Origin of the sequence: Lysinibacillus sp. G4S2 (assembly GCF_030348505.1) — a bacterium.
Lineage (GTDB): Bacteria > Bacillota > Bacilli > Bacillales_A > Planococcaceae > Lysinibacillus.
The window spans coordinates 1,095,756-2,018,501 of record NZ_JAUCFJ010000002.1; the positions used below are offsets into that span (position 1 = coordinate 1,095,756).

939 protein-coding genes, 1 other RNA gene, 23 pseudogenes, 6 riboswitches and 2 other annotated features (1 of these 971 cut by a window edge) are annotated in these 922,746 nt (G+C 37.1%); of the genes and pseudogenes, 715 read left to right on the top strand and 248 right to left on the bottom strand.

All coding sequences use genetic code 11. The annotated features are described in order from the left end of the window. Positions 1-80: 80 nt before the first annotated feature. Positions 81-374, top strand: a complete 294-nt coding sequence (locus QUF91_RS05535) for a transposase (RefSeq protein WP_289417107.1) — start codon at positions 81-83, stop codon at positions 372-374. A gap of 88 nt (positions 375-462) precedes the next feature. Then, the gene (locus tag QUF91_RS05540; RefSeq protein WP_289417108.1) at positions 463-729 is read left to right on the top strand and encodes an IS3 family transposase; all 267 of its coding nucleotides are present in this window, start codon (positions 463-465) and stop codon (positions 727-729) included. A 296-nt stretch (positions 730-1,025) separates the two neighbouring features. Here the strand turns inward: QUF91_RS05540 and QUF91_RS05545 are convergent, their stop codons facing one another. Continuing rightward, a complete protein-coding gene (locus QUF91_RS05545) occupies positions 1,026-1,289 on the bottom strand; it encodes a hypothetical protein (protein WP_289417109.1) in 264 nt (87 codons plus the stop codon). Positions 1,290-1,628: 339 nt separating this feature from the next. Here QUF91_RS05545 and QUF91_RS05550 point away from each other — a divergent pair, with 339 nt between their 5' ends. Together QUF91_RS05550 and QUF91_RS05555 are read left to right on the top strand one after the other, a co-directional pair. Beyond that, on the top strand, positions 1,629-2,072 hold the full coding sequence (locus tag QUF91_RS05550) for a CidA/LrgA family protein (RefSeq protein ID WP_285400176.1): 444 nt from the start codon (positions 1,629-1,631) through the stop codon (positions 2,070-2,072). Further along, positions 2,065-2,742, top strand: a complete 678-nt coding sequence (locus tag QUF91_RS05555) for an LrgB family protein (protein ID WP_285400175.1) — start codon at positions 2,065-2,067, stop codon at positions 2,740-2,742. The genes QUF91_RS05550 and QUF91_RS05555 overlap by 8 nt, the downstream gene beginning before the upstream one ends. Positions 2,743-2,946: 204 nt before the next feature. On the opposite strand, the gene QUF91_RS05560 is transcribed toward QUF91_RS05555, so the two are convergent. Beyond that, positions 2,947-4,455: a hypothetical protein gene (locus QUF91_RS05560; RefSeq protein ID WP_289417110.1), complete on the bottom strand. Its 1,509-nt coding sequence runs from the start codon at positions 4,453-4,455 to the stop codon at positions 2,947-2,949. Between the two features lie 271 nt (positions 4,456-4,726). Between QUF91_RS05560 and QUF91_RS05565 the strand changes: the two genes are divergently transcribed. After that, a complete protein-coding gene (locus tag QUF91_RS05565; RefSeq protein ID WP_285396067.1) occupies positions 4,727-5,080 on the top strand; it encodes a helix-turn-helix transcriptional regulator in 354 nt (117 codons plus the stop codon). A 14-nt stretch (positions 5,081-5,094) separates the two neighbouring features. On the opposite strand, the gene QUF91_RS05570 is transcribed toward QUF91_RS05565, so the two are convergent. Continuing rightward, on the bottom strand, positions 5,095-6,564 hold the full coding sequence (locus QUF91_RS05570) for an aminotransferase class I/II-fold pyridoxal phosphate-dependent enzyme (RefSeq protein ID WP_285396065.1): 1,470 nt from the start codon (positions 6,562-6,564) through the stop codon (positions 5,095-5,097). Between the two features lie 147 nt (positions 6,565-6,711). On the opposite strand from QUF91_RS05570, the gene QUF91_RS05575 reads away from it, so the two are divergent. After that, positions 6,712-7,671 carry an NAD(P)H-dependent flavin oxidoreductase gene (locus tag QUF91_RS05575; RefSeq protein ID WP_285396063.1) on the top strand — a complete coding sequence of 320 codons (960 nt, stop codon included), beginning with the start codon at positions 6,712-6,714 and terminating at the stop codon, positions 7,669-7,671. A gap of 20 nt (positions 7,672-7,691) precedes the next feature. Next, complete coding sequence (locus tag QUF91_RS05580; protein ID WP_285396062.1) at positions 7,692-7,979, top strand: UPF0223 family protein; 288 nt, start codon at positions 7,692-7,694, stop codon at positions 7,977-7,979. 143 nt (positions 7,980-8,122) lie between these two features. Here QUF91_RS05580 and QUF91_RS05585 read toward each other — a convergent pair whose 3' ends face one another. After that, a complete protein-coding gene (locus tag QUF91_RS05585; RefSeq protein ID WP_285396061.1) occupies positions 8,123-8,749 on the bottom strand; it encodes a YktB family protein in 627 nt (208 codons plus the stop codon). A 100-nt stretch (positions 8,750-8,849) separates the two neighbouring features. Here QUF91_RS05585 and QUF91_RS05590 point away from each other — a divergent pair, with 100 nt between their 5' ends. Together QUF91_RS05590 and QUF91_RS05595 are read left to right on the top strand one after the other, a co-directional pair. Beyond that, complete coding sequence (locus QUF91_RS05590; RefSeq protein ID WP_053483442.1) at positions 8,850-9,047, top strand: hypothetical protein; 198 nt, start codon at positions 8,850-8,852, stop codon at positions 9,045-9,047. A gap of 258 nt (positions 9,048-9,305) precedes the next feature. Beyond that, entirely contained in the window at positions 9,306-10,100 is a 795-nt protein-coding gene (locus tag QUF91_RS05595; RefSeq protein WP_289417111.1) for an inositol monophosphatase family protein, read from the top strand. A 42-nt stretch (positions 10,101-10,142) separates the two neighbouring features. Here QUF91_RS05595 and QUF91_RS05600 read toward each other — a convergent pair whose 3' ends face one another. Next, a complete protein-coding gene (locus tag QUF91_RS05600; RefSeq protein ID WP_068983295.1) occupies positions 10,143-10,328 on the bottom strand; it encodes a DUF5325 family protein in 186 nt (61 codons plus the stop codon). A 140-nt stretch (positions 10,329-10,468) separates the two neighbouring features. On the opposite strand from QUF91_RS05600, the gene typA reads away from it, so the two are divergent. After that, positions 10,469-12,313: a translational GTPase TypA gene (typA, locus tag QUF91_RS05605; RefSeq protein ID WP_285396059.1), complete on the top strand. Its 1,845-nt coding sequence runs from the start codon at positions 10,469-10,471 to the stop codon at positions 12,311-12,313. 30 nt (positions 12,314-12,343) lie between these two features. Beyond that, complete coding sequence (locus QUF91_RS05610) at positions 12,344-12,742, top strand: YlaH-like family protein (protein ID WP_285396058.1); 399 nt, start codon at positions 12,344-12,346, stop codon at positions 12,740-12,742. Positions 12,743-12,836: 94 nt separating this feature from the next. On the opposite strand, the gene QUF91_RS05615 is transcribed toward QUF91_RS05610, so the two are convergent. Continuing rightward, positions 12,837-13,625, bottom strand: coding sequence for a hypothetical protein (locus QUF91_RS05615; RefSeq protein WP_289417112.1), 789 nt, complete (start codon positions 13,623-13,625; stop codon positions 12,837-12,839). 460 nt (positions 13,626-14,085) lie between these two features. On the opposite strand from QUF91_RS05615, the gene QUF91_RS05620 reads away from it, so the two are divergent. From QUF91_RS05620 to QUF91_RS05630, 3 genes are read left to right on the top strand one after another with little or no spacing between them, the layout of a single operon-like run. Continuing rightward, a complete protein-coding gene (locus QUF91_RS05620) occupies positions 14,086-15,078 on the top strand; it encodes an ABC transporter substrate-binding protein (protein WP_289417113.1) in 993 nt (330 codons plus the stop codon). Position 15,079: 1 nt separating this feature from the next. Continuing rightward, positions 15,080-15,847 carry an ABC transporter ATP-binding protein gene (locus tag QUF91_RS05625; RefSeq protein ID WP_285396053.1) on the top strand — a complete coding sequence of 256 codons (768 nt, stop codon included), beginning with the start codon at positions 15,080-15,082 and terminating at the stop codon, positions 15,845-15,847. After that, positions 15,840-16,634, top strand: a complete 795-nt coding sequence (locus QUF91_RS05630; RefSeq protein ID WP_285396052.1) for an ABC transporter permease — start codon at positions 15,840-15,842, stop codon at positions 16,632-16,634. Before QUF91_RS05625 ends, QUF91_RS05630 begins: the two co-directional genes overlap by 8 nt. A gap of 39 nt (positions 16,635-16,673) precedes the next feature. On the opposite strand, the gene QUF91_RS05635 is transcribed toward QUF91_RS05630, so the two are convergent. The 3 genes from QUF91_RS05635 to QUF91_RS05645 are packed head-to-tail and all read right to left on the bottom strand — an operon-like array spanning position 16,674 to position 17,565. Further along, positions 16,674-16,820, bottom strand: a complete 147-nt coding sequence (locus tag QUF91_RS05635) for a hypothetical protein (RefSeq protein ID WP_289417114.1) — start codon at positions 16,818-16,820, stop codon at positions 16,674-16,676. A 29-nt stretch (positions 16,821-16,849) separates the two neighbouring features. Next, positions 16,850-17,053 carry a YlaI family protein gene (locus QUF91_RS05640; RefSeq protein WP_285396051.1) on the bottom strand — a complete coding sequence of 68 codons (204 nt, stop codon included), beginning with the start codon at positions 17,051-17,053 and terminating at the stop codon, positions 16,850-16,852. A gap of 11 nt (positions 17,054-17,064) precedes the next feature. Beyond that, entirely contained in the window at positions 17,065-17,565 is a 501-nt protein-coding gene (locus QUF91_RS05645; protein WP_285396050.1) for a molybdopterin-binding protein, read from the bottom strand. Between the two features lie 182 nt (positions 17,566-17,747). On the opposite strand from QUF91_RS05645, the gene QUF91_RS05650 reads away from it, so the two are divergent. From QUF91_RS05650 to pyc, 3 genes are read left to right on the top strand one after another with little or no spacing between them, the layout of a single operon-like run. Beyond that, a complete protein-coding gene (locus QUF91_RS05650; protein WP_285396049.1) occupies positions 17,748-18,029 on the top strand; it encodes an Fpa/YlaN family protein in 282 nt (93 codons plus the stop codon). A gap of 60 nt (positions 18,030-18,089) precedes the next feature. After that, entirely contained in the window at positions 18,090-19,271 is a 1,182-nt protein-coding gene (locus QUF91_RS05655; RefSeq protein WP_289417115.1) for an FtsW/RodA/SpoVE family cell cycle protein, read from the top strand. Positions 19,272-19,283: 12 nt separating this feature from the next. Beyond that, positions 19,284-22,718, top strand: a complete 3,435-nt coding sequence (pyc, locus tag QUF91_RS05660) for a pyruvate carboxylase (RefSeq protein WP_289417116.1) — start codon at positions 19,284-19,286, stop codon at positions 22,716-22,718. Positions 22,719-22,772: 54 nt separating this feature from the next. Here the strand turns inward: pyc and QUF91_RS05665 are convergent, their stop codons facing one another. After that, entirely contained in the window at positions 22,773-22,997 is a 225-nt protein-coding gene (locus QUF91_RS05665) for a hypothetical protein (RefSeq protein ID WP_289417117.1), read from the bottom strand. 330 nt (positions 22,998-23,327) lie between these two features. Beyond that, positions 23,328-24,251, bottom strand: coding sequence for a COX15/CtaA family protein (locus QUF91_RS05670; protein ID WP_285396046.1), 924 nt, complete (start codon positions 24,249-24,251; stop codon positions 23,328-23,330). A 335-nt stretch (positions 24,252-24,586) separates the two neighbouring features. Between QUF91_RS05670 and cyoE the strand changes: the two genes are divergently transcribed. The 8 genes from cyoE to QUF91_RS05710 all read left to right on the top strand — a co-directional run bounded on the left by cyoE (position 24,587) and on the right by QUF91_RS05710 (position 31,538). Continuing rightward, a complete protein-coding gene (gene cyoE, locus QUF91_RS05675) occupies positions 24,587-25,504 on the top strand; it encodes a heme o synthase (protein WP_285396045.1) in 918 nt (305 codons plus the stop codon). Positions 25,505-25,604: 100 nt separating this feature from the next. Beyond that, on the top strand, positions 25,605-26,693 hold the full coding sequence (coxB, locus tag QUF91_RS05680; protein ID WP_285396044.1) for a cytochrome c oxidase subunit II: 1,089 nt from the start codon (positions 25,605-25,607) through the stop codon (positions 26,691-26,693). 40 nt (positions 26,694-26,733) lie between these two features. Continuing rightward, on the top strand, positions 26,734-28,617 hold the full coding sequence (gene ctaD, locus QUF91_RS05685; protein ID WP_289417118.1) for a cytochrome c oxidase subunit I: 1,884 nt from the start codon (positions 26,734-26,736) through the stop codon (positions 28,615-28,617). Next, complete coding sequence (locus tag QUF91_RS05690; RefSeq protein ID WP_285396042.1) at positions 28,617-29,243, top strand: cytochrome c oxidase subunit 3; 627 nt, start codon at positions 28,617-28,619, stop codon at positions 29,241-29,243. Before ctaD ends, QUF91_RS05690 begins: the two co-directional genes overlap by 1 nt. Then, positions 29,243-29,587 (top strand): cytochrome C oxidase subunit IV family protein, encoded by a 345-nt coding sequence (locus QUF91_RS05695; protein WP_285396041.1) that lies wholly within the window; start codon positions 29,243-29,245, stop codon positions 29,585-29,587. Before QUF91_RS05690 ends, QUF91_RS05695 begins: the two co-directional genes overlap by 1 nt. A 192-nt stretch (positions 29,588-29,779) precedes the next feature. Continuing rightward, positions 29,780-30,007 carry a hypothetical protein gene (locus tag QUF91_RS05700; protein ID WP_289417119.1) on the top strand — a complete coding sequence of 76 codons (228 nt, stop codon included), beginning with the start codon at positions 29,780-29,782 and terminating at the stop codon, positions 30,005-30,007. A gap of 105 nt (positions 30,008-30,112) precedes the next feature. Continuing rightward, complete coding sequence (ctaG, locus tag QUF91_RS05705; protein WP_285396039.1) at positions 30,113-31,036, top strand: cytochrome c oxidase assembly factor CtaG; 924 nt, start codon at positions 30,113-30,115, stop codon at positions 31,034-31,036. Between the two features lie 40 nt (positions 31,037-31,076). Next, positions 31,077-31,538 (top strand): DUF420 domain-containing protein, encoded by a 462-nt coding sequence (locus QUF91_RS05710; RefSeq protein ID WP_285396038.1) that lies wholly within the window; start codon positions 31,077-31,079, stop codon positions 31,536-31,538. A 42-nt stretch (positions 31,539-31,580) separates the two neighbouring features. On the opposite strand, the gene ytvI is transcribed toward QUF91_RS05710, so the two are convergent. Together ytvI and QUF91_RS05720 are read right to left on the bottom strand one after the other, a co-directional pair. Further along, positions 31,581-32,645 carry a sporulation integral membrane protein YtvI gene (gene ytvI / locus QUF91_RS05715; RefSeq protein WP_289417120.1) on the bottom strand — a complete coding sequence of 355 codons (1,065 nt, stop codon included), beginning with the start codon at positions 32,643-32,645 and terminating at the stop codon, positions 31,581-31,583. Positions 32,646-32,864: 219 nt separating this feature from the next. Then, positions 32,865-33,230, bottom strand: coding sequence for a YugN family protein (locus QUF91_RS05720; protein WP_285396036.1), 366 nt, complete (start codon positions 33,228-33,230; stop codon positions 32,865-32,867). Between the two features lie 147 nt (positions 33,231-33,377). Here QUF91_RS05720 and QUF91_RS05725 point away from each other — a divergent pair, with 147 nt between their 5' ends. The 3 genes from QUF91_RS05725 to QUF91_RS05735 all read left to right on the top strand — a co-directional run bounded on the left by QUF91_RS05725 (position 33,378) and on the right by QUF91_RS05735 (position 38,001). Beyond that, positions 33,378-34,499 carry a CAP domain-containing protein gene (locus QUF91_RS05725; protein WP_289417121.1) on the top strand — a complete coding sequence of 374 codons (1,122 nt, stop codon included), beginning with the start codon at positions 33,378-33,380 and terminating at the stop codon, positions 34,497-34,499. A gap of 114 nt (positions 34,500-34,613) precedes the next feature. Next, on the top strand, positions 34,614-36,119 hold the full coding sequence (locus QUF91_RS05730; RefSeq protein WP_289417122.1) for a transposase: 1,506 nt from the start codon (positions 34,614-34,616) through the stop codon (positions 36,117-36,119). 406 nt (positions 36,120-36,525) lie between these two features. Further along, positions 36,526-38,001 carry a UDP-N-acetylmuramoyl-L-alanyl-D-glutamate--2,6-diaminopimelate ligase gene (locus QUF91_RS05735; RefSeq protein ID WP_285396034.1) on the top strand — a complete coding sequence of 492 codons (1,476 nt, stop codon included), beginning with the start codon at positions 36,526-36,528 and terminating at the stop codon, positions 37,999-38,001. On the opposite strand, the gene QUF91_RS05740 is transcribed toward QUF91_RS05735, so the two are convergent. Beyond that, on the bottom strand, positions 37,982-38,482 hold the full coding sequence (locus QUF91_RS05740; RefSeq protein ID WP_285396033.1) for a PaaI family thioesterase: 501 nt from the start codon (positions 38,480-38,482) through the stop codon (positions 37,982-37,984). The two genes, QUF91_RS05735 and QUF91_RS05740, sit on opposite strands and share 20 nt — an antisense overlap. An 87-nt stretch (positions 38,483-38,569) precedes the next feature. Here QUF91_RS05740 and QUF91_RS05745 point away from each other — a divergent pair, with 87 nt between their 5' ends. Continuing rightward, positions 38,570-39,016: a YlbF/YmcA family competence regulator gene (locus tag QUF91_RS05745; protein WP_285396032.1), complete on the top strand. Its 447-nt coding sequence runs from the start codon at positions 38,570-38,572 to the stop codon at positions 39,014-39,016. A gap of 146 nt (positions 39,017-39,162) precedes the next feature. Here the strand turns inward: QUF91_RS05745 and QUF91_RS05750 are convergent, their stop codons facing one another. The 3 genes from QUF91_RS05750 to QUF91_RS05760 form a co-directional block, all read right to left on the bottom strand. Then, the gene (locus QUF91_RS05750; RefSeq protein ID WP_289417123.1) at positions 39,163-39,621 is read right to left on the bottom strand and encodes a hypothetical protein; all 459 of its coding nucleotides are present in this window, start codon (positions 39,619-39,621) and stop codon (positions 39,163-39,165) included. After that, positions 39,618-39,845, bottom strand: a complete 228-nt coding sequence (locus QUF91_RS05755; RefSeq protein WP_289417124.1) for a hypothetical protein — start codon at positions 39,843-39,845, stop codon at positions 39,618-39,620. The genes QUF91_RS05750 and QUF91_RS05755 overlap by 4 nt, the downstream gene beginning before the upstream one ends. A gap of 102 nt (positions 39,846-39,947) precedes the next feature. After that, complete coding sequence (locus QUF91_RS05760) at positions 39,948-40,847, bottom strand: glycerophosphodiester phosphodiesterase family protein (protein ID WP_285396971.1); 900 nt, start codon at positions 40,845-40,847, stop codon at positions 39,948-39,950. A gap of 254 nt (positions 40,848-41,101) precedes the next feature. On the opposite strand from QUF91_RS05760, the gene QUF91_RS05765 reads away from it, so the two are divergent. Next, complete coding sequence (locus tag QUF91_RS05765; protein WP_285396970.1) at positions 41,102-41,374, top strand: YlbG family protein; 273 nt, start codon at positions 41,102-41,104, stop codon at positions 41,372-41,374. A gap of 2 nt (positions 41,375-41,376) precedes the next feature. On the opposite strand, the gene QUF91_RS05770 is transcribed toward QUF91_RS05765, so the two are convergent. Beyond that, positions 41,377-41,766, bottom strand: a complete 390-nt coding sequence (locus QUF91_RS05770; protein ID WP_285396969.1) for a DUF7147 family protein — start codon at positions 41,764-41,766, stop codon at positions 41,377-41,379. 56 nt (positions 41,767-41,822) lie between these two features. On the opposite strand from QUF91_RS05770, the gene QUF91_RS05775 reads away from it, so the two are divergent. From QUF91_RS05775 to coaD, 3 genes are all read left to right on the top strand, one after another. Further along, positions 41,823-43,259, top strand: coding sequence for an RNA polymerase II (locus tag QUF91_RS05775; RefSeq protein WP_289417125.1), 1,437 nt, complete (start codon positions 41,823-41,825; stop codon positions 43,257-43,259). Positions 43,260-43,399: 140 nt separating this feature from the next. Next, a complete protein-coding gene (gene rsmD, locus QUF91_RS05780; protein WP_289417126.1) occupies positions 43,400-43,975 on the top strand; it encodes a 16S rRNA (guanine(966)-N(2))-methyltransferase RsmD in 576 nt (191 codons plus the stop codon). A gap of 81 nt (positions 43,976-44,056) precedes the next feature. Next, positions 44,057-44,572: a pantetheine-phosphate adenylyltransferase gene (gene coaD, locus QUF91_RS05785; protein ID WP_289417127.1), complete on the top strand. Its 516-nt coding sequence runs from the start codon at positions 44,057-44,059 to the stop codon at positions 44,570-44,572. A 385-nt stretch (positions 44,573-44,957) separates the two neighbouring features. On the opposite strand, the gene QUF91_RS05790 is transcribed toward coaD, so the two are convergent. Further along, positions 44,958-45,857: a hypothetical protein gene (locus QUF91_RS05790; RefSeq protein ID WP_289417128.1), complete on the bottom strand. Its 900-nt coding sequence runs from the start codon at positions 45,855-45,857 to the stop codon at positions 44,958-44,960. A 119-nt stretch (positions 45,858-45,976) separates the two neighbouring features. On the opposite strand from QUF91_RS05790, the gene QUF91_RS05795 reads away from it, so the two are divergent. Next, positions 45,977-47,023 carry a SepM family pheromone-processing serine protease gene (locus tag QUF91_RS05795; RefSeq protein ID WP_285397946.1) on the top strand — a complete coding sequence of 349 codons (1,047 nt, stop codon included), beginning with the start codon at positions 45,977-45,979 and terminating at the stop codon, positions 47,021-47,023. 770 nt (positions 47,024-47,793) lie between these two features. Here QUF91_RS05795 and QUF91_RS05800 read toward each other — a convergent pair. After that, positions 47,794-49,005, bottom strand: coding sequence for a nucleotidyltransferase (locus QUF91_RS05800; protein ID WP_289417129.1), 1,212 nt, complete (start codon positions 49,003-49,005; stop codon positions 47,794-47,796). A gap of 197 nt (positions 49,006-49,202) precedes the next feature. On the opposite strand from QUF91_RS05800, the gene QUF91_RS05805 reads away from it, so the two are divergent. The 33 genes from QUF91_RS05805 to ileS all read left to right on the top strand — a co-directional run bounded on the left by QUF91_RS05805 (position 49,203) and on the right by ileS (position 81,111). Then, positions 49,203-49,736, top strand: coding sequence for a YceD family protein (locus QUF91_RS05805; RefSeq protein WP_289417130.1), 534 nt, complete (start codon positions 49,203-49,205; stop codon positions 49,734-49,736). Positions 49,737-49,760: 24 nt separating this feature from the next. After that, entirely contained in the window at positions 49,761-49,934 is a 174-nt protein-coding gene (rpmF, locus tag QUF91_RS05810; protein ID WP_010858320.1) for a 50S ribosomal protein L32, read from the top strand. Positions 49,935-50,096: 162 nt separating this feature from the next. After that, a complete protein-coding gene (locus QUF91_RS05815) occupies positions 50,097-50,864 on the top strand; it encodes an enoyl-CoA hydratase/isomerase family protein (protein WP_285397941.1) in 768 nt (255 codons plus the stop codon). 254 nt (positions 50,865-51,118) lie between these two features. Then, the gene (locus tag QUF91_RS05820) at positions 51,119-51,496 is read left to right on the top strand and encodes a transcriptional regulator (protein WP_285397940.1); all 378 of its coding nucleotides are present in this window, start codon (positions 51,119-51,121) and stop codon (positions 51,494-51,496) included. A gap of 342 nt (positions 51,497-51,838) precedes the next feature. Beyond that, a complete protein-coding gene (locus QUF91_RS05825; protein ID WP_289417131.1) occupies positions 51,839-52,741 on the top strand; it encodes a ketopantoate reductase family protein in 903 nt (300 codons plus the stop codon). Beyond that, on the top strand, positions 52,738-53,133 hold the full coding sequence (locus tag QUF91_RS05830; RefSeq protein ID WP_289417132.1) for a DUF3397 domain-containing protein: 396 nt from the start codon (positions 52,738-52,740) through the stop codon (positions 53,131-53,133). The genes QUF91_RS05825 and QUF91_RS05830 overlap by 4 nt, the downstream gene beginning before the upstream one ends. 329 nt (positions 53,134-53,462) lie before the next feature. Beyond that, positions 53,463-55,079: a bacillithiol biosynthesis cysteine-adding enzyme BshC gene (gene bshC, locus QUF91_RS05835; protein WP_289417133.1), complete on the top strand. Its 1,617-nt coding sequence runs from the start codon at positions 53,463-53,465 to the stop codon at positions 55,077-55,079. A 253-nt stretch (positions 55,080-55,332) separates the two neighbouring features. Continuing rightward, entirely contained in the window at positions 55,333-55,764 is a 432-nt protein-coding gene (mraZ, locus tag QUF91_RS05840; protein ID WP_289417134.1) for a division/cell wall cluster transcriptional repressor MraZ, read from the top strand. A 59-nt stretch (positions 55,765-55,823) separates the two neighbouring features. After that, on the top strand, positions 55,824-56,774 hold the full coding sequence (rsmH, locus tag QUF91_RS05845; RefSeq protein WP_285397934.1) for a 16S rRNA (cytosine(1402)-N(4))-methyltransferase RsmH: 951 nt from the start codon (positions 55,824-55,826) through the stop codon (positions 56,772-56,774). After that, on the top strand, positions 56,775-57,143 hold the full coding sequence (ftsL, locus tag QUF91_RS05850) for a cell division protein FtsL (protein ID WP_285397933.1): 369 nt from the start codon (positions 56,775-56,777) through the stop codon (positions 57,141-57,143). After that, positions 57,140-59,365, top strand: coding sequence for a penicillin-binding transpeptidase domain-containing protein (locus QUF91_RS05855; RefSeq protein ID WP_289417135.1), 2,226 nt, complete (start codon positions 57,140-57,142; stop codon positions 59,363-59,365). Before ftsL ends, QUF91_RS05855 begins: the two co-directional genes overlap by 4 nt. Before the next feature lie 58 nt (positions 59,366-59,423). Then, positions 59,424-61,340 carry a stage V sporulation protein D gene (locus tag QUF91_RS05860; protein ID WP_289417136.1) on the top strand — a complete coding sequence of 639 codons (1,917 nt, stop codon included), beginning with the start codon at positions 59,424-59,426 and terminating at the stop codon, positions 61,338-61,340. Between the two features lie 125 nt (positions 61,341-61,465). After that, positions 61,466-62,437: a phospho-N-acetylmuramoyl-pentapeptide-transferase gene (gene mraY, locus QUF91_RS05865; RefSeq protein WP_289417137.1), complete on the top strand. Its 972-nt coding sequence runs from the start codon at positions 61,466-61,468 to the stop codon at positions 62,435-62,437. Further along, positions 62,437-63,786, top strand: a complete 1,350-nt coding sequence (murD, locus tag QUF91_RS05870; protein WP_289417138.1) for a UDP-N-acetylmuramoyl-L-alanine--D-glutamate ligase — start codon at positions 62,437-62,439, stop codon at positions 63,784-63,786. Before mraY ends, murD begins: the two co-directional genes overlap by 1 nt. Positions 63,787-63,826: 40 nt before the next feature. Then, entirely contained in the window at positions 63,827-64,906 is a 1,080-nt protein-coding gene (gene ftsW / locus QUF91_RS05875) for a putative lipid II flippase FtsW (protein WP_285397928.1), read from the top strand. A gap of 20 nt (positions 64,907-64,926) precedes the next feature. Then, a complete protein-coding gene (locus QUF91_RS05880; RefSeq protein WP_285397927.1) occupies positions 64,927-65,748 on the top strand; it encodes a cell division protein FtsQ/DivIB in 822 nt (273 codons plus the stop codon). Further along, complete coding sequence (locus QUF91_RS05885; RefSeq protein WP_285397924.1) at positions 65,726-66,454, top strand: DUF881 domain-containing protein; 729 nt, start codon at positions 65,726-65,728, stop codon at positions 66,452-66,454. The genes QUF91_RS05880 and QUF91_RS05885 overlap by 23 nt, the downstream gene beginning before the upstream one ends. Before the next feature lie 138 nt (positions 66,455-66,592). Then, positions 66,593-67,312, top strand: coding sequence for a DUF881 domain-containing protein (locus QUF91_RS05890; protein ID WP_285397923.1), 720 nt, complete (start codon positions 66,593-66,595; stop codon positions 67,310-67,312). A 3-nt stretch (positions 67,313-67,315) separates the two neighbouring features. Next, positions 67,316-67,684 (top strand): small basic family protein, encoded by a 369-nt coding sequence (locus QUF91_RS05895; RefSeq protein ID WP_285397922.1) that lies wholly within the window; start codon positions 67,316-67,318, stop codon positions 67,682-67,684. Between the two features lie 99 nt (positions 67,685-67,783). Continuing rightward, a complete protein-coding gene (ftsA, locus tag QUF91_RS05900; RefSeq protein WP_285397921.1) occupies positions 67,784-69,064 on the top strand; it encodes a cell division protein FtsA in 1,281 nt (426 codons plus the stop codon). Between the two features lie 306 nt (positions 69,065-69,370). After that, positions 69,371-70,528 carry a cell division protein FtsZ gene (gene ftsZ, locus QUF91_RS05905; RefSeq protein ID WP_285397920.1) on the top strand — a complete coding sequence of 386 codons (1,158 nt, stop codon included), beginning with the start codon at positions 69,371-69,373 and terminating at the stop codon, positions 70,526-70,528. A 795-nt stretch (positions 70,529-71,323) separates the two neighbouring features. Continuing rightward, the gene (locus tag QUF91_RS05910) at positions 71,324-72,157 is read left to right on the top strand and encodes a sigma-E processing peptidase SpoIIGA (protein WP_289417139.1); all 834 of its coding nucleotides are present in this window, start codon (positions 71,324-71,326) and stop codon (positions 72,155-72,157) included. A 13-nt stretch (positions 72,158-72,170) separates the two neighbouring features. Next, complete coding sequence (gene sigE, locus QUF91_RS05915) at positions 72,171-72,878, top strand: RNA polymerase sporulation sigma factor SigE (protein WP_049668349.1); 708 nt, start codon at positions 72,171-72,173, stop codon at positions 72,876-72,878. 114 nt (positions 72,879-72,992) lie between these two features. Further along, a complete protein-coding gene (gene sigG / locus QUF91_RS05920; protein WP_285397918.1) occupies positions 72,993-73,766 on the top strand; it encodes an RNA polymerase sporulation sigma factor SigG in 774 nt (257 codons plus the stop codon). A gap of 171 nt (positions 73,767-73,937) precedes the next feature. Then, positions 73,938-74,174 (top strand): PRC-barrel domain-containing protein, encoded by a 237-nt coding sequence (locus tag QUF91_RS05925; protein ID WP_049668351.1) that lies wholly within the window; start codon positions 73,938-73,940, stop codon positions 74,172-74,174. Between the two features lie 152 nt (positions 74,175-74,326). Beyond that, positions 74,327-75,031, top strand: coding sequence for a YggS family pyridoxal phosphate-dependent enzyme (locus QUF91_RS05930; protein ID WP_289417140.1), 705 nt, complete (start codon positions 74,327-74,329; stop codon positions 75,029-75,031). Next, a complete protein-coding gene (locus tag QUF91_RS05935) occupies positions 75,015-75,512 on the top strand; it encodes a cell division protein SepF (protein WP_285397917.1) in 498 nt (165 codons plus the stop codon). The genes QUF91_RS05930 and QUF91_RS05935 overlap by 17 nt, the downstream gene beginning before the upstream one ends. A gap of 20 nt (positions 75,513-75,532) precedes the next feature. Beyond that, a complete protein-coding gene (locus tag QUF91_RS05940) occupies positions 75,533-75,814 on the top strand; it encodes a YggT family protein (RefSeq protein WP_285397916.1) in 282 nt (93 codons plus the stop codon). 122 nt (positions 75,815-75,936) lie between these two features. Beyond that, a complete protein-coding gene (locus tag QUF91_RS05945; RefSeq protein WP_289417141.1) occupies positions 75,937-76,068 on the top strand; it encodes a hypothetical protein in 132 nt (43 codons plus the stop codon). After that, a complete protein-coding gene (locus tag QUF91_RS05950; protein WP_289417142.1) occupies positions 76,034-76,192 on the top strand; it encodes a hypothetical protein in 159 nt (52 codons plus the stop codon). Before QUF91_RS05945 ends, QUF91_RS05950 begins: the two co-directional genes overlap by 35 nt. An 82-nt stretch (positions 76,193-76,274) precedes the next feature. Further along, positions 76,275-77,063: a YlmH family RNA-binding protein gene (locus tag QUF91_RS05955; protein WP_289417143.1), complete on the top strand. Its 789-nt coding sequence runs from the start codon at positions 76,275-76,277 to the stop codon at positions 77,061-77,063. 95 nt (positions 77,064-77,158) lie between these two features. Further along, positions 77,159-77,683 carry a DivIVA domain-containing protein gene (locus QUF91_RS05960; protein WP_285399409.1) on the top strand — a complete coding sequence of 175 codons (525 nt, stop codon included), beginning with the start codon at positions 77,159-77,161 and terminating at the stop codon, positions 77,681-77,683. Between the two features lie 97 nt (positions 77,684-77,780). Then, positions 77,781-78,000, top strand: a binding site (T-box leader). 342 nt (positions 78,001-78,342) lie between these two features. Then, complete coding sequence (gene ileS / locus QUF91_RS05965) at positions 78,343-81,111, top strand: isoleucine--tRNA ligase (protein WP_289417144.1); 2,769 nt, start codon at positions 78,343-78,345, stop codon at positions 81,109-81,111. Between the two features lie 235 nt (positions 81,112-81,346). Here the strand turns inward: ileS and QUF91_RS05970 are convergent, their stop codons facing one another. Next, entirely contained in the window at positions 81,347-82,525 is a 1,179-nt protein-coding gene (locus QUF91_RS05970) for an AraC family transcriptional regulator (protein ID WP_289417145.1), read from the bottom strand. Between the two features lie 237 nt (positions 82,526-82,762). Here QUF91_RS05970 and QUF91_RS05975 point away from each other — a divergent pair, with 237 nt between their 5' ends. Next, positions 82,763-83,098, top strand: a complete 336-nt coding sequence (locus tag QUF91_RS05975) for a hypothetical protein (protein WP_285399404.1) — start codon at positions 82,763-82,765, stop codon at positions 83,096-83,098. 25 nt (positions 83,099-83,123) lie between these two features. Next, positions 83,124-84,692, top strand: a complete 1,569-nt coding sequence (locus QUF91_RS05980; RefSeq protein WP_285399403.1) for a sodium/solute symporter — start codon at positions 83,124-83,126, stop codon at positions 84,690-84,692. A gap of 32 nt (positions 84,693-84,724) precedes the next feature. On the opposite strand, the gene QUF91_RS05985 is transcribed toward QUF91_RS05980, so the two are convergent. Genes QUF91_RS05985 through QUF91_RS05995 form a run of 3 tightly spaced genes read right to left on the bottom strand, consistent with a single transcriptional unit; the run spans position 84,725 to position 85,830 of the window. After that, positions 84,725-84,982: a hypothetical protein gene (locus QUF91_RS05985; RefSeq protein WP_289417146.1), complete on the bottom strand. Its 258-nt coding sequence runs from the start codon at positions 84,980-84,982 to the stop codon at positions 84,725-84,727. After that, the gene (locus QUF91_RS05990; protein WP_289417147.1) at positions 84,982-85,146 is read right to left on the bottom strand and encodes a hypothetical protein; all 165 of its coding nucleotides are present in this window, start codon (positions 85,144-85,146) and stop codon (positions 84,982-84,984) included. The genes QUF91_RS05985 and QUF91_RS05990 overlap by 1 nt, the downstream gene beginning before the upstream one ends. A gap of 39 nt (positions 85,147-85,185) precedes the next feature. Then, entirely contained in the window at positions 85,186-85,830 is a 645-nt protein-coding gene (locus tag QUF91_RS05995) for a hypothetical protein (RefSeq protein ID WP_289417148.1), read from the bottom strand. Between the two features lie 210 nt (positions 85,831-86,040). Between QUF91_RS05995 and lspA the strand changes: the two genes are divergently transcribed. The 12 genes from lspA to pyrE all read left to right on the top strand — a co-directional run bounded on the left by lspA (position 86,041) and on the right by pyrE (position 99,232). After that, positions 86,041-86,520: a signal peptidase II gene (lspA, locus tag QUF91_RS06000; protein ID WP_285399396.1), complete on the top strand. Its 480-nt coding sequence runs from the start codon at positions 86,041-86,043 to the stop codon at positions 86,518-86,520. Then, a complete protein-coding gene (locus QUF91_RS06005; protein ID WP_289417149.1) occupies positions 86,517-87,428 on the top strand; it encodes an RluA family pseudouridine synthase in 912 nt (303 codons plus the stop codon). The genes lspA and QUF91_RS06005 overlap by 4 nt, the downstream gene beginning before the upstream one ends. Positions 87,429-87,669: 241 nt before the next feature. Continuing rightward, positions 87,670-88,212, top strand: a complete 543-nt coding sequence (gene pyrR, locus QUF91_RS06010; protein WP_285399393.1) for a bifunctional pyr operon transcriptional regulator/uracil phosphoribosyltransferase PyrR — start codon at positions 87,670-87,672, stop codon at positions 88,210-88,212. Between the two features lie 20 nt (positions 88,213-88,232). After that, positions 88,233-89,561, top strand: a complete 1,329-nt coding sequence (locus QUF91_RS06015; RefSeq protein ID WP_285399391.1) for a solute carrier family 23 protein — start codon at positions 88,233-88,235, stop codon at positions 89,559-89,561. Between the two features lie 204 nt (positions 89,562-89,765). After that, positions 89,766-90,644 carry an aspartate carbamoyltransferase catalytic subunit gene (locus QUF91_RS06020; RefSeq protein WP_285399390.1) on the top strand — a complete coding sequence of 293 codons (879 nt, stop codon included), beginning with the start codon at positions 89,766-89,768 and terminating at the stop codon, positions 90,642-90,644. Between the two features lies 1 nt (position 90,645). Further along, positions 90,646-91,923: a dihydroorotase gene (locus tag QUF91_RS06025; protein WP_285399389.1), complete on the top strand. Its 1,278-nt coding sequence runs from the start codon at positions 90,646-90,648 to the stop codon at positions 91,921-91,923. Beyond that, positions 91,923-93,023 carry a carbamoyl phosphate synthase small subunit gene (locus QUF91_RS06030; protein WP_285399388.1) on the top strand — a complete coding sequence of 367 codons (1,101 nt, stop codon included), beginning with the start codon at positions 91,923-91,925 and terminating at the stop codon, positions 93,021-93,023. Before QUF91_RS06025 ends, QUF91_RS06030 begins: the two co-directional genes overlap by 1 nt. Beyond that, positions 93,016-96,213: a carbamoyl-phosphate synthase large subunit gene (carB, locus tag QUF91_RS06035; protein WP_289417150.1), complete on the top strand. Its 3,198-nt coding sequence runs from the start codon at positions 93,016-93,018 to the stop codon at positions 96,211-96,213. The genes QUF91_RS06030 and carB overlap by 8 nt, the downstream gene beginning before the upstream one ends. Before the next feature lies 1 nt (position 96,214). Beyond that, on the top strand, positions 96,215-96,988 hold the full coding sequence (locus QUF91_RS06040) for a dihydroorotate dehydrogenase electron transfer subunit (RefSeq protein WP_285399384.1): 774 nt from the start codon (positions 96,215-96,217) through the stop codon (positions 96,986-96,988). Continuing rightward, positions 96,985-97,896 (top strand): dihydroorotate dehydrogenase, encoded by a 912-nt coding sequence (locus QUF91_RS06045; protein WP_285399383.1) that lies wholly within the window; start codon positions 96,985-96,987, stop codon positions 97,894-97,896. Before QUF91_RS06040 ends, QUF91_RS06045 begins: the two co-directional genes overlap by 4 nt. Then, positions 97,896-98,600 carry an orotidine-5'-phosphate decarboxylase gene (gene pyrF, locus QUF91_RS06050; RefSeq protein ID WP_053483365.1) on the top strand — a complete coding sequence of 235 codons (705 nt, stop codon included), beginning with the start codon at positions 97,896-97,898 and terminating at the stop codon, positions 98,598-98,600. The genes QUF91_RS06045 and pyrF overlap by 1 nt, the downstream gene beginning before the upstream one ends. Before the next feature lie 2 nt (positions 98,601-98,602). After that, the gene (gene pyrE, locus QUF91_RS06055) at positions 98,603-99,232 is read left to right on the top strand and encodes an orotate phosphoribosyltransferase (protein ID WP_289417151.1); all 630 of its coding nucleotides are present in this window, start codon (positions 98,603-98,605) and stop codon (positions 99,230-99,232) included. Between the two features lie 57 nt (positions 99,233-99,289). On the opposite strand, the gene QUF91_RS06060 is transcribed toward pyrE, so the two are convergent. The 3 genes and pseudogenes from QUF91_RS06060 to QUF91_RS06070 form a co-directional block, all read right to left on the bottom strand. Further along, the gene (locus QUF91_RS06060) at positions 99,290-100,153 is read right to left on the bottom strand and encodes a hypothetical protein (RefSeq protein ID WP_289417152.1); all 864 of its coding nucleotides are present in this window, start codon (positions 100,151-100,153) and stop codon (positions 99,290-99,292) included. Between the two features lie 223 nt (positions 100,154-100,376). After that, positions 100,377-101,906, bottom strand: coding sequence for a cardiolipin synthase (locus tag QUF91_RS06065; protein WP_289417153.1), 1,530 nt, complete (start codon positions 101,904-101,906; stop codon positions 100,377-100,379). A 428-nt stretch (positions 101,907-102,334) separates the two neighbouring features. Continuing rightward, a pseudogene (locus QUF91_RS06070) lies at positions 102,335-103,122 on the bottom strand (MBL fold metallo-hydrolase). Positions 103,123-104,062: 940 nt separating this feature from the next. On the opposite strand from QUF91_RS06070, the gene QUF91_RS06075 reads away from it, so the two are divergent. From QUF91_RS06075 to QUF91_RS06095, 5 genes are read left to right on the top strand one after another with little or no spacing between them, the layout of a single operon-like run. Continuing rightward, positions 104,063-105,076, top strand: a complete 1,014-nt coding sequence (locus QUF91_RS06075) for an ABC transporter ATP-binding protein (RefSeq protein ID WP_289417154.1) — start codon at positions 104,063-104,065, stop codon at positions 105,074-105,076. Further along, complete coding sequence (locus tag QUF91_RS06080) at positions 105,073-106,008, top strand: ATP-binding cassette domain-containing protein (RefSeq protein WP_289417155.1); 936 nt, start codon at positions 105,073-105,075, stop codon at positions 106,006-106,008. The genes QUF91_RS06075 and QUF91_RS06080 overlap by 4 nt, the downstream gene beginning before the upstream one ends. A 1-nt stretch (position 106,009) precedes the next feature. After that, positions 106,010-106,972 carry an oligopeptide ABC transporter permease gene (gene opp4B, locus QUF91_RS06085; protein ID WP_289417156.1) on the top strand — a complete coding sequence of 321 codons (963 nt, stop codon included), beginning with the start codon at positions 106,010-106,012 and terminating at the stop codon, positions 106,970-106,972. Between the two features lie 36 nt (positions 106,973-107,008). Next, positions 107,009-107,908: an ABC transporter permease gene (locus QUF91_RS06090; RefSeq protein ID WP_289417157.1), complete on the top strand. Its 900-nt coding sequence runs from the start codon at positions 107,009-107,011 to the stop codon at positions 107,906-107,908. Positions 107,909-107,923: 15 nt separating this feature from the next. Continuing rightward, on the top strand, positions 107,924-109,735 hold the full coding sequence (locus tag QUF91_RS06095; RefSeq protein WP_289417158.1) for an oligopeptide ABC transporter substrate-binding protein: 1,812 nt from the start codon (positions 107,924-107,926) through the stop codon (positions 109,733-109,735). Between the two features lie 493 nt (positions 109,736-110,228). Here the strand turns inward: QUF91_RS06095 and QUF91_RS06100 are convergent, their stop codons facing one another. From QUF91_RS06100 to QUF91_RS06125, 6 genes are all read right to left on the bottom strand, one after another. Then, positions 110,229-110,360, bottom strand: coding sequence for a hypothetical protein (locus tag QUF91_RS06100; protein ID WP_289417159.1), 132 nt, complete (start codon positions 110,358-110,360; stop codon positions 110,229-110,231). A gap of 292 nt (positions 110,361-110,652) precedes the next feature. Continuing rightward, entirely contained in the window at positions 110,653-111,579 is a 927-nt protein-coding gene (locus tag QUF91_RS06105) for an ABC transporter ATP-binding protein (protein ID WP_289417160.1), read from the bottom strand. Beyond that, entirely contained in the window at positions 111,572-112,627 is a 1,056-nt protein-coding gene (locus tag QUF91_RS06110; RefSeq protein WP_289417161.1) for an ABC transporter ATP-binding protein, read from the bottom strand. The genes QUF91_RS06105 and QUF91_RS06110 overlap by 8 nt, the downstream gene beginning before the upstream one ends. A 14-nt stretch (positions 112,628-112,641) precedes the next feature. After that, a complete protein-coding gene (locus tag QUF91_RS06115; RefSeq protein ID WP_289417162.1) occupies positions 112,642-113,562 on the bottom strand; it encodes an ABC transporter permease in 921 nt (306 codons plus the stop codon). Further along, on the bottom strand, positions 113,562-114,491 hold the full coding sequence (locus QUF91_RS06120) for an ABC transporter permease (protein WP_289417163.1): 930 nt from the start codon (positions 114,489-114,491) through the stop codon (positions 113,562-113,564). Before QUF91_RS06120 ends, QUF91_RS06115 begins: the two co-directional genes overlap by 1 nt. 131 nt (positions 114,492-114,622) lie before the next feature. Then, entirely contained in the window at positions 114,623-116,272 is a 1,650-nt protein-coding gene (locus QUF91_RS06125; RefSeq protein ID WP_285399577.1) for a peptide ABC transporter substrate-binding protein, read from the bottom strand. 945 nt (positions 116,273-117,217) lie between these two features. Between QUF91_RS06125 and QUF91_RS06130 the strand changes: the two genes are divergently transcribed. Further along, positions 117,218-117,379, top strand: a complete 162-nt coding sequence (locus QUF91_RS06130; protein WP_285399575.1) for a hypothetical protein — start codon at positions 117,218-117,220, stop codon at positions 117,377-117,379. Between the two features lie 225 nt (positions 117,380-117,604). Here QUF91_RS06130 and QUF91_RS06135 read toward each other — a convergent pair whose 3' ends face one another. Both QUF91_RS06135 and QUF91_RS06140 read right to left on the bottom strand, forming a co-directional pair. Continuing rightward, positions 117,605-119,290, bottom strand: coding sequence for a methyl-accepting chemotaxis protein (locus QUF91_RS06135; RefSeq protein WP_289417164.1), 1,686 nt, complete (start codon positions 119,288-119,290; stop codon positions 117,605-117,607). 245 nt (positions 119,291-119,535) lie between these two features. Next, positions 119,536-121,233 (bottom strand): Rqc2 family fibronectin-binding protein, encoded by a 1,698-nt coding sequence (locus QUF91_RS06140; RefSeq protein WP_289420023.1) that lies wholly within the window; start codon positions 121,231-121,233, stop codon positions 119,536-119,538. A 1,022-nt stretch (positions 121,234-122,255) separates the two neighbouring features. Here QUF91_RS06140 and QUF91_RS06145 point away from each other — a divergent pair. From QUF91_RS06145 to spoVM, 15 genes are all read left to right on the top strand, one after another. Then, a complete protein-coding gene (locus QUF91_RS06145; RefSeq protein ID WP_285399572.1) occupies positions 122,256-123,131 on the top strand; it encodes a YicC/YloC family endoribonuclease in 876 nt (291 codons plus the stop codon). A gap of 43 nt (positions 123,132-123,174) precedes the next feature. Continuing rightward, entirely contained in the window at positions 123,175-123,792 is a 618-nt protein-coding gene (gmk, locus tag QUF91_RS06150) for a guanylate kinase (protein WP_285399571.1), read from the top strand. A 4-nt stretch (positions 123,793-123,796) separates the two neighbouring features. Continuing rightward, positions 123,797-124,024 carry a DNA-directed RNA polymerase subunit omega gene (rpoZ, locus tag QUF91_RS06155; RefSeq protein WP_289417165.1) on the top strand — a complete coding sequence of 76 codons (228 nt, stop codon included), beginning with the start codon at positions 123,797-123,799 and terminating at the stop codon, positions 124,022-124,024. A gap of 124 nt (positions 124,025-124,148) precedes the next feature. Beyond that, positions 124,149-125,159 carry a bifunctional phosphopantothenoylcysteine decarboxylase/phosphopantothenate--cysteine ligase CoaBC gene (gene coaBC, locus QUF91_RS06160; RefSeq protein WP_285399568.1) on the top strand — a complete coding sequence of 337 codons (1,011 nt, stop codon included), beginning with the start codon at positions 124,149-124,151 and terminating at the stop codon, positions 125,157-125,159. Next, complete coding sequence (gene priA / locus QUF91_RS06165) at positions 125,156-127,570, top strand: primosomal protein N' (RefSeq protein WP_289417166.1); 2,415 nt, start codon at positions 125,156-125,158, stop codon at positions 127,568-127,570. The genes coaBC and priA overlap by 4 nt, the downstream gene beginning before the upstream one ends. A gap of 238 nt (positions 127,571-127,808) precedes the next feature. Further along, complete coding sequence (gene def, locus QUF91_RS06170) at positions 127,809-128,303, top strand: peptide deformylase (protein ID WP_285399565.1); 495 nt, start codon at positions 127,809-127,811, stop codon at positions 128,301-128,303. Position 128,304: 1 nt separating this feature from the next. Next, positions 128,305-129,246, top strand: coding sequence for a methionyl-tRNA formyltransferase (gene fmt, locus QUF91_RS06175; protein ID WP_289417167.1), 942 nt, complete (start codon positions 128,305-128,307; stop codon positions 129,244-129,246). Then, on the top strand, positions 129,243-130,604 hold the full coding sequence (rsmB, locus tag QUF91_RS06180; RefSeq protein ID WP_289417168.1) for a 16S rRNA (cytosine(967)-C(5))-methyltransferase RsmB: 1,362 nt from the start codon (positions 129,243-129,245) through the stop codon (positions 130,602-130,604). Before fmt ends, rsmB begins: the two co-directional genes overlap by 4 nt. Then, a complete protein-coding gene (gene rlmN / locus QUF91_RS06185) occupies positions 130,604-131,746 on the top strand; it encodes a dual-specificity RNA methyltransferase RlmN (RefSeq protein ID WP_285399559.1) in 1,143 nt (380 codons plus the stop codon). The genes rsmB and rlmN overlap by 1 nt, the downstream gene beginning before the upstream one ends. A 6-nt stretch (positions 131,747-131,752) precedes the next feature. Beyond that, the gene (locus tag QUF91_RS06190; protein ID WP_285399557.1) at positions 131,753-132,502 is read left to right on the top strand and encodes a Stp1/IreP family PP2C-type Ser/Thr phosphatase; all 750 of its coding nucleotides are present in this window, start codon (positions 131,753-131,755) and stop codon (positions 132,500-132,502) included. A 2-nt stretch (positions 132,503-132,504) separates the two neighbouring features. Then, complete coding sequence (gene pknB, locus QUF91_RS06195; RefSeq protein ID WP_289417169.1) at positions 132,505-134,481, top strand: Stk1 family PASTA domain-containing Ser/Thr kinase; 1,977 nt, start codon at positions 132,505-132,507, stop codon at positions 134,479-134,481. Positions 134,482-134,492: 11 nt separating this feature from the next. Next, the gene (gene rsgA / locus QUF91_RS06200) at positions 134,493-135,377 is read left to right on the top strand and encodes a ribosome small subunit-dependent GTPase A (RefSeq protein WP_289417170.1); all 885 of its coding nucleotides are present in this window, start codon (positions 134,493-134,495) and stop codon (positions 135,375-135,377) included. A gap of 2 nt (positions 135,378-135,379) precedes the next feature. Continuing rightward, on the top strand, positions 135,380-136,048 hold the full coding sequence (rpe, locus tag QUF91_RS06205; RefSeq protein ID WP_289417171.1) for a ribulose-phosphate 3-epimerase: 669 nt from the start codon (positions 135,380-135,382) through the stop codon (positions 136,046-136,048). Continuing rightward, the gene (locus QUF91_RS06210; protein WP_285399550.1) at positions 136,045-136,698 is read left to right on the top strand and encodes a thiamine diphosphokinase; all 654 of its coding nucleotides are present in this window, start codon (positions 136,045-136,047) and stop codon (positions 136,696-136,698) included. Before rpe ends, QUF91_RS06210 begins: the two co-directional genes overlap by 4 nt. Positions 136,699-136,716: 18 nt before the next feature. Next, positions 136,717-136,818 carry a stage V sporulation protein SpoVM gene (spoVM, locus tag QUF91_RS06215; protein WP_139114376.1) on the top strand — a complete coding sequence of 34 codons (102 nt, stop codon included), beginning with the start codon at positions 136,717-136,719 and terminating at the stop codon, positions 136,816-136,818. Positions 136,819-136,895: 77 nt separating this feature from the next. Here the strand turns inward: spoVM and QUF91_RS06220 are convergent, their stop codons facing one another. The 4 genes from QUF91_RS06220 to QUF91_RS06235 all read right to left on the bottom strand — a co-directional run bounded on the left by QUF91_RS06220 (position 136,896) and on the right by QUF91_RS06235 (position 139,041). Next, positions 136,896-137,042: a hypothetical protein gene (locus tag QUF91_RS06220; RefSeq protein ID WP_289417172.1), complete on the bottom strand. Its 147-nt coding sequence runs from the start codon at positions 137,040-137,042 to the stop codon at positions 136,896-136,898. A 39-nt stretch (positions 137,043-137,081) separates the two neighbouring features. Beyond that, positions 137,082-137,579, bottom strand: a complete 498-nt coding sequence (locus QUF91_RS06225; protein WP_289417173.1) for a hypothetical protein — start codon at positions 137,577-137,579, stop codon at positions 137,082-137,084. A 314-nt stretch (positions 137,580-137,893) separates the two neighbouring features. After that, positions 137,894-138,082 carry a 50S ribosomal protein L28 gene (gene rpmB / locus QUF91_RS06230; protein ID WP_004227417.1) on the bottom strand — a complete coding sequence of 63 codons (189 nt, stop codon included), beginning with the start codon at positions 138,080-138,082 and terminating at the stop codon, positions 137,894-137,896. Positions 138,083-138,300: 218 nt separating this feature from the next. Next, positions 138,301-139,041 (bottom strand): IclR family transcriptional regulator, encoded by a 741-nt coding sequence (locus QUF91_RS06235; protein ID WP_289417174.1) that lies wholly within the window; start codon positions 139,039-139,041, stop codon positions 138,301-138,303. A 190-nt stretch (positions 139,042-139,231) separates the two neighbouring features. On the opposite strand from QUF91_RS06235, the gene QUF91_RS06240 reads away from it, so the two are divergent. From QUF91_RS06240 to QUF91_RS06255, 4 genes are all read left to right on the top strand, one after another. Continuing rightward, positions 139,232-140,104, top strand: coding sequence for a dimethylarginine dimethylaminohydrolase family protein (locus QUF91_RS06240; RefSeq protein ID WP_289417175.1), 873 nt, complete (start codon positions 139,232-139,234; stop codon positions 140,102-140,104). 31 nt (positions 140,105-140,135) lie between these two features. Further along, positions 140,136-140,897 carry a dimethylarginine dimethylaminohydrolase family protein gene (locus QUF91_RS06245; RefSeq protein WP_289417176.1) on the top strand — a complete coding sequence of 254 codons (762 nt, stop codon included), beginning with the start codon at positions 140,136-140,138 and terminating at the stop codon, positions 140,895-140,897. A 108-nt stretch (positions 140,898-141,005) separates the two neighbouring features. Next, complete coding sequence (locus QUF91_RS06250) at positions 141,006-142,439, top strand: amino acid permease (protein ID WP_285399091.1); 1,434 nt, start codon at positions 141,006-141,008, stop codon at positions 142,437-142,439. Positions 142,440-142,481: 42 nt separating this feature from the next. Beyond that, positions 142,482-144,086, top strand: coding sequence for a M20/M25/M40 family metallo-hydrolase (locus tag QUF91_RS06255; protein WP_285399092.1), 1,605 nt, complete (start codon positions 142,482-142,484; stop codon positions 144,084-144,086). Positions 144,087-144,205: 119 nt separating this feature from the next. Here the strand turns inward: QUF91_RS06255 and QUF91_RS06260 are convergent, their stop codons facing one another. Further along, the gene (locus QUF91_RS06260; protein WP_289417177.1) at positions 144,206-144,904 is read right to left on the bottom strand and encodes a hypothetical protein; all 699 of its coding nucleotides are present in this window, start codon (positions 144,902-144,904) and stop codon (positions 144,206-144,208) included. Between the two features lie 154 nt (positions 144,905-145,058). Between QUF91_RS06260 and QUF91_RS06265 the strand changes: the two genes are divergently transcribed. The 5 genes from QUF91_RS06265 (at position 145,059) to sdaAA (ending at position 150,523) form a co-directional block, all read left to right on the top strand. Then, positions 145,059-146,255 (top strand): GGDEF domain-containing protein, encoded by a 1,197-nt coding sequence (locus tag QUF91_RS06265; RefSeq protein WP_285399094.1) that lies wholly within the window; start codon positions 145,059-145,061, stop codon positions 146,253-146,255. A 118-nt stretch (positions 146,256-146,373) separates the two neighbouring features. After that, positions 146,374-146,736: an Asp23/Gls24 family envelope stress response protein gene (locus QUF91_RS06270; RefSeq protein ID WP_289417178.1), complete on the top strand. Its 363-nt coding sequence runs from the start codon at positions 146,374-146,376 to the stop codon at positions 146,734-146,736. 18 nt (positions 146,737-146,754) lie between these two features. Beyond that, positions 146,755-148,404 (top strand): DAK2 domain-containing protein, encoded by a 1,650-nt coding sequence (locus QUF91_RS06275; RefSeq protein WP_289417179.1) that lies wholly within the window; start codon positions 146,755-146,757, stop codon positions 148,402-148,404. 527 nt (positions 148,405-148,931) lie between these two features. After that, on the top strand, positions 148,932-149,597 hold the full coding sequence (sdaAB, locus tag QUF91_RS06280) for an L-serine ammonia-lyase, iron-sulfur-dependent subunit beta (RefSeq protein ID WP_285399098.1): 666 nt from the start codon (positions 148,932-148,934) through the stop codon (positions 149,595-149,597). A 14-nt stretch (positions 149,598-149,611) separates the two neighbouring features. Beyond that, complete coding sequence (sdaAA, locus tag QUF91_RS06285) at positions 149,612-150,523, top strand: L-serine ammonia-lyase, iron-sulfur-dependent, subunit alpha (RefSeq protein ID WP_068983185.1); 912 nt, start codon at positions 149,612-149,614, stop codon at positions 150,521-150,523. Between the two features lie 386 nt (positions 150,524-150,909). On the opposite strand, the gene QUF91_RS06290 is transcribed toward sdaAA, so the two are convergent. Further along, positions 150,910-151,185 (bottom strand): transporter, encoded by a 276-nt coding sequence (locus QUF91_RS06290; RefSeq protein ID WP_285399100.1) that lies wholly within the window; start codon positions 151,183-151,185, stop codon positions 150,910-150,912. Positions 151,186-151,589: 404 nt separating this feature from the next. Between QUF91_RS06290 and recG the strand changes: the two genes are divergently transcribed. The 33 genes from recG to codY all read left to right on the top strand — a co-directional run bounded on the left by recG (position 151,590) and on the right by codY (position 185,053). Beyond that, positions 151,590-153,635 carry an ATP-dependent DNA helicase RecG gene (gene recG, locus QUF91_RS06295; protein ID WP_289417180.1) on the top strand — a complete coding sequence of 682 codons (2,046 nt, stop codon included), beginning with the start codon at positions 151,590-151,592 and terminating at the stop codon, positions 153,633-153,635. 119 nt (positions 153,636-153,754) lie between these two features. Continuing rightward, positions 153,755-154,333 carry a transcription factor FapR gene (fapR, locus tag QUF91_RS06300; RefSeq protein WP_285399103.1) on the top strand — a complete coding sequence of 193 codons (579 nt, stop codon included), beginning with the start codon at positions 153,755-153,757 and terminating at the stop codon, positions 154,331-154,333. Next, on the top strand, positions 154,330-155,322 hold the full coding sequence (gene plsX, locus QUF91_RS06305; protein ID WP_285399105.1) for a phosphate acyltransferase PlsX: 993 nt from the start codon (positions 154,330-154,332) through the stop codon (positions 155,320-155,322). Before fapR ends, plsX begins: the two co-directional genes overlap by 4 nt. A gap of 426 nt (positions 155,323-155,748) precedes the next feature. Further along, entirely contained in the window at positions 155,749-156,702 is a 954-nt protein-coding gene (gene fabD / locus QUF91_RS06310; RefSeq protein ID WP_289417181.1) for an ACP S-malonyltransferase, read from the top strand. After that, positions 156,695-157,441, top strand: a complete 747-nt coding sequence (gene fabG / locus QUF91_RS06315) for a 3-oxoacyl-[acyl-carrier-protein] reductase (RefSeq protein WP_285399108.1) — start codon at positions 156,695-156,697, stop codon at positions 157,439-157,441. The genes fabD and fabG overlap by 8 nt, the downstream gene beginning before the upstream one ends. 57 nt (positions 157,442-157,498) lie before the next feature. Further along, positions 157,499-157,735, top strand: coding sequence for an acyl carrier protein (locus tag QUF91_RS06320; RefSeq protein ID WP_285399109.1), 237 nt, complete (start codon positions 157,499-157,501; stop codon positions 157,733-157,735). 292 nt (positions 157,736-158,027) lie between these two features. Then, complete coding sequence (rnc, locus tag QUF91_RS06325; RefSeq protein WP_481817479.1) at positions 158,028-158,792, top strand: ribonuclease III; 765 nt, start codon at positions 158,028-158,030, stop codon at positions 158,790-158,792. A gap of 3 nt (positions 158,793-158,795) precedes the next feature. Next, positions 158,796-162,377, top strand: a complete 3,582-nt coding sequence (smc, locus tag QUF91_RS06330; RefSeq protein ID WP_289417182.1) for a chromosome segregation protein SMC — start codon at positions 158,796-158,798, stop codon at positions 162,375-162,377. Continuing rightward, positions 162,374-163,693 (top strand): signal recognition particle-docking protein FtsY, encoded by a 1,320-nt coding sequence (gene ftsY, locus QUF91_RS06335; protein ID WP_289417183.1) that lies wholly within the window; start codon positions 162,374-162,376, stop codon positions 163,691-163,693. Before smc ends, ftsY begins: the two co-directional genes overlap by 4 nt. Before the next feature lie 28 nt (positions 163,694-163,721). Further along, positions 163,722-163,859 carry a hypothetical protein gene (locus tag QUF91_RS06340; protein ID WP_285397426.1) on the top strand — a complete coding sequence of 46 codons (138 nt, stop codon included), beginning with the start codon at positions 163,722-163,724 and terminating at the stop codon, positions 163,857-163,859. A gap of 188 nt (positions 163,860-164,047) precedes the next feature. After that, positions 164,048-164,383 (top strand): putative DNA-binding protein, encoded by a 336-nt coding sequence (locus QUF91_RS06345; protein ID WP_285397427.1) that lies wholly within the window; start codon positions 164,048-164,050, stop codon positions 164,381-164,383. Positions 164,384-164,395: 12 nt separating this feature from the next. Further along, complete coding sequence (ffh, locus tag QUF91_RS06350) at positions 164,396-165,754, top strand: signal recognition particle protein (RefSeq protein WP_285397428.1); 1,359 nt, start codon at positions 164,396-164,398, stop codon at positions 165,752-165,754. Between the two features lie 96 nt (positions 165,755-165,850). Then, a complete protein-coding gene (rpsP, locus tag QUF91_RS06355; RefSeq protein ID WP_285397429.1) occupies positions 165,851-166,123 on the top strand; it encodes a 30S ribosomal protein S16 in 273 nt (90 codons plus the stop codon). Positions 166,124-166,138: 15 nt separating this feature from the next. Further along, positions 166,139-166,372: a KH domain-containing protein gene (locus QUF91_RS06360; RefSeq protein WP_004269410.1), complete on the top strand. Its 234-nt coding sequence runs from the start codon at positions 166,139-166,141 to the stop codon at positions 166,370-166,372. Positions 166,373-166,653: 281 nt separating this feature from the next. Then, the gene (locus QUF91_RS06365) at positions 166,654-166,848 is read left to right on the top strand and encodes a hypothetical protein (protein ID WP_289417184.1); all 195 of its coding nucleotides are present in this window, start codon (positions 166,654-166,656) and stop codon (positions 166,846-166,848) included. A gap of 85 nt (positions 166,849-166,933) precedes the next feature. After that, a complete protein-coding gene (gene rimM / locus QUF91_RS06370) occupies positions 166,934-167,449 on the top strand; it encodes a ribosome maturation factor RimM (RefSeq protein ID WP_289417185.1) in 516 nt (171 codons plus the stop codon). Further along, complete coding sequence (gene trmD / locus QUF91_RS06375) at positions 167,449-168,186, top strand: tRNA (guanosine(37)-N1)-methyltransferase TrmD (protein WP_285397446.1); 738 nt, start codon at positions 167,449-167,451, stop codon at positions 168,184-168,186. The genes rimM and trmD overlap by 1 nt, the downstream gene beginning before the upstream one ends. A 116-nt stretch (positions 168,187-168,302) precedes the next feature. Then, positions 168,303-168,647 (top strand): 50S ribosomal protein L19, encoded by a 345-nt coding sequence (gene rplS, locus QUF91_RS06380; RefSeq protein ID WP_079560440.1) that lies wholly within the window; start codon positions 168,303-168,305, stop codon positions 168,645-168,647. A gap of 106 nt (positions 168,648-168,753) precedes the next feature. Further along, on the top strand, positions 168,754-169,323 hold the full coding sequence (gene lepB, locus QUF91_RS06385; protein ID WP_285397431.1) for a signal peptidase I: 570 nt from the start codon (positions 168,754-168,756) through the stop codon (positions 169,321-169,323). A gap of 23 nt (positions 169,324-169,346) precedes the next feature. Then, on the top strand, positions 169,347-169,493 hold the full coding sequence (locus QUF91_RS06390) for a hypothetical protein (RefSeq protein ID WP_285397432.1): 147 nt from the start codon (positions 169,347-169,349) through the stop codon (positions 169,491-169,493). Between the two features lie 16 nt (positions 169,494-169,509). Next, a complete protein-coding gene (gene ylqF / locus QUF91_RS06395; protein ID WP_285397433.1) occupies positions 169,510-170,385 on the top strand; it encodes a ribosome biogenesis GTPase YlqF in 876 nt (291 codons plus the stop codon). A gap of 423 nt (positions 170,386-170,808) precedes the next feature. Continuing rightward, positions 170,809-171,567: a ribonuclease HII gene (locus tag QUF91_RS06400; RefSeq protein WP_285397434.1), complete on the top strand. Its 759-nt coding sequence runs from the start codon at positions 170,809-170,811 to the stop codon at positions 171,565-171,567. Positions 171,568-171,630: 63 nt separating this feature from the next. Next, a complete protein-coding gene (locus tag QUF91_RS06405; RefSeq protein ID WP_289417186.1) occupies positions 171,631-173,706 on the top strand; it encodes a hypothetical protein in 2,076 nt (691 codons plus the stop codon). Continuing rightward, the gene (locus tag QUF91_RS06410) at positions 173,703-174,005 is read left to right on the top strand and encodes an EscU/YscU/HrcU family type III secretion system export apparatus switch protein (protein WP_289417187.1); all 303 of its coding nucleotides are present in this window, start codon (positions 173,703-173,705) and stop codon (positions 174,003-174,005) included. The genes QUF91_RS06405 and QUF91_RS06410 overlap by 4 nt, the downstream gene beginning before the upstream one ends. Positions 174,006-174,167: 162 nt before the next feature. Beyond that, positions 174,168-175,328, top strand: coding sequence for an ADP-forming succinate--CoA ligase subunit beta (sucC, locus tag QUF91_RS06415; protein WP_285397437.1), 1,161 nt, complete (start codon positions 174,168-174,170; stop codon positions 175,326-175,328). A 17-nt stretch (positions 175,329-175,345) separates the two neighbouring features. Beyond that, on the top strand, positions 175,346-176,248 hold the full coding sequence (sucD, locus tag QUF91_RS06420) for a succinate--CoA ligase subunit alpha (protein WP_054610302.1): 903 nt from the start codon (positions 175,346-175,348) through the stop codon (positions 176,246-176,248). Between the two features lie 222 nt (positions 176,249-176,470). Beyond that, positions 176,471-177,367 (top strand): DNA-processing protein DprA, encoded by an 897-nt coding sequence (gene dprA, locus QUF91_RS06425; RefSeq protein WP_285397438.1) that lies wholly within the window; start codon positions 176,471-176,473, stop codon positions 177,365-177,367. A 92-nt stretch (positions 177,368-177,459) separates the two neighbouring features. Beyond that, positions 177,460-179,538 (top strand): type I DNA topoisomerase, encoded by a 2,079-nt coding sequence (gene topA, locus QUF91_RS06430; protein WP_285397439.1) that lies wholly within the window; start codon positions 177,460-177,462, stop codon positions 179,536-179,538. Positions 179,539-179,556: 18 nt separating this feature from the next. Next, positions 179,557-180,870, top strand: a complete 1,314-nt coding sequence (gene trmFO, locus QUF91_RS06435; protein WP_289417188.1) for an FADH(2)-oxidizing methylenetetrahydrofolate--tRNA-(uracil(54)-C(5))-methyltransferase TrmFO — start codon at positions 179,557-179,559, stop codon at positions 180,868-180,870. A 449-nt stretch (positions 180,871-181,319) separates the two neighbouring features. Beyond that, entirely contained in the window at positions 181,320-182,219 is a 900-nt protein-coding gene (xerC, locus tag QUF91_RS06440; RefSeq protein WP_285397441.1) for a tyrosine recombinase XerC, read from the top strand. 21 nt (positions 182,220-182,240) lie between these two features. Beyond that, positions 182,241-182,786 (top strand): ATP-dependent protease subunit HslV, encoded by a 546-nt coding sequence (gene hslV, locus QUF91_RS06445; RefSeq protein ID WP_285397442.1) that lies wholly within the window; start codon positions 182,241-182,243, stop codon positions 182,784-182,786. Beyond that, the gene (gene hslU, locus QUF91_RS06450; RefSeq protein WP_285397443.1) at positions 182,786-184,186 is read left to right on the top strand and encodes an ATP-dependent protease ATPase subunit HslU; all 1,401 of its coding nucleotides are present in this window, start codon (positions 182,786-182,788) and stop codon (positions 184,184-184,186) included. Before hslV ends, hslU begins: the two co-directional genes overlap by 1 nt. 87 nt (positions 184,187-184,273) lie before the next feature. Beyond that, the gene (gene codY, locus QUF91_RS06455; RefSeq protein WP_285397444.1) at positions 184,274-185,053 is read left to right on the top strand and encodes a GTP-sensing pleiotropic transcriptional regulator CodY; all 780 of its coding nucleotides are present in this window, start codon (positions 184,274-184,276) and stop codon (positions 185,051-185,053) included. A 24-nt stretch (positions 185,054-185,077) separates the two neighbouring features. Here codY and QUF91_RS06460 read toward each other — a convergent pair whose 3' ends face one another. After that, positions 185,078-185,398 carry a hypothetical protein gene (locus QUF91_RS06460; RefSeq protein ID WP_289417189.1) on the bottom strand — a complete coding sequence of 107 codons (321 nt, stop codon included), beginning with the start codon at positions 185,396-185,398 and terminating at the stop codon, positions 185,078-185,080. After that, entirely contained in the window at positions 185,337-185,507 is a 171-nt protein-coding gene (locus QUF91_RS06465; protein ID WP_289417190.1) for a hypothetical protein, read from the bottom strand. Before QUF91_RS06465 ends, QUF91_RS06460 begins: the two co-directional genes overlap by 62 nt. A gap of 891 nt (positions 185,508-186,398) precedes the next feature. Between QUF91_RS06465 and flgB the strand changes: the two genes are divergently transcribed. From flgB to QUF91_RS06775, 62 genes and pseudogenes are all read left to right on the top strand, one after another. Continuing rightward, the gene (gene flgB / locus QUF91_RS06470; protein ID WP_285394688.1) at positions 186,399-186,791 is read left to right on the top strand and encodes a flagellar basal body rod protein FlgB; all 393 of its coding nucleotides are present in this window, start codon (positions 186,399-186,401) and stop codon (positions 186,789-186,791) included. Positions 186,792-186,794: 3 nt separating this feature from the next. Then, on the top strand, positions 186,795-187,256 hold the full coding sequence (flgC, locus tag QUF91_RS06475) for a flagellar basal body rod protein FlgC (RefSeq protein WP_285394687.1): 462 nt from the start codon (positions 186,795-186,797) through the stop codon (positions 187,254-187,256). A gap of 23 nt (positions 187,257-187,279) precedes the next feature. Continuing rightward, positions 187,280-187,585, top strand: coding sequence for a flagellar hook-basal body complex protein FliE (fliE, locus tag QUF91_RS06480; RefSeq protein ID WP_285394686.1), 306 nt, complete (start codon positions 187,280-187,282; stop codon positions 187,583-187,585). Between the two features lie 269 nt (positions 187,586-187,854). Then, on the top strand, positions 187,855-189,450 hold the full coding sequence (gene fliF / locus QUF91_RS06485; RefSeq protein WP_289417191.1) for a flagellar basal-body MS-ring/collar protein FliF: 1,596 nt from the start codon (positions 187,855-187,857) through the stop codon (positions 189,448-189,450). Positions 189,451-189,465: 15 nt separating this feature from the next. After that, positions 189,466-190,479, top strand: a complete 1,014-nt coding sequence (fliG, locus tag QUF91_RS06490; protein WP_285394684.1) for a flagellar motor switch protein FliG — start codon at positions 189,466-189,468, stop codon at positions 190,477-190,479. Further along, positions 190,472-191,260, top strand: a complete 789-nt coding sequence (gene fliH, locus QUF91_RS06495) for a flagellar assembly protein FliH (RefSeq protein ID WP_285394683.1) — start codon at positions 190,472-190,474, stop codon at positions 191,258-191,260. Before fliG ends, fliH begins: the two co-directional genes overlap by 8 nt. Before the next feature lie 5 nt (positions 191,261-191,265). Continuing rightward, positions 191,266-192,591, top strand: coding sequence for a flagellar protein export ATPase FliI (gene fliI / locus QUF91_RS06500; protein ID WP_285394682.1), 1,326 nt, complete (start codon positions 191,266-191,268; stop codon positions 192,589-192,591). Beyond that, positions 192,592-193,041 (top strand): flagellar export protein FliJ, encoded by a 450-nt coding sequence (gene fliJ, locus QUF91_RS06505; protein WP_285394680.1) that lies wholly within the window; start codon positions 192,592-192,594, stop codon positions 193,039-193,041. Positions 193,042-193,045: 4 nt separating this feature from the next. After that, positions 193,046-193,654 (top strand): MotE family protein, encoded by a 609-nt coding sequence (locus tag QUF91_RS06510; RefSeq protein WP_285394678.1) that lies wholly within the window; start codon positions 193,046-193,048, stop codon positions 193,652-193,654. Positions 193,655-193,678: 24 nt separating this feature from the next. Continuing rightward, positions 193,679-194,959 (top strand): flagellar hook-length control protein FliK, encoded by a 1,281-nt coding sequence (locus QUF91_RS06515; RefSeq protein ID WP_289417192.1) that lies wholly within the window; start codon positions 193,679-193,681, stop codon positions 194,957-194,959. A gap of 2 nt (positions 194,960-194,961) precedes the next feature. After that, entirely contained in the window at positions 194,962-195,660 is a 699-nt protein-coding gene (gene flgD / locus QUF91_RS06520; RefSeq protein WP_289417193.1) for a flagellar hook assembly protein FlgD, read from the top strand. A gap of 15 nt (positions 195,661-195,675) precedes the next feature. After that, positions 195,676-196,047: a TIGR02530 family flagellar biosynthesis protein gene (locus QUF91_RS06525; protein ID WP_285394674.1), complete on the top strand. Its 372-nt coding sequence runs from the start codon at positions 195,676-195,678 to the stop codon at positions 196,045-196,047. Positions 196,048-196,125: 78 nt separating this feature from the next. Beyond that, positions 196,126-197,103, top strand: coding sequence for a flagellar basal body rod protein FlgG (flgG, locus tag QUF91_RS06530; RefSeq protein WP_289417194.1), 978 nt, complete (start codon positions 196,126-196,128; stop codon positions 197,101-197,103). Between the two features lie 79 nt (positions 197,104-197,182). Further along, positions 197,183-197,404 carry a flagellar FlbD family protein gene (locus QUF91_RS06535; RefSeq protein WP_285394671.1) on the top strand — a complete coding sequence of 74 codons (222 nt, stop codon included), beginning with the start codon at positions 197,183-197,185 and terminating at the stop codon, positions 197,402-197,404. Then, positions 197,394-197,822 (top strand): flagellar basal body-associated protein FliL, encoded by a 429-nt coding sequence (gene fliL / locus QUF91_RS06540; protein ID WP_285394669.1) that lies wholly within the window; start codon positions 197,394-197,396, stop codon positions 197,820-197,822. Before QUF91_RS06535 ends, fliL begins: the two co-directional genes overlap by 11 nt. Positions 197,823-197,853: 31 nt before the next feature. Beyond that, the gene (gene fliM, locus QUF91_RS06545) at positions 197,854-198,849 is read left to right on the top strand and encodes a flagellar motor switch protein FliM (protein WP_285394668.1); all 996 of its coding nucleotides are present in this window, start codon (positions 197,854-197,856) and stop codon (positions 198,847-198,849) included. Further along, a complete protein-coding gene (gene fliY / locus QUF91_RS06550; RefSeq protein WP_289417195.1) occupies positions 198,842-200,065 on the top strand; it encodes a flagellar motor switch phosphatase FliY in 1,224 nt (407 codons plus the stop codon). The genes fliM and fliY overlap by 8 nt, the downstream gene beginning before the upstream one ends. Positions 200,066-200,086: 21 nt before the next feature. Continuing rightward, positions 200,087-200,449 (top strand): response regulator, encoded by a 363-nt coding sequence (locus tag QUF91_RS06555; protein WP_049668450.1) that lies wholly within the window; start codon positions 200,087-200,089, stop codon positions 200,447-200,449. Positions 200,450-200,459: 10 nt separating this feature from the next. Then, the gene (locus QUF91_RS06560; protein WP_289417196.1) at positions 200,460-201,131 is read left to right on the top strand and encodes a flagellar biosynthetic protein FliO; all 672 of its coding nucleotides are present in this window, start codon (positions 200,460-200,462) and stop codon (positions 201,129-201,131) included. After that, positions 201,128-201,793, top strand: coding sequence for a flagellar type III secretion system pore protein FliP (gene fliP, locus QUF91_RS06565; protein ID WP_285394665.1), 666 nt, complete (start codon positions 201,128-201,130; stop codon positions 201,791-201,793). Before QUF91_RS06560 ends, fliP begins: the two co-directional genes overlap by 4 nt. A gap of 13 nt (positions 201,794-201,806) precedes the next feature. Continuing rightward, on the top strand, positions 201,807-202,076 hold the full coding sequence (fliQ, locus tag QUF91_RS06570) for a flagellar biosynthesis protein FliQ (protein ID WP_285394663.1): 270 nt from the start codon (positions 201,807-201,809) through the stop codon (positions 202,074-202,076). 4 nt (positions 202,077-202,080) lie between these two features. Further along, complete coding sequence (gene fliR / locus QUF91_RS06575; RefSeq protein ID WP_285394661.1) at positions 202,081-202,857, top strand: flagellar biosynthetic protein FliR; 777 nt, start codon at positions 202,081-202,083, stop codon at positions 202,855-202,857. Position 202,858: 1 nt separating this feature from the next. Continuing rightward, a complete protein-coding gene (flhB, locus tag QUF91_RS06580; protein WP_285394660.1) occupies positions 202,859-203,947 on the top strand; it encodes a flagellar biosynthesis protein FlhB in 1,089 nt (362 codons plus the stop codon). Between the two features lie 23 nt (positions 203,948-203,970). Beyond that, positions 203,971-206,004, top strand: coding sequence for a flagellar biosynthesis protein FlhA (gene flhA / locus QUF91_RS06585; RefSeq protein ID WP_285394659.1), 2,034 nt, complete (start codon positions 203,971-203,973; stop codon positions 206,002-206,004). Next, positions 206,001-207,197, top strand: coding sequence for a flagellar biosynthesis GTPase FlhF (gene flhF, locus QUF91_RS06590; RefSeq protein WP_285394658.1), 1,197 nt, complete (start codon positions 206,001-206,003; stop codon positions 207,195-207,197). The genes flhA and flhF overlap by 4 nt, the downstream gene beginning before the upstream one ends. After that, positions 207,194-208,069 (top strand): MinD/ParA family protein, encoded by an 876-nt coding sequence (locus QUF91_RS06595; protein ID WP_289417197.1) that lies wholly within the window; start codon positions 207,194-207,196, stop codon positions 208,067-208,069. Before flhF ends, QUF91_RS06595 begins: the two co-directional genes overlap by 4 nt. Beyond that, entirely contained in the window at positions 208,070-209,224 is a 1,155-nt protein-coding gene (locus QUF91_RS06600; RefSeq protein ID WP_285394656.1) for a protein-glutamate methylesterase/protein-glutamine glutaminase, read from the top strand. Between the two features lie 15 nt (positions 209,225-209,239). Further along, positions 209,240-211,642, top strand: coding sequence for a chemotaxis protein CheW (locus tag QUF91_RS06605; RefSeq protein WP_289417198.1), 2,403 nt, complete (start codon positions 209,240-209,242; stop codon positions 211,640-211,642). Between the two features lie 27 nt (positions 211,643-211,669). Then, entirely contained in the window at positions 211,670-212,116 is a 447-nt protein-coding gene (locus QUF91_RS06610; RefSeq protein WP_053594227.1) for a chemotaxis protein CheW, read from the top strand. A 9-nt stretch (positions 212,117-212,125) separates the two neighbouring features. Beyond that, a complete protein-coding gene (locus QUF91_RS06615) occupies positions 212,126-212,758 on the top strand; it encodes a chemotaxis protein CheC (RefSeq protein ID WP_285394654.1) in 633 nt (210 codons plus the stop codon). Then, positions 212,759-213,265, top strand: coding sequence for a chemotaxis protein CheD (locus QUF91_RS06620; protein WP_481817417.1), 507 nt, complete (start codon positions 212,759-212,761; stop codon positions 213,263-213,265). Continuing rightward, a complete protein-coding gene (locus QUF91_RS06625; RefSeq protein ID WP_289417199.1) occupies positions 213,265-213,633 on the top strand; it encodes a hypothetical protein in 369 nt (122 codons plus the stop codon). The genes QUF91_RS06620 and QUF91_RS06625 overlap by 1 nt, the downstream gene beginning before the upstream one ends. 533 nt (positions 213,634-214,166) lie before the next feature. Beyond that, entirely contained in the window at positions 214,167-214,937 is a 771-nt protein-coding gene (locus QUF91_RS06630; protein ID WP_285394652.1) for a FliA/WhiG family RNA polymerase sigma factor, read from the top strand. A 36-nt stretch (positions 214,938-214,973) separates the two neighbouring features. After that, positions 214,974-215,282, top strand: coding sequence for an RNA polymerase subunit sigma (locus QUF91_RS06635; protein WP_285394651.1), 309 nt, complete (start codon positions 214,974-214,976; stop codon positions 215,280-215,282). Positions 215,283-215,291: 9 nt separating this feature from the next. Continuing rightward, a complete protein-coding gene (locus QUF91_RS06640) occupies positions 215,292-215,882 on the top strand; it encodes a hypothetical protein (protein WP_289417200.1) in 591 nt (196 codons plus the stop codon). Between the two features lie 157 nt (positions 215,883-216,039). Then, entirely contained in the window at positions 216,040-216,759 is a 720-nt protein-coding gene (rpsB, locus tag QUF91_RS06645) for a 30S ribosomal protein S2 (RefSeq protein ID WP_049668466.1), read from the top strand. 101 nt (positions 216,760-216,860) lie between these two features. Next, positions 216,861-217,748 carry a translation elongation factor Ts gene (tsf, locus tag QUF91_RS06650; RefSeq protein ID WP_285394649.1) on the top strand — a complete coding sequence of 296 codons (888 nt, stop codon included), beginning with the start codon at positions 216,861-216,863 and terminating at the stop codon, positions 217,746-217,748. Positions 217,749-217,949: 201 nt separating this feature from the next. After that, the gene (locus QUF91_RS06655) at positions 217,950-218,177 is read left to right on the top strand and encodes a hypothetical protein (protein WP_289417202.1); all 228 of its coding nucleotides are present in this window, start codon (positions 217,950-217,952) and stop codon (positions 218,175-218,177) included. Positions 218,178-218,250: 73 nt separating this feature from the next. Then, positions 218,251-218,976, top strand: a complete 726-nt coding sequence (gene pyrH, locus QUF91_RS06660; protein WP_285394647.1) for a UMP kinase — start codon at positions 218,251-218,253, stop codon at positions 218,974-218,976. Further along, positions 218,976-219,533 (top strand): ribosome recycling factor, encoded by a 558-nt coding sequence (gene frr, locus QUF91_RS06665; RefSeq protein ID WP_285394645.1) that lies wholly within the window; start codon positions 218,976-218,978, stop codon positions 219,531-219,533. The genes pyrH and frr overlap by 1 nt, the downstream gene beginning before the upstream one ends. Positions 219,534-219,937: 404 nt before the next feature. Next, on the top strand, positions 219,938-220,732 hold the full coding sequence (locus QUF91_RS06670; protein WP_289417203.1) for an undecaprenyl pyrophosphate synthase: 795 nt from the start codon (positions 219,938-219,940) through the stop codon (positions 220,730-220,732). Continuing rightward, positions 220,729-221,529 carry a phosphatidate cytidylyltransferase gene (locus tag QUF91_RS06675; RefSeq protein ID WP_289417204.1) on the top strand — a complete coding sequence of 267 codons (801 nt, stop codon included), beginning with the start codon at positions 220,729-220,731 and terminating at the stop codon, positions 221,527-221,529. Before QUF91_RS06670 ends, QUF91_RS06675 begins: the two co-directional genes overlap by 4 nt. Before the next feature lie 52 nt (positions 221,530-221,581). Then, on the top strand, positions 221,582-222,727 hold the full coding sequence (gene dxr / locus QUF91_RS06680; protein WP_289417205.1) for a 1-deoxy-D-xylulose-5-phosphate reductoisomerase: 1,146 nt from the start codon (positions 221,582-221,584) through the stop codon (positions 222,725-222,727). A 45-nt stretch (positions 222,728-222,772) separates the two neighbouring features. Beyond that, positions 222,773-224,041 (top strand): RIP metalloprotease RseP, encoded by a 1,269-nt coding sequence (gene rseP / locus QUF91_RS06685; protein WP_289417206.1) that lies wholly within the window; start codon positions 222,773-222,775, stop codon positions 224,039-224,041. A gap of 198 nt (positions 224,042-224,239) precedes the next feature. Further along, positions 224,240-225,946, top strand: a complete 1,707-nt coding sequence (locus tag QUF91_RS06690; protein WP_285394638.1) for a proline--tRNA ligase — start codon at positions 224,240-224,242, stop codon at positions 225,944-225,946. Between the two features lie 361 nt (positions 225,947-226,307). Next, positions 226,308-229,235: pseudogene (locus QUF91_RS06695) on the top strand (PolC-type DNA polymerase III); the annotation flags it as partial. Between the two features lie 882 nt (positions 229,236-230,117). Then, entirely contained in the window at positions 230,118-230,384 is a 267-nt protein-coding gene (locus QUF91_RS06700) for a hypothetical protein (protein WP_289417207.1), read from the top strand. A gap of 116 nt (positions 230,385-230,500) precedes the next feature. Further along, positions 230,501-231,904: pseudogene (locus tag QUF91_RS06705) on the top strand (PolC-type DNA polymerase III); the annotation flags it as partial. Positions 231,905-232,597: 693 nt separating this feature from the next. After that, positions 232,598-233,068, top strand: a complete 471-nt coding sequence (gene rimP, locus QUF91_RS06710) for a ribosome maturation factor RimP (RefSeq protein ID WP_285394635.1) — start codon at positions 232,598-232,600, stop codon at positions 233,066-233,068. Positions 233,069-233,098: 30 nt separating this feature from the next. Next, positions 233,099-234,238, top strand: a complete 1,140-nt coding sequence (gene nusA, locus QUF91_RS06715; RefSeq protein WP_285394634.1) for a transcription termination factor NusA — start codon at positions 233,099-233,101, stop codon at positions 234,236-234,238. 186 nt (positions 234,239-234,424) lie between these two features. Continuing rightward, positions 234,425-234,703: an RNase P modulator RnpM gene (rnpM, locus tag QUF91_RS06720; RefSeq protein WP_068983119.1), complete on the top strand. Its 279-nt coding sequence runs from the start codon at positions 234,425-234,427 to the stop codon at positions 234,701-234,703. Next, positions 234,700-235,008 carry a YlxQ family RNA-binding protein gene (locus QUF91_RS06725; RefSeq protein ID WP_053483263.1) on the top strand — a complete coding sequence of 103 codons (309 nt, stop codon included), beginning with the start codon at positions 234,700-234,702 and terminating at the stop codon, positions 235,006-235,008. Before rnpM ends, QUF91_RS06725 begins: the two co-directional genes overlap by 4 nt. 14 nt (positions 235,009-235,022) lie before the next feature. Beyond that, positions 235,023-237,302 (top strand): translation initiation factor IF-2, encoded by a 2,280-nt coding sequence (gene infB, locus QUF91_RS06730; protein WP_285394632.1) that lies wholly within the window; start codon positions 235,023-235,025, stop codon positions 237,300-237,302. Continuing rightward, positions 237,302-237,580, top strand: coding sequence for a DUF503 domain-containing protein (locus tag QUF91_RS06735; RefSeq protein ID WP_285394631.1), 279 nt, complete (start codon positions 237,302-237,304; stop codon positions 237,578-237,580). Before infB ends, QUF91_RS06735 begins: the two co-directional genes overlap by 1 nt. 90 nt (positions 237,581-237,670) lie before the next feature. Further along, positions 237,671-238,012 carry a 30S ribosome-binding factor RbfA gene (gene rbfA / locus QUF91_RS06740; protein ID WP_285394629.1) on the top strand — a complete coding sequence of 114 codons (342 nt, stop codon included), beginning with the start codon at positions 237,671-237,673 and terminating at the stop codon, positions 238,010-238,012. 210 nt (positions 238,013-238,222) lie between these two features. Beyond that, positions 238,223-239,134 carry a tRNA pseudouridine(55) synthase TruB gene (gene truB / locus QUF91_RS06745; protein ID WP_285394628.1) on the top strand — a complete coding sequence of 304 codons (912 nt, stop codon included), beginning with the start codon at positions 238,223-238,225 and terminating at the stop codon, positions 239,132-239,134. A gap of 13 nt (positions 239,135-239,147) precedes the next feature. Beyond that, positions 239,148-240,104 (top strand): riboflavin biosynthesis protein RibF, encoded by a 957-nt coding sequence (gene ribF / locus QUF91_RS06750; protein ID WP_289417208.1) that lies wholly within the window; start codon positions 239,148-239,150, stop codon positions 240,102-240,104. Between the two features lie 63 nt (positions 240,105-240,167). Next, a complete protein-coding gene (locus tag QUF91_RS06755) occupies positions 240,168-240,365 on the top strand; it encodes a hypothetical protein (protein ID WP_289417209.1) in 198 nt (65 codons plus the stop codon). Positions 240,366-240,510: 145 nt separating this feature from the next. After that, positions 240,511-240,780: a 30S ribosomal protein S15 gene (rpsO, locus tag QUF91_RS06760; protein WP_053483257.1), complete on the top strand. Its 270-nt coding sequence runs from the start codon at positions 240,511-240,513 to the stop codon at positions 240,778-240,780. Between the two features lie 309 nt (positions 240,781-241,089). Continuing rightward, complete coding sequence (pnp, locus tag QUF91_RS06765) at positions 241,090-243,204, top strand: polyribonucleotide nucleotidyltransferase (protein ID WP_289417211.1); 2,115 nt, start codon at positions 241,090-241,092, stop codon at positions 243,202-243,204. Positions 243,205-243,388: 184 nt separating this feature from the next. After that, a complete protein-coding gene (locus QUF91_RS06770; RefSeq protein WP_289417213.1) occupies positions 243,389-243,664 on the top strand; it encodes a hypothetical protein in 276 nt (91 codons plus the stop codon). Then, positions 243,618-244,841 carry a M16 family metallopeptidase gene (locus tag QUF91_RS06775; protein WP_289417214.1) on the top strand — a complete coding sequence of 408 codons (1,224 nt, stop codon included), beginning with the start codon at positions 243,618-243,620 and terminating at the stop codon, positions 244,839-244,841. Before QUF91_RS06770 ends, QUF91_RS06775 begins: the two co-directional genes overlap by 47 nt. A gap of 43 nt (positions 244,842-244,884) precedes the next feature. Here QUF91_RS06775 and QUF91_RS06780 read toward each other — a convergent pair whose 3' ends face one another. The 4 genes from QUF91_RS06780 to QUF91_RS06795 are packed head-to-tail and all read right to left on the bottom strand — an operon-like array spanning position 244,885 to position 247,362. Then, a complete protein-coding gene (locus QUF91_RS06780) occupies positions 244,885-245,499 on the bottom strand; it encodes an ABC-2 transporter permease (protein ID WP_289417215.1) in 615 nt (204 codons plus the stop codon). Between the two features lie 12 nt (positions 245,500-245,511). Beyond that, on the bottom strand, positions 245,512-246,138 hold the full coding sequence (locus QUF91_RS06785; RefSeq protein WP_289417216.1) for an ABC-2 transporter permease: 627 nt from the start codon (positions 246,136-246,138) through the stop codon (positions 245,512-245,514). A gap of 3 nt (positions 246,139-246,141) precedes the next feature. Continuing rightward, positions 246,142-246,984, bottom strand: a complete 843-nt coding sequence (locus QUF91_RS06790; RefSeq protein ID WP_285394620.1) for an ABC transporter ATP-binding protein — start codon at positions 246,982-246,984, stop codon at positions 246,142-246,144. Next, a complete protein-coding gene (locus tag QUF91_RS06795) occupies positions 246,985-247,362 on the bottom strand; it encodes a GntR family transcriptional regulator (RefSeq protein ID WP_285394619.1) in 378 nt (125 codons plus the stop codon). It lies immediately after the preceding gene. Positions 247,363-247,505: 143 nt separating this feature from the next. On the opposite strand from QUF91_RS06795, the gene QUF91_RS06800 reads away from it, so the two are divergent. The 6 genes from QUF91_RS06800 (at position 247,506) to QUF91_RS06825 (ending at position 253,714) form a co-directional block, all read left to right on the top strand. Then, complete coding sequence (locus QUF91_RS06800; protein WP_053594254.1) at positions 247,506-247,769, top strand: YlmC/YmxH family sporulation protein; 264 nt, start codon at positions 247,506-247,508, stop codon at positions 247,767-247,769. A 9-nt stretch (positions 247,770-247,778) separates the two neighbouring features. After that, positions 247,779-248,558, top strand: a complete 780-nt coding sequence (locus QUF91_RS06805; RefSeq protein ID WP_289417218.1) for a dipicolinate synthase — start codon at positions 247,779-247,781, stop codon at positions 248,556-248,558. Continuing rightward, entirely contained in the window at positions 248,552-249,142 is a 591-nt protein-coding gene (locus QUF91_RS06810) for a dipicolinate synthase subunit B (RefSeq protein ID WP_285394611.1), read from the top strand. The genes QUF91_RS06805 and QUF91_RS06810 overlap by 7 nt, the downstream gene beginning before the upstream one ends. An 82-nt stretch (positions 249,143-249,224) precedes the next feature. Beyond that, positions 249,225-250,262 carry an aspartate-semialdehyde dehydrogenase gene (locus QUF91_RS06815; RefSeq protein ID WP_289417220.1) on the top strand — a complete coding sequence of 346 codons (1,038 nt, stop codon included), beginning with the start codon at positions 249,225-249,227 and terminating at the stop codon, positions 250,260-250,262. A 13-nt stretch (positions 250,263-250,275) separates the two neighbouring features. After that, on the top strand, positions 250,276-251,193 hold the full coding sequence (gene dapA, locus QUF91_RS06820; RefSeq protein WP_289417222.1) for a 4-hydroxy-tetrahydrodipicolinate synthase: 918 nt from the start codon (positions 250,276-250,278) through the stop codon (positions 251,191-251,193). An 853-nt stretch (positions 251,194-252,046) separates the two neighbouring features. Then, positions 252,047-253,714, top strand: a complete 1,668-nt coding sequence (locus QUF91_RS06825) for a ribonuclease J (protein WP_285394607.1) — start codon at positions 252,047-252,049, stop codon at positions 253,712-253,714. A gap of 22 nt (positions 253,715-253,736) precedes the next feature. Here the strand turns inward: QUF91_RS06825 and QUF91_RS06830 are convergent, their stop codons facing one another. Next, on the bottom strand, positions 253,737-253,967 hold the full coding sequence (locus QUF91_RS06830) for a hypothetical protein (RefSeq protein WP_285394606.1): 231 nt from the start codon (positions 253,965-253,967) through the stop codon (positions 253,737-253,739). 158 nt (positions 253,968-254,125) lie between these two features. Between QUF91_RS06830 and QUF91_RS06835 the strand changes: the two genes are divergently transcribed. The 17 genes from QUF91_RS06835 to rny all read left to right on the top strand — a co-directional run bounded on the left by QUF91_RS06835 (position 254,126) and on the right by rny (position 273,954). Further along, complete coding sequence (locus QUF91_RS06835; protein WP_289417224.1) at positions 254,126-256,402, top strand: FtsK/SpoIIIE family DNA translocase; 2,277 nt, start codon at positions 254,126-254,128, stop codon at positions 256,400-256,402. 198 nt (positions 256,403-256,600) lie between these two features. Then, positions 256,601-257,329 carry a GntR family transcriptional regulator gene (locus QUF91_RS06840; RefSeq protein WP_285394602.1) on the top strand — a complete coding sequence of 243 codons (729 nt, stop codon included), beginning with the start codon at positions 256,601-256,603 and terminating at the stop codon, positions 257,327-257,329. A gap of 54 nt (positions 257,330-257,383) precedes the next feature. Next, entirely contained in the window at positions 257,384-258,469 is a 1,086-nt protein-coding gene (locus QUF91_RS06845) for a BMP family lipoprotein (protein ID WP_289417225.1), read from the top strand. A gap of 540 nt (positions 258,470-259,009) precedes the next feature. Beyond that, the gene (locus tag QUF91_RS06850) at positions 259,010-260,557 is read left to right on the top strand and encodes an ABC transporter ATP-binding protein (RefSeq protein ID WP_289417226.1); all 1,548 of its coding nucleotides are present in this window, start codon (positions 259,010-259,012) and stop codon (positions 260,555-260,557) included. Beyond that, positions 260,557-261,603 carry an ABC transporter permease gene (locus QUF91_RS06855; RefSeq protein WP_285394598.1) on the top strand — a complete coding sequence of 349 codons (1,047 nt, stop codon included), beginning with the start codon at positions 260,557-260,559 and terminating at the stop codon, positions 261,601-261,603. Before QUF91_RS06850 ends, QUF91_RS06855 begins: the two co-directional genes overlap by 1 nt. A gap of 1 nt (position 261,604) precedes the next feature. Next, a complete protein-coding gene (locus QUF91_RS06860; protein ID WP_289417228.1) occupies positions 261,605-262,564 on the top strand; it encodes an ABC transporter permease in 960 nt (319 codons plus the stop codon). A gap of 395 nt (positions 262,565-262,959) precedes the next feature. Continuing rightward, positions 262,960-264,231 carry an EF-P 5-aminopentanol modification-associated protein YfmF gene (gene yfmF / locus QUF91_RS06865; protein WP_285394595.1) on the top strand — a complete coding sequence of 424 codons (1,272 nt, stop codon included), beginning with the start codon at positions 262,960-262,962 and terminating at the stop codon, positions 264,229-264,231. Next, on the top strand, positions 264,228-265,529 hold the full coding sequence (gene yfmH, locus QUF91_RS06870; RefSeq protein ID WP_289417230.1) for an EF-P 5-aminopentanol modification-associated protein YfmH: 1,302 nt from the start codon (positions 264,228-264,230) through the stop codon (positions 265,527-265,529). Before yfmF ends, yfmH begins: the two co-directional genes overlap by 4 nt. After that, on the top strand, positions 265,526-266,254 hold the full coding sequence (gene ymfI, locus QUF91_RS06875; RefSeq protein ID WP_285394592.1) for an elongation factor P 5-aminopentanone reductase: 729 nt from the start codon (positions 265,526-265,528) through the stop codon (positions 266,252-266,254). The genes yfmH and ymfI overlap by 4 nt, the downstream gene beginning before the upstream one ends. Before the next feature lie 44 nt (positions 266,255-266,298). After that, positions 266,299-266,556, top strand: coding sequence for a DUF3243 domain-containing protein (locus QUF91_RS06880; protein WP_285394591.1), 258 nt, complete (start codon positions 266,299-266,301; stop codon positions 266,554-266,556). Positions 266,557-266,773: 217 nt separating this feature from the next. Then, entirely contained in the window at positions 266,774-267,562 is a 789-nt protein-coding gene (locus QUF91_RS06885; RefSeq protein WP_285394589.1) for a DUF3388 domain-containing protein, read from the top strand. Between the two features lie 26 nt (positions 267,563-267,588). Further along, entirely contained in the window at positions 267,589-268,494 is a 906-nt protein-coding gene (locus tag QUF91_RS06890; protein WP_285394588.1) for a helix-turn-helix domain-containing protein, read from the top strand. Positions 268,495-268,544: 50 nt separating this feature from the next. Further along, positions 268,545-269,123: a CDP-diacylglycerol--glycerol-3-phosphate 3-phosphatidyltransferase gene (gene pgsA, locus QUF91_RS06895; RefSeq protein ID WP_285394586.1), complete on the top strand. Its 579-nt coding sequence runs from the start codon at positions 268,545-268,547 to the stop codon at positions 269,121-269,123. 17 nt (positions 269,124-269,140) lie between these two features. Next, positions 269,141-270,397, top strand: a complete 1,257-nt coding sequence (locus tag QUF91_RS06900; RefSeq protein WP_285394698.1) for a competence/damage-inducible protein A — start codon at positions 269,141-269,143, stop codon at positions 270,395-270,397. Positions 270,398-270,728: 331 nt separating this feature from the next. After that, on the top strand, positions 270,729-271,796 hold the full coding sequence (gene recA / locus QUF91_RS06905) for a recombinase RecA (RefSeq protein WP_285394585.1): 1,068 nt from the start codon (positions 270,729-270,731) through the stop codon (positions 271,794-271,796). A 216-nt stretch (positions 271,797-272,012) separates the two neighbouring features. Continuing rightward, a complete protein-coding gene (locus tag QUF91_RS06910) occupies positions 272,013-272,165 on the top strand; it encodes a hypothetical protein (protein WP_289417232.1) in 153 nt (50 codons plus the stop codon). 229 nt (positions 272,166-272,394) lie between these two features. Then, positions 272,395-273,954, top strand: coding sequence for a ribonuclease Y (gene rny / locus QUF91_RS06915; RefSeq protein WP_289417233.1), 1,560 nt, complete (start codon positions 272,395-272,397; stop codon positions 273,952-273,954). Positions 273,955-273,987: 33 nt separating this feature from the next. On the opposite strand, the gene QUF91_RS06920 is transcribed toward rny, so the two are convergent. Genes QUF91_RS06920 through QUF91_RS06930 form a run of 3 tightly spaced genes read right to left on the bottom strand, consistent with a single transcriptional unit; the run spans position 273,988 to position 275,263 of the window. After that, positions 273,988-274,419 (bottom strand): hypothetical protein, encoded by a 432-nt coding sequence (locus QUF91_RS06920; RefSeq protein WP_289417235.1) that lies wholly within the window; start codon positions 274,417-274,419, stop codon positions 273,988-273,990. Further along, entirely contained in the window at positions 274,374-274,787 is a 414-nt protein-coding gene (locus tag QUF91_RS06925) for a hypothetical protein (protein WP_289417236.1), read from the bottom strand. Before QUF91_RS06925 ends, QUF91_RS06920 begins: the two co-directional genes overlap by 46 nt. Next, on the bottom strand, positions 274,784-275,263 hold the full coding sequence (locus QUF91_RS06930) for a hypothetical protein (protein ID WP_289417238.1): 480 nt from the start codon (positions 275,261-275,263) through the stop codon (positions 274,784-274,786). Before QUF91_RS06930 ends, QUF91_RS06925 begins: the two co-directional genes overlap by 4 nt. A 114-nt stretch (positions 275,264-275,377) precedes the next feature. On the opposite strand from QUF91_RS06930, the gene QUF91_RS06935 reads away from it, so the two are divergent. The 39 genes and pseudogenes from QUF91_RS06935 to QUF91_RS07125 all read left to right on the top strand — a co-directional run bounded on the left by QUF91_RS06935 (position 275,378) and on the right by QUF91_RS07125 (position 317,105). Further along, on the top strand, positions 275,378-276,139 hold the full coding sequence (locus QUF91_RS06935; protein WP_285394579.1) for a tyrosine-protein phosphatase: 762 nt from the start codon (positions 275,378-275,380) through the stop codon (positions 276,137-276,139). 321 nt (positions 276,140-276,460) lie between these two features. Further along, positions 276,461-277,606, top strand: coding sequence for an O-antigen ligase family protein (locus QUF91_RS06940; RefSeq protein WP_289417239.1), 1,146 nt, complete (start codon positions 276,461-276,463; stop codon positions 277,604-277,606). Positions 277,607-277,701: 95 nt separating this feature from the next. Then, positions 277,702-278,418 (top strand): YveK family protein, encoded by a 717-nt coding sequence (locus QUF91_RS06945; protein ID WP_285394577.1) that lies wholly within the window; start codon positions 277,702-277,704, stop codon positions 278,416-278,418. An 8-nt stretch (positions 278,419-278,426) separates the two neighbouring features. Beyond that, entirely contained in the window at positions 278,427-279,122 is a 696-nt protein-coding gene (locus QUF91_RS06950; protein WP_289420024.1) for a CpsD/CapB family tyrosine-protein kinase, read from the top strand. A gap of 17 nt (positions 279,123-279,139) precedes the next feature. Then, entirely contained in the window at positions 279,140-280,219 is a 1,080-nt protein-coding gene (locus QUF91_RS06955; RefSeq protein WP_289417241.1) for a glycosyltransferase, read from the top strand. Between the two features lie 411 nt (positions 280,220-280,630). Continuing rightward, complete coding sequence (locus tag QUF91_RS06960) at positions 280,631-281,731, top strand: glycosyltransferase (protein WP_289420025.1); 1,101 nt, start codon at positions 280,631-280,633, stop codon at positions 281,729-281,731. Continuing rightward, a complete protein-coding gene (locus QUF91_RS06965; RefSeq protein WP_289417243.1) occupies positions 281,718-283,262 on the top strand; it encodes an oligosaccharide flippase family protein in 1,545 nt (514 codons plus the stop codon). Before QUF91_RS06960 ends, QUF91_RS06965 begins: the two co-directional genes overlap by 14 nt. Further along, positions 283,244-284,254 (top strand): glycosyltransferase family 2 protein, encoded by a 1,011-nt coding sequence (locus QUF91_RS06970; protein WP_285394574.1) that lies wholly within the window; start codon positions 283,244-283,246, stop codon positions 284,252-284,254. Before QUF91_RS06965 ends, QUF91_RS06970 begins: the two co-directional genes overlap by 19 nt. Positions 284,255-284,468: 214 nt before the next feature. After that, complete coding sequence (locus QUF91_RS06975; RefSeq protein ID WP_285394695.1) at positions 284,469-285,266, top strand: TIGR00282 family metallophosphoesterase; 798 nt, start codon at positions 284,469-284,471, stop codon at positions 285,264-285,266. A 367-nt stretch (positions 285,267-285,633) separates the two neighbouring features. Continuing rightward, positions 285,634-285,900: a stage V sporulation protein S gene (locus QUF91_RS06980; protein WP_053594284.1), complete on the top strand. Its 267-nt coding sequence runs from the start codon at positions 285,634-285,636 to the stop codon at positions 285,898-285,900. A 313-nt stretch (positions 285,901-286,213) separates the two neighbouring features. Then, the gene (locus QUF91_RS06985; RefSeq protein ID WP_285394572.1) at positions 286,214-287,953 is read left to right on the top strand and encodes a 2-oxoacid:acceptor oxidoreductase subunit alpha; all 1,740 of its coding nucleotides are present in this window, start codon (positions 286,214-286,216) and stop codon (positions 287,951-287,953) included. Next, the gene (locus QUF91_RS06990; protein ID WP_285394571.1) at positions 287,953-288,819 is read left to right on the top strand and encodes a 2-oxoacid:ferredoxin oxidoreductase subunit beta; all 867 of its coding nucleotides are present in this window, start codon (positions 287,953-287,955) and stop codon (positions 288,817-288,819) included. Before QUF91_RS06985 ends, QUF91_RS06990 begins: the two co-directional genes overlap by 1 nt. A gap of 274 nt (positions 288,820-289,093) precedes the next feature. Beyond that, on the top strand, positions 289,094-289,801 hold the full coding sequence (locus tag QUF91_RS06995) for a lantibiotic protection ABC transporter ATP-binding protein (RefSeq protein WP_289417244.1): 708 nt from the start codon (positions 289,094-289,096) through the stop codon (positions 289,799-289,801). A 2-nt stretch (positions 289,802-289,803) separates the two neighbouring features. Next, complete coding sequence (locus QUF91_RS07000; RefSeq protein ID WP_289417246.1) at positions 289,804-290,532, top strand: lantibiotic immunity ABC transporter MutE/EpiE family permease subunit; 729 nt, start codon at positions 289,804-289,806, stop codon at positions 290,530-290,532. A 3-nt stretch (positions 290,533-290,535) separates the two neighbouring features. Continuing rightward, a complete protein-coding gene (locus tag QUF91_RS07005) occupies positions 290,536-291,291 on the top strand; it encodes a lantibiotic immunity ABC transporter MutG family permease subunit (protein ID WP_289417247.1) in 756 nt (251 codons plus the stop codon). Between the two features lie 28 nt (positions 291,292-291,319). After that, positions 291,320-291,982 (top strand): response regulator transcription factor, encoded by a 663-nt coding sequence (locus QUF91_RS07010; protein ID WP_289417249.1) that lies wholly within the window; start codon positions 291,320-291,322, stop codon positions 291,980-291,982. Then, on the top strand, positions 291,970-293,355 hold the full coding sequence (locus QUF91_RS07015; RefSeq protein ID WP_289417251.1) for a sensor histidine kinase: 1,386 nt from the start codon (positions 291,970-291,972) through the stop codon (positions 293,353-293,355). The genes QUF91_RS07010 and QUF91_RS07015 overlap by 13 nt, the downstream gene beginning before the upstream one ends. Before the next feature lie 503 nt (positions 293,356-293,858). Continuing rightward, positions 293,859-294,236, top strand: a complete 378-nt coding sequence (locus QUF91_RS07020; RefSeq protein ID WP_289417252.1) for a 2-oxoglutarate ferredoxin oxidoreductase subunit beta — start codon at positions 293,859-293,861, stop codon at positions 294,234-294,236. A gap of 237 nt (positions 294,237-294,473) precedes the next feature. Next, positions 294,474-295,562: an ABC transporter substrate-binding protein gene (locus tag QUF91_RS07025; protein ID WP_289417254.1), complete on the top strand. Its 1,089-nt coding sequence runs from the start codon at positions 294,474-294,476 to the stop codon at positions 295,560-295,562. Then, complete coding sequence (locus tag QUF91_RS07030; RefSeq protein ID WP_285394558.1) at positions 295,552-296,382, top strand: alkaline phosphatase family protein; 831 nt, start codon at positions 295,552-295,554, stop codon at positions 296,380-296,382. The genes QUF91_RS07025 and QUF91_RS07030 overlap by 11 nt, the downstream gene beginning before the upstream one ends. A 156-nt stretch (positions 296,383-296,538) precedes the next feature. Then, complete coding sequence (locus QUF91_RS07035) at positions 296,539-297,381, top strand: ABC transporter permease (protein ID WP_285394557.1); 843 nt, start codon at positions 296,539-296,541, stop codon at positions 297,379-297,381. Next, positions 297,381-298,166 (top strand): ABC transporter permease, encoded by a 786-nt coding sequence (locus QUF91_RS07040; RefSeq protein ID WP_285394555.1) that lies wholly within the window; start codon positions 297,381-297,383, stop codon positions 298,164-298,166. Before QUF91_RS07035 ends, QUF91_RS07040 begins: the two co-directional genes overlap by 1 nt. Then, positions 298,163-299,164: an ABC transporter ATP-binding protein gene (locus tag QUF91_RS07045; protein WP_289417255.1), complete on the top strand. Its 1,002-nt coding sequence runs from the start codon at positions 298,163-298,165 to the stop codon at positions 299,162-299,164. Before QUF91_RS07040 ends, QUF91_RS07045 begins: the two co-directional genes overlap by 4 nt. Then, the gene (locus QUF91_RS07050) at positions 299,161-299,946 is read left to right on the top strand and encodes a DeoR/GlpR family DNA-binding transcription regulator (protein ID WP_289417257.1); all 786 of its coding nucleotides are present in this window, start codon (positions 299,161-299,163) and stop codon (positions 299,944-299,946) included. Before QUF91_RS07045 ends, QUF91_RS07050 begins: the two co-directional genes overlap by 4 nt. Next, positions 299,943-300,950, top strand: a complete 1,008-nt coding sequence (locus QUF91_RS07055) for a histidinol phosphate phosphatase domain-containing protein (protein WP_285394551.1) — start codon at positions 299,943-299,945, stop codon at positions 300,948-300,950. The genes QUF91_RS07050 and QUF91_RS07055 overlap by 4 nt, the downstream gene beginning before the upstream one ends. A 170-nt stretch (positions 300,951-301,120) precedes the next feature. Continuing rightward, on the top strand, positions 301,121-302,371 hold the full coding sequence (locus tag QUF91_RS07060; RefSeq protein ID WP_289420026.1) for a carboxylate--amine ligase: 1,251 nt from the start codon (positions 301,121-301,123) through the stop codon (positions 302,369-302,371). Between the two features lie 209 nt (positions 302,372-302,580). Continuing rightward, entirely contained in the window at positions 302,581-304,125 is a 1,545-nt protein-coding gene (miaB, locus tag QUF91_RS07065; RefSeq protein WP_285394550.1) for a tRNA (N6-isopentenyl adenosine(37)-C2)-methylthiotransferase MiaB, read from the top strand. Further along, positions 304,126-304,563, top strand: a complete 438-nt coding sequence (locus tag QUF91_RS07070) for a YlbF/YmcA family competence regulator (protein ID WP_285394548.1) — start codon at positions 304,126-304,128, stop codon at positions 304,561-304,563. A 571-nt stretch (positions 304,564-305,134) separates the two neighbouring features. Further along, positions 305,135-305,755 carry an outer spore coat protein CotE gene (gene cotE, locus QUF91_RS07075; protein WP_289417259.1) on the top strand — a complete coding sequence of 207 codons (621 nt, stop codon included), beginning with the start codon at positions 305,135-305,137 and terminating at the stop codon, positions 305,753-305,755. 120 nt (positions 305,756-305,875) lie between these two features. Continuing rightward, entirely contained in the window at positions 305,876-308,443 is a 2,568-nt protein-coding gene (gene mutS / locus QUF91_RS07080; protein ID WP_289417260.1) for a DNA mismatch repair protein MutS, read from the top strand. A 14-nt stretch (positions 308,444-308,457) separates the two neighbouring features. Next, complete coding sequence (gene mutL / locus QUF91_RS07085; protein WP_289417261.1) at positions 308,458-310,323, top strand: DNA mismatch repair endonuclease MutL; 1,866 nt, start codon at positions 308,458-308,460, stop codon at positions 310,321-310,323. Between the two features lie 39 nt (positions 310,324-310,362). Continuing rightward, positions 310,363-310,536: pseudogene (locus QUF91_RS07090) on the top strand (FGGY family carbohydrate kinase); the annotation flags it as partial. Between the two features lie 137 nt (positions 310,537-310,673). Continuing rightward, positions 310,674-312,308 carry a glycerol-3-phosphate dehydrogenase/oxidase gene (locus QUF91_RS07095; RefSeq protein ID WP_289417263.1) on the top strand — a complete coding sequence of 545 codons (1,635 nt, stop codon included), beginning with the start codon at positions 310,674-310,676 and terminating at the stop codon, positions 312,306-312,308. A gap of 15 nt (positions 312,309-312,323) precedes the next feature. Beyond that, complete coding sequence (locus QUF91_RS07100) at positions 312,324-313,241, top strand: alpha/beta fold hydrolase (RefSeq protein ID WP_285394535.1); 918 nt, start codon at positions 312,324-312,326, stop codon at positions 313,239-313,241. After that, positions 313,228-314,130 carry a tRNA (adenosine(37)-N6)-dimethylallyltransferase MiaA gene (gene miaA, locus QUF91_RS07105; RefSeq protein ID WP_285394534.1) on the top strand — a complete coding sequence of 301 codons (903 nt, stop codon included), beginning with the start codon at positions 313,228-313,230 and terminating at the stop codon, positions 314,128-314,130. The genes QUF91_RS07100 and miaA overlap by 14 nt, the downstream gene beginning before the upstream one ends. Before the next feature lie 132 nt (positions 314,131-314,262). Then, the gene (gene hfq, locus QUF91_RS07110; RefSeq protein WP_285394533.1) at positions 314,263-314,493 is read left to right on the top strand and encodes an RNA chaperone Hfq; all 231 of its coding nucleotides are present in this window, start codon (positions 314,263-314,265) and stop codon (positions 314,491-314,493) included. A gap of 98 nt (positions 314,494-314,591) precedes the next feature. Then, entirely contained in the window at positions 314,592-314,894 is a 303-nt protein-coding gene (locus tag QUF91_RS07115) for a rhodanese-like domain-containing protein (protein WP_285394531.1), read from the top strand. Between the two features lie 544 nt (positions 314,895-315,438). Then, positions 315,439-315,798, top strand: a complete 360-nt coding sequence (locus QUF91_RS07120; RefSeq protein WP_285394530.1) for a BlaI/MecI/CopY family transcriptional regulator — start codon at positions 315,439-315,441, stop codon at positions 315,796-315,798. An 11-nt stretch (positions 315,799-315,809) separates the two neighbouring features. Then, complete coding sequence (locus QUF91_RS07125) at positions 315,810-317,105, top strand: M56 family metallopeptidase (RefSeq protein WP_289417264.1); 1,296 nt, start codon at positions 315,810-315,812, stop codon at positions 317,103-317,105. Positions 317,106-317,482: 377 nt separating this feature from the next. Here the strand turns inward: QUF91_RS07125 and QUF91_RS07130 are convergent, their stop codons facing one another. Beyond that, on the bottom strand, positions 317,483-317,911 hold the full coding sequence (locus tag QUF91_RS07130; RefSeq protein WP_289417265.1) for a HEAT repeat domain-containing protein: 429 nt from the start codon (positions 317,909-317,911) through the stop codon (positions 317,483-317,485). A gap of 352 nt (positions 317,912-318,263) precedes the next feature. Here QUF91_RS07130 and QUF91_RS07135 point away from each other — a divergent pair, with 352 nt between their 5' ends. Both QUF91_RS07135 and QUF91_RS07140 read left to right on the top strand, forming a co-directional pair. Continuing rightward, positions 318,264-318,479 (top strand): EamA family transporter, encoded by a 216-nt coding sequence (locus QUF91_RS07135; protein WP_483308079.1) that lies wholly within the window; start codon positions 318,264-318,266, stop codon positions 318,477-318,479. A 27-nt stretch (positions 318,480-318,506) separates the two neighbouring features. Then, positions 318,507-318,704, top strand: coding sequence for a hypothetical protein (locus tag QUF91_RS07140; protein ID WP_289417268.1), 198 nt, complete (start codon positions 318,507-318,509; stop codon positions 318,702-318,704). Positions 318,705-319,137: 433 nt separating this feature from the next. Here the strand turns inward: QUF91_RS07140 and QUF91_RS07145 are convergent, their stop codons facing one another. Continuing rightward, positions 319,138-319,743 carry a LuxR C-terminal-related transcriptional regulator gene (locus tag QUF91_RS07145; RefSeq protein WP_289417269.1) on the bottom strand — a complete coding sequence of 202 codons (606 nt, stop codon included), beginning with the start codon at positions 319,741-319,743 and terminating at the stop codon, positions 319,138-319,140. Positions 319,744-320,318: 575 nt separating this feature from the next. Between QUF91_RS07145 and QUF91_RS07150 the strand changes: the two genes are divergently transcribed. The 4 genes from QUF91_RS07150 (at position 320,319) to cobT (ending at position 323,702) form a co-directional block, all read left to right on the top strand. Continuing rightward, positions 320,319-320,576, top strand: coding sequence for a hypothetical protein (locus tag QUF91_RS07150; RefSeq protein WP_289417270.1), 258 nt, complete (start codon positions 320,319-320,321; stop codon positions 320,574-320,576). 14 nt (positions 320,577-320,590) lie between these two features. Further along, the gene (locus tag QUF91_RS07155) at positions 320,591-321,520 is read left to right on the top strand and encodes an ABC transporter ATP-binding protein (RefSeq protein WP_289417271.1); all 930 of its coding nucleotides are present in this window, start codon (positions 320,591-320,593) and stop codon (positions 321,518-321,520) included. Next, positions 321,517-322,266 carry an ABC transporter permease gene (locus QUF91_RS07160; protein ID WP_289417272.1) on the top strand — a complete coding sequence of 250 codons (750 nt, stop codon included), beginning with the start codon at positions 321,517-321,519 and terminating at the stop codon, positions 322,264-322,266. Before QUF91_RS07155 ends, QUF91_RS07160 begins: the two co-directional genes overlap by 4 nt. 88 nt (positions 322,267-322,354) lie before the next feature. Next, positions 322,355-322,531: riboswitch (cobalamin riboswitch) on the top strand. 115 nt (positions 322,532-322,646) lie between these two features. After that, on the top strand, positions 322,647-323,702 hold the full coding sequence (gene cobT / locus QUF91_RS07165; RefSeq protein WP_289417273.1) for a nicotinate-nucleotide--dimethylbenzimidazole phosphoribosyltransferase: 1,056 nt from the start codon (positions 322,647-322,649) through the stop codon (positions 323,700-323,702). A gap of 111 nt (positions 323,703-323,813) precedes the next feature. Here cobT and QUF91_RS07170 read toward each other — a convergent pair whose 3' ends face one another. After that, entirely contained in the window at positions 323,814-324,419 is a 606-nt protein-coding gene (locus tag QUF91_RS07170; protein ID WP_285394524.1) for a trimeric intracellular cation channel family protein, read from the bottom strand. Between the two features lie 261 nt (positions 324,420-324,680). Here QUF91_RS07170 and QUF91_RS07175 point away from each other — a divergent pair, with 261 nt between their 5' ends. From QUF91_RS07175 to glnA (QUF91_RS07185), 3 genes are all read left to right on the top strand, one after another. Next, positions 324,681-325,931 carry a methionine gamma-lyase family protein gene (locus tag QUF91_RS07175; protein WP_289417274.1) on the top strand — a complete coding sequence of 417 codons (1,251 nt, stop codon included), beginning with the start codon at positions 324,681-324,683 and terminating at the stop codon, positions 325,929-325,931. A 156-nt stretch (positions 325,932-326,087) separates the two neighbouring features. Further along, a complete protein-coding gene (locus QUF91_RS07180; protein ID WP_285394522.1) occupies positions 326,088-326,462 on the top strand; it encodes a MerR family transcriptional regulator in 375 nt (124 codons plus the stop codon). Between the two features lie 96 nt (positions 326,463-326,558). After that, positions 326,559-327,893 carry a type I glutamate--ammonia ligase gene (gene glnA, locus QUF91_RS07185; protein WP_285394521.1) on the top strand — a complete coding sequence of 445 codons (1,335 nt, stop codon included), beginning with the start codon at positions 326,559-326,561 and terminating at the stop codon, positions 327,891-327,893. Positions 327,894-328,037: 144 nt separating this feature from the next. Here the strand turns inward: glnA (QUF91_RS07185) and QUF91_RS07190 are convergent, their stop codons facing one another. Beyond that, positions 328,038-328,406: a CotD family spore coat protein gene (locus QUF91_RS07190; protein ID WP_353957837.1), complete on the bottom strand. Its 369-nt coding sequence runs from the start codon at positions 328,404-328,406 to the stop codon at positions 328,038-328,040. A 639-nt stretch (positions 328,407-329,045) separates the two neighbouring features. Between QUF91_RS07190 and QUF91_RS07195 the strand changes: the two genes are divergently transcribed. The 4 genes from QUF91_RS07195 (at position 329,046) to QUF91_RS07210 (ending at position 332,830) form a co-directional block, all read left to right on the top strand. Further along, entirely contained in the window at positions 329,046-330,401 is a 1,356-nt protein-coding gene (locus QUF91_RS07195) for a YjiH family protein (protein ID WP_289417276.1), read from the top strand. Positions 330,402-330,729: 328 nt separating this feature from the next. Further along, a complete protein-coding gene (locus QUF91_RS07200) occupies positions 330,730-331,287 on the top strand; it encodes a hypothetical protein (protein ID WP_289417277.1) in 558 nt (185 codons plus the stop codon). A 263-nt stretch (positions 331,288-331,550) separates the two neighbouring features. Then, positions 331,551-331,597, top strand: a riboswitch (PreQ1 riboswitch). 97 nt (positions 331,598-331,694) lie between these two features. Next, positions 331,695-332,195, top strand: a complete 501-nt coding sequence (gene queF, locus QUF91_RS07205; protein ID WP_285394514.1) for a preQ(1) synthase — start codon at positions 331,695-331,697, stop codon at positions 332,193-332,195. Beyond that, positions 332,195-332,830, top strand: coding sequence for a queuosine precursor transporter (locus QUF91_RS07210; protein ID WP_285394513.1), 636 nt, complete (start codon positions 332,195-332,197; stop codon positions 332,828-332,830). The genes queF and QUF91_RS07210 overlap by 1 nt, the downstream gene beginning before the upstream one ends. Here QUF91_RS07210 and QUF91_RS07215 read toward each other — a convergent pair. Continuing rightward, positions 332,824-333,825, bottom strand: coding sequence for an acyltransferase family protein (locus QUF91_RS07215; protein WP_289417278.1), 1,002 nt, complete (start codon positions 333,823-333,825; stop codon positions 332,824-332,826). The two genes, QUF91_RS07210 and QUF91_RS07215, sit on opposite strands and share 7 nt — an antisense overlap. A 327-nt stretch (positions 333,826-334,152) precedes the next feature. On the opposite strand from QUF91_RS07215, the gene QUF91_RS07220 reads away from it, so the two are divergent. From QUF91_RS07220 to QUF91_RS07235, 4 genes are all read left to right on the top strand, one after another. Beyond that, a complete protein-coding gene (locus QUF91_RS07220) occupies positions 334,153-334,404 on the top strand; it encodes a phage holin (protein WP_285394511.1) in 252 nt (83 codons plus the stop codon). 91 nt (positions 334,405-334,495) lie between these two features. Then, the gene (locus QUF91_RS07225) at positions 334,496-336,613 is read left to right on the top strand and encodes a DUF2339 domain-containing protein (protein WP_289417279.1); all 2,118 of its coding nucleotides are present in this window, start codon (positions 334,496-334,498) and stop codon (positions 336,611-336,613) included. Positions 336,614-336,949: 336 nt separating this feature from the next. Beyond that, a complete protein-coding gene (locus tag QUF91_RS07230; RefSeq protein ID WP_285394509.1) occupies positions 336,950-337,702 on the top strand; it encodes a prepilin peptidase in 753 nt (250 codons plus the stop codon). A 34-nt stretch (positions 337,703-337,736) separates the two neighbouring features. Continuing rightward, complete coding sequence (locus tag QUF91_RS07235) at positions 337,737-338,459, top strand: gamma-glutamyl-gamma-aminobutyrate hydrolase family protein (RefSeq protein ID WP_285394508.1); 723 nt, start codon at positions 337,737-337,739, stop codon at positions 338,457-338,459. A gap of 244 nt (positions 338,460-338,703) precedes the next feature. Here the strand turns inward: QUF91_RS07235 and lexA are convergent, their stop codons facing one another. Then, on the bottom strand, positions 338,704-339,321 hold the full coding sequence (gene lexA / locus QUF91_RS07240) for a transcriptional repressor LexA (protein WP_285394507.1): 618 nt from the start codon (positions 339,319-339,321) through the stop codon (positions 338,704-338,706). Between the two features lie 161 nt (positions 339,322-339,482). Between lexA and yneA the strand changes: the two genes are divergently transcribed. Together yneA and QUF91_RS07250 are read left to right on the top strand one after the other, a co-directional pair. Then, entirely contained in the window at positions 339,483-339,797 is a 315-nt protein-coding gene (gene yneA / locus QUF91_RS07245) for a cell division suppressor protein YneA (RefSeq protein WP_285394505.1), read from the top strand. Next, positions 339,794-340,456, top strand: coding sequence for a YneB family resolvase-like protein (locus tag QUF91_RS07250; protein ID WP_285394504.1), 663 nt, complete (start codon positions 339,794-339,796; stop codon positions 340,454-340,456). Before yneA ends, QUF91_RS07250 begins: the two co-directional genes overlap by 4 nt. A 132-nt stretch (positions 340,457-340,588) precedes the next feature. Here the strand turns inward: QUF91_RS07250 and QUF91_RS07255 are convergent, their stop codons facing one another. The 3 genes from QUF91_RS07255 to QUF91_RS07265 all read right to left on the bottom strand — a co-directional run bounded on the left by QUF91_RS07255 (position 340,589) and on the right by QUF91_RS07265 (position 342,156). Further along, the gene (locus QUF91_RS07255) at positions 340,589-341,095 is read right to left on the bottom strand and encodes a GNAT family N-acetyltransferase (protein WP_289417280.1); all 507 of its coding nucleotides are present in this window, start codon (positions 341,093-341,095) and stop codon (positions 340,589-340,591) included. Positions 341,096-341,260: 165 nt separating this feature from the next. Further along, entirely contained in the window at positions 341,261-341,698 is a 438-nt protein-coding gene (locus QUF91_RS07260) for a DUF3021 domain-containing protein (protein WP_289417281.1), read from the bottom strand. A 5-nt stretch (positions 341,699-341,703) separates the two neighbouring features. Beyond that, on the bottom strand, positions 341,704-342,156 hold the full coding sequence (locus QUF91_RS07265; RefSeq protein WP_289417283.1) for a LytTR family DNA-binding domain-containing protein: 453 nt from the start codon (positions 342,154-342,156) through the stop codon (positions 341,704-341,706). Between the two features lie 181 nt (positions 342,157-342,337). Here QUF91_RS07265 and QUF91_RS07270 point away from each other — a divergent pair, with 181 nt between their 5' ends. The 4 genes and pseudogenes from QUF91_RS07270 to tkt all read left to right on the top strand — a co-directional run bounded on the left by QUF91_RS07270 (position 342,338) and on the right by tkt (position 346,329). Next, positions 342,338-342,961: a CPBP family intramembrane glutamic endopeptidase gene (locus QUF91_RS07270; protein ID WP_289417284.1), complete on the top strand. Its 624-nt coding sequence runs from the start codon at positions 342,338-342,340 to the stop codon at positions 342,959-342,961. A gap of 58 nt (positions 342,962-343,019) precedes the next feature. Next, a pseudogene (locus tag QUF91_RS07275) lies at positions 343,020-343,358 on the top strand (metal ABC transporter permease); the annotation flags it as partial. A 616-nt stretch (positions 343,359-343,974) separates the two neighbouring features. Continuing rightward, on the top strand, positions 343,975-344,208 hold the full coding sequence (locus QUF91_RS07280) for a DUF896 domain-containing protein (protein WP_285394498.1): 234 nt from the start codon (positions 343,975-343,977) through the stop codon (positions 344,206-344,208). 126 nt (positions 344,209-344,334) lie between these two features. Beyond that, a complete protein-coding gene (gene tkt / locus QUF91_RS07285) occupies positions 344,335-346,329 on the top strand; it encodes a transketolase (RefSeq protein WP_285394497.1) in 1,995 nt (664 codons plus the stop codon). A 30-nt stretch (positions 346,330-346,359) separates the two neighbouring features. Here tkt and QUF91_RS07290 read toward each other — a convergent pair whose 3' ends face one another. Further along, positions 346,360-346,707, bottom strand: a complete 348-nt coding sequence (locus QUF91_RS07290; RefSeq protein ID WP_285394496.1) for a hypothetical protein — start codon at positions 346,705-346,707, stop codon at positions 346,360-346,362. 133 nt (positions 346,708-346,840) lie between these two features. Between QUF91_RS07290 and QUF91_RS07295 the strand changes: the two genes are divergently transcribed. Further along, the gene (locus QUF91_RS07295; protein ID WP_289417285.1) at positions 346,841-347,830 is read left to right on the top strand and encodes a serine hydrolase domain-containing protein; all 990 of its coding nucleotides are present in this window, start codon (positions 346,841-346,843) and stop codon (positions 347,828-347,830) included. Positions 347,831-347,843: 13 nt separating this feature from the next. Further along, a complete protein-coding gene (locus QUF91_RS07300; RefSeq protein ID WP_285394493.1) occupies positions 347,844-348,503 on the top strand; it encodes an HAD family hydrolase in 660 nt (219 codons plus the stop codon). A gap of 83 nt (positions 348,504-348,586) precedes the next feature. On the opposite strand, the gene QUF91_RS07305 is transcribed toward QUF91_RS07300, so the two are convergent. From QUF91_RS07305 to QUF91_RS07330, 6 genes are all read right to left on the bottom strand, one after another. Further along, entirely contained in the window at positions 348,587-348,952 is a 366-nt protein-coding gene (locus tag QUF91_RS07305; RefSeq protein WP_289417286.1) for a hypothetical protein, read from the bottom strand. A gap of 76 nt (positions 348,953-349,028) precedes the next feature. Then, positions 349,029-349,661 (bottom strand): response regulator transcription factor, encoded by a 633-nt coding sequence (locus QUF91_RS07310; protein WP_285394490.1) that lies wholly within the window; start codon positions 349,659-349,661, stop codon positions 349,029-349,031. Then, positions 349,636-350,673, bottom strand: coding sequence for a sensor histidine kinase (locus QUF91_RS07315; protein ID WP_285394489.1), 1,038 nt, complete (start codon positions 350,671-350,673; stop codon positions 349,636-349,638). The genes QUF91_RS07310 and QUF91_RS07315 overlap by 26 nt, the downstream gene beginning before the upstream one ends. Continuing rightward, complete coding sequence (gene liaF, locus QUF91_RS07320) at positions 350,670-351,353, bottom strand: cell wall-active antibiotics response protein LiaF (protein WP_289417288.1); 684 nt, start codon at positions 351,351-351,353, stop codon at positions 350,670-350,672. Before liaF ends, QUF91_RS07315 begins: the two co-directional genes overlap by 4 nt. Positions 351,354-351,464: 111 nt before the next feature. Further along, a complete protein-coding gene (locus tag QUF91_RS07325) occupies positions 351,465-352,103 on the bottom strand; it encodes a PspA/IM30 family protein (protein ID WP_289417289.1) in 639 nt (212 codons plus the stop codon). A 15-nt stretch (positions 352,104-352,118) separates the two neighbouring features. Next, positions 352,119-352,472 (bottom strand): lmo0954 family membrane protein, encoded by a 354-nt coding sequence (locus tag QUF91_RS07330; protein WP_285394485.1) that lies wholly within the window; start codon positions 352,470-352,472, stop codon positions 352,119-352,121. 309 nt (positions 352,473-352,781) lie between these two features. On the opposite strand from QUF91_RS07330, the gene sirA reads away from it, so the two are divergent. The 3 genes from sirA to QUF91_RS07345 all read left to right on the top strand — a co-directional run bounded on the left by sirA (position 352,782) and on the right by QUF91_RS07345 (position 354,151). Next, entirely contained in the window at positions 352,782-353,207 is a 426-nt protein-coding gene (gene sirA, locus QUF91_RS07335; protein WP_053594363.1) for a sporulation inhibitor of replication protein SirA, read from the top strand. 100 nt (positions 353,208-353,307) lie between these two features. Further along, complete coding sequence (locus tag QUF91_RS07340; RefSeq protein WP_068983024.1) at positions 353,308-353,526, top strand: YneF family protein; 219 nt, start codon at positions 353,308-353,310, stop codon at positions 353,524-353,526. A gap of 154 nt (positions 353,527-353,680) precedes the next feature. Continuing rightward, on the top strand, positions 353,681-354,151 hold the full coding sequence (locus tag QUF91_RS07345; RefSeq protein ID WP_289417292.1) for an S-ribosylhomocysteine lyase: 471 nt from the start codon (positions 353,681-353,683) through the stop codon (positions 354,149-354,151). 50 nt (positions 354,152-354,201) lie between these two features. On the opposite strand, the gene QUF91_RS07350 is transcribed toward QUF91_RS07345, so the two are convergent. Then, positions 354,202-355,173 (bottom strand): alpha/beta hydrolase, encoded by a 972-nt coding sequence (locus QUF91_RS07350; protein WP_289417293.1) that lies wholly within the window; start codon positions 355,171-355,173, stop codon positions 354,202-354,204. 217 nt (positions 355,174-355,390) lie between these two features. Here QUF91_RS07350 and QUF91_RS07355 point away from each other — a divergent pair, with 217 nt between their 5' ends. Continuing rightward, positions 355,391-356,575: an acetyl-CoA C-acetyltransferase gene (locus tag QUF91_RS07355; protein WP_285394481.1), complete on the top strand. Its 1,185-nt coding sequence runs from the start codon at positions 355,391-355,393 to the stop codon at positions 356,573-356,575. A gap of 24 nt (positions 356,576-356,599) precedes the next feature. Continuing rightward, positions 356,600-356,866 carry a YqkE family protein gene (locus QUF91_RS07360; RefSeq protein WP_285394480.1) on the top strand — a complete coding sequence of 89 codons (267 nt, stop codon included), beginning with the start codon at positions 356,600-356,602 and terminating at the stop codon, positions 356,864-356,866. Positions 356,867-357,052: 186 nt separating this feature from the next. Here QUF91_RS07360 and QUF91_RS28070 read toward each other — a convergent pair whose 3' ends face one another. The 3 genes from QUF91_RS28070 to QUF91_RS07370 are packed head-to-tail and all read right to left on the bottom strand — an operon-like array spanning position 357,053 to position 357,775. Next, positions 357,053-357,331, bottom strand: a complete 279-nt coding sequence (locus QUF91_RS28070; protein ID WP_353957838.1) for a Fic family protein — start codon at positions 357,329-357,331, stop codon at positions 357,053-357,055. After that, complete coding sequence (locus tag QUF91_RS07365) at positions 357,316-357,615, bottom strand: hypothetical protein (RefSeq protein ID WP_289417296.1); 300 nt, start codon at positions 357,613-357,615, stop codon at positions 357,316-357,318. Before QUF91_RS07365 ends, QUF91_RS28070 begins: the two co-directional genes overlap by 16 nt. Then, positions 357,599-357,775, bottom strand: a complete 177-nt coding sequence (locus QUF91_RS07370; RefSeq protein ID WP_289417298.1) for a Zn-dependent hydrolase — start codon at positions 357,773-357,775, stop codon at positions 357,599-357,601. Before QUF91_RS07370 ends, QUF91_RS07365 begins: the two co-directional genes overlap by 17 nt. 254 nt (positions 357,776-358,029) lie before the next feature. On the opposite strand from QUF91_RS07370, the gene QUF91_RS07375 reads away from it, so the two are divergent. The 9 genes from QUF91_RS07375 (at position 358,030) to QUF91_RS07415 (ending at position 366,766) form a co-directional block, all read left to right on the top strand. Then, the gene (locus tag QUF91_RS07375; protein ID WP_289417299.1) at positions 358,030-358,167 is read left to right on the top strand and encodes a hypothetical protein; all 138 of its coding nucleotides are present in this window, start codon (positions 358,030-358,032) and stop codon (positions 358,165-358,167) included. 321 nt (positions 358,168-358,488) lie between these two features. Then, positions 358,489-359,583: a sugar ABC transporter substrate-binding protein gene (locus QUF91_RS07380; protein WP_285398235.1), complete on the top strand. Its 1,095-nt coding sequence runs from the start codon at positions 358,489-358,491 to the stop codon at positions 359,581-359,583. Between the two features lie 153 nt (positions 359,584-359,736). Beyond that, positions 359,737-361,260: a sugar ABC transporter ATP-binding protein gene (locus tag QUF91_RS07385; protein ID WP_289417301.1), complete on the top strand. Its 1,524-nt coding sequence runs from the start codon at positions 359,737-359,739 to the stop codon at positions 361,258-361,260. Next, positions 361,247-362,221 carry an ABC transporter permease gene (locus QUF91_RS07390; RefSeq protein ID WP_289417303.1) on the top strand — a complete coding sequence of 325 codons (975 nt, stop codon included), beginning with the start codon at positions 361,247-361,249 and terminating at the stop codon, positions 362,219-362,221. The genes QUF91_RS07385 and QUF91_RS07390 overlap by 14 nt, the downstream gene beginning before the upstream one ends. Before the next feature lie 11 nt (positions 362,222-362,232). Next, a complete protein-coding gene (gene mtnK / locus QUF91_RS07395; RefSeq protein ID WP_289417305.1) occupies positions 362,233-363,426 on the top strand; it encodes an S-methyl-5-thioribose kinase in 1,194 nt (397 codons plus the stop codon). Continuing rightward, positions 363,426-364,460, top strand: a complete 1,035-nt coding sequence (gene mtnA / locus QUF91_RS07400) for an S-methyl-5-thioribose-1-phosphate isomerase (protein WP_285398232.1) — start codon at positions 363,426-363,428, stop codon at positions 364,458-364,460. The genes mtnK and mtnA overlap by 1 nt, the downstream gene beginning before the upstream one ends. Positions 364,461-364,480: 20 nt before the next feature. Beyond that, positions 364,481-365,269, top strand: a complete 789-nt coding sequence (locus tag QUF91_RS07405; protein WP_285398231.1) for a DeoR/GlpR family DNA-binding transcription regulator — start codon at positions 364,481-364,483, stop codon at positions 365,267-365,269. A gap of 43 nt (positions 365,270-365,312) precedes the next feature. Then, entirely contained in the window at positions 365,313-365,966 is a 654-nt protein-coding gene (locus tag QUF91_RS07410; protein WP_285398230.1) for an L-fuculose-phosphate aldolase, read from the top strand. A 296-nt stretch (positions 365,967-366,262) separates the two neighbouring features. Then, complete coding sequence (locus tag QUF91_RS07415) at positions 366,263-366,766, top strand: GNAT family N-acetyltransferase (protein WP_289417307.1); 504 nt, start codon at positions 366,263-366,265, stop codon at positions 366,764-366,766. A gap of 121 nt (positions 366,767-366,887) precedes the next feature. Here QUF91_RS07415 and QUF91_RS07420 read toward each other — a convergent pair. Further along, a pseudogene (locus QUF91_RS07420) lies at positions 366,888-367,304 on the bottom strand (carboxymuconolactone decarboxylase family protein). A gap of 132 nt (positions 367,305-367,436) precedes the next feature. On the opposite strand from QUF91_RS07420, the gene QUF91_RS07425 reads away from it, so the two are divergent. From QUF91_RS07425 to QUF91_RS07450, 6 genes are all read left to right on the top strand, one after another. Next, positions 367,437-367,877 carry an Lrp/AsnC family transcriptional regulator gene (locus QUF91_RS07425; RefSeq protein WP_285398227.1) on the top strand — a complete coding sequence of 147 codons (441 nt, stop codon included), beginning with the start codon at positions 367,437-367,439 and terminating at the stop codon, positions 367,875-367,877. Between the two features lie 231 nt (positions 367,878-368,108). Continuing rightward, positions 368,109-368,297 (top strand): hypothetical protein, encoded by a 189-nt coding sequence (locus tag QUF91_RS07430; RefSeq protein ID WP_289417309.1) that lies wholly within the window; start codon positions 368,109-368,111, stop codon positions 368,295-368,297. Beyond that, complete coding sequence (locus QUF91_RS07435; protein WP_285398226.1) at positions 368,266-368,547, top strand: GNAT family N-acetyltransferase; 282 nt, start codon at positions 368,266-368,268, stop codon at positions 368,545-368,547. Before QUF91_RS07430 ends, QUF91_RS07435 begins: the two co-directional genes overlap by 32 nt. Positions 368,548-368,982: 435 nt before the next feature. Next, positions 368,983-369,492 (top strand): ATP-binding cassette domain-containing protein, encoded by a 510-nt coding sequence (locus QUF91_RS07440; RefSeq protein ID WP_285398225.1) that lies wholly within the window; start codon positions 368,983-368,985, stop codon positions 369,490-369,492. Beyond that, positions 369,489-370,253 (top strand): ABC transporter ATP-binding protein, encoded by a 765-nt coding sequence (locus QUF91_RS07445; protein WP_289417310.1) that lies wholly within the window; start codon positions 369,489-369,491, stop codon positions 370,251-370,253. Before QUF91_RS07440 ends, QUF91_RS07445 begins: the two co-directional genes overlap by 4 nt. Further along, entirely contained in the window at positions 370,250-372,727 is a 2,478-nt protein-coding gene (locus QUF91_RS07450; RefSeq protein WP_289417311.1) for an FtsX-like permease family protein, read from the top strand. The genes QUF91_RS07445 and QUF91_RS07450 overlap by 4 nt, the downstream gene beginning before the upstream one ends. Positions 372,728-373,173: 446 nt before the next feature. Here the strand turns inward: QUF91_RS07450 and QUF91_RS07455 are convergent, their stop codons facing one another. Then, the gene (locus tag QUF91_RS07455; protein WP_285398222.1) at positions 373,174-373,653 is read right to left on the bottom strand and encodes a VanZ family protein; all 480 of its coding nucleotides are present in this window, start codon (positions 373,651-373,653) and stop codon (positions 373,174-373,176) included. Next, positions 373,650-374,549 carry an aldo/keto reductase gene (locus QUF91_RS07460; RefSeq protein WP_289417313.1) on the bottom strand — a complete coding sequence of 300 codons (900 nt, stop codon included), beginning with the start codon at positions 374,547-374,549 and terminating at the stop codon, positions 373,650-373,652. Before QUF91_RS07460 ends, QUF91_RS07455 begins: the two co-directional genes overlap by 4 nt. A 76-nt stretch (positions 374,550-374,625) precedes the next feature. On the opposite strand from QUF91_RS07460, the gene QUF91_RS07465 reads away from it, so the two are divergent. From QUF91_RS07465 to QUF91_RS07490, 6 genes are all read left to right on the top strand, one after another. Beyond that, positions 374,626-375,162, top strand: a complete 537-nt coding sequence (locus QUF91_RS07465) for an NUDIX domain-containing protein (RefSeq protein WP_285398220.1) — start codon at positions 374,626-374,628, stop codon at positions 375,160-375,162. Positions 375,163-375,235: 73 nt separating this feature from the next. After that, positions 375,236-375,748 carry a hypothetical protein gene (locus QUF91_RS07470; RefSeq protein ID WP_285398219.1) on the top strand — a complete coding sequence of 171 codons (513 nt, stop codon included), beginning with the start codon at positions 375,236-375,238 and terminating at the stop codon, positions 375,746-375,748. 124 nt (positions 375,749-375,872) lie between these two features. Beyond that, a complete protein-coding gene (gene fur, locus QUF91_RS07475) occupies positions 375,873-376,337 on the top strand; it encodes a ferric iron uptake transcriptional regulator (protein WP_004232171.1) in 465 nt (154 codons plus the stop codon). A 175-nt stretch (positions 376,338-376,512) separates the two neighbouring features. Continuing rightward, positions 376,513-377,415 (top strand): site-specific tyrosine recombinase XerD, encoded by a 903-nt coding sequence (xerD, locus tag QUF91_RS07480; protein WP_289417315.1) that lies wholly within the window; start codon positions 376,513-376,515, stop codon positions 377,413-377,415. A gap of 90 nt (positions 377,416-377,505) precedes the next feature. Next, positions 377,506-378,687, top strand: coding sequence for a phosphopentomutase (gene deoB, locus QUF91_RS07485; RefSeq protein ID WP_289417316.1), 1,182 nt, complete (start codon positions 377,506-377,508; stop codon positions 378,685-378,687). A gap of 14 nt (positions 378,688-378,701) precedes the next feature. Continuing rightward, complete coding sequence (locus QUF91_RS07490; protein ID WP_285398216.1) at positions 378,702-379,952, top strand: thymidine phosphorylase; 1,251 nt, start codon at positions 378,702-378,704, stop codon at positions 379,950-379,952. Between the two features lie 23 nt (positions 379,953-379,975). On the opposite strand, the gene QUF91_RS07495 is transcribed toward QUF91_RS07490, so the two are convergent. Both QUF91_RS07495 and QUF91_RS07500 read right to left on the bottom strand, forming a co-directional pair. After that, positions 379,976-380,590 carry a hypothetical protein gene (locus QUF91_RS07495; protein ID WP_289417317.1) on the bottom strand — a complete coding sequence of 205 codons (615 nt, stop codon included), beginning with the start codon at positions 380,588-380,590 and terminating at the stop codon, positions 379,976-379,978. A gap of 99 nt (positions 380,591-380,689) precedes the next feature. Further along, positions 380,690-381,097, bottom strand: a complete 408-nt coding sequence (locus QUF91_RS07500) for a hypothetical protein (protein WP_289417319.1) — start codon at positions 381,095-381,097, stop codon at positions 380,690-380,692. A gap of 323 nt (positions 381,098-381,420) precedes the next feature. On the opposite strand from QUF91_RS07500, the gene spoIIAA reads away from it, so the two are divergent. The 6 genes from spoIIAA to QUF91_RS07530 all read left to right on the top strand — a co-directional run bounded on the left by spoIIAA (position 381,421) and on the right by QUF91_RS07530 (position 386,573). Then, complete coding sequence (spoIIAA, locus tag QUF91_RS07505) at positions 381,421-381,774, top strand: anti-sigma F factor antagonist (RefSeq protein WP_053594386.1); 354 nt, start codon at positions 381,421-381,423, stop codon at positions 381,772-381,774. Then, positions 381,767-382,207 (top strand): anti-sigma F factor, encoded by a 441-nt coding sequence (spoIIAB, locus tag QUF91_RS07510; protein WP_285398211.1) that lies wholly within the window; start codon positions 381,767-381,769, stop codon positions 382,205-382,207. The genes spoIIAA and spoIIAB overlap by 8 nt, the downstream gene beginning before the upstream one ends. A gap of 10 nt (positions 382,208-382,217) precedes the next feature. Next, complete coding sequence (gene sigF, locus QUF91_RS07515) at positions 382,218-382,997, top strand: RNA polymerase sporulation sigma factor SigF (RefSeq protein WP_285398210.1); 780 nt, start codon at positions 382,218-382,220, stop codon at positions 382,995-382,997. 27 nt (positions 382,998-383,024) lie between these two features. Continuing rightward, entirely contained in the window at positions 383,025-384,467 is a 1,443-nt protein-coding gene (locus QUF91_RS07520) for a spore germination protein (RefSeq protein WP_289417320.1), read from the top strand. 212 nt (positions 384,468-384,679) lie between these two features. Then, on the top strand, positions 384,680-385,999 hold the full coding sequence (gene lysA / locus QUF91_RS07525) for a diaminopimelate decarboxylase (RefSeq protein ID WP_285398208.1): 1,320 nt from the start codon (positions 384,680-384,682) through the stop codon (positions 385,997-385,999). Positions 386,000-386,198: 199 nt separating this feature from the next. Beyond that, complete coding sequence (locus tag QUF91_RS07530) at positions 386,199-386,573, top strand: GNAT family N-acetyltransferase (RefSeq protein WP_285398207.1); 375 nt, start codon at positions 386,199-386,201, stop codon at positions 386,571-386,573. Positions 386,574-386,877: 304 nt separating this feature from the next. Here the strand turns inward: QUF91_RS07530 and QUF91_RS07535 are convergent. After that, a pseudogene (locus QUF91_RS07535) lies at positions 386,878-387,069 on the bottom strand (DUF309 domain-containing protein); the annotation flags it as partial. Between the two features lie 55 nt (positions 387,070-387,124). Between QUF91_RS07535 and QUF91_RS07540 the strand changes: the two are divergent. From QUF91_RS07540 to QUF91_RS07640, 21 genes are all read left to right on the top strand, one after another. Further along, positions 387,125-387,904, top strand: a complete 780-nt coding sequence (locus QUF91_RS07540; RefSeq protein ID WP_285398205.1) for a segregation/condensation protein A — start codon at positions 387,125-387,127, stop codon at positions 387,902-387,904. Then, entirely contained in the window at positions 387,876-388,469 is a 594-nt protein-coding gene (gene scpB / locus QUF91_RS07545; RefSeq protein ID WP_481817463.1) for an SMC-Scp complex subunit ScpB, read from the top strand. The genes QUF91_RS07540 and scpB overlap by 29 nt, the downstream gene beginning before the upstream one ends. A gap of 236 nt (positions 388,470-388,705) precedes the next feature. Next, positions 388,706-389,776, top strand: a complete 1,071-nt coding sequence (locus QUF91_RS07550) for a D-alanyl-D-alanine carboxypeptidase family protein (RefSeq protein WP_285398203.1) — start codon at positions 388,706-388,708, stop codon at positions 389,774-389,776. Positions 389,777-390,277: 501 nt separating this feature from the next. Beyond that, a complete protein-coding gene (locus QUF91_RS07555; protein WP_289417323.1) occupies positions 390,278-390,499 on the top strand; it encodes a hypothetical protein in 222 nt (73 codons plus the stop codon). Between the two features lie 209 nt (positions 390,500-390,708). Then, the gene (locus tag QUF91_RS07560; RefSeq protein WP_285394898.1) at positions 390,709-391,440 is read left to right on the top strand and encodes a pseudouridine synthase; all 732 of its coding nucleotides are present in this window, start codon (positions 390,709-390,711) and stop codon (positions 391,438-391,440) included. Positions 391,441-391,768: 328 nt separating this feature from the next. Continuing rightward, positions 391,769-392,302 (top strand): thiol-disulfide oxidoreductase ResA, encoded by a 534-nt coding sequence (resA, locus tag QUF91_RS07565; RefSeq protein WP_285394897.1) that lies wholly within the window; start codon positions 391,769-391,771, stop codon positions 392,300-392,302. Positions 392,303-392,315: 13 nt separating this feature from the next. Further along, a complete protein-coding gene (gene resB / locus QUF91_RS07570; RefSeq protein ID WP_285394896.1) occupies positions 392,316-393,992 on the top strand; it encodes a cytochrome c biogenesis protein ResB in 1,677 nt (558 codons plus the stop codon). Next, positions 393,989-395,176, top strand: a complete 1,188-nt coding sequence (gene ccsB / locus QUF91_RS07575) for a c-type cytochrome biogenesis protein CcsB (RefSeq protein WP_285394894.1) — start codon at positions 393,989-393,991, stop codon at positions 395,174-395,176. The genes resB and ccsB overlap by 4 nt, the downstream gene beginning before the upstream one ends. A gap of 181 nt (positions 395,177-395,357) precedes the next feature. Then, positions 395,358-396,074: a response regulator transcription factor gene (locus tag QUF91_RS07580; RefSeq protein WP_049668637.1), complete on the top strand. Its 717-nt coding sequence runs from the start codon at positions 395,358-395,360 to the stop codon at positions 396,072-396,074. Further along, positions 396,067-397,842 (top strand): ATP-binding protein, encoded by a 1,776-nt coding sequence (locus QUF91_RS07585; protein WP_289417325.1) that lies wholly within the window; start codon positions 396,067-396,069, stop codon positions 397,840-397,842. The genes QUF91_RS07580 and QUF91_RS07585 overlap by 8 nt, the downstream gene beginning before the upstream one ends. Positions 397,843-398,268: 426 nt before the next feature. Then, entirely contained in the window at positions 398,269-398,802 is a 534-nt protein-coding gene (gene sigX / locus QUF91_RS07590) for an RNA polymerase sigma factor SigX (RefSeq protein WP_483308080.1), read from the top strand. After that, the gene (locus tag QUF91_RS07595) at positions 398,799-400,052 is read left to right on the top strand and encodes an RNA polymerase subunit sigma (protein WP_289417327.1); all 1,254 of its coding nucleotides are present in this window, start codon (positions 398,799-398,801) and stop codon (positions 400,050-400,052) included. Before sigX ends, QUF91_RS07595 begins: the two co-directional genes overlap by 4 nt. Before the next feature lie 753 nt (positions 400,053-400,805). Further along, positions 400,806-401,792: a phosphotransferase enzyme family protein gene (locus QUF91_RS07600; RefSeq protein ID WP_289417329.1), complete on the top strand. Its 987-nt coding sequence runs from the start codon at positions 400,806-400,808 to the stop codon at positions 401,790-401,792. Positions 401,793-402,385: 593 nt separating this feature from the next. After that, positions 402,386-402,958 (top strand): hypothetical protein, encoded by a 573-nt coding sequence (locus QUF91_RS07605; RefSeq protein ID WP_289417330.1) that lies wholly within the window; start codon positions 402,386-402,388, stop codon positions 402,956-402,958. A 33-nt stretch (positions 402,959-402,991) separates the two neighbouring features. Then, entirely contained in the window at positions 402,992-403,126 is a 135-nt protein-coding gene (locus QUF91_RS07610; protein WP_289417331.1) for a hypothetical protein, read from the top strand. Between the two features lie 285 nt (positions 403,127-403,411). After that, positions 403,412-403,663: a binding site (T-box leader), on the top strand. Between the two features lie 79 nt (positions 403,664-403,742). Beyond that, entirely contained in the window at positions 403,743-405,104 is a 1,362-nt protein-coding gene (locus QUF91_RS07615) for an amino acid permease (protein ID WP_289417332.1), read from the top strand. Between the two features lie 446 nt (positions 405,105-405,550). Continuing rightward, positions 405,551-406,222: a pyridoxamine 5'-phosphate oxidase family protein gene (locus tag QUF91_RS07620; protein WP_285394884.1), complete on the top strand. Its 672-nt coding sequence runs from the start codon at positions 405,551-405,553 to the stop codon at positions 406,220-406,222. Positions 406,223-406,540: 318 nt separating this feature from the next. Beyond that, positions 406,541-406,903, top strand: a complete 363-nt coding sequence (locus QUF91_RS07625) for a MarR family transcriptional regulator (RefSeq protein ID WP_289417335.1) — start codon at positions 406,541-406,543, stop codon at positions 406,901-406,903. Between the two features lie 229 nt (positions 406,904-407,132). Further along, on the top strand, positions 407,133-407,390 hold the full coding sequence (locus QUF91_RS07630) for a hypothetical protein (protein ID WP_285394882.1): 258 nt from the start codon (positions 407,133-407,135) through the stop codon (positions 407,388-407,390). Positions 407,391-407,778: 388 nt separating this feature from the next. After that, a riboswitch (FMN riboswitch) is annotated at positions 407,779-407,976 on the top strand. A 222-nt stretch (positions 407,977-408,198) separates the two neighbouring features. Next, a complete protein-coding gene (locus QUF91_RS07635) occupies positions 408,199-408,783 on the top strand; it encodes an ECF transporter S component (protein WP_285394880.1) in 585 nt (194 codons plus the stop codon). Between the two features lie 82 nt (positions 408,784-408,865). Beyond that, positions 408,866-409,678, top strand: a complete 813-nt coding sequence (locus QUF91_RS07640; protein ID WP_289417337.1) for a tyrosine-type recombinase/integrase — start codon at positions 408,866-408,868, stop codon at positions 409,676-409,678. 22 nt (positions 409,679-409,700) lie between these two features. Here the strand turns inward: QUF91_RS07640 and QUF91_RS07645 are convergent, their stop codons facing one another. From QUF91_RS07645 to QUF91_RS07655, 3 genes are all read right to left on the bottom strand, one after another. Then, the gene (locus QUF91_RS07645) at positions 409,701-410,399 is read right to left on the bottom strand and encodes a hypothetical protein (protein WP_289417339.1); all 699 of its coding nucleotides are present in this window, start codon (positions 410,397-410,399) and stop codon (positions 409,701-409,703) included. A gap of 429 nt (positions 410,400-410,828) precedes the next feature. Continuing rightward, a complete protein-coding gene (locus tag QUF91_RS07650) occupies positions 410,829-411,473 on the bottom strand; it encodes a hypothetical protein (RefSeq protein WP_289417340.1) in 645 nt (214 codons plus the stop codon). A 221-nt stretch (positions 411,474-411,694) separates the two neighbouring features. Next, positions 411,695-412,468, bottom strand: coding sequence for an SDR family oxidoreductase (locus QUF91_RS07655; RefSeq protein WP_289417341.1), 774 nt, complete (start codon positions 412,466-412,468; stop codon positions 411,695-411,697). Positions 412,469-414,444: 1,976 nt separating this feature from the next. Here QUF91_RS07655 and QUF91_RS07660 point away from each other — a divergent pair. Both QUF91_RS07660 and glnA (QUF91_RS07665) read left to right on the top strand, forming a co-directional pair. Continuing rightward, positions 414,445-415,791 carry a sodium-dependent transporter gene (locus QUF91_RS07660; protein WP_285394871.1) on the top strand — a complete coding sequence of 449 codons (1,347 nt, stop codon included), beginning with the start codon at positions 414,445-414,447 and terminating at the stop codon, positions 415,789-415,791. 240 nt (positions 415,792-416,031) lie between these two features. Then, on the top strand, positions 416,032-417,366 hold the full coding sequence (glnA, locus tag QUF91_RS07665) for a type I glutamate--ammonia ligase (RefSeq protein WP_285394870.1): 1,335 nt from the start codon (positions 416,032-416,034) through the stop codon (positions 417,364-417,366). Between the two features lie 112 nt (positions 417,367-417,478). On the opposite strand, the gene QUF91_RS07670 is transcribed toward glnA (QUF91_RS07665), so the two are convergent. Both QUF91_RS07670 and QUF91_RS07675 read right to left on the bottom strand, forming a co-directional pair. Next, positions 417,479-418,585, bottom strand: coding sequence for a hypothetical protein (locus tag QUF91_RS07670; protein WP_289417342.1), 1,107 nt, complete (start codon positions 418,583-418,585; stop codon positions 417,479-417,481). A 73-nt stretch (positions 418,586-418,658) separates the two neighbouring features. Further along, positions 418,659-419,408, bottom strand: coding sequence for an MBL fold metallo-hydrolase (locus QUF91_RS07675; protein WP_289417343.1), 750 nt, complete (start codon positions 419,406-419,408; stop codon positions 418,659-418,661). 366 nt (positions 419,409-419,774) lie between these two features. On the opposite strand from QUF91_RS07675, the gene QUF91_RS07680 reads away from it, so the two are divergent. After that, the gene (locus tag QUF91_RS07680) at positions 419,775-419,951 is read left to right on the top strand and encodes a sporulation protein Cse60 (RefSeq protein WP_285394866.1); all 177 of its coding nucleotides are present in this window, start codon (positions 419,775-419,777) and stop codon (positions 419,949-419,951) included. Positions 419,952-419,973: 22 nt separating this feature from the next. Then, a complete protein-coding gene (locus QUF91_RS07685; RefSeq protein WP_285394864.1) occupies positions 419,974-420,183 on the top strand; it encodes a hypothetical protein in 210 nt (69 codons plus the stop codon). Positions 420,184-420,322: 139 nt separating this feature from the next. Here QUF91_RS07685 and QUF91_RS07690 read toward each other — a convergent pair whose 3' ends face one another. After that, positions 420,323-420,709 (bottom strand): NUDIX hydrolase, encoded by a 387-nt coding sequence (locus tag QUF91_RS07690; protein WP_481817419.1) that lies wholly within the window; start codon positions 420,707-420,709, stop codon positions 420,323-420,325. A gap of 329 nt (positions 420,710-421,038) precedes the next feature. On the opposite strand from QUF91_RS07690, the gene QUF91_RS07695 reads away from it, so the two are divergent. Further along, positions 421,039-421,902 carry an AraC family transcriptional regulator gene (locus tag QUF91_RS07695; protein ID WP_289417345.1) on the top strand — a complete coding sequence of 288 codons (864 nt, stop codon included), beginning with the start codon at positions 421,039-421,041 and terminating at the stop codon, positions 421,900-421,902. Positions 421,903-421,968: 66 nt separating this feature from the next. Here the strand turns inward: QUF91_RS07695 and QUF91_RS07700 are convergent, their stop codons facing one another. Continuing rightward, positions 421,969-422,493, bottom strand: coding sequence for a GNAT family N-acetyltransferase (locus QUF91_RS07700; protein WP_285394860.1), 525 nt, complete (start codon positions 422,491-422,493; stop codon positions 421,969-421,971). 508 nt (positions 422,494-423,001) lie between these two features. On the opposite strand from QUF91_RS07700, the gene QUF91_RS07705 reads away from it, so the two are divergent. Then, positions 423,002-423,493 carry a hypothetical protein gene (locus QUF91_RS07705; RefSeq protein WP_289417346.1) on the top strand — a complete coding sequence of 164 codons (492 nt, stop codon included), beginning with the start codon at positions 423,002-423,004 and terminating at the stop codon, positions 423,491-423,493. Positions 423,494-423,561: 68 nt separating this feature from the next. Further along, positions 423,562-424,344, top strand: a complete 783-nt coding sequence (locus QUF91_RS07710; protein ID WP_285395715.1) for a GNAT family N-acetyltransferase — start codon at positions 423,562-423,564, stop codon at positions 424,342-424,344. Positions 424,345-424,372: 28 nt separating this feature from the next. Here QUF91_RS07710 and QUF91_RS07715 read toward each other — a convergent pair whose 3' ends face one another. Then, positions 424,373-424,639, bottom strand: coding sequence for a Parvovirus coat protein VP1-like protein (locus QUF91_RS07715; protein ID WP_350224338.1), 267 nt, complete (start codon positions 424,637-424,639; stop codon positions 424,373-424,375). Positions 424,640-424,856: 217 nt separating this feature from the next. Between QUF91_RS07715 and QUF91_RS28075 the strand changes: the two genes are divergently transcribed. From QUF91_RS28075 to QUF91_RS07730, 4 genes are all read left to right on the top strand, one after another. Then, a complete protein-coding gene (locus QUF91_RS28075; RefSeq protein ID WP_353957839.1) occupies positions 424,857-425,438 on the top strand; it encodes a DUF418 domain-containing protein in 582 nt (193 codons plus the stop codon). Beyond that, complete coding sequence (locus QUF91_RS28080; RefSeq protein ID WP_353957866.1) at positions 425,439-425,903, top strand: DUF418 domain-containing protein; 465 nt, start codon at positions 425,439-425,441, stop codon at positions 425,901-425,903. It begins immediately after the preceding gene. A gap of 150 nt (positions 425,904-426,053) precedes the next feature. Next, entirely contained in the window at positions 426,054-426,806 is a 753-nt protein-coding gene (locus QUF91_RS07725; protein ID WP_289417348.1) for a hypothetical protein, read from the top strand. Between the two features lie 14 nt (positions 426,807-426,820). Further along, complete coding sequence (locus QUF91_RS07730) at positions 426,821-428,080, top strand: glutathionylspermidine synthase family protein (RefSeq protein ID WP_289417350.1); 1,260 nt, start codon at positions 426,821-426,823, stop codon at positions 428,078-428,080. Positions 428,081-428,190: 110 nt separating this feature from the next. On the opposite strand, the gene QUF91_RS07735 is transcribed toward QUF91_RS07730, so the two are convergent. Further along, positions 428,191-428,664 carry a YbaK/EbsC family protein gene (locus QUF91_RS07735; protein WP_285395722.1) on the bottom strand — a complete coding sequence of 158 codons (474 nt, stop codon included), beginning with the start codon at positions 428,662-428,664 and terminating at the stop codon, positions 428,191-428,193. 275 nt (positions 428,665-428,939) lie between these two features. Beyond that, positions 428,940-429,036, top strand: a riboswitch (guanidine-I (ykkC/yxkD leader). A gap of 238 nt (positions 429,037-429,274) precedes the next feature. On the opposite strand from QUF91_RS07735, the gene QUF91_RS07740 reads away from it, so the two are divergent. Together QUF91_RS07740 and QUF91_RS07745 are read left to right on the top strand one after the other, a co-directional pair. Further along, positions 429,275-429,616, top strand: a complete 342-nt coding sequence (locus QUF91_RS07740; protein ID WP_285395723.1) for a DMT family transporter — start codon at positions 429,275-429,277, stop codon at positions 429,614-429,616. Then, positions 429,616-429,930, top strand: coding sequence for a DMT family transporter (locus QUF91_RS07745; protein ID WP_285395724.1), 315 nt, complete (start codon positions 429,616-429,618; stop codon positions 429,928-429,930). The genes QUF91_RS07740 and QUF91_RS07745 overlap by 1 nt, the downstream gene beginning before the upstream one ends. A gap of 52 nt (positions 429,931-429,982) precedes the next feature. Here QUF91_RS07745 and QUF91_RS07750 read toward each other — a convergent pair whose 3' ends face one another. The 4 genes from QUF91_RS07750 to QUF91_RS07765 form a co-directional block, all read right to left on the bottom strand. After that, a complete protein-coding gene (locus tag QUF91_RS07750) occupies positions 429,983-430,864 on the bottom strand; it encodes a glycine betaine ABC transporter substrate-binding protein (protein ID WP_285395725.1) in 882 nt (293 codons plus the stop codon). A gap of 94 nt (positions 430,865-430,958) precedes the next feature. Beyond that, positions 430,959-431,813, bottom strand: coding sequence for an ABC transporter permease (locus QUF91_RS07755; protein WP_285395726.1), 855 nt, complete (start codon positions 431,811-431,813; stop codon positions 430,959-430,961). Next, positions 431,806-433,005, bottom strand: coding sequence for a quaternary amine ABC transporter ATP-binding protein (locus tag QUF91_RS07760; protein ID WP_285395727.1), 1,200 nt, complete (start codon positions 433,003-433,005; stop codon positions 431,806-431,808). The genes QUF91_RS07755 and QUF91_RS07760 overlap by 8 nt, the downstream gene beginning before the upstream one ends. Before the next feature lie 278 nt (positions 433,006-433,283). Further along, positions 433,284-433,919 carry a GntR family transcriptional regulator gene (locus tag QUF91_RS07765; RefSeq protein WP_285395728.1) on the bottom strand — a complete coding sequence of 212 codons (636 nt, stop codon included), beginning with the start codon at positions 433,917-433,919 and terminating at the stop codon, positions 433,284-433,286. Positions 433,920-434,257: 338 nt separating this feature from the next. Between QUF91_RS07765 and QUF91_RS07770 the strand changes: the two genes are divergently transcribed. The 3 genes from QUF91_RS07770 (at position 434,258) to QUF91_RS07780 (ending at position 436,907) form a co-directional block, all read left to right on the top strand. After that, entirely contained in the window at positions 434,258-434,983 is a 726-nt protein-coding gene (locus tag QUF91_RS07770; protein WP_289417353.1) for a GTP cyclohydrolase II, read from the top strand. A 21-nt stretch (positions 434,984-435,004) separates the two neighbouring features. Continuing rightward, positions 435,005-436,114 carry a bifunctional diaminohydroxyphosphoribosylaminopyrimidine deaminase/5-amino-6-(5-phosphoribosylamino)uracil reductase RibD gene (gene ribD / locus QUF91_RS07775; protein ID WP_289417355.1) on the top strand — a complete coding sequence of 370 codons (1,110 nt, stop codon included), beginning with the start codon at positions 435,005-435,007 and terminating at the stop codon, positions 436,112-436,114. A 229-nt stretch (positions 436,115-436,343) separates the two neighbouring features. After that, a complete protein-coding gene (locus QUF91_RS07780) occupies positions 436,344-436,907 on the top strand; it encodes a 5' nucleotidase, NT5C type (protein WP_285395733.1) in 564 nt (187 codons plus the stop codon). A gap of 1 nt (position 436,908) precedes the next feature. Here QUF91_RS07780 and QUF91_RS07785 read toward each other — a convergent pair whose 3' ends face one another. The 7 genes from QUF91_RS07785 to QUF91_RS07815 all read right to left on the bottom strand — a co-directional run bounded on the left by QUF91_RS07785 (position 436,909) and on the right by QUF91_RS07815 (position 442,499). Beyond that, on the bottom strand, positions 436,909-437,052 hold the full coding sequence (locus tag QUF91_RS07785) for a hypothetical protein (protein WP_285395734.1): 144 nt from the start codon (positions 437,050-437,052) through the stop codon (positions 436,909-436,911). Positions 437,053-437,156: 104 nt separating this feature from the next. Beyond that, a complete protein-coding gene (locus tag QUF91_RS07790; protein WP_285395735.1) occupies positions 437,157-437,924 on the bottom strand; it encodes an IclR family transcriptional regulator in 768 nt (255 codons plus the stop codon). A gap of 8 nt (positions 437,925-437,932) precedes the next feature. Continuing rightward, positions 437,933-438,118, bottom strand: coding sequence for a hypothetical protein (locus QUF91_RS07795; protein WP_289417357.1), 186 nt, complete (start codon positions 438,116-438,118; stop codon positions 437,933-437,935). Positions 438,119-438,238: 120 nt separating this feature from the next. Next, complete coding sequence (locus QUF91_RS07800) at positions 438,239-439,381, bottom strand: CaiB/BaiF CoA transferase family protein (protein WP_289417359.1); 1,143 nt, start codon at positions 439,379-439,381, stop codon at positions 438,239-438,241. 20 nt (positions 439,382-439,401) lie between these two features. Then, the gene (locus tag QUF91_RS07805) at positions 439,402-440,208 is read right to left on the bottom strand and encodes an enoyl-CoA hydratase/isomerase family protein (protein WP_289417361.1); all 807 of its coding nucleotides are present in this window, start codon (positions 440,206-440,208) and stop codon (positions 439,402-439,404) included. A 66-nt stretch (positions 440,209-440,274) separates the two neighbouring features. Beyond that, a complete protein-coding gene (locus QUF91_RS07810) occupies positions 440,275-441,348 on the bottom strand; it encodes an acyl-CoA dehydrogenase family protein (RefSeq protein WP_289417363.1) in 1,074 nt (357 codons plus the stop codon). Beyond that, complete coding sequence (locus tag QUF91_RS07815; RefSeq protein WP_289417365.1) at positions 441,345-442,499, bottom strand: acyl-CoA dehydrogenase family protein; 1,155 nt, start codon at positions 442,497-442,499, stop codon at positions 441,345-441,347. Before QUF91_RS07815 ends, QUF91_RS07810 begins: the two co-directional genes overlap by 4 nt. A 218-nt stretch (positions 442,500-442,717) precedes the next feature. On the opposite strand from QUF91_RS07815, the gene rpoN reads away from it, so the two are divergent. Continuing rightward, complete coding sequence (rpoN, locus tag QUF91_RS07820) at positions 442,718-444,055, top strand: RNA polymerase factor sigma-54 (protein ID WP_289417366.1); 1,338 nt, start codon at positions 442,718-442,720, stop codon at positions 444,053-444,055. Positions 444,056-444,213: 158 nt separating this feature from the next. Here the strand turns inward: rpoN and QUF91_RS07825 are convergent, their stop codons facing one another. Beyond that, positions 444,214-444,351, bottom strand: coding sequence for a hypothetical protein (locus QUF91_RS07825; protein ID WP_285395743.1), 138 nt, complete (start codon positions 444,349-444,351; stop codon positions 444,214-444,216). Between the two features lie 267 nt (positions 444,352-444,618). On the opposite strand from QUF91_RS07825, the gene QUF91_RS07830 reads away from it, so the two are divergent. The 7 genes from QUF91_RS07830 to QUF91_RS07860 all read left to right on the top strand — a co-directional run bounded on the left by QUF91_RS07830 (position 444,619) and on the right by QUF91_RS07860 (position 456,032). Next, a complete protein-coding gene (locus QUF91_RS07830; protein WP_289417367.1) occupies positions 444,619-446,034 on the top strand; it encodes an amino acid permease in 1,416 nt (471 codons plus the stop codon). A 171-nt stretch (positions 446,035-446,205) separates the two neighbouring features. Then, entirely contained in the window at positions 446,206-447,852 is a 1,647-nt protein-coding gene (locus tag QUF91_RS07835) for a sigma-54 interaction domain-containing protein (RefSeq protein ID WP_289417368.1), read from the top strand. Positions 447,853-448,274: 422 nt separating this feature from the next. Beyond that, the gene (locus QUF91_RS07840) at positions 448,275-449,603 is read left to right on the top strand and encodes an aminotransferase family protein (RefSeq protein ID WP_289417370.1); all 1,329 of its coding nucleotides are present in this window, start codon (positions 448,275-448,277) and stop codon (positions 449,601-449,603) included. 39 nt (positions 449,604-449,642) lie between these two features. Continuing rightward, positions 449,643-451,040, top strand: a complete 1,398-nt coding sequence (locus QUF91_RS07845; protein WP_289417371.1) for an aldehyde dehydrogenase family protein — start codon at positions 449,643-449,645, stop codon at positions 451,038-451,040. A gap of 234 nt (positions 451,041-451,274) precedes the next feature. Continuing rightward, positions 451,275-453,299 (top strand): hydantoinase/oxoprolinase family protein, encoded by a 2,025-nt coding sequence (locus tag QUF91_RS07850; RefSeq protein ID WP_289417372.1) that lies wholly within the window; start codon positions 451,275-451,277, stop codon positions 453,297-453,299. Between the two features lie 23 nt (positions 453,300-453,322). Further along, complete coding sequence (locus QUF91_RS07855) at positions 453,323-455,299, top strand: hydantoinase B/oxoprolinase family protein (RefSeq protein WP_289417374.1); 1,977 nt, start codon at positions 453,323-453,325, stop codon at positions 455,297-455,299. Between the two features lie 241 nt (positions 455,300-455,540). Further along, positions 455,541-456,032, top strand: coding sequence for a hypothetical protein (locus QUF91_RS07860; RefSeq protein ID WP_289417375.1), 492 nt, complete (start codon positions 455,541-455,543; stop codon positions 456,030-456,032). A gap of 142 nt (positions 456,033-456,174) precedes the next feature. On the opposite strand, the gene QUF91_RS07865 is transcribed toward QUF91_RS07860, so the two are convergent. Continuing rightward, entirely contained in the window at positions 456,175-457,527 is a 1,353-nt protein-coding gene (locus tag QUF91_RS07865; RefSeq protein WP_289417377.1) for a uracil-xanthine permease family protein, read from the bottom strand. A 46-nt stretch (positions 457,528-457,573) separates the two neighbouring features. Beyond that, the gene (guaD, locus tag QUF91_RS07870) at positions 457,574-458,941 is read right to left on the bottom strand and encodes a guanine deaminase (protein WP_289417379.1); all 1,368 of its coding nucleotides are present in this window, start codon (positions 458,939-458,941) and stop codon (positions 457,574-457,576) included. A gap of 310 nt (positions 458,942-459,251) precedes the next feature. Between guaD and QUF91_RS07875 the strand changes: the two genes are divergently transcribed. Continuing rightward, positions 459,252-459,491 (top strand): hypothetical protein, encoded by a 240-nt coding sequence (locus tag QUF91_RS07875; RefSeq protein ID WP_289417380.1) that lies wholly within the window; start codon positions 459,252-459,254, stop codon positions 459,489-459,491. A gap of 101 nt (positions 459,492-459,592) precedes the next feature. Here QUF91_RS07875 and QUF91_RS07880 read toward each other — a convergent pair whose 3' ends face one another. After that, positions 459,593-460,030, bottom strand: a complete 438-nt coding sequence (locus tag QUF91_RS07880; protein WP_289417382.1) for a GNAT family N-acetyltransferase — start codon at positions 460,028-460,030, stop codon at positions 459,593-459,595. A gap of 271 nt (positions 460,031-460,301) precedes the next feature. Next, on the bottom strand, positions 460,302-461,192 hold the full coding sequence (locus tag QUF91_RS07885; protein WP_289417384.1) for a LysR family transcriptional regulator: 891 nt from the start codon (positions 461,190-461,192) through the stop codon (positions 460,302-460,304). Positions 461,193-461,309: 117 nt separating this feature from the next. Between QUF91_RS07885 and QUF91_RS07890 the strand changes: the two genes are divergently transcribed. The 3 genes from QUF91_RS07890 to QUF91_RS07900 all read left to right on the top strand — a co-directional run bounded on the left by QUF91_RS07890 (position 461,310) and on the right by QUF91_RS07900 (position 463,995). Beyond that, complete coding sequence (locus QUF91_RS07890; RefSeq protein WP_285395756.1) at positions 461,310-462,512, top strand: YbfB/YjiJ family MFS transporter; 1,203 nt, start codon at positions 461,310-461,312, stop codon at positions 462,510-462,512. Positions 462,513-462,697: 185 nt separating this feature from the next. Beyond that, positions 462,698-463,459, top strand: coding sequence for a class I SAM-dependent methyltransferase (locus tag QUF91_RS07895; protein WP_285395757.1), 762 nt, complete (start codon positions 462,698-462,700; stop codon positions 463,457-463,459). Positions 463,460-463,473: 14 nt separating this feature from the next. Then, entirely contained in the window at positions 463,474-463,995 is a 522-nt protein-coding gene (locus tag QUF91_RS07900; RefSeq protein WP_285395758.1) for a DUF6886 family protein, read from the top strand. Positions 463,996-464,184: 189 nt separating this feature from the next. On the opposite strand, the gene QUF91_RS07905 is transcribed toward QUF91_RS07900, so the two are convergent. Then, positions 464,185-464,670, bottom strand: a complete 486-nt coding sequence (locus tag QUF91_RS07905) for an NUDIX hydrolase (protein ID WP_289417387.1) — start codon at positions 464,668-464,670, stop codon at positions 464,185-464,187. Between the two features lie 35 nt (positions 464,671-464,705). Further along, the gene (locus QUF91_RS07910) at positions 464,706-465,251 is read right to left on the bottom strand and encodes a GrpB family protein (RefSeq protein WP_285395760.1); all 546 of its coding nucleotides are present in this window, start codon (positions 465,249-465,251) and stop codon (positions 464,706-464,708) included. Positions 465,252-465,384: 133 nt separating this feature from the next. Here QUF91_RS07910 and QUF91_RS07915 point away from each other — a divergent pair, with 133 nt between their 5' ends. From QUF91_RS07915 to QUF91_RS07930, 4 genes are all read left to right on the top strand, one after another. Next, positions 465,385-465,849, top strand: coding sequence for a 2-thiouracil desulfurase family protein (locus QUF91_RS07915; RefSeq protein ID WP_285395761.1), 465 nt, complete (start codon positions 465,385-465,387; stop codon positions 465,847-465,849). Between the two features lie 144 nt (positions 465,850-465,993). Then, positions 465,994-466,494, top strand: a complete 501-nt coding sequence (locus QUF91_RS07920; RefSeq protein ID WP_289417389.1) for an Rpn family recombination-promoting nuclease/putative transposase — start codon at positions 465,994-465,996, stop codon at positions 466,492-466,494. Positions 466,495-466,832: 338 nt separating this feature from the next. Beyond that, entirely contained in the window at positions 466,833-467,231 is a 399-nt protein-coding gene (locus tag QUF91_RS07925) for a hypothetical protein (RefSeq protein WP_353957840.1), read from the top strand. A gap of 84 nt (positions 467,232-467,315) precedes the next feature. Beyond that, complete coding sequence (locus QUF91_RS07930) at positions 467,316-467,672, top strand: hypothetical protein (protein WP_289417390.1); 357 nt, start codon at positions 467,316-467,318, stop codon at positions 467,670-467,672. 270 nt (positions 467,673-467,942) lie between these two features. Here the strand turns inward: QUF91_RS07930 and QUF91_RS07935 are convergent, their stop codons facing one another. Beyond that, positions 467,943-468,344, bottom strand: a complete 402-nt coding sequence (locus tag QUF91_RS07935; protein ID WP_285395765.1) for a hypothetical protein — start codon at positions 468,342-468,344, stop codon at positions 467,943-467,945. Between the two features lie 139 nt (positions 468,345-468,483). Here QUF91_RS07935 and QUF91_RS07940 point away from each other — a divergent pair, with 139 nt between their 5' ends. Beyond that, a complete protein-coding gene (locus tag QUF91_RS07940; protein WP_289417392.1) occupies positions 468,484-469,989 on the top strand; it encodes a hypothetical protein in 1,506 nt (501 codons plus the stop codon). A 447-nt stretch (positions 469,990-470,436) separates the two neighbouring features. Here QUF91_RS07940 and QUF91_RS07945 read toward each other — a convergent pair whose 3' ends face one another. From QUF91_RS07945 to QUF91_RS07990, 10 genes and pseudogenes are all read right to left on the bottom strand, one after another. After that, the gene (locus QUF91_RS07945) at positions 470,437-472,821 is read right to left on the bottom strand and encodes an ABC transporter permease (RefSeq protein WP_289417394.1); all 2,385 of its coding nucleotides are present in this window, start codon (positions 472,819-472,821) and stop codon (positions 470,437-470,439) included. 3 nt (positions 472,822-472,824) lie between these two features. Continuing rightward, positions 472,825-473,583 carry an ABC transporter ATP-binding protein gene (locus QUF91_RS07950; protein ID WP_289417396.1) on the bottom strand — a complete coding sequence of 253 codons (759 nt, stop codon included), beginning with the start codon at positions 473,581-473,583 and terminating at the stop codon, positions 472,825-472,827. A gap of 292 nt (positions 473,584-473,875) precedes the next feature. After that, a complete protein-coding gene (locus QUF91_RS07955) occupies positions 473,876-474,361 on the bottom strand; it encodes a DinB family protein (protein ID WP_289417397.1) in 486 nt (161 codons plus the stop codon). 113 nt (positions 474,362-474,474) lie between these two features. Then, complete coding sequence (locus QUF91_RS07960) at positions 474,475-475,914, bottom strand: sensor histidine kinase (RefSeq protein WP_289417398.1); 1,440 nt, start codon at positions 475,912-475,914, stop codon at positions 474,475-474,477. A 9-nt stretch (positions 475,915-475,923) separates the two neighbouring features. After that, a complete protein-coding gene (locus tag QUF91_RS07965) occupies positions 475,924-476,634 on the bottom strand; it encodes a response regulator transcription factor (RefSeq protein WP_289417399.1) in 711 nt (236 codons plus the stop codon). Between the two features lie 25 nt (positions 476,635-476,659). Further along, on the bottom strand, positions 476,660-477,367 hold the full coding sequence (locus QUF91_RS07970) for an ABC transporter permease (protein ID WP_289417400.1): 708 nt from the start codon (positions 477,365-477,367) through the stop codon (positions 476,660-476,662). Between the two features lie 21 nt (positions 477,368-477,388). After that, positions 477,389-478,267: an ABC transporter ATP-binding protein gene (locus tag QUF91_RS07975; RefSeq protein ID WP_289417401.1), complete on the bottom strand. Its 879-nt coding sequence runs from the start codon at positions 478,265-478,267 to the stop codon at positions 477,389-477,391. Positions 478,268-478,644: 377 nt separating this feature from the next. Next, positions 478,645-479,661 (bottom strand): ABC transporter permease, encoded by a 1,017-nt coding sequence (locus QUF91_RS07980; protein WP_285397820.1) that lies wholly within the window; start codon positions 479,659-479,661, stop codon positions 478,645-478,647. Next, the gene (locus QUF91_RS07985; RefSeq protein ID WP_285397821.1) at positions 479,658-480,386 is read right to left on the bottom strand and encodes an ABC transporter ATP-binding protein; all 729 of its coding nucleotides are present in this window, start codon (positions 480,384-480,386) and stop codon (positions 479,658-479,660) included. Before QUF91_RS07985 ends, QUF91_RS07980 begins: the two co-directional genes overlap by 4 nt. 101 nt (positions 480,387-480,487) lie before the next feature. Continuing rightward, a pseudogene (locus QUF91_RS07990) lies at positions 480,488-480,974 on the bottom strand (HXXEE domain-containing protein). 137 nt (positions 480,975-481,111) lie between these two features. Between QUF91_RS07990 and QUF91_RS07995 the strand changes: the two are divergent. Further along, positions 481,112-481,693: a TetR/AcrR family transcriptional regulator gene (locus QUF91_RS07995; RefSeq protein ID WP_289417404.1), complete on the top strand. Its 582-nt coding sequence runs from the start codon at positions 481,112-481,114 to the stop codon at positions 481,691-481,693. 85 nt (positions 481,694-481,778) lie between these two features. Here QUF91_RS07995 and QUF91_RS08000 read toward each other — a convergent pair whose 3' ends face one another. The 4 genes from QUF91_RS08000 to QUF91_RS08015 form a co-directional block, all read right to left on the bottom strand. After that, entirely contained in the window at positions 481,779-482,576 is a 798-nt protein-coding gene (locus tag QUF91_RS08000) for an ABC transporter permease subunit (RefSeq protein WP_285397824.1), read from the bottom strand. After that, positions 482,573-483,460, bottom strand: a complete 888-nt coding sequence (locus QUF91_RS08005; protein ID WP_289420030.1) for an ABC transporter ATP-binding protein — start codon at positions 483,458-483,460, stop codon at positions 482,573-482,575. The genes QUF91_RS08000 and QUF91_RS08005 overlap by 4 nt, the downstream gene beginning before the upstream one ends. A gap of 11 nt (positions 483,461-483,471) precedes the next feature. Continuing rightward, a complete protein-coding gene (locus QUF91_RS08010; RefSeq protein ID WP_289417407.1) occupies positions 483,472-484,119 on the bottom strand; it encodes a TetR/AcrR family transcriptional regulator in 648 nt (215 codons plus the stop codon). Positions 484,120-484,592: 473 nt separating this feature from the next. Further along, positions 484,593-485,495: a hypothetical protein gene (locus QUF91_RS08015; protein ID WP_285397826.1), complete on the bottom strand. Its 903-nt coding sequence runs from the start codon at positions 485,493-485,495 to the stop codon at positions 484,593-484,595. A gap of 488 nt (positions 485,496-485,983) precedes the next feature. Between QUF91_RS08015 and QUF91_RS08020 the strand changes: the two genes are divergently transcribed. From QUF91_RS08020 to QUF91_RS08045, 6 genes are all read left to right on the top strand, one after another. Beyond that, a complete protein-coding gene (locus tag QUF91_RS08020; protein ID WP_289417409.1) occupies positions 485,984-486,847 on the top strand; it encodes a DUF3800 domain-containing protein in 864 nt (287 codons plus the stop codon). Between the two features lie 234 nt (positions 486,848-487,081). Beyond that, positions 487,082-487,231, top strand: a complete 150-nt coding sequence (locus tag QUF91_RS08025; RefSeq protein ID WP_285398717.1) for a hypothetical protein — start codon at positions 487,082-487,084, stop codon at positions 487,229-487,231. 126 nt (positions 487,232-487,357) lie between these two features. Further along, entirely contained in the window at positions 487,358-487,930 is a 573-nt protein-coding gene (locus tag QUF91_RS08030) for a class I SAM-dependent methyltransferase (RefSeq protein WP_285398718.1), read from the top strand. Next, positions 487,930-488,517, top strand: coding sequence for a DedA family protein (locus QUF91_RS08035; RefSeq protein WP_285398719.1), 588 nt, complete (start codon positions 487,930-487,932; stop codon positions 488,515-488,517). Before QUF91_RS08030 ends, QUF91_RS08035 begins: the two co-directional genes overlap by 1 nt. Before the next feature lie 51 nt (positions 488,518-488,568). Beyond that, the gene (locus QUF91_RS08040) at positions 488,569-489,270 is read left to right on the top strand and encodes a response regulator transcription factor (protein WP_289417413.1); all 702 of its coding nucleotides are present in this window, start codon (positions 488,569-488,571) and stop codon (positions 489,268-489,270) included. Then, the gene (locus tag QUF91_RS08045; RefSeq protein ID WP_481817477.1) at positions 489,254-490,777 is read left to right on the top strand and encodes a sensor histidine kinase; all 1,524 of its coding nucleotides are present in this window, start codon (positions 489,254-489,256) and stop codon (positions 490,775-490,777) included. The genes QUF91_RS08040 and QUF91_RS08045 overlap by 17 nt, the downstream gene beginning before the upstream one ends. Here QUF91_RS08045 and QUF91_RS08050 read toward each other — a convergent pair. Then, a complete protein-coding gene (locus tag QUF91_RS08050) occupies positions 490,758-491,063 on the bottom strand; it encodes a hypothetical protein (RefSeq protein WP_285398721.1) in 306 nt (101 codons plus the stop codon). The two genes, QUF91_RS08045 and QUF91_RS08050, sit on opposite strands and share 20 nt — an antisense overlap. 1,035 nt (positions 491,064-492,098) lie before the next feature. On the opposite strand from QUF91_RS08050, the gene QUF91_RS08055 reads away from it, so the two are divergent. Then, on the top strand, positions 492,099-492,935 hold the full coding sequence (locus QUF91_RS08055) for a hypothetical protein (RefSeq protein ID WP_285398722.1): 837 nt from the start codon (positions 492,099-492,101) through the stop codon (positions 492,933-492,935). 249 nt (positions 492,936-493,184) lie between these two features. Here QUF91_RS08055 and QUF91_RS08060 read toward each other — a convergent pair whose 3' ends face one another. Further along, entirely contained in the window at positions 493,185-494,045 is an 861-nt protein-coding gene (locus QUF91_RS08060; protein ID WP_289417416.1) for a YitT family protein, read from the bottom strand. Between the two features lie 33 nt (positions 494,046-494,078). Further along, complete coding sequence (locus QUF91_RS08065) at positions 494,079-494,612, bottom strand: transcriptional regulator (RefSeq protein ID WP_285398725.1); 534 nt, start codon at positions 494,610-494,612, stop codon at positions 494,079-494,081. Positions 494,613-494,796: 184 nt separating this feature from the next. Here QUF91_RS08065 and QUF91_RS08070 point away from each other — a divergent pair, with 184 nt between their 5' ends. The 4 genes from QUF91_RS08070 to QUF91_RS08085 all read left to right on the top strand — a co-directional run bounded on the left by QUF91_RS08070 (position 494,797) and on the right by QUF91_RS08085 (position 497,200). Next, the gene (locus QUF91_RS08070) at positions 494,797-495,048 is read left to right on the top strand and encodes a PLD nuclease N-terminal domain-containing protein (RefSeq protein WP_285398727.1); all 252 of its coding nucleotides are present in this window, start codon (positions 494,797-494,799) and stop codon (positions 495,046-495,048) included. Then, positions 495,032-495,934 carry an ABC transporter ATP-binding protein gene (locus QUF91_RS08075; RefSeq protein ID WP_289417420.1) on the top strand — a complete coding sequence of 301 codons (903 nt, stop codon included), beginning with the start codon at positions 495,032-495,034 and terminating at the stop codon, positions 495,932-495,934. Before QUF91_RS08070 ends, QUF91_RS08075 begins: the two co-directional genes overlap by 17 nt. Positions 495,935-495,938: 4 nt before the next feature. After that, positions 495,939-496,718 (top strand): ABC transporter permease, encoded by a 780-nt coding sequence (locus tag QUF91_RS08080; RefSeq protein WP_289417422.1) that lies wholly within the window; start codon positions 495,939-495,941, stop codon positions 496,716-496,718. A 95-nt stretch (positions 496,719-496,813) separates the two neighbouring features. Further along, positions 496,814-497,200 (top strand): GntR family transcriptional regulator, encoded by a 387-nt coding sequence (locus QUF91_RS08085; protein WP_289417424.1) that lies wholly within the window; start codon positions 496,814-496,816, stop codon positions 497,198-497,200. A 124-nt stretch (positions 497,201-497,324) separates the two neighbouring features. Here QUF91_RS08085 and QUF91_RS08090 read toward each other — a convergent pair whose 3' ends face one another. After that, positions 497,325-498,722 (bottom strand): hypothetical protein, encoded by a 1,398-nt coding sequence (locus tag QUF91_RS08090; protein WP_289417426.1) that lies wholly within the window; start codon positions 498,720-498,722, stop codon positions 497,325-497,327. A 227-nt stretch (positions 498,723-498,949) separates the two neighbouring features. Continuing rightward, on the bottom strand, positions 498,950-499,180 hold the full coding sequence (locus QUF91_RS08095) for a hypothetical protein (RefSeq protein ID WP_289417428.1): 231 nt from the start codon (positions 499,178-499,180) through the stop codon (positions 498,950-498,952). Positions 499,181-499,690: 510 nt separating this feature from the next. Between QUF91_RS08095 and QUF91_RS08100 the strand changes: the two genes are divergently transcribed. From QUF91_RS08100 to QUF91_RS08110, 3 genes are all read left to right on the top strand, one after another. After that, positions 499,691-500,851: a sensor histidine kinase gene (locus QUF91_RS08100; RefSeq protein ID WP_289417429.1), complete on the top strand. Its 1,161-nt coding sequence runs from the start codon at positions 499,691-499,693 to the stop codon at positions 500,849-500,851. 5 nt (positions 500,852-500,856) lie between these two features. Beyond that, positions 500,857-501,531 (top strand): response regulator transcription factor, encoded by a 675-nt coding sequence (locus QUF91_RS08105; protein ID WP_289417430.1) that lies wholly within the window; start codon positions 500,857-500,859, stop codon positions 501,529-501,531. Between the two features lie 357 nt (positions 501,532-501,888). Then, entirely contained in the window at positions 501,889-502,917 is a 1,029-nt protein-coding gene (locus QUF91_RS08110; RefSeq protein WP_289417432.1) for an alpha/beta hydrolase, read from the top strand. Positions 502,918-503,365: 448 nt separating this feature from the next. Here the strand turns inward: QUF91_RS08110 and QUF91_RS08115 are convergent, their stop codons facing one another. Further along, positions 503,366-504,133 (bottom strand): sulfite exporter TauE/SafE family protein, encoded by a 768-nt coding sequence (locus tag QUF91_RS08115; protein ID WP_289417434.1) that lies wholly within the window; start codon positions 504,131-504,133, stop codon positions 503,366-503,368. Positions 504,134-504,370: 237 nt separating this feature from the next. On the opposite strand from QUF91_RS08115, the gene QUF91_RS08120 reads away from it, so the two are divergent. The 7 genes from QUF91_RS08120 to QUF91_RS08150 all read left to right on the top strand — a co-directional run bounded on the left by QUF91_RS08120 (position 504,371) and on the right by QUF91_RS08150 (position 510,048). Continuing rightward, complete coding sequence (locus QUF91_RS08120) at positions 504,371-505,255, top strand: LysR family transcriptional regulator (RefSeq protein WP_289417436.1); 885 nt, start codon at positions 504,371-504,373, stop codon at positions 505,253-505,255. A 442-nt stretch (positions 505,256-505,697) separates the two neighbouring features. Then, positions 505,698-506,075, top strand: a complete 378-nt coding sequence (locus tag QUF91_RS08125; RefSeq protein ID WP_285394740.1) for a hotdog family protein — start codon at positions 505,698-505,700, stop codon at positions 506,073-506,075. 47 nt (positions 506,076-506,122) lie between these two features. Then, on the top strand, positions 506,123-507,091 hold the full coding sequence (locus QUF91_RS08130) for an MBL fold metallo-hydrolase (protein ID WP_289417438.1): 969 nt from the start codon (positions 506,123-506,125) through the stop codon (positions 507,089-507,091). Between the two features lie 423 nt (positions 507,092-507,514). Then, complete coding sequence (locus QUF91_RS08135; RefSeq protein ID WP_289417440.1) at positions 507,515-507,976, top strand: hypothetical protein; 462 nt, start codon at positions 507,515-507,517, stop codon at positions 507,974-507,976. 16 nt (positions 507,977-507,992) lie between these two features. Continuing rightward, positions 507,993-508,301 (top strand): hypothetical protein, encoded by a 309-nt coding sequence (locus QUF91_RS08140; protein ID WP_285394738.1) that lies wholly within the window; start codon positions 507,993-507,995, stop codon positions 508,299-508,301. Positions 508,302-508,303: 2 nt separating this feature from the next. Beyond that, on the top strand, positions 508,304-509,569 hold the full coding sequence (locus QUF91_RS08145; RefSeq protein ID WP_289417442.1) for a glutathionylspermidine synthase family protein: 1,266 nt from the start codon (positions 508,304-508,306) through the stop codon (positions 509,567-509,569). A gap of 65 nt (positions 509,570-509,634) precedes the next feature. Next, positions 509,635-510,048, top strand: a complete 414-nt coding sequence (locus tag QUF91_RS08150) for a DUF350 domain-containing protein (RefSeq protein ID WP_289417444.1) — start codon at positions 509,635-509,637, stop codon at positions 510,046-510,048. A 316-nt stretch (positions 510,049-510,364) separates the two neighbouring features. Here QUF91_RS08150 and QUF91_RS08155 read toward each other — a convergent pair whose 3' ends face one another. Further along, positions 510,365-511,018, bottom strand: coding sequence for a (2Fe-2S)-binding protein (locus QUF91_RS08155; RefSeq protein ID WP_289417446.1), 654 nt, complete (start codon positions 511,016-511,018; stop codon positions 510,365-510,367). 119 nt (positions 511,019-511,137) lie between these two features. Beyond that, positions 511,138-511,230: pseudogene (locus tag QUF91_RS28280) on the bottom strand (cobalamin/Fe(3+)-siderophore ABC transporter ATP-binding protein); the annotation flags it as partial. A gap of 310 nt (positions 511,231-511,540) precedes the next feature. Here QUF91_RS28280 and QUF91_RS08160 point away from each other — a divergent pair. From QUF91_RS08160 to QUF91_RS08185, 6 genes and pseudogenes are all read left to right on the top strand, one after another. Next, the gene (locus QUF91_RS08160) at positions 511,541-512,638 is read left to right on the top strand and encodes a sensor histidine kinase (RefSeq protein ID WP_289417449.1); all 1,098 of its coding nucleotides are present in this window, start codon (positions 511,541-511,543) and stop codon (positions 512,636-512,638) included. A 238-nt stretch (positions 512,639-512,876) separates the two neighbouring features. Next, the gene (locus tag QUF91_RS08165) at positions 512,877-514,238 is read left to right on the top strand and encodes an ethanolamine ammonia-lyase subunit EutB (RefSeq protein ID WP_289420031.1); all 1,362 of its coding nucleotides are present in this window, start codon (positions 512,877-512,879) and stop codon (positions 514,236-514,238) included. Between the two features lie 15 nt (positions 514,239-514,253). After that, on the top strand, positions 514,254-515,114 hold the full coding sequence (gene eutC / locus QUF91_RS08170) for an ethanolamine ammonia-lyase subunit EutC (RefSeq protein WP_289417452.1): 861 nt from the start codon (positions 514,254-514,256) through the stop codon (positions 515,112-515,114). Positions 515,115-515,214: 100 nt separating this feature from the next. After that, a complete protein-coding gene (locus QUF91_RS08175; protein WP_289417454.1) occupies positions 515,215-515,388 on the top strand; it encodes a response regulator in 174 nt (57 codons plus the stop codon). A 96-nt stretch (positions 515,389-515,484) separates the two neighbouring features. Then, positions 515,485-516,622: pseudogene (locus tag QUF91_RS08180) on the top strand (IS4 family transposase). A 15-nt stretch (positions 516,623-516,637) separates the two neighbouring features. Beyond that, complete coding sequence (locus QUF91_RS08185; protein ID WP_289420032.1) at positions 516,638-516,946, top strand: ANTAR domain-containing response regulator; 309 nt, start codon at positions 516,638-516,640, stop codon at positions 516,944-516,946. A 284-nt stretch (positions 516,947-517,230) separates the two neighbouring features. On the opposite strand, the gene QUF91_RS08190 is transcribed toward QUF91_RS08185, so the two are convergent. Further along, the gene (locus QUF91_RS08190; RefSeq protein WP_289417456.1) at positions 517,231-517,392 is read right to left on the bottom strand and encodes a hypothetical protein; all 162 of its coding nucleotides are present in this window, start codon (positions 517,390-517,392) and stop codon (positions 517,231-517,233) included. Between the two features lie 375 nt (positions 517,393-517,767). Here QUF91_RS08190 and QUF91_RS08195 point away from each other — a divergent pair, with 375 nt between their 5' ends. Continuing rightward, positions 517,768-518,166 carry a GNAT family N-acetyltransferase gene (locus QUF91_RS08195; RefSeq protein WP_353957841.1) on the top strand — a complete coding sequence of 133 codons (399 nt, stop codon included), beginning with the start codon at positions 517,768-517,770 and terminating at the stop codon, positions 518,164-518,166. Positions 518,167-518,339: 173 nt separating this feature from the next. Here the strand turns inward: QUF91_RS08195 and QUF91_RS08200 are convergent, their stop codons facing one another. From QUF91_RS08200 to QUF91_RS08220, 5 genes are all read right to left on the bottom strand, one after another. Beyond that, positions 518,340-520,136 (bottom strand): sensor histidine kinase, encoded by a 1,797-nt coding sequence (locus tag QUF91_RS08200; RefSeq protein WP_289417458.1) that lies wholly within the window; start codon positions 520,134-520,136, stop codon positions 518,340-518,342. Beyond that, entirely contained in the window at positions 520,136-520,819 is a 684-nt protein-coding gene (locus tag QUF91_RS08205) for a response regulator transcription factor (protein WP_285394728.1), read from the bottom strand. The genes QUF91_RS08200 and QUF91_RS08205 overlap by 1 nt, the downstream gene beginning before the upstream one ends. 268 nt (positions 520,820-521,087) lie before the next feature. Beyond that, a complete protein-coding gene (locus QUF91_RS08210; RefSeq protein WP_289417461.1) occupies positions 521,088-522,617 on the bottom strand; it encodes a hypothetical protein in 1,530 nt (509 codons plus the stop codon). A 22-nt stretch (positions 522,618-522,639) separates the two neighbouring features. Beyond that, entirely contained in the window at positions 522,640-524,574 is a 1,935-nt protein-coding gene (locus QUF91_RS08215; protein WP_289417463.1) for an ABC transporter ATP-binding protein/permease, read from the bottom strand. A 200-nt stretch (positions 524,575-524,774) separates the two neighbouring features. Continuing rightward, positions 524,775-525,884, bottom strand: coding sequence for a hypothetical protein (locus QUF91_RS08220; protein WP_289417465.1), 1,110 nt, complete (start codon positions 525,882-525,884; stop codon positions 524,775-524,777). A 500-nt stretch (positions 525,885-526,384) separates the two neighbouring features. On the opposite strand from QUF91_RS08220, the gene QUF91_RS08225 reads away from it, so the two are divergent. The 4 genes and pseudogenes from QUF91_RS08225 to QUF91_RS08240 form a co-directional block, all read left to right on the top strand. Next, positions 526,385-526,873, top strand: a complete 489-nt coding sequence (locus tag QUF91_RS08225) for a sigma-70 family RNA polymerase sigma factor (protein ID WP_285394724.1) — start codon at positions 526,385-526,387, stop codon at positions 526,871-526,873. Further along, on the top strand, positions 526,866-527,861 hold the full coding sequence (locus QUF91_RS08230) for an anti-sigma factor (RefSeq protein ID WP_285394723.1): 996 nt from the start codon (positions 526,866-526,868) through the stop codon (positions 527,859-527,861). The genes QUF91_RS08225 and QUF91_RS08230 overlap by 8 nt, the downstream gene beginning before the upstream one ends. Further along, positions 527,843-528,139, top strand: a complete 297-nt coding sequence (locus QUF91_RS08235; RefSeq protein WP_285394721.1) for a hypothetical protein — start codon at positions 527,843-527,845, stop codon at positions 528,137-528,139. Before QUF91_RS08230 ends, QUF91_RS08235 begins: the two co-directional genes overlap by 19 nt. A gap of 169 nt (positions 528,140-528,308) precedes the next feature. Then, positions 528,309-528,392 (top strand): annotated as a pseudogene (locus QUF91_RS08240) (SDR family oxidoreductase); the annotation flags it as partial. Between the two features lie 389 nt (positions 528,393-528,781). On the opposite strand, the gene QUF91_RS08245 reads toward QUF91_RS08240, so the two are convergent. Further along, positions 528,782-530,443: a methyl-accepting chemotaxis protein gene (locus QUF91_RS08245; protein WP_289417466.1), complete on the bottom strand. Its 1,662-nt coding sequence runs from the start codon at positions 530,441-530,443 to the stop codon at positions 528,782-528,784. Further along, the gene (locus QUF91_RS08250) at positions 530,440-531,426 is read right to left on the bottom strand and encodes a BMP family lipoprotein (RefSeq protein ID WP_289417467.1); all 987 of its coding nucleotides are present in this window, start codon (positions 531,424-531,426) and stop codon (positions 530,440-530,442) included. The genes QUF91_RS08245 and QUF91_RS08250 overlap by 4 nt, the downstream gene beginning before the upstream one ends. Before the next feature lie 1,431 nt (positions 531,427-532,857). Between QUF91_RS08250 and QUF91_RS08255 the strand changes: the two genes are divergently transcribed. Beyond that, the gene (locus QUF91_RS08255; protein WP_289417468.1) at positions 532,858-534,069 is read left to right on the top strand and encodes an MFS transporter; all 1,212 of its coding nucleotides are present in this window, start codon (positions 532,858-532,860) and stop codon (positions 534,067-534,069) included. Between the two features lie 416 nt (positions 534,070-534,485). Further along, positions 534,486-534,794: a hypothetical protein gene (locus tag QUF91_RS08260; RefSeq protein WP_289417470.1), complete on the top strand. Its 309-nt coding sequence runs from the start codon at positions 534,486-534,488 to the stop codon at positions 534,792-534,794. 1 nt (position 534,795) lies between these two features. On the opposite strand, the gene QUF91_RS08265 is transcribed toward QUF91_RS08260, so the two are convergent. Next, positions 534,796-535,707 (bottom strand): LysR family transcriptional regulator, encoded by a 912-nt coding sequence (locus tag QUF91_RS08265; protein ID WP_289417472.1) that lies wholly within the window; start codon positions 535,705-535,707, stop codon positions 534,796-534,798. 137 nt (positions 535,708-535,844) lie between these two features. Between QUF91_RS08265 and QUF91_RS28285 the strand changes: the two genes are divergently transcribed. The 8 genes and pseudogenes from QUF91_RS28285 (at position 535,845) to QUF91_RS08305 (ending at position 544,477) form a co-directional block, all read left to right on the top strand. Further along, the gene (locus tag QUF91_RS28285; protein WP_289417474.1) at positions 535,845-536,810 is read left to right on the top strand and encodes an ABC transporter ATP-binding protein; all 966 of its coding nucleotides are present in this window, start codon (positions 535,845-535,847) and stop codon (positions 536,808-536,810) included. Then, positions 536,807-537,832 (top strand): ABC transporter substrate-binding protein, encoded by a 1,026-nt coding sequence (locus tag QUF91_RS08275; RefSeq protein WP_289417475.1) that lies wholly within the window; start codon positions 536,807-536,809, stop codon positions 537,830-537,832. The genes QUF91_RS28285 and QUF91_RS08275 overlap by 4 nt, the downstream gene beginning before the upstream one ends. A 61-nt stretch (positions 537,833-537,893) precedes the next feature. After that, a pseudogene (locus QUF91_RS08280) lies at positions 537,894-539,556 on the top strand (ABC transporter permease). Beyond that, positions 539,549-540,637, top strand: coding sequence for an MBL fold metallo-hydrolase (locus QUF91_RS08285; RefSeq protein WP_285394708.1), 1,089 nt, complete (start codon positions 539,549-539,551; stop codon positions 540,635-540,637). The pseudogene QUF91_RS08280 and the gene QUF91_RS08285 overlap by 8 nt, the downstream one beginning before the upstream one ends. Continuing rightward, positions 540,634-541,431, top strand: a complete 798-nt coding sequence (locus tag QUF91_RS08290) for a CYTH domain-containing protein (RefSeq protein WP_289417478.1) — start codon at positions 540,634-540,636, stop codon at positions 541,429-541,431. Before QUF91_RS08285 ends, QUF91_RS08290 begins: the two co-directional genes overlap by 4 nt. Before the next feature lie 206 nt (positions 541,432-541,637). Next, positions 541,638-542,963, top strand: a complete 1,326-nt coding sequence (locus QUF91_RS08295; RefSeq protein WP_289420034.1) for a M48 family metallopeptidase — start codon at positions 541,638-541,640, stop codon at positions 542,961-542,963. Between the two features lie 107 nt (positions 542,964-543,070). Beyond that, entirely contained in the window at positions 543,071-543,886 is an 816-nt protein-coding gene (locus QUF91_RS08300) for a YitT family protein (protein ID WP_285394706.1), read from the top strand. 225 nt (positions 543,887-544,111) lie between these two features. Continuing rightward, positions 544,112-544,477, top strand: coding sequence for an MmcQ/YjbR family DNA-binding protein (locus tag QUF91_RS08305; RefSeq protein WP_289417481.1), 366 nt, complete (start codon positions 544,112-544,114; stop codon positions 544,475-544,477). A gap of 184 nt (positions 544,478-544,661) precedes the next feature. On the opposite strand, the gene QUF91_RS08310 is transcribed toward QUF91_RS08305, so the two are convergent. Further along, a complete protein-coding gene (locus tag QUF91_RS08310) occupies positions 544,662-545,543 on the bottom strand; it encodes a DMT family transporter (RefSeq protein ID WP_289417483.1) in 882 nt (293 codons plus the stop codon). Positions 545,544-545,657: 114 nt separating this feature from the next. Here QUF91_RS08310 and QUF91_RS08315 point away from each other — a divergent pair, with 114 nt between their 5' ends. Then, on the top strand, positions 545,658-546,269 hold the full coding sequence (locus QUF91_RS08315; protein ID WP_285394702.1) for a helix-turn-helix domain-containing protein: 612 nt from the start codon (positions 545,658-545,660) through the stop codon (positions 546,267-546,269). Between the two features lie 405 nt (positions 546,270-546,674). Here the strand turns inward: QUF91_RS08315 and QUF91_RS08320 are convergent, their stop codons facing one another. The 6 genes from QUF91_RS08320 to QUF91_RS08345 all read right to left on the bottom strand — a co-directional run bounded on the left by QUF91_RS08320 (position 546,675) and on the right by QUF91_RS08345 (position 550,569). Next, complete coding sequence (locus QUF91_RS08320; RefSeq protein WP_289417485.1) at positions 546,675-547,016, bottom strand: GIY-YIG nuclease family protein; 342 nt, start codon at positions 547,014-547,016, stop codon at positions 546,675-546,677. Positions 547,017-547,032: 16 nt separating this feature from the next. Further along, on the bottom strand, positions 547,033-547,788 hold the full coding sequence (locus QUF91_RS08325) for a DUF2087 domain-containing protein (RefSeq protein WP_289417487.1): 756 nt from the start codon (positions 547,786-547,788) through the stop codon (positions 547,033-547,035). A gap of 124 nt (positions 547,789-547,912) precedes the next feature. Next, on the bottom strand, positions 547,913-548,788 hold the full coding sequence (locus QUF91_RS08330; RefSeq protein WP_289417489.1) for an ABC transporter permease: 876 nt from the start codon (positions 548,786-548,788) through the stop codon (positions 547,913-547,915). Beyond that, positions 548,788-549,708, bottom strand: a complete 921-nt coding sequence (locus QUF91_RS08335) for an ABC transporter ATP-binding protein (protein WP_289417491.1) — start codon at positions 549,706-549,708, stop codon at positions 548,788-548,790. The genes QUF91_RS08330 and QUF91_RS08335 overlap by 1 nt, the downstream gene beginning before the upstream one ends. Positions 549,709-549,713: 5 nt before the next feature. Further along, on the bottom strand, positions 549,714-550,118 hold the full coding sequence (locus QUF91_RS08340) for a DUF3021 domain-containing protein (RefSeq protein ID WP_289417493.1): 405 nt from the start codon (positions 550,116-550,118) through the stop codon (positions 549,714-549,716). Position 550,119: 1 nt separating this feature from the next. Then, positions 550,120-550,569, bottom strand: a complete 450-nt coding sequence (locus tag QUF91_RS08345; protein ID WP_285396073.1) for a LytTR family DNA-binding domain-containing protein — start codon at positions 550,567-550,569, stop codon at positions 550,120-550,122. A gap of 223 nt (positions 550,570-550,792) precedes the next feature. Between QUF91_RS08345 and QUF91_RS08350 the strand changes: the two genes are divergently transcribed. The 5 genes from QUF91_RS08350 to QUF91_RS08370 all read left to right on the top strand — a co-directional run bounded on the left by QUF91_RS08350 (position 550,793) and on the right by QUF91_RS08370 (position 556,288). After that, on the top strand, positions 550,793-551,821 hold the full coding sequence (locus tag QUF91_RS08350; protein ID WP_289417495.1) for an AbrB family transcriptional regulator: 1,029 nt from the start codon (positions 550,793-550,795) through the stop codon (positions 551,819-551,821). Positions 551,822-552,255: 434 nt separating this feature from the next. Further along, on the top strand, positions 552,256-552,396 hold the full coding sequence (locus tag QUF91_RS08355; protein ID WP_285396076.1) for an RAxF-45 family protein: 141 nt from the start codon (positions 552,256-552,258) through the stop codon (positions 552,394-552,396). Between the two features lie 103 nt (positions 552,397-552,499). Then, a complete protein-coding gene (gene abc-f / locus QUF91_RS08360; RefSeq protein ID WP_289417497.1) occupies positions 552,500-554,299 on the top strand; it encodes a ribosomal protection-like ABC-F family protein in 1,800 nt (599 codons plus the stop codon). Next, a complete protein-coding gene (locus tag QUF91_RS08365) occupies positions 554,292-555,083 on the top strand; it encodes a GNAT family N-acetyltransferase (protein WP_285396078.1) in 792 nt (263 codons plus the stop codon). The genes abc-f and QUF91_RS08365 overlap by 8 nt, the downstream gene beginning before the upstream one ends. 473 nt (positions 555,084-555,556) lie before the next feature. Then, the gene (locus QUF91_RS08370) at positions 555,557-556,288 is read left to right on the top strand and encodes a hypothetical protein (protein ID WP_289417500.1); all 732 of its coding nucleotides are present in this window, start codon (positions 555,557-555,559) and stop codon (positions 556,286-556,288) included. 522 nt (positions 556,289-556,810) lie between these two features. Here the strand turns inward: QUF91_RS08370 and QUF91_RS08375 are convergent. Continuing rightward, on the bottom strand, positions 556,811-556,972 hold the full coding sequence (locus QUF91_RS08375; protein ID WP_289417501.1) for a hypothetical protein: 162 nt from the start codon (positions 556,970-556,972) through the stop codon (positions 556,811-556,813). A 291-nt stretch (positions 556,973-557,263) separates the two neighbouring features. Here QUF91_RS08375 and QUF91_RS08380 point away from each other — a divergent pair, with 291 nt between their 5' ends. Continuing rightward, the gene (locus tag QUF91_RS08380; RefSeq protein ID WP_289417502.1) at positions 557,264-557,857 is read left to right on the top strand and encodes a hypothetical protein; all 594 of its coding nucleotides are present in this window, start codon (positions 557,264-557,266) and stop codon (positions 557,855-557,857) included. Positions 557,858-558,665: 808 nt separating this feature from the next. Here the strand turns inward: QUF91_RS08380 and QUF91_RS08390 are convergent. After that, positions 558,666-558,914 (bottom strand): annotated as a pseudogene (locus tag QUF91_RS08390) (cytidine/deoxycytidylate deaminase family protein); the annotation flags it as partial. A gap of 247 nt (positions 558,915-559,161) precedes the next feature. Further along, positions 559,162-559,839, bottom strand: coding sequence for a DUF2642 domain-containing protein (locus tag QUF91_RS08395; RefSeq protein WP_289417503.1), 678 nt, complete (start codon positions 559,837-559,839; stop codon positions 559,162-559,164). A 929-nt stretch (positions 559,840-560,768) separates the two neighbouring features. On the opposite strand from QUF91_RS08395, the gene QUF91_RS08400 reads away from it, so the two are divergent. Continuing rightward, positions 560,769-562,112: an arsenic transporter gene (locus QUF91_RS08400; protein WP_289417504.1), complete on the top strand. Its 1,344-nt coding sequence runs from the start codon at positions 560,769-560,771 to the stop codon at positions 562,110-562,112. 733 nt (positions 562,113-562,845) lie between these two features. On the opposite strand, the gene QUF91_RS08405 is transcribed toward QUF91_RS08400, so the two are convergent. Next, on the bottom strand, positions 562,846-563,226 hold the full coding sequence (locus QUF91_RS08405; protein WP_285400248.1) for a hypothetical protein: 381 nt from the start codon (positions 563,224-563,226) through the stop codon (positions 562,846-562,848). A gap of 177 nt (positions 563,227-563,403) precedes the next feature. On the opposite strand from QUF91_RS08405, the gene QUF91_RS08410 reads away from it, so the two are divergent. Next, the gene (locus tag QUF91_RS08410; protein ID WP_289417505.1) at positions 563,404-563,934 is read left to right on the top strand and encodes an NfeD family membrane protein; all 531 of its coding nucleotides are present in this window, start codon (positions 563,404-563,406) and stop codon (positions 563,932-563,934) included. Between the two features lie 15 nt (positions 563,935-563,949). After that, the gene (locus tag QUF91_RS08415) at positions 563,950-565,515 is read left to right on the top strand and encodes a flotillin lipid rafts scaffold protein FloT (RefSeq protein WP_289417506.1); all 1,566 of its coding nucleotides are present in this window, start codon (positions 563,950-563,952) and stop codon (positions 565,513-565,515) included. Between the two features lie 48 nt (positions 565,516-565,563). Here the strand turns inward: QUF91_RS08415 and QUF91_RS08420 are convergent, their stop codons facing one another. From QUF91_RS08420 to QUF91_RS08430, 3 genes are all read right to left on the bottom strand, one after another. Beyond that, positions 565,564-566,127 carry a GNAT family N-acetyltransferase gene (locus QUF91_RS08420; protein WP_289417507.1) on the bottom strand — a complete coding sequence of 188 codons (564 nt, stop codon included), beginning with the start codon at positions 566,125-566,127 and terminating at the stop codon, positions 565,564-565,566. 22 nt (positions 566,128-566,149) lie between these two features. Continuing rightward, positions 566,150-566,368, bottom strand: coding sequence for a hypothetical protein (locus tag QUF91_RS08425; protein ID WP_289417508.1), 219 nt, complete (start codon positions 566,366-566,368; stop codon positions 566,150-566,152). Between the two features lie 173 nt (positions 566,369-566,541). Beyond that, positions 566,542-566,754 (bottom strand): hypothetical protein, encoded by a 213-nt coding sequence (locus tag QUF91_RS08430; RefSeq protein WP_289417509.1) that lies wholly within the window; start codon positions 566,752-566,754, stop codon positions 566,542-566,544. Between the two features lie 212 nt (positions 566,755-566,966). Here QUF91_RS08430 and QUF91_RS08435 point away from each other — a divergent pair, with 212 nt between their 5' ends. Then, entirely contained in the window at positions 566,967-568,172 is a 1,206-nt protein-coding gene (locus QUF91_RS08435) for an MFS transporter (protein WP_289417510.1), read from the top strand. 106 nt (positions 568,173-568,278) lie between these two features. Beyond that, complete coding sequence (locus QUF91_RS08440) at positions 568,279-568,950, top strand: peptidylprolyl isomerase (RefSeq protein WP_289417511.1); 672 nt, start codon at positions 568,279-568,281, stop codon at positions 568,948-568,950. A gap of 67 nt (positions 568,951-569,017) precedes the next feature. Here QUF91_RS08440 and QUF91_RS08445 read toward each other — a convergent pair whose 3' ends face one another. From QUF91_RS08445 to QUF91_RS08455, 3 genes are all read right to left on the bottom strand, one after another. Further along, positions 569,018-569,800 (bottom strand): enoyl-ACP reductase FabI, encoded by a 783-nt coding sequence (locus tag QUF91_RS08445; RefSeq protein ID WP_285400239.1) that lies wholly within the window; start codon positions 569,798-569,800, stop codon positions 569,018-569,020. Positions 569,801-570,009: 209 nt separating this feature from the next. Beyond that, the gene (locus QUF91_RS08450; protein WP_285400238.1) at positions 570,010-570,606 is read right to left on the bottom strand and encodes a hypothetical protein; all 597 of its coding nucleotides are present in this window, start codon (positions 570,604-570,606) and stop codon (positions 570,010-570,012) included. Between the two features lie 125 nt (positions 570,607-570,731). After that, positions 570,732-570,980 carry a ferredoxin gene (locus QUF91_RS08455; protein WP_004232564.1) on the bottom strand — a complete coding sequence of 83 codons (249 nt, stop codon included), beginning with the start codon at positions 570,978-570,980 and terminating at the stop codon, positions 570,732-570,734. Between the two features lie 107 nt (positions 570,981-571,087). On the opposite strand from QUF91_RS08455, the gene QUF91_RS08460 reads away from it, so the two are divergent. The 5 genes from QUF91_RS08460 (at position 571,088) to QUF91_RS08480 (ending at position 576,604) form a co-directional block, all read left to right on the top strand. Continuing rightward, positions 571,088-572,116 (top strand): YpbB family protein, encoded by a 1,029-nt coding sequence (locus tag QUF91_RS08460; RefSeq protein WP_285400234.1) that lies wholly within the window; start codon positions 571,088-571,090, stop codon positions 572,114-572,116. Then, positions 572,117-573,559: a RecQ family ATP-dependent DNA helicase gene (locus QUF91_RS08465; protein WP_285400233.1), complete on the top strand. Its 1,443-nt coding sequence runs from the start codon at positions 572,117-572,119 to the stop codon at positions 573,557-573,559. It begins immediately after the preceding gene. A 266-nt stretch (positions 573,560-573,825) separates the two neighbouring features. Then, on the top strand, positions 573,826-574,620 hold the full coding sequence (locus QUF91_RS08470; protein WP_285400231.1) for a LysM peptidoglycan-binding domain-containing protein: 795 nt from the start codon (positions 573,826-573,828) through the stop codon (positions 574,618-574,620). Positions 574,621-574,780: 160 nt separating this feature from the next. After that, a complete protein-coding gene (locus QUF91_RS08475; protein WP_289417512.1) occupies positions 574,781-575,536 on the top strand; it encodes a metallophosphoesterase in 756 nt (251 codons plus the stop codon). Positions 575,537-575,638: 102 nt separating this feature from the next. Then, positions 575,639-576,604, top strand: coding sequence for a YpdA family putative bacillithiol disulfide reductase (locus QUF91_RS08480; RefSeq protein WP_289417513.1), 966 nt, complete (start codon positions 575,639-575,641; stop codon positions 576,602-576,604). Positions 576,605-576,707: 103 nt separating this feature from the next. Here QUF91_RS08480 and QUF91_RS08485 read toward each other — a convergent pair whose 3' ends face one another. Together QUF91_RS08485 and QUF91_RS08490 are read right to left on the bottom strand one after the other, a co-directional pair. After that, on the bottom strand, positions 576,708-577,022 hold the full coding sequence (locus QUF91_RS08485; RefSeq protein ID WP_289417514.1) for a hypothetical protein: 315 nt from the start codon (positions 577,020-577,022) through the stop codon (positions 576,708-576,710). Next, the gene (locus QUF91_RS08490) at positions 576,998-577,156 is read right to left on the bottom strand and encodes a hypothetical protein (RefSeq protein WP_289417515.1); all 159 of its coding nucleotides are present in this window, start codon (positions 577,154-577,156) and stop codon (positions 576,998-577,000) included. The genes QUF91_RS08485 and QUF91_RS08490 overlap by 25 nt, the downstream gene beginning before the upstream one ends. 103 nt (positions 577,157-577,259) lie before the next feature. On the opposite strand from QUF91_RS08490, the gene QUF91_RS08495 reads away from it, so the two are divergent. Further along, a complete protein-coding gene (locus QUF91_RS08495) occupies positions 577,260-577,820 on the top strand; it encodes a glycerol-3-phosphate acyltransferase (RefSeq protein ID WP_289417516.1) in 561 nt (186 codons plus the stop codon). Positions 577,821-577,824: 4 nt separating this feature from the next. Beyond that, a complete protein-coding gene (locus QUF91_RS08500) occupies positions 577,825-579,366 on the top strand; it encodes an aminotransferase class V-fold PLP-dependent enzyme (RefSeq protein ID WP_285394808.1) in 1,542 nt (513 codons plus the stop codon). Positions 579,367-579,394: 28 nt separating this feature from the next. On the opposite strand, the gene QUF91_RS08505 is transcribed toward QUF91_RS08500, so the two are convergent. Beyond that, entirely contained in the window at positions 579,395-580,363 is a 969-nt protein-coding gene (locus QUF91_RS08505; RefSeq protein ID WP_285394807.1) for an asparaginase, read from the bottom strand. 330 nt (positions 580,364-580,693) lie between these two features. Here QUF91_RS08505 and prsW point away from each other — a divergent pair, with 330 nt between their 5' ends. From prsW to QUF91_RS08700, 39 genes are all read left to right on the top strand, one after another. Then, a complete protein-coding gene (gene prsW / locus QUF91_RS08510) occupies positions 580,694-581,368 on the top strand; it encodes a glutamic-type intramembrane protease PrsW (protein WP_285394805.1) in 675 nt (224 codons plus the stop codon). A 404-nt stretch (positions 581,369-581,772) separates the two neighbouring features. Then, positions 581,773-582,597, top strand: a complete 825-nt coding sequence (gene sleB, locus QUF91_RS08515) for a spore cortex-lytic enzyme (protein ID WP_285394804.1) — start codon at positions 581,773-581,775, stop codon at positions 582,595-582,597. A gap of 16 nt (positions 582,598-582,613) precedes the next feature. After that, on the top strand, positions 582,614-583,897 hold the full coding sequence (locus QUF91_RS08520) for a PepSY1/2 domain-containing protein (RefSeq protein ID WP_289417517.1): 1,284 nt from the start codon (positions 582,614-582,616) through the stop codon (positions 583,895-583,897). Positions 583,898-583,981: 84 nt separating this feature from the next. After that, on the top strand, positions 583,982-584,641 hold the full coding sequence (locus QUF91_RS08525) for a flagellar brake protein (protein WP_285394802.1): 660 nt from the start codon (positions 583,982-583,984) through the stop codon (positions 584,639-584,641). A gap of 74 nt (positions 584,642-584,715) precedes the next feature. After that, positions 584,716-585,390, top strand: a complete 675-nt coding sequence (gene cmk, locus QUF91_RS08530) for a (d)CMP kinase (RefSeq protein ID WP_289417518.1) — start codon at positions 584,716-584,718, stop codon at positions 585,388-585,390. Positions 585,391-585,492: 102 nt separating this feature from the next. After that, positions 585,493-586,629 (top strand): 30S ribosomal protein S1, encoded by a 1,137-nt coding sequence (gene rpsA / locus QUF91_RS08535; protein ID WP_289417519.1) that lies wholly within the window; start codon positions 585,493-585,495, stop codon positions 586,627-586,629. A 198-nt stretch (positions 586,630-586,827) separates the two neighbouring features. Further along, entirely contained in the window at positions 586,828-588,138 is a 1,311-nt protein-coding gene (gene der, locus QUF91_RS08540; RefSeq protein WP_068982865.1) for a ribosome biogenesis GTPase Der, read from the top strand. Positions 588,139-588,347: 209 nt separating this feature from the next. Continuing rightward, on the top strand, positions 588,348-589,364 hold the full coding sequence (locus QUF91_RS08545) for an NAD(P)H-dependent glycerol-3-phosphate dehydrogenase (protein ID WP_285394799.1): 1,017 nt from the start codon (positions 588,348-588,350) through the stop codon (positions 589,362-589,364). Positions 589,365-589,891: 527 nt separating this feature from the next. Next, on the top strand, positions 589,892-590,104 hold the full coding sequence (locus QUF91_RS08550) for a DUF2768 domain-containing protein (protein ID WP_285394798.1): 213 nt from the start codon (positions 589,892-589,894) through the stop codon (positions 590,102-590,104). Positions 590,105-590,126: 22 nt separating this feature from the next. Further along, positions 590,127-590,942 carry a hypothetical protein gene (locus tag QUF91_RS08555; RefSeq protein WP_285394797.1) on the top strand — a complete coding sequence of 272 codons (816 nt, stop codon included), beginning with the start codon at positions 590,127-590,129 and terminating at the stop codon, positions 590,940-590,942. Positions 590,943-591,034: 92 nt separating this feature from the next. Next, positions 591,035-592,513, top strand: a complete 1,479-nt coding sequence (gene spoIVA, locus QUF91_RS08560) for a stage IV sporulation protein A (protein ID WP_285394796.1) — start codon at positions 591,035-591,037, stop codon at positions 592,511-592,513. Positions 592,514-592,712: 199 nt separating this feature from the next. Further along, positions 592,713-592,985 carry an HU family DNA-binding protein gene (locus tag QUF91_RS08565; protein WP_004232618.1) on the top strand — a complete coding sequence of 91 codons (273 nt, stop codon included), beginning with the start codon at positions 592,713-592,715 and terminating at the stop codon, positions 592,983-592,985. 637 nt (positions 592,986-593,622) lie between these two features. Further along, complete coding sequence (gene folE / locus QUF91_RS08570) at positions 593,623-594,192, top strand: GTP cyclohydrolase I FolE (protein WP_285394784.1); 570 nt, start codon at positions 593,623-593,625, stop codon at positions 594,190-594,192. A 63-nt stretch (positions 594,193-594,255) separates the two neighbouring features. Further along, positions 594,256-594,474 (top strand): trp RNA-binding attenuation protein MtrB, encoded by a 219-nt coding sequence (gene mtrB / locus QUF91_RS08575; RefSeq protein WP_049666799.1) that lies wholly within the window; start codon positions 594,256-594,258, stop codon positions 594,472-594,474. A gap of 332 nt (positions 594,475-594,806) precedes the next feature. Next, positions 594,807-595,574 (top strand): heptaprenyl diphosphate synthase component 1, encoded by a 768-nt coding sequence (locus QUF91_RS08580; protein ID WP_285394781.1) that lies wholly within the window; start codon positions 594,807-594,809, stop codon positions 595,572-595,574. 15 nt (positions 595,575-595,589) lie between these two features. Continuing rightward, positions 595,590-596,294, top strand: coding sequence for a demethylmenaquinone methyltransferase (locus QUF91_RS08585; protein ID WP_285394780.1), 705 nt, complete (start codon positions 595,590-595,592; stop codon positions 596,292-596,294). A 19-nt stretch (positions 596,295-596,313) separates the two neighbouring features. Continuing rightward, the gene (hepT, locus tag QUF91_RS08590) at positions 596,314-597,288 is read left to right on the top strand and encodes a heptaprenyl diphosphate synthase component II (RefSeq protein ID WP_285394779.1); all 975 of its coding nucleotides are present in this window, start codon (positions 596,314-596,316) and stop codon (positions 597,286-597,288) included. Between the two features lie 86 nt (positions 597,289-597,374). Next, positions 597,375-597,791 (top strand): nucleoside-diphosphate kinase, encoded by a 417-nt coding sequence (gene ndk / locus QUF91_RS08595; RefSeq protein ID WP_053482577.1) that lies wholly within the window; start codon positions 597,375-597,377, stop codon positions 597,789-597,791. A gap of 466 nt (positions 597,792-598,257) precedes the next feature. Next, entirely contained in the window at positions 598,258-599,406 is a 1,149-nt protein-coding gene (locus QUF91_RS08600; protein ID WP_289417520.1) for a thiolase family protein, read from the top strand. A gap of 15 nt (positions 599,407-599,421) precedes the next feature. Next, the gene (locus QUF91_RS08605; protein WP_285394753.1) at positions 599,422-600,189 is read left to right on the top strand and encodes a 3-hydroxyacyl-CoA dehydrogenase; all 768 of its coding nucleotides are present in this window, start codon (positions 599,422-599,424) and stop codon (positions 600,187-600,189) included. A gap of 230 nt (positions 600,190-600,419) precedes the next feature. Further along, complete coding sequence (locus QUF91_RS08610) at positions 600,420-602,045, top strand: long-chain fatty acid--CoA ligase (RefSeq protein WP_289417521.1); 1,626 nt, start codon at positions 600,420-600,422, stop codon at positions 602,043-602,045. Positions 602,046-602,339: 294 nt separating this feature from the next. Next, complete coding sequence (locus tag QUF91_RS08615; protein ID WP_289417522.1) at positions 602,340-602,579, top strand: hypothetical protein; 240 nt, start codon at positions 602,340-602,342, stop codon at positions 602,577-602,579. 84 nt (positions 602,580-602,663) lie between these two features. Then, complete coding sequence (locus QUF91_RS08620) at positions 602,664-603,434, top strand: CheR family methyltransferase (protein ID WP_285394750.1); 771 nt, start codon at positions 602,664-602,666, stop codon at positions 603,432-603,434. Positions 603,435-603,811: 377 nt separating this feature from the next. Then, the gene (aroC, locus tag QUF91_RS08625; RefSeq protein ID WP_285394749.1) at positions 603,812-604,993 is read left to right on the top strand and encodes a chorismate synthase; all 1,182 of its coding nucleotides are present in this window, start codon (positions 603,812-603,814) and stop codon (positions 604,991-604,993) included. Between the two features lie 3 nt (positions 604,994-604,996). Beyond that, on the top strand, positions 604,997-606,088 hold the full coding sequence (aroB, locus tag QUF91_RS08630; protein ID WP_289417523.1) for a 3-dehydroquinate synthase: 1,092 nt from the start codon (positions 604,997-604,999) through the stop codon (positions 606,086-606,088). Beyond that, on the top strand, positions 606,085-606,453 hold the full coding sequence (gene aroH, locus QUF91_RS08635) for a chorismate mutase (RefSeq protein WP_285394747.1): 369 nt from the start codon (positions 606,085-606,087) through the stop codon (positions 606,451-606,453). Before aroB ends, aroH begins: the two co-directional genes overlap by 4 nt. 18 nt (positions 606,454-606,471) lie before the next feature. Then, complete coding sequence (gene hisC, locus QUF91_RS08640; RefSeq protein ID WP_289417524.1) at positions 606,472-607,572, top strand: histidinol-phosphate transaminase; 1,101 nt, start codon at positions 606,472-606,474, stop codon at positions 607,570-607,572. Beyond that, positions 607,569-608,666, top strand: a complete 1,098-nt coding sequence (locus QUF91_RS08645) for a prephenate dehydrogenase (protein ID WP_289417525.1) — start codon at positions 607,569-607,571, stop codon at positions 608,664-608,666. Before hisC ends, QUF91_RS08645 begins: the two co-directional genes overlap by 4 nt. A 74-nt stretch (positions 608,667-608,740) precedes the next feature. After that, on the top strand, positions 608,741-610,027 hold the full coding sequence (gene aroA / locus QUF91_RS08650; protein ID WP_289417526.1) for a 3-phosphoshikimate 1-carboxyvinyltransferase: 1,287 nt from the start codon (positions 608,741-608,743) through the stop codon (positions 610,025-610,027). Position 610,028: 1 nt separating this feature from the next. Further along, complete coding sequence (locus tag QUF91_RS08655; protein ID WP_289417527.1) at positions 610,029-610,241, top strand: hypothetical protein; 213 nt, start codon at positions 610,029-610,031, stop codon at positions 610,239-610,241. Positions 610,242-610,326: 85 nt separating this feature from the next. Beyond that, on the top strand, positions 610,327-611,595 hold the full coding sequence (locus QUF91_RS08660; protein ID WP_289417528.1) for a tetratricopeptide repeat protein: 1,269 nt from the start codon (positions 610,327-610,329) through the stop codon (positions 611,593-611,595). 14 nt (positions 611,596-611,609) lie between these two features. Continuing rightward, entirely contained in the window at positions 611,610-612,167 is a 558-nt protein-coding gene (locus QUF91_RS08665) for a ReoY family proteolytic degradation factor (RefSeq protein ID WP_053593562.1), read from the top strand. 390 nt (positions 612,168-612,557) lie between these two features. Continuing rightward, positions 612,558-613,007, top strand: a complete 450-nt coding sequence (locus tag QUF91_RS08670) for a DUF2487 family protein (RefSeq protein WP_289417529.1) — start codon at positions 612,558-612,560, stop codon at positions 613,005-613,007. A gap of 154 nt (positions 613,008-613,161) precedes the next feature. Then, positions 613,162-613,665, top strand: a complete 504-nt coding sequence (locus QUF91_RS08675; protein ID WP_289417530.1) for a Rieske (2Fe-2S) protein — start codon at positions 613,162-613,164, stop codon at positions 613,663-613,665. Between the two features lie 17 nt (positions 613,666-613,682). After that, on the top strand, positions 613,683-614,357 hold the full coding sequence (qcrB, locus tag QUF91_RS08680) for a menaquinol-cytochrome c reductase cytochrome b subunit (protein WP_285398140.1): 675 nt from the start codon (positions 613,683-613,685) through the stop codon (positions 614,355-614,357). Positions 614,358-614,399: 42 nt separating this feature from the next. Next, a complete protein-coding gene (locus tag QUF91_RS08685) occupies positions 614,400-615,191 on the top strand; it encodes a menaquinol-cytochrome c reductase cytochrome b/c subunit (protein ID WP_285398139.1) in 792 nt (263 codons plus the stop codon). A 257-nt stretch (positions 615,192-615,448) separates the two neighbouring features. After that, on the top strand, positions 615,449-616,045 hold the full coding sequence (lhaT, locus tag QUF91_RS08690; RefSeq protein WP_289417531.1) for a lipoprotein heptaprenylglyceryl N-acetyltransferase LhaT: 597 nt from the start codon (positions 615,449-615,451) through the stop codon (positions 616,043-616,045). A gap of 60 nt (positions 616,046-616,105) precedes the next feature. Next, entirely contained in the window at positions 616,106-616,780 is a 675-nt protein-coding gene (locus QUF91_RS08695; RefSeq protein ID WP_289420035.1) for a zinc metallopeptidase, read from the top strand. A gap of 328 nt (positions 616,781-617,108) precedes the next feature. Then, entirely contained in the window at positions 617,109-618,575 is a 1,467-nt protein-coding gene (locus QUF91_RS08700; RefSeq protein ID WP_285398117.1) for an IS1182 family transposase, read from the top strand. 315 nt (positions 618,576-618,890) lie between these two features. Here the strand turns inward: QUF91_RS08700 and QUF91_RS08705 are convergent, their stop codons facing one another. Further along, positions 618,891-619,760 (bottom strand): YitT family protein, encoded by an 870-nt coding sequence (locus QUF91_RS08705; protein WP_285398137.1) that lies wholly within the window; start codon positions 619,758-619,760, stop codon positions 618,891-618,893. A 115-nt stretch (positions 619,761-619,875) separates the two neighbouring features. Between QUF91_RS08705 and QUF91_RS08710 the strand changes: the two genes are divergently transcribed. The 8 genes from QUF91_RS08710 (at position 619,876) to QUF91_RS08745 (ending at position 625,763) form a co-directional block, all read left to right on the top strand. Further along, positions 619,876-620,211, top strand: a complete 336-nt coding sequence (locus QUF91_RS08710) for a nucleotide pyrophosphohydrolase (protein ID WP_289417532.1) — start codon at positions 619,876-619,878, stop codon at positions 620,209-620,211. Continuing rightward, positions 620,211-621,008: a 4-hydroxy-tetrahydrodipicolinate reductase gene (gene dapB, locus QUF91_RS08715; RefSeq protein WP_289417533.1), complete on the top strand. Its 798-nt coding sequence runs from the start codon at positions 620,211-620,213 to the stop codon at positions 621,006-621,008. The genes QUF91_RS08710 and dapB overlap by 1 nt, the downstream gene beginning before the upstream one ends. A 19-nt stretch (positions 621,009-621,027) precedes the next feature. Further along, positions 621,028-621,432: a methylglyoxal synthase gene (gene mgsA / locus QUF91_RS08720; protein WP_289417534.1), complete on the top strand. Its 405-nt coding sequence runs from the start codon at positions 621,028-621,030 to the stop codon at positions 621,430-621,432. 32 nt (positions 621,433-621,464) lie between these two features. Beyond that, positions 621,465-622,610 (top strand): N-acetyl-alpha-D-glucosaminyl L-malate synthase BshA, encoded by a 1,146-nt coding sequence (gene bshA, locus QUF91_RS08725; RefSeq protein ID WP_285398134.1) that lies wholly within the window; start codon positions 621,465-621,467, stop codon positions 622,608-622,610. Beyond that, positions 622,597-623,775 carry a CCA tRNA nucleotidyltransferase gene (locus QUF91_RS08730; protein ID WP_289417535.1) on the top strand — a complete coding sequence of 393 codons (1,179 nt, stop codon included), beginning with the start codon at positions 622,597-622,599 and terminating at the stop codon, positions 623,773-623,775. Before bshA ends, QUF91_RS08730 begins: the two co-directional genes overlap by 14 nt. Positions 623,776-623,988: 213 nt before the next feature. Next, positions 623,989-624,267: a CPCC family cysteine-rich protein gene (locus QUF91_RS08735; protein ID WP_285398132.1), complete on the top strand. Its 279-nt coding sequence runs from the start codon at positions 623,989-623,991 to the stop codon at positions 624,265-624,267. Then, on the top strand, positions 624,264-624,638 hold the full coding sequence (locus tag QUF91_RS08740) for a hypothetical protein (RefSeq protein WP_285398131.1): 375 nt from the start codon (positions 624,264-624,266) through the stop codon (positions 624,636-624,638). Before QUF91_RS08735 ends, QUF91_RS08740 begins: the two co-directional genes overlap by 4 nt. A 141-nt stretch (positions 624,639-624,779) precedes the next feature. Beyond that, positions 624,780-625,763, top strand: a complete 984-nt coding sequence (locus tag QUF91_RS08745) for a biotin--[acetyl-CoA-carboxylase] ligase (RefSeq protein ID WP_289417536.1) — start codon at positions 624,780-624,782, stop codon at positions 625,761-625,763. 363 nt (positions 625,764-626,126) lie between these two features. On the opposite strand, the gene QUF91_RS08750 is transcribed toward QUF91_RS08745, so the two are convergent. The 5 genes from QUF91_RS08750 to QUF91_RS08770 all read right to left on the bottom strand — a co-directional run bounded on the left by QUF91_RS08750 (position 626,127) and on the right by QUF91_RS08770 (position 628,318). After that, positions 626,127-626,960, bottom strand: coding sequence for a DUF4097 family beta strand repeat-containing protein (locus tag QUF91_RS08750; RefSeq protein WP_289417537.1), 834 nt, complete (start codon positions 626,958-626,960; stop codon positions 626,127-626,129). After that, the gene (locus QUF91_RS08755; RefSeq protein WP_289417538.1) at positions 626,960-627,559 is read right to left on the bottom strand and encodes a DUF1700 domain-containing protein; all 600 of its coding nucleotides are present in this window, start codon (positions 627,557-627,559) and stop codon (positions 626,960-626,962) included. The genes QUF91_RS08750 and QUF91_RS08755 overlap by 1 nt, the downstream gene beginning before the upstream one ends. Then, positions 627,556-627,873, bottom strand: a complete 318-nt coding sequence (locus QUF91_RS08760; RefSeq protein ID WP_285398126.1) for a PadR family transcriptional regulator — start codon at positions 627,871-627,873, stop codon at positions 627,556-627,558. The genes QUF91_RS08755 and QUF91_RS08760 overlap by 4 nt, the downstream gene beginning before the upstream one ends. Before the next feature lie 151 nt (positions 627,874-628,024). Further along, positions 628,025-628,159, bottom strand: coding sequence for a hypothetical protein (locus QUF91_RS08765; protein ID WP_289417539.1), 135 nt, complete (start codon positions 628,157-628,159; stop codon positions 628,025-628,027). A gap of 24 nt (positions 628,160-628,183) precedes the next feature. Next, positions 628,184-628,318 carry a hypothetical protein gene (locus tag QUF91_RS08770; RefSeq protein ID WP_289417540.1) on the bottom strand — a complete coding sequence of 45 codons (135 nt, stop codon included), beginning with the start codon at positions 628,316-628,318 and terminating at the stop codon, positions 628,184-628,186. A 245-nt stretch (positions 628,319-628,563) separates the two neighbouring features. On the opposite strand from QUF91_RS08770, the gene QUF91_RS08775 reads away from it, so the two are divergent. From QUF91_RS08775 to panD, 4 genes are all read left to right on the top strand, one after another. Then, entirely contained in the window at positions 628,564-629,631 is a 1,068-nt protein-coding gene (locus tag QUF91_RS08775) for an IS30 family transposase (protein WP_289420036.1), read from the top strand. A gap of 585 nt (positions 629,632-630,216) precedes the next feature. Beyond that, the gene (panB, locus tag QUF91_RS08780; RefSeq protein ID WP_289417541.1) at positions 630,217-631,053 is read left to right on the top strand and encodes a 3-methyl-2-oxobutanoate hydroxymethyltransferase; all 837 of its coding nucleotides are present in this window, start codon (positions 630,217-630,219) and stop codon (positions 631,051-631,053) included. Further along, on the top strand, positions 631,053-631,907 hold the full coding sequence (panC, locus tag QUF91_RS08785) for a pantoate--beta-alanine ligase (protein ID WP_289417542.1): 855 nt from the start codon (positions 631,053-631,055) through the stop codon (positions 631,905-631,907). The genes panB and panC overlap by 1 nt, the downstream gene beginning before the upstream one ends. A 1-nt stretch (position 631,908) precedes the next feature. Beyond that, positions 631,909-632,292, top strand: a complete 384-nt coding sequence (panD, locus tag QUF91_RS08790) for an aspartate 1-decarboxylase (protein WP_285398148.1) — start codon at positions 631,909-631,911, stop codon at positions 632,290-632,292. A gap of 184 nt (positions 632,293-632,476) precedes the next feature. On the opposite strand, the gene QUF91_RS08795 is transcribed toward panD, so the two are convergent. Further along, a complete protein-coding gene (locus QUF91_RS08795) occupies positions 632,477-633,235 on the bottom strand; it encodes a hypothetical protein (protein ID WP_289417543.1) in 759 nt (252 codons plus the stop codon). A 281-nt stretch (positions 633,236-633,516) separates the two neighbouring features. Between QUF91_RS08795 and dinG the strand changes: the two genes are divergently transcribed. Beyond that, positions 633,517-636,288, top strand: a complete 2,772-nt coding sequence (dinG, locus tag QUF91_RS08800) for an ATP-dependent DNA helicase DinG (protein WP_289417544.1) — start codon at positions 633,517-633,519, stop codon at positions 636,286-636,288. Positions 636,289-637,219: 931 nt separating this feature from the next. Here the strand turns inward: dinG and QUF91_RS08805 are convergent. Further along, on the bottom strand, positions 637,220-639,028 hold the full coding sequence (locus QUF91_RS08805; protein ID WP_289417545.1) for a sensor domain-containing diguanylate cyclase: 1,809 nt from the start codon (positions 639,026-639,028) through the stop codon (positions 637,220-637,222). A gap of 533 nt (positions 639,029-639,561) precedes the next feature. On the opposite strand from QUF91_RS08805, the gene QUF91_RS08810 reads away from it, so the two are divergent. Then, complete coding sequence (locus QUF91_RS08810; protein ID WP_285395562.1) at positions 639,562-639,933, top strand: DUF378 domain-containing protein; 372 nt, start codon at positions 639,562-639,564, stop codon at positions 639,931-639,933. Between the two features lie 414 nt (positions 639,934-640,347). On the opposite strand, the pseudogene QUF91_RS08815 reads toward QUF91_RS08810, so the two are convergent. Both QUF91_RS08815 and QUF91_RS08820 read right to left on the bottom strand, forming a co-directional pair. Next, positions 640,348-640,566 (bottom strand): annotated as a pseudogene (locus tag QUF91_RS08815) (aspartate aminotransferase family protein); the annotation flags it as partial. 183 nt (positions 640,567-640,749) lie between these two features. Next, on the bottom strand, positions 640,750-641,919 hold the full coding sequence (locus QUF91_RS08820; RefSeq protein WP_289417546.1) for a PucR family transcriptional regulator: 1,170 nt from the start codon (positions 641,917-641,919) through the stop codon (positions 640,750-640,752). 140 nt (positions 641,920-642,059) lie between these two features. Between QUF91_RS08820 and QUF91_RS08825 the strand changes: the two genes are divergently transcribed. The 6 genes from QUF91_RS08825 (at position 642,060) to QUF91_RS08850 (ending at position 649,586) form a co-directional block, all read left to right on the top strand. Next, the gene (locus QUF91_RS08825) at positions 642,060-643,304 is read left to right on the top strand and encodes a Zn-dependent hydrolase (RefSeq protein WP_289417547.1); all 1,245 of its coding nucleotides are present in this window, start codon (positions 642,060-642,062) and stop codon (positions 643,302-643,304) included. 68 nt (positions 643,305-643,372) lie between these two features. Further along, positions 643,373-644,776, top strand: coding sequence for a dihydropyrimidinase (gene hydA / locus QUF91_RS08830; RefSeq protein WP_289417548.1), 1,404 nt, complete (start codon positions 643,373-643,375; stop codon positions 644,774-644,776). Positions 644,777-644,973: 197 nt separating this feature from the next. Next, positions 644,974-646,341, top strand: coding sequence for an NAD(P)-dependent oxidoreductase (locus tag QUF91_RS08835; protein ID WP_289417549.1), 1,368 nt, complete (start codon positions 644,974-644,976; stop codon positions 646,339-646,341). Positions 646,342-646,354: 13 nt separating this feature from the next. Beyond that, entirely contained in the window at positions 646,355-647,617 is a 1,263-nt protein-coding gene (gene preA, locus QUF91_RS08840) for an NAD-dependent dihydropyrimidine dehydrogenase subunit PreA (protein WP_289417550.1), read from the top strand. A gap of 195 nt (positions 647,618-647,812) precedes the next feature. Next, on the top strand, positions 647,813-649,333 hold the full coding sequence (locus QUF91_RS08845) for an NCS1 family transporter (protein WP_285395551.1): 1,521 nt from the start codon (positions 647,813-647,815) through the stop codon (positions 649,331-649,333). Between the two features lie 43 nt (positions 649,334-649,376). Then, the gene (locus tag QUF91_RS08850) at positions 649,377-649,586 is read left to right on the top strand and encodes a hypothetical protein (protein WP_285395550.1); all 210 of its coding nucleotides are present in this window, start codon (positions 649,377-649,379) and stop codon (positions 649,584-649,586) included. 87 nt (positions 649,587-649,673) lie between these two features. Here the strand turns inward: QUF91_RS08850 and QUF91_RS08855 are convergent, their stop codons facing one another. From QUF91_RS08855 to QUF91_RS08865, 3 genes are read right to left on the bottom strand one after another with little or no spacing between them, the layout of a single operon-like run. Beyond that, positions 649,674-649,994: a hypothetical protein gene (locus QUF91_RS08855; RefSeq protein WP_289417551.1), complete on the bottom strand. Its 321-nt coding sequence runs from the start codon at positions 649,992-649,994 to the stop codon at positions 649,674-649,676. Further along, positions 649,991-650,371 carry a hypothetical protein gene (locus QUF91_RS08860; RefSeq protein WP_289417552.1) on the bottom strand — a complete coding sequence of 127 codons (381 nt, stop codon included), beginning with the start codon at positions 650,369-650,371 and terminating at the stop codon, positions 649,991-649,993. The genes QUF91_RS08855 and QUF91_RS08860 overlap by 4 nt, the downstream gene beginning before the upstream one ends. Beyond that, positions 650,368-650,538: a hypothetical protein gene (locus QUF91_RS08865; protein WP_285399653.1), complete on the bottom strand. Its 171-nt coding sequence runs from the start codon at positions 650,536-650,538 to the stop codon at positions 650,368-650,370. The genes QUF91_RS08860 and QUF91_RS08865 overlap by 4 nt, the downstream gene beginning before the upstream one ends. 135 nt (positions 650,539-650,673) lie before the next feature. Between QUF91_RS08865 and QUF91_RS08870 the strand changes: the two genes are divergently transcribed. Further along, entirely contained in the window at positions 650,674-652,041 is a 1,368-nt protein-coding gene (locus QUF91_RS08870) for an amino acid permease (RefSeq protein ID WP_289417553.1), read from the top strand. Between the two features lie 905 nt (positions 652,042-652,946). Here the strand turns inward: QUF91_RS08870 and pgeF are convergent. Next, positions 652,947-653,711: a peptidoglycan editing factor PgeF gene (pgeF, locus tag QUF91_RS08875; RefSeq protein ID WP_289417554.1), complete on the bottom strand. Its 765-nt coding sequence runs from the start codon at positions 653,709-653,711 to the stop codon at positions 652,947-652,949. Between the two features lie 182 nt (positions 653,712-653,893). Here pgeF and QUF91_RS08880 point away from each other — a divergent pair, with 182 nt between their 5' ends. The 3 genes and pseudogenes from QUF91_RS08880 (at position 653,894) to QUF91_RS08890 (ending at position 655,977) form a co-directional block, all read left to right on the top strand. Further along, on the top strand, positions 653,894-654,517 hold the full coding sequence (locus QUF91_RS08880) for a transmembrane-type terpene cyclase (protein ID WP_285397914.1): 624 nt from the start codon (positions 653,894-653,896) through the stop codon (positions 654,515-654,517). Between the two features lie 28 nt (positions 654,518-654,545). Further along, positions 654,546-654,668 (top strand): annotated as a pseudogene (locus QUF91_RS08885) (CAP domain-containing protein); the annotation flags it as partial. A 316-nt stretch (positions 654,669-654,984) separates the two neighbouring features. Beyond that, positions 654,985-655,977: a VanW family protein gene (locus tag QUF91_RS08890; RefSeq protein ID WP_285397913.1), complete on the top strand. Its 993-nt coding sequence runs from the start codon at positions 654,985-654,987 to the stop codon at positions 655,975-655,977. A 103-nt stretch (positions 655,978-656,080) separates the two neighbouring features. On the opposite strand, the gene QUF91_RS08895 is transcribed toward QUF91_RS08890, so the two are convergent. From QUF91_RS08895 to QUF91_RS08905, 3 genes are all read right to left on the bottom strand, one after another. Further along, positions 656,081-656,698 (bottom strand): HAD-IA family hydrolase, encoded by a 618-nt coding sequence (locus tag QUF91_RS08895; RefSeq protein WP_285397912.1) that lies wholly within the window; start codon positions 656,696-656,698, stop codon positions 656,081-656,083. 404 nt (positions 656,699-657,102) lie between these two features. Next, positions 657,103-657,879, bottom strand: coding sequence for a YibE/F family protein (locus QUF91_RS08900; protein ID WP_285397911.1), 777 nt, complete (start codon positions 657,877-657,879; stop codon positions 657,103-657,105). Further along, positions 657,879-659,003 (bottom strand): YibE/F family protein, encoded by a 1,125-nt coding sequence (locus tag QUF91_RS08905; protein WP_289417556.1) that lies wholly within the window; start codon positions 659,001-659,003, stop codon positions 657,879-657,881. Before QUF91_RS08905 ends, QUF91_RS08900 begins: the two co-directional genes overlap by 1 nt. Before the next feature lie 508 nt (positions 659,004-659,511). Next, positions 659,512-659,637: riboswitch (FMN riboswitch) on the top strand. 202 nt (positions 659,638-659,839) lie between these two features. Next, positions 659,840-659,965, top strand: a riboswitch (FMN riboswitch). 179 nt (positions 659,966-660,144) lie between these two features. Between QUF91_RS08905 and ribE the strand changes: the two genes are divergently transcribed. From ribE to QUF91_RS08965, 12 genes and pseudogenes are all read left to right on the top strand, one after another. Continuing rightward, positions 660,145-660,783, top strand: a complete 639-nt coding sequence (gene ribE, locus QUF91_RS08910) for a riboflavin synthase (protein ID WP_289417557.1) — start codon at positions 660,145-660,147, stop codon at positions 660,781-660,783. A gap of 26 nt (positions 660,784-660,809) precedes the next feature. Next, a pseudogene (ribB, locus tag QUF91_RS08915) lies at positions 660,810-661,436 on the top strand (3,4-dihydroxy-2-butanone-4-phosphate synthase); the annotation flags it as partial. 155 nt (positions 661,437-661,591) lie between these two features. Beyond that, positions 661,592-662,059 carry a 6,7-dimethyl-8-ribityllumazine synthase gene (ribH, locus tag QUF91_RS08920; protein ID WP_289417558.1) on the top strand — a complete coding sequence of 156 codons (468 nt, stop codon included), beginning with the start codon at positions 661,592-661,594 and terminating at the stop codon, positions 662,057-662,059. A gap of 205 nt (positions 662,060-662,264) precedes the next feature. Continuing rightward, on the top strand, positions 662,265-663,710 hold the full coding sequence (locus tag QUF91_RS08925) for a spore germination protein (protein ID WP_289417559.1): 1,446 nt from the start codon (positions 662,265-662,267) through the stop codon (positions 663,708-663,710). An 865-nt stretch (positions 663,711-664,575) separates the two neighbouring features. Beyond that, complete coding sequence (locus QUF91_RS08930; protein ID WP_289417560.1) at positions 664,576-664,809, top strand: hypothetical protein; 234 nt, start codon at positions 664,576-664,578, stop codon at positions 664,807-664,809. 167 nt (positions 664,810-664,976) lie between these two features. Then, on the top strand, positions 664,977-666,284 hold the full coding sequence (locus QUF91_RS08935) for a Spo0B domain-containing protein (RefSeq protein WP_285397902.1): 1,308 nt from the start codon (positions 664,977-664,979) through the stop codon (positions 666,282-666,284). Between the two features lie 222 nt (positions 666,285-666,506). Beyond that, positions 666,507-667,070 carry a histidine phosphatase family protein gene (locus tag QUF91_RS08940; protein WP_353957842.1) on the top strand — a complete coding sequence of 188 codons (564 nt, stop codon included), beginning with the start codon at positions 666,507-666,509 and terminating at the stop codon, positions 667,068-667,070. Between the two features lie 19 nt (positions 667,071-667,089). Further along, positions 667,090-667,938 (top strand): GNAT family N-acetyltransferase, encoded by an 849-nt coding sequence (locus QUF91_RS08945; RefSeq protein WP_289417562.1) that lies wholly within the window; start codon positions 667,090-667,092, stop codon positions 667,936-667,938. Positions 667,939-668,019: 81 nt separating this feature from the next. Continuing rightward, entirely contained in the window at positions 668,020-668,388 is a 369-nt protein-coding gene (locus QUF91_RS08950; RefSeq protein WP_285397898.1) for a hypothetical protein, read from the top strand. 90 nt (positions 668,389-668,478) lie between these two features. After that, complete coding sequence (locus QUF91_RS08955) at positions 668,479-668,700, top strand: DUF2829 domain-containing protein (protein ID WP_285397897.1); 222 nt, start codon at positions 668,479-668,481, stop codon at positions 668,698-668,700. A 59-nt stretch (positions 668,701-668,759) separates the two neighbouring features. Beyond that, the gene (locus QUF91_RS08960; protein ID WP_285397896.1) at positions 668,760-669,515 is read left to right on the top strand and encodes a 3-oxoacyl-ACP reductase; all 756 of its coding nucleotides are present in this window, start codon (positions 668,760-668,762) and stop codon (positions 669,513-669,515) included. A gap of 152 nt (positions 669,516-669,667) precedes the next feature. Next, entirely contained in the window at positions 669,668-670,177 is a 510-nt protein-coding gene (locus tag QUF91_RS08965) for a QueT transporter family protein (RefSeq protein WP_285397895.1), read from the top strand. Between the two features lie 148 nt (positions 670,178-670,325). Here QUF91_RS08965 and QUF91_RS08970 read toward each other — a convergent pair whose 3' ends face one another. Continuing rightward, positions 670,326-671,669, bottom strand: coding sequence for a TldD/PmbA family protein (locus tag QUF91_RS08970; RefSeq protein WP_285397894.1), 1,344 nt, complete (start codon positions 671,667-671,669; stop codon positions 670,326-670,328). Between the two features lie 3 nt (positions 671,670-671,672). Next, entirely contained in the window at positions 671,673-673,061 is a 1,389-nt protein-coding gene (locus QUF91_RS08975) for a TldD/PmbA family protein (RefSeq protein ID WP_285397893.1), read from the bottom strand. Positions 673,062-673,236: 175 nt separating this feature from the next. Here QUF91_RS08975 and QUF91_RS08980 point away from each other — a divergent pair, with 175 nt between their 5' ends. From QUF91_RS08980 to QUF91_RS08990, 3 genes are all read left to right on the top strand, one after another. Next, entirely contained in the window at positions 673,237-673,617 is a 381-nt protein-coding gene (locus tag QUF91_RS08980) for a serine hydrolase domain-containing protein (protein WP_289417563.1), read from the top strand. Positions 673,618-673,679: 62 nt separating this feature from the next. Next, the gene (locus QUF91_RS08985; protein WP_289420037.1) at positions 673,680-674,264 is read left to right on the top strand and encodes a serine hydrolase domain-containing protein; all 585 of its coding nucleotides are present in this window, start codon (positions 673,680-673,682) and stop codon (positions 674,262-674,264) included. Between the two features lie 66 nt (positions 674,265-674,330). Continuing rightward, the gene (locus QUF91_RS08990) at positions 674,331-674,558 is read left to right on the top strand and encodes a transcriptional regulator SplA domain-containing protein (protein ID WP_289417564.1); all 228 of its coding nucleotides are present in this window, start codon (positions 674,331-674,333) and stop codon (positions 674,556-674,558) included. Between the two features lie 450 nt (positions 674,559-675,008). On the opposite strand, the gene QUF91_RS08995 is transcribed toward QUF91_RS08990, so the two are convergent. After that, a complete protein-coding gene (locus QUF91_RS08995; protein WP_285396793.1) occupies positions 675,009-675,458 on the bottom strand; it encodes an NUDIX hydrolase in 450 nt (149 codons plus the stop codon). Between the two features lie 178 nt (positions 675,459-675,636). On the opposite strand from QUF91_RS08995, the gene QUF91_RS09000 reads away from it, so the two are divergent. Both QUF91_RS09000 and QUF91_RS09005 read left to right on the top strand, forming a co-directional pair. Further along, positions 675,637-676,566, top strand: coding sequence for an arginine deiminase family protein (locus QUF91_RS09000; RefSeq protein ID WP_289417565.1), 930 nt, complete (start codon positions 675,637-675,639; stop codon positions 676,564-676,566). Positions 676,567-676,591: 25 nt separating this feature from the next. Then, a complete protein-coding gene (locus tag QUF91_RS09005) occupies positions 676,592-677,917 on the top strand; it encodes an amino acid permease (RefSeq protein ID WP_289417566.1) in 1,326 nt (441 codons plus the stop codon). Here QUF91_RS09005 and QUF91_RS09010 read toward each other — a convergent pair. Continuing rightward, positions 677,914-678,681, bottom strand: coding sequence for a YqcI/YcgG family protein (locus tag QUF91_RS09010; RefSeq protein ID WP_289417567.1), 768 nt, complete (start codon positions 678,679-678,681; stop codon positions 677,914-677,916). The two genes, QUF91_RS09005 and QUF91_RS09010, sit on opposite strands and share 4 nt — an antisense overlap. Before the next feature lie 144 nt (positions 678,682-678,825). Beyond that, positions 678,826-678,984, bottom strand: a complete 159-nt coding sequence (locus tag QUF91_RS09015; RefSeq protein ID WP_289417568.1) for a hypothetical protein — start codon at positions 678,982-678,984, stop codon at positions 678,826-678,828. Between the two features lie 282 nt (positions 678,985-679,266). Between QUF91_RS09015 and QUF91_RS09020 the strand changes: the two genes are divergently transcribed. The 3 genes from QUF91_RS09020 to QUF91_RS09030 are packed head-to-tail and all read left to right on the top strand — an operon-like array spanning position 679,267 to position 680,477. Then, positions 679,267-679,530 carry a Clp protease N-terminal domain-containing protein gene (locus QUF91_RS09020; RefSeq protein WP_289417569.1) on the top strand — a complete coding sequence of 88 codons (264 nt, stop codon included), beginning with the start codon at positions 679,267-679,269 and terminating at the stop codon, positions 679,528-679,530. Further along, complete coding sequence (locus tag QUF91_RS09025; protein ID WP_289417570.1) at positions 679,503-680,063, top strand: GNAT family N-acetyltransferase; 561 nt, start codon at positions 679,503-679,505, stop codon at positions 680,061-680,063. Before QUF91_RS09020 ends, QUF91_RS09025 begins: the two co-directional genes overlap by 28 nt. Before the next feature lie 12 nt (positions 680,064-680,075). Further along, the gene (locus QUF91_RS09030; RefSeq protein WP_285396787.1) at positions 680,076-680,477 is read left to right on the top strand and encodes a GNAT family N-acetyltransferase; all 402 of its coding nucleotides are present in this window, start codon (positions 680,076-680,078) and stop codon (positions 680,475-680,477) included. Between the two features lie 52 nt (positions 680,478-680,529). On the opposite strand, the gene QUF91_RS09035 is transcribed toward QUF91_RS09030, so the two are convergent. Next, a complete protein-coding gene (locus tag QUF91_RS09035) occupies positions 680,530-680,967 on the bottom strand; it encodes a MarR family winged helix-turn-helix transcriptional regulator (protein WP_285396786.1) in 438 nt (145 codons plus the stop codon). Positions 680,968-681,088: 121 nt separating this feature from the next. On the opposite strand from QUF91_RS09035, the gene QUF91_RS09040 reads away from it, so the two are divergent. Beyond that, entirely contained in the window at positions 681,089-681,676 is a 588-nt protein-coding gene (locus QUF91_RS09040; protein WP_289417571.1) for an NAD(P)H-dependent oxidoreductase, read from the top strand. A gap of 42 nt (positions 681,677-681,718) precedes the next feature. On the opposite strand, the pseudogene QUF91_RS09045 reads toward QUF91_RS09040, so the two are convergent. The 5 genes and pseudogenes from QUF91_RS09045 to QUF91_RS28100 form a co-directional block, all read right to left on the bottom strand. Beyond that, positions 681,719-682,476, bottom strand: a pseudogene (locus QUF91_RS09045) (sensor histidine kinase); the annotation flags it as partial. 39 nt (positions 682,477-682,515) lie between these two features. After that, positions 682,516-682,956 carry an ABC transporter transmembrane domain-containing protein gene (locus QUF91_RS09050; protein WP_285396782.1) on the bottom strand — a complete coding sequence of 147 codons (441 nt, stop codon included), beginning with the start codon at positions 682,954-682,956 and terminating at the stop codon, positions 682,516-682,518. A 285-nt stretch (positions 682,957-683,241) separates the two neighbouring features. Further along, a complete protein-coding gene (locus QUF91_RS09055) occupies positions 683,242-683,544 on the bottom strand; it encodes a zinc-ribbon domain-containing protein (RefSeq protein WP_285396781.1) in 303 nt (100 codons plus the stop codon). A 22-nt stretch (positions 683,545-683,566) separates the two neighbouring features. After that, positions 683,567-683,977 carry a zinc ribbon domain-containing protein gene (locus QUF91_RS09060; protein ID WP_285396780.1) on the bottom strand — a complete coding sequence of 137 codons (411 nt, stop codon included), beginning with the start codon at positions 683,975-683,977 and terminating at the stop codon, positions 683,567-683,569. Between the two features lie 11 nt (positions 683,978-683,988). Then, positions 683,989-684,267, bottom strand: a complete 279-nt coding sequence (locus tag QUF91_RS28100; RefSeq protein ID WP_353957867.1) for a DUF2085 domain-containing protein — start codon at positions 684,265-684,267, stop codon at positions 683,989-683,991. A gap of 307 nt (positions 684,268-684,574) precedes the next feature. On the opposite strand from QUF91_RS28100, the pseudogene QUF91_RS09065 reads away from it, so the two are divergent. The 6 genes and pseudogenes from QUF91_RS09065 (at position 684,575) to QUF91_RS09090 (ending at position 689,095) form a co-directional block, all read left to right on the top strand. After that, positions 684,575-686,031, top strand: a pseudogene (locus QUF91_RS09065) (IS1182 family transposase). 90 nt (positions 686,032-686,121) lie between these two features. Then, a complete protein-coding gene (locus tag QUF91_RS09070; RefSeq protein WP_289417572.1) occupies positions 686,122-686,358 on the top strand; it encodes a hypothetical protein in 237 nt (78 codons plus the stop codon). Positions 686,359-686,569: 211 nt separating this feature from the next. After that, positions 686,570-687,145 (top strand): MarR family winged helix-turn-helix transcriptional regulator, encoded by a 576-nt coding sequence (locus QUF91_RS09075; RefSeq protein ID WP_289417573.1) that lies wholly within the window; start codon positions 686,570-686,572, stop codon positions 687,143-687,145. Beyond that, a complete protein-coding gene (locus QUF91_RS09080) occupies positions 687,138-687,443 on the top strand; it encodes a hypothetical protein (protein WP_289417574.1) in 306 nt (101 codons plus the stop codon). Before QUF91_RS09075 ends, QUF91_RS09080 begins: the two co-directional genes overlap by 8 nt. 173 nt (positions 687,444-687,616) lie before the next feature. Continuing rightward, positions 687,617-687,805 (top strand): hypothetical protein, encoded by a 189-nt coding sequence (locus QUF91_RS09085; RefSeq protein ID WP_289417575.1) that lies wholly within the window; start codon positions 687,617-687,619, stop codon positions 687,803-687,805. A gap of 27 nt (positions 687,806-687,832) precedes the next feature. Further along, on the top strand, positions 687,833-689,095 hold the full coding sequence (locus tag QUF91_RS09090; RefSeq protein WP_289417576.1) for an MFS transporter: 1,263 nt from the start codon (positions 687,833-687,835) through the stop codon (positions 689,093-689,095). Positions 689,096-689,602: 507 nt separating this feature from the next. On the opposite strand, the gene QUF91_RS09095 is transcribed toward QUF91_RS09090, so the two are convergent. Continuing rightward, positions 689,603-691,702, bottom strand: coding sequence for a multicopper oxidase family protein (locus tag QUF91_RS09095; RefSeq protein ID WP_285396774.1), 2,100 nt, complete (start codon positions 691,700-691,702; stop codon positions 689,603-689,605). Between the two features lie 619 nt (positions 691,703-692,321). On the opposite strand from QUF91_RS09095, the gene QUF91_RS09100 reads away from it, so the two are divergent. The 6 genes from QUF91_RS09100 (at position 692,322) to QUF91_RS09125 (ending at position 697,190) form a co-directional block, all read left to right on the top strand. Beyond that, on the top strand, positions 692,322-692,804 hold the full coding sequence (locus QUF91_RS09100) for a cell wall elongation regulator TseB-like domain-containing protein (RefSeq protein ID WP_285396773.1): 483 nt from the start codon (positions 692,322-692,324) through the stop codon (positions 692,802-692,804). 16 nt (positions 692,805-692,820) lie between these two features. After that, a complete protein-coding gene (locus QUF91_RS09105; RefSeq protein WP_285396772.1) occupies positions 692,821-694,014 on the top strand; it encodes a pyridoxal phosphate-dependent aminotransferase in 1,194 nt (397 codons plus the stop codon). Between the two features lie 28 nt (positions 694,015-694,042). Beyond that, positions 694,043-695,338, top strand: a complete 1,296-nt coding sequence (gene asnS, locus QUF91_RS09110; protein WP_285396771.1) for an asparagine--tRNA ligase — start codon at positions 694,043-694,045, stop codon at positions 695,336-695,338. Between the two features lie 137 nt (positions 695,339-695,475). After that, on the top strand, positions 695,476-696,204 hold the full coding sequence (locus QUF91_RS09115; RefSeq protein WP_285396770.1) for a DnaD domain-containing protein: 729 nt from the start codon (positions 695,476-695,478) through the stop codon (positions 696,202-696,204). Positions 696,205-696,216: 12 nt separating this feature from the next. Continuing rightward, on the top strand, positions 696,217-696,879 hold the full coding sequence (gene nth / locus QUF91_RS09120; protein ID WP_285396769.1) for an endonuclease III: 663 nt from the start codon (positions 696,217-696,219) through the stop codon (positions 696,877-696,879). Continuing rightward, entirely contained in the window at positions 696,876-697,190 is a 315-nt protein-coding gene (locus tag QUF91_RS09125) for a YpoC family protein (protein ID WP_285396768.1), read from the top strand. The genes nth and QUF91_RS09125 overlap by 4 nt, the downstream gene beginning before the upstream one ends. A gap of 111 nt (positions 697,191-697,301) precedes the next feature. Here the strand turns inward: QUF91_RS09125 and QUF91_RS09130 are convergent, their stop codons facing one another. Next, positions 697,302-700,058, bottom strand: a complete 2,757-nt coding sequence (locus QUF91_RS09130) for a transglycosylase domain-containing protein (RefSeq protein WP_289417577.1) — start codon at positions 700,056-700,058, stop codon at positions 697,302-697,304. Then, the gene (gene recU / locus QUF91_RS09135; protein WP_285396766.1) at positions 700,055-700,705 is read right to left on the bottom strand and encodes a Holliday junction resolvase RecU; all 651 of its coding nucleotides are present in this window, start codon (positions 700,703-700,705) and stop codon (positions 700,055-700,057) included. Before recU ends, QUF91_RS09130 begins: the two co-directional genes overlap by 4 nt. A 426-nt stretch (positions 700,706-701,131) precedes the next feature. Between recU and QUF91_RS09140 the strand changes: the two genes are divergently transcribed. The 5 genes from QUF91_RS09140 to QUF91_RS09160 all read left to right on the top strand — a co-directional run bounded on the left by QUF91_RS09140 (position 701,132) and on the right by QUF91_RS09160 (position 706,786). After that, entirely contained in the window at positions 701,132-701,326 is a 195-nt protein-coding gene (locus tag QUF91_RS09140) for an endonuclease (RefSeq protein ID WP_289417578.1), read from the top strand. Between the two features lie 358 nt (positions 701,327-701,684). Then, positions 701,685-702,068 (top strand): YppE family protein, encoded by a 384-nt coding sequence (locus tag QUF91_RS09145; protein ID WP_289417579.1) that lies wholly within the window; start codon positions 701,685-701,687, stop codon positions 702,066-702,068. Then, on the top strand, positions 702,043-704,310 hold the full coding sequence (locus QUF91_RS09150; RefSeq protein WP_289417580.1) for a DEAD/DEAH box helicase: 2,268 nt from the start codon (positions 702,043-702,045) through the stop codon (positions 704,308-704,310). Before QUF91_RS09145 ends, QUF91_RS09150 begins: the two co-directional genes overlap by 26 nt. A gap of 301 nt (positions 704,311-704,611) precedes the next feature. Then, positions 704,612-705,859: a phage tail protein gene (locus QUF91_RS09155; RefSeq protein WP_289417581.1), complete on the top strand. Its 1,248-nt coding sequence runs from the start codon at positions 704,612-704,614 to the stop codon at positions 705,857-705,859. A gap of 726 nt (positions 705,860-706,585) precedes the next feature. Further along, on the top strand, positions 706,586-706,786 hold the full coding sequence (locus QUF91_RS09160) for a cold-shock protein (RefSeq protein WP_285396762.1): 201 nt from the start codon (positions 706,586-706,588) through the stop codon (positions 706,784-706,786). Between the two features lie 42 nt (positions 706,787-706,828). On the opposite strand, the gene QUF91_RS09165 is transcribed toward QUF91_RS09160, so the two are convergent. Then, positions 706,829-707,356 carry an SHOCT domain-containing protein gene (locus QUF91_RS09165; RefSeq protein WP_289417582.1) on the bottom strand — a complete coding sequence of 176 codons (528 nt, stop codon included), beginning with the start codon at positions 707,354-707,356 and terminating at the stop codon, positions 706,829-706,831. Between the two features lie 100 nt (positions 707,357-707,456). Further along, entirely contained in the window at positions 707,457-707,732 is a 276-nt protein-coding gene (locus QUF91_RS09170) for a hypothetical protein (protein ID WP_289417583.1), read from the bottom strand. Between the two features lie 499 nt (positions 707,733-708,231). On the opposite strand from QUF91_RS09170, the pseudogene QUF91_RS09175 reads away from it, so the two are divergent. From QUF91_RS09175 to QUF91_RS09260, 18 genes and pseudogenes are all read left to right on the top strand, one after another. Continuing rightward, positions 708,232-708,693 (top strand): annotated as a pseudogene (locus QUF91_RS09175) (Zn-binding domain-containing protein); the annotation flags it as partial. A gap of 6 nt (positions 708,694-708,699) precedes the next feature. Beyond that, complete coding sequence (locus QUF91_RS09180; protein ID WP_285396759.1) at positions 708,700-709,956, top strand: ribonuclease H-like domain-containing protein; 1,257 nt, start codon at positions 708,700-708,702, stop codon at positions 709,954-709,956. A 121-nt stretch (positions 709,957-710,077) separates the two neighbouring features. Further along, positions 710,078-710,374 (top strand): cell division regulator GpsB, encoded by a 297-nt coding sequence (gene gpsB, locus QUF91_RS09185; RefSeq protein WP_285396758.1) that lies wholly within the window; start codon positions 710,078-710,080, stop codon positions 710,372-710,374. A gap of 60 nt (positions 710,375-710,434) precedes the next feature. Beyond that, positions 710,435-710,815: RNase P RNA component class B (gene rnpB / locus QUF91_RS09190), an RNA gene on the top strand. A gap of 297 nt (positions 710,816-711,112) precedes the next feature. Further along, complete coding sequence (locus QUF91_RS09195) at positions 711,113-712,858, top strand: putative bifunctional diguanylate cyclase/phosphodiesterase (RefSeq protein ID WP_285396757.1); 1,746 nt, start codon at positions 711,113-711,115, stop codon at positions 712,856-712,858. Between the two features lie 3 nt (positions 712,859-712,861). After that, positions 712,862-713,998 (top strand): THUMP domain-containing class I SAM-dependent RNA methyltransferase, encoded by a 1,137-nt coding sequence (locus tag QUF91_RS09200; protein WP_285396756.1) that lies wholly within the window; start codon positions 712,862-712,864, stop codon positions 713,996-713,998. Between the two features lie 85 nt (positions 713,999-714,083). Continuing rightward, on the top strand, positions 714,084-715,991 hold the full coding sequence (locus tag QUF91_RS09205; protein ID WP_285396755.1) for an ATP-dependent DNA helicase: 1,908 nt from the start codon (positions 714,084-714,086) through the stop codon (positions 715,989-715,991). Positions 715,992-716,241: 250 nt separating this feature from the next. Next, positions 716,242-717,672 (top strand): histidine kinase N-terminal domain-containing protein, encoded by a 1,431-nt coding sequence (locus QUF91_RS09210; protein ID WP_285396754.1) that lies wholly within the window; start codon positions 716,242-716,244, stop codon positions 717,670-717,672. Beyond that, a complete protein-coding gene (locus tag QUF91_RS09215) occupies positions 717,665-718,243 on the top strand; it encodes an ANTAR domain-containing response regulator (RefSeq protein ID WP_285396753.1) in 579 nt (192 codons plus the stop codon). Before QUF91_RS09210 ends, QUF91_RS09215 begins: the two co-directional genes overlap by 8 nt. A gap of 91 nt (positions 718,244-718,334) precedes the next feature. After that, positions 718,335-719,579 (top strand): ethanolamine utilization protein EutH, encoded by a 1,245-nt coding sequence (gene eutH / locus QUF91_RS09220; protein WP_285396752.1) that lies wholly within the window; start codon positions 718,335-718,337, stop codon positions 719,577-719,579. Positions 719,580-719,603: 24 nt separating this feature from the next. Then, positions 719,604-719,945, top strand: coding sequence for an ethanolamine utilization microcompartment protein EutS (eutS, locus tag QUF91_RS09225; RefSeq protein ID WP_053593758.1), 342 nt, complete (start codon positions 719,604-719,606; stop codon positions 719,943-719,945). A gap of 10 nt (positions 719,946-719,955) precedes the next feature. Next, positions 719,956-720,453: a EutP/PduV family microcompartment system protein gene (locus tag QUF91_RS09230; RefSeq protein WP_285396751.1), complete on the top strand. Its 498-nt coding sequence runs from the start codon at positions 719,956-719,958 to the stop codon at positions 720,451-720,453. A 20-nt stretch (positions 720,454-720,473) separates the two neighbouring features. Beyond that, entirely contained in the window at positions 720,474-721,898 is a 1,425-nt protein-coding gene (locus QUF91_RS09235) for an ethanolamine ammonia-lyase reactivating factor EutA (RefSeq protein WP_285396750.1), read from the top strand. Between the two features lie 5 nt (positions 721,899-721,903). Continuing rightward, positions 721,904-723,274: an ethanolamine ammonia-lyase subunit EutB gene (locus QUF91_RS09240; protein WP_285396749.1), complete on the top strand. Its 1,371-nt coding sequence runs from the start codon at positions 721,904-721,906 to the stop codon at positions 723,272-723,274. Positions 723,275-723,283: 9 nt separating this feature from the next. After that, positions 723,284-724,309, top strand: coding sequence for an ethanolamine ammonia-lyase subunit EutC (gene eutC, locus QUF91_RS09245; protein WP_285396748.1), 1,026 nt, complete (start codon positions 723,284-723,286; stop codon positions 724,307-724,309). An 11-nt stretch (positions 724,310-724,320) separates the two neighbouring features. Then, the gene (eutL, locus tag QUF91_RS09250; protein WP_285396747.1) at positions 724,321-724,971 is read left to right on the top strand and encodes an ethanolamine utilization microcompartment protein EutL; all 651 of its coding nucleotides are present in this window, start codon (positions 724,321-724,323) and stop codon (positions 724,969-724,971) included. A 14-nt stretch (positions 724,972-724,985) separates the two neighbouring features. Beyond that, a complete protein-coding gene (locus QUF91_RS09255; protein WP_289417584.1) occupies positions 724,986-726,473 on the top strand; it encodes an aldehyde dehydrogenase family protein in 1,488 nt (495 codons plus the stop codon). 16 nt (positions 726,474-726,489) lie between these two features. Then, positions 726,490-726,768 (top strand): BMC domain-containing protein, encoded by a 279-nt coding sequence (locus tag QUF91_RS09260; protein WP_053482447.1) that lies wholly within the window; start codon positions 726,490-726,492, stop codon positions 726,766-726,768. Here the strand turns inward: QUF91_RS09260 and QUF91_RS09265 are convergent. Beyond that, positions 726,748-727,035, bottom strand: coding sequence for a hypothetical protein (locus QUF91_RS09265; RefSeq protein ID WP_289417585.1), 288 nt, complete (start codon positions 727,033-727,035; stop codon positions 726,748-726,750). The two genes, QUF91_RS09260 and QUF91_RS09265, sit on opposite strands and share 21 nt — an antisense overlap. Beyond that, positions 727,032-727,565, bottom strand: coding sequence for a hypothetical protein (locus QUF91_RS09270; protein WP_289417586.1), 534 nt, complete (start codon positions 727,563-727,565; stop codon positions 727,032-727,034). The genes QUF91_RS09265 and QUF91_RS09270 overlap by 4 nt, the downstream gene beginning before the upstream one ends. Positions 727,566-727,624: 59 nt before the next feature. Here QUF91_RS09270 and QUF91_RS09275 point away from each other — a divergent pair, with 59 nt between their 5' ends. From QUF91_RS09275 to mdh, 5 genes are read left to right on the top strand one after another with little or no spacing between them, the layout of a single operon-like run. Further along, on the top strand, positions 727,625-728,215 hold the full coding sequence (locus tag QUF91_RS09275) for a phosphate propanoyltransferase (RefSeq protein WP_285396744.1): 591 nt from the start codon (positions 727,625-727,627) through the stop codon (positions 728,213-728,215). Positions 728,216-728,227: 12 nt separating this feature from the next. Then, a complete protein-coding gene (locus QUF91_RS09280; protein WP_289417587.1) occupies positions 728,228-729,094 on the top strand; it encodes a phosphate propanoyltransferase in 867 nt (288 codons plus the stop codon). Between the two features lie 36 nt (positions 729,095-729,130). Continuing rightward, complete coding sequence (locus QUF91_RS09285) at positions 729,131-729,415, top strand: EutN/CcmL family microcompartment protein (protein WP_079560024.1); 285 nt, start codon at positions 729,131-729,133, stop codon at positions 729,413-729,415. Continuing rightward, on the top strand, positions 729,408-729,773 hold the full coding sequence (locus QUF91_RS09290) for a BMC domain-containing protein (protein WP_285396742.1): 366 nt from the start codon (positions 729,408-729,410) through the stop codon (positions 729,771-729,773). The genes QUF91_RS09285 and QUF91_RS09290 overlap by 8 nt, the downstream gene beginning before the upstream one ends. Continuing rightward, positions 729,773-730,720, top strand: coding sequence for a malate dehydrogenase (gene mdh / locus QUF91_RS09295; RefSeq protein WP_285396740.1), 948 nt, complete (start codon positions 729,773-729,775; stop codon positions 730,718-730,720). Before QUF91_RS09290 ends, mdh begins: the two co-directional genes overlap by 1 nt. A gap of 501 nt (positions 730,721-731,221) precedes the next feature. On the opposite strand, the gene QUF91_RS09300 is transcribed toward mdh, so the two are convergent. Together QUF91_RS09300 and QUF91_RS09305 are read right to left on the bottom strand one after the other, a co-directional pair. After that, positions 731,222-732,364, bottom strand: a complete 1,143-nt coding sequence (locus QUF91_RS09300) for an MFS transporter (protein WP_289417588.1) — start codon at positions 732,362-732,364, stop codon at positions 731,222-731,224. A 62-nt stretch (positions 732,365-732,426) separates the two neighbouring features. Continuing rightward, complete coding sequence (locus QUF91_RS09305; protein ID WP_285396735.1) at positions 732,427-733,023, bottom strand: TetR/AcrR family transcriptional regulator; 597 nt, start codon at positions 733,021-733,023, stop codon at positions 732,427-732,429. A gap of 183 nt (positions 733,024-733,206) precedes the next feature. Between QUF91_RS09305 and QUF91_RS09310 the strand changes: the two genes are divergently transcribed. The 4 genes from QUF91_RS09310 to QUF91_RS09325 all read left to right on the top strand — a co-directional run bounded on the left by QUF91_RS09310 (position 733,207) and on the right by QUF91_RS09325 (position 738,945). Further along, entirely contained in the window at positions 733,207-734,031 is an 825-nt protein-coding gene (locus QUF91_RS09310; protein ID WP_289417589.1) for a MerR family transcriptional regulator, read from the top strand. Between the two features lie 35 nt (positions 734,032-734,066). After that, complete coding sequence (locus QUF91_RS09315; protein WP_289417590.1) at positions 734,067-735,068, top strand: serine hydrolase domain-containing protein; 1,002 nt, start codon at positions 734,067-734,069, stop codon at positions 735,066-735,068. Positions 735,069-736,165: 1,097 nt separating this feature from the next. Further along, a complete protein-coding gene (locus QUF91_RS09320; RefSeq protein WP_289417591.1) occupies positions 736,166-737,317 on the top strand; it encodes an RNA-guided endonuclease InsQ/TnpB family protein in 1,152 nt (383 codons plus the stop codon). 191 nt (positions 737,318-737,508) lie between these two features. Next, positions 737,509-738,945, top strand: coding sequence for a carboxypeptidase M32 (locus tag QUF91_RS09325; RefSeq protein ID WP_289417592.1), 1,437 nt, complete (start codon positions 737,509-737,511; stop codon positions 738,943-738,945). A gap of 58 nt (positions 738,946-739,003) precedes the next feature. Here the strand turns inward: QUF91_RS09325 and QUF91_RS09330 are convergent, their stop codons facing one another. The 4 genes from QUF91_RS09330 to QUF91_RS09345 all read right to left on the bottom strand — a co-directional run bounded on the left by QUF91_RS09330 (position 739,004) and on the right by QUF91_RS09345 (position 742,109). Beyond that, entirely contained in the window at positions 739,004-740,665 is a 1,662-nt protein-coding gene (locus QUF91_RS09330) for a b(o/a)3-type cytochrome-c oxidase subunit 1 (RefSeq protein ID WP_285398389.1), read from the bottom strand. Further along, positions 740,652-741,143, bottom strand: coding sequence for a cupredoxin domain-containing protein (locus tag QUF91_RS09335; protein WP_285398388.1), 492 nt, complete (start codon positions 741,141-741,143; stop codon positions 740,652-740,654). The genes QUF91_RS09330 and QUF91_RS09335 overlap by 14 nt, the downstream gene beginning before the upstream one ends. A gap of 24 nt (positions 741,144-741,167) precedes the next feature. After that, complete coding sequence (locus QUF91_RS09340; protein ID WP_285398387.1) at positions 741,168-741,290, bottom strand: hypothetical protein; 123 nt, start codon at positions 741,288-741,290, stop codon at positions 741,168-741,170. Between the two features lie 363 nt (positions 741,291-741,653). After that, complete coding sequence (locus QUF91_RS09345) at positions 741,654-742,109, bottom strand: chemotaxis protein CheX (protein ID WP_289417593.1); 456 nt, start codon at positions 742,107-742,109, stop codon at positions 741,654-741,656. A 577-nt stretch (positions 742,110-742,686) separates the two neighbouring features. On the opposite strand from QUF91_RS09345, the gene QUF91_RS09350 reads away from it, so the two are divergent. Next, positions 742,687-743,301: a pyroglutamyl-peptidase I gene (locus QUF91_RS09350; RefSeq protein WP_289417594.1), complete on the top strand. Its 615-nt coding sequence runs from the start codon at positions 742,687-742,689 to the stop codon at positions 743,299-743,301. Between the two features lie 171 nt (positions 743,302-743,472). On the opposite strand, the pseudogene QUF91_RS09355 reads toward QUF91_RS09350, so the two are convergent. The 3 genes and pseudogenes from QUF91_RS09355 to QUF91_RS09365 all read right to left on the bottom strand — a co-directional run. After that, positions 743,473-743,622, bottom strand: a pseudogene (locus QUF91_RS09355) (DUF4183 domain-containing protein); the annotation flags it as partial. 162 nt (positions 743,623-743,784) lie between these two features. After that, positions 743,785-744,210: a DUF4183 domain-containing protein gene (locus tag QUF91_RS09360; protein ID WP_289417595.1), complete on the bottom strand. Its 426-nt coding sequence runs from the start codon at positions 744,208-744,210 to the stop codon at positions 743,785-743,787. 147 nt (positions 744,211-744,357) lie between these two features. Further along, a complete protein-coding gene (locus tag QUF91_RS09365; RefSeq protein ID WP_285398383.1) occupies positions 744,358-744,516 on the bottom strand; it encodes a hypothetical protein in 159 nt (52 codons plus the stop codon). Positions 744,517-744,877: 361 nt separating this feature from the next. Here QUF91_RS09365 and QUF91_RS09370 point away from each other — a divergent pair, with 361 nt between their 5' ends. The 4 genes from QUF91_RS09370 to QUF91_RS09385 all read left to right on the top strand — a co-directional run bounded on the left by QUF91_RS09370 (position 744,878) and on the right by QUF91_RS09385 (position 752,353). Then, a complete protein-coding gene (locus QUF91_RS09370) occupies positions 744,878-748,489 on the top strand; it encodes a dynamin family protein (RefSeq protein ID WP_289417596.1) in 3,612 nt (1,203 codons plus the stop codon). A gap of 10 nt (positions 748,490-748,499) precedes the next feature. Next, positions 748,500-749,309 (top strand): sulfurtransferase, encoded by an 810-nt coding sequence (locus QUF91_RS09375; protein WP_285398381.1) that lies wholly within the window; start codon positions 748,500-748,502, stop codon positions 749,307-749,309. Between the two features lie 494 nt (positions 749,310-749,803). Next, positions 749,804-750,634, top strand: a complete 831-nt coding sequence (locus tag QUF91_RS09380) for an MBL fold metallo-hydrolase (RefSeq protein WP_285398380.1) — start codon at positions 749,804-749,806, stop codon at positions 750,632-750,634. A 516-nt stretch (positions 750,635-751,150) separates the two neighbouring features. Beyond that, complete coding sequence (locus QUF91_RS09385; protein ID WP_289417597.1) at positions 751,151-752,353, top strand: NAD(P)-dependent malic enzyme; 1,203 nt, start codon at positions 751,151-751,153, stop codon at positions 752,351-752,353. Between the two features lie 61 nt (positions 752,354-752,414). Here the strand turns inward: QUF91_RS09385 and QUF91_RS09390 are convergent, their stop codons facing one another. From QUF91_RS09390 to gdhA, 3 genes are all read right to left on the bottom strand, one after another. Beyond that, a complete protein-coding gene (locus tag QUF91_RS09390; protein WP_289417598.1) occupies positions 752,415-753,065 on the bottom strand; it encodes a Yip1 family protein in 651 nt (216 codons plus the stop codon). A gap of 178 nt (positions 753,066-753,243) precedes the next feature. Further along, positions 753,244-753,930, bottom strand: a complete 687-nt coding sequence (locus tag QUF91_RS09395) for a phosphoribosylaminoimidazolesuccinocarboxamide synthase (RefSeq protein WP_285397013.1) — start codon at positions 753,928-753,930, stop codon at positions 753,244-753,246. Positions 753,931-754,135: 205 nt separating this feature from the next. Continuing rightward, positions 754,136-755,509, bottom strand: coding sequence for an NADP-specific glutamate dehydrogenase (gene gdhA, locus QUF91_RS09400; protein ID WP_285397012.1), 1,374 nt, complete (start codon positions 755,507-755,509; stop codon positions 754,136-754,138). Between the two features lie 187 nt (positions 755,510-755,696). On the opposite strand from gdhA, the gene QUF91_RS09405 reads away from it, so the two are divergent. Together QUF91_RS09405 and QUF91_RS09410 are read left to right on the top strand one after the other, a co-directional pair. Beyond that, positions 755,697-756,170, top strand: a complete 474-nt coding sequence (locus QUF91_RS09405) for a YaiI/YqxD family protein (protein ID WP_285397011.1) — start codon at positions 755,697-755,699, stop codon at positions 756,168-756,170. Then, positions 756,160-757,509, top strand: coding sequence for a D-serine ammonia-lyase (locus QUF91_RS09410; protein WP_289417599.1), 1,350 nt, complete (start codon positions 756,160-756,162; stop codon positions 757,507-757,509). Before QUF91_RS09405 ends, QUF91_RS09410 begins: the two co-directional genes overlap by 11 nt. Positions 757,510-757,632: 123 nt before the next feature. Here the strand turns inward: QUF91_RS09410 and QUF91_RS09415 are convergent, their stop codons facing one another. After that, positions 757,633-757,824: a hypothetical protein gene (locus tag QUF91_RS09415; protein ID WP_053482024.1), complete on the bottom strand. Its 192-nt coding sequence runs from the start codon at positions 757,822-757,824 to the stop codon at positions 757,633-757,635. A gap of 223 nt (positions 757,825-758,047) precedes the next feature. Here QUF91_RS09415 and QUF91_RS09420 point away from each other — a divergent pair, with 223 nt between their 5' ends. Further along, on the top strand, positions 758,048-759,130 hold the full coding sequence (locus QUF91_RS09420; RefSeq protein ID WP_289417600.1) for a DUF1835 domain-containing protein: 1,083 nt from the start codon (positions 758,048-758,050) through the stop codon (positions 759,128-759,130). Positions 759,131-759,189: 59 nt separating this feature from the next. Here the strand turns inward: QUF91_RS09420 and QUF91_RS09425 are convergent, their stop codons facing one another. Continuing rightward, on the bottom strand, positions 759,190-759,675 hold the full coding sequence (locus QUF91_RS09425) for a hypothetical protein (RefSeq protein WP_285397008.1): 486 nt from the start codon (positions 759,673-759,675) through the stop codon (positions 759,190-759,192). A gap of 703 nt (positions 759,676-760,378) precedes the next feature. Here QUF91_RS09425 and QUF91_RS09430 point away from each other — a divergent pair. From QUF91_RS09430 to QUF91_RS09445, 4 genes and pseudogenes are all read left to right on the top strand, one after another. After that, positions 760,379-761,995 (top strand): annotated as a pseudogene (locus QUF91_RS09430) (amidohydrolase). 21 nt (positions 761,996-762,016) lie between these two features. Beyond that, positions 762,017-762,868, top strand: coding sequence for a nitrilase-related carbon-nitrogen hydrolase (locus tag QUF91_RS09435; RefSeq protein ID WP_285397006.1), 852 nt, complete (start codon positions 762,017-762,019; stop codon positions 762,866-762,868). Between the two features lie 97 nt (positions 762,869-762,965). Then, positions 762,966-763,163: a DUF3311 domain-containing protein gene (locus QUF91_RS09440; protein WP_289417601.1), complete on the top strand. Its 198-nt coding sequence runs from the start codon at positions 762,966-762,968 to the stop codon at positions 763,161-763,163. Further along, the gene (locus QUF91_RS09445) at positions 763,163-764,644 is read left to right on the top strand and encodes a sodium:solute symporter family protein (RefSeq protein WP_285397004.1); all 1,482 of its coding nucleotides are present in this window, start codon (positions 763,163-763,165) and stop codon (positions 764,642-764,644) included. Before QUF91_RS09440 ends, QUF91_RS09445 begins: the two co-directional genes overlap by 1 nt. A 327-nt stretch (positions 764,645-764,971) precedes the next feature. On the opposite strand, the gene QUF91_RS09450 is transcribed toward QUF91_RS09445, so the two are convergent. After that, the gene (locus QUF91_RS09450; RefSeq protein ID WP_289417602.1) at positions 764,972-765,457 is read right to left on the bottom strand and encodes a hypothetical protein; all 486 of its coding nucleotides are present in this window, start codon (positions 765,455-765,457) and stop codon (positions 764,972-764,974) included. 398 nt (positions 765,458-765,855) lie between these two features. Between QUF91_RS09450 and QUF91_RS09455 the strand changes: the two genes are divergently transcribed. From QUF91_RS09455 to QUF91_RS09470, 4 genes are all read left to right on the top strand, one after another. Then, entirely contained in the window at positions 765,856-766,179 is a 324-nt protein-coding gene (locus QUF91_RS09455) for a nucleoside triphosphate pyrophosphohydrolase (protein ID WP_289417603.1), read from the top strand. A gap of 10 nt (positions 766,180-766,189) precedes the next feature. Beyond that, positions 766,190-767,191 carry an HNH endonuclease gene (locus QUF91_RS09460; RefSeq protein WP_285397001.1) on the top strand — a complete coding sequence of 334 codons (1,002 nt, stop codon included), beginning with the start codon at positions 766,190-766,192 and terminating at the stop codon, positions 767,189-767,191. 149 nt (positions 767,192-767,340) lie between these two features. Beyond that, a complete protein-coding gene (locus QUF91_RS09465; protein WP_285397000.1) occupies positions 767,341-767,568 on the top strand; it encodes a YdbC family protein in 228 nt (75 codons plus the stop codon). A 260-nt stretch (positions 767,569-767,828) separates the two neighbouring features. Beyond that, a complete protein-coding gene (locus QUF91_RS09470) occupies positions 767,829-767,936 on the top strand; it encodes a putative holin-like toxin (protein ID WP_232733159.1) in 108 nt (35 codons plus the stop codon). Positions 767,937-768,122: 186 nt separating this feature from the next. Here QUF91_RS09470 and QUF91_RS09475 read toward each other — a convergent pair whose 3' ends face one another. Then, positions 768,123-768,749 (bottom strand): nitroreductase family protein, encoded by a 627-nt coding sequence (locus QUF91_RS09475; protein ID WP_285396999.1) that lies wholly within the window; start codon positions 768,747-768,749, stop codon positions 768,123-768,125. Between the two features lie 116 nt (positions 768,750-768,865). Then, positions 768,866-770,110 carry a ferredoxin reductase family protein gene (locus QUF91_RS09480; protein WP_289417604.1) on the bottom strand — a complete coding sequence of 415 codons (1,245 nt, stop codon included), beginning with the start codon at positions 770,108-770,110 and terminating at the stop codon, positions 768,866-768,868. Positions 770,111-770,364: 254 nt separating this feature from the next. Here QUF91_RS09480 and QUF91_RS09485 point away from each other — a divergent pair, with 254 nt between their 5' ends. The 6 genes from QUF91_RS09485 (at position 770,365) to QUF91_RS09510 (ending at position 777,851) form a co-directional block, all read left to right on the top strand. After that, the gene (locus QUF91_RS09485) at positions 770,365-770,853 is read left to right on the top strand and encodes a metal-dependent hydrolase (RefSeq protein ID WP_285396997.1); all 489 of its coding nucleotides are present in this window, start codon (positions 770,365-770,367) and stop codon (positions 770,851-770,853) included. A gap of 404 nt (positions 770,854-771,257) precedes the next feature. Next, positions 771,258-772,631 (top strand): APC family permease, encoded by a 1,374-nt coding sequence (locus QUF91_RS09490; protein ID WP_285396996.1) that lies wholly within the window; start codon positions 771,258-771,260, stop codon positions 772,629-772,631. Between the two features lie 212 nt (positions 772,632-772,843). After that, on the top strand, positions 772,844-774,334 hold the full coding sequence (locus QUF91_RS09495; protein WP_289417605.1) for an aldehyde dehydrogenase family protein: 1,491 nt from the start codon (positions 772,844-772,846) through the stop codon (positions 774,332-774,334). Between the two features lie 71 nt (positions 774,335-774,405). Beyond that, the gene (locus QUF91_RS09500; protein WP_289417606.1) at positions 774,406-775,587 is read left to right on the top strand and encodes an iron-containing alcohol dehydrogenase; all 1,182 of its coding nucleotides are present in this window, start codon (positions 774,406-774,408) and stop codon (positions 775,585-775,587) included. 71 nt (positions 775,588-775,658) lie between these two features. Continuing rightward, positions 775,659-776,648, top strand: a complete 990-nt coding sequence (gene speB, locus QUF91_RS09505) for an agmatinase (protein WP_289417607.1) — start codon at positions 775,659-775,661, stop codon at positions 776,646-776,648. A 372-nt stretch (positions 776,649-777,020) separates the two neighbouring features. After that, positions 777,021-777,851, top strand: a complete 831-nt coding sequence (locus QUF91_RS09510) for a MerR family transcriptional regulator (RefSeq protein WP_285396992.1) — start codon at positions 777,021-777,023, stop codon at positions 777,849-777,851. 505 nt (positions 777,852-778,356) lie between these two features. On the opposite strand, the gene QUF91_RS09515 is transcribed toward QUF91_RS09510, so the two are convergent. Continuing rightward, positions 778,357-779,178, bottom strand: a complete 822-nt coding sequence (locus QUF91_RS09515) for a squalene/phytoene synthase family protein (protein ID WP_285396991.1) — start codon at positions 779,176-779,178, stop codon at positions 778,357-778,359. A gap of 194 nt (positions 779,179-779,372) precedes the next feature. On the opposite strand from QUF91_RS09515, the pseudogene QUF91_RS09520 reads away from it, so the two are divergent. The 5 genes and pseudogenes from QUF91_RS09520 to QUF91_RS09540 all read left to right on the top strand — a co-directional run bounded on the left by QUF91_RS09520 (position 779,373) and on the right by QUF91_RS09540 (position 782,528). Beyond that, positions 779,373-780,111 (top strand): annotated as a pseudogene (locus QUF91_RS09520) (SDR family NAD(P)-dependent oxidoreductase). A 461-nt stretch (positions 780,112-780,572) separates the two neighbouring features. Then, the gene (gene coaW, locus QUF91_RS09525) at positions 780,573-781,409 is read left to right on the top strand and encodes a type II pantothenate kinase (RefSeq protein ID WP_285396990.1); all 837 of its coding nucleotides are present in this window, start codon (positions 780,573-780,575) and stop codon (positions 781,407-781,409) included. A gap of 307 nt (positions 781,410-781,716) precedes the next feature. After that, on the top strand, positions 781,717-781,941 hold the full coding sequence (locus QUF91_RS09530) for a hypothetical protein (RefSeq protein ID WP_285396989.1): 225 nt from the start codon (positions 781,717-781,719) through the stop codon (positions 781,939-781,941). Between the two features lie 23 nt (positions 781,942-781,964). Then, positions 781,965-782,096, top strand: coding sequence for a hypothetical protein (locus QUF91_RS09535; RefSeq protein WP_255409656.1), 132 nt, complete (start codon positions 781,965-781,967; stop codon positions 782,094-782,096). Between the two features lie 96 nt (positions 782,097-782,192). Beyond that, entirely contained in the window at positions 782,193-782,528 is a 336-nt protein-coding gene (locus tag QUF91_RS09540) for a DUF3889 domain-containing protein (protein WP_353957844.1), read from the top strand. 38 nt (positions 782,529-782,566) lie between these two features. On the opposite strand, the gene QUF91_RS09545 is transcribed toward QUF91_RS09540, so the two are convergent. Continuing rightward, complete coding sequence (locus tag QUF91_RS09545) at positions 782,567-783,121, bottom strand: DJ-1/PfpI family protein (protein WP_289417609.1); 555 nt, start codon at positions 783,119-783,121, stop codon at positions 782,567-782,569. A 331-nt stretch (positions 783,122-783,452) separates the two neighbouring features. Here QUF91_RS09545 and QUF91_RS09550 point away from each other — a divergent pair, with 331 nt between their 5' ends. Together QUF91_RS09550 and QUF91_RS09555 are read left to right on the top strand one after the other, a co-directional pair. Further along, on the top strand, positions 783,453-783,851 hold the full coding sequence (locus QUF91_RS09550) for a MarR family winged helix-turn-helix transcriptional regulator (RefSeq protein ID WP_285396985.1): 399 nt from the start codon (positions 783,453-783,455) through the stop codon (positions 783,849-783,851). A gap of 4 nt (positions 783,852-783,855) precedes the next feature. Further along, entirely contained in the window at positions 783,856-785,046 is a 1,191-nt protein-coding gene (locus tag QUF91_RS09555; RefSeq protein ID WP_289417610.1) for an MFS transporter, read from the top strand. 113 nt (positions 785,047-785,159) lie between these two features. Here the strand turns inward: QUF91_RS09555 and QUF91_RS09560 are convergent, their stop codons facing one another. Together QUF91_RS09560 and QUF91_RS09565 are read right to left on the bottom strand one after the other, a co-directional pair. After that, complete coding sequence (locus QUF91_RS09560; RefSeq protein ID WP_289417612.1) at positions 785,160-785,774, bottom strand: C40 family peptidase; 615 nt, start codon at positions 785,772-785,774, stop codon at positions 785,160-785,162. Positions 785,775-786,037: 263 nt separating this feature from the next. Then, complete coding sequence (locus QUF91_RS09565) at positions 786,038-786,430, bottom strand: ribonuclease HI family protein (protein WP_285396982.1); 393 nt, start codon at positions 786,428-786,430, stop codon at positions 786,038-786,040. A gap of 311 nt (positions 786,431-786,741) precedes the next feature. On the opposite strand from QUF91_RS09565, the gene QUF91_RS09570 reads away from it, so the two are divergent. Beyond that, complete coding sequence (locus QUF91_RS09570) at positions 786,742-786,933, top strand: zinc-finger domain-containing protein (RefSeq protein WP_053482386.1); 192 nt, start codon at positions 786,742-786,744, stop codon at positions 786,931-786,933. A gap of 550 nt (positions 786,934-787,483) precedes the next feature. Here QUF91_RS09570 and QUF91_RS09575 read toward each other — a convergent pair. Further along, on the bottom strand, positions 787,484-788,467 hold the full coding sequence (locus tag QUF91_RS09575; protein ID WP_289417613.1) for an SEC-C domain-containing protein: 984 nt from the start codon (positions 788,465-788,467) through the stop codon (positions 787,484-787,486). A gap of 241 nt (positions 788,468-788,708) precedes the next feature. Then, on the bottom strand, positions 788,709-790,523 hold the full coding sequence (gene pepF, locus QUF91_RS09580; RefSeq protein WP_285396980.1) for an oligoendopeptidase F: 1,815 nt from the start codon (positions 790,521-790,523) through the stop codon (positions 788,709-788,711). A gap of 168 nt (positions 790,524-790,691) precedes the next feature. Between pepF and QUF91_RS09585 the strand changes: the two genes are divergently transcribed. The 4 genes from QUF91_RS09585 (at position 790,692) to QUF91_RS09600 (ending at position 793,366) form a co-directional block, all read left to right on the top strand. Further along, a complete protein-coding gene (locus tag QUF91_RS09585; protein WP_289417614.1) occupies positions 790,692-791,654 on the top strand; it encodes an RpnC/YadD family protein in 963 nt (320 codons plus the stop codon). A 185-nt stretch (positions 791,655-791,839) separates the two neighbouring features. Further along, a complete protein-coding gene (locus QUF91_RS09590; RefSeq protein ID WP_289417615.1) occupies positions 791,840-792,049 on the top strand; it encodes a hypothetical protein in 210 nt (69 codons plus the stop codon). Between the two features lie 293 nt (positions 792,050-792,342). Then, complete coding sequence (locus tag QUF91_RS09595) at positions 792,343-792,783, top strand: Dps family protein (protein ID WP_289417616.1); 441 nt, start codon at positions 792,343-792,345, stop codon at positions 792,781-792,783. Between the two features lie 229 nt (positions 792,784-793,012). Then, positions 793,013-793,366, top strand: a complete 354-nt coding sequence (locus tag QUF91_RS09600) for a general stress protein (RefSeq protein ID WP_285396976.1) — start codon at positions 793,013-793,015, stop codon at positions 793,364-793,366. Positions 793,367-793,588: 222 nt separating this feature from the next. Here the strand turns inward: QUF91_RS09600 and QUF91_RS09605 are convergent, their stop codons facing one another. Then, a complete protein-coding gene (locus QUF91_RS09605; protein ID WP_285396975.1) occupies positions 793,589-794,488 on the bottom strand; it encodes a DMT family transporter in 900 nt (299 codons plus the stop codon). A gap of 134 nt (positions 794,489-794,622) precedes the next feature. On the opposite strand from QUF91_RS09605, the gene QUF91_RS09610 reads away from it, so the two are divergent. Further along, on the top strand, positions 794,623-795,501 hold the full coding sequence (locus tag QUF91_RS09610) for a LysR family transcriptional regulator (RefSeq protein ID WP_285396974.1): 879 nt from the start codon (positions 794,623-794,625) through the stop codon (positions 795,499-795,501). A 296-nt stretch (positions 795,502-795,797) separates the two neighbouring features. Beyond that, positions 795,798-796,472 (top strand): phosphopantothenoylcysteine decarboxylase domain-containing protein, encoded by a 675-nt coding sequence (locus QUF91_RS09615; protein WP_289417617.1) that lies wholly within the window; start codon positions 795,798-795,800, stop codon positions 796,470-796,472. 120 nt (positions 796,473-796,592) lie between these two features. On the opposite strand, the gene QUF91_RS09620 is transcribed toward QUF91_RS09615, so the two are convergent. After that, positions 796,593-796,772 carry a hypothetical protein gene (locus tag QUF91_RS09620; RefSeq protein WP_289417618.1) on the bottom strand — a complete coding sequence of 60 codons (180 nt, stop codon included), beginning with the start codon at positions 796,770-796,772 and terminating at the stop codon, positions 796,593-796,595. A gap of 630 nt (positions 796,773-797,402) precedes the next feature. Here QUF91_RS09620 and QUF91_RS09625 point away from each other — a divergent pair. Further along, complete coding sequence (locus tag QUF91_RS09625; RefSeq protein ID WP_285397236.1) at positions 797,403-797,558, top strand: YezD family protein; 156 nt, start codon at positions 797,403-797,405, stop codon at positions 797,556-797,558. A 318-nt stretch (positions 797,559-797,876) separates the two neighbouring features. Here the strand turns inward: QUF91_RS09625 and QUF91_RS09630 are convergent, their stop codons facing one another. Further along, positions 797,877-798,365 (bottom strand): flavin reductase family protein, encoded by a 489-nt coding sequence (locus QUF91_RS09630; RefSeq protein ID WP_285397237.1) that lies wholly within the window; start codon positions 798,363-798,365, stop codon positions 797,877-797,879. 200 nt (positions 798,366-798,565) lie between these two features. Here QUF91_RS09630 and QUF91_RS09635 point away from each other — a divergent pair, with 200 nt between their 5' ends. Then, positions 798,566-799,351 carry a VOC family protein gene (locus tag QUF91_RS09635; RefSeq protein WP_289417619.1) on the top strand — a complete coding sequence of 262 codons (786 nt, stop codon included), beginning with the start codon at positions 798,566-798,568 and terminating at the stop codon, positions 799,349-799,351. Between the two features lie 89 nt (positions 799,352-799,440). Here QUF91_RS09635 and QUF91_RS09640 read toward each other — a convergent pair whose 3' ends face one another. Continuing rightward, a complete protein-coding gene (locus QUF91_RS09640) occupies positions 799,441-799,641 on the bottom strand; it encodes a cold-shock protein (RefSeq protein ID WP_285397239.1) in 201 nt (66 codons plus the stop codon). A gap of 213 nt (positions 799,642-799,854) precedes the next feature. Here QUF91_RS09640 and QUF91_RS09645 point away from each other — a divergent pair, with 213 nt between their 5' ends. Together QUF91_RS09645 and QUF91_RS09650 are read left to right on the top strand one after the other, a co-directional pair. Further along, entirely contained in the window at positions 799,855-801,534 is a 1,680-nt protein-coding gene (locus QUF91_RS09645; protein WP_289417620.1) for a formate--tetrahydrofolate ligase, read from the top strand. Between the two features lie 293 nt (positions 801,535-801,827). Further along, positions 801,828-802,028 (top strand): cold-shock protein, encoded by a 201-nt coding sequence (locus QUF91_RS09650; RefSeq protein ID WP_068982670.1) that lies wholly within the window; start codon positions 801,828-801,830, stop codon positions 802,026-802,028. Between the two features lie 266 nt (positions 802,029-802,294). On the opposite strand, the gene QUF91_RS09655 is transcribed toward QUF91_RS09650, so the two are convergent. After that, positions 802,295-802,492 carry a hypothetical protein gene (locus tag QUF91_RS09655; protein ID WP_289417621.1) on the bottom strand — a complete coding sequence of 66 codons (198 nt, stop codon included), beginning with the start codon at positions 802,490-802,492 and terminating at the stop codon, positions 802,295-802,297. Between the two features lie 340 nt (positions 802,493-802,832). Here QUF91_RS09655 and QUF91_RS09660 point away from each other — a divergent pair, with 340 nt between their 5' ends. Both QUF91_RS09660 and QUF91_RS09665 read left to right on the top strand, forming a co-directional pair. Continuing rightward, positions 802,833-803,291 (top strand): Rpn family recombination-promoting nuclease/putative transposase, encoded by a 459-nt coding sequence (locus tag QUF91_RS09660; protein WP_289417622.1) that lies wholly within the window; start codon positions 802,833-802,835, stop codon positions 803,289-803,291. 928 nt (positions 803,292-804,219) lie between these two features. Further along, on the top strand, positions 804,220-804,834 hold the full coding sequence (locus QUF91_RS09665; RefSeq protein ID WP_289417623.1) for an HD domain-containing protein: 615 nt from the start codon (positions 804,220-804,222) through the stop codon (positions 804,832-804,834). A gap of 178 nt (positions 804,835-805,012) precedes the next feature. Here the strand turns inward: QUF91_RS09665 and QUF91_RS09670 are convergent, their stop codons facing one another. Beyond that, complete coding sequence (locus QUF91_RS09670; protein WP_289417625.1) at positions 805,013-805,192, bottom strand: hypothetical protein; 180 nt, start codon at positions 805,190-805,192, stop codon at positions 805,013-805,015. Positions 805,193-805,479: 287 nt separating this feature from the next. On the opposite strand from QUF91_RS09670, the gene QUF91_RS09675 reads away from it, so the two are divergent. From QUF91_RS09675 to QUF91_RS09735, 13 genes are all read left to right on the top strand, one after another. After that, a complete protein-coding gene (locus tag QUF91_RS09675; protein ID WP_289417626.1) occupies positions 805,480-807,366 on the top strand; it encodes an ABC-F family ATP-binding cassette domain-containing protein in 1,887 nt (628 codons plus the stop codon). Between the two features lie 12 nt (positions 807,367-807,378). Beyond that, the gene (locus QUF91_RS09680; RefSeq protein ID WP_289417627.1) at positions 807,379-808,503 is read left to right on the top strand and encodes a conserved virulence factor C family protein; all 1,125 of its coding nucleotides are present in this window, start codon (positions 807,379-807,381) and stop codon (positions 808,501-808,503) included. Positions 808,504-808,819: 316 nt separating this feature from the next. Next, positions 808,820-809,152 carry a hypothetical protein gene (locus tag QUF91_RS09685; RefSeq protein WP_289417628.1) on the top strand — a complete coding sequence of 111 codons (333 nt, stop codon included), beginning with the start codon at positions 808,820-808,822 and terminating at the stop codon, positions 809,150-809,152. Positions 809,153-809,298: 146 nt separating this feature from the next. Next, positions 809,299-810,531 carry a M20 family metallopeptidase gene (locus QUF91_RS09690; protein WP_289417629.1) on the top strand — a complete coding sequence of 411 codons (1,233 nt, stop codon included), beginning with the start codon at positions 809,299-809,301 and terminating at the stop codon, positions 810,529-810,531. Then, a complete protein-coding gene (locus QUF91_RS09695; protein ID WP_289417630.1) occupies positions 810,528-811,616 on the top strand; it encodes a tartrate dehydrogenase in 1,089 nt (362 codons plus the stop codon). Before QUF91_RS09690 ends, QUF91_RS09695 begins: the two co-directional genes overlap by 4 nt. Before the next feature lies 1 nt (position 811,617). Next, positions 811,618-812,364 (top strand): SDR family NAD(P)-dependent oxidoreductase, encoded by a 747-nt coding sequence (locus QUF91_RS09700; RefSeq protein WP_285396464.1) that lies wholly within the window; start codon positions 811,618-811,620, stop codon positions 812,362-812,364. Between the two features lie 10 nt (positions 812,365-812,374). Continuing rightward, a complete protein-coding gene (locus tag QUF91_RS09705; protein WP_289417631.1) occupies positions 812,375-813,829 on the top strand; it encodes an aldehyde dehydrogenase family protein in 1,455 nt (484 codons plus the stop codon). Positions 813,830-813,842: 13 nt separating this feature from the next. Continuing rightward, positions 813,843-814,871 (top strand): ABC transporter ATP-binding protein, encoded by a 1,029-nt coding sequence (locus QUF91_RS09710; protein WP_289417632.1) that lies wholly within the window; start codon positions 813,843-813,845, stop codon positions 814,869-814,871. After that, positions 814,846-815,850, top strand: coding sequence for an ABC transporter ATP-binding protein (locus QUF91_RS09715; protein ID WP_289417633.1), 1,005 nt, complete (start codon positions 814,846-814,848; stop codon positions 815,848-815,850). Before QUF91_RS09710 ends, QUF91_RS09715 begins: the two co-directional genes overlap by 26 nt. A 10-nt stretch (positions 815,851-815,860) precedes the next feature. Beyond that, complete coding sequence (locus QUF91_RS09720) at positions 815,861-816,832, top strand: P1 family peptidase (RefSeq protein ID WP_289417634.1); 972 nt, start codon at positions 815,861-815,863, stop codon at positions 816,830-816,832. 19 nt (positions 816,833-816,851) lie between these two features. Beyond that, the gene (locus tag QUF91_RS09725) at positions 816,852-818,399 is read left to right on the top strand and encodes an ABC transporter substrate-binding protein (RefSeq protein WP_289417635.1); all 1,548 of its coding nucleotides are present in this window, start codon (positions 816,852-816,854) and stop codon (positions 818,397-818,399) included. 17 nt (positions 818,400-818,416) lie between these two features. Then, entirely contained in the window at positions 818,417-819,358 is a 942-nt protein-coding gene (locus tag QUF91_RS09730) for an ABC transporter permease (protein ID WP_289417636.1), read from the top strand. Positions 819,359-819,370: 12 nt separating this feature from the next. Next, positions 819,371-820,198 carry an ABC transporter permease gene (locus QUF91_RS09735; RefSeq protein WP_285396473.1) on the top strand — a complete coding sequence of 276 codons (828 nt, stop codon included), beginning with the start codon at positions 819,371-819,373 and terminating at the stop codon, positions 820,196-820,198. On the opposite strand, the gene QUF91_RS09740 is transcribed toward QUF91_RS09735, so the two are convergent. Then, on the bottom strand, positions 820,187-821,824 hold the full coding sequence (locus tag QUF91_RS09740; RefSeq protein ID WP_289417637.1) for a PucR family transcriptional regulator: 1,638 nt from the start codon (positions 821,822-821,824) through the stop codon (positions 820,187-820,189). The two genes, QUF91_RS09735 and QUF91_RS09740, sit on opposite strands and share 12 nt — an antisense overlap. 104 nt (positions 821,825-821,928) lie before the next feature. Here QUF91_RS09740 and QUF91_RS09745 point away from each other — a divergent pair, with 104 nt between their 5' ends. Both QUF91_RS09745 and QUF91_RS09750 read left to right on the top strand, forming a co-directional pair. Beyond that, complete coding sequence (locus tag QUF91_RS09745) at positions 821,929-822,162, top strand: hypothetical protein (RefSeq protein ID WP_289417638.1); 234 nt, start codon at positions 821,929-821,931, stop codon at positions 822,160-822,162. After that, positions 822,159-822,599, top strand: coding sequence for a GNAT family N-acetyltransferase (locus tag QUF91_RS09750; protein WP_289417639.1), 441 nt, complete (start codon positions 822,159-822,161; stop codon positions 822,597-822,599). The genes QUF91_RS09745 and QUF91_RS09750 overlap by 4 nt, the downstream gene beginning before the upstream one ends. A 103-nt stretch (positions 822,600-822,702) precedes the next feature. Here QUF91_RS09750 and QUF91_RS09755 read toward each other — a convergent pair whose 3' ends face one another. The 7 genes from QUF91_RS09755 to QUF91_RS09785 form a co-directional block, all read right to left on the bottom strand. Further along, positions 822,703-823,467: an aminoglycoside 6-adenylyltransferase gene (locus QUF91_RS09755; protein ID WP_289417640.1), complete on the bottom strand. Its 765-nt coding sequence runs from the start codon at positions 823,465-823,467 to the stop codon at positions 822,703-822,705. 77 nt (positions 823,468-823,544) lie between these two features. Beyond that, the gene (locus QUF91_RS09760) at positions 823,545-823,934 is read right to left on the bottom strand and encodes an RDD family protein (protein ID WP_289417641.1); all 390 of its coding nucleotides are present in this window, start codon (positions 823,932-823,934) and stop codon (positions 823,545-823,547) included. Between the two features lie 69 nt (positions 823,935-824,003). Continuing rightward, positions 824,004-824,978: a carbohydrate kinase family protein gene (locus tag QUF91_RS09765; RefSeq protein ID WP_289417642.1), complete on the bottom strand. Its 975-nt coding sequence runs from the start codon at positions 824,976-824,978 to the stop codon at positions 824,004-824,006. 27 nt (positions 824,979-825,005) lie between these two features. After that, complete coding sequence (locus QUF91_RS09770; RefSeq protein WP_289417643.1) at positions 825,006-825,884, bottom strand: DMT family transporter; 879 nt, start codon at positions 825,882-825,884, stop codon at positions 825,006-825,008. A gap of 144 nt (positions 825,885-826,028) precedes the next feature. Next, on the bottom strand, positions 826,029-827,279 hold the full coding sequence (locus QUF91_RS09775) for a glutamate-5-semialdehyde dehydrogenase (RefSeq protein WP_289417644.1): 1,251 nt from the start codon (positions 827,277-827,279) through the stop codon (positions 826,029-826,031). A 12-nt stretch (positions 827,280-827,291) separates the two neighbouring features. Then, on the bottom strand, positions 827,292-828,386 hold the full coding sequence (proB, locus tag QUF91_RS09780; RefSeq protein WP_289417645.1) for a glutamate 5-kinase: 1,095 nt from the start codon (positions 828,384-828,386) through the stop codon (positions 827,292-827,294). 505 nt (positions 828,387-828,891) lie between these two features. Continuing rightward, on the bottom strand, positions 828,892-829,275 hold the full coding sequence (locus QUF91_RS09785) for a sodium:proton antiporter (protein WP_285396484.1): 384 nt from the start codon (positions 829,273-829,275) through the stop codon (positions 828,892-828,894). A 290-nt stretch (positions 829,276-829,565) separates the two neighbouring features. On the opposite strand from QUF91_RS09785, the gene QUF91_RS09790 reads away from it, so the two are divergent. Both QUF91_RS09790 and QUF91_RS09795 read left to right on the top strand, forming a co-directional pair. Continuing rightward, on the top strand, positions 829,566-830,189 hold the full coding sequence (locus QUF91_RS09790; RefSeq protein WP_289417646.1) for a LysE family translocator: 624 nt from the start codon (positions 829,566-829,568) through the stop codon (positions 830,187-830,189). A gap of 14 nt (positions 830,190-830,203) precedes the next feature. Then, positions 830,204-831,001: a DUF1835 domain-containing protein gene (locus tag QUF91_RS09795; protein WP_289417647.1), complete on the top strand. Its 798-nt coding sequence runs from the start codon at positions 830,204-830,206 to the stop codon at positions 830,999-831,001. 129 nt (positions 831,002-831,130) lie between these two features. On the opposite strand, the gene QUF91_RS09800 is transcribed toward QUF91_RS09795, so the two are convergent. Beyond that, positions 831,131-832,015 (bottom strand): LysR family transcriptional regulator, encoded by an 885-nt coding sequence (locus tag QUF91_RS09800; protein ID WP_285396487.1) that lies wholly within the window; start codon positions 832,013-832,015, stop codon positions 831,131-831,133. Between the two features lie 282 nt (positions 832,016-832,297). Here QUF91_RS09800 and QUF91_RS09805 point away from each other — a divergent pair, with 282 nt between their 5' ends. Next, entirely contained in the window at positions 832,298-833,050 is a 753-nt protein-coding gene (locus tag QUF91_RS09805; RefSeq protein ID WP_285396488.1) for an alpha/beta hydrolase, read from the top strand. A gap of 142 nt (positions 833,051-833,192) precedes the next feature. Here the strand turns inward: QUF91_RS09805 and QUF91_RS09810 are convergent, their stop codons facing one another. Continuing rightward, positions 833,193-833,333 (bottom strand): hypothetical protein, encoded by a 141-nt coding sequence (locus QUF91_RS09810; RefSeq protein ID WP_289417648.1) that lies wholly within the window; start codon positions 833,331-833,333, stop codon positions 833,193-833,195. A 198-nt stretch (positions 833,334-833,531) separates the two neighbouring features. On the opposite strand from QUF91_RS09810, the gene brnQ reads away from it, so the two are divergent. From brnQ to QUF91_RS09825, 3 genes are all read left to right on the top strand, one after another. After that, positions 833,532-834,869 carry a branched-chain amino acid transport system II carrier protein gene (gene brnQ / locus QUF91_RS09815; protein WP_289417649.1) on the top strand — a complete coding sequence of 446 codons (1,338 nt, stop codon included), beginning with the start codon at positions 833,532-833,534 and terminating at the stop codon, positions 834,867-834,869. A 1,005-nt stretch (positions 834,870-835,874) separates the two neighbouring features. Next, positions 835,875-836,258, top strand: a complete 384-nt coding sequence (locus tag QUF91_RS09820) for a hypothetical protein (protein ID WP_285396491.1) — start codon at positions 835,875-835,877, stop codon at positions 836,256-836,258. Between the two features lie 316 nt (positions 836,259-836,574). Beyond that, positions 836,575-837,216: a transposase gene (locus QUF91_RS09825; protein ID WP_289417650.1), complete on the top strand. Its 642-nt coding sequence runs from the start codon at positions 836,575-836,577 to the stop codon at positions 837,214-837,216. On the opposite strand, the gene QUF91_RS28110 is transcribed toward QUF91_RS09825, so the two are convergent. Both QUF91_RS28110 and QUF91_RS09830 read right to left on the bottom strand, forming a co-directional pair. Further along, positions 837,173-837,274, bottom strand: coding sequence for a helix-turn-helix domain-containing protein (locus tag QUF91_RS28110; RefSeq protein ID WP_353957845.1), 102 nt, complete (start codon positions 837,272-837,274; stop codon positions 837,173-837,175). The two genes, QUF91_RS09825 and QUF91_RS28110, sit on opposite strands and share 44 nt — an antisense overlap. Before the next feature lie 280 nt (positions 837,275-837,554). Then, positions 837,555-838,313, bottom strand: coding sequence for an SDR family oxidoreductase (locus tag QUF91_RS09830; RefSeq protein ID WP_289417651.1), 759 nt, complete (start codon positions 838,311-838,313; stop codon positions 837,555-837,557). A 190-nt stretch (positions 838,314-838,503) separates the two neighbouring features. On the opposite strand from QUF91_RS09830, the gene QUF91_RS09835 reads away from it, so the two are divergent. Next, the gene (locus QUF91_RS09835) at positions 838,504-839,076 is read left to right on the top strand and encodes a TetR/AcrR family transcriptional regulator (RefSeq protein ID WP_289417652.1); all 573 of its coding nucleotides are present in this window, start codon (positions 838,504-838,506) and stop codon (positions 839,074-839,076) included. A gap of 109 nt (positions 839,077-839,185) precedes the next feature. On the opposite strand, the gene QUF91_RS09840 is transcribed toward QUF91_RS09835, so the two are convergent. Continuing rightward, positions 839,186-840,394 (bottom strand): YhgE/Pip domain-containing protein, encoded by a 1,209-nt coding sequence (locus QUF91_RS09840; protein WP_289417653.1) that lies wholly within the window; start codon positions 840,392-840,394, stop codon positions 839,186-839,188. A gap of 55 nt (positions 840,395-840,449) precedes the next feature. Then, complete coding sequence (locus QUF91_RS09845; RefSeq protein WP_483308081.1) at positions 840,450-841,049, bottom strand: TetR/AcrR family transcriptional regulator; 600 nt, start codon at positions 841,047-841,049, stop codon at positions 840,450-840,452. Positions 841,050-841,293: 244 nt separating this feature from the next. Here QUF91_RS09845 and QUF91_RS09850 point away from each other — a divergent pair, with 244 nt between their 5' ends. From QUF91_RS09850 to QUF91_RS09895, 10 genes are all read left to right on the top strand, one after another. Next, complete coding sequence (locus tag QUF91_RS09850; protein ID WP_285396499.1) at positions 841,294-841,617, top strand: PadR family transcriptional regulator; 324 nt, start codon at positions 841,294-841,296, stop codon at positions 841,615-841,617. Beyond that, positions 841,610-842,146, top strand: a complete 537-nt coding sequence (locus tag QUF91_RS09855) for a DUF2812 domain-containing protein (protein ID WP_289417655.1) — start codon at positions 841,610-841,612, stop codon at positions 842,144-842,146. Before QUF91_RS09850 ends, QUF91_RS09855 begins: the two co-directional genes overlap by 8 nt. 580 nt (positions 842,147-842,726) lie before the next feature. After that, positions 842,727-843,248: a DUF2812 domain-containing protein gene (locus tag QUF91_RS09860; protein WP_285396501.1), complete on the top strand. Its 522-nt coding sequence runs from the start codon at positions 842,727-842,729 to the stop codon at positions 843,246-843,248. 12 nt (positions 843,249-843,260) lie between these two features. Then, positions 843,261-844,166 carry an ABC transporter ATP-binding protein gene (locus tag QUF91_RS09865; protein WP_285396503.1) on the top strand — a complete coding sequence of 302 codons (906 nt, stop codon included), beginning with the start codon at positions 843,261-843,263 and terminating at the stop codon, positions 844,164-844,166. Next, positions 844,144-845,394 carry an ABC transporter permease gene (locus tag QUF91_RS09870; RefSeq protein ID WP_289417656.1) on the top strand — a complete coding sequence of 417 codons (1,251 nt, stop codon included), beginning with the start codon at positions 844,144-844,146 and terminating at the stop codon, positions 845,392-845,394. The genes QUF91_RS09865 and QUF91_RS09870 overlap by 23 nt, the downstream gene beginning before the upstream one ends. A 282-nt stretch (positions 845,395-845,676) precedes the next feature. Beyond that, entirely contained in the window at positions 845,677-846,852 is a 1,176-nt protein-coding gene (locus tag QUF91_RS09875) for a toxic anion resistance protein (protein WP_285396505.1), read from the top strand. 294 nt (positions 846,853-847,146) lie between these two features. Beyond that, the gene (locus QUF91_RS09880) at positions 847,147-847,680 is read left to right on the top strand and encodes a hypothetical protein (protein WP_285396506.1); all 534 of its coding nucleotides are present in this window, start codon (positions 847,147-847,149) and stop codon (positions 847,678-847,680) included. 140 nt (positions 847,681-847,820) lie between these two features. Then, positions 847,821-848,726, top strand: coding sequence for an EamA family transporter RarD (gene rarD, locus QUF91_RS09885; RefSeq protein ID WP_285396507.1), 906 nt, complete (start codon positions 847,821-847,823; stop codon positions 848,724-848,726). A gap of 403 nt (positions 848,727-849,129) precedes the next feature. After that, entirely contained in the window at positions 849,130-849,396 is a 267-nt protein-coding gene (locus QUF91_RS09890; protein ID WP_289417657.1) for a hypothetical protein, read from the top strand. Positions 849,397-850,085: 689 nt separating this feature from the next. Next, positions 850,086-851,990 carry an endonuclease MutS2 gene (locus QUF91_RS09895; RefSeq protein WP_289417658.1) on the top strand — a complete coding sequence of 635 codons (1,905 nt, stop codon included), beginning with the start codon at positions 850,086-850,088 and terminating at the stop codon, positions 851,988-851,990. A gap of 48 nt (positions 851,991-852,038) precedes the next feature. On the opposite strand, the gene QUF91_RS09900 is transcribed toward QUF91_RS09895, so the two are convergent. Then, the gene (locus QUF91_RS09900; RefSeq protein ID WP_289417659.1) at positions 852,039-853,289 is read right to left on the bottom strand and encodes a helix-turn-helix domain-containing protein; all 1,251 of its coding nucleotides are present in this window, start codon (positions 853,287-853,289) and stop codon (positions 852,039-852,041) included. Positions 853,290-853,433: 144 nt separating this feature from the next. Between QUF91_RS09900 and QUF91_RS09905 the strand changes: the two genes are divergently transcribed. Further along, positions 853,434-854,720, top strand: coding sequence for an MFS transporter (locus QUF91_RS09905; RefSeq protein ID WP_285397596.1), 1,287 nt, complete (start codon positions 853,434-853,436; stop codon positions 854,718-854,720). Between the two features lie 104 nt (positions 854,721-854,824). Here the strand turns inward: QUF91_RS09905 and QUF91_RS09910 are convergent, their stop codons facing one another. The 4 genes from QUF91_RS09910 to QUF91_RS09925 form a co-directional block, all read right to left on the bottom strand. Continuing rightward, positions 854,825-855,541 (bottom strand): LutC/YkgG family protein, encoded by a 717-nt coding sequence (locus tag QUF91_RS09910; RefSeq protein WP_289417660.1) that lies wholly within the window; start codon positions 855,539-855,541, stop codon positions 854,825-854,827. Then, on the bottom strand, positions 855,541-856,968 hold the full coding sequence (locus QUF91_RS09915) for a LutB/LldF family L-lactate oxidation iron-sulfur protein (RefSeq protein ID WP_289417661.1): 1,428 nt from the start codon (positions 856,966-856,968) through the stop codon (positions 855,541-855,543). Before QUF91_RS09915 ends, QUF91_RS09910 begins: the two co-directional genes overlap by 1 nt. A gap of 83 nt (positions 856,969-857,051) precedes the next feature. After that, positions 857,052-857,765 (bottom strand): (Fe-S)-binding protein, encoded by a 714-nt coding sequence (locus QUF91_RS09920; protein ID WP_285397599.1) that lies wholly within the window; start codon positions 857,763-857,765, stop codon positions 857,052-857,054. A 327-nt stretch (positions 857,766-858,092) separates the two neighbouring features. After that, a complete protein-coding gene (locus QUF91_RS09925; protein ID WP_285397600.1) occupies positions 858,093-858,821 on the bottom strand; it encodes a FadR/GntR family transcriptional regulator in 729 nt (242 codons plus the stop codon). 527 nt (positions 858,822-859,348) lie between these two features. Here QUF91_RS09925 and QUF91_RS09930 point away from each other — a divergent pair. The 3 genes from QUF91_RS09930 to QUF91_RS09940 are packed head-to-tail and all read left to right on the top strand — an operon-like array spanning position 859,349 to position 860,999. Further along, a complete protein-coding gene (locus tag QUF91_RS09930; RefSeq protein ID WP_289417662.1) occupies positions 859,349-860,059 on the top strand; it encodes a cytochrome c biogenesis CcdA family protein in 711 nt (236 codons plus the stop codon). A gap of 34 nt (positions 860,060-860,093) precedes the next feature. Beyond that, positions 860,094-860,471: a response regulator gene (locus tag QUF91_RS09935; protein WP_285397601.1), complete on the top strand. Its 378-nt coding sequence runs from the start codon at positions 860,094-860,096 to the stop codon at positions 860,469-860,471. Positions 860,472-860,504: 33 nt separating this feature from the next. After that, on the top strand, positions 860,505-860,999 hold the full coding sequence (locus QUF91_RS09940; protein WP_289417663.1) for a CcdC family protein: 495 nt from the start codon (positions 860,505-860,507) through the stop codon (positions 860,997-860,999). Between the two features lie 257 nt (positions 861,000-861,256). Here QUF91_RS09940 and QUF91_RS09945 read toward each other — a convergent pair whose 3' ends face one another. Next, the gene (locus QUF91_RS09945) at positions 861,257-862,207 is read right to left on the bottom strand and encodes a sensor histidine kinase (protein WP_289417664.1); all 951 of its coding nucleotides are present in this window, start codon (positions 862,205-862,207) and stop codon (positions 861,257-861,259) included. Between the two features lie 11 nt (positions 862,208-862,218). Further along, positions 862,219-862,920, bottom strand: coding sequence for a LytR/AlgR family response regulator transcription factor (locus QUF91_RS09950; RefSeq protein WP_289420038.1), 702 nt, complete (start codon positions 862,918-862,920; stop codon positions 862,219-862,221). Between the two features lie 180 nt (positions 862,921-863,100). Between QUF91_RS09950 and QUF91_RS09955 the strand changes: the two genes are divergently transcribed. From QUF91_RS09955 to QUF91_RS09975, 5 genes are all read left to right on the top strand, one after another. Beyond that, positions 863,101-863,853 (top strand): ABC transporter ATP-binding protein, encoded by a 753-nt coding sequence (locus QUF91_RS09955; protein ID WP_289417665.1) that lies wholly within the window; start codon positions 863,101-863,103, stop codon positions 863,851-863,853. After that, positions 863,843-865,003 carry an ABC transporter permease gene (locus QUF91_RS09960; RefSeq protein WP_289417666.1) on the top strand — a complete coding sequence of 387 codons (1,161 nt, stop codon included), beginning with the start codon at positions 863,843-863,845 and terminating at the stop codon, positions 865,001-865,003. The genes QUF91_RS09955 and QUF91_RS09960 overlap by 11 nt, the downstream gene beginning before the upstream one ends. Positions 865,004-865,094: 91 nt before the next feature. Next, positions 865,095-866,021, top strand: a complete 927-nt coding sequence (locus QUF91_RS09965; protein ID WP_289420040.1) for an ABC transporter ATP-binding protein — start codon at positions 865,095-865,097, stop codon at positions 866,019-866,021. After that, the gene (locus QUF91_RS09970) at positions 866,014-867,252 is read left to right on the top strand and encodes an ABC transporter permease (protein WP_289417667.1); all 1,239 of its coding nucleotides are present in this window, start codon (positions 866,014-866,016) and stop codon (positions 867,250-867,252) included. The genes QUF91_RS09965 and QUF91_RS09970 overlap by 8 nt, the downstream gene beginning before the upstream one ends. A 33-nt stretch (positions 867,253-867,285) precedes the next feature. Further along, positions 867,286-867,411: a hypothetical protein gene (locus tag QUF91_RS09975; RefSeq protein WP_289417668.1), complete on the top strand. Its 126-nt coding sequence runs from the start codon at positions 867,286-867,288 to the stop codon at positions 867,409-867,411. A 101-nt stretch (positions 867,412-867,512) separates the two neighbouring features. On the opposite strand, the gene QUF91_RS09980 is transcribed toward QUF91_RS09975, so the two are convergent. Then, complete coding sequence (locus tag QUF91_RS09980; protein WP_285397603.1) at positions 867,513-867,941, bottom strand: DUF2621 domain-containing protein; 429 nt, start codon at positions 867,939-867,941, stop codon at positions 867,513-867,515. Positions 867,942-868,063: 122 nt separating this feature from the next. Here QUF91_RS09980 and QUF91_RS09985 point away from each other — a divergent pair, with 122 nt between their 5' ends. From QUF91_RS09985 to QUF91_RS10005, 5 genes are all read left to right on the top strand, one after another. Then, positions 868,064-868,279 carry a DUF1659 domain-containing protein gene (locus QUF91_RS09985; protein ID WP_285397669.1) on the top strand — a complete coding sequence of 72 codons (216 nt, stop codon included), beginning with the start codon at positions 868,064-868,066 and terminating at the stop codon, positions 868,277-868,279. A 15-nt stretch (positions 868,280-868,294) separates the two neighbouring features. Continuing rightward, positions 868,295-868,519 (top strand): DUF2922 domain-containing protein, encoded by a 225-nt coding sequence (locus QUF91_RS09990; protein ID WP_289417669.1) that lies wholly within the window; start codon positions 868,295-868,297, stop codon positions 868,517-868,519. A gap of 71 nt (positions 868,520-868,590) precedes the next feature. Next, positions 868,591-868,713, top strand: coding sequence for a YvrJ family protein (locus tag QUF91_RS09995; protein WP_289417670.1), 123 nt, complete (start codon positions 868,591-868,593; stop codon positions 868,711-868,713). 103 nt (positions 868,714-868,816) lie between these two features. Further along, the gene (locus QUF91_RS10000; RefSeq protein WP_285397671.1) at positions 868,817-869,425 is read left to right on the top strand and encodes an SCO family protein; all 609 of its coding nucleotides are present in this window, start codon (positions 868,817-868,819) and stop codon (positions 869,423-869,425) included. Positions 869,426-869,921: 496 nt separating this feature from the next. Then, entirely contained in the window at positions 869,922-870,371 is a 450-nt protein-coding gene (locus tag QUF91_RS10005; RefSeq protein WP_289417671.1) for an SMI1/KNR4 family protein, read from the top strand. 122 nt (positions 870,372-870,493) lie between these two features. Here the strand turns inward: QUF91_RS10005 and QUF91_RS10010 are convergent, their stop codons facing one another. Next, positions 870,494-870,685, bottom strand: coding sequence for a hypothetical protein (locus QUF91_RS10010; protein ID WP_289417672.1), 192 nt, complete (start codon positions 870,683-870,685; stop codon positions 870,494-870,496). A gap of 180 nt (positions 870,686-870,865) precedes the next feature. Between QUF91_RS10010 and QUF91_RS10015 the strand changes: the two genes are divergently transcribed. The 7 genes from QUF91_RS10015 (at position 870,866) to QUF91_RS10045 (ending at position 874,581) form a co-directional block, all read left to right on the top strand. Next, positions 870,866-871,264, top strand: a complete 399-nt coding sequence (locus QUF91_RS10015; RefSeq protein ID WP_289417673.1) for an immunity 22 family protein — start codon at positions 870,866-870,868, stop codon at positions 871,262-871,264. 105 nt (positions 871,265-871,369) lie between these two features. Continuing rightward, positions 871,370-871,702: a DUF7716 domain-containing protein gene (locus tag QUF91_RS10020; RefSeq protein ID WP_285397674.1), complete on the top strand. Its 333-nt coding sequence runs from the start codon at positions 871,370-871,372 to the stop codon at positions 871,700-871,702. A gap of 92 nt (positions 871,703-871,794) precedes the next feature. Next, positions 871,795-872,514, top strand: a complete 720-nt coding sequence (locus QUF91_RS10025; protein ID WP_289417674.1) for a hypothetical protein — start codon at positions 871,795-871,797, stop codon at positions 872,512-872,514. 235 nt (positions 872,515-872,749) lie between these two features. Next, positions 872,750-873,001 (top strand): hypothetical protein, encoded by a 252-nt coding sequence (locus QUF91_RS10030; protein ID WP_289417675.1) that lies wholly within the window; start codon positions 872,750-872,752, stop codon positions 872,999-873,001. Between the two features lie 76 nt (positions 873,002-873,077). Continuing rightward, positions 873,078-873,365 (top strand): 3-isopropylmalate dehydrogenase, encoded by a 288-nt coding sequence (locus tag QUF91_RS10035; RefSeq protein ID WP_289417676.1) that lies wholly within the window; start codon positions 873,078-873,080, stop codon positions 873,363-873,365. Between the two features lie 100 nt (positions 873,366-873,465). Further along, a complete protein-coding gene (locus tag QUF91_RS10040; protein ID WP_289417677.1) occupies positions 873,466-873,921 on the top strand; it encodes a hypothetical protein in 456 nt (151 codons plus the stop codon). Between the two features lie 261 nt (positions 873,922-874,182). Then, positions 874,183-874,581 (top strand): immunity 22 family protein, encoded by a 399-nt coding sequence (locus QUF91_RS10045; RefSeq protein WP_285400385.1) that lies wholly within the window; start codon positions 874,183-874,185, stop codon positions 874,579-874,581. Positions 874,582-874,654: 73 nt separating this feature from the next. Here the strand turns inward: QUF91_RS10045 and QUF91_RS10050 are convergent, their stop codons facing one another. Beyond that, positions 874,655-875,782: an IS4 family transposase gene (locus tag QUF91_RS10050; RefSeq protein WP_289417678.1), complete on the bottom strand. Its 1,128-nt coding sequence runs from the start codon at positions 875,780-875,782 to the stop codon at positions 874,655-874,657. Between the two features lie 124 nt (positions 875,783-875,906). On the opposite strand from QUF91_RS10050, the gene QUF91_RS10055 reads away from it, so the two are divergent. The 28 genes from QUF91_RS10055 (at position 875,907) to QUF91_RS10190 (ending at position 898,584) form a co-directional block, all read left to right on the top strand. Beyond that, on the top strand, positions 875,907-876,482 hold the full coding sequence (locus QUF91_RS10055; protein WP_285400384.1) for an SMI1/KNR4 family protein: 576 nt from the start codon (positions 875,907-875,909) through the stop codon (positions 876,480-876,482). Positions 876,483-876,555: 73 nt separating this feature from the next. Next, a complete protein-coding gene (locus QUF91_RS10060) occupies positions 876,556-876,978 on the top strand; it encodes a hypothetical protein (RefSeq protein ID WP_285400383.1) in 423 nt (140 codons plus the stop codon). Between the two features lie 123 nt (positions 876,979-877,101). Continuing rightward, a complete protein-coding gene (locus tag QUF91_RS10065; protein ID WP_289417679.1) occupies positions 877,102-877,956 on the top strand; it encodes a hypothetical protein in 855 nt (284 codons plus the stop codon). 221 nt (positions 877,957-878,177) lie between these two features. Next, positions 878,178-878,633, top strand: coding sequence for an SMI1/KNR4 family protein (locus tag QUF91_RS10070; RefSeq protein WP_285400381.1), 456 nt, complete (start codon positions 878,178-878,180; stop codon positions 878,631-878,633). Positions 878,634-878,801: 168 nt separating this feature from the next. After that, a complete protein-coding gene (locus QUF91_RS10075; protein ID WP_285400380.1) occupies positions 878,802-879,131 on the top strand; it encodes a hypothetical protein in 330 nt (109 codons plus the stop codon). 71 nt (positions 879,132-879,202) lie between these two features. Then, on the top strand, positions 879,203-879,556 hold the full coding sequence (locus tag QUF91_RS10080; protein ID WP_285400379.1) for an immunity 51 family protein: 354 nt from the start codon (positions 879,203-879,205) through the stop codon (positions 879,554-879,556). Between the two features lie 474 nt (positions 879,557-880,030). Further along, positions 880,031-880,510, top strand: a complete 480-nt coding sequence (locus QUF91_RS10085) for an SMI1/KNR4 family protein (RefSeq protein WP_289417680.1) — start codon at positions 880,031-880,033, stop codon at positions 880,508-880,510. Between the two features lie 64 nt (positions 880,511-880,574). Continuing rightward, positions 880,575-880,769 (top strand): hypothetical protein, encoded by a 195-nt coding sequence (locus QUF91_RS10090; protein ID WP_285395386.1) that lies wholly within the window; start codon positions 880,575-880,577, stop codon positions 880,767-880,769. Further along, entirely contained in the window at positions 880,766-881,119 is a 354-nt protein-coding gene (tnpB, locus tag QUF91_RS10095) for an IS66 family insertion sequence element accessory protein TnpB (RefSeq protein WP_289416857.1), read from the top strand. Before QUF91_RS10090 ends, tnpB begins: the two co-directional genes overlap by 4 nt. Positions 881,120-881,181: 62 nt before the next feature. Next, on the top strand, positions 881,182-882,753 hold the full coding sequence (gene tnpC / locus QUF91_RS10100) for an IS66 family transposase (protein ID WP_289416858.1): 1,572 nt from the start codon (positions 881,182-881,184) through the stop codon (positions 882,751-882,753). A 458-nt stretch (positions 882,754-883,211) separates the two neighbouring features. Beyond that, positions 883,212-883,595, top strand: a complete 384-nt coding sequence (locus QUF91_RS10105) for a hypothetical protein (RefSeq protein ID WP_285400377.1) — start codon at positions 883,212-883,214, stop codon at positions 883,593-883,595. A 188-nt stretch (positions 883,596-883,783) separates the two neighbouring features. After that, entirely contained in the window at positions 883,784-883,921 is a 138-nt protein-coding gene (locus QUF91_RS10110; RefSeq protein ID WP_289417681.1) for a hypothetical protein, read from the top strand. Between the two features lie 255 nt (positions 883,922-884,176). After that, entirely contained in the window at positions 884,177-884,413 is a 237-nt protein-coding gene (locus QUF91_RS10115; RefSeq protein WP_289417682.1) for a DNA-binding protein, read from the top strand. A gap of 42 nt (positions 884,414-884,455) precedes the next feature. Next, on the top strand, positions 884,456-884,731 hold the full coding sequence (locus tag QUF91_RS10120; protein WP_289417683.1) for a hypothetical protein: 276 nt from the start codon (positions 884,456-884,458) through the stop codon (positions 884,729-884,731). Then, positions 884,728-885,540 (top strand): zeta toxin family protein, encoded by an 813-nt coding sequence (locus tag QUF91_RS10125; RefSeq protein WP_289417684.1) that lies wholly within the window; start codon positions 884,728-884,730, stop codon positions 885,538-885,540. The genes QUF91_RS10120 and QUF91_RS10125 overlap by 4 nt, the downstream gene beginning before the upstream one ends. 168 nt (positions 885,541-885,708) lie before the next feature. Continuing rightward, positions 885,709-885,921 carry a hypothetical protein gene (locus QUF91_RS10130; RefSeq protein ID WP_289417685.1) on the top strand — a complete coding sequence of 71 codons (213 nt, stop codon included), beginning with the start codon at positions 885,709-885,711 and terminating at the stop codon, positions 885,919-885,921. Between the two features lie 80 nt (positions 885,922-886,001). Further along, the gene (locus QUF91_RS10135; protein WP_289417686.1) at positions 886,002-886,583 is read left to right on the top strand and encodes a Fic/DOC family protein; all 582 of its coding nucleotides are present in this window, start codon (positions 886,002-886,004) and stop codon (positions 886,581-886,583) included. A 153-nt stretch (positions 886,584-886,736) separates the two neighbouring features. Continuing rightward, on the top strand, positions 886,737-886,871 hold the full coding sequence (locus QUF91_RS10140; protein WP_289417687.1) for a hypothetical protein: 135 nt from the start codon (positions 886,737-886,739) through the stop codon (positions 886,869-886,871). Continuing rightward, entirely contained in the window at positions 886,858-887,268 is a 411-nt protein-coding gene (locus QUF91_RS10145; RefSeq protein WP_289417688.1) for a hypothetical protein, read from the top strand. The genes QUF91_RS10140 and QUF91_RS10145 overlap by 14 nt, the downstream gene beginning before the upstream one ends. A 193-nt stretch (positions 887,269-887,461) precedes the next feature. Next, complete coding sequence (locus QUF91_RS10150; RefSeq protein ID WP_289417689.1) at positions 887,462-887,998, top strand: hypothetical protein; 537 nt, start codon at positions 887,462-887,464, stop codon at positions 887,996-887,998. Positions 887,999-888,089: 91 nt separating this feature from the next. Further along, a protein-coding gene (locus QUF91_RS10155) for an IS3 family transposase (protein WP_285397716.1) occupies positions 888,090-889,261 on the top strand; the annotation gives its coding sequence in 2 pieces (ribosomal slippage) (positions 888,090-888,351 and positions 888,351-889,261; 1,173 coding nt in all). 169 nt (positions 889,262-889,430) lie between these two features. Continuing rightward, the gene (locus QUF91_RS10160; RefSeq protein ID WP_285398089.1) at positions 889,431-889,673 is read left to right on the top strand and encodes a hypothetical protein; all 243 of its coding nucleotides are present in this window, start codon (positions 889,431-889,433) and stop codon (positions 889,671-889,673) included. 137 nt (positions 889,674-889,810) lie between these two features. After that, positions 889,811-890,482 carry a hypothetical protein gene (locus tag QUF91_RS10165; RefSeq protein ID WP_289417690.1) on the top strand — a complete coding sequence of 224 codons (672 nt, stop codon included), beginning with the start codon at positions 889,811-889,813 and terminating at the stop codon, positions 890,480-890,482. Positions 890,483-890,528: 46 nt separating this feature from the next. Beyond that, positions 890,529-891,722: a hypothetical protein gene (locus QUF91_RS10170; RefSeq protein ID WP_289417691.1), complete on the top strand. Its 1,194-nt coding sequence runs from the start codon at positions 890,529-890,531 to the stop codon at positions 891,720-891,722. Positions 891,723-892,342: 620 nt separating this feature from the next. Continuing rightward, positions 892,343-892,882, top strand: a complete 540-nt coding sequence (locus QUF91_RS10175) for an SMI1/KNR4 family protein (RefSeq protein ID WP_285397325.1) — start codon at positions 892,343-892,345, stop codon at positions 892,880-892,882. 243 nt (positions 892,883-893,125) lie between these two features. Beyond that, positions 893,126-893,662 (top strand): DUF1572 family protein, encoded by a 537-nt coding sequence (locus QUF91_RS10180; protein WP_289417692.1) that lies wholly within the window; start codon positions 893,126-893,128, stop codon positions 893,660-893,662. 400 nt (positions 893,663-894,062) lie between these two features. After that, the gene (locus QUF91_RS10185) at positions 894,063-896,024 is read left to right on the top strand and encodes a methyl-accepting chemotaxis protein (protein WP_289417693.1); all 1,962 of its coding nucleotides are present in this window, start codon (positions 894,063-894,065) and stop codon (positions 896,022-896,024) included. Positions 896,025-896,622: 598 nt separating this feature from the next. Next, on the top strand, positions 896,623-898,584 hold the full coding sequence (locus QUF91_RS10190) for a methyl-accepting chemotaxis protein (protein ID WP_289417694.1): 1,962 nt from the start codon (positions 896,623-896,625) through the stop codon (positions 898,582-898,584). A gap of 58 nt (positions 898,585-898,642) precedes the next feature. Here QUF91_RS10190 and QUF91_RS10195 read toward each other — a convergent pair whose 3' ends face one another. Continuing rightward, the gene (locus QUF91_RS10195) at positions 898,643-900,037 is read right to left on the bottom strand and encodes an alanine/glycine:cation symporter family protein (RefSeq protein ID WP_285398745.1); all 1,395 of its coding nucleotides are present in this window, start codon (positions 900,035-900,037) and stop codon (positions 898,643-898,645) included. Positions 900,038-900,787: 750 nt separating this feature from the next. Here QUF91_RS10195 and QUF91_RS10200 point away from each other — a divergent pair. The 5 genes from QUF91_RS10200 to QUF91_RS10220 all read left to right on the top strand — a co-directional run bounded on the left by QUF91_RS10200 (position 900,788) and on the right by QUF91_RS10220 (position 904,577). After that, on the top strand, positions 900,788-901,177 hold the full coding sequence (locus QUF91_RS10200; protein WP_285398746.1) for a RidA family protein: 390 nt from the start codon (positions 900,788-900,790) through the stop codon (positions 901,175-901,177). A 433-nt stretch (positions 901,178-901,610) separates the two neighbouring features. Then, complete coding sequence (locus QUF91_RS10205) at positions 901,611-901,775, top strand: hypothetical protein (protein ID WP_289417695.1); 165 nt, start codon at positions 901,611-901,613, stop codon at positions 901,773-901,775. 101 nt (positions 901,776-901,876) lie between these two features. Next, a complete protein-coding gene (locus QUF91_RS10210) occupies positions 901,877-902,575 on the top strand; it encodes an aspartate/glutamate racemase family protein (protein ID WP_289417696.1) in 699 nt (232 codons plus the stop codon). Position 902,576: 1 nt separating this feature from the next. Then, the gene (locus QUF91_RS10215; protein WP_289417697.1) at positions 902,577-903,620 is read left to right on the top strand and encodes a DmpA family aminopeptidase; all 1,044 of its coding nucleotides are present in this window, start codon (positions 902,577-902,579) and stop codon (positions 903,618-903,620) included. A 33-nt stretch (positions 903,621-903,653) separates the two neighbouring features. Continuing rightward, positions 903,654-904,577, top strand: coding sequence for a hypothetical protein (locus QUF91_RS10220; protein ID WP_289417698.1), 924 nt, complete (start codon positions 903,654-903,656; stop codon positions 904,575-904,577). A 107-nt stretch (positions 904,578-904,684) separates the two neighbouring features. On the opposite strand, the gene QUF91_RS10225 is transcribed toward QUF91_RS10220, so the two are convergent. Together QUF91_RS10225 and QUF91_RS10230 are read right to left on the bottom strand one after the other, a co-directional pair. Continuing rightward, positions 904,685-905,257: a tetratricopeptide repeat protein gene (locus tag QUF91_RS10225; protein WP_289417699.1), complete on the bottom strand. Its 573-nt coding sequence runs from the start codon at positions 905,255-905,257 to the stop codon at positions 904,685-904,687. A gap of 273 nt (positions 905,258-905,530) precedes the next feature. Continuing rightward, positions 905,531-905,929: pseudogene (locus QUF91_RS10230) on the bottom strand (transposase); the annotation flags it as partial. A gap of 198 nt (positions 905,930-906,127) precedes the next feature. Here QUF91_RS10230 and QUF91_RS10235 point away from each other — a divergent pair. From QUF91_RS10235 to QUF91_RS10265, 7 genes are read left to right on the top strand one after another with little or no spacing between them, the layout of a single operon-like run. Next, complete coding sequence (locus QUF91_RS10235; RefSeq protein WP_289417700.1) at positions 906,128-906,880, top strand: GntR family transcriptional regulator; 753 nt, start codon at positions 906,128-906,130, stop codon at positions 906,878-906,880. A gap of 19 nt (positions 906,881-906,899) precedes the next feature. Beyond that, positions 906,900-907,340, top strand: a complete 441-nt coding sequence (locus QUF91_RS10240; RefSeq protein ID WP_285398756.1) for a PTS sugar transporter subunit IIA — start codon at positions 906,900-906,902, stop codon at positions 907,338-907,340. Between the two features lies 1 nt (position 907,341). Beyond that, the gene (locus tag QUF91_RS10245) at positions 907,342-907,620 is read left to right on the top strand and encodes a PTS sugar transporter subunit IIB (RefSeq protein ID WP_289417701.1); all 279 of its coding nucleotides are present in this window, start codon (positions 907,342-907,344) and stop codon (positions 907,618-907,620) included. 12 nt (positions 907,621-907,632) lie between these two features. Further along, positions 907,633-908,901: a PTS ascorbate transporter subunit IIC gene (locus QUF91_RS10250; protein ID WP_289417702.1), complete on the top strand. Its 1,269-nt coding sequence runs from the start codon at positions 907,633-907,635 to the stop codon at positions 908,899-908,901. Between the two features lie 20 nt (positions 908,902-908,921). Then, positions 908,922-909,839 carry a phosphotriesterase family protein gene (locus QUF91_RS10255; protein ID WP_285398759.1) on the top strand — a complete coding sequence of 306 codons (918 nt, stop codon included), beginning with the start codon at positions 908,922-908,924 and terminating at the stop codon, positions 909,837-909,839. 10 nt (positions 909,840-909,849) lie between these two features. Continuing rightward, positions 909,850-910,500, top strand: a complete 651-nt coding sequence (locus QUF91_RS10260) for a bifunctional 4-hydroxy-2-oxoglutarate aldolase/2-dehydro-3-deoxy-phosphogluconate aldolase (RefSeq protein ID WP_285398760.1) — start codon at positions 909,850-909,852, stop codon at positions 910,498-910,500. Continuing rightward, positions 910,472-911,221, top strand: a complete 750-nt coding sequence (locus tag QUF91_RS10265) for a creatininase family protein (protein WP_285398761.1) — start codon at positions 910,472-910,474, stop codon at positions 911,219-911,221. Before QUF91_RS10260 ends, QUF91_RS10265 begins: the two co-directional genes overlap by 29 nt. Positions 911,222-911,573: 352 nt before the next feature. On the opposite strand, the gene QUF91_RS28115 is transcribed toward QUF91_RS10265, so the two are convergent. Continuing rightward, a complete protein-coding gene (locus QUF91_RS28115; RefSeq protein WP_350224364.1) occupies positions 911,574-911,675 on the bottom strand; it encodes an IS3 family transposase in 102 nt (33 codons plus the stop codon). Between the two features lie 904 nt (positions 911,676-912,579). Between QUF91_RS28115 and QUF91_RS10270 the strand changes: the two genes are divergently transcribed. The 11 genes from QUF91_RS10270 to QUF91_RS10320 all read left to right on the top strand — a co-directional run. Further along, complete coding sequence (locus QUF91_RS10270) at positions 912,580-912,885, top strand: M15 family metallopeptidase (RefSeq protein ID WP_289417703.1); 306 nt, start codon at positions 912,580-912,582, stop codon at positions 912,883-912,885. Beyond that, on the top strand, positions 912,882-913,676 hold the full coding sequence (locus QUF91_RS10275) for a M55 family metallopeptidase (RefSeq protein WP_289417704.1): 795 nt from the start codon (positions 912,882-912,884) through the stop codon (positions 913,674-913,676). Before QUF91_RS10270 ends, QUF91_RS10275 begins: the two co-directional genes overlap by 4 nt. A gap of 23 nt (positions 913,677-913,699) precedes the next feature. Then, positions 913,700-914,764 carry a dipeptide epimerase gene (locus QUF91_RS10280; protein WP_289417705.1) on the top strand — a complete coding sequence of 355 codons (1,065 nt, stop codon included), beginning with the start codon at positions 913,700-913,702 and terminating at the stop codon, positions 914,762-914,764. Positions 914,765-914,967: 203 nt separating this feature from the next. Beyond that, the gene (locus QUF91_RS10285) at positions 914,968-916,791 is read left to right on the top strand and encodes a peptide ABC transporter substrate-binding protein (protein WP_353957868.1); all 1,824 of its coding nucleotides are present in this window, start codon (positions 914,968-914,970) and stop codon (positions 916,789-916,791) included. A gap of 187 nt (positions 916,792-916,978) precedes the next feature. Further along, entirely contained in the window at positions 916,979-917,923 is a 945-nt protein-coding gene (locus tag QUF91_RS10290; protein WP_285398767.1) for an ABC transporter permease, read from the top strand. Next, complete coding sequence (locus QUF91_RS10295; RefSeq protein WP_285398769.1) at positions 917,923-918,897, top strand: ABC transporter permease; 975 nt, start codon at positions 917,923-917,925, stop codon at positions 918,895-918,897. Before QUF91_RS10290 ends, QUF91_RS10295 begins: the two co-directional genes overlap by 1 nt. A 15-nt stretch (positions 918,898-918,912) precedes the next feature. Continuing rightward, entirely contained in the window at positions 918,913-919,968 is a 1,056-nt protein-coding gene (locus QUF91_RS10300; protein WP_285398771.1) for an ABC transporter ATP-binding protein, read from the top strand. Continuing rightward, complete coding sequence (locus tag QUF91_RS10305) at positions 919,958-920,905, top strand: ATP-binding cassette domain-containing protein (protein ID WP_285398773.1); 948 nt, start codon at positions 919,958-919,960, stop codon at positions 920,903-920,905. The genes QUF91_RS10300 and QUF91_RS10305 overlap by 11 nt, the downstream gene beginning before the upstream one ends. Further along, on the top strand, positions 920,902-921,834 hold the full coding sequence (locus QUF91_RS10310) for a S66 peptidase family protein (protein WP_289417707.1): 933 nt from the start codon (positions 920,902-920,904) through the stop codon (positions 921,832-921,834). Before QUF91_RS10305 ends, QUF91_RS10310 begins: the two co-directional genes overlap by 4 nt. A gap of 7 nt (positions 921,835-921,841) precedes the next feature. Then, positions 921,842-922,627, top strand: a complete 786-nt coding sequence (locus tag QUF91_RS10315) for a serine hydrolase (protein WP_289417708.1) — start codon at positions 921,842-921,844, stop codon at positions 922,625-922,627. After that, positions 922,624-922,746, top strand: the 5' end (the start) of a protein-coding gene (locus QUF91_RS10320; RefSeq protein ID WP_289417709.1) for a C40 family peptidase. The gene runs 690 nt beyond the window's last position; the window shows 123 of its 813 coding nt (coding positions 1-123); the start codon lies at positions 922,624-922,626; the stop codon falls past the right edge of the window. Before QUF91_RS10315 ends, QUF91_RS10320 begins: the two co-directional genes overlap by 4 nt.

Sequence of the window (922,746 nt, forward strand, 5' to 3'; positions counted from 1 at the left end):
GCTCCTAGTGCCAAGGAAGTGGACACGGAAAACTGAGAGTAGCTATTATAGAAATAACTCTTTTAAAGGGCGTGTACCGAATGACTAAAAAAATAACACAAGAATATCGTGATTATGTTGTGAAATTAGTAGTAGAAGAAAATCGAAAAGTAACAGAATTATCGTATGAATTAGGGCTTGGGGAATCTTCTATTCATCGCTGGGTAAAAAAGTATCGTGATGCAAAAAAGCAAGAAAATGGCGACGTGAAATATATAACCCCTTCGGAGCTGAAAAAGTTAGAAGCGACTTATGAAAAGAAACTTCGTGACTTAGAAGAGGAGAATGCCATTCTAAAAAAGGCGATGCACATCTTTGCCAAAAACCCGCAGTAGTGTTTGAATTTATTGAAGCGCATAAACGGGAGTTTTCGATTGTAAAGATGTGCCGTGTTCTAAAAGTGTCGACGAGTGGCTATTATAAATGGTTGGCCAACAGGCAGCACCGATAACTGAAAAAGAAGAATATAAAATGAAAGTCACACAAAAAATTAAACAATCGTTTCATGAAAGCTATGGTACGTATGGCAGCCCGCGAGTCCATAAAGATCTGTTGGAATGGGGTTATCCTCTTTCACAAAAAACAGTGGCAAACATCATGCGAGTACTGGAATTGTGCGCAACACAGCCGAGAAGCTATGTGACGACAACAGATTCAAATCATGACGCACTGGTATATCTAATATACTGAACCACATGTTTTATGTGGAAGAACCAGATCAAGTATGTCCGCTTTCTTGACAGAAGACCAAACCTGATCACATTTGGGACTTACCCGATCACTTTTAATGGTTACCTGATTAAAAGTAAGTAAAAGAGGTAATATTTAGCGATGTCTAACAAATGAATATAATTCAAATTTAGACAATCTCTTAACAGGTGTGTTGATTAGGAAAAAATAGGTTTATTTTTGAGTGATTAAAGGATTTTTTGTTGCTCATCACCAAAAGTTGTGGATGACATTTGTTAAAATATATGCCTTGTATATTAGTTGATTGGAGTGTCAAGTTCCGCCGCTAACCAAGCGAATATCGCCGCTAAAGCATCAAGATCCGCCGCTAACCAAGCGAATATCGCCGCTAAAGCATCAAGTTCCGCCGCTAACCAAGCGAATATCGCCGCTAAAACATCAAGTTCCGCCGCTAACCAGGCGAATATCGCCGCTAAAACGAGGCTGGGCGACTCCTTGGGGATAGTGTCACAGATGGGGTAAAACATCACGTCCTGTGATAACGCCTTCGTGACCAACATCCTGTTGTCCCAAGCGGCTCATCGGACGCTCACTGGAAGCTTTGCTTTCGTAGCAGAGCAAAGCTTCCAGTGGGAATGCAAGATGGACGAGACCTTGCACGGAGCGAATGTTTTCAGTGCGAAAATGAAGTGTTAACGTAACGAAAATCAGCTCTTCAAATTAATTTTTTGGTAAAAAATGGTTAATTTACGTTCTTAATCTCTTAATTTATTTCTAGAAGAAGGTGGCTTAAAGTGTTTTTATACCACCTTCTTTTTCTATTGTTTTCCTAAAATTATAATAGACAGAAAATTCCTACAGATGTAGAATGAATGTAATAGGGGGTGAAATGTGGCGAAATGTTGAACGAGAATTTTGCTGCGATGTTTAAGAGAATAGTTCGTATTATTGTTCAGATTGGGATACTCAATATTTATTATTACATTGGTGAAGGTATTGTATCTTTATTACATGTACCTCTTCCAGGAAGCATAATTGGATTACTATTATTAGCACTTTCACTCATTTTTAAAATTATTAAAGTAGAATACATTCAAGATGGAGCGGGCTTTTTAATTGGTGTATTAACATTGTTTTTCATTCCTGCAACAGTAGGAGTGATTGACTATCCAGAGCTTTTGTCAACAACTGGTCTGTTGATCATTCTAGCAATTATAGCTAGCACATTAATCTCCATTTATGTTACAGGGATAGTTAGTCAAATTATCGAGAAAAAAGAGCTGGCTAAAAAAGAAACAGAAGCTATTGCTGAGGATGGAGAGGGGGAATTAACTGTTGACTGAAATTATTGTTGTTATGGGAACTATTGTGTTGTTCGTGTTATTTACAAAGCTATATCAGCGTTACCCACATCCTTTAATGATTCCACTAGTGACGACAACCATTGTCAGTATCATCATTTTATTAGCCTTCAATATCCCATATTCTACATATTTGGAGGGGGGCAAGTGGCTTCAAAAAATGCTAGGTCCAGCCGTTGTAGCGCTTGCATATCCTCTATATAATCAGCGCGCTATTATTATAAAGTATAAGTATTCTATTTTGTCAGGTATTTTTATCGCCATGATTACGGGCTTAGTGACAATATTCATTATGCTGAAATGGATTGGTGTCAATGACAGCTGGATGCTGACAGCTTTGCCTAAATCATTAACGACACCTGTTGGTATGCAGGTGAGTGAGACAATTGGCGGCATTCCACCATTAACAGCGGTGTTTGTAATGCTGGCAGGGTTTGTAGGCGCTATTATCGGACCGTTAGTCATTAAATACGGCAAAATTGACTCAGCCGTTAGTAGAGGTGTCGCGGTAGGTAGTGCTTCACATGGCGTTGGACTTGTTAAATTAAGAGAATACGGGGAACAGGAATTATCAGTAGGCTCGTTATCTATGGGCTTATCAGCAATTATTGGCGCATTTTTATGCCCGTTATTTGTCTATTTATTTATCTGACTACTCCCACAGCTAAAGCAGCGGGGTTCTTATATACTTAAGAGAAGCGTTACAAAGCTCTCCACAGATGGTGTTGCCATGGCCTGTGTACAACATCTTTGATTTATCTTCTGTTCTATAAGACTTTCTTATTTACACAACCGATGTTGTGTTGGCAATAAGTTTTAACGAAGGCAGGTAGCTCTACCTACGGGGGAATAGCCCTCACTTGATTTGTTTGATACCCATGCTAAGAGGGAATGTTTTCTTTACTTGTTTCAAGTCTTCTATATGTTGATTGTGTAACTCTAAAAAGGTAGTAAACGTTTTATTGCATAAGTCTTGATTCGTTTGTTGTAAATTTGGTTCACTATTCATCAGTAAAAACGCACTATATAAATCTCGTTGTACAAGATGACTTCCAATTTGACTCCAACGTTGATGGAGTTTTTTCTTTTCATAACGATCCGTCACATGGTTATACTGACTGGCTCTAAAGGTGATCGTATTTACTTTCTGTATCGTTTGCTTTGTGTAACCAAGTTTTTGATGGATGATTTCCACTAGCATCGCAGGGGCATGATTCCCAATGCTTTTTCCAAAACGCTTTTTGGATTGGAATTTGCCCTGTATATTTGTTTTCGTTTCTTTTGTACGCTTTGCTAATCCTTTAAAATGCATGGTTTCGATGTACACTTCATCGCCAAGAGACAAGATTTTATTGGCTAACGCACCATGTTTTTCTTTGATGTAGGAAGCTTTCTTTCTATATAATTCTTTTATTTGTTTTTTTGTTTTTTGATAGTTTTTACTAGATGTCCAACGGAGTTTGACGCCATGTTTAATAGTACCATCCTTGTTGAAATTGTTAGGATTGGTACTTCTACGACTTCTATCCAATTTGCGTAATAAACGTCTTTTTTGTTTCTCCAATAAAGGTACTTCTGGCGCAAGTTGTTGGATGAAAACGGTTTCTTCTGAAACAACCGCAATGGTAGAAGGACCAATGTCAATACCTACCCGTTTTTGTTTTTGATAGGAATGGCGAAAGGCTCCTGTAGATGAAATTCTCTTTGCAGGAGGAACCCCATCCATCACGAGTTGTACGTAAAAAGTATGAATTCCACGAATCACTTTTTTGACTAGACGACAATATTTAATGGTATGAAGAGCAAGGGATTCTTCTACAAATAAATCTTGTTTGCGAATACGAACAGGAAGGGTTAATCCATTCCAATAGACAACATTCTCTTTAAATCGAATGCCTGCTTTATTAGATTTCCCTTCTACAGAATGAAGCATTCCGTAACGTTTAAAGTGTGCTTTGCTCCCTTTAAATAGAACATCCTGAACCGCTTTCCAGACAGTAGAGGCGATTTTCTGGGAAGTATTGCTATCTATATGTTTTTTATAGTTATGTTGATGCTTTTTAATATACGCATGCAGTTGATTTTCACTTAATCCAAAAGATTGACGAATGGTATCTAATTCTTTTGCGGTCTGCTTCAACTCCTCTTCTGAATCATTAGATTTTTTCGCTTTTTGGTAGCAACGTAATTGTTTTCGATAGTGTTTTGATTCTTGCATGAAAGTATATTGTTTTACTGCATAAGACAAGGTTGTATTATAGAGTGTACGGGCAATTTCAAAACGTTTTAATAGGATATCCTTTTGCCACGTATCTATAAGTAACTTGAGTTCTATAATAAAACAATCTTTTTTCGATTTCGTCATTACCCGTCACTCCTTTATTTTTTTGATTATTCACAATATACAACGAAAACGTATGTTCTGTAAAGAAAAAAGCACTTCATTCCGCCCACCCTCTGAAGAAGTGGGCTTCCTGAAGGTCAATTCTGTGAAAAAATACTAAAAATCAACTAATAAAAGTCCTATATCATTGAAAGGAACTAATCGTTGCGAATTTGCAAATAATAGCTTCTAGAGTAATGTATAATAACCGATTATCATTTAATCAATATCTATTAGCTGGAGGTTGAGAATAATGAATTTAGATAATCGTTTGAAGGGATTGAGAGAACAACATAACTACACGCAGGATGATGTTGCGGATTTTTTAAATATTTCACGACAATCCGTTTCTAAATGGGAGTTGGGTAAGGGGTATCCTGATATTGATAATTTTATAAAGCTGAGTGATTTATATGAGGTTTCTCTAGATCAGCTTATTATAGGAGAGGAAAAATATCATAAAACCGCAGTCTATCATTCGAGTGAATCCAATCATAAAACAACCGGGGATTTTTTTGTGGCATTATTGGTGGCTTATTTTCCCTGTATTATGCATGCTCTATCCTTTAAGGTAATTGTATTAAGAAAAGCTACCCCATTTTTATAGAGGTAGCTTCGTAATTAAATGATTGGTTTGCGTTCTTTTATGACGCGAATTGTTTTTAGTGTTGTATCTTCTGGTCCTTGAACTGGTAAACCAGCTTCAATATTCATTTGAATGTAACGAATATTTTCTTGGGTAATTATTTCCCCGGGAATAAAAATAGGAATACCAGGAGGATATACCATTATGAATTCTGCACAAATGCAATTATCTGCTTCTGCCAGAGGAACAACTTCAGTATCTGCATAAAATGCATCACGAGGTGACATGGCAAGTGCTGGAATATCTGGAACATTAACGATTGCTTCAGTAATAGCAGCCTCTGAATCAAATGCTTTAGACATACGACTAAGTGCATTGATAAGGAGGTTAATTTCCTTTTTCGTATCAGCTAATGTCACTAAACATAAAATATTATATAGATCAGACAACTCTACTTCGATATTAGCATTGTGACGAAGCCATTCTTCAGCTTGATGACCAGAAATGCCTAAATCCTTAACACTTATCAATAGTTTTAACGGATCCATATCATAAGTTGCAGATGATTTTAATTTTTCTTTACCAGCGCATTTTAAATGCGGAATTTGGTTAATGCGTTTTCGGGCATCTTTAGCTAAACGAAGTGCATCATCGATTAAATCATAGCCATGAATTGCTAGTTGACGTCGAGCTGTGTCAAGCGAAGCGAGTAATGGATAAGATGTCGATGTTGTTGTTAGCATTGAGAAAACCGCTTGTACACGTTTTGCAGAAACAAGACCTTCACGAACATTTAGAATCGACGTTTGTGTCATGGAGCCACCAAGCTTATGTACGCTTGTAGCTGCCATATCGGCACCTGCCTCCATCGCAGAATAAGGAAGCTCATCATGGAACTTAATGTGTACTCCATGAGCTTCATCAACAACTACTGGGATATTACGGCTATGGACTATTTCAACAATACGTTTTAAATCAGCTGTAAAGCCGTAATATGTTGGATTAATAACAAGAACTGCTTTTGTATCCGGATAAGCATTTAAAGCTTTTTCGACAGCTTCAGGCGATATTCCATGAGAAATACCATACTCACTATCTACTTCAGGATGAATAAAAATCGGGATTGCACCAGCGAAAACAATCGCCGACATTATTGATTTATGAACATTCCGTGGCACTAGAATCTTATCACCTGGACCAACGACGGTCAGAATCATCGTCATGATGGCGCCACTAGTACCTTGAACGGAAAAGAATGTGTGATCAGCACCAAAGGCTTCGGCAGCAAGTGCTTGCGCTTCCTTAATTGCGCCTTTCGGTGAATGTAAATCGTCTAGTGGAGCAATATTAATTAAATCAATAGATAAAACGTTGTCGCCGACGAATTCTCGGAAAGCAGGATCCATACCTTGCCCTTTCTTATGGCCTGGGATATGGAACTGAATTGGATGTCTGTTCCGATGTTTAAGTAATACGTCGAACAATGGAGTCTCTAATTGTGACAACGCAGGTACCACCTCACTTTATAATATCTAAGAAAACAAATGAATTATAGCACCTAATGACGCGAAAAAATAGACTTTTACATAAAAAAAATAAAAGGAATTTTTAATCATTTCGAGAAGTTAGTATTGTACGAAAGGGGAGGTATTATGAATTGGAATACACGTGTGACGGAACTTTTAAATGTTAAATACCCAATTATTCAGGGGGGATTAGCCTATTTAGCATATGCTGATTTAGCAGCGGCGGTGTCGAATGCTGGAGGGCTGGGACAAATAACAGCAATGAGTTTACGAGATCCTGACTTATTGCGCGCAGAGATTCATAAAGTACGGACATTAACAGATAAACCTTTTGGTGTAAACTTTGCAATTGGTATGTATGGCACTGGTTATGAGGATATGGTGCGTGTTGCAGTGGAAGAAAAGGTGCCAGTTGTTACGATGACTGGAGGGAATCCTGCACCCATTTTCGATATATTGGCAGGAACGGATATAAAAAAATTAGTACTAGTAGCTGCACGTAGGCAAGCTCAAAAGGCGGAACAACTTGGAGCAGATGCTGTGATGGTAGTTGGACAAGAAGGTGGTGGCCATCTCGGACGTGATGATGTAGGAACAATGGTGCTTGTGCCTCAAGTTGTAGATAGTGTGAAAATTCCTGTTATTGCTTCTGGTGGGATTGGTGACGGAAGAGGCTGGTTAGCAGCACATGCACTAGGAGCCGAGGGAATTGAAATGGGAACGCGTTTTATTGCAACTAAGGAATGTGTCGATGCATCTGAGGCTTATAAAGAGGCACTACTTGCAAGTTCTGAAGCAGATACAACAATTATTAAGCGTTCTATTGGGGCCCCAGCAAGAGCGTTACGCAATGGTTTTACCGAAAAGATTTTAGAAATTGAGCAAATGACACCAACTTATGAGGCGTTGAAAAATTATATTAGTGGCACTGCCAATAAGCGCTTTATTTATGATGGTGAGAAAGATGAAGGATTTGGTTGGGCTGGACAAGTTACAGGGATGATTCATGATATTCCAACAGTTGAGGAGCTTATCACTCGAATGGTTGCAGAAGCAGAAAGTATCCGGGTAAAATGGGGGAAGTAACTTAAAGGTGGTTATGTCCAATGGAATATTCTTATCCGTTTTCAATTGATTGGTCGACTGAGGAAATTGTCGATGTTGTTCAATTTTTTGAAGCGATTGAGCAAGCCTATGAAAAAGGCGTTAAACGTGAAGTAATGATGGCGAAATACCGCCGTTTTAAAGAGATTGTTCCTTCACAAGCTGAGGAAAAATCAATTTTTCGTGAATTCGAAGAAGCAAGTGGCTATGTCAGTTACTCTGTTGTTAAACAAACAAAAGAAGCAGCTGATGGGACGATTATTAAAGTTGCACCGAAGCAACGACGTTAAAAAAGTGGACGTGAGTTTATTCTCACGTCCGCTTTTTTTATCTTCTAGTTTTACGTGTTAAAAATAAGTGATGTACATACACTACATACAATAAAAGTATAAGGTTAGTATGTCACATGACCCGAAGTACAATACTTCATACTTTATTTTCCAACAATGATGTTATAAATAGGAAGTAAACTACTGAAAGTTTCTTCCGTAATTTGATGAAGTTCACTAGCGGACAGCTTGATTGCTTGTTCTCTTGGAATATGTCGACCGACTAAAAATTCACCTTTTTTAACATCGCGCAAACGATTAAGCAATTCATCTAGCTTGTCTTCCTTTGCATCTTCCATGGAGATTGCTGCAGGAGACATATGATCCCCAGAAACAATAAAATCATTAGGAAGTTGCTGTAGCAATGTTTTGTTGGCAATTAAACGTTCTGCCATCACATTTTTTTGTGGAGCTTCATAAATAATAGCTAAGACGATGAATAAATGTGTGCTCCAAAGACCAATCTGAAAGTGAGGTAATGATTTATAACCTCTTTTGTAAGGAGCAAAGGCAACCCAGCTGTCTTTTGGAGGATTTACGGTTCTACGTGCATGCTTCGCCACATGAGGATAAAATTCTTCTCCAAGATGACTTGAAAAGAAGGAAGAAAAATCCTCTCCAAGCAGTTGGAATTTAGGTCGTACAGATGAAATTAACGCTTCCATTCTCTGGTCTAATCCATCTATTTGAAAAACATTGAAGTCTTTATTAGTCCATTTAATTTTCTGCAATTTTATTAACTCCTTTCGATTTATAAGGTTTATTTTATTAGGAAAATGGGAAAAAATCTTATAACAAGAACTTTAAAATAAAAAAAAGGAAGTGATTTTTATGAAACCAATCGTAAAAATTATACGTAAAGTTGACATTGAAAAGCAATATGAACACATTTTACAATTAGAATTAGATTATGAATTAGCTTCTCTATTCTCTGCAATGAATGAAAAAAATGAACTTGAAATTGAAAAAAGTAAAAAACGTCTGGCTGAAATTCAGCTGGAACTTGAAAGTTTGCACGCCTATGCGTAATAGAAATTTTATACCCATTTGAAAAATCACTTGCTGAATATTCCGACAGCAGGTGATTTTTATTGTTATAAAGGGTAAAATAGACAGTATATCTTAAAGGGAAATTTTTTAGGGAAGTACTATATGCTACGTATTAACAAAACATCATGAGAAATAAAGGCCTAAGCACAAAGCCGGTTCTGGACGCAATTATACCGAGGTATAATTGATGTAGGCTAAAGCGCAGTGCCTTTTCTTATATTTGAAGGGTGGGTTTTTATGGATTTACAACAAATTGATCAATTTGCGAAAAGTATTATATTTGAAGCGGGAAGGCGTATTCGAGATGCTTTTTCGTACAATCTAGTTATCGAGACAAAATCAGATGCAAATGACCTTGTCACAAATATTGACCGTGAAACTGAATTATTCTTTATTGAAAAAATACGCGCTTTGGATCCAACTCACAAAATTTTAGGGGAAGAGGGAATGGGAGAAAAAGTAGAGTCGTTAGAAGGTGTTGTATGGATTATTGATCCAATAGACGGCACGATGAATTTTGTTAAACAACATCGACATTTTATGATTTCTATCGGTATTTTTATTAATGGGGTAGGTAAGCTAGGTTACATATTTGATGTAATGCGTGAAGATTTATTTTATGCAATTGCAGGCGAAGGGGCATGGTACAATGACTCACCATTGCGTAAATTGCAATCAGTCAAAATAGAGGAATCGGTCATTGGTATAAACGCACACTGGGTAGCCCCAAATCGCCATATTCACCATGAAAAAGTAATTGAAATGATTCGGAAAGTACGTGGTACAAGGTCGTATGGTTCAGCAGCAATGGAAATAGCGTTTGTTGTTAGTGGTAAACTAGATGCTTATGTATCGATGCGACTATCACCATGGGATATTGCAGGAGGTACCATTATTGCTAAGGAAGTTGGTGCCATCACCACTAATTTACATGGGGAAGGCTTTGATTTTCTACATCAGGATACTTTTATCATTGCCAATCCTTCTATTCACAAAGAGCTGTTAGAAAAATATATTGTGCCTTATGAATAAAAAAGGAGCCGTCTATTTTTTAGACAGGCTCCTTCTTACTTATTAAAGTAATCCTTGCTCACGCAGTTTACGTTTTAATTTAAAGGCTGTCATAAAAATGACACAAGTAGCCACAATGCCTGCTATAATACCAAAACCACTACCAGCTGCTACAGAATAGCCAATAGAACACATTGCTAAAACAGCTGCTAATGCGAAAATGCCCATTACGAATTTTGCACGATTCATAGCCGAGCCTCCTAATATGAAAAATTTGTAATTCAAATATATTTTTTTAGAATGATGTAAATTCTAATAAGGACATTTCTATCCTTCTTGTGCTATAATATCACAGTTAAACATTCGAAAAAAGAATATGGAGTGGAATAATGACAAACTTACGTCAAGATCTTCGCAATATCGCAATTATCGCCCACGTTGACCATGGTAAAACTACCTTAGTCGACCAATTATTAAAACAATCAGGTACATTCCGTTCAAACGAACATGTTGAAGAACGTGCAATGGACTCTAACGATATCGAACGCGAACGTGGTATTACAATTTTAGCTAAAAATACTGCAGTCAACTATAACGGAACTCGTATCAACATCCTTGATACGCCTGGACACGCCGACTTTGGTGGTGAGGTAGAACGTATTTTAAAAATGGTAGATGGTGTTTTACTAGTTGTCGATGCGTATGAAGGTTGTATGCCGCAGACACGCTTCGTACTAAAAAAAGCGTTAGAACAAAAACTTACACCAATTGTGGTTGTTAATAAAGTAGATAAAGACTCAGCTCGTCCACTAGAAGTAGTAGATGAAGTATTAGAATTATTCATTGAGCTAGGTGCAGATGATGATCAATTAGACTTCCCTGTAGTTTATGCTTCAGGAGTAAATGGAACTGCTTCACTTGATGCAGATCCAGCGAAACAAGAAGAAAACATGCAATGTCTATTTGAGAAAGTAATCGAATCTATTCCAGCACCTGTTGATAATTCAGCAGACCCATTACAATTCCAAGTAGCTTTACTTGATTATAATGACTATGTTGGCCGTATCGGTATCGGTCGTGTATTCCGCGGTACAATCGAAGTTGGTCAACAAGTAGCACTTATGAAATTAGATGGCACAGTCAAACAATTCCGTGTTACTAAAATCTTTGGCTTCTTTGGCTTAAAACGTGAAGAAATTCAATCAGCAAAAGCTGGTGATTTAATTGCCGTTTCAGGTATGGAAGACATCAACGTTGGTGAAACTGTATGTCCTGTAGAACACCAAGAAGCTTTAACACCGTTACGCATTGATGAACCGACTTTGCAAATGACTTTCTTAGTAAACAATTCACCATTCGCAGGTCGCGAAGGTAAATTTGTAACAGCACGTAAAGTAGAAGAACGCTTACGTTCACAACTTCAAACGGACGTTTCTTTACGCGTTGAAGATACAGATTCTCCAGATGCTTGGACTGTTTCTGGACGCGGTGAGCTTCACCTATCTATCCTTATTGAAAATATGCGTCGTGAAGGCTTTGAGCTACAAGTATCAAAACCACAAGTAATCATCCGTGAAATTGATGGAGTAAAATGTGAGCCATTTGAACGTGTACAAATTGATGTTCCAGAAGAAAATGTTGGATCAATTATCGAATCAATCGGTACTCGTAAAGGTGAAATGTTGGATATGGTTAACAATGGCAATGGCCAAGTTCGTTTAACATTCTTAGTGCCTGCACGTGGTTTAATTGGTTACACAACTGAATTCATGTCAATGACTAAAGGTTTCGGTATCATCAACCATACTTTCGATTGCTACCAACCATATATTCCAGGTCGTATTGGTGGTCGTCACCAAGGTGTGCTTGTGTCAATGGAAACTGGTAAATCGACAACTTATGGTATGATGCAAGTAGAGGACCGTGGTACACTATTTGTAGAACCAGGTACTGAAATTTATGAAGGTATGATTGTTGGTGAAAATACACGTGATAATGATATCACTGTAAACATTACAAAAATGAAGCAAAAAACGAATGTTCGTTCTGCGACAAAAGATGCGACAAACGTAATTAAAAAGCCGCGTTTATTAACTCTAGAAGAAGCATTAGAATTTTTAACTGATGATGAGTACCTAGAAATCACGCCAGAATCTATTCGCCTTCGTAAACAAATTCTAGACAAAAACGAACGTGAGAAAGCAGCGAAAAAATTAAAAAACGCTGAAAAATAATTTTTTGCTTCCACGAAAGGAAGAGGAGTCTTGTCTATTAAGTCCGCTTTATTGGGTGAACTGAATTTTATTCAAGTTGCTGCACAGACAAATGCAGAGGAAACAGCAGATGCCTATGAAAAAATGGCAGGGATTACGCGTTTTTTATATGAAAACTTACCTAGCAAAGAAATGGCAGGTTATGTTCTGTTTGCTCTAGTGTTTTTGCTCTCTGCACTTGTTTATAAACTAGGCTTTGCAAAGAAATTAAAACTATCACAAAATATTGTTATTTATACTTTCCTGTTTTTAGGGTGTACTTTATTAACATTTTTTGCGTTATATCTTCCGATGGTTGAAGGTCTTATTGTAGCGGCATTAATTTTAATCGTCTATAAAACACGTTTATGGCGCGAAAAAAGAGAAGAGCAACAAGCTGCTAATCAGTAAAATAACTTTACCTTAATAGAAACAGTCTTAGCGATGAAGAGCTAAGACTGTTTTCTTTTTTTTAAAAAGAAGGAGATCAATGTTTCGACAAGCTTCAAATTGTGCTAGTAAAAGTGACGGGAAGAAGAGGCAAAGTGACAGAAAGAATCGAAGCGACGGATAGAAAAACCAAAGCGACGGATAGAAGAGTTGAAGTGACGGAAAGAACAGCTGAAGTGACGGATAGAAAAGTCAAAGCGACGGATAGCAATCGAAGTGACGGAAAGAAGAGCCGAAGCGACGGAAAGAAGAGTTGAAGCGACGGAAAGAATGGCAAAATTGACGGAAAGAATCGAAGTGACGGATAGAATGGCCAAAGTGACGGAAAGAACAATCGAAGTGACGGATAGAATGGCCAAAGCGACGGATAGCCATCGAAGCGACGGAAAGAAGAGTCGAAGTGACGGAAAGAATAGTCGAAGTGACGGATAGAAAAGCCGAAGCGACGGAAAGAACAATCAAAGCGACGGATAGAAAAGCCAAAGCGACGGATAGCAGTCGAAGTGACGGAAAGAAGAGCCGAAGCGACGGAAAGAACAATCGAAGCGACGGAAAGAATGGCAAAAGTGACGGAAAGAATCGAAGTGACGGATAGAATGGCCAAAGCGACGGAAAGAACAATCGAAGTGACGGAAAGAAGAGCCAAAGCGACGGAAAGAATCGAAGTGACGGATAGAATGGCCAAAGTGACGGAAAGAAGAGCCGAAGCGACGGATAGAAAAGCCAAAGTGACGGATAGCAATCGGAGCGACGGAAAGAATAGTCGAAGTGACGGATAGAATGGCAAAAGTGACGGAAAGAATCGAAGTGACGGATAGAATGGCCAAAGCGACGGAAAGAACAATCGAAGTGACGGAAAGAAGAGCCAAAGCGACGGATAGAAAAGCCAAAGTGACGGATAGCAATCGGAGCAACGGAAAGAATAGTCGAAGTGACGGATAGAATGGCCAAAGTGACGGAAAGAAGAGCCGAAGCGACGGAAAGCACAATCGAAGTGACGGATAGAAAAGCCAAAGCGACGGAAAGCCATTGAAGTGACGGAAAGAATAGTCGAAGTGACGGAAAGAAGAGCCAAAGCGACGGAAAGCACAATCGAAGTGACGGATAGAATAGCCAAAGCGACGGAAAGAATCGGAAGTGACGGATAGAAAAGCCAAAGCGACGGAAAGAACAATCAAAGCGACGGATACAGCATCAACCCAACACTTGTGGTAGAACAAATTTAAAAGATAGGCACCGAAATCTTCCGATATGAATAAGTTAATGTCGATAGGCTTATTTTCATCAATCGAGGAGGAAATGAAATGCGTTGGCTTAAAAAAGGTTTATTATTTAGTGTTATTGCTTTGTTACTCCTTTCTTTGACAGCGTGTAATAAAACGAAGCTTGAAAAGGTCAAAGTTGGAGAGGTGACGCGCTCGATTTTCTATGCGCCGCAGTATGTAGCGCTTGAAAAAGGGTACTTCGAGGATGAAGGGCTTTCTGTTGAGCTACAGACTATTGCAGGTGGCGATAAGACCATGACGGCATTACTTTCTGATGGCATTAATATTGCTTTAGTTGGGTCGGAAACTTCTGTATATGTAACGCTTCAAGGCCCCAATGATCCGATTCAAAATTTTGCACAGTTAACACAAACAGATGGCACATTTTTAGTTGCGCGAGAAAAGATGGATAATTTTTCATGGGATCAATTAAAAGGCACTACATTTTTAGGGCAACGTAAGGGTGGAATGCCACAAATGGCAGGAGAGTTTGTACTGAAAAAGCATGGCATTGATCCTGCGAGTGATTTAACACTCATTCAAAATATTGATTTTGCTAATATTTCTACAGCTTTTGCTTCTGGAACAGGGGACTTTGTGCAACTATTTGAACCAACGGCGAGTATTTTTGAGAAAGAGGGTAAAGGCTATATTGTTGCTTCATTTGGCACTGAATCTGGACATTTACCTTATACATCGTTTATGGCGAAAAGCAGCTATTTGAAGGACGAAGCGAAGACAGTGCAAGGTTTTACAAATGCATTGAAACGAGCGCAGGATTTTGTGCAAAAAGAGAGTGCGGCCGAAATAGCAAAAATTATTCAGCCATACTTTGAAAACGTAGATGTTGCCTTAATTGAAACTGTGGTAGAGCGTTATAAATCACAAGGTTCCTATGCGACAGATCCTATTTTGGAGAAGGAGGAATGGGATAATTTACAAACGATCATGGAGGAAGCGGGTGAACTTCCTCAACGGGTGGATTATGAAAAGCTTGTGAATACAACCTTTGCTAAAAAGGCTGCTGAGTAATATGGAATTTTTAAAACTAGAAAATATTCACCATAGCTATTTTTCAAGTACGCAGGCGAAGGAAGTTTTACGTGATATCAATTTAGATATTCGTGAAGGTGAGTTTGTATCTTTTATAGGGCCGAGTGGATGTGGGAAAACAACGTTATTATCAATTATTGCGGGTTTATTTTCGTCTACTGAAGGCAAGGTATACATTGATGGTGAGGAGATTTCAGCACATAATCAGTCTCTCATTGGCTACATGCTTCAACAAGATTATTTATTTCCTTGGAAAACCATTGAGGAAAATGTCACAATTGGTTTGAAAATCATGGAGCGAAGTAATAAGACACATAAAGTGACTGCAAATGGACTTTTGCAAGAAATAGGTTTACCGCATGTAGGGAACAATTATCCGAAAGAGTTATCTGGTGGTATGCGTCAACGAGTGGCGCTTGCAAGAACTTTAGCGGTAAACCCTAAAATTTTACTGCTAGATGAGCCGTTTTCGGCACTTGATTATCAGTCTAAATTAAAGCTTGAGGACTTGGTTGTTGAAACTTTAAAGTCCTATCAAAAAACAGCGATTCTTGTGACACATGATATTGGTGAAGCAATTGCGATGAGTGAACGGGTATTTCTATTCTCAGCAAATCCAGGTACATTGCATAGAGTATTTGAAATACCTGAGGCTTTACGAAAGCTATCACCTTTTGATGTTCGACAGCATCCAGCATATTCAGATGTATTCCAAATTATTTGGAAGGAGCTGGAGAGTCTTGGATAACACATTATATAAACAGTATCAGCAAATGCTTAAAAAAGAAAAACGTTTTGTTCGATTATATCAACTTATTATTTTACTCGCATTTTTTGGAGGTTGGGAGTTACTTTCAAGGTTTGGATGGATTGATCGTTTAATTTTTAGTTCACCAACGCATGTATGGCACACATTAGTAGAAAAAGTGAGTGACGGTTCTTTAACACTTCACGTTGGTGTTACTTTAATGGAAACGATTATTGGTTTTATTGCCGGAACACTCCTCGGTACATTAATAGCAATAGTATTGTGGTGGTCACCGATGATATCAAAGGTACTTGATCCATATTTAGTTATTTTAAACGCTATGCCAAAAGTTGCTTTAGGCCCAATTTTAATAGTTGCCCTTGGTCCTGGTTACTTTTCAATTATTGCGATGGGGGCGTTGATTTCAATTATTATTACGACCATCGTAGTTTATACAGCTTTTAAAGGAGTAGATCCAAACTTTAGTAAAGTATTACAAACTTTTGGTGCGACGAGATGGCAAATATTTAAAGAAGTCATTTTGCCAGCTTCTTTTCCAACAATCATTTCTACTCTGAAGGTAAATGTAGGTTTATCTTGGGTAGGTGTCATTGTTGGCGAATTTTTAGTCTCCTCGAAAGGACTAGGTTATCTAATTATTTATGGTTTCCAAGTGTTTAACTTTAATCTTGTGCTCATGTCACTTCTCATCATCGCATTTTTTGCGACAATTATGTATCAGGTTGTCGAATTGATTGAGAAGATGTTAGTAAAAAATAATGGTTAAATGGTTAAAGGAGGTGTCTCGAATAATGAGTCACCTCCTTCATGTTGATAATATTCCGATAAAAGCTGAAATTGTTCCGATAAATCGAGATAATATTCCGATAAAAGCTAAAATTGTTCCGATAAAATGAGATTTTGTTCCGATAAATCTTGGCGAGTAGCCTGAACGATAAAGGAGGTGACTCAAATAATGAGTCACCTCCTTTGGCTGATCAGTTAAAATTCTTTATCCATTTGTGGTGAAGTACGATAAAAACGGAAATTCCCAGTTTCGACGCGTGTAATAGTATTTTCTTTAATACGATCATGACATGTTTCACACATATACGTATGAATTGGTCGATTGCGTAATTTTTTTGCTAACGGTAAATTATCATCTAAATTGTTAATTGTATCGCAAATGACACATTTTACGCGCATTGCATTCCCTCCTACTCGGCACGAATAGCTAATACATTTTTGATAGGGTTGTCTACATTTGAACCGTCTCTAAATAATACATGGACAGGGCCACCTTCTAGTAAAGGCTTACCATCTTGGCTGTATTGTAAAATTAATGTATGAGCTTCTTCGATTGTAAATGGACATTCTTTACCACCTTCGCATTCAATGACGATTGTTGTCGCTTCAGGTCTGATTTCAGCATTTTTCAAGAAGTGACATAATTCGATTCCGAAAGTACCAGTTTCCATCCCTTTGCGGTCAAATTTTCGTTCTGATTTTAATGTTGGTGGGAATGTAGCTCCTTCCATAATCTCACGTGACCAGTGTGCACCTACCTCACGCATATATTTAATATCTGAATCTTCTTCAGCTTGTTGTGAGATGAAGTACGTTTTTAAATCTAATTTACGATCATCGAAAATCCAAACAGTGGGATCTAATGTTAATTGGAATGTAACTGCTCCCTTAATAGGAATTATTGTTTCCATAGTAGAAATCCTCCTCAAATCTTGTATATCCATGAAATAGTATAACGCTAATGGCTAGAGATAATAAAGAAATATAATTTGATTTCTTTATTTTCCAATGAAGACACTTGCATTTTTAACGACTAGAAGATAAACTTTATTAAGATAGAATCGAAGAAATATCAGATAATGGGGGCGTCCTCATGGATACGAAATCACAAACTTCTTTTCAAGAGAAGGCTTTGGAGCTTTTAGTTGCTGATGCAGACAAAATCGCTCGCCTTATTCGAGTACAGATGGAGCATTTAACAATGCCACAATGCCCTTTATATGAAGAAGTATTAGATACACAAATGTTCGGCCTTTCACGTGAAATTGACTTTGCTGTGAAGCTTGGACTCATTGAACGCGAAAAAGGCAAAGAAATTCTCGATTCACTCGAGAAAGAACTTTCTGTACTACATGACGCGTATACAGACAAATAAAAAGAAAAAACTCAAACGCGATTTGCGATTTGAGTTTTTTTTCTAGAACGAGGTTTTCCTATGAAACAATACTTAAAACGTTATGCACGAAATTTTGATTACCCATTATTTATAACAGTCCTATTATTAAGCTTATTTGGTTTAGTGATGATTTATAGTTCAAGTATGATGGTAGCCATCGTACAAAAGGGGGCAGCACCCGATTATTTTTATCAAAAACAGGTTACTAATTTAATTGTAGCTTCCTTTGGGTTTTTAGCGGCTGCATTTTTCCCGTACAAGCATTATGCCAATAAGAATATTATGCTGTTTCTTACCGTCGTTCTTGCCGTGCTATTTACTTGGTTAAAAGTAGCCGGTCATGGTGCAGAAGATGTAGGATCTCAGAGTTGGATACGTATTCCAGGTCTGGGGAATTTTCAGCCTTCCGAATATGCTAAACTATTTATAATTTTATATTTTTCCGCGGCTTTTTATCGGAAAGGACAAAAATATACCTTTGAGAAGCTACAACCAACAGAAATTTTTTATCCAATATTCCTCTGGATTCTTGTTGTTGCTTGCGTAGCTTTTGAAACCGATTTAGGAGCTGTTATTATTCTTTGTGGTATTGCCGTATCTGTTGTAGCGGCAAGTGGTATTCCTTTTAAAACGTTTTGGAAGTTTTTCGGGGTATTAGGGGCATTTGGCACGGCCATCCTTGGTTTACTATGGTTATTTAAAGGTGAACTGTTACAGGGTAACCGTAAAGGCCGAATTCTATCTTATTTTAATCCGTTTGAATATGAAAATGATATGGGGCACCAAGTAGTAAATAGTTATTATGCAATTGGCGGAGGCGGTTTAGATGGAAGAGGTCTCGGTCAATCTGTTCAAAAATTGGGGTATTTACCTGAACCACAAACCGATTTTATTATGGCGATTATAATGGAAGAACTAGGTATTTGGGGTGTGATAATCGTCTTAGGTGGTCTAGGATTTATTGTATATAAAGGATTTTCAATTGCATTGCGTACAAAAGATCCACTAGCACGTATGATTGCGGCTGGTATTGCGAGCTGGATTGGCTGGCAAACGTTTATTAACCTTGGGGGTGTAACTGGGTTAATCCCGTTAACTGGTGTAACGCTACCTTTTATTAGCTATGGCGGGACATCTATAATAATTCTATCTATAGCCATGGGAATATTGATCAATGTTTCTATGTTTGAAAAGATAGAGAGAAAAAAATCACAATCATAAAGGGGGATATCTATGGAATCAATTAATAAGATTCTTGTAGCCAATCGGGGAGAAATTGCAATTCGTATTTTCCGTGCATGTACGGAACTGCATATCCAAACTGTGGCCATTTATTCGCGGGAGGATAGTGGGGCATTTCATCGCTTTAAAGCAGATGAGGCCTATTTAGTAGGGGCTGGCAAGAAACCAATTGATGCCTATTTAGATATTGAGGGCATTATTGCGATTGCCAAAGATGCTGGAGTAGATGCAATACATCCGGGTTATGGTTTTTTATCGGAAAACGTGGAATTTGCACGTCGTTGTGAAGAAGAGGGCATTATCTTTATTGGACCAACTTCTCAGCACTTAGATATGTTTGGGGATAAGGTAAAGGCGCGTGAACAAGCTGTCCGTGCAAATATTCCAGTGATTCCAGGCACAGATGGCCCGGTTGCTTCAGTGGATGAAGTACTGACATTTGGTGAGCAATATGGATACCCACTCATGATTAAGGCCTCTTTAGGTGGTGGTGGGCGTGGTATGCGCGTGGTGCACACGAAGGAAGAAGTGACGTCCGCATATGAACGTGCCAAATCAGAGGCGAAAGCAGCCTTTGGGTCGGACGATGTCTATGTAGAAAAATGTATTTTACAACCAAAGCATATCGAAGTCCAAATTGTTGGCGATCAACTGGGCAATATCGTACATCTATATGAGCGTGATTGCTCGATTCAACGTCGCCATCAAAAGGTTGTTGAGATTGCTCCATCTAATTCAATATCGGAAAATTTAAGAAACCGAATTTGTGATGCAGCTGTTCAACTAATGAAAAATGTCTCGTACATAAATGCAGGGACAGTAGAATTTTTAGTTGCAGGTGAAGATTTTTATTTTATCGAGGTAAATCCTCGTATTCAAGTAGAGCATACAATTACAGAAATGATTACAGGTGTGGATATCGTGCATGCTCAAATTAAGGTAGCGGCAGGCTATGGTTTGCATGGAGAGGAAATCCATATTCCACAGCAGGCGGATATCCCAATGATTGGTTATGCGATTCAAGCGCGAGTCACAACAGAAGACCCTTCCAATGACTTTATGCCAGACACAGGGAAGCTAATGGTATACCGTTCCAGCGGTGGCTTTGGTGTACGTTTAGATGCAGGGAATGGCTTCCAAGGGGCTGTAGTGACACCGTACTATGATTCCTTACTAGTGAAAATTTCAACATCAGGGATGACGTTTAAAGAAGCTGCAGCGAAAATGGACCGCAATTTAAAAGAGTTCCGTATTCGAGGAGTAAAAACGAATATCCCATTTTTAAATAATGTCGTAACGCATGGGAAATTTTTAACGGGTGCCTTTGATACAAGCTTTATTGATACAACGCCTGAATTATTTAATTTCCCTGTGCGCAAGGATCGTGGGACAAAGTTATTAAGCTATATCGGTAATGTGACACTCAATGGTTTCCCAGGCGTAGAAAAGAAATCAAAACCGATTTTTGTGCAGCCTAACATTACGAAAGTTGATAAATTGATTGTCCCGCCAACAGGTACTAAGCAAATTTTAGATACCCAAGGAGCAGAGGGGCTTGTGAAATGGATTTTGGCGCAGGAGGATGTGCTGTTAACGGATACAACTTTCCGAGATGCGCACCAATCACTGCTTGCGACACGTGTGCGTTCACGGGATATGTTTGAAATTGCAGACGCAACAGCGCGCATGATGCACGATTTCTTCTCACTCGAAATGTGGGGTGGCGCGACGTTTGATGTGGCGTACCGTTTCTTAAAAGAAGACCCGTGGGAGCGTCTTGCCAAGCTGCGTGAACAAGTACCAAATGTGCTATTCCAAATGTTACTACGTGGTGCGAATGCTGTCGGTTACACGAACTACCCTGACAATTTAATTCGTGAGTTTATCGCTGAATCGGCGGCATCAGGCATTGATGTGTTCCGTATTTTCGATAGCTTGAACTGGATTAAAGGCATGGAAGTAGCGATTGATGCTGCACGTCAGTCTGGTAAAATTGCTGAAGCTGCCATCTGTTACACTGGAGATATTTTAGATGATACGAGGGCAAAATATTCAGTCCAATACTATAAGGAAATGGCGAAAGAGCTGGAGGCAGCAGGTGCCCATATTTTAGCGATAAAAGATATGGCTGGATTATTGAAGCCGGAAGCAGCATATCGTTTAATTTCCGAGTTAAAAGAGACGACAAGTCTGCCAATCCATCTGCATACGCATGATACAAGTGGCAATGGTATTTATTTATATGCCAAGGCGATTGAGGCAGGGGTGGATATCATTGATACGGCGCTCGGCTCGATGGCGGGCTTAACGTCACAGCCAAGTGCAAATTCTTTGTATTATGCAATGAAGGGCAGTAAGCGTGAGGTTCGTGCAGACATAGAAGCGCTTGAAAAATTATCGTACTACTGGGAAGATGTGCGTAAGTATTATAAGGATTTTGAAAGTGGCATGATTAGCCCACATTCCGAAATTTATGTCCATGAGATGCCTGGTGGTCAATATAGTAACTTACAGCAGCAAGCCAAAGCGGTGGGCCTTGGGGATAGATGGGAGGAAGTGAAGCACATGTATTCCCGTGTTAACCTTCTATTTGGCGATATTGTCAAAGTAACACCGTCTTCGAAAGTGGTAGGGGATATGGCGTTATTTATGGTGCAGAATGATTTAGATGAAAACTCTGTACTGACAAGAGGGCAAACTATTGATTTCCCAGATTCTGTGATTGAGTTCTTCCAAGGTTATTTAGGACAACCGCATGGTGGCTTCCCTGAGGTGCTTCAAAAGGTTGTATTAAAGGACCGTGAAGCAATAGCTGTACGTCCTGGTGAATTACTGGAGCCTGTGAATTTTGAGCAACTAGAGGCGGTATTGGAGGAAAAATTAAATCGTCCCGTGACGAAGCGTGATGTGCTGGCGTATGCTTTGTACCCGAAAGTGTTTGAAGAGTATGCGAAAACAGTGGACTCTTTCGGCAATATTTCGGTATTAGATACACCAACATTCCTATATGGACTAAAGCTAGGAGAAGAAATCGAAGTTGAAATCGAAAAAGGTAAAACACTGATTGTTAAACTCGTTTCGATCGGTGAGCCACAGCATGATGGAACACGTGTGATTTACTTTGAGTTGAATGGTCAATCCCGTGAGTTGGTAATTCAGGATATGACTGTCGAAGTGGATGGTAGTTTAGCATTAAAGGCAGATCCGAGCAATCCAAATCAAATTGGCGCAACAATGCCAGGTACGATTTTAAAGGTAGTCGTATCAAAAGGGAGCTCTGTTAAACGTGGAGACCATTTGTTAATTACTGAAGCGATGAAAATGGAAACAACTGTCCAAGCACCGAAAGATGGGATCGTGAAAGAAGTATACGCAAGTGCAGGCGACGCCATTTCAACAGGTGATTTGTTAATTGAAATTGAATAATTGAACAGAAAAAAAGGTTATTAGATGGCTTTTATAGCATACTAATAACCTTTTTTATGGTTCATCACCAAAACGTGTGGTTGATTTCCGTTCCGGCTGGGCGCTTTGCCGCTGACGCTTCGCTTTCGCGCAGAGCAGAGCTTCCTGGGGGCGTCCGATGAGCAGCTTCACTCGCGTTGCTCGCTCCAGGGTCTCATCTGTGACGCTGATCCCGAAGGAGTCGCCCAGCCTCCACTCCAATCGACTTATATACATAGCATACGTTTTAACTAATATCATCCACAACTTTTGGTGATGAGCCTTTTTTATTTTGCTATTTTGGCTCATCACCATATTGCGGAGTTGATTTCCGTTCCGATTGAGCGATTTCTTGGGGCAGTCAGGGCAACAAATGTTTTTGTGCGAAAAGGAAGTGTCAGCAGCAATCAGAGCATTCTAATTAATTAATGTGGATAAAAATGGTTAAGAAACACACCTGATTTATTGATTTTGCTATATTGTAATAATATACTTGTCGATTTTTTGACATGTCATTTGCTGCTTTTTAATAGAAATCGTTTAAATAAATAAAAAAGATTCGCCATTGATGTGGCGAATCTTTTTCTACTATTATTTGTTTTTTTCATTATAATTGCTACGTGCAACTAGCAATACCATGTAGCAAAGTAGACCAAATAAAATTGAAATAAATAATGAATGAAGTAACGCGACTGTTAAATTCAATCTAGTTAGGACTATTAACATACCAGCAATCACCTGTAAAATTACTATAATAGAGGCAATAATCCAGCCATAGTAAATAACACGTTGATTTTTATATTCTTTTATAGCGTGCCAAGTTATGTATGCAATCCAAATAGAAAAAATAAGAACAGCAAATCGATGCCCCATTTGCACCCATTCATACATATTATTTAGTGGTGCGAATGGTGTTTCGTTGTAGCAAAATGGCCAGTCAGGACATACTAAGCTAGATTCTGTATGGCGAACAAGCGCCCCTGTATAAACGACTAAATAAGAATAAATTGTGACAGCAATTGTATGCCAACGTAACTTTTTACCAATAAAAACGTTATCGGCATCAAATTTCTGATCCACTTCAAATACAATCATAGAGAGAAGAAGAACGGCAGCAAAGGAAATAAGAGAAATCCCAAAATGGAGTGCTAGTATGAAATCGCCTTGTCCCCACAATACTTGAGCAGCTCCAATAAGAGCCTGTGCGATTAAGAAAAACATCGCTAAGAAACCTAATAACTTTACTTCGCGAATATGACCGAGTTTACGCCATGTCCAAATTGTTAACACAAGAATTGAAATAGATACGATTCCAGTTACGAGACGATGTGAAAATTCAATTAAGACTTCTGGTGTAATTTCTTTTGGAATAAGAGAACCATTACAATCAGGCCAGTTTCGACCACAGCCTAAGCCACTATCTGTTTTGGTAACAAGTGCTCCACCTAATAAAATAAGAAGCATTCCAACGGTAGCGGCAACAGCAAACCATTTCATAAACCTGTTTTGTTGCATAAAATGAGTCACCTACTTTATATATCACATTACAAGAACGTAATGTTACTGCTACTAGATAATATCGAAAAAACAGGTAAAAAACAACTTGTAAAGAGTAGGTAGTATTAGATGTCGATTCCATTTCACAAATTGTTCATAATTTCGTACTTTAACCTTCACAATTCATTTTAGAAAATGTTTTACTATAGATATGTTGTTTTTAATTATATTTCTAGACTAAGCTAATTTTTACAACTTCATCTAAATTTCACTTAATGTCTAGAAATCAATCGCAAATTTCGCTATAGTAAACATTAGCGGAATATGCTTACAAAAATGAAAGGAGAGGTATCATGTCAAACGGTCGTGCACTGACGGCTACTAGAAATGGTGGACCAGAATCAACATCTGCTGTAAAAGATTTTTTAGCACTGATAAAAATTGGAATCGTTAACTCGAATCTTGTCACAACGTTTACAGGGATGTGGCTGGCATTTCAATTTACTAGTAGGCACTTCTTGCAAGAGCTTGATGTCATATTGTTCACCATGCTGGGTGCGGCATTAATTATAGGTGGCTCAGGCGCAATGAATAACTTTATTGATCAGGATATTGATCCAATCATGAAAAGAACGAAGGCTAGACCGACAGTAACGGGTAGATTTAAGCCGAATTTTGTATTGACCATTGCCCTCTCATTTTTAATTGTAGGTGAAATTTTGTTATTTGCGGCATCGTTTGCGGCCGGCATGTGGGGACTAGTAGGAATATTTGCTTATGTCGTTCTGTACTCAATGTGGTCAAAGAGGAAGCATGTTAGTAACACGGTTGTAGGAAGTATTTCAGGGGCTATTCCACCAGTTATTGGGTTTGCAGCTGTTGAACCTGCATTAGGTCCAGGAGCACTTGCCTTATTCCTTATCATGTTTGCATGGCAACCACCGCATTTTTATGCACTTGCTATGAAACGTACTGAAGAATATCGTGCAGCTAATATACCAATGCTACCTGTAGTAAAAGGATTTAAACGAACGAAGTACTCGATGTTATTCTGGATTCTTTTATTATTACCGTTACCGTTCCTTTTACCAGAGCTTGGGGTAGGCTTCTTAGTACTTGCCACAGCATTGAACTTGGGCTGGTTGATTCTAGCTTTAAAAGGCTTTACTACAAAAGATGATATGAAATGGGCAAATAAAATGTTTATCTATTCATTAAATCATATGACAATATTATTTGTATCTATCATCATATTTGCGTTGTTTAGCTAAGTATAGGAATTCTTTCTTATCCTAAAGAATTCATATAGACAGAACTAATTTCCTAGGTACACATGAAAATACAACAAAGAAAGAGGGGTTTAATTAAGCTATGATGAAAGGGCTTAAAAAATGGCGTCTTTTTTCACTTCTAGCAGTGATGATGGTTTTCCTTTCTGGTTGTGGTGAAGAATATATTTCTGCACTGAAACCATCTGGTCAAGTAGGTAAAGAACAATTCAATCTATTACTGTTAGCTACGGGAATTATGACGTTAGTTGTAGTAGTAGTATCCGTTATCTATTTACTTGCATTCGTAAAATTCCGCCGTTCAAAAGTTGGCGAAGACGTTATACCTAAGCAAGTAGAAGGAAGTCACACTCTTGAAGTAATTTGGACAGTAATTCCAATTATTTTATTATTAATCTTAGCTGTACCAGTTGTTACCGCTACTTATAAATTTGCAGATGTTGCTGCAATGGACGAAGTAGATGAAAATGGTGACAAAACAGCTCTTACAGTAAATGTAACTGCAAAATTATACTGGTGGGAGTTCGAATACCCTAACCAAGGTATTGTAACTGCTCAAGAATTAGTTGTACCAACAGGTCAAAAAGTTTACTTTAACTTAAAAGCTGCAGATGTTAAGCACTCATTCTGGATTCCTGCTATAGGCGGTAAAATGGATACGAACGTAGATAACTTAAATAAATTCTATCTAGTATTCGATAAAGAATCTAAAGACCTTAAAGACGGCGTATTCTATGGTAAATGTGCTGAGTTGTGTGGTCCTTCACACGCATTAATGGACTTCAAAGTTAAAGCATTAAGCCCTGAAGCATTCGATGCATGGGTAGCTTCAATGAAAGCAACAGAAGGAAAAGTGGCTGACAAAGCTTCAACAGATCTTGGTGAAGCAACATTTGCTAAAAGTTGTTTAGGTTGTCATGCTGTTTCTGGATCAGGAGCAGGAGGTACACCAGGTCCTAACTTAACTACATTTGGTGACCGTAACCGTGTTGCTGGTTTCTTAGAACATAATGAAGAAAACTTAAAAGCTTGGATTAAGAACCCTGGGGAATTCAAACCAGGTAACTTAATGATGAATGCAGAGGGCACTGCGCCTGTTTATGGCGACTTATCCGACGAAGAAATTCAAGCTCTAGCAACTTATATCATGAGCTTATCTGTTGAGAAATAATTTTAGTTTAATGTAACAAACTTTGAGGGAGGTAAAAGTTGTGAGCTCATACACACAGAAAAAGGGCTTTGGAGCAACTGTCTGGGATTACATTACCACTGTCGACCATAAAAAGTTAGCAGTAATGTATTTATTAGCCGGTACATTGTTCTTTGCTATCGCTGGTTTTGAAGCGTTATTAATGCGTATTCAGTTAATGAAACCAAATAACGATTTCATATCAGCTGGTTTTTTCAATGAATTATTAACAATGCACGGAACGACAATGTTATTCCTAGCTGCGACTCCATTACTATTCGCATTTATGAACATGCTTGTACCATTACAAATTGGTGCGCGTGACGTTGCATTCCCATTCCTTAACTCATTAGGGTTCTGGTTATTCTTCCTAGGTGCAGTATTCCTTCACCTGTCATTCTTTATGGGTGGCGCACCTGATGCGGGCTGGACGTCTTATGCATCCTTATCTTTATATTCTCCAGGACATGGTATTGACTTCTATGTTCTTGGTTTACAAATATCAGGGGCGGGTACATTAATATCAGGTCTTAACTTTATCGTTACGATTATTACAATGCGTGCTCCAGGTATGACATTTATGCGTATGCCATTATTCACTTGGACTGCTCTAGTATCAAGTGCATTAATTCTATTCGCATTCCCTCCATTAACTATTGGTTTATTAATGATGTTATTTGACCGTATGTTCGGTGGTAACTTCTTCGACCATTTAATGGGTGGTAACACAATTATTTGGGAACACTTATTCTGGATCTTCGGACACCCAGAGGTTTATATCTTAATATTACCAGCGTTTGGTTTATTCTCTGAGATTATTCCAGCGTTCTCTCGTAAACGTTTATTTGGATACTCTTCAATGGTATTCGCAACAATTTTAATCGGTTTCTTAGGGTTCATGGTTTGGGCTCACCACATGTTTACAGTTGGTCTTGGGCCAACAGCCAACGCAATCTTTGCTGTTGCAACAATGGCAATTGCCGTACCAACAGGTATGAAAGTATTCAACTGGATCTTAACTCTTTGGGGCGGTTCTATCAAAGTTACAACACCAATGCTTTATGCACTTGGTTTCATCCCGTCATTCGTTGCGGGTGGTGTTACAGGGGTAATGCAAGCATCTGCACCTCTTGACTACCAATTACACGATTCTTACTTTATCGTTGCCCACTTCCACTACGTAATCGTTGGTGGTATCGTAACAGCGATCTTTGGTTCAGCACACTTCTACTGGCCAATTTTCTTCAACCGTATGTTAAACGAAACGCTTGGTAAAATTACTTTCTGGATTTTCTTCATCGGATTCCATTTAACGTTCTTCGTTCAACACTTCTTAGGTTTAATGGGTATGCCACGTCGCGTATTCACTTACATGGAAGGTCAAGGTTGGGATCAGTTCAACTTTATCTCTACAATCGGTGCATTTATGATGGGTGTAGGGGTTATTATAATGGTAATCAACTGCTTACTGTCATTCAAAGGCAAACCAGCAGGTCGCGACCCATGGGGCGATGGACGTACATTAGAATGGTCAATTCCACAACCAATCCCATTCTATAACTTCCGTCAAACACCACTTGTTCGTGGTTTAGATCCATGGTGGATTGAAAAACAAGAAGGAAACAAAGAAGTTACATTTGCTGAGCCAGTCGGTGATATTCATATGCCAAACAACTCAGCTATCCCATTTGTTATTTCTCTAGGTCTGTTTATTGCAGCATTCGGTGCACTTTACCATCCAGATGCAGATAAACCGTGGTCAATTTATATTTTAATCGGTGGTCTTGCAATTACATTTGGTGCTATGATTTTCCGTTCTGTTAAGGATGATCACGGCTTCCATTTACACAAAGAAGAAATTCTTGAAATTGAAGAACAACTTTATGGCAAAGGGGGAAATAAATAATGGATTTCAATACTAAATTTACTCCTCATACTTGGCCAGATCACCCTGAACAAGCTACGATGGAAGGGAAAAATAAAGTTGTTGGTTTCTGGATTTTCCTTGCCTGTGAAGTTGTACTTTTCGCAAGTTTGTTCGCTACTTACCTAGCGCTTAAGAACAAAGGGCCAGCTGGCATGGAGTTCACAACACAAAGTTTATTTGAATTGCCTTTAGCTTTCGCTATGACGATGTTACTATTAACATCTTCACTAACGTCTGTTTATGCAATTTACCATATGCGTAACTTTAACTTTAAAGCTATGCAAACTTGGTTTGGTATTACATTACTTTTAGGTTTTGGATTCTTATGTCTTGAAATCTATGAATTTTATCATTATGTACTCAAAGGTTTCACATTTGACCAATCTGCGTTCTCAACTGCGTTTTACACATTAGTTGGTACGCATGGTTTCCACGTAACTTTAGGACTTGTGTGGATTTCAACGTTAATGATTCGTAATGCTAAACGTGGTCTTAACTTATACAATGCACCTAAATTCTTCGTGGCTGCTTTATACTGGCACTTTATCGACGTAGTTTGGGTATTCATCTTTACAGTAGTATACTTGATGGGAGTGATCGGATAATGTCTTCACACGATACACCTATAGTTGCTAAGTCTCAGGCACAATACGAGTATGATCGTCATCATAATGCCGTTCATATGCGTAAACAAGTAGTTAACTTTGCGATTATGATTTTCTTTACGTTTATCGCATTCGCAGTAGTTGCAGCTGATTTTTCTAAATACTTAATATTACCGCTCGTTTTATTGCTTGCAGGTGTTCAAGTGGTTCTTCAACTTTACTCTTTCATGCACTTAGAAGACAAAAAAACACACTTCGGTGGTGTAATTGGCTTCTTCATGTGGATGGGTATATTAATCGCATTTACATTCTTCTTAGCATTTTTAACAATTATTTGGTGGTAATCACCAAAAAAGCACGTTCTCTACTTTATGTAGGAACGTGCTTTTCTTTTTGGGTACTATTAAGTGATGAGCTGGTAAGAAATAATATAATTCAAGTGGGATTGATTTCCGTTCAGGTTACATTGTTATTGTTGCTGTCGCTATGCTTTTAAAGCGACTTGTCAGAGGATACATGCTATGTGAATTAGTTGATTGAAGCGGCTCATCGGACGCCCCCAGGAAGCTTTGCTCTGTGCGAAAGCGAAGCGTCAGCAACAACAAATGTTTTCTGTAGCGAAAGCGAAGCGGCAGCTACAAATGTTTTCTGTAGCGAAAGCAAAGCGGCAGCTACAAAGCGCCCAGTCAGAACGGGAATCAACCCTCATTAAAGTGCCACATGATTCACAGATTTCCTTGACCATATTGTTTTTCACAATATGAACAACAGTACACCGTACATAGTAATTTGTTCACCTTTCGTTCATTGCAGTATAGCTGTAAGCGTTCTATAATAGGAGTACTGAAGTTTAAAGGAGTGCGTTCTATATGCCACTTAGTATATTTGGTTTCCAAGCTTTATGGAGCCCATACTTAATAGGGGTTCTTGTTTTCATTACAGTCATCTATTTTTTAGTCACAACAAAGTGGCGCAAGGATTTTAAAGTAAGTGAGCCTTTGAAAAAGGGAGAGGCAATTTATTTTGTACTGGCAATGGTAACGATTTATATTATTAAAGGGTCTCCAATTGACATAATGGCGCACATTATGTTTACGATGCATATGGTGCAAATGGCTATACTATTGTTACTTGTACCGATTTTCTTAATTAAGGGGATTCCTTGGTGGGTATGGAAAGTTGCGATTGAAGCACCGGTTGTTAGATCTGTATTTAAAGTACTAACATTACCTGTCGTTGCGGTAATTGTATTTATTGGTCTATTTTCTTTCTATCATTTACCTGATGTATTAGATTATATTAAGTTAAATGAAACATTACATGGTACATATACTTTTGTATTATTTGTTTCTGCTGTTATAATGTATTGGCCACTAGTTCATACGGTGCCAGATGTTCCACAAATGAAGCCTTTGCATAAAATAGCCTATATTATTGCTAATGCGGTATTAATCACACCTGCATGTGGGTTAATTATTTTTGCACCAAACGCTATGTATGAAACATATACAAATGGCGAAGCGTGGCTTAAGGCAATGGAGCTTTGTGTACCAGCTTCCACATTATCTGGTTTATCCCTTTCAGGACCAGAGCTCTTTACAGATATGACACCTGTTGCGGATCAGCAACTAGGCGGAGTTCTAATGAAAATTTTACAAGAGCTTATTTTTGGTGTTTTAATTGGTGTTATCTTTACAAGATGGTATCGATCAGAACAAAAGGATCCTGATAAAATTACAGCTGACGCATTAAAAGAACATCAAAAGAAATGGGAAAGCCAACAGCAACATTAATTGTAAAATAGAAATTTACTTTGTATAAGGAGTTTTGTGAATGGAATTACAAATTTTGCCTACTATAAGTACATCATTCATCGTTATTAGTGCTGTACTTGTAGCTATTGGTTGGGGCTTAATTATAAAAGGAAAAGTAGAGGCACATAAAAAAGTAATGCTTGCAGCAGGAGTTGCAGCACTTACCTTCTTTATTATTTATGTTTCACGTACAGTCTTTATTGGTAACACAGCGTTTGGTGGAGGAGAAGATTTAAAACCATATTATACTTTCTTCTTAATTTTCCATATTACTCTTGCGACTGTGGGAGCTGTATTTGGTATTGTTAGTATTATTTCTGGTTTGAAAACGAATATGAAGCTTCACCGTCGTATTGGACCGATTACAAGTATTATTTGGTTCTTTGTAGCTATTACCGGAGTTTTAGTATACTTTTTACTATATGTATTATTTGAACCAGGTGAAACAACATCTGCCATTAAAGCTATCTTAGGCTTCTAACTTCTTTCAGCGGGTGTCATAAACAAAAAATCATCTCCCTCCTTATTCTTGAGAAGGAGGGAGATTTTTTATGGATGTTTGATTAAATATGGAAACGACAACAACAACGAGTAAAGGACCAATTAAAATACCGAAAAATCCAAATATTTCAAAACCGATAAACATTGCAATAAAAGTAGTTAGTGAGGAGAGTCCAACTTTATTTCCAATAATTCTAGGCTCAATCATACGTCGAACTAAAAATTGTACGATCGTAAGTACGACTAGCACGACAGCATAGATATAATCACCTGTAAAGGCTTTGTATATTGCCCAAGGAAGAAGCAATATAAATGAATCTAAAAAAGGAACGAAATCTAAAATGACTAGTAAGAGTGATAAAATAAGTGGGAATGGTGTTTTAAGAAAATAAAAGGTTCCAAAAGCTATTGCAAAAATGCAAATACCAACTAAAAATTGTGCTTTCATAAAACCAAATAAGGCAAGTTTCACACGGTGTCCTATAAAAAGTATTTTTTGTTGGTAGTGAAAGGGAATAGGAGCTAATATTTTACGATTAATGGTTGGTAATTCTAAAAGAAACATGTATAACACAATCCAATAAACAAAAATATCAAACAAACGTGAAGGGATATACGTAAGTAAAAATGACCAAACATTCACATTTGTTAAAGAAAGTGCAAATTTTTCGATTGATGATAGAGAACGGGCTATCATAAGTTGAATTTGTATAACTAGATCTAAAGGCAAATGATAAGTATAGTTGGAAAGCTTGGATTGTATTTGAATCCATAGTGCTGATAGCTGATTGAGGTACTCTGGAATATGAATGATAAATGTTGAAAATTGTTTCCAACTTATAAATATAATGAGAATACATAATAGTAATGTCATACTTGAAAAGAACATAAAAAAAATGGAGGCGACTATTTTGCGTTTTTTTCGGAATCGTTTACTGATCCGTATGATTACAGGCTCTAATAGTAATGCAGTTACGTAGGCAAGTAGTATTGGTAATGACAGGGATATGAACCAGAGAATTGCAACCCCGATAGCTATAACAATTATTGGGTGGCGGAAAAAGGGACGTTTGAAAAATTGTAGCATTTATCTCACCTACATCATGTAAAAGATATAGGTAGTATGAGAAGAAATAATATTTTTACTCAAAATAAAAAAGACTGGACCACCAGTCTTTTCAGATATAGTTAATGCACTGTACGCTGTTGCCAACTTGGTGTACTGTCACCGTCTGACAGATAAAAAAATAAAAATGATTTCGAATGTTTAATCGACATGCATACACCGTGAAATAACTATGTAAAATTATGCCTGAATTTTAAAAGCTTCTAGGTCTAATTTAACCTTTTTTAAGATTTCTTCACATTTTTTTACAAGGTGAGCTGGAAAAACTTCGTCATCGCCATACTCAACGCCGTGTGGATAGTAGTATTTACCAAGTACAGGTTTCATTAGTGTTAGGATTGCATCGTGTGCACCAACATCACCAGATTTTGCATAGGCAAATACACGTAGGTAGTAACGACCTTCACGAGTATCGAAACGCTTATCAAATGTCATGCGTTCGTAGTCCCAGCCGCCATCACATTCTAGACCATTTTGTTTCATGATGCTTACAATAAGTTCTTGATCAGCTGTTAAATTTTCAAGGTTAGTATTTTCAAAATACATCTATAATCCTCCTTTAGTTTCTCGTACAAAGTATACGCTCATTTTTATAATAGAGCATATTCGACATTGTTGCAATGACAACATTGTGTCAACACAATTACAATTGATATAATAACTTACAATAAATGTGATGAAAAGGAGTCATGTATGAAAGCTTTATTTCGCATTTTTATGGCATGTGCTGCGATTGCTTTGATTGGCTTTATGTTTTTTAATACACCACGAGAAAATGAGCCATTGAAAGGCCCGAATGCCAATTCAAATATTATTCCCAAAAACGAGTTAAAACAACCAGAAGTAGGGGCAATGACACGCCCACAAAGCGGGATGTCGACATATATCGGTAAAGAAGTAAAGAAAATTGTGAGTAAATATGGTAAACCAGCACGAAAGGAACCATCATCCTTTGGGTATGAATGGTGGATCTACAATGAAAATGCTTCTACATTTTTTATGGTAGGCGTTCAAAATAATATTGTGACACAAATTTACATAGCTGGTGAAGATATAGATGCTTATCCGTTTGAAATTGGACAGAAACGCGATGATATTTACCGAATGACAATCATTGATTATGAAGTATCTGCGAATGTAGGTGAAAATATTTTCGTTTTCTCAATGAGTGAAGAAGATATGCAGACACGATTGCTTGTAAAATTCGATGGGATTTTTGCACAACTCTATATAGATAGAGAAACAGGTGAGTTAGAAGGAGTTCGCTTTACTGATAGTAAAACGCTTGCTCTTCATCAACCTTATGAAATGACTTATCAAGGGGAGCTTGTTACATCAGCACCACCTTCCTCGTTTTTACAGCAAGAAATCAATGTAGCGAATGCTACACAGCTAGATGATTTAATAAATGTAACAAGGATTCATCATGATTTACCTGTATTAGAAATGGATGAGTCATTAGAGGAAGTAGCAAAAATGCATAGTGAAGATATGAAGGTTCAAAATTTTGTTGGGCATGAATCACCAACAAATGGAGATTTAAAAAAGAGGTTAGAGACGCAGGGAATCATTTATAGTGAAGCGAATGAAAATCTTGCAACTGATTATTTTGATGCTATCGAAGCAATGCATGGCTGGCTTAATTCTCCTGAGCATCGTAAAGTCATTTTAAATGATAAATATACTACAGTGGGATCAGGAGTATTTTTAAATTATTATACGCAAATATTCGTAGAACCTTCTTCTCAAAAGCTGGATAGTGAGGAGGACTCTGAAATACCAGAGGAAAATATTGATGAATCATCACAGAATTGAGCTTCATTCCTCCCACTTCTTCAGAGGTGGGAGGAATGAAGTGCTTTTTTCTTTACAGAACATACGTTTTTGTTGTATGTTGTGAATAATCAAAAAATAAAGGGGTGACGGGTAATGACGAAATCGAAAAAAGATTGTTTTATTATAGAACTCAAGTTGCTTATAAATACATGGCAAAAGGATATTCTATTAAAACGTTTTGAAATTGCCCGTACACTCTATAATACGACTTTGTCTTATGCAATAAAACAATATACTTTAATGCAGGAATCAAAACACTATCGAAAACAATTACGTTGCTACCAAAAAGCAAAAAAATCTAATGATACAAAAGAATTGAAGCAGACCGCACAAGAATTAGATAACATTCGTCAATCTTTTGGATTAAGTGAAAATCAACTGCATGCGTATATTAAAAAGCATCAACATAACTATAAAAAACATATAGATAGCAATACTTCCCAGAAAATCGCCTCTACTGTCTGGAAAGCGGTTCAGGATGTTCTATTTAAAGGGAGCAAAGCACACTTTAAACGTTACGGAATGCTTCATTCTGTAGAAGGGAAATCTAATAAAGCAGGCATTCGATTTAAAGAGAATGTTGTCTATTGGAACGGATTAACCCTTCCTATTCGTATTCGCAAACAAGATTTATTTGTAGAAGAATCCCTTGCTCTTCATACCATTAATTATTGTCGTCTAGTCAAAAAAGTGATTCGTGGAGTACATACTTTTTACGTACAACTCGTGATGGATGGGGTTCCTCCTGCAAAGAGAATTCCATCTACAGGAGCCTTTCGACATGCCTATCAAAAACAAAAACGAGTAGGTATTGACATTGGTCCTTCTACCATTGCGGTTGTTTCAGAAAAAACCGTTTTCATCCAACAACTTGCGCCAGAAGTACCTTTATTGGAGAAACAAAAAAGACGTTTATTACGCAAATTGGATAGAAGTCGTAGAAGTACCAATCCTAACAATTTCAACAAGGATGGTACTATTAAACATAGCGTCAAACTCCGTTGGACATATAGTAAAAACTATCAAAAAACAAAAAAACAAATAAAAGAATTATATAGAAAGAAAGCTTCCTACATCAAAGAAAAACATGGTGCGTTAGTCAATAAAATCTTGTCTCTTGGCGATGAGGTGTACATCGAAACCATGCATTTTAAAGGATTAGCAAAGCGTACAAAAGAAACCAAAACAAATATACAGGGTAAAATCCAATCCAAAAAGCGTTTTGGAAAAAGCATTGGGAATCATGCCCCTGCGATGCTAGTGGAAATCATCCATCAAAAATTAGGTTACACAAAGCAAACGATACAGAAAGTAAATACGATCACCTTTAGAGCCAGTCAGTATAACCATGTGACGGATCGTTATGAAAAGAAAAAACTCCATCAACGTTGGAGTCAAATTGGAAGTCATCTTGTACAACGAGATTTATATAGTGCGTTTTTACTGATGAATAGTGAACCAAATTTACAACAAACGAATCAAGACTTATGCAATAAAACGTTTACTACCTTTTTAGAGTTACACAATCAACATATAGAAGACTTAAGACAAGTAAAGAAAACATTCCCTCTTAGCATGGGAATCAAACAAATCAAGTGAGGGCTATTCCTCCGTAGGTAGAGCTACCTGCCTTCGTTAAAACTTATTGCCAACACAACATCGGTTGTGTAAATAAGAAAGTCTTATAGAACAGAAGATAAATCAAAGATGTTGTACACAGGACATAGCAACACCATCTGTGGAGAGCTTTGTAACGCTTCTCTTAAGTATATAAGAACCCCACTGCTTTAGCTGTGGGAGTAGTCAGAATAAAGTGATGTGGGAGTCTTGTATTAATGCGGGATAAAAAAGAAATTTGAGACTGAAGATAAACTTGGCGAAATCAAGTTTATCTTCAGTTTTTTCGTTTTTTAGCCGAAAAAGATATGCAAATCGGCATCTACATTTTTCGTCACACCGATACATACGCCGTCATATGATAGAGAACTGAAAGGGGGAATGAAGCTTGCAATTAGCTGAACTATTGAAAGACTGGCCATGTAGCGTGACTGGAGGATCTATTCGCACAATTATTACGGGCGTTGAGGATTATGCACAGGCGATAAAGCCTGGAAATATTTTCGTTGTTCGCAAGGGCAAGAAAACATCGGGAAGCCGCTTTGTAAAAGAAGCATTAGCTCGGGGTGCTGCTGCCATAATATCAGAGGAAAGTATTTCACTACCTATTACCGATCAAAATATCCCTTTTGTATGGGTTCCGAATACATCGTTATTTTTATCGTATGCGAGTGCAAAACTTTCAGCCTTTCCAGCAGAAGCATTAACAGTCATTGCGATTACAGGTACTAATGGTAAAACAACAGTGAGTCATTTTGTGAGCCAGCTGTTAAGAGCCTTACATAAAAATGTAGCGGTTATTGGAACTGTAGGATTTTTCATCAATGAACAGAAGCAACAAACAATGTATGAACAATTAACAACATTACAAGCAAAAGAGTTGCATCCGATTTTAAAGCAATGTGTACGAAGTGGAGTTACACATGTTGTTTTAGAAGCTTCATCGATGGGGTTACAGCAACATAGGCTTGATCATTGTGATATCGATTGTGGCGTTTTTTTAAATTTATCGGAGGACCATTTAGAAGATCATGGAGGACTTGAGGCATATAAGCGTGCGAAAAAAAGGTTGGCAGATTTATCAAAAAAGCTAGTGCTAAATGGAGATGATAATTTTTGCCGTTCTGTAGGTATTTATGATAAGAAAAAATCCTGCTCATTTGGCTTTGATAATCATAATGATTTACATATCCAAATTGTCAGTGAATCCATTGGAAAAACGGTACTTTGTTTGCAAACATCATCAAGTGAGCATATTGTAGAAATCCCTTTTGTTGGTAAGTACCATGTGCAAAATGCTGTAGCTGCGTTAATGGCTTTATGGCGTCTAGGTTTCTCCATTGATGAGATAGCAGCGCATATGTGGTCGTTAAGACTACCAGAAGGAAGACTTGAAAAAATAGACAATCCATTTGGAATTGATGTATATGTAGATTACGCGCATACTGCAGAGGCACTACAGGCTGTTTTACAAACTTTTGAGCGCTCGAAAAACCTTTACCTTGTATTTAGCTGTGGAGGAAATCGAGATAAGGCCAAACGATTTGCGATGGGAGCGGTAGCTAGTAAGTATGCGGATGTCATTTTTTTAACAACCGATAATCCACGTGATGAAGACCCTATCGTAATTAACGAAAGTATTATTGCTGGTTTTACTGAACAGCAATATTATGAAATTTTTCTAGATCGAGAAGTTGCTATTCATCAAGCGTTAGCAAAGGCAGAAAAAGGTGATATTGTACTAGTTGCCGGAAAAGGGCATGAACAGACCCAACAAATAAAAAATCAAAAACTCCCTTTTTCCGATCAACAATGTATTCGAGATTACTTTTTAAATCTTATGACTAAGGACGGCGTTGAATGACAAAAAAAGTAGCAGTCGCAATAGCAAGTTTTCGTCCAGTTTCATCTTCAATATCACATTCCATCACAAGTGTTTGACGCCCTTTATGTACAAAACGTCCACGAGCGATTAGTTCTTTATTGGTCGTTGTAGCAATATAAGAGACATTAATATTTGTTGTGACCACATTAAAGCCATCTGGTACTGAACGTGAAGCAAGTCCTCCCATTGCTGCATCAGCAATGGTTGCGATAATCCCACCGTGCGGAACCTTAATGGTATTATGGATAACGGGTGTAATTGGAATACGAACCTCACTGACCTCAGGATCAAATTTCCCGACCATATGTAAGGCAGCATTAATATAACGGCGATGAATACCTTGTTGTTTATCGCGAAGGCCAGACAATAAATGTAGTAAAACTTCCTCATCTTCAGCTGTACTATGTTGTAAAATATCTGCTAGTAATTGTTCTATTTGTCCTTTAGATGATGTGATCAATTAAAAAACTCCTTCATTTAAAAATATCAATAATGTAAAATTACCATAAAATCTGTTATGATGGGAAAGAGATTGGGGGAATTAAAAATGATGATGACCTCTGACTGGGTAATCATTTTGGATGAGGCCGACGCGCTTTGCGAGATGATTCTTTCCTCTGAGCCTGCAAAAACGCTACAACAAGCGTATGATGCTGTTTATAGCGATGTTCAAATAATTGAAGCTATTCACGCATTTAATCGCATGAAAGAGCAGTATGAAGATGTACAACGTTTCGGAAAATATCATCCGGACTATCATACAATTATGAAATCGATTCGTCAGCAAAAGCGCGCACTCGATTTAAATGAAAAGATTTCAGCTTTAAAGATTGCTGAAAATGATTTTCAAGATTTGCTTGACGAGATAAGCCTACTTATTGGAAAAACTGTATCAGAAGCAGTAAAAGTTCCTGTAAGTAATCCGTTTTTTGCATCAGGTTCTTCCTGCGGGGGAGGATGTGGCTCAGGTGGTTCTTGCTCTTGCTCTGCATAGACTTCTTATTAGACTGTAACAAACTCGATGAATTATGAGTTTGTATACAGTCTTTTTTTTATTACAAAACTACTGCGATAGAATCCTTAGAGCAACGGATAGGCTTATTGAAGCGACGGATAAAATGCCCAGGGTGAAGGATAGGCTTATCGAAGCGACGGATAAAACCGCAAGTGACGGATAGAATTATCAAAGCGACGGAAAGAATCCCAAAAGCGACGGATAAAATGCCCAGAGTGAAGGATAGGCTTATCGAAGCGGAGGATAAAATCGCAAGCGAAGGATAGAATTATCAGAGCGAAGGATAGAATTATCAAGTCGACGGAAAGAATCCCGAGAGCGACGGATAAAATGCCAAGAGTGACGGATAGGCTTATCGAAGCGACGGATAAAACCGCAAGCGACGGATAAAATCGCAAGTGACGGATAGAATTATCAAAGCGACGGATAGAATCCCGAGAGCGACGGATAAAATACCCAGAGTGAAGGATAGGCTTATCGAAGCGACGGATAAAACCGCAAGCGACGGATAGAATTATCAAGTCGACGGAAAGAATCCCAAGAGCGACGGATAAAATGCTCAGAGCGAAGGATAGGCTTATCAAAGCGACGGATAAAACCGCAAGCGACGGATAGAATTATCAAGTCGACGGAAAGAATCCCGAGAGCGACGGATAAAATGCCAAGAGTGACGGATAGGCTTATCGAAGCGACGGATAAAACCGCAAGTGACGGATAGAATTATCAAAGCGACGGAAAGAATCCCGAGAGCGACGGATAAAATGCCCAGAGTGAAGGATAGGCTTATCGAAGTGATGGATAAAACCACCAGAACTTCGCAAATGAAGGCTCATCACCAATATAAAACAAAAGGTAAGGGCTGTTTTCCAACTACCCTTACCAATTATGAATATGGAGATTAGGCTCCATTCTATTTTTGTAGTAATTCTACAGCAATATCAGGTCGGTCTGTAACTATACCTTTTGCACCATTGCGAATTAACTTATTCATTGTTGCCGCGTCATTGATTGTCCAATAGTGAACAGGTATGTTTAAGTTGCTTAAAAACTGAATAAACTTTGGAGAATCTAGTGCAATTACTCCTGATTTCGGTGGTATTTGGAATACATCTACCTTTGGGTGATATAAATGTCCAAATTGGCTTGAGAAAGAAGCGAATGCTTTACGAACATCTGATTCACCTGCACCGAGTGCTACTTGATTTTGTGCATAAAGATTAAAGCGATCTATCTGTTCGCCATAAAAACTTGTGACAACTACTCGATCTTCTGCACCAAGTTCTTCAATTAAACGCCATAATTTAGAAGGCATTAAACTCCCTTCATACGTATCTGGTGCATCTTTAATATCAATATTTATCAGCATATTTGGATAAGTTTCTATTAGTTCACGTAATGTTACAACGTCTATTTTTTCATTTCGATAAGGAAATTCCCCATCCAAATCTTCAAATTGATAACCGTGGTTTAATGCATTTATTTCTGCTAAAGTCATGTCTGCAACAAGACCATAGCCATCTGTCGTACGCTCAACAGTATCATCATGGAAAACGATAATTTCCTCATCTTTAGTTAAGCGAATGTCTATTTCAAAGCCGTCAACACTTAACTGTGCGGCTTTTTCAAAAGCAGGCATTGTATGCTCAGGTGCTAATTTGGCACCGCCGCGATGTGCAAGAATAACTGGATGATCGAACTGTAATGCTTGTTTACTTTCTCGTTGTTGAGGTTTAGAAATAGCTTTACTACCTGCCCAAGCCGCTGCACTTGCCGCTGCAATTGCAAGAGCAATCTTTGTTTTCTTACCCATATTCGTCCTCCTTAACAATTAAAATGATATAAAAGTACTGGCCAATTCACTTATGGATTTTCAGTGAACAAAACAAAATCAGTGAAGTTCTAACTAGTTTCTTATTTTCTTACTTAAGTGAATGTAAAACTCTTAATCAACGTTGTATGCTTTTTCATTATAACGGAAAAATGAGCGTTCTGTCAGCTAAACTCTGTTGCTATCATTTTCCGGTCTATGGTATTCTTTTATGTAAGAAATGAGGGGAATACTATATGAACGAACGACAAGGGCTAATCGTTTACGTCCATCAATTAAAACATGCGAAGTCTCTTCGGAAATATGGTCATGTTCTTTATATTTCTCGGAGGCAAAAATATGTAGTGCTTTATTGCGAGCGAGAGGAAATTGAAACATTGACAACAAAACTACAACGCCTTCCATTCGTGAAAGACGTTGTGAAGTCTTATCGTCCATTCGTTAAAACTGAATTTGAAAATGCAAAACCAGATAAAGCGAAGGAATATGACTATAAGGTAGGACTATAATATTACGTTAATGCTGGAATGTAGTGATGAAGTCTCATTATACCGATTAAGTATTGATAAAATAGTTTTGATTCCGAAAATATAGATGAGTGCTTTATTTCTACAACAACCGCTTTTCGATCTAGTTGTTTAATACTTTCTTCGAACATTTTTTGTCGCTTTGAAGGCTGCTCCTCATTAAAAGGGATGCCTTCTCGACAAATATAAATCGGCAAGAATTTACTGTCACCGACTGGCTTTAAAGCGACTGCTAAAGAGGTAACCTTTTTTTCTTCTTTAGTGGAAGTTAGTATAAAGGCTTGGTGGAAGCGCTCTTGATTGGTTCTCACTATTTCAAGTAGCTCATAAACATCACCATAGCCCTCACCTAATTCTATAAATTGTTGTGGCATAAAAATTGCACATCCTTTCCAATACACATAGTATCATGCTGCGGGAGGTCAAGCACATGAAATTTGCAATGAGTTTTTTTTCTGTTCTAGCACTAATCATTATCGGAACGTTATTTTTCCAGTACAATGCTTATTCATCTGACTTAGAAACAGGGAATGGCGAATTCCATTATTCACAAGAGATAGAAATAGTCTATCGGGAAAATAGCTTGGATATTCGCCAACATTTTAAAAATTTGCCCAACCAAAAGGTGGATATAAAATGGCCTGAAAAAGCTGTAAATCCTAGTTGCTTTATCGAAAACGAAAAAAGTTGTGGCCGCTTATCAGATGAAGTCTCATACTTTAAAAAAGGAGAGACTAAATCGCAATCTGTTTCATACATAATTCCGATTGAAGGTGGCTTAAAAGATAAAATGCTTATCCAAAATGTTTTCGCTACATTAACGAATGGTGAAGCATCTTATTCTATTGTACATATTTCAACTGATAGCAAAATTAATGGTCAGTGGATAACTGGCTTGCCTTTAGTAGGTCAGCAACAACTATCACTTGTTAACTATACAATGTTTAGTGGGAGTGGTACAGTTCGAGATATTTATTGGCAAACCGGCAATCTAAAGGTACAGGAGCAAACCCCTGTGTTATCTATTTATGCCTCGGGAGCTATTTCAAAGGATTTCTTAACATCATTAGAAAATTTACAGTTTTTGAATGATGAACATATAGCTATCATTCAAGAGAAGAGTCCAGTGAAAGAACATGATGATCGACTTTTATTTTTACCCGAGTTAACTGAACAAGCTGTTGAGCAAGAAGTTATAATGTCACAAATAAAGTCACAATATAAGTTTAAAGATTCACCAACATGGTTGCCGGAAGTTTTGGCATCCTATTTAGTGAAGGATTCAATTGGTTCAGATAAAACAAAGGACATCGTGAAGACGTTAAAAGAATATATGACAGCTGATCAAGAGGCGGCATGGCAGAAGGCTCTGAAAGAACTTGGAGAAGAGCCGGTTTCTCCTGATACAATGGATAAGCTTTTATCAGAGGTGTTAGAGGCAAAAACGTCTTATTTTAAGTTGAATGCAGCCCAAGAAAATGGCACATATCCACTATTATTTGAGGATAATCGAAGCGTTTACGTTAATGACGTTTTGAAAGAAGATGTTCATGTTATTCTCCGTGAAGGACAAGTATTATATAGTGCTGATACATTGTTGCCATATCTAGGTTATACTGCTGGTGAAGGTGAAAATGGATATTATGTAAATAATGATAATCGCACTTTCCGATTCCCGAATGAACCTGGTTTTTATGTATTCAATCAACGTAGATATTCTACTATTTCAGAACCGATTATTAAAATTGCCGATCATTATTATGTTGAAGAAGCTTGGCTACAACGATTATTTTTAGTAGAATTACAAAAAAGTGATGATAGCATCCAAATTTTAACACAAGAACAAATTTTTGCAGCGGAGGTTTGACTTTCGCTGCAAAAATATTTTTATCTAAAGCTTTCGGTGGATGTCGCGGATTTTGAATTGTGGAAGTACAATTAAAAATCTAAACGCACGCAAAGGCGAAATTAATAGATGGAATAAGGAAAGTATGGTGATTTGCATATATGAGAGTTGTAGCAGGAGAACGTAAAGGGATGCCGTTAAAGGCGATTGCAGGGAACACGACGAGACCTACAACAGATAAAGTAAAGGAATCCATTTTTAATATTATTGGTCCATTCTTTGACGGAGGTATTGCGCTCGATTTATTTGCAGGAAGCGGTGGCTTAGGCATCGAATCTTTAAGTAGAGGGGCTGAGCATGCCGTTTTTATTGAAAAGGATGCAAAGGCGTTCCAAGTACTACAGGAAAACATAAAAAAATGTCGTTACGAGGATTGTTCTGAGCTCTTTCGCATAGATGCGAAGCGTGCTGTGAAAGCGTTATTAAAACGTGATATTACGTTTAAATTAGTATTTCTAGATCCACCATACCATCACAAAGAATATTATGACTTAGTACAAATACTTGTCGACAATAATAAGATTCAACATGATGGCATCATTTTATGTGAGCATGCAAAAGAAGTAGAATTACCGCAAAGGTTTGGGGACTTTGTATTAAAAAGACAAGAAACATATGGTGGAACGATTATATCCGTTTATCTTCATTCGTTGGATGTCCCAATGCCCACTGAATAGAGGTACTCAGGCTAAGAACTTCACATCCTGTGGAAATGCCAGAGTGGCCAACATCATGCTATCAAGGTGAAATTGATCGTTATGCAAAGAAAGAGGGAGAATAAGTTGTCAGAGAAAATTGCTGTAGTTCCTGGAAGTTTTGATCCGGTGACATTTGGTCATTTAGATATCATTAAACGTGCGGCGGATGTATTTGACACAGTCTATGTTGCTGTTTTAAATAATTCATCAAAGCGGCCATTATTTTCAGTAGAAGAGCGCATGGCTTTAATGGCTGAAGTAACTAAAACATTGCCTAATGTACGTATTGAAAGTTCATCTGGACTGCTAATAGACTATGCTAAGGAAAAAAAAGCAAAGGCAATTGTCCGTGGTTTACGTGCTGTTTCAGATTTTGAATACGAAATGCAAATTACATCGATGAACCGTTTTCTTGATGAAACCATCGAAACGTTTTTCATTATGACAAAAAATCAATATTCATTCTTAAGCTCAAGCATCGTCAAAGAGGTTGCGAAATATGGTGGTGATGTCAATGAGCTTGTTCCTACTTGTGTTGTAGCAGCCTTAAAAGAAAAGTATGATTTTACTAAATAAAATACAAAGAGGATGTCTTATTGAAGGCATCCTTTTTTATATGTAGCTGGATATAACAATTATCATTTCAGGTGTGTTGATTAACCATTTTTATCCTCTCTGATTAATTAGAAGGCTCTGATTTCCGCTATACAGCTACTCGCTTTGTTGCTGCCGCTCCGCTTTCGCATTTCGCTTACGCGTAGAGCGAGGCTTCATGCGGTGAGCGTCGAGCCGCTTCTTTCGTTTTGTTGGCCTGTAAGTAGAGGAACGAAGGCAAAACATCACGTCCTATGATAATGCCTTCGGACCAATGTTCTTTTGTCCTCAAGTGGCTCATCAGACGACCCCGAGAAAGCCTCTAATCGGAATGGAAATCAATCACACGTTATGATGATGAGCTTATTTATTTTAAGAAAAAAAGAGCATAAATAGTGGGCACAATGATTATGCTAAGTAGGCGAAATTTTATATATGGTCGAACGGAAAGTTTGGCTGATTTCGCAATAACAAAAATTTGTAAGTGTATGCTTATACTTTGCATTGTTAACAACATAACAACTAGTAATGGTAAATATGAAAGATTGGGAAAAGCCGAAACGGTCATTTTAAGACCATTTGTAACTTCAAGAATTGCAGCGACAGAAAGCTCAGCTATATATGGAAATTTCGGTATCAGTGAATCTAAGCCCTGCTGAACAATCGTTTGGATGGTAGTGAAAAAAATTATTGTCGTTCCAACTAATAGTATTGTTGGTGCTGTTTCTTTTAAGCTTTCAGAGAATGGTGATGTATACAAAGGTGTATTGTGTATGGAGATGCTAGGAAGATCGATTTTACGAAATAAGAAGTAACCAGTTATTAAACAACAAATATTAAAACTATGTAGTAAACATAAAAACAACCATCCAAACGTATTACTGTGTAATAAATCGAGGCTTACAAATCCCAATACGAAGAGTGGACTTGGTGCATGACATACGGCTAATAAAAAATTTGCTTCTTTTGGATGTAGTTGTCCACTGTTTTTTAAGTAAACGATTGTTGTTGCTCCAGACGGATACCCCCCGAGTGCGCTAATAATGTATGCTTGTACGTATAATGAAGCTCTTTTTGTTTTCGTTCGCATAGGAGCCGTTAAACGAAGAAGCCATTGCGTTAAAATAAGATAAGGCAATAAATATGGGAATAGCGCATCCATAAAAAGGTTTAAACCTAAATCGGTACCATTGTGAGCTGTTTGTGGGAATAACAAGAGTAATAGAATAAGAACTATGCAAATCGCTATTTGAATTGTCGCATACATGTTATCATCTCGTTTCAACTTTTTGTCATTCACAAAGGCAAATGCTAAAATCAATATATGTAAAAAAGGCAAAAACATGAACGTATGGTTTTGCGAGCGTCCTAGGAGGTTTTTTCTAAATGAAGAAAAAAATTAGTATTTATGCAGTGTTATTAGTCGTGATTTGTTTTTTTGCACTATACCGACTAGACGCTTATATTATGAAGCCTGGAAGTGCTTATGATGTCAGTAAATTTGTTACCGTTGAAAATGACCACACAGAAAATAAAGGGTCTATGAGTTTAATGACGGTAGCTATGCAGCAAGCAACGCCTTTTTCGTATTTATGGGCGAAAACACAAAAACATCAAAAAATAATGGATATTAGTCAAGTTCGAAATCCAATGGAGGATGAAGAAGAATATAATGTTCGACAGCTTAAATTAATGACTGATTCACAATTTAATGCAAAGTATGTAGCTTTTCAAAAGGCAGGTATTCAAACAAAAATTATCTTCAACGGTGTTTTTGTATTAAATGTCTTAGAAGGTGGTGCTTCAGAAAATCTATTAAAAGCTGGTGATGAAATTATTGAAGTTGATGGGCAAAAAATTAAAAACCAACAAATGCTTGTAGATCTTTTGAAGCCTAAGCAACTTGGGGACAAAGTGACAATTAAATTTAAACGGAATAAAAAAGAACAAGAAGTAACGATTACATTAAAGGAAATCCCGAAATCAGAAGAGAAAAGAGCTGGTTTAGGTATTACGTATGCTGAAAGTAAATCTATTGAAACAAATCCTAAGGTGTCTATGAAGACTGAGGATATTGGAGGTCCATCTGCTGGACTAATGTTTACATTAGAAATTTTAGATCAGCTTCTCGAAGAGGATTTAACAAAAGGCTATGCTGTTGCAGGTACAGGGGAAATGCTGGTTGATGGTACTGTTGGAAGAATTGGTGGAATAGACTATAAAGTTATTGCCGCGGATCGAGATGGTATGGAAATCTTTTTTGCGCCAGATGATGAAATTTCTCCAGAAATGAAAGCTAAATATCCCGAGCTAGAATCTAACTATGCTACAGCAGTAAAGACTGCTAAGGAAATTGGTACAAAAATGAAAATAGTTCCAGTTAAAACAGTTGATGATGCAATCGAATATTTAAAACAATTACCGCAGAAATAAAGATTTATCATCATAATGAGGAATTGATTTCCGTTCCGGCTGGGCGCTTTGTTGTTGCTGTCGCTACGCTTTCGCACAGAGCAAAGCTTCCTGGGGGCGTCCGATGAGCCGCTTCACTCGCGATGCTCGCTCCAGGGTCTCATCTGTGACGCTGATCCCCAAGGAGTCGCCCAGCCTCCACTCCAATCAATCACTTTACTTAGCATGTACCTTCTGGTCACTGATAAAAAGAAACTTTGGCAACAAATGTTTTATATTCGAAACAAAGCGGCAGTAACAGGTGTTTTTTGTGCGAAAGCGAAGCGACAGCAACAGGTGTTTTTTGTGCGAAAGCGAAGCGACAGCAACAGCAGATGTACAACCACGTCACTGTTATAAATCTAATCTATTCGATTATGGTAAGTAGTTACAGCGTTCGTTTTTAAAATGCATAAAATTTATAAAAGTTCTACGCTATCATTGATTGGAGTGGAGGCTACTCGAGTGCTCCTGTCGCTTCGCTTTCGTCGCAGAGTAAAGCTTCCTGCGGTAAAAGCGAGATAGGTGAGACCCTGCAGGGAGCAAATGTTTTTCGTGTCAAAGCGGAGTGTTAATGAAGCTGCTTAACGCTCGCCCGCGGGAAAGTGAGTAGCCTAGAACAGAAATCAACTCCTCGTTTTGCCAAAGAGCCATAATGTGCTGCCTTTAATTTCACTGACATACAAGTTTTTCAACACACTAAAAGGATGCTAGAAGAATTTCTGGCATCCTTTTAGTATGATTTTTATCACTTAAAAACGAATCGGTGGTGTTTGATAATCTTTCGGAAGACTTTGCTCCTTTGTTCCGTGTTCTATACTTAAATTGTATACCTCTGCTGCATGAATATCTACAGCAAGCATAGCATCATCCATAGCGGCAACACGACTGATTAAAGGTAAAGGGATGTCTTTTTTATGCATTCCTAAATAGGCTTGCCCCTGTGTACTCATGCCGAGTAAACGAATAGTGGAGGGGGCATCAAAGCTTTGCAACTGTTCCTTTGTAAATCCGGTATAAATGTGTGTGAGCATACGCTGAAGTCGTGTCCAAGTATAGCGTTTCGATTTTATTTTTTCCATAAAGCTGCTGAATGAATGACTTGTTTTCGCTGCTTTAATAAGAGCATTTTCAATTCCTTCTGTTACTTCAGCATAGCGAGTAAGTTCATTAGGTGTGTGCCGAATAAGTGTAAACTGTAAGAATGGCCAAAAAGTTTCCCAACTTGCAAATTTACCGTATTTTCCATACCAATCAGATAAATAATCAAATGATGCTTTAGGGAGAACATCTTGCACACTTTGTAGTGCACTGGTTGTTGCTAGAGCCTTGCGTATTCCTGTCGCACTAGCGATGGATGCACCTTCTTGTAAAGCGTCATGGTAACCTGCAGCAATACGAGGGATCGTTAAAGGTTGAATCTTACCACCTAGCGCCATGGCAGCCTCAATATAATGAAAACCAAGTATATTGTTTGGTTGTGCCAAATCAATGTATGTTGCAGGAAACTTTTGAGAAAGCTGTTGATAGGCATAATGTAGACTTTTAGGATAGCTTGCGCCCGTTTGAAGGCTTTCTTTAATAAGAGCGTCATATTCAGTGCGATGATTATTAATGAGCTGAAACGTATTCATAAAGGGTTGTATGGAACCGTCTTCGCTTCCGAAGGCAAAAGAATCGCAACCAATTGCAGAAAGTAAGGAAATTGCACCTTTTGCGAAATCAGTTGCAGGTGCGGTACTGTAGACATAGGGTAGCTCGATGACAATATCAACACCACCTGCTAGGGCCATTTTTGTACGTGTCCATTTATCGACCATGGCTGGTTCACCGCGCTGCAAAAAATCCCCGCTCATGATAGCGATGGCTATATCCGCTTGTGCTACTTTTTTTGCCTGTTCCAAATGATAGGCATGTCCATTATGAAAAGGATTGTATTCAACAACTATTCCGACTGCTTGCATTATTTAAGCCCCCTTTATCAATATATTTGCTTCTCGTTCTTAGTGGAGTCTGTTGCATATTTAGAACGGTTTGGAGCAAATATGCTTTTCATAGTATATAATTATAGGTGGGTTTTATTGTGGTGACAAGAAATTATCTTGACATCTATTTTTACACATTATATAATCAACAGTGTTGTCTCGAGGTGATTAAACGAATGAAATGGTCAATTCATCAATTATCTAAATACCGCCAAAACGGGATGCCAATCGATGCCTATGTCCAGTTGGACGAGGTGATGGAGCGAAACCAGGATATTCGAGCAATTTCGCCCGTTCATGTAAAAGGGCTATGTACTTTCGGTGCATCGCAAATGACATGTCAGCTAACTGTGACGGCGACGTTAACACTACCATGTGCACGCACGTGGGAAAATGTTGAGTTTCCAATCGAAGTTGAGACAGTTGAAGTTTTCAGCTGGATTGACGAAGAAAAACGAGGGGAAGATGACGGAGACATTCACTATATTGATGGTGAAGTCATCGACATGAAGCCAGTACTTGAGGAGCTTGTTCTTCTTGAGGTACCTATGCAAGTGTTCAAAGAGAATACTGAAGGACAAATGCATGGTGGTAAAAACTGGTCTTACGCAACAGATGAAGACGTTGAACTACACAAAAAAGCTGACGAACAAAAAGTGGATCCAAGACTAGCTTCATTAGCTAAGTATTTTGATCAAACAGACGAATAGACGATCTGTAAGGAGGTGCCATCAATGGCTGTACCATTTAGAAGAACTTCTAAAACTGCAAAAAGAAAGCGTCGTACGCATTTCAAACTATCTGTACCTGGTATGGTAGCTTGCCCTAACTGTGGTGAAGCTAAATTATCACACCGTGTTTGCAAAGCTTGTGGACAATACAAAGGTAAAGAAGTAGTAAGCAAATAATACAGTGTTTGCTCACTTAAAAGGCTAGTAGAGAGACCATGGCTCTTTACTAGTCTTTTTTTAGTTCGAAAAGACGGAATTTTTCGCTAATTACGAAAAGATATATAGTGCTATAATAATTGTATGATACAATCTATCCAATGTGACAAAGGGGGAAAAAGTATGGCTTATATAATTGAAAACAAAGAAGGTATTATGACATTTACGATTAATCGAGAAGAAAAGAGAAATGCGGTCAATGATGAGGTTATGGATGGTCTTCAAGAAGTAATTACATATATTAGAAATCATGATGATGTGCGTTTTTTGGTTGTGACAGGTGCGGGGGATAAATCATTTTGCTCAGGGGGAGATTTGTCTGAATTCCATTCGCTTGAAACTGAGGATGCGGCGTTTGGGATGTTGAGTAAGATGGGCAAAATATTATACGAACTTGCAACATTGCCTGTGCCAACGATTGCATTAATAAATGGAGCGGCGGTTGGTGGAGGTTGTGAGATTGCGACAGCTTGTGATTTTCGACTAGTGGCAAGTCATGCAAAGTGCGGTTTTATCCAGGGAACATTAGCAATTACGAGTGGCTGGGGAGGCGGTACATACTTATTCGAACGAGGGTTACGTCATGATCGTGCGATGAAGATGCTAGTCGATGCAAAACCTTATCCAGCAGAGTTACTATATGAGATTGGTTGGGCAATGCGTGTCTTTGAAGGTTCGAAAGAAGAGGCATTGAATGATTTTATCGAGCATATGCGTAAAATTCACCCTTCTGTTCATAAGGCTTATAAAGAAATCGAGCTTCGTAAGTGGCGTGAACGTAATATGTATGAACGTGTTATGGAGGAAGTTCGTACATGTGCAAAATTGTGGGAAAGTGAAGCTCACCACGAGGCAGTTGCTAATTTCCTAACAAAGAAGAACAATAAATAATGTGTAACGGCAGTGATTATAGCAAAACATAATCGCTGTCTTTTTTTAACTTCTTTCAGCAAATGTTTTTGCAACGGCAGTTACAGACTGAAAGAAGTTAAAACCTCTGGCGGATGTCGCGGATGTTGAAAAGAATGAATTGTGCGGGCACAATTCAAAATCCGGACGCAATTACGCCAAGGCGAAATTGATTTCGATGATTCTATTTTGCTCGCTCATGCATATAGTAGTAAAAAATGCGAGGGTGATAGATTATGGAATTGAAAAAAAGAAAAGATCAGTGGACAAAGGAAGACGATGAAAGATTAGCAGAAATTGTGTTGCATAATGTGCAAAATGGCAAAACACAGCTAGAAGCTTTTGAATTAGCTGCTGTTGAATTAGGTCGTACAAAACAAGCATGTGGTTTCCGTTGGAATAAAACGTTACGTGGTCAATATAGTCAGTCGCTACTAGCTGTACGAAATCAACCGCAACAATCTATGCGAAGCCATTTGAAATTGGCATTGACAAGTTTTGATGAATTAACAGAGGCTTATCAAACTCTTGAAATAAGGCACCGTGAATTACAAAATGAGCATGATAAACTAGTGAAATGGTTGCAACAAGGGTATTCTTTAATGAAAGATTAAAATGAGAGAGTGGTCGTAAGTTAAAAGTGCTGTAGAGGTAAGTTACTTAGTAAGAGTGTAAACTTGAATGAAAACATAATCCTACACTAAGTATTTCAATAATTATTTATCCCGCATTAAGAAATCTGTGCCGAAAGAAAGAAGATAGGTGGGAGATTAACTGCCCGTAAAAGTCCGATTAGTGTATAATATAAGAACCTGCATAGGAGGTGCCTTAGAACTATTTCTAAGGCACCTCCTTCTGTAGAGAGGGACGAAGACGGGAAATTTGTGATAGGTTGTTTAGAAGGGTATTCTCTTATTTAGATTGCTCATTTGCAAATGTGGGAGGTGTGGAGTGTAGTGAATGTGGCGATTATTGGTGCTGGGGCTGTAGGTCAGTTAACGGCAAGTTTTTTAGCTGAGTCTGGTATGTCTGTAACGTTGGTTGCAAGAAGGCAGGGGCAAGCGGATGAACTTAATGTAAAGTATTTAACACGAGTGAATGTTGATGGAACGGAAACGGTTCAAAAAGTCGCTTCAACTACGAAATTAGAGGAGCTGCCACAGCAAGATTTAATTGTGATTGCGGTTAAATATGGTCAATTGCAAAAGCTTTACGAACAATTGTCTTCATTACCAAGTGAAGTACCGTTGCTGTTTATGCAAAATGGTTTAGCACATTTTGATGAAGCACTACGTTTACCACAAAAAAATATAGCTTTTTGTTCTGTGTCATTTGGTGCTCAAATGATAGCTCAGTCAACTGTACAACATAGAGGAGTAGGGGCTTGTAAAATTGCGATAGAGCGTGGGAATAGTGATGTATTTAACAAGTTGTTACAACTTAGAAATTCTTTATACCCAATTGAATTGGTTGTTAATGCTGAACAAATGCTATTTGAGAAAGCTGTATTTAATTGTTTGATTAATCCATTAACGGCTGTTTTACAAGTGAAGAATGGAGAGCTAGTAACGAATAAGCATGCATTTTTACTAATGCAAACTATCTATCATGAGTTGGCGGTTGCTTTTAAAGGCATAGAACAAGCTATACCTTTTTTCAAAGTGATAGACTTATGTGAAAAAACAGCAAATAATACGTCCTCTATGTTAGCGGATCGGATGCATGGGAGAAAAAGTGAAATTGACACGATTGTTGGAGTAATACTAGAAAAAGCTCTAGCAAGTGGTCACAATTTGCCTACCTTACGTACTTTATATCACCAAGTACTTGCAATAGAGGAGAGCGGTGAAAGAAGTTGAAAGAGTTTTTACATATTGTTATTAGTATCGTCATTTTTTGTCCAATCCTTTTATTTGTGATTGTCTATTTAATTAGTCGGAAGGTTAAAATCCGAGGCACTCATGCTTTTGGAGCGGCATCAGACATGACGACATTTTGTTTGTTTTTTTCAGTACCTCTAGCGATTGATGTGCTATGGAATATAAATGTTAGCGCACTGTTAGTATCGTTAGCAATAATGATGGCAATGGTTTTTACATATATTGATTGGCGAACAAAAAAAGAGATTGAAGTGAAAGCGTTACTTAGGAAAATTTGGCGCTTTCAATTTTTGGTACTAAGTACGGCGTATATTGTTATTTGTATAATAGGTGTTATTCAATCAGTAATTGAATATTTACAGGCTGTCTAAGCATTTTCTTTTCATGTTGAAGCCATAAGCGTTAAAATGATAGCATTATAAATTGTTTTTAGTAATAACTCTATATGTTGCAAAAAATATTAAATAAATTCCAAAGTACTCAAGCGTTTAGCAACATACTAAGGGTAAATCGCATAGTAAGTATTAAAGGAGTTTATGACAAATTTGCTTGTTAAGAGGCTCGTCACCAAAAGTTGTGGATGACATTTGTTGATGCGTATGTCTTGAATATAAGTTGGAACAGAAATCAACCACACGTTATGGTAATGAGCTTATTAAGAGCAAGAAGATGATTTAGTGAGTAGAGGAGTTTGTGTTAAATGAAACTGGAGTCAATCCGAGTACCCATAAAAAATCGTTTGCTAGCAGATTATTGGTCGCCAAATACTGCCATCCATGAGTTTTTTGAATATGAATATAACGATAAATCTTTTGAAAAACGAGCGCAATATTTAGATCAGCATGCGCATGATCAAAAAGAATTAACGGACATTATCCGTCAATTTATGGAGCCGCTTGGTATTTCGCAGAAAGCGAATGAACATTTACAGCAACTAGAGCAAGGTGCTGTTGCGGTTGTCGGTGGGCAGCAGGCGGGTATATTAACTGGCCCTCTTTACTCAGTGCATAAGGCGATTTCAGTCATTACATTAGCGAAAGAGCAAAGTGCGAAGCTTCAACGACCGGTTGTTCCTGTTTTTTGGATAGCTGGAGAAGATCATGATTTAGAGGAAATTAACCATACGTATACATTACAAGGTGCTACTATTAAAAAACGAGCTTACGGTGAACGTTCAAGACGTAAAACAATGGCTTCTGTAACGAGTATAAATAAAGAATCCATGACACAAGTATTGAATACAATTATGAAGGATATTGGTGAAACGGAATTCACTGAAATGCTTATTAAACAATTAATGGATACGCTTAATAAGAGTGAAACATTTACGGATTTCTTTGCGCAACTTATGAACCAGTTGTTTAAAGATGAAGGTTTATTGATGATAGATGCAGCGGACTTTAAATTCCGACAATATGAGAGTAAGAATTTTACCCGTATCATTCATAAAAATGAAGAAATTGCTAGAGTGGTAACAGAAAAAGAAGTGGAGCTTGAACGTGCAGGCTATGGCAATCCTATTTTGGCATCGAATGAAGCGGCCAATCTATTTTTTGTAGAAGATGGGGAACGTCATCTATTGGAGAGGAAGAATCAGCTATTTGTTAATGTGGCTGCAAATATCAAGCTGTCGCGTGAAGAACTTTTAGAAATTGCAAACAAGCATCCTGAGCAATTAAGTAATAATGTTGTTACAAGACCGTTAATGCAGGAAATGACTTTGCCTGTGCTTGCATTTGTTGGTGGACCAGGAGAGCTTGCGTACTGGGCGACGTTGAAGGATGCATTTTCGGTATTAGATTTACAAATGCCGATTTTTGCTCCGCGTCTTCATATCACGATTGTCACGCGTCATGTAGAACAACTTTTACGTGAACTTCATTTAAATGTTGCTGATGTTTGGGATGGGAAAGCGTTACAGCTTCAGGAACAGTTTGTTGCAGAAGTACAGGATGCTGAAGCGAAACGTCAAATTCAGACGATGCAACAAGAGCTTTTCGAAAAATATGCTGCACTTCAAACTTATTTAGAAGAGCAACATCTATTGCTAGATAAAATACTTACAAAAAATAAAGAGAATCATCTAAAACAATTTGAGTATTTACAGCAAAAGATTGAACAAACTGTACTTAATAAGCATGAAACGACAATCCGGAAATTTATGACGCTGCAAAATGAGCTATATCCAAATGAGGGATTGCAAGAAAGAACTTATAATCCTTATCAGTATTTCAATGAGTTTGGACCTATGTTGATTGCTGAAATGTTGAAGCAGGATTATAACGTTGGAAATCACCACTATTTACTTTATTTATAATTTCCGAATGTGTATCTTTGTGCCTAATTAATGATTTTATACAATATGGATTTGATGATCACTATCGACATTGCTAGTGAATAGAGAGCTATCCTACTAAGGGTAGCTCTTTTGTTATGTCATTTGGCACAGGTGGGATGTTTCGTTGAAGGTCTAATTTCATATTAGATATTAAAGTGTCAAGTTTTTTTTAAAATAAGTGGAGGAAAGTGGGGGGATGTGGTACATTATTTAATAAAGTGGGGTGAATAGCATGTTCATGGGAGAATATCAACACTCTGTTGATGCGAAAGGACGATTAATCGTGCCCGCAAAATTTCGTGAAGCCTTAGGTGAAACGTTTGTTGTGACACGCGGACTTGATAATTGTTTATTTGGCTATCCTATGGATGAATGGCGAAAACTCGAAGAAAAATTAAAGGGCTTACCGATGACCAAAAAGGATACACGTGCATTTGCAAGGTTTTTCTTTTCTGGAGCAACGGAAGTAGAGATAGACAAGCAGGGGCGCATTAATATTCCTTCAACTCTAATGCAGCATGCACATCTTGTGAAAGAATGTGTAGTGTTAGGGGTTTCGAATCGAATTGAAGTATGGGCGAAAGATGCTTGGGAGGCTTACTTTAGTGAGTCTGAACAATCCTTTAATGAAATTGCAGAAAATATGATTGGCTTTGATTTTTAATTTTTAGACGCGTAAGTGTCTGCTGTATATGAAGTTAAGGCCTGAAGGGAGCGAGTGGTATGTTCGATCATACAACCGTGTTATTAAGAGAAACAGTTGATGGGTTGAACATCGATCCTGATGGTGTGTATGTGGACTGCACGTTAGGTGGGGCAGGGCACAGTGAATATTTAGTACAACAATTATCTGAAAAAGGTCGTTTAATTTGCTTTGACCAAGATATGATCGCTATTAACAATGCAAAAGTTCGATTGGCGCCATATATTGAGCGCGTAACATTTGTTCACTCGAATTTTCGCTATTTAAAAGAAGAATTATTAAATCTTGGTATCGAGCAAGTTGATGGCATTTTATATGATTTAGGTGTTTCTTCACCACAGTTAGATACACCAGAACGGGGATTTAGTTATCATCATGATGCACCTCTGGATATGCGCATGGATCAAACGGCATCGCTTACAGCATTTCATGTCGTGAATGAATGGGCATATGAAGATTTAGTGCGTATATTTTTCCGTTATGGAGAAGAAAAATTTTCAAAGCAAGTTGCTCGTAAAATTGAAGAGGCACGCAAGGTGGCACCGATTGAAACGACTGGACAACTTGTAGAACTTATTAAAGAGGGTATCCCAGCAGCGGCTCGCCGTAAAGGTGGACATCCAGCGAAGCGCATATTCCAAGCAATACGAATTGCTGTTAATGATGAGCTAGGCGCAGCAGAGGATTCATTAGTCGATGCGATTGATATGATCAACGTAGGTGGACGCGTTAGTGTCATTACGTTCCATTCATTGGAGGACCGCCTATGCAAGACAATTTTTAAGGAAGCGTCATCATTACCGGAATTACCACCGAATTTACCAGTAATTCCTGATGACATGAAGCCAACTTTAAAGCTTATTACGAGAAAACCGATTCTTCCTTCAGATGAAGAATTGGCAGTAAACAATCGAGCTCGTTCAGCAAAGCTTAGAGTGGTAGAGAAAATTAACGACAAAGGGCGTGAGTAAATGGCAGCAGTTCGTGTAAGGCAGCACCAACAACAACATGTGCAACAACCGATAACACCCTCTAGTCCACAACCCACTATCATCCGTCGTAAAAAACCGAACCAGAAGTTTGAAAAGACAATGCTAATTTTTTTAGTTGGCATTATTGCTGTATTATCAGTACTAGTTTTAAATAAGCAAGCAGCAATTCAAACGACAAGCATAGACATTCAAAAAATCGAAGCTGAAGCAGATGAGATTGCTAAACAGAATGTTGACTTGACAGTTCGTGTGAGTGAACTTTCTACATACGATAACATATTGAAAAAAGCTAAAGAACTCGGTTTAACTCTAAATGAGAAAAATGTAAAGGTAGTGCCGGGAGAATGAAAAAAAAGAGATTTCGATTCCAATGGGGAGCCTTTCTATTATTAATTTTTTATGGAGGGCTCTTTTTTCTATTGTTCTCAAGAATGTTTATGTTACAGGCGACAGGTGAAGTGGAAGGACAAGAGCTTGCGGCAAAGGCAGCTGCGAAATATAGTAAAGAAAGTGCCATAACAGCAAGTCGTGGGAAAATTTACGATGGAAATAATCAAGTCATTGCTGAGGATACACTTAGCTACCGATTAATTGCAATTGTAAGTGACAAGGCCACGACAGATCCGAAAAAACCTCGACATGTAGTAGACCCAGAAAAAACTGCGAAAATATTAGCAAAATATCTTCCTGATACTACTGACGAAGAAAAAATCTATAAACAGCTTACTAGGGTAAATGATAAGGGCGAAAAACCTTATCAAGTTGAATTTGGTAGTGCGGGTCGTGGAATAAGTCATGAAACTATGAGTAAAATCAAAGAGGAGAAATTACCAGGGATTATATTTATGAACGATTTAAAACGTTATTATCCAAATGGAATTTTTGCCTCGCACTTAATTGGCTTCACTGTCAGTGAGGAAAATAAGGATAGGACGTTCACGACTAAAGGAAAAATGGGTCTAGAGTACACCTATAACAAAGAACTAACCGGTAAAGATGGTAAGGTTGAATACGAAACAGATGCCTTTAGTTATCTATTGCCAAATAGTGAGAAAATGATAACTCCTGCGAAGGATGGCAACGATATTTATTTAACGCTTGATAAAACGATTCAAAGCTTTGTAGAGGAAACAATGACACAGGTAGAAAAGGAATATAATCCTGAATCTATGACAGCTGTTGTAGCAGATCCGAAAACAGGGAAAATCCTAGCGATGTCTCAGCGACCTACGTTTAATCCTGATACACGTGAAGGTAAAAATATGAAGTGGTTAAATGAAGTTATTGAGGAAACTATTGAACCAGGTTCAACGATGAAAACGTTCACGCTCGCCTCGGCTATTGATACTGGGGCATGGGATCCAAATGCGTATTATCCGTCAGGAACATACATGGTTCATGGTGTGCCTATTAGAGACCATAATAATGGGGTTGGTTGGGGTTATATTCAATATTTAGACGGCTTCCAACGTTCATCTAATACTGCAATGGCTCACCTTTTAGAGAGAATTGGTAACGATGTGTTTTTTGATTATTTAGATCGATTTGGATTTGGTAAGAAAACAGGTATTGATCTACCAAACGAAGCATCGGGTACACTTTTATCGAAATATCCAGTAGAACGAGTGACAACAACGTTTGGTCAAGGTTCTACGGTAACGCCGATTCAGTTAATACAAGCAATAACGGCGATTGCGAATGATGGCAAAATGATGCAACCTTACGTGATTGATCGTATTGTAGACTCATCCACAGGGAAAGTCATTCAAAATCACGAGCCTGTTGAAAAAGGACAGCCGATTAAAGCTGATACAGCAAAACAAGTACGTGAAATTCTTGCCTCTACATTAACATCGAAAAATGGGACAGCGAAGGATTTTGTACTTGAGGATTATCAGGTTGCGGGGAAAACAGGTACTGCCCAAATCCCGTTAGGAAATGGTAATTATTCGTGGGGAGCAAATGAATTCCTGTATTCATTCCTAGGAATGGCTCCTGTAGATGATCCGCAGCTCGTTATGTATGTTTCAATAAAAAGACCGAAGTTAAAGGGTGAACTTGGTTCTATACCAGTTTCAAAAGTATTTAACCCAGTGATGTTAAATAGTTTAAAGTATTTAAATGTTAATCCTGAAGATGTACAGCATGTTGACAATACAAAAATAAAGGATTACACAGGTCAAAGTGCTGAGGCGATCCAAGTGGAGCTTACGAATGATGGTCTACAGCCAGTGATTATTGGTGGTGGCGGTAAAATTATTGACCAGTATCCAAAAGGGCCTCAAAAGCTTGTTAAAGGTAACCTTGTGTTTTTAAAAACAAAAGGTGATACAACACTTCCGAACTTTACTAACTGGTCATTGCGTAATGTACTTGTCTTTAAGTCAATGTCCGGTTTAGAAATTGAAGTCGTTGGAGAGGGCTATGTCGCTAGTCAAAGCGTATCGGCAGGTACTGTAATTTCGGATAGTTCACCGATTGTCGTGAAGCTGAAAACACCAGCGGAAGGCTTTAAGAAAGATGTAGAGACCCCCTCTGAGGGTGAAATTGAACAAATAGATGATGAATAGATACTGAATAGAAGTCCACTTTATTTCATACGTTGTAAAAAACAAGGTGTGATGTCGAATGAAGTGGATTTCTATCCATTCCAAAAAGCGATTGCGTATTTTATACGTATTGTTTATGTTTGTAGCAGCTGCGATTGTCATTAGGCTCTTCTTCTTGCAAGTGTTAGATCAAAAAGAACTGACCAAGAAAGCTGAAGAGAACTGGGACCGAGAAATTCCATTTGCCAATGAGCGAGGGCATATTACAGACCGCGATGGGAAAAATATTGTTACCAATAAGCTTGCGCCAACTTTATATTTCATGCCTTCTCAAAGTAAGGATATTGAAGGAGCAGCAGCAAAAATTGCTCAAGTTCTAGGAGTAGATGAACAAAAGCTATTGGAAAAAATGAAGAAAAAAGAATACTTAGTAAAGCTGGCACCTGAAGGGAAAAACATTTCCTATGAGAAAGCAGTGCAGTTACAAGGTATGCAGATTGACGGATTATATAGTGGTGTTGATTATTCAAGGGATTATCCATACGGTACCTTACTATCTCGTTTTTTAGGTTTCACAGGCTATGATGCACAAGGTTTAGCAGGAATTGAATATGAATACAATAAGCTATTACAGGCTAATTCTTCGGCAATTCGGCTCTTTACAGATGCGAAAGGGAATAATTTGCAGAACGTAGCAAGCGCTTGGAAGTCTGGTGAAGATGGCGCGACAATCGAGCTGACGATAGATGTAGATGCACAACAGGTCGTCGAGCGTGAATTGTCGCAGGCAATGGAGCGTTATGAAGCTGATCAAGCGTTAGCGATTGCTATGAATCCAAACAATGGTGAGATTTTAGCATTAGCCTCCTATCCTACCTTCCATCCAGCAGAATATCAGATGGTAGAGCCTGCTATCTACAATCGGAATTTACCAGTTTGGATGACGTATGAGCCGGGATCGACGTTCAAAATTATAACGCTCAGTGCAGCACTAGAAGAAAATTTAGTAGATTTAGAGAAGGATACTTTTTATGATCCGGGCTATTCAATGGTTGCAGGAGCTAAATTGCGTTGTTGGAAGCGTAGTGGTCATGGACATGAAACATTCCTAGAAGTTGTAGAAAATTCTTGTAACCCAGGTTTTATTGAATTAGGTCAACGACTAGGTGATGATAGATTACTACAATATATTAAAGATTTTGGTTTTGGCCAAAAAACAGGGTCTAACATCGCCGGAGAAGCTTCAGGGATTTTATTTTCAAAAGAAGCCTTTGGACCTGTAGAGCAGGCAACAACTTCATTTGGTCAAGGGGTAGCCGTTACACCTATTCAACAAGTGCAAGCCGTAGCCGCAGCAGTAAATGGGGGTAAGCTTTATACGCCATATGTTGTGAAAAAGGTTTTTAATCCGAATACTGGGGAAGTAATAAAAGAGACTGAACCGGAAGTTAAAAAACAGGTTATTCGAGAAGAGACATCTGCGAAAGTTCGAGGTGCATTGGAATCTGTTGTAGCGAAAGGCTCAGGACGTCAAGCTTACCGAGATGGCTTACGTATTGGAGGTAAAACTGGTACAGCGCAAAAGGTAGAAAACGGTCGTTATAAAAGTGGCGATTATATCGTATCTTTTATTGGCTTCGCACCAGCGGATAATCCGCAAATCGTCGTTTATGTAGCAGTAGATAACCCGAAAAAGACAACACAGTTTGGCGGAGTTGTAGCAGCTCCAATCGTTGGTCAAATTATTGAAGATGTTGCACCTTTTGTTGGCATTGAAAAATCGAAGGCACAGCTTGAAAAGGATTATCGTTGGGGTGACCCAATTACTGTGAAGGTACCAAGTTTTATTGGTCAAACAAAGGACGATATTGCCAAGCAACATTATCCATTCCGTATTGAATGGCATGGAGAAGGGACTAAAATTGGCAATCAACTGCCTGAAGTGGATAGTGTTATCAAACAAGATGGCACCATTCATCTATATTTAGAGAACTAATATAACTTTACCTTTAAAAAATGGGAAAGAACCACTATTATTATGAAGGGTAGTAATAAATAAATGAAAGTTTGTGCTTTTTTCTTGAAGAAGAAAGTGAAACGAGATTTAAAGGAGATTTTTCAATGAAACTCGCAACAACTCTTACCATTTTAGCTATTGCTTTTATAGTAACAGTTATCCTGGCACCTATTTGTATTCCACTTCTTCGCCGATTAAAATTCGGTCAAAGTATTCGTGAAGAAGGACCAAAATCACATATGAAAAAAGCTGGTACACCAACAATGGGCGGTATTATTTTCTTAATTGCCATTGTCCTAACTACTGTTGCTGTAGGAAGCTTTTTAGATTTATTTACAACACAAACCGTCGTACTGATATTAGTATTAGCAGGGTTTGGATTAATCGGCTTGTTAGATGATGGCTTAAAGGTTGTTTTTAAACGTAATTTAGGACTAACATCACTTCAAAAGCTGATTGGTCAAATTGTCATTGCGATCTTAGCCTTTTTCTTATTACATGTAGGATCGTTTGATACAACACTTGCTATACCATTTACGGATTGGACGATTGATCTTGGTAATTTCTATGTAGCCTTTTTAATTTTCTGGTTAGTTGGCTTCTCGAATGCAGTAAATTTAACAGATGGACTAGATGGGCTTGTGGCAGGTACTGCATCTATTGCCTTTGCAGCATTTGGTGTTATTGCTCTATTCCAAGATCAAGCAGATATCGCCTTATTTGCATTTGCGGTGACAGGTGCATTATTAGGATTTTTACTTTTTAATGCGAATCCTGCAAAGGTATTTATGGGGGATACAGGTTCGTTAGCATTAGGTGGAGCTTTAGCAATGGTATCTGTTTTAGTAAAGGCAGAATTCTTATTATTATTAATTGGATTAGTATTTGTTATTGAAACATTATCCGTTATTTTACAGGTAGGTAGCTTTAAACTTCGTAAAAAACGTATTTTTAAAATGAGTCCTATTCATCATCATTTTGAATTATCAGGTTGGTCAGAGTGGAAGGTAGTACTTGTCTTTTGGTCAACTGCTTTAGCAGTAGCATTGATTGCAGTCTTATCGGAGGCGTTCTAATGAAAAACTATACAGATTTACAACATAAAAAAGTCCTAGTTTTAGGTCTAGCTAAAAGTGGTGTGGCTGCAGCAGAGATTTTACATGAGCTTGGCGCCTTTGTGACGGTCAATGATTCAAAACCATTTGACGAAAGCCCAGATGCACAAGGCTTATTGCAAAAGGGTATTACAGTTATTTGTGGGCGTCACCCAGAGGATTTACTCGATGAAGGCTTTGAATTAGTTGTGAAAAATCCAGGGATTCCTTATAGCAACAAAATAGTAGCTGATGCCATAAGCCGTGAAATCCCGGTATGGACAGAAATTGAGCTTGCCTATTTAATTAGTGAAGCGCCGTTTATTGGGATTACAGGGTCAAATGGTAAAACAACAACGACAACATTAATTTTTGACATGCTGAATGACGGTGGCCCAAAACCGCTAATTGCAGGGAATATTGGGACAGTAGCATGTGGTGTTGCTAGAGAGGCACAGAAGGAAAATGTAATTGTTACGGAGTTATCCTCTTTTCAATTAATGGGAATCAAAACATTCAAGCCGAAAATCGCTATATTAACTAATCTTTATGATGCACATCTTGATTATCATGGGACATTTGACAACTATGCAGAGGCAAAATTTGGTGTCTCACGTAATCAAGATGAAAGCGATTATTTTATCTATAATGCTGATCAGCCAGTTGTTGTTGGTTATGCAACAAAATCTAATGCTAAAAAGGTACCATTTAGTTCTAAGGGGCGTACAGAAGAGGGTATTAGTGCGGATGAAACAACAATTTACTGGCAGGGTGAACCATATTTAGATCGAGCAAATATCGCTTTGCCTGGTAAGCATAACTTAGAAAATATTTTAGCAGCTGTAGCGGCTTGTATTTTAGTAGGCTGTGACAAAGCTAAAATGGAAGAAGTTTTAGCTAAGTTTGGTGGAGTTCGTCACCGTACTCAGTTCGTGCGTGAATGGAATGGACGTAAAATTTACAATGACTCCAAAGCGACAAACTGCTTAGCTACAAAAAGTGCTTTAGATGCATTCCAAGCACCGGTCATTTTACTTGCGGGTGGCTTAGATCGAGGTCATTCATTTGAAGAATTACGTCCATGCATGAGCCATGTAAAAGGTGTTGTTGCCTTTGGAGAAACAGGTTTACGCTTTGTAGAATTTGCGAAGTCGTGTGGCGTACAGCAAACTGTTATTGCCCAAAATGTTGAGGATGCAGTACATTATGCGGCACCGATGTCGGCAGAAGGCGATGTTATTCTTTTATCTCCTGCTTGCGCAAGCTGGGATCAATATGACAGCTTTGAAATACGAGGCGACGTTTTTATTGATGCTGTAATGAAGCTGTAATGAGCCTGTAACTATTTTAGAATATACTTGACTTGGAAGGATGGCATTACTGAGAGGAAAAGAAAGCTATATATTGCTCGTCACAACATTGATGCTTTCAATAATCGGCATTATTTTCGTCTATTCTGCAGGTACCTATTGGAGTGCCATTCATTATAGTGGAAAAATGCCGTTTTATATGAAGCAAAGTATGTACTTTGGGGTAGCCATTATAGTGTTTTTAATCACTATTCGATTAAAGATTTTGCAAACTCAGTCCTTTTGGAAGATGGCCTATATATTTTCGTTAATTTTACTGGTCCTTGTACTTATACCAGGAATTGGACTTGTACGAAATGGTTCTCAAAGCTGGATTGGAGTAGGTCCGTTAACAATCCAGCCAGCAGAGCTAACGAAAATTACAGTCATTGTGTACTTGAGTCATATTTTAGCGCAACATAAAACGGGTACGTCGATCGTTAATTGGCGTCATGGATTGGTCCTATTATTACCCGTTGTCCTTATTATGTTGCAGCCTGATTTTGGTTCAGTATTTATTCTAGTTGTTTCTGTGTTTTTATTGTTTTTTGTGGCAGGGTATCCTTTAAAACTTTATGCGATGTTTATGGTTGCTGGGATTGCTGGATTAGTGGGTTTAATTGTCACAGCGCCATATCGACTAAAGCGAATTGAAGCATTTATTGATCCGTGGGTCGATCCTTTAGGAAGTGGCTTTCAGGCTGTACAATCGTTAATGGCTATAGGTCCAGCAGGGATTTTTGGGCATGGTTTTGGACAAAGCAGGCAGAAGTTTTTATATTTACCTGAACCACAAAATGACTTTATTTACGCAATTATTCTTGAAGAGGTAGGATTGCTTGGTGGGCTAGTGATTGTAGCGCTTTTTGTGCTAATAATCTATGCAGGCTATAAATTCGCAGTACAGGCTAAAACAAGAACATCTTATTACGCGATAATAGGACTTGTCACAATGCTGACCGTACAAGCATTTCTAAATATAGCAGTAGTGATCGGATTAGTTCCTGTAACAGGTGTCACATTACCTTTTATTAGCTACGGAGGAACATCTTTAGTAACAATGTGGTTAATAATAGGTATTATTTATCAATTAGCGAAATAAATATAAAGGAGGAGTACTTTTTGGAGAAAGTAATTGATATAGAAGATCGCATACCTACGCTAAAAAAGCGACGAAAAAAGCGTACAAACCGGAAATTTATAGTGCTAATATTACTTTTCTTTATTGTGTTAGCAGTACTCCTTTATTTTCAATCTCCTTACAGTAAAATCAACAAAATAACAGTCAATGGCGCTCAGTTAGCAAATGAAGAATATTATGTACAAGCCAGCACTCTTGAACCTGGAAAGTCGATGTGGGGATTTAAAGTAGAAGATGTAGAGAAATTATTACTAAAGGATAAATGGGTAAAAGATGCACATGTTAAACGTAATTGGCTTCAAGGCGTGACAATAGAAATTAAAGAATGGAAAAAAGTTGCGTACTTAGCTGGTGACGGCACTTATTATCCGTTACTTGAAAATGGCGAACGTTTTGAACAAGCTGGGGATGACATCCCGATTGACGCACCTGTATTTATCGGTATAACTGGCGAAAAGACCATTAAGAAGCTTGTCAAGCAATTAGCACAATTAAAGCCAGAAGTATTATCGTTAATTTCTCAAGTCAATACAAACGGTAATGAGACAAATCCTAATGCTGTTAAGCTTTATATGAACGATGGCTATGAAGTACGTGCTGTTATTCAAACTTTGGCAGAAAAGCTAAATCATTACCCTGCACTTGTGGCACAAATCCCAAATTTAGAAAAGGGTGTTATCGACTTAGAGGTCGGCTCGTATTACAAATCTTTCAATGATGAATACAACAAAGTAAGCATTGACTTAGAGGGAGATTCGGCCAACCAGGAAGTGAAAAAAGATGAACAACAAGAAAAAGAATAGCAAAGGAAATTTCTTTTCAAGAAAACAATTTCAGTTGCTTATTGTTTGTGTGACTATGGGATTTATCGTTGGCTATTCGTACAACCAGGCAAAAGATAATCGAGATGCAAGTTCAAGTGATGCAGAGCTTTTTGAGCAAGAAGAGTCATATCGTGAGGAGTTAATTGCACAGCAAGAGCGCAATAAAGAACTGTCAGAAGAGGTGACTGATTTACAAGAAAAAATTCGCAAGTATGAAAAATCATTTGTTGCTAGTAAAAAGGATTATACAAAGCTTGTTGAAGAAGCAGAGGATTTACGTTTGTTGTTAGGCGATTTAAATGCAGAAGGAAAAGGGATACGTATTACCCTTCAAGACGGTGATTACGATCCGAAATCTGCTAACCCTAATGATTATATTGTGCATGAGAGCCATGTTTTTAAACTACTCAATGAGCTTAAAATTTCTGGTGCCCAAGCAATTGCTATTAATGGTCAACGCGTTTTGGCGAATTCTTATATACGCTGTAATGGACCAGTCATTACGATAGATGGCAAGCAGCATCCGGCTCCATTTGTCATTGAGGCTGTAGGAGATTCAAAAACATTGATGGCTGCCTTAAACTTAAATGGTGGCATTGTAGATCAACTATTAAATGACAATATTGTTGTGTCATTAGAAGAAGAAGAAAAGCTAACTATGCCAAAAGCACAAGTAGAAAGTTAAACGATTTTCAGTTAATATTTACAGACTAAATTTAGTTATAGCCTCCAGATAAGTTATAAATTGTAACATGCGTTCGCATAATTCAAAATCTAAGGAGTAAATCTGTGGGGGGTTACGATACGTCTAGGAGGGGCTATTTTGAAAAAAAATATGTACACCCGAATAACGATCGTGCTATTTATTATCGGTTTGATGATAGCGGTACAATACAATACCATAAAGCAACCAGCTGAGCGAGATACACGAGATATTTGGGCCATAAGAGAGGAATTAGCAGAAGAAAAGCAAAGGCATTCCACATTATTAGCAGAAATTCGCTCACTAAATGAAGTAGTGGGTCGCTATGAGCAATCTGAGAAAGCAAATTTACAGGCTGCATTATATGAAACGTTGAATCGTTTAAAGCTACAGGCTGGGCTAACGGAAGTCACAGGGCCAGGCGTTGTACTTCGTGTTGAACCAGCGCCCGAATTAGTAGAAATGGGGTATGAAATCAAAGAAATTTCACCTGATTTACTAACCCAATTACTAAATGCTCTGTTTAAATACAATGCAGCGAGTGTCTCGATAGATGGAAATCGCGTTGTCCATACGACTGCCATTCGAGACATAAATGGAAAGACTACAGTGAACAGTATACCACTGTCCTCACCACCTTTTGAAATTTATATTGGGACTAGCTCTTTTAAAGAAGCTCAAAAAATGTACAATTCGTTACAGGCTTCAACATTTATCGATTCCTTTTATTTAGATAATTTTAATTTAATTATAGAGGAACCGACTGAGCATTTAACAATCCCAGCATTTGATCAGTCATTGACAAATGATTATTTAACAGAGGTGGAAAAAGGAGAATAATTTATGTGGCTACCATTTTTAGGTTTGATATTTGGACTTGCCCTTGGCTTGTTAACAAATATCCAAATACCCTCTATATATGAAAATTATCTGTCAATAGCTGTTTTAGCAGCATTAGATACATTATTTGGCGGTATTCGCGCTCAATTACAGCATGTATATGACGATAAAGTATTCGTATCAGGATTCTTTTTTAATATAATTCTTGCAGCAGGATTAGCCTTCTTAGGTGTGTATTTAGGGATAGATTTGTACTTAGCGGCTATTTTCGCGTTTGGGGTACGTTTGTTCCAGAATATAGCAATAATTAGGCGTATTTTACTAACGCGCTTAGATGAGAAACGTCACAAGAAGGATGAAAATTCCAAATAATAAGAGAAAAATTGAGCAAAATACTCGATTTGCTTAGACATTATGCTAAATTTACAATAGAATGAGAATAAGAGCATTTTTTCAAGGAGGTGCAGTGAATTGAATCAGCAAGATTTATATATTTCTCTTGATATAGGATCATCCTCTATCAAGGTATTAATAGGTGAAATGAGCGATGGTCAATTACATGTAATTGGCGTCGGAAATGTAAAATCGAATGGAGTTCGAAAAGGTGCAATTGTTGATATTGATGCAACAGTCCAATCGATTCGAAAAGCAATAGAACAAGCCGAACGAATGACAGGATATCAAATTAATGAAGTCGTTTTAGGAGTTCCGGCAAACCAGACGATGTTACAGCTAGTTAAAGGTGTTGTCGCTGTAAATAGTGAAAATAGAGAAATTACAGATGATGATTTAGATAGAGTGGTAGAATCTGCGCAAGTCATGTCAATACCTCCTGAACGTGAATTAGTTAACATCATTCCTAGACAATTTATTGTAGATAACTTAGATGAGATTAAAGATCCACGAGGTATGATTGGTATCCGTTTAGAAATGGATGCCACAATGATTACAACCTCCAAGACACTCTTACACAATGTTCTACGCTGTGTAGAACGTGCAGGTCTAAGTATTCGAGAAATATATTTGCAACCATTAGCAGCAGGTTTTTTTGCATTAACGGAGGATGAAAAAAACCAAGGTACCGCTTTCATTGATTTAGGCGGCGGTTCCACTACTATCACAGTATTCGAAGAGGGACTGTTAACACATACAGGAGTCATTCCAATTGGTGGCGATCATATTACAAAAGATATTTCGATCGTCTTAAAAACACCAACAGAACAGGCAGAACAAATTAAACATCAATTTGGACATGCCTATTATGATGACGCATCAGATGATGAACTCTTCGAAGTACCGGTTGTAGGGACAGATTCAACAGATCAGTACAGCCAGCGCTATATATCAGAAATTATCGGCGCTCGTTTGGAAGAATTATTTGAGTTAGTCATCGACGAGTTAGCACGTCTAGGTGTTAGAGATTTACCAGGTGGTGTTGTTTTGACAGGAGGCGTTGCAAAGCTAGAGGGTATTGCTCAACTGGCACGCCAGATTCTGCAAACGCGTGTTAGAATTTATACACCCGATTATATTGGCGTTAGAGAGCCTTCATTTACGACGGCGGTTGGACTTATTCGTTACGCCTATTTAGAAGATGATTTTTATGGAAAAAGTACTAATACGCAGCCTGTTGAATATGCAGTTGTAGGATCTCCTGCAGCACCTAAAAAGCAAGAATATGCTGCACCTTCAGAATCAAAAGGAAGCGTAATCGGAAGAGCAAAAAAATTATTTGATAAATTTTTTGATTAACATCTTTCAACAGGTGTCCAAACACCCGCTGAAAGAAGTTAAAGCCTCCGGCGGATGTCACGGAATCGGAAAGGAGTTCGCATAGGATGTTAGCCTAAAACCATCGCATCCATGCGATAACGGCTAACTGACCTGCATCGGTAAAAACGCCACGTCCTGTGGTATTACCGAAATGACCGACATCGTGTCGGCCCTCGTGCAGGCCTAAGCACAAAGCCGATTCCGGACGCAATTATACCGAGGCATAATTGATCTTAAATGCGTAATGAATGATACAGAGTCGAGTTACCGTGGGAGGAAAAAGAAATGTTAGAATTTGATACAAGTGTTGATCAACTTGCAGTAATAAAAGTTATTGGTGTTGGTGGCGGCGGTAACAACGCTGTCAATCGAATGATAGAACATGGAGTACAAGGTGTTGACTTTATCGCAGTAAACACAGATGCACAGGCGCTAAATTTATCGAAAGCAGAAATAAAACTACAAATTGGTACAAAACTTACACGTGGTTTAGGTGCAGGTGCAAATCCAGAAGTAGGGAAAAAAGCTGCAGAAGAGAGCCGTGAACAATTAGAAGAGGTTCTACGTGGTGCAGATATGGTATTCGTTACAGCTGGAATGGGCGGAGGAACTGGTACTGGTGCCGCACCAGTAATCGCACAAATTGCTCGTGATTTAGGAGCTCTTACAGTCGGTGTTGTAACGCGTCCATTTACGTTTGAAGGTCGCAAGCGACAAACACAAGCTATCGGTGGTATTGGTGGCATGAAGGAAGCTGTAGATACTTTAATCGTCATTCCGAACGACAAGCTATTACAAATTGTCGATAAATCTACGCCAATGCTTGAGGCATTCCGTGAAGCAGATAATGTTTTACGACAAGGTGTACAAGGTATTTCAGATTTAATTGCAACGCCGGGTCTTATTAACTTAGACTTTGCAGACGTAAAAACAATTATGTCTAACAAAGGTTCAGCGTTAATGGGTATTGGTATTGCTACAGGTGAAAATCGTGCAGCAGAGGCAGCTAAGAAAGCTATTTCAAGTCCTTTACTTGAATCATCAATTGATGGCGCTAAAGGTGTCCTTATGAATATTACAGGTGGCTCAAACCTTAGTCTATTTGAAGTACAAGAAGCTGCAGACATCGTAGCTTCAGCATCTGATGAAGAAGTAAATATGATTTTCGGTTCTGTTATTAACGAAAATCTAAAAGATGAAATTATTGTCACAGTTATTGCGACTGGTTTCTCAGAAGAAGCTCTACAGCAACACCGTAATGTTACACGTCCGACGATAAATACAAATAGACAAGCTGTTCAGCAACAGCAAGCACCTATTCGTGAACCACGACAAGATGTGCACGTACAGCAAGAGCAACCACGTCAACAAAATCAACAAAATTATGCGCAGGATGACATGCTTGAGGTACCAGCATTTTTACGTAACCGTAGAAATCGCTGATCAATGAAAGCATCTGACTTATAAAAAACTCGTATTTTACATATGTAAAATACGAGTTTTTTATATTTCCAAAGTAAAATTATCAGGCGTGTTAGTTAGGAAAAAGATAGGTTTATTATTGAGCGATAAAAGGGTTTTTTTGTTGCTATTTTGCTAATATATCGGCTCTTCACCAAAACGTGTGGTTGATTTCCGTTCCGGCTGGGCGCTTTGTTGCTGACGCTACGCTTTCGCACAGATAAAACATTTGCCGCTGACGCTACGCTTTCGCGCAGAGCAGAGCTTCCTGGGGGCGTCCGATGAGCCGCTTCACTCGCGTTGCTCGCTCCAGGGTCTCATCTGTGACGCTGATCCCCAAGGAGTCGCCCAGCCGTAACGAAGATCAACTAATATACAGCACATATATTTTAAAAAATGTCATCCACAACTTTTGGTGATGAGCCAAGATACCCCTATTTTAACTGATTATAGCATAGGGCGACTCGACTCCGCGGGAAAGCTAGTAGCGCGAAAATAGGGTGGATAGAAATGGTTAATCAACATACCTGTAAAACTATATCTTATTCCGCAAAAGTTATTGTAGAGAAAGTGAAATTACAGCACCACTGTTGATTTTTAGTTCGAGTAGAGAAACGTTAACTAGCGACGGCAATAATAATTAAGAGAAATAAATTGATTGTTCAAATTGTGTAGGGAAAGGATGTATTTTGTCAAAACATTTTAAGGAAATGATGCGATTGTTTGACAATATTTGTGGGTATAACATGCTAACTTTGTAAGTAGGAGGCGGCTGTTATGTATGGAGAATGGCTGGTGCTCATTAATACGCTTTTTAACCTAGCGATACTCAAGTTTACGGCAAAGGTAACAGGGGTTTTTGTAAAGAATACGAGATTATTAATGAGTTCTATTTGTAGTAGTTTTGTAGCTGTAATAGGTGGGCAAATGCTGTTGACGACGCTGTTGAGCTTTATTTTACTAATTGGGATAGCTTTTCGTTTCAAGATTCGAAGCTTTCAAAAGCAAGGACCAATCGTTTTAACAGCAACAATCGTGATCGGTGGATTGTTAACAGCGTTACAACCATATTTAAAAAATCTTTCTGTCGTCCATTTTATCATCATTTGCCTACTATTAGCTGTTGGTAATCTTGTTGCTTTTTATAAGCAATGGGGATTTGTAAAGCTAGAGCGGTTAAGTGGTCAGTTTGTTTTTGATACCACATTGAAAATTTTTGATGTAAGGATACCACTTTCTGCATTTGTAGATACAGGTAATCAAGCTATCGAGCCACTATCAGGAAAACCTGTTCACTTTGTCTCTTATGGAGCTTTACGACCACATTTACCCGCAGCATTTTGCAAATCATTATTAGAATGGCAAGAAACTGATCCGTATAATGTATCCATGTTTTCAGAAGATTATCAGCGTTATATTCGATTTATTCATGTCAATACAGTGCAACAGCAGTCGGTTGTACTAGGTTTTCGCTTTGAGGAGTTGCATATCAAGGGGGAGCACTCACAAGTGAAAAAGAATGAATATATCGTGCTAACAAAAAAGGCTAAAAATTTTCCACATAGCACAGCAGCAATTTTACATTTTTCAGCGCTTTCAAATAACTCATAGAGGGGGAGAACTATTGCTTCTTAGGCTACTTGCTAGCTTGAAAAAATTTTGGAGTAAGTTTCGAAGTCGTGAAACGTACTATATAGGGGGAAATGATTCATTGCCAGTGCCACTAAGTCGAGAAGAAGAAGTTACAGTCATTGCATCCTTTATGAATGGTGATTTACGAGCTAGAGATACACTAATTGAACGTAATTTACGTCTTGTTGTTTATATTGCTAGGCGTTTTGATAATACGGGTACGCCGATTGAAGATTTAATAAGTATTGGTTCGATCGGTTTAATTAAGGCGATTGAAACGTTCAATACAGATAAAAATATTAAGCTTGCAACGTATGCATCACGTTGTATTGAAAATGAAATTTTGATGCATTTACGTAAAACAAGTCGCATGAAGGGTGAGGTTTCATTAGATGAACCATTAAACTCTGATGCTGATGGAAACGAATTGTTATTGTCTGATATTTTAGGAACTGAAGAGCATATTATTTTAGACAATGTAGAGAAGAAAATTGAGCGACAACATATGTTTCATGCCATTAATTTACTAGGGGCGCGTGAAAGATATATTATGGAATGTCGTTTTGGCCTTAATGGGAAAATTGAAATGACTCAAAAAGAAGTTGCAGATCATTTAGGGATATCACAATCATATATTTCCCGATTAGAGAAGAAAATTATTCAAGATTTACGTGAAAACTTGAACCAGCCAATATCTTAGGGAGGGAAATTTAACCTACCTAAAATTGGTCGTATCTTTTGTGCATATTCTCGTTTCTCTCGGACAAACTGATGTAACGGTTTAGTCAGAGAATAACATCCGGAGGAATCGAATATGCGAACGAAAGTAGATCTTTGCGGCTTAGATACATCGACTTTGCCAATTTTAAAGCACGAGGAAATGAAGGAACTCTTCATTCGTTTACAAGCTGGAGAAACTGAGATTAGAGAAGAGCTTGTAATGTGCAATTTAAGGTTAGTGCTCAGTATTGTCGGTAGATTTGCCTACAGGGGTGAACAGGCAGATGATTTATTTCAGGTAGGCTGTATTGGCCTCATGAAAGCCATTGATCATTTTGATTTGAAGCATAATGTACGATTTTCAACATATGCTGTACCAATGATTATTGGTGAAATTCGTCGCCATCTGCGTGATCATCATGCATTACGTGTTTCTCGTTCTCTAAGAGATATTGCGTATAAGGCGATGCAGGCAAAAGAGCAATGGATAACCGAAAATTTACGAGAACCAACGATTGAAGAAATTGCTGAAATGATTGACATGAAAAAAGAAGATGTATTATTTGCTTTAGATGCCATTCAAGATCCAGTTTCATTACAAGAGCCCATTTATTCAGACGGTGGAGACGCTGTTTATATGATGGACCAATTACGTGATGATGATGTATCAGAAGATCAATGGGTTGCCTACGTATCGGTAAAGGAAAGTTTGCAAAAGTTAGATGAACGTCAACAAATGATTGTTGCAAAGCGTTTTTATTACGGTGAGACACAAACTGAAATTGCAAAAGAATTGGGAATATCTCAAGCACAAATTTCACGTCTAGAAAAAAATGCAATTGAAACAATGCAGAAAGATTATAAGTAAAAAACAATGCGCACCCGACTCTCGGTGCGCATTTTAATTTATGTCAATGAAATAGAGATTCCTTAATCATTTCATTTTCATTTAAACAACAATAAACACATAAATATAAAGAGAAAACATAGTTTGTTGAGATAAAACGATGTTGAGAGTAATTGATTTAGGAGGGATAAAATGCGTTTTTCGATGTTACAGCAAAAAGAAGTTATTGAAGCAGGCAATGGACGCTTTTTAGGATTTGTGGTCGATGCAGAGGTATCTAAAGAAACAGGCTATGTAACGGCATTTATGATTGCAGAGCCCCGCAAATATCTGGGCTTTTTTCGGGGAGAAGAATCTGTTAGGAAAGTGTATATGAAAGATGTACTTGTAGTTGGAAAGGATGTCATTTTAGTAAAAGCATTATCCTAAAGTGCGAAATTTCTATGTTTATTAAAACGAAAGTTAATTTTAATCTGTGAACGGTTAGTAATTTCACAAAGGTTAGGTCATGCTATTCATTGATAATTCAAGCATTGCTTGTTACAATAAAAGAAACTATTGTTGTAAAGTTGGGAAAAACAGTGACAAAAATCTTAACAAATTTAAATAAAATAAATGATTTAATACAAGCAGCAAAAAAACGTGCAAATCGTGAAGCAGACAAAGTTCAGATTATTGCAGTAACAAAAGAAGTTTCAGTAGAGAGAACACAAGAAGCAATTGAAGCAGGACTTATTCATTTAGGAGAGAACCGTCCTGAAGGCTTAAATCGTAAAATTGAGGCGATTCAAGATGATGTACATTGGCATTATATTGGGTCTATACAAACACGTAAGGTAAAACAAGTCATTAACAGCATTGATTATTTACATTCATTAGATCGTTTGAGTTTAGCAGAAGAAATTGAAAAAAGAGCAGACAAACCTGTCAAATGCTTTGTACAAGTTAATGTATCAGGAGAAGAATCAAAACATGGTTTATCAATCGAGGAAATTCTGCCTTTTATTGAATCATTAAAGAGTTTTACCAAAATTCAAGTGGTTGGTTTAATGACCATGGCACCAAATACAGATGATGATACAATTATTCGCTCTGTTTTTAAGCAATTAAAACAATGTCAACAGCAAATAGCCGAGCAAGGATTCGCACACGCACCTTGTACCGAGTTATCAATGGGCATGTCTAATGACTTTGAAATTGCGGTAGAGGAAGGGGCTACATTTGTTCGAGTTGGAACGGCTCTTGTTGGAAATGAAAGAGGGGAAGAGGATGAGCATGAAAAATAAAATCAAAAATTTCTTTTACCTTGAGGAAGAATTAGAAGAAGAAATCACGCAAGCTCCTATTCAACAGCAACAACCCGTACAACAACAGCAACAGGTTCAATCAGTGAAGCCTAAAAAAGTTATTAAAGAACGCAAGGCACCAATTCAGGAAATTTTCCCGCAGAGTACAACACCTGCGAACAATATTGTAAGCTTACAGGCGGCTATGAATTCTAAAGGTGCAAAAGTTGTATTAGTTGAACCTAGAGTTTATGCTGAAGCACAGGATATTGCTGAACATTTAAAAAATAAACGCGCAACAATTGTCAATTTACAACGTATTGAGCGAGAGCAAGGTGTGCGGATTATTGATTTTTTAAGTGGCACAGTTTATGCACTTGGTGGTGATATTCAAAGAATAGGGAAAGACATCTTCCTATGCACACCTGATAATGTAGAAGTGTCTGGCGAAATTTCGAATTTTATTTTAGACGATAATTAATAGCGAGGATTGTAGTTTATATGGATTTATGGATGATTTTAGGTTATGTAGCATTAGCATTTAAGGTGTATTCTTTTATGTTATTTGGATATGTTTTATTGTCTTGGGTACCTGCTGCGCAAGAATCAGCAATTGGCCGTTTCCTTAAAAAAGTATGCGAGCCTTATTTGGGGATTTTCAGGAAATTCATCCCTCCGATTGGTATGATTGATATCTCTCCAATCGTGGCAATTTTTATGCTTAATTTTATTAAAAATGGGCTTTTTATTGTTATTCAAAAAGTGTACGAAATGTTTCTTTAAAAGAAATCCTCACAAATGGTGGGGATTTTTTATTTATGGGTAATACTATATTTAACAAAAATGGTTGCTTTACAATTTAGTGACTAGGCGACTCCTTAGGGATTAGCGTCATAGATGAGACCTTGCAGCGAAGCGGATGTTATCTGTGCGAAAGCGAAGCGACAGCAACAAATGTTTTAACTGTGCGAAAGCGAAGCGACAGCAACAAATGTTTTAACTGTGCGAAAGCGAAGCGACAGCAACAAATGTTTTAACTGTGCGAAAGCGAAGCGACAGCAACAACAAAAGCGGCTCATCGGACGCCACCAGGAAGCTTTGCTCTGTGCGAAAGCAACAAAGCGCCTAGTCGGAACAGAAATTAACCCCACGTTTTGGTGATGATCCTTATTTTTTGATATAAATCCTTAAAATACCAATGAAATTAAACTAGTAAAAGATAGATAATAGAGGTGGAGTAAACATGGAGCATTTAATTCAGCATTTTAGGAAAGATGAACAGCCTTTTATTGAACAGGTTGTGAGTTGGCAGCGTGAGGTGGAGGATCGATATGCTCCAAAGCTTACTGATTTTTTAGATCCTCGACAACGTTTTATTGTTACATCAATTATTGGACAATATGACATATTGAAAACAGCCAGTGCAGGGCTCTTTGATGAAGCAGAAAGACAGCGTATGCTTATTTATCCTACTTATTATGAGCCTATGGAGGATGATTTTCAGCTCACAGTATTTACGATTCAATATCCTGTGAAATTTGTACAACTACGACATCCAGATGTTCTAGGAGCGTTATTATCATTAGGACTGAATCGTGGCAAATTCGGTGATATTCGTGTAAATGAACATCAAGTACAATTCGTAGTAGAGAATGAGGTAGCAGAATATGTACGCTTACATTTAACAGGCATCGGCAAAGTAAAGGTACATGTAGAATCGATTAAAGAGATGGAGCCTCTGCTCCAAATTGAGGAAGAATGGCTAGAAGAATCTCATACTGTTTCTTCTATGCGTTTAGATGTTATTATCTCAACGGTTTTAAAAATTTCACGTCAAAAGGCACAAGCCTTAATTACAAGTAAAAAGGTACGTGTTAATTGGACCGAGCGGGATACAGTTGCTTTTGAGTTACAAGAAGGAGATATTTTATCTGTACGTGGAAGTGGTCGAGTAAAAATTATGATGACTGAAGGCCGTACAAAAAAAGATAAAATTCGTTTGCAAGTCGGTCGATTGACCCAAAAAAGCTAAAAATCAAGTAAATTTCATTAATTTTTACTGCTAAGTTGTTTGAACAATTGTATAATAGGAAATACGAATGTACATGTAAAGGAGAGAAGGATCGTATGCCATTATCACCTATTGATATACATAATAAGGAGTTTACCAAATCCTTCAGAGGTTATGCTGAAGATGAAGTAAATGAATTTTTAGATCAAATTATTAAAGATTATGAGATTTTGCTCCGTGAAAAAAAGGAAGTAGATAGACAACTAGAAATGTCCTTAGAACAAGCGAGACATTTTAACTCTTTAGAGGAAACATTACAAAAATCAATTGTAGTCGCTCAAGAGGCAGCTGATGAAGTAAGAAGAAACTCTCAAAAAGAAGCTAAACTCATTGTAAAGGAAGCAGAAAAAAATGCTGATCGTATTATCAATGAGGCTTTAACGAAGGCTCGTAAAGTGACAATTGAAATCGATGAGCTGAAAAAGCAATCAAAAGTATTCCGTAATCGTTTTAAAATGCTTGTAGAGGCACAGCTGGATTTACTAAATGCAGACGATTGGGACCACTTGCTACAATATGATATTGATCTGACTGAAATTCAAACATCTGTTGAAGAAGCACAAGAAGCCGATCAAGTTTAATTGCTATTATCAGCATTGTAACTTAATAAGTGAAGCTTGACGTGATTGTTTGATTTTCATATACTAATGTAATAGTAATTATTTTGAACAGATATGCATACAGGCAGAGACGAAGACAGTATTTGTTAGGCGTAGTTAAGCGATTTGGGGATAGTGTGAGCCCAAACATGCAAATAACAATGAACATCACTTCTGAGCTAAATAACTGAATGAAGTAAGTTATTTCGTGATGCACGACGTTAACGTGCTTTAAGTGGTAGTACAATTTTGTGCTACAATTAGGGTGGTACCGCGAGTATAAGCTTCTCGTCCCTTTGAGGGATTGAGAGGCTTTTTTTTATGTTCAAATGGTGGGAGGCTTTCATTTCTCGTTGATATGGATAAATCCTATATTTGAACTTATATCTCCGGTGTTGGAATGTGTTGATTTTGCCAATAACTAGAACTTAGGGATGGCATTTCACGCGACTCCTTGGAAATCAGCGTCACAGATGAGACCCTGGTGCGCAAACGAAGTGACCAACGAACGTTCCCTGGAAAGCGCCCAGTCGGAACGGAAATCAACCTCGTTATGGTGATAAACCTAATACTGTCGTATGTGAATGAGCGCTTAAGTGTATTTGTTCTTTGTTTGTAAATTTAAAGGAGGAATTGAAAAAATGGTTGAGTACAAAGATACTTTATTAATGCCAAAAACAGATTTCCCAATGCGTGGAAACTTACCGGCAAATGAACCGAAGATGCAAGAAAAATGGGATGAAATGGACATTAACAAATTACAGATGGAGCGCAATGCAGGACGCCCTGAATATGTGTTACACGATGGACCTCCATATGCGAATGGTGATATCCATATCGGTCATGCTTTGAATAAAGTATTGAAAGACATGATTACACGTCATCGCTCTATGACTGGCTACCATGTAAACTATATTCCAGGTTGGGATACACATGGTTTACCAATTGAGCAGGCTCTTACGAACAAAGGTGTAAAGCGCAAAGAAATGTCTGTTGCTGAATTCCGTAAATTATGTGAAGAGTATGCTTACGAGCAAATCGACAACCAACGTATACAATTCCGTCGTTTAGGTGTTCGTGGTGATTGGGAAAATCCATATATTACATTAAAGCCTGAATTTGAAGCACGTCAAATTGAAGTATTCGGTAAGATGGCTGAAAAAGGCTATATTTATAAAGGCTTAAAACCAGTTTACTGGTCTCCATCATCTGAGTCTGCACTGGCAGAAGCAGAGATTGAATATCAAGATGTTAAATCGGCTTCTATTTACGTAAGCTTTGCGATTAAAGATGCTAAAGGCGTTGTCCCAGCAGATGCTAAATTTATTATTTGGACAACAACACCTTGGACACTTCCAGCGAACTTGGGGATTTCTGTAAACCCTGAATTTATCTATGTTGTTGTGGCGGTTGCAGATAACAAATTCATCATTGCCAAAGAATTATTAGAAACTGTTGCTAACGAACTTGAGTGGGATGCATATGAGATTGTTCAGGAAGTAAAAGGTGAGGCACTAGATCGAGTTGCTGCACAGCATCCATTCTATGACCGTGAATCTCTTGTAATGGTTGGAGAGCACGTAACTGCTGAAGCGGGTACTGGCTGTGTTCATACAGCACCAGGACACGGGGAAGATGACTATCATATTAGTAAACAATATGGTCTACCAATTCTTAGCCCTGTTGATAATAGTGGCTGCTACACAGATGAAGCACCTGGTTTTGAAGGTGTATTCTACAATGATGCAAACAAAATGATCACAGAAAAATTAAAAGAAGTAGGCGCATTAGAAAAGCTTAACTTCTTTACACACTCATATCCACATGACTGGCGTACGAAAAAACCAGTTATTTACCGTGCAACACCACAATGGTTTGCGTCGGTTGATGCATTCCGTGATGAGTTACTAGGGGCTGTAAAATCAACAGCGTTTACACCTGCTTGGGGTGAAACTCGTCTTTATAATATGATTCGTGACCGTGGAGACTGGGTCATTTCACGTCAGCGCGCATGGGGCGTTCCAATTCCGATTTTCTATGCTGAAAATGGTGAGCCAATTATTACACCAGAAACAATTGCCCATATCTCAGCTTTATTCCGTCAGCATGGGTCAAATATTTGGTTCCAAAAAACAGCAAAAGAATTATTACCTGAAGGCTTCACACACTCTGGTAGCCCGAATGGCGAATTTACAAAAGAAAACGATATTATGGACGTTTGGTTCGACTCAGGTTCTTCACACCAAGGTGTATTAGTAGAACGTGGTATGAAATATCCAGCTGATTTATATTTAGAGGGCTCAGACCAACATCGTGGATGGTTTAACTCATCATTAATTACTTCAGTAGCTATTAATGGCTATGCACCATATAAGGGACTATTAACACATGGTTTCGTTCTAGATGGTGAAGGGCGTAAGATGAGTAAATCTTTAGGGAATGTCATTATCCCGAAAAAGGTTATGGATCAATACGGAGCAGATATTCTTCGTTTATGGGTTGCGTCAGTGGATTATACAGCCGATGTTCGTATCTCAATGGATATGTTGAAGCAAGTATCTGAGGTTTATCGTAAAATCCGTAACACATTCCGTTTCTTACACGGCAATGTAGCTGATTTCGATGCAGCGAAAGATCGAGTAGCATATGCGGACCTTCGTGAAATGGATCAATACGTTTATATGCGTCTACAAGATGTTTTAAAAACTGTACGTGCTGCATACGATCGCTATGATTTCGCAGCTGTTTACCATGCAGTGAATAACTTTGTTGCAGTAGAATTATCTTCATTCTATTTAGATATTGCAAAAGATGTTGTGTACATCGAAGGTAATGACAACAAAGACCGCCGTGCAATGCAAACAGTTATTTATGATACATTAATGACATTAGTAAAAGTGATGTCACCAATTATCCCTCATACAACTGATGAGATGTGGTCTTATTTACATGCTCAAGGTGTTGTAGAAGAGGTATCTGTACAATTAACAGACTTCCCAGAGGTAGACGAACATGAAAACTTTGAAAGTCTACGTACAAAATGGCTGAAAATCATTGATGTTCGTGATGATCTTTTAAAAGCATTAGAGGAAGCTCGTAATGCAAAAACAATCGGTAAATCACTTGAAGCGAAAGTGACAGTTTATGCAAAAGAAGATGTGGCAGCATTATTGAACGATGCAAACATTGACTTTGCACAACTATCAATCGTCTCTGCATTTGAAGTAGCACCAATAGAAGCTGCACCTGCAAATGCATTAGCTCTTGAACATGCATCGATTGTTGTAGAGAAAGCAACAGGTGAAAAATGTGAGCGTTGCTGGTCAATTTCTGAAACAGTCGGTTCAAATGAAGCACATCCAACAGTGTGTGCGCGTTGTGCAGAAGTTGTAGAAAAATATTACGTTTAATAAACAGTAATGCAAACTAAAAACAAGAATCTGCATTCTATGTAATTAAAACGCAAGTCTCCTTGAGGATGGGGGGCTTGCGTTGTTTACTTTCATGGAGGTCTAGCAGATTCTTTTTTATGTTAGTGAATAGTGAGCAACTTCTACAAAAATGTGAGTGATTCAACGATGTGTTATGAATGATCAGAGGTGTAATAATTGTCTAACAAAAGGTGGAAACAACATACCTGATAAATTATTTAAATAATATTTCTTGTGTATTGCGGTAGTCAGTTGGGGATATGCCAACATATTTCTTAAACGTATTACTGAAATAATTAGGTGTGTTAAAACCACAGATGGAGGAAATTTTTTCAATGGTGTAATCGTATTTTCGTAAATATGGTAGTGTTTTGATGATCCGTGTAAAGGCTACATAATCAACAAAATTACGACCAGTCTCTTTTTTAAACAATCTGCTGAAATGAGTAGAACTAAAGTTGATATATTTGGCAACATCACTAATCGTAATTTGTTCATCATAGTGCTCCTCGATATAGTGAATAGCCTTTTGGAGCGATTCTTGCTTTGTTAAATCTTCGTAAAACCGTATATGAATGTTTTGGACAGGTGGTTTTCTCCGTGCCTTTCGCGCTTGGCTATAAGATTCCTTAACTTGCATGGCGTCCTGAAAAACACCGCCAATCCCCATGAAAAGATGGATGCAATAATCTTTTTTTAATACTTCAATAACCTCAAGTAAACAAGCTACCCCCTCAGACCAATGCTTAAATGATGTGTATTCATTAGGAATGCGCATAAGCAACAGTAAATAACGTTCAAAATATAAAAAGGATAGAGGTGCTGTGATAGCAAATTTTTGACGAAATACATTTGTTATAACACTGCTCGCATCAAAAAGGAAAGGTCGATCTTCATCCATATCGATATAGCCCTGAATTAAAAATACGATATTTGGGATGCAATGTTTCGATAAAAAAGAGGCAGACTGGATTATTTCCTGCTCATTTTCAACTTCTCCTCGTATCAGTCGTTTTAAAAAGGCTTCTCGGAAAGGGGAAGTATGATCTTGCGAAATTTGCTGTGATAGCTCAAGCATTGTAATAGTACTTGCCTGTTTCTCTTTATAGGACGTGTAAAGCTTTTTAACAATTCGTAGAAATTTTGCTTTCTGTAATGGTTTTATGAGAAGTGCGGGCAAATTTAGTTCAATTGCTATCCCAGTTGAGTAGGTAAGGTGTTCTGTAACAATAGGGACAATTATACTATTAGGATAATTTCTTTTTAACCGATTTATCTTTACCCAGTCAAATAAACGGTTGATTTCATAGAAAATGAGGACGACATCTTCTGTTTTGGGCTCTTTACAGTTCATAAAGGTAATAGGAGGAAATTCTTCTAACCAGTAGCCCATTTGTTGTTTTTCATTTGAACTTTCAATATACCAAACAATATTTAAAATGCTAACAACTCCCTTCCGTTGTAAATGAAAAACAATAAAAACATTTTAACTTAAAATAGCATTTTTTTGTACTAATACAGCAATATTTTGTAACTAATTTATAGATTAAATAGAATAGAATAATTGTAGTGAATAATAATTTGAAATTTCAGATAATTATTCATCTAGATAGAAAGGGGGAGTTGAAGTATGGCAGAAGTAGGGAGTCAGGATTATGAATATGTGGAAGCCGGAACAGTAGATGTGAAGGATCTTCCGCCACTAGATGCAACTACTAACAAAATTATGAAAGATGAGTTTACAACAGGTTTTAGCTTAACGGTATTTTATTTCATTTTAATTTTTAGTATTCCCGTAATGAACTGGTTCGCTCCAGAACTTGCTTTTAAGAAAATTTGGGGTGGTATAACAGTTACATGGTTTGTGACAACAGTTGTAATGATGGCAATGGCTTTTATTATTGCTTATGTGCATACAGCATTGTACGAAAAACGCCTAAAGAAATACGAAATACTTAATAAGTAGTTTTAGCTTAGGGGGGATTTGTTAAATGATGAAAGCTCTATTAGAACCGAAGATGTTAATGACCATTGCTTTAATGGGAACAATTGTATATATTACGTATTTAACGAAAAGAAATGCAACGGCATCTGATTTCTTTGTAGGGGGAAGAAGTTTTGGCTGGTTTACAAATGGTTCGGCAATTGGAGGAGACTATTTAAGTGCAGCTACTTTCCTTGGAATAGCTGGTTTAACTTTCCAACTAGGGTATGATGGTGCTTATTATGCATTTTGCTTCTCAATTGGATTAACACTGTTAGCTATTTTTGTAGCTGGTCCATTAAGACGTTTTGGCGCATTTACCGTTGCCGATTTTTTAGCTTATCGTTTTCATAGCAAAAGAGCTAGGCTAGTAGCGGTAGCCGTAGTTTTAGCGATTTCTGGTTTTTATGCAGCGCCACAATTATTAGGTGCAGCACAAATTTTAAGTATGTTTTTTGGTACCTCTTATGAATTTGGCATTATCTTTACATGTATTGTAATGATCTTCTATGTAGGAATAGGCGGTATGAAAGGAACAACAATCAACCAAGCTTTAGAGCTATGGATTCGCCTTGGTGCGTTTATTGTGATGTTGATCGCAGCGATGTATAGTGGTTTACATTACGATAAAATTTTAGCTGCTATTAATTCGTTTAGCGGTCCAATTACAGGAACCTCACCATATGCTTTAGATGGAAAGGATATTAATTTTGATGGTGCTGCTTGGACAGGGACAGGCTTTTATTTCCCAACGTTTTGGCAAACTATTAGTATGACAATAGGTTTAGCATTAGGTACAATTGGTCTACCGCATATATTACTAAGATTTTATACGAATCCTAGCGCAAAGGCGGCTCGTAAATCAGCACTTATGGCGATTGGGATTGCTAGTGCATTTTTCTTATTAGCTGTCTATTTAGGCGTTGTAGGGCGTTCTATTTTTATCTCGGGTACTGCAAGTGAGGAAGTAATGCGCGATTTAGTCCTAGGTGGGAACAATATGGTTATTCCTACAACAGCACTTGCACTAGGAGGCAAATGGCTTCTTGGGCTTGTCATAGCAGGTGCATTTGCGGCCATATTCTCAAATTTATCAGGGTTATTTATTACAAGCTCAGGTGCATTAGCCCATGATTTATATGCAAGCGTTATGAAAAAGGATATTACAGAAAAACAACGAGTGGTTGCAGGGAAAGTAGCAATTGTTTTATTAGGTATTTTATATGGAGCATTAGGCTTACTTGTTAAGGATGCATCCATTGGACATTTAGTAGCTCTAGCCTTTACTGTTGCGGCCAGTACATTTACCCCAATATTCATTTTAGGTATTTGGTGGAGAGGAATGACAGAAAAAGGAGCAATTGCAGGTTTACTCATTGGACTGGGCGTATCCATGTGGATGATATTTTTACCAGGAACGTTGCCAAGCTTTTTGCAATTTAAAATTCCAGGCATTGTGACAGTACCAGTTGGCTTCTTATCGGTTGTTATCGTGTCACTATTAGATCGAAAAGTACCAGCCGATGTCAATGATTTCATGAAGCGAGTACACTCAAAAGAATCTGAAACAGCTTAAAATATTTGTATCTCTATAAACTTGATTGAAAATTAAAAGCTATTGCCATTACTTATGAAGTGATGGTAATAAGCTTTTTTTTCAGGAATAAAAGCGGCGGATTGAAGGGCAGAGCGGCGATAGAAAGGCGGAGCGGGGATAGAAAAGGCAAAGTGGCGGATAGAAAGGTGGAGCGGGGATAGAAAAGGCAGAGCGACGGATAGAAAGGCAAAGTGACGGAAAGAAGGGTCGAAGTGACGGATAGAAATTAGAGCGACGGATAGAAGGGTCAAAGTGACGGATAGAACCATCAAAACGACGGAAAGAAGAGCTGAAGTGACGGAAAGAAGAGCCGAAGTGACGGATAGAAAATAGAGCGACGGATAAAAAGGCCAGAGCGACGGAAAGAAGGGTCAAAGTGACGGATAGAAATTAGAGCGACGGATAGAAGGGTCAAAGTGACGGATAGAACCATCAAAACGCCGGAAAGAAGAGCTGAAGTGACGGAAAGAAATTAGAGCGACGGATAAAAAGGCCAGAGCGATGGAAAGAAGGGTCGAAGCGACGGATAGAACCGCCAAAGTGACGGAAAGAAGAGCCGAAGTGACGGATAGAAAATAGAGCGACGGATAAAAAGGCCAGAGCGACGGAAAGAAGGGTCAAAGTGACGGATAGAACCGCCAAAGCGACGGAAAGAAGAGCTGGAGCGCCGGAAAGAAGAGCCAAAGCGCCGGAAAGAAGAGCCGAAGTGATGGAAAGAAGAGGCAAAGCGGATAGAACAGTCAAAGTCGTGGATAGAACCGTTAAAATCGTGGATAGAACCATCAAAACCGTGGATAGCCCAGCCAAAATCGTGGATAGAACCGCCAAAGCGACGGAAAGAAGAGCTGAAGTGACGGAAAGAAATTAGAGCGACGGAAAGAAGGGCCAGAGTGACGGATAGAACTGGCAAAGCGACGAAAAGAAGGGCTGGAGTGACGGATAGAACTGGCAAAGCGACGAAAAGAAGAGCCGAAGTGATGGAAAGAAGAGGCAAAGCGGATAGAACAATCAAAGTCGTGGATAGAACCGTTAAAATCGTGGATAGAACCGCCAAAACGACGGAAAGAAGAGCCGAAGTGCCAGATAGCCCAGCCAAAATCGTGGATAGAAGAGCCAAACCCCGGATAGAACCGCCAAACCGCCAGAAAGAACCCTCAAACCGCCGGATAACCCAGCCAAACCGCAAAACAAAATGTCATTGCTTTTTAAGACAATGCTTTATGTAACAGATTTGGTGTTTCCTCCATATTTTCATGCTATATTAGTTATTCTGAGATGGGCTGTTATGGTAGAATAGGTTAGATGTTGAGTGAACGGAGGAATGGCTGTGTATAAATATTATGGATTGGCCGCATTCGTTGTCCTTTTAGATCAATGGACAAAATGGCTGATTGTGAAAAATATGGAGTTTGGTGAACGAATTTCAGTATGGGATCCATGGTTTGGGATTTTGTCTCATCGAAATAAAGGTGCAGCATGGGGAATGTTGGAAGGGCGAATGTTGTTTTTTAGCATTGTCACGATAGGTGTTATTTGTGCTGTCCTATATTATTTTCATAAAGAGGCTAAGGGTAAACCTATTTTTCAAGTTGGTTTGATGCTTTTATTAGGCGGAGCGATTGGTAATTTTATTGACCGTTTATTTAGGGGCGAAGTGGTCGATTTTATAGATGTATTGATTCCAGTAATTAATTATGATTTCCCGATCTTCAATATTGCGGATGCAGCTTTAACAATTGCGGTAGTGGTGTTAATGATTGGTTTAATCGTTGAAGATAAAAAAGAAAAGAAACAGGTGAAAGAATGACGCAAGTATCATATACAATGGAAGAACAGCAAAAGGGAGAGCGCATTGATAAGGCGCTTTCAAGTGTGCAATCAGAATGGTCGCGTACACAAATTGGAAATTGGATTACTGAAGGTATTGTCAAAGTAAATGGTGAGACTGTAAAGGCGAAGTATAAGGTGAAAACAGGTGATAATGTAGAAATAGATGTACCTGAAGCGGAGCCATTAGATGTCATTGCTGAAAACTTGGACCTTGATATTGTTTATGAAGATGCAGATGTCCTTGTTGTGAATAAACCAAAAGGCATGGTCGTGCATCCAGCACCTGGACATATGTCGGGTACTCTTGTAAATGGTTTAATGTATCATTGTAAGGATTTATCAGGCATAAATGGTGTTCTGCGTCCGGGAATTGTGCATCGTATTGATAAAGATACTTCAGGATTATTAATGGTTGCTAAAAATGATGCGGCTCATGAATCGTTAGTGAATCAGCTAGTTAATAAAACAGTGACACGTAAGTATACTGCGCTAGTACATGGACATATTGCACATGATAAAGGAACAATTGATGCACCTATTGCACGCGATCAAAAAGATCGTCAAAAACAAGCGGTTGTCGATAACGGAAAGCATGCAGTAACTCACTTCCAAGTTATTGAACGCTTTGGCGACTTTACATTAGTGGAGTGTCGTTTAGAAACAGGACGAACTCATCAAATTCGTGTGCATATGAATTATATTGGATACCCACTTGTTGGAGATCCAAAATATGGACCGAAAAAGACAATAGACTTCGGTGGACAAGTATTACATGCGGGAATTTTAGGATTCGATCATCCTACATCTGGCGAATATATCGAGTTTGAAACACCACTTCCTGCTGATTATGAACAATTATTAAATGATTTACGAAATAGGCATTGACGGATAGTAAAAGAAGGTCTATACTAACGAAAGTGAAATGAACAACTTAACTAAATATTCACCTTTAATGGCAGTCCAGAGAGGCTGAGAAGGTACATGTGATCGTGTTGTAAAAAATTTGTGATGCAAATTTTTCAACATGCTATTTAAACACGCATTCAACCCTCTCAGGCTATTCGCCTCGAGAGGTTTTTTTATGGACACATAGCCAACAATAGATAGAAGAGAGGAGGAAATTTATATGGCACAAAATGAGCTGTTAGATGGACAGTCAATGGCAAGAGCATTAACACGTATTGCGCATGAAATTATTGAACGTAATAAAGGGATAGATGAATGTATTTTAGTCGGCATTAAAACGCGAGGTGCTTTTCTCGCAAAACGCCTTGCAGAAAGAATTGAAAAAATTGAAGGTAAACCAATTCGTACTGGGGAGCTTGATATTACACTTTATCGAGATGATCTATCAACAAAGCATGAAAACGAGCAGGCGCATGTTGAGCAAGTTGATATTGATTACGTTGTAGGTAATCAAAAGCTTATTCTAGTTGATGATGTCTTATATACTGGGCGTACAGTACGAGCAGCACTAGATGCAGTGATGGATTTAGGACGACCTGCACAAATTCAACTGGCAGTACTTATCGACAGAGGTCACAGAGAGCTTCCAATACGAGCAGATTATGTTGGCAAAAACGTTCCAACATCTGGATCTGAACGTATAGTCGTAAATTTACAAGAAGTAGACGGAGAAGATTGCGTCATTATTTATAAAGAAGACTAACTATAAAGTGAGGAAACATTATGTCAAAAGCAGTATTAGATATACAGGATAAACCGACACCGGTCCAACTAGTGACATTAAGTTTCCAACACATGTTTGCCATGTTTGGGTCAACGATCTTAGTCCCTCAGCTGGTAGGTCTTAGTCCGGCAATCGCCCTTTTAACGAGTGGGATTGCAACACTTGTTTTCTTATTAGTAACACAGTTTAAAGTACCGGCATATCTAGGTTCATCATTTGCTTTCATCTCACCAATTCTAATCGCAGCGAATGGATTAGATGCAAATAAAGCTAGTGTGAATCCAGGGAATGCTATGATGGGGGCACTAGCGGTCGGTCTAGTTTACGGAATTGTGTCTTTAATCATTTGGAAGACAGGCTATAAATGGTTAATGCGTTTGCTACCACCAATTGTTGTGGCACCCGTTATTATCGTAATTGGTTTAGGACTGTCAGGTACAGCAGTAAATATGGCAATGAATATAAATGTAGAACAGGTAAACGAGACAACAGGAGTTGTTGAAACAGTATCTCAATACAGTGGATTACATTTTTCAGCAGCTTTAGTCACGTTATTAGCAGCGATTATTTTCACGGTATACTTTAAAAATATTTTAAGTGCTATGCCTATTCTTATGGGGCTAATTGTTGGATATATCTACTCAGTGTTTATTGGAATCGTTGATTTTACTCCAGTAAAAGAAGCATCATTTTTCGCTTCACCGGACTTTTTGATTCCAGGTGTGGACTACGAATTCAATATTACAGCTAAAATTTTACTTGCAATGGTACCAATCGTCATCGTAACGATTTCAGAACATATTGGTCACCAATTAGTTCTGGGGAAAGTAGTAAATCGAAATTATGTGAAAGATCCAGGCCTTCACCGCTCCATTTTAGGGGATGGTTTAGGGACATTACTGAGTGCTTTAATCGGCGGACCACCGAAAACAACATACGGTGAAAATATAGGAGTTTTAGCAATCACACGTGTCTATTCCGTGTATGTTATCATGGGAGCAGCAGTCATTGCGATTATCGTGTCGTTCTTTGGGAAAGCCATGGCATTAATTTCAACAATACCAACCGCAGTTCTTGGTGGTATTTCAATCTTATTATTTGGTATTATCGCGTCTAGTGGTTTACGTATGCTAGTTGAAAACAAAGTAGACTTTGGGAATAATCGAAACATGGTTATTGCATCTGTAATCCTAGTAGTAGGAATAGGCGGTGCTGCACTTAGATTCTCTGAGTCATTTGCTCTTGAAGGTATGGCATTAGCAGCAATTATAGGTGTAATTTTAAACTTAGTATTACCAGGTAGAGAGAAAGAAATTTTAGAAGATTAATTATATAAGCAGTACCTTTTAATGAATTGTCCAGAGAGGCAAAAAAAGGGAAGTTGTAGACAAGCTAAACGTAGGAATATGTTCTGCTCTAGTTTGTCACGCCTCCTTATGCCTCGTTGATGACATCAGCGGGGCTTTTACTTTATTAAAAAATAGAGAACGTCATACATAGACGTTCATGACATGACTTAATGGAGGCACATGATGAAGAACTTATTATCGATGGAACATTTAACAATTGAAGAAATTAACCACATTCTAAATCGTGCGCAAGCTTTTGAAAATGGTGAAACCTCATCGTTATCTCGAGCATACAACGTAGCAAACTTGTTTTTTGAGCCGAGTACACGTACGAAAACGAGCTTTGAAATGGCAGAGCGCAAAGTTGACTGTACTGTTATCCCGTTTGATGCAAGCTTTTCGAGCGTGACTAAAGGGGAGACACTGTACGATACGGTAAAGACGTTAGAAATGATCGGTATTGATGCAGTAGTCATCCGAGCAAAAGAAGATGAGTATTACAATGAACTACTTGAAGGCATCAATGTGGCAATCATTAACGCAGGTGACGGTGCTGGTCAGCATCCATCACAATCATTACTGGATCTATATACGATAAAAAAAGAGTTTGGTTCTTTTGAAGGATTGAATGTGACAATCGCAGGGGATATATCTCATAGCCGTGTAGCGAAATCGAATGCATTAGCGTTACAGCGATTGGGGGCAAACGTTCATTTCCTTTGTCCAGAAGAATGGGCAGGCAATTTCGAAGCACACCATTCATGGGATGATTTAATCGAAATAAGTGATGTTATTATGTTACTTCGTGTGCAGCATGAGCGTCATAAGGTGAATAAAAGCTTCTCAAAAGAGAGCTATCATCAAGAGTACGGTTTAACAATTGAACGTGAGAAACAAATGAAGGAAAAGGCAATTATTATGCATCCAGCACCGGTCAACCGTGATGTGGAAATTGCTTCAGAGTTAGTAGAATGCGAGCGTTCTCGAATTTTCGAGCAAGTTCGAAATGGAGTATATACACGGATGGCTATTGTCGAAACAATTTTAAAGGGGAGAGAATAATATGACAAAGGTTCTTCAAAATGTACAAATGTTAAATGAACAAGGCGAGCTACAAACAGTCAATATCGCTATGGCAGATGGCAAAATTACTGAAATTGGACAAAACATAAATGTAGCAGGCGCAGAAATTATAGAAGGTAATGGTTTAGTTGTTGCACCAGGCTTTGTCGATGTACACACACATTTACGTGAGCCAGGCTTTGAACATAAAGAAACAATTGCTACAGGTTCAGCATCAGCAGCAAAAGGCGGCTTCACAACAATTTGTGCGATGCCAAACACAAAACCAGTTCCAGACTCAGTAGAAAATATGCAATTGATTAACGGTCTTATTAAAGAAAGTGCAGTCATTCGAGTACTTCCATACGGCTCTTTAACAAAGGACATCTCAGGTGAGGTTCGCACAAGTATTGAAGAATTAAAAGCACATGGAGCTGTTGCGTTTTCAGACGATGGTGTTGGAATCCAGCTTGCATCAACAATGTATGAGCAAATGAAGGATGCAGCACAGCACGATATGGTAGTTGTAGCACACTGTGAAGACAACTCATTAATTTACGACGGTGTTATGCATGAAGGGAAGCGTAATAAAGAGCTTGGCTTACCAGGAATTCCATCTATTTGCGAATCTGTTCAAATTGCACGTGATGTTCTATTAGCAGAAGCTGCTGGCGCACGCTACCACGTTTGTCACGTATCAACGAAGGAATCTGTACGTGCAGTACGAGACGCTAAAGCAGCAGGTATTCGTGTCACTGCAGAAGTTTGCCCGCATCATTTATTACTTGAAGAAATGGATATTCCTTCAGACGATGCAAACTGGAAAATGAACCCACCATTACGCGCTATAGATGATAAAGACTCACTTCACGCAGCTATGATGGATGGCACAATCGATTGTATCGCTACAGATCACGCTCCACATACAGTAGAAGAAAAATGCTGTGGTATGGTAGGCGCACCGTTTGGCATTGTAGGCTTTGAAACAGCCTTCCCACTACTTTACACACAGTTTGTAGAAACAGGGAAATGGACGTTAAAACAGTTGATTGACTGGATGTCTGTAAAGGCAGCTCAAATTTTTGATTTACCATATGGCACATTAGAAGTTGGCGCTTCAGCAGATATGATTTTAATTGATTTAAATAAAGAACAAACAATCGATGCAGAAGGCTTTGTATCAAAAGGACGCAATACACCATTCAATGGCTGGGTTGCAAAAGGATGGCCGGTCCTTACAATTTTTGAAGGCAATATCGTATACCAGGAGGCAGAGTAATGAAAAAACGTTTACTTATTTTAGAAGATGGCACAGTATTTACAGGCACAGCGTTCGGTAGTGAGCGAGCTTCACAAGGTGAGGTCGTATTCACGACAGGGATGACAGGTTATCAGGAAACAATTTCAGATCCTTCATTTTACGGACAAATCGTAACGTTAACTTACCCTTTAATCGGTAATTACGGTATTAACCGTGATGATTTTGAATCGATCACACCAGCTATTCGTGGCTTTGTAGTTCGTGAATTAGCAAAAACACCTTCAAACTTCCGCTGTGATTTAACAGTAGATGAATACTTAACATCAAAGGATATCCCAGGGATTGAAGGAATCGATACGCGAAAATTAACACGTATTATTCGCAGCAAAGGGTCAGTAAAGGCTATTTTAACAGCGGCTGATGAAGACGTGAATGTGGATGAAATCGTGGCAAAATTACAGGCAACACCAGCTATTACAAACCATGTACATGAAGTATCACCGAAAGCAGCATACCCATCACCAGGTCGTGGCAAACGCGTAGTATTAATAGACTTTGGTATGAAACATGGTATTCTTCGTGAGTTAAACAAACGTGATTGTGATGTACTAGTTGTACCTTACAATACTTCAGCAGCAGAAATTTTAGCGTGGCATCCAGATGGCATCATGCTTTCGAATGGCCCAGGTAACCCTGAAGATGTGCAAGAGGGTATTGAAACAGTACGCAATTTAATCGGAAAAGTGCCGATGTTCGGTATTTGCTTAGGACATCAAATCTTCTCACTAGCATGCGGTGCGAAAAGCTTCAAATTACCATTTGGTCACCGTGGTGGTAACCATCCAGTAAAAGATTTACGTACTGGCCGTACTGATTTAACATCTCAAAATCATGGCTATGCAGTCGACATCGATTCATTAAAAGATACAGATTTAGAATTAACACATATCGCATTAAATGATGGTACTTGTGAAGGTGTACGCCATAAGAAATACCCAATCTTCACAGTGCAATATCACCCAGAAGCATCACCAGGTCCAGAGGATTCAAATCACCTATTTGATGAATTTATCGAAATGATGGAAGTAGAAGCAGGGAAGGGGAAACAACATGCCTAAACGTACAGATATTGAAACTATTTTAGTAATCGGATCAGGTCCAATCGTTATCGGACAAGCAGCAGAATTTGACTACGCAGGAACACAAGCTTGTCTTTCACTAAAAGAAGAAGGCTATCGCGTTATCTTAATAAACTCAAACCCTGCGACAATTATGACAGACACAGAAATTGCGGACAAAGTATATATTGAGCCAATTTCACTTGAGTTTGTATCACGTATTTTACGTAAAGAGCGTCCAGATGCCATCCTACCAACACTTGGTGGTCAAACTGGTTTAAACATGGCTATTGAGTTAGATAAATCAGGAATTTTAGATGAGCTTAATATTGAAATTCTAGGTACAAAATTAGAGGCGATCCATAAAGCAGAAGACCGCGATCTATTCCGTAATTTAATGTATGAGCTAGGTGCTCCAGTACCTGAATCAGATATTATCCATAACTTAGACGAAGCGAAAAACTTTGTAGCGAAAATTGGCTACCCAGTAATTGTTCGCCCTGCCTTCACTCTTGGTGGTACAGGCGGCGGTATTTGCTACAACGATCAAGATCTAGAGGAAATTGTGACATCTGGTCTAAAATATTCTCCAGTAACACAATGTTTACTAGAAAAATCAATCGCTGGTTATAAAGAAATTGAATATGAAGTAATGCGTGATGCTGCTAACAACGCAATCGTTGTATGTAACATGGAAAACGTTGACCCAGTTGGTATTCATACAGGGGACTCAATCGTAGTGGCGCCTACACAAACACTTTCAGATCGTGAAAACCAAATGCTACGTAATATTTCATTAGATATTATCCGTGCACTAAAAATTGAAGGTGGCTGTAACGTACAGTTAGCCCTTGATCCATATAGCTTTAATTACTATGTGATCGAGGTAAACCCTCGTGTATCACGTTCATCAGCGTTAGCATCAAAAGCAACAGGCTACCCAATTGCAAAGCTAGCAGCAAAAATCGCAGTTGGTTTAACATTAGATGAAATTAAAAACCCTGTAACAGGATCAACATATGCTTGCTTCGAGCCAGCTCTAGACTACATCGTAGCAAAAATTCCACGCTGGCCATTCGATAAATTCGAATCTGCAAAGCGTAATCTTGGTACACAAATGAAAGCGACTGGTGAAGTAATGGCACTTGGTCGTACATTTGAGGAAGCTATGCTAAAAGCAGTGCGCTCTCTTGAAACAGGTCAAGTTCACTTAGAGCTGAAACATGCAGAAGAAAACACGGATTCTTGGATTGAAAAACGTATCCGCAAAGCAGGTGACGAGCGTCTATTCTTCATCGGTGAAGCACTTCGTCGCGGTGTAACAATTGAGCAAATCCATGAATGGTCTGCCATTGACTTATTCTTCTTGAATAAATTCAAAAACATCGTAGATATGGAGCAAACACTTGCTGATAATAAAAACGATAAAGAAGTATTACGTACAGCAAAACGTCTAGGCTTTGCAGATAAAAAAGTTGCTGAGCTTTGGGAAACAACGCCAGAGGAAGTATATGCATATCGTAAAGAAAATGGCATTATCCCAGTCTATAAAATGGTCGATACATGTGCAGCAGAGTTTGAATCTGAAACACCATACTTCTATGGCACATATGAAGATGAAAATGAATCGATTAAATCCGATAAGCCGTCAGTTGTAGTACTTGGCTCTGGTCCAATCCGTATTGGCCAAGGGGTAGAATTCGACTACGCAACAGTACACTCAGTATGGGCAATTCAAGAAGCAGGCTACGAAGCGATTATTATTAACTCGAATCCAGAGACAGTATCAACGGACTTCTCGATTTCAGATAAATTATACTTCGAGCCATTAACAATCGAAGATGTTATGCATATTATCGACCTTGAGCAACCAATCGGTGTAGTTGTACAATTCGGTGGTCAAACAGCTATTAATCTTGCTGATAAATTAGCTGCCAATGGCATAAAAATCCTAGGTACAACACTTGAAGATATCGACCGTGCGGAAAACCGTGACAAATTCGAGCAAGCATTACGCGACTTGAACATTCCACAGCCACTAGGTCAAACAGCTGTATCTACGGAAGAAGCACTTGCTATTAGTGATCGTCTAGGCTTCCCTGTGCTAGTTCGTCCTTCATACGTACTAGGTGGACGTGCGATGGAAATTGTCTACAACCAAGATGAATTAAAACACTATATGGAAAACGCAGTAGAAGCATCTCCTGATCATCCAGTATTAGTAGACCGCTACTTAACGGGTCAAGAAATTGAAGTAGATGCAATTTGTGACGGTGAAAATGTATTAATCCCAGGTATTATGGAGCATATCGAGCGTGCAGGGGTTCACTCTGGTGACTCCATCTCTGTATACCCTCCACAAAAATTAACACAAACGCAAAAAGATACGTTAGTGGATTATACAACTCGCCTTGCAAAAGGTCTTGGCATCATAGGCTTAATGAACATTCAGTATGTTATTTCACAAGGCGAAGTATATGTGATCGAGGTTAACCCACGTTCATCTCGTACAGTACCGTTCTTAAGTAAAATTACAAACATTCCGATGGCGAATATTGCAACGAAAGCGATCCTTGGTAAATCAATCGTAGAACAAGGCTATCCGACAGGCTTAGCAGCTGAGCAAAAAGGTGTCTTCGTTAAAGTGCCAGTATTCTCATTTGCTAAATTACGTCGTGTCGACATTACTTTAGGACCTGAAATGAAATCAACAGGTGAAGTAATGGGGAAAGATGCAACATTAGAAAAAGCACTTTACAAAGGCTTAGTTGCAGCAGGTATGGAAATTCGTACAGAAGGCACAGTATTGTTCACAGTGTCCGATAAAGATAAAGAAGAAGCCATTGCACTAGCAAAACGCTTCTCAACAGTAGGCTATCGTATTGTCGCTACTGAAGGTACAGCTAAAGCATTTGAAGAAGCAGGTGTACGCACAGATGTAGTTGGCAAAATCGGTGCAAAAGGTCAAACATTAATCGATTTAATTCAAAACGGTGAGGCACAGCTTGTTGTCAACACATTAACAAAAGGTAAGCAACCGGCACGTGATGGCTTCCGAATCCGTCGTGAGTCAGTTGAAAACGGCGTACCTTGCTTAACTTCATTAGATACAGCAGAAGCGATGGTACGTGTTATTGAATCAATGACATTTACAGCAGAACAAATGCCAAAAGCGGAGGTAGTACACTAATATGATTCGTCAAGAGAAAATGACGGTCGTCTCTCAAAAGCAAATAGCGACAAACATTTTCGAATTGACACTTCGTGGAGAGCTGGTTCAGGATATGACTCCTGGCCAGTTTGTCCATGTAAAGGTGTCTGATTCAATGGAGCCGCTTTTACGTCGACCAATCAGTATTGCAAACATAGACAAAGACAACAACGAATTTACGATGATTTATCGTGCGGAAGGTCGTGGAACTAAAGTGTTAGCGACAAATCGCGAGGGTGAGCTCGTTAATGTTCTTGGACCAATCGGTAATGGGTTCCCTGTAGAAGCAGTAAAAGAGGGAGGCACAGCCCTACTAGTTGGCGGAGGAATCGGTGTACCACCATTACATGAGCTTTCTAAGCAATTAAATGCTCGTGGTGTTAAAACAATCCATGTACTTGGCTTCCAAACAGAGGATGTATGCTTCTATGAGGAACAATTCAGTGCGCTTGGAGAAACACATTATGTAACGGTTGATGGTTCAAAAGGAACAAAAGGCTTTGTGACAAATGTATTAGAGTCGCGAGCACCTGAATTCGATGTATTCTATTCTTGTGGTCCGCTACCAATGTTAAAAGCATTAGAAGGCTTCTATCCAGAAAAAGAAGGTTATTTATCATTTGAAGAGCGCATGGGCTGCGGTATCGGTGCTTGTTTCGCATGCGTATGTAAAACAACAGATCAAGTAGCAAAGGATTATGTCAAAGTATGCTCTGACGGTCCAGTATTCGCGAAAGGTACGGTGGCATTATGAGTCGTTTAACTATCCAATTACCAGGCTTAGATTTAAAAAATCCAATAATGCCAGCTTCCGGTTGCTTCGGCTTCGGACGTGAATATGCACAGCTTTATGATTTATCAAAGCTTGGCGCTATTATGATTAAAGCTACAACTGTAGAAACACGTCCTGGCAATCCAACTCCACGCGTAGCAGAAACAGCAGCGGGGATGTTAAATGCCATTGGTTTACAAAATCCTGGCATCGAAAAAGTAATGAACGAAGAATTAAAGTTTCTAGAAGCGTATGATGTGCCAATCATTGCAAATGTTGCTGGTACAGAGACAGCTGACTACGTAGAAGTAGCGCAACGCATTTCTACTGCATCTAATGTGAAAGCATTAGAGCTTAACATTTCTTGCCCGAACGTTAAATGTGGAGGTATTCAATTTGGTACAGACCCTGCAACAGCACGCGAGCTAGTGAAAGCTGTAAAAGCTGTTTCTGAAGTGCCTGTATACGTGAAATTATCTCCTAATGTAACGAATATCGTAGAAATTGCACAAGCTGTTGAAGCTGGTGGTGCAGATGGTATTACAATGATCAATACACTTATCGGTATGCGTTTAGACGAGCGTACAGGTAAGCCAGTGATTGCCAATGGTACAGGTGGCTTATCTGGTCCTGCTGTAAAGCCAGTTGCGATTCGCATGGTTTATGAGGTGTACAAGGCTGTCAATATTCCGATAATTGGGATGGGTGGCGTGACAGAAGCACAGGATGTTATTGACTTTATGTCGGCTGGTGCATCTGCAGTTGCTGTTGGGACAGCAAACTTTGTTGATCATTTCGTTTGTCCAAATATTATTGATGAATTACCAGCGAAGCTCGATCAATTAGGAGTAGAGCATATTTCAGAAATTATCGGAAGGAGCCATCGTTAATGAATACAAAACCAATACTTGCACTAGATTTTCCTGGTGAAGCAGAAGTATTTAAATTTCTAAAGCATTTTAATGAGCCTCTTTTCGTGAAAATTGGTATGGAATTATATATGCAAGAAGGGCCGGATATTGTACGAAAGGTAAAAGATCTAGGCCATGATATTTTCCTTGATTTAAAGTTACACGATATTCCTAATACAGTTGGCTCTGCAATGAAAGGTCTAGCGAAACTAGGAGTAGATTTAGTCAACGTTCATGCGGCAGGAGGACGTCCGATGATGGAGGCGGCACTTGAGGGACTTGAAGCGGGTACTCCTGCAGGGCGTGAACGTGCGGCATTAATTGCAGTAACACAACTGACTTCAACAACAGAAGAGCAAATGCAAGCAGAACAAAAAATTGCTTTATCTTTACAAGAATCTGTCTTACATTACGCAAGCTTAACAAAGCAAGCTGGTCTAAATGGAGTTGTCTGCTCCGTACATGAGGCAAAAGCAATTGCTGAAGTATGCGGTGAAGATTTCTTACGCGTGACACCTGGTATCCGATTAGCAGGTGGCGACGCACACGACCAAAAACGCATTGCAACACCAGACGGCGCAAAACGTGACGGTTCTTCGTTAATCGTCGTTGGACGTGCCGTAACAGGTGCACAAGATCCAGTAGCAGCATATAAAATCGTAAGTGAATTATGGGAGGCATAAATATGACATTACAAAATGAAATCGCACACGCTATGTTAAAAGTAGGCGCAGTAGAATTAAATCCAACAGAACTATTCACATGGGCATCAGGCATTAAATCGCCAATCTACTGTGATACACGTTTGACAATTTCTGACCCTGTAATTCGTAAGCAATTAGCAAACGGTTTAGCATCTCTTATTAAAGAAAACTTTGGCGCAACAGAAATCGTAGCAGGTACAGCAACAGCAGGCATTCCACATGCAGCATGGGTAAGTGATATTTTAGAATTACCTATGGTTTACGTACGTTCTAAAGCAAAAGAGCATGGCCGTGGCAACCAAATCGAAGGAAAATACGCAGCAGGTCAAAAAGTCGTAGTCGTAGAAGACATCGTTTCTACAGGCGGCTCATCGATCACAGCTGTAGAAGCCTTACGCGCAGCAGGCTGTGAAGTACTAGGCGTAGTTTGCGTCTACACATACAACCTTCCACGTGCTGAACAAGCATTCGATGAAGCGGGCATTAAATATGTATCCCTAACAAACTTCGATTATTTAATTGAAGCAGCAAATGAATCAGGCACTATTAATGAAGGCGACATCCCATTCCTTAAAGAGTGGCATGGAAAATTAAAAGCAGGCGAGCTTTAATTCAATGAAGGGTGGTATGATAATTTTTTCTTACCACCCTTTCATGTTGTTGTAAAATTATTGTGTTAAATTAAATAAAGTATGGCTCTTCGGCAAAAGAAGTGGGGTGATTTTCGTTCCGGCTGGGCGCTTTGTTGTTGCTGTCGCTACGCTTTTGCACAGAGCAGAGCTTCCTGGGGGCGTCCGATGAGCCGCTTGGACCAACAAATGTTTTATGTGCGAAAGCGAAGCGGCAGGATGCTCCATCCAAAATGCCAATCGCTGATAAAATCGAGAAAATCGCTGATAAAGAGCCGAGAATCGCTGATAAAATCGAGAAACCGCTGATAAAGGGCTGGGAATCGCTGATAAAACCGAGAAACCGCTGATAAAGAGCTGGGAATCGCTGATAAAATCGAGAAACCGCTGATAAAGAGCTGGGAATCGCTGATAAAACCGAGAAACCGCTGATAAAGAGCCGGGAATCGCTGATAAAATCGAGAAACCGCTGATAAAGAGCAGGGAATCGCTGATAAAACCGAGAAACCGCTGATAAAGAGCTGGGAATCGCTGGTAAAATCGAGAAATCGCTGATAAAGAGCTGAGAATCGCTGATAAAATCGAGAAAACCGCTGATAAAGAGCCGGGAATCGCTGATAAAATCGAGAAACCGCTGATAAAGAGCTGGGAATCGCTGATAAAAACGAGAAACCGCTGATAAAGAGCTGGGAATCGCTGATAAAAACGAGAAATCGCTGATAAAGAGCTGGGAATCGCTGATAAAAACGAGAAATCGCTGATAAAGAGCTGAGAATCGCTGATAAAATCGAGAAAACCGCTGATAACAACATGAGAACCGCCGATAGCATCATGAATCGCACCTGTAATAAAGTGGTAGGCTAGAACGGAAATCAACTTCATCTCAAGCGCATCGACATTCACAAAGATTTCCTTGACCATTTCGAGGCTGAGACATAAGTATATTTTCAAAACAAAATTACAATATTTCACATCAGAAAAGCGCAAGAAATCAACGTAGCTAAAATTGATTTCTCGCGCTTTTTAAGTTTTTGACCAGTTACGTCCCAGCCTGTTTATTTTTTAACTTCTACTGAAAGAAGTTAAAGCCTCCGGACGCAATTATGCAGAAGCATAATTGATTAACTTACAGTAGCGGAGAAATAAGTCGCATAAGAGACTCAAGCATGCGTTTTTGAATACTTCGCTTTTGAAATGCCGCCCATGTAATTCCTATGGAGTCTTTAAAATCTTGTTCAAAATCATTTTTTATATCTAGAACCGTTTTTGATTCATATAGGACCGCAATGATTTCATAATTAAGCTCAAAACTACGAATATCCATATTTGCTGTACCAATTGATGCAACTTCATCATCAACAAGTACAATTTTAGCGTGCATAAATCCATCTTTATAGCTGTAAATGGAGACTCCCGCTTTTAGAAGTGGTGTAAAGTATGATTGGGATGCTTGATCACTAATGATGCTATCGCCTTTTCCAGGATATAAAATTCGGACATCTACTCCGGAAAGTGCACTCAAACGTAATAATGTTAATGTTTCCTGATCAGGAATAAAGTATGGAGTGGCAATCCAAATTGACTTTTTTGCAGAGCCCATAATTTTCAATAAAGCATTTCGAATACTTGTATCATCTGAGCTAGGTCCGCTCGCAACGATCTGTACGGCACCTTCTGCTTGCTGAATGCCTTGAGCAGGAAAGTATGCTCTATCCATGTATTGATTCCAAGACTCAGTATTTAAACGACTAGTGGCGTAGAGATAATCTTCTAGGAAAATGGCTTGTAGTTTAAATAATGCTTTTCCTTCTATTTTTAAATGACTATCACGCCAAATAGGAAACTTCTTCGAACGGCCAAGATATTCATCCCCGACATTGAGTCCACCTGTAAAACCAATTGTCCCATCTACAATAACAATCTTACGGTGATTACGATAATTGACGGTCTCTAATAGCCAAGGTGAAAGAATAGAATCAAATTCGATTACTTCAATCCCTACTTCTTTCATTGGTTGTAAGAAATTCTTCTTTAATTTATTACTTCCGAGTCCATCATAAAGAAAACGTACGATCACACCAGATTTTGCTTTCCTTATTAAGGCATCTCGAATTTCTGTTCCGATTTCATCTGATCGATAAATATAGTATTGAATATGAATATGGTGTGTAGCATTTTCAATCGCTCGTAAGATTTCAGTAAATGTTTCATCCCCGTTTGTTAAGAGTTTTGTTGTTGTTTCATTAGCAACAGGACCACCGCCAAATTTTTGTATAACTTGCGTCAAATAGGTGGATCGTTCATTTAAAGAGAGGGAGTTTTCTAGATCAAAACTTTTCCCTGCTAAAATTTCACGGAATAATACTCTTCTTTCTTCTGAACGATGTAAATGTTTCCTTCTTCTCCAGTGACTTCTTCCGAAAAGTAAGTACATAAATACACCAATACCAGGGAGTATTATTAATACTAAAAACCAAGCCAATGTACTTTGCGGAGAACGATTTTCAATAAAAATAACGAAAGCAATCCCTATAAGTGTGATAGGCCATAGTAAGCCGATTAAGGTAGATAAGGGAATGATGGTCTTATTTAAGAATATGAGCATAATTGCTGCAATTGTAAATACAAATAGTAATTGGACGACGCGATTTTTCATATGATGCATTTTCACCTATTCTTTCTTAAATATAAATTCCATAAGAGGAAGTTGTACTTTCATAGTTTTATGATAAATTGTTTTCTTTTTTTTAACAATATAGACATTTTCGTATGTGCCTTCTATAACGTATCGTTTTTACTAGTAATGAGCAAATCTATTGTGTCCATTTTCGCTAATTGCAAACATTTCCTCATTAATTTCTTCTATAGTAAACCAAGTATGAATTACTTTCCCTTTATTTTGATAAAGCAAACATTCCAAGATGAACTTTCTTAATAGAACCATAGAATACATAAAGAGAACTAGGTATTCAAGAGGTAAGGAGAGACATAAAATAACGGACAGTGAGATACAAAAGCACTGTCCGTTAGACTGCATGTAATTGCCATATACGGTTCGGAGGCTGGTTATCACCTCCTACTCGATTAAAATTGAACACTGAACCCTTTAAAATGATGAATTCCCGTACCGAATTTTACAAGATCCTCTTCTCTCAACGTATTAACTGCCTTTTTACTTCTATTAAAATGGAGGAATCAAGCCCCAATGTATTATGAGACCCAAAAATCTTCGTAATGTTAGGTAAGTTCGCTATCTTCTCTAAGGAATCTACTAAATCTACTGGATTTGTTGTAGGGAAAAAAGCATATATCGGCGTTTTATCATACAGTAAATCGCCAGTAAATAAATAACCATTGTTATGATCTAAAATAGAAATATGCCCCGGTGAGTGGCCGGGAGTATGCAGTATAGACAATTTTCTATTGCCGATATCTATAATATCTCCATCCTCTAAAATACCAGAAGGCTGTCCTTGAAAAGGTTTATATGTTTCAGGATCGAACGTTTTGGGCGTAGGTATCGTTATATCGCGACTAACGTCTTTTCTGATCTGCTCAATTGATAACTTCTTAATGCCATTTACGAGCCAATCAGCTTCTTCCTTGTGTACGTAAATATTCTCAAATTGCCCATGACTTCCGATATGGTCCCAATGAACATGGGTAGTGAGGACCGTAATAGGTAAAGAGGTTAGTTGATTACAAATCCTTTCGATATTATCGATTCCTAAACCAGTATCAATTAAAACAGCTTTATCTGTCCCGATAAGTAAAAATGAATGGACTTTTTCCCAATGCCCATACTCGCTTATTGCAAACGTTTCTTCATTAATTTCTTCTACTGTAAACCAAGAATCTACTATATTAATCATTAAAAATACGCCCCCTTAAATTAATTAATCAAATTTTAACTTCGAAAACATCTGTTGTTGCTGCCGCTACGCTTTCGCACAAAAAACATCTGTTGCTGACGCTACGCTTTCGCACAAAAAACATCTGTTGGCCAAAATCTCCGATGGATGTTACGGATCCGGAAAGGAGTTTCTTGTGCAAGCACAATGCCGATTCCAGACACAATTATGCTGAGGCATAATTGATTATGTTGCTATTATTCGAATTTTTATCATATTTTTCCTTTAATTCTACATATATTATTTATAAAGTTAATTATTTTTTTAGAAAAAATATATTTAATTGTAATCAAGAAGTACGTAAGTGGTTAGAAAAAAGATATCCCAAAATTACTTTTTCAGTGTAGCGATAATGATTTTAAGTTTTTAACGCTTTAAATGAGAAAACTATATATTGAAAATAAAAATAACTAAAATGGGGATTTTTGTATAATGATGAAAAATGATGATTTTTAACTGTTATATAGAATTAATCGAGAAATTTAAGTGTATTTATTAGAAATGAAAAATATTATTTATAAAAAAATATTATATTTAGATAATAAAAATCGAAGAGTGTAGGTAAAGGATTAAAAAAGAAACAAACAATTAAGTAAAGAAATAATTAAGCTAATAAGATTATTTGATTAAGATGTATGGGATTTATTTATTTGTATATTTACAATATTTCAAAAAATGTACTTGATTTAATGTATTATTTCCATATAAAATAATATTACGATTAATTTTCAGACAATTCTATCATCTATTTTGGTTGGCTGAAAAAGTAAAAAAATTATTAAGGCGTTTACAAATGTAAATGGAGGTGTAAACGAATATTTCAATAAATATGATTCTGAAATAAATTTGAAACCGTAAGTATAATCATTTTTCAGAATATTGAATATGGAGGAGAGATTGTTTGAATACAGCAAATGACCTATTAACAATTAGAAATCTAACTACAAGTTTCCGCATTAAAGAAACTTACCACGCTGCTGTAGAGGATGTCTCGCTTTCGCTTAAAAAGAATGAAGTATTAGCAATCGTTGGGGAATCTGGTTGTGGTAAAAGTACATTAGCAACTACTATTGTAGGCTTACACAATGAAATTAACACAAAGGTTACAGGTGACATTCTTTATAATAACCAAAATTTAACGCAACTAAATGAGCAGAAATTTAATGGTTTACGTGGTAATGATATTGGTTTTATCTTCCAAGATCCACTTTCCGCTCTTAATCCGTTAATGCGGATAGGAGAACAGATTGCAGAGGGGCTAGTGTATCATACAAAACTCTCAAAGCAACAACGTGAGGAGAGAGTAATAGAATTATTGAATCAAGTAGGTATTTCTAATCCGGAGCGTGTGGCAAGACAATTCCCTCATCAATTGTCTGGAGGGATGCGTCAACGTGTCATGATCGCCATTGCATTGTCGTGTAAACCATCCATTTTAATAGCAGATGAACCGACAACGGCTCTAGATGTGACTATTCAAGCTCAAATACTTGATTTATTAAAAGCACTACAGTCAGAAACCGAAACAGGTATTATCTTAATTACCCATGATTTGGGCGTTGTGGCAGAAATGGCTGATCGAGTTGCAGTGATGTATGCAGGTGAAGTAGTAGAAGAAGCACCTGTTCAGGAATTATTTAATAATGCTAAACATCCTTATACTCGTTCTCTATTGAATTCTATCCCACAAACACATAGTGAAAATGAGAGACTTGAAGTTATTCAAGGTATGGTGCCATCGCTGAAGAATTTGCCTCGGGAAGGCTGCCGATTTTCAGCACGAATACCGTGGATAGATGCATCTGCACATGAAAGAAAACCACAATTACATGAAATTGCACCAGGTCATTTTGTTAGATGTACCTGCTGGAAACACTTTCATTTAGAAGGTGAAGAAGGAGGCGGGGCTGTATGAGCTTTATGCAAATTAACGATTTAAACGTTCATTACCCAATTCGAGGGGGATTTTTTAATACAGTAATCGATAAGGTATATGCGGTTGATGGCGTCACAATGGAATTTGAAAAAGGAAAAACATATGGTTTAGTAGGAGAATCAGGGTCTGGAAAATCCACGACAGGAAAGGCCATTATTGGTTTAGAAAAAATCACGTCAGGTCAAATTTTCTATGAAGGTGAGGATGTTACAAACCAGCGAAGAAATCGTAATTCAGCTTATAACAAAGATATTCAAATGATTTTCCAAGATTCTCATTCAAGTATGAATCCTAGAAAACGGGTATTAGACATTTTAGCTGAGCCTATCCGGAATTTTATGAAGCTTAGTGATCAAGAGGAGCGTAAGCGCATAAAAGAGTTACTAGCCATTGTAGGTATGTCTGAAGATGTATTGTTAAAATATCCGCATGAATTTTCTGGTGGTCAAAAGCAACGTCTTGGAATAGCGCGAGCTGTTGCTTGTAATCCCAAAATGATTATTGCTGATGAACCTGTATCTGCACTAGATTTATCCGTACAAGCACAGGTGCTAAACTTTATGAAAGATATTCAAAATGAGTATGGGCTTACTTATTTATTTATTTCACATGATTTAGGTGTTGTAAAACATATGTGTGATCATATATCCATTATGTATAAAGGACGCTTCGTAGAAACGGGTACGAGACATGATATATATAGGGATCCACAACATATTTATACAAATCGTCTCTTATCTGCCATTCCAAATATTGAGCCAGAGACACGCTTGGAACGGAAATTAATTCGACAAAAAGTAGAAGAGAATTATCAGAAAGAGCAACATCAATATTATGATGAGCATGGAAAAGTATACCCACTAAAATCCATTTCAGAAACACATATGGTTGCGATGGCAGGGGGTATATAAAATGTGGAAAACGATTGTTAGACGAACACTTTTGATGATTCCTCAAATGTTTGTGCTAAGCCTAATTATCTTTATTTTGGCGAAACAAATGCCGGGTGATCCATTTACAGGATTGATTACACCAGAAACAGACCCTGCACGTATTGAAGAATTGAGAATTCAAGCAGGATTTTATGATCCATGGTATGTGCAATATTACCATTGGATAACTAATGCCTTGCAAGGAGATTTTGGACAAAGCTATACATATAAAATTGCGGTGTCCACACTGATTGGTGAGCGCGCATTAAATACATTTTGGCTCGCTCTACTTAGTGCGATTCTCGTTTATGCAATTGCTATTCCATTAGGAATGATTGCGGGGCGCAAGCAAGATACATTGTACGATAAGTCGATTACACTATATAGCTTTATAAGCTACGCGATACCGACTTTTGTCTTGGGTTTAATTTTCTTATATATTTTCGGTTATCGTTTAGCGTGGTTCCCGACGAGTGGGACAGTTGATGTAGGTATAGAACCAGGAACGATGGAATATTATTGGAATCGTATCTATCATTTAATTTTACCTGCGATGACATATGCAATTTTAGGTACAACAACGATTATTCAATATTTACGTTCAGAAATTATCGATGCTAAGACACAGGATTACGTTAAAACAGCACGTAGTAAAGGTGTACCGATGAAAAGAATCTATAGAAGACATATTTTCCGCAATTCCTTATTGCCGATTGCAGCCTTTCTAGGTTTTACAATTACAGGCTTATTAGGCGGTTCGATTTTCATAGAAACTATTTTTGGCTTCCCAGGCATGGGGCAATTATTCATCCATTCTATAACGAGTCGCGATTATAGTGTGATTACAGCTCTCGTTATGCTTTATGGCTTCTTAGCATTATTAGGTAGTCTACTGTCAGATATTATTATGAGCATTGTTGATCCACGTATCCGCATAGACTAACCGCTAAATTTAATGTTTAAGGAGAGGTGAATAAAAATGGAACAAAAAAATGACACAATGACAGTTGAAAGTATTCCACCAACAGGGATACAAGTTGTAATACGTGAATTTCGAAAAGATAAGCTAGCGTTATTTTCATTTATCGGTATAAATTTACTGATTATTACGATATTAATTATGGCAATGATTATGGACCAAGATGAAATTTTAAAAATCAAATTGTTAGAGCGCTATACAGAGCCGGGGGTAAATGGTTATTTCCTTGGGGCTGATGAAGCTGGGCGCGATATGCTAGGGCAGCTTATTATCGGTGCTAAAAACTCCATTTTAATTGCGATTGCTATTACTCTTATTGCTAATACAATAGGGATTGCACTCGGAATTATAATGGGTTATTATGGCGGCTTTATTGATAATTTATTTATGCGTATCATCGATTTTCTCATGACATTACCAACGTTAATGATTATAATCGTGATAGTTACAATTATTCCCAAATACGGTGTTTTTGAGTTAATTTTAATATTAAGTGCCTTCCAATGGATAGGGACAGCACGTTTAGTCCGCAGTAAAGCTTTATCAGAAGGACGCCGTGATTATGTGAATGCCTCTAAAACAATGGGTACTAGTGATTTTGCCATTATGTTTAAGGGGATATTACCAAATTTAAGTTCGTTGTTAATTGTAGAGTTAACGTTAAATTTTGCAGGGAATGTTGGTATTGAAACAGGTCTATCATTTTTAGGCTTTGGTTTACCACCATCTACACCTAGCTTAGGTACTCTTGTAAGCTACGCAACGAATCCGATTGTACTATCTACAAAGTGGTGGGTATGGTTGCCCGCATCAATATTAATTCTAATCTTGATGCTTGGTATAAATTATGTCGGTCAAGCACTTCGTCGTGCAGCTGACGTAAAACAAAGAATTGGATAAAGGGGAGGATTTACTATGAAAAAAAATTGGTTATTACTATCCGTTATTTTTGCAGTGATGTTTGTATTAGCAGCCTGCAATAACGACGGTAAAGATTCGGCTAAAACGGATGATGGCAACAAAGACAAACCGTCACAAACAGAAGATAAAAAAGCGGATACAAATGCGCTTCCTATGGAAGTAACAAATGAAGGAGATGTTATTAAAGGTGGTACTTTAAAGGTAGCGCTTGTAACGGATTCTCCTTTTAAAGGAATTTTTATTGAGGAATTATCTGATGATGCTTTCGATAGCAAAATCATGGAATACGCATCAAATAGTCTTTTTGAATTGAATGGGGATTTCCAAGTAACAGATAAAGGTATTGCGAAATTAGAAGTTGATAAGGACAATAAGAAAGCAAAGATTACCATTCAAGGGGACGTTAAATGGTCAGATGGTAAACCATTAACGGCTGACGACTTAATTTATCCTTACGAAATTATTGGTCATCCTGATTACGACGGCGTACGCTATGATGACGATTTCCAAAATATTGTTGGAGCACAAGAATATCATGATGGTAAAGCAAAGACAATTTCTGGTATTAAAAAAATTGACGAAAAATCAATTGAAATTACGTTCAAGAAAGTGTCACCAGCTATTTATTCAGTTGGGGATGGATTATGGGGTTATGCAGCACCTAAGCATCAGTTAGAGTCAATCCCTGTTAAAGACGCCCTAATTGCTTCAGATGCAGTTCGTAAAAATCCTGTAACACTTGGCGCATTTAAAATTGACAAAATTGTAAATGGAGAATCTGTTCAGCTTGTAGCGAATGAAAATTATTATAAAGGCAAACCAAAGTTAGATAAAGTAGTTATCGAAGTTGTTCCTTCAACTTCAATTAGTGAAGCTATGAAAACTGGGAAATATGATATTGCACATCAATACCCAACAAATCAATTTGATGGTATAAAAGATCTTTCGAATATATCGGTTTTAAGTCGTCCTGAGTTGTCATACTCTTATGTAGGCTTTAAATTAGGGAAATACGATAAAACGAGCAGTAAAAATATTTTTGATGAGAAGTCAAAAATGAATGATGTAAATTTACGTCAAGCGATTGGCTATGCGATGGATATTGAATCTGTTACCGAAAAGTTCTATCAAGGTCTACGTGTAAGAGCGAATTCATTAATTCCACCTGTGTTTGCATCTTACTATGATGATACATTAGAGGGCTATCACTACGATCCTGAAAAAGCTAAAGAATTGCTTGATAAAGCTGGATATAAAGATGTAGATGGAGACGGAATCCGTGAAGATAAAGACGGGAAAAAATTCACTATTCGTTTAGCTGCAATGTCTGGTTCAGATACAGATGAAGCGATTGCTGAATACTATCGTCAAAACTGGAAAGACGTTGGATTAAATGTTGAACTGACTACTGGTCGTTTAATTGAATTCAATAGCTTCTACGATAAAGTAAAAGCTGATGATCCAGAAATTGATATGTTTATGGCTGCATGGAAAACAGGTACAAACCCATCTCCAGCAGGCTTATATAGTGAGGGTGCAGAATTTAACTTTAGTCGTTACGTTACTGCCGATTTAACAAAAATGTTAGCAGATATTGATTCGGAAAAGGCAATGGATCCAAAATTCCGATCAGAAGCATTCCGTACATGGCAAGTATATATGAGCGAACAGGCAACGACAATTCCAATGTACTTCCGTACGGAGATTGTTCCAGTAAACAAACGCGTGAAAAACTACAATATTGATCACGCAAATCCAACAGAGCTTCAAAATATTGAATTAACAGCAGATGCTCCAGTAAAATAAGTTAATCATGGAAAAACAGTCTTCCTCACATAGGGGAAAGACTGTTTTTCATAACTAATTAGTTAGTTTTAATGGCTCATCACCAAAAGTTGGGGAAGACATTTGTTAAAGCGTATGGATGACTCCTTGAAGATCATAGCGTAACAGATGAGAGCTTAGAGCGAGCGTAGTAGGGAGAGGGAGAAGGCTAAATGCAACAAGTCTTGTGACAACGCCTTCGTGACCAACAGCGTGTTGTTGTTGCTGTCGCACATACGAAAACTATGTTGCTGCCGCTACGTTTACGCTCCGCTTCCGCGCATAAAACTTTTGTTGCCCAAGTTATGGTGATGGGCCTTAATTAATAAAAAAATCCACCCACTGGAAAGCTCCAATGGATAGATGTTGAAAGAATTATCGATTAGCAACCCAAGCGCACTCGTCATCCTTTGTATGTTTGTACGGAATAAGTTGAGAGCGTTTTTCAAACATTGGTCAGAAAGATTAATTTAATTTATGGACGTAACTCACATGGCTTTGGACTACCACATGGACCTGGATATGCAGCAGCTGGAACTGTGCTGACACTAATTAAAAATACCGTAAGACATAAAGTAGAAATGATCAGTTTAATACTTTTTTTCATATTTAATCTCTCCTTTATATTTAATACTTCCATTATAGTATATTAATGGTAAAATGGAAATATATTTTATTGAAATATCTGTAAAATATGATATTTCTGAATTATCGGTATTGACGAGGCGTAAAAAGAACAAAGGAAACTGACTCATAATAAATTTAGAAATTATATGTACAAGATATTTAATATGTTAATGGTTTTATAGCTTTCTACTATTGTAAGTAAGCTTTAGAGCATTGAAGAAATAAAAAACTCCCATCAACAGCGTTTAAACTGTTAATGAGAGTTATGAGAATTATCGATTAGCAACCCAAGTTTTCACAAGATCTGCAGTACCATAAACGTAATGCTGGTCGTCAACTTCATGGTATGTTGCGCTATCGTCAACCTCTGTATGCTTGTACGGAATACGTTGACGGCGTTTTTCTGACATTGGATCAGGAAGTGGAATTGCCGATAATAATGATTTTGTGTACGGATGAACAGGGTGATTGTAAATATCATCTGCTTTACCGATTTCCATAATTTTACCACGGTACATAACAGCAATACGGTCACTGATGTACTTAACCATTGATAAGTCATGGGCAATGAAAAGATATGTTAAACCACGTTCTTTTTGTAGCTGTTTTAATAAGTTAACAACTTGTGCTTGAATCGATACGTCAAGTGCAGAAATAGGCTCATCGGCGATAATAAACTTAGGATCTAAGCTTAGTGCACGAGCAATCCCAATACGTTGACGTTGACCACCAGAGAATTCGTGTGCATAACGGTTTGCGTGCTCTTTGTTTAAGCCAACAGCTTCTAGTAGTTGATTGATTTTCTCACGACGTTCTTTTTTATCTTTGTAAAGACCATGAATACTAAAGGCTTCTCCAATGATTTCACCTGCTGTCATACGAGGGTTTAATGAAGCGTATGGATCTTGGAAAATCATTTGCATTTGACTATTAAATTTCTTTAATTCGTTTTTAGATTTTTTCCCATGAACGTTTTCGCCGTCGAAAATAATTTCACCATCTGTAATGTCATACAGGCGAATAATGGAACGACCAGTTGTTGACTTACCACAGCCCGATTCACCTACAAGACCGAGTGTTTCACCTTCGTATACATCGAAGCTAATACCGTCGACAGCTTTAATAGGGTTACTTGGTGAACCGAAATGCTGCTTTAAATTTTTGATTTCAAGAATTTTTTTTGCACCCGATTTAGTCATTTTGTTGTGCCTCCTTTGCTAAATATCCTTCAATACGTTTAGCAACTGCATCTGGAAGCGGAATTTTTGGCGCATCAGGATGTAACAACCAAGTTTTGGCATAGTGTGTTTCGCTTACTTGGAACATCGGAGGTTCTTGCTCATAGTCAATAGCCATTGCGAATTCATTACGAGCAGCAAACGCATCGCCCTTTGGAGGGTTGATAAGATCCGGTGGTGAACCAGGAATCGTGCGTAATAGCTCATCAGTATCATTATCTAAGTCTGGCATTGAACCGAGTAGACCCCATGTATACGGATGCTTAGGATTATAGAAAATATCATTAACAGTACCATATTCGACGATTTGGCCTGCATACATAACTGCCACTCGGTCAGCAACGTTAGCAACGACACCTAAATCATGAGTAATGAAAATGATAGATGTTTTCGAATTTTTTTGGATTTCTTTCATTAGCTCTAAAATTTGCGCTTGAATTGTAACGTCTAATGCTGTTGTTGGCTCATCGGCAATTAGAAGTTTAGGATTAGCTGCAAGGGCAATGGCAATAACAACACGTTGACGCATACCGCCTGAAAATTCATGCGGGTATTGGTTAAAACGTTTTTCAGGGAAGGGGATACCTACCTGAGTTAATAGTTCGATTGCACGTTTTTTAGCATCAGCTTTAGAAACTTTTTTATGTTGTAAAATAACTTCAGTTATTTGACGTCCGACCTTCATCGTCGGGTTTAAACTTGTCATTGGATCTTGGAAAATCATTGCAATTTCATTTCCACGTATTTTTGACATTGCTTTATCGCTTAACGGCACTAAATCACGACCGTTAAATAAAATCTGTCCTGACGCATAAATACCAGGTGGCTGTGGAATTAGTTTCATTAATGCGTTACTTGTAACACTTTTACCAGAACCAGATTCACCAACGATTGCGAGTGTTTCACCTTCTTTTAGATCAAAGTTTACACCACGTACAGCGTGAACAAGCCCTGCATAAGTTTTAAAGTTAATTCTTAAATCTTTTACTTCTAAAATAGTTTTACTCATTTTCGGCCACCTCCTTATTTACGTAGTTTTGGATCTAATGCATCACGTAAGCCGTCACCAACTGCGTTAAATGCAAAGATTGTTAGTGAAATGAACAATGCAGGGAATATTAAACGCCAAGGAGCATTTGTAATTGCGGCATTACCTTCAGAAGCCATTGTTCCCCACGAGGCTTGTGGAGCAGGAACCCCAAGTCCTAGATAACTAAGGAAAGACTCTGTAAAAATAGCAGATGGCACTGTTAATGTCATTGTTACTAAAATCGCACCAAGTGCATTTGGCACTAAATGTTTTAAAATTAAATGCCATGTGCTAGCACCTAAAGTACGAGCAGCAAGTACATATTCTTGATTCTTAATAGATAAGACTTCACCGCGAACAATGCGAGCCATTTGAATCCAACCTGTAATAGATAATGCGATAATCATTGGTACAATACCTGGTTTTAATACTACTAAAAGTACAATAACAACTAAAAGGTAGGGTATAGCTGTTAGAACATCGGCAATACGCATCATTATATTATCAACACGACCGCCTGCTAAACCAGAAATACTTCCCCATAATACGCCAATAATCAAATCAATAATGGCAGCAGCAAAACCAATGAGTAAAGAAATACGAGCGCCAGCCCATACTCGAACGAAAATGTCTCGACCTAAATCATCTGTACCAAACCAAAATTCTGCCGATGGCGGAGCATTATACGAACCTAATTGCTCACTATAGTGGTATTGTGAAAACATTGGCACAAAGGTAGCCATTAAAACAATACCTATTAAAGCGATTAAACCAAAAATCGCCATTTTATTTTGGGAAAAACGAATAAATACTTCCTTCCAGAAGGAGACAGATTTATCAGCTAATTTTTCAGTTGCTTCATGATTTCCGCCAACAATTTTAAATTTATCTTTTTCGATTTGTTGCTGAGTCATTACTTTTTCGCTCCTTTCAGCTTAATTCGCGGATCGATAACACTATATAAAATATCTACGATGAGTACCGCAAATAAAAGAATGATTGAGAAGAACACAGTCGTTCCCATAACAACTGTATAGTCACGGTTCGTAATACTTTGTACAAAGTGTTTACCTAAGCCAGGAATCGCAAATATTTGCTCTACAATGAAGCTACCTGTAACGACACCAGCAGTTAATGGACCTAAATAAGTAACAACTGGTAAAAGGGCATTACGTAAAGTATGACGGAAAACGATTGTCCATTTGCCTAAACCTTTTGCGCGAGCCATTTTTACATAATCACTATTATTTTGTTCAAGCATACTTGAACGTGTCAGTTTTGCTATAAAGCCCATATGCGAAAATGCAATAGCTAAGGCTGGTAATATACTATAACTGAAGCCTTTCCATCCGCTAATTGGGAATAACTCAAGCTTATATGCTAGGAAATATTGCATGAGCCCAGCTAAAATAAATGATGGTACAGAAATACCAAGCACCGCAAAGGTCGTTGCCAAATAATCTGGGAACTTATTATGATAAAGCGCTGCAACTACGCCGATTAATACACCAAATCCAATCGCTAGCAGCATAGCTTCAATTCCTAAAGTTAAAGAAACAGGGAAGCCTTCTGCAATCATATCATTTGTAGAACGCGCTTTATATTTCATAGATTCACCGAAATTAAAAGTGGCCGCATCGATTAAATAATCTTTGTACTGAATATACCAAGGGTTATTTAATCCATACGTTTCGTTTAACTTTTCCTCTATTTGAGGAGGGAAATTACGTTCAGATGCAAATGGGTTACCAGGAGCAAGACGCAATAGGAAAAACGTAGCCGATACGATGACGAAAAGCGCGAGAAGTATATACATCAGCCTTTTCAAAATATATTTAATCACATAAAACTCCTCCTTCTACTTGTCAATTATCTGACAAATAAGTGCTTTCGTATTTTAAAAAGAGCTGACTCGCACCGTAGTGGCTACGAGGCAGCTCTCCGCTTAGAGCTTAAAAGGTAATTTTTAACGAGTTATTTCATCTTTACGTATTTAAGGTGAATATCACCAGTTGGATTTGGATCTAAGTTTTCAATACCTTCTTTAACTACTGACAGGTTAGTGTAGTAGTAAATAGGTGCAACTGGGAATTCTGTCATAGCAATTTTTTCTGCTTGTTTTAAATAATCAATACGTTTAGCTTCGTCTACCTCAGCAACTGCTTTTGTCAATAAATCTTTGTATTGAGCATTTTCCCAGCCTGTTTGGTTGTTACCGTTTTTAGCCGTATCGAACATTTCAAGGAATGTATATGGATCTAGATAGTCAGCTACCCAGCCCATACGACCAATTTGATAGTCACCAGTTTTTAATTTTTCTATATAAACTTGCCATTCTGAGTTATCTAACTGAGAAGAAATACCAAGTTTTTTGCTCCACTCTTCTTGAATGTATTGAGCGATTGCTGCATGCCCTTCAGAAGTGTTATATGAAATGTTAACTTTAATATCTTTAGGGTCTTTAATACCAAGTTCTTTCATCCCTGCTTCAAGAGCCGCTTTCGCTCCATCAACATCGTTATCTTTGAAGTAACCACGGTCTTCTTCAAATCCAGGAATTGCTACTGGAACCATACCTGTAGCCGGTTTTTGTTCACCTTTAGTTACGTTGTCAATTAATGTTTGACGATCGATTGCTAAAGTAAGCGCTTTACGGATATTTGCATTAGACATAATTTTGTCTTTTGTATTGAACTTATACCAATAAATACTTGCTTCATCCTTGATTTTTAAAGAACCATCTTTTTTGAATTCATCAATTACATTAAGATCTATTGTTTGGAATGGTTTACCGATATAGTCAAGCGAGCCAGATTTAAAGTTAGTAGCAACAACTGATTCTTTTTCAATCATAGCAACATTTACAGTATTAACATCAACATTTGATGCATCCCAATAATCTTCATTCTTTGTAAGAACGATAGAATCGCTATGTTTCCAATCGCTTAATTTATAAGGACCATTTGTTACGTAATTTTCACCAGCGTCTGCATACCAATCTTTATTAGCTTCAGTCACTTTTTGGTTAATTGGTAAATAAGTTTTAAATCCTGTTAATTCTAGGAAATATGGAGTTGGGTTTTCTAAAGTTACGACTAAAGTTTTGTCATCTTCAGCTTTGATACCAACGCCATCAGCAGAACCGCCTTTTTCGTTGTAAGCTTGAGCCCCTTTAATTGGGTAGAAAATAGAAGCATACGCAGAAAGGTTTTCTGGATTTAACGCCCATTTCCAAGCATATTCGAAGTCACCTGCTACAACTGGATCACCATTTGACCATTTTGCATCACGTAAATGGAACGTATAAGTCTTTTTATCTTCACTTATATCCCATTTCTCAGCCATACCTGGAGTAGGCTTACCATCAGCGTCTGAAACAGTTAGACCCTCAAAAACGTTAACTAAGATTGCACTAGATGTAGTATCTTCTGCAAGTCCTGGGTGTAAAGATGGTGGTTCTGAAGCAATTGCTAAGTTAAGCTCTTTAGTTTTTGAACCAGAATCTTTGTTGCCGTCTGAAGATGAGGAATTATCAGACTTATCACCGCCGAAGCCACATGCAGCTAGTACTAATGAAAAGACTGCAAGGACTGTTAATAATAAAAACTTTTTGTTTTTATTCATGTGAATCCCCCTTATACAATTTTTAAGCCTTTTGTGAAGCTCTTATTTAATATACCAAAAAAATCATTTGCACAAAATAAAAAAGATTCAAATTTATATAGTATTATCTGACATCTAATAGAATAATAATTTTTTTCGATTCATCACATTAATGGATTAAAGTAATTTGATGATAAAAATTTGATATTTATTTGTTTTGAATATCAAAAATAAAACAAAAATTAAAAAAAGATTTATTATACCGAAAATTCATATTCTTCCGATAATGCTATTGTTATTCGAAAAATGATTCAAAAGTCACAGGAGAGGTGCTCGAAGAGATTTATATGGAAATGTAGAAAATCATTGTAAAACTGAGTAATTTCAATTCTAGTTCAGGCATTTTTTTGTAATTTCTAATCGCAAAGAATGAATATTTTTAGCTATTAATGATATATAAGAATCTTGATTTGTATTTATTTAAGATTATTTAGCATAAAAGAGAAAAAAGAAGAAGAAGAGTAAATGATGAAAAAATGAACATTTTTTAAGTAATAATTGAAATGAATATTCGTTAAATATGTTTTTTTGAAATAATTTACACATTACTTGCATATACAACTATGTATAAAAAAATAGTATAGTCTATCAAATATATGCATGCAGAACTTGGAATATGTAAATGGAAAAATATATATGCTTTTAAGTGCTTTTATGTTGTTGTTTTATGGGAAAATCCATTTGTCTCTCTTAAAAGGAATGCCTCTACATATAATTACTAAAAAATCATGTAAGTAGAACTTAATGAGTAGAAAATACACTTAACTTCTTTATATGGTCGATTTTACCATAGTATGATTCCTAAATGGTAGGCTTCCTAAAAATAAACAGTAAAGTAGTTGTAGGTGGGTGAATGAGAAGCCACCCTAGGCTCTTCGCAAAAAGAGGGGGTGATTTCCATAGCACATGTTTTCTGCACGAAAGCGTAGTGCTAACGAAACGACAGCAACAAGTGTTTTTCTGTGCGAAAGCGTAGTGCTAACGAAGCGACAGCAACAAGTGTTTTATCTTGCGAATGCGAAGCGGCTGGATGTTTCAAAATGCCAATCGCTGATAAAATATCGATAATCGCTGATAATATCGAGAAACCGCTGATAAAATGCCGATAATCGCTGATAACATCAAGAAAACCGCTGATAAAATGTCATGAATTGCACTCATCACCCCAACACTAACATCATATGGCAATACTTTATTAAATAGGACATCTTAATTTCTTTGTCATGTTAATTTTTCAAGAATATAAAGCAATAAAGCAGTGCACTTCGATTAAGAAATGCACTGCTTGCAGGTTTAAAGCTTAAATTGATTAATTTGTTTTTGTAAGTCTAATGATTTTTCGCTTAAATCTGTAGCAACTCGGTTTACTTGTTGAATTGTTGCTGCTTGTTCCTTGCTAGCTTCGGCAATGATCTGTGTATTGGCTGCACTAGTGGAAGCGCCATGAGCAATTTCTGCGACAGAGGCTGCTACTTGTTCAGCACTTGCAGAGATTTCTTCAGAAGTAGCCGAAATATCTTCTATTTGATCGGTCATCGTATTGATCGCTTTTACGATTGCTTCGAAAGAGTTGCCAGCATCCTCAATAATTTTCACACCGTCTGTGACAGATTGTAGCCCGTCTTCGACAGCTTTTTCTACATTTTGGGTATCTTCTTGGATTTCTTGTGTTAAGGTAACGATTTGATTGGCTGATTGCTTTGATTCTTCTGCTAGCTTGCGTACTTCGTCGGCTACGACAGCGAAGCCTTTACCATGTTCACCTGCACGTGCAGCCTCAATTGCAGCGTTTAGAGCTAATAAATTCGTTTGATCTGAGATTGCTGTAATTACTGTAGTAATCGTGCCTATTTCTTCTGATTGTTTACTCAATTTTTGAACGAGATTGTTAATCATTTGTGTAGAGTCATAAATGACGTTCATTTGTTGTTGAGCTTCATCAACTGTATCGTTACCATTACTCGCTAACTCACTTGTTGTCACTGCGCTTTGATGAAGTTGTTGAGTTGCTTCTGCTATACGTTGTACACCTACTGCTGTTTCATCCATTGCATGTGCGCTCTCATTGGCAGCAATTGTTGCAGTAGATGCCGCATCGGCCGTCTCATTAATACGTACAGTTACCTCATCTGCAGAAGCAGAAATCTCTTCGGTAGAGGCGGATAGCTCTTCGGCAGAAGCTGATAAATGTTCAGCATTATCTTGTATATTTGTTAATAAACTTCGTAAGTTACTTTTCATTGTATTAAAGGCTGTAGAAAGCTGACCAAGCTCATCTTTAGATTGATGGGAGATATCTTGATGATGTAATTCGCCATTTGCAATATTATTGGCCGCAATAACTACGGATTTTAAAGGACGTGATATTGTGCGCTGTACATAAAGCATCAGGCATATTCCAATAATTACGCCGATGATGATAGCGATGATTGAAATTATTTGTGAATTTGTTACGGCTTGTTTAGATTCTTTCGTAACAACATCAAGTTGTTTTTTTTGGTAACTTGAAATTTTCTCTGATTCCGCTAACAATCCTTTGTTGGCTTGTTGGACTTCACCATTAACTTTTTGTAAAGCTTCCTCTAATTTACCAGCATTATAAAGTGTAATGGCTTCCTCGGCAGCTTTGTCAAACGCATCATTATATGTATTTAAATCTTTCGCATATGTCTCCATCTCAGGAGAATCGGATTTTTTTAGCATTTCTACAACATGATCATCTAGCATTTTTGTATATTTTGCAAAGTTGTCTTTGTTAGCTGCTGTATCTTCAATAATTATTGCGCGAATGAAAAGACCCTGCATTGCTAGTTCAAATTGAATGTTATCAGCTAACTCTACTAGAGCAACACGATCGTCTAATGCATTTTCTACCTTGATTTCAATGTTTGAAAACTGAACAAACAAAATCGACAATGAAATAATTAAGGCGAGGATGATGGTGAAAAAACCAAAACTTAATTTTTTGCCTACAGACATAGAGATACACCCTTTCTAAATGCTATTTATATTTTAAATTTAGCCATCTAGAAAGGTGGAAGTCAATAACAGTTAGAATAAACAGTTCAGAATATTCATGAGTTTGTAAAGTGTTTTATATAATAAGGAACAATAGCTATAAAAATCAGTTAAGAGAAAGATGAATTTAATAGTTACATAGTACAGATTACATATTTTTTTTATAAAAAAAGGAATACGATATATTTCATATCGTATTCCAACCTTTAAGACTGTTTTTTTAACTGTAAAATGACCGTTTCATCTGGATCGATGTATAAAGTCTTTTGTTCAAAGTAAATAACAAAACCAGGTTTAGCGCCATTTGGTTTTTTTACCTGACGAATTTCTGTGTAATCGACTGGGACAGAGGAAGATTCTCGCGCTTTTGAAAAATAGGCAGCAAGTGTAGCGGCTTCTCTTAATGTTGTTTCGTCTGGTTCGCTCGTATGAATGACAACATGAGAGCCTGGTATATCCTTCGTATGTAGCCAAATATCTGTACGTTTAGCTATTTTAAATGTAAGCATGTCATTTTGCTTGTTATTTTTCCCAACAGAGATGGCTACACCTGTAGAAGAGACATAACGTTCAGGCTCAGGCTTCACTTGCTTTTTCTTTTTTCTTGCATGACGTAATTTTAAATAACCTTGCTCTGCTAATTCTTCACGAATTTCTTCAATATCTCCTGGTGCCGCTTGTTGAACTTGCTGAGCAAGCATTTCAAAATATGCTATTTCTTCCTTCGTTTTTTCTAGCTGTTCTTGAACCATAATAAGGGCATTTTTTGCCTTTGTATATTTTGTGTAATAGCTTTGAGCATTTTCAATCGGTGTTTTACGTTCACTCACTGGAATAGTGATTTTTTCTTCTCCAGTCTCACTATAGTAGTTAACGACAGTTACTTCCTTTACACCTTTTTCGAATGCGTAAATATTCGCCATCAATAATTCCCCGTATAATTGGAACTGATCAAGTTTAGATGCACGTTCGTAGTCTTTATTCAACTTTTTAGTTTTTAATGTAAGCTTATCAATTTCATTTTGTAGCCATCGCTCTAAATCACCTGCCTGCTGTTTGACACGATCTCGCTCAGCTCGTGCGAAAAATACGCGGTCAAGTAGTTCATGTACATTTGGATAAATCGTTACATCTCCTTGTAAATGTGTTAGAGCGATTGGGGAGAAGTAAGTTTTATTATTAGCGATTACATACATTGGCTCAGTTCCACCATTATTAAAGGAAGCGATAAAGTTTTTAAAGCAATCTATTTGATCATCTGCATCTGTTAAACGGAACAATAATTCTTCTGCATGAATGGGTGAGAAGCCTACAAATTGCGCAACAATTTCCTTAGCAGTTTTTTGTTCAGAGAAAAAACTAGTAAGCTGTTCGTTCGTCACTGCTAAAGGGTGCCATTTATTTTGGGCAGGTGGCGCGATATAAGGTTGACCAGGTAACACTGTTCGAAAACTATTCACGGAAGGCGGCAAATGCTTTAAGCTGTCGACTATTTTTCCCTGCTCCTTGTCAATTAACAACAGGTTACTGTGACGGCCCATAATTTCAGCATGTAACTCCCTTACAATAGGGTCGCCAATTTCATTTTTACTTTCAATTTCTACTATTATAATGCGATCAAAATCGTGCTGTTTAATAGAAGATATAAAACCACCCTCTATATGCTTTCGCAACAGCATACAAAACATAGGGGGTTCTGCTGGATTCTCAATAGATTGCTCAGTAAGATGGACACGTGCGTAAGAAGGGTGAATCGAAAAAAGTAATTTATGATTGCTTCCGTTCGCACGAATATGTAGAACAACCTCCTGAGCGTTTGGTTGATGTATTTTAGTGATCCGACCGGTTACTAATTGTTGTAGATCGGCTGTCATTGAATAAGTAAATAAGCCATCAAATGCCATATGAATTCCTCTTTCCAACGATATAAGCATCCTTGGTACTTTCGTATTTTATATTTTAATAGTGCAAGCTTTTCCACCAGAGTGTGTGGTTGATTTCCGTTTCGGCTGGGCGCTTTGCCGCTGACGCTTCGCTTTCGCGCAGAGCTTCCTGGGGGCGTCCGATGAGCCGCTTCACTCGCGCTGCTCGCTCCAGGGTCTCATCTGTGACGCTAATCCCCGAGGAGTCGCCCAGCCTTCACTCCAATCAACTTATATTCATGACATACGTTTTAGCAAAATGTCATTCCTAAATGTCGATGATGGATCAATTTATTAGAAATCACTTTTATAGCACAATACCACAACGTGTGGTTGATTTCCGTTCTGGTTAGGCGCTTTCCTGGGAGCGTACGATGAGCCGCTTCACCCGCGTTCCTCTATTACTGCCCCGAGTAGTAGTCCAGCTTCCACTCCAATCAACTTATATGCGTGACATACGTAAAATTATGCCGAGGCATAATTGATCAAATGTCATCTCTTTCTTTTGGTGATGAGATTTTCTTATGTTTATCATAGCATTTTTTAGGTGAATATTAAAATATAGCTTCAATTGTGGTAGAATTAGCTTTTGCTCTTAGGCGTGTTGATTAGGAAAATATAGATTTATTATTGAGCGATAAAAGGATTTTTTTTGTTGCTGTTTTGCTAATATATTTCCATTTTAACTGATTGTAGCGTAGGGCTACTCGAGTGCTACTGTCGCTTTGCTTTCGACGCAGAGCAAAGCTTCCCGCGAGAAAGCGAGACAGACGAGACCCTGCACGAAGCGGATGTTTTCTGTGCGAAAGCGTAGCGACAGCGGCAACAAAGCGGCTCGACGCTCGCACGTAGCGGAAATCAGAGCCTTCTAATTAATTCGGATGGATAAAAGTGGTTGATCAACACATCTATTCTGCTCTATCTAATTTTTTGTGGAGAGACGTCATAAATGACAGAGCTTATGTTATAATAATCCCAGTATGCAAAGAAAGGTGTGACGAACCTTGGTGCGTAGTATGACTGGTTTTGGCAGAGGTGTCACAACAACAAAAGACTTTCAATTAACCGTAGAAATGCGCTCGGTCAACCATCGTTTTTTAGAAATTAACGCAAAATTTCCGAAAGAATGGCTTGAAGCAGAAATTTTTGCAAAGAAATTAATTTCACAAGCTTTGTCTCGTGGCAAAGTTGATGTGATGGTTTATGTTAAAGACTTAGATAACGTCGAGCAATCTATTGAAATTAATTGGTCATTAATTGAAGCGTATCGTAAGGCAAAAGAGCAATTAGCAAGTAAAGTACCACTAGAAGAAAAATGGACGATGCAAGAGCTACTATCACTTGAACAAGCACTTGTACAGGAAAAGCCGCAGCTTACACCTGAAGATTTACTTTCGGCTGTTGAACAGGCTATTACGCAAGCAATTGAGCAGCTGATTCAAATGCGTGAGCGTGAAGGGCAAGAATTACAAGATGTTGTTGTACAATATAAAGAACAGTTAATGGAACAAGTGAACAAGATTCGTTCATTCTCGTCTCTTGCTGTTGAAAAATATCGTACACGATTATTAGAACGAATTACTGAAGTGGCGGATGGAGCATTGTTAGAAGATCGCCTACTTGCAGAAGTAGCGATATTTGCAGAACGTGTGGACATCACCGAAGAATTGGACCGATTAGATAGTCACTTTCATCAACTGACAGAAACGTTACAAGAAACGATTTCGGTTGGCCGTAAATTAGACTTTTTAATGCAGGAAATACATCGCGAGATCAATACGATTGGTTCAAAAAATCAATCAACAGAGGCGGCCATTGCGGTAGTTCAGGCGAAAACAATTTTAGAAAAGATGCGTGAGCAAGTTCAAAATATCGAATAACTTGTTTGTATCTGTTATAAATTAAGGGAGATATAGAGAATAAATGATAAAAGAACGTGGATTATTAATTGTTCTGTCTGGCCCATCTGGTGTAGGTAAAGGGACAGTGCGAAAAGAATTATTTTCTCAGCCGAATACGAATTATGAGTATTCCATCTCGATGACAACACGAAATCCTCGCGAAGGTGAAGTAGATGGTGTAGACTATTTTTTCAAGACACGTGAAGAATTTGAAGCGTTAATTGAACAGGGTGGCTTATTGGAGCATGCTGAGTTTGTAGGGAATTATTACGGAACACCGTTAGCCTACGTAAATGAAACACTGGATGCAGGACGTGATGTGTTTTTAGAAATCGAAGTGCAGGGTGCTGCTCAAATCCGCGAAAAGGCACCAGATGCATTATTTATTTTCTTAGCCCCACCAAGTTTAACGGAATTAAAAGATCGTTTAGTTGGTCGAGGGACGGAAACAGCAGACGTTATTGCAAAACGTATTGCAACTGCAAGTGAAGAGCTTGAAATGATGAGCCTTTATGATTATGTAGTAGAAAATGATGAAGTGACAAATGCTTGTGATCGTATAAATGCGATTATTAAAGCCGAGCATTGTCGTAGAGAACGTGTTGAAAAAAGATATTTGTCAATGTTGAGAGGAGAATAAACCTATGTTATACCCATCAGTAGATGCATTAAAAAAAGAAATCGATTCAAAATACTCTTTAGTAAGTCTAGCATCTAAACGTGCTCGTCAAATGCAAGAGGAACAAGACACAGAACGCTTACACAAGTACGTTTCCCATAAATACGTAGGAAGAGCACTTGAAGAAGTAGCGGCAGGTGTACTTACGAAAGTATCACAGGATGAGTCAACTGTATACGAAGACGAAATCTAACATTGATGTAAATAAGCTTTTGCGAAAATGTTAACGTCTGCAGTGGATTTTTGAATATACAGCATGCCGAGAGCTCCCGGGGAATTTTCCTTTGGGAGCTTATCATTTGAAAGGACGATTGTGCATGAATAAAAATATTTTACTTTGTGTTTCAGGTGGTATAGCGGTTTATAAGGCTGTCGCTCTAGTGAGCAAGCTATCTCAGGCAGGGGCAAATGTAAAGGTTATCATGACAGCATCAGCAAGACAGTTTGTTAATCCGCTGAGCTTTCAAGTTATGTCCAAAAATGATGTTTTTTTCGATACTTTTGATGAAAAGGATTCGAGTGTTATTGCTCATATTGATTTGGCGGATTGGGCAGATTTAATTTTAGTTGCACCAGCTACCGCAAATGTCATAGGGAAACTGGCAAATGGAATTGCGGATGATATGGTAACGACGACTCTGCTTGCAACAACTGCCCCTGTATGGCTTGCACCAGCGATGAATGTACATATGTATGACCATCCAGCGGTAAAACGAAATTTGGCTCAGTTACAATCTGATGGTTATCAATTTATTGAGCCATCAGAAGGGTTTTTGGCATGTGGCTATGTTGGGAAAGGTCGTTTAGAAGAGCCAGAAAAAATAACAGCGATTGTGCAAGAGTATTTTTCAGAGAAGGCCAAGCCGTTAGCTGGTAAAACGGTAGTTGTCACAGCTGGAGCGTATTATATACCATTGGATGAGCAGCATGTGATTAGTACACAGGCAAATGGTAGAATTGGTCAGGCAATAGCCGAAGAGGCAAAACTACTTGGGGCAACTGTCATCCTCATAGATGAAAAAGAAGCAAATGTGCATAAGCTTTTTGAACAACTAGAGGATTATCAACAACAATATCCATCTGCATTTTTTATCCATGCTGCAAATACGCCTACAATTGAAGGGGCGCCGATACTATCCTTAGAAGGAATGACAGCAATAACCTTTGGACAAAAGGTTATTGGTGAGTCCATGTTAACAATCATGTCTGACATGTGGATTGATTTTAGTGACACGGCAGAAGTAAATGGTCAATTGTGGGATACGACAGATGCCACGCAGTTTGCGCACGCATTTTGGACATATGTTTTACAAGGTGAGGCGCAATGAGTTTTTTGATTGCAGAGGTTATAGTGGATGTTTCAACTTACCATGTAGATCGTCCGTTTGATTATGAAGTACCTACAGAATGGGTAAATATTATCGAAATGGGCTGTCGTGTCAAAGTACCGTTTGGACCAAGAAATGTTTTAGGTTTTGTGGTTGGATTAAAAAATGAAACAGATGTACCAGCTGATAAATTAAAATCTATTGCACAAATTTTAGATATAGAGCCTGTGTTAACTGAGGAAATGCTGTTAATGGCAAAGTGGCTAAAAAACGAAACGATTTGTTATGAAATCGATGCCTTACAGGTTATGCTCCCATCAGCACTTCGAGCGAAGTATGAAAAAATCATTATGCTGCAAGAGGATAAAGACGCTTTGCCGGAAGAGGCTAAGGCTATTTTCGGTAAGCGACAACAGGTTAATTTCAAAGAATTCGAGCGTGCTGAATTACTTCCTTTATTAAAGCAGCTTATTACTGATAAAATTGTAAAAATTGAAAACGTTGTGAAGCAGCAAGGGAATGTGAAAGAAATTCGTATGGTCAAAATTTCAGATAATCAGCAAGATATCGACAAGGCGATGGTAGATGCAGCGAGAGCAGCTAAACAGCGCCAGCTGATTGAATGGATGAGTGCACACCTTGGAGAAGTCCTGTTGCCACAGAAAATCTATGAAGAAACAGGTGCATCTCCAGCAGTACTACAGTCAGTTATTGACAAAGGGGCCGCTCACTTTATACAGGAAGAGGTGTATCGTGATCCCTTTACGAAGGAGGTTTCCCGCACTCAATCTTTACAATTGACGGATGAGCAGCACGTTGCATTAAAGGATATTATTACATCAATAGAAGAACAGACTGCGAAAACTTTTTTACTACACGGCGTCACGGGAAGTGGTAAAACGGAAGTTTATTTGCAAGCGATACAAAAGGTGTTAGATGAAGGCAAGGAAGCTATTATGCTAGTGCCTGAAATATCATTAACACCACAAATGACAGAGCGTTTTCGCAGTCGTTTTGGTGAGATGGTTGCTGTTATGCATAGTGGCTTATCTGTCGGTGAAAAGTATGATGAATGGCGTAAAATTCAGCAAGGAAAGGTAAGCGTTGTTGTGGGAGCTCGTTCCGCTATTTTCGCACCTTTTACAAATATAGGTCTTATCATTTTAGATGAAGAGCATGAATCAACATATAAACAAGAAGATTCACCGCGTTATCATGCTAGAGATGTAGCAATTTGGCGTAGCGAATTTTATAAATGCCCAGTCATATTAGGTAGTGCAACGCCTGCACTTGAATCTTTTGCGCGAGCGAAGAAGGGCGTATATAGTTTGCTATCATTAAAGCAACGTGCTATGCATCAAGCGTTACCAACTGTTTTTATTGCGGATATGCGTGAGGAACTTCAAAAAGGTAATCGTTCAATGTTTTCTGAGCAGCTTGTTGATGCTATACGTGTAAGGCTTGAGAAAAAAGAACAGATGGTGCTGTTTTTAAATCGTCGTGGCTATTCTTCTTTCGTGCTTTGTCGTGATTGTGGGACGGTTGTGCAATGTCCAAACTGCGACATCTCGTTAACGTATCATCGAACGACAGAGAAATTAAAATGTCATTATTGTGGCTATGATGAGCGTGTTCCACAAATATGTCCACAATGCCAGAGTGAGCATATCCGCTATTTTGGTACAGGAACGCAAAAAGTCGAGGAAGAAATTTATAAGCTATTTCCTGAGGGAAGGGTTCTCCGGATGGATGTTGATACTACAAAGCATAAAGGTGCACATGAAGAAATTTTGCAGGCATTTGGGGAAGGGCAGGCAGATATTTTGCTAGGTACGCAAATGATTGCGAAAGGTCTTGATTTTCCTAATATTACGCTTGTTGGTGTACTTAGTGCTGATACATCGCTGCATTTACCCGATTACCGTGCGGCTGAGCGTACATTTCAGTTATTAACGCAAGTTAGTGGTAGGGCTGGACGTCATGATAAACCTGGTGAGGTTATTATTCAATCGTATACGCCAGAGCATTATGCAATTGAATTGGCAAAAATACAAGATTACGAGCCATTTTACGAACGTGAAATGTTTTTACGCCGTCGCTCAAGCTATCCGCCGTATTATTTTGTAGCACTTGTTCAAATATCTCATGAAGATGTCATGATGGCGGCAGAGTATGCTGGACGTGCGGCAGATTGGCTAAGGGGAAACTTATCAAATCAGGTTGCTATTATCGGTCCAACAACGGCAAGTATTAGTCGTCTCCAAAATAGATATCGTTATCAATGTTTGATAAAATATAAAATTGAACCAAACCTAATTCCTGTATTACAGCGCCTTCTAGCGATGTATCGAGGGGAATGGATTAAACAAGGTATATTAATGACAGTAGATTTAGATCCGTCAACTATATAAAAGGGTTCATCACCCGATTGGACATGACATTTTGTTAAAACGTATGCCATGCGAATAAGTTGATCTTCGTTCCTGCTGGGCGACTATCTGCGCGAAAGCAAAGCGACAGCGGCAAAGCCCTCAGCCGTAACGGAAATCAACCAACTCCGAGTTTTGGTGATGATCCTATAAAGAGCTGATGTGGCGTTATAATTAGACAAGGTAATAAGCCTTAAATAGTAGAGAAGAGGAACATAAGATGGCAATTAAAAAAGTTGTTGAACATCCAGCAAAGGTACTATCAACGCCGTGTGCGGAAGTAACAGAAATTAATGAAGAAATTATTACTTTATTAGATGATTTATATGACACAATGGTTGAATACGATGGCGTTGGTATTGCAGCACCTCAAATAAATGTAGGATTACGTGTGGCAATTGTCGAGCTTGGCGAAGAACGAGATGTTTTAGAAATGATTAATCCGACTGTTATTGTAACGGATGGAGCAGAAGTAGATATTGAAGGTTGCTTAAGCTTTCCAGGACTATACGGTGAGGTTGAACGCCCTGAATATGTAAAAATTGAAGCATGTGACCGTGAAGGACGTGTATATGAGTTAGAAGCGGGAGGCTTTGATGCGCGAGCAATTTTACATGAAATCGATCATTTAGATGGCGTACTATTTAATTCAAAAATTAAACGCATTGTAACCGAAGAAGAACTTGAAGCAATGTACGCTGAAGAGGAGGAATAAAATGACTTCAATAATTTTTATGGGAACACCTGATTTCTCCGCGCCAATTTTGCGTATGCTACACCATGAAGGCTATGATATTAAAGCTGTAGTTACACAACCGGATCGTCCAGTTGGGCGTAAACGTGTACTAACACCGCCACCTGTAAAGGCAGCGGCTATGGAATTAGGTTTACACGTTATTCAGCCTGAAAAACTACGTGGTTCTGAGGAATTACAGCAAATAATTAATTTACAGCCTGACCTAATTGTAACAGCAGCTTTTGGACAAATTTTGCCGAAGGAATTGCTGGATGCACCACCGCTTGGTTGCATTAACGTCCATGCGTCACTTTTACCGAAGTATCGTGGTGGAGCACCTATTCACCAAGCAATTATTGATGGTGAAAAAGAGACTGGTGTAACGATCATGTATATGGAGCAAAAGCTAGATGCCGGTGATATCATATCTCAAAAGGCTATTCCAATTGAAGAGGAAGATCATACAGGTGGACTATTTGATAAGCTGAGTGTTGTAGGCTGCGAATTATTAAAAGAAACACTTCCTTCTATTATAAATGGAACAAATAACCGTACAGTGCAGGATGAAGCACAAGTAACTTTTGCAAGCAATATTTCACGGGAACAAGAACGTATCGATTGGGCAAAGGATGCTATAACTTTATACAATCAAGTACGTGGTCTTCACCCATGGCCAGTTGCCTATACAACATTTGAAGATGGGAACTTTAAAATTTGGTGGGCGAAAGTTGGCAACGCAAAGCATGATACTATTCCTGGTACGGTCGTTGGGATTTCAAAGGATCATTTTGAAGTTGCAGCAGGAAATGGAACAACACTTGCCATGTATGATGTACAACCAGCTGGTAAAAAACGCATGACAGCAGAGGAATATTTGCGTGGTACAGGTTCTAAATTACAGATCGGGGACCAATTTAAATGAGTAAAAAAAGCGTAGTAATTTGGGATGGAAATGTGCGTAATGCTGCACTTTCTATTCTGTTAGCAGTGGATAAAAATCAAGCTTATAGTAATTTGCTTTTAAACGAAACGATCAAGCGACATAAAATCGAAGCGAAGGATCGTGCCCTTTTAACAGAAATCACGTACGGCACTCTACAGTATAAAATGACTCTTGACTACTATTTAGAGCCGTTTATTCGTGGTTCAGTGGATCATTGGGTGCGCTGGCTTTTACGTTTATCTTTATATCAAATGCATTATTTAACGCGTATACCACCTCATGCAGCAGTGAATGAAGCTGTGGAAATTGCTAAGCGTCGAGGTCACCAAGGTATAGCTTCAATGGTCAACGGTATTTTACGCTCTATTTTACGTCAGGGTGTAGCTTCTACTGATGAAATTAAAGATCCGATTGAGCGTCTTGTCATTGAAACGAGTCATCCGGAGTGGTTAGTGCAGCGCTTTGTCGATAACTATGGAATTGAAGTAGCGAGTGCAATGTTACATGAAAATAATGTGCCTCCAGTGCAGACTGTACGCGTCAATACGACTAAAGTGAGCGTTGATCAAGCAATTGCTAGCATAGAAGCGGAAGGTTTAACAGCTAAACAAAGTGATATGATGCCGGAATGTTTACATGTCACAAATGGTCAGCCTGCTCGTACTAAGGCATTCCAAGAAGGGCTAATTACCATTCAAGATGAAAGCTCGATGATTCCAGCAAATGTATTGAATCCATCTCCTGGCATGCGTGTCTTAGATATGTGTGCAGCTCCAGGCGGAAAGACAACACATATAGCTGAGATTATGAAAAATGAAGGTTCGATTTTAGCGACCGACCTTCACCCTCATAAATTAGATTTAATCGACCATAATACGGATCGTCTAGGGATTGATATAGTAGAGACTGCTCCGATTGACGGACGTAAAGCACCTGATTTTCTACAATCAGAATCATTCGACGCAATTTTAGTCGATGCACCTTGTAGTGGTTTAGGTGTCATGCGCCGCAAGCCAGATATTAAATATACAAAACGTGAGGAAGATTTAGAAAACCTCCAAAAAATACAATTGGCGCTTCTAGATGCGGCAACAAAAGTATTGAAAATAGATGGCAAGCTTGTGTACAGTACATGTACAGTCGATATAAAGGAAAATGAAGGCACTGTAAAAGCCTTTTTAACAACGCATCCAGAAATGGAAGCAATACAACTAGAATCTTTACCAACAAAATTAGCGGAAAAGCAAGCAAATGGCATGCTTCAAGTCTTTCCACAAGACTTTGGCAGTGACGGTTTCTTCGTTGCCGCCTTTCGTAAAAAAGGAGAATCCAACTAATGGTGGATCATGAGAAATTTAATGAGCGTATTAACGATTTAGTCGAGGAAGCGGAAGACAAGCCTGTTCAACGCGCGAAAAAAGAAAAACCAAATTTAAAAGAATCGGTATATTCATTACAGCCGAATCAGTTAGAAGAATGGTTAAAGGAAAATGGTGAAAAACCGTTCCGTGCAGCACAAATTTTTGATTGGCTTTATAATAAACGTGTAAAAACATTCGAAGAAATGTCTAACCTTTCAAAGGGATTACGTGAAAAGCTTGAAGCAAGTTTTGCATTGACGACATTGTCAACAATTATTAAACAGGAATCAAAAGATGGTACGATCAAGTTTTTATTCCAGTTACAGGATGGCTATTCAATTGAAACAGTTTTAATGCGTCATGAATATGGGAACTCTATTTGTGTGACGACACAAGTAGGCTGCCGCATTGGCTGTACGTTCTGTGCATCAACTTTAGGTGGATTAAAGCGTCACTTATTAGCAGGGGAAATTGTGGAGCAAGTTGTCAAAGTTCAGCAAACTTTAGATGAAGTGGGCGAGCGTGTGTCACATATCGTTATTATGGGTATTGGCGAACCTTTCGATAATTATGATGCGATGATGAACTTCTTAAAGGTCATCAACCATGAAAAAGGATTAAATATTGGTGCTCGTCACATCACTGTATCAACATCAGGGATTGTTCCGAAAATTTATCAATTTGCTGATGAACAGCTACAAATTAACTTTGCAGTATCGCTACACGCACCAAACCAAGAGGCTCGTCAAAAATTAATGCCAATTGCACGTGCTTACAAGTTAGATGAATTAATGGAAGCCGTCCAATACTACACTAAAAAAACTGGCCGACGTGTTACTTTTGAGTATGGTTTAATGTCTGGCGAAAATGATTCAGTCGAAATTGCAGAAGAATTATCTGCATTAATAAAAGGAATTAAATGCCATGTGAACTTAATTCCTGTAAACTATGTACCAGAACGTGATTATGTTCGTACATCTCGTAGCCAAATTTTTGCCTTTGAAAAAACATTAAAGAAGAATGGTATTAACGTAACGATCCGCCGAGAGCAAGGTTCTGATATTGCAGCTGCGTGTGGTCAATTACGTGCGCAAGAGAGATCTGAAGAAACGAGGTGACCAGTGTTGAAATACACAGTCGAAAGTGATATTGGGTTAAAACGAGCAATTAATGAAGACCGTGCGGCATTTTTTAAGCGTCCAGACGGGCTTGCACTAGCACTTGTAGCGGACGGCATGGGAGGTCATAATGCTGGCGATGTAGCGAGTGATATGGCGATGAAACAGATAGAATCCGTTTTTTTACAGGCAGAGGCACATCATTTTGCATCAACAACATCAAAAAAAGAGTGGTTATTACAAGCAGTTAAGCAATTAAATAAAAATATATATGACTATTCTTTATCACATGAAGACTGTAAAGGAATGGGCACGACATTTATTGCAGTGTTAATTGAAGATAATCATTGCTTTATCTCACATGTTGGCGATAGTCGTGTGTATTATTTCTTTGATGATGGTGCACAACAAATAACAAGAGATCACTCATATGTAAATGTTCTCGTTGAAAATGGTGAAATAAGTGAAGAGGAAGCGTTGACACATCCGAAGAAAAATTTCATCTTAAAAGCTGTTGGTACAGAAGAAACGATTGAACCTGACTTTTATGAGGTTGATTTAGCATCAGAATCGTATTTACTCATTTGCTCTGACGGTTTAAGTAATAAACTAACAGTGTATGAAATGGCATCAATTATTACGTATCCAGATTCGATAGAAGAAAAAGGACGGAAACTTGTGGAATTAGCAAATGCAAGCGGGGGGGAAGACAATATCTCCCTCGTGCTACTCACAAGGCAAGATGAGGAGGTGTAAGTATGTTTGTAGGTAAACGAATTAGTGACCGTTATAAAGTTAAAGAGCTCATTGGTGGCGGTGGTATGTCCAATGTTTATTTGGCGCACGACATGATATTAAACCGAGATGTAGCGATTAAAATATTACGCTATGATTTTACCAATGAGGATGAATTACATCGGCGTTTTCAACGTGAGGCACTTTCTGCTACAAGTCTTACACATCCAAATATTGTTAGTGTTTATGATGTAGGTGAGGATGGCGATCTGCATTATATTGTAATGGAGTATGTCAAAGGAAAAACATTAAAGCAGTACATACAGGAATTTGCACCAATTTCTCCTGCCAGAAGTGTGCATATTATGAAACAGCTAACATCTGCAATTGCCGATGCTCATGAAAATCATATTATTCATCGTGACATTAAACCTCAAAATATTTTAATGGATGCTGATGGCAATGTGAAAATAACTGATTTTGGCATCGCGATGACGCTTAGTGCAACGTCATTTACACAAACAAACTCTGTGCTTGGAACTGTGCATTATTTGTCACCAGAGCAGGCTCGTGGTGGTACAGCGACAAACAAATCTGATATTTATGCACTTGGGATTGTTTTATATGAATTATTAACAGGGGAATTGCCATTTTCAGGCGAGTCAGCTGTTTCTATCGCGCTTAAACATTTACAATCTGAAACACCGTCAGTTCGTGCCTTCGATGCTACAATTCCACAAAGCTTGGAAAACGTTGTGCTAAAAGCTACAGCAAAAGATGCTTCTCATCGTTATTCAACTGTAGAAGAAATGCAAGGTGATTTAGAGACAGTTTTATCGCCAAAACGTATTAATGAACCGAAGTTTGCCATACCGGTAGATAATGATGTGACAAAGGCTATTCCGATTATAAAAGAGCCAACTGTGCGTAAAGACGAAGATTTAACGAAGACAAGAGCAATCGAACCAATCACTCAATCAAAGCCGAAACCCGAAGTGAAGAAGCCTGTTGAAAAGACAGCACCTGTAAAGAAAAAGAAAAAATGGCCAATATATGTAGCTGGGTTAGTAATAGTAGCCATTGCTACCCTCCTGTTCTTTATATTTGCAACAGGTGTATTTAGTCCGAAAAAGATATCTGTACCTGATGTAGCTAATTTAACTATCGATGAAGCTACTAAGAAATTAGAGGCAGAAGGCTTTGTTATTGGAGAAAAGCTGGAGCGAAACTCAGAGGACATAGAAAAGGATAAAGTTATTGAAACAGATCCTTCTCAGGGTACGGAGCGTGTAAAAGGTACGGAAGTAGACTTAGTCGTTAGTCTTGGGATAGAAAAGACGAAAGTGGAAGATTATAGAGGACAACAAATTAGCCAAGTTCGATCAATGTTAAAGGGTAAATTTTTAGAGCCAGAAATTAGCTACGTACATTCTACAGAGCCAGAAGGAACAATTATTGAACAAGAGCCGCTGCCACCAGAAGAAGTAATCGCTAAAGATACATCGATGAAATTTAAGGTAAGCGCAGGTGTAAAAATGGTTACCGTAGATAATGTTGTGAATTACACGAAGGCTCAAATGGATGAGTACGTAAGTAGAAAAGGCTTAAAATGGCGTGTTGCTCGTGAAGACTTTAATGATACAGTAGCTGCTGGAAGTGTTATTTCACAATTGACAAAAGCAGGAGCAGAAGTTGAAGCAGGCTCTACAATAGCTGTTGTTTTAAGTAAAGGACCCGCTGAAAAACCTGTTAAAACTTTGGTGAAGACGGTGGTAATTCCATATGAGCCAAAAGAGGAAGGTATGGAGCAAGCCATTCGTATTGAAATTCAAGATAAAAATCATACAATGTTAAAACCAGCTGATGAATTTACAATTACGGCTGAAAAACCGTATAAAATACAGCTTGTCATAGAAGAGGGTCAAGAAGGGGCTTATAAAATTATTCGTGACTCGGAAATTATAGATGAAAAAACAATCAACTACGATGATATCAAATAAGGGGGAATTGGATGGCGCAAGGCCAAATTCGTAAAGCACTAAGCGGTTATTATTATGTATATGATGGACAACAGCTTATACAATGTCGAGGGCGTGGGGTATTTCGCAATCGCGGAGAATCCCCACTCGTTGGCGACATTGTAGAATACACACTGGAAATAGAGGGATCGGACGGCACTATTCAAAAAATTATTGATCGCCAAAATGAATTAGTACGCCCTCCGATTGCCAATATTGATCAAGGTATTCTAGTGTTTTCTGTAAAAGAACCTAATTTTAATACAATTTTACTGGATCGTTTCTTAGTTGTTTTAGAGTCATTTCATGTTCATCCAATTATTTGTTTAACAAAGATGGATTTGCTAGAGGATCATGAACGTGAGGAATTACAAAGCTATATAGAAGATTATGAAGACATGGGGTATACTGTGCTACAAACCTATAAGGGTGAGGAAGAATTAATTGCACGCTTGCAACCCATATTAAAAGGGAAAACATCTGTTTTAGCAGGACAATCTGGAGTGGGAAAATCCACATTACTTAATACATTAATTCCAGATTTAAATTTAAAAACAGGCGTTATTTCACAAAGCTTAGGGCGCGGAAAACATACGACTCGCCACGTCGAATTAATCGAAGTATGCGATGGTTTATTAGCAGATACACCAGGATTTAGTTCATTTGATTTTGATGAAATAGAAAAAGAAGAGTTAGGTGCATGCTTCCCAGAAATGGCCCGAATTGCAGATGATTGTAAATTCAGAGGCTGTTTACACTTAAAGGAACCGAAATGTGCGGTAAAGGCAGCGGTAGAAGCTGGAGAACTTCGTGACTACCGCTATAAGCACTATGAACAATTTATGCAAGAAATTATGGATCGAAAGCCGAGGTATTAATGATGATACAAATAGCACCATCAATTTTAGCAGCCAACTTTGCTAAATTAGGAGAAGAAGTAAAGGAAGTAGAAAAAGCGGGTGCACAGCTTATTCATATTGATGTTATGGATGGTCATTTTGTGCCGAATATTTCATTTGGATCGATCGTATTAGACGCCATTCGTCCTTTAACTGATTTACCATTGGATGTTCATTTAATGATTGAAAATCCTGATCAGTATATTGAACAATTTGCAAAAGCAGGGGCAGACTATATTACAGTGCATGTAGAGGCTTGCCGCCATTTACACCGTACAATTCAATTAATTCGTTCGTACGGAGTCAAACCTGGTGTTGTATTAAATCCACATACACCAATAGAATCAATTCAACATATTTTAGAGGATATTGATATGGTGTTGTTCATGACTGTGAATCCAGGCTTTGGTGGGCAAAAATTCATTCATTCTGTAATACCAAAAATTGAAGCATTAGCAGCAATTATTAAAGAACGTAATCTTGATATTGCTATAGAAATCGACGGTGGTATTAATGCCGAGACTATTATTCCATGTGCACAAGCAGGAGCCACAATTTTTGTAGCTGGTTCAGCTATTTATAGTAAAGAAGATCGTACAGCGGCACTTCAGGAAATTTTAGCTGCTGGTGAGGCAGCGATTAAAGGATGACAGTAGTCGTAGTTTGTGCTGGTGGACCAAAAGAGGAACTCTGTTCGTTTAGTCCATTTAAAGAGAAAAGTGATGTGTTATTTATCGGAGCTGACCGAGGAGCACTTTATTTAATCGAGCAAGGAATCACACCACATGCCATCGTAGGAGATTTTGACTCACTTTCGCAAGAGGAATACGAACTGGTGATGGCACATACAAATGATAGACAACGATTTCAGGAAGAAAAAGATGAAACAGATACGGACCTAGCGATATTAAAAGCCTTGACCTATACACCGCTAGAAATTGTACTGACAGGTGTTACAGGTGGGCGCTTAGACCATTATGAGGCAGCAGTCCGTTCGATGTATCGCTTCCAAAAAGAGCATCCACAAGTAGTATTGAAGATTATTAATCACGCAAATATGTTGCAATTTTTAATGCCAGGCAAACACAACATTGAAGCAGACGAGCAATATCGTTATTTGTCTTTTTTTGCACATGAAGAGCCAATTAAAGATGTGACATTAAGGCAAGTAAAATATGAAACAACAAATGAAGAAATTTCTTTAGGGACATCCCGCTTTACAAGTAATGAAATAATAGGTAATTCAGGGTCTATATCTTTCACGCAAGGCATATGTTTAATGATAAGAAGCATAGATTAGCGTGAGGGGGAGAGAGTCCTGAAAGTATATACATTCCAGCTACCGAAATTTGTGAGTAGTATTACGCGCACATGTATCAATCTTTTTAAAAAAGAAAAGAAAGTAAAAAAATCCGACTAACACTAGTCGGATTTTTACTGTTTTTGAGAAATAAATGTGTCCATGAAATTAAATGTGGCATGCAAAAAATATCGTTCTTAGGCAAAACGAGGGTAGATTTCCGTTCCGGCTGGGCGCTTTGTAGCTGACGCTTCGCTTTCGCTACAGAAAACATTTGTAGCTGACGCTTCGCTTTCGCACAGATAAAACATTTGTAGCTGCCGCTTCGCTATCGCACAGATCACATAGCATGTCGCTCTAAAATATTGTGATAAAACGAAACGTCAGCAAACTGTGAGAAAGGAAGTGACTGCAAAAGGGTTTCGTCTGTGTGAAAGCGAAGCGAATGGATGTTCCAAAATGTCAATCGCTGATAAAGTGTCATGAATCGCTGATAACATAATGAAAACCGCTGATAAAGAGCCGTGAATCGCTGCTAACATAATGAAAATCGCTGATAAAGTGTCGTGAATCGCTGATAACATAATGAAAACCGCTGATAAAGTGCCATGAATCGCTGATAACATAATGAAAATCGCTGATAAAGTGCCGTGAATCGCTGATAACATAATGAAAACCGCTGATAAAATGTCATGAATCGCTGATAAAATCATGAAAATCGCTGATAAAGAGTCATGAATCGCTGATAACATAATGAAAACCGCTGATAAAATGCCATGAATCGCTGATAAAATCATGAAAATCGCTGATAAAGAGTCATGAATCGCTGATAACATAATGAAAACCGCTGATAAAATGCCATGAATCGCTGATAACATCATGAAAATCAACCCCTCGTTTTGCCGAGGAGCCATACTTTATTATATTGTAACTGCCGTTTCTCTAGATAACAGGCGATTTGTTATGCTGAATTGAGGGTGTTATATGAAAAAAAGCCGCTAGTAATTACAACGAGACGTGATTACTTGCGGCTTAGCATTTCATTGTATTTAAGGTCGCCCACTAGAACGAATGATTAAATACAACTACTGCTTTATATAAATATTCACAAAGGCGGTTGGTAGTCTGCCCAGTTAATTAGAAAGAAAAAAATCGATTTGCGCCAAATGCCAAATCGATTTTTTGGAAGCAACGATTAAACGCGCTCAATTTTACCTGATTTTAATGCACGAGCAGAAACCCATACACGTTTTGGTTTACCGTCTACTAAGATACGAACTTTTTGAAGGTTAGCACCCCAAGTACGTTTGTTAGCGTTCATAGCGTGGGAACGGTTGTTACCAGTACGAGCTTTACGTCCAGTGATTACACATTGTTTTGGCATGTTGTATTCCCTCCTTACTGTTTATGCTGAAAGATTATTATTTCAGTTCGGTATTTCACATACCATAATAATTTAACATACGATGACGTTCAGTGCAACAGTTTTCACATAACCTTTCAAGAAAAAAACCTTTACAGACATAAAAAATTGTCAGATAAGAGGGAATCAATTTCTGGATACAGCAAATCTAGGCTAATATAATTAAAAAGTTTTCAATATTATTTTTCTCGATAGCCAAGCTTCATAGAAACATGTTTTCCAGTTTCCACCAAATGCGCGGTAAGGGTATTAATATGTTCCTCAGAAACGTTAAAGCTAACAAAACCTATACTTACAGCACCTACTATTTCATTAAAACCATTTAAAATGGAAACTGCAATGGAGGATGTTCCGGCTGTTTTCTCCCCATGACTTATGGCAAATCCCTGTAGTCTAATTTGATTAAGCTGTGCCTCTAATTCAGCGATTTCTTCTTGTGGAATGAGCTGTTTAATAATTTCATTTGCTTGAGAAACAGGCATTGCGGCTAAAATGGCCTTATTTGCAGCGCCAATATGCATCGGTATACGAATCCCTAACTGATCATAAATGCGAATTGGATTAGCTGCACTGTCTATTCTTTCGATAATGATCGTATCTAAACCAGCAGGCTTACTTAAATAGACACTTTCCTCGACCTCTCTAGCTAAACGCTCTAATTCTGGCCTAATTTTACTAATGTAGTCCATCGTATCATACACTTGTAGGCCAAGCTCCATCCATATTGTACCAAGTCGATATTGTTTCGTTTGATCGTCTTGCTCAATCATTCCTTCCTTAATCATCGCTTTTAAAATTCTATGTAATGTACTAAGTGGCAAATTACATTTTGCCGAAAGCTCTGAAATGGACAAGCTGTTTTCACTTGCTTCAGAAGCCAAAACTTTGGCAATTGTCATAGCTCGTTCTAATAATTGCATTCATGTTCCACCTCCCCTTTACTTATTGTATTTTCATTCCTTGTCTACGTCTAGCTACATGTGTTAGTAGATAGAAAATAAAAACTTTTCTAAATATATTGACAGTATACCGTAAAACACATATATTTTTCATATAAACTTTCCTCTTAACGGAAACGTTTTCCACTACACGGAAAAAGGGGTGAAGGGAATGCATTATTGTTCATCAATGTATGCACCTTTGAAACACGTAATAGTAAAACATCCAAAAGATGCTTTCCGAGGTCAAGAGCATCTTAGTGATGAATGGAAAACATTTAATTACTTATCAGAACCTAACTATAATGAGGCTCTTAGAGAATATGCTGAATTTACTAGCATTCTCGAAAAATATGTTGAAAAAATTGATTATCTACCAGAGTCAGAAGAAGTAGGGTTGGATTCGCTATATGCACATGACCCTGTCAAATTTACACCAAAAGGGGCTATTATCTTAAAATCTGGAAAAAAATTAAGACAGCCAGAAGCAGCTGTTTATAAAGCATTTTTACAAGAAAAGGGCATTCCAGTAATCGGTGAATTGACTGGAGATGCTGTTTCAGATGGTGGCGATATTGTTTGGCTTGATGACCGTACACTTGTTGTAGGTCGAGGCTATCGAACGAATGATGAAGCGATTCGTCAGCTAAAGGACATGACGGCGGATATTGTCGATGAATTCATTGTTGTCCAGCTACCCCATGATTTAGGTGAAGCAGAATGTTTACACTTAATGTCCTTTATTAGTATGGTGGACAAGGATTTAGCAGTTGTACATTCACGATTAATGCCAGTCTTTTTCCGTCAGATGTTAATCGATCGAGGTATTCAATTAGTTGAAGTACCGAAAGATGAATATGATGCGCTAGGCTGTAACGTCTTAGCACTTGCACCTAGAGTGTGTATTATTCCAAATGGAAATCCAATGACAAAGCAACAATTACTTGAAGCAAGCGCAACAGTTTATGAATATAAAGGAAATGAAATTACGGTAAAAGGAACAGGTGGACCAACATGTCTAACTTGTCCAGTAGTAAGAGGATAAAAGAATAGAAGGATAAAAGGAGACGAAGTAAATGTTTAAAAATGTGATAGTAAAAAATCCAGGAAATAGTTATGTAAACGGTTTAACAACTAGTGACTTAGGAAAACCAATTTTAGAAAAATTATTTGAGCAGCATGAAAAATATGTAGAAGCTTTAAAGAAATGTGGCGTCGAGGTTACACAGCTTCCAGCGAATGAGGCTTTTCCAGATTCGACATTCGTAGAGGATACAAGTGTATTAACAGCTGAATTTGCCATTATTTCAAACCCTGGGGCAGAAGCACGTAATCGTGAGATTGAGGACATTGAACCGGCTGTTAAAAAATTCTATGAAAAATTATATTATATCGAAGGCCCAGGAACACTTGATGGCGGAGATGTATTACAGGCAGAAAAGAAATTTTATGTCGGCATTTCTGATCGTACGAATGAAGAAGGAGCACGACAATTCAAAGAAATCATTGAAAAAGAAGGCTATGAGGCAACGATTATTCCGTTAAAAGAATTTTTCCATTTAAAGACGGGTATCGCCTATGTTGGTGAAAATCGTATGGTGCTAGCAGGTGAGTTCATCAATCATCCTGCGTTCGAATCCTATGAAAAAATTATTATTCCTAAAGAAGATGAGTATTCAGCAAACTGTATTCAAGTGAACGATTATGTCATTATTCCAGCTGGTTACCCAGAAACAAATCGTAAATTAAAGGATTTAGGCTATCAAACAATTGAGCTTGAAATGTCTGAATTTAGAAAACATGATGGTGGGTTAAGCTGCTTGTCATTACGTTTTTAGTTTTAAAAATACCCAATCAATTTAAAGCGGATAAATTGATTGGGTACTTTAGTAGAATAAATATCAGAATTTTTGAAATTCTGACGGCAACTAGAGAGGTGGGGATGGATGTTGAGTAAAGGGGAACAACGGCAAGATAATCAATTAAACCGTTCAATGAAGAGTCGCCATTTATTAATGCTATCACTCGGTGGAGTTATTGGGACAGGATTGTTTTTAAATGTTGGCTATACAATTAATCAGGCAGGTCCAGGTGGAGCGTTAATTGGTTATATATTCGGTGGTTTAATATTGTATATGGTAATGAATTGTCTTGGGGAATTAGCTGTTTATATGCCTGTAACGGGTTCTTTTCAAACTTATGCAACACGTTTTATTAGTCCTTCAGCAGGCTTTTCTTTAGGGTGGATGTATTTTGTTGGATCAGCTGCCACAGCAGGGGTAGAATTTACAGCGGCGGGAATTTTGATGCAACATTGGTTCCCAAATGTCCCTATTTGGATATGGTGTGCCGTATTCATGGTGCTGTTATTTACCTTAAATGCATTAACAACTAGAGGATTTGCAGAAGCGGAATTCTGGTTTGCAAGTATTAAAGTCATTGCGGTGATTGCTTTTATCGTCATAGGAGCGGCAGCAATCTTTGGATTGATTCCATTAGCTGATCGTCCAACACCACATTTTACGAATTTAGCACCATCTGGTTTATTCCCAGCAGGTATTTCAATTATATTTGTCACAATGATGAATGTTATCTTTTCTTATCAAGGATCTGAACTTGTCGGTATTGCAGCAGGAGAAACTGAAAATCCTGAAAAAAATATTCCGCGGGCAATACGCACAATTCTGTTTAGGATTATTGTTTTCTATATTGCTTCTATTATTGTTTTATCTGCTATATTCCCGGCATCGGAGCTTGGACTACTGGAAAGTCCATTTGTCACTTTAATGAATTTAGCTGGCGTTCCATATGCGGCTGGTATCATGAATTTTGTTATTCTAACTGCGATATTATCAGTAGGTAACTCGTGTCTATATGCTTCAACACGTTTACTATGGTCGATGTCAAAAGAGGGAATGGCTCCTAAATTATTCGGACGACTAACGAAAAATAAAGTGCCATTAAATGCACTTATTTTCACGATGCTTTTCTCGCTGCTTTCTTTATTAACGAGCGTAATGGAAGCAGATGCAGTATTTGTTTTACTCATGTCTATTGCAGGAATTTCTGTAACTATTTCGTGGATGGGAATTTGTGCATCTCAATTGATGTTCCGATATCGTTATGTGAAAGCGGGAGGGAATGTGGCTGATTTAAAATTTAAAACGCCATTTTATCCATTGATTCCGGTGTTCTGTATTATTTTTTGTATGCTAATTCTAGTCTTTTTAGCGTTTGACCCAACACAAAGAATTGGTTTACTATACGGTATTGGATTCTTTATTGCTTGCATGATTTTCTATAAATTTAAATTGAGTAAAACGAATACAGTTTCTTCTGAGATTGAAATAAAAAATGAGGAATCACTTGATATACATTGATATGTATTCGGTATTGAGAAGATCGGATAAAGGAGAATTTTTATGAATGTTTATCTTTGGAACACACCTGAAAAACTACGCGCACTATTATGTGAACTTGTCAGTTGGGAAAGTAGGACGTTAACGAAAGGTGAAAATGAGTTTGCCTATAAATTAAAAAATTCATTGCAAGCGCTTTCTTATTTTCAAAATAATCCAGAATTTATTGCATTACATGATGCGGGTCTTGGACGCAATGCTGTAACTGCTTTGTACAAGCACCCAAATGCGACAGAAACGGTCGTGTTAATAAGTCATTTTGATACTGTTCATACTGAAGAATATGGTGAGCTAGAGCCATTAGCCTTCTACCCTGAAGAGTTGACAAAAAAGCTAATGGAACCTAAATATAAAAAAGATTTACCAGATGCGGCAAGAATTGATTTAGAATCAGGCAACTACTTATTTGGTCGTGGGACGATGGATATGAAAATGGGGCTTGCTTTGCATATGCAGCTGATTGAAAAGGCAAGTATCGAAGAGTGGCCAATTAATCTTATTTTAACGGCGGTGCCTGATGAAGAAGTGAACTCTGCTGGGATGCGTGCAGCAGTTGTTGAGCTTGTAAGACTTCGTGAACAGCATGGATTAGCTTATAAACTATTTTTAAATAGTGAGCCTTCTTTTTCACAAGGTCCAGCTGATACCAATGAATATATTTATTCAGGAACGATTGGTAAAATTATGCCTGCTACCTTATTTTATGGAAAAGAGACACATGTGGGTGAGCCGCTAAAAGGAATGACAGCAAATTATATTGCTTCATACATGACACAGCATATGGAGTGGAATCCAATTTTCCGTGAAACAGATCTTGGTGAAAGTACGCCATTACCCGTATCCTTACAATTAAAAGATTTGAAAATGGAGTACTCTACACAAACGCCATATCGTGCAGCAGCTCTTTATAATGTGTTTTTATTAAAGCGCACAGCATCTGAAGTAATGGATATTTTTGAACAAGTTGCATTGGAGGCAATGTCAGCTTGTAATGAGCAATATAAGCAAATTTGTGAGCGAGAAAAGGTAAAGGGTGTAGGTGAAGTAAAAGTACTTCGTTATGAAATGCTTTTAGAGCATGCGATCAATAAATTAGGAGCAAAAGAAGTAAATTTAATAAAAAGTCAAGTTCTTGAAAATAGTACTTGGGATGATCGAGAAAAATCTATTCGCATCGTGGATCAGTTAATGATCCGTTGCCAGGAACTAACGCCAGCAACAGTGCTATTATTTGCACCGCCTTACTATCCGGCGATCAACTCATCCAATCATCCACTTGTCATTCAATCGATAGAATTAATGAAGAAAACGGCGAAAACATTTGATATCGAGGTTGAGCAAATTCACTATTTTAATGGTATTTGCGATTTAAGTTATGTCAATTACTCAGATGGCTCAAATGAATGGACTGCATTTGAGTGCAACACGCCTGTATGGGGAGATACGTATAGCATCCCATTTGAAGCAATGTCCGAATTACAAGGCCCCGTTTTAAATGTTGGACCTTTTGGAAAGGATGCACATCAAAAAACAGAAAGACTACACGTGGATAGTGCTTTTAAGGAAATGCCAGTGATGATTGACACGCTTATTAAAAGTCTATTTTAATTTAAGGCAGTGGAAGGTCGTCATTATGATAAAGAAAAATGTAAGAAAGCTGATGTGATTTAAAGCATCAGCTTTTTAGTGTTGAAAAACTATTGTGTCAATGAAATTAAGGTGTCCCATTAAATATAGTATGGCTCTTCGGTAAAACGAGGGGTTGATTTCCGTTCCGGCTGAGCTTCCCTGGAGGCGTCCGAAAAGCAGCTTGGATCCATAAATGTTTTATGTGCGAAATCGAAGCGATTCGGTGCTCCAAAATGCCAATCGCTGATAACATCAGGAAAACCGCTGATAAACTGCCAAGAATCTCTGATAAAATCGAGAAACCGCTGATAAACTGCCGATAATCGCTGATAAAATCGAGGAACCCGCTGATAAACTGCCAAGAATCGCTGATAAAATCGAGGAAACCGCTGATAAACTGCCGAGAATCGCTGATAAAATCGAGGAAACCGCTGATAAACTGCCAATAATCGCTGATAAAATCGAGGAACCCGCTGATAAACTGCCGAAAATCGCTGATAAAATCGAGGAACCCGCTGATAAATGCCGATAATCGCTGATAAAATCGAGGAAACCGCTGATAAACTGCCAATAATCGCTGATAACATCAGGAAAACAGCTAATAGAACTTTTGTTTGCGACTTCGCAAATTCAGCTAAGTACTGTAATATGGTGTTGTCTAAATCAATTATTTGGGAATTTTTTTCAAGATTTTGGTTTATCACTAAAAGTTGAGAATGAGCTAAGTTTTTGTTAAAAGATTGAGCCGTTTTTGTTCTTTTTTTAACAAATTTGCGAAGATTACTTGTGTTTTTCATTACTTAGACGATAAAACTAGGACAAATTATCTTCATTTCAGCAAATGTTTTCTGTAGCGAAAGCAAAGCGACAGCTACAAATGTTTTCTGTGCGACAGCTACGATTACGCCAAGACGAAATTGATTTGAAAGATTGTTATTAGGAGCGGATGTTATGGAAAATCAAGAAAAGCTAGCTCTATCTATACAAAAAGAAATGATTCAATTTAATTTAAAACGTATGCGAACTGTAGCGTGGACTTTAATGTACGTGACAGCCATCATTACAATAATTCATTATGGTGAGGTGTTCTTTTCTGAAACTGAAAGTGAGATGGTACCAGTTTATATAGCCATTCACACTATTTTGTTTTATATAGATTTAGCAGTGTTATTATTTGTGAGAGAAAAGAAGATTCAGGTTACATCTTTAAATTTGCGAAAATACGAATTTATCTTACTTGCTTATATTTATACTATATTGTTATTAATTACTGTGATAACCGTAATGGACGTATATTTCTTTAAACATGCAGCTCTTTATGAGGTACTGTTTTTAATGATTTGTACTGTTTTTGCCATCCCTTTTCGGAAAATTTTTTGGATTATGTTCATAACAGTTCCGGCCATTTTAATAAGTGCCTATATGAGTAATGGGATTTCGGGTGAAGGTATTAAAGTGTTTTTACCGATGTCTCTTATTATTCCAATGGGGCTAATTATTCAGCGTCATACTTATAAAGTACAAAAACAATTTACGACACAGCACATTTTATTAGATGAAGAAATGACAAAATCTAAGCAGTTGTCAAAATTATTAGCGGAGAAAAATAACGAGCTATCAGAGCAAGCACTTCGTGACACGTTGACAAACCTTCCAAATCGACGAGCTTTTAATAATAAACTGACACAAATCGGGCAACAACTTAGTAAACCAAAGTCTTTAACCGTGATAATGGTGGATATTGATTTCTTTAAAAATTTCAATGATTATTATGGTCATTTACAGGGTGATGAAGCTTTAAAAAAAGTGGCAGCTCTGATAGAGGAAATTGCAGAAAAGTATAATGCATTTGCTGCACGTTGGGGCGGCGAAGAATTCATAATCGTTAGTCACCATGCCGCAAAATTTGCTGAGCATGTCTGTGAGGAAATATTAGAAGAAGTCTACAACTTAAACATTCGTCATGAGCGTTCAAAAATAGCTGATGTTGTAACAGTCAGTATTGGGATGTGCCATGCCAAGATCTCAATAAGCGAGCATTTGAATACATGCTGTGCATTAGCTGACGAAGCATTATATACAGCAAAACAAAACGGTCGTAACAACTTTTACAGCAAAAATGAAAATTTAGATGAAGTGGTATGTTAATTTGTATCATGTCAGTAAAACGTTGATACAGTGCGCTTTCATCTCCTCCTAGGTTGCTTAATATATAACAAAAGTGTTACAATATAGTTTAGTCAAAAAGAGCCAAGGGGGCATTTCTATGTCAATTGAATTAAACAATGAATTCGGCCAAATTGATATTTCAACAGATGTACTTGCGCAAATTGCTGGTGGCGCTGCTGTAGAATGCTACGGTATTGTTGGCATGGCATCTAAACATCAAATTCGTGATGGTCTAACTGATATTTTACGTAAAGAAAATTTTGCAAAAGGTGTTGTTGTTCGAAAACAAGACGACGATTTACATATTGATATGTACATTATTGTTAGTTACGGGACAAAAATTTCAGAAGTGGCTTATCAAGTACAATCAAAAGTGAAATATACAGTGGATAAAACATTAGGTATGAGCGTAAAATCTGTCAATATCTTTGTGCAGGGCGTTCGTGTAGCGAATGATTAAGAGGAGGAACTAAATCGAATGCAGTCTTTAGACGGAATAAAGTTTGCAGAAATGGTGCAAATGGGTGCCCATCACCTATTCCAAAATGCAAATTATGTTGATTCATTAAATGTATTTCCAGTACCGGATGGAGATACAGGAACGAATATGAACTTGTCGATGACATCTGGCGCAAAGGAGACAGAACTTTCTGCTTCAGAACATATCGGTAAAACAGCACAGGCTTTGTCAAAAGGTTTACTTATGGGAGCGCGCGGAAATTCTGGGGTTATTTTATCGCAGCTATTCCGTGGCTTTGGTAAGGCTATTGAAAAAGAAGAGACAATTGATGCCAAGGGCTTTGCAAGTGCCTTCCAAGCCGGCGTTGATACAGCTTATAAAGCAGTAATGAAGCCAGTTGAAGGAACGATTTTAACAGTAGCACGTGAAGCGGCACAAAAAGGCGTGGAAGTGGCAGAAACTGAAAATGATATCATTACAGTGATGGAAGCATTTACTGCTGAAGCACAGGCTTCGTTGGAACGTACACCTGAGCTTCTACCTGTTCTTAAAGAAGTAGGTGTTGTCGATAGTGGTGGTCAGGGGCTTCTATTTGTGTATGAAGGGTTCTTAGCATCTTTAAAAGGTGAGCCATTACCGCAGAAAAACGAAGCAACTTTAGATGATTTAATCAATGCAGAGCATCATAGAGCACAAGATTTTATGAATACAGTTGATATTGAGTTTGGTTATTGTACAGAAATCATGGTACGTTTTGAAGAAGGGAAAGAGCCATTTAGCGAAGAACAATTCCGCAATGAATTAAACCCTCTAGGTGATTCTTTACTCGTTATTTCGGATGAAGAGATTGCAAAAGTGCATATTCATTCCGAGCAACCTGGCGCTGTTTTAGCTATGGGTCAAAAATACGGTAGTCTTATTAAAATTAAGGTCGACAATATGCGTGAACAGCATTCTGCCATCGTTGGTGAGGATCATAAAGCACCAACTCCTGCTAAAAAAGTAGAAAAGCATCCATATGCAATTGTAACGATTGCAATGGGCGAGGGAGTTGCTGAATTACTTCGTTCAATTGGTGCTTCTTATGTTATTGAAGGTGGTCAAACTATGAACCCTTCAACTGAAGATATTGTGAAGGCAGTACAAGAAATTGGTGCTGAAAAAGTGTTGATTTTACCAAATAACAAAAATATCGTCATGGCAGCAGAACAAGCAGTAGAGCTTTTAGATATTGAAGCGGCAGTAGTTCCAACGAAAACAATCCCTCAAGGTATGGCGGCGATTCTATCGTTTAATCCAGAAACGACAGTTGAAACGAACCAAGCAACAATGACAGAAGCTTTTGCAAATGTGAAAACAGGCCAAGTAACTTATGCAGTTCGAGATACATCTATTGATGGTGTAGAAATCCATAAAGATGATTTCATGGCACTTGCGGAAGGAAAAATTGTCTTATCTACTCCGGCATTAAAAGATGCAGCTGAGAAGGTAATTACTGATTTAGTAGATGAAGATGCAGAAATTGTAACAGTTATCTATGGTGAGGAAACAACAGAAGAAAATGCCTCAGAATTAGTGAAATTTATTGAAGAAAATTATCCAGAGGTCGAAGTAGAGTTATTTAATGGTAAACAAGGATTATATCCATATATTATTTCAGTAGAATAATTCAATGCTACTTTGCGAATAAGTAGACAAAGCAGTGCACAAGCCGTGTACTGCTTTTGTTTATGGTACAAGGAAAATAGGGTATAATCAATTTCGCCTTGGTGTATTTATTGCTGTCGCTTCGCTTTCGCACAGATAAATTGCCGCAGGACGTGGCGTGAGTTCTTCTATTTCAGTAGGTGTTTGAACCCCACTAAATAGGAACTACATGTGCATTCAACTCACCAACTTCAGAGGTGGGAGTCTCTTCTGCTGTATGAAGATACACTATAGAAAGTAGCATAAAATGAATAATTTTCTGTATGTACCCAGAGGACAACGGGCTTGAAAATTCTGGGATATAAGCCTTTTGAAATTTTTGTGTATATGGAGTAGACAAAAGTTAAACAATATTTCTGATGTGTAAATTATAGTAGTGTAAATTTTCTGAAAGTTGATAAAGTAGTGCTTTACTTTTCTAGTGCCTATCAAGCATGATATAAGTAAAAGTAAATATTATTATATGGATAGAATAGAGGGGTGTTTGTATGAAGTTTACTTCAGTATTTGATATTATTGGACCAGTGATGATTGGGCCTTCTTCCTCTCATACGGCAGGTGCCGCACGAATTGGACGCGTTGCTAGAGATTTATTTGGAAGACAACCAAAGTGGGCGAAAATTCACTTATATGGTTCTTTTGCTGAAACGTATAAAGGACATGGAACGGATGTAGCTTTGATAGGGGGCTTATTAAATTACGATACATTTGATGAGCGAATCAAAACAGCTTTCGCTGATGCAGAGAAGGCAGGGTTAGACTATGAATTTATCCCAGAAACAGCTAACACAGAACATCCAAATACAGCTCGCCTTGTGATTGGCGATGATGATGGAGAGATGTCTGTTGTCGGAATTTCTATTGGTGGGGGTAAAATTGAAGTGAGTGAGGTTAATGGCTTCAAGCTACGATTAACAGGTGGCATGCCGGCTATCCTTGTAGTCCATGATGATCGTGCTGGCTGTATTGCCAATGTAGCAAATTGCTTAGCGATGCATGCAGTCAACATTGGGCATATGGAAGTTTCGCGAATTGAACGTGGTTTAACTGCACTTATGGTGATAGAAGTCGATCAAAATATCGAGGAAAAAGTACTACAACAAATTTCTTTAATACCACATATTACAAAGGTTTCTAAAATTAATAACAACTAAGGGGGTGTCCCAGTATGGACGTATTGTTTCATAATGTTCGTGAGCTTGTTGAACGAGCAGAGCAAGAAGGTAAACTGATTTCTGAAATTATGATTGAACAGGAAATGTTAATAACTGGACGTACAAGAGAAGAGATTATGCAGCAAATGGACCGTAATTTAACGGTGATGGAGGAAGCTGTCGAAAGAGGCTTGAAGGGTGTGCAATCTGTAACGGGTTTAACAGGTGGTGATGCAGTATTGCTTCAAAATTACATTGCGCAAGGAAATTCATTGTCAGGGGATTTATTATTAGATGCAGTGAGTAAGGCGGTTGCAACTAATGAGGTAAATGCGGCAATGGGTACAATTTGTGCAACGCCTACTGCAGGCTCGGCCGGTGTTGTACCAGGGACACTGTTTGCGGTGAAAAACAAGCTTAATCCAACACGTGAGCAAATGATTCGTTTTTTATTCACATCAGGTGCTTTCGGTTTCGTTGTTGCCAATAACGCTTCGATTTCTGGTGCTGCTGGTGGCTGTCAAGCAGAGGTTGGCTCAGCTGCAGGTATGGGAGCGGCAGCGATTGTAGAGATGGCTGGTGGTTCTCCGCAGCAATGTGCAGAAGCCTTTGCGATTACACTTAAAAACATGCTTGGGCTTGTTTGTGACCCAGTAGCTGGATTGGTAGAGGTTCCTTGTGTTAAAAGGAATGCTATGGGTGCAGCGAATTCGCTTGTGGCAGCGGATATGGCACTTGCGGGTGTAACAAGTCGCATCCCATGTGATGAAGTGATTGGTGCGATGTATCGAATTGGACAATCTATGAGTCCGAATTTAAAAGAAACTGCCCGTGGTGGCTTGGCTGCAACACCAACAGGCAAAGCGATCAGCAAAGCCATATTTGACAATGGTAATTTAGAGAGTATTCAATCACTGCAAAAATAATAAAAATAGTAAACACGCTTTCCTAAGAGAGCGTGTTTTTTGTATGAGCTTCTACATGCTATAGGTGTTTTTACAAGTGAAAATAAAAATTTAGAATTAGTACAGGGGAAAGTTTGGACAAAGTGGATATATTTTGGGTGAGACGCTACTCATCATAACGTGTGGTTAATTTCCATTCCGGCTGTGCGCTTTGTAGCTGCCGCTACGTTAGCACTACGCTTTCGCACAGAGCAAAGCTTCCAGGGGGCGTTAGATGAGCCGCTTCGCTTGTGCTCCATGGTCTCATCTGTGACGTTAATCCCTGAGTCAATTTTTATACATGGCATCGCCTACCTAGGGGATGACTCCTATTACAGTTATTAATAAAGAAAAAGTCTTTTGGAATTTTAGTAAAGGGCAGGAGTAGGAGTACAGGCAACGGCATCAATCAATCCTTCATCAAATCCGTAAAACGCCCAGTAGACACCGTTCCATCTATATCCAGATACTTCACCCATTTCTACACGAGTAGGATAAAACCAAAATTCTCTCCCGTTTTTAAGCCATACATAAGTATTTTGATATACACAATCAATGATATAGGACACAGAAGGTTTTGATGGTCTGAAGTTTGGTGGAGGTGATTGTGGTCTCATTGTCCCTTGAGGTGGAAAATATCCCAAGTGATTTCACTCCTTTTTCAACATTATATGCTGAGAAGAAATTAATGCTTTTATTTAACTTCTTTCAGCGGATGTCAGGACTAGGGCTTTATTTGGAGCTCGAAATACAAAAGAAGTCATTGAGGTGATTGATTCTTAATTTGCTAAAGGTGGAAAAGATTATGTTCTTTATGAAGAGATAACTATCAATCTAATTATTGATGAATGGAATTGCTATGTTAGAGAAAATGAAAAGTTATATAATAATATTGAGAATAAAGATGAACAGCAGGAATTGTTCAGAAGAGTTAAAGTAACAACATTATAAAAGCCGAGAAAAATTGTTAAGAAAGGGGAAATTTCATGGTTATGCTAATGACTACAAATAAAGCACAAGCGGTGAAAATCTTTGGAGGAACTGCAAGGTGACTGATTTAACGAGCCCCGTAACCGATTTAAAGGGAATCGGGAAAGAAACAGCAGGACATTTAGAGGCGTTGGGCATCGAGACGATTGCGAATTTATTATGGACGTTCCCTCATCGGCATGAAGATTTTCGTTTAAAGGATTTAGCACAAACACCACATAATGAACGTGTCACTGTTGAATGTAAAGTTGAACGTGAACCGACAGTATTGTTTTTAGGTCGCAATAAATCAAGATTACAAGTGACGGTGCTGGCAGGTCGACATTTAGTTAAGGTTGTTTTTTTTAATCAAGGTTATTTGAAGCAGAAGCTTGTACCAGGAGCTATTATTACCGTCACAGGTAAATGGGACAGAGGCAGACAAGTAATCAACGGAACATCTGTTACATTTGGTCCGAAAACAGATCAGGTCGACTTTGAACCTGTTTATAGTTTGAAAGGCTTGATTCCGCAAAAGCGTTTTCGTAAATACATGCGACAAGCTCTAGATGAGTTTGGAGAAGAGATTCCGGATGCAATCCCACAGCATCTACAGGTGGATTATAAGCTTACTTCAATACAAGGTGGGCTGGAGGGAATTCATTTCCCACTTGATGCGGGGCATGCAAAGCAGGCTAGAAGACGCTTTGCCTATGAAGAGTTACTAAACTTTCAGCTCCGTATTCAAGCGTTACGTAAAATTCGGAAGGATAGTGAGCACGGTACAGTTATACAGTTTGATTTGCAAAAGCTACGTGCCTTTATTACATCGTTACCTTATGAATTAACAGGAGCTCAAAAACGCGTTGTCAATGAAATTTGCAAAGATATGAAAGAGCCGCATCGTATGAATCGCTTACTTCAAGGTGATGTAGGATCAGGTAAAACCGTTGTTGCAGCAATCTGTTTATATGCAGCTGTAACTGCTGGTTTTCAGGGAGCGTTAATGGCGCCCACAGAAATATTAGCTGAGCAGCATGTTGAAAGTTTGAAGGAATGGTTTGAGCCATTTGGCGTGCGAGTAGCTTTACTATCGGGATCGACGAAAGTGAAGGAACGCCGTTTACTGTTAGAAGAACTAGCAAATGGAGATATAGATATTTTAATAGGTACGCATGCGCTTATTCAGCCTGATGTCGTTTTTTACAAGCTTGGTTTTGTTATAACGGATGAACAGCATCGTTTTGGTGTTGAACAGCGTAGAATATTGCGTGATAAAGGTGAAAATCCAGATGTACTCTTTATGACGGCGACGCCTATTCCGCGTACACTTGCGATTACGGCATTTGGAGAAATGGATGTTTCCATGATTGATGAAATGCCAGCGGGGCGTAAGCAAATTGAAACACATTGGATGAAAAAAGAGCAATTTGGCTCTGTTATGTCAAAGTTAGAATTAGAGCTTGCTGCTGGAAGACAGGCGTATGCTATTTGTCCTCTTATCGAGGAATCGGACAAGCTTGATGTACAAAATGCAGTAGAAATATACGAACAACTCGCTACGTATTTTAGTGGACGATACAATGTCGGATTAATGCATGGTCGCCTATCCGCGGATGAAAAAGATGCTGTTATGCGAGCGTTTAGTGAAGGGACTATTCATGTACTCGTATCGACAACAGTTGTTGAGGTTGGTGTTAATGTACCGAATGCAACTTTTATGATCGTTTATGATGCTGAACGCTTCGGTTTAGCTCAATTGCATCAGCTGCGTGGACGTGTTGGGCGAGGTGAACATCAGTCATACTGTGTGTTGCTTGCCGATCCAAAATCCGATGAAGGTAAGGAGCGCATGCAGTCAATGACGGAAACAAATGATGGTTTCCGTTTAGCTGAAAAGGATTTGGAACTGCGTGGTCCAGGTGATTTCTTCGGGCGTAAACAAAGTGGTTTGCCTGATTTTAAAGTAGCGGATTTAGTGCATGATTATCGAATACTTGAGACGGCAAGAAATGATGCAACGACTATGCTTGAGACTGATGCTTTTTGGCATGATGATGAGTATAAATATTTACGTAGTATGCTTGAAGAGTCGGGTGTTTTACAGGGAGACCGCTTTGATTAGATCCCCAATTTGGAATGTAAGCACTTGTTTTGAAAACAAGTCTTGCATTCTTTTTTTATACTCTATATACTGATATTAGTACCAAGTGCTAATAACAACTAAAAAGGTGGCGAATGATGTTGAGACGAACGAAAAAAGAGCGACAGCGACTATTATCTGAAACGATAGCTGAAAATCCATTCGTCACAGATGAACAGCTAGCAACACAGTTTCAGGTTAGTGTCCAAACAATTCGTTTAGATCGTATGGAGTTAGCAATTCCTGAATTACGCGAACGAATTAAAGATGTTGCTTCGAAAACATATGAAAATGAAGTGAAATCACTTCCGATAGATGAAGTGATTGGTGAAATTATTGATATTGAATTAGATAATCGTGCATTATCTATTTTTGACGTAAAAGAAGAGCATGTTTTTCAGCGCAATGGCATTGCTCGTGGACATCATTTGTTTGCACAGGCAAACTCATTAGCGGTAGCGGTTATTGATGATGAACTAGCATTAACAGTACATTCAAACATTACCTTTGTGAAACCTGTTAGAGCTGGAGATCGTGTTATTACAAAAGCAAACGTTATCGGACGTGATGACGAAAACCATCGTACAAAAGTAGAGTTAACATCCACTGTTAATGGTGAAACTGTTTTTGTTGGTGAATTTGATATGTACCGCACGAAAGGTAAGGGTGAACAACAATGAAATTAGCGCTAGATGGAATGGGTGGCGACAACGCACCAAAATCAGTTGTTGAAGGTGCTTTATTAGCTTTAGAGCAAATTCCAAATTTAGAAATACAATTATATGGTCAGCGCGAAAAGCTTGAACCATTATTAAAAATACATGATCGATTAACAGTAGTGCATTGTGAGGAAGTTGTGGAAGGAACAGACGATCCAGCACGCGCTGTTCGTCGAAAAAAGGATTCATCGATGGCACGAATGATGGATGCGGTTGAAGAAGGAAAGGCAGATGCTTGTCTTTCAGCTGGTAATACGGGTGCTTTAATGGCAGGTGGTTTATTTAAAGTAGGACGTATTGAAGGGATTGCGAGACCAGCATTAGCCACTACACTACCGACATTAGACGGTAAGGGCTTTTTAATGCTTGATTTAGGGGCAAATGCAGATGCGCGTCCTGAACATTTATTGCAATATGCGATTATGGGTGATATTTATGCGAAAAAGGTAGGCGGCTTACAAAAGCCACGTGTCGGCTTGCTAAATATCGGTACTGAGGATAAAAAAGGGAATGACTTAACGAAAGCTACTTTCGAGTTATTAAAAGAAGCGGACTTGAACTTTATCGGCAACGTAGAAGCTCGAGACTTACTTGAAGGGGTAGCAGACGTTGTTGTAACAGATGGTTTTACAGGTAATATGGTACTGAAATCGATAGAAGGTACAGCGGGCGCGTTATTTTCAATGCTTAAAGAGGCGTTTATGTCTTCTACAAAAACAAAAATTTCGGCAGCCCTTATGAAAAATAATTTGCGTGACTTGAAAAATAAAATGGACTACACGGAGTATGGTGGTGCAGGATTGTTTGGTTTACAAGCACCTGTAATTAAGGCACATGGATCATCTAACGCCAAAGCAATATACAGTGCGATTCGCCAAGCAAATACGATGGTAGAGCATACAGTCATCTCGACGATCACAGAAACAGTACGCCACTTAGAAATTGATTAACTTCTTTCAGCAGGTGTTTTATGTAGCGAAAGCAAAGCGCCAGCTACAAATGTTTTATGTAGCGAAAGCAAAGCGTCAGCTACAGGTGTTTTATGTACCAAAAGCATAGCGACAGGTACAAATGTTTTATGTAGCGAAAGCGAAGCGTCAGGTACAGGTGTTTTATGTAGCGACAGGTACAAATGTTTTATGTAACGTAAGTGAAACGGCAGCTACAGAAGTCTCCCACCTCTATCGGCGGTGAGATGAATGCAAAAGTATGAGCTTCTTTTCAGCAGGTGTCCAAACACCCATTGAAATAGCGGAACTCAGTCTAAGAACGCCATGTCCTGTGGCAACGACTGAGTGACCAACATCGTGTTGGCCTAAAGCCTCCGGACGCAATTTACGCCGAGGCATAATTGATCAAAAGGGGATTAATGAAAAATGACGAAAATAGCATTTGTTTTTCCAGGCCAAGGTTCTCAAGCAGTTGGAATGGGGCAAGAGTTTATCGAGAATGCGGCAGAAAGTAAAGCATTTTATGACCGTGCAAATCAATCGCTTGGCTTTGAGCTATCTAAGCTAATGTTAGAGGGGCCAGCCGAGGAGCTAACATTGACATACCATGCACAGCCAGCACTTTTAACTACTGGTGTGATGGTTGCAGAAAAATTACGTGCAGCAGGAATTATGCCAAACTATGCAGCTGGGCATTCACTTGGAGAATACAGTGCATTAGTAATCGCCGGTGTGTTAACGTTTGAGGATGCAGTTTCTGTCGTTCATAAGCGTGGTCTTTTTATGAATGAAGCTGTACCTGCAGGGCAAGGCGCAATGGCAGCCATTCTAGGCATGGAGCTTGAAGTATTGCATGAGGTAACTGAAAAGGTATCTGCAGCAGGTGATCCGGTTCAGGTAGCGAATGTAAACTGTCCAGGGCAAATCGTTATTTCTGGTACAAAGGAAGGCGTTGAAAAGGCATCTTTAGCGGCAAAGGAAGCTGGTGCAAAACGAGCAATTCCTTTAGTTGTTAGTGGACCATTCCATTCAGAGCTAATGAGCCCGTCGTCTGAAAAATTAAGAGAAGCTTTGGCTGAAATATCATTGTCAGCTCCACAAATCCCTGTAATCGGCAACGTCATGGCGAAAGAATTAGAGGATGTTCCTGCTATTCAACATGAGTTAGTAGAACAAGTATATAGCGCTGTACAATGGGAAGCATCTGTGCGTGAAATGATTGCACAAGGTGTGGATGTCTTTATTGAGTGTGGACCAGGCAAAGTGTTAAGTGGATTAGTGAAAAAAATCGATCGATCTGTTGCGACTTACTGTGTTTATGATGAAGCATCATTAGAGGCTGTGCTAGAAGCGGCGAAGGAGTGGACAATTAATGCGTAAATTAGAGGGAAAAGTAGCTGTTGTAACTGGTGCTTCGCGTGGAATAGGACGTGCTATTGCATTAAAGCTTGCTAATGAGGGCGCTAAAGTTGTCGTTAACTACAGCGGCTCACAGGCGAAGGCAGAAGAAGTTGTCGCGATGATTCAAGAAAATGGCGGCGAGGCTATTGCTGTACAAGGGAGTGTTTCGAAAACAGAAGAAGTTACTGCATTAATGGATGCAGCTGTGAAAACATTCGGTTCACTTGATATTTTAGTAAATAATGCAGGAATTACACGTGATAACTTGTTGATGCGTATGAAAGAAGATGAGTGGGATGATGTGTTAGATACAAACCTTAAAGGTGTTTTCCTTTGTACAAAAGCAGTAACACGTCAAATGATGAAGCAACGTGCGGGTCGCATCATCAACATTTCATCAATTGTCGGTGTAGCTGGTAATGCAGGGCAAGCTAACTACGTAGCCGCAAAAGCGGGTGTTATTGGATTGACTAAAACGACTGCTAAGGAATTAGCATCTCGTAATATTTTAGTAAATGCGGTTGCACCAGGCTTTATAGAAACTGAAATGACTGAACAACTACCAGAAGATATAAAGCAAGGTATGCTTACACAAATTCCTCTAGCAAAACTTGGGCAGCCTGAGGATATCGCAAAGGCCGTAGCTTTTCTAGCTTCAGATGATGCTAACTATATGACAGGTCAGACGTTACATATAGATGGCGGCATGGTGATGTAATTTCAATTAGTAATAGGCAATGATTTTTTGTATAATCATTGAGGGGAGGTGAATGTTTTGACTACAGTATTAGAACGCGTAACAAAAGTAATCGTGGACCGTTTAGGTGTTGAAGAAAGTGAAGTTACTCTAGAAGCTTCTTTCCGTGATGATTTAGGTGCTGACTCATTAGACGTAGTTGAGCTTGTAATGGAGCTTGAAGACGAATTCGATATGGAAATTTCTGATGATGATGCTGAAAAAATCTCAACAGTAGGTTCTGCAATTTCATACATCGAAAGTAAAATTAACTAATTTCATTTAACTTCTTTCAGTGGGTGTTCAAACAGCCGCTAAGTTAAAGCCTTTGGCAGAAATTACTCCTGTTTTTTGCTTAAATGCGAAGAACGGATACAATAGACTAAGGTGTATTTAAAAGGGTACGAAACGGTTCGTTTTTCGAACTGTGAACGTCCCTTTTTTATTTTGGATAAAAAATAGCGGAAAAATTTCCAAAACACTATATTTTAGCCGAAATACTTTTGCATAAATGCCTTGAAAAAGGTACACTAAAACGGTAGAAACTATTAGGAAGGCAGATTGTTCAATGGCTATGAAAAGAAAAGGAACTATGCAGAAATCTGGCGTACTTCCTGAAAAAGTACGCAATCAATTTGAGCTGTTACAGCATGAATTAAATATCACATTTATTAATAAAAATTTATTGTATCAAGCATTCACGCATTCATCTTATGTGAATGAGCATCGCCGTAAATTGTTTACGGATAATGAGCGTCTTGAATTTTTAGGAGACGCAGTACTTGAACTGTCTGTTTCTAAATACCTTTTTGAGAAATTCCCTAATATGAGTGAGGGTGAGCTGACGAAGCTGCGAGCATCTATAGTATGTGAGCCATCACTTGTGATCTTTGCAAATGAATTAGGCTTTGGTCGCTTTGTATTACTCGGAAAAGGTGAGGAATTAACAGGTGGACGGGAACGCCCAGCGCTACTTGCAGATGTATTTGAGTCATTTGTAGGTGCCCTTTATTTAGATCAGGACTTACAAACGGTCGTGTCATTTTTAGAACGAATCGTATTCCCGAAAGTAGAAGTCGGTGCTTTTTCGCATGTGATGGATTTTAAAAGTCAATTGCAAGAAATGGTACAGCAAACAAACAACGGCCTTCTTCATTATGAAATTATTGATGAAAAGGGTCCTGCACATAACCGTACCTTCGTATCGAGCGTACTATTAAATGGACAAGAGCTCGGTATAGGGCGTGGGAAATCAAAAAAAGAAGCCGAGCAGCAAGCTGCGCAATGTGCAATGCGTGCAATGCGTGAGCAAACTGCAAAAGAGGAGGCTTAATAGATGTTCCTAAAACGACTCGAAGTGATTGGCTTTAAATCTTTTGCGGAGCGCATTGGAATTGATTTTGTACCTGGTGTTACAGCGGTTGTTGGACCAAATGGCAGTGGAAAAAGTAATGTCACTGATGCTATTCGTTGGGTGCTTGGAGAGCAATCTGCAAAGTCGTTACGTGGGGCAAAGATGGAGGATGTTATTTTTGCTGGGAGTGACTCACGTAAGCCACTAAACTTTGCAGAGGTAACGTTAGTTTTAGATAATACGGATGAACAGCTTGCTTTTTCATATACAGAAGTCAGCGTAACAAGACGCGTATACCGTTCAGGTGATAGTGAATATTTACTTAATAACCAGCAGTGTCGCCTGAAGGATATTACGGACTTGTTTATGGACTCAGGACTTGGGAAAGAGGCCTTCTCCATTATTTCACAAGGCCGAGTAGATGAAATTTTAAATAGCCGACCTGATGACCGTCGTTCGATTTTTGAAGAGGCAGCTGGCGTGTTAAAGTATAAACTAAGAAAGAAAAAGGCAGAGCATAAGCTTGTTGAAACAGATGAAAATTTGTATCGTGTTTTAGATATTTTACATGAGCTAGATAGTCGTCTAGAGCCGTTAGAAATTCAGGCATCAAGTGCAAGAGATTATGTGCAAATGTCAACAGAGTTAAAGGATTTTGATATCGCCATCCTTGTGCACGATTTAAAAAATTGTGCACAATCTTTGCATGCTCTGAAAGCTGAGTACACGGAGCTATATGAAGCAGAACAAAAACAAGCTCATAATATTTCTTCAATTGAAAAGCAAACCGCAAGCATTCGTAAGCTTTTAAAAGAGCTAGATGACTATTTAGATACGACTCAGGCTGAGTTTGTTAATGCGACGATGGAAGTAGAGCGTTGGGATGGTCGTAAAGCGTTAATGGCTGAAAAGCGACAAAATGCTTCTAATCAACTACTTCAATTGAATACAACATTACAAGAAGCAAAAGATGCGGTTGAGGCTCTTATTGTTCAAGAACAAGAGAAAAAAGAATTGTTCGTTGAAAAACAACAAGAAGTATCAGCGTTAAAACAAAGTATCAAGCAATTGGAACAATCTTTAAATCGCTCTGTTTTTGAAATTGAACAAGAAATTGAAGAGCAAAAAAACCGATATATTGATTCCTTAAACGAAGAAGCAACAGTCAAAAATGAATTAAAAAATATTGAACAGCAATTAGCACAGCAAAAAGCGACGGCGGCACGGATGTCAGATCAAACTGATGAAATCGGGCAGGAGCTTGCGCAAATTCTAACGGAAAAAGAGAAGCTAGTTGTTGCCCATACAACAACAACTAACGAATTACAGGAAAAGCTTGAGCAATATGAAACATTGCAAATGCAGCTTAAGAACGTTAATACAACGTTTAATGAAAAGCAAGATATGCTTTATAAGGCTTATCAGCATCAGCAGCAATTGAAGGCTAGAAAAGATACACTAGCTGAGCTTGAAGCAGATTTCTCTGGGTTCTTCCATGGCGTAAAAGAAGTATTGTTAGCGCGTGATAAAGGTGAATTAGTTGGAATTGAAGGAGCTGTTGCTGAGTTAATCCAAGTTGGTGGAAAATATTCTCAGGCTATTGAAACAGCATTAGGGGCAGCCTCTCAGCATATTGTGACAACCGATGAACGACATGCTCAACAGGCTATTCATTGGTTAAAACAAAAGAGAGCTGGACGTGCAACATTTTTACCGAAAACAGTCATGAAGTCACGTAAGATCAATCTTTCTGCGATTCAGCTAGCTACTGAGCACCCTGCATTTGTCCAAATGGCTGATGCACTTGTTACGTTCGATGAAGACAACCGCACAATTGTCGAAAACCTACTTGGCAATGTAATTGTTGCATCAAATTTAGAAGGTGCAAGCCAAATTGCTCGATTATGTGGTTTTCGATATCGTGTTGTAACACTTGAAGGTGATATCGTCAATGCAGGCGGTTCATTAACGGGTGGTGCTGTGAAGCAACAATCTTCACTCTTTACAAGAAAAGCGGAATTAGATGGTTTAATCGTAAAGCTAGAATCGTTAGAAGCATCAATTTATAGTGCTGAACAGGCTGTCTCAATTGAAAAAGAGAAGCTTGCAACATTGCGAGACAAAGTAGAACGATTGAAGCTTGACGGAGAGCAATTACGAAAAGATGAAATGCAGCAGGCGAGTCGTATTCGTGAGCTAGAGGTTGTCGAGAAAAGCTTATCTGCTCGAGTATCTTTCGCTTCTAATGAAACACAAGATGTAAAAACACGAGAAGAAGCATTGTTAGCTCAAAAGGAAACGGCTACAGAGCGTTTAACGGCACTAGCAACCGAACTGTTAGAAATTAATGAAACAGTAGAACAACTAAGTAAGGTGAAGCTGCAAAGCGAAACGGAGAAGGATGTACTTCGTGAGCAATCGGCAGAAAAACGCTCGCAGTTAGCGGTTATGCAGGAGCAAATGTCACAAGTACAAATTGCTACTGCAGAGTTAGCCCTACAATTAAACAAAGCTCGTCAAAAGGTCGACGATATTTCTCAGGAAATAATTTGGCTTCAATCTAATGAATCGACAAAACTTTTAAGCGATGAAGAAGTAGATGAGCAAGTTACTACGTGGAAAGCGAGAAGAGATTCTCTGCAGGACACAATTTCACAGAAAAAAGATGAAAAAGTAGCGCAACAACAAGAACTTACTACTTTAGAAGAACAGCTGAAGGAATTGCAACGTACACATAAAGGCTACCTTGAAGCAATACGTGCTAATGAATTGAAGCGCAGTCGCGTAGAATTTGAGATCAATAATTTCAATGAACAGCTAGAAGAAAACTATCAGCTAACCGCAGAGGAAGCTGAGGAGTTAGCTCTTGCGATTGAAGATGAAGAGCATATGCGACGTCGAGTGAAACTGCTGAAGAAATCTATAGAGGAGCTTGGTCCTGTTAATTTGAGTGCCATTGAGGAATACGATCGGGTACTTGAACGCCATTCATTTTTAACAGAGCAGCGTGAGGATTTACTTGCTGCTCAGGAAACATTACATGAGGCAATTAAAGAGATGGATGAGGAAATGACGCTACGATTTAGCGAAACCTTCTATGCTATTCGAGAGCAATTCAAACGTGTATTCCGTGAATTGTTTGGTGGAGGGCAGGCGGATTTAGTGTTATTGGACCCTCAAAACCTGCTAGAAACAGGGATAGAAATAGTAGCACAACCACCAGGGAAAAAATTACAAAATCTAAGTTTGCTTTCAGGTGGTGAACGTGCACTAACAGCAATCGCTTTATTATTCTCCATCCTAAATATACGTCCAGTACCATTCTGTATTCTCGATGAGGTAGAGGCGGCTTTAGACGAGGCAAATGTCGTTCGATATAGCCAATATTTGAAGAAATTTAGCCGTAATACACAATTTATTGTAATCACACATCGTAAAGGAACGATGGAGGGTGCGGATGTGTTGTATGGTATTACAATGCAGGAATCTGGCGTATCTAAACTTGTATCAGTAAAATTAGAAGATGAACCCGTACTTGCGGAGCAAAGGAGCGAACAAGCATGAGTTTTTTTAAACGTTTAAAAGATAAATTGATGGGTAACCCAGCCGAGGAAGAAAAAGTAGTTGAGATAAATGAAGCAGAAGCTGCTGAACAGAAGCTAGACGATACAACAGAGCCTGCTCAAATTGAAGCCGCTGTAGTTGAGGTTGAGAAAGTAGAGGAGACTTCTGTAACGGACAGTCCAATTGAAACAAAAAATCCTGTAGCGATAGAACAACAAGAACAACAAGAAGTGCAAGAACAACCAAAACAACAAGAACAGCAAGAACAGCAAGAACAGCAAGAACAGCAAGAACAACAAGAAGTGCAAGAGGTCGCAATAGTGGAGGAACCTGTGAAGGAGAAAAAACCTTCTGCTTGGTCTATCACACAAAAATTCAAAGCTGGACTAGAAAAAACACGTAATTCATTTACTTCGAAAGTGAACGACCTAGTTGCTCGTTATCGAAAAGTAGATGAAGATTTCTTTGAAGAATTAGAAGACTTATTATTACAGGCTGACGTAGGTTTTGAAACAGTAATGGAGCTAATGGACAAATTACGCTTCGAAGTTCAACGTAAAAATATAAAAGATACAAACGGTATTCAAGCGATTATTTCTGAAAAACTTGTGGAAATTTATGAGCAAGGAGAAGAGGATTTAATCGACCTTAATATGCAGCCTCAAGATGAGCTTACTGTTATTTTATTCGTAGGCGTAAACGGAGTTGGGAAGACAACAACAATCGGTAAACTTGCCCATCGTCTAAAATCACAAGGTAAAACGGTTGTCTTAGCAGCAGGTGATACATTCCGTGCTGGTGCCATCGATCAATTACAAGTTTGGGGAGACCGTGTTGGTTGTGAAGTGATTAAACAATCGGAAGGCTCAGATCCTGCGGCGGTTATGTATGATGCAATTCGTGCAGCGAAAAACCGTAAAGCAGATGTGTTGATTTGTGATACGGCTGGACGTCTGCAAAACAAAGTGAACTTAATGAATGAGCTTGAAAAAGTTCATCGAGTAATCTCTCGAGAGGTACCGAATGCTCCGCATGAAGTACTATTAGCATTAGATGCAACAACAGGTCAAAATGCACTTGTTCAAGCACAAACATTTAAGGAAGCTACAAATGTAACAGGGATCGTTTTAACAAAGCTTGACGGTACTGCAAAAGGTGGTATTGTTCTTGCTATTCGAAATAAATTACACATTCCTGTGAAGTTTGTTGGTCTTGGTGAAAAAATGGATGATTTACAACCATTTGATGCGGAACGTTATGTGTATGGCTTATTTGCTGATGGTTTAGATAAAGAATTACAAAATAATGAGGATTAGGTTCCTCAACAAAAGTTGTGGATCACTTTTGTTAAAGAAGCGGCTTATCGGACGCCCCCAAGAAGCTTTGCTCTGTGCGAAAGCGAAGCGTCAGCAACAACAAAGCGCCCAGTCGGAACGGAAATCAACCACACGCTTTGGTGATGGTCCGAGGATTAACATTTAAGTAAGTAAATTTGTAATTGCGCTCGTCTGTGCAGGGGAATCGCATTGTTTAAAAGGGAAATACTAGCTTTAGGTGAAAAACACCTAAAAAGCAGTTAATTAAAGCTTTTAGACAAGGAGATTACCTTGACACAGACGGGCGCTTTTCGTTATGATACAAATGACTAATAACGGGAGGAGAAACATTCGATGCTACTTGAAAAAACAACACGCATGAACTTTCTCTTCGACTTTTATCAAGCATTATTAACAGATAAGCAACGGAGTTATATGGAGCTATATTATTTAGATGATCACTCGCTTGGAGAGATCGCTGAATCGTATGGAGTTTCACGCCAAGCTGTTTATGATAATATTCGTCGAACAGAAGCGATGCTTGAAGAATATGAAGAAAAACTATCTTTATTGGAAAAATTTCAACAACGTACACAAATGCTTGCGCAGCTAACAACGGGGATTACAGAACAAAGTATGACGGTTGAAGAGCAGTTGACGCTTATAGAACAGTTGAAAGAATGGGATTAGGAGGCGAAAGCAATGGCTTTTGAAGGATTAGCGGAACGACTCCAAGGAACGATCCAAAAGATTAAAGGCAAAGGTAAAGTATCGGAACAAGACGTTAAAGAAATGATGCGAGAAGTCCGATTTGCTTTAATCGAGGCGGATGTTAACTTAAAAGTAGTCAAAGAATTCGTTAAAAAGGTCAGTGAACGTGCTGTCGGTGTGGATGTTATGCAAAGCTTAACACCAGGTCAGCAAGTTATTAAAATCGTACAAGACGAATTAACAGAATTAATGGGTGGCGAGCAAAGCCCAATCAAATTTAATACTAAGCCACCGACTGTTATTATGATGGTCGGCTTACAAGGTGCGGGTAAAACGACAACTACAGGGAAACTGGCAAATGTGTTACGAAAAAAATATAATCGTAAGCCACTACTAGTTGCAGCAGACGTGTATCGCCCAGCAGCTGTTCAGCAATTACAAACATTAGGAAAGCAGTTATCACTACCTGTTTTTGCATTAGGAACTGATGTATCTCCAGTAGAAATAGCACGTCAGGCAATTGAATTGGCAAAAGAAGAGCATCATGATGTCGTGATTATCGATACTGCTGGTCGCTTGCACATCGATGAAGATTTAATGCAAGAATTAAAAGATATTCGTGCATTAAAAGAACCAGATGAAGTATTCCTTGTCGTGGATGCTATGACGGGTCAGGATGCTGTAAACGTAGCAGACAGCTTTAATGAGGCAATCGGCATTACTGGGGTTGTTTTAACAAAGCTTGATGGTGATACACGTGGTGGTGCGGCATTATCAATTCGTTCAGTAACACAGAAGCCGATTAAATTTGTCGGGATGGGCGAAAAAATGGATGCACTCGAACCTTTCCATCCAGAGCGTATGGCGTCTCGTATATTAGGAATGGGTGACGTTCTATCGCTTATTGAAAAAGCACAGGCAAATGTTGACGAAGCGAAGGCCAAAGAGTTAGAGGAAAAATTTAAAACTCAAACCTTTACTTTAGATGATTTTGTTGAGCAATTGCAGCAAGTGAAGAAAATGGGTCCTCTAGATGAAATTCTGAAAATGCTACCAGGCGCAAACAAAATCAAAGGCTTAGACAATGTTAAAGTTGATGATAAGCAAATGGGCCACGTAGAAGCGATTATTTATTCGATGACAACTGCCGAAAAGACGAATCCAGAAATTATTAATGGCAGCCGTAAAAAGCGTATAGCGAAGGGTTCTGGGACTTCGATTCAAGAGGTAAATCGCCTATTAAAGCAGTTTGACGAAATGAAGAAAATGATGAAGCAAATGACAGGCATGGCGAGTGGTAAAGGGAAGAAAAAGATGAAAATGCCGGGCTTTGATTCATTGTTTAAATAATAATTTTTATAGGTGTTAAGAAAAAACACTTTACAAACAACCTAAACATTGATAATATACTATCTTGTGTGAAACTTATTCGGAGGTGCTATTAAAATGGCAGTTAAAATTCGCTTAAAACGTATGGGAGCTAAAAAATCTCCTTTCTATCGTATCGTAGTTGCAGACGCTCGTTCACCACGTGACGGTCGTTCAATTGAAACAGTTGGTACTTACAACCCACTTACTCAACCAGCTACTGTAAACATTGATGAAGAGAAAGCTCTTAAATGGTTATCTGACGGTGCAAAACCATCAGATACAGTACGTAACTTGTTCTCAGAACAAGGTATCATGGAAAAATTCCATAACCAAAAATTCAGTAAATAATCGGGGGCGACATTTTTGAAGCAGCTGATTGAAGCAATCGTTTTACCGTTAGTCGATTATCCAGAAGAAGTTCGTATAGAGACGGATGAAAATGCAAATCGAATTGTTTATAAACTTTTTGTTCATCCAGAGGATCGAGGGAAAGTCATAGGCAAACAAGGGCGAGTAGCGAAAGCGATTCGTACAATTGTTTATTCAGCGGCGGGTAGTCACCATCAAAAAAAGACCTACGTCGATATATTGGATTGATAGAAAAGATTTTCACGCTCTTTTACATGCAACAAGCACTGGAGAGTCCTGATAGGTATGTTTACATGCGCTTAGGAATTCGAAGTGGCTTTGAGGTGAAGCGTAAAATCTGGACTAAGAAGGAAGGAGCTTGCCGGTTCCTTCCTTTTTTCATTATCGTAATTACATTGAGAGGTAATTGAACATAATGACATTAAGGAAGGCTGGTCAACTTCTTAGCTACAACATCGTCCGCCAATAGTTAATCTGCTACTTTAGGTGAAAGTGAGAGAAGGTTACTTTTGTTCTGGCTAGCTAGTAGCTTGACGGGGATAGGCATGTTTAGCAATTGTGATCTGTGCGAAAATGAAGCGGTCGCAAAAAAATGTTTTGTAATGAAAGTGAAACGGCAGTTACAGAATACACCCATCTTTGAAGGTGGTAAGGTGAAAAACATACGTTGGTCTAGAGCCTCTGACGGATGTCATGGATTTTGATTTGTGCTAGTACATTCAAAATCGGGACGCATTGTTTATCTGTAACAATTACGTCAAGGCGAAATTGATACGAGGTGAGATTTGAATGGAATGGTTTAATGTAGGTCGTATTGTCAATACACACGGTATTCGCGGTGAGGTGCGTGTGTTATCAACAACAGACTTTGAAGATGAGCGCTTCACAGTAGGAAATAAGCTTGCGGCGTTTAAAAAAGACGATAAAAAGCCAACATGGGTAACAATTGAATCCATGCGTCGTCATAAAAACTTTATTTTATTAACTTTTGAAGGAATGAATAACATCAACCTTGTTGAGCCATTCAAAGAAGGAATGCTCAAAATTACGAAAGATCAAATGACAGATGATTTATTAGAGGAAAATGAATTTTTCTTCCATGAAATCATTGGCTGTACAGTTGTATCTGAAGAAGGCGAAACAATTGGAGCAGTGACTGACATTCTTCAAACGGGGGCAAATGATGTGTGGGTAGTTAAGGGCGCTAAGAAAGAGCATTACATCCCGTATATCGAAGACATCGTCAAGGAAATTGATGTTGCTGAGAAGAAAATTGTGATACACGTAATGGAAGGTCTGCTATGATGAATATTCATGTGTTAAGTTTATTTCCTGATATGTTTACAGGCGTTTTTGGTGCGTCAATATTAAAGAAAGCGCAGGAAAAAGGTGCTGTAAAGCTAGAAGTAACTGATATACGTGGATTTTCGGGTAACAAGCATAATCAAGTAGATGATTATCCGTATGGCGGCGGTGCGGGAATGGTATTAAAACCAGAGCCGATGTTTAGCGCTGTCGAGGCCATTACGGCAGGGAAAAATCCTCGTATCATTTTGATGTGTCCGCAAGGTGAGCGCTTTACTCAAAAAAAGGCAGAAGAGCTAGCGCAAGAACAAGAACTAGTATTTTTATGTGGTCATTACGAAGGCTATGATGAACGCATTCGTCAGCATCTTGTCACAGACGAGATTTCAATTGGAGACTTCGTATTAACTGGTGGAGAGCTAGGTGCTATGACGGTTATAGATAGCGTTGTACGACTTCTGCCGGGAGTTTTAGGACAAGAGGATTCCCACATACAAGATTCGTTCTCTACAGGTCTTCTAGAGCACCCACATTATACACGACCTGCTGAATTCCGCGGAATGAAAGTACCTGATGTTTTACTATCGGGCAATCATGCAAAAATTGAGCAATGGCGTGCGGAAGAATCTCTGAAAAGAACATTCGAGCGTCGTCCTGATTTACTCGAGAATTATCCATTAACAGATAAGCAAAAATTGTATGTAGAAAAACTTAAAAACAACAATAAAGATGCTTGATTGCTATCTATATTTATGGTAACATCTATTCTGTACTTCTATGTGAAGTACTGAATTACGGTGTTCCGCTGTGGCATAGATTGCGTGCAAGAGCATCTGTCTAAGGAGAGAAAACAATGTCAAACATTATTACAGAAATTACTAAAGCTCAGCTTCGCACTGATCTACCATCTTTCCGTCCTGGTGATACTGTTAAGGTACACGTGAAAGTAGTAGAGGGTACACGTGAACGTGTCCAAGTATACGAAGGTGTAGTAATTAAACGTCGTGGTGGCGGTATTAGCGAAACTTTCACAGTTCGTAAAATTTCTTATGGTGTAGGTGTTGAACGTACATTCCCTGTACACACACCAAAAATCGCTAACTTAGAAGTTGTACGTCGTGGTAAAGTACGTCGTGCTAAACTTTACTACCTACGTAACCTACGTGGTAAAGCTGCTCGTATTAAAGAAATTCGATAATTATGACTTAAAAGTGAGGGGCTTGTGCAACAAGCCCCTTTTCTTTTTGCTTGTCAACTTAAATAACTATCATCTAAAATGAGGATAGACAAGGGGGCAAATCTCGATGGAAAAACAAGTGAAAGAAAAGAATGAACTATGGGAATGGACAAAGGCACTTCTAATTGCATTTGCGATTGCAGCAATTATTCGTTACTTTTTATTTACACCCATTGCAGTAGATGGCCAATCCATGATGCCAACCCTTGAAAATGGCGACCGTATGATTGTGAATAAGATTGGTTATAAAATAGGTGAACCAAAACGCTTTGATATAGTTGTATTCCATGCTCCGGAGCAGAAAAACTATATTAAACGTGTTATTGGGCTACCAGGAGAGACATTGGAATATAAAAATGATCAATTATACATTAACGGTGAGCCGATAGACGAGCCTTATTTAGATGACTACAAATCGAAAATTACAGAAGGTACTTTAACAGAGGATTTTACGTTAAAAGACATTGATGTAAACCTAAAAGATAATGTAATTCCAGAAGGCTGTGTTTTCGTTATGGGAGATAATCGTCGATACAGTAAGGACAGTCGTATTATTGGAGTCGTCGATCAGAAAGAGATTATTGGTAATACAAGTCTGATTTTCTGGCCGTTTAGTGATATTAAAATTGTAAAGTAATTCTTGAAAGGGAGAGATCAATTATGCCTTGGCATAATTCGTCTGGAACGGCTTTGTGCTTGCACAAAGAACTCCTTTCCGATTCCATGACATCCGCCGGAGGCTTTAACTTTTTTCAGCAGGCTTTTGGACACCTGCTGAAAGAAGTTAAAACTCCCTTTTTCTTTTAGTTTAGGAGGTATAGATATGACTATACAATGGTTTCCAGGGCATATGGCAAAGGCCCGCAGAGAAGTAACAGAAAAATTAAAGCTCGTTGATATTATATTTGAATTAATAGATGCACGTTTACCTCTATCTTCCCGAAATCCGATGATAGACGAAGTGATTAATCAAAAACCGCGTCTCCTTATCTTAAATAAATCAGATATGGCAGATGAGCATGAAACACGTAAGTGGGTAGAGTATTTTGCACAACGTGGTCATAAGGCCGTAGCAATCAATTCTCTTGAAGGTAAAGGATTACAGCAAGTGACTAAGGCTGCTCAAGAAATTTTGAAAGAAAAATTTGAACGCATGAAATCACGTGGGATGAAGCCAAGGGCCATTCGCGCAATGATTGTTGGGATTCCGAACGTAGGGAAATCGACGCTTATTAATCGCTTAGCGAAGAAAAATATCGCAAAAACAGGGAATACGCCAGGGGTAACTAAGGCACAGCAATGGATAAAGGTTGGTAAGGAGCTTGAATTACTCGATACACCAGGTATTTTATGGCCGAAGTTTGAAGATCAAGAAGTAGGCTATAAATTAGCCTTAACAGGTGCTATAAAGGATACGATAACGAATATGGAGGATTTAGCGGTATATGGTCTACGCTTTTTATCCATTCATTATCCAGCACGAATGGAAGAACGCTATGGCTTCCAGTTTGTACATGAAGATTTAGTTGAGACTTTCGACCATATCGGTAAACTTCGTCGTGTTTACGGTCCTGGAGGAGAAATCGATTATGATCAAGTAGCTCAATTAATCGTTCGAGATATTCGTGGGTTACAATTAGGCAAACTAACATTTGATTTTGTTGACGAACAACTTGAAAAAGAAACAGAACAGCAATAAAGAAAACTGTCATACTCACGTCATAAATCGTGAGCGTGACAGTTTTTCTTTTAGGAATACTTCTTTTTGCCGATATAGGATATAGAGCGAGAAAAAGAAATTATATTATTTTTTGATATAGAAAAAACGAATACATATTTTGGGTTTTTCACTAAAAGTTGTGGATGTCATTTGTTAAAACGTATGCTATATATTAGTTTGACCTTCGTTCTGGCAGGGCGACTCCTTGCGGTTCATCGGACGCCCCGAGAAAAGCGCCCAGCCTGAACGAAAATCAACCACACGTTATGGTGATGATCCGTATTTTTAGAGAATCCACTACCTTCTAGTGAAAACATGACTGATGTTAGTAGAATACTCGATAACAGTCAGCTCAAAATAGTTTTGAACTGTTGATGTAGAACCAAAAAAGGGAGTAAATAGATGAAAACGATTAAAGAGATTACAGTAGCGTTAAAAGAAGCGGAGGAATGGCAGGATTGGATGACGGGAGTAGAGACTGACGAACGTGCCGGTGTGCAAAAGGCTTGGTTAAGCTGGAAAAAGCGTCAAGATAAAAAACAACAGTTACTACAAGAACATCAAGAAAAAGTCGATTTCGATCAAAGCTACGGTGGAATAAGTGCTTTAATTGCGGGTGTAGATGAAGCAGGGCGAGGACCATTAGCAGGACCAGTAGTAACAGCTGCTGTTATTTTACCAGCAAACTGCGAGGCTCTAGTCGGATTAAATGATTCAAAGCAATTATCAAAGGATAAACGCAATGCCTATGCTACTTTAATAAAAGAACATGCAGTAAGTTATTTTATCCATTTCCAAGCAGCACAACAAATTGATGAATTAAATATTTACGAAGCTACAAAGCAATCGATGAAGACGAGTGTAGAATCGTTATCTATTAAGCCTAATTATGTGCTAGTTGATGCTATGACACTGCCAATCTCTATTCCACAGGATTCAATAATTAAAGGGGATGCAAAAAGCTTAGCTATTGCAGCTGCATCGATATTAGCAAAAACGGCACGAGATGATTATATGGATCAATTGGACAAAGAATTTCCTATGTATGGTTTTGCTCAGCATGCAGGATATGGTACAAAGCAACATTTAAAAGCACTTGAAGATTTCGGTCCAACCATCCATCATCGTAAATCGTTTGAGCCAATAAAGTCAATGCTTTAAGGTATTTTGAAAACATAATAGCCACCAAAAGTTAGGAAGAATATTTACTATAACGTATATCGTATGGATAAGTTGATTGGAACGGAGACAGGACGCCCCCAGAAAGCTTTGCTCTGTGCGAAAGCGAAGCGTCAGCAACAAAGCACCCAGTCGGAGCGGAAAACAACCCTACGCTATGATACTGAGCCAAATAAAAATAGAAGCCAATTACACCAAGGAGTAATTGATGAAAGGAGTACATATATGACAGCCACATCTTTTAATCCGATTCAAATGCAACAAGCTGCTGTAACCTCAGCTAATCAGCCACTTGCTTTAAAACAAGGGCAAGTATTTCATGGTACGATTAAACAATTATATCCAGATCAAATGGCTGAGATACAAGTTGGCCAACAGAAATTTATTGCTAAACTCGAAGTTCCACTAAAAGCAGGAGATGCCCATTTCTTTCAAGTAACGGGTATAAACCCGCAAACTGAACTAAAAGTTGTTACGGGTCCTATGGGGCAAACAGCTTCCCAAAGTCAACAAATCAATCAGTTACTTGAATCGATGAATTTACCTAAGTCAGCTGAAATGCAACAGCTTCTATCCCATTTTATGAAAGCACAGCTACCGATTTCTAAGGAGCAGCTGATGCAGGCAGAAATATGGATAAAAGCATTACCAGAGGGCATTACTAAACTAGATGCCTTACAAGCTATTCAAAAAATGGTGGAGCTTAAAATGCCAATGACAAATGACGTTTTCCAAGCTCTTATTAGTGGGCAAAAAACTACTGGTATGATTTCGGTAATGGAAAACTTTACGCAGCTTTTAGCTAAAGATACAGCTTTACTGGAAAACCTTAAGCAAAATCTACTGCAACAGGTGCAGGCAATTGCAAAGCCTTTTGAGGTAGAAACAGGTAGTTTAGTGCTTGCTAAGTCCATACAAATATTAACGAATAACGCGGCTTCTATGAGTGATAAGATTCAAGCTATGAATATGTTAAAGGAGGCGGGAATATTACCTCAGCAGGCAACCTTGCAAAACTGGTCAAGTCTCAGCGATCTAAAGTCTGTTCAGCCAAATCAGCTTCAACAAGCTGGACAAGTTATTCAAACGATTCTAACGGCACAACCTGACAAAACAACTCAGCTTGTCGACCAACTTAAATTATGGACAGCGAATCAAAGCTTGTTAACGAATGAACAAAAGCAGCAAATTAATCAACTTATCGATAGATTAAATCAGCTTCCAGCAAATAAACAAACGCTAGAGATTTTTGCAAAACAGATGCAAGAACAACTAATAAAAGCGTTTGCTGAAAATTCTTCGGAGCGTTTATTTACACAAGACGCCAATGCTCTTTCAGTGAAAGACCATTTATTATCACTTTTAAAGCATGAAGCAACTACGCCACTACAAAACGACGCATTCATGCGAAATCTTATGAAAAATAGTGTTGAATCCTCGCAATCAATGATTCAGCAGATTGTTACACAAGCAGATGCCCATGTGCAAAATTCTATGGATAGTAAAGCAATGGAACATGCACTTAAAACGGTATTAAAAAATCTAGGACTTAGCTATGAGGCGACACTTAGTAATAAATCAGCTGATTTACAGGAGATTGCACATCAATTAAAACCTCAGCTTCATACATTATTGCAGGAGACACATACTACTCCACAGCTGAAGGAAGCAGCAGAAATGTTAATGGCACGTATGAACGGTATGCAGCTAGCATCAGGTGAGAATGGTCATCAGCATCAGCTTATTATGCAAGTACCATTAGACTTCTTCGGCAAGAAAATGGATGCAACATTACAGTGGAATGGACGCATGAAGGATGATGGTAAAATTGATGCCAATTATGCACGTATATTATTTTATTTACAAATGGAATCAATGAAAGAGACCGTTATTGATATGCAGGTTCAAAATCGTGTCGTTACTGTGACGGTATTTAATGAAAATAATGATATTGTTCCACTTGCAGAACCACTAAAAGCAGCTTTAAAAATAGGCCTAGCTGAAAAAGAGTACCAACTTTCAGGTGTTTTTATTAAACAATTTGAAAAAGCCCAACCTGAAAAAACTACCTCTGTAGTAGGACAGCAGGAGGAACATAGTAAGGTGGATTTCCGCGTATGAGTGAAGAAAAATTTACTCGAAAAGAGGCGATCGCTCTCACGTATAAACTGGGGCGCTTTGATAGTCCAACGGTGGTAGCGAAAGGAAAAGGAAAAATAGCAGAAAATATTTTAACGCGTGCAAATGAGTATAATGTGCCGATTTATGAGGATACTAACCTTGTTCAATTACTTGGACAATTAGATTTAAATGAGTCGATACCTGAAGAATTGTACCAAGCTGTCGCTGAGGTTTTTGCATTTATTTATCGGTTAGATCAACAACATGCGCAAAAATATAGAAAAGATAGACAATTCTAATTTTCGCAAAAATCTGTTTTAGTACACAAAGTAGAAGAATGCGTAATATTAAAAGATAAAAAACGAACAAAAGACAAAGTGTAGACTTTATCAGAATCTTTAGTTAGAATAGATTATGTTAGTAAAACAATTTTATGCAAATGTTTGATGGGAGGATGTATTATGAATATCCATGAATATCAAGGGAAAGAGATTCTTAGAAAGTATGGTGTAGCTGTACCAAATGGAAAAGTTGCTTTTTCCCCTGATGAAGCAGTGAAAGTAGCGAAGGAACTTGGCTCTAATGTGACAGTAGTCAAGGCGCAAATTCATGCAGGTGGACGCGGTAAAGCAGGTGGTGTAAAAATCGCTAAAAACCTTGACGAAGTGCGTACTTACGCAAAGGAATTATTAGGGAAGATTTTAGTGACTCATCAAACAGGTCCTGAAGGAAAAGAAGTAAAACGCTTATATATTGAAGAGGGTTCTGATATTCAAAAAGAGTACTATTTAAGTTTAGTATTAGACCGCGCAACATCCCGTGTAACAATAATGGGATCTGAAGAGGGCGGCATGGATATTGAAGAAGTAGCGGAAGCGCATCCAGAAAAAATCTTCAAAGAAGTTGTAGATCCAGTAGTTGGGTTAACAAGCTTCCAGGCACGTCGTATGGCGTTTAATATGAATATTCCAGCAAACCTTGTGGGGAAAGCTGTTAAATTAATGTTAGGCTTGTATCAAGCGTTTATCGACAAAGATGCTTCGATTGTAGAAATTAATCCACTTGTTGTAACTGGACAAGGCGAAGTTGTAGCATTAGATGCTAAATTTAATTTCGATGCGAATGCGTTATATCGTCATAAAGATATTGTCGAATTACGTGATTTTGATGAAGAGGATGCAAAGGAAATTGAAGCATCAAAATACGATTTAAGCTATATTTCATTAGATGGCAACATTGGCTGTATGGTGAATGGAGCTGGTCTTGCTATGGCTACAATGGACACAATTAGCTATTATGGCGGAAGCCCCGCTAACTTCCTAGATGTAGGTGGCGGTGCAACGGCTGAAAAAGTAACAGAAGCTTTCAAAATTATCCTTTCCGATCCACATGTAAAAGGCATTTTCGTTAACATTTTTGGCGGAATTATGAAATGTAACATTATCGCTGAGGGTGTTGTAACGGCTGCCAAAGAAATTGGCTTAGCTGTGCCGTTAGTTGTACGTTTAGAAGGTACAAATGTAGAACTTGGAAAAGAAATTTTAAATGCATCTGGTTTGAACATCGTTGCAGCGGATTCAATGGCTGACGGTGCACAAAAAATTGTGGGACTAGTAGGCTAAGGAAGGCGGGGAGAACAATGGCTGTATTTATTAATAAAGATACGAAGGTAATTGTACAAGGGATTACGGGCGAAACAGCGCTTTTCCATACGAAGCAAATGCTTGAGTATGGTACTAAAATTGTAGCAGGTGTAACACCAGGTAAGGGTGGTCTTGAAATCGAGGGAGTCCCTGTGTTCAATACTGTAGCAGAAGCGGTAGCTGCAACAGGTGCGACAACTTCAGTTATTTATGTACCTGCGCCATTTGCGGCAGATGCTATTTTAGAGGCTGTTGATGCTGAATTAGAATTAACAATCTGTATTACTGAGCATATTCCTGTCCTTGATATGGTTAAGGTTAAACGTTATATGGAAGGTAAAAAGACACGCCTAGTAGGTCCAAACTGCCCAGGTGTTATTACGGCAGATGAATGTAAGATTGGTATTATGCCTGGCTATATCCATACGAAAGGGCATGTAGGAGTTGTTTCCCGTTCTGGTACGTTAACATATGAAGCGGTACATCAATTAACACAAGCTGGTATTGGTCAAACTACAGCTGTAGGTATCGGTGGAGACCCTGTAAATGGTACAAACTTTATTGATGTTTTAGAAGCATTTAACAATGACCCTGAAACATATGCAGTTGTGATGATTGGGGAAATTGGGGGTACAGCTGAAGAAGAAGCCGCTGAGTGGATTAAAGCGAATATGACGAAACCTGTCGTTGGCTTTATCGGTGGACAAACAGCGCCTCCAGGTAAACGTATGGGTCATGCTGGCGCTATTATTTCTGGTGGTAAAGGAACAGCGGCAGAAAAAATTAAGGCAATGAATGCTGCTGGTATTGAAGTAGCGGAAACGCCATCTGTCATTGGTGAAACGCTTATTAAAGTAATTAAAGAAAAAGGGCTATACGAAAAGTGTAAAACCCATTAAAATGGAAGATGTAGCACATTGTGGCTACATCTTTTCTTTTTCCTTATTTAGACACTGCTTAACATGGTTCTAATGAAATTGTGTTTAAACGATACAATTTCTAACTTCCTACTTACTCAGTTTAAAAGGACCTTCCCTTAACCAAAGCTGTGTCACATTTATGTTGTGGTGAAAATTAAACATGCGGTCATTTAATTTCTTCTATTAAAAGGAGGTTTTTAAATGATTTTTTCAGTCGATACACAGAGATTACTAGCATTACATTATGTATACCCATTACCACTTCAAAAACTTCAACAATTATTGTCCCCGGTGGATATATTAAGTTATTTTGAAGAAGCGCCTCCCAATGAGATTGCAAAAGCACTGCAAATATCATCGCAAAAAGCCTTGCAAATTTCTCGGAGTTTTCGACAAAGTATGACATTGTCGTTTGAAGATGCCTATGAACGGGCTCATATTTTCCCCATCCCTTTTCATCATCCCTTTTACCCGGCGCAATTATTTGAAATATCCAGTCCACCTACTGTATTGTATGTGAAAGGTCAGTATTCTCTATTAACGAAAGAAAAACAAGTAGCCATTATAGGTTCTCGAAAGGCTACAGCTTACACAAAGATTGCGATGGATCTAATTGTTCCACCTCTTGTTGAACATGGATATACTGTTGTGAGCGGGCTTGCAAGAGGGGCGGATACAATAGCTCATGAGACAACTATAAAATTTGGTGGTTCCACGATTGCAGTGCTTGGTCACGGTTTTAATTATATTTATCCAAAGGAAAACCAGGGTCTCGCTGACCATATGGCGGAGCATCAGTTACTTATTACAGAGTATCCTCCATATATGAAGCCTGAGAAATGGCATTTTCCAATGCGTAATAGAATAATTAGTGGACTATCTAAAGCGTTAGTTGTCACAGAAGCTGCATTAAGAAGTGGGACGCTAATTACTACAGAATACGCATTAGAGCAAGGTAAAGAAGTATTTGTTGTACCAGGACCAATTAATGCAGAGCAATCAAAAGGCACAAATAAATTACTATTAGAAGGGGCTATTCCAGTGTGCAATGGTCACGATATCGTTGAAACACTTGCTCTCTTTTCTAACAAATATTGAAAAAAAGTTGCATTATCTTAAAATCTGTTATACATTTTGCAACAGGTAACTTAAAAAAATTAGCAATAGACCTCGCTAAGGGGGAGACATAGATGGCGGATTATTTAGTGATTGTAGAATCACCAGCAAAAGCAAAAACAATTGAACGTTATTTAGGGAAGAAATACAAAGTGAAAGCGTCAATCGGGCATGTTCGTGACCTACCACGTAGCCAAATGGGCGTTAATACTGAAGATAATTACGAACCTAAATATATTACTATTCGCGGTAAAGGACCTGTTTTACAGGACTTAAAGTCTGCGGCTAAAAAAGTGAAGAAAGTCTATCTAGCGGCCGATCCAGACCGCGAGGGAGAAGCGATTGCTTGGCACCTTGCGACTGCGTTAAATATTGATATTCATTCAGATTGTCGTGTCGTTTTTAATGAAATTACAAAAGATGCGATAGTAGAATCCTTTAAAAATCCACGTCCTATTAACATGGATTTAGTAGATGCACAGCAAACAAGGCGTATATTAGATAGACTTGTTGGTTATAACATTAGCCCAATTTTGTGGAAGAAAGTTAAAAAGGGATTATCAGCAGGTCGGGTACAATCTGTAGCACTGCGCATGATTATTGATCGTGAAAATGAAATCAAAAACTTCCAGCCAGAAGAATATTGGACAATTGAAGGCTCCTTTGAAAAAGGCAAAAAAACGTTCGATGCGCTTTACTATGGCAATGGTAAAGATAAAATTAAATTAACAAATGAAGACCAAGTAAAATCTATATTAAAAAATGTTAAAGGTACAAACTTTGATGTTGTAAATGTATCTAAAAAAGAGCGTAAACGAAATGCAGCACCTGCGTTTACAACATCTTCTTTACAGCAAGAGGCTGCACGTAAATTAAATTTCCGTGCTAAGAAAACGATGATGCTTGCTCAACAATTATATGAAGGTATTGATATTGGTAAAAAAGAGGGTACAGTCGGTTTGATCACTTATATGCGTACTGATTCAACGCGTATTTCTGATACAGCAAAAACAGAGGCAATCGCATACATTGAATCTAAATACGGAAAAGAATACATCTCCACGGAGACGAAGCAGACTAAAAAAGCATCAAATGCACAAGATGCCCACGAGGCCATTCGTCCAACTAGCACGATGCGAACTCCAGAGGAATTAAAAGCGGTACTGAGTCGTGATCAATTGCGTTTATATCGTTTAATATGGGAGCGCTTTATCGCAAGTCAGATGGCACCAGCAGTACTTGATACTGTTGCTGTAGATCTGCAAAATGGTGATGTTTTATTCCGTGCAAACGGCTCGCAAGTTAAATTTGCAGGCTTTATGAAGCTATATATTGAGGGTACCGATGATCAAACGGAAGAAACAACAAAGCTTCTACCAGAGATGGCAGTTGGCGATCAGGTAAAATCCCTTGAAATCGAGCCTAAGCAACATTTTACACAGCCACCACCACGTTATTCCGAGGCGCGTCTTGTGAAAACAATGGAAGAGCTAGGTATAGGGCGCCCATCCACGTATGCACCGACCCTCGATACAATTCAGCGCAGAGGCTATGTCGTGTTAGATGCAAAACGATTTATGCCAACAGAGCTGGGTGAAATCGTACACCAACTCGTACTAGAATTTTTCCCTGATATCATAAATATCGAATTCACAGCACAAATGGAACAAGATTTAGATGATATTGAAGAAGGTGGCCGTCAATGGAAAAAAGTTGTACACGAGTTTTATAAGGACTTTGAGGTCCATGTAAAACACGCGGATGAGGCTATGGAAAAGGTTGTAATTAAAGATGAACCGGCTGGTGAGGATTGTGAGCTATGTGGATCTCCGATGGTCTATAAGCTTGGACGATATGGGAAATTTATGGCTTGCTCAAACTTCCCAGATTGCCGCAATACGAAAGCGATCATGAAGCCGATTGGTGTAAAATGCCCTTCTTGCGATACAGGCGAGATAGTAGAGCGTAAAAGTAAAACAAAGCGTTTATTCTATGGCTGTAATCAGTATCCTGAATGTGAATTTGTCTCATGGGACAAGCCAATTAGTAGACCATGTCCGAAATGTAGTGCATTATTAGTAGAGAAAAAAATAAAAAAAGGTGTGCAAATTCAGTGTACGAAATGCGACTATGAAGAAGCACCTACTCAATGATAGAAAGATGGTAAGAACATGACTGAACAAGTAGTAAATGTAATAGGCGCAGGTCTTGCTGGCAGTGAAGCGGCTTGGCAAATCGCCAAACGTGGTGTGAAAGTTAAACTTTATGAAATGCGCCCAGTAAAGCAAACACCAGCTCACCATACTGATAAATTTGCGGAGCTTGTTTGTTCGAACTCACTACGTGCAAATGGATTAACAAATGCCGTCGGTGTGATTAAAGAAGAAATGCGCACTTTAGATTCTGTTATTATGAAAGCGGCAGATGCGTGTTCAGTACCGGCAGGTGGTGCTTTGGCGGTAGATCGTCATGAATTTGCAGGATATGTGACTGAAGCAGTGAAAAATCATCCACTTGTGGAAGTCATTCATGAAGAAGTCACTGAAATTCCAGAAGGTATTACTGTTATTGCTACAGGACCTCTAACATCGAAAGCTTTAGCTGAAAAAATTCAAGGCTTAACGGGTTTAGATTATCTGTATTTCTATGATGCAGCAGCACCTATTATCGAAAAAGATAGCATTGATATGGACAAGGTTTATTTAAAATCTCGTTACGATAAAGGGGAAGCAGCTTATTTAAACTGTCCTATGACAAAGGAAGAATTTGATCGTTTCCGTCAAGCGTTAATCGAGGCAGAGGTTGTGCCATTAAAAGAATTTGAAAAAGAAATTTACTTTGAAGGATGTATGCCTATCGAAGTAATGGCTGCTCGCGGTGAGAAAACAATGTTATTTGGACCGATGAAGCCAGTAGGTTTGGAAGATCCAAAAACAGGAAAACGCCCTTATGCTGTTGTTCAATTACGTCAAGATGATGCAGCGGGAACTCTTTACAATATTGTTGGCTTCCAAACACATCTGAAGTGGGGACCACAGAAAGAAGTATTGCAACTAATTCCAGGGTTAGAGAATGTTGAAATCGTTCGTTATGGAGTAATGCATAGAAATACGTTTATTAATTCACCGAAAGTTCTAGAGAAAACTTATCAGCTTCGCGAGCAAAAAAATATTTTCTTTGCTGGTCAAATGACAGGCGTCGAAGGATATGTTGAATCCGCTGGTAGTGGATTAATTGCTGGTATTAATGCAGCCCGATTAGTACTAGGACAAGAACCGATTATCTTCCCGTTCGAAACGGCGTTAGGAAGTATGGCGCGTTATATAACAGAAGCACAATCGAAAAACTTCCAACCAATGAATGTCAACTTCGGAATTTTCCCTGAACTACCACCGGGGCGTCGTTCAAAACCAGAGCGTGCAGAGATGCATGCTACGCGAGCAATAAACGCAATTCATAATTTTGTGAATTCACAAACAATTTAATTGCAAAAAGCCTCTAAAAGTTGATATACTCTTAGAGGCTTTTTCTTTTTTTGTAGACAAAATGCTGATTTACACGTGTTTTATTATTTTGTATGGAGATTTTCTCAAAATATAACCATTTTTACTTGCTATATGCTGAAGATAGGTATAGTGTCAATATGTATGTTTATGTTCATTAACGAAACCCCAAAAAAAGTGGATAAACAGACTAGTACATCTTTTTAATGGCGAGTGCTAGTAATATGAGTTCATCACCAAACGTTGGGGTGACATTTGTTAAAAAACGTATGCTATGTATTTAAGTTGATCTTCGTTCCGATAGGCGACTCCTTACAGCTCATTGGACGCTCCAAGGAAAGCGCTCAGTCGAAATGAAAATCAACCCCACATTATGGTAATGTGCAGTAATTTGAGAAGGTTATCAATAATTCGTTGGTGGTGAATCTTTCATGTTAGTTTCGTCCCAAGATGCACTTGAACAATTCATGCTTTACATTCAGGTTGAAAAGAACTTCTCTGTTCATACAGTGCGAGAATATGAATCAGATCTACTAGATTTTTTAGCGTTTTTACAGGCGGAGGACGTAGATGATTTAGCTAGTGTTGAATATATACATGCACGTCTCTATGTAACAAAGTTGTACGATGAAAAAAGAGCAAGGTCATCTGTTTCAAGAAAAATTTCCTCAATACGCTCCTTTTTTCGCTTTCTAAATAGACAGTACGGATTAGATGATGGAGCATTTCGATCACTATATCATCCAAAAAAAGAATCACGCTTACCTAGTTTTTTCTACGAAGAAGAATTGAAGCAGCTATTTGATGCGAATGCTGGCGATGATTTGAAATCATTAAGAAATACGGCTATATTAGAGCTGTTATATGCGACAGGTATTCGTGTAAGTGAGCTTACCTCCATCCAAGTAGAAGACGTAGATTTCCATTACTCAATTATTAGGGTAATGGGGAAAGGGCGAAAAGAACGTATTATTCCATTCGGTCAATTTGCGAGTTTAGCCATGCAGGATTACATAGAGCAAGCTCGTCCGCGATTGATGAAAAAAACAAGTCATCAGCAATTGTTTGTCAACATGCGTGGTGGGGAACTTACTCCGCGAGGTGTACGTCATATTTTAACAGAAATGATTGACAAGGCCTCACTTCATACGAAAATATATCCACATATGCTTCGTCATACTTTTGCCACACATTTATTGAATAATGGCGCAGATTTACGAACGGTACAGGAGTTATTAGGCCACGCACATTTATCTTCTACACAAGTTTACACACATGTAACAAAAGAGCATCTTCGTCAAACATATATGAATGCTCATCCAAGGGCATAATAGAGCTAAGGAGGAAGGCAAATGGGACAAATTCATGCGACAACGATATTTGCAGTTCATCATAATGGAAGTTGCGCTATGGCTGGTGATGGCCAAGTGACCCTAGGGAATGCGGTTGTGATGAAAGGTACAGCAAGGAAGGTCAGACGTCTGTTTAATGGGCAGGTCCTTGCTGGATTTGCAGGATCGGTTGCAGATGCTTTTACGCTTTTTGAAATGTTTGAAGGAAAGTTAAATGAATACAATGGTAACTTACAACGTGCAGCAGTAGAAGTTGCCAAGCAATGGCGCGGTGATAAAATGCTACGTCAATTAGAGGCTATGCTACTTGTAATGGATAAAACTACGCTACTTCTTGTTTCGGGTACGGGAGAAGTAATTGAACCGGATGATGGAGTTTTGGCAATTGGTTCTGGGGGTAACTATGCATTATCGGCAGGTCGTGCTCTAAAAAAATATGCGGGTGATACAATGTCTGCTCGCGAAATTGCAGAGGCGGCATTAGAAACTGCTGCCGAGATTTGTGTATTTACAAATCATAATATTATCGTGGAGGCGCTTAACTAATGACAAAAAATAATTTAACGCCAAGACAAATTACTGAGCATTTGGATCGTTATATCGTTGGACAAAACGAGGCAAAGCGAGCTGTAGCTATTGCATTACGTAATCGTTATCGTCGCTCGCTGCTAAGTGATGAAATGAAGGCAGAAGTAATTCCGAAAAATATTTTAATGATTGGACCTACAGGTGTCGGAAAAACAGAAATTGCTAGAAGAATTGCGAAGTTAACGAGTGCGCCATTTGTGAAAGTGGAAGCAACAAAGTTTACAGAAGTAGGGTATGTCGGACGCGATGTTGAGTCGATGGTACGTGATGTAGTAGAAGCTTCACATCGTCTTGTAAAAGAAGAAATGATGGAGTCTGTAAAGGAACAAGCGGAAGAATTAGCCAACGAAGCAATAGTTAAGCTATTGGTTCCTTCCTTACGAAAAAAACAGTCTATGCAAAATCCGTTTGAAATGTTGTTTGGTGGTAAAGATCAGCAAACAAATGACGATACTTCATCTGAGGAGACAGAGGTGCGTTCCAAACGTGCACAAATCGCTCTTGATTTACGGAACGGTAAATTAGAAAATGAATGGGTTACAGTTGAAGTGACGGAACAAAATCCATCTATTTTTGATGCGTTACAAGGAACGGGCATGGATATGTCTGCAAATGGTGGCATGCAGGATATGCTATCTAGTTTAATGCCTAAAAAGCAGAAGAAACGCCGTGTGCAAGTTAAAGATGCACGACGTATTTTAACTTTCGAGGAAGCAAATAAGCTAATAGATGCAGACGAGGTTGCACAAGAAGCCATTTCAAGAGCTGAACAGTCGGGCATTATATTTATTGATGAAATTGATAAAATTGCTAGTAAGGAAGGTAACTCTTCTGCGAATGTATCACGTGAAGGTGTACAACGTGATATTCTGCCAATCGTTGAAGGCTCTACTGTAACGACGAAGTACGGTGCTGTAAAAACGGACTTTATGCTTTTCGTTGCTGCAGGAGCGTTTCATATGTCGAAGCCATCAGATTTAATTCCTGAATTGCAAGGTCGATTCCCGATTCGAGTGGAGCTTGAAAAATTAACGAAACAAGATTTTGTACGTATTTTGCAAGAGCCAGATCAATCACTTATTTTGCAATACAAGGCATTATTAGAAACTGAAGGCGTAGAAATAAACTTTACTGAAGATGCAATTGAACGAATTGCAGAAATTGCAACTGAGGTCAATCAGGAGACTGATAATATTGGAGCTCGACGTTTGCACACAATTTTAGAACGCTTATTAGAAGAATTATCATTTGAAGCTGCTGAAATTGCGCCTGCAAATATTCCAATCACAGCTGCATATGTAGATCAAAAACTTGCAGGTATAGTAAAAAACAAAGATTTGTCACAGTTTATATTGTAATATAAGGCAAAATAGTATCATTTAGTTGTAAAAACCTTTAGAATATTAAGTAAATACTCTTCGGTTTATTTATAGGAGGAACAAATAATGAATTTATTAGAAAAAACGCGTAAAATTAACTCGATGCTCCAAGCATCTGCTGGTAAACCAGTAAACTTTAAAGAAATGGCGGATACATTAGGAGACATTATAGACAGTAATGTTTATATTGTAAGCCGTAAAGGGAAACTTTTAGGAATTTCAATTCATCAACAAATTGAAAATGAACGTATGAAAAAGATGTTCGAAGAACGCCAATTCCCAGAAGAATACACACATAGCTTGTTTACAATTTCTGAAACATCTTCAAATCTGGATATTAACGACGAACACACTGCTTTCCCAGTTGAAAACAAAGATTTGTTCCAAAGTGCTTTAACAACGATCGTACCGATTGTTGGTGGTGGTGAGCGTCTTGGTACATTAATTCTTGCTCGTTTATCTGCACAATTTGAGGATGATGATTTAATTTTAGCTGAGTATGGTGCAACAGTAGTTGGTATGGAAATTTTACGTGAGAAATCTGAGGAAATCGAAGAGGAAGCTCGTAGTAAAGCGGTTGTACAAATGGCGATTAATTCTCTTTCATATAGTGAGTTAGAGGCTATTGAACATATTTTTGAAGAACTTGATGGACATGAAGGCTTACTTGTTGCTTCAAAAATTGCAGACCGAGTAGGTATTACACGTTCAGTAATCGTAAATGCATTACGTAAACTAGAATCTGCAGGTGTAATCGAATCACGCTCTTTAGGTATGAAAGGTACTTACATTAAAGTACTAAACGATAAATTCTTAAATGCATTAGCAGAAATTAAAATGAAATAATGATAAGTTCCTTTTCAAGGAACTTTACGAGGCATCTGGAGCGATTTTGTTCCAGATGCTTTTATATTGTTGAAAAACTATTGTGTCAATGAAATTAAGGGAATAAAGTATGGCTCTTTTGCAAAGCGTGTGGTTGATTTCCGTTCCGGCTGGGCGCTTTGGCGCTGACGCTTCGCTTTCGCGCAGATAATGCAATTGTAGCTGCCGCTTTGCTTTCGCTACAGAAACCATTTGTTGTAGCTGCCGCTTCGCTTTCGCGCAGATAATGCAATTGTAGCTGCCGCTACGCTTTCGCGCAGATAATGCAATTGTAGCTGCCGCTACGCTTTCGCGCAGATAATGCAATTGTAGCTGCCGCTACGCTTTCGCACAGAAAACATTTGCCGCTGCCGCTACGCTTTCGCGCAGATAAAGCAATTGTTGCTGCCGCTACGCTTTCGCACAGATAAAACATTTGTAGCTGCCGCTTCGCTTTCTATGCGAAAGCGAGTAGCCTGGAACAGAAACCCCCTCGTTTAAAGAGTCACGACATTCATAAAGATTTTCTTGACCATTTTCAACACTATCAAGGCATCTGGAACGATTTCATTCCAGATGCTTTATTATCTTCATTTAGGACCCAATAACGCCAAGGCTAAAGCGCTACATCCTAGAGGACGCTTTAATCCCTCGGCCAAAAGAGGTGGATCGCTTACTTTTGCTTCAGGCTCTGATGTAAATGAGCATTTTAGCCATTTGTTCTAGTTAGATAGGAGCCGAAGCTTTATAGGTCATTGGTATTTCGCAGTTACATCGTAAATAAAACAATAAAGTAGTGCTAAAAGATGAAGAGTGATTCATTTTAGTGATAATTATGAGTACTAAAATTTGAATAGCTCCGTTTCTTTTTCCCCAAATATCTTCACCGAAATTTCACTACTATTAGCATAAAAGTAAATGGCGCAAATACCTCTTTTGTTACGTGTGTAGAACAGTGGAAAATTCTCTCTCTAATTAACAGAATATTCAATATAATACTGTTAAGTAGTAAAAAGGAACCTTAAATTAGACATCGTGTCGAATACGAAAAAGTGAAAAAAAGTGAAAAATAGGGAATAATCTGATACTATGCCCGTAAACACTGCCGAAATAGTGTAAAAATACTAGATGTATGTAGAATCCTCGCGAAAGCAGGCGAATCAAGGGGTACAGCAGTTTTGTCCTGGTTAGATGCGATAAAAAATGGGTCCTAAAGACTATCAAAAAGTGACAAAAGACAATAGACACTACGTATCATCTTAATTACAATTGTATTATTGGATAAAAAAAGAAATACATAGAAAGAAATAAAATGAGGTGAATGGTTTTGAATTTATTTGGAGGAACTATTAGTAGCCTGGAAAACGGACTTTCCTATGCAACTTTGAATCAAAAAACGATCGCCAATAACATTGGGAATGTCGATACGCCGAATTACAAGGCGAAAAGTGTAAGTTTTAAAGATATGTTGGAGAAAGAAGAACAAAGATCAATCTCGGCATATCGTACTGATAATAGACATTATGATTTTACGATTCGACAATCTACACCTGGTGTGCATAATATAGACGGCTTACGTTATCGAAATAATGGTAATGGTGTAGATATGGATGCTGAACAGGCGAAAATGGCTGAAAATCAAATCTATTACAATGCATTAATTGACCGTATGAACGGTAAGTTAAATACATTAAATACTGTAATTAAAGGAGGTAAGTAATAAATGTCTATTTTTCATGGAATGAATACCACTGCCTCAGCTTTAACAGCACAGCGTTTACGAATGGATGTCATTTCTTCAAATATGGCAGGCATGGATACAACGCGTGCTAGACAAGTGAATGGGGAGTGGGAACCATACCGCCGAAAGTCGGTAACTTTAACAGCTCAAGAGGGACAGTTTTCAAAGTTCTTTAATACCGCACTTGGGAAAAATGCAAAAAGTGGCGTTGGCAACGGCGTAAAAGTAACACAAATAAAAGAAGATAGAGAAACACCTTTCAAACTTGTGTATGATCCAACTCATCCAGATGCAGACGCAGATGGCAATGTAAAAATGCCAAATGTAGATCCATTAAAAGAAATGGTAGATTTAATGTCAGCCACTCGTTCCTACGAAGCAAACGTAACTGTATTCAATGCAAATAAATCTATGCTGACAAAGGCTTTAGAGATTGGTAAATAAATAAGAGGAAAGGAAGATACATAATGGCAATTTCGTCCGTTTCACTAATGACACCTACGCAGGTTGTAAAAGAAACAAATAAACTTAATACAACACCTTATGAAGCACAACAAAGTTTTGCGAACTCTTTAAAAGAAGCAATAGCGAAAGTTAATGATCAACAAATTACTTCTGATAATCTTACCGAAAAGCTAATTACTGGTGGAGATGTAGAGTTGCACGAAGTGATGATTGCATCACAAAAAGCGAGTATTACATTAAATGCAACAATGGAAGTTCGCAATAAGGTGATTGAAGCTTACCAAGAAATAATGCGAATGAGTGTCTAACTTTATTGGACAAGTGATAAAGTCACTATTGAAGTAAAGGATATATCCCATAAAGTGAGTTTTTTGAATGAATGATTGAAGGCTCATTACCAAAAGTTATGCCATGTATGTAAGTTGATTAGAGTGAGGCTGGACGCCCCCTAACAAAGCGTCCAGTCGGAACGGAAATCAACCTGTTATGGGGATGATAATGATTAATGTTATGGGATATCACTGTTTTCGCGAATTATTAGATGGATAGGTTATTCACTATAACCGGAGGATTCATAATGAATGAACGATTGACGAAAATAAAAAACGACACCAGCCAGTTTTGGACTAGTCGTAGTAAAAAACAAAAAATTGTAATGATTGGTTCGGTAGTAGCTGTTCTAGCACTTGCTACGGTTGTTACACTTTTTGCTACAAAAACTACATATGTACCACTTTATAAAGATTTATCGACAAGAGAAATCGGCCAAGTAAAGGAAGCGTTGGACTCCCAAAGTGTAAAATATGAAATCGCGCCAGGGGGGACATCAATTTTAGTGCCTGAGGAACAAGTAGATGCATTGTTAGTCCAATTAGCATCGGAAGGATATCCGCAAACAGGAACGATTGATTACTCATTTGCGAACAGCTCTGGATTTGGTATGACGGATAATGAGTTTAACCTATTGAAAAAGGCAGCAACTGAAACAGAAATTGCTAAGCTCATTAAAAATCTAGAAGGTGTAAAAGATGCAAAAGTAATGATTAATGTTCCTGAAGAAGGAGTTTTCTTGAAAGATACAAAAGAAGAAGCGACAGCATCTATTGTTTTGAATACAGACCCTGGCTATAAATTTACCGAGCAACAAATTGCCACTATGTACAACTTAGTAGCAAAAAGTGTTCCGAATTTAAAAACAGATAACATTGTTATATCTAACCAATTCTCTGAGTACTTTGATTTGAATGCTGCTACCACTGCTGATGGGACTTCAACAACGACAGCTGAAGGCCAGTTACAAGCAAAGAAATTGATTGAGCGTGATTTACAACGTCAAGTGCAAACTATGCTTGGTACGCTTATGGGACAAGACAAAGTAATAGTTTCTGTGACAACAGACATTGATTTCAAAAAGGAAAATCGAGAAGAAAACCTAGTTACGCCGGTCGATGAAGAGAATATGGCAGGTATTGCCATTAGCGCCCAACGTATTAGCGAGCAATATTCTGGTACAGGAGCTGCGGCTACTGGAACACCTGAAGCTGAAACGACGACAGATAACTTTACAACTTATAACGAAGGTGCAACGGGTAACGGAGATTACGAGCGTACCGAAGAAACAATTAATAATGACGTAAACCGTATACGCAAAGATATCCAAGAGGCACCATATAAAATTCAAGATATTGGTATTCAAGTAATTGTTGAACCACCGACAGCAACCGATGCAGCATCATTACCAAATGGGGTTCAAGAGGATATCCAAAAAATCTTAAGTACTATTGTTCGTACGACGATTTCTAAAGATGTAACTGCAGAGCTTACTCAAGAGCAAATTGATGAAAAAGTAGCTGTTTCAGTACAACCTTTAAATGGTAAAGCAGTAGATGAAGTTAGCGAAAAATCTGTGATCCCATGGTGGGTTTGGGTAATCGGCGGAATATTACTAGCTGTAATTTTATTGCTAGCATTCTTCATTATCCGTTCACGTAAACGTGCGAAGGAAGAAGAAGAGTTTAGCATCCTAGAAGAACAAGAAGAACTTATGATTGAAGATATAAATGAAGAAATTGAAACGGAAGCTACAATGCGTCGTAAGCAGCTTGAAAAAATGGCAAAAGAAAAGCCAGACGATTTTGCAAAGTTACTGCGTAGTTGGATTGCGGAAGACTAACTAGGAGGTTCGACTGTGTCCAAGAAAGAAAAAGAATTAACAGGAAAACAAAAGGCCGCTCTCTTGTTAATTTCATTAGGGCCTGAGGTTTCAGCTTCTGTCTATAAACATTTAACAGAGGAAGAAATTGAACGTTTAACATTAGAAATATCAAGCGTTAAAAAAGTAGAAGCAAATGTGAAAGAGGAAATTATTGAAGAATTCCACAACATTGCACTTGCGCAAGATTATATTACACAGGGTGGTATTGGTTACGCGAAGACAGTATTGGAGAAAGCACTTGGTGTAGAGCAAGCTCAAACGATTATTAACCGTCTGACATCTTCTTTACAAGTGCGTCCATTTGACTTTGCACGGAGAGCTGATCCAGCACAAATTTTTAACTTTATTCAAAATGAACATCCACAAACAATTGCCCTTATTCTATCTTATTTAGAAGCAGGGCAAGCGGGTGTCATTTTATCGTCATTACCGCAGGAAGTTCAGGCTGATATTGCTAAACGTATAGCCGTAATGGAGTCAACTTCACCAGAAGTTATTAGTGAAATTGAATCTGTTTTAGAGCGTAAATTATCATCAACTGTTACACAGGATTACACAGAGACAGGTGGCGTTGATGCAGTCGTTGAAGTGTTAAATGGTGTAGACCGACAAACGGAAAAAACGATTCTCGATGCACTCGAAATTCAAGATCCAGAGCTTGCAGAAGAAATCAAGAAACGTATGTTCGTATTCGAGGATATTGTTACGCTCGACAACCGCTCGATTCAACGTGTTATTCGTGATTGTGAAAATGAAGATTTACTGCTTTCAATGAAAGTTTCAAGCGAGGAAGTAAAAGATATTATTTTCCGCAATATGTCACAACGTATGGCTGAAACATTTAAAGAGGAAATGGAGATTATGGGACCTGTACGTTTACGTGACGTAGAGGAGGCACAATCTCGAATTGTTGCGGTCATTCGTCGCTTAGAGGATGCTGGTGAGATTATTATTGCACGTGGTGGAGGAGATGACGTCATTGTCTAGAATCATCCGTTCCATATATACACAATCCAATGACGAAAATGTAAAGAAGATTCAAATTCGTGACATGTTTGAAATGCATGAAGTAGAAAATGAAGAAATTCCGCTTCAAAAACAAATGACTATGGAAGAAGTACTGGAAGAGCGCGAACGTTTATTTGCAGAGGCTAGAGCTATTTTACATGCTGAGCGCGAGGCTTTTGAACAAGAGAAGCAAATGTTCTTTCAGGAAATTGAACATGTAAAGCAAAGTTGGGAAGAAGAACGACCTGAACGAGTGCAAGAGGCTTATGATGAAGGATATGGTCAAGGCTATGAAGATGGGACAAACAAAGCTAATGAAGCGATGGCACATTCTCTCCAAACAGCTAATGAAGTAATCCTTCATGCTAAGGAAAATGCGCGGAAATATATTGACGATCAGGAAGCGATTATTTTAGAGCTAGGCTTAACTGCAGCAGAGCGTATTATTGGTGCATCTTTAGAGCGAGATAATGAATTATTTGTTTCAATCGTTCGCAGAGGGCTTAAAGAAGCGAGAGAAATGAAAGAAATAAAAATTTATGTTTCACCTACCTACTATGCATTAATTACTTCTAATCGTGATGAACTAGCAGAAATGTTCCCAACGGACGTACCATTTATGATTTTTGTAAATGAGGATTTAGAAAATGATACAGATTGCTTTATCGAAACAAACCATGGCCGTATTGTTGTAAGTATTGATGAGCAATTAAATGAACTAAGATTGAAGCTACATGAAATATTAGAAAGTAAGGAATGATCTAGATGAAAACGGCTCAACTAATCAAACAAATTCCTCAAATGCCAACCTTTAAAAAGTTTGGTAGAGTAACTAGAGTTGTCGGCTTGATGATTGAGTCGCAAGGTCCAGATAGTTCCATTGGTGATGTCTGTAAAATTTATGTGGAAACTTCTAAAAACGGCCATCAAACCATCTTAGCAGAGGTAGTAGGCTTCAAAGATGAAATTGTCGTCTTAATGCCTTTTACCTCACTGCGAGAAATATCCATTGGCTGCCTAGTTGAAGGTACGGGGGCACCACTAGAGGTAAAAGTGGGACCCGAGCTCATCGGTAAAGTACTTGATTCTATGGGAAATCCAATAGATGGGACAGTGCTACCGAGAGGATTATTGTCGGTTCCGACTGAGCAGGACCCACCGAACCCACTAACACGTCCACCGATCGATGAAAGACTTGAAGTAGGTGTTAAAGCAATTGACGGCATGTTAACTGTTGGTAATGGACAACGTGTAGGTATTTTCGCTGGTTCAGGGGTAGGGAAAAGTACATTGCTCGGTATGATTGCGCGAAATACACAAGCTGATTTAAACGTTATCGCACTTATTGGGGAGCGTGGTCGTGAAGTTCGTGAGTTCATAGAGCGTGACTTAGGGCCAGAGGGTTTAAGCCGATCAATAGTTGTAGCTGCAACTTCTGATCAGCCCGCACTGATGCGAATTAAAGGAGCTTTTACCGCAACAGCGATTGCAGAGTATTTTAGAAATCGTGGTTTAAATGTCATGTTGATGATGGACTCTGTGACTCGTGTTGCTATGGCACAACGAGAGATTGGTCTTGCGACAGGTGAACCACCAGCTCAAAAAGGATACACACCATCTGTATTTGCGATTTTACCTAAACTATTAGAGCGCACAGGTACTAATGAGAAGGGCTCTATTACGGCCTTTTATACAGTATTAGTAGATGGTGATGATATGAACGAGCCAATTGCAGATACTGTGCGAGGGATTTTAGATGGCCATATTGTTCTTGATCGAAACCTTGCCAATAAAGGTCAATATCCAGCTATTAATGTATTAAAAAGTGTCAGCCGTTTAATGAATCATGTGGCAGAGCCAGAGCATAAAAAGGCTGCAGAACGTTTAAGGGAGCTCTATTATACATATGACAAGTCGGAAGATCTAATTAACATTGGTGCGTATAAGCGGGGGACGTCAAAAGAAATTGATGAAGCGATTTACTATGAACCTCTCATTACCGCTTATTTAAAGCAGGGCTATTTAGATAAAGTGACCCTTGAGGAAAGTGTGAATGAGTTAATTTCATTATCGAACGGTGGTGGAAAATAGATGGTGAGTTATATTTATCGTTTTGAAAAAGTGTTAACCATTCGAGAACAGGAAAAAAATGAAACTGAAATTGCCTATAAAGAAGCTGTACGTACTTTTGAAGAAGTAGCATCAAAGCTATATGATTTGCTAAAAAAGAAAGAAGATTTATTAGAGTTCCAGCAGGGGCGTTTAGCTGTAGGTTCATCAATAGAGGAGATTCATCACTATGCCCGTTTTATTGATAGCCTCGAAAAAACAATTGCTGATGTACAGCAGAAAGTTGTACAAGCTCGTGCAAAAATGAATTGGCACGAAGAAAAATTATTAGAAAAAAACTTGGAAGTGCGTAAATTTGAAAAAATGCGAGAAAAAGATTTTAAGTTATTCCAGCAAGAACAGGATCGTATCGAAGGCATTTTTTTAGATGAGATTTCATCACTTACGTATAACAAGAGAGAAATCAGGTGATTTCATGGCAAAAAAAGATAATCGACTTACAACGGAATTAGAAGAACGACCACCTAAACGTAAATCGGGTGGCTTTCGAAAGTTTTTTATGTGGTTTGTAATACCTATTATGTTTGTAGTAGCAATTCTACTTATTGTTGCAACACTGATGAATACGAATGTCTTTGATTTAGGAAAGAAAGCATATGAAAGCTTACCATTTGTTCCTTCAGAAGAACAACAAGCAAAAGAAGCTGTTGTTAATAATGATTCGAAGGTTGTAAAATTACAGGCTGATATCCAAGAAAAAGAAGCGGAAATTGCTCAACTGCAAAAAAAATTAGATACGGCAACAACTGAAAAAGAAAAGTTAAAGACAGAAAATGAGCAGCTAAAATTTGAAACTGAAAAAACAAATAGAGAGCAAGATGACGTAAAACGTGACTTTAATGACATTTTAAAAACTTATGATAAGATGTCTCCTAAAGCAGCAGCGCCAGTGCTTGTTAAAATGAGCGATGCTGAAGCACTGCGTATTTTAACAAACTTAAAACCGGATAAAGTAGCAGCGATTTTAGAAAAAATGGATCCACAAGATGCAGCGAAATATACGGAAATGATGGCTAAACAATAGAGATATATGAAAGGAGGTGAAATGATGGATGTGGCAATGATGCAAATGATGTCCAAGACTATACCAGCTAAAACAGCAGCTACCAAACCTGCAACAGTAGGCAATGCTGATGTTAAAGCAAGTGAAACGTCGAAGAAAGAAAATCTCTCAACGTTTGGCTCTGTTTTTGGACAAATTATTTCTTCTTCCAATCAAACACAGCAGTCTACAGAGTCTGCCGAAACAACAGATATAGCTGATTTAGAAGCAGTTTTAAACGCTGAGTCTATTGAAGATGTACTAGACTTACTAGATATTCCACACGACGATGGTTTGTTAATGCTTCAAGTTGGTGAGGAAGGCAAAGCTATTGGGATAGATGAAATGCTAAATCTAGATAATTTAATGGATGCATTAGGAATTGATTCAGAGCAGCTTCAAAAATTAGTACAACAGCTGCTAGGAGAAGATAAAGAAGCAAGTGATGTATGGGAGCTTTTAGCGCTAGTAGATGCTCAGGCACCAATGCTTCAAGCGCAGGTTGTAACAGCTTTGCAAGGTGAAGGTCAAGTAACGCCGAAAGAAGTAACACAATTACTGCAAGTGTTAAAGTTGGCACAATTAGTCGGACAGAAAACAGACTTAACAGGTCAACAAGAAAGCTTGCTAACGAACGTTAAGAGTTTTTTAACTACAATGCAAACACAAGTAGAGACGATTCAAACTGCTCAGCAAGTAACAACTAAAACAACAGTAACACTTCCGTTACAGGGCTTCCAGCAAGTAGTGCAGCAAGTTCAAGTTACAAAGCAGACCGACACAAGTGCTAATGAGATGGTGACGGCCAATACAGTCCAAACAAAAGCAGACACATTCCAAGTAACATTGCCAGCAGCAAAACCAGCACAGTCTGAGGCATTACTGAAAGAGATGCAAGCGATCATCAATAGAGCTCAACTCTCTAATGCACAAGGGATTACACGTTTAACATTGAAATTGTACCCGGAAAATCTAGGATCAATTCGTATCGAGCTTGTGCAAAATGATGGAGTCCTCACAGCACGACTGCTTGCTTCAACAGCTCAAGGACGTGAGTTACTCGATAGTCAGGCACATCAACTTAAGCAAGCCTTTGTACAGCAAAATATTCAAGTTGATCGTCTCGATATTGCTCAGTCATTGCAAGATGCAGACCGCCAACAACGCGACCAAAACTTCTTCAACAATTTCTTTAAGCAACAGCAGGAAGATGAGCAGGAGCAAAAAAGCGACGATGACGATGAAAGCAAGTCCTTTAGTGAATATTTAATAAGTGAGGAGGTGTAAGTATGGCAGATACAACAACTAAAGCACCCAAAACTGTCAACACAAAAGTAACGGATGACTTTTATCATTCCAGTTATAAGAAACCTACGAAGCAAACAGGTAATAGTGAACTTGGGAAAGATGCTTTTCTTCAATTATTAATTACTCAATTACAACATCAAGATCCAACAAATCCTATGGATGATAGAGAATTTATTTCTCAGATGGCTCAGTTCTCTTCCTTAGAGCAAATGCAAAATATGACAAAAGCAATGGAAGCATTACTTGTCTCGCAGCAACAAACACAGATGATGGGTTATTCATCATTTGTTGGTAAAGAAGTGAAGTGGCATGAGATTACAGAAGAATTAGATGCAGAAAAAAAGCCGATTATTAAAGAAGGATCGGGTGTAATTCAATCTATTAAGTTTGTAGATGGTAATGTTAAGTTTGTATTAGAGGATGGTAAGGAAATTACCCCTGGCAATATCTCATCAATATTAGGTGGCTCAGGAACAAATTCGAATGATAACAATACGGTATCTGAATCTCCACTTGTACAGGCAAGCAAGTTAATCGGTAAAAAAGTTACGTATAAAGACGGTGAACAAGAACTACAAGGCCGTATTGTTTCTGTAACGAATAAAGATGGCGTCATTCATTATGTATTAGACAATGATAAAAAATTAACAGATAAAGATTTTACCGTAATAAGCGAATAAAGGTGGAGAAAAATGATGGATAAATTTTCAATTCATCGTGTACCATTGCATCCATCTATTCGCCAGACACAACCTACGCCATTAAAATCACAACAATCGTTTAAGGCTCATTTACAGGAAGCTACCAATCAACAAGAATTAAAAGTGAGCAAGCACGCAAATGAACGAATTATCGAGCGTAATATAGCGATCTCAGAACAAGAATGGCAAGTTGTATCGGATAAGGTATTTGAAGCACACTCAAAAGGTGTCAAACAACCATTAGTCTTGATGGATCAAGCAGCTTTAATTGTCAGTGCTAAAAACGCTACTGTCATTACAGCAATGGACCGCACGGAAGCAAAGCAGCAAATATTTACTAATATTGATGGCACAATTGTGCTATAAGGGCTGGACCTTTGAAAGGAAGCCTCTGTGTGCTGATTGATAGAGGCACACAATTTTAAATGAAGGGAGAACGACATTATGTTACGTTCTATGTATTCAGGTATTTCAGGTCTTAAAAACTTCCAAACAAAGCTAGACGTTATTGGGAATAATATTTCTAACGTTAATACTTACGGCTTTAAAAAAGGTCGAGTAGTGTTTAAAGATTTAATGTCTCAAACACAGTCAGGGGCATCAGGTCCAACAGGTACAGTCGGAGGGGTGAACCCGAAACAAATAGGTCTTGGTTCACAACTTGCGGCAATTGATACGATTCATGGTGGTGGTTCGCTACAAGGTACAGGACGCGGGCTAGATGTAGCTATTGAAGGCGAAGGGTTTTTTATAGCGACAGGCTATGATAGCAATTCAACAGGACCAATTACACCAATTACAGATTTAAAATATACACGTGCTGGGAACTTTTATTTAGATAAAGATGGATTTTTAGTCAATCAAGATGGTAGATATATGTTAGCTGTCACGCCTAATCAAGGCTCTTCACCAACTACCCCATCTTGGGATCCAACAAGTCCTGATGACATGTCGAATTATCAAAACTTAACACCGACTGGTGGAACGGCAGTGACGCCAGATCCTGTTGTGAAATCGGGTAATGATCCAGCTGCAATCGGTGATACAGGTTATATTCAAATCCCGACAAACGCACAATCGATGTCGATTGCATTAGACGGTAAAGTAACATTTACTGGATCTGACGGTGTTTTATACTACGGTGGACAATTAGTGATGGCGAAGTTTGCTAACCCAGGTGGTTTACAAAAAGAAGGTAGTAACTATTACGTTCCTAGTGCCAATTCAGGTGATGCCTTTTATGCTGCTGGTACAAATGATGGTATGGGGAAAGCTGTTGCTGGTTCATTAGAAATGTCCAACGTTGACCTATCTGAAGAATTTACAGAGATGATTGTTGCACAACGTGGTTTCCAAGCAAATACGCGTATTATTACAACATCCGATGAAATTCTGCAAGAGTTAGTAAACTTAAAACGATAGTTTGAAAGATTGTAAAAAAACATAATTTTTTTTGAGGGAGGGTCGGGCCGGCTCTCGCGCTAGACCCGGCCCTATTTCAATGATTGAACTAACACGTCTAAATGGCAAAGCATTTACATTGAATGCTTTATACATAGAAACGGTCGAATCTTTTCCGGACACGACCATCACATTAACGACTGGAACCAAAATCATTGTTTTACAGAGTGAAGATGAGGTGCGACAAAGGGTAAAAGCCTTTTATAAAAATATACAAATACTATCAAACCCGCATCTACGAGGTGAAGAAGATGAAGAATAACAAAATGTTAACGATGATTATCATCGTGCTAGTAGCAATCATACTTATCGGGGGTATTGCTGTTTTCTTGTTTACCCAATTTAATAAGCCAGCAGGAACTCTTGAACCAACAATTGATGAAATCGTAGAAGCTTCTGTTGAAATTCCGGAAATTACTACAAATTTAGCTGATAACAAAATTGTACGTTTGTCGTTAAAAATTCAAACAACAAATAAAGATGCAGCTGCCGAGTTAACGAAGCGTGATTTCCAAGTGAAAAATATTGTTATTCAAGAGCTTTCCGAGATGGAACAAAAAGATTTAGAAGGTAAGCAAGGTAAACAAGTTTTCCAAAAATCATTAAAAACCCGATTAAATGAATTGATGCAAGAGGGAGAAGTTCAGGAGATTTATATTACCTCCTTCATCACTCAATAATAAAGAAACTGCTTGAAATGGAGGTGGGCAAATGGCAGGAGATGTGTTATCTCAATCTGAGATAGATGCGCTGCTTTCCGCAATATCAACAGGGGAAATGTCAGCGGACGACATAAAAAAAGAGGACGAAGGGCGCAAGGTTAAGGTTTATGACTTTAAACGAGCACTGCGTTTCTCAAAAGATCAAATCCGAAGTTTGACCCGAATACACGAAAATTTTGCACGACTACTGACAACTTTTTTTTCAGCACAGCTAAGAAGCTATGTTCAGATTACGGTTGCATCAGTGGACCAAATACCATTTGAAGAGTTTGTACGTTCGATTCCGAATATGACACTCATTAATGTGTTTGAAGTGCCACCATTAGATGGTAATATACTGATGGAAATAAATCCGAACATTGCCTACTCGATGTTAGATCGTTTAATGGGCGGTAGCGGGGCGAGTCATAGTAATGTCGATAACTTAACAGAAATTGAAACGAAAATTATGACGAACCTTTTTGAACGGTCATTCGACAACTTACGCGAGGCGTGGGAAAATGTTGCGGAAATTGATCCAATTTTAGTAGAGCTTGAGGTCAACCCTCAATTCTTACAAATGATTTCACCCAATGAAACGGTTGTCGTTATTTCATTAAATACGATCATCGGTGAGACAAGTGGAATGATTAATATTTGTATTCCGCATGTTGTACTGGAACCAATTGTTCCAAATCTTTCTGTTCGCTACTGGATGCAGACAAATACAAAAGAGATGTCTCCAGAGCAAACAAAAATGCTTGAAACACGAGTGAAACAAGCAAAACTACCTCTTTCCGTCGAACTTGGTATTACAGACATCACCATTGAGGATTTCCTTACAATGCAGATTGGAGATGTCATTCAATTAGAACAAAAAATTGAAGACCCATTACTATTAAAAGTAGGAACATTACCGAAATTCACTGTTCAACCAGGAAAGCAAGGCAAAAAATTAGCAATCCAGATTATCGACCCTTTGAAAGGAGGAGACGAAGATGAGTGATGAAATGCTCTCCCAAGAAGAAATTGAAGCGTTATTAAGGGGCGAGACGTTGGAAGATAACAACAGCGACACTGAAGCTTCTAAAGATGAAGACACAAATGATTTACGAGTAGAGGATTACCTCGATTCGTTTGCCCAAGATGCATTAGGTGAGGTGGGGAATATATCCTTCGGTAGCTCTGCTACAGCACTTTCAGCGTTATTAGGTCAAAAAGTAGATATTACTACGCCAAGTATTTCAATGATTAACCGTAACAAATTAGAAGAGGAATTTCCTCATCCTTATGTAGCCGTACAGGTTGAATATACGATTGGATTATCAGGTATGAATTTACTTGTTATTAAGCAATCCGATGCAGCGATTATTGCTGATTTAATGTTAGGTGGAGATGGCTTAAATCCGAAACCAGACCTAGGTGAAATTCAGCTAAGTGCTGTTCAAGAAGCTATGAATCAAATGATGGGTTCTGCGGCTACTTCAATGTCAACAGTGTTCAATAAAAAAGTGGATATTTCTCCACCAACAATTGATTTAATGAATATTTCTCAAAATGAAGGGCGAGAAAATATTCCTGAAGATGATTTACTTGTAAAAGTATCCTTCAGATTAAAAATCGGTAATTTAATTGATTCAAATTTAATGCAATTATTACCGCTTAAATTTAGTCAAAACATTGTAAAGTCTCTATTAGGAGAAACAGAATCAATCGAAGAACCTGTGGCTGCAACAATAGCGCCTGAAGCACCAGTAGCAACGCCGCCAGTGCAACCACAAGCACCTGTAACACAAGCGCCACCTGCACAACCTGTTTATCAACAGCAGGCAGCACCAGTACAGCAACCAATGTATCAAGAGCAACAACAGATTTCTCAAGCAACAAGACCTGCTCAACCTGTCAATGTTCAACAAGCGCAGTTTGCAAGTTTTGATACAAATGTTATCTCGCAATCTGAAGCTAGAAATTTAAATATGCTACTTGATATTCCATTGCAAGTTACTGTAGAGTTAGGACGTACAAAGCGTTCTGTTAAAGAGATTTTAGAACTATCTAGTGGTTCGATTATTGAGCTAGATAAATTAGCTGGTGAACCGGTTGATATTTTAGTAAATAGCAATTTAATCGCTAAAGGTGAAGTCGTTGTTATTGATGAAAACTTCGGTGTCCGCATTACAGATGTTTTAAGTCAAGCAGAGCGTTTAAATAATTTAAGATAGTTTCAATTGGAGGAGTTAACGATGTCTAAAAGAATTTTAATTGTAGACGACGCTGCATTCATGCGCATGATGATCAAGGATATTTTATCGAAAAATGGGTTTGAAGTTGTTGGGGAGGCAGCTGATGGTTTACAAGCTGTTGAAAAGTACAACGAATTAAAGCCAGATTTAGTAACGATGGATATTACAATGCCTGAAATGGACGGTATTGCTGCTCTTAAAGCGATTAAGGGTTCAGATCCAAATGCAACTGTCATTATGTGTTCAGCAATGGGACAACAAGCAATGGTAATCGATGCAATTCAAGCTGGTGCGAAAGACTTTATCGTTAAGCCTTTCCAAGCTGATCGTGTAATTGAAGCGATCCAAAAAGCTTTAGGATGATTGCATGCGAATGTTAAAATCATTTCGTCTAACGATGATTTTCGCATTTCTTGTATCCTTCCTGTTTTTGTACCCTACAACGACTTTAGTGTATGCAGACTCTAACACGAATAGTGTAGATGACTGTATCAATAAAGGCGATTGTGCAAAAGATAGTGATCCAGCTGCTAAGAAAGATGATGCAAATCAACAAGCAGCTGGAGACATATCTGCATGGGAATACATAAAAATGGTTTTGGCGCTTATTTTTGTTGTAGCTTTATTCTATGGATTGATGAAGTTTTTAAATAAAAGAAATTTAAACTTTCAACGTAATCAATTGGTACAAAATTTAGGCGGTTTATCGTTAGGTGCTCATAAGTCGGTACAACTATTACAAGTAGGTAAAACACTGTATTTAGTTGGGGTCGGTGAGGATGTACAGTTGATACGTGAAATTACTGATCCTGATGAAGTTGCATCACTTTTAGCACTTTATAATGAACGACAAGAACTTGCAGCAACATCACCGTATATTGCAGAAGTATTATCTAAGTTTAAAAGAAAAAATAATGAGAATTCATCAAAGAAGCAAAAACAAAACTCTTTTGGTGAACTATTTGAAAAAAAGATTTCTGAAATTAAACAGGAGCGCAGTGAAGAACTGGAGAGATGGAAGCAAAAGGAGAATGAAGATAAATGAATGATGTAATCAATATTTTTTCCAACAGCGATCCGACAAACGTCTCAACTTCTATTAAGCTCCTTTTAATGTTAACAGTTTTATCACTTGCTCCAAGTATTTTGATTTTAATGACATCGTTTACACGAATTGTTATTGTGCTATCGTTTGTTCGTACGGCATTGGCGACACAGCAAATGCCTCCGAACCAGGTCATTGTAGGTCTTTCGTTGTTTTTAACTTTCTTTATCATGGCTCCAACTTTTCAAGAGGTCAATAAAGAGGCATTACAGCCATTATTTGCTGAAGAAATTGGGCTTGATGAAGCGTACGATCGGGCAAGCGTGCCGTTTAAAGAGTTTATGAGTAAGCATACAAGGCAAAAGGACCTTGATTTATTTTTAAAGTATAATCAAGCGGAAAAGCCAGCATCTGTAGAAGAAATTCCCCTTACTATGCTAGTACCTGCTTTCGCATTGAGTGAGATTAAAACAGCGTTCCAAATTGGTTTTATGATTTTTATTCCATTCCTTGTAATCGATATGATTGTCGCAAGTACGCTAATGTCGATGGGGATGATGATGTTACCGCCGGTTATGATTTCATTGCCGTTTAAGATTTTATTATTTGTACTCGTAGATGGTTGGTATCTGGTGATAAAATCATTATTACAAAGTTTTTAGGGGATGATACAGTATGACAGGTGAAATGGTTATTTCAATTGCAGAGCGTGCCATTATGATTATCCTTCTAACAAGCGGTCCGCTACTATTAGTTGCTTTAATCGTTGGTTTAGCGGTAAGTATTTTTCAGGCAACAACTTCGATTCAAGAGCAAACGTTAGCATTCGTTCCAAAAATCATCGCTGTATTAGTGGCCATCGTATTTTTCGGTCCATGGATGTTAACACAGGTGACAAGCTATGCGAGAGACATTTTTGAGAATTTAACGCGTTATATAGGGTGAGTAGATGAATGAATTAATCCCGCATTTCACGGTTTTTTTATTAGTACTTGTGCGTGTTTCGGCTTTCTTTGTGACTGCACCTTTATTCTCATACAGGACGATTCCGGCAAAAGTCAAAATAACTCTCGCAATAGTTTTATCTTGGATGATGTATTACACGATTGACGTCGAACCATTTATAGTAAATGGTGATTACATACTTTTAGTGATGAAGGAAGCACTCATTGGACTGTTAATTGGTCTAGTAGGCTACATCATCATGTCGGCAATTCAAATTGCCGGTAGCTTTATAGATTTTCAAATGGGGTTTGCCATTGCCAACATTATTGACCCGCAAACAGGTGCACAAAGTCCATTGATTGGACAATTTTTTAATACGCTAGCATTACTCTTTCTACTAGCAATAGATGGACATCATATGATTCTCGATGGAATTTATTATAGTTATCAATTCTTACCGATGGATCAAGGATTTCCTAATTTCGCAAATGACAATTATGTCGAGTTTATTATCACAACTTTTACGTCTGTTTTTGCGATTGCCTTTCAAATGGCTGCTCCTGTCGTAGCAACGTTATTTTTAGTCGATTTGGCACTAGGAATCACAGCGAAAACTGTACCTCAATTAAATATTTTTGTTGTCGGTTTTCCTATTAAAATTGGTGTTAGTCTTCTAGTGTTATTCACAATGATGGCTGTCATGGTTCAAGTTATTCAAAAGCTTATTACAATTATGATTTATGCTATGCGTGATTTTATGGCTATTTTAGGTGGTGGGTAAAATGTTGCTACTGCTGGATTTAGATTTACAGTATTTTGCGGGAGAAAAGACGGAAAAGGCGACGCCCAAAAAACGACAGGATGCTCGAAAAAAAGGTCAGGTTGTCAAAAGTCAGGATATTTCCAGTGCAATTGTCATGCTCATGGTATTTATCTTTTTATTCTTCTTTGCAGGTTCACTGCGAGATGAACTCCTAGCTTTTTTCAGGCAAACTTTCATTCATAACATACGCGTAGAAACACTAACAATTGATAGTGTGATGCGCTTATTTACAGAAACATTAATGCAAATGGCTGTTATTGTCGTTCCAATTATGGCAATTGCATTTGTTGGAGCATTGGTAGGTAACTTTCTACAGTTCGGCTTTCTATTTACATTAGAGCCGATGAAGTTTGATTTGAAAAAGATGGACCCGATAAAAGGGTTAAAAAAAATATTTTCTGTTAAAGCCATTGTAGAGCTTTTAAAGTCGGTTTTAAAGATTGGCTTTATCGGTGGCGTTACGACAATTATTATATGGACAAATTTGCCAGAAGTTTTGGCGTTATCCTTTAAAAGTCCATGGATGACTCTCATTACAGTGGGTAAGCTTGTTGGTATTATGGGAATTGCAGCTTCCCTCGTTTTACTTTGTGTATCTATTTTAGATTGGTTGTATCAAAAACTTGATTACGAAAAAAATCTTAAAATGTCTAAGCAAGACATTAAAGATGAATATAAAAATAGTGAGGGTGACCCGCTGATCAAATCGAAAATCAAACAACGCCAACGCGAAATGGCGATGCGTCGTATGATGTCAGAGATTCCAAGCGCCGATGTTGTCATAACAAACCCAACTCACTATGCGATTGCCCTCAAGTATGATGAGGAAAGTATGGAAGCTCCACGCGTCATTGCGAAGGGGACAGACTTTATCGCTCAAAAAATTAAATTGATTGCCAAAGAAAATGATGTGATTATGGTTGAAAATAGACCATTAGCACGAGCTATGTACGATCAAGTAGAAATTGGCGATCAGGTACCAGATGAGTTTTTCAAAGCAGTAGCAGAAGTGCTTGCTTATGTTTATCGAATTAAGCGGAAAATTTAAAGCTTTATGTAGGAGGGACACAAATGAAAGTTCGCGATATAGGGGTTTTAGGTGCGGTTATTTTAATCGTTGCGATGCTCATCATCCCTCTTCCTCCGTGGATGTTAAGTTTCTTAATCGTCATTAATATTACACTAGGATTAATAGTTCTTTTAACAGCAATGAGTATGAAGGAAGCGTTAGATTTTTCTATTTTTCCCTCAGTTATTTTACTGTTAACCTTATTCCGACTTGGACTGAGCGTTTCCACAACACGTGCCATTTTAGCGAATGGAGATGCTGGTTCTGTTGTTGAAACCTTTGGTGATTTCGTAGTCGGCGGGAATGTTCTTGTAGGTTTAGTAGTATTCTTAATTCTTGTGTTAATTCAGTTTATCGTTATTACAAAAGGAGCGGAGCGTGTAGCAGAGGTTGCAGCACGTTTCACACTGGATGCGATGCCGGGTAAACAAATGAGTATTGATGCTGACTTAAATGCAGGGATTATTTCTGAAAGAGAAGCACGTGAACGACGCGAAAAAGTAGCGGGTGAAGCGGACTTCTACGGAGCAATGGATGGTGCCACAAAATTCGTAAAAGGGGATGCCATTGCCTCAATGGTCATGGTTATTATCAACTTATTATTTGGTATCATCATCGGTGTTGTGCAGATGGATCTTGAATTTGCAGAAGCAGCTACTCATTTTTCCAAGCTAACAGTTGGGGATGGTATTGTATCGCAAATTCCTGCATTGTTGATTTCTACAGCGACAGGGATTGTTGTAACACGTGCATCCTCTAAAGGTAGTCTTGGTGAAGATATTACAGGACAGTTATTTGCTCAAGCAAAACTGCTTTATGTAGCAGGTGGAACAATTCTTTTACTAGGATTTTTCACACCAATACCTCTCTGGGTAACACTACCAATTGGTATTTCACTAATTGCTGGTGCCTACATGATGGAACGTAAGAAACCAGAGGATGAAGAAGAATTACTTGAAATTGAGGAAGAAGTGGCCACAGACGGCATGAAGAGCCCTGAAAATGTTGTGAATTTATTAAACGTGGACCCAATTGAGTTTGAATTTGGCTATGGTTTAATACCTTTAGTAGATGCTGCTCAAGGCGGCGATTTATTAGATCGCGTCATCATGATACGTCGACAGTTAGCATTAGAATTAGGGATTGTCATTCCAGTTGTACGTATTCGTGACAATATTCAATTACAACCAAATGAATATCGAATTAAAATAAAGGGTAACGAAATGGCGCGTGGTGAACTTTTGCTTGATCATTATTTAGCAATGAGTCCAGGAGACGATGATTCTATCGAAGGTATTGATACAGTTGAACCGTCATTTGGTCTACCTGCTAAGTGGATTACTGAGCAAGTGAAAGAGGATGCCGAAATGTTTGGCTATACAGTTGTTGATCCACCGAGCGTTGTGTCGACCCATTTAACAGAAATGATTCGTGCAAATGCTTATGAATTGCTGGGTCGTCAAGAGACGAAGCAGCTAATCGATCATTTACGCGAAACACATCCAATTTTAGTCGAAGAACTGACACCTACACCATTATCAACAGGTGAAATTCAAAAAGTACTGGGTAAACTTTTACGAGAAAATGTTTCAGTCCGAAATCTACCAATTATTTTTGAGACGCTAGCAGACTATGCAAAGTTAACGAGCGATACCGATATATTAACTGAGTACGTACGTCAATCATTGGCACGTCAGATTACTTCTCAATACGTAGGGGACAGCTCGTCATTAAAGGTTATAACTGTTTCGGGTAAAGTAGAGAAAATGATTGCTGATAGTATTCAGCAAACTGATCACGGAAATTACTTAGCGATGGATCCTCAAGATTCTCAAACTGTCCTGGAGACCATTGCTGCAGAAGTAGAGCGCGTTTCCTTTATGGAACAATCTGCTATTATCTTATGCTCTCCAGCAGTTCGTATGTATTTACGTCAACTAACGGAGCGTTATTTCCCGCAAATTCCAGTTCTTTCATACAATGAACTTGATGCTTCGGTTGAAATTCAAAGTGTTGGGGTGGTGAATGTTGAATGAAAATGAAAAAATATTATGCATCCTCCATACCAGAAGCGATGAAGCTTGTGCGTGCTGAATTAGGTGAGGACGCTGTCATTTTGAATTCAAAAGTTGTAATTACAAAGAAGTTTTTCGGAATCATTAAAAAGAAAAGTTTTGAGGTTGTTGCAGGGATTGATTCAATGGAGCCAAGTAATGTGGCTCCAGCACCTGCAGCTTTACCTATAACAAAAACTAATAAAGAAACTGCAAGGTTACAAGAGATAACGAATACTGTTCAAGCTAAAGTACAACAAGTACAAACACAGCATGATGCGCCATTATATGAAGAGACAAGCATTTCTGAAGATTTGAGGAAGGAAATTGCAGATTTAAAATCTTTAATGCATTCCATGCATAAAAAGACTATCCAAGATCAATATCCCGATGAACTCTTACCTTTCATTGAATACTTAAGACAACAGGAGCTAAGTGAGGAGCTCATCACAACGATTGGTGATGAGCTTTTTATGCATTTCAAAGAAGCGTCAGAAATCAATTTTTCTCAATGTAAGATGATTACGAAAAGTTTATTGCGCAAAGAGCTAGAAAACCTCCCAGTAGGAGGCCTATCCTATGAAAAAAAATATATTAATGTTTTAGGTCCAACCGGTGTCGGAAAGACCACGACAATTGCGAAAATGGCAGCTAGAGCAGTTTTAGAGAAAAAGAAAAAAATAGGCTTTATTACGACAGATACTTACCGGATTGCCGCAATTGAGCAATTAAAAACGTATGCTGGACTGTTGCAGGCGCCTGTCGAAATTGCCTATAATGCAACTGATTTTGAACAAGCAATCCAACGATTGTCCCATTTAGATTTAGTGTTTATAGATACAGCAGGCCGCAATTATAAAGAGGTAAAATATGTAGATGATTTACAGCGCCTCATAAAATTTGATGAACAAGCCGAATCCTTCTTAGTACTTGCAATGACAACGAAAGAAAAGGACATGGCAAACATTGTAGATCAATTTAAGCAATTACCAATTGAAAAATTCATTTTTACAAAGATTGATGAAACAAATTCTATTGGCACAATGATTAATTTAATGATTAAATATAATAAAGGACTTGCTTACTATACGAATGGTCAAGAAGTACCAGAAGATATTGAAGAAGCTGAGATAGAAGCAGTGCTAAATTTATTTTTTCAAGGTGAAGAAAAATGAGAGACCAAGCTGAAACATTACGTTTGAAAATGTTGGGGCAGCAGGGCGGATTAGGTAGAGCGATTGCGGTTGTAAGCGGCAAGGGTGGGGTTGGTAAAAGTAACTTCACAATGAATTTTGCGACTACATTAGCCAATAAAGAGAAAAAAGTTGTAATCGTTGATATGGATATTGGTATGGGCAATATCAATATTTTAATTGGAAAAAATGTTTCTACTAGTTTGAAAGATTACTTGGATGGGAATAAGTTGCTAGAAGAGGTAATATTTGAAGGCCCTTATGATTTGAAATATATTGCAGGTGGATCTGGTTTGTCGAGTGTCGTCGAGTGGTCAGAGGTGATGCTAGAACGACTTATTTATGGGTTTGAACAGCTTCAAAAAGACTTTGATTATATCTTATTTGATATGGGAGCAGGAGCTACTAGTTGGTCATTAGAATTACTAGCCTCAATAGATGAAATCATTGTTATCTCAACAGCAGAGCCAACATCTATTACAGATGCATATTCGATGATGAAATACATTCATTTACGAGATGCAGACAAACAGTTTTATATACTCTGTAACCGTGCCTTTAGTAAGGAAGAAGGAATGGAAACCAATGAACGACTAAAGCGTACGATGAAACGTTTTTTGGACAAAGAGGTTACTGTGTTGGGCTCATTACCTGAAGATACTGTTGTGCGTAAGGCTGTGCGTGAGCAAGTACCTTTTTCACTTGCTTATCCAGACGCACTTATTTCAAAGACACTTCAACTTATAGTGACGCGTTTTATAGAACACCGTGCGGAAGAAGTTCATGCACATGATCAGTCAGCAAGTAAATTCTTAACTAAATTAAGAAGTATTTTTTCGAAAGGACGTGATTAATTGGACTTTTTACATAAAAGCAAGCTATTAGTTGTGGATGATTCTGCTTTTATGAGAAAGCTAATTAGTGACTTTTTTGTTGGCAACTCGAAGGTTGAAGTAGTTGGAACAGCACGAAATGGGAAAGATGCGATAAAAAAAATTCAAACATTGCAACCAACAGTTGTGACAATGGATATTGAGATGCCTGAAATGAATGGGCTTGAAGCTTTAAAAGAAATTATGTCAATATGTCCAGTACCTGTTGTTATGCTCTCAAGTACAACTCAACAAGGAGCAGAAAATGCCTTATCAGCAATTGAATTTGGAGCAGTAGATTTTGTCGCGAAGCCGAGCGGAACAATTTCTCTTGATTTACATAAAATCCAAACCGAGCTTGTCCACAAGGTTGAACAAGCAGCATTGGTACCTATTTCAAAATTAAAGAAACCTTCTGGTAGTAAAAGACCACAAGAACAGGCATTAAATGCGAGTATCATTAGAAGAGAACAACGTGGTGAAGGCAGGGTGACTCCTTCTGTCGATGTTTCTCCGTCCAAGGTAGAAATTTCGAAGCCACATATTGATTGGAGTAAAGTAGGTAAGAAAATTGTACTAATAGGAACTTCCACTGGCGGACCAAGAGCGTTACAAGAAGTAATTACAAAAATCCCAAAATCAATTCAAGCACCAATATTAATTGTCCAGCATATGCCAGCAGGATTTACAAAATCTCTTGCTACTCGTCTTGATCAATTGAGTGAGATTACTGTAAGGGAAGCTGAGCAAGGAGATATTCTCCAAAATGGAGTAGCGTATATTGCACCAGGTGGGTATCATTTAAAACTTAGAAAAGTAGGTACCTCCTTTGGCATTGTCCTTGATAATAATGAACCACCTAGATCTGGACATCGCCCCTCTGTAGATGTGATGTTCGAAGATGTGAGTCATTTTAAAGATTTTGATAAAGTGGCAGTTATTATGACAGGTATGGGCCATGATGGCTCTAATGGACTAAAAGCACTAAAAGGTTCTGGAAATGTGATTGCTATCGCTGAATCAGCTGAAACTTGCATAGTGTATGGTATGCCAAAAGCAGCAGTGGAAACGCAGCTTGTCGATGAAGTTGCAGATGTAGATGATATTGCACAAACAATAATGAAATATTTGCCTTAAAAGGGGTGTCCTCTTATGGAAGTCAATCAATATTTAGAGATGTTTATCGAAGAAAGTAAAGAACATTTACAAGCATGTAGTGAACATTTATTAGAACTAGAAAAAAATCCAGCTGATTTGGCGATTGTTGGAGAAATTTTCCGCTCTGCACATACATTAAAAGGTATGTCTGCAACAATGGGCTTTGAAGATTTAGCTGATTTAACTCATAAAATGGAAAATGTATTAGATGCAATCCGAAACGAGAAAATCCATGTAACTCCTGAAATTTTAGATGTTGTCTTTGAGTCTGTAGACCATCTAGAAGAAATGGTGATGGACATTGCGAACGGCGGAGATGGAAAGCGTGATGTATCCTCAACTGTAGCGCAGTTAAAGCTTATTGAATTAGGTGAGTACGCGATTCCTGAAGTAGTAGCAACTACTGAGACACCAGTTCCTGCTGTAGCAAGTGTTTTAGAGTATGACAGCTTTGAACAAACAGTTATTACACAATCTGCTGAACAAGGTTTCAATGCATTTGAAATTTCAGTGCGACTACGTGAGGACTGTCTTTTAAAAGCAGCACGTGTATTTATGGTGTTTGAGATTTTAGAAAAAGATGGGGATGTTATTAAATCAAATCCATCTGTAGAAAAGCTTGAAGATGAGCAGTTCGATCAACAATTTTCCGTAGCTTTCGTGACAAAAGAATCTGCTGAAGATATGCAGAAAAAGATTATGAAAGTATCAGAAGTCGAAGAAGTGATTGTTGCAACTATTGCTACCTCAGTTACTACTGTAGCAAGTGTTTTAGAGTATGACGGCTTTGAACAAACAGTTATTGCACAATCTGCTGAACAAGGTTTCAATGCATTTGAAATTTCAGTGCGACTACGTGAGGACTGTCTGTTAAAAGCGGCACGTGTATTTATGGTGTTTGAAATCTTAGAAAAAGATGGGGATGTTATTAAATCAAATCCATCTGTAGATAAGCTTGAAGATGAGCAATTCGATCAACAATTTTACGTAGCTTTCGTAACAAAAGAATCTGCTGAAGATATGCAGAAAAAGATTATGAAAGTTTCAGAAGTCGAAGAAGTGATTGTCGCAACGATCGAACAAAAGCAATTTAATGAAAACGAACAAGCAATTCAAGAAGTAACAGCTACAGCAACGGTAGAACCGGAGGCTAAACCTGTTACTGCACCTGAAAACAATACACCAGCACCTAAACCTGCAAAAGCAGAAGCTCCTGCTAAGGCGGATAAAAGTCATGCGCCTGTTGGGAATAAAACAATCCGTGTGAATATCGAGCGCCTTGATATATTAATGAACTTATTTGAGGAGCTTGTTATAGATCGAGGACGACTACAGTCTATTGCAACTGAAGTTAATCATGGAGAGTTAAACGAAACAGTAGAGCGTATGAGTCGAGTAATGGGTGACTTACAAACAATTATTTTAACGATGCGTATGGTTCCAGTTGAGACAGTATTCAACCGCTTCCCAAAAATGATTCGTCAGTTATCTCGTGATCTTAATAAGAAAATTAACCTTGAAATTATCGGTGCTGAAACTGAACTAGATCGTACGGTCATCGATGAAATTGGAGATCCACTTGTTCATTTAATCCGTAACTCTGTCGACCATGGTATTGAAAATCCTACAGCTCGCCGTGCAAAAGGAAAGCCCGAAGAAGGAACGGTTGTACTACGTGCTTATCATAGCGGTAACTATGTCTTTATTGAAATTGAAGACGATGGAGCCGGTATTAACCGTGAAAAAGTACTAGCAAAAGCTATTTCTAAAGGTATTGTTACACAAGAACAATCATACTCAATGTCAGATAAGCAAATTAATGAGCTTATTTTGGCTTCTGGGTTCTCAACAGCAGATGTTATTTCTGACGTATCGGGCCGAGGCGTTGGATTAGACGTTGTTAAAACAACAATAGAATCATTAGGTGGAAATATTTCAATTGAATCTACACAAGATGTAGGCTCAATATTCTCGATTCAATTACCACTGACATTATCGATTATTTCTGTAATGCTAGTAGAAATCGAAAAAGAGATCTATGCAATTCCACTTTCATCAATTATTGAAACTTCCATTATCCGTTCATCTGAAATTATGAATGCGCATAATCAAAAAGTAATCGACTTCCGTGGCAAAGTAGTACCACTAGTATTCTTAGAAGAAATATTTGAGGTACCTCGCAAAGAACCGAAGAATGATGAATTCCATTCGGTGGTCATCGTTCGAAAAGGTGAGAAGCTTGCTGGTTTAGTAGTGGACTCATTCATTGGCCAACAAGAAATTGTTCTGAAATCATTAGGAAATTACTTAACGAATATCTTTGCAATTTCAGGTGCAACAATTTTAGGTAACGGGAAAGTAGCCTTAATTGTGGATTGTAACGCACTTATTAAATAAGGTGAATGAATAAGAGAGGTGTAAACAATGACAAACGCAGTGGAACAAGAAAGTATTAAAGTGATTGTTTTTCAATTAGCAGATAAAGAATATGCGATTCCTGTATCACATGTACAGGGGATTGAAAAACTAATGCATATTACGCGTGTACCGAAAACAGCGAAATATGTAAAAGGTGTTATTAACTTACGCGGTGTCGTAACGCCAATCGTGGATTTACGTGAACGATTTGAGTTACCGATCTCTGAGCATGAAGAAACAACTCGCATTATCATTATTTCATTAGAAGATATGGAAGTAGGCTTCGTAGTAGATTCTGCAAATGATGTGCTAGACATCCCTGCAAACGCAATTGAACCACAGCCAGAAGTTGTTGGTTCACTTGAGGAAGAGTTTATTTCAGGCGTTGCTAAAATAGATAAACGATTATTAATATTATTACATTTAGAGAAAGTACTAAATCCACTAAAGTAGGGATCGATAATGACATATAATCAAAAGATTACATCACTACATTTAGATGTATTGAAAGAAATTGGAAATATCGGTGCTGCGCATGCTGCGACAGCACTTTCCAATTTACTTGGTAAAAAAATTGATATGCGAGTACCAAAGGTTGAAATGGTTTCATTTAATGACATGATGGAGCTTGCTGGAGGATCTGAAAATGTTGTAGTTGGAATCTATCTACGCATTGAAGGTGATGCTGAAGGTAGTATGTTCTTTATTCTGCCAATTGAACAAGCAAATCGTTTTATCCGTCGACTTATATATGATGAATCATTCGACTTTAAAAAACGACCTGTTTCAGAATTAGGTTTATCAGCTATGCAGGAAATGGGTAATATTTTATCTGGCTCTTATTTATCGGCGTTATCTGACTTTACAAATTTAAAAATTTATCCGACAGTGCCAGGACTAAGTGTTGATATGTTTGGTGCCATTATTAGTATTGGCTTGATTGAATTATCACACGTTAGCGATAATGTAATCGTCATAAACACATCCATTTTTGAAGACGGTGTAGAGGATCAAGAAACAGTAAAAGGGCATTTCTTCTTATTGCCAGATCCAGATTCATTCGAAGCTATTTTTAAATCATTAGGAGTTTCGTAGATGATGCTGAATAGTAGTAATGGACAAGTGATAAAAGTTGGAATTGCACAAATGGATGTAGTAAAGTTACCAAACACGATAAGAACATCAGGTCTTGGGTCTTGTGTAGGTGTTATTTTATATGATGAGTCAAAAAAAATTGCTGGTTTAATACATGTGATGTTGCCAGATTCAAGCTTAGGTAGACAAGAGTCAATAAATGTGGCTAAATTTGCTGACACAGGCATTGCGGCAATGATTGACTTATTAAAGTTAGAGGGCGTTCTAAAATTCAAGCTAAAGGCAAAAATTGCTGGTGGTGCACAGATGTTTCAATTTACTTCTGACAAAGATTCAATGCGGATCGGTCCCCGTAATGTAGAAGCTGTAAAGTCTGAGTTAAAACGTCATGGAATTCCTTTAGTTGCCGAAGACACGGGTGGTAACAGTGGTAGAACAATTGAATTTTATCCTGCGACGTCAACATTAAATATTCGTACGGTTAACCAAGGAGTGAGCGAAATATAATGTTTGGTTCTATTTTTTACAACCTGTGGGGTGCGTTAGTTGCCTTTTCTATATATTTTTTTAGTACATTTCAAAAACCTTTTACACCACTACGTATTATCATAGGAGCATTTGTAGCGGGAATAATAGTGTTTTTCCTTATGTATATTGTAAGATTTTTAATTGCCTACGTTTTATTCACACCAGAGGGCGATGACGAAGTCGTTGAAGGTGACCTTGAAGAAAACGAAACCGACAATCGCAATGAAGAAAATCAAGAAACACCAACGGCTAACTCAACCGTTGAGTTTCAGGATGAAAGCTCAGATGAAATTGCTCAAGTTGTAAGAACGATGATGAATCGTGAAGATGAGCAAGTAAATGCATAATTATAGGAGTCGCGAATAGCGGCTCTTTTTTGTACTTATCTTAATTCTCGACTGATGTGCTAAATATTAATACTTGTTGGGTGTTCAATGTTTTAAGATGGAGGTGAGTGCCCTGAAGTGATTACTATGTTTATGTTAACAAACCGAGGGAGCCTAGGAGAATTTTCAATTGTGAGTCCTGAAAATATTTGCTGTAGAAACTATATCTAATTTTGTTGCTTTAGGTGTCTGACTCGTACAGACAATGTGTTTACAAGTCATGAAGGCACCTTTTGTCCATTTTAAATATGCCCGACAAATAAATTTGAAGAATCTGTGATAGAGTAAGAGAAAGAAATGAAATTAAAGTCGATTCTTGTTATAATATAGGAAAGAATTGCTTTGTTTTTATGGTAGAAGCTTACGGCAATAACGCTTCGTTGTCTTCAACAAATGAACTATATTTTTTCAGAAAGAAGCAAAAAATATCGAAGTAGTAGTAAACAGTGGCAAACAGGCGCGTAAATGCGTTTTTCTTAAGAGAGGTGGATTACATGACACAACCAATTCTGAACGATGAACAAAAGCTGTGGAACCGTTGGATACATGAGCGCGATCCAGATGCTGGTGATTTACTAATAAAAAAATATATTTCTCTAGTATCTTATCATGTACAGCGTATTGGTGCGGGTTTACCAAAGAGTGTATCTCGAGATGATTTAACAAGCTTAGGCATGGTAGGACTTTTTGATGCGTTAAATAAATTTGATATTAATAGAGATTTGAAATTTGATACATATGCTTCTTTTAGAGTAAGAGGAGCAATTATAGATGGTTTACGTAAGGAAGATTGGTTGCCACGTTCAGCTCGTGAAAAGGCTAAAAAATTAGATGCACAAATTGAACATTTAGAACAAAAATATATGCGTCATGTAACACCTGAAGAGCTTGCGGAGCATATGGTTTTACCTGTTGAGGAAGTTTACCAAACTGTACAGGAACATTTCTTTTCAAATGTTCTTTCCATTAATGAGCAGCAAGATCAAGATGAAACGGATGGAAAGTCATTTGTTATCCGTGATGATACGACTGAGACACCTGAACAAGCTGTTGTTAAGTCAGAATTACTGGAGGACTTAGCTGAAAATATCCAAAAGCTAAATGATAAAGAGCAGCTGGTGCTTAGTTTATTTTATACAGAAGAATTGACATTAACAGAAATTGGGGAAATGCTTGAACTATCAACGTCACGTATTTCACAAATCCACTCTAAGGCACTATTAAAGTTACGAAAATTATTATCCAACGAAATGATTAATGTGTAATAATCTTATATACCTACTATTGAAGGAGTGAGTCAAATGAGTTTAAAGGGTGTCGAACTACAAATAGCTATTCCGAAAACATTTGAAGCTGGGAAAATGGCGGATCAGGCACAACAACAAGTTTTGGCTCAGCAAGTACATGCAAATGAAGCGTTAAAAAAAGAAATAGAACGCAAGCAAAAAGTTGTGAATACTTCAGAGGGTATGGATGAGATTGGTGAGGAAGAAGAAGCGGGTGGCGAATATATAAAAGGTACTCGAAAAAAGAAAAAAAGTAATAACGAAGAGCCGAAAAAACAAGCTCAACATCCGTTTAAGGGTAATTTCGTGGATTTTAGTGGATAGGAGTATATTATGACAACCATATTAATTGCGGTTCTATTTTTTTTACAGTTACTTTCATTTTATTTCCTTATCATTTTAAATACAAAACTAGCAAAATTTAAAGATTTAGAAATAAAGCAAGAACGTTTAATGCGTGAAATGGATGATACTATAAGTGTTTATTTAGCTGAAATGAAAGATGAAAACGATCGTTTGATTCAAGAGTTGCAAAGAGTTTCAAAATTTGAAACTACAACGGATGCTGTTAAACAGGTAGAGCAGACTGTGAGACAAAAGGAGCGGGAGCAACCTCCTTCTCTGACAGAGGAAGAAAGCACTGTAGACGGTTCTAGTAGTCTAAATAATGAACCGCGAATTTATGTGCCCAAAAATATCGCAGCCAATGCTTATTCACGCCAGCAACAAACAGGAGCCAAGTCTGAAGCTAAGATGGTACATTCAGCCCAACAACCGGCAATACGAAAAGACGAAGCGAAGCCATTAACAATCGAACAACAAGCTATTAAATTAGCGAAACAAGGTAAAACTTCAGAAGAAATTGCAAAACAGCTTCAAAAAGGAAAAACAGAAATCGAGCTTTTATTGAAATTTCATAACTAAAACAGTTGCTAATAGGGTAAAGCTATGATATAGTTGCAAATGGTGTTATTAATACACACGCATTTTGATGTAGTAAGTGGTGCTCTAAGCTTAGGGTAGCTTGTTGCAAGTGATAAATGCGGAGGATAAAAACCAAACATACTAGGAGGAAATACACATGTCAGTAATTTCTATGAAACAATTACTTGAAGCTGGTGTACATTTCGGTCACCAAACTCGTCGTTGGAACCCAAAAATGAAGAAATATATCTTCGTTGAGCGTAACGGGATCTACATCATCGACTTACAAAAAACTGTTAAAAAATTAGAGGAAGCTTATGACTTCATGCGTCAAGTTGGTCAAGACGGTGGTAAAGTTCTTTTCGTTGGTACGAAAAAACAAGCACAAGAAGCGATCAAAGATGAAGCTGAACGTTCAGGCAACTACTACATCAACCAACGTTGGTTAGGTGGTACTCTTACAAACTTCGGTACTATTCAAAAACGTGTTGCACGTATGAAAGCAATCGAAAAAATGGAAGAAGATGGAACTTTTGAAGTTCTTCCTAAAAAAGAAGTAATCCAACTTAAAAAAGAACACGAACGTCTAATCAAATTCTTAGGCGGTATCCGTGATATGCACGCTCTTCCAGACGTAATGTTCGTGGTTGACCCACGCAAAGAACGCATTGCTGTTGCAGAAGCTATTAAATTAAACATCCCTCTAGTAGGTATTGTTGATACTAACTGTGATCCAGATGAAATCGACTACGTAATCCCTGCTAATGATGATGCTATTCGCGCTGTTAAACTTTTAACTGCTAAAATGGCTGACGCTTTAATCGAGTCAAAACAAGGTGAAGAAGAAGCTCCAGCTGTAGAAGCTGCTGCTGAGTAATTCACGTTTACAAAAAGGTGATAAGTGGCTCAGGACCCTTATCACCTTTTTTAGAACCTATCACTAAAATTTGTACAACCAATTTGAGGAGGAAACACTAAATGGCAAACATTACTGCACAATTAGTAAAAGAATTACGTGAAAAAACTGGCGCTGGAATGATGGATTGTAAAAAAGCGTTAGTACAAACTGATGGCGATATTGATGCTGCAATCGATTTCCTACGTGAAAAAGGTCTTTCTTCAGCTGCTAAAAAAGCTGACCGTATCGCTGCAGAAGGTACAACTTATATCTTAGAAAATGGTAACGAAGCAATCATCCTTGAAGTAAACGCTGAAACTGACTTCGTTTCTAAAAACGAAAAATTCCAAGTATTAGTTGCTTCTTTAGCTGAGCAATTACTTGCTGCTAAACCTGCAACAGTTGAAGCTGCATTAGAGCTTGCAAATGCTGAAGGTGTGAAAATTGCTGATCAAATTTCAACTGCAGTTGCAACAATCGGTGAAAAAATCACTCTTCGTCGTTTCGAAGTGAAAACAAAAACTGATGCAGATGCATTCGGTTCTTACTTACACATGGGCGGCCGTATCGGTGTATTAGTTACTTTAGAAGGTTCTACAGATGCTGCTGCTGCAAAAGATGTTGCTATGCACATCGCAGCTATTAACCCTACTTATGTTTCTCGCGATGAAGTTTCTGCAGAAGAAGTTGAACGTGAGCGTAAAGTATTAACTGAACAAGCTCTTAACGAAGGTAAACCAGAAAATATCGTAGCGAAAATGGTAGAAGGACGTCTTGGTAAATACTTTGAAGATGTTTGCTTACTTGACCAAACATTCGTTAAAAACTCAGACCAAAAAGTACGTGACTTCGTTGCTTCAACTGGTGGTTCAGTAAACGGTTTCGTACGTTACGCTGTAGGTGAAGGTATCGAAAAACGTGAAGATAACTTCGCTGAAGAAGTAATGAGCCAAGTTAAAGGTAACTAATTTAGCTTGCATTTGATCCTAATCAAATAATATCTAGATTTTCTAGACTAAAAAATGGGGAACACAACATAGCGTGTTCCCTATTTTTCCGAAATTAGCGAAAAAAAGATATAATTGGCTCATTACCAAAAGTTGCGGATAACATTTGTTAAAACGTATGCTATGTATATAAGTTGATCTTCGATACGGCTAGGCGACTCCTTGGGGCTCAACGTCATAGATGAGACCCTGGAGCGAGCATCGCGAGTGAAGCAGCTCATCGGACGCCCCAGGAAGCTTTTGCTCTGTGCGAAAGAGAAGCGGCCGCGACAATTGTTTTTTCTGTGCGAAAGCGAAGCGGCAGCTACAAAGCGCCCAGCCGGAACAGAAATCAACCAACTTTATGATGATGAGTCACATAATTTTCTATTTTGCCTTATTCATAACTAGAAATTATTGTTATTTATACTATAATGGAAAAGGGAATAGAGATGTTTTAAATAAAGTCTGACGGAGGTTTACAATGAGTGTGCCACAATATAAACGAGTAGTTATTAAATTAAGTGGTGAAGCGTTAGCTGGAGAAGCGGGCTTCGGTTTATCACCAAAAATAATCAAGTCTGTTGCAGAAGAAGTAAAAGAAGTAGTAGATCTTGATGTAGAAGTTGCTGTTGTTGTAGGTGGCGGTAACATATGGCGTGGGAAAATCGGTAGCGAAATGGGCATGGATCGTGCAGCAGCCGATTATATGGGTATGCTAGCGACGGTTATGAACTCTTTAGCGTTACAAGATGCCCTTGAAAAATTAGGGATTGAAACACGTGTACAATCTTCTATTGTGATGACACAAGTAGCAGAGCCATATATTCGTCGTAAAGCAGTTCGTCATCTAGAGAAAAAACGTGTTGTAATTTTTGCAGCAGGTACAGGTAACCCGTTCTTCTCTACTGATACTACTGCTGCATTACGAGCAGCAGAAATCGACGCAGATGCGATTTTAATGGCAAAAAATAATGTAGACGGTGTCTATTCAGCAGATCCAAAGGTAGATACAACTGCCGTTAAATACGATACACTCACATATTTAGACGTTATTCAACAAGGTTTACAAGTAATGGATTCAACAGCTTCTACTTTATGTATGGATAACGATATTCCGTTAATTGTCTTCTCGATTACGGAGCCAGGTAATATTAAACGTGCCGTACAAGGCGAGAAAATTGGAACAGTTGTTAGGAGGAATGCATAATGGCTAAACAAGTTTTAGAACAAGCTAAAGACAAAATGAACAAAACAATTGCCGCTTTTTCACGTGAACTAGCTTCAATCCGTGCAGGTCGTGCAAATGCTTCTCTATTAGATCGCATTACAGTTGATTATTATGGTGCACCAACACCGATTAATCAGCTTGGAGGTGTTTCTGTACCAGAAGCGCGTTTATTAGTTATTACACCTTACGATAAAACAATCTTAGGTGAAATCGAAAAAGCGATTATGAAATCAGATATTGGTATTACACCAACAAATGATGGATCTGTTATTCGTTTAATGATCCCGGCTTTAACAGAAGAGCGTCGTAAAGATCTTGTGAAGCAAGTGAAAAAAGAAGCAGAAGATGCAAAAATCGCTGTACGTAATGTTCGTCGCGATGCTAATGATGATCTGAAAAAACTTGAAAAAGCTGGCGAAATCACAGAAGATGGTCTACGTGGCTACGGTGAAGATATTCAAAAATTAACGGATGAATTCATCGTAAAAGTAGATCAAGTAATGAAAGACAAAGAAAAAGAAATTTTAGAGGTGTAAACAACTCAATTTACATCTCCATGATGGAACTTTTTAATGAGATGAAGGCGTCCTATAAATATCAGGACGTCTTTTCTCTTTACTTTTAAATGATTATGTAAAAGGTTTAGTAAAGTGTTATACATAACTTTAATTGTTTTAGGGAAATACCTTTCATCTAATTTTTCTTTCTTTTAAGATTAAGAAGAACTGTTTTTTACGTAAAGAGAAAAACATTATTGAGGAATGAACGAAATAAGGGAAATACCTCTTAATAATCATACTTGAGCATCCTAAAATGTGTGTAGTTCTAAAATAAGCTAGTTCATACATAGTCAATTTAGAGGGAAAAAAAAGACAAAAAGCGCTTTTGTTTGTTATGATAGGTTAGTATACGTCCGATTAGTTGTAGTGGGGGAGTTAGCATGTTTAAAAAGCTATTAGGTAAACAAATAAAAATGGATACACTATCATTGGAGGAACGTGTTGCCCTTGCTAAAAACGAGCCGATTCCTGCTCATGTAGCGATTATTATGGACGGAAATGGACGTTGGGCGAAGAAACGTGCCATGCCACGTGTTGCTGGACATCATGAAGGTATGAAAACCGTGAGAAAGGTAACTAGATTTGCATCAGATCTAGGTATTAAAGTTTTAACGGTGTATGCGTTCTCTACAGAAAATTGGAAACGACCAAAAAAAGAGGTTGATTTTCTGATGCGTTTACCTGTCGAATTTTTAGGTTCCTTTTTACCTGAAATGATGGAACGCAATGTACGTGTTGAAATGATTGGAGATCCATCTTTGTTGCCTGCACATACTCAAAGAGCATTGTATGAGGCGATGGAGGAGACAAAGCATAATACAGGATTAATTCTAAATTTTGCTCTAAATTATGGAAGCCGTTCAGAAATGGTTTGTGCCATGAAAACAATGCTTCAAAAGGTGCAAGACGGTCAATTAACGATGCAAGACATAACAGAAGAATGCTTGACATCTCATTTAATGACTGCCCATCTGCCAGAGCCAGATTTATTAATTCGTACAAGCGGTGAAGTACGATTAAGTAATTTTATGTTATGGCAGCTCGCCTATACAGAATTTTGGTTTACAGATACATTGTGGCCAGATTTTAGTGAGGAAAACTTACTGGAAGCGGTGGAAAACTATCAGAAACGTAATCGCCGTTACGGTGGGTTGAAGGGAGAAGAAACAACTTGAAACAACGAATTATCACAGCAATAATTGCAGGAGCGCTATTTATTCCATTCGTTATTTATGGAAAAGTGCCATTTACACTACTTGTACTTGCAATGGCTGTTGTCGGTTTTTATGAAATACTAAAAATGAAAGGTATTTCACTTTTTTCAGTACCTGGCTTTATAGGGTTGCTAACTTTAATTTTGCTTGTTATACCAAAAGACTGGTCTAGTGAAATCGTAGAGGCAATTGGCTATTCGTCCACTTTAATGGTGGTCTATGGACTCATGATGTTATTGCTTATTTACGTAGTCTTTGTGAAAAATAAAATTACTTTTGATGAAGTTGCGTTTATTTTATTAGGTGCGTTTTATGTTGGGTTAGGCTTCCATTATTTAATTGAAACAAGAAATGCAGGTCTTGAATTTGTTGTCTACTGTTTGCTAGTTGTTTGGACAACTGACTCAGGCGCATACTTTGTAGGAAGAAAGCTAGGTAAAAATAAGCTATGGCCTGAAATTTCACCTAAGAAAACCATAGAAGGCTTTGTAGGTGGGATTGTTATTGCGGTAATCTTTGCTGTTGGAATGCAAGCAGTTTATCCATTTATGAATAGCTATGCTTCACTTATTTTCGTGACAATCTTTGCGTCAATTATCGGTCAAATGGGCGATTTAGTGGAATCGGCTATAAAGCGTCATTTTGACGTCAAGGATTCAGGCAATATTTTACCTGGGCATGGAGGTATTTTAGACCGCTTTGATAGTCTATTATTCGTCGTGCCATTACTACATTTTTTACATCTTTTCGTTAACTAAGAACAATAGAAGCTAGTTTATTTGCTTAGATAGAAAAAGGGGACTAATTGTCGTGAAAAAAATAAGTTTACTTGGTGCAACTGGTTCAATCGGTTGGCAAACCTATGATATTTTAAAAGAACAACAAGATGCCTTTCATTTAGTGGCCTTTTCTTCAGGGAAAAACATCGAAAAAACGCGTGAAATGATTGAAACTTTAAAGCCTGAGCTAGTATCTGTTCAATTAGAAGAGGATGCAATGATGCTCGCTAAAGAATATCCACTAATCCATTTTACGTTTGGCGCAAAAGGGCTTGTAGAGGTAGCTACACACCCTGATTCAACAGTGCTTGTAAACGCTGTTCTTGGAAGTGTTGGACTAGAATCGACATTAGCCGCAATTCGAATGGGCAAAACAATTGCCATTGCCAATAAAGAGACACTTGTTACTGCTGGACATTTAGTAATGGCTGAGGCAAGGAAATATAATGCAACAATTTTACCGGTTGATAGTGAGCATTCTGCGATTTTTCAGTCAATGAATGGTGAGAATCCAAAAAATATTGAACGTTTAATCATTACAGCTTCTGGTGGTAGCTTCCGTGACAAAACACGTGAGGAGTTGAAGCATGTAACGGTTGCAGATGCACTAAATCATCCGAATTGGTCAATGGGTGCGAAAATAACGATAGATTCAGCTACAATGATGAATAAAGGGTTGGAAGTCATTGAAGCACATGTCTTATTTGATATGCCATATGATAAAATTGATGTACTTTTGCATAGAGAAAGTATTATTCACTCCCTAGTTGAGTATCATGATACTAGTGTCATTGCACAGTTAGGTACACCGGATATGCGTGTACCTATTCAATATGCCTTAAGCTACCCAGATCGTATGCCGCTACATAACGGACAACGACTTAATTTAGCACAAATTGGTCAGTTGCATTTTAAAGAAATGGATTTTGAACGTTATCCAGCATTGCGTCTAGCTTATGAGGCTGGGCGTACAGGCGGCACAATTTTAACAGCGATGAATGCGGCGAATGAAGCGGCAGTTGCGGCATTTTTACATGGGAGAATAACATTCCTTGAAATTGACGAAACGATTGAGCGTGTAATGCAGGCACATAACAACGTATTAGTGCCAGATTTGCAAACAATTTTGCATGTAGACAGTGAAACAAGAAAAACAGTGTTAAACATGGTAAAATAACGAGAGAAGATATCGTTAACTATTCGCTTTTAAAGGTGGGGTATTATGCAAACAGCTATTGCATTTATTTTAATATTTGGCCTACTCGTATTCTTCCATGAATTTGGTCACTTCTTGTTTGCGAAACGCGCAGGAATCATGGTTCGAGAATTCGCCATTGGTATGGGACCGAAAATTTATTGGAGAACACATGGTGAAACAATCTATACGGTACGTTTATTGCCGATTGGTGGGTACGTTCGTATGGCTGGTGAGGACATGGATGGCACTGAATTACAACCAGGCTACCGAGTGGGGCTTATTGTAGATGAAGATAATGTTGTAAAGAAAATTATCTTTAATCAAAATAATAAGCAATTACCAGATTTGTTATTTTTAGAAGTTGAGCGTGCTGATTTAGAAAAAGAATTGTTTGTAGAAGGCTATGATGAAGAAGAAAAGTTAGTTCGTTATAGTGTTGCAAGAGATTGTATGATCGTAGAAAACGGTAGAGAAACGTTAATTGCACCATATGATCGTCAATTTAATGCTAAAACAGTTGGTCAACGTTCTATGACAATCTTTGCAGGTCCATTGTTTAACTTTATTTTAGCTTTTGTTATTTATTTGCTAATTGGCTTATTTTATGGTGTCCCTACGTATGAGCCAATCATAACAGAAGTTGTAAACAATGATCCAGCTGCACAGGCAGGAATGGTTGCCGGCGATAGAGTAACTGCCATCGACGGACAAGCGGTTGAAAAATGGCAAGACTTAGCTGGCAATGTACAAGATCGTCCAGGTGAAACAATTAATGTAACAATTGAACGAGATGGACAAACAAAAAATCTTCCAATGACCGTTAAAGAAAAGAAAGATGAGAAGACTGGTAAGATTTATGGCCAAATTGGTGTTAAGTATGAGAGTCCACGTGAATTTAATCCATTAAAGGCAGTTGTTTATGGAGCTCAAGAAACCTATAATATGACTGTTAAAATATTTGAGTTGCTTGGTATGTTAATTACTGGTCAATTCACTATAGATGCTCTATCAGGTCCAGTAGGTATTTATAAAGCGACAGAGGCTGTAGCTCAATATGGATTCATGAATTTAATGAATTGGGCTGCAATGTTAAGTATTAACCTTGGGATTATGAACTTACTACCGCTTCCAGCACTTGATGGTGGTCGTCTATTATTCTTCGGCTATGAAGCAGTACGTGGTAAGCCAATTGATCGTCAAAAAGAGGGTCTTGTGCATTTTGTAGGTATCGTATTATTGATGATTCTAATGGTCATCGTTACATGGAACGATATCCAACGATTTTTCTTCTAATTAAATTAAGTTGAGTTGAGTTTTTCAAGGAAAACATAATTTAGAGAAGCCCTAGCGAATGTTACAAGGAGCCAAGGTGAGAACTGATTGAAAACATAGCTTTGAGCGCAATTTTTTTGAAACATTGCGTTCAAAGCTAAATTTGTTTATGCTAATTAGAGTATAAAAACTTATTTATTAAAAAAGGTGGAACACTGAATGAAGCAAAGTAAAACATTTATCCCAACGCTACGTGAAGTACCTGCTGATGCAGAAGTAAAATCACATAAGCAATTACTACGTGCAGGGTTTATTCGTCAAAATACAAGTGGGGTATACTCGTATTTACCGCTTGCAAAACGTGTGTTAACAAAAATAGAAAATATTATTCGTGAAGAAATGGAAGCAATTAATTCAATTGAGCTTTTAATGCCTTCGTTACAATCAGCGGAACTTTGGCAGGAATCAGGTCGCTGGGAAAAATACGGCCCAGAATTAATGCGTTTGAAAGACCGTCATAATCGTGATTTTGCTTTAGGACCAACACATGAAGAAGTGATTACAACTTTAGTACGCGATGAAATTAAATCATATAAAAAATTACCGTTAACACTTTATCAAATTCAAACTAAATTCCGTGATGAAAAACGTCCTCGATTTGGATTACTTCGAGGTAGAGAGTTTATTATGAAAGATGCCTATTCTTTCCATGCGTCACGTGAAAGCTTAGATGAAACATATGATGATATGTACCGTGCCTATTCAAATATCTTCTCTCGTCTAGGTTTAAACTACCGAGCAGTTATTGCAGATGCAGGCTCAATTGGTGGTAAAGGTACACATGAATTTATGGTGCTTTCCGAAATTGGGGAAGATACAATTGCCTATTCTGACACGTCTAATTATGCTGCGAACATCGAAATGGCAGAAGTTCTTGTAGACTATCAACCATCAGATGCAGCATTAAAAGACCTTGAAAAAGTGGCAACACCAGATCAAAAAACAATTGAAGAAGTATCAGCTTTCTTAAATGTTGAGCCTTTAACTGTCATTAAATCTTTAGTGTTTGACGTTGATGGTGAATTAGTTGTTGTACTTGCTCGTGGAGATCACGAAATTAATGATATTAAACTTAAAAATGCGCTTAATGCTGATTCTGTGGAACTTGCTAGTGAAGAGGCAATTCGTGATTTATTAGGCTGTGGTGTTGGTTCAATCGGTCCTGTTAAATTACCGGTAGACATAAAAGTAGTAGCTGACAATGCTATTAAATCAATCTGTAACGGTGTAGCTGGTGCAAATGAGGATGGGTTCCACTTAGTAAACGTTAATCCAGAGCGTGATTTTGCAGTGAATGAATACTTAGATATTCGTTTTATTCAAGAGGGTGATCCATCTCCAGATGGACACGGTATTATCAAATTTGCAGAAGGTATTGAGGTTGGGCATATTTTCAAATTAGGAACAACTTACTCTGCAAAAATGAATGGTACTTTCTTAGACGAGCAAGGTAAGGCACAGCCATTTATTATGGGCTGCTACGGTATTGGTGTATCACGTATTTTAGCTGCTGTTGCTGAGCATTTCCAAGATGACAATGGTTTTATTTGGCCAACACAATTAGCTCCTTATGATATTCATGTTGTACCTGTTAATACAAAGGATGAAACACAAGTAGCCTTAGCTGATGAGCTGTATGGCTTATTGAAATCATACCGTTATGATGTGTTATTAGATGATCGTGCGGAGCGAGTAGGGGTTAAATTTGCAGATGCTGATTTAATTGGATTACCTGTCCGTGTAACAGTAGGTAAAAAAGCAACTGAAGGTATTGTTGAAGTAAAATTCCGTCAAACAGGCGAAACGTTTGAATGGAAAAAAGAAGAGGTCATTGATCGTTTAAATGAATTTTTCCGCAAAAATTAACTCCTTTCAGCTGAAGTCTCCCTCCTCAATGGTGGAGAGATGAGCTACTTTTCAGTAGGTGTCCAAGCACCAGCTGAAAGAAGTTAATGCCTCCGGACGCAATTAGGCCGAGGCATAATTGATTTTCCTTTAGAACGGCTTGTCCCCAAAAAGGATGAAAATGGCATTAAATAGATAAAAAATTCGCGCCACTTCTCGGGGACAGCGAGCCAAGCATGAATTCATAGATGTTTAGGATTTGTGAGGCTTGACGGTCACCTGCGGAAAGGGAGCGAATTTTTTCTTTGATTCGTAAACGTTGCTTAGGAATACAATAAGGGGCTTTTAACATTGCCTCTTTCTGAAAGTAGGTGTCAATAGATTGGAACAGCAACAAGAAGCAAGAACGAGGTTTCAAATGCTCTTGCAGCAACTAGAGTTAACAGATGATGTGTATATGTCCTTTTTTGAAGAAGGTGAATTATCACGGTTAACTGTACACAAAAAGAACAGGCTATGGAACTTTACTATAAAATTACAAGGTATACTGCCTTTTCCGCTATATCAACTTTTTCGTACTCGTTTAGCTGAGAAATTTTCAGCTATCGCTGAAATCCACACAACCTTTGATACGGAAGAGAAAAATGTGACGGTGGAGCTTGTCCAACAATATTGGTTAACAGTAGTAGAGCAAATCGATGAGATGGCACCAACTTTAAAAAATTGCCTAGTATCGCAAGTGCCTATGTGGAATGGGCAAAAAATTACGTTATCCTGTATGCAGGAAATGGAATTTATGATGCTGAAAACAAAGTATGCAGAAAAGCTATCTGCAAGCTATACTCAGTTCGGCTTTCCACATATTGTGCTCGATTTCGTGCTGCAAGATCAAACAGAAGAAATGATTGCGGCACAGGAAGCTTTCATGGAGCAGAGGCGTTTAGAAGAAGCCGCTTTAGCTCAGCAAGCGATAGAAGATTACCAAAAACGTGAGAAGGAGAAGAAAGAAAATCCGGCTCTTGCCAATCTTGGTGATCGACCATTCCAGCTTGGTATGTTAATTAAAGATGATGAAACAATGGAAATTAAACGCATTGTTGAGGAAGAACGTCGTGTAATCATTGAAGGCTTTGTATTCGATGCAGAAGTTAAAGAGCTGAAAAGCGGTCGTTCTTTGTTGCAAATTAAAATTACCGACTATACGGATTCCATCGTTGTAAAAATGTTCTCACGTGATAATGATGATGCGGAACTTATGCAACATTTGAAGAAGGGTATGTGGGTAAAAGTACGAGGCTCCGTACAAACTGACACATTCATTCGTGATTTAATCGTGATGGCAAATGATATCAATGAAATCAAAAAAGAAACACGACAAGATAAGGCACCAGAGGGAGAAAAACGAGCTGAATTGCATTTGCATACACCAATGAGCACAATGGACGCTGTTACACCAGTTGATCGACTTGTTGCGCAGGCTGCGAAGTGGGGGCATCCAGCCGTGGCTATTACCGACCATGCTGTTGTACAATCCTTCCCAGAGGCATATGCAGCAGGGAAGAAACATGGTATAAAAGTTATTTACGGTTTGGAAGCGAATTTAGTAGATGATGGTGTTCCGATTGCTTATGCAGCTGAGCATCGATTACTAGATGATGATACTTATGTCGTGTTTGACGTAGAGACGACAGGTCTATCTACTGCTTACGATACGATTATTGAGCTTGCCGCGGTGAAAATTAAAGATGGGCAGGTAATCGACAAATACGAAAGCTTTGCCAATCCCCATCACCCACTTTCGGCGACGACTATTGAACTGACAGGCATTACAGATGATATGGTACGTAACGCGCCAGAAGTGGAACAAGTCATTAAGGAGTTCCATGCATTTATTGGAGATGGTATTGTAGTAGCCCATAATGCATCGTTTGATATTGGCTTTTTATACACAGGCTATAAAAAATTTGGGCTAGAGGGAACAATTCATCCTGTTATTGATACGTTGGAGCTTGCCAGATTGCTTTATCCAACGATGAAAAACCACCGTTTAAATACACTTTGTAAAAAATTCAATATTGATTTAACTCAGCATCACCGAGCTATTTATGATACAGAAGCAACTGGCTTCTTACTTTTACAGCTGTTAAAAGATGCAGATGAATTAGGTATTAAATATCACGATGACTTTAATAAGCATATCGGGGGCGGGGATGCTTATAAAAAAGGACGACCAATGCATTGCACGATATTAGCAGTAGACAATGCTGGACTAAAAAATTTATTTAAATTAGTTACCCACTCCCATACAAAAACTTTCTATCGTGTACCTCGTGTAACACGAGCGGTCCTAGAGCAATATAGAGAAGGTTTATTAGTCGGATCAGGTTGTAGTAATGGTGAATTATTTGAGACAATGATGAATAAATCCCCAGAGGAAGCAGAGCAAGTTGCGAGATTTTATGATTATATTGAAGTTCAACCTAAGGCAGTGTATGCACCGTTAATTGAGCGTAATGTCGTACATGATGAATGGACACTTGAAGATATTATTCGCAAGTTAGTAAAGCTAGGGAAGAAGATCGATAAACCTGTTGTAGCAACCGGTAATGTGCATTACTTAGATCCGATAGATGGAATGTTCAGACAAATACTAGTTGGCTCTCAAGGTGGTGCCAACATATTAAATAGATCAAAGCTGCCTGAGGTTCATTTTAGAACAACTGATGAAATGCTAGCGGAATTTGACTTTTTAGGACCAGATCTTGCGAAAGAAGTAGTTGTCACAAACTCTCAAAAGGTCGCCGATATGATTGGTGATGTAAAGCCAATTAAAGATGATTTATACACACCAAAAATTGAAGGCTCAGATGATGAGGTTACAAATTTAACCTATGAAATGGCTCATCTTATATACGGAGAAGAGCTACCAGAAATCGTGAAGGCCCGAATTGAAAAAGAATTAAAGTCAATTTTAGGCCATGGTTTCGGAGTAATTTATTTAATTTCAGCGAAGCTTGTGAAAAAGTCATTAGCGGATGGTTACTTAGTAGGTTCTCGTGGTTCTGTAGGATCTTCTTTAGTGGCAACCTTTATGGAGATTACTGAGGTAAATCCACTTCCACCTCATTATGTTTGTCCAAATTGTAAGCATTCCGAGTTTTTTAATGACGGTTCAGTAAGCTCAGGCTTTGACTTACCAAATAAAGATTGTACGGAATGTGGAACACCTTATAAAAAAGATGGACAAGACATTCCGTTCGAAACGTTCCTTGGCTTTAAAGGGGATAAGGTACCTGATATTGATTTGAGTGCGACACGTTGTTAACTGAAAAGGTTAACCACCTTAATTGGTAGAACTGCTATTTCAAAGTGTGGAATGACAGAGTAACGTCTTGAAACACACTCGCTAAAGCTACGACAAGCGTGGACGGTATTGCAAACACCAAAACGTTTGAAGCTCGTTAAAGTAGGCTGAAGTTCACCCAAACAGTTCGGCTGTGGAAAGAGGGATAGAAATCTCTTGTGAATGATAGGTCTGGCGTCTATAAAATTCCTATGGTTAGTAGCGGTAGAATCATCGAGACGAACCCTCGACTGACTTTTCGTAAATGTCACGTAGTAGAAATGCTGCGGGGTCCAGTGAGGACTTCTAGGTGTGGATGAGTAAGCGTTAGGTTATGAAAATCCATATTGTGTTACAGGCACAATCTTTGCCTAGCGGAATTTAGAGGGAACCTACGGGAATTATGTACAGATAGAAATAGTGGAACGTGTGAAGCTCCTAACGTAAGAGAAGGTTGCGCTTCAATGACGACGGTGTATGGAAAGGCAAAATAGCTATAACATACTTTAAAGGAGTGGCAGTAGTGCCGTAGTACCGACGAAGAAATGCTGTTGATGACTGAATAACCAATAAGTCGGAGGGAAAAACATTTCAGAGGGAAGGGCACAAGTCGTTAACGTTGAAACAAAACCTACAATAAGTCAGATTCGTGTATGACTAAAGAGAACGAAAACTTCGTAAAGGAAGTGATTAGTTGGCTGACTTAATGATTCAAAAGTTAAGAAATAACGAATATTTTAGGTTACAAGAGACATTTGATAACCTCTTTAAAGAAAGTGAAAATGTTTAAAAGGCTCATCACCAAAATTTGTGGCTGACATTTGTTTAAACATATGCCATGTATATAAGTTGATCTTCGTACAGGCAGGACGCCCCCAGGAAGCTTTGCTCTGTGCGAAAGCGAAGCGTCAGCTACAAAGCGCCCAGCCGGAATGGGAATCAACCACACGTTATGGTGATGAGCCATTTAAAAGTATGGATTGCTGGTATATTCTATTGAAGAAATTCGACATGATATACGAGGACAGAGAAAGCTTGAATTTACGATTTACAATAAGAAAGACAGGTCCTCAAAATAAACAAACTAAGAACGGAAGTAGGAAATCCAAAGCTTAGTTTATAAATTTCAACAAAGTTAACGATGGAACGCCGTATGACGCCGAAAGGGTCACGTACGGTGTGGGGCGGGGGAAAAGCTGGAGATCATATCAAACGCTTACCTATCGTCATATTTTTCCGGTGAATATCAACCACAAGCCCATAACTACACGAAGGTACTATTCGGTGAAGATTATGTATATCGTGCTGGGACAATCGGTACAGTTGCGGAGAAAACAGCGTATGGCTACGTAAAAGGCTATGCTAATGATAACAACCTACATTTCCGCGGCGCTGAGGTAGATCGATTAGTGCAAGGCTGTACAGGCGTAAAACGTACAACAGGACAGCACCCAGGGGGGATTATCGTAGTACCAGACTATATGGATATTTTCGACTTCTCACCAGTGCAATTTCCTGCGGATGCACAGGACTCAGAATGGCGTACAACACACTTTGATTTCCATTCTATTCACGATAATATTTTAAAACTGGATATTCTCGGGCACGATGATCCGACTGTGATTCGGATGTTGCAGGATCTATCAGGAATAGATCCAAAAACCATTCCGACAGATGATCCAATCGTTATGAAAATCTTTAGTTCTCCAGAATCTTTAGGCGTAACAGAAAAACAAATCGGTTGTAAGACGGGAACATTGGGCATACCTGAGTTTGGTACTCGTTTTGTGCGCCAAATGCTTGAAGATACAAAACCATCAACATTCTCGGAGCTTGTGCAAATTTCAGGACTTTCACACGGTACAGACGTGTGGCTCGGCAATGCACAAGAATTAATTCAAAATGGTACATGTGTACTGAAAGAAGTAATTGGCTGTCGTGACGATATTATGGTGTATTTAATTTACCAAGGGCTAGAACCGTCACTGGCGTTTAAAATTATGGAATCCGTACGTAAAGGGAAAGGATTATCTGACGAGTTTGAAGCAGAGATGTTAGCGAATAAAGTACCGGGCTGGTATATCGATTCATGCAAAAAGATTAAATACATGTTCCCGAAAGCCCATGCTGCCGCGTACGTGTTAATGGCAGTGCGTATTGCATGGTTTAAGGTACATTTCCCAATCCTTTATTACGCAGCGTATTTCACAGTTCGTGCAGATGATTTTGATTTAATTGCGATGGTACAGGGTCCGCAAATGATTCGTGCAAAAATTGATGAAATCAATATGAAGGGCTTAGATGCTTCCACAAAAGAAAAAAACCTATTAACTGTAATGGAACTAGCACTTGAAATGTGTGAGCGTGGTATGAGCTTCCAGAAGGTGGACTTATATCGTTCGCAGGCTAGTGAATTTATAATTGATGGGAACTCTTTAATTCCACCATTCGACGCGATTCCTGGACTTGGTACGAACGTTGCTAAACAAATTGTGGTAGCACGAAAGGACGGAGAATTTTTATCGAAGGAAGATTTACAGCAACGAGGTCGTGTATCCAAGACATTAATAGAATACATGGATCAATTGGGCTGTTTAGAGGGAATGCCAGATGCTAATCAGTTATCACTTTTCTAAAATAAGAAGGTTAGTCTGAAGGCATCTTCATCAATAACAAATAACTTATAAGCCTTATGTTCAAAATAAGGCTTATAAAGTTGAGGGTGACATTTGTTAAAATGTATACCATGTTAAAAGTTGATCTTCGTTACGGTTAGGCCACTCCTTGGGGGATTAGCGGCTTAGAGGAGACACTGGAGCGAGCAGGCAGAGGAACGAAGGCTAAAAACATCACGTCCTGTGATAACGCCTTCGTGACCTACATCGTGTAGGCCCAAGCGGCTCATCGGACGCCCATGAAAGCGCCTAGCCAGAACGGAAATCAACTCCCACGTTATGGTGATGAACCCTAATTTAAGCGAAAATTTCAATTTCTAGACACAATTAAGGTTATATTAACTTTTTTCAGCGGGTGTCCAAACATCCGCTGAAAGAAGTTAAAGCCTCCGGGCGCAATTATGCCGAGGCATAATTGATTAGATGTCTAGAATAAGGAAATTTGCATTGTGCTGTAAACTATGCTATCCTTATGGTAATAATTTGTTGATATTTTTCCAGCAAAAGAGTGGGACCTTCCCGCTCTTTTCTGTTGTTATACCGTAGCAAAACAAATTTTTGACTAACAGCAGGTAAGACCGTTAAATTTCACCAAAGCTACTGGTGGAATTTCTGTTTTATTACGCCAGAATTTCATAGATACAGGAGGAAACAATGAGCAAAGTACCATCTTTAATTGAAGAGCTCGCGAAACCGATTGTTGAAGAGTTGAATCTTGAGTTAGTGGATGTCGAGTTCGTAAAAGAAGGACGTAACTGGTTTTTACGTGTTTATGTAGATACACCTGAGGGTGGAATTGACATTGAACAATGTGCTCAAGTTAGTGAACGACTAAGTTTGCTATTGGATGAAAATGATCCAATTACACAAAACTATTATTTAGAAGTTTCTTCACCTGGAGCAGAACGTCCATTAAAAAAAGATGCTGATTTTGAAAATGCGATTGGCAAATTTATTTATGTTAAAACCTATGAGCCCATCAAGGACATGAAGGAATTCCAAGGCTACTTAACGTCATATGATGAACATACATTAGTGATAGAAGTACGCATTAAAACGCGCAAAATTACAGTAACAATTGAACAAGAAAAAATCGCATTGGCACGACTAGCCATCGATTTTTAAGCATATTGCATATTTAGGAGTGAAAACAAAATGAGTAGTGATTTGTTAGATGCGCTAAATGCGCTAGAAGAACAAAAAGGAATTTCAAGAGATGTGTTAATTGAAGCGATTGAAGCGGCATTAGTTACTGCTTACAAACGCAACTTCAATCAAGCACAAAATGTTCGGGTTGACTTAAATTTAGATAAGGGCTCTATTCGTGTCTTTTCACGTAAAGATGTTGTTGAAGAAGTAGAGGATGACCGTTTGCAAATTTCTGAAGAAGATGCAAAGGCGATCAACCCTGCATACCAGTTGGAAGATGTGGTTGAACAGGAAGTGACACCTCGAAACTTTGGTCGTATTGCCGCTCAGACAGCGAAACAAGTTGTTACTCAACGTGTACGTGAGGCAGAACGTGGCTTAATTTACGAGCAATATGTGGACCGTGAAGATGATATCGTGACTGGTGTAGTTGAGCGTCTAGATGCTCGTAATATTTACGTAGGTCTAGGAAAAGTAGAGGCTGCATTACCACAAAACGAACAAATTCAAGGTGAAACATATCGTCCACACGATCGCATCAAGGTCTATATTACAAAGGTTGAACGTACAACACGCGGACCACAAGTCATTGTTTCACGTACACATCCTGGTTTATTACGCCGCCTATTTGAGATGGAAGTACCTGAAATCTATGAAGGTATTGTAGAAATTAAATCAATTGCTCGTGAAGCAGGAGATCGTTCTAAAATTTCTGTTCATGCACATAACGAAGAAGTAGATCCAGTAGGCTCATGTGTAGGAGCAAAAGGCGCGCGCGTACAAACAATTGTTAATGAATTAAACGGCGAAAAAATCGATATCGTTGAATGGTCAGAAGATCCAGTTGTTTTTGTAGCAAATGCTCTTAGCCCATCAAAGGTATTAGATGTTCAAGTAAATGAAGAAGAAAAATCTACTACGGTTGTCGTACCAGACTATCAATTATCATTAGCAATTGGTAAACGTGGTCAAAATGCACGTTTAGCTGCAAAGTTAACTGGCTGGAAAATTGATATTAAGAGTGAAACGGATGCTCGTGAGTTAGGTATTTATCCATCTGCTACAAGCACTTTCATACCTGCTGAGGATGAAGAAAGTGATTTTGATGATGTTGCAGTTGACTTATATCAAGACGACGAAGAATAAGTAAGAAAGCCCGTGTGACTAGTTAACTGCCATTATTCAGTGGGCGTTGGGTTGCGCCGACTGAATAATGGCAGAGCCTACAATGGAAAATATCTTGATACTTATTTAAAATCTAAGTATATGACCAATGTAGTGCATGGCTAGTCCACCTCTTACGACAAGCTTCAGAGAGGAAAGGTGATTCTTATGGCTATTAATAAAAAAGTACCTCTTCGAAAATGTGTAGCTACTGGAGAAATGCTACCAAAGAAAGAAATGATTCGTGTCGTTCGTTCGAAAGAGGGCGAGGTAAGTGTTGATGTTTCCGGAAAAAAACCCGGACGTGGTGCCTATGTCTCTAAATCGGAAAAAGCGATTGAAATCGCCCGAAAGAAAAATGTTTTAGGGCACCAACTTGATGTAAAAATCCCTGAAGAAATCTACGATGAGCTTATTTTGTTAATTCGTAGGGAGTCTATTATATGATTAATCAAGCAGTGCATAATTTGCTTGGGATAGCGGCAAGAGCACGTAAAGTGATTTCAGGAGAAGAGTTAGTAGTAAAGGAAGTCCGCAATGGGAATGCTAAGCTAGTACTACTTGCAAACGATGCTTCTAAAAACTCTAGCAAAAAAATTCAAGATAAATGCACGTACTATAACGTTGAGTATCATGTAATTGGTGATCGTTATGATTTAGGACATGCTACAGGTAAGGAGGCCCGAGTGGCTTTAGCTATTACCGATAAAGGTTTTGCAAGCAAATTGTCTAGTCTACTCAACGAAAAATAATCGGGGGTGAGCAGATGACCAAAATCAGAGTTCATGAATATGCGAAACAAGTGAATAAAACGAGTAAAGAGGTTATTGAAGCACTAAGTCAATTAAATGTGAGTGTAACAAACCATATGTCAATGTTAGAAAAAGACATAGTATCAAAGTTAAACCAATCATTTAAAGCTACAAAAGAAGTGAAGAAACCTACTCAAAACGTATCGCAGAAATCACAAGCTAATGGCCAACAAAAATCACAGCAATCGATGAAAAAGCAAGAAGGGCAAAAGCAGCAATCTGCTACTTCTAAGCCTAAAGTTAATAATCAGCAACAAACGCATCAAAACTCAAATTCGTCTAACGAAAAATCTAAGAATATAAAAGGTAGCCAAAATAGAAATATGACACAAAATAACAATAATAACAATAATAATAATAATCGCAGAGGTGGCGGTGGTTACAACCAACGTCCAAAACCAGGAATTCACGGCGGAAAACGTCGCCATCCAAAAACACATCAACCAAGTCAACCAGTGAAACAAAAGGAATTACCAGAAAAAATTACTTTTGTTGAATCACTTTCAGTAGCAGAATTAGCAAAAAAACTGCACCGTGAACCATCAGAAATTATTAAAAAATTATTTATGCTTGGTGTAATGGCAACAATTAATCAAGAATTAGATAAGGATGCAATTGAATTAATTTGTGCAGACTATGGTGTAGAAGTTGAAGAAGAAATTCGTGTAGATATTACGGATTTAGAAACACACTTCGAACAAACAGAAGAAGTTAACGAGGCGGATTTATCAGAACGTCCTCCTGTAGTGACAATTATGGGGCACGTAGACCATGGTAAAACTACATTATTAGACTCTATCCGAAACACAAAAGTTACAGCTGGAGAGGCTGGCGGTATTACTCAGCATATCGGTGCTTATCAAGTAACTGAAGGCGACAAAAAAATTACGTTCCTTGATACACCAGGACACGCTGCTTTCACAACGATGCGTGCGCGCGGTGCGAAAGTAACGGACTTAACGATTTTAGTAGTAGCTGCGGATGATGGTGTTATGCCACAAACAGTAGAAGCGATTAACCACGCAAAAGCAGCAGAAGTACCAATTATCGTTGCAGTTAATAAAATGGATAAACCATCAGCGAATCCAGACCGTGTAATGCAAGAGTTAACAGAGCATGGCCTAGTTCCTGAAGCTTGGGGCGGCGAAACTATTTTCGTACCAATTTCTGCATTAAAAGGTGAAGGCATTGACACATTGCTTGAAATGATTTTACTTGTCGCTGAAGTTGGAGAATTAAAAGCGAACCCTGATCGCTTAGCACTTGGTACAGTAATTGAAGCACAGCTAGATAAAGGTCGAGGTTCTGTTGCAACGCTTTTAGTACAAGATGGAACATTAAAGGTTGGGGACCCAATTGTTGTCGGCCATACTTATGGACGTGTACGTGCAATGGTGAATGACAAAGGCCGTCGTGTGAAGGAAGCTGGACCATCAACACCAGTAGAAATCACAGGCTTAAATGATGTACCACAAGCTGGTGACCGTTTCGTTGTCTTTGAAGACGAAAAAACAGCGCGCCAAGTCGGAGAAACTCGTGCAATGTCAGCCATTCAAGCACAACGCTCAGAAAAACAACGCGTAACGCTTGATAACTTATTCGAACAAATGAGTCAAGGCGAAATGAAAGAGCTAAACTTAATTGTTAAAGCTGACGTTCAAGGTACTGTAGAAGCTATGGCTGCATCATTAATGAAAATTGATGTTGAAGGCGTAAACGTGAAAATTATTCACACTGGCGCTGGGGCGATTACAGAATCAGATATTTCTCTTGCTGCGGCTTCAAATGCAATTGTTATTGGCTTCAATGTTCGTCCAGATGTCAATGCAAAACGTGCAGCAGAAGAAGAGGGCGTAGATATTCGTCTACACCGCATTATCTATAAAGTAATTGAGGAAATTGAACAAGCAATGAAAGGTATGCTTGATCCAGAATTCGTAGAGAAAATTATTGGTCAAGCAGAAGTTCGACAAACAATTAAAGTATCAAAAGTTGGTACTATTGCTGGTTCATACGTAACAGAAGGTAAAGTAACTCGTGATTCTGGCGTACGTATAATCCGTGAAAATGTAGTAATTTTTGAAGGTGAATTAGATACACTAAAACGTTTCAAAGATGAAGTTAAAGAAGTTGCAAGAGGTTACGAATGTGGTATTACAATTACAAACTTCAACGATATTAAAGAAGGCGATATTATCGAAGCCTATATTATGGAAGAAGTTAAACGCGTATAATGATTGTTTATGCAGAGGTTGAATTTATTATTCAAACTGCCCATTCGTTGAAGGAAAAACGTGCTGTTCTACAGCGTATGATTACCCGCACTAAGCAAAAATTTAATGTCTCCATTGCGGAAATTGACCATCAAAATGTATGGCAACGCACGAAATTAGCGCTTGTTGCTGTTTCTTCATCAAAAGAAGCAGCCGAGCGGGAAATTAATCATGCGCTCCACTACTTACAGTCAAATCCATCTTGGGAACAGCTAGATGTGTGGCGAGACTATTTATAAGTAACATTAGATCGTTGTGTATGTTTAGATGTGATTTACTCATTCCTTGCATACACAACGATCTGTACATCGAAATTGAGGTGACAAACTATGTCTCTACGCTCTAACCGTGTTGCTGAGCAAATGAAAAAAGAGCTCGGTGATATTCTTGGCCGTAAAATAAAAGATCCGCGTGTTGGTTTTGTTACTGTTACTGGTGTTGAAGTGACAGGTGATTTACAGCAAGCGACCATTTATATTACAACTCTAGGCAATGAACGTGAACGAGAGGAAACACTAAAAGCTTTAGTAAAAGCTTCTGGTTTCATTCGCTCGGAAATCGGTACACGAATCCGTTTGCGTCGTACACCAGAATTAATCTTTGAATTTGATTCATCGATTGAATATGGGAACCGTATTGATTCATTGTTACGTGGTTTACACGAAGAATAAGTTTGACTTAAAAAAGTCTGCCCTATGCATGTTCATGCAGGCAGACTTTTTACATACGCCAAAGAAGATTTTACTGAGCAAAGCGGCGGAAAATATTCAAATTTGGATACTGTCAAATAGGCTAAAAAGAATTGATTTTCGTTCATCACCAAATTATGTGGAGAACAACTCCGAGTTATAGTGATGAACCTTGATATTAGGAGGAAATTTATGAACGGTATTTTACCGCTATGGAAGGAACGTGGCATGACGAGTCACGATTGCGTCTTTAAATTGCGAAAGATATTACGTACTAAAAAAGTTGGACATACAGGCACGCTTGATCCAGGGGTAGAGGGTGTTCTTCCAATTTGTATAGGTCAAGCAACACGTATTGCAGAATATTTAACTGATGCAGGCAAAACCTATGAAGCTGTGATTTCAATTGGTCGTACAACGACAACTGAGGATGCAGAAGGAGAAACGGTAGAGCAAGATCATACGATTAAAAAGTTTACACGTACTCAATTGCTAGAAGTTTTAGCCTCCTTAACAGGTGTTATTACTCAAACGCCACCGATGTTTTCGGCTGTCAAAGTAAATGGTAAACGTCTCTACGAATATGCTCGAAAAGGTGAAATTGTTGAAAGGCCCTCACGTCAGGTTACTATTTATGCATTAGAGCTGCTAGAAGATGTAGAAATATATGAAGGTCAAGAAATTATGTTTCCAATCCGAATAGCATGTAGTAAAGGGACTTATATTCGCACACTAGCTGTGCAAATCGGAGAAGCACTTGGCTATCCTGCACATATGAAAGAGCTCGTACGCACTGCCTCAGGTACGTTTACACAAGAAAATTGCTTTACATTGGCACAAGTTGCTGAGCTGATGGAAGCTGAACAAATCGATTCATGCATTTTACCAGTGGAGTATGCATTAACAGATTATCCGTATATTGAGATAACTTCTGCTAATGAAAAAGAAATTTCCAATGGACAAGTGCTTCCAGCAGATGCATTATTAAAGATACATGATAAAATTGTTTTTGGAATCAGTGGGAAAGCAATTGCGGTGTATCAGGCCCATCCTACAAAGGAAGGGCTTATGAAGCCACATAAGATGTTTCCGACGATAGAGTAGGAGGATTTTTTGTATGGAGGTCATTCATTTAAAATACCCACACCAACTACAGCAACGAGAAAGCATGCAGCCATACTCATTGGCACTCGGCTTTTTTGATGGTGTACATAGAGGGCATCAGGCAGTTATTAAGGCAGCGAAAGAAGAAGGAGACAAACGTCAAATTCCAACAGCTGTTATGACATTCGATCCACATCCTTCTGTAGTGCTAGGTGGACGTAACGAAAAGGTATTTTATATTACGTTACTACAGCAGAAATTACAGCTTTTTGAAGAACAAGGTGTAGATACAGTATTTGTTGTACATTTCACATCAGATTTTGCAAAACTCTCACCTGTTGCATTTATTGATACATTTATTCGTGGGTTGAACATCCAACATGTTACAGCTGGCTTTGATTATTCTTTTGGTGCTTTTGGTAAAGGCACAATGGCAGATATGCTTGAATTGAGTAATGGAGAGTATGGCGTGACGGTTGTTGACAAGAAGACTGACAACATCGAAAAAATTAGCTCTACACGTATCCGTAAGCTTTTACAAGAGGGAGATATGGAAGAAGCAAGATTGCTCTTAGGACGACCATTTGAAGTTACGGGTATCGTTGTTCATGGTGATAAGCGAGGGCGTACAATAGGTTTCCCAACTGCTAATGTTCAAGCATTAGAGGGTACGTATATTCCAGCAAGCGGTGTGTATGCGGTTCGTTTACTTGTACAAAATAACTGGTATGATGGTGTATGTAATGTAGGCTATAAACCAACATTTAAAGATCCAAACGACAAGCAATTATCCATCGAAGTCCATATATTAAACTTTGAAAAAAATATTTACGGTGAAGAAGTGCATGTCGCTTGGTATAAACGTATAAGAAGTGAACGGAAATTCGATGGTATTGAATCGTTGAAAGCACAAATCGAAAAGGATAAACAAGAAGCAATTGAATATTTTGGGATCATCACCGAAAGTTAGGGATGGCATTTGGAAACGTATACTCTGTATATAAGTTGATCTTCGTTACGACTGGGCGACTCTTTGGGGATTAGCGTCACAGGTGAGACCCTGCAGCGAAGCGTCAGCAACAAATGTTTTTCTGTGCGAAAGCGAAGCGACAGCAACAAATGTTTTATCTGTGCGAAAGCGAAGCGACAGCAACAACAAAGCGCCCTAACGGAACGAAAATCAACCCCACGTTATAGTGATGAGCCAAAATCTACTTTAGCATTTGAATAGGCGCTTACGTTAACGCTTGCTTGACCTTTTGATTTATGGTAACATTCATAAGTGCATAATATGCTTAACCTTAGCTCGGTATATCGATAACTCCAACGTGTACTGTGCTAATGGGGATTAACAATTATTTAGGAGGTCCATACAAATGGCTATTTCAAAAGAACGTAAAAACGAAATTATTGCTGAGTACCGTACTCACGAAAGTGATACTGGTTCTCCAGAAGTACAAGTTGCAGTATTAACAGAGGAAATTAACGCTCTAAATGCTCACTTACGTACACACAAAAAAGATTTCCACTCTGAGCGTGGTCTTCTTAAAATGGTAGGTCGTCGCCGTCACTTATTAAAATATCTTCGTGAAACTGACGTACAACGTTACCGTGAACTAATCACTCGTTTAGGCTTACGTCGCTAATTGTCAATCGAAAAGCGGGATTAATCCCGCTTTTTCTTTATGTTTATAAACAAAGAGAAGATGACAAGCTTTCATATTGAGAAAACAAGCGTATATGGCATGAATCTTAATAGTTTCTCTATTAAATCAAGTTAAAAAACACAGTTTCAATAAAATACAGAAATAAATCCTAAATAAATTGGCAATAACTGAATTTAAATGTATGATTATTTCATGAAATATTTAGCATAGAACAAGCATTTTTGGTACACTTACTATTAGTACATACAGACGAAGTAAGTGTTTTTATAATAGAGAGGGGTTCATTGAATGAACGAAAAGAAAGTCTATTCCTATGAATGGGCTGGCCGTCCGCTTGTAATCGAAGTTGGACAGTTAGCAAAACAAGCAAATGGGGCCGTTTTAGTACGCTATGGTGATACATCTGTACTTTCAACAGCAACAATGTCAAAATCACCAAAACCACTTGATTTCTTCCCATTAACAGTAAACTACGAAGAACGTTTATACGCAGCAGGTAAAATTCCTGGTGGCTTTATTAAACGTGAAGGACGTCCGTCTGAAAAAGCAATACTAGCAAGCCGTTTAATCGACCGTCCGATTCGTCCGATGTTCCCAGACGGTTTCCGTAATGAAGTACAAGTAATTTCGATGGTTATGTCTAACGATCCAGATTGCACGTCTGAAATGGCTGCAATGGTTGGTTCATCATTAGCGTTAGCTATCTCGGATATTCCATTCGGTGGACCGATTGCAGGTGTACAAGTTGGATATATTGACGGTAAATTTATTGTGAACCCAACAGTGGAACAATCTAATCAATCAACAGTCCATTTATCTGTAGCAGGTAACAAGGATGCTATCAACATGGTTGAAGCAGGTGCACTAGAAGTACCGGAAGAAGTAATGCTAGAAGCCATTATGTTCGGTCATGAAGAAATCAAAAAAATTATTGCTCTCCAAGAGCAAATTGTTGCAGAAGTAGGGAAAGAAAAATTACCGATAACATTATTTGAAATTGATGAAGCGATTCAAGCAGATATAAAAACAGCTTGTGAGACTGACATGCATGATGCTATTCAAACTGCTGAAAAACATGCACGTGATGAGGCTATTAAAGCGGTAAAAGAACGTGTTATTGCTTCTTATGAAGAGCAAGAAGCTGATGATGAAACAATGAAGCAAGTTTATACAATTCTAGATAAAATGGTTAAAGACGAAGTACGTCGTCAGATTACAGAAGATAAAGTTCGTCCAGATGGTCGTAAGTTAGACGAAATCCGTCCACTTTCTTCTGAAACTGGCTTATTACAACGTACTCACGGTTCAGGATTATTTACGCGTGGACAAACACAAGCCCTTTCTATTTGTACATTAGGTGCACTTGGTGATGTACAAATTATCGACGGTTTAGGTGTGGAAGAATCAAAACGCTTTATGCATCACTATAACTTCCCGCAATTCTCTGTAGGGGAAACTGGCCCTATTCGTGGACCAGGTCGTCGTGAAATCGGTCATGGTGCACTAGGAGAGCGTGCTCTTGATGCGGTAATTCCAGATGAATCAGTATTCCCATATACAATCCGTTGTGTATCAGAAGTACTTGAGTCAAACGGTTCTACATCACAAGCTTCTATCTGTGCTTCAACATTAGCGATGATGGATGCTGGTGTTCCATTAAAAGCACCTGTAGCAGGTATTGCAATGGGTCTTATTAAAAAAGGCGAACATTACTCTATTTTAACTGATATTCAAGGTATGGAAGACCACCTTGGAGATATGGACTTTAAAGTTGCAGGTACAGCTAAAGGTGTAACAGCACTTCAAATGGACATTAAAATTGATGGTTTATCACGCAACATTTTAGAAGAAGCATTAACACAAGCTAAAATTGGCCGTATGCACATTTTAGAATCAATGCTTGCTACTCTTGCAGAACCACGTGAAAAATTATCTACATTTGCACCGAAAATTGTCATCGTGAAAATTAATCCTGATAAAATTCGTGATGTTATCGGACCTGGCGGTAAACAAATTAACAAAATTATTGAAGAAACTGGCGTAAAAATTGATACGGAGCAAGATGGTACAATTTACATCTCTTCAGCAGATGAAGAAATGAACGCTCGTGCAAAACAAATTATCGAAGACATCGTACGTGAAGCGAAAGTTGGCGAGTATTACTTATCAACAGTTAAACGTATTGAAAAATTCGGTGCGTTCTGCGAAATATTCCCAGGTAAAGATGGTTTACTTCACATCTCTGAAATTCAAGAGGAACGTACAAAACAAGTTGAAGATGTCTTAAAACTTGGCGATCAATTACTTGTAAAAGTTATTGAAATTGACAAGCAAGGTCGTGTGAATTTATCTCGTAAAGTAGTGATCCAAGAGGAAAAAGAACGCGCTGAGCAAGATAAATAATAAATTGTAGAAAAGGCTGCGTATAATGCGCAGCCTTTTTTAAATCAAATATATTGAAAATGGTTCAATAAGGGATATTTTGTGGGAATCTTACATTATGGTTCATCACTAAAAGTCGTGGATGATTTTTGGTAAAACGTATACTATGTAAATAAGTTGATGGAAGTGGAGAATAGGCGACTCCTTGGGGATTAGCGTCACAGATGAGACCCTGGAGCGAGCATCGCGAGTGAAGCGGCTCATCGGACGCCCCCAGGAAGCTCTGCTCTGCTCTGCGCGAAAGCGAAGCGTCAGCGGCAAATGTTTTATCTGCGCGAAAGCGCCCAGTCGGAACGGAAATCAACCACACGTTTTGGTGATGATCCCACATTATGTCCTTGATGTAGAGCCAGAGATAAATTGGGGGAGATTTTTTGGTACAAGTACATACATGTCAGAATGGTGTGCGTATTGTGTCTGAGCAAATCGATCATGTAAGATCAGTTGCGCTAGGCATTTTTGTTAATGCAGGATCTCGTTATGAGCTACCTGAGGAAAATGGCATTACACATTTTATAGAACATATGCTTTTTAAAGGAACAAAAACTCGAACAGCTCGTCAAATTGCTGAAGAATTTGACCGAATTGGTGGAGAGTTAAATGCCTTTACATCCAAGGAAAATACTTGTTATTATGCAAAGATTTTAGACCATCATGCTGAGCTTGCCGTTACAATATTAGCAGATATGTTCTTTAACTCTACATTTGCAGAAGAAGAGTTAGAGAAAGAACGACAAGTTGTGCTAGAGGAAATATTAATGAGTGAAGACGCACCTGATGACGATGTTCATGAAAAGCTATGGGGAGTTATGTATCCGAATGATGCACTCGGTCGTCCAATACTAGGAACTGCGGCTACTTTGAAAACATTTACAGCAAAAAAAATACGTAACTATATGGCTAAACATTATGGTCCAGAGTCAGTTGTTATTTCAATAGCGGGAAATATTTCTGCAAAGCTCATGCAAACAATTGAAGACTTATTTGGCCAATATCAACCATCACCACTTGCGGTTGAACCTGTGCTATCGAATCCTCATTTTCATCCAGGAGAGATTTCAAAAACTCGTGATACGGAGCAAGCGCATTTAGCCATTTCTTATCCAGCAATTGGTGTAAAAGATTCAGATATGTATAGCTTCATCGCACTTAATAATATTATAGGTGGTAATATGAGTTCTCGTTTGTTCCAAGAAGTACGTGAGGAACGTGGTTTAGCCTATTCAATATTTTCTTACCAATCCTGTTATGCTGATGTTGGGGCATTTACGATTTATGGTAGTACAAGTCGTCAGCAATTATCACAGCTTCAGCATACAATTGATGCGACATTACTTGATATCGTGGCAGGTGGCGTGACAGAGGAAGAACTTATGAATGCGAAGGAACAGCTGAAGGGTAGTTTTGTACTCGGTCTAGAAGGGACAGGCGCTCGTATGAATCGTAACGGTACAAGTGAGTTAGTGCATCGCAAACATCGTTCAGTAGACGAAGTATTAGCGTCAATCGATGTCGTTTCAATGGAATCAGTAAATCGTTTAATAGCAAAAATCTTGAAAGCTGAGCCAGCCATTTCAATAATCGGCCCAGAAGCTTAAAAAGGTTGCCATTTAAAGGCAACCTTTTTTCTATTCAGTTGCTTTAAAAAACCTCTCTTGCTAAATATAAGGTAAGGCTTTGAAGTAAAATAAAAATACTAATGATGATGCTCATGATTGTAGGGATCAAAATTATCAATAAATTTTCTACTACTTGAGATAAAAAGTAATGGATAGGGAAACTAATTATAAAAATAAGGAAGATGGCTGTCATCATTCTAAAATAACGCATCCGCTTTGTCTCGTCTAGATGATGGATATAAAACTGGATGGAGATGAGTAAAGAAGCGCTGCTAATATAGGCGAAGTACATGGCGAAATGCTCTGAAAAATTACCGTTTGCTGCAGTTTGTGAAAAATAAGCAGGTGCTATTAGAATAAAAAGTAGGATCACTACGCCGTGACAATATAGAAAATCAGCCTGTAACTGTGTTTTTCTCGTCAAAGGTAGACTATTTACAAACAACTCCCAATTTGCTTTTTGATCGTCCTCGTAGATTCCTCCAACAATGGAAGCAGAAAAAACTACAACAAATATTCCTATTGAGGGACTGTCTAAAATAGGTATTTCCGTGAAACTAATGATCATACAAATAATAGCTGCAAAAAGAATGGACCATTTTTGCACCATTATTCTTTGTAAAAGTAAAGCCTGCATTCACTCACTCCTTTAAAATTCTTTCCGTTTATATATGGCAGTTGAAATCAGAGAAGATAGCCATAAGATTAAAAGTCCAGCAAACGGAGCTAAAAACATAAACTGTTTTAAGTCTGACAATGCTAATGTCATATCTGGTAAATGCTCGTTTAAAAGACTAAATAAAAAGCTAGGTATGAAGCAAAAAGCAATAAGAACCATTCTTCCTTTATTGGAACCAAATTTAATGTAAATCGGTAATAATAGTGCTAGCATACAAAAGGCTAACGCCACAATAAGATTAAATGTTAGAAAAAACTCTGTAGATGCCCAATTATTCGTAAAACGATGAATAATGAATACAATCGGTAGTGCGAGGATGAGTCCAAAAATCAAAAGAACGATACTAAGTATATATTTACTAAGTATGATGTCCCCTTTTGAAATGGGTAAAGTATTCGCATATTTATCCCAGCTGCTTTGTTCATCATACGTAAGAGCAGTTATAGCTTGAAAGGTCACGACAAAAATAATAATCGTAAAGAGCATTAAAGCTTGTTGCATAAAAATTGATATGAATAGGAAAAAAATCAACACGAAGGCCTGAGCTTTTATTTGACGTTGAATCGTCATTAAATCTTTTAAGATAAGACCTGCCATGATTCAAACACTACCTTTCACATAAAATAGCATAATATCTTCTATAGAAGGCTTTTCAAGAGAAAATACTTCGTTTACTTCATTTTTTAGAACTAAGGCTTCTATACCAAAGGCTCCATTACGTTTTCTTATAATGGCATGTTCTGGTATTTCACTTACTTCCTCTTTATTGCCTTTAAATATTCCGTACTCGTAGAGCAGTACGTCTTTACCTTCACTAAATAAAATTTCGCCGTTATGAATGAATGTAATATAGTCAGCAATCTTTTCTAAATCACTTGTTATATGAGAAGAAAATAAAATGCTATGTGTTTCATCCTGCATAAACGTTAAAAATAAATCGAGAATTTCATCACGTATAATTGGATCTAGTCCACTCGTTGGTTCATCTAAAATTAACAATTTTGGATGATGCGATAATGCTAATGCAATGGACAGCTTCATCCTCATTCCCCGGGATAATTCTTTTACGTTCTTCCTCTTTGGAACTTTAAATTGTGCTAATCGCTCAAAATAAAAGTCTGAATCCCACGTTTTAAATACTTTTTTCATGATTTTGTCGAGCTGCGTCGCATTGAGCGTTTCAGGAACATGTAAATCGTCAAAAACCACACCGATGTCGTTTTTTATCGATAATTCATGTTCGACAATATCCTTCCCGAATAACAGAATTTCGCCATATTCTTTTTTTAATAAGTTAAGTATGCATTTAATTGTAGTAGACTTCCCAGCGCCATTTTCTCCTACAAAGCCCATGACAGTGCCTTGAGGTACTGAAAAACTTACATCACTAAGAGCAAACCCTTCAAAGCTTTTATGTAAATCATGAATTTCAATAGCATTCATTTAGTTGTCCTCCTCCAAAATTAATGAAAGTAACTCCTGTAATTCCTCTTTTGTCAGCCCAGCCGTTTTTGCCGTTTTAACCGCTTTCTGCATATGCTCTTCAACTTGGCGTAATAATTCCTCGCGCAGAAAATCTTGATTTCGTTCTGTAACAAAGCTTCCTTTCCCGGCCACCGTTTCGATAAATCCATCTCGCTCTAAATCTGCATAAGCACGCTTCGTTGTCATAACGCTAATTTTTAAATCCTTTGCAAGTGCACGAATAGAAGGTAGTGCATCACCGGCCTGTAATTTATTTGCTAATATAGCTTCCTTAAGCTGTAAGGTTATTTGCTCGTAAATGGGCTTATTGCTAGCGTTGCTTAAATGGATATGCACAAATTTTTCACCTCTCATAACTGTATATACACACTATACACAGATGGATGGGTAAATGCAACATTTTCCTACTTTGGGTAGGGGTCACGAATTGCAAAAACTCGGCATATATTGAGGTAACGGTTCAAGGAGGGAGATGAGGCATGTTACTATCAGAGATGGTGGATAAAGAGTTAATTCAAGTTGAAGGTGGCGTACATTTTGGTATACTGGCACATACAGAATGTCTCTTAGATGTGCAAACTGGAAAGATACATGGCTTTGAGATTGTTAAAGATAAGTTGCCATTCCAAAAAAAGAAAGTGAAAGTTAGTGAAATGATCCCTTGGCATGAAATTATACTAATTGGTGAAGATCGGATTTTATTTAATAAAACAACGACGGTACAGTCAGAATTTTTACAGTGAGGTGAGCTTTTGGAAAATGAAAAATGGCTTGTTATCGGTGAAGATCTAAGATTAAAGGAATTAGCTACAATGCTAAGAAGCCCATCGAGAACTGTATTTTATAAAAGAACGTCAGTTTGGAATGAGGAATTAAATAAGCTTGTATTAGAATTCCAACCAAATAGAATTATTCTGCCCATACTTCCGCTGAAAATTGTAGTGGAACAACTGTATGGCATATCACAAGTTAAATTTTATACAGGGCGTTTAACTATGCATTGGAAGCATTTACTTGAGAGAAATAAAACAAATTGCTATTTGCAGCAAGAATCTTTTATTTGGCAAAACGCAAGATTAACAGCGGAGGGATTTATCGCCACGTTTTACGGACTCGAGCAGAAATGTATTTACGGACAAAACTTTACTATCGCAGGGTTTGGGCGCACCGCCAAAATGCTCGCTTCTTTACTCGTCAAGATGGGCGCTAATGTCCATATTGTAGCGCGTTCAGTTGTACAAGTGAGTGAAGCAAAAGCATATGGTTATAAAGCTACGAATTTAGATGATCGCCAATGGTCAATTAGTGATGGAATTTTTATTAATACGATTCCAGCTAAGTGGATTACTGATTCATTTAAAGAACATGTCCCAACTGTACTATATGATTTGGCTTCAGAGCCTGGCTGTTTAGATATAGACGCTGAACAATTACAAACGTATGTGCTATTGCCGTCATTACCCGGGAAATACTTTGCACATGATGCAGCTACAATACTGTGCAAGGCAATAGAGGAGGAAGAAAATTGCTAATAGGGAAACGAATTGGTTTAGGTATTACAGCCTCCCATTGCACGTATGAGGATGTAGTACCTAAAATTCAAAACTTTATAGACGTAGGGGCAACAGTTATCCCAATAATTACACACTCCGTTTTACATGCAGCTACGCGTTTTGGTACTGGGGAGGAGTGGATAGCAAAAATAGAGGAGTTGACTGGAGAAAAGGTTATTTCCTCTATTAAAGAGGCAGAACCATTCGGACCATCCAATCCATTGGATGCGATGGTTATAGCTCCGATGACAGGCAATAGTATTAGTAAATTTGCTAATGCAGCAACAGATAGCCCGGTGTTAATGGCTGCGAAGGCAACATTGCGTAACGGTTCGCCTGTTATCCTAGGCATTTCAACAAATGATGCTCTTGGCTTAAATTCTTTAAATATAATGAAGCTACTAAATGCCAAAAACATTTACTTTATCCCATTTGGGCAGGACTCACCGCATTCAAAGCCAAATTCTTTGATTGCTGATTTTGAACAAATGGTGGCCACTGTTCATGAAGCAATTACTGAGAAAAAGCAATTACAACCGCTGTTGATACAATATTTCAAATAATTCATGAATTACACACAATTTTCAGTATTTTTGTGATACAATAGCACACATTATGGAACTTGTACTCAAGGAGAGATGACAGATGACAAAGCAGTTAACAGTTGCAGTTGTTGGGGCAACAGGAGCAGTAGGAACAAAAATGATGGAGCAGCTTATTAAACGTAATTTTCCGATTGGAGATATTAAGTTTTTAGCTTCTGCTCGTTCAGCAGGAAAATCAATCGAGTTTAATGGTAAGACCTATACAATAGAAGAAGCGACACCTGAAGCTTTTGAGGGCGTCAATGTCGCTTTATTCTCTGCTGGTGGCTCGGTATCTGCCGTACTTGCACCAGAAGCAGCAAAACGCGGTGCAGTAGTGATCGATAATACGAGCCATTTCCGCATGGATCCAGAGGTACCACTAGTTGTACCAGAAGTAAATCGTGGTGATCTTGCTAAGCATAAAGGAATTATTGCGAATCCAAACTGCTCTACCATTCAAATGATGGCTGCACTTGAACCTATTCGTAATGCATTTGGCTTAACAAAAATTATCGTATCGACATACCAAGCTGTTTCAGGTGCAGGTGTTTCTGCCATTCAGGAATTAAAGGCACAAAGTACAAACTGGGATGCAGGTAAGGATGTAGAAGCAAATATTTTACCTTCTGGTAGCGACAAACGTCACTATCCAATCGCTCGTAATGTCATTCCACAAATTGATAAATTTACAGACAATGGCTTTACATACGAGGAAATGAAGATGATTAATGAAACGAAAAAAATCATGAATGCACCAGAGCTAAAAGTTGCTGCAACTTGCGTTCGCGTGCCAGTCGTTTCAGGACATTCTGAGTCTGTTTATATTGAGGTAGAGAAAGAAGCAACGGTACAAGAGATTTTTGAAGTATTACGCAGTGCACCAGGTGTGATATTACAAGATGATATCGCAACACAAACTTACCCAATGCCTATCTATGCAGAAGGGGAAGATGCTACTTTTGTAGGACGTATCCGTCAAGATTTAGACAACAAAAAAGGATTCCACCTATGGATCGTTTCCGACAATCTTTTAAAAGGGGCTGCATTGAACTCAATCCAAATTGCAGAAGCATTGCTGGAGGATAACTTACTATAAGAGGGGTGTAAGGATGAATTTAGGGCGAATTGGAACGGCGATGATTACGCCGTTCAAAGAAGATGGCACGATTAATTATCCAGAACTAGAACGTATTATTAATCATTTGATTGATAATGGTACAGATTGTATTGTCGCATGTGGCACAACCTCTGAAAACCCAACTATGTCCACAGAAGAAAAAATTGAAGTTGTACGCTTTACAGTAGAAAAAGTAGCAGGCCGTGTACCCGTAATTGCGGGTACAGGGGATAACGAAACTGCTTACTCTATTGCAATGACGCACAAGGCTGAAGAAAATGGTGCAGATGGTATTATGCTTGTAGCACCATATTATAATAAGCCAAATCAACGCGGTATTTTTGCGCACTTTGAAACAATTGCTAAAGAAACAAGTTTACCTGTCATGCTTTATAATGTGCCAGGACGTACGGGTGTCAATGTTGCCTATGAAACTTCCGTTGCTTTAAGTAAAATTCCTAATATTGCATGGATTAAAGAAGCAAGCGGCAATTTAGTTCAAATGGGCGATATTATTGAAAATGTTGATTCAAATGATAATTTCTTAGTATATAGTGGGGATGATGGTTTAACACTTCCACTATTAGCAATCGGCGGAGCAGGTATTATTTCAGTGGCTGCCCATGTAGTTGGTAATGATATGCAATTAATGATTAAAGCGTTTGAAGAAGGAAATCACGAGCTAGCAGCCAAAATTCACCGAGCATTATTACCACTTGTACGTGCGCTGTTCGCACAACCAAATCCTTCGCCTGTAAAATATGCGATGACCAAATTAGGCTTTGATACAATCAACGTTCGTCTGCCAATGATGGAAATGACGGATGAAGAAAAAGAAAACTTTGACCAAATTTGGGATACGTATCAAGATAAGGCGAGAGGCTTTAGAAAAATAAGTAGCTTTAGCTAAACTGTAATTGGAGCTAATTCGTATTAGCCTCCCAGACTTTAGACAAACTTGAAATTTAGGTTTGTCTAAAGTCTTTTTTCTTTTTAGGATTAGAAAGGGAAAATCGCTCAGGTACCAGAAGAATCCGCTCGGGTAGGAGTGAAAATCGCTCAGGTACCAGAGGAATCCGCTCGGGTAGGAGTGAAAATCGCTCAGGTACCAGAGGAATCCGCTCGGGTAGGAGTGAAAATCGCTCAGGTACCAGAGGAATCCGCTCGGGTAGGAGTGAAAATCGCTCAGGTACCAGAGGAATCCGCTCGGGTAGGAGTGAAAATCGCTCAGGTACCAGAGGAATCCGCTCGGATAGGAGTGAAAATCGCTCAGGTACCAGAGGAATCCGCTCGGGTAGGAGTGAAAATCGCTCAGGTACCAGAGGAATCCGCTCGGGTAGGAGTGAAAATCGCTCAGGTACCAGAGGAATCCGCTTGGGTAGGAAGAAAAACCGCTCAGGTAGCCCCGAAATCCGCTCCGGTAGAAAAGAGACCAGCTCAAGTAATATCAAAATCCGTTCTGGTAAATGGGAAAACTGCTCAGGCGCTATACCCAGCCACTATAACCATCAAAGTGGAAGTGATGAACATCCTAGCAATGATAAATCCAGCTTACTTCAATAGTTTTTGCTTATAAAAGACAAATTTAGAGCCTTCACCACGCTATATCCCCACATTCCTTTCCACCTAATGGTAATGCAAAATAGCAATTATTTTCTTTTTCAATCATGAAACGTGTATTTTTGATTTGTGCAAAAGCTTTGCAAACCGTATAATAAATCTTAAGTGGTTGCTGTTCGGGATATTTTTTAGGAGGAAATAAATTGACAAAAAAGAAAAATGAATTAATTCGCATCATTCCACTTGGTGGCGTGGGCGAAATTGGTAAAGCAATGTACGTAGTAGAAATTGACGAAGAGCTATTTGTAGTGGATAGTGGCTTGATGTTCCCTGAAGACGAAATGCTGGGCATTGATATCGTAATTCCAGATATTACGTATTTAGAGGAAAATAAAGATCGTGTAAAAGGGATTTTCTTAACGCATGGTCATGAAGATGCAATTGGCGCCATTGCCTACGTATTACAAAAAGTGAAAGCGCCAGTGTACGGATCAAAATTAACAATTGCACTAGCAAAGGAACATTTAAAGGAATTGCCTGCACCACATCAGGTGAAATTCTTTGAGGTTACGAACCGTAGTCGTATGAATTTTAACTCAACGTATGTGACATTCTTCCATACAACACATAGTATTCCCGATTCGTTAGGGGTAGTGTTCCATACATCTGAAGGAGCAATTGTTCATACAGGTGAGTTTAAATTCGATCAATCCGCGACAGGTAAATTTAAGCCTGATTTAGCAAAAATGGCTCAGCTAGGAGAAGAAGGCGTATTTATGCTGCTATCTGAGTCGAGTGAAGCTGAGCGACCAGGTTATACGACATCTGAGATTGTGATTGAAGAGCAATTATCAAAAACATTCCATTCAGCACCAGGTCGTATTTTAGTTGCTGTTTATGCATCGAATTTTATTCGTATTCAACAAGTATTGACACAAGCTCAAAAGTCGTTCCGTAAAGTAGTTATTGTAGGAAAACCTTTAGAAAAAGCTGTGGATTTAGGTGCAAATCTAGGTTACTTAACAGTAGAAGAAGATACAATCATCCCTATCTCAGAAATGCAAAAGTATCAAGATGATGAGATTATTATTATTGCAACAGGTAATAAAGGGGAGCCACTTGACGCATTAGAAAAAGTTGTCCGCAAACATCACCGAGACATTAAAATTAAAAAAGATGATACAGTATTAATTACTTTTACACCGTCTCCTGGAATGGAAGTACAGATGGCTAATACGATGAACTCCATCGCAAAAGCAGGTGCTGAAATTCTGACATCTAGCAAAAATGTACATGTGTCGGGTCATGGTAGCCAAGAGGATTTAAAGTTAATGCTGAACTTAATGCAACCAAAGTACTTTATCCCTGTGCAAGGGGAGTACCGCATGCTTATTGCTCACTCTAAGCTTGCTCAACAGCTAGGTATGCACAAATCACAAATATTCATCGCCGATAAGGGTGATATTGTAGAATATAAAAATGGTAAAATGCGAATGAGTGGCCGTGTACAAGCTGGTAATGTATTAATAGATGGTATTGGTGTTGGAGATGTAGGCAACATTGTACTACGCGATCGTAAATTATTATCACAGGATGGTATTTTCATTGTTGTAGTAACATTAAACCGTGCTCAAAAGAAAATTGCATCTGGTCCAGAAATTTTATCGCGTGGTTTCGTATATGTACGTGAATCAGAGGAATTAATGGTGGAAGCTTCTGAAATTGCGAAAAACGTTATTGAAAAATACGTGGGTAAAGATACATTTGAATGGACAAACATTAAACAAGAAATTCGAGATACACTAAATACGTATTTATTCCAAAAAACAAAGCGCCGCCCAATGATTATCCCAATCATTATGGAATATTAAAAAATAACTCATTGTTGAATGTTTAGTAAGAAGTGAATAAAAAAGGATTTTCTAGCCGAATGAGAACGGTGGAAAATCCTTTTTTTGGCTCATCACCAAAAGTTGGGGGATTGTATTTTTCGTTACAGATGAGATCTTGGAGCGCAGTAAAGGAACGAAGGATAAAAGCATCCGAAAACATCTGTTGTTGCTGTCGCTTCGCTTTCGCACAGACAAAAACCCTGTTGCTGTTGCTGTCGCTTCGCTTTCGCACAGAAAATATTTGGTGCCCCGACGTCCCCGGGAAAATGCCTAGCCTGAACGGAAATCAACCCCACTTTATGGCGATGAGTCTTTTTTTTGAAATAATCAAGTTCTACATGTTATTATTCGCTACATATATAGAATGGACTGTAAAAGAAGGTGAAATAGATGGCGACTAGTAAAAAACGAAAAATCACTAAAGGAAAAGCGAAAACAGAAAAAAAAGAAATGCATCCGCTTATGTATGAAATTTTAGGACTCATCTTAATTGCAGTAGCGGTTATTATGATTTTTGAATATGGCATGATTGGACGTGTCCTACAAACAATAGCTATGTTTCTTGTTGGAAATCTACATTTTGCTGTGCCATTTATGCTTATATTTGTTGCAGTGTTGCTCATGATTGGGCGAAAGAAAATAAGCATTAAGGATCGTCTAATTGTAGGTATGCTCTTAATCGTTATGAGTTTAACCATTTTTAGTCACGGCATTCTTTTTGAACAATTATCAAAATCTGGAGGTTTATTATCAGATTCTGTTTTACGAGAATCTTGGCGAATTTTAATTGATACTGAGGGTGTCATCCATCGAAGTGATGCTCTTGGAGGCGGTATGATTGGTGCACTGTTATTTAGTGCTCTCCATGTATTATTCGAAGCAACAGGTGCGAAGGTCGTTGCATGGGTTATTTTCTTTATCGGATTAATTTTAGTAACAGGAAAGGCACTAGTTCCATATTTAGCGGAAAAAATGCCCGACCTTTTTGGCAAATGGCAAAAGAAACATCGTGATAACAAAAAAAATATGCCAAAGAAACCTAAAAATCGCCGTTCAAGAGTTGAAAGCACGGATGAAATTGCTGCTGTTGATCAAGCGGATGAGATACAAGAGGAAGAAGAAGTGGTTTCCCATGAACCTATTATCTCTGCCTTTACTCAAAATGTGTCTCACGAACGAGAAGCATTTGCAACTGTTGAAAATGGAGAAATTGTAGATGATGTCCATATTGAAGGTGCAGATGCTGTAGAAAATGCAGATTATCAACTTCCTTCATATAATCTATTACAATTACCGCCACAGCATGACCAAAGCGGCGAATATTCTGTCATACAGGCAAATGCGAAAAAGCTTGAGCAAACGTTGCAAAGCTTTGGTGTAAAGGCCAAAGTAACGCAGGTTCATTTAGGCCCAGCTGTAACGAAATATGAAATATTACCAGATGTAGGCGTGAAAGTAAGTAAAATTGTAAACTTACAGGATGATCTTGCCTTAGCACTTGCCGCGAAGGATATTCGTATGGAAGCGCCTATCCCTGGTAAGTCTGCAATCGGCATTGAAGTACCAAATAGTGAGGTAGCCATTGTCACACTGCGTGAAGTGTTAGAATCGAAAGACGGAGCAAAGCCGGAAGCATTATTGCAAGTCGCATTTGGCCGTGATATTACAGGGCAAGCTGTACTTGCTGAGCTTAATAAAATGCCGCATTTACTTGTTGCAGGTTCAACGGGCAGTGGGAAAAGTGTGTGTATAAATGGTATTATCGTGTCCATACTAATGCGTACGAAACCTCATGAAGTAAAACTGATGATGATTGACCCAAAAATGGTGGAATTAAATGTCTATAACGGCATTCCGCATCTACTGGCACCAGTAGTTACAGATGCACGCAAAGCGTCTCAGGCTCTAAAGAAAGTAGTGTCAGAAATGGAACGTCGCTACGATTTGTTTTCTCATACAGGTACACGTAATATTGAGGGCTATAATAGCCATGTACAAAAGATGAATGAGCAAACCGATGAAAAACATCCGAAATTACCTTATATTGTGGTAATTGTAGATGAGTTAGCGGATTTAATGATGGTTGCATCAAGTGATGTAGAGGATTCTATTACACGTTTAGCACAAATGGCACGTGCTGCAGGGATCCATTTAATAATTGCAACCCAACGACCAAGTGTAGATGTGTTGACAGGTGTTATTAAAGCAAATATTCCTTCACGCATTGCCTTTGCGGTGTCGTCAGCAATTGACTCAAGAACGATTTTAGATATGGGGGGCGCAGAGCGTTTACTCGGTCGAGGAGATATGCTGTTTTTACCTGCTGGTGCATCTAAACCAAAACGGGTGCAAGGTGCCTTTTTATCAGATCAAGAAGTTGAATCGGTCGTTAATTTTGTTATAGAACAGCAAAAGGCACAGTATCAGGAAGAGATGATACCGACCGAAGAAGAAACCATTTTAGAGGAAACGGATGAATTATTTGATGAAGCAGTGCAACTAGTGGTAAGTATGCAGACAGCATCAGTTTCCATGTTGCAGCGACGCTTCCGTATCGGATATTCAAGAGCTGCTCGTATAGTCGATCAAATGGAACAACGCGGTATTGTCGGGCCTTCTGAAGGTAGTAAACCTCGTCAAGTGCTCATTCATCAGTATGATAATTGATACCGAAATAATGACAAATTAGTGGATAATGCTGTATATTTGTCTATTAATTTGAAAAGGTTATGGATAAAGGGTGAATTCTAAAACAGATTTTATTCAAAACTGTTTATTTCATTCTACAAAAATGTTATATTTATGAACGATTAGTAGGAATGTTGTACATCAGATGTCTGATCTCTGATTTTGGTGGTGATATATGTGACTATTAAAGCAGATCATCGTCATCTCTATCTTCAAGTAATTGATCGTTTAAAGTCTGACATTGATACAGGCGTTTTTAAAGAAAATGAAAAACTGCCTTCAGAGTTTGAATTATCGAAATCACTAGGAGTCAGTCGAGCAACACTTAGAGAAGCGCTACGGCTGTTGGAAGAAGAAAATGTCATTGTGCGTCGACATGGGGTGGGTACGTTTGTAAACCCTAAGCCATTGTTTACATCAGGTATCGAGCATTTATCAAGCATTTCTTCTATGATCGAGGCAGTAGGTATGGAACCCGGTTCTCGCTTTTTAAAAGCGACAGAAAACATACCTTCTGAGGAAGATTTAAAACGCTTCCAATGTGATGACGGAGATAAAATACTCACGATTGAACGTGTCAGAACAGCAGATGGTGAACCAGTAGTATACTGCATTGACAGATTACCTGCAAGCTTTCTGCCAACTGACTTTGTAGAAAAAAAAGAAGTTTCACTTTTCTCCGCACTTGAACAATCCGGTAAAATTCATGTTGCCTATGCTGTGACATATATTGATCCAGTTGGGTATCATGAGCAAGCATCACCGATTTTAAATTGCGGTCGTGAAACAGCTCTATTAGTTTTAAAGCAGTTGCATTACGATGATCATGATCAAGTAGTGCTATATTCAAAAAATTATTTCCGAGCTGATAAATTCAGTTTCCATGTAGTTCGTAAACGGGTGTAGAACATTTCTAAATATTTTTCCTGCTAATTACAATACCTTTGGGGGGTTAATAAAATGAAAAAACGTAAATTTGGCTTAGTGTTATCATCAGTTTTAGCTGCAAGTGCAATCTTAGGTGCATGTGGTGCGAAAGAAGAAAAACCTACAAAAGAAAAAGAAAATGCATCATCTAGCGAAAGCAAAAAAGAAGAAGCATTCACAGTAGCAATGGTTACTGACGTAGGTGGCGTTGATGATAAATCATTCAACCAATCAGCTTGGGAAGGTGTTCAAGCTTACGGTAAAGAACATGGCCTAGAAAAAGGTAATGGTGGCTTCGACTACTTACAATCAAAATCAGATGCAGATTATGAATCGAATTTAAACGCATTATTACGTCGTGACTTTAACTTAATCTACGGTATTGGTTATTTGATGGAAGATGCTATGACTGCAATAGCTGAAGAAAATCCAGATGGCAAATTTGCAATCGTTGATGCTGAAGTAAAAGCAGACAACGTAGTATCTGTAATGTTCAAAGAACAAGAAGGTGCTTTCTTAGCTGGTGTAGCTGCTGCTAAAATGTCTAAATCTGGTAAAGTTGGTTTCGTAGGTGGCGTAGATATTCCAGTTATCAACCGCTTCGAAGCTGGCTTCGTTGAAGGTGCAAAAGCTGTAAATCCAAAGATCGAAATCCAATCAAAATATACTGGTGCATTCGATAAAGCTGACCTTGGTAAAATTACTGCAAACAGCATGTACTCTTCAGGTGTAGATGTTATCTTCCACGCTGCTGGTGCAACTGGTAATGGTGTATTCTCTGAGGCAAAAGAACGTAAGAAAAAAGACCCTAATGCAAATGTATGGGTAATTGGTGTAGACGCTGACCAATACGAAGAAGGTAAAATTGACGATAAAACAAACGTAACTTTAACTTCTATGTTAAAAGGTGTTAACGCAGCAGTTGTAGATATCTCAAATAAATCGAAAAACGGTGAGTTCCCAGGTGGTAAAACGCTTACTTATGGTTTAGCTGAAGACGGAGTGAAACTTGCAGATTCTCGTGGTGCGATTCCAGCGGATGTTCAAGCTGTCATTGACGACTATAAAGAAAAAATTGCTAAGGGTGAAATTAAAGTTCCAGAAAAAGTGAAAAAATAATTCATCTTTTGATCATCATAAGGGACTTTTAGAAGACCCTTATGATGATTTTTCAATGTATCGTTATATTTTGACTATTTGTAATACTCAATTAGACTATATTTTTATTTACCATAGAGGTAGTAATTTTTCTATGAGTTTATCGCAAGAATAGTAATGATGGTAACAAGTTAATAGAAGAAAGGTTTCTAACGATGACCTTTCCTGTATTAATTTATCTTCATTCAGAAGATATCTACCTCTATTGGTGGGTTAAGATATGAGTGAATTTTTTGTTAATGGGATTATCATAATGCCCACTGAACGAAGATAAAACCTCTGGCTGAAGTCAATGTTGTTCGATGTGAAAAACGTTGAGCTAACAGTGACTATGGCTAGTATTTAGATTAGTAGAGTCGTTTATTTATGTCTCAAAAAAATCTAAATAACATTTCAAAGACTGGACGTATTGTTTATCTGCACTAAAAGTCAAAGCGGCAGATAGTAATACGCACGGCAACTATTAACTTTATAAAAGTGCCTATTAAGGGAGTGACAAAATTGGAATACGTGATTGAGATGCTAGGAATCCGAAAAGAATTCGGTGGTTTCGTGGCGAATAATAACATCACCCTCCAACTGAAAAAAGGCGAAATTCATGCATTGCTAGGCGAAAATGGTGCAGGTAAATCGACTTTAATGAACGTCCTTTTTGGTTTGTATCAACCAGAGGGTGGCGAAATTCGAGTTCGTGGGAAGGCTGTTAAAATTACAAACCCAAATGTGGCCAATGATTTAGGGATTGGTATGGTCCATCAACACTTTATGTTGGTGGAAAATTTTACAGTAACAGAGAACATTATTTTAGGTTCTGAACCTACAAAAATGGGGATTGTAAATATTAAAGATGCGGCAAAGAAAGTACAAGCACTTTCTGAAAAATATGGACTAGATGTTGATCCACATGCCAAAATCGAAGATATTACTGTAGGGATGCAACAGCGTGTTGAAATTTTAAAAACACTATACCGCGGTGCAGAGATTTTAATCTTTGACGAACCTACTGCATCTTTAACGCCACAGGAAATTACAGAGCTTATACAAATAATGCGCCGCTTAATAGCCGAGGGGAAATCAATTATATTAATTACCCATAAGCTGAAAGAAATTATGGAAGTCTCTGACCGTGTAACGATTATCCGAAAAGGTGAAGGGATTGGAACTGTTACAACTTCTGAAACAAATCCTGACCAATTAGCGGAATTGATGGTAGGTCGTCAAGTCGAATTTAAAACCGAAAAAACGGAAGCAAAACCAACTGAAGAAGTACTTGCGATTGATAACTTGGTCGTTACAGACTACCGTAATATCGATAAAGTAAAAGGTCTAAACTTAAAGGTTCGTAAAGGTGAAATAGTTGGTATTGCTGGTATTGATGGTAACGGGCAATCCGAATTAATCGAAGCTATTACAGGCCTACGTAAAATTAAAAGTGGTAACGTTAAGTTAAATGGCAAAGATATAACAAATATGAAGCCTCGAAAAATTACAGAGGAAGGCGTTGGGCATATCCCACAAGACCGTCATAAGCACGGTTTAGTATTAGATTTCCCAATTGGCCATAATATCGTTCTACAAACATATTACCAGTCTCCAATCGCTAAGGGCTTTGTTATGGACTACAAGAAAGTTTCTGAAAAAGCGCGTCAAATCATTAAAGAATACGATGTCCGTACTGGTAATGGTGAAATGACACCAGCGAGAGCTCTTTCAGGTGGTAACCAACAAAAAGCAATTATCGGTCGTGAAATTGATCGTAATCCAGATTTATTAATTGCGGCATTACCAACGCGTGGTCTTGACGTAGGTGCTATTGAATTTATTCACCATCGTCTAATCGAGCAACGTGATAATGGAAAAGCAGTACTGTTAATTTCATTTGAATTAGATGAGGTCATGAATGTTTCGGACCGTATCGCCGTTCTTTATGACGGTCAAATTGTAGACGAGTTAAATCCAAAAGAAACAACAGAGCAAGAGCTTGGCCTATTAATGGCTGGACAAAGTAAAAAAAATAACATGAATGGTGCGAAGGAGGGGAACGACTAATGTCAAATCGTGTCATTAATATACTCGTTCCTATCATCTCTATCATTATCGGTTTAATTGTTGGGGCTATCGTAATGTTAGTCAGCGGTTATGACCCAGTACAAGGTTATAGCGCCCTTTGGACAGGTATTTTTGGAGATTCATATTCAATTGGGAACACAATCCGTCAAATAACACCGTATATATTGGCAGGTCTTGCAGTAGCATTTGCCTTCCGTACAGGTTTATTCAACATCGGTGTTGAAGGTCAGCTAATTTTAGGTTGGCTAGCAGCAGCTTGGGTAGGATATGCATTTGAATTACCTAAAATTATTCACATACCATTAGCATTACTTGCGGCTGCAGCTGCTGGTGCATTTTGGGCCTTTATTGCAGGTTTCTTAAAAGCGAAATTTAAAGTCCACGAAGTAATTGCGACAATTATGTTAAACTATACTGCACTTTATATTGCGAATGCAGTAATTAAAAAATTGTCTGATGGAAGCTTTAAAACAGAACGAATTCATGAATCAGCTTCTTTACGTTCTCCGTTTTTAAGAGAGCTTACAGACAATTCAAGTCTTCACTATGGGATCATTGTTGCACTGTTAATGGTAGTTGTTATGTGGTTCATATTAGAAAAAACAACACGTGGCTACGAGCTAAAAGCGGTAGGCTTTAACAAACATGCTGCAGAGTATGCTGGTATGAGCGTTAACAAAAACATTATTTTAGCTATGACGATTTCAGGTATGTTCGCCGGTCTTGGTGGTGCGATGGAGGCACTAGGTACTTTCCAAAACGCTTCTATTAAAGCAGGCTTTACTGGAATAGGTTTCGATGGTATCGCCGTTGCCTTACTTGGTGCCAATACGCCACTTGGGGTTGTATTTGGGGCTTCATTATTCGGCTCACTTAAATACGGAGCGCTAAATATGCCGAATGCTGCTGGTATTCCAGAGGAAATCGTATCTATTATTATCGCGTTAATTATTTTCTTCGTAGCATCAGGCTACATTATTCGAGTAGGTTTACAAAAGTTAAGCAAGAAAAAGGAGGGGCAATAACATGAGCTTTTTAGAAATGTTATATTTCATCATCCCTTCTGCAATTCTTTATGCAACACCTTTAATATTTACTGCAATCGGTGGTGTATTCTCTGAACGTTCTGGTGTTGTAAATATCGGACTAGAAGGTTTAATGATTGTTGGGGCATTTGTTGGTATTTATGTCAATTTAGAATATGCTTCAACATTCGGTGCAGCAACAATTTGGGTAGCGATGCTTGCAGCTGTCATTGTTGGAGGAATTTTCTCACTTCTCCATGCTGTTGCTTCGATCTCATTCCGTGCTGATCAAACGGTGTCAGGGGTTGCTATCAATTTACTAGGTTTAGCAGTATCCGTATTCTTGGTGAAAATGATTTATGATAAAGGTCAAACAGATATGATTACCCGATCAATAGACCGTTTTGGTATCCCTTATTTACAAGATATCCCGTTCTTTGGTCCATTATTATTCCGTGATGTCTATAGTACGTCAATTTTAGCTTTTGCAGTAGCTATTGGTGCATGGTTTATCATTTATAAAACACCATTTGGGTTACGTTTACGTGCTGTCGGTGAACATCCAATGGCTGCAGATACGATGGGCGTAAATGTTAATAAAATGCGCTATATTGCTGTTGTTATCTCTGGTGCATTAGGTGGTCTTGGTGGTGCAGTATACGCACAATCAATTACACTTAATTTCTCACATGCAACAATTGCTGGTCAAGGCTTTATGGCGATTGCGGCAATGATTTTTGGTAAATGGCATCCAATTGGTGCTTTAGGTGCGGCATTATTCTTTGGAGTAGCGCAAACGTTAAGTATTGCAGGGAGCGGAATTCCTTATGTTCAAGACATTCCTTCAGTATACCTACAAATTTTACCGTACGTATTAACAATCTTTGCATTAGCAGGATTTATCGGTAAAGCGAATGCACCAAAGGCTAGCGGACAACCTTATATTAAAGGGAAACGCTAAGAACAAAACATATAATCTTCTATCACTAAAGACTGGGCGAAACTGCCCAGTCTTTTTTCCTTGTACATATCTCGAACGTTTGGGAAAATAATGGTTGGAGGTTAATCAATGACAAAGGTTTTCGTCAAGGCTAAAGTGCTACATCCTCTAGGTCGCTTCGATTCCTCGGGCAAAAGTGGAGGAGCGCTTACTTTTGCTTCGGGCTCTCCGGCGTTTGTTGGATGTAAACGAGCGCTTTAGCGCATTTGTTCCTAGTATGAACTGGTTAATCAACAAAACTAATGTAATTTTACATATTTATATACATACTTTGGATTCTTTTTGCAATTATAGACAATAGACATGTATAGTATGTGTAGTACATTGTTATATTAAGAAAGATAGGAGGGTTCCATATGTTTAAAACAATACCTTTTGCAAAAGGTGTCAATTTGCATATCCGACAAACAACCCAATTTAAAACCGTAAATTTTTCAATAAAATGGAGAAGAGCATTAACGGCTACAAATGCGTCTGAACGCACCGTGTTAACAAATGTATTGCAGCACAGTAATGCCAAATTTACGACAACAGCCGCATTCCGTAGCTTTTTAGATGACTTATATGGCACAGTGTTGTATTTTGACACATCTAAGCGTGGCAATGAACATACAGTCCTGATGAATGTAGAAGCTGTTAATGATCATTTCTTGGCAAATACAAGTGTTTTAAATGAAGTACTTGGTTTATTGCACACAGCAATATTTGAACCGAATTTAGAAAACGGTGTATTTAAGGAATCTATTGTGGAACGTGAAAAGAAAACGGTTATTCAGCGTATTGAATCCATTTTTGACGATAAATCTCGTTTTGCACAGCAACGCCTTCAGCAAATTTTACGACCGAATGAACCGGCATCTATTTCTGCTAATGGAACTGTCGAGGACATTCAAAATATTACCTCAACATCATTGTTTGAAGCATATCAATCCATGCTTGCTAACGATAAAATAGACATTTATGTCGCAGGTGATATCAATGAAGAAGAAATAGTAGAGAAGTTGAAAAAAGCGCTACCATTTAATGATCGTACACCTGAAGAAATTCCTGCTGTACTTCCACAACAGCATCCACAAAATGATTATGTACGTGAACAACAAGACATGAAGCAAGGAAAGATGCATATTGGCTTTAGTACACCAGTACGATTTGGTGATCCGGATTTCGCAAAAATGCAAATCTTTAACGGCGTTTTTGGTGGTTATCCTCATGCCAAATTATTTATGAATGTTCGTGAAAAGGAAAGTTTAGCTTACTATGCGTCTAGTTCATATGCATCACATTATGGTTTAGTCTTTGTAGTGTCTGGCATCGAACCAAAGAATGAAGAAAAAGCACTATCGCTTATTAAGGAACAACTTGCTGTTATGCAAGCAGGCGATATTACAAATTTAGAATTAGAGCAAACAAAGGCAATGCTGACGAATCAGCTAAAAGAATCATTGGATTCTGCCCGAGGACAAATAGAAATTTTTGACCAATATAAAGATTTACCTGAGGAATTCGCTGTTGAAGCCTGGGCAAATAAATGGAAAGCTGTTACGAAGGAAGATGTTGTTGATATGGCGAAACAAGTACAGCTAGAAGCGGTCTATTTCTTATGTGGAAAGGAGCAAGCCGCACAATGAAAACAATTGAATTCAAACAATTAGATGAAACTTTGTATTATGAAAAATTAGAGAATGGCTTAGATGTCTATATTTTACCAAAAAAAGGCTTTTCAAAAACATTTGTAACGTTCACAACTAAGTATGGCTCGATTGACCGTACATTTGTGCCAATTGGTGATTCGGAAAGCATTACTGTACCAGATGGCATTGCCCATTTTTTAGAGCATAAAATGTTTGAAAAAGAAGATGGAGATGTCTTCCAAAAGTTTAGTGAATATGGTGCTTCGGCCAATGCCTTTACGTCATTTACACGTACGGCGTATTTATTTTCATCGACAGACAATATTTATAAAAGTACTGAAACATTATTAAATTTTGTCCAAGAGCCTTACTTTACAGAAGCTACAGTCAATAAGGAAAAGGGCATTATTGGGCAGGAAATTACGATGTACGATGATCAGCCAGATTGGCGCCTGTATTTTGGCACAATCGAAAATATGTATCATAATCACCCAGTGAAAATTGATATCGCTGGTACAATAGAGTCGATTGACGGCATTACGGCGGATCATTTATATACGTGCTACAATACATTTTATCATCCGTCCAATATGTTATTATTTGTCATTGGCGCCGTAGATCCTAATGAAATGATGACGTATATTCGTGACAATCAAAACAAAAAAGAATTCCCTGAACCAACACCAATTCAACGCTTCTTTGATAAGGAGCCGACAGAGGTTGCTGTCAAAGAGCGTGAATTGCATATGGATGTACAAAAGCCAAAGGTCTATGTTGGCTTAAAAGCAAAAGAAACAAATCTTTCTGGTCGTGATATGTTAAAGCATGAGCTGTCTGTTCAAATTGCACTTGAACTTATTTTTGGACGTACATCTAGTTTTTATGAGCGTATTTATGAAGATGGTTTAATTGATGAAACGTATGCCTTTGATTTTACGTTAGAAAATGGTTTTGGCTTTGCTATGATTGGCTCAGATTCTACAGAGCCAGCTGCATTAGAGAAAGCTATTAAGGAAGAATTAGCAAAGTATGATGGAGATGCACAATTTGAAAATGCCGATTTAGAACGAGTGAAACGTAAAAAAATAGGTTTCTTCTTACGTGCACTAAACTCTATTGAATTTATCGCTAACCAATTTACGCGTTATTCGTTTAATGATATGAATTTGTTCGATGTCGTGCCTGTACTAGAAGAACTGACGATCGATGATTTGAAAAAAGCATTTTCTTCGGTTCAAGGCGAGTCTCAACAAACTGTCTTTAAAGTTTTACCTACAGAGAAGGGCGTACAGTGAAAAAGTTTGCCCTCGTGTTAGGTGCATCAGGTGAGATTGGCCGTGCTATTTGTCAGAGTCTGGCAGAAGATGGTTGGTCCATCTACATACATTTTTCAAACAATGAGAAGGCGGCGCAGGCTTTATTCTGCTCCCTTTCAGAAAGCTTCCCTGCACAGGAATTTATGCTTGTACAGGGAAATTTTTCGAAAGTATCTGGGGCGCAATCGCTAGCATCTCAAATTTTTAATGTGCAAGCGATTGTCTTTGCAAATGGTCAGGCACATTATTCTCTACTTGAAGATACAACGGTGGAGGACATGGATGCATTATGGCGAGTTCATGTGCAAAATCCAATGCGTCTAACGGCCTTGCTTTCATCAAAGCTTCGCGCTCATGATGTCAGCTATGTCCTGTTTATCGGTTCCATTTGGGGAGAGGCTGGATCGGCTGGTGAAGCACTTTACGCCACTGTGAAGGGTGCCCAGCATGCTTTTGTAAAGTCATATGCGAAAGAAGCAGCATTGTCACGAATTCGTGTTAATGCTATTGCACCAGGCTTTATTAATACCTCGATGAACAATCATTTAAGTGAAGAGGAGCTTGAATATGTTATAGAGGACATTCCGTTAGGTTTAGTTGGACAAACTACGGATGTTGCTGAAATGGTACGTTTCTATCTTTCGGGAAAAGCAGATTATGTAACGGGACAAATAATTCGATTAAACGGTGGCTGGTACATATAATTTTCTTTTTTGCACATACTACATGTGTAAAGGAGGAGGAACATATGACCATTTTAGAAAACTGGCAAAAATGGACATCGTTTTTAGGACAAAATGTTACGAATGCAGAATCAAGCGGTATGCCAAAGAAATTGATTCAACAGGCTGCTGTACAAATTGGCGAATATTTGGCGACGAATGTCGATCCTAAAAACGAACAAGAGCGAGTGCTGTCGGATTTATGGGGCGTTGCCTCTGAAGATGAAAAAGAAGCATTGGCGAATTGTGTCGTTAAACTTGTACAAAATAAGCATGTGCAGTAAAAAAAGAGGAGAGCTTATCTCCTCTTTTTTCTATATTTTTTGCATGGAAAAGGGAACGTATGTAAGCCTATTTTGAATGCTGCCAAAAAAAATAGTAAGTTTTTAAAAATAACACCGTAATTCCATATATTCTAACTTTCCATTACATAAAAAATCAGCTATGATGGAACTTATAAAGGGTTTTTTACGTTAACTAATAGGAAGGGAACGAGTGTGTTTGAGCGATTGGTACTTTGAATATGAAATTCAGGTGAATCGCCCTGGATTATTAGGAGATATTACTTCACTTTTAGGGATGCTTCGTGTCAATATTATTTCGATAAATGGTGTCGATGAGGATCGACGTGGTATGTTAGTGCATACAGACAATGATGGGGCAATTGAGCGTTTTCGTACAATTGTTTCGACAATGGAACATATTAACGTTACCAAATTTCGACAACCTAAACTCCGTGATCGTTTAGCTCTGAGGCACGGTCATTATATTCCTCGAGATGCAGATGAAAAAAATACTTTCCGTTTTGTACGAGATGAACTTGGTATTTTAGTTGACTTTATGGCTGAACTCTTTAAAAAAGAGGGGCATAAGCTCATTGGAATACGTGGAATGCCTCGTGTTGGGAAAACCGAGTCGATTGTAGCGGCTAGTGTATGTGCCAATAAAAAATGGATTTTTTTATCATCTACAATGATTAAGCAGACTGTCCGCAATAAACTGGCTGGTGATGAATTCAGTGACAATAATATTTTTATATTAGATGGCATTGTAACACGTCGTTCATCTGATGAGCGACATTTGCAACTAGTACGTGAAATGATGAGTATGCCTTCTATTAAGGTTGTCGAGCATCCAGATATGTTTATTCAGCATTCAGAATATAAGATAGAGGATTTTGATTATATCATTGAATTACGTCATCACCCAGATGAAGAAATTACGTATGAGATAATGGAAAAAAACCATATGATGTCCGAATCCGATTCATTTGGAGGATTTAATTTTTAATTTGATATTAAAGTAGGTGTTATGGAGTGGCAGAATTAGGGACTCGACTGAAAGAAGCGAGACTGTCTAAAGGCTACAGCTTAGACGATTTACAAGAAATAACGAAAATTCAAAAACGTTATTTAGTAGGGATTGAAGAGGGCAATTATTCGATTATGCCTGGTTCATTTTATGTACGAGCTTTTATTAAACAATATGCGGACGCTGTTGGTTTGAACGCTGAGGAAATTTTAGAAACCTATAAGAGCGAATTGCCAGGAACAAAAAATGATCAAGTAAGTCAATCGATGACGAATAGCCCAAGTAGAAGAAAAGTTTCAAAGGGCCCTTCCAATAGAATGATGGAGGCAATGCCAAAAATAATCGTTGGTTTATTTATCATTGTCATTATTGTAGCAATTTGGGTGTTATTGCAATCTAAAAATAAAGCAGGGTCAGACGCTGTTGAGGATACACCTCCAGAAATACAGTATGATAAACAAATAAAACCAATCGATAGTGAGAAAGATAAAGAAAAAGAAGATAAAAAAGCTCAAGCAAAAGCTAAACAAGACTCAACAGATTCAGCAGAGAAAAAAACTGATGAAAAACCAACTGAAGAGGTTAAGCAATCGATTTCAGCGGGAGCTATTGAAGCGGATGGGGCTACAACTTCTTATACGTTAACAGGTACAGATACATTTAAAATTCGTATTGAGGTATCAGGTCCTACATTTATCGGTATTCGAAATCAACAACAACAAGAAATCCTAACAGATACACGTGTATATAATGCAGGTGAAGTAGTGGAATTCGACGCAACATCTCAAAACTACGCCCGTATCCGTTTAGGTAATTCAGCACAAGCTAAGGTATATATTAATGACGAACTTTTAACGTATGCACAGCAAATTGTAACGCAAAACATCGTCATCAATTTCAATAAAGAATAGTAGTCATCTAGTGATGACTACTTTCTTTCATCATGAAAGGTGTTAGAAAAATGAACATTCCAAATAAAATTACCATCTCTCGAATCATACTTATTCCGTTCTTTGTCATTGTGATGATGTTTGATTTCAACTGGGGAACAATGTCACTATTCGGTGCAGAGATGCCTGTTCATCATTTTATAGGTGCACTTATTTTTATTTTTGCTTCTACAACTGATTGGGTGGATGGTTATTATGCACGTAAGTATAATCTTGTGACAACATTTGGGAAATTTTTAGACCCACTAGCTGACAAATTGCTAGTTTCAGCAGCTTTTATTTTAATGGTAGAGCTTGATATGGCTCCTGCCTGGCTAATAATCATTATTATTAGCCGTGAGTTTGCGGTAACTGGCCTGCGTTTAATATTGGCGGGTGAAGGAGAAGTTGTTGCGGCGAATCAGCTTGGTAAAATTAAAACATGGACTCAAATTATGGCTATTGCAGCAGCGCTTTTACACAATACAATCTTTACACTGATCGGTATTCCATTTGATGATATTATGCTATATATTGCATTGTTCTTTACACTATGGTCTGGATGGGATTATTTCTATCTAAATCGACGTGTCTTACTTGAGTCTAAATAAGGAAGGTCTTGGGGATGATGAATGCTGAAATTCTTGCAGTTGGCTCAGAGTTATTGCTTGGTCAGATTACGAATACAAATGCGAAATTTATTTCTAATCAGTTGTCCGAGTTGGGGATAAATGTTTATTATCACACTGTTGTAGGGGATAATGCAAAACGTTTAGAAGAGGCTATTTCCGTTGCAGAGACTCGTGCTGATTTAATCATTTTCTCAGGCGGTCTTGGTCCTACAAAGGATGATTTAACAAAGGAAACGATTGCTCGTCATCTTGGCGTTAAGCTCGAATTTGATAATATCGCACTGACATATATTGAGCAATTTTTTGCACAGCGAGGACGTCCAATGACGGACAATAATCGTAAGCAGGCTTTAATACTAGCAGGTAGTGAGGTGCTTGCTAACCATCACGGTATGGCACCTGGCATGATACTAACAAAAGATGAGCGTACTTATATTTTGCTTCCGGGGCCACCTAAAGAGCTGGAGCCGATGTTCCAGTTTGAAGCAAAGCCAAAGCTTAGTGCGATGTTAAATGCTGGAGGGGTTATTGCATCGCACGTTATGCGCTTTTATGGAATTGGCGAAGCAGAACTTGAGGTACGTGTCCAAGATATTTTAGATTCGCAAACAAACCCAACTGTTGCTCCACTTGCTTCTGACGGCGAGGTTACATTGCGTGTAACGGCCAAGGCAGAATCGGAGCAAGAAGCGCAGCAACTCATTGCCGCAAAGGTAGCAGAAATTCAAGCGCTTGTTGGTGACTATCAGTATGGTAGAGATGATGATTCTCTTGCCTCTAAAACAGTAGAAATGTTACTAGATAATAAGTTAACAATTGCCGCGGCAGAAAGTTTAACAGCAGGGTTATTTCAGTCAGAGCTTGCTGAGATACCAGGTGTAGGAGATGCCCTTGTTGGTGGTGTTGTTACGTATACAGAAGAGGCTAAAATTAAGCAGCTTGGTATTTCTAAAGAATTATTAGATACACATGGGATTGTAAGCAGTGAATGTGCAGCGGCCATGGCTAGTACAGTACGTAAAAAATTCGCAACGGATATTGGTATTGGATTAACAGGTGCAGCAGGTCCTACGGCTCATGATCATCAACCAGTAGGGACGGTTTGGATTGGTATTGCGATTGGTAATGAAGAGCCAATTACGTATTTACTTCATTTATCAGGCATGCGCAATACAAATAGACTTCGTACGGTGAAGTTTACATGTCATTATTTAATGCAGCTTTTGGAAGAAAGAGGCTTTAAAAAACGTTAATCAATTTGCTCCGGCATAATATAGGTTCATAGGTTTATCACCAAAAGTTGCGGATGACTTTTGTTAAAACGTCTATTATGAAAATAAGTTGATTGGAGTGGAGGCTGGGCGCCCCCAGGAAAGCGCCCAGCCGGAACGGAAATCAACCACAAGTTTTGGTGATGGTCCATAATATAGTTGAAAATAGAAATTTGGGTAGAGAAAAGTTACCCAAATTTTTATTTTGAAGAAAAAACGAATAAATGTTCGCTTTTTTCTTGCGTCTTCTCTTAAAAACAAGTATAGTAGAGATAGAGAAAAACAGTGAACAGTTTTCGAAGGAGGAAAATGAATGAGTGATCGTAAAGCAGCCTTAGAACAGGCGTTAAAACAAATTGAAAAGAACTTTGGTAAAGGTTCTATCATGAAACTTGGCGAAAAGACGGATTTAGAAATTGCTACATCTTCAAGTGGTTCGCTAGCACTTGATGCTGCATTAGGTGTAGGTGGTTATCCGCGTGGACGTATTATTGAAGTATACGGCCCTGAATCATCAGGTAAAACAACGGTTGCGCTTCATGCCATTGCAGAGGTTCAGGCAAATGGTGGACAAGCAGCGTTTATCGATGCTGAGCATGCATTAGATCCAATATATGCACAAAAATTGGGTGTCAATATTGATGAGCTTCTATTATCTCAACCAGATACAGGAGAACAAGCGCTTGAAATCGCAGAGGCATTAGTACGTAGTGGCGCTATCGATATTATCGTTATCGACTCAGTAGCAGCATTAGTTCCGAAAGCGGAAATCGAAGGAGATATGGGTGACTCGCATGTTGGTTTACAAGCGCGTTTAATGTCTCAGGCTTTACGTAAACTTTCAGGTGCTATTAATAAATCAAAAACGATTGCTATTTTCATTAACCAGATTCGTGAAAAGATCGGTGTTATGTTCGGAAACCCAGAAACAACGCCTGGTGGTCGTGCACTTAAATTCTATAGCTCCGTTCGCTTAGAAGTTCGTCGTGCAGAAGCCATTAAACAAGGCAATGACATTATGGGTAATCGTACTAAAATTAAAATTGTGAAAAACAAAGTAGCGCCACCATTCCGTACAGCTGAAGTTGATATTATGTATGGTGAAGGAATTTCAAAAGAGGGCGAAACAGTCGATTTAGGTGTTGAACTAGACATCGTTCAAAAAAGCGGTTCTTGGTATGCTTACGGTGATGAGCGCCTAGGCCAAGGTCGTGAAAATGCCAAACAGTATTTAAAAGAAAATCCAGCAGTCCTTGACGACATCGCAAATAAAATCCGTGCCTCTTACGGTATTGCGTCTTCTTCGTATACTATTGCTGCGCACGATGAAGAGGAAGAAATGGATGAAGAATTACAACTTCTACTTGAAGACGAAAAATAATTTAAGCCAACATTCATCTCACACCTCTAGAGTGGGAGACTTCTTCTGAAATAAGTTAAAATACATTGTTCCCACTCTTTAGAGTGAGAGCAATGTATTTTTTTAATATTTACCCATACTAGAGAAATATGGGCTCATCATCAAAAGTTGTGGATAACATTTTTTTAAATATATGCCCTGTATATTAGTTGATCTTCGTTACGGCTAGGCGACTCCTTGAGGATTAGCGTCACAGATGAGACCCTGGAACGAGCAACGCGAGTGAAGCGGCTCATCGGATGCCCCAGGAAGCTCTGCTCTGCGCGAAAGCGAAGCGACAGCAATCAAAGCCCCCAGTCGGAACGGAAATCCAACCACACGTTATGGTGATTCAATTTTATGTAAAACCAGGGAAATGTCAGGGAACCGTTTTTCTTAATAAATATGACTTACTTTTTTTCTATAGAAGGGAGAACAGATGCCCGACTATCCTTGACAGAGCTTGTGGCTAGCTATACAATTAAATATGTATAATTTCTGAATTATGACTTTAAATAGGCAATACAATGTATGCGCCTACTGAAACTGTATTACCTAAATAGCAAGAGGAGGTGTTCATATGGATGGAATTACTATCATCTCCGCTTTGCTTGGAATCATCGTTGGTGCCGCTGTTAGCTATATCTACATGAAAAAAGTGAATGACTCAAAAATCACTGGTGCTAAACATGTCGCTGAAACAATCGTTGAAGAAGGAAAACGAGAAGCGGAGGCATTGAAGAAAGAAGCACTACTTGAAGCCAAAGATGAAACTCACAAATTTCGCACTGAAGCCGAAAATGACATTCGTGAACGTCGTTTAGAACTTCAAAAACAAGAGAACCGTTTATTGCAAAGAGAAGAGAATCTTGATCGCAAGGATGATGCTCTAAATAAGAGAGAAGCAGGCTTAGAGCGAAAAGAACAGGCTCTAGCCGAAAGACAACAGCATATTGAACAGATGGAAAGCAAAGTGGACGAGCTCGTTGCCTCGCAAAAAACAGAGCTAGAACGAATTTCTGCTTTAACTAGAGATGAAGCAAAAGCTATTATCTTAGGAGAAGTAGAAAAAGAGCTAGCAACTGATATTGCTGTGATGACGAAGGAAGCTGAGACACGTGCGAAGGAAGAATCAGATAAAAAAGCACGTGAAATTTTATCACTGGCACTGCAGCGTTTTGCAGCAGACCACGTTGCAGAAACAACAGTATCTGTCGTGAACTTGCCAAATGATGAAATGAAAGGTCGTATTATTGGTCGTGAAGGTCGAAATATCCGAACTTTGGAAACGTTAACAGGTATAGATTTAATTATTGATGATACTCCAGAGGCGGTTATTTTATCAGGCTTTGATCCGATTCGTCGTGAAACGGCTCGACTTGCACTTGAAAAACTTGTACAGGATGGCCGCATTCACCCTGCTCGAATTGAGGAAATGGTGGAGAAAGCTCGTCGTGAAGTGGATGAGCAAATCCGCGAAACAGGTGAGCAAACAACATTTGAAATTGGCATTCATAACTTACATCCAGATTTAATGAAGATTTTAGGCCGCATGAAATATCGTACAAGTTATGGACAAAACGTCCTAAAACATTCAATTGAAGTCGCATATTTAGCAGGCTTGCTCGCTGCTGAACTTGGTGAAGATGTAGCATTAGCTCGTCGTGCTGGCTTATTACATGATATTGGTAAGGCAATCGACCATGAAGTTGAAGGTAGCCACGTCGAAATCGGTGTGGAGTTAGCAACAAAATACAAAGAACATCCAGTCGTTATAAATAGTATTGCTTCTCACCACGGTGATACAGAAGCAACATCTGTTATCGCAGTTTTAGTAGCTGCTGCAGATGCATTATCAGCAGCTCGTCCAGGTGCTCGAAGTGAGACACTTGAAAACTATATCCGCAGACTTGAAAAGTTAGAAGAAATTTCTGAAAGCTATGATGGTGTAGAAAAATCCTTTGCGATTCAGGCGGGTCGTGAAATTCGTATTATTGTACAACCTGAAAAAATTGATGACTTAGCTTCACATCGCTTAGCGCGAGATATCCGTAAGCGTATCGAAGAAGAACTTGATTACCCAGGTCATATAAAAGTAACTGTCATTCGTGAAACACGTGCAGTGGAGTATGCGAAATAATGTTGAAAGTTAGAGGTTTCTCTAGATGAAAATCTAGAGAAGCCTCTTTTTTATTGTTTTTATCATAAAAGAACTGAAGTGATGGATTAGCAGCGAAAAGGGCAGGAAGAAGAGCTGGAGTGATGGAAGGCATCCAAAGTGACGGATAGAAAAGGCGAAGCGAAGGAAAGAAGGGCCGAAGCGACGGATAGAAAAGGCGAAGCGAAGGAAAGAAGAGCCAGAGCGACGGATAAAAGCAGAAGCGACGGATAGAAAGGGCAGAGCGACAAATAAAAGCAGAAGCGACGGATAGAAAGGACAGAGAGCCGGAAAGCAGTCAAAGCGACGGATAGAAAAGGTGAAGCGAAGGATAGAAAGGACAGAGCGACGGAAAGAAGAGCCAAAGCGACGAATAGAAAGGGCGGAGCGACGGAAAGCAGTCAAAGTGACGGATAGGAAAGTCGAAGCGAAGGATAGAAGAGCCAAAGCGACGGATAGAAAGGGCGGAGCGACGGAAAGCAGTCAAAGTGACGGATAGCCAAGTCGAAGCGAAGGATAGAAGAGCCAAAGCGACGGATAGAAAGGGCAGAGCGACGGAAAGCATCCAAAGCGACGGATAGAAAAGGCGAAGCGAAGGATAGAAGGGCCGAAGCGACGGATAGAAATGGTAGAGTGACGGAAAGAAGAGCCAGAGCGACGGATAAAAGCAGAAGCGACGGATAGGAGAGCCAAAGCGACGGATAGAAATGGCAGAGCGACGGATAAAAGCAGAAGCGACGGATAGGAAAGTCGAAGCGAAGGATAGAAGAGCCAAAGCGACGGATAGAAAGGACAGAGCGACGGAAAGCAGTCAAAGTGACGGATAGCCAAGTAGAAGCGAAGGATAGGAGAGCCAAAGCGACGGATAGAAAGGGCGGAGCGACGGAAAGCAGTCAAAGTGACGGATAGCCAAGGCGAAGCGAAGGATAGAAGAGCCAAAGCGACGGATAGAAAGGGCAGAGCGACGGAAAGCAGTCAAAGTGACGGATAGCCAAGGCGAAGTGAAGGATAGAAGAGCCAAAGCGACGGATAGAAAGGGCAGAGCGACGGAAAGCATCCAAAGCGACGGATAGAAAAGGCGAAGCGAAGGATAGAAGGGCCGAAGCGAAGGATAGAAAGGACAGAGCGACGGAAAGAAGAGTCGGAGTGACGGAAAGCAGTCAAAACGATGGATAGAAAAAGCGAAGCGAAGAATAGAAGAACCGAAGCGATGGATAGGAGAGCCAAAGCGACGGAAAGAAGAACCAAAGCGACAGATAGAAAGTCCAAAGCACTGATTGAATGTTAACATCTGATAAATATCTAGAAAAAAACACTATACTAGTCATTTTTAACAAGTATTTTTCATAAAAGAAAAGAAGGCTAATTAGATAATCAGTCATTAAAAAAGAAAGTTGTGATATAGATGATTGATATACATGCTCATTTATTATTCGGTGTTGATGATGGACCAAAAAATATGGAGGAGTCATTAAAGATGCTGCAGCAAGCATCAAGTGAAGGGATAACAGAAATAATTTGTACGTCCCATGCGATGCATCCACAATATCATGTAAATTATTCACTTGTAGAGGAGCAAACAATATATTTACGACAAGTATTAGAGGAACAGCAGATTCCAATCATACTTCATACAGGGCATGAAGTGCGTTTACACGAAGAACTACATACATTGGTGATGCAAAAACAACTTCACACATTGGCAAATTCTAACTATATCCTTTTGGAATTACCATCTAGCACGATCCCTGCGTATACGAGAAGAATGATTATACTGTTGAAGGCAGCGGGTTATACACCCATCCTTGCGCATCCTGAACGGAACTATGCTATTAGGGAAAAACCGACGAGACTTGAAATATTGATTCAAGAAGGTGCATTAACACAAATAACGGCAGGAAGTTTAACAGGTCTTTATGGTAAAGAGGTACAGCGTTTATCGTTAGCGTTAGTGAGAGCGAATTATATTCATACATTTGGATCCGACACGCATAATGTAACATCGAGGCCATTTTTTTATAACAAAGCTCTCAATTACCTTGAAAAGCAGAAGGAGCTAGATGCTGTTGATCAACTCTTAAAGAATAATGCAAATGTCATTGCAAACAAGCCGATACTTCCGCTTGAATTGGACAAAATCTACATTAAGAAATGGTGGAGTTTTTAACTTCTTTTAGCAAATATTCTTTGTAGCGAAAGTGAAACGTCAGCTACAGAAGTCTCCTACCTCTATAGGTGGTGAGATGAATACGAATTTTAGTTGCTTTTCAGCGGGTGTCCAAACACCCTCTGAAAGAAGTTAAAGCCTCCGGCGGATGTCACGGAATCGGAGAGGAGTGCTTAGGGGATGTTAGCCTAAAATCATCGCATCCATGCGATAACGGCTAACTGACCCGCGTCGTGCAGGCCTAAGCACAAAGCCGGTTCCGGACGCAATTATGCCGAGGCATAATTGATCAATCTAACTAGAATTGAGCGTGATTCCCAGATGAAAATGTGTTACACGCTACTGTTTAGCGCCCTTATATTTATGAGCTTAATGCAACCTGTTGAAGGGATTTATCATAAATTAACATTGTTGATTAGCCTAGTAATAATCCTGCTATCCTTTCTAATGCATAAAAAAATAATCATCCAAAATGTACAGGCTAGCTTGTTTTTTAGTTTATATACTTTTTTTTGTGTCATTTCTGCAGGGGTCAACCAGGATATAGGGCTATTAAAAAATAGCCTTCAGTTATTTTGCATTTTTTTAGCTGTAGCGATTTTCTTTAATGATATCGTGAGAAAGCATGTTAAAGAAATTGTCCTTAATGGTGTTTTATTAGCTTATATACCATTTCTTATTTTATGTTTTCGAGAAAATCATTTTATGTATGGTGCTTTTGCAGGAGTATTTGAAAATCCAAACACATTAGGATTTTCTATGATAGGTTTGACGATTGTGATACTGATGAAGCTATATGAAATCATAATTGCCATGTTAGAGGGACATCGACAGCTGAAATTGACCATTTGTTTAGGGGTCTATACAATTTTTTATTTATTTGCTTTGTATGTCATTATGTTGTCAAATGCGCGTACATCATTATTAACAATTGCCGTTGTGACAGCAGCGATGATTGTCTTAGTAGTAAAAAGGATGAAAAAAAGATTTTTGCCATTACTAAAATTTATTTTTTTATTAATAGCAGCTTGTTTATTACTAGTAATAACTATTTATGAAGTTGACATGATGCAGAAGGCCTTTCAAAGTATTCTTTTAAAAATGGAGAAAAAATCTACAAATATTACAGATGGTCGTCTTGATATTTGGAAATATGTATTTGAGCAATTTAGTTTTTGGGGACATGGTGCTGAATCACTATGGGCAATAGGAGTTTCTCATGCGCACAATACATTTGTCAATATATTGCAGGAGGCGGGTTTACTACCACTAGTATGTTATGCTGTCTTTCTTTTATCGATTGCGAAAGATCATAGCCAAATGGACAAACAACTAGTAGTATTTACAGTTTTCGTCATTGTCGCTGCACTTGGTGTATCTACATTTGAAATTCTCTATTTTAATGTGCTTCATATACTTGTCTTCGTAGTAAGTGGATTTGATAGAAATAAAAACATGACATCGTAGTTATTGCAAAATATTTGCCGAATAACTGTAGGACTTGCTTAATATACTTAATTAATATTACAATTATCCGCATTTGTAGGAGGGAATCTATTTTTGTGAATGAAGAAATTACGGTGCAAAGTATAATAAAAACATTGCAAAAACGCTGGTTCTTTATCCTAGTGCTTACAATGTTGTCGGTTGGTATTGCCGCCATGTTAAGCTTTTTTGTTTTAACACCTATATATGAAGCGGAAACACAAATATTAGTGAATCAAAAAAGCTATGATAATCAGCAATTAGTAGGGGCACAAAATGTTGATACGGATCTTCGGCTAATTAATACGTACAATGTCATTATTAAAAGCCCCGCTATTTTAACGAAGGTGGTTGATAAGCTGTCGCTAACGACCACACCGGAACAATTAATGAATCAAATAGACGTCTCTAGTGCAAGTAATTCTCAAGTAGTAAATATTCGTGTACAAGATGAGAATGAGTCTAGGGCAGTAGAAATTGCCAATACAGTTGCCGAAATTTTTAAAGAAGAAATTCCCGTGCTCATGCATGTGGACAATATTAATATTTTGTCTGTTGCGAAATCTAGTGAAAATGCAGCACCTGTTAAACCAAATAAAATTTTTAATTTACTAATAGCCGCTATCGTTGGTTTCGCTCTTGCCCTTTTGCTTGCCTATATGATGGAAACATTTGATAAGACAATCAAAACTGAACGTGATATCGAAGAAATTTTATCACTTCCGGTTATCGGGGTGGTCAGTAATATAGAGCCGCAAACAGGAAAAAAGTCTAAGTCTAGGGGGAACCCATAATGTTTTCAATGCGAAGGAAAAAGAAGAACAAATCACTGATGGCCCGCAAGCTAGTTACTGTTTCTGATGCTAAATCAATTCCATCTGAGCAGTTTCGAACGATTCGCACAAATATTAAATTTGCACAACCAAATCAAGATGTGAAAACTATTTTAGTAACCTCCTCCATTCCTGGTGAAGGAAAGTCTACTAACGCAGCGAATATCGGTGTCGTTTTTTCACAAGAGGGGAAGAAGGTATTAATTGTCGATGCTGACATGCGTAAGCCGACTCTCCACCATACATTTCATCTCGCAAATAGTGTGGGTCTCTCCTCTATATTATCTAGGCAGGAAAAATTTCTAGATGTTATCCAAAAAACGTTTGTAGAAGGAGTGGATATTGTTGCAAGTGGACCAATTCCACCAAACCCAACAGAGCTACTGGCATCTGAAACGATGATATCTTTTATGGCGATTGCCAAAGAAAAATACGATATCGTTATTTTCGACGCCCCGCCTTTATTATATGTATCGGATGCACAAATTTTATCCAATAAATGTGATGGCACAATATTAATAGTCAATTCAGGTACTGTTGGGAAAGCTGCGGTATTAAAATCAAAGTCCATATTAACGATTTCTCAAGCCAATATTTTAGGGATTGTCTTGAATAATTTTAAAATGAAGTGCAATAAGTACTATCAATATTATGGAATAGAGTAAGGGTGACATAAAAATCTATGAAGAAGATTTTGCATATTATTCCTACTACAGATTTTGGCGGAATTACAACGATGATATTAGACATTTGGGCTAATACAAATAAGTCAGTGTACCACTTTGATTTTGTAGTGTTCAACAAGGGAAGATATCATGACACTTTTATAGAACATGGTTCCAAATTGTTTTATCAAAAATATATTACGAAGCAGGGTCCTCTTGCCTATATGATGAAAATATACAAAATAATTAAAGACAATGGATATGATGCAGTGCATGATCATACGGGTTATCGCGCTATTTTTACATTGTTAGCAGCACGATTGGCTGGCGTCAAATGTAGAGTGTTACACAGTCATACAAATGTTGCGGAAGAATGGAGTAATAAATATTTTTTATCTTTCCTAAAAAAAATAAGTGTGATGAATGCGACTAAGCTCGTTGCATGTAGTACACATGCAGGAGAATTTTGCTTTGGTGAGAAATCCTTTGACATTTTATTTAACCCAATGGATATCAATAAAATAAAATATCTCTCACAGACAGAAAAGAAATTATTAAAAAAAGAATTGGGAATTAGTGAAAATGATTTAGTTTTAGGACATATTGGACGTTTTGTTCCTGTGAAGAATCAGCAGTTTTTATTGAAACTTGCTACGAGATTAAAGCAAAAACATATTAATTTTAAATTGATTTTTATTGGAGAGGGTCCTTTAGAGGAAGAAATTCGTCTGTTGGTCGAGCGCAATCAATTACAGGAATCTGTAAGACTGTTAGGGCAACGTGCTGATATTATCAACCTTCTTCAGTTGTTCGATAAATTTATTTTACCATCTAAATATGAGGGATTTGGAATTGTCCTATTAGAAGCACAAGTATGTGGCACGCCATCAATTGTTTCTACAACTGTACCAAGAGACGTAGATCTTAATATTGGCCTAATTCAGTATTTGGATATTAATGGAAATATTGAAGATTGGCTACAAGAAATCAACAGAAAGAATGAACCGATTGAACTGAATAGCATCGTGCATGGAATCGAAAACAAAGGATTGGATGCAGAAGATATTGCAAAAAAAATGTGTTCTTACTATATATAAACCGAAGCGACGAATACTCAAGTAACCTAAACCTCTGCTCAGGTAGTGGGCTCAACCGCTCGGGTAACCGGAGGAACTGTTCAGGTAGTGGGCTCAACGTCAGGTAGTGGGCTCAACCGCTCGGGTAACTGGAGGAACTGATCGGGTAGTGGGCTCAATCGCTCGGGTAACCGGAGAAACTGCTCAGGTAGGGGACTCAATCGCTCGGGTAACCGGAAGAACAGCTCTGGTAAGCAGAGGACCTGCTCAGGTGGAAGACTCAACCGCTCTTATAAGAGATTCAAAGAATTCGTTCAGGTAAAAGCATCACCCCTTTAGGCCCTAATGTAAGCAAATATAATCTAAACTCATGATTAAAAAGAGGATGATCGTATACAAAAAAAGATTAAAGTTACTCATATCATAACTGCGATTGGCTTTGGAGGAGCGGAAACTATGCTTTATCGATTATTACAATCTGTTGATAGAGATTTGTATGAGGTAGATGTTATTTGTTTGACGGAGATGGATGTGTATGGCGAGTTAATTCAACAGCAATTAAATATGAATGTTTATATTTGTGATTTGAGATCTAATTTCCTACGCTCATTACTAAAGTGTTTTAAAGTATGTAAAAATAGCGATATTATCCAAACGTGGATGTACCATTCAAACTTATTGGGTTATCTGATTTCAAGAGTTTGGAGAAAAAAGTTAATTTGGGGGATTCACCATAGCAATTTAGATAAAAAGGAAAATAAATGGACAACGATTTTAATTGCAAAGCTTTGTGCGAGATTATCTAAAAAGGTGGATATGATTATTTCCTGTGGTCCAAAAGTAAAAGAGATTCATGAAGAAATTGGCTACGACAGTCATCAACATAAGGTCATCGTCAATGGTATAAATACGGAACTGTTTAAGCCTGGTATCAAGAGGCAATATTATTTCGAGCATTTTGATGTAGAGAATCGACATATTTTATTACATGTTGGCAGATGGGACCCTTTGAAGGATTATAAAAATTTAATTGCTAGTTTACAGCTGTTAAGGCTTGAAAGACAGGATTTTTATATGTTTTTAGTAGGGCTTGAAATAGATGAGAATAATAGTGAGTTACTTCAAATGATAAAGGATGCCCATTTAGAGGAAGTCATTTTTTTATTAGGCGGTAGAGATGATATATCACCGTTAATGTCGGCTGCTGATCTGTTTGTTTTATCCTCCTCAGGTGAGGGGTTACCAAATGTATTAGTGGAGGCATTAGCGAGTGGAACGTGCTGTATCACGACAGATGTTGGTGATTGTAAATATTTAGTGGGAGAATTCGGTGAGACAGTCACTGCAAAGGATGCTAATGCGTTATCTCAAGCCATGAATAAAGCATTAAATTATAGTTCAAAGCAATATGCTGAAAAGGCAAGGCTTGGTAGAGAGCACGTACTAGCTAATTTCAATATTAAACAGGTAATAGAGCAATATCAGTCTTTGTATCCAATGGTGTTGCCTAAAAATATATATGAAAGAAATTAAAATTGCAGCAGTTCTTTCATATATAACAATCGGTTGTACGATTATTTCTTCCATAATATTTACGCCGATAATCATCTCGAAACTTGGTCAAGAAGAGTACGGTTTATATTCACTTATGATTGTACTTGTTGGTTACCTTTCCATTTTAGATCTAGGGTTAGGCAACGCCATTGTGCGCTATATTTCTAGAAACAGAGCGACGGATGATAAAGCGTTAGAAGCGTCGTTAAATGGTTTTTTTCTAAAACTATTTATAGGCATTGGCTTCATTACATTATTTATTGGCTTTCTTTTATTTTCACAAGTGGACGTTATTTTTGGAAAAAGCCTGACTGTTGAGCAGCTAGATAAAGCCAAGATAATGGGCTATATTATGACAATAAGCTTGGCTGCGCAATTTCCACTAAGCGTATTTTCCTCCATATTACAAGCTTATGAAAAATTTATTTTTATTAAATTAACAGCATTACTACAGGTCATCATACAGCCTCTAACGATGTTGTTTTTTCTTTTACAGGGTACAAATGCTGTTACATTGATTTATATTGTAGCCATCTACAATGCGCTTTTTTTACTAATTGATGCGCTATTTTGTCTGAAAGTATTAGCTATTAAATTTACGTTTAAAATGAATAATCGAGCATTTATAAAGGAAATCTTTGTCTATGCCATTTTTATTTTTATTACGGTTATTGTCGATAAAATTTATTGGCAAACGGATCAAATTCTTTTAGGTATATTAAAAGGAACTGAAGATGTGGCAATTTATGCAGTTGCTATTCAAATTGTCTTAATTTTTATGTCACTGGCATTGGCGATTAGCGGTTTATTTTTGCCTCGAATCTCTATATTAGTGACACAAGAAGATGGGTTAGTGCACATTAATAAATTATTTATAAAAGTAGGATCCATGCAGTTTTTAGTAGTTGGCTATATTTTGGGAGGCTTTTTTCTTTTTGGAAAAGAATTTTTAACGCTATGGTTAGGAAAAGATTTTATAGCCGTTTATTATATTGTGTTAATTATTATGATGCCTTTCATAATTGATCTCATACAAAATATGGGATTAAGTGTGTTAAAGGCGAAAAATTTGTTTAAATTTAGAACGATTCTATTAATAAGTGTAGCGGTAGGAAATATTTTTATTTCGATTCCTGCTATTTATTATTATGGAAAAATTGGTACAGCGATTGTCACAGCGTGTTCTTTGTTTATTGGGAATGTAGTAATCATGAATATTTATTATCATAAGAAAATAAAATTAGATATTTATAGCTTTTGGAAGGCGATAGGAAGATTAGCTATTCCCTTTGGACTTTCCATCAGTCTTATAAAGCTTTTGTGGCTAGTGACAAATCCGACAATTACTTGGTTTTCAATCGTTCTATATATTTTTTTCTATAGTGTAATTGTAGGCGTTAGCCTTTTATGTATAGGCTTGAAAAAAGAAACGAGAAAAAGGTGGCTTGAGCAGCTAAAAGTCACTACTTTAAATAAGGGAGGTGCAAAATTTTGGAACCCCAAATCTTAGTAAGTGTCATCCTTCCTGTTTATAATGCAGAAAAATATTTAGAGAAATGTTTAACTAGCATATGTCACCAAACGTTAAAAAACATTGAAATTATTGCTATTAATGATGGTAGTTGTGATCAATCAATGATGATTTTACAAAAATTTGCTAAAGCAGATGCACGAATCACTGTTTTTGATATACCAAATGGAGGTGTAAGTAAAGCACGGAATTTAGGCATTGCGCATGCAAATGGTCAATATGTAACCTTTGTTGATGCAGATGATTGGATTGAGTTAACAATGCTCCAAGAATTGTATCTTGCTTGTAGATTAACGGGATCGAATATTGCAAAGTGTGATTTATATTGGCAGGAGAAGACTGGTAGTAGGCAATTGAGTTATTCATCTCAGGCTTATTGTACTTATAGTGCAGTAGAATGTTTAAATCAGTTATTTTCTGAAATAGGAGAAAGGCATTTTGGCTTTGCTAGCTGTAAATTATATTTAAAATCTTTTCTAGATAAATATGCTTTACGATTTGATGAAGATATGAGTTTTGCAGAGGATACAGTTTTTATGACGAGAGCTGTCATAAAAAATCAAGCCATTTGTTATGTTCCGAAGCAGTTATATTACTATAATGTCGGAAACGAAAACTCATTAACAAGAGGGTCAATTGTTAATTTACGTCAGAAGTATGATGTATTATATGAAAGATTGAAAAAAGAGCTGGAAATTGGCAAAGTGTATAATGAAGTGAAGAATAGCTTTTTAAATTATCAGTTTGAAGGTTTACTTGTGATCGTGCATCAAATACAGACAAATAGAGTTAGACGAGATATTAAAGTAGAGATACAATCATTTCTAAAAAAGTATCCGGATCTATTAAAAGTCAAGCTTATTAATAGAGATGTGAAGCAATTACTTTTTTTTAGGTTAGTAAAGATGAATTGGCTAAATTTATCCTCTACAATTATTTATGTTAATTTGAAAAAGAATAAAATAATATAGAGATCTGCAAAATAATTAGTGATTTATATTTTTTTTGCTTAATACACTTACTGAGGTTACAATTAATGATGTTATTTATATTTATTTATCTTCAATGAAAGCATAGTAATTGCCATTTTAGGTGTGTGTAATGAAGAGTAAGCCTCTCAATGTCATTAGCAAGAAATCAAAATGACTGTAAGGCGTAATGGATAGAAAGAGTGGTATTGTAAAAATGAAAGTTTTATTTATAGGTGATATTGTAGGTTCAATAGGGCGAGATGCTGTGGAAAAATATTTGCCCCGCTTAAAGAAAAAATACAATTTAGATGTTGTCATTGCAAATGGTGAAAACGCAGCAGCAGGTCGTGGAATTACCCGAAATATTTATAATGATCTATTACAAATGGGTGTAGATGTTATTACGATGGGTAACCATACTTGGGATAATAAAGACATTTTTGATTTTATAGATGATGCAGATTATTTAATACGCCCGGCAAACTTTTCAAATGAGGCACCAGGTAAAGGAATGGTGCAAATTTCAAAAAACGGTGTAACATTATCTGTTATTAATTTGCATGGTCGAGTATTTTTACCGCCTCATGAGGATCCATTTGCGATGGCAGAGAAATTGATCGAAGAAGCACATAAAACGTCACCTCTAGTATTCGTGGATTTTCATGCCGAAGCGACAAGTGAAAAAATTGCACTCGGATGGCATTTAGATGGAAAGGCATCAGCGGTCGTTGGTACACATACACATGTGCAAACAGCCGATGCACGTATTTATCCAAATGGAACAGCCTATATTACGGACGTTGGTATGACAGGTCCATACGATGAAATTTTAGGGATGACGAAGGAAAGTGTCATTTATAAATTCCAAACAAATATGCCATCGCGTTTTGAAGTCCCGAAAAAAGGACGCGAAGTGTTAAGTGGTTTCTTTGTAGAGATTGATGATAAAACAGGAAAAGCTCTACATTGTGAGCGAATTTATATAAATGAAGATTATCCGTTTCAAGGATAAGGCAAGTGAGAAACTATTGTGTATTAAAAAATACACAGTAGTTTTTTTATGTTTAAAAATTGTTATGTCGATGAAAATAAACCATTATATTAAATAAAGTATGGCAAAGCGAGTAGCCTGGAACGGAAATCACCCTCACGTTTTGATAAGCCCCACTATTTTTAATATGATATCATTATTTCATTGATCCAGTAGTTTCTGTGTAAATTTTCAGTCTTTTTCGATTGTTTCGATATATAAGAAATGAAAATAGTCTATTTTCTTCTTCCCGAGCATAAAATGACCTATCGACAATAACTTGAGTCCAAAAAAGAGGGACATGAGTTGTTGAGCGTAAACACTATTCGCGAAACGGGGAGGAATAATTGTGGATTCATTAAAAGTATCATCACGCTCTAATCCAAATTCAGTTGCAGGTGCATTAGTCGCGGTAATCAGAGAAAAAGGGCAAGCAGAAATGCAAGCAGTTGGGGCAGGTGCACTTAACCAAGCCGTGAAAGCAGTGGCCATTGCCCGCGGATTTGTAGCGCCAAGTGGCACAGATTTAATTTGCGCACCAGCGTTTGCCGATATTTTAATTGCTGGTGAGGAACGTACAGCCTTAAAGCTTCTTGTAGAAAAGCGTACTCGATAAAAAAGTTATGAAGTAAAATGCCTTGCACATAATAAGCTGCAAGGCATTTTTTCGTTTTGCATAGTAATTAAAAATATGGTTGCATAGTTCAGAAAATTTTGTTCATGCTTTACATATTTACATGTTAAATAACACTTGAAATCAGCAAGTTAATTTTAATTGATTTGAAAATTACAACTTTTTGAACAGGATTTTCAGTCAAAGGTCTGAATTTCATTTAAATCGTGGAATAACAATAGTGCAGACCGTTTCTTCATGTTAAACTTATGAAGGAAAAATAAATAGTACACATTGGATTTAAGGAGTTGTTGACATGTTACATCAGCTTTCATGGAAAGTCGGTGGGCAACAGGGTGAAGGGATTGAGAGTACAGGCGAAATTTTCTCAATGGCAATGAATCGTTTAGGTTACTTCCTATACGGTTATCGTCATTTCTCTTCACGAATTAAAGGTGGCCATACGAATAATAAAATTACAGTTCGTCCAACAGAAGTACGTTCAATTGCGGATGATTTAGATATTTTAGTAGCGTTCGACCAAGAAACAATCGACGTCAATTATAAAGAGTTAACAGAAACAGGTGTTATTTTAGCGGATTCAAAATTTGATCCGGTAAAGCCAGAAGATTCAAAAGCGCCATTATTTGCGGTACCTTTTACTGAGGTAGCGGCAGAACTGGGCACTTCATTGATGAAAAATATGGTGGCAATCGGAGCAACAGCTTCATTGCTAAATTTAGAGGACGAAGTGTTCCAAAATGTTGTAGATGATATTTTTGGTAAAAAAGGCGAAGAAGTTGTTCAAAAAAATATGGAGGCCATTGCACGTGGTCATGAATTAATGAATGGGCTTTTAGGCGATCGTGTAGGTGAATGGAAACTTGCGCCAGCAGATGGCAATCGCCGTATGTTCATGATTGGGAACGATGCAATAGCACTTGGTGCACTTGCTGCTGGGACACGCTTTATGGCAGCCTACCCAATTACACCAGCATCTGAAATTATGGAATACCTTATTAAGAAATTACCAAAATTCGGTGGTGCGGTTATTCAAACAGAAGATGAGATTGCTGCAGCTACAATGGCAATTGGGGCAAACTTTGGTGGTGTTCGTTCCTTTACAGCTTCAGCTGGTCCTGGTCTTTCATTAATGATGGAAGCGATTGGTCTTTCAGGGATGACAGAGCAGCCACTAGTTGTTGTTGATACACAACGTGGTGGTCCATCAACAGGGTTACCGACAAAACAAGAGCAATCAGATTTAATGGCGATGTTATATGGTACGCATGGTGAAATTCCAAAAGTAGTGATTGCACCTTCTACAATGGAGGAAGCATTCTTTGACACAATCCAAGCGTTTAACATTGCAGAGGAATTACAATTACCAGTTATTTTAATGACTGATTTACAATTATCTCTAGGTAAACAATCTGTTGAACCATTCGATTACAATAAAATCGAAATTCGTCGCGGTAAAATTGTCACTGACGACATTGAAGAAGCGGCTGATAAAGCATACTTCAAACGTTATGAAAATACGGAAGACGGTATTTCACCACGTGTACTACCTGGTACGTTAAACGGTATTCACCATGTAACAGGGGTTGAACACGATGAAACAGGTAAACCATCTGAAGCAACGGGTAACCGTCAAGTACAAATGGATAAACGTTTCCGTAAGCTAGCTGCATTGAAATTTGACAATCCAGTATACGCAAATGCGCCACACGAAGAAGCCGATATTTTATTAGTAGGCTTTAACTCAACTCGTGGAGCTATTGAAGAAGTGCAAGAGCGATTAAATGCTCAAGGTATGAAGGTAAACCATGCGCATATTCGTTTAATTCACCCATTCCCATCTACTGAGGTGGCACCGCTTGTAGCAAAAGCGAAAAAAGTAATTGTTGTAGAAAATAACTACACAGGTCAATTAGCAAATATTATGAAGATGAATATTGGTGGTCACGATAAGATCGAGACTATTACAAAATATAATGGTACACCATTCTTGCCAGGTGAATTAGAAAATCGTGTGAAGGAGTTGACTCGCTAATGGCAACATTTAAGGATTTTCGTAATACAGTGAAACCAAACTGGTGCCCAGGCTGTGGAGACTTCTCTGTACAAGCTGCAATTCAGCGCTCTGCTGCTAATGTGGGTATTGAACCAAACGAACTAGCTGTTATCTCAGGTATTGGCTGTTCTGGCCGTATTTCAGGTTACATTAATTCTTACGGTTTCCACGGTATTCACGGTCGAGCATTACCGATTGCACAGGGCTTAAAAATGGCAAACCGTGATTTAAAAGTTATTGCTTCTGGCGGTGACGGGGATGGTTTTGCGATTGGTATGGGTCATACAATTCATGCCATCCGTCGTAACATTGACATCACATACGTTGTTATGGATAACCAAATTTACGGTTTAACAAAAGGGCAAACATCTCCACGCTCTGCTGCAGGATTTATTACTAAATCTACGCCAGGTGGTGCGATTGAGCCATCATTAAAACCATTAGAAGTAGCTTTAACAAGTGGAGCTACATTTGTGGCACAAGGTTTCTCTACGGATATTAAAGAGTTAACAGCTTTAATTGAAGCGGGTATTAATCATAAAGGCTTCTCATTCATCAACGTATTCTCACCTTGTGTTACTTATAATAAAGTGAACACTTACGATTGGTTTAAAGAGAACTTAACAAAACTTGCTGATATCGAGGGCTATGACAATTCTAACCGCGGTATGGCAATGCGTACAGTAATGGAGCATGAAGGATTAGTAACAGGTATTATTTATCAAGATACTGAAACAACTTCATATCAAGAAAAAGTACCAGGCTACTCAGAGCTACCATTAACGGACATTGATATTAAAATGAGCGAAAATGATTTTAATGAATTAGTGAAAGAATTTATGTAAATCAAATTTCATATTGCATGACAAAAAGCATTTGGGATGTCCTCATTCCAAATGCTTTTTCATGTTTTTAAAAGACTATGAAATTAAGCTGTCATATGACAAAGTATGACTCTTCGGCAAAACGAGGGGGTGATTTCCGTTCATTTAAAGTGCCACAAAAACCTTGCCCATATTGATTTTCATAGTGATGTTCCACATAATTTTCGCTATCCTTATAAATTCCTTATAATCATTTTCTACACTATAGTCATCGAAAGGAAGATGATGACTTGTTATGGATGATTTTATTTTAAAAACTGAAAATCTTAGTAAAAGCTTTAAAGGACAAACAATTGTAGAAAACCTGACTTTGACTATACCACGGAATACAGTATACGGTTTACTCGGTCCTAACGGTGCAGGCAAATCAACAACGTTAAAAATGATTACAGGGATGTTGCGTCCAAATACAGGAAAGATATTTTTTAATGGACATGAATGGAATCGCAATGATTTACAAGATATTGGCGTATTAATTGAAACACCATCGCTTTATGAAAATTTAACGGCAAGAGAAAATCTTAAGGTTCGAACGATTGCACTAGGTTTACCAGTATCGCGTATTGACGAAGTATTAAAAATTGTTGACTTAACCAATACAGGAAAAAAACGAGCAGGACAGTTTTCCTTAGGGATGAAACAACGCCTAGGAATAGCTATTGCGCTATTAAACTATCCAAAGCTGTTAATTCTTGATGAACCAACAAATGGTCTTGATCCAATCGGTATTCAAGAGCTTCGAAAACTAATTCGATCATTTCCAGAGCTAGGTATTACAGTTATTTTATCGAGCCACATACTTTCAGAAGTGGAGCAGGTCGTTGATGAAATTGGCATTATTGCAGGTGGTAAATTAGGCTATCAGGGAGTTGCTCCGCGAGGACAGGAATTAGAATCGTTATTTATGGAAGTCGTGTCTGCTAATCGAAAGGTAGGCATATAAAAATGATTCCAATTATGAAGGCAGAAAGATTAAAATGGAAAAAGACTTTTATTCCTAAATTACTTTGGCTAGCCCCCATCGTGACGCTGTTACTGAGTGCAGGTTTAATGGGAGGAAGTTTTTTTCAAAAGGGTGCTTATAATTGGTGGTATTCAATGCTCTTGCCGGGTGCACTGACAATATGTTGTGCGTTAGCGGTAGAGAAAGATGCGAAATTAAAATATCATAGCATTCTCGCAATGCCGATTGATCTTAAAAAGATTTGGTTTGGCAAAATACTTGCATGTAGTGCCTGGTTGCTATTAACTACACTCATTTTCTTTGCAGGCATTACTGCGGGTGGAATACTTTTTGGAAATAGCTTTCCTTTAACAAATAGTTTTACAGGTAGTTTATTAATTTTCTTAACGTTTTTATGGCAAATTCCACTTTGTCTATTCCTTGCAGCAAAATTAGGAACTTATATAGCTATTTTAATAAATCTAGTTGGCAATATTGTGGGGATAGTAGCACTTGCAGATGGAGAATTTTGGTTTAGCGTTCCTTATGGCATTACAGCAAGGCTAATTTGTCCAACTCTTGAGATTTTACCAAATGGTTTGCCGGTCCCTGAGGGCAGTCCATTATTAAACACGTGGGTTATAGTCCCAGGTATACTAGTTGCCTTAGCATGGTTTGCTTTAATAAGCTTCCTTACTGCACGATGGTTTCAGAAAAGGGAGGCGAAATAGTCAATGGTAATGTTAAGATTACTTAGAGCAGAGCTTCTTAAAACAAAAAGAACGCCTTTTTTACTTACACATCTCATTGTACCTATTATTATTTCAGGGATGTTTTTAGCATACTATACTTATTCACCATGGGGTTTTTATGATAGGGTAACGGCATATCTTCAAGCAGTAGCATGTGGGTTTCCAATGATTATTGGATTAGTTTGTGCAATGGCGGCGGAGCAAGAAGTAACTGCAGGCCATTTCCAGGAGATGCTAAAAGCTACTAAAACAAAAATAGTGGCCTATTTAAGCAAACTACTACTGTTATTGTTGTTTAGTTTTGGGGCAATATTATTGTCCGTAGGTATTTTTAGTGTTGGTTTTATTGAACTTTTGCATGAAGATACTTTTGGTTTTCAATTTTATTTAATAGCTGGATGTATTCTATTTGTAAGCTATGTATTTTTATATATTTTACATCTTTTTGTTAGTCTTCAATTTGGTAAAGGCGCCTCAATCGGATTAGGGATTGTGGGATCACTTTTAGTAGCCTTACTGCTTACTGGACTAGGTGATGGTATTTGGTCATTTATACCTTATGGGTGGGGTGGTCACTTCGTTTCATTATGGACAATGAAGGCGACAGGAATTGATCTATCAATGGTAGAAACGGGATTACAAGCTGGAATTATTGCTTCTGTTAGTGGAACATTGCTAGCTTTAGCCCTGTCTTGTTTATGGTTTTGGAAATGGGAAGGAAGAAAATCGGAGAATTAGGGTATGAAGAAATGATGAGGGTAGAAATATGGCAAAAATATTAGCGGTAGATGATGAAAAAGGTATTTTAGTATTGATAAAAAATGCATTACTAAAAGACGAACATTTAGTAACAGTAGTCTCTAATGCAACGGAAGTAAATAAAATGGATCTTGGTGCCTTCGATTTAATTTTACTAGATGTGATGATGCCCGAATTAGATGGGTTTACATTATGTGGCCAAATCCGACATGCTGTTGATTGTCCTATTCTTTTTTTGACGGCTAAATCATTAGAAGAAGATTTAATGTATGGACTAGGCCTTGGTGCGGATGATTATATAGTTAAGCCTTTTGGAATTGGAGAGCTACGTGCGAGAGTGAATGCACATTTAAGACGCGAAAAAAGAGAGAGACGTAGCATTCTCTTTGCAGATCAAGTTCATTTCAATCTATCTGGTAAAGAGTTGTATGTAAATGAAGAGAAGGTAATGCTGACAAAAAGCGAATATGAAATATGTGAATTTCTAGCTCGAAATCGAGGACAAGTGTTTTCTAAAGAAAAGATTTATGAAACGATTTTTGGATTTGATGGAAGAAGTGATAGTACCGCTATTACGGAGCATATTAAAAATATTCGTTCAAAGCTACATGCCTTTGAAATTGATGTCATTGACACTGTTTGGGGGATTGGATATAAATGGAGACAATGAAGCCCAATAAAGGAACGCGCCTTCATACTTTTTTCCTTAAATATCTACTTTTCCTTTGTATAGGCACTATTCTATTCGTAGTACTACTGTTTAGTTTATTTTTATTGTCCTTTTCTACCAACATCGTTTTGCCAGCAAATTATGCAGAAACTCAAATTTCATTATCAAGGGATCGTATTGCGTCTAGTAGTTCGATTACAGCTGATATTATTCCAGACCTTGTTGACTATGCTGTCTTTTCTAAAGATGGACAATTTCTTGCAGGGAATCTTTCAGAAAAGGAAGCTTTTAAAGCTTGGGATGTCATGAAAAAAGGGGGAACTCAAAGTGGCTCCCAATTTTACTCGTTTATAGAGCGAGAAAATGAGATTTGTATATTACGGTATTATTTAGTACCTCAGTATCGTTCGGAAATTCTAAGACAATATTTTCCTAATCCGCAACTATTAGAATTTCTATTGCTCATTATAGGGATAGTATCCTATGCAGCTGTGCTCGCGATCCACTTTGGTAGAAGTCTAAAGAAAAAAATGTTTGGCTTACAGGAAGCAATCGAAAAAATACAAAATCAAAATTTGGATTTTACGATTAACCATTCAGGGATTCGTGAAATAGATGAAATATCGATGTCTCTTGAGCAGATGAAAGAGGCTTTAAATAGCTCGTTAAAACAGCAATGGGAAACAGAGCAGACACGTAGAGAACAAATTTCTGCTCTTGCTCATGATTTGAAAACACCACTTACAATTATTAGGGGAAATGCAGAGCTCTTACAGGACACTGTACAAGACGATATGCAAAGAGAATATAATGACTATATTTTGAAAAATACGATTGTAATAGAAAAATTCACAAAAGAGCTTATTGATCTATCGAAAATGGAGAAAAATATCGTTCGTGAAAAAACATTCGTTAAAACGGAGAAATTTCTTACAGAGTTGGACAATCAAATGAAGGCACTTTCTTCTGAAAAAAAACTTCATGTTGATGTACAAAAGGGCATATTACCAGAGCGTATTTTTATCGATGAGGAACTTTTCAGTCGAGCGATTTTAAATATTATTGTCAATGCAGTGGAGTATACGCCGATAAATGGAAACGTTTTTTTATCAGTTGAAGGAGCCACTGATATTGTTCAATTTATCGTTACAGATAGCGGCTGTGGATTCTCTCCTAAGGATTTAAATGAGGCTACCAAACAGTTTTATCGAGGAGACCCAAGTAGAAATGCAGGAAATCACCATGGTATGGGTTTATATATTGCCCAATCAATTGTTCAAAAACATGGAGGAACGCTGTTAATTGATAATGATTTATCAACTGGTGGAGGGAAAGTGACCATAACAATCCCAATTAATTTCGCTACGGTGTAATTGTTGCTGTCGCTGAGCTCTGTGCGAAAGCGAAGTGTCCAGCCGGAACGGAATCAACCTCGCTTTTTTTGTCGAAGAGCCGAAAAAAGAGTTGTCTCAGCGCAAGAGACAACTCTTTTCTTAGTATTGAAAAAATCTTTGTGAATGTTTTAGTGTCGAGCCCTAAAACAGAATTGCTAAATCTCTTTCGTCCGTTTTATAGGCATACTTTGAAGATTTATCGAAACAAAATCGCACTTTATCGAAACAAAATCGCTCTTTATCGAAACTATTTGAGCTTTTATCGAAACAAAATCTCATTTTATCGAAACTATTTGGGTTTTTATCGAAAAACAAGCTCTTTCTATCAAAGAAATCAACCACACGTTATGGTGAAGAGCCATGATTTTGGCAAATTTGCTAAGATCATTCTTTTTTGTTTTAGCAGAAAGAAAAAAATGGGGGCCGTGTCGAGGCAATCGTTTTGTAAAAGATGCTACAATAAAAGAAAAAAAGAAGAGGCGATGCGCGTGAGTAACGTCATTGATTTTATTGCAAAGAAAAGAGAACGTGAGGAAAGGCAACGTGCGCAGGATTTAGAGAAGTACGTTGCGACGCAATGTAATTTTCAACAACCAGAAAATATTGATGAACTTGTTGATAAAAAAATGATTGAGGTCAAAGATCATACGTTATTTTTAGGGTTTCTCTCAATATTAAAAGATGAACAAATTGAGCCACTTGATATTTTTCAGGATGTTTTTACATTAGAGCCTGCTCGCTTTGAAAAGTCCTACAATATGAGATGGTGGTCGGTTGTGCAGCTTGCATTTACATTTTTAACAATTTTAAAGGAGAACGAGCCGCATACATATGCAGATTTTCTTGGTTTATCTGAATAATCTAGAGTGTGTGCACGTCTTGAAATACTACACAAACGTGCGCATACTCTACTAGATTCCTTCTTATTTTCCCCTCAAATAAATGATTATCTTTACAATTCCTCCATTAAATCAATAATTCCTAAATAATTTTTACTGAATATTTTAATGTCCTCCATACTTGCTTAATGTTTGTTTTATAACATAACAGTTGTAAGCAAATAAAAATAAACAAAAACAAATGGAGGTTCCAACTAAATGGCGATTCAAAAGTTGTGGAAGAAAGGTCTAATCGGTGCATTAGCAATTTCGATGTTGGCAGCTTGTTCTGACAGTTCATCTAGTTCCAATGAGGTAAACAGTGATTTAACGCTTGAAGAGGTTACGAAAAAAGCAAAAGAAGAAGGTACTGTCAATTCTGTCGGTATGCCAGATACGTGGGCTAACTGGGTAGAGACTTGGGAAGAACTTGGCACGGAATATAGCCTTAAGCATACGGATTCAGATATGTCGAGTGCTGAGGAGCTAGCAAAGTTTGAAGCAGAAAAGGACGATGCAACTGCGGATATTGGTGATGTAGGAATTGCCTTTGGTCCGATTGCTAAGGAAAAGGGATTAACATTACCGTACAAAACATCTTATTGGGATGAAATACCTGAATGGGCAAAGGATGATGAAGGACATTGGGTTGTAGGTTACACAGGAACAATTTCATTTTTAACTGATAAAAACAATGTCAAAAACGCCCCAAAATCTTGGGAGGACCTTAAAAACGGCGATTACACTGTCAGCATTGGTGATGCACTAACAGCAAACCAAGCACAGTTTGCTATTTTAGCAGCTGCTATGGCATTTGGCGGCGATGAATCAAATATCCAACCAGGGATAGACTTTTTCGCAGACTTAGCAAAGCAGGGGCGTTTAAAAGGTGATCCTTCTGTAGCGAATATAGAAAAGGGTGAAATTGATGTAGCCATCTTATGGGATTTCAATGCGCTCGGCTATCGTCACCAAATCGATGAAAAACGTTTTGATGTCGCTATTCCATCCGAAGGCTCTGTAACATCTGGCTATGCAACGATCATTAATAAATACGCAAAAAATCCACATGCAGCAATGTTAGCTCGTGAGTATATTTTATCCGATGCAGGTCAAGAAAATTTAGCGAAGGGTTATGCTCGCCCAATCCGTGACAAGGTTCAACTACCTCAAGATGTTAAGGAGCTATTATTACCTGAAGAAATGTACAAAAATGCACAGCCTGTAAAAGACCAAAAGAAATGGGAAGAAACAACGAAACAAATTCCACAACTATATCAGGAGCAGGTATTAATTCATGCAAAATAAAGTTGTTTTAATTGTCGTAGATGCACTGCGTTTTGATACAGCCTGTACGCATATGGGGTTTATGCACCATTTAGTTGAACGTAAAGTTGCAGCACGCTATAAGGTTTGCTCGGAGGTCCCGTCATTATCGAGACCTTTATATGAAACGATTTTAACGGGGACACCACCCATTGTACATGGGGTAACAAGTAATATGACAGTACGTCTATCTACGCAAAACAGTCTATTCCATTTGGCGAAAGAAAGCGGTCTGTCGACAGCAGCGGCTGCCTATCATTGGGTAAGTGAGCTATACAATCGCGCACCATTTGTGCATATGGAAGACAGGCTACAATTGGATACTCAATTGCCGATCGAGAATGGCTTGTTCTACTTTGAGGATCACTATCCAGACAGTCATTTATTTGCTGATGCTGCATGGCTAATGGATCAAAAGCAACCGGATTTCTTATATATTCATCCGATGAATGTAGATGATGATGGTCATAAATTTACAGCTGACTCAGCGCAGTATCGAAACCGTGTTTTAGCAGTTGATGCCTTATTATCTTTATTTATCCCGAAATGTCTTGCACAGGGCTATGAGGTTATAGTGACAGCTGATCATGGGATGACAAGTGATGGTAATCATGGAGGAACAACAGCTGAGGATCGTCATGTACCGATGTTTGTTATTTCAAATCGAGTGAAAGCAGGCATTAAAGATGAGATTGTATCACAGTTACAAATTGCTCCGCTGTGCTGTCATTTATTGAATATCGAACCTTCTGATGAAATGGTTCCACTGTTATTAGAAGGGACGCATTCTTTAAAAAAATAATTAAAAGAGGCTGGGCGCGCCCATGAAAGCGCCCGGACGGAAATGAATACTTTGAAGATTTATCGGAACAAAATTTCATTTTATCGGAACAATTTTAGCTTTTATCGGAATGTTCTCTCATTTTATCGGAACAACTTGGATTAACTATAGAAAGAAGTGATTGTTTTGATTTCGAAGCGGCAAACAGTTGCCTGGCTTTCTCCTTTTCTAGTACTTGTATTGTTATTTTTCTTAATACCGTTACTGTATATGCTAATCACAAGCTTTCAAAATAGTGATGGTTTTACACTTGCACAATATCAAGCAGTACTAACGAACGATTACATTTTACAAGGCTTTAAAAATAGTATTACACTGTCCTTTATTTCAGCAGTAATTGCCTTAATCGTTACCTTATTTGCAGTCTATGCGATTATGAGATTTTCTGAGCCAGTACGTGAGAAGATTTTACTACTAACAAACTTAACATCTAATTTTTCAGGTATTCCATTGGCATTTGCCTTTATCGTATTACTTGGAAATAGCGGGCTCTTTACATTGCTATTCGATAAATGGGGTATCGACGCATTATCTTCATTTTCTCTTTATAGCTGGGGTGGCTTGTTACTCATTTATGTTTATTTTCAGCTACCGTTAGCATTAATGCTTCTATACCCAATTTATGATGGAATTCAGCAACAATGGAAGGAAGCGGCGGCACTGCTTGGAGCGTCTACATGGCAGTTTTGGATAAAGATTGGTGTTCCTGTTATGCTTCCTGGGATCGTTGGGACATTTAGCGTATTGTTTGCCAATGCAATGGGAGCGTATGCCTCAGCCTATGCGCTAACGAATAGTAGTTACAATTTAGTCGCAATACGTATTGGTTCTCTTATTAAAGGAGATATTTTTGCCCAACCAGAGCTGGCAAGTGCTATTGCAGTCATACTAGCGGTAACGATGGTGACGGCGATGCTGTTAAGTGAATGGAGCATTTCAAAAACAAGGAGGAAGTTATAGTGAAAAAGAGAGGCGTTGCTGATTTATTTTTCCTCCTGTTAGTCGTGTATTTAGTGTTTCCAGTTATTGCAACAATGCTTTATGCCTTTGCGGAAAATTGGAACAACACTATTTTGCCAGAAGGATTAACATTTAAATGGATTACTACATTATTTCAGGATGCAGAATTTATACAGGCTTTTGGACGTTCTGTCTTATTGTCGAGTGGGGCAGTATTGATCGCATTGCTCGTTATCGTACCGGCCATTTTCGTTATCGTGTTGTATTTTCCAAAATACGAAAAATGGATTCAGACGGCAGTTGTTATGGTGTATTCATTCCCTGGAATTATTTTAGCAGTCGGGCTCATTCGTGTTTATAGCAAATTCGGCGTGCCGATGATTTTAGTCGTTTTAGGGGCCTATGTCATCAGTATCCTACCGTACATTTACCAAGGGACGCGTAATAGTTTACGGAATGTAGACGCACGGCAGCTTTTAGATGCAGCCCAATTACTTGGAGCATCTAAAATGCAGGCATTTACAAAAATATTGTTACCTACTGTTTATCCAGGTTTATTTGCAGGTGCATTATTATCGTTTTCAGTGCTTTTTGGAGAATTTGTACTGATAAATCTTGTGGTAGGTTCTCGCTTTGAAACGGTGCAAATTTATTTAATGAAAAAGCTAAGTGCAAGTGGACATATTGCCAGTGCAGTTGTCTTTGTTTATATCGTTCTTATGGGCTTATTAACGTTCGTTATTGCAAGATTAACGAAACAATCGAAAGGTGCTACAAATCTATGAGTTATATTGTGATTGAAGGACTTCATAAAAAATATGGATTAACGACGGTTTTATCAAATATAGATATGAAGATTGAAAAAGGTGAATTTATAACTCTTTTAGGTCCAAGTGGCTGTGGTAAGAGTACCATTTTACGAATTGTAGCAGGCTTAACAGATGCATCGGCTGGCCAAATTGTCATTGAGGGCAAGGATATGATGGGTGTTCCACCAAAGGATCGTCAAGTTGGCATGGTGTTTCAATCATATGCACTATTCCCAAATATGACGGTGAAAGAAAATGTAGCTTTTGGTTTACGCATGCAAAAAGTAAATACGGCTGAAGTTGACAGGCGTGTTCAAGAAATGCTTGCGATTGTTCATTTATCTGAAAAAGCAAACGCTTATCCGAAAGAATTGTCGGGTGGTCAGCAGCAGCGTGTTGCTCTTGCTCGTGCTTTAATTGTACGTCCAAAGGTGTTGCTGTTAGATGAGCCGCTTAGTGCGTTAGATGCCCAAATTCGTAAAAAGCTACAAGCCGACTTACGAGCCATCCAACAAAAGCTAGGCATAACGATGATTTTAGTAACGCATGACCAAGAGGAAGCAATGGCTGTTTCTGACAGAATATTTGTTATGAATAATGGGATGATTGCTCAAAGTGGAACACCTACTGCGATTTATACAAGCCCTGAAAGTGAATTTATTGCTAATTTTATCGGTCATTACAATGTCTTTACGCGCCAAGCTTTAGAGAAAATGATTGGCGAGACGTTACCAAAAGAATGCTCAAAATTTGCGATTCGACCAGAAGCCATTCATCTCGATCAGAGACAGGGGGATGTTTGTATTACTGGAGAGGCGAAGCAGTCGTTAATGAGTGGCAATGTTATTCGAACAACATTTGAGGGCGAATGTCTCTTTACAATGGAGCAACTGCATCAACGAGGCTATTTGTTTGAGCTGGGCAAAAAATATACGTGCTATGTAGCAAGGGAAGATGTGATTGCATTATCATGACGTATGCAAAAATTGAACGATTCGAGTTTATTTTAAAGCAATTAGAGATTGATGAGAAAATTATTGTTGCCAATATTGCGGAAGAATTACAAGTGGCACCTGAAACGATTCGCAGAGATTTTGATGAGCTAGAGCAACAGCGTTTATTAACGAGAGTACACGGTGGAGCTGTGAAGTATACACACGTTAGAAATGAACCAGTATTTTTGCGAAAGCTTCAAATGCAAAAAGAGGCAAAACGCAATATAGCTCGTTTGGCAGCTAGACGTATATGTGATGGGGATACAATTGCTGTTGATACCGGTACAACAACGGTGCATATCGCAGATTTTTTATTGGCAGTCGATGATATAACGGTCGTAACGAATTCCATAGCTGCTGCAGTACAATTTAATTTGGCTATTGAAGAGCGACGAATGACGGGGAAGGTTATTTTACTCGGAGGAACGACAAATCCAAGACAATCCTCAGTAGCAGGAGCTATGACAATGGAAGTGTTAGGCAATATGAATTTTGATAAAGCATTTATATCATGTGGTGGTATTAGCGAAGGGATCGTTTACGATTACGATTTGGATGAATCGTTAATTTCTAAAAAAATGATTGAGCATAGTAAAATGAATTTTTTACTAGCAGATGCATCTAAAATAAATGGTAAATCCTTTTATCAAATTTGTCACTTAGAGGAGTGCTCAGATATTCTTTGTGATGTAGTTTGCCCAGTGGAGTGGCAAGCATATGAGGAAAAGTGGACGGTATGTAATGGAGGGAAAAGTGAATGATTGATTATCATGTACATTTAGAGGAGGGCCCATATTCATTTCGTTGGTTAGAGCGGACTTCTCAGGCGATTCGTTTTTTTAATGAAGACGAAGCGGCAGCAAAAGGTACTAGAGCATATGTTGAGTTACAAATGCAGCAGTTGTCACAGCGATTACAAAGCGGTTGCTATAGTGAGGAATGGTTAGATTTATATCTACAACAGGCTAAACAGCTTGGTTTGCGCGAGGTTGGTATTGTTGATCATCTATATCGTTTTAAGGAGACGCGAACATACTTTGAGAATTATATGCAGTTGGGTGACAATGAAGTTGGTAAATTGCAGCGTTATTGGCTTGATCGTGTCATGACGGAAAGTATGGATGATTTTGTGTCAGCCATTAATCGAGCAAAGGAAAAGTGGAGTTGTCATGGTATTTCCTTAAAGCTTGGCATCGAGGCCGATTATTTTGTCGGAGGTGAGGAAGAATTAGCATCATTGTTAGAACGATATCAGTGGGATTATGTTATCGGATCTGTCCATTTTGTGGATGGCTGGGGCTTTGATAATCCTCAGACACAATATATTTTTGAGGATATGGACGCTGCAGCTTTACAGCAGAACTATACTCGTTTTTTTACCACAGTAGAAAAAATGATCCTCTCGAATATGTTTGATTTTGTGGCACATTTGGACAACTTTAAAGTATTTGACTATCAAGTGGAAGATGCGGCTTTTCTGGATACTTGGTATGAAAGAATCGCTAAGGCTCTTGTGACAACACAAACTGCCACTGAAATAAATGCCGGCTTATATTATCGCTACCCAGTAAAGGAAATGTGCCCAGGACCTCGTTTCTTGCAAATTTTAATTGACCATGATGTAGCCTTTACAGTTTCCTCAGATGCGCATTTCCCAGACGATTTAGGTAAGTATACATTTGCCAATGCCAATCTGCTTAAGAGCTTTGGTGTTCAATCGATTGTCGGCTTTGAACAGCGTATGAGAAAATTAATTGAGATATAGTACACTGTTGTTCATAGATATATAGGCACTGAAACAAAAATGATGTTTCTTAGGAAATTCATTTTTGTTTCAGTGCCTTTAATTTATTTGTATTAGTTACATAAGTACAAGACAGATTGCATACATATGATTAAATTCATTTTTTAAATGAGAGGCGAGTAAAATTGTCAATAACAGTAGATCAAACTTTTTTGCCAGTTATCATACAATCGGGCCACAATGCTTATGGGGTAGCCCGCTCCTTTTACGAAGCGTATCGAATAAAAAGCCTTGTATTAGAACCAGCTTTGAAAACAAAAAACATTCGAGCACTCTTACTAGGTGGGGCACGAGGAATAGCAACTCAAAATAGTCAAATCATCGACTTTCAATATGTGGACCGTTTAGACGAACCAGCTTATTTTGTACAAGCTTTAATCGACATCGCGATGCAGTTCAAAAATAAGAAATTGATTTTACTTGTATGTGATTGTTACTATGCGGAGCTTATCATTATCAATAAACAGACGCTACAACAATATTTTATTTTGCCTTATATAGATGAGGATTTAATGACGCGGATTCGAACAAAGGAAGAGTTTTATAAGTGTTGTGATTTATATAATATTAAATATCCAAAAACGGTGGTAGTGACGAAGGAACATCATGCAATAAGTGATGTTCCATTCGATTTTCCGATGATTATCAAACCATCGAATGCCGTTGAATATACGAGTTGTTCCTTCCCTGAAAAGAAAAAAGTATTTCTTGCAAAAAATGAAGAAGAGCAACAGCAGATTATTAGCAGTATTTATCGCTCTACGTATAAAGATTCTTTAATTCTTCAAGAATTTATTCCAGGTGATGATTCTTATATTCGTGTATTAGATGTTTACGTAGGGAAGGATAAGAAGGTTAAATTAATGTGTTTAGGTAACAAGCTTCTCGAAGATCCTTCACCACATAATATTGGCACTTCTTTGGCGATTATGACGGATTTCGATGAACAGCTAATGGACAAAATACGTTATTTTTTGGAGGACATTGGCTATAATGGATTTGCAAATTTTGACATGAAATTAGATGTTCGTGACGGGGAATATAAAATATTTGAAATGAACTTACGAACTGGGGCTTCAAGCTATTTCGTGACAGCGAGTGGTCATAATTTAATGCAGTATGTTGCAAATGATTATGTATTCAATGTAAATCAAGAGCTAACGTATGTACAGACGAGGCATTTGTGGTCACTTATTCCAAAAAAAACGCTATTTAAAGGTTTAAATAATGAAAAACTAAAAATTGAAACAAAGCGATTAATAAAACAGGGCAAATATTCGAATGCCCTATATTTTAGAGAAGATATGAACGTCAAGCGATGGACAAAGCTAAAACTATATAATTATTATTTAAATCTAAAATATAAAAAGTACTACAAATAAGGTCGAGCCAAGTGCAGGGACACCCTTTGATACTGAATCCTATCAAAGGTGTCCTATTCTTTTGGGGGAATTAAGGTAGTTAAGAGTAATTAAGTCTAAACCACGACATTTAGTACGCAAACCTTGTAGGATGTAGCAATTATTAAGTATAATAGTAAAATGGGAATTCGACTGTATGGAATTCGTTTGAAAGGAGTTACCTGATTGCAATGAATGAGGAACAACGCTTAGCTAATCAACAAGTCAATCAACCAAAAAAAGAAGACAAGCCTGAAAAGGATTATAGTAAATATTTTGAAACGGTTTTTACGGCACCTTCATTAAAAGATGCCAAAAAACGTGGGAAAGAAGATATTAAATACCATAAGGACTTTGACATTGCGGAAGAGTTTGCAGGTATGGGCATAGGACGTACATTTTATATTCGTACCTATGGCTGCCAAATGAATGAGCATGATACAGAAGTAATGGCCGGGATTTTTATGCAGCTTGGCTATACGCCTACAGATGTGATTGATGAAGCTGACGTCGTGCTACTGAATACGTGTGCTATCCGTGAAAATGCAGAAAATAAAGTGTTTGGAGAACTTGGTTTCCTGCTGAAATATAAACGTAAAAATCCAGAAATGCTTATCGGGGTTTGTGGCTGTATGTCGCAGGAAGAATCCGTTGTCAATAAAATTTTAAGAAGCTATCCTCATGTCGATATGGTGTTTGGTACACATAATATTCACCGTTTACCAAACGTTTTAAAAGAAGCATATATGTCAAAGGAAATGGTTATTGAGGTTTGGTCTAAAGAAGGCGATGTTATTGAAAATCTGCCGAAAAAACGTCTTGGCTCTATCAAAGCTTGGGTAAATATTATGTATGGCTGTGATAAGTTCTGTACGTATTGTATCGTACCTTATACGCGTGGTAAGGAGCGTAGTCGTCGTCCGGAAGAAATCATCGCTGAAGTTCGTGAACTAGCAGCTTCAGGCTATAAAGAAATTATGCTGCTTGGACAAAATGTCAACGCTTACGGTAAAGATTTCGAGGATCTTGATTACCGACTTGGTGATTTAATGGACGAATTACGAAAAATTGATATTCCACGTATTCGCTTTACAACAAGTCATCCACGCGACTTCGATGATCATTTAATCGAAGTGCTTGCAAAACGTGGTAACTTAGTTGAGCATATTCACTTACCAGTACAATCTGGTTCAAATGAAGTGTTGAAAATTATGGCACGTAAATATACACGTGAGCATTTCCTTGGACTAGTAGCAAAAATTAAAGCGGCTATTCCTGAAGTAACACTAACGACTGATATTATTGTTGGCTATCCGAATGAAACAGAGGAGCAATTTGAAGAGACGTTAGCCTTGTACCGTGAAGTAGGCTTTGAAATGGCCTTTACGTATATTTACTCTCCTCGTGAGGGTACACCTGCTGCTAAAATGGTGGATAATGTACCTGAAGAAGTGAAAAAAGAACGTCTTCATCGATTAAATGAGGTTGTAGGGGAATATTCTCGCAAAGCATTAGAGAGCTTGAAGGGTGAAATAGTAGAAGTATTAGTCGAAGGTACAAGTAAAAAACGCGATGATGTGTTAGCTGGTTATACTCGTAAAAATCGTCTTGTAAACTTTAAAGCCCCGGCAGATCTAATTGGTCAATTAGTGAAAGTAAAAATAGTTGAAGCTACTTCCTATTCATTAAGTGGTGAATTCGTAGAAGTAGTAAAAAATGAAAAGGTGGAAGCGTAAATGACACAAGTATTATATACAAAAGAAGATTTAATCAAGAAGTCACATGAAATTGCGCATATGATTGCTAATACGCCAGAAGTTGAATTTTTCAAAAAGGCAGAAGCACAAATTAATGAAAACCAACAAGTACGTGAGCGTATTGCAAGTCTAAAAAGTCTACAAAAACAAGCTGTTAACTTCCAGCACTTAGGAAAAGAAAAAGCGCTGAAATTAATTGAAGACAAAATTGCTAAAATCGAAGAAGAAATCAATGCAATTCCAGTAGTACAACAATTTAAAGAATCTCAAGGTGATGTAAATGATTTGTTACAATTAGTATCGAATACAATTGCTAACAATGTCACAAATGAAATTGTTCGCTCAACAGGCGGCGATGTACTACGCGGAGAAACTGGCTCATACGTAGCCAATACAACACCAGGCAGCTGCTCATAAAAATAATAGAAGAAATAGTGGCTGGGACAAACTGGTCAAAACCTTAAAAAGCGCAAGAAATCAATTTAGAAAAGTTGATTTCTTGCGCTTTTTTTGATGTTGAATTTTGCCTTGAAAATATGCTTATGTCATAGCGACGCAAATTATCAGTGCGATCAGGTAGTGTTGCATGAAGGTAGAGGTCGATATTTTTTGAAAGTTGGTTGATAAATTAAAAAAGTTGGTTGATAAATTAAAAAAGTTGGTTGATAAATTAAAAAAGTTGGTCGATAAATCGAAAAAGTTGGTCGATAAACAATCAAAAGTTCTCGATAAATCTCAAAACCGCAGCTTATTAAAGATTTTGTCGCTGCCGTTACGCTAAAGTGAATACTTGCAATATGAAAAAAGAATTTTATCTTTATTCAATGGGTGCCCAAACAACACTGAAATAGAGGAACTCAGTCTAAGAACGCCACGTCCTGTGGTAATGACTGAGTGACCAACGTCGTGTTGGCCCAAAGCCTCCGGACGCAATTTAATTCAATAAAAATATATGTTCACCCAATAGGCGCTACCTGCATATGATGGAGTGAAAAGAGTCGAAGGAGGAATTGCGCTGAAACGTTTACGACAAATCGTGACGAAAGCAGTAGTTGCCAAAGGGAAGAAGAGAACGGAAGAACGTGTAACATTATGTCCATCGAATAAACCGACGAGTATTCTTGGTTGCTGGGTCATCAATCATACTTGCTCCGCAAAAAAAGTCGGTAAATTTGTAGAAGTATCAGGGAAATTTGATGTCAATGTATGGTATGCCTATAGTAATCATTCGAAAACAGCGGTGTTTTCTGAAACGATTCACTATAAAGACAAAGTGAAACTCCATTTTAGAGATGGCGAAGTGAGTGTTGGTGATGATGTTCGAGTGCGTGTAGTTCAAGAGCCAAACTGCATCGAGGCAATTATTTCTCCATGCGGCACGAAATTTGAGATCGTAGTAGAACGCGAAGTCGTTGTAGAGGTAATGGGTGAAACGACGATTTGCATTAGTGTACATCCACTAGATTTCGAAGAGGAATGGAGCTTTAATGATGAGAGCTCATCCTCGTCTTCATCTAGCTCAAGCTCTAGTTCAAGCTCCTCGTCTAGCTCCAGCGGAGAAAGGTTTGTTTTAGAGTCCTCATCGTTTCCTGGTGAAAGACCAAGATAATACTAAAAGTTTGATACATGCGAAACGCTAGCATCTTAAAAAAAGATGAATGAGGCGTTTCGCATGTATCTTTTGTTATAATAAATATATCTATATGGCAAGAGCGAGGGAAATATTAATATGACTACTTATACACCAATGATGCAACAGTATTTGCAGGTAAAAGAAGATTACAAGGATGCCTTTTTATTTTTTAGATTAGGCGACTTTTACGAGATGTTTTTTGAGGACGCAATTAATGCTTCACAAATTTTAGAAATAACATTAACGAGCCGGGATGCAGGCGCAAAAGAGCGTATTCCAATGTGTGGTGTGCCTCATCATTCGGCGAAAAATTATATTGAAACACTTGTGCAAAAGGGCTATAAGGTTGCAGTTTGTGAGCAAACAGAAGATCCGAAGCAAGCAAAGGGTGTAGTAAAGCGTGAAGTCGTACAGCTTATTACACCAGGTACGATTATGGAAGGGAAGTCGCTTGATGGTAAAACCAATCATTTTATTGGTGCTGTGGAGCAACTTGATGATACGACATTTGGCTACGCTTATTTAGATTTATCTACAGGTGAAGCTATAGCCTCCTCAATTGAGGGCGATGGTAAGGCACTATTAATGCAAATGCAAGCCTATGGTATTCGTGAACTGATTGTAACGGATAGTTTACAGCTAATGTTAGCGGAGCATGCAGTCAATGCTAGTATCGTACTTTCTGTTGAAATGGATGAAATGGCAATGGACAAGGCGGCAAGCTATTTAGAAGCAGTGCCAAATGAGTTACAAGCTGCTTGCCTTCGTTTGCTTACTTATATCGATAAAACACAAATGCGCTCTTTATCTCATATTCAAACATTTACGTACAATGAAATGAAAAATTATTTACGCATTGACTCTAGCTCAAAGCGTAATTTAGAGCTTATTCAATCCATACGCGGTGGCGATCAAAAAGGTACCCTCTTATGGCTATTAGATGACACAGTGACAGCAATGGGTGGGCGAAAGTTAAAACAGTGGCTACATCAGCCTCTTGCAACACGCTCTGCCATTGAAGCAAGACTAGCAATCGTGACAGATTTATTGGAGGAGTATTTTGTAAGAACAGAGCTGCAAGACTCTTTAAAACAAGTTTATGATTTAGAGCGTTTAGCTGGGCGAGTAGCTTTCGGTAATGTAGGCGGACGTGATTTAGCGCAGCTACGTGATTCGTTACGTCAGGTGCCTGCAATTCAGCAACAATTACTCGGTGTCAATAAAGAAACATTAGAAAAGCTTGGTGCAGCACTGGATACATGTGCGGATGTAGAGGCGCTATTAGCCCGTGCTATTACAGACAATCCACCAATTACGATTAAAGAGGGCGACGTCATACGTGATGGCTATAATGAGCGATTAGATGAGCTACGCTATGCCTCTCGAAATGGGAAGGATTGGATCGCGCAGCTAGAGCAAGAAGAACGGACGAAAACGGGCATTAAAAACTTAAAAATAGGCTATAATCGAATTTTCGGCTATTATATTGAAATTACAAAATCGAACATCCATCTAGCTGATTTAACACGCTATGAACGTAAGCAAACTTTGGCGAATGCCGAGCGTTATATTACACAGGAGCTTAAGGAAAAAGAAGCATTAATTTTAAATGCTGAAGAAGAAAGTTTAACGTTAGAGTACAACTTGTTTGTAGAAATACGCGATGAGTTAAAGGCATTTATTCCACGTGTACAGGCGTTAGCGGCAAGTATTAGTGAGTTAGATGTGCTGCTAAGCTTTGCGAGCGTTTCAGAGAAATATCGTTTTACGAAGCCTGAATTTCATGAAGGTCGTGCCCTTGAAATTATTGAGGGGCGCCATCCGGTTGTAGAAAAGATGCTCAATAAGCAAATGTATGTGCCGAACGATTGTGTACTTGAGAAAAATAACAATATGATGCTTATTACAGGACCGAATATGTCTGGTAAAAGTACGTATATGCGCCAGGTTGCACTGATCGTTGTCATGGCACAAATGGGCTGTTATGTGCCTGCTGAAAAGGCTAGATTACCAATTACAGATCAGATCTTTACACGTATTGGTGCAGCAGATGATTTAGCTGCTGGACAATCAACGTTTATGGTGGAGATGTTAGAATCTCAGCACGCTATTATGCATGCTACGAAAAATAGTTTGATGTTGTTTGACGAAATTGGTCGTGGGACATCAACTTATGATGGTATGAGTCTTGCTCAATCGATGATGGAATATATCCATGATAAAATAGGGGCAAATACGCTATTTTCAACTCATTATCATGAATTAACAGCACTTGAAAAAGAACTTTCTCGACTGCAAAATGTACACGTATCTGCTACCGAAAAAAATGGCACAGTTGTCTTTTTACACAAGGTGAAAAAGGGAGCTGCCGATAAATCTTACGGAATTCATGTAGCACAGCTTGCACAATTGCCAGAGGAGATTTTAACAAGAGCACAAGTTCTGCTTGAAAACTTCGAGGCTGGCAAGGTAGTTGCGGTGTCAGAGGAGGTTGCTGAGCAGCCAGTGCAAATGTCACTATTTACAGAGGAAGAATCAATCTCTCCATCAGAGGCAGAGGTGCTTAAAAACTTAGAAAAAGTAAATATTCTTGGGACTTCACCAATGCAAGCGATGAATATTTTATACGAATTACAACAGCAGCTATTAAACGCAAAAAAGTAAAGGAGTGATGCGCTATGGGAAAAATACAAATTATGGACGAGTGGCTGTCCAATAAAATTGCTGCAGGGGAAGTAGTTGAAAGGCCAGCCTCTGTAGTTAAAGAGCTTGTTGAAAATGCCATTGATGCCGGAAGTACGTCCATTGATGTTTTTTTACTAGAAGCGGGTCTCACTTCAATTCAGGTAATTGATAATGGTAGTGGCATGGATGATGAGGATGCACTAATATCATACTCTCGCCATGCAACAAGTAAAATCCATCAGGAGCATGATTTATTTCGAATTCGTACACTTGGCTTCCGCGGTGAGGCATTAGCTTCTATTGCATCGGTGTCTAAAATGACACTCATTACGTCAAATGGGGAATCAGGTACTTATTTAGAGCTTGAAGGTGGCCACGTCGCTACACATAAACCTGGGCCTTTGCGTAAAGGAACAGATATTACAGTGGCACAGTTATTTTTCAATACACCTGCACGTTTAAAATATATGAAAACAATACAGACCGAGCTTGGGCACACAATTGACCTAATGAACCGTCTTGCGCTTGGAAATCCACAAATTGCGTTTAGATTGCTACATAACGGTCAGCAATTGTTACAAACCAATGGACGGGGTGACGTGCAGCAAGTACTAGCCGCCATTTACGGTGTGCATAATGCCAAGAAAATGGTGTCCTTCAATGGTGAGTCACACGATTACAAAATTTCTGGCTTCGTGTCACTACCAGAGGTTACTCGTGCCTCGAAAAACTATATGTCGTTGTTTGTTAATGGTCGGTGGGTAAAGCATTATTTGGTACAAAAAGCGATTGTAGATGCTTATCATACGTATTTACCAATTGAGCGTTTTCCGATTGTGGCACTCTTTATAGAGGGTGATCCTTATTTAACAGATGTCAACGTTCATCCTGCTAAGCATCAAATACGTTTAAGTAAAGAACTAGAGCTTCTTAAACTAATTGAGGAAACAATACGGGAGCAAATACGCAATATTATTCGAGTGCCGCAAATGGAAAAGAAGGAAAAAGTTCCAAAGCCTACAACCGAGCAGTTAAATATATGGAAGCCGGCACCAAAGCTTGATGTGGGGAAAATGAATGCCATTGTAGAAAAGCTTTATGATGTGCAAACTGTTCAGGAACAAAGCAAATTAGATCCTATAGTACCAGAGCACGTCCCTACTGTTATTGAAGATAGCTGGCAACCTACACCAGTGATGGAAGTGAATCGTCCTGAAGAAGAAGTGACACTAGAAGAGCCAATGGAAGTTTTGGAGGATGAGCCTAAGAAAGAACCATTCCCTGCTCTTGAAGTAGTTGGGCAAATTCACGGTACGTACATTGTTGCACAGATGGAGGATGGCTTTTATTTAATCGATCAGCACGCGGCTCAGGAGCGTATTAAATATGAATTTTTCCGTGAAAAGGTCGGTCAGGTGAACCCGAATGAACGTCAGACTTTATTGCTTCCATTGACTTTCCATTATGCAGCTGATGAGGCGCTTATTTTAAGAGAAAATAGGCAGGAGTTAGAAGCTGTCGGTGTATTTTTAGAGGAGTTTGGACAATCATCATTTGTCGTGAGAGAGCATCCTAGCTGGTTTCCTAAAGGAGAAGAACAAGAAATTATTGAGGACTTAATTGAACAGGTGCTGACAACTAAAAAAGCAGACGTCAAAAAATTACGTGAGGCGGCAGCCATTATGATGAGCTGTAAAAAATCGATAAAGGCCAATTATTATTTAACGAAAGAGCAAATGGAAACGTTATTACAAGATTTACGTAATGCTGATAATCCATTTACATGCCCACACGGACGTCCAGTACTTATTCATTTTACAACTTATGAAGTGGAAAAAATGTTTAAACGGGTAATGTAGTTGTAACGCCTGACATTTTTGAAAGGGTGACAATGCATTGCCTCTCATACATTGCTGTATAATATCTACAACTTGAAGTGGGATGAAGAAATTTGTACGCTATTAAATATTCCAATGTCAATGTTGCCAGAGATGAAAAATTCATCAGAGATTTATACAACTGCGCCAAGTATATTCTTTACTGGGGAAATTCCGTTTGCAGGTATAGTAGGTCTTGCGCCGAATTTTTGGTTGACCTAACTTATCAATCCAAAATAGAAACACAACAAGGACTGGCTCTTTAAGCGATCTAGCAAAAAATTGTAGAGGTTACATGTATTTTCAAATCATAGCTAATGGGGGAAAAAGGTATGTTTTCATTTGAGCATCGTCCAAAAATTATGCATTTTTTAGAGCAATATAGTTTTGACGTATTAGTCATTGGTGGCGGGATTACTGGCGCTGGCATTGCGCTTGATGCTGCATCTAGAGGGTTATCAGTCGCTTTGATTGAGAAGCAGGATTTTTCTGCTGGCACATCAAGCCGTTCAACAAAGCTTATTCATGGTGGACTTCGTTATTTAAAGCAATTTGAAGTAGGTGTAGTAGCTGAGGTTGGTCGTGAGCGTGAAATTGTTTATGGCAATGCTGTTCACGTTACAACGCCTGAAAAAATGCTCTTACCATTATATAAAAAAGGCTCACTCGGACCATTTACAACATCATTTGCGTTGAAAGTATATGATCGATTAGCGGGTGTCAAAAAACATGAACGTAGAACAATGCTGAATGCTCAGGAAACGGCAGCACTAGAGCCTTTACTCAATCGAGATGAGCTTATCGGTGGTGGTTATTACGTTGAATATCGTACGGATGATGCCCGTCTGACAATAGAAGTGCTGAAAAAAGCAGTGGAATACGGGGCACTATGTCTAAATTATGCGGAAATGACAGAGTTTTTATATCAAAAGAAAAAGCTTGTAGGCATAAAAGTAAAGGATCATGTGTCAGGGAAAGAGATCGAAGTGCACGCTGCGCAAATCGTCAATGCTACTGGACCTTGGGTAGATGAGGTTCGTCAAAAGGATAAAGTAGCAGACAAAAAGCAATTACGTCTCACAAAAGGAGTTCATATCGTTCTTGATCAAAAGGATTTTCCATTAAGGCAAGCCATGTATTTTGATATTGTAGATGGGCGTATGGCCTTTGCAATTCCACGTGATGGCAAAACCTATATTGGAACAACAGATACGGTTTATGAGGGAGATCCTGTACATCCTGTCGCTACCAAAGAGGATGTTGATTATTTAATTGATGCTGCAAAAACTGTTTTTCCAACAGCAAATATTTCAAGAGAAACAATTGAATCGTCGTGGGCAGGCGTACGTCCACTTATTTATGAAAAAGGAAAGGATCCATCTGAAATTTCACGAAAAGATGAAATATGGACAGCTCCAAGTGGACTAATGACAATTGCAGGTGGCAAACTAACAGGCTACCGTCAAATGGCAGAAACAATCGTTGATAAAATTGTGAAAACACATAATTATAAGCACGCAGGTCCATGTATCACGCGCGAGTTATCACTTTCCGGGGCAAAAGGTATTAACGCTATCAATTTCCCTGATTATAGTACCTATAAAGCAAGAGAGGGCGTTCATTATGGCCTAAATTATGATGAAGCAAAACAGCTCGTACAAAAATATGGTACAAATGTAGATGCGTTATTTAACCAAGTGAAATATTTGCATGAGCATGGAAGTACGATGCCTCTTGCCTTACATGCAATGCTACTTTATGGTATAGAAGCAGAAATGGTGTACACACCAAGTGATTTCTTTATTCGTCGTACAGGCTTATTATACTTCGATATTGATGCGGTAAAACGTTATAAACAGCAGGTCATTCAAGTTATGCAACACCATTTTCACTATACAGAGTCACAAAGAAATACGTATATCGCTCAACTAGAGCAAGCTATTTTAGATGCAACAAGTTTTGTATAGGAAGGAGTGCAAATAATGGAGCGCTATATTGAAATGTCAGATGGTCATTTTCTGTTTACTCGAACATTCAAGCCGTCGAATCCTTGTATTGGTCATATTCATATTTTACATGGTATGGCGGAGCATAGTGGACGTTATGTAAAATTGGCTCGTACTCTAAATGAAGCTGGCTATGCGGTGACAATGCATGATCACCGAGGGCATGGAGAAACGGCTGCCTATAATGGCACACTAGGTTTTTTTGCTGAACAAAATGGGTTTGACCGTGTAGTAGAGGATGCTCATGAAGTCGTTACGTCTTTACATGCACAGTTTGCAGATGTGCCTTTGATTTTATTTGGTCATAGTATGGGGTCGTTCATTACTAGAAGATATATACAGTTGTATAGCGATCATGTAGATAATGCGATTCTTTGTGGAACCGGGAATGTGACAGCATTGCATACGATGGGAAATTTTGTAGCAAAAGCATTGGCCAAGCAATTTGGTAAAGAGACACAGAGCAAAATATTAAATAAGCTTAGCTTTGGTAGTTTTAATAAGCAGTTCCCAAGTTCGAAGACTGCGTATGACTGGTTATGTTCGGCAGAGGACGAGGTCCAAAAATATATAGATGATCCGTATTGCGGCTTTATACCAACAAATCAATTTTTTGTGGATTTAACATCTGGTTTTATGTCGTTAAATCGTAAAAAAGAGATAGCTAAAATAAAGCAAGAGTTACCGATATTATTGATAAGTGGTAGCAAGGATCCAGTTGGAGAACAAGGTCAAGGCATATATGCTGTGGCAGAACAATTTGCAGCAGCAGGCATACAGGATGTGACGGTTTACTTATTTGAGGATAAACGTCATGAAATCTTGAACGAGGATAATCAAGAGGCAGTCTATCAAGTTTTATTACGGTGGTTAGAAAAATATGATACAAGATAAAATACAGCAAGCAGAGGTCGTAGCAATCGTAGGACCTACTGCTTCTGGTAAAACAGCACTAAGCATTGAGTTAGCGAAAAAATATAATGGCGAAATCATTAATGGTGACTCTATGCAAATCTATAAAGGTTTAGATATTGGTACAGCGAAAATTACTGAAGAAGAGATGGAAGGTGTGCCACATCATTTAATTAGCTTTAAAGAGCCAACGGAGCCTTTCTCAGTAGCTGACTATCAAAAATTAGTGCGAGCTAAGATTGCAGAAATTCAAGCAAGTGGCAAGCTACCGATTATTGTAGGTGGCTCAGGCTTATATGTACAGGCAGTGCTCTATGACTTTCAATTTACAGAGGAGCAGGTAGATGAGGTGGCACGGAAAGCCTATTATGAGGAACTTGAGAAATTAGGTCCAGAGGCTATGCATGCTAAGCTTAAAAAACTTGATCCACAAACAGCAGAAACAATTCATCCAAATAATACTCGTCGTGTCATACGCGCGTTAGAAATGATTGAACTTAGTGGCGTTTCAAAGGCAGCAGAAGCACAAAATCGTGGAGAAGTCCCACTTTACAATCATGTAATTTTAGGGCTAGGGCAAAATATGTCACGCGAAGAGCTCTATGATCGAATTAACCGCCGTGTCGATTTAATGATGGAAAAGGGGCTTTTGGAAGAAGTAAAGGGTTTATGGCAACAAAATATACGTGGTGTGCAATCAATCCAAGCAATCGGCTACAAGGAATTATATGACTACCTAGATGGCAAATGTTCTTTAGAAGAAGCCATTGACAGTTTGAAACAAAATTCTCGCCGCTATGCGAAAAGACAGCTAACATATTTCCGCAATAAAATGGATATATACTTCCTTAAAAATGACGAACAACTTTAATTGATCTCGCCTTATCGTAGATTTTGTTTTTATACTTTTGATAAATTTCTAAAAATTACTAATTGCTAAATTGGTAGAACATGCTACTATAGGAATGAAGAGGTAGAAAGAGAGTAGGGGGAGGCATATTTGATGAAATCAATTAACTTGCAAGATACGTTCTTGAACCATCTACGTAAAAACAGTGTTTTTGTAACTGTGTTTCTGTTAAATGGATTCCAGTTAAAAGGGACTGTGAAATCCTATGATAATTTTACAGTGTTATTAGTAGATGTTGATAGCAAACAGCATCTTATTTACAAACACGCTATTTCTACATTTGTTCCAGCAAAGCAAGTCGATTTTTTAGAGACAGAAGAATAAATAACTATATTTAAACAGTTAGTGTTGTCGACACTAGCTGTTTTTTTGCCTTCGGGCTATAATGTAAGAGGAAATCGACATATTGGAGGACTACACATATGAAATCTATGGATACAACACAATTATTAGAACTATTAGATGCAAACAAAGACCTATACATTATTGATGTACGTGAAGATGATGAAGTGGCACAAGGCATGATTCCTGGTGCTCAGCATATTGCTCTTGGGACAATCCCTGATCGCTTAGACGAATTAGATTCTTCTAAGCCATACGTTATCGTTTGCAAGGCTGGCGCTCGTTCAGCAAATGCTTGTGGATATCTAGACGCTCAAGGCTTTGACGTAACAAACCTTGAAGGCGGCATGCTTGCTTATGATGGAGAGTTAGAATTTAAATAATGGTCGATTTAAACCCTCGTGGTTTTATCAAGACCTAAATTGTAAAAGTCATAAAATATAAAGGGTGATACATATTAGTCATATATAATATGTATCACCCTTTTACTTCTTGCTCAGTAATCGCACCTGGTTTGGATATTTACGTTAATATCGATGTTTATCTTGTGGAAAATTTTACTTAAACCCCCACAAAAGAATGTAATCACCTTTCATTTTCTGTGGTGTAGAGCTGCGGTGAAAGTCGCACGTACGATGTGGACAGGGGGAAAAGCTGGCGATAATTTCAAAGGCTTACCATGAGGTGTTTTCTTATGAAAAAAGTTCTTATATTAATTATTGCCATTTCTCTTTTTGGCGTTTTATCAAAAACTAAAGCAATGATAATTGAATATGCAAAGGTTAATTTATCCGTATAATTATGCCTTTAAAATGGATTCTCTTCAACAGACTATCTCAATAGTCTTGACAACCGCAGACTATCGCAGTAGTATTAGTGTGTGGCAAACTATTGCAATAGTCCACTTAAGAAAAGGAGCATGCGCGTATGCAAGTTAAATTGTTTGATTCGGAATTACAAGTCATGAATATTTTATGGGAAGAAGGCGATTTGACAGCTAAACAGCTCTCACAAATGTTAAACGAACGAATAGGGTGGAATAAAAATACCACCTATACCGTCATAAAAAAATGTATAAAAAAAGAGGCCATTGAAAGAATTGAACCTAACTTTATCTGTCATCCAATCATCAGAAAAGAACAGATACAAGAACAAGAAACGACGGAATTGATTGATAAAATATTTAATGGTTCTAAAACTTTACTATTCGCATCCCTACTAGACAAGAAAAAAATGTCCGCGAGTGAGATCGATAAATTAAAGCAAATTGTTAAAGATCTTGAATGAGGAATTATGATATGAGTATCCTCAACATGAGTGTAGACGCATCTCTCCTCCTCATCATTGTGATATTGATGAGGATGTTAGTAAGAAATAAAGTGCCAAAACAAACATTTTTAATTCTTTGGGGAATCGTTGCATTTAAACTACTCATCCCCTACTCTTTTTATTCAAAATTGAGCATACAGCCTATGCTGAAAAACTTATTTGTTACGCTCACTTACTCAAATGATTCGGAAAGTATGCACAATACAATCGAAATCGCACAAACATCAAACACGTTCTATCACCAGCTTTTGCTTGTGATGACAAGCGATTTCGTTCAGTACATTTGGGCATGTGGGGGTATCGTGGTTTTGCTATTCTTTATAGTGGCCTATGTTAGATTTTATAAAGAATTTCAAACAGCCATCCCAGTGAAGAATAATGAGTATCTAGATCAATGGCTAAAAGATCATAAGTTAAAAAGAACTATTCAAATTGCAGTATCAGATAGAATAAAAACCCCATTAACATATGGAATCTTTAAACCAGTCATCTTATTGCCGAAATCAACAAATTGGGAAGACGCTACAAATATTCAGTTTATTCTCACGCATGAATTAATTCATATTAAACGTTTTGACGTTTTGTGGAAAGTAATTTTAACGATTATGGTAGCTTTGCATTGGTTTAATCCATTAGTTTGGTTTATGTATTTTTTAGTAAACAGAGACATTGAATTGTCTTGCGACGAAAGGGTTATTAGACAGTTTGGAGATAAGGCAAAGTCAGCATATGCACTATCTCTCATCAATATGGCAGATGAAACCTATACGGTTACGCCGCTTTGTAATCATTTTAGTAAAAACGGGATTGAAGAAAGGATAGTGTCCATTATGACCTTAAAGAAAAAGTCGGTTTTAGGAACAGTATTAGCGTGTACATTAGTCATTGGAGGTATGACCGTCTTTGCGGCAACTGGCCAAGAGCCACCAACGCTGAAAGAAGGCAAAGAACGAAATGCAGTTATTGTTACTGATGCTTCAAATAGTACGACGGAACCACATGTAATCGCAACAAATAAAGGCAAAGAACGAAATGCAGTTATTGTTACTGATGCTTCAAATAGTACGACGGAACCACATGTAATTGCAACAAATAAAGGCAAAGAACGAAATGCAGTTATTGTTACCGAGGCTTCAAATAGTACGACGGAACCACATGTAATCGCAACAAATAAAGGCAAAGAACGAAATGCAGTTATTGTTACCGAGGCTTCAAATAGTACGACGGAACCACATGTAATCGCAACAAATAAAGGCGAAAAATGAAATGTAATTATTGTTACTGATGCATCAAATAGTACGACGGAATAGCGTTTAATCGCAACAAATGAAGAATAAATAAGTTGCTCCAAAGACTAGTCCTGAAATCCGGGACTAGTTTTCATTTACTCCATCATTTTTTCATAATAAAACTCAATTTCTTCCCACTTTGTTGGTGTGGTTTTAAAATAAAGTTTGATGAGAAATCCTATTAGCTTTAAAGTTAATAGGATTTCTTATTAAACAATAAAGATAGATGATCAAAGAAAAGAAGTAATACAATTTAATATTAGTTTCGATGAACCGCAACGAAAGATAAGAAAAAGCCATTCCCTCCACAAGTGGAGAGAATGACTTTCCTTCATAAATCGCAAAACTACTGATTATAGTTTTGCCCAACGTTCCTCTAACCAGTTCATAAATTGTACACCTTTGTCGCCTTCATACGCATCAAAGACATCTAAACGCATACGTTTTAGTTTATCCGCAAAGTCTGCCACTGTATGGTCCTTTGGCAAGCTCTTTTTCACCCTCAGGAAAATTTTGTCTGTGCCTTTGATAATATCAAAACGTGCAGGTGATGGCTTCTCTACATCCTCACCAAACGCCACGAGTGCTTCATAGGCTGCTAATTGCACCTTGTTGACAGTATCATGCTGCATACGATTTTTTAATAAATCTATGATTTTGTCATGTTGATAAGCCGATAACATTTCGACTGCGTCTAAACGCTCTCGCCAGCTAGACGTATAATTGGCCTGTTTTTTTAATTTTTCATACTGCTCAGGTAATGCTGTTTCAAACTGTTTCAAGTAATTGCACCTCTTTTTTTAACTAGAGGAAAAATGAATTCTTCTTCTGCTTCTCTTATTATACGTTGTCTGGGTGAAAATAGCGATGAATCGCTGGTAAGGAAATATATAGAAAATGGAAACTAACTACATTAAGGTGAACCGTATCATAAGTATGTACTATTCTTTATTAGATTTGCTTTTCTTATTAAACTCCCATGAAAGAACGTAATCATCTTTCATTTTCTGTGGTGAAGTGCTGATTTTTGAACTTCATGGATGGCTAACGGAGTGCTTTAGTTCAATAACGCTCATCTAATTGTTCAAACTTTTTATAAAAATCTCATACTTAGTTAGAAAGGTTAACTCCATTTTGTTCAATCTTCTTTCAAAATGGAGTTTCGGAATGCGTTATCTAAAAGGGCAAAGTATAGCTATTTTAAGCTATATTGATCCACTGACATCATTAGTGATTTTGACAATGATTATAGGAGAAAAAATGACGACCCTACAAATAATAGGAACTATTCTTTTACTCGGTGCAACATGTTTGAGTGAAATAGATAAAACAAAGCATATATCACAGTAGTAACGAACGAGAAGCTCCTGAAAGCATTTGTACATAGCAGAAGTTGCACTTTGCCCTTCAACTATACTCTTAGTGGACTTAGTTGAGGCAAGAATTGTAGCAGCAACTTCCATCGGAGCTTGTGGAACTGGTACAGTACCACTTTTTGCAGCTTGTATTGATGGAGTTTTTATATTAGGTTCATCTAATATCGATAACGTTATTGCTTGTTTTAATAAACACTGAATTCAATGAGTAAATTGATTCATGTATTTTGATAGAAATAAGAAGCCTTTGAATGTAAAAGGCTTCTTGTTTTTCCTTACTTTTTAGGGGGCAGTCATATTATAAAAAATAATTTAAGAGACAAGGAATCAAATAAATTAAAATAGTACCTATAGCAAAAATAGATATCACTTTTACTTTTATCAGGTCTTTTTTTATTTCTTTTTTCAAGATAACACCACCTATAATAAACAATTGAAGTTAACTTAAAAAGTACATTATATGATATGTTCCACAAATTTATACTAACATTTATTTCTGAATATTCATACTACTGCGCGCAGATGAGTATATTTTTACTACGCTTATATTAGTGTCGTTACTACTAGTGAATTATTAGCAGTATGAATTAACCTCTCATAAGATGAAAAAAACAGTTAATAAACACAAGTATCTATTTAATACTTAGCAGCCCTCGCTTAATAGCTGTTACGACAGCACCTACTCGAGATTCTACGTTTAATTTCCTAATGATTGATGAGATATGGTATTCAACTGTTCTTATGCTTATCATCATTTCCTCACTAATTTCTGAATTGGTTTTATCCTCTGCAATCCATTTTAAAATTTCATACTCTTTTGGGGTAAGCATTTTATCTATCTTAATTACTTCAATTTTAGGAAACAGTTTATGGCCTGAATATACCTGTTTAATGGTGAAGATTAGTTCTTGGATAGGTTTTTCTTCGGTCATAAAAGCACTTGCTCCCGCATTATAGGCAGCTTGAATATATTCTGCATAATCATGCTTCGATAAAATGATGATTCGTAAATGAGGCATATTTTTTAGTAGTTCAACAGTTAAGTCAATGCCATTAACTAATTTCATCCCAATATTCATTAGCACAATATTAGGGGAGGTAGCAATGATTTCATGTAGTAAAAATTCTGGATTAGAAACGACCCCTACCACGCGAATAGTTGGTTCTTTGTTTAATCTATTTGATAAGCATTCTAATAGTAATTGACGATCATCTACAAGTAGCACATTTATATTCAACCTACTCACTCCTTAAATTTAATTTATATATTATACCCGTTCAAAAGACTTCGGAAACTTTTAATCTACTTTTTTCTAATTTATTGGTAAATAACTAGGTTGTTTTTTAAAAAGCACTTATATTTTTATGAAAATATACATAGATAGAAATGAGATATTTGCGGGAAATACGGATGTTTTTTTTAATTCTATTTGTTACAGTTGTAATTATCTTAATTTAAAGATAATTACCAAAATTGTGATTATACAAGTGTGGTGAAGCGACAGCAACAGAAGAATCCCATCTTTATAGCTGGTGAGATGAATGTTGGATAGTACTTTTCGGGTTGTCCTAATACCAACTGAATGAAGATAAATAGTTAAGAGCTTGGTTGGTTTGCGATGTAAATAATTTATTGTTTATTGGATCAAGGGTTATTCATTAATTCAAAACAATCATGTTAATATCCCAGCTACAAATGTATTTCTTTCCTATTTTAGCAAAGATAATGAAGAACTAATATGGGCATACAGCATCTACTGGTCTATCTTGTGCAATATCAAAGGACATCTTACATATTAATGAAAAGGTGAAAATGGACAGCAAAGAAATCAAAATTATGAGTAAGTATTTAGAGAAAAGTAAAAAATTTTTACAGCATAAAATTTATAAAATATTAGAAAATGATAAGGATTTTTTATTATTTTTAGGGAATGAGCGAGTTAATGGAAGGTATCATTTATCATTAGATGAAATGCTTCAAATTTTAGATAGGATTGATATTAAAGACATGCAAGCATTTATTAATGAAAAATTGAATCATGCAAAAATGAAACGAATCATTCTATCATAATAGAGGTGTTATATATGAATGAAGCAATATCAATAAAAGATTTGTATTTTTCGTATAACTCTAATATACAAATACTGAAAAATATTAATTTAACAATAAATCACAATGAAGTGTTTGGTTTACTAGGACCAAACGGAGCGGGGAAAACAACTTTATTAGAATGTGTACAAGGGGTTAGAAATGGCTATACCGGCAACATAATTGTTAATGGTTTAGATGTTAGAAAAGATTCAGATCAAATTAAACCACTCATAGGTGTACAGTTTCAGTCAAATTCCTATTTTGATTATATTAGGGTGGATGAATTGTTTGAATTCTTTGCTATATTATACAACATGAAGATTACTGAAAATGAAATTAAAGATCTATTAAACAAAGTAAATATGCAAGAACATAAAAGATCTTATGTTAATAAACTTTCTGGAGGACAAAAACAAAGAGTAAGTATAGCTTTAAGTATTTTGAATAAACCTCAGGTCTTGTTTTTGGATGAACCTACAACCGGGTTAGATCCGAACTCCAGAAAAGATTTGTGGAATATTATAAAAGATATTAGAAAGGAAGGGACAACTATAATATTAACAACACATTATATGGAAGAAGTAGAGGCACTCTGTGATAATGTATGTTTTATTAACAATGGGAGTATATATACTGTGGGAAAACCGGAAGAGATTATTGAAAATGCTAATTTAAATTCATTTATTAAAATAGGTTTAATAGCAGATTCTGATGTACAGTATTTAGAAAGTTGTCCGACAGTAGAAACGATAAAAAAAGAAGAGGACTTTTTTTACTTATACACTAAAGACATAAGAAAAACGATAGATTATATAAATAAATTAGAAGATGAAAAACGAATAACAACAACTAGTATTAATATTCAAAAAGCAAATTTAGAGGATGTATTCTTAAATATGACTGGAAGTGTTTTGAAAGTATGAATAGTTTTGTGAATTTGTCTTCTATATTTTTTAAAATGGAATTAAGAAATAAACAAGCGGCTATTATGAGTACTGTGTTCCCTATTTTAATGATGGCTTTAATGGGTACAGCAGGAAAAGATGCGGCAAGAGATGGTATGTCATATATGACCTATATCTTTCCAGGTATTCTAGGAATGGCTTATGGAGCTATCGGTCTAATAGCTTTACCTGTGATGATCGCTTCATATAGGGAAAGGGGTATTTTTAAAAAAATTAAAGTTACTCCAATTTCTACATCAAAAATAATGGTATCAATTTTTAGTACACAGCTTTTCATTATGGCTATACAAACAGTTATTATATTGGGCATTAGTGTTTTTATTTTTAATGTCCAATTAAATTTTAGTTCTATTTATACTCTTTTATTGATTCCGTTGTTATTAATGGGTGGTCTTAGTTTATTAGGCGTAGGTTTAATAATCGGAATATATGCTAATAACGCAAAAAATGCCACAACTATGGGGAATCTTTCAAATTTAGTATTCATTTTTTTAGGTGGTACTTTCTTCCCGAGTGACGTGTGGCCAAAAATTTTAATGCCATTTGTTTATATTAATCCACTTAATTATATTATTGAAGCTATAAGAAAAACACTTATCTTCGAGACTCAAAATCTTAATACTTATCTAACCGAGTTATCAGTATTAACTGCTATAGCAGTAATTACGTTAGTATTTTGTGTTAAAGTTTTTAAATATGAATAATCAAGTATATTCGTTCACTTCAAAATGTCAACAATGCTCAACAACTTTAAATATTGACACTAAAAACACTTTATCGTAAATTTAAAATAATTGCATAAAAGCTTTAGGTGCCCATTGCGGGAGAATAGGGAATAAAGTGAAAAGCTTTAGCGGTCCCACCACTGTAAAAGGGAGTTTCATAGAGAATGCCACTAGCAATGTTCTGGGAAGGTTCTATGAAATGTTGAAATTGAGCCAGGAGACCTGCCTAACTGCTTCGTATTTTATAGACGATGGAAAAGTCTGTAGTTTATTTGTTATGAAATAAACTACAGGCTTTTTATTTTTTTCTCTAGATCAATCTTCGAGTAACAAGGGCAAAAAAGAAAGGGGAAATTTTCATGCAATTATTACAACAAACGATTCAAAACATTCAAAGTGTCGATAACAAAATGATGGAGACAGCAAGGGAGTACATAGATGCGCTTAGCAAGCCTCCTGGAAGCTTGGGGAAACTGGAGTCTTTAGCTGTGCAACTATCAGGAATTACTGGAGAACTATTTCCTGCGATTGATAACAAAGCAATTATTGTCTGTGCAGCAGATCATGGTGTTTATGATGAAGGGGTAACATCAAATCCGCAAAATGTAACGGTCTTTCAAACATTAAATTTTCCTAGAGGAGGAACAGGTGTCTGCGCTGTAGCGAAAATAACAAATGCCAAAATTGTCACAGTAGACGTTGGTGTTAAAGAGGATATTCCACTTGATGCTGGTGTCATCATTAAAAAAATTAAATACGGAACGGACAATATGGCAAAAGGTCCTGCTATGTCAAGGGAAGAAGCCATTCAATCAATTGAAGTAGGAATTGAAGTAGCTACGGAGGAAATAAAAAAAGGGATCAATGTACTCGGGACAGGTGAAATGGGGATAGCTAATACAACACCGAGTGCTGCAATATTATCGGTTCTTCATGAGTGTCATCCAAGTGAAGTAACAGGATTCGGTGCAGGTGTTGGACCGGGGGGGCTGGCACATAAAGTAGCAGTCATTCACAATGCCATTGCATTAAATAAACCAAATCGAGACGATGCGATTGATATTCTTGCAAAAGTTGGTGGGTTAGAAATAGGCGCTATGGCTGGGGTTATACTTGCTGCCGCTGTCAATCGCAAACCTGTTGTGATCGATGGCTTTATTTCTACTATTGCTGCACTTATTGCATACGAACTTGAACCAAAAGTAAAAGACTATATCATTCCTTCTCATGCTTCCGAAGAACCAGGTGCTAAAATTGCAGCTGAATTGCTCGGGGTTGAACCGATGCTACAGATGAATATGCGATTGGGCGAAGGCTCTGGTGCAGCTTTAGCCTTTCCTATTTTGGATGCAGCAAGCTCCATGATGAAAAACATGGTTACATTAGAGGAATCTATACTGCTGTTAGAAAAGTAATTTAAAGATTATGAGGTTCTCAAATAAGTTTTTTATTTACAGGATTAAAAAAACAAGCCCAAATAACAGCTATTTGGGCTTGTTGTTATGCAGTGATGTAAGGAAACGTGGCTATGCCCGCTGCAACTTCCGTAACGGTAAACGCCATTTTTTCATATATGAAAGAACTCTTAGTGCTGTAATTACACCAAATAATACATATAAAAAGAAATCCCCTGAAAATAATTCAAGCCCGATGATAAGCCCGGCTAGTGCTGCCCAAACACCATAGACTTCATCACGGAGGACTAGTGGTTGTCGTCTAGCTAATAAATCTCGAACAATTCCACCACCTGACCCTGTTAAGACAGCAGCTACAATAACGGCACTAATGGACATGTCGAGCTTCACGGCATAGAGGGCACCTTGAATCGCAAATGCTGATAAACCAATAGCATCAGTGAAATTGCCCCAGCGATGCCAATGTTGAATGAGGCGATGTGGAAATAAGAAAAAAATTGTAATTGCTGCAATGGCAATTTGGAACATCATATCCTGCCCCCACAGCGTTGTTACAGGTAATCCTATGAGCAAATTTCGTATAGCTCCTCCGCCAAAAGCGGTTACAATTCCGAGTATATATACACCGAATAAATCGTATTCTTCCTCCATTGCAATTATTGCCCCGGAAATAGCAAAGGCAATTGTTCCAATAATACTAAAAACCTCCCAAGCCAACACTTTCACTCCCTATATGAATTGATCTTTTCTATTAGTTACAAACACTTTTTTGTAGCGTAGAAGTTTCTACTAAGAAAAGTATCAACTAATGCTTTGGAATTATCAGATATTAAATATCCTATTATAGCAGGACGTAATAGATTAATTCCGCAATTTAGATTAGCGTAAAATGCAATTAGAAACAATAGCAAATTTTGCAGGCAAGCTCACAAATTGTTAAGATAAGATTTGAACAAAAGTGAAATGGAGAAGAATAAAATGACTTTTACAACCAATTTAATGGAAGAAACACTAGCGTTAGCTACTAAAATAGAAGAAAAGGTGCGTCCTTTTCATGCAAAGGTAGAGGACATGGCGTTCTTCAACCAACAAAAAGTGCTCGCTGCGTTCCGAAAGCATCAAGTAAGCGATTATCATCTACACCCGTCTAATGGTTATGGCTATGATGATGAAGGGCGTGACAATCTAGAGCGTGTATATGCAGAGGTCTTTGGAGCGGAGGCTGCCATTGTACGTCCGCAAATTATTTCAGGTACACATGCAATTACGCTTAGTTTATTCGGCGTGTTACGTCCTGGTGATGAATTACTTTATATTTCGGGTCAACCGTATGATACATTGCAGTCAATAGTCGATGGCGGCGACAAGGACACGGGCTCTTTAAAGGATTATAAAATCGGGTATCGACATGTAGATTTAATCGATAACAAAACGATTGATTGGGAAGGTGTTGCAGCTGCAATTACGCCAAATACAAAAATGATTGCTATTCAACGCTCGAAGGGTTATGCAACACGACCATCCTTTACCGTTTCGCAGATTGCAGAAATGTGTGTAAAAATCCGCGAATTAGCACCAGATGCTGTTATTTTTGTTGATAATTGCTATGGTGAATTTGTGGAAGCACAGGAACCAACGGAGATTGGTGCTGATTTAATGGCAGGCTCACTGATCAAAAATCCAGGAGGAGGCCTTGCGAAAATTGGAGGTTATATTGCTGGTCGTGCAGATTTAGTAGAAAAATGTGCTTATCGTATGACATCACCAGGTATTGGTGCTGAAGCTGGTGCTACATTAAATACACTCGGTGATTTCTATCAAGGCTTTTTCCTAGCACCACATGTTGTCGCGCAAGCATTAAAAGGTGCCATTTTCACAGCAGCAATGCTTGAGGAAATTGGGATGAATACATCGCCAAGCTATGAGGCTGATCGTACGGATTTAATTCAAGCTGTTTCTTTCCAAACAGCGGAGCAGATGATTGCCTTTTGTCGTGAAATACAAGCGAACTCGCCGATTAATGCGCATTATGCACCAGAGCCAGCGTATATGCCTGGTTATGAGGATGATGTCATAATGGCGGCAGGAACATTTATTCAAGGTTCCAGTATTGAACTCACAGCAGACGGTCCTATTCGTCCACCGTTTACAGCATTTATTCAAGGTGGGTTAACATACGAACATGTGAAATTTGCTATTTGTAGTGCAGTACAAAAAATCCGAAAATAGGAGATAAAAAACTATTCAATACATCCGTTTTGAATAGTTTTTTACAATTTTTCATCAATTCGAAAAAAATATTTAATCTATGTGAGGAAACCTTACATGACTAGTTGACAGTGTAAAAATTTCGTTATATGATTAGCGGGTATTGGAGGGACTTAAATGAGTCGTGAAATTAGACGAAATATGCCGTTATTATCCATGAATATTGTGATGCAATTAACTGAGCTTTCGGCACGTCAAATTCGTTATTATGAAGAACACCATTTAATTGAGCCGCACCGAACAGAAGGCAATCGTCGAATGTTTTCATTAAATGACGTCGACATACTGCTTGAAATTAAAGATTACTTGGAACAGGGCATGAATATGGCGAAGATTAAAAAACTATTCGCTAAAAAGAATGACGCTGTTGCAACAGAAGAACCAAATTTAAGTGACTCAGAATTACGTCGCATCATGCGTGAAGAAATGCGTCAAGCACAGCGCATGCAAAAATCATCCATCCGACAAGGGGATTTATCTCGATTCTATTAATTAAAGTAAACGTACGCTCTTGGTGAACAGTTTAGATTATTTTAATAGGATAGGGTAATAATAAAAGCTAGACAATTTATAGGAGTGTGGAAAACTGTGGGTAAATACACAAAAGAGGACATTAAACGTCTTATCGAGGAAAAAAACGTAAACTTTATTCGTTTACAATTTACAGATATTCTTGGCACAATCAAAAACGTTGAGATTCCTGTAAGCCAATTAGACAAAGCTCTAGAAAATAAAATGATGTTTGATGGCTCTTCTATTGAAGGCTTCGTTCGTATCGAAGAATCGGACATGTATTTACATCCGGATTTAGATTCTTTCGTAGTGTTCCCTTGGACTTCTGAAAAAGGTAAAGTAGCACGTTTCATCTGTGATGTATACACTGCTAAAGGCGAGCCATTTGCTGGTGACCCACGTAACAACTTAAAACGTATCCTTAAGAAAATGGAAGAGATGGGCTTCTCAAGCTTCAATTTAGGGCCTGAGCCAGAATTCTTCTTATTCAAATTAGATGCAAAAGGTGAACCAACATTAGAAGTAAACGACCATGGTGGTTACTTCGACTTAGCACCTACGGATCTTGGCGAAAACTGCCGTCGTGATATCGTTTTAGAGCTAGAAGAGATGGGCTTTGAAATCGAAGCATCTCACCATGAGGTAGCTCCTGGACAACATGAAATCGACTTTAAATATGCAGATGCAATCACAGCTTGTGACAACATCCAAACGTTCAAATTAGTAGTTAAAACAATTGCACGTAAACATGGCTTACATGCTACATTCATGCCAAAACCATTATTCGGTGAAGCTGGCTCTGGTATGCATTTCAACGTTTCATTATTTAAAGGTAAAGAGAATTCATTCTACGATGAATCTACTGAACTAGGTCTTTCTGAAACAGCAATGCAATTCATGGCGGGTGTCCTTGCTCACGTTCAAGGTTTCACAGCTGTAACAAACCCAACAGTTAACTCTTATAAACGTCTTGTACCTGGTTACGAAGCACCATGTTATGTAGCATGGTCTGCTCAAAACCGTTCACCACTTATCCGTATTCCATCAGCACGTGGTCTTTCAACTCGTGTAGAAGTACGTTCTGTGGACCCATCTGCAAATCCATATTTAGCAATGGCTGTTATTTTAGAAGCTGGTCTTGAAGGTATTCGTCAACAATTAACACCACCAGCTGCGATTAATCGTAACATCTATGTAATGACTGAAGAAGAGCGTAAAGCGAACGGCATAGTAAACTTACCACCAGCACTTGACGATGCTTTAGCATTACTTGCTAATGATAAAGTAGCGCAAGAAGCTTTAGGTGAGCATATCTATGCAAACTTTAAAGAGGCAAAAGAAATCGAGTTCGACATGTACCGTACAACAGTACACCAATGGGAACGCGACCAATATTTAAAAATGTACTAAAAATATTAACCGAGTACCTTATATAGGTGCTCGGTTTTTCTTATGAAATGAGAGTAAATAGTAAACGATAGTAATAGGCATTTTCAAAAGAGAGTGCTATTGAAAAATATGCGATGAGGTATTTTTAACCTCATCGCATATTTATTAATAGCCCATATGATGGCGGCCCATGTGATGGTGATGATGATGCGGCATATGGCAAGGATCCGGTGGCATTTCACAAAGTGTATGAGTTTCGCAACATTCATTCACTACAGACTCAGTGCAAGGGAAATGATACTGATGATCAATTATATGTTTATTAACTGTTGTTACATGTGCTGGCTGTACATGTGGTACAACTGTATGGATGTAGTTAGTGCGTACAAATTCTTCTGGTGGACAACAATATGGTGGCTCAAATTGAGTTGGACATGTTATCGGTGGACAACAATGTGGACCTTTTGCATGATGATGGTGATGCATATGTTGCATATGTTGCATATGCTGCATATGATGCATACGTCTATCCATGGTAAAACCTCCTGTTTTGATAAGTTGTGGTTCATAACTAACATATGAGATGAAAGACAATGTGGTCTATTTGTATGCCTATTAAGGGCTGGTTAAATCTCTTAGGCAATCAAAATAGGTAGGATTCATGGAGAGTTTCGCCAAATTTCAACTGACTTCAGCTATTGTAAAATTGAGCTTTGTAGAAAGGTAATGGTACAAAGAAAAAATGCAGATAATATTAGCAGAGAATAATAATAATATTAAAATTTAGATTGAATAAAAATGCATTTTGTTGTAGAATTAACCGTTGTATTGTAGGTTTACGATATTTTTTAAGTTCATAAAAATGAATGATAGTGATTATTCTAAAAGAATTAATGCATAGAATTTTTGCATTGCGGATGTTAATTATAAAAAAAGTAGTGTTTGGGCGTTCCTTTATTACTTTTTAGAGGAATGCTTTTTTTATTTTATCCCTCATTAACCGCTCGTAAATGCCCAATTGGTGAAGACTAGTAATCAGCGAGAATGAATAAATTTCCACTGATTAAAGTTTCACTTTATACAGATATACATTTTTTGGCGGTTTAACAGTACATAACTAACAAGCCTGATGTATACAACTTCGATAAAATTAGAGAAATGAGGCTTTTAATTATGAAAAAATATCCTACTTCTTCATACTTTTACTTCATAATCCCTTCTCTTATTGGTGTTCTATTATTCATGACACCTGTATTAACAGATGAGGGATGGAAAGTTCCAATTGCTATTTTAGCAAAGTTATTAGCAGGTGTTGTTGCACCTGTTATTAGTTACTTTACTATAATTATGTTTGCGATTTCTGCTATAGGTTCACTCATTGCCAAATTCATTCCACGCAATAATACAAAGAATCCAAATATTTTAGATACATTATTTTATGTCAATTGGTTTTGGACAATTGTCCGAGTTATTGGTTTAGTATTTGCATCAATGGTTGTATTTGATTTTGGACCATCAGCGATTAACAATGAAAATACTGGTGGGCTATTAATGAACCCGGACGATGGTTTGGTAACATTTTTATTTACGATTTTCTTATTTGCGGGTGTGCTTTTACCATTTTTAACAAACTTCGGCTTACTTGAATTTTTCGGAACAATGATGGTGAAAATCATGCGTCCTCTCTTTAAAAGTCCTGGTCGTTCATCGGTTGACGCACTTACGTCATGGGTTGGGGATGGAACAATTGGTGTTCTAATGACGAGTAAACAATATGAAATGGGGAACTATACGAAAAAAGAGTCTGCTATTATTGCAACTAGCTTTTCTGTAGTGTCCATCACATTCTGTATTGTAGTATTAGATACAGTGCACTTATCACGCTATTTTATCCCATATTATTTAACGGTTTTACTTTGCGGTCTAGTGTTAGCGATCATTATGCCGCGAATTTATCCGCTTGCTAACAAGGAAGATACTTATATCGATGGTACTCCAGTAGATTTATCACGTGAGGAATTACCTAAAGGCTATAACTCTGTGACACACGGCTTGGAAAATGCTTTAGCAGTCGCACATGCAAATCGTGATCCTCGCCAATTTATTAAAGATGGATCTAGAAATGTGCTAGATTTATGGATTGGTGTAGCGCCCATTGTTATGGCATTTGGTACTATAGCTTTAATGCTTGCTGAATTCACTAGTATTTTCGCAGTTTTAGGGAAGCCATTTGAGCCTATTTTAACAGTGCTCGGTTTACCAGAGGCAGCTGAAGCAGCACAAACGATGGTGGTTGGTTTTGCAGACATGTTCTTACCTTCAATTTTAGGAGAAGGAATTGAAGCTGAAACTACACGATTTGTCATTGCTGTCGTATCTGTTACACAGCTTATCTATATGTCAGAAGTCGGTGGCCTAATTTTAGGTACGAAAATTCCACTGAAATTTTTGGATTTAGTCGTTATTTTCTTACTACGTACAATTATTTCACTACCAATCGCAGCAATAGTTGCACATTTACTTTTCTAATCTAAAAAGCAATTGTTCGCATTTAATGAGTGCGCATAATTGCTTTTTCTTTATTTAAATCCGAGTGACAGAGGAGAATGCTTGAGGAAAAAAGGGAAAATACCCGCGCATCAGAGGTGAATACTCGCGGAAGCAAGGCAAAAACCCGCGCGCCAGAGGAGAAATATAGACGTCTGGCGTAAAAAAATATCTATTTCGCCACGCTTTAAAACAAGTTGGACTTAGTCGTGAAAAAAATGAATAAATAACAGTGAACATAATACAACGGACCACATAAATTCATTGAATTGGGAAAAACTACACCTAAAGTGATACGAGGGGTGATAAAATGGATAGAATTTTTTCTCTCTGCTTAAGTTCCTGTTATTTATTATTTTCCCAACCAAGTGATGCCTATATTAATGATTCGCTCAGTCCTTACGAAGAAATTTATCCTGAAATAGGCTATAAAACGGTTGAATCAGCTGCTTCCGATTTTGAACGGCACTTTCATCAAGAACTAAAGCTACCACTTCGAGTCCCTCCTATTAGTTTTACACATCATTTTGGTCGGTTTAATAATCTGGATGGTGACATGAATGATTTTTTTGAAGTCACATTTGTTAACGATCAACTTCCTGAGCATTATTATAAAATAACTGTTCGTCCTAATCATTTTGAGTTGCCGTCTAAAAAGGAATATATAGTAAAGACATTCAGATTGAAAAACGGGACGACTTCAACCTATATGGAAATCTCGGGTTTCAATGTTCTTGCTTATGAAAGAGGAGATTGGCAATATATGCTGTGGATTGATAAAAGAGTTTCAAATAAGGTGACACCTGAAGTTTTAGTTGACATCGCTAATTCCATTGACTATACAACGCAAGAAGATAAGCGTGATTAATAAAAAATGCCAAGTCCTTTAACTTTATGCCGAGGCATAATTGATTTGGGACTTGGCATCATTTTTTTTTGAGTATCCTCTAGAATTATTCGGAATTGACAGAGGCATTTCGGATCGCCATTGTTGAATGAATCAGGCTCCACCTCCTTGGTTAATTACTTATGTAACTAACCATATAATGTCAGGGTATTTTTGTAAATGTTTATGATGTGAAAAAAATTAGTTGACTGAATGCATTCATTAAGTTAAGATAACTAGCGAATACGAAAGAGGTTCATAGCGCATACCCTCTATAAAAAACTATGGATGACGTCATTTACGCCATGTCCCAAAAATGCGGATATGGCTATTTTTTTTTATTAGGTTTCATGCATAATGGACTTCTCACAACTTGAGGAGGCATTTTTATGGCAGGTAGAACAGATGACCAAGGCTTACAGGATTTAACCCTCCTTGGTAACCAAAACACAAAGTATTTATTTGAGTACTCACCGGAAGTGCTTGAAGCAGTCGATAATTTGCATACAGGAAACGATTTTTTTGTGAAATTTAATTGCCCAGAATTTACAAGTCTTTGTCCAATGACAGGGCAGCCTGACTTTGCGACAATGTATATTTCTTTTATTCCAGATAAAAAGCTAGTAGAGAGTAAATCACTAAAGCTCTATTTATTTAGCTTCCGTAATCACGGTGACTTTCATGAGGACTGCGTCAACATCATCATGAATGATCTAATTAAGCTAATCGAGCCTCGTTATATCGAGGTATGGGGTAAGTTTACGCCGCGTGGTGGCTTGTCCATTGATCCTTGGTGTAACTATGGACGCCCAGGCACAAAATATGAAAAAATGGCGGAGCATCGTTTGATGAACCACGACATGTATCCTGAAAAGGTGGATAATCGTTGATGCTGTATTATTTAAATGGGTTGTTTGTTGGCTTTTTAATTTTGGCAAATGTTTTAGCCGTTAAAGTGTTTAGTATAGGCGAATGGATGATACTTCCGGCAGCAGCGATACTTATTATTTTCACCTATCCTCTTATTGATGTAATTTGTGAGGTGTACGGTAGGGAAGCGGGCAGTCGAACGGTTAGAACGGGGCTTATGGCGCAAGTGTTTGCGGCATGCTTTATTGCTATTGCCATTGCGCTACCACCTGCACAAGCCTTTGCTCATCAGAAGGAGTTTGAGATAATTCTTGGTGGCAGCATGCGTGTCATTATTGCAAGCCTTGTAGCGTATACGGTTAGTGTAAATTTGGATGTCATGATATTTAGTAAATTTAAGGAAAAGCATGGCAACGGTAAGCTTTGGCTACGAAACAATGCGTCTACGATGGTAAGCCAACTCATCGATACGGCACTATTTATTACGATAGCCTTTTATGGAGTAATGCCATTTAAAGTATTATTAACGTTGTTTATAACACAGTATATGTTTAAATTTTTAGCGTCGATTGTAGCAACGCCACTTGTTTATGGGCTAGTTTACGTTGCGCGAAAATTTGATAAACGCAAAAGCTTTGAGCCATCTCATTACTGAGATGGCTTTTTGATGTGTGCCTTGCCAATTAGATAAGCACTATAAGGTAAAAACGAAATGAGTTTTATAATCAACATACAGACAATCAAGCTCGATAGGAATAGAGTGAGGACTTGGAGAAAGGTTGTAGGTAATTGTGCCGTATATGGAACTAAATATTCTTGAACAAGCCAATGAATCAAAAATATACCAAATGAATATTGACTTACTAAATTAATGATTTTTAGCTTCGGAACAATTTGACCAAATGCTAAAATGCATAAAGTTATTGAAATAATAAATAACATCATATCTAATCGTCTAGAAGTAATTTCAGTGGCACCCAAATAATAGTTTATAGCCAGTATTGATGTTGAAAGAACAACGAAAACTAGCGTAGCCAATTTGTACTTACTAATATTCGATGCAACCCATTGATAATGCATACCGATTAAATAAGCAATTGCAAAATAAGGAAGCCAGCCAACAAATAGTAAACGAACAAGATTATCGTTTTCTATAAAGAATTCAATATCCAACTTTACAAGAGTCATATATATAATACCGAGTGCTAACATAATTGGAGTTAGCCATATGCTTGATAGCTGGTATTTTTTTATGATAAAGAACAGAATGTATAACTGGAAGATTGTCATGACAAACCATCCAGAAAAATCTCCTAAAACAATATGACGATACAGCGAATTCCAAAAGCTTTCATCATAATGAAGTAATGCGTTTACTGCATACAAAACACTAGCTGCAACAAATGGAATATAAACAAATTGGAAACGCCGCCATAAAAATTTAGCAGGCAGCTCAACTTGATAGCGTTTTGCTAAAATAATAATAGATAGTAAAATAAATGTTGGTGTCGCGAAACATAATAATAATCTAAAAAATTGATAGTACGGATTTTCGATATACCCGTTAATAATTTCCGTATTAGTTGTAGCGTGTAATAATACAATAGATAAGCAGGCAATTGCCCTCAAAACATTCCACTCATACACCATTTCTATCACCCACATTTCCGCAAATTTGAATGCAACAATTAGCAAGATTGACCCTAACTATTTATATGAGTATCGCATTCGTAGTAAAACTCATTGATTTATAAGATTGAAAATTTTTACCTTATATCATATGAGTATTTTATAGGTGAGAATATCACTTTTCACGGGTAATCTCAGTGGGAATAAAGACAATCTTTGATGAAACTCTTACATCAAAAAATATTAAAAAAAATCCCTCCAATTCCATGTCTATAGCTCCGTGATTGCATATGTGCCATGCAATCACGGAGCATATACTGTGGGTGAGAAGGGGGGAGGTGAGCGTTTATGAGAATTAACTGGAAGATCCGTCTTATGCATAAACCATTTTTACTGTCTCTATTTTCATTGATTTTTTTACTCGCACAACAAGTAGCAGCTATATTTGGCTATGATTTAATGAGTGCGATGAGTGAACAGCTAACAACCATCTTAAATACCGTTTTATCAATTTTCGTTTTAATGGGGGTTGTCGTAGATCCGACTACACGGGGAACCAGTGATAGTGAACGTGCTTTAATGTATCGAAGACCTAGATAAAGAAGGTAAAAATAAATCAAAAGTGTAATTTTACAACAACAAGAAATATGTTATAATATTGAAAAAATAACAAAGTGGGGAGGATGATTGAATGTCGCTTGAAATGGAGCAGAGGATTGCTAAACTCGAGCACGAAATGATGGATTTACGGCAGGAGTTAGAGGACTTAAAGCGTCAACAATCTGTTGGAAAAGCAAGTACACTGAATGTCGAAAAATCCATAATTGAGCAATCTACGCCAAAACCAGCGCAAAACCTAAAGCCAAATTCGATTCCAAAGCCAGATCCGAATCCAAAGCCCAAAACAATGCAAGCTCCAGAAAAAAAGGTACAGCCACAGCGAACGCTAGAGGAGCGAATTATGTGGGCATTACCAAAAGTATTTATGGTAATTTTAGTGATGGGGGTGCTTTGGGGTCTCAAGCTTGTGAGTGATTATGGCTATTTATCGAACGAAGTTAAAATCATCCTCGCCTATGCATTATCGCTTGCCTTAGCTGCAATAGCTTATGTGTTGGAGCATAGAAAAGTAGGATCACCAGCCATAACAATTTCTTTATACGGCGGGGCATTTATTGTTGGAATATTAACAACAGCTGCAAGTGCGATATTATATGAAATCATAGGTTTAACGTCGGCACTTATTATTGCCGTTGTTTATATTGGTTATGGTATTGCTATAAGCTATTTAAAGAAAAATGAGGTACTAACAGTATTTGTAGCGTTCACCTCACTATTACTACCTTATTTACTAGAATATATGGATTTTAGTCCTGTTATTATCTTAATTTATGTAATCGTACTGTTTACGATGCTACAGTTTGTCATCTATCAACACAAGCAAAGATGGGCATTATATATTGCAACCTTTTTCTCTGTGTTAGCTATCAGCATTGAAGCGTTTATGAATGATGACAATCAAGCTGTTTTTGCAATAGGTTTGCTTGTTGTTCTATCTATTTTTTACACGAGCTGGTGCCGTTTATATGATGTAGAGTCTTCGTGGAAATATATTCATGTTGGATTCAAATTTAGTCTTGGAGTATTTAGTTTACTGCTCATGAACTTTATCATTAGCCCCATTGAGCATGGCGAAGCATTATTACTCGTGTTAGTTGGCTTATTTGCAGTTTTAGCGGGTTATGGCTATAAGCAAAAATGGCAGGAGGCATTTGATAGTGCCGTAACACTCGCATTTATTACACTATTTAATACGCTACTAGTTATGAATTTACCAGGGAAAGTAGATCATTTATTGATCCCGTTCATTACCTTTGCAGGCGTTATGATGAGTTTACGTTTACGAGCAAATATGATGAAGGTTATCAGCTCATTCTTATTTATGATTGCACTCTCTTTAAGCTTTATTATTCATGAGCCATCACCTTTTTTCAGCATAGGTCATGCGAGTTTGATAATGCCTGGAATATATCTCCTGATTATTTATATATATGCGAGACGTCCAAAAGAAACACTGACTGTATTTGAACAGTTTATGAAAGATATGTATGTGATCGATATGTTAGCTGTTATCACAACTGGTTATTTCTTAGCTTATATTGGAAAGATTGATGTCACGTATTTTGCAGGTGTTAGTAATATTACGCATCTGACGTGTATAGTTCTCGCTTTATTATTTGTCGGATCGCTTCTAGTACCAATAAAATATAAAGGGCGTGCATTAACGCCAGCCCTTAGTGTATTTTTCCTTCTATTCACACTAATGCTTACAGCTATGCCGTACAATATGCATGGTATCGAATGGTTAAATATAGTGACAAAAATCGTGTATCTTGCTGTTATCGTAGCAATTACCGTCGATTTACTAATGAAGGGGCGCATTTATCAAATCTATCAAGGTCAAATGGAGAAACTTTTAGACCCAATTGTAACTACAGGCGTAGTGCTTACGATGTTAGTTGTTAGGAGTATACTATTCCAGCTTTCATACAACAGTATACTTGATTGGAAGCTAAGTATTGCGCTCTCTACTATCACATTATTCCTTACAGCAAGCGTTTCGCTATGGCTTAGCTCAGCTCGTCACTTACGAGTACTACGCATAACTGGCTTTATCATCTTAGTTTTTGCTTTTATAAAGCTTATATTCTTCGATTTGTCAGCCCTTGATTTACTAATCAGAGCAATACTGTTTATAACGGTTGGTGGAATTGGGTTGCTACTGTCGGGACGGTTGTTGAAAAAATAATAGAGATGGAAAAATAGCCTGTTAGAAGCATTTTCTAATAGGCTATTTTCATTATGAATATGTGAAGTTGTTAGAAAGCGGGTGTACCAAACATCCGCTGAAATAGAGGAACTCAGTCAAAGAACGCCACGTCCTATGGCAACGACTGAGTGTTGGCCTAAAACCTCCGGCGGATAAGAAATCGAAAAATTAGAGCGTGGAGCGTGTGATGAAAACTGATATAATTAACTTTATCAATACTAGAAGAACAGGAACTGTTTTAGAAGGACAACAATAATTTAGATGGCGCGCATACTTCAAATGTATGGGCGTCTATTGGTATAGGAGGACTTAAAAATGGAGATGGCTTATACAATTATCGTTTTACTTTTTGGGTTCGTTCTTGGCTCTTTTTTTAATGTAGTTGGCTTACGAGTACCATTAAAGGAGTCCATTGTCCGTCCACCCTCGCATTGCACTCATTGTAAGAGACAGTTGACCGCGCTTGATTTGGTACCTGTTTTGTCTTACGTATTTTTAGGTGGGAAATGCCGTAGCTGTGGTCAAAAAATTTCTTGGATTTACCCGTTGATGGAACTTATAACAGGCATATTATTTGCCTTGGCTTATTGGAAATTAGGCTTTAGTATAGAATTTTTCGTAGCACTATTATTGATTTCATTATTAGTGATTATTGTCGTATCGGATTTTGCGTATATGCTTATTCCCGATAAAATACTTTTATTCTTTTTACCATTACTAATTATTGGACGCTTAATATCGCCTTTGTCTCCGTGGTGGGATAGTTTCGTTGGTGCTGTCGTAGGTTTTGGCATATTATATAGTATTGCTGCCTTATCAAGAGGTGGTATGGGCGGGGGCGATATTAAATTATTCTTTTTACTTGGTCTCGTACTTGGCACAATACATACACTTCTGACACTATTTTTAGCAGCCGTGATTGGCATGATTGTTGGGATAGTGGTGTTAAAGGTACGCGGGCAGGGAAGGAAAACGCCTATACCATTTGGACCATCTATTGCGCTAGCAGCTATCATTGTCTATTTTTATGGAGCTGCGTTGATGAATTGGTATCTTGAATTTTGGTAAGTAGTAAATTTTGTGGATTTTTGGAGGGGATAATGTGAAATCAGTTATTGGTATAACGGCCTTTGCGGAGGATGATTTGTCCTCAAGATTGAATGCCGCCTACAGCAAAAGTGTCATTGAAGCTGGCGGTATTCCACTTATAATTCCGCTTGGCGTAGAAGAGGATGTAGCACAAATTTTATCATTGACAGACGGATTATTACTTTCGGGTGGACATGATGTGCATCCATTTCGCTTTGGTGCAGAACCTACACCAAAATTAGGGAAAGTTCATCCGGAAAGAGATTCAGTGGAGCTTGCCTTAATTGAAGCGGCCTATATTCGGAAAATGCCGATTTTTGGTATCTGTCGAGGGATTCAAATGCTCAATGTTGCGTTTGGAGGTACGATCTATCAGGATATTGAGAGCGAATATCATAGTCGTAAATTATTAAAGCACATGCAACAAGCGGCTCGAGGCGTTGCTACACATTATGTTCATGTTACACCTGATACTTTATTAACAACGATTATTGAGGAAGAGAAAATTGCTGTGAATTCATTTCATCATCAGGCCTTAAATATAGTAGCGGAAAAATTGAAAGTGGTGGCAAAATCAAGCGATGGTATCGTTGAAGCGGTAGTACACGAAGATTTACCATTTTGTTTGGGCGTACAGTGGCATCCAGAAGAGCTAGCTATGGCAGGAGATGAAGCATCGAAGAAATTATTCTCTGCATTTGTAAAGGCAAGCTTGAAATTCAAGGTAGAGGCATAAAGCTTTATATTGAAGGAATGAATTTGCGGGTACAATTCAAAATCCGAACGCAATTACGCCAAGAAGAAATCAACACTACATTATGGGGATAGGCTTAACTAAAGATATTGCAAAGAGTAAGGAATCCATTTTAAAGTGGATTCTTTTTTAGTTTTGTTCCATTAAAAAAATGGATAAGAAAAAGAGGTATATGCTCTTTTATGAACATAAAATCCTCTTTTAATACTTGAAAATGGAGATGCTTTTAGTGTACACGACGATAGAGACCAACAACTTGCCCCAAAATAGAAACTTGGTCTACGATAATCGGCTCCATTGTTGCGTTTTCAGGCTGTAAACGAAAATGATTTTTTTCCTTGAAGAAACGCTTTACAGTGGCTTCATCCTCTGCAGTCATTGCTACGACAATATCACCATTATTAGCCGTTGCTCTTTGTTTAACAATGACTAAATCTCCATCTAAGATGCCAGCTTCAATCATTGATTCACCCATAATTTCTAGCATAAATAACTGATCTTCACTTGTACCATAAATATCTGGAAGTGGGAAATACTCATCGATATTTTCAATAGCAGTTATCGGAGAACCTGCTGTAACCTTCCCAACAAGTGGGACATGTATAACATGTTGCTTTTGAATAGAATCCTCTGGCTCTAGGATTTCAATAGCCCGTGGTTTAGTTGGGTCTCGACGAATGAAGCCCTTTTGTTCTAAACGAGCTAAATGTCCATGAACTGTTGAGCTTGAAGCAAGTCCAACTGCTTCACCAATCTCACGTACTGATGGTGGATACCCCTTTGTGCGCACTTCTTCTTTGATGAACTCTAATATGGCTTCTTGTCTTTTCGAAACTTTTTTCATGATTGCTCACCTCTTTTTTCTAATCATTCTACTTATTAGTAGTATAACAGAATGCGAACACTTAAGCAAACATAGGTTCGAAAAGTGTTTGACAAAAACGTTTGTTCGCATTATTATGAGAACATATATTCCGAACAAATATTCTAAAAGGGGTTATGATTATGAACTGGTTAAAGAAAAATCCACATATTACTACTTTATTAGGGGCAAGTCTACTATTTGCAGCATATCTTTTTATAACAGATCCAGGCAATGTTACTTACACTGAAATTGAAATCGAACATGGTGATAGTTTATGGTCGTTAGCTGAACAATACTCTGGTAAAATGAAAACGGATGATTGGATTAAGCTTGTGAAAGCAGAAAATGAATTATCAAACGTTGATATTATTGCAGGTAAATCCCTAGTGATTCCAGTAGTGGGTGACCAGTCCAAACCCATAAATTCAATTGAAATTGCGAGAAATGAAAAATGATAAATACACTACAATCGGCTGTTGTCTATTGCCGTGTGAGTACAGAAAAAGAGACACAAAGTTCCTCGCTTGAACGTCAACAAGAGGAGTTGATGCGCTATGCTAAAGAGCAGGGCTACGAAGTGAAGAACGTTTTTAGGGATAAGCATAGTGGCTATGATGTGGAACGTGATGGCTTACTTGAAATGCTCGACTTTATTAAAGAAAAAGAAGTTAAAGCATTATTTGTACAGGATGAGACACGCTTAGGACGTGGAAATGCTAGAATGGCAGTATTGCATTTATTACAAAAAACTGAAACGGATGTTTTTTCTATGCGAGACGAGGGCCCTGTACAATTAAATGAAATGGATACGATGCTCCTAGAAATTTTAGCGATCGTAGAGGAGTACCAACGCAGAATTCATAATGCTAAAATACGTCGTGGCATGCGTCGTGCCGTTGAAAATGGCTATCGTCCTGAAAACAATTTATCAAATCGTGGAAATCCTAATGGTCAAGAACGTAAGGATGTACCTGTAGAAGAGATTATTAAGCTACGTAACCGAGGCTTCACTTTTGAGGAAATTGCCGTAACACTAAGAGGTCTAGGCTTTGATGTAAGCAAAGCAACTGTCCATAGGAGATATCGGGAACATCAAGAGATTAATAGCAAATAAAGTGACGTATCAATCAGTGGGAGCTTAGTCATCCCACTGATTTTTACTTTAAATAGCTAAGATTGAGGTAATGCAGAGAAGTGGCGGATTCCACCATAATCTATTAACTATAGTATAAAGAACTAGTTATGCTCATTCCTCATCTAAGACAGCATAGTAGTATTCATCCCACCACTCATCTCCGTTAGGAATACATTTTTTAAAATAACCTTCGCGTCTCATGCCGATTTTTTCCATCACTCGATAGGATCCGATATTTTCTGGCTGGCATGTTGCAATAATTCTATGAAGCTTCATTTCCTTGAATCCATAGTCCAGTACAGCTTCTGCAGCTTCAGAGGCATATCCATTATTGTAATAGTTCGGATTAAATACCCAACCAATTTCATACGTATGGTCACCAAAACATGGATGGAAAACAATATGACCAATGACAATATTGTTATTTAGTAAAACAACAGGGAAGTATTTTGCTTTATCACCGCTATTTTCTGAAACAAACTTTCTTGCTTCCTCCTCATTAAAAACTCCCTCTGGAATGTATTTCATCACATTTGAATCTGAAGTATATTCATAGACAGCTTGCCAATCTTGAACCTCAAATTCTCTTATAATTAATCTTTTCGTTTTAATAAACAATTTCATTTTCCCCCAAGCGTAAATTGATCTTTTGACCCCTATAAATTAGTTTACACTTCTGACTTCAAAAAATCATGTATTATGTGGTATTTATTGTAAATGTTTATTTGGAGCATTTGAGGCTATGATGGGAGGAGTTTTGAATCGATCGGATTTATAAAAATATTATTGGGCATTATCCTTATTTATCAGCTCATCAATTTTATTATTCATTTTTTTCGCTTCAGATAGGTTATAAACATAAAATAGCAGCCAAATAAGAGTGAAAAGTAAAACACCAAGCAATAACATGAACATAGTCATTCCGATAGATGATGTTGGGAGCCAATTTAAAAATAAAGCAACAACAATAAATGTACTTACAGAAATTGCAAAATGGATAGCTATTTGTTGTAAAAATGTTAAACGTTCCACTTGATAGAAATATGAAGGTAATGCACAAGCAATTCCTACAATAATTGAACCTAAAACGTGTTGTGTAAAATTAGCCATAACAGCTTCCAAAAAAATATTTCCAAGAGTCCAATAACCTAAAAGATTAATAAAAACAAAAACTGTACAGCCCATACTTACACCAAATGCGACATTTTTTAAAAAATGCATCTATCCTAGACCCCCAAACGCTTTTTAAATTGCTTTCGATAATTGCGAGAAATCACTTCTTTAATTCCCAAAACTAGCTCAATTTCCATTGTTCCATTAAATGAAGCTTCAATATTTTTAATTTTTGTGAGATTTATAATGGCTGATTTAGAAATCCGTATAAAATTACTCCCTAATTGTCGCTCTAATTCATATAAAGGTTTACTCAAAATAAGACGATGATCATCTTCATCATATAAAGCTAATTCTCTTCCTTCCGTTCGAATAACAATTATTGAATTTGGATCAATGATATATGTTTTATTATTTGCGATTCCTGTTAAAATTTGCTCTTCTTTTTCTTGTTGTAATAAAGAAATAGCAGCTTGTATCGTAGGCGTAAGTTCAGCTGTATATATTGTTACATGTGGCTCTTCATACTCTGAATCTATTTTTATTTCTATTTTCAGATTTATCACCTCTCAAAAAATTATAGCATATACAGCATTTTGGAAAATGCAGGTTATTCTTTGGAAAAGGCATCTTACACAACCATAACGACATGTTACTCCAAACGTGTTGTTGGCATATTTTTCATTCGTTATATTGAGTTCAGAAAACAAGTATTTGGAAGTTCATGATTAGGAGGCTAGGGCTATTATGAGTGAGTTAACTACTTCAAGTGAAAGAAATAAAACTGGTTGGATATTAATAACTATTGCAACGATGCTGACAGCCAGTATAATTTTTTGGTTTTTCAATAATCCTGAAGGTTTTATTGAAAATCTAATTGGTTATAAGAGAGATGTGTTTTCAAACATATTTATTTGGATTTTTACTGCTTTTATTGTAGTGGGATACATTGCCTATACAATTATTGCATTACCTTTTGTAAAAGCACATGTATTTACTATGTCTTGGCTAAAAGTAATCGGTATAAGGATCGCTATTGTGACGGGGATCGTAGAAGAAGTGATTTTTAGACATTTACTTATGGAATACTTATTAACGAATGCATTTTCAGATTTAAAGCAAATACTAATTTCTGGGATAGTATTTGGAATTGCTCACGGTGTATGGGTACTTTTGAGAGGGGATTGGAAGATTGCCTTACCTGTTATACTATCTACTACAATTTTAGGAAGTCTTCTCGCGATGCTTTATATTATGACTGGAAGAAGTACCTTCGCTCCAATCGTAGCTCATATGTTAATTAATATGGTGATTGAACCATGGTTAATGTTATCTGCTGTATCTGGAAAATGGGATAGTAAACTAAAGTAATTTGTCCTATTGGTAAGGGGAAGGTTAGTAGATCAGTATAGAAAGTTATCGAATCCTAGTTTATGCCGCCTCTATCGGCATTCCTGTTATTTTTCTACATTATGGCTTCATGACAACGATTTCCTTTACAACTGTTGCTGCATTTGATAGTGTTGGTGCGATTTTAGTTGTCGCTATGTTAATAGGGCCAGCTGCTACTTCCTATTTAATAAGCAAAACGATTAAACAAATGTTTTTGTATAGCATGCTGTTTGGGGCTTCAGCTTCGGTAATAGGTTATTATTTAGCGAAGCTTTGGGATACGTCCATTGCAGGGATGATGGAAACAACAGTAGTAGGTCAAAAAATCGCCGAGCGTCGAAGAAAATCACTCGTAAGTAAATTAGAAATTATGTAAAATAGAAACATCGTTTGATGGAAAAGAAATCAACAGCGTGTTAACCATATAAAATAATTGACCAGGCGCCCGTTAAAAAGTGGGTGCTTGTTTTTTTGTTTATTCATCATACGGTCTATATTTTGTATGAAGCTCCTTAGCTGCTTCATCGATAGATTTTTTTCTCAGAATCCTCATCAGTATAAGTATTTACAGTTTTTTCTTTAGCTTCTTTTTGCTCACTAGCTGGAGCTTCTTCTTTAGACACAGCTTCATCCTCACTACATGCAGTTAGTATTAATGTAGACAATGCTCCTATATAAAATATTTTCTTCATTTATAAGCAATAATGGGATTAAAAACTATCTGGTGCTTTCGTTAAATAATCCATAAAAATGAATACTCCGTGATGGGTGGTTTTTGTTTAATAAAAAAGTATTTTAAACATTAATGAAACAGCTATTAATTCAGCAACAGTTCCAATTAGCCCCAAAAACATACTTTTTCATTCATTGCCTTGTAGTATCTTTAAGAATAAACTGATGCTAGAAAGGTTGGTATAACTGCATTTTAAGGGAATACATGCTATACTTTGCATACCATATTCATTAAAATATGTACTGAAAGGTGTGTAACTATGTTATCAAAGGAAAAAATTAACCGAATCAATGAACTTTCTGCTAAGTCTAAAAATGGTACATTAACAGAGGCAGAAGCTAAAGAACGAACAGCGCTTCGTAAGGAATATCTAGATACATTTAGAGCAACGATGCGTGATACAATTGAAAACGTCAAAGTGGTAGATCCTGAAGGAAATGATGTAACACCAGAAAAAGTAAAACAAGCGAAAAAAAATAAATTTCTAAATTAATGTGACACATTTCCATAAAGTATGTAATAAAACGTTAATAGTATAACAAAAACATTGTTTTCTGAAGCAATGTTGACTAAACTGTAGAAGAACAATATATAGGACGAGAAAGGATGTCACAACATAATGACTCAACATGCGGATCAACTAGCGATTAATGCTATCCGAACTTTGTCAATCGATGCAATTGAAAAAGCAAATTCAGGTCACCCAGGTTTACCGATGGGGGCAGCGCCAATGGCTTATACGCTTTGGACAAAACAACTTCGCCATAATCCGGCAAATCCAAAATGGTATAACCGCGATCGTTTTGTACTTTCTGCAGGTCACGGCTCTATGCTTCTATATAGCCTACTTCATCTTGGTGGCTACGGCTTACCAATGGAAGAAATTCAAAACTTCCGTCAATGGGATTCATTAACTCCAGGACATCCTGAATATGGTCATACTGTTGGGGTAGAGGCAACAACAGGTCCTCTAGGTCAAGGTATTGCTATGACAGTTGGTATGGCAATGGCTGAACGTCATTTAGCAGCTACTTACAATAAACCAGGACATGACATCGTTGATCACTATACATTCGCACTTTGTGGCGATGGCGATTTAATGGAAGGTGTGGCAGCTGAGGCTATCTCTTTAGCAGGTCACTTAAAGCTTGAAAAATTAATCGTGCTTTACGATTCTAATGATATTTCTTTAGATGGTGACTTAGAAAAGTCATTCTCAGAAAACGTACAAAAACGTTTTGAATCTTATGGCTGGAACTATTTAAAAGTTGCTGATGGTACAGATGTTGAAGCAATTAACGCAGCTATCGAAGAAGCTAAAAAATCAACTGGCAAGCCAACACTTATCGAAGTGAAAACTGTTATCGGTTTTGGTTCACCAAATAAATCAGGTAAAGCTGCTTCTCACGGTGCACCACTAGGTCAAGATGAGGTCGTTTTAACAAAAGCAACTTATGAATGGGCGCACGAGCCATTCCAAATTCCTGCTGAAGTATACGATACATTTAATACTGCTGCTGAAGCTCAAGGAGCACAACCAGAAGAAGCTTGGAATGCTAAGTTTGAAGCATATAAGCAAGAGTTCCCAGAATTAGCAGCGCAATTTGAAAACGCGATGAATGGTCAATTACCGGAAGATTTCGCTTCAGAATTACCAGTTTATGAAGTAGGTAAATCAGTAGCAACTCGTTCTTCTTCTGGAGATGCAATCAATGCAATTGCGAAGAAAACACCATCATTCTTCGGTGGTTCAGCTGACCTGGCTGGCTCAAACAAAACAACGATGAAAGACGCTGGAGATTTCTCTGCAGATGATTATGCTGGCCGTAATATTTGGTTCGGTGTACGTGAATTTGCAATGGGTGCTGCTATGAACGGTATGGCACTTCACGGTGGTCTAAACGTATTCGGTGGTACATTCTTCGTATTCTCTGATTATGTTCGTCCAGCTGTACGTCTTTCTGCATTAATGGGTCTTCCTGTTACTTATGTATTTACACATGACTCAATTGCTGTAGGGGAAGATGGTCCAACGCATGAACCAATCGAACACCTTGCATCTTTACGTGCAATGCCAAATTTATCTGTTGTTCGTCCAGCTGATGCAAATGAATCAGCAGTTGCATGGGAGCTGGCAGTAGCATCTGAAAAAACACCAACTGTTTTAGTATTATCTCGTCAAAACTTACCTGTTCTTGACGCATCTATTGATACAGTACGTGAAGGTGTTACAAAAGGTGCTTATACAGTATCTCCTGCTACAAAAGAAGTGGCAGATGCCATTTTAATTGCAACAGGCTCTGAGGTTTCACTTGCAGTTGAAGCACAAAAAGCACTAAAAGCGGAAGGCATGGATGTGGCAGTTGTTTCAATGCCATCTATGGATCGCTTCGAAAAACAAGACGCAGCTTACAAAGAATCTGTTCTTCCAAAAGCTGTAACAAAACGTCTTGCAATTGAAATGGGCGCGTCATTCGGCTGGCATAAATACACTGGTTTTCAAGGGGACGTTCTTGCAATTGACAAGTTCGGCGCTTCTGCACCAGGTGAATTAGTAATGGAAAAATACGGATTCACAGTAGAAAATGTTGTAGCGAAAGTAAAAGCTCTATAATTAATAAAATGCCGCAATACTCAGTGGGAATTAAATCTCCACTGAGTGCTGCGGTATTTTTTCACGTTTAGAAGACTTCATTAAAGAAATCCAAATTGCTGCACAATGAATGAGGAGTATAGCAACAAAATAGTAAAAGTCCTTGGAACTTCCTCCAATGTTTAGCTCTTCAACAATAATCCCACTAAACCAAAGAAGCTGACCAGTGACAATGACTGATAGGCTTGCAAAAAGTAAACAAAACCAAATAGATACTTTTTTTATAATCACAATAATAAGTAGTAAAACAGCGAAAAGTAGAGTAGCTTCAAAAATCGGATCAAGAAGTGAAAACGTATTTTCATTTACGAAATGCTTATAAGTAAATCGAGTATCCACACAACCCCTCCTTAAAAATAATAACGTTTTTGGTAATAAAAGGTTACGTGGATTAAAAAACTTATATAGTATTAATTTCCATTTGATATACTATAGTAATGAGTATTTATAGAGTAGACAAGGGGTATTTAAGATGAAGCTACAAACTATACTTGCACAAGTAAAGAAAACTTTCTCAGAATTAGATTGTACAGGTGGCGGAGTTATTATTAATAAACATGGTCAAACCGTACTAGAAGAATATTTTGGTGTACAAGGACAACAAAAAGGAGAAAAAAAGGTTGGACCACATACTCTTTTTCATCTTGCTTCTGTTCGTAAGAGTTATGTTGGTTTTGCTGTAGCATATGCGATTTATCATAACTGTATTGCCTCGATAGATGATAAACTAAGTGATTATTTGGGGAATGAAGAAATTTTTGGGGACGTTTCAATTAGACATTTACTAACACATACACACGGTTTACGTTGGCAAAATGAAAAAATAATTAGAGAATTTAAAGCAGGCTGTAATTGGGCATATCGAGATATCAATATAGATTTACTTGCCAAAGTTATAATAAAAGTAACTGGAAAAACTATTGCAGAAATTGTAGATGAGCAAATATTTCAGATATTGTCTTTTACTGAAACAAATTGGTTCAGTGAAAAAACCGAACAGCATATAGAAGTAATACATAATGATAGTCCGTTTTGGTATGAAAGTGATGTATGTGATGGCAGCAAAATGAATATGTATTGCTCATTAAGAGAGCTAGCTAAGTGGGGGCAAGTGCATCTTGATAAAGGGAAAATACATGGGAAACAAATGATACCTGAAGAAATCATACAGTTATTAACGACAATTCAATCCCCGGATTCTAAACCAAAAAACTTGCCAACTAACGGCTTTTTCTGGTTTATTCAGCCTCAACAGAGAGAAGGGATTACAGAAATAAGTCCATTATTACCAAGAGGGAGTTTTCAACTACTTGGTTATACAAGTGTTGCATTATTGGTAATTCCGGAAGAAAATATTGTAGCAGTTCGAGGGTTTAATAGCTTTGGTTCACCAGAAGGGTTTGATTACATCAAAGATATTCACGATTTTGGTTCAACAGTATATCAATACTTTAACAATTAAAGGAGAGCTAGTTATGAAAAAATATAGCGTTGTTTTATTTGATTTAGACGGAACATTATCTGATCCGAAAATAGGGATAACGAAATCGGTTCAATACGCATTACAAAAGGCAGGTATCGAAGTAAGTAATTTAGATGAACTTGAAAGTTTTATAGGACCACCATTACAAGTATCTTTTCATGAAATTTATGGATTTAATGATGCGCAAATTAAGCAAGCTATTAGCGATTACCGAGAACGATTCACGGAAAGAGGGATGTTTGAGAATAAACTGTACGAAAATATCCCAGCCTTGTTAGCAAATTTAAAGGAGCAGGGATACATATTAGCAATTGCGACATCTAAGCCAACCGTATTTGCTGAACAAATTTTACGATATTTCAATCTTGAACAATTTTTTGACTTTGTCGCAGGTAGTAATCTAGATGGTACTCGTTCAGCAAAAGGAGAAATAATCGCATTTGTACGCGAACATTTTAATGAAGTGAATATCGATCAATTTATAATGATTGGAGATCGAAAATACGATATCATTGGGGCACATGAAAATCAAATTGCTTCAATCGGTGTGACATATGGCTATGGCTCGCTTGAAGAACTAACTGATGCGAAAGCAACATACATAGTTAACAGTGTAAATGAGCTTAAAGAAATTATTAATAGATTAGGTTAAAAAAATACGAAACTGCATTGTCTAAAAATGCAGTTTCGTATTTTTTTTGAATCGCTGATAAAAGTGAAGAAACCGCTGATAACCTAGGAAGAATCGCTGATAAAAGTACCAAAAATCGCTGATAACTCAGGAAGAATCGCTGATAAAAGTGCCAAAATCGCTGATAACTCAGGAAGAATCGCTGATAAAAGTGCAAATATCGCTGATAACTCAGGAAGAATCGCTGATAAAAGTGCAAATATCGCTGATAACTCAGGAAGAATCGCTGATAAAAGTGCAAATATCGCTGATAACTCAGGAAGAATCGCTGATAAAAGAGCAGAAACCGCTGATAACCTAGGAAGAATCGCTGATAAAAGTGCCAAAATCGCTGATAACTCAGGAAGAATCGCTGATAAAAGTGCCAAAATCGCTGATAACCTAGGAAGAATCGCTGATAAAAGTGCCAAAACCGCTGATACCCTAGCAGAATCTCTGATAACGCTGATAAATCATACACATCAAATGTAGCAGTACACTAAAAATTTACTTCGCTAGCCCATTTTGAAAAGCATAGACTACAGCTTGTGTGCGATCTTGAACATCAAGCTTCGCTAAAATATTGCTGACATGTGTTTTTACAGTCTTTAAGGCAATGTATAGGTCATCGGCGATTTCCTGATTCGCTTTGCCCTTAGCCATAAGCAGTAATACTTCCATTTCACGATCGGTAAGCTGCTCGTAAAGTGGGGTGCTATTGCCATGGCGCATGCGATGCATCATTTTTGATGTTACTTCTGGCTCTAAAACAGTTTCGCCACCCATCGTTTTGCGAATGGCATCAGCTATTTGCTTTGCATTTGACGTTTTTAAAATATAGCTGACAGCACCAGCCTCTAATGCAGGATAGACTTTGTCGTCATCTAGAAAACTTGTAACCATCATAATTTTTGCCTCTGGCCAGGCAGCTAAAATTTCAGCTGTCGCCTCAGCTCCTGTCATGATTGGCATGACATTATCCATTAAAATAATGTCTGGACGTAGGGCAAGAGCACGTTCTACTGCCTCTTTACCATTTTCAGCTTCACCCACGACAGTAATATCTGGTTGTGCTGATAAATAGGCAGAAACACCGATACGCACCATTTCGTGGTCATCCACTATTAACACTTGAATCATTCACTTCTTCCTCCTTAAGTAGTGGAATTTTTACCTCTACAATTGTACCTTCACCAGGCACAGATACAATTTTGTATGTGCAGCCAATCTCTACAGCACGTTCAGCGATATTTTGCAGTCCATAAGAAGTAGATTTATCGGCTTCGACATCAAAGCCGAGGCCATTGTCCTGAATACGTAAAATCGCTAAATCATCGCGTGCAACGAGCAGTAATTCAACTTCGCTCGCTTTGGCATGGCGTAGTGTGTTCGATAACGCTTCCTGTGCAATACGGAATAAATGATCTTCCTCCGCTTTAGATAACGCCATTTCCTCAAGCTCATATTCAATATGAAAAAATACTTTTTGTTGCAGCTCAATAATTAGCTCCTCAAGACCTTGTGCAAGTGTTTTATTATGCAAAGCTACAGGTCGTAAATGTAATAATAATGCGCGCATTTCAAGCTGTGCCTGTTGCACAATTTTTTCGACCTGCTTTAGGCTTGTTGCATTTTCATCAGTTTCCGTTAAAGCGGAAAGTAACATCGAAGCTGCGAATAATTGCTGCGATACAGAATCATGAAGCTCACGAGCAAGGCGTTGTCGTTCAGCAATAATTCGTTCTTGAATAATTTTATCGTTAGCTTCTGCACGTTCATTCGATAAGCGCTGTAAGCTTTTTCGTTGAGTGTCGATTAACTCGCTTGTTTGAACTAAAGCTTTTTTCAAAGGTTTTGGTAAAGGCTGCTTTTTAGGCAATACAAAATCAGGTTCAACTAATTGCTTCACAATGCGGGTTGCCTGAGCTTCTCTTGCGCGGGCAGTCATACTAATCCAGCTTGCAATCAGTAAACTAATCGCAAAAAGACAGATGGCAATATAACCGCCAAGTGGTATATTATTATAATTCTGCTGCCATAATGGCCCCCATATTTTTTCATTCGGCTCGCCCCAGAGAGCGACAAGGAGTCCAAATGCAGCACTCAATAAAATGAAAAATAGCGTAAATAATCTTGAGATAAAGGCAATCATTTACGTAGCACCTCCAAGTCCCCGAGCCATGTTGCAACATGTATAACTAATGTACGCTTCGCATCTTCGGGGTTTCCATCTGAGAAACTTACACTTTCATTGAGTATGCGTTGTGGTCCAACATGTAGACATTGCAATTCACCAAACAATGTTGTGTATTGTAAACGGAATGGAATTTCGTATGGAATATAAACTTGCACCTTACCGATACCTTGGCGAATCGTAATGAGACTTGTGCCAGCTGGTAAAATAGTTTGTGTTGTATCAATCGTAATGTCACCGGCAAGTCGCTGGATTTGTACATCTTGCCATTTATAGGCTTCTACAGGTGCAGGCATTGTACCGAATAATTCGTTTTTTGTAGCGGGAAGCTTTTCGAAAAGCTCCAAACCAACAACTTTTGGTTCGTTTTCTCTTTGCAAGTATTGATAGAGCATATATAAGAGAATAATGACGATAAAGAAGCGTAAACTCCACATTGTAAAGAGTGCGATTGAGATAAAGAAAATCCCCGTCCATTTAAAGAAACGAACTTTTTTTGAGAAACTTAAATAAAGCAGTCCTGCTCCAATCAATAAACAAAAGGCACCACCGTTGTTAAAAATTGTGAGCTCCACAAAAACGAGTAAAAAGAAGCACAGTACCCAAAATGTGAGCTTATTAGTTGTGAAATTTTGCAAGAGGGTCACCCTTCTTTCTACTAAGAGTATAAGAGAGGGAATGGGTCCCTCTATATCAAAACGTGAAAGAATGCGCCTCTAAATATGGCGCATTTCTTTCATTATAACATGTTATTTATTTTCAATTAGCAGTGGTGCGCTTTCTTCTTCTGCATTTTTTTCTAACTGTGCAAGACGAGTCTCGAAAGATGTTACTTCATGATCTTTGTCGATTTGGTAAGCAAGCTTATCGATATAAGATTCTAAATCCTCGAAGTTCGTTTTATTATTTTTAGCAATCATGCCGTCCATTTGATGGTGCGCACGTGTCACGTTTTCTTTGCCCATAAGCTGTAATTGACGCACTTTCATGTCTTTAATTTTGTGCTTCATTGTTTCGAATTTGCGCTCAAGCTCAAAGTATTCGCGTGTGCTTGCTTCAATACTAGCTTGTAATGTGTTGTTACGTGCTGTGTAAGCAGCTACTTCGTCAGTTGCGAAGTCGATTAAATCTTGCTCACCGCTAGTAGTCGCTAATTTTAATTGAGACTCACGTTTTGCAAGTAAATCTGCGTTTTGCTTAAACTCCTGCTCTAGTTTTTCTTTTAGCTGACCTTGACGCTCTAATAATTTTCCTGTTTGCTCTGTTTGTTTTTCTGCCTCACGAATGTATTGGTTTAACATCGCAATTGGATTTTTTTGTTCCTTCTTATCAAATACATGATGTAAATCTGCCTCTATTGTATATTTAAAACGTTGAAATAAGTTCATTTAAATTCGCTCCTTTTATTTTGTTAAGTTTGACCATTCTTTTTCAAAGTTTGTAAACGGATCTTCTTCTTTAGCTTCAATCGTTGGAATTTTTACATCTTCGTTATTCCATTTTTTGCAGATAACATAGATGATAGCGATTGCCGCTAAACCAACCATAGCTGGGATATTAGATATTGCTGATAGAACACCCATCAGACCAACTGTAAACCAAATGATTTTGCCGAATGTTGACTTGCTTGCAATGTAGAAGTGCATGCCAAGCGCTACAAATAAACCAGAAAATAGTAAACCTGCTAGTGGTCCAACTAAAGCAAGTGCAACACATGCTGCGATAAAGCCTCCTGTAAATAAAAGAAATTTTCTCATATGTTCTAGCTCCTTTCGTTTGTACTTTTATTTTACCTATTAGAAAGCTCTTCTAAAACGGACTGGAAATTGATTTTGCTCTAGGTCTTGAGGCTGAGTATATTCTAAGCTGCTATAAAAGAGGTTCAAATTCAGGGAAATAGAACATGTGATGTCTAATGGGACTCATTATGCCATAAAGTAATTGATAGAACCGAAAGTAGAAAGTTTTCGACAAAAATAGAAGATGAAGGCCTCCTTCGTTTGACAAATTAAAGAGTTTGGATGAGCTATACTTATGAAAAAGAAATGAGCGAAGGAGGATTTCTAGTGAGAACCTATTCCATATATAAAATAAAAGAAGAGCATTTAACGTTTATTTTTGGCAGAGAGCGAAAGTTATTAGAAATGATGCAAGGCTGTGAAGATGCTAACGAGAAATCCTTAAAAGAGCTTGCATATATATGTGAAACCGTTCGCTTCGATGAGATTGCTGCTATGCTAGAGGCGCAACTTGATTCCAAGTATGCACATTTAGAGAGGGCTCGTAATGCTTTATTTTTAGAACATCCTATAAAGGGAAAGATGGCTATTTATTTAGTGGAACGCAAAATTTGTGTCTATTGTGAAGGATCACGCATGCTCGATTTAGATCTATTTCAGATGCTTGCGAAAATGAGCGAGCGTTTTATTGCTTTTAATAAACAAGATAATGAGTGTGGGTGGTTAAAGCCGATGAAGTATACAATGCATTAGGAAATTTCGCTACAATATATAGTAACACGCTAAAATTTGGTGTATAATGGAGCGTGGAGAGTTTTTTTCTCGGTATATTGTAGTGGAGGAGGTTGGTTGTATGCCTACATGGGGCTGGATTATTATTGTAATTATCGCGTTAGCAGCGGGCGCAGCACTTGGTTTCTATTTCGCACGTAAAGCTATGATGAAATATTTAAAAGAAAACCCACCAATTAACGAACAAATGATTCGTATGATGATGGCGCAAATGGGTCGTACGCCGTCTGAAAAGCAAGTACGTCAAATGATGACACAAATGAATAAATTCCAAAAATAGTAGGAATTTTTAAAGAGCAACTAGTCCAAGCCTTGGCTAGTTGTTTTTTTGCATTTTTAAATTTACGAACCATTTAAATAATTCGCAAAAATCATACAATTCTATCGGAAAACTCGTTATAATGGAAATAATCTAAATAAAGGAGTTGTGTGCATTGCAGAAAGAAAAAACAAATGTTGAAAGCTTTGATTTAGATCATACGAAAGTAAAAGCACCGTATGTACGATTAGCAGGTGTGAAAACAGGAAAAAATGGCGATGAAGTATACAAATATGATATTCGCTTTAAACAGCCCAATAAAGAGCATATGGAAATGCCTGCATTACATTCCTTAGAGCATTTATCGGCTGATATTATCCGTAATTACTCTGATCATATTGTCGATTTCAGTCCAATGGGTTGCCAAACAGGCTTCTATGTATCGCTTATAAATCACGATGATTATGAAGATCTATTGAATATTTTGGAAAAAACATTTGCGGACGTAACAAAAGCCACTGCAGTACCTGCGTGCAATGAAGTTCAATGCGGGTGGGCGGCGAGCCATAGTCTGGAAGGTGCACAAGCGTTGGCCAAAGAATTTTTAGCGAAACGTGATGAATGGCATATCGTTTTTGCAGAATAAAAACAATTGGAAAAACCTTGCGTCATTGCTCGCAAGGTTTTTCGTATGCTCTAAAAATGAAATGGAATGACATTGGACGAAGAAGAATCACGACTGATTTTTTGATAGATAAAATTTTCTAAAAAGTCATGAATTAAATCCTCGTATTCAGCCATATTTTCATTAAAGGACTGTGCATGGGCACCGTTATCAAATAGTTTCAGTTTCTTTGGTCCAGTCTTTTTATGGTATAAGTCCAGTGACATGGAAGCCGGAATAAATGTATCTGGAATACTATGGATAAAGAGCACGGGTTTTTCAATATTTGTCACAGCCTCAGCAGGTGTCACACTTTTAAAGGAATAGCCGTCACGCAAGCGGACAAAGAAATCTGCAAATCGAATTGGAATAATCGAGCCATATTTAAATTCTGTCTTCGCAATTTGTTTAAGCAGCATTGAAAAGTCAGAAAACGCACAATCAGAAATATAGAAATCCGCACCGTCCTCTACAGTTCCTGCATATAGTAGCATTGTTGCGGCACCCATCGATTCACCATGAATACCAAGAATGGCGTTTTCCCCAATCATAGCTTTTACAGTTTTAACAACTGCGTCAAGGTCATTTTTTTCATAATAGCCGTAGCTAGTTGTTTTCCCACCTGTCTCCCCATGTCTACGATGATCAAAAATAACGGAATTGTAGCCAAGTCGTTCAAAAAGTCGGGCATATTTAACGGAGTTGATTTTATTTTCTGTTACCCCGTGGCAAATGATGATTGTATTATTTGTTTCTAATGGTTGAAACATAATACCACGAATCGTATAACCATTAGGAGAGTCAATATTTAATTCGCATTTTAAATTTTTATTGTACCAAGCTTCATCAAAACGTTTAGCAGTCGTTTCGCGTTCACGAACAAATTCAGGATCCTTTTGCTTAATGTACATTAATTTATTGGAAAGCGCGAAGCCAAACAGACCTGTTGCTGCTGCGGCAAGCGTCGTCGTTATACCTGAAAATAAAAGCATTTTCTTTTTCATTATTAACACCTCCAACGTCCTGTGTATCCATTTTTCTTACTTGTAATGTTCCCAACTGAGATTGTTTAAAACACGTCAACATTTTACAATATCTTTGGCAAAAGTGCGATTATTTCTATCTATCGAAAATCGTCAAAATATTTGTTAAAATATATATATCTGCTAGTAGCATATGCATGCAGTGTTGATTTTGAACGGGGAAAAGGGGAGAAAAGTGATGTCAAAAGAGGTTGTAATAGTGAGTGCTGTACGTACAGCTATTGGTTCATTCCAAGGAACATTAAAGGACGTACCAGCGACAAAATTAGGGAGTATTGTTATTAAAGAAGCATTAGCACGTGCTGGCGTAGCAGGTGAACAAGTCGACGAGGTCATTATGGGGAATGTCTTATCGGCTGGACTTGGTCAAAATCCAGCTCGTCAAGCAGCGATTACAGCAGGCTTACCACATGAAGTATCTGCGTTAACGATTAATAAAGTATGTGGCTCAGGACTAAAAGCAGTTCACTTAGCGTCACAGGCTATTTTAGCAGGTGATGCGGATATTATCGTTGCAGGTGGCTTTGAAAATATGAGCCAAGCACCGTATGTATTAAAAAATGCACGAGAAGGCTTCCGCATGGGGGATCAAAAGGTAGTCGATACGATGATTCATGACGGATTGTGGTGTGCATTTAATGATTATCATATGGGTATGACAGCAGAAAATTTATGTGATGCCTATGAGGTTTCTCGAGAAGAACAAGACGCTTTTGCAGCACGTTCACAACAGCGTGCGGAAGCGGCGATTGCAGCAGGGAAGTTTAATGATGAAATCGTAGCAGTTGAAATTCCTCAGCGCAAGGGAGATCCTATTGTTTTCGAAAAAGATGAATTCCCGCGTCAAGGCGTTACAGCTGAGTCTCTATCTAAACTACGTCCTGCCTTTAAAAAGGAAGGCTCTGTGACAGCAGCAAATGCATCTGGCATTAACGATGGTGCAGCAGCTGTTGTTGTGATGTCGAAAGAAAAAGCGGAAGAGCTCGGCATTCAACCAATGGCATTAATTACAGCGAATGCAAGCGCGGGTGTTGACCCAGCTATTATGGGAACTGGTCCTGTAACGGCAGTAAAGAAAGCATTGGCAAAGGCTGATGTGACGTTAGAAAATATAGATTTAATTGAAGCAAATGAAGCATTTGCAGCTCAATCTATTGCTGTAGATCGCGAACTAGGCTTTAATCATGATAAACTAAATGTCAACGGGGGAGCAATCGCTCTTGGTCACCCAATTGGTGCAAGTGGAGCACGTATTTTAGTAACGCTTTTACATGAGATGGAAAAGCGTGATGCAAAAACAGGTCTCGCAACACTATGTATCGGTGGAGGGCAAGGCGTAGCAACAGTTATCAAGCGCCCGTGAAGTCGATAAGAAGGTGAATTACAAATGGGAAAGAAACGCAAACAGCAGCAACACGCAAATGATGGCATGACAGCCAACCTACCAAAGCAGGATGCCCTTACATTAGCGGATCAGCTTGGCGGTGACGTACTTGCCAAATTAAAAGCTGCAAAACAAGATTTAACAGCGAAAGAGCAGGCCGCCGAAGAAGAGCGCCAAGCAAAACTAGCTTTTGAACGCAAACAACGCGAAAAAAACAAATCGTTTGAAGAACTTCTAAACGAATACGGCGATAAAGGCTCAAAATTTTAAAGAAAAACAGTGAATCCAAATTTTGCGGATTCACTGTTTTTTTGTTTTATCGGAGAGATTTCGAGATTTATCGGAACAATTTTATGTTTTATCGGAGATTTCGAGATTTATCGGAACAATTTTATGTTTTATCGGAAAGATTCTTAGATTTATCGGAATGATTTTTGTTTTTATCGGAAAGATGGACTAGATAAATTCTAGAGTATTAAAAAATAGTCTTTCTAGTAGTTCTGTATCGGTAACAGATTGAATCATTGCGTTTAAATAAGTTTCTTTATCCATATTTGTAAAGTTCCAATTAACACCTTTAGATAGTGCATAAGCTTGTACAAAAATACGAATAGTACGCCCATTTCCTTCTCTAAAAGGGTGTAACATATTCAATTCGGATTTGTAATATGCCAATCTATTTGCAGCTTGATTAATGGTAGTCCAGGTAGGTTCATTATTTAATTGATAAAACAATTCACTGGCATAGGAATTAATAAATTGAAATTGACAAAACCTAATTGAACATCTCTAAAATGTCCAGCGAACGGATAAATATCTTGAAATAAATGAGCATGCAAATTTTGAAAGTCTTGAAGGTGGAACGACTTGATTTTGTATGTTCCTTGTTCAATTTGTGTAGCTCTTAGAGAAAAAACAAATGCTTCTGCTAATTCAAGACTTTGGTAATCGGTGATGTCTAGAAGATTTGTTTTTAAAAGGAAGTCGTCATCATTAAGTTTTTTATTGTACTTTTCCATTATTCAGAACTTCCTTAATAATGGTCGGAGAAATTTGAATACCGGAATTAACGATCTCAAGCACTTTTTTCTGAAGTGTTGGAGTTAGTGATAAATTTTCAATTTGTAAATTTTTAAGTACACGATTAAATTCAGGAGAGTTTAATTGGATTTGTTTCATTTTAAATTGCTCCCTTCTCTTACTTCTTATTATGTGCTGTTGTGACAACTTCGACAATCAAACACTTTCGTATAGTTTCTTTCAAGACAATATGGAGTTCAATAGAGTAATTTTTTCAAAGTCTATCATAAATTATTATTTCTGTATTAGGAATTCGTTGGTGAAATTATGGCTCATCCTCAAAGGTTGTGGATGACATTTTTAAAAATATAGGGCTGTATACTAGTTGATCTTCGTTCCAGCTGGGCGACTCCTTGGGGCTCAGCGTCACTGATGAGACCCTGGAGCGAACAACGCGAGTGAAGCGGCTCATCGGACGCCCCAAGGAAAGCGCCCAGTCGGAACGGAAACTACGCGAAAAAAACAAATCGTTTGAAGAACTTCTAAACTAAAGAAAAACAGTGAATCCAAATTTTTCAGATTCACTGTTTTTTTGTTTTTATCGGAACATTAATCACAATAAATATACTTTGCCAAATACTATCTTTATATACGATTTTAAATATTCTTCTGTATTGTGAAATAATAAACATTCCAATCAATATTTTAGTTTGAAATAAACAAAATGTATTTTATTATGAAAAAAAATAACTAAAAAATGATTTAATTTAACAATTTTAGTTGACAAAAAATATTCAGAATAATATGATAATTACGAAATCTGTGATTAACCGAGAGTTTCATATAATTTTTAATAGAAAAGGGGGATTTTCTTGAAAAGGTTTGGAATTTCGTTGGTGGTTCTTGTGTTAATGATTGTTTTGGCAGCTTGTAGTAATGATAACGGGAATGCTACTAGAAGTAACACAAATGAAATAATCGAAGGTGTGCCTGAAGGTGTACAAAACGGCGTAAAAATTGCTGTATTACGTAATCTAGCTTCAGATGATCATACGAAGCAATTTTTAGATGGTGCACGTAGGGAAGGAGAAGCTTTGGGGTTCAAGGTGGATACGCATATAGTTGAAAATAATGATGCTAAGTTCCAGGAATTAGTTTCACAAATTACACAGCAAGACTATGACGGCATTATTATTTCACACGGTAAAGAAGACTATTCATATGACATGATAAAGCCTGCAGTTGATAAAGGTATTAAAGTGACATTATTTGATACGGTCGCTAAAAAAAATGGTCAGAGTTTAGATGGTGTTACAGCTACTTTTCAAGATGATTATGAATTAGCTCGATTATCTCTACAAGAAATTGCAGATTTAAGTACAGAGCCTGTAAAGGTTATTAAACTATGGTTTGGAGGACTATCTCCGTTAGATAGACGTCAGGAAATTTATAAAGAATTCGAGGAGAAAGGTGAGATTGTCACTTTGGAAACAATTGGACCGACTAATTTCCAAGATATACAAGGTGACATTGCAGCAAAAGTAAATGCCGTTTTAGCAAAATATCCTGAAGGTACAGTAGATGCTATTTGGGGCTCATGGGATGAGTTAGCAAAAGGAGCTTATAAATCATTAGTAGATAACAAACGTTCTGACATTAAATTAATTTCAATCGATGTATCAAATCAAGATATTAACTTGATGAAAGAAAACAATAGTCAATGGATTTCCACAGCTGCTGTAGACCCAGCGCTAATCGGCCGTATGAATATGCGTTTAATGGCAAAAAAATTAGCGGGTGAAGAAACTCCTGAAGAGTACGATTTAGCTGCAAAGTTAATTAAACAAAGTGATTTAAAAGACGACACGACGATGCTCAATTTAAATGAAATTATTGATGGCTGGGGTGTATCTTCTGATTTTGATGAGGGGTGGATGAAAACTCTACGTGAACACTATTCAAAATAATACAAAGATGACGTCTTGTTTTCAACTTCTTTCAGCGGGTGTTCAAACATCCGCTGAAAGAAGTTATAGCCTCCGGTGGATGTCACGGAATTATGCCGAGGCATAATTGATTAAGACGTTTTCTTTTACCTAAATGTGAAAGGCGTGTTAGCTATGAAAGCCAAGACCGTCATTGAGATGAAAAAAATTTCAATCGAATTTCCTGGTGTGAAAGCTTTAAGTGAAGTCGATTTCCAATTAGAGTCAGGCACGATTCACGCTGTCATTGGTGCTAATGGGGCTGGGAAATCGACTCTTATGAAAATTCTCTCAGGAGCCTATCCACATTATACGGGGGATATTTTTATAAACGGTGAACTAGTTGCTATTACTGATGCGAAAAAATCAAAGGAACTAGGTATAGATATTGTTTATCAAGAAGTTGATACAGCGTTAATACCTTATTTAAGTGTTGCTGAGAATATTATGCTTGATCAACTGATATTCGATAAAAAATCAATTATCAATTGGCGAAAAATCCGTCAACGTGCGAAAGAAGTGCTTAACCGAATTGGTATTGAGTTAAATACTGAAAAAAAGGTCCAAGATATCTCTTTAGCAGATAAACAAATGGTGTTAATAGCGAGAGCCATAATTCATGAGAGAAAATTTCTTATATTAGATGAACCGACTGCCCCTTTAAGCCAGGCAGAAACTGAGAAATTGTTTTCTATAGTCCGAGATTTAGTTAAAAATCATCATCTTGGAATTGTCTTTATCTCTCATCGGCTTCCGGAACTATTTGAAATCTGCGAAAAAATCACCATCATGAAAGACGGAAGAATCGTAAAAGAAAGCTTGATTGAAGAGATTACTCAGAATCAAGTTATTGAACAAATGCTTGGTAAAACTTTCGATTTAGTACATCACAAACAATTAAAAGAAAAAGGAGAAATAGCCTTACAGGTCAACCATCTTGTCGATGATTCAGGCTTGGTCAATGACGTATCTTTTTATGTTAAAAAGCATGAGATTATTGGTTTGGCTGGTTTAGTGGGAGCTGGTAAAACAGAATTATGTAAAGCGATATTTGGTATGTCAAATATTAAATCTGGTGCTATTGAATTGTATGGAAAAACGATTAAAAATCTAACTCCTTACCATGCTGTTAAAAACCATTTCGGATTGATTCCTGAAGAACGTCGTAAAGAAGGAGTATTTGTTGAAGAGCCGATTTTCAAAAATTTATCGATGGCCAATTTACAGCCATTCACACGTTTAGGTAGTTTTATTAAACAAACAAAAGAACGAGAGGCTGCTCGATCGATGATTCAAAAAATAGGCGCTAAAACACCGAACGAACTACAAAAGGTTGCGAATCTTTCTGGTGGTAATCAACAAAAAATCGCAATTGGTAAATGGTTAATGACCGATGCAGAAATCCTTCTGTTTGACGAACCTACAAAAGGCGTCGATGTTGGGGCGAAAAGTGATATTTTTAATCTAATTGATGAACAAGCAAAAGAAGGAAAAAGCGTTATCTATGCAACAAGTGAATTAAGTGAAATTTTGTTAATTACAGATAGAATCTACGTGATGTACGACGGGAAAATTGTGAAAGAATTAGTCACTAGTGAAACGACAGAGGATGAAGTCATGTTCTATGCTACTGGAGGCGAAGCGTATGCAAGAGCGTAAAAACAATCAAGCTCTTATATTTATTAAGGACTGGGCAATTGTATTAGCTGTTATTTTGTTGATTATTATTTTCACCGTTACTATCCCTAATTTTATGCAAACAAATAATGTTTTAAATATTTTAAGAAGTATTTCAATCGTTACGATAATAGCGGTTGGATTAACGGTTTCATTATCTGTTAATGGTTTTGACTTGTCGATAGGTTCAACAGCTACATTGGCGAACTCAGTTGTTGTATCTATGTTTGTATGGTTTAGTATGCCAACTGGTGTATCTATTTTGGTAGCTATTTTAGCCGTTCTTTGTGTAGCACTATTTAATGCATTTTTAATCGTAAAAGTGAAGATACCTGATCTGTTTGCCACATTAGCAACTATGTTTATTGTTGAAGGTGTTGCGATGACCTATACAGGGGGCGGTTCAATCTCTGTTGGTATGCCTCGTTTGGATGGAACACCAACAGAAGGTGAAATTTCAGATTTCTTCTTATTATTAAGTAAGACACCTTGGATCATTTTAATCATGTTAGTCATCGTTATTTTAGTGCATTTATTTTTAACATATACGAAACATGGACGCTTTTTATACGCTGTTGGCGGCAATGAAGAAGCAGCAAAATTATCGGGGATTCCTGTTAACCGTTATAAAATGTTAGCTTATATTTTTTCAGCGGTTTTAGCAGGAATTGGTGGGTTATTGCTCGCATCTCAAATCGGGTCTGCACAAATTAATGCAGGTGCAGGCTATTTAATGCCAGCTGTTGCTGCTGCATTTATAGGGCAGTCATTTGCTGGTCATGGTAAGCCAAATGCCATTGGAACATTATTTGGAGCCGCATTAGTCGGAGTTTTAGAGAATGGATTAGTCATGTTATCAGTTCCTTACTATTCTTTAAATATTATAAAAGGACTTGTTTTAGCATTTGCGCTAGCTTCAACGTATTACAGTAGAAAAAAATAGGAGGTATTGTTATGTATTCCAAATATTTTTTAATGAACGAAGAAGATGTTAAAAGCTATGTACAAGCAAAAATTAAAGATTTTAGTGGAACACTATTTAGTGACGAAATTGGTGATGGCAATTTAAATTATGTATTTCGCGTAAAAAATGAGCAAGGTAACTCTGTCATTGTCAAACAAGCTGGTCCACAAGCTCGTATTTCTGAGGATTTCGTGTTATCTACAGACCGAAACCGAATAGAAACCGAAGCTTTAATAATTGAAGGTGAATTTACCCCTTCCCTCGTACCAAATATTTTACTGTTCGATGAAGTTATGAGTTGTTGTGTGATGGAAGATTTAAAAGGCTTTGAGATTATGAGAAAGCAATTAAACGTATTTAAAACGTACGATCATTTCGCCGAGTTAATTTCTACTTTTATGGCAGAGAATCTTATTCGAACAACGGATTTTTTGCTAGATCCAAAAAAGAAAAAAGAATATCAAAAGCGATTCATCAACCCCGAGTTATGTGAAATTACAGAACATCTAGTTTATACAGAGCCTTATATTAATTTTAAAGAGCAAAATATTTTAACCTCTGGAAATGAAGAGTGGATTCATTCATTTGTATACAAAGATACAGCTCTTCATTTAGAAGTTGCTAAACGGAAAATGCAGTTTTTAACAGAGGCTCAAGCGCTTTTACATGGTGATTTGCATACAGGTTCTATTTTTATTAATGATGAAACATTGAAGGTCATTGATCCAGAATTTGCCTTCTATGGACCTATAGGTTATGATGTGGGGAATTTAATTGCTAATCTAACGTTTTCCTGGGCAAGAGGATTAGCTTACGAAGAGGACGAATTTGTTTCATGGATTGAAGAAACATTACTATCTACTATACAATTATTTCGCAAAAAGGCACGAAGCATTTTAGCCACATCAACAGAGCAGTTTGCTGTTTACACAGCCTTACTCGATGATTATATGGATCGAATCAGTCGAGATGCATTTGCCATTGCAGGAATTGAGATGAACCGTCGCATAATTGGCTTAGCTAAAGTAGCAGATATTACGACCATTGAACCAATTGATGCTCGTATAACAGCCGAAAGACGTTGTTTAAAGATTGCGAAAGAGTGTATTTTAAATAAGGAAATTAGCCATATTCAAGGCTATATAAAGCTATTACAAAAATATAAGAATGGGGTGTTGATTTAATGGAATTAAATACAATTGAATGGAAAAATGATACACTCGTTCTATTAGATCAAACAAAATTGCCAAATGACATTGTGTACGTAGAAATCCAAACTGTAGAAAAAGTATGGGATGCCATCCATACAATGATTGTACGAGGGGCTCCTGCCATTGGTGTAACAGCAGCTTATGGGGTATATGTGGCGATTCAGCACTTTGAAGGTTCTGTTACAGCTGCAAAGGAAGAAGTACAAAAGCATGTACAGTATTTAGCCACTTCTCGTCCAACAGCTGTCAATTTATTCTGGGCTTTAGAAAGAATGGAACAGAAAGCCTTGCAAATAGAGACAAATGATTTAGTAGCATTCCAGGATATTTTATTACAAGAAGCGATTGCTATTCATACTGAAGATATCGAGATTAATCGTTCCATAGGTGAACATTTATTGACGCTGTTGGAAGATGGCCAAGGGGTACTAACTCATTGTAATGCCGGGGCTTTGGCTACGACAAAATACGGCACAGCAACTTCTCCTTTTTATTTGGCAAAGGAGCGGGGGATGAGTTTTAAAGTATTTGCTGACGAGACTAGACCTCGTTTTCAAGGTGCCATGCTTACTTCTTTTGAACTCTTTAACGCTGGTATTGATGTTACGTTGATTACCGATAATATGGCAGCGACGGTGATGGCACAAGGCAAAGTACAGGGAGTCATCGTTGGCTGTGATCGTGTAGCTGCTAATGGCGATGTTGCTAACAAAATTGGGACACTCGGTGTGGCCATTTTAGCTAAATACTATAATATTCCCTTTTATGTAGCGACACCAACACCGACGATTGACTTACACTGCCCAACTGGTGCGGATATCCCGATTGAAGAGCGGAGTGTAGTTGAAGTGTTAAAACCAGCAGGACAATATGTCGCGCCCGCTGATGTGAAGGTGTACAATCCTTCTTTTGATGTGACACCCGCTGCCCTGATAACAGCGATTGTCACGGAAAAAGGAATCATTAAACACCCGACAGAAGAAAAGGTGCGTGCAATTTTTAACTAATCAAAGATAGGATGACACGCATGACAAATTCTCTGAAACGAAGACAAGATGAAATTAATAAACTAGTGAACCAAAAAAATTACGTAGAAATCTCAGACTTAAGCGAACGATTTCAAGTATCAGAGATGACGATTCGACGCGATTTAGAAAAGATGGAAAGTGAAGGGTTATTAATTCGTGTATTGGGTGGCGCAAAGCCTATCCAAAAATCCTTTGTTGAAGATAATTTAAATTTTCGCGCATCTGAGAACTTAGAAGCTAAGCAACTAATGGCCCAAGAAGCAGCTACATTAATCCAGGATGGAGATGTAATTGGCATTGATGCAAGCACTTCGGCTGCAGAAGTCGGTAAATTGATTAAAGGGATGAAGAATATAACAGTCGTTACGAATAATATAAGTGTTGCCCTTGATTTAATATCGAGTGAAGTGACGACGATTTTACTCGGCGGTTATGTACGTCCAAACTCTATTTCGACTATGGGAACATCTTTAAAGAAATATATGGAATCTATCAATATCGATAAACTGTTCATATCTGCAAGAGGCTTGACATTACAAGAAGGATTAACTGACTCAACAATTGATGAGGGCGAAGCTAAACAAGCGATGATTCACAAATCTAATGAGGTAATTGCACTTATTGATCAGAGCAAGGTTGGCGTGAAAAAATTATTCCAAGTCATGCCAGCCGATGCTATTTCTACAATTATCGTTGATGAAATTAAACCGTTTAACGAAGAACAGCAAGAAGTCGTTAATGAATTTTTGACAAGTAATTTAGATTTACGCATTGTGCGAAAAAAATAAGTCGTCACCATATTGCGATAAAGCAATGGGAAGGTGGAATTAGATGAGACTTCAAACAGAGCGAGAAAAAGTTGTTCGTCATTGTCAATTAATGATTCGAAATGGATTAACAAAAGGAACCGGTGGAAATATTAGTATCTATGTTCCTTCCGAAAATTGCGTCGCTATTAGTCCAAGTGGTATCCCTTACGAGGAGCTAACCGCTGCTGATATCGTTTTGATTAACTTAGAGGGGCAAGTAATCGAGGGGCATCATAAACCTTCTAGTGAATGGGCGATGCATACAATGGTGTATAAAAGACGTCCAGAACTTAAAGCGGTTGTGCACACGCATTCTATTTTTGCCAAAACACTTTCTTGTTTACGTGAGGACTTACCTGCTGTCTCTTATTTGGTTGCAGTGGCAGGTAAAGCGGTTCAATGTGCTGAGTACGCAAGCTTTGGCACACCTGCCCTTGGTGAAAATGCACTTAAAGCAATGGAAGGTTCGAAAGCAGTCTTACTGGCTAATCATGGTTTGTTAGCAGGTGGTGAAAATGTGGAGGAAGCTTTTAATATTGCTGAAGAAATAGAACTATGTGCGGAGGTATACGTTCGTGCTAGATCTATTGGTACACCAGTTATTTTAGATGATAAAGAAATGACATATATGTTAGAGCGATTCCAAACATACGGAAAACCACTAGAAAAGAAATAATCATATAAATCCCCCTCGAAAGCTTCTTAGCAACTTATCGAGGGGGATATTTTATTTATCGGAAAGATTTCGAGATTTATCGGAACAATTTTATGTTTTATCGGAAAGATTCTCAGATTTATCGGAATCATTTTTGTTTTTATCGGAACATTTAGTTGTGAAGAAGAATGAATTTACATTATATTCCTTAGATGATAAAATTAATCCCCTATAATGAAAAATAGGGGACGCTGTCAATAACATATATCTCTTTATAGTTATAGTTTAGTTATAATCTATGAGATAGGAGAGCAAAAATGATTGAATTAAGCACGCAAAGATTAAGAGTAATCCCATTAAACGCAAAGTATTTAGAATTACTAATTAATGAAGAACAGACTTTGGAAATAGAGTTGTCATTAAGTAGTGCAGAAGTTTTTGTTGATGAAGAACTTAAACAAGGTTTGAAGTTTAGACTTTCGAAAGTATTAGAAGATGAGCAAAATTATATTTGGCACACGAATTGGTTGATCGTGTCGAAAGAAAAAAACTGTATTGTTGGTGGTATCATGCTTAAAGGTTTGCCGAATGAAAAGGGTGAGGTTGTAATTGGATACTACACCTTTTCACACTATCAGGGAAATGGATACATGACAGAAGCTGTTACAGCGCTTAAAAATTGGTTACTGCGCCAATCTACTGTTAAATATGTGATTGCTGATACTGACAAAAATAATATAGCCTCACATCGGGTGTTAGAAAAAGCAGGAGCGATATTATATACAGAAACCGATGCACTCTATTTTTGGAGATTCGTTTAACATCAAATTAAAGACAAAGAGGCAAATAAAAAAGCGTGTTTTGAAAAAAGATTGATCAAAACACGCTTTTTCTATATTCAGATTCAGTACCGGTTCGTTGAAAAAGAGTTAGGAATCTATGTTATATTCCAACAGCTTCTAATTTCATAATGGCACCAAAATATTGTGAAGCAGTGGTAAAGGAGATAAATGCACATAGTTCACTTATTTCCTTTTCTGTAAAATATTCTCAAAGTATATTGAACATAGAATCTGATATATCGCCCCTTTGCTTTAAAAATACTTCTGCAAATCCTACTGCAACAGATATTTTTTCATTAAAATTATCAGGTTCAGGTTTTCCTTTTGCTTTACAATACTCACAGCCGCTACTTTGAGCTAATGTTCGTCTAACCTGTTCTTTTAATCCAGAAAGTAACAGTCCGTCTTTTTCTAATGCATCTCCTAAGTGTGACCATGCTTCCATTACTTCTTTGTTATGTCCTAAAAGTCTTTGAAAAGGTGTTTCTCCAAAATTAGATTCCTCAATTCTTGTCATTTAAAGTGCCTCCTTGTTATATTAAATATAAGTTAATTATAAAAAATAAAATTACAAAATCACATTAAATTAAAGATGAATAAGTGAGAAAATGTTAAAATTATTAACGAATATTGGAGGATTTATTTAAAAATGAAAATAGATGATATTGATAGAAAAATAATAGATGAATTACAAAATAATAGCCGTTTATCAATGAGTGAACTTGGAAGAAGAGTGAAATTGTCTTCCCCATCCATAACGGAACGAGTAAGACAAATGGAGTCATTTGGGTTGATAAAAAAATATACCTTAGAAGTTGATTACGAGAAATTAGATTTACCAATCCAATGCATAATAGAAGCAACTGTTAAAAATGGTGACTATAAGTCTTTTAAAAATTATATAGAGAAACTTTCAAATGTAGAATTTTGTTATCGTATTGCAGGAAATGCTTGTTATATGCTCAAAATGCATTTCGAAACCTTTGCTAAAGCAGAGAAGTTCATTGATACCGTTAGTCCATTTGCGCAAACTGTAACACATTTTATTTTTTCAGAAGTTCAAACAAATTTAAGATTTGATATGGACTGATCATTTCTTATCTAAAGATTACTTCTGCGCGTTACTTCAATAAGAAAGGCCACCAGTATGTTGGCAGCCTTTCACATAAGCACATATTGTTGGTTTGAAAATAGTTGTACTGTTTATAAAAAAGTTTGAATAAAACCTCTGCATTAAAATGGTTCATCACCAAAAGTCGTGGATGACATTTGTTTAAACGTATGCCATATAGGTTGATGGGGGTGGAGACTGGGCGACTCCTTGGGGATCAGCGTCACAGATGAGACTCTGGAGAGAGCACCGAGAGTGAAGCGGCTCATCGGACGCCCCGGGAAGCTCTGCTCTGTAGCGAAAGCAAAGCATCAGCTACAAATGTTTTATCTGCGCGAAAGCGAAGCGTCAGCGGCAAAGCGCCTAGTTGGAACGGAAATCAACTACACGTTTTGGTGAAGAGCCATTTTATTTACTTACTTATTCAGCAATCGGGCCAAGAATCCACTTTGATCAATCTTTTTTCAAAACGGGCTACATGACGGAAACTGTGAGTATGATGAAAGATTGGTTACTACGTCAATCAAATGTTAAGTATGTGATTGCTGATACAGGGAAAAATAATATTGCCTCACATAAAGTATTACAAAAAGCTGGTGCAACGTTATATTCAGAATCTGAAGAACTATATTTCTGGAGATTCCATTAAAGTAAGTTCTGTATATTGAAAAAATAATAAAGTGTTAAAGTGTTATTATCCCCTTCAAGTAGAAAATGTAGATAGGCTATGATATTAGTCAATGCATTCCTACTTGAAGGGGCTTTTTTTATGAGTAGAACCAATAATGTGTATAAAACTACTAAATTAAATATCTGGTGTAGAGAAGATGCTTTAGCGCATTAGTGGAAAATATGAGTTCGGGGTAAGTTTTTTGGGGGAATTTTCCTTAGAAACTCATGAGTATCTTTAGCTTACATAAAAACTAGTAATGTCTAAAAAATGTCGTTTCCGAATTTGAATAATATGTAATAACACATATACATTATATTATTTTGATTGTATTTAGGTTAAAGTGTAATTATATTCAAATTATGGTTATTTTATGGGTATTTTAATAATTATTGTTGTTGAGGTAGGTGAACGATGGAAAAGTTAGGAGATGCATTGAGTTCTTTTGTAAAAAATTACAGTTTGTTGAGTGAGTTCGAACCATGCTTAAAAACGCTTCCGGTACAACATGAGGATGGGAATTTTAGCCGATTAGAAACGCATTTGACAAAAGAAATTAAAGATGGTGCTGAGCTATCAGGCGGTGAGTGGCAAAAGGTGGCTATTGCGCGTGCGTTTTTAAAAGATGCAGAACTAATTGTCTTAGATGAACCAACTTCAGCCCTAGACCCCATTACTGAAATGAAAGTGTTTGAATTGTTCCACGAACTCTCACGTAATAAAACCACCATTACCATTTCTCATCGTATCGGACCGACTAGGTTGTCAGATCGTATTTTAGTTATGGAGCATGGACAAATTGTTGAAGAAGGTAGTTTCCAAGAGTTAATGGAGAAAAAAGGACTTTATTATGAAATGTATCAAATCCAGGCTAGATATTATGAAGAACCCTTAATTCAAAATAAGGAGGAGTATGTGACATGAGCAACCAATTAATTTTAAAGGTATCACAATTAAATAAGGTATATGAGGCAGCTGATAATCGTGTTCATGCTTTGAAAAATGTGAGTTTTCAATTATCAAGAGGGGAATGTGTAGCCATTATGGGAACTAGTGGATCAGGGAAAAGTACACTGCTGAACATTATCGGAGCTATGGATCAGCCGACCTCAGGTGAGATTGAAATTAACAATATGAAACATTATATGAATAAGTTTAAAGAACCTCATGCTACACTTTTTCGACGGGAAAATATCGGATTTGTATTTCAATCGTTTCAACTATTGAAAGATTTGACGGTGGAAGAAAATATTGCTTTACCTTTAATTTTAAAAGGGCTAACCGCGGATGAAGTTAAACAACGAGTAAATGAGATGATTGCACTAGTTCAACTAGAGCCATGGAGTAAGCATCGACCAATAGAACTTTCAGGAGGCCAACAGCAAAGGGTGGCTATAGGACGTGCGCTCATTACAAAGCCACCAATTATTTTAGCAGATGAGCCTACCGGAAACCTCGATTTTAATACATCAACAGAAATTTTAAAAAGTCTATTTGAAATGAAAATAAAGCTCCAACAAAGTATACTGATGGTCACGCATGATGCATATGTAGCAACGTATGCAGATCGTGTATTGTTTTTCAATGATGGTGAGATCGTAGATGAATATAGATGTCAGCATTCGCACCAGGATATGGATACCATTTTACATAAATTCAAAGTCATAATGGAGAGAAATGTATGATAAATTCGGTCTCACAATTAGCATTCCGTTTTTTTAAGCATAGTAGATTGCTTGTCTTGACATCGGTGTTAGGAATCCTTTTATCTATTTCTTTAATTATAACAATGATGATGTTTATTTCCTCTGCGAAACAATCGATGGTAGATGAACTTGAAATGATGTTTGGAGATATGGATTTAGCGGTTGGCTACAATGATGATGATGGCAAAGTAATTAATCAAGAGCTCTATAATCGTTTAACAGAAATACCTATGGTTGATAAGCATTCTGGTGTGTTGTTAACACATTTATATATAGAGCAAATTAATGGTTTTGTGTATACAATTGGAGCGAATAGTGATGAATTAACCAAGAGTCGCTATCATTTTAACGAGGATCTTAACTATGGTGAAATAATTTTAAATGAATCTCTAGCAGAGAAGTTAGCAGTCTCAATAGGAGATCCTGTGATAATTGAAGGTGTCACGTATTATGTAAAAGAAATCAAATCTGATTTAGTTCAAGCCGGACCTACTGTTCATAATATAGTTGTGAATAGCAAGCAGCTTCAAGAAATAAAGGAAGACCAAAATAAGACGGATGCTGTGGCAACGTACATTTTAATGACAGTACATGAAGAAGAAAAAATCTATAATGTAGTGGAACAAATACGTAAGATAGACCCAGATTTACGCATTGACATCGCTAAAGAAGAAGATTTTATAAAAAATAATTTAAATCTTCTGTATCAATATATGGTTGTTTTATCTGTGCTCGTGATTTTAATGACTTCTTTATTTATCATAACGAACTTTGATGTCTTTTTATATAAATACAAGAATCAGCTCGCTATTATGCGTTCAGTGGGGGCTTCGACACGTCAGGTTTTTCAAGTAATGTTCATTCAATCCTTCTTTATAAACATATTAGGATGTTTGGGAGGACTGCTTGTAACGTATTTAACGTATGGTTTTCTATATCCAGGTTTAGAAACATTGTTAGGGTTAAATGTACAGGAAAAAACTTTTAATATTGGATTAGCTACTACTATAACAGCAATTGGTTTTGTTATTTTACAAGTAGGTATGTTGATTCCAGTATATAAAAGCAGTAGAATCTTACCTTTGAAAATAGTTCAGTCTAATGAAACTATAGATGTTTCTTATCCAAAATTACGTTGGAGGATAGGCTGTATAAGTCTAATAATAAGTTGTGTATTAATAATACTATCAAAAATAATTGCGGATCAACGAATTGAGCTCGTATTAATTGCAGCACTGATGTTTTTAGTAGGAGTTGTATTGCTACTTCCGTTCATCGTTAAATCTCTGTTGTATTCCATCCAGCGTTTAATTAAACCTAGTTTAGGAAATGTTGCATATACAGCTATTAATATGATGATTCCTCAAACAAAGCGAAATGCCTTTGTTATTACCATCATTGTCTTAATGGTTACTGTAACACTATTTGGTTCTAGCTTTATCCAAACTATAAAAATTTCAGATGAAAATTATATCCATGATCAGTATTACACAGATATTTTAATTAGTGCACCAATAACTGATCAACAATATTTTAGTCCTCAAGAGCTACGTGAAGCATTGCAGAAAGTTAATGCATTAGATTCTACGATGCTATTTAGTGTAAGTGCTAGTGGAAAAATATCGAAATCTACAGAAGAACAGCTCAAAACGGGTATTCCTTATGTGTATACTTTTTTTGAGGATTTAACAGCTAATTTTAGTAATACAGCAACAGGTATAATTCTCACAAAGAGCTTGGCCGACCAATTAAATACTAAAATAGGAGATCAACTAGATTTTATGTCAGTTGATGCGGAGGATTTCCAGGTAGCTGAAGTCGTGGATATTGTTGAATCGCTACCTAATGATTACCAGTTTACGATTGACTTTAGAAGTACATTTGGAAGGAAATTAAATTCTAACGACGAAAAATTTAAACCAATTATAGAATATGTATATATTGAATCAGTTGATCATGAAGCAGCACTAGGGGGGCTACAGGAGGTTGTTCGACAATTCCCTGAGTTACAAGTAAGTAGTTATGATGAAAGCTTGGCGCAATCAAAAGAAATGTCGATGCAACGAACGGCAATCTTTATTATTGTATTAATGATTATTTTAATAAGTGTAATGCTAGGTATCATAAATACCTTAATTAGCAATATTAATTCTAAAAGGAGAGAATTGTCGATATTAAGAGTTATTTCGATGACTAAGAATGATATTGTCCGGTTTATTACAACGCAAGTAATATGTTATATCGTTCTTGGAGTGGCGATTGGAACTGCAATAGGGCTTATTTTTACATGGATTGTCAGTCAAATCGATAAAACGCTGTTAATAATAAATTTCGATTTATATGGACTAGTAGTAGGGTGTATGTTCTTGCTTACATTGATGGTATTTATACCATATGGATTGAAGATTGGAAACCTTCATATAATGGATGAGTTAACTCAAGATAATAAATAGCTTTAAAATTAATGAACTGATGTAACGGAGATAGATAGTGATTATGAATCCCACTTGAATAGATAATGTAAAAAGGCTGGGACATAACTGGTCAAAACCTAAAAAAGCGCGAGAAATCAATTTTAGAAACGTTGATTTCTCGCGCTTTTCTGTTGTAAAAATTTTTAATTTTACTTTGAAAATATACATATGTCCCAGCCTCATACTTTTCTACTTTGGGGGTTTTTCAAAGTGCAATATCTTTTACCTAGTAGTAGGAGCGTTAGAAAAATAAAAAGCAAGGTGTACGGAACTATCTTTCACTCTATCAAGAGTATTTTACATATCATACGAATGTCATCGACAGTTACAGGGTGAGGGGCTTTTATCACAATTTTTGACGATTCATTCACCAAGTACCGATTGTATATCGACTCTAGATGGCTACAAATTCCATTTTAAAGTGACTACTTAGTAGGGAAAGATATTTGTTTTTTATTTATCTTCCTCACTAGCACCACAATCCCAACAAAAAAAATTGCGCCAGCTGTATCCAAAATAACATCCTGTCCGTTCATCGTGCGTCCTGGTGTAAAGCTTTGGCGAAGCTCATCCAGCACTGCAATAAGAGCTGTTCCAGCAATAGCGACACCTACAGCGAACCGACGTTGCCCCCAGGCAAAATAAATACCGAGTGCAATACAACCAAATCCAACAAAATGCGTTAATTTCCGAATTAAAAATTCTACAAATTTAAAGTAACCACGCTCTTCAACAGAAACAACTGTGTCCCAATAAGGAATTTTTAAAACAGATAATTGTTTCTCAAAAGGTTTATTTGCCAATACTTGCTCCAATTCAGGAATAATAGACTGCTGTTCATAGGTCATGCTAGAGGAAATAGCAAGCACTACTAAAAATGCGATTAAGATAAGCCATTTTTTCATCGGTGATCTATATATTGTTCTGTTTTTGTTAGTTCATTTACTGCTGTAAAATCTGTTATTGAATCAATTTTTTCATAGGCAGCGAGTGTTTGTGCCAGCTGTTCCTGTGAGCTTGCACCTATTACTGTTGAGGCTATAGTAGATTCCTTTAAATTAAAGGCAATTGCGAGTGCATGTAAATCATCATAATGTGAAGCCAAGCCTGTTAATGTTGTTGTTAACTCGTCTGCCGTATATGTGTTAAAGCCATTGGCACGCTGTAAACGTTCTTTCCAACTATTAGTTAATAAACCCTTTGCAACGGTACCGCGTGTTACAACGGAAGATCCTTCACTTGCAATAAAGTCGAGCCATTCCTCTGGACGGCGATCTAAAGCACTATATTGCATCATGACACTTTTCGCAGAACTTGCTGGTAAAAAACGCTTTAGTACATTTGGGCGAATAGAGGAAATACCATATTCTCGAATCAATCCATCCTTTTTTAACCCTTCAAATGTGTCGATAATGCCATCCCAGTCGTCCTCAATAGTGCCACCATGTAACTGATAAACATCAATATAGTCAGTATCTAGTCGTTTCAAGCTAGCGTGTAGAGCTTCCTTTATATAAGACGGGGATGCATCCCAATGCCAACCTTCTTTACCTTCTGTCCATCGATTACCAACTTTTGTAGCGACGATAACATCCTGACGGCGCTTCCCTAAAATAGCGCCAATAATTTCTTCATTTGCCCCAAAATCATATAAATCGGCTGTATCGATATAATTAATGCCAGCATCTAGTGCCATATCGACAATAGCAGCTGCCTTTTTCTTATCTGTCGAAAGAGACATGCCCCCTAAACTTATTTCTGAAATAAACAATTCACTTGAGCCAAGCTGTCTTTTTTTCATGTGAATGACCTCCTTCGATTTCTCTACTTGTAATGGTACAATGAACATATCTGAAGAACAAGCGAGGTTATAGTCAATGAAAAAGTTTGAGGAAAAAACGACAAAGACTACGCCCATTTATGACGGGAAAATTGTGAAATTACAGGTTGATGATGTCACTTTACCGAATGGTAATGTTGCAAAAAGAGAAATTATTAAGCATCCAGGTGCCGTTGCTGTTATTGCAGTTACCGATGAAGGAAAGTTAGTATTGGTGGAGCAATATCGTAAAGCTTTAGAACGTTCAATTATTGAAATTCCAGCTGGAAAGCTAGAACCTGGTGAGGAGCCGATTGTTACAGCGCGTCGTGAATTAGAGGAAGAAACGGGTTACGGTGCACAGAGCTTTACCTTTTTACAAGCTTTTGCAACATCCCCGGGCTTTGCGGATGAGATCATTCATCTATTTGTGGCAAAAGATTTATATAAAATTGAAAACAAAGCAGATCTGGATGAAGATGAATTTGTCGATTTATTAGAAGTTTCGTTGGAAGAGGCGGGGCAAATGGTTGCAGATGAGCGTATATTTGACGCCAAGACAGCGTTTGCAGTACTTTGGCTTGCAGCACAATAAGAAAATAATCTTTAGCATAATAGAAGCGGACGAGCATAAGCTGTACAAACCTTGATAGAAAAGGAGCATGTTTATGTCTCGTACGGTGTCTATATTTTATCACGCTTCCATTATTGCTGTGAGTTTTGTTTGTGGCGTTATCTTCTTTCATGTTATTGGTGGGCCGAATGCAGAGCCTTTTATTTTATTTATAGAGCCTCGTTTAGCAGAAGGGGACAGGCATTCTATATTTCGTTTAGTATTACCCGTTGTTGTGTCAATAGCTCTTGTGCTATTGCTGGCAACACATAGTGTCTTGAAAGTTTTAGTGCGCGTAACCGTGGCGATGCGTGCAACCTTTTTTGGCTTTAGCTCGGTTTTTTTATTACAAAAACTTGAAGCTTTTTGGGTTTATACGATTTGGTGGTTTCCATTTCAGCTCATCTATTGTATATTGTTGCTAATCCTATGCAATTTACTTGTACCCGCTTGGTCAAAGCGAAAAATCGGGAAAAATGTACATGGGCGGACAATTTTGTTGAATTTTATCGCATTTTTCATCATAATAGTGGCTGAGTTTATTGTAGTTTCTTATGTATTAAAATGATGGATATCATTCACGAAAATTAGATTTAGGTAAAAATTTACAAAAGTATATTTGAAATCTATACACTATCTTGTAATAGGATTTACTCCTTTGGTATAATGGAAAGAGTTTAGGGGGGCGTCACATGGAGAGCCGAATTGATCGTATAAAAAAACAGTTGCATAGTGCTAGTTATAAGCTGACGCCGCAGCGAGAAGCAACAGTTGCTGTACTGCTTGAGCACGAAGAAGACCACCTAAGTGCAGAAGATGTTTACCTTCTAGTAAAAGAAAAGGCACCTGAAATTGGTTTAGCGACTGTCTATAGAACGTTAGAGTTACTAACTGAGCTCAAAATTGTCGACAAAATCAACTTTGGCGATGGCGTATCGCGCTATGATTTACGCCAAGAGGGAGCTGCGCATTTCCACCATCATCTAGTTTGTATCGAATGTGGTGCGGTAGATGAAATTCAGGAAGATTTACTTGAAGATGTGGAAGCCGTTGTAGAAAAACGTTGGAACTTTATCATAAAGGATCACCGACTAACTTTCCACGGCATTTGCTGGCGCTGTCATGATAAAAACGACGAATCGAATGAAGAAAAATAACGAGAAGCTGTCTGTTTTAATCTTAAGTTCTAGATTGAATCGGGCAGTTTTTTGTTTTATTTGAATAAGATAATAGATTGGACAAGCATATGTGAAAATATAAAAGAGGACGTTTTAGCACAATTCTACTAGCCGTGCTAAAATAGAAAATAATTGACAGTTAGGGGGCGCTATGATGAATGAATTTCAATATGCAATAGAGGATTATATCCATTTTATCCAGGTAGAACGGCAGTTATCCGATAATACATTAGCATCCTATCGCCGAGACTTAGAAAGTTATGTGAATTTTTTACAGGAAGTAGAAGGAATGTCTGATTTTCTTAAAGTGGAGAGAATGATCATTTTACGTCATTTAGAGCAGTTGCGTATGCAAGGAAAGACAAGTCGTACTGTTGCCCGCCATATCTCCTCTATTCGTAGTTTCCATCAATTTTTACTCCGAGAAAAGCGAGCGGAAACAGATCCGACAGTCCATTTAGAAATGCCAACTATTGAACAAAAGCTACCAAATATCCTTTCTATTGAAGAAATTGAAGCTTTATTAGCGGTACCAAATCGTAGCAAACCACAGGGTGTCCGGGACGTGGCTATGTTAGAGCTATTATATGGCTCAGGGATGCGCATAAGTGAGCTGATTGCGTTGGATTTAGCTGATATTCACCTAACGATGGGCTTTGTCCGCGTTTTTGGTAAGGGAGGCAAGGAGCGTATCATTCCACTTGGAAAAAGCGCCCTTTCTGCATTAAGCACTTATTTAGATAGCGCAAGGAGCCAATTACAAGGAAAATATCCAAAAACAGATGCTTTTTTTATCAATCAAAGAGGGAAACGTTTAACAAGGCAAGGTTGTTGGAAATTAATGAAGGAGCACGCTTTAAAGGCTGGCATCAAACATGAATTAACGCCGCATACATTACGTCATTCCTTTGCAACACATTTAGTAGAGAACGGTGCGGATTTACGAGCTGTACAGGAGATGCTTGGGCATGCCGATATTTCCACAACACAAATATATACACACATTAGTAAATCCCGACTATCAGAGGTATATAAGCAATTCCATCCACGAGCTTAAAAGAGAAAAATATTTGTTAGTCGGAGGTCTGACCTTTATTTTTCACAGTTTTTTGGTAAAATAAAGACAAGAGATTAGGAGGCAATAATTATGAATAAACCATTTAAAAAAATCCATGTAGTAGTATTGGACTCAGTTGGAATTGGTGAAGCTCCAGACGCAGCGAATTTTGGAGATGTAGGTTCACATACTCTCGGACATATCGCTGAAAAAATGAATGGGCTTACAATGCCACATATGGAGTCTTTCGGCTTAGCGAACATTGAACCATTACAAGGTATTCAAGCTACTGACAAACCAAAAGCATACTACGGAAAAATGCAAGAAGCATCTGTTGGTAAAGATACAATGACAGGGCATTGGGAAATCATGGGGTTAAACATCGATAAACCGTTTAAGGTATATCCAGAAGGGTTCCCTGCTGAGCTTATTGCAGAACTTGAAAAACGTACAGGCCGTAAAGTGCTGTGCAATGAACCTGCGAGTGGGACACAAGTAATCGAGGACTTCGGCAAGGAGCATATGGAGACAGGAGCGATTATTGTCTATACTTCTGCTGACCCTGTTTTGCAAATTGCTGCACATGAGGAAATTATTCCATTAGAGGAATTATATAAAATTTGTGAACTTGCTCGTGAGCTAACATTGCAACCAGAATATTTAGTTGGCCGTGTTATTGCTCGTCCATTTATCGGTACGCCAGGGAACTTTACACGTACATCTAATCGTCATGACTATGCGTTAAAACCATTTGGTCGCACGACGATGAATGTCTTAAAGGATGCAGGCTTAGATGTCATAGCAATCGGAAAAATTTCTGATATTTTCAATGGTGAAGGTGTCACAGATGCAGTACGTACGAAAAATAATATGGATGGTATGGATAAGTTTGCAGAGGTAGTGCGTCGTGATTTCCATGGTATAAGCTTCTTAAACTTAGTGGACTTTGATGCGAATTTTGGACATCGTCGTGATCCTCTAGGTTATGGTAACGCACTACAAGAATTTGATGCTCGTTTACCAGAAATTACTGAGGAAATGTCAGAAGATGATCTACTAATCATTACGGCGGACCATGGTAATGACCCAACATTCCCTGGGACAGATCATACACGTGAATATGTACCGTTAATTATTTATTCACCACGCTTTAATGATTGTAGTGAGCTAACACTCCGTGAAACTTTTGCAGATATTGCCGCGACAGTTGCTGAAAACTTTGAAGTAGAAGCTCCAGCATTCGGTAAAAGTTTCTTAAATAATCTAAAATAAGGGGGATTATCGATATGAATATGGCGCAGCTGTTTGAAAAGAAGAAGCAAGGCAAGGAGCTATCACAGGCTGAAATTCAGTATTTTGTAGAAGGCTACACTACTGGAGCAATTCCTGATTATCAAGCAAGCTCTCTACTAATGGCAATTCGTTTACTGGGCATGACGTATGATGAAACATTTTATTTAACAAAGGCAATGATAGAATCTGGAGATGTTATTGATTTATCATCTATTGAAGGTTTTAAAATTGATAAACACTCGACAGGTGGTGTAGGCGATAAAGTTACACTAATTGTCACTCCAATAATTGCTGCGTTAGATATTCCAGTAGCGAAATTTAGTGGCAAGGGTCTTGGCATTACAGGCGGTACAATCGATAAATTAGAATCGATTCGTGGCTTTAAAACGGAGCTTTCGTCACAGGAATTTATCGACAATGTCAATAAACATAAAATCGCGGTTGCCGGTCAAACAGGCAATCTTGTACCAGCTGACAAAAAATTGTACGCATTGCGAGATGTGACGGGTACTGTCGATTCAATTCCACTAATTGCGGCGTCCATCATGAGTAAGAAAATAGCAAGTGGTGCAGACGGCATTGTACTGGATGTTAAATGTGGCTCAGGTGCATTTATGAAAACAGAAGAAGAAGCGCAAATTTTAGCTGATACAATGACTGCAATCGGTGAAAAACTAGGACGTAAAGTAGTTGCACATATTAGTGACATGGATAATCCTTTAGGTAAAATGATTGGTAATAAGCTTGAGGTAGTAGAAGCATTTGCATTATTAAGTGGACGTATGGGCGAAACACACGAGGATCTGCTTGAGGAATGTATTATTATTTCTTCGCTTATGTACCAGGTTGCAGCAGGAGTAAATGAGGCCGAAGCAACAGCAGCAGTTAAACGAGTGTTAGAGGATGGTTCAGCAGCTGCAAAATTTGAAGAATTTATCGTAGCACAAGGTGGCGATTTAGCAGATATCGTGCAAAAAGACACTGCAAATAAAGTAGCTGTCAAAGCACCTACTGAAGGCACTGTAGAGACGATTAATGCGCTATTAATCGGGGAAGCAAGCGTAGGTCTGGGTGCAGGTCGATTAACAAAAGAATCTGAGCTTGATTATGATGCTGGGATTCAATTGATTGCCAAAAAAGGCGACCAAGTTCGTGCTGACGAAACGATTGCGTATCTATATTCAAATCGTCAAATCGATGAGGAAACAATCGAAAAAGTACAGCAAGCTTATACAATTGCATAAAAAAATTGGAGCGAGAACTCTCTTTAACAAAGAGGTTCTCGCTTTTTTTTCGTTTTGAGAAGCGAAGAGTTGAAGCGACGGGAAGAAAAGCCAGAGCGACGGAAAGAAGAGCCAGAGCGATGGAAAAGAGTGCCGAAGTGACGGAAAGAAGAATCAAAGCGACGGAAAGAAAAGCCAGAGCGACGGAAAAGAGGGCCGAAGCGACGGAAGGAAGAGTCAGAGCGACGGAAAGAAGAGCCAGAGCGATGGATAGAACCGCTAAAGTCGTGGATAGAGCAGCCGAAATCGTGGATAGAACCGCCAAAGTCGTGGATAGAGCAGCCAAAATCGTGGATAGAACCGCCAAAGTCGTGGATAGAGCAGCCAAAATCGTGGATAGAACCGCCAAAGTCGTGGATAGAACTGACAAAGTCGTGGATAGAGCAGCCAAAATCGTGGATAGAACCGCTAAAGTCGTGGATAGAGCAGCCAAAATCGTGGATAGAACCGACAAAGTCGTGGATAGAGAAGCCGAAGTCGTGGATAGAATCGACAAAGCGACGGAAAGAAGTCAGAGCGATGGAAAGAAGGGCTGAAGCGAAGGAAAGAAGGGCCGAAGCGACGGAAGGAAGAGTCAAAGCGACGGAAAGAAGAGTCAAAACGACGGAAAGAAATCAGAGCGATGGAAAGAAGGGCTGAAGCGAAGGAAAGAAGGACCGAAGCGACGGAAAGAAAGGCTAGAGCGACGGAAAGAAGAGTCAAAACGACGGAAAGAAGTCAGAGCGATGGAAAAGAGGGCCGAAGCGACGGAAGGAAGAGTCAAAACGACGGAAAGAAATCAGAGCGATGGAAAGAAGGGCTGAAGCGAAGGAAAGAAGGACCGAAGCGACGGAAAGAAAGGCTAAAGCGACGGAAAGAAGAGTCGAAACGACGGATAGACCTGCCAAAGTCGTGGATAGAGCAGGCAAAATCGTGGATAGAACCGCCAAAGCGACGGAAGGAAGAGTCAGAGCGACGGAAAAGAGTGCCGAAGCGACGGAAAGACGAATCGAAGCGACGGAAAGAAGAGTCGAAACGACGGATAGCCCGCCAAAGTCGTGGATAGAGCAGCCAAAATCGTGGATAGAACCACCAAAATCGTGGATAGCCCCGCCAAAGCGACGCATAACCCCGCCAAATCAACGGAACGAACCGCCAAAGCGACGAATAACCCCGCCAAATCAACGGAACGAACCGCCAAAGCGACGCATAACCCCGCCAAATCAACGGAACGAACCGCCAAAGTTCTGCTCGCCTTTAACATAATAATAATTTTTGTAAAAAGAGACTGTCACGTTTAAAAAATGTTGATTTATCCCATACTGCATTTAACCTAAAAAGCTATAAGTATGTCGATTTGACACTATTTCAGAAGACTTTGCACTAGTTCTGTCAGCCGCAAGGATTCACCACATTGAATGTGGAATTGCACGAGGAGGAGGCGATGTTCATGCATTTTCAATTAGAAATGGTAACAAGAGAGACAGTGGTTATACGTTTATTTGGGGAGCTCGATCATCATGCAGTAGAGCAAATTCGAGCTAAAATATCTACAGCAATTTTTCAGGGTGCTGTTACGACCATTATTTGGAACCTAGAGGGACTTTCCTTTATGGATAGTTCGGGTGTAGGTTTAGTGCTTGGTCGAATGCGCGAGTTAGAGGCGGTCGCTGGACGAACAATTTTATTGAATCCATCGCCGACAATGCGAAAAGTATTTCAGTTTTCAGGTTTAGGGCCATGGATGATGGATGCAACAGAAGAAGAAGCGATTGATCGAGTTAGGGGGATTGTAAATGGATAATGAAATGACATTAACTTTTTTAGCACTTAGTGAAAATGAAGCCTTAGCGCGTGTAGCTGTGACAGGTTTTATTGCACAATTAGATCCAACTATTGATGAGCTATCCGAATTTAAAACGGTTGTCTCAGAGGCTGTTTCTAATGCCATCATTCACGGTTATGAAGAGGATGGTAAGGGCGTTGTTACAGTTCATGCAAAACGTGAGGATGATATTGTAACCGTGTCTGTTATGGATAAAGGTGTTGGCATTGAGGATGTAAGTCAAGCTATGGAGCCGTTATATACGACGAAAAGTGCGATGGAACGTTCGGGTATGGGCTTTACAATTATGGATAGTTTTTCAGATCAGTTGACAGTAATGTCCAAGTGGCAAGAAGGAACAACTGTCACGTTTACGAAGAAATTTTACTCAGTTCGTGCAGCGGTAATGTGAGGTTGCGATTATGAAGCCGCTAGAACAGTCGTCCGATAAGCTATTGTCACAGGAAGAAATGCGAGATTTAATTGCACGTGCACAGCAGGGCGATCATGAGGCTCGTAAACGAATGATTGAGGGGAATACGAGGCTGGTGTGGTCTATCGTCCAACGCTTTACAAGTAGGGGTGTGGAGCTCGAGGATTTATTCCAAATTGGCTGCATAGGACTCATGAAGTCTGTGGATAAATTCGATTTAACGTATGATGTAAAGTTTTCGACATATGCTGTTCCTATGATCATTGGTGAAATTCAGCGCTTTCTAAGGGATGATGGCATGGTGAAAGTTAGCAGATCGATTCGTGAACTTAATTTTAAAATTCGTCATGCAACCGATGAATTCATTAAAAACAATGAGCATCCACCAACCATTCATGAATTAGCACAGGTTCTTGGTGTCACAACTGAGGAAATTGTAACAGCTTCAGACGCATTGAGAGATCCTGCTTCCTTGCATGAACAATTGTATGAGAGCGAAGGCGATTCTATTACATTAATGGATCAGATGAAGGACGAAAAATCCGAGCAGCCATTTGACTATATTCCGCTAAAAGAGGTACTCACAAGACTTGAGCCTAGAGAGCAATCAATTATTTATTTACGATATTTCTCAGATTGTACCCAAACTGAAATTGCTAACAGACTTGGTATATCACAAGTTCAAGTATCACGATTAGAGAAAAAAATTCTTGCCCAATTGAAAAATTGGATGGCCACAAGTGCCACAGTGGAACAGGAAGAAGTATAAAAAGACATCTAAGAAAATGGTGACAGCATGACAAATAAACTATTTAACAGCTTAGAAGAAGCCGAATATTTTCTTAAAGAACACTTTGGTGACGGCGAATCATTTGACGTAAATATTAAGCATTTATTTGTCAAAGATTTGCCGGTTCTTTGCGCATATATAAGCGGACTTGTGGATGGGGTAATGTTAACACAATTACTCTCAAATTTGTTGCCTGATGAGGACATTGATATTGAAGATGAAAAGGAATATTTTGAAGCCTATTTCAATCACCAAGGCCGTTCAGAGGAAACTGAACAGAAAGCCTTTTTATTAGCTATATTAAGTGGACAGGTAGCCTTTGTTACGAAAAGTGGATACGGCTATGTTGCGGAGATTCGAAATTATCCAGGACGTACACCTGAGGAGCCTGACAATGAAAAGGTTATTCGTGGTTCTAGGGACGGTTTTATTGAAGGTATTTCACAAAATGTTGCATTGGTTCGTCGGCGAATTCGTAATAGTAACTTACGTTTCGAGCTACATAAAATATCCGAAATCGGTCAAACCGATGTTGCACTTGCGTATATAAAGGATATTGCTAATGATGAAATGCTCGATAAATTGCGACAGCGCCTTGGACAAATTCACCATGATGGCTTGACAATGGCCGATAAATCACTAGAGGAATGGCTGTTTAAACAAAAGTTTCATCCAGTTCCTTTTGTCCGTTATACGGAACGACCGGATATTACCGCAGCGCATTTAATAGAGGGCCACATCATCATTATGGTCGATACATCTCCTTCTGTCATGATTGTCCCGGCAACAATTTTTCATTTGCTGCAACACGCTGAGGAGTATAGACAGGCACCGACAGTCGGAACGTTTGTTCGTTTTATGCGCTATTCTGGAGTAGCTTTTGGTTTATTTTTATTGCCTTTATGGTATTTATTTGCAACGCATGGGACATACTTACCGGATGCATTATCCTTTTTAGGTGAAAAAGAAAAATCGCATGTCCCGATTTTACTGCAAATACTGATTGGAGATACGGGGATAGAATTTTTGAGGATGGCCGCCATTCATACCCCATCACCATTATCCACTGCGATGGGGTTGGTTGCGGGTGTAGTTATTGGTCAGATTGCAATTAATGTTGGGCTATTCTCTCCAGAGGTAGTGTTATATACAGCTATTTCAGCTATTCTGACATTTATTATTCCGTCTTATGAGCTAGGTATCTCCATTAAACTATTTAGACTAATGTTATTAATAATGTCTGGTATTTGGGGAGTTAATGGGTTATTTATCGGGATATTTATATTATTTACGTATTTATGTTCATTGCGTCCAATGCAAGCACCATATATGTGGCCACTTATTCCGTTCTTTCCACTTGCGATGCTTCGTGTACTTGTCCGTTTCCCGATGACAGTAGATGCATTAAGACCTTATGTAGTCGATTCTAAACAACGAAAAAGATCATAGGAGCCGTTGCACTCGTTTTTTTCATGTGATAAAGTTCATCTATAGTATTTTGTGATTTTTGCAAAAATTATCTTTATTCAACAAAATGCGACACGGTGTTGAATGAAGTAATCCCTCTAATAAGGATAGCGGGCTAAGATTGCTCCATCCGATTCTAAAATTGAGGTGCAATTTATCACAAGATGGAACGATGTGAAAAGGGAGAGATGCACATGCATTTATATGGAACACAAGCGATTTCTGAAGATGGTCATTTAACGATTGGACAGGTAGATACACTAAAGCTTGCAAAAGAGTATGGTACACCTTTATTTGTGTATGATACTGCGCTTATTCGTAAGCGTGCAAGAAGCTTTATTGATACGTTTAAAAAACTAGGTGTAAAAGCAGAAGTAGCCTATGCTTCAAAAGCATTTGCATGTGTAGCTGTGTACCAATTAGCGGCAGAAGAAAATCTATCTTTAGATGTTGTCTCTGGGGGAGAATTATTTACAGCTTTAAAAGCTGGATTCCCTGCGGAGCGCATTCATTTCCATGGCAATAATAAAAGCATTGCTGAATTAGAATTAGCCTTTGACTCGAAAATTGGTTGTATTGTCGTGGATAACTTCTATGAAATTCAGCTTTTACAAGAAATTTCAGAGCGCCGTCAACAAAAAATGCGTATTTTACTTCGTGTCACACCAGGAGTTGAGGCGCATACGCATGACTTCATTACGACAGGTCAAGCTGATTCTAAATTTGGCTTCGACTTAAATAATGGTCAAGCAGATGAAGCTTTCAAACAAACTTTTAACCATGAATACCTAGAACTTCTAGGATTACACTGCCATATTGGCTCTCAAATTTTTGACACAGCGGGCTTTGGCTTAGCAGGAGAAAAATTAATTGATAAAATTTCTGATTGGAACAAGTCTCACGATTTTACATGTACTGTGTTAAACTTAGGAGGGGGCTTCGGAATTCGTTATACAGAGGAAGATGCACCGCTTGAGCCACAAGTATATGTAGAGGATATGATTACAGTTGTAAAAAACAAAGCGACTGTACTTGGTCTAACTATGCCTGAAATTTGGATTGAACCAGGGCGATCACTTGTAGGTGATGCAGGAACTTCACTTTATACAATTGGTTCACAAAAAACAGTACCTAATGTTCGTAAATATATTGCTGTAGATGGTGGCATGAGTGATAATATCCGTCCGGCATTATATGATGCGAAGTATGAGGCGGTCATTGCAAGTAAGGTAAATGAATCAAAAAATGAGACATATACAGTGGCTGGTAAGCTTTGTGAATCAGGCGATAAATTAATTATTGATGCTAAGCTACAGGAAGCAACTTCTGGTGAAGTGCTAGCAATCTTCTGTACGGGTGCGTATGGATATTCTATGGCGAGTAACTACAATCGTGTTCCACGACCGGCAGTTGTATTTGTAGAAAATGGCAAGCATCAATTAGTAATTCGACGCGAAAGTTATGAAGATATTGTTCAAAACGATCTCCCGCTAACGTTAAAAAAGGGTGAGTAAATTTGAGAAAAAACAAATGGGTATTATTGGCGTCCATTTCAACTTTTATTTTGTTGTGGGGCGTTGTCTATTGGGTATTGGCGTCTAAAGGTATTCTCGGACCTGGTTCGTAAGACAGAAATTGACTTGCGGTACAAGTACAAATCGTGTAGGATAGTCAAAGATTATGTACAGCTAGAAAAAGAGGGAATAGACAAATATGTTAATTCGATATAAAAAAGCTTTCGAGAAAATAGCAATGGGGCTACTCTCGTTTATGCCTAACGAAAAAGACATAAAAAAGCTCAAAGAGACAATCCACTCCTATGAAAATGATGATAATTGGGTATTATATTTATGGAAAAAGAACGATGAGTATATTGGCATTGTTGGACTTGTAACAGACAGTAATAATATAGCTACGATTCAACACGTTTCAGTTGTCCCTTCTTATAGAGGTGAAGGTGTTGCAAAGGAAATGCTACAGGAAGTGGCAGAACTTGGCCAGTACGAGAGTGTACGTGCGACAGAGGAAACACGTAAATTTGTTCAAAAATGTATAAATTGTATCGATGAAGAAGCAGACGATCATTGACGTCTGCTTTTTCTTTGCTTTCTTGTCGCTCTGCAAGAATATGTGAGCGATCTCGAAGCATATGTTTATGAAGAAGATAGTTAGAGCTACTTAATGGTAAAAGCTGTATGCGAGTTAACACTAATTCCTCCAAAATGGGTGAAAGTGGAAGTTGGAATGCTTGGAAGGACTTGCCCATCCGGATAGCAGAAAGTGCGTCTGATAGTTGTATTAGTAGTTTATCGTAATTAATTTCGTCAAAAAAGATATGACCCATATTATATTGAAAATTATTGAGGGCTTTTTCTAATATTCGCTCTGCACCTATATCATTGTCACGTCGCCAATGATATAGGCCAGTTGCGAGCTGTACGTATCCAACGAGAGGGTGCTTTTTATCACCTGGAGCAATATCTTTCCAGAATTCCTCAAGTACTTCATGGCATTCAAAAAAATCTTGATTACCATTGAAGTAGGCGCAGTAATCGATAAATAAAGTATGATGCTGTGGATGCATTTTGGACTCCTTTCAACTATACTATAAGAACATAGAATCTCAGGGTGGTAAAACAATGTCTTATGAAGTAAAATTAGAAGCCTTTTCAGGGCCTCTTGATTTATTATTGCATTTAATTCACAGATTAGAAATTGATATTTATGATATCCCAATGGCTGAAATTACTCAACAATATATCGACCATATACATGCTATGCAGGTACTGGAGTTAAATGAGGCTAGTGAATATTTAGTGATGGCTGCAACGTTATTGGCTATTAAAAGTCGTATGCTCTTGCCAATTCATGAAGGTGAGCTTGATGATGCCGAGTTAGAAGTCGATGGCCCAGACCCTCGTGAAGAACTGGTGCAACGATTAGTAGAGTATAAGAAATATAAAGAAGCAGCGAGTAGCCTGCAAGAGCTTGAAACAGATCGGGCACAGGTATTTACACGGCCACCAGCAGATTTATCAGAGTTAGCATCAGATGAGCAAATGGCGTTATTTGATTTGAACGTCAACATCTATGACATGCTTGGGGCCTTTCAAAAACTGATGCGTCGAAAAAAATTAAAAAAACCACTAAAGACAACTGTAGCGAGACAGGAACGCTCAGTAAAGGATCAAATGCGTTCAGTAGTTAATTCATTACGATCTACAGGTGGACGTGCATCATTTTTCGAGCTTTTTCCCTATGAAGATAAGCCAACGCTTATTCTGACGTTTTTATCCCTTCTTGAGCTGATGAAACGTCAGGTCGTCATCGTAGAGCAAAATGGTAACTTTGAAGAATTAACAGTTACATTACAGAAGGAGGAATGGGATGATAACGAAAACAATGATGCTACAGAGTAAAATAGAAGCCTTATTATTTGTTGTAGGAGATGATGGCTTAACTATAAAACAATTGTCGCAGCTTTTAGGCGAAGCAGAAGAAAATATTGTACAGGCAATGGAAGCGTTGCGTACAATTTATGAAGAAGATTTAGCTAGAGGCGTTACAGTGAAAGAAATAGCTGGAGTTTATCAGCTCATAACAAAATCTGAACTAGCAGATACTATTCAAAGATTAGTAGAAAATCCAACTGTTCAATCTTTATCTCAAGCCTCACTCGAGGTACTTGCGATTGTGGCATACAAACAGCCAATTACACGTGTAGCAATTGAAGATTTACGCGGTGTGAAATGTGAAAGACCAATTCAAACGCTCGCTTCTAGAGGGTTAATTAAGGAAGTAGGTCGTTCAGAAGGGACAGGACGTGCAATCTTATATGGTACTACAAAAGAATTCTTAAACTATTTTGGTTTAAATAGTATAGAAGAAATGCCAGCTTTACCAGAAGATGAGCTAGTTGAAACAGAGCAAGAAACTGATTTATTTATGACGAAATTCCAAGAAACTTTTAGTGGAGTAAAATAAAAGAGCAAGGCGTGATTTAACTGCTTTCAGCAAATGTTTTCTGTAGCGAAAGCAAAGCGCTAGCTACAATTATTTTCTGTAGCGAAAGCAAAGCGTCAGCTACAAATGTTCTTTGTGTAAGCACAAAGCCGATTCCGGACGCAATTATGCAGAGGCATAATTGATAGGTATAATGCTTTGTTTGAAACATAAATATAATCTATATTTTCCTATTACTTTTAATAAGGAGTGGCTCGTTGCTTCGGTTAGTACGTTTAATATTGTTCATGATAGTCGTGGTAATGTTAATGCTTCCGCAAACCAGTTTGGCTCGAGGTGGTAGTGGATATGTTGTCTTAGATGTTGATACGGGTCGTGTTTTATTAGAATCCAATAGTGATGAACGATTACCAATTGCTAGCTTAACAAAAATTTGGACAGCACTCGTTGCTATTGAAAATAGCGATCTTCAAGATGAAGTGGTTATTTCACCGAGGGCTGCAACGGCTGAGGGCTCGTCCATTTACTTGCAGGCAGGGGAAAAAGTAACGGTAGAAACACTTTTATATGGTTTGATGCTACGATCAGGAAATGACGCTGCAACAGCTTTAGCAGAGCATGTTGGAGGATCGGTAGAAGGGTTTGTAAAGTTAATGAATGAGCGAGCTGTTGTTGCGGGCCTCAAAGATACAGTATTTATGAACCCGTCTGGCTTGCACCATGATGAGCATTTATCGACAGCGAGAGATACTGCTGAAATGTTGAGAGTGGCCCTTCAAAATAAATCTTTCAAGAAGATTGCATCCACAGTACTATATCGTGCCAATACTGAAAATGGGATGTTATGGGAAAATAAGCACCGTTTAATACGAGAAGGGGCAGGGGTTGCCATCAAAATAGGCGATGAGAGACGACAACCTGTTAATGCATTAAAAACAGCAAAAGGTTCAGCATATGCCGGAAAAACAGGCTTTACAAAGGTAGCTGGTCGAACTCTTGCAACCGCCTTTCAAAAGGACGGGCAAACCTGTATTGTTGTCACCTTGAATGAATCAGATGACTGGAATGTACATCGAGGATTAGCAAACAAGGTGTGGGAAGATTATAGCCTTGAAACAGTGGTGAAAAAAGGTAAATATAATGTGAACAAAAAGCTTGCAATACGTTTAGAGCAGCCAATTAGTTTGCAGTTAACTAAAGAGGAAAAGGCTAATGTAAGGCAGGTATTACATGTTTCTAGGAAACGTCAGGAAGCTGTATTATCCATCTTTATCGGAGATGAGCGTATTTATGCAACGCCTGTAACTGTTGAATCAGCGGATCGTTAAAAGCGATACGCTGATTTTTTTATCTTTTGTAACAGGCGTGTTGATTAGGAAAAAATAGGTTTATTATTGATTGATGAAAGGGTTTTTCTTGTTGCTATTTAGTGTCGAGCCCCAAAACAGAATCGCTAAAGCTACTTTCGTTCGTTTTATAGGAATACTTTGAAGATTTATCGAAACTATTTGAGCTTTTATCGAAACAAAATCTTATTTTATCGAAACTTTTTTGGCTTTTATCGAAAAACAAGCTCTTTCTATCAAAGAAATCAACATCAGGGTGGATAAAAATGGTTAATCAACACACCTGCTTTTGTAATTACTAACTGAAAGCCCCGGCGAAACATTGGCAGTAGATTACAAGCCCGTGGAAAGCGGCAACTCGGAGTGAAATCAACCTTTGTTTATGATACACATTTTTTATATTTATTTTGTTGTCGATAATCAAGAGTTAGTTTGCAAGAAGATTAGACAAGCTAGGAAGATATTGTAAAGGTTGAGCGAGCAATGCGAGTGAAGCGGCTCATCGGACGCCCCCAGGAAGCTCTGCTCTGTGCGAAAGCGAATCGTCAGCTACAAATGTTTTATCTGTGCGACAGCGACAATTATTTTATCTGTGCGAAAGCGAAGCGACAGCAACAAATGTTTTCTGTAGCGAAAGCAGAGCGTCAGCTACAAAGCGCTCAGTCGGAACGGAAATCAACCTCGCGTTATGGTGAAGCCCCTTAAAATTCAAGTACAAATTATCCAGAAACTAGCCAATAAAATTATTTCAAATAAACTAATTACTTATGTATAATTAGTTTTTCTTTAATAATGCACAAAAGTATGACATAATTTTCACAGATTAGCGGGAAAAATAACCTTATTCCTAATAAATGAATAGGGTTTAAATTTTGGTGTCTAAACCAAGGTGAATGAAAACTAGAGGTGAAAGAATGGAAAGATTACAAAAGGTCATTGCGTATGCAGGAGTTGCGTCAAGACGTAAGGCGGAGCAATTGATTTTAGAAGGTAAAGTAAAGGTAAATGGAGTCGTAGTACGTGAGCTTGGTACAAAGGTTTCAAACTCAGATACGATAGAAGTGGAAGGCGTTAAGCTTGAGAAAGAAGATAAGGTTTATTATTTACTATATAAACCACGTGGAACGATATCGGCTGTAACAGACGACAAAGGACGCAAAACTGTCACAGATTTGTTTAAGCATATTCCACAACGTATTTTCCCAGTGGGCCGCCTTGATTATGATACATCAGGATTATTGTTATTGACAAATGATGGCGAATTTTCGTATATGCTGACACATCCGAAGTTTAAAATCGATAAAACTTACATTGCTCGTGTCAAAGGTATTCCAACGATCGAAGGTTTAAAAAAGCTTCAACGCGGGATTAAACTAGAAGATGGAAAAACTGCGCCAGCAAAAGTTAGTATGACTTCTTTTGATGAAAAAGCAGGCAAGGCAATCTGTGAAATTACTATTCATGAAGGGCGAAATCGTCAAGTGCGTCGCATGTTTGAGGCGATCGGTACTCCAGTTGTTAAACTGAAACGTGAGCGCTTTGCCTTTTTAGATTTATTTGGACTATCACCGGGGGAATATCGTGAATTGTCAAAGCATGAAGTGAAACAATTGCGAGTGTTAGCAGAGACAGGAAAAATCGGATAAACGGTCATTTTATCAAGAAAGTGAAAAATTACTATGTGAATGGTGATGTTTTCACTTTCTTTATGATGAAATCGTTCATAAATCATTCATAATTATTAGCTAAGCGTTTTTGTTTTAATTTGCTATAATAGGTGAGAATAGTACATCAAGATTAACCAGTTGAAATCGTTTCCATAATTTTGGTGTCTGGCGTATAAGCGAAAGACGAATTTGGCAAACATAAATGTTGTAAATTAGACGGTAAAATCTATACATATGAATGTTTGTATAAAAAGCTTAGCGTCAATAGAAGTTACTCTAAGCCGTAATTGATAGGGGGTTTATTAACTTGGAGAAAAAGAAAAAACGTCTCGTAATACGTACCATTATTTTAGCAGTTTTAGTATTAGCGATTGGTTACACGGTATACGGAACAGCGACAAAGGATAAAGTAGAGTTAATAGCAGTAGGCTCTAAAGCACCGGACTTCACGTTAGTAGATTTAAACGGTGAGAAACATAAGCTGTCTGATTATAAAGGGCAGGGAGTATTATTGAACTTCTGGGGAACTTTTTGTAAGCCTTGTGAGAATGAAATGCCTGCAATAGACCGTCAGTATAAAATCTATAAAGATCAGGGTGTACAAACATTGGCTGTCAATATTGCCCAAACAGATTTTGAAGTACAAAATTTTGTTGATAGACACGAGTTAACGTTTCCAGTAGTTATTGACAAAACGAAAAGCGTTACGACTACCTACAATGTAGGTAATTTACCAGCAACTGTCCTTATTGATCCGGATGGTAAAGTAGTCAAAATTACTACTGGTGAAATGACGGAGAAACAAATTGCTTCGTACATGGAATTAGTGAAGCCAAAATAAGGAGAAAATGACTATGGAAAACATCATTTGTGCTTGTGGTCATAGTAACCCATATGGCACGAAGCTTTGTGAGAAATGTGGTCGTCCTTTAACTGAGGAAGGTAAAGAAACAAAAGTTGTAGATATGCGCTACGACGGAACGGCTATTCGTTCAAAAACGTATAATAAAACAGTCATCGATAAAATTTGGAATTTTTTCTCGAGTGTCAAAGTGGGAATTGCCCTCATTATTATAACGTTAGTCGCTGCGTCAATTGGAACAATTCTACCTCAAGAAATTTATGTAAATGCTCCAGAAGCTAACAAAGCAGAGTATTATGAGAAAGTGTATGGTTGGTTTGGTAAAGTCTACAATAGTTTAGGACTTTCAGATTTGTACAGTACTGCGTGGTTCCAGGTTTTGGTAGGTATGCTTGGGATCTCTATTATTGTTGCGAGTTTAGACCGTGGTATACCATTGCATAAATCTCTGAAAAATCAACGCGTTAAACGTCATGAAAGTTTCATGAAACGTCAACGGATCGTTGCAGAAGGACAAGTGCAAAACCCTGACGCAACATTAGATAAAGTTGAGCAAAAAATGACTCAATTAAAATATAATGTTCGTCGTGATGGAAGTGCACTTTTAGCAGAACGTGGCCGTTTTGCTCGATATGGCCCATACATAAATCATGTCGGTCTAATTATCTTTTTAGCAGGTGTTATGTTGCGTTTAGTACCTGGCTTTTATGTGGATGAGACGATGTGGATCCGTGAAGGTGAGACACGAGCTATACCAGGTATGGACGGCTATTTTATTAAAAATAACGAATTTATTTTGGAAACTCATGACAATAAGCCACAAGGCGAGCAAGTGGCCCAAGGTGTTAATGTTGTGGCGAAAAACTTTCAAACAGACGTTACATTATACAAACAACCTGAGGGTGCTATCCCTGGAGATTTAGAAAACCTTGAAAAAGTGAGAGATTACTCGATTCGTGTAAATCATCCATTAAAAGAAGATGGTTTTGCGTTATATCAAATGAATTATCGCCAGAACGAATTGAAGCAGATGAATTTTAATTTGGTGAATAAAGGAAATGAAGAAGAATCACTTGGTCAAGTTGAAATTGATTTAACGAATCCTAAAAAAGAATATGATTTAGGAAATGGTTCTTCAGTAGAAATTCTTGTTTATACACCAGATTTTGCTGGTTTTGAAAATGGAGAACCACAGACGAAAACATCAACACCAAATAATCCAGCATTTTTATTTAGAATGAAAACACCAGAAACGCCAAAAGGTGAAGTAAGTTTTGTAGAAATCATGAAGCCACCGCTTGAACCACTAGGTGAAAACAAATATAGAATGAAATTTGCTGGTGCAGAAACACGTGATTTGGCAAACTTTACAGTTCGTAAAGATAGTACGGTACCGATTTTATTTTTAGGTGGTATTATTTTCATGATCGGTGTAGTAATCGGTTCTTATTGGAACCACCGACGATTATGGATACAAGTGGAGCCAGATGGTCGAGTGTTGATGGCTGCCCATGTAAATAAAAATATGTTTAGTATGAAAAAGGATTTAGATGCCGTTACTTCATTTGCTGAATTACCACAATATGAAGATCAATTAGAACAGCCTGAAGACGCCGATAAGTCCAAAAAGCGCGGCAATAAGAAAAAGGAAGGTGACAGCACCTTATGAGTTTGATTGATATAAGCGGAAACCTGTTATTTGCAGCATTTATAGCTTATTTAGTAGCAACATTATTATTTGGTGGTTCGATAAAGCAATCGAATGCTACAGGCAAAAATACTGATAAATGGGGCAAGCTTGCAATTATTGTTACAATTATTGGTTTCCTAGCGCAGCTTGGTTATTTTATTACTCGTTGGATTTATACAGGGCATGCACCCGTTAGTAATATGTTCGAATTTACCACTGCGTTCGGGATGTTCATCGTAGCGGCTTTCATCCTAATTTATTTTATTTATCGACTGACAGCACTTGGTTTGATAGCGTTACCAGTTGCGTTACTGATTATCGCTTACGCAGCAATGTTCCCAACTGAAGTAACTCCATTAGTTCCATCATTACAAAGTTACTGGCTAACGATTCATGTTATTACAGCTGCTTTAGGTCAATCGATTTTAGCGATTAGTGCTGTAGCAGGACTGATTTATTTATTAAAAGTAGTTGATTTGAAAAAGCCTTCTAAACAACGTTTTTGGTTAGAAGCAGTAATGTTTTTCCTAGTGGTAGTAATTGGTTTCGTAGTCGCTACTTTAACTTTTAGTGCAATGGACTACGAATCAAAATATACTTATGTTGATAAAGAAGGTATGGAACGTGAAATTACCTACAACATGCCGCCACTATTTGGGATGAATGAATATAAGGCAGTAGAAGAGCATGGTATGTCTCCATTAGTAGAAATGCCAGGGCTCATTAATGCAAAGAAATTAACAACTGTTGCCTGGTCATTATTAGTAGGTGCAATCCTATACTTGTTAATTCGTTTAATTACTCGACGTCGAATTAGTGAGATTTTCCAACCATTTGTCAAACGAGTAAATCTACAATTAGTAGATGAAATTGGTTACCGTTCAGTGATCATTGGTTTCCCAGTATTTACGTTAGGGGCCTTAATCTTTGCAATGATTTGGGCACAACTTGCGTGGAGTCGTTTCTGGGGATGGGATCCTAAAGAAGTGTGGGCACTTATTACGTGGTTATTCTACGCAGCGTTCCTACATTTACGTTTATCAAAAGGCTGGGAAGGTGAAAAATCTGCCTGGTTAGCATTAATTGGTTTCGGAATTATTCTGTTTAACTTAATTGCTGTTAACTTGATTATTGCAGGTTTACACTCATACGCTGCAAGCTAAACTGAGATGAATCCGTTTCAAAAAAACTGATTAATTTGAGCACATATGAGATTTTTTACGTCGCTAGTAATTAGAAAGAAAGCCTTCTTGCTGTGGCAAGAAGGCTTTCTTTTCTTTTCAATATGTGCTGTACCATGTACAATAGAGGGTAGAGAAAGATTAGAAGAGAGGGATCGTGAAAGTGTCAGAAAATATTTCAGTATTAGTAGTAGATGACGAGGATCGTATTCGACGCTTATTAAAAATGTATTTAGAGCGAGAAGGATACCTTGTTGACGAAGCAGAAAATGGTGAACAAGCGATCGAAAAATCTTTAGAAAAAGAGTATCACTGTATTTTATTAGATATTATGATGCCTGAAAAAGACGGGCTTGAAGTATGTGCGGAAATTCGTGAACGAGCAGCAACACCAATTATTTTATTAACTGCAAAAGGCGAGGAAGCGAATCGTGTACAAGGCTTCGAGCTTGGAGCGGATGATTATATTGTAAAACCATTTAGTCCTCGTGAGGTTGTCTTACGTGTGAAAGCAATATTACGTCGTTCACAAGCATTCTCACCTTCGACAAATGCATCTTCATCAAAAGATTTAGTTGTGTTCCAACATTTAATGATTGATCATGATGCGCATCGTGTAACAGCAGAAGGTATCGAGGTAAATTTAACGCCTAAAGAGTATGAATTACTTTATTTCCTAGCAAAATCGCCAGACAAAGTATTTGACCGTGAACAATTACTAAAAGAAGTTTGGCATTATGATTTCTTCGGAGATTTACGTACAGTTGACACACATGTAAAACGTTTACGCGAAAAGCTCAACCGTGTATCTGAAAACGCTGCAAAGATGATTGTTACTGTATGGGGCGTTGGCTACAAATTTGAGGTTGTTAATGAATAGAATATGGAATAGTGTTGTCGGGAAGCTATGGGTAACCATATTGCTTCTCGTTTCATTTGTATTATTTGTTTTCACGGTTCTAATGCTCGAGTTTCTTCAAAATTACCATATGCAGCAAGTAGAGGGCTCCTTGCGTCAAACAGCAGCAACCGTTGCAAGTATAGTAGATGATAATGAAACAGCAGAGTCGACTTCGGAATTATTAAAAGATATTTTACCAGAAAGTACGAATGCCCTTATTGCAATCAACCATGACAAAGTATCGTTTTCGTTGCAGGAAGGTGTAAATAAAAAAGAAATACAAGATACGATATTAGCTAATAAATCTTTCCACGAAATTTTTCAATCCGATGAACCAATCATTAAAGAAATGATGATGCCGTCTTCCACAGACAAAGATACTATGGAATCATATGTCGTACTTGGTTTCCCATTAAATGTAGAAAATACAGTGCACGGAGCGGTCTTTATTTATCAAAGTCCAGATGCACTACATAAAACATCGAAAGAAACGACGAAAATTGTCATTTTATCTGCTGTCATTGCCTTTGTTCTTACGACATTTTTCGCCTTTTTCCTATCATCACGAATTACGTCACCATTGCGTAAAATGCGTGAATTGGCGTTTGAAATTGCTAAAGGGAATTTTGAAGCGAAAATGCCAACAACACAAAATGATGAAATAGGCCAGCTTGCTGTTGCCTTTAATCAAATGGGACGACAATTGAAACACAATCTAGAAGTGATCAATCAAGAAAATGAACAGTTATCAAATATTTTAACATCGATGACAGATGCGGTCATTACGTTTAATCGTGATCGTACAATACTATTAAGCAACCCACCAGCAGAGCGTTTGATGCAAGAATGGTTTGTTAATAAAGGCTCGCAAAGTGCTAAACCAATCCCGCCAGAGCTATATCATATGCTGGATCATGTACTGATGTTTGAGGATAAGCTTGAAGAAGAAATTGAAATGGATGGAAGTTACTATACATTTACGATTAGCCCTCTTTATAGTGGGGAATCGATACGTGGAGCTGTTGCAGTTATTCGTGATATGACAGAGCAACATCGCTTAGAAAAACTACGTTCGGACTTTATTGCCAATGTGTCTCATGAATTACGGACGCCGATTTCGATGCTTCAGGGCTATTCAGAGGCCTTAATGGATGATGATTTTATTCAGGATCAAGAAGAACGAAATGAGATTACAAAAATTATTTATGATGAATCAAAACGTATGGGACGCCTCGTAACAGATTTGTTAGATCTTGCGCGTATGGAATCTGGCCATATGACTCTTTACAAGGATGAGCTCCCAATTAATTCAACATTTGAACGAATTACTCAAAAATTTGCACAGGTTGCCAAAGAGAAGCATATACGTCTAATGTTTAACAGTGAATTTAATAACGAAGCTACGATTAGTATGGATGAGGATCGGATTGAACAAGTGTTAACGAATTTAATTGATAATGCTCTCCGTCATACTACTGAGGGGTCGGTAAAAGTTAAGGTTGAGCAGGAGCCAACCTTTGCCAAAATATCTGTTCAGGATACAGGGCATGGTATCCCGCAAGAGGACTTGCCATATGTCTTTGAACGTTTCTATAAAGCAGATAAGGCACGTACGCGTTCCAAAGGTGGAACTGGCCTAGGTTTAGCTATTGCTAGAAATATTGTTAAGGCACATTCAGGCACTATTATGGTAGATAGTGAGCTGAAAGTGGGAACTACCTTCACGTTTTATTTACCATTCGATTAAAGCATCACTACTAACTTATTTCAGTCGGTGTCCAAACCCCACTGAAATAGGGGAACTCAGTCTAAGAACGCTACGCCCTGAGGCAATTTATCTGTGCGAAAGCGAAGCGACAGCCATACACGACTGAGTGACCAACATCATGTTGCTGTCGCTACGTTAGCACTGCGTTTTCGCACAAAAAAACATCTGTTGGCCTAAAGTCTCTGGCCATGTCATGCAATCGGAAAGGAGTTTCACATAGGATGTTAGCCTAAAAATCATCGCATCCATGCTATAACGGCTAACTGACCTGCCTCGTGCAGGCCTAAGTACAAAGTCGATTCCGGATGCAATTATGCCGAGGCGAAATTGATGAAGTGGTATTAATTGGATGTAACTTCTGTGAACATTTAGACGACAAATATAATAGAACGGGGGTGGAGTGCTTTGAATGACTCCGTGTTCCATCGACTATACGATGCATACCATCAAGACGTGTTCCAGTTTCTTATTTATTTAGTAAAAAACCGTACACTTGCTGAGGATTTAGCGCACGAAGTATATGTTCGCGTATTACGCTCGTATGATCAATTTGCCGGAAATAGCAGTGAAAAGACATGGCTTTTTGCAATTGCTAAAAATGTCGCGATTGATCATTTTAGAAAGCAGGCTGTACGCCAAAAACATTCACTCGATTTTTTTGATTGGGAAACGGAACAGCTACATTCAACCACACCATCACCCGAAGATATACTGCAAGCTAGTGATGAATTTATGCAGGTACAATCCGCACTTGAAAACTGTACAGGTGACCAAAAAATGGTCATTATTATGCGCTACTTTCAAGATTTATCGATTGCAGAAACAGCGCAAATACTTGATTGGACAGAAGCGAAGGTAAAAACCACTCAGCATCGTGCCATAAAATTTTTAAGGCAACAGCTACAACAGGTTAGAGAACAGGAGGCGAAATGGCAATGACACATAGTCAATTTGATGATGACCAACTTGAACATGTATTAAATAATGCCCCTAAGCTTTCTGACCGCCGTTCGAAAGAAGAAGTTTTAAATCGATTATTGGCAGATCCTCGCTTACAGGAAAATATCCATCTTCAAAAAGCCATACAACAACCGATAGATGCTGAAATAATAACCAATGAGCAACAACACAGTACCGATACGCAACAAGCAAGTGCCGAGACCGAGATAGCAAAAAAGAAAGTACGTAAATGGCCAATCTTGCTGAGTGTTGCAGCTGTTTTTGCTCTAACATTACTTGTAGGCTCTATGTCTATGGATAATAAAGATGCAAAAATGGATCAAGCTTATGCTCCTGATACTTTTCAATTTTCTGCAATCCAGGATAATCGTGCTACAAAAAGCTTTGAAGACTATGACAATTTTATAGAATCTGAAATTGTAGCAAAATATTCACGTATCATGTCTCTACGATCATCTGTTTATCAGAAAGATTTAACAAATGCAGTGGTGTTTCACATTGGTTTGGCAAATCGTGATAAGGAAAATGCACCAATGACTTATACCACTCCGAACGAAAGAGTAGCTACTGATATTAGGGAAAAGAAGCCTGCAACATCACAAATGTATGAAGAGTATGCACAAAAAATTGATGAGGGATCAAAGGGCTTTACTAATCATCAGCCATACAAAGGAGAATTGAGGGAGAAGGACGATAAACTTGTTCATGTATTGCCGAAAGAAGATGGCTATGATGTTGCTTCTGCGGATAAAAGCGAATACGCTGAAACAGTACAAGATACATTCCCAGACTCAGAATATAAAGACATTGATACTGAAAAATCAGAGGGTACAGCTAATGAGTCTCCTCAAGAAGAAGGAGAGCAAAATAAGTCTATTGCAGTAACAAAATCAACTCATTTATCACCTGATTCTAACAAAACTTATTCCACTGTAACAGAAGCTCTTATCGATATGGGAAATAAAAAGAATGATGGATACGTTCCGGTAGTTCCTGAAAATGTGACATACACTGTAGAAGAAATAGCTGAAGGTGTTGTCGTTACATTTAATGAGCCGCTTGATTTAACAACAATGGATGCGGTTCGTGCAACTCAATTAATTGAAGCAATGATGCGCACTGCTGCAAGCTTTGATAAACAAGTACGTCTAGACAATGTTGTACAGGAGAGCTGGGATGGATTTGATTTGAAAAATTTCTTACCAAAGCCTGTAGGAGCCAATAAATAATATATGCCATAAATTGCATAACATTGACCGGATCACCAAAAGTTGTGGAATATATTTATTAAAAACATATGTCGTGTAAACTTCAACAAATAGATGAACGAAATTTAATAAATAATTTTTAGGAGCATTCTCGTAGCTATATGTGCGAGAATGCTTCTGTCTTTTTTATGAGCTACTCATCTGAAGCTTTGGATGATGCTTGTTAAAAAAGTATTCCATGTGTGGTTTTAAAATAAAGTTTGATCTTAAAGTTTGATAAGAAATCTTGTTAGTTAAAGCTTCTTAGGCGCTACATGGATGGCTAACTGGTGCGTTAATTAAAGATCATTGAGTTGCATAGGCAGCTCTTTTTTTCTTTATTGAACAAATGGGGCAGGTTAGTCAAACAAAGGGATTATTTTTTATAAACTACGTTGTGACGCATAAAATATACATTGAAACGATGTAGGGTTAATAATTAATAATTTTTAACAACCGGTGCAAGAGTTGCTGAACAAACATGATATTGGCAACTCTTTTTCTTATTAGAGTAAGTTTTATTAACCTATCAAGGCATAAATTACAAAAAAAGGTATTTGCGATTTTGTGTAGAATTGGTATATATAGGGCTATATATTTAATTTTTATAGCCGAAAATCAAGGAAGGGGTGACATATTGAAAATGATAGAATTTCAAAATAGCATGCTAATGAGAGGGATTACTTCTTAACTAAGGTTTAATCCTCTCAAAGGTAATGGGAGGAAAAATAAAAGATGATGGATTTAGGAAGCATGGTAAGAGGAGTAGCTTCTGATGCAGTCGCTCAGAGTCTCGTTCAATTCTGGGAATATGACGAGGGAACTTTGGAGTTGTGGCGTGCAAGTTCAAACTTTGTGTATGCTTTTGAACGTAATCAAGTTCAATATTTTTTGAGATTGAGTTTTGAACAGGATAAATCTATTGAACAAATAAAAGCTGAGTTAGAGTTTATGCAATATTTACAATTAAATGGATTTCCATCGGTAACACCAATTCAATCAATAAGTGGAGAACTGATTGAAACACTAAAAACACCAGAAGGAACGTTTATTGCTGTTGTCTTTAGTGCAGCAAACGGAATCAATTTGGATGCCGATACAATTACTGCAAAACAGATGGAGGAATGGGGAAAATCACTTGCCTCTCTTCATTTTTTGTCAAAAACTTTTGAGCCAGAGTCTGAAAGAAGAAAGAGTTGGCTGGACACAGTACAATTCATGGACGGTGTATTTAAAAAGCATCCAGGAGAACAAATAGCCCTTCAAGAGCTAAGTAGAGTGACGAATTGGCTTCAATCGTTACCTACTAATAAAGATGTGTTCGGATTGATACACTATGATTTTCAATTGGATAATATCTTTTTTGAAGAGGATAAGGACCAAAGCTTCAATGTAATAGACTTTGATGATGCAATATATCACTGGTATGCACTTGATATTGTAACAGCACTTGATGATTTAATTGACGATGACAATCCTCATTCAAAATTACTGCTTCAATCTTTCTTGATCGGATACCGTTCCAAAATGGATTTAGAAAATGATGTAGTGGCTCAATTTCCGCAGTTTCAAAGATATGCAAACTTATATAAGTTCTCCAAAATATTAAAGTCTTTGGATTATGCTGAAATAAATGAAACGCCATCTTGGTTTGTTGGATTGAGGGGTAAATTAGTTCGTGTTGCAGATGAATTAAGACAAAGCTTTCAAAAACAATGGTAAAAGGATAACAGGAAATAAATAAGGGGCTGGGACATAACTAGTCAAAACCTTAAAAAGCGCCAGAAATCAATTTTATAAACGTTGATTTCTCGCGTTTTTTTGATGTGAATTTTTTAAATTTTGCTTTGAAAATATACTTATGTCCCAGCTTCCTTTATTTTTTTCTAAGCAGTGTATCTCCAAGAGGGATTCCAACCACAACAACCAAAACCGTTAGAATTACCAGGGCTCTAAAAATAAAATACGCAACTTGATCGAACATCGTATCTCTCCTTCTTTTCTTAATAATTCCTACCTTATATTCTGTAATTATCCAGCTCCTATTGAAGAGTCAAACAAAACTAATAAAGCACAAAATCATTTGTGCTTTTTATAATATAGTTTACGTCATTACAACGTATGTATGCAGTCATCCCTTTTTAAATTTTGTGATCTTCAACAAGAGGGCACAATTCTTGAAAATGAATTGTGCCTTTTTCAGCAATCGGGCCATTTAATGGAATAATATTACCAAGCAAAACTAGATTTCTATGTTAATATTAGTATTTGATTATAAAAAATACTAAACCTAGGTGATAGTGGGAGAGATTGAGATGATTTATATGAAGAAAGCAATGACACTTCTGGCTTTCATTTTTATTGGTATTTTTATGATAGGCTCTTTTCCTTCGATTACAAGTGCTTGTTCGTGTGCATATTTACCAAGTGTAGAAGAAGAATTTGAACGTTCAAAAGCCGTATTTAGTGGGAAAGTTGTTGATATAAAAGAGAGACTAAGTTTAAAAGGATATACAACTAAATCAGTTCTTTTTGAGGTAACGAACACCTGGAAGGGTGTTGAACAATCACAAATTATCATTACTACTGGTCAAGGTGGTGGAGATTGTGGATATAATTTTATAAAAGGAGAAGAATATTTGGTTTATGCTGACGAATCAAATATGTACGGGGCAAAATCACTTGTATCAGTCATTTGTAATCGTACTGATATGTTGAGTTCTTCTCAGGAGGATTTGGAGATACTTGGAGAAGGACAGCCCCCGATTGAAGAAGTTAATTTAAGTGGTAAATATTATAGAAATCATATATATATTTGGGCTACAGTTGCAATAGCTATTGGCATTGTTGTGTTTTACAATTTAAATAAAAGAAAAAGGTTGGATTAGTGGTTGGATAAATGGTTATTGTAGAAAGAATTTTTGAACATTGCGATTAATGTTGATGATTTTACTGCTGTATATGGTAGCGACTTCTCGCTTTATATGGCATGGTTACGTATAGCTCTACTTGCAATTATTACTTTAATCTCTGGAATTAAGTTATTTAGTAAATAGAGAAAATTATCGTTATTCTTCTGAAGACATATTCCATTATCGAGCGCAATTCTTAAAGATGAACTGTGCCTTTTTCAGCAATGGGGCCAGATTGTTTAATAACATTCTTAAAAAAACTTTACTAACATTTGTTGAAATATTTCCTTTAGCTTTTTTATTTAAGTAGTGAGTTGTATTTATATAGTAAAATGTCATATGTAATTTAAGCGGGGTATGAAGAAATTTTTATTGACAAAATAATTTTTTTCTGTAAAATGAAAGACAATTCAAAAATATTTGTATAGAACAAAGGCTATGAAAAGAAATAGTATCAATTATTTTTACGAACAGAAAGTTACCGGTTGATGAGAGGTGCATGTAAAACGATTGAGAATTCATCTTGGAGCTGTGTACCGAAAAGATCATTCTAAGTAGGCTACGCCGGTAAGCACCCGTAATCATGTGCGAGAGTATCGTCAAATGATCGTACTTCTTAAGGTAAGTAATGTGAATTGCTTATAAATTAAAGGTGGTAACACGAGTTGAATCGTCCTTTTGGTTAATCCAAAAGGGCGTTTTTTTATTCCTTTTTTGAGCAAAGTATTTGAAAATCTAAACGTATTAGGAGCAAGACATTATGAAAGAAAATCATCAAGATTCACAGCTAAAGCGCGGATTAAGTACTCGTCACATGCAATTAATTGCACTTGGCGGATCCATTGGGGTCGGCTTGTTTTATGGCTCTAGTTCAACAATTCAAATGGCTGGGCCATCTATTTTACTAGCTTATTTAATTGGCGGATTAGTTATTTTCACAATTATGCGTGCGTTAGGCGAAATGGCAGTAGAGGAACCTGTATCAGGCTCGTTCAGTACGTACGCGAATAAATATTTAGGACGCTTTGCTGGGTTCTTATCTGGTTGGACGTATTGGTTCATGTGGATTGTCGTTGGCATGGCAGAATTAACAGTAGTCGGTGTATACATTAACTACTGGTTCCCTGATATTCCACAATGGGTAACTGCCCTTGTAGTACTTATTATTATGACGCTTGTAAACTTAGCAAATGTAAAAGCTTACGGAGAATTCGAGTTCTGGTTTGCGATGATTAAAGTTGTTGCGATTATCGGTATGATCGTTATAGGATTAGCCATTATTTTCTTCGGTGTTGGCAACCACGGTGAAGCAATTGGCTTCGATAATTTATGGGCACACGGTGGATTCATGCCAAACGGTTTCCATGGTATTTTAATGTCACTAGTATTAGTTATGTTCTCATTCGGTGGGGTTGAATTAGTTGGTATTTCTGCAGGAGAAGCAGAAAATCCTAGCAAGTCAATTCCTTCAGCTATTAACAGCATCGTTTGGCGTATTTTAATTTTCTACATTGGTGCATTAGGCGTTATGATGGTTATTTATCCTTGGAATGAAGTTGGTTCAGAAGGTAGCCCGTTCGTTCAAATTTTCGATCACGTCGGCATCCCTGCTGCGGCTCATATTATTAACTTTGTTGTAATTACAGCAGCAATGTCTGCATTTAATAGTGGTTTATACGGTTCAGGACGTATGTTACACAACTTATCAGTACAAAAAAATGGTCCAAAATATTTTAAAACAGTAAGCAAAAACGGTAGTCCGCGTAGAGGGATTTTATTTTCTTCAGCGGTGTTATTAATTGCGGTTGTCTTAAACTATGTAGTACCTGAAAAAGTGTTCATCTATATTTCTGCTGTTGCGACTGTTGCAGTCATTACAAGCTGGATGATTATTTTATTAGCACAATTGAAATTTAGAAAGTCAAAAACGAAAGAGGAAGTAGCCGAACTGAAATTCAAAATTCCGCTTTATCCACTTTCTACGTATATTGCCATTGCATTTTTATTAATGGTTATTGTGTTAATGGCGTTTATTCCAGAAATGCGTGTTGCCCTATATGTCGCACCAGTTTGGTTTTTAATCTTATTTGTTGGATACAAAGTAATAATTGTTAAAAAGTAGTTAAATCATTTCATTTAACTGATACTTCTTCAACGAAGACATATATTAAAAAGTCCTTTTGGTTAACTCGATTGGTTACACCTATCTCAAGATTAATAATTTTTATACACTAGTAAACGTTAATAACGTTCCCAAATGAAAGTTTGGAAAGAAACCAAAATCCAAGAAATGCTGTTAAACCAACATTTCTTGGATTTTCCTTTGAATATTGTCTATACAGCTTTTTATGCAAATATATAAACATGGCTACAATAGTACTTTTCAAAATTATTCAGAGTGTGTTATTTGAATGAAAACCTGTAAATTTGAAGCTTTAAACCTGTATTTTTTAATTGCTTTAGTTGAAAACGATCTTCCGCAATCGGGCGCTTTCACCGAATAAGAATTGCTCCCTTTTTGTTTTTAAGGGCCATTTAATTTAAAGAAGAATGGTATTATCAGTTCATATGTTAGTCGTAAATCGAAGGAGCGAAGTCTGTTTGGAACAAAATAAAAAATTTAAAAATACTATTGAAACTGAAGAAGAATTACGTTCAATTATTGGATTTCCGAGTGAGTTAGTAATAAGAAAGGTGATTACAGATTTAGACCATCATTGCTATGATTTTATTTCTAAGTCGCCTTTTTTAGTGATTTCAACTTCTGATAATCTAGGTTTCTGTGATGTTTCACCAAGAGGGGATATGCCTGGCTTTGTTCGTGTACTAGATAATAAGCATTTAATTATTCCAGAAAGACCAGGAAACAAAAGATTAGATTCTATGCGTAATATTTTATTAAATCCGAAAGTGGGTCTTTTATTTTTTATTCCGGGATTAGGGGAAACACTCAGAGTTAACGGCAAGGCTTGTTTGGTAAAAGATGATGAACTACTTGAAAAGATGGCTGTTAAAGGACAAAAACCTATTGTAGGTATTGGAGTGGAAGTAGAGGAATGTTTCATACATTGTGCAAAAGCTTTTAAGAGGTCAAAATTATGGGAACCGTCCTCTTGGGCTAATAAGGAAACATTACCATCAGCTGCTAAAATTTTATTTGAACACGCTAAGATTCCAAACTCTAGTGTTGATATAATTGCTGAAAGACTTCAGGAAAGTTATACAAAAAGACTTTATTGAAAAGGTGTTTTTCTTAATCAATGCTCAGCAATGATCTTCAACAAACGGACGCTATTGTTCAATAATTAGGTTTTAAAATTAAATAACTTTATTGTCTTTTTTACATTATCTTTATCAGTAGGATCATCTATAATACATCCATCAGTATTGTTCTGGAGCCATTTTATTTAGTATCGCCTGCTTGCCTATCAGGGATTTGAAAGAAGAAGAAGGTTTTTTATTCATGTAAGGGTAATTAGTTGAATGATTTCTTGAGTCGATTCTTACAAAATAAGGTTTTTCTGTTAAGCTAAGAGTAAAAAACTAAGAGGTGATTAAATGGGTACCTGGGGAAAAGGGATATTTGATGATGATATTACTTGTGAGGTGAGAGATGTTTTTATTGATTATTTGGAAGAAGGAAAAACCGTTGAGGAAGCAACTCAAATAATCTTAGAAGAATATTCGGATGAATTTAGTATTGATGATGACCAGGAAGTAATGTCTTTAGTATATATCGGTTTAGCAGCAATACAACTAGAGAGAAAATGTCTTCAAGAACAAGTATGTAACAATGCTATTGGTTTAATCGAACGTGGTGCAGATCTTGAACTTTGGGAAGAAGCAGATCAAAAAGGTTATGAAGAACGGAAAAGAGTATTGAGTGAGTTTAAACAAAAGCTACTTAATTATAAGTTATAAGGACTGTCGATAGACGGTCTTTTTTTATACCTTTAAGTGTCGCAATTCAAGAGTTGTGGATTGGATTCTTCTTCAACTCCCGCGATACTAACCTCAAAAGAACTTATTCATCTTTCATTTTCTGTGATGAAGTGCTGATTTTTGCGCTTTATGGATTGCTAACGGACAGATTAGTGGAGGAATAATGAATGGAGTAAAGAATTTAATTGTATATGAGGAGGGAAAGTTAATGAGTAAAAATTTACAGCCTTTTTCTATTGTGTTTTTGGGAATATGTATTGTTTTAAGTTCATGGCTAATTTCCCAATCTTTAATAACCAATCATGAAGGTATTAAAGAGACTGATAACGAACAAAATAGATATGATTTTATCACAATAACATCCGATTACTTTATCATTTTTGATAAACAAAAAGGGGAGTATTGGATGAAAATTGGTTCTTCCGATTGGGAAAAACAGCCATCTTTTTCTAATTTAACAGAATAGCTTTTTCTGTTGGATTATTATATGAAAATGTGCATTACTTTTTTGTTCAACAAACGTCAAAAAAATTGCAAGAATGAGATGTTAGCTTGTTAAATGAAGTTTTTCTGTTTTGTTATTAAATAAGGATAGAAAGGCATTTTCTAATCGAACTTCATTCCAAAGCTACACGATGTAAATAAGATGATTGGAATAGAGGCTCGCGATAAATCATAGCGTCACAGATCAGACCTTGGAGCAAGCCGGAAGAGGGATAGAAAGTAATCCTGAGTTAGGTGTTGAGCCAGTTTATGGGTCAAAACATACAAGTTTAATCGGGATTTTTTAAGCAAAGCTATTTACTTTTTCCTAATAATTCATTATAGTAAAGTTATACAACAAAAAAATATTGATTCATCTTCGGGGCAGGGTGAAAATCCCGACCGGCGGTAATGGAGTTGTAAATCGCTAATGTTATTGTTAAAATACATTGGCTCGAATGATTTACTAAAGACTCTTCAGCCCGCGACCTGTGCAAATAGTTTTTTGCATGGCTGACTTGGTGCAATTCCAAGGCCGACAGTTACAGTCTGGATGGGAGAAGATGGAGGTACGATCGTCATTCATTATTATGAATTTAGCTAAGTACGAGCGTTTTTTCAATGTGTCTTCACACAGCGCTTGCTCGAAAATAGCTAATTAATGGCGTCTTTTAATCATGCCTATTCTCCCTTATGCTCTTTTGGCATAAGGGTTTTTTCATGATAATAATTGATGAGGTCGTCACCTTTCTTCTTGCGAGATTGAATCAGCAAAGAGGAGAGAGTTTTCAATGAAGAAAAATGTGAAACTTCAATCGTTTATAACGATTGGTATGCTGAGCAGTATTTCGTTTTTATTAATGCTTTTTAATTTCCCAATTCCGCCATTCCCGGCGTTTTTGGAGGTAGATTTTAGTGATATGCCAGCATTGCTTGCTGCGATTACAATGGGACCAGTAGCTGGTATTTTAGTAGAATTCTTTAAAAATGTGTTGGACTGGATTTTCTCAGGCACGCCAACAGGAGTACCGGTAGGACATATCGCAAACTTTACAACAGGTATTTTATTTATATTACCAGTTAGCTTTATTTTTAATCGCTTCAAAACAGTTAAAGGGCTTGTCAGTGGTTTAGCTGCTGGAACAATCGTTATGGCAGTAGGTATGAGCCTTCTAAACTATGCAGTATTTTTACCAATGTACACTTACTTTTTAGGTATGGAACCTGTTGTAGGTGATTCACTATATAAAATGATTGTAGCTGGAATCTTGCCATTTAATATTGTGAAAGGTATTTTAATAACGGTCATTATGGCGTTACTATTCACAACGATGCGTAAATGGATTAATAATCAGCGTTCTATGTATATGAGTTAATTTCGTGAAAAAAAGTATGATTTAGGATAGTGTTCAAGTAAAGACACCTTATTGGACTGTTAAGTCTAGGAGGTGTTTTTTGTTGCTTAAATTTGCAATTGCAGATTTTTCAGAGGAAAAAGAGTTGCAGAATTTAAGCAAAAATACATTAGATGGATATAGAATGTTTTTTCGTGAATTCAAACGCTGGTCGACTGAAAATGAGGTATTAGATGCTTCAGATGTCACACATGCCCATATTAAAAGTTACTTATTATATTGTAAAAATGAACGAGGGAATAATCCAACTACGATTAATGTTAAGCTAAAAAATCTCAATAACTTTTTCAACCACTTATTGGATAACGAGTATATTAAATCTAATCCGTGCAAAAAAGTAAAACGTCAAGAAACTGACTATCGTATCGAAGTATTCAAAGATTCGCATATTCAACAAATGCTTTCCTATTACAGAAGGTTGAGAAGAAAGGATCATGAATACACGGCATACAGAAATCACACTATTATTATCTTATTGCTCGGTACTGGCATTAGAATTGGAGAATTAAGAGGGATTAAGTGGTCAGATATTGATGAACAACATTTTCAGTTATATATATTTGGGAAAAATAGAAGGCAGGAAACAGTGCCATTAACAGATAAGGTTATTGATGAGTTAAACGAGTTAAAGGTTTTTTGTACTCGCTACTTTAAAGAATTGCCAGAATACGTCTTTGTTAATAGAGATGGCTCTCAAATGGCTTATGACTCAACTAAAAGCGTGTTTAAACGTCTGCAAATAGCTATGAACTTTAAAGATGTTAGATTGTCGGCTCATACGTTTGCTCATCGATTTTTAGTTAATGGAGGAGACGTATTCACGTTACAAAAGATTCTCGGAATCGCCCACGTTTAATATGACCTTTGTCTTTCTGTCATCAACTAATACCACCATTTTTATTACAATGAAATTCTACTTCTATGATATGAGAAGAAGTAACACCGTTTTGTGAGTATTTTCCACCCACAGTAATTAGAAAAGTACGCCCACCTTCTACCATTGAATAATCGTATCCTGTTTGTATCCAATTACCGCTACCATTTTCAATTTGCGAAGAAATAGAGTTCATAGCTGAGAACAACTGTCTACCATCAGGTGTATTGGAATTTAACTGTGTTTCAAAAGAACCTTTAAAACTAATAATCGCTACATTTGAACTTGTATGTAATTCCACTGACTTAGGCACAATAGTTGGAGGATAAGCTTCGTTGTTTTTTGAAACTATAAATGAAGCATCTACTCTTTCTTTTAATATCTTTTCAAAATCCTTAACTTCAACCCAATATTCCTCTAAAAACTTAGATATAGGCTCTATAATAAAGTCTTCATTATATTCTGCATTAACTTTCTCTACAAGAGAAATATATTCCTTGTAATACTTTTCTTTTTGTTCTTGTGTTAAGTCTAAAGGAGTTGGTGGTACAACTACTTTGTCAATATTAGATAACTTTTTATTTTCTACTGTTTGTCCATCAGTTAAAGGTTCTGATGGTTCTACATTTTCTACTTTTTCATTTACACAGCCTGATAATAAGACAGTTCCAAGTAAAACTCCTGCAAATATATAATTTTTCAACATCTTCACCTCACGTAAATTAATTTAATGACAGAATAATTAGTTATTTTGTTGATTGTATCATATTTACAAATATTGGTGAATACATGTGAGGAAACATTTATGTATATTCATTAACTTTGTGAGAATGAGCTAGCTGAGTAGCAAGCTCTTAGAAGCCTTTAACGAGCCTGTGACCGTTGATAGTGAAGTGGGGGAATCATTTACACAGGCTGTTTGAATGGAGCTACAAAGCCATATGTTGGGTTTTGGGAGCGCTTGAGGAAGCATAACCAAAGGACTTGCATTTATGAAATTTAATCATAAACACAAGTTCTATTCTTATTGAAGGATAGCCCCCGTTAGCCATTCATGTAGCGCAAAAACCAGCGCTACATCACAGAAAATGAAAGATGATTAAGTTCTTTCATGGGAGTTGAAGAAACGTATTTACTTAAATTCATTTGCAAATGCACCATTTTCGTTATGCAAGAAATATCTTCTATCATTAACCACATTATGGTAATCGATTTCTAAAAAATATGTTGCTTTACTTAGAACGTCATAAAAGAAAGGAACAAACTCCAAATCTTTAAAAACATAAACTTCTATTTGTTCGTCATTATTTCTATATGCTTCAAATATACGATGGTTTCCATTGATACAATAAGGTTTGTTGTTGGTTAAAAATCGACTCTGAAGTACCATTACAGGATTTTTATGATTGGGTTTTATTCGATTTGGGTCTTTATTTATGTTACCTTGGTCAACAGCTTCAATTATATTCGATGGAGAAATCTTTATGGGTTTAATGTTTTTTTCTTTTATAAATGTAGTAGCCCCGTCTATGTCTAAGGTATACTCAAATACACCAGTCGTGAACTCTGCATATAACGAGAATGTCTCCTGACCAATTGGATGTATCACTGGGTAAGTTTCATATACAAGAGTTTGGTTTAAAATATCAGTCCATTTTGAGGCAACTTCAGCCCCATAGCTGGATTCTTTCCGTATTACTTGAATGCGTGAAATAAAGTGTTTAAAAGGTTTGAATTCCTGAGACTCTTTTTCGTATAATTCTATTTTACTTATCATTTAATATCCTCTTTGCTACTTTTATATTTAGAGTAACCCTCTTCAACTCTTGAGCCCCGTTAGCCATCCATGAAGCGCCAAAAATCAACACTTCACCACAGAAAATGAAAGATGATTACGTTCTTTCATGGGAGTTTAAGTACAATGTTTCACAAATTGATAACTTCCTTGGAATTTAATACAACAAAAAGGTTCTAAAACCAAAGCCTTTTTAGTTAAATTTACCTTTTAAATCCACCTTCTGAATGAATAATCTGACCTGTAATCCAATCTGCTTCATCGCTCACTAGAAATTTAATAGTTTTTGCAACATCTCTCGGTTTTCCTATTCTACCGAAAGGAAACATCGGTTTTAATTCATTTTTTATTTCTTCTGTCATCCAACCTGTATCAGTTGGACCTGGATTTAATGCATTAACCGTTATTCCTAAAGGGGCTAGTTCAGCTGACAACGTAATAGTTAAAGCATCAACTGCACCTTTTGTTGTTGCATATGCTAATTCGCCAGGCATTGGTCCTTGAAACTGACCTGAAGTAATATTGACTATTCTTCCACCTGATTTCTTATCAAACCTTTGAGCAAATCTACTACTTAATAGTGTCGTTGCACGCACATTTACCATGTAATGTTTATCTAATTCTTCGGCAGTTAAATTAGAAAAATCGTTGTTGGTTGAGTATGCTGCGTTATTAATCAAGATATCAGGACTACCAAGTTGTTCAGAAACTTTATTTATAAGTTGTTCAGGTGCATCATGTTGAGTTAAATCCAACTCCATAAATGATACCTTAATACCTTTTTTTATTAATTCTTCTTTTAATTTAACGGGTTCATCTAATTCAATGCTCCAAGGCATTTTTTTATCATATTCCGTCCAATAAGTAAAAAATATATGATAACCCGAATCAGCTAACTCCTTACAAATAGCAGCTCCTATCCCTTTCAGACGGCTTACACCCGTAACAATCGCAACTTTCCCTTTTAATTGGTCCATTATCATCTCTCCTATAACTAATATTACTTTACCATGATTGACCAAATTACTTATTGAACTAAACTGTCCGTTCGTTCAATAACTGAATAATCAGTCGTTTGGTATAGTTTAACACGTTTACAAATATTGGTGTATGGAAGAGTGAGCTTATAAAGCAAGTTATGAAGAGATTGCGGTAGCACATCACTAAGCTGATGTGCATTGTTAAGTCCAGAATAGCCCTCAGACGAATCGAGGATTAGATAGACATACACTTGGTTGCCTAGATTGCTCTCAGGTTGGTATTCAGAGATACACCTTCCTCAAATGAAGTGCTGTGCTAATAGAGTGTTTGCTACAAACCCTATGAGCAACGATAGCAACCGTAGTACCACTTATAAGCATATAATGAGCCAATGAGGGCAGATAGTGGAGCTGAGGAATCACTGACATAGGTTGTTTAATCGTTGCTACAGAGCTATGTGTGAAGCTGCTGGAGTGATTGAGGAAGCATAGCAAAAGGACTTGCATACATGAAGTTTAATCATGAACACAAGTCCTGTTCTTATTAAACTAAAGCCTCTGTTAACCATCCATGTAGCACAAAAACCAGCGCTACATCACAGAAAATGAAAGATGATTAAGTTCTTTCATGGGAGTTTAAATACATTTTTTATAATTTTCAACGCTCAAATTTTCCAATAAAACAATCTAGAACTCTTTGATAAATGCATTTAGTATAAGAACCAAAATCGCTAATACAACACAAATATTTACAATGACTATACCAATTTTGTTATCATTTTTATCTTTCTTACGCTGTTGTTTTATCTTTCTATATAAACCTTGAAGGTATTTTTTATTTTTTAAAGGCTCTGTTAAATTATAATGTTGATAATCGAATAATAAATTAAGGAAGCCCTGACGAGTTTCCTTGATTTTGATTCTCTATGGTTCAGAAATTCCATTTGCCAACAGTAACAGAAATATCAATATTGATAACGGTATCATAAATGTAATGTTTGAAAGAATACTGAACACCTTTACAGTTATATTTTTAGACTTGACCCCTAAAATTAATGACACAATAAACCCAATGTCTATCAAAACATATAAGAAAATTGGAATCCATAGATTTATATTCGGAGACCTAAATACAAAGAAAATAAATAATGCAACTAAGAACAAAACTAAAGTTAAAATGATTGGATAAAACTCTTTATGTTGTTTCAATATATTACCACCTCTCATTCTTTGTTTCGATTGTAAATGATTACCTTCAATAGAGCTGAAAGAAAAATACCTTGGTGTTCATGATTAATTGCGTTTCAGAAAACAATTTATTTGTTGATAAACTAAATTGTTAAGTTAGCCATCCATGAAGTGCCAAAAATCAACACTTTACCACAGAAAATGAAAGATGATTAAGTTCTTTCATGGGAGTTGAATACCTGAATAATCAGTTGTTTGGAATAGTGTAACATATTTCCAAATGTTGATGCGAAGTGAAAGTGTATGGATAACAAAAGATTGAATGTTATAAGCTCTGAGTAACAAGCTCACATAGCCATTTAACGAACCTATGAGGGTCAACAGGGAAGTGGAGGAAGTGCTTACACGGCTTGTCTGATTGTGCTATAGAGCCATGTGTTGTGCTGTAGAGAGATTGAGGATAGTAAGTGGTCCTATCTGAGCGGTTTTGGTTTAAAGTCGATCACTTATGCGTCCTGCCTGAGTGGTTTTGCATCAAACCCGATCACTTTTTCTCCTGCATAAACGGACAGTAATTTATCTGTAACGAAAACAAAGCGTCAGGTACAAGACTCCCGCCTCGTTAGGTGAGAGATTAACTGTCCGAAAAAGCCTGATTGGTGACAACTAATGATCAGTGGGGATGGAGAAAACCGCCACTGATTAAAGTTTCACTTTATCTAGTCGCGTTTAGTATTTTCGTGTAAAATAAGGAAGAGTTTAGAATGTTAGAGGAGTTTGAAGAGATGAGTGAAAAAAAGAGTCAGTGGTCTAGTAAGTTAGGCTTTATTTTAGCATCGGCAGGAGCTGCAATTGGACTGGGAGCAATTTGGAAGCTTCCGTATGTTACTGGACAAAGTGGTGGGGGAGCGTTTTTCCTTATTTTTGTTCTATTTACATTGTTGATTGGTTTACCGATGCTATTATCAGAATACGTTTTAGGTCGTGGTACACAGTCAGAGGCTGTGACTGCCTATAAAAAAATTGCACCAACAAAAACAGGTTGGGCATGGGTTGGCCGAATGGGCGTGTTGGGTTGTTTTTTGTTATTAACTTTTTACAGCGTTGTAGGAGGCTGGATTTTTATATATAGTGGGCTTGGTATAACTGGGGCTGTTATTGATCCTGCAAATGATCCTAGTGAATTATTTGGAAAGATTGTAGGGACGCCTTGGATTACATTACTAGGTTTAGGGTTGTTTACGCTGATAAATGTACTAGTCATTTCACTTGGCGTACAAAATGGTATAGAGAAGGCAAATAAGTGGATGATGCCTTTATTATTTATCATGTTTATAGTACTTGTTGTGCGAGCGGTAACATTAGATGGGGCAATGGAAGGGGTTAAATTCTTCTTATGGCCGGATTTTTCCAATATTACTGGTAAGGCTGTATTAGAAGCGTTAGGACAGTCCTTCTTTGGCTTAGCGGTAGGGTTTTCTTGTCTTGTGACATACAGCTCATATTTAAAAAAGGATGTGAGTTTGCCTAACTCGGCGGGCTCAGTTGTACTATTAACTGTACTTGTATCGTTTTTGGCAGGATTAGCGATTTTCCCTGTCGTGTTTGCTTTTGATTTAGAGCCTGCAGCTGGACCGGGCTTACTATTTATGGTTCTGCCAACAGCGTTTAGTCAAATGCCGTTTGGTGAAGTATTCTTAGCGATGTTTTTATTATTATTTTTATTCGCAACGTTAACTTCTTCTTTCAGTTTATATGAAATTATCGTAGCGGCATTTATTGAAAAGGGTCGTATGTCTCGTTCTACATTAACGATGTTACTAGGTGTAGTAGTCTTTATTGCCGCAATCCCAGCAGCGCTTTCATCAAGTACATTAGCGGATGTATCAATCTTTGGGAAAACGATTTTCGATGCAACTGACTTTTTAGTATCAAACTTAATGCTTCCGTTAGGTAACTTATTGATTGCGATCTTTATTGCGTATGTAGTTGATAAAGAGTTTGTGAAGAAGGAATTGTTGATAGGTAGTAAAATGGGACAGGGGTTCTATACAACGTATCGTCTACTGATGTTAATAGTAGTACCTGTTGTGATTATTGTTGTGTTAGTAAATATGCTTTTACAATATTAAAGAGAGTAGGTTGTATTTCATTTAATTGGAATACAACCTACTTTTTTATATTGATGGGTTAACGAGTGTTCTTTTCCTTTTATAAATGTATCATATCCATCTGAAAATAAGATTAATATATTCGAAAAAATCGATGTAATAAAACCTGACATACATATTGCGTTTTTTGTCCTTTTAATGTATTTTAATAACAGTAATCAAGAAGTGATGTTAATTAAAATTACATTGGAGTGGTGGAGAATGAAACATTATACAAAAGAAGATATTAGACGTCGAATAAAGGAAGAAAATGTGAAATTTATTCGCCTACAATTTACTGATATATTGGGAACGATTAAAAATGTGGAAGTACCAGTTAGCCAACTAGAAAAAGCGTTGGACAACAAAATGATGTTTGATGGCTCATCCATTGAAGGTTTTGTGCGCATTGAGGAATCAGATATGTACTTACGTCCGGACTTGAGTACCTTCGTGATTTTTCCTTGGACTGCTGAAAAAGGCAAGGTGGCGCGCTTTATCTGTGATATTGCTAGACCGGATGGTACACCGTTTGAAGGTGATCCACGCTCTAATCTGAAGAGGGTTTTAAAAGAGATGGAGGAGTTAGGTTTTACTTCATTTAATTTAGGTCCTGAGCCAGAGTTTTTCTTGTTTAAATTAGATGAAAAAGGACACCCAACACTTGAGCTAAACGATAGTGGAGGATACTTCGATTTAGCTCCGACAGACTTAGGAGAGAATTGTCGACGTGACATTGTATTAGAGCTAGAAGAAATGGGTTTTGAAATCGAAGCCTCTCATCATGAGGTTGCCCCTGGTCAGCATGAAATCGATTTTAAGTATGCAAGTGCTATCGAAGCCTGTGATAATATTCAAACGTTTAAACTGGTTGTAAAAACAATCGCTGCACAGCATGGACTACATGCAACATTTATGCCAAAGCCATTATTTGGCGTCAACGGTTCTGGAATGCATTTCAATTTATCTTTGTTTGAAGGGGATAAAAATGCGTTTTACGATGAAAATGCAGAATTACAATTAAGTCAAACAGCCAGAAGTTTTATGGCGGGAATTATAGAACATGTACACGGTTTTACAGCAATAACGAACCCACTTGTTAATTCCTATAAACGATTAGTGCCTGGCTACGAAGCTCCTTGCTATGTAGCATGGTCTGCTCAAAACCGTTCACCACTTATTCGAATTCCGGCTGCACGAGGACTTTCAACACGTATCGAGCTTCGTTCAGTCGATCCAGCTGCAAACCCATATTTAGCGATGGCTGTTATTTTAGCATCTGGTCTTGATGGAGTTCGCAAAGATCTAACACCTCCAGATGCTGTAGATCGTAATATTTATAAAATGTCACGAGCTGAGCGTGAATTAAATGGTATCGACAGTCTACCATCATCATTGGAAAATGCACTTATTGAACTAGAGATGGATCCTATTGTACGTGAAGCACTTGGTGATCATATCTTTGAGAAATTTACTGCTGCTAAAGAAATAGAATGGAATAAATATCGTACACGTGTCCACAATTGGGAGCGGGAAGAATATTTGAAAATGTATTAGAAGGAGAGTGTTGGAGCTTTGGTGCTCCGACACTTTTTTGATCCGAAATGTGAGGAATTGAGTGTCAAAGAAGAAGGCTATCCCTATTTTCCATTGATAGGGATAGCTATTTTTAGTTAGGTAGTTCACTTTGGATAATTAATTTGCGTTTTTCATCTGATAAATCCTGGTTAATAATATAGATATAATTTTCTGCAGAAAACCCATATATGTAAGGAGTTTCAAATTTCTTAATTTCAACCAGTGAATTATTTTTCACATGAAATAATTTGCTACAATTTTCATCATTATTATAAGAAAAGAACACTTGATTATTAAAATCTGTGTAAAGATTATTTGCAATTGACACTTCCGAAACAACTTCTTGAGTATGATTTGTCGAAGCGTCATAAAAAATCAGCTTACCATCACCAGTTGAAGATTTAGTAGGGTCGTCAAACGTTAGGTAAACCCATTGTTGATTACTAAGTAGCCTTGCCGAACCAATAAATTCATAGGAACTTTTAAATTCTTTTATTTCTTTACTTTTAACATCATACAAATAGAGGTATCCAAAATAATCTTTTTCATCAGTGAATAATATTTTTCCGTCTTTCGCAGACAAATTCATATTTCTGTATGTGTAGCTATTTAAATCATATATACTGATTGTTTCGTCTGTTTTGAGATTCTTAAGCAGAACTTGCGCTTTTTCATCTTTTCTGTCCATTTGAATCCAAGCTGCATAGTCTCCAATTAGTATGGGAAAGTCATTAGAAACATTTTCATCATTTTCTTTCGTCAATGGGTGAATTTCTTGCGTCTTTAAATTCATAAAATATGGATTCAGATACCCTCCGTGTTCATCGGAATCTACCCACAATAACCAAGTATCATTTAATTCTACCCTTTGAACTGATGGCATTTTGAATTTACTGTTAAAAATGGTTGTGTATTTCTGGGTCTTTCGATTGTATTGAACAATTTTATTATCAAAAGCAGGACTCTCTTGATCTACACTCATATAAATATAGTCAGCATTACCCTTATATGAGTTGATATTAGTAAAAGGTACGTCCACTGTTTTATTAAAATCTTTATCAATTATTTGGTAATAGTTTGAACTTTGGGGTTTGATTAAAGATCTATTTGACTGTACCCCATTATATACGGCTTTAAAAACAATAAATAGGAATATAGCTGCACATGAAAGTATTATTGTTCTCTCAATTATTTTCAATTGAATCTCTCCATTCACATCGATTAAAAGCAGATCTCGCTGTCTATGAAAGGGTTGAAATTTGTAACATCTACTAAAGCTCGATAATTTGTCCTGTTTTAAAAGATTGTAATTTTTCTTTTAAGACGGTTTTGAGAATGTTAAATCCTTTTGTTCCAGTACAATGGCAAGAATACATACAGTCAATCTTCATTTCATTTAATGTGTTACCAATGGAGATAACTTCTTCTCGGGACTTTCCTAAAGTGTTAACTATGGGTAGACCAATTAAATGAAATCCGCCGATAGTTGCGTTGATATTCTTATTTGGAAATTTTTCAGTTATAGTTTTAGTTATGTTTACAATTCCATGATGACTACAACCGCTAAATAGTACTAACTCATTTTCGTTTTCAATCACTAACACGATTTCGTGATTGAAATCATCTAATTCCTTCTTAGCCCCTTTATAAAGATTGTTCGTATATTCATTCGTAGGAGCTAAATGAATAATATGAATTCCCTTTGTAAGTTCTATATCATCGTAAATAAACTTCAGACGATTATCGAAATTTTTTAATGTATCCTTTGCTCCTACATTATGATAATAGGGTCCAATTTTTAGCCAATGTGATTCTAAGGCATTCGAAGACAAATAAATGGGAGCATGTTTATTTACTTCATCCAAATAACTTAATCCTCCAATATGATCAGAATGCCCGTGTGAAATAATTACTGCATTCGCTTTATTTAAATCGATACCTAATGCTTGTGCATTTTTTATATAAGAGTGATCGGGACCTAAATCAAAAATAATGTTCATTTGTTCGGTTTCTATATACAATGATAAACCATGCTTTGCAGTTAATTTTTTTTTCTAACTTCGAATTTTCGAGGATAGCAGTAATTTTCAAAAAAAAACCTACTTTCTAATGAAGATTAATCATGAATGCTAGACATATTAATTTAGTATATTGTTGAAACTCTTTAATTTAATTTTTGTTAAATGGATAATATTTCATTATATCATGTTTTATTTTACCATATGAATGAGTTTTTAACTGTCTTTATCAACCAGGGGGGAGTCTTATTTTATTTTTAGGGTTATTAGGTTCTTAAACACATTAATGACCTATTCTTACTACGAAAGCATTTTGTTGAGACAACTACTTCCTTTAGATCTATGATTAGAAGAAACGGGGGAAAATGTATGACGCAAGCGACTCAAGTAGTAACAATACAAAACAATGATATTTTGCAATTTGAACATGATATTAATAACGCTCTATTAGATTTAAGCGACTATTTAATAGTTGATATTAAATATAATACGTTATATATAGGGGAGCATACTGTTATACATTCAGCATTAATTATTTATAAATAATTGATTCAAAGGGGGATATAACTTGTCAAAAATATATTGGGTATCCATTGCTAAAAGAACAAATGAATCTGAAGAGGAGCGGAATGTCATTGAAACAATATTTGCTAAGAAATCGGAGCTAAAGGATTTTCTAGAAAAAGAAGGCTATTGTAAGTCAGCGAAAAATCAATATATTAAAATTGAGGACGAATTGATATACGAAGCGGCTGTTGAAAAAGTAAAGATTAAATAATCGATATGATAAGTGGTTACCCGCAGAAGAAAGGGAAATACCTGTGAGAGGTAATGCCAAGCACTAAGTATACTTTTCTAATTTTTGGTGTCCATAGGTATCTCCCTACTACCATTAATTAAAAGCTACGACGATTCAATTATTGGAATAATGATAAAAGAAATTGCCTATCTTCAGGGAAAGATAATGTTAAATCTAATAATTCATCTTTTGATTTCCACGCAATTTCATAAATCAATTCATCGGGATCATGTATCATCATTTGTCCACCAGTAATGATCATCTCGAAATAACGAACTTCCACTGCATCATTATTTTTATGTAACACTTCTCTGATGATGTCTACTACAAATCCGGTTTCTTCATATACCTCGCTTTTACAACATGACTCAAAATTCTCAGTAGCTTCTTTTCCACCTGATGGTACGGCCCAAGATTTAGCCTCTTCTTTAGTACCTTGCAAAACCATTAATAATTGATTGTCTGCATTGAAGCAAATTCCTGCAGCTCCTTGCCATTTAATCAATATCAAAACCTCCAATCCTTTCACACTGTTTAATACTAATTTTAACATATACTGGATGTTGTTGAGAATTAAGGCTGACATTTGTATTAACGTATGATTGGTTAACCTACGTTCCGACTGGGCGACTTCTTGGGGATTAGTGTTACAGATGAGACCCTGCAGCGAAGCGGTAGCTACAAAAGCGCCCAGTCCGAATGAAAATCAACACCAAGATATGGTGATGTACCAATAAAAAATAAAGCTTTCATTTTAACCAGTCCAAAGATAGCATAAAAAGACAGGATTAAATAATTCGAATATTTTATGCTATAAACAAGGAGTGAGAGCACTTGAGTTGGATAGAGTCGATTCAAAAAGCAATTAATTATATCGAGGAGCATTTATTAGATGACATCACAATGGAGAAAATTGCACGAGAGGTAAATTCTTCTGTCTTTCATTTTCAAAGGACGTTCTCAATTTTAACGGATATGTCTATTGCAGATTATATAAGACGAAGAAGATTAACTTTAGCAGCACAGGAATTAATAAATACAGAGCAAAAAATAATCGATCTCGCCTACAAATATGGCTACGACTCTCCTGAAGCTTTCACAAAGGCATTTCGTAAGCAGCATCACGTAACGCCTAGTGAAGCAAGAAAGAAGCAATGTCAATTACAATCATACAATCGCCTGGTCATCCAGGTAAGCTTGAAGGGAGCAGAACCAATGAAGTATAAAATCGTAGAAAAAGAAAAGTTTCAAGTGGTCGGAGTAAAAAGAACGTATAATTGTCAAAATGGTGAGAATACGAGAGAAATCCCTAAATTTTGGGATGAGATTAACAGCAAGGGGATGGATCATCAATTATTTTCATTAAATAATGGAGAAATTAAAGGGGTGCTTGGCGTCTGTGCACCAAATGTCAGCGAACAAAAAAATGGTTTTATTGATTATTGGATTGCAACGGATCATATTGGGGATGTTCCAGAAGAACTGAAAGCAATGGAAGTTCCAGCATCAAAATGGGTTGTGTTTGAAGTACATGGTCCTATGCCGGATGCTATGCAAAATACTTGGAAACAAATTTACTCTGAATGGTTCCCATCTAATCCATACGAACCTACTGGAACGGCTGAGCTTGAAGTGTACTCAGACGAAGATCCATTTAGTCCTGATCTTTATTCTGAAATTTGGATTCCGATTAAGTAACAGAAATGAAAGCAGCCAAGAATGTTCATTAGATAACATTCTTGGCTTTTATTTTTTTACATTAATTTATTTTCTGAAAGAGTAAACGTTAATGTCATAAAAAGATTCTGTTGATTCTTCATATTCTTGAAATGTTCCTTCAAACGTAAAATTCAATTTCTCTACTACTTTTATAGAATTACTATTACCAGGCTCTATTTTTGCTACAATTTTAGTGATGCTTAAAGTGGTGAAAGCAAATTCAATCAAAGCGGAAATACATTCCGGCGCATAGCCCTTTCCCCAATGTGCTTTGGCAAGATCATAGCCAATTTCTGCAGTAGCACTTTCTACGTCAAATGAATTGAATCCACAAGAGCCGATAATCCCATTTGATTCCTTCTCAATAATTGAAAAACGAATAGCCCTATGCTCCTCGGTCAATTGATCAAAAAGCTCAATCATTTCCTTCGCCTGTTCTTCATGTGTGAAATTTGCGATATTCATAAATTTTGTAACTTCAGGGTCTGACCAAATTTTAAATAAACTATGTGCATCAGCCATCTTCATTTTTCGTAAAAATAATCTTTTTGTGTAAATTTGTTCGATCAATACTTTTACCTCCAAGTTTTTAAAGCGTCTGGACGTAATTATGCCGAGGCATAATTGATATAAGTTTGGATGAAAAATATTGCTATCTGCGCATAATTCAGTCCCTTCAAATTTTATGTACCTATTATACAACGTTTCAATATTAAACAATAATTCCAGTAATCGCTAAAGTGTTGTACTGTATGAAGATATCAGGCGTGTTGATTAGGAAAAAATAGGTTTATTATTGATCAATGAAAGGGTTTTTCTTGTTGCTAATTAGTGTCGAGCCCCGAAACAGAATCTCTCAAGCTACTTTCTTTCTTTTTATAGGAATACTTTGAAGATTTATCGAAACAAAATCGCTCTTTATCGAAACTATTTGAGCTTTTATCGAAACAAAATCTCATTTTATCGAAACTATTTGGGCTTTTATCGAAAAACAAGCCTTTCTATCAAAGAAATCAACCACATGTTATGATGAAGAGCTTGTAGTGAAGGGCTACTCGACGCTCGCTAGCAGGAAGCCTTGCTCTGTGCGAAAGCGAAGCGTCAGCGACAAAATGTTTTATCTGTGCGAAAGCGAAGCGACAGCAACAAATTGTTTTATCTGTGCGAAAGCGAAGCGACAGTAACAAATTGTTTTATCTGTGCGAAAGCGAAGCGACAGCAACAAATTGTTTTATCTGTGCGAAAGCGAAGCGACAGCAACAAATTGTTTTATCTGTGCGAAAGCGAAGCGACAGCAACAAATTGTTTTATCTGTGCGAAAGCGAAGCGACAGCAACAAATTGTTTTATCTGTGCGAAAGCGAAGCGACAGCAACAAATTGTTTTATCTGTGCGAAAGCGAAGCGACAGCAACAAATTGTTTTATCTGTGCGAAAGCGAAGCGACAGCAACAAATTGTTTTATCTGTGCGAAAGCGAAGCGACAGCAACAAATTGTTTTATCTGTGCGAAAGCGAAGCGACAGCAACAAAGCGAGTAGCCCGTAGCGGAAATCAGATCCTTCTAATTTAATTAGGGTGGATAAAAATGGTTAATCAACACACCTGTGAAGACATATCAAAAGAATTGAGGAAATGATAATGATCAAGGTAACGACCGAGGATTATTCGATTATCAAAGAAACAATAGGAAGGGCGCCAACATTTGTCTATAGCATACTAGATCAGGTAATAGAAGGCGCTGTCTATGCCGACAATGTAAGCTTTCATTCACTATTATTTCAAACCAAATCGGGAATATACTATGTTAATGGTGATTCGTCCAGCGAGGCATTAGTAAGTAAACTCGTGACTTTAATACAAGAATCTATTGAACAAAGTAAACGTTTCACACTTTTTTCTTACTCAGATGAATGGAACGAAAAAATTGAGCAACGATTAAATAGTCGTGTAAAAAAACTAGAAAGATACACTTTTAGCTTTGATGTAAATGCTTATAACAATCGAGAGAAACGAAATTCACTTGACTACGATTTCATTACAATCAGCCAACATCAAATTGATCATTGTTTAGAATTTGACAGTAAATATTATGAGGAATACTGGGGTTCTACTAGTAATTTTCTTGAAAATGGTTTTGGTTTTTGTCTTCAGCATGGAGACAAGATTGTTAGTGAAGCCGTCTCTATTTTCAAATCACATCAATTTGCAGAGGTTGATATAATAACTGATTCGAATTATAGGGGAAAAGGATTAGCAAGCTTCATTGCAGAGAAATTTATTGATTATTGCCTCGTAAATGATGTGCAGCCTTGTTGGGATTGCGATATTCAAAATCAAGGATCTTATCATTTAGGCACTAAACTAGGCTTTACTGATCCAAAAAAATATGCAGTTTTTTATAAGGATAGGCTCACGTTGTAGAAAAAAACATCGTGAGCTTTTTTATTGCTTAAAAGAACCGATTACGCATTTCGAAGATATTGTAAAACAATCTAGCATCTCTAGCCATTTTATTATTTGCATTCATTTGTGGTCGTAAGCAATTTTGGAACATTTCATCGCAGTATCTTGTTCTACCGTATCGAGCATAACATTCGTCGTGTAATTTGCAGCATGAATCTACAGCATTTATGGGTTCGCCCGGTCCTGAACATCCTGGTCCACAGTATTTATAACCAGGGTAACAAAAACCAAATTTGCGTTGTCTATACATCATCTAATCTCCTTTTCTAAAAGATAATTGTTACTATAAAATATGGAATTTTTGCTTTTAGAAGGGGATTATAAACTAATGTATTTGAAAAAAAGCAAATAACTGATGATCAAACTATAGTTTGTAAGGTTACTGTAAGCTTAAAAAAAACCTACTGTAAGGATAGGAAGCTATGATAGCCATAGCGCAGTAAAGTATGAAAGATAAGGAGTTTTAAAGAATGAATCCATCCGTTACTCAAAAAGAGAGAATTGTTTCCTTAGACATTATTCGTGGGTTGGCGTTATTTGGCATTTTATTTATAAATGTAGCGGCCTACCAGGTAATAGATGAGGGAAGACCGATGCCTGACTATAGTGGAATAAATGGTGTTATTAATACGCTTATTGAAATTTTTATACAGAAGAAATTCTTTTCGATTTTTTCATTCCTCTTTGGTGTAGGCTTTTATATTTTTGCTTCACGTGCAGAAGCTCGTGGCGATAAGCCAAGATGGCGTTTTGCGAGACGTTTATTAGCGTTATTACTAATAGGCATTGTCCATATTGTTATTTTTTGGGGTTCAATCCTTGCTATGTATGCAGTAGTAGGTTTCTTCCTTATACCTTTTTACAATGCAAAGGTTTCAACGATTAGTAAATGGCTATTCGCTATTATTACAGTTCATGTATTTGGCATACTCGGACAAATATTTATGCCAAATCAAGGAGCATTTTCAACTGTTTTTAGTTTATTAGGAAATGATACAGTTGCTATTTTTATTATGTTTTTAAGTGGTTTTTTAGTAGCGAAAATTGATTGAATTAGTCATGTAGGTGAATATTCAAAACAAATAAAGTGGATACAATTTGTGGCATTCCCATTCTTTGTAGGCATTTCGCTTTGGATTTGGTTTGCCTCTCAAGCAGGTGATCAAAATCTTCAATTAATTATTGGTTTAGGGGTAATTCCGACAACGTATTTTTATTTAGCTTGTCTATTTGTTATGTTGGAGAATAAGAGAATCGTGAAGCTTCTTAAGCCAATTGGACGAGTTGGTCAAATGGCCTTTACCAACTACTTAGCTCAAAGTTTTATTGGGCTAGCTATTATTTCATGTATGGGTCTTGAAGTTGTATCGCCTTCTGATGTTGTTATCATTGCAATTTTAATTTTTGTCATTCAAATGATTTTTAGTGTCATCTGGTTTAAATTCTTTAAAATGGGACCATTTGAAAAGGTGTGGCGTTTTATGACATATGGAAGAAAGACAGTGCCAAATAAATAAAACAATTTTGTGCGAACTCCCTGATGGTAAGATGATTTCAATCTGTCAGGGAGTTTTAATGCTAGTATGGAATGTATGTAATTGTAAAAAAATGAAACTTAAAGTATGGGGAGTCCGTATACTAGATAACAAAATAAAGGAGAAATGGATATGGCAAAACAAATGAAAAAATATATAGCAGTGACTACGGCTTCATTAATGGCTATGCAATTAGCAGCGTGTGGGAATTCAGAAACACAGACTGTTGAGGAGTCTTCTACTACTTCAGCTAATTCAAATAATTTTACTGAAGAAAATAATACGACAACAGCTGGCGGAGATTTACAAAGTGTCTATAATAGCGACATGGCAAATGCATGTGATGAATGGAAAGAAAATGATGATGGTTCTTTCGAGTGTTTAGATGAGAATTCGCCTCATTATGCACATCATTTCTTTAATGGACTTATGTATGCATCTGCCGGAGCAATGATAGGAAGTGCCATTTATAAAAGTCGCAATTTAAAGAATGGTACAGATAGAAAGGATAAAAGTCGCGGTTCAGTAGCACCAAGTATGACTAAAAGCAATACTAGCGAAAGTAAAAATACGAAATCAAACGGAATTACGACGAATGGCTCTCAAAAAACATCTGGTACAACATCAGGTAGCTCAAATAGCTCAACAACAAATAGCTCAACAACAAAAAGTTCAACAACAAAAAGTTCAACAACAAATAGCTCAAATTCAAACTCAAATACAAGCGGTTCCAAGTCTTATTCGAGTGGTAAGCGTTCATACTCAAACAGTTCAGGTACATCGTCGAATAGTACTAATTCTTATTCAAATCACTCGTCATCCAGCACAGGGAAATCAGGCTTTGGCTCAGGTGGCGCTTCTCGAGGTGGCTCTTCATCTTCTTAAAAGGAGAAATCAACATGGACAATTATTTTCAACAACGCCAAGCGTTTTATTCTCAATTTCCTAATTTCTTCCCTGACTTTGAGGACCTTGAGTATGCCTTATACGATGTGCTAGATTTGCCCAAAGAAAAAATCGATGAAATTAACTATGCATCTACTATACTTTGGGAAATATTTTTAAAGGTTGGTAAACAATTTAAGCATTTATCGGATGAACAACTTTTAGCATTGGGCATTCGTTCTGAAATGATACCCTATATCGAATTAGATTATTTACAACAACAATCGGTACTTGCTCGCTTTGATTTTATTTGTACTGAGGATGGGCAAATAAAATGTCTTGAATTAAATGGTGAAACGCCATTTCTTGTCCAAGAAACTTTTGAGATAAATGAAGCGCTTTGTCATCATTTGGGGTTCGATAGTCCAAATGATGTTTCACCATTACATAAAACATTGTCCGGTGCACTCTTTGCGGCTATGCATTATTTAAATGATTTAAAAAAACCTAAGATTGTCATTACAGGGAAAAGAGCTGAGGAAGATTATGAGGAATATTGTCAGGTACAGTTTTTAAAGAAATGTATACCTTTTGATGTAGAATATGTGCCTATACATGAGCTAATAATTTTTTCTAGTGACACTGCTTCTGTAGCTCGAGGACTTTATACGGGGGCAATGGAGAAAATTGATATTTTGTATCGTCCTGCACACCCAGTAGAGTTTTTAATGGATGATGAGTCTTCTGATGGTGATCGTATTGGTCTGCAATTATTGGAACTTGTAAAAGATCAGCAGCTTGCAATTATTAACGCACCTGCTGCCTATGTACTGCAATCAAAAATTTTATTATGGCTCATTTGGGAACGAAGAAATGATCCGCTTCTGTTTAATGCAGAAGAACGAGCTGCCATTCAGACATATATGCTGCCAACATATATTACTGCAGAGCCGTTTATTCAGGGAAATTTACCGTTTGTCAAGAAACCTGTATATTCACGGGAAGGTAATACTGTTGAAATTTATGCAGGGGATGGTACGAAAACTAATGCTTCCGCAAATACCCATTATGATGATAATTTGTTTATTTATCAGCAGTATGTAGAAATGCCCACTATAACGATAAAGCTAAAGGATGGATTACAGACAAAGAAATGGTTAATCGGCTCATTTATCGCTGATAATCGTGCATGTGGCTTATCTTGTAGAGTAGGCAATCAAATTACAGAATGGGATTCGCACTGGCTAGCGGTTGGATATAGGAAAGAAACCTAAAGAAATTTCGCCTTGGCGTAATTTTGTAGCTGTCGTAAAAATAAGCATTGCTGAATGAGATAAAAATCGGCGAGACTTTCTATAAAGTTTCGCCGATTTTTATAGCTTTATTACTCATTCCAACCTTTGCAAACATCAACCCATTCTTGATATGGTGTATAAGTTTCTAATTCAGAAATAGTAAGCTCAATGGCGGAATTACTACTACCGCATGCAGGGAATACCGTTGCAAAGCGTTTAAGTGATTCATCTAGATAAATTGCGACGCCCTCATTTATGCCGAAAGGACAAACACCGCCTACATCATGTCCAATCTTTTCAAGTACTTCATCTTTTCCAAGCATCTTCGCCTTCGTGCCAAAAATGGCTTTATATTTTGCATTGTCGATTTTGGCATCGCCCGCAGCAACAATTAATATAGCTCCATCATTCACTTGAAACGACAAGGATTTTGCAATGCGTTCAGGCTCACATCCGAGTGCCTGGGCCGCAAGTTCAACAGTCGCTGAGCTTTCGTTTAGCTCCTGTATTTTGTGTTCAACATTCCATTGTGCTAAATAATTACGTACTTTTTCAATAGCCATATGTAATACCTCCTTACAATACTATGTTTTATTTTAACATAATTTTCTGAATACATCGTTGTTTATCTCCGGAAATGATCTAGTGTAAAATTACTCGTAACGGTACATACTCGTATCTAAATTTTATGCAGTTACAGCAGGAACAGATAGTCCTAATGTAAAGAAATTTATCGACTTGGTTGTATCAGATGAGGGGCAAGTGCTAGTCGAAAAAGTTGGCTATGTAGCGGTGGAAATAGAGTAAATAGTTTGCTATACTAGTAATATAATCACATATAATAGTTTTCTAGGGTTCCGTAGCAAATGCTAGTCTGGTCCGAGAGAAAACCACAAATTGATTTTGTGACACGGAAGGATAAAAGCCTGGGAGAGAGTACTGTTTACAGCAGTGTTCCTTAGGCTTTTTTTGTTTGACTAAATCGATGCTGAGGGAAGGAAGTTAAAAATACTTTTTTGTCGCCCGATTAAAGGTTGGATAGAATACCTTAATCCGCTTTGGAGGGGAACCATTCAAAGTACTCAGCTAAGCGTGAGGCTCATTTTGCTTAGAGCCAACTACTCAAGTAATAGTCATTCAGCGGTGTCTAACAATAATATGGAGGAATTCGCAATGAACAAACAATGGTTAAGTGTCATAATTGCTGCTTTTTTTGAAGTCGGCTGGGTCATAGGTTTAAAACATGCAGGAAGTGTACTCGAATGGATGGGTACCGCTATTGCAATTGTTGTGAGCTTTTATTTACTAATTAAGGCAGGAGAGAGTTTACCAGTCGGTACTGTTTATGCAGTATTCGTAGGCTTGGGTACAGCGGGTACTGTGTGTGCTGATAGTTTACTATTTGGAGAGCCATGGAAGTTAGCTAAAATAATATGTATCGTTGTTTTACTTGCAGGGGTCATTGGCTTAAAGCTTGTTACAGGTGAGCCTAAAGATAAAGAGGTGAATCAATAATGGCATGGATTGCATTAGTTGTTGCGGGACTATGTGAGATGATGGGTGTTTATATGATTAGTAAATATAATAATGCTAAGTGTATGAAAAATTTAGTATTAATGATTTTTGCATTTACTTTAAGCTTTGCTGGTCTGGCATATGCCATGGAAACATTAGCGATGGGCACAGCATATGCCATTTGGACAGGAATTGGAGCGGCGGGTGGTGCTATACTCGGTATGATGTTTTTCAATGAATCAAAGGACTGGAGACGAGTTGTTTGTATAGTTCTTGTTTTAGGGGCAGCAATATCTTTGAAATTATTATCGTAAAAGTGTAAAAAAGCACTTCCGCATTTTATATACGGAAGTGCTTATTTAAATCTTATTTTTTTACATCCTTCGTCCATTCAGCCACTTTGTCTGGATTGGCTTCTACCCAGTCTTTAGCAGCATCTTTTGGGTCTTTGCCATCCATAATTTCAAGCATAACAGTCTCTAAATCTTCAGCTGTCCAGTGGAAGTTATCTAGTACAGAATAAACATCTGGTTGATCTTCTTTTAAACCTTTTCGAGCAAATGTGTTAATCGTTTCATCTCCGCCATAAACACCTTTTGGATCCTCTAAGTATTTCAGGTCATATTTAGCGAATTTCCAGTGAGGGGACCAACCAGTCACAACGATGTCTTCTTTGTTTTTAATCGCTTTAGCAAGAGAAGTTGTCATGGCACCAGATGAAGATGTTAATAGATTCCAATCTGCTAAGTTATCATATTCAACTAAAGCTTTTTCTGTAGCAGCTGTAATGCCAGCACCAGGCTCGATACCCGTAATTGTGTGATCTGCTTGATTTTTTAAATCTTCAATCGAATTAACGTCCATATAGCTTGGTACTACTAAACCTATTTTGGCTCCAGCAAGGTTTTCACCTAGTTCATCAAGATTAGCCTTGTATTTTTCGTACTGTGAGGCATGTGTATTTGGTAACCATGCAGCAACCATTCCATCTGCTTCACCTTTTGAAACTGCCTCCCACATAATAGCGTTATCGAGTGGTGTTAATGTTACATTGTAGCCTAAATCCTCTAGCACTTGCCCAACGACATGAGTTGAAGCAATTTCTGTATCCCATTCAACGTAGGCTAAATTGACGTCCTTTGAGTCACCACTGCTACTGCTCTTACTAGAATCATCGCCACTACATGCAGCTAGCAAAAAGCCGAGCCCTAAAGCCATCCCTAATTTAGATAATGTTTTCAGTTTCATCGAATCTTCCTTCCTTATTTTTAATAAACTTCAAAACTTTAATCCAAGTAATAAAACTGAAAAACTTGGACTTTTGCTAATGAAATTACCTCTTTTATACGGCTTTCTTCTTATTAAAACTTTGCGTTAGGCGATCAATAATAATGGCAAAAATAACTAGGCCTAAACCTGCAACAAAGCCATTCCCAACCTGAGTACGTTGTAGTGCAGTTAATACTTCTCGTCCTAGACCAGGTGCACCAATCATTGAGGCAATTACGACCATTGAAAGCGATAGCATAACAGTTTGGTTGATCCCTGCCATTATAGTTGATTTAGCAAGAGGGATTTCTACTTTAAATAGTTTTTGACTTGCCGTACTACCATATGAATCCGCAGCTTCCACTAATTCTTTTGGTACTTGGCGAATTCCTAGGTTCGTCATTCGTACAGTTGGTGGTAGGGCGAAAATAACGGATGCAAATACGCCGGGTACAATTCCGATGCCAAAGAAGGCAACAGCCGGAATCAAGTACACGAAGCCAGGCATTGTTTGCATGAAATCAAGTAACGGCTTAATCACATTTTCCGCTACACTTGACTTGGACATTAGAATGCCAAGTGGAATACCAATAATGATTGAAATAATACTTGAAAAGAGCACGAGCGTTGTTGTTTCCATAAGGTGTGTCCATAAGCCTTGATTATAGATAAATAACAAACCAATGAACGAAAACGTTGCGAGCCCAAATTTTTTGCCGGTAATGAAAAAGGCAAAAATGACAACAAGTAAAATAAGAATAATAGCAGGAATGCTAATTAATAAATCAGTGACCTGATTCATGAGTAGTTTTCCAGATTTTTGGATTGAATCAAAGAATGCTGAAAAATTACTCGTCAACCAGTCCATAGCTGATTCTACCCATGGAGCCAGTGGTATAGCTGGTATATTGTCTAAAAAACTATTCATGTGCAACTGCCTCCTCATCGCTAGTTGAAAGTGCTTCGATGACAACGCCCCGGATGAGAACACCTAGTAAGCGCTCATCTTTTACAACTGCAATAGGAGTCGGACAATTATGAATCATACCTAATATATCTTGTAAAAGCATATCTGGTGGAACGGTCAATATCTCTGATTGAACAATTGAATGTACCGTTTGTTCTTGTCTTTTAGCAGCAGCCCGTGCGTCGTCAGCAGTAATATATCCTTTTAAATGTCGATTTTTGTCAACTGCCATTAGCAAACTAACAGTCTCTTCGCGCATTCTTTTTAGTGCTACGGTTGGTCCATCTATATCCACATTGACATATACAGGTCGAACCATGACATTTTCAGCTGTTAATACTTTAGAACGATCGACATCTTCTACGAAGGTTTTAACATATTCATCTGCAGGGTTTGTTAAAATTTCTTCTCCAGTACCAATTTGAATGATTGAGCCATCTTTCATAATAGCGATACGATCACCAATACGTAATGCTTCATTCAAATCGTGGGTGATAAAAAGAATTGTTTTTTTCATTGTGCTTTGTAAATCAAGTAATTCATCTTGCATTTCTTTACGAATTAATGGATCGAGTGCTGAAAAAGCTTCATCCATTAGTAATATTTCAGGATCATTTGCAAGTGCGCGCGCTAAACCAACACGCTGTTGCATACCGCCTGACAATTGACTCGGATATTGGTCTTTATAAGCAAGTAAGCCTGCATTTTCGAGAGCCTGTTCTGCTTTTGCTTGTCGTTCTTCCTTTGAGACGCCTCTGATTTCAAGGCCATATTCAGTATTTTGAAGAAGTGTACGATGGGGGAATAAACCGAAGTTTTGAAAGACCATACTCATTTTGTTTCTTCTGACATTACGTAAATTCTCTTTGTCCATCTTAGAAATATTTTCTCCATCGATATAAATATTTCCGCTTGTAGGCTCAATAAGCCGGTTTAGAAGCCGGATAAGTGTGGATTTTCCACTCCCTGATAATCCCATAATAACGAAGATTTCACCTTCATTTACAGTAAAACTTGCATCGTATACACCAACAGTTGCACCTGTTTCTTTTAAAATATCAGTCTTGCTTTTTTGTTGCTTGACGAGTTCTAATGCTTTAGGAATATGTTTCCCAAAAACTTTAGAAACATGTTCCACTTTTATTTTTTCCAATAGAACCATTCCTTTCGTAGATCAATTTCGCCTTGGCGAATTAACATGATGTTGGTCACTCAGGCGTTTTCACAGGATGTGAGGTTCTTAGTCTGAGTTCTTCTATTGCAGTAGGTGTTTGGACATCCACTGAATGAAGATTAATACTATTTAAGGATAATGATACCCAAAAATAAACAAGTAACAACTTAACCCTAACAAAGAGTTGTTACTTTTGTCAAATCGACAAATAAGAAAAAATCCGCTTAAACGCCGTTATATCAGCGCTTAAGCGGATTTTAATTTGGATATAAAAAACTCTGAACTCGTGCGAAACTTTCATCATTACCGATAAAGTAAATGATATCTCCATCTTCCAACGACACATATGGACCAGGTGATAGTAGTAATTCATTTCCACGACGAATTCCGACAATCGTACACGATGTATTTTGCCAAAAATTCAATCCTTGTACTGTTTGATGGATGCAAGGACTTTCAGTTGTCATTTCTAATTGATAAGGGATAAATGGATTGACGGATCGGAAATGTTCAGTTCGACTAATCAGCTGTTTGGTCTTTTCCTGTAAATTTATTAATTCTTGGTGCTGCTTCTGAATACTAGTTATAAGCTCATTTTGAAGCTCATGGACAGATTGAACATCATGGAATTGTCGGACAAAATGCGCAGCCTTTTCATATGATTTTATAATAACTCCACTGCCTTTTGAGGCCTCCACAATTTCCAAGTCCTGCAAAACGGCAATCGCTCTTCTAGCAGTTTCAGCTGAGACATTATATTGGCTAGCAAGAGAGGATCTTGCATAAATTTTATCTCCGATTCGGTATTTTCTTTCTACAATTTTTGAGGCTAAATCAACAGCTATTTGCTGGTACTTTGGCTGCTTCAACTGCACGTTTTTTTCTAATTGCATGCTAAACTTCCTTTCGTCATTACAGTTACCACAGCTTATTATAGACTAGCCTGCACAGAAAAAATAGCATCACCATAAGCTATTAGTATATGATAAAAACGTCACATAACAGTTTTTGTTTCCTATTAATCGTTTTTAACATCTTTCAGCAAATATTTTTCGTAACGAAAGTGCCACGTCAGTTTGCCCAAAGCTTCTGGCGGATTAAAATAGAGGCTGTTGTTTGACAGTTCGTAGTTATTATTATAAACTAAGTTACGTTATGTAAGTGTTATGGAATACAGATACTCAGTTAGTAGATTTTAGCTAACTGTTAACAATAGAAGGTTGGAGAAAATATGACAATTACAACTAGAGTTATGGATATAGTGAAAGACAAAATGATAATCGTAAAGCACTCTGAAACTGAAAGTATTTGCCTAGTTGGTCCAGTGAAATTACCGATAAAACAGGCTGCGTTTTCAGAGACATTTCAATGGTATAACTGGTTAAAAGTAGATGCCAAACTATCAAAAGAAGAAATTATTGATGGATTAGCATCTGCAAATTTAGCTTTTTTACAGCAGTCATCAGTGCTTGTTTATGGAGATTTTGCACATACCGAGGATGCTTTAATTCGCATGCACAGCATTTGTCATACGGGTGATATTTTTGGGAGCCAGCGCTGTGATTGTGGCTATCAATTACATGAATCGATGAAAATGATTGCTGAGCATGGCTGCGGTGCTATTTTTTATTTAGCAGATCATGAAGGTCGTGGCATCGGGCTGTTCTCGAAATCTCTTGCTTATTTATTACAAGAAGAAGGGTTAGATACGGTTGAAGCAAACCACGCTCTTGGCTTCCCAGACGATACCCGTTCTTATGAAGATGCCATCACGGTGTTAGCTGCACTTCGTTCAAAACCGGTTACACTGATTACAAATAATCCGAAGAAGCTTGCCGCATTACAGGCGCATGGCTTAGCAGTAAAAGGACATGTCCCTTTATGGGGAGGGTTAACGGAGACAAATCGTTTTTATTTAAACACCAAAGTAGAGAAATCTGGACATATGCGCGAATAGAAGTGAGTGGAGGACACGAAGATGACAATAGATGAAAAATATATGCAGCTAGCACTCGATTTAGCAGCTAGTGCCAAAGGAAATACGAACCCTAATCCACTTGTAGGGGCTGTCATCGTGAAAGACGGTGTAATTGTTGGAACAGGTTTACACAGAAAAGCAGGTGAACCACATGCAGAAGTGCATGCATTCCGTATGGCTGGAGAACATGCTAAAGGTGCGACACTTTATGTAACTCTTGAGCCATGTTCACATTTTGGAAAAACACCTCCTTGTGCAAATTTAGTGAAGGAATCAGCTGTTAAACGTGTTGTAGTAGCGATGCAAGATCCCAATCCTTCGGTAGCTGGGCGTGGTATTCAATTGTTACGAGATGCGGGCATTGAGGTAGAGGTAGGTGTTTTAGAAGCTCAGGCTCGCCGTTTAAATGAACGCTTTATTCATAATATGCTAACAAAACGACCATTTATTATTTCGAAATATGCGATGACCTTAGATGGGAAAATAGCCGCCCATACAGGACATTCCAAGTGGGTAACTGGGGAGGCAGCACGTGAGGATGTTCACCATATTCGTCATGAGGTGGATGGTATTTTAGTTGGTGTTGGCACAGTCTTAGCTGATAATCCTTCCTTAACAACAAGATTACAAGAAGATTACGGAAAAAATCCAGTACGCATTATTATGGATAGTGAGCTTCGTACACCAGCTCATGCTAACGTACTGAATGTAGAAGAAGCAAAAACAATTATTGTATGTAGTGAGAATGTTAGCAAAGAAAAAATAATAGCATTTGAAGAAAAAGGCGTAACGGTAATGCCGGTTCGACATGAATCGGAGGGGCTTGTTGTTGATGATATGCTTGAAAAACTATATCAATATGGTATTACTGATATTTTGGTAGAGGGCGGAAGTACTGTAAATGCTTCGTTTTTACAGCAAGGTGCTATCAATAAATATGTGATTTACATGGCGCCAAAAGTACTCGGTGGTCGTTTATCATTAACACCTTTTGCTGGTCATAACCCATCTACTATGGATGAGGCATGGGACGTAGAATTTGCTTCGTTTGAGCAGGTAGGGCAAGATTTACGTATTATTGCTTATCCAAAGAAAGATGAAGAAAATTAATTTATCAAGCAAATATTTGTATCGTTTGGGCTGGGCTCAATAGTACACTCAAAGATGCAGATTGTCCTGCAACACTATAAAATAAAGATTCGCTTGCACATTTTGACGTACAAGATTTTCAACAAATGCGTGAGCTAGCCATTGAGGAAGTTTTAGCAAAGCAAATTGAAAAAGAGCAAACATTTGCGGCTAACTTCATAAACAAGGCTTCTTGAAGGGAAGACAAAAGATGAAATTTGGCTTTGATATAGATGACACACTTATTGATTTACGAGCACACGCCTTTTCACTTTATAATAAAAAACTTGGTAAAAATGTTGCACTAGAAGCATTTCAAGCTTTGCAAAGAGTTGAAATTCACGAACCATTTGGATTAACAGATGCTGAAGGAGCGGCGATGTGGAATAGTTCATTAGAGGAAATATATTTTACAGATTGTCCTTCTTTTGAGGGAGCATTAGAGACGCTCCAAGCTTTGGCACAGCAGGGTCATGACATTTATTATATTACTTCACGTCCTAAACAGTATTGTGAGCAGACACGCGAATGGATGAAAGCACAAGGTTTTCCAATCACAGAAGGTCACTTTTTCTGTGGCATGCAGGACTCAGAGAAAGTGGCGATCATCAAAGAGCTAGCTTTAGATGTTTATGTGGATGATAAACCGGCTGTATTAGAAACACTTCAAGATGTGAGTACAAAAGTGATATTAAAAAATCAATCCTATAACAAGCAAGTTGAACTGCCACGCTTAAATCATTGGCAAGATTTCTTGAGATTAGTAAATATTTAGTTCAACGTGAAGTTGATTTCCGTTCCGACTGGCGCTTTGTAGCTGTCGCTTCGCTTTCGCAAAGACGAAAACCATGTTGCTGCCGCTTCGCTTTCGCACAGAGCAAAGCTTCCTGGGGGAGTCGGACCAACACACGTTTTAACAAATGTCATCCACAACGTTTGGTGATGAGCGATATGATTAAAGCAATAAACCCCGAATAAAGGACACTAAAAAGTGAACCTATTCGGGGTTTATTTAATATTTCTATCAATACAATTGCTTTTCGATTTCTAATGCAACGCTTTGAATGGATTCAATTAAAAAATTTTCATCATAGTCACTATATCGTACTTCTGGTATAACGAGTGACACTGATGCAATTATTTGGTTGGAAGCGTTTAAAATCGGTGCAGATAAAGAACATGCTCCACGTACACGCTCACTATTGCTTCTTGCAAAGCGCTGTCTACGAATCTCCTGTAAATCCTCCCACAACTGTTCTTTGGAAAGTATGGTTCTATATGTGATGGCTTCAAGACTTATATTCTCTACATATTCTTCAACATTCGGCATAAACGCGAGCAATATTTTAGATGATGCACCTGCATAAAGGGGGGAGGTGTCACCAACAAACATTTTCGTTGAAAGCGGATATGTTGAATCATAGTTTAAAATACATCGTCTCTCAAATCCATCAATAATATTCATGGAAACACTTTCTCCAATTTCTTCGTTTAGCGTTTTTAAAATAGGTTCTGCGACAATAATAAGACTCGATTCTTCTTTTACTAAATTTCCTAAATACAGAAGTGAATGACCTAATTGATAGCGCTTTGTACGTTCATCTTTGTGAAGAAAGCCTTCGTACACAAAGGTTGAAACGAAGCGTTGCAAACTAGAGATGCTTATCCCTGTTTTTTTACTTAACTCAGTTAGGGAAAGGCTAGGCTCATCTTTTGAAAAAGCTTTTAATACTTTAATAGCTTTGTGCAGCGATGACATTGTATAGTTTTTTTCGAAAATCTCTTGATTCATCCCGTCACCTACGTAATAAAATTCTCTTCGACATATGCCGGAGGTTTCTCTTCATATATAGATGCCGTTATGCTTTTGCGCATAAAAACAATTATTAAATGAAGATAAAATAGGCTCATCACCATAGCGTGTGGTTGATTTCCGTTCGACTGAGGGCGTTCGATGAGCCGCTTCGCTTGCGCTCCATGGCTCATCTGTAACCCTGATCGCCCAGGTCTCCACTTCACTCATATACATGGCATACGTTTTAACAAAATGACATCCCAAACATTCAGTGATGAACCCTAAAATTTACTTCTATTATAGCGCAAAATTTATTCTGGTAGAAAGGACTTTTGGAATTCGTTTGTATGTTCTCCAAGTATCGGAGGTGCTAGTTTATATTGAATATTTAAATCAGAGAACTTTAACGGGTTTTTGATGAATCTAATTGTACCGTATTGTTCGTGCTCTATTTCACCAATCATGTCACGTGCCATAAGTTGCGGTTGTTCTAGTGCTTCAGCAATCGTATTCACACGTCCACCTGGAATCTTGTATTGTTGTAATAAAGTGATCCATTCATCCCGTGTTTTTGTCATTGTAATGTCCGTAATCATCTGAACAAGCTCAGCTTCATGTTGCTTGCGCATCGTATTTGTTACAAAGCGCGGATCATCGGCCCACTCCTTACGTTCCAACATAGTGCAAAACTTTTGAAATTGTCCATCTGTACCAACACAAATCATTAATGGGCCATCCGCACAGTGAAACACTTGATACGGTGCAACATTATTATGACGATTACCTAGACGTTCTGAGATAAAACCTGTATTTAAATATGCGCTTGCTACATTTGCTAAACTACTCATTTGAACGTCTAATAAAGCTAAGTCAATAAATTGTCCTTTATTTGTTAGATCGCGCATTCGTAGAGCGGCTAAAATACTAATGACAACATAATTTGAGGTTAAAATATCTGCAATAGGAACACCAACTTTTGTCGCATCACCTTCAGCTGAGCCAGTGACATGCATTAAACCACTCATTGCTTGAATAACTGGGTCGAAGCCTGGTTCGTGCGCAAGAGGGCCGGTTTGACCGAATCCTGTTACGGCACAATAAATGATTCTTGGATTTACTTTTGTTAGTTCCTCATAGCTTAGCCCCATCCGCTCCATGTCACCCGTCTTAAAATTTTCGAGTACGACATCCGCATCTTTGACAAGCTCTTTAAATCTATCTCTGCCTTCTATTGTTTTTAAATCTAAGGTGATCGATTTTTTATTGCGATTAGCACATAAATAATATGTGCTTTGATCATTTACAAATGGCCCCCAGTCACGCATACTATCAGAGCCATTCGGATGTTCTATGCGAATTACTTCTGCTCCTAAATCTGCCAACATCATGGAGCCGGCAGGGGCAGCATATACACGGGATAAATCTAATACTCGAATATTTTCAAGAGGTTGCATTGTTTTTCCTCCTACATACATCATTTATAAACAGGTTTACGTTTTTCTACAACTGCGCTTACACCCTCTTTAAAATCATCTAACTCTGTGACAATGGCCATTTGCGATGAAATATAGTCAAGGGCAGTACGTAAATCCATCTTTTGACTTTGATAAACAGCACGCTTAATAAATTGTAATGTCGTAGTTGGACGACTTGCTAATTCCTTTGCATAATTCAATGTGTATTCCTCAAGCTCATGGTCTTCCACAACAAATGTCACAACGCCTTTGTCTTTTGCTTCATCAGCAGTTAATACACGAGCTGTCCAGAACATGTCCAATGCTTGATCGATGCCGACTAATTTTGGTAAATAATAAGCGCCACCATCACCAGGAACAATTGCAACGTTAATGTAGCTCTCTGAAATTTTTGTAGATTTTGCAGCAATTCGAATGTCACACATTAAGGCCATATCAAGACCGGCACCCATTGCAAATCCATGTACTTGTGCAATAACAGGCTTATCAATTTCCTCAAGTAGTAGGGGAATACGTTGAATCTTTTTCCATAGTGAATTTTTTCTCGCTAAACCTGTGGAGGAGATGTCTTCTTCACTTTGGAAAAATCCTTCACCGGCTTGCATCGCTTTAATATCGCCACCTGCACAAAAAGATTTTCCATTACCTTTAACGATGACAACGCGAATGTCGTCTGAGTCACGAACAACCTCAAGAGCTTTAATCCATTCAGAAATCATTTCTTCACTGAAAGCATTATACGTTTCAGGTCTATTTAATGTAATTGTGGCAATATGGTCTTGTACTTCAAAAAGTAAATCAGTCATTGATAACTCTCTCCTTATCATGTCATTAATTTATTATCACAAAATTAGTTATTACAGCATTTCCATTTATCCTTCCACTTTGAGAAGTGGGGAGCTTTTGCTAAATGAAGTTAAATATTCCCAAAGGCTATCACCACTCTCTAAAAGTTGTGTTGCGACCAAATTAGTCCAATAGGAGGTGCTAGTTCCTTCATCGCGCCAAGACCAAAGTCTACGTGTAAATTGATGCAAGCTATGTTCGTGTGTTGTACCAATTGCAGCATGTACTTGATGCGCAATTGTTGTAACTGCTTGAATGATTTCTTCAAAACGAATGTGAGCGTAAGCAACCTCACTATTTTGATTGTTCGTCAGAAGGGCTTCGGTTACATTATTGAATGCTGCTAATGCTATCGCCGTTTCACCTGCTAAATGTACAATATGCTGCTGAACGAGCTGAAAGCGATGAATTGGACGACCAAATTGTTCACGTTCTTTCGTATATTGAACAGTTAAATCATTTATTTTATCGATGGCACCAGTCATCAATGCTAATTGGAAAGCTGTATGGAGTGTTGTTATAGTGTGCATCTTGTCAGGAGATAACATAGCAGATACTTGTGAAGTCGTAGCATGGTGGAATATCACAGTATCACGCGGCTCGCCTGCTAAATTCATACCCTCTTTAATTTCAGCTTGGCTTAAATCTATTTCTACAAGATGTGTACCATCCTTGCTACGGGCAAGTGTTACTAGATGTTTTGTATGGCGTGCCCAAGGAACATGAATCGCTTCTCCCGTTAATTGGCCGTCCTCTAACGTAAAGGCTTGGTCAGGACATAGCATATACGTCGCCAAATCCTCGATGACTTGTAAGTTCGTAAATTCCAATAAATAATTCGCAAATGTTGTTTCAGTAAATGGAATCGGTGCAGCGTATTTTCCAGTTAAACGAACAATATTCAATAAATCCTCTATGTCGCCACCTGTACCGCCATTTTCTTCGGTAATGGCTACAGCAGTCATACCGTTTTCTTTAAACAGATCCCATAGCTCTGGTGCCCAATGACCTTGTTCTACTGTATCGACTAAATCTTTATCCACTTTTTCTTTTAACATACGCTCGACAACATCAACAATCATGTCTCTCATTTCACTCATTGTGCTATTACCCCTTTCGCTACAACGCCATACAGTACCTCTGAAGTACCTCCTCGAATAGTAAAGCCTGGTGCATGTAAAATAGATTCAGCCATAAAGCGATCAATTTTACGATGCGCATCAAGTGTTGGATAAGTCTGTACGATTAAGCGTGTGATTTCAGGAATGCTTTGTTCGAATTTCGTCCCGAGTGCTTTCACAAGTGCTGCAGGAATAGATACGTCTTCACCATTACCAGACTCTAAAAGCTGGGCTACTCCAATTGACATATTCCGTAGACTCCAAAGACGAGCTACAACTTTTGACGCTTGCTTTAACCCTTCAAAATTGTTTTGGCGCTTTAACTCCTGAATAAGCTCATCAATTAATGGGAAAGTACTCAATATTCGCTCTGGGCCACTGCGCTCAAATGCAAGCTCAGCTAATCCTTGAGCCCAGCCATTACCGATTTCACCAACAACCATATTGTCAGGTACAAAAACATTTTCAAAGAACACTTCATTGTAATGATGTTCACCAGTTAAAAATTTAATGGGAACAACGGTTACACCTTCTGCCTGTAAATCGACGATCAGCTGACTAAGCCCGGCGTGTTTACTTTTTCCATCAAAAGGACTTGTACGCACTAAAGTCACCATATAATGGCAAAGATGAGCATTACTCGTCCATATTTTTTGACCATTTACTATCCAGCCGCCCTCTACTTTTTCGGCACGTGTACTGACTGAAGCTAAGTCAGAACCGCTATTTGGTTCACTTAAACCTATGCCGAAGTAGCATTCGCCTTTCACAATTTTTGGTAAGAAATATTCACGCTGCTCTTCTGTCCCGTATCGTAAAAGAAGTGGTCCTGTTTGACGATCGGCAAACCAATGTGCTGCAACTGGGGCACCGATAGCTAAAAATTCCTCTGTTAAAATGTATCGATCAATGGTGCTCCGCTCTTGACCACCATATTTTTTAGGCCAAGTTAAACCAATCCAGCCCTTTTGACCAATTAATTTAGAGAATTCAGGATCATCTCCACTTAGCCAAGAGTCGCATTTAGACGTGAAGGTTCCTTTTGCTAATTCATTCTGTAGAAATGTTCGTACATCTAAACGAAATTGCTCCTGCTCTTGTGTAAATTGCACAGTTGGTAAATGAAACATTTCATCACTCCTTAAGTTTTACCGTAATGTTGTAACCATTATTGTATATGTGTATTTTATGATTACTTATGAATGTAGTCAATTACTTTTTGGAATTATTAGAAAATTAAGAGGGGAATTCATGGATGTCTAGATGAAATAAAAATTTAATGAAAAAATGGAAAAATGCAGAATAAACATGTTACTATGTAGAAAATTCAGTTAAGGAGGTATGGGGTATGCAAATGGCTATCAAAACTTCCCAAAAAGTAATGCAAGTTTTATCAGCGCAACTAGTACAGCATTTAGAAATACTGCAATATTCAACGAATGAGCTAGAACAGTTTATTAATGAAAAAGCAAATGAAAATCCACTGTTAGTTGTCACTGATGCAACGGTGAAAAGTCAATATGAGGAAATTATGCAATTAGCAAATTATTCTTTTAAGCGTTATCCTGCGCAATATTATGAGTCGAAAAATAATACATTTAATCCTATTGAGATGAACCTTGCTGCGAAAGAAAGCTATGAGCAGTTTTTATTGGAACAAGTGCCTATGCATAAAAATCTTTCTTCTGTAGATTTAAAAATCTTAATGTTTTTAATTCGTTCCTTAGATGATCGTCTATTTTTAGATGTTGATTTAGATATTGTCGCAAATAAATGTAAGACAAATGTTTTGCACGTAGAGGCCCTATTGGACTTACTTCAAACTTTTGAGCCAGTAGGAGTAGGGGCACGTAATTATAAAGAATATTTACTCATTCAAGTAGACAGGGATACCCTTGCACCAAAATTGACCTCCGAATTTATTAAAACGGATTTAGAGCTAGTGGCAGCACAGGCCATTAAACAATTAAGTAAAAAGTATAGAACGCCTATACAGGAAGTGAAGAAAACGGTCCACTATATCAAAAATTTAAAACCAGTGATGACAGGAGATAAATTCGAAACGATTCCATATGTCATTCCTGAAATCGAAGTAGAGAAATTAGAAGAAGAATGGATGATACAATTAAATCGTGGATATTTACCAATCGTTTCAATCGATAAACATTATGTGGAGATATTAAAAAATGACCCGAATTGTAAAACATATTTCAAAGACACAATGAAAGACGCTCTTTTATTATTACAAGGAATTGAACAACGTGATAAAACACTGTACGAATTAGCTAGATTGCTAGTGGAATTGCAAGAGGATTTTTTCCATAAAGGCATTGAGGCATTGAAGCCTATGCGGTTAAAGGATGTAGCCAACATTTTAAGTGTACATGAATCAACGATTAGTCGAGCTGTGCGTGGAAAATATATAAAAACCGCCCATGGTGTGTATGCCTTACAATCGTTATTTACAAAAGGAGTAATGAATATTTCTGGAAAAATGGATTCAATTATGTATATTAAAAAGCGACTCAAACAGTTGATTGAGGGAGAGGATAAACAAAAGCCTTTAACGGATCAGCAGATTACAAATACTTTGAGTGCTGAAGGTATCCAAATATCCAGACGGACAGTAGCAAAGTACAGGGAAGAAATGAATATTGTGAGTTCATTTAATCGAATGTATGGATAGAATAGATGATGCAAACAAACTGTCGTTGATGTATTTCTGCATCGAAATTTCAATAAGGCATATGAAAAGATTCATAGATTTTTTAGCCTAGTAATATTAAGGCTCTTCGGCAAAACGAGGGTTGATTTCTGTTCAGACTTGGCGCTTTGTTGCTGCCGCTACGCTTTCGCACAGATAAAACATTTGCCGCTGTCGCTACGCTTTCGCGCAGATAAAACATTTGTTGCTGCCGCTACGCTTTCGCACAGAAAACATCCGCTGAGCACCAGGGTCTCATTTGTGATGCTGATCCCCAAGGAGTTGCCCAGTCGTAACGAAGATCAAGTTATAAACACGACATACGTTTTAATTTCTTTCGGCGGGCGGATGCAATTATGTCGAGGCACTTTTGGTAATTAGCAAATTTTAAATGACAACAACAATAGACGTACGGATGGCTTTATTTTCTGATTTTTTTAACTATTTAATAAGTTTGGCATCAAAATTGCTCATTAAACAGTAGACATTGAATTAGAGGAAAGGGGCTAGTAAATGTCTTCATAAAACACTAAAGGGGTGGTTTAATGGGAGCTTTGCAAAAATCACTGAAAACACGGCATATTACAATGATTTCCATTGGAGGGGTTATTGGTACGGGGCTATTCGTTGGGACAGGGAAAAATATTTTAAGTACCGGTCCTGCAGCAGTGATTTCATATACGATTGCATGCTTACTCATAGTTCTCATCATGCAAATGGTTGGAGAAATGGCATCAGGAGAAATAGTTTTAGGGAAGAAATCAGGTGGTTCAGCAGAGTTAGGTTCATTTGCTTCATATGCAGGAAAGTATATTGGTCCATGGGCAGGCTTTACAGTAGGCTGGCTTTATTGGGCAAGCTGGGTGTTTATTGTGGGGTTAGAAGCAGCACTCATAGGGGGAATGCTGCACAATTGGTTTCCAATGATACCTATATGGGTTGGAAGCGTAGGTATAACGTTATTGATGACAATCGTTAATATTTATTCAGTAAAATCATTTGGTGAATTTGAATATTGGCTTTCCTTTGTTAAAGTTACGGCTATCGTTGTATTTTTAGTAGTTGGTATAGCAATGATTTTAGGAATTTGGCCAAATTATGAACCGAAGGGGTTAGGTATTTTAACTGAATTCGGTGGTTTTGCACCAAATGGTATTGTCCCAATTTTAACGGCAATTGTATTTGTTATTTTCTCGATTTGTGGCGCTGAGGTTGCAGCCATCGCAGCAGCAGAGTCTGAAAATCCAGCGAAAAATATTGTTCGCGCCATTCGCAATGTTGTCTTTCGGTTAGGTTTATTTTTCGTAGGTTCAGTAGCCATTATGGTCTTGATTATACCTTGGAATGATTCAAAAATGTTGGCAGCACCTTACGCAAATATTTTAACGATGGCAGGGCTTCCTATTGCTGCTCAACTTATTCAAATCGTCATTTTTATTTCACTTATCTCTGTTTTAAATTCCGCTCTTTATACAAGCTCACGTATGTTACTTGAAATGTCGCGTCAAGGAGATGCACCAAAAATATTCTCGCAAATTAAAAATCATCGAGGTGTGCCTGTACCAGCTATTCTTGGCAGTACTGTGGTGGCGTATATTTGTGCGATGCTATACTTCATTTCACCTGAAGTCATTTTCTATTTTTTAGGTAATTGTGTTGGAGGATTAATGATAGCTGTTTATATTTTCATTGCCATCTCACAAATTCGTTTCCGGCGATATTATGACAAGGTTTCAGATGAGCCATTAGCAATAAAAATGTGGTTATTCCCATACCTGTCGTATGTCACAATTGGAATTTTAACAGTCGTTTATTTATGCCAAGCACTCATTGAATCTTTACGCTCTCAATTCTATTTAAGTACAGCAGTATTAATCGGCTCAGTTGTGCTGTTCATGATTATGCGAAAACTGTCGACAAGGTCAGCAGAGCAAATAGAGGAAAAGGTTGCTTCGGAATAGAATGGTATAAAATACAAAAAATTCGCAATGTTTCCGCGAGATATCAAGCCTTGAGAGAACTTAAAGGATGCTTTAACACCTTTTAGGCTTGCAGATGCCCCGTAGAAAGAGAGCGAATTTTTTTGTATTTAATGAATAAAGTTTTTTAAAGTTCGAGAGGATGTGGTCTATATGTCGATAACTGAACTTCATAAAGAGGAACATTTTTTTATTGTAAAAAATGAAGAAGTCATGATGAAAAGTAATATCCAACTAGAGCTTCTTGAAAAAATAATAAAAAAATATAGTAAAGGAACAGAAACGTTCGAGGTAGAAGGCTATTTTATTCATGTATTGGAGACTTCGCAAGGTAACCTATTTCATGTTAAACCATTCATGCAGTTTAGCCACATTGATTTTATGAACCCACTATCAAATAAAGTATTAAACTCTATCTCAGATGGCGTTACAGTATGTGATTGCGCCGGCAAAATTTTATTTCAAAATGATAATGATATTGAAATTGTTGGCATCGATTTAATGGGAAGATATGCAAAAGACGTAATCGCTGAAGGATTAATGAGTGATTCTATATCAATGAAAGTAATTGAATCAAAAGAAAAAGTAACTATTTTGCAAACGTTCATTAATGGAAAATGCTTTTTAGTTACGGGTAAGCCAATATTTGATGAACACGGTGAATTGCAATACGTAGTAGCGATTACTCGTGATATGACACAATTAAAACTGTTAGAGAAGGAAGTAAAAAAATTAGAAGTTCAAAACGAGAATTTTAAAAATAAGCTACATGCCTTACATACTAAAGAATCAACAAAAAGTAGTTTAATCGCTGTGTCTTCCGCAATGATGCAGGTGGTAAAGCGTGTTATGAGGATTGCAGAGGTAGATTCTACTGTATTAATTGGTGGTGAATCGGGCGTAGGTAAAGAAGAAATTACAAAGCTTATTCATGCAAACAGCCGACGTAACGATAAGCAAATTTTAACGATTAACTGTAGTGCAATTCCTGAAAATTTATTAGAATCCGAGCTTTTTGGTTATGAGGCAGGAGCATTTACGGGAGCGGCAAGAGGCGGAAAGGCAGGGTTATTTGAAATCGCATCTGGTGGTACAGTGTTTTTAGATGAAATTGGAGAAATGCCTTTACTACTTCAGGCGAAATTATTACGTGTACTCCAAGAATCAGAGGTTCAGCGTATTGGTAGTGGAAAGCCTATTCCTATTGATGTACGCATAATCGCAGCAACGAATCGCAATTTAGCGGAGATGGTGAGGCAGGGTGATTTCCGTGAGGATCTATATTATCGTTTAAATATTATCCCTATTGAAATTCCACCTTTAAGACAACGTCGTCAAGATATAATCCCGCTAGTCAACCATTTTTTAGCTGTAGTAGGAGAAAAATATGGCATCCACCGGACGATTGATTCATCTGCTATGAAAATATTAGAATCTCACGATTGGCCAGGAAATGTACGGCAGCTTAAAAATATGGTGGAGCGTATTTGCTTATTAGCAACACAGCCAGAAATAACAGTATTTATTGTGCAACAAGAGTTAGACAGTAACACAATGATTGCCCGTGATATAGAAAATCCTGTACAAATACAAAGCATCCAGGAACAAGTTGTAACTCCAAAGTTTAGTGGCACATTAAAGGAACAAGTAGCCGCATTTGAAAAACAAATTATTAAGGAAGCTTTATCTAAATATCCAAGTATAAGACAAGCGGCAAAATCACTTGGCTGTGATCAGTCAACATTGGTACGTAAAATACAAAAGTTCCAATTAACGCGACAAATTTCATATAAGGACTAGTGATGAATTTTTGCATCAAAAATTCATTTATGCAAAATAAGATGTGATATCGCAATACTCACTAATTAATACAAGGAAAATGGTGAAATGCATCATTAGAAGAAAAGGGGCGTTTTCAAAAAAGAAAACGTCTCTTTTTCATTTTGTTGCAGTTGTTGTGAAGTAACAATAAAATGCGTTGTAATTTTTTAATTCATCACAAAAAGATAAGGAATGATATTTGTTAAAACGTTTGCTGCCAATAATATAAGTTGATTTCCGTTCCTGCTCGACCCTAGGAAAGCGCCCAGCAGGAACGGAAATCAACCACGTTATGAAAATGTAGCAATATTTTTTTCGTTAAAAGAATTTTTTCATCAGTTGGCATGAGAATTGCTATTAAAAAAGTGTATGAAATTTTAAACGAAAAGAGGTTGGCATTTATGACAATTCAACTAAAAGAAGAGTTAAAAACGTTAGATCAAAAGCATTTTCTACACCCAACAACGTCGATTGAGCAGCAGCAAACACAAGGTCCAGCAGCCATTTTTACAGAGGGGAATGGCATTTATTTAAAAGATATAGAAGGAAATATCTACATTGATGGGATGTCTTCTTTGTGGAATGTAAATATAGGGCATGGTCGTAAAGAAATTGCTGAAGTGGCGAAGGAGCAAATATCTACATTAGCATTTAGTTCCTGCTTTGCATCATTTAGCAATGAACCTGCCATTCGTTTAGCGGCGAAAATTGCTTCTTTAACTCCAGGAGACTTAAACACTGTATTTTTCACTTCAGGCGGCTCAGAGTCGAACGATACAGCGATTAAATTAGCACGTCATTATTGGTTACTAAAGGGACAGCCAGAGCGCCAAAAAATTATTTCTCGTACACAGTCCTATCACGGTGTAGCTATGGGTGCTACTAATGCGACCGGCTTACAAGCATTCCGTGACTTTACGAATTCACATGCCCCTGATTTCCACTATGTATACAGCGAATCCGTACGTAATTTACGTGAAACGATTGAAGCGTTAGGGCCTGAGACTGTGGCAGCATTTATTTCTGAGCCTGTACAAGGTGCAGGTGGAGTTAATATTCCACAAAAAGATTACTTTAAAGAAGTGCGAAAAATTTGTGATGAGTACGGTATTTTATTCATTGCAGATGAGGTTATTACCGGATTTGGACGTACAGGCAAATTTTTCGGTATGGAACATTACGGGGTAGTGCCAGATATGATGTCTTTCGCTAAAGGCGTATCAAGTGGTTATGTTCAACTTGGTGGTGTGGCGATATCCGAAACAATTCATCAAGAATTATGTGAGCTTTCTAAAGGAACGTTAATGCACGGATATACTTACAGCGGTCATGCACTCGCTTGTCAAGTTGGATTGAAAAATATAGAAATCCTTGAGCAAGAAAATCTCGTTGAAAATGCGGCAAACATGGGGAAAGCCCTGCTAGAAGGATTCCAAGCATTACAAGAAAAATATAGCTTTATCGGCCGTGTGCGTACGCTTGGATTACTTGGAGCTATTGAATTAGTAAAGAGCCGTGAGACGGGTGAATTGTTCGAGACGGCTCTTAGTCCGATTTTTGTTCAGGAAACGATGAAACGTGGATTGATTCTACGAACGGTTACGTATGATCAAGATACAGTTGTTTTTTCTCCACCTCTCATTCTATCAAAAGTAGAGCTAGATGAAATGTTACGTATTTTAGACGAGACATTTGAACATATACGTAAAACAATTGTTGAAAAAAATTGATGGTAGGTGTAAACAATTATTATTTGAAGGAGGAGTTTTATGACAACGATTGTCAGAGAAATACGTGAACAATTTAATCCAGCGAAACCATCTCAATGTATTGGCCAAGTGGAGCTTTTGACAATAGATGAAACGAAAGAAGTTATCGGTGCAGCTCAGGAAGCATTTGAAGGATGGAAAAATACATCTGCTGTTGCACGTGGAGAAATTTTACGCGTAACAGCAGATTTACTTGAGAAAAATATGGATAAAGTTGCTGAAATAGCTTCGAGTGAAATGGGTAAAACGAAAAATGAAATGCTTGGTGAAGTTAAACGTGGTGCTTCCATTTTGCGTTATTTTGCTCAAGAAGGAATGCGTGCAACAGGTGAAGTGTTACCTTCCGCAAATGAAGCTAAATTATTATACACAATGCGTGTACCACTTGGCGTCGTCGCTGCTATAACTCCTTGGAATTTCCCTGTCGCTATTCCACTTTGGAAAATAGCACCTGCATTGGTGTACGGCAACACAGTTGTTTGGAAACCTTCTATTGAAAGCGCTTTAACTGGTGAATTAATTGGAGAATTATTTCAACAAGCAGGTTTGCCAAAAAACGTGTTAAATGTTGTGCAAGGTCGCGGTTCAAAGGTGGGGCAAGTATTATTGGAGGCACCTGAAGTAAAGGCGATTACATTTACAGGTTCGAATAGTGTGGGGCAAAGTATTTTAGATACTGCTGGATCTACTCATAAAAAAATTCAGCTCGAGCTTGGGGGCAAAAATGCAGCGATCATTTTAGCTGATGCTAATATAAATCAAGCTGCAAAATTAACAATTGAAGGTGCGATGAAGCAAACGGGACAGCGTTGTACAGCAACTAGTCGAGTGTACATCGAGGAAACAGTTTATGAAAAGGTATTAGAGCAATTAATCGAAGAAGCTAAAAAAATTGAAGTTGGTGTCACGATGGGGCCTGTGTCATCCAAAGGGCAGTACGATTCTATTTTATCCGCCATCGAAAAAGCAAAAAATGAGGGTGCGGAGCTTGTATTTGGCGGAGGCCTTACAAAAGGTGTGTCAGAAGGATACTATATTGATCCAACCATCTTTACGAATGTAACCCACGAGATGTCGATTGCTCATGAAGAGATTTTTGGACCAGTTTTAGCTGTCATCAAAGTAAAGGATTATGAAGAAGCGATTCGATTATCGAATGATTCTAATTTTGGATTGAGTGCTTCTATTTATACAAATAACATTCCAAAAGCATTTGATTTTATTAATCGTAGTGAAGTTGGACTTGTACAGGTTAACGATGAAACGGGTGGAGCTGAGCCTCAAGCACCGTTTGGCGGAATGAAAAACTCAAGTACGGGTGCCCGTGAGCAGGGGCAAGCAGCGAAAGAGTTCTTTACAACGTTTAAAACTATTACGATTGGTACAAAAAGCGAGTAAAAAGTTTAACATGAAAGAAATTTAGGATGGAAGATAAAAAATATACGTCACATATGCCTCAGTGTAATGACCCAGATTTTTTCAAATTGTCCGCAATTACTTAAAAAAATCTGGGGCATCCGCTTGAGGCATTAACTTCATACACAAAAATAAGTTTTTAGTGAAAGCAAAGTAACAAATTACGCTGAGGCGTATAGCTTTTTTGAAATTTATTAAACGAAAGAAGGTAGAGCTATGACACAAAGTCGTTTAGCAATTGATGTCGGTGGAACGTTTACTGATGTATTTGTTTTTAATGAAGAGACGGGAGAAGTATTTGTCACAAAAACGTCGTCTACACCTTCAAACCCAGAACAAGGAATTTTAAATGGAGTAGAAAAAGCAAATTTAAATGGGAAGGATATTAAAATTTTTTCTCATGGCACAACGGTTGGAACGAATGCGTTAATTGAGCGAAAGCTACCGAAAACAGCTCTTATTACTACCATGGGTTTTAGAGATGTTACAGAAATTCGTCGGGGGACGAAGGAAGATATTTGGGATACTTACAAGGATACTGCCAGGCCCTATATTCAGCGACGAGATCGATTTGAAGTGACAGAACGAATAGATTATGAAGGAAATATTCATCAAGCTATTGATGAAGAGGAAGTTCGTTTATTAGCAAAAAAATTAAAACGTCGAGGAACAGAATCCATTGCAGTGTGCTTCATCAACGCTTATGTGAACGGGGACAATGAGGCGAAAGTCAAAAAAATTTTAAAAGAGGAATTACCGGATGTGTACGTTTGTATCTCAAGTGAGGTGCTTCCGGAAATTTTTGAGCATGAGCGTATGAGTACAACGATTATCAATGCCGTTCTTGGGCCAATTATGAGTAATTACATTAGTAAGTTAAGCAATGAAATGCAGAAAAAGGGCTATGAAGAAGAAATATTAGTTTTACATTCTGGTGGCGGTGTCATGACTTCAAGTACAGTTCCTCGTTATGCTGCTAGATTGGCAAGTTCCGGGATAGCTGCTGGCGCAATTGCAAGTAAGCATATTGCAAAGCTGTGCGGATTTGACAATGCAATTGGCTTAGATATGGGTGGTACAAGTACTGATATTTCACTTATGTATAAGGGGGATATACGGATCACAAAGGATTGGTCTATAGAATATGGCTATCCAATTGGTTTCCCGAGCATTGAAATATTAACAATAGGAGCCGGTGGAGGTAGCCTCGCCTGGAAAGATGAAGGCGGTTCTTTACGTAATGGGCCACAAAGTGCAGGGGCAGTACCAGGTCCAGCATGCTATGGCCGAGGAGGTGCTGAACCAACTAACTCAGATGCAAATTTAGTATTAGGGCGTCTAGGTGTGGATTTGTTGGATGGGACGATGCAGTTAAATAAAGAGGCAGCAAGAGATGCTGTGAAAAAAATCGCAAATGCATTCAATCAATCTGTTGAGGAAGCGGCAAGTGCCATAATTGAGGTTGCCAATGCCAATATGAGTGATGCAGTTCGCTTAATTTCAGTACGGAGAGGCTATGATCCCCGCGATTTTGCGCTTGTAGCTTTTGGTGGTGCAGGACCATTACACGGTGCATATTTGGCAAAAGATTTAAACATCCCAAAAGTCATTATTCCTACTCATCCGGGTGTGGCAGCAGCAATGGGGTGCCTACTTGTAGATGTACGCCATGATATTTCTAAAACGTACGTGAAAAAACTGGATGAAGTGAATGCAGAGGAACTGACAAATCAATTTAGTGAATTGCGAGATGAGGCAAAAGCGTTATTAGAAGAGGAAGGGATAGCAGAAGATACATCGTCATTAACGAATTATATAGATCTTCGTTATAAGGGACAGTGGCGATCTCTAGCTGTTCTCGTATCCGATCAAATAACTTCCTTAGATGCTATTCTTGAAGCATTCCATCAAGAACATGAACGAGAATTTGCATTTTCCGATAAGGACCAAACAGTAGAAATATTTGGCTTACGTGTAACGGCGATAGGTACAGTGCCAAAGCCTAATTTCCCGGAGTATGCTCCTGAAGGATCGCTTGAAGACGCTTTCAAAGAAACACGTCCTGTTTATTTTGAAGGTAAATATGTTGAAACAAATGTCTATAATCGCGATAAAATTCCTGTTTATACGCAATTTGTTGGTCCAGCTATTATCGATCAGCTAGATACGACGACTGTTATTCCGCCAGGATTTACAGCGGAAGTAGATGCCTATAAAAATATCATTATTACGGTGAACTAAAACGCGATAAGGAGGAATTGACTTTGAGTACAACGAAATTGGCGACAAATCAAAAGGTCACACATCTAGACCCAGTAACATTTGAAGTGTTAAAAAACGGTTTTGTGAATTTAGTCGATCAAATGGCTGAACAAATGCTGCGGACATGCTACTCGTTTGTTATTTATAATCGAGACTTCAGCTGTGCATTATGCGATGCACAGGGGAATACCGTGATGCAAGGAACGCAAGATATTTCCGTACATGTAGGGACATTGCATTTAACGGCAAAAGCTGTCTTAGAGGATTTCGCTGATGATATCCATCCAGGTGATGTATTTTTAGTAAATGATCCTTATCGTGGGGGAACGCATTTCAGTGATGTACGTGTGATTTTACCAGTGTTCCATGATGATAAACTAATTGCACTCATGCAAACAAATGGACATTGGGCAGATGTCGGCGGTTCTAATCCAGGTTCCTTTGATATTACAGCTAAGGAACATTACGGGGAAGGTCTACGTATCCCCCCTGTCCGCATTTATAGTAAAGGTCAATATTTATCCGATGTAGTGAAGATTATTGTTATGAATATGCGTATTCCGGAAGAACGTATTGGAGATTTACGGTCTCAAGTGGAAGCGGCGAAAGTTGGAGAGAAACAACTCAAGGAAATGATAGAAAAGTACGGTATTCAGACAGTGCTAGTAGCTTTTGAAGAAGTCCAAAATTATGTTGAACGATTAATGAGGGCAAAAATTAAAGCTTTACCAAAAGGTCAATGGGAAACGGTGGACTATATCGATATGGACCCACAAGCAGGAGATGGCCTCATCCCAATTCGTGTGAAAATGACGATTACGGAGGATGAAATTGCTTATGATTTAAGTGATTCACATCCTTATATTAGTTGTTTTTTAAATGCAGGGTTTGGCTCAGCACTTTCTGGTACTTATGCAGGAACCAAAACATTTTTCCCAGAGATTCCGCTGAACTCAGGGTTTTATCGTGTTGTTAAAATCTATCTTCCCGAAAACTCTGTCGTCAATGCACCTAGCCCAGTAGCTGTCTCTGGCTATTGTTCAGGGGCGTTTGAAAAAATTATGAATGCTTGCTTCGAATTATGGTCAAATATTATGCCTGAACGCGCTATCGCATGTTCATTTAATTTAGAGTATTTATTAATAGGTGGGTACGATCAGCGGAGAGATAGTAGTGAATATTTTATGTGGTATGACTGGATGGCGGGTGGCCATGGTGGACGTATTGACCGTGATGGTGCGAATACTACCTCACCAGTGTTTGGGGTAGGCTTGAGTGTTCAACCATGCGAAGGGCAAGAGCGTTTGTCACCGGTTGTTACAACGAAGCATGAAATCATTATAGATTCTGCTGGTCCAGGTAAATACCGTGGCGGTTGTGGTGTAGAAAAGGGAGGTATTTTAACGGATGTAAACCAAACAGTGATGTCCTATTGCTGTGATCGTTCTCGCTCCATTACATGGGGGATTATGGGCGGCTTACCTTCTATCGCACAGGGAGCCATTTTAAATCCAAACAAAGAGGGCGAAGAATTTTTAGGTACGATCTTCTCCAATATTGAATTGAAGAAAGGCGATACCTTTACACGTCCTTCAGCTGGAGGAGGGGGGGTAGGCGATCCGTTAGCGCGAGATGTCAAAGCTGTATTAGAGGACGTTATTGATGAATATGTTTCGCTTGAACGTGCGAAGCTTGATTATGGCGTAGTCATCCATGAAATTGACCGCGATATGGACGCTTACGAAATTGATATGGCTGCTACATTAAAAGAACGCGATTATATTCGCAAAAATCGCCATAGATGGCTGGAGACAGATCCGATAGAAGTTGAGCAAATGTACAACAAAGGTGAAATTAACCAAATGGATGTTGTTCGAAGATATGGTGTCATTATGGATTACCAAACAAATAAAGCATTGCCAATCTCAACCGAGCAATATCGGGAAGCGATGAAGAAACGTTCTTTGGCATATTGGTGACAGATAGCTATAAAAACTATCAAAGAAGACTTATATAAAGCCTTCTTTGATAGTTTTTTCATGTTATATGGCTACCAAATATCTCGACAACTCCCTTGCTTAGTTTGTGTTTGTTGATAGCCGCAGTAACGAAAGACAAAATACAATATTAAAGAACTTCTATTAACATCATGGGTTTGAATAAGGATAAAGAACTGAAACTTTTAAAAAAACTATCGTATAATTAATAAAGGGGGATATTTTGGGATTAAAACATTTTTTTGTAATTATATTAATGTTCTCTATATTTTTGATAACGGGTTGTTCAAATAACATAGATAAAGGAACTGAAGATATAGATAATGAATTTCCTCCATCTTATACTGGAATAATTATTATTAATGGTACGGAATATCAGATGGAAAAAGGCGGTTATAAATGGGAAAGAAAAAAAGGTTTAGGTACTGAAGTTGTGCAAACAGACCACGCATCTCCGAACCAAATGGCAGAGCATATGGAATCAATTAGCACAATTCCAAATCAAAAGGTTTATATTAAGATTGAGGGAAACCCAGATATTAAAGTTTATTTATGGAATGAAAAAGGACTAGAAAAAGAAATCGAACAAAAGGCAAATCAAATAATCGTTCCTTCAAGTAAAGGTAAGTATATCTATGAAGTATTAGCAGAATGGACTAACGGAACAATTTCCTATACATTTGTTGTAGAAGTTCAAATAGTCACAAAAGATTAGTCATAAAAAGAGGGAAACCTTATTAATTTGGTTTCCCTTGTTTTTTATTTAATTATCAACATTAATATTTAACAGGACATAAATAAAAGAAAATACACAACTCTTTTATATGAATAAGAGAGTTGTGCATCGAGCTTAAAAGCTATTTCACACTAGGCAACAATTTATTCAACAATATGGCTACAATAGCAGCAGTTGCTATTGGAGAGCCAAATAAATATTGAACGGTTGTTGGTAATGAATATAAGAAATCTTTAGGAAGTAGTGTTAGGGCTAATGTTAAAATCACCGGTACTGCGATTACATACATTTCCTTTTCACCAATGTTTTCATTTTTCATTACTTGTAAACCACTGATTGCAATAATGCCACAAACGATAACGAATACACCACCGATAACTGCTGAAGGAATAGCAGAAATAAGAGCAGCTAATTTACCGGAGAAGCCGAATAAGATGAACCAAAAACCTGCAGCAATAAAAACACGGCGACTTGCGATACCTGTAATCGATATGACACCTGCATTTGTTGAATAGCCAGTAACAGGAGTTGACCCTAGTAAAGAGGCAACGAAACAGCCAATGCCTTCACCGATAACCCCACGATTAATTTGTTTATCTGTTAATGGTTTATCGATGACATTACTCACTGCAAACCACGTACCTGTAGTTTCTGCCATTAAGACGATATAAATAATAACCATTGTAATGATGGCGGAAAAATTGAACGTGAAGCCAAAATCCGCAAATGGAATTTGAGGCATACTAAACCATTTTGCTTGTGATACGGTTGATAAATCTAGTACACCCATAATATTCGCGGCAATACTACCTGCGATTAAAGCGATGATTACTGAAGTGATACGAAATACGCGACCTTTTTTATGAAAAACTGCACCTAGCATAACGCATATAATAAGAACGGTAGCAGAAATAAGAGCTAAATAGATGTTTTGGTTAATAGATGCACCTGCTGCGTTAAAAATGTTATTACTTAAACCTACTGGCATTAAAGAAAGACCGACAACAAAGATAATTGTCCCTCCGACAAGTGGAGGAATAAAAGTTTTCACGATTTTATTGAATATACCTGTATAACCTAAAATAATAACCAAGATGGCGCCGATTAAACTTGCTCCTAGCACAGTGCTCCAACCAAGATCTCCACCCCCACTTGCTGCATAAATACCTACAATGGCACCAAGAGGAACATATGAAGGACCTTGGGCTATCGGTAGCTTCATGCAAAAATGGGTTTGGATAATCGTTGCAATCCCTGCCGCAATAAATGTCGATTGAATCAATGCGCTTGATTGACCTGATTGTAAACCGATTAACATGGCGATTAAAAAGGGCACTACGTAAACGTCCATTGCCATAACGTGCTGTAAACCAAGTAGGACTGATTGGCCGAATGATACCTTTTCATCTGGTAAAACTGTTAACTGCTGAGTTTTCATTTTATCGTTAGCTAATTTGTTATGTTGCGTTTCCACTAAGATGTACACCTCAAAATTGTAATTTTTTTACGCAAGAGACTATCTATGCTCTAGCGTGAACCTTATTTCCTTGTACCCAAACTTCTCGAATATTTTCTGGGCGCACAAGATACATAATTTTTTGGAAGATATCCTGTAAATCTTCCTTGTAATCAAATATAGGAAGTTTTGCAGATGGTATGTTTGTATCGATGATTTGTACATCCCACGTATAGTTTTCCTGTAAACGGCCAATAGGAAGGCTTAAGCTTTCTCCGCCACCAGCTGTCGCTAAATAAAATGCTTCTGTAATCGTAATACGTGAATTTGGGACACCGCGTTTTTCAGCAGGAAGAGATGGATCGACACCGTCTTCTAGCATTCTAGATGACATAACTGCTTGTCTAGCATTATCGAATAGGCTAGGGGAGAAACCGCCTGAAATATCGGACCCTAATCCGATATCAACGCCTTTTGCTTGAAAGCGGGCAACTGGAATGACACTATTTGCAAAATAAGCATTGGAAATTGGACAATGACCGATTGCAGTACCTGTTTCAGCAAATAATTGTGCATCGTCATCATTTAAGAAATTACAATGTGCCATCACTGATTTGTCACTTAATAGGCCAAAATCATGTAAGGCAAAGGCATCATTTTTCTTAAATCGTTCCTTTACGTAGCCGTGCTCCCAATCACTTTCACTACAATGAGATTGGATATGTGTATCGTATTTAGCAGCTAATTCTCCTAGACCTTTTAATGCATCGTCTGTACAGCTTGGAATAAAGCGAGGTGTTACAACTGGATAAACACCTTGTTTTGTTGATTTTGCTAATTCCTTCACAGCTAAAATAAATTCTTCAGTATCTTTTAATGCAGTTTGCGTATTTGCATCACGATAATAGTCTGGATTTTGTTCAGGATCATCCATCACAACTTTCCCAACTAGACCTCGTTGCCCTTTTTCAGCGCAAATTTTCGCTAATAGCAGGCTCGCTTCTTTATGGACAGTTGCAAAATAGAGTGATGTAGTAGTTCCATTTGCAAGAAGAGTACTTACTAAATCTTCATAGATCTTTTGTGCAAACTCTAAATCGGAGAATTTCGATTCGATAGGGAATGTGTATGTATTTAGCCAGTCATAAAGTGGAATATCTAATGCAGTTCCAGCTTGTGCCCATTGTGGTGCATGTACATGTAAATCGACAAAGCCTGGAAAGAAATATTGACCGTCAGCTAATTGATGGAAATTTTCTTGATGCTGATATGTAGTTAATAGATTTTGATAATCTGGATGCTCAGGAGCTACTGTTTTTTCAATCATTCCATTAGCATTAATGAAGAATAAATAATCCTTTAATATTTGTACTTTTGTAGGAGACTTACTTGAAAAAGCTGTCCCTTTAAAAATTGACGTATAATCAGTCATAAAAACCACCTTAATGTTCGTTTATTGATGAATGCATGGATTATTATAGGGCATTATAAGTGATTAGTCTACATAAAAACGAATATTAATAGGGGCGATACGGACTTTTGAATAGATTCCGCTATTTTTTACAGCTTTTACAAGCATTGTGATGAATCAATGCCGAAAATTAGGATGATGTTTTTAAACGTGTGTCATGTAGTTGATTTCCGTTCCGGCTGGGCGACTTTAACTGATTATAGCGTAGGGCTACTCGACTCCTGCGGGAAAAGTGAGACAGGCGTGACCCTGCACGGAGCGTATGTTTTCTGTGCGAAAGCGAAGTGCTAAAGTAGCGACAGCAAATGTTTTAATGTGCGAAAGCGAAGCGACAGCAACAACAATATTTTATATGTGCGAAAGCGAAGCGACAGCAACAAATGTTTTATATGTGCGAAAGCGAAGCGACAGCAACAACAATGTTTTATATGTGCGAAAACGGAGTGTCAGCGGCAACACCAGCGGAGGAAACGGCTCGACACTCTCCCGCAGGAAAGCGAGTAGCCAGTAGTGGAAGGCAGAGCCTTTTAATAAATCGGGGAGGATAAAGATGGTTAATCAACACGCTGGTATATTATTTAGAAGAGCTTGTATATTATTTTATATTTTCTTTCATAGCGACAGACTCATAGAAACGGTTCTTGTATTAAAACCCATTTTTTCGTACAGTTTAATAGCATTATTCTCGGAAAAAGCACTAAGACGAACTTCAGAGTATCCTTGTTGTCTTAGTTGGTCAATGGCTGTTGTCATTAATCGTTTAGAAATTCCTTTTCCTCTGTATTCTACTAAAACAAATAGTTCATAAATAAATCCGTTTATCTTATCGGTAAACTGATCTTTACTTGTTCCTAAAAGAACCCAGCCCATTAATTTATCTTCTTCTGTAGCTATTAAGTAATAGCATCCCTTTTCCAGTAGTGGTTTAACAAGTTGTTCGACTTTTTCATTAGTAGGTTTTACTTCACTCAATGTACCTTCAAATACAGCTTGAGGAGAAAGCTCCAAAACCTTTTTGAGTTCCGAATCGTTAGGTTTTCTAATATCCATAAATATAATCAATTCCTTTCATTATCTTTTCAGTTTATCACAAAATTCCGTTAATTATTTTAGCGTCTTTCATTTGAGACCCGGCATCGAGCACCGCGAGTGAAGCGGCTCATCGGATGCCCTAAAAAAGTCCCCCAGTCGGAACAAAAATCAACCACACGTTATGAGTCATTGAGAGAGGGCTAGTTACAAATTTTGTGAATAAAAAAGACTACACTTCAATTCGCTGCTGTACAAATTTTGTGTAGTTTAAGCTTTTTAAAAATGACTGTTATGAAATTGAGTTATTGATGATGTTAATAAAGGCATTAAAGGTCGAAGAGGTATTTTGTTCATTTTTTCGTGTACAAAGAAAAATAGGGCGCTGAATGTCGATGTCTTTTATAAAAACGCGGGCTACTTGCTGCCGTTGAATAAAGCTGGAAGCCGCTATGGATGGAGCTAGCATCGTACCATACCCAGCTGCAATGGCGTGAATGGACTCATTGATACCATCCAGTTGCAGCCCTACTCTTGGCGGTGGGATTTTATGAACCTTACATAAGGCGTTTAAATATTCTTTTGTAGAGCTACCATCTTCTCGTGAAACAAATGGCTCTTGCATTAATTCCGCTAAAGTCACTTTTTGATCTGCCAGTGGATGTCCATATGGGACGATAAACCAATAATCGAGATTCATGAGGAATTGATAATTAATATCTGGATGATGACCGTCCTCTTTTACGATAAAAGCAATATCAGCCTTATAGTGAAGTAATTCTTCAATAACTTGCTGGGAATTAGCTGATTTTATGTGGATATTAGTTGTCGGATAGGCATGCTTATACTTTGCGAGCCATTTTGGTAATAAAAAATGGGATGGAACATGGGTAGAAGCGATTTGTAAATCTTCATTACCAGTGTTTTTTAATTGCTCTAATTTGTGTTCAATATCCAATTCTAAATCAAATAATCGCTGAGCCTGTTTAAATAAAAATTCCCCATTTTGTGTTAAAGTAATTCCTCGGCCTTTCGATTCTAAAAGAGTTAAGCCAAGTTCCTTTTCTAAATTTCTTATTTGGATGGTAACGGCAGGTTGGCTAATCATTAGAGCTTGCGCTGCCTTAGAAACACTGTTGAGTTCAGCTACCTTTGTGAATAATCTAAGAGCATGTAAATTCATTATGTATCCACCTTTTATAAAAAATTTTTATCCTTTTATATAAATTATATATTAGATTTATTAATTTTCACTCTGTATCCTTTTAATTACAAAAAGTTTTTTGGGGGTGGGGATGAGATGAATCGACAGCATGTTGGAATTTTATTTGGAGGGGTGCTATTACTTGTAGTAGCAATGGGAATTAGTAGATTTGCATTCACGCCAATTTTGCCATTTATGCGTAATGATGTCGGGTTTTCGTTTGAAGTTGCAGGATTTTTGGCATCAAGTAATTATATCGGCTATTTTATTGGCGCGTTGTGGGCAGGATTTATCAATCGCCAAAAAAAGAACTTTTTATTGCTAAGTGTTGTTTTGAATGTCCTTTCTATTGTTCTTATGGGAATCATTGAAATATACAGTGTTTGGCTTGCGCTTCGTCTGATTGCAGGCATCACAGGGGGACTTATTTTTGTATTAACATCGAGCATTATTATGGATTACTTAGCAAAGCATTCACTTACACGATGGTCAGGCTATTTATTTGGTGGTATTGGATTAGGAATTGCTATTTCAGGTTTATTTGTACCAGCTATTGAAGCGCGTTTTGCATGGCAAGGTACATGGGTCGGCTTAGGGATTTTATCTGCTGTGTTTTTAGTGATGACATTTATACTTTGGAGAGATTTGGATGTACAGGATAGTGTGAAAACCGCTAAATCCTCTGATGCAAAAATGACAACGGGCTTTATGCCATGGCTGATTGTCGCATATGGCTTAGAGGGGTTAGGCTATATTATCACAGGTACTTTTTTAGTAGATATCATTCATAATATTCCTTCACTCCAAGAGTACTCATCGTATAGCTGGGTCATTGTTGGAGTAGCGGCCATACCGTCAGCACCTGTTTGGACTGTGCTATTAGAAAAGTTTTCAGCAATTAAGATTTTGTTTGTGGCATACATATTACAAGTGATAGGTATCTTGTTACCGGTATTTTCACAAACAGCATGGAGCGTTTTATTATCGTCATTTTTATTCGGCTTAACATTTGTAGGAATTGTAACGTTAACGACCTCCTATGCGCGCCAGTTATTCCCGACACAAAGCGGTCCGGTAGTATCTTTGTTAACAACTTTTTATGCATTTGGACAAATTATCGGTCCAATCATCGCTGGTCAGCTTGTGGCGTTTTATAATAGCTATAAGGCAGCGCTTGTATTTGCAGGAGTCATCGTATTTTTTGCATTAATTGTTATGTTATGTGGAAGATGGGTAACTGTTAAACGACAGGCAACTTTAGACAATGCATTGCCGATCAAAACTCAATCCAGTCCTTGAATTAGAAAAGCCAGAAATCCGATTGGGGATTTCTGGCTTGTGTTTTTTTAAAAGATGGCATGCCTCTATCTACATGGTATAAAAAAATGAAATATAAGTCTATAACTTTTTTTGTGTATATGAAAAAATGGTAATGTGCACAAGGGACGTAACGTTACGATTCTATACAGAGATGAGGGAATTGTATGGCAAGAACAGTACCGACAGAAGAGGCGATTAAACGCTGGAATCTACATGCAGAAAGGTTTACAGCAAACTACGATGAACATGGTGATATACACCGTGAAGTATTATTAAATCCGGCCATTTTTTTATTATTGGAAGAGGTGGAAGGGAAAAGGCTATTAGATGCAGGATGTGGTGAAGGTTATTTAAGTAGAAAACTTGCTCAACAAGGGGCTATTGTCACAGCTGTTGATTATTCAGAAAAGATGCTAGAAATTGCAAGGGAAAGAACACAGGAGGAAGTCACTATACAATATGAATATGGAAATTGCGAAAAACTAGATTTTTTAGCAGATGAACAGTTTGATTGTATTGTTTCCAATATGGTTCTTCAAGATTTAGAGAATTATAAGGAAGCTTTGAGTGAGATGTATCGGCTGTTAAAACCAAATAGCACTTTGATCTTTTCGATTCTTCATCCTTGCTTTGTTACGCCTAATAGTGGATGGATAAGAAATGAAAGTCTTGACCAACAGTATTGGAAGGTTCAACGATATTTTTATGAAGGTGTATATGATCAAACGCTTCCGCTAGATTCAGATGAAAAAATTGTTTTTTATCACCGAACATTAACGAGCTATATGAAAGCAATTTTTCAAGCAGGATTTACGATAGAAGACGTTATCGAACCGATGCCTTCAAAAGAGATGCTTACAAAGTATCCACAATTCGAGGAAGATTTGCATTGTGCAGATTTTATCGTATTTAAATTAAGAAAATAAAGGAGGGGAAACATGTGCGTATAGTTCATGTCAGTGAGGAAAGTGATATTACAGTATTCTATCCACGATTACCTGATCGATTAGATTTAGATCCAGAAAAAGGGCTAGTATGGGCAATCAACGAAACATGTTTACCTAACTTTTTAATCCCTAGAAATTGCCCACGAGTTTGCTATCATATTGGTGCCGATACAACCGAACAGGATAAACGAGCCTATATAGCATCGACATCGTGTTCACACGTTATTGTTATTGAAAGCAAGTGGTTTGAGACGATGAAAAATACGAATCTTTACTTATATGAATTTGATAGTAATGGATTCACACTACAAGACCAAAATGCTGGTTATTATACAAGTGAAACTACACAAATTCCAATTGCTAAAATTGAAGTGGAAAATTTGTTTGAGGAATTGTTTAAGCGTAATGTTGAAGTACGAATAGTTGATAATTTGTGGGATATTCATGATGAAATTCAAAAAACATCATTTAATTGGTCCATGTGTAGAATGCGATTTGCGCAACCAAGAAAATAAAGAGAAACTTTACTAAGTGGTTTTTTTCATCCCCAATTAGTATTAGTTGAACGAATCGGCCATTTACGGGCAGTGAGTCTCCACCTATCTTCCTTGCTTTCGGTACAGATAAATTACTGCCCGTTAATGCAGGATAACAAGTAAAGCCTCGTAAACGTTGATGTTTTCGTTTACGAGGCATTGTTATGTCTATACAGTAAAGGTTTGCTCTAATGGAGTAGTAGTAACGTCAATCAATTTACTCTCTTTATATGTAAATATATATTCATAGTTGTTTGTTTCTTCTAGCATTTTTGGTAAGTAATAATTTAAATTTGCTATTCCTACATTTTGAGGGTGAAAAATCCATGATAGATCTTTCCAATCGAGAATGCCTTCTGCGACTTTAATCGGTGTCGCATATGGATAGGATTCTGGTAATTCAGCAATAAAGGCATACATGCAGCCAAAGTTAGTGATTCCGTCAGTCCACGTTATTTTTCCTTTGTATGTAATATCCTGAAGTGAGATGCCCGTTTCTTCCTTAATTTCTCGTAATGCACCAGCCAGTGGCGTTTCATTTTTCTCAATCTTTCCACCTACACCATTCCAAGCCCCCATCCACTCTGGAAAATCCCTATTTAGCAATAATATTTGGTCACCCTTCTTAAGAAAACAAATTGTAAATTCAACCATGTTTTTTCCTCCTCTTATATAGTAAAGCAAAAAAATTAAGCATCTGACCTTGGTGGATTCCAGCCAGTACGCTGACTCCATTTATCCGCTTTTCTTATTATTTCCCATATGATTTTATCTTTTGATTCAGTATACATTTGTCGATTATTTTCGTATCTTTTAGCAAGAGCATATTTTAATTCCTCATATCGTTTACAGTCATCCGGATGTGTTCTCATATAATCTCTGAATAACAATGCAAGCTGTTCAGCCCAACTACCAGCTTTTCGAACGTGTATATGTATCCTTTTATTACCGGGTGTTTCACGAAAATAGCGTTTAGTAATATCTCGATTGTTTGCTCTATAGACAAAACCTAGATTTTCTAGTTGTATTCTATAGGAATCTAATGTGTCTAAAGAGCTTACAGAAACTTGCACATCAACAATTGGCTTAGCTGCCAAGTTAGGTATAGATGTTGAGCCAATATGATCAATCCTTATGGCAGCATCTCCTAAAGCATTGCGCAGTGAGGAGCCTAAATCTTGAAATTCTTTTATCCATTCATCATTATAGGGCATGATAATAATTTTGTCTGACATTTATTCCCTCCTTAGGTAAAGACGTTGATAGGAATATTGTATCATAGCATAAAATTGTAATAACCTTTGAATATGATTATGTAATAGTGTTAAGATTCTTTCAGGGAATTAATTATATGAAAAGAGGGAAAATATGATTTTAATAAGTTCTTGCTTAGCAGGATTAAAGGTACGCTATAACGGAACAGATAGTTTAGATGAAAGAATTCAAAAGCTTGTGTTAGAAAATAAGGCGGTAACTGTATGCCCTGAACTTATGGGAGGTTTTTCGACGCCTCGTGAGCCTGCTGAAATTGTAGGTGGAGATGGAGAAGACGTTCTTGCTGGAAAAGCGAAAGTGGTTGAAAAATCTGGCCGTGATGTAACGGAGCTTTATTTAAAAGGTGCATATGCAACTTTACAGAAAGCTCTCGAACTAGGTGCAACTAAGGTTATTTTAAAAGAGTATAGTCCATCCTGTGGCAGTGCAATGATTTACAATGGAGATTTCAATGGTACAAAATTAGTTGGCGTAGGTGTAACTACTGCCTTGTTAAGAAGAAATAATATTGCGGTCTTTTCTGAAGAAGATTTTTCGGAGTTATTAATGCAAATTTGATAGGAAAATATGTGTTGGCCTGAGTAAATTATACTGAATAATATTAACTATATTTATAGAATTTAAAAGATGTTGAAAGTATTATTGACTTTTAATTTTATTTTTAAATGCTATAATTGAGGTAAATCATTTGGAGTGATGGGTATGAGTGAAAATGTATTACGTAGAATTCCACTTGAAAAATTTGTAGATCTCAAAGTCGATTACGCATTTAAGCAATTATTTGGAAATAAAAAAAATAAAGACCTAACGATTTTCTTTCTGAATGCAATTTTAAATCGAACAGGTCACCGCGCTATTAAGGAAGTCTCTTTTATGAGTCAAGAATTTAGTGGTGAACATAGAGATGATAAGCAATCGCGGTTAGATATTCTAGTGAAAACTCAGGAGAATATAGCGATAAATATTGAAATTCAATTAAGCAATCAGCATGATATGATCAAGCGGACACTATACTATTGGTCAAAAATTTACACTTCAGAGCTTAAAAAAGGTTTTGGTTATCATAAACTAAGACCAACAATTACTATTAATATTTGTAATTTTAGTTTATTTGAGCAAACTGATGCTTATCATACTACATTTCATCTGAATGAAGATGACAGAAAATTTAGAATTGACGATGTTCTTGAAATCACTTTATAGAAATGAACAAATTTATCTTCATTCAGCAGAAGATTCCCACCTTTGAAGATGGTGAGATGAATGCGGAAATGGGCCTTTTTAGAGGGTATCCAAACACCTGCTGAATGAAGATAAAGCCTCCGGCAGATGTCTCGAATTTTTAAAGGAATGAATTGTGCGGGCACAATTCAAAATTCGGACGCAATTACGCCAAGGCGAAATTGATCAAGCAATGGTTTAATAATAACCTGAACCCATTAGATAATGAACTTGTGAGTTGGTTATCGTTCCTGGGGGTAATTGATGTAAGAAAGAAAAAAATCTATAAAGAAATCTATTTGGCATTAGAGGAACTTGCTATGAACGACAAAAGAATAAAAGATGCTTTAACTATTTGGCAAGAATTAAGTCAATCTCCAGAAGAATATTATGCCTATGAAGCCCGTTTGAAATATATATTAGATGAGGAAGCGAAGTTAGAGGATGCAAAATATTTTGCGGAGAAAGAAGGGGTCGCTAAGGGGATAAAACAAGGAATTGAGCAAGGGATAGAGCAAGGAATAGAGCAAGGAATAGAGCAAGGAATAGAGCAAGGAATAGAGCAAGGATTAGAGCAAGGAATAGAACGAGGAGAGAAAAAGAAGCAGCAAGAAATTGCCTTAAAAATGTTACAAAAAGGCATTGATTTGGAGACCATTGCTGAATTTACAGAATTAACGTTAAGTGAAATAAATAAATTAAAGGAACAGTTTTATTAATTACAGTCCTTAATGAAAAAGACTACTCCGTTACTTAGTAGATCGGGGACGATTTTAATTCAAAAAGCAAAGGGGATGGTGGATGTGAGAAACGAAAGAGTCTATGAAGAAATGTATTTGGAACTAGAAAAAATTGCGAAGGAGGATAAAAATATACGAGATGCTTTAAATATTTGGCAAGAATTGAGTCAATCTCCAGAAGTACGTTTGGCTTATGAAGCCCGAGTAGAACAATTATTAGATGAGGAAGCGAAGCTAGAGGATGCAAAATATTATGGAAGGATAGAAGGATTAGCTAAAGGAATAGAACAAGGAGAAAAAAAGAAGCAACAAGAAATTGCCTTAAAGATGTTACAAAAAGGCATTGATTTGGAAACCATTGCTGAATTTACAGAATTAACGTTAAGTGAAATAAATAAAATAAAAGAACAGCTTGATTAATGACAATCCTGATATGAAAATATCGCCCTCACTACATAAGTAGATTGAGGGCATTTTTTTATTCAATAAGCGAAATTTTGGGTGAGGTTTGGCAAATATTTTTGTTGATCCCAAGCAAGGGCTGGTCGCTACAAGCCACATGCAGGTGCGGTTAATCATCAGTAGGATTTTATACCCTCATCTGTTCCTTTCGTGCAATTTTATGCTCGTTTAATATTTAACGGTTAACTTTAAAAAATCCAATTAAAGAGGTTTACCACCCCAATTAACTTATTGAAATTCTAGAAAATTTGGTTCCTCAGGATAGTATAGATCCTTGCGTAAGCAAACATCTCGATGTGAGAGTGTTTCGCCTTTAAATCGAATCCAAATTTCATCATCTGCCATGACACCATGTGTTTTCCGCACGATGCCCCAGCGATTATAGGTTTGCATATCTAGTGAAGCCAGTAATTCTTTTGCGTTGACCCGAGTAGGGGGGAAAGTTCGCCATTTTAGCCAACGTTCCAGTTCTTCTAAGGTTATATGCCCCTCCATCGTCGGTGAAAATTGCTTGTTAAAATCTTCAATATAGTTAATGACATATGGTGTGCCACCGTCAGTCGGCTTTAACTCAACATGTGCAATAATGTCATCCATCCACATCACGTCAAAAGTCATGTAATCAATCAATAGCTTCACTTCCTTCTATGAATAAATGTTTCAAAGCTCAATTCTTCAGAGGTGGGAGGAATGAAGTGCTTTTTTCTTTACAGAACATACGTTTTCGTTGTATATTGTGAATAATCAAAAAATAAAGGGGTGACGGGTAATGACAAAATCGAAAAAAGATTGTTTTATTATAGAACTCAAGTTACTTATAGATACATGGCAAACCGATATCCTATTAAAACGTTTTGAAATTGCCCGTACACTCTATAATACGACTTTGTCTTATGCAGTAAAACAATATACTTTCATGCAGGAATCAAAACACTATCGAAAACAATTACGTTGCTACCAAAAAGCGAAAAAATCTAATGATACAAAAGAATTGAAGCAGACCGCAAAAGAATTAAATAACATTCGTCAATCTTTTGGATTAAGTGAAAATCAACTGCATGCGTATATTAAAAAGCATCAACATAACTATAAAAAACATATAGATAGCAATACTTCCCAGAAAATCGCCTCTACTGTTTGGAAAGCGGTTCAGGATGTTCTATTTAAAGGGAGCAAAGCACATTTTAAACGTTACGGAATGCTTCATTCTGTAGAAGGGAAATCTAATAAAGCAGGCATTCGATTTAAAGAGAATGTTGTCTATTGGAACGGATTAACCCTTCCTGTTCGTATTCGCAAACAAGATTTATTTGTAGAAGAATCCCTTGCTCTTCATACCATTAATTATTGTCGTCTAGTCAAAAAAGTGATTCGTGGAGTACATACTTTTTACGTACAACTCGTGATGGATGGGGTTCCTCCTGCAAAGAGAATTCCATCTACAGGAGCCTTTCGGCATGCCTATCAAAAACAAAAACGAGTAGGTATTGACATTGGTCCTTCTACCATTGCAGTTGTTTCAGAAAAAAACGTTTTCATCCAACAACTTGCGCCAGATGTACCTTTATTGGAGAAACAAAAAAGACGTTTATTACGCAAGTTGGATAGAAGTCGTAGAAGTACCAATCCTAACAATTTCAACAAGGATGGTACGATCAAACATGGCGTTAAACTCCGTTGGACATATAGTAAAAACTATCAAAAAACAAAGAAACAAGTAAAAGAATTATATAGAAAGAAAGCTTCCTACATCAAAGAAAAACATGGTGCGTTAGCCAATAAAATCTTGTCTCTTGGCGATGTGGTGTACATCGAAACCATGCATTTTAAAGGATTGGCAAAACGTACAAAAGAAACCAAAACAAATATACAGGGCAAATTCCAATCCAAAAAGCGTTTTGGAAAAAGCATTGGGAATCATGCCCCTGCGATGCTAGTGGGAATTATCCATCAAAAATTAGGTTACACCAAGCAAACGATACAGAAAGTAAATACGATCACCTTTAGAGCCAGTCAGTATAACCATGTGACGGATCGTTATGAAAAGAAAAAACTCCATCAACGTTGGAGTCAAATTGGAAGTCATCTCGTACAAAGAGATTTATATAGTGCGTTTTTATTGATGAATAGTGAACCAAATTTACAACAAACGAATCAAGACTTATGCAATAAAACGTTTACTACCTTTTTAGAGTTACACAATCAACATATAGAAGACTTGAAACAAGTAAAGAAAACATTCCCTCTTAGCATGGGTATCAAACAAATCAAGTGAGGGGTATTCCCCCGTAGGTAGAGCTACCTGCCTTCGTTAAAACTTATTGTCAACACAACATCGGTTGTGTAAATAAGAAAGTCTTATAGAACAGAAGATAAATCAAAGATGTTGTACACAGGACATAGCAATACCATCTGTGGAGAGCTTTGTAACGCTTCTCTTAAGTATATAAGAACCCCGCTACTTTAGCTGTGGGAGTAGTCAGAACCAATCTAGTTTGAAATACTCCTATTATATAGTGTCATCATCATTTAACGCACGAAAAATTGTCTAACCAGTATTGTTTGTCGCTTCTTTAATCAGCGGCTTTTTTTAGAATCAAAAGTGATGATATATAAGAAAAGGTTGGAGGTTGGATTGAATAAATTAATAGACTAGCTTGATTAATGACAATCCTTATATGAAAATGATCGCCCCCACTACTTAGGCAGTTGGGGGCATTTTTTAGTCAACGAGCAAAATTCGCGGTGAGGTTTTGGCGATGATTTTCGTAGATACCCAGCAACCAAGACAGGCTGCTACAACACTTAATAGAGATAATCCGATGGTTATTGACCAATTTATCACAAGGGGTAACTTCAGTAAGCCATATTCTAAAATAATACTTTGTAAAGCTACGGGTATTACTTTAACACCGATAAAAATCCCAAATATAGTTCCTAGCGCTGAAAGAAGCAGAATTCCTGATGTAATGGACCATCTAATAGTATTTGAAGTCATACCAATAGATTTAAAAATTCCGTAAGTTCCGCTTTCTTTTCTTACGTTTATTCTAGAAACACTAAAAATAATGATGAATGTTACAGTGATAAATAAAATTCCGATAATAGATAATGGGATTATTAAAACAGCGACCACTACTTTAAAGACATCATCTAATAATGTTTGTTGTGTGACAGCTTTGACAGAGCTTTTAAAGTTATTGTTTAAATCATCAACGATTTGAGCTGATAATGTCTCATCTACCAAATTGATCATACTTTGTTTTGAAGAAGAATAGGTAGCATTATAAACTTTGATAACATCAGCGGTAATTCTCGCTGAATTAGACATATTTGCTATCGATTGATAGATACCAGTAACAATCAAATGATGCTGCTTGCCTTCGATATAGATTTCCACAAAGTCCCCTAGATTTTTGTGTAAAGCCTTCGCGATATTAATGCCAATGGCTATTTCATTTTTATTTACAGGATTACGGCCAGAGATTGTCTCGTATCCAGCATCATCAAAACTACCCTCAATAGTATTGACATTAATATTTAGCGGTTGATTTGGTTCATTAGGGAGAACCCCTGTAAATTGATCTAGCCAAGCGTGATTTTTAATGCGTTTATCTGAGCGTAAAAATTGTTCAAACTGTTGTTTTGAAAATGTTGCGTCATTAAAAACTGTTACTACAACATGTGATGAATCGTAGCCCCATTCTGGTGAGGTTTGTTTGATAGAAATAAAGCTATTAAGAATAACAGCACTGAACACTAAAATACCAGAAGTAATAGCAGTAAGGACAATAATAAAAATGGAACTTCTCATATTTTTGGTGATGCTTTTAATGCCAATTTGAAGATGAATAGGCAAATTAATTAAATTAGAAAGTCCATTAGAGTTGTTTAAACGCCGATTTAATTTACTGTTAGCAAATTCTGACATACCATATTTAATTGCCTGTACGGGTTCAACATGACGTGCTTTATTTGAATAAATGAACGCAGTAAGGATAACAATGACAAGGATTATTACAGCGATTAACAAAGTGATTTTATAATCTTGAGTAATTGTTAAATGCTTTCCTGCCTTTAAATAAGATAAGGAACTCTCTATAATTACTCTAGAAAGTAAAGTGCTAACGATAAGACCAGGAATAATCGAGAACACTGATAATAAAGCAAATTGTAAAACATAGGTTGCACTAATTTTCCGAGAAGTGAGTCCGAGAGATTTAATGACACCAATTGTTTTATAGTTCGTTAAAATGGCATCTGAAATACTAAAGCCAATAATAAACAATGAAATGAGTAACATTGCAACACCGAATGACACCATGATAAAGCTTATAATTTTATTAATAATTAAATAGAACGAAGCAATTTCCTCATATTCCATTTTTGATTCAAGGTACGGGCCTTGTAAAAACTTTTCAAATTCACTCCAATAGTTTGCACTTTGTTGATAATCATCAAAGCGAAGAGCCATCATATATTGTTCAGACCCTATCATCGTATCAAATTGTTTATTGTAGTCGAATTCGTTCATCCAAATACGAGCATTCGTTGTAAAGGGTCCACCATATGGCAAATCTACAACTATACCAGAAACGCTTAATGTAAAAGCTTTTTCGCCGGTGTTAAATTCAATAGCATCTCCAAGTGAAATATTTGAAGTAGAAGCCATCGATGTGGGAATCCAAATCGTTCCTTCAGTAGGATAGGCCTGATTTTCACCCTCTGAAAATAGTAATCGGTCAATAGCAAAGGGCAATTTTGGTGTATTCATCATGAATAAGTAGAGATTTGACGTTTCTACACCATTCACTGTGAAGCCAGATAAATTTCTATAAGGAATGAGCTGCGAGGCAGTAACTCCTTGTTGCTCTTGCCACCAATTGTTGACAGTGATTGGATTATGAATATCCTTACCCATAGTTAAAATTTGATGAGCCCCATTTGAATCATGATGTGTTTTTTCAAAAATATTGTTTGTATTCATAATGATCGTCACAGAGGTAGCTAATAAAAGGGTAGATAGCATAATTAGGATTGCTAATAGTGCATTTTGGATTTTTCTTTTCTTGATATGTGCAAAGCAAAGTGTAATAATTGCGTACATTTTTTACTCCTTTCCCGCAACATAAGAAAAGATAATATGTTCACGCTCTTGAATACTAGCATCATCGTATTGATCGAAGTTTAAAATACCTCCAATTTTTCCATCCTGAATGATAATAAGCCGATTAGCACGACAGGCTGCTTTTATATCATGTGTAATCATTACTACCGACTGACCCTTTTTGTTCAAATTCGTTAAAATGTCTAAGACAGCTACACCTTGATCGTAATTTAAACTACCCGTTGGTTCATCTGCAAACAGAATCTCTGGGTCATTTACTAAGGCTCTAGCAATAGCAGCTCTTTGTTGCTGTCCACCAGAGGTTTGCGAAGGTAAACGATTCCGTTGCTCCTCAAGTCCCATCTTATTTAAAAGCATCTCCGCTTTTGTTAACACATCTTTTTTAGGATATTTTGCAATGTATCCTGGCAGGGTGATGTTTTCTAGCAATGTCATGTCCGGGACAAGATTACTACTTTGATAGACATATCCAATTTTTTTAGAGCGAAATGTAGCTAACTGCTGTTCGGTAAATGTATCCAATCTTTCTCCATGAAAATAAACTTCACCAGCCGTAATAGAATCAAGACCACTTAAAAGGTAAAGTAGTGTCGATTTACCCGAACCGGAGTTTCCCATAATGACAGTGAAATCTCCTTTATAAATTTCGATATTAATATTTTTTATTGCATGAAATTGCTCACTACCTGTGGAATATGTCTTACAAAGATTTTGGGCAAGAATAAGTACTTCTTTATCCACGAGAAATCCTCCTCCATATAATTTTATTTCTTTTAGTGTAAGGGGTATTTATTATAAGGTCCTTATTAAATTATTAATAAATTCTTACAAAATATTTGTAGATTTGAAAAAATTGTATAATCTTTGAAAAAGTGATTTTTTCCAGCATTAATTGCCCGTAAAAGCCTAAAAATCAGTGGGGATGAAGAAAAAGACCATTGATTAAAGTTTCATTTAATACAACATAGGAAGTTTAATATAAGATAAAAATAAGCTTTGGATCTAAGATGATATCCAAAGCTCTTTCATAAAATTATAATGTTTTCACTTGCTCAATCTTTAAACCGAAAATTTGAGGTGGATCTATCTGGTTCATTTGTAAATATGCAGAGATTTGTCCACGATGATGGATTTCGTGTTCGGGAATTGACATAAGTATTCTCCAAGCACTAACTTCGTGACCATGAAGGGTCAAAACCTTTTTTGACAACACATCGTTGCCGATTTTTAAAAGACCCTTTGTTAATGTAATTTGACATGACTCTAAATAATTTGAAATATCCTCAAGAGAAGCACCCTTACTAGTATCGTGTCCTGCGTAAGTCCACGAGCCATGTTCAAATATACCAAGAAACATTAAACGAGATGATGCGATATGCCTCAATAAATCACCTATAGAAAATTTATCTTCGGAGGGCCTCCAATCTAAAAGTTCATCAGGTATTGCCCTCATATATTGCATCGTTCGTTTATGAACACCATCTAAATATTTTACATATTCCTCTATATCATGAATCATGTCTTCACCCTCCGATTTTTTCTAACTTTTATTACTTATATTCTTAATTTTTTAGAATTATCCTTTAATTTAAGGTGTTTTTGGAGCAAAGAAATAGGACCTTTTTAGGAAAATTAAATAATAGGAAAAGTTAATGTAAATGTTGTACCTTCATGTTGCTTGCTTTTAAACGAAATAGAACCATTGTGAGCTTCCATAATATGCTTACAAATAGATAATCCGAGTCCTGCTCCTTCATTTTTCACAGCAGTCTTACCTGTAGATTGAATACCTCTGAAATAGCGTTCAAAAATAAATGGCATATCCTGAGGAAGCATTCCATTACCATTATCTATTACATTAATGTTTAGTAATTGGTTTTCAATATGGATGGAAACGGTTATTGAATTGCCTTTAGTAGTATGCTTTAGTGCGTTCGTAATAAGGTTTGAAAGTACCTGCTCAAGTCGATGCTCATCTACTTGAATAAGAACATTAGGGATAGACTCTGGCTCAATAAAATGAATGCCGGTCGTTTGGACGTAATGACGAATTGGTTGCAAAATATTTGTAAAAACATCTTTGCTATATTGCTCTGTTAAGGTAACCGGGATATGTCCAAGTTCCTTCAACGTGTGAATAAATAAATCATCAATTAATCTAGACATTTTTTCGGTATTTGTCTGCATAATTTGAATATACGACATAAGCGAATCCATGTCAGGACAAATTCCCTCAGAAATAGCATCTAAATAAGCTTTTATTGTAGTTAGAGGTGTTCTTACTTCATGTGAAATACTCGATATGAGCTTTTTTTGATTTTGCTCTTGTTCATCTCGTTGTATCGTTAGGTTTTTAATTTCCAAGCGCATTTGATCAAATACAGCATACAATTCGCCAATCTCATCTACCCTCGGATATACAGTTTTCTGTTCATAATTACCTTTGACAATTTCTTCAGTACTTTTTTTCAAATGATCTAACGGAAGTAAGAGTACCTTTTTAGCTGTTAGTACAATATACAAGGCAAGACCTATAATTAAAAACCATAATACACCACTTATTAGTAAAAGTATGGTATTAGCAGGGCTAGGCTCCTTTACGAGTAAGAGAACATCTTGGTTAATCGTGAAAATAGCGTTACCTATTTGTTCGTTCGTCTCACTAATGATAGGAAAGGCAATTTTAATTTTCCCTGGTTGTTGTTGAGACATAAATAAATCATAATGTAAATCCTCTTCAAAGTTGATAAATTGTGTTATATCCCCCTCAATGGAATTAAAAATAACTTTTCCATCTAATTGCACAACTGTGATATCTAATTCTTTGCTCTTGCTCATTTCTTGAAGAGAACTGCGCAAATTCGAACTTTGTTCAAGACTTTTAAAGTGTTCTTCTATGTACAATAATAGATCATTTACCTCTAAACGAATTTGATTAATAACGTATTCATTTTGTGGCTTCTCATTCCGATTAGAACTTGTGAAATATAGTATGAGAAAACAAATAAACAACAAAAAAACACAGATTAGGATGGACCATAACCATTTCTTCATCCAATTTTTTAAGTACATTGCGCTCTCCTACGAATGGTTTTGAGTACTAAATTTATAACCAACACCCCAAACAGTTTGAATATAGATAGGACAAGACGGATCGGCCTCAACTTTTTCACGCAGACGTCTAATATAAACTGTTATCGTATTTTCATCACCATATGAGTCATAGCCCCAAACAGCATCAAGCAACTGATTTTTGGAGAAAACCTGATTACGGTTCTTTAAAAGAAAAAATAGTAATTCAAATTCTTTTGCTGATAAAGGTATGTTCTTTTGATCACGGGAAAAAGTATACTCATTTTTATTTATTTCCATATGATCGATTTGAATAATATCTATCTTGCCTGCGTTGTCCTGTAGCCATCTATCTTGTTTACGTAAATGGGCATTTATTCTTGCGACAAGCTCACTTAAAGAGAAGGGTTTCGTCATATAATCGTCTGCACCAAATCCCAAGCCAAGAACTTTATCAGTGTCACTGTTGCGGGCACTTAAAATTAGTATAGCAACATTACTATTTTCACGAATTTGGCGACATAATTCGATACCATCGCAATCAGGGAGAGATAGGTCAAGTATGATGAAGTCAGGGAAGGTTTCTTTCATATAATGGACAGCCTCATAACCAGTTGTAACGATATGAGGCTCAAAATGATTGACGGTTAAGTAATCCTTAAGGATATTTGCAATATCACCTTCATCTTCAATAATTAGCACTCTAGCTTTTTTTAACATAAAATGTCTCTCCTTCTTTAGAAATTTATCTTCTTTTTCGATTCGATAGGAGGAAGAACAACGTCATGACTAAGCCTGCATAGATAAATATCCAAGCAAATCGCCAATAAAAGATGTTCGGTATTGTTTTTATAGAATCTTCAGAACTCATCATTTCCAATGACAGGTGGACAGGTGGAAGCAGCCAAATCAGTCCCTTTATATGAAGAATCGACTCTTTTAAGGTAGCGATAACGACAGAAACAATTAAGATGCTAAGTACACCCCACCAAGTATTTTGCTTGTTTTTGACGAGCTCTCTTGTAAATATTGCTGAAAGTGCAATGGCTAGTACAGATAAACTAAAATGAGAGAGGAATCCTAATAATTGATGTATAAATCTTGGCTCTTCTCCAAAGGCACCAATTAGAGTAGGGTAAATCACTGATACACAGCTCAGACTGAAACCAATCAGTCCACAAATCATAAAAATTCCTAAATTGTACTGTGTTCGACTTTTTGCATGAAGTGTGGTAATTACTTTTTGTTCTTCATCTTCCGCGTGAAATAGTGTGATTGTAAACCATCCCATTAGAAAAAAGAGAATGATGGCTGTAAACGAATAGCTATCTAATATTGGATTTGGGACAAAAGTATAGTTTATAACAAGACATAAAATGAAAATTGAAAAGGGTGGAACATATTTATAGGTTCTTAAATAATTGATAAATTGATAACGTAATAAACTAGTCATGTCGGCGTCTATTCTTCCTCATTAAAAATGGGTATAGAATTGTTCCTCCTTTTCATTTATCGGGATTAATTGTTTAATAGAGGCTTTTTTAAGTAGTAGATCTAATAATACCCGGTCTGTTTCCTCTGCCTTAATAACGGTGATTACCTCATAACAACCATTGTTTAAAAGACTTTGTTGTTGAATTTCAAGAATAGGTAGTATGTTATCCAATAATTCCTCGCTTGAAATCTCAAAAATTAATTTGTTTTTCGATGTATTATCCTTATGTAATGAATCAGTTTGAATGACTTTGTTATGTTGGATAACAAGAACGGTATCAACAAGATGTTGAAGTAATTTTGTTTCATGACATGTTAAAACGATACTTAACCCTTTGTTCTTTAAAATAGAAAGGGTTTCTTCTAAATCGCTTTGTGCTTTAGGATCGAGTCCTGACAATGGTTCATCTAATATTAGCAGATCTGTATCTTCAAGCATTGCCTGCATAATCATAACTTTTTGCTTCATACCTTTGGAAAAATTATCAATCCGAATATTCCGCGCATCCTTTAAATGAAATAATTCCAGTAAGTCATTTATTCTTTGCTGTAGTTGTTTTTTTGCCATACCTCGAATACTGCCCATATGATAAAGATATTCTTCAGGTGTAAACAAAATATGTGAAGGCGTCACTTCTGGCACATATCCAATTTTTAAAGACTGTCGATGTTTCACAATAGAACCACTGTCAGCATCGACTAATTCTGCAATGATCTTTAGAAGGGTACTCTTACCTGATCCATTCTTTCCTACAAGAGCTATAATTTGATTAGCACAAATAGCAAATGTAGCATTCTCTAAAATTTTCTTACCTCTATACTGTTTAGAGATGTTTTGTATTTCCATAATCGTATTCATCTTTACACACCTTTATTTTTAGGGTTTTTATTGTAAGTCATTTTTTACGATGTACAATGACCAAGACCAGTAACTGTAAATTAGTATAGATGAATATTAGTTCTTTTGCTAATAGAATGTTGGGGTAATTTTCTATTTTTGTGTGTTTGTGTCCTACCAGCGTGCCGTGGGGGGATTTCCGTTCCAGGCTACTCGCTTTCCAGTGGGCGAGCGTCGAGCCGCTTCCTCCGCTTCGTTGTTGTTGCTGACGCTTCGCTTTCGCACAGATAAAACATTTGTTGCTGACGCTTCGCTTTCGCACAGATAAAATTTTATGTTGAAGTTTCGTATTATTATACTAAAAAGGTTCTACCCAATTTTGAGCAGAACCCTTTTAGTTATAATGATCGATATTTTTTTAGACTTACAATATTTAATGTAATAAACACAAGAGCGAAGGAAGCGAGAATTGCTAAGTCTGGTAAAATGTCACTAAAGGAATATCCTTTATACATAACCCCATTCAACGCGTCAGCTGCATAATATAGTGGCATGATTCGACCTACATTTTGTAGCCACTCTGCCATATTATCGAGCGGGAAAATACCTGAAAAGAAAATTTGCGGTACAATGACAAGCGGTATAAATTGCATCATTTGAAACTCTGAAGCAGCAAAGCTTGATAAGAGAGCTCCTAAAGATAATGAAACAAGTGCAACGACAATATTGATTAGTAGAACGAGCCAGATGGAGCCAACGTGCACGATATCCAGCACATAAATCCCGAATAGAACAATAATAGTCGTTTGAAGAAAAGCAAACAATCCATAACCGATCATATAGCCGGCAACAATTTCAGAACGTTTAATTGGCGTAGCTAGTAAACGTTCCAATGTGCCTGAAGTTCGTTCTTTTAACAAGGCTATACCTGTGATTAAAAAGACGAAGAAGAAAACAAAGAAGCCTATAAGCATCGGGCTAAAAATATCAAAAATAGCGGTATTTTCATCGCCATATACATATTCAGTCATCAACTTCATCTGTGAAGATTGCTCTGGCTGCAAAACCTGAGAAAGCTTCATCTTTAAAGCCTTGGCGGTAGACGGATCATCATTTAATAATGTGAGCGTCAATTGAGTTTGATTGAAAGCTAACCAGCCATCATATTTTTCTTCTTTTAAACTGGTACTAGTGAAATCGTTGTTTTCGATGACATGGAAATCCGCACCCTCAAGTTTTTCAATTATCTGTGCAGGACCATTTGAAACAACTAAAGTCATTTCATGTTCATCACTATTAAAAACAAAATACATTAACGAAAGCACAAGAAGTGGTGCAAAAAATAATAGGCCAAGTGTACGTTTATCGCGAACCATTTGCTGAATAATTCTAGTAACAATTGCGCCGATTCTCATAGTGCTTCACCTCCAGCTTTTAAAAACACTTCATCAAAATCTTTTGCTTGATAATGAGCTTTCAAATCATGTGGTGTTCCATGTGCAATGATACGACCATTGCGTAGCATAGCCAACTGGTCACAGCGCTCTGCTTCATCCATTGCATGTGTCGTTACTAAAATGGTTTTATGCTCATCGTTTTTTAAACGAATTAACTCCTGCCAGATCTCCTTTTTCAATACGGGATCAATACCAACAGTTGGCTCATCTAAAATCAACAACTTTGGATTTTGGATAAGGGCAATTGCAAGGGATAATCTCCGTTTCATACCTCCAGAATAATTCATCACCTTACTATTTAAATCATCCGTTAAATGAACAAGACTTGCAGCATAATTTACACGTTCCGCACGCTCTTTTTTCGATAATCGATAAAGCTTTGCAAAAAAATGAAGGTTCTCCTCACCGGTTAAATCCAAATACAGTGCATCTGATTGAGCCATATAGCCGATATCCATCAATAATTGCTTATGAGGGACTGTATAATTTAACACTTGAATACTACCATTATCGGGCTTGATCATGCCCATAATCATTTTTATTAACGTTGTTTTCCCGCAGCCAGAAGGACCAAGTAAACCAATAAGCTGCCCCTTTGGAATTTCTATGGAAAGCGGAGCAATTACTTGTTTATGATGAAACTTTTTTTCAATAGAGTTTAACGAAATCGCGTTGTTTCCCATTTATCCATCTCTCCTTTTACTGAACATAGTGTTGATACCTGAAATTTTAAGGCAGTGATTAAGCAATTACAATAAACAGAATAACAAAAAGTGTTCATTGATTATGTTTTCGAGTTAAGTGTAAACATCTTGCCTAACTTAAACAGAAATGGAATAAGCGCTAACAAACTTAGACCTACTATAATCGTTGAAAATAATAGCTCTGTCCATCCAATTAAATGTGCCTCAAACATCCTTTGAATAATGAAGCAGTTAATTGGAATATTAAGTAGCAATCCTGTTACAAGTCCAGGTGCATATTTTTTCATTATTATTGTTGCTAAAAGATGCGGAAAAACAGCATTGATAATCATCGCGCCTAAAAATCCAACGAAAAGCCATTTCGCAAAATTAGACTGTGGGAAAAATATAAAGAAAAATGCCGATAAATATGCTAAAGCTGTAATCACTAACATTGCGAAATGAAATTCATTTGGTGTCACAGCTTTTTGAAACTTTAAACCTTGCACAATATTGAGGTAGCCAAATTGCTTCTTCAATATTGTGCAAGGTAATTGCTAAACAAAAGAAAACTGCTAAAGCTTCCATTAATTTTTCTCTCCTTTACTGAACACAGTGTTGATACTAGTAAAATTTTAAGTTAGCATGTAGGCAATTACAATGAACAAATTGGTATAAAGTGTCAATAGAACGGAGGTTATATATGTCTATCCATAAAATAATGAATGAATTTTGAAACAAAACAGGCTATAAAAAATGCATTAATTATACAAATAGAGGAGGTAGGCTTTGAACGAGTAACAGTTAAAAATCTAGCTTCTACTGCAAACATCAATCGAGGAACATTTTATTTACATTATAAGGATAAGTTTGAAGTGATGGAGGACTTGCAGCAAGAGCTAATAAGTGAACTAGAAAGCTATGTTAAAAATGTACAACCACTAGAAGCCTTTCAAATGTTAAAAACAGGACAGTTTTATCCACCATTTGTCGAAGTGATTAAATGTTTTAAAGAGCATGCCACAGCCTTTCGAGTTATATTAGGGGAGCAGGGCAGTCCCGGATTTAGCAAGAGGTTGAAGGAAGTCTTTAGTAATCAAATTTTAGATAGACTATCCGTTATTGGAGAGGAATTGCAAGATCCAGAATTCCGACAATATTTACAGGCTTTTTTAGCTTCTGCAATTTTAGGGATTATTCAGGAGTGGCTAGACAGAGGAAATGAGGAATTAAGTGTGGAAGAATTGGCAAAAATTCATTTTCGTTTATTGCGTTTCCTTGGTAATTTAACGTCTATGCAGTCATGAATGTTAACACAGGTTTCGCAGGTATTCCTATATTTCTAGAGATCTAAAAAACTGCTTGCTCAGAGAAAGCAAGCAGTTTTTTAGGTTATAAATACAAATCCCTTTTAACAAAAACACGAATAGCCAGCATATAGCATAGCATGCCAATTAAAAATAATGCACCAAGCATCCAAATGGACGAACTATCTTGAGTCATTAACTTTTCTGGGTCAAACAACGAATAAATCGTGAAGTACTGAAGCTTTTCTAAAGAGCCCCCCATATTGCCAAGTGCCTGAATTAAGTAAAACAGTAAGGGCACACCAGTACTATACGCATAAGAAGTTTTTAAATCCTTGCTACTGCACGAAATAAGAAAACAGTAGCCACTAATAGCAAAGTGTAAGAAAAAAAGACCGATATTTAATGTCAAAAAAGCAGCTATATCCAATTTATTCGGAAAAAGAATCTCAGAAAATATGATTGCAACCAAAGTTGTCATAGAGAGAAGTATAAAGATACTAGCAACTAAAAAAAATGCTTGCGTAAAAACAATTTTAAAACGTGTATTCGGTGTCGCAATCAGGTAGGCCATTGAACCATTTTCGATATAGCCCATAATTAGTTTATTTGCTAACATAATGATAAAAATTAACGGCAGAATGAGCAATAAAAATCCATACAAATAGGTTGATAGAAATTCAATTAACGTATTACCTATATTCGTCATACCGAATGCTGACATCAATTCAGGCATTGTTTCGGTAAGCTTATTAAGGGTATTGCTCATTTCAGGGTTATACATATAAACAATACTAATGATATAGAGCATTAATACAGCGAGTATGATACTAAAAAGCTTAACAGTAGCTAGTACCTCATGTTTTAGCAAAGTAAAGTTCATGATTCTGTACCTCCTCTTTCGTAGTAATGCATAAATATATCTTCGAGAGATTGAGAAATTATATCGATGTCATTAATTTTATAGTCGGCTAATGTATGAAGCAATGTTTGGACATTACCTTGAACTTTTATAATTGCTTGTGTTGGCCCAATTTGTTCAATTTTAAGTTGTTCTCCTAAGAAACGAGATAACTCTTGTTTGCTTTGAAATTCTATTAAAAACTTTTTGGATTTTTGTTTTTTTAAGCCAGCAATTGTTTCAGTAGCAACAATTTTTCCGGCATTAATAATGGCTACACGGTCACAGGTTTTCTCAATTTCTTCAATCATATGAGAGGACATAAATATCGTCGTCCCTTTTTCTTTTTCAGCTAAAATAAATTCAATAAATTTTGTCTGCATAAGAGGGTCTAACCCGCTTGTCGGTTCATCTAAAATAACGATCTCAGGATTATGTATAAACGTACAAACTAAGCCAACTTTTTGCTTCATCCCTTTTGACATTTTCTTTATAAGCCCTGTGGCATTTAATTCAAAGTATTGTATAAGTTCATTAGCTCTTGTTAAATCATGTAACCCTCGCATTTGGGCAATAAATTTAATAAATTGTTGTCCCGTCATTTTATCGATAAACGCTATTTCGCCAGGTAAATAACCGACAAATTTTTGGATTTCTGCCGTAGATTGACGACAATCTAATCCTTTAATGTAACAACGACCTTCTGTTGGCTGTAAAAAGCCCATTAAGTGTCGGATTGTTGTAGATTTACCTGCACCATTGGGACCTAAAAATCCGAATACCTCACCTTTTTCGATTTGTAAGTCTACGTTCTGTACACTATAAAAATCCCCAAACCTTTTAGTTAAATTATTTACTTCAATCATTGTCATACAATTCACCTCTTTGTGTTTTTGTATACTAATTGCTTTAAAAATTGAAAATAATCGTTTGCTTCCTCCATGCATTGTTCTAAGAGTTGGTTAAAGGCTTCACTGTTATCTACATTACTCTTCAATCGTTCTTCATATCGATCACTTATTCCATCCGTAACCCACCGAATGGTATCGATCGCTTTTTTACTATCTATATTTTTATGAAACAAATCGTAATCAATTCCTGCAAACACACTGTTATAGGAACTATTTTGTAAAGTTAAATTATATTGATCGAGCTCACTTCTTACTTCTAAACTTGTTTCAATATACGTCTTTTTAAGGAAATCAAAAAAAGTATGGTACTGCTTAATTAATTCCAATTTTATTTTCATGATTTGTTCATAGCGTTTAAATATGTCAGGTTCTTTTAAATCTAAGCGGCTATTGATTGCATCAATGAAAATTGTTATAACGTATTCATATAAGTATAGATATAAATTTTTTTTACTACCAAAATAGTGATATAAAATACCTTTTGAAATTTTGGCATCCTTAATGATCTTATTTGTTGAAGCGGTATCGTAATTATGGATGGAAAATTCTTTGAGTGCAGAGTTGATAATTTTATGTTGTTTTTCAATCTCTAAATTAAGGAATGTTTGATACAATTTTTTTCTCCTTTCAGTTTATATTTAACATGATTATATACGAGTTGACCAGAGTGGTCAATCGAAGAGATGGATATTTTTTCAAAGGGATTAGGGAATTATCAAGTGAATGTTAGGGTGATGTGCCTTGTCATAACAGATAGGGGAGAGGGAAGGAAAAAATCGCGTTATTCTTCGCAAATAAGGAGAAATACAGAAGGAGGTGAAGAGTCCTGTAGATGAAGCAAACAATTTCGAATACATTGTTTTTCGGTTACAAGCAGGACAACCGAAACCCCTCAGGGAGGATTAAAAGTAATCGTCATTACCTATGACAACGCCTTCGTAACCAACATCATGTTACCCTGAGGAGGCTCATTATTTTCCCATGAAAAACTTCTGACTGGAACCAAATGTCCTCTAGGTCAAATGTTTTTAAGTATTTAAAGAATGGTGATTTGAAGAAAATTAGGTGATTTCTTTAGAACAGAAATTTAATTTCCATAGTAATTATGCAATGCTACTTCTAAACGTGCTTCTAAATGCTTCGAAATAAAACTCAATACAAATTGCTCTTTTTCCATTTCAATTTGAGAAGAGCGGAAAATTTTTGTAAAGAATCCTACCTTGTTTTCCGTAGAAAATTGCTGCAATGCTTCTGTCCGCAATGTCGACACAATTTCATTTTCAATATGACGCTCACGAATTTTTTGGACAATATCCTTAACGCTATCCTCTTGCAGCTCTGAAATTTGCCTTTGTAGATTCTCGTTTTCTTGTTTAAGTTCAGCTGTTTCCTTTTGAACTTTCTCAACTTGAAGGGTAGATTCGGAGGATAACAATTGAAACTTTTGTGCAAGAAAATCTTGATTAAAGGTTACTTGCAATGCTCCATGATCTTCATTTGGAAAGATATTAAAGAGTCCTGTTTGTATCATTTGCTGTAGCACGTTGCCAAGAACATCGACTTTGTTGGTTAAATCATCAGTACCTAAAGTTGTTGCAATTATTTGATGCTTGATGAGCTGACCATTGTCATCAATACCTAGTATGTGTTTTAAACCTTTGACGCGGTATTCATCCTTTAACAGTAATAACATACGAAGTCTTAAAATGGCAGGAAGGTTCAAACGAATATTGGTGTTTGGGCTAATCGAAGCATAATCAAAAATATACTGTTCAAATGGTTTAATGTAATAACGAAGCTTTGCATCAGTTATTTCAAACCAGCCAGCGACATCTGAAGTAGAATAATAATTTGATTCCTCAATATGCGCTAAATAGTCGTCATTATAAAGTATTTCTTCTAGAGGCGGCGAATTTTGTATAACGACAAACAATGGGTCATGTTGCACAATTCTGAGTACCATTTCTTTTGCATCATTTACTTTAAGCATCCTTTCACACCCCACTTTATTTTCCGTAAATGTTCTCTATATAGGTTTCTATTCTGTTAGAAGCAATTGTATGACTATTTTCTAAAGGAAATAATTGTTAGCACCTGTTACCTGAAAATTTTTAAGACTCACAGGAAAAAAATAAGTCGTAATAAGTGAAGATACGTCGATATATGAGTGTTAGAGGGATACTCACAGTAACATCCAATTCTTCTGTATTAGCATTTTGTTGTCTTTCTTGTTGTAATGAAGCAACCTCTTTTATGTTGTTTAGAAGTAATCCTTGATACCTAAGGGATTAGAAATATGAAATTAACTCGGACTAAAAAGTTTTTCATTACTTTTTTGGTCATTTCTCCAATAGATAGGTATAATATCTATAATTACCTTTCAGTCTTTAAATAACTTTAGTGTATTTTGAAGTGTGTATATAAAATAGTACGAAATGACTAATTGTTGCGCAAAAAGTCGAATGAGGGTGATAAAGTATGCAGTATATTATTTATTGTGATGAATCAGTAAAAAACGGAGAATACTACAGTAATTTTTATGGTGGCGCATTAGTAAGATCTATTCATTTGCAAGAAGTAAAAACAATTTTGGAAAATAAAATTTCTGAATTGAATATAAATGGTGAAGTAAAGTGGCAAAAGGTAACCGCTAATTATTTAGAAAAATACAAATCTTTAGTAGATGCGGTCTTTGATCTCGTAAAACAAGATAAAATTAAAATCAGAATTATGTTTACACATAATGCTTTTATTCCAGTAGGTTTAACAAAAGAGCAAAGGGATAATGAATACTTTTTATTGTATTATCAATTTTTTAAACATGCATTTGGATTGAAATATTCGAATACAACAGGAGAACCAATCTCTATTTATCCATTCTTTGATCAATTACCCGATACTAAAGAAAAAAATCAAAAATTTAAAGACTATATTTTTAATTTGCAATATCAAGATTTTTTTAAAGATGCAAATTTATTTATCCATAGTAAAGACGACATAGCAGAGGCGGTATCACATCATCACATTATACTTCAGTGTTTAGATCTTATTTTAGGTTCTATGGAATTTAGGTTAAATGAAAAACACAAAGCAAAACCAAAAGGTCAAAGAAATCGTGGAAAACGAACAATAGCAAAAGAAAAGTTATACAAATATATAAACGCTCACATAAGAGAAATATATCCTCATTTCAACATAGGGGAATCAACTGGAAAGCAAGATGATGTAGAAAATTTGTGGAAACATCCATACAGGCATTGGAAATTTGCTCCTGGTAATAGAGTTGAAAACAAACAATATGTATCAAAGCATAAAAAAATGGGCCCCGCCATTCCTACGTGAGTAGCTCACGTAAAACGTAAGCCTTCGAAATGACCAAGCCCTTATAGTTAATTACATTGTAGACTACTTGGCTAAATTGAGTCAACATATATGTTGCAAATTTGCAAAAAAACTTAGGAGTTTATGGCGTTTTTAATTAATACAACTAAATCGAAGACCAACTATACTTATTGATACGCTTCCTATTAGAGAGACAGATAAAAAATTAAATCTGTTTATCAAGGGGAGGTAAGAATGGCAACTAAAACAAAAACACCAACAAAAAAGAAAGAACTCAAGTACTTAAATCGAGACGAATTCGAACTTGAAGAAATCGCTTTTATATTAACCGAAGCTAAGTCACTCACTTTAAAAATGAGTGACTTTTTAATTTATATAAACTAAAGTTATCAGAATCAATTAAATAATGTAAGTTCTTAAGAAAAATTTAAGAAATCCCCTCTTAATTCTTTAAGAAATGGACGTTATATTTAAATTAACCAAATATTACATGCGATCGGAGAAAAAATAATGCAATTTATAACGTTTATTACTGAATTTATAAAAAACCCAAAAAATATAGGCGCCATTTCACCTAGTTCTAAAAAATTAGCAAAAAAAATGGTTGAAACGATTTGCTTTGAGAAAGCCCAATGTATTGTTGAACTTGGCCCAGGCACAGGCTCTTTTACGAAAGAGTTAATGAAAAGAAAAGAACCGTCAACAAAGCTAATTCTTATTGAATATAATGAGATTTTTTGTGAAAGGCTACGTCAACAATTTGAGCATGAGCCGAGTGTAATCGTTATACATGGATCCGCTGAGAATTTATGCACGTATATGGCAGCATTAAATATCGAAACAATTGACTATATCGTATCTGGTTTACCTTTTACATCTTTGAATCCTGCCGTTTCATCACGAATTTTACATAATGTAAAGGATTGCTTAGAGGACGGAGAATTTATTACATTCCAATATTCACTTGCAAGGAAATCCTTTATTCAACAATTTTTTGAGAACATTTCACATGAAAAAGTGTGGGTTAACCTTCCGCCAGCTTATGTGCTGAGCTGTAAACTAGGAAATAAGAGGGCTAGTTAATGGAGTTACAGGATCTTTTATCATTTATTGAGCAGTATGGTTATTTTGCTTTATTTTTCAGCTTATGGCTAGGAATAGTGGGTATGCCGCTTCCTGATGAGATGATTGTTATGAGTGGTGGATTTCTATCATCGTTAGAAAAAATGAGTGTGTTAAAAGCATTTATATTAACGTATTTAGGTGTAGTGTCAGGACTTTCCTTAGGTTATGTCCTTGGTAAAGTGTTTGGTCATAAAATACTTGATAAATTGGTAAAGAAGAAAAATGCTAAACATTTATTGAAGTCAAAAGAACTAATAAATAGGTTCGGGCATTTTGCTTTAGTCATAAGCTATTTTATACCATTCGTAAGACACGTAATTCCTTACTTAGTTGGTATGAACAACATGTCATTTAAAAAATATGCGCTGTATTCCTACACAACAGGTTTTGTTTGGACATTGATTTACTTTACACTTGGTTTGTTTTTTGGAAATAATATGGAATATATTTCTACTCTTGCTACAAGATATGGTATATATTTTGGGATTTTCGTCGCTATTGTATGGTGCTTTTATTATTTTTATATACGAAAATTAAAAAAGTAGTTAAAATTAGGAACAATAAATATTGGAAATTTGAAATATTGGTGGGATTAGATGAGTAAAGAAACCATTCTTATTGTTGATGATGAAAAAGAGATTAGAAATCTTATTGCCATTTATTTAAAAAATGAAGGCTTTGATGTACTAGAGGCATGCGATGGAGAGGAAGGTCTTAATCTTTTAAAGAAACATAAAGTACATTTAATTGTTCTAGATATTATGATGCCGAATGTAGATGGTATTGAGATGTGTATGAAAGTAAGGGAAGAAGCAGAGATGCCAATTATTATGCTGTCGGCAAAAACGCAGGATATGGATAAAATCGTTGGATTAACTTTAGGGGCGGATGACTATGTAACAAAGCCATTTAACCCTTTAGAGCTAATTGCTCGTATCAAATCTCAGCTTCGTAGATACATCAAAATGAATCGACTTGATACGATGAACGAAAACGAGATAGAAATTGGCGATATACGAATTAATACTGCAACGCATGAAGTAATCGTTAACAATGAAAAAGTTAAGCTTACGCCGAGGGAGTTTTCAGTACTTGAATTACTTGCAAGAAACCAAGGAATGGTCATGAGTGCTGAGCAAATTTATGAAAGGGTTTGGAAGGAAGAAGCTATACAGTCTGAAAATACGGTCATGGTACATATTCGTAAAATTCGAGAAAGAATTGAGACAAATCCAAGAAATCCTCAATATATTAAAACCGTATGGGGAGTAGGGTATAAAATTGAGAAAGATCATTAAGCCATTACTTTTCATAGTAAACAAACTTAAAATGCTCATTGTAACTGCTATAACAGAAGTTCGGCAAAGCATTAGAATTCAATTATTGACGACTTTTATTCTGTGTGCATTTTTAGGTTTACTTGGAGCAAAAGCCGGACTTTCAATTGCTTTGAATATCAACCAAACAGTTAAGATAGATTATAGTCAAGGGATGCAGGAAATAAATGATCAAGCACAACGTGTCGCAGATCTAGCTAGCAATGTTAATAATTTAGAAGCAATACAACAGATGATTGAATCAGAAAATTTTAAACTTGATATGAAACAGAGTGCATTAAAAGTAATCGTGACCGATGAGAACGGGAAGGTTTTATACAAAACAAAGCAAGTAGAAGAGGAACAAATTAATTTACATTATAAGATTCGGAATGTAATGGATTTTGCGATTAACCATCCACTCTATAATTATGAGATACCGGAAATCGAGCAATTGAGGCAAGAATACATTGCATTTTATCCTTTAATTATAGAAGATAAAAACTTATATTTGTTTGTCAGTGGTATTCCAGAGGGGATGGTTATCGCAAGTTCGAAAGAGGGCCTTATCCCATTGTTTAGTGCAATTATTGTATTTACCTTTTCATTCCTCTATATAACGAAACGAAAAATGAAACAAATTGAGGCGTTAGCGGAGGGGGTTATGGAAATCGCTAAAGGGAATTTAAACTATCGCATTAAGAAAAAAGGGCAGGATGAGATTGCTGTATTAACAGACAATGTAAATCATATGGCTGAAGCAATTATGACAAGTATTGAAATGGAGCGAAAAATTGAAAAACAAAAAAATGAATTAATCACCAATGTATCACACGACTTACGGACACCGCTTACCTCGATTATGGGTTATTTACGATTGTTAAGTGAAGAGAGGTATGACACAAAGGAGCAGTATGATGAGTATCTAAAGATTGCTTTTTCAAAATCTGAACAATTAAAAAATCTGATTGATGATTTATTTGAATATACGAAACTAACGAATGAAAGCATTGTTCTTGAGCAACAAAAAGTATGTATCAATGAACTTCTCGTTCAATTAATTGAGGAGTTAATCCCGCAGGCAGAGGAAAATCATCGTTCATTTATAAAAAATTTCTCAGAGGAACGCATCTTTGCTACGGTTGATTCGGAAAAAATTGTCAGGGTTTTTGATAATTTATTAGTAAATGCCATTAAATATAGTACTGGCGATGGTAAGATTTTTGTTTCCCTTGAAAGAAAGGAAAGTAATATTCATATCAGAGTTGCAAATGAAAGTGATGAATTTACATCCGAAGAACTCATGAACCTATTTGAGCGATTTTATAAAAAGGACCAATCTAGAACAAGCGTTGCAGAAGGTTCAGGGCTTGGACTTGCAATTGCTAAGAATATTATTGAACTGCACGGAGGCAAAATAGATGCAAAATATGCAGATAATATGTTGCAGTTTATTATTGTGTTACCGATTACAACTGCTGAATCGTGATGGTGTGATTGGTTAACGTATTGTTAGTAAGTTTCTCTTCGATAGTAGCTAAAATATTTATGTCTTTTATTAGTAGTTGAATTTCGGTCTGTTTGTACTGTCGTTGAAATTCATAAATATATTCGATTATTATTTTTAAGTTTACACTGTTTTTAATTTCAACCTCGACAAAAAACGGTAATGTCATTTGAGGATGTTGTGTACAGCCACCGCGACGAATCCAAATCGCTTCATTGACGTAATAACGAATAGGTAGTTGGCGATTACTTGCGATAAATATATCCATATAATACTCCTTTGTATAAACGTTTTAAATTAAGCCTAAAGGAAATTAGATAAATCGTCAAAAGATAGGCTATATGAAAATATGAGGAAAGCTTGTCAATCAAACGCCTCATTATAGTAAGAAATTTAAAAAGAATCGGCAATCAATTCTGCTATTGTTGCAGAAAATTAATTTGCCTAAAAAGTGGCTGGGACAAAACTGGCCAAAACCTAAAAAGCGCGAGAAAACAATTTAGAAAGTTGATTTCTCACGCTTTTTTGATGTTGAATTTTTAACCTTAAAATATACTTATGTCATAAGCGATGCAAATTATCAATGCAATCAGATAGTGTTTCATGAAGGTAGATGTCGATATTTTTCGAAAGTTGGTTGATAAATTAAAAAAGTTGGTCGATAAATCGAAAAAGTTAGTTGATAAACAATCAAAAGTTCTCGAGACAGTAAATCTCCGGATATATACTGTCATTAACATAGAAAAAGAGAAATCAAACAGCATCGATTTCTCTTTTTTCTGTAATATCAGCTAGTTATGTCCCAGTCTCTTCTTTTTAGAGAGACGGATAAAATTCCCCAAGTAACCGTTAGTGCCTACAAAGTGAAGGATAGAATCTTCAAATCGACGGATAGTCGTATGCATCAATCGTCTCTAAAAAATATTTTAGCGCAGGTGATTGTACTTCGTCATTACGATAAATAAACCAAGTTGGGATTTGAGTCTGCTTTATTGCTAGTATGTGCAGCGGCAGTTTAAAAATAAGACATACTTCCTTTATAGAAACAACTTACTTAACCATATCTAATTCCCTTTCTAAAACGCAATAGCAAGATAGCTACTTAGCAAGAAAATGCAGAAAATAGGGCAAGTCCATCTTAATATATAGGTATTCGATTTTTTTGTTGTACTTCGATGATTGTACAAAATTTATGAAATGTTAGCTATCAGGGCAAGTTTGTTGAAGCATTACTTTTCTAAATAAGCCCATACTACATGGGAATTATAATCTTTGATCTCTGGTAAAAAGAGGGGACATGTTGATGAAGAAAATAATGCTACTTACATTATTGTCACTCGTGGCAGTTAACGTTATTTCGATAGTTGTTCACGCTAACGAGGATCAGAAAAAAGACCTAATGAAAATCGTTAGGAGATTTATACCGGAGAACGCGTCTCTTATTAGTCCTGAAAATCCTTTCTCCACACAGTCAATTCAACTTTACGACTTTAACCACGATGGACAGAAAGAAATAATCTTTACTTATGAAATTAAAGCAAAGGATCAACCTACTCAGTTTGGATCAATAGTGCTAAAAAATGACAATACTGATTGGCGAAAAATTTGGGAAATAAAAAATCAAGGAGTAGATTTGGATTTTTCGGGTTTAGCAGATATTACTGGCGATGGCACAAAAGAATATTTATTCGGTGTGACAATTGGTGCAGCAATAGGAAGTGAACTTCAAGTTTTTCAATGGGTTGATAACACATTGAAAAAAATTGCTGATGTTCCTTATCATAAAATTGACTTTGTAAATGGAAAACAAAAAGTCGGAATAGCTGTTTGGCAAATGTATATTGGTGATAGTTATTTAGTCGATGTACTAAAATGGAATGGTGAAAAGTTGGTGTATGATGAAGAATTATATGCCAAATACTATCCAATCATCGAAAAGTTTTATAACGAAAAAATTTCAGAAATGGACGCCTGGTTTTATTGGTATTGCCTTGCAGATGCCCAAATCAAAGCAAATAAATTTGAAGAAGCATCTAAATCGATTCAAAAGGGAATTTCGTTAGTTAAAAAATCATCAATGCGAGAAGTAATCCAAGACTTTAATGATTTAACTGAAAGGCTGAAGAACAAGAGAAAATAAAAGAAAGCCCTACTATTATTTATGCAGTCGTATTTATGGGCATTGGCATTAGTGTCATGTAGAAGAAAAGCTAAAGTTTTGATAACACCTCTTTCTAAAAGTTAGCTATTTTAGTTTAGTTCAATTGACCTCTGCAAAGTTCGCATCGTAATGGTATCTTCAACTGTAAAAGTCATAAAAAATACTGCACCCCAACTGTTAGATATGTCTAACAATTGGGGTGCAGTTCATGAACGATTTACTTTTGATTTAGTGGATATCACGTTTTTTGAAGTTACCACCGCGTACTTCTGAAACATCAGAAATGACGACAAAAGCACTTTCATCGATACCTTTAATAATCGAAACAATCTTATTTTCTTCCATACGGTTAATAACACAGTTTAAAATTTCAGTTGGTTCATTTGAAAAACCACCACGACCCTTTGTATAAGTAACACCACGTCCTAAACGAGCTTGAATCGCATCTCCAATCTCCTCCGACTTCGCACTAACAACACGAACGTCTTTTGATTTTTCTAAACCATCTTGGATAATATCGATAACGTTTTTCGCAATATAGTACGTTAAAGCAGAATATAATGCGCTCTCCAATCCAAAAATAAAGCTTGCCCCTAAGAAAATAAAGGCATTAATAAATAATATAATATCCCCGACTGAAAATGGAATCTTACGTGATAGTAGCACGGCTAAAACCTCAGAGCCATCTAAAGCACCACCGTTACGTAAGACAATCCCGATCCCGACACCAAGTAACATACCACCAGCTAAAACAATTAATAAGGGATCCTCTGGACCTAAAATTGTTTTTACATCGTGTAAAAGGACTGTGGAAATAGATAAAGCTGCTATCCCAGCAGTACTCATAAATGCAAAAGTTTTACCTACTTGTTTGTAGCCAATAAAAATAAACGGAATATTTAATACAAAGAGCAGCACGCCTAACGGAATACCAAAGAGGTGTGCGCCCATAATACTAATCCCCGTCACACCACCATCAATGACATCGTTCGGTATTAATACTGCCTCTAATCCATAGGCTGCGATAACAGCTCCAATGATAATCAAAATAAATTTTCGTGTATTTTCAATTAATTTTCTTTTTTTCATCCATCTTCTCCATTTCTGTATGTGAATTAATACTTAAGGTTTTGGAATAATATTTACAGCAATTGTTTTTGTCTCAGTCTCTTCAGTTGAGTCGGCCATATTATAGTATTTAGTTACTAGATCGTTTAATTCATTTTCAAAGTTCATAAATTGATCATTCGTTAACGTCAAGTCAAGTAATGAAAATGTTGCAAAATCTTCTGTGCTTTCTTTTTCATCAAGTGAATTTAAATAATTTTGATATTGAGATAATAGAGCTAATTGATAGTAGGAAACATAATTTAATTTTTGTTTAATCGTTAGTTGTGTCCAATCCTCCTTACTCAGTTTTGCTGCTCCTTCATTTAATGCATAAAATTTCTCTGTAACAGAACGTACTTTTCGCTCTTTTACAATTTTTATAATGTTTTCATCTACTAAAATTTGGATATGTCGATATAAAGTAGCTTGAGGTACATCCTTAATGACAGAGATCATCTCCAAAGTGCTTAAGCCTTCTTCTTTATTCAGAGCTTGTAAAATTTTCATTCTCACAGGGTGCATTAAGACCTCTGCTTTATTACGCATAAAACGATCCTCCTTTCCGAAAAATGAGATGGTATCAAGAGTAGTAATCAAATGTTATCAATGTGATAACATTCTCAAATTAATAATATATATTTTTTTTGAAGATGTACAGTAAAAAGGTAATGAAATTTTTATCACATTCTGTTATCATTATCGATAATGATAACGAACGGAGGTTTTAGGAATGAAATTACACTATGGTTTTGATGAATTAAGCCAACTTGATTGGGCAAGTATACTGCCAATCATTTTACCTTTTGTATTAGTAGGGTTTGTTCTAATCATTGTTGCTTTATTCGATTTATACCGGCACCGAGAAAAGAGAGAAAACATACTTATGTGGGCAATTATTATTTTATTCTTTAATACGATTGGTTCTGTTCTATACTTCGTTATTGGTAGAAAGGATGTAAATAAACGTGCGCTTAGAGATTGAAAATATTACGAAAAAGTTTAAACAAAAAACAGCTGTGAATGATTTCTCAATGATTATTGATGCTAATGAGTGTGTCGGCTTAATTGGACCAAATGGAGCGGGGAAGTCTACGTTAATTCAAATCATTGCCGACGTTTTGTATGCGGATGAAGGGGAAATTCTTCTTGATGGTCAAAAGATTTCATCTATGAAGCATCGAATTGGTTATTTACCTCAGTATCCTAATTTTTTCTCGTGGATGACAGCATTTGAAACATTGTCCTTTATGGGGACGCTTTCTGGCCTATCAAAAATTGAATTACAGAAAGAAATTCCATTGCTTTTAGAAAAGGTGGGCTTAGGGAAAGAAGCACATATCCATGTAGGGGCATTTTCTGGTGGTATGAAGCAACGCCTTGGCATCGCGCAAGCATTATTGCATAAGCCTACTTTAATGATTATGGATGAACCGGTATCAGCACTAGATCCAATTGGGAGAAGAGAAGTATTAAATCTCTTAAAAGAGATAAAAAAAGAAACGACCATTTTATTATCAACGCATATATTGAGCGATGCACAAGAAATTTGTGAGCGCTTTGTGATGATTAAAAATGGTCACAAAATAGAGGATGCTACAAAATCAGAGTTGCTTAAGCGCCATCAGGAATCAGCTATCTTTTTAATGATTCCAAAGGCAGATTTTCAATGGTTAACAATGATAGAACGCTTACCATATGTGAAGAAAATCGAAAGCTGTGGAGATGGCTTCAAAATACACGTTGAAAATTTGGAAATAGATGCTAATCGACTAATACAGCACGGACTGGATTCAAAAGTGATGTTTACTAAATTTGAAGTGGGTATTCAAGACAATCTTGAAGAAATATTTTTAGAATTGGTGGTGTGAGTGAATGAATGCTTTTATCACATTAAGTAAAAAAGAAATAAGTCAGATGACAAGAGAATATAAAATAATTTGGCTCCCGATTGTCTTTATCTTACTAGGGCTAACTCAGCCGATTATGATGTATTATTTACCAGTTATTTTACAATCAGTTGGTGGGGTTGAAGGTATAATAATTGATCCTACCATGGCAAAGCCTGAGGGAGGGGAGGTACTTGCCTCAACATTAAATTCACAATTTGACCAACTAGGCATTATTATTCTGGTCGTTGCCACGATGAGTATTATTCAAGGGGAAAAAGCAAATGGTATGATGGCATTTATCCTAACAAGGCCAGTATCTATTTCATCCTATTTGAATAGTAAAATCATTATTCATTATATATTGGCTGTTATATCCATAGTTCTTGGCTATACAATGTCCTACGGCTATTCAGCGTACTTATTTACAACTGTTCCTCTTACACAAGCTTTGTGGGCTTTAGTATTCTATTGTGTTTGGCTATTATTCATCATAACGTTTGTGGCGATGATGAGTACATTTTTTAATAGTCCTGCCTTTATTGCATTAATAAGTATCGTTGTCCTATTAATCTGTCGTTTTATCGCTGGACTACATCCATTCATAGACGTTGTGAATCCTGCTAGTAATAGTTTGTATGCAACAAATATTCTAATGACAGGTGAGATGGGGAACTGGTATGGCATTAATATTGTAGTAACACTGCTATTGGTTTTATTGATGATCATGACCATGCAAAGTTTCATTGCGAAAAAGAAATTTTAAATGAAATGAGGTCTTTCAATGTTTCTCCATGGATTACAGCCGTACATTAATTTACAAAAAAGTTTGATGGAAAGTATGAAAGGATACGTAAACAATTGAATGTAAAAATAGATTCAAGGAGTAAAATTTCTTTTTATCAACAATTAGCCCAGCAATTACTTGTTGAAATAGCGATAGGAAATTTGCAAAATGGTGACCAATTACCCTCAATTCGTGATTTAGCAGCCGAAACGAACCTCAATCTTCACACCGTTCATAAAAGCTACAAAGAGCTTCAAAAGAAGAGGATAATCGCAATAAAACCTCAATCAAAAACATTTGTTGTTATTGAAAAGTCTGCTAAAGCAAAGGGTGTTAACCTTCAACAAATTTCTATGAAGGTCGAACAAATAATGTGTGAAGCTTTTGTTTTAGGTATTAGCGAACATCAACTACAGCAGATGTTTCATGACAATATGCGAAAATATTATATTGAGCGTTAGAAGAGAAAGAGATGACTTTGCAAAGTACAGAAGTCATCTCTTGTTATATATAGTTCATTAAATTCATCCGTAGTCATTCAAAATAGACCTCGTCATAAAAGGTACAATCGTATAAATCATAATGCTAAATCAAAAACACCGCAACAATGGTTGTAATTACGAGACCAATCAATACTGGTAATAAATTACGTCTTGCAAGTTCAAATGGGCTAACATTACAAATCGCAGCCGCTGGAATTAACGCCCAGGGAATTAACGTGCCACCTCCAACCCAAATTGCTGTAATTTGCCCAAGTGCTGTTAAAGTGGCAGTACCTCCACCAATAGCATTGCCAAATAAACTACCGATGGAGCCAGTTAAGGAAATGCCTGAGAAACCAGAGCCGTCTAATCCTGTAATGGCGCCAACGACTGTTAAAGTAATGACAGCAATTTCCTTTGTTAATGGTACGACAGAAGCTAGACCAACGCCGAGATCGTTGACGATACCATGTGAAGCGGCTGGTAAGTAGTCTCCGATAATTTGTGTGAATCCTGAGTCCCCTAGATAGAAGAAGGCCGCAATTGGAATAACGGGTCCAAACACTTTAAATCCGAACTGGAATCCTTGAATTAAATAGCTTGTTGTCATCTCAAGCCCTTGGTTTTTATGAGCTACAACGCAAAGTAACAATAGTATAAAGACGGATGTTCCACCTATTAAAGCTGTGGCATCCCCACCTTGTAATTTTAAGATGGACATGGCAATGACATCGAGGACAAAGGCAATTGGAATTAGAACTGCGAAAAAGCGTTTTTGTCCAAGTGTCAGCAAATTTTCGGTAGTTACTTGTTCAGCTTCTTTTCCTATATCGTTTGTAGCATTTAAATACAGTGATCCACGTTTCATATCGCGTCGTAATAAAATATAGGCGACTAACGTTGTGACAACGCCCATTGTAATAACAAGAGGGATACTGGCTGTTACTACCTCACCAACCGGAATACCAGCTGCATCAGCAGTTAGCTTCGGAGCCCCCTGTATAACAAAATCACTCGATAGAGCAATTCCATGACCAAATAAATTCATCGCCATCGCCACACCAAGTGCCGGCAATCCTGCTCGTAAAGCAACAGGCAAGAGAACAGCCCCTAAAAGTGCCACAGCGGGTGATGGCCAGAAAAACCAAGAAATAATCATCATTAACAGACCAATCGTCCAATACGCTAATGCAGGAGTTTTAATGATTTTAGTGAAAGGAGCAATCATCACCTCATTAATCCCCGAGGTCATCAATACTCGACTCATAGCAACAATTATAGAAATAATAAGAATGGTCGACAAAAGCTCTGAAATGGCATAAATAAAGCTGTTAAAAACACCACTAATGGACGAAGTTAAATCGCCAGTAGCTACGATGGCTAGTATGAAGATGCCGATAATACATATGAGGGTGGTATCGCGACGTTTAACCATAAATCCGATGATGAGCACAATAAAAACAACGTAAATCCAATGGAGAGCTGTGAATTCAATCCCCATACATTTCCCCCTCAAAATTCGATCTGATTCTATAGAATATGAAGGGGAAAAAAGTTGGTGATGGTTTCGGGAAATTTTGAGACAAATAGAATTGTAATATGAATTGATGATTGAAAAAGTATAAAGATTAAAAAATTTATAATAAAGGGAGGGGGATTAACAGACGGTTCAGTTGAGGAAGGAAATGGTATAATTAAAAAATGTATATGATAAATCAGGTGTGTTTATTAACCATTTTTATACATTCGAAGAGGCTGATTTCCGCTACGGGTTACTCGCTTTGTTGCTGCCGCTTCGCTTTCGCACAGATAAAACATTTTGTTGCTGCCGCTTCGCTTTCGCACAGATAAAACATTTTGTTGCTGCCGCTTCGCTTTCGCACAGATAAAACATTTTGTTGCTGCCGCTTCGCTTTCGCACAGATAAAACATTTTGTTGCTGCCGCTTCGCTTTCGCACAGAGCAAGGCTTCCTGCGGGCGGGCGTCGAGCCGCTTCCTCCGCTACGCTCCGTGCAGGGTCTCGTCTGTCTCGCTTTCCCGCGGGAGTCGAGTAGCCCTATGCTACAATCAGTTGAAATGGAAATATATCGGCGAAATAGTAATAAAAAAATCCTTTTATCGCTCAATAATAAATCCATCTTTTTCCTAATTAACACACCTGATGATAAATAATTCAATTAAAAATACATATAATGGGTAATTTTCTGTGAAAAATCAATTGATCAAACGGAGACATCATCTCTACATTATTTAGTAGGCGAGAAATTAAAAATGGGACATTAATCGGAATTGTAATAGAAGATAGTAGCTTGGAGTTTAGATATAGCCAAATAAATACAAAAAAGAATTGAAAATGTTGACTTCTTTGAAACTGCAAGTGCAGTTCAATCTATAACCTCCAGGCATAATTTGGAAATGATTAGTTTTAGGAATAATGGCATACACACCGAAGATGGGGGAATAAAAGTATGGAAGCAATAATAGATCAGAGGAAATGGCATTGGTTGGACTATTTTCTATTTCTCATGCGTACGATATGGATTACTTCTAATGGCTATTCAATATATGTTAGTACGATTGGTTCTGAAAAGTGGGTTTTACTTTTATGGGCTAGTTGTTCTTATTTAATACCCTATCTATTTTATCGGCCTAGACTTATTAAATTCCAATACTATTTAATTGCAGAGGTGTTGTTAACGGGTTCTTTGTTTATTTACTTATCGAGTCAGTATGAAATATCAGTGACCTACAGTTTTTTACTCGTGCCAATCCTTACTATTGCATATGCTTGTCAAGTTAAGCCATTAGTTTGGTTAGGACCTTTCGTATTAATTGGTACATGGGCTGGCAGTCTCTTCATTAATATGGATTTCTTTGGACTCTTTATTGACACAACTATTTTTTATGGTATTGGGTTATGTTTAGGAAGGATGACCATTGTTAATAACGCTAATAAAGAGTTAATTGCGTCTATTGAGGAAAAAAATAAGGATTTGGAATATTACTCAAAAAAGATTGAGGAATTGACGATTAAGGAAGAACGAAATAGAGTTTCACAAGATTTGCATGATACAGTAGGCCATATTTTCACATCAGTCATAACAAGTTTAGATGCCCTTCCTTTTCTATATCAGGCAGATAAAAAAGAAGCAGAAAAAAGTATAAAAGAGATTTCAGATTTAGCACGAAATGGATTGAATGATATAAGAAAAACAATTCACCATATGTCGCCAACGAGTCATCGAACGCTTGTTGAATCGGTGAAAGAACTGATTGATGATTTTATGAAACATACAGCAACAGATATAAAACTAAATGTCGAAGGGGAAGCGACCGAAGTTAGTGAAAGAGTAATGTTTGCTATTATTCGTTGTATACAAGAAGGGCTTACAAATGCCAAAAGACATGGTCAGGCAACTTTTATTAAAGTAAATATTTCGTTTAAACAAGAGGAATTAGTTGTTCTTATTGAAGATAATGGAAATGGTTGTAATGAATTGAATTTAGGATTTGGATTACGCTCGATGAAAGATCGAATATCGGCATTAGCGGGGACAGTTAACTTTTATTCAAAATTGAATAATGGTATGAAGATAACGTGTAATATACCTATGGCAAAGGAAGTTTAATGATAATGATTAAAGCAGCGATAGTTGAAGATCAAGAGATTTTAAGAAAAAGTTTAAAAATTGTGATTGAAAGTATTTCTGACATTGAGATTGTTGGAACTGCGGAAAATGGAGAAAAGGCAATTGCTTTATGCGAAAGGGAAAATCTTGATATTCTATTAATGGATATTCAAATGCCAGTGATGGATGGTGTAAAGGCGACAGAGGAAATTAAAAAACGTTGGCCCAATATAAAAGTGATAATACTTACTACTTTTCAAGATGTTACTCACGTTTTAAATGCTTTAAATGTTGGTGCAGAGGGTTATATATTAAAGGCTGTTGATCCAGAATTTTTAATTCAGGGAATTAAAATGGTGTATCACGGAGGTTCCCTCATTCCTCAACAATTAGCTAAAGAGGTGTTTGGTCAGATACAAATAAATAATAACGCACACTCGGAACAAGTTGACCATAACTCTATGAATCATCCATATGATTTAAATAATCAAGAATTAAAAGTTTTAAAATATTTAACTCAAGGATTATCCAATAAAGACATTTCAGAAAAGATGTTTCTTTCAATTGGAACTGTGAAAAACTATATTTCTACCATTTATTCGAAATTAAACGTAAGAAATAGATCTTCAGCTATTATTAAAGCAATGGAAGAGAGTCTTATAGAGGATAAGAAGCATTGAAATAAAAGAGTGTAGATAAAGTTTAATCGACTTTGTCTACGCTCTTTTTATATTATCAGAATTTATATCATTAGACTTGGTTTTTGCTATTAAAGAAGGTATCAAAAATTTTCAAGCCATTTATTTTTAACGAAGTAATATGTATTAGTCAAAGGTCATAATTTTTCGTTTTATTTATAAATATTAATGACTTATTAATGACTCACTGGCACTACAATACATTACCTTTCATTTGTAAAGTATTAGTAAGGGAAAAATGCATGCTCAAGTCCATCTTAGTTAGCAAACCGTTAAATAAGAGCATGTATTGATTCATAAATTTAGTTTACATTTAACAGAAAGGAATTAGTAGATTAGATGAAAAATATCAAGATGTTAATAAAATGTATTGGAGTAATTATTATATTAATACTGTTATTAGTACTTTTTCGTCCCACATGGACTTCTAATATAAAAGGTGATAACAGTATTAGTGTCTTAGAACAAGTTAAGATCAATGGTGCAAAACAGCAAATCATGATTAGAGGTCGTGATAAAAATAACCCGGTCATTATTTATGTACACGGGGGACCGGGGAGTTCCGAAATTCCTTATGTCGCTAAGTTCCAAGACTTATTAGAAAAAGATTTTACTGTCGTTCATTACGATCAAAGAGGAAGTGGTAAATCGTATCATTTTAATGAGGATTATTCTAAATTAACGGCAGATGTACTTGTAGAAGATTTATTAGAACTTACGGATAATATTTCGAAACGATTTGGCAAAGAGAAAGTAATCTTAATAGGTCATTCTTACGGTACATACCTAGCAACTAAGGCTGCTTATAAAGCTCCAGAAAAATATGAAGCCTATATTGGAATTGGTCAGTTGAGTAATATGCAAGAAAGTGAAATAGATAATTTGAATAATACAATAAGCGAAGCGAAAAAAGCCAGAAATACAGAAGATGTGAAGTACTTAGAGGGGATCGCTGAAAAAATATATAATGGAGAGGGAGTGACTCCTAGAGATTATGTAGGGAAGTACGGCGGCGCTACAAGACTTATTAATATGCCGGATGGTAATATACTAGGGATGCTTTTAAGTCGTGAATATAATGTGTTAGATTTAATTCGCTATAATTATGGACTTGCTGAGACACAAGAGCAACTTCTAAAAGAAGTTTTTGACAAGCCACTACCTAAGATAGCCACAAAACTTGATTTACCATTTTATTTTGTAATGGGTAAATACGACGCTATGACTTCTTCAAATTCAGCTGAAAATTATTTTAATTTAATTGAAGCGGATAAAAAAGAGTTTATTTCTTTTGAGAAATCAGCTCATTATCCACAATTTGAAGAGAAGGAAAAATTTTATAGATGGATGTGCGACACATTTAAATAGGGTAGGGGAGTTATTCCTAAGCCTTTTTGGAGGTTTTCAAGAAAGAAAGGTTATGAATATAGCATTTATTTCTTGTATTTTCGAAAAGATTCCTTTGTTGGTGTTCGGTACCTAGAAAGTGCGTGTCTAAAGAACTTATTAAAATTTTTTTCAATCAATTAAGCCTCGGCATAATTGCGTCCAGAATCGGCATTGGGCCAACGTGATGTTGGTCACTCAGTCGTTGCCACAGGACGTGGCGTTCTTAGACTGAGTTCCTCTATTTCAGCGGATGTATGAACACCCGCTGGAAAGAGGCTTAAACCGCATTCATCTCACCACCTATAGAGATGGAGATTTCTGCAATGGAAACCTGAATAGCTAACTGCTTCTATGGAGAAAAAATCAGACCACAGTAATTAACAATGTTCTTTAAAATTACCATTTTATGAGGAACAGGTAGAGTGATTTATATCAATAAATCTGATACGACCTGAACAATCAGCAAGAAAAAAATGATTGGTAATAAAATTTGAATCCACTTTGTTTGGATATAAGGGATGATCTTTAAACCTAAGAACGAGCCAACAATAGAGCCAATTGAAACAGGAATGGCGATTCCCCAATTAACAATGCCAGTAAAGTAGTAAAAGAGAAAGGCGCCTATACAACTTGAAAACGTAATAATTCTTGTTAACTCAACTGCTTTTATATAGGTATATTGCTTTTTAAGATGATATGTTACATTCATTAGAGCTGAGCCAGGTCCAAAACCACCATCATATATTGAAATTGCAAACGGAATGAGTTTATTAATTGGTTGTTCCTCTGTTTCTTTTAGATCCTTTACCATAAATTTATTACTGCGAAGAACAATGAAAAATGCGAAAATTAAGAATACGCAAGCTACAATATTCATGACTTGTTCCGATAATCGAGTGGCTAAAAATGCGCCAAATACGCCTCCTAAACTAGCAATCATCATTAAAGATGTGAATTTTTTTAACGATAAATGTCCTTTAATTATAAACGATACGACATTTGATAGAGCTGAAATACCTGTCGCAAATTTATTAACAGCTACGGTTGAATGAATCGGAATGCCAATAAGTAACATAGCGGGTAACAAAATAAAGCCTGCAGCGCCGAAAAGAACACCAATGACTGCTGCGAGTAAGCCAATTGTAAATAAAATAAATCCATTTACTGATAACCATTCATGTAGTAAAATTTCCATCAAATCACCTCTACACTTAAATTACTGCTAAACCATACATAAAACAAATATATAATAATTGCTTATTCATAAATTCAATTTATCTTTCATCAGTGGGTGTTAGAACACCCAGTGATGAAAGATAAAGCCTCCGGCGGATGTCACGGATTTTGAAAGGAATGAATTGTGTGGGCACAATTCAAAATCCGGACGCAATTACGCCAAGGCGAAATTGATTGATAGAAAGGTGTGGATGAAATGAATTTGCATGCATTAAGGATTTTTACGAATGTAGCAAAGCTTGGAGGAATTACTGCAGCAGCGAATAAAATGCTGCTTAGTCAACCAGCAGTCACAATTCAAATACGGAAATTAGAGAGCGAAATAGGGGCAAAATTGATTGAAGGAAAAGGACGTGGCATTCAATTAACGCCTGAGGGGAAGTTTTTGTATGAGCAGGGAATGCGTTTATTTTATTTAGAAGCACAAATTGATGAAAAGCTCGGTAAATTTTTAGCGAAGGAAGAGAAAATACATATTGCTTCTTCCTATATACCAATAAACTATATACTCCCATCTTTTATTGCAGCGTATAAGCTTGCTAATCCTCACATTGAATTTTTTGTGTCGCTAGGCAATGTAAAATCTGTGGAAGAGCAAGTTCTTAATTATGAAGTAGATTTTGGTTTTGTCGTGCAAAATAAAATGGGTCACCCTGATTTACAGTTTGAAAAAATAGTAGAGATCCCGTTTTGGTTTGTTGTTCATCCATCACATTCTTTAGCAAATCAAACTGTCCCAATTTACGAATTATCGAAGGAGGACTTTATTTATCGGGAACGTGGTAGCTCGACACTCGATTTATTGGAGTCGTTTTTTTACACTTATAACGGTCCATTGCCTAAATTAGGACTTCAAATGCAGGGCTTACATGAATCGATTAAAGTAGTGGAAGCAGGGTACGGTTTGACCTTAGCACCATCCTATAGTGTTACCGAAAGTATAACAAATGGGAAGCTAGCCCGGGTCTATGTTGAACAGGCAGATATTCAGCAAAGTTTATTTATATGTACACGCAAATCAGATTTAGAAGAACATCCATTTATTCTGTATTTAAAAGAGCATTTAAACGCTATAAAATAACCAATCTAAAAGTAATAAAACCAATATCGGGAACGAGCATTAAACGTGCTTATTCTCGATTTTTATATGTAGCAAGGCCTTTGTATACTGTATCAAAATTCATTATCATTAAATCACACAGAAATAGGGTATTGCTTTGCAGCTATTTCTTTGTTCGCTTTTAAAAACACGTTATCTCTTGTTAGATTGACAGTCGTAACATACTAAGAGGACGATCAATCTAAATAGTTTTTTTCATCAACATTATTTTTATTAAGTAGCCAGAAAAGCTTACTTAGTTTGCGTTCGATCATTAGATTATATTTTCTAGCTACTATGTTTTTTAAAATAGAATGGTATAAAAATACTTATTTTATGTATGTTGATATGTAATAGTTGAGTTATAGATTGAATAGTTTTATTATTCAGTTTATAAGGGTGTTTTTTACAGAGGGGGATATTGATGGTATTGCATGTAGGAGAAAAAATTACATTTGAACGTAAGTTTACAAAAGAGGATGTTGAATTATTTACGAGAGTATCAAAAGATGAAGGGGTTCATCATATCACGCCAGATGAACAAGGACGATTTGTCGTACAAGGACTTTTAACAGCGACGCTCCCAACGAAAGTTGGAGGTGACTATAACGTACTAGCGCGTAAAATGAATTACGAATTTTTACGTCCAGTTTTTAGTGATGATACAATTCGTTGTGATGTAATAATTGAACAGTATGAACCGGATGGAAAAAATCGTACGGCAATTACTACAACATTTACGTGTACTAATCAACTTGAAAAAGAAGTGTTAAAAGGAAGTTTTTCAGGTATTATTCTATAACATTTAACTTATTTCAGTAGAAGTATTTGATAGGGGGAGTTTACCATATGAAAACTGCAGAAATTCTATTTTTTGAGCGTCCATTTCCGAGTGCTAATAGTATTGTTATTAAAGATAATCAATCATTTTTAATTGATACCGGATTTGGTAGTGATATAGTTCGAACTGAGAAACTTTTAACCGAAGTAGGGATATTACCACAACAGTTAAATGGCATTATAAACACTCACTATCATAGCGATCACGTTGGTGGAAATCATTATTTTCAGCGACAATATAACCTACCGATTGCGGCACATCTTTGGGAGGGAGAAATGGTTAATCGTTGTGATTTCGAAACTTGTAGTGCCCACTATTTAGATCAACCAGTGGAACAATATGTTGTGCAACAGTTACTTGTAGATGAACAAGAGATTAATACGGGTAATAGTGCTTTACAAGTTTTACATACACCAGGACATACATTAGGACATATATCTTTATACGAGCCAAAACAGCAGATTTTAATTTGTGGTGATTTATTTCATTACAATGATGTTGGATGGTTAAATATTTTTCGAGAAGGTACAAACAGTTTAGGACGTTCTTATGAAAGTCTAGAGCGACTCGCTAAACTTTCGATAAAAAAAGCATATCCTGGTCATGGTCGTGCCATCGACGACCCATTAATAATGATTGACAAAGCAAGAGAACGCATTGAAAAATGGATGGAATCACCAGAAAAAATGGCTTGGCATGCATGTAAACGAATTTTTTCCTTTACACTAATGTTGAAAAATGGATTAACGAAGCGAAATATTACGCCTTATTTACTCAGCTGTGGGTGGTTTTACGATTTTGCTGTTCATTCTTTTCACACAGAGCCAAAGGAATTCGTACAACCATTTATTGATGAAATGATTCGCTCAAAAGCTGCGATATGGGAACAAGGCAAATTAATGGCGTCAGCACCATATGAAGCGCCAGATCCACAATGGATAGAAAACGATTGGAAACCAAATAATTGGACAAGATAAAGGTACAATTTTGAGCTATAATGTTTTAAAAAATAGATGTAATAATCCAAAGAGATGAACTCGAAAGGGAGTTTACTTTGTGAATATTACATCTTTTTTAATTTCCTGTTTTATAATTACGGTTACCCTCAGCCAAATCAATATTGTTATGTTATTAATCTCTAAATTTCAAATGATTCCTACTATGCTGTTTATAATTGAGTACTTGGTCAGCAGCTAGAGAAGCGGTTTAGTTGATAAATTTGAAACTATTTATAATTTACAGTCGTATAAAAATATGGAGCTTCTTTAAGGGGAGTCACCCAGTCGGAACGGAAATCAACCACACGTTATGGTGGTGACCTAAAATATGGTAGTTATTTTTGGGTATTTGAAAATGGCGAAATCGAAGAAATACAAATATTTATATGAGGGAAGTGTGTTATGCAATTTGAAGGTGCAATGTTAGAATATCGTTTGCAAAAAGAGAAAGACAAGTTTGAACCAATCTATTATTATACTAATATTGATTTACCACAAATTTTAACTAGAAGAGAATGTGAATTTTTTATTAAAGAAGGTAAGACGTATCAACAACTGTCTTCTGCTATTGAGGATGAGTTATTTGTAATTTATGTAAAATTACACGAAGAAACACCAATTGATATTAAAGAACCCTTATATGAAGGGATTAAACTTGAATTTCGTGAATTAAATGCCTATAAAAATCATCCGCTTATCACATTTGAATATATGACGAATCATCTAGATATTTTAAGCGTTATCGGAAGCATATATACATATATCGATGGTAAGGAATGGGAGCGTGATTCAGCTGAAATTGATGAAGACCGAGGCGTGTATGTTTTATATGTTAAGCCAACAGGATTTACGCTTGTAACATAGGGAGGGTATTTTTAGAATGAAGAAGACAAAGAAAATGATGACAGGGGCATTAGCAGCTGCGGCTTTAGTAACGCTCTCTGCTTGTGGGGACGAAAGGGGATATGAAGCGCCAACTGGAACGGATTGCGATGATTGGGAATGGGATAAAGAGACGGGTACGTATTATTGCGATGATAGTCATTCAACACATGCCGGGGGTTACTATTATGGTGGGAAATATTATACATCAAAAAATTCGTTACAAAAAAGTGCTGATTACAAAAGTTATGCATCGAATTACAAATCAGGAATAGGTAGTGGTTCAAAAGGCGGTTTTGGAGGGTAAAGATGAACCAATTTCGTGAGAATCGACAACAGTTTTTTAGCCAGATAAAGGATTTTTGGCATGACATATATGGTATGGAATATGCTCTATTTGATATTAAGAGAGAAAGTGCTGAAACGATTAATAAAATTCGACAAGCAACCGAACAGATTGGCCATATTTTTTATAAGTCGGCTACTTTGTTGCGTATGGTAGATGATGAGACACTTTTGCGTCTTGGATTTCCCACTGAAACGCACTCTTTCATCCGTTTGCAAACACTGCCAGTAGAAAGTGTCATCGCTCGTTTAGATTTAGTAGTGACAGAGGAACAAGTGAAATTGCTTGAAATAAACGCAGATACACCTACATTTATCAAAGAAACTTTTTTTGTGAATGGAAAAGTGTGTGAACAGTTTGGGATGGAAAATCCAAACGATGGATACGAAGATCAGTTAAAACAAGCCATTTTGAAAGCTGTAACGTCGTCGCTTCGTTCTAGCGGAAGAGATGGAGCTAACAATATCGTTTTCGCAGCACACTCTGATCATGAAGAAGATAAACTGACAACAATGTATTTAAAGGAACTCTCTGGATTAAAAAGTCAGTATATGGACTTTAATCACTTACAACTTGTAGATGAGCCAATTTTAGAAAATGAAGAGGTTGTCCTACCACAAGGTCTTTATAATAGAAAAGGAGAAAAAATCGATGTTTTATATCGACAGACGTATCCAATTGAACATTTAATATATGATGAAGATCCGATGACAAAAGAAAAAGTAGGTCAATCGTTAATGAAGCTAGTGGAACAACAGGACTTAGCTATTATGAATCCTCCTTCTGCTTTTTTACTACAATCCAAGGCAATAATGGCGCTAATTTGGGGGCTACATGAGGAACAGCATACTTTTTATACACGTGAAGAACATAACGCGATACATAAATATTTTTTACCAACTTATCTAGATCCAGATATGTTTTTACAACAAGGGCAAAGTTTTGTGAAAAAGCCTGCATTTGGCCGCGAAGGAGACACTGTCGAGATTTTTTCCACTACAGGTAAAAAAATTGCGGAAGATATTCATAAAACATATAAAGATGAACTTCCTGTGTATCAACAGTTTATAGAGTTACCACAAACTATAATTCAAACAGAACAAGGTCCCAAACGAGCGCATTATATGTATGGTTGCTTTTATATTAATGGTAAGGCAAGTGCAATTGGCATTCGCGCTGGAGGACAAATTACAGATAACGGATCTTATTTTTTACCAATAGGTTATTAGAAAATTTATAAGAATGTAAGAGCTTGGATCAAACTGAAGTTAGCTTAAAAGGAGTGTGTAAAGGAATGGGATTTTTCTCATTAGATAGTTTTTTAAATTTTTTATTGTATATAGGAACCGGGTTTATTCTCATTTTTATTGGTATTGTTGCATTTGCTTTTACAACAAAATTTTCAGAGTGGAACTTAATTAAAGAAGGCAATTTGGCGGTTGCATTAAAGCTATGGGGAAAAGTGATTGGGTTAGGCATCACATTATATACAGTATGGTCTTCAAGTGTTCATATACTAGATGCTATTATTTGGGGGTTAATCGGAATTGCTACACAAGTAGTTGTATATTTGATTATTGAATACGTGTTAACACCAAAAACAAGCTTGGAGAAAAAAGTGGAAGAAGGAAATACTGCAGTAGGCTTCAGCTTATTTGCAGTGGGCATTACGGTAGGATTAATTATAGCAGGAAGTTTGTCGTATTAATCAATTTCGCCTTGGCGTAATTGCGTCCGGATTTTGAATTGTGCTCGCACAATTCATTCCTTTTAAAATCCGTGACATCCGCGGGAAGCTTTATCTTCATTCAGTAGGTGTTTGGACACACTGAAAAGGAACAACATCCGCATTCATCTCGCCACCTTCAGAGGTTGGAGCCTTTCGCTGAATGAAGATAATATGTATTTGATAAAAGAGAGCATGTTTTTTATGAATGAAAAAACATGCTCTCTTTTTATTTGATCTGTACATGGAAAAGTCTCTAAAATAACAGATGTTTTATATCATAATTCTTTGAGCTATATTATTTTCTTAATGGACAGTTCTTACAATATGGAATATCAGCTTTTGTATTTACTTGATAGTATCGGCAACACGTTTTTCGAACGGGTACTTCACTCCATGTTTCCTTTCGTTGAAAAAAAGTTTGAAAAGGATTTTGTTCAATACCTAACCAATTAGTTTCAGAAGATGTAAATTCATTAAAATGTTCATTTAATTCATTTAAAGTATATAATTCTTCATTTTTACGAAGAGTTGCAAGTAGCCTTACAGCTAGATTTTCCCATAAGATCTTCAAGGAAATTTTACATTCCTTACTGATAATACCGATAATTGGTGTTAAATGTTGAGCAAAAATGCGATTTTTCCAACAATCGTCAAAAAGATCTGTAGGATTTTCTTCAATTATCAAATTAAATGATGTTACATCAAATCGTGCTGTAGACCACCAATCCATTCTTTTCTTTTGCAGTCCATAATAATCAAGGCTCGATGCTGCTACTAAAATTGCATAACGTTTTAAAAATAAAGAACCCGCTACAGATAAGGAAGAAGTATTTAAATAATTTCCATACTGTTTAATGATCGGTAGTAAAGTATCCTTATTCAATAATTGATGTAAAGGAATACCTTGAGGTGAAGGTTGTTTTTCCACGCCATAAGGCTCTAAATTCACTTTATATACCTCCCTATTCCTTTCGGGATACATAATGGAGTTTTAAAAAAGGATCCACTAATTTTGCTACTTCCATCCCAAATTCTTTTTGAACCATTTCTGCTAACAATATCAACAATTGTTCGTTGTTCAGAGCAATTTAATTCAAACAAATAATTTAACACTTCAAATTGATGAGTGATATCCAAATAAATAATAGGTTTAACTAATAAAGGCTGTATCTCCACATGCTGATAAAATGCATAGCGCTGCAAATATTAAGAGGAATAAAAGTAAATACTTTTTATTCGTCTCGTCTATTTCTTTTAATTAAGAATGATTTTCATTATCAATGAAATTGTAGTATAAATAATAGACAAAAACAAGAAAAAATATGCTTTTACTTTGATTACAATTTTTAAAAATACGTTGATATTTAGCATGTCTTGTCTTGTATCAGCTTAATTAGATTTAGATATGATGGAGCGCATTGAACACATTTTTTATTTTTGATATAGTGTTTGGAAAACTAGAGAAAGGGGAGTGCAGATTATAAAAGGGATTTTAGACTTAAAACAATTAAGAGATTTATCAAATGAACAGTGTGAAATTATTTTAGATGTGGCTCAAAACCTTCAAACAATTGCTGACCTTTCTCAAGCAGATATATTTATTAATTGTCTTTTGGAAGAAAAGAACGCATCTTTAGTTGTGGCAGAAGCAAAGCCTTCTACTACATCATCCTTGTATAAAAAAAGTATGTTAGGGCAAATAGCATTTGAAGAATTGGAGCCTGATGTTTTATTTAGTTTAAAAACTGGGAAACCAATTTTTGGATCAAGAGGGATTACGGAAGAGCGCGGGATAATGCAACAAGACATTGTTCCTATAAAAGACCTGTGTGGGAAGACCATTGCCGTATTAATTAAAGAAAGGGATATCTCACAGGTAGTACAGAATGAAAAAAATATAGAGCAATTTATGGAAGCGACCAATAGTGAAGACAAGCAACGTGTATTTCAAACGATTGTCGTGCAGGAAATCCATCATCGCGTTAAAAATAATTTACAAGTTATTTCTGGGTTACTGCGTTTACAAATGCAACGTTCTCACTCGATGGAAGTAGCAGAGGTATTTCACGACAGTATAGCTCGTATATCAAGTATGGCTTTAGTTCATGATTATTTGGCTCAGCGTGGAATTGAGGATGCAGATATTAAACTTTTAGTACAACAAATTTCTACTTTGCTAGTCTCCTCGTCTATTATTCCAGGCCAACATATTGCTGTATCTGTCGAGGGGGAATCTGTCTCCTGTCCTTCAGATCAAGCGACAGCCGTTGCATTAATTGTCAATGAGTTAGTTCAAAATAGCATTAAGCATGCTTTTTCTTCAAAGAATTACGGGAGAATTGATATAAATATGAGACGACGAAAACAAATGGTTACGATTACAGTAATAGATGATGGATGTGGAATTGGTGATTCTTTTTCATTAGACGATATATCATCTTTAGGATTACATCTTGTTAATATGTTAGTTGAAGAGAGCTTGAAAGGGGTTTTTTCACTCCATCTGACTGACAAAGGGACAAAAGTTTCAATAACTTTTCCAATCGAGAAAAACCCTATAGAAATGTAATTATACAAAATTTCGAGGAGGCTGGAGTTCTTGTTCCAAGAAAAGCCTAACTAATGGATTTGTTTTTCCAAAAAAGGAAACGCTCTTTACAAAATCTTTGCTCGTAGTGTAGAATGAACTAAAATAATATCTGAGGCAAAGGCGCCTTTCACGCCTGAAGAGAATTTCTTCAGGGCTATGTGAAAGCGCTTTTTTTCGTTTGATTGCAATCTTTAACATAAAAAAGGGGTGTTAAATGATGAAATTGTCCTGCGTGGTAAAAGGAACTCATTATACGTTTTCGTCGGTAAGGGAGGTACTTGCAAAAGCAAGTGAAGCGAAATCTGGGGATGTGATGTCGCGTATAGCTGCAGAATCGTCACTAGAGCGCATGGCAGCAAAAGTGGTACTTAGCGAGATGCAGTTGAAAGAAATTTATGAGAATCCGGTAATTCCGTATGAGATGGATGAAGTAACACGCTTGATTTATGATGATATTAGCGACACGATTTATAAAGATATTCAAAGTTGGACAGTCGGTGAACTGAGAAATTATATTTTGTCATCTGATACAGGTACAGATCAATTATTGAAACTTTCAAGGGGATTAACAAGTGAAATGATTTCAGCTGTTGCCAAGCTTATGTCAAGTATTGATCTTGTTCTTGCTTCACAGAAAATGAAATATCAAGCACATTGCAATACGACAATTGGTGAACCTGGTCGCTTAGCATTTCGTTGTCAGCCAAATCACCCCAATGATGTTCCAGAAGGAATTTTGTATTCAATAAAGGAAGGGCTGTCCTACGGAGCGGGTGATGCTGTTATTGGTATCAATCCGAATGTGGATACGGTTGAATCCGTTAAAAAGCTTTTGACACTTTCATATGAATTTATTGAGAAATGGCAAATTCCAACACAAAATTGTGTTTTAGCCCATATAACAACACAAATGGAAGCTTTAAAACAGGGGGCACCTATTGCTCTTATGTTTCAAAGTTTAGCAGGTACACAAAAAGGGAATGAAGCGTTCGGTATATCTAAAAAAATTCTTGATGAAGGCTATGAGATGATGGCTCGATATGGTACATCAGCAGGTCCAAACTTTATGTATTTTGAAACAGGACAAGGTTCGGAAGTATCTTTAAATGCTGATTATGGGGTAGATATGCAAACGCTTGAATCAAGAAGCTACGGTTATGCACGTCACTGGAAGCCATTTATGGTTAATACCGTTTCGGGTTTTATTGGACCGGAGACACTTTATGATGGGCGGCAATTAATCCGAGCGGATCTTGAAGATGGATTTATGGGGAAATTGCATGGCTTGCCAATGGGGATTGCTCCTAATTACACAAATCATATGGATGCCGATCAAAATGATCAGGAAGTTGCCGGTATCATAACAGCAGTTGCCGGTGCGAATTTTTACATGGGAGTACCGGGTGGAGATGATGTCATGCTGAATTATCAAGATACAAGCTATCACGATGATGCTAGTTTACGTGAGATTCTAGGCTTACGACCACTTCGAGAATTTGAAAAATGGTTGGAGAGTATGGGCCTAATGGAAAATGGAAAGTTGACAAAACATGCAGGAGATTTATCAATTTTTGATTAAGGGAGGAGGGGTAAAATGGATATTCAAGAAATTGTTCGAAGAGTAGTGGAAGAAGTGCAGAAAAACATGAATTCGCCAAAAGAAGTCAATATTGATCAAAGTACAGAAGAAATCATATATTTTCCAGAAGAGCGGATAAAAGGGGTAGAGGAGCCGCATAACGCTGCATCTATTGAGCGGGCACAAAGTATTACACCTGCTCGTATTGGTATTGGGCGAACTGGAACCCGGATGTTGACGACAAGTTATTTACAATTTTTGATTGATCATGCAGCTGCACAGGATGCTGTGTTAAGAGATGTAAGTGATGATTTTCTTCAGAATATGGATTTGTATAAGCTGGAAACAAAAGCTAGCGATATGAAATCTTACTTAATGGACTTAGATTCTGGTCGAAAATTATCAGATGAATCGGTGAAGTTTCTTGAGAAAAACGGGGATAAAGGAAAAGATGTACAAATTATTATTTGTGATGGCTTGAGTTCCTCGGCTGTTGAAGCCAATGTAATAGATTTACTACCTGCTTTAATACAAGGGCTAAAATTAAAAAATATTAGCGTCGCAAAGCCATTTTTTATTAAACGAGGGCGTGTATGGGTGCAAGATGAAGTAGCTGCTATTGTTAATTGTAACCTTGTTATTTCATTGATTGGTGAAAGACCTGGTCTAAATACGGATGAAAGCTTGAGTGCATATATGATTTATCGACCTACTGAAAAAACAGTTGAAGCCGATCGGACAGTAATTTCAAATATCCATAAAGATGGACTGACTTCGCTTGAAGCTGGCGCCTACCTTTCTGATTTAATCGAACAAATGCTTCTTGCTAAGTGTACAGGAGTTTCTTTTGCGCAACAAAGGAGTTTCAACCTGTAAGTCATTAAACATGTCGTCTGTGATTGGATTCTTATTAACTTTTTAAAATGAATTTTAAGACAATTGTATTCTTTCTTATTCAGAAAGGTTGTGATGTTTTATGAAAAAACGGATTCTGATTGCTGAAGATGAACCAATTATTAGACTAGACTTAAAAATGATGCTTCAGAATCACGGTTATGAGGTAGTCGGAGAAGCAGGAGATGGGGATCGAGCGATTGAACTCGCTTTTAATTTAAAACCGGATCTTGTGTTAATGGATCACGCGTGTTGATTATCTAATTTCTTCCAATAGAAATTATACAAAAAGAGAGATTCTCATGTAAAATGTTAGTTACCACACAAACAATTACGAAATGAGGAATCTCTCTTGAACAAGAATAACACGATTTTTACGCTCATTCAAAACTTTCTTTCAGAGGAAGAATGGCAATCAATCTTAAGCGAATTCGGTTATGTAGAAACAGCACGAAAATGTACGGTTCCCACGCTCATTTCGTATTTAATTGGTGCTGCCACGAACGAGTGGAAAAGTTTACGCCACGCAGCGGATGTGGGTCCAAGTAACGGTCTTGTTTCGGTGAATCATTCATCGCTTTCTAAACATTTAAAGGCACTTGATTATGGCATCATCAAACGAATTTTTGAAGTGATTGTCGGGAAGCTCAACCGTGCAGCTCGTCGTAAATTGAAATTGCCGAAAAGATTATTAGCCGTTGATTCAACTACCATTACAGTAGGCAAAACAAGATTACCTTGGGCTGTCTATCACGGCGAACGTTCAGGAATCAAATTACATGTTAGTTTTACTAATGAAACTGCGATGCCCTTAAAAGTCGTAGAAACAACCGGTTTAAAACATGATGGTCCCATTGGCGAATTCCTTGAAGATAAAAGGTTTATCCTCGTTTGTGACCGTGCCTACTTTTCTATTGATAAAGTCGATCGCTACCTGAAAGAGCATCAACAGTTTGTGTTACGTTTAAAAGACAATGTACAATTAAATCGTAAAAAATCGCTCCAAGGTAGTCGTACCAACGATTCCAATGTGACAGCTGATTTTACTTGCACGCTTGGGACACCACAAAAACAAACAAAAAAACGCCATCGTGTCGTTCAATTCATGGATCATGAAGATAAAGAAATACGTGTCGTGACAAGTTTAATGGATATCACCGCTGAAGAAATTGCCAACATGTATAAGTCTCGTTGGGCGATTGAAAGTTTTTTCCGTTGGATTAAACAAAACTTGAACGTACCTGTTCTATTCGGAACAACAAAAAATGCCGTATTCAATCAGCTATTCGCAGCCCTTATTGCCTATGTTTGTTTGAAATTTCTTCATACACAAGGGATTAAGAAAAATAATATCATACCCTTATCATTCGTAGGTTTTACACGGATGTTTCTTTGTGCTGCCCTGCCAATAGAATGGCGAATCAGGGTGAAAGAAATCCTGGTGTTTCATTGGAACATAAATCATTCAACGACTGTATAATTTTGGTTAATCAACACGTGTGTTAATGGATATTGAAATGCCAAAACTAAATGGTTTAAAAGCAAGTGAGGTTATTGGTCGTCAGCAGGATGTACCAGTGTTGTTGATTACTGCATACAGTCAAAAAGAATTTGTAGAAAAGTCTAGACAAGATAATATTATGGGGTATTTAGTTAAACCGGTTTCTGAAGCTAGCTTAATTCCAGCAGTCATCATTGCACTTCAACAAGCTAAAAGGACGCAGACGCTAAAACAATCTTTACAACTCACACAAGAACAGATTCAAAAACAGAAGATGATTGAAAGAGCAAAAGGGCAACGTAATGGGCAGTAGGCATTTATATAATAAAAGCATCCTACAATAAGTATTATCCATTTTTTTACGTTACACACTAGCCATGAAACCGAAAGTCATGAAAAGGCTATTATTATGAATATATGAATAATCGAGCGCTACACATTAATGCTATCGTTCAAAAAGATTATCCTTAATAACTGTCACTGCGAGGGAAAAGTATTTGTTTTTTTAATGTAGGATTTCATTTTTATAGCTGGATTGTTGCTACATCTTTTTAATATGCAGAAAATTCAATTTCCTTGGAAGGGCAGGTTGTATTTTCATGGCTCTTCACCAAAACGTGTGGTTGATTTCCGTTCCGGCTGGGCGCTTTGTTGCTGACGCTTCGCTTTCGCACAGAGCAAAGCTTCCTGGGGGCGTCCGATGAGCCGCTTCACTCGCGTTGCTCGCTCCAGGGTCTCATCTGTGACGCTGATCCCCAAGGAGTCGCCCAGCCTCCACTCCAATCAACTTATATACAAGGTATACGTTTAACAAATGTCATCCACAACTTTTGGTGATGAGCCATTTTCATAGGATATTTAGATTCTTTTGATAAGTTCTAACAACATGAGTTGGAATTTTTGTGGAATATAGAAGGGATTCGTCTACATGTGACGAACTAAACTAGAGTACAAATAGAGAGAAAAATTGTTTACTCTTTATAATTGTACAGTTTAACGTTGACAATCCATCTTATGAGGAGTGATGTGGCATGTATATAAGAATAACAGGTTGTTTTATCAGTAGGGGAATACTAATTTAGTAGAGAGTTCGTGATCATAGGTTTCTCTACTACTAGAGGAGGAATCTGAAGTTTGATTAGTTTAAGATCAATTGATGAAAGCAATTGGGAAGATTGTATTCAACTAAAGCCTAAGCAAGAACAGGAAGGTTTTATTGCCTCGAATCTGTATTCAATTGCAGAAAGTAAGTTTTTACCGAACATGAAGATAAAGGCGATCTATTGTGAAGAAGTACTTATCGGTTTCGCGATGTACGGGATAGATGCGGATGACGGAAACTATTGGATATATAGGTTTATGATTGATGAGCAATTTCAAGGGCGTGGACATGGCAAGAGCGCAATGAAATTGATTATTGAAGACATCCGGAATAGAGATGATCACACTAATGTCATATGGCTTGGGTATCAGCCGGACAACGAGCAAGCAAGAAAACTATATGCCAGTATAGTTTTGAAGAGGAAGAAATAGCCCCCTGGGGAGAAATGTTAGCAAAGTATAATTTTCATTAAAATATCGAAGAGCGTAATATGTATCGCGTAACAAACTTTCAAGGGGATGTTCTAAAAGTCTACAAATGGCTTTTAGAACATCCCCTATTTTTATTTATCTTTATTCAGACGACAAAGAGAAAACAGTGGGGGTCAGTAGTCCAAATAATCTGTACTAACTGCTCTCAAGTCAAAGTAAAATTCGACTCCGTTTTCGGTGTTATTTACGCCGAAGCTACTATTATGACGTTCCAATATTTGTTTTACAATAGCTAAACCTAAGCCTGAACCACCAAATTCTTTGCTTCTTGATTTTTCTACTCTGTAAAATGGATCCCAAATTTGCTCGATTTCATCATAGGGAATGAAAATATTTTCATTTTCAATTTTAAACATATATTTATTTAAACTCTCTAGATAGACAATTTTGATGTTGATACGGTTATGTTTTGGCGTATACTTTACAGCGTTGATAAATAAGTTGGTAATGACCTGCTCGATTCTTTTTATATCCCCATTTACATAAGCTTCCTCTTCAATTTCAAACAGAACCTGCAATCCTTTTTCGTCAGCCATTGCTTTGAATTTATCGTACACCTTTAAAAATGTATGCCATATGTCAAAGGTGCTTTCAGTAAGCTGATAGATAGGGGACTCTAGTCTTGAAATATCAAGCATTTCTTGTACCATTTCCGTCATTCGGTCAACTTCATCCAAAATAACATCACAATATTTCAAGTCGTTTTGCTCATATACACCGTTTTTTATCCCTTTAATATAACCGTTTATTACGGTTAAAGGGGTCTTTAATTCGTGAGATACGTTGGCAACAAACTCTTTTTCTTTTTCCTTCAACTTCACCTGTAATTCATAATCTTGTGCAAGTTTTTCATTGGCATGGACTAATTCCGTAATTTTCTGTTCTAGGTTTGTAGAAATTTTGTTTAATGCTTCACCCATTTGTCCAAGCTCATCCTTGGATTTAACAATATATTTTTCACTGAAATTTTGATTTGCAATCTGATTCGCGATCGTGCTCATTTTAACCAGTGGCTTGGATAATGTCTTAGAAAAAATAATAGCTACTATAATAACGATGATCATCGTAAAAACAAATAAAATAATATAGTACTGATTTAAATTGCCAATAACCTCATCCACAGATTGAAGAGAAGTGACAGCAAGTATTACCAAATCTGTTCCTTCCACATTTTCAATTAACATCAAATTATTAATGTCTGTCTGTGTGTCCCGTACTGTATATATTTGATTAGGGAACGTTTGACCTTCATTTTTATTGGTCATGACAACCATTTCTTGAATGAGGACATTTTTTTGCGCTGTGAAGGATTTACTTTCAGTTGGTTTAGAAATCACTTTTCCTTTAATTGTAATAGGCTTAGGTTGCTCATTCTTCATGTCATTGTCACTTATAGTGATTCCTTCAAAAAATATCGTGGATGCATCGATTGGCTCTAAGATTCGATTCCCGATTTTGATTTTATCCGGGAGAATTAAGGATTCCTTATCATTCAAAAGAAGCCCGTCTATGGAGATAATGTCTTCTTCATTTAATTCTTTATAGTCGATGGCTAGAAAATCATCTATGATATTATACTCCTTGTTGTCCTTCGTTCTGACCACGAATTGTGTGTAATTATTGTTTAATGACGCTCCGTAATGTGCCTGAAGTTGATCATCGATAACCGAAATGATAGCATTATTACTCTCTGACATTTCAGAAATATACTTATTAATTGTGTCGGTCGACTCATTGTTTTTGATTTTTGATTCAAGTGTATGGGCAAACTCTTCCATATTTTGTTTCTTTTTATGGATATAGTAGGGTTCGAAATAAATCGATTGAAAGACGATTTGGATTATAAATATGGCGGTAAATAATAAGATATGAATTAAAAAAAGCTTGTAGGCAATCCCTCTTTTTCGCATTATTCCACCTCGAATTTATACCCTAAACCAAATACGGTTTTAATTAGGTAGGCTTTATGCTGTAAGTTTTTTCTGAGTTTTTTGACTTGCGCATCAACTACTCTTGCGCTGCCGAAATAATCATATCCCCATACTTCATTTAATATTTGATCTCTGGACAAGACAATATGCTTGTTTTCCATCAAATATAGTAAAAGATCAAATTGTTTTGGCTCTAATTCAATGGACGTGCTATCTATCCATACTTCACGTGTAAGTTTGTTAATCGTGACTCCTTTTAGCGTCAAGGTTTCTTTGTCTCTATCTTCTTTTTTTACAGTATAGATTCTATCAAGAAGAACTTTAGATTTAGCTACTAGAATCTCAGGATTAAACGGCTTCGTCATATAATCGTCCACTTTAAATTCATAGCCCATCAACTGATCTTCTACTTCTGATCGTGCTGTCAGCATAATGATAGGAATATCTGATTTTTTTCTAATTCTTCTGCACACGGAGAATCCGTCGATTTCTGGTAGCATGATGTCGAGAATAATTAAATCGACTGTTTCTTCTTCAAACATTTGCAGACCAACCTTACCATCCGTCGCAATTAGAATTCTGTATTCGTTCATTGTAAAATAGTCAGCTATTATATTAGCAATTTTTACTTCATCTTCTATAATTAAAATCGTTCGCTTCATTCATTATCTCCTCAATCAATAAAGTGAAACTATAATCAGTGGGGGTACTTAACGCTCACTTATTAGTAGTCTTCACCAATTGGGCTTTTACGGTCAGTAAATACTCTCATCTAAATTCTTTGCTATCGCTGAATTTTGAGCCTTGTACCTGACGCTTCGCTTTCGCTACAGAATAAATTACTACCCGTTAATACGGGATAAAGCAGGCATCTTCATAGTAAAGTTACTTACCTTACGAAGAAAGATGCCTGCTAAATATATGGATTCGTTAATTCATCAATATTTGATACTCTCCGTCTTTTTCCTCATACTTAGCATCAAAGATTAATAAATCATCTCTTTGAATTGTAAGTAGTTTGTCCTGAGAGAATTCGATATCTTTTTTAGGAACAAATACAATCGTGTAACCCATTATCGTATTTGGATTCATCTTCGTCGGATCTTCCAAACCTTCCATAGGGGCTTCTAAGTAAAGAGATTTCATTTTGTTAAGTTTGATCCGAGTATCTGGAAGAATAATTTCTCTTGTCGTTGTCTGTATTTCTGCTGGATTTCCTTTATATTGGTATTCCACTATCATATCCTCAAACGAAGCTGAGGAGTTTTGGATTGTCACAGGGATTCTGACCGCTGCATACTGGTCATCCTTCTGTTTGGAAGCTATATCATCTACATAAGATTTTAGCTTAATATTATAATCATTGTAATAGTCATTGTTCGCTTTTTTAATATTCTCATGGCCTTCAGCTTTTTTGCTACCGAATTCAGAATCCAACAAACCTAAAGGAGAAGCTGTTAATATAGTCTTTTCATTAAGCTGCATGTCAACCGCAGAAGCAATTGCTAAAGCGCCGATATCATAAAATTCTCGCCCTTTCATCAAGAGTACTTCTTCTTTGCCTTGATCAGCTCCAATAAAATTATCTATAATATTTTGTGCAGTTAACTCATTTAATTCTTTTGCAGATGTGTCTGGATGTTTAATCATCTGATAGGCTTTCGACTCTAAATAAGTAGCCATTCCTTCAATATTATCGTAGCCATCTTGGTCCTTATTCTTCTTGTTACTATTTAAATATAATTCATAAAAATATACCGCTTTTTGAATCTGCTCGATTTTCTCATCTTTCGTTTTGGAATTAATAGCATCCTTTAGATATTGGTACATTTCATTCCGGTAATATCTACTGTCGATATCTTCGGGATATGTTTCAGCTCTTGTACCAAGACCCTCCACAGAGCCTCCTGACTGTAGTAGAATATGAATCCCTTCATGGACAATAAACTTAAATACATTTTCATATGCTGCTTTCTCATCTTTGCCAGAAATCAAATCTGACGCAAATTCAAGGTTAAAGACATAGGTAGGGTGATCGTTGAATGTCGTAAGTTGGAATGGCATCACCAACAATTGAGTGTCCTTGATGGAATCCGTACTGTACTCAATCACTTCGTCTTTAGGTCCAATATCGGTTTTCTGGTTGTTAATTAAATAGGCCATTTTATTAGAAGGATTCAACAATAATATTTGCTTATCCTCATTATTGAACGATGGCCATAGCTTGCTTGCATCGTCTATTAAAATCTTTTTAATATCTTTTACTAATTGAGGCGTTATTTCTCTAATTATTTTACTATTTTCAATCGGGTTGCCTTCCATCGAATCTTCGTTCGACTTCTGAGATTCCTCAACCTTTTTGTTTTCAGGCTTTTCGGTTGTTTCCTGATTATTGTTGTTACATGCTGTTAATATGGTTATGATCAAAAGCATGAACACTAAACGTACTGTTTTTAACATAATTATCATCCTTTTTTTATAATTAATCTTGTTTAAGAAGTTGAATCGGATTTAACTTTGCTGCTTGGTTAGCAGGAATCATACATGCTAATACATTAATTACGATGCCAAATCCTATAGTTAGCAGCACTGTAAATACATCTATATGTAACAGCTCGAAATGAATTTTAGCTTCTAGTGCACGATTTAAAATAACCTGAACCACAATGCCTAGCACTGTACCATTAATAGAAGCCATGCCTCCCAACAAAATTGCTTCTGAAAAGAAGATCCAGCGAACTTCTTTGTTTCTGCCGCCAATTGCTTTGAATAAACCGATTTCTTTTCTTCGCTCTAAAACACTGATATAAAGAATAATTCCTACCATAATAGAGGAGATCAATAGAATTAACATAGAAACCCCAGTAATAGCAAGCTGTATATTTTTAAATGTTTTAGTTAACTCTTTCAATACATTTTCAGGTGTTGTAATGGTATAGCTTTGTTTAAACTGGTTGACAACTGAATTGATTGAACTTTTATCATCCACATACACTTCATACTTGTTGGTCGTTATTTCTGAGTCTTTTCCGATAAATCTTGAACGTTTAACAACCTCTGTGTGGAAATCGTATGGAATATATGAATATTCTTTTCCGATAAAAGATTGTTCCGTAATGGCAGAAATTTTCAGCTTTTGCGTGTCCCATCTAGAGGGATAGCTCGTAATTTCATCCATGGACAGAAACTTAATAGTCATCTCTTTGCCGATTAAATCTTCCAGCTTGCCGCCTTCCTTTAGTAGTTTTTTGGCTGTGCTTTCTGACAAGGCAATTCCGGGTTCATCTTCTTTTGGAAGTTGGCCATACAATACCTTCGGCGAGGCGTAATCGTTTCTATTTTTTTCTTTATGCAAAGGCTTGACATCAAAGCCGATGATATCTTTTTTCTCAATTCTTGCCGATAGCTCGAATTCAGGCTGCACTAATTTGATATGCTCATTTTTCTTGAGTTCATAATAATCGGAACTAGTCATATAATCTTGTTCTTTTTTAAAATCTAATTTTTTACTGTCTATTACTTTATCAGATGAATACTGTATATAGTTGTCTATTCCACTCCCGAACGCAAGGGCAAGTAAAAATCCACATATCCCGATAGAGATGCCAATGGATACAAGAAAATAGCGCCACCTTTTTTCCTTAATTCTGTGATACGAAAGTCTAAATGCTGATTTTAGTTGAAAAGAACGTTTTCGGGATGGTTCTTCTGTTATCTCCATTTGAACAGAATCTTGTTTACTTTGTTTTCTGTCCTCGATGATCTCTCCGTCTTTAACTCGAACGATTCTTGAAGCTTGCTCAGCAACCGCCTCATCGTGGGTGACTACAACGACCAAGCGGCCTTGCTCAGAAATACTTTTCAATAAATCAATTATTTCTTGAGAAGTATGGGAATCTAAGGCACCTGTAGGTTCATCAGCCAAGATGATGTTTGGCGACTTGACCAACGCTCTTGCAATCGCAACTCTTTGCTGCTGTCCTCCCGACAATTCATTAGCCTTTTGGTGAATCGCTTTTTCCAGGCCTACTTCTTGAAGGGCTTGTACACATTTTTGGTGAGCTTCCTTTTTCTCATATGAGCTCATAGCCAAAGCCAATTCTACATTTTCCAATACTGTCAAGTGAGGCATCAGGTGAAAATGTTGAAACACAAATCCGACGTTATCTTTACGGTAATCAGAATACTGATGATCATTAAACGTTGACATAGGTGTTTCATTTATGTAGACCTCTCCCGAATCGGGCTTATCCAGTCCTCCAAGTGTGTTGAGAAGCGTGGATTTTCCAGAGCCCGAAGCTCCGACAATTGCAACGAACTCACCGTTATCTAACATTAAATTTACATTTTTCAATGCAGGTATTGGGGTTGATTTATCTGGATAATAGGTTTTACTAACATTTCTAATTTCTATCATAGAATCACTCCATCTCTTCTAGTTGCTATCTATTAAGATAATGGTTGGTTATGATGGCCTTATGAATACCTTATGACTTTTTTGTGACTATTGGAGACAAAAGTCAGACATGAACTTATTGTTGACTACAAAAGAAAGGGGGTTATCCCATAAATCATTGATCAATGACTTTTGGGATAACCCCTGAACTATTATTTATATTACGGTTGATAAACTTTTCCTTTTATCGTTACTTTAGAAGCTGAGATTAGAATTTCTTTATTTGCTTCAAAATAAGGATTTAAAATCTTGTCGATAGCAGCCCATTTTTCATTAGATTTATCATAGTCACCTTTTTTATCAAGAGCTAATGCTTCTTCATAAAGCTTTTTTAATTGTTTTTTATCATTTGCCTTGATTTCGAAATCAAAGTCAGATACGTAATCTTCAAAGCTAAGTGGCTTCATGTAAGGTTTAATCATTTCATCGAATTGACCCCAAAGTTTTTCAGATAATTGATCATTTTTATCTTTATCTGCTTTTTGAGCATCTTTATAAATCGCTTTTAGTTTTGGTAAAGCATCAGCTGGAATATCTAATTTCATATCTGAAATGTATTCTTCAAATGTTACTGGTGGATATAGCGCATCTAAATAAGGTTGAAGAATCTTTTGGAATTCATCAAATTTTTCTTGTGCTTTATCTTCTTTACCAGATTTCTCTAATTTTATCCACTGTTCATAAATTGCTTTCAGCTGTTTTTTATCCTGCTCTTTAATCACAATATTTTTTTCACTAAATCCATACTCTTTGATGAACTCTTCAAAAGATACAGGTACCCAGCTAGCTAAAAAATATGGCTTTGTGATTTTCTCCATTTCAAGATTGATTTTATCTACTTCTTCATATTTCTCTTCTTTTTCTAACTTCTTCATTTGATTAAACAGCTTTTCTAATTTAGCTAGATCTTCTTTTTTAATTTCTTTAGGTAAGTCTTTTTTATAGACGTCAAACGTGTAGAAGTCTGAATAATCTTGTACTAAGCTACCTTCTACAGAAATTTCCTGACCTTCAACTAAATTCATTTTTGCTATTTGTTCATTTGAAAATTTTTGAATTCCGATATAGTAGTTTTTACCGTCTTTCCCTTTGATTGTCACGCTATCTCCGTTAATGCTTTTAACAGTTCCTTTAACTTGTTGCTCAGCTTTAACAGTTATTTCATTTGTTGGTTTTGCTGTTGTTGCATCAGCTTGATGTGGCGTGAAGACAGCCATTCCTATTGTTAGTGCTGATACAATCATCCAAGCTTGCTTAGTTGTTTTTTTCATAATTAATTCTCCTCATTTTTTAAGACTCATATTGCTTACACTTCATAAGATAATGGTTTGTTATGACGACCTTATGAATTCGATATGACTTTTTTATGACTATTGAAAAAGTTTACTGATGTATGCAAAAGCAAGCAAAACGATTCTAGTATTTTCTTATCATGTTTACTACATAGACATTTCAAAGAAATTCTTAGATACTAACCAAATGATGATAAAATTGCAAAAAAAAGGCTCATCATTAAAAGTTGTGGATGACATTTGTTAAAACGTATGCCATAGGGGTTGATTGGAGTGGAGGCTGGGCGACTCCTAGGGGATTAGCGTCACAGATGAGACCCTGGAGCGAGCAACGCGAGTGAAGCGGCTCATCGGACGCCCCCTGGAAAGCGCCCAGTCGGAACGGAAATCAACTACACGTTTTGGTGAAGAGCAAAAAAAATAATTTAGTGCAACTTTTCCTATTGCTGAAACGAGGATAGGTTGAAAGGTGGGAAGAGATGGACATTGAACAGCTTTATTTACGCTATATAAACGATATCTATCGGTATTTATATTCCTTATGCAAAAATCCAACATTAGCGGAAGATTTAATGCAGGATACATTTTATAAAGCGCACATTACATTACTAACTAATACAATCCAAGACATTAAACCATGGTTATTTAAAGTAGCCTATTATACTCATATCGATTACATACGAAAAGAACACCGTGTTAATCTCACGAATAATCTTGAACAATCAACATTTATGACACCTGAAATCATTGCGGTCAATGAGGATTCCTTCCATTCGTTAATTTCTTTACTCGATCAGCTATCGCCGTATGAAAAGCAAGTAATTATGTTGTGTGATGTGCATGATTGTACTTATGAGCAGGCGGCAAATATTTTAGATTTAAAATTAAATACGCTCAAAAGTCATTTATTGCGTGGGCGAAAAAAAATGAGAGCTTTAATAGAAAAGGAGAGACAGCAATATGGATGATTATGAAAAATTAATAGCAAGCTCCAAAGCAGAAATTGCAAATGCAAATGATCAAAGTAAATATCAAAAAGTCATTAAAAAAACAATATTTACGTCGAAATGGAAGCTGATTTTTGCAACTTTAACGATGATATTATTAATTGTACCAACAAGCTTTATGATGACATTTATGTATTATGCTTTTGGTACAAGTTCTACAACATTAATGGATGTGACAAGTGAAACGCTTTATGTTACAGAGCCTAATACATCACTGGAAGAAATAGATTTTGATATGTCTTTTACGCCATTTTCAATGAAGCTTGCATTTGAGCAATATAAGCGTATCGGAGAGGAAGACTATAAAGCGAATACTTATGATTTACGTTTTTTCCTTGGTAGCTTATCTAAAAAAGAAGTGAACACATCTTTAGAAAGAGTAGCACCAAAACATCCAACAGAAACTAATCCTTGGTTAATACATCCTGACAACAGGAATTTGACGATGGATACTGGTCGAGAATGGAGGGTGCTTGACGGTTTACCAGATGAAACAGTTGTGGAAGCTTATATTTCATTTTTTGATCTTATGACAGTTAAAGAAGCAGAAAAGGCAATGCCTAATGTCGATGTTGTGTGGGCTGCTGTCGATACCGGTGTAGAAAAAACAAATTTAAGTAAAGATGGTGATGTTGTTTCACCAATTGGCTATCCTGTGCAACGTGATAATTCCACATGGTCACCATTTCGCGATGCAACGTCAAATGAAGAAGTGTTTATGGATATTTTAAAAAATATAGAGCAACACGAAGAGCTTGCGACAGAGATTTCTAGCGCCAAAAATTTAGCATTGCCAGAACGTATTGCTTATATTGAGGAAAATGGTGTGAAAACATATGGGGTTGTTGTGACAGGACCGAAAAAGGATGTCCTTGCATTAGAAAAAATGAATAATATTGTACGGTATTTAAAAGTAGGTGAGGTGAAATTATGGAACTGGTCACGTTAAAACGATTTGAAAAAGGATTTGTCACTGCCGGATGGCTTGGGATGATTGGTGGCTTATGTCTACTTTTATTACTTAATATATTGATAATAACGAATATTGATATAACGGATAATAACTTCTATTTGTTAGTTTATCTAACAGCTCCTTTTAATGTCATTGCTATATGTTCTAAAAAAAGTCGTTCATTAGGGCTTTGGGGATTAAGTATTTTATTATTCATCATGATATTTACAGTAACTATTTTCATTTTAGGATGGATGGTAATACCATTCCCTTAAAAACTGTGTTTCAAAATAAGTTTTATGAGTTGAAAAAACGTTAAAAGAGAAGGTAAAATCATTGGTTTACCAACATGTTCACCTTCTCTTTAAGTTTCAAACTTGCCATTTGTTTTAGCTATCACTTTCTGGAATGCTCATTTCTATACTGTTTTGGTGTAATACCTGTGAAATGGTTGCTTTTTTAGCATCTGATCGCGCTGGCTATATGACTGGATCAATTGTTCTAGTTGATGGTGGTTTAACTTTATAATATTTCATAATTTTTTCTAATTTTAAGTTAAGAAAAATCCCGATTAAGGTCACTTATAGGTGTCCATTATTCGGGATTTTATTTATTTTTGGATCATCACCAAAAGTTGTGGATGACATTTTTAAAAATATATGCACTGTATTTTAGTTGATTGTAGTGGAGACTGGGCGACTCCTTGGGGATCAGCGTCACAGATGAGACCCTGGAGCGAGCAACGCGAGTGAAGCGGCTCATCGGACGCCCCCAGGAAGCTTTGCTCTGTGCGAAAGCGAAGTGCTAACGTAGCGGCAGCAACAAAGCGCCCAGTCGGAACGGAAATCAACCACACGTTTTGGTGAAGAGCCTTGTTTTTACTTATTTTTCAAAACTTTACTGATGATTAAAGTTCTTTATAATGTGAATTTTTTTAGCTCTACAGTCAATGTATTTGTCATGTCTTGAAGTTCAGATACCTTTTCACTAATTTTCTGGAATGATAATAGTTGCTCTTGAGAGGAAGCAGATATTTCTTCTGTTCCTGCTGCTGTTTCTTCGGTGATAGCTGAAATGTTTTCAATGGCATTGTTTATTTGCTTACTTGTTTCGCTTGTCTGTTCCATATCTTTAGCAAGGTGTTGTAATTGATCATTAATGTTTAAAACATGTGTAGCAATCGCCTCAAATGACTTTTCTGTATCGGTCATCGAATGTGATTGTTCATTAGAAAGCTGATGTCCACGCTCTGCAGTAGTATGAATGAGCGTAATGCCATCTTGTATATGTGTAGCCATAGAAGTGATTAAACTAGTTGCTTTTTCAGTTTCATTGGAAAGTTTTTTGACTTCCTCTGCCACTATTGCAAATCCTTTTCCAGCTTCTCCAGCACGTGCTGCTTCGATTGCCGCATTCAATGCTAGCAGATTGGTTTGATCGGCAATAGCGTGAACGGCTTTAGCTGCGCTCTGAATTTCTGTTGTAAATTGAGAGAATTGAGTAACAGCATCTTTAATATCCAACGATGTGGATGTAATATCCTTCGCGATGGAGGATTGCTTTTCTAATGAACTACGGCCATTTTGAACAGCAGCAAGTGCCTGTTTACCGTTTATTGCTGATTGATTGCTAGTCTGCTGAACAATAGTAAATTGATCTGTCATAGTATTCATAAGGATAGCTGTTGACTGGATATCTTCTGAGATAGTTAAGCTTCCTTTTGCCAGTTCGTCCGTTGATGCGGCAATTTGTTTATTGCCTGCATTAACGGTTTCAATATAGCTTGTGACATCTTGTGTAAATAGATTGACATTTTTACCTACATCGTCAATGGATTGTACGGTGCTTTTTAAACTATCAATCATTTTGGAAAAGTTCTCTGTTAATTGATCGACTTCATTTCGACTATCTTTCTTATAAGATAGGGAAGAGGTATCTATCGTCAAATTCCCTGCAGCCACCAATTGTGCACAATCCACGATATGATTAATCGGATTTGTAATTCTTTTCGTTGCGACATAAGAAAAAATGATGGTAGCAATAATTAGAAGGATACTTCCTATTATTGTTGTTGTGGTAATAAAAGTAATTTTCTGTTTTGTCAAATCATTCATTTCTTTATACCATTCATTTGTTTCTTTTTTCAGTAAGTACATATCGTTTAAAATACCGGATATTCTTATTGCTTGTTTTTTAATCTCTGGACGGTTGTTAGCATTAAAACCCGTTTCGGTAGCTTTTTTCAGTTCTATGTATTTATCATCGATTTTCTTGATGATTGCCTTATGCTCAGGAATCTTTGAAACAGAGGAAAGTGCATCTAAATTTGCGTCTGTTTCTTTCAAATTTTCAAGAGCTTCATTTTTATTTGCCTCACTGTCTAAATAAGTGTAATTGTTTAATGATTGGCTCGTTACAACTAAACTTTGCTCAAGCTCCTTCACTGCAAGTAAAAGTTCCGTATCATCTTGTGCAGTTGTTTGAATAGTAGCTGTTTGAACGATTATAAAGCCAATCATAGCCATTGCAAGCACAATTGGAATAAGTATGTTCATAAATAATCTTTTTCGTAATGTCACTGGCTGTTCCCCTTTTCTGCGGTAACTTTTATTTTACCTGAGACAATATCTTTTTTAGCTTGTTCAATGGCAGCCTGTTGTTCAAATGTTAGTTTGATAATACGGATATCTGCAAGTCCGACCCCATTATCAGCTAGACCGAATGAAAATGATTTTTCAGAAATTTGCCCTTCTTCAACTAGTGTTTTACACATGTTAAAAACAGCTTGGTCGACATTTTTTAACATGGATGTTACGACCGTTTTTTCTGCAATGTAAAATTGATCAGTATCAACTCCCGCTGCATATTTTCCCATTTCTTCAGCTTTCTTTATGGCGCCGAAGCCTGTGAATCCCGCTGCATGATAAATAAAATCGACGCCATTCTTTATGTAACGTTCTGCGATTGCAGCACCAGCATCGGTATCATCAAATGTGCCGGCATACTCACTGACAATTTCGATATTTGGATTAAAATATCGAGCTCCCTCAATAAAGCCGTTTTCAAAATGATGGATAACCGGAGCATTTGCACCACCAATAAATCCTATTTTTCCGGTTTTACTCGTCATCGCAGCAACCATTCCGAGTAAAAAGCTTCCTTCCTGCTCTTTAAAGGTTATTGAAATGATATTCTCAACGTCTGATTGCGCATCAATAAGGATGAATTGCTGATCTGGATGTTGTTTTGCTGTCTTTTCCAGCGCCTCCTGTACGGAGAAGCCAAGCCCGATAATGACGTTATAATTTTCAGAGACAAGTTCTTCAAGCTTCTCTTCGTAATTGCCATCTGGTGCTTCTTTATAATCAAACAAAATACCTAGCTCATCACGTGCTTTTTCAAGTCCTTTAAATGCTGAGTCATTAAACGATTCATCACCAAGACCTGCATCTGAAAGCAAGATACCAATTTTGTAATCTTCTTTGGCTTTTTCAGTCGGTGCCGTTGAACAGCCTGTTATTAATAAAACTATCAAACAAAGGCTAATCATTATTTTTTTCAATAGTAGTACCTCCAGTTGTATGTAATATATATAGGTTAAAAGTTGTTTATTTAGTCTGATGTTAGACGTTGAAAGTTATATTAATACCATTTAAATATTATCAGTTTTTTTACAATTTACTACAGGAAAATGGTTTCAAATCATCCTCTGTATTTTTTAATTACTGAGCATTTAGTATGTTATACAATGCGTTTTTACTGTAACTACAGTGAAAAAAACAGGGTTATATTACGAAATAAGGACTAATGCATATTAAAATTGCACCTTTTCTATGGAAAATTAAAAAGCCTCGCAAACATTCAAAGAGTTTGCAAGGCTCGAATTAAACAGTACCAAATAATAATAATACCTACAACACCAAAATCTGAATCAACAAAAGCGCTCTTCGACTTTACTCGGCGTTAATAGTAGACTTTTAGATATTTGAAAGTTAGAGTATGATTTTAATAACCTTTATCAGGCGTGTTGATTAGGAAAAAATAGGTTTATTATTGAGCGATAAAAGGATTTTTTGTTACCATTTTGCTAATATATTTCCATTTTAACTGATTGTAGCGTAGGGTTACTCGACTCCCGCAGGAAAGCGAGTAGCCCGTAGCGGAAATCAGCCTTTTAAAATGTATAAAAATGGTTAATCAACACACCTGAACCTTTATAAAATTTGAATAATTGGTAGCCAAGGATTCGAAATGATAGAGTTTTAAGGCTAGATTTTGTATATAATATTGCATACTATGATACTTGTTTCTTTTTTAATTTTCTAATTTGCAAAAGGGTTGAACCAATTGTTAAACTTACTAAACCAATTGTACACTTAACATTAAAGTTTATAAAAGGTAATATATCACTAGAAAGACTACTTCCAAAAACCCTGATAAAAGAAATACAGCAGCTATTAAATAAAATAGGTATCCTACTAAGATTAAAACCAACTTTCTAGCACAACCTCTCTCTTTATATTTTATTATTTCAATTTACAGTCGTTGTATTTTCCATAGTCATCTTCTCAGGCACATACATTACCTCAATCAAAAAACCGACAAATTTTAGTTCTACAACAAAACATATAATTAATTTGCCGTATTGTAAAGAATCCTCAAGAAAATGGGCACAATCTTTAGATTCACCTTATCCCCCCTAGGGTAAGTCTTTTTTGTGGCAATCAATAATTTTGACAAATTAAAGAAGTTGATAAATCGAATCGAAACTATCTTCTGAGAGGTATATATAAATCACTTGAGTATTTTTGATACAGTAACTCTAACCGTGTTTTTAATATATCCTACAACTGTATACATTGCTTTTTAAATAATCCGATAATTTCGACTATGCTTCTAGGAATATTTAATCTAAAATAATTTTTCCAGATAGAAAGCCTAAAAGAAGGATTAAATAGATTTGTAAGTTTCTGTAATGAAAGGATGTTAGAGATTGAAAATCCTGTATAAGGACATTTTAGATGAGAAAAATTTTACTTTTTTGTTGTTAGGGAGGCTTTTTAAAAGAAGTTCTTTAATATTATTTAGTTTGGAGCTCATTTGGCTAACGATGGAATTGACGAGTAGCTCACCACTCTATTTATCTTTAATGGTAATGGCTGAAACTTTGCCCTTTATATTTTTAGGAATTTATGGTGGAGTAAAAGCTGATAAATGGAACAAAAAGAAAATCATGGTCATTTGTGATCTTCTCATAGCAATCTTAATTCTTAGTATTCCAGTTATGTTCTTTTTAGGTTTTCTAAATTATTTCATATTGATGTGTATTGCAGTGTTAATAAGTATTTTAAATTGTTTTTCAGAACCAAGTTTTCGAGCTCTGTTACCAGAATTAGTTACAAATAATAAATTACAAAGAAGTAATGCTCTCTTGGATTCAATTCAACGTGGTGCTAGTATTATTATTCCTGCCTCAGTAGGGATAGTTGTTAAAGTTACCGATCAAATTCATATTTTAACTCTCGCATTCATTTTAATAAGTATTTCTGGTGTATTTCATATGCTAATTAACTATAAAGTTACTCATTTGAATACTAATGATAGCGAACAAGGAACAATAGCCGAAATAAAATTGACTTTAGCTTATTTAAAATCACATAGAAATATTCTCTTTATTATATTTGTTCAAGGTATAAGTATACTGATAAATACAGGATTGTGGCGTGTGGGATTACCTATTTATCTTGATACTAATTTAGGAAAAGATATTTCAACTTTTGGAATTATTACAGGCATACTTGGTGCTGCAGCATTCTCTACTTCTATTATTCTTGGTACACTGAAAAAACTTAATCCAATAGTAATTTTTAAAATAGGAATCATCCTATGGGGGAGTGGATTATTATTAATTGGTCTATCACCATCTATTTTTGTTATCTATATAGCAACAATAATTATTGGAATAGGTCAGGCAAGTGAAGGACTTGGAAGGATTATAATAATCCAAGAGCAAGTTCCCGGCAATATGTTAGGTAAAGTGTTCAGTATATCATCATCTATTAATTATACAAGTGACACATTATCGTTAGGGGTTATTAGTAGTATTTTGGCTATTTTCACTACATCCAGTGTCTTTTTGGGCGGAGGAGGAATTATTTTAATCATTGGTTTAATGGGATTTATGTTCTTTAAGAAAGAGAAATGAAATAACAGGCGTGTTGATTAGGAAAAAATAGGTTTATATAGAGCGATAAAAGGATTTTTTGATGCTATTTTTGCTAATATATATCCGTTTCAACTGATTGTAGCGTAGGGCTACTCAAGTGCTCCTGTCGCTTTGCTTTCGCCGCAGAACAAAGCTGCTTCCTACGGGAAAGTGAATAGCAAGTAGCGGAAATCAGAACCTTCAAATTTTATTAGGCTAGAAAAAATGGTTAATCGACACACCTGATGAAATACTAAAAAAGAAAATTTGAGTGAAGGAATTATACTTCCTATTAGGTAGACAGATGAAAAAATAAAATCTGTTTATTTTAGGCTCATCACCAAAAGTTGTGGATGAAATTTGTTAAGACGTATGCATTGTATATAAGTTGACCTTCGTTCCGACTGGGCGACTCCTTGGGGATCAGCGTAACAGATGAGGCCCTGCAGCGAAGCGAAGCGGCTCATCGGACGCCCCCAGGAAGCTTTGCTCTGTGCGAAAGCGAAGCGTCAGCAACAACAAATGTTTTATCTGTGCGAAAGCGTAGCGTCAGCGACAAATGTTTTATCTGTGCGAAAGCGAAGCGACAGCAACAAATGTTTTCTGTAGCGAAAGCAAAGCGTCAGCTACAAAGCGCCCAGTCGGAACGGAAATCAACCACACGTTTTGGCGATGAGCCTTATTTTATGGGGATTTGTAATATTCAACAGTTGGATGACTATTGAATTATGTCATATGAGGATACATTTTTAATTGTTTTGCTAAATCATAAATTGCTGTTTTTACAAATGAATCCATTTGGCTTTCTAGACGAGATTTAGAGTAAATAAGTTGAATCTTTCTATTAAGTGTCATATCGTGTAAGTCCTTTTTGATCAAAAGGCCTGATTTTAACTCGTCTTCAATTAGGGCAACTGACAAAAAGGCAATTGTTTTTCCGAAAGTCAGCATCTTCTTAATAGTACTAACAGAATCTAGCTCGATCGTATAAATGGATGGATGAAATGGGTCCATCCATTTTTCTATAAAATGATTCGTTGAACTAGAGGATGTATGCAATAATACTTTGTTTTTTAGGACGTCTCCTTTTGAGATGTCCTTTTTTGCTGCAAGCTCATGGGTAGGGCTTAATGCCAATACAAGTTCGTCTTCACCAATTGTTTCGTAGACAAGGGACGAATTTTCTTGTTTTGTTTCCATAATTAGCCCGAAATCTAATTCTTGAAGAGCTACCTTTTGTTCAATTTCGGGTGCTGTTTTTACTTCAAGAGATATACGAATGTCAGGGTAAGCTGTTGAAACGAGATGAATAATATCCGGCATAAAAATATGTGCAGGTAGCCCGCTTGCTCCAAGTCGAATAGAGCCGATATTGCCTGCTAAAAGATTTTCAAAAAAGCGGTTCATGTCTTTTTGTAGCTGTACAATTTGGCGAGCGTAATGATAGAGTCCTTCTCCCGCTTCTGTTAAACGGTATCCACCTGCATTTGTCCGAAATAAACGGATGCCATATTCCTCTTCAATTGAGCGAATATGAAAGGATACTGTCGGTGCTGTTAGACCAAGCTCTTTGGCAACAGGAGCTAATTTTTTTAATTCTACAAGTAGGCAAAATGCCTGTAATTTCATATTATTCATTTTATCCTCCTAAAGTAAATTAGAAAAAATCTTGCATTTGCTTTAGTTTATTAGATTTTTTTTAACGAGTTATTAATAGTGTATTAATATTTTCTAAATATCTGGAATTTATAGTTGTAATTAACAGGGAGGATATTATGAAAATCTCATTAACGAATATCGAGAAAAAATATGGACAGGCTCAAGCGCTATGGCCCATCAATATTGAGTTGGATAGCAAATTCATTACAATCTTAGGACAATCAGGCTGTGGAAAGACAACGTTATTAAAAATATTAGCAGGTCTTGAACAACCGACAAATGGAGAAATTCGTTTTGATGAAACAATTATTTATTCATCCAAACTCCGTAAAAATGTAAAACCAAATAAGCGAAATATGACAATGGTTTTTCAAGATTTTGCATTATGGCCTCATATGACTATTTTCCAAAACATTGCTTTTGGCTTGAAGGGAATTGTTCCAAAGTCAGAAATTCCGGCACGAGTAGAGCATGTTATGCGATTGGTGAAAATGGAAGGATTTGAAAAACGTAAGCCGGGTGAGTTATCTGGAGGACAGCAGCAACGGGTAGCGCTTGCGAGGGCACTTGCGACAAATCCAAAGCTTATTTTGTTTGATGAACCTTTATCGGCGCTCGATGCAGTACTAAGAGAAAAAATGCAAGATGAAATCATGCATATTATTCATGAGTTAGATTGCCAGGCAATTTTTGTCACACATGATCAAACAGAGGCTATGGCAATGTCAGATCAAATTATCGTGATGGAGGCAGGAAGAATTGCACAAGTAGGAACGCCAGAAGAAATATATCACGCCCCAGCAACACCGTATGTAGCAGATTTTATCGGCAAAGTGAACTGGTTTGATAAAGGTAATTATATTGTGCGACCTGAAGGAGTTTCCAGAGTAGCACGCCCAGGAACAATTGCGAAACAAGCGATGATTGTGAAAAGTACCTTTGTTGGTGATCGATATTTAGTACAGGCACAGGTAGATGGGAAGCATTGGAGTTTTTACGAGGCAGAGCCTATAGAACATGGTAAGCAGCTTGAGGTTTTTATTGATGAAAAACAAATATATCAATTGGAGGGTTTACATTGAAAAAACGAAGTATAAAACTATTTGCTACAGCTGGGATTCTTTTAACATTAGCGTTAGCGGGCTGTGGAAATAAAACAGTAGAGAGCGATAAAGAATCAAGTGTAAAGCCGAAAGAAGAACAAACTTTAACGGTATATTCTGCTGGTCCAGATGGTTTAGCAGCGAATATTCAACAAGCATTTGAAGAGAAAACAGGAATAAAAGTAGAGATGTTCCAAGGGACAACAGGTAAAATATTATCGCGTTTAGAAGCAGAGAAAAATAACCCTGTAGCAGACGTTGTCGTACTAGCCTCTGTCGCTTCAATGGATGGCTTAAAGGAAACAGATCAGCTTCAAAGCTATAAAGACGCTGCAAATGCAAAGAAAATCAATAGCGATTGGTCAGATGCAGAAGGTTATTACTATGGTTATAGTGCTTCAGCTTTAGGAATTGCTTATAATACAAAAAATACACAACAGGCTCCGGAAGAATGGACAGATTTAGGAAAAGCCGAATGGGAAAATAAAATTAATATACCAGATCCAAGTATGTCAGGCTCTGCTGTAGATTTCCTATACGGATATACAGAAGCGGAAAAAACAGCTTGGACTACGATGGAGAAGTGGAAAGAAAATGGTTTACAGGTGAATGGTGCTAATAAGGAAGCGTTAGATGCTGTTATTACTGGTGATAAAAATGCCACAATTTCAGGGGTAGATTACATGGCCTATAAAGCAAAAGCTGATGGAGAGCCAGTAGAAATTGTTTATCCAAAAAGCGGGACAGTTGTCAGTCCACGAGCTGTTGGTATTTTGAAGGATGCAAAAAATGAAGAAAGTGCAAAAGCGTACGTTGATTTTTTACTGTCAGATGAAGGGCAAAAGCTTGTCGCAGACGCTTACTTACTACCAGGCAACAAAGATATACCTGTAAAGGATCGAGCAGCTTTGGATGAAATTCCTCAGCTAAACGTGAACTGGGAGGGTGCAGAAGCGAAGCAACTTGAAGTATTAACTAAATTCAATGATATTTTTCGTTAAGTAGTTTTGGGAGGTTTTTTTAGCCTCCTTTAAGTTTTTCTAGGGGAGGATTGAACTATCAATGATTATGGAAGGCAGACGAACTTTTGGATTTTTACTGACACTTGTCATCACGTTTGCTATCGCACCGTTAATTGCCATTGTGTTCTATACATTTATGAAAGAAGGGCAATTAGATGTTTCACAAATTAATAGAATGTTTGCCAATGAGAGAGTGTGGCAAACGCTTGGAAACTCTATCCTATTAGGAGTTTTAGTTATTATAGGGACAACAATTATAGCATTCCCCATGGCGTTAATAAGAACGAAAACAAGCTTGTATAAATATAATTGGCTAGATATTGTTCTAACGATTCCGTTTATGACTCCACCGTATATTGGCTCGATGGGCTGGATATTGTTTATGCAAAATAATGGATTTCTCCAACAGCTATTTCCAAGTGCTGCTTGGATGACTGAAGCGTTCTTCTCTTTATCTGGAATGGTCATGATTATGAGCCTGCATCTTTTTCCTTTTTTATATTTAATGCTAAAAAATACGTTATTAAGAATCAATGGCTCCTTTCTTGATGCTGCACTCATTTTTGGACGAAGCCCTTGGAGAAATTGGATGAAGATAGTTTTGCCTTTATTGGTTTCTAGCTACGTTCTAGGAAGTTTGCTAATTTTCATCAAAACATTAGCTGAATTTGGAACACCTGCAACATTTGGTAGTCGAATTGGTTTTCAAGTATTTACGACTGAAATCCACTCTTACCTATCTAGATGGCCAGTAGACATAAGTATGGCGACCACGCTGTCATTTATTTTTACTGTCAGTTTGTCTCGTCATCTGGTATTTTCAAAATCTTATTGGACGCAAATATACATATAGCGTGCTTTCTGGAAAAACACCAGCTATTCGTGAAATCAAAGATAAGTGGTATGTCAAGCTCGGTTCATGGCTTTTTGTGGGGATCATCATTTTGCTATCAATCGGTATTCCTTATTTTTCGATTATCGTGACATCTTTGCAGAAAGTTAGGGGAGATGGTTTGCAAGCAGGGAATTTTAGTTTTGCCTCCTACCAGGAAGTGTTTACAAGTGGAAGTGCTGGATTGTCAGCATTTTTAAATAGTGTTGTTTTCTCCATAATCACAGCTGTCGTTACGGCGATTATTGGTTTGTTCATTGCCTTATACATTAAAAAAGGAGAAACGAAAAAGCAGCAAGTATTAGATTTCTTTAGTTTAATGCCTAACATTATTCCTGGAATTGTTTTTGTTGTTGGGTTAATTATGTTTTGGAATGCACCGTGGCTACCAGCGACCATTTATAATACGAAGACAATGGTTGTGGTCACGTATTGTGTACTTTTTTTACCGTATTCTGTGCAATATATAAAGTCCTCTTTATCACAATTAGATTCTTCGATATTCCAATCAGCAGCTATTTTTGGGAGAAGTAGTTGGGTTGTTTATCGACAAATCATCATGCCATTATTAATGAAGGGAATTCTAGCTGGGATGACGATGACGTTTATTATTTCAATGCGTGAGCTTGTCGCTGGATTACTTATTTTGCCCCCTTCAGTAGAGACTGGCGCAACATTTATTTACAGTCAATTTGAGCAAGGAAATGTCGGGGAAGGAATGGCTGTAGCAGTAATAACAGTCATCATGACCGTTATTTTCATGTTGCTGTTTGCCTGGCTACAAAAAAGGGGAGGGCATGCGGATGCTTAATATAGAGATTTTAGGTGGGGTCGGTGAGTATGGCCGTAACTGCTTTTTCATTGAAAATAATGGACATGCTATTTTACTCGATTGCGGAGTGATGAATAATCGACAGAAATCTCCTCCGAATTTAACACAAGCTCATGTGGCAAAGCTTGATGCAGTGTTTATTTCCCATTCACATATAGATCATGTAGGTGCTCTTCCTTTGCTTGAGACATTGGGATACAGAGGGCCGATCATTATGAGTAAAATGACTGCGCAGCAATTAAAACAGCCATGCCAACATACAAGAACCTTTCAACCAGAATCTATTGGAAAGTGGTTAGTTGTTAGTAACTGTCTTGCCTTTCAATGGGGCTACAGTGGACATTTAATAGGAAGTGTTTGGTATAAAATCCGGTTTTTTGAGGAGGTGATTTTTTACTCTGGCGACTATGTGGTGGATTCCTTTTTGTTGAAAGCAGAGCTGCCGATAGAGGACTGGACTGTATATGATGTAGCTATTATTGATAGCGGTCATGTGGAGAAGCGCATCAATAATTTAGAAGTATTGCAGCAAGTGTCAGAATTTATTCATGCAAATCCAAGCTGCCCAATTATTTTCCCGTCTTCTTTTTCAGGAAAAACAGCAGATGTTGCTATCTATCTTTTTCAGCATACGACAAGGGCGATACGTATTGATCATGAATTGTTGTCTTTATTTGATAATTATTATGAGGCACCTGAAAATTTATTGTCTACCAATACAATGTTGCAACCGTTTAAACTAGAATGTTTGGCAAAGATAACAGAAAGTGAAAACACCATTTATTTTATGCCTGAGCGTGATGAAGCGAAATTAGTGGAGCTACTTCATAAAAACCCAACAGCTATAGTGATCTTTACGGGATATTGGCATAAAGGCAACTATAGAATTCAATTATCCAAAAATCAACATAAGGAATTTTTTTATAAAACGCATCCAGATTATCATGATATCATCGCACTTTCTAAGAAAATAAATGCACATAAAACTATCTATTTTCACAGTTCATTAACGAATAGGGAAACGACTTTCTTGCAATTACTAAAGGAGGAGATCATATGAAGAAATTTTTCGTAACTTTTTGTTTAATAGGCATTGTACTTGTTAGCGCTATTAGCTTTGATTCCACACAAGCGAAAGCAGCAATTGAGCCAGAGCATGAAATTAAATTCAATATTAAATCTGAACTTTTTGCTGAATCAGATATTTTAAATGTTTTTCAAGCTACAAAAAAAGATGAGGTAAAGGTTTATTTCTTTGATACTCCAAATAAAGATTTTTTAAATGAGGATTATATCCACCGTTTGCGTGTCTACAATGGGAGCAATAAAATGGATATTACCTATAAAAAGAGATTTTTAAATACACCTTTAGATGAAGCGATCGCAATAACAGAAAGTCATGGTTTTACGGGAGCAGAGTCCAACTATAAATTTGAAATGGATATTAAGGGTGGTAATCGGACATTCACGATAAGTCGTAAGGAATCATTAAAGACTACATCTAAAGTTTCCTATGATACAGTCGATGCAAACGCTGCGAAAAAATTAATTTTAGACAATGTTCCGAAGAAAATTTTAAATTGGCATTCTGAAGCATGGTATCAAAATACATTATCTCTAGCTGTAGTTTATGGTCCTGCAAAGGCAACAACATATAAAGGAAGCTTTGCGGGCTATGAGGCAGATATTGAAGTTTGGCAATATCAAGGCGAGACGATGGTAGAGCTATCAACGAAAGAGGAAGATGCATTAAAGGCTGCTGTTATAGAAAAAGAATGGCATGATCAATTAGAATCTGCAGGTTATTTAAGCGTTGATCAACGTGGAAAAACGGCATTTGTAATGGGTATGTAATTTAAATTAATTCGCGACACTTCTAGGAATAGCGAGCAAGCTGTGGTGCTTGTCACTCGTTTGAAGAAGTGGAGCGAATTTTTTTCTTTTTGGTGTGAAGTAGAATTGAAGGTAAATAAAAACAAAGAAAAATTTGTTCTAACTTTTTCAATTTAGCTTACACTTACTATAGGACGAACTTTGTGTTGAACAGAGGAGGAAATAACATAGCGAAAAAGATGGGACTTGTCGCGCTACTTTTATTCGGTGTTTATGTGCTTTGTATGTATTGGTATATATTCCATAGCGACGGTGGTACAATACCACGAGCGTTGCAAGGAACAGCTGCAGATCCAGTGATGTTTATGTCTGAAAAAGAACTATATTTAAGTGGTGAATATTCTAAAATACGGAACTTCCTTTTCTTTGTTGCTACACCTTTGGAATGGTTAATTTATTTTATGATATTAATTATGGGTGTATCACGTTATTTCGAAAAGGTAGCGACGTCACAAACTAAATGGAAGCTGCTACAAAATGCAAGTTACTTATTCTTATTATCACTTTTATTATATGTTGTACTATTTCCACTCGATTATTATCGTTACAATTTAAGCAAAATTTATGGCATTAGTACACAAGGATTTTCGTCGTGGATGCGAGATGGCCTTATCGATTTTTGGGTTAACTTTGGCATGAGCTTTATTATTGTGTCTGTCATTTATTGGCTCATCAAAAAGAGTGCCAAAAGATGGTGGCTATATGCTTGGTTCTTAACGATTCCATTTACAATATTTGTGATGTTCATTCAACCTGTTGTTATTGATCCTTTATACAATGATTTTTATCCGTTAAAAAATAAGGAGCTAGAGGCGAAAATCTTGTCTATTGCTGCACAGGCAAATATACCAGCAGAGCATGTATATGAAGTCAATATGGCAGAAAAAACAAATGCCTTAAATGCCTATGTAACGGGTATTGGCAGTAATTCGAGAATTGTCCTATGGGATACAACCTTAAATCGTTTAACAGATAATGAAATATTATTTATTATGGCACATGAAATGGGACATTACGTTGAGAAGCATATTTATTTTGGTATTGCAGGGTACCTTTTGTTGTCATTGCTAGGATTATGGCTAACAGCAAAATGTATGAGGTGGTTGGTTAGACGTTACGGACAGGTATTAAAAATTAAAAAAATCAGTGATATAAGTTCTTACCCATTATTTTTACTGATAACATCTGTTTTATTATTTGCTTCAAGTCCTCTGTCCAATTATATTTCAAGGTATCAAGAAACGAGAGCCGATCAATATGCGATTTCACTTACAGGTGATCGAGAGTCGGCAGTTACTGCATTCCAGAAGCTGACGATATCTGGTTTAAGTGAGGTAAATCCAAAGTTACTTGTAAAATGGTTCCGTTATACACATCCACCAATGCTTGATCGTATTAATAAGGTAGCGGAGAAAGAAGGAGAGAAAAAAGAGGAGCCTTTAAAAGAAGTGCCGATAAAAGAGGAGCAGAAAAAAGAACATCAGAAAAAATAATAACGAAGTCTTTAATAGAAAAAGTGCAATACTAGGTTTTGTGAACAAATAGGTTGGGTATTATAAAATCAAAACTCATTTTTCGTTTCAATGTTAGGGGAATTGTTATGCGTAATATTGTCGTTATTACACTTTCATCGGTATTAATCGCCTTTGCTTACAATTTTTTGTTAATTCCACATGAGATTTTAAGTGGTGGTTTAAGTGGGATTGCCATTATGCTAGGGATTATCACACCAGTGAATACAGGGATTTTAAATTTACTTTTGAATTTACCATTGCTTATTATAGGGGTCATGAAGCTAGGGAAGCGGTTCATTGGATACACTATACTTTCGGTCGTCGTCCTATCAGTAAGCTTGTATATTATTCCTGTTTATAAAGCTACACAAGAACCGATTCTTGCCTCTTTATTTGGCGGAGTTATTGTAGGATTGGGGACGGGTATAATTTTTCGTGCATCGGGTTCCTCTGGAGGTTTTGATATTATAGCGATGCTACTAAGTCGCAAACGGGATTTTCCGCTCGGTACATTAATCTCCGTAATGAATGGGATTGTTGTAACTATTTCCGGATTCGTTTTTAGCTGGGACGCTGCATTACTAACACTCGTATCGATTTATGCTACAGGGAAGGTTGTTGACACCATTCATACGAGTCATATTAAATTGACGCTAATGATTATTACGAGCAAGGGCGAGGAAGTGAGGCAGCTGCTACTATCTAAGCTTTATAGAGGTGTCACTATTGTGGATGCGAAGGGTGCTTATTCAGGCGAAGGACGTAAAGTTTTAATAACCGTCATTACGCGCTATCAGCTTGCCGAAGTTAAAAGCATGATAAAGGAAGCGGATGAAAAAGCCTTTGTTAATATATTACAAACAGTAGAAGTCATTGGCATGTTTGATAGAGGCTTAAAGTAGGCGATATCGGGGGAGAAATGCCCCCGATATAACGCTTGAGCAAATATCGTGTTGCTGCCGCTACGCTTTCGCACAGAAAACATTTTGTTGCTGCCGCTACGCTTTCGAAAACGCCTATCAGAGGGAAATCAATCTAAAAATAAATAGTTATTCCCTTCTACACACGTTATTGGTTATAATAAATATAATCGAACGTGTGTTTTTATATTGTTGGAGGGGATTAATATGGACAAAGAAACAATTCATGCGTATTGCTTAAAGCTTCATGGTACAACACATGATTACAAAGTAGAATGGGCAGCGGATCGCTATCATATTGGGGGAAAAATGTATGGGATGATGGGCGGTGATGCAACTGGAAGACCGGTACTTACATTGAAATGTGAACCTAATCGAGCTGAGGAGTTAAGAGAAGCTTATGAAGGTATTATTCCAGGTTATTATATGAATAAAACACATTGGAATTCAATCTATATGGATCTAGATGATGTGCCGATCGATTTAGTTGAAAATCTAATCAAACATTCTTATGAGCTAGTTTTCGGAAAGCTAACAAAAAAAGCTCAGCAAGAGATTAATTTAAAAATTTAAAAAGATAGATAAATTAAAAGACATTACTTATTAGTCATATAAAATATGTAATGTCCTTTCTTATTCAACTAGCGCGCCTTTTAGTTGAACAAGGAAGTTATTTTAAAAGATATTCTTCTAATAATGCTCTTAAATCAAATCTATTCTTGTATTCTAATTATTTTCGTATATATTTTTCTATTATTTATTTGTTATTTCTTTGCTGTAGTAAAAATATTGCTAGACCAATTAAGATGAGTGCGATTCCTATACCTTGTTGTAAAGAAATGACCTCATCCAAAATGAAATAAGCGAGTATGCAAGTTCCAAACGTCTCTCCTAATATGCTCATTGAAATAACTGAGGTACTTAGCCATTTCAACAACCAATTAAAAATCGTTTGCCCTAATATCGTTGCAATAAATGCTAATCCAATAAAGGACAACCAGGTTTGTGTGGAATAATTAACGAAAGAAATTTGCTGGCTGAAAACAAAAATACTTAAAAATAGTGCACTACTGGTATAACCGATGATTGAATAAGGGATAAGAGATAGCTTTTTACGAATATACTGGCCAATGAAGAAGTAGGCCGTAATAACACCTGCTGCAATAAAAGCAAGTATATCGCCAAATAATGCCTGTCCACTAATTTGAAAATCTTGCCATCCAATGACAATACTTCCGGTAATCGCTACGAGACAGCCCATTATAGCACCTTTACTGAAGCGCTCTTTGAATAGAAAATAACCGCCAACCATTGAAAAAAGTGGCTGTAATGTGACGATGACAGTCGAACTTGCTACTGATGTGTAATTTAATGATTCAAACCACAATAAATAATGTGCTGCCAGAAATAAACCTGAGAGTAATCCAAGTCCCCATTGTTTTTTTGACAACGAACCTAATTCTTTACGGTTCCTTTTATTTACTAATAAAAATGGCAAAAGCATGACTGCTGCAAAAAGCATCCGATAAAATGCTGTAATTGTCGCAGGTGCATCTGCTAATTTCACAAAAATTGCTGAAGTAGACAATGCAATTACGCCCAAAAATAAGGTAGTGTAAGAAATAAGCGGTGATTTCAATACTGTTCCCCCTTGATGTTTGTTTACTATAATAAAATTAATATATTATAATGTACAAATGTAAGTATAAAATATTTATGTTATTGAAAAAAGCATTATTTCTCTATGTTTAGTATGTCAGCACAAAAGGCATCAAACATACATTATTTTAAAGGGGTATTTGCTATGAAAAATCATCGCTTAGGACAAACAGTATTAAACTATCGTAAGAAAAATGGTATGACAATTCGTGAGTTTGCTGAATATGCAGGAATTAGTACATCACTTATTAGCCAAATTGAAAGAGGACAAGGGAATCCGTCGTTAAGTGTACTAGAGTTAATTGCACAAGCACTAAACGTGCCACTTTTTACTCTGTTTGTTAATGAAATTGATACAGATTCCCTCATTTCCAGAAAGCAAGATCGAAAGAAAGTATATCGTGAAAATAGTGACCATATTGTCTATGATGTATTAACACCAGACTTTATGAAGGCGCATATTGAACTCTTAATGATGGATTTGAATGCACATACTACTACTACAGAGAGTCATTACTCACATGACGATAAAGAAGAGATTGCTGTGGTTATGAAAGGTCAAGCATATGTTGAACTGGAAGGAACCGAATATTTTTTAGATGAAGGAGATGTCGTACGCATTCCACCGAATGTTAAACACCGATTTTTGAACAAGAGTGATGAAACTAATCATATTTTATTTGTATTAACCCCATCATTAGTTTAAATAGCTCCTCAAATGTAAATATATAAAGAGACAGGTGTGTTGATTAACCATTTTTATACATTCGAAGAGGCTGATTTCCGCTACGGGCTACTCGCTTTCCTGCGGGCGAGCGCCGAGCCGCTTCCTCCGCTTCGCTCCGTGCAGGGTCTCGTCTGTCTCGCTTTCCCGCGGGAGTCGAGTAGCCCTACGCTACAATCAGTTAAAATGGAAATATATCAGCAAAATAGTAACAAAAAAATCCATTTATCGCGCAATATTAAACCTATTTTTTCCTAATCAACACGCCTGATAAAGAGAGAGTGACTTTAACCCCACAAAGCAGTATACAATCGAAAATGAAAAAGGACTCTGCAATTTTCACCAGCTTTACTGCGGAGAAAGCAGATTCCTTTTTCATTTGTGTAACTAGTTATATCCACGTTCACCAAATGGCTGAAGCGTGTCGAGCCATTTTTGTTCTAGCTTTTCTAACTCTTTTTTTGGATCGAAATAGCCCTCTTCTTTTTTCTTCAAATATTCCACAACTTCAATATCAAAAGCATCATTGCCGAAAGTGTTGTAATCAGCTTGTAGCTCTTTGTTTGTATGTGTTTTCGTTTTTAACATAAATTGAAAGCCGTTTAGGCGTTTTAAATTATTGAAGCTGCCTACAAACACTTTACCATTTTGTTTATTGGTCATTGTAAAAACGCCAGCTTCGATTTTTATCTCTTTATACATTTCCTTTAATTCTTTTTTATGGTCCATTGGAAACCCTGCTTTCTTATTTTTTTACCCAGTAGGCACTGCCATCCTCTTTCCGGTCCATGAAGCCGTATTCGATTAAATAGCGACGTATTTGCACATAGTCCTCATACATTGGTTGGATCATCTCATTTAATTCTTTTTCTGAATACTGTTTTGTTTCATTGAAAATCTTGGTAATTGCACGGAGTATTACAATTTTATGCTTTTCACGTTTTGGAAAGCGGACTAGCTCCTTATCAATACCGTTTGGAAAGTACTTTTCAAGTAGCTGCTGTTCTTCAGAAATCGTAATATTATAGCGATCATCAACCATCGTAGCCGTTTTGTGAATTGGTACAAAGCTGTCTTCCTTTTGATTTTGTTCTTTTAATAACTCCATCATCGCAAGAAAAGTTTTCGCTTGACGTTCCTTTTCTTTAAGAGCAAAACGATGATGACGTATCGTTGTAGCACTACCAATTTCAAGTTCTTCTTTAACTTCTTGATCAGTTTTTCCTTCATAAAATAAACGTAAAATATGACTTTGATGATCAGTTAGTCCTGTCATTTTTTTATTAAGGCTATTTAAATAATGAAATACAGATTGGTGTGCAGCAGTAATATGACGCTGCATAAATTTTTCTGCCTCGTAGAGTACGCCTTCATATGGATAAATAATACCCTTTTCAATTTTTTCCCCGCAAAGCAAACAAGTGAAGTGTGTTGCTTCATCAATGTAGCCTTTTTTAATGTCATGGATTGGAGCTTGCCAAAATAATTCATTTACATCCATTGGATATCCTCCTGAAAAAACAAACGAATAATTATTTTGTTTGTTTATTTATATATAAAATAACAAATCGTTTGAATAAAATCAATAAAAAACACATCATTTAATAAACGATGTGCGAAAGTGTTTATTTATTTTTCTTTTTAAAAATAATGATAGATAAAATAGCTAGTACAATAATTGTGACGAAAATAATAATAATACTTGTTGATATACTTAGAATATTTCCATGAAGGTCATAGACAATACCATACATTATTTTATAGTCTTCCACCTGTGAGGCAGGCGCACCTTCGAAAACCTTGGAAATTGAGCTCTCCATAAAGGCATTACGTAATAGTAAAGTTGTATGGCTAATAGGGAAATACATAATAAGATTTTGAGCAAAGGTTGGGAGTGCACCAACCGGTACGTAAACTCCACATAAGAAACCGAGAGCCGTACCGACGATTGTACTGAGAGTTGAAAACGAATGTTGAGTGTTAGCGAGTAACACAAGAAAAAGATTAAAAACACTGGCCAGTAACACAGATAAAAATAATATTCCTACTACTTTTATTAAATCTCCAATGCTTAGTAGCTCACCGCCAGTTGTTGCGATAAAAATTTCACAGCCAATAAGGGCGATAAGGGAAAAGATACAGCCAATGATAAAGGCATTTAATACATAGCTAAATTGAATGGTTGCTCGAGAGATAGGGGCTGTGAGAAAATCAGCTTGCGCTTTAGATTCAAGATCCCTAACAGCAATGCCATACGCAGCAAGTGTAGAAGAAACAGCGGTCATAGAAAGTAAACCAGCGACAATCCATTCATTGACCATCGTTACTAAAGCTGGAGTAGCCTTTGTCACTTCTTCAATTGCATTTACTTGCATTTTTTGAAGAAATACTGCGTATAGGACAATGACAATAATGACAGAAAGCAGCGAGTAGAAGACTTGTGTTTTATCACGTCTGAAAACCTTGTTATTTCGTTTTACTAAGCTAAATAATGCCTCCATTAAGCTGCACCACCCTCGGCCATAATATGAAGAAAGACATCATCCATAGTACCTTTGATTACCTCAAACGAAGCAATAAGTGGCTCTGCTTTTTTTAATAGCGCTAAAGCATGAAGTGTGGATTCGACTCGGATGGAGAAAATACCTAACTTTTCTGTATAGGAGATAGCATTTTCCTCGAGCCACTTTATCCCTTCAGAATTATGATGAAAAACAAGTGCCATTGAATCGTAGGCGTGTTTTGTTTTAAGAGCATCTGGTGTCCCTTCAGCAACAATTTCTCCTTGCTTTAAAACGATGACTTGATGAGCGACTGCCGCTTCCTCCATATAATGCGTTGTCAAAAAAACCGTCATGTTTGTTTCTAGCTGTAGCTGCTTAATGGCTTGCCAAACGAATTGCCGCGTTTGTGGGTCAAGACCAGTTGTCGGTTCATCTAAAAACAATATATTTGGTCGATGGATCAGGGCGCGAGCGATATCAGCACGCCTTTTTTGACCACCTGATAAAGTGCCGTATTTGCGCTTTTCTATATCTTCTAAATACAAATATGTTGAAACGAATTGATAATTTTCGGCTAATTGTTTTTTCGATAAGCCATATGTTTTACCACGGTGAAGGATATTTTCCTGCACCGTTAATCGTTCATCTAGTAAACTTTGTTGGAATACGACACCAATGGATTTTCGAATTTCAGCATTGTCTTTGTTTTCATCAAGGGTATAGCCATTAATTGTAACCATACCGCTTGATTTTTTTAATAATGTACAGAGTATTTCAATGGTCGTTGATTTTCCCGCACCATTCGCACCTAAAAAGGCGAAGAGGGAGCCCTGCTTAACTGTAAATGAAATACCCTTTACGGCCTGATGAACCCCATACTGCTTACATAAATTTTCAACTTGTATAGCAAAGGTCATGTTGTTTATTCCTTTCTTTTTTGAATTTCTTGATTGATTTTTGCAATATCATTTTTTTGAAGTACATAAATAATGCACCAAGCGATAAAGAAAATAATAGCTTCACTTATAAAAATAGATGTAATGCCGGAATGTTCAAACCAATCCCCGAAATAGCCTGCAATCATCACACACAGCGTAACTGCAATTACATGTAGAATAAACTGGGCAATAAAAGGTAAACGCTCAATATCAAAGATGGTAGACAGCAGACCTATTACAGCTCCAAGTATAGCGGCGATGATAATTTGTTCAAGTAATTCCGGCCCTGACATCACAGTGTTATTAGATAGGACACTTAATGTTACTAAGACGTAGGAAGAGCTAAGTGATATGAGTAGTCCGATAATCATCATGCGAATAAATTTCATATTATGAGTCCCTCCCAATCCCTAAGTGGTGTTTTAGTTCTTTTAAATATTTCCGGCTAACATGGACGGATACATCGTTTTCTAAAATCAGTTCTGTTGAACCGATTTTCCCCATTTGAATAGAGGCAATTTTATTAATGTTGACGAGTGTTGATTTGCTGACTCTGACAAAATCCTTCGCTAATTGTGCTTCCAGCTCATACAGTTTACGCTTCGTCTCGAATTCCTGCTCTTCCGTCTGCAAAAAAACTTTTGCACCCTCTGCGTAAATGGAGTAAATATCGGAAATTTTTAGCATATGAATTTCCTGTTGAAAGTAGCCATCTAGCATCGTTGTTTGTGAAGCTTGTAGTTGCTTCATCAGTCGTTCAATTTGCTCGTTGTATTCCTTCGCATGTATATGAACCTCAGTTTCATCCAGCGAGCTATTGATCGTTATATGAATTTTCATTGGAGGCCTCCTTTGCTTCTCTCCGTTAGGGAGAAACACTGAATCAGGTAATAATAATGTAGCATAGAAAAATTTGGGTTGGAGAAATTCTTGGATAAGAGGTTAAATTTTATAAATAACAGGCTCAATTTTCACTATATATGACTTTGCTAAATGTGATGAAGTAGAAAAATAGGCAGGTTCAAGGCATAATGGAGTTATTGAGTCACGAGGGGTTGCTTCTATGTTTATTTTTGACAAGCACATGTTTATAACATTATGTATTGGTTTAACAGGTGCGATTTTATTTAATTTATTACATATTCCGATGCCGTGGTTGCTTGGTGCTATAACAGCAGTACTAATTATGCAGTTATCGACGGAAGTACAATTGAAATGGCATAGATATTTTCGTAATTTCGGTTTAATCGTTGCGGGGTATTCCATTGGTTTTGCGTTTACACCAGAAGCGGTGCAGGATATTAAACAATTTTTAGGAAGTATGATTGTATTAAACGTAATATTTATCGTACTGTTTTTTTGTGTTAGTTATGTAGTAGCAAAACGTGCGGATTTAGATTTTGCGACTGCGTTGACATGCTGTGTACCTGGTGGCATGTCACAGGTTGTTGCCTTTGCTGAGGAGCAAGGGGATATGGATATGGTCGTGATAACGTTCTTCCAAATATTACGGGTTCTTTTAATTGTCGGCTTTGTACCATTAATGGTGTCAGGCTCTGGGGGAACTGGTGTAGTTGTCAACGGAGCGTATTCATGGAGCCTAATAGGATTACTTGCTGTGTGTGGGGTAGCGGGGTGGCTGGCACAAAAGGTGAAAATACCAACAGGCTATATGCTTGGTCCGGTGTTTTTATTGATGGGCATTAATATAGCAGGAATGGATGTTCCGAAATTACCTTTGTCACTACTTCATATTGCGCAGCTGATGCTTGGAATTTACATTGGACTATTATTGAAAAAAGAGGATTTACACTTATCGAAGAAGCATGTGTTTTACGCATTTGTATCGGCGGGTGTCTTTATTGGCGCGGCATACGGCTTAACATTTATCATGAAGGGTTTGTACGGCCTTGATTTTAGGACAGGCTTTTTAAGCATCGTACCAGGCGGGCTCGATCAAATGGGGATTATCGCCGCTTCTGTTCATGCAAATGTGACAATCGTTACTGCATTTCAGTTATTCAGAGTGTTGGTCGTATCTATTTTCCTTGTACCGTTTGTTAAAATGTTTGTGAGAAAAGTGAAAACGTAAAGAGGCTGGTGACTTTACTAGCCTCTTTAAATTTTGATTAAAGAAAATTGGTAGAAGTGTGGCTCTGATAGAAAGAGCTTGTTTTTCGATAAAAGCCCAAATAGTTTCGATAAAATGAGATTTTGTTTCGATAAAAGCTCAAATAGTTTCGATAAAGAGCGATTTTGTTTCGATAAATTTTCAAAGTATTCCTATAAAACGAACGAAAGGAGCTTCTTCGTTCCTCTACATGCTCACTGCAGGATCTCATCTGTAATGCTAATCTCCAAGGAGTCGCCCAGCCGGAACGAAGATTAACTAATACATGGCATATGTTTGGTGATGAGCCAGAAATGTTTGGATATTCATAAAAACCTGAAAGTAAAAAAATATTTTCCAAATTCCCTGAATTATGGTATTATAAAGTTAACTATAATGAACGGAGGTGAAAAGGAATGAATAAAAACGCTACGAAAACATGTGTAAATATAGATACAGCTATGTATTTTGCATATGTAATTACTTTCGATTTTGCGAACAACGGGAGAGGTCTGTCCATTTTTAAGCAAAATCAAATATCAAACGTAGCGGATTAACCATTCTTTTTCACAAACTATTTAGGAAAAGACTGCTTGTTAATGGAGCAGTCTTTTTTGTGTCTATAGATGTTTTTCGCACGTTTCATTGGAGGAAAAAACGATGCAAATTAAAGCTGAACAACTACAAAAAATTATTGGTGGAAGCGTATTATTTGAAGGGCTTCAATTAGAAGTAAATACAGGAGAACATGTTGCTATTGTCGGTGTCAATGGCAGTGGGAAAACGACTTTATTACAGTTATTAGCTGGTTTGGATACACCGGATAAGGGACGTATTATAAAAAGTAAGGAAGCGACGGTTGGCTACCTTCATCAAATTCCGAACTATCCTATGTTATCCGTAAAGGAAGTGCTGGAGGAAGCATTTGCGGAAATCTATGCATTAAAGGAAAAAATGACAAAGCTTGAGCAGGAAATGCAGTTAGCGGTAACAGATAGGATACTGCAGCAATATGGTCTTGTGCAGGAACAGTTTATGCTACAGGGCGGCTATGAAATGGATGCGCAATTAGCGATGATTGCAAACGGTCTAGGTATTACGCCATTGCTTGAACAACCTTTTAGTAGCTTAAGTGGTGGGGAGAAAACGAAGGTTATGCTTGGGCAAATCCTTTTGAGTAATCCTTCTATTTTGCTATTAGATGAACCTACGAATCATTTAGATATGCAGGCAATTGAATGGCTAGAAAATTATGTGCGAAACTTTGCAGGAATCGTTATTGTCGTATCACATGATCGCCATTTTATGAATCAAATGGCTCAAAAAATAATTGAAATTGAAGATGGAGAGGCATTTACGTATATTGGCAATTACGATGCATTTGTTGAGCAAAAAGAGGCTAAGGTTGAACAGCAATTTGCTCAATATGAAGAACAGCAAAAGAAAATAAAAAAAATGCAGGAAACAATTAAACGCTTAAAGCAATGGGCAAATGAAGCGAATCCGCCAAATGCTGCCTTACATCGACGTGCTAAAAGTATGGAAAAAGCACTAGCCCGTATAGAGCGTGTGAAGAAGCCTGTAACGAAAAAGAAAATGAATTTAGCTTTAACGATGGCTGAGCGAAGTGGCAAAGAAGTTGTTCAAATGAAGGGGATTAGCCATGCATTTGAGAAACCGCTATTTAAGGAAAGTGATTTAGCGGTTTACTTCGGAGAACGACTGGCGATTGTTGGTGACAACGGTAGTGGGAAATCAACATTATTAAAAATGGTGTTAGGTGAAGTTGAACCTCATAAAGGTATCTGTCATGTCGGCAGTAGCGTGAAAATTGGCTACCTTTCACAGCAATTTGAGCATAAAAATCCTGCCATTCGTTTAATAGATGCCTTCCGTGAGAGCGTCTCTGTGTCAGAGGCAGAGGCACGTCATATTCTTGCTCAGTTTTTATTTTATGGCTATGACGTCTTCAAAAAAGTAAAGGATTTAAGTGGCGGCGAAAAGATGCGTTTACGTCTAGCGCAGTTAATGCATGAGGATATTAATTTATTAATGCTGGATGAGCCAACCAACCATTTAGATATTGAAGCGAGAGAGGTATTAGAGGATACACTGGAGTCCTTTGAAGGAACCATTATTGGCGTCTCACATGATCGTTATTTCTTACAAAAGATTTTTACAAAAGTTGCATGGATTGAGCATCAAACGATTCAAGCATTCGAAGGCGATTATGAATGGGCAAGGCAAAAACGTTTAGAAATAGTTAAAGAACCAGTAATAAAGGAAGTACATGAAAAGACCTATGCTGCTAAAAAAGAGTTACCGATTGAAGAGCAAATTGAAAAGCTCGAAATGAAATTAAAGGAGCCAACACTTGCTAAGGAGCAGCGTCAAAAGTTTGAACAGCAGCTAGAGGATTTATATGAAAAATGGATTGAGGGAGGAACAGAGCATGCATAAAATTGAGCACATCATGCAGCTAGATATTGATTATATTAAAAGTTTTAGTAAGATGGAAACATGGAATGAAGGAGTATTATTTTATAATAAGGAAATGCCAACCTATTACGACGCCAATCATGCACACATTTGGAGGAAAGTTGTCGAGCCAAATATATTTTTAAAGAACATAAAAGACTACTATCAGTCAAAATCTCTCATCCCAAGATTGTATTTATACAACGTGGAGGAAAATCAGTCATGCATAGAGGCATTAGAGATTCATGGCTTTCAATATGAAAGTTTTACAGATGATGTACAGTGTTGGAATGGTGAATACTCGCAACTATCACAAAATCCAGCCATACAAATTGAACGTGTAACAGCTGCCAATATGGAGGAAGCATTAGCCGTAGAAATGAGTATTTCTACATTTGGAGAGCCTGCATTAATCAAACAAGCTTTTGAGAAAACCTATCATTCTCCGCATTTTACGTATTATTTATTAAGAGTGGATGGCAAAGCTTGCTGTACTGCCAATATTTTTATCTCAGGGAATCAAGGAAGAATTGAGAGTGTAGCGACGATTGAAAGTTACCGAGGACGAGGATTGATCGGATATATTTTACAGCATATTCAACAAGAGTCAGTAAAGCAAGGCTTAGAATATCTGTGGATTTTGCCTATCAATGAACAGGTTGCAAAAGTCTATGACAAGGCAAACTTCAAATCGGTAGGCAAAATAAAATCAATTCATGCCTTTACTGAGGGAAAAAGTATTAACGAGATACGACAAGATTCATAATTAAGATAAAAAATTTCGCCATACTCCTGTGGAACCGTGATCCAAGGTAGATTATTCCACAGGAAAAGAGCGAAATTTTTTTACTCTGAATTAAAGTTAGATAGGGAGATTAACTGCCCGTAAAAGCCTATTTGGTGAAGCCTAATAATCAATGGGGGATGAAGAAAACCCTCACTGATTTATCATAACAACGTCGAATTCTGCATCCATTTTAAATGGATACTTTTTAGTGGGATTGATTCAGTCCTGAAATATGTTTCAAACATAGTACGAACATAGCTTGTGACAAGGTAAAGTGGTAAAATTTCTATTATAATAAATGGAGCAATTTTGGATTGAATTGACTATTCGGAATTTTGAGTTATTGTTCAAAAGAAGGATTTTCAATCTTTAAAAGTTTTTTACTTGAAAAAATGGCGTATTCGATTTATTGTCTTTAGAGATACTTGTTTAATGGACTTGGAGGATATGAAATGCACGGAATTTATATACGCTATAATGTCTCAGAAGAAACCCCAGCAGCACAATGGCCCAAAAAAATGGATGCATTTGCGTATGTTCAACGAGGAAAACCACAACAAGACAATGACTTGCTGTCGAAGGAAGAGATAAAAAGCCACGCAATTCGCTATATTAAAAGCTTAAAAGACAATGCAAGTGAACATTTAGTAGAACAACGCAATGGTGAAATTGAGCACTTTGATCGACGCTTTATGGAGTCCTTAAAGCTTAAGGAAAACATTGATTCGCAGCTTATTAATCTAGAAGAAATTCGTTTACTATTACAGTTAATGAATGTACTGAATTTATCGCATGGTTTCGGTGAAAATGCTGGAAAGCTACTACGTCAAATTACCCCATATGCAAAAGAGGTAGAGCACCCAACATTCCAAACAACTCGTGTAGAGCGACATTTTTACTCAGAATTAATTGAACAAATTGAAGCAGTATATGCACGAATTATGCGTCAACACAACCCATCAACAACAGAAATGCAGCATTCAGAAAAGCTATGGACAGCAGTTTGTGAGCAAGCGATTGAAAAGGTAGAATCACGAATTGAACGTTTGTCTTCTATCAAATTAAAGCATGAGAAAAATTTGTTAGAGTTTAGTCAATTAAAACAGCAAAATATCGAGGCAAAGGAACGTCTAGATCTTGCTGTTAATGAACTTGATGCTATTTTAAATGTATTAGAATCATAAAGGCTTTGTTAATACTTATATAATGCGGTTTGAGCGGGGTTAGCTACGAGCTAGCCCCGCTTTTAGCCCATTTTCCAATAGCACGGTCAATTATATGTCGATAATTTTATCTTCGATTTTCTTTCAATACATACCCGTATGTTGTATGGATTATTTCGGGAGTATACCTCAATCGTTCGGCAATGGCTTTCACAGGAATATCATTATTCATCAAAATTGTAGCGTGTGTGCGCTGTAATCCATGTATAGTGGTACTAGCACCCAACAGCTGTTATTTTCTACTACTTGAATTTTTGATACTATTTCTTTTTTGTTTCTCCAACTTCTTCTGTAGAATTTAATCTTTCCATTAACATAATTAATACATTTATCCATAAAACTAATCGGATCAGGTTTATTAGGTGTCTAAAAATTTGACTAAATCTGCTTGCGGTGTTTGCAAATCGAGAGTTGAGAAACCCAATGGTGGAATACAAAAAGCATGAGATAACAAATAAATTTTGGATTTTTTATCTCACGATTTTATATTTGTGACAAAGTGATTTTCTTTATAAATATAGATTCGCCATACTCAAAATTAAAAGGTTTTTTCTCTAATTCATCTATGCCCCAACCTTTCTCTTCACGTTCTTTTATACTTTGCCTAAAAGGTTTTTCATATCCCGCTTTCGTCATTAAATCCATAAAAGGAATTTCAAGAATTTTGGAGAGTTTTTGTATAACTTCAGGTGTAGATATCTTTCTGCCACATTCAATGGGGTGTGGCTTTTATTATGTATAAAAAGATGATGGAAAAGTGTTGTAACAGTTGAACAGATAAGGTGAATATTGTTATATCGGTAGTCTTCTTTATTGATTTAGACCTAGACCTAGACCTAGACATTACATATTTTAAACTAAATGGGCATTTTGCATAGGTCTATTAATCAAGGATACATATAGATAACAAGACCATACTATTAGGAGGCTAAAAGAATGAATAAAGATCTTCTACTTACGTTAATGAATAGGGTTATAAGAGTGGATCGGGGAGGACCTGAATCACGTATAGGAAAGTTATTGGCTGCTGAAGACGATCATTTTGTATTATTAACTGAAAAAGATGGGATTGTTTATTACAAAACACAACACATTAAAAGCATTACTCTTAACTCAAGAGATGGGATGGAATTTAATGTTGAAGATCCAGCGGCAGATTCGTACTTACTTGCACCTGATTTTAAAACAGTAGTAGGTAGCCTACGACATCATTGGGTTAAAGTGAATCGTGGTGGTCCAGAAATGTTAGAAGGAATAATGGATGAAGTTTCGGAAGATTATATTACTATTTTCTCTAAAGAAGAAATTATTCGTCTAGCAATGTATCATGTTCGAAATATTAGTTTAGGAACAACTAGTGAAAAAGCAGCTGAAGGAAAGAAAGATCAAGGAAAAAATAATGAAAATAAAAATAGTGAAGTAAATGATAGTGATGAAAGCTCTAATAATAAGACAGAAAACAATAATAAACAAAAAAATGAAAAAGCGGTGAATGATAGAGGGAGAAATGTGAGAAATCGAAGAAGGTAAGGTATTGATTTATAATAAATTTATGAAAACATAAGGTAGCTAAAATGAATGTGGATAGTTCAATTACGAAATGATTCGATGCACGAATTGTCATAGGAACATCCTTTTAGGCTAAATGACGGAATCATTTCGTATTTCTGTAAGCGCTCGCCAAAAGATTCACTTGTATATATTGAGAACCTAAATCCGTGTGTACAATTAGTTCTGGTGCTGGATTTTGCGCTGCTACTGTGCTATCGATTGTTTCTAAATCAGTTCACTCGCCATTTTACGATCGAATTTATACACTACAAATTTCTTTGTATGACAATCTAAAACCTACGTCAAATAACCTTCAACAGCACTTAACTCCCTAGTTCCTTCAATTGGAGAAAGGAATTTAATCCATTTATAAATTATGACTTCCGACACACCATATTGGTTACTAATTGATTGACCTGTGTACCAGAGCGATAAAGCTCGAATACTGTTTGTTTCAATTCTTTATTTTACTTATTTAGACTTATTGTCGGACACGTCCTCTCTTATGCTCAATTGAATTAACCGAGATATGTATGTCCATTCATCTATAATACATCCATACAATAGTATTTTTTATAAATGCGTAACACTTTATTAAGTGATTTGAAGCTGAACTAATATGAATAATTAGTTCGGCTTTTATTTATGACTTAAGTGAATTTAGGGAAATATGAATGTTCAACTCTCTCTTATGATTGAAAAAAACTGAATAATCGACATGAGTGATTTTTTTATCAAAATTTCGATAAACTATTAGTTGGTTTAGTGCAAAAACTTTAACAAAAAAGGCAACCGCTACAATTGTTTTAAATTCGTGGTCTCCTTCCGAAATTGACTTGCCAATTGCCATTGTCCTCCGCACACTGTTATCCTTCCTACATTCGCTTCAACGTGCACAGCTGAAAAAACGTTACCAGAAGTTGTCCTAACCGCTGAACCTATGTGATGTCTTCTGTATAATTGTGTTCTATTACTCTCTCTGCGCTTCTTTAATCAATTCATAGTCTCTATCTTCTAAAGGTATTGCTTTTAACATAATTAATCTCTCCTAAACAACATAAAAAGTAAATTAGTTTTCGGCTTTTTCAAAAGCAACAATCCTTACGAAAAGAGCCTTGATAAAAGGAAACTAAAAACAACAAATTCTCTATTCATAATAAAGTTCATCTTGGACACCATTTCCTACGCTGAAATGGTGGTGTACATAGCAAGATAGATGCGTTTTATAAAAAATACTCAGAGAAGGAGGCTTAGAAGCATCTCCTTTTCTGAGTACATAGTTATTACACTTGATGAACAGTCTGAATATGTGAAAGGTTAAAATAAGTTGAATTAGATTTCCCGTTTTGTATCTCAATAATTTGATCTTTTACATTTATTACTCTACCTATATGGGAAAATTCTTTTCCAAGATTGAATACAACAAGTTTTTCTCTAAGTTGGTCAATTTGAGACCCGAATGTATTGTTTAGTGACTGATTGTTAAGAGGTGACAGACTTAAAAATTCATTTTCACTTATTCCGTAAGGAAACTGATCCTTAGAATATGGACTGAGCCATTTCAAATGTTTTGTTAAAATGAACATTGTTTTGTAAATGGGAGACTCAAATACAAAATAATCATTCATAATAGACGATATAACCCCATGTAGCGCTTGATTTCCTGTTACAAAAATCTCCACATGTATTCCTTTTGCATGTGAAAGTATATTTGTAAGGGTTAGGTCCTTATCAGACAGTTGAGAATTATATCTCGATGTTTCTGAAGGGGGTTGAACATTATTTTCATTGTTATAATCTATTTCTAAAGTTTGAATATGGTCGATTGGTAAATAGACGAACATATTTCCATCATAAATAACAATAATGTCACTACCCGAGTCAATTACTGAACCTTTTAGTATCTTACCTCCCGAGAGTTTAATTATAACAATTTCCTTATTTAGACTTTGCAATAACATAATTAAAATTTACCTCCATTTCTATTCAAGTACTCAAACTATCCACAAATACTAACTGAATAAAGTAATCTATAATACATCCAGCCATTAAGCTAATTGGGATGATTAAGATGCAACTTTAAGATATCCCCTAATTTTCCGTGTTTTAAAATAAACATCAAAGTTAGTGTTGCTTAGGGTATCAATAGGAGTCAATTATGCACAGATGCCTCCTCCAATTTGCGAGACTTGCAACTCGTAAAAGTAACGTTTCTAGTTCCCAATCCAATAATCGCAATGTACCAATCATCACGGTTGGAAGACTAATTAGTTAGAGATACCGTATTAATTAGTCCCATGAATGTTTTACAATCTACACAACTTATTCATTTGAAATTGCTTTTATGTCAATATTTTTTTTGGGGCTTTACTGTGATAAAGCGCATCACGAAGTTAACATTCTCCTATTACCCACAAACTAAATGGTTTCGATTGAATTATTTAATCAAATAGGGCGTCTACTTTATCGTTTCTTTATCTAAAAAAGCGTTCATCCTTTTAGGATAAAGCACCTCTGATTGTTTAATAACGAATAACTATTTTTGTTCGGTTGAGATTAGGGACCTAACTACTAGTATAGAAGTCTCTTTATTCCAAACTTTTTTAATAATACATTGCATGTGTTCGGATTTACTTGAACTCATGTCTTTTTATGTTAATACCACGAAAGTAAATCAAACCTATGCTTTACAGTATACTATTTTAATATTTGAGTAATTTAGTATAAATATTAGAGAAAATAGGTATAAAACCAAGGGAGTTTTAACTTTTTACATATTTATACTACGACGGCATCACTAATCTAATGTATGAGGGAAAAACTTAGTATTTTAGTCTAACAATAAGTTATTTTTCAGAATAAAATAAAATTCCTTGAAGGTGAAAATACTATGCAAACATTAGATATAATAACAATACTGACATTTTTAGTTACTCTTGGTTTCATTTTTTGGAGACCTAGAAATATGAATGAAGCTATTCCTGCATTGGTTGGTGCTATTATTGTAATACTTTGCGGTAGTGTAACCATGACAGATCTACTTATAATTATACAAACAATCAGTGATGCTGCGATTACCATTATGGCTACAATTGTTATGGCGATTGTATTAGAAAGCTTTGGGTTCTTTAACTGGGTTGCAGAACTGCTTACTGAAAAAGCAAATGGGTCTGGCATTCGATTATTCTGGTATGTCAATCTCCTATGCTTTCTCATGACACTCTTCTTTAATAATGACGGTAGTATTTTAATAGCAATACCAATATTAATTATGTTATTAAACAATATGGGATTAGAAAATCGTCAAAAGATTCCATATTTAATTTCTGGAGGTTTAATTGCAACTGCATCCAGTGCTCCAATCGGGGTAAGTAACATCGTAAATCTAATTGCATTAAAAATTGTTGATATGAGCTTGTATTCACATACAGCAATGATGTTTGTTCCTGCAACAATCGGTTTATTACTATTAGTCGGTTTACTGTTTTTATACTTCAAAAAGAACCTACCTAAAACTGTTCCTACAAATGTAACAGGGATGTCTCTTCCTTCCTATCATCCACTTAAACAAATTGCTTTAGGAAAATCTAAGCAAAAGCGTACTAAGTTTATGCTAAATGTACTTCTATTTGTATTTGGCGTTCGGTTAAGTCTGTTCTTAGCCTCGTTTTTAGGAATTCCAATTTCTGTTATGGCGGTAATTGGATCCCTCGTTCTTTTAGGATGGAGATGGGCTTATTTAAAAATACCTCCAGGTGATATGCTGAAAAAAACACCATGGTATATTATCGTTTTTGCGTTTGGTATGTATGTCATCATCTATGGTCTCAATAATATTGGCTTAACGGAATGGTTAATTCAATCTATGCGCCCACTGGTTTCAGAAAACCTACTCAATACAAGCGTCTTAATGGGCGTACTACTTTCAGTACTTTCTAATATCTTCAATAACCACCCAGCGCTTATGGTTGGAACTATTACGTTAACCAATATGGGACTTGACCCTATTTCCTTGAAAGTTGCTTATTTAGCAAACATTATTGGAAGTGACATAGGTGCACTGTTACTTCCTATGGGTACTCTTGCAACACTAATGTGGATGCACATCGTAAGGAAAGGAAAAGTAAAAATCACATGGTGGGAATACATTAAAGTTACTATCATCGTGATTCCTCCCACAGTCATCTTTACATTAGTCATTTTATATTATTGGGTGACATGGCTCTTTTATTAACACTGTGGAATAGGAGACCTAGATTTATTATATGATTATCCTTAAAAATTGTTCTTACACGATTACAGTTTATTTGTTATTAATCAAAGATAATTCATTTATTAGTTGAGAGAAATAACCATTTTAATTTGTAAACCAACGGTACGTTAGAATCAGCTTTTTAAGCTTATACAATTGTGGTATAGAGGTAACTTTAAATCATGCATTAGGTGCTGTGTATTAAAATGAGAGTCTACAATTTCCGTAGACTCTCTACTACATAGCTTTAACTCTCTAAAAGAGCAGGAGCATTTGATTTTGCTCTCAGAGTATTGTACTAGTCTATTACAGATATAAAATAGATTAGGGCTATGAAAAAATGATTGACCAGGCGCTCGTTATATGGTGAGTACCTGGACTTTATGTGTTGTATGTTTCTTAGTTTAAAAAAGATTAGAACGATTACCCTCAATCAATTCCATTCCAGCACACACGCTCGTCATTTTATTTGCTCCAATTAGCACAAAATTAAAGTTGTTTTATGCTTTATTTTTTAGAGATTGAAAGCATTTAATCTCATAAATGTATTGGAATTATAAAAAAGCATATCTGCCGATTGGAGCTTTAAAATAAGTTCGACCGGTGACATGCTTTTTATTTTTGTAGATAAAATCAACGGGTAGAACCATAATGTGGAGTTGATTTCCATTCTGGCTGGGCGCTTTCCTGGGCGGCTGCGTCCGATGAGCTGTATTTATTGCTTTGCTTTTTCCTCAGACTGCTCTCTTTTTGATTGACGATAAAGACGTAGTAAATCAAGCGCAAGTAAAAACACGATCAAATAAAAAACAGGACTGGTATAGGATAAACCTAATTGCGATTCACCGCCAAGTAATGTTAAAACAATCCAAAGCATGACTGTATATACTGTTAAGCCAACATATGCTTTTTTAGAAAGCTTTTTATATTTACCTTTGTCCAACGCAATTTGTACGATGACAAGAGCGATTAATATAAGGAGGATGATTTGTTTAGACAGTATCTCAGATAATGTAGTGTGTGGGAAAAAATCATTGACGAAAAGTAAGGTGAAAAATACAAGAATACAAAAATTTAAAATGGTTGAAAGCTTCATGCAATATCTCCTTAGTTGCCTGTATTCATTATATTGTAACATGGTTCTGTTTGAAGAAAATGAAAATTACTAATATAAAACTATTCATTAGAATGTTTGAAAAAATACAAAAAATTATGAAACTTTCTGTTTGGTACAATCGTATAGAAGGTAATACAATGAAAAGGGGTGAACAACTTGACGCTATTTGGCTATTCACTTGAGCAGATCTTTTTAGTGGTATTAATTTTCGCCGGCCTTGCAACTCTTTTGTTTATGTTTTTTGGTGATGCTGTTGAAGGCATTGGAGAGGGGCTACCGATTTTTAATCCAAGTGTCATTCTATCTTTCATTACGTTGATGTCAGCAGCAGGATTTATTTTAGAAAAGTTAGCCTTATTCCCTAGCGTTTGGAATATCGTTGCTGCTTGTATCATCGGAGCTATTTTAAGTGCACTATTTTATTTATTCGTTCTTGTTCCGCTTAGATCGGCCGATGTTTCTTTAGCTTATACGGAAGAATCGCTTGGGGGTCAGCTTGGAAAGGTAATTGTCCCAATCCCAAGTGACGGTTTTGGAGAAGTTGTTATTGAAACGACAAGTGGTTTGATTTCGAAGCGAGCAACAGGCTTTGACAATGAGGCTATCGACTACGATACGACGGTACTTGTTGTGGAAGTAAAGGAAGGAACGCTTTTTGTGAGATCCTATGAGAAGAAATTTTTATAAAGGAGAGATACGTATATGTCGATGGGAATTTTAAGTGTTTTAGGGATTGTAGCTTTTATTTTAATTGCCATAGTTGCACTGTATGTGACCAAGTATCGTACAGCGGGTCCTGATGAGGCACTTATTGTAACAGGTAGCTATCTTGGCTCAAAAAATGTACATAAAGATGAGTCAGGAAATCGTATAAAAATTATCCGTGGTGGCGGGACATTCGTATTCCCAATTTTCCAGCAAGCGCAGCCATTAAGCTTATTGTCTAGTAAGCTTGATGTGACAACACCTGAAGTGTATACAGAGCAAGGTGTACCAGTGATGGCAGATGGAACCGCTATCATTAAAATTGGTGGTTCTATTTCAGAAATTGCAACTGCAGCAGAGCAGTTTTTAGGAAAGCAAAAGGAAGATCGTGAAAATGAAGCGCGTGAAGTGTTAGAAGGTCATTTACGTTCGATCTTAGGGTCAATGACGGTTGAAGAAATTTATAAAAACCGTGATAAATTCTCTCAGGAAGTACAACGTGTTGCATCTCAGGATTTGGCGAAGATGGGTCTGACAATCGTTTCCTTTACGATTAAAGATGTACGCGATAAAAATGGCTACTTAGAATCGCTTGGTAAGCCACGTATTGCCCAGGTTAAACGTGACGCGGATATCGCGACGGCAGACGCTGAAAAAGAAACGCGTATTAAGCGTGCTGAAGCATCCAAAGAAGCGCAAAAGGCTGAGCTTGAACGTGCTACAGAAATTGCGGAAGCAGAAAAAGAAAATCAGTTAAAAGTAGCTGAATTCCGTCGTGAACAAGATATTGCAAAAGCTCGTGCAGACCAAGCATATGAGTTAGAAACGGCGCGTGCAAAACAGGAAGTAACTGAACAGGAAATGCAAATTCGTATTATTGAACGTCAAAAGCAAATTGAGTTAGAAGAAAAAGAGATTTTACGTCGTGAGAAGCAATACGATTCAGAAGTTAAGAAAAAGGCTGATGCTGATCGTTATGCTGTTGAGCAAAATGCAGTTGCGGCTAAAATGCGTGAACTAGCGCAGGCAGATGCGGAGAAATACCGTATCGAATCGTTAGCACAAGCCGAAGCAGAGAAAATTCGTTTGGACGGTCTTGCGAAAGCGGATGCTGAGCGTGCAAAAGGGGAAACAGATGCAGATATTATTCGTCTTCGTGGTCTTGCAGAAGCCGAGGCAAAACGTAAGATTGCGGAAGCCTTCGAATACTATGGTCAAGCAGCTGTCCTTGATATGATTGTACGTATGATGCCAGAATATGCGAAAGAGCTTGCGAGTCCACTTGGCAATATCGATAAGATTACTGTTGTTGATACTGGTGGAGGAGAAGGAAGCGGTGGTGCCAATAAAATAACTGCTTACGCAACTAATTTAATGTCAACATTACAAGAATCATTGAAAGAAACTTCAGGGATTGACGTGAAGGAACTAATTGAAAGCTATGCAGGTAAACATACATTGCGTCCTGAGTTAGAGCAAATAGCAGCTGGCTTAGAAAAGAAGCAAACAGCTACAGCTGATGAAACACAAAAAGAGATAAAAGAAACAGTTGAACAAAAATAATAACAATAGCCACCTGATGCTAAGTGTCATCAGGTGGCTATTTATCGATTAAGAACAAGAATAGTCCTCATTAATTTGTTTCCACTCACTAGCGAGCATGCCGTATGCAGCATGGTCTACAAAATGATCGTAAAGCCATTCTGCTTCACGAATAGTCCCTTCTTTTGTAAAGCCAAGTCGCTCTGGGATGGCACGGCTTTTTGCATTGTCCACAGCAGCACGAATTTCGACTTTATTGAGCTGTAACTCTTCGAAAGTATATTGTAATAAAGCCTGTACGGTCTTTGTCATAATACCATGTCCTTGAGCTCCTTCACTGAGCCAATAGCCTATCGCAGCTATTTTATTGCTATGGTTTATAGTATTGAAGCCAGCAATCCCAACGATTTCATTTTGAAAAATGATGACAAACGAGAGGCTACTTTTAGCTTCGTGTCCCTTGATACAACCTTCAATATAAGCTGTTGTGTCGGTTACTTCTTTTGTAATATCTAGCCACGGCAACCATTCACGTAAATAGTCTCGAGACGCATCTGTTAATGCAAAAACAGTTTTGGCATCTTCTAATGTGACAGTTCGTAAAAATAATTGTTGATCAATTGTAATTTGCAATAGTTTTCACCTCTTTAATATTTTAACGCATTGTGCATAAGTCATCGGAGTTGTTATTACCAATGATTTCTAGTTGACTGCTTTCACTGTAACACAATATCTGCCAATTCAAAATAGAAAAAATTTTAAATCTACTGGTGGTTGATTTCCGTTCCGGCTGGGCGCTTTCCTGGGGGCGTCCGATGAGCCGCTTCACTCGCGTTGCTCGCTCCAGGGTCTCATCTGTGACGCTGATCCCCAAGGAGTCGCCCAGCCTCCACTCCAATAGCATATGTTTTAACTAATGTCATCCACAACTTTTGGTGATGAGCCAAATTATAAGTAAACTGTATAAAACTGTTACTGGATGAGTTGTTGATTATTTATAGAACCTTGAAAGGGAAATGAAATAACAGGTGTGTTGATTAACCATTTTTATATATTCGAAGAGGCAATTTCTGCTACGGGCTCCTCGCTTTGTTGCTGACGCTTCGCTTTCGCACAGATAAACCATTTGGCGCTGACGCTTCGCTTTCGTGCAGAGCAAGGCTTCCTGCGAGCGAGCGTCGAGCCGCTTCCTCCACTACAATCAGTTAAAATGGAAATATATAAGCGGGATAGTAACGGAAAAATCCTTTTATCGCTCAATAATAAACCCATTTTTTTCTAATCAACTCGCCTGATGAAATAATATTTATAGAGCTTTTCTACTGTTACATATTTGCTTTTTCTGCGTTTAATAAGAGGTGAATAACAGTAATAGGGATAAATATGTCTATTTTTTGACAAGTCTATCGTGTGATTTAAAAAATTGTATTAGAATAATAGTAGGACTGGCTGTACGTAAGGAGAGAGAAAAAATGGGTACTATACAAAGAGGGACTAAGGCCTTTAATAAAGCTAATTGGGCTTTATTTTTAGCAGGCTTTATAACTTTCGCTAACTTATATGTGTCACAACCGCTGCTACCAACATTTGCAAAGGAGTTTCATGTATCACCAGCAGTTGCGAGTTTATCGCTTTCTGTGACAACTTTTGCGTTATCTATCAGTATGATTATTGTGGGCTCATTATCAGAGGCATGGGGCAGAAAATCTTTGATGACGATTTCTATTTTTGCGGCATCTATTCTTACACTTGCACTTGCCTTTGCTCCTAATTTTGAAACGATTTTAGTGTTGCGTGTTATACAGGGAGTAGTTTTTGCTGGATTGCCTGCAATTGCTATGGCTTATTTAGGAGAGGAGATTGACCCATCTAGCTTAGGTATTGCCATGGGCTTATACATAAGTGGAAATTCGGTTGGAGGACTAAGTGGCAGGGTCATTATCGGAACGTTAACAGATCTTTATAATTGGCAAGTAGGGATGATTGTCCTTGGTGTAATCAGTCTTTTGATTAGTGTGTTATTTGTCTGGATGTTACCAAACTCCAAGCATTTTACTGCGCGTCCGTTACAAATAAAGGCACTGACGAAATCCCTTGTTCAGCATTTAAAAGATCCATCGATGCTGTGTCTTTTTGGTATAAGCTTTGTTTTAATGGGAAGTTTTGTGACACTGTATAATTATATTGGCTTTAAATTAATGGCACCTCCTTATAATTTAAGTGCCACAATTGTTGGTTGGATTTTTGTTATTTACTTAGTAGGTACTTTTAGCTCTGCTTGGTTCGGTAGTCTAGCGGATCAATATGGCCGCCAAAAAATGTTGTTATTGTCCATTGCTATTATGTTGACAGGGGCAATTCTTACATTAATTGGGCTACTTAGTTTGAAAATTACTGGGATTACAATCTTTACTTTTGGTTTCTTTGCGGCGCACTCGATTGCCAGTGGCTGGGTGAGTAAGCGAGCCACTCATGATAAAGCACAAGCATCTTCTCTCTATTTGTTTTTCTATTATTTTGGTTCCAGCGTTGGAGGAACAGTAGGAGGGGTTTTCTGGATGCATTATGGCTGGGGTGGCGTTATTGCAATGATTACTGTATTTTTAGTTGTTGCATGTTTACTATCATTTTTATTAACGGGTATTATTGCCAAACAACGTATTGCAACAGGGCCTTAGGAATTGTTTTTATTTTGATGGTTTATATGTTCCTAAAAATGATTTGTCGTAAGCTATTTGATAGTCTTATAATGAGAAGACTGGTATAAAAAGGAGTTGAAAGAATATGTTCGCGCGATATAAAGGATTTTATGTTGCCTTTGCTCTGCTAGCGGTAGCTTTTGTGTTGACGGGTTGTGGAGCAGCTAAAGAAAGTGGGCAATCTGAGGGAAATAAGGAAAAGGAATCGGAAGAAAAGGTGGATTATTCATCAAAAGTGAAGGAAAATCCAATTGTAACAATTACGATGAACAATGATGAAAAAATCGTCATCGAATTAGAACCTTCTACTGCGCCGAATACGGTAGCAAATTTTATTTCCTTAGCTAAAAAAGGCTTTTATGATGGTCTTATTTTCCATCGAGTTGTCCCTGATTTTATGATTCAAGGTGGAGATCCTTCAGGTAATGGTACAGGCGGACCGGATTATTCGATAGAAGGTGAGTTTACATCAAATGATTTTAAAAATGATTTAAAGCATGAACGTGGTGTCATTTCAATGGCTCGTTCAAATGATCCGAATTCTGCGGGATCTCAATTTTTCATTATGGTCAAGGATACACCGCAACTAGATGGCAAATATGCTGCTTTTGGGAAAGTAATCGAGGGGATGGAAACAGTAGATGCTATCGCTGCTGCTGAACGAGATGGTGAAAAACCAATAAAAGATCAACAAATGAAAAAGGTCGAAGTAGATACAAAGGGCTTTGATTACCCAGCTCCAAAGGTAATAAAGTAACAGATTTATAAATCCGAAACAAAAAAAGCATGAGAGATCAATGATGATCTTCCATGCTTCTTTGTATTTAACCCATAATATTGTAGCCAGCGTCGATGTAAATCGTTTCGCCTGTCACACCGCGTGATAAGTGAGAAAGCATCACGATTGTCATATCTGCTACTTCGTCTTGTTGAACATTGCGTTTTAATGGAGCTGTTTCTTCGATTTTGTGTAAAATTGTGTTGAAAGAAGGAACGCCTTTTGCAGCAAGTGTGCGAATCGCTCCAGCTGAGATTGCATTGACGCGAATATTATCTTTACCAATATCTGCAGCAAGGTAGCGCGTAGAAGCCTCTAATGCAGCTTTCGCTACGCCCATTACGTTGTAGCCATCAAGCACGCGTTCTGCTCCTAAATAACTCATCGTTACGATAGAACCGCCTTCAGTCATATAAGGATGTGCTGCTTTTGCTGCTGAAATAAGGGAATAAGCACTAGTATCTTGTGCAAATGCATAGCCGTCACGAGTTGTATTTAAGAAGCGATTGTGTAAATCTTCTGCATTAGCAAACGCTACTGAGTGCACGATACCATGGATAACGCCTACTTTTGTACCGATTTCATCGAAGGCTGCTTTTGTGCTCTCGTCGCTGTTGACATCACATTGTACGATCAGTGAATCAGATTGTCCGATTTTCTCTAATTGCATTTGTAATTTTTTTAATGAACGTTCTTGACGGTATGTGAAAATAACATTTGCACCTACATCAAATAAACGTTTTGCGATACCCCAAGCAATACTTCGATCGTTTGCTACGCCCATTACAACGATATTCTTATCTTTTAATTGTAATAAATTATCCATCATCTATAAGAACCCCTTTATGAAATAATATCTGTTATTAGTACCAACTACTAAAATCTTATCATACATAAAAAATGGATGCAATAATAAGATGAAAAGAGTGTCCAATTATATCTGTGCGAAAGCGAAGTGCTAACGTAGCGACAGCAACAATTACGCAGGGCAAAAAAAATTCATCTCCACGTACTTAGAGACGAATCCAATAGCTGTATTTAAATTTTAGCTGACTCATATATATCTAATGCTCTGTAAACTGCGCTGTGTACTGCAATTCTAAAGGAGTTTTGCGTACGAATAGCCTGTGCCATATATTTGATTGCTCTTGTTTGAACTTTATGAAATGTTTTGTCGCTAGATATAAGATCATCATTCAAATGAGCTAGAAAATAGGGTTGCTGGATTATTTGTTCTATAAGATCTGCCGCATCATTTTGTCCAAATATGTTATAGGCCCAGAGGTCAATATTATTGCCTAGTTGGAAAGCGACGAAATAGAATAAATCATCATCATTTTTCTCGGTAATTTTATGAATAATTTGAATCTTTTTGAGCTCTTCAATTAAAAAAATGTTAATTGAATAGTGCATAGCCTTTGAAGAATTTAAAAAAAGACTATCTTTTTGATGAGATTTTAAAAAGAACCAGCAATTTAAAATAACAGCCCAAGAATCTAATGCATTCATACACTTAGATTGAAAATCGGGAAAAATAGTTTGCCATTTTGCTGCAAGATTTTTAAATTGTTGAATATTTTCTTCATCAATTTGGTATAAGCTATGATCTGTTTCTAATTGATTAAACACTATCATTCCTCCAATAGTTTTTATGTGAAGCCAAAATGGGGAAATAAATCATCATACAATCAATTAAAGCTGACATATAAAAGTAAAGGCACCCGGTTAAGGATGCCTTCAAAACTAATGAAGTGTAAAAACTATTCGAATTTTAATGAGTCGCCATCAAAAGTTTCGTCTGCTACTTTGATTGAGTCAGTTGGGCAACCTTCGAAAGCATCTTGCATGTCTTCTAATAGATCTTCTGGAACTTCAGCAGTTCCCATGTTATCATCTAAAATAACGAAGGCAATCCCTTCATCATCATAATCATAAATATCTGGTGCTGCGGCTCCGCAAGCGCCACAAGCGATACATGTATCTTTATCAACAATTGTGTATTTAGCCATTTTCTTTCTCTCCTTTTACGATATTCCTACAAAGCTTCATACTCATTTTAAAGATGTTTAACTTACATTTCAACATAAATACTATTAAATTGGAGGAATTTGCGTCTATGTTTCATCAAATTTTATTGCAAATCTTTCAAAAACTCAATAATGAACGAACTATTTCAGCTGCCTATCATGTATTGAGAGGGAAGCGCTCAGGCCAGACTATTCAAGATATCGGGCTATTTCAGCTACATAATTATTTTGGGCTACTACCTAAGTTACCTCGAGCAACATTTGATGAGGCCGTATCTTTATTTTTACAGTATAGTTGGTTAATAATGCAAGAATCCGGTCACTATTCCATGAAAAAGCTAGGCTTACAGCGAGCGGAGCAGACACCTGAGTTTTTATTTGATGGGTGGCACTATAGGGGAAATGAGCATCTATTTTTTGCTAGATTCTCTTTAATTGTACAAAGCTTATCCTATCAAAGTGCTGGAATTCGTTCCTTTTCTCCAATAAGTCGGGATACGAATATTCAATCTTGGGTTCGTACATTTTTACTCGAGCATAACTATCAAGATGGGCATTTACAGCAGCAATTATTGGAGGAATGTGAACATGTGCTTTCTGGGTTAACCTTGTCTGAAGCCAACAAACAGCTTGTCCTTTATCGATTAAGTGGTTATGGGTTACCAGGATGGACGTGGCAGCAGCTTGCTAGTGAACGAAAGGAAGAAGTTTTAGATTGTCAATTAGCGTTTATAGAATTGCTACATACATTATTAAATGAAGTACATCAAACAAATGATTATCCGTTACTTGGCAAAATAGCTGAGGAGATAAGAGTAAAGGCGTTACTAACCGATTCAGCTCAGCAAACAGCACATTTATATGAGCAGGGCTATTCAATTGAACAGATTGTGCAAATTAGAAAGCTAAAACAAAGTACAATTGAGGATCATTTAGTAGAATTAGCTATGTATGAACCAAACTTTTCGATTGGTCCATTCGTCTCTTATGAGGAAGCGGAAAAAGTTTGGCAGGCATCGAAACAATATCAAACAAAAAAATTAAAAACTTTGCATGAAGTGGTTGAAGGTATGAGTTATTTCCAGATAAAGCTTGTCCTCGCGAAAGGAGAAGTATAAATGGAACTTGAACAAATATTGGCAAAGCATTTTGGCTATACAGCATTTCGTCCAGGGCAAAAAGAGGTCATTGAAGCAATTCTAGGAGGACAAGATGTTATTGCTTTATTACCAACAGGAATGGGAAAATCACTTTGTTATCAGTTGCCGGGGTATATCTTGCAGAAGCCGGTATTAATTGTTTCTCCGTTGCTTTCGCTAATGCAGGATCAGGTAGAGGAGTTAAAACGCTTTGGGGAAAAAAGAGTAGTTGCCTTAAATTCATTTTTAAATGTAAGTGAAAAACGATATGTATTACATTTTTTAGAGCAGTATCGTTTTATTTTTACATCACCAGAAATGCTTTTACAGCAACAAGTTCAGGACAAGCTTTCGCAAATGCAGTTAGGTTTAATCGTAGTAGATGAGGCTCATTGTATTTCTCAGTGGGGCTTTGATTTTCGACCAGATTATTTACGAATTGGACAATGGTTTTCACAAGTAAATCGTCCACCAGTTTTAGCTTTGTCAGCAACTGCGACAAGTAAAGTAGTCAATGATATACGTGCCACATTGTCGCTAGATGCGCCATTTGAGTTTTTGTATAATGTGGATCGGCCTAATATTCATCTTGGGCGTGTTGTATTTGAGGATAGGGCAGATAAAACACACTGGATAATGCAGTATATAAAAGAAACGGCAGGACCAGGCATTTTATATATGTCCTCGCGCAAGCGTGCCGAACAATATAGCGAAGTACTTATCCAGGCAGGCATACGAGCGGCTGCTTATCATGCAGGCTATGGTGCTGAGGACCGTCAATTTATTCAGCAACAGTTTATTGACGGAGAGCTCGACTGGATTGTGGCTACAAATGCTTTTGGAATGGGTATCAATAAGTCAAATATTCGTCAGGTCATCCATGAAACGATGCCTGCCAATGTAGAAAATTACATGCAGGAGATTGGCCGTGCAGGGCGTGATGGTCAGCCGGCGCTAGCGATTTTACTTTATTGCGAAGGTGACGAAGAACTTGCGAAATTTGTTGTAACAAGTGATTTGCCAACAGCTGGTCATGTCGATCGTTATCAGGAACTACTAAATCAACAAGTACAACCCTCTCAAATGTTGAAAAACGGAGAGCTGAGTGAGACTGCTTTTCGTGTACTTGATTACTGGTTACAACAAGAAACAATAGAACAAGTTAAAGCGCGTTTAAATCATTTGGCACTGGAAAAATACCGTGCTGTCGATGAAATGCAAAAAATTACTCAGACAAAAGACTGTATTCGCACGCAGCTAGTCGGGTATTTTGGGCAAAAATTGCTGAAAAAACCGGAAAACTGTTGTGAAAATTGTGGAATCCATTATGATGAAATCAATAAAGAACGCTTGAAGGAAGAGAAGAAAATAGAAATGATTCCATGGAAAAGTCGGTTAAAGCAACTTTTAATAGGTTTATAGAGGCTTATCACTGAAAGTTGGGATGACATTTTGTTAAAATGTATGTCATGTGATTGAAGACTCAGGGCGACTGAAATTGAGGTTTTGCGTCACAAATGAGACCCTGAAGCGGCTCAGTGGAACATCGGAAAGCGCCCAGTCGTAATGATCAACCTCAAGTTATGATGAGGAACCTTTTTAGACTATAACTGACGGTCATTTACTTTTTTCGCAAAATTCGTCATAATAGAATGATAGAAAGCGTAGTAAGGTTGGAGGAAAGGCGAATGAGTAAAGAAGATTATCGTGATAAAATAGAAGAACACCGTCAATCTTTTGGAGAAGAACAAGAAGAGCAGCAAAATTTATCTAGAGTTTCAAGAATGAATAAAAATGGGGGCAATAATAAAAAGCCGAAAAATACAAAACGAAAAACGCCATTAATGACGATTCTTTTTGTAATCTTTATCTTAATTCCATTATCGATCTTAATTTATTTTTTAAAATTCTATGAACCAGGTGAAACAATAGAAGAGGCTGAAAAAAATTCTTCGGATACAATTGTAGAAATTGATAAGTCAGGAAATAAAACTGAATCCGCTGAAAAAAATAAAGAAGACGATAAAGCAAAAAAAGAAGATAAAGCAAGTAAAGAAGATAAAGCTAAAGATCAGTCTAAGAAAGACGCTGAGAAATTAGCAGCTGAAAAAAAGGCAGCTGAGGAAGCGAAAAATGCCGAAGCAGCCAAGAGTGCCGAAGATGCTAGGAAAGCCGAAGAAGCTAAAAAAGCTGAGCAAGCTAGAATAGCACAAGCAGAAGCGGCAAGAAAAGCAGAAGCGAATAAAGCTGAACAAGCACGTAAAGCCGAACAAGCGCGCAAAGCTGAGGAAGCACGTAAAGCAGAACAACAGAAACAAACTGCAAAAGCAAGTACCCATACTGTAAAGGCAAATGAAAATCTATATCGTATTGCATTGAATCACTACGGTGATGGAAGTGAAGCAACACTATCGAAAATCCGTGCAGCAAACGGTATGTCTTCAAATGATGTAATGGTTGGGCAAGTTATTAAACTACCATAAGAAAAGCAGGTGTCATTCTTTGGCAATGATGTTTTTCTAGTATAAAATAAAGGACAAACGTCAACAACAAATAAAGTTGAGGCGTACGTCTGATTTAGTGAAAAGGCGATTCTTCATTACAACGAATCGTCTTTTTGCTGTCGTAAGGAGATGTGAGGGAATGATTTATATTGGACTATTTGTTTTAGTAGTCATCGCGTTCCTGCTTTATATGTTCAAGGTGGCACATGAAAACAATGTTTTACATCATCAATTGTTATTAAAGGGTGAACAGGAAAAGATTCGACTTTTTTTTATTTCGGATACCCATTTACGCAAAGTTAACCGCCAGATGATTGAGCAGTTAGATGGCCAATTTGATGCTGTCATTATTGGTGGAGATTTCGCAGATGGACGCACACCTATTGAACGTATTCATGACAATCTAAAATTATTGACTCCTTTAGGACCGACTTATTTTGTATGGGGCAATAATGACAGGGAAGTAGGTGAAGAGCGACTACGAGGTATTTTACAGGAGCATGCTGTTCAGATAATAGCCAATGATGCTGTATTACTACCTAAAAAAAACCGCTTTTGGCTAAGTGCCATTGAAGATACATCTACAATGAAATATAGCTTTGATGAAGCATTTGCAAAGGTGGGAGAGAAAGATTTAGTTGTTTTTATTTCACATAACCCAGGTGTTTTCGCAAGGGTCCGTGCAAAATTTAGAGCAGATTTAATGATTGGTGGGCATTTACACGGTGGTCAAATTAGAATAGGCTCATACGGTGTGCATCCAAATGGCTCTTATCGAGAGCGTGAGGGTGTGATGACGTTAGTAAGTAACGGTTATGGTACGACATTGTTACCTTTCCGACTTGGCGCGAGACCACAGTGTCATATTATTGACATTGAAATTTCGGGTAAATAAACAACCAAAACTCGATAAAAGGCGTATAATGGAAGATAATCGTTTTGAAAGTAAAGAATTGGCATAGTTTTGCTGATACGAAGTTGATAGGAGTGTCAAGAAATGCAGCAAGTAGATGCAATTATTGTTGGAGGAGGCCCATGTGGTTTAGCAGCAGCAATAGCCTTGCAAAATATTGGATTAAAGCCAATGGTAATTGAAAAAGGAAACATCGTAAATGCGATTTACAATTACCCTACGCATCAAACTTTTTTTAGTACGAGTGAACGTTTAGCTATCGGTGATGTGCCATTTATAATTGAAGGACGTAAACCTAAGCGAAATCAAGCACTAGTTTATTATCGAGAAGTTGTGCGATTAAAAGATATTCAAGTAAACCGCTTTGAGAAAGTAAATAGCGTTGTAAAAAATGGAGCAGTGTTTACAGTAACGACAGATAAAGAAGTTTATGAAACACTTTATGTTGTGATCGCAACAGGGTACTATGACCATCCAAACTATTTAAACATTCCAGGTGAGCAATTACCGAAAGTTTTCCATTACTTTAAAGAGGGGCATGAATTTTTCGATACGGATGTTCTTGTAATTGGTGGGAAAAATTCGGCTGTAGATGCGGCGCTTGAGTTAAATAAGGCTGGAGCACGTGTCACTGTTGTTTATCGCGGAAGTGAGTATTCGCCAAGTATTAAACCGTGGGTACTACCAGAATTTGAAGGGGTAGTGCGCAATGAAGAAGTTAAGATGTATTTCAATACAAATGTGTTGGAAATTAGTGAGCATGAGGTCGTTTTAGAAAATGATGGTAGCAAGAAATCAATAAAAAATGATTTTGTTTTTGCGATGACAGGCTACCATCCAGATCATTCCTTTATTCGAGCAATGGGTGTCACAATCGATGATGAAACAGGTCGTCCTTTCTTTAATCCAGAAACTATGGAAACAAATGTAGAAGGATTATTCATTGCAGGCGTAATTGCAGCCGGAAACAATGCCAACGAAATTTTTATTGAAAATGGCCGTTTCCATGGCGATTGTATCGCAAAGACAATTACAGAAAGAACAAAATAACAATAAAAGCTGTATAGGCATTTGAGCTTATACAGCTTTTTTAAAACGTCGTATAGGAGAGAGAAAGCGACGGAAAGAATGGCCAGAGTGACGGATGGAAGAGCTAGAGCGACGGAAAGAGGCCGAAGCGACGGATGGAAGAGCTAGAGCGACGGAAAGAATGGCCAGAGTGACGGATGGAAGAGCCAAAGCGACGGATGGAAGAGCTAGAGCGACAGAAAGAATGGCCAGAGTGACGGATGGAAGAGCTAGAGCGACGGATGGAAGAGCTAGAGCGACGGAAAGAATGGCCAGAGTGACGGATGGAAGAGCTAGAGCGACGGAAAGAGGCCGAAGCGACGGATGGAAGAGCTAGAGCGACGGAAAGAATGGCCAGAGTGACGGATGGAAGAGCTAAAGCGACGGAAAGAATGGCCAAAGCGACGGAAAGAGGCCGAAGCGACGGATGGAAGAGCTAGAGCGACGGAAAGAAGGGCCAGAGTGACGGAAAGAAGAGCCGAAGCGACGGAAAGAATGGCCAAAGCGACGGATAAAAGAGCAAAGCGGGCTCATCGGGACGCCCCTGGGAAAGCGCTCAGTCGGAACGGAAATCCCAACCCTGCGTTATGGTGATGAGACATAATTTCATCGAAGCTGATAAAAAAGGTGTGAAAAAATGCTTGGATTATATTGGTTTCTAAGTTATATTGTAGGGAACTTTATGACGGCGTATGTCGTTGGAAAAGCGTATGGTGTTAATTTACAGGAGCATAAGAGTAAAAACCTAGGGGCTCGAAATGCTGGTAGTGTTATAGGGAGTGCTGCTTTTATATGGACCTTTTTAGGGGATTCTTTAAAAGGTGTGCTTATTGTTGCTGTAGGACGTTTATGGCATTTCGAAGAATGGGAAATAGTGCTAGGTGCTTGTTTAGTAATGCTTGGTCATTTGTTTCCGTTTTGGCTTAAATTTAAAGGGGGAAAAGGAGTAGCAACTTTTATAGGTGTAGGTCTGGCATTGTCACCAAGCTTATTTTTAATGATGGTTGTAGGGACAGCTCTTACCCTTATTGTAACTAGAAGTTTAACACTTAGCATGTTAGGTGGCTTTGTATTATATATTGGAGCGATTATTTATACAGATAAATTACTGTTATACATACCGATACTAATAGCAATAAGCTTTATGCTTATTAAACATATGTCGAATATTAAAGAAGCTCTAGGGAGTAGGGAGTGATTACATGTATTGGTGTAAAATAGCACATACAGAAGCGGAGTTTGAGGAAATTGCGCGATTAAATTATGAAACCTTTGTCGAAGAAATTCCACAGCATAAACCTAACTCCGCTAGAAAAAAAATTGACCGTTTTCATCATGAAAATACGTATATCGTTGTTTACAAAGGAATAGAACTTATAGGTATGCTTGCCTTTAGAGATCAAAGACCGTTTTCAATTGATGAAAAGATAGGAGAGGTTGAGCAATATCTATCAAAGGAAATTAGTAATAAGTTATGTGAAATTCGCTTGCTTGCTGTGAGGAAGGCATATCGAACAGGAAGAGTACTACTAAAATTGACACAAGCATTAACTGCTTTTGCATACGAAAAAGGTTATTCAGCAGCAGTAATCTCAGGTACTACTCGTGAAGAAAAACTTTATAAGCAAATGGGTTTTACTCAATTTGCCCCTGCTACAGGGACAGAAGATGCTTTATTTTTACCAATGGTATTAACGAGACAGCAATTTGAAAAGTCTTTACAGCAAAGACTTGCGAAGGATTGCCATACATTTTATCCAGGGCCAGTGAAACAAAACGAACCATTCCAGTATTCTGAGCTTTCTCATCGTTCGTTAGGCTTTCAATCAATATTTGAGCAAATGAGAAACAAGTTGCTTCAATTATCAGGAGCAGCGCATGTAGCTACAATTGTAGGAACAGGGACATTGGCAAATGAAGTGATGTTAGGGCAATTGAAGGCTCAACAATTAGGGCGTGGACTAATTTTAACAAATGGTGAGTTTGGAGAACGTCTTCGAAAACAAGCAGAGAGATGGTCATTGGATTTTGATGTGATAGAGCAAGATTGGGGAAAATCGTTTGATACAAATATGTTGGACTCGTATCTACAAAAAAAATCTTATCAATGGCTTCTTGCAGTACATGGGGAAACGTCGACTGGTACTTGTAATGACTTAAAAGGAATTTTACATCTGACTAAACGTTACGATATAAAGCTTTGCGTAGATTGCATTAGTTCGTTCGGAGCAATGCCATTTTCTTTAGAAGATTGTTATTTAGCGACTGCAGTAAGTGGAAAAGCTATTGGTGCACTTAGCGGCTTGGCTTTTGTTTTTTCGCAAAACATTGTGAAACCATCTACTACATTACCTGCTTATCTCGATTTAGCTAATTACCAGCAAGGTGCGATTCCGTTTACGTTACCAGCAGTACTTGTTGCAAATGTTGAAGCAGCATTACAAGCGTATCCAGAAAGATATGGACAGCTACAGCAACGCTTTACTACTTTGCTGCAGCTACCATTTATGCACTATCAAGTTTCAACTAGACAATATCCAATGTTAATCACTTTACAACTTCCTAAGGCTTTAGCAAATCTACAGAGCGATTTAAAGTTAAATGGGTTTTATGTTCATGCAGATAGCCAATACTTACGGCGAAGAAATTTTATACAGCTTTCAGTAATACAGCCAGATTTTGAGTTTGCAATCGATCAATTACATAATATTTTAAGTTATTATAAGCAAGTTGAAGATGCATAAGTTGACGTGAAAATTGAATACATTAGCTTTACATGAAAAATTCCTTTAAATCAAGAGGAGTGCCTGCTGTGTTGAGCCCAATTAATAATTTTAATCGTGCCTTTTGACCATTAATACCAGTTGCAAATATAGCTCCTAAGTCTTCGAGCATTTTGCCACCACCAACATAGCCGTAGACACCCTCTGCGATACCATTAAAACAACGGGATACGAGTATAACAGGAATACCGCGCTCTAAGAGACTCTCAATCCCTTTAACAACTGTTGGAGGGACATTACCTTGTCCAAGTCCTTCTAACACAACGCCATCATATTTACATGCGAGTACTACATCAAGTAAATCAACCTCCATGCCAGCATACACTTTCAGCATGGCCACGCGTTTTGGTAATCCATGAATATCTACATATTGGCGGCGGATGGGAGCATGATGAAACAATATTCTTGATTTTGTGATAAGTCCAATCGGGCCATACTGTGGTGATTGGAAGGTGTTTACAGAGCTTGTGCTTGTTTTTGTAGTGTTAACAGCAAGATGGACTTCATCGTTCATGACAACAAGCACACCTTTTTCACGCGCCTCTTCATCAACAGCTACACGAACGGCTTCCACTAAGTTATAAATACCATCTGCACCAAGTTCGTTGGAGGAGCGCATTGCACCCGTTAAGACAATAGGAATCGATAAATCAGTAGTTAACTCTAAAAAATAAGCTGTTTCTTCTAATGTATCAGTACCATGTGTGATGACAATGCCATCAATTTGCTCCTCTGAAACTTTTTCAATAATGAGGTTACGTAATGTAAGCATTTCTTTTGGTGTAATATGTGGAGATGGAAGATTAAAAGCCTCCATTTCAATAATTGTAGCAAGTGTGTTGAGTTTGTTGCTTTCCTTCATTAGCGGATTTTCCTTGTTTGGTATAACGGCACCTTCATCAGTCATTGCCATAGATATTGTTCCACCGGTATGAATTAATAAAATTGTTTTTTTCATAAAAAGATATCTCCTTTTAAAAAGTTTTATGTCATTACATGGTATAATAATAGCAGTTTATCTTCATTCAGCAGAAGTCTCCCACCTTTGAAGGTGATGAGATGAATGCGAATATGGTTGTCCAACATCTAATGAAATAGATGAACTCACTCTAAGAACGCCACGTCCTGTGGCAAAACCATCTGCTGCTGATGCTTTGCTTTCTTGCAAAAAACATTGTTGGTCTAAAGCCTCCAGCGGATGTCACGGATTTTGAATTGTGCTAACATAATTTAAAGTTTGATCATAATTATGTCAAGGCGAAATTGATTTTTGAAAGGAGCCGGCAACATGATCATTTTATTATCAGCTGCCATTGCTCCCGGTCTAGCGCTTTTTAGTTACTTCTATTTGCGCAATCAGATGGCAACGGAGCCAAGAAGAACCTTACTTCAAACGTTTTTGTATGGCGCATTTTTAACGTTCCCAATCTTGTTTTTACAATATGTACTAACAGAAGAAGGGGTTTTTCGATATCTTTATCTACAAGATGTAGTTTTTTCTAGTGTAGTTGAAGAATTTTTTAAATGGTTTGTTCTTTTAATCGGAATCTACAATCATGTAGAATTTGATGATCCGTATGATGGCATATTGTATGGTGCAAGTATATCTCTTGGTTTTGCCACGATTGAAAATGTTCTTTATTTATTTTCATTTGGTTTAGATACTGCATTTATGCGAGCATTATTACCTGTCTCAAGTCATGCTTTGTTCGGTGTTGTAATGGGCTATTATTATGGACGTGCCAAGTTTTCGAAGCTTGCAAAGACGAAAGAAATGATTGCTATGGCGCTTTGTGCACCGGTAGTATTACACATTTTATATAATACAATTTTAACATTCAAAGGGTACTGGGTATATTTAATGATACCGTTTATGCTATTTTTGTGGTGGTTTGGGCTGCGAAAAGTCAAGCTCGCTCACTATCATCTTGTGCAACATTTGCATATGCATAAAAAAATATAAAGCGTAGAAATCTATAAAAGATTTCTACGCTTTTCTATTTTTTAACTTCTTTCAGCAAGTGTTTTATGTAACGTAAGTGAAACGGCAGTTACAAATGTCTAAAAACCTGCTGAAATATAGGAACTCAGTCTAAGAACGCCACGTCCTGTGGCAACGACTGAGTGACCAACATCACGTTGGCCCAAAGCCTCAGCGGATTTCACGTAATCGGAAAAGAGTTCAATATAGGATGTTAGCCTAAAATCGCTACCTGACCTGCATCGGTGCCGCTGCCGCTTCGCTTTCGCGCAATAAACTTTTGCAGGTTTAAGCACAAAGCCTCTGGACGCAATTTTGCCGAGGCAAAATTGATATGTATAAAATGAGTCGTTTGTTTCAAGCTATGAATAAAAGGAGTGATAATAATGCGTTTAGTAAGCTTAATTTTTGCTTTGATGTTGGGGGTTGGCATATTTGCTATTCCGCAAAATGACGCCATAGCCTTTACCGAGCAACAGATTTCTCGTGGTGCTTATGGAGATGATGTCATTGAACTGCAGTCAAGGTTACAATACTTAGGATTTTATAAAAGTAAAATTGATGGAAAATTTGGCTATAACACATATTGGGCTTTACGGAATTTCCAAGAGAAATATGGTTTACCAGTGGATGGAATAGCCGGCGCTAATACAAAAAAAGCTTTATCTGGCAATTCAGATTACGATGAAGCTTGGGTTAAAGCTCAATTAAATGCAGGTAATCAATTTACCTATTATGGAGGCAAGCCACTTGAACAGCAAGTGAAAACGAACACTGGCGGCGGTGGTGGTGGTGGAGGTAAAAGTAGTGGTAGTAGTAATAATAACGGCACTAAAACTCAAGTACCTCCAAAGTATACTGAAAGAGACGTACAGTTAATGGCGAATGCAGTTTATGGTGAAGCAAGGGGAGAGCCTTATGAAGGTCAGGTAGCAGTAGCGGCTGTTATTTTAAATCGTCTGGAAAGTCCTGACTTCCCAAATTCAATTTCAGGTATTATTTTCCAACCATTAGCGTTTACAGCAGTGGCGGATGGGCAAATTTGGCTTGAACCCAACGAACGCGCAAAAGAAGCTGTTATTGACGCCATGAATGGATGGGATCCTTCAGAAAATGCACTTTATTATTTTAATCCGAAGACAGCTACAAGTAAGTGGATTTGGTCACGACCTCAAATAAAACAAATTGGAGAACACATTTTCTGTTCATAAGAAAGGAGGAAAATAAATGAGAACTATGCTTGTTATACTTACTGTGGCAGTTATTGGATTAGGGGCATATAGCGTTCATGTGAATAAAGAAAACGCTAGTTTACAACGTACTGTGCTAGCTCAGTACACAAATAGTTTAACGGATGCATCTGAGAAATTATCTGGTCTACAAAAAGCTGTTTCACAATCTCTATTGTTTCAAGATGACAAAGCAATTGACAATGAGTTAGATTCTGTTTGGCGACTAAGCTCTGACGTTCAATCTTCTTTAGCTACTATTCCTGTCGGGCAAGAAGTCTCAAACGATTGGCTAAGTTACTTAGGACGCCTAGGAGATGAGGCAAAGAAAACAGCAGAAACAGGAGATTATGAAGCTTGGCGAAAAAAAATGCCACAGGTCTCTACAAATTTACAATCACTTTCAGATGAATGGACATCCGCGACAGTAGACTTTTATAAAAATAACGGTAAAATGGATGTCTGGTTACGACAAGTAGATACTAAGAGCCCGAATACAACATTTGATAATGTACAAAAGACATTAAAAGATTACAACGAAAAAGATTTCCCACTGACATTAAGTGAATCGGATTGGCAGAAAAAAATAGAACTTAAAGCATTGCAAGATTCAGTCATTACTGAAAAAGAAGCATTGGAAAAAGTGAAAAATTTATTCCCTATCATAAAAGATGCAACATTTACTGTTACGAAAAGTAGTGATACTGCACCATATCCGTTTTATCATATCCAATTCCACCAAGGTATTCGTTTAGGATATGTCGATTTAACAGAAAAGGGTGGGCATTTAATATCCTACTTAGTGGAACGCCCAGTAGATGAAGCAAGATTATCACAGGATGAAATTAAGAAAAAAGCTGAAGAATATTTAAAACGACTTGGCATGAATGATGTTGCATTTGTGGAATCTCGTGAAAACAATCAAGCATGGCATCTGACATTTGCACGTGTCCATCCTGGAGATAATGCGTTGATTTATGCAGATGGCGTTCAACTAAAACTTGCAAAGGATAACGGCGAGTTACTTGGTGCCAATGCAATGGAATATATTCAGGAAGAGACGATTAAATCACAAAATCCAAGACCAATTGATTGGAAAACTTTCTTCGATAATGATGTGAAAGTAGAGGAAGTAAGAAAAATTTATACAGATAACGGTCAATTTGATCAACGCCTTTGTTATGAGGTGATTGCGGTCCGTGATAAAAATACCCAAGAAACATTTAGAGTTGTAATTGATGCAGAAAATCACAACGTCTTAAAAGTGGAATATTTAACGTAATCCAAGGAAAAAATACCAGTTCATATAGCCAAAATGGGCATCTCATGCGATAATGAATTTATATTTGTGCTCGGGGAGATGCTCATGGAAATAAAAATTGGTACACAATTAGAACTTGAACCAACTTATACAGAGCGTGTTGAAAGATTTCGCTGTAAAGTTGTAGAACAAAAAGACAATATCATTTACATCGATTATCCAATAAATGTTGTCACAAAGAAAACAGCATTTTTAATAGACGGTTCTGAATTTAGTGCTACTTTTCTTACGGAGGACAAACTATCATTTGCTTTCAATACAGAAGTGATTGGACGTAAAGCTGGCAATATACCAATGATTATGTTGCACTGTCCAAAGGCAGAAGACTTTATCAAAATTCAACGTCGTGAATATGTACGAGTTGAAACACCCGTGGATGTAGCGATACAGTTTAAGGATTACAAATATCAGCTAGTAACTGCGGATATTAGCGCAGGTGGTTTGGCAGTTGTCCTAAAAGGGGCAATTGCTTTCCAAGATGATGATGAGGTTAAGTTAACAATTGTTTTACCGTATGCCAATGGGGATATTAAATACGTAATCACGGATGCGACGGTTGTTCGTATAGACGAAAACGATGACAAAAAAATAGCAACTATACAGTTAACAGATACAGATGATGTAGACAAACAGCATATTGTTCGTTTTTGCTTTGAACGTCAGTTAGTCAATCGTCGTAAAGAAACGAATCCTTTTGATGATTGATTTTTAAGAAAGCCCTCTGCTAGTAGAGGGCTTTTTTATGGTACAATGTGGTGTGATAGAAAGTAGGGAAGAATATGAAGAAAAACATTCAAATTGCGATTGATGGACCTGCTGGTGCTGGGAAAAGCACAATCGCAAAAATTGTTGCGGAGGCACTTGGATTTACTTATATCGACACGGGAGCAATGTATCGTGCTGTGACGTATAAAGCAATGCAACAAAACATACATTTAGATGATGAAACAAAATTAGCAGAAATGTTAGCATCTAGCACAATTGAATTAAAACCTTCATCTCATGGGCAGCTTGTCTATTTAGACGGGAAGAACGTGTCGGCAGAAATTCGATCAAATGAAGTAACTTCATCTGTTTCAGAAGTATCGGCTCATGCTAAAGTGCGTGAACTATTAGTGGCACAGCAACAAAAACTTGCAGCTAACGGTGGCGTTGTTATGGATGGGCGCGATATTGCTACGCATGTGTTAAAGAATGCAGAGCTAAAAATCTTTATGTCTGCAACTGTAGAAGAGAGAGCGAGACGTCGTTTTATTGACAATCAAAAGCGAGGAATTGAATCTTCAATTGAGAAACTTCAAGAAGAGATTGCTCTACGTGATAAAATGGATAGTGAGCGTGAAGCATCACCACTAATTCAAGCAAAAGATGCCCTGTTTTTAGACACGACAGCACTGTCAATTGATGATGCAGCACAGGCCATTTTAAAATTAGCGCAAGAAAAAATGGTGTAAATCCAAAAATTTCAGACATTTTTTGAATTTAAAGGATTTATTTTTGTTTTTGTCTTCAAAATCGAATAAAATAGTAAGGGAAGATGCGAAGGAGGGTTACATATGTCTGAAGAAATGAACTATGCAGAACAAACGTTTAACGAAGGTGATATCGTCAAAGGTATTGCAGAGCAGGTTGATGAAAAAGCGGTAACTGTTTCAATTCCAGGTGCACCATTCGACGGGATTATTCCGATAAGTGAATTATCAAGCTTACACATTGAAAAAGCGTCTGACTTAATCTCAGTTGGAGATGAGCTGGAGTTGATGATTACAAAGGTTGAAGATGAAAACTATGTATTATCAAAACGTAAAGTAGATGCTTTAAAAGCATGGGATACACTTGAGCAACAATTCAACGCTGAGGAAATTTTCGAAGCGGAAGTGAAAGATATTGTTAAAGGTGGTCTTGTCGTCGATTTAGGAGTACGTGGCTTCGTTCCAGCATCCCTTGTAGAAGATTACTTTGTTGATGATTTCGAAGACTATAAAGGCAAATCTCTTAGCTTTAAAATTGTTGAGCTTGATAAAGAAAAAAACCGTTTAATTTTATCACATCGTGCTGTAGTGGAAGCTGTAAAAGCTTCTCAAAAGAAAGATGTTATTAACCAAATTAAAACTGGCGATGTGTTAGATGGTAAAGTACAACGTATCGCATCATTTGGTGCATTCATCGATCTTGGTGGTATTGATGGCCTTGTGCATATTTCACAAGTGTCTCATGAGCATGTGAGTGATGTGAGCGAGGTTTTATCAGAAGGACAAGAAGTTAAGGTAAAGGTTCTTTCTGTAGACCCAGAAAATGAGCGTATTTCGTTATCTATTAAGGATACGATTCCTGGCCCTTGGTCGAACATCGAAGAGCGTGCTGCTATAGGTACAATATTAGATGGGAAAGTAAAACGACTTACTTCATTTGGAGCATTTGTGGAAGTTTTCCCAGGTGTAGAAGGTTTAGTGCATATTTCTCAAATCGCGCATAAGCATATTAACACGCCACACGAAGCTTTGAAAGAAGGACAAGAAGTACAGGTAAAAGTGCTTGATGTAAATGCTGGAGATGGCCGTTTAGCACTAAGCATTAAAGATTTACTTGAAAATCCTGAGGCTGAGGAAGTAATCGACTATAAATTACCAGAAGAAAACACAGGCTTCTCTTTTGGTGATGTCATTGGCGATAAACTAAAAAACTTTAAATAAACTTGACAAGTGAGGATACAGTTTGTGTCCTTGCTTTTTTTATGGAGGAAGCGGATAGAAGAGGCGAAAATGACGAAAAAAATTAAAAAGAGATGGATAGAACAGTACATAGCGCGCTCTATTGTGGATATGATATGATATAATGGCATTTTTCGTGTATAATAGCGAAAGACAAGAAGTTGGAAGGATGAAGTACAGATGACGAAACCAGTAGTAGCCATCGTAGGTCGTCCGAACGTAGGTAAGTCGACGATTTTTAATCGTATCGTTGGAGAACGTGTATCAATTGTGGAAGATATTCCAGGGGTAACACGCGACCGTATTTATAGTTCGGCAGAGTGGTTAACACATGACTTTAATATTATTGATACAGGTGGTATCGAGATTGGGGACGAGCCGTTTTTAGAGCAGATTCGTCAACAAGCAGAAATCGCCATTGATGAAGCAGATGTTATTATTTTTATGACAAACGGACGTGAAGGTGTAACAGCTGCAGACGAGCAAGTGGCAAAAATTTTATACAAAACAAAAAAACCAGTCGTTTTAGCAGTGAATAAAATTGACAACCCAGACATGCGCGAGATGATCTATGATTTCTATGCGCTTGGCTTTGGTGAGCCTTGGCCTATTTCAGGCTCTCACGGCTTAGGTTTAGGGGATTTATTAGATGAATGTGCAAAACACTTCCCAAAAGAAGATGAAGAGCAATATGGAGACGAGGTCATTAAATTCTCGTTAATTGGCCGTCCTAATGTTGGGAAATCTTCATTAGTAAATGCATTTTTAGGCCAAGACCGCGTTATTGTTAGTAACATCGCTGGTACTACTCGAGATGCTATTGACACACCTTACGCGTATGATGGTCAAGAATATGTCATTATTGATACTGCAGGTATGCGAAAAAAAGGGAAAGTGTACGAAACGACAGAGAAATACTCTGTATTGCGTGCGCTACGTGCAATTGAACGCTCTGATGTTGTTTTAGTCGTTCTAAATGCAGAAGAAGGCATTCAAGAGCAAGATAAAAAAATTGCAGGTTATGCACACGAAGCTGGGAAAGCTGTAATCATAGTTGTGAATAAATGGGATGCTATTGAAAAAGACGAAAAAACTATGAACGTCTTTACTCAACAAATTCGTGAGCATTTCTTATTCTTAGATTATGCACCAATTATTTTTGTATCGGCTAATACTAAACAGCGTGTACATCAAATTTTACCGATTATACAACGTGTAAGTGAAAACCATGCAATGCGTATTCAATCATCTATTCTTAATGAAGTGATTGAGGATGCTGTGGCGCGTAACCCAGCGCCAGCTGATAAAGGCCGCCGTCTTCGTATCTACTATGCAACTCAAGTTGCGATACAGCCACCGACGTTCGTGGTATTTGTCAATGAACCAGAATTAATGCATTTCTCTTACGAACGTTTCTTAGAAAACCGTATTCGAGAAACATTTGATTTTGAAGGAACGCCAATTCGTTTAATTTCCCGTGCTCGTGCTTAGGAAAAAAATATACACATACAGTACGCCAACCCGACGAAAGTTGTTGGGTGGCGTCTTTTTACAAGAGAGGAAAGTATAATTTTTCTAATGTCTACTATAAGATTGCTTCGAAGGTTACTCGAATTAAAGTGTAATACAAGTCTTTCTCTAGCATTTATCGTAGCTAAAAAGGGTGAATTGTCTTTTTTCTTAACAAGGGAGGATTTTAAATGGAAAAAGTTTGTGTATTAGGGGCAGGCTCGTGGGGGACAGCGCTTGCGATGGTACTTGCAGAAAATGGGCATGATACGCTTTTGTGGACCCATCGAACTGATCAAGCAGAAGAAATTAATAACCAGCAGACGAACAAGAAGTATTTACCCGAAACGATACTACCAGCAAATTTACATGCAACAAGTGATATTTCTGAAGCAGTTGCTCATTCAGAGATAATTGTCGTTGCCGTGCCAACTAAGGCCATTCGAGAAGTGTGTGAAAAAATGATGACATCACTCGATAAAAAAGTACTGTTCGTTCATGTATCAAAGGGAATTGAACCTGATACATTAAAACGGATTTCGGAAATTTTGGCAGAAAGTCTACCAGCTGAATGTGTAGAAGAAATTGTTGTACTTTCAGGTCCAAGTCATGCAGAGGAAGTTGTTTTGCATCATCCTACAACAGTGACAGCAGCATGCGCTAACATTGAAGCTGCTGAAAAAGTGCAGGATTTATTTATGAATCAATTTTTCCGTGTCTACACAAATGAGGATGTTCTCGGCGTAGAAATAGGTGGAGCATTGAAAAACGTCATTGCATTAGCAGCGGGTATTACAGACGGCTTAAATTATGGCGATAATGCCAAAGCGGCACTTATTACTCGAGGGTTGGCTGAGATTTCACGCCTTGGAGTCAAAATGGGGGGGAATCCATTTACATTCTCAGGGCTTACTGGTATGGGAGATTTGATTGTAACGTGTACAAGCGTGCATTCTCGTAATTGGCGCGCAGGTAATTTGCTGGGGCAAGGCATGAAACTTCCAGAGGTACTCGACCAAATGGGCATGGTTGTTGAGGGCGTACGCACAACAAAAGCTGCCTATCAACTAGCAGAGAAATATGACGTTGCTATGCCGATATCAACGGAGCTTTATGGGGTTTTATTTAATAATATAGAACCGAAAATAGCAGTTGATGCATTAATGATGCGAATGAAAAAGCGAGAAATCGATGACATGATGCATTAATAATATATATTTGATCCGTTTTGTCATAAAATGGACATAAATGAGGTGTCTCAGAGAATAACTGAGACGCCTTATTCTTTTTAATCATCACTATAGGCGTGTTGATTAGGAAAAAATAGGTTTATTATTGAGCGATAAAAGGATTTTTTTGTTACTATTTTGCCGATATATTTCCATTTTAACTGATTGTAGCGTAGGGCTACTCGAGAGCTCCTGTCGCTTCGCTGTCATCGCAGAGCATAGCTTCCCGCGAGAAGCGAGAAAGCGAGACAGACGAGACCCTGCACGGAGCGAATGTTTTCCGTGCGAAAGCGTAGTGCTAACGTAGCGACAGCGACAAAGTAAGTAGCTCGTAGCGGAAATCAGCCTCTTCGCATGTATAAAAATGGTTAATCAACTCAACTGTCATCACTATAAAGGTTGTCCATTTAATGATAGTTATTGGACAACTATTTCTTTTTAGCGAAAGCACATAGTATAATATAATTTGATTGTTTTCTGACATAGAGGAAAGGTGGTTGTCTTGAATGGGTCCGTTAGCACATTTACCTGCGCTTGATGTAATGTGGGTATCCTTTTATTGTATTGGTTTTATGATTATATCAGTCGGTTTAATTTATTTAGGTCGTAATAAGGTTTCCAACGTTTTTTTACGTACAATCGTAAATTTAATAGCATACATACTGTTTGGACTTGGCACATTTTTAATGGTACTAATTGTTGCCACATGGCCAGCATAAAAAATAATGAGGTGGAAGTGACATGAAAAAACTAAGTGCTTTTCTATTGGTAATAGCATCCGCAGTTCTTCTAGTTGGTTGTGTATATCCAGAAGACGAAAAAATGGCAAAATTAGTGCCTGATGCTGACCAATTAGCGGGGGTTCAGCGAGCGGTTGATGAATATCGTGAAGCAACTGGTGGACTAGTTCCAATTAAAAACAGTGAACTAGATACTGATATATATATAAAATATTTAATTGATTTTGATAAACTAGTACCTAAATATCTTGCGCAAATTCCTGGAAATGCCTACGAAAAAGGTGGTATTTTCCAGTATATTATTTGGGATCCTGAAAACGAAGCTAAAGTAAAATTGGTAGATTTAAATGCCGCAGAGCGTATTCGTGAAATTAATATTCGTAAAATGTCTACCCAATATTTACCGATAAAGGATGCAACTGCAGATAATGTATATCAAATTGACTTTGAAGCATTAGGGTATAAAAATGACGTAACAGTGAAAAGTCCCTATTCCGGTGCCGAATTGCCAATGTTTATGACAGGTGACGGCGAATTACATGTCGACTATTCAATCGATTTAGGTCAACTACTAAAAGAAGACAAGCCTGATGTGAAGCCTGGAGATGATATTCGTCAGCTACTTGTCGATAAGTATCCAGTAGTTCCTGCATATTCTGTACCATATACAGTAGATGAAAAAGGTGAGCCGATTTTCTTTATGGAAGCCTATAATAGTGACGCAAAAAAAGCTAGAGAAAAGGTTATAGAAGAAGCTAAAAAAGAGGAAGAAGCAAAGAATAAAAAAGAGGAAGAAGCCAAGAATAAAAAAGAATAAATCAAGAAGCTCCTTACATTTGTGAGGAGCTTTTCATATTTATCTACCAGCTTGCATATAGTGAAAAAGCGTAGATAAAGGAGGCAGAAACCTTGAGTGAAGCAGTATTTAGAGAAATTGCAGAGCGCACAAATGGCGATGTTTATATTGGTGTTGTCGGTCCAGTACGTGTAGGTAAATCAACATTTGTAAAAAAGGTTATGGAATCGGTCGTGTTACCGAATATTGTGGATGAAACAGAAAGAATGCGCGCACAAGACGAGTTGCCACAAAGCTCGCCGGGGCCAGTCATTATGACTGCTGAGCCGAAGTTTGTGCCTGCTCAAGCAACACGTATTGCGGTCGGTGATGATGAAATGACGTTCCAAATTCGTTTAGCAGATTGCGTTGGTTATATCATTGAGGGTACAAAGGGATATGAGGATGAAAATGGGCCGAAATATGTGCATACACCTTGGCACACAGAGCCTATCCCATTCCAGGAAGCGGCGAAAATAGGAACAGATAAAGTTATTCGTGACCATGCCAATATTGGAATTGTTGTAACAACGGATGGTACGGTGAATGGTATAAGTCGTCGTGCGGCAGAGAAGGCCGAAGAGGAAATTGTTGAACAATTAAAAGAAATAGGAAAACCTTTTGTTGTTGTATTGAATTGCCAAATGCCAGCAAGGGAAGAAACGGTACAGCTTCGAAATGAATTATTTGAGCGCTATAATGTTCCAGTGATTGCTACTTCAATTGATCAAATGCGTGCATCTGATATTCAGTATATTTTGCAAGAAGCGTTATTTGAATTTCCAATCCGAACAATTGAGGTTGAGAAACCAGATTGGTTAGATGTTTTAGATGCAACACACCCATTGAACATAGCATTAATTGATTCGATGGAAGAAGTGTTATCATCAATTATGAAAATAAGAGATGTGCAGCAGGCGTCAGATGCCTTTAAAGCCATTGATTTTATAGACCAAAGTGAAGTGGTGCATGTGGATGCGGGTATTGGTACCGCAGTCATTCGAGTGTCATTGCAAGGTGAGCTCTATAAGTCGGTTTGCAATGAATGGCTAGATGAGCCAATTGAGACGAAGCGGGATTGGCTACTCTTTATTAAAGAGGCAGCAGAAGCAAAAGAGGCTCAAAAACGCTTTAAAAGCGCCATTAATGAAGCAGATTCGACTGGTTATGGTGTAACATTGCCGATGATGCAGGAATTTGAGCCAACAGCACCAGAGCTCATTAAACAAAATAATTTTTTTGGTGTACGTATGAAAGCAAAGGCACCATCTTATCATATCATTCGAGTAGATATGGAATCAGAATTCGCGCCACTAATAGGCTCTGAATTCCATAGTCAACAATTACTTAAGGATTTAAATCATGCATATTTACACGATCGTGAAGCATTATGGAGCACACAGCTTTTCGGAACTCCGCTGCATGAGGTATTAAAAGAGGGGATTCGCTATAAAATGGATGCTGTCCCAGCTACAGCCAAAAAACGGATGCGACAAACAATTGAACGTATGGTGAACGAAGGTGATAGAGGTTTAGTAACATTTATTTTGTAGTAATAAAAAGTGAAAAAAAGCGCAAAAAAATAGTACGGGGCTTTTCGTTTTTATGCGAAAAGTCCTGTTATTTTTGTTTTTTGGGTGAAAAATTGATTTTTTGGTTATAATCATGAATGAATACAGTTGCGTAGCGGTTTTCTATGTGTTACTCTTTTTACAGAATTGATTCATGACCCTTTGAGAGGAGGTGAATGGTGTGAATAAAACAGAATTAGTAAACTCTGTTGCTGAAGCTGCAGGTCTTTCTAAAAAAGACGCTTCTAAAGCAGTTGAAGCTGTATTTGATACAATTCAAGATGCTCTTGCAAAGGGTGACAAAGTACAATTAATTGGTTTTGGTAACTTTGAAGTACGTGAACGTGCGGCTCGTAAAGGTCGTAACCCACAAACTGGTAAAGAAATCGAAATCGCTGCTAGCAAGGTACCTGCTTTCAAACCAGGTAAAGCGCTTAAAGATGCTGTAAAATAATACACGTCTAGTAGTTACATAGAGCAGTCTTCATGTAAATAACATGGGGGCTGCTCTTTTTAACTTCTTTCAGCAGGTGTCCAAACATTCGCTGAAATAGAGGAACTCAGTCTAAAACGCCACGTCCTGTGGTAATTTATCTGCACGAAAGCGAAGCGATAGTAACACACGACTGAGTGACCAACATTATATTTCTTCACTAAAAAAAGTTGCGCAGATAGCTAAATAAGTTAATGGTACATAGAAAGATGTAATAAACGAAAGTGTAAGCGTTAGAGATATTATTTTCACAATTTAGGTCCATCACTAAAAGTTGGGCTACCTTTGTTAAAACATATACCAGAATATTAGTTGATCTTCGTTCCGGCTGGACGATTCTTTTGGGACCCTGGAGCGAGCCTCGCGAGTGAAGTGCCTCATCGGACGCCCACAGCTGGAACGGAAATCAACCACACGTAATGGTGTGAGTCACAAATTGTAATATATACTCCTAATTAGAAACCATTAAGTGGCTATTTTGCTTATATAGCGTTGAATTTCTTTTGAATCAAGTAAGTCGTTTTGCGCTTACCTTTTGGATATGCTACGATGCATAAGGAAATGTGTAATGTATAGATACGCAGGAGGGTTTTTACGGATGTCGAATGTTGATTTATTGAAAATAGAAGAGGCAGTAAAAATGATTTTAGAAGCCGTAGGTGAAGATGTAAATCGTGAAGGTTTACTCGATACACCGAAACGTGTTGCAAAAATGTATGCGGAAATGTTTAGTGGCTTACATGAAGACGCAAAAGATTATTTTAAAACAGTGTTTCATGAAGATCATGAGGAATTAGTACTTGTAAAGGATATTCCGTTTTATTCGATGTGTGAGCATCATCTAGTTCCTTTTTATGGGAAAGCACATGTAGCCTACATACCAAACGATGGCATTGTTGCTGGACTAAGTAAATTAGGACGTGCGGTAGAAACCATTGCTCGTCGCCCGCAATTACAAGAGCGTATTACTTCTTCAGTAGCAGATACAATTATGGAAATGCTCTCTCCTAAAGGTGTTTATGTAGTGATTGAGGCGGAGCATATGTGCATGACTATGCGAGGACTTAAGAAGCCAGGATCTAAAACTGTGACATCGGTTGCACGCGGCATTTACGAAGAAGACGAAGTAAAACGTAGAGAAGTATTATCATTTATTCAAATGTCTTAAATTGCATGTCTAATTATGTTATGATGGACTAAGAATTTGTCGGATTTAAGGAGTGTACAGACAATGGCACAAGATTATATTGTTATTCAAGCAGAGGAAGATGGTGTACATGTAATCGGTTTAACACGAGGTACAGATACAAAGTTTCATCACTCTGAAAAATTAGATGCAGGCGAAGTTATGATTGCACAATTTACTGAACATACATCTGCTATGAAAATTCGTGGGAAAGCACAGATTCATACAGCTCATGGTGTTATAAATAGCGAAGCTAAAAAGTAATAGAGAGAAATTACGTTTAATGGTTTTATGTCCAAGCAAAATTGTGATGGCACATATATATCGACTAGTTGTGTAAAACTTAGTAATGTTATTAATCCGATTTTAAGTTATTTCAGCGGGTGTCAAAACATCCGCTGAAATAAGTTAAAGACTCCAGTGGATGGCAGTTGAATTTCTACCGTTTTTTAACGGGGAAGGTCTACTGCCTATCATGTTGAATGAAGCAAAAAAATTTTTATTCCGAATCGTCGCGTATGCTATAATGACTCAGTAAGCAAGCGTTAGGTCTTGAATGCGACTAACATATTTGAAAGTGAAATGGAGTAAGGTCTATGAATGCAACATACATTCAAAATTCAATTGCACAGTTAAAAACAGAGATTTTCATGGATGTTCGTCATAGAACTTTGCAAAAATATACAGGTGTACCTGTGCTCGATGAAAATCAATTATTTTACTTGTTAGTTCCCTTTTTGAATGGTGAAGAGTGGCAACAAGAGCAAAGAGAAGCTGCAATCACTGTTGGGATTGTGTACGCTGCCTTAGCGGCGCATGATCATATAAAAGAATTTGATGCCACATCAAAAGAACAGCAGCTAACCGTTTTAGCTGGAGATTTTTATAGTGGCCGTTATTATGAAATTTTAGCTATGTCAGGGAATGTCGGATTGATTCGAAGTTTGTCGCAAGGAATTGTGGCACGTTGTGAACACCAAATTAAAGTATATGAGACAGAAAAACGATCAATTGAACAATGGTTTGCCTCGATAAGTAATATTGAATCAGGATTAATCTCAAAATTTTTTGAGCTCTATTCATTTAGTGAATATATTCCAATTATGGAGAAGAGCTTATTAATCTTGCGTTTAGAGAGAGAGTGGGCGACATATCGAAGTGGGCAAGTAACTTTAATGAGTAAGGCCCTAGAAGAAAGTGCGAGATATACTGGAGCGACATATAGCAACGTCATCCAGGACAAAATTGTGCAATTAAAAACAGAGCTGTTACAGGTGATAGAAGATACATCGTTTTTACAAAGTGATGTAAAACAGGCTCTACAAGCACGTGTAGAGGCTTCCATTGCTTCTACTAATGGATAAGAGAGGTTTTTCAAAATGGCTAAAACGAAAGAAGAGCACGTGCACGAAGTATTTGAAAGTATTTCGGATAACTATGACAAAATGAATGGTGTAATTAGTTTCCAGATGCATGTTGGCTGGCGCAATGATACGATGAAGCATATGGCAGTAAAACCTGGAGCGAAGGCACTGGATGTTTGCTGTGGTACCGCAGATTGGACAATTGCCTTAGCTGAGGCTGTGGGTGAAGGTGGAGAAGTAAAGGGGCTAGACTTTAGTAAAAACATGCTGAAGGTTGGCGAGCAAAAGGTAAAGCCATATCCACAGATTGAACTAATACATGGAAATGCTATGGAATTACCTTTCCCAGACAATACATTTGATTATATAACGATAGGTTTTGGTCTTCGCAATGTACCAGATTATTTACAAGTGTTAAAGGAAATGAATCGTGTTGTAAAACCAGGTGGAATGGTTGTTTGTTTAGAAACATCTCAATCTGAAATTCCAGGCTATCGACAATTATTCCGTTTTTATTTTAAATATATAATGCCGATATTTGGTAAAATATTTGCGAAAAGCTATAAAGAATATTCTTGGTTACAGGAATCAGCAAATGATTTCCCAGGTATGAAGAAATTAGCGGCATTGTTTGAGCAGGCAGGTTTAGAAAAAGTAACGTACAAAGCATATAGTGGCGGTGCTGCGGCAATGCATATGGGCTTTAAAAAGGTACGTTAATGGGGGAAGGTTTTCACACGTGGAAAAGATGAAGTTAAAACTACTCTATTCCGATTTGAAATCAGATATCGATATTATTGAACAAGAGTTAGAAAAAGCGGTGAACTCTTCTTCAAATTTGATCAATGATGCTTCTCTCCATTTATTGCAAGCTGGTGGTAAACGGATACGGCCAATTTTTGTGTTGCTTGGTGCGAAATTTGGCGAATATGATATCGAAAAGATGAAGGATGTAGCCGTGCCTGTAGAGCTTATTCATATGGCATCACTAGTGCATGATGATGTAATTGATGATTCCAATATGCGAAGAGGACGCCCAACTGTCAAATCACAATGGAACAATAGAGTAGCAATGTACACGGGCGATTTTATTTTTGCACGTGCGCTTGAATATATTACAAAGCTTGAAGACCCATTAGTTCATCAAATTTTAGCGCGCACAATGGTGGAAATTTGTAACGGTGAAGTCATTCAAATCGAAGATAAATTTAGATTAGATCAAGGTTTAAAGGATTATTTTAGACGAATCAAACGAAAAACGGCATTGCTGATTTCTTCTAGTTGTGAGCTTGGTGCAGTAGCAGCAGGTGTTGATGCCAAAACGGTGAGACATTTGAAACGCTTCGGCTACTTTGTTGGCATGAGTTTCCAAATTATCGATGATGTTTTAGATATTATGGCAACTGATAAAGAATTAGGAAAGCCAGCCGGCAGTGATTTATTGCAGGGTAATATTACATTACCGATTCTATTATTAAAAGATGACCCACAGATACAACCTTATTTAGTAAAAGTATTTGCAGGTACATTGACGGAGACAGAACGTCAAAATATGTTGCGGTATGTGCGTAAATCTGACGCGATTGCGCAAGCTAATAAAATGAGTGATAAATATTTGAAAAAGGCTTTACAGGAAATAGAAGCATTACCAAAACATCCTGTCAAGAAAAAACTACGTGATGTCGCTTTATTTATGGGCAAGCGTAAATTCTAGCTTTTTGTTGTACAAAGACTCATTTTTTGTTAATATTTATCGGTAGGTGTAAAACCTGTTATACGAATTTAAGGAGTGTTTTAAACATGGCAATCGAACAAACTTTTTTAATGGTTAAGCCTGATGGCGTAGAACGTCAAGTAGTAGGAGATATCGTAGATCGTTTTGAACGTCGCGGTTTTGTATTGAAAGGTGCTAAATTAATGGTAATTCCTACAGAATTAGCAGAAAAGCACTATGCTGAGCATGCTGAGCGTCCATTCTTTGGTGAATTAGTTGATTTCATCACTTCTGGTCCTGTATTCGCTATGGTATGGGAAGGCGAAAACGTAATTAAGCTTGCTCGTACAATGATGGGAGCAACTAAACCTGAAGAATCTAACCCAGGTACAATCCGTGGTGACTATGCAACAACTGTTTCTCACAACATCATTCACGGTTCTGACTCTCTTGCTTCTGCTGAGCGCGAAATTGGCTTATTCTTCGGTGAAGATTTAGTTTAATTTCTTTCAGCAGCAATTATGCCTTGGCGTAATTGATTTTGTAAATACATTAAGCAATCTCAATTCAATTTGAGGTTGCTTTTTTTAGTGCTCTAAAATGGTGTGACGGTTGCTTTATTAAAGCGACGGATAAAAGCCTAGAACTAAAGAATAGACCTATTAAAACAGTGGATAGAATTTTCTAGATACATATAGAATTGTTAAATACTTCTTAGTAATGTAAAATAAAAGATATAATATTCTGATAATTAAAGTTTTTTAACTTCTTTCAGCATATGAATCTGGATGTAAGCTACTTTTCAGCAGATGTCCAAACACCGGCTGAAAGAAGTTAAAGCGCCGATTCCGGACGCAATTATGCCGAGGCATAATTGATTAGCTTAATAATCAAGAATATATTTCATAACATCTAAATACATTGGATGATAGGAAATGAGAGAATTGACAGTGCAAAGGGGTTTTTAAAATGAGAGAAGTGGTGATTGTAGCGGCTGTTCGTACAGCAGTTGGCAGGAGTAAAGGGGCGTTAAGCAATGTTCGTGCTGACGATTTAGCTGCAGATGTATTGCAAGAGGTTGTCCATCGAGCTGGGATTGAAAAGGCACAAGTGGAGGATGTTATTTTTGGCTGTGTGACGCAAACGGCTGAGCAGGGAGCAAATATAGCTCGTACAGCATTGTTAATGGCAGGCTTTCCAGAGACTGTACCAGGCGTGACAATTGATCGACAATGTGGTTCAAGTCAGCAGGCTGTACATTTTGCAGCACAGGCCATTTTAGCAGGCGATATGGATATTGTCATAGCGGGTGGGGTTGAAAGCATGACGAGGGTGCCGATGGGTTCTAACATGAAGGGTGCCCATGAAGGTAAAAGGTTACAAGAAAACTATACAATTATACATCAAGGGTTATCAGCTGAGAAAATAGCGGAAAAATGGAACTTATCAAAGGAACAGCTAAATAACTATGCTTACAATAGTCATAGACGAGCATTAGCTGCTATTGAAGCGAGTCATTTTAAACAGGAAATACTACCTGTCCAAGTTATGCAAGAAGACGGCTCAGTTACAATGTTTTCTGTTGATGAGGGACCTCGAGCTGAAACGACAGTTGATAAATTAAATGGACTAAAAACTGTCTTCCAGGAAGATGGTGTAATAACAGCTGGAAACGCAAGTCAAATGAGTGATGGTGCGTCTGCTGTAGTTGTTATGTCTTTAGAAAAGGCACAGGAGCTTGGCATACGGCCGCTTGCTAAAATTATTACTAGAGTGGTCGTTGGCTCAGATCCAACGTTAATGCTAACGGGTCCAATTGAGGCAACTAGGCAAGCGCTAGAACGCTCAGGTCTTACGATAGAAGAAATTGATACGTATGAAGTGAACGAAGCTTTTGCGCCTGTACCAATTGTCTGGTTGCGTGAGATTGGTGCAGATTCAAATAAATTAAATCCAGATGGTGGAGCAATTGCTTTAGGGCATCCATTAGCAGCGACGGGTACAAAATTGTTAACAACGATGCTGTATCGGATGGAGCGAGAAAATTTACGCTATGGATTACTTGCTATATGTGAAGGTATGGGGATGGCGAATGCCACTATTATTGAAAAAATGTAAAAGGGGTTGTGTTTGATGAAGTGTCATGAAGTGATAGCGGTTGTAACAGGTGGAGCGTCTGGTTTAGGAGAGGCGACTGTTCGAAAAATTGTTGCAGAGGGCGGCAAAGCAGTAATTTTTGATCTTAATGACGAGCGAGGACATGCATTAGTAGAGGAGTTAGGGGAGAATGTCCTATATGCACGTGTTGATGTCACAAAAGAAGCTGATGTAGCGGCAGGGCTTGCGCAAGCTGTAGCAACATTCGGGTCCATTAATGTCACAGTAAATTGTGCAGGAATTGCTGATGCAAGTAAAGTAATTTCAAAGCGTGGTCTACATGCCCTTGATATGTTTGAAAAGGTGATCTCAGTCAATTTAATTGGTACTTTCAATGTTATTCGCCTAGCAGCTGAGAAGATGCAAAATAATGAACCAAACGAGGATGGTCAGCGTGGGGTTATTATTAATACTGCATCTGTAGCGGCGTTTGATGGGCAAATAGGGCAAGCTGCATATAGTGCATCAAAGGGTGGTGTGGCAGCGATGACTTTGCCAATTGCACGAGAGCTAGCTGAAATTGGTGTACGTGTTATGACTATTGCACCAGGGTTAGTAGAAACACCAATGTTTGCATCGTTACCAGAGCCGGCAAGAACAGCACTTGGCACAATGACTCCGTTTCCTAAACGACTTGGGAAACCATCTGAATATGCACTATTGGTCGAAAGCATTATTCAAAATGGTTTATTAAATGGCGAAGTAATCCGTTTAGACGGCGCAATCAGAATGCAACCAAAATAGGGGATAACCAGAAGGTGCTCTACTCAGCTTGCTCAGAGCTTAGTGGATGAATGAACGCTGAAACCCATCTTCTTTAATCTGTTTTTTATTGCTAGAAGTAGAAAGATATTTGCGGATAGCGGACCAAAAGATTAGGTTTATCAGCATATTTTGTTTCGTATGTATTTGTTGGTAGCAGTAGTTAACCTTGGACGATTAAAAAATTTTTAAGAACAAAGGGGAGCGTTTTTATGCATATGATGGATACACCTTTATTATTAACAAGTTTTTTGGATCGAGCAGAACGATTTTTCCATGCGAAAAAAATTTATTCGCGGACAAGCCCTACAACAATTCATGAGATTACCTATAAAGAATATGTAAAACGGACTCGTAAATTAGCAGATGCCCTTACAAAGTTGGGAATGGAGCGAGGTATGAAGGTTGGTACCTTTGCTTGGAATCATCACCGCCATTTAGAAGCATATTTTGCAGTTCCTTGCGCAGGAGCTGTATTGCATATGATTAATATTCGATTATCGCCTGAGCATATTGCTTATGTCATTAATCATGCAGAAGATGAAATATTACTAATTGATGATAATTTAGTTCCACTTATAGCACCGATCGTTTCGCAGCTTAAATCAGTAAAGCATTATATCGTAATGGGAGATGATATCGCGCTAGAAAACATCCCATTACCGAATGCTCTTTCTTATGAGGCATTACTTGCAGAGGCAAATGATGATTTTAAATTTCCAGAGGATCTAGATGAAAATACACCTGCCGGTATGTGCTACACAAGTGCGACTACAGGAATGCCAAAGGGTGTAGTGTATACTCATCGTAGTATTGTCCTTCATAGTATGGTAGCGGGACTATCCGAGGGTGTTGGTATAAGCGAGGCAGATGTTGTACTACCTGTCGTACCAATGTTCCATGCGAATGCGTGGGGGTTTCCGTTTGCTGGTGTATTATTTGGTGCTACACAGGTGCTACCAGGACCAATGTTTACACCACAGTTACTACTGGATTTATTTGAAACATATAAGGTAACACTGACAGCAGGAGTACCTACAATTTGGCTTGGTGTACTACAGGAGCAGCGTAAAAATCCTCGTGATTTATCCTCTTTACGTTTGATTGTATGTGGTGGTTCGGCATCACCGCTTGGTCTAGTTCGAGGCTTTGAGGAGGAGCATAAAATTCCTTATATTACGGGCTTTGGTATGACCGAGACATCGCCACTTGTAAGCCTATCTACGTATTTAACACATATGCAAGATTATACAAACGATGAGAAAATGGATGTTCGTATTACACAGGGGCTAACGGTGCCGCTCATTGAAACACGGGTGGTCAATGAAAATGGGGAAGTACCTTGGGATGGCAAAACAATGGGCGAATTAACAATTAGGGGCCCATGGATTGCTGGAGAATACTACAATGATGAGCGAACTTCAGACGCCTTTAAAGATGGCTGGCTCTACACGGGAGATATTGCGGTAGTGACAGAAGATGGTTATATAAAAATAACAGATCGTACAAAGGATTTAATTAAAAGCGGTGGAGAATGGATTTCTTCAGTGGAGCTTGAAAATGCTTTGATGTCACATCCTAAAGTGTTTGAGGCCGCAGTTATAGCAATCCCGCATGAAAAATGGATTGAACGACCTCTTGCATGTGTTGTACCAAAACCTGAATTTAAGGATTCTATTACGAAATCAGAGCTATTAGATGATTTGCGATCGCAATTCCATAAAACATGGATTCCTGATGATGTTGTGTTTTTAGATGAGGTACCTAAAACCTCTGTAGGAAAATTCATGAAGATAAAATTGCGAGAAGAGCTAAAGGATTACCGAGTTGAGGTTTAATAGATTTAATCTTTGAAGGTGGTGACTAACTGCCTTCATTTTTTACGTAAAAAACTGGATCATTACCATAACGAGAGGTTGATTTCCGTTCCGGCTGGGCGCTTTGAAGTATTGTTTGTAAGAAAAAAGTATATGGGGCGGAGTCAGTCTAAGTCCACATACATGGAAAGTGCCATAAAGTGCATTAGAACCAACCAAATCAACGGAATATTTTAGCTAAATTAATGAAAGAATGAATAGAAAAATGAAACTATTTTTTCCATTTTGCCGTATAATCATTAGTAATGAAAGGAAGTGGACGTATTGGAAATTGCAACGATTGCAATTTTGGGAGGCGTATTAATTGCATTAGCAGGTATTTTTACTGATGCAAACACGAGAAAGCAAAAAATTAAATTAAAGGCTATAGAAAAGGAAGTAGAGCTAGAAAAGCTCAGACTAGAAACATACACGATGGAAACTGAAAAGATGCGCCTAGAATTAGAACATTCAAAAGTTTTACTATTAGAGGAAAAACACAACTCAACTAAGTAACGTAGATTACATGTGAAAGACTATTTCAGGAATGGCACTTTTCCGCTATAATTGAAATACGACGCTAGAGGGGAAGATGACCGTATGTCTGATTATGAACAATTTATAGAAGGTATAAAGCGCAAAACAGGAATAGATTTAGCGTTATATAAAGAAGCGCAAATGAAAAGACGATTAACATCTCTCTATGAGAAGAAAGGTTATCGTAATTTTGTAGACTTTCTAAAGGCACTTGAACAAGATCGTGACTTAATGAATGAGTTTTTAGACCGTATGACGATCAATGTTTCCGAATTTTATCGAAATGGTAAGCGTTGGGAAGTATTGCAGAAAAAAATATTTCCGAAATTACTGCAATCTAATAAGCGTTTAAAAATTTGGAGTGCTGCTTGTTCAACTGGGGAAGAACCTTATTCTTTAGTAATGGTATTATCTCAATTAGTACCATTATCTCAAATCCAAATCATCGCTACTGATTTGGATGAAAACGTCATTCAAAAGGCGAAGTTAGGTTTGTATCCGGAGCGCTCATTAGCAGAAGTGCCGAGTGATATTAAAGCAAAGTATTTTGAACAAGAAGGTTCTTTCTATAGGGTCAAGGATGAGATTAAACGTTGTGTGACTTTTAAGAAGCATAATTTACTTAATGATCACTATGATGCTAATTATGATTTAATTGTCTGCCGTAATGTCATGATTTATTTTACTGAAGAAGCTAAGGATCAGATTTATACGAATTTTAGTAAAGCATTGCGCAAGGATGGGATTTTATTTGTTGGATCAACAGAGCAAATCTTTAATCCATCTCGTTATGAGTATGAAGTAGAGGATACATTCTTCTATAGACGAAAATAGTTAATAATATGAGAAAAGCAATCGTACAGTAGACAACATGAATGTCATGTACATATTTTAAGGCTTCAAATATAGATAATCGTACGCTTTTCGCTTGTTATAAGCAAAAAGCGTATTTTTTATAAGAAGCACTTCATTTCAGTAGTGTAGCGAATATGTTTGTTCAACGAAATTTATACTATCTTTTTTTACATAAATTGTTCAGAATATTCGAATTTGCCGCGAGTGCTAGTAGTTTATGAGTTGCTGGAACAGTTTGAAATTTGCAAATAATTAAAACTGTACTTTAAAGACATTTGCAAAAGGACTGTTTTTTTAGAGAATATATGTTATAGTGAAAAATACATACTTTAGCGAGTTGAAGGGAGAAAGCGTTTATGCGTTACTTAACAGCGGGGGAGTCACATGGACCCCAATTAACAACAATTATTGAGGGCTTACCGTCACTCTTACCAATTACAGCAGAAAAAATTAACCATGATTTAAAACGACGCCAAGGAGGACATGGACGCGGTCGTCGTATGCAAATCGAAACAGATACAGTGGAAATAGTTGCTGGTGTTCGTCACGGACAAACACTTGGTTCTCCTGTAGCACTCGTAGTCACAAATGATGACTGGAAGCACTGGACAAAAATTATGGGAGCAGAGCCATTAGCAGAAGATGTGAATCCTGAAGAGATCAAACGCCAAATTTCACGTCCACGTCCAGGACATGCGGATTTAGTAGGTGGCATGAAATATGGACACCGTGATTTACGCAATGTATTAGAGCGTTCTTCAGCGCGTGAGACAACTGTTCGTGTTGCGGTAGGTTCTGTTGCAAAGGCGCTATTAAATGAATTAGGTATTTCAATTGTGTCACATGTAACAGAAATTGTTGGCATTAAGGCAGATACTTCTTTAGTAGAAGGGAAATCTGCAGATGAAATTCGTGCCATTGTTGAAGCAGATCCTTGCTATTGTGTTGACCCAGAGGCTTCTGCAAAAATGGTAGAGGCGATTGATGAAACGAAAAAAGCGGGTGACTCAATTGGTGGCGTTGTTGAAGTGATCGTTGAAGGAATGCCAGCTGGTGTTGGTTCATATGTTCATTATGATCGAAAACTAGATTCAAAACTTGCAGCTGCAATGCTATCTATCAATGCATTTAAAGGTGTTGAATTTGGAATTGGGTTTGAAATGGCACGTCGTAAAGGCTCTGAAGTACATGATGAAATCATTTGGTCAGAGGAAGAAGGCTACACACGTGCAACAAATCGACTGGGTGGTTTAGAAGGTGGAATGTCTACTGGAATGCCTATTGTCGTACGTGGTGTAATGAAACCAATCCCTACATTATATAAACCGTTACAAAGTGTTGATATTGAAACAAAAGAGCCATTTAAAGCTAGTGTAGAGCGCTCGGATAGCTGTGCAGTACCGGCAGCATCAGTAGTTGCGGAGCACGTTATTGCCTGGGAAATAGCAAATGTAATATTGGAACAATTCCATAGTGATCAATTACCTCAATTAAAAGCTCAAATCGACGAACAGCGTCGTTATACAAAGGGATTCTAATTTATGCGAGTACAAGTAGCGACGAAATCGCATCAATATGAGGTTGTACTTGGGCATAAATTTTTAGCGGAAGCAGTAAAAGCATTTGACAATATGCTACAAAAAGCTGATAAGCTCATTGTTTTTACGGATGCTAATGTATGGGCAGCACAAGGAGATTATTTCAAGGCTAATTTCCCTTATGATTTTGAGGTCTTTGTCTTACCAGGTGGTGAGGCATGTAAAACCTTAGAACAATACAATGCAGCGCAAACATTTTTACTTGAACAAAAATGTTCACGTAAATCATTTGTTTTTGCATTTGGTGGGGGAGCTGTAGGCGATTTAACAGGCTTTGTTGCAGCCACTTATATGCGTGGAGTACCGTTTATTCAAATCCCGACAACGATTTTAGCACACGACTCAGCAGTAGGTGGTAAAACAGCTATTAATCATCCACTAGGAAAGAATATGATTGGTGCGTTTTATCAACCTGAGGGAGTAATATATGATACTGTATTTATCGAAAGCTTACCTGAGCGCGAGGTACGTTCGGGAACAGCGGAAGTGATAAAGCATGCGATGATTTCTAATGCAGTATGGTTAGAGGAATTAATGGCAGAAGAGACAGTTATTCATTTTAGCACTGAAGAGTTAGCAAAGCAGCTTGGAAAAGGTATAGAAGTGAAGGCGCATATTGTTGCAGAGGACGAAACCGAGCAATCCGTGCGAAAATTTTTAAACTTAGGTCATACTTATGGGCATGCAATTGAAGCGGCTGCTGGGTATGGAAAAGTAGCACATGGAGAGGCAGTAATGATTGGACTCGTTTATTGCTTATTATTAAGTGAACGATACGGCGAGTTAGATCGTAATTTCACTACAGCATTTTTGCAATTTGCATTAAAAAATGGCTATCCATTTGAAGCTGTGAAAGAATATTCTTTTGAACAGTTAACAGAGTATCTAATGAAAGATAAAAAAGCGGAGTATGGTATTTTACAATTTGTATTATTAGAAAAAATTGGTAAACCATTTGTGCGACCAATTGATATAGCTGAGTGCAAAGAAGTAGATGCCGAATTCCGACAGCTATTAGCGGAGGTGCTTGTATGATTCGTGGACTTAGAGGAGCAATTACAATTGAATCTGACAAGCCAGAGTTTGTATGGGATGAGACAGCAAGATTAGTACGTGAAGTAGTAGCAGCAAATAATGTGGAGGTAGATGATATTGCTTCTATACTTATATCCACAACACCTGATATTACGTCAGCATTTCCAGCACGTGCCGTACGATTAATGGACGGGTGGCAATATGTACCTGTTATGTGTACACATGAAATGGACGTGCCAAACGCACTGCCACTTTGTATTCGTATATTAATACATGCGAATGTGGAAGTGGCACAAAAAGATGTAAAGCACTTGTATCTTAATGATGCAGTGAAATTAAGACCAGATTTAGCCCAAGCTAAATAATTAGAGGAGATGTTTGAGATGAAATGGAAACAACAATTGGACGGTATGAAAGCATATAAGCCTGGTAAACCAATTGAAGAAGTACAACGTGAATATGGCTTACAAGAAGTCGTAAAATTAGCATCTAATGAAAACCCATTTGGGTGCTCACCTAAGATAACAGCTTATTTACAAAATAATTCAGCAAACCATGCTATCTATCCAGATGGCTATGCACAAAATTTACGTACGGCTGTTGCAAATCATCTAGGTGTCAATGAAACACAGCTTCTTTTTGGTAACGGCTCTGACGATATTATTGCAATTATTACTCGTGCACTGTTGTATCCAGGTGTGAACACAGTAATGGCAGACCCATCATTCTCTCAATACTGGCACAATGCTGAAATTGAAGGTGCAGAGGTACGCAAAGTTCCTTGTATTGAAGGTGCGCATGACTTAGATGCAATGGTAGCAGCCATTGATGATCATACATCAATCGTTTGGGTTTGTAGTCCAAATAATCCAACGGGGGTTGTAATACCTGATGTTGAATTGCGTGCATTTTTAGCTAAGGTACCAAGTGACGTACTAGTAGTATTAGATGAAGCGTATATCGAATACGTAACGCATCCAGGTCACAAAGATACTCTATCATTAATCGACGAGTTTCCAAATGTACTATTATTGCGTACATTCTCAAAAGCATATGGTCTTGCTTCTTTCCGAGTTGGTTATGCAATAGGGCAACCAGAAGTAATTGCTAAGCTAGATCCAGTAAGATCGCCCTTTAATAATACAATTTTAAGTCAAGCAGTTGCGACAATTGCTATAAGTGACCAAGAATTTATAAAAGCTTGCCGTGAAGCAAATGAAAAAGGTAAAAAACAATATGTTGAATTTTGTGAAAAAAATAACTTGAAATACTTCCCTTCTGATACGAACTTTATTTTCTTTAATACGAATGCTGATAGCGATGTTGTTTTCAATGAGCTTATGAAGCGAGGATTTATAATCCGTAGCGGAAATGCGTTAGGATTACCTGGGTTTATCCGTGTGACCATCGGAACTGAGGCTCAAAATGAAGCATTGCTTGGTCACCTTGAAAACGTCCTAAAAGAGCAAGGGGTTTTTGGATGACACGTAAAGTGCTCGTTATTGGGCTAGGTCTAATTGGAGGCTCGATTGCCTTAGCATTACAAAAGGCACCTGAAACAACAATAACAGGCTATGATATGGATGCAAAAACACGTGAACATGCAAAAACGTTAAATATTGTTCATGATATTGTGACAGATCCGAAAACAGTTGCAGCCGACGTGGATGTCATTATTTTTGGAACTCCCGTCAACGCAACACTTGAATGGATGGAACAATTAAAAACATGGCCGTTAAAAAATAAAGTAATCGTAACAGATACAGGTAGTACAAAAAAAATGATTATGCAAAAGGCGGGGGAATTACGTGAGCTAGGCATTACCTTTATTGGTGGGCATCCAATGGCAGGTTCCCATAAAAGTGGTGTATTAGCTGCGAAGGCCCACCTTTTTGAAAATGCGTATTATATGCTAACGCCACTCGCTGGTGAAGAAATTGTAAATATGGCACAGCTGGAAAGTCTATTAAAATTTACACATGCAAAAGTTGTTAGTGTATCTGCTCGTGAGCATGATCATATGACAGCTGTAGTTAGTCATTTTCCACATGTCGTTGCTGCTTCTCTTGTGCATCAGTTGGGCGGAGAAAATGGGGAATATCCGATGACACGTTCACTTGCTGCAGGTGGCTTCCGTGATGTAACGCGCATTGCCTCGTCCAATCCGGTTTTATGGCGAGATATTACATTGCAAAATCGTGATGAGCTTATTGCGCAACTAGAAGGCTGGGAAAATGAAATGACTCGTGTGAAGGAGCTGCTTTTAAATGGTGGTTCAGATGACATTGAAAATTATTTTGCGGTAGCCAAAGAGCTAAGAGATGAATTACCGATTAGTGCAGGAGCGATGTTTACCTCATTTGACTTATATGTTGATGTTCCTGACTATCCAGGGGTTATTTCTGAGGTGACAGGCTTGCTTGCAGACGAAGCGATTAGTATTACCAATTTACGTATCGTAGAGTCACGTGAAGATGTTTTCGGGATTCTTGTTATTAGCTTACAAAGCGAAAGTGACCGTGAACGTGCAGCAGCGTGTATACAAAAGCGTGCAAATTATGAAACATATATTTCATAGGGTAAATGACATAAATGATAAGAAAGCGTCGGAATTACGGCGCTTTCTATCTTCATATTGGAGGGAAGAAAACGATGAGTGAAAAAGTATTACAATATGATAAGCCTTCCTTACAAGGGACTTTAACGATTCCTGGTGATAAATCTGTTTCTCACCGTTCCGTTATGTTTGGAGCTATTGCAACGGGTAAAACGACAGTTGACGGCTTTTTATTAGGTGAGGATTGTTTAAGTACAATTGATTGTTTCCGAAAGCTCGGTGTTAAAATTGAAGTGGAAGGAACAAATGTATCGATCGACAGTCCGGGTATAGATGGGTGGCAAGAACCTACAGAAGTACTATACACAGGAAACTCTGGTACGACGACACGCTTAATGCTAGGGATTTTAGCTGGTTCTAATGGTCACTCAGTAATGACAGGGGATGCGTCTATTGGAAAGCGACCAATGCGCCGTGTGATTGATCCATTACGTCAAATGGGTGCACACATTACTGGAAGGGCAGATGGACAATACACGCCATTAGCCATTCAAGGTACAACATTACGAGCTATAGATTATCATATGCCTGTTGCGAGTGCACAGGTGAAGTCAGCTATTTTACTTGCAGGTTTACGTGCTGAGGGTACTACAATTGTTCGAGAAACTGAAGTATCTCGAGATCATACTGAGAGAATGCTTCGTCAATTTGGAGCAAAGGTTGATGAGGTGGATGGTGTTATTTCAATAAAAGGAGGGCAAACTCTAACGGGGACGCATGTTTCTGTTCCAGGTGATATTTCATCTGCTGCCTTTTTCTTAGTTGCAGGAGCTATCTGTGAAGCTAGTGAAATAATGCTAAAAAATGTCGGAATTAACCCAACACGAGATGGGATCATCGAAGTGCTTCAAAAAATGGGTGCATCTATGACACTTATTCCGGATGAAGATAGTCAATCAGAGCCGACAGCAACAATTACAATTGAAACGTCAGCATTAAAAGGCACTACAATCGAGGGAGATATTATTCCTCGTCTTATCGATGAAATCCCGATCCTTGCTTTATTAGCAACGCAGGCAAATGGAAAAACTATTATTAAGGATGCCGAGGAGTTAAAAGTAAAGGAAACAGACCGGATAACGGCTGTAGTGGATGAATTGAAAAAACTAGGCGCTAATATTGAAGCAACCGAGGATGGAATGATTATTGAAGGACCAACACCATTACGAGGCGCTAGTCTTAAAACCTATGGTGATCATCGTATTGGAATGATGGGCGCTGTTGCAGCACTAATAACAAATGGAGCAGTAATTTTAGATGACGCAGAATGTATAGCGGTTTCTTACCCACCGTTTTTCGAGCATATAGAGGAAGTAAAGTAAAATGAAACGCCAGCAAATGGGTTTCGTCTGTGCGAAAGCGAAGCGACAGCAACAAATGTTTTCTATAGCGAAAGCAAAGCGACAGCAACAATGTTTTCTGTGCGAAAGCGAAGCGACAGCAACAAATGTTTTCTGTGCGAAAGCGAAGCGACAGCAACAAATGTTTTCTGTGCGAAAGCGAAGCGACAGCAACAACAAATGTTTTCTATGCTAAACTCTCCAAGCTATTGGGGAGTTTTTTTACTTGTTTCGATAGAGAATGTTTTGTAGCATAAAGGTATCAATGAAAGAATAGGTGAATGACTGTGAACAATGCGATGACTGAAATGATGCAAGCACTTGAACAAGGGGACTTAGCATTAATTGAACAGCTACTTGAATCATTTTTAATGAAGGAGTTACCCGAGGAAATCTATGCGCTAGCTGAAGTTTTTATGCAGTATGGGTATATGAAGGAAGCAGACCGTGTGCTGGATCATTTACAATTTTTATTCCCAGAAGAGGCACAGTTAAAAATTGATCGTGCAAATGTTTTAATGGAACTTGGCAATGAAGATGAAGCTTTAGATTTTTTATTAGAAATAGAGGAGACTTCTCCAGAATATCCTCAAGCATTATTAGTATTGGCGGATTATTATCAAATGCAAGGATTATTTGAAGTAGCAGAAATGCGCATCAATGAGGCGTTAGCTTTATTACCAGAGGAGCCATTATTACATTTTGCTAAAGCAGAACTCTTATTTGAAACTGGTCGTTTTTTAGAGGCTGCGAGACTATATGAGGAATTGTATGGACAACAAATAGAATTTGCAGGGGTAAGTCTTGTTGAACGACTTGCTGAGGTGTATCGTGCAGGAGCTGCCTATGAAACAGCTTTAGAGTACTATTTTAAGGCACTTGAGGATGAAGTAAAGCCAGATATTTTATTTGGTGCAGCATATTCAGCTTTCCAGTCACAAAAATTTGAAATGGCCATTAAACAATTAGAGGAATTAAAAGAATTAGATCCTGATTATTTTTCTGCCTATTTATTGCTAGCTGAAAGTTATGCCATGATTGAGGACAATAAAAAAGCATATGCTGCCATTATGGAAGGATTAAAGCGTGACGAATACGATAAGGCCCTATACTTATTCGCTGGTAAAATGGCTTTAAAAACTGGTTTGCCAGCTGAGGGCGAGCAGCATCTACGTGAAGCCATTGCGTTAGATCCTGAATACATGGAGGCAGTGTTAGCATTAATCTCTGTGTTGGCACAGCAAGAGCGTTATGAGGATGTAGTAGAATTATTTGAAACGTTACAACAAAATGATTTTGAATGGAGCACATTATACCCATTTGCTGCGGAGGCATATGAAAATTTAGAATTGTACGACCGTGCATACGAATTTTACCATTTGGCATATAATGATTTTAAGGAAGACGCAGCATTTTTAGAAAAATACGTTTATTTCTTATTAGAGGAAGGGAAGCGTTTAGAAGCTAAAGAAGTACTCCGTCAATTAATAACTATTCAGCCAGGTGAACTAGAGTGGCAAGAGAAGTTAGAAACCTTAGAATTTGAGTAAAGGAGGGAGTGGGTATGACTGCTTCTGTATCAGTTGTCGATAAAAAAGCATTTGTTAGATGGTTTTTAAAAAATTATCAATTGAAACGTCGTGAGTGTGTATGGATTTTGAATTACTTATTAAGCAATGATGAGTTATTAAAACGAATTCGATTTGTTGAAGAAGCTCATTATTGCCCTAGAGCAATGGTAATGTCAACTGTTGACTCAACAGGTGTGCCATTTCGTTTTTACAAAGGCAATGTAATGACAGCAGATGCTGAGAAATCTTTCCATGATTTACGCTTACATGAACATGAAGATATGTATATACAACTGAATTTTCCAAATGTACCACCAAGCGCACAATACTTAGCAGTTCTTGAAGAAAACCCTTATATGCCGGAAGCACTGATTGTCAGTGAAAAAGATCGTTTACTGGCAGAAGAGCTGCTTTCCAACAGCTTACTCGTATTCCAAGAAGAAAAATTACTCGCACAGATTGATGAAGCCCTCGACCAGGGAGATGAAGAACGCTTTTATGAATTGTCAAATTTGTTACAAGCTTTGAAGGAAACGGCTAATTTACGTTAGACATAAGTAAAAATTGAATGTCCTTTACCCACCTCAATATGGTAACATAACTAGTGACTGATTGTTTTCACTTTTTATTGGTTATCCTATTAAAGAGTGGGAAAAGGGCATTTTTTTATCTTTATTCAGTAGGTGTATTGAAACCCTAGCGGATGTCACGGATTTTGAAATGAAGGAATATAAGGATGTTAGCCTAAAACCTTCACAACCTGTGAAAACGGCTAACTGATCTGCATCGGTAAAATCGCCACGTCCTGTGGCATTACAGAAATGATCGACATCATGTCGGGTTGAGGCATAATTCAAAATCCGGACGCATTGTTTATCTGCGCTACAGTTACAATTACACCAAGGCGAAATTGATTTATGCAACATGAGGAGGTTTGTTGGATGTATTTTAATGCAAACGATTTGACATCGTTTATGGCACAGAAGGATTTTATTGATACAGCAATTGTTCCACTCGTATCCGTCGATTTAACTTCTGAAAGATTGAAACAGAGTGGTACAGAAGCAGATTTTTTGTTATCACTCACATCATTTATCGAACAACAATTTAAAGGTCGCCTATTATTGATGCCACCATTTTCGTATAGTGTAACTTTAAAAAACGAAGAAATGCCAAAGCAATTAGAGGCGCAATTACATAATGCTGGTTTTAAGCATGTGTTCTTCATTACTTGTGACCATTCTTGGACAAATATTGGAGAGGAAGTAAATGTTATTTGGCTACCAGCGATTCCATTAGAAAGCATGGATAAAGGTGTGAAAAACTCTATTCTCGAAGATCAATTGCGACAAGTGATTCCGATACTTTCGACCAAATGGGCACAGATTTAACAATTTGTTTCAATAAATGTTCACATTCTCCAGCTTTCCACAGAATGCTATATTGACCAAGCTATGGTCTTGATATATCATAGATATGTCCTAGTATTACTATTTGTAAAAGTATGTCCGTTGGACTGACCTTTAAGTTAGAGGGGGGAAAAAAATGAGTAATAATCGAGTTTCACGTCGTCAATTCCTAAGCTATACACTAACTGGTGTAGGTGGATTTATGGCGGCAGGTATGCTGATGCCAATGCTTCGCTTTGCAATTGACCCATTATTACAAAAGCATGATGGTGGGAATTTTATAAAGACAGAGCATAAAATCGCTGATATTACTGACAAACCAATTAAAGTTGACTTAAAATTTGAACAAGTTGACGCATGGTACAAATCAGAAGTAACAAACGTAGCTTGGGTTTACAAAGATGGCGATCAAATCATTGCATTATCTCCTGTTTGTAAGCATTTAGGATGTATGGTGGGCTGGGAGCAAGATTCAGGGCATCCAAATCAATTCTTCTGTCCTTGTCACGCTGGACGTTACGAGAAAAATGGTAAAAACGTACCAGGTACACCGCCTACAGGTCCGTTGGATGAATACGAAGTTAAAGAAGAAGATGGTTACTTATCGCTTGGTCCAACTAAAGCAAATACTCTAGTTTAGTAAGGGGGTACAAAACAGTGCTAAATAAAATTTATGATTGGGTCGATGAACGCTTAGATATTACACCGATTTGGCGTGATATTGCCGACCACGAAGTGCCAGAGCACGTAAACCCTGCACACCATTTTTCAGCATTCGTTTACTGTTTCGGAGGATTAACTTTCTTCATCACAGTTATTCAAATACTATCTGGTATGTTCTTAACAATGTACTATGTACCAGACGTAGTGAATGCATGGAAATCAGTTTATTATTTACAAAACGAAGTAGCATTTGGTGAAATCGTACGCGGTATGCACCACTGGGGAGCTTCATTAGTAATCGTAATGATGTTCTTACATACTCTTCGTGTATTCTTTACAGGTTCTTATAAGAAACCTCGTGAATTAAACTGGATGGTTGGTGTAGGTATTTTTGGTGTAATGATGGGTCTTGGTTTTACAGGATACTTATTACCATGGGATATGAAAGCATTATTCGCTACAAAAGTAGGTATCGAAATTGCTGCATCTGTACCGTTTATCGGTGAGTTTATTAAAATCTTATTAGCGGGTGACTCAACTATTCTTGGAGCTCAAACGTTAACACGATTCTTTGCGATTCATGTATTCTTCTTACCTGCAGTATTGTTTGGGTTACTTGCAGCACACTTTATCATGATTCGTCGTCAAGGAATTTCAGGGCCGTTGTAATAATTCTTGACGGTTCGATGATTTTTTAAAGGAGGGGACATAATGCATCGCGGAAAAGGAATGAAATTTGTTGGTGATTCTCGTATTAAAGCAAATCACAGAATGCCGAACGTTCCAAAGGATTATTCCGAATATCCAGGTAAGACGGAAGCTTTCTGGCCGAACTTCTTACTAAAAGAATGGATGGTTGGTGCTGTATTTTTAATTGCTTATTTGTTATTAACAGTTGCTCATCCATCACCACTTGAAGGACCAGCTGATCCTACAAGAGCATACACGCCATTACCGGACTGGTATTTCTTATTCTTGTATCAATTATTAAAATATTCATTTGCTTCTGGTCCATACCAAGTCATTGGAACCGTTGTAATTCCAGGTCTTGCATTTGGAGCGCTATTATTAATGCCATTTTTAGACAAAGGTCCAGAACGCCGTCCATCTAAACGTCCGTTACCGACAGCGTTTATGTTATTAACTTTGGCTGCTATGTTCTACTTAACTTGGGAGTCAGTTGTTAACCATGACTGGGAAGCTCAAAAAGCTATGGGTGCAATTGTAGAAGAAGTTGAAGTTGATATTGATGAATCACTTCCAGGATTTAAAATTTGGAATGGTGACACTGGTGAACAAGCTAAATCTTGTATCGGCTGTCATGCTGCTGACTTAAAAGGTGGCCCAGCTGCTCCAGCATTAGTTGGTAATAAACTAACAGCTGAAGAAGTTGAAGATATTATCCATAATGGTCGCGGCAAAATGCCACCTGGCGTATTCAAGGGTACAGACGAAGAAGCCAAACAATTAGCTGAATTTATTGCGAGCTTAAAGGCTAAATAATAAGCTTAGTTTAAAAGAGTCAGGAAACTGGCTCTTTTTTTCTACTTCTATAATAATGTGACTGTTACAACATCAAAATGGTTCCCGAAAAATAATGTTTTTTAGAGAAAAATGTCGAAAAAGATGGTCAGATGTACTAGAAATTATCTAGTATACAGTTTTTGGGCATTAATAAAACAATAAAAAAAGACTATTTATACATAATAAAAATAAAAAAAGACATCTTAGTAAAGACGGAAAATAAAGGAGTTTTAATCATGCAAATTACACGTGCAAACATCTGGTATCTCCTTACCCATAAGTCATTCTTAATATTATTATTCATTATCAATCTATTAGGAACTATTTACGGTTATTATTGGTATGGGGGTCAGCTTGCCAACACAGAGCCAATTTTTTATATTTTTGTGCCAGATAGTCCGACAGCCAGTTTATTCTTTTGCTTTGTATTGTTAGCTTGGATTATGGGCAAAAGTTGGCCGCTCATGGAAGTGCTAGCACTTGTTACACTAGTGAAGTATGGGATATGGGCTGATGTCATGAATATTTGGACACTGATTGAAACTGGATCGATCGGTTGGCAGGGATGGATGCTGGTAGGCTCGCATTTTGCGATGGCTGTCCAAGCAATCCTTTATATCGGTAAATATGTTTTTTCATATTGGCATGTTGCCGTGGCAGCGGTATGGACATTGCATAATGATGTGATTGATTATGTATTTGGACAAATGCCAATGTACCGTGATTTGGCAGAGTATACAAGCTATATTGGCTATTTTACTTTTTGGTTATCAATTGTATGCATTTTTCTAGCCATCTTCTCAATTAGGTGGCGCAAATATTTGCCGAATTAAGTAATTGATTATAGAATTATAGTATAGAGATAGAAAGGGGTTAGAAAATTGTCAACAAGCATGTATATTGTTTATTTTGCAATTATTATGCTACTGCCACTTTATGCACAGATAAAAGTGAAGGGCACGTATAATAAGTTTGCAAAAGAACGTACAATGAAGGGACAAACAGGTGCAGAGGTAGCGCGTGCGATTTTAGATGCGAACGGTTTATATGATGTACGAGTTGTTCCAACGCAAGGTGTGTTGTCTGATCATTATAATCCGGCGACAAAAACAGTTGCACTATCGGAAAGTAACTTTTATGAGGCTAGTATTGCAGGTGCTGCAGTTGCTGCCCACGAGGTTGGCCATGCTATCCAGCATAAAGAAGCTTATTCAATGCTGACATTACGTAGCAAGCTAGTTCCAGTCGCAAATATTTCATCAAATATGTCATGGTTATTTGTAATGATTGGTATTTTTGCAAGTAGTTCGAATATGTTACTTCTAGGTATCATATTATTAGCAGCAGGTGTGCTTTTCCAATTAGTAACGTTACCAGTAGAATTTGATGCTTCAAAACGTGCGTTAGTGCAAATGAATTCATTGGGAATTATTACAAATGAAGAAGAGCGTCCAGCACGAAAAGTGTTAAGTGCTGCAGCATTAACATATGTTGCCGCAGCAGCAGTAGCAGTATTAGAATTATTACGTTTAGTATTAATCTTTACAAATATGCGCAATGACGACTAATAAAAAACTTGTTGTAGTGGTATGTCACTATAGCAAGTTTTTTAACTTCTTTCAGCGGGAGACCGTTAAACTATGGTTTTACAATAGGTGTGTTGATTAACTATCATTATCATTCGAAGAGGCTGATTTCCGCTACGGGCTACTCGCTTTCCTGCGGGCGAGCGCCGAGCCGCTTCCTCCGCTTCGCTTCGTGCAGGGTCTCGTCTGTCTCGCTTTCGAGGGCACTGAAAAAGTGGTTAGATAAAGGAAGTAGCGAATTTTTTCTCTACTTCCTTTTCTTTTTCATCTATAATTATTAGTATACTGTTCATTTTAGGTGGTGCTTTTTATGCTTTCCAAACAAGAAACGCTTGCTCTTAGTCCTCATATGGCAATCTATGATTTAGTTGTGCCAAAAGATAATATGCTTCGTCAAATGAAGGAATTAATTGATTTTACTTTTGTTTTAGAGGAATTAGAGACTAAATATTGTCTAGATAATGGTCGTTACGCTATTTCACCTATTCGTATGTTCAAATATTTATTACTTAAGGCAATTTATGATATTTCTGATGTTGATGTAGTAGAACGTTCTAAATATGATATGTCCTTTAAATATTTTTTAGATATGGCACCAGAAGAAGGTGTTATTGAGGCAAGTTCTTTAACAAAATTCCGTCGATTACGTTTACAAGATGTCCAATTGTTAGATTTACTCATTCACAAAACCGTAGAACTAGCTATTGCACAGGGTGTTTTAAAAAGTAAAACATTGATTGTAGACGCAACACATACGAAGGCACGCTACCAACAGAAGTCCCCGAAAGAGTTTTTACAAGAGAAATCAAAACAGGTACGAAAAGCCGTGTATCAATTCGATGAAACAATGAAATCAAAATTTCCCACTAAACCGACTTCTCAAGATATCCAAAAAGAAGTGGACTATTGTCACCAAGTCATTCAAATAATAGAAGAAAATAAGGCTATTGCTCAAATACCAAGTGTACAAGAAAAAGTAAATGTCCTCAAAGAAGTTATTGAAGATTATGAGCTTAAAATAAATTACTCAGCTGATCCTGATGCACGTGTCGGTTATAAATCTAAAGAGAATCCTTTCTTTGGTTATAAAACACATTTGGCAATGAGTGATGAAAGACTTATAACAGCAGTAGTTGTAACAACAGGTGAAAAAAGTGACGGGAATTATTTACAAGAGCTAGTAGAGAAGAGTGAGCAAGCAGGCATAGAAGTGAACACCATTCTTGGAGATACAGCGTATTCTGGTAAAGAGAATTTATTATACACAAAAAAGAAAGAGATTCAACTCATTTCAAGGCTACATCCTGTTATTACGAACGGTCAACGGAAGCAAGAAAGTAAGTTTGAGTTTAATAAAGATGCCGATTTATATGTGTGCCCTGCTGGACATTTAGCAAAGAGTAAAAGTATTAAAAAGCGTAAGAATTCCACGCAAAATACACAATTAAAATATTTCTTTGATATAGAAAAATGTAAAGTTTGTCCTTTAAAAGAAGGGTGTTATAAAGAAGGAGCGAAAACAAAAAGTTATTCAGTTTCTCTTCTGTCAAATGAACACATAGAACAAGAAGTGTTTCAGGAAACGGAATCCTTTAAACAATTGGCAAAAGAACGCTATAAAATCGAAGCAAAGAATAGTGAAATAAAAAACAGACACGGGTATAATCAAGCAAACGCCACGGGTCTATTTGGTATGCAAATACAAGCAGCCGCAACGCTATTTGTCGTGAATATGAAGAGAATTTTAAAACTAATGAACGAAAAAAGCAAAGAATAATGAAAGAAATCGGACGACCCCTTCCTAAAAAAGGATGAAATGGCGCCCGATATTTTTTTTGAGTTAAAAAATTTTAATTTTGATGAGTTTTTCAGTGCCCTCCTCGCTTTCCCGCGGGAGTCGAGTAGCCCTACGCTCCAATCAGTTAAAATGGAAATTCTTTAGCATTATAGCAACAAAAAAATCCTTTTATCGCTCAATAATAAACCTATTTTTTCCTTAATCAACACGCCTGGTTTTACAATTTATTATGTAAAAAAGCCTACCTCCAACGAAAAAAAGTTTTATTCGAGGAAAGCAGGCAGATGAGTAAATTTAATGGAGCGGTTGTTTTTGGTCGTCAAGCGTGAAGCCTTCTCCTGCAACATCTCGTACTTCTATGATAGATACGAAAGCGTGTGGATCAATCTCATGAACAATAGATTTTAAGCGCACAACCTCATTGTGACCAATGACACAATAAATAACTTCTTTTTGTTGCTTTGTGAAATGGCCATGACCTTCTAGTATAGTGATACCACGTTCCATTCGTAATGCAATCATCTCAGCAATGGTGCTAGATTTTTCGGATACAATAAGTGCTCCACGTGCTGCATATGCTCCTTCTTGAACAAAATCAATGACGCGCGCGCCCACAAATACCGCAACGAGGGTATACATCATAGAGCGTGCATCTAAAAACGTTAGCCATGATAAGATAATGACGATAGCGTCAAAGCTGAACATCGTTTTACCCATACTCCAGCCAAAATATTTATGCCCAAGGCGTGCCAAAATATCTACACCGCCAGTTGTACCACCGAAGCGAAAAACGATACCGAGCCCAAGTCCAACAAAAACCCCAGCAAAAAGAGCAACGAGTAACATATCGTCCTCTAAATGAATAGTAAATTGATATTTTTGGAAAACTTTAAGGAAAACTGAAACAGATAAAGTTCCAACAAGCGTATAAATAAATGATTTTTTCCCAAGTAAACGATAACCAATAATAAACATTGGAATATTCAATAATAAATTCAGTAATGCAGGGTCCCAGCCTAGTGTAAAATAGAGTATGAGTGTAATCCCACTTAAGCCACCTTCACCAAGCTGATTTTGCATGTTGAAGTGGACAAATCCGAAGCTAAAAATGGCCGCTCCGAGCATTATTGCGATGATATTACGGATTTTGATCTGTTTTAGCATATGACCTCCTGAGGTTCCAAACAAATGAAGTAGTGCTATCTATTATCTGACATTTTATTGTTTTTGACAACAATGGTGTAAATTTTATACGATGGTATGTAGGAGTGTGATTTTGATGACTGAACAAGTGACAATGCAAGCTTTACAGCAGCGTGTTGATGATTATATTGGACAATTTAAGGAAGGCTATTTCCCGCCATTTGAGTTACTGGCACGTTTAACTGAAGAGCTTGGTGAATTATCTCGCGAAGTGCAGGATGTTTACGGACAAAAGAAGAAAAAGAGCACAGAGGAAGCGAATAGCATTGAAGAAGAATTAGGTGACTTTTTCTTTGTTTTAGTCTGCTTTGCAAATGCACAGGGCATTAAATTAGATGAAGCACTTTTACGTGTCATACATAAATTTGAAACAAGGGATCAAGGTCGTTGGACTAGAAAGGATGAAGAATAATGTCGATTCGTGTAGCAATAGCAGGACCTAGAGGTAAGATGGGAGCTGAAGCTGTACATACTGTCATGAAACATGACAAAATGGAGTTAGTAGCTGTATTAGATTATAAGGAAGTAGGAAAAACACTAGCTGATTTAGAAATGTTTCCAGCAAGTTATACAGTACCGATTTTTACAGATATGCATGACCTTGTAGAGGCAACCGCACCAGACGTATTAGTAGATTTAACAAGCCCGCATGCAGTTTACAAACATACTAAAGAGGCCTTGAATTTAAATGTACGACCTGTAATTGGTACAACAGGCTTCACAGATGCACAACTTAAGGAGTTATCAACAATTGCTAAAGAAAAAGAGCTGGGCTGCATTATTGCACCAAACTTTGCAATTGGGGCAATTCTAATGATGAAATTTGCCAAGGAAGCAGCAAAATATTTACCTGATGTTGAAATTATTGAAATGCACCACGATCAAAAATTAGATGCGCCATCAGGAACAGCTGTTAAAACGGCACAATTGATTCAAGAAGTGCGAGCAACCAAATTGCAAGGACATCCAGAGGAAAAAGAAACTATTGAGGGTGCAAGAGGGGCAGAATTTGATGGCATGCGCATTCACTCTGTTCGCTTACCTGGTTTAGTGGCACACCAGCAAGTGTTATTTGGTGGCGATGGGCAGCTATTAACAATTCGTCATGATTCATTAAATCGTAATTCATTTATGTCCGGAGTAGCTTTCTGCGTAGAAGAGGTCATGAAAATGGATCAACTAGTATATGGTTTAGAAAACATCATCTAAAGATTGGGATGAAAGCTTTATGAAAATCGCATTAATTGCACATGATCGCAAAAAAGATAATTTAGTACAGTTTGCTATTGCTTACCAAGATATATTAAATGAGCATACGCTGTTTGCTACAGGCACAACTGGACAGCGCGTTATTGAAGCTACAGGCTTAGAGGTAACACGTTTTCGCTCAGGTCCACTTGGTGGCGACCAACAAATTGGCGCAATGATTGCCAATAATGATATGGACATGGTCATTTTTTTCCGTGATCCTTTAACAGCACAACCACATGAGCCAGATGTTTCTGCACTTATTCGTCTTTGTGATGTATACCAAGTGCCTCTGGCCACAAATATGGGAACTGCAGAAATATTACTAAAAGGCCTACAAGAAGGCTTTGTGGATTGGAGACTGATTCAAGAAAGACGAGATTAAAAAAGACGTGATTTAGAAAGGATGATAATCGAATGAGAAAGCTAAAAATCGGCATTACCTGTTATCCAACAGTTGGAGGCTCTGGTGTTATCGCAACAGAATTAGGAAAAATGCTTGCAGAGAGAGGACACGAAATTCATTTCATCACCTCAAGCGTACCATTTCGATTGAATAAAATTTATCCAACCGTCTTTTTCCATGAAGTAGAAGTTAATAACTATTCAGTATTTCAGTATTCGCCATATGATATAGCATTAGCGAGTAAAATGGCGGACGTGATTAAAGATGAAGAATTAGATGTGCTACATGTACATTATGCAATACCACATGCTGTTTGTGCTGTTTTAGCACGAGAAATGAGTGGTCGTGACATTGGGATTGTTACAACGCTACATGGTACAGATATTTCGGTGCTTGGGCAGGATTCTACCCTTTCACAGGCAATTAAGTATGGCATTAACAAATCTGATATCGTTACGACAGTATCTGAGGCATTAAAGCAACAAACTTACGAGCTTATTGATACAGTAAAGCCAATTACTACAATTTACAACTTTGTTGATGAACGTGAATACTTCCCACGCAATCCAGGGAACTTGAAGGAACAGTTTGGAATTCAAGAAGATGAAAAAGTTATTATTCACGTATCGAACTTCCGTAAAATTAAGAATCTTCCGCATATTATCGACGCCTTTATGAAGATTCGTGCAAACATGAAGGCAAAGTTATTGCTTGTAGGTGACGGTCCTGAAAAGCATCGTGTGATGGACCAAGTAAAGGAAAGTCCTTATATGAAAGATGTTCTATTTTTGGGCAAACAAGAAAACTTAGCTGAATTGTATGCCATAAGTGACCTTAAATTATTGCTATCACAGCAGGAATCATTTGGGTTAGTTTTACTTGAAGCAATGGCTTGTGGCGTACCTTGTATTGGATCGGCTGTAGGCGGTATTCCTGAAGTCATTGAGCATGATGTAGATGGCTATATAGTGGAATTAGGAGATACGGATGCAGTGGCAGAATATGCAGTGAATCTATTGAATGATGAAGAGAAATTACAACGTTTCCGAGAAGCAGCTATTCGTGCTGTTGATGAAAAATTCCACTCAGCTAAAATTGTAGAGCAATATGAAAAATTGTACGAAAAGGTTGCTGAAAGAAATCATGCAAAACAATAAAGAATGGCAAGCAGCCTATTCAGTTATTGAACAACTTGAAAACGTAGGCTTTGAAGCAGTGGTCGTTGGTGGTGCGGTCCGAGATGCAATACTCGGTCGTCCCGCCCATGATGTAGATGTTGCAACAATTGCTATGCCAGAAGAAGTAAAGTCTGTTTTTAATAACACGGTTGATGTAGGGATTCAGCATGGGACGGTACTTGTTATCGTGCCAGCTGGACCTGTCGAAGTCACGACATATCGCACAGATGGTGAATATACGGATCACCGTAGACCAGAGGAAGTGCAATTTGTACGTTCGCTGAAAGAAGATTTAAAGCGCCGAGATTTTACGATGAACGCCATAGCAATGCGCCGTGATGGCTCTTTTGTTGATTTTTACGGAGGATGCCAAGATATTGAGGCTGGACTAATTCGAGCTGTTGGTGACGCGCAGAAACGCTTTTCAGAAGATGCATTAAGAATGCTGAGAGCCGTACGTTTTTCAGCGCAGCTCGGTTTCGTGATTGAATCAGAAACCTTGAAAGCAATGAAGGACAAGGCTGATACTATTTCTTGGATTGCGAAAGAGCGCATAAAGGCAGAGCTTGATAAGCTATGGATAGGGAAAGATGTTTTTAATGGCATTCAAAAGCTAGAGGAAAGTGGCTTAGGAGCACATTTGAATGGTAATTTTCAAGCTAATCACTGGAGTGAGTTTAATGCTCAAGACAAGCTATTAGGTTGGGCATATTTTGCATTGTTACAGGGTGAGCATTGGCGAGAGGTGCTTGGCAGCTATCGTTTATCGAATAAGGAGATGGCGTTTGTAAAAGCTGTGTTAGCAGCTCTAGAAGCTTTAAAGAATGGCTGGACGAATATGGATTATTTTTCGCATACACAACAGGAACTCGAAGCAGCTTGTTATTTTGCGGAGCTTAGACAGTTAAACGTTCAAATGCCACAGCAAAGCATTGAGGAAATACAGACAAAGCTTCCCATTAAACATAAGCAGGAGCTAATTGTAAACGGTTCGGACTTGTTAAAATGGTCTGGAAAAAAAGGTGGACCATGGGTAAAAGAAGCGTTGCAGGCGATGCTAGAAGCGGTTGTGAATGATGAGCTTGAAAATGGCCGACAGGAAATAAAGGATTGGATAGAACACGATTATTTCACCAAAGAATGAAAATACGTTTCTGTAATAAAAGGAGCCGTCTCAAAAACGAGAGATGGCTCCTTTTTAATTTAGTATATGGACGAAGCCAAGAGTAAAAACAAATACCCATCTGTCAGTACAATGATTGTATTCGACCTTAGAACAAATTCAGCGAACCTTTAACTTTCAATGTAATGTTAAAATATAGTTAATCAATAAGTCTTTTGAAAGTTTGGTGAATGTATGAAATATCCTTGTTCATGTTGTGGTTATAAAACAATTGATAGTGATGGTGAGTATGAAATCTGTCCAATTTGTTTTTGGGAGGACGATCCTTTTCAGAAAGTAAATATAGATGAAGAGGGGGCTAATAAAATCTCTTTGGTAGAGGCGCAATCAAACTATTTCCGTTTGGGTGTCTCAGAAGAGCAATTTAGTCATCATGTTAGAAAGCCAGGAATTGAAGACAAAAGAAATCCTGACTGGAAACCGATTAAAGAATCTTTATGGAGGTTATTATGAAATACTTTGAGGAAGCTAAATATATTTGGAAAAATTATGTTCCAAAGAGTGGGCAGGCAGATACAGTTGAAGGTGAACTAATAAGGGCGATTGAAAGACTTCGGTATGAAGCACAGAACAATGGAAATTGTAATTGGGATGAAGGATTTGAACTTTTTTGTCACTATTTATGGGAAGTTTTAAATAACGAAGAGACTTTTGATCAAAATGTTTTGTGTGAAATAAGAATGGATATTGATACGTTATTAAATTATGATTCACCATATCTTGACGACGATGTATATGATAGAATTAGCGACCATATCATTGAATGGACTTTTGCTCATAAAGGACCTATTAAAAGAGAAAAAGATCCGAAACAATATAGGTGAAAATCGTGCATAATTAGTAACTAAAAGATATTCGAAGATAGTTTGTAGTCAATTGTCATAATTTACAGTATGATTAATACTAATAAGATTATAGCAACAGAAATTACTAATGGTAGAATTTACTAAAGGATTGATTTGAGCATGAGTATTTCCATGAAGGATGAAATTTTAAAAAGAATATTAGCTGCTAATGGTGAAGCGGTGTCAGGTCAGGAGCTTGCAGATTCTCTTGGAGTATCACGTACAGCTGTATGGAAACATATGCAGACGCTGCAGGAGGAAGGCTATACATTTGAAACTGTAAAGAAAAAAGGCTATGTGCTGACTGGTGTGCCAAATAGCTTAAGTCCAACACAAATTGACCTGTTTTTAAATACGGAACACTTTGGACGTGAAATTCATTATTTTGATGTTGTAGATTCTACGCAAACAATTGCCCATAGGCTTGCACAGGAAGGCGCTCCACATGGCACGATCATAATCGGGGAGGAGCAAACTGCTGGTCGTGGTCGTATGGCGCGTCCATGGGAATCTGCAAAAGGTACAGGTATTTGGATGACCATTATCGTGAGACCTGATGTGACTCCTCAGCAAGCTTCATCATATACGCTTGTTGTAGCTGTTGCGGTGACAATGGCTATTAAAACATTATATAAACATGTTGAGCCGGCCATTAAATGGCCAAATGATTTACTCATTAATGGTAAGAAATGTACAGGAATTTTAACGGAAATGCAGGCTGAGGCAGACCTTGTACAAGCACTACTAGTAGGCATTGGTATTAATGCAAACCAAGTCGAATCAGATTTCTCACCAGAGATTGCTAATATTGCAACCTCTTTACGTTTAGAAGCGGGTGAGGAAATTAATCGTGCAGCCCTTGTCGCATCTATTTTACAATACTTAGAACAATTCACGGAATTATACGTGAAAGAGGGCTTTGCTAGCATTAAAAATTTATGGGAACAAATGTCATGTACCATTGGGAAACGTATTGAAGTGACAACTTTACGTGGGCGCTTTGAGGGCATTGCCAGTGGCGTTACCGATGAAGGTGTACTACAGCTAACACAGGATGATGGCACAGTCCGAACAATTTATGCTGGGGATATTAAAATTTTATAAATCAAAAGCTGCAAGAATCATGGGAATCTTGCAGCTTTTTTGTGTATTCAATGGAATTTAGATCCTCTATTGGCGAAGTAAGTGTATCTAGCGGCGCAAAAGAGAGTATAAGCGGCGGAGTATCCAACTTTAGCGGCGCAAAAGCGAGTCCAAGCGGCGGAGTAACCGACTAGCGGCGCAAAAGAGAGTATAAGCGGCGGAAAAGCCAACTTTAGCGGCGCAAAAGCGAGTCCAAGCGGCGGAAAAGCCGACTTTAGCGGCGCAAAAGCGAGTCCAAGCGGCGAAGCAACCAACTTTAGCGGCGCAAAAGAGAGCCCAACCGACCAACAACCGCTTCTAACTTCTAACTCAGCAATGCTCATTTTATTTCAACGTCAACTGTAAGTCACCATTTGAAAGTGTTGCTTTTAGCTGATTATCACCTTTATATTCTTGTGATACTTTGCCGTTTTGATCTTTCTTATCAACTGTAAGATCCCCGAAGTCAGTTTCTAATTCAAAGCCAATTTCACTTTTTTTGTTTTGTAAGTGAAGTGTGGTGTCTCCAAAGCTAGACGTAATAGAGGATTGACCATTTAATGTACCATCTATGTCAATATCACCATTATCACTTTCAGCAACGAAGCCATTGCTTGAAAATTGCTGTAGCTTCATATCACCAAACGATTGAGTAATCTCCGTTTTATCACCAGTAGTGTTTTTAAATATAATGTCTCCAAAATCTTCAATAAGATTTAACTGCTGATAATTCAAATCATGAATGGTTGTATCCCCAAACTTACTATTAAGGACAACGGTATTCAATTTTACATCTGCAGGAACATAGATTTTGATGGAAGGAGAATTAAAGCTACTAAAACCGAATTGTAAACCATTCTTTTTCTTAGTCTTTGTTTCTATAGTTAATGTACTATCTTTAATGCTATACGTAATATCATCATCTTCAACAACATTTGTTTCTAATGCATAACGATCGCTAGTAACAATTTCAACATCGCCATAGTTATTGACAACATTGATGTTAGTAAAATCATCCAGTTCATAAGAATTGTTTATTAGTTTATTGCTCTTGGGCACATGGATGCCTTCATCATTTAACACAAAGTTCCATTTTCCGCCAGAGAAATAACCAACTAGAGCTAACAGTATGCCAAAAGCAATCATAGTCATAGCGATATGTGTATGTCGAGACATCATTAGTATCCCTCCTTCCGCTTTTTCGTTATTTTATGAAATAGTCTAGCTAGTGTTTCAACACAAACAACGACTATTTTTTTGATAAAACGAGCAACGACTGGGAAAAGTAAGATGCCTAAACCTGTAACAATAAAGCCAACACCCATAAAGAGTAACGCTGTCGGCCAGTCCACCGTTAAAATGAAGAAGCCTGAAATAAGTGCAACGATTCCACCGAAAATGATACTAAGTACAGTTGCAATAATTGCAAAGACAATGCTGAAAATGACTACACCAAATGAAAAAATAAGCGCTATAGCAACTGCTAGTAACGGTAATGAAAGTGGGGCAGATAATATTGCTAGAATGATAATCCAAATCGCAGACATATTTTTCTTAGTCGAAGTTGGGGTTGCTTCTAAATCCTTTAATACATAGTCCGCCATTATTTGTGATGCAACATGAGAAGGGGAACCTAGCTGTTGAATGACCTTCTGTTCATTTTCTTCTCCTGCTTCATCGAAATATTCCTCATAATAGGCAAGCGCAGCATCAATCTCATGCGCTGGAAGACGGTGTAATTTCCCCCGTAGCTTTTTCAGAAAGCTAGCTCTATTCATCCTTTTTCCCCTCCTAAAAGTACACAATCAACTTTTTCTTTATACAGTTGCCATTCTTTTAATAGCTCCAATAATCGTATTCGACCTTGCTCTGTAATTTGGTAATAGCGTCTATTTCTGCCTTGATAGGGCTGATCGTAGGTTGTTAAGTAATTTGCTTTTTGTAAACGACGTAAAACTGGGTAAAGCGTAGATTCTGATATATCCATCACAGATTGTACTTGCTGTGTTAATGAGTAGCCGTAAGCATCCTCTTTATCAACGATGGCGAGTACACAAGCGTCAAGTAAAGCTGAGCCAAGCTGAAATGTCATCTTCTCTCACCTCACATTTTATTACCTATACAAGGTTTTATATTATATGGCATATAGTATGATGATAGTATATGACGTATAGTATTAATTGTCAAATTTTATTAAAAAGTAGGCCGAAATTAAAAAATGACGGTTATGTCATTAAAATAATTTATTTCTGAATACTGTAATTATCTGGCTCTTCACCAAAACGTGTGGTTGATTTCCGTTCCGACTGGGCGCTTTGTAGCTGACGCTTTGCTTTCGCTACAGAAAACATTTGTTGTTGCTGACGCTTCGCTTTCACACAGACAAAACCGTGTTGCTGTCGCTACGCTTTCGCACAGATAAAACATTGCCGCTGACGCTTCACTTTCGCGCAGAGCAGAGCTTCCTGGGGGCGTCCGATGAGCCGCTTCACTCGCGGTGCTCGCTCCAGGGTTTCATCTGTGACGCTGATCCCCAAGGAGTCGCCCAGTCGGAACGAAGATCAACCTATATGGCATACGTTTTAACAAATGTCATCCACAACTTTTGGTGATGAACCAATTATCTGGTGAAAGGTGAAGATGTAGGGGAATTATTAGAAAATAATATTTGGCGAATTGTAAAATCAGATTAGACACTGTATAAAAAAATGCATCAAATCGGAAAAATCGTGTATTATTGGAGTTCCTACACAACAATATACAAAGGAGATTTTTCGATTTGATGCAAAAAAAGCTTAACATAAAAGGAACTCAAAAGAAACCCAGACTTACTGAAATTCAACGTGGAAAGTTAGAAGCTTACCTTGATGAAGGGAATTTATCAAAAGCTGAGATTGCCCGTAGATTGGGTGTTTGTCGTGCTACTATATATAACGAAATCAAGCGTGGAACTACTACACAAGTGAGGATAGTAAATAGTAAACGAATCTATACCACGAAGTACTTCGCTACAACGGGTCAAGCAATCACTGAACGAAATGTGGCTCGTTCTCGTAACCCTTTGAAGGTGAAGCGAGTATCGGCTTTTCTAGAATACGCAGATCAATTAATGAAGGAAAAGGAGTGGTCTCCAGACGCTGTTGTTGGTCGTACATTGCTTGATGGTAAGTTTCGTCGTGAAGAAATGGTTTGCGCAAAAACTCTTTATGCGTATATAGATCTTAGGTTGTTGAAAACTAGAAATTCTGACTTAGTTTCCAAGACATCGCGTAAAACAAAGACAGTACGTAGGGCTAGAAAAAATATAAAATGTTTAGGCGAAAGTATTGAAAAACGCCCACAGCACATTGAAACACGAGAGGAATTTGGTCATTTTGAAATCGATTCAGTGATCGGTAGAAAAGACAAAGAAGATGATGTTTTATTAACACTGATCGAACGGAAAACGCGTCGAGAATTTATTTTCAAAATGGACGGTAAGGATGCGGATTCCGTGAACTATGCGATTGAAACCATTCTAAAGAATTTTGGGGAGTTAGCACCTAAACTATTCAAATCCATTACAGCAGATAACGGGAGTGAGTTTTCAGAGCTTGCGGAAAAATGCCAAGAGTTGATGGGGATTTACTTCACACACCCCTACTCATCATGGGAGCGAGGAACAAATGAAAACCACAATAGAATGATTCGTAGATGGTTACCAAAAGGAACGTCCATAGAGAACTACAGTAGATCTTACATCCAATCTGTAGAAGATAAAATGAACCACTTGCCACGACGAATACATGGATTCAAAACACCGCATGAGATGTTTGAGGAAGAATTAAAGAGATTAAGAGAATCAGCGTAAGAAGACGTGAATCAACCAACTCTTACCCTAGGGTTAATGGGAGTTTATTGTCTATCGGTCTTTCCGCCAATTTAACAGGAACCTGGCTCCACTTCAAGGGGCAAGCCCTTTCCGTTACGCCAGAACCCTGTTTTAACCAATTGGCAGACCGACAGACAATAAACATGAAGGTGAAAAGGAACAGAAAATATACGGACATGAGATGTTAAAAAAAGTGTCTAACTTGATATTGCAATTTACGGAAAATAATATTTGAAGATTACTAGGAAAATCTGTTATAGTATGTGCTGAAGGGCAGTATCCTTTTGTGAACGGCACCTTCAAAACGTAAGACCTATTTACAATAAATATCTGCCTTGATCTTTTAATGACAGGGACGGAAGAAAACAAGCGTTCAAAAATATAACTTGATTCATTGGAATGGGCAATTCTCTCAAAGAGATTTGTTTCCGTATCCCTTTATTAAGTTATGGCCTCCAATCAACAAGAGGTAATTTTTGATAACGAACGAAACACTACCCTTCTGTCCATTTTGGAACAGAGGGGTTTTTCTGTTTTCTTCCCTTAAAAAAGGAGGACTACAAAATGAAAACAACTTCAGATTTTTTAAAGATGAAGGCAGCAGGTGAAAAAATCGTTATGCTCACTGCATATGATTATCCTGCTGCAAAATTTGCCGAAGAAGCAGGCGTCGATATGATTCTAGTGGGAGATTCACTAGGCATGGTCGTACTAGGCTATGATTCTACAATGCCAGTAACAGTAGCAGACATGGTCCATCATGCAAAAGCAGTGCGCCGCGGGGCAAAGGATACGTTTGTTGTTGTTGATATGCCATTTGGTTCGTATCACGGTGATGTACACGAAACGTTGAAGACTGCAGTATCAATGATGCAGGAAACAGGGGCAGATGCACTAAAGTTAGAGGGTGCAGGAGATGTTCTACCAGTCATTCGTAAATTAACGTCAGCTGGTATTCCGGTAGTAGCACACTTAGGTTTATTACCGCAATCAGCAGGCGTGCTTGGTGGATACAAAGTTCAAGGTAAAACAGCTGAACAGGCAACGAAACTCATTGAAGATGCAAAAAAATGTCAAGAGGCTGGAGCATGTGCAGTCGTCTTAGAATGTATTCCGCATCAGCTAACAGAAATGGTATCTGCTAATCTTATTATTCCAACGGTTGGGATTGGTGCTGGTGCAGAGGCAGATGGACAAGTTTTAGTGTATCATGACATGCTAAGCTATGGTTCACATCATGTACCAAAATTTGTAGAGCAGTTCGCCGATATGGGCCGAGAAGCGAGCCAAGGAATTGCTAGTTACGTGAAAGAGGTAAAGGCTGGTACATTCCCTGCGCCGAAGCATTCCTTCACGATGAAAGAGGAAGCATTGGATCAGCTATATGGGGGAGTAAAGTAATGAAAGTCGTAACTACTATCCAAGCGCTATCTATAGAAATCCAAGCAGCGAAGCAAGCTCAGAAAACAATTGGACTCGTTCCAACAATGGGGTATTTACATGAGGGCCATTTAACGCTAGCAAAAACAGCTCGTGCCGAAAATGATTTAGTCGTGATGAGTATATTTGTAAACCCAACACAATTTGGGCCAAACGAAGACTTTGAAAGCTATCCCCGTGATTTGCCACGGGATACTGCCTTGGCAGAGTCTGTCGGTGTAGATATTATTTTCGCACCAAGTGTTGAAGAAATGTATCCTCACGATGGTGGTATTCGTATTCATGCGGGTGAACAGGCAACCATTCTTTGCGGGGCCAGCCGTCCAGGACATTTTGATGGCGTTTTACAGGTTGTGTCAAAACTATTTCATCTAGCACAGCCGACAAGAGCATATTTCGGACAAAAGGACGCACAGCAGGTTGCTATTATCGATACAATGGTACGAGATTTTAATTTCCCTTTAGAAATGCGAGTAGTACCGATTGTACGTGAGGAGGACGGTTTAGCTAAGTCTTCTCGTAATGTCTATTTAAGTGAATCTGAGCGACAAGAGGCACCAGCAATTAATGAAGCACTACAGCTTGCTCGTAATAGCTTCTTAGCGAATGGTAATGCAGCGAATGCACTTGCTAAAGCAAAGGAACATATTACAGCTCGTACACATGGGGAAATTGATTATATTGAGCTATTAGCGTATCCAGATTTAATACCAGTAACAGTTGAAACGGAGCAAGTACTGTTGGCAGCGGCTGTATACATTGGTAAAACTCGTTTAATTGATAATTGTATCTTTAATGTGAAAGAAGGACTATAAAATGTTACGAATGATGATGAACAGTAAAATCCACCGTGCTACAGTGACACAAGCAGATTTAAACTATGTTGGGTCCATTACGATTGATGAGGATATTTTAGACGCAGTAGGCATGTTACCAAACGAAAAGGTGCATATCGTCAATAATAACAATGGGGCTCGCTTTGAAACCTACATTATTGCAGGGGAGCGTGGATCAGGCGTTATTTGTGTTAACGGTGCAGCAGCACGTCTAGTACAATGTGGAGATATTGTAATTATTATTTCTTATGTGTATGTAGATAACGCAGAGGCAAAAGATCATAAGCCAACGGTTGCCATTATGGGAGAAGGTAATACTATTAAAGAAATGATATCCTATGAGCCAGAAGCAACGGTGATGTAGTGTGATAAAAGTAGATATTACTTTGTAACTTAATAAATTGAAAGTGTACATTACTAAATTTATTTTAATGATGTACACTTTTATTATGTCAAAAAATTGTTAAAGAAAAGGCGTATTATAGATTTGAAATGAAAATCTATCTATGTAGGACGATTCTGTGCTTCATTGATTTGCCATATGAACATTATAGAGAATTTAGAAAGCTGTCCAAATTAAAATATTGCGTTAAAGAAACCTTTCTACCTTCTTTGTGCCAGCGATGATAGACTTCAAATACATGATGTATATTGTTATCTGAACGTTCCTCAACTAAGTATTTGATGGTTTGGAAGCTACGCCAGTAGTCATACATAATACTAGTTAAACTTTCCGATTCATAACTAGCAGTACCAAAATCATCTAATGATTGTTTTCCGTATTTATCTTTAAACAAATGAATCAATTCTAATTCAATCTTTGCAATTTCATCGAATTGATTTTCATTGAGCGTTAATTTTTTTGATAAATATTCGCACATTCCTTCTTCAAACCAAATGCTATCCATTCGCTCATCATCAAATTCATCGAGAAATAAATCCGAATGATGCGTTAGTTCATGGGCTAAAATGCAAAAAATATGGTCATTACAAATTGTTTTATAGTATTTCTCTATTTCGAAATGTTGTTGACCTTCTAATTGTCTTAAAAATAACTGTCTCCAATCCTCAAGGTTCGGATTCATATAGATAATATCTTTAGTTGTATATGCAGGAATAGGTACAGTTGAAAAGATGTTTGTCGCGATTTCTTCTGAGGTCCATACAATCGCCTTAGGAATATCATGGAGTTTAAATTCTTTTTCTAATATTTGACGATAAATCTCTAATTTTCCAACTAAATATTGAGTTGTTTGTATATTCTTTTGATATTGTTCTATATTTTCATATGCGAAAATTTGTTTCATTTCTAAAGTATACCCCCTCGAATTGTATCTTTTAAATTTTATGTTTTTGGCTCATCGGACGCCCCAGGAAAGCGCCCAGTCGGAACGGAAATCAACCACACGTTATGGTGATGGGCAATGCTTTTACAAATATTATATATTAATTTGAAAATTCTTACTACAAATCATGGTAATCGTTCAGAAGTCTTTTTTTATGACCAATGAACAATGGTGAAGGGATGCCGCTGAGCCAAATATATGATAAAATTCATCTATCTAATGTGAACTGTGAGTTGAGATGTATGATGGAAAGTCAAAAGTATGCAATTGTTGATTTAGAGACGACTGGTCATTCACCGGCAAATGGGGACCGAATGATTCAAATAGCAATTGTTATTATGAAAGATTGGAAAATTGAACGTACCTTTACGAAGTTTATTTATCCAGGAAAATCCATTCCAATTTTCATTCAGGATTTAACGCATATTACGGATGAGGATGTAAAGGATGCCTTGCCGTTTGAGGCACATGCTGACTACATATATGAATTGCTTGCTGATTGTGTATTTGTCGCGCATAATGCGGATTTTGACTTATCCTTTTTACAAGCGGAGTTCAAGCGTGCAGGTTTACCGAAATGGCACGGTAAAAAGATGGACACGGTTGAACTAGCCAAAATATTGTTCCCTATGTCACTGAGCTTTAAGCTAGGTGATTTAGCGGCAGATTTAAATATAGAGCTGGCAAATGCACACCGAGCAGATGACGATGCCAGAGCAACTGCTGAGCTCTTTAAACATTGCTGGAAGGAGTTACTCGTTCTCCCTCAGCTAACTCTTGAACAAATGCATAAACGTTCATTCAGATTGAAATCAAATTTATCCCAGTTGTTCTTCGAGGCACTTCAAATTAAACGACAGCATGTAACTGCTAATGAGAATGTCTCCTACTACCGCAATTTGGCTATTAGTGATGGACGAAAAAAGCATACAAATAATGCAGAGATTGTATCATACCCACAAACAGCAGCTGACAAAGCATCATTAATGACAAAGGCGATGCCGAATTTTGAGCAACGACCTGCACAATTCGAAATGATGGACATTATTTGGAAGGAATTAAATAACAAGAGGGAGTGCGTTATAGAGGCTTCAACAGGTATTGGTAAAACAGCAGGTTATCTACTCCCTGCAATTTTGTATGCCCGAGCAGTCGATAAAAAAATTGCGATTAGCACATACACGTCACACTTGCAGGAGCAGCTTGTTGAAGAAGAATTACCCAAGATTGAAAAAATCCTTGGCACTAAAGTAAATATTGCTGTTCTAAAGGGTATGCATCATTATATTGATCTTACACGCTTTGAGCAATGTATGGCTTATGCTGATGAATCCTATGATGATACCTTTACGATTTTACAAATTCTTGTTTGGCTTACTAAAACAGAAACAGGGGTGTTAAGTGAGCTCAATGTTTCAGGCGGAGGACAGCTGTTTTTAGAGAAAATCCGCAAAATGCCTGATGAGAAACCATCAAGAGGCTTTGATTTCTATGAGCAAGCGTTAACAAATAGTGAGTTTGCCGATTGTATTGTAACGAATCATTCTATGGTACTCAGTGATTTAGTCCGCCAAACACCGATCTTTACACAAATCGACGGATGGATTATTGATGAAGCCCATCAATTTATTCAAGCTGCAATGCAGCAAGACGAAATTGTTTTCTCTTATACACAGTGGAAGTATATTTTCGGTCAAATTGGCACGATGGAGGAGACTGCCTTATTCCTACAATTTAGTCAGGCAGCTAAGAAAAAACACCGCGTTCCTATGCAAAACTTGCAGCGATTAGATGCACAATTTATTCGCCTGCAACGAACTTTCGATGAAACGATTCAGCGTGTTGTTCAAAAAATGCAGCAACAAATAAAAGGAAAACAAGCTAATCGAAAATGCACTTTATTTTTAGAGGATGTATCGCTAGTTAAAGAACCACTTTTACAAGTGAGCAAGCTCACGCAGCAGTGGCTTGATCTTGCGACAGAAGTAGGTCAGGCCTTTGGAAATAATATTGAGCAATTAGATAAAAATGAGCTCTATATATTATCAGAGTGGCATTATTGGATTCGTGAAATGAAGGTGAAAATCGCCGAGTGGGAGGAAATTTTCCTATCGCCACAGGATGATAATTCAGTGTGGCTAGAATTTGATTTACGGAGCGTTCCAGGAAGCTTACATGTCTTTAAAAAGCCAGTTAATGTCACTCCTATTATCGAAAAAGTACTTGCACCACTTCGTAAGCAGGCAAGCATAGTGTGGACTTCAGGTACTTTAACTGTACCAGGCAATGAACGTTTTGTGACGCGTCAGCTTGGTATTTCTGATAGTGTGCAAGTGATAAAGCTACAAGCACCGCCATCCTATTATGCAGGAGCGAAGGCATTTATTGTTACAGATATGCCTGATATTCAACATGTGTCACAGGATGAATATATTGAAGCGGTCGCCCACGCAATTACACGTACGGTACGGATGACTGAAGGACGATGTTTCGTTTTATTTACGGCGCAGGACATGCTTCGCAAAACAGTGGAGCTTATTCAAGATAGTGAACTCCTTGATGACTATATGCTTTTTGCACAAGGTGTAACGGGTGGTAGTCGTATGCGAATTCTGAAATCATTCCAAAAGTTTAGCCATGCGGTACTCTTTGGTACAAACAGCTTTTGGGAAGGCGTGGACGTTCCAGGTGACGCACTTGCATCGGTTATTGTTGTACGCTTACCGTTTTCCTCGCCAGAAGAGCCTGTATTTAAAGCGCGAGCTAAACACCTTGCCGCTCAAGGTCGTAATTCCTTCAATGAGCTATCATTACCGGAAGCCATCATGCGCTTTAAACAAGGCTTTGGTCGTCTGATCCGTTCATCACAGGATAAAGGAGCTTTTATAGTTTTAGACCGCCGCATTTCAACAAAGTCGTACGGTAAGGAGTTTATTAAGGCATTACCACTGATTGATGTAAAGAAATTGCAGCTTCCTGAGTTGTTAAAGGAACTTAATGATTGGCAGAAATAGATGGAATCCCTTTTAGCAGTTTTGCTAAAGGGGATTTTTTGCTCAAAAGTAAGAATTGGTAAAGAAAGTGGGGAGCGGAGCGAAAAGCAAGGCTACCCGAGCGAATAGAGTAGAAAGCATAGAGAAAACCGAGATCCCGAGCAATAAAGTCTGCAACTAGAGTATAAAATTCACTTACAAAAAAAGCCCTCGACGATTGCGGGGGCAAGTGCTATTTTAATTACTCTCAATCTTTTTACAATTCTCCTTGATGAAATCTTATAAAATTTCTTTGGTCTGTCGAAAAGATAAGACCTTCCGTAACCATTAGTATTAGTTATCTTTCCTCAAATTTTACTTTAGTTTATTTTTTTATCCATCCAGCCGTTTACTTTAACAAAATCTAGTTCTACAGCTTCTTATTTTAATTATGTGTCTAATAAATCGGTAATATAAAAAAGAATTCCTACTTATCTACGGAAACGAGGGCCAAACCCGGGGAAAAATGGTCTACCGAACGGGAAAAATGGGCTAACAGGGAAGAACGGGCGCCCGAACGGGAAAAATGGACTTACTGGAAAAAATGGACTCACAGGGAAAAAAGGGCTTCTAACTGGGAAAAATTCATTTCTAAAACGACCAGGGAAAAATCGGCGTCCGTCATTAAAACGCATTGGATTTACCATCTTTATAACTCCCTTCAATTGATATAGTATAGGCTATGTTCAATTAATGAAGTGGCTTAGACTAAGACACAGGTTGGGATCTTTGCAAAGGACGATTTTGGATTGTTCCGCAAATTTCCAGACTCTTCAATTGGCATCTGGGCCAATTTCAGTCTTATTCAGCGTAGGGTAGTGCTTTAGTTGAATAGCTCATAAAATAGACCACCCCGTAATGGGGGTGGTCTATTAAGTACAAGAAATCCTGTCATTGACGCTTCAATTGCTTTTTATAATTGAGAGGAGACATTGACATCATCTTTTAAAAATTCAACACAATTTCTTCCTTTTTCTTTTGCTTGATATAATGCTTTATCACATCTTGATAATAAAGTATTTAATGAATCACCATCTACATAGCTAGTTACCCCAAAGCTACTAGTTTTTCGCTGTACAATAGGGAATTGATAATTTTCTAATTGTTGACGAAGCTTTTCAGAAAGCTTTATAGCACCATCTAGTTTAGTTTGAGGACAAATAACTAAAAATTCCTCGCCACCCCATCTGCCAACTGTATCTTGCTCGCGAATCGTATTTTGCAATATCTCTGCTACATTCATTAAAACTAAGTCGCCTACTTGATGGCCGAACTCATCATTGACTTCTTTAAAAAAATCAATATCTAGTAGAATAATAGCGAACGGAGCCTCATGATGTTGCGCATGTTCAATAGCCTCTTCTAACACATCGTCTAACTTTACACGATTTGGAATTTGAGTAAGGCGATCTGTATTTGCTAATTTTTCAAGCTCAAGTTTTGCTCTTTCTAGCTCTTGTGTTCGTTCTTTTACTTTATGTTCGAGCGTTTCATTGAGCGTTTGTTGCATTTCCTGATGCTCTTTTTTTATAATATTGATTTTATCGCCTAATGCTAATGACAAAAATATAGATTCAAAAATAGCACCAATTGCAGGAATATCCTCAAATATAACTGGATGGAATGGAATAATACTTAAAAAAGCCAGTGCTTGTACAATGATGGAACCAAGCAGAACAGTCCAACCTACCATATAAAATCTAGCCATTTTCTGACCTTTTAACAACACAAATAATCCCGATAACCAAAGAAAAATAAAGACAACTACAGAAAGAATAATTGTTAAATTATTTGCAAACTCAACATCAGGAACAATGAATGAAGCAATTAAAGATAGTATAGAGATCCATAATAGAAAATTCCCGATTTTGTGGAATCGAGGTAAGTAATTTTTTAGTTCAAGAAACTCTTTACTGAATAGAATCATACATATAAGTAAGATATTTCCGCTTATCGCTGCAGATTTTAGAAAAAACCATTTAGGCAAAAGTTGACCTACTAGTTCAATATCTAAAGAATTCAAAGTAGCTTGATAGAGAATAAAACTAAACATATACAAAACATAGTAAAAGTAAGCCTTATCTTTTAACGAAAAAAATAAAAATAAATTGTAAATTAAAAGTGCAGACAAGAATCCATAAAAAATCCCTGTTAAATATTTGTAGTCAATGATTTTATTGATAAAGCTATCCGTAGTGAAAAGATAGGAAATTGAATTTAATGGTAATTCACCATCTAATTTTATATAAATTTCTTTGACGGAAGGGTCATGGATTTGAAATAAATTAGAACGATAATGAATGTTTTGTTCGTCAATATTTGAAATGCCTCTCTTTTGAACATTATAGGAGCCATCTTCTTTCACTAAAAACATTTCAATGCTATCTAACTTGTCTGTCACCTCTAACCAGTAGGACTCCTCTTTATCCTTCAATATTTCATCGGCATCTAACCGTAGCCAAATCGTATCATTCGTATGCCAAAAGAATAAATAATCGTCTTTACTAGCAACAAAGGAATGATCATATGTACCACTTATTAAATCTTCTATTGTAATTTTTTTTGACGGGTCACGAAAAATATCATAATGCTTACCCAATATAATTGGTTCTGATAATTCAGCTGCGTGACATGGTAAGCTAAATTGTGTAAAAGTGACTATCAATACGACGATAAAAAAATAAAATAATAGGTTGGTTTTAATAATTTTATTTTTCATCATTTATACTTTCTCCTATCCTAATTCCTTTTATTCAGTCACTAGTAAGCTGAAGAAAATAAAGTGTTCTAAAACTAGCGTATTATGTAAATATATCACACTTTATTCTAAGTTTAGGATTTTTACGAATACTAAATAAAATATTAAAATAAAAAGTTAAGATAACAGGTGTGTTTATTAACCATTTTTATCCATTCGGATTAATTAGAAGGCTCTGATTTCCGCTACTATAGGTCAGAATGGAAATCAACTCACGTTATGGTGATGAGCCATTAAAAAAGCGGTTTATTATCTGTGATTCACTAATATTTCCTTTGTCTGTAGTAATGACTTAGCCAAGTCTGCCTTTTGTATAAATAAGCGGTTATTGCAAAAAATAAGACCGTCAAAATGGGCGATTTAATTACAATAAGTATTTGTAGTTTTATCACTTGTTATGACAGTTTTTTCTGCAGTATCGACGCTTTTCATACATGTGAAGAATAAACTTCAAGTGTAGAACTGGCTTCGTATTTACAAATGAAGGAGGTGAAAACATGAGCGTAGTTTATAGAATCGCTTTAGTGTTAGTCATCATTGGAGCAATTAACTGGGGACTCATAGGATTCTTTAGATTTGATTTAGTTGCCTATTTGTTCGGTGGACAAACAGCGGTATTGTCACGATGGATTTATGCATTCATTGGGTTAGCCGGAATAATATCGTTACCGATTCTTGTTATGCGATTTGATGAGGATGAAGACTTTGAGCCTTATACTACTCGTATAGACCGAAACCCAAGCTATGGTTTGGAGGCAGGTGAAGAAGCCGATTTCACTGAAGTGGAAACAACTGAAGTGGAAACAACTGAAGTGAAAAAAGTAGAGAAAAAAGATTCACCAAACAAAAATAAAAACAAAAAAAAATAACCTCAAGTTTACTCAAAAAAACTGGTGACCATTTGGTGGTTCGTCAGTTTTTTTGTTGGAGTAAACTGTAAGGTTAAATCTGCATAGAAACCAAGGATTGGAGATGAAGTGTAATACATTCACAATCCCAGATAACGAAGCTGATTGTCGTTTGCAATAAAATTGATATTCGTTGCAGCAATTAAAACCATTAATTAATCATTAGCTTTGGTTCGATTAGATCCATTATAAAAATTGAAATGATGTAGACAAATACAAAATTACTAATAAATCCACCTATATGTTCAGAAATAGTGATATCAGGTATGCTTATCAAAAGAATAAAACTTATACCTTATAAGAAAGAACGTGAATATCCCTTATAAACCATAGCCAGCCCTAGATGAAGAGAACCTTCACTATTAAAGGTTCATTTTATGGCTGTTGTAGAAGTGTATTTAAAGCAGTCGTAAATTTTTCTACAATAAAGTCTTTTTCGTTTGAAGTGATAATAAGTGGAGGAGACAGTGTTAGGATATTGTTAAAGCCTGCAACTGTAACGCCGTTTTTACCGATAATAAATCCTTGATCTTTACAGATACTAATCACCTTTTTGACATCAGCTACATCAAGCGGAGTCTTACTATTTTTATCGCTCCAGTTTTGACTTGTTAAATTTGCCACTAAGATTCAATCCTCCTAAAAGGTAGTTTTGCAAGAATTCATCTCTATTAGGTAACAAAAGCAAAGTAGACCCCATTTGTACTTTATATGGATGCAAAAAATGATTTAGAAGGTGGATTTATTGATTGAAAATTCAGATATATACAATCGCGTTTATTGATGTGTCAACACATCTTCAATCAGAAATGCGAGATAGAGATTTGTTTTTGTAAATGGGTTACTTAAGTCCATATCTAATAGCGTTTCTATTTTTTTTAGTTTATAAAGGACTGTGTTGCGATGAATAAATTGGCGTTCGCTAATCCTGCTAGTACTACCATTTTCCTCGAGAAAAATGCGTAAAAATTGTACGTAATCTGTGTTATGCAATTCATCATAGCGATAAAGCTGACCTAAGATGTCTTGATTATATGATTTGATTAATGTTTGATTTTGCACGGCCATGATAATTTTATAGGCACCAATTTCTTTATATTTGTATAGGAAACGGTTGTTATGAAGTTTTGCTAATTGGATTACTGTTAACGATTCATCATAGCTTTTGCGAACATTTTCAAGCTCTTTATGATAATTTCCTTTACCAATGATAATATCCAAGTAACCATTTTTTTGCGTTATTTTGTCGTATATTTCTTCAACGATTTTTGAGAAGGGAGTATTTGGTGTGTTGATTTGTGCTCTGTCGATTAAAAAGATGAGGTGATTTTTATGTTTTAGTTTTAAGAAGCGTTTATATCTATTTTGAAATGCAAATTGAATCATGACCTCATAACGGTCAATACTAGTTTGTAAACCATTTGTTGTGCATGAAATGATGGCAAACTCTTTACCTTGTGGAAAACCTAGCAGTGCTAATTGATCTTTAATATAGTTAGCGTTTTGTTTGTAGTGAAAAAGTAAGTTGTAAAGAATCTTTTCTTCTATAGAAAGCTCTTGATGGTGGTTGGAAATAAATTGGAAGGTTATTTTTAATAGATCTGCTATCCGATAACTCCAAGGCATTTGAAAAATAGGGAAATCATGTTTGTTGGCGAAATTGATGACTGACTCTGGTATATCTGGAATGTATGGGCCGGTGTTAATAATAAAACCTGCTACTTTTTTAGAGAAAGCTAGTTTTACAAGCTGTTCTAAGGATTCACCTTGTGAAGATAAATTAATCCCTGTAGTCACGACTAATTCATTAGGTCTACAAAACATAATTAAATCGATGCTTTCCACTACGTTAATCCCTGTAATTCTTCGATACGTTCCGCTATGTCCAGCTACTAATGTTAGCATTGGGAATTGAACTCCCTCTACAATTTTGCGAATCGTCCCCATTTTCCCCCCCCCTTATTATGAACATAATTTACCATATATCATGTGCAGATGCACATATTTTTTTAGTTTGCTATCCATATCTCATAATTTTTATCTCTTATAGAATGTGTATTAACTACTGTGAAAGAGAGGACTTGCATATGTATAAGTGTAATAGTAGACGCTTGCAAGAGTTACTTGAACAATTTAGTCAATTTGGAGCTACTGAAAATGGTGGCGTAACCCGTTTGTCTCTTTCGAATGAAGATATTTTAGCAAGAAACTATTTTTGTGAGTGTTGTGAAGAATTAGGGATGGATATTAAAGTCGATGATATGGGCAATATTTATGCCATTCTACCCGGGAAAAAGGATGTCCCGCCAATTGTTATGGGGTCGCATTTAGATTCTGTTGAAAAGGGTGGGAAATTTGATGGTGTATTAGGCGTTTTAACGGCAATAGAGGCCATTAGAACGTTAAAGGAAAACGAGATCGAGCTAGATATCCCTATAATGATTGTTAATTTTACGAATGAAGAAGGCGCTCGTTTTGATCCGGCAATGATGAGCTCTGGTGTCATCTCATCAAAATTTGAAAAAGAAAAAATGCTGCAATCTGTTGATAAAAAGGGCACTAGTTTCAAAGCAGCACTGCAAGCAAGCGGGTATGAGGGGGATCAAGAAAATCGCTTAAAAGAAGCGCTTGCTTATATTGAATTGCATATCGAGCAAGGACCTGTTCTAGAGGCAAAACAACTGGAAATAGGAGTTGTTGAAGGTGTACTAGGCATGGTTTGCTATGAAATTACGGTAACAGGGCAGTCCAATCATGCTGGTACGACACCGATGACAATGCGTCAGGATCCGATGATTGTAACTTCTAAAATCATTGCGTATTTACATGAAGAGCTTGGAAAAATTGATGAACAGCTAGTGTTTACTTTTGGTCGAATGAATGTCACTCCAAATATTCATACCGTTATACCGAACAATGTGACTTTTACGATTGATTCACGCCATCAAAAGCCAGAGATTATGCAAAAGGTTGAGGATATACTGAATAATCTCCCTACAGAGGATATGGGCTGTAACATTAAGCCAGTTAAGCTATGGGGTAGAGATACAGTCTATTTTGATACAAATATTTGTAATGAAGTGGAAAGGGCTTGTCAAAGCTTCGGCTATACTGCTCATCGAATGTTTAGCGGGGCAGGGCATGATGCGCAATATATGGCAAGTATTGTACCTTCAGCAATGATTTTCGTACCAAGTATTAATGGTAAAAGTCATTGCGAGGAAGAGGAAACAACATTTGAAGATTGTGCGAAAGGTGCAGATGTATTGCTTGAAACAGTGTTGACGCTGCAAACGAAGTTCAGTATCGGAGAGACATACACGCTACATTAATGTGAGATCTTTCTTAACAACGTCATGATCGAGCATTTTCCATTATTTTACGAAGGGTGAGGGGCAGAATGAAAAAGATTATTAAAGGTGGACGAGTAGCGACAGCTGTAGATGTTTTTGAAGCAGATATTTTAATTGAAAACGGAAAAATTATTCAAATTGGCAAAGAATTATCCGACATAGGGGCAGAAATTATTGATGCTACTGGTAAGATCGTGATGCCAGGTGGGATTGATCCGCATACACATTTAGATATGCCATTCAATAATACTGTGACAGATGATGATTGGAGATCGGGTACTATTGCTGCGGCTTTCGGTGGGACAACTACTATTTTGGACTTCTGCTTAACAGCTGGTGAGGAAAAACTTTCAGCTGCAGTTGAAAAGTGGCATGACAAGGCGAAGGGGAAATCGGCCATCGATTATGGGTTCCACTTAATGATTGCTGATTTAACCCCTGAAACGGAAGCCGAATTGCCACAAATCTTAGAACAGGAAGGTATTACTTCAGTAAAGGTATTTATGGCTTATGCAAAAGAATTTCAAGCAACAGATCGTACACTTTTCAAGGCTTTTAAAATAGCGAAAGACCTTGGTGCTGTTGTGATGGTGCACTGTGAAAATGGTTCTGTTATTGACGAGCTTGTAGAAGATGCGCGACGTGCAGGTCATAAGGAGCCAATTTATCATGCACTCACTCGTCCAGCTGAATTAGAGGGTGAAGCGACAAAACGTGCAATTGAGCTAGCCCATATCGCAGGTGCTACTCTTTATGTCGTGCATGTAACTTGTAAAGAGGCAGTAGATGAAATCATTGCGGCACGTGAAAAAGGATATGACGTCTATGGTGAAACATGTCCACCTTATTTAACTTTAGATCAATCTGCTTTAGCACAACCAGGCTTTGAGGGTGCAAAATATGTTTGGTCCCCACCACTTCGTCCAAAATACCATCAGGAACATTTATGGAATGCGCTAAAAGCAAAACAACTACAAACGATTGGCTCTGACCAATGCTCATTTAGTTTTAAAGGCAAAAAACAATTAGGATTAAATGATTTTTCTAAAATTCCTAACGGTGGTCCATTTATTGAAGATCGCTTCAGTATTTTATATTCAGAAGGTGTAGCAAAAGGAAAAATTTCTATTAATGAGTTCGTCGATATGATTTCCACTAGTGCAGCAAAAATATTTGGTCTATTCCCACAAAAAGGGACAATTGCCATCGGTTCTGATGCCGATATCGTTATTTTTGATCCAGAAGTAAAACGAGAAATCTCGGCTAAAACACATCATATGAATGTGGATTATAACCCATATGAGGGATGGGAAGTAACAGGTGAAACAGTCAGTGTACTAGTGCGTGGAGAGTACGTCATTAAAAATAAAGAATTTGTTGGTGTACTAGGCAGTGGACAATATATAAAACGTCCATTAAAAACAGCAGCAGCAGAAGCACTAAACATTTAGCTTTTATCAGTATAGGACCGATTGCTTTGGATGGAGAACAGAGCAATCGGTCTCGTAATATCTTCATTTAGCTACTGAAGACTATCTATCTCTATAGGTGGTGAGATGATTGTTGATGTAGCTCTTTTCAATGTTCCTAACATCATTATGCCAAGGTGTAAGTAAGGAAAAAATGAACACATGAGGGGGATGTGGAAATGGCTCTGAATCAAGAAAATACAATGTCCCAACAGTTAAAACGTAATTTTATTGAATTGACTAACAAGATGACAAAGAATGAGGCAATTGAGGAAGCCAATCGTTGTCTGTATTGTTATGATGCACCATGTATTAAAGCATGTCCTACGAGTATTCAAATCCCAAATTTTATAAAAAAAATTGCTTCTGGTAATATGAAGGGCTCTGCTACGATTATATTAGAAGCAAATCCAATTGGTGCAAGCTGTGCGAGGGTTTGTCCAACGGAGGAACTATGTGAAGGGGCGTGTGTGTTAAATTCCTCAACAAAGCCAATTAAAATCGGAGAGTTACAGCGCTATGCAACAGATTGGGCAATGGAAACGAATGCACAGCTATTTAAGCAAGGGCAAAGTAATGGTCAAAAGGTAGCGATTATTGGTGCAGGTCCTGCTGGTTTATCGACAGCTCGTGAACTTAGCCGTTTTGGCTATGCTGTCACAATCTATGAAGCTGAATCGAAAGCGGGTGGTTTAGGTAGCTATGGTATTGTATCGTTCCGCCTACCAAATGAAGTCGTTGATTGGGAAGTTGAGCAAATTGAAAAACTTGGTGTGGAAATCAAAACGAACACAACTGTCGGTGTTGATATTTCTGCGGATGAGATTTTAGAGCAATATGACAGTGTTATTTTAGCAGTTGGAATGGGGGCTGTCCCAAACCTTGGCATTGAAGGAGAAGATTTAGACGGCGTACATGATGCCATCGAATTTGTCAGGAAGACAAAAATGGGACCGCTTACAAAAGATATCGTTGGGAAGCGGGTAGCTGTCATTGGTGCAGGTAATACCGCGATTGACGGTGCTACATGTGCTGTGCGTTTAGGTGCTGACAATGTCCAGATTCTTTATAGAAGAACAGAAAAAGAAATGACTGCGTACAAATTTGAATATGAATTTGCCAAGCAGGATGGTGTTGAATTTAAGTGGCTAACAGCACCGAAAAAAATTATTGGTAATGAGGCAGGTAAGGTAGTAGGCATTGAATGTGTGAAAATGAAGCTCGGTGAAGCAGGTGCAGATGGTCGTCAAAGACCTGAAGTAATTGAAGGATCTGTTTTTATTATTGAAGTGGATGCTGTTATTAAGGCAATAGGTCAAACACGTTTTGTGTCATTGATTGAAGCTTTTGGTTTACAACATACAAATGGCGTTGTTGATATTGACGAAACGACAATGCAAACTTCGAATGACAAAGTATTTGCATGTGGAGATGTCGTCTTCGGAAATGGTCAGGGTGAGGCGATGGTCGTAACAGCTGTACAGCAAGGCAAAGACGCAGCATACAAGATCCATGAACGTTTAAGAAAACCAAGTGGGATTGCATAAGGGAGGAACGAATATGGCAGACTTACGAATTGACTTAGCGGGCATCAAATCGCCGAATCCATTTTGGCTTGCGTCAGCACCACCAACGAATTCAGGCTATCAAGTACAACGAGCATTTGAAGCTGGGTGGGGCGGTGCTGTATGGAAAACATTAGGGGAGCCAATTTTAAATGTTTCTTCAAGATTTGCAGCTGTAAGCTATAACGGACAAAGAGTAGCGGGCTTTAACAATATTGAACTAATTACTGACCGTCCGTTAGAAGTGAACTTACAAGAAATTTATGAAACGAAAAAAAAATTCCCCGATCATGCAATCATTGCTTCTTTGATGGTTGAGCCGAAGCAAGAAAAGTGGCATGAGATTGTTAAACGAGTAGAAGATGTGGGGGTTGATGGTCTTGAGCTTAACTTTGGGTGTCCACATGGGATGGCAGAACGAGGAATGGGCTCTGCCTCTGGTCAAGTACCTGAATTGGTAGAAAAGCAAACGTACTGGGTGAAAGAGGCAGCAAAAACACCTGTAATTGTGAAGTTAACGCCAAATATTACAGATATTACGGTAACGGCAGAAGCGGCTACAAGAGGTGGAGCAGATGCTATTAGTATGATTAATACAATTAATAGTTTAGCTGGTGTCGATTTAGATACATGGAATACAATACCTCATGTTGGAGGAAAGGGTGCACACGGTGGCTATTGTGGTCCTGCCGTTAAACCAATTGCGCTCAATATGGTTGCAGAGTGTGCACGTAATCCATTAATCAATGTTCCGATTTCGGGCATTGGTGGTATTTCCAACTGGCAAGATGCTGTGGAGTTTATATTAATGGGTGCTACAGGTGTGCAAGTTTGTACAGCAGCGATGCATCATGGCTTTAGTATTGTTGAGGATATGATTGATGGACTGGGTAACTATTTAGACGATAAAGGCATTGCCTCTGTCATGGATTTAGTAGGTCGCTCAGTTGCCAGATATTCTAATTGGGGTGACCTGGATTTAAACTATAAAATCGTAGCTGAAATTAATAATGATGTTTGTATTAATTGTAACAAGTGTCATATTGCATGTGAGGATACATCGCACCAATGTATTGATTTATATACGGAAGATGGCCGGCCAATGCTGAAAGTTCGGGAAGAGGACTGTGTAGGTTGTAATTTGTGCTCAATCGTCTGTCCTGTAGATGGTGCAATTAAAATGGTTGAACGCAAACCTACAGTTCCTCCAATGACTTGGAATGAACGTCAATCTCTGATTAGCAGTCTATCAAAGTAAAAAAGTTAAAGCCTTCAGCAGATGTACGGAATCGGAAAGGAGTACTTTGTGCAAGCACAAAGCCGATTCCAGACCTAATTATGCCGAGGCATAATTGATAAAACTGAAATTCCACCTTCCTTCAGCATTTTCGTTGAAGGAAGGAATAACCCCAATGTAAGTTGTCACGGAAATTGGAAAAAAAGGAGAGATTATATGGAACGTGAAGGGAATTATTTAAAATCCCCAGATTTACTTCCAGTGACACATCAACAAAGAAATATTGGAACATTTGGTTTTGCAGTAATTTGGATAGGTATGGCAATTGTATTAGCTGCTTTTGCAATCGGTGGTTCGGCAATTATGAACTTACCATTGCCAATGGTCATTTTAGCAACCTTGATTGGCTCTTGTTTAATTGGTGTATTTATGACGTTAATTGGTGATATAGGGATTGAGCATGGCTTATCATTCCCGGTATATATGCGTGCTCCGTTCGGTACATTTGGTACACATATTCCGTCGCTAGTCCGAGGTGTAACAGCTGCATGTTGGTTCGGTCTGAACACTTATTTCGGAGCACTAGCTATAAACGGAATTTTAAATTTGCTTTTTGATTTTGATAATTGGTTTATCTGTTTCATTGTCTTTGCAGCACTTCAGTTATTTAATACTTCGCTAGGTATTAAATCTATTGAGCGCTTTGCAGATTTAGCAGCGCCAGTTATTATTTTAATTTCTTGCTGGATGTATTATACATTGGCAGATACTGCAACAGCTCAAGGGAAAAATATTTGGACGTGGGTAGAAACGCCTACGACAGGATTTACAGCCTTCACAGCATTTATGGTAGTGATTATGGCGAATATGGGCTTTTGGTCGACATTAGCAGCCGACATGCCCTCACTTTCACGCTTCTTTAAAGCACCAAAAAATGAACACAATTGGTTCAAACGCAATAAAACACAGTTAGTTGGCTCTTTAATCGTTATGCCAATTACAAATACTTTCATTGTGACAATAGGTGCTGTTTGTTACATGGCTGTTGCCTCAGCAGATCCTATAAATGCATTACAGCAAAGTGCTAGTGGTTTTATATTAGGCATTTTACTATTAATGATCGTGCTAGCACAATGGTCAACTAACACCTCTGCAAATGTTATACCAGCGGCAACAATTTTCTCAAATATCGGTGGTCCAAAAGTACCGTTTTGGGTTGGGGTTGTTATTGCGGGGATAATTGGTATTCTTGCGCAGCCATGGAGTTTATTTGATGTGTTAGTAAACGCACTTTTAATTATCGGAGGTATTTTAACAGCCATAGTCGGTATTTTATATGCTGATTATTATTTAATTCGTAAACGACGTGTACATGTAAAAGCACTTTATGAATTAGAAGGTCAATTTAAGTATTGGAATGGTTTTAACTTAGCAGGTTTAATCGCTTGGGTTATCGGTGGCGCAGTGGCAAATATTTTCTCGACTTATTCATCATTAGTAGGGTTCTTTGTAGGAGCATTCGTATATTATGTTTTAGCGAAGTATTGGTGGTTTAGAAAGTACCCTCAAGCTGAGCTAGAAGATTCAAGTGATGCAAAATATTTAGGTATTACAGCTGGTCATAATTTGGATGAACTATTTGGACAGCAACAAACGCCTGCGCCAACTGCTGTTCCAGATGAGGGTGATGTCGTTGAGCAACCAGATCCGCTGTTAGAAATAAAAGGTGCCGATTGAAAATTAAACGCCAAGATTTTCACAAAAGAGATGAGGTGATGGCATGTCAGAATACCAACAAAGCACAGAAGAAATAAAAAAGGTGGATCATTATTTAGATAGTGGCTTTAAGATCAAATATGTTTACGAAAATTTAAGTGGATTGTTTGTAGAATTTGCGCGTCAAGAAGAGGTTATACTGTTGCAAATTTTAACAGCAGATGCCCGTAAATACTTCTCTGCAAAGCTTCAGGAACAGACATTATTGCAGTAACAAAGTAAACTCTATTCCATTCAACGTCTTACGTAATGGAATAGAGTTTTTTTACATAATAAAATCTAAGTTGTGATTCGATTACGGCTAAAGCAAGATAAAAATGACAGCCAAGGTGATGGATAGAACCGCCGAAGTCGTGGATAGAACCGTCAAAAACGTGGATAGAACAGCCAAAGCGACGGAAAAAACAGCCGAAGTGACGGATAGAATCGCCAAAGCGACGGAAAGAACAGCCGAAGTGACGGATAGAATCGCCAAAGCGAGGGATAGAACAGCCGAAGTGACGGATGGAACAGCTAAAGTCGTGGATAGAACCGTCAAAGTCATGGATAGCCCCGCCAAAATCGTGGATAGAACCGTCAAAATGATGGATAGCCCCGCCGAAATCGTGGATAGAACCGTCAAAATCGTGGATAGCCTGCCGAAGCGATGGAAAGAACAGCCGAAGTGACGGATAGAATCGACAAAGCGACAGAAAAAACAGCCGAAGTGACGGATAGAATCGCCAAAGCGACGGAAAGAACAGCCGAAGTGACGGATAGAATCGCCAAAGCGAGGGATAGAACAGCCGAAGTGACGGATGGAACAGCTAAAGTCGTGGATAGAACCGTCAAAGTCATGGATAGCCCCGCCAAAATCGTGGATAGAACCGTCAAAATGATGGATAGCCCTGCCAAAATCGTGGATAGAACAGCCGAAGTCGTGGATAGCCCCGCCAAAAACGTGGATAGCCCCGCCGAAATCGTGGATAGCCCCGCCGAAAACGTGGATAGAACCGTCAAAATCGTGGATAGCCTGCCGAAGCGACGGAAAGAACAGCCGAAGTGACGGATAGAATCGACAAAGCGACGGAAAGAACAGCCGAAGTGACGGATAGAATCGACAAAGCGACGGAAAGAACAGCCGAAGTGACGGATAGCCCCATCAAAGCGACAGATAGCCCCGTCAAAATGACCAGACCCCTTATCGTGTTACCGTAATTTATGTTTTTCCTAAAAATACAATTGTATTTTTCAAAATAATTTATTATTATTAAAAAATAATTCATCGAAGAAAGAGACATCAGGGAAAGAGGCGTTATTGAGTGGCAAATAAAGAATTAAAAAGGGGATTAGAGGCGCGTCATATCCAGATGATTGCTCTTGGGGGTACAATTGGCGTGGGTCTATTTATGGGTTCTGCAAGCGCTATTCAGTGGACTGGGCCTTCTGTGCTTCTTGCATATGCTATCGCAGGCATATTTATTTTTTTCATTATGCGAGCTATGGGGGAAATGCTCTATATGGAGCCTAGTACAGGTTCCTTTGCAACGTTTGGCTATAAATATATACATCCATTAGCTGGTTATTTAACAGCGTGGAGTAATTGGTTCCAGTGGGTTATTGTTGGTATGTCAGAAATTATTGCAGTAGGAACATATATGCAATATTGGTATCCAGATTTACCGGCATGGATTCCAGGATTAATTGCAATGGTAATTTTAGGTGTTGCCAACTTTATTTCTGTTAAATCGTTTGGAGAATTTGAATTTTGGTTTGCCATGATTAAGATTGTCACGATTATATTAATGATTGTTGCCGGTTTTGGTCTCATTTTCTTTGGGATTGGTAATGATGGTATTGCCATCGGATTATCGAATCTATGGAATCATGGAGGCTTCTTTACTGGCGGTTGGTCAGGCTTCTTCTTCGCTTTATCATTAGTCGTTGCCGCTTATCAAGGTGTCGAGCTTATTGGAATTACAGCGGGAGAAGCGAAAAATCCTCAAAAAACTATTACGAATGCGATTCAAAGTATTATTTGGCGTATTTTAATATTTTATATAGGTGCGATCTTTGTCATTGTGACGGTTTATCCGTGGGATGAATTAGGTACAATTGGTAGCCCGTTTGTAGCCACGTTTGCAAAGGTTGGCATTACTGCTGCGGCAGGGATTATTAATTTTGTTGTCATAACAGCGGCAATGTCAGGTTGTAATAGTGGAATTTATAGTGCGGGGCGTATGCTATATACGCTTGCTATGAATGATCAAGCACCTAAATGTTTTGCAAAGCTTTCTAGTAATGGTATTCCGATATTCGGTACGGTAGGCGTGCTAATTGGTTTGATCATCGGGGTTATTTTAAGTTACATTGCACCAGGAAATTTATTTGTATATGTATACAGCGCTAGTGTATTACCAGGGATGATTCCATGGTTTGTTATATTAATAAGTCAAATACGATTTAGAAAAATAAAAGGTGAACAACTGTCAAAGCATCCATTCAAAATGCCATTTGCGCCTTTTACAAACTATATAACGATTGCCTTCTTAGTAATGGTGCTAATCGGTATGTGGTTTAATGATGATACACGAGTTTCTCTCATTGTAGGAATTATATTCTTAGTCATTGTGGCAATGAGCTACTTTGTACTTGGTATCGGGAAAAATCGTCCTGTTAAAAATAAATAATCAAATAGATTTGTTAAAAGGGTGTATTTCTACTTAATGAAATACATCCTTTTTCTTTTGCGATAGAAATTTTGCCTTGAGAACAAATACCCGCGCGAAGCAGGTGAATACCCGCGGAAGGAGAACAAATACCCGCGCGAAGCAGGTGAATACCCGCGGAAGGAAAACAAATACCCGCGCAGGAGGTAAATACCCGCGAAAGGAGAACAAATACCCGCGCGAAGCAGGTGAATACCCGCGGAAGGAAAACAAATACCCGCGCAGGAGGTAAATACCCGCGAAAGGAGAACAAATACCCGCGCAGGAGGAGAATACCCGCGAAAGGAGAACAAATACCCGCGCGAAGCAGGAGAATACCCGCGGAAGGAAAACAAATACCCGCGCAGGAGGAGAATATCAGCGGAAGGAAAACAAATACCCGCGCAGGAGGTAAATACCCGTGAAAGGAGAACAAATACCCGAGCGAAGCAGGTGAATACCTGCGGAAGGAAATCAAATACCCGCGCGAAGCAGGTGAATACCCGCGGAAGGAGAACAAATACCCGCGCGAAGCAGGTGAATACCCGCGGAAGGAAAACAAATACCCGCGCAGGAGGTAAATACCCGCGCGCAGCAGGTGAATACCCGTGAAAGGAGAACAAATACCCGCGCAGGAGGTAAATACCCGCGCGCAGGAGGAGAATACCCGCGGAAGGAGAACAAATACCCGCGCGAAGCAGGTAAATACCCGCGAAAGGAGAACAAATACCCGCGCAGCAGGTGAATACCCGCGGAAGGAAAACAAATACCCGCGCGAAGCAAGAGAATATCCGTGAAGAAGATCTCAAAGTTTTTAGATGTACATTTTGGAAATCTCAATAGGACGAAAAGGGACAATCCATTGAGAATTGGATTGTCCCTTTCATTTACTGTTCTTTCCGCATAATAAAGCTTAAATGTCTACCTGCCTGTTTATCTTGGCGATAGGAAAAACCATCTGGGCTTATATATGTGCAAGTTGAATCCATCAAAATCTGCTTAGAAGGAATTCCTACAAGCTCACATTGTTTTTTGACAGTTTTTTGATTATCAATATGATATTTATTTGTTTCTGCATTGAAATACATAAAGTCCTCAGCATAGCCTAGGTTGTGGAATTTTTCATAAACATCTTGGTCCACTTCAAATTTCTGCTGACTGAGAGCCATACCGATTTGTACGTGAAAATCTTGCGGATTACAATGCTCATGCTCCAGCAAATGTTGGAAAAGCTTTAATGTTACTTCCTTGACAGTTCCTTGCCAGCCTGAATGTACCACGCCAATAAGGCCATTAACTTCATTATAAAAAATGACAGGTACGCAATCTGCTGTAAAACTACATAAAAGTAAATTCGGCTCTAATGTATAAAGTGCATCGGTATTAGCAATGGCAGAGTCCATCTGCTCAGCGCCACGTCCTTTATCAGAAACTGTAACTTTATTGAAATTGGCACTATGAGTTTGTTGAGTGCAAATAAAATTATTTAAATCACAATGCAAAGTAGCTGCCAATTTTTTTCGGTTTTCTAGTACATCCGCTACATTCACACATGTATGCAGTGCCATATTATTTTGTTCAAGCTCGATGTCATCCTTTAAGGTAGTGCCTGCAATAAATTGGTCGTTATCGAAATAAATTTTTGTTTTCATATCATCACCTCGTCTTACTATATATGAATAGTCAATGAATGTATAGGCGCTTACTAACTGTTATGATTTTTTAAGAGTCTTGAGTATTTACATACCCTTCTACAGATTTTCGAGACATAAAGAGTGGATTTCTTTACATATAGTATCGAAGAATCATTAATAGAGGGAAGGAGCACGTATATATGACTCAAGAGAAAATCCTATTGATTTGCCAATTAGGCATGGGGCTATTTTGGATTATTACATACATACTAATCATCAAACAAGGATTTCAGGATAAGAAATATGGCATGCCAATGGCCGCAATTTGTGCCAATATTTCATGGGAATTTATCTTTGCCTTTATGTATCCACAAAATGACTTGCAAAGGATAATTACTTTCTTGTGGTTTCTTTTAGACATCTTTATTATGATGCAATTTTTACGTTATGGTCATAAAGAATACAAAAAATTAATTCCAAGAAAGATATTTTACTCATCTTTTTTCATCACGCTTGGTGTAAGTTTTTTCATTATTTTAGCGATGATGCATGAATTCAATGATATAGAAGGGAAATATGCTGCATTTATACAAAATCTGATGATGTCAGGGTTGTTTATCGCCTTATTTTTACAAAGAGGAAACTTAAGCGGCCAATCAATGGGCATAGCCGTTTGTAAAATGATCGGTACTATGTTTGCAGCAGTTGGCTTCTATATGTACTTTAGAACACCATTGATTACTATTATCTCGGTTGCGACCCTTATTTATGATTGGATTTATATAGTATTAATCTATAGATTTCACGTGAAATATGCTAAATAAAAGACTTTAAATCTGCAAGCTTTTTGCGGTAAAAGCATCCTTGAATAGTTCAGGTCATAGAGCGAATATCCTGAACAAAAACTATACACATATAGGTGTAGGATATGTGAAGGATGGCAATTACTGGACACGAATGTTTATTCAAAAATAAAAACAATGAGCTGTTCCAAAATCAGTAGTTACTGATGGGGACAGTTCTTTTTTTTGAGAGTACAATTAGCGATATTCACATCATGCACTTTTATGCATTTTTGGTCATCATGAGAAAGATTCATTGAACCAACAATAATCGTTACATAACTTGAACATGCAAAATACGGCTTAATTTCAGCTCCAATTAATCAATTTCTTTAACTTCATTCAACTTTAGGAAATGTTTAAACAAATAAAAATGATAAAAAGAAACACACTATCAACAATACACGAATAAGATGTCTCTGTAGTATTACGATAGAGGTAGGTGTTTTATGTTGAAGAAAAAGTGGATGGCCGCACTGGGTATTATATGCACAATTGGACTAGTCGGTTGTCAGGAGAAATCTGATGAGAAAAAGCTAGAACAGCAACAAATTCAAGAGTCAGAGCGAGAAGTTGGGGAATTAAAAAAGCCTGTTAACTTTGAACAACAAACAGAGCCCGTCGTTGTTGAAATTGTGGACCCTTCGACCAAAGCCATCGTACAAACAATTTTACCGAAAGAAAAGGGCTATGAAACTGATGTACAATCGTATACAAGACAAATTGAGCAAATAGCAAAAGAGTTAGCAAGAGGAAATGACAAAACAGCCGGCTATGATAAGCGTATGCAACTCGATAAACTAGACGATCAAGGAAAAATAATTAAAGGTAGTCCTTTAATTGTTTTAAAAGAAAGTGAATTAGTTGAAAGAATATTAGAAGCATCAGTGACCGGTGGTAAAGTGGAGTTGCCTCTTTATATTACCGAAAGCGGGTATTCCTTTGAAGATATTCCTTATTTAGAAGAAGTAGTTGTCGCATCTTATACAACTTACTTCAATACCCATGATGTAGGAAGAAATAAAAATATTGAACTTTCTGCAAAGGCAATTAATAATGTTATCATTGGAAGTGGAGATAGTTTCTCCTTTAATACAGTCGTTGGACCTAGGGACGAAGCGAATGGGTATCAGCCTGCACCAGAAATCATCAATAAAAAGGTTGTGATGGGCATTGGGGGAGGGATTTGTCAAACGTCCTCAACCCTGTTTAACGCGGTTGATCAAATACCGGTAAAATTTGTAGAACGACATCACCATTCCTTAAATGTTGGGTATGTTCCAAAAGGAAGAGACGCAACGGTTTCCTATGGTGGCTTAGATTTTAGATTCCAAAATACAACGGACGTACCATTTTTAATAAAAGCTAACTATAGTAAAAATTCCCTTACAATTGAGATAAGAACAGCAGAAAAATATGTAGAAATCTTAAAAAAGCCATAGTATTTTCGAAGACACTAACCAAGGTGTCTTTTTTAGTTAGAACTGTAGAAAAATAATAACAAGAGGATCATAGGAGTGTATTATTCGCTATGATCCTCTTAGTTTATATAATATTTAAAATTTCCTGTGGTGTAGTTACTTTGTACTCGGGTTCCTCTTGTTGGACAACTTCTATAGCGTCATAGCCCCAACCAACCCAAATAATAGGCACTCCTGCTTTTTTACATGCTACAATGTCTCTTTGCTCATCACCAATGTATAAAACTTCTGATGGTGTACTGTTTGAGTCCTTTAAAAATTTTTTTATCACTTTATCTTTGCCAAAAATTCGGTTTGAGCAAAGAACATTTGACACACAATGAATGCTATTCATTTTTAAAAATTCTAAGATGTTCTCCTTTGAATTGGAGGAAATAATAAGGATTTTATAGCCTCTGTTATCAATTTCCGTAAGAACATCTTTGATACCATCATAAAGATGAACATCATTTAACGACTGACGATACAATCGATAAAACTGTGGTAAAATCATTGGCAATTTATACATAGGAAAGTCAAATAATTTACTCCGTTCCGCTATAGATAATTTTTTCAATGATTCAATTTCCTTTAATTCTATTCCTTTAAATTTGTATTTTTGTGCAAGTGTATTCCAAGCTGATGCAAACACTGCCGTTGAATCTGCCAGTGTTCCATCAAAATCAAAGATGATATATTTCATAGCAAACTTTCTCCTTTATTATCTAGTTGTATAGACGCTTTTTTCTTAAAAATGTTACTAGGAATAGGAAAGCCTATTCTTAATATAATGACATGATTATACAGGATATGAAACAGCGTATTGTAAATAACACTTGTTGAGCGATTTTTTCACTAAAAGTTAAAAAAATTTTCAGGTAAGGGGAATAAAACATCTTCTTTTTCATGCATCTTAAAAAATGTTCACGTAATTTTCAGATAACGATATTATGTAAAACTCCACAAATTTTTTGATATAACTTATGCTAGCTAAATGACTATCTCTGAACCATTTTTCAATATTTAAACGCGATGGTGATTTTTATTTTAGTAGGAAAAAATACCTGTCACCCGTTAATTATTGAAACGGGTGACAGGTACGGTCTATTATGAAGCATTTTCTGTTTTTTCTCGTTTTTTTATTAAATAATATGCATTCACTGAGGAAGTAATAGGAATGATAAGTGCTATACCAATGCCTGCACAAAATATCATAATTATCTCAGTGCTAAATACTTTAGAATTAATAATTTCGCCAATCGAATAAGATAAATCCTTAAACCATATTAGCAAGCTTAAATATCCACCGAAGAAAGCGAAAAATAATGTATTTGTATCTGTACCTAAAATGTCCTTTCCAATACTTAATCCTGATGTAAATAATTTTTTTCTGCTAATTAACGGATTATGATGAAGAATCTCATGCATGGAAGTGGCGATGGAAATGGCAACATCCAATATTGCACCAATTGTACTCATGATAATGACAGAAGCTCCAATTTGAACATAGTTGACGCCAATATAAAGCGAGAATATACTTATTTCCTCTGTTGATTCTCCTCCGAATCCTCGAAGCATTGATTTCTCCGTCACAAAAACAATGAAAAGTAATAAAATAACTATTGTAATCATCGTAGAAATGAACGCAGTTATCGTTTTACTGCTCATCTCATTAATAAAAAATAAGCTAATCCAACAGATGACGGTACAGGCAATGAGCGTTAAGATCACTGGACTATTCTTTGGATTGGTCATTAAAAAGATGGTAATAAAGAGCACTCCAAAGTTTAAAAATAAAGATAGAAAAGATCGTACTCCTTTTTTTCCACCAATAACTATCATCAATATAAATAAAATGGCAGTTAACAACACTAATACATTCATTATTTTGCCCTCTTTCGATTAATGAAAAAAATAGAAGTGTAAAGGCTAATGGGAATCGTCAAGACAACACCAATACCACCTGCTAGGGCCCGAGCTAATTCTAACGAAAGGTTCAAGGAAAGTGTTTGCCCTAATGGATAAGAATTTTTTAAATATAAAATTAACATAGGAATTGAGCCAGAAATATAAACAAAGAACAAAATACTTGTAATCGTTCCCATAACGTCTTTCCCGATATCCATTCCAGAAGTTTTTAAAGATTGGTCAGAAATATCTTGGTTTTGCTCAAATAATGCGAACATAGAAGAAGCCATTGTGATGGAGACATCCATTACAGCCCCGAGTGCCCCAATAAATAATCCAGCCATAAAAATCACTCGATAAGGTCGTGTTAAAAATTGCATTTCTTCATATCGAAGCCCATTCTCGGATGTAACCCACAGAACTAAAGCGCTAATCAATAACGAAATAACGGTTCCTAAAAGTGTTGCAACAATCGCTGCATATGTTTTTTCATTCAAGCCGTTAATAAGTATTAAAGAAATGCCAGTAAATAAAAGAACACATACCCCACATATAAATATCAAATTTATATTTGAATTCACGTATAAATCCAAAGCGAAGGATAATACAACGGAATTCACAATTAAACTGATGATCGAAAATAATCCTTGTCTTTTACCAACAATCAGCAAAGCAAAAATAAAAATCCATGCTACTATCAAGACGAATTGATCACGTTTTACGTCTAAAATAGTCCCAGTTAAATCTGCATTTTTGTCTGTACTTGCTTTAATCGTAACAAATAATTTGTCCCCAACATGGTATTCTTGATCGAATGCCCCAGATGATGAATATTGATTTGTAAAATAAATATTCCGGCCTTTTTCTTCCCCGTTTTTTAAAACAGCCGTAATACGCTGAGTATATAAATGATCCTCGTTATTATACATATCCGATTCAGTGGTTGAATCCGTCAATTCCGTTTTTATTACTTCTGCAATTGGACGTGCATAAAATGCTTCGTTGTGATAAACGAAAAAGACAGAAGCGATAAAGCAGATTGCTATTAGGATATAAAATAAAACTTTGTTATAAGTCTTTTTTTTCGTGATGTTTTCCAATGAAAACCTCCTGAGAAGGGGATTTAACTATATTCGTAGCAAATGTCTATTGCTGGAGTTGCACAAACAACGACTTACAATACCACTACAAATTTATTGTCAAGGCAAACGAATGTAGCCATGGTAATTTAACGCTCTAATTGAACAGAGGTTCCTTGCTTTTGATTACTTCTATTTTATTTTATTGCATAATTAATAAGCTGTTATTCATCGATGTAAGTTTATCTTCATTCAGCAAATGTTTATAGTAGCAAAAGAAAGAGACAGTACAGATATTTTTTGGTAGCGTAAATGCAACGGCAGTTCGTACTTCTGCCGAATTATAAAGTTGCAGTAAAAATGAGGGAATCTCTATGTTATTCCTAAATATTCTTGTGTTAGTTTTATAATAAAGTGCAACAGTACCATCATTTTCTCACCACAGCATCAGAGGTACGGCCATTATTTTTTCAAGAATTATCTGGATAATATAATAAAATAGTGTTATCGTAAGAACTAGCTAAATAAAAATATCCTTCGGGGTCGGGTGAAATTCCCAATCGGCGGTGATGAAGTAATTCAAAGTCCGTGAGCGTAAGCTGATTTGGTGCAAATCCAAAACCGACAGTTATAGTCTGGATGGGAGAAGGGTAAAAGTGTGAGCTTTTTAAATTCGCTTGAGTTTATAAGGTTTATTTGAGTACGCTTTTATAAACTACTACTTCCCATCGTATAAGTTGGGAAGTTTTTTTTGTTGTATCTTCAAAGTGGGTGTTTGAACACCTACTTTGAAGATAAAGCCTCCGGACGTAATTACGCCAAAGCGAAATTGATTTAGCTTAAAAATTTTATAGCAATATGTTCTTCGGGGTCGGGTGAAATTCCCAATCGGCGGTGATGAAGCAATTCAAAGTCCGTGAGCGCAAGCTGATTTGGTGCAAATCCAAAACCGACAGTTATAGTCTGGATGGGAGAAGAACGATAAGATGTTAGCCTATGGAAAAATTATGTATCCATAAGGTTTATTTGTTGACGTCTTATTTATTTTATATGAACTCCCAACCCCTTTAATCAAAGGGGTTTTTTTGTTTAATGAAAATTATTGATTGCTAGGAAGAGGGACAAATAAAGAGCCCTCAAAGTACAGGAAGTAGGTGGAAAAATGTTTACAGGGATTGTTGAGGATGTTGGTACAGTAAAAACCTTGCAAAGCGGTCGACAAAGTATGGAAATTACTATTATTTCATCGAAAATGGTGGAGGATGTAAAGCTCGGGGACAGTATAGCGGTCAATGGTGTTTGTTTAACAGTGGTACATTTTAATGAGCAGGAGCTAACGATGGATGTGATGCCTGAATCGGTGAAAGCAACAAATTTGCAGCAGCTCGCTGTTGGAGATCCTGTAAATTTAGAGCGCGCCATGTCTGCTAATGGACGTTTCGGTGGACATTTTGTATCAGGACATGTTGACGGAGTAGGAAAAATATTGCGTAAACGGCCATTAGCAAATGCAGTCTATATTGATTTTGAGCTGTCAGAGGAGTTAACGAGCTATTGTATTCCAAAGGGCTCCATCACGATTGACGGTACGAGCCTAACACTTTTTCATGTCGATAAAAATTGTGTCACAGTAGCACTGATACCGCACACTTACAAGGAAACAATTTTAGGTAAGAAGAAAATTGGAGATCTCGTCAATATAGAAACCGATTTAGTTGGAAAATATATTTTGCATCAACTTAAGCGTGGACAGGTAATGCCAAACATTACGAGAGACTTTTTAGCACAAAACGGGTTTTAACTAACACTGACCAGGAGGTGGCGATATTGCTACATTCAATTGAAGAAGCGATAGAGGATTTAAAACAAGGCAAGATGATTGTTGTTGTAGATGATGAGGACCGAGAAAATGAAGGGGACTTACTAGCACTCGTGGAATTTATGACCCCTGAAACGATTAACTTTATGGCGACCTATGGAAGAGGTTTAATTTGTACGCCAATTTCACCGCAGCTTGCACGAAAATTAGCATTAACCCCTATGGTTAGTATCAATACAGATAATCATCAAACGGCATTTACCGTTAGCATAGATCATGTGAATACAACTACAGGAATTAGCGCCTTTGAACGGGCAATGACTATACAAAAAATGATAGAACCACAAGCAAAGACTGAGGATTTTCGTAGACCTGGCCATGTATTTCCGTTAATAGCAAAGGAAAATGGTGTGTTAGAGCGCAGAGGACATACAGAAGCAACAATTGATTTGGCCAAACTTTGTAACAGTATTCCTGCGGGCATTATTTGCGAAATTATGGGCGATAATGGCAAAATGCTACGCTTTAATGACCTGGTCCAGTATGCAGCTCAACATCATTTAAAAATGATTTCCATAGAAGCATTGGCAACATATAGACGTCAACAAATAGTTAAAGAAAACACAATAACAATATAAAAAAGGCTTTTCACCAAAAGTTGTAGATGACTTTTAAAACGTATGTCATGTATATAAGTTGATTGTAGTGGACGCCCCTAGGAAAGCGTCCGGTCGGAACGGAAGTCAACCACACGTTATAGTGATGATCCATAAAAAAGGAGAAAAGAAAAATGGGTAAAATATTTGAAGCACAATTAATTGGTACGGATTTAAAAATAGCAGTAGTAGTAGGACGTTTCAATGAATTTATTACAAGCAAATTATTGGACGGGGCGTTAGATGGTTTAAAGCGTCATGGTGTGGATGAGAATTCTATCGATGTAGCATGGGTTCCTGGTGCATTTGAAGTTCCTTTCATTGCTAAACAGTTAGCTGAAACAAAGAAGTATGATGCAATTATTGGACTAGGTACGGTGATTCGTGGTTCAACAACACACTATGACTATGTATGTAATGAATCGGCAAAAGGTATTGCAAGTGTTTCACTATCTACAAATGTACCTGTTATTTTTGGTATTGTGACAACTGAAAATATTGAGCAAGCAATTGAGCGTGCAGGCACTAAATCCGGCAATAAAGGCTATGATGCGGCAATGTCTGCTATTGAAATGGCCAACTTAAAGAAGATGATTGGATAAAGCCTCCGGACGTAATTACGTCAAGGCGGAATTGATCTTCATTCAGCAATATTTTATTTGTAGTGACAGCTACAGATGATTTGGCAACGGTCACATCCTGTTTCCTTGAATATTTTTAAATATCAAGGGGAAATATATGTATAAGTATATGGATTAATGTACTAATTTGGAGCTGGCTCAGTAGGAGATGAGGAATATTTCATCAATGGAACAAGAGTTAAATTTGAATTCTTTGAAGGCATTATTTCAACGCTCTGCTGATGTGGTCTTCCAAAAGTATATCTTTCAGCAACATAAGGTACATTTGATAAAATGTGAAGGGCTCATTAATGAGCGGCTACTGGAAACCGTTATCGTGCAACGAATTCAATCATTATTTACGGCAACAACGGATGAATTGTTAGAAGAGCATATACAAAATAATTTACACATTCCCCATCTTCAAAAAATATCAAGTAAAGATGATGCCATCACAAAAGTCTATAAAGGACATGTTTTACTGTATTTCGAAGATATGAATTTGTTGTATTCAAGTAATATTGCTAAAAAACCGAATCGGGAGCCTAAAGAAACATTCCTTGAATTAGTTATCAAAGGCCCGAGAGATGATTTTATTGAGGATGCTTTTATTAATATTGCTTTATTACGAAAACGATTACCTACTAATTCATTAAGTGTTGAGACATATGAACTTGGTAAACGTTCCAAAACAACCGTAGCTGTACTTTATTTAGCAGATGTCGTAAATCAAAAGATGCTTGAGCAAATAAAATTACAGCTACAGCAAATTGATATCGATATTGTATTTAGTGGAGATTTATTGATGGAAAGAATTGAGCGAAGTGCTAAAATTCTACCTAGACATGATTATACCGGACGTCCTGATTTTGCTTTACAAGCTTTAAGTAATGGGCGCATTCTTATCATAGTTGATGGTGTATCATATGTCATTATTACTCCTGCTAATTCAATGTTACTATTTAAATCCAGTGAAGATAATGAATATCCGATTATTGTAAGTTCTATGGAGCGTTTATTACGAAGAATAGCTATCTATTTAAGTGTACTTTTACCAGGTTTTTGGCTTGCACTAACGACCCATCATCAAGAGCAATTGCCCTTTATTCTTTTAGCGACAGTCGTTGAATCAAGAACGGGTCTCCCATTTCCAACGATGCTTGAAATATTAATGATGCTTTTTATGTTTGAATTATTTCGAGAAGCAAATATACATCTCCCCAATGTTATTAGTGGTTCAATAAGTGTTGTTGGGGGATTAATTATTGGAGATGCAGCAATTAAAGCAGGTGTTACGAGCCCTTCCATGATTGTAGTTATTGCTACTTCGAGTATTGCAGCTTTTACACTCGGCAATCAATCTATTGTATCAGCCATGAGTATTTTCAGGATAATTATTATTATAGCATCTGCTTTTTTGGGGTTATTTGGTTTCTTTATTTCGATGTTCTTCATACTTCTTTATATGGCAAATTTACGAGTATTAGGTGTTCCTTACTTAAGTTTAGGCGCAGATTTTGATTGGCAGGATATTAAAAAGTCTTTATTTCGTTTATCTCTAGAAGGTTACGGTAAGCGACCGACATTTTTAAACTTACAGGACAAGTCAAGAACATCTAGTAAAAAAAAATAAATACTTATTATACAAAAGATCAGGTATTATATGCCTGGTCTTTTTAACATCTTTCAGCTCATGTTTTTTGTAGCGAAAGCAAAGCGTCAGGTACAGATGTTTTTTGTACCAAAAGTGCAACGGCAGTTACAGGTGTTTTTTTGTACCGAAAGCAAAGCGACAGGTACAGAAGTCTCCTTAGAATGAATCTTTAGTTCCTAAACTTTAAAAGGAGGATGTACCCAAACAACGAAAATGGAATTAGATATATAATAAGGAGAGTGGCATCAACAAAAGCTATTCTCCTTTTTTTGTTTACTTTCGAGTGAAGGATTATTAAACTATTGGTTACAGTTTCCTTGTAAATTAAAAATTGTTAAAGCATTTTATCAGTACCCGGTAGTGGCCGAGTAATGAGTAAGGGATAGCCCAATGCGTAAGTGTGCGGTAGCCAAATCTTCATTGTAATGATAAAATAAGAACAAATATTCTTCTTTAGAAACGGAAGAAGAATCTTTGATTGTCAAAAAGCGTAAAATAGCATTTATCCAAATGAAGAACAGTAGTTATAAGCCGAACGTTTTCAGCAGGCACGAATCACTACGTTAATGACTTTAAAGAACAAATCAGAAACAACTAAAAAAATTATACTTACTATCGTATAATAGCAGGCGTGTTGATTGGGAAAAAATAGGTTTTTTATTGAGTGATAAAAGGATTTTTTTGTTACTATTTTGCCGATATATTTCCATTTTAACTAATTGTAGCGTAGGGCAACTCGACTCCGGCAGGAAAGCGAGACAGACGAGACCCTGCACTAAGCGAATGTTTTCTGGCGAAAGCGAAGCGACAGCAATTTGTTTATCTGCGCGAAAACGGAGTAGCGGTGGCAACAAAGCGGAGGAAGCGGCTCGACGCTCGCCCGCAGGAAGCCTTGCTCTGCGCGACAGCGACAAATGTTTTATCTGTGCGAAAGCGAAGCGTCAGCAACAAATGTTTTATCTGTGCGAAAGCGAAGCGTCAGCAACAAATGTTTTATCTGTGCGAAATCGAAGCGACAGCAACAAAGCGAGTAGCCCGTAGCGGAAATCAGCCTCTCCGAATGTATAAAAATGGTTAATCAACACATCTGATATAATAGTAATATTGGATACGAAGTTGTTTCAATAGTAAAAAGTATGACAATATGTCAACTGTGACTAACAATTTTTATGATTGATGCGAATGTCAAGCTCACACTTAATTAAGGCAGTATTCATTTCTATAGATGAGGAAGTACCAGTTTGTATGAAAAAGCGAAAAATAAAACTAATTTTATTACTATCAATTATATTATTATTATTGTTTACAAGTTTAAACATCTTTACATCTTACATAAAAATGAAAAAGACAGTTGAAGAGGCAATAGCGAGCCAAAGTTTAGAAGCTGCTACTTCTATTGCCTCTTCAATTGACGTCGAGGCATACCAACAATTTTTAAAGGACCCCCAAAAAAATGATTATTATTGGGAAATAAGAAACTATTTAAATGATGCCAGAGTAAAACTAGGTGCTCTATTTGTTTATACATTAGAGGTTGATAATCCAAAAGAATCAAAAGCAATGATTATGGGATTACCAGGTGAATATACTAAAGGCTTCGATATTGGAGAGGTCTGTACAGTACCTGAGGAGCAAGTGCGTAAAGCCTATAAGGGAGAAACATATGTAACGGAAGTGATACCAGATTCTGGACACGGTGCTTATCTATCTGTTGGTGCGCCTATAAAGGATAAAACAGGGAAAATTATTGCATACCTAGGCATCGATATTAGTGCAGAAAAGCTAAATGGCATCAAGGGAAAAGTGATCGAAGATAATCTTCTTATGTTTATTTTTAATGGTGGACTCATTTTAATCGTTATTGGCTCTTTTTTATTTTTACAGAGATGGTATCAAAAAGAAGTGGCGAAGGAAGTTGGAGCGACAGAAGATACATATCAAGCAGAAATTAAAACTTTAATTACTTCTGTGTCCTCTTTAAGACATGACTTTACAAATCATATACAAGTCTTGCATGGACTTCTTCAATTAGACAAACCTGAACAGGCTAAACAATATTTATCTTCACTATCAAAAGAGGTTCAGGCTATTAAGTCGCTGAAATTAAATATTGATCATCCAGGCTTATCAATATTATTGGAGACGAAAAAACTAACGGCACAAAATCATAATATCGATATGAATTTCACAGTTTCACAGGATGCATTTAATAAAATTAAAACAACGGATCTAATCAAAATCTTGTCAAATTTAATAGATAATGCGATTGATGCGGCAAATGAATTACCAGAGGGGCAACCTAAAATAACAATTTGTTGCAAAGCAGACGACACGCAATATGAATTTAAGGTTACAAATACTGGACCAAATATTGTAGAAGCGGGGCAAATATTTAAGCAAGGATTTTCCACGAAGAAACCAGAAAGTGGTAAAATAAGAGGGCAAGGCTTGTTTATTGTGAATGAAATAGTCAATAAATACAACGGACAAATTTCTATCGACTCATCAAAACATTTAGAAACAACAGCAATAGTAAACATTCCGATAAAGTAACTTTCTAAGCTTCCTACAGAAAATTGTAGGAAGTTTTTTTAACTTTATTGACCGAAGTCCATTACCGGAGAAGTAAAGGGATTTACCAGCTAAATTAGCTACTCTACCGGTGTAGTAACTGTTTCACTATGTGAAAAGCTGTTACGACTTTCACTTTTACATTTTTTGAGTAATTCATTTCATATAGTACTAATAATCGAATTGGTATTCTATTTGGAGGGGATGAAATATTTGGATCAATCAATCCTTGATTTATTGAAAAAGGGTGGCTTCGTTTTGTATGCAAGGCATGGTGAAGCAACTGTTGGGAGAGATCAGCCATATTTAAATTTTCAAGATTGTTATACTCAAAGAAATTTGTCTGAAGTTGGGCGAAGGGAGGCAATTTACTTTGGACAAATGCTACGCTATTTACAAATTCCAATCAGTTCACAGATTGTCGCAAGTCCTTTTTGTCGTACAATTGAAACGGCGCAGCTCGCATTCCCTTATGCGAATGTCCAAATTGACCCATTTGGGTATGAAATTTTTAAATTGGGTGGGAATATTCCTATCGTTGAAAAAACAAATATATTATCAAATCTGCAATCAATGTTAGAAAGAAAGCCACCGCAGGGAATGAATCAAGTAATCATTGCCCATAGCTTTCCTGAAGGTGTTGGATTGGGGAAAATTTCAAACATGGGGATGGTTATTGTTAAGCCAAAAGGTCCTGGAAAGGGCTATGAAATAGTAAAAAAATTAACTTTAAAAGATTTAGCGCCTTTAGATAGTAGCTCAAGTTAAAGCTGAAAAGAGGGGAAACATGAAAATAAAAACAGTGTCACAATGCACATTAGAGGAAACTTTGAAAGCTTGGAATAAAGGTTTTGAGGAGTATTTTGTAGAAATTAAAATGAATGAAGAGATGTTTTTAAATCGACTTGTTGGAGAGGGACTATACCCAGAGCTTTCAATCGTCGCATTTGATCATCATAATCCTGTTGGTATTGTCTTAAATGGCTTTAGACAAATTGCAGGTAAGAAAACCTCTTGGAATGGTGGAACAGGCATCTCTCCAGAGTATCGCGGAAAAGGTATTTCTCGGGTTTTGATGGAAGAAACAATCGCCATCTATGAAAGAGAGAACGTGGAAATTGCAACGCTTGAAGCTATTAAAGAGAATAAAGTAGCGATCGCTTTGTATGAGAAGTATGGCTATACAATTACAAATCAATTGCTATTTTTAAGTGGTGAATATGAGGCAAAAGTAGAGAAAGAAGCTACAATTCATGTGGAAACTATTCGACCAGAGCAGCTCCCACATTTATCATTTTATCAGGAAGATGTTCCTTGGCAATGTAGCTGGCAAAGTAATAAACAAGGAGAAGCTAAAGTTTTTTATAACGACAATAATGCCGCGATTGGTTATATGTTATATAGAATAGTATGGGGTAAGGATGGGGCAATCGACCACATAGTGCTTTATCAATTAGAGCTATTAGAGAATGGCGATGTAGAAAATATTCCACACTTTATCGCAAGCATCACAAATCACAAAGTGAAACTAGCCACAGTTAACTTTTTAGCAAGTAATCCAGTCACGAGCTATTTGATGGACAATGGGCTAGAAGTGAAGACAGAGCAAGTGCAAATGAAGAAAAAAATGAATTGAATAAGAATAATAGGGGGAGGTTCGTCAAGCTAGGCAAAAAATATAAAGATTAGGTAGTTATAAAAAAGAAGGTGATTAGTTATGAAGAAAATACTAATTTGTAATTTACTAATATTAGTATTGGTAGGTTGTTCACCGACTATAAATACTAACCCCACTGCGAATTCTATTCTTAAAGAACATTCTCAAGCAGATATTCTTCAGTATAATAACTTAATTTATATAAATGCTACAAGCTTGGAATCAATGAAACAATTAGAATATACGAAGAGTGAGAAGATAGGGAAAATTATTAAAACAACAAATTCCTCTAAAAATTTCAAAGATTTTTATGCTACTAAATTGGAAAGTGGAACAGAAATTTTCTCTACAAATGATCATAATATTTATACAATCATTGCGGAATCGAATGGGCAACAAATACTTTATACGGCTCTGCTTGAGGGTTAGTGATCTTAACAGTACTTATATCAGGTTGTAAACATTTGAAAATTCCCGTATACTAATTCGATAAAGAATGTAAATAAAGGATGATTTAAAATGACGTTTGAAGAGATATTACCACGCTTAAAAGCGGGAGAAAAAGTAATTCGTAAAGGTTGGGGCGGTGCCGAATTGTATGTGAAGCTTGTTGGACAAAGCGAGCATGATGGCGAGACTTTGAATCCGTATTTTTTAATTAATGTACGCGGTGAGGGCTACACAATGTTTACACCAACTGTCTGTGATTTGTTAGCGGAAGATTGGGTAATTGTCAATTAATCTAAAAAGAAGTCATCTCAAATGAGGTGGCTTTGTTTATTTTTTTGAGGAGAGATGTTATGAAATTTGAAGAATATAATGGCAAGACGGTATTTGTAACGGGTGCTGCTTCAGGTATTGGACAGGCTCAAGTTGTTGCATTTTTAGAAAATGGGGCAAACGTATTCGGTTTTGATTTGGATGAGAGAGGGCTAGAAAATCTACATCACCAATATCCTGAACAATTTGCCTATAGAGTAGGTAGTGTATGCAGTAAAAACGATGTAGAAGGAGCATTTGAAGCCGCAGTTTCAATATTTAAGCAAGTAGATATTTTATTAAATACGGCAGGCGTTTTAGATGGCTTCGCAAAAACGCTCGATACAGATGAGGCGCTTTGGGATAAAATCATGAATACCAATGTAAAGGGTACTTTTTTTGTGACGAATACGATATTACCTCATATGGTAAAACGAAAATCAGGCATAGTCGTCAATATGGCATCTATTGCAGGACTAGTTGCAGGCGGTGGTGGAGCGGCATATACAGCGTCTAAACATGCGATTGTCGGCTATACAAAGCAATTAGACTTAGATTACTGTCGTGAAGGAATTCGTGCCAATGCCATTGCACCGGGAGCCATTCAAACACCGATGAACAAGGCTGACTTTGAAGGGGACGGGGAAATGGCGAAATGGGTAGCGAGTGAAACTCCTGCAGGTCGCTGGGCTCAACCAAGTGAGGTGGCGAATCTAACACTTTATTTGGCTAGTCAAACAGCTGATTATATACACGGTGCAATCATACCGATTGATGGTGGCTGGCTAACAAAATAAGATTGTTCAATCTGAAATTCTTCTGCTATAATACGCAAGTAAGCAAAATTTAGCTTGCACTGCGGCACTTCAGATAGGGCGAAAAGCTCTCTTCCTTTGGCCGTAGTTATTACTAAAATAGCGGATGTGCTATTTTACAAAGGAGAATAAAATTGAATACATCTATTGTAAAAGATTCAAGCCGTACTTCTGTAACCGAACTTACAAAGACGGCACTAGTTGCAGCTTTATATGTGGCTGTAACTGTTTTATTGTCAGTCATTAGTTTTGGAGCTGTACAGTTACGTTTATCGGAAATGTTCAACTATCTGGCATTGTACAACAAGCGCTATGTATTAGCTGTGACATTAGGAGTAGTACTTGCAAATTTCATGTCGCCAACGTGGATATTAGATGTACCCATTGGTGGTATTTCGACATTTCTAGTATTAATTCTTTGCCGAAAAGTAACGAAAAATATAACAAATGATATTTTAAGAATGGTTATAACTGCATTGATTTTTGCTATATCAATGTTCACCGTTGCAGGACAATTAACAATCCTCTATGATCTTCCATTTTGGGCAACTTGGTTTACAGTTGGGATTGGGGAATTATTGTCAATGACAGTTGGTGGTGTGACTATTTATTTATTAAATAAAAAAATCGATTTATCGAAATAAATTGTAGCGAAAAAAGCAAGTCGCCATTAAAAGGAGACTTGCTTTTTTGATTCCATAAAAAAACTGGCTTGCGATCAGTCGGCGGAATGGGAGGAACGATTACATGAACACTTGAGGAAGTCTCACGCTCCATAAAGTCTTTTCCACTTTATTCGACTGTTACAGCTAGTTCCTTCACAAGTAGGGATGAGGAGCCATACCCATTTGGCAAGAAGTAAAGATCTGAGCTAGTTTCTTCGATATTGTTTAAGAAATGAAAGAAGTTTCCGGCTATTGTCATTTGCTTCACAGGTGAGACAACTTTGCCATCTTGAATATGAAATCCTTGTGCTGCGACTGAAAAATCACCCGAAATCGTATTCGTACCAGAGTGTAGCCCAGATAATTCTGTAATAAGTACTCCTTCAGATACTGAGGCCATTAACTCCTCCTGTGATCGCTTACCTGGTGAAATATATAAATTCTGAGGTGCGATTGATAAAGTACTTTTGTAAGAGTCTTTATGTGCATGTCCGCTCGTTTCGCAGCCTTCCTTCTTTGCCGTTTTTCTATTGTGCAATAGTGTTTGCAGTGTTCCATCTAAGATTATTGCTTGCTCCTTTGTCGCAACACCTTCACCGTCAAAGCTTGCTCCAGACAATGCCTTAGGGTGGAATGGGGCATTAAGCAGTGTGAAAGCATCTGACGCCACTTTTTGTCCAACTTTGCCTTTTAACAAAGACTGGTTCTTTTGTGCATTTTCAGCTGACAGTACAGGCATAAAAGTACTTAATAAAGAAGCAGTTGCATCAGAACGTAGGATGATTGGATATTTTCCAGATGGAATCGACTTTTCACCTAGATTCGCAAGTGCTTCCTCAGCTGCTGCTTTAGCAATTTCATCAGCATTGAGAGAATGAAAATCACGTGTCATTTTTAAATAACCACCCGTTTTCAGTTCATCACCTTCTTTGACAACTGTGGATAGGAAGATGACTAAGCCGTTCTCCTTATGTGATAAGGAAAGGTCTTTACTATTCGCTAATGAACGTTCAGTACTATATTCTTCGAGAAAACAGTAATCTAACGTTACAATGCGCGCATCGTAAGTACGAATTTTTTGTTCAATTAAACGAAGTAGCTCTATTTTTTCAGGAATTCCTATAGTCTCTAATTCTTCATTGTAAAATTCATATGATGTGTATTCGTTACTGCCATCAAAAATGTCTATGCCTTCATCCTCATCTAGAACGTCTGCATTTGTTTTTGCACTGTTGATTAAAAAGGAAATCGAATCATCGTCTAATTTTTCTGTATAGGCGTAACCCATTTTTCCGTTATGCAGCCCGCGTAGACTTAGACCCCCATCTTCAGACGTTTCGTAGCTATCGATCTGCCCTTCGTAAAGCATGCATTTAAAAGAATTTTTCCGTTCATAAAAAACTTCAGCTTCTTGAAAACCAGCTTCTATCGCCTTATTCAGTAGTTTTTCTTGGTATTCAGCAATGTTCATAAATTATTCCCCCTTCGTTCCTCCAACTGTTATTTCACTAACGCGAATCATCGGCTGGCCAACATTGACAGGAAGACTACCACTAATTGATCCACACATACCAGCACCATGCGCAAGATTATTACCAACACGATCAACTAGCTGTAATGTTTTTGCCCCATTGCCTATAAGTGTTGCACCACGTACAGGACGATCGATTTTTCCATCCTTTACGATATAAGCTTCCATAACTGCGAAGTTATAGTCACCAGTCGATGGATTTACTTGCCCGCCACCCATATATTTTGCATAAATACCATATTCAGTGGATGCAATAATTTCTTCATGTGTTGATGTACCCGGAGCGATATAGGTGTTAGTCATTCGGGATGTTGGATTGAAACGATAGGATTGGCGACGTGAAGAGCCAGTTGGTTCGGCATTCATACGGCGTGCATTAAATTTATCAATCAAGTAGCCTTTTAAAATACCATTTTCAATTAAGATGTTTTTTCGCGTTTTTTCCCCTTCATCATCAATGTTAAGAGAACCCCATTCGTTTGGAAGTGTGCCATCATCAATATATGTAACAATATCAGGGGCAACTTTTTCACCAATACGATTTGCAAAAACGGAATTGTTTTTCGCGACGGCTGTAGCTTCAAGTCCGTGACCACAAGCCTCGTGAAATATAACACCACCAAATTCATTATCAATGATGACAGGGAATTTACCGCTAGGACATTCATCGGCATGAAGCATAGTGACCGCAATACGTGCAGCTTCACCAGCATAGTGTTCCAGATTTAGATTTTCGATAAATTCAAAGCCCGCATGTGCGCCAGGACCATAGAAGCCCGTTTGCATTTCTTTGCCCTCAGAGGCAGTTGCCTGGATGGCAAGTCGACTATAGATACGCGTATCTTCTACAAATTTTCCTTCTGAGTTGGCGATTAAAACATGCTGCTCTTCGTCAAGATACCGAACTTTAACTTGACTGATGCGTTCATCATAGTTTCTAGCAATGTCATTAGCCTGCCGCATGATTGTTGCTTTTCTAGCATGCTCCACACTGTTTGGAAGAATGATAATGTTATGAAGAGGCGTAATAATTTCTTTATTTAATGGTTGAATCGTTCCAGTAGCACCTCCTTTAATGGCAAGTGCTGCTCGTTTTGCTGCTGCTAGTAAGCCTTCCTCTGAAAAATCGTTTGTGTATGTGTAGATGCTCTGAAGACCGGAAAAAATGCGTATACCAATGCCGAAGTCACGCCCTGAAATACTTTGTTCAATTTTTCCACTTTGTAATGTACATTCATTGACGAATTTATCCTCGATGAAAACTTCGGAAAAATCGCCACCTGTAGAAAGGGCTTCTTCAAGTACATTTTCAATAACTGATTGTTTAATCATATTTTTCCCTCCTTTTCCTAAGTATACTAAAAAATTAGAAAAATCTGAAATGTAATATTTTAGATTTTTTTTCATAAGTTCATATATATTCCAAATGAAACATTTTATGATGTGTAGTGTTTATGTTAGATAAGAGTGGGATGTAAATAAATTTTGTGAAAGGAGCCTTATCGAGGTGAAGGGAACTTTTAATCAATCGACAATGGATGAGTTGGTTGCTCAGACGATCGAAAAGAAGAATATTAGGAGTGTTGTGTTATGTGTAGAAAAAGGGAATCATTCATTTTCACATGTGAGTAGTGCTGGGAATATGGAAGATGATACTCCATATTTTTTAGCAAGTGTCACGAAATTATATATTACAGCAATTATTTTGAAACTAAGGATGGAAAATAGAGTAGATTTGGACGATAAAATTTCACAATATCTTCCTGAAGATACAGTAAGTAGAATTCATATTTTGAAAGATATTGATTATTCTAATGAAATTACTATCAAACATTTAATGTCAAATACATCAGGCATTCCAGACTATTTTACTTCAGATGTTTTTTAGAACTTGTGGATGGTAAGGATCAATTATGGCCTTTTGAGAAAACTGTACAATCAGTGAAAAAAATGAAACCTAAATTTAAGCCTGGACAAAAGGGAAAAGTACATTATTCTGATACGAACTATCAGCTTTTAGGAGAAATTATTAAAACAATTTCTGGTCAATCTATTCACGAAGTATTTAGGCAATATATTTTTGATGCATTAAATCTCCAGCATTCCTATGTTTATGAGGACGTTAATGATGAAAAGCCTCTGCCTTTAACATATAAATCGAAACAGCTTCTAATTCCACAATATATGTCATCGATACCAGCAGAAGGTGGTATTGTATCGACAGCACAAGAATCCATGATATTTCTAAAAGCTTTCATAAACGGTCAACTATTTCCTAAAAATGACCTCAATGAGTTAATGAGTAATTGGAACTTCTTGCTCTTACCAGGGCAATTTTATTACGGAGTGGGAATAGTAAAGCAACCTATTTCGCTGGTTTCCTTTAAAAATGGATTAATAGGGCATTGGGGACAATCTGGCGCTTTTGCATTTTATTATCCACAGAAAGATTTGTATTTCACGGGGACGGTCAATCAAATTATCGGACATAGTGTAGCTGCACGCTTAATTTCAAAAATTATCAAGCGTTTTTAATGAATAAAATGAATCATTAAGGCCTTCTTTAACCAAACTAATGGTAAAGACAAGGAAGGTGATGGCATGCAGAAAGAGCAGTATAATGCAGGGGATAGTGTTTATATTTTTTATCGAAACCCACATGTTCTGGATGTAGCAAATATACAGGAAGCGGAAATTGTGAACAATCCGGATAATCCAAATGAACTGGTGCTATTTCTATTTGAGTCGTACTATCCACTAACAAACGATATTTTAATATTTACAAGCGAAATGGATGCTGTGCAAGCATATCATCAGTATTTTCATTGATAGCGGTAGAACATAAGCAGACTAAAAGGAACTGATTTTCCTGCAAGAGTTTCAACAACTTTTCAACATTCTATGAGAGAAAATTAATCATAAGTTTTCTCTCTATATTTTAACTAACTTTGTGTTCATCACCAAAAGTTGTGGATGACATTTGTTAAAATATATGCCATATATTAGTTGATCTTCGTTCCGGCTGTAGCGACAGCAACAACAAATGTTTTCTGTAGTGAAAGCGAAGCAGCAGCAACAAAGTGCCAGTTGGAACAGAAATCACCCCCTCGTTTTTTACCGAAGAGCCAAAAAATAGGAAGACTTTGAAGATTTATCGAAACAAAATCGCTCTTTATCGAAACTATTTGAGCTTTTATCGAAACAAAATCTCATTTTATCGAAACTTTTTGGGTTTTTATCGAAAAACAAGCTCTTTCTATCAAAGAAATCAACCACACGTTATGGTGTAGAGCCTAACTTTGTTTTATACGGTTCAATATATCTACAATCTATTCCATCTGGTAATTTTAACAATGAGAAATATTGCATTGTCTCTGATTCGTTATAATCAATGACTAAATTACCTTTAATATTTCTTGTATAATAAACGGCTGTAACGGAGTAGAATTCATCTCCATTAGAAACTTTAAGGTAATAATCTGGACCCGAAAAAATACCTAATAACTTTAAGTCTTCAATAACCAAACCTGTTTCTTCTAACACTTCTCTTTTTGCTGTATCTTCTAAGCTTTCCCCTAATTCCATCAAACCACCCGGAAGCCCCCAACTGCCATCGTATCTTTTTTGCAATAATACCTCATTTTCATTATTTAAAATTATTACAACAGAACCTGGCAAAATAATTGGTTGGTGCCCAACATATTGTCGTAAAAATTTATAGTATTCCATTGATTCACTCATTTCTAATTGAATAAATTTATCTGTTATTGTTTTAATTACACAATCACCAGGGATTTCCTCCTTTGAATTTTAATCATGCTGATCTCCATTTACACATTGTCTGTATAATCCCAGTTTTGATGGTAACGCTAAGCCGAGATAGTCATTCAAAAAGGGGAGAATCTATTTGTACTCATTTCAACCAAATTGTTGGTCCGAGCATGATGAACTTAAGGTTGTTATACTTTGTGCACCTTCAAAATTAGATGTGCCAGATTTGACAATAGCTGAAAATGTAGGGTGGAGTGCTACTGTCAATCATGTAAAAGCAATGGAGAATTTCATGGAATTAAAGACAACGCTAGAAAATGTGGGTGTCATGGTTATTGACTATTCGAAAGAGCTACCAAATGATGTGGAAACAGTAAGTGAGCAGCTTATTAATAGGTACTTTATACGCGATCTAGCCTGTGTTTTAGGAAATAGTATTTTCCTTGGAGAGGCAGGTAGCTCGTTAAGGCGTCCAGAATATCCACATGCTCACTCTTTATTAGAAAAGTGGTTTCCAGAAAAATTTAATAAGCAACCTTCTACTGCTTTAGAATGTGGAGATGTAATGATCCTAAATAAGGATGCCGTGCTTATTAATCTTGGAATGAGAACAACATTAGAGGCTGTGGAAAGTATTAAGGAACGAATCTTCCAAGAAGGATTTTCGGAGATTGCGATTATTGATTTGCCCAGACGCTCCGATACACTTCATTTAGATATGAATTGTAATGTTGCGAACACAAATCTAGTAATAGCTAAAAACTTTATGCGCTATTTTCCTGTACAAGTGTTCACAGCTCAAACAAGTCGTTTTGAAATGACTGAGCAATTTTTAAATCACCATGGTTTTGATGTTTACTGGCTTGAAAAATATAATACAATTCCTGACATTAACTTTATAAACCTTGATCCTGAAACGCTGTTGATTAGTAAGCAAGCAACGAAAAAGCAATTTACGAATCATCCACAATTACAAAAAAAGAATTTGATAGAAATTGAAGTCTCAGAGCTTGAAAAAGGCGGTGGTGGCATTCGTTGTATGACATTGCCGTTGGTAAGAAAATAACAAAGGGCAGGAGGGTTGAATCAACATGACATCTAAAACAAGTAAAGGGAGGTTGTCTTGGTGGCAGCTTTCGCTTCTCGGTATAGGTTGTACACTAGGAACAGGATTTTTTCTTGGGACAAGTATGGCCATTCATAAAAGTGGTCCTGCTGTTGTGATTCCTTTTTTGTTAGCGGCGATTGCTACGTACATTGTCTATGATGCTCTTGTTAAGATGTCAGTTGACAATCCAGATAAGGGATCATTCCGTACTTATGCAAAGCAAGCTTTTGGAAAATGGGCAGGATTTAGTAATGGTTGGATTTACTTGATTTCTGAGATGCTTATTATGGGCAGTCAATTGATGGCACTTGGTATTTTTACAAGGCTTTGGTTTCCGACGCTTCCATTATGGGTTGCTGCATCTATTTATGCTGCGCTTGGATTAGCTGTTATTCTTACTGGTATGAAGGGCTTTGAAAACTTTCAAAATATTTTTGGTGCGTTAAAGGCAGCGGCGGTTGTAATGTTTATTATAGTAGCGGTTCTATTAATAATAAAAGGATTTAATACGGAAACAACTTCACTCGATGCAATGCACGCAAATTATGAAGAATTTTTCTCACAGGGTGTGAAAGGAATTTGGCTTGGGTTGCTGTATGCCTTTTATGCATTTGGAGGAATTGAGGTTATGGGTTTAATGGTCATTGATTTAAAAAATCCTCAAGAAGCACCGAAAGCTGGAAAAGTGATGCTTATTGTTATAACTATCATTTTTATAATGGCTATTATGCTTGCATTGACGCTTGTTTCATGGAAGGATTTTAATATTGAGGAAAGTCCATTTATTACAGCTCTTCGTGACTATCATTTACCTTTTTTTGCAGACGTATTTAATGGCATATTAATTATTGCCGGTTTTTCAACAATGGTAGCCTCTTTATACGCGGTCGTAACGATTCTCATAACATTGGCAGAGGATCATGATGCCCCTGCTTCACTTGCTAAAAAAGGAAAAATGAAGGTTCCGTTTCCTGCTTTTCTCTTTTTGGCCAGTGGTTTAATCATTACAATTGTTATTGGTTTCCTCATGCCAGAAAGAATTTTTGAATATTTGATGACAGCTGCAGGCCTAATGCTAATTTATAACTGGCTCTTTATTTTAGTAACATATGCGAAGCTAATGGAGCTATCGAAGTGGGAGCATGTAAAAAATGGTTTTGGGATATTACTCATTGTGGTGACAGTGTCTGGAACGTTAGGGGAAAAAACAAGCAGACTCGGTTTTTTCGTGAGCCTGCTTTTTATCATCATCATAGGAATTGCAACTTGGATTGTAATGAAAAGGCAAAAACACGGTAAGCAAGTTTAATATTCTTCGTTCTTTGGAAAGATTAGAGAATTTTGCAGACGTAAAAAAGGACATTTAGTTGGGCTACGATGATCATCACTTAAAAAATATTGCTTCCATTCATAACTATCTTCTTGCCCATACCATTTTAAATCAGGATGAGCTGGAATGGCATCATATTCAGAAATGCGTTGGCGAATTAGTTTTTTTAATTTTCGACCAAATACAGTAGAGTCATTTATTTCTTCAAATATCCAGCGAGGCTGAAATGCCATTAATAGCGTAGAAAAATGACGACTCTTTCGCAATTTGTGGGCGGGCGTTGCACAAGATATAAAATAAGGCTCACCGTTAAAACAAAATTCCCATTGTTGATGCAATGGATCAGTTGGAATTTCCTCCGGCCAATCGACATCATCAAATTTAGTTAAATTGTTTAAAATTGACCAAAATAAATTTCTATATTCCTCAACATCGAAGTGTTTCAGCATATCGTCAGGGGTTTTAAAGAAAATGGCGTGGGTTGTATATTTTCCAAATGTTTTCGAGCACTTATCGTATTCTTTTAAGCATTGTGCTAACGCCTTTATCGATTGTTCCTCCCGTGGATCTCCGATAAAACTATAACGAAGATGGTTTGATAAAAAACCTATTCTAGCTGGGATACAGGGGAAAGCATTTGCTTCATTTGCAACCATGGCAGCGAAGTCTGTATATGCTGACTGTTGCCATAATGGAAGTGTTTCAAAATGTTCTTCTATCCACTTCTTGTCTACTACTTCCACTTGAGTCTCCTCCTTCTATACATCTTTATATTATTAAAAAAAGTGCAGATGAGTGACGATGTATCGATAATAATGTTTTCTAAATAGCGAAAATAAGGGGGATTTCGACTTAATAGGCTCATCACAATAACGTGGGGTTGATTTTCATTGCGGCTGGGCGCTTTGTAGCTGACGCTCTGCTTTCGCTACAGAAAACATTTGTAGCTGACGCTCTGCTTTCGCTACAGAAAACATTTGTAGCTGACGCTCTGCTTTCGCTACAGAAAACATTTGTAGCTGACACTTCGCTTTTGCACAGAGCAAAGCTTCCTGGACGTCCGATGAGCCGCTTCACTCGCGATGCTCATCTTTGACGCTTAATCCCCAAGTAGTCGCTCAGCCTCCACTCAACATTCATTTTAATAAATATACTTCCTAATTTTTGGCGAAAGGCGAATTAAGAGTTTCAATTTTATTTATAATAGAGAACATGATTAATGATCTGATAAAGTACTAATATTTTAAATATTCAACTTGATGGATACTCTTTCCTGTAAAATAAACATGAGATGTTGAAAAAAATCAAAATGAAAGGATGTCAGGTATTTGCATTCATCTACTATAAAATTAACAAATCGCATGTTAAGGATCATAAAGAATGCGGAAAAAGAAGCTACCTCTTCACAACATAAAGTGTTACTACCAATTCATTTTCTACTTGCTTGTTTAAAAGAAAAAGAGGGGGTTCTTGGCGAAATAGTATTAAAGTGTACTATAGATGAAGCTTCTTTAAGAAACTTAGTTAATGAATCTGGTCTAAACTCAGACAAGCAACTAGCTATATGCAAAACTATAATCAGGTTTATGTAAATGAAGGTCACTTACTGAAAGCATTAATAAAGACGAATATGCTGGAGAAATTCGTTTCAGAAGAAGATATGAAATTGATTTTAAAGCTTGGTACCACATCAAGAGATTTGGTGACTCATCTTCACAATTATAAATTCCCAGATACAATTTCTACTAATATTCGTAGAGTCAATCGTGATGATAAGGACAAGCTAATTCATTTTGTAGAAAGTCATTTTTCGCAAGAGTGGTCAGAAACGATTAAGTGTGGATTTTTAAGTGCTACACCTTCCATATATATAGCTTTTGATAATAATGGAGATATAGTTGGGTTTGCTGCATTTGACGTTTATCAAAATAAGAAATGTTATTTTGGCCCAATGGGTGTAGCAAAATCAAATCGAGTAAAAGGGATAGGATACTCTCTACTTCATCATTGTTTAAAAGATATGCATGAGATTGGGTATGAATATGCAATTATTGGAGGGGCAGGTCCGATCGAGTTCTATGAAAAAGCTTGTCATGCTGTCGTTATTCCTGCGACCAACATGTAAAGGAGGTAAGTCGTGAATATAGTTCAAGCAAACACTATTTCTCCTGTTATTAGAAAACTACTTTCATTTGCAACGTCGGATAAAAAAGTTCAACAAGAGTATGAAAAATATATACTTTTATCGAATAGAACTTTATATAGCTTCGAAGTTGAGGATGAAATAGTCGGTTGTATCGGGATAGAACGAATCAGTTTATCAGAGTGTGAGATTAAGCATATTGCTGTATTAGCTGATGAAAGAGGAAAAGACATTGGCAGTAAAATGATTAATTTTATCGCATGCAAGTACTCATCAATTGTTGCTGAAACGGATAATGAGGCTGTAGATTTTTATCGACGCTATGGTTTTTTCATAACTAGCCTAGGAGAGAAATACCCGGGTGTGGAACGCTTTCTATGTCAATATAATAAATAGTGAAAGAACCTGCGATGCTTGTCTTATAGAGAAAAGCATTGCAGGTTCTTTTTTATAACTTTGGATTAAAGACTTTTTCGTCAAGAATGTTTAATGCATAATGTATATCCTCTAAATCTTTCTTTGATGCATGTTGAATAAGCTGTTGAAAGCGCTCTTCTATACAGGCGAATGCATCCTCCATTATTTTTTCTCCATCCTCTGTAAGGCAAACATAATGCTTTCTTCGATCCTCAGTATCGCTAATTTTTTCAATAAACTTTCTTTCCTGTAATTTTCGTAATTCACGACTTGTATTAGGTAAGGACATATGCAGACAATCACTAATTTCTGTAGGTGTAACAGGCTGACCTACTTTAATATATTCTAGAGTTTTATATTGTACAGGTGTAATATGATCGATTTTAACGTTTTGAGTTAGTTCATGCGTTACTTGGTGTACGGCTGCTGTAAATGTTACAAACTGATTGAATAATTCTTTTTTGTCCAAACTTAATCACCTCTTACTGACAAGATAACAAAAAACTTATCTTAAAACAATTATCATTTGACAACTAAAATCACGTCGTTTATTATTTTATTATCAAATGATAAGTAATGGAGGTTGCTTGATGAACACATTAATTATTTATACATATCCCAATCATAAAAGTTTGAATTACGCTTTTTTACAGGAGGTTATTAAGGGCTGTCATGATAATCCTTCTATTAAGGAGATTCAATTAGTAGATTTATATGAGGAGCAATTTAATCCGCTTTTAGTATTTCATGAACATAAACGCCGTCGAGATATGTTTCGTGATCCAAAGCTTGAGAAATATCGAGAACAAATTAGATGGGCTGATAAAATTGTTTTTGTTTATCCGATATGGTGGGGTAGGCCACCAGCAATGCTTTTAGGGTATATAGATCAATTATTTGCGGCCAATTTTGCTTATAAAGATAAAAAGGGACTATTTCCGGAGGGGCTTCTAAAAGGAAAATCAGTGGTGTGTATTTCGACAATGAAGGGGCCAACAAAATATCCGCTATTATGGCTGAATAATGCGCATAAAATATTAATGAAAAGAGCGTTATTTAATTTTGTTGGCATTAAACAAGTAAAGTTTTTTGAATTTGGCAATATGGAAAGTAAAAAGGGGAGACAAAGCAAAAAACTTGAAAAAGTTTATCAATATTTTAGAAAAGTAGCTTACTAGTTTCCTTGTTTAATAGACCCGTGCAGACGAAGAAAAAATCTATTATTCGTTTGTACGAGTCGGATCTACCTCCAGCGGCAGTGTAACAAGAAATGTTGTATATTCAGCAAACTGACTTTCGACAGTAACGGTTCCGTTATGCATATTGATAATTTTTTTGACTATGGATAGCCCTAAGCCACTTCCACCATTAGCGGCTGTCCGCGATTGGTCAGCCTTATAAAATCGCTCGAATATATGCTTTTGTTGTTCTTCTGTTAGACCAATACCATTATCGTGAACGGCAATATTGATCATATCCATTTGCTTCATTATAGATAGTGTAATTGTGCCAGTAGCTGGAGTGAATTTAATGCTGTTACTAAGTAAATTCATCCATACTTGATTCATTAAGTCTTCATCAGCCATTATCGAAATGTTTTCGAATTGAAGATCCATCTCTATATTTTTAGCTAACCAATTAGGTTCAAGTGCCAGCACTACATTGCGCAATTGCTTATCGAGTCGGTAGTACTTAGGCTCGAAGGGGTGATGTTTTGATTCTAATGACGTTAGCTTTAGTAAATTGTCACTTATTTTCGATAAACGATTACTTTCCATTTCAATAATTTCTAAATAATGCTGACGCTATCCTCTTGAAGGTCCATGTTTTTCAATGCTTTAGCAAAGCCATTAATAGATGTTAGAGGTGACTGGATTTCATGAGAAACATTCGAGATAAATTCTTGTCTCATTCTTTCTAATTCGCCTAATTCGACCGCCATATGGTTGATACCATGTATTAATTGACCAAATTGATCGGATAATAATAGTGCAAGTAAAGAGAACAAATACACCAACTACGGTCCATAATGTTCTGTAATGAGTTCTTTGACGACAGCTGTGTCATTCGTAACACGACTTAATATTTCACCTGTATCGTTTTCGTCATAATAGGGAATTGGTAAATGAAGTAGCTTTCTCCAAAGCTGATCTCTTAACTTCGCGACAACATGATGTCCGACACGGTTTAAATAATAAATGGAAAGCCCACTCGCTATAGCCTGCACGATAAAAGCAATACCTAACAAAATAATTTGCCAATAATCAAGGGATTCTAATGAAAAGCCATCCACTAATTTTTTTGTAAATAACGGAACGATAAATCCAACGCCGGTAGTCGTTAAACTCATAATTAATGAGATTATTAAAAGCCATATTGGTGGCTCAGCTTGTTTGACTAAGCGAACAAAGCGTCGCCAATCCTTTTGTTTACTAGTATCTTTTGATGTCTCCTGCAACGTAAAAACATCCTTTATTTTCAACAACTAAAAATATGAATCTTTAATGTTTCTTACTATAGCACGTCTTTGTGAACTGAATATGAAACGAGGAGGTAATGAGGATAGGTACGAGTACGATTATTATGATTTATATCAATTGTATAATTTTAATTAAATAAAGGGTAAATAGTTTGAATTTTCGATGTGGGAAAATTTTACATAAAAAAGCGCAAGAAATCAATGTTTTTAAAATTGATATCTAGCGCTTTTTAAAATTTCTACTAGCTAATTCCTAGCCTCTTTTTAATAATTACTCTCTTCGATAGAACCAAGTACAAATCCTATTATTCCAGATACGACCATTACTACTACATATACACCGATTACAATCAGAGCCCATATTAAAGCAGATTTAGCTGCTTTAGGCTTATTGTCTTTCCAAACAAAGTACATAATAATACCTAAGAGCGGTGTACAACAAAAGGAAAGGATATTAATAGCTATATTTGGTCTATCCTCTGAGGATGTATTTTGTACACGAACACCACATTTTGGGCAAATTTCTGCTTGTGCTGCTATTTCTTCACTACAGTGTGGACAAAACATTTTTTATACCTCCTAAAGAAAATTAAAAGAATTCCCATTTTTCAACTTCTTTTCCTTCATAGCATTTTTTCCCGATTAAATAAGCATCAATTAAAATGGGTAAACCAACAATAATGTATGGAATTAATAGATTATTAAAAATTAAAACAGAAGTCATAAATATAAATAAGCAAAGAAACCCTTTCCATACTTGATCATTAATGATTTGACCTACACCAGGTATTAGAAATGTAAGTAATGCGGGAGCTAGTGGATGAGTACCCTTAGGAGATTTTCTTAAAATAATTCCGCATGAAGTACACTTATCTTGAAAAGAATTTAATTCATTCCCGCAATTATGGCAGTAATTATGTACTTTGAATTTTCTAACACCACAATTTAGGCAAATTTCTGCATGCTCTGATAGATTGGCTGCGCAATATGTACAAAACATTTTCAGTCTCCTTAGTTAAAAATTAATGAACCAATATATTCCCCTTTTTTATAGAGATACATAGTTAGATTCCAAAATAAGAGGGCAGCGTATAAAAACATAAAAACAATGCCTATTCCACCTAGTATCCCTGTTACTAATCTCCGATAGTTAGTACTAAGCCATTTATTAAATAATTGTCCCGTTCCGTCTATAATCAAGGGAATTGTTAAAATAAAAGCATAAAAAAAAGGTAAAACTTTAAATAATGCCAATATAATGCCAATTACATATCCAATACAAACGGAAATTGAACACCTTTATAAAAAAAAGATCGGCTTGGTAATCTGTGGCAAAGGAACAAATATTGAAAATATCGATTCACGCAATCACCTTTTTAATCAAGATTTTGGCTCATCACCAAAAGTTGTGGATGACATTTTTTTAAATATATGAACTGTATATTAGTTGATTGTAGTGGAGGCTGGGCGACTCCTTGGGGATCAGCGTCGAGGGCACTGAAAAGTGGTTAGATAAAGGAAGTAGCGAATTTTTCTCTACTTCCTTTTCTTTCATCTATAATTATTAGTATACTGTTCATTTTAGGTGGTGCTTTTTATGCTTTCCAAACAAGAAACGCTTGCTCTTAGTCCTCATATGGCAATCTATGATTTAGTTGTGCCAAAAGATAATATGCTTCGTCAAATGAAGGAATTAATTGATTTTACTTTTGTTTTAGAGGATTAGAGACTAAATATTGTCTAGATAATGGTCGTTACGCTATTTCACCTATTCGTATGTTCAAATATTTATTACTTAAGGCAATTTATGATATTTCTGATGTTGATGTAGTAGAACGTTCTAAATATGATATGTCCTTTAAATATTTTTAGATATGGCACCAGAAGAAGGTGTTATTGAGGCAAGTTCTTTAACAAAATTCCGTCGATTACGTTTACAAGATGTCCAATTATTAGATTTACTCATTCACAAAACCGTAGAACTAGCTATTGCACAGGGTGTTTTAAAAGTAAAACATTGATTGTAGACGCAACACATACGAAGGCACGCTACCAACAGAAGTCCCCGAAAGAGTTTTACAAGAGAAATCAAAACAGGTACGAAAAGCCATTGTATCAATTCGAGTGAAACAATGAAATCAAAATTTCCCACTAAACCGACTTCTCAAGATATCCAAAAGAAGTGGACTATTGTCACCAAGTCATTCAAATAATAGAAGAAAATAAGGCTATTGCTCAAATACCAAGTGTACAAGAAAAAGTAAATGTCCTCAAAGAAGTTATTGAAGATTATGAGCTTAAAATAAATTACTCAGCTGATCCTGATGCACGTGTCGGTTATAAATCTAAAGAATCCTTTCTTTGGTTATAAAACACATTTGGCAATGAGTGATGAAAGACTTATAACAGCAGTAGTTGTAACAACAGGTGAAAAAAGTGACAGGAATTATTTACAAGAGCTAGTAGAGAAGAGTGAGCAAGCAGGCATAGAAGTGAACACCATTCTTGGAGATACAGCGTATTCTGGTAAAGAGAATTTATTATACACAAAAAAGAAAGAGATTCAACTCATTTCAAGGCTACATCCTGTTATTACGAACGGTCAACGGAAGCAAGAAAGTAAGTTTGAGTTTAATAAAGATGCCGATTTATATGTGTGCCCTGCTGGACATTTAGCAAAGAGTAAAAGTATTAAAAAGCGTAAGAATTCCACGCAAAATACACAATTAAAATATTTCTTTGATATGAAAAATGTAAAGTTTGTCCTTTAAAAGAAGGGTGTTATAAAGAAGGAGCGAAAACAAAAAGTTATTCAGTTTCTCTTCTGTCAAATGAACACATAGAACAAGAAGTGTTTCAGGAAACGGAATCCTTAAACAATTGGCAAAAGAACGCTATAAAATCGAAGCAAAGAATAGTGAAATAAAAAACAGACACGGGTATAATCAAGCAAACGCCACGGGTCTATTTGGTATGCAAATACAAGCAGCCGCAACGCTATTTGTCGTGAATATGAAGAATTTTAAAACTAATGAACGAAAAAGCAAAGAATAATGAAGAAATCGGACGACCCTTCCTAAAAAGGATGAAATGGCGCTCGATATTTTTTTGAGTTAAAAAATTTTAATTTTGATGAGTTTTTCAGTGCCCTCGATCAGCGTCACAGATGAGACCCTGGAGCGAGCAACGCGAGTGAAGCGGCTCATCGGACGCCCAGAAGCTCTGCTCTGCGCGAAAGCGAAGCGTCAGCGGCAAATGTTTTATCTGTGCGAAAGCGTAGCGTCAGCAACAAAGCGCCAGTCGGAACGGAAATCAACCACACGTTTTGGTGAAGAGCCAAGTTTTTCGATAAAAGGAAACAACAAAGATAATATACTATAAAAAGGAATATTGGTAGCTTTTTTAAGAGGAATGTTTAAAGTAAGTTCCTTTTTTTGGAGGAATATCATATAATGTTATAAACCGACAGCCGGTCTATTTAGTGTCGTATCTCGTCCTTTTTAAAAAATATAAATAGTCACCATGTTGACATTTAGAAGTTTGTTATATATATTATTTTAGTAAACATGGTGACTAAAAAGAGGTGCTATTGATGGATATTAATTATTTATTGAAGGAATTGCATTTTATGCAGCAAAGTTATGCGACATTGTTTTCGGTTGTCAATAAAGTCCAAATAAGAGGAGATGAATATTTAGAGGTATTAACTTCTAGACAGCATATGGCTCTAATTGCCATAGCGCATTTACCAATAGAAAATACAACACTCGTTAATATTGCTAAAAAGCTCGGTACAACAAAGCAAACCGCAAACAAATTAATAACAAGTCTTGTGAAAAAAGGATATGTTCAAACGCTACCAAGTAAATTAGATAAAAGATCAATTAATGTTGAGATTACCACAGAAGGTAAACAGACTTTAATTGCTTGTTCAGAGAAGTCTACTTACTTTTTAGCAGATATCTTTAAAGATTTCTCAGCAGAGGAAATTGAAACACTGTGGAAATTATTGCAAAAACTCTATCGTTTTGATGGTGAGGAACTAGATGGATATGAAGAAACGGTAAATATGGAGATAGAGAAACCAGAAAAGATTTCGGACTTCCAAGAGAGAGTTTTAACGGAGTTATTAAAACGACGATATGGAGATGAAGAGCGTCATGATTAAAGGAGACACACCGTTTTTTTATCAAAAAGCAAAAGAAACTGAGCAGAAGTTCAAAGAAAAAGTTTATCTGATGAAACGTAAAATAAAGGAAATAAAGAAATCTGCGAATGACGTTAAGGGAAAATTTCATCGGAAATCAAAAATTACTCGCACTGGAAATTATGTATCTATTATCGTAGGTCTCTTGCTGCTAATGATGTCTTGGAGCACGCAAATTGAGTGGCTCATTTGGTTAAGTACCATAAGTATTTTTAGTAATATCCTTCTCCTTACAATTCAAAAAAAATTATATTTTTAGTCATTGCAAATCTACACTTCCGTGGCTAGAAAATCATGGAAGTAAATCAATTCTACGTTATGGAGAAGAGCATATTTTTAGGAATTTCACAGCCATTAATTGTTGATTTTGATTAAAAGGAGGCTCATCACCACATGTATATAAGTTGACCTTCGTTCCGACTGGGCGACTCCTTGGGGATCAGCGTCACAGATGAGACCCTGGAGCGAGCAACGCGAGTGAAGCGGCTCATCGGACGCCCCCAGGAAGCTCTGCTCTGCGCGAAAGCGAAGCGTCAGCGGCAAATGTTTTATCTGTGCGAAAGCGTAGCGTCAGCAACAAAGCGCCCAGTCGGAACGGAAATCAACCACACGTTATGGTGATGACCCTAAAAGGAAGGGGTCTGATGAATGGAATCACAGATTAAACGAAAAGGTTTTTCAAAAGATTTTAATCTTATGGTGATTGGGCAAATTATTTCAATTTTAGGATCTGCGCTTTTAAGGTTTGCCTTATCACTTTATGTATTAGATATTACAGGACGTGCAGATCTTTTTGCAGTACTATTTGCGATATCGAGTATCCCATTTTTACTAGCACCACTTGGAGGAGCTATTGCTGACAGGTTTAATCGTCGTAATTTAATGGTGATTTTCGATTTTACTAGTAGCATAATTGTTTTTATTTTCTTTGCAGTATTAGCAATTGGTAATAGTTCTATTTTGTTGATTGGTGTTGTGATGGTGCTACTTTCCCTCGTTAGTGCCATGTATGCACCTACAGTGATGGCCAGTATTCCAGTACTTGTAGAAGAGGGAAAGCTTGAGCAAGCAAATGGAATTGTCAATGGTATTCAAGCGTTATCCAATGTAGCAGCTCCTGTATTAGGGGGGATACTATATGGCATGATTGGCTTAAAAGTGCTTGTCATAGTAAGCGGTGTCTTCTTTTTCTTCTCTGCTATATTAGAGATGTTTATTCAAATACCATTTAAGCAACGAGAACAGAAAGGGCACATTATTCCAACGCTTGTAAACGATTTGAAAGAGGGCTTTAGTTATGCAGTTAAGCAATCTTTTATTTTCAAATGTATGGTTTTAGCAGCATTATTAAACTTATTATTAACACCCCTGTTTGTTGTGGGTGTACCGATTATCCTCCGTGTCACCTTGCATAGTAGTGATACATTATATGGAGTAGGGATGGGGTTAATCGATTTTGCTACAATCTTAGGGGCTTTATCAATGGGGTATTTTGCGAAAAAAATGGGCATCAATAATTTGTATTTTTGGATTTTTATCACTGCTTTATTGATTGTCCCAATGGCTTTATCGGTTACGCCTCTCATGCTTAAAATTGGCTATTATCCATCCTATACTTTATTTGTAGGTAGTGCACTGTTAATAGCTATGATTATGACGATCATTTCCATTTACGTTATTACAGTTGTACAAAAAGAAACACCTAATGAAAACTTAGGGAAGGTCATGGCGATTATCATTGCCGTTTCTCAATGTATGGCACCAATAGGGCAAATATTGTATGGGCTGTTATTCGAAGGTTTTAGTGTTAACATCTATGTTCCTATTTTAATAATTAGTGTTGTCATGGTTGTGATGGCAATAGCAACAAAGAGGATTTTGCGATTTGAAGAGAGCGCAGTAGTAAAATGATTTTAAAGAAGCCAATTGCTCAGTAAAATATTCACTTTTCAATTTTGGGTACACGAAACAAAAAACAATTTTGCCTCGACATAATTACGTCCGGATTCCAGATTACTTTTAAATATGGCGAAAACGAAATGGTCAAGGGAATCTTTGTGAAATCGTCTCTGAAAACGTTTGTTTGAATATTTTTCTGAATATTGTAATTTATTTCCTTGGTCGAATTGAAGAGCAGTTCTTGCGTAGAACCATTATTTAAAGGAACAAAAGGAAGAATGTAAAGAGTATCCATCTAAACCTGATAACTGAAAATATCATATGGAAGATGGTTATTTAATTTTCCTGAATGTACATTAACGGCAGTAAATCCATAGAAATGCAAGGCCGTTAACAGAGAAATAGGGTAAAGAAGATAGAGTGACTTGGTCAAACAAGAAAAAAGAGAAATCGATGCTGTTTCGATTTCTCTTTTTCTTTAATATCAACTAGTTATGTCCCTGCATCATAAATGTAACGCTAGAACCATCTTCTTGGGCGCCTACTAGCGATTCTTTCTCGAGGTTGAAACTCAGCGGACGGGAAAATTGGTTGTGGAATATTTCGTATATTAGTAACTTCATGAACAATTTTATGCTCCGTGTCGTCTTTTATATCAAGTACATGAGAAGGTTCTACTTTTTCTTCAGATGCAAGAGCGATGTTTGGAGTATTGATTAAGAGTGGTGTAGTTTGCGGATTATGTTCCACCTTGTCTTCTAAATCAGATGTTTGTAAAGAAACATAAGAGGATTCTATTTGTTCTTCAGTTGAGCGGGTAATGTTTTGAGTAATATTCAAGAGAGGTGTAGTTTGCTCAATATTTTCTATCTCGTCTTCTAAATCAAATATTTGCAATGAAATAGGAGAAGATTCTACTTTATCTTCAGTTGAGCGAGTGATGTTTTGAGTGTTGTTCAAGAGAGGTATCGTTTGTTGATTATTGCTCGTAACAGTAATAGTGGCATGATTCTGGGCTGGTGAATGCTCTTTTTCATTATGAATTTCGGCATGTGGCTGTTGCACAGGGTGAACGTCCTTCATGACGAGTATTGGTCGCATCATGTCGTGATCTTCATGTTCGAGGAAATGACAATGCCACATATAATGACCGACATGATCTTTCCAGTGCATAATAATTTTAGTAACTTTTCCTGCTTCTGCTTTAACAGTATCCTTCCAACCTTGCTCATAGTCATGCGGTTCTTCTGGGGGACCTGTAAATTCTAGCCTTCCTTCATTTTGATATAGTTCCATATTGAAAGGGCGTCGTTCTAGTATTTTAAATTGAATTAAATGTAGATGAATAGGGTGAACAAACTGTGTGGCATTAATAAAATTCCATATCTCTACACTATCAAGTGCAGGTTTTTCAGTAGCAGGGTCATGGTACATTCGATTATTTAATAATAACATTGGTCGACCAAAATCATCTGTCGTAGCAGTTAAAGGTAGATGTCTCTCAATATGAGCATCGTGTGGATGTAAATCCATTGAAACAGCGAGTCGTTCTGGGATTTCACTAGTATCCTCGCATTCTAGTGGAAGAATAACTTTATACTGCATAATGACTCTTGTATGTTCATCAATAAAATCTTCATCAGAATTCATTAATGTTATTTCCTGACCTTCACATTTTGAAAAATCGATAATGACATCTGTTCGTTCAGCAGGTAATAACTTAACAAGTTGAATTTCTCGAGGAGCTGTTAAAAAGCCACCATCTGTACCAATTTGAATAAGAGGATCCCCATTTGAAAGGCTAATGACATAGCCCCTTCTATTGGAGCCGTTTAAAAAACGAAATCTATATTTACGAGGTTCGACATTTAAATATGGCCAGACTTTTCCATTCACGACGATGGTGTCGCCGACAAATCCAGGTGTAATGGACGGATGTACAGGAACGGGGAATGGTGGCTCATCAGGATAGAAAAGCGAGCCGTCTTCATTAAAAGATTTATCTTGTATTAATATTGGATACTCGTAGTCACCGCATGGTAGGTTATAACGTTCCTCTAGTGAGTCTCGAAGTAAATAAAACCCTGCTAATCCCGCATAAACATTTAGGCGAGTTAATGCCATTGCATGGTCATGGTACCACAGTGTTGTGCCGGGTTGGTGATTTGTGTATTCATGTGTTTCTTTATTAAATTTTGGCCCAGTATGCGTATAATCTCTTGTGTACCATGCGTCTGGATGACCATCACTTTCCCAATCTACATTTGCGCCATGTAAATGTGTAACAGTTCTTACCTCTTGAGAATCGTTGGCAGCATGAAGGGAAAAATCAACTGGTAAGAAATGCTTTAAGGGCAAATAATTTTTATATTTAACATAAGTGGTTTTGTCTTTTATAGCTTCAATAGTTGGTCCTGGATAAAGCCCGTTATAGCCCCAAATGATTGATTTTGGGAAATATTTATGAAAACAATGCTCTGCTTCGATCATTTGTAGTTCATAATAATCAATTTTCTGTTGGCCTCTATAGTGTTTCGGTTTAGCAGTAATTGGTTTTGGCAGCTCATCCACAAATTTTGGAATCGTTGCTGGATCAGTAGGATTAATTTTCTTACTCAATACATCACGTCCCTTTTCCGATACTTTAAATCGCTAATCACTTCATGATATGGGTGAAAACAATAGGCAATGGGGACAATAATGGAGGGAACTGTGCTAATATATATATATATAAATATTGACATTTCGCGAGACTGATTAGAAAAATTCTTTGAAGATGATGTGTAGGAATTTACTATTCAAAGTATGTGAGCATGGACGTTTGTGTCAATGACCAGAAAAATTATCACGACAAGAATTTATTTGAGCAAGCAGATTAGTGCTTGTATCGCGCTAAAAATGGTGGGCGTTCAAACTATGTAATTTGTGAACTTTCATAAGTTCTTTAATGGCATAATTGATTTCCTATTTGCACTGGTGAATAGGAATTTTTTCTTTGAAAGGGTTGTTATTTTTTCTGACTAATCCGACGATTCGAAAACGTTGTTTTATCAACGCATAATATATAAAAATAAGAAACACGACAGCACAAAATTGTTGTATAATGTTGTGGTATGAGGAAAGAAAGCAGGTTGACAAAAATGGAAAGCAAAATGAATGTATACACAGTTATTAACATGCAAAAGCATCAAGCATTCGTGTTGAAGAATAAGCTAGATGTGAAACATAAGGTGAATATATGAAAAACTGGTTGATTTTCATTTCTGTCTTTATGGTTTCGTTGTCACTTGTCATTAGTATTTTAGTACTCTGGAAAGCCGAGGCTCCATTCCGTTCAATTGAAGAGCAGGCTGAACAGTTGGCAGTCGATGCCAAAGCCCTCGCAATTGTCTCGGAGTCCTACACATATAATGGCAAACATTCGTATGTTACTGTGTTCGGGGTAGATGAATATGGTGATAAAAAGGCTGTCTTTGTTCCGACGAATCTAGAAGCTGATTCAATTAAGGAAGTATTTTTGAAAGATGGTATTACGGAAAAAGAAGCATTATCGGTTTTTAAAAAAGAAGGAAATGTACAAAAGGTCCTCAATGTAAAATTAGGCTATGAAGAGCCAGGTGCTGTTTGGGAAATTACTTACCTAAACGATCACGATAAGCTCAACTATGTCTATATTATGTTTAAGGACGGCGACTGGTGGACGCGCATTACGAATTTATAAGAGGAGTAGATCCCGTATGAAAAATTTATTAGCAAACCGTGTAAAAACTTTAACACCATCTTCAACTTTAGCAATTACAGCGAAAGCAAAAGAGTTAAAAGATCAAGGTATTGATGTAATTGGTCTAGGCGCTGGTGAGCCAGACTTCAACACTCCACAAAATATTTTAAATGCTGCCATTGACTCGATGGAAAAAGGTTTAACAAAATATACACCTGCTGGCGGTCTTCCTGTACTGAAGAACGCTATTATCGATAAACTACAACGCGACAACAACCTTACATATAAGCCGAATGAAGTTATTGTAGGTGTTGGAGCAAAACATATTCTTTACACTTTATTCCAAGTTATTTTAAACGAGGGCGATGAAGTTATTATTCCGATTCCTTATTGGGTATCTTATCCAGAACAAGTGAAATTAGCGGGCGGTGTACCTGTTTATGTTGAAGGCACACGTGAGCAAAACTATAAAATTACTGCAGACCAATTAAGAGCTGCTGTGACAGATAAAACAAAAGCAGTTATTATTAACTCTCCTAGCAACCCATCAGGTATGATTTATTCTCGTGAGGAGCTAGCTGAATTAGCTGCTGTTGCAGAAGAAAAAGATATTTTAATCGTGTCAGATGAAATTTATGAGAAGCTTGTATACAATGGTATTGAGCATTTTTCAATTGCACAGCTATCTGATGCAGTGAAAGCACGTACAATCGTTGTAAATGGTGTTGCAAAATCTCACTCTATGACAGGCTGGCGTATCGGGTATGCTGCAGGCGATGCAGACATTATTAAACCAATGACTGACCTTGCATCTCACTCTACATCAAACGCAACAACAACTGCACAATATGCAACAGTGGAAGCGTATAACGGACCACAAGACGCTGTAGAAGAAATGCGTCAAGCTTTCGAATCTCGTCTTGAAAAAATCTATCCACAGCTTAGTGCAATTCCTGGCTTCAACGTATTAAAACCTCAGGGGGCATTCTACTTATTACCAGATGTAGCAGAAGCTATGGCTCATACTGGCTATGATTCAGTAGATGCATTCGCTGCAGATATTTTAACAGAAGCAAACGTAGCAGTGATTCCAGGCTCTGGCTTTGGTGCACCAACTACAATGCGATTATCTTATGCTACATCTTTAGACTTATTAGAAGAGGCAGTCCGTCGAATTGATACATTTGTTAAATCAAAATGGCAAGACTAATCCTTTTAACCAACTTTGGAGGATTTCTATGAAAAAAATTATGATTCAAGATATGCCAAAACATATCGGTGAAACAGTCAAGCTAGGCGCTTGGTTAGCAAACAAACGATCAAGTGGGAAAATTGCCTTTTTACAATTACGTGATGGTTCTGGCTTTGTTCAGGGCGTTGTTGTGAAAGAAGAAGTAGGCGAAGAAATTTTTGCTATTGCAAAAGGTATGACCCAAGAAACTTCAATGTACATTACGGGAGAGGTTAAAGCCGATGAGCGTTCAAGCTTTGGCTGTGAGCTAGCTGTAACTGGTATTGAAGTATTACATGCTGCTACAGATTTTCCGATTACACCAAAAGAACATGGGCCAGAGTTTTTAATGGATAACCGTCACTTATGGCTACGTTCTCGCAAGCAACATGCAATTATGAAAATCCGTAACGAAATTATTCGTGCAACTTACGAGTTTTTCAACGATAATGGCTTTACAAAAATGGACCCACCAATTTTAACAGGTTCAGCTCCTGAAGGTACTTCTGAGCTATTCCATACAAAATATTTTGATGAAGATGCATACCTTTCTCAATCTGGTCAGCTTTATATGGAAGCGGCTGCGATGGCATTAGGTAAAGTATTCTCATTCGGTCCGACGTTCCGTGCTGAAAAATCTAAAACACGCCGTCACTTAATCGAGTTTTGGATGATTGAGCCAGAAATGGCATTTGTAGAATTTGAAGAAAACCTAGAAGTGCAAGAACAATATGTAGCGCACATCGTACAATCAGTTCTGACAAACTGCAAATTAGAATTAGAGCGACTTGGTCGTGATACATCAAAACTTGAAAATATCAAAGCGCCATTCCCTCGTATTTCTTACGACGATGCCATTAAATTATTACATGAACAAGGGTTTGACGATATTGAATGGGGCGATGATTTCGGTGCACCACATGAAACAGCAATTGCCAATTCATTTGACAAACCTGTCTTCATCACTTGCTACCCAGTAGGCATTAAGCCATTCTACATGCAACCGCATCCTGATCGCGATGATGTAGTATTATGTGCAGATTTAATTGCACCAGAAGGTTATGGTGAAATAATTGGTGGTTCTGAGCGTATCCATGACTATGATTTATTAAAATCTCGTCTTGAAGAACATCATTTATCTTTAGATGCTTATGCATGGTATTTAGAACTACGTAAACAAGGATCTGTACCACATTCAGGCTTCGGTCTAGGATTGGAACGTACAGTGGCATGGATTTCTGGCACTGAGCATATCCGTGAAACAATCCCATTCCCACGTTTACTTAATCGCTTATATCCATAAGCAACAACTAGTTTGGTCTTATCTTCATTCAGCAAATGAAGATAAAACCTGGTCGAAATTGATTAAATTAAAAAGTCGCGTAGTGATATGTCTACGCGGCTTTTCTACTTACGATGGAAAAAGGAGTCAAGTATACTATGAACACAAACAATAATCGACTCCGTACATGGACTGAGCAGAGAATGATCCAAATTCCTCAGCTTTTTTTTCAGTTTTATAAGGAGTTAAATATTGAGGATGAAGAGGCGCTGATTGTCATACATTTACTTGCGTTCCATATGGAGGGTAATGATTTTCCGACACCTAATGATCTGAAAAATCGTCTCACAATGTCTGACAATGACATTACTTCACGTCTACAGCGCTTAATGCAAAAAGGCTTCCTTGAAATTACAAGCGATGTCGATGCAAGTGGCAAGCTATATGAAAAATATTCGGTATACCCACTTTGGGAGCGTATTATGCAGATTATTGAAATGAAGGAGCACCAAAAATCAGCAGCATCACTTCGACAAGAAGAAGGTGAAGTATTCCGGATATTTGAAGAGGAAATGGGGCGTCTTTTATCTCCTTTAGAGCTAGAAAAAATCGGTTCTTGGTTAGATGAGGATAAGCACAGCCCAGCGCTTATTAAGGAGGCGCTGAAGGAGGCTGTGTTTGCTGGCAAGGTGAGTATTCGTTATATTGATCGAATATTGCTTGAATGGAAAAAGAAAAATATTACGACACCGCAGGCTGCACAAAAACAAAGTGAGCAGTTCCGTGAAAAACAAACTTTTAATAGACCGCCAGTCCGTACAATGCAACAAGAAATGCAGTCGACAAATAAAGTACCATTTTATAATTGGTTAGAAGAAAGAGAATAGGGGGCTTCCGTTATGTTAACAAAAAAACAATGGGAGCATTGTCTAGCGGAAATGGATCGTATGTTTCCTGATGCACATTGTGAGCTAGTGCATGACAATCCGTTTGAGCTAACTATTGCCACGTTATTATCGGCGCAGTGCACGGATGTACTTGTAAACAAGGTAACGAAAACATTGTTTCAAAAGTATAAAAAGCCAGAAGATTATTTAGCTGTATCATTAGATGAGCTACAACAGGACATTCGCTCCATCGGCCTTTATCGAAATAAAGCGAAGAATATTCAAGCGTTATGTCAAAGACTGTTGGAGGAATACAACGGCGAAATACCAGTAAGCCGAGAAGCGTTAGTCACTTTGCCTGGTGTTGGTCGTAAAACGGCTAATGTTGTGTTGTCTGTAGCTTTTGATATTCCTGCTCTTGCAGTGGACACGCATGTAGAGCGTGTGTCTAAACGATTAGGGCTATGTCGCTGGAAGGATTCAGTGCTAGAGGTCGAAGAAACAATTATGAAAAAAACTCCGATGGACAAGTGGTCGAAAACCCATCATCAGCTAATTTTCTTCGGCCGTTACCATTGTAAGGCTCAAAATCCTGGCTGTCACACATGCCCTTTATTTGATGATTGTAGAGAAGGGCAAAAGCGTTTGAAAAAAGGGCTGGTGAAAGAAACGTGAATGTAGAGGTAATCACAAAGGAAAAAATGGATGCTTGGTATGAAGAGTGGACAGTACTTGAAGCAAAAATCCATTCTGCTCATGATGCAAGAAACGGTAAAGCAAAGAGCTTAATGGAAGAGGCCATCTTATTGTTTGAGCGTTTAGTGCAAGAAGCGGGTGAGGAGATATTACCCATTAATGGTGTTGAACGATTGGCCTTTATTAAAGCAAAACCTGGCCAATATGCTTGTTATCGTCAGCTGGATGAATTATTTAAGGAAACAAAAAAACGAGCAGCACGACTACGTTTGCAGGCAGCAAAAAGCTAAGATAGACGGATAAATAGCTGAAGCGACGGATAGAAGTGCTCATTCGTTAGATAGATTCAGCAAACTGAAGAGATAAAAAAGCAGAGTAGCAATCACGCTACTCTGCTTTTTTTATTCAGTCTTATTGCCGCCACCATCATCCGGTACTGCGGGTTCGGTTGGTGGAGTTGGTGGTTGGCCACCATTATTGTTGCCGTTGTTGTTTCCGTTATTTCCTGCATTGCCGGTGTTACTGTTGTTCCCATTATTTCCTGCATTGCCGGTGTTGCCATTCCCATTGTTGTTATTATTGCCATCGGTACTATTTCCATCGCCGTTGTGATTGCCATTGTTCCCATTTTCATTGCCATTGTGGTTGCCGTTTTGATTACCTTTGTCGCCGTTGTCACCGTTATCGCCTTCTTGATCAGGCGATGTTGGCTCCTCAACACCAGGTTGTTCTGGAGTATCAGGCTCTTTATTTTCATCGGTCATACCTGTTACTTGGATGGATGTTGTACCTGGTTTACTGCGTGTACCGTCTGCAACTGCTACGACAGAAATCGTGTAATTGCCATCTTCCAGTGTGTTGCTAACTGTTAAGCCCTTGCTTTCCGTTTTACCAAGAGAAACAGTCTCTCCACCTTCTCGTTTAGCAGTTACCTCGAAGGTAGTTGGTAGTGGTTCATTTGTTTCCGGATTAAGCATTGCATCATGCTCCCAAGAAATATCAATAGATTGACCTTCTAAACTTAGGCTTGCACTTACATTGTAAGGTGTAGTAAGTTCCGGAACTTCGTATTTATTTGAAACTTCGTTAGGCTCTGTACCACGAACAAATAGCTCTGTTTGACGTTTTTCTTTTGGTGTGTAATCACTTGCTAATTTAAGTGGCTTTGAGCCTACTTCAATTGTTGCTTCTACAACTGAGCTTGGTTTTTTGAAATTTGGTGTTTCAACGTCTGCCGAAATCTCTTTCATAATTTTTTTAAATAAATGTTGTGGTAAACGACGTTCATCCCAAGTTGTAATCGGATCAAAGTGTTTTTCATAACCACTCCAAATAGCGATAGAATAATTTGTTGTGTAACCAGCAAACCATGAATCCGGCACACTTGTATCTGGTAAATTATACTTGTCAAAATCAGCTTTTGAGTAGTTTGTTGTCCCTGTTTTACCTGCGATATCTAATCCAGAAACATTAGCAGCAGTACCTGATGCATCCGGCTTATTGCCGACAACGTCACGTAGCATATCTGTCACCATATAAGCTGTATAATCGCTCATCGCAACATTAGACTCTGGTGTATAGTCTTTTGTTGTTTTACCGTCACGGTAAACGATTTTTGTAATCGAATGAGGGTCAGTGTAAACACCATTATTCCCGAATGCTGCATAGGAAGCTGCCATTTGCATTGGAGACATCGTAATATCCCCACCACCGATCGCATCAGATTCATAAACATTTTCAGCTTCAATACCTAAACGACCAATAAATTCTTTTGCTTTGTCAGGTCCAACTTCTTTTAATGCTTTTACAGCTGGAACGTTACGTGAAGCATATAAAGCTTTACGTGCTGTTATTGCACCCATATATTTACCATCCCAGTTTGTGATGGTTTGTTCCGAATTTGTGTATTTGATCGGTTCATCCACAAGTGTTTGACCAGTTGACCATTTTAAATTTTCGATTGCTGGTCCATAATCGAGTAATGGCTTCATTGTAGAGCCTGGTTGTTGTTTTAAGTCATATGCATAGTTCCAACCACGGTCAGCTCCGTAATCGCGTCCGCCGCCAATCGCTTGAATTTGACCCGTTTTTGTATCAATGACAGCTACACCTGATTGAATCTTTTCTGTTGGGAAGTTACTGTCATCGTTCATAATTTTTTCAACAGCTTGTTGTGCTTTCGGATCAAGAGTTGTGTAGACTTTAATACCTTCCGCCATTGCATTACCGTCACCGTTATCTTCTAGCTCATTAATAACAACATCAAGGAAGGCATCATATTTAGAGCCAGTAAATTTTTGACGTGTTGCATCGTCAGCTAGACCAGCTTGCACGTCTACTTTCTTTGCTTCTTCCATCTCAGCTTTTGTAATTTTACCATGTTGATACATTAATCCTAGAACCGTATTACGACGTTTTGCTGCAAGTTCAGGATTTTTTAATGGATTATAAGCATTTGGGCGTTGTACTAAACCTGCAAGTAATGCTTCTTCATCTAAAGTTAAATCTTTTAAATCTTTACCATAGAAATATTGAGCAGCTGTTCCGAAGCCGTAAACACGACCTGACATCAGCATTTTGTTAAAGTACATTTCAAAAATTTCTTCTTTTGAATATTTACGTTCTAATTGGAAGGCAAGCCAAGCTTCCTGTGCTTTACGTTTTAATTTTTTCTCATTTTGTAAAAATGAGTTTTTAACAACTTGCTGTGTTAATGTAGAAGCTCCTTGTGCCCCGAAGCCATCACGGAAGTTAGCGAGTATTGCGCCACCAAGGCGATAAAAATCCATACCACCATGCTCGAAAAAGCGTACATCTTCCGTTGCGAGGATTGCGTTAACCATATCCTCAGGTATATCTTCATATTTTACATATTTACGGTTTTCTGCACCAATTGTTGCAAATAATTCACCGTTTTTATCATAGAACTCAGAAGAAACGGGGTCCTTCAGTAAGTTTTCATCTAGTTCAGGTGCGGTACTTGCATAATAGGCGAATAACCCAGCACCTCCAATAAAGCATGCAGCTACAATTGCCACAAGTGTTAACGTAATGCGCTTGAACCATTTTTTCTTCGATGATTTTGGAGGCGCACTTTTTTTATTTTTTTGAGCGAGAGCCTTTTGGTGCTCACCGCGTGTTCGACGACGTTCAGTCATTCTACTATCTCCTCACTTTCAGAACCATGGCTTTGTGCTTCAATGAGCTTTTGGATAATCGGTAAATAATCGATACGTGGATAATAGCTTGTGGAAATTTCAAAAGCTTCCTTTTCAATCGTTGAAAAGGGTATCGATTTACGTTCACCGTTTTCCATCGCTAGCCAGGCCTTTTGTAAAACTTCGTATGGCACGATAAAATATCGTTCATAAGCTGAGAAACGAACGATAATAAAAGCCACACCATTTTGTTCCGTCACTTGCTGCATATGTGTCATTTGATGTAAATGAATATTCTTTAGGGGGAAACTGGTTTTTGAAGCAGTTTCCTTTGCATCAAAATCAATATAATGCCCGTTCCAAACTCCATTGTAATCCGTTGTTGATGGCGTTCGAAAATAAGCTTCACGAATAACTGCAGCGCTTCGTGATGGGTACTCTACTTTGACGATTTGCACGGGAACAGGTTTCTTATGAATGATAGCAAGTCGCCTTTTTACATAATAGTCGTTTGCTTCATTAATTTCATCCTCTAGTGTTTTTCCTCGATTACTAAAAGATAAATCCTTATCTTTCGTCTTTTTTGCTGTTTTTGGCACAGCTGGATTAGGAGAATACAACTTCCCATTCGGATAACGAATTGTCACTTAGTTCACCCTCTATAATACTGCTATTATACAATAGTTTACCATGATTCTGTAGCAGTTCTCCACTTCCATTAATAGTATGTTTGATGCTAGATTAGTGATGGTTAAAATTACTAAAAAAATAACCAATAGTTGGGCAATTTTCGCCTCTTAAAGTCGAAAAATATCATGTAGCACAACTAGTTCTATCACTTGAATCGTCAAAATAACAGACGAAATTTCTAAGCACATTTTATAGAGAACTGTTCGCCACATTAGCATTACTACATACATACCGACTTTGAAGACAACTTGATTGATAGAATTGTTCAATTAAACTTTATCGAAATACTTCTTCTTTCAGCTAACTTACGCTTATTTTGTCACGCATGAAGGTAATTTTATACATGCGAGGAATACATAAGTAAAGTAAAAGGAGGCGTTAAATTGAACAAGTTAGGACAATTAGTTGCGCAGTTGGATCTGGTCAATCAATTACTTTTAACGAGAGTGTCTTTGGAAAACAATGCACAGAGCTTGCATTTTTTTATGCAGCTCAAATCTGTTAGCCAGAAAGTAAGCTTAGCAGAAAAGAACTGGCAAGTAAAGAATGCTTGTTCGCCTATAAGTAGTGAAAAATGATAGACTTTGGTACACTTATCTCATATGCAATTTAACTAACGCAATATGAGTATTTTTCATACACTATTTACCATAATGAATGCGATGCTTTGGGACAAACAAAAGCATTTATAAATCATTGGGAGTAAATTTGCTCATATAGCGTAAATAATTTAGCAGACGGTTTTTTTAGTTGGACGAGTTTTAAAATCGTTGTTTCGAAAAATGAGCTTAAAATGATACTATGCGTTTACGTTCATGTAGATGAATCTTCATTTTAAGGATGAAGCAAAAGATAAAATTCGAACTTCTTTTTAGAGGTTAACGAAATTGTCAGCTAGTTACGATAATATTGTAATTGATGAGATGAGGTGCGGAATTGTTATTAATACAGCAAACTTCCATATTAATAGATGAATGTGAAAAATGTGTTTCACGCTTCTGGCAAATGCGTGAGGAGGATCGTACTCCAGACTTTTTCACGGATGTTAAGCCACACGCTGATGTCATTCACCAGCTTTTAAAGGAATGGCAGCAAGAGGCGAATATGTGGATTCAAAAAAATCGACCCAAATATATGCATGCACAACAAATTGCTTCAGTGGTTGAATCGATGGAGCAATTTGTTGTGCAATCCTTTTATAAAGAAACAAGTAAAAAACGTTTTTTAGATGCGATTCATTCAACCTCTTATACGTTGAAGATTTTTGATCGGTTAGTGAAGGAGGAACAAATGGATGTTATCGAAAAAAAGGACCATTAGTGAATTGTTAAACGAGTGGAGATATGACGAGGAATTAAAGGAACGTATTTTACATTGGCAAACGCTTGATGGGCGTGAAGCTAATTATGCACCTTTCCCGAGAAATTTACATCCTTCACTTGTAAATGCCCTTCAAGCAAGAGGGATAGAACAACTGTATACCCATCAGCGTCAGGCATTTGATTATGCAATGGAGGGTGTTTCCTTTACTGCCGTTACACCAACAGCGTCTGGAAAATCATATTGCTACCATTTACCGGTACTTCAAAAAATATTAGAGGATAAAAATGCGCGGGCTATTTATTTATTCCCAACGAAAGCTTTAGCGCAGGATCAAAAAAATGATTTAAATGAATTAATCGAACAAAGTGGTGAGGAAATTTTAAGCTATACGTATGATGGTGATACTGCGCCTGGTATTCGCCAAAAGGTTCGTAAGGCAGGGCATATTGTGATGACAAATCCGGATATGCTTCATTCAGGGATTTTGCCACATCATACGAAATGGGTTTCACTATTCGAAAATTTGCAGTATATCGTCATTGATGAGTTGCATACATATAAAGGTGTGTTTGGTTCTCATGTTGCGCATGTTATTCGAAGGTTAAAGCGTATTTGTGAATTTTATGGCAGTAAGCCGGTTTTCATTTGTACGTCAGCAACCATTAAAAATCCAAAAGAATTAGCTGAAGCTTTAACGAATGAAAGCCATGCTCTAATCGCCGATTCCGGAGCGCCTGTTGGGAAAAAGACATTTCTTTTTTATAACCCACCAATCGTCCATAAAACATTTGGCGTGCGTCGAAGTGCTGTTTTGGAGGTAAGTGACCTCGCTAAAAGATTATATACAGCAGGTATTCAAACTATTATTTTTGCTAAAAGTCGTGTACGTGTAGAAATGATTGTGACGTATTTAAAGGAGCTAACACGCAATAAGCTTTTGGATGAATCGGTGCGCGGTTATCGAGGGGGGTATCTGCCTTCTGAGCGACGTGTTATTGAGCGAGGGCTTCGTGACGGTACTATTCAAACGGTAGTTAGTACAAATGCGCTTGAACTGGGCGTGGATATTGGTCAATTACAAGCATGTATCATGACAGGTTACCCGGGAAATATCGCAAGTGCTTGGCAACAAGCAGGTCGCGCTGGGCGTCGTCAGGACGAGGCGCTAATTATTTATGTAGCGCAATCAGCAGCACTCGACCAGTACGTGGTGAACCATCCTCTCTTTTTACTTGGCAGTGCACCTGAGGAAGCCCGTATTTATCCTGAAAATATGCTAATTTTAATGGATCATTTGAAATGTGCAGCGTTTGAGCTACCATTCTCCTCGCGCGATACGTATGGTGAATATGAGATTCAGGAACTACTTGAATATTTAGCGGAGGAAGGCGTTGTTTTTAAAACGACTGAGAAGTGGCATTGGATGAGTGACCGTTTCCCAGCACATGACATTAGTCTTCGTTCGGCTTCACAAGAAAATGTTGTTATCATTGATTTGACTGTCCCTGCGCAGACAAAGGTAATTGGTGAAATGGATCGCCATAGTGCAATGACATTATTACATGAAGAGGCCATTTATTTGCATCAGGGCATTCAATTTCAAGTTGAAAAGCTGGATTGGGAAGAGAAAAAAGCGTATGTACGTGAAGTAGATGTCGATTACTATACGGACGCGAATCTAGCAGTTGAGATGAAAGTGTTAGAGGAAGATCGAAGTCGAGATTATAAGGGTGGTATCATAAGCTTCGGTGATGTAGGATTAGTCGCGCAGGCAACGATATTTAAAAAAATAAAGTTCAATGGAAATCATGATAATATAGGTTCGGGTCCAATACATTTACCACCCGACGAAATGCATACAAGTTCATCGTGGCTATCGTTCAATAATTCAACACAGTGGTCTGAGGCAGAGCTTACAGATGCTATGGCTGGTGCTGCATACGCGATGAATGCTTTCATTCCAATATTCATTCAATGTGACAGTAGCGATGTAGCTGTGGTACCACAAGTAAAGGCCTCACATAATGAACTGCCAACATTCTTTGTTTACGATAAGTATCCGGGCGGAATCGGACTAAGTGAAAAGGTGTACGATTTGTGGGAGGAGCTATTGATTAAGACATTGGAGCATGTAGCGGGCTGTGCTTGTGAATCAGGCTGTCCATCTTGTATAGGAGCTCAAGATAGCTTGCAACAAGCGAAGAAAAAAGTAGTAGAGCTTCTTCGGATTTTAAATTAGAGCACAAAGAAGGCTTGAAAGGAAAAAGTCTAACACTATTCCTTCAAGCCTTCTTCTTTTATTAGTTTATAAATCATTTTACGATTAATGCCTGTAAGTTCTTCGACATTCTTTGACCTATCTTATCACTTTAAAGATACGACTTATGGTGGTACCCACTCTAGTCAGGAGTTTGTAAATTACTTGTTTGCTGGTACCGGATGGGTTGTTACATGTGATTTTACTGAAACGGCTACAATTACAAAATTCGGTTCAAAGAACATCATCCAATGTGTAAATCAAATATGCGATGCCTTCAACTATGAATTTGAGATTCTTACAAATAAGCGAGTGCCATTTTAGTAAATCATTTGGTCCAGACAACAATGCACAGTATCGATACGGTCATAACATTAAGACACTTAGCAGAAAAATCGCCACGACCCATCTGCGAACACAAATCACAGCTACAGGGAAAGATGATTTAACAGTGACTTATACATCACCGAATCACACGCTATGGGGCATCCGTGTAGCTGATCCAATAAGTGACGAGCGATTTACACACGCAGATAATTTGTTGAAAAAAGCCAAAGATTCACTTATTGACTATCCAGAGGTTGGCTTTGAACTTGATACACTCGAATTGTTAGATAAGGCTTTAGGTGAAAAGGTTTGGCTGATTTACGAGCCAATAGATGGGTTAGAGCTTCAGACTCGAATTCTTAAACGAATTTGTGTAGTAGACGAAATCACAGACGAGTTAAAAACCATTGAAGTAACGCTGGGCAATTCATTACCACGATCAATGTCCGATAACGAGCTTGATGGAGAAGAGGATCTTGCTGATACAAAAGAAGAGCTAGAAGAAGTAATCGACGAAAGCAAAAAAGAATTTAGGTCAGCCATCACACAAACGGATAACCGTATAACGATTGAAGTTGAACAGTTAAATAAATCGATTGCTAGGATTGATGTAAAAGCTGATAGCATCAATATGTCCGTAAATAATCGAATTACGAATGAGATGACTGCTATCAACATTCGAGCTGATCAAATCCAATCAATGGTAAGTTCTCAAGGCGCTCAGCTCCATGGTGTGGATACCAGAGTAGCGAATGCCGAATCAACAATCACCCAGCAAGCTCATCAAATCTCGCAAAAGGTAAGTACTAAGGATTATAACGGTAACACAATATCTTCGCTGATTAATCAGACTGAATCTGAAGTACTGATTAGGGCAAGTAAAATTAAATTTGTTGGCGAGATTTATGCTCTTTCAGACATCAGTGGTAACTTAGGTACCATCCATTCAGGGAATATTAATATTCAACAAGATATCCGAGTAGGAAACAACATCTACATGCAAGAGGGAGATGTGTACAGTTCCAAATCTATTCGGTTTACTAACGACTCCTATTTAACAAATAGACAAGGTCATATGATTTTACAAAGTAATAACACTGTAGCAGTAAACAGTTTATCTGAAGTGCAGCTTTATGCACCTACAATCAGTGCTAATGCCTATCAGTTATACGGATTAGCTGGTTCAGCCACTCCTAACTTGTAGAGCAACTGAACGAATTTGTATCTAGTGTTTCTGAAAATCTAAATGACAACTATTTTTCTTCTTCAGATGAGAGAAAACAGGACCTTCGAATTTTAATTGACAAAGGTTTTATCGAAAATTTAGGAGACATTGCTTTTTCGCAATTTCCAAAAATCAATAAATTTGATTGGGCAAGAGAGAACAAATATTTAATATGTTGTTATCTAGAGGAATATAATTTTAATGAAAATGTTGTAAGAGCTTTGTACACTGCATTTTCGGGTGCATACCATCCTACCCAGTTAGGGAAAGCATTGCTCAGTTTATTTGATAAACAACCGAAGCTATATTCTGAATATTTGAAGACGGCAGAATTACATGACGTAGATATCCCGCAATACTTTAAACAGAATGATTGTTAATTAATGAAAAAGCATGCCATCAGGGCTAAGTTCGGTCCGACTTCGCTTTTAAGAGCTATTTTTACTGATGCTGGAACAGCCTTAAAAGTCATTAAAATTGTTGATGGTCATTTAGCTTAGCTAATAGTTAATAAGTTTGCTTTTACACTAGACAAATAGGTTTTTTTAACATATAGTTGATGTAATAGAATCGTTTGCAAGGGAACAATGAATTCACATATTACAAAGAGTAATCGTGTTTTGTTAGATACTTTTTGTAATATGTGAATTTTTTTCTTTTGAAGTAGTATGATTTTATTTAATACAATTAATGGAGGTCATTTAAATGGCACAAGGAACAGTGAAATGGTTTAACGCAGACAAAGGTTTTGGTTTCATCGAAATGGAAGGCGGTAAAGATGTATTTGCTCACTTCTCAGCTATCCAAGGTGATGGATTCAAATCACTTGAAGAAGGTCAAAAAGTTGAATTCTCAGTAGAAGAAGGCCAACGTGGACCACAAGCTGCAAACATCGTAAAACTTTAATTTTTAATGAAGAAAACCACTCTTTAGTTGAGTGGTTTTACTTTATATTCCTAATAGTTGTTTTTTCTTATCATCAAATTCTTCTTGAGTTAAAATACCAGCGTCCATTAGCTCTTTTAACTTAATTAGATCATCAGTTGGGATTGCTGTTGTTGTTGTTGTTGTGGAGAATGTGACAGCTTCTTCTGTAGTTTCCTCTTCTTCAGCAACAATTAAAAGTGAAAGCTTCTCGAGATCCTTCTTGTCACATTTAATAACTAAAGGTACCTTATCTCCGTTCACTCTTTTAAGGAAAAGAGTTGCTACAGATTTATCCTTCCCAATATTAGCACCCATTGCCCTAGCAATTGCTCCTACATTACCTAATGTACTTCCAATTAATGACCATCCAGCAATGTTAAGCGCGCTCTTCTGGATGTTTTCAACACGTTCCCATTTGATTAATTTAAATGTTTCGGGTGCTTTATAATTTACTGAAATTTCGATAGTACCGGGTTTTGTTTGTGTCAGTTTAAAAACACTACCTTGATCTATTAATTGTTCTTTGCCATTAAGAATTTCAATGTTCATTTTAACAGGCTTCATGACACGAACAACTTTTCTTTCCTCAGTTTCAACTTGTGGGGCAGGTAGTATATTTAATTTTTCCTGTAAGTTTTGTAAAAATAATTTACGAAAATAATTTGCTATTATTACTAGTTAGGATATTTATCTGAATTTCTTCAGAACCGTGTTGAAACTTTATTTCAGTAGAATTAATTTTATTATTAACAATGGGTTTTAGCATATCTGAATAGCTATAGGTAACAACTTTTTTCTGTTTATCTGTAGTCAGGAATCTACTTGAAGTCAATACCCCAAGATATTGTTTGAGTCCACCAAGACCTCTTACGAGAATAGCTGCATTTTCAATGATTTCATCTTGTTCAACAATCTCGCCAATCATTTTAATTTCCTTTTGAAATTGTTTAGAACCATCCAACCTTCAGGTTTTTAGTATTCTTTTATTTGCTCAGTCGCATACATTGAATAGTCACCTTTCCTGTCTGTATTTTCATGCTTAAACTATACCACTTTTAGGGTAAACAAACTTTTGAAATTAGGGGCAACAAAGTCCAAAAAGGCAACAAATGTTAGTGCTTTAAAGTGCTAAAGTAGGTAAACAAAGACAACAAGGGTAAACAAACTTTGTTGCCGTTTCTGTGTGCACTAAACCCTTGAGGTCAAAGTATTCACTTATATAAGTAAACAAAGTAAACAAATAATATCTATTGAGTGTATTTATATAATATAGGTGTATATACCATATATAATATATGCCTAATACGCCTAATACGTATATACTATATACATGAGTACAAATTTGTTGCCCATAGCTGTAAATCCAGCTATCTTCATCATTGGAGACTTAACTATATTTTAATAGTGATTCACCTAAGTTAAATAAAATGCGCTTCGGATCGCACGATAATATCGGTTCTGGCCCTATTTATCTACCACCGGATGAAATGCATACAAGTTCATCGTGGCTATCATTCTCTGCACCGGAAAAATGGTCGGAGGCAGAGCTTACGGACGCCATGACTGGAACTGCCTATGCGATGAATGCGTTCATACCTTTGTTTATACAATGTGATAGTAGTGATGTAGCAGTGGTACCACAGGTAAAGGCAACTCATAATGAGCAACCTACGTTCTTTGTTTATGATAAGTATCCAGGTGGTATTGGTTTAAGCGAAAAAGTTTATGAATTATGGGAAGAGCTATTAGCGAGGACAGAACAGCATGTAGCAGGCTGTGCTTGCGAATCAGGCTGTCCATCATGTATAGGAGCTCAAGATAGTTTACAGCAGGCGAAGAAAAGGGTACTACAAGTATTAGCAACTTTACAGGCAGAAAATGAGTGAAGGTAAATGTCTTACGAAAATAAAATACTACAAATGAAAAAAATGCTCGGTAAAAAAACGACAACCACTATAAAAAAAGAAAGTAAACCTACTTATCAAAGACCTGCTGCTCCAAGCTATACTGAGCAGTGGAAAAAGGCGGGACTGACAGTTGTAGAAAATGAATTTGGTATAGTTTTTAAACGACAGGTGCGTTTTCCGTTTAATTATCAGCATGGTCATTATAAGCTGCAGTCATTTTTTGATGCATTAGTAAAATGGCGAGAGGCTCAGTTTGAACATCCATATGCACTAGAGATGAATGAAAAGGTATTGTTTTTTGATACGGAAACTACTGGTTTAAAAGGTGTAGGTACACAAATTTTTCTTCTCGGTTTTTTAGAAGTGTCTGAGGAAGAAGAAAGCTTTATTTTAACGCAGTATATTCTTGCTGACCCTGATCATGAGGCAGCGTTACTTTTTGAATCAAAGCTTTGGCAAAAAACAGCGACGGTTATTACCTACAATGGAAAAAGCTTTGATTGGCCGCAACTTGAAACACGTTGGACGCTCCACCAAAAAGAATTGCCTAAATTACGTACACAGCGGCAAATCGATTTGTTGCATAGTTCCAAGCGTTTATGGAAAAATGATATGGAACGAATGAAATTAAAATCTGTGGAAGAAGAGAAGCTTGGCTTTTCCCGCATTGGAGATATTCCTGGCTATCTAGCACCTATTATTTATTTAGATGCCATCAAAAGTGGTGTTCCAGATGCACTTATGAAAGTTCTTCTTCATAATGAATGGGATTTACTTTCATTAATAACGCTTTATATCCATTCGACGAACTTGCTGTTTGAAGAGACAAGTGAAGAATCTGCAAAAACGTTCACGAATATCGGAAAATGGTATGCTGATTTAAAGGAAAGTTCACAGAGCGTAAAGGTTTTAGAAAAGGTTACGACCCAATTTAATGAACTTGAAGCAGGTAATGCTCAGTATTATTTAGCAATACAACATAAAAAAAATAAAAAGTTTAGTGAAGCAATCGATGCTTTTGTTGCTTCTCTACATTTTGTTGAGCCACGAAAAAGATTACATGTATTAGAACAGCTAGCCATGATATATGAGCATCAAATAAAAGATTATGAACAGGCCCTTTTTTATACGCAAGAAGGCATACAATTAATAAAAAAGAATGAGCAATGGAGAGTAGAACAAAAGCAGAAATGGGAAATTTCTTGGGAAAAGAGGTTGCACAGATTAGGAAATAAGAAATAATTTCCCGGGTAAGTGCAAGAAACGACAAGTTTAGCCTTACATTTGATAGTTTCAGACGATATAATGTGATGAAGTGTGCTATAATAAAATCGTGTATGTAGTGTGAGGAAGGGCGATGTAAATGGACATAAAATTAACGTCAAAAATGATCCTTGAAAAGGAATTTAAGAAAAACTTTAAAGGCTACAATGTAGAAGAAGTCGATTCATTTCTTGATGAAATTATTCAAGACTATGAAACGTTTGAAAAAGCAGTGGCCCAACTACGTGAAGAAAATAAACAGCTAAAAGAAGAAGTTGATAATACACCGAAGAGACAACCTGTCGCAGCTGCAACATCTGGTACGACAAACTTTGATATTTTAAAACGTCTTTCAAATTTAGAAAAACACGTATTTGGTAGTAAGTTATACGAATAATTTTTATCAAATATATTGTATTTATCATAAAACTCTAGTATAATCTTTTGTGTCATCATAAAATTCTGGTAATCGCTGCGGCGCTAGACGTCGTAGAGGAAAGTCCATGCTCACACGGTTCTGAGATGACCGTAGTGTTCGTGCTTACTGAAAAAATAAGGTAAGGCAGCTGTAAAGGCTGACGGCGGAAGGAAAACCTAAGTCTTATTGATATGGTTGAAACTTCCTGAAAGTGCCACAGTGACGTAGCTTGCTTGGAAACATGCAAGGTGGAACGAGGTAAACCCCACGAGTGAGAAACCCAAATTATGGTAGGGGCACTCTCTTGAAGGAATTGAACGGATAGAGGGACAGAGTTCGCTCTGTAGATAGATGATTACTACCCGGTCGTACGAGGCGTTAGCTGTTTGAGTACTCGGGAACAAAACATGGCTTATGGAATTTTTTGATGCTTATCTACGAAATAACAAGCGCTCTCCAATTTGGTGGAGAGCTTTTCTTTTGAATTCAATAAGAAAAAGTGTTACTTATTGATCATGTCTAGACATGCGCGATATACGTTTGAGAATAAGGCAGTATAACTGTTGGTCATGCCTCTGTCACTACGATTTTAAACATAAACATCTAAAAAACAGATATCGCAACGATGTACATATTTGTCTACATATGAGTAGACTTGCGCAAATGCGCTTTTCTAAAAAATGAGGGTAGTAATGAGAGATAGGATGGAGCGGAAACATGAACGGATTGAACGATTGGAATGGTCTCGATAAGTTAGATTCTATTTCCAAGTATCCTATTGCCTTAATGACGAAAATTTTCGAAAATGTATCTGAAGGCATCATGATTACAGATAAAAATAAAAAAATAGAAATGGTCAATCCTGCATTTGAATTCGTAACTGGTTTTAAGCGTGATGAAGTGATGGGCAAATCGCCAGCGGTTCTACAGTCAGGTGTACATGAATTGCAATTTTATTTAGATATGTGGCAAAAGATACGACAAGAAGGCATTTGGCAAGGGGAAATATGGAATCGTCGTAAAACCGGAGACGTATATCCTGAATGGTTAACCATTGTCGGTGTAGCTAATGATGAGGGAGAGATTACAAATTACTGTGGTATTTTCACAGATTTGTCTGAAAGAAAAATAGTAGAAAATGAACTAGAAAAGAGTTTATTAACTGACTCATTAACGGATGTATCAAATCGATTTGCATATATTGAAAGAATGGATAATCTGTTAGAATCGACTTCTACTATTTCTCATTCAGTACAGCATGCAGTCTATTTTTTAGATTTAGATAGATTTAAGCAAATTAATGATACTTTAGGACATACAATCGGAGATACCATTCTAGTAGAAGTGGCAAAGCGCCTAAAAGCATTGTTAAAAAATAAAGATATCATTGCAAGGATTGGCGGCGATGAGTTTATTATTACGTTAACAAACGTGAAAAGTGCCAAAGAAGCCGCAAACTTTGCTGAACAAATTATTGGGACTATTGAACAGCCTATGGATATTAATGGTCAGGACATTTTTATTTCTACTAGTGTCGGTGTCAGCATGTATCCAGCAGATGGCGAATCAACGGAGCAATTGATTCATAGTGCTGACAAGGCAATGACCTATTCCAAAAAGAACGACCTTAATGGCTATGCGTTTTATTTTGATGAATTGAAGACGGACTCTCAGCGTGTTTTATTATTAGATACAGAACTACGGAGAGCAATAGAAAATCGTGAATTTGAGCTTCATTTCCAACCTAAAATCTCTGTGGAAAATGAAGAGATTCAAGGCGTAGAGGCACTTGTTCGTTGGAATAGTGAAAGTCTAGGATTTGTTTCTCCAGCAGAATTTATTCCTTATGCTGAGGAAACAGGATTAATCATTCCTTTAAGCGAAGTGATTTTGGAAAAAGCTTGTGAGGCAGTTATTGAGATGCGTCAATGTGGTTACATGACTCCAGTTGCCATCAATATTTCAAGCATTCATTTTAAGCAACAAAACTTTTTAAGCACTGTTCAAGCGATATTAGAGAGTTATAACACGCCTGCTAACAATTTTGAAATTGAAGTGACAGAACGTACTGTGATGAACAGTGCAAATGAAACGGTTAGCAAACTTATGCAACTTAAGAAAATGGGCTTTAAAATTTCTATTGACGATTTTGGGACAGGCTATTCGTCTCTTAGTTATTTAGTTCGCTTCCCCCTTGATTATTTAAAAATCGATCGAAGCTTTATTCAGCATATTGGCTCACTCGACGAAAAACAGGCAGTAGTGGATGCGATAATTCAAATGTCGCATCGCCTAAAAATGAAAGTTGTTGCTGAAGGTGTAGAACAAGCACAACAAGTGGATATACTACGTAAAATGAACTGTGATATAATTCAAGGCTATTATTACAGCAAACCGTTGCCACTTCACGAACTTATTGAGTTTATGGAGTATTGGGAAATTGAGCATCAAGGAAGGAAATAATATATGGCAAACTATAAATTAGTAGCAACTGCTGCAATGGGATTAGAGTCAATTGTGGCACAAGAGGTAAAGGCACTCGGCTATGAAACAACAGTCGATAACGGCAAAGTATATTTTGAAGGTGACGAAACGGCCATTGCACGAACAAACCTATGGCTACGTGTAGCAGACCGAGTGAAAATTGTTGTAGGACAGTTCCCAGCTAAATCTTTTGAACAGTTGTTTGAAAGTGTAAAAGCTCTACCTTGGGAAAAATACTTACCAGTTGATGCAGCTTTCCCGGTATCAGGGAAGTCTGTTAAATCCAAGCTGTTTAGTGTGCCAGATTGTCAGGCAATTACTAAAAAAGCAATTGTAGAGCGCATGAAACAGCATTATAAGCGTTTAGGATTTTTAGATGAATCCGGTGCAACCTATAAAATTGAAGTTTCAATTTTAAAAGATGTGGCTACACTTACTATTGATACATCAGGTGCGGGCTTGCATAAGCGTGGTTATCGCCAAGCACAGGGCGAAGCACCTTTAAAAGAAACATTAGCAGCGGCACTCGTACAAATTTCAAAGTGGAATCCGAATCGACCGTTCGTTGATCCATTTTGTGGTTCTGGCACAATTGCATTAGAAGCAGCGATGCTTGGACAAAATATTGCACCGGGCTATAATCGTGAATTTATTTCAGAGAATTGGCCATGGATGAAGGCAAAAATTTGGGATGCCGTGCGAGATGAAGCGGATAGTTTAGCGAACTATGATCAACCATTGGAAATTTTTGGTTCTGATATCGATCATCGCATGGTGAGTATTGCACAAGAAAATGCAATAGAAGCGGGCTTTGGTGATATGATTACGTTCAAGCAAATGCAAGCACGTGATTTTACAACACAGCTAACAGATGGTGTTATGATTGGTAATCCACCATACGGGGAGCGTATTGGTGACATTGAGGTCGTGGAGCAGGTAATCCGTGATTTAGGGAAAGTCATGAAAAACTATCCGACTTGGTCTGTGTATATGCTATCCTCAATGAAAAACTTTGAAGAACTGTACGGTCGACAATCGACGAAGAAGCGTAAATTATTTAATGGCTTTATTGAAACGAATTATTATCAATTCTGGGGACAAAAGTCTAAAAGAGATTAACGAAGGATAACGGAAGATAAGATTTTTTCTTATCTTCCGTTTCGTCGCGTATAATAGGAGCAGATAGTTAGAGGGGGAACGTCAATTGCGTAAATCTTTACCATTTGTATTAACGAAGGACCGTTCATTTTTTGAGTCATTAGGTGACTGGATGGGGGACGTCCTTTACGATGAATTACCTGAAAAGGGCTTTGAATGTCGTGATGAGCAAATTTTTATGGCCTATCAAATCGAGCAGGCCCTAAAAGAGAAAAATGTGCTTTTTGCAGAGGCGGGGGTAGGGACTGGGAAAACAATTGCCTATTTACTACCAGCTGTATCCTATGCACGTTATACTGGTAAACCAGCCCTTATTGCATGTGCAGATGAAACTTTAATCGATCAGCTAGTAAAAGAGGGCGGAGATATTTATAAATTACAGAAAACATTAGGTCTAGAAATTGATGTCCGCTTAGCAAAATCAAGAGACCAATATTTATGTTTAAAGCGCTTTGAGGAAGCTGAAAAAGTTGAAACAGATGAATGGATCGATGATATTGCGTTTTCTATACCTGATGGAGTATATGCACAGGGCTCGATGATTGCTATACAACCGTATGGAGAACGTAGTGATTATCCAACTGTCAGTGATGAAGATTGGCAAAAAGTAAACTACAACTCCATTATGCAGTGTTCAGTATGTGATCTGCGTAATCGATGTGGGCAAACGTTACATCGTGCACATTATCGTAAATCAACTGACTTAATCATTTGTTCACAAGATTTTTTGATGGAGCATTTAGCTACAAAAGAGTCTCGTGAACGTGAAGGGCAATTAGCTTTATTGCCTGAGGTATCAATGATTGTGTTAGATGAAGGTCATTTATTAGAATATGCTGCGCAAAAAGCAATGACGTATAAAGTACAGGCGACAACAATTGTTCAATTGTTAGAGCGTTTAATGGTAGATGGTGTGAGAGAACGTACATTATATGCAATGGAAAAATTACAAGATGACCATGAGCTATTCTTTGACCAGCTGCGAGATGATCTAGTAGCTTCTGAAGAAGAACGTAAACGTATTAATAAATCGCCAAATCTCTTGAAATACGGTAAACAACTGATTGATGATGTGGAAACATTACTTGAGGAATTAGTTTTTGAATCTGAAATGTATATGATTCCAGAGTATGAATTGAATATGGCAGAGGAATATTTGGAACAATACGAAGCATCTTTACGTATTTTCATAGCGCAAGGAGATGCAGTCGATTGGTTAGAGGAAACTGATGGTGAAGAAACGCTCGTCATTATGCCGCGTCTTATTACAGAAGTTTTAGCAGAAAAATTATTCTCTAAAAAACTTCCGATAGTATTTTCTTCAGCAACTTTATCAGTCAATAAAGATTTTTCATACATTGCCTATAGTTTAGGAATTCGTAATTATCAATCGTTTTCTGTGCCTTCTCCATTTGACTATGAAGAAGTTATGCGAATTTATTTACATGAGCTTTCTCAAAAAGGCAAAACGGCGCGTGTTCAACAGCTATTACGTGATGGTGAAAAAACGTTAATTTTATTTAAATCAAAACAAGCAATGTTAGATTTTAAAGCGGAGTTACCTCTTATGGAACGGATGTATGTAGCATTTGAGGGAGACCGTGAACTATCGGGAATCGTACGTGATTTCCAAGAAGGCGCTATCAAAACATTATGCTCCTATCATTTATGGGAAGGTCTAGATTTGCCAGAGGAGGCATTAACGCGGGTTATTATTTATGATTTGCCTTTCCCTCCGCACGATCCATTATTTGATGCGAAACGTACATTTGCTGAAAATCCATATGAAGAAGTTGAATTGCCATTCATGCAGCTTCGTTTACAGCAAGGAATGGGGCGTTTAATTCGTACTTCTAACGACCATGGAGATATTCATATTTTATTGAATGAAGAAGAAGCAAAGCGACAAGAAACATTTGAAAATATATTAGCTGTAACACCAGAAATAAAATAGAAAGAAGCGAGGTTGCACCCATTGCAACCTCGTTTTTTTATATATTAAAATAATAATTTTGTTGTAAAATGTAGAATGGTCTGAAAAAAGTGTTGTATATTTCTCTTTTAAGCTATATAGTTCTCTGTAATGCAACGGAAATTATTAAAATAAATTATTTTTTATATTGAAAATGATTTTACAAAAGGTTTATAATGATGACAAGAAATTTTAAGAATAATTCAATTCTGATTATTCGGTGATAGGGGGTTTGAACCTGTCGAACATTCAATCATTGTGTAGAAAATATACGAACTTATCTACAACAGATATAGAAAAGTTAATAGAAATAGAATCTACACTAACATATTATGCTGAGTTGACAGATTGTTATATGTTCATAGATTGTATGATGGAAAACTTACCGCATGCAATTGTTGTGGCAGAGGCATTCCCAAAAGAAGAAAGAGGGTTATATGAAAAATCCGTAATTGGCAAATTTGTATTTGAAAGCTTTGAACCAGCAGTATTTGCTGCTTTTAAACATAAAGAAAAATCGTCAATTACTAGAGCGATTACACAGGAAGGTTTAACAGTTGAACAAAACGTTGTCCCTCTATTTAATGACCAACAACAGGTTATTGCAGTGTTAATCCAGGAAAAAAAGGTAGAGATGCAAACAACACCTAAAGATGATTTTCGGAATATGCCATTTGCGTTAATTGAGCATATCGTAGAGCCCAATTCTCAACCGATTCCAGTTGTTTCTGACTTGTTAGTAGAATCAATAATTCTCACAAATCATGAAAATAAAGTCATCTATAGCAATCCTGCAGGTTACCGATTTATATCGGAGCTATCAGGGCTAGAACGTTTTGACAACGTTGCATTGAATAAGATTTTACCTTTTTTACAGGAGGTCTATGATAAAGGCGATGATGTCTTTTTCATAGAAATTACAATAGATCGTAAATCCTTTATTGTGAAAAAGATTCCTATTCGTGATCAAAGCGATAAAGTGACACTTCTCATTATTCATGATCTTACAGAGCTTAAGCTAAAAGAAAATGAACTAATGATGAAAACATTTGCCATTCGAGAAATTCACCACCGTGTGAAGAATAATTTACAGACAGTTACAAGCTTATTACGTTTGCAAATGCGAAATGATTTGTCAGCTTCGAATGCAAGTGCTTTTCAAGAAGCATTAAATCGAATATATAGTATTTCATCTGTCTATGAACTTATTTTAGAAAATGAGGATAACGCTGAAGAGAAAGTAGACGTTATCGCGTTGTCTAAAAAGATTGGACATAAGATGGTTGGGACATCCAACACAACATCTATTCAATTAATCTTTCATCACGATAATGTACAGCTGTTTTGTCATGCTAAAAAAGCTGTTTCGCTCGCGTTAATCATTTGTGAGCTACTGCAAAATGCACTGAAATATGCTTTTACTGATCGTGAGGAGGGAATAATCGATATACAATTTCAGCAGGATGCTTCCACTATTTCACTTCATATTTCTGACAACGGCGTTGGAATGCAAGAGGTGAAGGCATCATTTGGAATGGAGATTATTACAAGGCTTGTTGAATATGATTTAGCTGGCACATTTACAATTATCCCTAGTGAACAAGGTACACATACTCAAATTCAGTTTCCTGTAAGTGAGGAGGTATTTATCCTAAATGTCTAGGAAAGTTATGATTGTCGAGGATGAGTCACTAATTGCGATGGATTTGAAGTTAATGCTAGAAGATAATGGCTACGAAGTGGTAGCACAAGCGAATAATGGAGAATCAGCAATTGAATTGGCTTTTACACATAAGCCAGAGTTAATCTTAATGGACATTAAAATGCCGAAGCTAGATGGTTTAAAGGCGAGCAAAATTATCGAACAACAGGTCGGTATACCAGTGCTATTTATATCAGCTTATAGTGAAAAAGAATTGTTACTATACATGAAGCAGGACAATATTTTAGGCTATGTTATGAAACCGTTTTCTGAGAAAAATGTCCTTCCAGCGTTGGAAGTGGCTTTTCATCAAATTGATAAGTTCAACCGTCTTAACGGGGATTTGCTGCATAAACAAACAGAATTAGAAAAGCGAAAAATAATCGAACGAGCAAAAGGTTTGCTGATGCAGTCAGAAAATCTTAGTGAGGACGAAGCTTATAAAAAAATTCGCAGTGAAAGTATGCAGACGCAACAGGAAATGGTGCTTATTGCAAGGCGCATTATCAATACTTTACAAGTAAATAGTTGAAGCAAAGACGCTTTAAAGAGGTTTCCTCTTTAATGCGTCTTTTTTCATATAGATAAAAAAGATAGATAAAAATAAAGGGGTGGTGAGAAGGATGGCAATGATAGGAACGGTTATCGTTTATATTATTATGATTTGTGCAGTTTTAGGGGCATTCGGAGCAATTCGGGATGCTGAATATGGTATCGGTAAAGAGTTTATGAATGGTATTCATACGGTTGGACACATTTTTGTACCTGCTGCAGGGATCATGGCAGCTATACCTTACTTAACGTGGTTTATAAGTCATTTTATTAGTCCAATTTTTGAGTTGATTGGTGCTGATCCTGCAATTGCAGCAACGACAATTTTAGCTTCAGACATGGGAGGATATCAATTAGCAAATGCGTTAAAAGAGTCCTATGAAGGATGGGTCATGGCTCTAGTTGTCGGATTTATGTCTGGTGCAACAATCGTCTTCTCTATTCCAATGGGTCTTGCCATGTTAGATAAGCGTGATCATAAATATATGGCTTTAGGTATTATGGCGGGTGTTTTAACAATTCCGATTGGAGCATTTATTTCTTCCATCATGATTGTGACGTTTGATACAAATGTTCGTGAAGTGATTAGTACAACAGCAGAACCAACATATGTTTTTGCCATTTCAGTTTTACAAATATTAATTAATTTATTGCCTTTATTTATATTCGTAGTGTTAATTGCGTTAGGTCTAAAGCTAATTCCAAATGGCATGATCAAAGGCTTCATGATTTTTGGACGTGTGATGGATGCTGCTATCAAGCTTGTGCTAGTGTTCTCGATTGTAGAAATTTTTACAGGTATTTTTACAAAGGTCTTTGGTGCATGGGGCTTTGATCCAATCATGGCAGATAAAGCCGATCAATTCCGTGCATTAGAAACGGCTGGATATATCGGTATTATGCTAGCGGGTGCATTCCCAATGGTGTATTTAATAAGAAAATATGCATCGAAACCTCTAGAAGCAGTAGGTAAAAAATTAGGCTTATCGTCAGTGGGAAGTGCAGGTCTTTTAGCGACAATTGCTAATATTTTGGCCATGTTTACACTCGTTCGACATATGCCACCAAAAGATAAGGTGATTAACATTGCCTTTGGTGTTTGTTCAGCATTCCTTCTAGGAGATCATTTATCGTTTACGGCAAACTTCCAGCCGACAATTATTTTACCTGTTATTACTGGTAAGTTTTTAGCTGGTGTTATCGCTATTATTTTAGCCTATAAGTTATCTGTTCCAACAGCTTTAAAGCTAGAACAAGAGGATCGCAAGGCAGGCATTATTAAAGAAGGTGAATATCTAACGGATCAAAAGTCTTAAAAAACACGAAAGAGGTGATGACGTGTGAGTGAAGAGAAGAAACGGTTTATTCAGGAGTTTGTGCCAGGTAAGCAGCTAACATTGAGCCATCTAATAGCCAATCCTGACCCTGATATGTTTCAAAAGCTAGGCATTCAAGAAGCGGGTGCACTTGGCATCATGACATGTACACCGAGTGAAACAGTAATTATCGCAGGAGATTTAGCAACAAAGGCAGCCAATGTAAGACTAGGATTTTTAGATCGCTTTACTGGCAGTCTCGTTATTGTTGGCAGTGTGTCAGAGGTTGAAATGGCGATGTTAGAAATTAATCGTTTTTTATCAGAGATGCTAGGCTATACGCCATCAAAAATAACTAAGTCATAGGATGTGCCGTATGAAAAATCGAGTAATGATAATAGGCGGTGTGCAAGCAGGGAAGTCGACACTGATGAATGCGTTATTGGGGAAAGATGGACAAGCCAATAAAACACAGGCACTCGTTTATGATGACTGGATTGTTGATACACCTGGAGAATATATAGAAAATCCGATGTATTACAGAAACATTATGGCAACATCGCTTGAAGTGACACATGTGATTTATTTGCAGGATGCCACGTCACCAAAGAGTGTTTTTCCTCCGCAATTTAGCTTAGGAATTCCGAAAATTCAAATTGGTGTCATTACAAAAATTGATGCACCCCTTGCAGATGTAGAAAGAGCAACAGCATTATTACAAAATGTCATGACACATGGTCCTATTGTGAAAACCTCTTCGTGGCAAAAGCTTGGTATTGAGTTTATTGCGCCACTTATTCAGCTCAATTCTGACGAAGAAATTCGCCAATTTGTGAAGGATCGTGATAGTCCTTATCTCATGTATTGCCCATAGTGGCGAGAGGGAGGAGTAAGTTGAAGACAGAAAAAATTTATAGTGCAGGCATTGATATTGGTACAAGTACAACAAAAATGGTTGTGAGTAGTTTTCTGTTAAAAAATGTTGCAGGTGTAACACATGTGCCACGGATAGAAATTATTGAAAAAACGGTTTTACATCAAAGTCCTATTATTAAAACACCGTTTATCAATAAAGAAATGATCGATATGGAAAAGATAGAACAATTTATTTTTCAGCAATATCAACTGGCCCAAATTTCACCATCAGAAATTTCAACAGGTGCCATTATCATTACAGGCGAATCTGCAACAAAGGAAAATGCCAGTGAGGTTGTCCATGCGATTGCAGATACAGCCGGGCACTTTTTAGTGGCTACTGCTGGCCCCGATTTAGAAGGTATCATAGCCGCGAAAGGCGCAGGTACTTTACAGCAGTCTAAAAATACTGCCAAAGTAATTGCAAATATCGATATCGGCGGTGGAACAGCAAATATTGCGGTCATGCAGTTCGGAGAGGTAATTGGTACGTGTACATTGCATGTTGGTGGAAGACTTATAGAATTTCACAATGGCATTGTCCAATCGATATCACCACCGATTATGAAGCTTATGGAGAAATGGCCAAATCCATTAAAAATTGGTGATTCGGCAGAGGATGTACGTGTCACACAACTGATTCAAGAAATGTTGAATATAGTAGCGATGACGCTAAATGGACAATTAATAGATGAACAACATCCATTATTGCTAGGCCATTTGCCGACATGGGATAAACCAGTTGATGCAGTCGTATTTTCAGGCGGAGTAGCTGCCTGTATTTATGAAAATGAATGTACAAAACGACAATATGATGATATCGGCGAAAAATTAGCGAAAAGTCTTTTACAGCACGAGCAACTGCAATCCTTTTTATGGCTTGAGCCAAAGGAAACCGCGCGGGCAACGGTGACAGGTGCTGGTACACAAACAACTGAAATTAGTGGTGCAACGATCCAGGTAGATGCAGAAGTATTGCCTTTAAAAAATGTGCCTGTTTTCGATTGTCATATGGATACGAACAGCAAAGAATTCGACTATGCGGTAAAAACAGCTGTTGAACGAGCCGATGCGCTATTTTCTATCCAGGAGAATCGCTCTCCGTTTGCACTCTATTTTAGTCAGTTACCATATTTAAGCTTTCAGGATGTCCGTGCATTATGTGAGGCTATTTTGAAGCACTTAGCGACGAGAAGCTCCAAGGAAATACCAATTATCATAGTCATTCAATCAGATTATGCAAAAATTATTGGGCAAACCATACAAGCGATCAATCAAACAGTTCCCATCATTTGCATCGATCAAATCAAAGTAGAAACGGGTGATTACATTGACATTGGGGAAGTACTACCATCTGGTGTTGTCCCGGTCGTCGTAAAAACACTTGCTTTCCACTCAAAGTAAGGAGGATGAATGTGAATCTATCGGTGATATTTGGTGGAGAAAAATATAATTTTAATTCATTAAAGGATGTAATGGCCAAGGCCAATGAAGAAAAATCAGGAGATCAGCTAGCTGGAATTGCGGCGGAATCTGTACAGCAGCGAATTGCGGCAAAGGCCGTTTTAAGTGAGCTATTAGTGAAGGATATCAGAGAAAATCCATTAGTTCCTCAAGAAAATGATGAGGTATCACGCATTATTGAAGGGGATATCAATGAGCAAATTTACGGAGAAATTAAAAACTGGAGTATCGAGCAGCTCAGGGAATATATTTTATCCAATGAAACAGGCGATCGGGAATTAAAACGATTAAGCAAGGGCATGAATTCAGAAATTATTGCGGCAGTTACAAAGCTGATGTCCAACTTAGATCTTGTTCATGCAGCTAATAAAGTAGAAATACTGTCGACTTGTAATATTACGATCGGACAAAAGGGCACACTTTCTTCGAGATTGCAGCCGAATCATCCGACAGACAATATTGACGGGATTATTGCCTCATTAAAAGAAGGGTTGTCTTACGGAATTGGTGATGCGGTCATTGGAATTAACCCAGTTGATGACTCAGTTGAAAGTGTGAAAAAAGTATTGCAAGCCACAAAGGAGTTTATCAATGATTGGTCGATTCCTACGCAAAATTGTGTATTGGCACATATTACGACACAGATGAAGGCAATTAAACAAGGCGCACCTGCAGATATGATTTTCCAAAGTATTGCGGGGACTGAAATTGCAAACCGTTCATTCGGTATTTCTGCAGACTTAATCAGAGAAGCAGAGGAACTTGTAAAAAAACAAGGAACTGGTACTGGTCCGAATTTATTCTACTTTGAAACAGGACAGGGTTCCGAGTTATCTGCTGAGGCACATATGGGCATAGACCAAGTAACGCTCGAATCACGCAATTACGGATTTGCTAGACATTTTAATCCGTATATTGTAAACACGGTTGTTGGCTTTATTGGACCTGAGTATTTATACAATAACAAGCAGGTTATACGTGCGGGCCTAGAAGATCACTTTATGGGCAAAATGCACGGCATCCCAATGGGCGTTGATATTTGTTACACAAACCATATTAAAGCAGACCAAAATGATGTTGAAGATTTAAGTGTTTTACTAACAGCAGCTGGCGTTAATTTTATTATTGCTGCACCTATGGGCGACGATGTCATGCTGAACTATCAGTCAATGAGCTTCCATGATGTCGCTACATTACTTCAAACGTTTGGTAAAAAACCAGCACCTGCATATCTAGCATGGTTAGAGAAAATGGGCATTTATGAAAATGGTCGTCTATCAGCAAGAGCTGGCGATTTATCGATATTTGAAAGGTAGGTGAGTCTATTGAATGAACAATTAGTATCGATGATTACACAGCTCGTAATGGAAAAGATGGGTAATGATACGTCCGTTAAATCTTCACCAGAACCAGCTGTGGCAACAGAAGAACAAAAGGAAACACTTATTAAATTCTATGATACAGCAGCTAATCATGCTGATGAAGTAGCAAGTCCAAGCACATCAGAACAATCAAATGAACCGTTAATTAAGCTTTATCAGAATGAATCAGGTAATCACGAACAATCATATTACAGTGCAAGTTATGATGAATCGTCGCACACGGTGGCGCCTATCCGAGCCTTTAAATTTGAAGAGGATGAAGTGTCTGAAAGTGTACAAGCGGCAAAAAAACATACACCAGCAAGAATAGGTGTTGGGAGAGCTGGGACCAGACCAAAAACAAAAACTTGGCTAAAATTCCGCCTCGATCATGCGGCAGCAGTGGATGCAGTATATGGAGAAGTGACAGAGGAGCTACTACAAAAGCTTGATGTCTTTCAAGTTACAACTAAAGTGACAGATAAGGAAGAATACATTACAAGACCGGATTTAGGTCGTCGTTTATCAGATGAAGCTAAGACATTGATTCAATCGAAATGCCAAAAAAATCCAAATGTGCAAATTATTATTTCTAATGGATTAAGCGCTAGTGCGATTGAAGAAAATGTGCAAGATGTTTATTTAGCGTTACAGCAAAGTCTTCGTAATTTAAATATTGAAATAGGAACTACCTTCTATATTGATAAAGGGCGTGTAGCGCTAATGGATGAAATTGGCGAGCTTTTACAAGCAGAAGTAATCGTTTATTTAATCGGTGAGCGTCCTGGGCTTGTATCAGCGGAGTCAATGAGTGCCTATATATGCTACCAACCTAGAATTGGCACAGTAGAAGCTGATCGAATGGTCGTTTCGAACATCCATAAAGGTGGTATCCCGCCATTAGAGGCAGGTGCTTATTTAGGAACAGTCGTTCAAAAAATATTGCATTACAAGGCAAGTGGAGTAGGTCTTGTGGCAAAAGAAGGTTAGGAGGGCAAACGATGAATCCTCAAAAAATTATGGCAGAAATTTTGGCAATGCAAATCATTCCGAGAGTAAATAGTGAATTAGCAGAGCAATTAGATTTAAAGCCATATCACAATAGCATTGGACTCGTAACTCTCACAATAGATGATGTTGGCTATGTAGCATTAGACGAAGCGACGAAAAAAGCTGATGTTGAAGTTGTTTATGCAAAAAGCTTTTATGCTGGAGCGGCACATGCATCTGGTCCGTTATCCGGTGAGGTCATTGGCATCATTGCTGGTAGCTCGCCTGATGAAATACGCAGTGGTTTAGATGCCATTCAGCAGAAAATTCAGTTTGATACGTATTTTGAAGCTATTCTTCACAATGAAAACCACGCTCTTTTTGCACATACTGTAGCAAGCTGTGGTACGTATCTGGCAGAGTTGGCGAATGTGAAGGCTGGAACGGCTCTTGCTTATTTAATAGCACCACCGCTTGAGGCTGTCGTTGGTTTAGACGCTGCATTAAAGGCGGCAGATGTAGAGCTAAAGGTTTTCTTTGGCCCACCATCTGAAACCAATTTCGGTGGAGGCTTATTAAGTGGTAGCCAATCTTCCTGCCAAGCTGCAGCAGATGCTTTTAGAGAAGCTATTGAGAATTTAGCGAGAAATCCAGTTGTATAGAAAGGAGGGGCTTTATGGCCACATTAGATAAAGATTTATTAGCAATTCAAGAAATGAGAGACGCCGTGAGACATGCCAATATCGCACAAGCTGCTTACATGCAGTATTCACAGCAGCAAGTAGATAGTATCGTCAAAGCTGTTGCCGATGCCGCATTTAAAGAAGCAGAACGTTTGGCAAATATGGCCGTTCAGGAAACAGGGATGGGCATACCTAATCATAAAAAAATGAAAAATGAGGTTGCCTCTCGAGATGTCTACGAAGATATAAAAGATTTAAAGACAGTTGGTGTCGTAGGTTTCGATCGCATGAAAAAAGTGACAGAGATCGCTAGTCCGTTTGGAGTGATCGCGGGCATTGTCCCAACGACAAATCCAACATCAACTGCAATCTTCAAAACACTTATTTCATTGAAAACTAGAAATGGTCTAGTATTAAGCCCACATCCTTATGCGGTTGATTGTACAAAGGAAGCTTTAGAGATTTGTAAAGTTGCTGCAGAAAAAGCAGGAGCACCAGAAGGATTGCTACACTGTTTAACGATGTCTTCTATGGAAGCTACACAGCAACTAATGAAGCACCCAGATATTCATTTGATTTTAGCGACTGGTGGCGGTGCGCTAGTGAAAGCAGCCTATAGTTCAGGCAAACCTGCTTACGGTGTAGGACCAGGGAATGTTCCAGCTTACATTGAAAAATCAGCTAATATTTCTAAAGCAGTTCGTCAGCTTGTACAAAGTAAATCTTTTGATAATGGCACAATTTGTGCAACGGAACAAGCCATTATTGTAGATAAGGTAATTGCAGAGCAAGTTTTGACAGAGTTAAAGAAAAACAATGCTTATATTTTGAGTGATGAAGAGAAGGTGAAGATGGAGAAGTTAATTTCTCCTGTCCCAGGGAAAGTAAATCCTCAAATTGTAGGGAAATCAGCGGCATGCTTAGCAGATTCTGTCGGTATTACCGTGCCAGAAGATACGAAAGTTCTCGTTGGTATGGAAACAATGATTGGCAAAAATATTCCATTCTCACTTGAAAAATTGTCGCCGATATTTGCACTATACACAGTTGAGGACAGCACAGAGGCAAAACAAGTGATGATTGATTTACTAAATATTGGTGGGCGTGGCCATACATGCTCGATCCATACAGAAAATACAGCTTTAGCTGAGCAATTATCTGTTGAACTACCAGTGTCCAGAATTGTTGTCAATACATTATCATCTATTGGCGCTGTTGGTGGAACTACTGGATTAGCACCATCCTTTACATTAGGATGCGGTACGTTTGGTGGCAATATTACGTCCGATAACATTACCGCGAGACATTTATTGAATATTAAACGTATGGCTTATGGCATTAAAGATGTAGAGGTGCCAAAACCAGAATTTTTAACAAAACCAGTAGTAGAAAATAGTAAAGAACAAGATCCAACTTTGGATACAGCGATGGTTCAGCAAATTGTTGATCAAGTATTAAAACAAATAACATTAAATAAATAAATTGGAGGAATGACAAATGAGTACAGCATTAGGAATGGTAGAAACAAAAGGATTAGTAGGAGCAATTGAAGCAGCGGATGCAATGGTGAAGGCTGCTAGCGTTAACTTAGTAGGAAAAGTACATGTTGGTGGCGGTATTGTCACTGTATTAGTACGTGGTGATGTAGGAGCAGTAAAAGCAGCTACTGATGCAGGAGCTGCAGCGGCACAACGTGTTGGAGAACTTCTATCTGTACACGTAATCCCACGTCCACACCATGAATTAGAATTAATTTTACCAAAAGCAGAAGCTTAATTTTAACTTCAGAATAAGGGCGACGGAAAAGAAGAGCCGAAGCGACGGAATGAAGGTTGGAAGCGACGGAATGAAGGTCGAAAGCGACGGAAAGAAGCCAAAGCGACGGAATGAAGGTCCGAAACGACGGAAAGAAGAGCCGAAACGACGGAAAGAAGAGTCGAAGCGACGGAAAGAAGAGCCGGAACGACGGAAAGAAGAGCTGAAGCGACGGAAAGAAAAGCTGGAGTGACGCAAAGAAAAGCCGAAGTGACGGATAGAAGTCAAAGCGACGGAAAGAAGAGCCGGAGTGACGGAAAGAATGTCCGAAACGACGGATAGAAGTCAAAAGCGACGGAAAGAAAAGCCGGAACGACGGAAAGAAGGCCTGAAGCGACGGAAAGAAGAGCCGGAACGACGGAAAGAAGAGCTGAAGCGACGGAAAGAAGAGCCGGAGTGACGGAAAGAATGTCCGAAACGACGGATAGAAGAGCCGGAACGACGGAATGAAATTCGAAGCGACGAAAAGAAAAGCTGGAGTGACGCAAAGAAAAGCCGAAGTGACGGATAGAAGTCAAAGCGACGGAAAGAAGAGCTGAAGCGACGGAAAGAAGAGCCGGAGTGACGGAAAGAATGTCCGAAACGACGGAAAGAAGAGCCGTAGCGACGGAATGAAGGTCGAAGCGACGGAAAGAAGAGCCGGAGTGACGGAAAGAAAAGCCAAAGTGACGAAAAGAAAAGCCGGAACGACGGAATGAAGGTCCAAGCGACGGAAAGAACATCATAAATGGAAGGTCAGGATGATACAGATGATACACATTGCACCTCATCCTGCCCATTCATTTTCAACAGTAATTAAGATATAGAGGTGGCTAACGTGAAAACAGCGACAAAATCATTTCCTGTGGCCATTTCAGCTCGGCATATACATGTAAGTGAAGAGGATTTACAAGCACTTTTTGGTCCAAATGCAGCGCTAACAAAGGATTTTGATCTTTCGCAGCCAGGACAATTTGCAGCAAAAGAGCGTGTTTCCATAGAAGGACCAAAAGGTGTCCTTCATAATGTACGTGTATTAGGTCCTGTAAGAGCGGCAACACAGGTGGAAATCAGTCGGACAGATGCAATGAAAATAGGATTAACCCCTCCTTTAAGGCAATCGGGAGATATCGAAAGTTCAGCTGGTATCAAATTAATTCATCAAGAAAAAGAAATAATGATCGAGCAGGGAGTCATTATTGCACAGGCACATATTCATATGACGGAAGAAGATGCAATAGCATTGAATGTACAAAATAATGAATTAGTATCTGTGGAAGTGGATAGTGAGCGACCTGTGACATTTCGTGGGGTTGTAGTTCGTGTGTCGAACGATTTTAGTTTAGAGATGCATATCGATACAGATGAAGCGAATGCGGGCTTTATTGAACAGCAAGCGCAAGGAAAAATTGTCAGATCATTGACGTAAGGAGGAGGTTAGATGCAAGAGAATTTAGTCCAAAAAATTGTTGAAGAAGTATTGCAGCAAGTTTTGAAAAATCAGCCTTCCCCTCAACATGACGGAAAAATTCCTATTGGTGTATCGGCAAGACATGTACATCTTGCTCAAGCGGAAGTGGAGAAGCTTTTTGGTGAAAACTATCAATTAACACCTAAGTTTGAGCTTTCACAGCCAGGTCAGTTTGCTGCTGAGGAAACAGTAGTTATTGCTGGACCAAAGGGTTCAATTGAGCGAGTACGCATTTTAGGTCCAGCTCGATCATTATCTCAAGTAGAAATTAGCTGGACAGACGCGATGAAAATAGGGGCTAAGCCACCATTAAGAGTATCAGGAGATATTAAAGGCTCTAGCCCTGTCACACTTATTGGTCCAAAGGGCAGTGTTGTGCTAAATGAGGGGCTCATTATTGCACAAGCACATATTCATATGTCACCAGCTGACAGTGCTCGTTTCCAAGTAGCGGATGGACAATCGGTACAAATTAAAGTAGAGGGTATAAGACCGATTATTTTATCAAATGTAATGATTCGTGTTTCTGAGCGATATCGATTGGAGATGCATATTGATACAGATGAAGCAAATGCAGGTTTAATCCAACAAGGTACATTTGCAGAAATTATCAATGCTCAAGCAAATGAGCAAATGCATGTCAAAGAACTCCCGCCAGTCGTAAGTCAAGCAGATAAACCATCGATTTATCATTTTGATAAGAAGCTACTTTCACAAGTAGAAGTACTTGAAATTGAAGCAAAAGAAATTGTTGTTCCTAAAAAAACAATTGTCACAGCATTGGCTTATGACAAAATACGAGAGTTGAATAAGAGGTTAACAATTCGCTCTGAATAATTAGAAAAGTCCATGCAGGATATAGAGGTGAAGTTCATGCAGATGGGAAGAGTGATAGGCAGTGTATGGGCGACACGTAAAGAGGAAGGGTTGAATGGCTTAAAATTATTAATTATTCAACCAATTGACTCCAATCAGCAGCCGATTCGCTCAGAAATTGTAGCAGCTGACCGAATCGGGGCGGGAATTGGAGATGATGTGCTCATTACGAGTGGTGGATCATCCAGATATATTATGAAAGAAAATCCATTGCCTATCGATGCAGTTGTTATAGGTATTATTGATTCTACAGAAGTTATGCGAGGTGAAGAGAATGAGTAGCGCTATTGGAATGATTGAGACTAAAGGATTAGTAGGCTCTTACGAAGCTGCTGATGCGATGATAAAGTCATCAGATGTAACTATCGTCAAGCAAGAGTTCGTTGATGGTGGGATTGTGACAATCGTCGTGAAAGGTGATGTTGGTTCTGTCCAAGCAGCAGTAGAAGCTGGAAAAGCCGCTGCAATGCGCGTTGGAGAACTATTAGGCGCTCACGTAATTCCACGACCAGATGAAGATGTTTTTCAAATGATTAAAGGACCAGAAGCACCAAAGAAAAAGCCAACATCAACTACAACAACAACACGTGCTAAAAAAACGACGGAAACAGCAGCTACTGAAAATCGAGGTGAGGCATAATGTCTTTTCGAAAAAGTAAAATTGCTGTAATTGGTGCTGGTCATACTGGCGCAACTTTAAGCTTATTTTTAGCCCAAAAAGAGCTAGGAGATGTTGTCCTGTTAGATATTCCAGAAGCGGAAAATCCGACAAAAGGAAAGGCGCTGGATTTATTACAAACAGGACCAATAGAAAAATTTAATGTTTCTATTAAAGGAACAAGTAATTATGAGGATATAGCTGGAGCAAGTATTGTCATTATTACAGCTGGTATTCCCCGTAAACCTGGTATGAGTCGTGATGACTTAGTGACGACGAATGCAAAAATCATTCAACAAGTTTCTAAGCAAATCAAACATTATGCACCTAACAGCATTGTTCTTATATTAAGCAATCCTGTAGATGCCATGACTTACGTTTGCTATAAAGAAACAGGCTTTCCGAAAAATCGTATCATTGGCCAATCAGGTGTGCTAGATACAGCACGTTTTAATACATTTGTTGCACAAGAGCTTCAAATTGCTCCAGAGGATGTTTCAGGATTCGTCTTAGGTGGACATGGCGACGAAATGGTTCCATTAATTCGATATTCCTATGCTGGAGGTATTCCATTAGAAAAACTGATTCCCCAAGACAGATTGCAGCAAATCGTAGAACGTACACGTAAAGGTGGCGGAGAAATTGTTGGTTTGTTAGGAAATGGCAGTGCTTATTATGCACCAGCAGCTGCCTGTGCACAAATGGTCGAAATCATTATGAAAGATCAGCGTAAAATAATTCCTTCTATCGCCCTTTTAGAAGGAGAGTACGGTTACCACGAATTATTTTTAGGAGTACCGACAATATTAGGTGGCAATGGCATTGAATCAGTTATTGAATTGCACCTGACAAATGAAGAAAAAACGGCGCTCCATCAATCAGCAGAAGCCGTAAAACAAGTATTACAAATTTGCCAAAACATAGGGTAATCAGACGCTATGCTGCAATAAGATATGTAGGATCCCCAACTATATATCTGTTGTAAAAAAACTTTAGCTCTTAAAAATGTTTGATTGGAAACCGAACATTTAACTTCTTTCAGCAGTAGTCTCCAACCTCTATAGTTGGTGAGATGAATGCGGTTTTAAGTCACTTTTCAGCGAGTTTCCAAACACCCGCTGAAAGAAGTTAAAGCCTCCGGCGGATGTCACGGAAATCGGAAAGGAGTTCTTTGTGCAAGCACAAACCCGATTCCAGACGCAATTATGCCAAGGCATAATTGATCTTGAAAGCTAGTTAAAATTCCCCCTTATTTATATAGAATATGAAGCTCTCTTTGAACGTGAAAGTTCGAAGAGAGCTTCTTTAGTTTGTATTAGTTTTTATTTAAGATTTATCGGGCATATGGACAAGAAACTACGCGTTGAGCCCATAGATGTGGGGGAAGCGACACATATGCCTCACCCAACTTTTTAATCTATTTTGAATCATTAATTTTCCTTCCTTTTATGTAAATAAGGGAATAATGATAGTAACCCTAGAACAGCTAAACAAACGCCAATCCACAGTGGCGATAAATAACCATATCCTTTACTAATTCCTAGACCACCAAGCGATGAACCAATAGCAACACCGAGTGTAATAAAAGAGGTGTGAACAGTATTTATCATTGCCCCACTATTCGCTGTTTTCATTACTCTTGCAATCATAGCTGGATTCATCGCAACTCCCGTTAAACCAATAAAAATAGTACAGATAACAGCAATATATTTATTTTCCGCTCCTAACGCAAATACAGACAATGCTACAATTAATATAATCAATCCACTCATAAGTATTTTCATTGTATAATTATCAGCGAACTTTCCAATTACTATATTCCCAACTACTGTTGCACTACCGTAGAGAGCAAGTAAATACGGAATACTTGCACTAGAAAAGCCTGTAACATTTGTAAAGATAGGTGTGAAATAACTAAATGCGGCAAATGCACCACCGATAATAAACATGCTTGTTACATATGCTGCCCAAAGATGAATATTCTTAAAATGCAAAAGTTCGTCTTTCCAATCTAATGGAGCTTTAATTGACGATGATGGTATCAACCATTGAATCATGACTGCTGATACTAGAACAAGAACGGAAACCGACCCAAAACTAATACGCCAGCCAAAATATTGTGAGATAACAGTTGTGATAGGTAAACCTAAGACAGTTGAAAGCATTAAACCTGCAAGTACAATTGATGCCGCTTTTCCCCTTGAATTAGGGTGGACAAATGTTGTAGAAAAGGAAACAGCCACTCCAAATGCTGAAGATGAAGCAATACCAGTAATAATACGTGAAATCATCATACTATCATAGTTCCAAGCAATGGCTCCAAGCGATTGACCAATTAAAAATACAAACATTAAAAATAACAATGCTTGTTTACTGCGTATTCTTAAGAGAATTGCCGTTAAAATTGGGCCCCCTATCACCATTGCTCCTGCATAAGCAGTAATTAAATATCCAATAGACGATACAGAAACCTGAAATGCTAGAGCAAGCTCGTTCATCATTCCTGCTACCATAAATTCAGATGTAGTCATACAAAAAATCGCTAAAGCTAGCAAATAAATTATCGATGGCATAAAAACACTCCTTACCCATTATTGTAATGTTCGGTACAAAAATAGTTAGAAAAAAGAGCGCACTAGGCGCCGAAAATAGACTCCATTGTTCCTTTCATGACCTGCTCAGCCAACAGCCGATTTTGCATCGAAACATTAAGAACACGGAACCCGTAATAACTACTTAAAAATAGACTAGCTAATTCCTCAGCTGTTTGCTTTTTTGAAATTTCACCAGTTTGCAATCCTTCCTCCATTATTTTTTCAATAGCTTGTTTCAGAAGCTCGACATGCCGTGAGAAAATTTCTTGAACCATTACGTCATTTTTAGCTCTTTCTACACCAGCATTAATTAATAAACAACCATTTTGATCAATATTCTCAAAATCTTCTTTCAATGCCCACTCGAAAAGATTACTTAACCGATCTTTCAATGCAATTGGAGCATTTAACAATTCCTGCTGTTCCTTAATTCCAAATTCATGATAGCGTTCTAATACTTGTTGATATAGTTCATGTTTACTCCCAAAAGTATTGTATAAGCTACCTTTCCCAAGTCCAGTATCATTGCATAAATCCTGTGTAGAACACCCCTCATACCCTCTTTTCCAAAAAGTTTTCATGGCGACATCTACAATTGAGGAATACTCAAACTCTCGGGGTCTGCCTCGTTTATTCAAATTGATTCTCCTCTCGTTTACATTACTAGAATATCCTTTTTGTACTAATCGGTCAATAAAAGTTTTCGTCAAGGAAAGTAAAAGTCAAAGGGGTTAAAGTATAAATCTTGATTGACTTTGTCCTTAGGGAAAGGTGTATAAATGAATTGTAGCAAGTAACAAATCAATGAATGAGGTGATTTTGTGCTATCGATTGGCGAATTCTCAAAAATATGTGGTGTCTCTACAAAAACACTTCGATATTACGATGAAATTGGATTAATTAACCCAGATGAGATTAATGCTGAAAGCGGTTATCGGTATTATTCTATCGAACAACTAAAAAGAATGCTCTATATCAACCGTTTAAAATCCTATCATTTTTCTCTTGAAGAAATTAAAACTATGCTGGAATTAGATGAGGATCAGTCCGAAGAAAAGCTTTGTTCAGCTCTTAATCATAAGAGAAAGGAGATCCAAGAAAAACTAAAGGCTTTTGATTTTCTTGTAAAACAACTGACTCATGATATTTCGAACTTAGAAAAAGGTGTACCAATTATGTCGTACCTTGATGATATCGAAGTACAACTGGTTGAAACAAAGCCAATGAATATCCTTTATAAGCGACTGATGATGAGTAGTGATGATTATGCATCAGGATATGGCCATTATTTTAGCGAGTTTTATGAAAAGATTGCGAAGGAGAAGCTCACTTTACTTGGTCAGCCGATGACGATTTACCATAGCCCTGAATTTAATCCTGCTGGCAATGATACCGAGTTTGCTATTCCGATTGCTGAGACTGTCAAAGGAACGAGGGATTTGCCAGGTAGCCTTTGTGCTAAGTCTGTTTTAAAGGGGGCTTATCCAGAATTGACATCTGTCTATGCTAATTTGACGAAATGGATTGAAAACGAGGGTTATGAATTAATATTACCACCATATGAAATATACATAACAGACCCAAATCAAGTAAACAATCCTGAGAATTATGTGACAGAGGTATATTTTCCTGTAAAGAAAAAATGACATCCGCTGAAAGAAGTTAAAATTAGGAGGTTCTAATGCAAACAACAATAAATTGGCAAACGGTAGAATCGGATAACGTAAATATGGACAGTAAAAAGCTTTCGGAGCTAGAGCAGACAATCATAAGTGAGTATAGCAATATAAATGGCATTGTTATTGTTAGAAATGGTTTTCTGGCATATGAAAAATATTTTAATGGCAACGGTCTTGATGATACTCACCATGTAGCATCTGTCACAAAAAGTGTCCTATCAGCACTCGTTGGTATTGCTATTGATAAAGGATATATTAAAAGCGTTGAACAGAAGGTGTTGGATTTTTTTCCTGACTATATGCTAGATGCTAAAAAACATGACATTACTTTACGTCATCTTCTTACGATGACGGTACCATATCCTTTTGAGGACTGGCATGAACCTTTAGATATACTATGTCAGCAACAGGACTGGGTACAGTATACGTTAGATATAATGGGTGAAAAAGGGGAATTGGGTACTTTTAAATACGCCACAGCTGGAGCACATTTATTATCAGCTATTATTACTCGAAGTACAGGGAAAAGTGCTCGAGCGTTCGCCAATGAATATTTATTTACACCGCTTGGCATGAAAGAAATTCCTGACTATCGAATGGATGCATATGGATTTGATGATTTATTCGGGAAAAATGTGAAAGGATGGGTCCAGGATCCAAGAGGTAACTCGACAGGTGGATGGGGGCTAACTTTGACTACTCGTGATATGGCACGATTCGGCTACCTCTACTTAAACAATGGCGTCTGGGGTAATTACGAGGTTCTTCCAAAGAGATGGATCCGTGAATCAACAGAGTTGAACAATAACAATTACGGTTATTTATGGTGGCTACGACAAGAAGATGGACTTTCTACATATTCAGCAATAGGGGATGGAGGCAATATTATTTGTTGTATTCCAAAAATGAATATGGTTGTGGCAATTACTTCAGATTTTATGATGAACCCGCAAGATAGATGGTTCTTGATTAAAGAGTATATTATTTCAGCGATAAAAGATTAAATTTTGGATATAAAAGAAATAGCCATTGAATGTCTACAAAGTCGTTTATTGACGACATGTAGACATTTTTATATTTAACTTCTTTCAGCAATTTATTTTCTGTTCCGAAAGCGAAGCGATAGGTACAAATGTTTTTTGTAACGAAAGTGCAACGGCAGTTACAGAAGTTTCTCACCTCTCACAAAGCCGATTCCGTGAGGCATAATTGATCTTTCGAATTAGTCTGGTTATTAACGAAATTCTACAAAGTCTATAATATACAAAAATTCCGAAAATATGATAAACTAATAGCGTAAATAGGAGGATGATAGTATGACTGTACAACAATTTACAGACTATGTGAAAAAAATGCAGCATTATGAAGAAGCGCTAAGTGTTATTTATTGGGTAACTAAACTGTTACGATAAAATCAGACAAAACTATACAAATCTGTATAGAAGCATAGATTTATAACAGAATACCCTTCGTATCAAGCGATTGGTGCGAACTCCACGTTAATTGCTTTTAACTCCTAAAGCCTTGTGACCAACGCGGAGCTGGAAACGGCAGACGTAACGGTGCGAAAGCAGAAAAAACAACAAGGATGGCATAAGCTGAAAAAAATCACTCAGTGTCCGTAAAGGATCATCGTGACAACGGAAAACGGTGGCGCTAAGTGCTTTGGCAATGGATGTTTAGCAGCGAAACTCCTAAATCTCTAATGAGACAAGGAAGACGTTCAACGACTATCTCCTTGAGGGAGAGTAAAACCGCAAGCGAATGGCGGAAGAAAAATGTGGCTCTTATCAGGAAGATAAGATGAAGATATAGTCTGCGCTTATGTGAAAGCATAAGAGGTCTACTCGTGAGAGAAAGACTGCATGAAGGGTTGCGCCTTCGTGCGAACAAGAAAAATAAATACAAATTTTAAAAATGTTAACGCACCTCTCTAGATATGGTAATATGCTGTTAAAATAGCGAAAGAGAGGTGGTACACATGGAATTAATGTCCATTGAAAATTTGCTAAACGTGTTGGTGTAAATGCTGTCTTTGCCAATAGATTATACGTTCAACGGTCGAAGAAAACTAAACGATTGATTGACGAGGTGAAATACAATGATCCTGGCGACAAAGATAAGACTAAAACCAACTAAAGAACAAGAGATTTTGTTTTGGAAGTCTGCAGGGACTGCGAGATGGGCTTACAATTATTTCTTGGCTGAAAGCGAACGTATTTATAACGACGAGAAGCGTACAGTCAAAGAAGGCGAAATTCGTAAAAAAATTAATAATGAACTGAAACCAACAACGCATAAATGGCTAAAGGAAGTCGGAAGCAATGTGATGAAACAGGCGGTGAAAGATGCCGATATGGCTAGAAAGCGTTGGTTCGAAGGCATTACTGGAAAGCCAAGGTTCAAAAGCAGACGAAGAAGTAAAGTTAGTTTTTATGTAAATTATGAAAGTTTAAAACGAACAAGTGAAGGTTTTAGAGGTGAAAAGATTGGTATTGTAAAAACTTGCAATGCACTTCCTAAGCTTAAAAAAGGTCATAAATATTCGAATCCACGCATTTCATTTGACGGACGAAATTGGTTCTTATCCATTGGCTATGAGCAAGAATTTGAGCCATTTGATTTGACAGGCGAGAGTTTAGGCATTGATGTCGGTATTGAAAAATTGGCAGTTTGTTCTGATGGTGAGTACAAAGAGAACATCAACAAAACCAAAGATGTCAAACGATTAGAGCAAAAGTTAAAGCGAGAACAACGACAACTAGCTCGTAAGCTTGAAGCCAACACGAAAGAGTATACTGAAAAACGAAAGCCAATCTATAAAGTACCTTTAAAGAATAGGAAGAATATTCAAAAGCAAAACACTAAAATTCGTAATTTATATAAGCGACTTACCGATATTCGAACAAATCATTTACATCAGTGTTCTAATGAGATTGTGAAAACCAAGCCATCTCGTATTGTAATGGAACATTTAAATGTAAAAGGGTTGATGAAAAATAAACATCTGGCGAAGGCGGTAGCCGGGCAGAAGTTATATGAATTTAAACGGCAAATTCAATACAAATGTGAAAAATATGGAATTGAATTTGTTGAAGCCGACAGATGGTTTCCTTCATCAAAAACTTGTTCTTCTTGTGGACAAATCAAATCCGATTTGAGACTGAAAGACAGATTATTTATCTGCTCTTGCGGATTAAAGATGGATAGAGATTTGAACGCAAGCATTAACTTAGCAAATTATTCAATCTAAGGAGCTTAACTGATATTAAGCCTTAGATGTGTACGCAACGATACTGCGGAATTTAAGCCTTTGGAGAGTCATACCAAATGGCAGTAGCTTCGGCGAAACCAGGCTCTGTGAATAAGGAAGACACAAAAACGAAAGTCAAAAGATATAAGTTGTGTCACAGTAGAGATGTCTACATTTTTTAAGAAATGTATATGTTTTTCGTATCGGACATGCGTACAGGGGCGCCTAAGAAAGGGTTAGCTCAACGTTCAGAGGTAGTTGGAACATTATCCGCCTCCTTATTTGAAATGCAAACGAGTGAAGATTTAGGGGAATTACTAACAGCTTTAGAGGGACAAAAGGCAGATCTTGATTACGTTACGCTACGTTTAGTAGAGGAAGTACGTAAAAATTACGATCAAAATAAAAAAATTCCAGCTGATGAATATAAGGAATTCGTTATTCTACAATCTAAAGCAGAAACAGCATGGGAAGAAGCGAAAGCGACAAATAATTTCGAGCTATTTTTACCTTATTTAGAAGAAATCATAAGCTATCAGAAGAAGTTTATTGGTTATTGGGGAATTAAAAACGGCTCACCTTACAATACGTTACTTGATTTATATGAACCAGAGATGACAACAAATGTATTAGATCAGGTTTTTGGTGAATTACGTGAAACCATTGTTTCTCTTGTACAAAAAATCTCAGCTTCACCAAATAAACCAGATACAAGCATATTATTTAAGCATTTCCCTCGGGAGTCACAGCGAGCATTATCATTAGAAATGTTAGCACAACTTGGCTATGATTTTGATGCAGGTCGCTTAGATGAAAGTGTACATCCATTTATGATTGGCTTGAATCATGGAGATAATCGTATTACAACGAAATATGATGAAAACGATTTCCGTTCAGCAATTTTTGGAACAATCCATGAGTGTGGACATGCTATGTATGAACAAAATATCGATGCAAAGCTTGATGGTTTACCATTAGCAACAGGTACATCCATGGGTATCCATGAATCACAATCTTTATTTTATGAAAATTTTGTTGGTAGGAACGAAAAGTTCTGGGAGCATAACTACGAGCGCCTTCAAAAGTATTCACCTGCACAGTTTGGTGATGTAGCATTAGCTGATTTCCTCCGTGCAATTAATATGGTAGAGTCTTCTTTAATTCGTATTGAAGCGGATGAGTTAACATATCCACTACATATTATGATTCGTTATGAAATTGAACGTGACCTATTCAATGGTGATCTTCAAGCAAAGGATCTTCCACAAGTATGGAATGATAAGTACGAAGAATATTTAGGTATTCGTCCTGAAACAGATGCAAAAGGTGTATTACAAGATATGCACTGGTCAGGTGGTATGTTTGGTTATTTCCCTTCCTATGCTTTAGGCATGATTTATGCTGCGCAATGGAAGCATGCAATGGATAAAGATATTCCAAACTTTGATGAGCTGTTAGAAAAGGGCGAGCTTCTTCCTATTCGAGAGTGGTTAACAGACAAAGTCCATCAATATGGTGCACTGAAAAAGCCTTTCGAATTACTACAAGAGGCAACAGGGGAAGGCCTAAACGCTAAATATTTAGCAAATTATTTACAAGAAAAATATACGAAGCTGTATCAGCTCTAAAGGAAAAAGCGATTTCTCAACTACAGAGAAATCGCTTTTTTGAAGATGTTAAAGAATGTTACCAAAGTTGATAGCCTTTAGAGCCAGGTGGAGAATTTGAAATTATATCGATAATTGGGATAGTATATGCGAATAAAATTAAGGCTACTAAAATCACAAGCCATACTTTAAAGTTTTCTAAGATGGCTGGTGTCGTTCCGCCATTTTCATGTACTTCACCAACTGGGAACTCTTCCTCACCTTTTGGAGCAAACCACGCTAATTTCACTACAATATAAATAATGACTAAGATAGCGATGAATAGGATCGTGCCACCAATTGCTTGTGCAATTTGATAAGGAATCCAATCATAAGCTTGTTGAGCACCACCATACTCAGAGTAATCAGAGCGACGAGGTGCGCCGATCAGACCAGCAATATGCATAGCGGAAGACATAATCGTCATACCAGTAGCCCATAAAATACCCGCAAAATTACCAAGATTGTTTAAAGATTTAGTTAGTGTGCGACCTGTTAAATGTGGAATTAACCAAAATGCCGCACTGAAATAAGTTAATACGACTGTTGTTGCTATCGTTAAATGGAAATGCCCTGTAACCCAAATGGTATTATGGATTAATTGGTTCATTTGGTAAGAGGCATTGATGATACCACCAGCGCCACCAGGAATAAATGCTAACATACCGATAAATGGCACGAAGAAACGAGCATCTTTCCATGGTAATTTTTTAAACCAACCGAAAAGTCCTTTACCACCTAATTCACGACCTCGTAATTCAAACATTGAAAACATCGAGAAGGCGGTCATTAAGGATGGTACGATTACAGCAAATGTTAAAACAACTTGAATGAATTTCCATGTACCATCAATACCAGGCTCAGTTAATTGATGATGGATCCCAACTGGTACAGAGAAAATTAAGAACAGCATAAATGAAAGTCTTGCTAAAGAATCAGAGAAAATTTTTCCGCCAATAACCTTTGGAATAACAACATACCAAATCATATAAGCTGGTAATAACCAGAAGTACACAAGAGCATGACCGAAATACCAGAATAGTGTACGTGATAGTGCTACGTCGACACGTTCGATGAAACCTAAAGACCATGGTAGAAGCTGGAATAGAACAGAAACAGCTACACCGAGAGTTGCTACGAACCACATTAAATTATTGACAACAACCATAAATGACAGTAATGGGCTTGGTTGTCCGCTTCCTTTGTTTTCTTTACGCCATTGTGCATACCGTAAAATTTGACCTGCGCCACCAACCCAAGAACCCACCACGACTAATGTAAGGCCTAAATAGAAAATCCAGTGAGCTTTCAGTGGGGCATAGAACGTATATAAAACAGTTGCTTTGTTAAGTAAAACCATTGTCGCAGCTGCAGCTGTACCAATTGTCATTAACCAGAAGCCGATCCAGCCAAGTCGACGTTGACTAGCTGTAAATGTACCTGATGTACGGCTAACACTAGCAATTTGGAAACCATATATAAAGAACGTTGTTAAAATAAGTCCGAGTAAAATACCGTGTACGGTTAAAACTTGATAGTAACCAATGCCTGCTGGTAATGTGAATTGACCAGAGCGAACGAAAACTTGTAATAAACCTGCAAGACCTCCTAATAACAATGCGATGAATGCCACGTAAATATGTGCCATTGCTAGCTTCGCATCACGACGATCCACCTTAGTCAAATTTTTATTTAGACTCATTTGGATCCACCACCTTTAGCATAGAGTGCATCATTGTATGTCCTGTACCACAATACTCATTACATACAATTAAAAACTCGCCTACTTTATTTACTTCTGTTACATATTCAGAAATATAACCGGGTTCAAGCATCATATTAATATTAGTACCTGCAACCTCAAAGCCGTGCATTACATCTTCACTTGTTGCAATAAATTTCACTTTAGCGCCAAGTGGAACTTCAATTTCTGGAGGATTGTAATTAAATGCTGAAGCTAAAACAACAACTTCATAATCCCAATCTTTACCTTCTACTTTATGAACACCAGGATTATCGAAAGGTGGAAATTCTTTTACTTTCTCGTAATCTAGTGTTTTTTTACCATTGTTCGGATGCGAACCTTGATGAAATGCACCGATGCCGAGAATGATAAGGAATGCTACTAAAGTAGTAACTCCAAACACAAGCCAATATTTCTCATACTTATGTAAGTGCATAAGTCTCTGTCCCTTCTTAGTAGATTAAAAACGTTCGATGAACAAATTGAAGCAGAACACCCAAAGCACTATGATAATGATGCCTACTCCAAATACCGCATAGAGTGAACCTTTTAAATTCTCATCAGGTTTTTTATTATTTGCCATTTTTGCTCCTCCTACGCTTTTATTGTGGTCTTTCTTATTGACATGATATATAAATAAATTTCATTTTGATGTGAAAAAAATCACACATACTAGCGAATTGTGTGAAGAAAATGTGAAAAATAGAGGAGTGAATAAAAAAAAGCCACCTCAATAGTCATTGAGATGGCACATATTAAAGTTGAAATTGGAGTAATTTTATTAAAATCTCTTGTTTTTCTAGAAATTTTACTATTAGATAATTTGGCTTGAGGCTTATGAGGCAGCCTCTATTAATTAATGCGAATGACAATGCGTATTCATAGATGCAAGGTTTCAGTGACATAGGATATATCATTTGGAAGAGTCCAATATCCTTTAATTCTATTATCCTTCTTCAATCGTCAATAGAACTGATAGAGCACCAATGCTTGGAATTGTAACAGGGAGTACAAATGCCTTATCAAAGCCATAAAGTTTTGTGTTACCAACCATTACTGTTGGCGGTGTGATATCAATTTCTAAGCTTTCTTGTCCTACGGTTGTACATAAATTACCTGCGATCATATTTCCAAACTCTCCTGTGAAGGATTCTAGCATTTCTCCTTCAAGAGGCATACCAAACATAGTATTGCCAATACCACTAAATATTTCAGGCGAGGAATCAATGATTACACGGCCTTTTATATCTCCTATTAAGCCAATTAAAACACCCATTTGCTGTTGTTGAAAGGGTTCAGAAATTATACTTGGCGATTTTACTTCAATATCCATAGGCAGGATTGTCTTTAAAGCATGGATTGTCCCATTTAAAATAGTTTGAAAGTACTTCGAATTACTCATCATTACCGCATCCTTTTTCCGACTTTTCTACATCTTACCATGTTAAATGGGTAAGATGAAAGTATGTCTTGACGAATTAATGGGAAATTTATATTATATTAATGAGAATGATTTTCAAAATCAATAAATGGACGTTTAAGTCTTTTCAAATACAAATTTTTATATAAAAAGGAGCGGTCAGCAATGACATTCGTATTTATTGGAGCAACAATAGCTATCTATATAGGTGTGGGGAAATACGTCATGAAACAGGCTACTGCACATTTAAAATAAGAGAACATGAATAACAACAATAGGTAAAACATGACCCAAGTAATTTTAGGGTCATGTTTTTTTTATACAAATAATATTTCTTCTTAATCCTTTCGATACAATAAAGAGAGGGAGGAGTTATTTGTTTTTTCTGAAATCTATTGTAAATGGGAATTATTTTTTTGTAGAATTAACGTATAGTTATGAGGCTATGAAAAAATGACACACGAGTATGTTAGATGTTTGCTTAGGTTAATGTAAATTGTACCGAAAATAAAATGGATGGGCCATCAAGCAACGTCCTATAGAAATTTAGGTGAAGAAAATGACAAAAATATTATTAACGGGGTTTGTACCATTTCTTGATTATAAAATGAATCCGACGATGCAAATTGTAGAAAAATTAAATGGAGAAATGATGGATGGCTATGAAATTGTAGGACGCATTTTGTCTGTAGATTTTCAGCAATCTGCTGAGCAGCTGAAACAATATATTGCTGATATTAAGCCGCAAATCATTATTTCATTAGGCTTAGCTGGAGGGCGTTTTAAAATAACGCCCGAGCGAATAGCGATTAATGTGAAAGATGGTGAGCCAGATAATAATGGTTATTCACCAGTTGATGAGAGTATTTATGATGGTGGTGCAGACGCTTATATAACGAATTTACCTATCCGAAATATGGTGAATCGATTATGCAAAGAAGGATATCCAGCGGAAATTTCAAATACAGCAGGAACCTATTTATGCAATAATATTATGTATGAAGGGCTAGTTTATGCAAAGCAACATGAAGGGGTCTGTGCTGGATTTATTCATATTCCTGCGTCATTTGATTTAGCGATTCAGCATGGAAAAATACCGGGATGGAATATCCGAGATTTAATAACTTCCATTAAGCTCTGTATCGAGGAGACAATACGTGCAACAAATGATTGATTTTCCTCATACGATGTGGAATTAGCCAACACATTGGATTCAAACGAGATAAATAGTAAAAAGGATGCCCTAAAATATGAATCATTTGGGCATCCTTTATTAGTTATATGAAGTTGATTCTTTACTCAAGATCGTTAACTTTACTCAAAATCGTTAAATTGTAGTTTCTAATTATACAGCTTCAATAACGATTGGTATTCCAGCAGAAATAGAGCCTGTAACAGTATGAAACGTTACTTCTGTTACAGAAACTGTATAGAAACTGCCTTCCTGGAACACACCGTTAATATATAAATTGTAGTACCCGTTTGATACGATTGGAAAAGTAGTTGCAGCATTACCGCTATCATTTAAAAAGGTAGTAGCGGCAACCGTTGTACCATCTTAAAATATGAAAGAATCTTCTCGAAGTGCCTGTAACATTTACATGGATATTAATAATGGAAAGCGCCTCTTATTTTCACCTCCATTAAGGTTTTTATCTTACTTTGTGGAGAACCCTAATGATTCTATAATGATTGGTGTTCCTCTATAAATTGTTGAATTATAAGGATTCAAGGTTAGGGAGGTTGTAGTTAAGCTATATATTCCACCCTCCTGCATAACACCATTGATATAAAGATTAACGTAGCCATTTGGATTAAAAATCGTAAATTCAGTTACTGTGTTCCCGTTATCGTGAAAAAATAGGTTAGCAGGTAGAGTCGCCCCATTAGTCAAATCAATATTTGATGGAACAACATAAAAATATCTATTGACTGTTGGAATAATATTATCATTAGGCACAATGACTGGGGGAGGGTCTACTGTAGGAATAGTACTAACTTTTATGCGGGGCCAAATAAACCGATCTTCACATGCACATGCGAATTGTCGCTCTATTTTTCGATGATTCTTATGATTCACCATATTTTTATCACTCCATTTATTTATTGTTGCCCCATGCTTTGTGGCTTATATGTTTCACCTTGAAATATGAAGAAAATTATTATTTTTTTAGTTATACATCTCTTGTGAAATAGAAAATAGTAGTTTTTTTAGAAGAATAAATCGCTCTTACCATAACGTATTGTTGATTTTCGTTCCGATTGGGCGCTTTGTTGTTGCTGCCGCTTCGCTTTCGCTACAGAAAACAGTTGTAGTTGCTGCCGCTACGCTTTCGCACAGAGCAAAGCTTCCTGGGGGCTGATGAGCCGTTTCGCTCCAGGGTCTCATTTGTGAAACTGATCCCAAAGAGTCGTCTTGTCTCCCAATCAATCTATACATGGCTTACGTTGTAATAAAGTTCATCCCCAACTTTTGGTGATGATGTAGAATAATGCTTTATTATTTTGATTAAACAACACCTTATGGACGAATATTGCGTCTGAAACCCTGATATATATGCTTTTTAAAGTAAATTAGTGTTATACTTTGCATGTCGAATAAGGTAGAATACTAATTATGAATAATTTATCTCATTCAGCATAAGACTCCCACCTATGAAGGCGGTGAGATGAATGCGGATGTGGTTCCTTTTTAGTGGTGTCCAAACACCACCAAGGCGAAATTGATGAATAAAGGGGTTACTAGTTTTATGAAAGATTTTGAACAACAGTTGGAGGGGCTTTTAAAGCAAGCCGCGTTACAATACATAATTTATCAGCATAATGGTGATACAGAGCGTATGGATAAGACATCACTTTTTGCGCGTAAAATACAGCAAAAAGAATATGTTATTGGCTTTGCAGGTCATTTCTCTGCTGGTAAGTCGAGTATGATTAACGCATTATCAGGTGAAGATTTACTTGCATCAAGTCCAATTCCAACGAGTGCCAATATCGTAAAAGTCCATAAATCAGACGAAGACTTTGCGATTGTCTATATGCACAATGAAAAGCCTGTAAAATTTAAAGCAGGCTATGATTTTAAAACGGTAAAAGAGCTAAGTAAAAATGGGGATCTAGTGTCACAAATTGAAATTGGTCATAGCACATCGACATTACCACTAGGTGTCACTGTAATGGATACACCAGGTGTCGACTCAACAGATGATGCACACCGTATGTCAACAGAGTCAGCCCTTCATATTGCTGATATCGTATTTTATACAATGGACTACAATCACGTGCAATCAGAATTGAATTTTCAATTTACAAAGCAATTAATGAAGTACAATCCAAACGTTTATTTAATCGTTAATATGATTGATAAGCATAATGAAAATGAATTAAGCTTTGAGGAATTTAAAGCAACGGTTCACAATTCCTTTGAGGCTTGGGGGGTAGTACCCAAAGGCGTATTTTTCACTTCATTAAGAGAGCCTGAACACCCATATAACGACTTTGAGGTCGTAAAGAAAATCGTTATGGATAGTATGAATGATTGGCAGGATCAGCTTGTACAAACTGCATCAAATACGCTGCGTTTATTACAAAGTGAGCATGACAATTATTTAACGGAAGAAAGACAGGATCGTTTAGATATCGATGAGGAAGTTTTAAGTGCCGATGACTGGGCAAACCATAAAGATATTTTAGAGCAGTACAATAAATTAAATCGTCAGGTTGAATTGTTCTCAGTAGAGGCATGGAATGAAACTTTTGAAGAGCAACGTAAAGAGCTACTTGCGAATGCAGCCATTATGCCTGCAGATTTACGTGATAAATTACGTCTGTATTTAGAAAGTCAGCAGGATGGCTTCAAGGTAGGGGGCTTATTTACAGCTAAGAAAAAAACAGAGGAAGAGCGTAACCGCCGTAAAGAGGATGCCTATAGTGCCTATCAAAATGTTGTGCATGCACAGATTACTGGACATTTAAAAGGGCTAATGAAAAAGGTAATAAAGGATGTTGGTGCGTTAAATGAAGAACGTGCAACAGCTATTGATGCCTACGCCTTTGATTTACCATTCTCCCTTATTGAGCAGCAGGTACAAGTTGGTGCAATTTTAACAGGAGATGCTGTGTTGAATTTTGCCAACCGTGTGGCAGAAGCGACTAAGCGCTACTACATCCAGGAAACTGATAACTGGAAAGATGCGCAAGCAACAACTTTGGAAGCGGTAGCTACTGAAACAGCTGCTCCATCTAAATTAAAAATGGCAGGGATGCAAGCGAAAATTGATGCCATTCAAGCAGTGCTTGAAATTGAGGGCTATCAGCAATATAGTGCAAGCATTATGCATCAGGCAAGCAATGAAATACGAAAGGTAGCCAATCAACAGCTTACAAACTGGGACAATACCTTTAAGAAAGATTTAGCAGATATTCGATTATTTGAAGAATCGATGTTAAAGCCAAAAGAGGAAGCGTTACAGCAAGAAGAGGCACAGCAAGCAGTTAGTGCAACAAGTCTTCCTATTGAAGGTGTGGTTAAACGAGCACTTCATACGGCAAATGCGGTAAAAGATGTACAAGGCTTTGCGGAAGTAGCAAGTTACTTAGAAAATAAAGTAGAACGATTACAGAAAAAGGATTTCACAATTGCGCTTTTCGGTGCATTTAGTGCTGGAAAATCCTCGTTCTCTAATGCGTTAATGGGTGCCAAGGTTTTACCTGTATCTCCAAACCCAACAACAGCTGCAATTAATAAAATTCGTCCTGTTACGCCGGAGCACCCGCATGAAACAGCTGATGTACAATTAAAAACAGCTGAACAAATGCTAGAGGATATTCAAGGTTCGTATGCAGCAATCGGTTTATCTGTTTCTTCATTGGAAGAAGCATTCAATCGTGCTGATGAGGGACTTGCGGTACAGCTATCAGACGAACGCTTAAATGTGCATAAATCATTTATTCGCGCTTATAAAGAAGGATACCCAACATTTAAGTTTGAGCTTGGAAAAGTATTACGTGTTAATCGAGAAGAGTTTGAAAAATTTGTTGCTCAGGAAAATAAATCATGCTTTGTCGATAATATTGATTTTTATTATGATAGTCCGTTAACACGCATGGGTGTGACACTTGTAGACACACCAGGAGCAGATTCTATTAATGCGCGTCATACTGGTGTGGCATTTGAATATATTCGTAATGCTGATGCAATCTTGTTTATTACTTATTATAATCATGCTTTTGCTAAAGCGGACCGTGAGTTTTTAATTCAGTTAGGTCGTGTAAAGGATGCTTTCGAGCTAGATAAGATGTTCTTTATCGTCAATGCGATTGATTTAGCGACAACAGAAGAAGAACAGGAAGATGTAAAAGGCTATGTGCGTTCAGAATTACAACGCTTTGGCATTCGCTTCCCACGACTTTACGGTGTGTCTAGCTTATTGGCATTAAAGGAAAAAGTAGAGGGTGCGGATTTAACATCTGGTATGCCACCTTTCGAAGATTCTTTCAACACATTCTTAAATGATGAATTAAGTGCATTGGCTGTGCAGGCACTTGCAGAAGAAGTCGATAAAACCGAGCAACGCTTAGGTGACTTAATTGCACAGACAGAAGAGAACTTAAAACGTAAAGACGAACGTTTAGAGGAATTAACAACGCTTGAACAGCATATTAAATCGAAGTTCAATACGCTTAATACAAGTATGTTAGAAAGTGAAACGAAGCAAGAGCTTGATGAATTACTGTATTATGTCCTTCAGCGTGTGTTTTATCGTTACCCAGAGTTCTTTAAGGAAGGCTACAATCCGTCAACTTTTGCAGCAATGCCAGCTCAGCAAGCATTAGAGCATGCATTAAAAGAAGTAATGCAAAGCTTACGATTTGATTTTACGCAAGAAATGCGAGTAACAAACTTCCGTTTATCACAGTTTATTAGTAAGAAGATGCAACAGCGCTTTAAAGATGAAGTACGTGAGCTTAAAGAATTAAACCGCAGCTTCTCATTTTTAGCGTTTGAATCTTCTGAGCCGGATTTACTTGATTTTGAAGGTCCATTTACAGATGTCGCGAAATATGCAGGTGTGAAATCACATTTCCGCAATCCAAAGGCATTCTTTGAAAAGAATGAAAAAGTGAAGCTAAGTGAGGCGCTAGAAGTATTAACAAAACCAGATGCACAAAATTACTTAGATGCACAGAAAGTATCTCTCATGGCATGGGCCATTACCTTTATTGCTGAAGAAGCTGAGAAATTACGACTGTATATTTACCATCAGGCACTTGAACAAATTGCAACAGAAAGACTCGCACTTCAGGAAGAAAGTCGTTTAGCTTCTTGGAAAGCTATTTACGCTCAATTACAATACGCATGAGGTGATTCACTTGGGAAAAGTATTCAAATTAGTTGAGGAAATTCAGTTAGAAGGAGCCCGTTTCGTAGATGCTCGCTTTGATTTACAAGACAAAGAGGCAGGTAAAAAAGCATTTGAAGAAGGTCATGCACCAGGAGCAATTTATGTTGATTTAGAGCAAGAGCTGTCAGATATGGAGTCCAACAATGGTCGTCACCCAATGCCAAACAAGGAAAAGCTAGCGGCAGTATTTCAAGGATTAGGGTTACGCTATGAGGATCAAATTGTCGTTTACGATCAAGGAGCTGCACCATTTGCACCACGTGCTTGGTGGATGCTGACGTATGCAGGGTTTCCAAATGTAGTAATAGTGAATGGTGGTGCACCTGCTCTCGAGGAAAAGGTAGCGTTCACTAAAGATATTATTAAATACCCACCAACTACGATTGAATTTACTTGGCGAGATGAACTGTATGCTCCACGTCAAGCAGTTAAAGCTATTGTAGATGGAGCGGTGGACGCGACGTTATTAGATGCACGTGCTGCAGTTCGCTACCGTGGTGAAATAGAGCCACTTGATAAGGTAGCTGGGCATATTCCAACAGCGAAAAACTTTGACTGGGAGCAATTAAAGTCAGATGGTCAATTGCAAGCTAATGATGCGTTACGCAGCAAAGTTGCCCGCGACGAGCATGTTGTAGTTTATTGCGGTAGCGGTGTTACAGCATCACCGTTGTATGCAGTGCTAGCAGATGAAGGTTACGAAAATATTCAACTGTATGTAGGCAGCTTTAGTGACTGGATTACAGAGTATGATGTAGAAAAAGATACAAATGAATAATGATTGAAGACAAAACGCTCACTTTTGGGCGTTTTTTGGTTTGGATGGATAGCACGGGTGAAGCGGCGGATAGAGAGGTTAGAGTGACGGATAAGGCAGTCAGAGCGACGGATGGAGTAGTTGAAGTGAAGGATTAGAGTGTTTAGAGCGACAGATAACGGTCGAAGCGACGTATGGAGTGTTCAGAGCGACGGATAGAGCAGTCGAAGTGACGGATAAAATGTTCAGAACGAAGGATAGAGCAGTCGAAGTGACGGATAGAGTGTTCAGAATGACGGATAGCGGTCGAAGCGACGGATAGGATAGTGAGAGCGACGGATAGAGTGTTCAGAGTGACGGATAGAGCAGTTGAAGTGAAGGATAGAGTGTTCAGAGCGACGGATAAAGGTCGAAGCGACGATTAAATTAGCGATGCAAGTTGCTATGTACTCCTAAAATGACTGACCATTCATTTTGTGCTACACTCTTTATACAAAGGGCAAAGGGGGAAAAGGATGTTTAAACGAGAGAAAAGTATAGAAATTCAACAATATCGTGATGTTCAATGTGCCCATGGTAAAGTATCAGTTCAAGGCTTCGGGTTGAGTGTTTATAGTTTTTTTGTGGATGGGTTATTAATTGATACAGGCTCCTATTCGCTTTCACAGGAGTTTCAATCTTTTTTTAACGGGATACCGATTGAACAAGTGGCACTGACACATTCTCATGAGGATCATGCAGGAAACGCAGCGTGGATTCAACAACACAAAAATGTACCTATCTATGTACATCGTGATTCGGTTAGTATTTGTGCAGAGGATGGAGAATACCCATTTTATCGACAGGCATTATGGGGAGAGCGACCAGCATTTATTGCTCAACCGTTTGGTGATACTTTTCAAACGAATTCAGCTACATGGGATGTTATTGAAACACCAGGACATTCAACAGATCATTTATCATTTTACAATCGAGAAACAAGTGCTATGTTTACAGGAGATTTGTATATACAAACAAAGACGAAAGTTGTGCTTGATGAAGAAAATATCGTACATACTTTAGCGTCTTTGAAGAAAATATTAAACTATGATTTTAAGGAAGTGTATTGCTGTCATGCGGGTTATATAGCGGATGGTCGAGCGAAAATAGAAGAAAAAATTGCTTATTTAGAAGATTTGGAGGGTAATGTAAAGCAATTGTTTAAGAAAGGTTATTCAGTAGACGAAATTACAAAATCAATTTTTTCTCGTGATTATCCGATTACAAAGGTATCAGGGGAACAGTGGTCTTCCAAACATATTATTACCGCTTTTATAAATCAGTTTACGCAAGAGTCCTTAACATAAAGGGCTCTTTTTAATTGTGAAAAACCAAGGGCATAGTTTGTCTTGGTTAAAGCGCTACATCCTCGAGGTCGCTTCGATCCCTTGGGCAAATGTGGTGAAGTGAAATCGCTAAGAGATTCTAACGAGTAAAGCAGAAAAAAAGAATACTTTAGGTTGTATAATAAAAAAACTTTGTGAAAAAATGTGAAGAAAATGTGACGAAACAAGATTTAACAATGGATGCGCTTACATAAGTTTGTGAAAAATTTCTCATTTACATAAGAAAAATACTATGTGAAAAGTTGAACAGGCTAAATGGCGATATTTGTGCATTTTTTTAAATGGAAACCAACCTATCAATTATATTAAAATAATTGATTGTGAAGATAATAACAAAATAAAAAAGTGGTATTAATGATAGTAAATAGCGTTATTTCGAATAAAAAATAAAATTGACAGAAAATTCATTGACTTTACTTTCACAAAGTATTATGATTCTGAAATATATAATAATTCATTAGAAAAGGATGGGATTGAATGGATGTAATGAAAAAGGCTTTAGAAATGCACGAGTATTATAGTGGGAAATTAGAAGTGATTTCAAAGGTTCCTGTGCAAGATTCCTATGATCTAAGTCTTGCGTATTCTCCGGGAGTAGCTGCGCCTTGTATAGAGATTGAAAAAAATCCATCACTAGTTTACGACTATACAATGAAAGGAAATATGGTGGCGATTGTTTCAGATGGTACTGCGGTATTAGGTTTAGGGGATATCGGTCCGAAGGCAGCGTTACCAGTAATGGAAGGAAAGGCGATTTTATTAAAGCGTTTTGCCAATGTTGATGCTTTTCCTATTTGTTTAGATACGAAGAATACGGATGAAATCGTCAGCATTGTGAAGGCGCTTGCTCCAACTTTTGGTGCTGTAAATTTAGAAGATATATCAGCGCCAAGATGCTTTGAAATTGAAGATCGTCTGCGCCAAGAATGTGATATCCCTGTGTTCCATGATGATCAGCACGGAACTGCTATTGTCGTAGGTGCAGGGATGATTAATGCCAATCGCATTGTGAATAAAGATGTGGCAACAATGAAGGTCGTAATTAACGGCGCGGGAGCAGCGGGGATTGCTATTTTGCGTATTCTTGTGCAAATGGGCTATAAAAATATTTATATGTGTGATACAAAAGGTCTTATTTATGAAGGTCGCGCTGAAGGGATGAATCCAATTAAAGAAACGATTGCCCATTTAACAAACCCAGAAAAATTACATGGAACACTGGAGGATGCTCTCGTTGGTGCAGATGTCTTTATTGGGGTATCGGTTGCGAATTTATTAACAGAAGCCCATATTGCTTCAATGAATGAAGATCCAATCGTGTTTGCACTAGCAAATCCAAATCCTGAAATTACGTATGAAAACGCCAAGGCATGGGGTGTACGGGTTATGGGAACAGGACGCTCAGATTATCCAAATCAAATTAACAATGTGCTCGCTTTTCCTGGTATTTTCCGTGGGGCACTAGATGTCAGAGCGACAGATATTAATGAAGCAATGAAGATAGCTGCAGTGGAAGCGATAGCCTCTCTTGTAAGTGATGAGGAATTAACGGAGGAATATATTGTACCTAAATCATTAGATGAGCGGGTTGTAGAAATTGTTTCGCAAGCTGTAAGTGGTGCAGCTGTTGAGTCAGGTGTGTCAGAGCTATTCCAACAAAATACAGTGCTGTCAGTTTAAAAATTGCTCAATCCAATTTGAAAGAATCTCCCGCTCTCGTTGTTGAGAGGGGAGATTTTTTTTACATCATACTAATGCCGATTATGCCGAACATAAGAATGATAAAGAAAATAAAGAAAATAATGAACAGAATAATAGAAGGGATAATAACAGTCAATATTGCTTTCCAAATTTCGAATTCATGAGCTTCTGCCACAACACCTACAGTGATAACTAAAGACCAGATCGCTAGAATAAGGCTAACCAAACCAGTTATTAATAATAACCAAGGTATTGTATCAACGGAGTTAGTGTCCATTAATGTTTCAGGCGATGTAATCAACCAAATTAAGTAAAGTGGTATAAGAACGATGAATGGTATAGCAGTTAAACTTAAACCTTTAAATAAATCAGAAAATGTACCAGTCCCTTTAAAAAGTTTACCAAACAGCCAAAATATTAACGTTGAAAAACTTGTGCCGATAATCCCTGCTATTGGTGCAAATATCACACAAAGTAGTGCTAAAATCCAAAGAGAAAAATCTGTCATAAATTTTGGGTCAATAAGTCCGGATAGCGAAGAACCGATATAGCCAATAGACATAATAAGGATTGCAAAGCCGATTGATTTTTCATCAATCATGTAACGAGCTGTTTGCTTTGGATGCAACCAAACAGACAAAAATGGATTAACCTTTGGCCTTTCTTGTGGTGTGTCATTATAGTTATCCATTAAATTACCTCCAAAATAATAGTATAATTGCATATTAGTATACGGATGATCCGATGAAAAGTTTCGAAAGAAAGAAAAAATCATCTTATTTGCGAAAAAAGAGCCACAAGAATGCGACTCTTTTTTGATTATTCCTATCCAGTCAAGCCGATATATACTAACATGAATGGATTATTTTTTATTCAGCTAACATAATTTTTTCAAGCTCTAATGGTTCAATATATTGTTCACCTTTGTAAGCACGCATATTACCACCTGAAATTTCATCTATTAATAAAATTTCATTTGTTTTAGCATCACGGCCAAATTCTAATTTGATGTCGTAAAGTGTTAACCCTTTTTTGGCAAGCTCTGCAGCAACGAATTTAGAAATTTCAATTGTACGTTGCTTTAAAATTGCGTATTCTTCGTGTGTTAACAGGTTTAACATTGCTAAAGCATCTTCAGAAATAGGAGGATCTAGTCGATCATCATCTTTAATGGTAACTTCTACGAAAGAATCTAAGTCTTGGCCTTCTTTCGCGTAAGCACCGTAGCGACGTAGGAAAGAACCTACTGCCTTGAAGCGGCAAATAACCTCTAAGCCTTTACCAAAAACCGTTGCAGGCTTAACCGTCATTGTTGCATCATTAAAATTTGCATCAACATAGTGAGTAGGAACACCTTGTTCGTTTAGTTTTGAGTAGAAATAAGAAGTTAAGCGAAGTCCAGCTAAACCAGCACCATCAATTGTTAATCCAACAGTGTTAGCACCTGGGTCGAATACGCCGTTTTCACCAGTTACATCATCTTTAAATTTTAATAAGTAATGACCATCTTCTAATTGAAACACATTTTTCGTTTTACCTGTATACAATAATTCCACAAAAAACCCTCCAATATTTCATAGTACTCTATCATTATAACACGAATGTTTTGAATATTTAATAATAAAAATGTTCGTTTTAAAAGTAATTTATTATGACTTATAACTATTTTTTTACCAAAAAATAAGATGATAACGAATATTCGCTATCATCTTAGGTGAAATCAAGAAAATTCTAAATTAAATTAATGAAAAAAGAATGTTATTAATATACGCCTTCAGCAAGCATACCATCTGCTACTTTTACGAAGCCTGCAATGTTTGCGCCCACTACAAGGTTCCCAGGGTAACCATATTTTTCAGCAGCAGCTTTACTGTCTGCGTAAATATCTTTCATAATTTGATGTAATTTAGCATCTACTTTTTCAAATGACCAGAATACGCGGCTAGAATCTTGCGCCATTTCAAGAGCAGATACAGCAACACCGCCTGCGTTAGCAGCTTTAGCAGGTCCGAATAATACGCCAGCGTCTAAGAATTCGTTAATTGCTTCAAGGTCTGATGGCATGTTTGCACCTTCACCAATAGCTTTTACACCGTTTGAAATTAAAGTGCGAGCTGATTCACCGTTAATTTCGTTTTGAGTAGCACATGGAAGCGCAATGTCACAAGGAATAGTCCAGATACCTGTGCAGCCTTCTGTAAATGTAGCATTTGGACGATAGTTAACGTAAGTGGAGATACGATCGCCTTTTACTTCTTTAATTTCTTTAATTGCATCAAGATCTAAACCATCTGGATCATAAACATAGCCTGAAGAGTCAGAACAAGCAACAACTTTTGCGCCATAAGCTTGAGCTTTTTCAATTGCATATGTTGAAACGTTACCAGAGCCAGAAACTACAACTGTTTTACCCTCGAATGAATCATTGGCATCTTTTAGCATTTCGTTTACAAAGTAGACAGTACCATAACCTGTAGCCTCTTTACGAGCTAAAGAACCGCCATATCCAGGAGTTTTACCAGTTAATACACCAGATTCGCTTGCTTTTGTTAAACGCTTGTATTGACCCCATAAATAGCCTACTTCTCGAGCTCCAACTCCGATATCACCTGCAGGAACATCGACATCTGGACCAATATGGCGGTATAATTCAGTCATGAATGCTTGACAGAAGCGCATGATTTCAGAATCTGATTTACCTTTAGGATCGAAGTTTGAGCCACCTTTACCACCACCGATTGGTTGGCCTGTTAAAGCATTTTTAAAGATTTGTTCAAATCCTAAAAATTTGATAATTGATTCGTTAACGGAAGGATGGAAACGAAGACCGCCTTTATATGGTCCCATTACGTTGCTGTATTGTACACGATAACCACGGTTTACTTGAACTTGGTTGTTATCATCTTGCCAAGCAACACGGAAGGAAATGATACGATCTGGTTCAACGATTCGCGATAAAATATTTGCTTTAATATATTCAGGGTGTTGCGCAAAGACAGGCACTAAAGAAATGAAAATTTCTTCAGCGGCTTGTAAGAACTCCGCTTGATGACTGTTCTGTTGTTTTAATTGCTCGAATACACCATCCACGTATTCTTTTGCTAATTGTTCGTTGCTCACAGTTGTAGTTGTCATAGTAAAAAACCTCCAGTTGTTTGATAGGTGTATCGTATATCTATTTTTCGCACTATTCAATAAAATACTTTTTTGAACAGTCTTAAGTTTGTGAAAAATTGAACAAACGGAGGGGTGGAATCGTTATATCGGAATAACAATTAGGTGAGTTATCTATCTAATTATGAGAAAGGAATGATGCTTTATTGTGAAGGTTTTAATTGACGCTGATGCCTGTCCAGTAGTGGATTTAGCGCTATCAATATCATCTGAGTTTGAGATTGAAACAATCTTGTTTTGCGATACATCCCACCGTATTGAACGTGATAATGTAATAACAATTATTGTACCCAAAGGTCCGGATTCGGTTGATTTCACGCTAGTGAATGCGCTTTCAAAGCATGATATTGTCATTACACAGGATTACGGTTTAGCAGCTATGGTTTTGGCAAGAGGAGGGTATCCAATTGATCAAAATGGAAGAGAGATGTCTAATGAAAATATCGAACGTTTGCTTGAAATGCGCCATGTCGGACAAAAAATTAGACGTGCCGGTGGACGTACGAGGGGACCTAAAAAACGAACTCAAGAAAACAATATTTCATTCAAAATGAAATTTCGACAAATTTGTGAACGAGCAATTTTAGCGCAAAAAATGGAGGCGTCAGAAGATGGAAAATGAACTTAAACACGAACTATTTAATCAATTTCCGAATTTAAAAGAGTTAGCAAATAAGAATACTGTACTTTTGCAAAATACAAATTGGGAAAAAAAGGCTAAGACAAATCTTTTTTCAATGGAGGAAGTTGAGGAGGCAGAAGAGACACTTAAACGCTTTTCTTCCTATTTAATTTTAGCATTTCCAGAGCTTGTAGAAAGTAAAGGACTTATTGAATCATCTATTCAAGAAATACCATTGATGAAGAAAGCTCTTGAGAAGGAATTTGATCTTCTAATACCAGGTCAATTTATCTTAAAATGCGATCATACCTTGCCAATATCCGGCTCTATTAAAGCTCGTGGGGGTATTTTTGAAGTATTAAGGCACGCAGAGCGGCTTGCAATCGCTAGTGGTAAACTAACAAAAGAGGATGATTATGCAGTATTGGCAACAGAGGACTTTCAATCTTTCTTCCAGCAATACACAATTGCCGTAGGTTCTACAGGTAATTTAGGATTAAGTATCGGCATTATGGGCAAAAAACTCGGCTTTAATGTCGTTGTACATATGTCGAGTGACGCAAAAGCGTGGAAAAAAGCATTACTGCGAGAAAAAGGTGCGACAGTTATTGAATATGAAGCTGATTATAGCGTTGCAGTAGAACAGGGTCGTCGTGAGGCTGAACAAGATCCTATGTGCCATTTCATTGATGATGAGAATTCGAAAGACTTATTTGCTGGCTATGCAGTGGCGGCGAAGCGTTTAAAAGCACAGTTTGAAAAGACGAATATTACTGTGGATGAAGCCCATCCATTGTTCGTGTATTTGCCGTGTGGTGTAGGTGGTGGACCTGGCGGTGTTGCTTACGGGATACGTGAAATTTTTGGAGAACATGCCCATATTTTCTTTGCTGAGCCAGTAGCATCCCCTTGTATGACTATTGGTTTAATGACTGGTTTACATGATGCCATCAGTGTAGAGGACATTGGTCTTGATAATAAAACGGAAGCAGATGGCCTTGCTGTTGGGCGTGCGTCAAAATTTGTTGGCAAGGTAATGGAAACATATATAAGTGGCTGTTACACAGTGAAAGATGAGGAATTATTTAAATCGCTCGCAATAGCTATGGAAGTTGAAGAATTATTTTTAGAGCCATCTGCACATGCTGGGATGTTTGGATCAATTCAGTTAATGAAAAATGGACAAAGTTATTTAGAAAAGCATGATTTAGTTGATAAAATGGAGCAAGCTGTCCATCTTGTTTGGGCAACAGGTGGAAGTATGGTGCCAGTGGAAATGCGTGAGGAATACATGGCAAAGGCAGTGCAAGTAGCAAGAATTAATGATATAGGTAGATAATTAATGAGAAAACGCAAGAATGCTATCGGAATCAACATTCTTGCGTTTATTACTTTTAAAAAATTGATTTTAAATATTGATTCATTAATGGAAATTATTAAAAGTGTTTTTACTCATTGAGAATTATTTATATAAATAGTCCAACGCTTGATAATCTTGCTGATAGCGTCCACCGTCCGCTACTTCAGCGTGATATAGAGCTTTTAAAGCGTAATTTTTTTGCAAATCCATTTCGGCCATTAACTCTTTTAGGCGATCATGTAATTCACGGTTTTCTTTCACAAGTTGCTGCATTTGTGGTTTAAAATATTTCATACTGTCTAACTCCTCAATTTATAACGTGCTTATTAGTATAACACTTTTAGCTTTTGAAAGTGCACTCATATTCATAATTCTAGCTGTATAAGATTATTCAGTCGATCATGCCATGAAATATTGGCCTAAATTGCAATTTTACTTACGTGTATCGTGCTCTTAAAAATTCATTGCTCGCTTAACCTAAAAAATAACGTAAAATTTATATAAAGGGGGCCGAATTATGGAATCGAAAGTAAATTATCCATTTATTTATTTTTTATTTGAGTCAAATACGGTTTTTGTCTATAAAATTAAAGCAAATAATTATGTGAACGCATCAGATTTGATAGATTATAGTGAATGGCAGACGTATGAATTACAGCATCATGCTTCATTTGAAACATTCAACCATGAAGTAAATGAAGCAATTGAGGGGTGTGGATTTTGTCTAGAGCACGATGAATTATGCAACTTAGTAGAAATCATAAATGACTGTATTCAAAAACACCGTTCTGTCGACCAACGATTAATAACACAGGCAGTTCATATTGTTAGTTCTGAATCTGCAGCAGGGTCAGTGAGAATAGCGCTTGTACCACCTAAACATGTGATTGGTTTTCCTGATTGCTTGTCAATTGGACCATTGTGGAAGTTAGAGGAGAAAAGAGGTCAAGCCTTCCGAAATGATTGGTTATATGAAAATATTAACGATGAACAGGAAGATGTTTATCAAAATAAGCTTACAAATACTTTGCGTGAAATAGAGGATATTTCAAATCATGTGCCTATCTATATTTGGTATGGTAATAATGCCGATGAACAATGTGGGCTTCGTTTTTTCCTTTATTTATTGCGAGATAAATCAAATGAGATTTTTCTTATTAATACAACAACAGAGCATGGTATGACTAATCTTGCGGCAGGTCAGCTTAATTCACAGCAATTAGCGCAGCTTTTTGTAAACGCAAAGGAAAAAAAGCCGTTAACAACCGAGGAACGCCTTATTTTCCAAAATGAATGGGTAACATTATCGCACACTAATGATGTTCTGCGTCTCTGGATTGATAATGAAATAAAAGGGGTACCAGTAAATTATTTTGACCCTTTAATCATTGCGACGATAGAAAAGTTACATAATGATCAAGCAACTAAAGATTTTATAAAAACGGGAGCAGTGATTGCAGAACTCTTACCTTTAATGATCGAGCTTCCGAGTGTCTTCTTTTTAGAATGTAGAATAAGATATTTAGTCTATAGTGGGGTGCTTGCATTAAAAGGCATTCCTAAATCCATGAGACATTATAGTGTAAAATTACGTGAATAAGTAGAAAACCTCTTTAAGCTTTAAAAAGCATAAAGAGGTTTTTGTAAGTACATAAGTAATTATGCAACAAAAGGTTTGTTCATTTTTATTAAGCCATAGATAAAATAGAATAAACCTAAAGTAATGATTGTTAAAATAATAAAAAGTACTGCCTTTCCACTTTCACCTGTCCAACGATAGAATAGACGATATGTGAAATACAGAGCAAAGCCAAGAATACCTAAATAAGCAAGTAGACCAATAAGCGGAATGAATGATATGAGTAATAAACCAGCATAAATAAGAACATTCTTTTTCGCATCTGCACGAACTGCTACGTCATTATCACCTTTTGCAGTCAATAAGAAAAGGCTATAAACGTTAATAATAGGGATCCAAGCAATATAAGCTAGATCACCAAAGCCATTTGTTTTAGATGCATTATAAAAAATGAGTGAACTAATCACATAGCCTGCAATACCCATCACAAGGCAAATTAAAAAAATCAAGAGAAACAAACCACCTAAGGCAGTTTCGATATCATTGCTATAATAAGAATCGTACATAAGAAAACCTCCTTTCAAAAAAATACTTCATAATAATAACAATACTAAAGTTATAAATCTACAGTGAAAAATATCCAGTATTTAGTGGTAATCATACAATTATACTATTTTTACTAAAGGTATATGTTATTTTGATGATGAATTTTTGATAAAATATTGATTGAATTGTAAAAAAAAAATGGAATTAATGGAAAACTAGTGGTGAAGAATCATTTTATAAAAAATTTTTGTTCTTTACTTTGGATGCAACTAATTTTGAAATGAAAATATTGAAGAGTACATCATATGCTGTAATTATTGGGCTCATCACCAAAAATTGTGGATGACACTTGTTAAAACGTATGGTAAAGAACAGCATAAATGTGTTTTTTCTATCTAAAAGTAATAGTAGGATGCACATAAAAAGAGGGCAGGACATAAGTACATTTTTAAAGCGAAAATTAAAAATTACACATCAGAAAAGCGCGAGAAATCAACGTTTCTAAAATTGATTTCTCGCGCCTTTTTAGGTTTTGGCCAATTTTTTCTCAACCTCTTTTTATAGTTACGTAATAATAATCCTTTTAACCTTTTGTCTAAAAAAAAGTAAAATTAATTACCTTTTGTAAGAATGTAAGACAATTTATTTTTAGTAAAATAAATGAATAGACTAACACACTCCGATTTTTCTGAATATTCAATTTATATAACGAGGAGGAATTATATGAAAGCGAACATTGCTTTTTTAAATGGTGAAGTAATTACTGTAGATGGACAAGATTCTATCCGAGAGGCTCTAGCGATTTCTGATAACAAAATAGTAGCAGTTGGTTCGAATGAGGAGATTAAAGATTTAATTGATGATTCTACACAAGTATTTGACTTGGAAGGAAAATCAATTCTACCTGGAATTATTGATGCTCACTTACATTTGGTCACGTATGGTACTTTTCATCTCAGTATCAGCTGTAAAGAGCCCGAGTTCGATTCTATAGATGCGATTTTGACTGCTTTAAAAGACAAAGCTGCTACTACGCCAAAGGGTCAGTGGATTCGCGCTTGGGGTTTCAATGAACGAACGGTTAAGGAAAAACGATATCCTACTCTTGAAGAATTAGACAACATTACGAAAGACCACCCGATTGTCATTACCCGTACTTGCTGTCACATCGGAATTGTCAATTCAGTTGCTTTACATCTAGCAGGTATTGACGAAACAACTCCTGATCCTCAAGGAGGTTTAATTGAAAGAAATGCAATAGGTCAACGAACTGGACGATTGATCGAAACTGCATATATGCAGTTTAGTGAGATTGCATCTTATTCAAATGAAGAAGTTTATCAAGCCATTCAAATCGCACAGCAACATTTCTTAAAAGTTGGCATTACAAGTATTCATGAAGCTGGAACGTTTACAAAAGAAAGTTACCGAATGTTACAATTAGCCTCCCAAAAAGGTGATTTGAAAATTCGTGTCTATGCGATGATTGCTACTTTAAATGACTGTAGGCAGTTCACATTAAATATGATGGAATCTGGGGTATTAACTGGAACTGGAAATGAATTCTTTAAAGTGGGTCCTGCTAAATTGTTTACAGATGGTAGTAGTACTGGTCCGACTATTGCTACCCGTGAAGGTTATACAAGCAATCCCGACGATCGTGGAATCTTATATTACACCGAGGATGAAATTTATGAAGTACTTGGTAAAGCACATGAATTAGGCTATCAAATTACTGTACATGCTCAAGGTGATCAAGCAATTGAAATGTATTTGAATGTTGTAGAACGCGCTTTACAAGAAAATCCTCGTGAAAATCATCGACATCGTATTGAACACGCTGGAATTTCAAGCCCTGATTTACAGCAACGAATGAAAGAGTTAAAGGTGATTCCAATACCTAATCCACCATTTCCGTATGAGTTTGGTTAAAGTTATTTAACGAATTACGGTGAACGTACGGACTTTATGTACCCTGCACGAGACTTTATTGATCAAGGAATTATTGCTGCTGCTGGGTCAGACTCACCAGTTACAACCTACAATCCGTTTATTGGAATTTACGAAGCGGTCAATCGACTCACTGCCAATGGAACTTCATTTGGTGAAAAACAAAAAATAGATGTTCTTGAAGCCATTCGTCTATATACCTATAACGGTGCATATGCAAGTTTTGACGAGGATATAAAGGGTAGTTTAGAACCCGGTAAATTAGCAGATATGATTGTACTCGATCGAAGTATTTTGAAAACCCTTCCACAAGATTTAAAAGATATTCAAGTCGAATTAACAATGCTAGATGGTGATATTCTTTTCGAACGCTCTAAAACGAAATTATAGTGATGAGGCTGGGGGACTTTTATGACAATAAAAATTTCAAGCTGTCAATTTGAATTGCAAAAAGTTGATCATTTCTCTACCTTTAAAGACCGAATTTTACATGCATTCAATGATGTGCCACTTTCAAGCGATTATGTGCTCTTACCAGAATTGTTTACGATGTCTTTACTAACAACTTATAACAATTACAATCAATTTGCAGAAAAAGATAATGAAAAACTAGGTTTCTTTTTAGATGACTATCTTCGATTTTTTAATAATCTTTCACAGCAAAGAAAACAGATTATTATTGCAGGTTCTACAATTGAACCTACCTATAAAGGAAATTATAATACGACCTATATCTTTGATGGAGAAGGCAATGTATTAAAACATCGGAAGACACATATTTTCCCTGCTGAATCTGCTTGGAACACTATAGAGGGAGATGAATTAGAAGTTTTCAAAATTGGACCAGTAACATTTGGTATTGCCATATGCTATGAAATAGAGATTCCAGAAATTGCACATATATATAGTCAAAAAGGTGCCGATATTATCTTTTGCCCTTCCTATACGTTCACTGAATATGGTTTCTGGAGAGTTCGCCATTGTGTTCATGCACGAAGTATTGAAAACCAACTCTATGTCGTTCATTGCCCTACGATTGGCGAAATCCAAGGACCCATTCAAAATGGATTTGGGACAACCGCTATTATAGGGCCTGCTGACTTACCTTGGACAAAAAATGGCGTCATTGCAGAAACTACAAGTAAATCAAGTACAGTTGTAACAGCTGAACTATCTCTTGAAGATCTATACGAAAATCGTAAAAATGGGGCTGCTACAACTTATAAAGATCGTATCCGTAGAAAAGACATTTATACATTATGAATCCGTTTTTTGACTACAAATTTCCAGAATTATGCTCGTTAAACTGAGGGTTACACTACTATTTTGGACGATAAAAAGAAATTCCAAGGAGGCATATATGAAAAATATTAAACTGTTATTGTTGATACCGTTTATTGGAATGTGCTTATGTTTGCCCTTTGCAAATAAAATAGAGCCTTATATTTTGGGTTTACCTTTTCTCCTGTTCTGGATTACTTTATGGATGATATTATCGTCAGTAGTGTTAGCGATTGTGTATAAATTGGATCCTGAAAACCAAGGAGGCGAAGAATAATGAATATAGCTTTACTGATTATCTTTGCATTTGCATTGATTGCTCTTTTCCTTGGTATACTAGCAACACGTGGAAAAAAAATGAATGTCGATGAATTTGCTGTTGGTAATAAGGGTTTTGGTACATTATTCATTTTCCTACTAATTGCAGGAGAAGTTTATACTACTTTTACATTCCTTGGTGGTAGTGGTTGGGCTTATTCGAATGGAGCCGCTGCTTTTTATGTACCTGCATATATTTGTTTAGCATATGTTTTATCTTATTGGATTGCACCAAAGATTTGGAACTATGCTAAAGACCATCATATTATTTCTCAACCAGAATACTTTGCTTCCAAATATAAAAGTCCAATATTAGGATTAGTTGTAGCGTTTTTGGGTGCTATCGCCTTGATCCCATATTTAGTTATACAATTAAAAGGGTTAGGTATTATTGTTTCAGAGGCTTCCTATGGAGGGATTAGTCCAATTGTGGCTAGTACTATTGGTGCCATAATTATTACAATTTATGTTACCATCTCAGGTATCCATGGCTCTGCTTGGACAGCTGTATTAAAGGATATCATGATATTAGGCGTCATTGTATTTTTAGGAATTTATATTCCATACCATTATTTTGGAGGCATACAACCTCTATTTGAAGCTGTAGAAAAAATAAAACCAGAAAGCTTAACTCTCGCTAGTTCTGGCTTAAGTATTTCTTGGTTTGTCTCAACTATTTTATTAAATGCGTTCGGATTCTATTTATTACCAACCAGCTTTTCAGTATTATTTTCATCTAAGAGTGCAAAAGCATTGAAGAAAAATGCCATTACCTTACCTTTGTATACGCTATTACTCTTATTCGCATTTTTCATTGGTTTTGCAGCCATTGTAGAGATTCCTGGATTACAAGGGGCTGAAGGAGATTTATCATTACTCCGATTAACGATTCAAACATTTGATCCTTGGATAGTAGGCGTTGTCGGTGCTGCTGGGTTATTAACTGCTTTAGTACCAGCATCTGTTATGTTAATGTCTGCTTCAGTTGGATTAATGACTGGATTTTACAAACTTGTGAAACCAAAGGCAACAGATCGCCAACAGTTATTTGCTTCAAAAATATTTGTGTTTGCTATCATATTGGTTGCATTCATCTTCACGATTACTGGAGGAGATGCACTAGCAATCTTGAACATTATGTCATACAGCTTAATAACACAACTTTTTCCAGCGCTCCTGTTTAGTTTCTATAAAAATCGCATTCTTAACAAAATCGGTGCAATGGCAGGAATTTTTACCGGTGTAGGAATCGTATTTTATAGTGCCATAACATCACATAAACTAATTGACTTTTTCCCGAACATTCCAAACGTAATTAATGACATCAGTACAGGAATGATTGCTCTTATTTTTAACTTTGCAGTAGCTATTGTAGTAAGTCTTGCAACCAATCATTTAGTTGCGGCAAAGAAGGACGATATTGAAACACTTGTAGTATAAAAATGACTTGATTTTATATTACTTATTATAAAATTGAGGCTGGGACATAACTGGTCAAAACTTTAAAAAGCGAGAGAAATCAATTTTAGAAACGTTGATTTCTTGCGCTTTTCTGATGTGAATTTTCTAGATGCGTTTCTCGGAAGTTTTTCTTTAAAGACTACTTTTTTGGGACATTTGAAACCTGCTAAATTTTTTTGTAATCGTAATGATTTCTTCTTCCGTTAATTGATGGCCATCCTTTTTAACAACGATTGCTGTTACAACCTCACCCTAGTTAGGATCTAGAGTTCCTATAATTGCAACTTCTGCCATCCATTCTTTAGGCTATGCTTTGAAAGGTTGATTCATGTGCATTAAGCCATAAATAGCATGGAATATTCCGCCTGTGATCAACGATAAAACGGTGTAAAGTACAGCTTTACCGGTATCACCTGACCAGCGATACAATAAGCGGTAAGAATAATAAATCCATAAACCAAACATGATAGGGAGTGAGATAAAGCCAATTAAAGGGATGAGGAATAAAAATAATAATAATCCCGTAAAAATCAGTGTAGGTTTTAATGCTGCCGCACGCACCGCTTTATCATCATCACCCTTTGCAGTCAAAAGAAAAAGGCTATAGATATTTATAATTGGGATCCAAGCAATATAAGCCATATCACTAAAGCCATTTTTTTCAGATGCCTTATAATAAATTAGTGCGTTAAAAATATAGCCCGCTAATGCAAAGACAAGTAGAATTAACAAAAAAAGTGCTAAAAACAAATCAAGGATTGCATCATTATACTCAGTAGCATCATAGCTCATTTGAAAACCTCCTTTCAAAAAAATTCCTCCTTATCATAACAAGTCAAAAGTGTTAAATCTAGAAAGGTTTGAATGCTATATTTAATTGAAATCAAACATTAGTACTATAATGTATTTGGAAAATTAATCTTTTGATGATGATTATTTGAATAATAATAAAAAAATGAAAAAAACATCCTTGAAAATATTAGTATAATAGTTTTGAAGAACCATTTTTAAATTTTTGTTCGTTTACCTGAAAGGGTGCAAGATTAGGGAAAAGGCTGTTAAATATTTATGTATTGATAGTGATTAGTTTTTATACTTTATGCAAATATCTAGGGCAAGAAAAGAACAACTTATTCAAACGATTCGACAGAAATATGGGAAATAATGCTGTATTAAAGGGGGACATAAGAATGCCTGTATACAATAAATTAGTACGTGATTTGATTCCGCAAGTAATTGAAGCAGAGGGCAAAACTTGTAGCATAAGGGTGTTAGATTCCAGCGAACACCTAAAAGAAATAAAAGAGAAAATGCAAGAGGAGGCTATAGAATTTAAGGAGTCAGCATCTCAAAAAGAAGCCGTTGAGGAACTTGCAGATATTTTGGAATTAGTACATGCAGCTATACATATGTACGGTGTGTCTTACGAACAATTAGAACAAATACGTACTCAAAAGAGGAGGCAACGCGGAGGATTTTCGAAAGGTATATATTTAGTTGAGGTGAAGGAGTAGGGGAAACAGTATGTCTCATGATTTAAAGGTTGGAGAAATACGGGAGCAATATGTAACTGAACATCAGATTTGGCAACATCTGAATAATTTTTACTATCGTTCATCAGTGTCAACTTCTTATAAGTTTGTCTTCTTTAAAGCTTTGCTTGAAAATTTATACAATGTAGATGAAAAGTTAGGACTCAGCTACAATCAAATATTTTATTCATTCACAAATATTTATTGGAATTTAGTAATCCATCACAAACTAGCACAGTCTCCTAATAAAAATAAACCGGCTCGTGCCCAAACCATTTTGCAGAAATATGCAAATGACAACGCTATTCCTTCCGAATGGCAATTCGATCAGCTTGTGGATTCTTTGCAACTAAAAATTGTTAATGAGGTGAAACGTGACTGTAAGCAGAACGTTATCGGCGCATTTTACGGAGATACAGCAGGTGTATTCTATGAATTTGACATCAAACATGCACATTTTTGTTTCAATAGCCCTGTTTATCAATTCATGAAAAAATACCAGCGAGTTTTAATAAACCTAACAAATTATCATTTAGTCAAATACCTCGAAAAAGTGAATGAAGCCACAAGTACAATGGCTTTACTCTCAAAAATAGAGGTAATTTCAAAGCGTAGTTCTTTAGAGACATTCTACAAAGTTCTTACACAATTTGAACAAAATCGATGCTTCTATTGTAACTGTGATTTATCAATTAACCGTCGAAAAACACACGTCGATCACTTTATTCCGTGGAGTTTTGTTCAAAGTGATAATTTATGGAATTTAGTGTTGGCATGTAATGATTGTAATTTGCAAAAAAGTGACAAACTTTCAACACGATTTTATTTAGAGTCCATGCTCGATAGAAATGATAATTTAGTTTCAATTGTGAGCGAACCAACTTATTTCCATACATATGAAAATAAAAAACTTGTAGATTTATATGATTACTCAATAATGAATGGTTATACGACGTTGTGGAAGCCAAGGAAGGTATACGAGTTGAAGAATTAACATAGAAAACCTCCGATTAAAACTGAAATATCCACAAACCCGATGTCACGTTTCTAAGGTAGTGTAATTATTTCAAGTGTTGTCAGGTTTGATAATCCTATTATTTCAAGATATAGTTCTTAATACAGATACAATAAGGAGGAATGGATATGGCAGAAATTAAATACGAAATTATTGAAACAATTGCAGTATTATCGGAAGGCAATAAAGGGTGGAAAAAAGAATTGAATTTAATTAGTTGGAATGAACGTGAACCGAAATACGATATTAGAGATTGGTCCGAGGATCATACAAAGATGGGGAAGGGTGTTACGTTGTCACTGTCTGAAATACAGCTTTTGAAAAAGTCGTTAGCTAAATTGTCAGACTTAGATTGATGGACAAAGATACTCTTTAGTGTTGTCTTAAGTTAATTGCTTAAGTGGGCTATACTTTGAATGGTCGATTCATGTTCATGAAGCGATAGATGTAGAGTATAGCATTTCTCCTGACAAACGATACAGGTGATAACAACTTAGGTTTTTAATCTTGTGAGGATTTTCGATAGAATATATTTCGTAAAATTGTTAGACTAACAATAGCAACAATTCATAAAGCAGGTGGCGGCTGAACTCCCTTTAGAGAGGGGGTGAGGCGGATGACAGTATTTGAAGCATTCAGTTTAATTGTGCAGTGTGGCCTTTTGCTAATTGCAGTGCTTACACTGATGCTTAGCATTATTGTCTCTCAAAATAAAAAGAAATAGCCACCCTGCCGGCTAAGTAAGGTGACAATTTCTATAACTTTAACTTGGTCAGCCGCTATGGTGCGGCATGATTGTTGCTGGTTTGACTGGATGTTGACGCATCCAGTCTTTTTTATTCTATATTTAGTGTAACATATTTATTCTAAGAAGAACATTTTGCCCGTCTTACTAAAACAAAATTCACGATTAAATGAATTTTGCAATGTCATTCAGCTCTAAACGAGATGAGCCATAAGCTGGTGCTGCTGCTTTACCGATTGCGATTAAGACGATTGGCACTAGATTATCTGTTAATTCAAAGCGTTTCGCAAAAGCCTCTTTATTAAAGCCAGCCATTGGTACCGTATCATAGCCCATGTCTTTTGCTAAAAGCATAATTTGCATGGAAATTAAGCCGGCATCAAATGTAGCAATATTTTTTAGAACTTCTTTAGGAAGGTTTGGATACAGTCTTAATGAGTTTTCAATCATAACATTTTTTGTCGCTTCATCCATATAGCCAAGCTCGAAATTTTTTGTGTAGACTTCTTCTACATTTTTGTACATTTCAGTATCGCCTAATACTGCAATAATGGCAGAGGCAGTTTCCACTTGCTCCTGGTTATTAGCAATTGAGCGTAATTCTTTTTTTACTGCCTCATCTTGGATGACTAAAAAGCGCCAAGGCTGTAGATTGCTTGATGATGGAGCTGTTGTTGCCTCTACAAGTAATTCCTCTAATTCTGCTTGTGGAATTTTATAGTTTGCCTCATATTTACGTACAGATTTACGTTCGTGCATTACTTTATTTAAATAACTTTTTGTTATAGTCATCGTTAAAAATCTCCCTTATATATGATGAGATTTTACTATACGATAAACTTTTCAATATTCCAAGTAAAATTGCTCGAATTAAAGATTCTTGAATTGAAGAGGTTCCTTATAATTCTTCATCTAATTTTAAAGGATTCATATTCGATGTCTGCAATTGTATTGTAGGATTTTAATTGCTTAGCAAAACGTTTTACCATTTTTTCTGGACCACACATAAAAATGCTTGTCTTTTCTGGCACTAAAAAATTTTCAAATGATAGCCTGTCCGTTTGGCTAGTATCAATAAAGTTCACGCTGAATTGTTGATTAGTTTTTGCATACGCCTGTAAAAATTCTTTATAGCTAGCATTATCTTGACCATGATACGTGTAAAATAATTCAATATCACGATCGACGGGTTGTGATTGTAAATAGGATAAAAATGGGGTAATGCCTATACCACCTGCTATCCAAATTTGTTGTTGCGTCCCATTGTCAAAGTTTAAATGACCAAATGGACCATCAAGTGCAATTGGTGTATTCAGTTGGACTGATTCATATACATTTTTTGTAAAATCACCAAGTACCTTAATAGTGACAAATATTTTTTTTCCATCGCCACCTGAAATAGAAAAGGGATGAGGCGCCTTTTCGAATCCATCTTGCAAAATCTTTATAAAAATAAATTGTCCATGTCGATATGGAATTTTTTTATCAAGTGTTAGTTCCAGTTCAATAACATTGGAGCCTAATTTTTTGATACCTGTAATGTTGCCTTTATATTTAAAAAACATATCCTGATACATCGTCAACATATATAGTGCTGACATAAATCCAATAGTCGCAGTTATTGCCGTAAAAATTCCTAAAGGGGTAGGCTGGAATAAATCGTATCTGCTTGAAAAATAGGCATGATAAATTCCAAATGTATAAGGGATTAGCATTAATCGATGAAAGATCCGCCAGTGTTCATATTTTAGGAATTTAGCAAAAAGCGCAATCAAAATAAGTGTTATGAAACCATATTGGCCAATCGATCCCAGCTCTTTCGCAAATTCGCTGAGCGGAGTTTCTTGTACTTTATCCCAGTCGGGGACTAGATCTTGCAATTGACCATGTATAATTACCAATACAAGTGAAAATATTGCTAAACATTTATGATAAAAATAAACATTTTCTAGTCCATGGAACCAACGCTCTAAAATTTTCATTCTTGTTGCTAACAAAAAGACAAGAAAGAAGCATGTTATGGCCATGCCTCCAATAATGTGACTAAGCCTGTTAACAGCATGGATAGGCTCTATAGGTGTAGCAAAATACCACAGTAAAGCACTACTCCCCATAATTAGTATAATAAACAAAATTCCTTTGATAGATTTCATAAATAACCTCCAGTACTCATTTTTATCGCTAATCATCCTATATATACAATAAGAACCTGAAATGTTTCTGATATTTTGTTGATATGAAAGCTCTACGATTGATTTCAATCTAATAGACACTAAAGGGTGAATGGAATCAAAATATTTGATGGCGAAAAGGGGAGTATACGTTCGGAATATATGTTCCCTTTTGGAGTAGGTTGTGTTAAATTAAGAAGGGTAAAAATATAGAGACAAAAGGAGTGGAAGTAATTATGCAAGGGAATACACATATTATTGGAGGCATCACTGCAAGCCTTGCTTTTGCACAAATTTCTAATGATAATCCGCTTGTTTTAGTAGGAGCAGGCGTTATCGGTGCATTACTTCCAGATATTTGCCATGGTGGTAGCAAAATCGGGAGGAAGTTTCCCATCATTTCAAAAACTGTTAATTCGCTGTTTGGACATCGTTCCTTTACACATAGTTTGCTTTTTTTAGTTTTGGTTGGGATGCTACTACATACATTTATACCCTACGAATCCGTTTCACTAGGTATTTTAATAGGGATGGCAAGTCATGTTTTTCTTGATATGGGGACGAAGAAGGGCGTTAAGCTGTTTTTCCCAGTATCGATTTCAGTGCGTTTACCATTTACTACAAAAACAGGTAGTAAAGCTGAAAAGGTAGTGTTTATGATGTTAACGTTGCTTTCCATCTATTTTAGTTATGAAATTATTGTTAACTTTATTGATACCATATAAGAAAAGAAACCCAGTAAGTGAGTGAAATACTCCTCCTAAGGTAGGCAGATAAAAAATCTGTTTACTAAGGGGGAGTATTTTTTTCTGCATTCAAAGAAGTGAATGTTAGTCACTGTCTACTTAAAAGGGAGTAATCATTATGAAGGATTTTTGGTAGACGTTTTACTATTAACAGTAATGCTTATGAAAAACTTCGTCGGGTATGTAAATTTATCTCGTTAGAGCCCTAACTTACAGCCCTCTAAATTGATGCATTTTCGGTATTCCTAAGGAGTTTTTTTCATTAAAAATAATCTTAATCTTGCTATTGACCTTTGTGTAACAAAAACCTTTATATTCATTATTAATAAAAAGAATTTTCGGAAGATTCTAATTACGAAAACGAAAGAGGGTGGGTAGCTATTATGAAACGACAAACATTAATGCGAACACTGACTTTGTCTCAAGTTGTATTTTTAGGGATTGCATGGAATAACCCGATGGTATTCTTCAATACTTATGGAATCGCAACCGTCACTTCCCAAGGTGTCATCATGGGAGCGTATATCGTCGCCTTTCTTGCAATCCTGTTCACCGCATTTAGTTATGGAAAGATGGCAAAAGCATTTCCAATTGCCGGTTCTGCTTATACATTCACACAAAAATCAATTAATCCACAACTTGGGTTTCTTATCGGTTGGACAATCATGTTGGATTATATGTTAACACCAATGGTCACTTGTTTAATGTCTACTGTTTTTTTAAATGCCATGTTCCCTGGAGTCCCTCACGCCCTGTGGATTATCCTCTTAACTGCAACTATTGTAATACCTAGCATCTTGGGTGTTAAGTTCACTGCATCCACTGGTAAGATTTTTGTGATTGCACAAATCATATTTGTTTTCATCTTCTGGATTTTGACGATCAAAAGTTTATTGGCGGGTGCAGGAGCAGGTACGCTTTTCTCTATTCAGCCTTTGTTCAATGCAGAAGTTAAATTGCCTGTGATTTTGGCAGGAGCGTCCATTCTTTGTTTCAGTTTTCTTGGTTTTGACTCTCTTACTACGTTGTCTGAAGAAACAATCAATCCTGAAAAAACAATTCCTAGAGCGATTATCATCATGTTGTTGACAATCGGTGTCCTCTATATCGGATCAGCCTATTTGGCACAATTGGTTCACCCAAGTTTTGCATTTGAAAACACAGATTCTGCAGCTATGGAAGTTGTCTATTTGGTCGGCGGGAATTTGTTCAAATCTTTATTTGTTACCGCAGTAATTTTAGGGAATTTCTCATCTGGTGTGGCTTCGACTACAAGCGCATCCCGTGTGTTGTATGCAATGGGTCGAGATTCTGTACTGCCAAAAAAAATATTTGGGCATATCCATTCACGCTATAAAACACCGTCAACCGGAATTATTGTAATCGGGGTTATTTCATTACTCGGTATCGTGCTGACACTCGATCAAGTCATTAAGTTTATTAACTTTGGAGCACTTATTGCTTTCGCATCAGTAAACTTGTCTGTCATTGCTCATTATTTTATTCGGAATCGTAAACGGTCCTCTTTCACCGAATACATGCGTTATCTGGTTATGCCACTAATTGGAGCAGGATTTACGCTTTGGCTATGGTCTCACTTAGAGGTGGATGCATTGATTCTTGGAGGCATCTGGATGGCAATGGGCATTGGGTATTTAATTTATATGACAAAGTTTTTCAGACAGGGATTGCCTGAATTCAGTTTCGATAAGGAGATTATTCCTGAAAATGTTCTTTTAGAGGACATAAAAATGTAAAGGCTTACATGGAATGATTCTCGTGTTATTTTGCAGGTAGGATATGCAATTGAAAGGGGTGAGGTTATTCACGGCAAGGCTGAATTTCAAAAATGAAACAGCTTTATTCAAGGTTAAGAAACTCCTACCGCTTATTGTAATCTCTTGTTTTGTAGGAGAGGTTAAATGTGCATTTAAATAAAATAGGACTAATTAATTGGGAGGTTAGTAGAATGCTAAATTTAAAATTATTTATTAATGGTAAATTGTTTATTAATGGTAAATGGTCAGATTCTGTGAACGAGGAAAAACGTACTATTATCAACCCAGCAAATAACGAAGTGATTGCAGAGGTATCGAGAGCAAGTGTTGAAGAAACGAGGGATGCCATTGATGCAGCTCGTAATGCATTTGATTCAGGTATTTGGTCAGAGATGCCGGCTTCTGAAAGAGCATCCTATTTATTCAAAATTGCGGATAAACTGGAGGAGAATGCATCTGAGCTGAGTACACTTGAAATGTTGAATACAGGAAAGCCTCTTAGGGAAGCAGAGTTCGATATTGGGGATGCTGTCAGTTGTTTCCGATATTATGGCGGCCTCATCACTAAACCAAACGGTCAAACGTATTCCGTTGCCGACCCGGTACAGGGGCTGATTGTTCGTGAACCTGTAGGTGTATGTGGTCTAATTGCTCCTTGGAATTTCCCATTATTGACAGGAGCGTGGAAAATTGCGCCTGCGCTTGCAGCGGGAAATACAATTGTGTTCAAGCCATCGGAGTTAACACCAATTACGACTATTAAGCTCTTCGAAATTCTTGAAGAAGTAGGGATTCCGGCGGGCGTTGCGAATTTGGTAACCGGAGGAGGTTCGACTGTCGGTAATGAATTGGCTGAAAGCGATAAAGTCGATATGGTTTCATTTACTGGCAGTACAACAGTAGGTAGATCAATCATGCAAGCAGCGTCAGGAAATATTAAGAAAATTGCTCTCGAATTAGGTGGTAAGTCGCCGAATATCGTCTTCGCTGACGCAGATTTTGAAACAGCAGTCGACTATGCGCTTTTTGGAATATTTATGAACGCGGGTCAAGTATGTAATTCAGGATCGCGTTTGCTCCTTGAAGAAAGCATCCATGACAAGTTCGTTGAAAGCCTAATTAGTAAAGCGAAAAAAATACGTGTCGGTCGTGGTGATGATCCTGAGACTCAAATGGGTGCTCTTGTTGGTGAAGATCATATGAACACAGTGCTAAATTATATTCAAATCGGCATTGATGAAGGTGCGAATTTGGTTTGTGGCGGAAAACGGATTACAAGTGGAGGGCTTGATCGTGGTTATTTTGTCGAGCCGACAATATTTGTAGATACAACGCCTGACATGAAAATTGTCCAAGAGGAGATATTCGGCCCTGTGCTAGTTGTTCAAAAGTTCAAAGATGAAGCGGAGGCTATCAAGCTCGCGAATGATACGCCATACGGTCTTGCAGCTGGGGTATTCTCTCAAGATGGTGCTAAAGCTTTAAGGGTTATTAAAAAAGTTAGAGCAGGTATTACATCCATTAATGCATACAATCTTGCTTACAACGAAGCCCCATGGGGAGGATATAAGCAGAGCGGACTCGGTCGTGGATTAGGCACTTTCGGTTTGGATGAATTTTCGGAAGTGAAACAAATAAATATCAATTTAGAAGTCAGTCCAACTAATTGGTTTGAAGATTGACAAACAAAACAAAGAGAGTCATGTAAGAGTACTTCGTTTGCATTATGAATAATTGAAAGGGGAAATGTTTGATGGTATGGGATTTTAATTTTAACTTACCGACTTCTATTGAGTTTGGTAACGGGACAGTTAACAACGTTGGGAAAAGAGCGAAAGAACTAGGTGGTAAAAAGGCGCTAATCATTACTGATAAAGGGCTAGCACAAACGGGGATTTTAAAAAGGGTAACAGATTCATTGGAACAGGAAGGGATTCCTTTTCTTGTTTATGATGAAATTACACCGAATCCGAAAGACGTGGATTGTGTAAAAGCCTATGAACAATTCAAAGGCGAAAATATCGATTTGTTGTTAGGTCTTGGTGGTGGAAGTTCAATGGATACTGCTAAAGCAATCGGGGTACTTTTTACACATGAGGGGGAGCTTAAAGATCGCTATGGTTTCAATCTGTTGGAGCGCGATATTACACCTCTTATTTGTATCCCAACCACTTCAGGTACAGGTAGTGAGGTGACGACAGGGTCTGTTATCACAGATACGATTACTAAACAGAAAGAAGCTATACTTGATATTAAATTAGCTCCAAAATTGGCGATTGTGGACCCTGAATTGACGCTGTCTTTGCCTAAATCAATTACAGCTGCTACTGGAATGGATGCATTGACGCATGCAATCGAAGCTTATACAAGCAATATTGCTGAACCGATTTCTGATGCACTCAGTCTTTATGCGATTGAAATCATTGCTAAGTATCTTCCACTCGCTGTAGAGGATGGTAACAATTTAGAAGCAAGACAAAACATGCTTGTAGGAAGCTTGATTGCAGGTATGGCGTTTACGCACGCCGATCTAGGTGCGGTCCATGCAATGGCGGAACCGCTTGGAGGGCTGTATGACACACCACATGGAGTGGCAAATTCCATCTTCCTGCCTCATGTATTTGAATATAATATTTCGTCCAACCCGGAAAAACATGCGACAGTTGCGTTGAAACTTGGAGCAACCGCGGAAGGGAAAACGCAAGAGGAAATTGCCCAAGAAGGTGTTGTATTGTTGCATGAACTTGCAAGTGAAATTGGCATTCCGCAATTCCGAGATTTAGATAATGTTAACCCTGATGATTTTGATTTTCTTGCTGAAGGGGCATTTAATCATTTGTGTACAATTACAAATTCTCGTAAATTATCGAAAGATGACTACTTGAAATTGTTCCAAAAAACTTATGAGATGGAAATGAAACATTCATGTCAATAACCTCAGAATACGCTGTAGGGTTCAGACGCATTATACCTAGGCAAGATTGATTGATAGTAGGGGGGATAATGATGGTTAATCATGATGAGAAACAATTTTTGAATCTGCCATTTACAGGGATTTGTACGTTTGGAAAATATCCGATTTGCGCAGATTTGGACCAGCTGGATGCCGATGTAGCGGTCATAGGGGTGCCGAATGATATGGGCACCCAATGGAAATCGGGTGCAAGAATGGGACCGCGGGGAATTAGGGAGGGTTCGACGTTATACAGTTTCGGATTAGAAGGTGCTTATGACATTGAAAATGATATCATGTATCTCGGGCCAGATTGGAAAGTGGTGGATTGCGGCGATGTCGATATGGTTCATGGAGATCTCTTGCAATGTCACGAAAATACAGAAGAAGCGATCCGTAAAATTGTTTCGCAAGGAGCTATGCCAGTAGTTCTAGGGGGAGACCACTCTATCACGGCCGCGGTAGGAAAAGGACTGGAAGATTTAGGTCCATTTCATGTCATTCAAATTGATGCTCATCTAGATTGGGCGGATCACCGCTCAGGAATGCGATATGGCCATGGAAGCTGCATCCGTCGTTTATCAGAGATGGATCATGTACAGAAAATATTCCAATTAGGTATTCGTGGAATTAGCAGCAGTAAAAAAGAGGATGTTGATGCTGCAAGAGATTACGGTAGCGTGATCCTATCTCCACGCCAGATGAGAAAAATGGGAATTGAAGAAGTGCTGGAACAAATACCAGCTGGAGAAAAATATTATGTGACAATTGATATCGATGGACTAGATCCATCAATCGCTCCAGGGACTGGTACACCTTCCCCTGGTGGCCTTCTTTACGATGAAGTAAACGAAATACTGGAAGGGATTGCAAAAAGGGGAGAAGTGATTGGATTCGATTTAGTCGAAGTGGCGCCTCCTTATGATCCTACCGGCATAACAGGACAAGTAGCGGCTCGCATCATGCTGGATTTGCTCAGCTATGTCTTAAAAGAGAAAGAGAATAAAAAGTATGCAAAAAAAATGGTTGTTGAACTGAAATAAAGCGTTCAGAATTTTACTTGACAAATAGTCAGAAAAGATTGCATAGTTTGAATTATAGGTTCGCTGAAAAGTCAAACTGAAGATTCAATCAACTTGTAAAGGTATGCTAATTGACTTTTGGAGAAATTAAAGTAGGCGAGAAAATAATTCAGGATATTACGTATTACTAATTTTAACTTCTTTCAGTGGATGTCCAAACACCCACTGAAAGAAGTTAAAGGCTCTAGACGCAATTATGCCGAGGCATAATTGATGAAGATTGTAGAGTGTGTGGTAAGCTAATCGAACCTCAAATTATTAAAAATGGTAAGTTTTTCTATATTACTACTATAAAATTTTAGCAGTCTATAAATTTTTTAGGAGGTAAGCTGATTGAAAGAAAAACTGACTATCGGTGAAATGGCAAGGCTTCGAGGATTGACCTCGGAGACATTACGCCACTATGATCGGATTGACTTGTTCAAGCCACAATATGTCGATTCTCATTCCGGATATCGATACTACTCCATTTTTCAGTATGAAATTTTGGGTACCATTAAAGAACTAAGGCAACTTAGGATGACTACAGATGAGATCAAGGAGTATCTTAATGAACGCAATTTCAGTAAATCATTGGATATTATGAAAACCAAACATGAAGAACTTGTTTCAAATCTGAAAGAATTGAATGAGATGGAAGAAAATATAAGGGAAAAGATTGCCTATTTGGAACAGGTGGAAAGAGAAAATGAACTTCAGAAAGTCATTTTCCGTGAAATGAAAAGTAGGCGATTACTTACCTTGCATGAGAAAATCAATAATAACTTTGAACTTTGTTATGGTGTCTTGAATCTAGAGAATATGCTTACGGAGAAGACACCGATTCTTGCTACTAACAGACTTGGCATTATCATCGAAGAAACGAATCTTAAATTGGGACGTTTTGAAGAACCTTCCACTATTTTTATAGTGGCAAAAAATAAGGAAGATATTCCAAATACATATCAATTGAAGATTCCGGGGGGATTATTTGCATGTATCCGTTACAATGGAGAATTATTGTCGAGTCGTAGCGAAAGTTTAAGGAAAATACTTCATTATCTTAACAAAAACAGCTATGAGATTACTGGTGATGCATTACAAATCATGCATCTCGATATCACGATTACGGATAAACCGAATGAGATCACCTTTGAAATCCAAGTACCTGTCCGAAAACTGTGATTCATTTATTTGTGACATATTTCATGAACCATAATTATACCGAAAACCGTTGTAATTAACTCCATTATGATTGATTTATAGTCAAAATGGAGTTTTTTTTATTGTTAAAGCAGCTAAAGATTTTGAATTGAGATAACCTTCGTCTAGGCTAAGCGCTACATCCTCGAGATTACTTTGATCTCTCCGGCAGATGTCACGGAATCCGAAAAGACTTCCTTGTGCAAGTGCAAAGCCGAGTTCGGACGCAATTATGCTCGGTATAATTCTTAATATCAAATAAGGATTCGTTAGATCTTTAATGTTAGATAAGGATGGCAATATGTATTTTAGATATACGAGTGTCGCCTAAAAAGTAACCCCTATACGAGAAAATTCTCGTGCAGGGGTTTTTACTGGTTGTGCTTCTTGTTAGGTTTATTTGCGAGATTGGTACAGCACCTCAAGAGCATTTATGGTTGAATCACTACTATTGCTCTCGAAAGAATGTGTGTGTGTCTAGTAACGATTAGTCTGCCTGAACCTCTTCGACAGTTTGTTCAACCTCTGCACGTGACATTTTTTCACGACCATCCTGCATTGCTTTTAATGTTTTATGCGCAAGTGCTAGTGGGAGTCGACAGAATAATAGCACAGTACGTTTATTAATGTCTTTCATATAAAGATCAGCTTTCGCAAGATTCTCCTCCGCGTAAGCAAATAAATCCTCACGTGTCCAGCCATCTGGTACGAAACTCACACCGCGTTCATCCAAATCCTCATGCTGATTACGTAAAATATTTACTGCTTGGAGACCTCGACCATAGCCAATAGCTAAATCACGATCTGTTTGAATATCTGCACCCCACGCCCAAAGCTCGGACAGCATTGTCCCAACAAGCCCTGCCACGTAGTATGTATAATCATCTAAATCCTCTCGCGTATGGACTTGCCAGTTTGCTTTTGCCCATTTTGCCATTCCAAAAGCCATTTCACTAGTTGAAGCTTGGACAATTTTACGTGAGCCTTCAGGACAAAACGTTAGCCAATCAGCTAAACGAAGAGATACTTCAGGTAGCTGATCTACATATGGAGCTAATAATGCTTCGTACGCTTCAGCATTAAATGTATCTTTTAATAATTCGCTCGTCGCATTTAGTAAATTATATTTTACATCATTTGAAAGCTGTTCATGGTCTTCAATTTCATCTATAGCACGCATTGCTAAATATGCGGCTGCCACTGACAATTTTAAATCATTTTTTAAAAAAGTAATCGGTATATAAAAAGTGCGGCTCGTTTCCTTTAAAACTTGCATCGCTTCTTTATAAAGTCTTTTTTGATCTTTCACTTGTATTCCTCCGTTCAAATGGTCACACATCTATAGTATATCGTATCGTAAAAGTGCTGAAAGATAAAACAGATTGTTCAATTTTAAATCATATTATTTGAAAGTGGGTTAATAAAATAATGTGGTTTAATAGTAAACTATTTAAAACTATACTATTTTGATAGTGATATTTGTAAAGAGAGGGAGTCTTTTTGATGAAACGCTTAGTTAACAAGATTGCAATTATTACAGGTGGTGCATCAGGGATGGGCACAGCAATGGCAAAATTATTTGCGAAAGAAGGGGCTACAGTAATTGCCGCTGATATTAACGAAGGAAACCTAGCGAAAATCTCTGAGCTAGAAAATATTGAGGGAATGAAATTAGATGTTTCTTCGGATGACAACTGGGCAGAAGTAACGAAAGCGATTGCTGATAAATATGGCCGTATTGATATTTTAATTAATAATGCTGGCATTTCATCTGAAAAAGGTCCAGATCAAATTTCATGAGCGGGTTGGACAATTATTCATAATATCAATGCTTTCGGTCCATTCTTAGGCATTAAACATGCTTCACAATATATGAAAGAAGCTAGAAAAGGCTCAATTGTTAATACATCTTCCTATATAGTGATCATTGGTGCGGGCTTAAGTGCTTATACAGCATCTAAAGGCTCCTTACGTGCAATCGCTCGAGCAGCAGCTGCTGAATTAGGAGTTTACAATATCCGTGTAAATACCGTCTTCCCTGGTGTTATCGAAACACCAATGACTGCAAAATTGTCAGAAGCAAAAGAAACAATGGATATGTTAGTACGAGCTACACCAATGGGTAGACTTGGACAACCAGAAGAAGTTGCAAACGCTATTCTATTTCTAGCATCAGATGAAGCTTCTTATATTATATTACAGTGCAGAACTAGTGATTGATGGTGGTTATACAGCTCGCTAATTGATAGAGAAGTGAAAATGCTTTGAATGTTAGTGCATTTTCACTACTTTTGTTTTTTTAGTAGAATGATGTTAAAGTTATAAAAATGCGGCCACAATCGTATGAATAATAGAAAGATTTTGATATTTTTTGCGTTTTTTTCATGAAAGTTTGTTAAGTTATTGCACAATCATTTCAACAGCGTTAAAGTTTAGGAAGGGCAAATATGTAACTACACTTTTCGAGTAATTGCTGCTGACGCTACGCTTTCGCGCAGAAGACATTTGTAGCTGTCGATTTGCTTTCAGTAATAAATTACAACGTCGGATTTTGACACAATAACTCCTTGCAAAATCCGTGATATCTGTGGAGGCATGAACGTTATTCAACTGGCATCAAACGCCTTTTGAATAAAAGCAAAATCTAGTATATATCTCACCATCTGAAAATAGAGATTGTACGTAAAGTCAAAGGAGAATGGTATGCCAAAGGCTATAGGTATTGATGCAGGAGGCACATTGACAAAAGTTGCTTATTTAGATGAGCAGAATGAGCTTATTTTAATAACTTTCCCGTCAAATGACTTGCTGGCTGTTAAAAATTGGATTATTAATCATCCAGATATTGAGGATATTGGTGTTACGGGGGGACGTACAGAACAATTACTGGAAGTCATTAAAACAATGAAATCGATTCATTATATAGTAGAGTTTGAAGCTACATTGAAGGGCGTTCGATTTTTGTTGCATAAAGAAGGATACTTCTTTGAGCGAAGTATGATTACGAATATTGGTACTGGTACGTCGATTCATTATATGGAAGGTAATACGAATATTCGTGTTGGTGGGACAGGCGTTGGTGGTGGAACATTGATTGGATTGTCAGCGCTTACAACTGGAATTACTGATTATAATGAAATACGAGAACTGGCTTCTAACGGTAATCGAGAGGATATTGATTTACTGGTAAGGGATATTTATCAAGGAATGGATACACCTATTGATGGACATTTGACTGCCAGCAATTTTGGGAAAGTTGGTATTACAGAGTTTGTTAAACACCCAGCTGAAGATATTATTGCTACTGTACAAGGGCTTGTTGGTGAGGTTATTACTACACTTAGTATTCAATATGCTGAGGAAAAAAATGCTCAACATATCGTTTATATCGGCTCAACATTAAGCAATAATGATCATCTCACACGGGTGATTGCCAATTACACACGCACGAAAAAGCATACACCAATCTTTATTAATGACCACGGTTTTTCAGGTGCAGTTGGTGCATTACTAAATATAACTGAATACACGATTGTCTAATGGATAAAATGATGTACATTACTAATTATTATTGGTGATGTACATTTTTTTATGCCAGAAATGTTTACATCTCGTCTTATAACTGAAAGTAGTGGATGACATTTGTTAAGACAAGCGAAGCGTCTGCAACACGATGTTATCTGTTGACCCAAGCAGCTCATTGGAAGCCCTCAGGAAAGTGTCCAGTCTGAACGGAAATCAACCACATGCTATGGTGATGAGCCTATATCTCGTCATTCTTAGAAGTTATCCCCAAAGCATAATTCCTTCTATCCTGAGCACATTACCGTTAGGAGGTGAACAATCCGTGGGCAATCGAAATAACAAAAACAGTAAAAAAACGATGAATGTTAGAACACATAATCCTTTTGGTACCTACAAAAGCAAAGACCTCGATAAATCAAATAGTAATAACAATAACCCGAATGACAATCTAAATGAAGAATTCGCTGCAGAATTTGATGCAAAAGCGAAAAATAAAGATAATAAAACAAACCATGCGAAAGATCAGCAGTCCAATAAAAAGAAATAACCGAAATGTTGGAGGTGTCAATAATGGCTAAGAAAAGGAAAACAAGCTTCAAAAAGAAAAAGAAAGAAGATACACATAAAAGAAATGATCGTGAAGAATACTCCGCAGAATTTAATCAAGTGATTCATAATAATCCTCAACAACCAAAACAATAATGACGAAAACTGCTCCTTAAGTAGGTTGAGAATACTTCGGGAGCACTTATTATTTGTAGTTTTGGCGACTTTATGCAAAAAGAGTACGCGAGGTGGATGAACTTGCAAAAATTTTTTGTAACACTAGGAATTTTTCTTGTATTTCTTACCATGCTTTTACATGTACCAACAATTGCTTATGCTCAACAAGAAATACCTGCCCATGCTAAATGGGGAAAGGTAGCGATAAAAGAGGCACAGGCCAAATATCCTCAAGCTAAAATCCTAGATTATTTGCATGAGGGAAGCGTGGTTAATGAAGATTCAACTATTGAAAAATTTAAGCTTTGGCTAAAACAAAGTGACAAAGAATTCGGTCTGCAAGTAAGTATCACATATGTAACGAATACGAACAAAGTGGTAAATATTGAGCTTCAAGAAATCAATTCGTAAAAAAGAGGATGCCTAATCTGGAGGGCATCCTCTTTCTTTTAGCTTTCTAACTTCTGAATAAATTCTCGCATTAATCCAGGTAAGTCTGGCCATGCATGACCGCTAATTAAATTGCCATCTGTATGAAGATTAGCTTCAATATATGTTGCTCCTGCTACTTGAACTTCTGGCTTACAGGCAATGTAGGCTGTTAGCTCACGTCCTTTTAATACCTCAGGAATCGTTGCAAAAATTTGAGCTGCGTGACATACAGCAGCAATTGGTTTATTTGTCTCAAAGAAATGGCTCACTAATGCTGGGACATGCTCATTTAAACGAATGTATTCTGGCGCTCGCCCACCAGGAATGATGAGTCCGTCAAATTGTGCTGGATCTACATCTGCAAAGGATGAGTGAGCTTCTAAGCCATATGCTGTACGTTCGATGTATGTATCAACTCCATCGACAAAATCGTGCAATACAGTTTGTAATTTCTTTGCTGCCGGTGCTGCAATCGTCACATCATAGCCAGCCTCAAGACAACGATAATAAGGATAAAAAATTTCTAAAGCCTCAACAGCATCTCCTGCAAGAATTAATACCCTTTTCCCCATGATTCCATCTCCTTTTTATTGTAATCTAGTAGCTTAATTCGACACTTTCAAAAAATTTCCTTCTGATTTTTTTGAAAAGATGAAAGAAGTAGAGCGATCGCTGCTAGAAGTGAAAAAATCGCTGATGACCTCAAGAGAATCGCTGATAAAAGTATGAAAATCGCTGATAACCTCAAGAGAATCGCTGATAAAAGTATGAAAATCGCTGATGAATCACAAACGATGTACAAGGGAACTTCAATATAACTTCAAATAACTAGCTTTACAATGAAAAAAATGAAGCGTATAGTATTTGTTTAACTAGGTAAATAAATTTAGGAGGTCAATAAAAATGAATACTTTATTTCATGCTTTATTCCAAAAAAGTCGTTATTTAACGAATTCTTTAAATGAAGTACTGAAACAGCACAATTTATATAGCTCACAATGGACTATTTTATATTGCTTACATAAGCACGGACCAATGACATTAACACAAATCTGGAAGTATTTAAATGTTGAGGCACCAAGTATAACAAGAGCAATTACTCGACTTGAGTCTTTAGGATGGGTGCTGAGAATGGATGGTGAAGATAAGAGGGAAAAAATTGTTACCTTATCTTCATATGCAGAGGAACGATTGCCTACTATTACTAAAACCATTTTAGCTTTTGAAGAAGAAATGGTGGGGGCATTGACTGTCGAGGAACAGCAGCAATTTATGATTTTACTGAAAAAAATGAAAGGTTGATTACATGAAGCAAGAGGGGAATACAAAAATCTGGACGAAGCGGTTTATTAGTCTCTTTTTAACAAATATCTCGGTATTTTTTGTTTTCTATGGGTTGGTAACGACTTTGCCACTATATGCGATAGGTGAGCTGCACCAAACAGATAAGGAAGCTGGATTGTTACTGTCGGGATTTTTATTATCAGCTATTATCGTTCGTCCCTTTTCAGGTAAACTATTAGATGTTTTTGGGAAGAAAAAACTTTTGGTTATTTCGATTGCCGGCTATTTTTTATGTACGGTTTTATATTTATTCATTCATCCTTTTGGACTTTTACTAGGATTACGTTTTGTAAATGGGATTTTCTTTAGTTTTATTACAACTGCAGCTGGCTCTTTAGCGGCAGATATTGTGCCAGCAAACCGTAAAGGTACAGGTCTTGGTTATTTCACAATTTCTACTAACTTAGCAGTAGTAATTGGGCCATTTATCGGTTTACTGCTTATTCGATATAGTAGCTTCAATGTACTTTTTATTGTTATGAGTATTTGTATTTTAGCAGGGGGTATCCTAGCTGTAACGGTGAATACAGATGATTTACCTAAGCCTACACATCAAGGTAAATTGACTTTTAAATTTGATGATTTATTGGAACGTAAAGCACTTCCGGTAGCGACTATTGCTAGTTTAGTAGCTTTTTCATATGCGAGTGTTTTATCGTTTTTATCAGTGTACGCACAGCAGAAAGATCTAATGGCTGTAGCGAGTCTATTTTATGCAGTTTTTGCAGCAGCTATGCTTATTACACGCCCATATACAGGTAAGCTTTATGATACAAGAGGACCACAATTTGTTATTATTCCTGGAATTATTTCCTTTGCTATCGGACTTGTTATGCTCGCATTTGTCTCAGGTCCGGCATTATTTTTATTTTCAGCCATCTTTATTGGATTTGGCTACGGGGCAGTAACCACAAGCTTACAAGCATTAGCTGTTCAATCTACGGCCCATACTCGCAGTGGGTATGCAACTGCAACGTACTTTACGATGTTTGATATCGGGCTTGCTCTCGGTTCTTATATTTTAGGGATAGTGGCAGTCCAAGCGGGCTATGCTTCAGTTTATCTAACTGGTGCAGGTTTACTGGTCGCTGTCTTTATCATTTATTTAGTGCGTTTAGCAAAAATAAAAACAAAGAAAGTAGCGCATGTATAAGTAATAGCTTTTTAAAATTGAATAGAGGTATTTTTTTTGAAGGTCGTAACTTTTATAGTGCACTTCAATTTAAAAACAGTTGGGACAGAGTACCAACTGTTTTTTTTCGATTCCTATATACGACCATACCCAACAAAGTGCTGCTTCCAATAAGAGCTATTTAAATTAGCAATATTAACACCACTATTACTTGCATTAATCATTTGATTATTTCCAATATAAATACCAACATGTGAGATACCGGCTTTATATGTATTAGCGAAAAATACTAAATCACCTACTTTAGGTGTACTTACTTTTTTAGATGTATTGTAAAAACCAGCTGCTGTTTTACGAGCTGTCGAAATACCGGCATTGTTAAAAACGTAAGTGACATAACCTGAACAATCAAAACCTGTGCTCGGTTTACTTCCACCAAATGTATATTTTACACCTAAATGTTGTTTAGCAATTTGTACTATATTAGTTGTTGGTTTAGGTGTAGACACTGTCGGAGAATTAAGGTTCAACTTTTGTCCAACGTGAATTGTTGGAGAAGATAAGTTATTCCATTTCATCAATGATTGGTAAGAAACACCCTGTTGACTTGCAATCTTCCATAAAGAATCACCAGATTTTACAGTGTAACTTGCCGCTGATGCTGTCTCAATCGTTGAAAAAAGTACAGATGAACTTAATACCAATGTAGCTAATTTCATTCCCCATCGGTACTTTTTATTCTTTTTCATAATATGTATCCTCCTAAAAACGTTAAAGATTATTAACTTGGTATATAAATGATATTAACATTGTAATATTACAGTTATATGTCAACAAAATAACATTAAGGATACAATTTATACTGATCAAAATTATTGTTGAATACTTTTTTAATTACTCGTAAATTTAAGAAAACAGAGTTAAAAATAAAATATTGGGGGATAGTAAGTATCTGAACGAATTGAAGGGACTGTCACTTGTTGTAGGCAAGGGGCAGTCCCCATTAGATGGTTTAATTTTTTTCTTTTTGAATTGCATTACGTGCAAGTACATCTGCAGCTTTATTTTGCGTATCTGGAACCCATTTGATGAAAAATAAATCGAAGCTACGTGCAAGTGTAAGTGCCTGCTCAAGAAAAGGTTTAAATTCCTCATTTTTGACATATTCTTTTTCCATAGAGGCTACAACAATTTTTGAATCAGAGCGCACTGAAACAATGTTTGAAGAAAGTTTTTGTGCTTCCTCAAGGCCACGTACTAGGGCAGTGAACTCGGCAATATGGTTATTGGCTTGCCCTATATACTCACTGATCTGTATATGATGGCCTTCTCCTTTAATAAATATTCCAATACCACTAGGGCCAGGATTTCCTGCACTAGCAGCATCTATGTTTACTTCTAACATAAAATCCCTACTTTTTGTTTTAGATTTTACTTTCTTTAAGCGGGTGTCCAAACATCCGCTTAAAGAAGGTAAAGCCTCCGGCGGATGTCGTGGAAATCGGAAAGGAGTTCTTTGTGCAAACACAAAGCCGATTCCGGACGCAAATATGCCGAGGCATATTTAATTTTAATTGTACATCAATAGTGCTTTTTCACAATATCTTAATCACAGCCTTTGTTAATTAAGGAAAAACAAAATAGTTGCTTGATCAAATTGTTCACTTCATAATAGTAAGAAGTGAAATTTGGACGTGAAAGGAGCGAGAGTTCGAAATGGATAAAGTGACGGTTATGAAAGATATTGATGAACTGCATGATACGTATTGCGCTGATTGCTTAGTGATAAAGCAATTACGAAAAGAGCGTGGTAAGCCTGGAGCTCATCGCTTCTGTATTGAAGCTTGCTCAGTAGGAGAGCGACTACAGTTTCTCGGAGAAGAGCTCTTGAAGGTATATAGTAAATGACTCTGTAAAAGGATTTGTACAAAAGATAACATATTACAGAAATGTGCTTCATCACCAAAAGTTGTAGATGACATTTTTTAAGACGTATGCTTGATCTTCGTTCCGGCTAGACGCCTCCAGTCGGAACGGAAATCAACCATACGTTATGGTGATGATCCAGAAATATCTTATCCACTTTGGCGAAGTAACCATAAGTATTAAATGGATTATGTTAATATAGAATACAGTATAATGATAAGTTGTATATTTGCTTAAAAAAATTCATATTTACTAAATTCAATGCATAAATAACAATATGTTCGGAAATAATAAAGTTGGTTGGTTACCATAGAAAAGCTACTTTGTTGTTGGTTATACTGATGACAAAAGTAGCTTTTTTCTATTTATCCCACATTAATGGGCAGTAATTTATCTGTACCGAAAGCGAAGAGTCCAGGTACAAAACCCTCACCTCAAAAATCACTGAAAGCAAAGATTTCCCTTTATATATAAATGCGCCGCACACTCTAAGATAGACTTAGGGCGTGAGGCGCCATTTTATTTTTAGGAATTATTTAGTTGTAGCATAGTTACTTAAGTCTTGATAATATTTTGTCAAAGAGGAAGCAGAAATATCGAACGTTGCCGCAATTTCTTTTACAGTCAATGACAACGACTCGAATAGCTCTTTTTCCTGACCATATCGAATCGCGCCAGCAGCAATAGCAGCCTCTTTACGCGCAGATGGTTGTCCTTCAATTAAATAGTCCTCTAAAAGCTCTAACATAGGAGCTGTTTCTCGATCATTTTGCTCAAGGAATTCTTTTACTTGTGTAAGTACATTGCTCTCAAAGTTAGAGAATTCCTCGCCTTTATAACCATTTGACACAAGTAATTCCCAGAAGGATAAATGCTCTTCTTTTAAGAATGCTCCAACGTTCTTCTCTGAAGCATCAAAATTTTTCTTGAATTGTTCAAATACCTTTGCATGGTCTTCTGGGAAGAAGATCAGCGTTGAAACAGCTAAATAATGCTCTGATTTTTTTGAACCATCTGGTAAGATGAATGCAAAGACATGCATACCTTCAGGGATAGGTTTGTCATTTTCACGACGAATATAAATTTCTTCATTTGTTAATACATGTGTAGCCTTAAAATATTTTTCTTCTACAACTGACACGGAACCAATAAATAGGTGAGGTTGTGACCAGCCTTCTAACACTTTTACTGTAGAAGGTCTTACCGTTTTTTTCTTCGTTTTCTTTAAGTAACCTTTCCAAATAGATGGCTCTTGATGGAAGAAGAAGTCGTCTAACGCGATCGCCTCAATTAGCTCTCTTTGTAGTAAACTCTCTAATTTAGGTTGCCATGTACCTACATGCTCTATATAGGCACGAACATCTTTGCGTTCTGGATATTCTAGGTAAAAAGTTTGTAGTACACGCTCTAATTCTTCAATTGCTACAGCTTCTACTGTAACCTGCTGTTTACCTTCACAACATTTTTTATATTTTTTGCCGCTACCGCATAGGCATGGATCATTACGTTTTACCATAATTAGAAACACTTCCTTTGAAAATTGTTTGTCGAATTTTGCTAAATAAATTGCGTACTCTTAATAATAACGGTACATTTGTATGAAGAAAAATGATTATCTATTTAGAAATGTCAAAAAAAAGTAGAGGGACGCCCTGATTCTAGTATATGTACGTAATTTCCTGCTTAGAACTAAAAAAGAGAAAACCATCCACGCCTTAAAAGCGTTGGATGGTCCTTGTTAAGTAAAATAGGGGTGATTATCCTTTGATAGTTTCCATTCCCATTGTTAATCGTTCAAGCTCATCAATGAGGTGACCGATATAAGAAATCGTATCTCGAAGCGGCTGCTCTGTTGTAATATCAACACCTGCCATTTGAGCTAACTCTACAGGTGATTTCGTACCACCAGACTGAAGGACAGTTAACCATTCATCTACGGCCGTACTACCTTCTTTTAATATGCGCTTAGATACTTGCGTTGAAATTGTTAAGCCAGCGCTATATGTGTAAGGGTAAAGGCCCATATAATAGTGAGGCTGACGCATCCAAGTAAGCTCTGCGCCTTCAGAAATATCGATAGTATCGCCCCAGAATTCTTCTAGGACAGAACGTTTTAATTGATTTAAAACTGTAGCATTAACAGCTTCACCAGCGTCAATTAATTCATATACTTTTCGTTGATATGCTGCCTCTAGTAAGTGTGTGACGAAATTATGATAATATGTTTTGGACACAATGTTTGAAATAACCCAACGTTTGAAGCGAGGATCATCGTTATGTGTCAATAAATAATTGGCAAGAAGCATTTCATTCATTGTTGATGGTGCCTCGATAAAGTATAACGAGGGACGACTATTAAAATAAGATTGATGGGCATGCGCATTCGCAAAATGACCTGCATGTCCTAGCTCATGGATAAGTGTGAATACCTCATTCATACGTTCATTCCATGACATTAAAATAAATGGATGACTACCATACGGACTCGAACAAAATGCACCTGTTGATTTTCCTTTATTTGGTGCATAATCAATCCATCGCTCGTTAAACGCCTTCTCAATCAAGTTCTTATAATCCTCGCCCATAACTGCTAATGCTTTTTCAACATAACCCTTTGCTTCAGCCATTGTTATTTTCGGATCATAATCTGGATCAAGTGCTATTTTTAAGTCAGCAAATGTCATTTTCTCGATGCCATTCGCTTGTTGTATCAGCTTTGCGTAACGGCGCATATGAGGCGCAAGTTCCTTTGTAATAAGATCTATTTGACGATTATAAAGGGATCGATCAACATCCTGATCAAACAGCAAATAGTCAATGACAGAGTCAAAGCCCCGTAAATCTGCCATTGTTTTTTCCTGTTGAATATGTGTGTTATAAATTTTGGCAGTTGTGTGCTGATAATCGCGTAATTTACTAGAAAATGCCTCAAATGCAGCACGGCGTACATTTGTATTAGCCTCAAACTCCCAGTTGTTTTCGTATAATACAAAGCTCAGTGGATGCTTTTCACCATTTGCTTCAAATTGTCCAAAATGCATATCAACTAGCTTTGTCGTATTATATGTTTCATAAGGCGCTTTAAAAGTTGAACTAAATGCTGCTAATGCTTTTTCCACTTCAGGGTTTAGCTGATAAGGCTTTTGCTTTAACAATTCCTCTAAGTAAATTTTGTAAATAGGACTTAACTCAGTGGCTTCTTGTAAAATTGCCTCGTCTAGTGCTAGTAATTCACTGCGTACGAAAGAAAAGGCACTACTTATTTTACCCACTGCAGTACTGTATTTTGCAGAACGCATTTGAGCTACGTCATCTGTACGATCTGCTTGAATATTTAAATTTGCATAAGTGCCAATAGGAACAATGCTTTTTTGTAATGCTTCAAAAGCTGTTAAAACTTCAATTACTTTTTGTGCATCTGTAATTGTACCTTGATACTTGCGTTCAAAGTTTAGAGCATCCTCTACAAGCTGAGCTAAAACAGGTTCAAAATCCCCATCATTTTCAAATAAATCTTTTAAATTCCATGTCTCTTCTACTGGTACATCTTTTCGTAATGGTAAAACTTCCACTAATTAACACCCCTTTTAATGTAAGTGACTTCATTATAACGAAACTATTTCGGAAAGTGAAATAATTATAGTGAATAGTTTTAATATTTTTAAAAATTAAATGATAATGTAGAAACTTATGTTCGTGTTCGCTATAATGGATTTAAAGAAAGGGGGAATGAAGTTATAATGCAGTTAGTTTTGGAGAAACCAGATGTGTATAAGTTAAGTCACGTGAATCAAGATAATTTATGGAAGAAGTTAATTGCGGATTTGTTTGAAGATTTTTTGTTGTTTTTTTTGCCAGAGTTACACTTAGAGGTAGATTTTTCGAAGCAAGTAGAATTTTTGCAACAGGAGCTTTTCAAAGAAATTATTGAGCATCGTCAAGGGCGCAAAATAGCTGATCAAATTGCGAAGGTTCATTTAAAAAATGGGAAAGAGCAATGGATTCTTGTCCATACGGAAATACAAGCTGGAGATGAAGTGCATTTTGCGAAGCATATGTTTGAGTATTTCTATCGTATTAGGGATCGATATGGTAAGAAGATTGTGGCTATTGCTATTTTTACGGATAAGAGTACAAAAAGCACGAACCGGTATTATGAAAAGTATTATGGTACAGAAATAACGTATACTTTTAATAAATTTGTTGTTTCAGATTTTGATGAAGAAGAATTGGAAAAATCACCTAAGCTTTTTAGTAAGGCGTTGCTAGCTTCAATTTATATGAATCGTACTAAAAATAAATTTAGCTTACGTAGTGCATATAAAAGAGCCCTCTTAAGAGAAGTGTGGTTATTAAATAATATTGAACGAACAGAAATAAGAGCGCTACTTTATTTTATTGATTACTTAATGAAGCTGCCAAAACCTATGTCTGAGCAGCTTGTAAAAGATGTTAAAGCTGAGATTAGAGAGGAGGAAGAAATTTTGCGTTTATATAAAGAGGATTTACCACCTACGCTTGTTGGAGTTTTAGAATTAGAGAGACAGGAAGGCTTTGAACAAGGTATTGAACAAGGTATTGAACAAGGTATTAAACAAATAATTATTGGTTTGATTGAAAAAGGTGCTGAGGATGAGTGGATTGCTGAAGTTGCAAAGCTTCCAGTAACAAGGATAAAGGAAATTCGCGTGGAACTTAAATAGATTAATTGTTTTTTAGTGTCAATTTTCAAATGTGTTGGTTTGGAAAATATAAGTTTTTCATTGGAGGATACAAGGATTTTTTGTTGATAATTTTCTTTTGTGTGCCCATTCATAAAAGCTGAGATTAGAGGGGAGGAAGAAATGTTGCATCAATAGAAGGTTTACCACCGACACTTGCAGGAGTATTGGAATTAGTAAGGCAGGAAGTCTTCGAGCGAGGCTTCAAGCAAGGTTTCGAGCAAGGCTTTAAGCAAGGATTTGAACAAGGATTTGAACAAGCCATGAAACAAGTAATCACTGGTTTAATAGAAAAAGGTGCTGAGGATGAGTGGATTGCTGACGTTGCAAAGCTTCCAGTGACAAAGATAAGAGAAATTCGTATAGAACTTAAATAGTCTAATAGTGTAGAAAGAAAACATGACCATTTCTTATTAGGTTTGTTGTAAGTTTTCTAGCTTCCTAATGATGAAATCTTTTTGTGTGAGATTGTTGTGGAATTGCCTTTAACCTCCCGTTGTAAGGCAAATCCTCTTGCGGGAAAAGCGAGTAATATGTAGTGGAAGATGTTTTGTTTTTTTATGATAAATGATCTTTGAAATTTATTTGTGTCAATGGGAAAAATGTGCGTATAGCTAATACACTTTGTTACACATACTAATGGATACAATTGGCCATTGGAGGAGAAATGATGACACAAAACTTAAACAAACAATTGAATAAACTTGTCGCTACATGCTCGGTACTTTATACAAAATTGCACAATTATCATTGGTATGTAACAGGTAGCGCCTTCTTTACACTACATGCCAAATTTGAAGAATTATATAATGAAACAACATTGAATCTAGATGAAATTGCAGAGCGCATTCTTTCGAAAGATGGAAGGCCTGTAGCGACTTTAAAAGAGCATCTTGAACTATCATATGTTGAGGAAGCGTCAGGAAATGAGACGACAGAGGAAATGGTAGCTATAACCATTTCAGATTTCCAAATGCTAATGAAATCATTAAACTCAACAATGGAGCTAGCCGCTGAAGAAGGAGACGACCGTACAGAGGATTTACTTAATGCTATGTATCAGTCCCTTGAAAAGCATACGTGGATGTTAAAAGCCTTCCTAGGTCGCTAATAACCAAAATATTAATATCAAAAGAAGCAATGGGCATCTTGAGTAAGTACTCATTGTTTCTTTTTTTTTGCATTTAATAAAGACTCTATATCATTATTACAAAACGACAACAAATATCTCGACAATATAACGAATGTTACAGTCCGTTAAAGAATGAAAAAAACGGTTATATTTTTAGGATATGTAGGGTAAATACCTAGTAAGCCATACAAATTAGGAGGAATTGAACATGATGAATGAACAAAACTCACAAATTGAAGTGGCCCATACAAGGGATGAGATGCTTCATATTTTAGAAAGTATGCGATTAGAAGCATATCAAATAGAGGACATTCACATTATTGCAAAGGATCCAAGCAAATTAGAGGATGTAAAATGGGATTCTGACGTTAAAACACATGAGGTAGGGAATTGGATGGATCAATTAAAATCATGGTTTACCGGTGAATCAGCTGTAACAGAAGGATTAAAGCGATTTGATCTTACTGAGGGACAAACAGCATACTATGCTCAACTAGTAGAACTGGGTGCTATCGTATTATTTACTGAGTGTGAGGATTTAACTGAGTCTATGAAGACTTAAACTATTTCGAAAGATAATCAGTATCGTCTGATCCGCGTAGTCCACGTGTAACTGTGTCAGAATCTACTCTTGAAAGTGCAGAAATCCTTAAGATTACGAGGAGCGTTTAAAGGCTGGAGCATATGAATGAGGCTGAACGAATTCGAAGATATCTATAAGAACAAAAAAACAGAGTGAATGCACATGCATCACTCTGTTTTTTTGTTTTGGATGGATTCAAGATTAATGAATAGCTTTTTCATGTTCTTGTTTTTTAATAAATCGTAATACATGAATATGCTCTAATTGAGCAACAAGGTTACCAATCAGAATAAAGCTACCACCAATTATTAATTTTATCGTTATTCCTTCACCGATAAACATCATAGCAAACATAGCTGCGAAAATTGGCTCTAAAGAAAAAATGAGTCCTGTATGTGTAGCAGAAGTATACTGTTGTGCAACAGCTTGCCCTACGAAGCAAAATGCACTACAAATGACACCGAGTCCTATAATGGCAATCCATGAAGTCGTTGTATTTGGAAGTGTTGGTGTTTCAAAAATTAATGTTAATATAAGTGCATAAAGTCCAGCAAAACCAAGTTGGTATACGCCATAGGAAATTGATTCAACACTTCGTGTAAATGTACTATTTAATAATAAGTAAATCGAATAACATAGTGCAGCGATAGCTATTAAAATATCCCCTTTTTGGAAGGAAAGTGAGCCTTGAGCAGTTAAAACAGTAATTCCGATCATTGTGCAAACAATCGCAAAACTAACTGCTCTTGAAGGTAATTTTTTTTCAATAAAACTACTGAAAATAGGTACTAAGACAACTGTTAGACTTAAAATAAATCCAGCATTTGATACAGAAGTTGTTTCTAATCCGAATAAGCTGAGAGCGAACACAATGAATAATAGAAACCCTTGAATAGCTGCATATTTTAATGTTTTAGCATCGACTTTCATCATGCGTTTATAAAAGATAATACCTGCTGCGAAGAATGCGATGATACAACGTAAAGCCACCACATTATAAACTGCCAATGTTTCAAGTCCCATTACCATAAAGGTATAAGATAATCCCCAAAACATTGTTACAATAACCATCAATAAATTTGCTTTTCCTTGGATACCCATTATGCTCACCTACAATCTGTGTACTAAAACAGTTTTCATATAAAAATTACTATATATCTTGTATTGTGATTAGTAAAACGAATGTTTATAATGATTAGTATTAAAAAAATTCATGTATGCAGAGGGAAAAGGCAATGAGTTTAGTGAAATATGAGATTTTGAATAAAGTGGCTGAGGTAGCAAGCTTTACAAAAGCAGCAGATGCTTTAGGTTTAACTCAATCTGCTGTAAGTCATGCTGTTTCCAGCTTAGAAAAGGAATTCGGCTTTGCGCTCATTCATAGAAGTCGAGCGGGTGTCACGTTAACAAGTGAAGGGGATGCAATGCTAAGGGCGATGAGGCATGTCCTTGATGCAGAGGAACTATTACAACAAGAAGCTGCACACATACTTGGTGTTACTCGTGGAAAAGTACGAATTGGCGTAATTTCAAGCATTTCCTCAAACTGGATGCCAGAAATTGTCCGTATTATGGACAATCAATTTCCTGGCATACAAGTTGAATTGCGAGAGGGAGACTATTATGAGATTGAACAATGGCTACTGAGTGGAGAGGTGGATGCTGGGTTTTTAAATGGTCAAAAGTCGGGGCAATTTCAGTATATTGAACTCCAGCAGGATCCATTGCTGTGTATTGTCTCCGATAAAAGTCCGCTTTATGATAAAGCGGAAATTGATATAGTGGAACTAGAGGACATGCCATTTATCATGACTTCATATAAAGGGACAAATGATGTAAAAGTACTTTTAGAGCAATATCATGTGAAGCCAAATATTCGTTTTGAACTATCGGAAGAGGTAGGGATAATATCGATGATTTCTCACCAACTTGGCATTAGTATTTTACCGAAATTAGTTACGAATAACTTACCTCCTACGTTAAAAGCCATTCCTTTAAAACAAGGTGGTTATCGTACAATTGGAATAGCTATGAAACATCAGGCATCACCTGTTACCAAAAAATTTGCGGAAATATTAAGTTCCTGGTTAAAAGAACAAAATAAGTTCGAGTAAACGCTTAGAGGAGATCGACATGCTCTATAAAAACAACATTGAACCTTTACATAGCATTACGTAAAATAGTATTTGTATATTTATCTTCATTCAGCAGATGAATGCAATTTTAATTACTTTTTCAGGGGGTGTCCAAACACCTACTGAAATAGGGGATCTCAGTCTAAGAACGCCACGTCCTGTGGCAATTTATCTGCGCGAAAGCGAAGCGTCAGCGGCAAATGTTTTCTGTAGCGAACGCGAAGCAACAGCTACAATTACGCCAAGGCGAAATTGATTAGAAAAAAGGTGATTGTATGGGGACATTACGAGGTAAGACCGTACTCATTACAAGTGGGGGAACACTTGAAAAATGGGATCGTGTGCGTGGACATACGAATTTATCAAAAGGATCGATGGGCTGTTATTTAGCTGAGGCGGCACTAGAGGCTGGGGCAAACGTATTGTATATGCATGGTTATTTCGCACAGCTACCGACGAATAAAGATAAAATGCGTACCATTCGATTTGAAGGTATTGAAGATTTAGGCGAGAAAGTTCGACATGCTGTTCAGGAAGAACAGGTGGATATCGTTGTAATGGCTGCTGCTGGTTCTGATTGGCTCATTGACAAAGTATATGACCAATCAGGGAATTTAATGGAGGAAGCAGGTAAAATGCCTTCTGACGAGCCACCTATCATTCACTTTAAAAAAGCGCCTAAAATATTAGGGCAAATAAAAAAGTGGCAGCCGAATGTTACTTTAGTGGGCTTTAAACTCGAGGCGACAGATGATGAGGAGTTTTTACTGTCCCGCGCACGTCTAAGGATGGAATCGGCGAACGCTCAATTTATGGTAGCAAATAGCTCGCAGTCATTATATGGTGGAGATGAGCCACATTGGATTGTACCTGCTGAAGGCGAACCACTAAAGGTTATGGGCAAGCAAGATACAGCAAAAGCATTAATGGATTTATTACAAAATAAATAGAGCGAAAACTGTGTAGAGGCAATAAATCTGCACAGTTTTTTTGTTTTATAAAATGATTTAGTAGGTGTTTGATTAACCATTTTTATTCACTCATTAGAAGGCTTTGATTTCCGCTACGGGCTACTCGCTTTGCCGCTGACGCTTCGCTTTCGCGCAGATAAAACATTTGCCGCTGACGCTTCGCTTTCGCGCAGATAAAACATTTGCCGCTGACGCTTCGCTTTCGCGCAGAGCAAGGCTTCCTGCGGGCGAGCGTCGAGCCGCTTCCTTCGCTTTGTTGCTGTCGCTTCGCTTTCGCACAGAAAACATTCGCTTCGTGCAGGGTCTCGTCTGTCTCGCTTTCCCGCAGGAGTCGAGTAGCCCTACACTACAATCAATTAAAATGGAAATTCATTGGCATTATAGCAACAAAAAAATACTTTTTATCGCTCAATAATAAAGCTATTTTTTCCTAATCAACACGCCTGATGATTTAGATTATTAATCACTAAACGGTAGGCAAAAAATGGAGGGGGCATACATTATGATTTTTGAAAATGCATATGATTCAGTATTAAGTGATGTTGAAACATAGTTCTCGAATAATGCTCTTCATTGAGTTCACATCCTTCTAATAAAAAACTTAAGTAATTCAATACTATCCATTGGCATAAATGAATACTAAAATGTTCAAAATACTCCTTTTTACTTAATTACAAAGTATTCAGCTAGGATTTATAATATTTATATTGACAATAGGTTTTCTGAATTATAAAATTCTTTCTAAGAAACGTAATACTCTTATCGAGAGAGGTGAAGGGACTTGGTCCAGCCTCGGCAACTGTTAGTGTAGGTGCCAAATCCAACAGGGCAATCTGATTGGGGGCATAAAACGATTGATGCGTTGGCCTCTTATGAACAAAAAGTATGAAAAAAAGAAGGGGGGATCGGATGACTCAACAGGTAAAGATCGATGACAAAAAGCTAGAGGCAATTGCAAAGGCAATTCAAAATTTAGAATTTGGAGAAGTGCACATTACGATTCAAGATGGTGTCATTGTTCAAATTAACAGACTTGAAAAACAGAGATTCCCACAGAAAAAGTAAACAGTGTGATGACTGTTGCCTAGATATTTGAAAGCCACAAAGAAAGCAGGATTGTTCTCTCCTCTTATTTGTGGCTTTAATTTGTAGTTAGTTAAAGGAGTTGGTTAAGGATATAGGTCCTGTTGAGCGGTATTTCGTTAAAAATGAATATACAACTTTTTAAATAGCCACTTAATAAAAAATATCTAGGCTAATAGAGTTTCATAAATTTGAGTATGGCTAAATAGTCGGCAATTTTATATGATACAAAAAAACAGGATGGATTACGATGAATCATCCTGTTTTTCTTGTATGCTACTTGCTTATGAAGATAGTGTCCTAGTCATAAAAGCTTTTAGGGATTTCACCAATATGTCTACGATGATAGAGTAAAGGCTCCTTTTGTGCATTATCAATTTCTAGGACTTGCCCAATAAATATCGTATGGTCTCCTGCATCGATTTGTTGAAATGTTGTGCATTGTAAAGTGGCTACAGTATCGTGTAAAATCGGTAGACCGTGAACAGAAGTTGACCACTTTGCCTGAGCAAAACGATCTGGGATTTTACTTGAGAATAGTGAACATAAATGTTCTTGATTGCTCGCTAAAATATTCACAGCAAACTTTTCGGCTGCTGTAAAATATGGATGAAGCTGTGATTTTTTATCGAGCGACCATAAAATAAGGAGTGGATCTATGGAAACTGACGCAAAGGAATTGACAGTTAAGCCAATAGGTTCATCAGTGTCATTACAAGCTGTGACAACCGTGACGCCTGTTGGATAATTACCTAATGCAAGTTTAAAAGCAGCTACTTTGTCTGTCATTCTAATCACCTCTTGTTATTTTATGCGAATATACCATTGATTGATGGAAATGAAAAACTTTTTTTGATTAACCATCTGCATAGAAATTATTTTGTTGCCGAGCATCGCTGTTTAATAATTGTAATATTCCTAATTTCATTTTAAACCAACAAAACTAACAGGTAAAGTATATAATGGAGGGTAAAAAGGGGGTTTAGTCAATGACTTTATATTTTGACCATCTGGTTCACCAAGTTCAATCACCAGAGAATACAAAGATTTTCTTAAACAAACGCAATATCCATACAATTAACGGTGGTCAACATACAATGTGGGGGACATATAATACGTTAAGCTACTTTGGATTAAACTATATTGAACAAATAGCAATCTATGATCGTAATTTATTTGAAAATGCAGCGAATTTACCTTATTCCCTACACTATACGTTTAAGCGTGCGAATGAGCGCTATGGCTTTTCACGAATTGCATTACGTACGAAAAATATTGAAGAAGAAGGACAACGTTTGCGTGCACTTGGTTTTGAAGTGTATGGTCCTGATGCTTGTAGTCGAACTAGACCAGATGGCTCCGTGGTAGAATGGAAGCTATTGCATTTTGGGAAGCCTGGGCAGGCAATTGATTTTCCATTTTTGATTGAGTGGGCTGATGAAGATAAGGAACGTGTTGCACAATTAAAAGCAAGTGGAGCCATTGATACGAAACAATCGATTACGATGGAATCCGTGCAATTTTATGTAGAAGATGTGAAAGCTACCGTAAAGTTATGGCAGGAAATATTTCAATTACCAGAGCCTGAGCAACATGCACAATTTATTTCCTTACAATTACCGAATATTCGCCTAGATTTTTATGAAGAAGTCGCTGCAGCTACTATGACGCTTGGTCATTTACATGAAGGACCATTTGGGGTGACATTTAAAGATACTGATAGAACGAAGGAAACGCTAGTTTTTCCAGCTGCTTTTTATTGGATCAATCGTTGACGCTTGCGTATAGAAGACGAAGCAGTACTAATAAAAATAAAAGCATTTGAAAAAGGAGCCGTTCATCTATCGAACAGCTCCTTTGTTACTTATAATTTCATAACATTTGACGCCTGTGGTCCGCGATTGCCTTCTACTACATCAAATGATACCTTTTGACCTTCTTCAAGTGTACGGAAGCCTTCCTCTTGGATGCCCGTAAAATGTACAAATACATCTTCTCCATCATCACATTCAATAAAGCCATAACCTTTTTCGCTATTGAACCATTTTACGATTCCTTGTTGCATAAGCATTCGCCTCCAATGCGCTTGAATGTAGTACTAAATCAATTAAGTCGTGACATAACCTGCGAAAATGTGAAAAAATGCATTTTCACTTAGAACATACATGAATTGAGCTAAGTTGTCAATTGATTGTCGAAATGCTTGGATAACTAATTATGATTTCTTACACAAAAAAGTCTATAATGGAATTTAACAACATAGAAAGTAGGGTGTCAAATGACAACGAAAAATCAACCTTTAACAGATCTAGAAATCGCTAGTCAAGCAGTTATGATGCCTATTACAGAAATAGCGAAAGCTGCAGGTATTTCAGAGGATGCACTTGAACAGTATGGTCGCTACAAAGCAAAAATTGATCCATTAAAAATAACAACTCACGGTGAGGACGCAAAGGTTGTACTAGTAACTGCCATTAGTCCAACTCCAGCAGGTGAAGGGAAATCAACCGTAACAGTTGGACTTGCTGACGCACTTCATCAATTGAATAAAAATGTTGTTGTTGCTTTACGTGAGCCGTCACTCGGCCCTGTAATGGGTGTAAAAGGTGGCGCAACAGGTGGCGGATATGCACAAGTTGTACCTATGGAAGATATTAATTTGCATTTCACGGGCGATCTTCACGCTATTTCGACAGCGAATAACGCATTATCTGCTTTTATTGATAATCATATTCACCAAGGAAATGCTTTAAACATTGATCCTCGTCGTATTATTTGGAAGCGTGTAATGGATTTAAATGATCGTGCCCTTCGTAAAGTAGTTGTGGGTCTAGGCGGTCCAGTGCAAGGGATGCCACGTGAAGACGGCTTCGATATTACTGTTGCATCAGAAATTATGGCTGTCTTCTGTTTAGCGACAAGCATTGAAGATTTACGCGAGCGCATAGCTAGCATCGTCATCGGTTACACATTTGAGCGTGAGCCTGTCTTTGTGCGTGATTTACAAGTAGAAGGTGCTCTAACATTATTATTAAAAGATGCCTTCAAGCCTAACTTAGTACAAACATTAGAAGGAACACCTGCCATTATTCATGGTGGTCCATTTGCCAATATTGCCCACGGCTGTAATTCGATTATGGCGACACAAACAGCTCGTAAGCTAGCTGATATTGTTGTGACAGAAGCGGGCTTCGGCTCAGATTTAGGTGCTGAAAAGTTCATGAACATTAAAGCACGTAAAGCAGGCTTCAAGCCAAGTGCCGTTGTCGTTGTAGCAACGATTCGTGCATTAAAAATGCATGGTGGTGTACCGAAAACAGCGCTTGTTGGTGAAAATGTTGAAGCACTTTTACAAGGAATTGAAAATTTAGCTAAACACGTCGAGACGGTTCGTACATTTGGCGTTGAACCGATTATCGCGTTAAATCGTTTTATTACGGACACAGAGGCTGAGTTAGAAGCGGTTCTTAACTGGTGTCAAGAAAATCATGTTCGTATTGCTCGTACAAATGTTTGGGAAGAGGGCGGAAAAGGTGGTCTAGCTCTAGCAGAACAAGTGTTAGCTGTACTTGAGGAGGAAAATAATTTCTCACCTTTATATAATGTAACAGAATCTATTGAGGAAAAAGTACGTACTATCGTGCAAAAAGTATATGGTGGGAAAGACGTTCAATTTACCGACCAAGCGAAAAAACAAATCGCCCAAATTGAAAAATTCGGCTGGGATTCAATGCCGATCTGTATGGCAAAAACACAATACTCTTTATCCGACCAACCAAGTTTACTCGGTCGTCCAGAAGGCTTTACAATCACCATTCGTGAAGTAATCCCTAAGTTAGGTGCGGGCTTCTTAGTTTGCTTAACAGGGGATATTATGACAATGCCGGGATTACCAAAGGCACCTGCAGCATTGCGTATGGATGTTGATAGTGAAGGACATGCGGTAGGATTGTTCTAAATAGGATTTGTATTTATGATTAGTAGAAAATATTAAATGTACAGAAGCTGCTCTTATAAGTTATAAAGAGCAGCTTTTTTTATGAATGTACTATTGATAAAATAAAATTTGTTTTTGTACTAGACAAGTATGATTTTTTATTATATATTATATGTAATAAAATTATTTACAAGAAAAACAAAGAATTCACATATTACAAAGAGTAATCGTGTTTTGTTAGATACTTTTTGTAATATGTGAATTTTTTTCTTATAAAATGGTTTTATTTAATACGATTAATGGAGGTCATTTAAATGACACAAGGTACAGTAAAATGGTTTAACTCAGAAAAAGGTTTTGGATTCATCGAAGTAGAAGGCGGAAACGACGTATTCGCTCACTTCTCAGCTATCCAAGGTGACGGTTTCAAAACACTTGAAGAAGGCCAAAAAGTTGAATTCTCAGTAGAAGAAGGCCCACGTGGACCACAAGCTACAAACATCGTTAAACTTTAATTTTTAATAATGTAATCATAAGAAAGAGGTATCCTTTCAGTAGAATACCTTCTCAAAAGTCGACAAAGTTGTTTTTTCAACTTTGTCGACTTTTTTTGCTTCTTTGGAAATAAAGAATTCAGCTATTAATAGCTGTGAATCTTAATAATTTGCTTCAAAAACCTTTTATCTACAATTTAAGTTGCTTCTTTTAGCAAAAATTATAGTGAAGAATTTCTTGATGAAGTTAAAAAAATGGCAGTTTACTCAAAGATTGATCAAAAAAATTAAGCTCCATAATGAATAAGTAGAAAACTAGCTAACCATAACAGAACGGCAATTCGAATGATTAAATACATAGTATATTCAAAGTAAGAAAGTTTTCTTTCGCGCTTTAAATTTTTAAGAAGTCTTACGGAAATAACTGAACATAAGAGTAGGACTGCTATAGATAATTGATATATGTTTTCTAACAGGTCATTCACATAATCATCCTCTCATACAAGAAGATATGAGCTGTCATGTCTTTTTATGATGGCCCTTTAGTTGATATAGAGTAGCCCAGTGCCAGCATTAAAGAAGGAATGCGAATGGCTGTTATTAAAGTCGATCAAAGCTACTTAACATTAAGCACGACGATTAAAATAAGGGGTATTACATAACATTTATTCCTACTTCCTTTATAACTTAATACTTCAACAGCAGCATTGCGTATTAACAAGGATAATAGGGCTATTTTAATCATTTTTATAAACTACAGAGGGCTTGTTTTTTAATTTCTTGAAGTTGGGCCTACAATTGAAGCATGTTAAAATAATATAAAATATGAAGATTTATGACCAAACTTTTGAATGGCACAAAGAACAACTAAAGCCACTTGATGATATTTTAGCACGCTGGTTATTGTTATTAGGTATGGTCGATGCACGAAAGAAAAAGGTTTATGATAAAATTTTTTGCGAATTGGAGGAGCTGGCGATGAAGGACGAACATCTATTAGAGGCATTCAATGCCTGGGAAGAGTTAAGTTTATCTCAGGAAGATGTTATTGCCTATCAATCACGGTTAAAGTATATCCTTGATGAAGAGGCGAAGCTAGAGGATGTGAAGCATATGGCAGAGCAAAAGGGTATAGAAGAAGGGAAAAAAGAAGAAAAAGAAGAAATTGCCAACAATCTTTTAGCGAATGATATGGATATTGAATTTATTAGTAAAATAACAGGCTTATCTGTGGAGCGTATTGAAGAAATCAAGGAAGGGCTAATCCAAAATAATGACGAATAAACAACGTTAGGGTTAACGAGGCTACGATTTCAAGGAAGAGCTAAGTTTTGAAATGTAGGGTGGTATGAGCAGCAATTGTACGACAATGTGTGTAAATTCAGCAGTACGGGAATATTTGCATTAATTAACAAATTACTAATAAACGGTATTAACTTATGGGAATGTCTTTAAAATGGAAATTGAAGAAACAATAAAAGCTGCCATCATCTACATTGAGTAAGATGGGCAGCTTTTACTGTTTCTTCAGCGGGTTGGTAATACATAACATAACTATCGTTCCTACTTCCTTCATAACTTATTACTTCATTTACGGCTTAAATGAAATTCGGAAAAAATGTTGCCTGAAAAATTTATCTAGTTTTGTTCGCACGACTCTGATGATTCGGCCTTTCGCAAAATGTTGGCAAGAAATTGGTGTACCATTTGCCATTAATGGGAGGAGTTACGTTCACACATATTCAAGATATTGAACAGAAGAAGGTAACATCAATTAATGATAAAAAATATCACACGCTTGCGACATATGGTCAAAGCCTTCTTGGTCGTGAAAACAGGCTTACTGTTTGTTCACTTATCTCGTCATGTACATTTACTATGCGGGTTAAAACAAAGAATTTCTAAGGGAAAGTGTTCACTTTTATTTGATTTCTTAGATGATTGATTACACACGTCATCTTTCAACACAATATTCAATTGTAAGCCCGCTGAAGTTGTTTAATCTGTTAAAACATAGTTCTTATACATCACTGAAATAATGAACGTACAGAACAAATTAATGTTCTGTACGTTTATCATACAGTATTCTGAAAAATTAGTCAATTGAAAGGATCTAACTTTTTTTACTTTTTATCGAGAAGAGAGGTTACTTAGCTTTCAACTCCTCTAAACTATACAGTATAATCGTAAAGGAAAGGAATGAATAAAAAATATGAACAATTTAATGAACAAAGTACGTGGGATTTATGAACAGTTTGATGCTAGCCATGATTTTCAACATATTGAACGTGTTTATCAAAATGCGTTAGCGATTTTACATACTGAACCGGAAGCTGATGCGGAGGTCGTAAAAATTGCTGTGCTTTTGCATGATGTAAGCGATAAAAAGTATACCGATAGTAAAGAGCAGGAAAATAAGTTAATTGCCGAGTTGTCTTTAAGCGAGGAGAAAAAGCAACATATCCGAGATTGCATTGCACAAGTATCGTTTAATGGTGGCAATGAGTTAGAAGCAACTTCTATTGAGGCAAAAATTGTACGAGATGCAGATCGATTAGATGCCATTGGAGCAATCGGCATTGCACGCACATTTGCTTTCGGTGGGGCTAAAGGTAGAAAGCTTTACGATGAGGAAGAGGACGCTCGTACGGATATGACAGAGGAGGAGTATCGCAGTAAAAATACATCCTCAGTTACCCATTTTTACGAGAAGCTTTTATTGTTGAAGGATTTAATGATTACAGAGAAGGGCAAGCAAATGGCTAACGAACGCCATCAATTTATGGTACAGTTTTTAGAGCAATTACAAAATGAAATAGGTAAATAAAAATGTACACTGCTTTTCAAAGCGGATGCAAATTTATCCTCTAAAAGTTAGATATGAGCAACAGGAAAAGGTATAAGCTTCTATTGAATAGTAAGCTTATACCTTTTCGTTTGCCTTCATCTGTTTATTGTTAATCTAATCCTTCGCGTCTAAAATACAAAGCACAAACATTTCATCATTATTTAATTAAATATTTACCAAAGCCATTTTCTGTTTCTCCTACATATTCGATATTGCTACCTTCAGGAATAACTTTTTGTGCTTCCTTAGCAGAGAGGTAAATGATTTTTGTATTTGCTGGGAACGGTATAAATGACCAGTTGTTATCTGCAGCAGGATTAATTGTTTTGTTTACCATAATATAATCAATGACAGCTTGGCGATTTTCATACGCATAGTTTGTTACGTTAGAGCCATCTGTATTCTATCGGTGATGAGGCACTAAGTTAGATCGAGTAGAAAGTTTAAGCTTCTTCATTTTGCGGTTAATGGAGGAGGTATGTTTTTTCGATAAGGAAACAGAGTTTGTTGTCCTTTGTTTACCTGTCATTTGGTGTTATGATAAAAATGGATATCAATAATAAACTACATATAAAAGTAGTGTGGGCATTAAACAACACCTAAATGAAAGAGATGGACAGTGTAATGAGTCATTTAATTGTACAAAATTTAACGAAAACAGTGGGCGATAAAACGCTCTTTCAAAATATTGAATTTACGATTTATGAGGGGGAGCGAGCAGGGCTAATTGGTATTAATGGTACTGGTAAATCTACATTGCTTTCTATTTTAGCAGGTGAAATCGAAGCGGATTCAATGAATGTAGACCGCCCAAATAAATACCGTATTGCTTATTTACCACAGGAGCCTACTTTTAACAGTGGCGAAACTGTGTTACAGGCAGTATTTGCAGGAGATTCACCTATTTTAAAACTTAATCGTGAATATGAGGAGACGGTTGCTGCACTTGCACTAAATCCAACGTCAGAAAGTTTACAAAAAACGTTATTTAGCTTACAGCATCGCATGGATGAAGAGCAGGCGTGGGATGTCAATGCACTGGCTAAGACAGCACTTACGAAGCTTGGGATTGAAATGTTTGATAAGGAAGTATTAACTCTGTCAGGTGGACAGCAAAAGCGCGTCGCATTGGCTAAAGTCTTAATTGAGCCAGCAGATCTTTACTTATTGGACGAGCCGACCAACCATTTAGATGTGCAGTCAACGGAATGGCTACAAGAAATGGTTTTACGATTAAAGGGAGCAGTCATATTCATTACCCATGATCGTTATTTCTTAGATGAGCTATCCACTCATATTTATGAGCTTGCTGACCAAACAATGTATCGCCATACAGGGAATTACGGAGATTATCTCGAAGCACGTGCTATTCGTGAGGAAATGAAAGCAGCCTCTGCTCAAAAGGACCGCAATCGCTATCGTTCGGAATTAAAATGGATTCGTCGTGGAGCGAAGGCGCGTTCTACGAAGCAAAAGGCACGTATCCAACGCTTCGAACAGTTAGAGGATAACCTAGAGCGTAAGTCAGAAGATGTTTCTCTTGAGATGGGCCTAGCTACAACGCGTCTCGGTCGAAAGGTTTTAGAGGCAGAAAAGATTTCGAAGGCATTTGGCCATCAAAAGATTCTAGAAGACTTTTCATTTTTACTGCAACAGGGCGACCGAATTGGTATTATCGGAGCTAATGGTGTAGGAAAATCAACATTATTGAACATGCTTGCAGGTGAACTTACACCTGATTTAGGTGAAATTCATGTTGGTTCGACGGTGAAGCTAGCGCATTTTAAACAAACATTACCGAAAATGAATGAAAATGAGCGTATGATTGAATATATTCGAGAAGCTTCAAATGATATAACAGATGCAGAGGGTGTGCGCTATTCGGCAGCTCAAATGCTGGAGCGTTTCTTATTCCCGCTTAATGCGCATGGTACACCGATCGGTAAATTATCGGGTGGCGAGCGTAAACGTCTCCATTTATTACGATTATTAATGGAACAACCAAACGTACTGTTACTAGATGAGCCTACAAATGATTTAGATATTGAAACACTAGGTGTGTTGGAGGATTTCATTGAGCATTTCCCTGGGGTCGTTATAACGATATCCCACGATCGCTTTTTCTTAGATCGTATTGTGAAAAAGTTATGGATTTTAGATGGTCTTGGACATGTTGAAGAGACACTTGATGTTTACAGTGACTATTTACAAAAACGTGAACAGGAAACCGTTGTAAAGGTAGAGGCGCCAAAGGTCGAAAAACCTAAGACGGAAAAGCCTAAATCGGACAAGAAAAAATTATCCTTTAAAGAGCAAAAAGAATGGGAAACGATTGCTGATGATATAGAAAAGACAGAGACAGCGATTATGGAAACCGAAGAGGGTATTGCCAACGCTGGTGCTGATTTTACAAAGCTGCAGGAGTTAACGGCGAAGCTTGATGAGCTAAATGCACGATATGAACACCTTATTGAAAGATGGTCGTATCTAGATGAAATCGTAAACGGATAAGGAGCGATATGCATGAAGATTATGACAATTGAACCGACACCAAGTCCTAATTCTATGAAGATTGTCGTTGATACAGAGTTACCTTTTGGCAAAAGCTATAATTTTACAAAGGATAATAAAGATGAAGCAACTGAAGAAGCAGCAGCGATTTTAGCAATTGAAGGTGTGAAGGGAGTGTATCATGTAGCTGATTTCTTCGCTGTTGAACGTAACGCAAAGTATGCATGGGAAGGTATTTTAGCAAGCATTCGTCAAGTGTTAGGTGAAGACGTACAGGAAGAAAGTGAAACACAGGTAGCTAATGAATTTTATGGTGAAGTATACGTTCATGTACAGTTCTATAAGCAGGTGCCACTACAAGTAAAGGTGTTTGATAATCAACGTGAGCACCGTATAAGCTGTGGTGAGCGCTTTGTCGAAGCTTTCAATAAAATTATTGAGACAGCAGTTGATGAAAATTATATTTTCCAACGTAAGTGGATTGACTATGGTGTACGATACGGCGAGCTTGAGGAAATTGCGGAAGCAATAAAGCAGGAAATCGATGTGACATATTCTGAGGAACGATTAGTAGAGATTGTCGAAATGATGAATGACGCCGAAAAAACAATTGAGAAACCAGCTAAGCTAAAAATTACTGTTGCACAGTTTAAGCAACCTGAGTGGGAAAAACGTTTCCAATTACTTGATCAGATGGCAGATCCAGAGCTAGATGATTTACCACTTTTAGATTTGGCGTTACAAGATGAGCAAATGTCGATCCGTCGACTGGCAACAGTTTATTTAGGAATGATTGAAGATGTGTCGGTTGTTCCATATTTAGAAAAGGCATTACAAGACAAAAGTGCAGCGGTACGCCGAACTGCAGGAGATTGTATGAGTGACCTTGGCTTCGTGGAATTTGAAAATGCGATGCAGCAAGCATTGCAAGATAAAAATAAGCTTGTTCGTTGGCGTGCAGCCATGTACTTGTATGAGGTCGGTACTGAAAAGTCATTAGTGGCATTAAAGGCTGCTGAAGAGGATAAAGAGTTTGAAGTGAAACTACAAGTAAAAATGGCGATTGCTCGCATCGAACAGGGCGAGGAAGCAAAAGGTTCTGTTTGGAAGCAAATGACAGAGTCTCGTCAACGATAAAACGAATAAACCAGCATCTATTTGAGCTATTCAAAATAGACGCTGGTTTTTTATATTTCATTAGTTAAATACAATTTTCCCCTAACCATTTCAACCTCGGGTAAATGATAAAACGTACTTGTCGTTTCGAAATTGTCTACATCTTCATTTGGTGAATAAAATATATTTTTTTTACTTGTCCAAGTGCTATTCCAAATTCTATATGGCATCCTTTCCCGGTTGGTAAAATGACGATAAGAAAGTCTGCTTACAAGACCGCATTTCTTTCGTAGCTTCCAATTTTTCTTATATTTTCAAATGTTGTAGCTCTATCATTTTGTTCATCGGGCGCCCTCTAGGAAGCTTTGCTCTGTGCGAAAACGAAGCATCAGCAACAAATGTTTTATCTGTGCGAAAGCGAAGCGACAGCAACAAATGTATTATCTGTGCGAAAGCGAAGCGTCAGCAACAACAAATGTTTTATCTGTGCGAAAGCGAAGCGACAGCAACAAATGTATTGTCTGTGCGAAAGCGAAGTGACAGCAACAAATGTATTATCTGTGCGAAAGCGAAGCGACAGCAACAAAGCGCCCAGTCGGAACGGATATCAACCCCACGTTATGGTAATGATCCAGTCTCTTTTTATCGGGAAATAACAAAAAGTAGATAATTTTGACGTTCTCTAGCTTTTTAATACTAAACAAAAAGTTAATAGCATTATATGTTTTATTAACAAATTGTCTAATACATTTCTATAAGGACAATGTTAAAATAATTTGAATTCAGAATATTCACTTTAAATAAGGGGGCCTTTAAATGACAGTAACAAATTTAAAGAAAACGGAATCTTATTTGCGTGATCGAGAAGTAGTTATTGAGCTTACACAAAAGCTAGTTCGTATTGAAAGCGTTTATCGAGAAAATGATCCAAATGGCAATGAACAAGAAGTGGCAAATTTTGTCGCTCAATATTTACGTGATATCGGGATTGAAACACATGTGGAGGAGGTTGTGCCAGGTAGGCCGAATGTGATTGCTATTATTGATTCGGGTAAACCAGGGAAAACGCTACTCTTTGAAGGACATACAGATGTCGTTACTGAAGGAAATCGTGAAGCATGGACGTACGATCCATTCGGTGCAGAAATTATTGATGGTCGAATGTATGGCCGAGGTACAAATGATACAAAAGGAAATCTTGCATGTATGATTACAGCTTGCCAGTCGTTGTTACTGGATCAGGAGGAATTTACAGGCAAGATTATTTTATGTATTCCTTGTGATGAAGAAGGATTGATGCTTGGCATTAAACATTTTATAAAAAATGGTTGGGCAGATGATGTAGATGGGGCTATTATATGTGAACCGCAGGAAAATAATGTCAGCATTGCGCAGCGTGGAGCGATACGTTTGAAGGTGGATATTTTTGGGAAGATGGCGCACGGTGCAATTTCTTGGAGCGGTATTAACCCGAATTGGCGTATGGCACGTTTTATTGTGGAGCTTGAAAAATTAGAAAAAGAAGAGCAAGCACGGTTAGGACGTGATCCAATGCTTAATTGGCCAACCATTACGCCGACAATTTTACGAGCACCAGTAAAAGGGGATGCGCAAATTAATGTCATACCTGATCATTGTATGACGACGCTTGATATTCGTACAGTACCTGCACAGGATCATGATGAGCTTCTTGGTAAAATTGAGGCGATTATCAAACGTCTGCAAGCGGATGATCCGGATTTTAAGGTAGAGCTAACAGTGCTTGACAACCGCCCGGCCACAGCTACAGCGAAGGAGGAACCTGTTGTACAAGCTATTTACGAGGCAGTTGCTGAAGTAACGGAGAAAGAGCCGAAATATAATGGTGTCCCAGGGGCTACAGATGGAACGTTCCTTCATGTGCATGGTATACCAATTGTTACGATTGGTGCGGGTGATCGTGATATTCCCCATCAAATTGACGAATATGTCGATATTGAAGAATTGGCAGAAACAACAGCTATATATCGTTTGGCAGCATTAAAGTTTTTAGCAGGTGATGCACAATGACTCACAAAAAAATTGCCGTCATACCAGGTGATGGGATTGGAAAGGAAGTCATGGAGGAAGCGTTAAAGGTTTTGAACCATCTACAGGAACATGATACGTCTTTACAAATAGAAACAACGACTTTTCCTTGGAGCTCCGATTATTATCTTCAGCACGGTCGTATGATGCCTGAAAATGCACTAGACATTTTAAAAGAGTTTGATGCGATATTATTCGGGGCTATTGGAGATGCTCGTGTTCCAGATGATGTTACGGTATGGGAATTAATTATGCCGATACGCAAAAGCTTCCAGCAATATGTTAATTTCCGTCCGATTAAATGGCTACCTGGCATAGCCTCACCACTTGCCAATGGGAGGGATATTGATTTCGTGATCTTCCGAGAAAATGCGGAAGGGGAATATTCCGATAGTGGTGGTCGAATGTATCATAATCAGCCGCAGGAAATGACGATTCAAAATACGATTATGACACGCATCGGTATTGAAAAAATTGTACAAGCCGCCTGTGATTATGCTTATAAATATGGCAAAACAAAAATTACGAGTGCAACAAAATCGAATGCCATTATTCATTCAATGAAGTTCTGGGATGAGCATACGAAAAGGATTCTTGCTCAAAGCTCACCAATGCTAGAGCTAGAATCTATTTATATCGATGCTTTAGTAGCTTACTTTGTGGAGCGACCACAGGATTTTCAAGTTGTTGTTGCCTCCAACTTATTCGGGGATATTTTATCTGATTTAGGGTCAGCTATTGTTGGAGGTCTTGGATTGTCACCATCAGCTAATGTGAATCCAGAAAAGGAATTTCCCTCTATGTTTGAGCCTGTGCATGGGTCAGCGCCAAATATTGCAGGAAAGGGGATCGCAAATCCAATTGCACAAATTTGGTCACTTGCTTTATTGCTTGGACATATTGGAAGACCGGATATAGAAGAGTTGATTGTTAATGCGATTGAGACGGTGCTTCAAGAAGGTGTTGTGAAAACGGCGGATATTGGTGGGCAGGCGACGACAGCGCAAATGGGTGATGCGATTTGTCAGGAGATTGTCAAAATGAAATTAGTGGCAAGGGGTGTATAGCATGGCAGTAGAACAACAGGTCATTATTGTCACAGGTGCTGGTGGGGGTATGGGAAAAGCCATTATTCAGGAGCAGCTTGCGAAGGGCAATGTTGTAGTTGGGCTTGATCTATCGGTAGCATCACTAACAGATTTAGCACAGGATGCCTTGCAATGCTTTGAAGTCAATGTTTTGCAGGAGGAGCGTGTGAACGACATATGCAAGCAGGTTATTGACAAGTATGGACGTATTGATGGCCTCGTCAATGCACTTGGCATAGCGCAGGCAGCAACACCGATTGAACAAGTAACGATGGACGAATGGAATCGGTTAATGGATGTCAATGTGAAAAGCTTATTTATTACAACTAAGGCTGTCGTTCCTTATATGAAGGAACGGCAGAAGGGCTCAATTGTAACGATTGCCTCTATTTCTGCCGTACGTCCGAGACCTGGTTTGCAGGCGTATATTGCCTCTAAGGGGGCGGCAGAGAGCTTTACACGCGCAATGGCTATTGAATTAGCGCCGTTCCAAATACGTGTTAACACAATTCATCCAGGTCCAGCCGATACACAGATGTTGGGACAGTTTGCCGCACAAGGAGCAGATATCGAGCAAACAAAACAAAATGTCTTTGTTCAATCGGTACCTCTTGGACGTTTAGTGAATCCGTCAGACATTGCAGGTGCGGTAAATTATTTACTTTCAGATGATGCGAGTATGGTTACAGGGACGACGTTACATGTAGACGGTGGTCGCGGACTATAGGAGGGATAAGGTGAAAAAAATTCCAATGTTTATTAACGGTGAGTGGATTCACGCTGACTCGGAGGCATTATTAGATGTTATGAACCCCTCTACTGGTGAAGTTATTGCCCAAATTACGAATGCCAATAAAGCACATGTTGATGAAGCTGTTCGTGCTGCACGAGTAGCATTTGAAAGTGAAGAGTGGCGGAAAATAAAGGCATATGAACGAGGACAGTTACTTGTTGAATTCGCTCACTATATTCGCAAGCATGCAGAGGAATGGAGTTTATTAGAATGCCGTGATGTTGGAAAGCCGTTAACACAAGCAAGGGCAGATATTGAAGCAGCAGCTCGTTATTTTGAGTTTTACGGGGGAGCTGCTGATAAAGTGATGGGGGATACTATTCCAATTGAAGATGGCATTTTAAATGCGGTAGTGTTAGAGCCAGTCGGAATTACCGTACATATCGTTCCTTGGAATTATCCTATTCAAATAACAGCAAGAAGTGTAGCAGCCGCCATCGCAACGGGTAATGCAGTGATTGTTAAAAGTGCTGAGGATACGCCATTGACAACACATGCCATAACTGAATGGTTTGAGGATAAATTGCCAAAAGGTATTTTTCAGCATATTACAGGTTTAGGTCGTGATGTCGGTCCGTATTTAACGTCACATCCTGATATTAATCATATTACGTTTACGGGCTCTGTTCCAACGGGGATTGCTGTTATGAAATCAGCAGCTGAAAATGTAGTACCTGTAACATTAGAGCTTGGTGGGAAATCGCCGAATATTGTTTTTGCGGATGCAAACATGGAGCAGGCGCTTGAGGGAGTAGTTCGTGCCATTATTCAAAATGCCGGACAAACATGCTCTGCTGGGGCAAGATTACTAATTGAAGAAAGTGTAAAAGAGACATTCATCACGCAATTAGTGCGGAAATTTCAAGCACTAAAAGTTGGTCCGGGTGAAGCGGACGTTGATATGGGTCCACTTTTAAATGAACGACAATATACGAAGATTTCAACATTATTGCAAAAGGCGAAGGAAGATGGCTATGTGGTCACTGGTGGCGAAACACTGACGATTAAAGGCTATGAAAATGGCTATTATGTTGAACCAACAATACTTGCTGGGGTAGATGCTGATGATCCACTTGCTCAGGAAGAAATTTTCGGTCCAGTGTTGACTATATTTACATTTACAACTGTCGAAGAAGCGATTGCCTTAGCGAATAGTACAGACTACGGTTTAGTTGCAGGCATTTGGTCCAAGGATTTGGATACTGCTCATTTTGTCGCAAGCCGAGTGCAGGCTGGTCAAGTTTTTGTCAATAACTATGGAGCTGCAGGCGGAATTCAAATGCCGTTCGGTGGCTATAAAAAGAGCGGTATTGGTCGAGAAAAAGGTTTTGTCGCGTTAAGAAATTATACCCAAATGAAAAATATCGCGATACGCTATGCACCACCTAATCAAATGTGAGAGGGAGACGCATATGGAACACCAAAAAGAAAATCAAATGCTATTAGAGGTAAATCATTTAAAAATAAATTTTCATTTAAAAAATGGCAAACAGGCAAAAGTTGTTGATGATGTGAGTTTTACAATTCGTAAAGGGGAAACGGTTGCGCTAGTAGGTGAGTCTGGAAGTGGAAAAAGCATTACATCGTTATCAATTATGCGATTACTGCCCATACCACCAGGAGAAATTACAGCTGGTACCATTAAATTGAATGGCAAAAATCTACTAGACTACAAAAATAAAGAGATGAGCAACATTAGAGGCAATGAAATTAGTATGATTTTTCAAGAGCCGATGACCTCTTTGGATCCTGTTTTTACAATCGGTAATCAAATGATAGAAGGAATACGCAGGCACCAAAAGATTTCTAAAAAAGTGGCGTGGGAGAAATCACTACAGTTTTTAAAAGAAGTTGGTATTGCCAATGCAGAAAAGGTTATTTCTGAATATCCACACCAATTATCAGGAGGGATGCGGCAGCGTGTCATGATTGCGATTGCCATGTCCAATAACCCTCAGCTGTTAATTGCTGATGAGCCAACAACGGCACTTGATGTAACAGTACAGGCACAAATTTTAAAGCTTATGATGAAGATGAAGGAAGAGCATCATTCGGCCATATTATTTATTACGCATGATATGAGCGTTGTAGCAGAAACGGCAGATCGTGTCATGGTCATGTACGCAGGGCAAATCGTAGAAGAAGCACCGGTGCGAGAGCTTTTTCTAAATCCGAAGCATCCGTATACGACTGCTCTTTTAAAAACAATGCCTAATCTTGAAACGGATGTCAAAAGATTACCTTCTATTCCAGGTACCGTCCCGCCAGCTTATGCATTACCAGAAGGTTGCCGTTTTGCACAACGCTGTCCATTTGCGATGGAACAATGCCGTGACACGCAGCCAAAGGTAATCCATATTCAAGACGAGCATAAAGTTCGCTGTCATTTATTCACAGAGGAAGGGGCGCTTGATCATGACGAAGAAAGAAGTTTTGCTTGAAATTAATCATTTAAAAGCCTATTTTCCTGTGAAACGTAAGTCGATGAAGGAAGAGAAAAAAGTCATTAAAGCAGTCGATGATATTTCCATTGAGATTTTCCGAGGTGAGACACTTGGCATAGTAGGAGAATCTGGCTCAGGGAAATCAACGTTTGGACGGACCATTTTAAAACTCGTTGAACCGACTTCAGGAGAAATATTATATAAAGGGCAGCCTATCCAGCATTTAAAAGGCAACAAGCTACAAACCTATCGTAAGCAAATGCAAATGATTTTCCAGGATCCCTTTGCATCACTTAATCCTCGAATGCGAATAGGTACTATTATCGAGGAACCGATGAAGCTGCAATTAACATTAACGAAAGAGCAACGCAAAGCACGTGTGAAGGAGCTTTTACACAAGGTAGGCCTTTCAGAGGATGCCATGCAAAAGTTTCCACATGAGTTTTCTGGCGGTCAACGGCAACGAATCGGTATTGCTCGTGCTCTTGCTATTCATCCAGAGTTCATTATTGCAGACGAGCCGGTATCTGCGCTTGATGTGTCAGTGCAGTCACAGGTGTTGAACTTAATGATGGATTTACAGGATGAATTTCATTTAACTTATTTATTTATCTCACATGATTTAAGTGTTGTGAAACATATAAGTGATCGAGTGGCGGTGCTGTATTTAGGGAGAGTAGTGGAAATTGGTACGAAGAAAGAATTATTTGCAAATCCCCTGCATCCATATACGAAAGCATTGCTGTCGGCGATTCCGGTAGTTAATTTTGATAAGTCGAAACAGGAAATAGCGTTACAGGGGGAATTACCAAACCCAATGCATCCGCCTGTTGGCTGTGTGTTCCATACACGTTGTCCATTTGTGATGGAAAGGTGTCATCAGGAACGACCAGTGCTTCAGGAAGAAAATAGACAACAAGGAGTAGCCTGCTTTTTATATGAAAAACAATCGGAATATTCAGTCTCTGAAAAGTGAGGTGTGTATAGTGTTTGGAAATATTACAGATGTGCCTGGAGTTAAGGTCGGGCATGCAGAAAATAGTGAAGGCATTACAGGATGTACAGCGATTTTAGTAGAAAACGGTGCAGTTTGCGGTGTCGACGTAAGAGGCTCTGCACCGGGCACTCGAGAAACCGATGTACTTGATCCTATTAATGAAATTGATCGTGTTCATGGGATTTGCCTTTCTGGAGGAAGTGCATTTGGATTAGATGCAGCAACAGGGATTATGCAATATTTAGAGGAGCAGGGTGTTGGTGTGGATGCGGGTGTTACTACAATACCGATTGTTCCTAGTGCGGTGCTCTTCGATCTATTCATCGGTGATCCAAAGACAAGACCTACAGCTCAAATGGGCTATGAAGCGGCCAAAAGTGCGATTGTCGGGCCATTCGTAAATGGTAATACAGGGGCTGGTTATGGTGCGACTGTAGGTAAATTGGCAGGACCTCAATTTTGCATGAAAGGGGGACTGGGTAGTGTCGCTATAGCTGGCAAAGATGATCTTGTAGTTGGTGCAATTGTAGCTGTCAATGCTGTTGGGGATATAAAAGACCCTAATACAAGAGAAATACTAGCAGGTGCAAGGAATCCTAAAACAGGAGAATGGATGGATTGTTGTGCTTATTTAGAGGAACATGTGCAATCAGAAGCATTGTCTGGCACGAATACGACAATTGGTGTCATTGCAGTGAATGCCAAACTAACAAAAGCTGAGGCGAAAAAAATAGCTCAGCTCACACAAAATGCCCTCGCACGGACCATTTATCCTGTTCACACAATGCTGGATGGAGATACGGTTTTCGTACTAGGTACAGGAGATAAAACATATCCAGTTGACTATTTGGGCCATTTGGCTACAAGAGCTATGGAGGAAGCGATACTTGCTGGCATTAAAGCTGCTGATAAATTGCTAGATGTAGAAAGCTATAAAAGCATTCAAAAAATAAGCACTTAAGGAATAGGGGGAATATGACATGAGGCTGAATAAAAATTGGTTAATGCTGTTGTTAACATTGATAGTAGGCTTACTAATAAGTGCATGCTCAAGTGATGCTGGAAAAGAAGGAAGTTCAGGTGAAAAGTCAGTAGCAGAGTTACCTCAAGAAATTGTAGTGCGTATAAATGATGACCCTGACTTTTTAGATCCACATAAAGCAACAGCATCAATATCGTACCAAATGATTCTCAATATTTTTGAAGGATTGATGGCACCAGAAACAGATGGATCCTTAAAAGAAGGGCTAGCAGAAAATTATGAAATATCAAAGGATGGCTTAACATATACCTTTAAAATTCGCCCAGGTGTAAAATTTCATAATGGTGAGGATTTAACTATGGAGGATATTCAGTATTCGTTTGATCGCTTAATGGGGAAAAACGGTGGCGAAAAGATGTCAAACAGCTTTGATAATGTTGCGTCAACAGAAGCACCAGATGCCAATACATTTGTCATAAAACTGAAGGAGCCAAACTCCAATTTCCTCTATTCATTAACTGCTCGACAATCAGCCATTGTACCAAAAAACAATGATGGCAAGCATAATGAAAATCCAATAGGCACTGGGCCATTTGCTTATGTAAAATACTCTCCTGGTACAAAGTTAGAGCTAAAGAAAAATGAAAACTACTGGAAAGAAGGTCTTCCATATTTAAATAAAGTGACGTTTACATTCCAATCGGATGATCAAGCAGCGATTATGAGTTTAATGGCCAATGAAGTAGATTTAACAAGTGTTCCTTGGCATCGTGTAAGTGAAGTAGAGGGGAATTATAATTTATCTCATCAAAATAATAACTCATCGTTAATCATTACATTTAACGAAACTAAAGCACCTTTTGATAATGTCAAAGTCCGTCAGGCAATCAACTATGCCATAAGTAAGTCCGATATTATTGACTCGGTGTTTGCAGGCTATGCTGTACCACTTGGTTCAAATATGAGTCCAGCGATGGGAGACTATCAAAAGAAAGACTTAGAAAGCATGTATAAGCGAGATGTGGAAAAGGCAAAAGCATTATTAGCTGAAGCGGGCTACCCTGATGGCTTTAAAACAAAAATTACAGTGTCTTCGCATAATGATATTTATTCGAATATCGCTCAAATTGTTGTAGATAATTTAAAGGAAATCGGTATTGATGTGGAAATTGAGGTTGTAGAATGGGGAATTTGGCTAGACCGAGTTTATTTTGGACGCGACTATCAAATGACTACGATCGATTTAACGGGTCGTGCATCTGCCTACGAAATTTTAAATGATTACATTTCAACGAATGATAGTGAGAACTTCTTCTTATTTAAAAATGATGAATACGACAAAATAATGGCAGATGTTTTGAAGGAGTCGGATCAGGCAAAGCAAATTGACTATTACCATCGTGCACAGGAAATTTTAGCCGAGCAGGCAGCAGCAGTTTATGTCGCGGACTATCAGATTGTTTGGGGCTCTGACAAGCAAGTTACTGGATTAAAGAGCTACCCATTCTGGTTCCATGATATGTCAGAGGTTAAATTTTCTAACTAGAAAGGGATGAGTGCTAGATGATGTATATTATATGTCGATTCATTCTGTTAATAACAACCATCCTTCTAGTATCAATAATTACATTCGGTGTTTTTCAAATTTTACCTGGTGATCCGGTTCGGACAATGTTAGGCACTGAAGCGGATCCCACACAAATTGAAAATTTGCGATCAGAGCTTGGCTTGAATCGCCCCCTTTATGAGCAATATACGGATTGGATGAAAGGATTATTGACAGGGGAATTAGGGAATTCCATTCGTTTTTCAGTGCCAGTAAAAGAATTACTCTTTGACAGACTACCTGTAACGATATCATTGGCTGGGCTCACCCTCTTAATTGTATTAATCATTTCCTTACCATTAGGGATGTTTGCGGCGAGAAGACAAAATAAGCTAAGTGATGTGTCGTTGTCGACAGTAACGCAAGTCGGCATGGCCGTTCCTTCTTTCTGGCTTGGCATGATGCTCATTCTATATATTGGCATGCAATTTAGCTTCTTTAAAATTAGTGGATATATTCCATGGACGCAAAGTGTAGCAGGAGCGCTAAGCACGCTTGTTCTACCTGCATTAACCATTGCAATTCCGCAAATTGCTGTCAATTTCCGTTATGTTCGTACTGCAATTTTAGAGCAAGTTCAGCTCGATTATGTGCGTACGATTCGCAGTAAAGGGATGTCTGAGCAAAATGTCATGTATAAGCATGTCTTAAAAAATTCGATGATTCCGATATTAACGGTCTTTGGACTGATTATGGCGGAGGTTGTTGCAGGAACAATTATTGTGGAGCAAGTATTTTCATTGCCAGGTGTTGGCCAACTGCTTATCACGGCTATTAGTAATCGTGATTTTCCATTAGTGCAGGGAATCGTCATGTATATTACTGTAGCGGTGGTCATGATCAATTTTATGGTCGATATTTTATATTCTGTGATAGATCCTAGAATCCGATTACGATGAGGGGTGGATACGATGAAAAATATACAGAGGTACACGAAAAATATCAATTTAATCATTGGTCTACTAGTCATTGTCGGTTTTCTAATTGTAATGGTTGTTAGCTTTTTTTACACGCCACACGATGTGAATTCTATGAATATACCGCAAAAGCTACGTAGCCCAAGCAGTGATTATCTTTTTGGTACGGATGAATTTGGTCGTGATATTTTTAGCCGCATTATGAAAGGAACACAAACGGCCTTTGCAGTCGGTTTATTAACAGTATGTATTGGAACAATTTTTGGCATTTTAATTGGTGGTATAGCGGGCTATATGGGTGGATGGATCGATGAAATTTTTATGCGCATGATGGATGCATTAATGGCCTTTCCAGGAATAATTTTAGCTTTAATGCTCGTTGCGGTATTTGGACCAGGGATTGTTAATACTGCTATAGCATTAGGCATTATTGCCATACCGGCCATTGCCAGAATTGCACGCAGTGGCTTTGTCCAACATCGTGACAGCGAATATGTATTAGCTGCAAAGTTAATTGGTGTAAAACCTTATAGCATTATGTTCCGCCATATATTACCGAATATTTCATCACAGATTATTGTTGCGGCAACTGTGACCTTTGCAACTGCAATGCTTGCGGAGGCCGCTCTGAGTTACTTAGGGCTTGGCGTGCAACCACCAAACCCTAGTTGGGGACGAATGTTAAAAGATTCACAAGCCTATTTGGTTGGAGCCCCGTGGTATACTTATGCGCCAGGTGGAGCCATTACAGTACTCGTGTTAGGTTTGTATATGCTAAGCAATGCGTTACGTGATTTTATGGATCCACGTTCAAAAGCGTAGTAGATCAGGTGCTGTTTTTTTCAATAATTCATAGGCCTTCACCGCAATTTCTATATTGAGACGATAAGGGGCCTGTAAAAAATCAGCACCTAAAATATTTTCTAGTCGTTCAATTCGCTTATAAAGTGTTTGACGGACAATAAATAGTTGTTCAGCTGTATCATTTTTCGCACCATTGCATGCTAAATAAACACAGAGCGTTTGATAAAGGTCAGTACCGTTTTTTTGATCAATGAGCAATATTTCTTGTAAATAATCTTTGACGTATTGCAAAAGGGCTGCATGTTCCTGATATAATAACAATCTGTAAACACCTAAATCTTTGTAGTAAATAGAAGTAGCTAGTTCATTGTGCTGCATTTGAATGGTTGTTTTTGCCTCCTTATAGCCTTGCTGTACGCTGTTGATGGATTGATAAACATTGCTAATGCCAAAGGTAAGAGTTATTTGTTCAAAAAACTGTGGTGTTTTTCGAGCAACAATCTGCTGAATGGCTTGATTAAAGGAGTCACGATTTTCATTCATATAATCTGCCGCAATGTAAAAAGCAAGGATAATAATTTCATGTTGTCGAACCGAAACGGTAGGGAAAAAGCCGAGCTTCTTTAGGATGGAACGAACAAACATAACATTTTGTAGCTGTATTTCTTGCCAATCTTCCTCTGAAAAGGTATTGGCATAGTCGGAAATATTAAACACCACTACACGATAAAAAAAGTTGCGATTTTCCATTGGCAAATAGCTTTGATAATACTGAAGATCAACGGGCTGACCTTGTATTAAGGCGAGGACAAATTCATCCTCACGGCTTTGTTGGCGTTCCTGTAACATTCGATTACGCATTAATATTTGGGTAATAGACATCGCTGCACGTTCAAGATTTAATAACGTATAATCACTAGGCTTCGGCAGTACAAAATGCATACATAAATAGCCCCATACTTGTCCAAGTCCATTGACTGGAATGATGGCGAAATGATCGTTGTCAATGGACAGAAGTTGAATGGGCTCTTGTAATTCTAGCTGCCGACAGTGGTCCTCCATTAGTCGTAAATACTTTTTGGCTTCTATAGGATAATAAAAGCTTTTCGTATCTTCAGAGACAAATAAAAATAAAGTATCAGCATCTTGATGAAGCACCTGCAAAATTTTTAAAATTCCATTTGGCATTAACGATAATTCCATAAAAGTCTTTGAAATCGTATCTAGCTGTATTAATGCTTGCTGATGCTGATTTATAATGTACGTATGTAGATCCTGCGTTATATCGATAAACCGTACAATATCTTCAAAAATGATAATCGGAAAATGTTGAGCATTTGCCAAAGCAATCAGTTCTGCAGGAACATGATCAAAATAATCACCAATCTCTATACAAAGTGCTGCAGCACCATTGCGAATAAGGTTTTGTAAATAGGCAATTTGTGTTTCAAGCTCTAGCTGTAAACCAACACCAGTTGTTAAAATGAGTTCACCGCCATTTATTAAAGTATCAAAATCTTTAATTTCCAAAATATGTGTCCAAAGTACTTGCCGATTTAGGCCTTGCTGTCCTGCGATAAGCTTGGCAGATTCAAAATGCTTTCGCTTTAATACATCACGTACGAGTAGAGGATGTTTTGCCATAAATAGCACCTGCCCTTCGAATGTACAATCTTACTTAATTATGTGAAAGAAATCAGAAAATTTCAATATTAAGTAGAATTATAGCAAAAAGATCGTGAAAACGTTTGGCATCACATGTCATTGTACAACTCGGCGCAAACGACGGTCTTAGCGGCGGAAGAAAGAATTTTACCGGCGTAAATGACGGTTTTAGCGGCGGAAGAAAGGACTTTACCGGCGCAACAGCCAGTCTTAGCGGCGGAAAAAAGGATCTTACCGGCGCAAACAAAGTTTTACCAGCACAGACAACCTTTCAATCTGCAAAAAAAGTCATTAAACGAGGAGAAATATCAAAATGAACACAATAAAAATTACAGACGAAAAAGCTTTACAAACAGCCTTTGCCATTCGTCAAAAAGTTTTCATAGAGGAACAAAAAGTATCTGAGGAAGAAGAATTTGATGAATTCGACACACTGGATGCAGCATGTGATCATATACTTGTGTACTATAACGATCAACCAGTTGGCACAGGTAGACTGCGAGTTGTTGCTGACTACGGCAAACTAGAGCGTATATGTATATTAAAGGAATTCCGTAACTTTGGATTAGGTAAAGTCATTATCCAAAGTTTAGAGGGAATAGCACTAGAAAAAGGTTTAACAAAATCTAAATTAAATGCGCAATCCTATGCAGAAGGCTTTTATGAAAAATTAGGGTACAAACGTGTGGGTGAAGAATTTATGGATTGTGGAATCCCACATATTTTAATGAAAAAGCAATTTAATAGGGTGTAGAAATACACGCTATACATAAGCTGAATTTGTTTTTTCGATGACATTCAACGTGATACTCCTGAAAAATAGCAAACTAGGGTAGATGCTAGTTTGCTATTTTATTTTAGTATAATAGCTCTTTGATTTTTTCCCATAATGGTTTAATTTCTTCTTGATCCGGCACATTGTCGAATATCCAACTGGATTCATTGTGGAAGGCGTTCACTAATTTCTTTACTGCCACCTCATGTGTTACAAGGCTCATACAATTCATAATATCGACGAACTCATCTAATGGGTGAGGCGGTAACGAATGGTGTAACGCTTTAAGTCCAAGGGATGCCCGTTCAGGACAATATTTATGTAATAGTACTTTGGCGAAGTGTTCTAAACTATGCCGCAGTAAATGAACGCACCAAATTGCATTTCCACGTTTAGCACTCAAGTAATATTGATACAAATACCAAACAGTATCATCTACAGCATCTTGAAATTCGAGTGGACTTAATGACAAAGTGGTATTCCTCTGTTTAGAGGTAAGAATTCCATTTGGATCAAATAATATTTTTATTGCATCTTTATTACTTATTTCAGTGGGTGTTACGGTGAATAAATCAATATGAATCATATCTTCATATACGACTAATAACTGAGGGGCAATAATATAGATGTCATCAATGAACAACGTTTGTTTAAATGCTTTAATATGTTTGTTCCGGTTTGGCAAAAATGCTTCGATATTTTCTTCTTTGACAACACAATACATATCAATATCTGAAAATTCATCATGCTCATCTCTAGCCATTGATCCTCTTAAAAATACAGCTTCGATATATTGATCATCTTTTAGACTTTCAAGTAAAACCTCAACAACATGATCCAATTTCAATTGTAAAGTTCCTCCCTCGTTGATTCTCGATATAATAAAACAAGCTACTCAAAATTATATTTGAGCAGCCTTATCTGCTAGACTTCCTTTACAACTGTACCCGAAAAGTTGTCGTGAGGAAGAAGTTGACCATTTTGTTGTTCAAATGCTTTTGGACTTTTTAAGTAATCAAAAGTGCTAATTGTATCTCGATAAGCCATTCTTTTAATAATTTGAGGGGCTGTTAACTTTGACCCATTTTCATTTGCAAGTTCGAGTCCCATTGTTTTATAGCCAACTGTTTGTCCATTTTTACGTAATTGTGCAAATTCAAGAGACCACATAACGACTGTTGGTGTGATAATGGCATGAATTGCCTCGTTTTTCACTTTTTTTCGCAGAACATATTCTACGCCAGTTGCGACAACTGTTGATATTGCCAAATCAATGAAAAATGCTTTCGTACGTTTTTTAGTAATTGATTTCACCGTCGTTCCTCCTTTTATTTAATCTGTCTCTACCTAATACGAATGTCAATAAAATAAGTTCCGAAATATTCAAAAAATAATATCGTTTTTAAATGACAGCTCATGCTTGGCAAGATAAGATGCAATGGCACCATGTTTTTCTGTCGATGCCCCAGCATAACGATTCGCGAATGTCAGGAGAGGGATAGTTTGCTGCTTACAAAAGTCGATTAGATTGATGGCTGTTATCTGCTTACTAAGGAGAATAGTTAACACTGCTCCAATAAAGGCATCACCCGCTCCAGTTGTATCTATCGCATGGACATTGTCAGCTGGCACTTTGACGTGGAGCTCATTAGTATATAGACTTGCACCTTCTGCTCCACGTGTAATTATGAGTACTTGTACTTGCCCCTGAAATAATGATTGGACTGCTGAATTTTCATCCTCAATCGCCGTTAAAAACAAAAGCTCTTCTTCGGACAATTTAACAAGATGGGCCTTTGGTAAAAATTCTAAAATGGTTTGACGACATGCCTTCTCATCGTTCCAAAGAGGTAATCGAACATTGGGATCAAAAGAAACAAGACTACCTGCCTGATGAGCCTGTTCTATCAAAGCCATATGTGCGTGCTTCATTGGACTTTCCACTAAATTAACTGAACAAAAATGGAGAATATCATTACTTGTTAATAGATTTGGTGGAAGTTGCTCTTTGTTGTAAAGTAAATCTGCTGCATGACGACGATAAAATAAGAAGTCACGGTCCCCATCATTTGTCAGGGAAACGAAGGCTAGACTTGTTTCACCCTCAACAGTTTGAACGATATAGTTTGTATCGACATTAACCTTTTTTAACGTTTCTATAAGAAAATCTCCAAAAGCATCACGACCTACTTGTGTGATTAGAGCTGCTTGCTGCCCAAGTTTTGCACAAACAGCAGCAACATTGGCAGGGGCCCCACCAGCATTTTTAGTAAATTGCTCAACTGCAGTAAGGAAGGCATTTTGTTTAGTAGGCGTAAAATCAATTAATAATTCACCAATTGCATAAAGTTTACTCATGAAAAAACTCCTTTACATAGAAAAAGACTAAGCCTGAGGTACACGCCTTTTCTTTGGCACGTAAATTGTGTAAAAAATGCCACCAAAAATTAATATAATACCAATTGTTTGCATGAAGCTCGGCATAAAGTCAAGCAATACCATGTCGAGCAAAATAGCTACAACAGGGTCAACAAATACTAATACTGAAACTAGAATTGTAGAGAGACTACGAATGCTATCAAAAAATAAATAGTAAACAAATCCTGTATGAATAAAGCCTGTTCCTAAAATATAAAGCCAGTTTGTTGTCGTTAAGCCTTCAAATAATGAAAAATCAACAAATGGGAATAGTATGACAATTCCGACTGCCGTTTGGATAAATGTTAAGGCGTAAGAGCTAAGATTTTTGATCGTTTTACTTGTTAGCATCGTAAATGCGTAAAATAATGCAGACAGTAATGCCCAAATAAAGCCTGATTTCATAAATTCAGAGAGTGACAAAAAATTATTTAAGCCGATAATGAACATACTGCCGATAAAACAAGTTACTGTTGCGAGCAATGCTTGGATAGTCATCTTCTCTTTTAAAAACAATGCGCCAAAAATTAATACAAATATAGGTGCTAAATTATAGATAGAAATAGCAATAGAAATCGACATTTCTTCAAAGGCTTTAAATAAAAATACCCAGTTTAAGACGATAAAGACACCGCAAAGAAGTGTACGAAGTATTTCTTTTTTTTCCCACTTCTCCGTTTTATGACCACCTGTGACAAGCCACATAGCTCCTAGAAAGAGGGTAGCGCAAATACATCTGACAAATACTAGCTCGATAGCAGGTACGCCTGTATGGACAGTAAAAAAACCAATGGAGCCAAAAAGTGCCATTGAAACCGTTAATTTAATTATCGCTGAAGTGTTCATTCTAAACCTTCTTTCTATAAAAGTTATTATCATCCTGATGCTTACATAACTCCGTTTTTTCTCTCGGCTACAAACTCTTTCAATCTAAGCAAAGAAAGCCGACAGCGTATGGTAACTGTCGGCTTTTCATTAATAGTTCTACAATTATTCTCGGATTTGGCCGTTACCGTGAATGTAATACTTTGTAGATGTTAACGCTGGTAAGCCCATTGGTCCACGAGCGTGTAATTTTTGCGTACTAATGCCGATTTCTGCACCGTAGCCAAATTCAAAGCCGTCTGTGAAGCGAGTTGAGGCATTATGATAAACAGCTGCAGCATCCACACTATTTAAGAAGGTATCCGCTGCTAATTGATCCTCTGTCATGATTGCTTCAGAGTGGTTTGTGCCGTATTTATTAATGTGCTCAATTGCTTCATAAACGTTTTCCACAATTTTAACACTTATCTTTAAATCTAAATATTCAGTTGCATAGTCTTCAGTTGTTGCTAGTTGAGCGAAATCAAGAGCTTGACAAACGAATTCATCACCGATAATTGTGACACCTGCTTGATGCATAGCACCTAGAAGCTGTTTGCCGTGCGCATTAAACCAATCGGGATGAATAAGTAAGCTTTCTGCTGCATTACAAACAGAAGGACGTTGTGTTTTCGCATTGATGCAAATTTTTTCTGTTTTTATGTAATCGGCAGTTTGGTCTACATAAATATGGCAGTTGCCAGCACCTGTTTCTAATACTGGAACAGTGGCTTCATTTACGACTAAGTCAATAAGTGCCTTTCCACCACGAGGAATTAAAACATCTAAGTATTCTTTTAAATGGAATAATTCTTTGACAGTTTCACGATTTGTATCCTCGATTAATTGTACAGCGTCCACAGGGATAGACGTTTTACTAAGTGCACGATGAATACTTGCCACAAGAGCTACATTAGAAAATTTGGCCGAAGAGCTTCCACGTAAAATGACAGCATTGCCTGTTTTCAATGATAATGTTGCTGCATCCACTGTTACATTAGGGCGTGCCTCGTAAATCATCCCGATAACACCAAGTGGCACAAGACGTTTTTCTATTAGTAAGCCATTATCTTTCTCTATTCGCTCTAAGAGACTGCCTACTGGATCATTTAACTGTACAAGCAACTGAATGGCACTGGACATAGCTTCTACTCGTTCTTTGTTTAACATGATGCGATCAAGTGTAGAAGCGGGCATTCCTTGTTTTTCGCCATTTGCTAAATCTTTAGCATTTTCAGCAATAATAGTATCTTGATCGATTATTAACTGCTCAGCAATTTTTGTGAGAGCATCATTTTTTTCACAGGTTGTTTTAATATTTAAAATATAGCTTGCGGCTTTTGCTAGTTTTCCTTTTTGTTGAACTTCACTTGTCATGTAAATTCCTCCTTAATTTGTTTGATTTTTTAGCCATTTATCTCGGTGAATGACTTCAATCGGATAGTTCGTCAATTCATCTGTACGTTTGCCCATCGCATGTGCTAACTCTAGGGAAGAATATAAGACCTCACCCCGACCAAGAAGTCCATTGTCACTATAGACCTCAACAACGTCGCCATTTGCAAAATCACCTTCGACACGAAATACACCAGCAGGCAACAAGCTTTTCCCATTTGCCAATAGTGCATGTTCAGCACCGCTATCTATAAAAATTTTACCAGATACTTCCGTGAGTGCAATCCACTGTTTATTATTTGTTAAAATAGCTAGCGCCTCATGCTCAACATACGTACCATCCCCGCGACCTTCCACTATATCGACAAGCTTATTTGCACCGTGACCAGTTCCGATAAACACCTTCACGCCTGCATTTAAAGCTGCTCGAGCTGCTAGTAATTTGGATTCCATACCACCCGTGCCTACTTTAGAGCCTGAACCATCTGCAAAGCCCAGCATCTCATCAGATACCTCTGTTAAACGATCAATGCGTTTAGCATGTGGGTTTTTATTTGGATTGGCGTTATACAATCCATTGATGTCTGTTAAGATAATGAGTTGATCGGCATGAACAAGACCACTCACAAGTGCCGATAACATGTCGTTATCTCCAAAGGTTAATTCGCTGACAGATACCGTATCATTTTCGTTAATGATGGGTAGCATGGAGCGCTCTAATAATTCCTCAAATGTGGCATAGGCATTTTTATAGCGTTCTTTTTTTGAGAAATCAGTACGTGTAAGTAAAATTTGAGCAGGCACAATGTCATAAATGCTAAATAAAGCATTGTAGGTTTGAATAAGTAAACTTTGCCCAACTGCTGCCGCAGCTTGTTTACCTTTTACTGTGACGGGGCGAGAAGGGTAGCCTAATTGTTTAAAACCTGCTGCAACTGCACCTGATGAAACAAGTAATACTTCATGACCGTATTTTTTTAATTCAGCTATCGCTTGAACATGATCCATTAAACGTATTTTATCAATTTCACCTTTTGCATTTGTTAAGGAGCTACTCCCAATTTTGACGACGATTCTTTTTCTTTCCATAACAATACCTCCAATTCGCCATTACACTTTTAATCTATTATGCCTCGACATAATTCCGTGCCACCCGCTGAAAGAAATAAAAAAACCTTTTCATCCTAATAAATTAGGACGAAAAGGCTTGCTTTCCGTGGTACCACCTACATTGAACGTCATTGACATTCCACTTTGCTCATAACGCTTGAGACTGCGCCTAGTTAAGCTAGGACGTTTTACGAAGTAGGTTCTTTAGTCTTTCTTGTACAATGCCTTACAGCCGGGTGGGCATTGCTCTCTGAACAAGCAGTTTCTAGGTACTAGTCTTCGCACGCTTTTATTGTATAGTTTAACATGAATGGGTCCTCATCAAATCTTTTGGTTGATGCCCCATTTCTTAAAAAGTAATTGAATAAAGAATGCACTACTTCAGCATGTCTGTCAAGCTGATTAGAAAAGTTAATAGAAAGTTTTGAGTAAATAAGTAGGTAATGCTGAAACGAGAGCAAATTATGAGGGAACATATCTTTGTTTATTTGAACCACCAAATTGCGATTAATAGTGGGAGCATCGCTAAAACAATGACGAAGAAACTCCATAATACTTGTTTTCCTGAAGACATATTTTGTGGTTTAATACTTATTTGTTCATATAGTTGGTTGATGGCACCTTGTTCTTTTGAATAAAGCATGGCTTGAAATTCATCATAATCTTGAATATAGCTTGAGGGAGGGCGTGGACTGAAGCGTAAATTTCGAATATCGTCAGTAATCTCTTTTTCACCCATCCAATAGGTAATAACAGGCGCTAAACCTGAATTTTGCGTAGCCTGTACATCGATATCATATGTTTTCATTTTGTAATAGATATTTCCTTGCTCGTCTTCATATTGCTTTACAATATCACTTACTGCCATCGACAAACACCTCTTTAACAATACGATTTTTATAAACGATATTTTTATTATAAGGGATTAAAAGAGAAAAGTATTGTTTAAACGAGCATTATTAGCCGGGTAATTTTTTGTAAAATTCAGAATAAAACGACGTTATGTAGTATAATGGGAGTAATATTATTTTATAATGTTTTTTCTAGGCTTGTCACCAAAAGATGGAGATGACATGTGTTGAAACGCTAGCTGGAACGGAAATCAACACGTTATAGTGATGCGCCTATTTCTAAAAGTAATGGAAAGAAGGGAATGTTTTGGAATTTTCAACGTTATTAGCGTTTTTAGGTGCCGCAATTATTTTAACCTTAATGCCAGGACCAGATAATTTATTTGTACTTGCACAAAGCATTACACAAGATAAGAAGGCTGGTATAGCAACATCACTCGGACTATGTACAGGTTTGCTCGTTCATATAGGAGCTGCTGTTCTCGGTATCTCGGCCATTATTTATCAATCAACAATTATTTTTTCCATTGTTAAATTTGCGGGAGCGGCGTATTTATTATATTTAGCCTGGCAATCATTTCGAGCAAAGGGCGATCCACTCACATTGGAACAGCAAAATAAACAAAACTATGTGACGTTATATAAAAAAGGTATATTAATGAATATTTTAAATCCAAAAGTATCTTTGTTTTTCTTAGCACTATTGCCACAGTTCGTAAATCCATCTAATGGTTATGTAGGTTTACAAATGTTAATATTGGGTATTTTATTTTTAGTACAAGCACTACTACTATTTTCATTATTTAGTATTTTTGCCGGTAAAGTAAGAAAAGTGATTATTGGGAAGCCTACAATTGCTAAACGATTAAATTTAATTCAAGGGATCCTTTTCACTTTTATTGGGATACAAATAGCGCTTAGTAAACAGTAAAAGGGGTGATTTTTATGGCAATTTTACATATTACCTTTAGCTTATCTACACAAGGTTCCATAAAACATGCGATACGACAAAACCAATTACAGCGAGATGAGTCGGTGCTTAGCGTCGATGATATTTTTTCGATAGGCCCACTTAGTAGCTTTGAAGAACGAAAAAACTGGTTAGAAGGCTATTTATATAAGGATAATGAAGACCGTGAATTGTACGAGGATATTCATGAAGAATGGAAGAAAAAAATGGCAGGTTTAACGAGTGATGTGGATGTCTGGGTTTGGTATAGCCAAAATACTCATGAAGAGATAGGCCTACGTTTGATCATGAGTGAGTTGATTGATAAAAGTAGTATGGTATTTGGGATTGATGCCACAGAAGGCTTGAAAAGTATACAGCCAAACATGATGATTCGTCATACAGGTGAGCTTGCGCCAGACTTGCTAATGAAGCTCCGTACTGAGGCAAAGCGCTTTTCAATTGATGAATGTCAGCGACTTGCAAAGGAATGGGAAGTGCTGAAACAAAACTCCAGTACATTGCGGGTTTGGCAAAATGGAATTAAACATGTAGCGGAAGATACGTTAGATCCTATCATTATTGAATGTGCGCAAAGAGCACATGCCGAATTAAATGAGGAATGGCTAATACCGATGCGCATTATCGGTGAAACACTTGGTACAATTGATGACTACTTAAGTGAAGAGTTTGTGGAAAAACGCCTGTTGGCCCTTGCAAAGCAGGGACTTTTTGAGATTGATGGCGATACAAAAGATATGTATTCTTATCAAGTGAAATATGTAGGGAAATAAAAAATAGTTTTTGGGTCAAAATTGATTAATCTATTAAAAATTTCTCTAATTAAACATAGATAGAAGCGAGTAACAATGACGCAGAGCGGAAATTGTTACTCGCTTTTATTCATTAGTCCAATAGGAGCTTCAATTATTTTTCTCGTAAAAATCGAATATAAATTGCTGAAACTGTCGTGCTGATGGTGGAAGATATCGATTTTCTATCCAAGCCATACCTATTATACGTTCACAAACCATATCCTCCACACGAATTTTAGCCAATTTATTTGGATTCAAGTCTTCGTCAACAGGCAGCAATGACACGCCAAGCCCGGCGCCTACAAAACCAGCAACTGTTGACACCTCATCACCTTCAAAGGTAATCTTCGGCTTGATACCTGCAGCATTTAATAATCTATCAGCGGTACGGCGCAATGCGTAACCCTTTTTCATCAGAACAAAATTTTCATTTTCAAGTTCCTTCATTTTAATGCTTTTACGGGTGGCGAAGGGATGGTCGATCGGCACCATAATATAAAGCTCATCACGCCATAGCTCCTTCCAGCAAACAGGGGGCTCCGTGTCAATCGCTGCAAGTAAACAAAGGTCTAACTCTCCCGCGAGCAATTGCTTCAACTGGGAGTGTGAGTAATTTTGTGTAAAGTGAAAGCGAATATGCGGATGGTTCTGACGGAATGCGCGGATTAAATCAGGTACGATACTAGTCCCCAGAGTATGTAAAAAGCCAAGTGACACATCACCAAGCTCTGGGTTATTAAGTTCCTGTAATTCTATAACTGCTTTTTCATATTCCTTGCGCATGCGTAGGACACGATACAAAAAAAGCTCGCCATATCGGTTGAGCATAATCGAACGTCCTTGTCGGTCGAATAAGGGTACTCCTAATTCCTCTTCAAGCTTTGAAATCGAGCGACTTAATGCTGGCTGAGAAATCGCTAATGCTTCAGCAGCACGTGTCATATGCTCAAGCTTTGCAACTGTGACAAAATATTCTAATTGCTGCCACTCCATTTTTTTTACCTCTATTCCCGTTATTTTTAAGTTAACTGCATTATAACGATAAAAGAGTAGGAAGTATAGGCACATAAAATAATTTTTAAAAAACGGAGAACTAAAAAAAAGCAAAATAAAAATAGTAGAAAGCGTGATATAACAGTCATTAACCTCACATCGTTCATGCATGAAATACATTAATATGATAAAAACTATAAATTGTACATTATGAATAAAGGGTGTTAAGATAGACACATAAAATACACAATTACGAAATTTCCGTGAAGGGGATATTATAAAATGAAGTTTAAAAAGCCACAACCTCTAACAATTGAGGGAGGCAATAAAGCCGTACTATTACTGCATGGATTCACAGGAAGCACAAAAGATGTGAAAAAGCTAGGAGAATTTCTAGCTCAACGAGGATATACTGTTCATGCACCGATTTATAGTGGGCACGGCGTAGAACCAGAAGCATTACTTGAAACAAAACCAGAAGATTGGTGGAACGATGTCGTGGAAGGTTATAACTTCCTGCAGAGTAAGGGTTATGAAGAAATCGCTGTAGTTGGGATTTCACTTGGCGGCGTATTCTCGCTAAAAGTAGCAGAGAAGTTTCCAGTGAAAGCATGTGTTGCAATGTGTGCACCAATCACACGAGACAATTCTAAAGGCTTATTTACTCGCTTATATCATTATGCTCGTTTATATAAACACTTTGAAAATAAATCAAAAGATCAAATTATTTCAGAGTTACATGAACTTCGTATTACACCAAAAGATTCATTAGATGGTGTTACACGTTTAACTACAGAAACACGCGATGAATTATCAACAATTAAAGCACCTACATTAGTATTACAAGGTTCATTAGATGATGATCTTTATCAAGAAAGTGCACCTTTCATTCTTAATACAGTAGAAACTGATGATAAAGAGATCATCTGGTATAAAAATTCTGGCCATATTATTACATTAGACAAAGAACGTGATAAAGTGTACGAGGACGTATACAAATTTTTAGATCATATAGAGTGGTCTGTAGCAAACTAAGGGCTGTCAGCAGACAGCTCTTTTCGTTTTGACCACTTAAAAGCTAGGAACTGTACAATTAATGATAATAAAAGAAAAAACTATTGTTTTTAAAATAAATGCCTGATACCATAGTGGGATTGTAGTGAGAAATCCCTTCTATTTAAATTATTTGCAATAGATCAATTTCGCCTACGCGTAATTGTAGCTGACGCTTCGCTTTCGCACAGAAAACATTTGTAGCTGACGCTTCGCTTTCGCACAGATAAACAATGCGTCCGGATTTTGAATTGTGCCCGCACAATTCAATCCTTTCAAAATCCGTGACATCCGCCGGAGGCATTAACTTATTTCAGCGGATGTTTGAACACCCTCTGAAAAGAACTTAAACCCGCATTCATCTCACCACCTATAGAGGTGGGGACTTCTGTACCTGTCGCTACGCTTTCGCACAGAAAACATTTGCAGAAAGAAGTTAAATACATCTAAGGAGTACATCAAAATGCAACAAAAAATACCTTTTTCAACATATGCAGTCATTGGCACGATGCTTTTCGGACTGTATTTTGGAGCGGGGAATCTTATTTTTCCAATTCAGCTTGGACAATTAGCAGGGACCAACTTTTGGTTTGGACTAATTGGATTTTTAATAACAGCTATCGGTTTACCGTTTCTAGGTATTTTAGCTATTGGTTTATCAGGTAGTAACGGTTTGCGTGACTTAGCGAGCCGTGTTCATCCATTATTTGGCGTCATCTTTTCTTTAGCGCTCTATTTAACGATCGGTCCTTTTTTTGCGATTCCACGTACAGCGACAGTTCCGTTTGTTGTTGGCTTTGAACCATATATTCAAGCAGAGCATACAACACTTCTACTTGCTTTATTTAGCTTTGTATTTTTCGCCATCGTTTTTTATTTCTCATTGAATCCTGCGAAAATTATGGATTATATCGGTAAATATTTAACACCAGCATTTTTGATTGTGTTATTTATTTTAATTATTATTAGTATTTTAAAGCCGATGGGGCATTTCCAACAGCCAATGGGAGACTATATTGATTCAGCATTTATGACAGGCTTTAAAGAAGGCTATAACACAATGGATGCGCTAGCGTCATTAGCTTTTGGTATTGTCGTTATTAACGCGATTAAAAACGCAGGAATTTCTGATAGAAAAGAAATTGCTAAGGCAACGTGGAAATCTGGTATTTTTGCCATGGCATTAATGATGCTAATATATGGTTTAATAACGTATATGGGGGCATCGAGTATTGAGGCTATTGGTTCATTTGATAACGGTGGTTTAATATTTGCTGCTGTTGCTGAACACTATTTCGGATCCTTTGGTGCAATTTTATTGGCATTTATTATTGTCCTTGCTTGTTTAAAGACAAGTATTGGCTTAATCACATCTTGTAGTGAATTTTTCCATGGAGTGTTCCCGAAAATAAGCTATAAGTGGTTTGTATTCATATTGTGCCTTGTATCATTTATAATTGCCAACTTCGGATTAAATAATATCATTAAATTCGCCATTCCAGTACTAATGTTCTTGTATCCTCTGGCAATTGTTTTAATTCTACTTGCTTTAAGCTCATCGCTATTTAACAATAAGCAAACGGTTTATGCAATTGCGATGATTTTTACATTTTTTATTAGTTTAATTGATGGCTATAAAGCATTAGTGAGTAGCATTCCAGCGGCGAAATTAAGTATTTTTGATTCGATTGAGAAAGTTTATTCAGACTTCTTACCATTCTATGACATTGGTTTAGGATGGATACTACCTGCGTTAATTGGTGCTATTATAGGAAGCATGTTCCCAGCGAAAAGGGCGTAATATAATTAATTTATTAGAAAAATAAGCACGCACATGAAATTTTTTTTATTAAAAGTCAAGTTATTAGTTGAAACTATTTTAAATAGTGAATTCTTATTTAATGTCACACAGTATAGAAATTAAAAGGATAGAAGAGCTTAAATAAATTCGCTCTATCTATCCTTTTTTTTACCACAGATAACCCTATTTACTACAACAATTAAATCAATCTAATGATTCCTTAGAAATCAGATTTGTTAATGAAGATATAAGAGAAAATATCTTTAAAATTGACATTCGTCCTTCAAAAAATAAATTGAACTTCAAAAATAAACTGAACTTAAATGGTAAGGAGTATAAACTTCAAGATGGTACCAAAGGTATTTATTTCGAAGACCGATTATTTAACTTTTTTGTCTTTGAAAAAAATAATTTGCAGTATTTGTTGGGGATATATAATAAAGTAGCAGATACAGAAACACCTGACATATTAGTCAGAATAGCTAATTCAATTGACTAACTTCTTCAGTGAAAGTCCATTAGTGGTCTTCTTCTCCAATATAGGGGCGTTAATTAAATATCATTGAGTTGCTTTAGCAAACTCCCATGAAAGAACGTAATAATCTTTCATTTTCTGTGGTGTAGCGATGATTTTATGCGACATGGATGGCTAACGGGTGATTGTGCAACAAAGATTTATAAAGTAGAATCAATTTCATAAATCGAAAGCCTTACTGGGCTTGAAATTTTAAGGCATAAAAAAAGGAGTACCTCCCCAAATCTCGAAGTGTTTAGTACCACTACCACACACTAGAGAGAGAAAGGAAGAACTCCAGATGTATAGTATTCGACATTACAACCATGAACGCATTCATTCATCAATAGGATACAGCACGCCATCTAATTTTGAATGCCAGTACTACTTTAATACGTTAAATCATTAAATTTTGTGTCTGCTATCTTGACAGAGGTCCAAAGATAACAAAAGTAAATAAAACACGGATATTATTAGATTGGAATGATAACATGAATTTAATGGAACTAAGAATACCACAAGGTTTCGCTATTTATTATAATAGGTTTTATGATGTTGAACCGATATCAGACCCCAATGAAGATGATTTCTTAACAAATTGGACATTTTTTACACAAGACCTACTTCAAATAAGTAAAATGGAACTTGAAAAAGGGAGTTGGAATGTACCTAAAGATGAAAATAAAAGGATACATATTGTTTTAGGGTGGTATCCAGATTCAAGAGCGAGCGGCGAGTATGGATTAGCAATCACTAATGGGAAATGGGATACGCTAATGGAAATTAGTTCAAGGGATAGGTTTGAGATAAAACGGACGCTTGAAAAATGGTTAGAAAAGTTGAACGAAGATCAGAATTATTTAAAAAATGGTTGATGTTTAAGGTGACTTAAGCTTTATTTATCTTTAGAGGAAAAAAGGTTGAAGCCATTTAGAAGTAAAAAGGCTCAAAAAGTAGCTGCTTAACTTCAATTTTCAAAAAAACGATGTTTATATTCGGTTGAGCGGATCACTGAGAAAATGATTTATGAAATTGATTCACTTAACAATGATATTAAGACATGTTCTATATCCTTTACAATTGACGGTTCCAACGTAGGTGGTGAACATACGATAAGCAGGCACTTGTGTAAAGGGTAAACATATTGGAGGGCATTTACGCGACGGGCTATAGGACTAAGTCAATGAACAAATGAACTTCTTTCCGGAGGTATCACAAGAAGAAACTCCTATTCCCGAGCCGGAAAAGCCGAAAAAACGCGGACGCAAAAAGAAAGAAGAAAGAGAACAATGGCTTAAGGAACAAGCAGAACTTGAAGCTGCCAAAACGATTTTTGAAAAGACGTTAGATCAATTGGTTGACTACTCCTATGAAGAAATCGAAGCAGAAATTCCTCTTGATCCATCATGGGGTACCAAGAAAAACACGGATAATAAAAAGTTTTTCTGGTACGGCTATAGAGGTCATCTGGCCGTTGATTGTGAAAGCCAATATATTTTGTTAGCCTTGTTTTCTTCAGCCCATGTCAATGATGGAAAAATGTCGATTCCTTTACTTAAAGGCTTGGCAAAACGGCATCCTTATTTGAATATTGAATACGTTTTAGCCGATGCAGGATATGATTTTAAAGCCGTTTATAAACAGATTAAAAGGATTGGAGCGCGACCCCTGATCGATTACAACAGGAAGAATGAGGCTGAAATCGAAGGAAAAGACAAATACTTTCGTCCCGTGTGTAAAGAAGGGCACTCTTATGTGTACGATAGCTTTGATGAAAAATATGAATCGCTCAAATACACTCGACCAAAGGGCCTGACCGTATCAAACGTTTAATAGTTTCTTCGTGTGTACCCAATAAGTCAGCTACTTCTTTTACTTTATATTCTTTCAAGCAATTGCCTCCAAATCGAATGCACGTTTTGAGAATGTACGTTCTATTTTACGGCAACATTTAATTGCTATAAATATTTCCTTTAGTAGGTTAGTTGTGGTAGTTAATGAGTTCATTTAGAGGTCTAACAAACAAAAAAAGTACACCACTATATATAAGTGATGTACTAATTATTTAATATAATGTGTGACATTAAAGACAACCTCTTAATATTACTGTTTTATAATACATTCACTTGTCTTTAATTTTACAGAGTAATTCTGTGCGTGATTATTTATTTTTAGTAAGCTGTCCAACCACCATCAACAGCAATGACTTGGCCGTTGACAAAGCTTGCTTCATCGGAGCCAAGGAAAATAGCTAGCTGAGCGATTTCCTCTGGCTGTCCGGCACGTGGGTTAATGGACATACCTAATGCTTGGCGAGCTGCACCTGTTTGACTCACATTTGTCATGGAAGAGGCAATGTTTGTAATAACAGCCCCTGGTGCAATACCGTTACAGCGAATATTTTTATCGGCATACATAAATGCTGTGTTTTTTGTTAAACCAACGACCGCATGCTTAGAAGCGGTATAGGCAGCCCCAGCACGAGCACCATATAGACCGCCAGCAGAAATATTGTTAACAAAGACACCATGACCTTGAGCAAGGAAAATCTCTGTTGCCATACGCATCGAACGCATAACAGCAGTCGTGTTTACCGCAAATACTTTATCCCAACGTTCATCAGAAATTTCACCAACTGGCTCCATACCATCCATAATGCCAGCATTATTGACTAAAATATCTAATTGACCATAAGCATTTTTTGTCTCATCAAATAAGCGTTGTAAGTCTTCTGTTGATGCGACATTTGTTTGAACTGCGATCGCTGAGCCACCAGCTGCTTTTATACCTTCAACAACAGCTTGTGCACCTTCTAAATTCAAGTCAGAAACTACAACCTTTGCGCCTTCTTTTGCATAACCTTCTGCAATTGCTTTTCCCATACCTGACGCTGCACCTGTTACGATTGCTACTTTACCTTCTAATCTCATCACGAGGACCTCCTATTATTTATGTTTTTCACCGTGTATGAACATTTCACGGATGTATTATGTTAGATATTGAACATGTGTTCATTAAAATCATATAATAATATTGTAAGCGATTTCAATATGCAAAAAACTAAGAACTGTTCAGTAATCAACACATATAAAAAATCTGTTTAGTAAGGGGATGAAAAGTTTGAGTGCGAACGATTTAAGAATTGTTAAAACGAAGCAAGCATTACATAATGCTCTGTTAACTTTATTGAGTGAGAAGCCTTTAGAAAATATTACGATTGCAGAAATTTGTCGGGTAGCAAAGGTGAATAGAGGTACCTTCTACTTGCATTATGAGCAAAAAGAAGGGCTATTTGAAGAATACTTCCAGGAAATTATGGAGGATTTGTATAATTCCTATGAGGAACCATATCGTGCAGTAACAACATTGGATAAGAATCAATTAGATCCAAATACTATTCGTATTTTTCATCATATAGAGCGTTTTAAAATGTTCTATCGCATTGTTTTTTCAAAAAATGTGCCATTGACTTACTATTACATGTTATTTGATGGAATTCATTCGCTAATGAAAAGGGACGTAACCGCTCATTATCAAATGCATGATGAAATATCCATTGATTATTATAGTGCTTATCAAGCAAACGCAATCATTGGCCTAATCATCCAATGGTATCGCCAAGATTTTGAGGATAGCGTTAGTACCTTGAATAAGCAACTTGCGGCTATTTTGCGAATTGGTGAAAAGCAATGAGGAGCAACTTTATTTAATAAGACACTGAATTTGATTAATATAATAGTCGTTCAACAACTTTAGCGATGTACTAACTCGTCATTAGTACATCGCTTTTTTTATCATAATATTATTGAACAGAAGTAGGGATAATTTGCTCGCTTTCACTTTTCCCTTTTGATCTTTTAAAAGCAACGACCATAGTAGAGATGGCTAAAGATACTGCAATAATAATTCCTAACGAGCTACTATTGCTTATTAGATTGTCTGAGCTTCCTCCAAAAATAATTGTGTAATAGCCATCAGCCCCGTAAGTTGCTGGAAGAAGAGAGGCTAGTTTATTGTAAAAATCAGATAGCATTGCTTGTGGAACAAGAACGCCTGATGTAACAAGCTGTATCGAAAGGGCACAAATATTAAAAATCATACCAAGATTACCAAAAACTATGACAAAGGCTTGTGCCAAGCAGAGGAAAGCCCAGAACATTAATGCTTGAAAAAGATAGATTGAGAAAAAGCTTTGTTCACTTGAAATATTAAAAAGATGCATTAAACCGATTGTTAAGAATGGAAGGGTAAGGGCTACACCAATATTAATAATTTGCCGTGCTAGGAACAATTGCCATTTAGAAATTGTATTTTGCAGAAGTTGTGCAGCTTGCTGATGCTGCATAATCATTACCATTGCACCAACAAACGACGAAATAATCACCATTAATGGCACAAAATTCGCAGCAAACTCTTTTACATTATTGGTTTTAATAATAGTAGAATCTATTGCACGATCCTTTACACTCATAATTGTTGAAGCGACGGTTTCGTTAATTTGTTGTGCTGTATTTTGTTCCATTGGGAGCTGTGAGAACTTTTGAGAAAATACCTCAACAGTCTTGCCTTGCTGTAAAGGATAAATATTGTGATTAATTTCCTCTGTTACTTGTTTAGCTACTCCTTCCATCATGTTTTTGGCGATGCTCGCATTTGCTTGATTAATAGAGTAAATAATTTCAGCCTCTTTACCTGCTTGTAATTGACTCGTAAAGTCGTTCGGAATCTGAATAATCATATGGATAGTACGTTGGTTTAATTCCTGTTCAGCTTTATTTAGAGAGGTGAAATTTTTTATTGTAAAGGGCAGTGATGCTTGTATTTCGTTTGCTACCTGTTGCCCCAGCTCAGTATCTTCACTAATTAGTCCGATTTGTAAATTTTCTACTCTGTCATTTACACCATCATACGCGGTCATCCAAACAGAAAAGAAGATTAGTTGAAATGCAACTGTGATGGCAATGCCGATATATGTTTCTCGAATTTTAAATAAAGCTTGTAAACCTTTCATAAATAGACCTCCGATATAAGTAAGTACTTACTTGCATTTAAGGGAAAAATTTTTTCTAGGGAGCTAATCCCCTAGAAAAAATTGAAACGCTCGTTTTTAACAATTCTTCAATTGGCATATCAGACACGAGTGTCTCTAAGCGAGCCCGTGACATGAAATGCCCGAAATTAATAGCAATCAATGATAACGCTGCTGCTTCCATATCAATTTCTCTAATTTTCCCTCTTTCATGCATTTCCTCAAAATAATGAATTAGCTCATTTTTAATATGAAGTGGGATATTTGCAATTTCTTCATTAATTTCAGGGAATTGCATCGCTTCTTTAAAACCAATCATTACAAAGTCCTTAATAGACATTAAAAAGTTAAAATGTTTAATGGAGAGATTTAACAAATCTGTTTCTAAATCCCATGTAATATTTTTATTGAGTTCGTGCTGCAAAAGCGGATAATAGGAAAATTGCTCAATAATGGCTTTCAAAATCCCGCGCTTATTACCAAAATGGCGAAAAATTGTTACTTCATTGACCCCTGCTAATTCAGCGATTGATTTCGTTGTTGCTGCGGTATATCCCTTCTCGCTGACAAGATGTAAAGCTGCTTCAATGATCTTTTCTGCAGTTCCTTTCGTTGACAAAAAAATACTTCCTTTCATGCAAGTAATCACTTACATACTAACATAGAGCAATTCCTTATACAACAAAAATATGAATATGCTAGAAAAAAGACAAGAAAGTCGCTTTGATGGATCAAAACTACAAGGTGCTACACTTAGAGTAAGGAAAGCTCTAGTAACTTATTATGAAAGGATCAACATTGACAACTATATCGTCAGCTGATATATTTTTAATGTATCGTCGGTCGATATATTGTTTGACGATATAAAGGAGGGGAATTGTATGTCGCAGGAGCATCCGCCGTTAACAGAGGGCGTTTATTATATTTTATTAGCTTTATTTGATGCAAGGCACGGTTATGGCATTATGCAATTGGTAGAGGAAATGAGCAATGGCCGAGTTCGACTTGGAGCTGGAACGATTTATGGTGCAATCAAAACATTACTCGAGCGAGGGTGGATTGAGGCACTAGATGAAGATGGACGAAAAAAGGAATACATTATTACAGAGAGTGGAAAAAAAGTTGTGGAATACGAAATTTTGAGATTAAGGGAACTTTTTGACAATGGCATCCGTATAACACAGGAGGATGGAACAAATGCATAAATATCGATTAGTCGTCAACCCGTACGAGATTGAGCAATGGGTCAATGATATGGCTAGCCAAGGCTGGTATTTACAAAAATTCACTTGGTTTCGTTTTACATTCGAACGTGGTGAACCAGGTAGCTATATTTACCGCCATGATGAATTGGAGAGATTTGGTGCCTCATACGAAGAAGAATACTTAGAATTTCTGAAATCCTCGGGAATAGAACAGGTAGACCGTTCTGGCAATTTTGTATTTTTTAGAAAGCCGGCATATGAAGGACCATTTGAACTATACACTGATAAAAAAACAAAAATCAGTAACCTTTCCAAAAAAGTTACAGTACTATTATGGGTGATCTTGCTTAACTTAATGATCGGGATCATTGGGCTCAATGGGGATTTTTCAGAGTACGAAGTAGACTGGTTTGGGTTATCTCTTAATGTAATGAACATCTTTGTAGTTTTAGTATTTTCTATACCATTGTTCAAACTCATTCGATTACGAAAGCATTTAAAAAGAGACTTAGATGTTTTTACAGATTAAAAAGGAGGATAAGTTTTCATATATTTTAACAGGCGTGTTGATAAGGAAAAATAGGTTTATTATTGAGTGATTACAGGATTTTTTTGTCGTTATTTATCTAATATATACCAATTTTAACTGATTGTAGCATAGGTTTACTCGAGTGCACCTGTCGCTTTTCTTTCGACTCAGAGCAAAGCCTCCCACGGAAAAGCGAGACAGAAGAGACCCTGCACGGAGCGAATGTTTTTTATGCGAAAGCGTAATGCTGACGTAGCGGCTCGACGCTCGCCTGCAGTGGAAATCTGAGTCTTCTAATTAATTAGGTTGGCTAAAAGTGGTTTATTAACACACCTGATATTTTAACAATGGCAGCTTTGGTAAATATATTTATGGTTGTAAGGATACTTTAAGAAAAGAAGGAGCTACCATTAAATTTATTTCCTAGGAAATTAGAGAATTTTAAATATTTTTAAAATTCACCATCTTTATGTGAGGTATATTACTTTTTCATCCATTTAACCAACCATGTCGATGAATTTACTGGATATATTTTTAAAAATTTTAAGTTCATTTCTTTTAGAGTAAGTGAGGAGATTACATGAAAAAAAGAGTCTATCGAATTTTTCTAGATTATGAAAAAGAAGAGTCATGGGTCAATGATATGGCAGCTCATGGATGGAATCTTAAGAAAACAATTTTAGGTTACTTTGTATTTGAAAAAGGGGAACCTGGTCAATACATTTATCGCAGTGAATTAGTGAAAGGGAAAACGAAAGATTATTTCGAATTTTTAGAGGCAATGGATATTGAGTGTGTTTCCAAGTTTGCGGGTTGGGCCTATTATCGTAAAAAGGCATCAGAAGGACCATTTGAATTATTTTCGGATAATTCTTCGAAAATTCATTATCTACAAACACTAAACCGTCTCTTTATTCCTCTAGCATTATTCAATCTTTTTATGAGCATTACTAACTTTTCACTCGGATTAACAGTAAACCTCTTAAATTCAGCTATGGGATTTATTAACTTTTTAGTAGCAATGACTATGTGCATACTTATATTGAAAATTGAAAAGCGAAAAAAAGGATTGCAACAGGAATTACATATATTTGAAGGATAGGGAGGACATAAGATGACATTACAATTACAACATGTCACGAAGAAGTATAAAGATTTTACAGCAGTCAATGATCTAAATTTCACCATTGAGAAAGGAGAAATTTTTGGATTGATTGGACAAAACGGTGCTGGTAAAACGACAACGTTCCGTATGATCTTAGATTTACAGGAAACAACAGCCGGCACAATTACATGGGATGGCAAGGCAGTTAATATTATAAACCGTGATGTTCTTGGTTATTTACCAGAGGAACGAGGGATTTTTCCAACGATGAAGGTAGAAGATCAGCTTTACTTTTTTGGCGAGCTACGTGGCATGAAAAAAGCTGAACTGAAAAAAGAAATTGATTTTTGGATTAACCGTTTCGAGCTTGAAGAAAGGCGAAAAGATAAAGCCGAGACATTGTCAAAAGGAAATCAACAAAAAGTACAATTAATAGCAAGCTTTATTCATAAGCCACAATTCTTAATTTTAGATGAGCCGTTTAGTGGTCTTGATCCGGTAAATAAGGATTTACTAAAGGATGCTATTCTATTGTTAAAGGAACAAGGAACTACCATTTTATTCTCTAGTCACCAAATGGATAATGTTGAAGAGCTTTGTGACCATCTTTGTTTATTAAAACGCGGTGTTTCCCTTTTTTCAGGTAGTTTACTAGATTTAAAGAAACAATATGGCAAAATTAAACTGGCGGTTCGTACAGACTGGTCGACAACACAATTGTTGACACTTGAAGGCGTTAAAGATGTTCGAGTAGAAAAAGAGCAAACAGTGCTTACATTAGAAAATGAAAGTTTTGCACAGAGCATTTTTGACCAGCTTTCAAATGGGAAATACATTGAAAAATTCAGCTTAGATTATTTAACACTAGATGAAATTTTTAAAGATAAGGTAGGTGGCAACGTTGTCGAAGTTTAATTTATTGATGAAACAATTATATAAATCAAAAATAAAGTCTAGATCCTTTGTGTTTATGACTTTACTGTACGTGGGCATTATGTCCGTCGCCGTTTTTTGGTCGGATATTAAAGAGCTTTTTACAGGTAATGAAGAGGCGCAGAAAATTGCGATTGTGAATGAAACATCAGCGGATTTTAGTGAGATCTTTGTGTCAAACGAGGACATAAAATATGTTCAGGATGAAACGAATATAAAAGACTTAGAGAAAAAAGTTAAAGATGAGAAACTCGCAGCAATTATTACAATAAGTGATGAAAAGGGTCAATTACATGCTGAAATTGCAACTTTTACTCCTTTAAAATTAAATGATCAATCAACGATTTCTTCATTATTGCAATATGCAGGTAAAAATTATGCAGTTCAGCAGCTAGCGTTATCGCCAGAGCAGGCTGCTCAAATTATGGATGCACAAACAGTTATTTCGAATAAAAATTTAAATGAAAAAACAGTAGGCGGTAAAAGTGAGGAAGAAAAACAATCAGGGTTAGTAGTATCATATGCAGTCGGAATTTTAATCTACTTCTTTATTTCTACTTTCCTATCAATGATTACAACTGAAATTGCTTCAGAAAAAGGTTCTCGAGCGATGGAAATGCTCTTAGTAAGTGTTAAGCCAGCTACCCATTTTAAAGCAAAAATTGCGGGAGTATTACTACTTGCTTTAACACAGATGGGTATTATTGCAGTGGTATTTCTTATCTACGCGAAATTTGTGAAAGATGGAGCTGTTTGGGATATGGCAGCCGGTATTGTAAAAGAACTTTCGGTTGGCTATGTCATATATGCTGTAGTATTCCTACTATTAACAATTATTCTTTACTTAATTATTGGAGCATTATTTGGCTCGTTAGTTTCTAAAGTAGAGGAAGCTGGCCAAGTTTTAATGCCTGCAATTATTATTACAATGATGGGATTCTATGTAATGCTTTCAGGTATGGGCAATCCAGACACGATTTTCATTAAAATATTCTCTTATATACCGTTAACTTCTGGTATGGTTATGCCGATGCGTATTGGTGCAACAGATGTTGGAGTAATGGTACCACTTATATCTTTAGGTATTTTAATAGCAACAATTATTGTGGCATACGTATTTAGTTTATCATTCTACAAACGCAGTGTGCTAACATATAGTACAGGTGGCGTAATCCAAAAAATTAAAACGGTATTAAAAGTTACAACATGATGATAAAAGCAGCTACATGAGGTGGCTGCTTTTTTAAGTGCAAATATGCTAATACTAGAAAACAATGTAAAGTATTTGGCGGATTCAGTCGAATTTTTAAATGAAACAAGCTATAATTTATGAAAAGGGTTGAAGCCATGTTATCTCAAGCAAAGATTGAAGCTTACAGTAACAACTACCAATATTAAAAGACTCTTATTTTGCAATGCTTGAATAAAACGAAACTTTTTCAGCTTTAAATCGTATGTAATAAGAGAGATAAATCGCAGGGGGTAAAACTTTATGTCTGAATTCGACAACGACCTATTTAAATCAAAAGATCCATTCGCATCAGAAAATCCATTGTTACAACCGAATCCATTATTACAGATGGAGCAGGAACAAAAACAAAAACCTGTACTTGTTTCTGAGCAAGAGCTATCACAAATTGCTCAAAATCAACTTGCGTTGAAACAAGATCCCCAGGTTCATGCACTAGCACAAAAAATTGATGTTAAAGACCAAATTGCCATGTTAGAGCTTGGAAAAGAAACAGCAAATGGTATTTCTACTTTTTCAGATAAAATGCTGGCAACGATGAAATCAAGTAAGCTTGAGGAATCAAGTGTATTATTAAACAATTTAAATAAAATTATGGATAAATTTGATCCTCAAGATTTTGCAGAGGATAAAAAAGGTGGCTTCCTTACTAAGTTATTTAGTAAAGGGAAGGAACAATTAGAAAAGTTTCTATCCAAGTATGACAGCATGAATAAGGAAGTTGATGTCATTTTCCGTGAGGTTCAAAAATACGAAGGTGAAATGAAACGTAATACCATTGATCTTGAAAACTTATATGATCAAAACTTAAACTACTTCCAAAGTTTAAGTAAATTTATTGCGGCAATTGAAGTGAAAACAGATGAGGTTCGTTCATCATTACCAGCACTTGAACAAAAAGCACAAACTGGTGATCAATTAGCAGCAATGGAATATGAAACGATGCTACGTGCAGTGGATTTACTAGAACAACGTCGTTATGATTTAGAAATGGCACAGCAAGTTTCATTCCAGTCTGCACCACAAATTCGTTTAATGCAGCAAGGTAATAACCATTTGATTGCTAAAATTAACTCTGCGTTTGTTACGACAATTCCTATATTCAAGCAAGGGCTTATCCATGCAGTAACGTTAAAACGTCAAAAGCTTATTTCTGATTCCATGGTTGAACTCGACCGACGTACAAATGAAATGCTTGTACGAAATGCAGAAAATATTAGTAAAAATAGTGTTAATATCGCGCGTGCTGCTGGTAGCCCAAGTATTAAAATCGAAACAATTGAAACGACATGGCAAACAATTATGTCCGGTATTCAAGAAACGAAGCAAATTCAAGCAGAAACAGCGAGAAATCGTGAGGAAGGCCGTAAACGTATAGAACGCTTGCAGCTGGAATACGAAAAACTGAAAAAAATGTAATCTTGAAGCTTCTTGCATCTCTCTTACGCAAGAAGCTTTTTTTATACAAATTAAGATGGTGGCGATTACCTGACACAAATGTCAAAATCCCTGCCAGAGTGATAATTTTCTGGAAGCTTCACATGATGTTTAACCCCAACATTGGAATAGAAGCTTATTTATTTTGACAAAATAACAATTACTCATTATGATAAGTTGAATTACAATGATTATCAGAAATGAAGGAAGAGAAAAGATGTTAAACAAAGCAGTACCATCACACGAACTATTTAGTAATGGAGTGAGGAAAAGACTATGAAGAAAATGAATCCAACTACGTTATCGTGTGAACACTTGAAGGATGGAACGCTTGCCATTAATATGACAGAAAATCTTATGCTAGTATCGCAAAGTCGCTATCAGGAATTAATGCATATAGAAGAACTTTACAATACTATGCATACAGATATAGATAAAAAGCATCATTTTTTGGAGCAGGAGCGAAAAATTTTAAAGAAACAAAATATGCAGCTTGTGGAAGATATGCAAAAAGTGAAGCAGCAAAATGCAGTTTTGCAAAAGAAATTAACGGAATATAATTGCGTTGTCAATGAGCTGAAGGAGCTTCGTCAACAAAATACAGAACTATTAATTGAACTAAGTAAACATACAGCTTTGTCCAAGGAATCACTGTCAGGTCCACTCAAATCAATGATACGGGATATGCGAGAACAGGGCGTAGGTATTAAAGAAATTCATATTCGTATTAAACGTCAAATTAATCCAGATATCAGTTATAGTATGGTGCGTAAATATATTTCAGAGCTAGAATCTGAAAATAAAGAGTAACGACAATGTCGACATTATTCAAATTCGGCATTTACAGTTTCCAAGCAAAGTCCTATAATTAGTCTATTCTTTAAGATGTTAATTGTTAAATTTATGCTAAGTCATAATTGATACAAATAAGAGTAGGAGAGTTAGAGGCAATGTCAAACGAGAAAAAAGGGATTTTATCGGCATTTTTAGCCTATGCATTTTGGGGTGCATTTCCTCTTTATTGGAAATTACTTGAGCATGTGCCGAGTATGGAAATTTTATTATCGCGCGTCATTTGGTCCTTTGTCTTTACGGTAATAGCAGTAATAGTATTTGGAATGCGCAAGGATCTTCTCGCAGATCTAAAATATTTGTGGTCACACCAAAAGCATTTCTGGCAGCTTGCTGGAGCTTCATTTGTTATTTCAATGAACTGGTATTTATATATTTGGGCAGTTACCCATAACCACTTAATAGAGACGAGTTTAGGCTATTATATTAATCCTTTACTATCAGTTATTTTTGGGGTTATTTTCTTTAAGGAAACGCTTAGTCGAGTACAATGGGTTGCTACTGGAATTGCCTTTATTGCTGTAATTATTTTGACGGTTAACTATGGTTCAATCCCATGGGTAGCATTGCTAATTGCCTTATCTTTTGCCATTTATGGTGTACTAAAAAAGAAAATTTCACTTGATGCTACAAGGGGTCTAGCCATTGAAACGTTATTTATTTTACCGTTTGCAGTAGGTTATTATGTTTACCTCTTTACAACGAATCAAGCCTCATTCTTACATGTCGATGTCAAAACAGACATTCTCATGATCGTCAGTGGTTTAGTAACAGCAGTGCCGTTAATTTTATTTGCGAAAGGCGCACAAAATATTCCGCTCTATTTATTAGGCTTTATTCAATATGTCTCACCGACAATTGTGTTAATTTTAGGTATCGTGCTTTATAAAGAACCGTTCAGTCAAGTAGAGCTATTGGCATTCAGCATTATTTGGGCAGCCTTACTACTGTTCTCAGGCTCGAAAATCATTGAAACGAGAAGGGCCCATCATAAATCTGTCTAAAAGAGGCTGGGACATAACTGGTCAAAACCTTAAAAGCGCGAGAAATCAATTATAGAAACGTTGATTTCTCGCGTTTTTGATGTTAAATTTTTAAATTTTGCGTAAAAAAATAGCTTATGTCATAAGCGACGTAAATTATCAGTGCGGTCAGAGAGTGTTGCATGAAGGAGATGTCGATATTTTTCAAAAGTTGGTTGATAAATTAAAATAGTTGGTTGATAAATCGATAAAGTTGGTCGATAAACAATCAAAAGTTCTCGACAAATCTCAAAATTGCAGCTCATTAAAGATTTTTGTCGCTATTTTCGCTAATATATTGGTTCATAACCAAAAGTTGTGGGTGACATTTTTTAAAATATATGTCCTGTATATAAGTTGATCTTCGTTCCGGCTGGGCGACTCCTTGGGGATTAGCGTCACAGATGAGACCCTGGAGCGAGCAACGCGAGTGAAGCGGCTCATCGGACGCCCCCAGGAAGCTCTGCTCTGCGCTGCGCGAAAGCGAAGCTTCAGCGGCAAATGTTTTATCTGTGCGAAAGCAAAGCGACAGCAACAAATGTTATCTGTAGCGAAAGCAAAGCGTCAGCTACAAATGTTTTATCTGTGCGAAAGCGAAGCGGCAGCAACAAAGCGCCCAGTCGGAACGGAAATCAACCACACGTTTTGGTGAAGAGCTAATATATTTCCATTTTTTACTGATTGTAGCCCGTAGCGAAAATCAGCCTCTTCGAATGTATAAAAATGGTTAATCAACACACATGTTATTGTAAGACAAAAATAAGCAACTTTACTTTTCTGCCAGCATATAGTAATATGATGGCAATCAATTAGATAACAATGATTATACATTATATAAATGAGAGGTGCTTTTTGTGAGTGCGGTAGGTTCTAAATAGGAACAACTAAATGAAATAAATTTAATGACGACAGGGGATTTATGTCATAAAGTTACCCTTAATTTTGTCGTGGATTTATTTCGAACCTATGAAGATACCTACAATACTTTATAAAGCGTGTAATGATCTGAATGTACTTCATTTTGATGAGGTCTTTTTCATGATGCTTCTTTACACATGCCTTGTACTGTAAAAAGCTGTGGTATTCCCACAGCTTTTTTGTTTTTTAATTGACTATAAAGGTTCTACACTATTTGTTTGAGATGTCCTCCAATTTAAGGTGGAAGAGAATTCCCCAGTACTCCTGCCGAAAAACAGGCTTTGCAATCAGTTGGCGGAAAGGGAGGGTCAGTTGCCAAAACCTCAACATTTGAAGTAGAACCAATATAAAATCATTGCTATCTAAATGAGTAGGTATCTTCATGAATGATTATGAAAAAATCATAGTGAGGAGAAATCAACAATGAATCAAACTACTCTAGAGAAATTACAATACAATGAATTGAAGGATATCGTAAAATCTTACTGTGTCAGCGGTTTAGGTAAACAGTTATTAGATAAATTAACGCCTAGTTCAAGTTTGACGGTTGTTAAAAACCGTTTAAATGAAACGACTGAGGCACGAGCAATTTTAGATGCGGAAGGCCATGTACCATTTTTAGGGGTATCGAATATTGACAGCACCATTAAAAAGCTTGAAAAGGGAATCATATTAGACCCAAGTGAGTTAGTTAGCATCTCAGACTTTTTACGCGGCTGTAGAAAAATTAAAAAATTTATGCTGGAAAAGGAATTTTTTGCGCCAGTACTTGCATCTTATGCAAATTCGATGGCTGAATTTAAAAGTGTGGAAGAGGAGATTAATTTTGCAATTAAAGCAAATCGTGTTGATTCGGCTGCTAGCAGAGAATTAAAGCGTATCCGAAATCATATCGAAACAACAGAGGAAAAAATTAAAGAACGCTTAACTAAATTTTTAAATAGTAGTGCAAATAAAACATACATCCAGGAATTCTTTATAAGTAAAAAGGATGATCGCTACACGATACCCATTAAGGCTACCTATAAAAATCATGTGCAAGGGACTGTAGTAGAGGTTTCATCTAAAGGTGCAACGGTCTTTATGGAACCAAGTGCAGTCGCTAAATTAAATGTGGAATTGGCCATTTTGAAGGCAGAGGAAGCGGTGGAGGAATATCAGATTTTGGCGACATTATCAGGGCTCCTGATGGAAAATATTCGTGAAATCAACATCAACATGGAGTTAATTAGCCAATATGATATGGTGTTTGCTAAAGCTAAGTTTAGCAAGTATATTGGAGGCGTAGAGCCGAGCTTAAATGATTGTGGCTATATTAAGCTCGTCAATTGTAAGCATCCACTGTTAACTAGTGGAGTAGTGCCACTTCATTTTGAAATTGGCAAAGACTATCGCAGTTTAATTATTACAGGGCCCAATGCTGGTGGAAAAACAGTTGTATTAAAAACCATTGGCTTGTTAACATTAGCTACCATGTCGGGCTTTCATATTGTTGCAGATAAAGGAACTGAAATAGCCATATTTAATAATATTTTTGTCGACATTGGTGATAATCAAAGTATTGAAAATGCACTGAGTACGTTTTCATCTCACATAAAAAATCTTTCAGACATTATGAGAGCATCCAATAATAATACGCTTTTACTATTTGATGAAATAGGTAGTGGTACTGAACCAAATGAAGGTGCTGCATTAGCCATTTCCATTTTGGAGGAGTTCTATCATATGGGCTGTATAACAGTGGCGACTACTCATTATGGAGAAATTAAGCGTTTCTCTGAAATGCATAGTGATTTTATGAATGCGGCTATGCGTTTTAATAGTGAAACATTGGAACCGTTATATAAATTAGTTATCGGAACGTCTGGAGAAAGTAATGCGCTATGGATTTCCAAAAAGATGAATATACGCGAAACAGTTTTGCAAAGAGCGCAAGATTATTTGGCCAATAAGGAATATCAGCTGGAACGTGTTAAGGATAATCAAATCAGGAAGCCTAAGGTTGAAAAAGAGGATATCAAAGTTAAATATGATTTTCAGAAGGGAGATCGTGTGAAGCTTTTAGATCATGATGACGTTGGAATCGTCTTTAAAGAAATGGATAATTTCTATAATGTTGTCGTGTTTTATGAGAGCGAATTTATGGATGTAAATATCAAGCGACTGACTTTGGAGCTACCGGCAACAGAATTATACCCCGAAGGATATGATTTAGAGACATTGTTTGTGGACTATAAAGAACGAAAGCTTCAGCATGATATAGAGCGTGGATCAAAAAAAGCACTGCGTAAAATTCAGAAAGAAATTAGAAAAGATAATTTGAGCTAGAAGAAAAGGGATTGCACATATATCTTAAGTGTGCAATCCCATTAATAATTATTGAACCGAATTTATTTGTGCTTTAATTGAATAATAAGTTTCCTCAATTTTTTGTTTATAAGGAAGGTCGATTAAATCGTGTGAATCCATATAGGCCATCTTGGCAATTTCATAGGCTGTTGTCAATTCACCGAAATGTGCATAGCAAAGAGCTTTGTAAGAAAAGCATTCATTGAAGCCTAATATGTCAAATGGATGCAGGATGAATGAAGGAATGTTTGTAAATTGTTCAAATGCTGTCTTAGCTTCTTCATATCGACCTAGCAAATATAAGGATTTTCCTTTTTCACAGTAATATAAGTTCTTATCAAATTTAATGGAGCCCATTTCCATGAGTGGACGAAAACGCTCTATTTCCTTTAGTGCCCTTTCATAATCATGAGTGTAATTGTTATAATAATGTGCTTTTAAAGTGAAAATAAATGCATCTACATCTACTTGTTCGGCAAAAACTCGATACTGCTCAAGCTTCTTTATCATTTGCTCTGCTTGCTCGAAATCATTGTCAACCATGGCACAAAACGCTGCAATACGGTACAAATCATCGATATAATAGTAAAATTGATTTTTATGTGCATTGACAATGGTATCTTTAACGAGTTGTTTACCTGCTTCATGTTCTCCGATTGCTAATTGAATAATGCTAATATAATAAGCCATTTTCCCAGTATCTCGTGAATCTAATTGATAATTTTCTTGCTCAGCCTCTTTTTTAGCCTGTAAAATACAGGAATAAGCCATTTTATAGTTTCGACCTTCCGTGAATATGGCCAACTGTAATATATAAGTTTCAAACCAATGGCTCAGTAAATTAATTTCTTTAAACATGAAGCGTGCTTGTTGGAGAGGGGACTCCCATGTCGTTAATCTCATTTGATATTGTGCTGCTGCATATATATACAATAAACGACCTGCTTCATAGCTAAGTGGGAGCTCTTCTTCATACGGCTTAATCATCTCTATGACTTGCTGCAGCTTCTCTGTATCACCAAGTTGTATTTCTGCATATAAAATTTCCACCTGCTCTAAAAGTTGACGAATTGTAGAGGGTGCTACTTCTTCAAGTAATTCACTTGCTTTTACCCCTAAACGCTCCGCGATATATTCAAGACTTTCCATCGAGGGCTTGGCCTTATCATTTTCAATTTGACTTAACATACCTTTTGTTAGACGATCACCGGCAAGTGCCTCTAATGTTAATTTTCGTTCTTTCCTTAATTTGCGAATTCGTGTGCCTAAAGAGTCCACTGCCTCGCCTCCTTTTTTTATTAATAAGTATATTCATGTTTAATTATATTAAACTTTTACTTGCGTGAAAAGTGGGAAGTGTGTTATATTTTGTTTAATAAAATTAAACTTTTTAATTTAGTTAAAAAAATGGAGGTGTTTTGGATGACTGAAGCAGAAAAATATAAAAAGGCAACGTATCATTTATGGACATTTACAGCTAGTAAAATGATTTCGATGCTTGGGGCAAATGTGCTGGCCTTTGGGTTCAGTTTGTATATTTTAGCAATGACGGGATCAGCAATGAGCTTTGCAACCAATATGATATGTTCTGTTTTACCACGAGCACTACTAGCACCAGTGGCAGGTTATGTGGCAGATAATTATTCGAAAAAGCGCACGATTCTTAGTGCACAGGCTGGTACAATTTTGACAGTAGGGGGCTTACTTCTTTATACAGAAACAGTTGGAATGTCAGTTTATGCTATTTATGTGACAACAATATTCAATACGATATGCTCTGCATTTTCAGGTGTAACGTTTTCATCTTCCATTGCTACATTAGTCAATCCAGAGCGTTTACAAAAAGCAATGTCATTCAATCAGTTGTCTACGTCAGTGGCTGCGATTGGTGGGCCAGTAATTGGGGGAATGATGTACGGATTTTTCTCATTGGACGTCTTTTTAATGATCAATATGGTAGCCTATGCGAGTGCTTTTACTTTAGAATCGACAATGAATTTTAACCTTTATAGTACAAGAGGGCAAGATGTGGAAAAGGAAAAAATATGGGCAGGGCTTACTAATGGTTTTCGTTATATTAAGCAACAAAAAGTCGTTAAAACTGTTATGTGGGTTTCTTTATGGATTAATTTGTTTTTCTCCGCCATCGTTGTAGGAGGAACGTATATTATTATTGAATTACTAAAAGTAAAATCAACTCATTTTGGTTTTATTGAGGCATCAGGAGCAGTTGGGATGCTTGTTGCCTCCCTCTATTTTGCTACACGATCAGAGGTTAAGGCGCCACTACGTTTCTCTAAAATCAGCTTATTGCTGTTGGCTAGTAGCTTGGGGCTCGCTGTCGTTCCGTTAGTTACAGATTTTTCTTATTTAGGAATTGTTAGTTTTTACATTGTGATTTATTTTATTTTTGCTATTTTTGAAATGGGAATTAACATGCCAATTGGAGTTTATATGCAGAGGCTAATATCAGAAGAATATCGTGGACGTGTCTTTGGACTGATGGAAACAATGGCAATGTCTATGATGCCGATTGGTATGATGGTTTACGGTATCTTGTACGATACATTCCCAGCAACGGTTATTTTACTTGTTACTAGTGCTATTATCATAACGATATCGCTAGTGATGCTGCGAACATCTGTCTTAAAGGAAGCACATCCAGAGTTTTATACGAACGGAACTCTGACAGAGCGAACGGCAGGATAAAATCATTTCATATCATCGAAGTTGAGGGTTTTAACCTATCAAGATAGTCACAAAAATAAAACAGGTATGCAAAAATGAACGGCATGCCTGTTTTATTTTTTATTTTACTGATCCTCAATCACAATATAAGTTGCTTTAATTGGCCCATGTACACCAATGACTGGAATCATTTCGATATCTGCCGAGTTACTTGGACCTGTAATAAAGTTGATGCAGGAGGCAATTTGTTCTCCATTTCTTATTTTTTCACTAATTAAGCGAGCGGCTTGGGTCATTCGTGGAACAATTGTACTTTTCGGAATCAAAATAATAGAGTTTTCTGGTAAAAAGCTGACGGATCTACCTTTATCCTTGCTACTAAACAGTACAGCAGTTCCTGATTCTGCTAATGTTATTTCACTAATCGTGATACCAATGTTTGCTTTTTCAGCCTGGCGGATATTTTCCTCTGGTTGTTCAGAGTCCCATTCATACAGTTGAATATTCATTTGTGGCCACTGCTTAGTCATTAAGGATGATAGTCCATAGCTTTGAAAACGCTCGTCCTTCCACGTTATAACAGAATGGCCCCCGTAATTTTCAACTACTTTTTGTAATTCATCTGAAAGATTAGTTGTATTTGTTATGACGATTTCTGTCTCAATGTTTTTGCATTGATCAATTAAAACCTTTACTAATTCATCTTTAGTTGCACCTTTTAGGACTCGATCCTGTGGTTGATATTGCCACGTTGGTCGTGTAAGTTCTGTTTTGGGGGTATGCCCAAGCTGTTGCGCAATTTTTGATAAAAATGCATCTCTTTTTTCAATGATACCTGTCATTATTCCTCGCCTCCTTTTTCACGGTGTTTAAACCAGTCACGGAAACTATCTTTATTTGGAGCAGGAAAATCTCTTGCTTCCGTCCATGCTTTTAGTGGACCTGGGCCATTTGAAATTTTATGGTCTTTAGTAAATGGAGACATTGCTGGTGATGCCATTTTAGTCGCCATTTTATATAAGGTAGGGGAGGAAGCACCTAAACCAAAGGCCTTCATTAATAACTTTTCCGATATAGGAGCTTTTCCTTCGTTTTCAACAATTACTTGGCGATGTCTAAGAATAAGCTGATGTAACGGAATTTTGACAGGACAAGCATCAGTACAAGCTCCACATAATGTGGAAGCATACGGAAGCTCCTTAAAATCATCATAGCCCCCTAATAATGGTGAAAGAACGATACCTACTGGACCTGAATAAATAGAGCCGTACGTATGTCCACCAACATGACGATAAACAGGACAGACGTTGATACAGGCTGCGCAGCGAATACATTGTAAAATGGGCTGAAATTCACTGCCTAAAATGTCCGAGCGTCCATTATCAACGATTACTAAATGGAATTCCTCAGGTCCATCAGTGTCACCTTCATCTTTGATCCCTGTTAATGTTGTAATATAGCTTGTTAGCTTTTGCCCGACAGCGCTTCTTGTTAATAAACTTACTAGCACTTCCATCTCTTCGAAAGAGGGAACGATTCTTTCCATTCCCATTACGGTAATTTGTGTTTTAGGCAAAGCTGTTACTAAATCTGCGTTCCCTTCATTTGTAACGAGTGTAATCGAGCCGCTTTCTGCAATAGCAAAGTTACAGCCTGTAATGCCAATATCTGCTGTTAAATATTCATTCCTTAATTTTTCACGTACATAAAGGGCTAGTTCCTCAGGCTTTTCTGTTTTCTCATAGCCTTGCTTTTCTTTAAAAACGTCTCGAATCTGCTCCTTATTTTTATGCAAAGCTGGAACAACGATGTGAGAAGGTGGTTCGTGATCGTCTACTTGCAAAATGTATTCACCAAGATCTGTTTCAATGACTTCACACCCTAGTTGTTCTAAAGCGGCGTTTAAATTAATCTCCTCCGTGACCATGGATTTCGATTTCACAATTTTAGTAGCATTTTTCTTTTTTGCGATACTTTGAATATAGTCTGTTGCTTCTTTCGCAGTTTGCGCAAAGTAAACATGTCCACCTCTTTTAGAGACATTTTCACTCAGCTGATATAAGTAATAATCTAAATTGGCAAGCACATGCTGTCGGATTTCCTCACCGTGTAATCTCCATTCTTCCCAATGTCCTAGCTCATCAGCTTGTTTTAGTCTACGTGTTTGAAAGCGTTCCTGTGCGCTTGACACTGCTCCACGCATAAAGGTATTTTCTAATTCTTTCGTTAATCGATGTTTAAAGTCTTCATCACTTGTTTTCATTGACATTTCTTTTATCCCCCTTAGCTTCTTTCAGCGAGTATCCAAGCACAAAGCCGATTCTGAACGCAATTATGTCGAGGCATAATTGATCAGCTGTTTAATACTTCCGCAATATGCATGACTCTAATAGGCTTTCCTTGTCGATTAATTCGACCACCAATATTGATTAAGCAGCCAGCGTCAGCACCGATTAGAATGTCTGCCCCTGTTTCTTCAACATCATGTACTTTTTCATTGACCATTGCTCCTGAGATATCGCCCATTTTTACCGAAAATGTTCCACCAAATCCACAGCATCGTTCTTTCCCTGGGAGTTCTACATACTGTAATCCTTTAACATGATTTAATAGTTTAAACGGTGCTTCCGTAACACCAAGCAGGCGTGTCATATGACAGGAAGTATGATAAGTAGCTTTACCCTCTAAACGTGCACCTACATCCTCGACCTTTAATACATTAACAATAAATTCTGTAAACTCGTATGTTTTATCTGCTAATGCTTGCGCTTTCGGCCCCCAAACAGGATCTTCCTTAAACACTTCTGGATATTCCTTAAACATAAAAGCACAGGAACCAGAAGGGGAGACGACATATTCGGCATGTTCAAATGCTGTGATCATTTTTTTCATGGCATTTTTAGATTCTTTAACATAGCCACTATTGTAGGCAGGCTGTCCACAGCAAATTTGATTTTCTGGAAAGTCAAGGTCACAGCCGAGTCTTTCAAGAACTTCGACAACAGCTTTTCCTACATCACCTTGAAACATATCAACTAAACAAGTTGCAAATAGTGTTACTTTCATGATAATCGCTCCTTTTGTCTTTATTTCCCCTCAAAACAACTAATCAACAGGTCATCTGATGACTTAGTGAGTATTGTTTTTATAATACTACAACTTTTCAAATTAATAAAAGGCAAAGCTCCTTGTGAAAATTAGGCAGTTGCTGTTACTTTATCTCGCATTAACGGGCAGTCATTGATTTGTACCGAAAGCGAAGCGTCAGGTACAAAACACTGCCTAAATTCAGCGAAAGTAAAGGAGGTAGTTGAGAGATGAGCTGCCCATAGAAGAACGATTGGTGAAGACTAATAATCAGTGGGGATGAAGAAAACCCCACTGATTAAAGCTTCAATTTATTGATTTGGTCGTTTCAAAATATTGCATTAAGACCTTTTCCACATTACTTAAATGCATTGCCATGGCATGCTTTGCTAGCTCTTCGTTTTGCTGTTTAATCGCGAGGAAAATTTGTAGATGTTCGTCGTACAGTTTTTCGCTTGTTGTTTTTTTAGAGTATAACCAAATTCGGCGTGTTTCTTTCATCGTTTCGATCATTACGTTAGAGACTTGGTCTAATATTGTTGCAAGAAGGGGATTTTTAGAGGCAGAAGAAATGGCCGCGTGAAATTGAAAATCTAGTTTTTCACCTAGTTCGCCATCTCCTTGTACTTGTTGCATTTCATCCAAAATTTGCATCATTGATTTTATGTCTTCTTCTGTGCGGTGAATGGCTGCGCTAGCCGCTGCGCCCACTTCAATAATTTTACGTACTTCTAACAAATGAGAGACACCTTGCTTATTTGTTAAAATGGCCGTTGATAAGGGAAAATCAAGCTGATTAGATTTGATACTTTTAACAAATGTACCCGAACCTTGTTTGATTTCAATAAGCCCCATTGCTTTTAGAGCAGAAAGAGCTTCTCGTATGGCCGATCTACTTACTTCTAATTGTTCAGCAAGTTGTTCTACAGAATCAAGTCGGTCACCAGGCTTTAGTTCGCCAGCTCTAATTTTTTCATAGAGGATTTCGGATACTTCCTCATATATTTTTTTCGGTTTAATTTTTTTAAATTCCAAGGAGCTACACCTCATTTATCTCTATCTATTCCTGTATCGTTATTATTATACATGATGAAAAGTAATTTACTCACTGTGTAAAAGTGAATCCTTTATCCTCGCATTAAAGGAGCAATAATTTATTTGTACCAAAAGCGAAGCGTCAGGTACAAGAAACCCACCTCAAAATTCAAGGAAAGCAAAGAAGGTAGGTGGTCGATTAATGGTTGAAAGTCAGTGTTCGATATTTAACTAAAAGCTTCAAAGAACCTTACTGCTTTAGCGCTAAGAGCAGCCAAGTAACACTGTATGTAGAATTATGGTGAATTTTGTTGACAGATAATACAACGGGGCGCATAATGCAGAAGTACATTATCAAATAAACCTCGGTGTAATGACGTTTGAAAATTAAATTGTGTATGATAATATGCTGGAACTTCACTTTTTCAACACCCTTTTGTCAAGAAACGTTCACAAACAGGAAGGGCGCAATTTACAGTGATTTTTGGTACGATGGAAACAGTAACTGTAAGGAGCGAATGAAAAATATGGAAACTGATATTAACGTATTTTTAGCTTTCGGTGCAGGGTTTTTAAGCTTTATTTCACCGTGTACCCTTCCACTGTATCCAGCATTTTTATCATACATAACGGGTATGACATTAGATGAGCTAAAATCGGAACGAGGCATGATGCAAAAGCGTGCTATTATGCACACATTATTCTTTTTATTAGGATTTTCAATTATTTTTATAATGATTGGACTAGGGGCATCATTAGCAGCAGAGTTCTTCCTTAATTATCAAACATTATTACGCCAGGTTGGTGCCATTTTAATCGTTGTATTTGGTTTAATGATTGTGGGATTACTACAAGTTGATTTTTTAATGAAGGATCGAAAATTCCAATTTAAAAACCGACCATCTGGTTATTTTGGATCTGCTTTAATCGGAATAGCCTTTGCGGCTGGCTGGACACCATGTACAGGTCCAATTTTAGCGTCGATTATTTCATTAGCTAGTGCAAATCCAAGCTCAGGCTTTAGCTATATGTTAGCTTATTATTTAGGTTTTGCGATTCCTTTCTTCGTGTTATCTTTCTTTATTTCACGTATGACTTGGATTCGTACACACAGCCAAAAAATTGTGAAGATCGGCGGTTATATTATGATTGCCGTTGGGGTATTATTATTCTTTGATGGATTAACGTATATAACACGCATTTTACAGCCTATTTTTGGTGAATTTACAGGCTTCTAATCTGCTAAACTAAAGAGACATACCGTACTTTAACGTGGAGGGAGATGAACATGTGCCTACAGTTTTAGTAGTGGATGATACGCTATTTATGCGTGTTGCAATAAGTAATATGTTAACTGAATGGGGTTATGAGGTAGTCGGCAAGGCAGCCAATGGTAAAGAAGCTGTAGCGATGTATCGTGAGTTACAACCAGATCTTGTAACGATGGATGTAACAATGCCCGTTATGACAGGTATCGCAGCAGTAAAAGAAATCATCCCTGAATTTCCAAATGCAAAAATAATTATGATTACGGCTTTAGGACAACAGAAGTTAATCGTGGAAGCGATTGAAAGTGGTGCGAAGGATTTTATCACAAAGCCTTTCGAGCCAGAAAGATTAAAAGCTGTAGTTGATCAATTGATTGGATAAAATTGTTAATTTGACATTAGAGGAGGAAATTTTATGTTTAGCAATATCCCTTCTCAATATTATGTTATAGGTTCAACTATAATGGCTATTTTTATGGGTAGCTTTGTCATGGTTTTACGTGTGCGAGCATCCAAGAAACCAACAAATGAGAAGAAAATTATCATTCCACCTATTGCGATGTCTTCAGGTGCAGTAATGTTTTTATTTGAACAATTTCGAGTGTCGCCAATGGAGATTCTAGAGGCGACAGCAGTCGGTATAGTGTTCTCAACAATCTTAATTGCCACTTCTAAATTTGAAGTAAAAGGTCAAGATATTTATTTAAAACGTTCAAAGGCATTCGTTTTTATACTAGTAGGATTATTAGTAATCCGTATTATTGCAAAAGTGGTATTAAGTAGCTCCATTGATGTTGGCGAATTAGCAGGAATGTTTTGGATTTTGGCGTTCGCCATGTTAGTCCCTTGGCGAGTTGCAATGCTTATCCAATTTAAAAGAATCAAAAAAACAATTTCATTGAAGAATTAATAATAGAAAAACTACACTAGAAGAATCATCTAGTGTAGTTTTTTTGTATTCAGGCGATGTTAAATTTGAATAAAGTTTGATTAAAATGTAATTGCGATTGTAGAAAAAATAGCTCCTAATTTGAACAAAGTTTGATCAAAATAGAAGCTATTTATATAGTAAGTCGTATATTTTTGAATCAATCTTTATGTTAAATAATCGAACTTAGTTTTCAATGAAAATCATATATATACAGTTGGCTGGCGGATAGAACAGTTTTAATGCATTGCGGGAAATTTAAGTTTTAATGAAAATTCCTCGTCTTTATAGGTGAAGTCAAGGAAACCATTATATTTTTGGACTATATCTTTAATAATCGTTGTACCTAGACCCTCATGCTTCTGCTTGGTTGTTAATCCAGAGCGGTCAAATAAAGAATCTACAACGTTTGCAGGCAGTGGGATAGTGCTGTTCTTACAAGTCATGATGTATAAACCACTTCGTTTACATAGCTGTAAACTAATATTTCCCTGTGTTTTATTTTGTACTTGCCATTCTTGACAGGCTTCAATACTATTGTCTAGTATGTTGCCAAGTAATGCAACGAGATGTGTATCTGCTATAGGTAGTTGTGAGCAGGGGATATCTAAATCATATAGGATCGTTATATTTGATGCTTTCGCTTGTTTATATTTTTCGTATAAAATTCCTGCTATAACGCCCCTTTCACCTTTAATAGAAAGATTTGTTTCCTCGTAACCTTCTACAAGCTGATGTAAATATTCCTTGGCTGAAGTGCAGTCGTTTTTTTCCATTAAAAAGTGTAGTGCAGCGACATGTTTTAAAAAATCATGACGCTCCTGACGAACGACTCGAAAGGTCTCGTTGAATTGATTTTGCTGCGTCTCAATCTGTCGCAACGTTGCCTGAAGAGATATATACTCTATCACCGCTTTATTACGGTACCATTCTAATAAAATGAAAAGTACTATTACAACTAGATAAATAGCAGAAGGGTCTACAAAGAAATATATACTACAAACAATTCCTTGAATGATACAAAAGAACAACTGTGGTGATGTAAAGCGTTTTTTGAGAAAGATTACGACTATCAGAACGACTATAGTTGTCAGATAAATCGGAACAGGGAGCTGTGAAAATGTGATTTGTGCTTGTACATGAATGGTTAAAAATATCGTGAAATATATAATCGTATTAATTTGAGTCAAATTAAACCACCTCAAAAATAATGTTTCTGTAAAAAATCAACGTTCTCTTTTGTAATCATCGCTTTTTCTTCGATTCCTTCAAATGATACAATGTATGAATTTTTAGCATATAGGGAGAAGTTTGTAACAAAATGTATATTGATAATAAATGAGCGATGAGATCTAAGAAAATCCCGATCTCGGAGTTCCCCCTCAAGTTCATTAAGCGTCTGATATGTTATAATAGGACCCGTTTTTGTATGTATCGTTGTGGAACGACCAGAGCGCTCAATAAAAATAATATCCTTTTTTTGGACAATATGAATATTGTTTTTTTTCTTTAAATATAAACGTCCAGTTATTTCAGATTTTTTATTTTTTTCCATTAATCGTTCAATGGATTGTATTAAACGTTCTTTTGAATAGGGCTTCATAATATAATCATGAACCTGTAATTCAAATGCATGAACTGCGTAGCCGCTATTAGCCGTGACAAAAATCACTGTAATATTTAAAGCGTGCGAATGAATGATGTCAGCTAGCTCATAGCCAGATAAATGAGGCATTTCTATATCTGCAATTAGTAGCTCAATGGACTGTTTCTTAATTTGTTCATAAGCTTCTTCCGCTGATGTTGTAGAAAAGACAATATCAACACCATCTACCGAACAAATAATGCCATGAATTTTATCTAAATCAATTTGGCGATCATCTACTATACCAATCTTCATAATTAACACCTTCAACCCAAAATATATTCCTATACCTATCTTACTATCATAACAGATTACTCTTACTATTTTTCCATAAATTGAACAATTTGCGACATGAAAAGACATATTCGCGACATAATGGAATACATTCCTAATTTTGCTATGTAAGATAAATCTAAGAAAGTTGAATGAGGTGAGACAATGATTCAAATTCAAGAAGTAACGAAGCAATTCAAAGACAAGAAGAAATATGTCACGGCTTTGAAGCATGTTTCGTTTGAGGTGAAACAAGGAGAGGTATTAGGGTTACTCGGTGAGAATGGCGCTGGAAAGACGACTTTGCTGCGTACGATTGCAACGCTACTAGAGCCTACAGCTGGTCAGGTCCAAGTTGGGGGTTTTAATACGGTAAAGGAGTCAGCAGAAATTCAAAAAAAGATTGGGGTACTCTTCGGGAGTGAGACAGGGCTATATGATCGGTTTACAGCACGGGAAAATCTCGAATATTTTGCAATGCTATATGGACTTGGAAAGCATGAAACAAAGGTACGAATTGATGAACTTTCAAAAATGTTTGGTATGAGAGACTATTTGAGTCGTAAAGTAGGAGATTTTTCAAAGGGAATGCGTCAAAAAGTTGCTATCGCGCGTACTGTAATACATAATCCACAAATAATAATATTTGATGAACCAACGACGGGTCTCGATATAACTTCCTCAAATGTATTCAGACAGCTTATACATCAGTTGAAAAGGGAAGGAAAAACAATTATATTCTCTAGTCATAATGTGGAGGAAGTATCAATGCTTTGTGATGCTGTTGCAATGATTCATCAAGGAGAGTTAGTTTATCATGGAACACTTGAACAACTGTATGAGCAAGAAGGCAGTCGAGATTTGAATTATATCTTCATGAGTAAGTTGGTAAGGGGTGGAGATGATTATGCTGTTTAATATTTATGTTAAAGAATTGAAAGATTGTTTTAGAGATCGTCGAACACTTCTATTGTCAGTTGTTTTACCAATTGTGCTTATGACAGGGTTTGTCTTTCTTTTTGAGCAGCTAGGTTCACATGGGAAAGATGAAGTTTATACAGTTGCTGTTACGCAATCATTTGACGAAGCTGATAGAGCTATTTTTGCAAACTATAAAAATCTCGAATTTATAGAAGTTAATGATCCTAAAAGTGCAGTTTTAGATGGGCTTGCAATTATTGGGCTTGAATTTAGTAGAAGCTTTAAGGATGTTGAAAAAAGTAATGATGCGATCAAAATTACAATAATCGGAGATGCACTTAGTCAAAATTCTGCGATTGTTATGTCCAATATAGAAAATGCACTATCGGATTATGAAAGAACAATCATAAGCGAACGTTTACAACAACATAAAGTTGACATTTCGACAATTGAGCCGTTTTCAATTGTTTATGAGGAAACAATTGATGGAGATTTTTCACTGGCGATGCTAGCTTATTTAATTCCGTTAATTTTGGCAGTATCTGTTGGCATAGGAGCAGGACCGGCAGCGGCAGATTTGTTTGCAGGAGAAAAGGAGCGTAAGACGATGGAGGCGCTTTTAATGACGCCTATAAAACGTTCTACATTATTGTTAGCGAAATGGCTGGCAGTTGCTACTATAGCAACACTTACAGGGCTTGTCACTTTAATCGTGATTGTCATGGAAATCTTCTTATTTACAACAGATTTAAAAGCCGCTATTTCTTTAGGAAAAGAACCGTATATTGTCGTCGTTATAGCTATTTTGGTAGTAATTGTTTATGCATTAGTATGTGCATCCATCTTAATGCTGACAAGTATTTTAGCAAAAACTATAAAAGAGGCACAAACTTATAGTGCACCGATTTTAATGCTCATCCTAGTTCCTGCATTTTATGTTATGGGATTAGGTGTGAATGAATTAACATTTTTTGATTTTGTTATTCCGATTGTGAATTTATTTGCGATATTTAAAGAGTTACTTTTAGGAATTACTCAATATAATCATATAGCTATGACACTTATAAGCAATCTTGCTTTAACTTTAATCATCTTTATCATCTGTCGAATTTTGTTTATGAAAGATCGATGGGTCATGAATTCATAGATAAAGGAATTTAGAAGATTTTCTTATTTACTAGAACAATGCTTATGGGGCAATTTATGTAATGAAAAGTTGTCCCGAAGCATTAGTAAACATGTTTAAAGATGAAAAGGGGGCGAAAAATGTGTTAGCAATCCACTCACTTTCAAAGGTTTATACTGATAAAATAGCTGTTAATAATTTGGAGCTAGCAGTAAAAGGTGGAGAGGTGTTAGGGTTTTTAGGTCCTAATGGCTCTGGTAAAACAACTACTTTTAGGATGGTATTAGGCATTATCCCACCTACTTCGGGTACTATCCTTTGGCACAATAAAATGATGCAGCGTTTACCTAAAAAAACGATAGGATACTTACCTGAGGAACGAGGGTTGTTTGCTCATATATCAGTGCGTGAACAAATTCAACTGTTTGCACGATTAAAAGGAATGCCCAAAAGAAAAGTAGACACAGCCATGCATTATTGGGCAGAACGACTAAAATTTACAGAATATTTAGATAAAAAGGTCAGTGAACTGTCAAAAGGAAACCAGCAAAAAATACAACTAGCAATTGCGATCATCCACGAACCATCATTATTAATTTTAGACGAGCCATTCAGTGGATTAGATCCGCTCAATGTAGAGCTATTAAAAAGCGTTGTTCATGAAATGAAACAGAAAGGCACAACAATTTTATTTAGCTCACATCGTATGGATCATGTAGAGGAGCTATGTGAGAAAATTTGTATTTTAAAGCAGGGGAAACCCATTTTATCAGGCTATATTGACGATATAAAGAAAAATTTTGGACAAAACAAGCTTGTAATCGAAGGAAATGAAGATTTTTCTTCACTTCAAGGGATGAAAGAGATTCAGGATTTTAAATACACTAAACACGGTGTGACATTCATGATTAAATCTCCAACTGTAGCACAAACTATTTTTTCGAGACTAAAAGAATTTAGTGCTATTACAAAATTTTCACTAGAAGAACCATCTTTAAATGACATCTTTCTTGCAAAGGTAGGTCATCACGATGAATGAATTCTTGATAATGTTTTGCTCAAATTATAAAACGATGTTCAAAACAAAGAGTTTTTTAACGGTTACGATCATGATTGCATTAGCGATTGTAGTGGTTTTTAATATTGATCGTATTTATCAGCTAATAGGTAAGGGAGAACAGCATACGTCTATTTTAGTGACTGCGAACAATCAAGAAATAGCAACGACCTTACAGGATTTTTATTCGATTAATAAAGTAGAAGGTATGGAGTTACAATTTGTTGATAGCCTTGAAGAAGCGAAAAAGATGTTAGAGAAAAAAGATGAATACGAATACATTTTAAATGTTGAGGAAAACGAAGAACTGAATATTCAAGCAACGATAATTACAGAAACAGAAAAACACATTGAAACGAATACATCAATCCAAATGTTTCTAACTATCTATCAAAGCTATCTCTATATGCAGAAAATTCCTTTATCGGTTGAGGACTCAAGAGCGATGATTGGACCTATTGATATTTCCACAGATTCGCTAATAAAGGAACTCAAGACAGCTAGCTATAATACAACAAATATGTTTTTTGTGTATGCTTTTGTGTTCATTTTATACTTTTCACTTGGTTTATATGCTTCACAGCTAGCTAATGCAGTTGCTTCAGAAAAATCCACACGTGTAATGGAATTAGTGATTTCTAGTATTTCTGCGACGAATTATCTTTATGCTAAAATTTTTGCAACCCTCGCGGTATCGTTTACACAAATTGGGATTTGGTTATTGGTGTTTACTGTGTCATTACAGGTAGGAAGTTATGAGCAATTGACAATATTTCAGGATATTTCATTGGACTCATTAAATATACCACTAGTTTTTTTAGGTATTATATTTTATGTATTAGGATTTGTATTATATGGCTCTTTAGCTTGTTTAATAGGCTCTTTAATGACAAAGGCAGAGGAAGCTTCACAAGCTATTTTTCCAATTGTTGCTCTATTACTTGCTGCATTATTAATCGGTGTGGATGGCATAATGTCACCAAATTCAACATTGGTACAGGTGACTAGCTATATCCCGTTTTTTACACCCATTGTTATGTTTGTTCGCTTAGCATTTGTGGAAGTCAACTATGTAGCAATTATTTTATCAATTCTAGGATTACTAATGACAACCATTTTTGCTGTCATTGGTGCGGCTTATGTCTTTAGAGGTGGTATTCTCCTCTATACAAAAGGTTCGTTTAAAAATTTAAAGAAAGCATTAAAAATGTGAGTGGATGCATTGGAATGGAGGCTGGGCGACTCCTTGGGGATTAGCGTCAAAGAGGATACCCTGGAGCGAAGTAAAGCGGTTCATCCGATGTCCCTAGAAAAGCGCCCAGTCGGAACGGAATTCACTCCACGTTATGGTATAAGCCTAAAATTATTTTAGACTATCAATTCTTTCAGGAAGAACTTAAAAAATAACTTTAAGTAAGATGAAACTTAACGAAGAGCAGTAAAAACGCTGCACATTTTTTGTGCAGCGTACCATTAATCAAATAGATGTTCATATGGGGAAATGTCAATTTGCATTTCATCTAATTTTTTGCGTAAAAATTTATGGTCGCGCTTAGGGGTTGCTTGAATATAGCCACGAATAATTAGATCATGGTTAATGGCTGATGCTTTTTCTTCTAAAGCAAGCTCGCCAATTTTTCCTGCTATTTTTTCCTTTGCTACTTGTCTAAATAGCTCAGGTACGGGGCTTACAAGTTCATATAAAAGCTCTTTCTCAGGTTGTCCCCATAAATGAATGGTTTTATCTAAATAATACTCTTGCCAATCTAAATCAGATTTACCGTCCTGCTTCGGTAAAGCTTTTAAAAATTTGCGGAACATAAAAAATCCGCCTATCGCCATTAATGAAATGAGCACAACTACCCAAAATAGGATAAACCATAAAAACCAACCTTCTAACAAATATGTTCACCTCTTTGCCTTCTCTTACTCTATTATAAAAGCTTACATAAAAAAATTCATCCTTAATGTCCCTTTTTTAGCAATTAGTCTGTATATATTGTGTAAGAAAGGAGGTGATCCTCATGGCAAAAGTCAATTTCTTAGGTGCAACATTTCGTTTAAAGTATGTCACTGGTCACAATGATCAAAATGAGCCTATGTTCACAACTAAAACGTACCGGAATTTAAACGGCTCGCATAAGGCAGAGGATTTACTAGCAGTAGCTTCTGGTATTGCTAGTCTTTCCTCACTCACACTAGACAGCATTGTAAAACAAGAAACAACAGATTTATCCTAAAGGGAGGGAAAAGTTATGACACAAGTTTTAGAGCTGCAATTTGAAACAGCAGCAGGGAAAACAGCAACGATAATGATTGATGCACCGAAGCCAACAGTAACTGCGGAAGAGATTCAAAAGGTAATGCAAACAATCATCACTAAAAATGTTTTTGGTGGACAAGCTGGTGCTCTGGTTGCAATGAGCGGGGCGCGAATCGTTGATCGACAAGTGACAGAATTTGAATTAGAGGTAGAATAATCAAGAAATGGTCTTTGCAGAATGTACTGCAGAGACCATTTTTCGCAAAAGTATGTGGAGGAGGGATTCACATGGAACAGTGGCTAAATATGATATCGGATATCGGCTTTCCTATCTTAGTGTCGTTTTATTTACTGCACCGAGTAGAGGTTAAACTAGATGCTATACATGATGTACTTGTCTCCTTAAAGTGAAATGAATTTCACAAAGATGTACGAAAGATGTCACTTAGATTCCTTGTCAACGTTGACATCCTAAGATAGGATGAGGTTAGTGTAGGTAGGGAGAGTGTTTAAGATGAGAAATAAAGTAATTGGGATTGTTTTACTTTTTGCACTAACAGCAGTGCTCAGTGCATGTGGAAATACAAAGTTTAAAGCAGATTATAACTTGGAATTACCAGACTTTGAACATGTCAATCAACGCGGAGAAAAAGTTTCTTTAGATAGTTTAAAAGGCAAACCTTGGATCGGGATGTATATTTTCACGAATTGTAACTCAATTTGTCCACCAATGTCCTTTAATATGACGCAAGTTCAAGAAAAGCTTAAGAAAAAAGGTGTAGAAGACTATAATATTGTTGCGTTTTCAATTGACCCTGACGTTGATAAGCCTGAAGTATTAGCTGATTATTTAAGCAAATATAATGTTCCCGATGAATCTAAATGGAATCTTCTTACTGGCTACTCACAAAAATATATTGAGCAGTTTGCTGTAAAATCAACGAAGATAATGGTAAAAGATGATCCGAATAGCGACCAAGTGATACACGGAAACCAATTTTTCTTAGTCGATAAAGATGGAGTCTTAGTAAAAATGTATAGTGGGTATTCTAAGAATGCTGAAGATGTACCGATTGATACAATTGCTTCAGATATAGAAACATATATTGATGAAAATTTATAGTGAATAGAAGGAAACCGTCTCTGCAAATCAAGAGGCGGTTTTTATATTGGCAAAAATAATCTAATGCACTTTTAGCCTCGTTAATAGTGTGGGAGGAGGGAGAGATTTTGTCAGTTCATTAAATTTTTGGGTGAAATGATTTAAATGGGGCAATAAATCCATCGGTTAGGATTTATTGCTCTTTATTTTTTTGAAACTATTACTTAATATGGTAAATGTGTGAATGCAATAAGAATCAATAGAAATGGATTGAATATTAAGGAACAAGGCAAAGCAATATCTGATGGCAGCTTTGTAATGTTACATTACTTAGTTCAAGATTTGAGAGCAGCAATCGTTATCATAGTATTAGATCTTATAGTGAAGATATATTACATAGACAATTTGAAAGAAATACACCACATGCTATTTATCCGATAAATAGCACGCAATATGATGGCGGTACACGAGAATATCGGAAAACCTGACAATATTTTCTAGAAGAGGTAGAACGAATATGCATGATATGAATATATTGCGAAATAAATATAGAGCTTTATACGATATTGATGGAATTTCTAAAGAGTACTTAGTTAAAATCGAACATGAACTTCAAATAAAGCTACCTAATGACTTTCGTGAAATATCTAGTTTCTATAGTGGAGGAGACGTTGGTGGGAAAAATATACATTCTTTTTTATTTTCTGATCCAACAAATCTTATAGAAGAAACATTGAGAATTAGAGAAGCGGTTGATTTACCGAATAGATTTGTTGTTATTGCTGAACAAGCTGAAAGTATTATTGTTATGGATACTGAAAATAAACCATCGATCATATGGATTGATTCAGTAGAGATAACTAAATTAGATGAACAAGATTTTATTGCGAAACCAGATGTATGGGAGGAATTCTCAGACTTTTTTAATTACATACTAGATGACGAAGAGGAAGAGCGAAAATATTGAAAAATGCTCAAAGTAAGTTAAGAAAAATTAATTATGAAAAAAGTGCTTCAACAGATTTGACTAAGATTTCGAAACATATGTAAAGAAAAAGATATAAGTCTAGGTGTGTTGATCAACCATTTTTATCCATCCTTATTAATTAGAAGGCTCTGATTTCCGCTAAGGGCTACTCGCTTTGTTGCTGACGCTACGCTTTCGCACAGATAAAACATTTGTTGCTGTCGCTTTGCTTTCGCACATTTAAAACATTTGTTGCTGTCGCTTTGCTTTCGCACATTTAAAACATTTGTTGCTGTCGCTTTGCTTTCGCACATTTAAAACATTTGTTGCTGTCGCTTTGCTTTCGCACAGAAAACATCCGCTCCGTGCAGGGTCTCATCTGTCTCGCTTTCCCACGGGAGTCGAGTAGCCCTGCGCTACAATCAGTTTAAATGGAAATATATTAGCAAAATGGTTTTGAAAATAAATAATTTCTGAAAGTGGGTTGTAACAAAATGTACATGTCAAAAGTTCATATATGGGTTGGTATTAACCATGATGATACAGATGTTTTTGAAAAATACTTTGAATTAGATTATAGTGATCCGGATATAGATATCGATGATCCTAAATATAATGTATGTCAATTTTGTAAAGATATTGGTGAAAGGTGGTATGACGAGGATTTAATAGGTGTTTTTAGAACAGAGGAATTGAGAAATATAAAAGAGTTTTTGGGGGAGTTATCTGTTTCATCAGAAGTAAGCATTGAAATACAAAATACTTGTATAGAAAAAGGTTTTGAAAATATTAATTCAATGTTCTATTATATGGATCCGGAGTTAGTAATATCAGATTTAAATAAACTTTACAACAAACTTATTTATATTGGTGTTTTTGATACTGATTTATAAGACAAGGATAGAACTTGTAGCTAGACGTTCGCATATAGCTCTACAACATGCAAATCTTCATTGACCAACAGGTGGTATTTAAAAAATTTAATAAGGATGTTTTGGATGAATATAAATATGAATTTAATTAGTATAAGGGATGTTTTACTGTTTCCAGAAAAAAATCCTGATACGTGGTTTTATCTCCCGCCCAATCAAGCTGAATGGAGTTTGGATACAGAAGGAGTATTTTCACTAGATAGTTTTGATTTTTCACCCGATTCTGATGCGTATGTGCCAGAACAGGCTAGAAAAAATGGTTGGATAGAAACATTAGATGCTGCAAGTATTGAAGATGTAGTAGAAAATGCAAAAGCTCAGTTGGGCAAACCATCATTAGACCAGTTGCTAAGTGCATTTATTTTTTACTATGAAAATGATGCGTTTCTAGAATTTTAAAACAGGTTTCTGAATGATTTATCGTAGGTGTTGTTTTAACTCAGGTAATGTGAAGATAGAAAGAATTATCTAAGGTCAGAAAGGTGTAAAAAATGGGGTTAAATTCAATTGCAAAAAATAACATTGAAGATATTCAATTAGAAGAATTAACCTTCTTAAAGGAGCAGTTTAATTTATATAAAAAACTGTATAATCAATTGAAAGCTAATTATGAAAAGCAAGAATTACAGTGGGAATGGTCAAAGGGAGGATTTTATTATAATTTTACTCCTTTTGAAATTGAAAGATCAGGGTATAAAAAAGGGAAGTTATTGAAAAAAGAACCTAAAAATAAGGACCAAATTATTGAATATGGCAAGTTAGAAAATGGCATTGTTAACACAAAGTTTTATTCAAACGATGAGTATATTTATTCTGAGAAGTTTATTCTTAAAGAAGGAAATTCATTAATTGAGATTAGGTATTCTGATGGAATTGAAATTAAAAGCCTCGATAAAATATCGATTTTATTTTTTAATGATGAAGGGCATCCACAAAAATATATAACTTACGAACATGAAATAGACTGTGAAGAAGAGGACAATGAAGAAGAGTATACTATTGCTAAGGAACTTTATGAATATAAAGACTTAAAGATAATAAAAATAAGTGTTAGAGGCTATATTAAAGATAGTACAAAAAGAATAGTAATTGATAGGGACTATAACATAGTATACGATTTGTCTGATAACTTATCAGAAATTTTTAGCCAAGATAATAATCTTGCAAGTGGTAAACAATCGAATACAAAAATATTTTCTGAGTTGGAGTAATTGTTGTAATATAGTAATTCTAATTATTGGATCATCACCAAAAGTTGTGGATGACATTTTTTAAAATATATGCTCTGTATTTTAGTTGATTGTAGTGGAGACTGGGCGACTTCTCAGGGATTCGCGTCACAGATGAGACCCTGAAGCGAGCAACGCGAGTGAAGCGGCTCATCGGGCGCCCTCAGGAAGCTCTACTCTGCGCGAAAGCGAAGCGGCAGCAACAAATGTTTTAGCTGTGCGAAAGCGAAGCGACAGCGGCAAATGTTTTAGCTGTGCGAAAGCGAAGCGACAGCGGCAAATGTTTTATCTGTGCGAAAGCAAAGCGACAGCAACAATTGTTTTAACTGTGCGAAAGCAAAGCGACAGCAACAAATGTTTTATCTGTGCGAAAGCAAAGCGACAGCAACAAATGTTTTATCTGTGCGAAAGCAAAGCGACAGCAACAAAGCGCCCAGTCGGAACGGAAATCAACCACACGTTTTGGTGAAGAGCCTAATTATTATATATTTAAATAGAGATTAACAAAAGTACAAATAATTTTTAAAAAGGAGTGGAATGGAAAAATGGATTTCTTCAAAATATTTATGTTCCTTTTTATAATTATTGCAAACATAATAGGATTTTTTGTGTTTTTTAAGAAGAAAAGTATATATTTATCTGCCTTAACAATATTATGTTTAGCTATAGTATTTGGTGGAGCAGGAAGTTTATTAGCGATAGCAATAATTAATGATCCATTTGCAATATTTTTTGGTTTGCAAATAGGGTACATTCTGATGATTAATGGCGTGATTGTCCTGTTAATTGCAGTTCTAAAAACAGTAGTAAAGAAAATAAATAGTGTAATGTAATAATAGTTTTAGACGTAGAAGCTCATACAAAAATATTAAATACCTGTCATAAAAAGCGAGGTTGATTTTTAATGAACGAGGATATTAATAAAATTATTGATTGCTTAAAAAAGGTTTAAAAGAAGATCCTTCAAATATTGTTTTTGGAAAATTAAATGAAGGTATCGAGGGAGATAGTAAAGTTAATTCTTTAAAGTTAGGAAAATATTACGACTTATTAAATTTAACAAACGGAATGCGTTGTGGTGATATTGATCTATGGAGTTACAGTGAATTAGAAAGAAATCAATATGTTCTCTCAGATATACAAGATGAAAAAGAATCATGGTTATCAATAGGCCAAATTCTATATGAACCATTAATAATGAACAGATTTGATGGGAATGTTTATAGATTTGATATGGATGAAGATGGTACTTTAATGAATTATTTTGGAGAATTAGATTTCTTTTTAAAAAATTATGTTTTTGGATATGGATATAGTGAAGTTATCCCGAATTCTGAAGATGATGATTGGTTCTTGTTTCTGAAAAAGAAAGGAATAATTTCTGATTAACTATAATGAGAAAAGTAAAAATCACATCTATAACGAAAAAAGTGTATACAAAACATTTTCATTAATCAAGGTAATCAAAGATATGAATATCTATTAATTACCTAAACACAAAAAGTACCATATGAATGACTTATGAAGATGGGAAATATTGTTATATGTGACAATCTTTCATTCTAGTAGCTAATATTACAAATGGATACAAATTTAATATTGGAACTGAGTATCTAGTATAGAAAATATATGAGAGAGAGTGTAAAAGTAATGAATATGTCTAAAGTGCATGTTTGGGTAGGGGTAAATAATGTTGATGATGAAACTTTTGAGAAGTACTTCGAATTAGACTATGACGATCTAGATATGGATATTGATGATCCTCTTTATAAAGTGTGTCAATTTTGTCTAGATATAAACGAAAAATGGTACGATGAAGACTGTATTGGCGTTTATAAGGAAGATAATACTGTAGATGTTCGTGTATTATTGGAAGAATTATTGGTATCAAAGGAGACATTGTTAGAAATACAAGACATTTGTAAAAAAAGAGGATTAGAAAATAGTAATGCTATGTTTTATTATATGGATTCAGAAATAAATGTAGCAGATCTAAACAAACTTTATAATGGATTAACTTATATAGGAAAATTTTGCACGAATTTATAATATCGATATATTTCGTATTATAAACACTTACATATCGGCGGCACTGATTATCACACGTGTTGATTAACCAAAATTATACAGTAGTTGAATGATTTATGTTCCAATGAAACACCAGGATTTCTTTCACCCTGATTCGCCATTCTATTGGCAGGGCAGCACAAAGAAACATCCGTGTAAAACCTACGAATGATAAGGGTTTGATATTATTTTTCTTATTCCCTTGTGTATGAAGAAATTTCAAACAAACATAGGCAATAAGGGCTACGAATAGCTGATTGAATACAGCATTTTTTGTTGTTCCGAATAGAACAGGTACGTTCAAGTTTTGTTTAATCCAACGGAAAAAATTTTCAATCGCCCAACGTGACTTATACATGTTGGCAATTTCTTCAGCGGTGATATCCATTAAACTTGTCACGACACGTATTTCTTTATCTTCATGATCTATGAATTGAACGACACGATGGCGTTTTTTCGTTTGTTTTTGTGGCGTCCCAAGCGTACAAGTAAAATCAGCTGTCACATTGGAATCGTTGGTACGACTACCTTGGAGCGATTTTTTGCGATTTAATTGCACATTGTCTTTTAAACGTAACACAAAATGTTGATATTCTTTCAGGTAGCGATCGACTTTATCAATAGAAAAGTAGGCACGGTCACAAACGAGGATAAACCTTTTATCTTCAAGGAATTCGCCAATGGGACCATCATGTTTTAAACCGGTTGTTTCTACGACTTTTAAGGGCATCGCAGTTTCATTAGTAAAACTAACATGTAATTTGATTCCTGAACGTTCGCCGTGATAGACAGCCCAAGGTAATCTTGTTTTGCCTACTGTAATGGTAGTTGAATCAACGGCTAATAATCTTTTCGGCAATTTCAATTTACGACGAGCTGCACGGTTGAGCTTCCCGACAATCACTTCAAAAATTCGTTTGATGATGCCATAATCAAGTGCCTTTAAATGTTTAGAAAGCGATGAATGATTCACCGAAACAAGACCGTTACTTGGACCCACATCCGCTGCGTGGCGTAAACTTTTCCACTCGTTCGTGGCAGCACCAATTAAATACGAAATGAGCGTGGGAACTGTACATTTTCGTGCTGTTTCTACATAACCGAATTCGCTTAAGATTGATTGCCATTCTTCCTCTGAAAGAAAGGTTTGAATGAGTGTAAAAATCGTGTTATTCTTGTTCAAGAGAGATTCCTCATTTCGTAATTGTTTGTGTAGTAACTAACATTTTACATGAGAATCTCTCTTTTTGTATAATTTTTATTGGAAGAAATTAGATAATCAACACGCGTGACTGATTATTTTAAAAATGGTACAGGATGAACTAAAAAAAGAAGGGTGTGGAACTTTAATGAACAGCAATTCTAAAGGTAACACTAATGTCTTTTTGAATAACGATATTTCATTTGAGAATTCTTGGAAGGAAATATCGGTTTCCAAAATAAATGAGATTATATCTGATGAATTTCCAGGAAAAAAGGATTTTATAGAGTTTTACCTTGTTAAAAATGGAGGGGTGTTTACTAAAGGGGCATATATTTACCCTGATAATTTTTATGAAATAACAAACAAGGATCATATCTCGATAGAAATTGGGAGTTTTTTTCATATTCCATTAATAGAAGATAAAGAGGATTCTTATTACACAATGTCTATTGAAAGAGCAAGAGATAGAAGGATAGATTATTCTGAGGACTTCGAGAACTTTGTTTTATTTCATATCCCTTTTGCTGATAATCATGCGGATAATGATTTTTGGATTGATATCCAAACTGGGGAAATTAAATATATGGATTACGAAAAAAGTTACGACCCAGATGATGCAATCGTTGTAGCACCTTCATTCTTAGAATTTTGCAAGCACCTTCAGGCAACACTTAAGTAGACTGTAATGTAAAAAAGGAAATTGGCACTTACAGGCGAATTTATACCTAAACCATTATTGGAAAGGTGATATTTTGAATTATGAAAGTAAAACTATAAAACTTGCTATGGATGACGGGAAAATAGTTGAAGGTATGATGAAACTATATGAGGAATCTCCAGATGATGAAGAAATGGTTTTAATAGAATTATTATTATTAGGTGACACAATAAGTTTCAAACATGAAAACTTTTTCCTAGCACTTCAAAGCCTGCGACATCATCTAGAGGATAAGCATATACAGGTTATGTGTAATGGGGCTGCGTTAAATGTTTATCCATCTACAATGCAGCTATCGATGGTTACCGGACGTTTAGCATATAAAGTAAAATGGGGAGAACAAGCTAAATTAAAAGATGTGGTTGACATATTTGAGTTTGACAATAGTTTGAGGTTTGTAAAAATCGAAGAACAGTTCAGCTACTATATTAGGTGGTTAAAAAGTTTAAAGGGTTAGCTTAGTTAAGAAGAATTTAGTAACTATGAGATTTTACAAAGTAATCGAGGGTTACTTAGTGTCAAAATAGATTTTAATAAGCAATTTTCTCACTGAAGAGTGGACTCAAAAGGGAGTGGAAGAATGCGTCCGAACAAATATTGGAAGTATTTTGATCGAGTAATGAAAGAGTACAAAAAAAGAGTGGTTTCGGATGAAGAAGTAAAAGAAATACTAGATGATCGAATGCAGGAAATGAAGGACTTAATTGAAAAAAATGAACGAAATCTTTTAGCTGATAGCTTAGGCTTATTAATAGGTGTTCACCTTGAAATGAATGCAAAAAATAGAATACTAAATGGAGAACCATCAGCATGGATTTTATTAGAGCAACAACTTTTTTGGTTGAATCAAATGATTAAAAGCAATCCAAGTGAAAGAAATGTATCGGACAGAGAAATAGGAGGGCTGATTGGGCTTTCTTTATTATGGGGTTATGAAGATTTTGCAGAGCTAACATACAAATATGCAACTAATATGTTCACGAAAGATCGAGATTTTTATTCTGAGAATAAGACTCATCATGTTTTCATGACATGCCTATATCACAAATGGAAAACTGGAGAAATGCCTGAATTGTTTAATATTTTACCAGAAGATCATATCTACCAAAAATTGATGCGCAGTTGGAACGATACAAATAATTTTGGAGAATATCTTTATGAACTTTGTGATTTTCACATCTATAGTTTAAGCGACACACCAGACAAATCAAGTGAAATTTTATCGTTCGACTGTATTCCTTACGATTATTATTGTATTCAATTACTAAGAGAAAAAGAGGGACTAGTCACACCTAATATAGAGCATCCGTTGCTTCAAACACCACTGGCTGAAATTCCAAAGGATAGACCTGGGTATAAACTTGATGAGGATGAGGTATTGCAATTCGTAATTCAAAATGAAAAAATACCTGATTCGCAACGCCTCATACGTTAAAGGCGTTTCATAATGAGATACCTTCAACAGTTAGGTGGAATATGAGTGGTGATATGCATGCAATGTTGTTACTTCTACAAGGCTTTCATGTGATGCAGTAGATAAAGATTGATTTGAATTTAAATGAGGCGATAAATCCACTAATTAAGATTTATTGCTTTTTTTAATATCTTATTCATGATTTACTTAATATGGAAAGTGTGGAAGGCAGGGTGTTGACTGTGGATGCAAATCTTATTAGAAGAATTGAATCTTTTTTAAACAAAAGTGAGTTTAAAGAGTTTAAAGGAGAACCAGCTACTGACGAAGAAATTTTGAATGCTGAACAAGTTTTGAATGTAAAGTTTAACGAAGAGTATATTCAATTTATTAAATTATTTGGAGGTGCTTGTGCAGGATTTGCTATACATGCATTTAAAAACGGAAGTTCATTGGGAAAAGCCACTGTAGTCGAGCTTACTCATCGATTTAGAAAAGGTGGAGAAGATATGATTCCACAAGAATTGAAAGATGCTTATGTGATTTCAGATGATGGCACAGGGAATCCCATTTTAATGAATAAAGAGGGAAAGATATTTATTTTTTGGCATGATTCATGGGAAGTAGAATTACTACATAACTCGCTACAGGAAATGTTAATGAAGTATTTTCCGCAATCAGGGGGTTATTACGTATAATCTGCGATAGAAATAAAATATATTCTTGAGCCAGAAAAGATTTAGCGGATCTAATATTAGATATACCTTTTGAATAGGTTTATGAGATATTTGTAAATTAATAGATTTAATAGATAAAAATATGTGAACAATCTTAAAAGTAAGATATAATAAAAATTGGAGGAAATTATGAAAATTTTCAGTGAAGCACCAGACGGTAATGAAGCGGCAGAACTAGAAAATGCTCATTATTTTAATTTGGCAATTGAGAAAATTGAAGAAAGCAATGAGTGGTTGAAGAAAGCTGAGAAGCCATATCAGGTTATGTTAGTTCATTTAGATATTTTGTTGATGCTTTCTAGAAAGTATAAAGCAGATGCAAACTTAAGTATTAAGAAAGATAGGGTTCAGAATGGAAAAATACTTTTGACACATGGTTTACTAGGTGCGGTCATAAAATCCCTTCAAAATATAGAAATGGAATTAAAGAAAACGCTGAAGAGTTATTTTATGAATTGAGTGAATATGGTCATTAAAGTATGCTGCAACGTTTCGAGGTGTAAAAAAATTATTTTTGGTGGTGGATTAAGATGAATTTTGTAGATGATAAACAGAAAATCGCTCCGTTTTTTTGGGTGAACCATGATGGAGGTTCTGCGTCCTTATGTTTAAATGTGGGCGACTATAAGCACGAGCTTTTTGATACGCGATCTGATGAAGGATTTGAGGGGAACGGCTATGATTGGAGTTCTTTAGCAATAGTTTTTCTTGAAGAAAAAATGCCCGAATTAAAAGGTATTGTCAATTTTGATCCCGAAGCCGATATGTTTTGTGCGTATTCTTCTGATAAAAAAGCATTAGAGAAGTTTGCTATTTCATTTAAAAATATATGTGAAGATGATTCTTCCATCACAGATTTATTTTCTCGGGCTGAATTAGATTGAATTTAATATAATATTAAATTTCTCTCAGGCGAATTATTGATATCAGATTCGGATAATATTTTCATTTCGGAAGAGGGAATACGTACCTTGTCTTTGAGTTCTAATATTTTTCATATTAAGCAGTTTGTTAATTAATGTAGAGTGCCTGTACTTGCAACAAATCTTTACATTTCTAAATGATTTGAAGTTTGATTTAAAACGGCAATAAATCCATGGATTAGGGTTTATTGCCGTTTTTTAATACTATATAACGGATCTACAAGTATAGATTTAAAAACTGATTTTCTTGGATAATTGTCCAGAAAAGTTGTAGTATGCTTATATTTGTGACCAGTTCCGTATTACCCCAATATTTATACTTTAATTTAAAACGGCAATAAATCTATGAATTAGGAAGAAAGATCATTCGAAGTATCATAAATTTTATCATCCGGACGACTAAGGCGAAAGAAACGAATGGGGAGGCGGAGCATTATGTCAGAAAAAATAAATAGAGAACCAATATTACCAATTAGACAGATAGGGGAAGACAATTGGATTGAAAATCTGTCATCCTTTCTTGAGGATCGTGATGTAGAAGTGATTTCGTTAGAAGATGAACAAATTTTTCAAAAAACAGAGCGATATCTAGATTGGATAATTCCTTTTCAAACGAAAGAATATTTCTTAAATTTTGGTGGTATTGAAAGTTCTGATTTCATGTACAACCTTAAAAAAATTAATGAGTGGGAAGTATTGACCAATTCTGTTTGGGAGTTTGTATCATTAAATTTTAAACAGCAAGAAACAGATAAATATATTGTTTTTTCTGAAAGTCCTAGCAATGATCCTATATGCTTTAAAAGGGACACTGCACAGGTATATTTGTTTTCACATGATCCCATTAAAAGGACTAAAGTATATAAAGATTTCAATGACTATTTATTAAATGAGAGTAAGCCCGTAATCAAATAACGCATATAAACAACCTGGCACCTCCGGTACGATAGATGTATCTATCTAAGGAGGTGCTTTCCTTATGTCAACTAACAAATTAACCATTGTACCAGTTAAACTGGATCCCATACCAACTGAAACAACCTCGACTAATTCTTTCCAACAGACAGCTGGGCCAAGCTGTCTGATTAAAACTGCTGCGGGCGAAATCTCCTTCTTCAATGGCGTAGATGAGCACATCATTCAAGCTGTGATGAAGGAGCTGGTTCAAAAATGAAGCATGATTTTACGCGCGTGCAAAATATTTATATTGTCTGCGGGAAAACTGACATGCGTAAAGGGATTGACGGTCTAGCGACCCTCGTTCAGGACTCGTTTGAACTGGACCCTTATAGTGACTCGATTTTTTTATTTTCAGGTATAAGTAAGGACCGCTATAAATGTCTTTATTTTGACGGTGACGGCTTTGCACTACTTTATAAACGTCTAGACAATGGCAGGCTACAATGGCCCAAAAATGAAAAGGAAGTACGAAATCTATCTCAACAAGAATTGCGTTGGTTATTGGAAGGTTTATCTCTTCAACAACCGAGGGCAATACAGAAATCTGCAAAAGGTGTCTTTTAATCACTACTTTCTAAATGGTATAATTAACCGCAGATAATTTGAACGGAAATGTGGTGAACAAGATGAGTATGGAAACAACAGAAAAATTAATTCACTTATTAGAAGAGCAACTCGCTGTTATGAAGCAACAAAACGAAGAGCTTTCTAAAAAGTTAGACGTGTCACTCGCCCAAAATAAATACTTGTCTGAACAAGTTCGCCAGTTAACCAAAATGATTTATGGTTCGCGCTCGGAGAAGTCAAAATACCAACCACCAGATGGACAATGTTCGTTATTCGATAATGATCCGTCTTTTAATGGGTCTGAGCAAACAGAAGAACAAAGCACGGAAACTGTGACGTATACAGTGACCCGTTTAAATAAAAAGAAAAAGCGTAACGATTCATTCGTAGAAGGTGTGGAAGTGGAAGAAATTCACCATCATCCAGTAAATCTCCAATGTGACTGTTGCCAAAGTCAGCTACATGAAATCGGCTCCACAATTACCCGTGAAGAAGCAGCGTTTATTCCGGCCAAGTTGGTGCGTGTGCAGCATATTGAGCATGCCTATGAGTGTAAGCAATGTAAAAAAGATCGTGAACAAAATCAGTTTATTCAACGTGGGAAAGCGCCGATGGCAGTGATTCCTCGTAGCATCGCAGGGCCAACGGTGTTGGCGAAAGTCATCTATGATAAATTCTCACTCTACCTACCACTTTATCGCCAAGTAAAAGAATGGGCACGTACGGGTTTAATCACCAATGATAAAAATCTTTCGAATTGGGTGATTCGTGTTGCAGAAGAGTGGCTATTACCAATTTATGAAGAGATGAAAAATGTCCTTTCAGTCAAAACGCTACTTCATATTGATGAAACTGTTGCCCAAGTATTGAATCGTTCTGATGGAAAGCGAGCACAATCAAACGCGTATAACTGGGTATTCCGAACAGTCCCAACTGAGGGGCCAGTAATCATTCTATTTGAACATGCGTTAACGCGAAGTCGAACGGTATTGGAGGAATATTTGGCCAATTTTGAGGGCACCATTATTTGTGATGGCTACTCTGCCTATGATAAGTTACCCAACATCACATTCGCCAACTGTTGGGCGCACGTTCGACGTTATTGGTTAAAAGTCGATAGCAAGAACGGACGTATTGGTTTGGCCTACTGTAATCAGCTCTACGCTTTAGAGCAAAAATTCAAAGGGCTGCCGCCGAAGCAACGTCGAAAAATGAGATGGCGCTACGCAAGACGGGTCATTCGGAAGTTTTTTAACTGGCTCGAAAAGTCTCAATTCTTTGGCAAAAACGCATTAGCCACAGCAACAGAGTATACGTTGAACAGAAGAAATGAACTAAAAGCATTTTTGTATAATGGGCAAATCGAAATCGATAATAATCCAGCCGAAAATGCGATCCGTCCAACCGTGATAGGAAGGAAGAACTGGCTCTTTTCTGTCAGTGAGGCGGGCGCAAAAGCCAATGCAATCTGCTTAAGTCTAGCGGAAACAGCAAAAGCGAATGGTGTAGATTTCTATAAATACCTCGTCAAGCTTTTGACGGATTTACCCAATCTCGCAATTCATCAACAACCAGAATTATTACAAGAATACATGCCTTGGTCCGAGTCGATTCAAGCTACATGTGCATAATAAAGCCAGCTATCTGAAAAAACATCAGAAAGCTGGCCATTTGTCGTGCGTGCCGTGAGGTGCGCATATTTTTTTGAATTCGGGCTTACAAATGAGATAATTGATATCCAAAAATTGTACACAGAAGTTACTTTTGATTGTTCTAAGAAAGAAATAGAGTATAAAGCAAATTTGCTAGATGGCGATAGTATTGATTTTAATTTCCGTTATTTAAAACTTTAAGTACAAATAACAGCAGAGATAATTTTATCTAATGCACATATAAAGAAGCTGTAATAAGCGGTTTTACATGTTTTTTTGTATTTACTTATCTATGGTGAAATAGTTTTGGTTTCAGACTATTTGGTTGAATTGAAAATTATTCGACGGGGTTGCTGAACTCAGAAAATGTCAGGAGTAAATTTGTGAAAAGATGGGATTGAATAATTTTTAAATGTTAACAGAAGGTGATTAGAAGTATGATTGCAATTAACGATTTTAACCGAATTGGTGAAAATCTTTTTAGATTTATTTATAACCTAGGTGAAATCGCTTATAGCTCTGTTGTTACTTTTAAAGAAGCATGTACAGATGCTCATTTTAATTCAGTTTTTCCTTTAATCCAAGATAACTTACTTTGGTTAGAAGAAAGTGTTGATACGCTGAAGGGGCTAGTTGAAGAGAAATTGCGTTTTAATACAGATGTTAACGAATTTAAGCATCTACATATTGTTTCATTTTCTTTGATTTTTGAGGAAAATTTTGATGTTCCGATTATTCAAATTGCTTATGGTGATGATGGGGTTTATTTGACAGTAGGTATAAAAGAACAACAAATATTTCAAATCACGCTCAATGAATAATAAAACAAAATGAAAAATTAGGTCAGGAGGTTATTTCTCAAGGTTACATTATTCCGATATACTCCCTTTTGGGGACTGATTTCGCTTCTATAGGAAAAGATAAAAAATGGAAAAAAGTAAAAAATATACAATATCTATTTATGATTATAAATAGATATTGTATAATAAGGATATAAAGGTGTATATAAGTGGATGAATTTGAAAAAGTCCTTGCGCTTGTCGCTACAGCATTTAAAGCCTTCACATCAGGCTTTAAAGACATTCACGAAATGACACAAGGAAAAAAGAAAAAGCGACGCTCTCCCAGGAAGAAGAACCGTCGCTAATATTCGGGAAGGAGGTTACCCCCCCTTCTTTAATAAAATTATAACACATCCACTTATTTGTATATATGAAAAAGGTATTCGAAAAATTGGGTTATGTAAATATGGCCTTGCTGTTTGCTAGTACAGTTATAATACTGAAGTATGTTGATTTTCAAGATCGCTCAGCCTTTGGCAATGTATTACTAACTCTGTATGGGATCACAATTTTAATCCACGCTGCAAGACTTATGTTTATAATTAAAGTGAGGTGAAATTGTGGAATATAAATTTGCATCAACTGAAGAACTTCTTGAATTTTTAAATGGAGAATTATTGTCTGGAGCTGAAGCAGCTTCAATATTAGAAATATCAACGGCCCGGCTAGGACAATTAGTGAAAGATGGAAAATTAGTAGTTGCTAAAGAACAACCTAAAATGTTCTTAAAAAGCATGCTACTGGAGAAAAAAGACGAACTCGAATTACTCCGGAAGAAATATAGACCATATGAATAGTTGAGTACCTGGTGGTTTCATTAAAAGAAGGGAGTGTTGAAAATGGAAAAGCCTTTAAACTACGAAAAAACTTTCAAAATCGAAATATTAAATGAATTTGCTAATGGTGTCTATAATCGTTTGTTAAACTTTGTTTTGAATAATGGTATGAATCAACAGGATAAAAATAATCCTTATAACGTCTTATTAGACCAGTTTGTTGAAATGCTAGATATAAATTTATTTAAATTGTCATTTGAAGAATTAGAAGTATTAGATGGCTATTGGACCAATATGAATAGCTATATTAAAGAAATAACAAAGGGAAAATTAGCATGAATAAATTAGACTTAGCTTATTTTTCTGAAGATCAGTTTCAAGTGCGTTTACAACAACATATACAACGATTAAGCAGAAAAAAAACGGTACAAAAAAATCCTGTTGTGTTTATTTTAGGTGGGCAACCAGGTGCAGGGAAAAGTTCGTTACATGATATTATTAAAGACAAATTAAACGAAAATGTTATTACTATTGATAATGATACGTTTAAACCTTCGCACCCGAACTTTGATTTACTCGTTGGGAAATACGGTAAGAATTATGTAGAACATGTTACTCCTTTTTCAAATAAAATGACTGAAGCCTTAATTGAACATTTTAGTAACCAAGGTTATAACTTAACTATTGAGGGTACTTTGAGAACCGTTGAAACGCCAATAAAGACTGCTACAGACTTAAAAGAAAAAGGATATGAAGTAAACCTTTATGTTATGGCCGTATCGAAAAATTTATCTTATTTAGGTACGCTGGAGAGATATGAAGCAATGTATTTAAAAGAACCACAAACGGCAAGATCAACGGATAAGGCTATTCACGATATGGTAGTTTCTAATTTACCTAATAATCTTGATACCCTTTTTAAAGGTGATATTTTTACCGATATTAGTCTTTTTACAAGGGAAGGAACTAAGGTTTATTCTAGTGCTGAAACGCCGTCTATTAGCCCAAAACAGGTTGTTAATGAAGGTTTAAATCAGGAATTACCTAGAGATGTCTTAGTTAATAAAATTAATAATATTATTAATCTGACCAAGCAAAATAATCACCAACTACCTGAACTTTCAAATTGGCAGAAAGAACTTAAATAACAAGGCCAACAAAGTATTTTCTCTTTGCGGGCGTAAAAGAAATTGATACCAATATCAAAGGCCAACAGCAGGATCAAGCCAAAGATAAAAAGCGAGAACAATCACTTTAAATGTTTGTAAATTAAAGAGGAAATTCAAAAAACATAATGAAAAAGAGGAGGATAAAATATGGGTAAATATAGCATTGCTAATACAACTAGAGAAGAACGCGCAGAAAGATCTGCGCGAGCGGAAGCGATTAACAGCTTAGGAGCTAAACCAGTAGCGCCTGAAGATCAATTATTGTTTCAACGACATATTGACGGTGAATTGGAAATTGAGGAAGTAACACAAATGTTGATTGATAAATACAAAGAACCCCCTAAAGCTCTGAATGATTAATTTCAGAGCTTTTTTGAAATTCATTATTAGGGAGCGTGATATTTATGAAGGATCCGTACTTAATACCAAATAGTTTTGTATTGAAAAACAAATTAAATATTACTACTCAAGAAAAATTAGACATGGCTGAAACTGCTATCTCAAAAGCTAAACTCCATTCCATTCTTGATGTTAAAGGGGACTTTGAGTATAAGCATTTAATGGATTTACACAAGCACATTTTGGGTGATATTTATGTGTGGGCCGGACAGCCCCGTTTGATGGATATAGAAAAGGCTGAATCCGTACTTTCAGGTTTGAGTGTTCGATATTGTCATCATAAACAAATTCCTGCTGAAGCTAAAGCAGCCATTGACGAATTGAAAAATGTGAATTGGCGTAATTTAGATACATATGAGCAGAAAGCCGAAGCATTTTCAAAAAACATGGCTACATTATGGCAGGTACACCCTTTCCGGGAAGGTAATACGCGAACTGTAACAGAATTTTGTGTACAATATGCGGCTACTCAAAATATATTTATAAATCAAAATTTATTCGCTGAAAATGCTTCATTTACTCGAAATGCCCTTGTTATGGCGAGCATTGGGGAATACTCTGACTTTTCACATTTGAATAGAATTGTTAAGGACGCTATGGAGAGTGGCGATAAGGAAGGATAAGCAAGGAGTTATACTTATCGATATCTAATGTAAGAAGTTTTAATTAATGGATTAGAATGAGTAAATTATGAACAAAAATTTTAAAATGTAGAGGGAGTGGGTAGAAATGAGAAAAAAACTCATGAGGAAAATCTGGAGGAAGTAAAGGCTGTCTTGGCATTTGAAGGCTTAGAGCTGTTACCAGAATTGGAGGAGCTCATCTTGAAAGAAGCTAAAGGGGAGATTATAGCACTCCAAAGCGAAGAAATGGCAATGAAAATCTTGGGTTTGAGCAATGGGAAAATTTAATCAATCTAAATATTGTTATCCTAACTCCACTATCTTGATTAATAAATTTGATGTTCATGATCAACAAAAATTAGACCAATTAGAAGCATATTATGTTGGAAGACGTTTATTTCAATTGCGAGAAAATCCATTACGTGGGAAATTGTATATCGAAGAACAAGGAAAAGAGTTATTTAAAGAATTAAAAAAAATAAGGAATTTTTCACATGAACTTTATAATTTACAAGAATGTACAGACTCTTCTTCTTTTATTGAAGTTGAAAATTACAAAAATGAATATATTCACGTTTCAATTTTAAATAGTAATGTAATGGTAATCCGCGATAAGAAAAAGATACTGCTAGAAGGCGAGCTTGAGGAAATACAAAGGTTCGTCACCAATTTTATTTTCAATTAAAAGTTAATTGTTTTAGTGATTCCACAGGATGAAAAAAATTACAAACATAAGTAAGAAGACCATTTTGTATGGGAAGGGAATACAATTCTGTCTGAGTGTGCAGAAGGTTGCTAACTTTTAAATTCAATGCAACGAAAATGTCTACTTAAGATAGAAGTATATAAGGGATGTGGATAATTGGATGTATTACTACTTGAATACTATTTTAAAAAAGGAAGCAACTTTAATAGAATTTCAGGGAAATACAGATAGATTATTTGATTATTTTGTTCGAGATGCGATTGATGGGGAGTTCTTGAAATATGTTGAATTAAAAGGAATAGCTCAAGAAGGAATGAATGAAGAAGACATAGAGAAATGTGATTTTTTAAGCGGTATAGTTGGTTTACCGATATTTTCTGAACGTTTTGTTGAAAAGTCCTCATCATTATTGAATCAAGAATGCATGTTTTATCCAATAGAAATAAAATGTAAAAATAAAGTGAAAACCTTTTATCTAACTAAAATAAATTGTTATCAACAATGGATTGACTATGACAATTCTGGGTTTCGAACTTTAGTCGATGGTAGTAAAATGTTGGACAAACCAATTGTTACTAAAGCTATTCACAATGATTTTTATTTAATTAGAGATACCATCACAAAATCAAGATGGGCTGCTAGTGAAAATTTGAAGAAGTTTGTGGAGGAACATAAACTTAACATTGAATTTGAAATAGTTGATGATTAAGGTGGAACTGATGTTAGTCTAAATAATGGACACAGAGAATTGGGAGTTTATAAAGTATAATAATCTTAACAATTTACTAGGAGTGTCTAAGATGACAAAACGAAAAAGTTATGACAAAGAATTTAAATTAGAGGCAGTACAATTAGTTGAAAGTGGCAAGAGAGTTGCTGAGGTTGCACGTGAGCTGGATCTTGCAGAACAGACATTACACAATTGGGTAAAGAAATTTAGTAAAGATGGCGAAGTTGCATTTGTTGGTAGTGGGAATTTAAAGCCTGAGGATAAGGAAAATAAAGAATTAGAAAAAAGAATACGTGACCTAGAAGAGGAAAATGCCATCTTAAAAAAGGCTATGGGCATCTTTGCGAAAGACCGGAAGTAATTTACAACTTTATTCAACAGCACCGACACGAATTCCGTGTGGCAAAGATGTGCGAAGTATTAGGTGTTTCAAGAAGTGGTTACTACGAGTGGCTGAACCGACCAAAGAGTAATCAAAAAGAACGGAAAGAAAAGTTAACCAGCCAAATAAAACGAGTGTATTTGGACTCAAGAAGAAATTATGGTAGTCCGAAAATTACAAAACAATTGAATTCAGAAGGAGTCTCTGTATCGCAAAAAACAGTATCGCGAATTATGAAAGAAGAAGGCATTCGCTCAAAAACAGTGAAAAAATACAAAGCGACGACGAATTCAAAACATAATCTACCAGTATATCCAAATCTATTAGACCAACAATTTAAAGTAGAACGCCCTGGACAAGCGTGGGTAGCTGACATTACGTATATATGGACCAGTGAAGGTTGGCTCTATCTAGCAACGATTATGGAGTTGTTTTCAAGACGAATCATCGGTTGGGCAATGGATGAGAGAATGACAAAGGAATTAGTGATCCTCGCCTTAAAACGAGCAATCAGAACTCAGACTCCAACGCCTGGGCTCATTCATCATTCAGATCGTGGGAGCCAGTATGCGTCGAAGGAATACCAACAAGTGTTACGAACTAACAGAATGATTACAAGTATGAGTAGAAAAGGAAACTGTTACGATAATGCATGTATCGAGTCATTTCATAGCGTCATCAAAAGAGAGTTAGTTTTTCATGAAAAGTATAAAACGAGAGATCAGGCCAAGAAAAGTATCATTGAATACATCGTTAGTTTTTATAACTACAAGCGTATCCATTCTTTTACAAATTATATGTCGCCCATTGCATACGAAAAGCAATATTTCAAAACTTCACAAAAAACTAAGGTCATATAATTAAACCCTTTTAACCTCACAAATAATTTAAGGGTTACGCCCCTTAAATTATTTGTGAGGCGAGCAAGCGATAGCGCGCTTAGATTTAAAGCAAAATCTCAATTTTCCCTGTCCATTTTCTTGACATAGTATCACTTTTATTGGCGAATATGAACTAGACGAAAATTGTGTGTTACGTCCAACATACATCAGAGATTTTCGATTAAAACAAGGCTTTTTTGATGCTTACCCTAACTATGACGAAGAAAATAAATTAGTTTTCTTTATTGGATGGGAATCAGTTCCGTTTTCAATTGAATTAACAGATGGAGAACAAAATGCTGTCTATGATAACGAAAAGAAGATTGCAAACTCTCTTGAAGAATTTTTATCGAAAATCATTGAAGATCCTGAATACTTTCAACAGGATTAGACATATATGGATATTCAAGTTTTAAAGAGCGAGGATATGTGATTATCCCAAGAATGGGAGAAGAAATGTAACAATTCAAAAAGCAATGAACAAGTCAATTAAATAGAACTAACAAAAAAATAAAAGGGGAGGCTGCAGTGGAAAATAATTTTATCCTTAATTTAGAGATGCCAGGAATGGTGATTTTTGACCCTTTAACAGTAACAGACTATTTAAGGGAAAAGGGAATATTAACAAATGACTTACTTGCTTACTTTGTTAGTAATGAAGAGATTGGAAAGGAAGTTATAACCAAAGGTATTATTATTCCTATATACCCTATACCAGAGTGGGATTATAGCATTATGATAAATCAAAATAAAAAAATTGATTATTATACAAAAATTGACTGTATACAGTTCGAAACAAATCAATTTCCTTTAACAGTAACGAGTGAGCTTGTGATCATTTCTGATATATCAGCAATAACCATTGATTGGGAGGCAGATTTTTTTCTAAACTATGAAAAAAACCTTGATAGTAAATCAGATATAAGCCACTATACGAAAATGCCAATCGGGAACTATGGAGTAAGTATTATAGGATATAGTAAAGATAAAACGGACATGGATTCTGAATGTGGATATGTATTTGATTTCCTTAGAGTGAACAATTTGCCAGCTTTTGATTTTTCCAAGAGCATAGATGAATATGATTTTGTCATTGAGCCATTGAATAAGTTTATGCAAGAGCAAGAAACTCAAAACGCTAGAAGCCTTGATATTAAAGCGTTTTGGTTCACTTTTGGAATTGGATATTTAGAAGGGTAAACGAATTAACGTGTGTACAAGTCACTTATGGGAAGGGAAATATTAAATGTCCAGGATGAAATATGCTGAAGATATGTTAGGGATCATGGAGAAATTAGAAACTACATCATCGACAAATGCAGCATCTTTACTAACGAAAATAGAAGAAGAGTCACGACAGGATATATATATTGATAAAGTGGCTTTTTTTTCGAATCCAATTATTACTGAAAGATTAATAAAAATTGGGCAGAAGTATCAAGCTGATGACAAAATATTAGAAGTGATTATAAGAACAGTCACAACTATTTCTGAGAAATTTGACGTTAAAACGCAAGACTTATATGATTTCTTGATTAGCCATATTGAATCTAAAAATAAAGCAATTAAATTTGTTATAGCTTCATGCGTTCCTTTTTTACCGCAATTTAATGATTACAATGAAAAGCGGAAGTATATACTATCAATTCCGAAAATTCTACCAAAAAATAAATCTATACACATATTTCGAACGATTATTGAGCAGAGAATAGATGAAATTCCAAATGATCTAAGAAAAAATATAATTAAGATAATGGAAAATTATATTTTTCGAAAAGAAAATGAAACGCTAGATGATGATACCTTTGACCAGTTTATGGATATTTTGGATAAGTTGAGATGGGACAAGTATAATGAAGAAATGTTAGGGCTTATTGGAGAATTAGAAACTACATCATTAACAAATGCATTATCTTTAATAAAGAAAATAGAAAGAGAGACAAGACAGGAGATTGGTATCGTTAGTGAGGCCTTTTTCTCGAATCCAACTATAACTGAAAGATTAATAAGAATTGGACAGAAATATAATGGTAATGACCAAATTTCGGAAGAGATTATAAGAACAGTCACAACTATTTCTAATAGATTCGGTGTTAAAACGCAAAACGTATATGATTTCTTGATTAGTCATATCGAATCTAAAAATAATAAAATTAAATTTGTAATAGCTTCGTGTGTGCCTTTCTTACCGCAATTCGATCATTACGATAAAAAATGGGAGTATATACTATCGATTCCAAAGATTCCACCTAAAAAAGAATCTATAGCCGTATTCCGACGGGTTATCAAGAGCAGAATAGATGAAATTCCAAGTAATCTAAAAGAAAATATGATTACAATAATGGAAAATTTCATTACTACCAAGAATCTGCATAGTGTTGTCCATGAATTCTATGAAGAGGTTATTGAACAGTTAAGAAGTACTGATAATTCAAGATAAGTAAATAACACTATTATTCTCTCTTGATAATAAAAGGTTCAGGTATGTTGATTAGGGAAAAATAGAATTATTATTGGAGATAATAGGGTTTTTCGTTGCTATTTGGCTTATCACAGTTGTGGATGACATTTTTAAAAATTATATGCCATGTTAATTAGTTGATTGGAGTGGAGACTGGACGACAACTAGGGGATTAGCGTCACAGATGAGACCCTGGAGCGAGCAACGCGAGTGAAGCGGCTCATCGGACGCCCCCCAGGAAGCTCTGCTCTGCGCGAAAGCGAAGCGTCAGCGGCAAATGTTTTATCTGTGCGAAAGCGTAGCGTCAGCAACAAATGTTTTCTGTAGCGAAAGCAAAGCGTCAGCCACAAATGTTTTATCTGCGCGAAAGCGAAGCGTCAGCGGCAAAGCGCCCAGTCGGAACGGAAATCAACCACACGTTATGGTGATGAACCTGCTATTTTGCAAATATATTCACATTTTATCTGATTGTAGCCCGCAGCGGAAATCAGAGCCTTCTATTAGGGTGGATAAAAAGATGTTACTAAAAAGAATGCTTGTTCAAAAAATTTCCTTTTGTTATGTAAATGGTATACAAAAATAGTTTGGAGAGATTAAATGTGTCTTTAGAAAAACTAAAAACGATTTTATCTATACCTGATAAAATTTATGGTGCTGGAGATATTGCTAAATGGAAAGAAGCTGAAAAGGAGTTAGGCACAAAATTCCCATCAGATTATAAAGAATTTATTTCTATCTATGGAACAGGTGGAGTTTGTGGTTTTTTATGGATTTACTCACCTTTTTCTAGTAATGAAAACCTAAATTTTTTTATAGGGTCAAAAGAAGATAACAATGCTTATTTTACATCAAAGCAAGAATTCCCTGATGATTTTCCTCGAAATTTATTCCCTGAAGAAGGTGGGTTGCTTCCTTGGGGAGTAACAGATAATGGAGATGTATTAAATTGGATTACCTCAGATAACCCTGAAAAATGGTCGATATTGGTGTATGAGGGGAGGTCGGGTGTTTCATATGAATATAAAAATTCATTAGCTGAATTTCTTTATGATGTCTGGAGTGGAAATATAACTTGTCATCTATTCCCTGAGGATCTTTTAGAAAATGAACTTGAATATATAGTAGGAGGTGTAGATTGAAAGTAAATGTCAACTTGATCAAAATGATTAAGTAAGTTAATGGTGTTTTTCCTAGATAAGGAAATATCGGTGGTGGCTATTCTAGTAATAAACTTAATATCTGCATAGGCAGATAAAAATACAACTTGATATTCAAGTGAACATGAAGAAATTAATTGATACTGTGAATAATAAGCTTTTCGCTGCATTAAGGTAAATTAATAATATTTGTACCAATAGTAAAATGAGGAGGGATGTTCTCGAATGAGCATTGGGCAGACTTATTTAAATATTGTTCAAAAAAGATTTAGAAGTGTGAAAGCGTTAGGTGATAAAACACTCTCGCAATTGGATAATGAACAACTGCACTGGGCTATTAATGAAGAATCTAATAGTATTGCTGTTATTGTTAAGCATGTTAGTGGGAATATGGTTTCGAGATGGACAGACTTTTTAACGAGTGATGGTGAGAAACCAACAAGAAATCGAGATGATGAATTTACTGATAGTCTTCAGACAAAAGAAGAGATTTTGACAGTATGGGAAAAGGGCTGGCGTGTATTTTTGGATGCCTTACAAGGATTAACGGATGCTGATTTACAAGGGTTTGTAACGATAAGGGGAGAACAGCATTCCGTGATAGATGCTATCGAAAGACAAATGTCCCATTATTCACTGCATGTTGGACAGATCGTTTTCATTGCTAAGCAACTAAAGGGCTCAGAGTGGCAAACATTAAGTATTGCAAGGGGACAATCTCAGGCTTTTAATGAGTCAATGTTAAAAAAATATCAACAATAATAAGAAAATCGTAGCACATGGTTTGCTACGATTTTTTGCTGTTTTGTCTTCTATGCAAAATAAAGTTGATGCATCGAAATTACTGACGGCATCTGATACAGCAACCTCTACACATTTGGCAAAAATAGCGATTAACTTACATTAAAGTATAATACATAGGGGTTCTCTGGTTGATAGAAGGGCAAAAGTAGAAAAATTATGATTCGAAGATCAAAAAAATGAAAAAAAGGTTTTAATTCATCTGTTTCATCCGATAAAAGAAGGGTAAGTTGTGAACAGAGAAGTGAAGCGGCATTCTTTTTGAGTCTAAATCATCGAGTATAGTGTCAGTAAAAGAAAACACAAAATACACAAAAATACACATCTTAAGAATTAATGAAGACAAAAGGAGAACTGTTGCATGAAAAAATTATTTGGAAGCTTTAAGGGCAAGCTCTACACATTATTTGCTCTTATCTTGCTAGTTCCAGTTATTACTGTTGGAAGTTTTGCGTATCTTTCAGCAAAAGAATCGATAAAAGAAGAAATATTATTTAGTGCAAGTGAAAGTGTAACTATGTTAAATTCGGTTATTGATAGAACCATAAGTGAAAAAGTAAACGACATTAATGTTTTAAGCGAGCAAATAAATTCTTCTATGTATGAACAGAAGGGAGCCGCTATATTAACAGAGTTTCAACAATATATGAAGATGAATCCAAATGTTTTAAGCATTTATCTTGGAACAAATGAGGGAGAATTATTTCTAGAACCAAAATCGAATAGTGCGGAGTACAATCTTTTAGAAAGAGATTGGTATAAAAAATCTACGGCATTAAAGGGAGAAATTTTAATAACGAATCCTTATATTGATCTAGGTACAGGAGATATGATCGTTACAATAGCTCGCCAAGTAAAAGATCAATCTGGGGTACTGGCAGTTGATATAAAATTGACAGATATTCAAAAACTCGCAAACTCAATTAATATCGGAAAAAGTGGATATTCTTCAATTTTTGATGAAGATAAAATGGTCATTTCGCATCCTACTTTAGAAGCAGGTAGCGAATTAACAGAGAGCTTCGCAGATAAGATTTACGAAAGTAAATCTGGCACGTTTGAATATGTCTTTGACGGTGATGACCGCATTCTGTTCTTTAATACGAATGAATTAACAAATTGGAAAATTACCGGCACAATTTTTGCGAAGGAAATTGACAAATCAGCATCATCCATATTAAATCATACGTTAATCGTGCTAATTATCGCTATTGTCATAAGTACGATTGTGTTCTATTTTGTCATGAAGGGAATCATAAAACCGATTAGATTGCTTAAGGATAGCGCAGTGACAATTAGTAAAGGTGATTTAACAGAGAAAGTGACGATTACCTCTCACGATGAGATTGGACAGCTAGGACAAGCCTTTAACGATATGCAAGACAGTTTAAGGACTCTTATTCAAAAAATAGAACAAAATGCTGAAGAGGTAGCATCATCGGCAGAAGAGTTAACTGCCAATGCCAATCAAACGAGCACCGCTACAGAAAAGGTTGCGATTTCGATTCAAGATGTTGCGACGAGTGCAGACACGCAAACGACGAGTGCCAATAAGAATGCAGAATCATTACATGAACTGTCTAAGGCCATTCTGCACATCGCAGAAATCTCTTCTACTGTGACGGATCTTTCGCAGCATGCAACATTACAAGCAGATGAAGGTGGAAAGGCAGTACAAGATACAAAAAATCAAATGCAATCGATCCATTTATCAGTAACAGATTCAAATATTAAAATTCAAACATTACACGAACGATCTCAGCAAATTACGTCTATTTTAGATGTAATTACAAGCATTGCAGATCAAACAAACTTGCTTGCTCTGAATGCAGCCATCGAGGCGGCAAGAGCAGGGGAGCATGGAAAAGGGTTTGCAGTTGTTGCAGATGAAGTAAGAAAGCTGGCGGAGCAATCCCAGGAGTCTGCCAAACAAATTTTCGAACTAATCCATGGCATTCAGTTAGAAACAGAACAATCTGTAAACATCATGGCTAAAGTAACAGAGGATGTTCAAAATGGTCTACACGTATCTGATGAAGCCATCACAAAATTCCAAGTGATTAAGACAAGCATGGATGAAATTACGCCTAAGATGGAAGAGGTTTCTTCTGCCTCTGAAGAAATGTCAGCGAGCGTACAAGAGGTGGCAGCAATTACGGAGGATTTAGCGTTCTCAGCAAAAGGAAATTCAGCTGCTTCAGAGGACGTAGCGGCATCTACAGAGGAACAATTAGCTTCGATGGAAGAAATTAATGCTTCAGCACAAGCTCTTGCGCATATGGCAGACGAGCTAAAACAGCTAATTAGTCAATTTAAATATTAATAGAATAAGACATACAAAAAAATGCCATTCCTTCTTTGAGGAGTGGCATTTCATATTGGTGAAGAAAGGGATTGTTTTTCGATAAAAGCCCAAAAAGTTTCGATAAAAGCTCAAATAGTTTCGATAAAGAGAGCTCTTGATTCGATAAATCTTCTTTTCTATAAAAACGTACTAAACGTTGTTGGAGTAATTTTCGTTCCGATTAGGTGCTTTCTGAAGGCATCGATGAACCACTTCGGGCAACAAATGTTTTCTGTGCAAAAGCAAAGCGACAGCAACAAATGTTTTCTATGCAAAAGCAATAATTATATCTAAAATGAGATCCTATATTTATTTAAATGATGAAAAAGTGCGAAATAGAAGAATTTATGCTAGTTAAATCAAAAAAATGAAAAAAGGGGTTTGAAATTATGTATTTCGTCCGATAAAAGCCTATGGAGAAATTTCTCGTTAAAAGAAGGGTAGGTTGTGAACAGTAGAAGGAAGCGGCATTCTTTTTGAGTCTAAATCATTGAGTATAGTGCCATTAAAAGAAAACACAAAATTATACAAAAATACACATCTTAAGAACTAATGAAGACAGAAGGAGAACTGTTGCATGAAGAAATTATTTGGAAGCTTTAAGGGCAAGCTTTACACACTATTTGCTCTTATTTTGCTAGTTCCTGTTATTACTGTGGGGAGTTTTTCATATCTTTCGGCAAAAGATTCGATAAAAGAAGAAATATTATTTAGTGCAAATGAAAGTGTAACTATGTTAAATTCGCTTATTGATAAAACCATTAGTGAAAAAATGAACGATATTAATGTTTTTAGCGAGGAAATAGATTCTTCTAAGTATAAACAGAATGGAACCGCAATATTAACGAATTTTCAACAATATATGAAGATGCATCCAGATGTTTTAAGCATTTATCTTGGAACAAATGAGGGAGCATTATTTCTAGAACCAAAAATGGATCTTAAGGATTACAACGTTTTAGAAAGAGATTGGTATAAAGAGGCTACTGCTTTAAAGGGAGAAATTTTAATAACGAATCCTTATATTGATGCATTTACTGGAGAGATGGTTGTAACAGTTGCTCGTCAGCTAAAGGATAAATCTGGGGTGGTAGCAATTGATTTGAAATTGGGAGACCTTCAAAAAACCGCAAGCTCAATTAATATCGGAAAAAATGGATATCCTACTATTTTGGATGAAAATAGAATGGTCATTTCACATCCTACGTTAGAAGCAGGTAGCGAATTAAAAGAGAGCTTCGCAGATAAGATGTACGAAAGCAAATCTGGCACGTTTGAATATGTCTTTGACGGTGATGACCGCATTCTGTTCTTTACTACGAATGAATTAACGAATTGGAAAATTACCGGCACAATTTTTGCAAAGGAAATTGATAAATCAGCATCATCCATTTTAAAACATACGTTAATCGTGCTAATTATTGCGATTGTCATCAGTATGATTGTGTTCTATTTTGTCATGAAGGGAATTATAAAACCAATTAGATCGCTTAAGGATAGTGCGGTGACAATTAGTAAAGGTGATTTAACAGAGAAAGTGACGATTACCTCTCATGATGAGATTGGACAGCTAGGGCAAGCCTTTAATGAGATGCAAGACAATTTAAGGACTCTTATTCAAAAAATAGAACAAAATGCTGAGGAGGTAGCGTCATCGGCAGAGGAGCTTACTGCCAATGCTAATCAAACGAGCATTGCCACAGAAAAGGTAGCGATTTCGATTCAGGATGTTGCGACGAGTGCAGATACGCAAACGACGAGTGCTAACAAGAATGCAGAATCATTACATGAACTGTCTAAGGCCATTCTTCATATTGCGGAGATCTCTTCTACTGTGACAGATCTTTCGCAGCACGCGACGCTACAAGCAGATGAAGGTGGAAAGGCAGTACAAGAGACAAAGAATCAAATGCAATCAATCCATTTATCAGTAACGGATTCAAATACTAAAATTCAAACATTACATGAACGCTCTCAGCAAATTACGTCTATTTTAGATGTAATTACAAGCATTGCAGATCAAACAAACTTGCTTGCTCTGAATGCAGCCATCGAGGCGGCAAGAGCAGGGGAGCATGGAAAAGGGTTTGCAGTTGTTGCAGATGAAGTAAGAAAGCTGGCGGAGCAATCCCAGGAATCAGCCAAACAAATTTTTGAACTAATTCATGGCATTCAGTTAGAAACAGAACAATCTGTAAACATTATGGCTAAAGTAACAGAGGATGTTCAAAATGGTCTTCACGTATCTAATGAAGCTATCACGAAATTTAAAGTGATTAAGACAAGCATGGATCAAATTACTCCTAAAATGGAAGAGGTATCTTCTGCCTCTGAAGAAATGTCAGCGAGTGTACAAGAGGTGGCAGCAATTACGGAGGATTTAGCGTTCTCAGCAAAAGGAAATTCAGCTGCTTCAGAGGACGTAGCGGCATCTACAGAGGAACAATTAGCTTCGATGGAAGAAATTAATGCTTCAGCACAAGCTCTTGCGCATATGGCAGACGAGCTAAAACAGCTAATTAGTCAATTTAAGTATTAATAGAATAAGACAGTACAAAAAACGCCACTCCTCTTTTGAAGGATGGCGTTTTTGTATATTATCGATCTTCTTCCCAACAATCAGTATTTTTTAATGTTGGAATTGATTTTGCATAAAAGACGGGATTTTTACCGGCTTTCCGTTGCTTTGTAAAGTCATCTAATACAAGGAAGGCTATTTTGCCAAGTAACAAGATGATGGCAATATTTATTAAAGCCATTAGTCCCATGAATAGGTCTGCTAAGTTCCAAACAAGCTCTACTTGTGCAAGAGCACCAAACATAACCATACCAAGCACTAAAATACGATAGGCAAACATCCAACCTGTATGAGCATTTATAAACTCAATATTAGATTCACCGTAATAGTAATTTCCGACAATAGAACTAAATGCAAAGAAAATGATAGCAATAGCGATAAAGTAAGGAGCCCAATCACCTACATGTACAGCTAAAGAATTTTGTGTAAGAATAATTCCATTACTTTCACCAGTATCATATAGACCCGCTAAAATAATGATGAACGCTGTTGCTGAACAAATCATGATCGTATCAAAAAAGACTCCTAAGCTTTGCACAAGCCCTTGCTTTGCAGGGTGTGAAGTATAGGCAGTAGCTGCTGCGTTAGGCACACTACCCATCCCAGCTTCATTGGAAAATAAACCACGTCGAACACCTTGCATAATGGCAATTCCAATCGCACCACCTGCAGCTTCCTGAAGACCAAACGCTTGAGAGAAAATCAGCTCGAAAACAGCAGGAATTTCAGATAGATTCGTAATGACAACGTAAAATGCGACAGCTAGATAGAAAATAGCCATTACTGGTACAAGTACTTGTGTAACTTTTACAATTCTATGTACGCCACCAAAAATAATCAAAGCCGTTAATACAACGAGAATAATCCCAATAACTGCAGGTTTTACATCAAAAGCTTCCCCTACAGAAGTAGCAATCGTATTAGATTGTACAGCGTTAAAAATAAAGCCAAAACATAATGTTAAAAGAATACTAAAAATGATTCCTAATTTTCGTTGACCTAACGCTTTTTCCATATAATAGGCTGGTCCACCACGAAACGTATCCCCATCCTTGACCTTGTACACCTGTGCAAGTGTACTTTCAATAAAGGCTGTCGCCATTCCTAATATGGCGATAATCCACATCCAAAATACAGCTCCTGGTCCACCTACTCCGATTGCTAATGCCACACCTGTAATATTTCCAGTACCTACACGCGAGGCCGCGCTAATCGTAAAGGCTTGGAACGGGGAAACACCTGACTCCCCTTCTCTTTTTTCAACTATTAAACGAAACATTTCAGGAAAAAGTCGAATTTGTACAAACTTTGTGCCAAATGAAAAATATAATCCTGCAATTAATAACAATGCAATAAGCATTTTTGACCATAAAATATCATTAAGGTTACCTACGATATTCGATATCCATTCCATCAGCTTTCCTCCTTTCACAATACGTTTTAGTCTACACTTTTTTTTTATAAAAAATCAACTATTAGAAAATAAAAATTATTAAAAAATATGTTTTGTTTACTTATTTTTTATTTTCTGAAAGTTTTTTTACCATTATAATGACCATTTTAGGATATTATAAACATTTATTTTGAATTAATTACCAATTTAATATTTGCTGTTTTTTATTGTTTGTTAGTATTCATTAACGCTCGTACGCGCTCTTTTTGCAAGATCCTGTCTCACGATTGTCTCTAGCCAAATATGCACTACGATACAATTTGCAACCGTTTCATTATTTCCTATAACAAAGACTTGATATTACTACACTAACCGAATGGTATCGATACTGTTGAGTTATGACACCAATACTAATTTTTTAAAATTACTTACTTAAAGACTGAAGAAAAATAATTTCTCACAAACACATTTATTATCTTGTGAAACAAGCTCAAGCAGCATAATTTTTAAAAAGGCCACGTTTTCTGCATATGGGTAGCCTTAACCTTGAAAAATATGATTTGCGAAATTGTTAAAAGTTTGCCTGTCTATGAAAAATATGGTAGCGTAGAAGTAACTTTAGGTGAAAGAGGAGAATCCACATGAAAAAAAGATCATTACGTTTTTTAAGTATGGGAATTGGGTTCTCAACTGCTGTTTTTTCTAAAATTGAGTTTCTGAGGGATGAGTCTGCCCTTTTTTAGAAAAATAATAATCTAGAGGAGATTGACCATGAAAAAAATAACACGCAAAAATCCAATCCAAGTACCAAGCCCTGTTGGCAACTACAGCCATCTTACAATAATTCCTAAAGATGCAACAATGTATGCATTGTCTGGACAAATTGGAGTTGGGATTAATGGTAAATTACCATCATCATTGACAGAGCAGGTTAGGAACACATTAAAAAACATCCAATTAATATTAGAGGCAGAGGGACTAAACGCGGACAATGTGGTGAAAGCAAATATTTGGGCAACAGAAGAAATAAATTGGGATGACTTCGACCAACAATGGGAAACAATGTTTAGAAATCCCTATCCTTCTATGACGATTGCTTATATTACTGCATTAGGACTGCCTGAAATTAAAATAGAAATTGATATTTTGGCTGCGAAATAAAAAGTAAAAATCGACAAAATCCTTAAGGGTTTTGTCGATTTTTCATATAATTTTCTTGCTATAAAAAACTACTAAACTCTCTATAAGAACAACATCATATGCTACTCATTGCGACTTAACATAACGTTAGAATAAAGCAGAAACAACAAAGGATAAACCGTTGTCGTTACTGCCTTTTCATTTTGGGAATCTGTTATTGTCTATGCAGGATTTTATACATCGTTTAGTTTATAGCATTTTCCATCTGCTTATTGGCTGTAGCATGTATAAAACCTTGCATATTTTGATGAAGATGAATCTAGCAAAAACTTCCCACTCGCCATTACACCACCTCGTACTAGCTGTATTCGGATAAGCCCATTATTTTAAGTAAAACTAAATGAACTTTTTATGGCTCATCACCAAAAGTTGTGGATGACATTTTTTTAAATATATGCGCTGTATTATAGTTGATCTTCGTTACGACTGGACGCCCCCAGGAAGCTTTGCTCTGTGCGAAAGCGTAGCGACAGCAACAACAAATGTTTTCTGTAGCGAAAGCGAAGCGTCAGCAACAAAGCGCCCAGTCGGAACGGAAATCAGCCACACGTTTTGGTGAAGAGCCCTTTTTATGTATTTTGTTACATTTTAAAGGAATTGAAATTTTGAAAATTCTCTTATTTAAGGTAAATTAATAATAGAATTAAAGGAGGAGATTTTATGGATATGATAGGCATGATTGGTGGAATGAGTTGGGAGTCTTCTGCTGAGTATTACCGTCTTATGAATGAAGAGGTAAAACGACAATTAGGAGGCTTGCATTCGGCAAAATGTATTTTATATAGTGTAGATTTTCAAGAAATCGAGCATTATCAGGCTAGGGGAGATTGGGAGAAGGCTGGACAAGTATTGGGAGAAGCAGCTCGATCTCTAGAAGGTGCAGGGGCAGATTTTATTGTCATTTGTACCAATACAATGCATAAGGTTATTGATGTCATTCAGGAGAATATTTCAATTCCAATTTTACATATAGCGGATGCGACAGCCAATCAAATAGAAAAGGCTGGTTTACAAAAAATTGCCCTTCTTGGGACAAAGTATACGATGGAGCAAGATTTCTATAAAGCTAGAGTAGAGGGATTTGGCATTGAAGTGCTAGTTCCGCTTGCTGAGGAGCGAGTGGAGATAAATCGTATCATCTATGAAGAATTATGTTTAGGTCGAATTGAACCAACATCGCAGAAATATTATATACAAGTGATTGAAGACCTTGTGCAATCAGGGGCACAAGGAATTATTTTAGGCTGCACAGAGATTGGATTACTCATTAAGCAGGAAGATGTTAACGTACCTGTTTTTGATACAACTGTTATACATGCGCAGGCCGCTGTAAATAGGGCGATTCATAAGGGGGAGTAATATGCCAAGTAAAGTACGAGAAATGGGGATCGTAATTGGAAACTTATCAACTGGTGAGAAAAATTGTATTACCGATGTAACCGGAGTGCGGGTAGGTCATGTAACACTTGATGAAAAGATTAATGAAGAAGGAGCTTATGCATGCACAGGGGTAACAGCGATTTTACCGCATGAGGGCAATTTGTTTCAGCAAAAGGTTACTGCAGCGAGCTATGTCTTAAATGGCTTTGGTAAAACAACAGGGCTTGTGCAGGTGAATGAGCTTGGCGTTATTGAATCACCCATTCTGTTAACGAATACTTTTGGCGTTCCAGCTGTAACACAAGGAACGCTACAATATATGCTCGATACGAATAGTGAAATTGGTCAATCGACAGGAACTATCAACATCGTTGTTGGGGAATGTAATGATAGCTATTTAAATTCCATACGAGAATGTTCTGTCACACCTGAGCATACTGTGGAGGCGATTCGCAAGGCGTCAAATGTAACAGCAGAGGAAGGAGCGGTTGGGGCAGGGAAAGGAATGATGTGCTTTGGCTATAAAGGTGGAATTGGCTCATCTTCCCGAATTGTGACACATGAATCAACGAACTACACGGTAGGATGTATGGTCCTTAGTAATTTTGGGCATAGCTCAGAGTTTTTAGCACATCGATATCTTGTTTCAAAAGATCAACATGAGTCGACAATATCTCCTACAGATGGCTCCATTATCATTGTACTTGCTACAGATGCTCCACTTAGTAGTCGTCAACTGACACGTATTATTAAGCGTTGTGGCATAGGTCTAGGGCGTACAGGTAGTCATTTTTCTCATGGTAGCGGGGATATTGTCATTGGCTTCACAACAGCACATCGTATTGCCCATACATCTGATCAGCTTGTCGAAACACGCACGCAGCTTCGAGAGGATCATCCTATCATGAATCAATTATTTGCAGCAGCTGCAGAAGCAACAGAGGAAGCCATTTTAAATTCGCTATCACAGGCGCAGACAACTGTTGGACGAGATCGTCATAAAGTGGAAGCTTATCAATTTTAATTGCTTATTGTTCGATTAGAGGGATGTGAAAAGATGATTGCACAAAAATTCATAGACGAACTTATAGAGCAAATTAATTTCAGCCCATTATTACCGAATGATAACCAAATGCAAAATATCTATAATTTTTCATTACGTAAGGAAACAAATGAACATCGCAGTTCAATTCATTACTATTCAACTCTTCATAATGGAACTATTCGAGTAAAACAATTTTTTTATGATTGGGCATTTCCTTTTATTTATGCAGACACTAATCTAATTGAGCAAGGTAGTCCTTTTAAAATAAATAATAGGGTTGGTTTTATTGGTGTAGACTACAAAAATAATAAGGCTTTAAGCTATTCTGTAGGATTTACAACGGTAGAGATCTCCGTTTTTGATGGGGATGTTACGAATGAAGAGTTAATTGAATATCTTTCAAGTTTAAAAATCATGAACCCTGATTTGTCCAAAAAATCATTTGCTACTGTGAGTTATACGGCTAGATATAATCAAGGAAAATGGGGAGAAGATGAGGTTTCAAGAGTAACGTGGTTAAATCCAGAAGCAATTAAATCGGATAATACTTTTTCGGAGGAATTATTAGATTATAAGCTAGATTCAGTTGGTATTGGTAAAGAAACGAATGAAATCCAATTACTTTATCGGCAAAGAGAAAACCTTACAGATGGCTGTTGGATTTCAATTGCACCTCAAACTTTAGAGCAAGATTTACCAAAACTAAAAGGGAGAAACATTGGAACGCGTCAAAAATGGAGATTTAGATTATTGAAAATCCTATATGAAAATAGGGAAATCGAAGTATATTATGGAGTTCAAGAAACAAAATATCCTGCAAGATGGGTCTGGTTTAGTCTCGAGGAAAAAATTATCCAATGCCATATCCGCTCTTCTGTAAATGAAACCTCATCATTAGTACGCGAAATATTAAAAAATACTATTAAATGGTCATGAAGTTATTTAAATAAAAATATAAGAGCCTTACTACAATTTATTGTAGTGAGACTCTTTAAAGTTGTTTAAATTTTATTCAATTTAAGCACCATTAGTGCAATAAAGAATTATTGGTTTTTTAATCGTTGCACAAAATCCAGTGCTTGTTTAGTAGAATCAATTAAAGTAGTATCTCCTTTGAATTTTCTTAGCTTGAATGCGCTTATAAAGCATTTTTCAGCTTCAACAAACCTTCCCAATTCCATCAGAGATTTCCCCTTGTGTTGTAAAGCAAAATCTAAGTACGCGTCTATATTATTGTCTTTACATTTATTAAAAGCTTTATCAAAAAACTCTAACGCTTCACTATGTTTTTTATCATATTTTAACGCTTCTCCAAGTCGTATTAATGTAACTATTTCATTTTTTATGTTTCCTTCTTCTGATGCGTAACTTAGGCAAAGGTTTAAATAATAAATTGCTTTCTGGGGCTCTTCGCATATTCTATACAAATTACCTATTGTGCTGTATAGAAAATATTTATCTTCTTCATTATTAATTTTTAATAAATTTTCAGCTTCGGCAATAACTTGTTTTAACTTCAAAGGATTCGAGGTCTTTTCTCGTAGATAATCGTTATTATCAAAATAAATAAACTTATTTAAGTCAGAAATACTTTTTTTAAAATCTACTATTCTCATCTCTTACCTCCTCGTATTTTAGATGATCATCTTCGACAGACCTGTTCTATTAGTTCAATAAAAAATTCAAATTAAATATAAGGGACTGTTTTTAGTAACAGGAGGTATCCTGCTTGTTATAAATCGCGAATTATTTCCTTTATTTCATCACTTTTTAAATGATTGTATCGTTTTTGTTTAGGAAAATCGATAGGGTGTTACCGTTATATACAATATCAACAAGTAAATCACTTCTACTGACTCGTCTAAAATTTAATGGCAGCCATTATTTCAGAGAAGCTTCAGAAAACCAACTGTTCGGTAATGAGCATTGTAAGTGGACTTTTCTTGATTTCCATATGTATCGGCATGTGTAGAATCTAAATCGAAAATCAGCGCTTTCGATTGTCGAGCATGATGAACATCGAGTAGTTCTTGATTTGCCGCTTGGAGTTGATCGAGTGCTTGTGAATCAAACCGTTTAAAAAAGCGCGATAATGGTGGTTAAGAAGCGAGTGCTGGCGTACCTAGCACTTGCATAAATACCGGGTCATATGTCAGCTGGTCCGCTGCATCGTCTTCGTGATAACCAGCGATTAATTGGTAGATTTTTTGGTGAAGTAGCTGCTCATTTTGGTGAATGCAATACGAGCGTTCATCTTTTAACTGTAGATCATTGGCAATGGTTTGAGAGCTGGGCGGCTTCTTGGGGATTAGCGTCACAGATGAGGCCCTGCAGTCTAGTAATCATGAAACAACGAAATGATTACCAACATTTTCAATAAATAATCACTCTCTCTTAATCTAAAGGTAATAACCTTTAATAAATATTTTACTTATAGGTTATAATGTTATATGATGTAATCAAGAAAAATGAAAGAGGTAACAAAATTGAAAAAACTGAACAAACAATCTTCTGTTCCTCTGTATATTCAATTGAAAGAAGTAATTACAGAATATATAGAGAAAAATATGATAATTGGGGAAGTTCTTCCAACTGAAAAAGAGCTAGAAAAACTTTATGGTGTTAGCAGAATGACAGTCCGAAACGCTATAGATGAGTTACAAAGAAGTGGTGTTGTTGTTAAGCAGCAAGGAAAAGGAACCTTTGTTAACAATAACAAAATGACACAAGATATCGGAACTATTTTTAGCTGGACTGAAGAAATGGCGATTAAGCAGAAAAAATCTTTAACTTTGGAAACGAGTATTCAGGAAGTAGAACCTTCAAAAAAATTGCGTGACTCTTTAAAATTGGCACCAGACGAAAAAGTTGTATCTATCGCAAGGGTACGAGCAGTCGAAAATGAGCCAGTTGTTATAATGATAAATTATTTAAGAAACAGGTATGTCCCGAACTTGGAAAAAAACGGTCTAACTTCTGACTCTTTATATAAGGATTTAGAGGAAATATACAACATTTTTTTAGAAAGTGCTGAGGAGGTTATAACAGCTAGGTCTGCTACCTCATATGAAGCAACTAAATTAAGGGTTCCGGAAGGCACTGCCGTCTTACACGTTAGAAGAACTTCATTCATAAAAAACAAAATCCCTGTAGAAGTAGTAGATATGGTTGTTCGTGGCGATAGATATGAGTATTTTGTTGAACTAGAAGGTCGAAGAAAAAAACACATCATTCCATAAACTTACGAGGAGAGATACAATGTTACCTATAAAATTTGAACAAATTGCATTAGATGTGGAGCTTACATCTCCCGAAGAAGCCATTCAATTCGCTGGAAATTTACTGCTCCAATCTAACAGTGTTGAACAAAGTTATGTAGAAGAAATGATTAATGGTTATAAAAAGTTAGGCTCCTACATTGTGTTAGCACCTAATATAGCTATTCCACACGCAAGACCTGAATTCGGAGTGAACGAACAATGTATAGCTTTTGTGAGAGTCAAAACTCCTCTATCTTTTGGACATCCACAAAATGATGACGTTAAACTCATTATTCCGATTGGGGGTGTAGACAAACAATTTCACTTAGATATGTTAAGAGATTTGAGTGCCGTCTTGATGAATGAAGATAAAGTAACTAGGTTAAAAGAGTCAACTGACACAATGGAAATCTATAATATATTGAAAGGAGTTAGCTAACATGTTTATTTTGACTGTTTGTGGTATGGGGTTTGGAACAAGTTTAATGTTACTAATGGAAATTCAAGATTTAGGAAATAAAAATGGTTTTACAATTGATGGAGAAGCTACCGATTTAAGTTCTGCAAAAGGAAAAAACGCCGATTTAATAGTAGCATCAAGCGAAATAGCACAAGAACTTGAAAATAATGATATACCTGTAGTATCCATCATTAACTTACTGGATAAAAATGAAATTGAAGAAAAAGTACTGCCATATATTATGCAAATCCATACATGAGGAGGATAAAAAATGCTAAGTTTTATAACTGGAGTTTTATCAACCCCTGCCTTTATTTTAGGAATAATCGCAGCTATTGGACTTATAGCCCTCAGAAAATCTGGATCTGATATTATTAAAGGTACTTTAAAAACTATTTTTGGCTTCATTATGCTACAACAAGGGGCAAGCATCATTGTAAGTAGTTTAGTGCCATTTAGTCAGATGTTTGAAAGCGCTTTCAAACTAGCTGGCGTTATAGCAGAAGATAATGCTATAGCCGCTGCTGTGCAAAATGTTCTTGGAACAGAAACTTCTTTAATTCTAGTTTTTGGTTTTATCGTCAACGTTATACTAGCCAGAATAACAAAATGGAAATATATCTTTTTAACTGGCCACATGATGTTCTCTTTCGCTGCGACAATGGCAATCGTTTTTGATCAAATGGGTATTCACGGATGGAAAGCTATTCTACTAGGTTCATTAATTCAAGGAATTTCCAGTGTGCTATTTCCTGCATTAGCTCAACCTTTCGTAAGAAAAGTAACGAATAACGATAGTGTAGGATTTGGATTTTGGGGGAGTTCCCTTGTTTGGATAAGTGGTTGGATTGGTGGGAAATTGGGAAATAAAGAACATTCTGCTGAGAACATGAATGTTCCAAAACAATTAGATTTTTTAAAAGAAATGTCAATTTTAATGGGAATTGTTATGTCTGTTATTTATTTGGTCACTTCATTCTTTGTTGACACTAAACTTATGAATGAGCTTTCGGGTGGTCAAAATATTGCTCTCTTCGCAATTATGCAAGCGTTTACATTCGTTGTCGGTATTCTTGTTTTATTACAAGGAGTTAGAATGTTCCTAGGTGAGTTAGTACCTGCTTTCAAAGGAATTAGCGAAAAACTTGTTCCAGGTGCAAAACCAGCACTAGATATCCCTATTTTCTATTCTTTTGCACCAACAGCAACGACTATCGGATTTTTATTTGCTTTAGTTGGTGGATTGGGAGCAACACTCATTTCTACTATGCTACCTGTTGTGGTCTTACCTTCCGTGATTGGTTTATTTTTTATGGGAGGAGCTGCAGGTGTATTCGGAAATGCGATGGGGGGACGTCGTGGAGCCATAATTGCTGGGATCGTACTAGGATTTACATTTCAAATGATAGTGGCCTTAGCTTATCCGATTATCGATTTAAGGGATTATGGCATAAGCGGATTGTGGTTTGCTTCTACAGATGCAATCATCGTCATTTTACTTATTAGATTAATAGGCTCTCTGTTTGGCATTACAATATAAGATCTAAAGGAGTGATAAATATGACTGACAAAATTAGAACTGTTTTAGGTGATATTAGCAAAGAAGCACTAGGGTTTACTTATTCCCATGAACATTTATGGTGTTGTCCTCCTCCACAACAAAAAGATCGTGACTTCGAGCTAACAAATTACGAAGCTTCTCTGGAAGAATTAAAAACATATAAAAAAATCGGGGGTGAAACTTTGGTAGATGCTTCTACCCTCGACTATGGAAGAGATGGTCATAAACTTAAAAAAATGGCTGAGGAAAGTGGCGTTAATGTATTAGGAGTAACCGGTTTTAATAAACATATCTATTTTGATGATTGGGTTGAAATAGAAAGTATCGATCAAATTGTAGATAGATTAGTTCATGATATACAAGTTGGAATGGATGGATCCAATGCAAAAGCTGGAATTTTAAAAGCTGGATCATGGTATAACGTTATACATCCAATGGAAGAAAAGATAACACGAGCTGTCGGAAGAGCTCAAAAAATAACTGGTGCTCCTGTTTGGTTACATACTGAATCCGGAACATTGGGAGTAGAAATGTTAGATATTTTAGAGGGTGAAGGGGTAGACCTACATTTTGTTGCTGTGGGACATAGCGATAGAAATGCTGATCCTTATTATCACTTAAATATTTTAGAGCGTGGCGCCTATATCCAATTCGATGGACCCGGGAAAGTTAAGTATTATCCAGATAATGTTAGAATAGAGTTAATTAAAAATGTTCTAGCACATGGATATGGTCATAAGTTACTCATATCAGGAGATATGGGGCGACAAAGCTATTTACACGCTTATGGTGGTGGTCCTGGTTTTAGATATATTAAACAAAAATTCATTCCTAGAATGTTGAACGAACGGATTTCCCAACATGCTATTAATCAAATTTTCTATACAAATCCAGCTGATTGGTTAGCAAAATTTTAGGAGTGATTAAATGAAACTTGATAATTTAATGGCAATAATAAGAGATGTTTCGCCAAACGATATTGTTCCAATAGTTCAAGCCTTAATTGATGAAGGGATAACGAATTTAGAAGTCTCATTAAGTAATGAAACGTTGGGTATAGGATGTATTGAAACTTTAGCCACTCATTTTACACCGCAACAAATTTATTTAGGTGCAGGCACTGTTCTAAATGAAGAACAGTTGTATTCAGTAAAAAATGCGGGAGTTCAGTATATTATTACTCCTGGTTGGAATAAAGCACTAGTGAAGAAAGCTTTAGAAATAGATTTAATAGTATATCCAGGCGTATTCACTCCTGGAGAAATTGCCGAAGCTTTAGAACTGAACATTGACTACCTCAAGCTATTTCCTATTAATGGTCTCAATGAGAATTATTTAAAAGCTATTAGAGGTCCATTTCCCAAGGTGAATATTATGGCTGTTGGTGGAGTTACATCAGAAAGTATTGAATTCTATAAAAAATTAGGTATACATCACTTTGGGATTGGCAGTGAACTAGTTCCTAGAGGAGCAACTCAAAATGATATCCCTGTTATTAAAAGTAATGCTAAATTATTTATTAACTCAATAAAGAAAGCGAATGAAATTGATGGAAAATCAACCGAAACTAATGATTAATATGACACAAGACGAAGTTAAAAAGAGTTTAGCTGAATTTCCTGTTGTAATATTACCTTTAGGGGCAACTGAACAACACGGTTACCATTTACCATTAGGTGTAGATATTTACCTCTCCGAATATTTTTCGAAGGAAGTAGCCAAAGCAACTGGTGCTCTTGTAGCACCAACACTTCCTTTTGGCTATTCATGGGTTTGGCGAGATATTCCTGGAACTATATCGCTACAACAAGATTTAGTAGAAGCGGTTATCAAAGATGTTGCTCATAGCGTATCACGTTATGGAGGAAAGATGCTTGTTTTAATAAATGGGCATGATTCTAACAACTCATCTATGAAGTATGCAGTTAGAGAGTTGGAAGATGAGCTTGATATGCCAGTCATTTACCTCTTCTATCCTCGATTGAGTGAAGTAATTAAAGAGGTATGTGATTCTCCAACTTGGAATGGTATGATTCATGCGTGCGAGTTTGAGACCTCATTAATGCTCCATGTTAATGAAGCACTAGTTGATATGAACAAATCTATTAAGGAATATCCTGACACACCAGATCTATACGGAGCATCTACAATTTCACTTGGTGATTTAAGTAAAAGTGGTGTATTCGGAGATCCCACTCTTGCCACAAAAGACAAAGGTAAGAAGTTGGCAGAAATATTTACTGATAAAATGATTAAACTAGTAAATGAAGGCTATAAAGAATTTGTTATAAGAGAATAATAGTGTGCATACAAAAAGACCTTAGATAAATTTCATTGAAAGAATAAAGCTAACCTTTTACAGTCTTCTAATAACCATACCATCAGTAATTTTGAAAACGGAGCTAGAGCAATCTCTTTTTATCCGCAATTGTCCCAAATACCAGAAGCTAATAAGCGAATTATATCTACTTCTTAGGAACTTTCTCAGTAAATCTTTTAAAATGCTGACCTTATATTTTTGTTGTTCCGTCATTAAGCATTTTAATAAAAATAGCCATGTAAGTAGTGACCCCTTAAAGTTAGAGTTTTTATTATACGGCGGATTGGTTGGCATGAGTTCAGTATTGCACTGGACTTAAGCCTGCCAATTTTTAATTAATACGTCTGTTATGATAGTATTTGATGTACACCTCAATTTTGTGTTTTAACTCTTCATATGACAATAATTCTTCTCCATTGCCGCATTCTCGCAACTTTTAGCTATGATTATTAAAACTTTCTTACAAGTTAGGTAATAAAGGTCATCTCTTATATTTTAGGATGAACTATATAGGTTGATTGGAATAGAGACTGGGCGATTCCTTGAGGATTAACGTCATAGATGAGATCCTGCAGCAAAATGAAGCGGGTAGGGGGACGAAGGCTAAAAGTATCGCGTCCTGTGATAACGCCTACTGAGCAACCTCGTGTCGCTACATTGCACTGCGCTTACGCACAATAAACATCTGTTGACCCAACACCCCCAAGAAAGCGCCCAGTCGGAACGGAAATCAACCACACTTAAACAAAGGAAATCCTAGAATAGTCTCAAATTCTCAATTTTTTAATATTTCAGTAATCTTCTATTCTTTCCATGAATAAAATTGCTAAATAAGTGTAAAAACAAGGCTTTTCGACTTTTATTTACTTACATTGTAAAAAAAGAAGAGAAAAGGCGTTATTGTGTAAGATTTCTTTTTTTAGCTAGTCAATAAATTTAAGGTATGATACATTCAATAAAAACTGAATTATCTAAAAATTTTATCGAAACATAAAAATGGAGGTGTGTACCTATAGATGACGCCGTTTTTCGACCTATTGAGCTAAAAAAAGCTTCCATGAGGGAATTAACGCCAGCAATTCGTGAAAATGGTGAGTCATTAATTCAAATTGGAGAAGAACATTCTAGGGTTTTTTTTGAGCCAATTTACTATCATCAAAAAATACCAAACAGTTTACAAGCAATTTATTTACGTCAAAGTGCTTACGAGAAACTAACACAAGCGCTGTTGTTATTGCCTAAAAATTATAGCTTTATCAGAAACGCGAAAGTATGTTGCATTTCCTAGCGCTGATCATGCTCATTTTACCCCCCATTTAACAGGTGGAGCGATCGATTTGACACTGGGAGATTTGTCCGGAAATGCTTTGAATCTCGGAACAGCATTTGATGAAATTAGTGAAAAGTCTGCGACACGCTATTTTGAACAATATCCAGAGGGAAATTGGGAAGCTTGTGTTCATCGACGTCTTTTGTATAACTGTATGACAATGGTTGGGTTTACGAATTATTCAGAGGAATGGTGGCATTACGACTTTAATAATGTTTCATGGGCAAGACGTATAGGTGCACATGAAGCTAGTTATGGAGCAGTGAAAGCGGTTATCCAAGATAATAAAGTAAAGGAGTTTCGATTTTTATGAAGGTCTATATTAGTGCAGATATTGAAGGAATTACAGGTACAACAGCTTGGAGTGAAACGGAGCTAAATGCGCCAGATTATCAATTTTTCCAAAAGCAAATGACAAAGGAAGTAGAAGCAGCTATAGAGGGGGCTATTCGTGGTGGGGCAACCGAAATTTTACTAAAAGATGCCCATGATTCAGCACGTAATCTTGATATTTCTAATTTGCCAGTAAACTGCAAGGTTATTCGAGGTTGGACGTATGATCCGATGTGTATGGTTGCGGGGCTTGATAAGAGCTTTGATCGCGCCATTTTTATTGGCTATCACAGTAAAGGCGGAAGTGCAAGGAATCCTTTAGCACATACGCTTTGTGTTTTTGCTGATGTGAAAATTAATGGTGAGTATGTAAGTGAATTTTTGATTAATACGTACGCGGCTGCTTTACATGGTGTACCGGTGTCATTTGTAAGTGGGGACGTAGGGTTAACAGAGGAAATTCAATCTATTAATGACAACATCATCACCTTTGCTACAAAAGAAGGGATAGGAAATGCGACTATTAGCGTGAGTCCACAGCTGACGATTACGGAAACGAAACGACTTGTGGAGGACTCGATGAAGGTGTCACGTGAAGATTTACAAGTGACATTACCTGAGCGCTTTGTGGTGGAAATCATTTATCGGGATCATACACGGGCATATCGAAATTCATTCTATCCGAATGCTACGTTTAAGCCACATAATACAGTGGAATTCGAAACAGATGATTTTTATGAGGTGCTTCGACTTTTACAGTTCTTAACATAAGTAAAAAAACGGTAGGTGAATGGATGAAAATAAAACATATTGTCGTAGGGAAGGCGGAGGCACCACTTATAACACCGTTTAAAACAGCACTAAGAACAGTGCATAGCATTTGTAATATTGCTGTCTATGTTCACACGGATGATGGGCAAATAGGCATCGGTGAAGCAGCACCAACGGCAGCTATTACTGGTGAAACATTAGGGTCTATTTCGCACGCTATAGAAGAGTATATAAAGCCAGCCATTATCGGAATGGATATTGAGGAAATGACAGAGATTATGGCGCGAATCGACAGCAGTATTTATCAAAATACGAGTGCTAAAGCCGCTGTAGATATGGCGATTTATGATTTATTTGCGAAACACTATCAAGCACCTCTGTATAAATTATTAGGGGGATATCGCAAAGAATTAGTAACGGATATTACGATTAGTGTCAATGATACTGACGAAATGGTGAAGGATAGTATAGCAGCAGTGCAGCGGGGTTTTCATATTTTAAAAATCAAGGTTGGCAAAGATCCAGTAGGTGATGTGGCACGAGTTGTTGCCATTCGTGATGCAGTTGGACACGCCATAACTTTACGAGTTGATGCGAATCAGGGGTGGACACCGAAGCAAGCTGTACAAATTATTCGTGCACTTGAAGATGCAGGTGCAAATGTTGAATTGGTTGAGCAGCCTGTTCATTGTCATGATCTTGCGGGAATGCAATTCGTGACGGCCCATACTTTGACAAATATTTTGGCAGATGAAAGTGTTTTCTCAGCAAAAGACGCCTATACAATTATTGAAAAGCGAGCTGCGGATTTGATTAATATTAAACTCATGAAAACAGGGGGCATTTATCAAGCACAGAAAATTTGTCACATTGCAGAGGCAAACGACATACCATGCATGATTGGCTGTATGCTTGAGACGAAAATTAGCGTAAGTGCCGCTGCACATTTTGCCGCATCTCAGAAAAATATCACGATGGTAGATTTAGACGGACCAAGTTTATGTTTGAAAGATCCTATTTCAGGTGGTCCCATATTTGAAAATGATCGAATTAGGATGACGGATGCAGTTGGAATAGGATTTTCATAATAAAGTGAAACTTCAATCACAGGGGTTTCCTCATCCCCACTGATTGTTAGTCTTCACCAATCGGGCATTTACGGGCAGTTTATCTCCCATATATATTTTTGGTTTCAGGAAGGAGTCTTGTACCAGATGCTTCGCTTTCGGTACAGAAAATATTACTGCCCGTTACTGCTGGATAAAAAGATTACTAGGGAGGGTTGTTTATGATGAAAAAGTATTGGTTGCTTTTCGCGTGTCTTGTTGTAATGCTTTGTGCAGCATGTAGTGATGATTCTTCAAATGAAAAAAAATCAGAGTATCGCGTTGTTTATTCGGGGGAAATAAAAACGTTAAATTACTTAAAGACCTCTGAAACGAATGAGTTTGCTGTGGCAGCGAACTTAGTCGATGGATTAATTGAATATGATAAGTATGGTGTCGTGCAACCAGGTTTAGCCAAAGAATGGTCATCAAATGAAGATGCGACAGTTTGGACATTCAAGCTCCGTGACGACGCAAAATGGGTTACCCATGATGGTAAAGAGTATGCGGATGTTGTTGCCCAAGATTTTGTAGATGGCTTACATTATGTGCTTGATGCAAAAAATGAATCATCGACAGCTTGGATAGCTACTGTTGTCAAAAATGGGGAAGCCTTCTATAACGGTGAGATGACAGACTTTACGAAGGTAGGGATAAAGGCAGTAGATAAACATACAGTAGAATATACTTTAGAAACGCCTACACCTTATTTCCTTTCTATGTTGAATTATGTTTGTTTCTTCCCGGTTAACGGAAAGTTTATAGAAGAAAAAGGAGATAGCTTTGGTACAACTCGTGAAAATTTCCTATATAACGGATCCTTTATTTTAGATAAATTTGAACCGCAAAATGAGCGAGTACTTGTAAAAAATGATAAGTATTGGGATAAAAACAATGTACTGATTGATCGTATTCGCTATAAATACAATAAAGAAGCGGCTACAGTGGCACCGGAATTATTTTTACGAGGAGAAATTGATTCAGCTAGTATTCCAACTTCTATCATAGATGAGTGGTTTAAAGATGAGAAGAAAAAATCTCAAATTCGTCAAACACAAAACAACTTCTATACGTATTTCTATGCTTTAAACTTTAATCCGCAATTTGATGCAGAATACGAGCCTGAAAATTGGAAAAAAGCGGTCAACAATAAAGATTTCCGAAAATCGCTATTCCATGCATTCGATCGTGAATCTGCAATGCTAACTTTAGAGCCTTATAATCCAAAAGATTTGCTGAGCAACACGATTACTCCTAAAAACTTTGTGAATGTAGAGGGCGTTGACTATACGCAATTAGCGCCATTCGCTGACATTTCAAAAAATGACAGTTTTAACAAGGAGATGGCATCACAATATAAGGAAAAAGCGAAAAAAGCTCTAGAAGGAAAAGTAACTTTCCCAGTAAAAGTGTTAATGCCTTATAATTCTGGTTTGCCAGATTGGGCAAATCGTTCACAAGTGGTTGAACAGCAGATTGAAAAATTATTAGGTGTTGATTATGTAGACATTATCATTGAGGCCGGACCATCAACAGGCTTTTTAGCAGAGGTTCGTAAACCAGGTAAATTTGCGTTACTTGAAGCAAACTGGGGTCCAGACTATGCTGATCCTTCAACGTATACGGATCCATTCACTGCAGACGGTACTTATAATAAACCAGAGCTAGCTGAAGGTTATACAGAGGCAAATGGAAAATCAAAATATCAAAATTTAGTGGACGAAGCAAAGGCGACGATCGATATAGCAAAACGTTACGAACTGTTTGCCAAAGCGGAAGCCTTCTTAATTGATGAAGCATTTGTTATCCCTTATTCAGTAGGGGGTAGCGGCTATGTTGCTTCGAAATTAAATCCATTTGAGGCTCAATATTCTCCATTTGGTGTGACTTCCGAGAAATTTAAAGGTCAGCGAGTTTTAGAAAAACCGATGAGTAACGAGGAGTTTAAAGAAGCTTTAGCGAAGTGGGAGCAGGAACGTGCGGATGCGTTAGCTAAAGCAGCAAAATAATGGGAAACTACGATCGTTGGAGGTCGCTTCCCTCAATGATTACCAATCGGGCTTTCGGGTAGTTAACGCTGAAAAAACATTGATCATTGCTACATTCAAGATAAAGCGGTAAGTAATTATAAAGGAGATACCGAAATAGAATAGTCGGCATCTCCTTTAGTCTTTCTGAAAAAGGAGGGATGATTTGATGCTGTGGTATATAGGAAAACGGTTATTACAATCAATTTTAACACTTTTTATTATTATCACGATTGTTTTTTCTTTATTACGTTTAATGCCAGAAGAAGGTTATTTAGGGGCAGCAGCGGATAAAATGTCACCTGCACAACAAGAGATCTATTTAACGAATTTAGGTTTACGTGATCCGTTGCTTGTACAATTGGGGAATTTTTACGCTAATCTGTTTCAAGGTGATTTAGGTAAATCCGTTACATATCGGACAGATGTACCAGTTGTCACGATTATTGCAGATAAGATTATGTATTCCTTGCTATTTGGTCTAGGTGCGGTTGCACTATCTCTTTTAATTGGGGTTCCGCTCGGAATAATGATGGCCCAGATGAAGGGACGCTGGCTGGACCGCTTAGGAACCGGCTATATAGTCGTTGTTGTTGCAGTGCCAGCTGCCGTTTACTATTTAGTCATTCAAATGTACATTACAGAAATTTTTCATTTACCAATGCTTTTTGATGAGTATAATCCCATTACTTGGATTTTACCACTAACTTCAATGGCGTTAGCACCGACTGCCTCCTATGCCATGTGGATGCGGCGTTACATGGTGGATGAACTAAACAAAGATTATATTAAGCTAGCACGAGCAAAAGGCGTTAAAGAGCGTACATTAATGTTTAAACATGTACTACGAAACGCTTTTATTCCGATGGCACAATATTTACCCGCAACTATTCTTTTTACCATTACAGGTTCCATCTACATTGAATCCTTATATTCCATTCCTGGGATGGGGGGCTTACTCGTAGATGCTATCCAGCGCCAGGATAATACGATTGTGCAAGGCTTAGTGCTTGTGTTCTCTTCACTTGGAATTATCGGACTCATTTTAGGTGATATAGCAATGGCCCTTGTTGATCCACGGATTAAATTGGGGAAAGGGGAGAGTGTACGTTAATGGGGATGTATTCAGAAGAAATTAACAATATTTCAAACAAATCACGTGAAACTTTGTTCGAATTTGCGGAAGTAGATGAACGTCAAGCTGAAGAAACAGCCTATTCTAATTACTCCTATTGGCGTTCCACATGGAAATCCTTTTTGAAAAATCGCATCGCTGTCTTTTTATTAGTTGGCGTGCTTATTATCGTAACCTTTACCATTTTACAACCTTATTTACCAGGGCAAAAATCACCTACTGAAATTTACATCGATGAGCAGACAGGTCTCCAAGCACGTAATATTGCTCCAAACGCTGAGTTTTGGTTTGGGACAAATTCCATTGGGCAGGATTTATGGTCCCGTATTTGGGCAGGGACAAGGACCTCGTTATTTATTGGCTGTGTCGTTGCTTTAGTAGAGGCTATCGTCGGTATTACGATCGGTACGCTTTGGGGCTTTTCCCGGAAATTAGAGTTACCTATCACGCAGCTTTACAACGTCGTTGATAACATACCGACGACTATCGTACTTATTTTAATGTCCTATATTTTGCGACCAAGTATTTCGACTATCATTATTGCCATGTGTATTACCGGCTGGGTAGAAATGGCAAGGTTTATACGCAATCAAATTGTAATTTTACGTGATCGTGAATATAACTTAGCCTCAAAATGTTTAGGAACACCTGATTATCGCATTATTTTAAAAAATCTATTACCCTATCTTATTTCGGTCATTATGTTACGAATGAGTCTGGCCATACCGTTTGCTATTGGCTCTGAAGTATTTTTAACTTACATCGGCTTAGGACTGCCGATTAGTGAACCGTCTTTAGGAAATTTAATCAATGAAGGACGCGTATTAATGATGTCTCCAGATTTACGATATCAGCTCATTTTTCCAAGTATTGTATTAAGTGTCATTACGATTGCATTTTATATTATAGGAAACTCATTTGCAGATGCAGCAGATCCGAAAAATCACGTTTAAAGGGGGATGTTGGAAGTGACACAAACTCAAACACGTATTTTAACTATTCATAACCTAGTCATTAAATTTACACTTCGTGGCAGAGTGCTAACAGCCATTCGTAATATTTCCCTTGATTTGTACAAAGGTGAAAGTCTTGCAATCGTTGGTGAATCTGGCTCAGGAAAATCAGTGCTGATGAAATCAATCATGGGCTTACTTGATAAAAATGGCTACATTGATCAGGGGGAAATCATCTACAATGACCGGGATTTAGCACAGTTTAAAACCGAGCAGGAGTGGTTAAGTATTCGTGGAAAAGAAGTGGCCATGGTGACACAGGATCCAATGACATCATTAAATCCACTTAAAACGATTGGCAAGCAAATTGAGGAATGTGTTATTTTACATCAGAATTTAAAGGGCAAAGCAGCATTCGAAGAAACGTTGAAATTGTTAAAAGATGTTGGTATTCACGATGTGGAAAAGCGTTATAAACAATATCCTCACGAATTTTCAGGCGGCATGCGTCAACGAATTGTAATAGCCATTGCGCTAGCATGTAAGCCTAAGATCTTAATTTGTGATGAACCAACAACTGCATTAGACGTAACAATCCAAGCACAAATTTTGCAGCTTTTAAAAAATCTTCAAGAAAAATATGGACTAACAACCGTTTATATCACGCATGATTTAGGCGTTGTAGCGAAGGTTGCTGACCGTATTGCAGTCATGTATGCAGGTGATGTCATCGAAATAGGGAAGACGCATGAAATTTTCTTTAATGGCAAGCATCCCTATACATGGGCACTCATTTCTTCATTACCGCAACTAGGTTCAAAAGGGGAGCAGCTTTATTCTATTAAGGGTACTCCACCAAATCTTTTTCAAGAGATTAAAGGAGATGCTTTTGCACCTCGCAATCAATATGCGTTAAAGATTGATTTTGTGGAACGTCCGCCATTTTTTCAGGTGAGTGACACACATTTTGCTCGTACATGGCTATTAGATCCACTCGCTCCTAAAGTAGAGCCTCCTGAAGCGTTGCAAGCATTTTTCGAAGAAGGGAGACGATACGCGCATGAGTCATAAAGAAGTGTTAGTCGAGGTGAAAAATTTAAAAGTTGTTTTTGGTAAAGGTAAAAATAAATTTATAGCGATTGATGATGTCAGCTTTGATATTTTCAAAGGTGAAACATTCGGCTTAGTCGGTGAATCAGGGTCAGGAAAAACAACGATTGGTCGAGCTATAATGCGAATCAATGAAGTGACTGAAGGACAAATACTGTATCACGGTAAGAAAGTAAATGGCAAAATCTCGAAAGCGTGGGATCGAGAAATTACACAGAAAATCCAAATGATTTTTCAAGATCCTATGGCATCTCTAAATGAACGTGCCAAGGTTGACTATATTATTTCTGAGGGGCTTATCAATACAAAAAATTTCAAAAACGAGGCGGATCGTCAACAGAAGGTACGTAATGCTTTATTAAATGTAGGCTTATTACCGGAGTTTTCTAGTCGTTTCCCGCATGAATTTTCAGGAGGACAGCGACAGCGTATCGGCATTGCACGAGCGTTAGTAATGGAACCAGAGTTTATTATTGCGGATGAACCGATTTCTGCATTAGATGTTTCCATTCGTGCGCAAGTATTAAATTTATTAGCAAACCTACAAGAGCGAAATGATTTAACCTATTTATTCATTGCACATGACTTATCTGTAGTCCGTTTTATTACTGACCGAACTGCTGTTATTTATAAAGGTAAAATTGTCGAGCTTGCAGAGACGGAAAAACTGTTTTCTAATCCCCTTCATCCATATACAAGGGCATTATTATCGGCAGTACCTGAACCGAATCCTTATAAGGAGCGTGATAAAGTCGTAGAAATCTATGATCCGTCACAGCACCGTTATGACATTCAGCCACCGTCATTTATCGAAATAGACGAAGGTCATTTTGTATTGGCCAATGAAGAGGAATTGGAAAGATACCGAACTTCACTAAAAATGGAGGTAAGCAAATGATTCGTCCAAAGGCATTGAAAAAAGGTGACACAATTGGTCTTATAAGTGCTTCGGGTGCAACCCCACCTGAAAAATTTTTGCCTGCTATTAAAAGTATTGAAAAGCTAGGTTTTAAAGTTGTTGCAGGGGAAACTTGTCGAGCAAGGCATGGCTACTTAGCGGGCTCTGATGAACTACGTGCCTCTGAAGTGAATGAAATGTTTAGGGACTCAAATATTGACGGCATCTTCTGCATACGTGGAGGTTACGGAGCAACGAAAATTTTACCGCTTCTTGACTTCGATATGATCAAGGCAACCCCAAAAGTATTTGCTGGCTATAGCGATGTGACGGCTCTACATATCGCCTTTAACCAAAAATGTGGCTTTGTTACCTATCATACACCTATGCCTTCTACAGAATTTATTCAGCCGGAGATGGATTATTATACATGGAATTCCTTTATCCAAACTGTGACAGCAACAGACCGCAGTGACTACCGTCTTGAAAATATTCCTGAGCACTCAATGACAACTCTTAGCGCTGGAAAAGCAAGAGGGCAGCTTATTGGTGGGAACTTAACGCTAGTGACAGCATCTCTTGGGACACCTTATGAAATTGATACAAAGGGAAAAATATTGTTTTTAGAGGATGTAGACGAGAATGAGCAACGCGTTGATCGGATGCTTACTCAGCTAAAATTAGCAGGCAAACTAGATGAGGTGGCAGGTATATTATTAGGAGCTTGGACAAATTGTGGTCCTGAAAATCCCGAGCGTCCAGAGAATAGCCACTCACTGCAAACAATTTTTCAAGAAATATTAGTACCACTCAATAAACCTATCCTCATGGATATTACTTGCGGTCACTGTTTACCGACGATGTCACTGCCATTAGGTCGAACGATCACAATGGATACGGAGAATCAGATGATAAAAGTGATAGAGTAGGTGAAATATGAAGCAGGCAATCAAACAGATGCTACAAGAAACGCCCTTTAAAGTGCAAATGTTTGTGAAAGATTGTAAAACTGAGCATTTTATTATCAGTGAAAAGCTAGACGGCATATTTTCCAGTGCTAGCTTAATTAAGGTGCCTATACTCATAGCTGTTCTAAATTATGTAGAAAGTAACAATATATCCTTAGAGCAAGTGATTAAGATAGCACCAGAAGAATGGGTTGAATTTAGTGTTATTAGTGAGCAGCGCCTAGAGCAAAGCACCATCTATGAGCTTTTAGTATGGATGATTATTACGAGTGATAATACAGCAACTAATGTACTCATCGATTTTCTAGGAATAAGTGGACTCAATCAATATTTTCGTGAAATTGGGCTTCCGCATACAACAATCCAACGCAAGATGATGGATTTTGAAAGGCTTGCAAAAGGCATTGATAATACTACATCAGCACGTGATATGGCACAGCTATTTTCGCGGATTTATCGCAGAAACCTGTTATCACCAGCATTTAGTGAGCTTACGCTAAATATTTTAAGCCGTCAACGTGTACACGAATCATTAAAGCGTTATTTAGTAGATGATGTGAAACTTGCACATAAAACAGGTGGTCTTGAGACGGTAGATCATGATGTTGGGATTGTGTACAGTAGCTCTGGGGATTATCTCATTGGTGTTTTCGTAACAGAGGTTACGAATAATGATTATGCAAGGCAGCTAATTGGTCGTATTTCCAAGGTTGCTTATGATTATTTGGTGAAGCGGGAGGGGATGATAAAATGAATGCCATTGTGACGTCAATGATTGCAAATTTACATGCAAAGCCAGATGAAGCCTCAGCATTAGTGGATGAGATACTATACGGAATGACGGTTCAAATCATGGCAGAAATTGATGAGAGC

What these genes read in the sequence shown, in the direction of transcription:
- QUF91_RS05535 (WP_289417107.1), top strand. Translation starts at nt 81, where the DNA reads ATGACTAAAAAAATAACACAAGAATATCGTGATTATGTTGTGAAATTA.
- QUF91_RS05540 (WP_289417108.1), top strand. Translation starts at nt 463, where the DNA reads ATGGTTGGCCAACAGGCAGCACCGATAACTGAAAAAGAAGAATATAAA.
- QUF91_RS05545 (WP_289417109.1), bottom strand. Translation starts at nt 1,289, where the DNA reads ATGTTGGTCACGAAGGCGTTATCACAGGACGTGATGTTTTACCCCATC.
- QUF91_RS05550 (WP_285400176.1), top strand. Translation starts at nt 1,629, where the DNA reads ATGTTGAACGAGAATTTTGCTGCGATGTTTAAGAGAATAGTTCGTATT.
- QUF91_RS05560 (WP_289417110.1), bottom strand. Translation starts at nt 4,455, where the DNA reads ATGACGAAATCGAAAAAAGATTGTTTTATTATAGAACTCAAGTTACTT.
- QUF91_RS05565 (WP_285396067.1), top strand. Translation starts at nt 4,727, where the DNA reads ATGAATTTAGATAATCGTTTGAAGGGATTGAGAGAACAACATAACTAC.
- QUF91_RS05575 (WP_285396063.1), top strand. Translation starts at nt 6,712, where the DNA reads ATGAATTGGAATACACGTGTGACGGAACTTTTAAATGTTAAATACCCA.
- QUF91_RS05580 (WP_285396062.1), top strand. Translation starts at nt 7,692, where the DNA reads ATGGAATATTCTTATCCGTTTTCAATTGATTGGTCGACTGAGGAAATT.
- QUF91_RS05590 (WP_053483442.1), top strand. Translation starts at nt 8,850, where the DNA reads ATGAAACCAATCGTAAAAATTATACGTAAAGTTGACATTGAAAAGCAA.
- QUF91_RS05595 (WP_289417111.1), top strand. Translation starts at nt 9,306, where the DNA reads ATGGATTTACAACAAATTGATCAATTTGCGAAAAGTATTATATTTGAA.
- QUF91_RS05600 (WP_068983295.1), bottom strand. Translation starts at nt 10,328, where the DNA reads ATGAATCGTGCAAAATTCGTAATGGGCATTTTCGCATTAGCAGCTGTT.
- typA (WP_285396059.1), top strand. Translation starts at nt 10,469, where the DNA reads ATGACAAACTTACGTCAAGATCTTCGCAATATCGCAATTATCGCCCAC.
- QUF91_RS05620 (WP_289417113.1), top strand. Translation starts at nt 14,086, where the DNA reads ATGCGTTGGCTTAAAAAAGGTTTATTATTTAGTGTTATTGCTTTGTTA.
- QUF91_RS05625 (WP_285396053.1), top strand. Translation starts at nt 15,080, where the DNA reads ATGGAATTTTTAAAACTAGAAAATATTCACCATAGCTATTTTTCAAGT.
- QUF91_RS05640 (WP_285396051.1), bottom strand. Translation starts at nt 17,053, where the DNA reads ATGCGCGTAAAATGTGTCATTTGCGATACAATTAACAATTTAGATGAT.
- QUF91_RS05645 (WP_285396050.1), bottom strand. Translation starts at nt 17,565, where the DNA reads ATGGAAACAATAATTCCTATTAAGGGAGCAGTTACATTCCAATTAACA.
- QUF91_RS05650 (WP_285396049.1), top strand. Translation starts at nt 17,748, where the DNA reads ATGGATACGAAATCACAAACTTCTTTTCAAGAGAAGGCTTTGGAGCTT.
- QUF91_RS05655 (WP_289417115.1), top strand. Translation starts at nt 18,090, where the DNA reads ATGAAACAATACTTAAAACGTTATGCACGAAATTTTGATTACCCATTA.
- pyc (WP_289417116.1), top strand. Translation starts at nt 19,284, where the DNA reads ATGGAATCAATTAATAAGATTCTTGTAGCCAATCGGGGAGAAATTGCA.
- QUF91_RS05665 (WP_289417117.1), bottom strand. Translation starts at nt 22,997, where the DNA reads ATGATATTAGTTAAAACGTATGCTATGTATATAAGTCGATTGGAGTGG.
- QUF91_RS05670 (WP_285396046.1), bottom strand. Translation starts at nt 24,251, where the DNA reads ATGCAACAAAACAGGTTTATGAAATGGTTTGCTGTTGCCGCTACCGTT.
- cyoE (WP_285396045.1), top strand. Translation starts at nt 24,587, where the DNA reads ATGTCAAACGGTCGTGCACTGACGGCTACTAGAAATGGTGGACCAGAA.
- coxB (WP_285396044.1), top strand. Translation starts at nt 25,605, where the DNA reads ATGATGAAAGGGCTTAAAAAATGGCGTCTTTTTTCACTTCTAGCAGTG.
- QUF91_RS05690 (WP_285396042.1), top strand. Translation starts at nt 28,617, where the DNA reads ATGGATTTCAATACTAAATTTACTCCTCATACTTGGCCAGATCACCCT.
- QUF91_RS05695 (WP_285396041.1), top strand. Translation starts at nt 29,243, where the DNA reads ATGTCTTCACACGATACACCTATAGTTGCTAAGTCTCAGGCACAATAC.
- ctaG (WP_285396039.1), top strand. Translation starts at nt 30,113, where the DNA reads ATGCCACTTAGTATATTTGGTTTCCAAGCTTTATGGAGCCCATACTTA.
- QUF91_RS05710 (WP_285396038.1), top strand. Translation starts at nt 31,077, where the DNA reads ATGGAATTACAAATTTTGCCTACTATAAGTACATCATTCATCGTTATT.
- ytvI (WP_289417120.1), bottom strand. Translation starts at nt 32,645, where the DNA reads ATGCTACAATTTTTCAAACGTCCCTTTTTCCGCCACCCAATAATTGTT.
- QUF91_RS05720 (WP_285396036.1), bottom strand. Translation starts at nt 33,230, where the DNA reads ATGTATTTTGAAAATACTAACCTTGAAAATTTAACAGCTGATCAAGAA.
- QUF91_RS05725 (WP_289417121.1), top strand. Translation starts at nt 33,378, where the DNA reads ATGAAAGCTTTATTTCGCATTTTTATGGCATGTGCTGCGATTGCTTTG.
- QUF91_RS05730 (WP_289417122.1), top strand. Translation starts at nt 34,614, where the DNA reads ATGACGAAATCGAAAAAAGATTGTTTTATTATAGAACTCAAGTTGCTT.
- QUF91_RS05745 (WP_285396032.1), top strand. Translation starts at nt 38,570, where the DNA reads ATGATGATGACCTCTGACTGGGTAATCATTTTGGATGAGGCCGACGCG.
- QUF91_RS05760 (WP_285396971.1), bottom strand. Translation starts at nt 40,847, where the DNA reads ATGGGTAAGAAAACAAAGATTGCTCTTGCAATTGCAGCGGCAAGTGCA.
- QUF91_RS05765 (WP_285396970.1), top strand. Translation starts at nt 41,102, where the DNA reads ATGAACGAACGACAAGGGCTAATCGTTTACGTCCATCAATTAAAACAT.
- QUF91_RS05770 (WP_285396969.1), bottom strand. Translation starts at nt 41,766, where the DNA reads ATGCCACAACAATTTATAGAATTAGGTGAGGGCTATGGTGATGTTTAT.
- QUF91_RS05775 (WP_289417125.1), top strand. Translation starts at nt 41,823, where the DNA reads ATGAAATTTGCAATGAGTTTTTTTTCTGTTCTAGCACTAATCATTATC.
- rsmD (WP_289417126.1), top strand. Translation starts at nt 43,400, where the DNA reads ATGAGAGTTGTAGCAGGAGAACGTAAAGGGATGCCGTTAAAGGCGATT.
- coaD (WP_289417127.1), top strand. Translation starts at nt 44,057, where the DNA reads ATGCAAAGAAAGAGGGAGAATAAGTTGTCAGAGAAAATTGCTGTAGTT.
- QUF91_RS05790 (WP_289417128.1), bottom strand. Translation starts at nt 45,857, where the DNA reads ATGTATGCGACAATTCAAATAGCGATTTGCATAGTTCTTATTCTATTA.
- QUF91_RS05795 (WP_285397946.1), top strand. Translation starts at nt 45,977, where the DNA reads ATGAAGAAAAAAATTAGTATTTATGCAGTGTTATTAGTCGTGATTTGT.
- QUF91_RS05800 (WP_289417129.1), bottom strand. Translation starts at nt 49,005, where the DNA reads ATGCAAGCAGTCGGAATAGTTGTTGAATACAATCCTTTTCATAATGGA.
- QUF91_RS05805 (WP_289417130.1), top strand. Translation starts at nt 49,203, where the DNA reads ATGAAATGGTCAATTCATCAATTATCTAAATACCGCCAAAACGGGATG.
- rpmF (WP_010858320.1), top strand. Translation starts at nt 49,761, where the DNA reads ATGGCTGTACCATTTAGAAGAACTTCTAAAACTGCAAAAAGAAAGCGT.
- QUF91_RS05815 (WP_285397941.1), top strand. Translation starts at nt 50,097, where the DNA reads ATGGCTTATATAATTGAAAACAAAGAAGGTATTATGACATTTACGATT.
- QUF91_RS05820 (WP_285397940.1), top strand. Translation starts at nt 51,119, where the DNA reads ATGGAATTGAAAAAAAGAAAAGATCAGTGGACAAAGGAAGACGATGAA.
- bshC (WP_289417133.1), top strand. Translation starts at nt 53,463, where the DNA reads ATGAAACTGGAGTCAATCCGAGTACCCATAAAAAATCGTTTGCTAGCA.
- mraZ (WP_289417134.1), top strand. Translation starts at nt 55,333, where the DNA reads ATGTTCATGGGAGAATATCAACACTCTGTTGATGCGAAAGGACGATTA.
- rsmH (WP_285397934.1), top strand. Translation starts at nt 55,824, where the DNA reads ATGTTCGATCATACAACCGTGTTATTAAGAGAAACAGTTGATGGGTTG.
- ftsL (WP_285397933.1), top strand. Translation starts at nt 56,775, where the DNA reads ATGGCAGCAGTTCGTGTAAGGCAGCACCAACAACAACATGTGCAACAA.
- QUF91_RS05855 (WP_289417135.1), top strand. Translation starts at nt 57,140, where the DNA reads ATGAAAAAAAAGAGATTTCGATTCCAATGGGGAGCCTTTCTATTATTA.
- QUF91_RS05860 (WP_289417136.1), top strand. Translation starts at nt 59,424, where the DNA reads ATGAAGTGGATTTCTATCCATTCCAAAAAGCGATTGCGTATTTTATAC.
- mraY (WP_289417137.1), top strand. Translation starts at nt 61,466, where the DNA reads ATGAAACTCGCAACAACTCTTACCATTTTAGCTATTGCTTTTATAGTA.
- murD (WP_289417138.1), top strand. Translation starts at nt 62,437, where the DNA reads ATGAAAAACTATACAGATTTACAACATAAAAAAGTCCTAGTTTTAGGT.
- ftsW (WP_285397928.1), top strand. Translation starts at nt 63,827, where the DNA reads ATGGCATTACTGAGAGGAAAAGAAAGCTATATATTGCTCGTCACAACA.
- QUF91_RS05885 (WP_285397924.1), top strand. Translation starts at nt 65,726, where the DNA reads ATGAACAACAAGAAAAAGAATAGCAAAGGAAATTTCTTTTCAAGAAAA.
- QUF91_RS05895 (WP_285397922.1), top strand. Translation starts at nt 67,316, where the DNA reads ATGTGGCTACCATTTTTAGGTTTGATATTTGGACTTGCCCTTGGCTTG.
- ftsZ (WP_285397920.1), top strand. Translation starts at nt 69,371, where the DNA reads ATGTTAGAATTTGATACAAGTGTTGATCAACTTGCAGTAATAAAAGTT.
- QUF91_RS05910 (WP_289417139.1), top strand. Translation starts at nt 71,324, where the DNA reads ATGTATGGAGAATGGCTGGTGCTCATTAATACGCTTTTTAACCTAGCG.
- sigG (WP_285397918.1), top strand. Translation starts at nt 72,993, where the DNA reads ATGCGAACGAAAGTAGATCTTTGCGGCTTAGATACATCGACTTTGCCA.
- QUF91_RS05925 (WP_049668351.1), top strand. Translation starts at nt 73,938, where the DNA reads ATGCGTTTTTCGATGTTACAGCAAAAAGAAGTTATTGAAGCAGGCAAT.
- QUF91_RS05935 (WP_285397917.1), top strand. Translation starts at nt 75,015, where the DNA reads ATGAGCATGAAAAATAAAATCAAAAATTTCTTTTACCTTGAGGAAGAA.
- QUF91_RS05940 (WP_285397916.1), top strand. Translation starts at nt 75,533, where the DNA reads ATGGATTTATGGATGATTTTAGGTTATGTAGCATTAGCATTTAAGGTG.
- QUF91_RS05955 (WP_289417143.1), top strand. Translation starts at nt 76,275, where the DNA reads ATGGAGCATTTAATTCAGCATTTTAGGAAAGATGAACAGCCTTTTATT.
- QUF91_RS05960 (WP_285399409.1), top strand. Translation starts at nt 77,159, where the DNA reads ATGCCATTATCACCTATTGATATACATAATAAGGAGTTTACCAAATCC.
- ileS (WP_289417144.1), top strand. Translation starts at nt 78,343, where the DNA reads ATGGTTGAGTACAAAGATACTTTATTAATGCCAAAAACAGATTTCCCA.
- QUF91_RS05970 (WP_289417145.1), bottom strand. Translation starts at nt 82,525, where the DNA reads ATGGGCTACTGGTTAGAAGAATTTCCTCCTATTACCTTTATGAACTGT.
- QUF91_RS05975 (WP_285399404.1), top strand. Translation starts at nt 82,763, where the DNA reads ATGGCAGAAGTAGGGAGTCAGGATTATGAATATGTGGAAGCCGGAACA.
- QUF91_RS05980 (WP_285399403.1), top strand. Translation starts at nt 83,124, where the DNA reads ATGATGAAAGCTCTATTAGAACCGAAGATGTTAATGACCATTGCTTTA.
- QUF91_RS05985 (WP_289417146.1), bottom strand. Translation starts at nt 84,982, where the DNA reads ATGGTTCTATCCGTCACTTTGACCCTTCTATCCGTCGCTCTAATTTCT.
- QUF91_RS05990 (WP_289417147.1), bottom strand. Translation starts at nt 85,146, where the DNA reads ATGGTTCTATCCGTCACTTTGACCCTTCTATCCGTCGCTCTAATTTCT.
- QUF91_RS06005 (WP_289417149.1), top strand. Translation starts at nt 86,517, where the DNA reads ATGACGCAAGTATCATATACAATGGAAGAACAGCAAAAGGGAGAGCGC.
- pyrR (WP_285399393.1), top strand. Translation starts at nt 87,670, where the DNA reads ATGGCACAAAATGAGCTGTTAGATGGACAGTCAATGGCAAGAGCATTA.
- QUF91_RS06015 (WP_285399391.1), top strand. Translation starts at nt 88,233, where the DNA reads ATGTCAAAAGCAGTATTAGATATACAGGATAAACCGACACCGGTCCAA.
- QUF91_RS06020 (WP_285399390.1), top strand. Translation starts at nt 89,766, where the DNA reads ATGAAGAACTTATTATCGATGGAACATTTAACAATTGAAGAAATTAAC.
- QUF91_RS06025 (WP_285399389.1), top strand. Translation starts at nt 90,646, where the DNA reads ATGACAAAGGTTCTTCAAAATGTACAAATGTTAAATGAACAAGGCGAG.
- QUF91_RS06030 (WP_285399388.1), top strand. Translation starts at nt 91,923, where the DNA reads ATGAAAAAACGTTTACTTATTTTAGAAGATGGCACAGTATTTACAGGC.
- carB (WP_289417150.1), top strand. Translation starts at nt 93,016, where the DNA reads ATGCCTAAACGTACAGATATTGAAACTATTTTAGTAATCGGATCAGGT.
- QUF91_RS06040 (WP_285399384.1), top strand. Translation starts at nt 96,215, where the DNA reads ATGATTCGTCAAGAGAAAATGACGGTCGTCTCTCAAAAGCAAATAGCG.
- QUF91_RS06045 (WP_285399383.1), top strand. Translation starts at nt 96,985, where the DNA reads ATGAGTCGTTTAACTATCCAATTACCAGGCTTAGATTTAAAAAATCCA.
- pyrF (WP_053483365.1), top strand. Translation starts at nt 97,896, where the DNA reads ATGAATACAAAACCAATACTTGCACTAGATTTTCCTGGTGAAGCAGAA.
- pyrE (WP_289417151.1), top strand. Translation starts at nt 98,603, where the DNA reads ATGACATTACAAAATGAAATCGCACACGCTATGTTAAAAGTAGGCGCA.
- QUF91_RS06065 (WP_289417153.1), bottom strand. Translation starts at nt 101,906, where the DNA reads ATGAAAAATCGCGTCGTCCAATTACTATTTGTATTTACAATTGCAGCA.
- QUF91_RS06080 (WP_289417155.1), top strand. Translation starts at nt 105,073, where the DNA reads ATGAGCTTTATGCAAATTAACGATTTAAACGTTCATTACCCAATTCGA.
- opp4B (WP_289417156.1), top strand. Translation starts at nt 106,010, where the DNA reads ATGTGGAAAACGATTGTTAGACGAACACTTTTGATGATTCCTCAAATG.
- QUF91_RS06090 (WP_289417157.1), top strand. Translation starts at nt 107,009, where the DNA reads ATGGAACAAAAAAATGACACAATGACAGTTGAAAGTATTCCACCAACA.
- QUF91_RS06095 (WP_289417158.1), top strand. Translation starts at nt 107,924, where the DNA reads ATGAAAAAAAATTGGTTATTACTATCCGTTATTTTTGCAGTGATGTTT.
- QUF91_RS06100 (WP_289417159.1), bottom strand. Translation starts at nt 110,360, where the DNA reads ATGAAAAAAAGTATTAAACTGATCATTTCTACTTTATGTCTTACGGTA.
- QUF91_RS06105 (WP_289417160.1), bottom strand. Translation starts at nt 111,579, where the DNA reads ATGACTAAATCGGGTGCAAAAAAAATTCTTGAAATCAAAAATTTAAAG.
- QUF91_RS06110 (WP_289417161.1), bottom strand. Translation starts at nt 112,627, where the DNA reads ATGAGTAAAACTATTTTAGAAGTAAAAGATTTAAGAATTAACTTTAAA.
- QUF91_RS06115 (WP_289417162.1), bottom strand. Translation starts at nt 113,562, where the DNA reads ATGACTCAGCAACAAATCGAAAAAGATAAATTTAAAATTGTTGGCGGA.
- QUF91_RS06125 (WP_285399577.1), bottom strand. Translation starts at nt 116,272, where the DNA reads ATGAATAAAAACAAAAAGTTTTTATTATTAACAGTCCTTGCAGTCTTT.
- QUF91_RS06130 (WP_285399575.1), top strand. Translation starts at nt 117,218, where the DNA reads ATGTTTTCTGCACGAAAGCGTAGTGCTAACGAAACGACAGCAACAAGT.
- QUF91_RS06135 (WP_289417164.1), bottom strand. Translation starts at nt 119,290, where the DNA reads ATGTCTGTAGGCAAAAAATTAAGTTTTGGTTTTTTCACCATCATCCTC.
- QUF91_RS06140 (WP_289420023.1), bottom strand. Translation starts at nt 121,233, where the DNA reads ATGGCATTTGATGGCTTATTTACTTATTCAATGACAGCCGATCTACAA.
- gmk (WP_285399571.1), top strand. Translation starts at nt 123,175, where the DNA reads ATGATAAAAGAACGTGGATTATTAATTGTTCTGTCTGGCCCATCTGGT.
- rpoZ (WP_289417165.1), top strand. Translation starts at nt 123,797, where the DNA reads ATGTTATACCCATCAGTAGATGCATTAAAAAAAGAAATCGATTCAAAA.
- coaBC (WP_285399568.1), top strand. Translation starts at nt 124,149, where the DNA reads ATGAATAAAAATATTTTACTTTGTGTTTCAGGTGGTATAGCGGTTTAT.
- priA (WP_289417166.1), top strand. Translation starts at nt 125,156, where the DNA reads ATGAGTTTTTTGATTGCAGAGGTTATAGTGGATGTTTCAACTTACCAT.
- def (WP_285399565.1), top strand. Translation starts at nt 127,809, where the DNA reads ATGGCAATTAAAAAAGTTGTTGAACATCCAGCAAAGGTACTATCAACG.
- fmt (WP_289417167.1), top strand. Translation starts at nt 128,305, where the DNA reads ATGACTTCAATAATTTTTATGGGAACACCTGATTTCTCCGCGCCAATT.
- rsmB (WP_289417168.1), top strand. Translation starts at nt 129,243, where the DNA reads ATGAGTAAAAAAAGCGTAGTAATTTGGGATGGAAATGTGCGTAATGCT.
- rlmN (WP_285399559.1), top strand. Translation starts at nt 130,604, where the DNA reads ATGGTGGATCATGAGAAATTTAATGAGCGTATTAACGATTTAGTCGAG.
- pknB (WP_289417169.1), top strand. Translation starts at nt 132,505, where the DNA reads ATGTTTGTAGGTAAACGAATTAGTGACCGTTATAAAGTTAAAGAGCTC.
- rsgA (WP_289417170.1), top strand. Translation starts at nt 134,493, where the DNA reads ATGGCGCAAGGCCAAATTCGTAAAGCACTAAGCGGTTATTATTATGTA.
- rpe (WP_289417171.1), top strand. Translation starts at nt 135,380, where the DNA reads ATGATACAAATAGCACCATCAATTTTAGCAGCCAACTTTGCTAAATTA.
- QUF91_RS06210 (WP_285399550.1), top strand. Translation starts at nt 136,045, where the DNA reads ATGACAGTAGTCGTAGTTTGTGCTGGTGGACCAAAAGAGGAACTCTGT.
- QUF91_RS06225 (WP_289417173.1), bottom strand. Translation starts at nt 137,579, where the DNA reads ATGATGTTATCAGCGATTCATGGCATTTTATCAGCGGTTTTCATTATG.
- rpmB (WP_004227417.1), bottom strand. Translation starts at nt 138,082, where the DNA reads ATGCCAAAACAATGTGTAATCACTGGACGTAAAGCTCGTACTGGTAAC.
- QUF91_RS06235 (WP_289417174.1), bottom strand. Translation starts at nt 139,041, where the DNA reads ATGCAATTATTAGAACGAGCTATGACAATTGCCAAAGTTTTGGCTTCT.
- QUF91_RS06240 (WP_289417175.1), top strand. Translation starts at nt 139,232, where the DNA reads ATGCATTATTGTTCATCAATGTATGCACCTTTGAAACACGTAATAGTA.
- QUF91_RS06245 (WP_289417176.1), top strand. Translation starts at nt 140,136, where the DNA reads ATGTTTAAAAATGTGATAGTAAAAAATCCAGGAAATAGTTATGTAAAC.
- QUF91_RS06250 (WP_285399091.1), top strand. Translation starts at nt 141,006, where the DNA reads ATGTTGAGTAAAGGGGAACAACGGCAAGATAATCAATTAAACCGTTCA.
- QUF91_RS06255 (WP_285399092.1), top strand. Translation starts at nt 142,482, where the DNA reads ATGAATGTTTATCTTTGGAACACACCTGAAAAACTACGCGCACTATTA.
- QUF91_RS06260 (WP_289417177.1), bottom strand. Translation starts at nt 144,904, where the DNA reads ATGAAAAACACAAGTAATCTTCGCAAATTTGTTAAAAAAAGAACAAAA.
- QUF91_RS06265 (WP_285399094.1), top strand. Translation starts at nt 145,059, where the DNA reads ATGGAAAATCAAGAAAAGCTAGCTCTATCTATACAAAAAGAAATGATT.
- QUF91_RS06270 (WP_289417178.1), top strand. Translation starts at nt 146,374, where the DNA reads ATGTCAATTGAATTAAACAATGAATTCGGCCAAATTGATATTTCAACA.
- QUF91_RS06275 (WP_289417179.1), top strand. Translation starts at nt 146,755, where the DNA reads ATGCAGTCTTTAGACGGAATAAAGTTTGCAGAAATGGTGCAAATGGGT.
- sdaAB (WP_285399098.1), top strand. Translation starts at nt 148,932, where the DNA reads ATGAAGTTTACTTCAGTATTTGATATTATTGGACCAGTGATGATTGGG.
- sdaAA (WP_068983185.1), top strand. Translation starts at nt 149,612, where the DNA reads ATGGACGTATTGTTTCATAATGTTCGTGAGCTTGTTGAACGAGCAGAG.
- plsX (WP_285399105.1), top strand. Translation starts at nt 154,330, where the DNA reads ATGAAATTAGCGCTAGATGGAATGGGTGGCGACAACGCACCAAAATCA.
- fabD (WP_289417181.1), top strand. Translation starts at nt 155,749, where the DNA reads ATGACGAAAATAGCATTTGTTTTTCCAGGCCAAGGTTCTCAAGCAGTT.
- fabG (WP_285399108.1), top strand. Translation starts at nt 156,695, where the DNA reads ATGCGTAAATTAGAGGGAAAAGTAGCTGTTGTAACTGGTGCTTCGCGT.
- rnc (WP_481817479.1), top strand. Translation starts at nt 158,028, where the DNA reads ATGGCTATGAAAAGAAAAGGAACTATGCAGAAATCTGGCGTACTTCCT.
- smc (WP_289417182.1), top strand. Translation starts at nt 158,796, where the DNA reads ATGTTCCTAAAACGACTCGAAGTGATTGGCTTTAAATCTTTTGCGGAG.
- ftsY (WP_289417183.1), top strand. Translation starts at nt 162,374, where the DNA reads ATGAGTTTTTTTAAACGTTTAAAAGATAAATTGATGGGTAACCCAGCC.
- QUF91_RS06345 (WP_285397427.1), top strand. Translation starts at nt 164,048, where the DNA reads ATGCTACTTGAAAAAACAACACGCATGAACTTTCTCTTCGACTTTTAT.
- ffh (WP_285397428.1), top strand. Translation starts at nt 164,396, where the DNA reads ATGGCTTTTGAAGGATTAGCGGAACGACTCCAAGGAACGATCCAAAAG.
- rpsP (WP_285397429.1), top strand. Translation starts at nt 165,851, where the DNA reads ATGGCAGTTAAAATTCGCTTAAAACGTATGGGAGCTAAAAAATCTCCT.
- rimM (WP_289417185.1), top strand. Translation starts at nt 166,934, where the DNA reads ATGGAATGGTTTAATGTAGGTCGTATTGTCAATACACACGGTATTCGC.
- trmD (WP_285397446.1), top strand. Translation starts at nt 167,449, where the DNA reads ATGAATATTCATGTGTTAAGTTTATTTCCTGATATGTTTACAGGCGTT.
- rplS (WP_079560440.1), top strand. Translation starts at nt 168,303, where the DNA reads ATGTCAAACATTATTACAGAAATTACTAAAGCTCAGCTTCGCACTGAT.
- lepB (WP_285397431.1), top strand. Translation starts at nt 168,754, where the DNA reads ATGGAAAAACAAGTGAAAGAAAAGAATGAACTATGGGAATGGACAAAG.
- QUF91_RS06390 (WP_285397432.1), top strand. Translation starts at nt 169,347, where the DNA reads ATGCCTTGGCATAATTCGTCTGGAACGGCTTTGTGCTTGCACAAAGAA.
- ylqF (WP_285397433.1), top strand. Translation starts at nt 169,510, where the DNA reads ATGACTATACAATGGTTTCCAGGGCATATGGCAAAGGCCCGCAGAGAA.
- QUF91_RS06400 (WP_285397434.1), top strand. Translation starts at nt 170,809, where the DNA reads ATGAAAACGATTAAAGAGATTACAGTAGCGTTAAAAGAAGCGGAGGAA.
- QUF91_RS06405 (WP_289417186.1), top strand. Translation starts at nt 171,631, where the DNA reads ATGGATAAGTTGATTGGAACGGAGACAGGACGCCCCCAGAAAGCTTTG.
- QUF91_RS06410 (WP_289417187.1), top strand. Translation starts at nt 173,703, where the DNA reads ATGAGTGAAGAAAAATTTACTCGAAAAGAGGCGATCGCTCTCACGTAT.
- sucC (WP_285397437.1), top strand. Translation starts at nt 174,168, where the DNA reads ATGAATATCCATGAATATCAAGGGAAAGAGATTCTTAGAAAGTATGGT.
- sucD (WP_054610302.1), top strand. Translation starts at nt 175,346, where the DNA reads ATGGCTGTATTTATTAATAAAGATACGAAGGTAATTGTACAAGGGATT.
- dprA (WP_285397438.1), top strand. Translation starts at nt 176,471, where the DNA reads ATGATTTTTTCAGTCGATACACAGAGATTACTAGCATTACATTATGTA.
- topA (WP_285397439.1), top strand. Translation starts at nt 177,460, where the DNA reads ATGGCGGATTATTTAGTGATTGTAGAATCACCAGCAAAAGCAAAAACA.
- trmFO (WP_289417188.1), top strand. Translation starts at nt 179,557, where the DNA reads ATGACTGAACAAGTAGTAAATGTAATAGGCGCAGGTCTTGCTGGCAGT.
- xerC (WP_285397441.1), top strand. Translation starts at nt 181,320, where the DNA reads ATGTTAGTTTCGTCCCAAGATGCACTTGAACAATTCATGCTTTACATT.
- hslV (WP_285397442.1), top strand. Translation starts at nt 182,241, where the DNA reads ATGGGACAAATTCATGCGACAACGATATTTGCAGTTCATCATAATGGA.
- hslU (WP_285397443.1), top strand. Translation starts at nt 182,786, where the DNA reads ATGACAAAAAATAATTTAACGCCAAGACAAATTACTGAGCATTTGGAT.
- codY (WP_285397444.1), top strand. Translation starts at nt 184,274, where the DNA reads ATGAATTTATTAGAAAAAACGCGTAAAATTAACTCGATGCTCCAAGCA.
- QUF91_RS06465 (WP_289417190.1), bottom strand. Translation starts at nt 185,507, where the DNA reads ATGTTTTATCTGTGCGAAAGCGTAGCGGCAGCAACAATTGCTTTATCT.
- flgC (WP_285394687.1), top strand. Translation starts at nt 186,795, where the DNA reads ATGTCTATTTTTCATGGAATGAATACCACTGCCTCAGCTTTAACAGCA.
- fliE (WP_285394686.1), top strand. Translation starts at nt 187,280, where the DNA reads ATGGCAATTTCGTCCGTTTCACTAATGACACCTACGCAGGTTGTAAAA.
- fliF (WP_289417191.1), top strand. Translation starts at nt 187,855, where the DNA reads ATGAATGAACGATTGACGAAAATAAAAAACGACACCAGCCAGTTTTGG.
- fliI (WP_285394682.1), top strand. Translation starts at nt 191,266, where the DNA reads ATGAAAACGGCTCAACTAATCAAACAAATTCCTCAAATGCCAACCTTT.
- fliJ (WP_285394680.1), top strand. Translation starts at nt 192,592, where the DNA reads ATGGTGAGTTATATTTATCGTTTTGAAAAAGTGTTAACCATTCGAGAA.
- QUF91_RS06510 (WP_285394678.1), top strand. Translation starts at nt 193,046, where the DNA reads ATGGCAAAAAAAGATAATCGACTTACAACGGAATTAGAAGAACGACCA.
- QUF91_RS06515 (WP_289417192.1), top strand. Translation starts at nt 193,679, where the DNA reads ATGGATGTGGCAATGATGCAAATGATGTCCAAGACTATACCAGCTAAA.
- flgD (WP_289417193.1), top strand. Translation starts at nt 194,962, where the DNA reads ATGGCAGATACAACAACTAAAGCACCCAAAACTGTCAACACAAAAGTA.
- QUF91_RS06525 (WP_285394674.1), top strand. Translation starts at nt 195,676, where the DNA reads ATGGATAAATTTTCAATTCATCGTGTACCATTGCATCCATCTATTCGC.
- flgG (WP_289417194.1), top strand. Translation starts at nt 196,126, where the DNA reads ATGTTACGTTCTATGTATTCAGGTATTTCAGGTCTTAAAAACTTCCAA.
- QUF91_RS06535 (WP_285394671.1), top strand. Translation starts at nt 197,183, where the DNA reads ATGATTGAACTAACACGTCTAAATGGCAAAGCATTTACATTGAATGCT.
- fliL (WP_285394669.1), top strand. Translation starts at nt 197,394, where the DNA reads ATGAAGAATAACAAAATGTTAACGATGATTATCATCGTGCTAGTAGCA.
- fliM (WP_285394668.1), top strand. Translation starts at nt 197,854, where the DNA reads ATGGCAGGAGATGTGTTATCTCAATCTGAGATAGATGCGCTGCTTTCC.
- fliY (WP_289417195.1), top strand. Translation starts at nt 198,842, where the DNA reads ATGAGTGATGAAATGCTCTCCCAAGAAGAAATTGAAGCGTTATTAAGG.
- QUF91_RS06555 (WP_049668450.1), top strand. Translation starts at nt 200,087, where the DNA reads ATGTCTAAAAGAATTTTAATTGTAGACGACGCTGCATTCATGCGCATG.
- QUF91_RS06560 (WP_289417196.1), top strand. Translation starts at nt 200,460, where the DNA reads ATGTTAAAATCATTTCGTCTAACGATGATTTTCGCATTTCTTGTATCC.
- fliP (WP_285394665.1), top strand. Translation starts at nt 201,128, where the DNA reads ATGAATGATGTAATCAATATTTTTTCCAACAGCGATCCGACAAACGTC.
- fliQ (WP_285394663.1), top strand. Translation starts at nt 201,807, where the DNA reads ATGACAGGTGAAATGGTTATTTCAATTGCAGAGCGTGCCATTATGATT.
- fliR (WP_285394661.1), top strand. Translation starts at nt 202,081, where the DNA reads ATGAATGAATTAATCCCGCATTTCACGGTTTTTTTATTAGTACTTGTG.
- flhB (WP_285394660.1), top strand. Translation starts at nt 202,859, where the DNA reads ATGTTGCTACTGCTGGATTTAGATTTACAGTATTTTGCGGGAGAAAAG.
- flhA (WP_285394659.1), top strand. Translation starts at nt 203,971, where the DNA reads ATGAAAGTTCGCGATATAGGGGTTTTAGGTGCGGTTATTTTAATCGTT.
- flhF (WP_285394658.1), top strand. Translation starts at nt 206,001, where the DNA reads ATGAAAATGAAAAAATATTATGCATCCTCCATACCAGAAGCGATGAAG.
- QUF91_RS06595 (WP_289417197.1), top strand. Translation starts at nt 207,194, where the DNA reads ATGAGAGACCAAGCTGAAACATTACGTTTGAAAATGTTGGGGCAGCAG.
- QUF91_RS06605 (WP_289417198.1), top strand. Translation starts at nt 209,240, where the DNA reads ATGGAAGTCAATCAATATTTAGAGATGTTTATCGAAGAAAGTAAAGAA.
- QUF91_RS06610 (WP_053594227.1), top strand. Translation starts at nt 211,670, where the DNA reads ATGACAAACGCAGTGGAACAAGAAAGTATTAAAGTGATTGTTTTTCAA.
- QUF91_RS06615 (WP_285394654.1), top strand. Translation starts at nt 212,126, where the DNA reads ATGACATATAATCAAAAGATTACATCACTACATTTAGATGTATTGAAA.
- QUF91_RS06620 (WP_481817417.1), top strand. Translation starts at nt 212,759, where the DNA reads ATGATGCTGAATAGTAGTAATGGACAAGTGATAAAAGTTGGAATTGCA.
- QUF91_RS06625 (WP_289417199.1), top strand. Translation starts at nt 213,265, where the DNA reads ATGTTTGGTTCTATTTTTTACAACCTGTGGGGTGCGTTAGTTGCCTTT.
- QUF91_RS06630 (WP_285394652.1), top strand. Translation starts at nt 214,167, where the DNA reads ATGACACAACCAATTCTGAACGATGAACAAAAGCTGTGGAACCGTTGG.
- QUF91_RS06635 (WP_285394651.1), top strand. Translation starts at nt 214,974, where the DNA reads ATGAGTTTAAAGGGTGTCGAACTACAAATAGCTATTCCGAAAACATTT.
- QUF91_RS06640 (WP_289417200.1), top strand. Translation starts at nt 215,292, where the DNA reads ATGACAACCATATTAATTGCGGTTCTATTTTTTTTACAGTTACTTTCA.
- rpsB (WP_049668466.1), top strand. Translation starts at nt 216,040, where the DNA reads ATGTCAGTAATTTCTATGAAACAATTACTTGAAGCTGGTGTACATTTC.
- tsf (WP_285394649.1), top strand. Translation starts at nt 216,861, where the DNA reads ATGGCAAACATTACTGCACAATTAGTAAAAGAATTACGTGAAAAAACT.
- pyrH (WP_285394647.1), top strand. Translation starts at nt 218,251, where the DNA reads ATGAGTGTGCCACAATATAAACGAGTAGTTATTAAATTAAGTGGTGAA.
- frr (WP_285394645.1), top strand. Translation starts at nt 218,976, where the DNA reads ATGGCTAAACAAGTTTTAGAACAAGCTAAAGACAAAATGAACAAAACA.
- QUF91_RS06670 (WP_289417203.1), top strand. Translation starts at nt 219,938, where the DNA reads ATGTTTAAAAAGCTATTAGGTAAACAAATAAAAATGGATACACTATCA.
- rseP (WP_289417206.1), top strand. Translation starts at nt 222,773, where the DNA reads ATGCAAACAGCTATTGCATTTATTTTAATATTTGGCCTACTCGTATTC.
- QUF91_RS06690 (WP_285394638.1), top strand. Translation starts at nt 224,240, where the DNA reads ATGAAGCAAAGTAAAACATTTATCCCAACGCTACGTGAAGTACCTGCT.
- rimP (WP_285394635.1), top strand. Translation starts at nt 232,598, where the DNA reads ATGAGCAAAGTACCATCTTTAATTGAAGAGCTCGCGAAACCGATTGTT.
- nusA (WP_285394634.1), top strand. Translation starts at nt 233,099, where the DNA reads ATGAGTAGTGATTTGTTAGATGCGCTAAATGCGCTAGAAGAACAAAAA.
- rnpM (WP_068983119.1), top strand. Translation starts at nt 234,425, where the DNA reads ATGGCTATTAATAAAAAAGTACCTCTTCGAAAATGTGTAGCTACTGGA.
- QUF91_RS06725 (WP_053483263.1), top strand. Translation starts at nt 234,700, where the DNA reads ATGATTAATCAAGCAGTGCATAATTTGCTTGGGATAGCGGCAAGAGCA.
- infB (WP_285394632.1), top strand. Translation starts at nt 235,023, where the DNA reads ATGACCAAAATCAGAGTTCATGAATATGCGAAACAAGTGAATAAAACG.
- QUF91_RS06735 (WP_285394631.1), top strand. Translation starts at nt 237,302, where the DNA reads ATGATTGTTTATGCAGAGGTTGAATTTATTATTCAAACTGCCCATTCG.
- rbfA (WP_285394629.1), top strand. Translation starts at nt 237,671, where the DNA reads ATGTCTCTACGCTCTAACCGTGTTGCTGAGCAAATGAAAAAAGAGCTC.
- truB (WP_285394628.1), top strand. Translation starts at nt 238,223, where the DNA reads ATGAACGGTATTTTACCGCTATGGAAGGAACGTGGCATGACGAGTCAC.
- ribF (WP_289417208.1), top strand. Translation starts at nt 239,148, where the DNA reads ATGGAGGTCATTCATTTAAAATACCCACACCAACTACAGCAACGAGAA.
- rpsO (WP_053483257.1), top strand. Translation starts at nt 240,511, where the DNA reads ATGGCTATTTCAAAAGAACGTAAAAACGAAATTATTGCTGAGTACCGT.
- pnp (WP_289417211.1), top strand. Translation starts at nt 241,090, where the DNA reads ATGAACGAAAAGAAAGTCTATTCCTATGAATGGGCTGGCCGTCCGCTT.
- QUF91_RS06780 (WP_289417215.1), bottom strand. Translation starts at nt 245,499, where the DNA reads ATGCAGGCTTTACTTTTACAAAGAATAATGGTGCAAAAATGGTCCATT.
- QUF91_RS06785 (WP_289417216.1), bottom strand. Translation starts at nt 246,138, where the DNA reads ATGGCAGGTCTTATCTTAAAAGATTTAATGACGATTCAACGTCAAATA.
- QUF91_RS06790 (WP_285394620.1), bottom strand. Translation starts at nt 246,984, where the DNA reads ATGAATGCTATTGAAATTCATGATTTACATAAAAGCTTTGAAGGGTTT.
- QUF91_RS06800 (WP_053594254.1), top strand. Translation starts at nt 247,506, where the DNA reads ATGTTACTATCAGAGATGGTGGATAAAGAGTTAATTCAAGTTGAAGGT.
- QUF91_RS06815 (WP_289417220.1), top strand. Translation starts at nt 249,225, where the DNA reads ATGACAAAGCAGTTAACAGTTGCAGTTGTTGGGGCAACAGGAGCAGTA.
- dapA (WP_289417222.1), top strand. Translation starts at nt 250,276, where the DNA reads ATGAATTTAGGGCGAATTGGAACGGCGATGATTACGCCGTTCAAAGAA.
- QUF91_RS06835 (WP_289417224.1), top strand. Translation starts at nt 254,126, where the DNA reads ATGGCGACTAGTAAAAAACGAAAAATCACTAAAGGAAAAGCGAAAACA.
- QUF91_RS06845 (WP_289417225.1), top strand. Translation starts at nt 257,384, where the DNA reads ATGAAAAAACGTAAATTTGGCTTAGTGTTATCATCAGTTTTAGCTGCA.
- QUF91_RS06855 (WP_285394598.1), top strand. Translation starts at nt 260,557, where the DNA reads ATGTCAAATCGTGTCATTAATATACTCGTTCCTATCATCTCTATCATT.
- QUF91_RS06860 (WP_289417228.1), top strand. Translation starts at nt 261,605, where the DNA reads ATGAGCTTTTTAGAAATGTTATATTTCATCATCCCTTCTGCAATTCTT.
- yfmF (WP_285394595.1), top strand. Translation starts at nt 262,960, where the DNA reads ATGTTTAAAACAATACCTTTTGCAAAAGGTGTCAATTTGCATATCCGA.
- yfmH (WP_289417230.1), top strand. Translation starts at nt 264,228, where the DNA reads ATGAAAACAATTGAATTCAAACAATTAGATGAAACTTTGTATTATGAA.
- QUF91_RS06880 (WP_285394591.1), top strand. Translation starts at nt 266,299, where the DNA reads ATGACCATTTTAGAAAACTGGCAAAAATGGACATCGTTTTTAGGACAA.
- pgsA (WP_285394586.1), top strand. Translation starts at nt 268,545, where the DNA reads ATGAACATTCCAAATAAAATTACCATCTCTCGAATCATACTTATTCCG.
- QUF91_RS06900 (WP_285394698.1), top strand. Translation starts at nt 269,141, where the DNA reads ATGAATGCTGAAATTCTTGCAGTTGGCTCAGAGTTATTGCTTGGTCAG.
- recA (WP_285394585.1), top strand. Translation starts at nt 270,729, where the DNA reads ATGAGTGATCGTAAAGCAGCCTTAGAACAGGCGTTAAAACAAATTGAA.
- rny (WP_289417233.1), top strand. Translation starts at nt 272,395, where the DNA reads ATGGATGGAATTACTATCATCTCCGCTTTGCTTGGAATCATCGTTGGT.
- QUF91_RS06930 (WP_289417238.1), bottom strand. Translation starts at nt 275,263, where the DNA reads ATGTTAACATTCAATCAGTGCTTTGGACTTTCTATCTGTCGCTTTGGT.
- QUF91_RS06935 (WP_285394579.1), top strand. Translation starts at nt 275,378, where the DNA reads ATGATTGATATACATGCTCATTTATTATTCGGTGTTGATGATGGACCA.
- QUF91_RS06940 (WP_289417239.1), top strand. Translation starts at nt 276,461, where the DNA reads ATGAAAATGTGTTACACGCTACTGTTTAGCGCCCTTATATTTATGAGC.
- QUF91_RS06950 (WP_289420024.1), top strand. Translation starts at nt 278,427, where the DNA reads ATGCGAAGGAAAAAGAAGAACAAATCACTGATGGCCCGCAAGCTAGTT.
- QUF91_RS06955 (WP_289417241.1), top strand. Translation starts at nt 279,140, where the DNA reads ATGAAGAAGATTTTGCATATTATTCCTACTACAGATTTTGGCGGAATT.
- QUF91_RS06965 (WP_289417243.1), top strand. Translation starts at nt 281,718, where the DNA reads ATGAAAGAAATTAAAATTGCAGCAGTTCTTTCATATATAACAATCGGT.
- QUF91_RS06975 (WP_285394695.1), top strand. Translation starts at nt 284,469, where the DNA reads ATGAAAGTTTTATTTATAGGTGATATTGTAGGTTCAATAGGGCGAGAT.
- QUF91_RS06985 (WP_285394572.1), top strand. Translation starts at nt 286,214, where the DNA reads ATGTTACATCAGCTTTCATGGAAAGTCGGTGGGCAACAGGGTGAAGGG.
- QUF91_RS06990 (WP_285394571.1), top strand. Translation starts at nt 287,953, where the DNA reads ATGGCAACATTTAAGGATTTTCGTAATACAGTGAAACCAAACTGGTGC.
- QUF91_RS06995 (WP_289417244.1), top strand. Translation starts at nt 289,094, where the DNA reads ATGGATGATTTTATTTTAAAAACTGAAAATCTTAGTAAAAGCTTTAAA.
- QUF91_RS07000 (WP_289417246.1), top strand. Translation starts at nt 289,804, where the DNA reads ATGATTCCAATTATGAAGGCAGAAAGATTAAAATGGAAAAAGACTTTT.
- QUF91_RS07005 (WP_289417247.1), top strand. Translation starts at nt 290,536, where the DNA reads ATGGTAATGTTAAGATTACTTAGAGCAGAGCTTCTTAAAACAAAAAGA.
- QUF91_RS07010 (WP_289417249.1), top strand. Translation starts at nt 291,320, where the DNA reads ATGGCAAAAATATTAGCGGTAGATGATGAAAAAGGTATTTTAGTATTG.
- QUF91_RS07015 (WP_289417251.1), top strand. Translation starts at nt 291,970, where the DNA reads ATGGAGACAATGAAGCCCAATAAAGGAACGCGCCTTCATACTTTTTTC.
- QUF91_RS07020 (WP_289417252.1), top strand. Translation starts at nt 293,859, where the DNA reads ATGCGCGTGAGTAACGTCATTGATTTTATTGCAAAGAAAAGAGAACGT.
- QUF91_RS07025 (WP_289417254.1), top strand. Translation starts at nt 294,474, where the DNA reads ATGGCGATTCAAAAGTTGTGGAAGAAAGGTCTAATCGGTGCATTAGCA.
- QUF91_RS07030 (WP_285394558.1), top strand. Translation starts at nt 295,552, where the DNA reads ATGCAAAATAAAGTTGTTTTAATTGTCGTAGATGCACTGCGTTTTGAT.
- QUF91_RS07045 (WP_289417255.1), top strand. Translation starts at nt 298,163, where the DNA reads ATGAGTTATATTGTGATTGAAGGACTTCATAAAAAATATGGATTAACG.
- QUF91_RS07050 (WP_289417257.1), top strand. Translation starts at nt 299,161, where the DNA reads ATGACGTATGCAAAAATTGAACGATTCGAGTTTATTTTAAAGCAATTA.
- QUF91_RS07055 (WP_285394551.1), top strand. Translation starts at nt 299,943, where the DNA reads ATGATTGATTATCATGTACATTTAGAGGAGGGCCCATATTCATTTCGT.
- miaB (WP_285394550.1), top strand. Translation starts at nt 302,581, where the DNA reads ATGAATGAGGAACAACGCTTAGCTAATCAACAAGTCAATCAACCAAAA.
- QUF91_RS07070 (WP_285394548.1), top strand. Translation starts at nt 304,126, where the DNA reads ATGACACAAGTATTATATACAAAAGAAGATTTAATCAAGAAGTCACAT.
- mutS (WP_289417260.1), top strand. Translation starts at nt 305,876, where the DNA reads ATGACTACTTATACACCAATGATGCAACAGTATTTGCAGGTAAAAGAA.
- mutL (WP_289417261.1), top strand. Translation starts at nt 308,458, where the DNA reads ATGGGAAAAATACAAATTATGGACGAGTGGCTGTCCAATAAAATTGCT.
- QUF91_RS07095 (WP_289417263.1), top strand. Translation starts at nt 310,674, where the DNA reads ATGTTTTCATTTGAGCATCGTCCAAAAATTATGCATTTTTTAGAGCAA.
- QUF91_RS07100 (WP_285394535.1), top strand. Translation starts at nt 312,324, where the DNA reads ATGGAGCGCTATATTGAAATGTCAGATGGTCATTTTCTGTTTACTCGA.
- miaA (WP_285394534.1), top strand. Translation starts at nt 313,228, where the DNA reads ATGATACAAGATAAAATACAGCAAGCAGAGGTCGTAGCAATCGTAGGA.
- hfq (WP_285394533.1), top strand. Translation starts at nt 314,263, where the DNA reads ATGAAATCAATTAACTTGCAAGATACGTTCTTGAACCATCTACGTAAA.
- QUF91_RS07115 (WP_285394531.1), top strand. Translation starts at nt 314,592, where the DNA reads ATGAAATCTATGGATACAACACAATTATTAGAACTATTAGATGCAAAC.
- QUF91_RS07120 (WP_285394530.1), top strand. Translation starts at nt 315,439, where the DNA reads ATGCAAGTTAAATTGTTTGATTCGGAATTACAAGTCATGAATATTTTA.
- QUF91_RS07125 (WP_289417264.1), top strand. Translation starts at nt 315,810, where the DNA reads ATGAGTATCCTCAACATGAGTGTAGACGCATCTCTCCTCCTCATCATT.
- QUF91_RS07150 (WP_289417270.1), top strand. Translation starts at nt 320,319, where the DNA reads ATGGACAGCAAAGAAATCAAAATTATGAGTAAGTATTTAGAGAAAAGT.
- QUF91_RS07155 (WP_289417271.1), top strand. Translation starts at nt 320,591, where the DNA reads ATGAATGAAGCAATATCAATAAAAGATTTGTATTTTTCGTATAACTCT.
- QUF91_RS07160 (WP_289417272.1), top strand. Translation starts at nt 321,517, where the DNA reads ATGAATAGTTTTGTGAATTTGTCTTCTATATTTTTTAAAATGGAATTA.
- cobT (WP_289417273.1), top strand. Translation starts at nt 322,647, where the DNA reads ATGCAATTATTACAACAAACGATTCAAAACATTCAAAGTGTCGATAAC.
- QUF91_RS07175 (WP_289417274.1), top strand. Translation starts at nt 324,681, where the DNA reads ATGACTTTTACAACCAATTTAATGGAAGAAACACTAGCGTTAGCTACT.
- QUF91_RS07180 (WP_285394522.1), top strand. Translation starts at nt 326,088, where the DNA reads ATGAGTCGTGAAATTAGACGAAATATGCCGTTATTATCCATGAATATT.
- QUF91_RS07190 (WP_353957837.1), bottom strand. Translation starts at nt 328,406, where the DNA reads ATGGATAGACGTATGCATCATATGCAGCATATGCAACATATGCAACAT.
- QUF91_RS07195 (WP_289417276.1), top strand. Translation starts at nt 329,046, where the DNA reads ATGAAAAAATATCCTACTTCTTCATACTTTTACTTCATAATCCCTTCT.
- QUF91_RS07200 (WP_289417277.1), top strand. Translation starts at nt 330,730, where the DNA reads ATGGATAGAATTTTTTCTCTCTGCTTAAGTTCCTGTTATTTATTATTT.
- queF (WP_285394514.1), top strand. Translation starts at nt 331,695, where the DNA reads ATGGCAGGTAGAACAGATGACCAAGGCTTACAGGATTTAACCCTCCTT.
- QUF91_RS07210 (WP_285394513.1), top strand. Translation starts at nt 332,195, where the DNA reads ATGCTGTATTATTTAAATGGGTTGTTTGTTGGCTTTTTAATTTTGGCA.
- QUF91_RS07215 (WP_289417278.1), bottom strand. Translation starts at nt 333,825, where the DNA reads ATGGTGTATGAGTGGAATGTTTTGAGGGCAATTGCCTGCTTATCTATT.
- QUF91_RS07220 (WP_285394511.1), top strand. Translation starts at nt 334,153, where the DNA reads ATGAGAATTAACTGGAAGATCCGTCTTATGCATAAACCATTTTTACTG.
- QUF91_RS07225 (WP_289417279.1), top strand. Translation starts at nt 334,496, where the DNA reads ATGTCGCTTGAAATGGAGCAGAGGATTGCTAAACTCGAGCACGAAATG.
- QUF91_RS07230 (WP_285394509.1), top strand. Translation starts at nt 336,950, where the DNA reads ATGGAGATGGCTTATACAATTATCGTTTTACTTTTTGGGTTCGTTCTT.
- lexA (WP_285394507.1), bottom strand. Translation starts at nt 339,321, where the DNA reads ATGAAAAAAGTTTCGAAAAGACAAGAAGCCATATTAGAGTTCATCAAA.
- yneA (WP_285394505.1), top strand. Translation starts at nt 339,483, where the DNA reads ATGAACTGGTTAAAGAAAAATCCACATATTACTACTTTATTAGGGGCA.
- QUF91_RS07250 (WP_285394504.1), top strand. Translation starts at nt 339,794, where the DNA reads ATGATAAATACACTACAATCGGCTGTTGTCTATTGCCGTGTGAGTACA.
- QUF91_RS07260 (WP_289417281.1), bottom strand. Translation starts at nt 341,698, where the DNA reads ATGCATTTTTTAAAAAATGTCGCATTTGGTGTAAGTATGGGCTGTACA.
- QUF91_RS07270 (WP_289417284.1), top strand. Translation starts at nt 342,338, where the DNA reads ATGAGTGAGTTAACTACTTCAAGTGAAAGAAATAAAACTGGTTGGATA.
- QUF91_RS07280 (WP_285394498.1), top strand. Translation starts at nt 343,975, where the DNA reads ATGTTATCAAAGGAAAAAATTAACCGAATCAATGAACTTTCTGCTAAG.
- tkt (WP_285394497.1), top strand. Translation starts at nt 344,335, where the DNA reads ATGACTCAACATGCGGATCAACTAGCGATTAATGCTATCCGAACTTTG.
- QUF91_RS07295 (WP_289417285.1), top strand. Translation starts at nt 346,841, where the DNA reads ATGAAGCTACAAACTATACTTGCACAAGTAAAGAAAACTTTCTCAGAA.
- QUF91_RS07300 (WP_285394493.1), top strand. Translation starts at nt 347,844, where the DNA reads ATGAAAAAATATAGCGTTGTTTTATTTGATTTAGACGGAACATTATCT.
- QUF91_RS07310 (WP_285394490.1), bottom strand. Translation starts at nt 349,661, where the DNA reads ATGATTCAAGTGTTAATAGTGGATGACCACGAAATGGTGCGTATCGGT.
- QUF91_RS07315 (WP_285394489.1), bottom strand. Translation starts at nt 350,673, where the DNA reads ATGATTGCCTTTATCTCAAGATTATTTACGCTATTTTTCATTTTATTG.
- QUF91_RS07325 (WP_289417289.1), bottom strand. Translation starts at nt 352,103, where the DNA reads ATGAACTTATTTCAACGTTTTAAATATACAATAGAGGCAGATTTACAT.
- QUF91_RS07330 (WP_285394485.1), bottom strand. Translation starts at nt 352,472, where the DNA reads ATGAGAAAATTTCTTTTATTTACAGGAGGCTTTATCGCAGCATGTGTT.
- QUF91_RS07340 (WP_068983024.1), top strand. Translation starts at nt 353,308, where the DNA reads ATGCCTACATGGGGCTGGATTATTATTGTAATTATCGCGTTAGCAGCG.
- QUF91_RS07350 (WP_289417293.1), bottom strand. Translation starts at nt 355,173, where the DNA reads ATGAAAAAGAAAATGCTTTTATTTTCAGGTATAACGACGACGCTTGCC.
- QUF91_RS07355 (WP_285394481.1), top strand. Translation starts at nt 355,391, where the DNA reads ATGTCAAAAGAGGTTGTAATAGTGAGTGCTGTACGTACAGCTATTGGT.
- QUF91_RS07360 (WP_285394480.1), top strand. Translation starts at nt 356,600, where the DNA reads ATGGGAAAGAAACGCAAACAGCAGCAACACGCAAATGATGGCATGACA.
- QUF91_RS07365 (WP_289417296.1), bottom strand. Translation starts at nt 357,615, where the DNA reads ATGGAAAAGTACAATAAAAAACTTAATGATGACGACTTCCTTTTAAAA.
- QUF91_RS07370 (WP_289417298.1), bottom strand. Translation starts at nt 357,775, where the DNA reads ATGAAACAAATCCAATTAAACTCTCCTGAATTTAATCGTGTACTTAAA.
- QUF91_RS07385 (WP_289417301.1), top strand. Translation starts at nt 359,737, where the DNA reads ATGAAAGCCAAGACCGTCATTGAGATGAAAAAAATTTCAATCGAATTT.
- QUF91_RS07390 (WP_289417303.1), top strand. Translation starts at nt 361,247, where the DNA reads ATGCAAGAGCGTAAAAACAATCAAGCTCTTATATTTATTAAGGACTGG.
- mtnK (WP_289417305.1), top strand. Translation starts at nt 362,233, where the DNA reads ATGTATTCCAAATATTTTTTAATGAACGAAGAAGATGTTAAAAGCTAT.
- mtnA (WP_285398232.1), top strand. Translation starts at nt 363,426, where the DNA reads ATGGAATTAAATACAATTGAATGGAAAAATGATACACTCGTTCTATTA.
- QUF91_RS07405 (WP_285398231.1), top strand. Translation starts at nt 364,481, where the DNA reads ATGACAAATTCTCTGAAACGAAGACAAGATGAAATTAATAAACTAGTG.
- QUF91_RS07410 (WP_285398230.1), top strand. Translation starts at nt 365,313, where the DNA reads ATGAGACTTCAAACAGAGCGAGAAAAAGTTGTTCGTCATTGTCAATTA.
- QUF91_RS07415 (WP_289417307.1), top strand. Translation starts at nt 366,263, where the DNA reads ATGATTGAATTAAGCACGCAAAGATTAAGAGTAATCCCATTAAACGCA.
- QUF91_RS07425 (WP_285398227.1), top strand. Translation starts at nt 367,437, where the DNA reads ATGAAAATAGATGATATTGATAGAAAAATAATAGATGAATTACAAAAT.
- QUF91_RS07440 (WP_285398225.1), top strand. Translation starts at nt 368,983, where the DNA reads ATGGAAAAGTTAGGAGATGCATTGAGTTCTTTTGTAAAAAATTACAGT.
- QUF91_RS07445 (WP_289417310.1), top strand. Translation starts at nt 369,489, where the DNA reads ATGAGCAACCAATTAATTTTAAAGGTATCACAATTAAATAAGGTATAT.
- QUF91_RS07450 (WP_289417311.1), top strand. Translation starts at nt 370,250, where the DNA reads ATGATAAATTCGGTCTCACAATTAGCATTCCGTTTTTTTAAGCATAGT.
- QUF91_RS07455 (WP_285398222.1), bottom strand. Translation starts at nt 373,653, where the DNA reads ATGAAAAAATGGCTTATCTTAATCGCATTTTTAGTAGTGCTTGCTATT.
- QUF91_RS07460 (WP_289417313.1), bottom strand. Translation starts at nt 374,549, where the DNA reads ATGAAAAAAAGACAGCTTGGCTCAAGTGAATTGTTTATTTCAGAAATA.
- QUF91_RS07465 (WP_285398220.1), top strand. Translation starts at nt 374,626, where the DNA reads ATGAAAAAGTTTGAGGAAAAAACGACAAAGACTACGCCCATTTATGAC.
- QUF91_RS07470 (WP_285398219.1), top strand. Translation starts at nt 375,236, where the DNA reads ATGTCTCGTACGGTGTCTATATTTTATCACGCTTCCATTATTGCTGTG.
- fur (WP_004232171.1), top strand. Translation starts at nt 375,873, where the DNA reads ATGGAGAGCCGAATTGATCGTATAAAAAAACAGTTGCATAGTGCTAGT.
- xerD (WP_289417315.1), top strand. Translation starts at nt 376,513, where the DNA reads ATGAATGAATTTCAATATGCAATAGAGGATTATATCCATTTTATCCAG.
- deoB (WP_289417316.1), top strand. Translation starts at nt 377,506, where the DNA reads ATGAATAAACCATTTAAAAAAATCCATGTAGTAGTATTGGACTCAGTT.
- QUF91_RS07490 (WP_285398216.1), top strand. Translation starts at nt 378,702, where the DNA reads ATGAATATGGCGCAGCTGTTTGAAAAGAAGAAGCAAGGCAAGGAGCTA.
- QUF91_RS07500 (WP_289417319.1), bottom strand. Translation starts at nt 381,097, where the DNA reads ATGCGTCGCTTTGGCGGGGCTATCCACGATTTTGGTGGTTCTATCCAC.
- spoIIAA (WP_053594386.1), top strand. Translation starts at nt 381,421, where the DNA reads ATGCATTTTCAATTAGAAATGGTAACAAGAGAGACAGTGGTTATACGT.
- spoIIAB (WP_285398211.1), top strand. Translation starts at nt 381,767, where the DNA reads ATGGATAATGAAATGACATTAACTTTTTTAGCACTTAGTGAAAATGAA.
- sigF (WP_285398210.1), top strand. Translation starts at nt 382,218, where the DNA reads ATGAAGCCGCTAGAACAGTCGTCCGATAAGCTATTGTCACAGGAAGAA.
- QUF91_RS07520 (WP_289417320.1), top strand. Translation starts at nt 383,025, where the DNA reads ATGACAAATAAACTATTTAACAGCTTAGAAGAAGCCGAATATTTTCTT.
- lysA (WP_285398208.1), top strand. Translation starts at nt 384,680, where the DNA reads ATGCATTTATATGGAACACAAGCGATTTCTGAAGATGGTCATTTAACG.
- QUF91_RS07530 (WP_285398207.1), top strand. Translation starts at nt 386,199, where the DNA reads ATGTTAATTCGATATAAAAAAGCTTTCGAGAAAATAGCAATGGGGCTA.
- QUF91_RS07540 (WP_285398205.1), top strand. Translation starts at nt 387,125, where the DNA reads ATGTCTTATGAAGTAAAATTAGAAGCCTTTTCAGGGCCTCTTGATTTA.
- QUF91_RS07555 (WP_289417323.1), top strand. Translation starts at nt 390,278, where the DNA reads ATGCGAGTGAAGCGGCTCATCGGACGCCCCCAGGAAGCTCTGCTCTGT.
- QUF91_RS07560 (WP_285394898.1), top strand. Translation starts at nt 390,709, where the DNA reads ATGGAAAGATTACAAAAGGTCATTGCGTATGCAGGAGTTGCGTCAAGA.
- resB (WP_285394896.1), top strand. Translation starts at nt 392,316, where the DNA reads ATGGAAAACATCATTTGTGCTTGTGGTCATAGTAACCCATATGGCACG.
- ccsB (WP_285394894.1), top strand. Translation starts at nt 393,989, where the DNA reads ATGAGTTTGATTGATATAAGCGGAAACCTGTTATTTGCAGCATTTATA.
- QUF91_RS07585 (WP_289417325.1), top strand. Translation starts at nt 396,067, where the DNA reads ATGAATAGAATATGGAATAGTGTTGTCGGGAAGCTATGGGTAACCATA.
- QUF91_RS07595 (WP_289417327.1), top strand. Translation starts at nt 398,799, where the DNA reads ATGACACATAGTCAATTTGATGATGACCAACTTGAACATGTATTAAAT.
- QUF91_RS07600 (WP_289417329.1), top strand. Translation starts at nt 400,806, where the DNA reads ATGATGGATTTAGGAAGCATGGTAAGAGGAGTAGCTTCTGATGCAGTC.
- QUF91_RS07605 (WP_289417330.1), top strand. Translation starts at nt 402,386, where the DNA reads ATGATTTATATGAAGAAAGCAATGACACTTCTGGCTTTCATTTTTATT.
- QUF91_RS07615 (WP_289417332.1), top strand. Translation starts at nt 403,743, where the DNA reads ATGAAAGAAAATCATCAAGATTCACAGCTAAAGCGCGGATTAAGTACT.
- QUF91_RS07620 (WP_285394884.1), top strand. Translation starts at nt 405,551, where the DNA reads ATGTTAGTCGTAAATCGAAGGAGCGAAGTCTGTTTGGAACAAAATAAA.
- QUF91_RS07625 (WP_289417335.1), top strand. Translation starts at nt 406,541, where the DNA reads ATGGGTACCTGGGGAAAAGGGATATTTGATGATGATATTACTTGTGAG.
- QUF91_RS07630 (WP_285394882.1), top strand. Translation starts at nt 407,133, where the DNA reads ATGAGTAAAAATTTACAGCCTTTTTCTATTGTGTTTTTGGGAATATGT.
- QUF91_RS07635 (WP_285394880.1), top strand. Translation starts at nt 408,199, where the DNA reads ATGAAGAAAAATGTGAAACTTCAATCGTTTATAACGATTGGTATGCTG.
- QUF91_RS07650 (WP_289417340.1), bottom strand. Translation starts at nt 411,473, where the DNA reads ATGATAAGTAAAATAGAATTATACGAAAAAGAGTCTCAGGAATTCAAA.
- QUF91_RS07655 (WP_289417341.1), bottom strand. Translation starts at nt 412,468, where the DNA reads ATGGACCAATTAAAAGGGAAAGTTGCGATTGTTACGGGTGTAAGCCGT.
- QUF91_RS07660 (WP_285394871.1), top strand. Translation starts at nt 414,445, where the DNA reads ATGAGTGAAAAAAAGAGTCAGTGGTCTAGTAAGTTAGGCTTTATTTTA.
- glnA (WP_285394870.1), top strand. Translation starts at nt 416,032, where the DNA reads ATGAAACATTATACAAAAGAAGATATTAGACGTCGAATAAAGGAAGAA.
- QUF91_RS07680 (WP_285394866.1), top strand. Translation starts at nt 419,775, where the DNA reads ATGACGCAAGCGACTCAAGTAGTAACAATACAAAACAATGATATTTTG.
- QUF91_RS07710 (WP_285395715.1), top strand. Translation starts at nt 423,562, where the DNA reads ATGATCAAGGTAACGACCGAGGATTATTCGATTATCAAAGAAACAATA.
- QUF91_RS07715 (WP_350224338.1), bottom strand. Translation starts at nt 424,639, where the DNA reads ATGATGTATAGACAACGCAAATTTGGTTTTTGTTACCCTGGTTATAAA.
- QUF91_RS28075 (WP_353957839.1), top strand. Translation starts at nt 424,857, where the DNA reads ATGAATCCATCCGTTACTCAAAAAGAGAGAATTGTTTCCTTAGACATT.
- QUF91_RS07725 (WP_289417348.1), top strand. Translation starts at nt 426,054, where the DNA reads ATGGCAAAACAAATGAAAAAATATATAGCAGTGACTACGGCTTCATTA.
- QUF91_RS07730 (WP_289417350.1), top strand. Translation starts at nt 426,821, where the DNA reads ATGGACAATTATTTTCAACAACGCCAAGCGTTTTATTCTCAATTTCCT.
- QUF91_RS07735 (WP_285395722.1), bottom strand. Translation starts at nt 428,664, where the DNA reads ATGGCTATTGAAAAAGTACGTAATTATTTAGCACAATGGAATGTTGAA.
- QUF91_RS07740 (WP_285395723.1), top strand. Translation starts at nt 429,275, where the DNA reads ATGAACAAACAATGGTTAAGTGTCATAATTGCTGCTTTTTTTGAAGTC.
- QUF91_RS07745 (WP_285395724.1), top strand. Translation starts at nt 429,616, where the DNA reads ATGGCATGGATTGCATTAGTTGTTGCGGGACTATGTGAGATGATGGGT.
- QUF91_RS07750 (WP_285395725.1), bottom strand. Translation starts at nt 430,864, where the DNA reads ATGAAACTGAAAACATTATCTAAATTAGGGATGGCTTTAGGGCTCGGC.
- QUF91_RS07755 (WP_285395726.1), bottom strand. Translation starts at nt 431,813, where the DNA reads ATGAATAGTTTTTTAGACAATATACCAGCTATACCACTGGCTCCATGG.
- QUF91_RS07765 (WP_285395728.1), bottom strand. Translation starts at nt 433,919, where the DNA reads ATGCAATTAGAAAAAAACGTGCAGTTGAAGCAGCCAAAGTACCAGCAA.
- QUF91_RS07770 (WP_289417353.1), top strand. Translation starts at nt 434,258, where the DNA reads ATGACAATTACAACTAGAGTTATGGATATAGTGAAAGACAAAATGATA.
- ribD (WP_289417355.1), top strand. Translation starts at nt 435,005, where the DNA reads ATGACAATAGATGAAAAATATATGCAGCTAGCACTCGATTTAGCAGCT.
- QUF91_RS07780 (WP_285395733.1), top strand. Translation starts at nt 436,344, where the DNA reads ATGAAATTTGGCTTTGATATAGATGACACACTTATTGATTTACGAGCA.
- QUF91_RS07790 (WP_285395735.1), bottom strand. Translation starts at nt 437,924, where the DNA reads ATGAATCAAGAGATTTTCGAAAAAAACTATACAATGTCATCGCTGCAC.
- QUF91_RS07795 (WP_289417357.1), bottom strand. Translation starts at nt 438,118, where the DNA reads ATGAGCCATGGAGCGCAAGCGAAGCGGCTCATCGAACGCCCTCAGTCG.
- QUF91_RS07800 (WP_289417359.1), bottom strand. Translation starts at nt 439,381, where the DNA reads ATGCAACCTCTTGAAAATATTCGAGTATTAGATTTATCCCGTGTATAT.
- QUF91_RS07805 (WP_289417361.1), bottom strand. Translation starts at nt 440,208, where the DNA reads ATGACTGATTTACTTTTTGAAGTACAAGACCATATTGCCACAATTACA.
- QUF91_RS07810 (WP_289417363.1), bottom strand. Translation starts at nt 441,348, where the DNA reads ATGAGTGAAATGAGAGACATGATTGTTGATGTTGTCGAGCGTATGTTA.
- QUF91_RS07815 (WP_289417365.1), bottom strand. Translation starts at nt 442,499, where the DNA reads ATGTTTCATTTACCAACTGTGCAATTTACACAAGAGCAGGAGCAATTT.
- rpoN (WP_289417366.1), top strand. Translation starts at nt 442,718, where the DNA reads ATGCAAATGGCTATCAAAACTTCCCAAAAAGTAATGCAAGTTTTATCA.
- QUF91_RS07830 (WP_289417367.1), top strand. Translation starts at nt 444,619, where the DNA reads ATGGGAGCTTTGCAAAAATCACTGAAAACACGGCATATTACAATGATT.
- QUF91_RS07835 (WP_289417368.1), top strand. Translation starts at nt 446,206, where the DNA reads ATGTCGATAACTGAACTTCATAAAGAGGAACATTTTTTTATTGTAAAA.
- QUF91_RS07840 (WP_289417370.1), top strand. Translation starts at nt 448,275, where the DNA reads ATGACAATTCAACTAAAAGAAGAGTTAAAAACGTTAGATCAAAAGCAT.
- QUF91_RS07845 (WP_289417371.1), top strand. Translation starts at nt 449,643, where the DNA reads ATGACAACGATTGTCAGAGAAATACGTGAACAATTTAATCCAGCGAAA.
- QUF91_RS07850 (WP_289417372.1), top strand. Translation starts at nt 451,275, where the DNA reads ATGACACAAAGTCGTTTAGCAATTGATGTCGGTGGAACGTTTACTGAT.
- guaD (WP_289417379.1), bottom strand. Translation starts at nt 458,941, where the DNA reads ATGACTGATTATACGTCAATTTTTAAAGGGACAGCTTTTTCAAGTAAG.
- QUF91_RS07880 (WP_289417382.1), bottom strand. Translation starts at nt 460,030, where the DNA reads ATGGATATTAGAAAACCTAACGATTCGGAACTCAAAAAGGTTTTGGAG.
- QUF91_RS07885 (WP_289417384.1), bottom strand. Translation starts at nt 461,192, where the DNA reads ATGAATTTACATGCTCTTAGATTATTCACAAAGGTAGCTGAACTCAAC.
- QUF91_RS07890 (WP_285395756.1), top strand. Translation starts at nt 461,310, where the DNA reads ATGAATCGACAGCATGTTGGAATTTTATTTGGAGGGGTGCTATTACTT.
- QUF91_RS07895 (WP_285395757.1), top strand. Translation starts at nt 462,698, where the DNA reads ATGGCAAGAACAGTACCGACAGAAGAGGCGATTAAACGCTGGAATCTA.
- QUF91_RS07905 (WP_289417387.1), bottom strand. Translation starts at nt 464,670, where the DNA reads ATGGTTGAATTTACAATTTGTTTTCTTAAGAAGGGTGACCAAATATTA.
- QUF91_RS07910 (WP_285395760.1), bottom strand. Translation starts at nt 465,251, where the DNA reads ATGTCAGACAAAATTATTATCATGCCCTATAATGATGAATGGATAAAA.
- QUF91_RS07915 (WP_285395761.1), top strand. Translation starts at nt 465,385, where the DNA reads ATGATTTTAATAAGTTCTTGCTTAGCAGGATTAAAGGTACGCTATAAC.
- QUF91_RS07920 (WP_289417389.1), top strand. Translation starts at nt 465,994, where the DNA reads ATGAGTGAAAATGTATTACGTAGAATTCCACTTGAAAAATTTGTAGAT.
- QUF91_RS07925 (WP_353957840.1), top strand. Translation starts at nt 466,833, where the DNA reads ATGAACGACAAAAGAATAAAAGATGCTTTAACTATTTGGCAAGAATTA.
- QUF91_RS07940 (WP_289417392.1), top strand. Translation starts at nt 468,484, where the DNA reads ATGACAAAATCGAAAAAAGATTGTTTTATTATAGAACTCAAGTTACTT.
- QUF91_RS07945 (WP_289417394.1), bottom strand. Translation starts at nt 472,821, where the DNA reads ATGTACGCAATTATTACACTTTGCTTTGCACATATCAAGAAAAGAAAA.
- QUF91_RS07955 (WP_289417397.1), bottom strand. Translation starts at nt 474,361, where the DNA reads ATGATTCATGATATAGAGGAATATGTAAAATATTTAGATGGTGTTCAT.
- QUF91_RS07960 (WP_289417398.1), bottom strand. Translation starts at nt 475,914, where the DNA reads ATGTACTTAAAAAATTGGATGAAGAAATGGTTATGGTCCATCCTAATC.
- QUF91_RS07965 (WP_289417399.1), bottom strand. Translation starts at nt 476,634, where the DNA reads ATGTTAAAAAAAGCTAGAGTGCTAATTATTGAAGATGAAGGTGATATT.
- QUF91_RS07970 (WP_289417400.1), bottom strand. Translation starts at nt 477,367, where the DNA reads ATGACTAGTTTATTACGTTATCAATTTATCAATTATTTAAGAACCTAT.
- QUF91_RS07975 (WP_289417401.1), bottom strand. Translation starts at nt 478,267, where the DNA reads ATGAATACGATTATGGAAATACAAAACATCTCTAAACAGTATAGAGGT.
- QUF91_RS07980 (WP_285397820.1), bottom strand. Translation starts at nt 479,661, where the DNA reads ATGAGAATCGGCGCAATTGTTACTAGAATTATTCAGCAAATGGTTCGC.
- QUF91_RS07985 (WP_285397821.1), bottom strand. Translation starts at nt 480,386, where the DNA reads ATGGGAAACAACGCGATTTCGTTAAACTCTATTGAAAAAAAGTTTCAT.
- QUF91_RS07995 (WP_289417404.1), top strand. Translation starts at nt 481,112, where the DNA reads ATGAATTTTGAAACAAAACAGGCTATAAAAAATGCATTAATTATACAA.
- QUF91_RS08000 (WP_285397824.1), bottom strand. Translation starts at nt 482,576, where the DNA reads ATGAACTTTACTTTGCTAAAACATGAGGTACTAGCTACTGTTAAGCTT.
- QUF91_RS08005 (WP_289420030.1), bottom strand. Translation starts at nt 483,460, where the DNA reads ATGATTGAAGTAAATAATTTAACTAAAAGGTTTGGGGATTTTTATAGT.
- QUF91_RS08015 (WP_285397826.1), bottom strand. Translation starts at nt 485,495, where the DNA reads ATGCTTAAAGTAAATGATGCAAAAGAAATGGTACTCAGAATTGTGCAA.
- QUF91_RS08020 (WP_289417409.1), top strand. Translation starts at nt 485,984, where the DNA reads ATGCAGTATATTATTTATTGTGATGAATCAGTAAAAAACGGAGAATAC.
- QUF91_RS08025 (WP_285398717.1), top strand. Translation starts at nt 487,082, where the DNA reads ATGGCAACTAAAACAAAAACACCAACAAAAAAGAAAGAACTCAAGTAC.
- QUF91_RS08030 (WP_285398718.1), top strand. Translation starts at nt 487,358, where the DNA reads ATGCAATTTATAACGTTTATTACTGAATTTATAAAAAACCCAAAAAAT.
- QUF91_RS08035 (WP_285398719.1), top strand. Translation starts at nt 487,930, where the DNA reads ATGGAGTTACAGGATCTTTTATCATTTATTGAGCAGTATGGTTATTTT.
- QUF91_RS08040 (WP_289417413.1), top strand. Translation starts at nt 488,569, where the DNA reads ATGAGTAAAGAAACCATTCTTATTGTTGATGATGAAAAAGAGATTAGA.
- QUF91_RS08050 (WP_285398721.1), bottom strand. Translation starts at nt 491,063, where the DNA reads ATGGATATATTTATCGCAAGTAATCGCCAACTACCTATTCGTTATTAC.
- QUF91_RS08055 (WP_285398722.1), top strand. Translation starts at nt 492,099, where the DNA reads ATGAAGAAAATAATGCTACTTACATTATTGTCACTCGTGGCAGTTAAC.
- QUF91_RS08060 (WP_289417416.1), bottom strand. Translation starts at nt 494,045, where the DNA reads ATGAAAAAAAGAAAATTAATTGAAAATACACGAAAATTTATTTTGATT.
- QUF91_RS08065 (WP_285398725.1), bottom strand. Translation starts at nt 494,612, where the DNA reads ATGCGTAATAAAGCAGAGGTCTTAATGCACCCTGTGAGAATGAAAATT.
- QUF91_RS08070 (WP_285398727.1), top strand. Translation starts at nt 494,797, where the DNA reads ATGAAATTACACTATGGTTTTGATGAATTAAGCCAACTTGATTGGGCA.
- QUF91_RS08080 (WP_289417422.1), top strand. Translation starts at nt 495,939, where the DNA reads ATGAATGCTTTTATCACATTAAGTAAAAAAGAAATAAGTCAGATGACA.
- QUF91_RS08090 (WP_289417426.1), bottom strand. Translation starts at nt 498,722, where the DNA reads ATGGGGATTGAATTCACAGCTCTCCATTGGATTTACGTTGTTTTTATT.
- QUF91_RS08100 (WP_289417429.1), top strand. Translation starts at nt 499,691, where the DNA reads ATGGAAGCAATAATAGATCAGAGGAAATGGCATTGGTTGGACTATTTT.
- QUF91_RS08105 (WP_289417430.1), top strand. Translation starts at nt 500,857, where the DNA reads ATGATTAAAGCAGCGATAGTTGAAGATCAAGAGATTTTAAGAAAAAGT.
- QUF91_RS08110 (WP_289417432.1), top strand. Translation starts at nt 501,889, where the DNA reads ATGAAAAATATCAAGATGTTAATAAAATGTATTGGAGTAATTATTATA.
- QUF91_RS08115 (WP_289417434.1), bottom strand. Translation starts at nt 504,133, where the DNA reads ATGGAAATTTTACTACATGAATGGTTATCAGTAAATGGATTTATTTTA.
- QUF91_RS08120 (WP_289417436.1), top strand. Translation starts at nt 504,371, where the DNA reads ATGAATTTGCATGCATTAAGGATTTTTACGAATGTAGCAAAGCTTGGA.
- QUF91_RS08125 (WP_285394740.1), top strand. Translation starts at nt 505,698, where the DNA reads ATGGTATTGCATGTAGGAGAAAAAATTACATTTGAACGTAAGTTTACA.
- QUF91_RS08130 (WP_289417438.1), top strand. Translation starts at nt 506,123, where the DNA reads ATGAAAACTGCAGAAATTCTATTTTTTGAGCGTCCATTTCCGAGTGCT.
- QUF91_RS08135 (WP_289417440.1), top strand. Translation starts at nt 507,515, where the DNA reads ATGCAATTTGAAGGTGCAATGTTAGAATATCGTTTGCAAAAAGAGAAA.
- QUF91_RS08140 (WP_285394738.1), top strand. Translation starts at nt 507,993, where the DNA reads ATGAAGAAGACAAAGAAAATGATGACAGGGGCATTAGCAGCTGCGGCT.
- QUF91_RS08145 (WP_289417442.1), top strand. Translation starts at nt 508,304, where the DNA reads ATGAACCAATTTCGTGAGAATCGACAACAGTTTTTTAGCCAGATAAAG.
- QUF91_RS08150 (WP_289417444.1), top strand. Translation starts at nt 509,635, where the DNA reads ATGGGATTTTTCTCATTAGATAGTTTTTTAAATTTTTTATTGTATATA.
- QUF91_RS08165 (WP_289420031.1), top strand. Translation starts at nt 512,877, where the DNA reads ATGAAATTGTCCTGCGTGGTAAAAGGAACTCATTATACGTTTTCGTCG.
- eutC (WP_289417452.1), top strand. Translation starts at nt 514,254, where the DNA reads ATGGATATTCAAGAAATTGTTCGAAGAGTAGTGGAAGAAGTGCAGAAA.
- QUF91_RS08175 (WP_289417454.1), top strand. Translation starts at nt 515,215, where the DNA reads ATGAAAAAACGGATTCTGATTGCTGAAGATGAACCAATTATTAGACTA.
- QUF91_RS08185 (WP_289420032.1), top strand. Translation starts at nt 516,638, where the DNA reads ATGGATATTGAAATGCCAAAACTAAATGGTTTAAAAGCAAGTGAGGTT.
- QUF91_RS08200 (WP_289417458.1), bottom strand. Translation starts at nt 520,136, where the DNA reads ATGCGAAAAAGAGGGATTGCCTACAAGCTTTTTTTAATTCATATCTTA.
- QUF91_RS08205 (WP_285394728.1), bottom strand. Translation starts at nt 520,819, where the DNA reads ATGAAGCGAACGATTTTAATTATAGAAGATGAAGTAAAAATTGCTAAT.
- QUF91_RS08210 (WP_289417461.1), bottom strand. Translation starts at nt 522,617, where the DNA reads ATGTTAAAAACAGTACGTTTAGTGTTCATGCTTTTGATCATAACCATA.
- QUF91_RS08215 (WP_289417463.1), bottom strand. Translation starts at nt 524,574, where the DNA reads ATGATAGAAATTAGAAATGTTAGTAAAACCTATTATCCAGATAAATCA.
- QUF91_RS08220 (WP_289417465.1), bottom strand. Translation starts at nt 525,884, where the DNA reads ATGAAAAAAACAACTAAGCAAGCTTGGATGATTGTATCAGCACTAACA.
- QUF91_RS08225 (WP_285394724.1), top strand. Translation starts at nt 526,385, where the DNA reads ATGGACATTGAACAGCTTTATTTACGCTATATAAACGATATCTATCGG.
- QUF91_RS08230 (WP_285394723.1), top strand. Translation starts at nt 526,866, where the DNA reads ATGGATGATTATGAAAAATTAATAGCAAGCTCCAAAGCAGAAATTGCA.
- QUF91_RS08235 (WP_285394721.1), top strand. Translation starts at nt 527,843, where the DNA reads ATGGAACTGGTCACGTTAAAACGATTTGAAAAAGGATTTGTCACTGCC.
- QUF91_RS08265 (WP_289417472.1), bottom strand. Translation starts at nt 535,707, where the DNA reads ATGAATAATATGAAATTACAGGCATTTTGCCTACTTGTAGAATTAAAA.
- QUF91_RS28285 (WP_289417474.1), top strand. Translation starts at nt 535,845, where the DNA reads ATGAAAATCTCATTAACGAATATCGAGAAAAAATATGGACAGGCTCAA.
- QUF91_RS08285 (WP_285394708.1), top strand. Translation starts at nt 539,549, where the DNA reads ATGCTTAATATAGAGATTTTAGGTGGGGTCGGTGAGTATGGCCGTAAC.
- QUF91_RS08290 (WP_289417478.1), top strand. Translation starts at nt 540,634, where the DNA reads ATGAAGAAATTTTTCGTAACTTTTTGTTTAATAGGCATTGTACTTGTT.
- QUF91_RS08300 (WP_285394706.1), top strand. Translation starts at nt 543,071, where the DNA reads ATGCGTAATATTGTCGTTATTACACTTTCATCGGTATTAATCGCCTTT.
- QUF91_RS08305 (WP_289417481.1), top strand. Translation starts at nt 544,112, where the DNA reads ATGGACAAAGAAACAATTCATGCGTATTGCTTAAAGCTTCATGGTACA.
- QUF91_RS08315 (WP_285394702.1), top strand. Translation starts at nt 545,658, where the DNA reads ATGTCAGCACAAAAGGCATCAAACATACATTATTTTAAAGGGGTATTT.
- QUF91_RS08320 (WP_289417485.1), bottom strand. Translation starts at nt 547,016, where the DNA reads ATGGACCATAAAAAAGAATTAAAGGAAATGTATAAAGAGATAAAAATC.
- QUF91_RS08325 (WP_289417487.1), bottom strand. Translation starts at nt 547,788, where the DNA reads ATGGATGTAAATGAATTATTTTGGCAAGCTCCAATCCATGACATTAAA.
- QUF91_RS08330 (WP_289417489.1), bottom strand. Translation starts at nt 548,788, where the DNA reads ATGGAGGCATTATTTAGCTTAGTAAAACGAAATAACAAGGTTTTCAGA.
- QUF91_RS08335 (WP_289417491.1), bottom strand. Translation starts at nt 549,708, where the DNA reads ATGACCTTTGCTATACAAGTTGAAAATTTATGTAAGCAGTATGGGGTT.
- QUF91_RS08340 (WP_289417493.1), bottom strand. Translation starts at nt 550,118, where the DNA reads ATGAAATTTATTCGCATGATGATTATCGGACTACTCATATCACTTAGC.
- QUF91_RS08345 (WP_285396073.1), bottom strand. Translation starts at nt 550,569, where the DNA reads ATGAAAATTCATATAACGATCAATAGCTCGCTGGATGAAACTGAGGTT.
- QUF91_RS08350 (WP_289417495.1), top strand. Translation starts at nt 550,793, where the DNA reads ATGTTTATTTTTGACAAGCACATGTTTATAACATTATGTATTGGTTTA.
- QUF91_RS08355 (WP_285396076.1), top strand. Translation starts at nt 552,256, where the DNA reads ATGAATAAAAACGCTACGAAAACATGTGTAAATATAGATACAGCTATG.
- abc-f (WP_289417497.1), top strand. Translation starts at nt 552,500, where the DNA reads ATGCAAATTAAAGCTGAACAACTACAAAAAATTATTGGTGGAAGCGTA.
- QUF91_RS08365 (WP_285396078.1), top strand. Translation starts at nt 554,292, where the DNA reads ATGCATAAAATTGAGCACATCATGCAGCTAGATATTGATTATATTAAA.
- QUF91_RS08370 (WP_289417500.1), top strand. Translation starts at nt 555,557, where the DNA reads ATGCACGGAATTTATATACGCTATAATGTCTCAGAAGAAACCCCAGCA.
- QUF91_RS08375 (WP_289417501.1), bottom strand. Translation starts at nt 556,972, where the DNA reads ATGGATTTAATGACGAAAGCGGGATATGAAAAACCTTTTAGGCAAAGT.
- QUF91_RS08380 (WP_289417502.1), top strand. Translation starts at nt 557,264, where the DNA reads ATGAATAAAGATCTTCTACTTACGTTAATGAATAGGGTTATAAGAGTG.
- QUF91_RS08395 (WP_289417503.1), bottom strand. Translation starts at nt 559,839, where the DNA reads ATGTTATTGCAAAGTCTAAATAAGGAAATTGTTATAATTAAACTCTCG.
- QUF91_RS08400 (WP_289417504.1), top strand. Translation starts at nt 560,769, where the DNA reads ATGCAAACATTAGATATAATAACAATACTGACATTTTTAGTTACTCTT.
- QUF91_RS08405 (WP_285400248.1), bottom strand. Translation starts at nt 563,226, where the DNA reads ATGAAGCTTTCAACCATTTTAAATTTTTGTATTCTTGTATTTTTCACC.
- QUF91_RS08415 (WP_289417506.1), top strand. Translation starts at nt 563,950, where the DNA reads ATGTCGATGGGAATTTTAAGTGTTTTAGGGATTGTAGCTTTTATTTTA.
- QUF91_RS08435 (WP_289417510.1), top strand. Translation starts at nt 566,967, where the DNA reads ATGGGTACTATACAAAGAGGGACTAAGGCCTTTAATAAAGCTAATTGG.
- QUF91_RS08440 (WP_289417511.1), top strand. Translation starts at nt 568,279, where the DNA reads ATGTTCGCGCGATATAAAGGATTTTATGTTGCCTTTGCTCTGCTAGCG.
- QUF91_RS08445 (WP_285400239.1), bottom strand. Translation starts at nt 569,800, where the DNA reads ATGATGGATAATTTATTACAATTAAAAGATAAGAATATCGTTGTAATG.
- QUF91_RS08450 (WP_285400238.1), bottom strand. Translation starts at nt 570,606, where the DNA reads ATGATAGTGTTTAATCAATTAGAAACAGATCATAGCTTATACCAAATT.
- QUF91_RS08455 (WP_004232564.1), bottom strand. Translation starts at nt 570,980, where the DNA reads ATGGCTAAATACACAATTGTTGATAAAGATACATGTATCGCTTGTGGC.
- QUF91_RS08460 (WP_285400234.1), top strand. Translation starts at nt 571,088, where the DNA reads ATGTTTCATCAAATTTTATTGCAAATCTTTCAAAAACTCAATAATGAA.
- QUF91_RS08465 (WP_285400233.1), top strand. Translation starts at nt 572,117, where the DNA reads ATGGAACTTGAACAAATATTGGCAAAGCATTTTGGCTATACAGCATTT.
- QUF91_RS08470 (WP_285400231.1), top strand. Translation starts at nt 573,826, where the DNA reads ATGAGTAAAGAAGATTATCGTGATAAAATAGAAGAACACCGTCAATCT.
- QUF91_RS08475 (WP_289417512.1), top strand. Translation starts at nt 574,781, where the DNA reads ATGATTTATATTGGACTATTTGTTTTAGTAGTCATCGCGTTCCTGCTT.
- QUF91_RS08480 (WP_289417513.1), top strand. Translation starts at nt 575,639, where the DNA reads ATGCAGCAAGTAGATGCAATTATTGTTGGAGGAGGCCCATGTGGTTTA.
- QUF91_RS08490 (WP_289417515.1), bottom strand. Translation starts at nt 577,156, where the DNA reads ATGAGCCCGCTTTGCTCTTTTATCCGTCGCTTTGGCCATTCTTTCCGT.
- QUF91_RS08495 (WP_289417516.1), top strand. Translation starts at nt 577,260, where the DNA reads ATGCTTGGATTATATTGGTTTCTAAGTTATATTGTAGGGAACTTTATG.
- QUF91_RS08500 (WP_285394808.1), top strand. Translation starts at nt 577,825, where the DNA reads ATGTATTGGTGTAAAATAGCACATACAGAAGCGGAGTTTGAGGAAATT.
- QUF91_RS08505 (WP_285394807.1), bottom strand. Translation starts at nt 580,363, where the DNA reads ATGAAAAAAACAATTTTATTAATTCATACCGGTGGAACAATATCTATG.
- prsW (WP_285394805.1), top strand. Translation starts at nt 580,694, where the DNA reads ATGATCATTTTATTATCAGCTGCCATTGCTCCCGGTCTAGCGCTTTTT.
- sleB (WP_285394804.1), top strand. Translation starts at nt 581,773, where the DNA reads ATGCGTTTAGTAAGCTTAATTTTTGCTTTGATGTTGGGGGTTGGCATA.
- QUF91_RS08520 (WP_289417517.1), top strand. Translation starts at nt 582,614, where the DNA reads ATGAGAACTATGCTTGTTATACTTACTGTGGCAGTTATTGGATTAGGG.
- QUF91_RS08525 (WP_285394802.1), top strand. Translation starts at nt 583,982, where the DNA reads ATGGAAATAAAAATTGGTACACAATTAGAACTTGAACCAACTTATACA.
- cmk (WP_289417518.1), top strand. Translation starts at nt 584,716, where the DNA reads ATGAAGAAAAACATTCAAATTGCGATTGATGGACCTGCTGGTGCTGGG.
- rpsA (WP_289417519.1), top strand. Translation starts at nt 585,493, where the DNA reads ATGTCTGAAGAAATGAACTATGCAGAACAAACGTTTAACGAAGGTGAT.
- der (WP_068982865.1), top strand. Translation starts at nt 586,828, where the DNA reads ATGACGAAACCAGTAGTAGCCATCGTAGGTCGTCCGAACGTAGGTAAG.
- QUF91_RS08545 (WP_285394799.1), top strand. Translation starts at nt 588,348, where the DNA reads ATGGAAAAAGTTTGTGTATTAGGGGCAGGCTCGTGGGGGACAGCGCTT.
- QUF91_RS08550 (WP_285394798.1), top strand. Translation starts at nt 589,892, where the DNA reads ATGGGTCCGTTAGCACATTTACCTGCGCTTGATGTAATGTGGGTATCC.
- QUF91_RS08555 (WP_285394797.1), top strand. Translation starts at nt 590,127, where the DNA reads ATGAAAAAACTAAGTGCTTTTCTATTGGTAATAGCATCCGCAGTTCTT.
- folE (WP_285394784.1), top strand. Translation starts at nt 593,623, where the DNA reads ATGTCGAATGTTGATTTATTGAAAATAGAAGAGGCAGTAAAAATGATT.
- mtrB (WP_049666799.1), top strand. Translation starts at nt 594,256, where the DNA reads ATGGCACAAGATTATATTGTTATTCAAGCAGAGGAAGATGGTGTACAT.
- QUF91_RS08580 (WP_285394781.1), top strand. Translation starts at nt 594,807, where the DNA reads ATGAATGCAACATACATTCAAAATTCAATTGCACAGTTAAAAACAGAG.
- QUF91_RS08585 (WP_285394780.1), top strand. Translation starts at nt 595,590, where the DNA reads ATGGCTAAAACGAAAGAAGAGCACGTGCACGAAGTATTTGAAAGTATT.
- ndk (WP_053482577.1), top strand. Translation starts at nt 597,375, where the DNA reads ATGGCAATCGAACAAACTTTTTTAATGGTTAAGCCTGATGGCGTAGAA.
- QUF91_RS08600 (WP_289417520.1), top strand. Translation starts at nt 598,258, where the DNA reads ATGAGAGAAGTGGTGATTGTAGCGGCTGTTCGTACAGCAGTTGGCAGG.
- QUF91_RS08605 (WP_285394753.1), top strand. Translation starts at nt 599,422, where the DNA reads ATGAAGTGTCATGAAGTGATAGCGGTTGTAACAGGTGGAGCGTCTGGT.
- QUF91_RS08610 (WP_289417521.1), top strand. Translation starts at nt 600,420, where the DNA reads ATGCATATGATGGATACACCTTTATTATTAACAAGTTTTTTGGATCGA.
- QUF91_RS08620 (WP_285394750.1), top strand. Translation starts at nt 602,664, where the DNA reads ATGTCTGATTATGAACAATTTATAGAAGGTATAAAGCGCAAAACAGGA.
- aroC (WP_285394749.1), top strand. Translation starts at nt 603,812, where the DNA reads ATGCGTTACTTAACAGCGGGGGAGTCACATGGACCCCAATTAACAACA.
- aroB (WP_289417523.1), top strand. Translation starts at nt 604,997, where the DNA reads ATGCGAGTACAAGTAGCGACGAAATCGCATCAATATGAGGTTGTACTT.
- aroH (WP_285394747.1), top strand. Translation starts at nt 606,085, where the DNA reads ATGATTCGTGGACTTAGAGGAGCAATTACAATTGAATCTGACAAGCCA.
- hisC (WP_289417524.1), top strand. Translation starts at nt 606,472, where the DNA reads ATGAAATGGAAACAACAATTGGACGGTATGAAAGCATATAAGCCTGGT.
- QUF91_RS08645 (WP_289417525.1), top strand. Translation starts at nt 607,569, where the DNA reads ATGACACGTAAAGTGCTCGTTATTGGGCTAGGTCTAATTGGAGGCTCG.
- aroA (WP_289417526.1), top strand. Translation starts at nt 608,741, where the DNA reads ATGAGTGAAAAAGTATTACAATATGATAAGCCTTCCTTACAAGGGACT.
- QUF91_RS08655 (WP_289417527.1), top strand. Translation starts at nt 610,029, where the DNA reads ATGAAACGCCAGCAAATGGGTTTCGTCTGTGCGAAAGCGAAGCGACAG.
- QUF91_RS08660 (WP_289417528.1), top strand. Translation starts at nt 610,327, where the DNA reads ATGACTGTGAACAATGCGATGACTGAAATGATGCAAGCACTTGAACAA.
- QUF91_RS08665 (WP_053593562.1), top strand. Translation starts at nt 611,610, where the DNA reads ATGACTGCTTCTGTATCAGTTGTCGATAAAAAAGCATTTGTTAGATGG.
- QUF91_RS08670 (WP_289417529.1), top strand. Translation starts at nt 612,558, where the DNA reads ATGTATTTTAATGCAAACGATTTGACATCGTTTATGGCACAGAAGGAT.
- QUF91_RS08675 (WP_289417530.1), top strand. Translation starts at nt 613,162, where the DNA reads ATGAGTAATAATCGAGTTTCACGTCGTCAATTCCTAAGCTATACACTA.
- QUF91_RS08685 (WP_285398139.1), top strand. Translation starts at nt 614,400, where the DNA reads ATGCATCGCGGAAAAGGAATGAAATTTGTTGGTGATTCTCGTATTAAA.
- lhaT (WP_289417531.1), top strand. Translation starts at nt 615,449, where the DNA reads ATGCAAATTACACGTGCAAACATCTGGTATCTCCTTACCCATAAGTCA.
- QUF91_RS08695 (WP_289420035.1), top strand. Translation starts at nt 616,106, where the DNA reads ATGTATATTGTTTATTTTGCAATTATTATGCTACTGCCACTTTATGCA.
- QUF91_RS08700 (WP_285398117.1), top strand. Translation starts at nt 617,109, where the DNA reads ATGCTTTCCAAACAAGAAACGCTTGCTCTTAGTCCTCATATGGCAATC.
- QUF91_RS08705 (WP_285398137.1), bottom strand. Translation starts at nt 619,760, where the DNA reads ATGCTAAAACAGATCAAAATCCGTAATATCATCGCAATAATGCTCGGA.
- QUF91_RS08710 (WP_289417532.1), top strand. Translation starts at nt 619,876, where the DNA reads ATGACTGAACAAGTGACAATGCAAGCTTTACAGCAGCGTGTTGATGAT.
- dapB (WP_289417533.1), top strand. Translation starts at nt 620,211, where the DNA reads ATGTCGATTCGTGTAGCAATAGCAGGACCTAGAGGTAAGATGGGAGCT.
- mgsA (WP_289417534.1), top strand. Translation starts at nt 621,028, where the DNA reads ATGAAAATCGCATTAATTGCACATGATCGCAAAAAAGATAATTTAGTA.
- bshA (WP_285398134.1), top strand. Translation starts at nt 621,465, where the DNA reads ATGAGAAAGCTAAAAATCGGCATTACCTGTTATCCAACAGTTGGAGGC.
- QUF91_RS08730 (WP_289417535.1), top strand. Translation starts at nt 622,597, where the DNA reads ATGCAAAACAATAAAGAATGGCAAGCAGCCTATTCAGTTATTGAACAA.
- QUF91_RS08735 (WP_285398132.1), top strand. Translation starts at nt 623,989, where the DNA reads ATGAAATATCCTTGTTCATGTTGTGGTTATAAAACAATTGATAGTGAT.
- QUF91_RS08740 (WP_285398131.1), top strand. Translation starts at nt 624,264, where the DNA reads ATGAAATACTTTGAGGAAGCTAAATATATTTGGAAAAATTATGTTCCA.
- QUF91_RS08745 (WP_289417536.1), top strand. Translation starts at nt 624,780, where the DNA reads ATGAGTATTTCCATGAAGGATGAAATTTTAAAAAGAATATTAGCTGCT.
- QUF91_RS08750 (WP_289417537.1), bottom strand. Translation starts at nt 626,960, where the DNA reads ATGATGTCTCGACATACACATATCGCTATGACTATGATTGCTTTTGGC.
- QUF91_RS08755 (WP_289417538.1), bottom strand. Translation starts at nt 627,559, where the DNA reads ATGAATAGAGCTAGCTTTCTGAAAAAGCTACGGGGGAAATTACACCGT.
- QUF91_RS08760 (WP_285398126.1), bottom strand. Translation starts at nt 627,873, where the DNA reads ATGACATTTCAGCTTGGCTCAGCTTTACTTGACGCTTGTGTACTCGCC.
- QUF91_RS08775 (WP_289420036.1), top strand. Translation starts at nt 628,564, where the DNA reads ATGCAAAAAAAGCTTAACATAAAAGGAACTCAAAAGAAACCCAGACTT.
- panB (WP_289417541.1), top strand. Translation starts at nt 630,217, where the DNA reads ATGAAAACAACTTCAGATTTTTTAAAGATGAAGGCAGCAGGTGAAAAA.
- panC (WP_289417542.1), top strand. Translation starts at nt 631,053, where the DNA reads ATGAAAGTCGTAACTACTATCCAAGCGCTATCTATAGAAATCCAAGCA.
- panD (WP_285398148.1), top strand. Translation starts at nt 631,909, where the DNA reads ATGTTACGAATGATGATGAACAGTAAAATCCACCGTGCTACAGTGACA.
- QUF91_RS08795 (WP_289417543.1), bottom strand. Translation starts at nt 633,235, where the DNA reads ATGAAACAAATTTTCGCATATGAAAATATAGAACAATATCAAAAGAAT.
- dinG (WP_289417544.1), top strand. Translation starts at nt 633,517, where the DNA reads ATGATGGAAAGTCAAAAGTATGCAATTGTTGATTTAGAGACGACTGGT.
- QUF91_RS08805 (WP_289417545.1), bottom strand. Translation starts at nt 639,028, where the DNA reads ATGATGAAAAATAAAATTATTAAAACCAACCTATTATTTTATTTTTTT.
- QUF91_RS08810 (WP_285395562.1), top strand. Translation starts at nt 639,562, where the DNA reads ATGAGCGTAGTTTATAGAATCGCTTTAGTGTTAGTCATCATTGGAGCA.
- QUF91_RS08820 (WP_289417546.1), bottom strand. Translation starts at nt 641,919, where the DNA reads ATGGGGACGATTCGCAAAATTGTAGAGGGAGTTCAATTCCCAATGCTA.
- QUF91_RS08825 (WP_289417547.1), top strand. Translation starts at nt 642,060, where the DNA reads ATGTATAAGTGTAATAGTAGACGCTTGCAAGAGTTACTTGAACAATTT.
- hydA (WP_289417548.1), top strand. Translation starts at nt 643,373, where the DNA reads ATGAAAAAGATTATTAAAGGTGGACGAGTAGCGACAGCTGTAGATGTT.
- QUF91_RS08835 (WP_289417549.1), top strand. Translation starts at nt 644,974, where the DNA reads ATGGCTCTGAATCAAGAAAATACAATGTCCCAACAGTTAAAACGTAAT.
- preA (WP_289417550.1), top strand. Translation starts at nt 646,355, where the DNA reads ATGGCAGACTTACGAATTGACTTAGCGGGCATCAAATCGCCGAATCCA.
- QUF91_RS08845 (WP_285395551.1), top strand. Translation starts at nt 647,813, where the DNA reads ATGGAACGTGAAGGGAATTATTTAAAATCCCCAGATTTACTTCCAGTG.
- QUF91_RS08850 (WP_285395550.1), top strand. Translation starts at nt 649,377, where the DNA reads ATGTCAGAATACCAACAAAGCACAGAAGAAATAAAAAAGGTGGATCAT.
- pgeF (WP_289417554.1), bottom strand. Translation starts at nt 653,711, where the DNA reads ATGAAAACAAAAATTTATTTCGATAACGACCAATTTATTGCAGGCACT.
- QUF91_RS08880 (WP_285397914.1), top strand. Translation starts at nt 653,894, where the DNA reads ATGACTCAAGAGAAAATCCTATTGATTTGCCAATTAGGCATGGGGCTA.
- QUF91_RS08890 (WP_285397913.1), top strand. Translation starts at nt 654,985, where the DNA reads ATGTTGAAGAAAAAGTGGATGGCCGCACTGGGTATTATATGCACAATT.
- QUF91_RS08895 (WP_285397912.1), bottom strand. Translation starts at nt 656,698, where the DNA reads ATGAAATATATCATCTTTGATTTTGATGGAACACTGGCAGATTCAACG.
- QUF91_RS08900 (WP_285397911.1), bottom strand. Translation starts at nt 657,879, where the DNA reads ATGAATGTATTAGTGTTGTTAACTGCCATTTTATTTATATTGATGATA.
- ribE (WP_289417557.1), top strand. Translation starts at nt 660,145, where the DNA reads ATGTTTACAGGGATTGTTGAGGATGTTGGTACAGTAAAAACCTTGCAA.
- ribH (WP_289417558.1), top strand. Translation starts at nt 661,592, where the DNA reads ATGGGTAAAATATTTGAAGCACAATTAATTGGTACGGATTTAAAAATA.
- QUF91_RS08925 (WP_289417559.1), top strand. Translation starts at nt 662,265, where the DNA reads ATGGAACAAGAGTTAAATTTGAATTCTTTGAAGGCATTATTTCAACGC.
- QUF91_RS08935 (WP_285397902.1), top strand. Translation starts at nt 664,977, where the DNA reads ATGAAAAAGCGAAAAATAAAACTAATTTTATTACTATCAATTATATTA.
- QUF91_RS08940 (WP_353957842.1), top strand. Translation starts at nt 666,507, where the DNA reads ATGAAATATTTGGATCAATCAATCCTTGATTTATTGAAAAAGGGTGGC.
- QUF91_RS08945 (WP_289417562.1), top strand. Translation starts at nt 667,090, where the DNA reads ATGAAAATAAAAACAGTGTCACAATGCACATTAGAGGAAACTTTGAAA.
- QUF91_RS08950 (WP_285397898.1), top strand. Translation starts at nt 668,020, where the DNA reads ATGAAGAAAATACTAATTTGTAATTTACTAATATTAGTATTGGTAGGT.
- QUF91_RS08955 (WP_285397897.1), top strand. Translation starts at nt 668,479, where the DNA reads ATGACGTTTGAAGAGATATTACCACGCTTAAAAGCGGGAGAAAAAGTA.
- QUF91_RS08960 (WP_285397896.1), top strand. Translation starts at nt 668,760, where the DNA reads ATGAAATTTGAAGAATATAATGGCAAGACGGTATTTGTAACGGGTGCT.
- QUF91_RS08970 (WP_285397894.1), bottom strand. Translation starts at nt 671,669, where the DNA reads ATGAACATTGCTGAATACCAAGAAAAACTACTGAATAAGGCGATAGAA.
- QUF91_RS08975 (WP_285397893.1), bottom strand. Translation starts at nt 673,061, where the DNA reads ATGATTAAACAATCAGTTATTGAAAATGTACTTGAAGAAGCCCTTTCT.
- QUF91_RS08985 (WP_289420037.1), top strand. Translation starts at nt 673,680, where the DNA reads ATGAAACCTAAATTTAAGCCTGGACAAAAGGGAAAAGTACATTATTCT.
- QUF91_RS08990 (WP_289417564.1), top strand. Translation starts at nt 674,331, where the DNA reads ATGCAGAAAGAGCAGTATAATGCAGGGGATAGTGTTTATATTTTTTAT.
- QUF91_RS08995 (WP_285396793.1), bottom strand. Translation starts at nt 675,458, where the DNA reads ATGGAATACTATAAATTTTTACGACAATATGTTGGGCACCAACCAATT.
- QUF91_RS09005 (WP_289417566.1), top strand. Translation starts at nt 676,592, where the DNA reads ATGACATCTAAAACAAGTAAAGGGAGGTTGTCTTGGTGGCAGCTTTCG.
- QUF91_RS09025 (WP_289417570.1), top strand. Translation starts at nt 679,503, where the DNA reads ATGCAAAACTATAATCAGGTTTATGTAAATGAAGGTCACTTACTGAAA.
- QUF91_RS09040 (WP_289417571.1), top strand. Translation starts at nt 681,089, where the DNA reads ATGAACACATTAATTATTTATACATATCCCAATCATAAAAGTTTGAAT.
- QUF91_RS09055 (WP_285396781.1), bottom strand. Translation starts at nt 683,544, where the DNA reads ATGTTTTGTCCACACTGTAGTGAAGAAATAGCAGCACAAGCAGAAATT.
- QUF91_RS09060 (WP_285396780.1), bottom strand. Translation starts at nt 683,977, where the DNA reads ATGTTTTGTACATATTGCGCAGCCAATCTATCAGAGCATGCAGAAATT.
- QUF91_RS09075 (WP_289417573.1), top strand. Translation starts at nt 686,570, where the DNA reads ATGGATATTAATTATTTATTGAAGGAATTGCATTTTATGCAGCAAAGT.
- QUF91_RS09080 (WP_289417574.1), top strand. Translation starts at nt 687,138, where the DNA reads ATGATTAAAGGAGACACACCGTTTTTTTATCAAAAAGCAAAAGAAACT.
- QUF91_RS09090 (WP_289417576.1), top strand. Translation starts at nt 687,833, where the DNA reads ATGGAATCACAGATTAAACGAAAAGGTTTTTCAAAAGATTTTAATCTT.
- QUF91_RS09100 (WP_285396773.1), top strand. Translation starts at nt 692,322, where the DNA reads ATGAAAAACTGGTTGATTTTCATTTCTGTCTTTATGGTTTCGTTGTCA.
- QUF91_RS09105 (WP_285396772.1), top strand. Translation starts at nt 692,821, where the DNA reads ATGAAAAATTTATTAGCAAACCGTGTAAAAACTTTAACACCATCTTCA.
- asnS (WP_285396771.1), top strand. Translation starts at nt 694,043, where the DNA reads ATGAAAAAAATTATGATTCAAGATATGCCAAAACATATCGGTGAAACA.
- QUF91_RS09115 (WP_285396770.1), top strand. Translation starts at nt 695,476, where the DNA reads ATGAACACAAACAATAATCGACTCCGTACATGGACTGAGCAGAGAATG.
- nth (WP_285396769.1), top strand. Translation starts at nt 696,217, where the DNA reads ATGTTAACAAAAAAACAATGGGAGCATTGTCTAGCGGAAATGGATCGT.
- QUF91_RS09130 (WP_289417577.1), bottom strand. Translation starts at nt 700,058, where the DNA reads ATGACTGAACGTCGTCGAACACGCGGTGAGCACCAAAAGGCTCTCGCT.
- QUF91_RS09150 (WP_289417580.1), top strand. Translation starts at nt 702,043, where the DNA reads ATGTTATCGAAAAAAAGGACCATTAGTGAATTGTTAAACGAGTGGAGA.
- QUF91_RS09155 (WP_289417581.1), top strand. Translation starts at nt 704,612, where the DNA reads ATGAATTTGAGATTCTTACAAATAAGCGAGTGCCATTTTAGTAAATCA.
- QUF91_RS09160 (WP_285396762.1), top strand. Translation starts at nt 706,586, where the DNA reads ATGGCACAAGGAACAGTGAAATGGTTTAACGCAGACAAAGGTTTTGGT.
- QUF91_RS09165 (WP_289417582.1), bottom strand. Translation starts at nt 707,356, where the DNA reads ATGAACATTGAAATTCTTAATGGCAAAGAACAATTAATAGATCAAGGT.
- QUF91_RS09170 (WP_289417583.1), bottom strand. Translation starts at nt 707,732, where the DNA reads ATGATTGGCGAGATTGTTGAACAAGATGAAATCATTGAAAATGCAGCT.
- QUF91_RS09180 (WP_285396759.1), top strand. Translation starts at nt 708,700, where the DNA reads ATGTCTTACGAAAATAAAATACTACAAATGAAAAAAATGCTCGGTAAA.
- gpsB (WP_285396758.1), top strand. Translation starts at nt 710,078, where the DNA reads ATGGACATAAAATTAACGTCAAAAATGATCCTTGAAAAGGAATTTAAG.
- QUF91_RS09195 (WP_285396757.1), top strand. Translation starts at nt 711,113, where the DNA reads ATGAACGGATTGAACGATTGGAATGGTCTCGATAAGTTAGATTCTATT.
- QUF91_RS09200 (WP_285396756.1), top strand. Translation starts at nt 712,862, where the DNA reads ATGGCAAACTATAAATTAGTAGCAACTGCTGCAATGGGATTAGAGTCA.
- QUF91_RS09215 (WP_285396753.1), top strand. Translation starts at nt 717,665, where the DNA reads ATGTCTAGGAAAGTTATGATTGTCGAGGATGAGTCACTAATTGCGATG.
- eutH (WP_285396752.1), top strand. Translation starts at nt 718,335, where the DNA reads ATGGCAATGATAGGAACGGTTATCGTTTATATTATTATGATTTGTGCA.
- QUF91_RS09230 (WP_285396751.1), top strand. Translation starts at nt 719,956, where the DNA reads ATGAAAAATCGAGTAATGATAATAGGCGGTGTGCAAGCAGGGAAGTCG.
- QUF91_RS09240 (WP_285396749.1), top strand. Translation starts at nt 721,904, where the DNA reads ATGAATGTGAATCTATCGGTGATATTTGGTGGAGAAAAATATAATTTT.
- eutL (WP_285396747.1), top strand. Translation starts at nt 724,321, where the DNA reads ATGAATCCTCAAAAAATTATGGCAGAAATTTTGGCAATGCAAATCATT.
- QUF91_RS09255 (WP_289417584.1), top strand. Translation starts at nt 724,986, where the DNA reads ATGGCCACATTAGATAAAGATTTATTAGCAATTCAAGAAATGAGAGAC.
- QUF91_RS09260 (WP_053482447.1), top strand. Translation starts at nt 726,490, where the DNA reads ATGAGTACAGCATTAGGAATGGTAGAAACAAAAGGATTAGTAGGAGCA.
- QUF91_RS09280 (WP_289417587.1), top strand. Translation starts at nt 728,228, where the DNA reads ATGCAAGAGAATTTAGTCCAAAAAATTGTTGAAGAAGTATTGCAGCAA.
- QUF91_RS09285 (WP_079560024.1), top strand. Translation starts at nt 729,131, where the DNA reads ATGCAGATGGGAAGAGTGATAGGCAGTGTATGGGCGACACGTAAAGAG.
- QUF91_RS09290 (WP_285396742.1), top strand. Translation starts at nt 729,408, where the DNA reads ATGAGTAGCGCTATTGGAATGATTGAGACTAAAGGATTAGTAGGCTCT.
- mdh (WP_285396740.1), top strand. Translation starts at nt 729,773, where the DNA reads ATGTCTTTTCGAAAAAGTAAAATTGCTGTAATTGGTGCTGGTCATACT.
- QUF91_RS09300 (WP_289417588.1), bottom strand. Translation starts at nt 732,364, where the DNA reads ATGCCATCGATAATTTATTTGCTAGCTTTAGCGATTTTTTGTATGACT.
- QUF91_RS09315 (WP_289417590.1), top strand. Translation starts at nt 734,067, where the DNA reads ATGCAAACAACAATAAATTGGCAAACGGTAGAATCGGATAACGTAAAT.
- QUF91_RS09320 (WP_289417591.1), top strand. Translation starts at nt 736,166, where the DNA reads ATGATCCTGGCGACAAAGATAAGACTAAAACCAACTAAAGAACAAGAG.
- QUF91_RS09325 (WP_289417592.1), top strand. Translation starts at nt 737,509, where the DNA reads ATGTTTTTCGTATCGGACATGCGTACAGGGGCGCCTAAGAAAGGGTTA.
- QUF91_RS09330 (WP_285398389.1), bottom strand. Translation starts at nt 740,665, where the DNA reads ATGAGTCTAAATAAAAATTTGACTAAGGTGGATCGTCGTGATGCGAAG.
- QUF91_RS09335 (WP_285398388.1), bottom strand. Translation starts at nt 741,143, where the DNA reads ATGCACTTACATAAGTATGAGAAATATTGGCTTGTGTTTGGAGTTACT.
- QUF91_RS09340 (WP_285398387.1), bottom strand. Translation starts at nt 741,290, where the DNA reads ATGGCAAATAATAAAAAACCTGATGAGAATTTAAAAGGTTCACTCTAT.
- QUF91_RS09345 (WP_289417593.1), bottom strand. Translation starts at nt 742,109, where the DNA reads ATGAGTAATTCGAAGTACTTTCAAACTATTTTAAATGGGACAATCCAT.
- QUF91_RS09350 (WP_289417594.1), top strand. Translation starts at nt 742,687, where the DNA reads ATGACAAAAATATTATTAACGGGGTTTGTACCATTTCTTGATTATAAA.
- QUF91_RS09360 (WP_289417595.1), bottom strand. Translation starts at nt 744,210, where the DNA reads ATGGTGAATCATAAGAATCATCGAAAAATAGAGCGACAATTCGCATGT.
- QUF91_RS09365 (WP_285398383.1), bottom strand. Translation starts at nt 744,516, where the DNA reads ATGAGACCCTGGAGCGAAACGGCTCATCAGCCCCCAGGAAGCTTTGCT.
- QUF91_RS09370 (WP_289417596.1), top strand. Translation starts at nt 744,878, where the DNA reads ATGAAAGATTTTGAACAACAGTTGGAGGGGCTTTTAAAGCAAGCCGCG.
- QUF91_RS09380 (WP_285398380.1), top strand. Translation starts at nt 749,804, where the DNA reads ATGTTTAAACGAGAGAAAAGTATAGAAATTCAACAATATCGTGATGTT.
- QUF91_RS09385 (WP_289417597.1), top strand. Translation starts at nt 751,151, where the DNA reads ATGGATGTAATGAAAAAGGCTTTAGAAATGCACGAGTATTATAGTGGG.
- QUF91_RS09390 (WP_289417598.1), bottom strand. Translation starts at nt 753,065, where the DNA reads ATGGATAACTATAATGACACACCACAAGAAAGGCCAAAGGTTAATCCA.
- gdhA (WP_285397012.1), bottom strand. Translation starts at nt 755,509, where the DNA reads ATGACAACTACAACTGTGAGCAACGAACAATTAGCAAAAGAATACGTG.
- QUF91_RS09410 (WP_289417599.1), top strand. Translation starts at nt 756,160, where the DNA reads ATGGAAAATGAACTTAAACACGAACTATTTAATCAATTTCCGAATTTA.
- QUF91_RS09415 (WP_053482024.1), bottom strand. Translation starts at nt 757,824, where the DNA reads ATGAAATATTTTAAACCACAAATGCAGCAACTTGTGAAAGAAAACCGT.
- QUF91_RS09420 (WP_289417600.1), top strand. Translation starts at nt 758,048, where the DNA reads ATGGAATCGAAAGTAAATTATCCATTTATTTATTTTTTATTTGAGTCA.
- QUF91_RS09425 (WP_285397008.1), bottom strand. Translation starts at nt 759,675, where the DNA reads ATGTACGATTCTTATTATAGCAATGATATCGAAACTGCCTTAGGTGGT.
- QUF91_RS09435 (WP_285397006.1), top strand. Translation starts at nt 762,017, where the DNA reads ATGACAATAAAAATTTCAAGCTGTCAATTTGAATTGCAAAAAGTTGAT.
- QUF91_RS09440 (WP_289417601.1), top strand. Translation starts at nt 762,966, where the DNA reads ATGAAAAATATTAAACTGTTATTGTTGATACCGTTTATTGGAATGTGC.
- QUF91_RS09445 (WP_285397004.1), top strand. Translation starts at nt 763,163, where the DNA reads ATGAATATAGCTTTACTGATTATCTTTGCATTTGCATTGATTGCTCTT.
- QUF91_RS09450 (WP_289417602.1), bottom strand. Translation starts at nt 765,457, where the DNA reads ATGAGCTATGATGCTACTGAGTATAATGATGCAATCCTTGATTTGTTT.
- QUF91_RS09455 (WP_289417603.1), top strand. Translation starts at nt 765,856, where the DNA reads ATGCCTGTATACAATAAATTAGTACGTGATTTGATTCCGCAAGTAATT.
- QUF91_RS09460 (WP_285397001.1), top strand. Translation starts at nt 766,190, where the DNA reads ATGTCTCATGATTTAAAGGTTGGAGAAATACGGGAGCAATATGTAACT.
- QUF91_RS09465 (WP_285397000.1), top strand. Translation starts at nt 767,341, where the DNA reads ATGGCAGAAATTAAATACGAAATTATTGAAACAATTGCAGTATTATCG.
- QUF91_RS09470 (WP_232733159.1), top strand. Translation starts at nt 767,829, where the DNA reads ATGACAGTATTTGAAGCATTCAGTTTAATTGTGCAGTGTGGCCTTTTG.
- QUF91_RS09475 (WP_285396999.1), bottom strand. Translation starts at nt 768,749, where the DNA reads ATGACTATAACAAAAAGTTATTTAAATAAAGTAATGCACGAACGTAAA.
- QUF91_RS09480 (WP_289417604.1), bottom strand. Translation starts at nt 770,110, where the DNA reads ATGAAATCTATCAAAGGAATTTTGTTTATTATACTAATTATGGGGAGT.
- QUF91_RS09485 (WP_285396997.1), top strand. Translation starts at nt 770,365, where the DNA reads ATGCAAGGGAATACACATATTATTGGAGGCATCACTGCAAGCCTTGCT.
- QUF91_RS09490 (WP_285396996.1), top strand. Translation starts at nt 771,258, where the DNA reads ATGAAACGACAAACATTAATGCGAACACTGACTTTGTCTCAAGTTGTA.
- QUF91_RS09495 (WP_289417605.1), top strand. Translation starts at nt 772,844, where the DNA reads ATGCTAAATTTAAAATTATTTATTAATGGTAAATTGTTTATTAATGGT.
- QUF91_RS09500 (WP_289417606.1), top strand. Translation starts at nt 774,406, where the DNA reads ATGGTATGGGATTTTAATTTTAACTTACCGACTTCTATTGAGTTTGGT.
- speB (WP_289417607.1), top strand. Translation starts at nt 775,659, where the DNA reads ATGGTTAATCATGATGAGAAACAATTTTTGAATCTGCCATTTACAGGG.
- coaW (WP_285396990.1), top strand. Translation starts at nt 780,573, where the DNA reads ATGCCAAAGGCTATAGGTATTGATGCAGGAGGCACATTGACAAAAGTT.
- QUF91_RS09535 (WP_255409656.1), top strand. Translation starts at nt 781,965, where the DNA reads ATGGCTAAGAAAAGGAAAACAAGCTTCAAAAAGAAAAAGAAAGAAGAT.
- QUF91_RS09540 (WP_353957844.1), top strand. Translation starts at nt 782,193, where the DNA reads ATGAACTTGCAAAAATTTTTTGTAACACTAGGAATTTTTCTTGTATTT.
- QUF91_RS09545 (WP_289417609.1), bottom strand. Translation starts at nt 783,121, where the DNA reads ATGGGGAAAAGGGTATTAATTCTTGCAGGAGATGCTGTTGAGGCTTTA.
- QUF91_RS09550 (WP_285396985.1), top strand. Translation starts at nt 783,453, where the DNA reads ATGAATACTTTATTTCATGCTTTATTCCAAAAAAGTCGTTATTTAACG.
- QUF91_RS09555 (WP_289417610.1), top strand. Translation starts at nt 783,856, where the DNA reads ATGAAGCAAGAGGGGAATACAAAAATCTGGACGAAGCGGTTTATTAGT.
- QUF91_RS09560 (WP_289417612.1), bottom strand. Translation starts at nt 785,774, where the DNA reads ATGAAAAAGAATAAAAAGTACCGATGGGGAATGAAATTAGCTACATTG.
- QUF91_RS09565 (WP_285396982.1), bottom strand. Translation starts at nt 786,430, where the DNA reads ATGTTAGAAGTAAACATAGATGCTGCTAGTGCAGGAAATCCTGGCCCT.
- QUF91_RS09570 (WP_053482386.1), top strand. Translation starts at nt 786,742, where the DNA reads ATGGATAAAGTGACGGTTATGAAAGATATTGATGAACTGCATGATACG.
- QUF91_RS09575 (WP_289417613.1), bottom strand. Translation starts at nt 788,467, where the DNA reads ATGGTAAAACGTAATGATCCATGCCTATGCGGTAGCGGCAAAAAATAT.
- QUF91_RS09585 (WP_289417614.1), top strand. Translation starts at nt 790,692, where the DNA reads ATGCAGTTAGTTTTGGAGAAACCAGATGTGTATAAGTTAAGTCACGTG.
- QUF91_RS09595 (WP_289417616.1), top strand. Translation starts at nt 792,343, where the DNA reads ATGACACAAAACTTAAACAAACAATTGAATAAACTTGTCGCTACATGC.
- QUF91_RS09600 (WP_285396976.1), top strand. Translation starts at nt 793,013, where the DNA reads ATGATGAATGAACAAAACTCACAAATTGAAGTGGCCCATACAAGGGAT.
- QUF91_RS09605 (WP_285396975.1), bottom strand. Translation starts at nt 794,488, where the DNA reads ATGGGTATCCAAGGAAAAGCAAATTTATTGATGGTTATTGTAACAATG.
- QUF91_RS09610 (WP_285396974.1), top strand. Translation starts at nt 794,623, where the DNA reads ATGAGTTTAGTGAAATATGAGATTTTGAATAAAGTGGCTGAGGTAGCA.
- QUF91_RS09615 (WP_289417617.1), top strand. Translation starts at nt 795,798, where the DNA reads ATGGGGACATTACGAGGTAAGACCGTACTCATTACAAGTGGGGGAACA.
- QUF91_RS09625 (WP_285397236.1), top strand. Translation starts at nt 797,403, where the DNA reads ATGACTCAACAGGTAAAGATCGATGACAAAAAGCTAGAGGCAATTGCA.
- QUF91_RS09630 (WP_285397237.1), bottom strand. Translation starts at nt 798,365, where the DNA reads ATGACAGACAAAGTAGCTGCTTTTAAACTTGCATTAGGTAATTATCCA.
- QUF91_RS09635 (WP_289417619.1), top strand. Translation starts at nt 798,566, where the DNA reads ATGACTTTATATTTTGACCATCTGGTTCACCAAGTTCAATCACCAGAG.
- QUF91_RS09640 (WP_285397239.1), bottom strand. Translation starts at nt 799,641, where the DNA reads ATGCAACAAGGAATCGTAAAATGGTTCAATAGCGAAAAAGGTTATGGC.
- QUF91_RS09645 (WP_289417620.1), top strand. Translation starts at nt 799,855, where the DNA reads ATGACAACGAAAAATCAACCTTTAACAGATCTAGAAATCGCTAGTCAA.
- QUF91_RS09650 (WP_068982670.1), top strand. Translation starts at nt 801,828, where the DNA reads ATGACACAAGGTACAGTAAAATGGTTTAACTCAGAAAAAGGTTTTGGA.
- QUF91_RS09660 (WP_289417622.1), top strand. Translation starts at nt 802,833, where the DNA reads ATGAAGATTTATGACCAAACTTTTGAATGGCACAAAGAACAACTAAAG.
- QUF91_RS09665 (WP_289417623.1), top strand. Translation starts at nt 804,220, where the DNA reads ATGAACAATTTAATGAACAAAGTACGTGGGATTTATGAACAGTTTGAT.
- QUF91_RS09670 (WP_289417625.1), bottom strand. Translation starts at nt 805,192, where the DNA reads ATGGTAAACAAAACAATTAATCCTGCTGCAGATAACAACTGGTCATTT.
- QUF91_RS09675 (WP_289417626.1), top strand. Translation starts at nt 805,480, where the DNA reads ATGAGTCATTTAATTGTACAAAATTTAACGAAAACAGTGGGCGATAAA.
- QUF91_RS09680 (WP_289417627.1), top strand. Translation starts at nt 807,379, where the DNA reads ATGAAGATTATGACAATTGAACCGACACCAAGTCCTAATTCTATGAAG.
- QUF91_RS09690 (WP_289417629.1), top strand. Translation starts at nt 809,299, where the DNA reads ATGACAGTAACAAATTTAAAGAAAACGGAATCTTATTTGCGTGATCGA.
- QUF91_RS09695 (WP_289417630.1), top strand. Translation starts at nt 810,528, where the DNA reads ATGACTCACAAAAAAATTGCCGTCATACCAGGTGATGGGATTGGAAAG.
- QUF91_RS09700 (WP_285396464.1), top strand. Translation starts at nt 811,618, where the DNA reads ATGGCAGTAGAACAACAGGTCATTATTGTCACAGGTGCTGGTGGGGGT.
- QUF91_RS09710 (WP_289417632.1), top strand. Translation starts at nt 813,843, where the DNA reads ATGGAACACCAAAAAGAAAATCAAATGCTATTAGAGGTAAATCATTTA.
- QUF91_RS09715 (WP_289417633.1), top strand. Translation starts at nt 814,846, where the DNA reads ATGACGAAGAAAGAAGTTTTGCTTGAAATTAATCATTTAAAAGCCTAT.
- QUF91_RS09725 (WP_289417635.1), top strand. Translation starts at nt 816,852, where the DNA reads ATGAGGCTGAATAAAAATTGGTTAATGCTGTTGTTAACATTGATAGTA.
- QUF91_RS09730 (WP_289417636.1), top strand. Translation starts at nt 818,417, where the DNA reads ATGATGTATATTATATGTCGATTCATTCTGTTAATAACAACCATCCTT.
- QUF91_RS09735 (WP_285396473.1), top strand. Translation starts at nt 819,371, where the DNA reads ATGAAAAATATACAGAGGTACACGAAAAATATCAATTTAATCATTGGT.
- QUF91_RS09740 (WP_289417637.1), bottom strand. Translation starts at nt 821,824, where the DNA reads ATGGCAAAACATCCTCTACTCGTACGTGATGTATTAAAGCGAAAGCAT.
- QUF91_RS09750 (WP_289417639.1), top strand. Translation starts at nt 822,159, where the DNA reads ATGAACACAATAAAAATTACAGACGAAAAAGCTTTACAAACAGCCTTT.
- QUF91_RS09765 (WP_289417642.1), bottom strand. Translation starts at nt 824,978, where the DNA reads ATGAGTAAACTTTATGCAATTGGTGAATTATTAATTGATTTTACGCCT.
- QUF91_RS09770 (WP_289417643.1), bottom strand. Translation starts at nt 825,884, where the DNA reads ATGAACACTTCAGCGATAATTAAATTAACGGTTTCAATGGCACTTTTT.
- QUF91_RS09775 (WP_289417644.1), bottom strand. Translation starts at nt 827,279, where the DNA reads ATGACAAGTGAAGTTCAACAAAAAGGAAAACTAGCAAAAGCCGCAAGC.
- proB (WP_289417645.1), bottom strand. Translation starts at nt 828,386, where the DNA reads ATGGAAAGAAAAAGAATCGTCGTCAAAATTGGGAGTAGCTCCTTAACA.
- QUF91_RS09785 (WP_285396484.1), bottom strand. Translation starts at nt 829,275, where the DNA reads ATGGCAGTAAGTGATATTGTAAAGCAATATGAAGACGAGCAAGGAAAT.
- QUF91_RS09795 (WP_289417647.1), top strand. Translation starts at nt 830,204, where the DNA reads ATGGCAATTTTACATATTACCTTTAGCTTATCTACACAAGGTTCCATA.
- QUF91_RS09800 (WP_285396487.1), bottom strand. Translation starts at nt 832,015, where the DNA reads ATGGAGTGGCAGCAATTAGAATATTTTGTCACAGTTGCAAAGCTTGAG.
- QUF91_RS09805 (WP_285396488.1), top strand. Translation starts at nt 832,298, where the DNA reads ATGAAGTTTAAAAAGCCACAACCTCTAACAATTGAGGGAGGCAATAAA.
- brnQ (WP_289417649.1), top strand. Translation starts at nt 833,532, where the DNA reads ATGCAACAAAAAATACCTTTTTCAACATATGCAGTCATTGGCACGATG.
- QUF91_RS09820 (WP_285396491.1), top strand. Translation starts at nt 835,875, where the DNA reads ATGAATTTAATGGAACTAAGAATACCACAAGGTTTCGCTATTTATTAT.
- QUF91_RS09825 (WP_289417650.1), top strand. Translation starts at nt 836,575, where the DNA reads ATGAACTTCTTTCCGGAGGTATCACAAGAAGAAACTCCTATTCCCGAG.
- QUF91_RS09830 (WP_289417651.1), bottom strand. Translation starts at nt 838,313, where the DNA reads ATGAGATTAGAAGGTAAAGTAGCAATCGTAACAGGTGCAGCGTCAGGT.
- QUF91_RS09840 (WP_289417653.1), bottom strand. Translation starts at nt 840,394, where the DNA reads ATGAAAGGTTTACAAGCTTTATTTAAAATTCGAGAAACATATATCGGC.
- QUF91_RS09845 (WP_483308081.1), bottom strand. Translation starts at nt 841,049, where the DNA reads ATGAAAGGAAGTATTTTTTTGTCAACGAAAGGAACTGCAGAAAAGATC.
- QUF91_RS09850 (WP_285396499.1), top strand. Translation starts at nt 841,294, where the DNA reads ATGTCGCAGGAGCATCCGCCGTTAACAGAGGGCGTTTATTATATTTTA.
- QUF91_RS09855 (WP_289417655.1), top strand. Translation starts at nt 841,610, where the DNA reads ATGCATAAATATCGATTAGTCGTCAACCCGTACGAGATTGAGCAATGG.
- QUF91_RS09860 (WP_285396501.1), top strand. Translation starts at nt 842,727, where the DNA reads ATGAAAAAAAGAGTCTATCGAATTTTTCTAGATTATGAAAAAGAAGAG.
- QUF91_RS09865 (WP_285396503.1), top strand. Translation starts at nt 843,261, where the DNA reads ATGACATTACAATTACAACATGTCACGAAGAAGTATAAAGATTTTACA.
- QUF91_RS09875 (WP_285396505.1), top strand. Translation starts at nt 845,677, where the DNA reads ATGTCTGAATTCGACAACGACCTATTTAAATCAAAAGATCCATTCGCA.
- QUF91_RS09880 (WP_285396506.1), top strand. Translation starts at nt 847,147, where the DNA reads ATGAAGAAAATGAATCCAACTACGTTATCGTGTGAACACTTGAAGGAT.
- rarD (WP_285396507.1), top strand. Translation starts at nt 847,821, where the DNA reads ATGTCAAACGAGAAAAAAGGGATTTTATCGGCATTTTTAGCCTATGCA.
- QUF91_RS09895 (WP_289417658.1), top strand. Translation starts at nt 850,086, where the DNA reads ATGAATCAAACTACTCTAGAGAAATTACAATACAATGAATTGAAGGAT.
- QUF91_RS09905 (WP_285397596.1), top strand. Translation starts at nt 853,434, where the DNA reads ATGACTGAAGCAGAAAAATATAAAAAGGCAACGTATCATTTATGGACA.
- QUF91_RS09910 (WP_289417660.1), bottom strand. Translation starts at nt 855,541, where the DNA reads ATGACAGGTATCATTGAAAAAAGAGATGCATTTTTATCAAAAATTGCG.
- QUF91_RS09915 (WP_289417661.1), bottom strand. Translation starts at nt 856,968, where the DNA reads ATGTCAATGAAAACAAGTGATGAAGACTTTAAACATCGATTAACGAAA.
- QUF91_RS09920 (WP_285397599.1), bottom strand. Translation starts at nt 857,765, where the DNA reads ATGAAAGTAACACTATTTGCAACTTGTTTAGTTGATATGTTTCAAGGT.
- QUF91_RS09930 (WP_289417662.1), top strand. Translation starts at nt 859,349, where the DNA reads ATGGAAACTGATATTAACGTATTTTTAGCTTTCGGTGCAGGGTTTTTA.
- QUF91_RS09940 (WP_289417663.1), top strand. Translation starts at nt 860,505, where the DNA reads ATGTTTAGCAATATCCCTTCTCAATATTATGTTATAGGTTCAACTATA.
- QUF91_RS09955 (WP_289417665.1), top strand. Translation starts at nt 863,101, where the DNA reads ATGATTCAAATTCAAGAAGTAACGAAGCAATTCAAAGACAAGAAGAAA.
- QUF91_RS09960 (WP_289417666.1), top strand. Translation starts at nt 863,843, where the DNA reads ATGCTGTTTAATATTTATGTTAAAGAATTGAAAGATTGTTTTAGAGAT.
- QUF91_RS09965 (WP_289420040.1), top strand. Translation starts at nt 865,095, where the DNA reads ATGTTTAAAGATGAAAAGGGGGCGAAAAATGTGTTAGCAATCCACTCA.
- QUF91_RS09970 (WP_289417667.1), top strand. Translation starts at nt 866,014, where the DNA reads ATGAATGAATTCTTGATAATGTTTTGCTCAAATTATAAAACGATGTTC.
- QUF91_RS09985 (WP_285397669.1), top strand. Translation starts at nt 868,064, where the DNA reads ATGGCAAAAGTCAATTTCTTAGGTGCAACATTTCGTTTAAAGTATGTC.
- QUF91_RS09990 (WP_289417669.1), top strand. Translation starts at nt 868,295, where the DNA reads ATGACACAAGTTTTAGAGCTGCAATTTGAAACAGCAGCAGGGAAAACA.
- QUF91_RS09995 (WP_289417670.1), top strand. Translation starts at nt 868,591, where the DNA reads ATGGAACAGTGGCTAAATATGATATCGGATATCGGCTTTCCTATCTTA.
- QUF91_RS10000 (WP_285397671.1), top strand. Translation starts at nt 868,817, where the DNA reads ATGAGAAATAAAGTAATTGGGATTGTTTTACTTTTTGCACTAACAGCA.
- QUF91_RS10005 (WP_289417671.1), top strand. Translation starts at nt 869,922, where the DNA reads ATGCATGATATGAATATATTGCGAAATAAATATAGAGCTTTATACGAT.
- QUF91_RS10010 (WP_289417672.1), bottom strand. Translation starts at nt 870,685, where the DNA reads ATGTGCGAAAGCAAAGCGACAGCAACAAATGTTTTAAATGTGCGAAAG.
- QUF91_RS10015 (WP_289417673.1), top strand. Translation starts at nt 870,866, where the DNA reads ATGTACATGTCAAAAGTTCATATATGGGTTGGTATTAACCATGATGAT.
- QUF91_RS10020 (WP_285397674.1), top strand. Translation starts at nt 871,370, where the DNA reads ATGAATATAAATATGAATTTAATTAGTATAAGGGATGTTTTACTGTTT.
- QUF91_RS10025 (WP_289417674.1), top strand. Translation starts at nt 871,795, where the DNA reads ATGGGGTTAAATTCAATTGCAAAAAATAACATTGAAGATATTCAATTA.
- QUF91_RS10035 (WP_289417676.1), top strand. Translation starts at nt 873,078, where the DNA reads ATGGATTTCTTCAAAATATTTATGTTCCTTTTTATAATTATTGCAAAC.
- QUF91_RS10045 (WP_285400385.1), top strand. Translation starts at nt 874,183, where the DNA reads ATGAATATGTCTAAAGTGCATGTTTGGGTAGGGGTAAATAATGTTGAT.
- QUF91_RS10055 (WP_285400384.1), top strand. Translation starts at nt 875,907, where the DNA reads ATGGTACAGGATGAACTAAAAAAAGAAGGGTGTGGAACTTTAATGAAC.
- QUF91_RS10065 (WP_289417679.1), top strand. Translation starts at nt 877,102, where the DNA reads ATGCGTCCGAACAAATATTGGAAGTATTTTGATCGAGTAATGAAAGAG.
- QUF91_RS10075 (WP_285400380.1), top strand. Translation starts at nt 878,802, where the DNA reads ATGAAAATTTTCAGTGAAGCACCAGACGGTAATGAAGCGGCAGAACTA.
- QUF91_RS10080 (WP_285400379.1), top strand. Translation starts at nt 879,203, where the DNA reads ATGAATTTTGTAGATGATAAACAGAAAATCGCTCCGTTTTTTTGGGTG.
- QUF91_RS10085 (WP_289417680.1), top strand. Translation starts at nt 880,031, where the DNA reads ATGTCAGAAAAAATAAATAGAGAACCAATATTACCAATTAGACAGATA.
- QUF91_RS10090 (WP_285395386.1), top strand. Translation starts at nt 880,575, where the DNA reads ATGTCAACTAACAAATTAACCATTGTACCAGTTAAACTGGATCCCATA.
- tnpB (WP_289416857.1), top strand. Translation starts at nt 880,766, where the DNA reads ATGAAGCATGATTTTACGCGCGTGCAAAATATTTATATTGTCTGCGGG.
- tnpC (WP_289416858.1), top strand. Translation starts at nt 881,182, where the DNA reads ATGAGTATGGAAACAACAGAAAAATTAATTCACTTATTAGAAGAGCAA.
- QUF91_RS10105 (WP_285400377.1), top strand. Translation starts at nt 883,212, where the DNA reads ATGATTGCAATTAACGATTTTAACCGAATTGGTGAAAATCTTTTTAGA.
- QUF91_RS10120 (WP_289417683.1), top strand. Translation starts at nt 884,456, where the DNA reads ATGGAAAAGCCTTTAAACTACGAAAAAACTTTCAAAATCGAAATATTA.
- QUF91_RS10125 (WP_289417684.1), top strand. Translation starts at nt 884,728, where the DNA reads ATGAATAAATTAGACTTAGCTTATTTTTCTGAAGATCAGTTTCAAGTG.
- QUF91_RS10130 (WP_289417685.1), top strand. Translation starts at nt 885,709, where the DNA reads ATGGGTAAATATAGCATTGCTAATACAACTAGAGAAGAACGCGCAGAA.
- QUF91_RS10145 (WP_289417688.1), top strand. Translation starts at nt 886,858, where the DNA reads ATGGGAAAATTTAATCAATCTAAATATTGTTATCCTAACTCCACTATC.
- QUF91_RS10170 (WP_289417691.1), top strand. Translation starts at nt 890,529, where the DNA reads ATGTCCAGGATGAAATATGCTGAAGATATGTTAGGGATCATGGAGAAA.
- QUF91_RS10180 (WP_289417692.1), top strand. Translation starts at nt 893,126, where the DNA reads ATGAGCATTGGGCAGACTTATTTAAATATTGTTCAAAAAAGATTTAGA.
- QUF91_RS10185 (WP_289417693.1), top strand. Translation starts at nt 894,063, where the DNA reads ATGAAAAAATTATTTGGAAGCTTTAAGGGCAAGCTCTACACATTATTT.
- QUF91_RS10190 (WP_289417694.1), top strand. Translation starts at nt 896,623, where the DNA reads ATGAAGAAATTATTTGGAAGCTTTAAGGGCAAGCTTTACACACTATTT.
- QUF91_RS10195 (WP_285398745.1), bottom strand. Translation starts at nt 900,037, where the DNA reads ATGGAATGGATATCGAATATCGTAGGTAACCTTAATGATATTTTATGG.
- QUF91_RS10200 (WP_285398746.1), top strand. Translation starts at nt 900,788, where the DNA reads ATGAAAAAAATAACACGCAAAAATCCAATCCAAGTACCAAGCCCTGTT.
- QUF91_RS10205 (WP_289417695.1), top strand. Translation starts at nt 901,611, where the DNA reads ATGCGCTGTATTATAGTTGATCTTCGTTACGACTGGACGCCCCCAGGA.
- QUF91_RS10210 (WP_289417696.1), top strand. Translation starts at nt 901,877, where the DNA reads ATGGATATGATAGGCATGATTGGTGGAATGAGTTGGGAGTCTTCTGCT.
- QUF91_RS10215 (WP_289417697.1), top strand. Translation starts at nt 902,577, where the DNA reads ATGCCAAGTAAAGTACGAGAAATGGGGATCGTAATTGGAAACTTATCA.
- QUF91_RS10220 (WP_289417698.1), top strand. Translation starts at nt 903,654, where the DNA reads ATGATTGCACAAAAATTCATAGACGAACTTATAGAGCAAATTAATTTC.
- QUF91_RS10225 (WP_289417699.1), bottom strand. Translation starts at nt 905,257, where the DNA reads ATGAGAATAGTAGATTTTAAAAAAAGTATTTCTGACTTAAATAAGTTT.
- QUF91_RS10240 (WP_285398756.1), top strand. Translation starts at nt 906,900, where the DNA reads ATGTTACCTATAAAATTTGAACAAATTGCATTAGATGTGGAGCTTACA.
- QUF91_RS10245 (WP_289417701.1), top strand. Translation starts at nt 907,342, where the DNA reads ATGTTTATTTTGACTGTTTGTGGTATGGGGTTTGGAACAAGTTTAATG.
- QUF91_RS10250 (WP_289417702.1), top strand. Translation starts at nt 907,633, where the DNA reads ATGCTAAGTTTTATAACTGGAGTTTTATCAACCCCTGCCTTTATTTTA.
- QUF91_RS10255 (WP_285398759.1), top strand. Translation starts at nt 908,922, where the DNA reads ATGACTGACAAAATTAGAACTGTTTTAGGTGATATTAGCAAAGAAGCA.
- QUF91_RS10260 (WP_285398760.1), top strand. Translation starts at nt 909,850, where the DNA reads ATGAAACTTGATAATTTAATGGCAATAATAAGAGATGTTTCGCCAAAC.
- QUF91_RS10265 (WP_285398761.1), top strand. Translation starts at nt 910,472, where the DNA reads ATGGAAAATCAACCGAAACTAATGATTAATATGACACAAGACGAAGTT.
- QUF91_RS10275 (WP_289417704.1), top strand. Translation starts at nt 912,882, where the DNA reads ATGAAGGTCTATATTAGTGCAGATATTGAAGGAATTACAGGTACAACA.
- QUF91_RS10280 (WP_289417705.1), top strand. Translation starts at nt 913,700, where the DNA reads ATGAAAATAAAACATATTGTCGTAGGGAAGGCGGAGGCACCACTTATA.
- QUF91_RS10285 (WP_353957868.1), top strand. Translation starts at nt 914,968, where the DNA reads ATGAAAAAGTATTGGTTGCTTTTCGCGTGTCTTGTTGTAATGCTTTGT.
- QUF91_RS10290 (WP_285398767.1), top strand. Translation starts at nt 916,979, where the DNA reads ATGCTGTGGTATATAGGAAAACGGTTATTACAATCAATTTTAACACTT.
- QUF91_RS10295 (WP_285398769.1), top strand. Translation starts at nt 917,923, where the DNA reads ATGGGGATGTATTCAGAAGAAATTAACAATATTTCAAACAAATCACGT.
- QUF91_RS10305 (WP_285398773.1), top strand. Translation starts at nt 919,958, where the DNA reads ATGAGTCATAAAGAAGTGTTAGTCGAGGTGAAAAATTTAAAAGTTGTT.
- QUF91_RS10310 (WP_289417707.1), top strand. Translation starts at nt 920,902, where the DNA reads ATGATTCGTCCAAAGGCATTGAAAAAAGGTGACACAATTGGTCTTATA.
- QUF91_RS10315 (WP_289417708.1), top strand. Translation starts at nt 921,842, where the DNA reads ATGAAGCAGGCAATCAAACAGATGCTACAAGAAACGCCCTTTAAAGTG.